This window comes from Variovorax sp. 38R (assembly GCF_014843395.1).
Taxonomy (GTDB): domain Bacteria; phylum Pseudomonadota; class Gammaproteobacteria; order Burkholderiales; family Burkholderiaceae_C; genus Variovorax; species Variovorax paradoxus_H.
Genome location: NZ_CP062121.1, coordinates 4,073,967 through 4,972,712, shown reverse-complemented (window position 1 = coordinate 4,972,712; position 898,746 = coordinate 4,073,967). Strand labels below are relative to the sequence as shown.

Here is an 898,746-nt window from a genome sequence, read left to right as displayed (position 1 = left end):
ATGGCGCTCATGTCGCAGCCCGCGCACGAGGCGCTGCCGCATGCGCTCGTGTTGGTGGCCAAGCACTGCGCACTGATTGCTGCCACGCTCTTCCTCGTCGCGCTCGTCGACGTGCCGTTCCAGCTCTGGAACTACTACCGCAAGCTGCGCATGTCGCGCGAAGACGTGCGCCAGGAGCACAAGGAAAGCGAAGGCGATCCGCACATCAAGGCGCAGATCCGCCGCCAACAACAGCAGATGGCACGCCGCCGCATGATGACCGAGGTGCCCAAGGCCGACATCGTGCTCACGAACCCGATGCACTTCGCCGTTGCGCTGCAGTACCTGGACAGCGACATGCGCGCACCGCGCGTGGTCGCCAAGGGCACCGAGCTGGTGGCCGCGCGCATCCGCGAACTGGCGAAGGAACACAAGGTCGCGATCCTCGAAGCGCCGCCGCTCACGCGCGCGCTCTACCGGCACACGAAGCTGGGCGAAGAGATTCCGGCGGGCCTGTACACGGCCGTGGCCGAGGTGCTGGCGTGGGTGTACCAGCTCAAGCGCTGGACCAGCGAGGGCGGTGAGGCGCCGCGCACGCCGACGGACCTGCCGGTGCCGGCCGATCTGCAGTACTCGCCGGACGCCGCATGAGCGCCGCGCCGGGCCGCCCCAAGCAAGCTCGCACCGCAGTGCGAAGCACGGAGGTAATTCATTGACCGCGTTGAACGACCTGATGCGCCTGCCGGCGCGGATGTTCTCCGGCTCGCACGTGAAGGGCCTCGCGGGCCCGATCCTCATCATCCTCATTCTGAGCATGATGGTGCTGCCGCTGCCGCCGTTCCTGCTCGACCTGCTGTTCACCTTCAACATCGCGCTGTCGGTGATGGTGCTGCTGGTGAGCATGTACACCATGAAGGCGCTCGACTTCGCGGCTTTCCCTGCCGTGCTGCTGTTCTCGACGCTGCTGCGCCTCTCGCTCAACGTGGCATCGACGCGCGTGGTGCTGATGCATGGCCACACGGGGCCCGATGCGGCCGGCAAGGTGATCGAGGCCTTTGGCCACTTCCTCGTGGGCGGCAACTTCGCGGTGGGCGTGATGGTGTTCATCATCCTCGTGCTCATCAACTTCATGGTGATCACCAAGGGCGCGGGCCGCATCGCCGAGGTGGGCGCGCGCTTCATGCTCGACGCGATGCCGGGCAAGCAGATGGCGATCGACGCCGACCTCAACGCCGGCCTCATCGGCGAAGAGGTCGCCCGCAAGCGCCGCGCCGAAGTGGCGCAAGAGGCCGACTTCTACGGCTCGATGGACGGCGCCAGCAAGTTCGTGCGCGGCGACGCCATCGCGGGCCTGCTCATCATGGTCATCAACATCATCGGCGGCCTGGTGGTCGGCATGGTGCAGCATGGGCTCGACTTTTCCACGGCCGGCAAGACCTACACGCTGCTGGCCATCGGCGACGGCCTGGTGGCGCAGATTCCGGCGCTGGTGATCTCCACCGCGGCCGGCGTGATCGTGTCGCGCGTGACCACCGACGAAGACGTGGGCAGCCAGCTCACGGGCCAGCTCTTTTCCAACCCGCAGGTTCTGTTTCTCACGGCCGGCATCGTCGGCCTGCTGGGCATGATCCCCGGCATGCCGAACCTGGCCTTCCTGCTGATCGCGGGTGGCCTGGTGTGGCTCGGTCGGCGACTGGTGCAGCGCAAGCCGCAGGAGGCGGCGAAGCAGGCCGCTGCAGCGGCGCAAGGTGCGGCGGGCGTGCCCGCCGCGGCCGAGCAGGCCGAAGCCACCTGGGACGACGTGGCGATGGTCGACCCGCTGGGCATGCAGGTCGGCTACCGGCTGATCCCGCTGGTGGATCAGTCGCAGCAGGGCGAGCTGCTGGGCCGCATCAAGAGCATCCGCAAGAAGATCGCGCAGGAGCTGGGTTTCCTGGTGCCGGTGGTCCACATCCGCGACAACCTGGAGATCAAGCCCAACGCCTACGTCATCAGCCTGAAGGACGTGGAGATCGGCCGCGGCGAAGCCTTCCCCAACCAGTGGATGGCGATCAACCCCGGCCAGGTGACGGGCACGCTGACCGGCACGCCCACGCGCGACCCGGCCTTCGGCCTGGAGGCCACCTGGATCGACGCCAATCTGCGCCAACAGGCGCAGGTGTACGGCTACACCGTGGTCGATGCCTGCACCGTGATGGCCACGCACCTGAACCACCTGATCCACACCCACGCGGCCGAGCTGCTGGGCCGCCAGGAAGTGCAGCAGCTGCTCGACCAGATCGCCAAGACCGCGCCCAAGCTCACCGAAGACCTGGTGCCCAAGGTGCTGTCGCTGAGCACGCTGCACAAGGTGCTGCAGAACCTGCTCGACGAAGAGGTGCCGATCCGCGACATGCGCACCATCCTCGACGTGATGGCCGAGCACGCGCCCACGGTGAAAGACCCGACCGAGCTCACCACGCTCACGCGCCTGGCGCTGGGCCGCGCCATCACGCAGCAGCTGTTCCCGGGCGAAGAAGAGATGCAGGTGATCGGCCTGGACGGCTCGCTCGACAGCGTGCTGCAGCAGGCCCTGAACAACAGCAGCGGCATCGAGCCGGGCATTGCCGACAACCTGCTCAAGCAGGCGCAGGCCGCCATCGTGCGCCAGGAGCAGATGGGGCTGGCGCCGGTGCTGGTCGTGCAGCACGCGCTGCGCGTGCTGCTGTCGCGCTTCCTGCGGCGCAGCCTGCCGCAGCTGAAGGTGCTCTCGCACGCCGAGATTCCTGACGCCCGGACCATCAAGATCACCGCCGCCATTGGAGGACGAGCCGTTTGAATCCACAGACTGACGCGCGCGATGTGCGCACCACCGCACGCAAATTCGTCGCGGCCACCGGCCGCGAGGCCCTGCGCCTGGTGCGCGAATCCCTCGGTGCCGAGGCCATCGTGCTCACGCACCGCGCCACGGCACAAGGCGTCGAGATCGTCGCCATGGCCGAGGGCGATGTGCAGGAGACGGTGCAGGCCGCGGTGCCCGCCGTACCCGCAGTTGCGCCTGTCGCGACCGCATCCGCCGATCCCACCGTGCTCAGCGAACTCCATTCGATGCGCGGCATGATCGAGGAACAGCTCGCCAGCGTGGTCTGGAGCGACAGCCAGCGCCGCGACCCGGTGCGCGGTCGCCTGCTGCGCACGCTGCTCGGCGCCGGCTTCAGCGCGCGCCTGTCGAAGGCCATGCTCGAGAAGCTGCCCACGGGTCAGAGCTACGCCGACGGCATGGCCTTCGTGCGCTCCGAACTCGTGCGCGCGGTGCCGGTGCATGAAGACGAAGACGCGCTGTTCGCGCAGGGCGGCGTCTATGCATTGATGGGCCCGACCGGCGTCGGCAAGACCACCACCACCGCCAAGCTGGCTGCACGCTGCGTGATGCGCTTCGGCGCCGACAAGCTCGCGCTGGTCACCACCGACAGCTACCGCATCGGCGCCTACGAGCAGCTGCGCATCTACGGCCAGATCCTCAACGTGCCGGTGCATGCCGTGAAGGACGCGGCCGACCTGCAGTTGGTGCTGCACGACCTGCGCGACCGCCACATGGTGCTCATCGACACCGTCGGCATGAGCCAGCGCGACCGCGCCGTGCCCGAACAGATCGCCATGCTCGGCAGCAGCCAGCGGCCGGTGAAGCGGCTGCTGCTGCTCAACGCCACGAGCCACGGCGACACGCTCAACGAGGTGGTGCACGCCTACCGCCAGGGCCATGCGCTGGCGGGTTGCATCTTCACCAAGGTCGACGAGGCCACGCATCCGGGCGCGCTGATCGACACCGTGATCCGCCACCGCCTGCCGGTGCACTACATCTCGGGCGGCCAGAAGGTGCCCGAGAACCTGCTGCGCGCCGACCGCGTGCAGCTGGTGGACAGCGTGTTCCAGCCGCGCCAGCACAGCCCGTTGTTCGTGCCGGCGGAAGCTGATCTGGCGGACGAGGCCGCGCCTTCGGTGCAGGTGCAGGGTGAGACCGATCGTCTGCGTCTGCGCTACCAGAGCCTGATCCGTGCGATGGCGCACGACGCGCAGGAACTGGCGACGACGGCCGGCGCGCTGGCTGGAGCACACATCGGCTTCGACGGTGCGCGCACGCTTTGGCGTCAGGCCGGTGACGAGGCCATCGATGCCAAGGCCGTGCTGAACGACCTATCGGCGTTCGCGCGCGGCGAAGTGGCTGTGGGTTGCGACACCCACGTGCTCGCGCTGGCCGGACAGGTAGGCCAGCGCGCGACCGACAGCGGCGATGCCTACGTGTGCCACGGCAGCCTGCTGCTGTCGGACCGCAGCGGCCTGCCGCTGGCCGCGCCGAACCAGTGGCTTTCGACGGCTGCGGCGCGCCAGTCGGCACAGCCGGGATCGCGTCAGGCGCAGTGGCTACAGCAACAGGATTTCGGCAAACGATTGGTGCATGTGCTGGGCAAGCCGCCCGCTGTTGAACAGATGCTGGCGTGGCAGGCCGAAGGCACGCAGTGGCTGGCGCGCGCGCCGGGCACCACGGCCGTGACCGACGTGCGCACTGGCGCCGCGACCACGCTCGCGCGCCTGGCTTTCGCGTTCGACGACACGACCGAGCGACCTGTGCGCTATCGCGGCAAGGCCGCGCTGCAATGCGAAGCGCAAGTCGAGGTGTTGCCGCGCGGCGCCATCGACCGCGATGCCATGCCCGCGCTGCGCTGCGTGGCTGTGCGCGTGGTCGATGCGCGCAGCCGCAAGCTGCTGTCGCAGGCCTGCGTGCTCACCAACCTCGGTGCCGAGGTCGGCGCACCGCAGCTCGCGCAATGGCAGGGCTGGGCCGCTGACGCCGAGCCGTGCTTCCGCCTGCTGCGCGACGGCGTGCAGCTCGTGGGCGGCATGGGCGAGCCCGGCGATCCGCACATGATGAAGCGCCTGCTCGTCGCCGGCCAGGTCACGACCACCGTGTGGCGCCTGCTGCAGGCCGAGGGCGAATGGGCCGACCGCACGCGCCTGCTGCTGGGCCAACTCACGGGCCGCGCCACGCGCGCCGGCCGTGCCATGACGGGCGGCGCGCTGTACGCCGGCGTGGGCAAGCTGTTCCTGCTGCTCGATGCGCTGGGCACCGAATCGGCCGGGCCCGCTCAAGCGCCGCGCGCGCTGGAACGCCAGGGCTGAACGCCATGAACGCACGCGTCACGGACCAGGCGGACGGGCTGCGGCGGCTGCTTGGGCAGGCGCCGGTGCGCGTCATCGCGGTGGCGGGCATGGGCCCCGGCGCAGGCGCGACCACGGCTGCGATGAGCCTCGGCGCGGCGCTGGCGCAGCAGGGCAAGGACGTGCTGTTGCTCGACGAGCAGCATCCGAAGCTGCGCTCGGTGTGCGATGTGTGGGCGCTGGGTCCACGCGGAACGCTGGCCGATGTGGCGAGTCGGCGGTTGCGCATCGATCAGGCCGCCGCCAGCGCGGTGTGCGGCGTACAGGTGCTGCCCGCATCACCCGGCGCGATCGTCGACCCGCGCACGCTGTGGCCGCGCGGCATCGTCCTCATCGATGCGGCCTTCGACGACGAAGGCCGCCTGTCGCCGCTGGCGGAAGCCGCCGACGAACTGCTGCTCGTGCTGCAGCCGCACCCGGCAGCCATCACCTCGGCCTACGCGGGCCTCAAGCGCCTGCACCGCGCGCATGCGCTGAAGCAGCTGCGCTTTCTGCTCAACGGTGTGGCCGATGTGGGGACTGCGCAGCAGGTCATGCACAACCTCGCGCAGGCGGCCAGCCGCTATCTCGCGCTGTCGCTGTTGCCCGTGGGCTGGGTGCGCACCGACCCTTGGCTCGCTGATGCGGCGCGGCTGCGCCAGACCGTGGTCGAGGCTTTTCCGGCCAGCGCCGCAGCGGTCGATTTCCGCGCCATCGCCGACGACATGGGCCGCTGGCCGTGGCGCACGCCCGCGCGGCCGGCCGTGTTCCCGCAGGCGCTCGCCGCCTGAGACACGACGACGAGGACGGACGGCCGTGTACACCGCGCAGGGCACCATCGAGAAATCGCATCTGCTGGAGCAACACCAGCCGCTGGTGCGCCGCATCGCGCTGCAGATGATGGCGCGACTGCCGGCCAGCGTGGAGCTGGACGACCTGATTCAGGCCGGCATGCTCGGCCTGCTCGATGCGTCGAGCCGCTACCAGGACCACCGCGGCGCGCAGTTCGAGACCTTCGTCAGCCAGCGCATCCGCGGCGCCATGCTCGACGAGCTGCGCGCCAGCGACTGGGGTTCGCGCGGGCTGCGCCAGTCGGCGCGCGGCATCGAGAAAGCGATCCAGGCGCTGGGCCACCAGCTGGGTCGCGCGCCCACCGAAGGCGAGATCGCGAAGGCGCTGAAGGTCGACCTGGAGACCTACCAGTCGATGCTGCAGGACATCCAGGGAAGCCAGCTGCTGTACGTGGAAGACTTCGCCAAGGGTGACCCAGACAACCCCTTTCTCGACCTGCATGCGCAAGATGCGCGCAAGGGACGCGGCCAGTTCGACGACCCGCTGGCGCGCCTGCTGGAGAGCGGCTTTCGCCACCAGTTGGTCGACGCGATTGGCGAGCTGCCTGAGCGCGACCAGCTGCTGCTCAAGCTCTACTACGAGGAAGAGCTGAACCTGCGCGAGATCGGCGCGGTGCTCGAGGTGAGCCAGTCGCGCGTGTGCCAGCTGCACGGCCAGGCGGTGAGCCGGCTGCGTGCGAAGCTCAAGGACGCGTTGTAGAAAAACTCAACTGGCGTAGCGCGCGTCGAGCGCATCGAGCTCGGGCTTGCGCACCAGCCGCTGTCTTTCAGCGAAGGGCGCGACCAGCGACGGGTCTTCGTCCATGCGCTTCGTGTCGCGCAGCACCGTGAGCGCCTTCTGCATGCCGGCCAGCGCGCCCTGCAGCGCGGCGTTGGCGTACAGCACGATGCCGTAGCCGAGGCCGCCGAGTTCCTCGGCACCGAAGATCGGTGTCTTGCCGCCGATCACCATGTTCATGAGTTGCGGCTTGTGCAGACGCTGCGGCAGCGCGCGGATCTCGTCCGCTGTAGTAACGGCTTCGACGAACAGGATGTCGGCGCCGGCCTCGCTGAACTTTTGCGCGCGCTCGATCGCGGCCTCGAAGCCCAGCGTCGCCGCCGCGTCGGTGCGGGCCATGATGAGCAGGTCGGGGTCGGTGCGCGCATCGACGGCGGCCTTGATCTTGTTGACGGCTTCTTCGGTCGAGATCACGTCCTTGCCCGCGAAGTGGCCGCAGCGCTTGGGCGCGACCTGGTCCTCGAACTGGATACAGTCGGCGCCCGCGCGCTCCAGCACGCGCACCGTGTGGCGCACGTTCAGTGCGTTGCCGAAACCGGTGTCGGCATCGACGATCAGCGGCAGGTTCACGGCGTCGCGGATGCGTGCCGTGTGGTCGGCGATCTCGTGCAGGCCCATGAAGCCCTGGTCGGGCAGGCCGAACCACATGTTGGTGACGCCCGCACCGGTGACGTAAATGGCCTCGAAGCCCAGGTCTTCGATGACGCGCGCCGACAGCGCGTTGAAGGCGCCCGGCACCAGCACGCCGCGGCGGGCCTCGGCCAGGGAACGGAGGGTCTTGCGAGTCGACATCGGAATTTCCTGTGAATGGATCTGAAAGCTCAAAGGGTGTCGCCGGGCACACGGACCCAGCCTTCCATGAGGACACGCGCGCTGCGGCTCATGACGGCCTTGGTCACGCGCCATTCGCCCTCGACCTGGTGCGCCTGCGCGCCCACGCGCAAGGTGCCCGAGGGGTGGCCGAAGCGCACCGCCTCGCGCGCGCCGCCGCCGGCCGCGAGGTTCACCAGCGTGCCGGGAATGGCGGCGGCCGTGCCGATGGCCACGGCCGCCGTGCCCATCATGGCGTGGTGCAGCTTGCCCATCGACAGCGCGCGCACGAGCAGGTCGATGTCGCTGGCCGCAACGGCCTTGCCGCTCGATGCGATGTAGCCCGCCGGCTTGGCCACGAAGGCGACCTTGGGTGTGTGCTGGCGGCTGGCCGCTTCGTCGAGCGTGCGGATGAGGCCCATTCGCAGTGCGCCGTGTGCGCGGATGGCCTCGAAGCGGGCCAGCGCAGCGGCATCGCCATTGATCGCGTCCTGCAGCTCGGTGCCGGTGTAGCCGAGGGCGTCGGCGTTCACGAAGACGGTGGGGATGCCGGCGTTGATCATCGTGGCCTGCAGCGTGCCGATGCCGGGCACGTGCAGGTCGTCGACGAGGTTGCCGGTCGGGAACATCGCACCGCCCGCACCGTCTTCTTCGGCGGCGGGGTCCATGAATTCGAGCTGCACCTCGGCCGCGGGAAAGGTCACGCCGTCGAGTTCGAAGTCGCCGGTCTCCTGCACCGCACCGCCGCTGATCGGCACGTGCGCGACGATGGTCTTGCCGATGTTGGCCTGCCAGATGCGCACGACCGCCACGCCATCGCGTGGTACGCGTGCCGCATCGATGAGGCCGTTGCTGATCGCGAACGGCCCGACGGCCGACGAGAGGTTGCCGCAGTTGCCGCTCCAGTCGACGAAGGGGCGGTCGATCGACACCTGGCCGAACAGGTAGTCCACGTCGTGCCCGGGCCGTTCGCTCTTCGAGAGGATGACGGTCTTGCTCGTGCTCGACGTCGCGGCGCCCATGCCGTCGATCTGCTTGCCGTAGGGGTCGGGGCTGCCGATCACGCGCAGCAGCAGCGCATCGCGCGCGGGGCCAGGCACCTGCGCGGCCGCGGGCAGGTCCTGCAGGCGGAAGAACACGCCCTTGCTGGTGCCACCGCGCATGTAGGTGGCGGCAATCTTGATCTGCGGAATGTGCGGCATCGTCAGTCGGCTTTCGTGGCGGCGAGGAAGTCTTGTGCGAAGCGCTGCAGCACCCCGCCGGCTTGGTAGATGGAGACCTCTTCGGCGGTGTCGAGGCGGCAGGTCATGGGCACGTCGAGCCGTTCGCCATTGCGACGGTGCACGACCAGCGTGAGGTCGGCGCGCGGGGTGCGCTCGCCGGTCACATCGTAAGTCTCGGTGCCGTCCAGGCCCAGTGTGAGGCGGCTCGTGCCCGGCTTGAATTCGAGCGGCAGCACGCCCATGCCGATCAGGTTGGTGCGGTGGATGCGCTCGAAGCCCTCGGCCGCAATGGCTTCGACGCCGGCCAGCCGCACGCCCTTGGCGGCCCAGTCGCGCGACGAGCCCTGGCCGTAGTCGGCGCCGGCCACGATGATCAGCGGCTGCTTGCGCAGCATGTAGGTTTCGATGGCTTCCCACATGCGCATCACCTCGCCCTCGGGCTCCACGCGCGCCAGCGAACCGGCGCGCACCGTGCCGTCGGCCTTGCGCACCATCTCGTTCTTCAGCGTGGGGTTGGCAAAAGTGGCGCGCTGCGCCGTGAGGTGGTCGCCGCGGTGGGTGGCGTAGGAGTTGAAGTCTTCCTCGGGCAGGCCCATGCGGTGCAGGTACTGGCCGGCCGCGCTGTCGAGCAGGATCGCGTTCGACGGCGACAGGTGGTCGGTCGTGATGTTGTCCGGCAGGATCGCCAGCGGTCGCATGCCCTTGAGCGTGCGTTCGCCGGCCAGTGCGCCTTCCCAGTACGGCGGACGGCGGATGTAGGTGGAGGCGGGGCGCCAGTCGTACAGCGGCGCCACCTTCTCGCCCGTGTCGGGCTGGATCGCGAACATCGGCTCGTAGACCTGACGGAAGTGCGCGGGCTTCACGCTGGCCTTCACGATGGCGTCGATCTCTTCGTCGGTCGGCCAGAGGTCCTTGAGGCGAATCTCCTTGCCGTCGACGACGGTGAGCACGTCCTTCTCGATGTCGAAGCGCACGGTGCCCGCAATCGCGTAGGCCACCACCAGCGGCGGCGAGGCCAGGAAGGCCTGCTTCGCATACGGGTGGATGCGCCCGTCGAAGTTGCGGTTGCCCGAGAGCACGGCGGTGGCGTAAAGGTCGCGCTCCACGATCTCCTGCTGGATCGCCGGATCGAGTGCGCCCGACATGCCGTTGCACGAGGTGCAGGCATAGGCCACCACGCCGAAGCCGAGCTGTTCCAGCTCGCCCATCAGGCCCGCATCTTCCAGGTACAGCGTGACCGCTTTCGAGCCCGGCGCCAGCGAGGTCTTGACCCACGGCTTGCGCGTCAGCCCCACGCGGTTGGCATTGCGCGCGAGCAGGCCCGCGGCGATCACGTTGCGCGGGTTGCTGGTGTTGGTGCAGCTGGTGATGGCCGCGATGATCACCGCGCCGTCGGGCATCTGGCCGGGCACGTCGTCCCACGGGGCGGCGATGCCGCGCGCCGCGAGGTCGGCCGTGGCCACGCGCGCATGCGGGTTCGACGGGCCGGCCATGTTGCGCACGACGCTCGAGAGGTCGAAGTGCAGCACGCGCTCGTATTCGACGTCGCTCAGCGTGTCGGCCCACAGGCCGGCCTGCTTGGCATAGATTTCGACAAGCCGCACCTGTTCGTCGGCGCGGCCCGTGAGGCGCAGGTAGTCGAGCGTCTGCGTGTCGATGGCGAACATCGCGGCGGTGGCACCGTACTCCGGCGCCATGTTGGAGATGGTCGCTCGGTCGCCCAGCGTGAGGGTGGCCGCGCCTTCGCCGTGGAACTCGAGGTACGCGCCCACGACCTTTGCCGCGCGCAGGAACTCGGTGAGCGCGAGCACGACGTCGGTGGCCGTGATGCCCGGCTGCGGCCGGCCCGCGAGGCGCACGCCGACGATGTCGGGCAGCCGCATCCACGAGGCACGGCCGAGCATCACGTTCTCGGCCTCGAGCCCGCCCACGCCGATGGCGACCACGCCCAGCGCATCGACGTGCGGCGTGTGGCTGTCGGTGCCGACCAGCGTGTCGGGGTAGGCCACGCCGTCCTGCGCATGCACGACGGGTGACATCCGCTCCAGGTTGATCTGATGCATGATCCCGTTCCCCGGCGGGATCACCTCCATGTTGCGGAAGGCCCGCTTCGTCCATTCGATGAAGTGAAAGCGGTCTTCGTTGCGCCGGTCCTCGATGGCGCGGTTCTTCGCGAAGGCATCGGGGTCGAAGCCGCCGCACTCCACCGCCAGCGAGTGGTCGACGATGAGCTGCACAGGCACCACGGGATTCACCTGCGAGGGGTCGCCGCCCTGTTCGGCGATGGCATCGCGCAGGCCGGCCAGGTCGACCAGCGCGGTCTGGCCGAGGATGTCGTGGCAGACCACGCGCGCGGGGAACCACGGAAAGTCATGTTCGCGCCGGCGCAGGGCGAGTTGCGTGAGGCTCTGCACGAGGATCGCCGGGTCGCAGCGGCGCACGAGGTTTTCGGCATGCACGCGCGCGGTGTAGGGCATCGTGGCCCAGGCGCCGGCCTGGATGGCTTCGACGGCTTCGCGCGCATCGAAGTAATCCAGTGCGGTGCCGGGAAGGTTCTTGCGGTAGTCGGTGTTCATGGGGCGCTTGTCGCTCGGCACCCGCACGCAGGCACGGGTGCTTTTTCTTCTTCGGGTGTTTTTACTTCCGATCCTGGATCGGCGCGAACTTCAGGTCTTCGGGACCCGTGTAGTTGGCGCTCGGCCGGATGATCTTGTTGTCGATGCGCTGCTCGATGATGTGCGCCGCCCAGCCTGATGTGCGCGCAATGACGAACAGCGGCGTGAACATGGCCGTGGGCACGCCCATCATGTGATAGCTCACCGCGCTGAACCAGTCGAGGTTGGGGAACATCTGCTTCACGTCCCACATCACCGCTTCAAGCCGCTCGGCGATGTCGAACATCTTGGTCGAGCCGGCCTCCTGCGACAGCGTGCGCGCCACGCCCTTGATGACCACGTTGCGCGGATCGCTCACGGTGTAGACCGGGTGGCCGAAGCCGATCACGACTTCCTTGGCGGCGACGCGGCGGCGGATGTCGGCCTCGGCCTCGTCGGGTGCGTCGTAGCGCTTCTGGATCTCGAAGGCCACCTCGTTGGCGCCGCCGTGCTTGGGGCCGCGCAGCGCGCCGATGGCGCCGGTGATGGCCGAGTACACATCGGAGCCCGTGCCCGCGACCACGCGCGCCGTGAAGGTCGAGGCGTTGAACTCGTGCTCGGCGTAGAGGTTGAGCGAGGTGTGCATCGCGCGCTCCCACTGCGGGCTGGGCTTGCGGCCGTGCAGCAAGTGCAGGAAGTGCGCGCCGATCGAGTCGTCGTCGGTCTCGACCTCGATGCGCCGGCCCTGCGTCGACCAGTGGTACCAGTACAGCAGCATCGAGCCGAGCGAGGCCATCAGGCGGTCGGCGATGTCGCGCGCGCCGGGCAGGTTGTGGTCTTCCTTCTCGGGCAGCAGGCAGCCTAGCGACGAGACGCCCGTGCGCATCACGTCCATCGGGTGCGCACTGGCGGGCAGTTGCTCCAGCGCTTCCTTCAGGCTCGCGGGCAGGCCGCGCATGGCCTTGAGCTTGGCCTTGTAGGCGCGCAGCTCGGCGGACGTGGGCAGCTTGCCGTGCACCAGCAGGTGCGCGATTTCTTCGAACTCGCAGACCTCGGCGATGTCCAGGATGTCGTAGCCGCGGTAGTGCAGGTCGTTGCCCGTGCGGCCCACGGTGCACAGCGCCGTGTTGCCGGCGGTCACGCCCGACAGGGCGACGGATTTCTTGGGCTTGAAGCCGGTGGGGGTGGCGATGTCGTTCATGCGGGTTCCTTGTCAGTAGGCACGGGGTGCAGGTAGGCGTGGCGCAGGCGCGCCGGACGGCCGCGGCCATCGACGGCCACCATCTCGAACAGGCCCTTCAGGGAGGGGCGGGGCCCGCCGTCGGGCGGCTCGGCCGCGCCCGTGACGCAGACCGTGAGCGAGCTGCGCCCGGCGCGCGTCACCCAGGCCCGCAGGCGCAGCACGTGGCCGACCGGCACGGGCGCCAGAAACTGCGCGTCGCCCAGGCTGGCCATGACCACGTCGGACTTGGCGAAGGTGCGCGCGGCGAGGAACGCGGCCTTCGACATCAGCAGCAGGGCGTTGCCGCCGAACAGCGTGCCGTAGTGGTTGGCGTGCGCGGGGAACACGATGTCGGTCAGTTCGATGGCGGCAGATCGGTGGGTCATGCTTCGCAATTTACGCAATCGAGCGCCCATAATGAAGGACTGAATTGGCGAATCATTGCGAATGAAAACGACTGATTTTGCAAATATTGCGAAGATCACAGAGACCCACGAGGTGACCCGATGAGCAAGACCTTCATGGGCGTGCGCCTGCGCACGCTGCGCGCCGAACGCGGCCTGACGCAGGTGGCGCTGGCGCAGATGCTCGGCCTGTCGCCGAGCTACCTGAACCAGATCGAGCAGAACCAGCGCCCGCTCACCGTGGCCGTGCTGCTGCGCATCAGCAAGACGCTCGGCGTCGATGTGCAGCAGTTCTCCGACGACGAAGAGGCGCGGCTCGTGGCCAGCATGCGCGAGGCGCTGGCCGACAACCCCGGCGGCGAGGCCGTGGCACTGCCCGAGCTGCGCGAGGTGGCGTCGCAGATGCCGGCCGTGGCGCGCGCGCTGCTCGCCTTGCACCGCCGCCACCAGGAGGCGCAGGAGCGGCTGGAACTCATGGCCGCCGAACTCGGCGACGGACGCGGCGACATCTCGCGCAGCCGGCCGATGCCCTTCGAGGTGGTGCGCGATTTCTTCTTTGCGCACCAGAACCATTTCGATCCGCTCGACACGGCCGCCGAATCGCTCGCGGCGGAAGCCCGCGCGCACGGTGGACCGCTCGCCGAATGGCTCCAGCAGAGGCTTCTCAAGGTACACGGCGTGCGCGTGGTGCCGGACGACGAAGCCGCGGGCGCGCTCGACAGCCAGCGCCGCTACGACCCGGCCAGCCGCGTGCTGCGTTTGTCGGCGGGCCTGGAACCGGGCCAGCAGGCCTTTCAGCTGGCCACGCAGCTGGCGCTGCTCGAGCAGGCCGCGCTCATCGAATCGCTGGTGCTGCAGGCCGATTTCGGTGACGCCCCGGCCCACGCGCTCGCGCGCATCGGGCTGGCCAACTACTTCGCGGCGGCCGTGTTGTTGCCCTATGGCCCGTTCCTGCAGGCGGCCGAGGCGCTGCGCTACGACATCGACTTGCTCGCACGCCAGTTCGGCGTCGGCTTCGAAACGGTCTGCCACCGCCTGAGCAGCATGCAGCGACCAGGCGCGTCGGGCGTGCCCTTCTTCTTCATCCGCGTGGACCGGGCGGGCAACATCTCCAAGCGGCAGTCGGCCACGCACTTCCATTTCTCGAAGACCGGCGGCACCTGCCCGCTGTGGAACGTGTACGAGGCCTTTGCGCAGCCCGGGCGCGTGCTGCCGCAGCTGGCGCGCATGCCCGACGGCCGCGCCTACCTGTGGATTGCGCGCACCGTGTCGCACGGCCAGCGCGGCTTCGGTTCACCGAGCAAGACCTTCTCGATCGGCTTGGGCTGCGACATCCGCCATGCCCCGCGCCTGGTCTACGCCAAGGGCCTCGACCTGAAGGACCCCGACGTGCCCACGCCCATCGGCATGGGCTGCAAGGTGTGCGAGCGCGTGGCCTGCCCGCAGCGGGCGTTCCCGTTCATCGGGCGGGCGCTGGATGTGAACGAGAACGAAAGCAGGTTCACGCCGTATGCGGTGGCGGGGGCGTAGGGCGGTGGCGCGTCAGTCGCCTTGCGAGGGCTGTGGTGCAGCCCCGGACGCCTCGCTCCACCCACCCCCCAGCGCCTTGTAGATCGCCAACCGGTTCGTCTGCTCCGTGAGCTGCAAACCGATGAGCGTCTGCTGCGCCGCGTAGTCGCTGCGTTGCGCGTCCAGCACGTCGAGGTAGTTGGCGGCGCCGCTCTTGAAGAGTGCCTGCGAGAGCTCGAAGCTGCGCGAGGTGGCGCTGCGCAGCGAGCGCTGCGCGTCGAGGCGCTCGGCCAGCGTGCGGCGTTCGGCCAGCGCGTCGGCCACTTCGCGGAAGGCGGTCTGCACGGCCTTCTCATAAGTGGCGATCTGGATCTTCTGCTGCGCCTGCGCGACCTGCAGGGTGGCGCGGTTGGCGCCGCCGTCGAAGATCGGCACGCTGATCGACGGCGCGAAGCTCCAGGCCTTGCTGCCGCTGGTGAACAGGCCCGAGAGCGTGCTGCTCGCGGTGCCGGCCGAGGCCGTGAGTGCGATGCGCGGGAAGAAGGCCGCGCGTGCCGCGCCGATGTCGGCGTTGCTCGCACGCAGCGCATGCTCGGCGGCGCGCACGTCGGGCCGCTGTTGCAGCACGCTCGATGACAGGCCGGCCGGCGGCACGAGCAGTTGCGCCACGTCCGCGGTCGTCGCGGCGGTCGGCAGCAGTTCGGGCGGCGGCGTGGTGCCAACCAGCAGCGCGAGCGCGTTGCGGTCCTGCTCGACCTGGCTGTCGAAGGCCGCGGCGTCGGCGCGCGCGGCATCGACGGTGCTTTGCGATTGCGCCAGCGCCAGGCCCGACTGCGCGCCGAGCGCATGGCTGCGCTGCACCAGCTCGAATGATTTGCGCTGGCTCTCGAGCGTGCTGCGTGCGAGCTGCAGGCGCTGCTCGTCGGCGGCCAGCTGCAGCCACGCCGTGGCGACCGACGCGACCAGGCTGATCTGCGTGCTGCGCTGCGTTTCCTCGGTCTGGAAGTAGCTCTGCAGCGCCGAGTCGCCGAGGTTGCGCACGCGCCCGAACAGGTCGAGCTCGTAGGCCGTCATGCCAAGGTTGGCGCTGTACTGCGAGGCGATGCGCGACTCGCCGCTGGTCGACAGGCTGCCCGGCGTGCGCGAGCGCGTGCCGGTCGCGCCGGCGTTGACGGTGGGGAACAGGTCGGCGCGCGCGATGCCGTACTGGGCGCGCGCACGCTCGATGTTGAGCGCGGCCACGCGCAGGTCGCGATTGTTGGCGAGCGCGAGTTCGATCACGCCCTGCAGCTGCTTGTCGACGAAGAAATCGCGCCAGCCGATATCGAGTGGCGTGGTCGCGGTGACGCCGGCCGAGGGCAGGACCGATGGCACTGGCGAGGCGGGTGTTTCATACGCGGGCGCGAGGTTGACGCAGCCCGCGAGCACGACAGAGGCCAGGGCGGCGCAGGCCAGCGCGCGCAGGGGAAGGCGGGGCAGGGTGATGCGATTCATCAGTGCGCTCCCTGTTCCGTGGGCACCGCATCCGGCGCGGCAGCCGGCTTGCGTCGGCCTTCCAGCCAGCCGCGAATCAACGCGAAGAACAGCGGCACGAAGAAGATGCCCAGCGCCGTGCCGACCACCATGCCGCCCAGCACGGCCGTGCCGATCGACTGGCGGCCACCCGCGCCCGCGCCCGTGCCGATGGCCAGCGGCAGCACGCCGAAGCCGAAGGCCAGCGAGGTCATGAGGATGGGGCGCAGCCGCAGCCGCACGGCTTCCAGGGTCGCCTCGATCACGCCTTTGCCCTGCTCCTGCAGCTGCTTGGCGAACTCGACGATCAGGATCGCGTTCTTCGACGACAGCCCCACGGTGGTCAGCAGGCCGACCTGGAAGTAGACGTCGTTGCTCAGGCCGCGCAGGCTGGTGAACAGCAGTGCGCCCACGATGCCCAGCGGCACCACGAGGATCACCGAGAACGGCACCGACCAGCTTTCGTACAAGGCCGCGAGGCACAGGAACACGAACAGGATCGAGATGGCATAGAGCAGCGGCGCCTGCGCGCCCGACAGGCGCTCCTGGAACGAGGCGCCGGTCCATTCGTAGCCGATGCCGGCGGGCATCTGCTTCATCACTTCGTCGACGGCGGCCATCGCGACGCCCGAGCTCACGCCGGGTGCGGCGTCGCCCACGAACTCGTAGCTCGGGCTGCCGTTGTAGCGCTGCAGCTGCGGGGAGCCATACGTCCAGCGCGAGCTGGAGAACGCCGGGAACGGCACCATCTGGCCCAGGCTGTTGCGCACGCTCCAGCGGTCGATGTCGGTGGGCAGCATGCGGAAGGCGGTGTCGCCCTGCATGTACACGCGCTTGACGCGGCCGTTGTCCAGAAAGTCGTTGATGTAGGTGCCGCCCATGGCGCTCGACAGCGTGCTGTCGATGTCGGCCGTGGCCAGGCTCGATGCACCGGCGCGCGCGTCGTCGATGTCCACCGCGAACTGCGGCGTGTCGTCCAGGTTGTTGCTGCGCACGTTCGCGACTTCGGGGCGTTTGGAGAGCAGGTCGATGAGTTGGTCGCGCGCCTTCACGAGCGCGTCGTGGCCCAGGCCGTTGATGTCCTTCAGATGAAAGTTGAAGCCTGCGTTGGCGCCGAGACCGCGCACCGCCGGTGGCAGCAGCACGAAGATGCGCGCGTCGCGAACGGTCGACAGCTCTTTGTTGGCGCGCCGCGCGAGTTCGGCGGCCGACTGGCCGGCGCCTTCGCGCTCGGCCCAGTCTTTCAGCTTCACGAAGGCGCGTGCCGAACTCTGGTCGCCGTTCTGCCCGGTGATGACGTTCACGCTGACCACTTCGGGCTGCTTCGTGAAGTAGTTCTGCATCTGCGTGACCACCGGCTGCAGGCGCGCGTCGGACGCGCCCGGTGGCAGCGTCACCTGCACCTGCAGGAAGGCCTGGTCTTCATCCGGCAGGAAGGAGGTGGGCAGCCGCATGAACAGCAGCGCCATCACGGCCGCGATCAGCAGGTACACCACGAGGCTGCGCTTGCCGCGCCGCATGATGCCGCCGACCACGCCCTGGTAGCGGTCGGCGCCCTTGTCGAAGTTGCGGTTGAAGCCCGCGAAGAAGCGGTCGACCGCGCCCAGCACGCCCTTGCGCGGCGCGGCATGGCCGCCCTTGGCAACGGGCTTCAGCAGCGTGGCGCACAGCGCCGGCGTGAGCGTGAGCGCCACGAACACCGACAGCGCCATGGCCGAGACGATGGTGATCGAGAACTGGCGGTAGATCACGCCGGTCGAGCCACCGAAGAAGGCCATCGGGATGAACACCGCCGACAGCACCAGCGCAATGCCGACGAGCGCGGGCGTGATCTCGGCCATCGACTTGCGCGTGGCCTCCTTGGGCGACAGCCCTTCCTCGTGCATCACGCGCTCGACGTTCTCCACCACCACGATGGCGTCGTCCACCAAGAGGCCGATGGCCAGCACCATGCCGAACATGGTGAGCGTGTTGATCGAGTAGCCGGCCATCGAGAGCACGCCGAAGGTGCCCAGCAGCACCACCGGCACGGCAATGGCCGGGATCAGCGTGGCGCGGAAGTTCTGCAGAAAGATGTACATCACCAGCACGACCAGCACCATGGCCTCGGCCAGCGCCTTCACCACCTCGTCGATCGACGCGCTCACGAAGGGAGTGGTGTCGTAGCTCACGAAGGTCTGCATCTGGTTGGGAAAGAGCGGCTGCAGTTCGTCGACCTTGGCCTTCACGGCCTCGGCCACCTGCACGGCGTTGGCGCCGTCGGCCAGCACGATGCCCATGCCGGCGCCCGGACGGCCGCCGAGCACCGAGCGCACTGTGAGGTTCTCGGCGCCCAGCTCGACACGGGCCACGTCTCTCAGGCGCACCACGGCGCCGTCGGGCGTGGCACGCAGCACCACGTTCTCGAACTCTTCGACCGTCTTCAGCTTGCTGCGCGCGGTGATGGTGGCGTTGAGCTGCTGCTGCGCACCGGCCGGCAGCGCGCCGAGCTGGCCGGCCGAGACCTGTGCGTTCTGCGCGGTGATGGCGCTGCCCACGTCCGAGGGCATGAGCGCGTACTTGCGCAGCTTGTCGGGGTCGAGCCACAGGCGCATGGCGTAGCCGGTGCCCAGCGTCTGCACTTCGCCCACGCCGTCGATGCGGCTGATGACGTCGACCAGGTTGCTGCTGATGTAGTCGCCCACGTCCACCGCCGAGGCACTGCCGTCGCCGGAGAACATCGAGACGATCATGAGGAAGTCGTTGCCGCCCTTGGTGACGGTGACGCCGCGGCTTTGCACCTGCTGCGGCAGGCGCGACATGGCCTGCTGCAGCTTGTTCTGCACCTGCATCTGGGCCACATCGATGTTGGTGCCCGCGTCGAAGGTGAGCGACAGCCGCGCCTGCCCCGACGAGTTGCTGGTCGACTGCATGTACAGCAGGTTGTCCAGCCCCTTCATCTGCTGTTCGATGACCTGGGTGACGGAGTCTTCGACCGTCTTGGCCGAGGCGCCGGTGTAGGTGGCGCCGATGGACACGCGCGGCGGCGCGATGTCGGGGTACTGCTCGAGCGGCAGCGTGCGGATGGCCATCAGGCCGGCGAGCATGACGACGATGGAAAGCACCCACGCGAAGATGGGGCGGTCGATGAAGAACTGGGCCATGGGGTGGCCTCAGCGCGCGAGGGTGGCGGAAGCGGCGTCGGGCTTGGCGCTCGCGACGGCAGCGCCGGCGGGGCGGGCGCCCAGGTCGACCGTGCGCACCTTGTCGCCCACCTTCACGCGCTGCGAGCCTTCCATGAGCACGCGGTCGCCCGTGGCCAGGCCGTCGATGACCTGCCAGCGCGTGCCGATGGCGCGGCCGATGCGGATGGGCCGCTTCTCGACCTTGTTGTCGGCGTCGATCACCAGCGTGGAGGCGCTGCCGTCGGGCGCGCGCGTGACGGCCTGCTGCGGCACCAGCAGCGCGGCGTCGTTCACGCCCTCTTGCAAGACGGCGCGCACGTACATGCCGGGCATCAGCAGCTTGTCGGGGTTGGGCACCACGGCGCGCAGCGTGACGCTGCCGGTGCCGGCATCGACCGTCACGCCGCTGAAGGTGAGGCGTCCGGCGTGCGGGTAGGGGCTGCCGTCTTCCAGCAGCAGCTGGATGCGCGCCTCGGCCTCGCTGGCGCGCTGCAGCCGGCCACTGGCCAGCTCGCGCTTCAGGCGCAAGAGCTCGCTGCTCGACTGCGTGACGTGCACATGGATCGGATCGAGCTGCTGCACGGTGGTCATGGCGGCCGCCTGGTTGGCCGTGACCAGCGCACCGGGCGTGACGGTGGAGAGCTCGGCCCAGCCGGTGATCGGCGAGGTGATGCGCGTGTAGCCCAGCTGGATGCGCGCGGTCTGCTCGGCCGCGCGCGCCACGCCGAGGTCGGCCTCGGCCTGTTGTTCGGCGGCCTGGGTCTCGTCGAACACCTGGCGGCTGATAGCGTCGATCTTCACCAGCTCGGCATTGCGCTTGGCCACGGTGCGGGCCGTGGCCAGGGCTGACTCGGCCTTGCGCACGCTGGCCTGCGCGCTCGCATGGGCTGCCTGCAGCGAGGCCGGGTCGAGCTGGTAGAGCACCTGGCCGGCCTTGACCTGCGAGCCTTCGGTGAAGAGCCGCTCCTTGAGGATGCCGCCGACCTGCGGGCGGATCTCGGCGATGACCGGGGCGGCGGTGCGCCCGGGCAGCTCGGTGCTCAGGGCGAGCACCTCGGACTTCAGCGTGACGATGCCGACTTCTTTTTCAGGGGTCGCCTTGGCCGTGCCGGGGGACTCCACGTTGGTGCGCGAGCACCCCACGAGGGCGGCGGCGATGCACAGGGCCGTGAGGAGCGGGGCGGAACGGGAGGCAAAGTGGACGGGCATGGACAGGCAGAAGTGACGGAAGCCAAAGATGGAGCGGGCACGCGCCGTCGAGTTCAATGCCGCGGCGCGGGGGCGGCGAACTTTACAGAGCGGAAACCGTGCCATGCCCGGGAAGGGCTGGCGGGTGGCTTCGAGTGTGCTGCCCGACAGTTAAGCGGGTGTGAAGCAGGGCGATTCCCTGGCGCGAAACACGCCTGAAACGCCCTGGCTACGGCTTCTTTTTCGCCTGCGCGACCAGGAAGTCGACCAGCAGCACCAGCGGGCCGACCGCGTTGTCGGTGCGGTAGAGGATGCCCAGCGGCGCGATGGGCGCGTTCATGCGCAGCGGCAGCTCGACCACGGCCGAGCGGTCGAGCTGGTCGAGCACGGTGCGCGGCACCGGTACCACCACGTCGGGCTGCGAGAGCAGGGCGCGCACCAGCTGCGGCGTGAGCACCTGGATGGCGTGCGGGCGCGGCACGATCTGCTCGGCGGCCCAGGCGGCCTCCATCACCTGGCGCACTGCGAAGTGCGCGGGCGGCAGCACCCAGCGCGAGTCGGCGAGGTCGCGCAGCCGCAGGCGCTTGCGCTGCGCGGCGGGGTGATTGACGCCGGCGATCACCACCACCGAGTCGCTGCGCAACGGCACGAAGCGGTGAGCGTCGGGCACGCGCGCCGGCTGGCGCAGCAGCACGGCGTCGAAAGCGCCTGCGCGCAGGCCGATCGTGAGCCGTTCGATGTTGCCTTCCTCGATGAACAGGCGCAGCTTGGGGTGTTTGGCATGCAGCACGTTCAGTGCGGGCTGCAGCACGCTGGCGATGGCCGCCTCGATGGCGCCTATGCGCAGTGCGCGGGTTTCTTGCGCGGCCAGCGCCGCGAGGCCGTCGCTGGCGACCTGCATCGCGTCGATCACCATGCGCGCATGCAGCGCCAGCAGGCGCCCGGCCTCGGTGATGCGCATGCCGCGCGCATGGCGCTCGAACAGCGGCGTGTCGATCAGGCTCTCGACCTCCTGCAGCATCTGCGTGGCCGCCGGCTGGCTGATGTGGATCGCGTCGGCCGCGCGGCGCAGGTGCGAGTGCGCGGCCAGTGCGTCGATCAGCTTCAGGTGGCGCAGGCGCAAGCGCGCGAGCAGCCGCTCGTGCAGCACGGAAGAGGGCGTGGGGGTGTCGGAAGCCATTAATAGGCAATCATTATCAGTCGATGCAAAAGCGATTGGACGCCAATCGGTGGTCTTCCTACGCTCACGGGGTCGGGCGGCAGACAAGGGCGCATCGGCTGCCGGCCCGACGGGGCCGTGCGGACGAAGGGCTCCCGCCCGGCGGGTCCTTCCCTTCTTCTTCAGACAACACCTCACCATGTCCCACCGATTCCGTCCGGCCGCGCGCCTGTGCCTGCCCATCGTTCTTGCCGTCTCGTCCCTGTGCGCCTCGGCGCAGGAGGCGCCAGCCGCTGCTGCGGCACCGGCCGCCGCCGTGCCGCTGTACCCGCTGATCGCCGAGCGCTCCAAGGCCATCGAGCAGAAGGTGATCGACTGGCGCCGCGACATCCACCAGCACCCCGAGCTGGGCAACCAGGAAAAGCGCACCGCCGCGCTGGTGGCGGCCCACCTGAAGGCGTTGGGCTACGAGGTGCGCGAAGGCGTGGCCGTGACCGGCGTGGTCGCCACGCTGCGCGGCGCCAAGCCCGGCCCGGTGGTGGCGCTGCGCGCCGACATGGACGCGCTGCCCGTGAAGGAGCAGGTCGACGTGCCCTTCGCCTCCAAGGCGCGTGCCCAGTGGGGCTTCGCGAATGTCGACGTCATGCATGCCTGCGGGCACGACGGCCATGTGGCGATCCTCATGGGCGTGGCCGAGGTGCTGGCGTCGATGAAGGCGCAGTTGCCCGGCACCGTGAAGCTGATCTTTCAGCCGGCCGAGGAGAAGCTGCCCAACGCCGAGATCGGCGGCGCGCGCCGCATGCTGGCCGAAGGCGCCTTCGATGCGCCCACGCCCGACGCGGTGTTCGGCCTGCACCTGGTTTCGGCGCTGAACACCGGGCAGATCGGCTACAAGCCCGGCCCCATCACCGCGAGTTCGGACACCTTCAAGGTGAGCGTGAAGGGCCGCCAGACGCACGGCTCGCAGCCCTGGAGCGGGGTCGACCCGATCGTGCTCGGCTCGCAGATTGTGCTGGGCTTCCAGACCATCGCGAGCCGCCAGGTCAACGTGACCAAGGAGCCGTCGGTGCTCAGCGTGGGCACCTTCAACGCGGGCACGCGCTACAACATCATTCCCGACGCGGTCGAGATGAGCGGCACGCTGCGCACCTACGACGACGAGATGCGCCAGTTCATCATCAAGCGCATGGGCGAGACCGCCTCGCACATTGCGCAAAGCGGCGGCGGCACGGCCGAGGTCCGCTTCGAGGCCGACGGCTACGCCCCCACCGTGAACGACGCGGCCCTGACCGCCAAGATGGTGCCCAGCCTGCAGCGCGTGCCGGGCGCCAAGCCGGTCGTGATTCCGAAGGGCACGGGCGGCGAAGACTTCTCGTTCTTCGCGCAGAAGGCGCCCGGCTTGTTCGTGATGATCGGCGCCACGCCGCCCGGTCGCGACGCGAACAAGGCCGAGCCCAACCACTCGCCGCGCTTCTTCGTCGACGAGGCCAGCCTGCTGGTGGGCGTGCGCACGCTGACGCAGCTGACGGTGGACTACATGGCAGGCGCGCAGCGCTGACCTGAGCGAATGCCGGGTGTCTTGATCGGTCAGCGAACGAACTTGAAATAGACCCGTTCGGGGTCGTCCGCGTCGAGGTTCGCGTGCGCATCTTCAGGCGTTGCCTCCCGCGTCGATGTGACGGGGCTCGCTTCACAGCGGCTGCTCCCGCGCGTCCGAAAGCGGAAACAGGTGCTGCGCGATGAAGTCCACGAACACACGGATCCTGGGCGACAGCTGCCGGCTCGACGGCCACAGCACGTGGAAGATCATGTGTTCGCGGTTGTGGTCGTCCAGCACCGTGACCAGGCGGCCCTGGTCCAGTTGCTGGCGCACGGCGATCTCCGGCACGCAGGCAATGCCCAGCCCCTGCTCGGCAAAGCAGACCTGCGGATCGAGCGTGTTGGTCACCATGCTGGCCGGCAGGTCGACAGGGGGCGAGCCGGCCGCAAGGCCCAGCGGCCACACGTCCAGCTTGCCGGTGCTGGGAAAGCGATAGAGCAGGCAGGCGTGGCTTGTCAGGTCTTGCGGTTCGCGCGGCACGCCGGCCCGGCGAAAGTAGGCCGGCGCACCGACGATCACCTTGCGGCACGAGCCGATGCGTCGCGCCATCAACCGCGAATCGCTGGGCTCGCCGGTGCGGATCACGGCGTCGAAGCCTTCCTCGATGACGTCCACCAGCCGGTCGGCGTAGTCGATGTCCAGTTCGATGTCGGGGTAGAGCCGCTTGAACGCCGCCAGCTTGGGCATGAACAGCGTGCCCACCGACGGCAGGCTGATGCGCAGCTTGCCGCGGGGTGCGCTCTGTGTCTGCAGCAGTTCCGCTTCGGCCGATTCCACCTCGCAGAGGATGCGCCGGCAGCGCTCCAGGAACAGCGCGCCTTCCGGCGTCAGGTGGACGGTGCGCGTGGAGCGATGGAACAGCCGCACGCCCAGCCGCTCTTCGAGCCGCACGATGGCCTTGCTGACGGCCGAGGCCGAGATGCCCAACTGCTGTCCCGCGGCCGTGAAGCTGCGCGTTTCGCCGGCGCGAACGAAGACGTTCAGCGAACCCAGGTTTTCCATGGAGCGACTTTGATTGATGACTGCGGAGTCATATGTATTTGAAACTTTAGCCCATTTTTCATTGATGCATTCCCGCCCACACTGCGGTGAACGCCAACGCGGGCCACCCGGCCAACGCGGGCACAGACGATGGAAAACAACTGAATGACCACCACAACCGCCACCGTGGGCAAGCGCACCGAACGACTGCCCGTGGCCGCCTTGCTGGCCCTGTCGATGACCGGCTTCCTGGCACTGCTGACGGAGACGATGCCGGCCGGCATGCTCTTGCGCATCAGCCAGGACCTGGGCGTGTCGGAAGCGCTCGCGGGCCAGTTCGTGACCCTCTATGCCATCGGCTCGCTGGTTGCGGCCATTCCGCTGACGGCGGCCACGCTGGGTTGGCGGCGCCGGCCGTTGCTGATCGCGGCGCTGGTCGCCGTGCTGGCCTTCAACACGCTCACGGCGCTGACGTCGAGCTATGCAGTCGCGCTGGTTGCGCGCTTCATGGCCGGCATGGCGGGCGGCCTGATCTGGGGAATGCTGGCGGGCTATGCGCGGCGCATGGTGCCCGAGCACCTCAAGGGGCGCGCGCTGGCCGTGGCCGGGCTGGGCGCACCGCTGGCGTTGTCGCTGGGCGTGCCGCTGGGGACGTTGATGGGCGCCACGCTGGGCTGGCGTACCGCGTTCGGCGGCATGTCGCTGCTCACGCTGGCGGTGATGGCCTGGGTCTTCCTGCAGGTGCCCGACTATCCGGGGCAGGCGGCCGAAAAGCGCGCGCCGGTGCGCCGGATCTTCGTCACGCCCGGCGTGCGACCGGTGCTGGCCGTGCTTGCGCTGTGGGTGCTGGCGCACAGCATTCTCTACACCTACGTGATGCCGTTCCTGGCGCCGGCCGGCCTGTCCGATCGGGTCGATGCGGTGCTGCTGGTCTTCGGCGTGGCGTCGCTGGCGGGCATCTGGATCAGCGGGCTGCTCATCGACCGCATGCTGCGCTCGCTGGTGCTGCTCGCCCTCGCGGGCTTCGCGCTGGCGTCGCTGGCCCTGGGCGTCGCCGGCACGCAGCCGGTGGTGGTCTATGTCGCGGTGGCCGTGTGGGGGCTCACCTTCGGCGGCTCCGGGGCCTTGCTGCAGACCGCGTCGGCCGAAGCCGCCGGCCCCGGCGCGGACGTGGCGCAGTCCATTCTCGTCACGGTGTGGAACATCGCCATTGCGGGCGGCGGCATCGTCGGTGGCGTGCTGCTGGAGACATCGGGCGTCGGCGCTTTTCCATGGGCATTGCTGGCGCTGTTGCTTCCCGGCCTTCTGATTGCCTGGACATCGCGTGCGCACGGGTTCCCCGCGAAGCCGCACCGGTCGTCCCACTGATTCCGAAGGGCGCGGCGCATTTCGCGCGCAACGGGTAGGGCCCGCGAGAAAGGCGGGGCTCGCTCAGAGCCAGTTGCCGCCCTGCGGCATCTGGATCTGCTCGGCCGGATCGCCGCCGGTCACGAACGAGCCGATGAGGATGCTCAGCAGCGAGATGAAGATGCTCGCGAACAGGGCGGTCCAGAAGCCCGACACCTTGAAGCCCTTCACCAGCGCGGCGACCAGCATGACCATCAGCGCGTTGATGACCAGCAGGAACAGGCCGAAGGTCAGCAACGTCAGCGGCAGCGTCAGGAAGATCAGCAGCGGCTTGACGACGGCGTTGGCCAGGCCGAGCAGCAGCGCCGACACGATCAGCGCCGCGGTGCTGTCGAACTTGAGTCCCTTGAAGAGGTGGCTGGCGACCCACAGCGAGATGCCGGTGATGGCCCAGTGGACGAGAAAAGGGGTGATGTTGTTCAGCATGGCGTGCGGTGTGTGGCGTCAGGCGCCATGGTAATCGGGGCATCGCGACAGACCGCTGCGCGGGGCCGGCGGATTTTCTGCGGTTACTTCCCGAAACCATGGCCGACAGGCCGTTAAGATCGCGAACTTCTGGCGCCTGCGCAGGCGTCTGTCTCCATCTTTCTCTGGTTTGGCCGCATCAACCACGGTCATGCATCCATGGCGAATGCGTCGATCGCAAGCGTGACACCCGCTCCGGCGTCGGCCGACGAGGCCGAGTCGTGGGTGCGTGGGGAACTCATCCGCAGCCTGATGCGTTCGGCGCGCGGGTCCTACATCGTGTCGGCGGCGCTCATGCCCGCCATGGTCGGCCTCAGCTGGGGCCACGTGCCCCGCTGGGAGCTGCTGACCTGGCTGGCCGCGGGCATCATCGCCACCACCTGCCGGGCCTGGGGCGCGCGCGTGTACGCCGTGCGCTATGCCGGACGCAGCGCGGTCGCGCAGCAGCAGTTCACCGACCGCTACGGCTTCGTGTGGAGCACCAGCGCGGTGGTCTGGGGTTGCTCGGTGCTGCTCTTCTTCGAGCGCACGCCGCAGGTCAACCAGTTCATGAGCTGGCTCATCGTGGCCGGCGTGGGCACCTTCCCGCTCAACGGGCTGGCGCTGCACCCGCCGCTGCTCAAGCGCTACGTCAACACGCTGTTCATCACCATGCTCGGCGCGGTGCTGGTGCGTCTCGTGGCCGTGACCTTGCAGAGCCCGCAGTTCCAGTACGGCTACCTCATGCCGCTGCTGCCGGCGCTGCACTGGTTCCTGCTGCTGCGCGCCGGCCGCAACATCCATGAGACCGCACGCAACAGCCTGGAGCTGCTGTTCCACAACCACATCCTGATCAAGTCGCTCACGCAGCAGCGGCAGGCGGCGGTGTCGGCCGTGGCCATGAAGAACCGCTTCCTGGCCAGCGCCGCGCACGACATGCGCCAGCCCGTGCTGGCGCTGTCGCTGTACGCCGACTGGCTGCGCAACGAGCCCGAGTTGGTGCTCGAACTCGCCCCGAAGATCGTGCGCGCCACCCACGCGGTGAACGCGCTGTTCGACTCCATGTTCGACCTGGCGCGCATCGACGCGGGCCAGGTGCGGCTGCACATCGAGCGCGTCGACGTGGCCGAGCTGCTGCACGACCTCGAGCTGCAGTACCGCCCCGTGGCCGAGAGCCGGGGCCTGGACTTCCGCGTGCACGTGACCGAGGGCTCGTTCCTCACCGACCCGATCCGCGTGCGCCGCATGATCGGCAACCTGCTCGCCAACGCCATCAAGTACACGACCGAAGGCGGCGTGCTGCTGGCTGCGCGCCAGACCCCCGAAGGCATGCGCGTGGAGGTGTGGGATACGGGCATCGGCATCGCGCCCGAGCACCTGCGCGACGTGTTCCTGGAGTTCTACAAGGTCGCGGACCATGCCGGCACCTCCGACGGCTTCGGCCTCGGCCTGGCCATCGTCGCGCGCCTGTCGCACGTGCTGGGCCACCCCGTCAGCGTGCGCTCGCGCCTGGGCAGCGGCAGCGTGTTCCGCGTGGCGCTGCACGATGCGGACGAGGCGGTGGCGCAGGCGCGGGTGAGTGCGTCGGGCGGCTGAGCGGTCGCCCTCAAGCGCTCTCGCGCCGCCCATGAAAAAACCGCGCACGAGGCGCGGTTCCTGATCAAGCCAGCAGCTTCGCGGGCTCAGCCGGACAGCAGGCCATTCGTCCGTGCATAGTGAAGGGCCTGCGTACGGCTCTTCACGCCCAGACGGCGGAACAGGCGCCACAGGTGCACCTTCACCGTGTGTTCGCTGATCTCCAGGTCGGTCGCGATGTCGCGGTTGCTCATGCCCTTGTCGAGCATGGCAATCAGCTGGGTCTGGCGCTTGGAGAGCTTGCCGCTGTTGGCGGCCGGCATCTCTTCGGTGTCGTCTTCCGACCCGGCCATCAGCAGGCCGCGCAGGGCGGCTGCCAGCTCGTTGGAGCTGGCCGACTTCTCGATGTAGGTATCAGCGCCGGCCTCGATGCAGGCGTCTTCCATGTCGGCAGCCGGGGCCGCCGAATACACGGCGATCGGCACGTTCGGATAGACCTGCTTGACCGCGATCACGCCCGAGACGCCATTGGTGTCCGGCAGCTTCAGGTCCAGGCAGAAAAGGGTGGGCGCGCCACGCTGCTGGACCGAACTGGCGAGCTTGTCGAGCCGCTCGAGCTCGACGATGTTCTCGGCGGGGCGCAGGCGACGCAGGACCATCACGATCGCGTCGCGCATCAGGGGGTGGTCGTCGATGACATAAATGCTCATGTTTTCTTCCTTTGTGATCGCACCGTCTTCTCTCTTGTCACACCCGCCGGCGGATGGCCCGCGGGTTGTTGCCGGATCAATGTCCCTGAGTGGTGGACGTTGCCTCCGCCAGTGCCTCCAGCGCCTCGGTGGCGGCGCGAGCCTGTTGCGCGTCGACCGGTTCGAGCTGCGCGGCCAGTACTGTGAGCGCCGCGCCGCGTTGCGCCTGCAAGTCGGCGATGGTACGGCCCGCTTCCTGCGGTGACGCGAATCCACGGCTTTGCAAAAGGGTTTCGCCGCGCGCATCGAGCAGCTTGAAATAGAAAAGGCCGTCGGCCTTCTCGCGGTATTGCTTGAAGCTGGGCTTTGCCACCTTGGCAGCCTTGGTGCCGCCGCCGTCGCGGCCTGCCGCGAGGTTGCGCAGGCCGACCGCGTGGCGCAGCGAGGTCATGAAGGGGCGCGACAGCTTGCGCGCCTTCTCGGCGCCCAGCAGCAGGATGCGCTCGATCTCGGCCGGGTCGTTCATGAGCGCCTCGTAGCGCGCACGCAGCGGCGCCACTTCGCGGTCGATGCGCTCGAACAGCACCTGCTTGGCGTCGCCCCAGGCGATGCCGTCGGCGTACGCCTTGCGCAGGGCTTCGGTTTCTTCGGCGCTGGCGAAGGCCTGGTAGATCTGGAACAGGGCCGAGCCCTCGGTGTCCTTGGGCTCGCCGGGCGCGCGCGAGTCGGTGACGATGCTGGCGATCTGCTTTTGCAGCTGCGCGCGCGGCGCGAACAGCGGGATCGTGTTGTTGTAGCTCTTGCTCATCTTGCGGCCGTCGAGGCCGGGCAAGGTGGCGACCGCATCGTCGATCTCGGCGTCGGGCAGCGTGAAGTGCTCGCCGTACTGGTGATTGAAGCGCTGCGCCATGTCGCGCGCCATCTCGATGTGCTGCACCTGGTCGCGGCCCACGGGCACCTTGTGGGCGTTGAACATCAGGATGTCGGCGCCCATCAGCACGGGGTACATGAACAGGCCCGCCGTGACGTCGGCGTCGGGCTCTTCGCCCTTGGCGATGTTCTTGTCGAGCTGGGCCTTGTAGGCATGGGCGCGGTTGAGCACGCCCTTGCCGGTGACGCAGGTCAGGAACCAGGTGAGCTCGGTGATCTCGGCGATGTCCGATTGGCGATAGAACGTGACGCGTTCGGGGTCGAGCCCGCAGGCCAGCCAGCTGGCCGCAATTTCGAGCGTGGAGCGCTGGATGAGCGCGGGCTCCTGCACCTTGATGAGTGCGTGGTAGTCGGCCAGGAAGAAGTAGCTCTCGACGCCGGCCGCGACGCTCTGGCGCACCGAGTGGCGGATCGAGCCGACGTAGTTGCCGAGGTGCGGCGTGCCCGACGGCGTGATGCCGGTCAGGACGCGCAGGGGAGCGGGAGAAGACGAAGCCATGTGACGGAAGGAGAAACTTAGAGCAGCATTGCCTTGAGCGGCGTGATGAGCAGGTTGATCACGAAGTAGCCGGCATCCATCAGCGGGCGCAGCCAGTAGGTGCTGACGATGCCGGCAATCACCAGCGCCATCACGATGAAGAAACCGTAGGGCTCGATGCGCGCCAGGAAGTTTTGCGCCGGGCCGCTGGGCAGCAGGCCGGCCAGCACGCGGCCGCCGTCGAGCGGGGGCAGCGGGAACAGGTTGAAGGCCCACATCACGAGGTTGACCAGCACGCCGCCCTGGCACATCTTGATGAAAAAGGTTTCATTGACGCCGGCCGCGACGATCGCGATCAGCAGCACGGCCCACAGGATGGCCTGGATGAAGTTCGATGCCGGGCCCGCGAGCGCGACCCAGATCATGTCGCGCTTGGGATGGCGCAGGCGATTGAAGTTGACCGGCACCGGCTTGGCATAGCCGAACAGGAAAGCGCCCGAGGTCGCGAAGTACAGCATCAGCGGCATCAGGATGGTCCCGATGGGGTCGATGTGCTTCAGCGGGTTGAGCGTCACGCGGCCCATCATGGCGGCGGTGTTGTCCCCGAAGTGGCGCGCCACGTAGCCGTGCGCCGCTTCGTGCACGGTGATCGCGAAGATCACCGGCAGTGCGTAAATCAGGACCGTCTGTATCAGATTGGAAATATCCACTGCGCGATTGTGTCAGAGAGGAATGGGGCGGCCGAGCCGTTCGTCAGAGGCCAAGCACCGCGAGTGCACCCCGGCCCTGGCGCACCACGACCGGGTCGTCGCCCGTGCCCATGGGCGTGAGGTCGACCACGGTGGTCGGCTGCGAAGCGCAGGCGCCGGCGTCGATGACGGCGCCGATCTGCTTCTCGAAGCGCTCGCGGATTTCCTGCGCGTCGTTCAGCGCCTCGGTCTCGCCGGGCGCGATGAGGGTGGTGGCCAAGAGCGGCGCGCCGTGCAGCGCCAGCAGCTCCAGCAGCACCTTGTGGTCAGGCACGCGCAGGCCGATGGTCTTGCGCTGCGGATGGCTCACGCGGCGCGGCACTTCCTTGGTGGCTTCGAGCAGGAAGGTGTAAGGGCCTGGCGTGGCGGCCTTCAGCAGGCGGTACTGCTTGTTGTCGACGCGCGCGTAGTTGGCCAGCTCGCTGAGGTCGCGGCACAGCAGCGTGAGGTGGTGCTTGTCGTCGACCTGGCGGATGCGGCGCAGCTGGTCGACCGCGTCCTTGTCGTCCAGGTGGCAGGCCAGCGCGTAGCTGGAGTCGGTGGGCACGGCCACGATCTCGCCGCGCGCGAGCAGCGCCACGGCCTGCTTCAGCAGGCGCTGCTGGGGGTTCTCGGGATGGACTTCGAAGTACTGGGCCATGAGGAAGATCTCCTGATCAGGATTCCGCGGGTTCGATCGGCACACGCCGCTCGCGCACGGTGAGCCACGCGCCGGCGGCGCCGCACACGGCGATCATCGCCATGCCGATCAGCGAAAAACGGTCGGGCACGTGGGAAAAGATGAGCCAGCCGCCCAGCATCGCAAAGGCGATCTGCGCGTACAGGTACGGGGTGAGGGTGGAGGCCGGCGCGCGCTGGTAGGCCAGGATCAGCATGAAGTGTCCCACCGTGCCCATGAAACCCATGAGACACAGCAGCGCCCACCATTCCCACGAGGGCAGGGCGGTCCAGGCGAAAGGCACGGCCACCGAGGCCAGCAGCGTGCCGACCCAGCCCGTGTAGAAGTGCATGGTCAGCGGGTTCTCGGTCTGCGCGAGCTTGCTGGTGAGCACCTGGAACCAGGCGTTGGTCAGCACCAGCCCCAGCGGCAGCAGCACGGCCCAGCTGAAGCTGCCGCCGCCCGGCCGCAGGATGACCAGCGTGCCGATGAAGCCGCCCGCCACCAGCGTCCAGCGCAGCGGCGACACCTGCTCCTTGAGCGTGGTGGCCGCCAGCAACGTGATCACCAGCGGTGCGATCAGCACGATCGATGTGAACTCGGCCAGCGGCATGTAGCGCAGGCTGAAAAAGGCAAAGAGGCTCGAGCCCAGCAGCAGCGCCCCGCGCAGCGCCTGGTAGCGCGGGTGCTGCGTGCGCAGCAGGGCCGTGCCGCGCAGCGGCAGCAGCACCAGCGTGGTGGCCACGGCCTGGAAGGCGTAGCGGAACCACACGCCCATGAGCACGGGCACGGCGAGCGTCGAGTACTTGGTGGCGGTGTCGAGCGTGGCGAAGCAGGCCACCGCAAGAATGACCAGCCCGATGCCCGCGAGGATGCGTTCGGACTCGGTGCGACGGCTGGTTTGCGCTGCGGCGCGTGCCTGGGCCAGCGCGGCGCTGGCCGCGTTGTCGGTGCCGGGCCCGGGGCTCTGGCTCACTGCTGGATGCGGTGGCCGAGCAGTTCCCACACCGGCGTGAGGGCGCCGGGCAACGGTGGCAGCTTGCCGAGATCGCAGTGGCTCTCGTCGGGGCTGTGGAAATCGCTGCCGCGCGAGGCGGCGAAATCGAACTCGAGCGCCTTGTCGGCGTACTCGACGAACTCGGCCGGCGTGTGGCTGCCCGTGACGACCTCGATCGCCTGGCCGCCATGCGCCTTGAATTCGAGGAACAGCGCGTACTCCTCGTTGGCCGTGAACTTGTAGCGGCCCGGGTGCGCGATCACGGCCATGCCCTTGGCGGCGGTGATCCAGTGCACGGCGTCTTTCAGCGAGGCCCAGCGGTGCGGCACGTAGCCCGGCTTGCCTTCGGTGAGGAACTTGCGGAACACCTCGGGGGTGTCGCGGCAGTGGCCCTGCTCGACCAAGAAGCGCGCGAAGTGCGTGCGCGAAATCAGCTCGGGGTTGCCGACGAACTTGAGCGCGCCTTCGTAGGCGCCGAGGATGCCGACCTTGGCCAGCCCCTCGGACATTTCCTGTGCGCGCTTGCCGCGGCCGCCGCGCGTGTCGTACAGGCCCTGCGACATGGCGGCGTCGTCGGGGTCGAAGCCCAGGCCGACGATGTGCACGGTTTGGTTCGCGAAGGTCACCGAGATCTCGGTGCCCGTGAGGTAGCGCATGCCGTTCTCGCGCGCGGCCGCAGCGGCGCGGTGCTGGCCGCCGACCTCGTCGTGGTCGGTGAGGGCCCAGAGCTCGACCCCGTTGGCGGCGGCGCGTGCGGCCAGCGCTTCGGGCGTCAATGTGCCGTCGGAGACCACGGAGTGGCAGTGAAGATCGGCATTGAGAGTGGAAGACACCCCGCCATTCTAGGGGGTCTGGAATATTGACGCGGGCGCATGGATGCTATGGAAGCTGCTACTAAATAAATAGCATTAATGCGACTGGGCATGCGGCTCAGCGCTTCTTGCGAAAAGCCGTCCATGCAGCTACGGCGGTGAAGGTGGCAACGATCGCCACCACGATCCAGAAACCGTGCCGGTGCTCCGCCAGCGGGATGCCGCCGACGTTCATGCCGAACAGGCCGGCCAGGATGTTGATCGGCAGCGCCAGCACCGTGACCACCGTCAGCACGAACAGGCTGCGGTTGTTGTCCTCGTTGACGTTGGCCGCGATTTCTTCCTGCAGCAGCTTGATGCGTTCCTGCAGCGCCTGCATGTCGCGCAGCACCACCGAGAACTCCTCGGTCGAGCCGCGCAGCTCCTGTGCGTCGGCCTCGGCCATCCAGGCCGGCGGGCCCTGCAACAGGCGGAACAGGGCGGCCGGCTCGGGCGCCAGCAGCCGCTGCAGCCGCACCAGCAGCCGGCGCAGCACGCCCAGCCGCGCGCGCTTGTGGTCCAGGCGGCCGGCCAGCAGTTCGTCTTCGATGCGGTCGATGCGCGAGGTGACGCCGCGCACGATCTTCACCAGCACGTCGGCCTGCGCGCGCAGCAGGTGCTCGAGCAGCTCGGTGCTGGAGCGCGGCGCCTCGCCCGCCTTCACGGCCGTGCGCAGCGCGTCGACTGAGCGCAGCGGCTTGGTGCGCGCCGTGACCACCAGGCGCGGGCCGACGCTGATCCACAGCGTGGAAATGTCCGAGGGCTCGAAGCTGAACTCGAAGTGCACGTCGTTGATGACCGCGATCAGCGAATCGTCCGCGCGCTCGATGCGCGTGGAAGGCAGGCCTTCGTGCAACGTCTCGTAGAAGGTGTCCGACAGCGCCGCGTGCCGAACCAGCCAGCGCTCCGCATGCGCATGGCTGAGGTTGAAGTGCAGCCACACGTAGGCGCCGCTGTCGCCGAGCGTGCCGGCATCTGCCAGCCACGCCGCGGCCTGCGCCGAATCGATCGCCCGCGCGGGCTCCGGCGCCGCGGCATCGAACAGGTAGCCGCAGATCAGCCCGGCTTCGTCGCCGCCATAGGACTGCGCGGCGAGGTCATGAAATACCGACAAGGTGCGTGGTCAGAAAAGACGTAGGAACAACAGGCGCCCGCCCGGTTGATGGGCTGCCAGCGTGCCCCGGATGGTGTTCGTGCCATGTGACAACGGCGTGTCGGCTTACAGAAAACAGCCGCAAAACCGTCACGCCGCCGTCATGCGGCGGGTGCAGCATGCTTTTTGTCTACCCGCCACTCTTGCCCCTTCTCATCATGCTGACGAGCGCACTTCCCGACCACGAAGACCTGATGCAACGCATCGCCCGCGACCTGATCGACAGCTACGACGAAGAGCTCGAGCTGGAAATCGAAGACCGCAACTTCGACGGCCTCGACGCCGCCACTTCCAACACCTCGACCGACAAGGCGGCGCGCCAGGCCTATTTCAAGGAGCTGTTCCGCCTGCAGGGCGAACTGGTCAAGCTGCAGGACTGGGTGCAGCACAGCAAGCAGAAGGTGGTCATTCTTTTTGAAGGTCGCGACGCGGCGGGCAAGGGCGGTGTCATCAAGCGCATCACCCAGCGCCTCAACCCGCGCGTGGCCCGCGTGGCCGCACTGCCCGCACCCAACGACCGCGAACGCACGCAGTGGTACTTCCAGCGTTACGTGGCGCACCTGCCGGCCGCCGGGGAGATGGTGCTGTTCGACCGCAGCTGGTACAACCGCGCCGGCGTCGAACGCGTGATGGGCTTCTGCAGCGACGACGAGTACGAAGAATTCTTCCGCACCGTGCCCGAGTTCGAAAAGATGCTCGTGCGCTCGGGCATCAAGGTCATCAAGTACTGGTTCTCCATCACCGACGACGAGCAGCACATGCGCTTCCTGGGCCGCATCCACGATCCGCTCAAGCAATGGAAGCTCAGCCCCATGGACCTCGAAAGCCGCCGCCGCTGGGAGGAATACACCAAGGCCAAAGAGATCATGCTGGAGCGCACCCACATCCCGGAGGCACCGTGGTGGGTGGTGCAGGCGGTCGACAAGAAGAAGGCGCGCCTGAACTGCATCAGCCACCTGCTGGGCCAGTTGCCCTACCAGGAAGTGGCGCACGCGCCGGTCGAGCTGCCTGCACGCGAGCGGCACGACGACTACCTGCGTCAGCCCGTGCCCGCCAACATGATCGTGCCGGAGATCTACTGAGGTTCAGCAGCGGCTGCTTGGCCGCATGGCGCTTTTGCCTGCACACTGCGCCATGGCCCGTCGCTCCACCGCTTCCTTCTTCGCCCGCGCTTACGAGCGCAACCTGAAGGCGCTCACCAAGCTCACGCTGAGCAACGGCAAGCGCGTGGCCGGCCAGGTGCAACGCGCCACTGCCAAGCGGCTCAAGCCGCCGCCCGGCAAGGGCGACTGGCTCAGCGGCATGGCGATGGGCGCGGGCGGCGCGCGCGGCTATCACCTGTTCCGTCCGGCCGACCTGGTGCTGCAGCCCGGCGAGAAACTCCCGCTCTTGGTCATGCTGCACGGCTGCGGCCAGACCGGGCGCGACTTCGCAGCCAGCACGCGCATGAACGCACTCGCGGTGCGTGAGCGCTTTCTCGTCCTCTACCCCGAACAAGACCGCATCGCCCATCCGCAGGGCTGCTGGAACTGGTACGAGCGCCGCTCCGGCAAGGCCGACGCCGAGGCCGCCACGCTGATGGCTGCCGTCGACCAGGCCTGCATGCTGTACCCCGTGGACCGCGACCGCGTGGCCGTGGTCGGCCTGTCGGCGGGTGCGAGCATGGCGGCGCTGCTGGCCACGCGCTATGCGAACCGCTTTCGCGCCGTGGTCATGCACTCGGGCGTCGCGCCCGGCGCCGCCAAGTCATCGGCCACCGCGCTCGGCGCGATGCGCGGACAGCACGTGCCGCCGATGCCCGTCACCGCGGTCGGCAAGGCGATGGGCGCTGCGGCCGTCTTCTCGACGCTGCCGCCCCTGCTGGTGCTGCACGGCGACGCCGACGCCGTGGTCGCGCCCAGCAACGCCGTGAGCAGCGCGGCCGTGTGGGCCACCGCCGTGGGCGCGCACGCCGGCCTGCCGCGCGACCTGCAGCGCGGCCAGCGCCGCGCCATGCGCGTGACCGACTTCAAGCGCCAGGGCCGCACCCTGGTCTCGCTGTGCGAGATCGCGGGGCTCGATCACTCGTGGAGCGGCGGCGCGCGGGGGCTGTTGTTCAGCGACCCGATCGGGCCCGATGCGACGCGCATGGCGTGGGCCTTTGCGGCCGCGCAGTTCAAGCGACCGCGCTGAGCGCCTGACGCGCTGGGCGCATGACCTCTCAGGTCATTGCCGCGATGCCCGCCTGTGCCGACAGTGGGGCCATGACCTCGTCGAACCCTGCCGCTTCTGCTTCATCGATCGCCTCCGCCACGCCTGGACCGCTGGGCCTGTGGGTCATGCTCAGCGGCACCTTCCTGGTGGTGCTCGACTTCTTCATCGTCAACGTCGCGCTGCCGTCGATGCAGCACGACCTGCAGGCCAGCGCGGGCACGCTGCAGCTGGTTGTCGCGGGCTATGGCCTGGCCACCGCCGCGGGGCTGGTCACGGGCGGCCGGCTGGGCGACCTGTTCGGCCGGCGCCGCATGTTCATGCTCGGCCTGCTGCTGTTCACGCTCGCCTCGGCCGCCTGCGGCGTGGCGCCGAACGCCGAGCTGCTCGTGGCCGCGCGCGTGTTGCAAGGCCTGGCCGGTGCGCTGCTGCAACCGCAGGTGCTCGCAATGATCGGTCTCGCCTACACGGGCGAAGACCGGGCACGCGCCTTCGCGGCCTACGGGCTCACGCTGGGCCTGGGCGCCACGCTGGGGCAGCTGGTGGGCGGCGTGCTGATCCATGCCGACCTCGCGGGGCTCGGCTGGCGCAGCTGCTTCCTCATCAACGTGCCCATCGGCCTGCTGGCGCTGGTGCTCGCGCCGCGTGTGGTACCGCCTTTGACACAGGGCAGTGGCAGCAGCCGGCTCGATCTGGCGGGCGTTTCACTGGTCGCGGTCGGCTCGGTCGCCGTGGTGCTGCCGCTGGTCGAAGGGCGCCAGCAGGGCTGGCCGCTGTGGAGCTGGCTGTGCCTGGCCGCTGCCGTGCCGCTGTGGGGCTTCTTCGCGAGCCAGCAGCGCCGCCTCGCGGCACGCGGCGGCGCACCGCTGGTGGCGCCGGTGCTGCTCGCGAACCGCCGCTTTGTGACGGGGCTGCTCACCACGCTGGCCTTCTATGCGGGCACCGCCTCGTTCTACTTCGTGCTCGCGCTGTATCTGCAGCAGGGGTTGGCGCTGGGCCCGCTCAGCTCCGGCATCGTCTTCACCGCACTGGCCGTCGGTTTCTTCGCGACCTCGATGGCCGGCGCCCGCATCGCCCGCCGCTTCGGCGGCAAGCCACCGATCGCACTCGGCGCCCTTGTGCTCGCGGCGGGGCATGCGCTGCAGTGCGTCAACGTGGCCGGCTGGCCGGGCCACACGCACGTCGTGGCGTGGACGGTGCCGCTGCTGTTCGTGCAGGGCGCGGGGCTCGGCATGGTGATGGCGCCGCTGGTGTCCACCGTGCTCGCCGGCCTGCCACCGCAGCACGCGGGTGTGGCGTCGGGCGTGCTGTCGATGGTGCAGCAGGCGAGCAATGCGCTGGGGGTGGCGTTGATCGGGATCTTGTTTTATGGGCGGCTGGGGCGCGAGGCGGATTACACGTCGGCGTTCGGCGTGGCGCTGGTTTATCTGATGGTGTCGGCGTTGCTCGTGGCGGTGTTGCATTGGCGAGGTGCCCGCCATGGCCGGGGCGCAGAAGCGATTCGATGACTCGCCGCCGGCGTCTTACCCAGATTGGGTAGCGCCATGCCCAATCTGGGCTTTTCGCCTCATGCCACACTCGTTCCGCACCACAGGAACGACACGCATGGCCACCGATCTGCAACGACTGACTCAAGACTTGCGCGACTTCGCCCAGGCGAGGGACTGGGAGCAGTTTCATTCCCCGAAGAATCTCGCCTCTGCGCTGTCGGTGGAGGCGGCCGAACTGCTCGAACACTTTCAATGGCTCACCGAAGCGCAGAGCCGATCACTCGGGGCTGAGCAACGCGACGAAGTCGGTGCCGAGATGGCGGACGTCTTTCTCTATCTCCTGCAGCTTGCCGACAAGCTGGGCATCGACCTGATCGACGCGGCGCGGCGCAAGATGGTCGTCAATGCCCAGAAGTATCCGGAGCCTGGCCAGTAAAGCTTGCGTCTTGCCGAGGGGGCCCTCGGGTATCGCGTGGCGATGCTTCCCCGATTTGGCGGCCCGCGCCGCAAGGCGCTCACTAGCCTGCCCTGTCCATTCATCAAGAACGAATAGGGAGACTCGAATGAAACGTCTTTGGATCGCCATCGCAGCCTCGTTGCTGCTCACCGCGGCTGTCGCATCCGCCGACCCGCTGCCGATCAACCAGTTGCCGATGTACGGCGGTCGCGCGAAAACAGAAGCAATGAAGAACGCCGATGCCGACTTCATCGCATCGATGGAGAAGCGGGGCCTCTCCCGCGCCGAGGGCGCGAAACAGGCGCTCGGGCGGGGCTGGACGGCCTGGAGCAAGAGAGACATGACAACCGCCATGGCGCGCTTCAACCAGGCCTGGCTGCTGGACCCCGAGAACGGCAACATTTACCACGGCTTCGCGTTGATCATGGCGGATCGCGACGGCACCACGTCCGAGGTCGAGCGCCTCTTCCGAGTGGCCACGTCGAAGCAGAAAGTCGACGCCGAGGTCTTTGTCGACTACGGCAAGTTTCTCTGGATGGAGAAGCGGCTCGATGAAAGCCAGGCCGAGTTGAACAAGGCGCTCCGGATCTCGCCGATGGCGCGCAACGCGCGCTCCCACATGGCGTTCGTGCACTACCTGAAGAACGACTTCGCCAGTGCCTGCACCTGGGCGAGAGAAGCCAGGATCAACGGCGACGAGTTCGAGGCTGGCTTTCCCGAGGACATGTGCCGTCGTGCCGACAAGCCGGACGAAGGAAAGCCCGCTTTCCCGGCCCGCCCTCCCGCCTGAGTACCTCCGTGTACGCCACCCGGCGTATTTCCCCTTGGTGGTGCGTTCCGCAGACTCCTCTCCATCGCCAGCCCTGTGCTGTCGAACGGTTCAATCAACCCGGAGCAGGAGTCCACATGCAACGTCGTTTCACCCTTCAGGCGCTCACCGCCGCCGTCGCGCTGGCCAGCATTGGTGCTGCGCCCGCATTTGCCGCCGACACCATCAAGGTCGGCGTGCTGCACTCGCTGTCGGGCACGATGGCCATCTCGGAAACCGTGTTGAAAGACACGGTGCTGATGGCCATCGACGACATCAACAAGAAGGGCGGCGTGCTGGGCAAGCAGCTCGAGCCCGTGGTGGTCGACCCGGCCTCCAACTGGCCGCTGTTCGCCGAGAAGACCAAGCAGCTGCTCGGCCAGGACAAGGTCTCGGTGATCTTCGGCTGCTGGACCTCGGTGTCACGCAAGTCGGTGCTGCCGGTGGTCGAGGAAATGAACGGCCTGCTGTTCTACCCCGTGCAGTACGAGGGTGAAGAACTCTCCAAGAACGTGTTCTACACGGGCGCCGCGCCCAACCAGCAAGCCATTCCGGCCGTCGACTACCTGATGAGCAAGGAGGGCGGCGGCGCCAAGCGCTGGGTGCTGCTGGGCACCGACTACGTGTACCCCCGCACCACCAACAAGATCCTGCGCGCCTACCTCAAGAGCAAGGGCGTGAAGGACACCGACATCGACGAGAAGTACACCCCCTTCGGCCACAGCGACTACCAGACCATCGTTGCCGACATCAAGAAGTTCTCGGCCGGCGGCAAGACGGCGGTGGTCTCGACCATCAACGGCGACTCCAACGTGCCCTTCTACAAGGAACTGGGCAACGCGGGCCTGAAGGCCAAGGACGTGCCGGTCGTCGCCTTCTCGGTGGGCGAAGAAGAACTGCGCGGCGTGGACACCAAGCCGCTCGTGGGTCACCTGGCCGCATGGAACTACTTCATGTCGATCAAGAACCCGACCAACACGGCGTTCATCAAGCAGTGGGGCGACTACGCCAAGGCCAAGAACATCGCCGGCCACAAGGACAAGCCGCTCACCAACGACCCGATGGAAGCCACCTGGATCGGCATCCACATGTGGAAGCAAGCAGTGGAGAAGGCCAAGTCGACCGACACCGACAAGGTGATCGCGGCGATGGCCGGCCAGACCTTCACGGCCCCCTCGGGCATCGTCTCGAAGATGGACGAGAAGAACCATCACCTGCACAAGAGCGTGTTCATCGGCGAGATCAAGGCCGACGGGCAGTTCGGCGTGGTGTGGAAGACGCCGGGTCCGGTGAAGGCCAAGCCGTGGAGCCCGTACATCGAAGGCAACGACAAGAAGCCTGACCAGCCTGCCGGCAAGTCGATGTAACTCGACGACCAAGTCCCTTGCCTTGCTCCCTCTCCCCTCGGGGAGAGGGCGGGGGTGAGGGCAACGGCGGTCGATCTGGCCGCCGCGCTCGTTGGATGGCCGCCGGCCCTCACCCCAACCCTCTCCCCAAGGGGAGAGGGGGCAACACGAACCTCATGATGCTTCGACGAACCCTTCACTGCGCCTTCGCCGCCATGCTCCTCGCAGCGTCGGCCGCCCACGCGCTGACCGCCGACGAAGCCCGAGCCATCGCCTCCGGCGAGTCCGAAGCCCGCATCGCCGCGCTCAACAAGGCCGTCCTCACCGCCGACGACAAGACCTCCGCCTTCATCCAGGCCATGGCCGACGACGCCGTGAAGTACACCGAAGACAAGGTCTTCGTGATGAAGGACGACAAGGGCTACGACCCCGTCACAGGCGCTGAACTGAAAGTGCCCGACACCGCCGAAGACGTCGTCAACAACAACCTCATGCGCGGCGCGCTCGATGCCGCGCAAGCCGCGCTCAAGCTCACGAGCACCGACGACGCGGTGCGCGCCGAAGCCGCGCAAGCGCTCTTCAAGGAGCCCGACGAATCGCGCGTGCCGATGGTCGAGAAGGCGCTGGCCGCCGAAAAGAATCCGAAGATCAAGGCGCAGCTCGAACTCGTGCGCGCCGCCAGCATGCTCACGAGCGCCGACAAGGCCAAGCGCCTCGCCGCGGCCAAGGAGCTGGGCAACAACCAGAACCCCGACACCAAGCTGCTGCTCAACCAGCGTCTGGCCGACGAGACCGAAGCCGATGTGAAGGCGGCCATCACCGCCTCCATCGCGAACATCGACGGCGCGCTGGTCTGGGGCGACCGCATCAACGCCGTGTTCAGCGGCATCAGCCTGGGCTCGGTGCTGCTGCTGGCCGCGCTCGGCCTGGCCATCACCTACGGCCTCATGGGCGTCATCAACATGGCGCACGGCGAGCTGATGATGATCGGCGCCTATGCCACCTACGTGATGCAGGGCATCTTCCAGAAGTACATGCCCGAGGCGGCGTTCGGCTGGTACCTCGTGGCCGCCATTCCCGTGTCGTTCATGGCATCGGCGCTCGTGGGCGCGGTGCTCGAACGTGGCGTGATCCGCTTCCTCTACGGCCGGCCGCTCGAGACGCTGCTCGCCACCTGGGGCATCAGCCTGATGCTGCAGCAGCTCGTGCGCACGCTGTTCGGCGCGCAGAACGTCGGCGTCGAAAACCCTGGCTGGATGAGCGGCGGCTTCACGATGCTGAGCAACGTCACGCTGCCGTGGAACCGCATCTGCATCATCATCTTCGCGGCTCTGGTGCTGCTCGCGATGGGCTGGCTCATCGGCAAGACGCGCCTGGGCCTGTTCGTGCGCGGCGTCACGCAGAACCGCCCGATCGCCTCGTGCATGGGCGTGAACACCGCGCGCATCGACACCTACGCCTTCGCGCTCGGCTCGGGCATCGCGGGCCTGGCGGGCTGCGCGCTGAGCCAGATCGGCAACGTCGGCCCCGACCTGGGCCAGAGCTACATCGTCGACAGCTTCATGGTGGTCGTGATGGGCGGCGTCGGCCAGCTCGCGGGCACCGTGTATGCGGCGCTGGGGCTGGGCATTCTCAACAAGTTCATCGAAGGCTGGGCGGGCGCGGTGCTCGCGAAGATCGCGGTGCTCGTTTTCATCATCATCTTCATCCAGAAGCGCCCGCAAGGCATCTTCGCGATGAAGGGCCGGAGCGCTGAGGCATGAGCAAGGTCGTACTTCCCACCAAGGGGCCGCTGCTGAGCGGCAAGGGCTGGACGGCCTTCTTCGTCGCGCTGATCGTGGTCTGCGCGATCGCGCCGGTGCTCAACATCGTGGTGCCGGTCGACAGCCCGCTGCACATGAGCGATTACGCCGTCGCGCTGGTCGGCAAGATCATGTGCTACGCCATCTGCGCGCTGGCCATGGACCTGATCTGGGGCTACACCGGCATCCTCTCGCTCGGCCACGGCCTGTTCTTCGCGCTCGGCGGCTACATGATGGGCATGTACTTGATGCGCCAGATCGGCCGCGACGGCAACTACAAGAGCGACCTGCCCGACTTCATGGTGTTCCTCGACTGGAAGGAACTGCCCTGGCACTGGACCTTCAGCGGCAGCTTCGGCATGACGCTGCTGCTCATCGTCGCGGTGCCCGGCCTCATCGCCTTCGTGTTCGGCTTCTTCGCGTTCCGCTCGCGCATCAAGGGCGTGTACTTCTCGATCATCACGCAGGCCATGACCTTCGCGGCCATGCTGCTGTTCTTCCGCAACGAGACGGGCTTCGGCGGCAACAACGGCTTCACCGACTTCAAGCGCATCCTGAACATTCCGATCGCCACGCAAGAGATGCGCATGACGCTCTTCGCGCTCACGGGCCTCACGCTGCTGGGCTTCTTCCTGTTCGCCAAGTGGCTCATCGGCAGCAAGTTCGGCCGCGTGCTGCAGGCCATTCGCGATGCCGAAACGCGCGTGATGTTCTCGGGCTACAACCCGCTGCCGTACAAGCTCACGATCTGGGTCATCTCCGCCATCATGTGCGGCGTGGCCGGCGCGTTGTACGTGCCGCAGGTGGGCATCATCAACCCGGGCGAAATGAGCGCGGCCAACTCCATCGAGATCGCGGTGTGGGCCGCGGTGGGCGGACGCGCCACGCTGATCGGGCCGATCATCGGCGCCTTCATCGTCAACGGTGCCAAGAGCTGGCTCACCGTCGCCTACCCCGAATACTGGCTGTACTTTTTGGGCGCTTTGTTCATTGCTGTCACGCTGTTCCTGCCGAACGGCATCGTGGGGTTGGTGAAGAAGTGGCTGTCGAGGGAGAAGACGCCAGCGGCCGAGCCTGTGCAAGAAGCACGACGCGCCATCGCTGCAGAGAAGGGCGTCGAGCCCGAGGCGCTGGTCTCGCTGCCCGTGGACGCGAAGGGAGCCCGCGCATGACGCCCGACCTGATGGAAGCCGGCGCCGAGCGCGCCGCACGCGCGGCCCACCTGCATGCGGGCACGGGCCAGACCGAATCGGGTGGCCGCGAGGCCGGCTTCGGTCGCATCGCCACGCCGGGCGAGGTCGACATCACGCACGGCCGCATCCTGTACCTCGAAGACGTGAGCGTGAGCTTCGACGGCTTCAAGGCCATCAACAAGCTGTCGCTCGACATCGCGCCGGGCGAGCTGCGCTGCATCATCGGCCCCAACGGCGCGGGCAAGACCACGATGATGGACATCATCACCGGCAAGACCCGGCCCGATTCGGGCACCGTGTTCTTCGGCAGCACCATCGACCTGCTGCGCCACCGCGAAGCCGACATTGCGCAGCTGGGCATCGGCCGCAAGTTCCAGAAGCCGACCGTGTTCGAACATCTCACCGTGTTCGAGAACCTCGAGCTTGCACTCAAGACCGACAAGGGCGTGCGCGCGTCGATGCTGTTCAGGCTCGACTCGGCGCAGAGCGACCGCCTCGCCGAAGTGCTGGAAACCATCCACCTCGCCGACAGCGTGTCGCGCCTGGCCGGCAACCTGAGCCATGGCCAGAAGCAGTGGCTCGAAATCGGCATGCTGCTGATGCAGGACCCGAAGCTGCTGCTGCTTGACGAGCCCGTGGCCGGGATGACCGACGAGGAAACCGCGCGCACCGCCGAACTCTTCCTCACGCTCAAGGGCAAGCATTCGCTGATGGTGGTGGAGCACGACATGAGCTTCATCCGCACCATCTCCGAGATCGTGACCGTGCTGTGCGACGGCTCGGTGCTGGCGCAGGGCACGCTCGACGAAGTGCAGGCCGACGAGCGCGTCATCGAGGTCTACCTGGGCCGCTGACGGAGGAACCGAAGCCATGCTGACAGTCAAGAACATCCACCAGTACTACGGCGGCTCGCACATCCTGCGGGACGTCAGCTTCGAGGCGCACCTGGGCAAGGTCACCGTGCTGCTCGGCCGCAACGGCGTCGGCAAGACCACGCTGCTGAAGTCGCTCATGGGCCTCGTGCCCATCAAGAGCGGCAGCATCGAGCTCGAAGGCAAGCCGATCCAGAAGGCCACGCCGTACGAGCGCGCCCGCGCCGGCATCGGCTTCGTGCCGCAGGGCCGCGAGATCTTCGCGCGGCTCACGGTCGAAGAGAACCTGCGCATGGGCCTGGCCTACAAGAGCGGCGGCACGCCGATTCCTGCGGAGCTGTTCGAGCTGTTCCCCGTGCTCAAGCAGATGATCAATCGGCGCGGCGGCGATCTGTCGGGCGGGCAGCAGCAGCAACTGGCGATTGCCCGCGCGCTGGCGCCCAAGCCCAAGCTGCTGATCCTCGATGAGCCCACCGAGGGCATCCAGCCCAGCATCATCAAGGACATCGGGCGCGTCATCCGCATGCTCGCCGACCGCGGCGACATGGCCATCGTGCTGTGCGAGCAGTACTACGACTTTGCGCAGGAGCTGGCCGACGATTACCTCGTGATGGAGCGCGGCGAAGTCATCGCGCGCGGCCTGGGCAAGGACATGGAAGCGCAGGGCGTGCGGCAGCTCGTCGCCATCTGAATTGCAAGACGGTACCGACGCGCCGCACGAGCGCATCTTCACAATTTAGGGGTTTACCCTAGAATCGGGCCTCGCCCGCGTCCGCCGGGCACCCCAGGAGCCCGGCCTTGAACGCCTCACCGTCCGCCCGCGAAGGCGCGGAAACCACCGCCATTTCACCGTCCGTCTCGTCCCAGCAGTTCCTGCGTGCGGTGCTCGCATTGGGCGTCGGCGGCTTTGCCATCGGCACCGGCGAGTTCGTCATCATGGGCCTGCTGCCCGAGGTCGCGAAAGACATCGCCGTCACCATCCCGCAGGCCGGCCACGTCATCAGCGCCTACGCGCTGGGCGTGGTCATCGGTGCGCCCGTGCTCGCGGTGCTGGCGGCCGGCTGGGGCCGACGCGCGCTGCTGATCGCGCTGATGGCCGTGTTCGCAGCCGGCAACTTCGCCAGCGCGATGGCGCCCGGCTACCTGTCGCTCAACCTGCTGCGCTTTGCCACCGGCCTGCCGCACGGCACCTACTTCGGCGTGGCCGCGCTCGTGGCCGCCACGCTCGCGCCACCGGGGCGCCGCGCGCGCGCCGTCGGCCTCGTGATGCTGGGGCTCACCGGCGCCACGCTGGTCGGCGTGCCCATTGCGGCGTGGCTCGGCCAGCTGTTCGGCTGGCGCGCGGCCTTCGTGTTCGTCGGCATCATTGCGTTGGTCGCCGTGGTGCTGCTGCGCCGCGACGTGCCCGACATCGCACCCGCCGCCGGCGCCAGCCCCTGGCGCGAACTCGGTGCGCTCAAGCGCAAGCAGGTGTGGTTCACGCTCGGCATCGGCGCCATCGGCTTCGGCGGCATGTTCGCTGTGTTCAGCTACATCAAGCCCACGCTGATCGAGGTGGCCGGCCTGCCGCTGGGCGGCGTGCCCTTCGTGCTCGCGCTGTTCGGCCTGGGCATGGTCACCGGCAACCTCGTGGGCTCGCGGCTGGCCGACAAGTCGCTCATGCGCACCATCGGCGGCGTGCTCATCTACGCGGCGCTGGTGCTCGCCACCTTCACCTTCGCGGCGCACCACGTCGTGACGGCGGCCTTCACCGTGTTCCTCATCGGCACCACTGTCGCCATCGGCCCGGCGCTGCAGATCCGCCTGATGGATGTGGCCGGCGACGCACAAACGCTCGCCGCCGCGCTCAACCACTCGGCCTTCAACATGGCCAACGCCCTCGGCGCCTGGCTTGGCGGCGTCGCCATTGCGGCCGGCCTGGGCTGGACGTCGACCGGCTGGGTCGGCGCGCTGCTGGCGCTGGCGGGCGTGGGCATCTTCGCCTGGGCGCTGGCGAGCGCGCGTGCGGATGCGCGGCGGCCGGTGGCCGTGGCTTGCGAAGGGTCGGCGGGCTGAGAGGCCGTTCTGCCGCAGCGGTGCTGTAAGAGAAGGGCGCCAGAATCAGGCACGTTCCTGATGGCTGGAGTCCATGCAGATCCTTCGAGTGTTTGTGGCGCTGTGCCTCGCGGCGATGGGCGTCGTCATCCTGTGCGTCGCGCTGCTGTCGGCGCTTGATGCTGCGGTCATTCTTTTTTCTTACGACAAGGTCGAGGGTGTCGTCACCGGCGCCGGCAACACAGAGGTCCGGGTCGACTACGTCCGGCCCGACGGCCGACGGGCTGTCTTGTACGCACGCAGCGGCGGCAAGTTCGATGCACGCCCCGTGGGCAAGAAGGTCGCGGTCCTGCTGCCTCCGAAAGATCGGTTGGACGGCACGCTCAAGCCGATCCTCAAGGACGACCTGAACCCCGTCGCCATGGAATTCATGTTCGCGGTGTTCTTTCTCGTAGGCGCATTGGTGATCTGGGAGGGACGCTCCGGCGGTGCTTCTTCGCAGTCGAGCGAAGACCTGCGCACAAGGGGCGTCGACACCCATCCGAAAGATCCCGAGCGGCCAGTGCGCCCGCAGGCGTCGATCGACTTCGAGCACGCGAGCGCCAACACCCGCGAGATGGATCTCACGCAGCTGGCGCGCCTGCAGGCGTTGATCGACCGCGAGTACACGAGCGTCGACACCCGGCAGAGGGAGCTCGACCGGCAAGCGCGCCTGCAGGCATCGATCGACCTCGAAATCGCCGAACGACGCGCCAAGAAGGACGCCCGATGACCACTCCGTTTTTCACCCGCCGACGCCTCCTGCACACCGGCCTCGCCGCCGCCGCGCTCGGCCATCCCTTCCTGCACCTGCGCGCCCAGCCTGCGGCCGCGCGCGACCCGTTCACGCTGGGCGTCGCCTCGGGCGCGCCGCGGCCTGACGGCATGGTGCTGTGGACGCGGCTCGCGCCCGAGCCGCTGCAGGGCGGTGGCATGGGCGAGGCGCCGGTCGCGGTGCAGTGGGAAGTGGCCGAAGACGAGCACTTTCGCCGCACCGTCGCGCGCGGCACGGCCAGCGCCGAGGCCGAACTCGCGCACGCGGTGCACGTCGATGTGCAGGGGCTGCGCCCGGGCCGCCCGTACTGTTACCGCTTCATCGCCGGCGGCGTGCGCAGCCCCGTCGGCCGCACGCGCACCACACCGGCCAACACCGACGCCACCGTGCAGCCGCTGCGCTTCGCCTTCGCCTCCTGCCAGCAGTACGAGGAGGGCTACTACGCCGCCTACCGCGACATGGCCGCACAGCCGCTCGACTTCGTTGTGCACCTCGGCGACTACATCTACGAAAGTTCGCGCGGCTCGCACAACGTGCGTCGCCACGAAGGCGGCATTCCCACCGACCTGGCCGGCTTTCGCAACCGCTACGCGCTCTACAAGACCGATCCGCATCTGCAGGCCGCGCACGCCGCGTTTCCGTGGCTCGTGACCTGGGACGACCACGAGGTCGCCAACGACTACACCGACGACGTTTCGCCGCGCACGCCCGACCCGGCGCAGTTCCTCGCGATCCGCGCTGCTGCTTATCAAGCCTGGTACGAGCACATGCCCGTGCCCGCCCGCATGCGCCCGCGCGGCGCCGGGGCCACCATCTACGGCCGCCATCGCTTCGGTCGCATGCTCGACGTGATGCTGCTCGATGGCCGCCAGTACCGCTCGCACCATGCCTGCCTCACGGGCCGCAGCACCAAGCCGCTGGCCGACTGCGCCGACCGCCTGGCACCGGAGCGCAGCCTGCTCGGCATGCAGCAGGAGGCCTGGCTCGCGAACGAGCTTGCAACACCGCCGGCGCACTGGACCGTCATCGCCCAACCCACGCTGCTCGCCGAGGCCGACCGCCAGCGCGGTGCCGGGCACGGCTACTGGATGGACGGCTGGGACGGTTATGCCGCCTCGCGCACGCGCCTGCTCGACGCGCTGGCCGCGAACCAGTCGCGCGGCGGCGACGCACTGGTGCTCGGTGGCGACGTGCACGCCTTCTGGGCCGCCGACCTGCGCCGCGAGCCGCAGGGCCCCGTCGTCGCGACCGAGTTCGTCGGCGGCGCCATCACCTCCGAAGGGCCCAGCGCCGCCAGCGTGGCCCACATGCGCGCGAAGAACGAGCACCTGCGTTACGGCCGCGCCGACAAGCGCGGCTACGGCCTCATGACGCTCGACGCGCGCGGCTGCGCCGTCGAGTTCCGCGCTGTGGACGACGAGAAGAACGCCGACTCCGCCGTGGCGACCATGGCCCGCTTCTCGGTCGAACGCGGTGCGCCCGGCGTGCACCTCGAATCCACCTGAATCTCCAGCGCCTGCAGGAATGCGCGGCCGTGCCTATGATGGCCGCCGCCCCTTCCTCCTACCTCTCTCCTACCCCTTGGAGCGCGCGCGCATGAGCATCCCCACCACCCGCCTGGGCCGCACCGGCCTCACCGTCTCCCGCCTGGCCCTGGGCACCATGACCTTCGGCCTGCAGACCGACGAGGCCGTGTCGCACCAGATCCTCGACAAGGCCGCCGACGCCGGCATCAATTTTCTCGACACCGCCGACGTGTACCCGCTGGGCGGCACCGTCGAGACCACCGGCCGCACCGAAGAGATCATCGGCAACTGGCTCGAGAAGCAGGGCCCCGTGGGCCGCCGCCGTTTTGTCGTCGCCACCAAGGCCGTCAACAAGGTCGGCCCCAACCCCTGGGACCAGGGCGCCTCGCGCAAGCACCTGCTCGACGCCATCGACCTCTCGCTCAAGCGGCTGAAGACCGACCACGTCGACCTGTACCAGCTGCACATGGACGACCGCGAGACCCCGCTCGAAGAGAGCCTTGAAGCGCTCGACGTCATCGTCAAGTCGGGTCGCGCGCGCTACATCGGCGTGTCGAACTTCCTGGCCTACCGCCTGGCCCGCGCGCTCGGCAAGTCCGAGCTGCACCGGTTCACGCGATTCGTATCGGTGCAGCCGCGCTACAGCCTGCTGTTCCGCGAGATCGAGCGCGAACTGCTGCCGCTCGCGAGCGAAGAGGGCCTGGGCGTGATTCCCTACAACCCGTTGGCCGGCGGCCTGCTCACCGGCAAGTACAAGCCCGGCGCCAAGCCCGAGGAAAACACCCGCTTCACCCTCGGCACCGCCGGCAACATGTACCAGGACCGCTACTGGAACGATCGCAGCTTCGACACCGTCACGCAGTTGCACGCGCTGGCCGACGAAGCCGGCGTGCCGCTGGCCACGCTGGCCGTGGCGTGGGTCATGGCCAACCCGCTGATCACCGCGCCGCTGCTGGGCGCCAGCCGCCCCGAGCAGCTCGACGCCACCGTCGCCGCCGCCAGCTACACGCTCGACCCCGCGCTCAAGCAGAAGCTCGACGCGCTCACCGCCGAGTACCGCAAGGGCGACGCGCCTCGCTGAGCGAACGGGCGCGGGCCGGCGCCCCGGATGGCCTGCGCGCAGTACGTGCTTGGGCCATGCAGGAGAATCGCGGCCGGCATGACGACTTCCCACACCACCTTCCGGCGCGCCGCCCTGCGGCACCCGGCATCGACCGAACGGCGGCCCGCATGGCGCAGCTGATGTCGCTGCTGGTGCAGAACGCGATCCTGGTGGTGTTTGCCGCCAGCTTCGCCGCGCGCCTGGGCCTGCCAGTGCCGGCTGCCGCCGTGCTGGTCGTCACCGGCGCGCTGCTCGCGGCAGGCGACGTGTCCGTGGTCGGCGTGGTGCTGGCCGCCGTGGTCGCCAACCTGCTGGGCGACGGTGCGTGGTTCTATGCCGGGCGCCGCTTCGGCTACCGCTTCATGCGGCTGCTGTGCCGCATCTCGCTGTCGCAGGACTCGTGCGTGCGCCGCGGCGAATCGCTCATTTCCGACTGGGGCGGCATGTCGCTCGTGGCCGCCAAGTTCGTGCCGGGCGTCTCCGTGGTGGCGCCGCCCATGGCGGGCGCGCTGGGTATGTCGGTGCGGCGCTTTGTCAGCTTCGACATCCTGGCCGCGCTGGTCTGGACGAGCCTTTTTCTCGGGCTGGGCTGGCTCTTTCGCGACCAGATCCAGCAGGTGCTCGCCATGCTGGCGCAGGCCGGCGGCATCGCCACCGCCGCGCTGGGCGTGGTGCTGCTCGTGATGCTCGTCGTGCGCTACTGGCGCCGCCGCGCCTTTGCGCGGCTCACCGGCATGCCGCGCATCAGCGTCGACGAACTGTTCGACCTGATGAGCGGCGACGTGCCGCCGCTCGTGATCGACGTGCGCGGCGAGGCGGGTGTGCAGGTCGATCCGCGCCGCATTCCGGGCGCGCTGTCGTACACCCTCAAGGCGCTGCAGCAGCGCAGCCTCGACCTGACGATTGACCCCGATCGCGACGTGGTGCTGTACTGCAACTGCCCCAACGAAGTCTCCGCCGCGCAGGCCGCGCGTGTGCTGCTGGCGCGCGGGGCTCGGCGGGCGTTGCCGCTCACGGGCGGGCTCGATGCGTGGGTGGCTGCGGGGCGGCCGACGAGCCTGCACTGAGCTGCTTCGCTGCTGCTCATCGCAGCTGCGTCATCGGGCACTCCAGAACGAGCCGGGCGGGCAGGGGAGAGTCCCGCCAGCCGGGCGCGTCCTTCTTTCGGTAGGCCTCCAGCGACGGATAGCCGTCGGCAGTCCAGTCGGTGCCGTCCACCTGTTCGAGTGCGACTACGTCGTACAGGCACTGGGCACCACGTGTCTTGAAGCGAAAAGCCATACGCCCGGGCTCGCCGGGACGGCTCATGTCCAGCACCTCGTAGCTGCTGCGCGCACAGCGGCTGAAGCTCGAGCGCCATTCGATGATCTGGCTGTGCACGTGGAGCATGCCATTGCATGCCCGGCCGGTGCCGGTGAACTTGCCGGTGAATGTGTGGGCGTGCGCGGCACTGGCCACAGCTGCCGAGCAGGTGAGTGCCAGCAGGCACCGCCTGACGAGGTTCATGTCGTATGCGCGGATGGCCGAACGGGTCTCGGGCTTGCGCATAGGACGAACCTCCCCACTCAATCCAGGCGTGTCATGGGACACGACATGATCAGCCGCTCTTCAAGCGACGAGTTGGCCCAGCCGGGCAGGGCGCGGTTGCGGTACGACTCCATCGACTGATAGCCGCGCACATCCCAGGAATAGGTGCTCAGACGTTGCACCTCGACCACCTTGTACAGGCAGTGGCGGCTGGGAGACTGAAGGCGAAAGGCGATCCGCTCGCCTTCTTCCTTGTCCAGCTCGTTGTCAAGAACCTCATAGCGCGTGGGCTTGCAGATGCTGAAGCTCGAGTTCCATTCGATGGTCTTCGTTCGCACATACAGGCCGCCCGAGCATGCGCGGCCTGTTCCGCTGAATTTCCCTGTGAATGGTGCGTCCGCAAGGGCAGTGCATGGACCCGCCATGACCAGCGCGATCAGCGCGAACGCTCGGCTCATCTGCATACCGCCTCCTTTGCCTTTCGCACTGCAGGCAGTGCATGGTCCATCTTCCGGGCGTAATCGGAATCGCCGACGTTGTAGCGGGCGGCAATGCGCGATGAGGTGAGTGGCATCCATCCCGTGATGACCTTCCTGACCGCCGCCTTCTGGTACTTCAGCACCTGACCCGCCTTGAGCAAATGCGCAGACGGGTTGAGCTTCTTCATGACCTCCGGCGTGCTCCCTTGCGCCTTGGCGATTCTTTCGAGACTGTCGCCGTCCTTCACCGTGACTTCGTAGACCTTGTCGTTCGCGTTCAGGATGCTCTTGAACGCGAACGTTGCCATGCGCATCAGGAGGTAGCCGATGCCTGCGCGAATGTTCGGGATCGGCTCGGCCCTGACCGAGCTGGCCGACAAGCTGACTCGCAGAGAAGGCGGAACGACCAGGTCACCACCCTCGCGGTCCCCGAGCAGCGCCATCAATCCGGCGTCCTCGATATGGCCGATCTGCATCGGCCTCGACTTCCAGGCGAGCGATTTGGCGCCGGTTTCCACCCACAGCATGGCTTTGATCAACCGCCAGTCCAGCGGAACATAGCCCGGTGTGCGCGAGAGGTGCATGTTGTATTCGTTGACCGCCGAGCGGATCTCGCAGTCATAGGTGTTCCATTGGTCGTCGGCCTTGTCGACGCCCTCGGCCCAGCCGTCGAAGCCTGTCCTCGGCTGGGGCGTTGTGTGCCTCTTGTTCGCAGGCCCCGAAGCCAAACGCTGTGCGGTGTTTTCCATGCAGTCCTCCCTTGTATGTATTGCAGGTCTGGCTTTGTAAGCCGCCCCAGCAAGACACATTCGTATCGATCGTTACCCGAATGGGATTCCTCCACGCTCCTACGAGGGAAAGCCCTGCACCGCCCCGGTGGTAGCCTTGCCCCCCGATGAACCTCCGCACCAAGATCGTCGCGCTGGCCGTCGCGCCTTTGCTGATCGCGCTGGTGCTGGTGGCCCTGGCCGTGCGCCACCAGGAGCACGACCTCGCCCAGCGCGAGCGTGCCCTCATCGAGCGCAGCTACATGGCGCAGCGCCGCAGCGAGCTGCGCAGCTATGTCGAGCTGGCCGTGAGCAACCTGCTGCCGCTGTACGAAACGGGCCTGGACGACGAGGCCACGCGCAACGAAGCCCTGCGCCGGCTGGCCACGCTCAACTACGGCGACGACGGCTACTTCTTCGTCTACGACATGGACGGCAACTCGCTCATGCACTCGCGCCAGCCCGAGCTGGTGGGACAGAACCTGTGGGGCCTGCGCGATTCGCATGGCCGCTTCACCATCCAGGAGCTGATCAGGGGCGCGCGCGACAAGGGCGGCGCCTTCGTCGAGTACGAATGGCGCAAGCCCTCGAGCGCGCAGATGGCGCCCAAGCTCGGCTACGTCACCGCGCTGCCGCGCTGGAACTGGATGGTCGGCACCGGCCTGTACCTGGACGACATCCAGTCGACCATGGACACCCTCGACCGGCAGATGAACGCCAACGTCACCGCCACGCTGCTGTGGATTGCCGGCATCGCCGCGCTGTGCCTGGGCGTGGTCAGTGCGGCCGGGCTGCTGCTCAACCTCAGCGAGCACCGCACCGCCGAAGCCAAGCTGCGGCTGCTCGCGCGCCGCGTGGTGCAGTCGCAGGAAGAAGAGCGCGGCCACCTCGCGCGCGAGCTGCACGACGGCACCAGCCAGACGCTGGTGTCGGCCAAGCTGCTGATCGAGTCGGCCGTGGAGTCGCTCGACCGCGCGCACCAGTCGCCGCCGCCCGCGCTCGGCAAGGCGCTGCAGCGGCTGAACGATTCGCTCATCGAGGTGCGCCGCATCTCGCACCGGCTGCGCCCCGCGCTGCTCGACACGCTGGGCCTGCCCGCCGCGCTGGAGCGCCTGGGCGCCGAGTTCGGCGAAGAAGGCGGCGTCGACGCATCGATCATGGTCGAGGGCGAACCCTTCGAGCTGTCGCAAGAAGCCAAGACCGCGCTCTTTCGCGTCACGCAAGAAGCGTTGACCAATGTGCGCAAACACGCCCGTGCGCAGCAGGTGCACATTGCACTGGGCTTCGACGAAGAGGCCGTGCGCCTGGAGATCAGCGACGACGGTGTCGGCTTCAACGTCGAGGCCATGCAGCTCGATCCGAGCCGCGGCATCGGCCTGCGCAACATGCGCGAGCGCATGGAGTCCATCGAGGGCCGGCTGCGCATGCGCTCGGGCCGGGGCCACACGTCCATCGTGGCCGAAGTGCCCGTGCGGCGCGCAAAGCCAGAATAGCGGCCATGAATGAAGTCCCCGCCACCGCTGCTGCTGCTGCTGCCCCTGTGGTCGTGCGCCTGTTCCTGGTCGACGACCACCCGCTGGTGCGCGACGGCCTGCGCGCGCGCCTGGGCTCCATGCCCGGCCTGGAGATCGTGGGCGAGGCCGGCAGCGCGGCCGAGGCGCTGGCGCTCATCGGCCCCGCGCAGCCGCACCTGGTGCTGATGGATGTCGGCATGAAGGACATGAACGGCATCGAGCTGGCGGCGCTGCTGCTGCAACAACCACAGCACCAGCCCGCACCACACATCGTCATGCTCAGCATGTACGACAACCCCGAGTACGTGCAGAAGGCCCTGCAGGTCGGCGCGCGCGGCTACGTGCTGAAAGATGCGCCGGCCGCAGAGATCGTGGCCGCCATCGAGGCCGTGTCGGCGGGCGGCACCTTCCTGAGCCCGGCCGTGTCGAAAAAACTCTTTCGCAACCAGACGCCGCGCCCGCTGCTCACGCCGCGCGAAGGCGAGATCCTGAGCGCGCTCGGCCGCGGCGAATCGAGCAAGCAGATCGCGCGCGACCTCGGCCTGAGCGTGCGCACCGTGGAGGCGCACCGCCAGAGCATCAAGCGGCGCCTGGGCATCGAAGGGCAGGCGGAGCTCATCAAGTACGCGGTGGAGCACGCGCGGGAGTTCGGCGGACAGGGCTGAGGCGCTGTGGGCTGATGCGGGGCTCGCGCCCTGCTTTCAGCGCCTGACTGTCAGGGCTTTGTGAATCGCCGCTGCCGCAGCGCGATTACTTGCGCGAACCGCGCATTCCTCGGCGAAATATCTCTCTGCGCCGGGCAGGACTTCTCTACAGTGAATGCCCCTGTGATGAAACGACCCGCTATGTGGGCGAGGAGCACTGCACACACAACACCACGGACCACTGACTGACGGATTGAGTGAATGAACCGCTTCGCCTCACGGCGGGCCATCGATGCAGATCGATCGATGCGAACGTGAGGCACAAAAGGCGACGGCCACGGTGCGCGAACACCATGACCGTCTAACCAAGTGACGTGCAATCTTTGAGAAGGAGCACAACAAATGGCTAAACGAATTATGGCCCGCGCTACCGCGCCGGCCTCTCCCCACGCGACGACACCCAGCGCAGCAGACCTGCTGGAATGCAAGCTGGAACAACTGAACTCACTGCTGTGGTGCTGCTACGGCGCCGGCGATGGATGGTTCGAAGAAGCGGGGGCAGGGCATCGGGACAACCTGCTTTGGATCGCTTCGGATTTGGCGCGGGATGCTGCGGCGTTGTTTCAGGAGAGTGGGGGAGGGTGAGGCGTTTGGCCCCGGCATTGGATGCCGGGGCGGTAGCTTCAGGCTGGATGCGATGGGTGAGATTCGATTCGAACGGAGACTGGTTCTACAAGCAAAAGATCGCCTCATCGCAGACAGTATTGCGAAATTCACGTAGTAGCTTGCCTGCCGTTGCCGTTGCCGTTGCCGTTGCCGTTGCCGTTGTTGCGGCTGCGGCTGCGGGGCTTCGATCTGGTCGTGCTTCAGTGGCAGTAGCGGCTAGAGGATCAGCGTCACCCCACCACCCCCACCAGCTTGGCTGAGATGGATAGACCATGTGTGCGCTGGGCACAGGGCACCTTACCCCGGCAGTTGTCGATGTGATCGACGCTCTCCTGCTAGCCGTCTCCAACGTTGACGCAAGGATTCCCAATGTCACGTCAGGAACTTTGTGGCTCCGCCTTTGGGGGCCATGAATTTCTCTGCTGCGTGGTGGCAGCTGCTGGTTCGACCGGTGTTGGCATTACCCACTCAGCTAAGAATGCCAGGCAATCCTGAACGGCACTCGACTTCTTAAGCTTGTCCGTGCCGAGAAGTTCACTCTGATCAAGAATGACGCCAAGACTACCGCCGGGCTTCTGCTTCTGACCTTCAACGCAAAATGCAGCCTTTAAGCGTTTGGCAGAACTTGCGCAAATCTGGGAGGCGGTGGAACCGGCGGGCGGCGACCAATCGAAGCGCGAATCTAGGTATTCAAGGGTTTTATGAAGTTCGGCGTCTCCGTCTAGGCATTCCAAAATCAAGTCTTCGAGCGTGCCGCCATCTTCTGTGCTCTTGCGCCAGACGTAGGCAGCTGCTGGCCCGAAATCCGTGGACTGAGAGGCAGCCTTGGTCGTCTTGATGTGCATCCACGCGTTGGTGAGCCAAGCTGAGTCTCCAACTGTCGCGAATTCGGTGCTGATCAGGTCCCGGGTGCTCGACTCTCCCCGAGCATCAGCATCTGCGAAGACCGTGTATGCGTAGACTGGCCGCTCCGCTGTCTGCTGCAGACTTGAAAAATTGGTCACTGCAAGCAGGGCGAATAGGTTCTCCAAGAAAGGCAGCATGCTGACCTTTCTGTTGGATCCTCCGTAGCTAAATACCAAGACCAGCACTGAGTCAAGTGCCAAGACGTAGTCCGGAAGGAAGAACTTCCGAGCCAGATCAAGTCGCAAGTCTTCGGCAGCGCGGTCTTTGAAGCTCGCCTGCAAGACGTTGGCGAGCGGGTAAGGCAGCTCCGAGAGTTTTAGTGCCAGCTTCTGAAATCCGAGTTGCTTCTTAAGTACGCGGTTCAGGAAGGCTGCATCGTGTGGACCTTCGCAGAACATTAGGTGGGCGTTGGACCACTGCGGCATCACTGGGCTCCTCGAAGATCTACGTCCCCGGCCTCGAGCAGCTTCTTGAAAGCCGGACCGCTAAAGTCGCGTGTCCGAATGCCGTTCGTTGTATTGACGATCGCATGACACGACAGGTCCTTGGGCTCTGGAACGGCCGTGATGAAGGCGTCAATGCACTCCTTGCTGTGACTGGTGATGAAGACCTGCACGTTGAACTTCAAAGCCAATTGGTGCACGAAACGTGAGAATGGTTCGATCAGTCGGTAGTGCAGTGCGTTCTCGAATTCATCGATCAGCACGACGCCATGCTGAGCAGAGGCAAACAGCAGAGAAAGTAAGAACATTCGTTGCAGCCCCTCGCCATAACAAGACAGGTCGACACCTGCTTCAAACTGACTATCAATCACCAGAAAACGCTGCCGCTCGTCCGTCAACCGGATATCTTCCAACGTCGGAAGTAGGTTGGCTCGGAGGAATTCGAAGATGTCTGGCAGCGCCTTGGATTGGACGCTCTTGTGATAGAAGCCCGTGTAACGGTGTGGTTCATTGAAAAAGAATGGACTGCTGAAGATCACCGGGCACAACAAGCGAAGACTGTCCGCGTGCGTTTCTCGTTCCTGACCCTTGTAGATTCGATTCGCCGAGGCGAGCTTGGTCGTTCCGAACTGGGATTCGATCTCCACTGTGCCTAGGTAGCGCGTGCGGTCGATTGAGGAGTCCTCTTCGGTACGTTGCTTGATATTCACCGATGCCGACAGGTGATCAAACATTCCGTCGATGCCCAGGGTGTCTGAGCCCAGTTGCTCGAGCATCCACTCCGGGTCGAGCTGATCCGTGGCCACCTTGCCGCGTCGTCGCATCACCTCGAGTAAGCCGTCCAGGTCGTTCTGGCGAGCCAGCAGGTAGATTGCCTCTAGCAGCGATGTTTTACCGGAGTTGTTGATGCCCGCGACGAGATTGATGCGGGACAGCTGCTTCATATCCAGGCCGGCAAGGCGGCGATAGCGCTTCACATGAATGTGAGTGAAGTGCGCGTCAACACGGTCGCGGAAGACAGCCTTTTGTTCCACCCCGCTCAGGCCAGAGGCGCGTGCACGGTCGATGATCGATTGCAGCTTGCCCCGCACTCCTTCAAGCTCGGGCAGGTTTTGCGGGTTGATCGCCAACTGTGCCAAAGTGTCGATGTCCACGGCGACGGACCGCACTGCCGCTTCCTGCCGCTCTCGGAACACCAGATCGCTGCTGCGGTAGGCACCGTTCAGATCGCGGTTCTTCTTCAGGGAGGCCAGCGCACGCTCGTCAGAGATGACCTTGGCCAGTGTGTCCACGTCGTCACGTCGCGTGATCACCGGCTCCAGGTATTTGCCGCCGAAGCCCACGGAGCCGTCGTCCTCCTGCTCCTCCACCGGTTCGCGCGACAGCAGTGAGAAGAAGAAGTCGCGGTTGGCGGTATTGTGAATTTGGCGGTCGCCGTCGTCCCAACCAAGCCAGTCCTTCAGCGCGGCGCTGCGGACGGCGTGGCGGAAGATCGGAAACATTGCTTCGTTGAACTGGTCGCCATAGTCCGAAGCTTGGTACTCGGCTACCATCGACAGTGCCCGTAAGCTGCGTCGCAGTTCGACCTTGCTGATGCCGATGCGCCTGCAGATCTCGTCTTCACCCAAGCCATGGGTCTTGTGCAGGGTCTCCAGCAGTTGGGCTTGGTTCCATTCCCCCCACTTCTTGTTGCCACTGATGTGCTTCAATGCCATCAGCGTGAGGTGGTGAACCTCGTCTCCATCGGTGTACAGCACCACGGGTACTTGGCTGAATGTTTCCGGGCTCAGTTGGCCCAGATCCACACCCTTGGACTCATACTCTTGCTGTAGGAACTTCAGAGCCGCAACGCGACGGTTGCCTTCCACCACCAGCAGGCCGCCGCTGGGCAGTTCGCGCACTAGGATTTGGTCTACCCGGAGATAGCCGTTGGCCTTGAAGCTCTCGATCAAGTCCTGAATGTTCTGGTTCTTGTCACCGCACAGAAGCCGCATGGTCCGCTGCATCACGTCGCGGTCTTTGACGTCCGTGTCGGGCACCTGCTTCTGGTCGGGTTCGTGAATGATCCGGAAGTTGTTTGGGTCCAGATAAAGGCTGCGCAGGCTCACCCGACGCAGGTTGGCGGCAGCCTTGGTGGCCGAACTGTCCGAGTCCGGAGGCGTCTGCTCAGACATGCTCGTGCTCCTTGCCCGTAGGCGTCAAGTTGGGGGCGGTGATCCGGTCGCCTTTGAACATCTTGAACAAGGAGGCGCGCTTCGCGTCATTGTCGCGTTCGTTGTCCCGGGTGATGTTGGGCGTCGACTTCTTGTGGTGCCGAAGTACCTCGGCTCCGAGGGCCGGACCGATGTTTGACCACATGTCATCGTTGAAGTCGGAAGTCGAGCGGATAGGCTGCTCGGCGAGCTTGTCCCCGTGGACCAAGACGCCGTACCGCTTCTCGCCTTGTCTCAGTTTCGCATTGGCCGAGGTGCGCGAAAAGAGCGCACATGGAATGGTTGGCATCATGATTTGTGCAGACTGAGGACCATCAACGATATGACTTAGGGAAATCTTCACTGGAATGGGCGTTTGAGGGGAAGTCACGATTTATTGGATCTGGAGGCGGTGGCGTTCAGCAGTGCCTTGGCGGAAAAGTTGGGCAGAGGGGACGTCGTTGCTTCGGCAGTAGGCGACTACCATCACCTCCTCAATGCGGGCCAGGCAGCGTATCTCCCGGTAAGAGGGTGCTTGCGCCGCAGTTTTTATGTGGGATTCGACGCACACGCTGACCACTTCGGACTTGCCAGCTGCCATGAGGCTACTCCTGTGAGTAAAACGTTAGCGACGCGATAGCTTATCGCAGGAGAGTTCGGCAAGGCGGCCACACGTCGGCGGATGGTTTGGCGTTTGCACTAAGTATCAAGAACAACAAGGGGGCGCGCGCCCCCTGCCAAATATGGTTCTTATGGACAAACCTCACAGCCTGACGCCCGCTTTGATGCCCAATCTTCCCTCCAGCCCCGCCGCAGACCGCAACAAACAACCCATCCTCGATGCCCTGACCCGCATCCTCGATGGGCGCGGCACCGCCTTGGAAATCGCCTCCGGCACAGGCCAACACGCCGCCTGGTTCGCCGCCGCCATGCCCTCATGGACCTGGCAGCCCACCGACGCAGACGCCCGCTCGCTCCCCGCGATCGCCAGCCGCGTCGAGCAAGCCGCGCTGCCCAACTTGCGCCCGCCGCTGCTGCTCGACGTGATGGCGCCGCAGTGGCCCTCGCAAGGCCCCGCGTTCACTCAAGAAGCCAAAGAAGAAGAAAAGTTCGACGCGATCTACTGCGCCAACATGCTGCACATCGCACCCTGGCCCACCTGCGCCGCGCTGATGGCCGGTGCCGCGCGGCATCTGCGTGCCGGCAGCGGCGTGCTGATCACCTACGGGCCTTACTTCGAAGACGAAGCACAGCACGGCCCCACGGCGCCGAGCAATCTGGCGTTCGACGAAGACCTGCGCGCGCGCAATCCCGCGTGGGGCATTCGCCGTCTCGATGACGTGGTGGCAGAGGCGCGCCGCGTCGGCCTCGCGTTGCGCGAGCGGCACGCGATGCCTTCGAACAACCTGCTGCTGGTCTTCGGCTTCAGCGGATGATGATGAAGAAGCGCGAGCGCGTCGTCGCCGGCCAAGGGGCTCTGCATTGCGATCTGGCGCACTCGCGCTAGAGTCGGGCCACGTCCACAAGACCGGCCTGCGCCCATGCTCGACACATCCCTGCCGACGCCTCCTCGTTCCCCCGCATCGCTGTTGCTCTCGCAGCGGCTGCTGTTCCGACTGATCCCCGCCGTCACCGCCTGCCTCCTGGCCATCGGCTGCGCGAGCCCGCCGCCGACGCGCGTGCCCGGTGGTTCGGTGCCCAGCAGCAACATCCCGCCGTTGACGTCGGAGCAGTCGAACAGCATCACGATCCATGCGCTGGGGCTGGTCGGCACGCCGTACCGCTATGGCGGCAAATCGCCCGAGGGCGGTTTCGATTGCAGCGGGCTCATCGGCTACGTGTACCGCCAGAGCGTGGGGCAGGTGCCGCCGCGCACGGTGTCGCGCATGGCGGGCTTCGGCCGGCCGGTGCCGATGTCCGAGCTTCGTTCGGGCGACCTGGTGCTGTTCGGCTCGGCGTCGCCCACGCATGCGGGCATCTATGTGGGCGACGGGCGTTTCGTGCATGCGCCGTCCACGGGCGGCGAGGTGCGGCTCGACCGGCTCGACGGCGTGTACTGGTCGCGGCAGGCGACGCAGGCGCGCCGGCCCGGCTGATTCGACACGACCCTGACTCGCTACTTCCGCGGCGACTGCACGTGCTCGGGCCGCACGCCGATGCCCACGGCGCGCGCGGGCAGGGTGCGCAGCCACGGCCAGCGCCCGAGCAGGCGCAGGGCCAAGGGCATGGGGCGCGGCGCGATCGATGACGATGCGGCTGCAGCCGTGGCCGCCTTGCGGCTGAGCACCGGCATCAGCACGCGGTCTTGCACGAGCCGCTGCGCGGCCTGCGTGACGCGCACGGGCCATTCGCGGCGGCGCTGCAGCTGGGGCAGCAGGGTGTCGATCTCCTTGTCGGTGGCACTGCCGGCGAGCGATGCGGCCAGCAGGTTGGCGGCGGCCACGGCGTCCTGCACGGCGAGGTTGATGCCGACGCCGCCCACGGGCGACATGGCGTGCGCGGCGTCGCCGATGCACAGCAGGCCGGGGCACGACCACGATTCGAGCCGGTCGACGCTCACTTCGAGCAGCTTCACGGCCTCCCAGTCGGGCAGGGCCTCGGGCAGCCGCGTGGCAAAGAAGGGCGCGATGCGCGCAATCTCGGCATGGAAGGCGGCAATGCCGCGCGACTGCAGTTCGACCCGGCCGCCCTTGCGGATGACGAAGGCGCACTGCCAGTAGTCGCCGCGGTTGAGCGTCACCAGCAAGCGGCCCGCCGCGATGTGGCCGCCGGTGGCCTCGGGGTCGCCGGGCAGCTTGGGAATGCGCATCCACAGCACGTCGATGGGCGCGCCGTAGCTGATGTGCGGCAGCGCTGCCGCATCGCGCAAGGTGGAGTGGCGGCCGTCGGCGGCCACGATGAGGGAGGCGTGCAGTTCGATGTCTTTCGGGCCGCCGCTGTCGGGGCTGCGGGCGCCGACGCGCACTTTCACGCCGTTGACGCGGCCGTTGTCCTGCAGCAGGCCGGTGGCCTCGGCGTCGGTCCACAGCTCGAAGCTGGGGTAGCGCCGCGCCTCGTCGCACATGAAGTCCAGAAACTCCCACTGCGGCATGAGCACCAGAAAACGGGCGTGCGTGGGCAGCCGCCTGAAGTCGGCAATGGTCACGCTGCGGCCCTCGTAGGTGCCGCGCAGCTCTTCGATGCGGTTGTGCGGGCGCTGCAAGAAGGCGTCGAGCAGGCCGAGCTCGTGCAGCACTTCGAGCGTGGACGGATGCACGGTGTCGCCGCGAAAGTCGCGCAGAAAGTCGAGGTGCTTCTCGAGCACGACGACGGGCACGCCGGCGCGCGCAAGCAGCAGGCCCAGCACCATGCCGGCCGGGCCGCCGCCGGCGATGCAGCAGCGGGGCGACGTGGGAACGGGGGCAGCGGTGGTGTGTGTGTCCATGGCTCCGATCGATCCGGTCGCGCCATGGGTGGCGTGGCCTGTGGGGTGCGCGGTGCGTGCACCTCTGGGTGTACGCACTGCGCGGCCGGACCGCCGGGGCCCGGACCTCAGGGCAGCGTGAAGCTCACGCTTTGTGCAATGAGCACGCCGTCGACCACGCGGTCGCCGACGACGGTCACGTGCCTGGTGCTGCCCAGGTCGGCGGCGGTGCCGTTTTCGAAGATGGTACCGGAGCCGCTGGCATTCACGCGCTGACCGCGCACGATGAAGTCGGCGGCCGACACGTAGTTGGCGATGGGGCCGATCACGGTGAACGACACGGGCCCGCCGGTGCCGGGCACGTGGCGGATGCGCAGTTTCTTGACCACGAGCACCTGGCCCGAGAGGAAGCCGTCGACCTCGACCTTCACGCCGTTGCCGATGGAGCCGACCGGCCCGCCGGTGATCTGGGCATTGCGCGCGTCGATCTTGTTGCCGAGCACGCGGAAGTCGCCGAGCGCGGCGAAGTCGGTGACCACGCCCGCCAGCTGCAGCGCGATGCCGTCGGCCGAGGGAATGGCGTACCAGCCCTGCACCTGGGTGGCAGTGAAGCGGCCGGCGGTCGGCGCCGCCGTGCCGCGCACGCGGACGAGGGTGCCGTTGGCCAGGCTCGCGGCGTCGATGCCGGGGCCGAAGGCGGCAGCGCCGAAGTCGACGGTCAGCAGGCCGAGCGTGAACTGCTGGGCGCCGCGGTCGAGGTTCTGCACGGTGCCGGTCACCAGCGGGGCGGTGGTGGCGGGCGCCACCTGGACGCGCGTGGCGCGCAGCGTGCCCGGTGCGGCGGGCAGGCCCCACACCTGCACCACGGCGCCGTCGACGAGGTCGGTGGTGCCGTCGGCGTCGGCCCAGACGGTGGCGTTGTCGGTGGTCACGCGGGCGCCCATGACGGTGAAGCTGCCGTCCTTCAGGTCGATGGCCGACACGGCGCCGCGCAACTCGGCGGCCGAGACGACGGTCGCGGCGATGCCGTTGTTGAAGTCTGCGTCGACCTTGCCGGCGATGCGCGCGCTCATGCCGATCTGCAGCTCGGTGGTGTCCTCGAGGCTGAAGGTGGCGTTGTCGGTGTTGTAGCGCAGGCCGTTGAGGATCACGCTGCCCATGCCGTCGGCCGCGCCGATGCCGGCGGCGTCGGCGCTCACGCCTGTGCCGCCGGAGCCCACGCCCGAGCCGTCGCCGTTGGTGTTGCTGGCGGTGCTGTCGCCGCCGCCGTTGCTGCCAGTGCCCGTGCCGCTGCCGGAGCCGGCGTCACCCGAGCCGCCGTCGCCGCCCCCACCGCCGCTGCCGGTGGCTGTGGTGCCGAGGGTGCCGAAGCCCGTCGTGCCGCCACCGCCACCGCTGCCGCCTCCCCCGCAGGAGAGAAGCAGGGCCATGACGCCAGCCATCAGCAGGCCGCGCGCCAGTCGCAAGGAGGGGGAGATCGTGTTCATCGGGGAGGCTCGTTGTTCTTTGGCGCGCCGGGGGCGGGCGCGCCTTCATCGTCTTCGTAATAGGTGTAGATGCCGACGCGGATGCGCGCTTTTGCCTTGGCGTCGGGGGCCGCGCGGTCGACGGCCTGGGTCATCTCGCGGGCCAGTTCGTGGTGCAGGCCGGCCCAGCGTTCGCGCACGAGGCGTTCGATGGCCGTGCAGTCGGCCAGCGTGAGCCCGCGCGCGTACACGGCGCGCTCGAGCATGCGGGGCTTGTCGTTCAGGGTGTTGGAGACGGCGGCCAGCAGGTGGTCGCGGCCGTTGTCGCCCAGGAAGGCAAGCATCGACTGCAGGTCTTCCACCGGCACGAAGCCGTCGGCCGTGAGTTCGGCGGTGCCGTCGCTCTCGGCCACCATCTGCAGGCGCACCAACTCGTCGAGGATGGTGCGGTGGTGCACGTTGCCCCGGCTGGCCAGGCGGGCCACGCGCTCGAACGACGGCCCGTCACCCTCGGTGACGACGGGCAGGCGGCGCAGGGTGTCGTCGTCGGTGGTCATCTGTAACCACAACGTAAAAGTCTTGGCGGCGGCTGACAGCTCGGTGTGGGGCAGGGGGTCGACGGTGGCGCGGACCTTGGCGGTGACCACCTTGCGGTTCAGCCCGGTGGTGACCGAAATCTGGCTGAGGTTGGGTTTGGGCACGCCCTGGCCGCGCCAGGTGCGCTGGGCTTCCTCGATGAGCAGGTCGCGCAGCAGGGCTTCCAGGTGCGGGTGCTTGACGCCCATGGCCAGCGCCAGCCGGACCACGGGCCTGAGGATGCGAGCGCAGGCGGCAAGGGCCCAGTCCAGCCGGTGTTCCATGGATGCGGGGAGCGTTGTTCCTGGTGAGGTGGTGGTCGAAGCAAGGAGGCGGGGCCGGCGCCGGGCCTTGGCACGGGGCGCTATTGTCGTCGGTCCTCCAGCGGCCCGCGCCGGCCGGCGTCAGGTCGCGGCGCAGGTGCCGCCGCTCGACCGGGTGACGGTGGTGCGCCCCGTGGCACTGATGGCCACGGCGCGTGACTGGTCAGCGCTCGGGGTGGCGCGGCAGATGGTGATGCGGCTCTGGCCGGCGCCCAGGCCGGTGGCCTGGAACACGACGGCGCTGGCGCCGCCGGCCTCGCGCAGCCGGTAGCCGCTGGCGGCCGCGGGCTCGACGCGCAGCACCTGTGTGTCGCTGCGCACGATCCAGCCGGCTTCCCATTGCCCGTTGGTGCTGCAGCTGGTGCCGTTGGCCGAGGCGCACAGGGTGATGGGGGCGTTGCGCTTGATGGCCTCGCTGCGCGCCAGCTGGGTGCCCGCGACCAGCGCAGTGGCGTAGCTGCTCAGCCGCGTGGACAGTCGGATGCCGTCGAACGAGGGCACGGCGATGGCGATCAGCACCACCAGCACGGCCAGCGTGACCATCAGCTCGATGAGCGTGAAGCCGCGCGGCCGGACGCGGGCACGGGCTTGGGCGGGGCGAACGTTACGCATGCGAAAGGCCCGGCGTTTACTTCTGGATGAACCAGTAGACCCGGCCCTTGGGCTGCTTGAACGCGGCCTTGGGGGCGGTGCCCTTGGGGCTGAGGAAAGAGTCGGGGTTGGCGCCGATCACCACGTCGCGCATACCGCCGTTGCCATCGAGCTGTACGCGGAACACGGCAGGCGAGGGCGCGAGGCCGCCGCCCACCACGTTCTGGAAGCGTCCGCCCTGGGCGGCCGCGTTGACGTACGACACGTTGTAGACGCGCGCGGTGCCGAGGTCGGCGCGGCACGACTGCGTGTTGGGGACGCTGGGCGTGTGGGTGTTGAAGGTGGTGATGCCGTAGGCGGTGACCGAGCCGGTCACGACCTGTTCGCCGGTGGCCAGCGCAAGGTACCAGCCCTTCTTGGTGGCAAGGTCCGCGGCCGTCGGGTCCTCGGCTGTGGTGATGGCCTGCAGCGAGGCATGGCACAGCACCTCGTTGCCGGTGCCGCAGCGGTCGGCCTCGCTGGTCAGCCAGGTGCTGTCGGTGGGCTTGTCCACCAGCATGTAGAAGCGGTTGGCCACGCCGAGCGCGACGTTGTAGTAGCGCAGCGGCTTCTCGCGGTCGCCCGAACCGAGCAGCACGACGTAAGCGCCGTTGTCCTCCAGCACGTCGGGCGCGAACATGAACTTGCGGTTGGGCGTGCAGGTGTCCACGGCGTTGCAGCCGAGCGAGGCGATCTTGGTCATGCGCCAGGCGGACGGTGCCGCGCTGCCGATGGCGATGCGGTACACGTTGCCACCCAGGTCGGCGGCGTAGGCGATCTTGGCGACGCCGAGCGTGTCGGTGACCACCGTCACTTCGCCGACCACCGGGCGTGCCGTGGTGAACACCTTGAGCTGCGCGCCGGTGTCGGCGTCGAGCACGTAGATCCGGTTGCCCTTCACGCCGCTGCCGCAGGCCTGGGCGGCGCTGTTGGTGTCGACGTCTTCGCACTTGTCGTAGCCGCCGCCGAAGATCAGCAGCGGGCTGTTGGCGCTGCCGTAGCCGTTGGCCTTCAGCACCTTCGGGGCCGACCAGGTCTGGCCGATGCCGTCGAAGTCGGTGTCGCAGCCGGTGTCGTCGCCCTGGTTCGGGCAGCCCTTACGCCACTTCAGCGTGGGCGTCGCGGGCGAGGAAACGTCGAAGGCGTAGATCAGCCGGCCGCCGCGGCGCATGCTGGCGTAGAGCCAGGTGTTGCTGCCCTGGCGGTAGGCGGCCACGGGGCCGTCCATGCCGTAGGGCTTGGGCGCCACCGCGCCCATGCTCACCGGCAGCTCGGGGAAGTTGACGCGCGTGGTGTTGTCGTACAGCCGCTTGAGGCTGCCGTAGAACTCGGGCGGCATGAACGACCACAGCTCGGAGCCTGCGACGGCCCCGCCGATGTCGGCGCTGCGGTTGCCGTTGATGGCGCGCAGCACGCCGTCGTTGCCACCGTAGAACACCACCACCTGAGGCGCGGCGTCGGTGCCGTAGTTGATGGCCACCGGGCGTGAGTGCACCACGTCGCCGTGCACCGAAGGCCGCATGGCGCTCGAGGGCACCGGGTTGCCCTGGGCGTTGGGCCTTTCGTCGCCCAGGTTGTCCAGGCCGCGCACCCAGTTGATGAGCTTCGCACGCTCGGTGTCGTCGGCCGTGCCCAGCGCGGCGCGGGTGATGTCGGTGTTGCCGGCGTTGAACGCCGTGAGCGCCGTGCAGCCACCGGGCGCACAGGTCTTCATGTTGCGGCTGTCAGGCAAGACATGGCGAAGCATGTAGCCTTGCGCGCCTTTCTCGACCACGTTGCCGTCGGGGCTGTCGGCGGCCTCTTTGCCAATGCAGTCGCCGGACTTGCGGAAGCTCCAGTAGGTGTCGGTCGTGCTGGGCGCGGGCGTCCAGAAACTGCGCGCGCACGGCGCCACGAAGCCGGTCTGGTTGTTGATGGCGTTGGCGCCGACCGCGTCCTGCAGGATCAGCTGGTTGCTGCTGTCCAGGCCGAGCTTGTACTGCTTGAGGTTGCCGTTCCAACGCGGAAACGCGTCCTGGTCGGGGCGGAACATGCCGACGAACACCTGGTTCAGGTAGGTGCCTTGCGTGTTCACGCTCACGGGCAGGCTCACCGAGGAGAACACGCTGTTGACCGACTGGATCTTGCTGAAGATGTCGTCCAGCGCCTCGCCGAGCGCGGCGCCGAGTTCGGGCTTGCCCGTGAGGTCGTAGTACTCGCCCTTGCTCTCCCTGGCGACGCTCTGCATCAGCGCGGTCCAGCCCGGCCCCTGGCCCTGCTCGGCCTTGGCGGCCTCGATGGTGTAGACCTTCACGCCCATGTTGGTCTGCAGGAAGCGCGCCCATTCATCGGCCGTGTTGTCCTGCGAGCCGCTGGTGCCCAGGGTGATCTGGGCGGAGCTGCCGCCTGCGGCGCGCAGCGCCTCGTTGGACAACTGGTTGTCGTTGTTGTTGTCCTGCGCCGCGCCGTTGCTGATGTAGATGACGAAGGTGCCGGTGCAGTTCTCGGTGCTCGGACCGACGTATCTGCTGCCGTTGAAACCGTCGAGCGCATTGCGCGGCAGGGCGTAGATGGCCTTCGACGCCGTGGTGCCGCTCACGTTGCCGGCGTAGTCGGTCTTGACCTTGCCGTTGCCGGCGATCGGCGCGCCGCTGGACAGGTAGCGGTAGACCTCCGCCATGGTCTTGCCGGCCTTGCCGCCGTTGGACTTGTCGCCGACCTTGTCGAGGCCGCTGATCATGGCGCTGTACTTGTCCTTGGTGGGCGCATCGAGCGTGCGGACTGCGGCGCGCACGTAGCCGCCGTCGCTGTTCGAGTTGCCCTGGCCGGTCTCGGTGAACATCATCAGGCCGACCTTGAAGCGGGAGTCCTTCAGGCTGGCGAATGCGTTGGAGAGCGCGGCGATCTCGGCCGTGAAAGGCTGGTTCCAGTTGGCCGTGTTGTCCAGCACGAACAGCACGTTGGGCGACTGGGCGGCGACGGGGTTGTAGCCCACGAAGAGATCGATGTCCTCCGCCTGCGCAGCCTGCATCGGCAACGCGAGCAGCACGGCGGCCCACAGCGTGGTGAGTAGTTTCCTTGTCATGGCGGGGACCCGTTCATCGTCGTGGTTCAAGAGGAGGCCGGCGCGGGTTCGGCTGGCGCGACCGGCGGCGGCGCGCACAGCGCATCGAACTGCGCCTTGTTGAGCAGCGCCCGCACGCCCTGGCGCACGGAGGTCGAGGTGCCGGTGGAGTCGGACCTGGCGTCGGTCACGGTAGTGCTGATGTCCCACACGGCGTTGTACTGGTCGGGCAGGGCCGCGAGCCCCGAGCCGCTGCTCGATGCGCCGCCGGTGATGCCGCCCGGGCCCGTGCTGCCGCCGCCGCCGGTGTCGACGGCCTTGGTGGCGCGCACGCACACGGGCGGAGCGATGTCGACCTTGTAATCGTCCACGCCGTCGTTGTTGATGTCGACCATGCTCACGGTGCCCTGCGGCGGCGCGAGCGACGGGGTGCCGTCGCTGCCGGGCACCAGCAGGCTGGCGGCGACTTCCTCGATCGCGCGGTTGGCGGCGGCCACGGCTTCGTTGCGGGTCTGCAGGTTGCCCACGGCCTTGAGGTTGGCGCTGCTGAGGTTGAAGCCGGCGGTGACCACGAGCGTGATCAGCAGCAGCATGATCATCCCGATGATCAGCGCGGCGCCGCGCTGGGCGGCGGTTGTGCGGCCAGAGTGCACGCGTGGCTTCATGGCGTTTCTCTCCGGCCGGTGACGTTGGTCAGGCGCACGGTGGTCGCGAACGCGTGCCGCTTGTAGTGGTCGTTGAACGGCCCGAGCGCTACAGCGCCCATCTGGTACCTGCGCGTGTCGGTGTGGCCCGGCGAGATGGCGGCGGCGCGCGCGAGCACGTGCAGCTTCACGGCCACCACGTTGACCAGCTGGTCGGCGGTGCAGGTTGCGCCGCAGTGCACGAAGGCGCCGTCGGGGCTGCCGTCGCCGCGGTTGGCGGGCGTGGATTTGTCGGCGGCGTCGGCCCACGCGATGGCCTGGGCGTAGTTGACGGCGGCGCCGGTCTTGCTCAGCGTGTCCAGGCCGAGCTCGACACGAAAGCCCTCGACGCCTTCGATCAGCGGCGTGGGCGGTTGCTGTGCGAGCGTGCCGTCCACCAGATCGAAGCGCGAGCGGGCCAGCGTGGGAATGCCGTCGCCCACGGCCTCGGCATAGTCGCGCACGTAATAGATGTCGGTCACCAGCTTGCGCTTGGGCGAAGGGGTGGTGCAGTCCTTGAGGAACATCTGGTCGAAGGCGCCGGTCGAGAGGTCGAACGACGAGGGCTTTTGCGTGCCGCACAGCGACGACTGGAAGTACATCGCGCCGGCCACGTCGGCTTCACAGTTGGTGGTGCCCGGCAGGCAGGTTTCGGCGTGGCGCACGACGACGATGTCGGTGCCGGTCTTGTGGCGCGGCAACAGGTCGGTGCAGGTGACGGGCACGCTGTTGTAGACCTGCACGGGCAGGTCGAGCAGCTGGCGCTTGTAGTCCTCGGTCCAGTTCGCGGCCGAGTAGGCCAGGCACGGGTCGGGCACGGCACCCGTGGGCACGTGCGTGGGCGCGACGTTGACGGTGAGGTCGTCGAACTCGGGCATGTAGTTTTCCCAGAAGCCCGCGTGGGAGATCTCGTTCTCGAGCACGAAGATGCTGAGGCGCCCCGTTTCGATCTGGCGGTTGACGCGTTCCATCTCGCGCTGGGAGCCGCTCACGTTGAGGAACAGCGTGAGCAGCGCGGCCATCACGATGAGCATGATGGTGATGGCCACCATCAGCTCGATGAGCGTCAGCCCGCGCTGGGCGCGGCGCGCAGGGGTCAGGCGCGGGTTCATGAGAGCGATCCGATGCGCACGAGCGTGGTCACGGTGCGGCGGCACAGGTCGTTGATGCACTTCGAACCGGTGCCGCCGTCGTAGGCGTCCTTGCCGCAGGGCACGCCGGCCGGCGGCGCCGAGATCGGCCCGAGGCCCTGCCAGGCGACGGTGACGAGGTACTCGTTGTTGCCCATGTCTGCCACGCAGCCGCGCCCGCCGATCACGGTGCCGAGCTTGTCGGTGCCCGAGAACTCGGCGGCGCCCTGCAGCGCGTTGCACCATTCCCTGGCGTCGATCTGCTGGCGCGTGCCGGTGCCGGTGGGGCAAGCATCGGTCCCACCCAGCGGCGCGCTGGTGGCGTAGCTCGCCGCCATGCGGCGGTTGATGGCGATGCGGCTGGCCATGTCGTTGAGCAGCATCAGCGCCTGCGAGCGCTGGTACGACTCCATCTCGGAGGCCTGCAGCCGGGCCTGCAGCCCCACGAGGCCGAACAGGCCGAAGGCCAGGACGAGCAGGGTGACCAGCACTTCGATCAGCGTGGTACCGCGCTGGCGCTGGCGCCGGAGGGCGGGGCTCACCATTTGTTGGCCGGCGTCTTCACGCCTTCGCTGGTGAGCCCGAGGTTGCCGTCGCTTTGCTGGTTGCCGATCGCGGTGAAGGTGATCGTGAACGTGGGCGGGCCGGACGCCTGCAGCGTGACGGCGTAGCTGTAGTTGCCGGCGACCTCGGCGGGCAGGCTGTAGCCGCTGGCGGTCAGGGCCGTCGTGTCGGCGTAGCTGCGGTTGGCAATGAGGAACTGCTGCTGCCGGTTGGCGATGTCCATCATCTGCGCCTGGGCCGCCGAGCGCTTGGCGCGGATCACGTACTGCTGGTAACTGGGCAGCGCGATCGACGCCAGGATGGCCACGATGGCCACCGTGATCATGACCTCGATCAATGTGAAGCCGCCGCTTGTGCGCGCCTGCGAATGCTGGGTCATCGTGGACTCGTCAGAGTTGTTTCACATTGTTAGTGAATGTGAATTTATCACATTTAACGTAAACGCAACCGCTCCGCAGTACTGCCAATGACTGCCTGTCAGAAGGTGATTAGGGGTTATCCATTAGGCAATTCCACCCGCCCGGCCCACGCAGTTCGACGGATGCGGCGCCGCGGCGGGCGGGGAACACTCGCCCGGTTCATATCGAGGAGACATCCGCATGCCCAACATTCGCCGCCATCTGGTGTGGCTGGCCGTGGCCGTGCTCGGCGCTTTTGCGCTGGGCACCGTCGCCCTGAGCCGGGGGGAAAGCATCAACGCCCTCTGGGTCGTGACCGCCGCCCTCTGCACCTACCTGATCGCCTACCGCTACTACAGCCTGTTCATCGCCGACAAGGTGCTGGGGCTCGACGCCAACCGCAAGACGCCGGCGCACCGCCACAACGACGGCCTGGACTACGTGCCGACCGACAAGAACGTGCTGTTCGGCCACCACTTCGCGGCCATTGCGGGCGCCGGTCCGCTGGTGGGCCCGGTGCTCGCGGCGCAGATGGGCTACCTGCCCGGCCTGCTGTGGGTGCTGGCGGGCGTGGTGTTCGCGGGGGCGGTGCAGGACTTCATCATCCTGTTCATCTCCACGCGCCGCGACGGCCGCTCGCTGGGCGACCTGGTCAAGCAGGAGATGGGCGTGGTGCCCGGCATGATCGCGCTGTTCGGCACCTTCATGATCATGATCATCATCCTGGCGGTGCTGGCCCTCATCGTGGTGAAGGCGCTGGCCGAATCGCCGTGGGGCAGCTTCACGGTGGCCGCGACGATTCCGGTGGCGCTGTTCATGGGCGTGTACCTGCGCTACATCCGCCCGGGCCGCATCGGCGAGGTGTCGGTGATCGGCTTCGTGCTGCTGATGGCGGCCATCTTCGGCGGCCAGTGGGTCAGCCGGCATCCGGTGTGGGGTCCGGCCTTTACGTTCGACGGCAAGGCGCTCACCTGGATGCTCGTGGGCTACGGCTTCGTGGCCGCCAGCCTGCCGGTGTGGCTGCTGCTGGCACCGCGCGACTACCTGTCGACCTTCCTGAAGATCGGTACGATCATCGCGCTGGCGATCGGCATCGTGGTCGTGATGCCCACGCTGCAGATGCCCGCCATCACGCAGTTCGCGCAAGGCAACGGCCCCGTGTGGTCGGGCAGCCTGTTCCCGTTCCTGTTCATCACGATCGCCTGCGGCGCCGTCTCGGGCTTTCACGCGCTGATCTCTTCGGGCACCACGCCCAAGATGCTCGACAACGAGCTTCACGCGCGCTTCATCGGCTACGGCGGCATGCTGGCCGAGTCCTTCGTCGCCGTGATGGCGCTGGTGGCGGCCTCGTGCATCGAGCCGGGCATCTACTTCGCGATGAACAGCCCGGGCGCGCTGGTCGGCACCACGGTGCAACAGGCTGCGGCAACGATCTCCGGCTGGGGCTTCGTGGTCACGCCCGAGATGCTGCTGCAGACGGCCAAGGACGTGGGCGAGACCACCATCCTCGGGCGCACCGGCGGCGCACCGACGCTGGCCGTGGGCATGGCCCACATCCTTCACCAGGTGATCGGCGGGCAGGCCATGATGGCCTTCTGGTACCACTTCGCGATCCTGTTCGAGGCGCTGTTCATCCTCACCGCGGTGGACGCCGGCACGCGCGCCGGCCGCTTCATGCTGCAGGACCTGCTGGGCAGCTTCGTGCCCGCGCTCAAGCGCACCGACTCGCTGCCGGCCAACCTGATCGCCACCGCGCTGTGCGTGTCGGCCTGGGGCTACTTCCTGTACCAGGGCGTGGTCGATCCGCTGGGCGGCATCAACACGCTGTGGCCGCTGTTCGGCATCTCCAACCAGATGCTGGCCGCGGTGGCGCTGATGCTGGGCGTGGTGGTGCTGTTCCGCATGAAGCGCGAGCGCTATGCCTGGGTGGCGGCGGCGCCGGCCGTGTGGCTGCTGGCCTGCACGCTGACGGCGGGCTGGCAGAAGATCTTCTCGAGCGATCCGAAGATCGGCTTCCTGTCGCATGCGTCGAAGTACGCCGACGGCCTGGCCAACGGCGTGCTGATTGCTCCGGCCAAGACGCCCGAAGCCATGTCGCGCATCGTCTTCAACGACCGGCTCGACGCGGCGCTGTGCGCGCTGTTCATCTTCGTGGTGCTGAGCGTGCTGGTCTACAGCATCAAGGCCTGCTTCGCGGCCCGTGCGGCCAACCGGCCGACCACGCAAGAGACGCCGTTCGAGTCGAGGGGCGCGGCCTCGTCCGCCGCCCACTGAACGCCATGGGCCTCGCCCTACCCGAAGCCGGGCGCTACATCGCCCGGTCGATCAAGCAGTCGCTGCGGCTCATGGTCGGTCTGCCCGACTACGACGTCTACCTGACGCACATGGCGGCCACCCACCCGGACCGGGCGCCGATGAGCTACGAGGAGTTCTTCCGCGAACGGCTCGAGGCGCGCTACGGCGGGGGCAAGGGGCGCTGCTGCTGACGGGTAGCGGCTGACAACGACAAAGGGCGCATGCGATGCGCCCTTTTTTCGTTTCACGAGGCGTCGAGGATCTGCGCCATCCGCAGCGCCGCCGGCGAGAGCGGCCGGTTCTTCAGGCTCAGCCGGTACAGCGGCCGCGACAGCACCACGCCCGGCAGCTTCAGCTCGCGCAGCGTGCCCAGCGCAAGCATGTCGGCCACCACCACGCGTGGCAGCATCGAGATGCCGACGCCGCTGGCCACGGTGCGCGCAATGGCCTCGTTGCTTGCCATTTCCATCCACGGCGGCGCGTCGATGCCGTGCGCCGCGCACAGCGCCTCGGTGGCCTGGCGCGTGCCCGAACCGGGCTCGCGCAAGATCCAGTTCTGCCGGCCCAGCAGCGCGGCCGTCACGCCGCGGCGGGGCAGGGCGGCGTCGGGCGGCGCCACGATGGCGAGCGGGTCGGTGGTCCATTCGCGCACGTCGATGCGTGCTTCGCTGTCCGCATCCACGCGGCCCTCGACCAGCGCGAGGTCGATGCGGCATTCGAGCAACTGCTCGCACACCCACTGCGTGTTGCCGACCGTGACGCGCGGCACCACCGCCGGAAACGCCGCGCAGAAGGCCGCGATCTGCGGCGGCAGCCAGTAGCTCGCCACCGTGGTGCTGGCGCCCAGCGTGAGGCTGCCGCGCTGCACGCCGACACGCGCACGCACGTCGTCGAGCGCCGCGCGCTCCATCGCGAAGATGCCGCGCGCATGCGTGAGCAGCGACGCGCCGGCCTCCGTGAGCCGAAAGCCCTTGCCAGCGCCACGCTCGATGAGTGTCAGGTCGAGCTGGTGCTCCAGCTCGCGGATGCCCTTGGACACCGCGGGCTGGCTGATCCACAGGCCCTCGGCCGCGCGCGAGAAGCTGCCCGCCTCGGCCACGGCGACGAACAGGCGCACCAGGTGCAGGTTGAGGGTCATAACTTAACTTCATGCATCGGTGAAGTTTATGTCTTTGACTCATGGTGTGTCGATTCCTAAGCTTGGCGCCATGTCATCCCTTGCCGCCTCCTTGCCCGGTTTCTCCTTCGTTCGCCGCTGCGGCCCCGGCGTGCTGTTCTCTGCAGTGCTGGCAGCTGCTGCCGCGCTGCTGGCTGAATGGCCGCCGATGGTGCACCTGGGCCTGAGCGCGCTGACCTTGGCCATCGCGCTGGGCATGGTGGCGGGCAACACGGTGTTCCCTGCGGTGTCGGACCGCACGGGTGCCGGCGTGGACTTTGCTCGCAGCGTGCTGCTGCGCGCGGGCATCGTGCTCTACGGTTTTCGCATCTCGCTGAGCGACATCGGCGCCGTCGGCTGGCCCGGCGTGCTGATCGCGATGGCGATGGTGGCGCTGACCTTCGGCCTCGCCGTGCGCATCGGCACGCGCTGGCTGGGGCTCGACCGCGAGACGGCCGCGCTGATCGGTGCAGGGAGCGCCATTTGCGGCGCCGCCGCCGTGATGGCCACGCAGCCGGTGGTGCGCGGCGAAGAGCACAAGGTGTCGATCGCCGTCGCCACGGTGGTCGTGTTCGGCACGCTGTCGATGGTGCTGTACCCGTTGATCTATCCGTACCTCGGCCTCACGGAACATGCCTTCGGTCTCTTCGCTGGCTCGACCATCCATGAGGTGGCGCAGGTGGTCGCGGTCGGCGAGGCGGTCAGCCCGGGTGCGGCGAACGCGGCCGTGGTCGAGAAGATGCTGCGCGTGATGATGCTGGCGCCGTTCCTCATGGGCCTGTCGTTCCGCGTGGCGGCATCGACACCGGGCGCGGCGAGCCTGCGCGCCTGCTGGCGCCAGGTGCGCGTGCCATGGTTCGCGGTGCTGTTCATCGTGGTGAGCGCGGTGCATTCGCTCGACGTGCTGCCGAGCGCCCTGGTCGCTGCGCTGGTGCAGCTCGACACGCTGCTGCTCGCCACCGCCATGGCCGCGATGGGCCTGCGCACCAGCGCCGCCAGCTTGCGCAAGGCCGGGGCGCAACCGCTCAAGCTGGGAGCGCTGCTGTTCGTGTTTTTGACGGTCGGCGGCTATGCGGTGAATGCGGCCGTGCTGGCGATGTTCTGAGTGAGGTTCGCGTGGGGCTCAGGCGGCGCCTGAGGCGTCCTGCGTGAATTCCAGTTTCTCCTGCGCGCGCCTTCGCGGGACCATCGGTGCCACGCAACTCGTGGAGAACAACCGATGTCATCCGAACTCAACCAGATCGCCAGCTGGTCGCTGCGCTGGCGCATCTGCCTGTCAGGCGCGCTGTGCCTCGTCGCCGCTATCGCCGCGGCCAAGCCTTTCGATGTGAACACCGACCTGCAAACCGAGCAGCGCTACCAGCTCGCCCTCGAAGCGCAGGCGGGGCGCGACTACCGCACGATGCTCGTGCAACTGCGCCAGGCCGCCACTGAAGGCCATCCCGAGGCGCAGGAGATGCTGGGCATGGTGCTGCTCACGGGCCCCACGCTATACGGATCGGCCGTGAAAGCCGACCGCTGCGAGGCGCGCACGTGGATGCTGCGCGCCGCCGAGAAGGGGAGCGAAACGGCCAGGGTGCAGCTGGCGTTTCTCAACAGGTTGCGCAGCGCGCCGTCCGGAAAGATCGCTTGCAGTTGATCGCGGTTGATAGCGGTTGATGGCGGGTATGGTGGGCAGCACGCGTACATACTCGGTGACCCCCACGAGAGCACCCCTCTATGCCCACTCCTTCTCCCGCGGACCGACTCAAGAACGACGTTGCCCATGAAATCCGCAAGGGCGTGGACCTTGCGATGTCGCACGGGCCGCTGCATCGCGGCAAGGGCATGGTCAGCGGCATGATCGCCCTCGTGCTGGCCAACTTCAGCATGCTGGCCGTGCTGATGTTCCAGTTCCCGGCCTTCCTCAGTACACCGAAAGTGCGCGAGGTGCTGAGCTTCGACGCGATGCGCACGGTGCTGTTGGTCGCGATGGTGCTGTGCGGCACCCTGGCCCTGACCAACATCGTTTTCAACCGCGTGCGCCGGTTGTCGGCATGGGCCTTGTTCTGGCTGGCGGTTGCAGTGGTCGGCTCGCAGCTGGGCGTGAGCGCCACCGGGCACGGGTGGCTGCCTGCGGGCAACGTGCCGTCGAACATGCCGTACCTGGGTGTCGACTGGTTCATCTTCGACCTGCTCGCGACCACGCTGCTGTTCACCACCATCGAGAAGCTCAAGCCGCTGCGCCCCGGCATGCCGATCTTCCGCAAGGAGTGGCAGACCGACTTCATGTACTTCGTGACGGGCCACCTGCTGGTGGGGCTCACGCTGTTCCTGGTCTACGCCATTCTCTACGGCGCGACGGGCATGTTCGCGGGGGTGAACCCGGTGGGACAAGACACGCTGCGCGGCTGGTTTCGCAACCTGCCGTTCGGCTATGCGCTGCTGCTGCTGATGCTCATCACCGACTTCGCGCGCTACTGGCTGCACCGCTTCTATCACGAGACCGCCATCGGCTGGCGGCTGCATTCCATCCATCACAGCGCCGAAAGCATGGACTGGATTTCAGGCAGCCGCACGCACGGCGTCGAGACCGTGCTGTCGACCGTGGTGATCCTGGCGCCGGCCTTTCTGCTCGGTTTTTCGCAGAGCGTGATCAACGTCTACATCGTGATCGCGGGCGTGCAGGCGGTGTTCAACCACACCAATGCGTCGGTGCGGCTGGGCCCGCTGCGCTACCTGATCGTGACGCCGAACTTCCATCATTGGCACCACAGCCGCGACGCGGAAGGGTTGGACCGTTGCTATGCGGCGCACTTCGCGTTCTGGGACTACCTGTTCGGCACGGCCGTGAAGACCGACAAGAACAAGGTCTGGCCTGACAACTATGGCGTGGTGGGCGACTACGTGCCCAAGGGGTTCTGGCGGCAGCAGCTCTATCCGTTGACGTGGTCGGGGCGATGGACCGATGAGAACGGCGTCGAGCATCGGGAAAACCGCTGAGTCTCGTCAACGAAGGGCCACCGCAGATTGAAGAAGCGAAGCCGACGCGACCGTCACCCGAGGTTCATCGCCATGAACCCGCGCTCCAGGTCGGCCACGAGGTCCGAAGGTGCCTCCAGCCCGACGTGCAGCCGCACCACCGCACCGCGCCCGCTCCAGTCCGTCACGCTGCGCGCCGCGCGCATGTTGGTCCAGGCGACCAAGCTTTCATAGCCGCCCCATGACGAGCCGCGACCGAACAGGGTGAGCGCGTCGACGAAACGCTCGACCGCTGCGTTCTCCGTGCCCGGCTGAAGTTCGATCGACAGCAGCCCGTTGGTGCCACGGCAGTCGCGCTGCCAGATGTCGTGCCCCGGATGCTGCGGCAGCGCGGGGCAGAACACCGTGGCCACTTCGGGCCGCGATTCGAGCCAATGCGCCACTGCGAGCGCGTGCCGCTCGTGCATCTGCAGCCGCGCAGACAGCGTGCGCATGCCACGCAGCACCAGCCAGGCGTCGTCGGGGCTCACGGTCATGCCGAAGGCGTCGCAGCGTTCGTTCAGCGGCTGCCAGGCTTCGCGCGTGGTCGCGACGGTGCCCATCATCACGTCCGAATGGCCTGAGAGGTACTTGGTGGCTGCCATCGTGGAGATGTCGGCGCCCAGCGCGAGCGGGTGGTACTGCACGCCGGACCCCCAGGTGTTGTCGGCCGCCAGCAGCGCGCCGCGCGCATGCGCCAGCGCGGCCAGCTTGGGTAGGTCGCACATCTCGTAGACGAGCGAACCGGGGCACTCGGCGTACACCAGCTTCGTGCTGGGTTCGAACAGGTTCTCGATGCCGCTGCCATCCGCAGCAAAGAAGGTGCTGCGAATGCCGTAGGGCGCCAGGAATGAATGCACGAGGTTGCGCGTTGGCTCGTACACGCTGTCTGACAGCAGCACATGGTCGCCGGGCTTCAGGTACGAAAGCAGCACCATGCCGATGGCGGCCAGGCCTGTTGGAAAGAGCCTTGTGCGGTAGGCGCCTTCGAGCTCGCTCACCGCGTCTTCGAGCGCGAAGGTGGTGGGGGTGCCGCGCGCGCCGTAGCTGAAGATGTGCTCGTCGTCGCGGCGGGCGCGCGCGTCGCGCATGGCGCCGACGTTGTCGAACAGCACGGTGCTGGCGCGCACCAGCGGCGTGTTGACGGGCACGCCGCCGGCACAAGAGGGCGCCTTGCCGGTGCGCGTGAGCCGGGTGTCGAGGCTGAGGCCGGAAGCGTCTTTGTCGTGCGTGTCGGACATGGTGTTCATCGAGCGGGAGGCCGGGCCGTGGTGGGGCGGTGCATCAATCTGCCTTGGCGCCCGACAGTTTGACGATTCGCGACCAGCGGTCAATGTCCTGGCGCAGTTGCGCGCCAAAGGCTTCCGACGAGTTGGCCACCACTTCGCTGCCGCCGTCGTTCACGAGCTTGGTCACTTCGGGCAGGCGCAGGGTGCGCACGATGGCTTCGTTCAGGTACGCCACGCGCTCGGGCGGCGTGCCGGCGGGTGCGAAGAAGCCGTACCAGTCTTCAAAACGTGCGCCGGCGTAGCCCAGTTCCTCGAGCGTCGGTGCTTTCGCGAACACGCCGATGCGGCGCGGGCTGGTCACGGCCAGCACGCGCAGCTTGCCGTTCTGCACCAGGCTCGCGACCGAGGCGGTGGAGGTCACGAGCACGTCGACCTGCCCGCCGAGCAGGTCGGTGAGCGCGGGGCCGGCGCCCTTGTACGGCACATGCGTCATGTCGATGCCGTTGTCTTTCGCGAGCACGACGCCGACAAGGTGCGAGAGCGTGCCGTTGCCCGGCGTCGCATAGGTCACCTTGCCCGGCGTGGCCTTGGCCTTCGTGGCGAGGTCGGCAAAGCTCTTGAGCGCCGAGTTGGCATCGACCACCAGCGCGAGCGGCGCGGCGTTGATCTGCGTGATGGGAATGAAGTTCTTGACCGGGTCGAAGCCGGCCGACGCATAGAGCGTGGGGTTGACGGCCATGATCGACACCTGCGAGGTGAGCACGGTGTAGCCGTCGGGCCTGGCATCGGCCACCGCCTTGGCGCCGATGTTGCCGCCCGCGCCGCCGCGGTTGTCGACCACCGCGGCCTGGCCCATGATTTCCGGCAGCCGCGTGGTGACCAGGCGCGCCGTCGCATCGTTGCCGCCGCCCGGTGGGAAGGGCGAGATGAGCTTCACCGTTTGCGACGGGAAGCCGTTGCGCGCGGGCAGCGGCTCGGCCGAGGCGGGCTGCAAGGCGAGCGCCGCGAGCCAGGTGGCGGTAACGGCAAGGCGAGCAAGGTGCGGGGCGCGGAAGGCAGACGACATGACAGGACTCCTGAAATAGGAACGGACAACGACGAACGGAAAGAGACCGGAACGGGGGCTGGGGCTAGGCGTGCGATGCGGCGGGCGGCAGCCGGAAGGCGGCCCGCTCCTGCGCATCGAGCTGCGCGACCAGGCCCGTTTCCCAGGCGAGGTAGCGGCGCGCGGCTTCCTTGTTGCCGTCGTGCCGGTCATGCACGAAGAACAGGTAGTCGATGCAGGCTGCGTCGGCGGGCAGCTCGGGCGTGGCTGCGACCGGCAGGCCGGCGGCGCGCCAGGCGGCCATGCCGCCTTCGAGCAGCAGCGGGGCCGGGCCATGGTGGTTCGCGAGTTCGGATGCAACCGCCCAGGCTGCGAGCGCGGCGTCGTCGGCGACCAGCACGAGCTGTCGGGTTTCGTCTTTCACGTCGCCGGCGAGTCGCGGGCGAATCGACCAGCAGGCCTGCGGAATGTGGCCGGCCCGAAACTGCATGCTGCCGCGCAAGTCGATCAACGCGACTTCGCCTTGTGCCAGCCGCGCGGACAGCGTTTGCGCATCGATGCGCTGCAACGCCGGTGCGGTGGGCAGGGCCGCGGGCACCAGAGACAAACCGCTCGCGAGCCCGCCTTGGAGCACGCTCGCGTCATGCCCCATCTGCCGCAGCCAGCTCGCGATGGTGGGGGCACGCACGCCGTCGTTGTCGAACAGCACGAGCCGCGCGCCACGCACCGCGAAGTACTGGTCGCCGGCCTGCATGAGTTGTCCGCCCGGCGTGTGCTGGGCGCCGGGCAGGCTGCCGGCCGCAAACTCTTCAGGTGTGCGCACGTCGCACAGGAACAGGCTGCGGCCCGCATCGGCGGCCCATTGCTGCACGGTCTGCGCCGTCACTGTGGGCACGTCGAAGCGCTCGGCCAGCGCCTTGGCGACGGGCCGCAGGTCGGTGTTGCCGCTGTCGTCCGCATAGCGCTTCGTGCCGCCGTGCGCCAGCGCGTGGTCGTTCAGGTACCAGCCCTGTGTGCCGTTCTCCAGCGCATAGACGGGGTTGGGCAGGCCCAGGTTGATGAGCGTCTGCGCGCCGATGATGCTGCGCGTGCGGCCCGCGCAGTTGATGACGATGGGCGTGGTGGTGTCGGGCACCAGTTGCCGCACGCGGTAGGCCAGCTCCCCGTTGGGGCAGCAGGTCGCGCCCGGAATGTTCATCTTGTGGAACTCGCTGACGGGGCGACCGTCGAGCACCACGACCTTGTCTTGCCGCGCCAGCATCTCGGCCAACTGGTCGGCGCTGACGCGAGGCGTGTGGTACGTCTCTTCGGCCAGTTCGCCGAAGGTCTTGGAGGGCAGGTTGACGCCCGCGAAGAGAACGTAGCCTGCGGCCTTCCAGGCCCGCGTGCCGCCCTGCAGCACGTGCACGTCGGTGTAGCCCAGCGCGGCGAGCTGTGCGGCGGACCGCTCGGCCACATCGGATTCGCCATCGTCGTACGCCACCACCCGCACGCTGCGGCGCGGCATGAGGCGTGGGGCATCGATCTCGAGCCGGCTGAAGGGCAGGGGAATGCCGTAGAACAGGTGCGCCTCGCCGTACTGGCCGTGCTCGCGCACGTCGAGCAGCGCGATTTCGCCGCCGTCGTGAAGCCAGGTCTTGAGGGTTTTCGGATCGATGAAGGAGGTCATGGAGGCAAGTCGAAAGCGAGTCGTCGGACGAACGAGGTCCTGCGAGGCCGCGCAGCGCGCGACCCGCATGAAGAAAAGAACAATGAAAGGAGCGGCCTACCGGCGCGTCTGCACGCCGATGCCCATGGTCTGGTACGTGCCGGTGGCAAGGTCGTAGGCGGTGCGCTGGTTCAGCGTCTCGAGCGCACGGCCGTACATGTGCAGGTGGCGAATGACCTGCTCGCCCTGGATCTCGACCGAGTGGATGTCTTCAGGCATCAGCGCGATGCCTTTGCCCGGCGCCACGACGACCAGCGCCGTTTCCGCGAGCTTGCCCACGCCCGGCACCGAGCCGTCGTCGGTGCGCTCGTACACACGGTTGTGCTCGGTGCCTTCCACGGCCGCGATGCAGGCCCAGGTCGTGTGGTTGTGCGGCACGATCTTCTTGCCCGGGCGCATCACGTTCAGGTAGAGCGCGTAGCTCTGGTCCGGGTCTTCGGCGATCAGGTAGCGGGCCTGGTGCTCGCCTGCCTCGGGCGGCGGAAAGTCGGCGGCGCCCCAGTACGCGGTGTGCGCGGCCAGCCCTTCCAGCGAATCCAGCACGGCCGAGAGCTTTTCGCGGGTGGCTTCAGCGCCACCGATGGTTTGCTTCATGTCGGCGATGGAAGCCTCGACGGCCTGGCGGCGTTGCTCGGATGGGGTGCTCATGCAGTGTTCTCCAGTGGGGTTGCCTGTTTCGTATGCACTCACTGTAGTGACGAGCGGGTGACGCAACAATCCAAGCAGCGCAAGAAACACATCAATAAAATTAATGAATGCCCACGCTCGATCTTGAACTGCTGCGCTCGTTTGCAGCCGTCGTCAGCCACCACAGCTTTGCTGCGGCGGCCGTTCATCTGGACCGCACGCAGTCGGCCATCACGCAGCAGATGCAACGGCTCGAAGAGCAGATCGGCCAGCCGCTCTTTGCCAAGCAGGGCCGCCAGAAGCGGCTGACCGAGCAGGGAGAACGCCTGCTCACCTATGCGCACCACATGCTGGCGCTGAACGACGAGGCGCTGCGCAGCCTGCGGCAGGGCCCGCTCGAAGGCAACCTGCGCATCGGCGCACCGCACGACGTGGCCGAGACCATGCTGCCGCTGCTGCTGACCGAGGTGGCGCGCACCTCGCCGCTGCTGCAGCTGGACATCCACATCGGCCGCAGCCCCTATCTGATGACCTCGCTCAAGAGCGGCGAGGTCGACATGATCATCTCGAACCGCGCCGACCCGCAGTCGCAGTTCGAAGGCGTGGTGCTGCGCAACTCGCCCACCGTGTGGCTGTGCGCCGCGGGCTATGTGCACGACCCGACAAAGCCGGTGCCGCTGATCATGGCGGACGGGCCGAGCATTTTCCGGCGCATCGGCCACGAGGCGCTCGATGCGGCCGGCGTGGCCTGGACGCCGCGGTACACCTCGTCAAGCCTGATCGGTATCAAGGCGGCATTGCGGGCGGGACTGGGCGTGACGGCGCGTGGCGTCGAGCAGCTCGATGCCGGCTTGCGGGTGCTGGGTGCGGGAGACGGCATGCCGCGCCTGCCTGATCTGGCGTACTACCTGTATGTGCGCAGCCACGTGGTGAACCCGGTCACGCGGCAGGTGTTCGAGACGTTGAAGAAGCAGCTGCGGCTGCCGGGGACCGACGCCCCGACCTGAGAGGTGGGACCGGCGCCTGCTTGCCCGCTTCTCAGGTCGCCCAGATGCGCGGCGTGGCCGCCGGCAGTTGCCACAGCTCGCTGCGCCATGCCTGCCAGACCTGCCGCAGCAGCTGCATCGAAGGCTCGACCACCGGCGCGAGTACGCGCAGCACCACCACTTCCGCATGCGGGCTGGTCGCGCCCGCGCTCTCGTGCAGTTCGTGCGCCTCGAGCAGCGTGCGCGCCTGGGCGAGCAGAGTTTCACGCCGTGCCTTGGTCATCGGCGAGCCCGTCACGACGAACAGCGAGGCGAGGCAGCGATGGCCGCCCAGCCCCAGCGGGCTTTGCAGCAGGCGGTGGTCGCTCGCGTCGATGCGTCCGCGCTCCAGCCACACGCCGGGCGCTTCGATGTGCTGCAGGTAGGTGCCCCGCTCGAAGGGCTGGTTGGCGTTCGGCAGACCGAGCGCGCACACGTCCCAGCCGATCATCTCGGCGCCCGGTGCGACCTCGAGGGTGAGCCGGTTCTCGGCCTGGCAGCCGCTGTAGCAGATGGCTTCGAGCGGCAGCCATTCGAGCCGTGCGCCGGGGGCGAGCCGGATGCGCGTGCGTTGCAGCGCGGTCTCGCCTTCGGAACGGTAGAAGCGCGAGGCACCGGGTGTGGTGATCAGGCCGTGGCTGCCGTCGGCGGCCTCGATGTCGATGTCGAGCGTGTCGCCGCCGACGAGGCCGCCCGGCGGGTGCACCAACACGTTGTGGCACACCGCATCGCCCTCGGGGTAGAGGCTCTGCAGGATGCGCAGCGGGCCGTCGTGGCGAAAACGGGCGACGCTGCGGTCGGCTTCTTTTTGGTAGGCGAGGTGGAGACGGGCGTGCCAGGGCATGCGGCGAGTCTAGTGCGCCGTCACAGGCTCAGGTCTTCCAGGCACTGTCGTGCGCGGCGGCCGCTTCGTCGATGAGCGCCGGACCGATGCACTCGATCGGATGCGGCGACGCACGGAACACGTCGCGGCACGACAGCTCTGCGTCGCGCTGGTCCTGCCGCTCGCCGCGGAACACGCGCAGCCGCTGCGCGTCGATGCCGAAGACCACGCGGCCGATGTTCGACCAGAAGATCGCGCCCGCGCACATCACGCAGGGCTCGCCCGAGGCGTAGAGCGTGGCGCCGGCCAGTTCTTCGCGCGTGAGGCCGCGGCCGGCCAGCGCGCGCAGCGCATTCACTTCGGCGTGCGCGGTGCAGTCGCCGGTTTCGGCGTTGCTGTTCGCCGCCTCGGCCAGCACTTCGCCGGCGGCCGAGACGATGACCGAGCCGAAGGGCCGGTTGCCGCGCCGGCGCGCGGCGTGCGACCACACGATGGCCTTGCGCAGGTAGCGGCCGTCGCGCTCGTCGAGCGTGTTTTCGTCGGGGAAGGCGGAGGTGGAATTTTCAGGAACGTTCATGCCTTGGATGCGGGAAGAAGGCGCTCGCTGCGCGCAGGCAGCATCGAGCTGTTGAAGAGGGCGTCGGCCGAGGGCCGCGTCTTGAGGCCGTAGGTGTCAGCCACCTCGTCGACCTGCTGTTCGAGCGTGAGCTTGCGGATGTCGCCCAGCCCATGGCCGCGCGTGTCCGCTGCGCCCACATACTGCGCCGTGAGGCTCCAGCGTTCGAGTTCGACCTTCTCATCGAGGATCGGTTCGCGCTGGCGCATGGCCGCGATGCTCGGTGCGGGGTTGGCAAAGGTCTCGGCGATGGCGCGGTTGGTCGCGCGCAGAAAGGCCGCCACCACCTTCGGATTTTGCGCGATGAGGTTGCTGCTCGCAAGGATCGCGTTGCCGTACAGGTTGACGCCTGCGTCGGAATACTTGAGCACCGAGAGCTCGTCGGCCTTCATGCGCGCGAAGAGCGAGACGGCCGAGTCGTGGAAGTAGGTGGCGGCATCGACGTCGCCGCGCACCATCACGTTGTCGCGCGCGCTGAAGTCGGTGGTCTGCCACTGGAATGCGTCGCCGCGCATGCCCTGCTTGCGCGCCACCATCGGCCAGGCGCGGCGCGTGGACTCGACGGCGGCGGCTGCCACCTTCTTGCCCGTGAGGCTCTTGAAGTCGCCGGTCACGCCGCGGTCCTTGCGGCCGATGATCACGAACGGTGCACGGTTGTAGTACTGGTACACGGCCTGCACCACCGGCGTGCCCGGGTTCTGTGCATTGAACTCGACCAGCGAACTGATGTCGCCCAGGCCCAGCTGGTACACGCCGCTCGCGATGCGCGTGATCGACGCGACCGAGCCGGCGCCGGTGTCGATCGTCACGTCCAGCCCCTCGTCGCGGTAGTAGCCCTTGGTGTGTGCCAGGAAGAAGGGTGCGGTCTGGCCGTTGATGCGGAAGTCGAGCGTGAACTTGAGCGGGGTGAGCTTGCCGCCCTGCGCGAACACGGCAGGGGCGGCGAGGGTGGTGGCAGCTGCGGCGAGAAAGGATCGGCGTTGCATGGTGGGGCCTCGGAGTCGGTGGTCTTGACGGATGCCTCCCACCAGGGCGGGAGGCGCCTCAAGAGCAATTTCCGGGCGGGCGCACGGGGATGGTGCGTGCGCTGCTGAACGCTTCTACTCTTGCAGGCTGTCTTGCATGAGGCATGCCAGGGCGCGGCGCTCGGGCATCGCAGGGTGGGGCTTGGAAGTGCGGCCGGGGCGCGCCACAATCCGGGCGCGCTAATTGCAAGTCGATCGGCGCAGAGTAGAAGCGTTCAGCCTCGCGCATGTTTTTTATCAAGCATGCCGACGAAGCAGGAAATTGCTCTTTCACGTTCGTCCCCACACGCAACATCGAAGGAGTTCGCCCATGCTCGTCACCCAACAACCCGTCTTCCGCAAGTTCTGGCATGCCGTCATGCCGCTCACCGAACTGGCCCATGGCCCCAAGCCGTTCCGGCTGCTGGGCGAAGACATCGTTCTGTTCCTCGACGCCGACGGCCAGCCGGCCGCGCTGCGCGACCGCTGCTGCCACCGCACGGCCAAACTCTCGAAGGGCTGGTGCGTGGATGGCGAAGGCAAGGCCTGCGGGCAGGGCGCGATCCAGTGCGGCTACCACGGCTGGACCTACGACCGCAGCGGCCAGGTGGTGCGCATCCCGCAGTACGAGCCCGATCGCAAGATCTCGCCCGAGTACAAGACCACCGCCTACCGCTGCACCGCGCGCTACGGCTATGCCTGGGTGGCGCTGGAGGAGCCCATTGCCGACATCCCGGCCATTCCCGAGTTCGAAGACCCGGGCTACCGCACGATCTTCCAGTTTTATGAAGAATGGCAGACCAGCCCGATGCGCGCGCTCGAAAATTCGTTCGACAACTCGCACTTCAGTTTTGTACACCGCACCACTTTCGGCGTGGCCGCGAGCCCGAAGCCGAGCAAGTACCAGCTGGTGGAAAACGAATCGGGCTTCTACGCCGAGACGGTGATCGAAGCGACCAACCCGGTGAAGTTCCATTCGATCAGCGGCGTGACCGATGCGATCACCACGCGCCACATGCGCAACGCCTACTTCCTGCCGTTCGCGCGCCGGCTCGACATCGAGTACCCGAGCGGCATCCGCCACATCATCATCAACTGCTTCACGCCCATCGACGACGGGCGCATGCAGCTGTGCCAGTGGCTGTTCCGCAACGACACCGAGGCCGATTGCGCGGCGCAGATGCTGATCGACTTCGACGAGGAGATCACGCGCGAGGACAAGGACATCCTCGAATCGACCGACCCGGATGCGCTGGTCGACACGCGGCGGCGCGGCGTGGAGTATTCGATGGAGTCCGACCGGCCAGGGATGCTGATTCGCAAGCACCTGATGCAGCTGCTGGCCAAGCATGGGGAGGCGGAGGTCTATCGCGGGATGACGATTCCGATTGCCATTGCGAAGGCGGCTTGAAGAGCCGCTGCGCGTTGTTCAGGGCGACGCTCCCGCCGACGGGGAGCCTTGCTCCGCGAATGTCCTCCGCCCTTCGGGCTTCCGCCGCTCCCCTTTGGTTTCGCTGCGCAAGGCACCCCATCGACGTGAGCGTTGGGCAGCGCAGTCGTTGATCGGCGAGCACCCACAGCGCGTCCCGTGCTCAGGGTACTGGGTGCTTCCCGCAGCGAAATCAAGGAGGAGGGGCACAGCCCCGGGGGACATTCGCGGAGGGAAGTACCCGGTGGCCTGGGCACGCGCCCCGAACGCAATCGACAGCGTCAGGCAGTCGCAGTCGTCGGATTCGGGCGAGTCGAATGCGACGGCCCCTGCGTATAGCGGTCCATCGCCAACCCGTCGGTACGAATCTCCGGCCGCTGACCCGTCACCAGGTCCGAGATCAGCTGGCCCGAGCCGCAAGCCATGGTCCAGCCCAGTGTGCCGTGGCCGGTGTTCAGGAACAGGTTGGGGTAGCGCGTGGCGCCGACGATGGGCGTGCTGTCGGGCGTCATGGGGCGCAGGCCGGTCCAGAAGCTGGCGTTCGGCAGGTCGCCGCCCGGGAACAGGTCGCTCACGACCTTTTCGAGCGTGGCGCGGCGTGCCGGGTTCAGGCGCAGGTCGAAGCCGCCGAGCTCGGCCATGCCGCCCACGCGGATGCGGTTGTCGAAGCGTGTGACGGCGACCTTGTACGTTTCATCGAGCACCGTCGATTGCGGTGCGAGCGATTCGTCGAGCAGCGGCACGGTGAGCGAGTAGCCCTTGACCGGATACACCGGAATGTCGAGGCCCAGCGAAGCGATGGCGGCGCGCGAGTAGCTGCCGAAGGCCATCACGTAGCGGTCGGCCGTGAGGATCTTGCCGGCGCGGGTGCGCACCCCGGTGATGCGACCGCCGTCGGTTTCGAGGCCGTCGATGGTCTGGCCGAAGCGGAAGTCCACGCCCAGGCCGCGTGCGATCTCGGCGAGGCCGCGCGTGAACAGGTGGCAGTCGCCGGTTTCGTCGTTGGGCAGGCGCAGGCCGCCCGTGAGGCGGTCGCGTGCGCCGGCCAGGCCGGGTTCGACGCGCGCCAGGGCGTCGCGGTCGAGCAGTTCATAAGGCACGCCGCATTCCTCGAGCACGGCGATGTCGCGCTGCACCGCGTCGAGCTGCGCCTGCGTGCGGAAGAGTTGCAGCGTCCCGCCGGTGCGGTGCTCGTACTGCAGGCCGGTGTCGGCGCGCAGCTGCTGCAGGCAGCCGCGGCTGTATTCGGCCACGCGCATCATGCGTTCCTTGTTGACCGCATAGCGCTCGGGCGAGCAGTTGCGCAGCATGGCCGCCATCCAGCGCAGCTGGAACAGCGTGCCATCCGGGCGGATCGACAGCGGCGCGTGCTTCTGGAACATCCACTTGATCGCCTTCAGCGGAATGCCGGGCGCGGCCCACGGCGTCGAGTAGCCGGGCGACACCTGGCCGGCGTTGCCGAAGCTCGTTTCCTCGGCCGCGCCGGCCTGCCGGTCGAGCAAGGTGACCTCGGCGCCGGAGCGCGCGAGATAGTACGCCGTGGTGGTGCCGATCACGCCGCCGCCGAGAACGATGACTTTCATGGTGTATTCGCGTATCTGAGTGGAATGATGTGAATCTAAAGTGCACAATGAAGTGGATTCCATTGTTTTTAAAGGTTTGGCAGTGAAAATCGCTGCCGAAAACCGTCCAAACCCCCGCGCGGAGTGAAATGCCCGAACTCGACCGAATCGACCGCAAGATCCTCGACCTGCTGCAGCGCCAGGGCCGCATCGCCATGACCGAATTGGCCGAGCGCATCGGCCTGTCCGCCTCGCCCTGCGCCGAGCGCGTGAAGCGCATGGAGCGCGACGGCGTCATCACCGGCTACCACGCGCACGTGTCGCCCGAGGCGCTGGGCAAGACCTTGCTGGTGTTCGTGGAGATCAAGCTCTCGGCCAAGTCGGGCGACGTGTTCGACAAGGTGAAGCAGGAGCTGCTGCACATGCCCGAGGTGCTCGAATGCCACCTGGTGTCGGGCAGCTTCGACTACCTCGTGAAGGCGCGCCTGAGCGGCATGAGCGAGTACCGGCACCTGCTGGGCGACATCCTGAAGAAGCTGCCGGTGGCGGCCGAGTCGCACAGTTACGTGGTGATGGAGGAGATCAAGGAAACGCTGATGCTGGCGGTGGACCGGTGAGCGGGGCCATCGTCACCATCAGGCCATGGCGCCTGGCCGACTTCGATGCGGTGAAGGCCATCCTCGACGACACCTTCGCCAGCACCTGGCTGCCGCAGCTCACGCCCGAGGCCGCGAAGGCCTATGCCGACAGCGGCGAGCCCGTGGGCTACATCGACGAGAGTGGCCCGGCCTTCTTCGTGGCGGAACTCGAGGGCGAAGTGGTCGGCATGGTGCACTGGGAGCACGACTTCGTGCAGGCCCTGCACGTGCCCGCCGCGCACCAGCGCAAGGGCATCGCCCGCGCGCTCATGGCCTTTGCCGAAGCCGGCATGCGTGCCGACGGGGTGGCGCTCGCACGGCTCGAAACCGACACCTTCAACACGCAGAGCCAGGGCCTGTACCGCGCGCTCGGCTACCGCGAGGCCGGTCGCTACCCCGACCTCGAATGGCACAGCGGATTCACGACCCTCCTGTATGTGAAAGACTTGGCCTGAGCTATCTTTTCACCCCTTCAAGGACATCGGCATGACCCTCTCGATCCGCCGCGACGGCACCACCGGCACGCGCCACATCCTCAAGATCCGCAACCACGAGATCCCGGTCGATGCCTCGCCCGCGGGCGGCGGCAGCGACGGTGGTGCCGAACCGCACGACCTGTATGACGCGTCGCTCGCGGCCTGCAAGGCGCTCACGGTGCTGCTCTACGCGCGCCGCAAGGGCATTCCGGTGGAAGACATCGAGGTGGTGGTCGACCGCGACGACAGCGAGGAGCGCAAGGGCATCTATCGCCTGAAGTCGGGCCTGCGCTTGACCGGCGACCTGACCGAAGCGCAGCGCGACGAGCTGTTGCGCGTGGCGGGCAAGTGCCCGGTGCACAAGCTCATGACCGAGGTCAAAACCGAAATCGAGACCGGCTGGGCAGACTGAGTCCGCGGCCTTCTTACTTCGCCGCTTCGGCCAGCTTGCGCGCCGCCTCCACGCGCTTGGCGTAGCGGTCGCCCCAATCAGCCAGCGGCCCGAGCGCCGCATTGAGCGTGGCGCCGAGTTTCGTCTCGGAATACTCGACGCGCGGCGGCACTTCGTGGAACACCTCGCGGTGCACGAGGCCGTCGGTTTCCATCTCGCGCAGCTGCTGGATCAGCATCTTCTCGCTGACCTCGGGCAGCAGCCGCTTCAGCTCGCCGAAGCGGTAGGGCTGCAGGTGCAGCTCCCACAGGATGACGGCTTTCCACTTGCCGCCGATGACCTCGAACGCGGGGCCGATGCCGCAGTTGTAGGGCTTCTTTGCTGCCATCCGGTGCTCCTTGTGGCTCCAATACTTCCCATTTGGTAAGTACCATACTTTATCGTAGGTACTTGACCATATGGGAGTGTGATTTCTACGATGCAGGCGTCATCAACCACTGCATCGGATTGCAATGAGCAACAAGAAGGAAGTTTCGGTTCTGGGCCTGGGCGCCATGGGCGTCGTCATCGCGCGGCTCTTTCTCGACCAGGGCTACAAGGTCACGCTGTGGAACCGCTCGGCCGACAAGGCCGATGCGCTCGTCGCCCGCGGCGCCGTGCTGGCGCGCAGCGCGGCCGAGGCATTGCGCGCGAGCCGCATGGCCGTGATGTGCGTGTACGACTACCGCGCCGCCGACGCGATCTTCGCAATGGACGGCGTGGCCGCCGCCATGGACGGCCGCCTGCTCGCGCAGCTCACCACCGGCAGCCCGAAGGACGCGCGCGAGGCCGAAGCCTGGGCGCACCGCCACGGCGCGGCGTACCTCGAAGGCGCGATCCAGGCGGCGCCGGACCAGATGGGCCGGCCCGACACGCCGCTGCTTGTGTCGGGCGCGCAGGCTGTGTTCGCCGAGGCCGAGCCCTTCTTGAAGGTGCTGGCCGGCGGCATCGTCTACCTGGGCGAGAAGGCCAGCGCGGCCGCGGCCATGGACCTCGCCACGCTCTCCAGCATCTACGGCACGATGCTCGGCTTTCTTCACGGTGCGCGCATCGCCGAGCACGAAGGCTTCGACGTCGCGGAATACGGCCGCATCGTGGCCGGCATCATGCCGACCTTCGCGGGTTTTCTTCAGCACGAGGGCGCGGTCATCCAGTCGGGCGACTTCACCATCACGCAGAGCCCGATGCGCATTTCGGTCGAGGCCACGCAGCGCATCCTCCAGACCGCGCAAGAGGCGGGCATCAACACCGAGTTCCCGACCTTCGCCGCAGGCCTGTTCCGGCGCGCCGATGCGGCGGGGCTCGGCGGCGAGGAACTGGCGGCACTGATCAAGCTGCTGCGGAAGTAAAGAAGGAAAGATCAGGCCCACCGCATCGACTGGATCGCGCGCACCACCTCGGCCTCGCGTTCCATGAAGAAGTCGGTGTGGTTGCAGTGGTCCAGCGTGAGCCGGTGCGGCGTGTCCAGCGCGGCGACGAGGCGGTCGGCATCGGCGCGGCGCACGCGGCGGAAGATGCGCAGGAAGTCGGCGGCGTCCTTGCCGGTCTGTGCATCGAGCGGACGTTCGAGCCAGGGGAACAGGTCGCGCTGGTCGAGCGGCAGCGCGGTCACCACCAACGCCGGCGCGCGCACCGCCCGGTAGTCGGGCGAGAAGCGGTGGGCCGCGGTGTCCATCGCGGTTTCCACGGCGTCGGGTGTGTTCGGGCGCACGCTGCCGTCGGCCAGCTCGTCGAGCGCGTCGTGCAGGTTGGCTTCGAGCGCCGGCCACCAGCCCTTCGACTTGCGCCGCAGGTACGCAACGGCCGCCTTCATCGAGCGGCCGTCGTCGGGCGTGGGTGCGGGCTCGTCGAGCTGGCGGTTCATCGGCGGGTCTTCGCCGCCGGTGTCTGCGTCCTTCGTGTAGTCGAAGGTGGTATCGAGGTACACGAGACCGCGCACATGGTCGGGGAAGCGGCTCGCGAAACGCGTCAGCTCGTTGCCCGCGATCGAATGGCCGCCGAGCACCACGCGTGTGAGGCCGAGCGCATCGCACAGCGCGGCCAGGTCGTCGACCAGCGTGTCGACTTCGTAGTGCTGCGTCGCGCTCTTCACCGGCAGCGGCTTGTCCGACAGGCCATAGCCGCGCCGGCTGACCGCGACCACGCGCGAGGCAGCGCCGGCCGCGACGAGCGCGGGCGCCAGGCTGTCAAAGCAGCGCGCATTGCCGCCGAGGCCTGCGAGCAGCACGATCACGGGGGCCGACGCATCGGTGCCGCCGGGGCGCTGCCAGTCGCGCACCTGCAGCGAGACCTCGGGCGCGGTCGACACCTTCACGCGGCGGTCGGTGGATGTCACGGGCCGGTCGTGATCGATGGGGGCGGGGAGCGTGCCGACGTTGTTGCCTCCACCCCCGCAGGCTGCCAGCCCGGCCGCGCTGCCGAAGAGCACGGCGCGCAGCAGGTCGCGGCGCTGGAAGTGAAGCGGGTTCGCCCAGTGGGGGCGCGCCGTGGAAGGTGAGGGGCGAGGCACGTCGATGCTCCAGGCATGAAGAAGAAAGTAGGAGCCTTGCAGTGTGGGCATGCCACCTGAAGAAGCCCTGCAGCCTTCATGAAGGCTTCCTGAAGCGGGGCGATGGGGTGTGGCAGATACTTCGGCCACTTCCCGGAACCGGGCTTGTTCGCTTGGAATCCCCCCATGAATCTTTTGCTTGTTGAAGACGATCTTGACCTTGGCAACGGCGTGCGCATTGCGCTCGCCAACCAGGGCATGGACGTGGTGTGGGTCCGCCGGCTCGACGACGCCCTGCGCACCCTCGACAACGGCGCCTTCGACATGGTGCTGCTCGATCTGGGCCTGCCCGACGGCGACGGGCTCGACCTGCTGCTGCGACTGCGCCGCACCCGCCAGATCTTGCCGGTGCTGGTGCTGAGTGCGCGCGACGCGCTCAACGACCGCCTGCGCAGCCTGGACGACGGCGCCGACGACTACCTCGTGAAGCCCTTTGCGCTGGCCGAGCTGCTGTCGCGCGTGCGGGCTTTGGCGCGCCGCAGCTACGGCTTCAACGACGAGACCATCCGCATGCGCGGCCTGGCGCTGCACGAGCCCACGCGTGGCGTGATCGTCGACGGCGACCCGGTCGAGCTGTCGCGCTGCGAGTTCGACCTGCTCGCATTGCTGCTCAAGCGCACCGGCCGCGTGGTCACGCGCCGCGTGATGGAAGAGCAGGTGCTGCCCGGCGGCCAGGCCAACGGCAGCAACTCGCTCGAGGTGCACATCTCCAACCTGCGCAAGAAGATCGGGCAGGGCTACATCCGCACGGTGCGCGGCATCGGCTACGTGATCGACACCCAGTCTTTGGTGCGGAGCCCGTCGAAATGATGCGCCAGCTGGCGCGGCGCTGGAAGAACTGGAACCAGCCGTCCCTGATGCGCCGCCTGTTGGTGGCGCAGATGACCGTGGTCGCACTGCTGTGGACCTCGGCCGTGGGGCTGCTGCTGTACGACTCGTACAAGGACCCCGGGCTGCTGAGGTTCACCACCATCTTCAACGCCGCGATGTCCATCGCGCAGACGCTAGAGGACCGGCCCGAGCAACAACGCAAGGCGCTCGAAGCCTTCGACACCGCGCTCATCGAGGCGCTCAGCGACGGCGACGAACAAACCGAAGCTCTGGGGGTGATGCAGGTGTGGCAGCACGGCAAGCTGATCTACAACTCGCGCGCCAATGTGCCCGTGCTGCTGAACTCGGTACCCGACTGCAATGAGACGCTGCTCGCGGGCGGCCGCGAATGGCGTGCACGCACAGTGGTCTCGCCCATTGCCGACACCCGCGTGGTGCTGGCCGAACCCAGCGTGTGGCGGCTGGCCATCACCGTGCTGTCGCGCGGCTATTACCTGCTGCCGCTGGTGATCAGCCTGCCGTTTCTCATTTTTCCGGCGTGGCTGTCGGTGCGGCTGGCGCTGCGCCCGTGGCGCCAGGTGAGCCGCGAAACCGCCGAGCGCGGCCCCGACGACCTGACGCCGCTGTCGTACATGCCGCCGCACAAGGAGCTCAAGCCGCTGGTGCAGAGCATCAACAGCCTGCTGCTGCGGGTGCGCGACAGCACCACGCGCGAGCGCAGCCTGATCGCCGACGCGGCGCACGAGCTGCGCACGCCGCTGGCGGCCATGCGGGTGAACGTCGAGGCGATGAAAGAGCAGAGCACCGACGAGGGCCAGCGCGAACTCATGGCCAACCTGCTGCGCAGCAACGACCGCGCGGCGCGGCTGGTGGGGCAGCTGCTGCAGCTCATGCGCAGCGACGCGGTCGCCACCAACGCACTGCCGGTGATGCTGTCGCTCGACGGGCTGGTGCAGGACCGGCTGGCCATGATCGAGGGCGTGGCGCGATCGCGCGGCGTGGAGCTCGAACTGGTGTGCGACGACGCCGTGCCGGTGCTCGGCGAGCGCGAGAGCCTGGTCTCGATGATCGACAACCTGATCGACAACGCGATCAAGTACAGCCCCTGCGGCGCCACCGTGACGGTGCACGTGGCGCGCGAGGGCGCCCAGGCGCTGCTGACCGTGGCCGACACCGGCCCGGGCATTCCGCCTGCGCTGCGCGAACGCGTGTTCGACCGCTTCTTCCGCAACCCCGACCAGACGCAAAGCGGCAGCGGGCTGGGCCTGGCCATCGTCAAGTCGGTGGTCGACCGGCACGGCGGCAACGTCGTGCTCGACGAGGCCTTGGGCGGGGGCTTGCGGGCCAGGGTGCGGCTGCCACTGGCGCAGGCCGACGTGCCGCAGCCCTTGCTCGTCTGCGCCTGAGCCCCGGGGGAAAGGCCCCGGCCAGGCCGGTTTCGGGGTAACGATTTACACTAGCCGGCTCCCCCGGCGCTCGTCTACAGGACACTTTCACCAATGAAGTGGGTCATTCTTGCCATCTTCGTGCTCAGCGCACTCTACGTTCACTTCCGTGGCCAGGTCCGGCACAAGTTCTTCAGACAGCTCTCTGATCACTCGACCTTCCTGGCGCCGCTGAACGTCTTCATGTACCTTTTCTCGAAGGTGCCCGGTACCCCGTACCTGTCGCCTGCCGAGTTCCCCGAGATGCGCATCCTCGAGGAAAACTGGGAGGTCATCCGCGAAGAAGCGCTCGCCATGCGCAACGGCGGCAGCATCAAGGCCTCGAGCCAGTTCAACGACGTGGGCTTCAACTCCTTCTTCAAGAGCGGCTGGAAGCGCTTCTACCTGAAGTGGTACGACGAGGCGCACCCCTCGGCCGCCGTGCTGTGCCCGCGCACCACCGAACTGCTCAAAGGCATCGGCACCATCAAAGCCGCGATGTTCGCCGAGCTGCCCCCGGGCAGCCGCTTGGTGCGCCACCGCGACCCGTTTGCCGGTTCGCTGCGTTATCACCTGGGCCTGTGGACGCCGGGCGTGGAGGGCTGCTACATCGACGTGGACGGCCAGCGCTACCACTGGCGCGACGGCGAGGCCGTGGTGTTCGACGAGACCTACATCCACTACGCCGAGAACACCACCGACCACGACCGCGTGATCCTGTTCTGCGACATCGAGCGCCCGCTGAAGTACCGCTGGGCCAGCGCCGTGAACCGCTGGTTCGCGAAGAACCTGCTGGCTGCTGCTGCTTCGCCCAACGATGCGGGCGACAAGACGGGCGGCCTGAACCGCGCCTTCAAGTACATCTACCAGATCCGCGTGGTCGGCAAGCGCCTGAAGGCCTGGGACAAGCGCGCTTACTACCTGGTCAAGTGGACGATCTTCGGCGGCTTGGCGCTCTGGATCTTCTGGTAACCGGCAGCGCTCACGCCTCGGCCAGCACCAGCCGCGTACGCGGCGTGCGGCGCCAGCACACCAGCCCCGCCAGCAGCACACCGCCGAGCACGTCGAGCAGCACGTGCTGGCGCGTGGCCAGCGTCGAATAGACGATTCCCGCGGCCCACAGCAGGTTCACCCACTGCGTCCACGTGGGCGCGTGCACGCTGCGCAGCTGGCGGCCGAGCCAGACGGCCGCGAACACGGCGAAGGCCACATGCAGCGACGGGAAGGCATTGCCGCCTGCATCGGCGCTCTTGAGGAACTGCAGCGCCGGGTACTGCGACCAGTCGATCGCAAAGCTCGGCACCACCGTCGGAAAACACCAGAACACCGCCAACCCGATGGCCGCCATGAGCGCGGCCCCGCGTGCGCAGGCCCACAGCTCGGCCTTGTTCTTTGTGAAGGCCGGTGCGAGCGAAATGTAGAACCACAGCGAGCTGTACAGCAGCATCGCGTCGTCGCTCACGCCCACCCAGTGGTCGATGGCCGTGAGTGGCATCACCGTCGGCACCGAGGGCGGGTGGTGCATCACCCAGAAGTACAGGACGAAGAAGCCCGAGATGCCGAGCGTGGAGCCGATCATCTTCACGACCCACAGCGTGGCGAACCGCTGCCCCAGCGCCAGATGCCAGGGCGTGACGGGGAGGGCGGCGGGGTTCGGGCGGAGGGGCGTCACCGATGCGCTTTCAGGAGAGGGAAGCGCCACAGCGTAGGCGCCTGCATTGCGTGAACATTGCGTTACCCGGTGTGAGGGCTCTCTAGAATCATCCGCCTGTCCGGTTCCTTGTCCATCCCCCCAAATGAGAATCCTGCTTGTCGAAGACGAAGCCGACCTGGCCCAGGCGCTTGCGTCGGCGCTGCGCCAGAACCAGGCGGTGGTCGATGTGGCGAGCTCGCTGCGCGCGGCCGAGGAAGCCGCGCTCGGCGCGCCCTACGACGTGGTCGTGCTCGACCGCGGGTTGCCCGACGGCGACGGCCTGTCGCTCGTCTCATTCTTGAGCCAGAACAACATCGCCTGCGCCGTGCTCGTGCTCACCGCCATGACCGACGTGGCCGAACGCGTGCTGAGCCTGGACGGCGGCGCCGACGACTACCTGGCCAAGCCCTTCTCGATGGACGAGCTGCTGGCGCGCGTGCGCGCACTGGCACGCCGCCCCGCGGTGCGCGCCAACTTCATCATGACGCTCGGGCAGCTGCGCTTTGACCACCACACGCGACAGGCCCATGTGGGCGAGGCCTGCCTCACGCTGCCGCGGCGTGAACTGCTCGTGCTCGAGACGCTGCTCGAACACCGTGGCCGCACCGTGCTGCGCGAGGCCTTGCAAGACCGCGTGTACGGCCACAAGGACGACATCCAGTCGAACGCGCTCGACACGCACGTCTCGCGCCTGCGCTCCAAGCTCGACAAGGCTGGCGCACAGGTCGAGATCCACGCGATCCGCGGCGTGGGCTACCTCATGTGCGTGCCCTCATCGGCATGAGCTTCAGTCTGCTTTCGCTGCGCTGGCGGCTGATCTGGAGCCTCATCCTCTTGCAGGTGGTGGTCGGGCTGCTCGTGATGGGCGGCTTTCTCGGCCTGGCCTGGGCGCTGGGCCGCGTGGTCGACGAGAACGGCCAGGAAACGGTGGCATCGATTCAGCGCGCCCTGACGCGCGACGCCGCCGGCCACCTGGTGGCCGAGCCCACGAGCGCGCTGCGGCGGCTGCAGAAGGCCGACCCGCAGTTCTGGTTCATCGCACGCGACAGCCACGGCGCGGAATTGCGCCACGGCGTGGTGCCGCCCACCTACCTGCGGCTGCTCAACGCGCTCGACGGCACCGACCGCATGGCCATCGACCCCGAGACCGACGGCACGCGCCCCAAGGCCCGCTTCGAACGCGTCGAATCGCGCGCGGGCCCGGTGGCCGTCATGGCGCAGACCGGCGGCCCGCTCACGTTGGAGAACACGCTCAAGGGCACCGGCATCGCCTTCCTGTTCCTCGTGGCGCCGATGGCGCTCGTGACCTGCCTCGGCGTGATCCTCGCGACGCCCTTCGTGGTGAAGCGCGGCCTGAAAGGTGTGGTGGCCACGGCGGAGCATGCCGAGGGCATTGACGTGCACGAGCGCACCACGCGCCTGCCGCTGGCGAATGTGGCGAGCGAGATTCGTCCGCTGGTCAATGCGGTCAACCGCGCCTTCGACCGGCTCAACGAAGGCTACGACCGGCAGGAGCGCTTTCTCGCCGATGCCGCGCACGAGCTGCGCACGCCGATCACCACGCTGCAGATCCATCTCGAAGGCCTGCCGAACGATCCGCTGAAGATGAAACTGATGCAGGCCTCGGCGCGGCTCGCCACGCTGGCCGAGCAGCTGCTCGATCTGCAGCGGCTCGACCACGGCCTGTCGCTCGACCATCAGGTGGAGCTGAAGTCGCTCTGCGAACGCGTGGCGGCCGACATCGCGCCGCTCGCGATCCGCAGCCGCTGCACGCTGTCGGTCGATGCGCCGCAACCGCTCACCGTGCGCGGCGACGCGCCCTCGCTCGAACGCGCGCTCACCAACCTGATCCAGAACGCCATCGAGCACGGCGGGCCGGGCTGCGACATCCAGGTGCGGCTGTGCGAGCCCTCATGCATCGAGGTGCGCGACTCGGGCCCCGGCATTCCCGAGGCCGACCGCGAGCGCGTGGTGGCGCCGTTTCACCGGCTCGTGCCGCGCGGGCGCGGCGCCGGGCTGGGCCTGCACCTCGTGGCGGAGGTGGCGCGGCTGCATCGCGGCCAGCTGAGCATCGGGTCGAGCGAATCGGGTGGCGCGAAGATGCGGCTCGAGTTGATGAACCTCGACGCGTGAGGAGGAACCGCTTGTCATGAACGCCATCGACCGGCTGCCTGAACCCACGAACCTTGTCGGCGCGCAAGCGCTGATTGCGCGTGTGCAGGCGATGCTCGATGCCGAAGGGGTTGCGATGCGTGCGCCGCCGCCGGAGCCGACCACCTGCTGCGGGCGTGGCTGCAATGGGTGCGTGTGGGAAGGGTGGCTGGCGGCTGTGGCTTATTGGCGGGATGAGGCGTCGCTGCTGCTGGACTAGTAAAAGCGGGGCCGCAGCACCTTCATCGTTTCCGCACCCGGCAGATGGTCGACAAACAGATGCTCTGCAACCAGGTAGCGACCGACCACGCTGCGCAGATCGGGGGACTCGTACACCGTCACGGTGTCGTGGCGTTCGGTGTACATCAGCTGGTAGGTCGGGCCTTCCTTCAGCATGTAGAAGCAGCCATCGCTGCTGACTCGCTCGGTCCTGATCCTGCCTTCGTACCAACGGGTGACCATCGCGTGATCCACCAGCGCATGAGCGTCGATCGTGAACACTGCGCGGCACTCCTCGGGCGTGAAGTCGTCGCACAGCGCCGTGCCGTCTTCGCCGTTGTAGGCCTTGTGGATCAGGTCCGATCCTGTGTTTAGCAGCAAGGCGTCGATTTGTGCGTGGCGGTCCGGCGGCTGCACCATCTGGTAGGGGACGACCAACGCAGGCGTGGCGACGTTGGCGATGTGAAAGGGCTCGACACCCATTTCCCGGCTGGTGGACAACGCCAGGTACCAGCGTTCCTGCGCCTCGCGCGGTGTCCTGCGCGTGGCCGTCACGCTGCCGACATAGTGCACGCGGCGTTCGCCCGTGCCGGTGAGCGTAGATGGAACGACGTCCGCGCGGCCCGCGCCCCAGAACTGATCTTTCAACGACCAATCGCCATCCACCGGATCGTTCAGGGTCTGGACAATGAGGTCCGCGATGATCTGCGGCGGTGCCTGCGCGGGCTGGCCATCCACCGACGCCGGCACCATGGCATCGACCCGGAACGCCATCGGTTCGCCGAGGCGAAAGCTTTCATCGCGACTGATGTGAATCGCTTCGAGCGCCCGGCGCCTCGGCGGCGGCACGGCGCGCCGCACGAGTGTGTAGACGGCCACCAGCGTCAGCACGCCGAAGATCGGAAACACCGGCAGCCCCACCAGCAGCCACAGCAGGTTCCAACCGCCCTCCAGCGACCAGCGCAGCGCGTTGAACCCGAAGGCGGAAAAGAAGGCCAGCACCGCCAGCGCGACCAGCGAACCCAGCCAGTCGGTGATGCTGGTCCGCTGGGGGGCATCTGAAGGCGGCGGCGCCAGAGACGTCCACGCCGCGTCGTGGCGTTGCACGATGCGCGGCAGGCCGATCACGCGCGGATCGGGCAGGGGCGTCCAGAAACTGTCGTCCTGCGCGGTCAGCGCGATCGTGCGGATGCCATCGCTGTGTTCGAGCTGCAGCGAAGTCTGCGCGACGCCATCGTGCGCCGCGTCCTCGAAGCTTAGAGGCCGCGCATCAAGCACGCGGTGATAGCGGCGCTTCTCGACGTCGACGATCAGCGCGTCCGCACCGGCAGACGCCGCATGAAAGCTCTCGTCAGAAGACGCAAGGCCTTCAGACAACGGCAGCGCCAGAACCCGCGCGAGGAAATCGAGGTAGGAGTGAGGGCGAGACATGCGTCCGAACCCTAGCCGGCGATCTCGAGCGCCGCAGCCACAAGCTTCGCCACCTCCAACGTGCTCCCAGGCGCCTCGCCATCTTCCAGCATCCACACCGACGACAGCCCCGCCCACGCCAGCACCCATTGCAGCAATCGCCGCTGCTCGATGCCTGTGGCCTCCGAGATGACCTCGATGCGGCGCGCAAAGCGGCCCGGTACCAGCGCGCTCTCACCATCCGGGTTGCACAGGATGTTCGCGTGGTCGAAGCCGCGTTCGCCGTGCAGGCCCTTGGGGTCGATGGCGAGCCAGCCGGCCGGGCCGAAGTCGAGCACGTTGCCGTGGTGGATGTCGCCATGCAGCACGACCACATCGCGCGGCGCGGCCAGCAGTTCGCGTGCGGTGCGTGCGCTGTGCGCGAAGACGCCGCCGTGCGTCGCCGCGCCGGCCCACAGCGCTTCGAACCAGCGTGTGAGCGGCACCAGCGTCGGGGGCGGCAGCGTGACGCGTGGCGCATGCAGGCGCGCGGCGTCGGCGCACAGGATGCGCGTGGCCTCGTCGTCGCGACCGTCTTGAACCATCTGCGCGAGCGAGGCCGTGCCTTGTGCACGCACCATCAGCAAGGCCTCGCCGTCATGGGCCAGAACGGGCGCGGCGCCATCGCCGTTCCACCAGGCCATCAGCAGGCTGCCCGCCTGTTCCTCGGCCTCGTGCGAGAGCTTGAGCATGGCCGCCACGCCGTGCTGGCGCACGGGCAGCAGCGTGCCGCTCAGCGAGGTGAAGGCTTCGCCGTCGGGCGTGAGGCTCCAGCGTGCCAGGTAAGGCGCGAACACGCCGTGCGGGCTCACTAGCGCGATTCCCAGAACCCCCGGTGCGTGGCGATCATCTCGTCGGCCACCTCGGGCACCGGGCCGATCACCTCGACGGGCTTCTGCCCGCGCGCGAAGACCTCGCGGCAGGGCAGGCTCAGCGTCGGGTTCTCGGGGTGGTCACCGGTGAGTGCGAGCAGCGCGGATTCTTCCGCGCCGTAGACGATGCGCCCGATGTTGGCCCAGTAGCTCGTGCCCGCGCACATGGCGCAGGGCTCGAAGGTGGTCACCAGCGTGCACTGCCACAGGTACTCGGCCGGCCAGTTCTGCGCCGCGTGGCGCGCGAGAGTGGCCTCCGCGTGATGCACCGTGTCGATGTTGCCCTGCTCGGCGAGGATGGTCTCGCCGTCGGGCGCGACGAGCACGGCGCCGAAGGGGTGGCGGCCCATGGCCATGGCGCGTCGCGCCACGGCGTCGGCGCGACGCAGCGCGCGGGTGATCTGTTCGGGAGTCATGCCCCCATTATTTATTGGTTCTGCGACCCGCGATGCGCCCAGCCGGTGGTGTGCTTCTCGATGAGGCTGAAGAGTTCGTACATGACCATCGCCATCGCGCCCACCACCATCAGGCCGGCGAAGGCCAGGCCCATCTGCATGGCCGAGCCGGCCGAGATCAGCAGGTAGCCGATGCCTTCGTTGGCGGCGGTCATCTCCGACACCGTGGTGCCGACGAAAGCCAGCGTGATCGCCACCTTCAGCGAGCCGAAGAAGTAGGGCATGGAGCGCGGCAGGCCGATCTTGATGAGCACGTCCCAGCGCTTGGCGCCCAGCACGCGCAGCACGTCTTCCAGCTCGGGTTCGAGCGTGGCCAGGCCGGTCGCGATGTTCACCATGATCGGGAAGAAGCTGATCAGGAACGCCGTGAGAATCGCCGGCCCGATGCCGATGCCGAACCACACGACCAAAATCGGGACGAAGGCCGCCTTGGGCAGCGCATTGAAGGCCGTCATGAGCGGGTAGATCGCGGCATAGGCCAGGCGCGAGCTGCCGATCACGAAGCCCATGAGCACGCCCACCACGATCGCCAGGCCGAAGCCCGCCATCGTGACCCAGTAGGTGCGCCACGCGTGGCCCGCGATGATGGCCTTGAACTCCCAGAACTGCTCCCAGATGCGCAGCGGGCTCGGAAAGATGAAGTCCGACACGCCGAAGCCCGCGCAGATCACCTGCCACAGCAGGAGCACCGCCACGAGCAGCAGCCAGGGCGACCAGCGTTCGAGTTGTTTGCTGTTGTTCATTTGCCGCCTCCTCAGTGCGTGGCCGCCGCAGCGGAGGTGGCGGCGTTGCCGCGGATGGCGCCGATGTGGCTGCGCAGTTCGAGCACGATGTCGGTGAACTCCTTGGTGTAGGTCAGCTCCAGCTCGCGCGGACGCGGCAGGTCGATCTCGCGCTTCACCACGAAGCGGCCGGGGCTCTTGCTCATCACGTACACCGTGTCGGCCAGGAACACCGACTCGCGCAGGTCGTGCGTGACCAGGATCACGTTGAACTGCTGCTCGGTCCACAGGTCGCGCAGGATGCACCACAGCTCTTCGCGTGTGAACGCGTCGAGCGCGCCGAAGGGCTCGTCCAGCAGCAGCATCTTGGGCTCGTGGATGAGTGCGCGGCAGATGCTCGCGCGCTGCTGCATGCCGCCCGAAAGCTGCCACGGAAACTTGTCTTCGTAGCCGCCCAGGCCCACCTTCTGCAGCAGGCGGCGGGCACGTTCGACGTACTCCTTGCGCTTGGCCTTGAAGTTCGAGCGGTAGGGCTCGACGATTTCCAGCGGCAGCAGCACGTTGTCGACCGTGGTGCGCCACGGCAGCAGCGAGGGCGCCTGGAAGGCCATGCCCGAGATCTTCAGCGGCCCGGTCACGGGCTGGCCGTCGATGCGGATCTTGCCCATCGAGGGCATCTTCAGTCCCGTGGTGAGCTTCATGAAGGTCGACTTTCCGCAGCCCGAGGGGCCGACGATGGCGATGAACTCGCCGCGCGTCACCTTCAGGTCGATGGCCTCGACCGCGAAGTGGTTGGCGCGCAGCAGCTCTTCGTTGTAGGCGAGCCAGACGTCCTGGAAATCGACGAAGGGGGCGGCTGCGTCGGGTGTCGTTGCGCCGGCCGCCATCACTTGCGCAGGATTCCGCTGAGCTCGGCCGCGGGCGGGAGCATGGCCGCGGTCCACACGGCGTCGGGGCTCACGCGCGTCTTGGTGTTGAAGGCGTCGGACACCTGCGAGGCCATGAGCGACATGCGGCCCGCGTTGACGGCGCCGAAGCCCTCGCTGCGCGCGTCGGCGCTGTTGATGACGGTGTCGATGGCCAGCTGCAGGCGGCGCGTCTCGAGCTTGCTGTCGATGATGCCGTCGCGCGCCTTCACCGACTCGATGCCCATGGCGGGGTTGGCGATGACTTCCTTCGCGCCCTTGGCAAAGGCCGAGAGGAACTTCTTCACCGCCGCCGGGTTGTCCTTGAGCAGCTTGGGCGAGGCGATGATCACGTTGCCGTACAGCTTCACGCCGTAGTCGGGGTAGGGCAGGATCACCACGTCGGCCGCCTTGGCGCCGCGCGCTTCCAGGTTGAGCAGCGAGGTGAAGGTGAAGCCCGTGATGGCGTCGATGTCGCCGCGCACCAGCATGGTCTCGCGCAGCGTCGGGTCCATGGCGGTCCAGTTCACGGCACCGATGTTGTTGGCCTTGGCGAAGATCGGGAACGCGCGGCGGCCCGCGTCGAACACCGGTGCGCCGAGCTTCTTGCCGGCAAGGTCGGCCGGCTTGGTGATGCCGCTCTTCTTGAGCGCCATGACCGAGGCCGGCGTGTTGTTGTAGACCATCATCACCGCGACCGGCTTGTTCGGGCTGTCGGGGTTGTTGGCGTGGAACTCCATGAGCGCCGCGAGGTCGGCAAAGCCCATGTCGTAGGCGCCCGAGGCCACGCGCGTCACGGTGCCGCCCGAGCCGTTGCCGGCGTCGATGGTCACGTCCAGGCCGGCGGCCTTGAAGTAGCCCTTGGCCGCGGGGTGCAGGAACAGCGCGGCCGGACCTTCGAAACGCCAGTCGAGCTGGAACTTGATCGGCGTCGGGCTCTGGGCAAAGGCCGAAGACAGGCCGAAGCTGAAGGCCGAGGCGGCGAGGAAGGACTGGAGCAGGTGACGCTTGTTCATGAAGGTTCCGAAATGTGAATGCTTCGGCATTCAAGCAAAAACGGTGCCCGCACGCGATTGGTGCGAACCCTTCCGGTGAATCACCGAGGTGCGCGGCCCGCCCAAGGCGTGTGCGGCATGCACCGCGCCTGGGAATTCGGGGCCTGAAACCCCGTCAGAGCGTCGCGCCGATCTTGCGCAGCTCGGCGATCTGCGGCGCCTTGGGCAGCCAGACCTTGTCGAACTCGGCGATGACCGGCGCGGGGTTGTAGTTGCTGGCGCTCTTGAACGCGATGCCGCTGGCCTTGAACTTGTCGATGAGGCCCAGCTCGGTGGTCACGATGTCCTTGATCTGCGCGTCGAGCTGCTGCTTCACGAGGTCGGTGATGAGCGCCTTGTCCTTCGCGTCGAGCGTCTGCCAGATGCGGCCGGACACCAGCGGTGCGAAGGGCATGAACAGCGCGTTCATCGGCAGCAGGGTTTTCGAGACGCGGTCGAAGCGCTGGTTCCACGAGAACTCGATGTCGGCTTCGAGCCCGTCGACCTGGCCGTTGGACATGGCGTCGAACACGCCCGGCGTGGGAATGGGCGTGGGCGCGGCGCCCAGCAGTTGGTAGAAGTCGCGGTACACCGGCGTGGGGTTGATGCGCAGCTTCATGCCCTTCAGGTCGGTGGGCGAGGCGATATCTTTGGTCGCGAACACCACGCGCATGCCGGTGATGCCCCAGCCCAGGCCGATGGTGCCGGTCTCGCGCGGCAGCACATCGAGCAGCTTGAGCGCCGCGGGCGTGCGCACGAGCGAGGCGACGTTGGTGGTCGAGCGCACGAGATAGGGCGCGTTGATGGCCGCCACGCTCGCCACGCGCGAGCCGAGCTCGGCCGCTTGAATCCAGCCCATGTCGAGCGCGCCCGACTGCAGCTGCTGCATCATGGCCGACTCGTTGCCGAGCTGGCCCGAGTGAAACACCGTGGCGCTCAGGCGGCCGTCGGTGGCCTTCTTCAGCGCCTCGCCGAAGCTCACCGCGGCGCGGTTCCACGAGTGCCCCGCGGGCGTGATGAGGCCCAGGCGAAATTCCTTGGCGGCGGCGGCACGCGACACGGTGCCGAAGAGGGCGGTCGATGCGGCAGCGGTGCCGGCGGCGGCCTGGACGAACTGGCGGCGGGAGAGGGGCATGTGAAGCTCCGGTTGGGTGAGGTGAAGTGAAGGAACGGGAAAGAGAGCGGATCGGCGCTTACTTGATGAGCGCGAGAGACAGACTCGGGAACAGCGACAGCAGCACCAGCGCCACGCAGCAGATCAGGAAGAAGGGCAGCGTGACGATGAACATCTTTCCGGGCTTGGCGCCCGTCACCGCCGAGGCCACGAAGAAGCTCAGCCCCACCGGCGGCGTCATCAGCCCGAGCACGAGGTTGATGACCACCACCACGCCGAAGTGGCGCGGGTCGATGCCGTAGATTTCCGTCGCAATGGGCAGCAGGATCGGCACGGTCATGATCAGCCCGGGAATGCCGTCGATCACGGTGCCGATCACCAGCAGGATCACGTTCACCAGCAGCAGGAAGGCGATTGGGTCTTTTGCCACGGTCTGTATCCACGCGGCGGTGGCTTGCGGCACCTTGCCGTAGATGAGCAGCCACGAGAACACCGCGGCCGCTGCCACCAGGAACAGCACCACCGCCGAGTAGATCGCCGACTTCAGCAGGATCTGCGGAATCATCGCGAAGCGGAATTCCTTGGTCACGTAGCGGCCCACGAGCACCGCCGCCACCGCACCCACCGCCGCCGATTCGGTGGGGTTGGCGACGCCGCCGAGGATGGAGCCGACGATCACGATGGGGATGAGCAGCGTCGGGCAGGCCGTGAGGATCGTGTGCAGCCGCTGTTTGACGGTGCGCTTCTCGGTGCGCGGGTAGTTGTAGATCAGGCCCATGCAGGCGATGACGATGAAGAACAGCACCGTGAGAATCACGCCGGGGATGATCCCCGCGATGAGCATGTCGCCCACCGCCACCTGCGCGAGCACGCTGTACACCACGAACATCACCGAGGGCGGAATGATCGGGCCGAGCATGCCGCCGTACACCGTGATGCCGGCCGCGAAGGTCTTGTCGTAGCCCTGCTTCTCCATCTCGGGCACCATGATCTGGCTCATGATCGCCACCTGCGCGGTGGCCGAGCCGATGATCGACGACACCAGCATGTTCGCCAGGATGTTCACGTAGGCGAGGCCGCCTTTCACCGAGCCGATGAAGGCCAGTGCGAGGTCGACCAGCCGCTTCGTGATGCCGCCGCCGTTCATGATCTCACCGATGAGGATGAACAGTGGAATCGCAATGAGGCTGTAGCTGTCGACGCCGCCGAACATCTGCACCGGGAACGACTGGAACAGCACCGTGTCGCCCGAGTTGAGGATGTAGACGATGCCCGACAGGCACAGGCAGGCACCGATCGGCACGCCGACCAGCATGATCAGCAGGAAAAAGGCAGAGGTCAGCATTTCAGTTCACGGCGTCCGCGTTGGCGACATGGAACTCGTCATGCGTGCGCTTGGGCTGCAGGCCGAGGTCTTCGAGGAGGTTGGCCAGCGCATGCACGCTGAGGGTGAGCGAGAAGATCGGCAGGATGAGCTGCACCAGCCATGTCGGCCAGTCGAGCGTCTGCGTGCGCTCGGTGTAGAGAAAGTTGAAGCTCTCGGCCGCGAACTCCTTCGCGTCGAAGCCGTGGCGCACGATGCCGGCCGGGTCCATCCACAGCCAGCACATCGCGAGCAGGGCCAGCCCGAGCAGCAGCACGCAGCTTGAAGCACCGGCCTTGGCGATGCGCACGGCCTTGGCACCGAGCTTGTCGGTGAGCAGGGTCACCGCAAAGTCCAGCCGCAGCCGCGTCATCGCCGACGCACCGATGAAGGTGAGCCAGACCACGCAGTACACCGAGGCCTCGTCCACCCAGTAGAGCGGAAAGCCGCCGTAGCGCGTGACCACGTTCAGCAGCACCAGCACGATGAGCAGGCCCATCAAGCTGCTGAGCAGGTGGCGCTCGCAGCGCAGGACAAAGTCCGACGCGTCGAGCACGCGGCGGGACAGGCCGCCGCTTTCTTTCAAGGCGTTTTCTTGCATGGTGTTCTGGGCCTTGGGGTGCGTCGTGCGCGGGGGCTCAGGCCACCGACTGGTATTGGGTCGGACGCGTGGCCAGCGCCTTGCCAACAACCTTCTCGATGAAGGCGCGCTCTTCGCCGATGAGCGGCAGGCGCGGGCGGCGCATGTGCTCGGTGCCCACGCCGACCAGCAGGTCGATGAGCTTGAGGTTCTGCACCAGCTTGGTCGACACGTCCAAGTGCAGCATCGGCGTCATCCACTGGTACAGCTTGAGCGCTTCGGCAAACTTGCCGGCCTTCATCAGGTCGTACAGCGCCACCGTCTCGCGCGGGAACGCGCAACCGACACCGGCCAGCAGCCCGTCACAGCCCAGCGCGAGGCCTTCGTAGGCCAGGTCGTCCACGCCCAGGAACAGCTGGTAGCGGTCGCCCACGGTGTTGCGCAGGTCGGTGATGCGGCGGATGTTGTCGGTGCTCTCCTTGATGGCCGCGATCCATTCGCAATCGGCCAGCTCGACCATGTGCTCGGGCTTGAGGTCCACGCGGTAGGCCACCGGGTTGTTGTAGACCATGATGGGTTTCTGGGCCGCGTTGGCGATGGTGCGCACGTTGAGCATGGCTTCGCGCGCATCGGCCACGTAGATCACGGAAGGCATGACCATGTAGCCGGCCACGCCGAGCTTGTTGGCGCCGTCGACGTAACGCAGCGCTTCGCGGGTGCTGGTCTCCGACACGTTGGCCAGCACGGGGATGCGGCCGTCGGCGGCTTCCAGGGCGATCTTGGCGACCTGCAGCTTTTCTTCGAGCGTCAGCGTGCTGGCTTCGCCGAGCGAGCCGCAGGTGACGAGGCCGTGGATGCCGTTGCGGATCTGGAAGTCGATGTGGCGGGCGGTGCCCTCGGCATCGATGCTTTCGTCGGCGTGGAACTTGGTGGTGATGGCGGGGAAGATGCCTTGCCAGCGGGGATTGCTCATGAACGTGTACCTCGAAAAAGAAGAGAAAGGGCGCTGCGGACAGCGGGTGGAACCAGGGTCTGAAGGCTTGGTTTCTTAATATATTAGTAAGATATGTGAAATATCTGCTCAGGGTATTAGCAGATTGCGTGCCAGCCGAAATGGTGGTTGGACGCGCCTGAAAAGGGCGATCGGGCGCCCGCAAGCACCGCCTTGGCGCACCCCGCGCACTGGGGCGCCTCAGGATGCGGCGGACGAAAAAAAGCCCCGCAGCGGTGAACGCGGCGAGGCGTGCGGCTGGCGCCGGCGCGGTGCTCAGGTCGGCGTCGTCGCCCCGAAGCCCAGCCAGTACGGGTCGCCCACGCGCTTGCCCACGCTGCTGGCGGCGTCGCGCACCGTGGCGCCGAAGCGCGCCACCAGCGGTTCCGACAGCTGCTCTGCGGGTAGCGCGATGCCGAAGGCGTAGGTCTGCCGCGTGGCGGGGTCGAGCACCGCCGACGAGATGCCCGCCACGTTGGTCACGTACTCGCCGCGCGACAGGGCCCAGCCCGTGTCGCGGATCACGGCCAGGCGCGCCAGCAGATCCTTGCGTGTCTTCGGCGCGTGGCCGCGGCCCTGGTCGAGCCGGCTGCCGATCAGGGTGCCCACTTCGTCGTCGCCCAGGCGGGCCAGCAGCGCGCGGCCCATGGCGCTGGAATAGGCGGGCGCGCGGCTGCCCGGCGGCGTGTAGATCTGCAGCGCGCCGGCGCCGGTGCGCATCTGGATCACCAGCGTGTCGGTGCCGTCGAGCACGTTGATGTAGCCCGTGTAGCCGGTCTCGCGCACCAGCGCATCGAGCGCTTCCTCGACCAGCGAGGCCGTGTTGCGCGAGGCGCGGAAGTGGTACGAGGCTTCCATGATCACGCCGCCCGGGCGGTAGGCGCGCGTGGCCGCGTCGCGGTCCAGGAAGCCGTAGCCGGCCATCATGCTCAGCGTGCGCGAGGCCGAGCTCTTGGGCAGGCCCAGCTCAGTCACGACGTCCGTCACCGTGATGTCGCGACGCAGCCGCGCGATCAGCTTCAGGACGTCCATGGCGTTGGCAAGGGTGCTCATCGTGTTCGGTAGGTTGGGGTGGGAATCATAGGTTCGGCGCCGGTGCGTCTTTTCGGCCAACCCGGGTGAACGCCCGCTTGACAGCCGAAAGTACGGTTTTATCATTCAGTCCAAGTTTATTGGACATGGTTCCAAAATATGGAACTAACAAGGAATGACCATGCACCATGAAGTGACGGCCGCCGCGCCGCTGGAAGACAAGGGCGCCGCGCATGCCGGGCTGCACCCGAAGGCGCTGGCGCCCGCCAACCTGATCCTCACGGTGGTGCTCAGCGTGTTCGGCGCCATCGTCGGCATCCAGATGCTGGCGAGCCTGGGCATCACGCCGAGCACCTCGCTGATCGGTGCGCTCGCGGCGATGTCGCTGGCGCGCGTGCCGCTGGCCATGTTCCGGGGCTTCCGCTCGGTGCATGCGCAGAACCTCGCGCAGACGAGCATCTCGTCGGCCACCTTCGGCGCGGCCAACAGCCTGTTTTTGCCGATCGGCATTCCGTTCCTGTTCGGCCTGCCGCAGATGGTGGTGCCGATGCTCATCGGCGTGAGCCTGGCGATGCTGCTCGACGCGTGGCTGCTCTACCGCATGTTCGACACGCCAGCCTTCCCGGCCAGGAACCCGTGGCCGCTGGGCATCGCCGCGGCCGAGGCCATCAAGGCAGGCGAAAGCGGCGGCAAGCAGGCCTGGCTGCTGCTGGGCGGCCTGGCCACCGGCGTGGCCGGCGCGGTGTTCAAGCTGCCGATGTCGGCCTTCGGCGTGGCGCTGATCGGCGGGCTGGGCGCCATGACCGCCTTCGGCATCGGGCTGCTGGTGCGCGGCTACTCGGCGCCGCTGTTCGGCTTCGACATCGGCACGCGCTACGTGCCGCACGGGATGATGATCGGCGCCGGCCTCGTCGCGCTGGTGCAGGTGGCGCGCGTGGTGCTCAAGAAGCACGAGCGCGCGGCCGACGGCCCCGGCGTGACGAAGGAAGCGCTGGCCGAGGCCCGCGGTGCCAGCGTGCTCGGCCGCTCGCTCAAGCTGGGCGGCGCGGGTTACCTCGCGATCATGGTGCTGCTGTGCGCGGGCACCGGCATCTACACCGGCATGTCGCCCGGCATGCTCGCCTTGTTCATCGTGTACGGCACCTTCGCGGCCTTCGTGCATGAACTCATCGTGGGCATCGCGGCCATGCACTCGGGCTGGTTCCCGGCCTTCGCGGTGGCGCTGATCTCGCTGCTGCTGGGCATCCTGATCGGCTTTCCGCCCGAGGCGCTGGTGGTGCTGGCCGGCTTCTCGGCCGCCACTGGCCCGGCGTTTGCCGACATGGGCTACGACCTCAAGGCTGGCCACCTGCTGCGCGGCGAAGCCTCGGGCTCGGCCTTCGAACTCGAAGGCCGGCGCGAACAGATGATCGCCGGCATGGTCGGCTTCGGCGTGGCGATCGTGGTGGTCGCCTGCGCGTACCCGCTGTTCTTCGCCAACCACCAGACCGCGCCGATCAACGCCGCCTACGTGGCCGCGATCAAGGCTGGCATCTCGGGCGAGACGGCGCGCAACCTCGCGCTGTGGGCCGTGCCCGGCGCGCTGCTGCAGCTGGCGGGCGGGCCGCGCCAGCAACTGGGCGTGCTGTTCGCCACCGGCCTGCTCATCGCCAGCCCGATGGCCGGCTGGATGGTCGCGGCCGGCATCGCCTGCCGGCTCGCGGTCCATGCCGTGCTCGGCGCCGCCGCGCGCGAACGGCTCGAGGTGCTCGCCGGCGGCGTGATCGCGGGCGATGCGCTCTACAGCTTCTTCTCTGGCGTGGTGAAGAGCGTGCGCAAGTAGCGCTGCTTCGCCTTCCCCTTCTTCCTTCCCTCCATCACACACAGGAATCGAACTCATGAAACGCAATCTGACCAGCGACGACGTCCGCGCGGCCATCTGGGGCGGCGCCATCCTCGGCGGCGGGGGCGGCGGGCTCATCGCGGCCGGCGAGCGCGCCGCGCGCCTGGCGCTGCAGGTCGGCACGCCGCAGCTGTGGAGCGTCGACGAGTTCGACGAGGCCGCGCTCACCGCCACCATGGCCCTGGTCGGCGCGCCGGCCGCGCCCGATCCGCACGTGCAGCCGGCGCACCTGCTGCGCACGCTCGACCTGTTGCGGCGCGAGTTGCCGGCGGGCCAGAAGCTGGTCGCGCTGCATGCCAACGAGAACGGCGCCGAGACCACGGTCAACGGCTGGTTCCACGCCGCCATGACCGGCCTGCCCGTCATCGACCTCGCGTGCAACGGCCGCGCCCACCCCTCGAGCGTGATGGGCGCGCTGGGCCTGCACACCGAGCCCGACTACCTCTCGGTGCAGGCCTACGCGGGTGGCGAGCCGCACCGCTACGTGGAAGGCGTGGTGTCGGGCCGGCTCGAACAGACCTCGGCCGTGGTGCGCCGCGCTTCGGTGGAGGCGGGCGGCCTCGCGGCCGTGGCGCGCAACCCCGTGACCGTGGGCTACGCGCGCCAGCACGGCGCGCCGGGCGCCATCAGCCACGCCATCGCGCTGGGCCAGACCTTCCTGGACGGCGGCGTCGATGCCGTGGCCCGTTCGCTCGACGGCCGCCTCGTCGCCGAAGGCACGGTGCGCACGTACCGTTGTGAGCAGCAGGAAGGGTTGGACGTCGGCGTGGTCGAGCTCGACGACGCGGCCGGCACCACGCTGCGCTTCATCAACGAGTACATGCTGCTGGTGCAGGGCGGCGAGCGCATCGCGCGCTTTCCCGACCTGATCATGACTTTCTCGGACGACGGCCAGCCTGTGGTGTCGGCCCATGTGCGCCAGGGCGCGCGGCTGCGCGTGCTGGTGGCGCCGCGTGCGCGGTTGTTGCTGTCGCGCACCATGTTCATGCCCGAGCTGTACCGCCCGCTCGAGAAGTCGCTGGGCGAAGCCTTCGCGCCGGCCTGAACGGAGACACGACATGCCACTGCGCATCCGCTGGATTCGGGCCGTCGGCAACGACACCTACAACGCGCGCTTCGCGCAAGAGTTCGCGCAGGTGAAGAACCCCGGCACCGAGGTCGAGGTGGTGTCGCTGCGCAACGCCTCGGTACAGCACCACGTCGAGTACCAGAGCTACGAGGCGCTGCTGGGCGCCGACATCGTGCGCGCCGTGCGCGACACCGCGCAGCAGGGCTTCGACGCCGTGGTGGTCGGCTGCTTCTACGACCCGGTGCTGGTGGAGGCGCGCGAAATATCCGGCCAGACGGTGGTGGTCGCACCCTGCCAGGCCTCGTTCGAGATCGCGTCCAACCTCGCACAGAAGGTGTCGGTGATCGTGGGGCGGCGCAAGTGGGTGCCGCGCATCGAGGCGCGCGTGCGCGAGTACGGCCATGCGCACCTGATCGCCTCGTTCCGCGCGCTGGAGCTCGGCGTGGAAGATTTCCAGCGCGACCGCGACGAAACCGTGCGCCGCATGATCGCGCAGGGCCGCCGCGCCATCGACGAGGACGGCGCCGAGGCCCTCATCCTCGGCTGCACGCTCGAGTTCGGCTTCTACCGCCAGTTGCAAGATGCGTTGGGCGTGCCCGTCATCGACTCGGCGCTGGCCGCCTTCAAGCGCGCCGAGGCGCTGGCCGACACGAAACAGCGTTTCAACTGGACGCCCAGCCGCGTCGGCGGCTGCGAGCCGCCGCCCGAAGACAAAGAGCTGCTGGCCTGGAACGTGTTCGACCCGGCCGACGTTCCCGTGGTGTCGCCCGTCCAGGCTTGAGCGCCTGAACACGGCCCCCATGAAAAACGCCCCGCCGCGGAGACCGCGACGGGGCGTTGTTGTTTCAGGGAAGAAACGCCGGCGTCAGCCTCAGTCCTGGGCCTTCACCTTCGCCACGGCCAGCGCCGTCATGTTGATGATGCGGCGCACCGTCGCCGAGGGCGTCAGCACGTGGGCCGAGCTCGCAGCGCCCAGCAGGATCGGGCCCACCGTGATGCCGTTCGCGCCCGTCATCTTCAGCACGTTGTAGAGGATGTGTGCCGAGTCGAGGTTCGGGCACACCAGCAGGTTGGCTTCGCCGGAGAGCGTGGTCTCGGGCAGGGCGGTGCGGCGAATCTCGTCGGACAGCGCGGCGTCGCCGTGCATCTCGCCGTCGCACTCGATGTCGGGTGCCATCTGCGAGAACAGGTCGCGCGCCAGGCGCATCTTGCGTGCCGAGCCGCGGCTGGAAGTGCCATAGTTCGAGTGCGACAGGAAGGCCACCTTCGGCGGCAGGCCGAAGCGGCGCACCTCTTCGGCGGCCATCACGGCGATGCTGGCCAGCAGTTCGGCGCTCGGGTCTTCGTTCACGTTGGTGTCGGTGATGAACACCGTGCGCTTCTCGAGCGTGAGCGCATTCAGCGTGGCAAAGCCGGGCGCGCCGCGCTTCAGGCCGATCAGGTTGCGGATGTGCTCCAGGTGCACGTCGAAGCGCCCGACCAGGCCGCAGATCATCGCGTCGGCGTCGCCCAGGTGCAGCATCAGCGCGGCGATGGTCGTGTTGGAGCGGCGCACCATCGTCTTGGCGGCCTCGGGCGTCACGCCGCGGCGACCCATGAGCTTGTGGAAGCTCTCCCAGTAGGTGCGAAAGCGCGGATCGTCCTCGGGGTTCACGATCTCGAAGTCGGTGCCGGGGCGGATGTGCAGGCCGGCCTTCTGGATGCGTGCCTCGATCACGGCGGGGCGGCCCACCAGGATGGGCTGGGCCAGGCCTTCGTCGACCGCCCACTGCGCGGCGCGCAGCACGCGCTCGTCTTCGCCTTCGGCGTAGGCCACGCGCTTGGTGGTCGAGATTTTTGCGGCGCTGAACACCGGGCGCATGAACATGCCCGTCTGGTAGACGAAGCGCGTCAGGTGCTGGCGGTAGGCCTCCATGTCCTCGATGGGGCGCGCGGCCACGCCCGAGGCGGCGGCGGCCTTGGCCACGGCCGGCGCGATGCGCAAGATGAGGCGCGAATCGAAGGGCTTCGGAATGATGTAGTCGGGGCCGAAGGCCAGCTCCTGGCCGGCGTAGGCGGTGGCCACTTCTTCGCTGATGTCGGCCTTGGTGAGGTCGGCAATCTCGCGCACGCAGGCCAGCTTCATTTCTTCCGTGATCTTGCTCGCGCCGCAATCGAGCGCGCCGCGGAAGATGTACGGGAAGCACAGCACGTTGTTGACCTGGTTCGGGTAGTCCGAACGGCCCGTGGCAATGATGCAGTCGGGCCGCACGGCCTTGGCCAGCTCGGGGCGAATCTCGGGCTCGGGGTTGGCCAGCGCCAGGATGATCGGCTGCGTGCCCATGGTCTTGACCATCTCGGCGCTCATGACGCCGGGGGCCGAGCAGCCCAGGAACACGTCGGCGTCCTTCACCACGTCGGCCAGGGTGCGGGCACCGGTGTCCTTCTGGGCGTAGCGCGACTTCGATTCGTCGAAACCGCCCGCGCGGCCCATGTAGATGAGGCCCTTGGAGTCGCAGGCGTAGATGTTGGCGGGCTTGGCGCCCAGGCCGACCATCACGTCCAGGCAGGCGATGGCGGCAGCGCCTGCGCCCGAGACGGCGATCTTGACGTCTTCGATCTTCTTGCCGACCAGCTCCAGGCCGTTGAGCAGTGCTGCGGCCGAGATGATGGCCGTGCCGTGCTGGTCGTCGTGGAACACCGGGATGTTCATGCGCTCGCGCAGCTTCTTTTCGATGTAGAAGCACTCGGGCGCCTTGATGTCCTCGAGGTTGATGCCGCCCAGCGTGGGCTCCAGCGCCGCGATGATGTCGACCAGCTTGTCGGGGTCGTTCTCGGCCAGCTCGATGTCGAACACGTCGATGCCGGCGAATTTCTTGAACAGGCAGCCTTTGCCTTCCATCACGGGCTTGGAGGCCAGCGGGCCGATGTTGCCCAGGCCCAGCACGGCGGTGCCGTTGGTGATGACGCCCACGAGGTTGCCGCGGGCGGTGTATTCGGCCGCGAGCGACGGGTCGGCCGCAATGTCGAGGCAGGGGTAGGCCACGCCCGGCGAATAAGCCAGCGACAGGTCGCGCTGGTTCAGCAGGGGCTTGGTGGGGGTGATCGAGATCTTGCCCTTGACGGGCGAGCGGTGGTATTCGCGCGCTGCTTCTCGAAGTGCTTCTTCAGCGGGGGACAGGGATGCAGCCATTTGAAAAGTCTCCTTGGTTCTGGCGGGCAATGAGGCTACCGCAAAAGCGCTGCCTCTTCTCTCGGGGGGAACGACGAGACCCTCTATCTTCCGCCTGATCGAGAGGGTCTGCCGACTCGCTAAACTTCAACACCCCTGTTTCAGGGGGGCAAATCCGTGCCGCGCGGGCGGTGCGGCGAACCAACGTCCACAACCACAGAACAACACGGAGGGACATCGAATGACACCCGGACCTTTCACCGGCACCGAACCGGACGTCGTGGTCATCGGCGGAGGCCCCTCGGGCTCCACGGTGGCTGCCTTGCTCGCAGACAAGGGCCACGACGTGGTGCTGCTCGAGAAGGCGCAGCATCCGCGCTTTCACATCGGCGAATCCTTGCTGCCGATGAACATGCCGCTGTTCGACCGGCTCGGCGTGCGCACCGAGGTCGAGGCCATCGGCCTGCGCAAGCACGGCGCCGAATTCGTCTCGCCCTGGCACGACCACACCAGCCACTTCGACTTCGGCCAGGCGATGGACAAGAGCTTTCCCTATGCGGTGCACGTGCGCCGTTCGGAGTTCGACGAGCTGCTGTTCCGCCATGCCGGCAAGCGCGGCGCGCGCACCTTCGAGGGCCGGCGCGTCACCGGCGTCGACATGGACGCCGGCAAGAGAACGCCCGACAACCGCCCGCTCGTGAAGGTCAAGGCCGACGACGGCACCGAGACCGCGTGGCGCCCGCGCTTCGTGATCGACGCCAGCGGGCGCGACACGCTGCTGTCGAACCAGTTCGATGCCAAGCAGCGCAACCGCAAGCATGCGAGCGCGGCGCTGTACGGCCACTTCGCCAACGCCGAGCGCAGGCCAGGCCGCTTCGAGGGCAACATCTCGCTGTTCTGGTTCGACCATGGCTGGTTCTGGTACATCCCGCTGAAGGACGGCACCGTGAGCGTCGGCGCCGTGGCCTCGCCGGCCTACTTCAAGCGCCGCAAGGGCTCGCTCGAAGACTTCCTCATGGAAACCATTGCGCTCGCGCCCAAGCTGGCCGCGCGCCTGAAGAACGCCACGCTGATGGAAGGCGCCACCTCCACCGGCAACTACGCCTACGACTCCAAGTTCTGCCGCGGCGACCGCTTCATGATGGTGGGCGACGCCTATGCCTTCGTCGACCCGATGTTCTCGTCGGGCGTGTACCTGGCGATGAACAGCGGCTTCGAGGCCGCGGCCTGCGCAGACCACTGGCTCAAGGGCGAGGCGAAAGAGGCCGAGAAGGCCTTCCGCCATTACGAGAAGGTGATGAAGCACGGGCCGAAGATGTTCTCGTGGTTCATCTACCGCATCACCTCGCCCGCCATCCGCCGCCTGTTCATGGCGCCGCGCAACATCTGGCGCATGCAGGAGGCGCTGCTGTCCATCCTGGCCGGCGACCTGTTCCGCAACACGCCCATCGGGCCGCGTTTCTGGGGCTTCAAGGTGACGTACTACGCGTCGTGCATCGGCATCCTGCCGCAGGCCGTGAAGACCTGGGCATGGCGCCGACGCAACCTGAAAGAGTCTCTGGAGACTGCAAAGACCTAGTTTCAGTCGGGTGACACGGTGTGCTGGGCGAGGGCTTCGAGGGCCTTCACCAGCGCCGAGTGGTCCAGCTGCCCGTAGCCCATCGCCGCGCAGGCGTTCATCAGCTGCGCCGCATTGGCCGTTTGCGGCAGTGCCACACCCAGCGAACGGGCGCTCTGCATCGCGAGGTTCAAGTCTTTCTGGTGCAGCGAAATGCGGAAGCCCGGCGCGAAGGTGCGCTTGATCATGCGTTCGCCGTGCACTTCCAGAATGCGCGAGCTGGCAAAGCCGCCCATCAGCGCCTGGCGCACCTTCGCGGGGTCGGCTCCGGCCTTCGAGGCGAACACCAGCGCTTCGCTCACGGCGGCGATGTTCAGCGCCACGATGATCTGGTTGGCCACCTTGCAGACTTGGCCGTCGCCCGCGCCGCCCACCAGCGTCACGTTCTTGCCCATCTTGTCGAGCAGCGGCTTCACGCGGCCGAAGGTGCCTTCGTCGCCGCCGCACATGATCGTCAGGCTCGCGGCCTTGGCGCCCACTTCGCCGCCCGAGACCGGCGCGTCGATGTAGCCGGCGCCCAGCGCGACGATGCGGCGCGCGAATGCCTTGGTGGCGATCGGGTCGATGGAGCTGCAGTCCACCACGATCTTGCCCTGCGAACCCTTCAGGCCGTCGGCCACGCCTTCCGCGCCCGGCACGCCGAACAGCACCTTCTCCACGTCAGGCGTGTCGGGCACCATGATGAAGATGATGTCGGCCTTGCGTGCCACTTCGGCGGCCGAACCGCAGATGGTGGCTTTCGAGACGAAGGGCTCCGGCGTGTTGCCGTGCGTGTTCACGAAGAGCTCGTGGCCTGCGTCGAGCAGGTGGCCCGCCATGGGGGCGCCCATGATGCCCAGGCCGATGAATCCGATTTTTTGTGCTGCTGCAGTGGTCATGTCTCTGTTTCCTTCGTGAACGTTCATTGCTTCTTCGTGAGGGCTTCGCGCCAACCCAGGCCTTCCACCGTGGTGGCGCGGGGCTTGTATTCGCAGCCGATCCAGCCGTCGTAGCCCAGCGCATCGATGTGCTGGAACAGCCACGGGTAGTTGATCTCGCCCGTGCCGGGTTCGCCGCGGCCGGGGTTGTCGGCCAGCTGGATGTGGCCGATGCGCGCCAGTTGCTTGGTGAGCGTGTTGCCCAGCTCGCCTTCCATGCGCTGTGCGTGGTAGATGTCGTACTGCACGCGCAGGTTGTTGGAGCCCACCTCGTCGATCAGCGCCAGCGCCTGGTCGGTGCGCGTGAGAAAGAAGCCGGGGATGTCGAAGGTGTTGATCGGCTCGATCAGCAGGCGCAGGCCGGCGGCTTCGAGTTCGCGCGCTGCGAGGCGCAGGTTCTCGACCACGGTTTTGTGCGCGGCGTCGGTGCTCACGCCGGCCGGCACCTTGCCGACCAGGCAGTTGAGCTGCGGGCAGCCCAGCGCGGTCGCGTAGTCGATGGCCAGCGCGATGCCTTCGCGGAACTCGCCGGTGCGGTCCGGGTGGCAGGCGATGCCGCGCTCGCCCTTGTCCCAGTCGCCGGCCGGCAGGTTGTGCAGCACCTGCTGCAGGCCGTTCGTGCGCAACGCGGCCGTGAGTTCCTTCTTGTCGAAGGGGTAGGGGAAGAGGTACTCCACCGCCTCGAAGCCGGCCTTGGCGGCCGCCTCGAAGCGCTGCATGAACGGCAGCTCGGTGAAGAGCATCGTGAGATTGGCTGCGAACTTGGGCATGTCTATCGTCTCCTCGATCAATCCAGCATCGCCACGGCGAGGGCGGTCGGTGCGTCGGCCATGCTTTCGGCCAGCGGTTCGAATTCGTTGATGGCGTCGATCTCGGTGCCCATCGCGATGTTGGTCACGCGCTCGAGCATCACCTCGATGACGACCGGCACCTGGAACTCGGCCATGAGCGCTTCGGCGCGGGCGATGGCGGGTGCCATCTCTTCCTGCTTGTGCACGCGGATCGCCTTGCAGCCCAGGCCCTCGACCACCTTGAGGTGATCGACGCCGTAGCTGCCTTCGATGCCGGCGTCGGCCGGTGCATTGATGTTGTCGAAGGCCAGCTGCACGCAGTAGTCCATCTCGAAGCCGCGCTGCGACTGGCGGATCAGGCCGAGGTAGGAGTTGTTGACCACGATGTGCAGGTAGGGCAGCTTGAACTGCGCGCCCACGGCCAACTCTTCGATCATGAACTGGAAGTCGTAGTCGCCCGAGAGCGCGACGATCTTGCGCGTCGGGTCGGCGGCGCGCACGCCCAGTGCGGCGGGAATGGTCCAGCCCAGCGGACCGGCCTGGCCGCAGTTGATCCAGTGGCGCGGGTTGTACACGTGCAGGAACTGCGCGGCCGCGATCTGCGACAGGCCGATGGTGCTCACGTAGCAGGTGTCGCGGTCCAGGTGGTTGTTCATGCACTGGTACACGCGCTGCGGCTTCATCGGCACGGTGTCGAAGTTGGTCTTGCGCAGCAAGGTCTTCTTGCGCTCGCGGCATTCGCCGGCCCAGGCGCCACGGTCGGTGAGCTTGCCCGCGGCCTTCATTTCCTCGGCCACTTCGACGAAGAGTTCGAGCGCGGCCTTGGCGTCGGAGACGATGCCGAAGTCGGGCGTGAACACGCGGCCGATCTGCGTGGGCTCGATGTCCACGTGCACGAAGGTGCGGCCCTTGGTGTAGACGTCGACCGAGCCGGTGTGGCGGTTGGCCCAGCGGTTGCCGATGCCGAGCACGAAGTCCGAAGCGAGCACCGTCGCGTTGCCGTAGCGGTGGCTGGTCTGCAGGCCGCACATGCCGGCCATCAGCGGATGGTCGTCGGGAATGGTGCCCCAGCCCATGAGCGTGGGGATCACCGGCACGCCGGTGGCTTCGGCAAAGCGCACGAGCAGGTCGGACGCGTCGGCATTGATGATGCCGCCGCCGGCCACGATCAGCGGGCGCTCGGCCGCCTGCATCATGCCGATGGCCTTCTCGATCTGGGCGCGCGTGGCGGCCGGCTTGTAGGGCTTGAGGGGCTCGTAGGCGTCGATGTCGAATTCGATCTGCGCCATCTGCACGTCGAAGGGCAGGTCGATGAGCACAGGGCCCGGGCGGCCCGAGCGCATGAGGTGGAAGGCCTGCTGGAACACCTGCGGCACCTGGCCGGGTTCACGCACGGTGACCGACCACTTGGTGACGGGCTTGGAGATCGACTCGATGTCGACCGCCTGGAAGTCTTCCTTGTACAGCCGGGCGCGCGGTGCCTGGCCGGTGATGCAAAGAATGGGAATGGAATCGGCCCAGGCCGAGTACAGGCCCGTGATCATGTCGGTGCCTGCCGGGCCCGAGGTGCCGATGCACACGCCGATGTTGCCGGCGATGGCACGGGTGTAGCCCTCGGCCATGTGCGAGGCGCCCTCGACGTGGCGCGCCAGAATGTGCGAGATGCTGCCGCGTTGGCGCATCGCCGAGTACAGCGGGTTGATTGCTGCGCCCGGCACGCCGAAGGCCTGCGTCACGCCTTCTTTTTCCATCACCAGAACTGCGGCCTGGACCGCTGTCATCTTTGCCATTGAAAGTCTCCTTGAGGTGGCCCCACTGTAGGAAGCGGGGCGCATTCCAAGAAGACGGCTGGGGACCATAAAACCTATTCCATGGCGGAATAACTGGCTACCATCCGGCCATGGACCGTCTACTGGCTATGGAAATGTTTGTGCGGGTCGTCGAGACCGGCAGCTTCTCGAAGGCGGCGCGCGAGTTCAACACCACGCAACCCACCGTGACCAAGCAGGTCGCGGCCACGGAGGCGCGGCTGAAGGTGCGGCTGCTCAACCGCAACACGCGCGGCGTGAGCCTCACGGAGCCGGGCGCGCTCTACTACGAGAAGTGCAAGACCATCGTGCGCGACGCGGAGGAGGCCGACAGCATCGTGCAGCTGCGGCAGAACCAGGCGCAGGGGCTGCTGCGCGTGGGCACCTCGGTGGCCTTCGGGCGGCGCGTGGTGGTGCCGTTGGCGCTGGAGTACATGCGCCGGCATCCGCAGGTGCAGCTCGACCTGAGCTTCGAGGACCGCTACGTGGACCTCATCGCGCAGGGCATCGACGTGGCGATCCGCATGGGCAAGCTGGCCGATTCGTCACTGGGCGCGCGCTACCTCGGCGCCAATCCGTGGGTCATGGTGGCGTCGCCGGCCTATCTGAAGAAGCACGGCACGCCCAAGCGCGCGCAGGACCTGAGCGCGCACGTGGCGCTGATCTACAGCAGCGTGGTGGGCGACGAGTTCTGGCGCATGCACACGCCGAAGGGCGACCCGGTGACGGTGCCTGTGTCTGGGCGCTTCCGTTCCAACAACCTGTCGGCTGTGCTGGCTGCGGCGCGTGATGGGTTGGGGATTGCGCTGATGCCGCGCTATGTTGCGAGTGAGTCGCTGGCTGCGGGGAAGGTGAACGCCGTCCTTGGGGACCATGCGTTGCCGGAGCAGGAGATCCACGCGGTGTTTCCTTCGCCGAAGTTGGTGCCGGGGAAGGTGTCGGGGTTTGTGGCGTTTCTGCAGGGGCGGTTTGACGAGGGGTGGTGGGAGGCCTGAGCGGCTTGTTCAGGGCGCGTGCTCAGGCCATCGGGTACTTCCCTCCGCGAATGTCCCCCGCCTTCGGCTCCTCCTTTATTTCGCTGCGGGAAGCACCCAATGTCCTGAGCACACTGAGCGCTGTCGTCGTGCTCGCCGATCAACGACCGCTCCGATGACACTCACGTCGATGGGGTGCCTTGCGCAGCGAAATCAAGGGGGAGGCCGCAGGCCGGAGGACATTCGCGGAGCAAGGCTCCCCGTCGGCGGGAGCGTCGCCCTGAAAAAAGTCAGAGCCGGAACGTCTGCAGATGCTCGATGCGTTCAGCCAGACCTTCCTGCCCCAGGTAATGCCCCTGCGTCCCGTCGCGCATCTGCGCGAGCGTGGTCTCCAGTTCGACCAGCATCGCGTCGCGATCGGCCACGAAGGCCGGCGGCACGTCGATGCCGATCTGCGTGCAGGCGTCGGCGATCAGGTGTGCGCTGGCGGGCGCACCGCAGGCCGCGCATTTCACGATGGCCGCCACGGTCGGTTCGGCGCCGTTGTCCAGCAGGGCGTGCGTGAGTTCGGGCGAGATCTGGCCGTCGATGTTGCGCAGCACGTCGGATGCCACCGGTGCGCCTGCACGCACCAGCGCTGCCGCGGCGGCGAAGGCGCTGTGCCCCACGGCCACGTCGGTGGCGAGTGCGCTGCCTTCATGCGGGCCTTCGAAGTTCAGGCCCGCGGCGGCGAGGTCTGCGACCAGCGCGGCGTCGTCGGCGGCGATCGCGTGGCGCAGCGCCGCGCGTGCGAGCGCCGGGTGATGGCGCAGCGTGCCTTCGGCGAGCGGCGTGCGCCAGTCGACGATGGCGCGGCAGTAGAAGGTGACCAGCTTGTCCATCAGGTCGAGGTCGAGCCCGTAGCCTTCGTGGCGGTCGTCGAGGTAGGCGAGCAGCGCCTGCCCCGAGAAGTAGTCGCTCGTGGGCGCCAGCGGGTCTTCGTCGAGATGCAGCGCCGCGAAGGCGCCGTGGAGGTCGGCGGCAACGGGGCTCAGGCCGTCTTCGTGCAGCGCGTGGGTCCAGGCCGGCGGCAGGCCTTGCTTCCACGCAATGATCTGGCCGTGCGTGGCGCCGGGCTCAACCACCGCGTAGACGCGGTCGCAGTACTCGAAGCCGCCGAAGGGCAAGTGCGTGAGCTTGCCGCTCCAGGGCGTGCCGCTGTCTTCGGCCGCTTCTTCGGCGAGTTCTTGTTCGTGTTCGATCCAGCCCTGCAGGTCGCGGTAGCCGTCGCTGCCGTCCCAGAACAGCTCCGACCAGCTGACGCTTTCGACGTTGCCATTCATCGGCAGCGCGAGGTCGTAGTCGAGACGCCCGCCCGCGGTGTGCTGCCACAGCGCGACCAGCGCTTCGGGCAGCGGGCCGGCGCACAGCGCCTGCACCGCATCGATCTGCTGCTGCGGCATCGGCGGCTGCGCGTCGAAGATCACGCGATCGGCGAAGAGCACGACGCCATGTTCGCGCAAGGTGGAAAGCTCTTCGATAGAGAACGAGGTGTTGTTGTTCATGGCAGCAGCCTCCGTGTTCTCCAAAATGTAGCGCTTTGCGCCGATGGAGCAACCCTCGTTCGCCCGGGGCTACCGCGAGCCCCGCGGATCTCGCACTACAGATCGGTGCGCAACTTCCAGATCTCGGGGAACAGCACCACGTCGAGCATCTTGCGCAGGTAGCTCACGCCCCCCGTGCCGCCGGTGCCGCGCTTGAAGCCGATCACGCGCTCGACCGTGGTCACGTGGCGGAAGCGCCAGAGGCGGAAGGCGTCTTCGAGGTCGGTGAGTTTTTCGCCGAGCTGGTACAGGTCCCAGTGGTCGTGCGGGTTGCGGTAGACGACGAGCCACGCCGCCTCGACGCCGTCGCTCGATTCGTAGGGTTGCGTCCAGTCGCGCTCGAGCCGGTCGGTGGGCACGGGCAGGCCGTGGCGTGCGAGCAGGCGCAGCGATTCGTCGTACAGCGAGGGCGCGCGGTAGGCGGCATCGACCTGCGCGAGCAGGTCGGCGCGGTGCGCGTGCGGCTTGAGCATGGCGGCGTTCTTGTTGCCGAGCAGGAACTCGATGCAGCGGTACTGCGCACTCTGAAAGCCGCTGGAGTTGGCGAGGTAGGGACGCATCGCCGTGTACTCGGGCGGCGTCATGGTCGAGAGCACGGTCCACGCGCTCACCAGCTGTTCCATGATGCGGCTCACGCGCGCGAGCATCTTGAAGGCGTCAGGCAGCCGCTCTTGCGCGATGCACTGCACGGCGGCGTGCAGCTCGTGCAGCATGAGCTTCATCCAGAGCTCGCTGGTCTGGTGCTGCACGATGAACAGCATCTCGTCGTGCGCGGGCGACAGCGGATGTTGTGCATTCAGGATTTCGTCGAGATGCAGGTAGTCGCCGTAGCTCATCGACGCGCTGAAATCCAGCTGCGCCTTTTCTGCGTGGACGATGGACTCGGGGGTCTTGTTGTCGTTGTCGGTGCTCATGTCACTGCGTTCTTGCGGTTGAATTCAGCGCGTCGCCACTCGCCGGTTTCGAGCACCTGCACGAGGTGTTCGACCGAGTGCCACACATCCTCGAAGCCGACATACAGCGGTGTGAAGCCGAAGCGCAGGATGTCGGGCATCTGCGAATCGCCGGCGCGGTAGTCGCCGATCACGCCGCGTGCGATCAGCGCCTGCACGATGGCGTAGGCGCCTTCCTCGCGGCTGAGACACACCTGCGAGCCGCGCAGTGCATGGTCGCGCGGGGTGACGAGCGAGAGGCCTTGTCCTGCGCAGCGTTGTTCGACCAACTGGATGAACAGGTCGGTGAGCGCGAGCGACTTGGTGCGCAGCGCGGCCATCGCACCGCCGGTGCCATTGAAGGCTTCGGCGGCGAGCACGGTGTCGAGCCCGCATTCGAGCCCGGCCAGCGCGATGACCGGTTGCGTGCCGCACAGGTAGCGGCCGACGCCGGGAGCAGGGCGGTAGTGCGGCGTGAACTCGAAGGGCGCCGCGTGGCCCCACCAGCCGGACAGCGGCTGCTCGAACTGGCCTGCGTGCTTGGTGTTCACCCAGGCGAAGGCCGGCGCGCCGGGGCCGCCGTTGAGGTACTTGTAGCCGCAGCCGATCGCGTAGTCGGCGTCGCTGTCGTTGAGCGCCACGGGCACGGCGCCCGCGCTGTGCGCCAGGTCCCACACGGTGAGTGCGCCCACGGCGTGCGCGGCGGCGGTGACGGCCTTCATGTCGTGCATGGCGCCAGTGCGGTAGTTGACGTGCGTGAGCATGAGCACGGCGACTTCCTCGGTCAGCGCCGAATCCGGGCCTTGCAATTCGCTCGCGTCGATGAGCTTCAGCGTGAAGCCGCGTTCACGGCACAGCGATTCGGCGATGTAGAGGTCGGTCGGGAAGTTGCTGCGCTCGCTGACCACCAGCTTGCGGCCGCTCGCCTTCTGCTGCGAGAGCGCCGCGAACAGCACCTTGTAGAGGTTGACCGACGTGCTGTCGGTGCACACCACCTCGCCGGGCGCGGCGCCGATCAGGCGGGCCACCTTGTCGCCCAGGCGCTGCGGCAGGTCGAACCAGCTCGCGGTGTTCCAGGAGCGGATCAGGCCTTCGCCCCATTCCTTGGCGACCACTTCGGCGATGCGCGCGGGCGCGGCCGTGGGCAGCACGCCGAGCGAGTTACCGTCGAGGTAGAGCACGCCCTCGGGCAAAGTGAATTGGTCGCGCAGGGCGCGCAGCGGGTCTTGCGCGTCGAGGGCGCGGCAGTCGGCGAGGGTCGTCGTCATGGAAGGAGTGGTTTCAACGGGGAAGTTCGCGCAGCACGGCGCGCACGGGGGAGGCATCGGCGCTCGTCAGCTTCAGCGGCAGCGCGATGAGTTCGTAGTCGCCCTCGGGCACGGTGTCGAGCACGAGGTTCTCGAGCACGCGCAGGTCGAGGTGGCGGATGCGCTGGTGGCTGTCGAGCGTCTTGCTGTCGGCCGGGTCGATGCTGGCGGTGTCGATGCCGATGAGCTTGACGCCCATGGCCGCCAGGCGCTCGACGGTGGCGGGTTCGTAGGCTGCGAGCTGCGGGTCCCAGCGGTCGATCGGCATGGCGGGGTAGGTGCGCACGAGCACGCGCGGCGGCAGCGTGTCGGTCACGGCATGCGCGATGTGCTCCCAGGTGACCAGCGGGCCGCGGCCGATCGCGTGGATCACGCGGCACGGGCCAAGAAAGGGCGTGAGGTCGACCTGGCCGATGGTCTGGCCTTCGGGGGCGTAGTGCAGCGGCGCGTCGGCATGGGTGCCCACGTGCGGCGACAGCGTGATCGCGCTCACGTTGACCGGGCAGCCCGGGCCGATGGTGGCGCACCACTGCTGCGAATACGGCGTGTCGCCCGGGAATGTCGGGCTGCCGGCGTGCACGGGGGCGGAGATGTCCCAGAGTCGGAGCGGGGCGGTCATGGCGGGCGGCAAGGCGAAGGAAGAAAAAGGGCAGTGTGGGCCGGTTGGAGGCGCTCCACAAGGGGCCGGCGGGTGCCGAATGCTATGCGTAGTGACTGCCTGGAGTCGAGAAGTTATCCATCAATCATCGAAAGATTGAATAATCTATTCAATCAACGGGAATTGGAGAACAAATCATGCAAGCCGACCTCGACCGAACCGACCTCCAGCTGCTGCGCGCGCTGCAGGACAACGCCCGGCTGACCTCGGGCGAGCTGGCGCAGATGGCGCACCTGTCGCAGTCGCCGTGCTGGCGGCGGGTGAAGAAGCTGGAAGACGATGGCGTGATCGGCGGCTATCACGCGGGCCTGAACCGGCGCGCGCTGGGCTTCGGCGTGCTGGCCTTCGTGATGGTCGGCATCGACCACCAGACCGAGATTTCGTCGCGCGCCTTCGAGGACGCGGTGTGCGCGATTCCCGAGGTGGTGATGTTCCACGGCATCTCGGGGCCGGCGGATTTCATCCTCGTGGTGGTCGCGAAGGACCTCGACGCTTATTCCGACCTGCTGCAGCGCAAGCTGCACCGCCTGCCGGGCGTGCGCCACGTGCAGACGCATTTCTCGCTGCAGGAGTTCAAGGGGCAGTTGGGCGGCCTCCCGGTGCCTGTGGCCTGAACCGTCAGTGCAGTTCGTCGGACAGCATCGCCAGTCCATGCCGCAGGCGCGCGCGCTGGCAGGCGTCGCTGCCGGCCTGCAGTTCGTGGCAAGGGTTCGGCCGCCATTCGTAGATGCCGCAAGCCACCGACTGGCCGATCTTGCCGGTGAGCGCGGCGCAGCGCGGCGGCGTGTGGTCGGTGCCGCGCATGCGGCACAGGGCGTCGTTCACGTCGACCGCCAGGCCCGAGGGCACGCGGCCGCCGTTGTCGTCGAGTTCGTGCACGCTGAAGTCGACGCGGTAGGCGGCGCAGCAGGCGCCGCAGGTCTGGCAGGGATTCATGAGGCGAGCAGCGCGGCGTCACGCACGCGCTGCAGCATGCGGCGGCGGATCAGCCCGCTCGCGGGGCGGATCAGCAGCCAGTAGAGGGTGAAGCGGCGCTGCGCGGCGGCATCGCCGCACCAGACCCGGGTGCGGGTGGTGAGGCGCGTGCCAGTGCCTTCGGGCTCGGCCGTGAAGTGGAGCACCAGCTTGGCGAGGCCGGTGGCATCGAGCGCCGCGAAGGCCGGGCCGTCGGCCAGCGGGACCAGCCCGTAGTCGAAGCGCCAGAAGCGGCCGGCCAACCCGAAGGCCAGTTCGCGTTCGCCGTCGCGTCCCAGCGGCGTGAAGTCGGAGAAGCCGAAGGCCTCGCGCTGACGCAGCGTGGGGGCGGCGAGGCCGAGTCGGCTGGCCAGCCGGTTCGGCAGTTCACGCAGCGCGATCAGGCGGCGCGCCACGGGGTCGTCGGTGATCTCGGGCCGGGCCGCCACATCGAGCACGCGCGCGGGCGAGGCGGGCACATGGAGGCTGTGCGTCTCCGCGAACTGGTAGCGCGGCAGGTAGCGGTTCATCAGCTCCATGCGGCGCTCCGTTGGTTCATTGGCTCGATGTCAGAGCCTGCCGAGCAGCAGGAACTCCATCAGCGCCTTTTGTGCGTGCAGGCGGTTCTCGGCCTCGTCCCACACCACCGACTGCGGACCGTCGATGACTTCGGCCTGCACTTCCTCGCCGCGGTGCGCGGGCAGGCAGTGCATGAAGAGGGCGTCGGGCTGGGCGATGCGCATCATGTCTTCGTCGACGCACCAGTCGGCGAAGGCCTTGCGGCGTGCTTCGTTCTCGGCCTCGTAGCCCATGCTGGTCCAGACGTCGGTGGTGACGAGGTCGGCGCCGCGACAGGCTTCCATCGGGTCCTTGAAGACCTTGTAGCTGTCGCCCGAGCGGATGCCGGCGATCGACTGGTCGACTTCGTAGCCGCTGGGCGTGCTCACGTGCACCGTGAAGCCAAGAATTTCAGCGGCCTGCAGCCAGGTGTTGGCCATGTTGTTGCCGTCGCCGACCCACGCCACCGTCTTGCCCTGGATCGAGCCGCGGTGCTCGATGTACGTGAAGATGTCCGCCAGGATCTGGCAGGGGTGGAACTCGTTGGTCAGGCCGTTGATGACGGGCACGCGCGAGTGCGCGGCGAAGTTGTCGATCTTGGTCTGCTCGTAGGTGCGGATCATCACCAGGTCGACCATGCGGCTGATGACCTTGGCGCTGTCCTCGATGGGCTCGGCGCGGCCCAGCTGGCTGTCGCCCGTGGTCAGGTGCACCACGCTGCCGCCGAGCTGGTACATGCCGGCCTCGAAGCTCACGCGCGTGCGCGTGCTGGCCTTCTCGAAGATCATGGCCAGCGTGCGGTCGGTCAGCGGCTGGTGCTTTTCATAGGTCTTGAACTTCTTCTTGATGATCGCCATGCGATCGAAGAGGTAGACGTACTCATCGGCCGTGAGGTCCGAGAACTGCAGGTAGTGGCGCAGGGCGTTCGGTGCGGCGGCGGTCGTCATTGCGCAACGGGCTCCGAGAGGAAGGTCTTGACGATCGGCGCGAGGATCGCAACGATTTCGTCGGCTTCGGCAATGCTCAGGATGAGCGGCGGCACGAGGCGGATCACCTTGTCGGCCGTCACGCTCAGCAGCAGGCCGGCGTCGCAGGCGCGGTTCAGGATCACGCCGCAGGGACGGTCGAGTTCGATGCCCAGCATCAGGCCCTGGCCGCGGATTTCTTTCACGCCCGGCAGGCCGCCGATTTCGCGTTCGAGCGCGGCCTTCAGGTGTGCGCCCACGGTGGCGGCGTTCTCGAGCAGCTTGTGCTCTTCCATGATGCGGATGGTTTCCACACCGGCGCGCATGGCCAGCGGGTTGCCGCCGAAGGTGGTGCCGTGGTTGCCCGGGCCGAAGATGTTGGCGGCCTTGGGGCCGGCCACGACGGCGCCGATCGGCACGCCCGAGCCCAGGCCCTTGGCGAGCGGCATCACGTCGGGCAGGATGCCCGCCCACTGATGGGCAAACCACTTGCCGGTGCGGCCCATGCCGCACTGCACTTCGTCGATCATCATGAGCCAGTCGCGCTCATCGCACAGCGCGCGCACCTGCTTCAGGTAGTCGACGCGCATCGGGTTGATGCCGCCTTCGCCCTGGATGGTTTCAAAGAACACGGCGACCACGTTCGGGTTGCCTTCGGTGGCCTTCTTCAGCGCCTCGATGTCGTTCAGCGGCACGCGGATGAAGCCCTCGACCAGCGGGCCGAAACCGGCCTGCACCTTGGGATTGCCGGTGGCCGACAGCGTGGCGATGCTGCGGCCGTGGAAGGCGGCTTCGTAGACGACGATTTCGGGGCGCTCGATGCCCTTGTCGTGGCCGAACTTGCGCGCCAGCTTCAGGGCGGCTTCATTGGCTTCCAGGCCGGTGCAGCAGAAGAAGGCGTTGGTCAGGCCCGACAGCTCGGTGAGCTTGGCGGCGAGCTGTTCCTGGCCGGTCACGTGGTAGTAGTTGGAGCTGTGGATCAGCTTGGTCAGCTGGTCCTGCAGTGCGGGCACCAGCTCGGGGTGGTTGTGGCCCAGCGTGTTGACGGCAATGCCGCCCAGGCCGTCGAGGTAGGCCTTGCCCGTGGTGTCCCAGACTCGGCAGCCCTGGCCGTGCGACAGCGCGATCGGCAGGCGACCGTAGGTGTTCATGACGTGGGGCGAGGTGGGTTGCTGGGCGGTGGCGCTCATTCGGTACTCCAGATAGGGAACACGAATTCTAGGCGTGCGATTTGACGGCTTCGTTGAGGATTCCGCATCACAGCAATGCCCCCCATTCAGGATGCAAAAAGAGCCCCGGATAGAATTGCTTGCTGCACCGCAGCACCTGTTCCGGTCGCCTCACTTCACGATGATTTCCCCCAACGCCAAAGAAATCTTCATCCAGGGCATCACCCACGATGGCCGCACTTTTCGCCCCAGCGACTGGGCCGAACGCCTCGCCGGCGTCATGTGCTCCTTCCGCCCCGGCGGCGCCTACCCGGGCAGCCACCTGAGCTACTCGCCCTGGTGCATTCCCACGACCATCAACGGCGTGAAATGCGTGGTGGTGAACCGTGCCCTGCGCGACGCCGAACCCATGGCCTGGGACTTCTGCGTGAACTTCGCGAAAGACAACAACCTCCAGGTGGCCGAGGCCTGCCTGGTGCCCGATCCGGCGGACACGCCGCCCCCTCCCGCAAAGACCTGACTTCCAGGTCTTTTTTTTGGCTGCGCGGGTTGCTCGATCCTTTGGATGCTTTTCGAGCGCCCATGAAAAAACCGCCCGAAGGCGGTTTTTCACTTTTGCTTGCTGCAGCGCACCCCGATCAAACGGCGGACCGGAGAATTCCGGTCCGGGCTTGCCTGACAGGTGTCAGGCGGCGGCCTTTTCAGGCGCGAGGGCGAGGGCCTTGACCTTGGCCGACAGGCGGCTCTTGTCGCGGGCTGCCTTGTTCTTGTGGAAGATGCCCTTGTCGGCGACGGTGTCGACGATGCTCTGGGCCTTCGCGAACAGTTCGCTTGCCTTGGTCTTGTCGCCAGCCAGAACAGCCTTTTCGACGTTCTTGACAGCGGTACGGTATTTGGAGCGCAGCGAGGTGTTCGCAGCGTTGAGCTTGACGTCCTGGCGGACGCGCTTGCGGCCCGACGCGAGGCGGGGGTTCTTCTTCTTGGGCTTGGCGGATGCCATATTTAGTGTTCCTTAGGTGTCTGAGGATGATGCAGCAAAGCCCTCCATTATAGGCCGGGTTCCGGTTTTTGCCGAATTGCCTGCTTTTGTCACCTTTCGGAGCCCTACACTCGCCCCCGTGTCCCTGTTCAAATCCGCCTCCACCGTCTCCCTGCTGACCCTCGCTTCGCGGATCACGGGCCTCGTGCGCGACGTGCTGTTTGCCTCGGTCTTCGGCGTCAGCGCGCTCACCGACGCGTTCAACGTCGCCTTTCGCATCCCCAACCTGTTTCGCCGCGTGTTCGGCGAGGGCGCCTTCAGCCAGGCCTTCGTGCCGGTGCTGGCCGCGCGCAAGGCCGAAGCGGGGCAAGAGGGCGCCCGGGAGCTGGTCGACCACGTCGCCACGCTGCTGACCTGGGCCCTGGTGGTGCTGTGCGTGGCGGGCGTGGCCGGCGCGCCGCTGCTGGTCTGGGCCATGGCCAGCGGGCTGCAGGGCTTCGACGCCGCCGTGGTCATGACGCGCTGGATGTTCCCCTACATCGGCTTCATGTCGCTGGTGGCGCTGGCGGGCGGCATTCTCAACACCTGGCGCAAGTTCGCGGTGCCGGCGGCGTCGCCGGTGCTGCTCAACATTGCGCTGATCCTGTCGATCTCGATCGGCGCGCCGCTGTTCCGGCGCTACGGCATCGAGCCGATCTACGCCCAGTGCGTGGGCGTGATGGTCGGCGGCGTGCTGCAACTGGCCCTGCAGATTCCGGCGCTGCGCGCGCTGGGGCTCATGCCGCGCATCGGCGCCAGCTTCAAGGCACTGCGCACCGCGTGGACCGATCCGACCACCCGCAAGGTCATGAAACTCATGCTGCCGGCGCTGCTGGGCGTGAGCGTGGCGCAGATTTCGCTGCTCATCAACACGCAGATCGCCTCGCACCTGGCCACTGGCAGCGTGACCTGGGTCACCAACGCCGACCGGCTGATGGAATTTCCCACCGCCATGCTCGGCGTGGCGCTGGGCGTGGTGCTGATGCCGCAGCTCGCGGGCGCCCGCGCCGCCAAGGACGACGCGCGTTACTCGTCGCTGCTCGACTGGGGCCTGCGGCTCGTGGTGCTGCTGGCGGCGCCGTGCGCCGTGGCGCTGCTGCTGTTTGCCAAGCCGCTGGTGGCCGTGTTGTTCCACAACGGCGCCTACACCGGCGAAGACGTCGGCCGCACCACCGTGGCGCTCATGGGCTACGGCGTGGGGCTGGTCGGCCTCGTGGCGGTGAAGGTGCTTGCGCCCGGCTACTACGCCAAGCACGACACGCGCACGCCCATGCTGATTGCCGTGTGCGTGCTGGTGCTCACGCAGGTGCTCAACTTCTTCCTGGTGCCGCTGTTGCAGCACGCCGCGCTGACGCTGACGATCGGCATCGGTGCATTGGTCAACGCGCTGTGGCTGCTGATCGGCCTGGTCCGCCGCGGCAGCTACACCCCCGAGCCCGGCTGGGGCAAGTTCGCGCTGCAGGTGCTGCTGGGCACCGTGGTGCTGGCGGTTTTGCTGGCCTGGGGCACTCACTATTTCGACTGGGTCGGCCTGCGCGCGCAGCGCCTGCACCGCATCGGCCTTTTGGCCGCGCTCATCGTTGGTGCCGCGCTGCTCTATTTCGCCGTGCTCACGGCCACGGGCGTGCGCCTTCGCAGTTTCATGCGCCGTTAAGGTGCCGTTGGCGAGCCGGAAAACCACTGCCTTGACGCTCCCCGCGGGCTCCTCTACAAAGCCATATGACGTTCAGCTACCAGGTTCCCACGGCACTGGAATATTTCGAGTCGCTGGTCGGCAGCGATGACCACTTTCCGCTGCTCGAAGCGGCCGCCAGCATCGCGCAGGACGAATACCCCGAACTCGACGTGCAGCAGGTGCTGGGCGACGTCGACCAGCTGCTCGCGCGCCTCAAGCGCCGCCTGCCGGTCGACGCCGCGCCGCTGGCCCGGCTGCGCGCGCTGAACCAGTTCTTCTTCAGCGACCTGAACTTCGGCGGCAACGTCAACGACTACTACGACCCCGACAACAGCTACCTGAACGCCGTGCTGCGCACCCGCCGCGGCATTCCGATCTCGCTGGCCGTGCTGTGGATGGAACTGGCGCAGGGACTGGGCCTGCAGACGCGCGGCATCAGCTTTCCGGGGCATTTCATGGTGAAGGTCACGCTGCCCAAGGGGCAGGTCGTGATCGACCCATTCACCGGCAAGTCGCTCTCGCGCGAAGAGCTGGGCGAGCGGCTCGAGCCCTACAAGCGCGGCAACGGGCTGGTCGGCGAATTCGACGTGCCGCTGGGCCTGTACCTGCAGCCCGCGAGCCCGCGCGAGATCATTGCGCGCATGCTGCGCAACCTGAAGGAAGTGCACCACGCACAGGAAGACTGGCCGCGCTACATCGCGGTGCAGAACCGCCTCATTGCGCTCTTGCCCAGCGCCTGGGGCGAGCACCGCGACCGCGGCGTGGCGCATGCCGAGCAGGGCCATGCGGCGCTGGCCGTGTTCGACCTCGAGACCTACCTCGCGAACGCCGAAGACGCGCTCGACATCGACGCGATCGCCGAGCGCGTGGCGCTGCTGCGGCGCCTGGCCAACTAGCTACAAGCCCATGACCGACACCCGCACCGGCGTGAGCGCGGCGCCTCCCGACCTGGGCACGCTGCACGAATTCCACGGCGTGCAGCCGGTGCTGCCGGTGTCCGACGTCTCGCGCGCCGCGCGCTGGTTTTCCGAAGTGCTGGGTTTCGAGGTCGACTTCATCGCCGGCGAACCGCCCAGCTACGCCCGCGTGAAGAAGGGCGACCGCAGCTACGGCGACCCCGTGTACCTGCGCCTGTGGCAATGCGGCAGCCGCGAGGCGAAGCCTTGGCGCGGCGAAATCGTGATCCACGTCGGCAAGGACATCGACGGCCTGCATGCCGCCTATGTGAAGCGCGGCGTGACCGTGATCGAACCCCCCACGTCCCAGCCCTGGGGCCTGCGCGAATTCGCGATCCGCGAACCCGACGGCCACGTGCTGCGGTTCTGCGGCTATCTCTGACACACAAAATTACAAGCCGATCGATGCGGCCGTGTCGATCCGTTGTTCGCTCGTGCGACGTGTGAACAGGAGCGCGCAGATTCCGGCGCCTCCCGATCCTCATCAACCCACAGGAGAAACGACATGCGATTCATGGTTCTGGTCAAGGCGAGTCCCGATTCCGAAGCCGGCGTGATGCCGAGCACCGAGCTACTGACCGAGATGGGCCGGTTCAACGAAGAACTGGTCAAGGCCGGCGTGCTGCTGGCGGGCGAGGGGCTGCACCCGTCGGCCAAGGGTGCCCGCGTGCGCTGCGAAGGCAAGAAGCGCACCGTCATCGACGGCCCCTTCACCGAGACCAAGGAGCTGCTCGCGGGCTTCTGGCTGCTGCAGGTCAAGTCGAAGGAAGAGGCCATCGAGTGGATCAAGCGCAGCCCGTTCCAGGAAGGCGAGATCGAGATCCGCCAGGTGTTCGAGGCCACCGATTTCGGCGAGGCCATGACGCCCGAGCTGCTGGCCCAGGAAGACCGCCTGCGCGCCGAGTCGGCCGCCAAGGCTGGCCGCTGAATCCCGTCCATCCTTCGAAGGAGAAACGACCATGCGATTCATGCTGCTGATGATTCCCCACGGCTACGAAAGCGCGGCGCCCGGCACCGTGCCCGACGACGTCGAACGCGTGGGGTCGATGATGGCTTTCAACGAGTCCCTGCAGAAGGCCGGTGTGCTGATCGGCTGCGAGGGCCTGCATCCGCCCTCGATGGGCGCGCGCGTGAGCTTTCCGGGCGGCAAGCCGAAGGTGGTCGACGGCCCCTTCGCCGAGGTCAAGGAAGTGCTGGGCGGCTACTGGCTGATCGACGTCGCCTCGCGCGCCGAAGCCATCGAATGGGCGAGCCGCTGCCCGGGCAGCGAGAACGAAGTCATCGAGATCCGGCAGGTGCAGGAGATGGAAGACTTCTCACCCGAGGTGCAGGACGTGGCGAGCGAATTCACGTCGATGCAGCAGACGCTGAAGAAGTGAGCAGCACTTTCACCTGATCAGTCTTCCCGCACCAGCCGGATGCCCACCAGCGTGTAGCGGGTGTCCGGCGCATTCCAGTTGCGGTAGGACGAGCGGGCATAGAAAGCCCAGGTGTGCCAGGAGCCGCCACGGCGCACCCGCACGGTGCCCGTGGCCGGGCCCTGGGGGTCGTCGACCGGTGCGCGCGCGTAGTATTCGTCGCCATGCCAGTCGGCCACCCATTCCCACGCATTGCCGTGCATGTCGTAGAGGCCCCAGGCGTTCGGCGCGAAGCTGCCGACCGGGGCGGTGAAGGCAAAACCGTCGTCGCCCGCGAGCGCCATCGTGCGCCAGCGCGGCCAATGGGCGGCGCTGCGTGTGTCGAACACATTGGCCCCGCGCAGCAGCGTGGCCGGATCGTTCCCCGTGCTGTAGCGCGTGCGCGTCCCGGCGCGGCAGGCGTACTCCCACTCGGCCTCGGTCGGCAGGCGGTAGCGTCGGCCCTCCGTCTTGCTCAGCCATGCGGCCAGCGCCTGCGCGTCGTTCCAGCTCACGTTGACGACGGGGTGGTTGTCGTCTTGCTCAAAGCCGGGATTGCGCCACGAGTAGCGCGGGGCGCGGCCTTCGAAAGCGTCGCCGCGCCGCGTGGTGGCGGGGTCGTAGTCGGCGCGCCAGCCGTAGCCGCCCGTGCCGTCGGCCACCGATTCGGGCACATGGCCCGAGGCTTCGAGGAAGCGCCGGAACTGGCCCACCGTCACCTCGTGCTGACCCATCCAGAACGCCCGCGTGATGCGCACCTTGTGCACCGGCCCTTCGTCGGCCAGTTGGGTGAATCGCTCCTTCGGCAACTCGGGGTAGTCGCGTGCCAGCGCCTCGGGCGCCTCGTCGCTGCCCATGAGGAATTCGCCGGTCGGCAATCGCACGAAGGCCATGCCGAGGCTGTTGCGTTCCACCGTGAGGTCGTCGGCCCAGGCGCCGCCGCAGGCGAGGCCGAACGCGAAACCCAGGCTCAACAAGACGAGGCGTGGTGTCATGGCCGCATGCTATCCGGCGCGTCGATCGGAGGGGTCGCATGAGCGACGACCGGGGCCCCGCCGCCATCCACCGCGCCATCGAGGCGGTCTGGCGCATCGAGTCCGCGAAGATCATCGCCACGCTTGCGCGCAAGGTGCGCGACGTGGGCCTGGCCGAAGAACTGGCGCAGGACGCGCTGGTGGCCGCACTCGAGCAATGGCCCGTCGAGGGCCTGCCCGACAACCCCGCCGCCTGGCTCACGCAGGTGGCGAAGCACCGCGCCCTGGACCGCCTGCGCCACGTGCAGCTGGCCGAGCGCAAGGCGCCCGAGATCGGCCGCGAACTCGACGCGCTGCACACCATGGCCCAGGCCGACTTTGCGCAGGCAGTCGATGCAGCGCTCGATGACGACATCGGCGACGACCTGCTGCGCCTGGTGTTCACCGCCTGCCACCCGGTGCTCTCGACCGAGGCGCGCGTGGCGCTCACCTTGCGGCTGATGGGCGGCCTCACGACCGACGAGATCGCGCGCGCCTTTCTCGTGCCCGAGGCCACCGTGGCGCAGCGCATCGTGCGCGCCAAGCGCACGCTGGCCGAGGCGCGCGTGCCTTTCGAAGTGCCGCGCCGCCACGAGCTCGAAGCCCGGCTGGCGTCGGTGCTCGAGGTGCTCTACCTGATCTTCAACGAGGGCTACTCGGCCACCGCCGGCGACGACTGGATGCGCCCCACGCTGTGCGACGAGGCCCTGCGCCTGGGCCGCATCGTGGCCGAGCTGGTGCCCGGCGAAGCCGAGGTGCACGGGCTGGTCGCGCTGATGGAAATCCAGGCTTCGCGCACCACTGCGCGCGTTGGCGCGTCGGGCGAGCCGGTGCTGCTGCTCGACCAGAACCGCGCGCGCTGGGACCAACTGTTGATCCGCCGCGGCCTGGCCGCGCTGGCGCGCGCCGAATCGCTGGGCGGCGCGCTCGGCCCCTACGCGCTACAGGCCGCCATCGCCGCCTGCCACGCCCGCGCGCGCACCGCGGGCGAGACCGACTGGGCGCGCATCGCGGCGCTGTACGACGCGCTGGCCACGCTGTCGCCGTCGCCCGTCGTCGAGTTGAACCGCGCGGTCGCACTGTCGATGGCCTTCGGGCCGGCGGCCGGGCTGGAGGTGGTCGATGCGCTGATGGACGAGCCCGCGCTGAAGGGCTACCACCTGCTGCCGACCGTGCGCGGCGACCTGCTCTTCAAGCTGGGCCGCCACGACGAGGCGTGCCGAGAGTTCCAGCGCGCCGCCTCGCTCACGCGCAACACGCGCGAGCAGGCGCTGCTGCGGGCGCGCGCCGACGCCTGTCTCGATAAGCCCTAACCGGCAGAGGCCGAGCTGCCGGCCGAAGGTGACCCGGGCAACCCGAACTGGTGCCACGCGCGGCGCAACTGCGTGTCCGAGCCGAAGCCCGACAGCTCCGCCGCCCGCGTCACGCTGGCACCCGAGGCCAGCGCCAGTTGCGCGGCGGCCAGCCGCAGCCGGCGCAGGTAGGCCAATGGCGCCACGCCCGCATGCTCGACGAACAGCCGCGTCAGATGCCGCGCCGAGGTGTGGGCGACCTCGGCCATGCGCGGCACGCTCCAGTCGGCCTGCGGTTGTTCGCTGACGGCGTCCTGCACCCGGTGCAGCGCCGCGTGCAGGTGGTTGCGGTAGGCGAGAAAGGGCGACAGCTCCGGGTCGTGCGGGCCGCGCCGCAGCGCCACCACCATCGTCTGCGCGACCTGGGCCGCCAGCGCCTCGCCGCAGGTGTCGGCGATGCGGTGCAGCATGAGGTCGATGCCCGTCGTGACGCCCGCGCTGCTGTAGACCGGCGGGTCGAGCACGAACACGCGGTTGCTCACTACCTCGCAGCGTGGCTCCACGGCACGCAGTTCGTCCAGGTGATGGTGGTGCGTGGTGACGCGCCGGCCAGCGAGCGCGCCTGCGTGCGCCGCGAGCAGGGCGCCCGCGCAGACCGTGACCAGCTCGACGCCGCCGCGCGTGAAGCGCTGGCCGCGCAGCCAGTGCAGCAGGTCCTGCGCCTCGGGGGTGTCGGTCGCGATGGTGTCGCCCGGCAGGCCGACCAGCACGACCCAGCCGGGGCTGCTCCACCGCGTCGGCAGCGGCGCCAGCCCTGACAGCGCGACGCCGACCGAGCCCCTCATGGTCGGCCGCGGCCCCGCGAACTCGATGACAAAACGCTCGGGCTGGCTCGCCGCGCGCAGCCGCTGGTTGGCGATGCGCAGCGCCTCGGCCGGCCCGGCCCAGTCGAGCACGAGGCTGTCGGGCAGGAGCACGAAGACTACGCGGATGGGGTCTCGTTGCGGGTCCATGCGTAGTCCATCTGGCGCGCGGTGCGCTCGGCCAGTTCGCGTCCGGCCAGGCGTTCGACGAGGTGCAGGCTCATGTCGATGCCTGCGCTGATGCCCGCCGAGCTGACGATGCGGCCGGTGTCGACCCAGCGCACGCCTTCGCGCACGTCGAGCTGCGGGAACTGCGCGTGCAGGTCGGCGAGGTCTTCCCAGTGCGTGGTGACCGCTTCGCGCGTCACCACGCCGCTTTGCGCGAGCAGGAAGACGCCGGTGCAGACCGAGGCGACGAGCTGTGCGCTGGCCGCGCACTGCGCGATCCAGCGCAGCGTGTCGGGGCTCGCCATCGGCGCATCGACCACGCCGCCGGGGACGATCAGCACATCGGCGGTTGCGGCAGCGTCGGCCAGCGTGTGGTCGGCGAGCAGCCGCAGGCCGGCGCGCGCCTGCACGGGCTCGCCGGCGCGGGTGTGGGCGACCGAGGCCACCTCGAACAGTGCGGGCGCACCCAGCTGCAGGCGTTGATGCACGCGGGCAGCGGTGGTGAAGACCTCGAAGGGGCCGGCGAAGTCCAGTGCCTCGACGCCGTCGTAGGCCAGGATGCGCACGCGCAGCGGGATCATGCCGTCGCGCCTTCGGTTGCCCGCGCCAGCGCCTGCGCCACGCTGCAGACGGTGGCGAAGCGCCCGTCCAGCACGGTCGCGGTGCGCGCCTTGATGTCGGCGGCCGACAGCGGCCGGCCGTCGGGCTGCACCATGTCGAAGGTGAGCGTGGCATCGGTCACGTAGTCGACCTCCCAGCCCAGGTCCGAGGCGTGGCGCGTGGTGGTTTCGCAGCATTGCTCGGTGCGGATGCCGCTCACGATCAGGCGGCGGATGCCGTGCTGCGTGAGCCACACGTCCAGGCCGCTGTTGACCAGCGCGCTGTGGCGGTACTTGGTGAAGGTGGCGGCCGCCTCGAAGGGCGCGAGGCCGTCGATCGGGCGCACATGGCCCGATTCGACCGCGAAGGGGTTGGACGCGGCCTGCGGCGCGTCGACGTGGAAGACGCGCACGACCGGCAGTCCGGCCGCCACGGCGCCGGTGATCAGGGCGTTCTGGGCGTCGAGGTAGGGCGCGAGCAGGGCGGCGTTCCAGTACGGGCGGTGGCGGAACGATTCCTGGGCGTCGATCACAATCAGACAGGTGGTCATGGCGGTGGCGGGCAAGGCAAAGTGGATGATGCCGCCTATTTTTGGGCGCCGCCAGCCCGCCGTCCGCGCCGAAGCGGACCGGAACCGATCAGATCAGGACATCAGTCGGCCTCTAGACCAGGCCGCCCGCGTGCAGTTCTTTTTTTAGGTACGCGTAGTACAGCGGCGCCGCCACCAGCCCGGCCGGGCCGAACACCGCTTCGGCCACGAACATCACCGACAGCAGCTCCCACACACGCATCTGCGTGCGCGCGCCGACCACCTTGGCGTTGATCACGTACTCGGCCTTGTGGATCAGGATCAGGAACGCCAGGCAGGCGGCCGCCGTGACCGGCGACACCGACAGCGCCACCAGCGTGATCACCGAGTTGCAGACCAGGTTGCCCACGATCGGCACCAGCCCGGCCACGAAGGTCAGGGTGATGAGGGCGGGCGTGTAGGGCAGCTCGAGGCCCCACAGCGGCATCAGGAACAGCAGGAAGATCGCGGTCAGCAGCGTGTTGAAGGCGGCGATCCAGAACTGCGCCGCGACGATCTGGCCGAAGGCCTCGCCGAAGGTGGTGATGCGCTGGAACATCTGCTGCGCCAGCGGTCGGCGCTGGGCCGGCGACGGCGCCACGGCGGCCAGCGCGCCGATGATCAGGCCCACATAGGCGAACAGCAGCCCGCCCAGCCAGGCGCGCCCGGCCATGGCGAGCGAGCCGGCCTGCGTGCGCAGGTAGTTGGCGACGATGCGCTGCACCTCGGCCGCGCCCTCGGGCAGGTAGACGGCGATGTCGGCCGGCAGCTTGGAGCGCAACTCGAGCACCGTGCGGGCCGTGTAGTCGAGCAGTTCGCGGTACTGATCGGGCGCATCGAGCACGTACTCACGTGCCTGCGAGAACCCCAGCGTGACCAGGCCGATCGGGCCCAGCAGCACCAGCGTGACTGCCACCACCCGAGCCAGGCTGTCGGCACCGGAGCGCAGGGGCTTCAGGCGCGACAGCCAGCCGCCCAGCAGCCGGGCGAACCAGCGCGCGACGAGGAAGCCGATGCACACGCACAGCAGCCCCGGCAGCAGGTGCTGCCACATCACGAGCATCAGCCCCGCGAGCATCAGCAGGTAGCTGGCCAGTACCACGTGGCGGGAGGTTGCGGCCTGGGGCACTTGGGGCAGGGCGGCGAGGGTGACGTCGGGCAGCGGCGTGGCCATCCGGGGTGCGGGGCGTGCGGTGAGAAAAAGAAAAAAGAACGGGCGCGCGGTCAGGCGACGACCACGGCCGCGCCGTCGCCGCGCTCGGCGATCACGCCGATCTCGTGCACCGATTCGCCGGCGGCGCGCAGCGTGGCGGCGCAGGCGGCGGCTTCGGCCGCGTCGATCACCACGACCATGCCGATGCCGTTGTTGAAGGTGCGGTTCATCTCGATGTCGTCGATGCCGGCCACCTTCTGCAGCCAGGCGAACAGCTCGGTCTGCGGCCAGCTGCCCTTCTGGAGGTGGGCAGCGGTGCCTTCGGGCAGCACGCGCGGGATGTTCTCGAGCAGGCCGCCGCCGGTGATGTGGGCCAGCGCCTTGATCGGGTGCTTGCCGAGTGCCTCGAGCACGGGCTTCACGTACAGGTGGGTGGGCTCCATCACGGCCTCGCGGAAGGGCTTGCCGTCGAGGGTGGCGGGCAGGTCGGCGCCGGCGCGTTCGATCACCTTGCGCACGAGGCTGAAGCCGTTGGAATGCACGCCGGCCGAGGCCAGGCCCAGCACCACGTCGCCGGGCTTGACGTTCTGGCCCGTAAGGATCTTCGACTTTTCGACCGCGCCGACGGCAAAGCCGGCCAGGTCGTACTCGCCGGCCGGGTACATGCCGGGCATTTCGGCGGTTTCGCCGCCGATGAGGGCGCAACCCGAGAGTTCGCAGCCGCGGGCGATGCCGCCGATGACGGCCGCGGCCGTGTCCACGTCGAGCTTGCCGCAGGCGAAGTAATCGAGGAAGAACAGGGGCTCGGCGCCTTGCACCAGCACGTCGTTGACGCTCATGGCCACGAGGTCGATGCCGACCGTGTCGTGCATGTTCCATTCGAAAGCCAGCTTGAGCTTGGTGCCCACGCCGTCGGTGCCGCTCACCAGCACCGGCTCCTTGTAGCGCTTGGGCACTTCGAACAGGGCGCCGAAGCCGCCGATGCCGGCCAGCACACCTTCGCGCATGGTTTTCTTCGCCAGGGGCTTGATGCGGTCGATCAGGGCGTCGCCTGCGTCGATATCGACACCGGCGTCCTTGTAGCTGAGCGGGGTGGGCGTGGAGGAGGTCATGGGCAGGCGGTGTCGAGAAGAAGGAGCGAAAGGGTCGCGAAGCGGCGAGGAAGGGCGGGCAGGGGAGGCGTCGGCGACCGAGGCGGCCGGGCCGATAGAATTCCTCACGATTTTAAGGGCCCTCCGGGCCCCCTCCATGAACCTTCCCGGGATGAAACAGCTCGCGCTCGATATCGGCATTGCGACGGGCCCCAGCTTCGACGCCTTTTTTGCCGGCCCCAACGAGGCGGCGCTGCGACACCTGCAAGTGTGGGTGGGCGGCGCCGACGGCAGCCCTGCGCTGCACTCGCCGGTGCCGACCTACCTCTGGGGCGACAGCGGCAGTGGCAAGACCCACCTGCTCGAATCCGTGCGCGTTGCACTGGCCGAGCAGGGCGCCAGCGTGGGCTGGCTGCACGCCGGCCTGCTGGAGCCGCCCGAGTTCGACGAGCGCTGGGGCGCCGTTCTGCTCGACGACGTCCACCTTTACACCGCGGTGCAGCAGCACGCGGCCTTCAACTGGTTTGTCAACGCCCAGACCCTGCAGCGCGGCGTGGTTGCCGCCGGCGCCTTGCCGCCGGCCGACCTGCCGCTGCGCGAAGACCTGCGCACCCGCCTCGGCTGGGGCCATGTCTTCCACCTGCAGGTGCTGAGCGAAAGCGAACGCCGCGCGGTGCTGCGCCAGACGGCCGACGCGCGCGGCGTGATGCTGTCCGACGACGTGCTCGACTTCATGCTGCACCGCTTCAGCCGCGACCTCGGCAGCCTGATGGAGCTGCTCTCGCAACTCGACGGCTACGCCCTGCAGACCCAACGCGCGATCACCATTCCGCTGATCCGCTCCATGCTCGAAAACGAATAAGCGAATAAATAAGAAGAAGCGCCTGCTTCTCCTCGAAAAACAACCAATGATCAAGAAATTCATCGACAAGCTGCTCGGCAAGTCCGCCGGCAGCGCACAGGGCAAGAGCCGCTTCGGCAAGCGCCAGGAGGTGCCGGCAGAGGTTCACAAGATCGATCCCGCCCTGGTCGACGAACGCGCGAAGAACGTGGTCACCACGCTGCAGCAAGCGGGCTACGAGGCCTACGTGGTGGGCGGCGCGGTGCGCGACCTGCTGCTGGGCCTGCGGCCGAAAGACTTCGACGTGGCCACCAACGCCACGCCCGAGCAGGTCAAGTCGCTGTTCCGCCGCGCCTTCATCATCGGCCGGCGCTTTCGCATCGTGCACGTGGTGTACGGCCGGGGCCGTGAGCACGAGGTGATCGAGGTCTCGACCTTCCGTGCCTACATGGACAACGCCGCCGCCGAGCAGGTGGCCGGCAACGAACGCACCAGCAAGGGCGAGCTCGCGAGCATGAAGCACGCCGTGGACGCCAGCGGCCGCGTGCTGCGCGACAACGTCTGGGGCCCGCAGGAAGAAGACGCGGCGCGCCGTGACTTCACCGTCAACGCCATGTACTACGACCCGGCCAACCAGGTCGTGGTCGACTATCACAACGGCATCAAGGACGCCCAGAAGCTCACGCTGCGCATGATCGGCGACCCGGTCACGCGCTACCGCGAAGACCCGGTGCGCATCATTCGCGCCATCCGCTTCTCGGCCAAGCTCGCCGCGCTCGGTTTCAAGATGGAAGCCAAGACCGCTGCGCCGCTCATCGAGTCGAGCAAGCTGCTGGCCGACGTGCCGCAAAGCCGCATGTTCGACGAGATGCTCAAGCTGCTGCAGACCGGCCATGCCATCGCCACGATCGAGCAACTGCGCAAGCTGGGGCTCGCCACCGGCATCTATCCGCTGCTCGACGTGGTGGTGGAGCGCGCCGACCAGCCCTTCGTGAAGGCCGCCCTGCAGGACACCGACCGCCGCGTCGGCGAAGGCAAGCCCGTGGCGCCCAGCTTCCTGCTGGCCTGCGTGCTGTGGGCTGATGTGCGCGACGGCTGGGCCCAGCGCCAGGAAGGCCGCCATGGCCAGCGTCCGCAGCCGCCGTTCCCGGCGCTGCAGGACGCCATCGACGACGTGTTCAATTCGCGCATCGGCGACGTGTCGGGCCGCGGCAAGCTGGCCGCCGACATGCGCGAGATCTGGATGATGCAGCCGCGCTTCGACAAGCGCACCGGCTCCACGCCCTACAGCCTGGTCGAGCAGGCGCGCTTTCGCGCCGCCTTCGACTTCATGCGCCTGCGTGCCGACGTGGGCGAGGTCGGTGAGGCCATCGCCGAATGGTGGCAAGAGTTCAGCACCGCCGACGACCTGCGCCGCCAGGACTTGCTCGAGCAGGTCCGCGAAGAACAGAAGGTGCGCCAGCGCGTGCGCCTGCGCGACCCGGTGGCTGCACCCAAGCCGCGCAGCGAGCAACCGGCGCGCCAGAAGCAACAGGCCGAAGCCGAGTCGGACGACGGCGACGGTCCCGACGTCGAGGCCGACGCCGTGCCGCCGGATGGCGAAGCGGCGGCCCCGCGCAAGCGCAAGCGCCGGCGCAAGCCGCGCCCGGTGGGCGGCGGTAGCGGTGGTGGTGGCGGCAGCGAGGGCGGCGGGAGCGCCGCAGGCGAATGAGCGCGACCGACCGGCCGAAGGACGGCAAGAAAAGCCCTGTGGCCGCCAAGGCAGCCAAGGGGAGCAAGCCCGCGCCGAAGGCGGCGCCGCGCGCCGGGGGCAAGCCGCCATCGGCCGGCAGCAAGAGCGGCCCGCCCGCGCGCCGCGCACCGACGAGTCGTCCGCGCGGTCCGCGCGAGGACTACCCGACCGTGCAGGCCTTCGTTGCCATCGGCGCCAACCTGGGCGATGCCGAGGCGGCCGTGAAGGCCGCCATGGCCGCGATCGGCGCGTTGCAGCGCACCCAGGTCACGGCCCGTTCATCGCTGTATCGCAGCGAGCCGGTGGATGCCGAAGGCCCCGATTTCATCAACGCCGTGGTCGCCGTGCGCACCGGCCTCGATGCCGAGCAGTTCCTGGTGGCATTGCAGCGCCTCGAGACGCTGGCCGGCCGTGAGCGGCCGTTTCCCAATGCGCCGCGCACGCTCGACCTCGATCTGCTGATGCACGGCAATTCGGTGATCGATACGCCGGCGCTGACCCTGCCGCACCCCCGCATGCGCGAGCGCGCCTTCGTGCTCAAGCCGCTCGCCGAAATCGCACCCGACAAGGTGCCGCGTGCCGCACTGGCGCGTGTCACGGGCCAGGTGGTCAAGCGCATCGTCTGACGGTCGTGCCGCTGCTCTACGTCCTCGATCTCGCCGGTGTGGCGGTCTTCGCGGTCAGTGGGGCACTGGCGGCCGGCCATGCGGGCCTCGACTGGCTGGGGGTGCTGGTGATCGCTTCGGTCACCGCGGTCGGCGGTGGCACGCTGCGCGACCTGCTGCTCGGCCGCCACCCGGTGTTCTGGATCCACGACGCCCGCTATGTGTACGTGATCCTGGCGTCGGCGGTGTTCACCATCGCATGGGTGCACCTGATGCCGTTGCCCGAGCACGCGCTGGCCGTGGCCGATGCGCTGGGGCTCGGGCTGTTCGCCATCACCGGTGCCCAGGTGGCCGAGGAGCGGCGCCTGCCGTCCGTGATCGTGATGCTCGTCGGCACCATGACCGGCGCCGCCGGCGGCCTGTTGCGCGACGTGCTGACCGCCCGCATCCCGCTGCTGCTGAGCAGCGGCATCTACGGCTCGGCCGCCATCGCGGGCATTGCGGCCTACCTGCTGCTGCAGGTTGCGGGCACACCGCGCCGCTGGGCGTTCCTTGCGGGCGTGGGGCTGATCGTGGCGCTGCGGCTGGGCGGCATCTACGGCGGCTGGCACCTGCCGGTGCTGCGGTTGCCGGCCTGAGTGGGCCTGCGGGGCCGGGGCTGGAAGGTCGGCCCGACCGGTCGTTCCGGTCGCGCCCGTTAAACTCGGCAGGTTTTCACGAAGGCGTCATGAAATTGTGATTGGCGCGTCCCAGGAGTTTTTCCATGTTCGGCAAGCTGCTGCCCCGAGAGGGCAATTTTTTTGAAATGTTCAACCAGCATGCCGAGCGCATCGTGGAGGCGGCGCGTGCTTTCGAGCAACTCGTTGCCAACTACGCGGACGTGCATCTGCGTGAACAGTACAACCGCGATGTCGACAACGCCGAGCGCGCCGCCGACCGCGTGACGCACGACGTCAACCGCCTGATCCACAAGACCTTCATCACGCCCATCGACCGCGAGCAGATCCACAAGCTCATCAACACGATGGACGACGTGGCCGACCTGATCCAGGACTCGGCCGAGACCATGGCGCTGTACGACGTGCGCCACATGACCGACGAGATCGTGCGCCTCACAGCCCTGAGCGTGAAGTGCTGCGACCGCCTCAAGGACGCCGTGAAGTACCTCGGCAAGATCGCCGACCCGGCCGTGGCCGAGGCCACGCTCAAGACCTGCGAGGAAATCGACCGCCTCGAATCCGACGCTGACCGCGTGATGCGCAGCGCCATGAGCAAGCTGTTTCGCGAAGAGCCGGACGTGCGCGAGGTCATCAAGCTCAAGGCGATCTACGAGCTGCTCGAGACGATCACCGACAAGTGCGAGGACGTGGCCAACGTGATCGAGGGCATCGTCCTCGAGAATTCCTGAACGGGTAGCAACCGATGACAACGGTGCAGGTCGCCCTCTGGGTGGTGGTGGTTCTGGTCGCGCTCGCGATCCTGTTCGACTTCATGAACGGCTTCCACGATGCCGCCAATTCGATCGCGACGGTGGTGTCCACCGGCGTGCTGAAGCCGGGGCAGGCCGTGGTGTTCGCGGCTTTCTTCAACCTGATCGCGATCTTCGTCTTCCACCTGAGCGTGGCGGCCACCGTGGGCAAGGGCATCGCCCAGCCCGGGGTGGTCGACGTGCACGTGGTGTTCGGGGCGCTCATCGGCGCGATCAGCTGGAACCTCGTCACCTGGTACTACGGCATTCCGAGCAGCTCGTCGCACGCGCTGATCGGTGGCATCGTGGGTGCCGTGATCGCCAAGACCGGCACCACTGGCCTCGTGGCTTCCGGTATCTGGAAGACCGTGGCCTTCATCTTCGTGTCGCCGCTGCTGGGCTTCCTGCTGGGCTCGCTGATGATGATCATGGTGGCCTGGGGCTTCCGGCGTGCCACCCCGTCGCGGGTGGACCGATGGTTCCGGCGATTGCAGTTGGTGTCTGCCGGCGCCTACAGCCTGGGCCACGGCGGCAACGACGCGCAGAAGACCATCGGCATCATCTGGATGCTGCTGATCGCCACCGGCTATGCCTCGACCAGCGACGCGGCGCCGCCGACCTGGGTCATCGTGAGCTGCTACACCGCGATCGCGCTGGGCACCATGTTCGGCGGCTGGCGCATCGTGAAGACCATGGGCCAGAAGATCACCAAGCTCAAGCCCGTGGGCGGCTTCTGTGCCGAGACCGGCGGGGCGCTGACCCTGTTCCTGGCCACCGCGCTGGGCATTCCGGTGTCGACCACGCACACCATCACGGGCGCCATCGTCGGCGTCGGCGCCACGCAGCGCGCCAGCGCGGTGCGCTGGGGCGTGGCGGGAAACATCGTCTGGGCCTGGGTCCTGACCATTCCCGCGTCGGCCTTCGTTGCGGCGATTGCCTACTGGTTCAGCTGGCAGATCTTCTAAAAAGTCTGAAGCGTCGGCGCCTCGTTCGCAGAGGTCGCCGCGCTGGATCCGGCTACTGCGAGATTTTTCGGCCTTCTTCGATCTGGTGTTCGAAGTAGTGCTGGAAGCTGTAGACGATGCTCGCCATCAGGATCGAGCTGCCAAAGAACAAAGACGCCACCACGGCGCCGATCGTGAGCCAGTTGGTCTGGCCCGGTGCGGCGTCGGCCGGTGCGCCGGCATTGAAGCGGGCGTTCCACTTCTCGGGCGTCATCAGGCCGTAGATGATCGCCATCAGCGCACAGCCCGCGATCGTGAAGCCGAGCAGTGGAATCAGTGCCCAGCTCACGCCGTCGTCCACGCCGTACATGCGCAAGCGCTCGATGCCGTAGATGCCCAGCGCGGTGGGAATGGGCAGCAGCCAACCGAGCCAGTCACCCAGGCCTCGCAGGTAGAAGCGGTGCAGGCCCAGCGGGCCGCCGAGGAAGGAGAGCCAGGCGGCCACGGTTTTGCTTTTCATTTTCTTCATCATTCGGGTTTTGTGCGGCTGCCTTCGCCGAGCACTTTTTCCATCAGGACCACGTCGCGCCAGGCGTCGAATTTCCAGCCGCAGTCTTTCAGCACGCCCACGTGCGTGAAGCCCTGGCTGCGGTGCACACCGACCGAACCGACGTTGGCCGAGTCACCGATCACCGCGATCAGCTTGCGCACGCCGACCGCTTCGGCCGCCTGCGAGAGCGCCGCCAGCAGTTGCGTGCCCAGACCCTTGCCGCGTGCGGCCTCGGACATGTAGATCGAGTCTTCGGCCGAAAACCGGTAGGCCGGCCGCGGCTTGAACCAGTTGCAGTAGGCAAAACCCAACACTTCACCGTCGTCTTCGGCCACGAGGTAGGGCAGGTTCTTGCCCAGCACATCGGCACGTCGGGAGGTCATGTCGGCCTCTGACGGGGGCTCGGTTTCGAAGGTGCCCGTGCCGTGCAGCACGTGGTGGGCGTAGATGGCCGTGATGGCTGCGATGTCTTCGTCGCGGCTGGGGCGGATGGTGAGGGTCATGCGGGTGGGAGCGGGCGGCGCAAGGCCGAAATTCGGAGAAAAACCCGGGTCGGGCTATAATCGTGGGCTTTTCAGCGTGCGCTGGCCGGGTGGCCATGTCGCGTGTCTCGACGCTGGAAGAACATCGTGAGCGGGCCTCTTTCTATTTGAACTGGCTCGCTGACCACCCAAGGATAAATCATGGTCGTCATTCGACTTTCCCGCGGCGGCTCCAAAGGCCGTCCGTTCTTCAACATCGTCGTGTCGGACAAGCGCGTTCGCCGCGATGGTCGCTTCATCGAGCGCCTGGGTTTCTACAACCCGACCGCCAAGGAAAACGAAGAAAGCATCCGCATCGCCCAGGACCGCCTCGCGTACTGGACGGGCGTCGGTGCCCAGGCGTCGCCCACGGTGCTGCGCCTGATCAAGCAAGCCGCTGCTGCGGCACCCAAGGCGGCAGCCTAAGCCGCCCGCACGGCGATGCTGCCCACACTCGAAGCCGCCGAACTGCCGGCGGATGCGATCGAGGTCGGACGCATCGCCGATGCCTGGGGCATCAAGGGCTGGTTCAAGGTCCTGCCCCACAGCGCCCAGCCTGAGGCGCTTTTTTCTTCCAAGCGCTGGTTCCTGCAGGCTCCCGGAGCCTCCACGCCCGCCGCTTTCCGGCTCGCGGTTCGCGAAGCCAAAGAACATTCCGACTGCATCGTCGCCTCGTCCGAGGAGGTGCCCGACCGCAATGCGGCCGAGGCGCTTCGCGGCGCGCGCGTGTTCGTGCCGCGCTCGAGCTTCCCGACCGCCGGCGACGACGAGTACTACTGGGTCGACCTGATCGGCCTGTCGGTCGTCAACCGCGAAGGCGTCGTGCTCGGTGCGGTGCGCGAGTTGCTCGCCACCGGTCCGCAGACCACGCTGGTGCTGACGGCCGAAGAAGACGGCAAGACCATCGAGCGCATGGTGCCGTTCGTCTCGGTCTTCGTCGACAAGGTCGACCTGCCCGGCCGCCTCATTTCGGTCGACTGGCAACCCGAGTTCTGACCCGGGCCGCGCGCGCATGCGCTTCGACGTCCTCACGCTTTTTCCCGAACTGTTCGCGCCCTTCATGGCCAGCGGCGTGACACGTCGCGCCTACGAATCGAAACAGGTCGAGGTTGTGCTGTGGAACCCGCGCGATTTCGCGCAGGGCAACTACAAGCGCGTCGACGACCGGCCCTTCGGCGGCGGACCCGGCATGGTCATGATGGCGGAGCCCCTGACGGCCTGCCTCGACGCCGCGCTGGCTGCGCGTGGCGCTCCGGCGCCGGTGGTGCTGTTCTCGCCCATCGGCGAGGCGCTGCGCCATGAGGCGGTCGAGCGCTGGTCGGCGAGCGCGGGTGCGGTGCTGGTCTGTGGCCGCTACGAGGGCATCGACCAGCGCTTCATCGACGCGCGCGTCACGCACCAGATCAGCCTCGGCGACTTCGTGCTGTCGGGTGGCGAGATCGCGGCGATGGCGTTGCTCGATGCTGTTGCCCGGCTGCAGCCCGGCGTGTTGGGTGACGAGGCCAGCCACGTGCAGGACAGTTTCAACCCGGCGCTCGACGGCCTGCTCGACTGCCCGCACTACACGCGGCCCGAGCAGTGGAACGGGCAGGGCGTTCCGGCGCCGCTGCTCTCGGGCCACCATGCGCAGATCGAGCGCTGGCGGCGCGACCAGCGCTTGGCCATCACGGCCGCGCGGCGCCCCGAACTGATCGATGCCGCCCGGGCCGCAGGCAAGCTGAACAAGGCCGATGAGGCCTCGTTGAAAAAAAAGCTATAATCCGCGGTTCCCCGATCCTCTGTCCGGCCGCGTCCGGTTTCCTGGCGGTTCTTCCGCCAAAGCCACGGCGCCTTTAGTGCAGCCCGAAACGATCGACTATCAGGAAATCATGAACCTCATCCAGACCCTCGAGCAGGAAGAAATTTCCCGCCTCGGCAAGAAGATCCCCGCTTTCATGCCCGGTGACACGGTCATCGTCAGCGTCAGCGTCGTTGAAGGCACCCGCAAGCGCGTGCAGGCTTACGAAGGCGTCGTGATCGCCAAGCGCAACCGTGGCCTCAACAGCGGCTTCACCGTGCGCAAGATCTCCAGCGGCGAAGGCGTGGAGCGTACGTTCCAGACCTACAGCCCGCTGATCGCCGGCATCGAAGTCAAGCGCCGCGGCGACGTGCGCCGTGCCAAGCTGTACTACCTGCGCGAGCGCAGCGGTCGTTCGGCACGCATCAAGGAAAAGCTGCCGGGCAAGTCGCAGAAGGCTGCTGCGTCGGCCGCTTAATCAGCCGTCGTCCTTTCTGCTCAAAAAGCCGCCGCTCTGGCGGCTTTTTGCGTTGGCGCCCCGCATTCAAGACAGCTTTTCATTTTTACGCTCTACTCCTTTCATCCCGCCACAGGCCGCTTCATCTCTTGACCTCCGCTTCCGCCCCCACGCCCTCCGCTGTCGTCGAACCCGTCAATGCCGTGGTGCCGCCCGCGTTGCTGCAGATCGACCCGCGCCAGGTGCCCTTCGTGGACGGAAGCGACGGTCTGCCGGCCGTGGTGCCGGCGCAGCTGACGGCCACGGCCCTGCGCACACGCTTTGCCTCGCCGCCCGTGTGGACGCCCGAGCTGCGCCGCGAGCCCCGCATGAGTGACCGGGTGCCGGCCCAGGCCGCCGTGCTGGTGCCGATCGTGCAGCGCCCGCAAGGCGCGACCGTGCTGCTCACCGAGCGCACCACGCACCTGTCGACCCATTCGGGCCAAGTCGCATTTCCCGGCGGGCGCGTCGACCCCGAAGACGCCAACATCCAGGCCGCCGCGCTGCGCGAGGCCTGGGAAGAAGTGGGCCTGTCGGCGCAGTTCATCGAGGTGCTCGGCACCCTGCCGACTTACACGACCGTCACGTCGTTCGTCGTGACGCCCGTGGTCGCGCTGGTGCAGCCCGACTTCGTGCTCGACATCAATCCCTTCGAAGTGGCCGAAGCCTTCGAGGTGCCGCTCGCCTGGCTGATGGACCCGGCCAATCACCGCCGCCACGCCGTCAGTGCCACCGATGGTGTCCGTCGCACGTGGTACTCGATGCCGTACGTCGATGGTCCCCACGAGCGCTTCGTCTGGGGCGCCACGGCGGGCATGCTGCGCAACCTCTACCGCTTCCTCGCCGCCTGAAGCTGATCGGGCGCAACCTGAGGCCAAAACCTTCAGGTGCTCTCGCTATCATCGAAGGATGAGCTTCTTTGCCATCCTGTGCGCGTTGCTGATCGAGCAGGTGCGGCCCCTGGGTCCGCACAACCCCGTGTACGGCGGTGTTCTGGCGTGGACGCGCTGGACCAGCCGCAACTTCGATGCGGGCAAGCCGCACCACGGATGGATCGCCTGGGGGCTTGCGGTGTTCGTGCCCACGCTGTTGTCGCTGGGCGTGCACTGGCTGCTGGTGCTCACGCTGGGCCTGCCCTTCGCCGTGCTGTGGAGCGTCGCGGTGCTCTACATGACGCTCGGATTTCGCCAGTTCAGCCACCATTTCACCGACATCCGTGACGCGCTCGACGAGGGCGACGAGCCGCTCGCGCGCTCGCTGCTGGCGCACTGGCAAGGCGTCGATGCCGCCGAGCTGCCGCGCAGCGAAATCGTGCGTCATGTGATCGAGCATTCGGTCATTGCGGCGCACCGCCATGTCTTCGGCGTGCTGGCCTGGTTCTCGGTCCTCGCCGCTCTCGGCCTGGGGCCGGCGGGCGCGGTGTTCTATCGCATGAGCGAGTTCGTCGCGCGCTACTGGGCCCACAAGAACGGCGCACCCGTGCAGCCTTCGAGCGTGGCGGTGCAGGATGCGGCCGAGCGGGCCTGGCATGCCGTCGACTGGCTGCCCGCACGCATCACCGCACTCGGCTTCGCCGTGGTCGGCAGCTTCGAAGAGGCCATCGACTGCTGGCGCAACGATGCGCGGCGCTTTCCCAACGAGAACGACGGCGTGATCCTTGCGGCCACGTCCGGCGCTGTGAACGTGCGACTGGGCGGTGGCTCGCTGAGCCCGATCCCGGTGGTCGATCCGCTGTCGCGCGCGCAGGCCGGCGAGTCACCGGGCGTCGGGCGGCGCCTCGACAGCGGCAGCACACCGGGCCGCGAGCCCGAGCCCGGCCACCTGCGCAGCGTGGTCGGCCTGGTCTGGCGGTCGGTCGTGATGTGGATGGTGCTGCTGGCCTTGCTCACGCTCGCGCGCTTGCTCGGTTGAGCCTATGACCACCCCGCCCGCACCGGCCTTCTGGAGCCCGCGCATCGGCGCGCTTGAGCCCTACGTGCCCGGCGAGCAGCCGCGCACCGCCCACCTCGTCAAGCTCAACACCAACGAGAACCCGTACCCGCCGTCGCCGAGCGCGATTGCGGCAATCCAGCGCGCGGCCGCCGACGGCCTCGAGCGCTACCCCGACCCCGCATCGCTCGCGCTGCGCGAAGCCGTGGCGCGCCGCCACGGCCTGCAGGTGGGTGAGGTGTTCGCGGGCAATGGCTCGGACGAAGTGCTCGCGCACGCGTTCTTCGCCTTCTTCCAGCAGGCCGAGCCGTTGCTGATGCCCGATGTGAGCTACAGCTTCTACAAGGTCTATGCCCAGCTCTACGGCATCGCCTGCGAGCAGCTGCCGGTCGATGACGACCTGCGCATCGACATCGATGCGTTCGCGACGCGCGCCCGCCAGGGCTGCGGCGGCATCGTCATCGCCAATCCGAACGCGCCGACCGGCATTGGCCAGCCGCTGGCGCGCATCGAGCAACTCCTTGCCGCCTGCCCCGATCGCGTGGTGCTGGTTGACGAGGCGTATGTCGATTTCGGCGGCGAGAGCGCGCTGTCGCTCATCGGCCGTTATCCGAACCTGCTCGTGGTGCAGACCCTGTCCAAGTCGCGCTCGCTGGCTGGCCTGCGGGTTGGCTTTGCCTGCGGGCAGACGCACTTGATCGACGCGCTAGTGCGGGTCAAGGACAGCTTCAATTCGTACCCGATCGATCGCCTGGCTTCCGCCGGTGCGGTGGCCTCGCTCGAGGACGAGGCGTGGTTCCGCAAAACACGCGACCAGGTCGTCGACACGCGCGAAGGCCTGAGCCTCCAACTCGAAGACCTGGGCTTCGAGGTGCTGCCGTCGCAGGCCAACTTCGTGTTCGCGCGGCATCCGCAGCGCGATGCGGCCGAGCTGGCCGCCTTGCTGCGCGAGCGTGCCGTGCTGGTGCGGCACTTCAAGCAGCCGCGCATCGCGCAGTACCTGCGCATCAGCATCGGCACGCGGGACCAGTGCAGCACGCTCGTGCAGTGCCTGCAAGAAATCCTGGCCTGAAACCCTGAGAGAAAGCTTGTCGATGTCGACCCTTCATGCCGATCCGCGCGCCATTGCCTGCGCATCGTTCTGGCAAGCCTTGAGCGACAAGCTCGAGAGCCTGCAGTCCTTGTCCGGCCCTGCACTCGTGGGCGAATTGAATGCGCTGCTGCAGCCCTTCTTTCCGAATCTGGCGGCCGAAGTACTGGGCGACCCGCCGGCTTTCACGCTCGTGCTGACAGCGCACGGCGCTGAAGACGACTTCGAGGACCTCATGGCGCTGGTGCGCAGCGCGCCCCCGTTGCCCCAGGTCGCGGTGGAGGCCTTCCGGCAGCGCATGCGCGAAGGGTTCAGCATGCGCATGAACGACTTCGAACTGGCCAGCTCGGACGTGCTCGTGAAGCACGAGCCCTACAGGGGGCGGGTGGCGCTGGAGCTCGGCTTTGCCAAGCCCATTCCGATGGACATGCAGGATCACGCGCGCCACATGAGCCTGATCATGCTCGACCACATCCTGGGCGAGTACGACTTCGCCGTGAAGGTCGGGCCGGTCGATCATGTCGAGGCCGATGCGCAAGTGGATTTCGATGGCGTGCCGCTCGACGACTTCGTGGCGCTGTTCGATGCATGCTGGCGCGAGGATCTGGGCCACACCGGCGTGTTTCCCGCAGGCGAGCACGGCTGGTCCGGCCTGACCGCCACGCGCACCGCCGAGGACGGCACCGAGGTCGAGGCGGTCGTCATGCGAAACGATGCCGCGACCGCGCTGCTCGGGCGCGCCGACCTCGGGCATCGGCTCTCGGCCGCCGTCCCCGTCGAATCGGGCGAAGAACTGGACGAGGCCCGTGTCTACGAAGACCGGCTGACCGCGCTGCTGCAGACGCACGGCGAAGGCTGCTGCACGCACATCGTGCTGGAGGAGGGCGTTCGCACCGTTCACTTCCATGTGGCCGATCCACAGGTGGCCATTGCGCATGCGCAATCGGTTCAGGACGCGTTGGAATTGCCGGTGACGCTGGCCCTTGCCTTCGACCCGACCTGGAAGTCGTACCGCACCTGGCTGGCCTGAGCACGGCCGGCCCCTCGGTGCGTCGTCAGTAGCGCGTCTGGCTCAGCTCGGCGAACAGCTCGCCGTAGATCCTGTAGCGCGAGGCGCTGATCGGTCCGGGTTGCGTCGCCGTCTCGACGTTCGAGATCACGCCGCAGCCGGGTTCGTGCAGGTGGGTGCAGTTGTAGAACTTGCAGTCGCCCGTGTGCTCGGCGATGTCTGGCATCAGGCCGGCGAGCTGCATCGGCTCGATGTGGTTCAGGCCGAATTCCTGGAAGCCCGGCGAGTCGATGAGGCCGGTGGTGCGGGCCTCGTCGATCCAGTACCAGGTGGTGCTGGTGGTCGTGTGCTTGCCCGAGTTGAGCGCCTGCGAAATCTCTTGCGTCAGCACGCTCGCACCGGGCACCAGCAGGTTGGTGAGCGTGCTCTTGCCCGAGCCCGAGGGGCCGAGCACCAGGGTCGACTTGCCCGCCAGCAGCTTCATCAACGACGCGTAGTCGGTCTCGCCCGAGGCCTTGAGCGACAGCGGCAGCACGCCGTGGTGCATGCGGCGGTAGGGCGCCAGCTTGTTCCAGGCGCGCGCAAAAGGTTCGACGAGGTCGCTCTTGTTGAGCGCGATGATGGGCGTGATGCGTTGGGCCTCGGCCGCGATCAGCGCGCGTGCCAACTGGTGTTCAGAAAACTCCGGCTCGGCCGCGATCAGGATCAGCACATGGTCGAGGTTGGCCGCGAACGACTTGGTGCGGATCTCGTCCTGCCGGTAGAAGAGGTTGCGGCGCGGCAGCACCTCTTCGATGGTGCCTTCGTCTTCGGTGGCCTGCCAGCGCACGCGGTCGCCGACCACGGCCTGGCTCTTCTTGCCGCGCGGATGGCAGATCAGCCGCTCGCCCGTGGGCGTTTCGACGAGGCAGTGACGCCCGTGGCTGGCGACGACGAGGCCGTCGTGGTGCGCCTTCCCCGTGTTGTGTGCTGCGGGGGTGAAGGCGGCGCGGCCCGGCTTAGCCACAGGCGTGTGTCCTCATGCGGCGGGGCTCGCAACCACCGCGTCGGCTTGTCGCGCGCAATCGAAATCGGTGACCGAAAGGCCGTTCACGTCGTGCGTGTTGAAGCGCACGACGCAGCGGTTGTAGTGCACCGACAGGTCGGGATGGTGGTCCTGCGTGTGGGCCACCATGGCCAGCGCGTTCACGAAGGCGATGGTCTCGAAGTAGTTCGCGAAGGTGAAGGTCTTTTCGATGGCGACATCGGCGCCGTCGCCGGTGAGCTTCCAGCCGTCGAGCTGGGCCAGGCCCGAGACGATCTCGGTGGCGCTCAGGGCTTTGCGGGGCGGGAGGTTTTTCCAGTCCTTGGGTTTGAACATGCTGTTCATGGTGCGCTTCGAAGAAGAAAGAATTTGAAGGAGCCGATCACGCCGCGGTCATGCGCGCAAGGCGCTCGGAGGCGGGCGGATGGGAGTAGTAGAACTTGACGAACACCGGGTCGGGCGTGAGCGTCGATGCGTTGTCCTGGTAGAGCTTGAGCAGGGCGGCCGACAGGTCGGCGCCGCTGGTCTGCGCCACGGCGTAGGCGTCGGCCTCGAACTCGTGCTTGCGCGACAGGCGCGCCGGCAGCGGGGCGACGAAGAAGCTGAACACCGGCACGGCCAGCATGAACAGCAGCAGCGCCAGCGCGTTGTTGGGCGCGGCCGGCGACAGGTTGGGCTGCACGCCCAGGCCCGCGTAGAACCAGACCTGGGTCGAGACCCAGCCCAGCAACGCGAAGCCGGCGAGGCTCAGCGCGAACATCGCGACCAGCCGCTTCACGATGTGGCGGTGCTTGAAGTGGCCCAGCTCGTGCGCGAGCACGGCCTCGACTTCGCCGGCGTTGAGCTGGCGCAGCAGCGTGTCGTAGAACACCACGCGCTTGCTGGCGCCGAAGCCGGTGAAGTAGGCATTGGCGTGCGCGCTGCGCGTGCTGCCGTCCATCACGAACAGGCCCTTGGCTGCGAAGCCGCAGCGCTTCATGAGCGCGGTGACGCGCGCCTTGAGCGTGGGGTCGTCCAGCGGCTTGAATTTGTTGAACAGCGGCGCGATGAAGGTCGGGTAGATCAGCATCAGCAGGAGGTTGAAGCCCATCCATGCGCCCCAGGCCCAGAGCCACCACAGCGTGCCGGCAGCGCCCATGAGCCACAGGATGAGCGCCGCGATCGGCAGCCCGATCAGCGCGCCGAGCAGCGTCGACTTGAGGGTGTCTGTGAGCCAGAGCTTCCAGGTCATCTTGTTGAAGCCGAAGCGCTCCTCGAGCCGGAAGGTCTGCCACAGCGTGAACGGCAGCTCCAGCAGGCCGCCGATGAGCGCAAAGGCCGCCAGCAGCGCCAGTTGCTGCACCATGCCGCCGCCCAGCCACACCAGCAGCAGCTTGTTCAGCATGTCGAGCCCGCCGAGCAGCGTCCAGCCCAGCAGCAGGGCGGCGCCCCAGGCCATCTCGATGAGCCCGAAGCGCGCCTTGGCGATGGTGTAGTCAGCGGCCTTCTGGTGCGCGGCCAGCGTGATGGTCTGCGCGAAGGCGGCCGGCACGGCGCCGCGGTGGCGCGCCACGTGGCGCACCTGGCGGGAAGCCAGCCAGAACTTCACGAGCAGGCCCGCAACGAGTGCCGTCGCAAAAGCGAGGGTGAAGATGAGTGAGTAGGACATCATGAAGCGGCGAGTTTAGTCCTCGCTAAACCGCGTCGCAGGCCTTCGACGACAATCCTGCGATGCCCGAATCCCTTGACCCGACGCCCCCCGCAGCCGCCCCCACCCTGAAGAAAAGCGACCAGAACCTGGTCTGGCTCGACTGCGAAATGAGCGGCCTCGACCCCGAGAAAGAGCGCCTGCTCGAGATCGCCGTGGTCGTCACCGGCCCCGACCTCACGCCCCGCATCGACGGCCCCGTGCTCGTCATCCACCAGAGCGACGCCGTGCTCGACGCCATGGACGCCTGGAACAAGGGCACCCACGGCCGCAGCGGCCTGATCGACAAGGTCAAGGCCTCCACGCTCGACGAAGCTGCGGCCGAGCAGCAGCTGCTCGAATTCATCGCCAAGTACATCCCCCGCAGCGGCTCGCCGATGTGCGGCAACACCATCGGGCAGGACCGCCGCTTCCTGGTCAAGTTCATGCCCAAGCTCGAGGCGTACTTCCACTACCGCAACCTCGACGTCAGCACCCTCAAGGAACTGGCCAAGCGCTGGAAGCCCGCGGCCTACACCGCCTTCAAGAAGCAGCAGGCGCACACCGCGCTGGCCGACGTGCACGAGTCCATCGAGGAGCTGGCGCACTACCGGGAAACCTTCCTGCGCTTGGTGGATTGATAACGATTAGGTGAAAACCCGAAGCCGTGCCATAATCGCAGGCTTCGCTGATTTGAACGCGTCTTTGGACACAGATCAGCGTCTCTTGCATCTCCCTATCTTGCACACCGCGCCCGATCGCATTCGCTGATCAAAAAGGGCCGCAGCCTCCGACGAAAGCCGGAAGTTGAATGTCGTTGGATGGTTGATGTTTTTAACCACCAACGGGGCGCCCGCCTACGGCAGCGCTCGCGTTTGAGATTGATATCTACATGACCGACGCTTTTGAAGCGCAGGGCGAACTCGCGCCTGTGCAATCCGCTACCCATAACGAATTCACCGCTGTCGCGGAAACCGTGTCCGAGGCTCCGATCCTCGACGCGCTCGACGCAGCCGCTCCCGAGATCGCTGCGGCCGAAGAGCCCAGCCTGCCCAACGGCTTCATCCGCCTGGGCCTCGCACCCGAACTGATCGCCGCCGTGGCCGACCTGGGTTTCACCCAGCCCACGACCGTGCAAGACAAGGTGATCCCGCTCGCCATGGGCGGCGAAGCCGGCCAGGACGGCAAGGCCCGTTTTGTCGACCTGATGGTTTCCAGCCAGACCGGTTCGGGCAAGACCGCAGCCTTCCTGCTGCCCGTGCTGCACACGCTGCTCAAGCGCCAGGCCGAAGCCGAAGCCGAAGCCAAGGCCGAGTTCCAGCGCCTGGCCGCTGAAGCTGCTGCCCGCGGCGAAGCGCCGCTCAAGAAGCCCAAGCGCAAGGACCCGACCAACACCCGTCATTTCAAGGCTGCCACCCCCGGCGCCCTGATCCTGTGCCCGACGCGCGAACTCGCGCAGCAAGTGGCACACGACGCCATCGAACTGGTTCGCCATTGCCGCGGCCTGCGCGTTGCCAACGTGGTGGGCGGCATGCCTTACCAGCTGCAGATCGCCAAGCTGCAGAACGCCGACCTCGTGGTTGCCACGCCGGGCCGTCTGCTCGACCTGCAGCGCTCGCAGCAGCTCAAGCTCGACCAGGTCAAGTTCCTGGTCGTCGACGAAGCCGACCGCATGCTCGACCTCGGCTTCTCCGACGACCTGGCCGAAGTCAACCAGCTCACCATCGAGCGCCAGCAGACGATGATGTTCAGCGCCACCTTCGCGCCGCGCATCCAGCAGCTGGCCCAGCGCGTCATGCGCGAGCCGCAGCGCATCACCATCGACAGCCCGCAAGAGAAGCACGCCAACATCAAGCAGTCGCTGTACTGGGCTGACAACAGCCAGCACAAGCGCAAGCTGCTCGACCACTGGCTGCGCGACACCAGCATCAACCAGGCGATCGTGTTCGCCAGCACGCAAGTCGAGTGCGACGGCCTCGCCAACGACCTGCAGCAAGAAGGCTTCAGCGCCGTCGCACTGCACGGCGCCCTGAGCCAGGGCCTGCGCAACCGCCGCCTGATGGCACTGCGTCAAGGCCAGGTGCAGATCCTGGTGGCCACCGACGTTGCCGCCCGCGGCATCGACGTGCCGACCATCACCCACGTCTTCAACTTCGGCCTGCCGATGAAGGCCGAGGACTACACCCACCGCATTGGCCGCACCGGCCGTGCCGGCCGCGATGGCCTGGCCATCACGTTTGCCGAGTTCCGCGATCGCCGCAAGATCATGGACATCGAGCAGTACAGCCGCCAGCAGTTCAAGGCGGAAGTGGTTGCCGGTCTTGAGCCGCAACAGCGCATGCCGCAATCGCGTCCCCCGATGGGCGAGTACCGCGGTGGCCGCGGCGACAACCAGTCGCGTGACCGCAAGTTCGGCAACGGCGGTGCAGGCGGCGGCGGTGGCGGTGGCTACCGCGGCAACAACGGCGGCGGCTATGCCGGCGCCAGCGGCTTCAACGACCGCAACGCACGTGGCCCGGCTCCGAGCCACGGTCACCAAGCCCCGCGCGGCTTCCAGGGCGGCGGCAACAACGCCGGCTTCGGCGGCGGTCGTGACGAAGGCGGCAATGGCGGCGGTGGTGGCGGCTACGGTCGCAAGCCGGGCTGGGGCGACAGCGCCCCGCGCGGTGGCCACGGCCATGGCGGCGGTCGCGGCGACGGCGGCTTCGCGCCCCGTGAAGGCTTTGCACCCCGCGAGGGCTTCGCCCCCCGCGAAGGTTTCGCACCGCGCGGCAATGGCGCCGGTCACGGTGGCCCGGGCAAGGTGTTCGTGCCCCGCGACGCGCAAAAGCGCGCGTTCAAGCCCAGCCGCTGATCGCCCCTGCAAGCGGCCTTGAAAAAGGCCGCTTCCCCCAAAAAGCCCGCGCTTCTCACGAACGCGGGCTTTTTCGTTGTCGGGTTTCCGAGCGGCCCGATCTGCATGAAGTTGGTTGACACCTGAATCGATGAAAAGTAATGTAATGGCGCATTGCTTCTCCCCGGTCCGTTCGCGGCTGCCGGTTCATCGACACCTGTTCTCGACTTTCGATCATGAAAATTGCGATCCTTGGGGGTGGCCACGGCGCCTATGCGGCTGCTGCGGACCTGTCTGAAACCGGCCATGAAGTGCGCCTGTGGCGCCGCGACGCCGCCGCGCTCGAACCCGTCGTGCAAGCCGGCGCGATCACGCTGAAAGACGCTGCCGGTGTGCGCGAGGTGCCCATCGCGCTCGCCACCGCCGACATCGGCGCGGCGCTGAAGGGCGCCGAGCTCATCGTCATTCCCACGCCCGCCATCGCCCAGCACGACATCGCGCTGGCCATGGCGCCGCACCTGGTCGACGGCCAGGTCGTGTTCCTGCCGCCGGGCACCTTCGGCAGCTACGTGATGGCGCAGGCGGTGAAGGCCGCCGGCAACCGCGCCGACGTGGCCTGGGCCGAGACCGGCACCTTGCCGTACCTTGCGCGCAAGCACGGCGAGCGCGAAGTCAACGTCACCATCCGCGCGATCCGCCTGCCCACCGGCGTCTACCCGGCGCGCAAGGAGGCGCAGGCTATCGAGGTGATCCGCCGCGCCTACCCGGCCGTGCACGGCTGCGGCGATGCGCTCTCGGGCGCGCTGATGAACGCCGGCCCCATCATCCACCCGCCGCTGATGGTGATGAACGCCGCGCCGCTGCAGCACTTCGAGCGCTGGGACATCCACAACGAAGGCACGCAGCGCGCCGTGCGCGACGTGACCGACCGGCTCGACCGCGAGCGCATGGCCGTGCGCGAGGCCTTCGGGCAGGGCGCGCCGCACTATCCGCTGGCCGACCACTACAACAACGACCAGTGGATGTACGGCGACGCGCACAAGCAACTCGTCAAGTCGGGCGACTGGCGCGAGAACATCGACCTGCACACGCACCGCTACATCACCGAAGACACCGAACTCGGCCTGGCCTTCCTGGCTTCTGCCGCGCGCCATGCGGGCGTGGATGCGCCCATTGCCCACGGCCTGCTGGCCATCGTCGGCGGCTTCCTCGGGCGCGACCTGCGCCAGGGCCCGCGCACCTTCGAAAGCCTGGGCCTCGCCAGCTTGAGCCCGACCCAGCTCAAGCAGAGGCTGCACGATGGCGAATGAGCCCGCGCCGCCGCGCTTCGCTGCCGTGGGCGCCGGCCGCATGGGCCGCGGCATCGCCATCGCCTTCGCCTATGCGGGCCATCGCATCTCGCTGATCGACCTGCGCCCGCGCACGCCCGAGGCCTGGCAGCGGCTGCGCGACGAGGCGCAAGCGGAAATCGCGGCGAGCCTTTCCGGTCTCGCGCAGCTCGGCGTGATCGACGCCTCGCAGGTCGAACGCATCGCCGCGCGCGTGGATTTCGTGAATGCAGCAGAAGCACCGCGCGCACTGGCCGCTGCCGAGCTGGTGTTCGAAGGCGTGCCCGAAACCATGGACGCCAAGCGCGAGGCCTTCGAGCACCTCAACCGCCATTGCAGCGACGACGCGATCCTCACCTCGACCACCAGCAGCATCCTCGTGACGCAGCTGGCCGCGCTGGTGCGGCGGCCCGAGCGCTTCCTGAACATGCACTGGCTCAACCCGGCCTACGTGATTCCCGTGGTCGAACTGAGCTGCCATCCCGGCACCGACGCCGGCGTGCTCGCACGCACGAAGGCACTGATGGAGGCCATCGGCAAGCTGCCCGTGGTCTGCGGCGCGTCGCCGGGCTACATCGTGCCGCGCCTGCAGGCGCTCGTGATGAACGAGGCGGCCCGCATGATCGAGGAAGGCGCTGCCACAGCGGAAGAGATAGACAAGGCCACGCGCTACGGCCTGGGCCTGCGCTTCGCGGCACTCGGTGTGGTCGAGTTCATCGACTTCGGCGGCTGCGACATCCTGCACCACGCGAGCCGCGAGATGTCGGTATCGCTCGACGCGGGGCGCTACACCGCGCCGGCCATCGTCGGGCGCATGGTCGAGGAAGGACGGCTCGGCCTCAAGACCGGTAGCGGCTTCTACGACTACGCGGGCCGCGACACCGCCGCCTACCGGCGCGACGTGCTCTCGCGCACGCTCGGCGAACTCAAGCACGCGGGCCTCTGGCGCGCACCGGCCGACGAGACGCTGTCATGACGATCCGCCGTGCCTTCGCCGACCTGTCGGTGGGGCAGGTGCACCACGCCGTGTGCGGCGACGCGCAGGCACCGGCCGTGCTGCTGCTGCACCAGTCGCCACGCAGCTGGGCCGAGTACCGCGAGGTGCTGCCGCGGATCGCCGGCGCAGGCTACCGCGCCATCGCGATGGACACGGCGGGCTTCGGCGATTCAGCCGACGGCGGCGTGCCCGCGAGCATTGCGCAGTGGGCGCGCGTTGCGTGCGAGCTGCTCGGTGCGCTCGGCATCGCGCGGGCCGACGTGGTCGGGCATCACACCGGCGGCGTGGTCGCGATCGAACTGGCCGCGGCATTTCCAGAGCGCGTGCGCAGCCTCGTGCTCTCGTCCACGTCGTACACCGACGAGGTGTTTCGCCGCGCCCGCGCGCAGCGTCCGCCCATCGACGAAGTAGCGCCCAGCGACGACGGCAGCCACCTCGCCGCGCTGTGGCAGAAGCGGCAGGCCTTCTATCCACCGGGGCGGCCCGACCTGCTCGAGGCCTTCGTGCGCGATGCGATGAAGGTCGGCCACCGTGTCGAAGAAGGGCACCGCGCCGTGGCCTCGTACCGCATGGAAGAGCGCATCGGCCGCGTCACGCAGCCGACGCTCATCGTGCGCGCCACGCTCGACCCCTTCGCCGCACCGCATGCGGCGGAGTTGCAGCATCAGCTGCCGCAGGCGCGCATCGTCGACATCGACGGCGGCATGGTGCCCTTGCCCGACCAGATGCCCGAGGCCTTCGCGCGCACGGTGCTCGACTTTCTGGCGACGCGGCCATGAAGGCCGTTCGCATCCATGGCTTCGATGCGGTGCCGTTGCTCGCAGACGTGGCCGACCCTGTGGCGCGACCCGGCCGCACACTCGTGCGCATGCAGGCCGCGACCGTCGGCCACATCGACCGCACCGTGTGGCAAGGCCGCTTCCTGCGGCATCCGCCGTTGCCTTACACGCCGGGCGTGGAAGCGGCGGGCATCGTCGTCGCGAGCGAGCGGTACGCCGTCGGGCAACGCGTGTGGTTGCGTGGCAGCGGATTGGGCACGCTGTTCGATGGCACCTGGTGCGAGCTGATCGATGCGCCCGACGACGCACTCGGCGTGCTGCCCGATGCCGTGCCGATGGCGCTCGGCGCAGCGTTCTTCTCGCCCACCACATCGGCCTGGGTCGCCTTGCATGACGTCGCCCGATTGAAGTCTGGAGAGCAAGTTCTGGTGACGGGCGCAAGCGGCGCGGTGGGTTCGTTGGTGATGCAGTTGACACGCGACGCGGGCTGCATTGCAACACCTGTCTATCCGAAGGCCGGAGCACCTGACGTCAGCAGCGCTGACCTGCTCATCGACACCGTCGGCGGCGACGTGCTCGCGAGCGCCTTGCCTGCCGTGCGCCCCGGCGGTCGCGCCGTGCTGATCGGCTACACCGCCGGCCCGACGCTGCTCCTGGACATCGCGCACTTCCTGCAGCGCGACGTAGCGCTGCTGCCGCTCAACATGTTCAGGCGCGAAGCTGCAGGCCGCGCAGCCGCTCCAGAGTTGCTTGCGCGCCTGGCCGACGGCCGACTGCATCTCGACGTGCAGCCCTTTTCGCTCACCGATGCCGCGTTGGCACTCGACTGGATTGCGCAACGTGGCCATCGCGGCCGCGCGGTGCTCGTGCCTTAGTCTTCGTCCGGCACCTCGACCGGCACATGCACATGCAGGTCGATCATCTGCCGCAGCGTCTGCTTGAGCTCTTCGGCGCGTCGCAGGCCGAAGGGCTCGAGCACGCGGCGCTCGTGTTCGCGCGCCAGTTCCATCAGGTGCTCGACCGCCTGCAGCCCCGCGGGCGTGATGCGCACCAGCGTGATGCGGCGATCACTTTCATGGGGCAGGCGTTCGACCTGGCCGCGCGCTTCCATGCGGTCGAGCAGCCGAGTCACCGTCGGCTGCTTGGTCACCGTCACCTGCGCGAGTTGGCCGATGCTGACTGCGTCGCTGCCCGCCAGCGACGCCATCACGCGCCACTCCGACACCGAGAAACCCTGCTGTCGCGCCACCTCGTGGAACTCCGAAGAGATCAGCTGGCTGGCCTGCGCCAGCAGCGCGGGCAGGTAGTCGTCGACGAAGCGATGCGTTTCCTTGAGCGGTTCAGACATGACGGTGCCTCCTGTTTGCCGCAGGCATGCGGATTGCATGGCTAGGGTAATTCATGATTGTGGATACATTCATTTCTAAACATTATAGGAACCGTGATGTGACCCCGGGGCCGCATCCTCCCACGAGAAAGAAGAAGGACATCCATGGCTGAGCGTTCGTTCGTCGAAGAAGTCAAGAAGCTGCGACTTACTGGTGGAGAAGTGTTCCGCGGCGAAGGCATTCTGGCCGTCACCAAGGCCCTGCTGGAGTCCGGCGTGTCGTATGTGGCGGGCTACCAAGGCGCTCCCATCTCGCATCTGATGGATGTGCTGGCCGATGCGCAAGACATCCTGGCCGACCATGGCATCCGCTTCGAGAACAGCGCCAGCGAAGCCACGGCCGCCGCCACGCTGGCCGCCTCCGTCAACTATCCGCTGCGCGGCGCGGTCACCTTCAAGGCGACGGTGGGCACCAACGTGGCGTCCGATGCATTGGCCAACCTGGCCTCGGGCGGCGTCACCGGTGGCGCGCTCATCATCGTGGGCGAGGACTACGGCGAAGGCTCGTCGATCATGCAGGAGCGCAGCCATGCGTTCGCCATGAAGTCGCAGATCTGGCTGCTCGATCCGCGGCCCAACCTGCCGAGCATCGTCGACGCGGTGAAGCAGGGCTTCGATCTCTCCGAAGCCAGCAACACGCCCGTGATGCTGCAGCTGCGCATCCGCGCCTGCCACGTGCACGGCCACTTCATCGCGGGTGACAACAAGCGCGCCAAGTTCACGCTGAAGGACGCGCTGGAGAACCCGCAGCGCGACGTCAGCCGCATCGTGCTGCCGCCCGCGAGCTTCGTGCACGAACAAGAGAAGGTGAAAGACCGCTGGCCCGCCGCCGTGCGCTTCATCGAGGAGCGCCAGCTCAACGAGTTCTTCTCCGAAGACGCCGACGACATCGGCATCATCGTGCAGGGCGGCAGCTACAACACGCTGCTGCGCGCACTCGAACGCCTGGGCCTGGCCGACGTGTATGGCGAGACGCGCGTGCCGCTGTACGTGATGAACGTGGCCTACCCCGTCATCGAGAGCGAAGTCATCCGCTTCTGCGAAGGCAAGCGCGCCGTGCTCATCGTGGAAGAAGGCCAGCCGAACTTCGTCGAGCAGAACCTCGCCACCATCCTGCGCCAGGCCGGCTCCACCACCGCGCTGCACGGCAAGGACATGCTGCCCGTGGCCGGCGAGTACACGACGCTCGAACTGCTCAAGGGCACACGCACCTTCTGCGAGCGCTACGAACGCCTTGCGCCGCTGCCCGTGCCCGTACCGGTGCGCAAGGTGATTCCGCTGAAGGAAGTGGCGGCCATCGGCGTCGACGATGCACCCGAGCCCGCGCAGCTGTCGAGTGCGCTCGGCGACGTGGTGCATTCGCGCCCGCCGGGCTTTTGCACCGGCTGCCCCGAGCGCCCGATCTTCAGCGCCATGAAGCTGGTCGAGCGCGAACTCGGTGCGCACCACGTGAGCGCCGACATCGGCTGCCACCTGTTCTCGATCCTGCCGCCGTTCAACATCGGCAACACGACGATGGGCTACGGCCTCGGCGGCGCAGGCGCTTCGGCGCTCAACGCACCGGCCGGCAAGCGCGCGATCTCGATGATGGGCGACGGCGGCTTCTGGCACAACGGCCTGACGAGCGGCGTGGCCAATGCGGTCTTCAACAAGAGCGACAACCTCACCATCATTGTCGACAACAACTACACCTCGGCCACGGGCGGGCAGGACATCCTCTCGTCGACCGCCGTCAACAAGACGCGCAGCACCGGCCACGAAATCGAACGCGCCGTGCGCGGCGTGGGTGTCGAATGGGTGAAGACGATACGCCGCACCTACGACGTCGCCGGCATGCGCGACGCGCTCAAAGACGCACTCACCACCACGAAGAAGGGCCCCAAGGTCCTCATTGCCCAGTCGGAGTGCATGCTCAACAAGCAGCGCCGCGAGAAGCCACTGGTGCGCAAGGCCATCGCCGACGGCAAGCGCATGGTGCGCGACAAGTTCGGCGTCGATGCCGACACCTGCACCGGCGACCACTCGTGCATCCGCCTCTCGGGCTGCCCCTCGCTGTCGATCAAGCCCAACCCCGATCCGCTGCGCATCGACCCCGTCGCCACCGTGCTCGACAGCTGCGTGGGCTGCGGCAACTGCGGCGACGTCTCGCACGCTGCCGTGCTGTGCCCCTCGTTCTACAAGGCGCAGGTCGTGAGCAACCCGACCGCATGGGACCGCTTCCGCCAGCGCGTGCGCACCACCGTCATCGGCTGGATGCAGCGCGGCGATGCGCGCCGCCGTGACGCCTATGCCTTCTGACGCCATGACGAACAAGGTTCAACCGATAAAGATCGCCATCCTCGCCATGGGCGGGGAGGGCGGCGGCGTGCTCGCCGACTGGATCGTCGACATGGGCGAGGCCAACGGCTACGTCGCCCAGACCACCTCCGTGCCCGGCGTGGCCCAGCGCACCGGCGCGACCATCTACTACGTCGAGCTGTACCCCGATGCGCAGGCCCACGCCGACGGCGGACGCCCCGTGCTCGCGCTGATGCCGCTGCCGGGCGACGTCGACGTGGTGCTCGCTTCCGAGCTCATGGAAGCGGGCCGCGCGGTGCAGCGCGGGCTGGTCACGCGCGACCGCACCACGCTCATCGCTTCGACGCACCGCGTTTTCTCCATCGCCGAGAAGAGCGCCATGGGCGACGGCCGCGTCGACAGCGACCAGCTGCTCGCCCACACCGCACGCGCCGCCAAGCGCTTCATCCGTTTCGACATGGCACAGGCTGCTGAAGCCTCGGGCAGCGTGATCAGCGCCGTGCTGTTCGGCACGCTCGCGGGCTCGGGCGTGCTGCCCTTCGGCCGCGCGCAGTTCGAGGCCACCATCGAGCGCGGCGGCGTGGGCGTGAAGCCCAGCCTCAAGGCCTTCGGTGCGGCGTTCGATCGCGCCCAGGACGGCGACGACGGCGAACCCGCCAAGGTCGCACCGGCCGCCACGCCCGCACCGCAACCGCGCCACCCGGCCGTACGTGCGCTGGTCGAGCGCGTGCAGCGCGACTTTCCGCTGCCCGCGCAAGACTTCCTGCTCGAAGGCGTTCGCCGCCTCATCGACTACCAGGACCTGGCCTACGCCGGCCTCTACCTCGACCGCATGGCCGCCGTTGCCAAACTGCCCGACGACGCCCACCGCCTGCTGCGCGAAACCGCGCGCCACCTCGCGCTGTGGATGTCCTACGAAGACACGGCCCGCGTCGCCGCCCTGAAGACCCGCGCGACCCGCTTCGAGCGCGTGCGCGGCGAGGCCGGCGTGCAGCCGGGCCAGGTGCTCGCCATTCATGAGTACATGCACCCGCGCCTGCAGGAAATCTGCGAGACGCTGCCCGGCGGCATCGGCCGCTGGCTCATGCACTCCACCTTGCCGAAGAAGATCGTCGAGCGCTTCACGCAGCACGGCCGCGTGATCCGCACCAGCTCGCTGCGCGGCTATCTGATGCTGCGCACCGTGGCCGCGATGAAGCGCTGGCGCCGCTCGACGATGCGTTACGCCGACGAAAACCGCCGCATCGAAGAGTGGCTGCAACGCATCGCCGCCACCGCGCAGCGCAACCCCGCGCTCGCCGTCGAACTCGCCCAGTGCCAGCGTCTGGTCAAGGGCTACAGCGACACGCACGAGCGCGGCCTGCGCAACTACGACACCGTGATGCGCGCGTTCGAACGTGCAGGTGCCGCACTGGCGCCCGCCACCTTGCGCGAACTGCGCGACGCCGCGCTCGCCGACGAACACGGCCACAAGCTGCAAGCCGCGCTGGCGCAGCACGCATTGGCCTGAAGAGACGAAGGGACCTGCCCCATGACCGCCTCCACGCTCCAGCTTCGCGTCGTCGAAGCGCGCGCCCTCAACCCGCTGATCCGCCTGCTGCGCTTGCGTGCCGAAGACGCCCGTGCGCTGCCCGGCTTCGCCGCCGGCGCGCACATCCGCGTGCAGGTGACGCTGGCCGATGGCACCACCGATTGGCGCCACTACTCGCTCATCAACTTCGCGACCGAGCGCAACGCCACCAACGCCCCGACCGACTACGTGATCGCCGTGCGCAAGGAGGCCGAAGGCCGCGGCGGCTCGCGCTTCATGCACGAAGGGTTGGCCGAGGGCAGCGTGCTCACCATCGAGCCGCCGAAGAATGACTTTCCGCTGCACACCGGCCCGGGTGGCTCGGTGCTGGTGGCCGGCGGCATCGGCGTGACGCCGCTCGCGTCGATGGCTGCGCGCCGCCGTGCCGAAGGCGCCGCCGTGCGCATGCACTACGCCGGCCGCAGCCGCGACCTCATGGCCTTCCTGCCCGAGCTGCAGGCGCTGCTGGGCGACGATTTGCGCGTGCATGCCGACGCCGAGGCCGGCGCGCCGCTCGACATCGACGCGCTGCTTGACGGCGTGCCCGCCGGCGACCGCCTCTACGTCTGCGGCCCCAAGGTCATGCTCGACGCCGTGCTCGCCCGCACCCAGGCCCGCGGCTGGGAACACGACCGCGTGCACTTCGAGCTCTTCACCGAACCCGTCGTGGAGGAGGGCGACCAGCCCTTCGAGGTAGAGCTTGCCCAGTCGGGCCAGCGCTTCACCGTGCCGGTCGGCCAGAGCATCCTCGACTGCCTCATCGAACACGGCTGCGACCCGATGTTCGATTGCAAGCGCGGCGAGTGCGGCGTGTGCGCCGTGCCCGTGATCGAGGGCGAGATCGACCACCGCGACTACGTGCTCACCGCCCGCGAGAAAGCGGAAGGCACCGTCATGCAGATCTGCATCTCGCGCGCCAAGGGTGCGCGCCTGGTGCTCGACCTCTGAAAAGAAAAGCCAGGAAGGAGCCAGGAGAACCATGCCTTCGTACCGAGACAACCCCGATGCCGTTCGCGCGCTCGTGCAGAACGACCGCGTGCACCGCGACCTGTACATCAGCCAGGACCTCTTCGCGCTGGAGCAGGAACACTTCTTCGCCAACACTTGGAACTACGTCGGGCACGAGAGCCAGCTGCCGAAGTCGGGCGACTGGATCACCAACGAGATCGCGGGCCGCCCGCTGATCGTCGTGCGCCACAGCGACGGCAGCGTGCGCGTCATGATGAACCGCTGCGCCCACAAGGGCTCGCGCCTCGTGAACGGGCCCTGCGGCAACACCGGCAAGTTCTTTCGCTGCCCGTACCACGCCTGGACCTTCAAGACCGACGGCGCGCCGCTGGCCATTCCGCTGAAGACCGGCTACGAGCACACCCAGCTGCACGAGTGCGAGTCGGGCAAGGGCCTCACCCCCGTGAAGCACGTGCGCAGCCACCGCGGCTTCATCTTCGTGAAGATCAACGACGCGGGCCCCGACTTCGATGAGTACTTCGGCGATTCGCTCAGTTCCATCGACAACATGGCCGACCGCTCGCCCGAGGGCGAGCTCGAAATCGCCGGCGGCTGCCTGCGCTTCATGCACCAGTGCAACTGGAAGATGTTCGTCGAGAACCTCAACGACACCATGCACCCCATGGTGGCGCACGAGTCGTCGGCCGGCACCGCCAAGCGCATGTGGGCCGACAAGCCCGAAGACGAACCCAAGCCCATGGCCGTGGAGCAGTTCGTGCCCTTCATGTCCGACTACAAGTTCTTCGAGGACATGGGCATCCGCACGTATGACCACGGCCACAGCTTCACGGGCGTGCACTTCAGCATCCACAGCAAGTACAAGGCGATCCCCGCATACGACGACGCCATGAAGGCGCGCTACGGCGAAGAGAAAACGGCGCAGATCCTCGGCATGGCTCGGCACAACACCGTGTACTACCCGAACCTCACGATCAAGGGCGCCATCCAGGCGATTCGCGTGGTGAAGCCCATCTCGGCCAACCAGACGCTCATCGAGAGCTGGACCTTCCGTCTCAAGGGCGCGCCGCCCGAGCTGCTGCAGCGCACCACCATGTACAACCGCCTCATCAACTCGCCGTTCTCGGTGGTGGGCCACGACGACCTGCAGGCCTATCGCGGCATGCAGGCCGGCCTGCACGCGAGCGGCAACGAGTGGGTGAGCCTGCACCGCGACTACGACGAATCGGAGCTGAAGGGCGGCGAGATCACCACGGGCGGCACCAACGAGCTGCCCATGCGCAACCAGTACCGCAGCTGGGTCGAACGCATGACGGAGACGATGTAATGGCCGCCCTCGACATCACCCGCCAGGACCTCGTCGACTTCGTCGTCAACGAAGCGCGCCTGCTCGACACCCGCCGCTACGAGGAGTGGAACGCGCTCTTCACCGACGACGCGTTCTACTGGATTCCGCTCGTGCCCGAGCAGGAAGACGGCCTCAACCACACCTCGCACCTGTACGAAGACAAGCTGCTGCGCGAGCTGCGCATCGAGCGCCTCAAGAGCCCGCGCGCGTTTTCGCAACAGCCGCAGAGCCGCTGCCACCACCTGCTGCAGGTGCCCGTGGTCGAGACCTTCGACACCGAGGCCCAGCGCTTCGTGGTGCGCACCGAATTCCACTACACCGAATCGCAGGGCGACGAGCTCCAGTTCTACGTCGGCACTTTTTTCCATCACCTCACGGTGCAGGACGGCGCGCTGCGCATGACGCTCAAGCGTGTCGACCTGCTCAACTGCGACGCGGCCCTGCCGGCCGTACAGCTCTTCATCTAGCAAGGACGCGATGACCCACGCCACCGTCCACCAGGTGTTCGCCGCGACTGCAGCGCGCACGCCGCAGGCCGAATTCCTCTTCACCGAATCGGTGACCGCCGCCGCCTACGGCATCGCCGCCGGCGCCATCCGCTGGGGCGAAGCCGCCGCAGAAATCGAGCGGCTGCGCACCACCTACGCACAGGCCGGCTACGGCCACGGCCACCGCGTCGGCCTGCTGTTGGAGAACCGGCCCGCCTTCATCTTCCACTGGCTCGCGCTGAACGCGCTGGGCGCGAGCGTGGTGCCGATCAACGCCGAGATGCGATCGGCCGAGCTGGTCTACCTCATCGGCCACAGCGAGATCGGCCTGGCCGTCACGCTGCCCGAGCGCGCCGCCGACCTGCAGGCCGCCGCCGCGCAGGCAGGCGTGGCCTTCGAGACCATGGGCCCCGACGATGCCGTGCCGCCCGCGAAGACCGCCGCGCCGCGTGCGGGCGAGCCCGTCGGCACCGACACCGAATGCGGCCTGCTCTACACCTCGGGCACCACCGGCCGGCCCAAGGGCTGCATCCTGAGCAACGCGTACTTCCTGCGCGCCGGTGAGTGGTATGCCGCGCTCGACGGCGTGTGCAGCATCCGCCCCGATGCCGAGCGCGTGATCACGCCGCTGCCGCTCAACCACATGAACGCGATGGCGTTCTCGACCATGGTCGTGCTGGTTGCGGGTGGCTGCCTCGTGCAGCTCGACCGCTTCCACCCGAAGAGCTGGCTGGCCAGCGCGAAGGAAAGCGGCGCGACCATCGTCCACTACCTGGGCGTGATGCCCGCGATGCTGCTGTCGGCCCCCGCGTCGGCGGCCGACCGCGACCACGCGATCCGCTGGGGCTTCGGCGCCGGTGTCGACCGCAAGAACCACGCGCCCTTCGAAGAGCGCTTCGGCTTCCCGCTGGTCGAGGCCTGGGCCATGACCGAAACCGGCGCGGCCGCCTGCATCATGGCCAACCGCGAGCCGCGCCTGGTGGGCACCAGCTGCTTCGGTCGGCAGGAAGACTTCGTCGAGATCCGCCTCATGGGCGAGGACGGCAGCGACGTGGGCACAGACATGCCCGGCGAACTGCTGGTGCGCTCGGCCGGTGCCGACCCGCGCCGCTATTTCTTCTCCGGCTACCTGAAGGACGAAGAAGCCACGCGCGAAGCCTGGGCCGACGGCTGGTTCCACACCGGCGACCTCGTGCGCCGCGACGCCGACGGCAACTTCTTCTTCGTCGATCGCAAGAAGAACGTGATCCGCCGCAGCGGCGAGAACATCTCGGCCGTCGAGGTCGAGAGCGTGCTCAACCAGCACCCGGCCGTGAAGACCTCGGCCGTGGCCGCCACGCCCGATGCGGTGCGCGGCGACGAAGTGCTGGCCTGCATCGTGCTGCGCGAAGACACCGGGGTGGCGCAACGGGAAGCGATCGCGGCCAGCATCGTCCAGCATGCGCTGGCGCAGCTGGCGTACTACAAGGCGCCCGGCTACGTGGCTTTTGTCGACGTGCTGCCGCTCACGCCCTCGCAGAAGATCCAGCGCGGCCAGCTGCGCGAGATGGCGCAGACGTTGCCGGGCCAAGGCCATTGCATCGACACGCGCTCCATGAAAAAGAGGCAGGCATGACCAAGCGACGGCTCTCTTACGAAGGCGTCGCGGTCGCGGTGCCCGTCACCGTGCCCTACGTGCGCTATTCCACGCGCACCGCGCACTGGTTCGTCGGCCAGGCCATCGACGCGCTGGTGCAGGCCAGCGGCGTGGCCAAGGAACAGATCGATGGCCTGTGCCTGAGCAGCTTCTCGCTCTCGCCCGACACGGCCGTGGGCGTCACGCAGCACCTGGGCCTGTCGCCGCGCTGGCTCGACCACATGCCCACGGGCGGTGCCTCGGGCGTGATGTGCCTGCGCCGCGCGGCGCGCGCCGTGCAGGCGGGCGATGCCGACATCGTCGCCTGCGTGGGCGCCGACACCAACCACGTCGACTCCTTTCGCCAGACGCTGGGCAGCTTCAGCAACTTCGCGCGCGATGCCAGCTACCCCTACGGCTCGGGCGGTCCGAACTCGATCTTCGCGTTCATCACCGCCAACTACATGCGCACCTACGGCGCCACGCGCGAAGACTTCGGCCGCATCTGCGTGGACCAGCGCACCAACGCGCTGGGCAACCCCAACGCCATGTTCAAGAAGGGCCTCACGCTCGACGAGTACATGGCCGCGCGGCCCATCTCCGACCCGATCCATTTGTTCGACTGCGTGATGCCCTGCGCGGGCGCCGACGCCTTCCTCGTGATGAGCGAGGAGCGCGCACGCGACCTGGGCCTGGCGCACGTCGTGATCCGCGGCGCCATCGAACGCCACAACGCCTACGCCGAAGACCCGGTGATGGTGCAGGGCGGCTGGCGCATGGACCGCGACGATCTCTACGCGCAGGCCGGCGTGCAACCCGCCGCGCTCGACTTCGTGCAGACCTACGACGACTACCCCGTCATCGTGATGATGCAGTTCGAAGACCTGGGGTTCTGCGAGAAGGGCGAAGGCTCGGCCTTCGTACAGGCGAACACCATGACCTTCGACGGCAGCTTTCCGAACAACACCAGCGGCGGCCAGCTGTCCGCCGGGCAGGCCGGTGCGGCGGGTGGCTTCCTCGGCATGGTCGAGGCGATCCGACAACTGACCGACCAGGCCGGCGCCCGCGCTGTGCCCAACGCCCAGTTGGGCCTTGTCGCCGGCTTCGGCATGGTGACCTACGACCGCTGCCTGTGCACCGGCGCCGTCATCCTCGGGAGATCCGCATGACCATGCCGATGATGCGCCCCCCGCGCAAGAACCCGGTGCTGCGCACCCGGCAGATGAACCTGCCGCCCGGCGCGCGCGGCCGTGTCGCACTCGGCCTCACGGCTGCCGCTGCCGAAGGCCGCTTCGAGCTGCAGACCTGCGAAGACTGCGGCACGGTGCAGTACCCGCCGCGCGAGGTCTGCCACAAGTGCCTGTCGTCGGCGCTGCGCTGGCGCGCGCAGAGCGGCGAGGGCGCGCTGCTCGGCAGCACCACGCTGCACCACAGCAACGACCTGTTCTTTCGCGAGCGGCTGCCCTGGCGGCTGGGCCTGGTGCACCTCGACGCCGGCCCCACGCTCATGGTCCACCTGCATGGCGAGGTCGGCGAAGCGCCGCAACGCGGGCAACCCGGAGGGGACGCGCTACCGCGCGTCCGTGTCGGCGCCCGGCTCGACCGCGCAGGCCAGGCCGTTCTCATTGCTTTTCCGAATGAAGGGAGTCCCCACATGGCCGACGACAAGATGCTGCGCGAAATGACCAGCGACCCGAAATTCCGCAAGGTGCTGGTGACCGACGGCAAGACCGAGACGGGCCAGGCCATCGTGCGTGCGCTGGTGAAGGCCGGCGCCGACATCGTCTGGGTCGGTCACGCCGAACCCTGGAAGAAGATGGGCGACGGCCTCGATGACATCTCGGCGCTGCCGCAGGTGACGCTCGTGCCGCTCGACTTGACCAACGGCCGCCAGGTGACCGAGCTGGCGGGCTCCATCGGCGGCAAGGTCGACATCGTGATCAACAACGCCGAGGTGCACCGCACCTTCGGCATCGGCGCGCGGCGCGGCACCGACGTGGCCAAGGCCGAGATGGACATCAACTACTTCGGCCTGCTGCGCCTGGCGCAGGAGTTCGGCCCCGCGCTCAAGGGCCGCTCGGCCGATGGCGAGACAGGCGCGACCGCGTGGGTCAACCTGCTGTCGATCTACGCGCTCAGCAACTTCCCGCCGCACGGCACCTTCAGCGCCTCGAAGGCTGCGGCGCATTCGCTCGCTCAGTGCCTGCGTGCCGAGATGCGCCCCGCCGGCATCCGCGTGATCAACGTGTTCCCCGGTCCTATCGACGACGAATGGAATCAGCACACGCCGCCGCCCAAGCTGGCACCGACCGCACTGGCCAACGCCATCGTGAAGGCGCTGCGCGACGGTGTGGAAGACGTGTATCCCGGCGACGTGGCGCAGGAGTGGCTGGAGCGCTGGCGCGACAACCCCAAGGTGCTCGAGCGCGAACTCGCGGCGGGCGGCTGAGAACAGGAGCCACACGATGACCACCACCACCGAACTGATGTCCGCCGCCGAAATCCTCGGCGGCCTCGTGACCGCCATGGCCAGCGGCCGCATCCGCGTGATCGACCTCACGCAGACGCTCACGCCCGAGTTTCCGCAGATCGCGCTGCCGCCCGAGATGGGCCAGTGCTGGCCCTTCCGCATCGAGGAAGTGTCGAAGTACGACGAGCGTGGCCCGGGCTGGTACTGGAACAACTTTTCCTGCGGCGAGCACACCGGCACGCACTTCGATGCGCCGATCCACTGGATCTCGGGGCGCGATCTGCCGAACAACTCGGTCGACACCATTCCCGTGCAGCACTTCGTGGCGCCGGCCTGCGTGATCGACTGCTCGGCCGACGTGCAGAGCAACGACGACTACCTGCTGAGCGTGGCCGACATCGAGCGCTACGAAGCCGCGCACGGCCGCATCCCGAAGGGCGCGTGGGTGCTCATGCGCACCGACTGGTCCAAGCGCACCGACCCCGAGGCGTACCAGAACTTCGATGAAACGGGCCAGCACACGCCCGGCCCGAGCACCGAGGCCGTGCGCTTCCTGGTCGAGCAGCGCGACGTGCTGGGCTTCGGCTCCGAAGCCATCGGCACGGATGCGGGGCAGGGCTACCACCTGCGTCCGCCGTACCCCTGCCACTACTACATGCACGGCGCGGGCCGCTACGGTCTGCAGTGCCTGAGCAACCTCGACCTGCTGCCGCCCGCGGGCGCGGTGCTGATCTGCCCGCCGCTGAAGATCGAGAAGGGCAGCGGCAGCCCGCTGCGCGTGCTGGCCCTGGTGGGAGCCACGGCATGAGTGCGAGCGCATCCAAGGTCGCAGCCGTCACCGGCGGCAGCGCCGGCATCGGCAAGGCGATCTGCGAAGACCTGCTCGCGCAGGGCTACGAAGTGATTTCGCTCGCACGCCGCAAGGCCGAGATCGATCACCCGAAGATGCACAGCCTCGAGGTTGACCTGGCCGACCGCGCCGCCACCGGCGAGGCCGTGCGCGAACTCGTCGAGCGCTTCACACCGACCACCATCGTCCACAACGCCGGTGTCATCCGCGCCGCGCTGTTGCCCGAAGTGAAGCTCGACGACCTCGACGCGCTGGTCGACCTGCACCTGGGCTGTGCCATCCAGCTCGTGCAAGGCGCATTGCCCGCGATGCGTGCGCAGCGCTTCGGCCGCGTGGTGCTGCTGTCGTCGCGCGCCGCGCTGGGCCTGGCCACGCGCACCAGCTACTCCGCGACCAAGGCCGGCATGCTCGGCATGGCCCGCACCTGGGCACTCGAACTCGCGGCGGACGGCATCACGGTGAACGTGGTGGCGCCGGGCCCGATTCGCACCGACATGTTCTACGACGTGGTCGAGGCCGGCAGCGAGAAGGAGCGCGCACTCGCGGCCTCGGTGCCGGTCAAGCGCCTGGGCGAATCGGCCGACGTGGCACGCGCCGTGCGTTTCTTCGCCGACGCCGACAACAGTTTCGTCACCGGCCAGGTTCTGTATGTCTGCGGCGGCACCAGTGTCGGCAGCCTGGCCCTCTGAGTTTCATTTCAGCGTTCGTTTCGTCTCGTTCAAAAAACATCACCTCTGGAGCATCGCCATGAAAGTCCTGAACCGATTCCGTGCCCTCGCAAACATTGCCGTGGGCCTCGGTGCCCTGAGTGCCGTGGCGGGCGCCTGGGCCGCCGATCTCAAGGTCGGTTTCATCACGTCGCTGTCGGGGCCGGTGTCGTCGCTCGGCATTCCGTACGAAAAGGGCATGAAGGCCGCGCTCGCCTACAAGGCCGAACTCGGCGGCCGCAAGATCCAGCTGGTGCAGCTCGACGATGCGTCCGACCCGACCACGGCCGCGCGCAATGCACGCAAGATGATCGACGAGGACAAGGTCGACGTCATCATCGGCACGGCCGGCTCGCCCGGTGCGCTGGCCATTGCCGGCGTGGCACGCGAAACGAAAACGCCGCTGATCTCCATCGCCAACGCGAACCTGCCGGGCGACGAGGGCGCGTGGATGGTCACGCTGCCCCAGCCCGCACCGCTCATGGTGAGCGCGGTGGTCGAGCGCATGAAGAAGTCGGGCGTGAAGACGGTCGGCTACATCGGCTTCTCCGACGCCTGGGGCGACCTGGTGTACGGCGCGCTGCAGAAGAGCGCCGAGCCGGCCGGCATCAAGATCGTGTCGAACGAGCGCTATGCACGCGGCGATTCGTCGGTGACGGGCCAGGTGCTGAAGATCGTGGCGCTGCGCCCCGACGCGGTGATCACCGGCACCTCGGGCACGCCCGGCGCGTTGCCCTACCTGGCGCTCGCGGAGCGCGGCTACAAGGGCCAGATCTACGGCATGCACGCGCTCATCAACCCCGACTTCGTGCGCGTGGGCGGTGCGTCCGTCGAAGGCCTGCTGGCCCCCACCGGCCCGGTGATCGTGGCCGAGCAGCTGCCCAACGACAACCCGATCCGCAAGGTGTCGATGGACTTCCGTGCCGCCTACCAGAAGGCCAACGGCGCGCCGCCCACCGATGCCTTCTCGGCCTACACCTTCGACGCCTGGCTGGTGTACCTGGACGCCGCCCAGCGCGCGCTCGCCACCAAGGCCGAGCCCGGCACGCCGCAGTTCCGCCTAGCGCTGCGCGACGCCATCGTGAGCACCAAGGAGCTGGTGGGCACGCACTCGGTCTACAACTTCAAGCCGACGGATCGCTATGGCTCGGACGAGCGCTCGCGTGTCGTCGTGAAGCTCGAGAAGGGCCAGTGGAAGCTGGTTCCCTGAACGCCCGCCCGCTGACCCGATGAACGGCACCCACCCCATGCACCCGCTTCTTCGTTCTTCGCGTCGCCGACGCGCGACCGGCACCGTGCTGTTCGCCGCCGCGTTGCTGGCCGGCTGCGCCGTCACCGCACCTGGTAGCAGCGGCGAAGTCACCATCAAGCGCGACCGCTACGGCGTGCCGCACGTCTACGCCAGCGACACGCGCGGCCTGTTCCACGGCTTCGGCTATGCTGTCGCGGAAGACCGGCTCTACCAGCTGGAGATGGCGAGGCGCTCGGGCAACGGCAGCGTGGCCGAGGTGCTGGGGGCCGAGTTCGTGGCGACCGACAAGGCCACGCGCTCCAACATCGATCCGGTGTCGATCCGCCGCCAGATCGATGCGCTGAGCGCCGACGACCGCGCCCTGTTCGAAGGCTACGCCGCGGGCGTCAACGCGCGCATCCGCGACGTGCTGGCCGACCGCGCAAAGCTCATGCCGCGCGAGTTCATCGACAACGGCTTCGAGCCGGCACCGTGGACCGCCGACGACGTGGCCATGGTCTGGATCGGCCTGATCCTCAACCGCTTCTTCGCGGGCACCGCCGAGGTCGCGAACCTCTCGCTGCTCAACCAGCTCAAGGCCGCGCGCGGCGACGTCGCTGGCCTGCAGCTCTACGAGCAGCTGCGCTGGCTCGAAGACCCGACCGCGCCGACCATCGTGCCGCGCGGCAATCCCAACAAGCTGGCGCGCACCGAGCCCGGCGACGCCGCGCTCGCGCCGGTCTCCGCACAGGCCGCGGCCGACTTCCGCGCGACGCAGGTCGCCCGCATGGGCCTGGCCGCCACGGAAGGCATGCCGACCGCCAGCAACGCGTGGGTGCTCGGCCCCTCGCGCACCAAGGAAGGCGTGGCCGTTCTGTACAACGGCCCGCAGCAGGGCTTCAACAACCCGTCGTTCGTGCACGGCATCGGCCTGCACGGCGCGGGCTACGACCTCACGGGCCTGACACCCATCGGCCTGCTGCCGGTGCTGTTCGGCACCAACGGCACCATCGCCTGGGGCTCGACGGTGGGCTCGCTCGACACCAACGACATCTACCAGGAAACGCTGAACCCGGCCAACCGCTACGAGTACCGGTACGACGGCGCCTACCGCCCGATGACCCGGCGCACCGACGTCATCCGCGTGAAGGGCGCCGCGCCGCAGAGCGTGGATATCTACGCCACGGTGCACGGCTTCGTGCAGAGCTGGGACGTGGACAACGCCCGCGCCTACACCGCGCGCAGCACCTGGCAGGGTCGCGAGGTCGAGACCATGCTGGGCTGGGCGCATGCCGCACGGGCGCGCGACTGGTCAGGTTTTCTCGCGCAGGGCGAGCGCGTGGCGGCGTCCATCACCTGGTTCTATGCCGACGTGGCGGGCAACATCGGCGCCGTCGGCCTGGGCCGCATGCCGCGCCGCCCGGCCACGCAGGACATCCGCTTTCCCGCGCGCGGCGACGGCAGCATGGAGTGGCAGGGCAGCCTGCCGTTCAGCGCCAACCCGCGCGCCTACAACCCCGCGCAGGGCTACCTCGCGAGCTGGAACAACCAGATCGCCGAAGGCCTGCGCGCGGACGGCGCGAACTTCTCGCACGTCGACCGCGTGGCCGAAATCCATGCGCAGCTGCAGGGCTCGGCCAAGCTGGGCGCCGACGAGATCTGGCGCGTGAGCCAGGGCGCGGCATTGGCCGATCTGAACGCACGCTACTTCGTGCCCCTCATCGTCGACGCGGCGAAGGGCCTGCCGGCGGGCGACCCCGCGCGCCGCGCGGCCGACCTGCTCGCGAACTGGGACCTGAAGAACCGCGTCGCCCCGGGCGGCGAGGTCTACGACAACCGCGCCACCACCGTGCTGCGCGCGTGGCTGGGTGCGATGTCGCGGCGCCTGCTGGCCGACGACCTGCCGCCGGCCGTGTTCGCGACCTACGCCAACCTCGGCTATCCCACGCTCACGCCGCGCGGTTCGCCCGGCAGCGCGCAGCCGGCAGCGGTGGCCAAGCTGCTGTGGAACGCGCTGAGCGGACCGGCATCGGGCGTGCCGCAGCGCCACGACTTCTTCAACGGGCAAGACCCGCGCACGATGGTGCGCGCGGCGCTGACCGATGCGGTGGGCGAACTGCGCACCCGCCTCGGGCCCGACATGGCCGCGTGGACCACGCCCGTGGTGCGGCATCGCTTCTCGCGCATCAACGCCATCGGCGTGCCGTGGGCCGGCGCGGGCGACGAGCCCGAGGTCAGCCCCTACATGAACCGCGGCACGCTGAACTACCGCGTCGTGCTGCGTCCGGGCGCGCTCGACATGTGCTCGGTCGCAGCGCCGGGGCAGAGCGGCTTCGTGAGCCCCGCCGGCGTGCGCGACCGCCACCACGGCGACCAGCTCGCACTGTTCGAGCGCTTCGAATGCAAGCCGGAGCGGCTCACGCCCGCGCAGGTCGATGCCGACCTCGAATCGCGCCGCACCTTGCGCTACTGACCGTCCCTCGTTCCCACACCCACCCCCGCAGAGGAAGCTCCCATGAAGAAAATCTCCCGCCTTGGCCTCGCGCTGCTGGCCGCCTTCACCACCTTCGGTGCCGCGGCCGCAGACCTCAAGATCGGCTTCATCAGCTCGCTCTCGGGGCCGGTCGCGGCGCTGGGCGTGCCGTACGAGAAGGGCATCCGCGCGGCCATCGCCGAGCGGCCCGAGATCGGCGGGCGCAAGGTGCAGCTCATCGTGCTCGACGATGCATCGGACCCGACCACGGCCGGGCGCAACGCGCGCAAGCTGGTGACGGAAGACAAGGTCGACGTGCTCATCGGCACCTCGGGCGTGCCGGGCGCGATGGCCATCGCCTCGGTGGCGCGCGAACTCAACACGCCGCTCATCTCGCCCACGCCCGTGACCATCCCGGGCGCGGAAGGCGCGTGGACCGTCACCGTGTCGCAGCCGTTCCCGCTCATGGTGGCGGGCGTGGTCGAACGCATGCAGAAGTCGGGCGTGAAGACGGTCGCCTTCATCGGTTTCTCGGACGCACTGGGCGACCTGGCCTACGACTCGCTCATGAAGAGCGCGGCCACCGCCGGCATCAAGGTGGTGGCGAACGAGCGCTATGCGCGCAGCGATTCGTCGGTGGCCGGGCAGATCCTGAAGATCGTCGCGGCGCGGCCCGACGCGGTGTTCGCGGGCAACTCCGGCACGCCGGGCGCGCTGCCTTACCTGGCATTGGCCGAGCGCGGCTACAAGGGCAAGATCTACGGCACGCACGGCCTCATCAATGCCGACTTCGTGCGCGTGGGCGGTGCGGCCATCGAAGGCCTGCAGGTGCCCAGCGGCCCGGTGCTGGTGGCCGACCAGCTGCCCGACAGCAACCCCATCAAGAAGGTCGCGATGGGCTTTCGCAACGCCTACCAGAAGGTGAACGGCGCGGTGCCCACCGATGCGTTCTCGTCGTACACCTACGACGCCTACCTGCTGCTGGCCGACGCGGCCTCGCGCACCAAGGGTGAGCCCGGCACGCCGCAGTACCGCACGGCGCTGCGCGATGCCATCGTGGGCACGAAGGAGCTGGTGGGCACGCACGGCATCTACACCTTCAAGCCCGACGACCGCTACGGCTCGGACCAGCGCGGCGTGGTCATCGTGCAGATGAACAAGGGCCAGTGGAAGCTCGTTCCCTGATCCCGGCGTAGTCGGAGCCCACCGCCATGACCACCTACCGCAACCGCCCCGATCTCGTCGCGGCGCTGGTCCGCGACGACCGGGTGCACCGCGACCTGTACCTGAGCGACGAGCTGTTCGCGCTGGAGCAGGAGCGCCTGTTCGCCAACACCTGGGTCTTTCTGGGCCATGCGAGCCAGGTGCCGGAGGCGGGCGATTTCGTCACGCAGGAGATCGCGGGGCGCCCGCTGCTCATGGTGCGCCAGCCCGACGGCGCGGTGCACGTCATGTACAACCGCTGCGCCCACAAGGGCACGCAGCTCGTGACCGACGAAAGCGGCAACACCGGCCGCTTCTTTCGCTGCCCGTACCACGCCTGGACCTACAAGCTCGACGGCGCGCCGCTGGGCCTGCCGCTGAAGAACGGCTACGAGGGCACGCAGCTCAAGTCCTGCGAATCGGGGCAGGGGCTGTCGGTGGTGAAGCACGTGAAGGTGTACCGCGACTTCGTGTTCGTGCGCCTCTCGGACACGGGCCCGTCGTTCGAGGACTACTTCGGCGAGGTGCTCGGCGCCCTCGACAACATGGTCGACCGCTCGCCCGAGGGCAAGCTCACCGTGGGCGGCGGCGTGCTGCGCAACATCGTCCATTGCAACTGGAAGATGTACCTGGAGAACATCAACGACACGGTGCACCCGATGTCGACGCACGAGTCGGCCACCAAGGCGGCCGAGGCGCTGTGGGAAGGGCATGCGCCCACTGACCCCAAGCCGATGGCGATGGAGCAGATATTGCCCTTCGGCTCGGGCTACGAGTTCTTCGACAAGATGGGCGGGCGCGTGTTCGCCAACGGCCACAGCGTGCTGGGCGTGAACTTCAGCATCCACTCCAACTACGCGCAGCTGCCCGAGTACGAAGCGGCGATGCAGGCCGCGCACGGCGTGGCGCGTGCCACCGACATCCTGCAGCGCTCGCCGCAGAACTCGGTGCTGTACCCGAGCCTGTCGGTCAAGGGCTCGCCGCAGGCCATCCGCGTGATCCGTCCGCTGGCGGCCAATCGCACGCTCATCGAGGCCTGGAGCTTCCGCGCGGCCGGTGCGCCCGCGCTGCTGTTCGAGCGCGCCATGAGCTACAACCGGCTCGTGTTCTCGCCGATGTCGGTGGTGGCGCACGACGACGTGCACCTGTTCGAGAGCATCCAGCAGGGCCTGCGCGCGGGCGGCAACGAATGGGTCAGCCTGCACCGCAACCACGACCCGGCCGAGACGGAGCAGGCCACGGTGACCACGAACGGCACCAACGAACTGCTGATGCGCAACCAGTTCCGTGCGTGGGCAAAGGCGATGACCGTGGAGGCTGCGGCATGAACGATCCGCGCGACTTCATCGCCCACGAGGCGGCCCTGCTCGACGAGCGCCGCTTCGACGACTGGCTGGCCCTGTTCGCCGAAGACGGCCACTACTGGGTGCCGCTGCTCGGCGCGGCGCAGGCCGATCCGTTCTCGCACAACTCGCTGGCCTACGAAGACCGGCTGCTGCTGCAGCTGCGCGTGGAGCGACTGAAGAACCCGCGCGCGCATTCGCAGCACCCGGCCAGCCACAGCCAGCACGTGCTGCAGCCTTCACGCATCGAGGAAGAGACGAACGACGACGTGCGCCTGCGCACGCCGTTCCTCTACGTCGAGGCGCGCGGCGACGACCAGATCCTGTTGAGCGGCACCGCCCGCCACCACCTCATTCGCACGCCCACGGGCTGGGCGATCCGCGAGAAGCGCATCGACCTGCTCAACGCCACGCGTGCGTTGCCCGCGATCCAGTTGTTCATCTGAGTTACCTGTCCTTCTAACCATCCTCTCTGGAGCTACGACATGAAGAACCTGATGCAGACCTTGACGCGCGGTGCCCTCGCCGCAGCGCTGACCGCCTGTGGTGTGGCGAGCGCACTGGCGGCCGACCTCAAGGTCGGTCTCAGCGTGTCGCTGTCGGGGCCCAACTCCTCGCTGGGCGTGCCGTACGCCAAGGGCATGCAGGCCGCGCTGGCCTACAAGGGCGAGGTCAACGGCCGCAAGATCCAGCTGGTGGTGCTGGACGACGGCTCCGACCCGACCACGGCCGGGCGCAACGCGCGCAAGCTCATCGAGGACGAAAAGGTCGACGTGCTCATGGGCACCTCGGGCGTGCCGTCGGCCATCGCGATGGCGCAGGTGGGCAAGGAGGCCAAGACGCCGATGATCGGCCTCACGCCCATCCTGCTCGACCCCAATGAGAACCCGTGGGTCATGACGGTGGCGCAGCCCACGCAGCTCATGATCGACGCGGTGATCGAGCGCATGAAGCGCAACAACGTCAAGACCGTGGGCTACATCGGTTTTTCCGACGCCTGGGGCGACCTGGTGTACGAGGCCCTCAACAAGGCCGCGCCCGCCGCCGGCATCAAGGTGGTGAGCAACGAGCGCTATGCGCGCGGCGATTCGTCGGTGACCGGCCAGGTGCTGAAGATCGTGGCGCTGCGCCCCGACGCGGTGATGACCGGCGGCGCCGGCACGCCGGGCGCGCTGCCGTTCCTGGCGCTGCAGGAGCGCGGCTTCAAGGGCGGCGTGTACGGCCAGCACGGCCTCATCAACCCCGACTTCGTGCGCGTGGTCGGCGCGGCCGGCCAGAACGCGCTGATGCCCACGGGCCCGGTGATCGTCGCCGAGCAGCTGCCGGACAACTACCCGACCAAGAAGATCGCGACCGACTTCCGCGCCGTGTTCCAGAAGGTCAACAACGCACCCACCAGCGACGCCTTCTCGGCCTACTCGTTCGACGGCTGGCTGGTGTTCGTCGATGCCGCCTCGCGGGCCATGAAGAAGGCCGAGCCGGGCACGCCCGAGTTCCGCGTGGCGCTGCGCGACGCCATCTTCAGCACCAAGGAAGTGGTCGGCACGCACGGCGTCTACACCTTCAAGCCCGGCAGCCTGTACGGCGTGGACGAGCGCGCCCGCGTGATCGTCAAGCTCGACAACGGCCAATGGAAGCTCGCCCCTTGAATCTCCCGTTTTTCTTCACGACAACGACAACGATGACTCCGACAGAGGTTTTTCTATGAACTGGGACGTGGCGCTGATCCTCGTCACCGACGGCCTGGCCAACGGTGCCGTCTATCTGCTCGCCGGCCTCGGGCTGGTGCTGATCTTCTCGGTCACGCGGGTGGTGTTCGTGCCGTTCGGCGACATCGCGGCCTTTGCCGCCCTGTCGCTGGCGGCCTTCGAAACCGGCCGCGTGCCGCCGACCATCGGCATGGTCGCGGTGCTGGCCGCGCTGGCGCTGGCCACCGAAGTCGGCAGCCTGCTGCGGCGCGGCGAGACCGCACGCATACCGAAGGCGGTGCTGATGTGGGGCGTGCTGCCCGCCATTCCGTGCGTGCTCGCCTGGCTGGCGGCGCGGCCCGGCGTGCCGGTGGCCGTGCACATCGCGGTGGCGGTGCTGCTGGTGGTGCCCATCGCGCCGCTGCTGGCGCGCGTGGTGTTCCAGCCGATCGCCGATGCCTCGGTGCTGGTGCTGCTGATCGTGTCGCTCGCGTTGCACTTTCTGCTGTCGGGCCTGGGCCTGCTGTTCTTCGGGCCTGAAGGCTCGCGCACCACGCCGCTCACGAGCGCGGTGTTCACGCTGGGCGACGGCTTCACGGTCAGCGGCCAGGTGGTGCTGATGGTGGGCGCGGCCATTGTGCTGAGCGGGCTGTTCTTCCTGGTGTTCGAGCGCACGGTGGCCGGCAAGGCGCTGCGCGCCACGGCCGTGAACCGCGTGGGCGCGCGGCTGGTCGGCATCCGGCCGGTGCGCACGGCGCTGCTGGCCTACGGCTGCGCCTCGCTGCTGGCGGGGCTCATCGGCGTGCTGATTGCGCCGGTGACCACCATGTACTACGACTCGGGTTTCATCATCGGCCTGAAGGCCTTCGTGGCCGCGATCATCGGCGGGCTCGTGAGCTACCCGATGACGGCCATCGGCGCGCTGGCGGTCGGCGTGGTCGAGAGCTTCGCGTCGTTCTGGAGCGGCGCGCTGAAAGACGTGATCGTTTTCAGCCTGCTGATCCCGGTGCTCATGCTGCGCTCCTTCATGGCGGCCCATTCGGAAGAGGAAGAAGACGAGGTGGACCAATGAACGGCAACACGAAACGCATGGCGTGGATCGCGGGCGTCGTCGTCGTGCTGGCCTTGGTGCCGGCCGTGGCGGGCAGCTTCACGGTCTCGCTGCTGAACGACATCGGCATCGGCGCGCTGGTGGCGCTGGGCCTCGTGCTGCTCACCGGCGTGGGCGGCGCCACCTCGTTCGGCCAGGCGGCCTTCGTGGGCATTGCGGCCTACGCCACGGCGTGGCTCACCACCGCGCAGGGCCTGTCGCCGTGGCTGGGGCTGCTGTTCGCGCTGCTTCTCACGGGCCTGTCGGCGCTGGCCATCGGCATGCTCACCTTGCGCCTGGGCGGGCACTTTCTGCCGCTGAGCACCATCGCCTGGGGTCTGTCGATCGCGATGCTGTTCGGCAACGTCGATGCGCTCGGGCGGCACACGGGCCTGTCGAACATTCCGGCGCTGCAGATCGGCGGCTGGTCGCTGGCCGATCCGCGTGCGATGTACTACCTGATCTGGGTCGTGGTCGGGCTGGCCTGCCTGTTCAGCCACAACCTGCTGCAGTCGCGCCCCGGTCGCGCCATTCGCGGGCTGCGCGGCGGCGCCACGCTGCTGGCCAGCGTGGGGGCGGATGCGTACCGCGTGCGGCTGTCGTTGTTCGTCACGGCAGCGCTGTTCGCGGGGCTGGCGGGATGGCTCTATGCGCACATGAACCGGTTCGTGAGCCCGTCGCCCTTCGACGTGCGCATGAGCATCGAGTACCTGCTGATGGCCGTGGCCGGCGGGCTCGGACAGCTCTCGGGCGCGCTCGTGGGCGCGGCCCTGGTGCTGGTGCTGAAGAACGGCCTGCAGGACGTGCTGCCGATGCTCACGCAGCGCGCGGGCCAGCTGGAGGCCGTGGCCTTCGCGGCGCTGTTCATCCTGCTGCTGCACTTTGCGCGCGGCGGCGTGATGGGCCTGCTGCGGCGCTGGATGCGCCGGCGCGGCACGCCGCAGGGCGCCTCGCGCTATGCCGGTGCGCCGGTCGAACCGCTGCCGCACCGGCAACTGCCGGCGCGCGGCACGCCGGTGCTGTCGGTCAACGGCGTGGTCAAGCGCTTCGGCGGGCTGGTGGCGGTGAACGACGTGAGCTTCGACGTCAAGGCGGGCGAGATCGTCGGCCTCATCGGGCCCAACGGCGCGGGCAAGTCGACCATGTTCAACCTGCTGACCTGCACGCTGCCGATGAGCGCGGGCCAGGTGCGCTTTCTCGAGCACGACATCGCCGGCATGCCGCAGCGCGCGGTGGCGCGGCTCGGGCTGGCGCGCACCTTCCAGCACGTGAAGCTGCGCCCGCACATGAGCCTGCTCGACAACGTGGCGCTGGGCGCGCATTCGCGCACGCGCTCGGGCATCCTGAAGGCGGGCCTGCGGCTCGACCGCACGGAAGAAAGCCAGATCCTGCAGGAGGCGCAGCGCCAGCTCGACCGCATCGGCCTGGGCGACCGCGCGAACGAGCTCGCGGGCAGCCTGCCGCTGGGCACGCAGCGCATTCTCGAGATTGCGCGTGCGCTGGCCGCCGACCCCGTGCTGCTGGTGCTCGACGAGCCCGCGGCCGGCCTGCGCCGCAAGGAAAAGATGGCCTTGGGCGACCTGCTGCGCAAGCTGCGCGAGGAGGGCGTGACCATCCTGATCGTCGAACACGACATGGACTTCGTGATGAAACTGGTGGACCGTTTGGTGGTGATGAACTTCGGCTCCAAGCTCGTGGAGGGCGTGCCGTCGGCGGTGCGCGCCGACGAGCGTGTGCAGGCGGCTTACCTGGGGAGCGTTGTATGACCGCGATGCTGGAGATTGGTGATCTGCATGTCTCATACGGACAGGTAGAAGCGGTGCGCGGCGTGTCGCTCGACGTGCAGCCGGGCCAGATCATCTCGGTGATCGGCCCCAACGGCGCGGGCAAGACCACGCTGCTGGCCGCGGCCATGGGCCTGCTGCCGTGCAAGGGCACGCTGCGCTTCGAGGGCGAAGACCTGCAGGGGCTCGATGTGGAGTCGCGCGTGGAGCGCGGCCTGTGCCTCGTGCCCGAGCGCCGCGAGCTGTTCGGCGAACTCACCGTGCTCGACAACCTGCAGCTCGGCGCCTATGCCAAGCGGCTGCGCGGCGACGCGATGAAGCGGCAGCTGCAGTCGGTATACGACCGCTTTCCGCGCTTGGCGGAGCGCCGCGCGCAACGTGCCGACACGCTCTCGGGCGGCGAGCGGCAGATGCTGGCCGTGGGCCGCGCGCTCATGTCGGCACCGCGCCTGCTGATGCTCGACGAACCCAGCCTGGGCCTGGCGCCGCTCATCGTGCGCGACATCCTCACCATCGTGCGCAAGCTGCGCGACGACGGCGTGTCGATCCTGCTGGTGGAGCAGAACGCGCGCGCCGCGCTCGAAAGCTCGGACGAAGGCTATGTGCTGGAGACGGGCGAGATCGCGCTCTCGGGCGCGTCGGCCGAACTGGCCCGCGACCCGCGCGTGCAGGCCACCTACCTCGGCGGAGGCACGCACGATGACGAGTGACCCGCGCGCGGTGCCTCCGTCGCAACGCACGCTGCCCGCCATGCTGCAGCGGCAGGCCGCGCTGTTCGGCAGCCGTCCGCTGCTGCGCATCGCGGGCCGGCAATGGACGCACGCCGATGCGGCCGATGCCGCGGCCACGCGCGCCGGTGCGCTCGCACAGCACGGCGTGGCGCGCGGCGACCGCATCGCCGTGATGTGCGGCAACCGCATCGAGTTCCTCGACACTTTTCTCGGCGCGGGCTGGCTCGGCGCGTCGGTCGTCCCGGTCAACACCGCGTCGATGGGGCCGCAGATCGAATACTTCCTCGCGAACAGCGAGGCGAAGCTGCTGGTGATCGAGGCTGGCTTTCTGGAGCGGCTGGCCATGGCCGACCTGGCCCGTACGGCACTGCGCGAGGTGTGGGTGGTGGGTGAGCCCGAAGCGCCGTGGACGCCGCCCGCCGGCGTGCGCGTGTCGGCCTACCCGCCGGGCGCACAGGCCCTGCCGCCCGCCACGGTGCAGCCCGGCGACCCGCTCGCCATCCTTTACACCTCGGGCACCACGGGGCCGGCCAAGGGCGTGATCTGCCCGCAGGCGCAGTACTTCTGGTGGGGCGTGAACAGCGCCGAGGTGCTGGGCGTCGGCCGTGACGACGTGCTGTGCACGACGCTGCCGCTGTTTCACATCAACGCGCTCAACACCTTCGCGCAGGCCGCGCTCACCGGGGCCGAGGTGGTGTTCGAATCGCGCTTCTCCGCCTCGGGCTTCTGGCCGGCGATGCGCGCCAACGGCGCGACCGTGGTCTACCTGCTCGGCGCGATGGTGCCCATCCTGCTGGCGCAGCCCGAAGGCGAGGGCGAACGCCACCACCGTGTGCGCACCGGCCTCGGGCCCGGCGTGCCCGCGGCGGCGGGGCAGGCCTTCCTGGCGCGCACGGGCGTGTCGCTGCTCGAAGGCTACGGCTCGACCGAGACCAACTTCGCGATTGCCACCGCGCCCGATTCGCCGCGCGGCGGCGTCATGGGCTGGCTGCGCCCCGGCTTCCAGGCCTGCGTGGCCGACGAAGACGACGTGCCGCTGCCGCCCGGCGAGGCCGGCGAACTGCTGCTGCGCGCCGACGAGCCCTATGCCTTCGCCAGCGGCTACTTTCACATGCCCGAGAAGACCGTCGAGGCCTGGCGCAACCTGTGGTTCCACACGGGCGACCGCGTGGTGCGCGATGCGGACGGCGCGTTCCGCTTTGTCGACCGCATCAAGGACGCGATCCGCCGACGCGGTGAGAACATTTCTTCGTTCGAGGTCGAGCAGGTGCTGCTGAGCCACCCTGGCGTGGCCTCGTGCGCGGTGTACCCCGTGCGCTCCGAGCTGGCGGAAGACGAGGTGATGGCCGCGCTGGTCGCGCGCGACGGCGTGACCATCGACCCGGCCGAGCTGGCGCGTTTTTGCGAAGGCCGCTTGCCGTACTTCGCGGTGCCGCGCTACATCGACCTCGTGCTCGACCTGCCGCGCACCGAGAACGGCAAGGTGCAGAAGTTCAAGCTGCGCGAGCGCGGCGTGGGGCCGCAGACCTGGGACGGTCGGCCCGCGAAGACCTGATGACGCACGCCACGACGCTTCCGCTGGCAGGTCGCGTGGCCTTCGTGACCGGCGCGGGGCAGGGGCTGGGCGCGGCCATCGCGCGCGGGCTGGCGCAGGCTGGTGCGCGCGTCGCGCTGGCCGACATCGACGAAGCCAACGCCCAGGCCGTTGCCGTCGAGGTGAACGGCCTCGCGCTGCCACTCGACGTGCGCGACGAGCAGGCCTTCAACGACCGCTTCGCGCAGGCCGTGGCGCACTTCGGCGGCGTCGACATCCTCGTGAACAACGCAGCGCGCACGCCGACCACGTCGTTGTGGGACATCACGCCCGCCGAGTGGGACGACGTGCTCGCCATCAACCTGCGCGGCAGCTTCTTCGGCTGCCGCATCGCCGGGCGCCACATGCGCGCACGCGGTGCGGGCCGCATCGTCAACCTGGCCTCGCTGGCGGGGCAGCAGGTCAGCAGCGCCACCGGCGTGCACTACGCGGCCAGCAAGGCCGGCCTGCTGGCGCTGACGCGTGCCTTTGCGCAGGAACTGGCGCCGAACGGCGTGACCGTGAACGCGCTGGCGCCCGCCGCCATCGACAGCCCCGCGCTCACTGCGCTGGCGCCCGAGCGGCAGCAGGCGCTGAAAGCCGGCATCCCGCTCGGCCGCTTCGGCCTGGCCGACGAAGTGGCCGCCGCCGTCGTCTACCTGGCCTCGCCGGCCGCGGCCTTCATGACCGGGGCGACGCTGGACCTCAACGGCGGCCGTTTCATGCGGTAGCACCACGCCGGGGCGCAAGCGGCTAAAATGATTCAGAACTAAACCATTCAGGTATGCACACAAATTCGCTCACTGGCCGTCATGCCCTCGTCACCGGCGCCGCTCGCGGCATCGGCGCAGAGATCGCCCGCACCCTTGCCGCCCAGGGCGCCAAGCTGACCCTGCTGGGCCGCGACGCGCAGGCCCTGCAGCGCGTGGCCGAAACCCTGGCGGGCAGCGGCCACGGCGTGGTGGCTGCCGACGTGGCCGACCCGCAGGCCGTGCAGTCGGCCTTTGCGCAGGCGCGGGCTGAGCGCGGGGCGGTGACCGTGCTGGTCAACAACGCGGGCGCCGCCGAGAGCGCGCCGTTCCTGAAGACCTCGGTCGAGCTGTGGCAGCGCATGCTGTCGGTCAACCTCACCGGCAGCTTTTTGTGCGCACAGGCCGCGTTGCCCGACATGCTCGATGCCGGCTGGGGCCGCATCGTCAACATCGCCAGCACGGCGGGGCAGAAGGGCTACGCCTACGTGTCGGCCTACACCGCCGCCAAGCACGGCGTGATCGGCCTCACGCGTGCGCTCGCGCTCGAAGTGGCGCGCAAGGGCATCACCGTGAACGCCGTGTGCCCGGGCTACACCGACACCGACATCCTGCGCAACAGCGTCGCCAACGTGGTCGGCAAGACCGGCCGCAGCGAAGCCGATGCGCTGGCCGAGTTCTCCAGCGTGAACCCGCAAAAGCGCATCGTGCAGCCCGCCGAAGTGGCCGATGCCGTGCGCTGGCTGTGCGGCGAAGGCGCTGCGTCGGTCACCGGCCAGTCGATCTCCGTTTCCGGAGGAGAAGTCACATGAACCGCAACGATGCCTCGCATGCCGTGCTGAGCGACGCCGAAGAACTCGGCCACGAAGGCCGCGCCGGCCATGAAGACCACGCCATGCTCAAGCTGTGGCTGCGCATGCTCGCGAGCACCACGCAGATCGAAGCCGAAATCCGGCGCCGGCTGCGCGAGCGCTTCGGCATCTCGCTGGCGCGCTTCGACTACATGGCGCAGCTGTACCGCTACAAAGACGGCCTGAAGATGCGCGTGCTCTCGCGCTACCTGATGGTGACCGGCGGCAACGTCACCGGCCTGACCGACGAGCTCGAACGCGAAGGCGTGGTGGCGCGCGCCCCCAGCCCCGACGACCGCCGCGCCTGGATCGTGAGCCTCACGCCCACCGGCCGCACCGCCTTCGAAGCCATGGCCACCGAGCACGAGCAGTGGATTCTCGAGATGTTCTCGGGCCTGGACATGAAGACCGTCAAGCAGATGCACAGCCAGCTCGGGCTGCTGCGCGTGCACGTGATGCGCGGCGACGGCGCGAGCGAGGAAGCACGCGCATGAGCGGCGAGGGCGGCGGTGTGGAGTTCCAGCGCCCGCGCCTGATCCGCTTTTCTGACTGCGACCCGGCGGGCATCGTCTTCTATCCGCAGTACTTCGTGATGCTCAACGGCCTGGTCGAAGACTGGGTGAGCGACGGGCTCGGCGTGGGCTACCACGCACTCATCGGCGAGCGCCGCGTCGGCCTGCCGACCGTGAAGCTCGACGCCGACTTTCGCGCCGTGAGCCGCATGGGCGACCGCGTGATGCTCGGCCTCTCGGTCGCGCAACTGGGCTCGCGCTCGATCACGCTGTCGTTGCGCTGCTTCGAGCCCACCTCGGGCGAGGTGCGCATGCAGGTGCGGCAGGTGCTGGTGACGACCTCGCTCGATACGCACCGCGCCATCGCCGTGCCCGACGACATGCGCGCGGCCATCCTGCGCGATGCGCCGGCGTTGGCTGCTGCCGAGGCCGCCGTCAAGGCTTGATGAAAGTCAGGGCGCCGGCGCAGGGCCGTCGGCAGGCTCGTGCGCCTTCTTCTCCTGCGCGTGCTTCTTCAGCCAGCCGCTGAGTTCGCGCTTTCCCTTCGCATTGGCCTGTCGCCACGCCTCACGCGCGGCGGCCACGAAGCGCTCTTCCGCTGCATCGGGCGGTGCTTCTGAAGGCGGTGTGTTGTCTTCGTCGAGCCAACCGGCGGCCACGTCGCAGTGCCGTTCGATCTGCCGTGCGAGCTTGTCGCCGATGGGCCGCGCACTCTTGATCTGGCTCCACATGCTCGGAGAGATTTCGATCTTGCGTGCAAAGGCCTGGTCGAGCCCCTTGGCGGGCAGGCCCGCCGCGACGGCGTCCTCGAGAAAGCGGCGATGCAGCACAAGCGCATTGCGGCGGCGCGCGACGGTGGTATGGGGCACTGTTCAAAAACAACAACAAGACAAGAAAAGATTGTCCCGGTTGTTGACGTCGCCGTAAACACTCTTTACAGTTGCCTCCAATTCACGGCACCAGCCGTCCCTTTTTTCCAACCCCTTACAGCCGACAGCGGCAATTTTTGACCAGGAACCATCGTGAACACCGCACTGACCTTCACCAGCATTCGACCCGCCTCGGGCCGACCGCTCGTGCGCGCCGGGTTCTGCCATGGTTTCGACATGCCGTCGCCCCTGTCGTTGTCTTCGCATCTGAACACCGCGTACGCCACCCAAGCCGCAGCCCGTCTGCGCGTCGGTGGTCAGTTCGAGGCTCATCAGGTGCCCCCGGGTGGAGGTCGCGCGTAGGCGCGCATCTCTCAAGCTCTCTCGCAAAGAGGCCCGGACACCGCAAGGTTCCGGGCCTTTTTGTTTTGCCGCTTTCCATTTCGGGTGTGCCTTCACCCCACCGCCAGAAATTTCCGCGTCGACGGTCTGGCGGGATGTGCATGAGTTGATCACTCCTGTGCAGCGACGTTTGACGGGGCCGCACCCAGCGCGCGGCCCGTCGCGTGAGGACACAACCGAAATGGAAACGCGGGCAGGCTTCTTTTGTTTTTCTTCCGTGTGTGGCGCAGCCTAGTAGCGCATCTGGTTTGGGACCAGAGGGTCGCAGGTTCAACTCCTGCCACACGGACCACGGACCACACCCGAGCGGGACCGGGCCATGCCAACGCGTGGCCCTCCCGCGGAAACCGGCCGCAAAGATTGGGCGGCGCCGGAACCCGTCACCGGACATTTTTTCAAGTCGTTGCTTTTATTTTTCTGTCACCCACCCAGGAGGCCCTCATGCGCAAGCGCAACACACCGATCCGGATGATTGCCGTGCACCCGTCACCACTGCCGCGCAGGCACATGGTGTGGTCGCTGGCCCAGCGCTTCGGCGTGGGGCTCGGGCCGCGTGCCATCGCGTACCGCGCGTCGGCATTGCCAGACGGCACCGAGGCGCAACCCGACAGCCTCGACCTTGACCAGCGCGTGCGCGCGTCGGGCGAGTGGTAGCAGGCCGGCGTCTTTCGTTTTCTTCTTCTTCTTCTTCTTCTTCTTTTCAATGGTGCGTGTAGCTCAATGGCAGAGCCGCGGGTTGTGGTCCCGCTGACAACGGTTCGATTCCGTTCGTGCACCCCATCCGTTCACAACCAGCCATCGCCGCGAAGGGAGGCGATTCATCATGCACTCTCACGTCCTGCAACTCGACATTCAGGGCACGCCGCAAGCCTGGATCTCGCTGGAGCAGGCGGTGTTGCACTACGCCACCGGCAGCGTGGCCTGGGAAGACGGCGCGCTGCCGCTGGCCACGCTGCGCGGCGGCTTCAACGTGGCGCGCGGTGTGCAGTCGCGCATCGAAGTCGCGCCCATCATCGCGCTGCGCGGTGCGTCGAAGATCAACCTCTTCGACGTCGTGCCCGGCGTGACAAAGGCCAAGCTGCTGCGCCGCGACCGCCACACCTGCGCGTACTGCGCCCAGGTGTTCGCCGACCGCGACCTGCAGTGTGAACACGTCATGCCCGAGTCGCGCGGCGGCCCGTGGAGCTGGACCAACCTCGTGAGCGCCTGCGCCGTCTGCAACAACCGCAAGGCCGCGCGCACGCCCGAAGAAGCGGGCATGCCGCTGGTCTACCTGCCGTACGTGCCGAGCCGCTTCGAGAGCTTCCTGCTCGAAGGCCGCAACATCCGCGCGGACGTGCACGAGTGGCTGGCCAAGCGCCTGCCGCGCGGCTCGCGGCTGCAGTGGTGCCACGCGCACAAAGAGAAAAGCCCGCTTCCGTTCAATCAACGGACAGCGGGCTTTGCCTTGTGCGGCTCGCGGTGAGCGAGCGATGCGTGTGTGGGTGAAGAATGAAGACTGGTGCGGTTTGTTTGTTTGCTTGTGTTCAGCGCCCCGCGCCGAAGAAGCTGTAGGCCACTGCTGTGGCTGCTGCGAGCCCGCCGAGCAAGATGAAGAGCACCTTCGTCGTACGGCGAGGGCCGCGCCGTGAACGGACCCAATGCTCCGGCCCGATCAGATCGATCGGAACCGTGGGTTTGCCTATGTCGGATGCCTTTTCCATGCCAAGAAATATAGCGCAGGCGCCAAGGCAAGAAGTTACAACGGCCTTTTGGCCTGTTCGCACCGTGGCTGCTTGCCGACACCCGCCAGAACCGGGTGAAATATTCCCCATGAACCAACAGATCATTCTCGAGAGCCTGGTCCGCGCCCTGGAGAGCTGGGTGCGCAACGCCTCTGCGGCCGAGTTGTGGCGCGTGCACCGCGAGGGCGGCCTGGGCGCATCGATCCGCACCGAAGGCGAGAGCGTCGTGCACGTGCGCATCGCGCTCGATGGCCCGCCCGATGCGTTGTCGAGCATCGGCAAGACCGACGGCCGCCTGCCCGTGACCGAAGCGTTCAGAGGCACCGCCGGCGAAGCAGGGTGGGGCACCCCGCCACCGCAAGGCAGCGCCGAGCGCGAGCAGTGGTTTCTGTCGAGCGACCTGGCGCAAGAGCAGGCGCGGCAGTACCTGTTGGCGGAGGTGGCGGCGCGGCGGGATGCGTTGGTGCAGAGGGTGGAGGCGTGGGAGGCGGGTGCTGGCTGAGGCAGGTGCGCGGGCCGTGGGACGATCGCTCTTGCGTGCGCCACCACAAAGTCGACGCGAGTCCTCATTTGTTCACCGTGAGAGGCTTCCGCTGACGCGCTTCTCTCCCTACATTTGAACGACCGCCGCGCCTCACAGCGGGACATCGATGCACACCGCAGCGATGTCGATGTGAGGCACAAAAGGCGACGGCCAGGGTGCGCTAACACCCTGACCGTCTAACCAAACAACGTGCATTACCTTGCAAGGAGCACATCAAGTGGCTGATCAAATTATCGCCGGGCAAACAACGCCCGATTCCCACAGGGCAACCCGCCCCGATGCCGCCGACCTTCTGGAGAAGAAGTCGTCCCAGCTGCAATCGCTGCTGACCTGCTGCTACGGTGACTGCAGTGAATGGTTCGACGCGATCGGTGCCGTGCACCGAGACCACGTGATGTGGATCGCGTCAGACTTGGCTGGCGAAGTCGCAGAGCTTGCGCAGCAATTGCTGAGACGGATCAACGCAGCGGACGCGTCGGCGCCTACGTGAGTGCGGCAAGGGGCGACAGCCGCGCGCGGAAGTAGCTGGCTGTCTCCTCGTCGCTGCAGTAGACGTAGCACCCCTTCATGCCTCGCGTCATCAGCGTGCGGTAGGTGTTCTTGATGATCAGGTCCGCCTCCGCCGTGGCGTTCTTCGGGTCGGCCTTGAGCCGTGCCTTGTAGCCGCGCAAGGTCTTGTCATGCCGATCGCGGGCCTTCGGCTCCGTCACGATCCGACCGTCACGCACGATGAGGTCGGGGCCGATGATGACGCCGATGTAGTCCACCTCCAGCCCTTGGCAGGTGTGGATGCAGCCGACCTCGTTGATCGAGTTCGGCGCAATGATCCAGAGGCTGCCATCGACATCGAGGTTCCATCGCTTACGGTAGTCGCCAATGACGATGTCGAAGGCCTTCGGGTCCTTCTTGCTGGTCCAGGGCCAGCAGTAACCGGCGACGACACGGGCGGTGCCTGTGTTGTTCTTCTGTGCAATCGCCGTATGAAGGTCCGCCGGATCGCTGAAGACCTGAAAGTCGAACTCGGCTGGCGTGAGCGTCTTGTTCGCGGTCTCTCGCACGGCGAGGGCGTCGTCGAGCCACGCGATGTAGCCGTCGGAGCCGCTGCATCTGAACTGCGACGCAAGCTCGTGCTCAGAGACCTCTGCGCCCTTGTCCGTGCCGAATGTGCGAATGGTTTGCTTCGTGCCGATGTCGCTCAACGCGATCCGCTGGTCCTCGTCGATGAAGAACACCGTGCACTTGGCGGCGGCGATCAGCTCCTTGACTTGGTTCTCGCCGAGGTTGCCGTACAGGCCGCTCTTCTCGTTCAGCCGATGCGCCTCGTCCACGATCAGCACGTCGAACTGGTCGCCGGGCGTATCGATGAAGCCGCCGGAGCCGGTGAAGAGGTTCGAATAGCGTGTTTGCGTCATGGTGCCCGCGAGCTTCGCTTGGTAGACGCGCCGAGGTGCGGCATTCTTCGAAACGTACTTGCAGTTCAAGCCGGCACCCATCAATGTGACCAGGGCGTTGATGGCGAGCACCGTCTTGCCAGTCCCCGGCCCGCCTTCGACGATCACCACCTTGGGGTTCGCGGTCGATGCAGATCGGCCTGCAGCCAGGATGTTCTCGTAGACCTCTTTCTGGTCATCGATCAAGATGAATTCGGGATTCCCCTTCAGCAAACCTGCAAGGCTCTCGCTGAGCGCCTTCGATGGCCTGATGCGGCCGTTGGCCAGTTCATAGAGCACGCTCGGGTCGCCGAACTTGATGTGCTGCTTGATGAACTTGCGAAGCATGCTTCGCTCGGTCTCGCCCTTCAGGAACAGCGGCGCTTTCGCGATGTAGCCAGCGTAGTGGTCCGAATCGATGACGCCGTCGCGTTCGTAGTTGTGCAGATACGCGCACGCTTGAACTGAGATGCCGCCGGCATAGACGGCCTCATTGAAGCCCTCCATCAACGAGGCATAGGACCACGCTTGGTATGAGGGATGCACAACGTCTCGGTGTCCTCCGCCGAGGTAGGTGTTGACCAGTGCATCCTTGGTCGACGACGTCACCTTGTCCCACTGCTTCAGCTCGACGATCACGATGTTCTTCGAGTTGTCGTGGCCGCGGCCAGTCAGGCTGACGTCGATGCGCTTGGAACTTTGCGGAATATGAAGCTCGACGGCTACGCCGACGTCATTCGGAATCTCAGAGTCGCTGAGGACCTTCGACATGTAGCCAAGCGATTCCTTCCATGACTTCTTTTCTGCCGCAGACACGTTGCGTCCCGTGGTGTGGAAGTACTTAGCGAAGACGACCTCCTCGATGTCCCTGTCGTTGCTGTCGCTGAGAAATTGCTGCTTGTCGGCCTCGTAGACGATCACGTCAATCCTTCTCAGATGCGCCCGCTTCCTGCGGGCTGTGCTTCTTGCTACTGCCGCGCACCTTGTCAGCCGGATAGCGCAGGGCGTTGGCCTTCAACTTCTGCTGGACCGCAGCGTTGAGGTCCACGCCCAAGACAGAAGACAGGCGAACGAGATAGAGCAGGACATCCGCGAGTTCGTCCTGGACGGCCTGGGCTGTCTGTGGGTTTCGGCCGGCTTCAGAGGAGGCTTGCTCGGACATCCACTGAAAGATCTCGTTCAGCTCGCCGACCTCGCCGGTCAGGGCCATCACCAAGTTCTTGGGGGAGTGGAACTGGGCCCAGTCGCGCTCGGTGGCGAAGTGCTCCAAGCGTGCGGCAAGCGGCGCAACGTTGACGAGTGGGGTGTCCAACGCCGCGTCAGCTGCATCGGTCATGTGGGGCTCTCCTATCGCCTTGTGCCAATGAGATGTGTCTGTCCGGTCCTGCCCGCCTTCAATAAACGGAAGCGGTACTGGACTCCGGTCATGAAACAAGTGTATCTAGCGAGGGTCCCGCCATTTCACAGTTGCTCAATGAATTGGCAGGCAAGCGACCAGACTTGCTCGGGGTGCCCGGAGTTTGGCCCACAAGCCGGGAAACAATGATTGCGTAGAAGGGCGCCAAACTGTGAACTGCCCGATTGATTGACGTTAAAGTGTAGTCAATCGTTAACGAGGGGCGGGTGATGCCAGGCTATTTCGGTGCAAATCGCGGAGTGCAGCGCGCTGTGATTTCTTCCAAATCGAAGAACCAGTGTCGAATTGGGAGCAACCCAATCGGTTTCTCGGTGAGCCGGCGTGGCTAGTAAGACACCTTCGCTCCCAATCGCCGGGCCGCTTCCTTCTTTTGTTCTTTGGAAGATTTATCGGCGCTGGCCAGACCTGAATGACCCGTTTGGCGGCGGTCGACAAGGCGGAATTTCTGACTCAGCGCAGGCACCGGTGACGTTTTTGTTCACTGGCGATAGCGGCGAGCAGTATGGCTACGCCGATCGATTCGATGACGAGGGCACCTTCTTTTTCTTCGGGGAAGGCCAAGTAGGCGACATGAAGTTTGTTCGCGGCAACAAGGCGGTTCGCGACCACTCAGCCAGAGGAAAAGCGCTGCATTTGTTTCGGACCATCGGCAAAGGCAAAAGCAAGGGCCAAAAGTATCTTGGCGAATTTGTTTACCAGGGGCATGACTGGGACCGTGCGCTAGACAAGAAGAAAGCGCTTCGAGATGCGATCATTTTTCGGCTGGTACCGGTCACGCATCTTGAACAACTGGAGCTTGCTGCAGCGGAGGATTCTGCTGAGGAACTGACGCTGCAAGAGTCTCGAAACAGGGCAATCGCCGCGTCCAAGGTCGATGGCGCAAAAGACAGCACAAAGGGAAGCCGGACGGTCTATGACCGTAGCCGCGCGGTGCGGGACTACGTGCTTTTGCGGGCAGCAGGGAAGTGTGAGCTGTGCAAGGAGCCGGCGCCGTTTCATCGAAGTGGCGGGTCGCCGTACCTAGAGCCGCATCACACCACGCGTGTATCTGATGGAGGGCCGGATCATCCGCAGTTTGTGGCTGCGCTGTGTCCAGCGTGCCATCGCGAAGTGCACTATGGCGAGCACGCTCATACGAAGAATCTGGCTCTGATAGAGCGACTTCGCAGTCTTGAGCCAGTGGGGCCGCATTGATTTCGGGCCTTTATCGACCCTAATTTCTAGGCCGCATAGCAAAAAGCCCCTGATCCTTGCGAATCAGGGGCTTTTTATTTGGTGCCGGAGAGATGAATCGAACACCCGACCTTCTCATTACGAATGAGCTGCTCTACCGACTGAGCTACACCGGCGAAGCCTCAGATTATAGCCAAGAAATCAAGGCTTCTCGGCGTGGTACTGCGTCAAACGCTCCACTTCGTGACGCGAACCCAACATCACGCTCACGCGCTCGTGCAGTTTGGTGGGCTTCAGGTCGAGGATGCGCTGCTTGCCGTTGGTGGCGGCGCCGCCGGCCTGCTCGACGAGCCAGCTCATGGGGTTGGCCTCGTACATCAGGCGCAGCTTGCCGGCCTTTTCGGGCTCGCGCTTGTCCCACGGGTACATGAAGACGCCGCCGCGCATCAGGATGCGGTGCACGTCGGCCACCATGCTGGCGATCCAGCGCATGTTGAAGTCCTTGCCGCGCGGGCCTTCCTTGCCGGCCAGGCATTCGTCGATGTAGCGCTTCATGGGCTCGTCCCAGTGGCGCATGTTGCTCATGTTGATGGCAAATTCCTTGGTGTCGGCCGGAATCTGGATGTCTTCCTGCGTGAGCACGAAGCTGCCTTGCTCGCGGTCGAGCGTGAACATGGCCACGCCGTTGCCCACGGTGAGCACCAGGGTGGTCTGCGGGCCGTAGATGCAGTAGCCGGCGGCCACTTGCTGGGTGCCGGGCTGCAGAAAGTCGGCTTCCTGCACGCCGGGGGTGTCGTCGGGCTTCTTCAGCACGCTGAAGATGGTGCCGATGCTCACGTTGACGTCGATGTTGCTGCTGCCGTCGAGCGGGTCGAACATCAAGAGGTATTCGCCCTGCGGGTAGCGGTTGGGCACCACGTGGATGGTTTCCATCTCTTCGCTGGCCATGGCCGCGAGGTGACCGCCCCATTCGTTGGCTTCAATGAGCACTTCGTTGGCGATGATGTCCAGCTTCTTCTGGATTTCGCCTTGCACGTTCTCGCTCTCGGCGGTGCCGAGCACGCCACCCAGCGCGCCCTTGTTGACGGCCTGGCTGATGCTCTTGCAGGCGCGGGCGACCACTTCGAGCAACAGGCGCAGCTGGCCGGGAATGAGGCCGTCGGCGCGTTGCTGTTCGACGAGGTAGCGGGTGAAGGAGATTTTTTGTTGAGCCATGTGTCTTGTGGGGTTCGGTGGGTTCAGTTTCCGGCAAGGGCGCGGGTGACGACTTCGTGGGTGTCCTTGCTCAGGTCGGGCTTGGCGGCCACGCGGGCAATGGCTTCGCGTGCGGCGCTGCGGTACGGCTCGGCCAGCTTGCTCCAGCGGTCGAGCGCGCGCGCGAGGCGGGCGGCCACCTGGGGGTTGATGGCATCGAGCTCGATCACGCGTTCGCTCCAGAACACGTAGCCGGCCGCGTCGGCACGGTGGAAGGCGCCGGGGTTGCCGCTGCAGTAGCTGAAGATCACGCTGCGCGCGCGGTTGGGGTTCTTCAGCGAGAAGTCGGGGTGCTTCATGAGCTGCTTCACCAGCGGCAGGATGTCGCCGCCGCGGTCGCTGGCGCCGGCCTGCAGCGAGAACCACTTGTCGATGACCAGCGCCTCGTCCTTGAACATGGCGTGGAAGCGTGCGAGCGCCTGCGCCGCCAGGGTGTGACCCGACGACACGAGGGCGTTGAGCGCGTTGAAGCGGTCGGTCATGTTGCCCGCGTCTTTAAAACGCTGCAGGGTCTTGCCGGGCCACACGGTGTCGCCCGAGGCGCGCGCCGCCAGGCACAGGAAGTTGAGCGCCATGCCGGCCAGCGCGCGGCGGCCCGACGAGGTCGGGTCGGGCGTGTAGGCGCCGGTGTCGTGGTTGGCTTCGTACACCTGCTCCCAGTCGGCAAAGAGGGCGGTGGCGAGCTGGGCGCGCATGGCTTCGCGCACGAGGTGCACGCGCTGCGGATCGACCACGTCGAGCTGTTCGGCGATGTAGGTTTCCGACGGCAGCGTGAGCACCAGTTCCTTGAAGGCGGCGTCGAGCTGCGGGTGGCGCAGCACGCTGCGCATGGCGTCGAGGTAGGCGTCGTTCAGCACCGGCGTGGTGTCGGTGGCGTTGGCCGCAATGGCTTGCAGCGCGGCGCGCAGGCCCAGGCGCTGGCCGGCCTCCCAGCGGTTGAACGGGTCGGGGTCGTTGGCCAGCAGGGTGAGCAGCTGGGCGTCGGTGTACGCAAAGTCGAGGATCACCGGCGCGCTGAAGCCGCGCAAGATCGACGGCACAGGCTCGGCGTCCAGGCCCACGAAGGTGATCTGCTCGCCGGCGCGCGACAGCACGATGGTGCGGGTGCCGCGTGCCACGTCGCTTTCGCCCTCGAGCTGCATGGGCAGCTCGCGGCCGGTGGCGGCGTCGAGCAGGCCGATGTTCAGCGGAATGACGAAGGGTTCTTTTGTCTGCTGGCCCGGCGTGGGCGGGCAGCTTTGCACGACGCTCAGGGTGTAGCTGCGGTTCTGCGCGTCGTACACGCCGTGCGCGGCCAGGCGGGGCGTGCCGGCCTGGCTGTACCAGCGCTTGAACTGGGGCAGCAGGCGGGCCAGTTCGGAGTCGGGGTTGGCGTCGGCAATGGCCTGGGCGAAGTCGTCGCAGGTGACGGCCTGGCCGTCGTGGCGCTCGAAGTACAGGGTGATGCCCTTTTCGAAGCCCTGGCGGCCGACCAGCGTCTGCATCATGCGAACGACCTCGGCACCCTTTTCGTAGATGGTGACGGTGTAGAAGTTGCTGATCTCGATGTAGCTGTCGGGCCGCACCGGGTGGGCCATGGGGCCGGCGTCTTCGGGGAATTGGGCGGTGCGCAGCACGCGCACGTCTTCGATGCGCTTCACGGCGCGGGCCGAGGCGTCGGCGCACAGGTCCTGGCTGAACTCCTGGTCGCGGAAGACGGTGAGGCCTTCTTTCAGCGACAGCTGAAACCAGTCGCGGCACGTGACGCGGTCGCCGCTCCAGTTATGAAAGTACTCGTGGCCGACCACGCTTTCGATGTTGCTGTAGTCGGCGTCGGTGGCGGTGGCCTGGTTGGCCAGAACGTACTTCGTGTTGAAGATGTTCAGGCCCTTGTTCTCCATGGCGCCCATGTTGAAGTCGCTGGTGGCCACGATCATGAAGCGGTCGAGGTCCAGCGGCAGGCCGAAGCGGGCTTCGTCCCACAGCACGGAGTTGACGAGCGAGTTCATGGCGTGCTCGGTCTTGTCGAGGTCGCCTGCGCGCACGTACACCTGCAGCAGATGCTCCTTGCCGTTGCGCGCCTTGATGCGCTGCTCGCGCGCCACGAGCTTGCCCGCCACCAGGGCGAACAGGTAGCTGGGTTTCTTGAAGGGGTCGACCCACTTGGCGAAGTGGCGGCCCTCGGGCAGCTCGCCCTGGTCGACGAGGTTGCCGTTCGACAGCAGCACCGGGTAGGCGGCCTTGCTGGCGCGCAGCGTGACGGTGTACATCGCCATCACGTCCGGACGGTCGAGGAAGTAGGTGATGCGGCGGAAGCCCTCGGCCTCGCACTGCGTGAAGAAGGTGTCTTCGCTCACGAACAGGCCCATCAGCTTGGTGTTCTTGATGGGGCAGCAGGTGGTGAAGATTTCGAGCTCGAAGGCCCCTTCTTCCGCGGACGGCAAACCGTCCAGGACGAGCTGGTCGCCTTCCATGCGGAACGAGGCGCCCTGGCCGTTCACGAGCACGCGCGCCAGGTTGAGCTCGTCGCCGTCCAGGCGCAGCGGCTGGGCCGGCACCTCGGGGTTGCGGCGCAGCTGCATGCGGTTGAGCACGCGGGTCTTGGCGGGGTCGAGGTCGAAGGTCAGGTCGACGGTGTCGATCCAGAACGCCGGCGCGGCATAGTCTTCGCGTCGGATGGCAATGGGTTGCCCTTGGGCGTCACGCTGAAGCAGCATCGAGGGTCTCCAGAAAATTCGAATGGGCCAGTTCGTTGTAGTCGCGAACGGCGGCGATCACGTGGGGGCCGGCCAGCTCGGCGGCCGTATGGGTGCTGCACACGGCCACGGCGCGCATGCCGCCGCGGCGGGCCGCTTCGATGCCGAAGGGCGCGTCTTCAAAGACGATGCAGCGCTCGGGCGCCACGCCGATGCGGCGCGCGGCTTCCAGAAAGATCGCGGGCGTGGGCTTGCCCGAAAAGCCTTCGTCGCCGCCGACGATGGCCAGCGGCAGCGGGTCCATCTTCAGGCGCGACATGGCGAACGCGATGTTGTGCCTGTCACCGGCCGTGCCCACCGCCACCTTCAGGCCGCGTGCCACCGCGGCCTTGGCGAAGGCGGTGAAGCCCGCCACTTCGGTGAAGTTGTCGTGAAAGAGCTCGCGGTAGATCTCTTCCTTCTCGTGCACCATGGCCTGGCACTCGGCATCGGAGAGCTCGCGCTCGAACAGCTCGCGCATGCTCTCGGTGCCGGTGCGGCCCGTGGTGCGCGCGAGGATCTCGCTCACGTCGAGCTTCACGCCGTGGCGCTCCGCAAACGTCACCCACGACCGCGCATGCCAGGGCATGGAGTCGATCATGGTGCCGTCCATGTCGAAGATCAGGGCTTCGACCCTGCCGGTGTTCAGGCTCATCGATCAGACGCCTTGCTTGAGCGACGCTTCAATGAAGACGTCGAGGTCGCCGTCGAGCACCTTCTGCGTGGCCGAAACTTCGACGTTGGTGCGCAGGTCCTTGATGCGGCTGTTGTCCAGCACGTAGCTGCGGATCTGGTGGCCCCAGCCCACGTCGGTCTTGCTGTCCTCGAGCTTTTGCTGCTCTTCCTGGCGCTTGCGCATCTCGTGGTCGTACAGGCGCGAACGCAGGCGTTTCCACGCCACGTCGCGGTTGCTGTGCTGGCTGCGGCCGTCCTGGCACTGCACGACGATGCCGGTCGGGATGTGCGTCAGGCGCACGGCCGAGTCGGTCTTGTTGATGTGCTGGCCGCCGGCGCCCGAGGCGCGGAAGGTGTCGGTGCGCACGTCCGAAGGGTTGATGTCGATCTCGATCGAATCGTCGATTTCGGGGTACACGAAGATCGAGGCGAAGCTGGTGTGGCGGCCGCCCGACGAGTCGAACGGCGACTTGCGCACCAGGCGGTGCACGCCGGTCTCGGTGCGCAGCAGGCCGAAGGCGTAGTCGCCCTCGACCTTGATGGTCGCGCCCTTGATGCCGGCGGTGTCGCCGGGCGTTTCGTCTTCGATCTGCGTCTTGAAGCCCTTGCGCTCGGCGTACTTCAGGTACTGGCGCAGCAGCATGCTGGCCCAGTCGCAGGCCTCGGTGCCACCGGCGCCGGCCTGGATGTCGACAAAGGCGTTCAGCGGGTCGGCCGGGTTGTTGAACATCCGGCGGAACTCGAGCTGCTTGATGTCGGCTTCGAGCGTGGCGGCGTCATCGGCAATGGCCTGCAGGCCGTCCATGTCGCCGTCGGCCTTCGACATTTCGAAGAGCTCGGTGTTGTCCGACAGCCCGTTGGTGAGCCGGTCGAGCGTGACGACCACGTCGTCGAGCGACTTCTTTTCCTTGCCCAGTTCCTGGGCCTTCTTCGGGTCGTTCCAGACGTTCGGGTCTTCGAGCGATGCGTTGACTGTCCTCAGTCGTTCAGCTTTGGCATCGTAGTCAAAGATACCTCCGTAAATCGACCGTACGGACGCTCAGGTCCGCGAGCATTGCGTCGATTTGGTTGATCTGTTCTGCGTCCATGGGGTGTCCTGACTGTGTGAGGTTGGTGTTCGGGGGAACCCGTCATTTTCTCACGGGCGGAAAACGGTCCCGAACACGGTGTTATTGATTGAGCGGAAAGTCGGCGGGACCCCGGTGGGAGGTCTTCCGGGCGAGAGCCTTACTCCAGGACCGCAGTGGCCGCTTCGGGATACAGGTTCGGGAACAGGATGCTCAGCGAGGCGAGGGGGAAACCGATGCTCAGTTCTGCGCGGTGACCGTCGCTCTTCAAGAGCCCATCCTTGAGGAATCGCGAGATCACTTTTCGGCCTGTTCGCTCTTCCAGCCCCGTCATCCGGATGAATTCCCCGCGCGACACGGCGCCGACGGCTGCGACCGTGTGCAGCGGAAGCAGGGCTTCCTCCCGGTATTCCGTGATGCCATCGGTGGCGCCGCGCACCAGCAAGTAGGCGCGCATGCGGTCCTTGAGCTTGGAGAGGTCGAGCATCGATGCCATGAAGTCGACCTGGTCCTCGCACAGATTCAGGAAGTAGCGGCACCATGCCCAGAGCATTTTTTCGCTCAGGTTTCCGCGGCCGTCCAGGTCTCCTTGCCTGGCGCTGTCGGCGTTGTCCAGCATCTCGTAGTAGCGGTCGCGATCGCGCGCCAGTCCACGATTGGCAGACCACAGCCCGCCGCTGATCAGGTGCAGGGCGCAGTGTGTCTGGAGCCTGACAGCGCGCCCGTTTCCGTCTTCGAAGGGGTGCGTCCAGGCCATTCTGTGGTGCGCTGCGGCGACTGTGTAGATCACGGCGTCGACCCCCTTGAGGCGGCCGTAGATATCGTCCATCCGCTTCAGGAATTGCGGAATCGACGCCGATGTCGGCGGCTGGTGCCGCCCCACCGAAACGTCGTGCGTGCGCAGGGCGCCCGGCGTGATGATCCGGCCGTCGTCGGTCAGGCGATCTGATTCTGGGAGCCGGCTGTACAGGCTCTCGTGCGCCTGCTTGAGGAAGCCGCTGCTCAGCGCACCGGCTTCGGTGGCGACGATTCCTTCCAGTTCCCGCTCGGCTTCGATATGCGCCAACGCGACACGCTGGCGCTTGGCCACATCGGGCTTGTCCGAGAAGTCTTCCTTCAGCGCGCGCTCGATGTTCACGGGGTGGGTGCTTTGCCCCTCGATGCGATTCGAGTAATACGAATTCATCGACCGCACGATCTCGCGCAAGGCGGCACGCGCTTGTGAACTCGCGGCGCTTTTCAGCGCCGATGATTTCTCGAATATCCGGCGCGTGGTCTCGCCCAGTTCTCCGAGGCCTTGCGTGGGTAGCAGGGGCTCGAACTGATGGGGTTGGTCGTAGACCTGCACGGACTTCGATTTTTCGGACATGGATTCCGGTTGAAATTTATCGAAGTTTAGGTTGAAAGCGATTTCCAATCAAATGGTTATGAGTTTTTGATGGTGTATGAATTTCCGGTTCGAATTCTGGTTTGATTGCCGCCAATTGAATGCCCCCTGGTCGATAGAAGCAAAAAGGCCCCCGGTGCGCGACGCACACGGGGGGCCAGAGGGGATATCTACCTGTCGATCAGAACGCCGGAATCAGCGACCCCTTGAACTGCGTCTCGATGAAGCTGCGCACCTCCGGCGACTGGTAGGCCGCCACGAGGCGCTTGGCCCAGGGCTTGTCCTTGTCGGCGCGGCGCACGGCGATCAGGTTGGCGTAGGGGCTCTGGGCCGATTCCTTGATAACGGCGTCCTTGCCGAACGACAGGCCGGCCTTCTCGGCGTAGTCGTTGTTGATGGCCGAAATGGCCAGGTCGTCGAGCGAACGCGGCAGCTGGGCGGCGTCGAGCGACACCAGCTTGAGCTTCTTGGGGTTGGTCACCACGTCCAGTGGCGTGGCGTTGTTGTTCTTCACGGCCTCGGGCTTGAGGGTGATGAGCTTGGCCTGTTGCAGCAGCAGCAGGGCGCGGTTGCCGTTCGACGGGTCGTTCTGGATGCCGACCGAGGCGCCGTCGGCCAGCTGGTCGATCGACTTGAGCTTGCGCGAGTAGAAGCCCAGCGGCGCGGTGATGGTCAGGCCCACGGGCACGAGGTCGAAGCCGCGCGCCTTGATCTGGTTGTCCAGGAAGGGCTGGTGCTGGAAGGCGTTGGCGTCGAGGTCGCCGGCGGCCAGCGCCGCGTTGGGCAGCTGGTAGTCGTTGAACACCACGACCTGGACCGTCAGGCCGTCCTTGGCGGCGACCTTCTTGACCACCTCGAACACCTGCTCGGCACTGCCGACGGAAATGCCGACCTTGACGGTGTTCTTGTTGTCTTGCGCAAAGGCGGCGCTGCCCGTGAAAAGAGCGGTGACCAGAGTGGCGAGCACGAGGCTGCGGCGGCGGAAAGTGGAATGCATGGTGGCGCGAAATCGAAAGAAATGAAGGCGCCGAATGTGGCATTGCCGCCGCGGATCGGGAACGAACCAATCCTCATATCGATATGGCATCCACTCGGCCTCTGAGGTCTTTCTTATCTGCATTTTCATATAAGTACCAGCCGATTTGTTCGTTCCCTTTCGGTCTCTTTCTTTACATACTCGGCACCTTTTTGCGAACCTGCGCGATCGCGCCCTTGCGGCCCGCGCCTTCTTTCATGACCTTCCCTTCGCCTGATGCGGCACGCGGCAACGCGGCGCCGGTCATCCGTCTTCAATCGGTGCAGAAGTCTTTCGCCTTGCCCAGCGGCGAGGTGTTCGATGCCGTGCAATCGTTGTCGCTCGACATCCAGCAGGGCGACGTGTTCGGCCTGATCGGCAAGAGCGGCGCCGGCAAGTCGACGCTGCTGCGCCTCATCAACCTGCTCGAGCGGCCCGATGCGGGCCAGGTGTTCGTCGGCGGGCGCGACCTCACGACGCTTTCGCGCCGCGAGCTGCGCGACACGCGCCAGAACATCGGCATGATCTTTCAGCAGTTCAACCTGCTGCAGAACGCCACGGTGTTCGGCAACGTGGCCTTCCCGCTGAAGATCCACGGCCGCCACTCCAAGGCGGAGGTCAACGAGCGGGTGCGCGAGTGCCTCGATCTCGTCGGCCTGGCCGAAAAGATCGACACCTACCCGGCGCAGCTCTCGGGCGGCCAGAAGCAGCGCGTGGCCATTGCGCGCGCGCTGGCGTCGCGTCCCCAGGTGCTGTTGTGCGACGAGCCCACCTCGGCGCTCGACACGGAAACCACCCGCGCGCTGCTCGAAACGCTGCGCGACATCAACCAGAAGATCGGCGTGACCATCGTGATCGTCACGCACGAGCTCTCGGTGGTCGAGGTGCTGTGCCGAAACGTGGCCATTCTCGAAAAGGGCCGCCTCGTCGAGCAGTTCGCTGTCGATGCCCCGAGCGAGGAACGCAAGACCGCGCTGGGCCGCGAGATCGACGAACTGGTGCGCCGCCGCGAACGCGAAGCGCGCGAACCCGTGGCGCCGCGCGTGGCGACCGCACAGCGCAACGCGCAGGAGCTGGCCTATGTTTGAGAACATCACCCCCATCCTTCCCGAGCTGTGGACGGCCACGGGCCAGACCTTCCTGATGCTGGCCATCGGCCTGTCGGCGGCGGTGCTCATCGGCGGGCCGCTGGGCATCCTGCTGTTCCTGCTGGGGCCGGGGCAGTCGCTCGAAAACAAGCCGGCGTTTTTGATCCTCAACTGGATCGTGAACACGGTGCGTTCCTTCCCGTTCATCATCCTGCTGGTGGCGCTGGTGCCGTTCACGCGGGTGATCGCCGGCACCTCCATCGGCCCGCTGGCGGCCGCGGTGCCGCTGTCGTTCGCGGCCATTCCGTACTTTGCGCGGCTGGTCGACCAGTGCCTGCGCGAGGTGCCGCGCGGCGTGATCGAGGCGGCGCATGCCATGGGCGCCTCGGAGCTGCAGATCGTGTGGCGCGTGCTGGTGGTCGAGGCGCGCTCGGGCCTGGTGCTCGCGCTCACCGTGCTGGCCGTGAGCTTCCTGTCGTACTCGGCGATTGCTGGTGTGGTGGGCGGCGGCGGCATCGGCGACCTGGCGATCCGCTACGGCTACTACCGCTTCCAGACCGACGTGATGGTGCTCACCGTGGCGCTGCTCGTGGTGCTGGTGCAGATCCTGCAGTTCGTGGGCAACACCACGGCGCGCCGGCTCGACAAGCGTTGATTTCCCTTCCTTCTTTTTTCTTCCTTTCCCTGTTCATTCCATGAAAACCGCACTGCTGCGCCGTTCCGTCCTCGCCGTTTCCCTCGTCGCGCTGTCGCTCGGCGGCCTCTCGCTGTCGGCGCAGGCGCAAGACGCCAAGAAGAACCTCGTGATCGGCGGCACTGCCGGCTCCAACGCCGACCAGCTCAAGGCCGGCATCATTCCGATCCTCGAGAAGAAGGGCTACAAGGTGAAGCTGGTCGAGTTCAACGACTACGTGCAGCCCAACCTTGCGCTGGCCCAGGGCTCGCTCGACGCCAACTTCTTCCAACATCGGGTCTACCTGCAGAAGTTCTCAGCCGACCAGAAGCTCGACCTCGCCGAGCTGGTGCAGGGCCCGATCGCGCCGATGGGCGTGTACTCGACCAAGCGCAAGACGCTGGCCGACGTGAAGGAAGGCGACCGCGTGACGCTGCCGAACGACCCGAGCAACCTGGCGCGCGCGCTGGTGCTGCTGGAGCAGAACAAGCTGGTCACGATCAAGGCCGGCATCGACCCGCTGCGCGCGTCCGAGAAGGACGTGGCCGAGAACCCGAAGAAGCTCAAGTTCATTCCGCTCGAGGCCGCGCAGTTGCCGCGTTCGCTGGGTGACACCGAGTACGCCATCGTCAACGGCAACTTCGCGATCTCGTCGGGCCTGAAGCTCACCGAGGCCGTGGTGCTCGAGAAGACGCCCGACTACTACCTGAATGTGGTCGCCGTGAAGAGCGCCGACAAGAACGCCGCCTGGGCCAAGGACATCGCCGAGGCCTACCGCTCGAAGGAATTCAAGACGGTGGTCGACAGCAAGTTCCAGGGCTACGCCAAGCCCAGCTTCCTGCAGTAATCGATTCATCACGCTTCAGCGAAGGACGCCCCATGCCCGTGCTCGCCGTATTCGATGCCCAAGCCAATTGGCGCGACACGCATGTGTGCGATGGATGGATCACGGAGCATCTGGCGCGCCACGGCGTGCGCTGGGGGCGCGGCGATGCCGAAGGCCAGCGCGCGCTTGATGGCGCGGGGCTGTTCTATCTGCCGGTGGCGGATGGGTATCTGGGGTTGTTGTTTGAAGGCGGCGAGTGGGTCGCCATTCCCGCCGATGCTCCGCATTTCTTTGATGCGGGCGAGGCGGTTTCTCTCGACGGGCTGCCTGCCGCGTTGCCGCGCTTCGAGGCCTTTGTTGAAGAGGTGCTCGCGATGACGGGCAACGACGCCGACGAAGCGTAAAGCGGGATCAGTCGCTGCAAGTTCGACACGGCGCGGCGTGCGCCGTGTTGCTCCTTCCCCCTCTGGGGGAAGGCTGGGATGGGGGCTCGCGGCCTTTGCAAAAGCTGTGCATGTGCAAAGGCCGCGTGCCCCCACCCCGACCCTCCCGGGAGGGTCGGGAGAAACACATCAGGCCGCGAGCCGCTGCGCCGCCCGTCCCGCAGGCCGCGCCAGCCCCAGGTGATCGCGCAACGTGCGCCCTTCGTACTCCGTTCGAAAGATCCCCCGCTTCTGCAGGATCGGCACCACGCCATCGACAAAATCCTGCAGCCCATGCGGCAACGCATCCGGCATCAGGTTGAACCCATCTGCCGCACCGCCCTTGAACCATCGCTCGATGTCATCGGCGATCTGCTCGGGCGTGCCCACGATCACGCGGTGTCCGCCGCCGCCCGCGAGTTCGCGGATCAGCTGGCGCACCGTGTAGCCGTGCGTGCGCCCGGCCGCGACCACGGCGTTGAAAAAAGTGTGGTTGCCGTTCCCATTGCCGGGCAGCGGCAGGTCGTCGGGCAGGCGCTCGTCGAGCTTGAGGCGGTCGGGTGTGATGCCCAGCGTGCCGGCCAGGCGCGTGAGGCTGTAGTCCCACGGGATCAGGTCGACCAGCGCATCGCGGCGGCGGCGCGCTTGCGCTTCGGTGGCGCCGACGATGGTGGTGAGGCCGGCCAGCACCTTCACCGCATCGGGGCCGCGGCCCAGTTCGGCGGCGCGGGTTTTTAGGGCGCGTGCGTAAGCCTGCGACTCTTCAAAGGATTGCGAGGCCGAGAACACGGCTTCGGCGTGGCGCGATGCGAGCTCGCGCCCATCGGCCGACGCTCCGGCCTGCACCAGCACCGGATGGCCTTGCGGCGGGCGCGGCAGGTTGAGCGGGCCCTGCACGGCGAAGTGTTCGCCGCGGTGCGCGAGGGCGTGCACCTTGGCCGGGTCGATGAAGCGGCCGGCGGCCTTGTCGCCGATGAAGGCGTCGTCTTCCCAGCTGTCCCACAGTGCCTTGACGAGGTCGGCGAACTCCGAGGCGCGGGCGTAGCGCTTCGCGTGGTCGGGCGTGGTGTCGAGGCCGAAGTTGCGCGCCGAGGGCAGGTCGGCCGTGGTCACCATGTTCCAGCCGGCGCGGCCATTGCTCACGTGGTCGAGCGTGGCGAAGCGGCGCGCGAGGTTGTAGGGCTCGTTGTAGCTGGTGGAGGCGGTGGCGATGAGACCGATGTGCGTGGTCGCGGCGGCCACGCAGGCCAGCAGGATGGTGGGCTCCAGCGCGGTGATCGGACGGAAATGGATCTGGTCGACGATGGCTGCGTTGTCGGCCAGGAACACGGCGTCGAGCTTGGCGGCCTCGGCGATCTGCGCCGTGCGGATGTAGTGCTGGATGTCGGCGAACGCCCACGGGTCGCTCTCCGGCAGCCGCCAGGCCGAAGGCACGAAGCCCGAATGCAGGATGTTGACGTTGAGGTGCAGCTGCCTGCGAGGCGTGGAGTTGTTGTGATTGCTCATTGGCTGAAATAGTCCGGCAGCCGGTAGCCCGCCCACACGGGGTTGGCCTTGAAGAACTTCTGGAACTCGGGTGACTGGTAGGCGGTGGCGATGTCCTTCGCGAACTTCGCGTGTTCGTTGCTGCGTTTCACGGCCACGACGTTGACGTAGGGCAAGGTCATGTCTTCGAGCTTCAGCGCCTCGGTGAGCTTGAGTCCGGACGCCACGGCGAAGTTGCCCTGCACGGCCGCGAGGTCGGCGTCGGCCAGCGAGCGCGGCGCCTGCGCGGCGTCCAGCGGAACGATCTTCAGGCGCTTGGGGTTGTTCACGATGTCGCGCTCCGACACGCTCAGCGGGCTCACGCCCGGCTTGAGCGTGACCCAGCCGACGGCCGCGAGGATGTTGAGCGCGCGCGCCGCATTCACCGGGTCGGCGGGCAGCGTGACGGTGGCGCCGTCGGGCACGGTGTCGAGCGTCTTGTGGCGGCGCGAGTAGAGGCCCATCGGCGGCGTCGGCACATGCACCACGGGCACGAGGTCGAAGCCCTGCTGCTTGTTGGTGGCGTTGAGGTACAGCGAGTGCTGGAAGATGTTGGCGTCGATCTGCCCGCGCTCCACCGCGTCGTTGGGCTGCACGCCCTGGCTGAACTCGACGTACTTGATGCTGTAGCCGAGCTTCTTCAGCTGGGGCTCGATGCCGTGGGTGAAGGCGTCGCGGTAGGGGCCGGGCATGAAGCCGACGCGCAGATCGTCCGCGTGGGCGGACACGTGGAGCAGCAGGCTCAGTGCGAGCCCGCCGGACAGCGGGGCAAGGCGGCGCAGCCACGAGGGCGCGCGCAAAAGGGAAGGCATGGCGACAACTCCGGGAGACGGCAAGAGGAGTCGGGCACTCTAGGACGCACGCCGCGCCGCGCGAACGAAGATTTGCGCGCTTGCATATCCGCACGCCGGATAACCCGCGCCGGCTTTTGTAGGATGTGGCGCATGACCTTGCACATTGGAATCGTCGGCTGCTCCGCCGAAGGCGCGGCCCTTTGCTACAAGACCATCTGCATCGAGGGCGCGGCGCTGCTCGGCCCGCATGCGCACCCCGAGGTGTCGATGCACACGCCCTCGCTCGCGGAGTACACGCGCTGCCTGAACGCGGGTGACCTGGCGGGCGTGGGCGAGCTGATGCTCGCCTCTGCGCACAAGCTCGCCGCGGCGAGCGCAGACTTTCTGATCTGCCCCGACAACACGATCCACCAAGCCTTCGACTACGTGGCGCCGCGTTCGCCGCGGCCCTGGCTGCACATCGCCGAAGTGGTGGCCGACGAGGCCGTGCGCCGCGGCTTTCGCCGCATCGGCATCACGGGCACGCGCTGGCTGACCGACAGCGAGGTGTATCCCGAGAAGCTCTCGGCGCGCGGCCTGGAATACGTTCGCCCCACCATCGACGAACGCGCCGAGATCGGCCGGATCATCATGGACGAGCTGGTCTGCGGCATCTTCAAGCCCGAGGCCGTGGCGACCTTCCAGCGCGTGATGCAGCGGCTGAAAGACGCCGAGGGCTGCGACGCGGTCGTGCTCGGCTGCACCGAGATTCCGCTGATCATGAGCGATGCGAATTCGCCGCTGCCGACGCTCGATTCGACGCGGCTGCTGGCGCGCGCGGCACTGCGCCGCGCCACGCAGAAGTCAAACTAGGCCAGGAAGTCTTCGATCAGCTGCGCCACGCGCTGCGGCTGGTCGTGGTGCAGCATGTGGCCCGCGTCGGCCAGCTGCTCGATGCGCACCGAGGGCACGGACTTGAGGCGTTCGTGGAACTCGGCGAGCGTGTAGCGCGCCTTCCACCAGCCGTGCAGGCTGTCGTCGGATGCTTCGACCATCAGCGTCGGCGCGGTGATGCGCGCATAGAGCGCGAGGGTTTCGTCGACGCGGAAGATGTTGGCGTTGATGATCTTGTGTGCGGCCTCACCAAGAATCTGCCAGCGCGTGCTGCCGTCGGGCTGGGGCTGCGGCGCCGACCAGTGGCTGGCCAGCCAGTCGGCCTTGTCCTGCGTGAGGCGCGGGTTGGTCTTCATGAGGCGGCGTGCCACGCCGTCCAACGCCGAATAGCCCGCGAGCGTCTTCTCGCCGCGGTGCAGGCCTTTGAGCTCGTCGATCCACTGGCCGTAGCGCGCGGGCGCCTCGTCGGGCTGGCGCGCGGGCATGCCGAAGCCTTCGAGGTTGACGAGCCGGCGGATGCGCGCGGGGCGCACGCCCGCGTAGTGCATGGCGACATTGCCGCCCATGCTGTGGCCGACGAGGTCGACGGGGCGCGCATCGTCACCTTCGCCGGCGTAGTGGTCGAGCAGCCATTCGAGGTCGGCCAGGTAGTCGGGCAGCCAGTAGTTGTCGACGCCGCCGCCGTGGGTGAGTCCGAAGCCGCGCCAGTCGGGGGCGATGATGAAGCGGTCGTCCTTCAGCGCATCGACCACGAACTGCCAGGAGGCCGCGACGTCCATCCAGCCATGCACCAGCACCAGCGGCGGGCGTTCGGCCGACGGCTGGCCCCAGAGGCGGACGTGGTAGTTCAGGTTGCGCACGGGCACGAATTCGCTGCGCGAGGGGCGGAGGGCTTGGTACATATGGCGGTCGATGATACGGAGAGCCTGCGCCGCGCGCAGTCCGCCACAGGACAGGGCGACGCTCGGTTTCTCGGCGGCGGGTCAGCGCGTGCCGCGCGGGCGCGCTAGCATTCCGCGCATGAAAAAGATTCCACTCGGTCAGAGCGACCTTCACGTCACCCCGATCTGCCTCGGCACCATGACTTTCGGCGAGCAGGTCGATGAGCCCACCGCCCACGCCGTCTTGCGCCGTTCGCTCGAACGCGGCGTCGACTTCATCGACACGGCCGAGATGTACGCGGTGCCGGCAAGCAAGGAAACCTGCGGCGCGACCGAAACCATCATCGGCAACTGGTTTGCCGCCAACCCCGGCACGCGCCAGAAGATCACGCTGGCGACCAAGGTCGCCGGCCCCTCGCGCGGCATGCCCTGGGTGCGCGAAGGCACGGGCATGACGCCGGCCGACATCGAGGCCTCGTGCCACGGCAGCCTGCGCCGCCTGCAGACCGATGTGATCGACCTGTACCAGATCCACTGGCCCGAGCGCCACGTGCCGGTGTTCGGCAACATCCACTACAACCCCGAGAAGGAAAGCTCGCAGACGCCGATCCACGAGCAGCTCGAAGCGCTGGGCAAGCTGGTGAAGGCAGGCAAGGTGCGCACCATCGGCCTGTCGAACGAGACGCCCTACGGCGTGCACGAGTTCGTGCGGCTGGCCGAGCAGCACGGGCTGCCGCGCGTGGTGTCGGTGCAGAACGTCTACAACCTCGTGAGCCGCGCGCACGAGAACGCGCTCGACGAGACCATGCACCGGCTGGGCGTGTCGCTGCTGGCGTACTCGCCGCTGGCCTTTGGCCTGCTGACGGGCAAGTACGACCAGAGCGGCATCGAGGGCCCCGACGCGCCGAAGGGCGCGCGCATCTCGAGCTACGAATCGGTGCGCAAGCAGCGCTGGGGCAAGCCCGACGCGCTGCGCGCAGCCAAGCGCTACAACCAGCTCGCGCGCGACCACGGCCTGAGCCCCACGCAGCTCGCGCTGGCCTTCTGCTACACCAAGTGGCAGGTGGCAAGCACGATCATCGGCGTGACCTCGGTGGCGCAGCTCGACGAAGACCTGGACGCCTACGGCACCACGCTGTCGGCCGAAGTGCTGGCCGAGATCGACAAGATCCGCCTGGACATCCGCGACCCCGCTGCCTGATCGGAGCAGGTGAGCGAGTGAGCAAGAAGGCCCACGTTTCCGAAACGCCCGCGACCCAGTGGTTGCGGGCGAACCAGGTCGCTTTCACCGAGCACCCGTACGAGTACCTCGAGCACGGCGGCGCGCAGCACAGCGCGCAGGTGCTGGGCTTCGACCCGTTCACCGTGGTCAAGACGCTGGTGATGCAGGACCAGGACGCCAAGCCGCTGATCGTGCTGATGCACGGCAACCGCACGGTGTCGACCAAGAACCTCGCGCGGCAGATCGGCGCCAAGTCGGTCGAGCCCTGCAAGCCCGAGGTGGCGCAGCGCCACAGCGGCTACCTGGTGGGCGGCACTTCGCCGTTCGGCACGCGGCGCGAGATGCCGGTCTACATCGAGTCGACCATCCTCGAGATGCCGAAGATCGCGATCAACGGCGGGCGGCGCGGCTACCTCGTCGGCATCGATCCGCAGGTGTGTGTGAGTCTGCTGGGCGCCAAGCCCGTGCAATGCGCGCTGGCAGAATAGCCGGCGTTTGCTTTTTCCCGCCGGGCACGCAGCCGGCGGCGCACAACAACAAGTTCCCGGAGACCCGCCTTGAGTTTCGATCTGCCTTCCATCCTTGCCATCGTGGCGTCGTACCTGATCGGTTCGCTGTCGTTTGCGGTCATCGTGAGCAAGTCGCTCGGCATGGCCGATCCGCGCAGCTACGGCAGCGGCAACCCCGGCGCCACCAACGTGCTGCGCTCGGGCAAGAAGGGCGCCGCGCTGGCCACCTTGCTGCTCGATGCGGCGAAGGGCTGGCTGCCGGTGTTCCTGATCCGCCAGTTTGGCGCGCAGTGGGGGCTGGGCGAGGGCGTGGCGGCGCTGGCAGGCCTGGCGGCCTTCCTGGGTCACCTGTACCCGGTGTTCTTCGGCTTTCAGGGCGGCAAGGGCGTGGCGACGGCGGCCGGTGTGCTGGTGGGCATCGCGCCCTGGCTGGGGCTCGCCACGGGCGCGACCTGGCTGATCATCGCGGTCTTCTTTCGTTACTCGTCGCTGTCGTCGCTGGTGGCGGCGTTCTTTGCGCCGGCCTACTATCTGATCGGCGGCAACATCGCGTGGCCGCTCGACCGCACGGTGCTCGTCGCGATCATCGTCATGAGTTTGCTGCTGATCTGGCGGCACCGCGAAAACATCCGCCGGCTCGCGGCCGGCACGGAGTCGAAACTCGGCTCGAAGAAAAAGGCTTGAACCTCACCATGGCATCCATTACCCGCTTCCACGTCGGCCCGCGTCTCTCGGAGACGGCCGTGCACAACGGCACCATCTACCTCGCGGGCCAGGTGCCCGACGACACCACGCAGGACATCCGCGGCCAGACCGCCCAGGTGCTCGGCATGGTCGACCGCCTGCTGGCCGAGGCCGGCAGCGACAAGTCGCGCATCCTCATGACGCAGATCTTCCTGGCCGACATCGGCGATATCGGCGCCATGAACGAGGTGTGGGACGCGTGGATTCCGGCCGGCAACACGCCGCCGCGCGCGACCGTGGAGGCCAAGATGGCCAACGCGGCTTACAAGATCGAGATCGTCGTCACGGCCGCACAGGCCTGAGGCTTGATCAGGAGCGGTCTCAGTACCGCTTCTCGAGAATCATCTCGTCGGCGTCGCGCCGCATCGAGAAGCGATTGAGAAAGCTGTTGCCCAGCAGCACGTACGGCATGGGCTGTTGCGAAACGATGGCGTCGATGTCGTAGACCTCGACGTCGCCCACGCGCACGCTTTGCAAGCGCAGCCTGTAGCCCGCGGCGTTGCCGTTGGCGGTGCGCATCTGCACCAGCTGCCCCTTGCTGTAGTCGAGCCCGATGCGCTGGGCGTCGACTGCCGACAGCGCGATGGTGGTCGCGCCGGTGTCGAGCATGAAAGTGACGGCGCGGCCATTGATCTGGCCCTGCGTCATGTAGTGGCCCCGGCTGTCGGCCGGCAGCACGATGCGGTTGCCAGTGCTGGCAACGCCGCCGCGGCCGATGCTCACGGGCGAATCCATGCGCAGCGAAAAACGCTTGCCCGCCGATTCGACCACCGCCTGGTCGGCCTGCAGCGACACCAGCTTGACGCCCTGGAAGGTCTCCCCGACCGCCACCGTCTTGGGCGGCGCGCCGTTCACGATGAGGATGGCGCGGCTGCCGATGGAGCCGGTCAGCGTGACCGAGTCGGCGGCGTGCGCCCCCATGGCCGCGGCCGAGCACAGCACCGCAGCGAGGAGCGCCTTCATGCGCGGGTCAGTCGCGGAAGTTGTTGAAGGACACCGGCATGTCGGGCACGTCCTTCTTGATGAGGGCCATGGCGGCCTGCAGGTCGTCGCGCTTGGCGCCGGTGATGCGCACGGCGTCGCCCTGGATCGCGGCCTGCACCTTGAGCTTGCTGTCCTTGATGATGCGGGTGATCTTCTTGGCCTGCTCGGTCTCGATGCCGTTCTTGATCTTGATGACCTGCTTGACCTTGTCGCCGCCCATCTTCTGGACGTCGCCCTTGTCGAGAAAGCGCACGTCGACGCTGCGCTTGGTGAGCTTGCTGCGAAGGATGTCTTCGACCTGCACGAGTTGGAACTCGGCGTCGCCGATCATCGTGATCTCTTTGTCCTTGAGCTCGACGGCAGCGGCGGTGCCCTTGAAATCGAAGCGGGTGCCGATTTCCTTGGCGGTGTTTTCCACCGCATTCTTCACTTCGGGCAGATTGGGCTCGCAGACGGTATCGAAAGACGGCATGGGCACTCCTGGACGCACGGGGACTGAATGCGACAATTCTCCCATGATCGTGGAGTCCAATGTCCCGCTGCAGCCCTACAACAGCTTCGGCATCGTCGCGCGTGCGCAGCACCTGGCGCGCATCGCCAGCGAGGCCGACCTGGTCGCGCTGCACGCCGACCCCGCCTGGCGCGACGAACCCCGTTTCGTGCTCGGCGGCGGCAGCAACATCGTGCTCACGGGCGACGTCAAGCCGCTGGTGCTGAAGGTCGAGATCAAGGGCCGGCGGCTGGTCGAAGAGACGCCGCGCGCCTGGATCGTCGAGGCCGGCGCCGGCGAAACCTGGCACGACACCGTCGAATGGATGGTGCGCAGCGGCTACCCGGGGCTCGAAAACCTGGCGCTGATCCCCGGCACCGTGGGCGGCGCGCCGGTGCAGAACATCGGCGCCTACGGCGTCGAGCTGCAGGACCGCTTCGACTCGCTCGATGCCTTCGACCTCGAAACCGGCCGCGCCTTCACGCTCGATGCGGCGCAGTGCGCCTTCGGCTACCGCGATTCGGTCTTCAAGCACGTGCGCAGCGGCCCGAACGACTTCGGCCTGGCGGGCCGCGCGGTCATCACGCGGGTGCGCTTCCGGCTGCCGAAGCCGTGGAAGCCGGTGGTCGGCTACCTCGACCTCGAACGCAGGATGGAAGAAACCGCCAACTTCACTCCCAGCGCGGTCGACATCTTCGAGTGGATCTGCGCGATCCGCCGCGCCAAGCTGCCCGACTGGCGCGTGCTGGGCAACGCCGGCAGCTTCTTCAAGAACCCGACGGTCACGCCCGAGCAGTGCGCCGACATCATCGCGCGCGACCCCAAGATCGTGCATTACCCGATGGACGACGGCAGCATCAAGCTCGCGGCTGGCTGGCTCATCGACGCCTGCGGCTGGAAGGGCAAGTCGGTGGGCAATGCCGGCGTCTACGAAAGGCAGGCGCTGGTTCTGGTCAACCGCGGCGGCTCGGCCAATCCGGTGACCGGGGGCGAGGTGATGACGCTGGCCAAGGCGATCCAGACCAGCGTGTACGAGCGCTTCGGCATCCGGCTGGAGCCGGAGCCCGTGGTGGTCTGACGCGGTGGATCTCGACTTCCTGCACCTGAACTATCGCCGGCGCGTCGCCGCGCTGGGCTGGGCGCAGCTTGTCGTCATCGTGGCGGGCATCGCCTCGGTGTTTCTGGTGCGGGCGGGCTGGTGGGGATCGGTGCTGCTGATCCTCGCGGCCCTCTGCTTCGCGGTGCTCCTGAGCCAGATCGAACTCAGCCTGCGCCGCCAGTTCATCCGCGAGGCCCGGCTGCCGCCGTTCCTCATCGGCAAGCTGCGCGCGGCGCACCCGCAACTGAGCCCACGCGACGCCGAGCTGGTGCTGCGCGGGCTGCGGCAGTTCTTCATGGCGCACCTGCGCAGCAACCGCAAGTTCGTCGCCATGCCCTCGCGGGTGGTCGATACAGCGTGGCACGAGTTCATTCTGCACACGCAGGGCTACCAGACCTGGTGCCAGGCGGCCTTCGGCGGCATGCTGCACCACAGCCCGGCCGAGGTGCTGGGCCAGGACGCTCGGCGCAACGACGGCCTGCGCCGCACCTGGTACTGGGCCTGCAAGGAAGAGAGCATCGACCCGCGCAATCCGGCACGGCTGCCGCTGCTGTTTGCGCTGGACATCAAGTTCGCGATTGCGGGCGGCTTTCACTACATCGCCGATTGCCGGGCGATCGAGCGTGCGACCGGCACCGACGCGCACTGCGGCACGAGCTTCGGCGATGCGTCGTCCGACAGCGGCAGCTCGGGCGACGCCGGGGGCTTCGGCGGCAGCGAGTCGAGTGGGAGCGGCGATGGCGGCTCCAGCGACGGCGGTGGCGCCTCCGATGGGGGCGGTGGATGTGGTGGCGGTTGCGGAGGGGGCGGCGGCGACTGACGCCAGCGCACCCCTCAAAGAAAAAACGGGCCGCGAGGGCCCGTTTGTCATTGCGGCCCTTGCGCGTGGCAAGGGCAGGGGGATCGATCGATCAGCTCGCGTCGCCGTCGTTCGCCAGCTTCGGCAGCGAGGCGCCTTCGCCCGACGACAGCAGGCCCACGCGGGTGTAGATCGCCAGCTTCTCGCGCGTGTCGACGATGTCGAGGTTGCGCATCGTGAGCTGGCCGATGCGGTCCAGCGGCGTGAATGCGCCTTCGACCTTTTCCATGCTCAGGCGCTCGGGCTTGTACGTGAGGTTGGCCGACTCGGTGTTCAGGATCGAGTAGTCGTTGCCGCGGCGCAGCTCGACCGTCACTTCGCCGGTGATGGCGCGCGCCACCCAGCGTTGCGCCGTCTCGCGCAGCATGATGGCTTGCGGGTCGAACCAGCGGCCCTGGTACAGCAGGCGGCCCAGGCGGCGGCCGTTGTCGCGGTACTGCTCGATGGTGTCTTCGTTGTGGATGCCGGTGACCAGGCGCTCGTAGGCGATGAACAGCAGCGCGAGGCCGGGAGCCTCGTAGATGCCGCGGCTCTTGGCCTCGATGATGCGGTTCTCGATCTGGTCGCTCATGCCCAGGCCGTGGCGGCCGCCGATGCGGTTGGCTTCGAGGATCAGGTCGACCAGGTTCGCGTAGCGCACGCCGTTCAGCGCGACGGGCACGCCTTCTTCGAAGCGCACCGAGACGGTTTCGCGCTTGACTTCGACTTCGTCCTTCCAGAAGGCCACGCCCATGATGGGCTGCACGATCTGCATGCCGCTGTTCAGGTGCTCGAGGTCTTTCGCTTCGTGCGTGGCGCCGAGCATGTTCGAGTCGGTCGAGTAGGCCTTCTCGGACGACATCTTGTAGGCGAAGCCGGCCTTCTGCATGAACGCCGACATCTCGGCGCGGCCACCCAGCTCGTCGATGAAGACCTGGTCGAGCCAGGGCTTGTAGATCTTCAGCGCGGGGTTGGTGAGCAGGCCGTAGCGGTAGAAGCGCTCGATGTCGTTGCCCTTGTAGGTGCTGCCGTCGCCCCAGATGTGGACGTCGTCTTCCTTCATGGCCGACACCAGCATGGTGCCCGTCACGGCACGGCCCAGCGGCGTGGTGTTGAAGTAGGTGACGCCGGCGGTGGTCACGTGGAAGGCGCCGGCCTGCAGGGCGGCGATGCCTTCGTTGGCCAGCTGCACGCGGCAGTCGATGAGGCGGGCGTTCTCGGCGCCGTAGAGCATCGCCTTGCGCGGGATCTCGTCGTAGTCGGGCTCGTCGGGCTGGCCGAGGTTGGCGGTGTAGGCGTAGGGGACGGCGCCCTTCAGCTTCATCCAGTGCAGCGCCGCGCTGGTGTCCAGGCCGCCCGAGAAGGCGATGCCGACCTTCTGGCCGGCGGGAACGTTTTGGAGAATGGTCGACATGTCAGGGGTTCCGTTTCAACCGAAGTGGCAGATGTAGCTGTAGGGCTCGCCAGTCACGCGGATCTGGAAGCTGGAGTTGCCCGGAATGCTGAACTTCTGGCCGGGGCCCGAGGCGATCCATTCGCTGGTGCCCGCGAGCTGGTATTCGCAGCTGCCGCCGGCGCCTTCCATGATTTCAGGCGCGCCGGTGTTGAAGGTGAGGGTGGACGGCAGGATCACGCCGACCGATTTCTTGGTGCCGTCCGCCAGCGTGAGGTTGTGGCTCACGCACTTGCCGTCGAAATACACATTGGCCTTGGTGGCCACTGCGGCGCTGTTGATGGTGTCGGTAGTCGTCGTCATTGGATGGATGGCGCCGGCGCCTGCGCGTTCGGCGGATCGAGGGACGCGCCGCGGCAGCAGCACCCCCGGGGTTGGAGAAGCCCTCGATTTTAGGGGCTCGGGAGAGCCAGCCCGCCGTGGGGGAACTCAGTAGCGCCAGCCGTGGCGATGGCCGCCCCATCCGCGATGGCCACGGTAGTAGCCGCCACCGCCCCAGCCGCGCGAATAGCCCAGGTTCAGCGAGATGCCGACCGGCGGGTAGACGTAGGGCTGTGCATACGGGTAGGTGTAGGCGGGCTGCACGTAGACGGGCGGGGCGTACACCGGGGCCGGCTGCGTGTAGACCGGTGCCGGCGCGTTGGACACCACCACGCCGGGTTCGGGCACGACGCTGTCCCACGGGGAGTTGGCACCCTGTTGATACTGCCCCTGTGGGTATTGCTGGTACTGCTCCTGGTACTGCTGGCCGTTGTTGGCCTCGACCGGATAGGGCTGCAATTGCGACTGCGGCTGGACCGGCGCGGTGGTCACGCCGTAGGCGCTGGCCTGGATCGGGATGGTGGCGCCGGGCCGGCTCGTGGTGCGGGTCGTGTACTGGCGGCCCTGGTATTCGTAGGTGACGTTGTAGCTGACGTCGCTGCCGGTCGTTTCGCGGATTGGCGTGGCCGAAATCACGCGGGCCTGGACCACTTGCTGGGCCTGCGCGACGGTGGCGCCCGTGGCCAGCAGGCCGGCCGCCGACAGCCCGGTGAGGATGCGAAAAACGTGTCTGTTCATGGTGTTCTCTCCTGCAGATCGGGGTTGGAGACCCGCCGGCGGGACGGGGTTCCGGGGTTTACACGGCGTTCACAGCCCAGGCCGGCGCATCGAAACCGGTCGTTACGCCGATCTTCGGGCCCCAGTCGACCACCGGCCGCTTGATCAGGCTGGGGTTGGCCAGCAGCACGGGGCGGGCTGAGGCGGCATCGACCACGGCGTCGCGCGTGGCCTCGTCGAGCTTGCGCCAGGTGGTGCCCTTGCGGTTGACCAGCGCTTCCCAACCGGGGGCTTTGAGCCAGCGGTCGAGTTCGGCCTCGGGCACGCCCTGTTTCTTGAAATCGTGGAAGGCGTAGGCCACGCCATGGTCGTCGAGCCAGGCGCGGGCGCGCTTGACGGTGTCGCAGTTCGGGATGCCGTATAGGGTTGTCATGGCCGCCATAATGCCGCGAGTGACGGGTCGGCGACAATTCCGGCCTCCATGGAAACCCTGAACGACTGGCTCGCGCGCGCCGAGCACCTTCATCCCGACAAGATCGAGCTCGGACTCGATCGCGCCAAAGAAATGGCGCAGCGTCTGGGCCTGCGTTTCGACTGCCCCGTCATCACGGTGGCGGGCACCAATGGCAAGGGCTCGACCTGCGCCATGCTCGAGTCGATCCTCACGCATGCGGGCTACCGCACGGCCGTGTTCACCTCGCCGCACCTGGTGCGCTTCGAGGAGCGGCTGCGGCTCAAGGGCGAAGCGGTCGATGCTTCCAAACTGATAGCAAGCTTCGACGTGGTGGAGAAGGCGCGCGGCGACATGGCCCTGACGTACTTCGAGTTCACCACGCTCGGCATCCTGCATTGCATGATCCAGGAGAAGCCCGACGTGGCGATCCTCGAGGTCGGCCTGGGCGGCCGGCTCGACGCGGTGAACATCATCGACGCCGACTGCGCGGTCATCACCAGCATCGACCTCGATCACATGGCGTACCTCGGCCCCGACCGCGAAAGCATCGGCTTCGAGAAGGCCGGCATCCTGCGCGCCGGCAAGCCCGCCATCGTGAGCGACCCGGTGCCGCCGCAAAGCGTGATCGACCACGCGAACGCCATCGGCGCCGACCTGTGGCGCTTCGGGCACGACTTCAACGTCTCGGGCGACAAGCAGCAGTGGGGTTGGTCGGGCCGCGGACGGCGCTACAGCGGGCTGGCCTATCCGGCGCTGCGCGGCGCCAACCAGTTGCTCAATGCGGCGGGCGTGCTCGCGGCGCTCGAGGCGCTGCGCCCGCAACTGCCGATCACCGCGCAGGCCGTGCGCAACGGGCTCGCGATGGTCGAGCTGCCGGGCCGCTTCCAGATCGTGCCGGGCGAGCCCACGTTGGTGCTCGACGTGGCGCACAACGCCCACGCCGTCGCGGCGCTGGCCGAGAACCTCGACGCGATGGGTTTTTCGCCCACCACGCACGGCGTGTTCGGCGTCATGGCCGACAAGGACCTCGCGCCCATCCTCGCGCGCATCGGGCCGCTGATCGACCGCTGGTACTTCACCGACCTGCCCACGCCGCGCGCCGCCAAGGCGGCCGATCTGCTGGCCGCGTGGCAGGCCCAGAACACGCGCGCCGACGCCTCGGGCAGCGTGCATGCGAGCCCGATGGACGCCCTGCGTGCGGCCATCGAGCAGGCAGGTGCCACTGATAGAATCGTGGTCTTCGGATCGTTCTTCACCGTGGGTGGCGTCCTCGAAAACGGCACCCCCCGGCTGCAAGCCAAACACCTGCTGCCAGGCGGCTGATCGTCGGGCTGTCCACACCCATCCGGCACCATCGGGCACCACCTCGCTGCACTCCTCCAGGGATCGAACTTCATGGCGTTTTTCAAGTTCCGCGCGCGCGGCCCACAAGGCAACGAAGGACGCAGCGCCCCCGCGGCGGTGCCGGCGGAAAGTGTCGAAACCATGCGCCGGCGTGCGCGCCATCGGCTGCTCGGCGCGGCGGTGCTGGTGCTGGTCGGCGTGATCGGCTTCCCGCTGCTGTTCGACACCCAGCCGCGCCCCGTGCCGGTCGACATCCCGATCGAGATCCCTGACCGCAACAAGGCCAAGCCGCTGCCCGTGCCCGCCACGCCGGCACCCGCAACGAGCAGTGCGCCTTCTTCCTCGTCCGATGGCGGCGCCCGCGTGGCCTCGTCGGCCGGCGGCATGATCACCGAGACCGCCGACGGCACCGTGATCGAGCCCGGCGCGACCGTGCCTGCCACCCCGGCAGCCCCCAAGCCCGCCGTCGAGCCGAAGAAGCCCGAACCCAAGCCGGAACCGAAACCCGAGCCGAAGCCCGAGCCCAAACCGGAACCCAAGCCAGAGCCGAAAAAGCCTGAACCGAAGCCCGAGGCCAAGCCGAAGCCGGAACCCGCCAAGCCCGCTGCCAATGCCGACGACGGCGCGCGCGCCCGTGCGCTGCTCGACGGCAAGCCGCCCGCCGCCGCGCCCAAGCCGGCCGCCGACGACAACGGCCGCTTCGTCGTGCAGGTCGGCGCTTTTGCCGATGCAGACAAGGCGCGCGAAGTGCGCCAGAAGCTCGAGCGCGCCGGCCTCAAGACCTATGTGCACGTGGCCAAGACGACCGACGGCGAGCGCACGCGTGTGCGTGTCGGGCCGTTCGCCTCGCGCGCCGAGGCCGAGAAGGCCGCTGACCGGGTCAAGGGCTTGTCTTTGGCCGCGGCCATCCTCACGTTGTAAGCACCGTCATCGCCCGCTGCCTGTAGTTCATTGCCGTGGCCCTGCTCGACTGGATCGCCATCGCGCTCATCGTGCTGTCGATGCTGTTCGGGCTGGTGCGCGGCCTCGTGTTCGAAGTGATTTCGCTGATCGGCTGGGTGGCCGCCTTCATCGTGGCCCAGTGGGTGGCCTCCGACGTGGCGGCCTGGTTGCCGTTCGGCGAGCCGCAGGCCACCTGGCGCTACCCGCTGGCCTTCGTGCTGGTGTTCGTGGCGGTGGCGTTCGGCGTGGGGCTGGCGGCAGCCCTCACGCGCAAGCTGATCGCCGCGGTCGGCCTGCGGCCGGTGGACCGGATTTTGGGAGCAGCGTTCGGCGCGGCACGGGGGGCAGTGGCCCTGCTCGTGCTGGCGGTCGTTGTTCATTTGCTGGCGTTGAGCGACAGTGCCTGGTGGCACGAATCGCGCAGCGCCATTGTTCTCGATGCGGCATTGCAGGGCCTCAAACCCTCGCTGCCTGAAAAGTTGGCAAGCTACCTGCCCTGAGAGGAATCGTTCATGTGTGGAATCGTCGGCGTTGTCAGCAACGCACCCGTCAATCAGCTGCTCTATGACGCGCTGCTGCTGCTGCAGCACCGTGGCCAGGACGCGGCCGGCATCGTGACCTTGCTGGAACGCAAGTTCTTCATGCACAAGGCCAAGGGCATGGTGCGCGACGTGTTCCGCACCCGCAACATGCGCGCGCTGCCGGGCAACGTCGGCCTGGGCCAGGTGCGCTACCCGACCGCCGGCAACGCCTACAGCGAAGAAGAGGCGCAGCCCTTCTACGTGAACGCGCCTTTCGGCATCGTGCTCGTGCACAACGGCAACCTGACCAACGCGCACGCCCTGCGTGCGGAGCTGTTCTCCACCGACCACCGCCACACCAACACCGAGAGCGACTCCGAAGTGCTGCTCAACGTGCTGGCCCACGAGATCGAGCGTTCCTCGCGCGGCGTGCCGTTGCACCCGGCCGAGGTGTTCGCCGCCGTCAAGAACGTCTACAAGCGCCTGCGCGGCTCGTACGCCGTGGTTTCGCTGATCGCCGGCCACGGCCTGCTGGCGTTTCGCGACCCCTACGGCATCCGCCCGCTGTGCATGGGCCGCAATGCGAAGGACGGCACCGTCATGGTGGCCAGTGAATCGGTCGCGCTCGAAGGCTCGGGCCATGTGTTCGAACGCAACATCGAGCCGGGCGAGGCCGTGTTCATCGACCTCGAAGGCAACGTGCACTCGATGCAGTGCGCCGAAGGTGCGTCGCTCAACCCCTGCATCTTCGAGTTCGTGTACCTCGCACGTCCCGACTCGGTGCTCGACGGCATCTCGGTCTACCAGGCACGCCTGAACCTCGGCGAAACGCTGGCCAAGCGCGTGGTCTCGACCGTGCCGCCGAACCAGATCGACGTGATCATTCCGATTCCCGAATCGAGTCGCCCGAGCGCCACGCAGCTCGCGCACCTGCTGGGCATTCCGTACCGCGAAGGCTTCGTGAAGAACCGCTACGTCGGTCGCACCTTCATCATGCCGGGGCAGGGCGTTCGCAAGAAGTCGGTGCGCCAGAAGCTCAACGTGATCGCCAGCGAGTTCAAGGGCCGCAACGTGCTGCTGGTCGACGACTCGATCGTGCGCGGCACCACCAGCCGCGAGATCGTGCAGATGGCGCGCGATGCCGGTGCCCGCAAGGTCTACCTGGCCAGCGCCGCGCCGCCGGTGCGCTACCCCAACGTCTACGGCATCGACATGCCGACCAAGGACGAACTCGTGGCGCACGACCGCACCGTCGAGGAAATCCGCGAACTCATCGGCTGCGATGCGCTGATCTACCAGGACGTCGATGCCATGAAGCGCGCCATCGGCTCGCTCAACCCGAAGCTCGCCGGTTTCGACGCCTCGTGCTTCGACGGCGTGTACGTGACCGGTGACATCGACACCGAAGCCATCTCGCGCATGAACGGCAACCGCCCGCGCATCGAGGAGAACGAAGAAGACGCTTCGCGCCTCGCCCTGCCGAACCCCAGCGAGTAAAAAGAGAAAGAAGAGAGGGCCGACGTGAGCGACAACGAACGCACCCTGCCGCCCGGCCTGCACCGCGACACCCTCGCGCTGCGCACCGGCCTGGCACCCAGCCAGCACGGCGAGCACTCGGAGGCTCTGTTCCTCACGAGCGGCTTCGTGCAGCCCGACGCCGAAACCTCGGCTCGCCGCTTCGCCGGCACCGAGGCTGGCTTCACCTACTCGCGCACGTCGAACCCGACAGTCGCCAGCTTCGAGCAGCGCCTGGCTGCGCTCGAAGGCACCGAGGCTGCCATCGGCGCCTCGACCGGCATGGGCGCGATCCTCATGATGTGCATGGGCCTGCTCAAGGCCGGTGATCACGTGATCTGCTCGCGCTCGGTGTTCGGCTCCACGCTGAACCTGTTCGGCAAGGAGTTCGCCAAGTTCGGCGTCGAGACCACCTTCGTCTCGCAGACCGACGTGGCCGAATGGCGCGCGGCGATCAAGCCCAACACCAAGCTGCTGTTCGCCGAGACGCCGACCAACCCGCTGACCGATGTCTGCGACATCCGCGCGCTGGCCGACCTGGCCCACGGCGCTGGTGCGCTGCTCGCGGTCGACAACTGCTTCTGTACGCCGATCCTGCAGCGTCCGGCCGAACTGGGTGCCGACCTCATCATCCATTCGGGCACCAAGTACCTCGACGGCCAGGGCCGCGTGATGGCCGGCGCGATCTGCGGTCCGTCGAAGCTCATCGTCGACGTCTTCGGCCCCGTGGTGCGTACCGCCGGCATGGCGCTGTCGCCATTCAATGCGTGGGTCGTGCTCAAGGGCATGGAAACGCTGGGCATTCGCATGAAGGCGCAGTGCGCGAATGCGATGGCTGTGGCGCAGTGGCTCGAGCAGCAGCCCGGCATTGCGCGCGTGTACTACCCCGGTCTTGCCTCGCATGGGCAGCATGAGCTCGCGATGCGCCAGCAATCGGGGCTGGGCGGGGCGGTGGTGTCGTTCGACGTGGTCGGCGACACGCCTGAAGCCGCGCGCGCCAACGCCTTCCATGTGATCAACAGCACGCGCGTCGTGAGCATCGCCACCAACCTGGGCGACACCAAGACCATCATCACGCACCCCGGGACGACCTCGCATGGCCGTCTCACCGAAGTGCAGCGCCAGGCCGCCGGCATCAGCCAGGGGCTGATCCGCCTCGCAGTCGGCCTCGAATACATCGACGACATCACGGCCGACATTTCGCGCGGCCTGAGCACCCTGACATCCTGATTCTTCATTTCATGACCGGCAAAGTTCGCACCCGCATCGCACCGTCTCCCACCGGCTTTCTTCACCTGGGCACGGCGCGCACCGCACTCTATTCGTGGGCCTACGCGCGCCACCACGGCGGCGAGTTCGTGCTGCGCATCGAAGACACCGATGTGGCCCGTTCCACACAGGACTCGACCGACCAGATCCTCGCGTCGATGCACTGGCTCGGCCTCGACTATGACGAAGGCCCGATCTACCAGATGCAGCGGCTCGAGCGCTACCGCGAAGTCATCGCGCAGATGCTCGCGGCCGGCACGGCTTACCACTGCTATTGCACGCCGGCCGAGCTCGACGAGATGCGCGAAGCCCAACGTGCGCGCAACGAGAAGACGCTGTACGACCGCCGCTGGCGTCCGGCGCCGGGCAAGGTGCTGCCGCCCGTGCCCGAAGGCGTGCCGCCCGTGGTGCGCTTCTGCAATCCGCCCGAAGGCGACGTGACGTGGAACGACCTCGTCAAGGGCGAGATCACCATCAACAACCGCGAGATCGACGACCTCATCATCTTGCGTCCTGATGGTGTGCCGACCTACAACTTCGCGGTGGTGGTCGACGACTGGGACATGACCATCACGCACGTGTTCCGCGGCGACGAGCACATCAACAACACGCCGTGGCAGATCAACATCTTCCGCGCGCTCGGCGCACCACTGCCGCAATTCGGCCACGTGCCCGTGATCCTCGGCGACGACGGACAGAAGCTGTCGAAGCGCCGCGGCGCCGTGAGCGTCACCGCCTACGAGGACAACGGCTACCTGCCCGAAGCCATGCTCAACTACCTCGCGCGCCTCGGCTGGAGCCACGGCGACGACGAGTTGTTCACGCGCGAGCAGATGGTGAGCTGGTTCGACGGCACGCACCTCTCGAAGAGCCCCGCACAGTGGGACGCAGCCAAGCTCGCGTGGGTGAATGCGCAGTACATCAAGGCCAAGAGCGGCGACGAGCTTGCACCGCTTGTTGCAGCGCAGTTGCAAAAGCGAGGCATCGTTGCCGACGCGCGTTTGCCCGCAATCTGCGCACTGTTCAAAGACCGCTGTGATACGACTGTGGCGCTCGCTGGTTGGGCTGCGGCGTTTTATGCGGACATCGAAGTGACCGATGCAGACCGTGCGCAGCACATCACCGATGCGGTGAAGCCTGCGATCGCAACGCTCGTTGAAAAATTGATGACGGTCGCCTGGGAGAGGGCCGCAATCGCAGTTATGATCAAGGAAGTCCTCGCGACACACGCGCTGAAAATGCCCGTGTTAGCGATGCCAGTACGAGTGCTTGTGATGGGAACATCGCAGACACCGTCCCTCGATTCAGTGCTCGAAATTTTTTCCCGCGAAAAAGTTATCGAGCGATTGAAAAAGGCCTGAAAAATCGGGCTATAATTCGAGGCTCGACACCCACACGGGGGTATAGCTCAGCTGGGAGAGCGCTTGCATGGCATGCAAGAGGTCATCGGTTCGATCCCGTTTACCTCCACCATCAAAGTGTCGAGAAGGTTAGAGATGCTGATCGCAGCACGTCCAAGGTTTTGACCCTATCGTCTAGAGGCCTAGGACACCACCCTTTCACGGTGGCTACCGGGGTTCGAATCCCCGTAGGGTCGCCAGTTTCACTTCGGTGAATCAGGCACGAGTTGTCAACACTCGGTTCCGCAAGGAGCGAACGTTGATCTACCAGGAGTGGTAGTTCAGTTGGTTAGAATACCGGCCTGTCACGCCGGGGGTCGCGGGTTCGAGTCCCGTCCACTCCGCCAGATTGCAAGGGTTAGCAGATTCGTCTGCTAACCCTTTCGTCTTTCTGGAACCCGACTTCTGGCATCCGAATCCGAGACTTCGGAACATGGCGATGCCGCCGCTGTCTTCTTCTGCTAGCCCCTGAGTTTCGGAAGCGCGCGGGGTCTACCCCAGCAGGAAAACCTCCGTGCCGTCAGACCCCACCATCACGCCCGCCGACGCCGCATCGATCTCGATGCGTATGCCCATGTGCAAACCTGGGTCGATGGGTTTTCCGACACTCTGGCTCACGAGCTTCACGTCGCGCAGGTACCTGTCGTGCAGCGACGGGCTCAGCACGAACTTCTCCGGGTAGGCCCCGGTCGCGCGCAGGTGGTCCGAGAACTTCTCAGTCATCGCGTAGTAGAGGATCAACGTCGGGTCGGCCATGCCGCGAATCTAGCGCCGCAGCCTGCCGACCGGCTACCGGGTTTATGGGAGGAGACGGGCCGAAGCCTTCTTCAAGCCATCCCGTACCGCAGCAACCAGTTCCAGATCACCGCCGACCCGTTCGACATCTCGAGCGCAGCCTTCGCATAGCCCATGAGATCGGCGAGCCGCACCTCGGCGCGGATCACGACGTCGTGACGTTGCAGGTCTTCCTCCCGAACGTCGGCCTGGCGTCGATCGAGTTCGTCACGCAGCACCGTGGCGTAGGCCCGCGGGCTCTTCAATCGCAGGAACATGATCGGCTCGACCACCGCGTCGAGTTCGGGGTCGACGAAGGTGTGGATCTCGGGATCGCGCGACACGACCTGGTCGCCGTGCGCGTCCCTGATGAGCTGCTGGGCCTCTTCGAGCGAAGCCTCGTTCGCCGCATAGATCCGGCCGCCGCGTCCTTCGCAGATGAAGACGTACTGGTCGGGCCGCGAGAGCCAGTCGACCGGTCCGCGCTCGGCGAAGACGGCCAGACCTTCGGCGCCGGGCAGCAGCGACTGGCGCAGCGGGTACTTGATGAGCGGGTCTTCAGCGAACATTTTGCAGCTTCCTCGAAATGACGGCCGGTTGGGTGTCGGCGCGTCGATCACCAGGTACCACCAGCACGTCGCCCGTGGCCCAGCACAGCACCCGCTGCGCGACGCTGCCGAACAGGAAGTCGGTCAGCGGATTCGCGCGACGCTTGCCGACCACGAGCAGCTCGGCGCGCGCATGCTGCTGCTGCACCGTGGCCTGTCGCGCCGGGTCTCCGCGGCCGATGGCCGAGAGCACGCGGTTGCGTCGCGCGCTCGACGAGTCGGTCAGCGAGAAGAGTCGCTCGCGCGCCTGCCGCATGCTGTCGTGGCGGTAGGTCTTGATGGCGTGGTCCGACACCTCGGCATAGCGCAGCTTGCTTTCGTGCATCGTGTTGAGCGCATGGAACAGCTCCAGCGCGGCATTCGGGTCCAGGCCGTGGGCCAGGCTCACGAGTTCGCGCGATGCGGGCGTGAAGTCGACGGCCACGAGGATGCGGCCGTAGCGCAGGCGCGTGTCGAGCCGCGTCACGAGCACCGGGCAGCGCAGCTGCCGCAGCAGGCGCTCCACGGGCTGGCCGGTGAAGAGCGCGCCGGGCGAGCGGTCGCGTTCGTGGCTCAGCACCACGAGGTCGACGTAGCGGGCTTCGTCGACGATCTGCGCGAGGCCACCGCTCGGCCCTGCGACCTGCTTGACCAGCACATCGAAGCGCGAAGCCATCGACCGGGTCAGCCCTGCGAGCGCGGTTGCCGCTTCGGCATGCGCGAACGGTGCGAAGTCCGCGGGCGCGTACATGAGCTTCAGCAGCGCGCCATGTTCGGCGGCGAGCAGGGCGGCCCGCTCGACCGCGCGGTTACCGCGTGCCGACAGATCGGTGACGGCAAGGATGGATTGAAAAGATGGCGTGTTGGATGCGACGCCGCCGCCGGGAAGCACGTGCTCCCGCTGAACCTGATGGTGATGCATGACGCACTCCAGTCGAACGCGACCCCGGATGACGGGGGCGCAGCCGCGCGGGGCAGGTGCCCGGCGGTCGATGGTTTGCGCTGAAAAGAGAGGGAAAGAGGCGGACCGCCGGGCTCAGGAATGTGCTGGCGTCTGCTGAGCCGCCGCTGTCATCCACGCAAACGCAGGCGTGCAACCGCCGGGGCGGGACGTCAAGGTGTGGAAGGAGGGGTGGGCGTTCATGCCGGGGAGTCTAGGCCAGATGCGTGCAGATCCGGTCAGTACCCGCACGATCCTTGCCAGATTGAAAGGGCGCCGCGCACCTCGTGCGCTGCCCTGCTTCCCTTTTTCCCTTCTCATTTGTCATATGCAAGGGGAGACGTGTTTCCGTGTCCCCGGTCTTCCTGGAGGTTCACGCATGAGATTCACCCTAGCGGCCCGTCGGGCCGCAGAGATAGCCCATGAGCGCATCGACGATCGAGGCCTCGAGCGCTGCGGGCTCGAACTGCGCGGGCGGCTCGATGACGGCCGCATGCACCAGCGTCTCCATGATCTGCAGCACCACCCAGGTGGCGAGGTCGAGGTTGCGCGGCGTCAGCTCGGCGCGGTGCTCCTCCAGCAGCTGGCGCACGCGCCGGAAGATGTCGTGGTCGGCTGCGCTCTCTTCGCGCGGTGCATCGAAGAAGGGGAACTCCTTTTCGAGCACGCGATGCAGCTCGGGATACACCGCATGCGCCGCGAGCAGCGCACGCACCACGGCCTGCACGCGCCCGCGCAGGCTGCGCGCGCGCGATGTGGCCAGCACTTCCTCGATGGCCGCGTACATCTGCGCGGCGTGCCGCTCGTGCAGCGCCGTGATCAGCGAGTCCTTGTTCGGAAAGTACTGGTAGAGCGAGCCCACGCTCACGCCGGCGCGTTCGGCGACCACGTTGGTGTTGGTGCCGGCATAGCCGCGCTCTCCCAGAACGCGAGCTGTGGCTTCCAGAATGACCTCGACCATCTGCTGGGAGCGCGCCTGGCGCGGCGCCTTTCTTGGCTGGGGAAGGGATTTCATCGGGCGTCTCGAATGCGAGTTTTCAATGCGAGTGAAGGCTCGTATTCTAAGAAGAACCGAGCAAATGCTCGCATTCAAGAGTTTCCCCCATTCGAATCGACATACAGACCATGAACGCCAATGCCTCCGAGGCCCACGCGCCGCGTGCGTTGCCTTCTGCTTTTCCGCTCCTGCAGCCGATCGCTGCGGTTCCGCCCGAACGGGGCACGCGGCTGCAAGCCCATGTCCTCCAGTGCGACCTCGTGACGCCGCACATGCGCCGCATCACCCTCGGCGGCCCGGACGTCGCGGCCTTCTTGCGCCACGCGGCAGCCGGTCAGCCCGCCGCGTGGGTGAAGGTGTTCGTGCCCGGCGGCGAAGGGCGGGCCTACACCCTTCGCCGCATCGACCGCGTCGCCGCCACGCTCGACCTGGACTTCGTGCTGCACGGCGACAGCGGCCATGAAGGCCCGGCCTCGGCCTGGGCGGCGCGGGCGCAACCCGGCGAATGCATCGGCTTTGCCGGGCCGCGCGACGGCGGCTTTGCGCTCCCGGACGACGCGCGCTGGGTGATGCTGGCCGGCGACGCGACCGCGCTGCCCGCGATCCAGTCGATTGCCGCGAGCCTCGGGCCGGAGATCCGCCTCAAGACCTATGTCGAAGTGCCCACGGCCGCCGATGTGCAGGAGATCCGCAGCCAGGCCGTGCTGCGCACCTGCTGGCTCACCGGCGATCCGACCGAGCCGGGGCTGGCGCTGCAGCAGCAGCTGATGCACCGTCCGCAGCCGGCGGGGCCGGGGTACATCTGGCTGGCGGGCGAGTCGGGCGTGGTGCGCACGTTGCGCGCCCATTTCCTGAACGACCAGGGCCTGGCGCGCACGCGCCTGACTGCCAAGGGCTACTGGAAGCACGGCGAAGCCGATCACCGCGACCGGGCCTGAGCCCGACGCGCACCGGCTGGGTCAGTGCTCGGCCGGCGCGTGGCGCGTGCGGGTGTCCGACGGCCGCTCGCCGAAGCGCGCGCGGTACTGGGCCGCGAAATGGCCCAGATGCAGGAAGCCGTACTTCTGCGCCACGTCGCGCACGCCCGTCTGCGTGGACGCGGCCTGCAGTTCGGTGCGCACGCGGTCCAGCCGCAGCTCGCGCAGGAACTCCATCGGCCCCTGGCCCGCATGCTGGCGGAACGCGAGCTGCAGGGCGCGCGCGCTGCAGCCGGCCTCGCGGCACACGTCGGCCAGCGACAGCGGCTGCTCGGCGTGCGCGGCCATGAACTCCTGCGCCTTGCGCACCGCGCGCGGCAGCAGGTGGCGCTGCGCGTCACCGGCGAGCGCGCGCGAGTGGTTGTGGCCCGCCGACATCAGCAGGCTCGACATCAGGTACTCCTCGGCATGCTCGGCCAGGCGTCCGCCGCCCTGCAGCGCATTGCCGGCGTCGAGCGTGAGCCGCAGGTAGTCGATGAAGTGCACCAGCGGCGCGAGCGCGGGGTTGTCCAGCGGCACGCCGAGGTCGAACACCAGGTGCTGCCGCACGGGCGCCTGCAGCAGCGCCTCGAGCCGCGACAGCAGCGCCGCGCGCGCGATGCGCACGATGAGGTGCGGGCTGTCGTCTGCCCAGCGCATCGACAGCAGTTCGGTGGGCGAGGGCAGCGAGGCGATGCGCGGCGTGGCTTCGACCTGCTGGCCACCGCAGCGGATGTCGGCGCCGCCGCGCAACGGAATCTGCAACAGGAAGAAGTCTTGCAGGTAGCCCGGGTCGATCTGCACGCCGGGGCCGTACTGCACGTAATTGAGGCTCACATCGCGGTGCAATTGCGCGCTGTGGTGGCAGGCGTCCAGTTCGGTGCGCGGGCGCAGCATCGTGAGGCCGTGCGGGCAGAACACGCGGGCCACGCTCTCGCGTGCCTCGTCCATGTCGTGGCTCTCGAACAGGCGGTAACGCTGCAGCGGCAGCCGTGGGGCGGTGGCGGTTTCCATAGGGAAGCGGGGTGACCGTAGCAAAAAGCCTTCCAGCCCACAATTCGGGCCGTCCCTTGGAATCCCCGAAAAAACCTGCGCGGCAGGGACAGCGCCTGCGTTTTCGGGATCGGCCGGCGAGGTCTTCCGCTCTACCTTTGGCCCATTCGCCGAACCGGCGATTCAACCGAGGAGAGCAAGCGTCATGTTCAAGGGTCTCGAAGGCAAAAGCGCCATCGTCACGGGTGGTTCGACATTGATAGGCGCCGGCGTGGTGCGCGCCTTCCACGCGGCCGGCGTGAAGGTGGTCATCGCCGACATCGACGCCGACAAGGGCCAGCCGCTGGCCGATGCACTGGGTGCCGGGGTGCGCTTCGTGCGCACCGACATCACCGACGACGCGCAGGTGAAGGCCTGCGTCGACGAGGCGGTTGCCCGTCACGGTGGCGTGGACTTTCTCGTCAACCTGGCGTGCTCGTACGTGGACGACGGCTTCAAGTCGCCCCGCGCCGACTGGCTCACCTCGTTCAATGTGAACGTGGCCAGTGCCGTCGCGATGCTGCAGGCGGTGCACCCGCACATGGTGGCGGCCGGCGGCGGGGCGGTGGTCAACTTCACCAGCATCTCGTCGCGCGTGGCCCAGACCGGGCGCTGGCTCTACCCCGTGAGCAAGGCCGCGATGGCGCAGCTCACGCGCAACATGGCGATGGACCTTGCGCCCGATCGCATCCGCGTGAACAGCGTCTCGCCGGGCTGGACCTGGTCGGCGGTAATGGACCAGCTGACGGGCGGCGACCGCGCGCGCACCGACCGCGTGGCCGCGCCCTACCACCTGCTGGGGCGCGTCGGCGACCCCGACGAGGTGGCGCAGGTGGTGCTGTTCCTGTGCTCCGAGCACGCGAGCTTCGTCACCGGCGCCGACTACGCGGTGGACGGCGGTTACTCCGCCATGGGCCCTGAGCAGGCTGTGCCAGCCATCCCCCGCCTGATGGAACCCTGAGCCCCATCGGCAACAAAACACCACCCCCACGAGACAACCAAAGAAGGAGCAAGCCATGAAGCGAATCGCCATCGTCGGCGCGGGCCAGTCGGGCCTGCAATTGGGACTCGGTCTGCTGGACGCAGGCTACGAGGTCACCATGTACAGCAACCGTTCGGCGGACGACATCCGCCACGGCAAGGTCATGTCGAGCCAGTGCATGTTCCACACCGCGCTGCAGGTCGAACGCGACCTGGGGCTCGATCAGTGGGCCAACGACTGCCCCACGGTCGATGGCATCGGCTTTGCCGTGCCGAACCCCGAGCAGAAAGGCGCCAAGGCCATCGAATGGGCGGCGCGGCTGAACTCGAGCGCGCAGTCGGTCGACCAGCGCGTGAAGGTGCCGGCGTGGATGGCGCAGTTTCAGCAAAAGGGCGGCGAGCTGGTCTTCAAGGACGCCGGCATCGACGACCTCGAAGCCTGCACCCGCAGCCACGACCTCACGCTGGTGGCCAGCGGCAAGGGCGAGATCTCGAAGCTCTTCGAGCGCGACGCCGCCAAGTCGACCTACGACCAGCCGCAGCGCGCACTGGCGCTCACCTACGTGAAAGGCATGCGCCCGCGCACGCCGTTCTCGGCCGTGTGCTTCAACCTGATTCCGGGCGTGGGCGAGTACTTCGTGTTTCCCGCGCTCACCACCAGCGGCCCGTGCGAGATCATGGTGTTCGAAGGCGTGCCCGGCGGCCCGATGGACTGCTGGGCCGACGTGAAGACGCCGCAGGAGCACCTGGCGCGCAGCAAGTGGATCCTCGACACCTTCACGCCTTGGGAGGCCGAGCGTTGCCAAGACATCGAGCTCACCGACGACAACGGCATCCTCGCCGGCCGCTTTGCGCCCACCGTGCGCAAGCCGATCGCCACGCTGCCTTCGGGCCGCAAGGTGCTGGGCCTGGCCGACGTGGTCGTGCTCAACGACCCGATCACGGGGCAGGGCTCGAACAACGCGGCCAAGTGCGCCGACACCTACCTGAAGAGCATCCTGGCGCGCGGCGATGGCGCGGCCGATGCGCCGTGGATGCAGCAGACCTTCGACCGCTACTGGTTCGGCTACGCGCAGTGGGTCACGCGCTGGACCAACATGCTGCTCGCACCGCCGCCGCCGCATGTGCTCAAGCTGCTCGGCAGCGCCGGCGCCGTGCCGCCGATGGCCAGCGCCATCGCCAACGGCTTCGACGACCCGCGCACCTTCTTCCCGTGGTTCGCCGACCCGCAGGAGGCCGACCGTTACCTCGACACCTGCGCTGCAGCGGCAGCGGCGTAGGCGGAGTGCTCACATGACACGACGCGTGGCCATCGTCGGCGCCGGCCAGTCCGGCATGCAGCTCGCCCTGGGCCTGTTGGCCAAGGGGTACGCGGTGACGGTGTATGCGAACCGCACCGCGCAGGAGATCTTCGACGGGCCGGTGATGTCGAGCCAATGCATGTTCGAGACCGCGCTGCAGACCGAGCGCGAACTCGGCCTCGACAGCTGGGCCGACATCTGCCCGACCGTCGAGGGCATCGGCATGTCGGTGCGCAGCCCTGAAGGCCACCGCGCCATCGCGTGGGAAGCAAAGCTCGACGGCCCCGCGCAGTCGGTCGACCAGCGCCTGAAGATCGCTGCGTGGATGCAGCTGTTCGAAGCGCGCGGCGGCCGTCTCGTGCATAAGGACGCCGACCTCGACACGCTGGAAGATTGCGCGCGCACGCACGACCTCGTGGTCATCGCGAGCGGCAAGGGCGAGATCTCGGCGCTGTTCCCGCGCGACGCGGCGCGCTCGCCGTTCGAGCAGCCGCAGCGCGCGCTGGCGCTCACCTACGTGAAGGGCATGCGCCCGCGCGAGTCCTTTTCGGCCGTGAGCTTCAACCTCATTCCGGGTGTCGGCGAATACTTCGTGTTCCCCGCGCTCACCACCAGCGGCCCGTGCGAGATCATGGTGTTCGAGGGCGTGCCCGGCGGCCCGATGGACTGCTGGGACGACGTGAAGACACCGCAGGAGCACCTGGCGCGCAGCAAGCAGATCCTCGCCACCTTCCTGCCTTGGGAGGCCGAGCGCTGCACCCACATTGAGCTGACCGATGACCACGGCGTGCTGCGCGGCCGCGTCACGCCCGTGGTGCGGCACCCGGTCGCCACGCTGCCCTCGGGCCGCCAGGTGCTGGGGCTTGCCGATGCGGTGGTGCTCAACGACCCGATCACGGGGCAGGGTTCGAACAATGCGGCCAAGGCGGCTGACATCTACCTCAAGCGGATCCTGGAGCACGGTGACGCGCCTTTCGATGCCGCGTGGATGCAGCAGACCTTCGACCGCTACTGGGAAGGCTACGCCCGCTGGGCCACCGGCTGGACGCACAGCCTGCTCGCACCGCCCGCACCGCACCTGCAGAAGCTGTTGCAGAGCGCGACGCACATGCCCGCAGTGGCGAGCGCGGTGGTCAACGGCTTCGACGATCCGCGCAACTTTGCGCCCTGGTGGTTCGACGCGGCCGAGGCCGACCGCTTTCTGGAAACCAAGGCGCGCGAGGCGGTGATCGACCGCTTCGACCGGCGCGACTTCCGCAAGGCGCTCGGCCAGTTCAGCACCGGCGTCACGGTCATCACCACGCGCGCGCTCGACGGGCGCCGCGTGGGCATGACGGCCAACTCGTTCTCGTCGGTGTCGCTCGACCCGCCGCTGGTGCTGTGGAGCCTCGCGCGGCAGGCACCCAGCGTGGCCGACTTCACCGGCGCGAGCCACTTCGCGATCAACGTGCTGGCCGCGCCGCAGCACCATCTGTCGCGCCAGTTCTCGACACCGCAGGCCGACAAGTTCGGTGGCGTCGACTGCTGCGAGGGCACGGCCGGCGTGCCGCTGCTCAACGGCGTGCTCGCGCGCTTCGTGTGCCGCAACGTGCGGCAGTACGACGGCGGCGATCATCTGATCTTCATCGGCGAGGTCGAAGGCTACGAACGCTTCGACGGCGAGCCGCTGGTTTTTCACTCGGGCTACTACCAGGTCACAACGCGCCATCCGGAATGCGTACAGTGAGCCCCTGGTTCCCCACGTCCACCTTTCAGCATTGAACGGAGTCACACACCCATGCAGAACAAGGCATCCCCATCGTCGTCGCAAGACATCCGCATCCAGGCCGCCGACGGCAGCGGCAGCTTCGGCGCCTACCTCGCCCTGCCGCGCGGCGGCACTGGCCCGGGCCTGGTGCTCGCGCAGGAAATCTTCGGTGTCAACAAGACCATGCGCGACGTCGCCGACTACTACGCCGAGGAAGGCTACGTGGTGCTCGTGCCCGACCTGTTCTGGCGTCAGGAGCCCGACGTGCAGCTGGGCTACGCACCCGACGACTGGCAACGCGCCTTCGCGCTGTACCAGGGCTTCGACGAAGCGCTCGGCATGCAGGACATGCAGGCCGCCATCACCGCGCTGCGCCAGCGCCCCGAAGTGCCCGGCGGCAAGGTCGGCGTGCTCGGCTTCTGTCTGGGCGGCAAGCTCGCCTACCTCGCGGCCTGCCGCACCGACGCCGACGTGGCCGTGGGCTACTACGGCGTGGGCATCGACGCCGCGCTCGACGAGGCCGATCGCATCCGCTGCAAGCTGGCGCTGCACGTGGCCGAACTCGACGGCTTCTGCCCGCCCGAGGCGCGTGACCGCATCGTGCAGACGCTGCGCGGCCGGCCGAACGTCGAGGTGCATGTGTACCCCGGCGTCGACCATGCCTTCGCACGTGTGGGTGGCGATCACTTCCACCGCGCCTCGGCCCTCATGGCGCACGAGCGCAGCGTGGCCGCGCTGAAGTCGGCCATCGGCCCGAACTACGACCTGGCGGCGCTGTGGGACAAGCACTGCGAGTACGAGTTCGGCACCCGCAACGTCGACGACACCATGAGCACGATGGTGGCCGAGCCCTATGTCAACCACATCCCGACCATGACCGGCGGCGTGGGCTACAAGAACCTGCACGCGTTCTATACGAACCACTTCGTCAACAGCAACCCGCCCGACACCTCGCTGGTGCCGATCTCGCGCACCGTGGGTGCGACGCAGGTGGTCGACGAAATGCTGTTCTGCTTCACCCACACCACCGAGATTCCGTGGATGCTGCCCGGCGTGGCGCCGACCGGAAAGCGCGTGGAGATTCCGCTGCTCGCGGTCATCAAGTTCCGCGGCGACAAGCTCTACCACGAGCACATCTACTGGGACCAGGCGAGCGTGCTGGTGCAGGTGGGCCTGCTCGACGCGGCACTGCTGCCGGTGGCGGGCGTGGAAACGGCGCGCAAGCTGCTCGACGAGACGCTGCCGTCGAACACGCTGCTGACGCGCCCGCGCGGCTGAGTCGCTTCTCGGTGATTCTTCAGGCGCCGCTGTTGGCCGGCGGCGCCTGCTGCAAGCGGTAGTCGCGCGGCGCCACGCCGTGCTGCTTGCGGAACGCCGCGGTGAAGCGGCCGTGGCATTCCCACCCCGCTTCGGCCGCGATGGCCTGCACGCTGAGCTGCGTGTCGCGCAGCAACCGGGCGGCCAGCGCCAATCGCTCGGCCACGAGCAGGCCGTAGACCGTCGTGCCCTCGGCCTCCTTCACATGGGCCTGCAGCCGCGTGGCGCGCAGGTCGAGCCGTTGCGCGAGCGCATCGACCGTCCAGGCCTGCGCCGGCGCTTCGCCGAGCAGCGCGCGCAGCCTGCGCACCGTCTGCGCGGCCGCACCACCGTGGGTGTCTTCTGAACGTGCGGGGCGCAGCAACTGCGCCAGATCGAGCAGCACGCAGGTCAGCAGCTCGGTCGCACGCGCATGAAACAGCGGCACGAAGGCGGGCCGATCGGAGGGCTCGTCGCCGATGCGCGCCAGGCAGTCGCGCACGCGCGGCGTGAGCGCCGCGTTGCACAGCACCCGACCGTCGTCGCGCTCGACCAGCTCGCTCATCTGCCGCGCGGGCAGCCGCACGCCCAGCGCATGCAGCCAGCGCGGCAGCAGGTCGCGCCGCAGACGGAACTGCACGAAGTTGTTGCGGCAGGCGCCGGGAATGTGGATCAGGTAGCCGCCATCGCGGTTCGGCGTGCGCAGCAGCGCGCGGTCGATGCGGAAGTCGAGCGGGCGGCCTTGCGCGCTGCCGATCTCGCCCGTGACGTGACCCGAGAGAAAGAAGGTCAGCAGCAGCTCGTTGCCGGGTGCCAGCTGCACATGCAGGTCGTCGTTCAACCTGAAATCGAAGTACAGCGCGCTCGCACCTTCCCACGGCATGGTGCGCAGCCGCAGGATGCGGCCCCCGTCGTCGGGCCAGCGCACCTCGCGGCTCGCGCCGTCGTGCAGGGCCGGCAGCGCGAGCGGTCGGTCGGTGGGCAGGCGGATCAGCGCGGCGTTGAAATCGTCCTCGCGCAGCGCGGCGGCCGTGAAGGGCGAGGGCTGGATCGGCACAGTCTGCGATGGGATCGGCATAGAAAACCCTGACAGGCGGCGTTAGCGTTGCAACACTTTGGTTTGAACGGAGTTTATGGATGAATGCTCGACGTGTCTGCCGGTTTCTGGGGCTCCTGGCGGCCCTCGCCGCGGGGTGGGTGCCGGCGCTTGCCGGTGCGCAGAGTGCCTGGCCCACGCGGCCGATTCGCCTCGTCGTGCCCTTCGTGGCGGGCGGCGGTGCCGACGTGGCCGCGCGGCTCATCGCGGCCAAGCTGCAGGTGCAGCTGGGCCAGCAGGTGGTGGTCGACAACAAGCCGGGCGGCAACACGCTGATCGGCGCGCAAGAGATCATGAAGGCCGCGCCCGACGGCTACACGCTGCTGTGGTCCATCGACCAGACCTTCGTGCTCAACCCCTCGCTCTACAACCGGCTGCCCTACGACCCGAGGAAAGACTTCACGCCGGTGGCACTGGCCATCACCTCGCCCACTGCCGTCATCGCGCGCACCCAACCAGGCAGCGTCGGCGACGTGCATGAGCTGGTGAAGCGTGCCAAGGCCGAGCCCGGCAAGATCAACATCGGCGCGGCCGCGATCCTGTCGCAGATGGCACTCGAAGAGTTCAACCGCAGCGCCGGCATCGAGACCACGCGCGTGCCCTACAAGGGCAGCGCCGAAGTGGCGCAGGCCACCATCGCGGGCGACATCGACGCCGCCTTCGACGGCATGGCGCCCTATGTCCAGTTCGTGAAGGCGGGGCGCGCGAAGATCCTGGCCGTCACCTCGGCCAAGCGCTTCTCGGGCCTGCCCGACGTGCCCACGCTCGACGAGCTGGGCTACAAGGGCGTCGACTTCTCCGTGTGGTTCGGCGTGGTCGGCCCGGCCGGCTTGCCGCCCGAGATCGCCAAGCGTGTGAGCGACGGCGTCGACTGGGCGATCCGCCAGCCCGACGTGGTCGAGAAGCTGCTGGTGTTCGGCTTCGAGCCGGCCGCACAGACCAGCGCGGCAGCACTCAGGGGCCGCATCGACAGCGACCTGGTGCGCTACAGCCCGGTGATCCGCAAGCTCGGCTTCAAGCTCGACTGAGAAGGAACGCGTCATGAAAACCGCGGGCCTGATCGGAGGCGTCGCGTGGCCTTCCACGCTCAGCTATTACCGCTTGTTGAACGAGCACATCCAGCGCGAACTCGGCGGCTTGCATTCGGCCCGCTGCGTGATTGTGAGCCTGGACTTCGCTGGCGTCATCGCCGCCATGACGGAAGGGCGCCGCGACGATGCGCGCGCCCAGATGGAAACCGCCGCGCGCCAGGCCCGTGCGGCCGGCGCGGAACTCATCGCCATTCTTGCGAACACCGGGCACTTCGCGGCCGATGCCGTGCAGGCTGCGGCGGGCGTGCCGCTGGTGCACGTGGCGCGCGAAACCGGCGACGAGATCGCGTCACGGTTCCCGTCGATGCGCCGCCTCGGCCTGCTGGCCACGAGCTTCGCACTCGATGCGCCGTTCTTCGGCCAGATGCTGGGGGAGGGCGCCGGCTTCGAGCTGGTGCTGCCCGACGCGGCGCAGCGGCGCACGCTCGACGCGGCGATCTTCGGGCCGCTGGCGCGCGGCGAGGCCAGCCCCGCCGACGCCGCTGTCATCTCGACGCTGTGCAGCGCGCTCGTGGCGCGCGGCGCGCAGGGCATCGTGCTGGGCTGCACCGAGCTGAGCGCCGTGAAGCCCTGGATCGCGTGCGCCGCACCCTTGTTCGATTCCACCGACATCCACGCCCGCGCCATCGTGCGCGAGATGACCCGGGCCTGACTTCATTTCCACACACAGAGAACGAAAGAGAGACCTCCGCATGCAGACCGCCGACTTCCCCTTGCCCTTTGTCAATGCGCCCTACAGCCGCGCGATGTTCGACGACGAATGGATCTTCGTCTCCGGCACCATCGGCATGGACTACGACACGCAGACGCTCGCCGTCAGCGCCGAAGACCAGACCCGGCTGATGGTGCGCAACATCGAGAAGTACCTCGCGGCCTGCGGCGGCCGGCTGGAGCAGGTCGTCAACTACACGCTGATCGTGGCCGGCGCCGAGCACCTGGGCGCGGTGGTGCAGACGCTGTCGGAAGTGCTGCCCTGCAAGCCGACCGGCACCGCCATGCTGGCCGGCATCGCCGTGCCGAAGGCCTGGGTGGAGATGCAGGTGATTGCGCGCAAGAGCCAGCCGGTGGGCGAGGCCAGGTCATGACACCGCGTGCCAGCGGGTTGGTGCGCATCGTTTTTTGCGCGCTTGCCTGTGTCGTGGCCGGTTGTGGCGGCGACAGCGGCGGTGGTGGAGGATTCTTTGGTGGACACGTCGTCACGACGCCGCCGCCTGCGCCACCTGCTTCGAACGACAAGTACAGCGCCGAGGTGCGCTGGACGCAATACGGCCTGCCGCACATCAAGGCCAAGGACTACGCAGGCCTGGGCTATGGCCATGGCTATGCCGTCGCGCGCGACCACCTGTGCCTGCTGGCCGACCGCGTGCTCACGCTGCGCGGCGAGCGCTCGGAACGCTTCGGCCCCGACGGCCTGGCGACTGTGGCGTTTCTGCAGATTCCCAACCTGGACAGCGACCTGTTCTACCGCGTGCAGCTGTCGGACGACGAGGTCGAGACCGCCTGGAAGGGCCTGTCCACCGACGCGCGCCAGCTCGCCGAAGGCTACGCCGCCGGCTTCAACCGCTGGGTGCGCGACTTGCCGCCCGAGGCGCGCCCCGCCGCGTGCAAGGGCCTCGCGCTGCCGCAGATGACAGCCAGCGACGTGGTGCGTGCCACGATGCAGGTGGGCTCGCTGTGGAAGGCGTTGAGCGTCGCGCCCTATGCCTCGGCATCGACCTGGGACCAGTTGGGGGCGCCACCCGTGGCAAAGGCCAAGGGCGACCGCCCACCGACGCAGCGCATGGCCAGCAACGCCTGGGCCTACGGCGCCGAGGCCACGGGCACGAACACCTCGATCATGGTGGCCAACCCGCACACGCTGTGGCAGGACCACTGGCTGCTGATGCACCAGATGCACCTCACTATCCCCGGAGAAATCGATGTGATGGGCGCCGACTTCCTGGGCCTGCCGCTGCCGCTGTCGGGCTTCACGCGGCACCTGGCATGGAGCATCGAGGCGCCCTCGACCGTGACCTATCCGCTGCTGGTGGCGCTGGACGTGAAGCCCGGTGCGAAGCCTTCGTACACGGTCGATGGCGCACCACGCGAGCTGACGATGAAGACCGTCGCGCTGCGCGTGAAGCAGCCCGACGGCAGCGTGCGCACGCACAACCACAGCCTGCCGTACTCGCACCTCGGGCCGCTGTACCGGTTGCCTGCGGCAGCGGGTCGCCCGGCCGGCTGGCATGCCGTGACCGATCCCAACGTGGCCAATGCGCGCGCGCTCGACCAGATCCTTGCGGTGGCGAAGGCGCGCGACATCGGCGGCTTCGAGCAGGCGGTGGCGCGCAACCGCGGCATCACCGCCCACCTGATCGCGGGCGACAGCCAGGGGCAGGCGATGTACATCGAGTCGGGGCCGCTGCTCGACATCGGCGATGCCGCGTTGCGCGACTGCGCCGTCGTGCCGCCGCCCGACGACGCCACCGTGCCGGGCGCGCTCGACGGCCGCCGCAGCGCCTGCGCCGTGCGTGATGCCGACGGCCGGCCGCGCCTCGCACCGGCGAGCCGCCTGCCGGCGCTCGCCACGCGCGGCATCGTGCAGAACGCCAACGACAGCTACAGCCTCTCGCTGGTGGGGCGCCAGCTCGACGGCTATTCGTTGCTGCTCGGCAGTCCGAAGGCGGCGCCTGGTGCGCGCACGCTGATGTCGCAACGGCAGATCGAAGGCAGCCTGGCCGATGGCCGCATCGACGTGGCCGAGGCCAACGACCTGGTGTTCGGCAACCGCAACTACCTGGCTGAGACCACGCTCGATGCCGTGCTGGCCGCCTGCACCAGCGCCAAGGGCGATGCCACGGTGCAGCGCGCCTGCGGCATCCTGGCCGCATGGGACCGGCGCCACAACATCGACAGCCGCGGTGCCTTGCTGTTTGTCGAGTTGGGCCCTCGGCTCGACAACGTGCCCGGCCTGTATGCGCAGCCCTACGACCCGGCACACCCCTTCCGCGTGCGGCCGGTCTCGTCGGCGCCGGGCGTGACGGCGGGCATCGTCGCGGCCGTGCGCGACACGGCGGATGCGCTCGCAGCGCTGGGGTTGCGTGGCGACGAGCGATGGGGCGACATGCTGGCGCGACCCACGCCGCGCGGCCGCGTGCCACTGCATGGCGGCCCGGGCGGGCAGGGCGTGCTCAATGCACTCGAGGGTGCGCCGCTCACGAAAGAGGGCTACGGCGACATCATGGCCGGCACCTCGTACGTGCATGTGGTCACGTGGGCGCAGGGCAAGCCCGTGGCGCGCGTGATGATGGCGGGCGGGCAGTCGAGCGATCCGGCGTCGCCGCACCACGACGATCAGCTCGAACTTTTTTCGCGCAAGCAGCTGGTGACGCCGCCGTTCACCGAGGAAGAGATTGCGGCCGACCCGAAGCTGGAGCGGCGCACATTGCGGGAGTAGAAATGTTGCCAGGCGCCGGGCCTGGCAACGCCGCTCACACCGTCATGTTCTGTTCAACGTCGAGCGTCTTGCGGCGCGCCATCGCCAGGTTCGACTTGGCCTTGTCCAGCACCAGGTAGACGAACAGGCCTTCCTTCTTCAGCATCGGGCGGATGATGTGGTACTGCTTGCCGAGCGTGATCAGCATGTCTTCGATCACGTCGTTCAGGCCCAGGTCGCGCATGGTGCGCAGCTTGGCGCGGACCACTTCGGTGTTGCCCGCAGCGGCCACTTCGAGGTCGACGCCCGCGCCGATCTGGCCGAGGATCATGCCGCTGCTCGAATCGACCAGCGCCGCGCACAGGGCGCCGTCGCAGGTCATCAGTTCGTCCATGGATTGCTTGATATTTGCCATCGAAATCTCCTAGTCCTCGCCCCTGAAAGTCGGCGGCCACCCGGGCGAAGGGGATGGGCGGCCACCGGTGTCGAATGGGTGTTGTGGTGCGCCGGCGTGCGGCGCCCGCGTCAGGCGTGCTGCAGCAGCTGCGTTGCCTGTTTCGCGAAGTAGAGGACCTGGCCGATGATGGCGTCGCGGCTGGTGACCACGCTCACGATCAGCGTCATCTCGGGGTGCCGCGCCTGCAGCATCAGGATGTGGCCGTGGGTGGCCTCGATGGCCACGTTGTCGCAATGGCCCAGCTGGCTTTCCTCGCCGGCCACGGCGCCCAAAGCGGCGAGCGAGCTGGCAATGGCCGACAGGCGCGCGACCTGCGCGGTGTTCTCGACGCGCGCGGCCAGCTCGAGGCCGTCTTCGGTGGAGATCACCACGGCCTTCACGCCTTTGATTTCCCGCATCAGGGTGTCGATGGCCGATTCCGCTGCAAGCCTGATTCTTGGAGTGATGTTCATTGCTGCCTGAATGGAAGAAAGAGAAGAAGGGGAACGCGCCGCGGCGTCAGACCTCGAGCTGGAGCAGGAGCAGCTCCAGCAGCTGCACGACCTGCTGCGGATCGGTCACGTTGGCCGGCAGCACCGGGCACACGACGCCCTTGGCTTCCATGCGCCGGGCGTAGGCGTCGAGGCCGGGGCTCGGGTGGTGTTCCATGCGGCCCACGGCGACCACGCAGGCGGTCTGCGCGATCAGCTCGGCAAAGCCATCCAGGTAGATGTCGAGGTCGGCCAGCGGGTCGGGGCGGCTGTTGTCCACAAGGATCACCACGCCGAGCGCGCCGCGGCCCAGGATGCGCCACATGAAGTCGAAGCGCATCTGGCCGGGCGTGCCGTACAGGCGCAGCTTCTCGCCGTTGTCGAGCGTGAGTTCGCCGTAGTCCAGCCCGACCGTGGTGGTGGCCTTGGCGACCGAGGTGTCGCTGTTGCGCACGTCGGTGCTCACGGGCGGGATCTCGCTCACGCTGGCGATGGCCGTGGTTTTGCCGGCGCCCATGGTGCCGGTGAAGAGGATCTTGTGTTCTACGGTCATTGAGGGCCTGGCGGCTGCAAGCCGAGTCGGTTCCTGATGCGTGCCAGCAGGCCGGGCTGCACGGCGTCGCGCGTCGGCGCCGGAAAGCGGCTGTCGGGGAAGACGCTGTCGGGCGCCGAGGCGGTCACAAGAACGCCGGGGCTGGCGGCGCGTTCGAGCAGGCCCGCGCGCTGCAGGTCGGCCAGGAAGTCCGCGCACTCCTGGCGCGTGGCGGGCGAGCGCTGCTGAAGCGACAGCACCGACGCTGGCCGGTTGGTCATCAGCGTGGCCAGCCGCAGGCGGATCGGCGCTTCGAGCACGGCGGCCGGCGGCCAGCGCAGCATGCGGAATTCTTCGTGCTCGCCCATCGGCACCTCGGTCACGGCCAGCCCCAGGCCGCGGGCGTGGACCACCATCGCGCCGAGGCGGTTGAGCACCACTTCCAGCGCATCGGTGTGCAGCGGCAGGGCCAGGAACGGGCCACGTTGCGGGTCGGCGTGGGCGACGGTCAGCGTGGGCACCGCCGGCTGGGGCGAGGCCGCTGCGATCGCGATCTGCGCGCCAACGACCCGCAGGTCGGCCTGTTCGGCTTTCCACGACCAGTTCTGGTGGGTCCGGTGGTCGAGCAGCCGGATCAGCGACTTGAGCAGCACTTCCTCGCGGTGCTGCAGCCCTTCGACGCTGAAGCTCAGCAAGGCGCGTTGACCTTTGGGAACAGTGTTAGCGCCCGTCATGGTTCCTCCGGACGCTGCAGTTCGACGCCCGATCGTCCGAGCGATGTGTGCTCAACCGTATCGAAAGAACCGATTCGTGGCGGCATCGCCGTTCTATTTGCAACTTGAGAACTCACTGGAGGAAGTTGGGCGGGGGCGCCGATCTCAATGTCGAGTCAGAGAACTAAAGTTTTCTGTTTGAATTGTTATGTGAAAATATAACAGTTGTTGCAAATAAAAACACAAGATTACGGACAACTGTTTTCGGTGGGTCGCGGACGCGACAAAGCCTCGCGGGCCGCTGGGCGGCGCGCGAGGCGTCAGAGGGGGTGGTGAAAAAGGCGGGCGCGCAGAACGGCGCCCGCCGGGGCGTCAGTGCGCCAGTTGCGCCTGCAGGTCGGCCACCTGCCGGCGCAGGTCCGCGTTCTCGGCCGTGAGTTCGGCCACGCGCTGTTCCAGTTGCTGGACAGCGTCGAGCGACGCCGGTTCGGCGCCGTCTTCGGTTTCGGGCGCGGCCTCGCGCGGCTTGCGCTTGGCTTCGCGCACGCGCTTGGCGGCCTGCTTGAGCTCGTCCTTGCCGGCGTTGGCGGCCGTCACCTGCTCTTCGGCGGGCAGGGAGGCGACGGCTGCGGCCGTGTTGATCGAGATCACGCCTGATTTCACGGCCGCCACCAGCTCGGGCGCGGCCTGCTTCTGGATCTTCTCGATCATCGTGACCTGGCTGCTGCTCAGGCGCGCGGCGCGGGCGATGGCCTCGCGGCTGTTCATCGGCACGGGCGGCGGCAGGGCCTCGTCGGAAGCCGGAGACGCAGTCGAAGCGGGCGCGTCGTCGATATCGAAGGGCGGGTCGTCCGACGTGGTCGGGGTGGTGGCGGTGCTGCGGGCGCGGCGCTCGTCCACGATGTCCTTCTTGCGCAGGGCGAGCACGCCGCGCAGGTAGTCCGAGATGCTGCGGCGGCCCAGGTGCTGGTCGATCATCCACAGGTGCACGTCCTGCAGCGTCTTGAAGCGTGTGTTCTGCACCGTCTGGAAGGGCAGGTCGTGCTTCTGGCAGATGCCGTAGCGGTTGTGGCCGTCCACCAGCACGTCGCCCCACAGCACCAGCGCGTCGCGGCAGCCTTCGTTGAGGATGCTGCGTTCGAGGGCTTCGTACTCCTCCGGCGTCAAGGGATCGATATAGGCTTTGAGTTCTTCGTTGACGACGATGTTCATGGGTACGGGAGCAATGTAAGGGGCGGAATTTTAGGTGTCTCGGTTTCGGCCGCTCGAACGTCTAGACAGGGAGAGAGACGGAAAGGTGCCACTGTGAAAAAACAGGCCCTCTTCCGTCATCAAATGGTAATAGTTCTTATTTGCATCTTCACCCTTGAACACTTCAGGAGTACCCATGGATCTGTCGCTTTCCCCGTCCGCGCCCACGCTGGGGGAGGTCTTCATCGCGAACCGTGCCCAGCTCCAGCGCGTCGCGCAAAAGATCGTCCGGACCGCCGACCTGGCCGATGAAGTCCTGCAGGACGCCTACCTCAAGCTCGCCGACGGCGCTTCGGTGCGCGATGTCCGCAAGCCGCTCGGCTATTGCTGCCAGGTGGTGCGCAACGTGGCGGTCGACTACCACCGCCACCATTCCGTCGAAGCCAGCTACCGCACCTACTGCGACGACGTCGAACTCGTGAGCCCACCCAGCAGCAACGACGCGCCCGACCGCGTGCTCGGCGGCCGGCAGGCGCTGGTGGCCATCGACCGCGTGCTCGAAGCGCTGGCGCCGCGCACCCGCCTCGCGTTCGAACTCAACCGCCTCAGTGGCCTGACCCAGCGCGAGATCGCCACGCGCCTGGGCTGCTCCGCCACGCTCGTGAACTTCATGATCAAGGACGCCGACGCCGCACTCGAAAGCTGCCGCTACCTCGTGCAGGCCGCCTGAGTTTTCCGACGCACCCCATCGGCGCTACGATGGCCGCCGATGAGCAGCAGCAACGACAAGCAAAGCGACCCCGCCTGGCAGACCGCCTGGGCGTGGGTCCGCCGCCAGCACGCCGGTGAGGGCGCCCTCGACGCCGCCGCGAGCGCCGAGCTTGCGCAATGGCTCGCCGCGGATCCCATGCATCGCCAGACCTACGCCGAGGCGGCCCGCCTCTGGCTGCTCGTCGGCCAGGTGCCGCCCGCGTACGACGTCCCTTCGCCGGACGCCGAAGACGCGGCTCGCTGACCGACTCCCTCTTTTTCTCGCAGCTCCTACAGCGGCCCCGCCGCGGCGCAGCCGTGCGCGGTTTTCATGCGTGAGCGACTAAACACCCGGCCTCGCGGCGCGTCTTGTATCGCAAGGGCAAAGCCTGCCCGTCATTGCACTTACCAAGAGGACCGCCCATGTCTACCAGCTGTTTCGACCGCGAGGACGAGACCTTCATCGTGCTCGTCAACCACGAAGCGCAATATTCCATCTGGCCGCACTGGAAGGCCGTGCCCGGCGGCTGGACTGCCGTCGAAGGCGTCAAGGGCGACAAGAAGACCGTGCTCGACTACGTCGAAGCGCAGTGGACCGACATGCGCCCGAAATCGTTGCGCGACTGGATGGCCGCGCAGCAGCAGACCGACAACGCTTCCGCTTCCGCCTGACGCACATGCAGGCATCGCTGCCCCTGCTGTGCCTGCCTTGCGCAGGCGCCAGCGCCACCATGTACCTGCGCTGGCGGCGTGTGCTGCCGCGCTGGATCGAGGTCGTGCCGGTCGAGCTGCCGGGCCGCGGCGGGCGCCTGGGTGAAAACTTCATCGAAAACTTCGACCGCATGGTCGCGCAACTGTGTGCCGAGCATGAAGGCGTGCTGCGCGGGCGCTATGCACTCTTCGGCCACAGCATGGGCGCGTTGCTCGCCTGGGGCATGGCGCAGCACTGGCGGCAACAGCACCGCCCGCTGCCGAGCGCACTGATCGTCTCCGGCAGCGCCGCACCGTCGCAGCGCGACCCCGACCGCTTCCTCGACATCACCGACGACGCGGCCCTCATCGCCGACCTGCGCAAGCAGGGGGGCACGCCCGACGAGCTGTTCGACAGCCCCGAGCTGCTGCGCATGACGCTCGACACCCTCGGTGCCGACTACCGCCTGTGCCGCAGCTTCGCGCACATCGATCCCGCACCGTTGCCCGTGCCGCTACATGTGCTGGCCGGCCGCCAGGACGACATCGCTCCGTGGCGCATGCAGGCCTGGGCCGGAGAGACCGCGCATGCGCGCTTCACGCTCGACTGGTTCGAGGGCGGCCATTTCTTCATCCGCCAGCACGAGACCTCCGTGCTGGCCGCGCTGGCGCGGCACCTCGCGCCGGCGGTGATGGCGGGAGGCGTCGATGCGGCTCGTGCCCTGGCATGACCCGTTGCCGCCGGGCATCGCGTTGCACCGCCTGGACCTGGATCTTGCGGCGGGCGACGGCGATGCCTGGGCCGACCTCACGCCCGACGAACACGCACGCGCTAGCCGCTTCGCCCGCCGCGCCGACCGCGTGCGCTTCGCCCACACCCGCGCCGCCGTGCGCCGCCTGATCGCGCAGCGCCTCGCCTGCCGTCCGGTGGACGTGCCGCTGCGTGCCGACGCGCATGGCAAGCCCTTCGTCGAAGCTCGCGACGACAACGCCGTGCCCCTCTTCAACATCTCTCACGCCGGCGATCACGCGCTCATCGCACTGGCCGATCCGGCGCGCGTACGTTGCGTCGGCGTCGACATCGAAGCCTGCGCGCGCGACCTCATGGCCGACGCCGACGCGTTGCTCGCCATGGCCTTCACCGCACGCGAGCAGCGCGAAATCCGCAGCGACGCCGACCTGCCGCGCGCCTTCTACCGACGCTGGGTCGGCAAGGAGGCCGTGCTCAAGGCCGCAGGCGTCGGCATGGCCGAACACTTGCAAAGCGTCGGCATCCACCCCGACGCCCACGGCGCGATGGCCGTCGACTGCGCCGTGCCCGCGTGGGCCGGCATCGAAGCGATGGCGCTGTCCGCGCCGCCGGGCTACGCCGCCGCGCTGGCCTGGCACACCAAGGAACAACCCCTGTGAACCCGATGCATCCCGTGGACTTCGTGACCCATCTGCGCAGCCTGGCCGCGCAGCGACCCGACGACATCGCATTGATCGCCATCACCGATCGCGACGGTGCCGCACTCGACACGCCCATCAGCTACCGCACCCTCGATGCACGCGTGCGCGGCCTGGCGACGCACCTGCAGCGGGCCTTCGCACCCGGTGGCCGCGCACTGATCATGCTGGACAACAGCGACGACTACGTCGTGAGCTTCTTCGCCTGCCTCTACGCGGGCCTCGTCGCCGTGCCGGTGTTCCCGCCCGAGTCCACGCGCAAGCGCCACCTGGGCAAGCTCGAAGGCATCGCCGCCGACGCGGGCGCCTGCTGCGTGCTGACCCACGCCACCATCCGCGACGCGATGGCCGGCGCGGATGCTGCCTTTGCGCAGGCCGTGCTCATCGCCGTCGACGAGATCGACGCTACCGGCGCCGACGCATGGCGCCCGCACACGCCGGCCGCCACCGACATCGCTTTCCTGCAATACACCTCCGGCTCCACCTCGGCGCCCAAGGGCGTCATGGTCACGCATGCGAACCTGATGGCGAACATGCGCGCGATCGAGGAAGGCCTTTCGGTCAGCAGCAGCGACACCTTCGTCACCTGGCTGCCGCTGAACCACGACATGGGCCTCATCGGTGGCCTGCTGCAGCCGATGCACCGCGGCGCGGTCGTGGCGCTGATGTCGCCGCGCTACTTTCTCGAGCGGCCCGTGCGCTGGCTCGAAGCCGTGTCGCGGCTGCGCGCCACGGTCAGCGGCGGGCCCGACTTCGCCTACCGCTTGTGCCTCGACCGCGTGTCCGACGCCCAGCTGGCCAGGCTCGACCTGTCGTGCTGGCGCCTCGCGTTCTCCGGCGCCGAGCCGGTGCGCGCCGACACGCTGCGGTCGTTCCAACAACGCTTCGCACCTGCGGGCTTTCCGTCCGAAGCGGTCTACCCCTGCTACGGCCTCGCCGAATCGACGCTCTTCGTCACGGGCGGACACCGCGGCACCGGCATGGTCGCGCACGCCTTCGACAAGGCACGCCTGGCACAAGGCGCCGTGGTGCGCGACGACGGCGGCGTGATGCTCGTCGGCTGCGGCCGCAGCGTCACGCACCATGCGGTGCGCATCGTCGATCCGGCCACGCTGGCCGTGTGCGCGGACGGCGGCGTCGGCGAAATCTGGGCCTCGGGCCCGAGCCTGGGCAGCGGCTATTGGAACAAGCCCGAGGTGTCGCAGAAGGCCTTCGTCGTGCAGGACGGCACGCGCTGGCTGCGCACCGGCGACCTGGGCTTCGTGCACGACGGCCAGCTCTACGTGGCCGGCCGCATCAAGGACCTGGTCATCGTGCGCGGCCACAACCTGTACCCGCAGGACATCGAGCGCGAAGTGGAGCGCGAGGTCGAGGCCGTGCGCAAGGGCCGCGTCGCGGCCTTCTCGGTCGACGGGCCGGAAGGTGAGGGCATCGGCCTCGCGGCCGAGGTGTCGCGCAGCATCCAGAAGCTGGTGCGCCCCGAGGTGCTGGTCGAGGCGCTGAGCGCGGCCGTGAGCGAACAGTGCGGCGAGCCGCTGTCGGTCGTGATGCTGCTCAACCCCGGCGGCATGCCCAAGACCACGAGCGGCAAGTTGCAGCGCGGTGCCTGCCGCCAGGGCTGGATCGATCGCACGGCGGATGCCTATGCGATCTACGCACATGGTGTGTTCGTGCTGGGCGGCAGCGCACCGGCAGCAGTCGACACGTCCGAAGCCGCACTCGACGACGTCGAGCAGGCGTTGGCCACGATCTGGCACGCGGTGTTGCGCCGCCCCGCCGAACGCCCGCTGGCACGCGACGCGCACTTCTTCACCCACGGCGGCAACTCGCTCGCTGCCACGCAGGTGGCCGCGCGAGTCGGCGAGCGCTGGGACATCGACTTTCCGCTGCGCGCGCTGTTCGAGCAGCCGCGCCTGGGCGACCTCGCGCGTGAACTGCGGCGCGTGCTGTCGCTCGGCCAGCGCCGCGCGCACCAGCCGATTCCGGCCCTGCCGGCCGAGCGCCGCGCGGGGTTGCTCGCGCTGTCGCATGCGCAGGCGCGCCAGTGGTTCCTCTGGCAGCTCGATCCGAAGAACAGCGCGTACCACGTGGGTGTGGCGCTGCGTCTGTCGGGCGCGTTGAATGCCGATGCAATGACCGCAGCGCTCGAAGGCCTGCTCGCACGCCACGAGAGCCTGCGCACCGTGTTCCGCACGGCGGCCGACGGCACGGTCGGGCAGCAGGTGCTGCCGACGGCACCGCTGGCGCTTGCCCACATCGACCTGCGCGCACTGCCGGACGGCGACCGCGAAGGCGCGGCCGCCGCGCAGGCGCGCAAGCTGCAGGCCGAGCCTTTCGACCTCGCAGCCGGCCCCGTGCTGCGCGCCGCGTGGCTCCAGCTCGGCGACGAGCGCCACATCCTCGCGATCGTCACGCACCACATCGTGTCCGACGGTGCGTCACTGCAGGTGCTGCTCGACGAGTTCGGTGCCGCCTATGGCGCGCACGCAAAGGGCGAAACGCCGTCGCTCGCTGCGCCGCTGATCCAGTACGCCGACTACGCAGCGTGGCAGCGCGACTGGCTCGCCGCGGGCGAGGCCGAGCGGCAACTGACCTACTGGCGCGCCCAGCTCGGCGACGCGCATCCCGTGCTGGCCCTGCCCACGGACCGCCCTCGCCACGCGGTCGCGAACTACCGTGCCGCATCGCATGCCTTCGACCTTGACGCGGCCCTCGTCGCGCGCCTGCACGCCATCGCGCAGGCGCATGGCGCCACGCTGTTCATGGTGCTGCTCGCGGGTTTCCAGGCACTGCTGCACCGCTACACCGGCCAGCCCGATGTGCGCGTGGGCGTGCCCGTCGCCAACCGCCACCGCCCCGAGACCACGGGCCTTATCGGCTTCTTCGTCAACACGCAGGTGCTGCGCGCCACGCTGCACGGCCGCACCCCGTTCGCGCAACTGCTCGCGCAAACGCGCGAGGCCGCGCTCGGCGCACAGGCGCACCAGGACCTGCCGTTCGAGCAGCTCGTGGACGCCCTGCAGCCGCAGCGCAGCCTGAGCCACAACCCGCTGTTCCAGGTGATGTTCAATCTGCTGCGCGAAGACACGGCCGTGCTGCGCGGCCTGCCGGGCCTGACGGTCGACGAGTACCGCATGGACGACAGCGCTGCGCAGTGCGAACTCGCGCTCGACATCCGCGAGCGCGCCGATGGCCAGGTGCGCGCGGTCTTCACCACGGCGGTTGAGCTGTTCGATGCCGCGACCGTTGCGCGCATGGCTGCGCACTACCGCGCGTTGCTCGAAGCGTTGACGGCGGACCCGGCCGGTGCCGTTGGCGATGCGCCGTGGCTCGCTGCTGAAGAGCAGGCGCAACTGCACGCCTGGGGCACGGGCACATCGCTCGCATTGGCCGCGACCCCCGCGCATCGCCTGTTCGAAGCGCACGTGCACCGCGCACCCGATGCCGTCGCGCTGATCGCAGGCGACACCGAACTGTCCTACGCCGCACTCGACCGCCGCGCCAACCGCCTCGCGCACCGCTTGTTGCGCCACGGCGTGCGGCCCGACACGCTGGTCGCGGTGGCCGTCGATGCCCCGATCGATCGCGTCGTCAGTCTGTTAGCCGTGTTGAAAACCGGCGGCACCTACCTGCCCATGGACCCGTCGCACCCGCCGCAACGGCTGTCGCAACTGCTGGCCGACAGCGGCGCCGCGCTGTTGCTGACCGGCAGCCACAGCACCGTGGGCGAGGGCGGCACCGTCGCCCGCCTCGCAGTCGATGACGCATCGCTCGACGACGAACCGAACGAGGCGCCACAGGTCGCGCTGCACGACCACCACCTGGCCTACGTGATCCACACCTCGGGCACCACCGGTCGCCCCAAGGGCGTGGCCGTCGCGCACGGCGCACTGTCGATGCACCTCCAGGCCATGGCCGACACCTGCGGCTTCACGGCGGACGACCGATCGCTGCAGTTCGCATTGCCGCATGTCGATGCGGCCATCGAGCAGTGCCTGCTGCCGCTGACCACCGGCGCCGCGCTGGTGCTGCAACCGCAGTGGTGCTCGCTCGCCAGCGAACTCGATGTCTTGCTGCAGCGCCACCGCGTCAGCGTGGTCGACCTGCCGCCGGCCTACGCGCGCCAGCTGCTGCAAGACCAGCCGCCGTTCCAGCACGCCGTGCGCCTCGCGCTCTTCGGCGGCGAAGCCTGGACCGGTGAAGACCTTGCGCTGATCCGCCGCGTGCTGCGGCCCGCACGTGCCGTGAACGCCTACGGCCCAACTGAGGCCGTGATTACGCCGACGCTGTGGTCTGCGGATGCCGAGGCCATCGTGCAGGGCTACGCCCCCATCGGCCGCCCGGTCGGCCGCCGCACCGCCCATGTGCTCGATGCAGACCTGCAGCCCGTGCCGCAGGGCGTACCCGGCGAGCTGTACCTCGGCGGCGAAGGCTTGGCGCGTGGTTACCTCGGGCGCGCAGCCCTGACGGCCGAGCGCTTCGTCGCCGACCCCTTCGATGCGGCGGGCGGTCGCCTGTACCGCACCGGTGACCTCGTGCGCTGGCGCGCCGATGGCCAGCTCGACTACCTCGAGCGGCTCGATCACCAGGTGAAGGTGCGCGGCTTCCGCATCGAGCTGGGCGAGGTCGAGGCGCGGCTGCGCGAGCAGTCCGGCGTGCGCGAGGCGCTGGTGTGCCTGCACGACGGTGCCACTGGCTCGTCGCTCGTGGCCTACGTCGCACCCGCTGCAGGCGCATCGCTCGATGCGACCACGCTCAAGACGCAGCTGGCACAGGCGCTGCCCGACTACATGGTGCCTTCGGCGCTGATGGTGCTCGACAGCTTCCCGCTCGGCGCCAACGGCAAGGTCGATCGCCGCGCACTGCCCGAACCGGCCGCCGCCGGCACGCAAGGCTACGAAGCGCCCCGCGGCGACGTTGCGCAGACGCTGGCCGCGATCTGGGCCGAGTTGCTCAAGATCGAACAGGTCGGCCTGCACGACAACTTCTTCGACCTCGGCGGCAACTCGCTGCTCGTGATCCGCATGCACCGGCTGGTGGAAGACCGCCTGCAACTGGGCCTCGCGGTCGTCGACCTCTTCAAGTACCCGACCGTCGGCGCGCTCGCCCGGCACATCGAGCAGCTCGGGCGTGGCCCCGCCGCTGCCACCGACGACGCCGCGCAGGCGAAGCAGCGCGCGCAGCAACAGCGCGCGGCCCTGCTGCAACGCCGCCGACCCACGGAAAGAACCCTCTGATGCACGCGCAAGACGACACCCCGCTTTCCCCCGAGACCACGGGCCTCACGGGCCTCGAGATCGCCATCGTCGGCATGGCCGGCCGCTTTCCCGGCGCGCCTGACGTGGACGCCTTCTGGCGCAACATCCGCGACGGCGTCGAGTCGGTCACGGCCTTCAGCGACGACGAACTGCGCGCGCGCGGCGTGCCCGAGCGCGCACTGGCCGACCCCGACTACGTGAAGGCCGGCGTGCTGTTCGACGGCTTCGACCGCTTCGACGCCGGCTTCTTCGGCTACTCGCCGCGCGAGGCCGAGCACCTCGATCCGCAGCAGCGCATCTTTCTCGAATGCGCCTGGGAAGCGATGGACCACGCGGGCTGGCCCACCGGCCCGGAGGGTGGGGCGCCGGTCGGCGTCTACGCAGGCGACGGACCCAACCTCTACCTCATGAAGCACCTGCTGCCCGCCGTCGGCATCGACGCGGGCACAGGCATCGCCGACATGCTGGGCCTCATGAGCGGCAACTCCGCCGGCTCGCTGTGCACGCGCGTGGCCTACAAGCTCGACCTGCGCGGCCCGGCCGTGAGCGTGCAGACCGAATGCTCGACCTCGCTGGTGGCCGTGCACATGGCCTGCCAGGGCCTGCTGAGCCACGACTGCGACATGGCGCTGGCCGGCGGCGTGTGGCTCAACCTGCTGCAGGAGGGCGGCTACCGCTACCAGAACGGCGCCATCCTCTCGCCCGACGGCCACTGCCGCGCCTTCGACGCGAAGGCCGCGGGCACGGTCATCGGCAGCGGCGCGGGCATCGTCGTGCTGCGCCGGCTGGCTGATGCGCTGCGCGACGGCGACACCATCCATGCCGTCATCAAGGGCACCGCCGCCAACAACGACGGCGCCGACAAGATCGGCTTCACCGCACCGAGCGTGCAGGGCCAGGCCGGCGCGATCCGCGCGGCGCAGCTGATGGCCGACGTGCCCGCGCACACGGTCGGCTACGTCGAGGCTCACGGCACCGGCACCACGCTGGGCGACCCGATCGAGCTGGCCGCGTTGACGCAGGCCTTCCGTGCCGATGGCGGCGACGGCGGGCGCTGCGGCTACTGCGCCATCGGCTCGGTCAAGACCAACATCGGCCACCTCGATGCGGCGGCCGGCGTGGCCGGGCTCATCAAGGCGACGCTGGCGCTGCGCCACCGCACGCTGCCGCCGAGCCTGCATTTCGAGCAACCGAACCCGCAGATCGATTTCGCGAACAGTCCGTTCCGCGTGAACACCGAAGCACTGCCGTGGCCCGAGGGCGATACGCCGCGTCGTGCGGGCGTCAGCTCCTTCGGCATTGGGGGTACCAACGTGCATGTCGTGCTCGAAGAGGCGCCGACCGTTGTTGCGTCCGAACCAACAACAGGCTGGCAGGTGCTGCCGTTGTCGACCCGCAGCGCATCTGCGACGCGACAGGCCGCACAGCAACTGGCCGAGCATCTGCGCGCGCACCCCACGCTGCCGCTCACCGACATCGCCCACACCTTGCAAGCAGGCCGCCGCGTCTTCGAGCACCGCAGCGCGGTCGTGGCCGACCACGCCGAAGGCGCCGTGCAGATGCTCTCGGCGGGTGGCGGCCTGGCCGTGCGCGCCGCACCCGCGCAGGCGCCCGAGGTGGTCTTCCTCTTCCCCGGTGGCGGCACGCAGCACGCGCAGATGGGCCGCGCGCTCTACGAGGACGACGCGACTTTCCGCGACGACATCGACCGCTGCTGCGCACTGCTGGAACCCGAGCTGGGCTTCGACCTGCGCACCGTGTTGTTCCCCACGCCCGGTGGCGAAGCCGAGGCCGACGCGCGGCTGTTCGATATCTCGCTCGCGCAACCCGCGCTGTTCGTCATCGAATACGCGATGGCTCAGTGGTGGATGCGCCGCGGCGTGCGGCCCGCGGTGATGATGGGTCACAGCCTCGGCGAGTACGTCGCCGCCTGCCTCGCGGGCGTGTTCCGCCTCGAAGACGCGCTGCGCGTCGCGGCCCTGCGCGGGCGCCTGTTGCAGTCGATGCCGCCCGGCGCGATGACGGCCGTGCCGCTGTCGCAGGCCGCGCTCGCGCCCTTCCTGGCGCCGGGCTGCGACCTGGCCGCTGCCAATGCCGAGCAGCTGTGCGTGATCTCCGGCCCGCGCGACGCGGTCGAGGCCGCCGAGGCGCGGCTGCGCGCGGCGGGCCACCTGCCGCGCCGGCTGCATGTGTCGATCGCCTCGCACTCGGCGATGACCGAGCCGCTGCTCGCGCCGCTCGAAGCGCTCATCGCTTCGGTGCCGCGCCGGCCGCCGAGCATTCCCTTCGTCTCGAACGTCACGGGCCAACTCATCACTGCCGAGGAGGCCATGAGCCCCGCCTACTGGGCGCGGCACCTGCGTGGCACCGTCCAGTTCGTCGACGGCGTGCGCACCTTGCTGCAGGTGCCGGGCCGCGTGCTGCTCGAAGTCGGTCCCGGCGAAACGCTGGCGGGCCTGGCGCGCCAGCATCCGCTGGCCGACACCGCCGCCGGCGTGTTCGCCAGCCAGGCGCACCCGCAGCAGCAGGCGCGCAACGCGCAGCAGATCGCGCAGACGCTGGCCCAGCTGTGGGTCGCGGGCGTGGACATCGACTGGGCCGCCTGCCGTGCGGGCGCCGCGCGTCGGCGCGTGCCGTTGCCGGCGTATCCGTTCCAGCGCCGCCGCTACTGGGTGGAAGCGCCCAATGGTGCGAAGGCCCCGCAACGCACCAACGCCGACGCGTTTTATGTGCCGTCATGGCAACGCACGGAGCCGCTCACGCTCGTGCCTTCGACCGATGTCAGCGGTTGCCTGCTCGTGCTCGGCGACAGCCGCAGCCTCACGGGCCACCTCGTGCGCCAGCTGCGCGCGCAGGGCCGCACGGTCGTGCTCGCCGAGCGGGGCACTGCCTTCGCATGCACGGGCCACGGCCACTGGACGCTGCGCCCCGGCGCACGCGACGACCACGCTCGTCTGCAGACCGAGATCGCGGCCGACTTCGGCGCCATCGCCGGCATCTACCACCTCTGGAGCCTCGACGAGACGCTGCCCGCGCAGCAGCTGCAAGCCGAGCTGCTCGAACGCAGCTTCTTCAGCCTGCTCGCGCTCGTGCAATCGCTAGCAGCCGGCGACCGCACGCTGCCGCTCGTCGTTGTCGCCAACCAGCTCGAAGACGTCACCGGCACCGAACTGCTGTGCCCCGAGAAGGCCACGCTGCGCGGCATCGGCAAGGTGATCGGCCAGGAATACCCGCGCGTGCATTGCCGCGTGATCGACGTCGTGCTGCCCGCGCCCGAAAGCGATGCCGAAGGCCGGCTGGTCGCCCAGATCGTGGCCGAGGCCGCGGCGTTGCAGATCGAGCCCGGCGAGCCGCTCGTGGCTTGCCGCGGTGCGCACCGCTGGATCAAGACCTACGAACCCGCGACGTTGACCGTCGCCGCGCAGCCGCGCCTGCGCCGCGAGGGCGTCTACCTCGTCACCGGCGGCCTCGGCGGTGTCGGCCTTGCGCTGGCGAAGCACCTGGCCGTGCAGTGGCAGGCGCGGCTGGTGCTGCTCGGACGCACGGCGTTGCCGGCGCGCGCGGAATGGCCCGCGCTGGTGACGGCCAACGGCACGCCCGCCGCTCTGAAGACGCGGCTGCAGCAGCTGCTCGAACTCGAAGCGCTCGGCGCGCAGGTGCTCACCGTGTCGGCGGATGTGTCCGACGCCGACGTGATGCGCGCCGCCCTCGCACACGCCAATGCCCGCTTCGGCCCGCTGCACGGCGTGGTGCACGCGGCCGGCGATGCGGGCGGCGGCATGATGGCCGGGCGCACGCGGGCGCAGGTCGACACCGTGTTCGCGACCAAGGTGCGCGGCACCCGCGTGCTGTTCGACGCGCTGCGCGGCCAGCCGCTGGACTTCGTGCTGCTGTGCTCGTCCATCTCCAGCGTGGCCGGCGGCCTGGGCATGAGCGACTACGCCGCCGCCAACGCCTACCTCGACGCCGTGGCCGTCGCGCACGAGCGGCTCGGCGCGTTCCCGGTGTTCTCGGTCAACTGGGACGCCTGGCGCGGCCTGGGCATGGCTGCGCACATGGACGTGCCCGACGACATCGGCATGGACGGTCCCGAGGGCGCGCGCGTCTTCGAGCGCATCGTCAACGGCCCGGTGCGCGCGCAGACCGTCATCTCGACCGCTGACCTGGCCACGCGCCTGGGCCCGCTCGACAACGGCATGCTCGACCTGCTCGGCGACGAGGCACCGGCCGCTGCCGCAGGCTCGGCGCATCCCCGGCCCGCGCTGCAGACCCCGTTCGTCGCGCCGCAGGGCGAGGTCGAGACCGCGCTCGCCGTGCTGTGGACCGAGCGCCTGGGCATCGCACCCATCGGCGTGGACGACAACCTGTTCGAACTTGGCGGCGATTCGCTCGTCGCCATCCAGCTGCTGTCGCGCGTGCGCAAGCTCTACGCGACCGAGCTGCACCCCAGCGAATTCTTCAAGGTACCGACCATCGCCGGCCTGGCCGCGCGGCTCGGCGTCGCCTCGACCGCCACCGCACCGCAGCGCAGCGCGATGGAGATCACGCCCGTCGCGCGGGGCGGCGCGCTGCCGCTGTCGCCGATGCAGCGCCGCCTCTGGCTGGTCGATCGCCTCACCGACGCTGCCAACCGCAGCGGCCGCGCGGCCTACAACATGTCGGCCGGCCTCGCGCTGCACGGCGAGCTCGACATCGGCGCGCTGCGCGCCGCCATCGACGCCATCGTGGCGCGCCACGAGGTGCTGCGCACCGTGTTCACCGAAGACGACGACGGCGAGCCCATGGCCGTCGTGCGCCCCGGCACACCGCTCGACATTCCCGTGATCGGGCTCGACGACAGCGCGCGCTACGGCCAGCTGTTCGACGAACTGGTGCGCGCACCGCTCGCACTGGCCGAGGGCCCGCTCATCAAGGCCACCGTCGTGCGCATGGCTGCGCGCGAGCATGTGCTGGTGCTCGTGGTGCACCACATCGTGTTCGACGGCTGGTCGATCGCCGTGTTCGCACGCGAACTGGCTGCGTTCTACGAGCGCGCGCGGCGCGGCCAGCCACTCCAGCTGGCACCGCTGCCCGTGCAGTACGCCGACTACGCCGCCTGGTATGCGCGTGCGCTGGCCTCCGACGGCTTTGCGCCGAAGGTCGCGTTCTGGCGCGAACGGCTGGCGGGCGCGCCGCAGACCTCGGGCATCAAACCTGACCACCAGCGCCCGGCAGTGCCCACGCACGCCGGCGACTCGGTGCGGCTCACGCTGTCGCCCGCGCTGTCGCAGTCGCTGGCCGCGCTCGCGCGGGCGTCGGACACCTCGCTGTTCACGCTGCTGCTGTCGTCGTTCTTCCTGTTCTTCCACCAGGCCTCGGGCGCCGACGACATCGTCATCGGCACCGACGTCGCGGGCCGCGGCCATACGGACCTCGAAGGGCTGCTCGGCTTCTTCGTCAACGTGGTGCCGCTGCGCTCGCGCCGCGCGAAGGGAACGATCGACTTCGCGCACTGGCTGGCCGCCACCAAGGCCGACACCCTGGCCGCGATGGACCACCAGGACGTGCCCTTCGACCGCATCGTCGAGCTGTCGGGCGTGCCGCGTGCACGCGACCGCAACCCGCTGGTGCAGGTGCTCTTCGTGCTCCAGAACACACCCGAGATCCGGTTCGCCATCGAAGGCGCCGAGGTCGAGGTGCTGCCCCAGCAGATGAACGAATCCAAGTTCGACCTCGCGGTGTTCGCCAGCGAACACGACGGCGCGCTCACCGCCGAGTGGGTGTTCGCCACCGACCTCTACCGGCGGGAGACCGTCGAAACCTTCACCGCTTCGTGGCATGCGCTGCTGGAGCGGATCGTCGCCACACCCAGCCAGCCCGTCGACGCGCTGGCCCCCATGCCCATGCAGGAATTCATCGCCATGACCAATGCTCCCAACGTCCGCCCGGCCTCGAAACTGGACAAGCTCGGCAAACTTGGAAAGCTCGATGCCCTGGGCGCCGGCCGCGCGCCCGTGCGCGCCGCCGCGCGGCCCGCCGTGCAGACCTCGTTCCTGAAGCCCGGGGCCGAGTTCCCCATCGTGCTGCAGGCCACCAGCCCCGAGCTCGACACCGTGGCCTGGGCCAAGGGCCAGGCCGACTACATCGAGATGCTGGTGGCCAAGCACGGCGGCATCCTGTTCCGCGATTTCGGCCTGAAGACGCCGCAGGACTTCGAGGCCTTCGCCGAGGCCATCGAGCCCGAGCTGTACGGCAGCTACGGCGACCTGCCGAAGAAGGAGGGCGGCAAGAAGACCTACCGCTCCACGCCGTACCCCGAGCGTCAGATGATCCTGTTCCACAACGAGAGCGCGCACCTGGACCGCTGGCCGCGCAAGCAGTGGTTCTTCTGCGAGCTGCCGTCGCCCGTGGGCGGCGCCACGCCCATCGTCGACTGCCGCGAGATGCTGCGCCGCCTGCCGGCCGACGTGGTGGCCGGCTTCGAGCGCAAGGGGCTGCAATACGTGCGCACCTTCACGCCCGGCCTGGACGTGAGCTGGCAGGACTTCTACAAGACCGAGCGCCGCGAAGACGTCGAGGCGCGCCTGGCCGCCGCCGGCATCGAATGGCGCTGGTTCGACGGCGACACGCTGCAGACGCGCACCCGCTGCCCCGCCGTGATCCGCCATCCGCTGACCGGCGAGCGCGTGTTCTTCAACCAGGTGCAGCTGCACCACGTTGCCTGCCTCGAAGCGCAGGTGCGCGAAGACCTGCTGGCCATGGGCGGCGTCGAGCGCCTGCCGCGCCACGTGACCTACGGCGACGGCTCGCCCATCGCGGACGAAACCATGGCCATCGTCGGCGAGGCCTACGAGGCCTGCGCCGTGCGCTTCGACTGGCGCCAGGGCGACGTCGTGATGCTCGACAACATGCTCGCCGCCCATGCGCGCGACCCCTTCGAGGGCCCGCGAAAAATCGTGGTGGCGATGGGCGCGATGTTCGACCGCGCCGCGCTCGACGACGGCGCGCGCGGCACCGAGTCCCGCCTGGCCGACGAACAAGGCGCCTGAACGAAATGACGACCATGACCGAACACTTCGACGACACGACCTTTCCGCTGAGCCCCGAACAACGCGCGGTGCCGGCCGATGCGCCGCGCCTGCTGCTGCGCGCAGACATCGAGGGCGCGCTCGACGCAACGCGGCTGCGCGACGTCGTGACACGCGTGCTGGGTGCGCACGGCGCCCTGTGCAGCGCCATCCGCGCGGTGCCGGGCTACCGCGGTCTGCGCCAGCAGTACACCGAGGTCATGGCGCCGCTGGCCTGGGCGAGCGCCGACCTGCGCGATGCGCCTGAGTCTGCGTTGACCGAATGGCTGGCGAACGTGCAAGCCGCGCCGCTGGACATCGCACGCGGCGAGATGGTCCATGCCGGGCTCGCACGCACCGGTGAAGCACGCCACACGCTGGCGCTTTCCGTCCATGCCTGGGTTGGCGACCGGGGCAGCCTGCAGCACCTGTTCGACCAGATCGCGACGGCCTTCGCTGACGCGAACAGCTTCGATGCGGCCGAGGTGTTCCCCTACGCGCGCTTCGTGACCTGGCGCCAGGACCTGCTCGACGGCGAAGACGCCGCCGAGGGCCGGGTCTACTGGCAGCGCTACCTCGCGCAAGCCTCCGCGCTCACGCCGCCGCGCCTCGCCGGGCGGCAGGCCGGTGTCGCAGAGCAGGTCGCGCGCGTGCGTGCCGACGAATCCATCGACGCCACTTTCGCAGGCCGCATCGCCGCCTGCGCCGACACGCTGGGCGCGCAGCCCGACACGCTGCTGCAGGCCGTCTGGTGGCTGCTGCTGGCGCGCCTGGACGGCACCGGCCGTTTCGCTGCTGGCTGGCAGCACGACTGCCGCCGCGACTACCCGCCGATGCAGGGCGCGGTCGGCGTGTTCGACAAGGTGCTGCCGCTCATCGTCGAGACCACGCCCGAGACACGCTTTGCCGACTGGTTCGACAACTTCGACGGCACGCTGGCCGCGCATGTCGAGGCGCAGGAGTACTGGGCCGTCGATGCACAGAGCATCGGCGCGCACCTCGCGGTCGGCTTCGCGTGCCACGAACGGTCGCGTCGCCACGGCATCGATCCGCAATGGCAGCTGGCTGCACTGCCGGGGCCGCTGCAGGCTTTCGAACTCGCCTTGCAGGTCGCGTGGGATGCCGACGGTGCCGCGCTGTCGCTGCACGCCGATGCCGCGCGCCACAGCGAGGTGGCGGCGCAGCGCCTGCTGATGCAGTACCTCTGCCTGCTGAACGCTGTCGTCGAACGCCCCGACACCGTGCTCGGCGCGCTGCCGCTGGTCGGCCCGCGCGAACGCGAATTGCTGCTGCAGTCGCAGGAAGCCGTGGCCGATGTCGGCACGCAGACCGTCACGCAGCGCATCGCCCATTGGGCCGCCGAAACGCCCGAGGCGCCTGCACTCGAAGCAGGCGAGCAACGCCTGAACTACCGCGAACTCGACCAGCGCATCGGCCGCGTCGCCCATTGGCTGCAAGGGCAGGGCGTGACACCTGGCGCCATCGTCGCGCTGAACCTGCCGCGTGCGCTCGACCTGCCGGTGGCGATCCTCGCCGTCTGGCGCACGGGCGCAGCCTACCTGCCGCTCGACCCCGACTGGCCTGAGGCGCGCCGTACAGCGGTGCTGGTCGACGCGCAGCCCGTCTTCACCATCGACGCGGCGCTGCCCGATACGGCCACGTTGCCTGAGGCGGAAGCCGCATCGCACATCGCCGCACCGAGCGACCTCGCCTACGTGCTCTACACCTCCGGTTCCACCGGTACACCCAAAGGCGTGGCCGTCGAGCAGGGTCAGCTGCAGAACTACGTGGCAGCCGCTTCGGCGGCGATGCAGCTCGGCACCTGCCGCCGCTGGGCGCTCACCAGTTCGGTGGCGGCCGACCTCGGCAACACAGCGCTGTTCGGCGCGTTCTACAACGGCGCCTGCCTCGTCGTGGCGGCACCGCACGAGGCAAAAGACGCCGAGGCCTTCGCGCACTTCATGCGCACACACGCCATCGACGCGCTGAAGATCGTGCCCTCGCACCTCGAAGCGCTGCTCGAAAGCGCCACGCCCTGCCTGCCGCGCACGCTGGTGCTGGGCGGCGAGGCCGCGCCGCGCGCGCTGGTCGAGCGCATTGCGCGGCTGGCGCCGCAGTGCGCCATCTACAACCACTACGGGCCGACCGAGGCCACGGTCGGCGTCATGGTGCACGCCGTCGAAGCCGGTGCGCCCGTGCCTGAGCAACTGCCGCTGACGCGCGTGCTCGCGAACAACCGCGTGCGCGTGCTCGATGCGTGGCGCGGCCTCGTGCCGGCCGGTGGGCTGGGCGAGGTCTACATCGGCGGTGCGCAGCTGTGCCGTGGATACCTGAACCGCGCGAACCAGGAAGGCGGCGATGTGTTCGTCGCCGACCCGTTCCGCGCCGGTGAGCGGCTCTACCGCACGGGCGACCTCGCGTGGGTGCTGCCTGAAGGCGGGCTGCGGCTTGCGGGGCGCGCTGACCATCAGGTGAAGGTCCACGGCTACCGCGTGGAGCCGGCCGAGGTCGAGGCGGCGCTGCTGGCGCGGCCCGGCGTGCGCCAGGCGGTCGTGTTGGCCGTGCCCGATGCGGCCGGTGCGACCACGCTCGCCGCCTTCTTCGTCGGCGACAGCGAGGCGGCCGACGGCCGCGCGCTGCGCGAACAGCTGGCCGCGCTGCTGCCCGCGCACATGGTGCCCGCGAGCTGCACGGCGGTGAGCGCGTTTGCGCGCCTGCCGAACGGCAAGATCGACCGGCTCGCGCTGGCGGCGTCGGCCCCGGCCGAAGTGCCACGGCGCACCATCGCCGCGCCGCGCGACGCACTCGAAGCGCTGCTCGCCGACGGCATGGCCACGCTGCTGGGCAGCGGCCCGGTCGGCGTGGAAGACGACTTCTTCGAACTCGGTGGCCACTCGCTGCAGGTCATCAAGCTGGTGGCGCGCATCCGCAAGCTGCTGCAGGTCGAGGTGGCGGCCGGCGTGGTGTTCGACCACCCGACGCCCGCGGCGCTCGCCGCCGTGCTGCGCGAAGCCAGCGCCGATGCGGTTGCACTCGAACAGCTGGCGCAGACGCACCGGCAGCGCGACCTGGCCGACGAATCCGTGGGCGAGGCCGCATGAGCATCGCCATGGACGAGATCACCCGCACCGTGCACGACGGCCAGGAGGTGCCGCTGTCGTATGCGCAGGAGCAGCTGTGCTTCCTGCAGAAGCTCGAGCCCGGGCTCACGGCCTACAACCTGCCGCGTGTGTTCCGGCTGACCGGTGCGCTCGACGCCGATGCGCTGGCGCGTGCGTTCCAGGCGGTCGTTGCGCGCCACGCGATCCTGCGCACGCACTTCGTCGAGAACGACGGCGTGCCGATGCAGGTGGTGCAGGCCGAAGTGCCCTTCGCGCTGGAACGCATCGACCTCTCGGAGCAGAGCGAAGACGCACAACAGGCCGCGGTCGACGCGCTCGTGCGCCGCACGGCGACGCATGTGTTCGACCTGGGCCGTGCGCCCGCACTGGTGGCGCGGCTCGCAAAGCTCGCAGACGACCGGCACGTGCTGGCCGTCTGCCTGCACCACATCGTGTCCGATGCCTGGTCGAACCCGATCCTGGCGCGCGATCTCGGCGCGGCCTACGCGCTGGCACTGCGCAGCGACGGCCCGGTGCAGCTGCCGTCGCTGCCTGTGCAGTACGCCGACTTTGCCGTGTGGCAGCGCGCCCGCGTGCAGGGCGGGGTGCTCGCGCCGCAGCTCGCGCACTGGAACCGTCACCTCGGCGACGAGGTGCCCTCGCTCGATCTGCCGACCGACCGTGCGCGCCCCGCGCAGCAGACCTTCGCCGGCACCGCGCTCGGCTTCGAGTTGCCGCCGGCCCTGGCGACAGCGCTGCAGAAGTTCTGCCGCGCCGAACGCTGCACGCCGTTTGTCGTGCTGCTCGCGGCCTGGCAGGTGCTGCTGTCGCGCTGCAGCGGGCAGGACGATTTCGCCATCGGCGTGCCCAACGCGGGGCGCCATCGCGAGGAGGTGCAGGACCTGCTGGGCTTCTTCATCACGACGCAGGTGTTCCGCGCGCGGCTCGCGCCCCGGCGCACGCTGCGCGAGGTGTGCCGGCAGGTGCGCGCCGACGCACTCGCCGCGCTCGACCATGCCGACCTGCCGTTCGAGGTGCTGCTGGCCAGCCGCAAGGACCGGCGCGACCCCGCGCGCAGCCCGCTGTTCCAGGCCATGTTCGGCGTGCAGATGGCCGGCGAGGCCGTCGCGCTCGACTTCGCAGGCGTGCGCGCCGAGCTCGAAGAGTTCGACGACGCGGGCGCCAAGTTCGACCTGTCGCTGGACTTCTACATCGACCCGCACGGCGTGCGCGGTCGGCTCGAATACAACACCGACCTGTTCGACGCCACGACCGCGCAGCGCCTGGTGCGCGCCTACCAGCGCGTGCTGCAGGCGATGTCGGACGACCCCGACCGCGTGCTGGCGAACCTCGTGCTCACCGATGCGGACGACGAGGCGCGGCTGCGCGGCTGGAGCGAGAACCTGCCGCACCGCCCGTACACGCAGCCCGTGCACCAGCTGATCGAAGCGCAGGCGCGCGAGCGGCCTGAGGCGGTCGCGCTGGTGTTCGGCGACACGGTGCTGCGCTATGGCGAACTCGACGCGCGCGCCAACGCGCTGGCCCATCGGCTGATCGGCCTCGGCGTGCGGCCCGACATGCCCGTGGGCATCGCGGCCGAGCGCAGCGTCGAGATGGTCGTGGGGCTGCTGGCGATCCTGAAGGCCGGCGGCGCGTATGTGCCCATCGACCCCGAGCTGCCGCGCGAACGCATCGCGTACATGCTCGAAGACAGCGGCGTGACCTTGCTGCTCACGCAGTCGCACCTGCGCGAGGCGCTGCCGGTGGCGGCGCATGTGCAGGTGCTGGCACTGGATGCGCTCGACCTGTCGGCCGAATCCACCGCCTGCCCGCAGGTCGCGCTGCATGGCGAGAACCTCGCCTACGTGATCTTCACCTCGGGTTCCACGGGCCGCCCCAAGGGCGCGGCCAACCGTCACAACGCGCTGTACAACCGCCTGGCCTGGATGCAGGACGCCTACACGCTGGGCAACGCCGACACCGTGCTGCAGAAGACGCCGTTCGGCTTCGACGTGTCGGTGTGGGAGTTCTTCTGGCCGCTGATGCAGGGCGCGCGCCTCGTCGTCGCCGCACCCGGCGACCACCGCGAGCCGGCACGCCTGGTCGAGCTGATCCGCTCGCACGGCGTGACCACGCTGCATTTCGTGCCCTCGATGCTGCAGGCCTTCCTGGCGCACGACGGCATCGAGGCCTGCGCCAGCCTGCGGCGCATCGTCTGCAGCGGCGAGGCGCTGCCCGCCGAGGCGCAGGCGAAGGTGTTCGAGCGCCTGCCGGGCGCGGGGCTCTACAACCTCTACGGCCCGACCGAAGCGGCCATCGACGTGACGCACTGGACCTGCCGCGCCGACGGCCTGAACCACGTCGCCATCGGCCGCCCCATCGCGGGCTGCAAGACCTACGTGCTCGATGCGGGCCTGAACCCCGTGCCGCCGGGCGTGGGCGGCGAGTTGTACCTGGGCGGCATCGGCCTGGCGCGCGGCTACCTGCACCGGCTGGGCCTCACGGCCGAGCGCTTTGTCGCCGACCCGTTCAGCGACACCGGCGAGCGCCTGTACCGCACGGGCGACCTCGTGCGCTGGCGCGACGACGGCCAGCTGGCCTACCTGGGCCGCATCGACCACCAGGTGAAGGTGCGGGGCTTCCGCATCGAACTCGGCGAGATCGAGGCGCAGCTGCTGGCGCAGCCGCAGGTGCGCGAGGCCGTCGTGGTGGCCGACGAAGGCCCGGGCGGCGCGCGGCTGGTCGGCTATGTGTCGCCGCAGCCCGATGCGGCGGTCGATGCGGCCGTGCTCAAGGCGCGGCTGGCCGAAGTGCTGCCCGAGTACATGGTGCCGGCGCTGCTGTGCGTGCTGCCGGCCCTGCCGCTCAACGCCAACGGCAAGATCGACCGCAAGTCGTTGCCCAAACCCGAGCGCAGCGGGGCGCAGGCCTACGAGGTGCCCGAAGGCGCGGTCGAGCAGGCGCTGACCACCGTCTGGGTCGAGGTGCTCGGCCTGCCGCGCGTGGGCCGGCAGGACAACTTTTTCGAACTCGGCGGCGATTCGATCCTGAGCCTGCAGATCGTGTCGCGGCTGCGCACGGCGGGCTGGAAGCTCACGCCGCGCCAGATGTTCGAGCGCCAGACCGTCGCGGGGCAGGCGGCGGTGGCCGAACCCGTGGGCGCTGCGGTGCAGGCCGAGCAAGCGGCAGCCGAGGGCGAGGTGCCGCTGCTGCCTTTCCAGGCTGCGTTCTTCGAAGCCGACATGCCCGAGCGCCATCACTGGAACCAGTCGCTGCTGCTGCAAAGCCGCGAGCCGCTGGTGCTGTCTGCGCTCGAAGCCGCGCTGGCGGCCGTGGTGCAGCACCACGATGCGTTCCGCCTGCGCTTCCATCAGGCAGGCGATGGCCACTGGCAACAGGCCTACGAGGCACTGCCGGCGCGTTGGCGCGAGGAATGGCTCTGGGTGCGCTATGCGGCGAACCCCGCGCAGATCGCTGCGCTGTGCGACGAGGCGCAACGCAGCCTCGATCTTGCGCACGGGCCGCTGCTGCGTCCGTTGGTCATCCGCCTGCCGGGCGGCGACTGGCGCCTGCTGCTGGCCGCGCACCACCTCGTGGTCGATGGCGTGTCGTGGCGCATCCTGCTCGACGACCTGGCTGCCGCGTACACGCAGTGCCGCGATGGCCAACCGGTCGCGCTGCCGCCGAAGAGTGCCAGCCTGCAGGCCTGGGCGCACGCGCTGCAGGTGCAGGCTGCCGCGATGGACGGCGAACTCGCGCACTGGCAGGCCTTCGCTGACGTGCCGGTCGCGCTGCCCTGCGCGCGCCCCGAGGGCGTGAACACGGTGGCGCGCCGCACCAGCATCGCGTGGCAGCTCGACCGCGAGCGCACGCAGGCGCTGCTCAAGGCGGCGCCGGCTGCCTACCGCACGCAGGTCAACGACCTGCTGCTCACCGCGCTCGGCCGCGCGCTGTGCGGCTGGAGCGGGCATGCGCAGCTGGCGATCCTGCTCGAAGGCCACGGCCGCGAAGACATCCTGCCGGCGGAGAAGGCGCTCGACCTGTCGCGCACCACGGGCTGGTTCACGAGCCTGTTCCCCGTGCGGCTCGATCCGTTGGGCGCGTGGGGCGACGCGATCAAGCGCGTGAAGGAAGACCTGCGCCGCGTGCCCCAACGCGGGCTCGGCCATGGCGTTCTGATGCACCTGGGTACGGACGTACAGCAGCAGGCGCTGCGCGCATTGCCGCGCCCGCAGCTGGTCTTCAACTACCTGGGGCAGGTCGACGGTGCGGTTGAGGCCGCATGGTCGCTTGCACCCGAAGACGCGGGCGAACCCGTCGCGGCGAGCGCGCCGCTGCTGCACGAGTTCAGCGTCAACACGCAGATGCGCGACGGTGCGCTGCACCTGACGGTGGACTTCAGCGCGGCGCGGCATGCGTCCGACGATGTGCAGCGCTGGGTGAATCGCTTCGGCGACGAACTCGAAGCGCTGATCGCGCATTGCACCTCGGGCGCTTCCGGTGTCACGCCGTCGGACTTCCCGCTGGCCGGGCTCGACGCCGCGCAGCTCGACGCGCTGCCGCTGCCCGTGGCGCAACTCGAAGACCTCTATCCGCTGTCGCCGATGCAGTCCGGCATGCTGTTCCACAGCCTGGTCGATGCGCAGGGCGAGGCCTACATCAACCAGCTGTGCATGGACATCGACGGCCTCGATGCCGAGCGCTTCCACGCGGCATGGCAGCGCGTGCTGGCGCGCCACGAAGTCCTGCGCAGCGGCTTCCTGGCCGATGGCGCCGCGCCGCTGCAATGGGTGGCGCGCAGCGCCGAGATGCCGTGGGCGGTGAAAGACCTGCGCGAGAGCGCCGACGTGCAGTGCGCGCTGGCTCGGCTGGCCGCGTCGCAGCGCGCGAGCGGCTTCGACTTGGCACGCCCGCCGCTGATGCGCATCGCGCTGGCGCGCACGCAGGCGAAGCGGCATCACCTCGTCTGGACCTACCACCACCTGCTGCTCGACGGCTGGAGCGTGGCGCAGCTGCTGGCCGAGGTGCTGCGCAGCTACGCGGGGCAGGCCGGCGAGCCCGCACCCGGACGATTCCGCGACCACATCGCGTGGCTCGCGGCGCGCGACGCGCAGGCTGGCGAGGCGCATTGGCGCAGTGTGCTGGCCGGCGTGGAGGAGCCGACGCGTCTTGCGACCGCACTGGTGCCGCCCGTTGCACCGCGTCCCGGCAAGGCCCGCCAGCGCCTGGCCTTCGACACCGAAACCACGCGCAGCCTGCGCGAAGCCGCGCGCGCCGCACACGTCACGCTGAACACGTTTGTGCAGGCCGCCTTGGCGCTGCTGCTGAGCCAGCGCACGCGCACCGGCACTGTCGTGTTCGGCGCCACCGTCGCCGGCCGCAGCGCTGAGATGCCGGGTGCCGAGCGCATGCTGGGCCTTTTCATCAACACGCTGCCCGTGGTCGCGCGCCTGCAGCCCGGCCAGCCCGTGGGCGACTGGCTGCGCGAACTGCAGGCGGCGCAGGTCGCATCGCGCGAATACGAGCACACGCCGCTGCACGAGATCCAGGCCTGGGCCGGGATGGGCGGGCAGGGCCTGTTCGACACGCTGGTGGTGTTCGAGAACTACCCGGTCGATGCGGCCTTGCGCGACGACGCGGCGGCGGGCCTCACGTTCGGTGCGGTGCACACGCAGGAAGAAACCTCGTACCCGCTGACGCTGATGGTGCATGACGACGCGGCGCTGCACATCGACCTCGTGCATGCGCTCGACGTGTGCGACGGCGCGCAGGCCGCGGCGCTCGTGGGCCAGTTGCGCGCGGCGCTGCTGGCGCTTGCTGGCGATGCGGCGCAAGCCGTGGGCCAACTGGCGCTGGCCGATGCGGCCGAGCGCGAACGGTTGTCACACTGGTCGCGCGGTGCGTTCACACCGGAAACAGTCGTGCCCGTCCACCACCTCATCGAACAACAGGCCCGCATCAATCCCGACGCACTGGCGCTGGTCACGGCCGAGCATCGCCTCACCTACGCCGCGCTCAATCGCCTCGCGAACCGCTGGGCGCACCGGCTGATCGCGCAAGGCGTGCGGCCCGACATGCCGGTCGCGATCGCGGTCGATCGCTCGGCGGAAACTGTGGTGGGCCTGCTCGCCGTGCTCAAGGCCGGTGGTGCGTACGTGCCGCTCGACCCGGCGTTCCCGACCGAGCGGCTGGCCTACATGGTCGAGGACAGCGGTGCCACGTTGCTGCTCACGCGCCGCGCGCTGATGCCGCGTTTGCCCGACGCAGCGAGCGTGCAGCGGCTGGCGTTTGACCTCGACGCAACCGACGACGACATCGCCGCCTGGCCCGACCACGACCCGGCGGTGCCGGTGCATGGCGAACAGCTGGCCTATGTGCTCTACACCTCGGGCTCCACCGGTCGCCCCAAGGGCGTGGCGATGCGCCACGATGCGGTCGCGCGCCTCATCGCGTGGCAGCTGCACCGCCTGCCGGGCGCGAGCCGCACGTTGCTGTTCGCGTCGCCGTGCTTCGACGTGGCGTTCCAGGAAATGGTCAGCGGGCTGGCCGGCGGCGGCTGCCTCGTGCAGACCACCGACGCGCAGCGGCTCGACCTCGATGCGCTCGAAGACCTGGTGCACCGCGAAGGCGTCGAGCGCATGTTCCTGACCTTCTCGGTGCTGCAGCACTTCGCCGAACAGTCGCTGGCCTCGGGCCGCCGGCTGCCGGCGCTGCGCCAGATCGTCACCGCGGGCGAGCAGCTCAAGCGCACGCCCGCGCTGGCCGAATGGCTGGCGCGCGAATCGCAGTGCCGGCTCATCAACCAGTACGGGCCGACCGAAACGCACGTGGTGAGCGAGTTCGTGCTCGACGGTGCAGGCCTTGACGACCTGCCGCCCATCGGCACGCCCGCATCGAGCGCGCGCCTGCGCGTGCTCGACGCCACCCTGCAGCCCGTGCCGGTCGGCGTGGCCGGCGAGCTGTGCGTGGGCGCCGAGGCGTTGGCGCGCGGCTACCTGCACCGCGCCGGCCTGACGGCGCAGCGCTTCGTCGCCGACCCGTTCGATGCGCAAGGCGGGCGGCTCTACCGCACCGGCGACCTCGTGCGCTGGCGCGATGACGGTCAGCTCGAGTACCTCGGCCGGCTCGACCACCAGGTGAAGGTGCGGGGCTTTCGCATCGAGCTCGGCGAGGTCGAGTCGCAGTTGCTCGCGCAGCCCGGCGTGCGACAGGCCCTCGTGCTGGCGCAGGAAGGGCCGGGCGGCGCGCGCCTGGTGGCGTATGCCGCGGGTGCCGAAGGCCAGCCGCTACTGCCGGCGGCGCTGCGTGCGGGGCTGGCGGCGGCGCTGCCCGACTACATGGTGCCGAGCGTCATCGTCGCGATGCCGCAGGGGCTGCCGCTGAACGCCAACGGCAAGGTCGATCGGCAGGCGCTGCCACCGCCCGAAGCGGCGGAAGAGCGCGCCCATGTGCCGCCGCAGGGTGCCACCGAAGCCGCGCTGGCGGGTCTGTGGGCGCAGGTGCTGGGGCTGCCGCGCGTGGGGCGCGGCGACAACTTCTTCGAGCTCGGTGGGCACTCGCTCGCGGTGCTCAAGCTGCGGCAGCAGGTCAAGGCGCAGATGGGCATCGACCTGCCGCTGCAGCGCTACTTCGAGCTGCCCGACCTGGCCGCGTGCGCGCAGGCGCTCGACGCACAGGGGCCGGCGCAGGCGCAGCAGGCCGCACAGGCCGAGAGCGACCTCGATCGCATGGATGCATTGTTGGAAAGTCTGGGGGGTTGAGTGAGCAGTAGCACTAGCAGCAGTAGCAGCGAACGCGGCAGGGCCATCGCCCAACGGCTGGCAGGTTTGCCACCGGCGCGGCAGAAGGAATTCATCGCCGCGCTTCGTGCGCAGGGCATCGATTTCGGCCGCCTGCCGATCGTGCCCGATCCGGCCGCCGTGCCTGGCGCGCCGCGGCCCGCCTCGTACGCGCAGGCGCGCCAGTGGTTCCTCTGGCAGATGGACCCCGAGAGCACCGCGCAGCACATCTCGGCGGCGCTCACGTTGCACGGTGCGCTCGACCTTGCGGCGCTGCGTGCGAGCCTGCAGGCGCTGGTCGTGCGGCATCCGTCGCTGCGCACGCGCTTCGGCGTGAGCGACGACGGCGTGCCGCAGCAGACCGTGTCGCCCGAGGCCGTGCTCGACCTGCGCGAAGCCGATCTGCGCGCCCACCCCGCGCAGGTGCGCGACGAGGCCGCGCGCCTCGTGCGCATGCCCTTCGATCTGTCGCGCGGCCCGCTGCTGCGCGTGGGCCTGCTGCACACCGGCGAGACCGCGCACCTGCTGGTGCTGGTGATGCACCACATCGTGTCCGATGGGTGGTCGATGCAGTTGCTGGTCGATGACTTCGGTGCGCTGTACCAGGCGCACCGCCACGGGAACGACGCTAACGTGCTCGCCGCGCCCGCGCTGCAGTACGCCGACTACGCAGCCTGGCAGCGCAACTGGCTCGAAGCGGGCGAGGGCGAGCGTCAGCTCGCCTACTGGACCGAGCGGCTCGGCGGCGAGCAGCCGCTGCTGCAATTGCCTGCCGACCGCGCGCGTCCGCCGCAGGGCCCGTACCTGGCCGCGCGCCACCGCCTCGACCTGCCGGGCGAGCTGACGCAGGCGCTGCGCCGCCGCGCGAGCGCCGAGGGTGCGACGCTCTTCATGGTGCTGCTGGCCGGCTTCCAGGCGCTGCTGCACCGCTACACGGGCCAGGGCGACATCCGGCTCGGCGTGCCTGTGGCCAACCGCGACCGGCCCGAGACGGCCGGCATCCTCGGCCTGTTCGTCAACACGCAGGTGCTGCGTGCCGAGCTGGCCGGTCACACCACGCTGGCCCAGGCGCTGGCGCAGGCGCGCGAGGCGGCGCTGGGTGCGCAGGCGCACCAGGACCTGCCGTTCGAACAGCTGGTCGAGGCGCTGCAGCCCGAGCGCAGCCTGAGCCACCCGCCGCTGTTCCAGGTGATCTTCAACCACCGGCAGCAGGACCTGGGCGCGCTCGACCGGCTCGAAGGCCTGCGCATTGAACCCTGCGAACTCGACGAACAGGCGGCGCCCTTCGAACTCGCGCTCGACACGCTGGAGCAGGCCGACGGCACGCTCGGCCTGAGCTTCACCTACGCCCGTGCGATCTTCGAACCCGCCACCATCGAGCGCATGGCCGCGCACTACATCGCAGTGCTGCGCCAGCTGGCCGACGACCCCACGCGCACGTTGCGCGAGGTGGCACTGCTCGGTCCGCAGGAACACGCCCAACTGCGCGAATGGGGCGAGGGCCGGGACACCGCCTGGGACGAGGTGCCCGTGCACCGGCTCGTCGAACGCCAGGCCGCGCTGCGGCCCGAAGCCACGGCGCTGATCGTCGACGGCGTGCCGATGAGTTTCCGCGACTTCAACGTGCGCGCCAACCGGCTCGCGCACGCGCTCATCGCGCAGGGCGTGCAGCCCGAGGACCGCATCGGCCTCGCGGTGGAGCGTTCGCCCGAGATGGTGGTGGCGCTGCTCGGCGTGCTGAAGGCGGGCGCAGCCTACGTGCCGCTCGACCCCGACTACCCGCCCGACCGACTCGGCTTCATGGCGGCCGACAGCGGCGTGCGGCTGCTGCTCACGCAGGCGCGCGTGCGCGAGCGGCTGGGCGCCTCGATGCAGGCGCTGCCCGCGCTGCTGCTCGACGGCGGCGTGCTCGACAGCGGCCCCGACGGCGCGCCCGATGTCGCGGTGCATCCCGAGCACCTGGCCTATGTGATCTACACCTCGGGCTCCACCGGCCAGCCCAAGGGCGTGGCCGTGGCGCATGGCCCGCTGAGCATGCACATCCAGACCATCGGCCGCGCGTACGGCATGACGCCCGAAGACCGCGAGCTGCAGTTCGCGTCGATCAACTTCGACGGCGCGCACGAGCGCATCTGGACGCCGCTGGCCTTCGGCGCCACGCTGATGCCGCGCAGCCAGGAGCTGTGGACCGTGCACCGCAGCCGCGAGGAGATGCGGCGCCACGGCATCACAGTCGCCTGCTTCACGCCGGGCTACCTGCAGCAGATGGCCGACGAACTCGGCGAAGAAGGGCGCGTGCCCACGCTGCGTTCGTACACCGTCGGCGGCGAGGCCATGGGCCGTGTGGCCTGCGAGCGCGTGATGCAGACGTTGCAACCGCCGCGCCTCATCAACGGCTACGGCCCGACCGAGACGGTGATCACGCCGACCATCGCCAAGGCCTATGCCGGCACCGCCTTCGACGCGGCCTACCTGCCCATCGGCGCGCCCGTGGGCGACCGCCGCGCCGTGGTGCTCGACACCGACATGAACCTGGTGCCGCCCGGCATGGCCGGCGAGCTGTACCTCGGCGGTTCGGGCCTGGCGCGCGGCTACCTGAACCGCGCCGGCCTGAGCGCCGAACGCTTCGTGGCCGACCCTTTCGACACGGAGGGTGGGCGCCTGTACCGCACCGGCGACCTCGTGCGCTGGCGCGCCGACGGGCAGCTCGAATACCTGGGGCGCCTGGACCATCAGGTGAAGGTGCGGGGCTTTCGCATCGAACTCGGCGAGGTCGAGGCGCGTCTGCGCGCGCAGCCCGGCGTGCGCGAGGCCGTGGTGGTCGCGCGCCAGCGTGCGGGCGGCGCGCTGTTGCTGGCCTACGTGTCGAGCCTCGATGCGCAGCGGCCGGTCGATGCTTTCACGTTGCGCGACGGGTTGGCGCAGGTGCTGCCCGAGTACATGGTGCCGTCGGCGATCACCGTGCTCGCGGCGCTGCCGCTGAACGCCAACGGCAAGGTCGACCGCGCCGCGCTGCCCGAGCCGGTGTTCGCCGCTGCAGCCGACACCTGGGAAGCGCCGCAGGGCGCGGCCGAGGAGGCGATGGCGGCCGTGTGGACCGAGGTGCTCGGCGCGCCGCGCGTGGGCCGCAACGACAACTTCTTCGAACTCGGCGGACACTCGCTGCTGGCCATGCAGCTGCTCGAGCGGCTGCGCCGGCAGGGCTTCGGTGCGCAGGTGCGCACGCTGTTCCAGAACCCGCGTTTTGCCGACTTCGCGCGCGCCACGCTGGAGGCCGGCGCGTCGTCGCGCCCGGCGCCGGCGGTTCCTGACAACGCGATTCCCGATGGCTGCACCTTGCTCACGCCGCAGATGCTGCCGCTGGTGACGCTCGACGACGCGCAGCTGCGCCGCATCGAAGCCGCCGTGCCCGGTGGCGCGGCCAACATCCAGGACATCTACCCGCTCGCGCCACTGCAGGAAGGCCTGCTGTTCCATCACTTGATGCAGGCCGAGGGCGACGTCTACGTGCAGTCGCTGCAGATGCGCTTCGACAGCCAGGCGCGGCTGCACGCGTTCATGGACTGCCTGAACCGCGTCATCGTGCGCCACGACATGTTGCGCACGGCGGTGCTGTGGGAGGGGCTGGCGGAGCCGGTGCAGGTGGTGCACCGCCACGCGCCGGCCGAGATCGAATGGCTGCCGATCGACGCCGCCGCAGGCGATGTCGCCGCGCAGCTCGAAGCCCATGTGCGCCCCGGCCACTACCGCCTCGACGTGCGCCGCGCGCCCATGCTGCGCGCCATCGCCGCGCACGATGCGACGGGCGGCGGCTGGCTGTTGCAGCTGCCAAGCCATCACCTGGCGCTCGACCACGTCTCGCGCGACCTGCTGGTCGAGGAAATCACGCTGCTGCTGCAGGGCCGTGCCGATGCATTGCCCGCGCCCGTGCCATTCCGCAGCTTTGTCGCGCAGGCACGGCTCGGTGCCGACGTGGCCGAGCAGGAGACCTTCTTTCGCCGCATGCTCGGCGACGTGCGCGAACCGACCGCGCCCTTCGACCTGTTCGATGCGCGCGGCGACGGCACGGCCGTGGAAGAAGCGCACCTCGAACTCGACGCGGCGCTGGCGCAGGCCGTGCGCGCGCAGGCCCAGCGCAGCGGCGTGAGCGCTGCCACGCTGTTCCACCTGGCGTGGGCGTTGGTGCTGGCCAAGACCACGGGCAAGGACGACGTGGTGTTCGGTACCGTGCTGTTCGGCCGGCTCGCAGGCGGCGAGGGCGCAGGGCGCGCGCTCGGCATGATGATCAACACGCTGCCGCTGCGCGTGACGCTGGGCCGCAGCCATGCGCTGGCCTGCGTGCGGCAGACGCACGCCGCACTGGCCGGCCTGCTGCACCATGAGCACGCGAGCCTGTCGCTCGCGCAGCGCTGCAGCGCGGTGCCCAAGGGCACGCCGCTGTTCTCGACGCTGCTGAACTACCGCTATGTGGCGCAGGCGCCCGATGCGGGTGCCGATGCGGGCGGCTGGGAAGGCATCGAGACGCTCGGTGCGCAGGAGCGTTCGAACTACGCCTTCGCGCTGTCGGTGAACGAACGCGCCGACGGCTTCGCACTGACCGCGCAGGTCGATGCATCGGTCGGTGCCGCGCGCGTGTGCCAGTACATGCACGACGCAGTGCGCCGCGTGGCCGACGACCTCGCGCGAGCGGCCACGCACCCGGTCGCGGCCTTCGACCTGTACACCGCCGACGAGGCGCAGCGCCTGCAGGCCTGGGGCGAGAACACGCCCGCCTACCAGCACACCGCACCGGTGCACGTGCTGGTCGCACGCCAGGCTGCGCTGCGGCCCGAAGCCACGGCGCTGATCTTCGGCGACCACACGCTGAGCTACGGGGCGCTGGAGGCACGCGCCAACCGGCTGGCGCACCACCTCGTGCGCGCGGGCGTGCGGCCCGAAGTGCGCGCGGGCCTCGCGGTGCGGCGCTCGGCCGACATGGTCGTGGCGCTGCTCGCGATCCTGAAAGCGGGCGGCGCGTATGTGCCGCTCGACCCGGCCTACCCGCCGCAGCGGCTGGCCTACATGGTGGAAGACAGCGGCGTCGCGCTGCTGCTGGCCGACGATGCCGTCGTGCTCGACCGCATCGGCATGCCCGAGGTGAAGGCACTGACGCTCGACACGCTCGACCTGTCGAACGGACCTTCGCACGACCCCGGCGTGGCGGTGCATCGCGAACATCTGGCCTATGTGATCTACACCTCGGGCTCGACCGGAAAGCCCAAGGGCGTGGCCGTGGCGCATGGCCCGCTGGCGATGCACGTGCAGTCCATCGGCGAGGCCTACGGCATGACGCCCGAGGACCGCGAGCTGCAGTTCGCGTCGATCAACTTCGACGGTGCGCACGAGCGCACCTGGGTGCCGCTGGCCTTCGGTGCGGCGCTGATGCCGCGCGACGAAGAGGTCTGGCCGGTGGAGCGCACCTGCGCCGAAATCGCCCGTCACGGCATCACGATTGCCTGCTTCACGCCCGGCTACCTGCACCAGATGGCCGAGCTGATGGGCGAGGCCGCGAGCCGGCTGCCGATTCGCTCCTACACCGTGGGTGGCGAGGCGATGCCGCGCACCAGCTTCGCGCTGGTGCAGTCGGTGCTGAAGCCGCCGCGCATCGTCAACGGCTACGGGCCGACCGAAACGGTGATCACGCCGATGATCGCCAAGGCCGCGAGGGGCGAGGGCTTCGATGCGGCCTACATGCCCATCGGCCGCCTCGTGGGCGACCGCACGGCCTATGTGCTCGACGGCGCCATGAACCAGGTGCCGCCCGGCGTGGCTGGTGAGCTCTACCTGGGCGGCGATGGTCTGGCGCGCGGCTATCTGCAGCGCGCGGGCCTGAGCGCGGAACGCTTCGTGGCCGACCCCTTCGGTGCGCCGGGCGGCCGGCTCTACCGCACCGGCGACCTCGTGCGCTGGGAGAGCGACGGTCAGATGGCCTACCTCGGGCGCATCGACCACCAGGTGAAGATCCGCGGCTTTCGCATCGAACTGGGCGAAATCGAGGCGCAGCTGTTGGCGCTGCCGCAGGTGCGCGAAGCCGTGGTCGTCGCCAGCCAGGGCGCGGGCGGCGCGCGGCTGGTGGCGTATGTCTCGCCGCTGGCGGGCGAGCGCATCGAGCCTTCGCGGCTGCGTGCGAGCCTTGCGGCGCTGCTGCCTGAACACATGGTGCCGACTGCGATCGTGGTGCTCGACACGCTGCCGCTCAACCTGAGCGGCAAGGTCGACCGCCATGCGCTGCCGTCGCCGGTGTTCGCCGGTGGCGACGGCTACGACGCGCCGCGCGGAACCGCCGAGCAGGCGCTCGCGCGCATCTGGTCCGAAGTGCTCGGCGTGGAACGCGTGGGCCGCGACGACAACTTCTTCGAGCTCGGCGGCGACTCGCTGCTGAGCCTGAAGGTGATGGCGCAGGCACGCCGCCTGGGCCTGCCCGCGCTCGACCTGAAGCTGCACGACTTCCTGCGCGCGCCGACCATCGCGGGGCTGCTGGGCGGGCGTGCCGATGCGCCGTCGCTGGTCGCCCTGAACGCCGTGGTGCCCGGTGCGGCGCCGCTGTTCTGCATGCACGCCGCGCTGGGCACGGTGTACGACTACGCGCCGCTGGCACGCCGTCTGCAGGGCGTGCGCACCGTGTACGGCCTGCCGTGCCGCATGCTCGCCGACCCTGTGCACCGCGATGTGTCGCTGGCGCGCATGGCCGACGACTACGCCCGCATGGTCCGCGCTGTGCAGCCGCAGGGGCCGTACCACCTGCTGGGCTGGTCGCTCGGCGGCGCGCTCGCTGCGGCCGTGACGGCGCGGCTCGAAGCCGAAGGGCAGGCCGTGGCGTTTCTCGGGCTGGTCGATCCCTATGTGCCCGAGCCCGAAGCGCGCATGCAGACGGTGGACGACGACGGCCGCCGCGACTTCGCCTACTTCGTTGCCTCGGCCTGGCCTGCGGCGCGCCTGGAAGGGCTGCTGGACATCGACGATTTCGTCAGCGACGAAGCCACGGTGGCCACGCTGATCGCACAGGCCCGCGCGCAAGCGCAGGCCCGCGGCGATGCGCTCGAGATGCCGGCCCATGCGAACCTGCCCGACGATGAACTGGCCCGCATCTTCCTCACGAGCCAGCAGCTGAAGGCGATCGAGACCGAAGCCCTCGTGCCGCTGCGCTGCCGCGCCGAGTGCTGGTGGATCGCGCGGCGCCCGGCGGCAGACCGCGCCGCGCTCGCGCTGCAGCTGGGCCAGCCGGACCTCGCGGGCGCCACGGCGCTCGACGAGGACCACCATGCGATCCTGCGCAGCCCGGTGCTGCTGGCGCAACTGGGCGAGCGACTGGGCGAGGCCGAGGCCCTCGCGGCCTGAGGCCCGGGCATAAAAAACGCACGACCCGGAAGCCGGGTCGTGCGTCAAGGGCACCCTTCTGCCGGTGCCGCCCTAATTCAATTCGTTGGGTCTCAGAGCTTGTAGCTGAGCTTCAGCCAGGCGTTGCGCGGGTTGCCCTGCGTGTAGCCGTTGTAGGCGCCCAGGCCGTTGTAGTAGCGCTTGTCGCCGAGGTTCTCGATGTGCAGCGACGCGCTCAGGCGGTTGTTGATGTCGTAGCGCGCCATCAGGCCGAACAGCGTCAGGCCGCCTTGCGAGGCACGGCCGAGTTCGTTGAACTCGTCGTAATAGATGCCGCTCTGGTAGCTCACGCTGCCGCCGACGGTGAGCTTGCTCCATTCGCCGGGCAGGCGATAGCTGGTGCTCACGCGGAACAGGCGGCGCGGGTATTGCGGGTTCAGCAGCACGCCGTCGGTGTCGCGCTTGGCGTGGTAGGTGTAGCCCGCGAGCATCTGCAGGCCCGGCAGCACTTCGCCGGCGGCGGTGAGCTCGAAGCCCTTGCTCTTGGCGCCCTGCACCGCGCGGTACGGAATGCCGCCGTCGGGCAGCAGAGAGCCGGCGTCGCGGTCGATCACGGCGAGGTTGGTCTCGCGCGTCTTGAAGATCGCGGCGCTGGTGTTGAGCTTGCCGCCGAAGTGCTCGCCCTTCAGGCCCAGCTCGATGTTCTTGCCGCGCTGCGGTGCGATGAGCGAGTTGTTGCGGTCGCGCACCGTGTTGGGCTGGAAGATGTCGGTGTAGCTGCCGTACAGCGAGAGTTCCTTGCTCACGTCGAACACCACGCCCAGGTAGGGCGTGACCACGCCGTTCTCGCGCATGGAGCTCACGCCGGTGCGGCGCCAGGTGGTCCAGTCGAGCGTGGACGCATCGGATTTGTACCAGGTGCCGCGCGCGCCGATGATCACCGACAGCGGGTCGGCCAGCCGCAGGCGGGTCGAGGCGTAGATGGCCTTTTCGGTGGTGCTCGACGGCGCCGTGTACAGCGGGTACGAGAACGAGGTCGGCTCGGGGAAGCTCTGCAGCTGGTAGAAGTTCAGCGGCCGGCGGTCGATCATGCGCGGCACGGCACCGCGCGTGTAGACCGTGGCGTCGTAGGTGTTGTAGCTCATGCCCACCACGGCTTCGTGCGTCTGGCCGAAGGCCTCGAACGGGCCCTTCAGGTGCACGTCGAGGGCCTTGTTGGCGCCTTCGGCGGGGTTCTCGCGGATGTCGATGGTCGAGGCGCCGGTGCGCTCGTTGATGGCGCGGTAGATGCTCAGGTCGCCCGAGGCACGCTCGCGCTTGCTCTTGAGGTAGCTGGCATCGACCTTCAGCTGCCAGCCGCCGCCCAGTTGCTGGTCGAGGTTGGCGAACAGCTTGTCGCTGTACATGTCCCAGTAGCTCCACGGGGTGCTGGAGTTGAACGAGCGCGGGAGGTTGGTGCGCTGGCCGTTGCTGAAGAACAGCGGGCTCTGGCCGTAGTTGGCGCCGGCTATGGCGGTCTTCTGGTGCTCGAAGCCTACCGAGAGGCGGGAGCCCGCGGCGAGGTCGACTTCGAGAATGCCGTACAGCGCGTCTTCGGTGCGCTTCTTGTTCTCGATGAAGTTCTTGCCGTCGGTGCGCGAGGCCATGAAGCGGCCGCGCACGGTGCCGGCCTCGTTGAGCGGGCCGCCCACGTCGATCTCGGCGTTGTAGCGGCTCCAGGAGCCGATGCCGCCCGAGATGTGGCCGGCAAACTCGGAGGTCGGGCGCTTGCGCACGAGGTTGATGGCGCCGCCGGGCGAGCCCACGCCGTTGAGCAGGCCGGCCGCGCCGCGGATCACTTCGACTCGGTCGTAGAAGGCGGTGCTGATCATGCTCGACTCGCCGGCCACGCTGTTGAAGCCCAGCGTGGGCACGCCGTCGATCATGGTGCTCAGCGCGAAGCCGCGCGACGAGAAAGTCACGCGCTCGTCGTTGCGGTCGGCCACGATGCCGGGCGTCTGGCGCAGCACGTCGTCCAGGGTGACGAGGTTCTGGTCGTCGATCTGCTGGCGGCCGATGACGCTGATCGACTGCGGCGTTTCGCGCAGCGACAGGTCCATGCGCGTGGCGCCGGCGGCGGCGCGCGTGGTGTACGAGCCCGTGCCTTCGGTGGTGCCGTCGGTGGAGGCCTGCGCGGCCACGGTCACGGCGGGCAGCGTCGAGGCGCTGGCCGCGCTCTGGCGCTGGATGGTGACGCGCATGGGGCCGTTGCGCACCGCCACGAGGCCGCTGCCGGCCAGCAGCCGGTCGAGCGCCTGCTGGAAGCTCAGGCGGCCCGACACGGCCGGTGCGGCCAGGCCCGAGACCACGTCACCCGCGGCGAGCACCTGCACGCCGGTCTGGCGCGACAGCTCGTTGAGCGCGGCGCCCAGCGGCTGGGCGGGCACGTTGATGTCGCGCGCTGGGGCGGCGGCCTGGTCGGTGCCCTGGGCGGCGGCAAGGCCGCTCCAGCTGGCAAGGGCGGTTCCGAAGGCGGCGGCAAGCGCGGCGCTCAGGAGTCGGTGGCGGGGCGAGAAACGCATGGGGGAAGGCTCCAGACAAATAAATCGGTGCGACATGAAAACCGGGGCGCGCTGCATCCGTCGATCGGATGCGGGGTGCTTCTGGATGTAAGACGTTTGAACTCGAAAAAGAGAGACAGGCCCGTGACACGCCGTCGGCCGCCGCGTCGATGCGGGTCGAAAAAAACTGAAAAGGAACGGGCGCGCCTGGGGGCGCACCGGGGTCAGCGTGCCTGCAGGCTCACGCTGCCGTCGGGACGGGTGACCGCCACCAGCGGCAGGATGGCGGGCAGCGCGTCGAGCAGGCCGGCCGAGTCGTTGGTGCGAAAACGCCCCGAGAGCCGCATCGCGTCGATGCGGGCGTCGGCGCCCACGATGGGCGCGTTGCGGTAGCTGTTGACTGCGGCCAGCGCATCGCCCAGCGGCGTGTTGTCGAACACCAGCCAGCCGTCGCGCCAAGCCGAGAGGGCGGCGGTGTCGGCCTGGCGCACCGGGTCGGCGTGGCCGTCGCGCACCTCGAGCATGTCGCCGGCGCGCAGGTCGACCACCTCGCCGCTGCGCTCGGTGCCGGCGTGGCGCAGCACCTGCACGCGCACATGGCCGTGCTCGACGCCCACGGTGATCGGGCCGCCGCGGTCGCGCACGGTGAAGGCGGTGCCGACGACTTCGATGAGGGCTTCGCGCGTGCGCACCACGAAGGGCCGGTCGGCGTCGGGCGCCACATCGAAGCGGACTTCGCCGCGTGCCATGTCGACCATGCGGCGGCGGCGGTAGAGCGTGACGTCGACGGCGCTTTGCGGGGCGAGGTCGAGGCGGCTGCCGATGCCGTTGGCCGATGCATCCGCGGTATCGGCCAGCGTGACCTTCAGCATCCGCGCGTTGGGCGTGCGGTAGGCGGACTGGAACACCGGCTGTTGCCAGTACCACTGCACGCCGCGCCCCGCGACCACGCCGGCACCGAACAGCCCGGCGACCGACAGCAGCATCTTGCGGCGCGAGGGGTTGCGCGGCACCGGTGCGGGTGTGGGTTCGTCGAAGTGCGCGCGCAGGTCGTCGGCCATGCCGCCCAGGGCGTTCCAGCGCTCGCGTGCCTCGCGCACGGCGGCGGCGTGTTCGGGCGAGCGGGTGCGCCACTGGTCGAGCGCGAGCCGGGCGCTGTTGGCGGCGGGGCTCGGCGGCGCGATCTCGTCCTCGACGATGAGCGCGAGCGCGCGTTCGATCAGCCGTTCACGCGGAACGACCGCAGGGGCCGCCACGGTCATGAGAAATCTTCAGCCAGTGCCGTGTCGAAACCCGCGTGGCTGTTCACCGCCTGCGGCTCGATCAGTTCCTGGCGCAGCTCGGCGAACACGCGCGAGCAATCGATGGTGGCGCGCAGCAGGTGCTTGGCGACCGCCATCTCGGTGATGTTGAGGCGCTGCGCAATTTCGGCGCGCGAGTGGCCATAGGCGCGGAACAGCAGGAACACCTCGCGCCGGCGCGGCGGCAGCTGCTCCATGGTTTCGACCACGCGGCGCAGCACGCGGTGCTGGGCCACGACGTATTCGGACGACGGGGCCGTGAGGTGCGTGCCCACGACGGCATGCGAGACGGCCCACTCCTGCGCCACCTTGCGATGGCGCGCTTCGTCGATGCACAGGTTGCGCGCCACGCGGAACAGCAGGGCACGCGGCGACTCGATGGCGGCGCCGTCACGCAGGCCGAGCGTGTGCGTGTACACGCGCTCGAAGCTCGACTGCGCAATGTCGGCCGCATGGTGCGGGTCGCGCAGGTCGCGCGTGAGCTGCCGGCGCAAGTCCGCGCAGTGAGACACAAGTTCCTGGACGAGGTCGCGCATCCGGTCGCCTTCTCGCAAGCATCGACAAAAGACCCCTGGGCCGATGGCTGGAGCGCGCCGGTGAAGAGGAGGCGAGGGCGCTGGCTTCGGTGACCCCGGGGATGGGGTGAATAAGAACTATTCTTATTGAGTGTATCACCGAAGCATTGCATCCAGGGGGCTAAACCACGGGCGCGGCGTGGGCGGGCCGCTCTACGGCCGGCACCTGTGGCGCCTGCGCCGTGTGCCGCGGCGTGGCGTTGAGCAGCGCTTGGCCGATCTCGTCGGAGCGGATGGCGGTGACCGACAGCAGCGTGTCGCTCAGGCCGTGGCTGGTCTCGCAGGCGCCCTGCAGGAAGATGCCCGGGCGCAGCGCCGGCGTGCCCTGCACGCGGTAGTCGCGGTCGACCGAGAAATCGCCCAGGTAGGGCGCCAGCGGTGCCAGCAGCGTGCGGTGCGCGTCGCGCGCGTAGCCGGTGGCGAGCACGACGGCGTCGTAGGCTTTGTCGAGGCGCGCGCCGGTGTTCAGGTCGTGCAGCGACAGGTGGATGCCGTCCTGCGCGGCGCGCACGGCCGACACCTCGTGCCGCCGCAGGAAGCTGTGGCGTGTCGAGCCGGCCACGCGCTGGCGGTAGAACACGTTGAAGATCTGCTGGATCAGCTCCAGGTCGGGCGCCGCGTAGTTGGTGTGCCAGAACTCTTCGAGCAGCTCGGCGCGCTCGTTCACCGAGCGGTTGAATACGAAGTCGGTGAAGTCGGTGTTGAAGATCTCGTTCACGAACGGGCTGTCGTCCGAGGGCTTGATGGAACGCGCACGCATGATCAGGTCGACCTGCGGCTTCGCGGGGTGCGACTGCAGGTCCATGAAGATCTCGGCCGCGCTCTGGCCCGCGCCCACGATGGCGATGCGGTCGGCGCCCGGGTGGCGGGCAATGGCCTCCAGGTAGGTGCTCGAATGGAAAACCCGGCCGTCGTCCTTCAGCGGCTGGAAGCGCGCCGGAATGTTCGCCACGCCGCCCACGCTCACCACCAGGTTGCGCGCCAGGCGCTCGCGCACCGCGCCGTTGGCGTCGCGCGAGCGCACGCGCAGCAGCGAGACCTCGTCGCCCTTCATTTCGGGCACCACCTCGAACACGGCCTCGCCGTAGGCGCAGCGGTCTTCGAACTGCGCCGCGGCCCAGCCGAGGTAGTCGTTGAACTCGTGGCGGCTCGGGAAAAAGCTCTTGAGGTTGATGAAGTCCTGCAGGCGCTCTTTCTCATGCAGGTAGTTCAAAAAGGTGAAGCGGCTCGACGGATTGCGCAGCGTCGCCAGGTCCTTCAGGAACGAGATCTGCATGTGTGCGTTGTCCAGCAGCATGTTGCGGTGCCAGACGAAGCCGGGCTGCTTCTCGATGAACAGCGCATCGACGAAGTGGCCCTTCTGGCGCTTCTCGTCGAGCGCAATGGCCAGTGCGATGTTGGACGGGCCGAAGCCGACGCCGATCAGGTCATGGATTTGCATGGATGTCCTCCAGGGATGGCTCGTGTCGACGAGCCGGGGCCGGCGAAGCGGCGGTGGGTTCGGCGCGCGGAATCCACAGCGCCTCGCCGAAGAAACGCTCGCGCCACAGCACGCCCAGCAGGGCGCGCTTGTGCGGAAAGTCGAACTCCTTCACATGGGCGTAGCCACAGCGGCCCAGGCTCCGGATCATTTTTTCGTTGTCGGCGCGCGGCTCGATCACCAGGCGCTGCGTGCGCGCATCGTCCAGGAAGAGGTAGTGCGACACCGACGGCATCCAGGCCGTGAGAAAGGGCTTGCCGCGAAAGCGCGCCTCGCCCACCAACGCGTGCCAGCCGCGGTCGTGGTCGGCGGCGTCGTAGAACGGCGCGATGCGGTCTTCCTTCGCCCAGTAGGCTTCGAAGTAGCCAAAAGGCTCGCCATCGAAGCGGCCGACGAGGCCGGTCACGCGCGGGTCGGCCGCAATGCCTTCGAGGTACTGGCGGTGGCGCGCAAGGTCGCCTTCCTCTTCCCAGAAGTGGGCGACCACGGGGTCGTTCATCCAGCGGTTGAAAGCGGGCAGGTCGCGTTCGATGTCGACCGTGTCGAGCGTGAGCGTCTGGTTCAGCCACGGGATGTGACGGCGGTACACCGTGCCTTGCGGCTTGGCGGGGCGCAGCGGATGGCGCTTGCCCTGCGTGACGACGAAGCGCTGGGCGAAGGGCTCGCGCGGCTGCGGAAGCCAGGCGCGCGGCCACTGCCAGAAGGCCTCGCGCGCGACCGTGGGCAGCGCGCCCTCGGCCGGCGTGACGATGCCCGCGTCCACGAGTCGCGTGCCGCTCGGCAATGGCGATTGCAGCGCCAAGTGGCGCGCGGCCGGGTGGCGCTGGAAGGCCGCCTCGATCGCCGCCAGCAGGTGCGCTTCGTCAGGCTCGCCCGCGCACGCGCCCAGCCATTCGAGGCGCGGCTTGCCGGGCTGCTCGCGCAGGGCCCAGGTGCTGCTGTGGCGGTCGCCGTCGTGCGGTGTCACCTTGAGCGCGGTGCCTTCCAGCCGGACGTCCAGCACCCGGCCTTCGGGATGCGCGTGAAAGCGCCATGCAGTGTCGTGGGCGGCCAAGGAAAACCTCCGTGCTGTGGTCGATGTGTGGGATGTAGAAGGAAGACGCGGGCTGCGGCCGGATGTTTAGTCGGCGGTGCTGGCACAGCGCTCGCGCTCGAACGCCGGCGAGAGCGGACACGCGCCGCAGTAGCCCAGCCGCGGCACGAGGTAGCAGAGGCAGCACTGCCGATACAGCGTGACGGGCGGCGCGCTGCGGTCGGCCACGCGCACGCCGCGGCGCGCGGGCATGAACATCGGGTTGTCGCGCGCCTCGCCGCCCGATTGCGGCCAGGTCGGGCGGTGCAGCAGGTGCTCGAGGTCGGCGGCCACGGCGGGCGCCTGGCCGCTCATTCGCAGGCCTTCTTCCAGCACTGGCTCGAGGTAGCGCACGGCGTTGCCCCAGAGGATTTTGGGCGCCAGGCGCGTGAGCTGCGTCAGCCGCGCGAACAGGGGCGCCAGGTGCGTCCACAGCAGCACGTCGTAGCGCGCGGCGGTGTCGGTGCCGGGGCGCGGCGTGCCCATGTCGGTGATGTGGAAGCACTCCGGGTCGCCGTCTGCATCATCGAGCGACACCCAGACCTGCTCGGGCGTGACCGGAAAGCCGTGCTGCAACAGGCTCGCGGCCGCAGCCACGGGCGGCAGCAGCGCATGCAGGTAATTCATGCTCCAGGCGGACGCGACCGCGCGCAGGTCGCGTTCCGGCATGTTCAGCGTGCGCGCCTTGAGGCGCAGCAGCGCCAGCAGGCGCGGCGGGTCGGCCAGCAGGTCGGCCACGCGCACGGCGTCGGGTGGCGGGTGCGCGGCGCAGGCCAGCGTTTCGCCGTACGGCGCCCACTCGCCCTGGAAGATCGGCGCGAGCAGGGGGATCACGGGGCGAGGCCGAAGGCGGCGTGGGAGGCGTGAAGAAGGCACGAAGGCATGCAACAGGAGACGCGCCGCCGGCCCGGAAATTTAGTCCGCCGTGGTGCCGCGCCTAAACAGCGTGCGCCACGGAGCGTCTACTCACTCATCGACAGCAGTGCAGGCGTGCGAATCCCCATGAGCTTCCCGAGACACCGTCCCTCCGATCCGGCCTTCAGCATGGCCTGGCGGCTTTTTCGCGAGCTGCACGATGCGCCGTCGCCCGAGCGCGCCGAGCAGCTCGTGGCCTGGCTCGGCCAGGACCCGCGCCACGTGCGCGCGCTCGACGAGGCCCTGACGCTGTGGGCGCTGGCCGGCGCCTCGGTGGTGGAGGCCGCGCGCGAGGCAGGGGCGCAGCCGCTGCTGCAATAGTCGGCCGTCCGTCGGTCTCGCTTTCCTAAACAACCGGCCGCGCCGAACGTCATTGCAGGGAGCCCATCTCCCTTTGCAACGAACCGTCCGCCGCATGAACATCACACCCGCCAGCGCCCCCGCGTCCGAACTCGTCCGGCTGTTGCGGCCCTACTTCCCGTGGATCGCGCTGTCGACCGTGACCGGCATCGGCGCGGGCGTGGCGACCGTCGCGCTGCTGGCGACCATCAACCAGGTGCTGCACCGCCCCGGCGGCCTGGCCGGCGGGCTGCTGCTGACCTTCATCGGCCTGTGCGTGGTGGCACTGGTCGGGCGTGCCACTTCCGACATGTCGAACAACGTGGTCGGCCAGCGGCTCGTGGCGCAGGTGCGCAAGAGCCTGGCGCTGAAGATCCTTGCGGCGCCGATCGATGCGCTCGAACGCTACCGCATGCACCGCCTGATGCCCGTGCTCACGCAGGACGTTGACATGATCAGCGACGTGGCCTTCATGCTGGCCTCGACCATGATCGCGCTGGCTGTGTCCTTCGGCTGCCTGGGCTACCTGGCCTGGCTCTCGCCGCCGCTGTTCGGCTTGTTGCTGGCGGCGCTGCTCGTGGGCATCACCGTGCAGAGCCTCGCGCATGTGCGCGGCATCTCGGGCTTCTTCAAGGCGCGTGAACAAGAAGAAGCGCTGCACAAGGCCTACCGCGGCATCAGCGAAGGCGCGAAGGAGCTGCGCATGCACCGCGCGCGCCGCGCCAAGGTGTACGAACAGCAGGTGGCGCACACGGTCGAGCGCATCCACGACATCAACCGCCGCGCCATCAACATCTTCGTGCTGGCCTCGTCCTTCGGCTCGGCGTTGTTCTTCCTGCTGATTGCGCTGATCCTCGGCTGGGCCGCGTTCCGCGACACCGCGCCGGTCGTGCTCAGCGGCTTCGTGCTGGTGCTGCTGTTCCTGAAGGGGCCGCTCGACCAGGTGGTGGCAGCCCTGCCGCATCTGGGGCGTGCGAAGGTGGCCTTCGAGCGCATCGGCGACCTGTCGGCCCGCTTCGCCACGCCGGAGCCGCACCTGGACCTGCACGCGCCGCCCGCCACGCCCGTGCTGCACGACGCCATCGAACTGCGCGGCGCGCGCTATGCGTTCCCGGCGGTGGAGGGCGCGGAGCCCTTCGTGCTCGGTCCGGTGGATTTGTGCATCGGCCGCCGCGAGATCGTCTTCATCGTCGGCGACAACGGCTCGGGCAAGACCACGCTCATCAAGCTGCTGTTGGGCCTGTACGCGCCGGTGGCGGGCGAGCTGCTGCTCGACGGCAAGGCCGTGACGCCCGAGACGCGCGACGACTACCGCCAGCTCTTCACCACCGTGTTCTCGGATTTCTATCTGTTCGAAGACCTCGTGGCCGGCGAAGAGGGCGGTCATCAGGCGCTGCCTGAAACCGCCTTGCCCTACCTGCAGCGCCTGGAGATCGCGCACAAGGTGTCGGTGAAGGACGGCGCCTTCAGCACCACCGACCTGTCGACCGGCCAGCGCAAGCGGCTGGCGCTGGTGCATGCGTACCTCGAAGGCCGGCCGGTGCTGGTGTTCGACGAATGGGCGGCCGACCAGGACCCGGCGTTCCGCCACTTGTTCTACACCGAGCTGCTGCCGGAGTTGCGCGCCAAGGGGCACTCGCTCGTGGTCATCTCGCACGACGACCGTTATTTCCATGTGGCCGACCGCATCGTCCACATGAAGGCCGGGCGCATCGCGCAGGCCACGGAGGCACCGGCGCCGAGCCTCGCGGCTTGACGGGCGTCGGTGGCAGGGGCCTCAGCCCCGCGCCGGAATCCCCAGGCCCTTCACCACGGCGGGCCGCGCCACGAAGGCCTCGAGCACGCGCGCGACGTTCTTGAAATCGCTGAAGCCCACGAGGTCGCCGGCCTCGTAGAAGCCGATCAGGTTGCGCACCCACGGGAAGGTCGCGATGTCGGCGATGGTGTAGCTGTCGCCCATGATCCATGCGCGGTCGGCCAGGTGCTTGTCGAGCACGCCGAGCAGGCGCTTCGATTCGGCCACGTAGCGGTCGCGCGGGCGCTTGTCTTCGTAGGCCTTGCCGGCGAACTTGTTGAAGAAGCCGAGCTGGCCGAACATCGGGCCGATGCCGCCCATCTGGAACATCACCCACTGGATGGTTTCGTAGCGGGCCGCCGCATCCTTGGGGATGAACTGGCCGGTCTTTTCGGCGATGTACAGCAGGATGGCGCCCGATTCGAACAGCGCCAGCGGCTGGCCACCCGGGCCGTTGGGGTCGAGGATGGCGGGGATCTTGTTGTTCGGGTTGAGCGACAGGAATTCCGGCGACATCTGGTCGTTGGTCTCGAAGCTCACGAGGTGCGGCTCGTAGGGCAGGCCGGTTTCCTCCAGCAGGATCGACACCTTCACGCCGTTGGGCGTGGGCAGCGAATACAGCTGCAGGCGCTCAGGGTGCTGCGCGGGCCATTTCTTCGTGATGGGGAAGTGCGAGAGATCGGTCATGGGGCGGGTCCTTGGGAGTCCGTGGGAGAGGGGCAACAACGGCGAGCGCCGGATTCTGCCCGGCTCAGGCTGGCGATGTGCGCGCATGGCCTTGCAGGCGCGGCAGCACCTCGCGGCCGAGCTCGTCGACGATGTCCAGTGCGGGCCGCGGGCTGCTGCGCGCGAGGTTCAGCAGCACATGGGCGACGCCAGCGTCTTCCATGCGGTCGAGGTAGTCGACGAGCGCATGGCGTCCCGTGCGCAGGCCGAGTTCGATGGGTTCGGCGGGCGCGTCGGCGTCGTCCAGCAGGTCGAGCTGCAGCGATTGAATGAAGGGCTTGGCCTCACCACCCGCGCGTTCGCGCAGCGCGGTCTGCCACAGGCCGATGCGGCCCTGCTGGCGCGCTTCGTCGCGGTGGTAGGTGGCCCAGCCGTCGGCGTGGGCGGCGGTCCACTGCAGCGACTGGCGCGCCGAGCCCACCACCAGCATGCCGATGCGCGCGGCGGGCGGCGCCATGAGGTCGTGGCCGCCGGTGGCTTCGTGCAGTGCGGCGCGGTCGCTCGCATCGGGCGAGAGCGCCGAGCGCACGAGGTTCCAGCGTTCGCGGAAGACGTCGCCGAGCAGCGCGATGTCCTGCTGGAAGATGGCGAACTCGGCCTCGCGATCGCCCGAGCCCAGGCCGAGGATGAAGCGGTCGTTCGAGAGGCGGTTGAGCGAGAGCGCCGCCTTGGCCACATGCAGCGGATGGCGCAGCGGCAGCACGGCGGCGGCGGTGCCGAGCGCGATGCGCTGCGTGGCGGCGGCCAGTGCGGTGAGCCAGACAAAGGGCTCATCGAGCACCGCGGTCGCTTCGCCCTGCGGCAGCATCACCGGCACGTCGCGCGTCCACAGCGCGGCAAAGCCGAGGGTGTCGGCCAGGCGGGCCAGGTGCAGTTCGATCGCGGGGTCGGCCATCGCCCCGTGCGGGCGCGCCAGCGGCGTCATCAGGCCCAGGGTGAGCCGCCCGGCGAGCAGCGTCTGCCGGTAGGCAGTGTTGAACGGCGCCATGGCGGCGTCAGGCGCGGCGCTTGCGGGGAGAGGACGTGGAGGGCGTGGCCTTGGCGGGCGCGGCAAACAGCCGCTCGATCGACTGCCGCACATCGGCCTGCATGTCGGCAATGGCCTTCGCATCGCCCGAGAGGTGCTTGAGCAGCGCCTGCAGGAACAACCCGTCGAAGAGCGCGTAGCAGGCCGAGGGCGGCAGGCCGGGGTCTTGGCCCGAGAGTTCGGCGAAGCGGCTCATGATGCGCCAGATCATGTCTTCGAGGCTCTTGTCGATTTCCACCACGTCGTCGTGGAACGCGGCTTCAAACAGCGCCTGCGAACGCAGGTCGTACCAGAGCCGGTGCACGTGGCCTTCGCCCTGCAGCGTGTCGCCCAGGCTCTGCAGGAAGCCTTCCATGAGCTCGTCGTAGGTGGTGGCGGTGTCGACCGCGTGGTCGTAGCGCGTGACGCAGCGCGCCTTGTACTGCTTGACGCTGCAGACGATGAGGTCGACCTTGTCGCTGAAGTAGTAGTGCAGCACGCCGTGCGAGAACTCGGAGTTCTGCGCAATTTCACGCAGGCTGGTGCGCGCGTAGCCGAGCGTGGCCAGCGTGGTGAGGGCGGCTTCGCCGAGTTCGGCGCGGCGCTCCGCGAACTTGTCGGCCGGCGCCTTCTGCACCCGCCCGGTGTGCTTCTTTACCCGTGAATGAGTGGTCATTTCTAGCCAGGCCGCAGAGTGCCGGCCGCTGTGTTTCCTGGTGATTGCAAACCATAGCACGCGGCGTGGGAAATCCCTCGTACGTGCATTCCAGAGGCATTTTACGAAATTTGGGCAGTCGTCAAAAAAATTCTTGACACTCGTCAAGTCGATTCCTAGCATGGCCGCTCCATCTCATAAACATATCCACAGGAGACAAGTGATGGCCAAGTTCGACTTGACGGGGCGCAAGGCCCTGGTGACGGGTGGTGCGCGCGGCATCGGCGCGGGCATTGCACAAGCACTGGCGCAAGCGGGTGCGTCGGTGATGATCGGCGACGTGCTCGCCGACCTTGGGAAGGAGACCGCGCAGCGGCTCTCGGCCGAAGGGGCGAAGGTGGGCTTCGTCCCGCTCGACGTCACGAAGGACGGCGACTGGGCGGCTGCCACCGAAGCCACGGTGAAGGCACTCGGCGGCTTCGACATCCTGGTCAACAACGCCGGCATCGAGATCACCTCGCTGGTGATCGACGTTGACGGCGACGACCTGCGCCGCATGCTCGACGTGAACGTGGCCGGCACGCTGCTGGGCATGAAGCACGCCTTTCGCGCCATGCGTCCCGGCGGCAGCGCAGGCGGCGGCGGTGCGGTGGTCAACATCGCTTCGGTCGCGGCCACCATCGCCTTTCCTGCCATTTCCGGCTACTCGGCGACCAAGTCGGCGGTTGACCGCGCCACGCGCGTGGCGGCCATGGAGTCCGGCAAGCTGGGCTACGGCGTGCGCGTCAACTGCATCTACCCCGGGCTGGTGCCCACTGACATGGGCATGAAGCTCGCCAACGACATCGTGGCCGCCGGGCTTGCGCCCAGCGTCGAGGCCGCCGTGGGCGATGTCATCGGCCAGACGCCGCTGGGCCGCCTCGGCGAGGTCGGCGACATGGCCGACGTGGTGGTCTTCCTCTGCTCCGATGCGGCCCGGTTCATCACCGGCGCGGGCCTCGCGGTGGACGGTGGCATGGGCATGTGAGCGATCAACAAGGAGCAAAGAACATGAGCAGCAGCAAAAAGAAACCCGTCGTCGTCTACGGCGCCTCCGGCTACACCGGGCGCCTGGTCTGCGAGTACCTGCGCGAGTACCACATCCCCTTCATTGCCGCGGGTCGCAGCGCAGAGAAGCTCGAAGCCGCGATGAAGTCGAACGTGCCCGGCATCGAGACGGCCGACTACGAAGTGGTCGAGGTCGCGCACACGGTCGAGGCGCTCACCGAGCTCTTCACCGGCGCCTCGGTGGTGCTCAACACGGTGGGGCCGTTCGCCAAGTTCGGCCCCGAGGTGGTCGATGCCTGCCTGGCCGCCGGCTGCCACTACACCGACACCACCGGCGAGCAAGACTGGCTCATCACGCTCGACCAACAGTACGGCGCCAAGTTCGCCGCCGCGGGCCTGCTGCTCTCGCCCGGCCTGGCGCAGATGTACACCACCGGCGAAATCGCCGCGCAGCTGTGCCTGGAAACGCCGGGCCTGGACACGCTCGACATCGCCGTGTTCTGGGGCGGCAGCCCGACCATCGCGTCGACGCAGACCATCCTGGTGAACGCGGCCACGTCGAAGGCCTTCTTCCTGGAGCAGAACCAGTACGTCGAGTGGCAACCCGACGCGGGCCTGTACCACCTGTCGATTCCGGGCCAGCACGAAGCCGCATTGGCATTGCCCTGGGGCGGCACCTCGCACCCCGTGTGGTTCAAGCGCGATCCGCGCGTGGCCAACGTGAAGGTGCTCGGCGGCGTCTTCAACAAGCCGCTGATGATGGGCGTGCCGCAGATCGTGGCCGCCGCGCTCAAGGCCACCGAAGGCATGAACGACGAAGACCGCTATGCCGCGCTGGCCCAGACGGCGGCGGGCGTGATGAACACCATGCCGCCGCGCGAGAACCCGCGCATCAACAAGTCCGTCGATTCGGTGCATGCCTCCGGTCCGCTGGGCCGCGCGCATTGCGTGATCTTCGGCAACTGCAACTACAAGCAGACCGGCCTGCTGCAGGCCTATGCCGCGGCCTCGTTGCTGCAGCAGGCACCGCGCCGCGCCGGCTTTGCCTCGGGCTGCCAGGCGTTCGGGCACCGCGAGTTGCTGGGGGCGTTGCGCAGCTTCGGGCTGGTGCAGGAACCCGTGCTCACGCGGATGGGCTGACCCCCATGCGCCTCGTCGACTACCTCGACAAAGGCGCCCAGCAGGGCGCCGATTCGCCATGCCTCACCATGGGCGACGCCGACCTGAGCTATGCGCAGGTGCAGCGCGTCAGCTGGCGCGTGGCACGCGGCCTGCAGCGCGCCGGCATCGCGCCGGGGAGCAAGGTGGCGGTGCTCTCGAGCAACGACGCCATGGCTTTCGCCACGGTGTTCGGCATCTCGCGCGCCGGCTGCGTGTGGTGCCCGATCAACCCGCGCAACGAAGCCAGCGAGAACGCCTTCGTGCTCGATGCCTTCGATTGCGCGTGCCTCGTGTTCCACAGCAACTACGCGCCCATGGTCGAGCAGATGCGCGCGCAGCTGCCGCAACTGAAGGCGCTGGTGTGCCTCGACCAGAAGCAGGCCTTTGCGCCTTCGATGGATGAATGGCTCGACGGTCTGGACGATGCGCCGATCGACATCGCACCGCCCGACGACGTGGCCATGATCGCCGGCACCGGTGGCACCACCGGCCAGCCCAAGGGCGTGATGCTCTCGGGCGGCAACCTCGAGGCCATGTCGGCGCTGACGCTCATGGGCTATCCCTTCGAAGGCCGGCCCGTGTACCTGGCGCTCGCGCCGCTCACGCATGCGGCCGGCGTGTTGTGCCTGCCGGTGATGGCGCTGGGCGGGCGCGTGGTCATCATGCCCAAGCCCGACCTGAGCGAGTTCCTCGCGCTCATCGAGCGCCGACGCGTCACCCACACCTTCCTGCCGCCGACGCTGATCTACATGCTGCTGCAGCACCCGGAACTGGCGCAGACGAAGCGCGACTCGCTGCAATGCTTCTGGTACGGCGCCGCACCCATGTCGGCCGCGCGGCTCGAAGAGGCGCTCGACAAGATCGGTCCCGTCATGGCACAGCTCTTCGGCCAGACCGAGGCGCCGATGATGGTCTCGATGATGCCGCCGCGCGACCACTTCAACGCCGATGGTTCGGTGGCCCGCCAGCGCCTGGCCTCGGCGGGACGGCCTGGGCCGCTGGTGCAGGTCGGCATCATGAACGGCGAGGGCACCTTGTTGCCGACAAGCGAGAGCGGCGAGATCGTGGTGCGCGGCTCGCTCGTGATGCGCGGCTACTACAAGGACCCGAAGGCCACACAGGAGGCCTCGCGCCACGGCTGGCATCACACGGGCGACATCGGCTACCTCGATGCCGACGGCTTCCTGTTCATCGTCGACCGTGCCAAGGACATGATCATCTCGGGCGGCTTCAACGTCTACTCCGCCGAGGTCGAACAGGTGCTGATGCAGCACCCCGACGTGCAGGACAGCGCGGTCGTCGGCCTGCCCGACGAGAAGTGGGGCGAGCGCGTGGTGGCCGTGCTGCAGCTGCATGCGGGCCGCAGCGTGGATGCCGAGGCGATCAAGACCTTCGTCAAGTCGCGCATCGGCAGCGTGAAGGCGCCCAAGCAGGTCGAGGTGTGGGCCGACCTGCCGCGCTCCAAGGTCGGCAAGGTGCTCAAGAAGGAAGTGCGGGCGTCGCTTCTGCAGAAGCTGCAGTCGCCTTGATGCTGATTCAGTCGCGCTGGTAGTGCCCCTGGTGGGCCTGGCGCAGTTCGAACTTCTGGATCTTGCCCGTCGAGGTCATCGGCAGCGCGGGCAGGAAGACGATGTCCTTCGGCACCTCGAAGCCGCCGAGGTGTTCCTTGCAATGCGCCGTGAGCGCGGCCGCCGAGAACTCCGCCGGCGCATCGGGCCGGCGCGTGACGAAGGCCGTGATGGCCTCGCCCCAGCGCTCGTGCGGCAGGCCGACCACCGCGGCGTTGAGCACGGCCGGGTGGCGCAGCAGCACCTCCTCGACCTTGAGCGAGGGCACGTTCTCGCCGCCCGACTTGACCATGTCCTTGAGCCGGTCGAGAAAGATCAGCTGCCCGCCATCGTCGAGCGTGCCCAGGTCGCCCGAGTGGTGCCAGCCGAAGCGCTGTGCATTGGCCGTGGCCTGCGGGTCCTTGTAGTAGCCGAGCATCACGTTCGGTCCACGAAAGACGATTTCGCCGACCTGATTCGGTGCGAGCAGCTCGCCCTCGTCGCCCATCACCGCGACCTCGTTCACCATCGTGCCCACGCCCCAGTACGAGCCGAAGCGCTCGCGCTGCTGATGGGTTTCGAAGATGGTGGCGCCGGGGTACATCTCGGTCTGCCCCGAGGCCAGCGCGAAGTTGGGGCAGAAGGTGTCGAGCAGGCGCAGCAGCAGCGTGCGCGACATCGGCGCCATCGCATACACGCACAGCCGCAGGCTCGACAGGTCGCGCGATGCGCGCTGCGGGTGCGCCAGCAGCGCGCCGTACATCATCGGCAGCCCGACCGTCACCGTGATCTGGTGGCGCTCGATGGCCGCGAGCATCGCGCCGGGGTCGAAGCCGCGCAGGATGACGTTCGTGCCGCCCACCGCGAGCGCCGACATCAGCACCGTGTGCTGCCCGCAATGAAAGAGCGGCAGCACGTTGCTCCACACATCGTGGCGCGTGGGGCTGCCGCCCCATTCGAGCATGTTGCTCATCAGCACCGAATGCACCGAGGCGTGCGAATGCATCACGCCCTTCTGCCGGCCGGTGGTGCCGCTGGTGTACATGATGAGTGCGAGCTGGTTGGTGTCGATGGCCACATCGGGCAGCGTGGCCGGGCCTTGCGCGATGGCTTGCGCCACGGTGGGCACGCCGGGTGGTGGCGTGTCGCCGTCGAGCACGCACAGCAGCGGCGAGACGGCCGCGGTGTCGAGCAGCTGGCGCAGTTCGGGTTTGGCGTGCAGCGCGGTGTCGATCACGAGGTGCCGCACCTCGGCGTGTTCGAGGATGTAGCCGATGGCCTCGACCGCGAGCGCCGTGTTGATCGGCACCCACACCAGCCCCGCCTTCTGGATGCCGAGCAGCGCGACCACCATCTCGATCGAGTTGTTGCACAGCATGCCCACGCGCTCGCCGCTGGCCAGGCCAAGGCCCAGCAGGTGGTGCGCGAAGCGGTTCGATGCAGCGTCGAGCTCGGTGTAGCTCATGCGGTGCTCGCCCTCGATCAGCGCGGTGCGCGCGCCGAAGCGCCGCGCGCTGCGGTGGATCACGTCGCCCAGCGCAATGCGGGCGATGCGCTGGAAAGAGGAAGGCGAGGGTGCGGTCTCTGGGCGGGCGGCGGGCATGGCGTCGTGTCTCCGGTCGTTGTGGTGTCGATCGGAGCGCAGACTAAGACCGGCAGCGCCTGCCGGTCTTGCGAAGAGTGGCTATGCGGCGCCTGCCCGGCCGCATCGGGCAACGTCAGAAGCGCGCCTTGACGAAGGCCGAGGGCCCTTGCAGCCGTACCTTGAGGCGAGAGTCGGCAAAGCTGCCGTCGCGCGTCAGGTCGATGTTGGTCACGCCGTACGACAGCACCAGGCCCACGTTCTTCACGGGAAACCACTCCACGCCGGCCGATGCGTTGTAGATGTTGCCGTGGAAGCGGCCGCTGCTTTTCCACACGCCCGAGGCATCGGCGAACAGCCGCAGGTCGGGCGTGATCGCGTGGCGCACGCCGATCTCGAGCAAGGGCGCGATGGCGTTGTCGCTCGAGCGCTCGCTCACCGAGCGCACCTGCCCGTTCACGCCGACGAGCGCGCTGGCACCGAAGGTCGCTCGGTAGTAGGCCGCACCGGCGCCCAGCCCGAAGACGGTGTTGCCCGACCCGAGCCACCACTTGTAGGAGAGCTTGGCGAAGTCGAGCTGTGCCGAGAGGTTCGCGTTGCCGATGGCGCTCAGCGCGCCGAAGCCCCCGATCGTGGTGTTGGCGCCCACCTGTCCGTCGTAGTCGCGCTTGTAGCGGTAGTAGTCGAAGGAGATGCCCTGGCTGTCGCCGATCAGCACGTCGGCCGTGATGCGCGGCATGGTCACGCGGCCCGGCTTGAGTTCGTTCGAGCGCAGCACGCCGTAGGGCGTTTCGACCGACGCGCTGAACTTGGGGTCGGCATTGAAGGCACCGACCGAGAAGCTGAAACGGTCCAGTGCCGGAGAGGGTTCGGCCGTCGCGGCGACAGGCGCGGCGATGGAGGTGATGAGAACGCCGGCAGCAGCCAGCGCGCCAGGGACGCCGCGCGAGCGCGAACGAAGCAACAGCATGAAAGAAATCCTTCGGATGAAAGACGCCTCGGGCCTGCGCGTGTGTCGCGGCGCCTGCGGGCTGAGCTCCCTGGAACCGCATCACCTTAGTGAGGCGGCGCCGGGCTGTGCATGCGCCGATGGCCGATGTGGCTGTAGGAAAGCGCTGATGCACACCGGGGCGCTACAGTCCGCCCATGCGCGCACACCTTTCCACCACCACCGGTCCCCAACGCTTGCTCTATGGAGCCGCAGCGGCCGTCGCGGTGGCGCTGCTGCCGTGGCCGATGGGCTTCACGGCGCGCGCGCTGGCCGGCTGGTGCGCGGGCGTGGCGGTGTACCAGGTGCTCAGCTGGTGGCTGGCCGAGACCTTCGACGCCCAGCGCACGCGCGAGCGCGCGCAGCAGCTGGACCAACCCAATGTCGTGATCCTGGTGTCGATGCTGGTGGCGGTGGGCGTGAGCGTGGTGGCCATCGCGATGCTGCTGCAGCAGGTGCGCCAGCTCAGCGGCTGGGCGCGCGGCGCGCACGTGGCGCTCGGGCTGGTGGCGCTGGCGGGGTCGTGGCTCATGATGCACACGATCTACGCCTTTCACTACGCGCACCGCTACTACATCGACCGCAAGGACCACGCCTCCGACGGAGGGCTCGACTTTCCGGGCAAGGAAGAACCCGACTACTTCGACTTCATGTACTACGCCTACGTGATCGGCATGACCTCGCAGGTGTCGGACGTGCAGGCCACCTCGCACGAGATGCGGCGCATCACGCTGGTCCACAGCGTGCTCGCCTTCGCCTTCAACATGCTGGTGCTGGCCCTGTCGGTAAACGTGGTCGCAGGCGTGGTCTGAAGAAAGCTCAGTTCGCGGCCTTGCGCAGCGACGGCAGCTTGACGATGCCGGTCGACAGCGCCACGCCGCACACGATCACGAAGGCGCAGATCAGCATCCACTGCGTGATCTGCTCGCCGAGGAACACGGCGCCGTAGAACAGCGCGAACACCGGCACGAGGAAGGTCACGGTGAGCGCGCGGGCCGGGCCGGCGCGTTCGATGAGCCGGAAGAACAGGATGTAGGCCACGCCCGTGCAGGCGATGCCCAGCGCCAGCAGCGCCGCCCACGCGCGCAGGCTGGGCATCTGCGCGGGCCACAGCCAGATGGCGGGCAGCACGAGGAACAGGCTGGCGCCGATCTGGCTGCCCGTGGCCGTGGTCAGCGCAGGCACGCCGGCCAGGTGGCGGCGCGTGGCGCTGGCCGAGATGCCGTAGCAGAGGCAGGCCGCGAGACACGCAAGCACGGCCCACAGCGCCGCGTGGTTGCTGGCACCGGCATGCAGGCCGGCGCTGCGGCTGGCGAGCATCGCGACGCCCGCGAAGCCGATCACCAGGCCGACAAGGCGCGAGCCGTTCGGCCGTTCGCGGAACCAGGCCCAGGCCACCAGCGCGCCGAACATCGGCGTGGTCGCGTTGAGCACCGCCGCCAGGCCGGTGTTGATGGTCAGCAGCGCAAAGCAGAACAGCGCGAAGGGCATGCCCGAGTTGAAGATGCCGACCGTGAGGCTGGCCTTCCAGTGTTTCGCGATCGACGGCCCCTGGCCGCGCAGCAGCGCGATCGGCAGCAGGAACGCCGCCGCGATGGCCACGCGCACGGCCGCGGTCGGCAGCGCGCCGAACTCCGCAGCGCCGATGCGCATGAACAGGAAGGAAGCGCCCCACAGCGCGCCCAGCAGCACGAGGTCGATGAGCCACGCCCTGGGCGCAAGCACGGCGGTAGCGGGGGCAGGCGAGGAAGCGACGGTGGTGTTGTTGTTCGTTGTGGTCATGCGTCTCTTTGAGGAATGGCGCAGTGCGCCATCGAAGAGATGTCGCGCCGCGCCATGGGCAGTGTTTTCTTCTGTCTTACTTGCTGGTCTCGAGTTCGAGCAAGGCGGTCTTGCGGTCGAGCCCGCCAGCGTAACCGGTCAGCGAACCGTCTGCACCGAGCACGCGGTGGCAGGGCACGATCACGCTGATCGGGTTGCGCCCGACCGCTGCGCCGACCGCGCGCACCGCAGCCGGGTTGCCCACGCGCTGACTCAACGCGCCGTAGGTCGTGGTCTCGCCGGCCGGGATGGCGAGCAGCGCCTGCCACACGCCCTGCTGGAAGACCGTGCCGTGCGACAGGTCGAGCTGCATGTCGAAGTGGCTGCGGCGACCCGCGAAGTAGTCGTGCAGTTGCGCGGCGGCTTCGACCAGCGCGGGGTGGTCGTCCTTCGTCTGCCAACCCGCGGTGTCGGGCCAGTGGCGTTGCTGGTCGAACCAGACACCGGCCAGGCCCTGGTCGGTGGCGGCCATCGTGACGCCGCCCAGCGGCGTGTCGATGTGCGAGGTGTAAATGACTGTGCGTTTGAATTTCATGGTCCTTCAGGCACGAGGCCTGCCGTTGCGAGGTCGGAAGAAGAAGCGATCGGCGTTGCGGCAGCCGATGCCGGTTCGGGTGGTGCGGGCGGCGTGTGCCACGCCCGCAGCACCGCATAGCTGCGCCAGGGCCGCCAGGCCTGCGAGGCCTCGCCCGCGGCGCGCGCGGTGGTCACGCCCAGCGCCTTCTGCAGGGCCACGTCGCCGGCGGGAAAGGCGTCGGGCCAGCGCAGCGCGCGCATCGCGATGTACTGCGCAGTCCAGGCGCCGATGCCGGGCAGTTCCTGCAGCGCCGCGAGGGTCGAGGGCACGTCGGCGCCCGCATGCAGCGCCAGCCGGCCCGAGGCCACTTCGCGCGCAATGGCCTGCAGCGCGGCCTGCCGCTGGCGCACGATGCCCAGCTGCCCGAGCGCATCGCCACTGGCCGCTGCCAGCGCGGCGGGCGTGGGGAACAGGCGGGTCAGGCCGTCGATGGGCGTGTCGATCGCGTCGCCGAAAGCCTCGACCAGCCGCGAGCCCAGCGTGCGCGCCGCGGCCACGGTGATCTGCTGGCCCAGCACCGCCCGCACCGCGAGCTCGAAACCATCGACCGTGCCCGGCACGCGCAGCCCGTCGCCATGCGGAAAGGCGGCATGCAGCGCGGCGTTGATGGCCATCGGTTCGGCGTCGAGGTCGAACAGCGCGCGTGCGCGACTGATGACGATCGGCAGCACCGCGGCCAGCGAATCGCTCACGGCCAGCAGCACCTGCTCGCGTTCGAGGTCGAAGCGCAGCTGCAGCCAGCCGGCGTGCGTCTGCCCGCCTTGCTGCTGCACGCGCAGCGTGCGCGCCAGCCGCACATAGGTCGGCGTGCTGCCCTTGGCGGGCTCCTTGCCGTCGGCAGTGTGCACGGCCTCGACGCCGCGCAGCGCACGCCGGGCGAAGAAGCCGAGCATGGCGTTCGCGTCGTAAGGCGGGCGAAAGCCCAGCCGCACTTCGATGGCCTTGCCTTCGCCGCCCTCGGTGCCGCCCGCGCGGCGCAACGCGCTCGGGTTGAGCCCGTAGTGCTCCACGAAGGCCGCGTTGAAGCGCCGCACGCTCGCGAAGCCGCTGGCCAATGCCACCTGCGTCATCGGCAGGCGCGTGTCGGCAATGAGCTGCTTGGCGGCCAGCAGGCGGCGCGTCTGCAGGTACTGCAGCGGCGACACGCCGAACTGCGCCTCGAAGATGCGCCGCAGGTGGCGGTCGCTCACGCCCAGGCGCGCCGCGATCTGCGCCGCGCCGGGGCCTTCCTCGGACCAGGCGTCGGGCTCGTCGATCAAGCGCGCCGCCTGCAAGGCGAGGATGCGCGAGGCATCTTCGGTCGACCAGCTGGCCGCACGCGGGGCCAGCTCGGGTCGGCAGCGCAGGCAGGGCCGAAAGCCCGCCGCCTCGGCCTGGGCCGCATGGCGGAAGAAGCGGCAGTTCTCGCGCCGCGGCAGCTTGACGCGGCAGACCGGCCGGCAATAGATGCCGGTGGAGGTCACGGCCGTGAAGAACGAGCCGTCGAAGCGCGCGTCGTGCGTCTTCATCGCCAGGTAGCAGGCGTCGCTCTCGAGCACTTCGGAGGGGGCGTGGGCGGTAGACATGGGGAAATGATACGGTTTCGACTCGTTTCAACTGGCCGTTTTCGGACATCGATGTCTACAACGCGTTGCCTACAATGCCCGACTCCGAACCAACAGTGACCCCGCCCTTCATGCAGCTCAGCGCATCGATCTTCAAGGCCTATGACATCCGCGGCGTCGTGCCCCTCAGTCTCGATGTCGAAGTGGCCGAGGCGCTGGGCCGTGCCTTCGGCAGCGCAGCACGCGCGGCCGGCGAGACCGCGGTGGCCGTGGGGCGCGACGGCCGCCTGTCGGGCCCGGCGCTGGTGGACGCACTGATCGACGGCCTGGTCGCCACCGGCGTCGAGGTGATCGACGTCGGCGCGGTCACGACCCCGATGCTGTACTTCGCGGCGCACACGCTGTGCACGAGCGGCATCCAGGTCACGGGCAGCCACAACCCGAAGGACTACAACGGCTTCAAGATGGTGCTGGCGGGCCGCGCGATCTACGGCGACGAGATCCAGGGCCTGCGCAAGACCATGGAAGACGGCAGCGCCACGCTGGCGCCCGGCGGCAGTGTGCGCAAGGTCGACGTGACCGAGGCCTACACGCAGCGCATCGTCGGCGACATCAAGCTCGCGCGCCCCATGAAGATCGTGGTCGATTCGGGCAACGGCATCGCGGGCGCGACCGCACCGGCCATCTTCCGCGCCATCGGCTGTGAAGTGGTCGAGCTGTTCAGCGAAGTCGACGGCAACTTCCCCAATCACCACCCCGACCCGAGCCAGCCCGCGAACCTCCGGGACCTGATGGCTGAACTGGCCCGCGGCGACGCCGAACTGGGCCTGGCTTTCGACGGTGACGGCGACCGCCTGGGCATCGTCACCAAGGACGGCCAGAACATCTTTCCCGACCGCCAGATGCAGCTCTTTGCGCAGGACGTGCTCTCGCGCGTGCCGGGCGGCACCATCGTCTACGACGTGAAGTGCTCGCAGCGCCTGGCGCCGGCCATCGTGGCCGCGGGCGGCACGCCGATGATCTACAAGACTGGCCACTCGCTCATCAAGGCGAAGATGAAGGAAATCGATTCGCCGCTGGGCGGCGAGATGAGCGGCCACATCTTCTTCAAGGAGCGCTGGTACGGCTTCGACGACGGCACCTACGCGGGCTGCCGCCTGCTCGAAATCTTGAGCAAGCATCCGGACGCGAACGCCGTGCTCAATGCGCTGCCCACCAGTTTCTCGACACCTGAACTGAACGTCGCCTGCGCCGAAGGCGAGCCGCACGTGCTGGTCGCCCAGCTCGTGAAAAACGCGCGCTTCGACGCTCCCGCCCAGGTCTCGACCATCGACGGCCTGCGCGTGGACTGGCCCGATGGATTCGGGCTGATCCGCGCTTCCAATACCACCCCCGTGCTGGTGCTGCGCTTCGAAGGCCAGACCGAGGCAGCGCTCCAACGCATCGAGACCGAGATGCTTGCGGTGCTGCGAACGGTCAAGCCCGACGCCACGCTGGCCGCTGCTGCCCACTGAAGAACCTGTGCGTTCCCTGCTGCTTCGCCTTTACGGCGTTTTCACCACCGCCGTCCAACCGCTGGTCCGCCGCAAGCTGCGGCGCCGCGCCATCGCCGAGCCCGGCTATGCCGTGGCCGTCGAGGAGCGCTTCGGCCACTACGACGACGCCACCACCGGCTTTGCCCAGTGCTGGGTGCACGCCGTCTCGCTCGGCGAGACGCGCGCCGCCGCCATCCTGATCGCCGAACTGCGGCGCCAGTACCCGGGCATTCCGATCCTGCTCACGCACGGCACCGCCACGGGCCGCGAAGAGGGCGCCAAGCTGCTCGAGCCCGGCGACACGCAGGTCTGGCAGCCGTGGGACACGCCGGGCGCCGTCGCCCGCTTTCTCGACCGCTTCCAGCCGCGCATCGGCGTGCTGATGGAAACCGAGGTCTGGCCCGAGATGGCCGCCGCTTGCGCCGAGCGCCGCATTCCGTTGGTGCTGGCCAACGCGCGGCTCAACGAGAAATCGCGCGCCGCGGCCGAACGGCTCAGCGGGCTCGCGCGGCCGGCGTACTCGGCGCTCACCGCTGTCTGGGCGCAGACCGAGGCCGATGCGCACCGCCTGGTGTCGCTCGGCGCCAAGGTGGCAGGGATCTACGGCAACCTCAAGTTCGACGCCACGCCCGACGCGCGGCAGCTGGCCACGGCCGTGTCGTTGCGCGAGCACCTGCCGCGGCCGATGGTCGTGCTGGCCAGCTCGCGCGACGGCGAAGAGCGCCTGCTGCTCGAGGTGCTCAAGCGCTTCGGTGCCACGTCGCCGGTGCCGCCCGAGCAGGGCGCGATCCGCTCGATTGCCAAGCGCGTGCACGACGTGCAATGGATGATCGTGCCGCGCCATCCGCAGCGTTTCGACGAAGTGGCGGCGCTCATCGAGGCCGAAGGCTTTGCCGTGGCGCGCCGCAGCGCGGCCGGCCAGCCGGCCGAGGCCGAGATCTGGCTCGGCGATTCGCTGGGCGAGATGGCGCTGTACTACGGCCTGGCCGACGTGGCCTTGCTGGGCGGCAGCTTCGAGCCGCTGGGCGGGCAGAACCTCATCGAGCCGGCGGCCTGCGGCTGCCCGGTGGTCATGGGCCCGTCGACCTTCAACTTTGCCGAGGCGGCGCAGCTGTCGCTCGCGGCGGGCGCGTCGTTGCGCGTCGAGGGCATGGAGCAGGCCGTGACGGCCGCGCTCAAGCTGGTCGAGAACCCGGAGCGCCGTGCCGTGATGGCGCAGGCTGCGCTGGCGTTTTCGTCGTCGAACCGCGGGGCGGCCGAACGCACGGCGACGGCGGTGCTGGCGATTGCGCAGGCGGCAGAGCCGGTGACGACGCCGGTGGCCGGCGACGACAGCGTGCCACCGCCCGAAGCGGCGCGGGCCGAGCCCACGCTGGACTGACTTGGTGTTGGCTCCTTCCCCTCCCGGGGGAAGGCTGGGATGGGGGCAAGTGTCCAACGAGCGTTGTGACGACGTTGAGGCCGTCGTGCCCCCACCCCGACCCTCCCCCAGCGGGGGAGGGAGAAAAACCAATCAGCGCACCGGCGGATTCAGGATCACCGGCGGCGGCGGTGCCGACGGCATCGTCGGCGCGGGCGGGTTGAATGGCTGCACCGGCACTGGCGGCACCACCGGAATGGCCGGCGGCGTCACGGGCACCACGGGCGCCCCCGTCGTCGCGGCAGGCACTGCAGGCGTGCTGCCATTGCGCGCCAGCGTCGCGTTGATCGCGTTCATGTCGTCGGTCGTCAGCGTGCCGTTGGCCTGGCGCAGCTTCAGGTTGCCCAGCAGCACGTTGTAGCGCGCTTGCGCGAGGTCGCGCTTGGTCTGGAACAGCTGGCTCTGCGAGTTGAGCACGTCGATGTTGATGCGCACGCCTACCTGGTAGCCCAGCTTGTTGGCGTCGAGCGCGCTCTGGCTGGAGGCTTCGGCGGCTTCGAGCGCCTTCACCTGGCCCGCACCCGACACCAGCCCGAGGTAGGCCGCGCGCGTGGCCTGCGCCACGCTGCGGCGCGTGCCGTCGAGCACGCTGCGCGACTGGTCTTCGAGCGCCAGCGTTTCCTTGATGCGGTTCTCGGTGGCAAAGCCCGCGAACAGTGGCAGGTTGAAGGTGACGCCGACCGTGGCGGCGTTGACGCGCGTGCCCACGGTGCTGGTGCTGGTGCCGGTCGGGTTGCGCGTGACGTTGTAGCCCAGGTTGGCATCGAGCGTGGGCTTGTGGCCGGCCTGCGCCTTCTGCACTTCGAGCCCGGCCACGTCCAGGCCCAGGCGCGCCTGCTGGATCGCCGGATGCACCTCTTCGGCCTGCGCGACCCAGGTGTTGATGTCGGCAGGTTGCGCCGTCGGCAGCACGACGGGCACAGCCAGCGGCACGGGCACGCTGCCGGGGCGGCCGACGAGCTGGTCGAGCACGATCTTCTTGACCTGCAGGTCGTTCTCGGCGGCGATCTCTTGCGCGATCACCAGGTCGTAGCGGGCCTGGGCCTCGCGCGAGTCGGTGATGGTGGAGGTGCCGACTTCGAAGTTGCGCTTGGCCGACGCAAGCTGCTCGGCCACGGCGACTTTTTGCGCGCGCACCAGGGCCAGGCTGTCCTGGCTGGCGAGCACGTCGAAGTAGGCCTGGCTCACGCGCACGATCAGGTCCTGCTCGGCGGTGGTGAGCACCGCCAGCGCAATCTCCGTCTGGCGCTTGCCCTGCTCGTAGGTGGCCCAGTTGGCGGGGCGGTACAGCGGCTGCGTGGCGTTGATGCCGACGTTCTGCGTGTTGAAGTCGCGCGAGGCGCTGGCGCCGCGGCTGGTGCCCGTGAGGGTGTCGATGTCCAGGTTGCTGCGGTTCACGCCGGCCGTGAGCCCGACGGCCGGCAGGATGCCGGCCTTGGCCTGCGCCGCACGCGCCAGGTTGGCCTCGTACTGGGCCCGTGCGCCCTGGTAGGTGGCGTCGAAGCCGCGCGCGGAATCGTAGAGTTCGTTCAGTGTCTGGCCCTGGGCCGGCAGGGCGAGCAGGCCTGCAATGACGCTTGCGAGGACTGCGGAAAGTGGCAGAAGCCGGGGCCTGGGAGGCATTGAACGTCCTTGGGAGCGAAAGAATCAGTAGCGCGGCACGCTCGGGTCGTGCTGCGCGGACCAGGCGTCGATGCCCCCCGCCACGTTGGCGAGCGAGTCAAAGCCGTTCTGGTGCAGAAAAGCGGCCACGCGCTGGCTGCGGGCGCCATGGTGGCACAGGCAGGCGATGCGGGGCGCGGGCTGTCCGTCGCCGGCGGCGAGCTCGGCCAGTCGGCCGGGGATCTCGTTCATCGGGATCGCGACCAGCGTGAAACCCTGCGGCGCGACGCTCGCCGTCTGCAGCTCCCAGGGCTCGCGCACGTCGAGCAGCACGGGAGCGGCGTCGGCGTCCTGTGCGAACCAGGCGGCCAGGTCGGCGGGGCGGACTTGATCGATCATTCGGTGGGCCGCTCGATCAGAACGCGAAGCGCGAGGGCTCGGGGAAGTTCAGCAGGCGCGGTGCCACGGTGTCCCAGGGCTGGATCGTGTCCCACTTGCTTTCGCTGGTGCGGGTCACGAAATGGGCACGCATCATGGGCTCTTCGCCGACGATGGCCGAGAGGCGGCCGCCGACCTTGAGCGAACCGAGCAGGTTCTGCGGAATGCGCGCGACCGAGCCGCTGAGCACGATCACGTCGAAGCTCGGGCCGCTGGCCAGCGGCACGGCGCCGTCGGCGTGGCGCACTTCGACATTCGTCACGCCGTTCTGGCGCAGCGTGTCGGCGGCGCGGGCGGCCAGCACGGGGTTGATTTCGAGCGACAGCACCTGGGCGGCGCGGGCGCCGAGCAGGGCGGCCATGAAACCGGAGCCGGTGCCGATCTCGAGCACCGATTCGTGCTTCTGGATGTGCAGGTCCTGCAGGGTGCGGGCTTCGACCTTGGGCGACAGCATGAATTCGCCGGGCACCGAGCCGTCGAGCAACGGCAGTTCCATGTCGAAGAAGGACAGCGTGCGGTGCGCGTCGGGCACGTAGTCTTCGCGGTGAATCTCGGCCAGCAGCTCGAGGATGTCCGACTCCAGCACGTCCCAGGGACGGATCTGCTGTTCGATCATGTTGAAGCGCAAGCGCTCGAGGGTGGGCGTGGGGTTCATGGCGTGGCTTTCCTTGAAGGCTCTGGACGGGACAAACCTTCAATTTTAGGTCGCACCGATGACGCCACCGCGCCAGTCGACCATCCGATGGCCGTCATGCGGGGCTCCCGGGGCGCACGCAGAGGCCGTTGAGCACGGTTTCGCACTGGGTGGCGATGAATTTTTCGGGGTCGAGCGCGCTCACGCCGTCGACGCAGACCATGGCCGAATGCTTCCAAAGCATGAGGAACACCATGGGCGCGACCACCGAGTAGATGGCGTGGTCGATGTCCATCTGCACGAACTCGCCGCGGTCGATGCCGCGCTGCAGGATGCGGCGCAGCAGCTCGTGGCCCGGGCGCACCACCTGCTCGCGGTAGAACTCCGCCAGCTCGGGAAAATTGCCGCCCTCGCTCATCATCAGCTTGGTCAGGCCCGAGGCCTTGGTCAGGCCGACGCGCTCCCACCAGACGTTCATGCAGTAGCGCAGCATCTCGGCCGTCGTGCCCTCGAAGGCCTCGAATTCGGCGTTCCACTCCGTGAAACGGCCGCCGAGGTTTTCGACCACCACGGCCTTGAACAGCTCTTCCTTGCTCGGAAAGTACAGAAAGAGGGTGCCCTTGGACACGCCGGCCCGGACCGCCACTTCTTCCGAGCGGGTGGCGGCAAAGCCCTTTTCGACGAACAGGTCGAGCGCCGCCGCCAGCAGTTCGCCCGGACGCGCCTCTTTGCGCCGCGCGCGCTTGGAAGAAGGCAGCGGACAGAACTTGTCGACGAGGGAGCGGGGGGAGGGCATGGTGTTAATGACTGACGGGTTAGTAATGTAGTGACCGGCATCCGGCCCGTCAAGCCGCGACAATACCGGTCCCCCGCTTTTTCCAACCCCACCCGGAGCCGCGCCATGTCTTCTTCACCGTCGCCCACCGAAACCATCGTGCTCGGCGGAGGCTGCTTCTGGTGCACCGAGGCGGTGTTCGACCGGGTGCAGGGCGTGCTGGACGTCGAGTCGGGTTATTGCAACGGCCAAACGGTGAATCCGACCTACGAGCAGATCTGCACTGGCCGCACCGGCCATGCCGAGGTCGTGAAGCTCGAATTCGACCCGGCGCAGATCAGCCTGCGCGAGCTGCTCGAAATCTTCTTCGTGGTGCACGACCCCACCACGCTCAACCGCCAGGGCAACGACGTCGGCACGCAGTACCGCAGCGGCATCTACACCGCGAGCGATGCCCAGAAAGAAGTGGCCGACTCGGTGATCCGCGAGATCGAGGCCAGCAAGACCTACAGCGCGCCCGTGGTGACCGAAGTCGCGCCGCTGGCCAACTACTCGACGGCCGAGGCCTACCACCAGGACTACTTCCTGAATCACCCGAACCAGGGCTACTGCGCGTTCGTGGTCGGCCCGAAGGTCGAGAAGTTCCAGAAGACCTTCGCCTCGCGCGTCAAGGCCTGATCCTTCGCTTGTTCTCCACGCCCCTGTGTCCGCCACCCTCCGCCAGACCCCGACCCGCATGACGCGCACTACGCGCGCGCTCGTGGTCGCGCTGGCGTTCGCGCTCTGGTTTGCGGGCACGATGGGGCTGATGCACCGTTCGCTGCACGTGCCGGGCCTGCCCGCTGCCGCTGCGGCGGCGACGGCACAGGCCGAGCACCGGCACGACACCGGCCACACGCTGGCCAGCCTGTTCGGCGTGCACAACGACGCCGACTGCCGACTGTACGACCAGCTCGCGCACGGCACGGGCGTGCCCGGCGTGCCGCTGGTGGTGCTGCCGATGTTGCTGCCGGCGGCCACGTTTGCTTATCTGCAGGGCGAAGCCATCGCCCGCTGGGTCGCGCTCTTCGACGCGCGCGGCCCGCCTTCCACTCGCTGAATCCCCCGTGTTCCGGTGGCTGCACCCGCTTCGCGCGGGTGAGGGCGGCCGGTCGTTCCCCGATTCAACGAGTGTTCTTTCTTCATGACCCCCCACTTCCGTCGCAACGCCATCGGCGCTGCCGTTCTTTCGCTCGCCTCGGTGGCGAGCCTGGCCCAGACCGCCGACTCCGCCCCTGCTGCCCCTGCCGCTGACCCCTCCAGCCTGCGCGAGGTCACCGTCACCGGCAACCCGCTGGGCGCGAGCGACCTGATTGCGCCGACCACCTCGCTGTCGGGCGACCGGCTGCTGCTGCGTTCCGAATCGACGCTCGGCGAAACGCTGAACAACCTGCCCGGCGTGAGCAGCAGCTACTTCGGCCCCAACGCCAGCCGCCCCAGCATTCGCGGGCAGGACGGCGACCGCATCCGCATCCTGCAGAACGGCGGCGGTGCGCCCGACGCCTCGGCGCTGAGCTACGACCACGCCGTGCCCGTCGATGCGCTGGTGACCGAGCGCATCGAGGTGCTGCGCGGCCCGTCGGCGCTGCAGTACGGCGGCAGCGCCGTGGGCGGCGTGGTCAACGTGATCGACAACCGCATCCCGACCGAGCCCATCAACGGCTTCGGCGGCCGTGCCGATCTGGGCTACGCCAGCGGCAACAAGGAAAAAAGCGGCGGCGTGCTGCTCGAAGGCGGCAACGACCGCTTCGCCCTGCACGTCGACGCCTTCAACCGCGATTCGAAAGACATGTCGGTGCCGATCGACCTCGAATGCAGCAAGCCCGGGCGCCCGTCGCTCGCGCGCCGCATCTGCAATTCGCAGAACCAGGCGAACGGCGGCGCGGTCGGCGGCACGCTGTTCTTCAGCCAGGGCTGGATCGGCGCCTCGGCCAGCACCTACCGCAGCAACTACGGCACGGTGGCCGAGGACGAGGTGACCATCGGCATGAAGTCCGACCGCTACGCGCTGGAAGGCGAGTGGCGCCCGGGCGGCTTCATCCGCAGCATCCACGCCAAGGTGAGCCGCACCGACTATCGCCACACCGAGTTCGAGGGCGCCGAGGTCGGCACCACCTTCTCGAACCTGAGCAACGACCTGCGCATCGAGGCGCGGCACGAAAAGATCGGCAACCTCGAAGGCCTGATCGGCTTCAGCCGCGAGACCAACCGCTTCGCCGCCGACGGCGCGGAGGCCTTTGCGCCGCACAGCCGCACGCGCTCCAACGCGCTGTTCCTGCACGAAGAGCTCGGCACCTCGTGGGGCCGCCTGAGCTTCGGCGCGCGCACCGAGAAGGTCACGGTGCGCTCGCTGGGCTACCCCGACGACCTGTCGGTGACGCGCTTCGCCATCGGCGAGCGCACCTTCAACCCGCACAGCGCGGCGTTCGGGGCGCTGGTCAACCTCACGCCGCAGTGGCAGCTGACCTCGAACCTGGCCTACACCGAGCGTGCACCGAAGGACTACGAACTGCTCGCCAACGGCCCGCACGTGGCCACGGCGGCCTGGGAAGTGGGCGACCCGAACCTGGGCAAGGAAAAGTCCACCGGCTTCGACCTGGGCGCGCAGTGGAAGTCGGGCCCGAACACGGCCCGCGTGAATGCATACGTCACGCGCTTTCGCAACTACATCGGCCTGACCGCGTCGGGCCGCACGCTCGACGAAGAAGGCCAGGTCGTCACCGACCCCGAGGCCACCGACACGCTGGCCGAGTACCGCTACGGCGGCATGCGCGCGCGCTTCACGGGCATCGAGGCCAACGGCAACCTGCGGCTGCTGGGCGCCGACGGCTTCGCGCGCATGGCCGACGCGGGCACGCTCGACCTCGAGTGGCGTGGCGACATCGTGCGCGCCAAGAACCTCGACACCGGCGAGCCGCTGCCGCGCATCGCACCGCTGCGCCTGGGCGCCACGCTGGCCTACGGCAACGGGCCGTGGACCGGGCGTGTCGGCTTCGACTACAACGCCGCGCAGCGCCGGGTGCCCGACGTGGGCGCGCGCGAGACGGATGCGTACACGCTGTGGAACGCGTCGATCAGCTATCGCATGAAGGTGCAGCGCGCCAACCTCACCTGGTACGCGCGCATGGACAACATCGGGAACAAGCTGGCCTACACGCCGACCTCGATCCTGACGACGACGGTGTTCCCGAAGGCGCCGCTGCCGGGGCGCTCGCTGAAGGTGGGGTTGCGCGTCACGTTCTGATCGCGGTGTTTCTCCCTCCCCCGCTGGGGGAGGGCAGGGGTGGGGGCAAGCGACCTGTGATGAGGCAACGGCTTCTGCAAGCGCCGCGTGCCCCCATCCCAACCTTCCCCCAGCGGGGGAAGGAGCAAGGCAATCGCAGAAATCGCTCGGCTATCCTCGCCGGGTGAATTCCTTCGTCATCTCCTCGCTCTTTCCCGTCGTCCTTCTCATTGCCGCCGGCTACCTCGCCGGACGGCGCCGATGGATCGGTGGCAATGCGGTGAAGGACCTGTCGAATCTCATCTTTTTGCTGCTCGCGCCCGCGCTGCTGTTCCGTGCCATGAGCACGGTGCACGTGCAGGAATTGAGCCTGAAGCCCGTGGCGGCGTACTTCATCGCCTCGGGCCTGCTGTTCGCAGGCACGCTCGCGTGGCGCGGCTTCAACCGCACGGGCGCGGTGCTCGCGCTGGCCAACACCTACAGCAACACCGTGATGATCGGCATCGCGCTGATCGGCCTGGCCTACGGCGAGGCCGGCATGGTGGTGCTGCTCACGCTGATCTCGCTGCATTCGCTCGTGCTCATGACGAGCGCCACCGTGGTGCTCGAGCTGGCCGTGGCGCGCGAGCATGCAGTGAGCGGGGCGGAGCGCCGCTCCATGGCGCGCACCGTGCTGCGTGCGCTGCGCAACGCCATCATCCATCCGGTGCCGCTGCCCATCATTGCGGGGCTGCTGTTCGCGCAGACGGGGCTCGTGATGCCCGAGGTGATCGACAAGCCGATCCAGCTGCTCGGCCAGGCCTTTGGGCCGGTCGCGCTGGTGATGGTGGGCATCACGCTCGCGCTCACGCCCATCGGGCGCCACTGGCGCGGCGCGCTGGTGCAGGCCCTGGTGAAGAACCTCGTGCACCCGTTGCTGGTGGCCCTCATCGGCTGGCTGCTGGGTGTGCGCGGCATTCCGCTCACGGTGATGGTGGTGGCGGCGGCACTGCCCATCGGCGCCAACGTGTTCCTGTTCTCGCAGCGCTACCGCAGCGCCGAAGACCTGGTCACGGCCAGCGTTGCCGTGTCGACCGTGCTGGCGCTGGGCACGCTCACGCTCGTGATGATCTGGGTGCAGTGGTTGCCCTGACGCTCCGCATTTCCCCCACGCTTTTCGCGAACTTTTGCCCGACTGGGCGACAGCGGTAGCCCTATGCCGTTTGGCAGGGCTGGCCGTTTGGTGGGCTGGCGAGCGGCGTTCGCGCCCCTACATTTGCCGGCTGATGACGATCTACCCGGCGCGCGTTTCGCCCCTTGCCCTTGCAGTGACGGCGGTGGTCGCGACGGTGATCGCGCTGCACAGCGCGCGCGCCCATGCGGCGGGCGAGGCCAAGCCATGCCGCACGCCGTGCCTGGCGGTTCCCCAACCGGCTGAGGCTCCGCAGGCCAAGGAAGCAGAGCCCAAGCCCGCCGTCGTGCGGCCGGCACCGAAGCCGCGACCGCAGATCACCGCCACCGCAGCCCCGGCGCCCGAGGCGCATCGCGCGCCCGCCGAGCGACGCCCCGCGCCATCGAAACGCTGCAGCGAGATCAACATGCGCGCCGCCGTCGGCGAGCCGCTGTCGGACCAGGACATGAAGATTTTAAGGAGCCAGTGCTGATGACCACGAAGACGAACACCACCGTCCCCCGAACCTTGTGGCGTGTGCTGGCGCTGTGTACTGCTGCGCTGCTGGCCGCCGCCTGCGCGCACCGCCCCGCGCCCAGCAGCGCCATGCCCTTCGACCAGGCCGTGACCCAGGCGGTCGACGACCTCATGGTGCAGACTCAGAAGCTGCCGGCTTTCCTGGCCAAGGTGGAGTCGACGCTCACGCAGCGCCGCATCGTGATCGACCCGCTGCTCGAAGGCGCCAGCGGCCAGCAGACCGAGGTGACGCGCGTGGCCGAACAGCGCATCGTGCAGCGCATGCAGGCGCAGTTCAGGCAGTTCACCGTGACACCGTTCAATGCCAACGAAATCGGCAACGCGCAGTACGTGCTCAACGGCACGTTGGTGCGCGACAAGGACGCCTCGAGCGCGCCGTACCGGCTGAACCTGGCGATGACCGAGATCAAGAGCGGCATGGTGATCGCGCAGTCGGTCGCGCGCATCAGCGACGCGTCGCTCGACACGCGGCCCACCGCCTTCTTCCGCGACAGCCCGGTCAATGGCAAGGACCGCGGCGTCGAGGGCTACATCCGCACTGCCGAGACGCCGGCCGGGCAGGCCGCCGACGCGCTGTACCTGGAGCGCCTGCCGACCGCGACCGTGCTGCAGGAAGCCACCGCCGCCTACGAGGCCGGCCGCATGAGCGAGGCCCTGAGCCGCTACGAGGCCGCGTCGAAGCGGTCCGATGGGCAGCAGCTGCGCATCTACAGCGGGCTGTACCTCACGCAGTCGCAACTGGGCCGCACGGCCGATGCCGAGCGCACCTTCGGCACGCTGGCGCGGCTGGGGCTCGAGAGCAACAACCTGAGCGTCAAGTTCCTGTTCAAGCCGGGCTCGACCGACTTCCTGGCCGACCCGAAGATCAGCGCGGCCTACCCGATGTGGCTGCGCCAGATCGCGCGGCAGGCGGCGCAGATCGATTCGTGCGTGGTGGTCACGGGCCACACGAGCCGCACGGGCTCGGAGGCTGTCAACGAGCGGCTGTCGCTGCAGCGCGCGACCAGCGTCAAGGCGCGACTGGTGGGCGAGGCGCCGCCGCTGTCGAAGAAGCTGCGCGAAGCCGGCATGGGCTTTCGCGAAAACATCGTCGGCACGGGCGCCGACGATGCGAGCGACGCGCTCGATCGGCGCGTCGAATTCAAAGTTGCGACCTGCGAGGCTTGAACCAGGGTCAGGGCGCGAGGCGTTCGCGCATCCAGTCGGCGCCTTCGAGTCGATAGCGCAGCCGGTCGTGCAGCCGGCTCTTGCGGCCCTGCCAGAACTCCCATCGGTCGGGCACCAGCCGGAAGCCGCCCCAGTGCGGCGGACGCGGCGGCGAGAGCAGGTGCCTGGCGGCGTAGACGGCGGCGTTCTTCACCAGCACGTCGCGCCCGCTAATTACTTCGCTCTGTGGGCTGGCCCAGGCGCCGATGCGTGAATCGAGCGGGCGGCTGGCGTAGTAGGCGTCGCTCTCCTCGGCGCTGACCCGTTCCACGCGGCCTTCGATGCGCACCACGCGCTCCAGCTCGACCCAGTGGAACTGCAGCGAGGCATACGGGTTGCCCGACAGCTCGCGGCCCTTGCGGCTGTCGTAGTTGGTGTACCAGACGATGCCGCGCGCGTCGTAGCCCTTGATGAGCACGATGCGGCTGGACGGCCGCAGGTCGCTGCCCACGGTGCACAGCGTCATCGCATTGGGCTCGGGAATCTGCGCGCCGATGGCCTCGGTGAGCCAGCGCTCGAACTGCTGGAGCGGGTCGGCGGCGCTGCGGGTCTCGTCGAGCTCGGCGCGCTCGTAGCTCTTGCGCAGCGCGGCCAGCGCGTCTTTGGAAAGAGGAGAAGTCATGCCGGGATTGTTGCGCACATACTTCGCCCATGACGACGACAGAGGCGAACTCCCCGACCGTGATCGTGCTGGCCTCGGGCCGCGGCGAGCGCTTCATTGCCGCCGGCGGCACGGGCTCGAAGCTGAAGGCACTGCTCGCGGGCAAGCCGGTGCTCGAACGCACGCTCGACGCGGTGCGCGCGAGCGGCTTGCCGTGGCGCCTGGAAGATGCCGGTCACCCCGGCATGGGCGACTCGATTGCCGCGGCCGTGCGCGCCACGCCCCATGCGGCGGGCTGGCTGATCCTGCCGGGCGACCTGCCGCTGGTGCAACCCGCCACGCTGCGGGCGGTGGCCGCCGCGCTTGGCGGGCGGGTGAATGCCGTGCAGCCGCAGTACCGGGGCGAGCGCGGGCACCCGGTGGGATTTGCGGCGGGCTGCTGGGCGCAACTCGCGGCGCTGGAAGGGAACATGGGCGCATCGTCCGTGCTGCGGGCGATGCATGCGATCGATTCGGTCGTCGATCTGGCGGTGGACGATGCCGGCGTCGTGACCGACATCGACACGCCCGAGGCCCTGGCGCAGGCCGAGGCGCTGTGGCAGGCGCGTGCGGGCGCCTGAGTACTCACGCTTTTTTCTTAGTTTTGAGCAACGACCGCGCAGAGCACGCGCGGGCCGGCGTTGCCGGCGGGCTGCGTCGTGAAGTCGTCGCGGTCGCGATGCACCACCAGGGCGCGGCCACGCACGTTGTTGGCGGCACCGTCGGTCAGCGAGATCGCGTGGTTCTCGACGCTGAAGCGTGCCACGCCGCTGGCATCGGCCACGAGGCTGGGCAGTTCGCCGGCATGGCTGCCGGGCGCGGAGAACTTGCCGTGCGTGCCGCCGGCCGGGTTGAAGTGGCCGCCTGAGGCGTTGCCGTTGTTGCCGCAGTCGCCCTTTTCATGGATGTGGAAACCGTGCTCGCTGCCCGGCGCCAGGCCGCGCACTTCGCCGGACACGCGCACGCCGTGGTCGAGCGCGGTGAGCGTCACCGAGCCGCGCGCGGGGTTGGGCGTGACGGCGGCGGTGGGCGTCAGCTCGACCGTGGTGCTCGGCTTGCCGCCCATGCTGCCGCAGGCGGCGAGCATGGCAGTGGCGAGGAGGGCGGTGCCAGTGGCGAGGAGACGTCGATGGATCATTGGTTTTCCTTATTGAACGGGGTGGAGGGTTGGGAGGACGCGGTGTCCGAAGACCCCGCAACGTATACCGGAGCCGGGGCGGCCCCGCAATCGGCCGGTGTCTGAAATGGCGGCTCGGCGGCCAGCGCCACCAGCCGCGCCAGCGCCACGTCGTGGATCGCATGGCGCTGCAGCTCAAGGAAAGTTTGGCGCGCGTAGTCGAGCGAGCTGCCGTAGCGGCCCACGGCATTGGCGAAGATGTGGCGGTAGCGCTCGTCGCTGAGCTCGCCCGTGAAGTTGGGGCTGTGCCGCGAGAGCGTGAAGGCCAGCGCGCGCACCGGCCCTTCGGCCGTGCCGCATTGCAGCCACTTGGGGTCGTACACGCCGGTCGGCATCTCGCGCAGCCAGAGGCGCTTCAGCGTCTCCAGCCCTTCGGCCTTCGGCACGCGGAACACCACGCCCCGGCAGCTGCCGCCCGAGAGCAGGCCGAACACCAGGCCCGGCGTCTGCACGCTGCCGCGGTTGACCCGGCTCCACATCTTGAGCGCGCGGTGCCAGCCGTGCACCGAGGCCGCGCGCCGTTCCGCAAAACCGAACTCGGGCCGCCAGATCAGCGAGCCGTAGCCGAACAGCCAGAGATCGTCGCGGCCGCCCCAGTCGGCGATCGCACGTTCCAGCATCGGCTGCGGGTCGCGCAGCGGACGAGGCATCGGGTCGAGCCCCGGCGGACCGGGGTCCGGCGCGCCGGCTGACACGGGGGTGTCGGAGGGGGCGCCTACAATTTCGTGATCATGGTTCACCGCACCATTATTTACCGACCCCTTTCCTACGGAGATCGCGCTTCCATGAACAACGACGACAGCCAGCAGAATTTCGCCCTCGGCTTCCTGGTGGCATTGATCGCGCTCGTGATCATGTTCGTGATTGGCGTCGCCTTCTGGCACAAGGGCCTGGGCGCTGCGACAGTGCAGGCGAAGCCCGCTGTCGCGGCTTCTGCGGCTGCGCCCGGCGGCGCAGTCTCGGTGACCGAAGTCACCGAGACCGTCACCGTGGTGATCCCCGACGGCGCCAGCATCCGCGTGGTCGGCGGCGTGGTGAACTTCTACTTCGCGACCGGCAGCGCCGACCTCGCACCGGGCGCCGCCGAGGCGCTGGCCCTGGTCATCAAGGGCGTCGAGGGCGGCCGCAAGGCGGTGGTCTCGGGCTTCCACGACACCACCGGCGACGCCGCCGTCAACGAGGAACTCGCCAAGAAGCGCGCACAGATGGTGCGCGAGGTGCTGGCAGGCCTGGGCGTGCCGGCCGAGAAGATCGACCTGCAGAAGCCCGCCGTCACCGCCGGCTCGGGCAACAACGCCGAGGCGCGCCGCGTCGAAGTGAAGCTGGTGGACTGAGCGCCCTGCGCATCCGCACGACGAAGCCCGGCCTGCCCGGGCTTTTTCATGCGCCTCAGGTGCTGCCGCGCACGACCAGCTCGTAGTCCAGCTCGATGCAACCGGGCTGCGCCAGCGTGCCGCGCATGAGGCCCAGCAGCATCTCGGCGCCGGCCTGGCCGACTTCGCTGCGCGGCGTGCGCATGGTGGTCAGCGGCGGCACCATCTGGTCGCTGCCGGCCAGGTCGTTGAAGCCGGCGATGGCGATGCGCCCGGGCACCGGCACCTGCAGTCGGTTGGCGGCCAGCAGCCCGCCCTGCGCGATGTCGTCGTTGCAGAAGAAGATGGCATCGATGTCCGGCATGCGCTGCAGCATCTCCTCGAACAGGCGTGCGCCCAGCGCAATCGACGAGCGCTCGGGGCTGAGCATTTCCAGCCGCGCGTCGTACAGGCCGGCCTCGCGCAGGCAGCGGCGATAGCCCTCGGCGCGCTGCAGCACGCGCGGATCGAGCTGCGCGCCGCAGAAGGCGATGCGGCGGTGCCCGCGCTCCAGCAGGTGGCGCGTGACGGCGGCGCCCGCGTCCACCTGCGAAAAGCCCACGCAGGCCACGCCCGGCGCGGTGCTGGTTTCCATCAGGTGCACGCAGGGCACGCCGCTGTGCGCGATGAGCTGGCGCGCCGTCTCGCTGCGGTCGAAGCCGGTCACCAGCAGGCCCGCGGGGCGGTGGGGGAGGTAGGTGCGCAGCAGCAGTTCTTCTTCGGCGCTGTCGTAGTGCGTCACGCCGATGAAGGGCTGGTAGCCCACGGGAAAGAGCGTGCGGTGCACGGCTTCCAGCAGGTCGACGAACAGGGTGTTGGACAGCATCGGCACCAGCACCAGCACCTGGCTGCTGCGCTGCGACGCCAGCGCGCGGGCGGCCGGGTCGGGCACGTAGCCCAGGCGCTCGGCCGCTTCGCGCACGCGCAGGGTCAGCACCGGATCGACGCCGCGCTCGCCGCGCAGCGCGCGCGAGACGGTGATCGGGCTGACGGACGCGGCGCGCGCCACGTCGTCGAGGGTGATGCGGCCACTGGAGCGGCGGGTGCGGCGGGGCGCGTCGGTCAAGGGTAAATCCGGAGAAAGGTGAAGCTCATTGTTCTATAGGATAGCGCTATCCATCAAAGGGTTAACAAGTAGTTTGCGACTGCAAATAAGGTGCAGGCCAGCCGTTTTCCCTCTGAGCGACAATTGAAGAGAACCCCGATTGCCCTGGCCCGAGCCTCCGCCCGGGCCTTTTTTTGATTCCCAATGGACAGCGCTATCTCAAAATTTCAACCGCAGGCCCTCGTGGTCATGGGCGTGTCCGGATGCGGCAAGTCGAGCGTCGGGGCGGCCTGTGCCGAGGCGTTGGGCTGGACGCTGCACGAGGGCGATGCGTACCACGCGCCCGAAAGCGTCGCCAAGATGCGCGCGGGCACGCCGCTCACCGACGACGACCGCGCCGGCTGGCTGGACCGGCTGGCCGACCTGCTGGCGTCCCCGCCCCAGGGCGCCGGCCGGGTGCTGACCTGTTCCGCGCTGCGCAAGCGCTACCGCGACCGCCTGCGCCAGGCGGTGCCGTGCCTGGGCTTCGTGTTCCTGTCGCTGGACTACGAGGAGGCGCTGGCGCGCGTGCAGTCGCGCGCGGGCCATTTCTTCTCGCCGGCGCTGGTCGCGAACCAGTTCGCCACGCTCGAGTCGCCTGCCGGCGAGCCGGGCGTGCTGGTGCTCGACGCCACGCAGCCCATGGCGGACCTGGTGGCCGCCGTCGTCGCCTGGGCCGCCGCACCTGCTTCCGCTTCAACCACAGGGCGCGACACGCCGCCCGGAGACATCGCATGAGCCACGCTCCCCCATCTCCCCCATCTCCCCCATCTCCCGCCACGCAGCCGGCGCGCCGCAAGCCGGCGCTTCAGCGCCTGGCCGAACTCTTCATGGTCGTGGCGCTGGCCGGCATGGTCGTCGCGGTCTTCGTGAACGTCGTACTGCGCTATGTGTTCGCCACCAGCATCGTGTCGTACGAGGAAATCTCGCGCCTGCTTTTCGTCTGGCTGGTGGCCGTGGGCACCATCGTCGCGGCCTTCGAGGGCAAGCACCTGGGCTTCGACATGCTGACCTCGCGCCTGAAGGGCGGCCCGCGCAAGGGCCTGTTCTGGCTGAGCCAGCTGCTGGTGGCCGGGTGCATGGTGCTGCTGCTGAAGGGCGCGTGGGCGCAGGTGGTTGCCGGCATGGAAAGCTTCAGCACGGTGCTGGGCTATCCGTTGGCGCTCGGTGCTGCCGCCACGCTGGTGCTGGCCGTCGGCCTGCTGGTGGCGCTGGTGTTCGACCTCGTGCGCGGCGAGCCGCCGGCGAGCGCGGGCGGCGTGGGCGACATCGAGTGAGGACGGCACCGTGATCGTTACCGCTCTCTTCCTGATCGTGCTCATCGGCGGCATGGTGATCGGCATGCCGATCGCCCATGCGCTGGTGCTGACCGGTGTCGCGCTCATGTGGCACCTGGACTTCTTCGATGCGCAGCTGCTCGCGCAGAACCTGCAGGCCGGCTTCGACAACTTCCCGCTGCTGGCCGTGCCCTTCTTCATCCTGGCCGGCGAGCTGATGAACGCGGGCGGCTTGTCGCGCCGCATCATCGACCTGGCCCGCGCATTCGTCGGGCACATTCCCGGCGGCCTGGGCTTCGTGGCCATCGGCGCCGCCGTGCTGCTGGCATCGATGAGCGGCTCGGCCATTGCCGACACCGCCGCGCTCGCCACCATCCTGCTGCCGATGATGCGCGAGCAGAAGTACCCGCCGAGCTACAGCGCGGGCCTGCTCGCGTCGGGCGGCATCATCGCGCCGATCATTCCGCCGTCGATGCCTTTCGTGATCTACGGCGTGACGACCAACACGTCGATCAGCAAGCTGTTCCTGGCCGGCGTGTTTCCCGGCCTGATGATGGGCGCGTTCCTGATTGGTGCCTGGTGGTGGATCGCCCGCAAGCACAAGCTGCCCGCCATGGCGCGCGTGGCATGGGGCGCGCGCATGAAGGCGCTGCTGCACAGCTTCTGGGCCATGATGATGCCGGTCATCATTCTGGGCGGCCTCAAGGGCGGCATCTTCACGCCCACCGAAGCCGCCGTGGTGGCCGCGGTGTATGCGCTGATCGTCTCGATGTTCGTGTACCGCGAGATGACCTGGGCCGGCCTGTACGAGGTCTTCCTCGCCGCGGGCAAGACCACCGCCGTGGTGATGTTCCTGTGCGGCGCCGCGACCGTGACCGCCTACATGATCACGCTGGCCGACCTGCCCAACCTGCTGGCCGACAGCTTCGCTGGCGTGATGGGGGACCCCATCGTCTTCATGGCGCTGATGATGGTGTTCCTGCTGGTGGTCGGCACGGCGATGGACCTGACGCCCACCATCCTGATCTTCGGCCCCGTGTGCGCGCCGCTGGCCATGAAGGCCGGCATCGACCCGGTGTACTTCGGCTTCATGTTCATCTACGTGGGCTGCATCGGCCTGATCACGCCGCCCGTGGGCACCGTGCAGAACGTGGTGGCCGGCGTCGGCAGGCTGCGCATGGAAACCGTGATCAAGGGCACCACGCCGTTCCTGCTCATGTACGTGCTGCTGGCCGTGCTGTTCGTGCTGTTCCCCTCGCTCATCACGGCACCGCTGGCCTGGATGCACTGACCCGCCGATCCTTTCCTTTTCTTTTTCCTTTTTCTTCCTCTCGTTCCCCTTTCGATACTCAGGAGACTTCCATGCGCATCCGTTTCGCTCTCGCCGGCCTTGTGGCCGCACTCGCCACCGCCGGCGCCGTCCAGGCGCAGGACTTCAAGCCGCGCATCGTGCGCTTCGGCTACGGCCTGGTCGACAACTCCAACCAGGGCCGCGCCGTGCGCCTGTTTGCCCAGGAAGTCGAGAAGGCGTCGGGCGGCAAGATGAAGATCCGCGGCATCGGCAACGCGGCACTCGGCTCCGACACGCAGATGCAGCAGGCGCTGATCGGCGGCGCGCAGGAAATGATGGTCGGCTCCACCGCCACGCTCGTGGGCATCGTTCCCGAAATGGCCGTGTGGGACACGCCCTTTCTCTTCAGCAATGTGAAGGAAGCCGACGCCGTGCTCGACGGTCCCGTGGGCGAGAAGGTCAAGGCCAAGCTGGAGCCCAAGGGCATGGTCGGCCTGGTCTATTGGGAGAACGGTTTTCGCAACCTCACCAACAGCAAGCGCCCCGTCAACAAGCTCGAAGACATGGGCGACATCAAGCTGCGCGTGATGCAGAACAACGTGTTCCTCGACAGCTTCAAGGCACTGGGCGCCAACGCCGTGCCGCTGCCGTTCTCGGAGCTGTTCACCGCCCTCGAAACGCGTGCCGTGGACGGCCAGGAGAACCCGTTCAACACTGTGGTGTCGAGCAAGTTCTACGAAGTGCAGAAGTACCTGACGGTGACAAACCACGTCTACAGCCCCTGGATCGTCACGGTCAGCAAGAAGTGGTGGGACACGCTGAGCCCGGCCGAGAAGAAGGTGCTGCAGGACGCCGCCGTGAAGAGCCGCGAGTTCGAGCGCAAGGACACCCGCGAGGAGGCCACCAAGGCGCTGGCCGAACTGCGCACCAAGGGCATGCAGGTGAACGAACTGCCCGCCACCGAGGCCAACCGCATGCGCGAGAAGCTCACCAGCGTCAACAGCGGCATCGCCAAGTCCGTGGGCCAGGAGACCTGGGACGCGGTCAACGGCGCCGTGGCGCAAGTGCGCGGCAAGTAAGCCCTTTCCCCTCGGGCGAAGGCGGTTTCGCACCGCCTTCGTCACTTTCGTGCCGGGTGTGGGGTTTACCATGAAGGCCCCAGCCAGCCGGCGCATTCACAGCCCCAGCAAGCATGCCACTCCACGACACCGTCCAAGCCGTCACCCGACGCATCCGCGAACGCAGTGCCCCCACCCGCACCGCGTACCTCGAGCAGATCGACGCCTACAGGCACCGTGACCGCGGCGCCGACCGCATGGGCTGTGCCAACGTGGCGCACGCCGTGGCCGGCATTCCGGCCAACGACAAGTTCAAGGTGGTGGCCGAGCGCGCGCCCAACATCGGCATCGTCACCGCCTACAACGACATGCTCTCGGCCCACGCGCCGTACCAGGGCTACCCGGACATCATCAAGCACGAGGCCCGCCGCCACGGCGCGACCGCGCAGGTGGCCGGCGGCGTGCCCGCCATGTGCGACGGCGTCACGCAGGGCACGCCCGGCATGGAGCTGAGCCTGTTCAGCCGCGACCTCATCGCCATGAGCACCGCCGTGGCGCTCACGCACGACATGTTCGACGGCGCGTTGATGCTCGGCGTGTGCGACAAGATCGTGCCGGGCCTGCTCATCGGCGCGCTGCACTTCGGCCACCTGCCCACCGTGTTCGTGCCCGCCGGGCCGATGCCCTCGGGCCTGTCCAACACCGCCAAGTCGAAGGTGCGCGAGCAGGCGGCGCAGGGCCTCGTGGGCCGCCAGGGCCTGCTCGAGGCCGAAATGGCGGCCTACCACACGGTCGGCACCTGCACCTTCTACGGCACCGCCAACAGCAACCAGATGCTGCTCGAGGCCATGGGCCTGCATGTGCCCGGCACGGCCTTCATCCAGCCCGGCGACGCCATGCGTGAAACGCTCACGCGCGAGGCGGTGCGCTCGGTGCTCGGCAAGGCCAGCGACACCGCCTTCAACTGCCCGCCGATCGGCGAGATGGTCGACGAGCGCTGCATCGTCAACGCCATGGTCGCGCTGCTGGCCACGGGCGGCTCCACCAACCACCTGATCCACTGGGTGGCCGTGGCGCGCGCCGCGGGCATCCTCATCGACTGGGACGACTTCTCCCAGCTGTCCGACGTGGTGCCGCTGCTGACGCGCGTGTACCCCAACGGCAGCGCCGACGTGAACGAGTTCCAGGCCTGCGGTGGTCCGGGCTTCGTGATCGGCGAGCTGGTCGAGGCCGGCCTGATGCACGCCGACGTGCTCACGGTGCGTGCCGGCGGCATCCGCGAATTCGCGAACATCCCGTCGCTGGTCGGCGAGAACACGCTGCAGTGGACGCCGGCCGCGCCACTGCAGAAAGAAGCCGTCACGCGCCCGGTATCGAGCCCCTTCAGCGCCACCGGCGGCCTCAAGCTGCTCGGCGGCAACCTGGGACGCAGCGTGATCAAGGTGTCGTCGGTGCCCGACGACCGCCATGTCATCGAAGCACCGGCGCGCGTGTTCGACTCGCAGGCCGCGCTGCACAAGGCCTTCACGGCCGGCGAGCTGGAGCGCGACGTGGTCTGCGTGGTGCGCTGGCAGGGCCCGCAGGCCAACGGCATGCCCGAGCTGCACAAGCTCACGCCGCCGCTGTCGGTGCTGCAGGGAAAGGGCTTTCGCGTGGCGCTGGTCACCGACGGTCGCATGAGCGGCGCCTCGGGCAAGATCCCGGCCGCCATCCACGTGTCGCCCGAAGCCGCGGCCGGCGGCCCGCTCGCCAAGGTGCGCGACGGCGACCTGATCCGCCTCGACGCCGTAGCGGGTACGCTTGCCGTGTTGCTGCCCGACGATGAATGGGCCGCACGCGAATCCGCCGTGCAACCCGAAGCGCAGCGCTTCGCCGACGGACGCGGCCTCGGCCGCGAACTGTTCACCGGCATGCGCCGCAATGCACTGGCCGCCGAAGAGGGCGCCTGCTCTTGGCTGTGAACACCAGCATCGCCCGCCAGCGATGCGCAACGCAACGACGTACTGGAGCTATGACATGACAGACAGACTCACCCCCCTCGACGTGATGCGCGACGCGCCGGTCATCCCGGTCATCGTGCTGACCGACGTGAAGCACGCCGTGCCGCTGGCGCGCGCGCTGGTGGCCGGCGGCATCCGCATGCTCGAAGTCACGCTGCGCACGCCGCAGGCGCTGCAATGCATCGAGGCCATCGCCAAGGAAGTGCCTGAAGCCGTGGCCGGCGCCGGCACCATCCGCAGCGCGGCCGACGCGCAGGCCTCGGCGCTGGCCGGTGCCAAGTTCGGCGTGAGCCCGGGCTACACGCGCTCGGTCGGCAAGGCCTGCCACGACCTCGGCCTGCCGCTGTTGCCCGGCGTGGCCACCGGCAGCGAAATCATGACGGCGCAGGAAGACGGCTACACCCAGCTGAAGTTCTTCCCCGCGCTGCAGGCCGGCGGCCTGCCGATGCTCAAGGCCTGGCAAGGCCCGTTCGGCGACGTCACCTTCTGCCCCACGGGCGGCATCCATGCGGGCAACGCGGCCGAGTTCCTCGCGCTGTCGAACGTGGCCTGCGTGGGTGGTTCGTGGATCGTGCCGACCGACGCCATCCGCGACGGCGACTGGGCCCGCATCGAGCAACTGGCACGCGCCGCGAGCCAGCTGCCGCGCTGATCATGAGCGCCGATTTCGACGCGAGCGACCTCAAGGTCATCGCGTTCGACGTGTTCGGCACGGTGGTCGACTGGCACAGCGGCATCGCGGCCGAGGTCGAACGCGTGCTGCCCGGCGTGGACGGTGCGGCCTTTGCGCTCGCCTGGCGCGCCGGCTACCAGCCCGCCATGAAGGCCGTGATGGAACGCATCGCGGCCGGCGAGGGCGGCTTCACGCTGCTCGACGAACTGCACCTGAGCATGCTCGAACAGGTGCTGCACGACTTCAGCCTGGCCGACCAACTCGACACTGCCGCCAAGCGCGACCTGAGCCGCGCCTGGCACCGCCTGCCGGCCTGGCCTGATGCGGTCGAGGGCCTCACGCGGCTCAAGAAGAAGTTCACAATCTGCACGCTCTCCAACGGCAACATCGGCCTGCTCACCGAAATGGCCAAGCGCGCCGGCCTGCCCTGGGACTGCGTGCTGTCGGCCGAGGTGTTCAAGGCCTACAAGCCCGACCCGCGCACCTACCTTGGCGTGGCGGGCGTGTTCGATGCGACGCCCGGGCAGGTCATGCTGGCCGCGGCACACCACGACGACCTGGCGGCCGCGCGCGTGTGCGGCCTGAAGACGGCGTACATCGAGCGGCCCCACGAGTTCGGCCGCGCCCAGCCGAAGGACGTGTCGCCGCAGCCGGACAACAGCCTGCATGTGCGCGACATCGTCGCGCTGGCTGATCGGCTGGGCTGCTGATCGATCAGTCTGTGATGAGCTTTTCCACCGTGCGCAGATTGCGCGTGGTGGTGCTCGACTTGTAGCGGGTCTTCGCCAGCAGCTTCGCCACCGGCGTCTCCAGGCTTTCGCCGCGCGGGCATTGCCAGTACAGAACGCCATCGCCGCGCACCAGCTGTTCGACCTCGGCATCGACCGTGCCGGCCTTCTCGATGATCTCGTCGAGCATCGCGGCATCGGAGCCGAACACGATGTACGGATGGTGCGTGTCGTCGATGCGTTCGAAGGGGTAGCCTGCCGCCATGTCGGCCACCTGCTGCTGCGTGCGCAACACGATCCACGCCTCATAGCCGAAGCACTGGCGCAGCGCTTTCTCGATGCGTGTGCGCAGCGCAGCGGCATCGGGCGCGTCGGAGTCGAACAGCACGTTGCCGCTGGCAAGCACGGTGCGCACCGCGCCGAAGCCGAGTTCGTCGACGAACAGCGCCTTCAGGTCGGCGCTCTTGATCGTGATGCCGTTGACGTTCACGCCGCGCAGCAGGGCGACGTAGCGCGTCAGCGGTGCCTGCTTCTTCTTCGGGCTTGCCATGGCGTTGCGTGCTGCCCGAAACGACTCAGCGCAGGCCGCCGCCCGACGCGTTCTCGTTGCGCTGGATCAATTCAATCTTGTAGCCGTCGGGGTCCGTCACGAAGGCGATCACCGTCGTGCCGCCCTTGACCGGACCGGCCTCGCGCGTCACATTGCCGCCCGAAGACTTGATCTTGTCGCAGGCCGCGTACGCATCGGGCACGCCGAGCGCGATGTGGCCGTAGGCGGTGCCGAGTTCGTAGCTCTCGGTGCCCCAGTTGTAGGTGAGTTCGATCTCGGCCTGATCAGGGTTGCCGTTGCCGTAGCCGACGAAGGCCAGGCTGTACTTGTACTCGGGGTTTTCCGACGTGCGCAGCAGCGTCATGCCGAGCACCTGCGTGTAGAAATCGATGGAGCGCTGGAGATTGCCAACGCGCAGCATGGTGTGGAGAAGTCGCATCTCGTGGGTCGTGTCGTTATGGGGGGAAGGGCTATTGTCGCCCTCTGATCCTGGCGATCAAGCCGCCAGCGTCAGCAGGTGTGCCTGGTGCTTCTTCAAGAAATCCATCAGGTGCTGCGGGTACTCGGGCACCACCGCCGCGCGCACGCTCGGACGTGCCGACAGCGCATGGCGCCAGGCGTTCACCTTGGGCAGCGCGTCGAACAGGTGCGAATCGCTGATCGCGTCGAACACCTCGAAGTAGCGGAACACCGGCGCGAACACCGCATCGACGAGGCTGAAGGTCTCGCCCGCGAAGTACGGGCCTTGCCCCAGCGCAGCTTCGACGCGCGCGAACTTGGCGGCCAGCGCCTCGCGCTTCTGCGCGAACACGGCGGCGTCCTGCGTGGTCTCGTAGCCCCACAGGTCGGCGAGGATGGCCGAGCCGAATTCCATCCATGCGCGATGCTGCGCACGTGCGAGCGGGTCTTCGGGGTGCAGGCGGGCGCCGGGTTGCGTCTCTTCAAGGTATTCGCAGATCACGTTGCTCTCGAACAGCACGGCCTCGGTGCCGCCGGGCTGCTGCACCTTCAGCAGCGGCACCTTGCCGAGCGGCGAGATGTCGAGAAACCATTGGGGCTTGTTCGCGAGATCGATGACGACGCGCTCGAAGGGCACGTTTTTCTCGTGCAGCGCGATCGCGGCGCGTTGCACGTACGGGCACAGCAGGTGGCTGACGAGGGTGAGGACCTGGGGCATGGGGGCGTTCCGTTCTCGAAGAAGTGGGTGATCTGGATCGCCGCGATTCTTGCGATCCTGAACAACCTTTTCTGGAAAAGCCCATTCGGGCGCCGCCCGGTTGCTACGGCTTGGGAAAGAGGTACGCGCCGGCCGCAGGCTTGAGAAGGGGCTTGAGGTCGGCGAACGGCAGCGCCACCGTGGTGCCGAGACAGGCGCCGAGCGCATGCGGCACGCCGCTGACCGCGACGGCCAACGCATCGCGCCCGCGGGTGCGCTCGAAATGCAACGCCAGGTACTCGGGCCACACCTCGTCGCAACCCGTGGACTGCGGGTCTGCGGCGGCTGCGGATTCGGGCCCGCGCCCCTCTGCCTTCAGCTTCTTTCCGATCAGCGCCATGAGCGTCTTGCTCGGCGCGAACCCGTCCGGTGTCTGGGTGAACGCGCGGAACAGGCGATGGAAGTCGAGGTACTCGCCGCGGACCATGTCGAGCGTGTAGGGCGCGTAGTGGTTGTGGGGATGGGCGCCGCCGCAGCCGGTGCTGCCCGATTCGACGACGCTCATCAGCGTCGGGCTGAGAAAGGTGACGCGCACCGATTCCGCGTCGTAGTCTCCCAGCGAGCCGGCCGCCGGGTGCGTCTCGGTGTAGAGGGTGGCCTTGCATTCGAGCGCGGCGAGGCTGAGCTGCCCGTGCCTGCGCGCGAGGATGGCGTTGACTTTCTCAACCACGCGTGCATCCGGGTGCCGGGTGAGTCGCGGATAGGAAAAGCGCGTGCGCGGATCAACGACCATGCGCCATGCCACCGCTCCGCTGACGTGCTCCGCGCCTTGTTTGAGCGGGGTCTGCAGCTTCAGGTAGTCGTAGGGTGCCGTCTCGATGGAAACCGGTTCGTCCGAAGCCGCGCCGGTGGCGTTGCCTGGCGGGATGGCGCGCGTCACCGGCTCGGTGGCGCCGGGACTCTTGTCCGGGTCGTACTGACGAACTTGCCGAAGCTCGAACGCGACGTTCTTCTTGCCGGCGCCGTCGCTCCAGCTTCCGGCAAAGGCGCCGTTGACCATCTGGCCGCGCCACGTCGGGCCCGGCTGCCGGGTCTGCGCATCTTCGAACAGCGGCGGGTTGCCGTCCCGTGCCGCGCGGTACATCGCATCACCCTGGATAGGGAGTGCCTCCACGAGCTTCGAGACCGGCCCGGAGAGCGGAATGTCGACACCGTGGCGGCGATAGAAATACCGCCCGCCGCCGGAGGCATTCACTTCGAGCACGACCTCGCTGGTGCCGAGCGTGCCCTGGTAGACCGTGCGGACTTCTGCCAGGGCCGGCATCGCCGACCCGAGCAACGTTGCCCACGCGAGGAAGAGTCGGGTCGCGTTGCGCATCGTGGGGCCTTCCGTTACGAGGCCGTCTCCAGCCAGTGCGTGATCCGCCCGTTGTGCATCACCCCGATGCGGTCGGCCATCGCATGCGCCTCGGCCTCGTTGTGCGTGACGAGGATGGCGGTCTGGCCGGCCTTCTTCAGGATGCCGCGCACCTCGGCGGTCAGGCGTTCGCGCGTGCCGCCGTCGAGGTTGGAAAACGGCTCGTCCAGCAGCAGCACGGCGGGCGAGGGTGCCAGCGCGCGTGCCAGCGCGATGCGCTGCTGCTGGCCGCCCGACAGCTCGTGCGGGTAGCGCTCGCCAGCCTCGGCCAGGCCGACCAGCGCGAGCATCTCTGCCACGCGTGTCTGCTGCGCCGCGCGGCCCAGGCGGCCCAGGCGGCGCAGGCCGAAGGCCACGTTCTTCGCGGCCGACAGGTGCGGGAACAGCGCGTACTCCTGGAACATCATGCCCACGCGCCGCTGTTCGGGCGGCAGGTGCTTCTGGGGCGACGACAGCAACGTGTCGCCGAGGCGGATGGTGCCGGCGCGCACGGGCTCGAAGCCGGCGATGGCGCGCAGCACCGTGGTCTTGCCGCAGCCCGAGGGGCCGAAGAGGCAGGCGATCTCGCCCGCGGACAGGTCCAGCGAGAAGCCGTCGACCACGGTGTGCGGGCCGCGCGGCGTGTCGTAGGCGAGTTGGAGCGAGTCGAGATGAAGCGGGGAACTCATGCAGGGTCCGTGTCGGGAGGTGTCGCCGCCGGTGTCGTGCCGAGCTGGTTGCGCGCCAGCAGCACCACCGGCAGCAGGCCGGCGACCACGATGGCCAGCGCGGCGATCGCGCCTTCCTCGTAGGTGCCGCGCGCGGCCTCGGCGTAGAGCCAGGTGGCGAGGGTGTCGAAGTTGGCCGGGCGCAGCAGCAGCGTGGCCGGCAGCTCCTTCATGGCGTCGACGAAGACCAGCAGCGCGCCTGCCGCGATGGCGGGCTGCAGCAGGGGAAGGTGCACGCGGCGCAGCGTGCCGCCGGTGGTTTCGCCGAGCAGGCGCGAGGCCTGCTCGATGGCGGGCGGAATGCGCGCCAGCCCGGCCTCGATGCCGCCCACGGGCATCGCAAGAAAACGGATCGCGCAGGCCACGACCAGCACGATGCCCGCGCCCATCAGCGGCAGGCCCTGCCAGCCCATCGCGCCGGCCAGCGCCGCGTCGAAGGCCAAGGCCGGCGTCAGCAGGCCGATGGCGAGCACGGTGCCCGGCACCGCGTAGCCCAGCGTGGCCGCGCGCGCCTGCCAGCGTGCGCGGTTGGGGCTCGTGCCCTGGCTGCGCGAGGCCCAGGCCACGACCAGCCCCGCCGCCACGGCCACCACCGTCACGCCGGCTGCAAGCGCCAGCGTGTTGCCGAGGCTGGCCACGAGGCCTTGCGAAATGCCGCCGCCCTGGTGCAGCCGCTTGGCGCTTTCCCAGACCAGGTACAGCGCAGGGGCCACGAAACCGATCAGCACCGGCAGCGCCGCCGTCGCGGTCGCCGCCCACGCCGCGCCACCGTGCAGGCGCCGGGGTTGCACCGCGCGCATGCGCTGCGCCGAACCGAAGCGCTGGTGCTGCCGTCCGTTGCGTTCGAGCCAGACCAGTGCCACCACCACGAACAGCATCGCGCAGGCAATCTGCGCGGCGCCGGCCAGGTCGGAGCGCGTGATCCAGGTGGTGTAGACCGCCACCGTGAGCGTGTTCACGCCGAGGAATTCGGAGGCGCCGATGTCGTTGAGCGTCTCGAGCAGCGCCAGGCTCAGGCCGACGGCCAGCGCCGGCCGCGCGAGCGGCAGCGCCACGCGAAAGAAGGCGCCGCGCCGGTTCTCGCCCAGCGTGCGCGCCGCTTCCATCAGGTGCGCCGGCTGGGTCATGAACATCGCGCGCGCCGTCATGTAGACGTACGGGTAGAGCACGAAGCCCAGCACGAAGATCGCGCCCGGCATCGAGCGCAGGTCGGGCAGGCGGAACTGGCGCGGGCTGTCGAAGCCCAGCATCCAGCGGATCGCGCCCTGCACGGGGCCGATGGGATGCAACAGGTCGAGGTAGGCAAAAGCGACGATGTAGGTCGGCATCGCCAGCGGCAGCAGCAGTGCCCAGTTGAGCACGCCGCGGCCGGGGAAATCATGTGCCGTGACCAGCCAGGCGCAGCCGGTGCCGATCACGAGAACGAGGGTGCCGACGCCCGCGAGCAGCAGCGCCGTGTTGAGCGCCGCCTGCGGCAGCACGTGTGCGAACAGCGGCCCCCAGTGGCCGACGCCCGAGCCGAACGCGAGCCAGGCCAGCGTGAGCACCGGCGCGAGCACGCCGAGCGCAATGAGGAACGACGCGCAGCGCCACGCCGGGCCCGCGGCGCGCAGGCCCGGCGGCTGGCGCCGCGACATCAGCATTCAGTTGCCGGCACGGCGTGCCCGGCCATGCAAGGTCACTGGTCGAAACCGACCTTGTCCACCAGCGCGCTGGCCTGCTTGCGGTGCTTGGCAATCTCGGTCAGCGGCAGCGGATCGACCTTCAGCGCGCCGATGGTCTGGCCGATGATCGGGTCGAGGGCCACGCCCTTGCGCACCGGGTACTCGTAGTTGGTGTCGGCGTAGAGCGCCTGGGCCGGTTCCGACACCAGGAACTCGAGCAGCTTGACCGCGTTGGCGCGTTGCGGCGCGTTCTTGGCCACCGAGGCGCCGCTGATGTTCACATGCGTGCCGCCGCTCTTGGCGTTGGCGAAGGTCGGGCGGATCACCTTGATGGCGTCGCCCCACTTGCGCGCGTCGGTGCCTTCCTTGGCGCTCTTCATCTGGCCGACGTAGTACGAGTTGGCCACGCCGATGTCGCAGATGCCGCCGAGGATGTCGCGCGCCACGTCGCGGTCGCCGCCGGTGGCCTTGCGCGCCAGGTTGCCCTTGACGCCGCGCAGCCACTGCTCGGTCTTGGCCTCGCCGTCGTGCGCGATCATCGCGGCCACCAGCGCCGTGTTGTAGGGATGCTGGCCGGCGCGGATGCAGACCTTGCCCTTGTATTTCGGGTTGGCCAGGTCTTCGTAGCGGAAGCTGGTCAGCGGCTGGTTCTTGTCGGCGTACAGCACGCGGGCGCGCAGCGAGAGCGCAAACCACTGGCCGTCGGCGCCGCGCAGGTTGGCGGGCACGGCCGATTCGAGCGCGGCCGATTTCACCGGCTGCGTCACGCCGCCATCGACCAGGTCCATCAGGTTGCCGATGTCCACCGTCATCAGCACGTCGGCCGGCGAGCGCGCGCCTTCGGCCTTCACGCGTTCCAGCAGGCCGTCCTTCACGAACACCGTGTTGACCTTGATCTTGCTCTGCGCGCTGAACGCCGAGATGAGCGGCTGGATCAGCGCCGGCTCGCGCGTCGTGTAGAGCGTGAGCTCGTCGGTGGCGGCGTGTGCGGGCAGGGCGGCAAGGGCGAGCCAGGCGGCGGAAACGCCGAGGAGGGCGTGTGCCACGCGGCCCTGGGAGCCGGAACGGTCGGTCATGAAGGATCCTCCAGGTGCGGTGAGGTGTTCTAGGAAAGACATCGGCGACGACGGAGCGTGTCGCTGATGCGAACAATTATCACTGACGGGGAGGAGCGGGTTTTCCTTTGGCTTACGGGTTGAGGGCCTACTTGAAACGGCTCAGCGCCCCGCCGGCACCTCGAACACCAGGCACGTCGTCGTCGCATGCGCATACAGCGTGCCGTCCGCCCCGACCAGGCGCGCTTCGGCGGTGGCGAGCTGCTTGCCGCAATGGATCACCTTGCCTTCGGCGCGCACGCGCTGCACCTTCGGCGTGAGGCCCTTGACGTAGTTCACGCTGAGCTCGGCGGTGGTGTAGGCGCGACCGGGCGGCATCATGGTGTGGACCGAGCAGCCCAGGGCGGAGTCGAGCATGGTGGCGACCCAGCCGCCGTGGATGGTGCCCAGCGGGTTCAGGTGCTGCGGCAGCGGCGTGCCCTGGAAGATGGCGATGCCCCGGCTGACCGAGACGATCGTGAAGTCCAGCGTCTTGGCGATGGCGGCGTACGGAATTTCGCCGTTGAGCATCGCGTGCATGACCTCCAGGCCGGTCTTGCCCGCGACCTGCTCGGGGCGCGCGAGCCCGGGGCCGGGGCCGTTGTCGAGGCGCTCGACGATCTGCCGTTCTTCGGCGATCCATGCGTCGAGCAGGTTGATGGGGGTGTCGGTGGAAGCTTGCTGCGTCATGCCTGTGTTCCTGCTGGGGGCTTTGGTGAGAGAGGTTGATTGCATATGCAATAGTTGCACATACAATAATACCCCATGGACACACCGACCCAACCCCGCGGCTGCACCAGCTTCAAGGTGCGACAGCTTTCGCGCCGCCTGTCGCAGCACTACGACGCCGAGGTATCGCACAGCGGCCTGAAGACCACGCAGTACTCGCTGCTGTCGCACCTGGCGCGGCTCGGTCCCTCGCGCCCGGTCGACCTGGCGGGCGAACTCAAGATGACCGCTTCGACCCTGAGCCGCAACCTGCAGCCGCTGATTGCTGCGGGCTTCATCGCGCAGGGTGCGGGCGCCGACGCGCGCAGCCTGCTGGTGCAGCTCACCGAAACGGGCGAGGCCAAGCGCCGCGAAGCGCAGCAGCACTGGAAGGCGGCGCAGCTGCAGATCAATGCGTTGCTGGGCGTGGAGCGTGTGCTCGCGCTGCACCAACTGATCGACGAGGCGATGGACCTGCTGGGGGCCGACGACGAGCCCGCCATCGAAGACTGAGCGTCTTTCCACCTCGAGCGATCCGAGACCCACGACATTTTTCTCACCGCGCACAGAGGCTGAGCGCGCGAGTGCGTTGCTTGCGTTGCCGCTTTTTTTCTCCTCCATTCAATTCCAACAGCAGAGGTTCCATGTTCGCCACCCACGTCTCCGCATGGCTGCAACGCCGCGGCATCCACTACGGCTGGATCGTCGCGGCCGTCACCTTCCTGACCATGCTCACCATGTCGGCCGCGCTCGGCTTGCCCGGCGCGATGATGAAGCCGCTCGGCGACGAGTTCGGCTGGAGCACCGAGCAGATCTCGTCCGCGCTCGCGCTGCGCTTTGCGCTGTTCGGTCTCATGGGCCCGTTCGCCGCGGTGCTGATGGAGCGCTACGGCCTGCGCGCGGTGATGTGCGCCGGCCTCACGCTGGTCGGACTGGGCATGGCGCTGGTCACCACGGCCTCGCAGCTGTGGCAGCTGTTCGTGCTCTGGAGCCTGATGCTCGGCCTGGGCACCGGCATGACGGCGCTGGTGCTCGGTGCCGTGGTGGCCAACCGCTGGTTCGTCGCGCGGCGTGGCCTGGTCGTGGGCATGCTCACGGCCAGTGCGGCCACGGGCCAGCTGGCCTTTTTGCCGCTGGCGGCCTGGATGATCGAGCACTGGGGCTGGCGCTCGGCCATCGTGCCGATCGTGATCGGCAGCGTGGTGATCGCGCTGCTCGCGCTGTGTCTGGTGCGCAACCGGCCGTCGGACATCGGCCTGCTGCCCTACGGTGAAGCGCCCGGCACGCAGCCGCCGCCCGCACCCGCCTTCACGATGAACTTCGCCACGCCGTTCCGCGTGCTGCGCGAGGTGGCGACCAACCGCACCTTCCTGATTTTGGCCGGCACCTTCTTCATCTGCGGCCTGAGCACCAACGGCCTGGTGCAGACGCACTTCATCTCGCTGTGCGGCGACTACGGCATGAGCGCCGTGCCCGCCGCCTCGGTGCTCGCGATGATGGGCGCCTTCGACTTCGTCGGCACCATCCTGTCGGGCTGGCTCTCCGACCGCTACGACAACCGCAAGCTGCTCTTCTGGTACTACGGCCTGCGTGGGCTGTCGCTGTTCTGGCTGCCGCATTCGGAGTTCACGATCTACGGCCTGGGTCTGTTCGCGATGTTCTACGGCCTGGACTGGATCGCCACCGTGCCGCCGACCGTCAAGCTCGCGGGTGCGGCCTTCGGCCCCGCGAAGGTCGGGCTGGTGTTCGGCTGGATCTTTGCGGCCCACCAGCTGGGCGCGGCCACCGCGGCCTACGGCGCGGGCTTTGCGCGCACGCTGCTGCTGACCTACACGCCCGCGCTGTACACGGCGGGCGCGGCCTGCCTGCTCGCGGCGGTGATCGTGATGGCGATCCGCCGCCCCGCCAAGACCGTCGCTGCACCGGCTGCCGCCAGCACCACCAACGCCGCCGCGCGCGCCTGAACGCCGGAGACCCGCATGACCACCCCGCAAAACAACGCCGACCTCGACCCGCGCACGCGCCGCCTGCTCGAGGCGCCCATCATCCCCACACTGCTGCGGCTCGCCGCGCCCAATGTGCTCGTGATGCTGGCGCAAGCCTCCGTCGGGCTCATCGAGACCTACTTCGTCGGCAAGCTCGGCACCGACGCGCTGGCCGGCATGGCGCTGGTGTTCCCCATCGTCATGCTGATGCAGATGACCTCCAGCGGCGCGATGGGCGGCGGCATCGCCTCGTCGATCGCGCGTGCGCTGGGCGCGCGCCGCCGCGGTGACGCCGATGCGCTGGTGTGGCACGCGGTGGTCATCGCGCTCGGCTTCGGCCTGTGCTTCACGCTCGCGCTGCTGCTCGGCGGGCGCTGGCTCTATGGCGTGATGGGCGGCTCGGGCGCCGCGCTGGAAGCCGCGCTCACGTACTCGAACTGGGTGTTCGCGGGCGCGGTGCTGGTGTGGCTCTTCAACTCGCTGTCCGCGATCATTCGCGGTACCGGCAACATGGCGGTGCCGGCCAACGTGACGGTGGTGGGCGTGGTGTTCCTCATACCGGCGTCGCCGCTGCTGATCTTCGGCATCGGGCCGTGGGGCGGCATGGGCATCGCGGGCGGGGCGCTGGCGCTCTTGCTGTACTACCTGCTGGGCTCGCTCGCGCTCATCGCCTACCTGCGCTCGCCGCGCAGCCTGCTGCGGCCCACGCTGGCGGCGTTCCAGATGCGCTGGCCGCTGTTCCGCGACATCCTGCGCATCGGCCTGATCGGCACGGTGTCGACCGTGGCGACCAACCTGTCGATCGGCATCGCCACCGCGCTCACCGGCCATTTCGGCTCGGGCGCATTGGCGGGCTACGGCACGGCGTCGCGGCTCGAGTACCTGCTGGTGCCGCTGGTGTTCGGCCTCGGCGCGCCGCTGGTCGCGATGGTCGGCACCTGCATGGGCGCGGGGCTGCGCGAGCGTGCGCTGCGCGCCACCTGGACCGGTGCGGCGCTGGCCTTCGCCATGGCCGAGGTCATCGGGCTGGCGGCCGCGCTGTTCCCTCGTCCGTGGCTGATGCTGTTCGGCCATGACCCCGTGATGCTCGAGACCGGCGCACACTATCTGCGCGTGGTGGGGCCGCTCTACGGTTTCTTCGGCGTCGGGCTGGTGCTGTACTTCGCCTCGCAGGGCGCGGGCCGGCTGCTGTGGCCAGTGATCGGCAACATCGCGCGGCTCGCCGTGGCGGGCACCGGCGGATGGCTGGCGCTGCGCTGGGGCGGCGGGCTCACCGGCGTGTTCGCGGCGCAGGGCGTGGCGCTGGTGGTGTACGGCATCGTCATCGCCTCGGCCATCGCGGGCGGCGCGTGGTTCGGCCGCGTCGGCTGGCCGCGCACGACGCAGGGTTTGCTGCGCCGCGTGGCACAGGCCTGAGCGCCCATCGATTTCTTTTCAACGAAAGGCTCGTCATGCAGATCAAGGATTCCGTCGTCTTCATCACCGGTGCCAACCGGGGGCTCGGCCTGGCGTTCGCCAAGGCGGCGCTCGCGGCCGGTGCGCGCAAGGTCTACGGGGCCGCGCGCGACCCCAAGAGCATCACGCTCGCGGGCGTCGTGCCCGTGGCACTCGACGTGACGCAGCCCGCGCAGATCGAGGCCGCCGTGCGCGCCTGCGGCGACGTGACGCTGCTGGTCAACAACGCGGGCATCTCGCGCGGATCGAGCTTCCTCGGCTCGCCCGATGCGGTGGCCGCGGCGCGCGCCGAGTTTGAGACCAACTTCTTCGGCCCCTGGGCGCTCACGCAGGCGTTTGCGCCCGTGCTCGCGTCGAATGGTGGTGGTGCGGTCCTCAACGTGCTGTCGGCCCTGGCCTGGACCACGTTCCCCGGCGTGGCGACCTACAGCGCCACCAAGTCGGCGGCCTGGTCGCTGAGCAACGGCTTGCGCAACGAGCTGGCGGGGCAGGGAACGCAGGTCACGAGCCTGCATGTGGCGCTCATGGACACTGACATGGCGGCACGCATGCCCGGCCCCAAGACCTCCCCCGACGACGCGGCGCGCCAGGCGCTGGCGGGCGTGGAAGCGGGGCTGCCCGAGGTGCTGGCCGACGAGGTCACGCGCCAGCTCAAGCAGAGCCTGTCGACCGACCGGCCCGCTTATGCAAGCGCGCCGGCCTGATCGAGTGCGTCAGTAGCGATACGGGTTGTTCGGGCGGCGGTCGTAACGGTTGGGCACACCGTCGCCGTCGTAGTCCCGGCGGCCATGGCGGCGATCGTCCCAGCCGCGACGGCCGTGGTCGTAGTAGCCATGGCGACGCGGACCGTCGTAGTGACCCGGGTGGTAGTGGCGCGGGGGCGGCGGCGGTGCGTAGTAGCGGGGGTGGTGCGGCGGCGGGGCCGGCGTCACATACACCTGGGCCTGGATGAACGGGCCGCCGGCCTGGGCATGGGCGGGTGCGGTGAGGGCGGCCAGCGAGAGCAGGGCGGCGGCACCGAAGGCGAATGTCAGCTTTTTCATGGCGACTCCTGAGGAGTGGTTGCGATGCCTCATCGTCGCGCCATTGTGTGAAGTTCTTGTAAGCCGGAAGCGAAATCGCATGAAGAGCTGTAAGCCGCTGCGCGCACGCTTTTTCAGCGTTGGGGGGCCGGCAGCATGCGCCGCAGGGCTTCGAAGAACAGGTCGGACTGTTCCCGCTCGCCCTGGATCTGCGCCGCCACGTGCGCGGCCAGCTTGGCGTTGACGGGCACCAGCGGGCGCCCGGTCGATTGCGCGATCACCTGGTGCAGGCAGGCGCGCTCCAGGTAGTACAGGTCGTCGTAGGCATGCGCGATGGTGCCGCCCGCCACGATCACGCCGTGGTTCGCAAGAAAGGCCACGTCCTTGCCCGCCATGGCGCGCGCGATGCGCTCGCCCTCGGCATCGTCGAGCGCCAGGCCGTTGTACTCGGCGTCGATGGCGATGCGGTTCATGTAGCGCATCGCGTTCTGGCTGGCGGTCGGGTCGAGCGCACGATCGACCGTGAGCGTCAACGCCGTCGCGTAGGGCATGTGGCAATGCAGCACCACGGCGTGGCCCGTGAGCCGGTGCACCGCGCCGTGGATGAAGAGCGCGGTGGGCTCCACGCGGTGACGGCCCGCAAGCACTTCGCCGTGCACGTCGATCAGCACGATGTCGTCGGGGCCGATCTCGCTCCAGTGCAGCCCGCGCGGGTTGATGAGGTAGCGGTCCTGCGCGCCCGGCAGCAACACGCTGAAATGGTTGCACACACCTTCGGAGAGCCCGTGATGGGCGGCCGCGCGCAAGGCGAGCGCGAGGTCCTCGCGCAACTGGCGCACGGCGGGGCTGGCGTATTCGGAATCGGCGGACATCGCGGGGGTCTCCTTCTTTCTTGTGGTCGATGAGTTGTGTCGGATCAGGCGCGGGTCACGCGCGGATGAGGCCGGCCCAAGCCGCCACGAAGCGCTGCGCGTCTTCGCGCACGGCGGCGGCGGTCTTGCCGGGCTTGTAGAGCGACGAGCCGATGCCGAAGCCGGCCGCGCCGGCTGCGCGCCACGTGCCCATGTTGTCCGGCGAAATGCCACCCACGGGCATCACGGGCGTGCCGGCCGGCAGCACGGCAAGCAGCGCCTTCACGACGGCGGGCGAGGCCAGCTCGGCCGGGAACAGCTTGAGGCCCGTGGCGCCGGCCGCGAGTGCGCCGAAGGCCTCGGTCGGCGTCATCACGCCGGGCAGGCAGACCATGCCCAGGCGCGCGGCCTCGCGGATGACTTCAGCATTGAAGTTGGGCGACACGATCAGCTCGCCGCCGGCCGCCTGCACCTCGCGCACCTGCTTCGCATCGAGCACCGTGCCCGCGCCGACCAGCGCGTTCGGAAAGCGCTGGCGCATGAGCGCGATGCTCTCCAGCGGTTGTGGCGAATTGAGCGGCACTTCGAGCAGCCGGAAGCCGGGCTCGACGATGGCGTCGCCCACGTCGGCGGCTTCGGCGGGCGAGAGGCCGCGCAGGATGGCCACGAGCGGCAGGGCCTGCATCGCGGCGTTGAATTTATCGAGGGGTGTGGTCATGCGGCGGGTGTCCTGTCGGTGTCGAGGAAGCCGGAGAGCGTGTGCAGTCCGGCCCATGTAGCTTCGGCGCCGAGCGTGCGCGTGGCAACGCCGGTGGCGCGCAGGGCCAGGGTGTAGCGCTGGGTGAGGGTGGAAGAGCCGATCAGCACGACCTCGCCGACGGCCTGCACCGATTGCGTACGCAGTTCCTCGCCGATGAGCAGGCCCGACAGGTAGCTCGACAGCTCCTCTTTCGGCATGCGCTCGAACAGCGCCAGCGTGCGCGCGCCGAAGGCGTTGTGCAGCAGGCCGTGGCCGTTCTCGGAGCGCGTCACGCCTTCGAGGAACGCGGCTTCGTCGAGGGGCGCGGCCGCATCGAGCGTGCGCGCGAGGATCGAGTGCTGGCTCAGCAGCGCGTAGAACTCGCCCGTCATGTAGGTGCGAAAGCCGGCGACGCGGCCCTTCTTGACCGTGGCCCATTTGTTGTGGGTGCCGGGCAGCACGAAGACACCGTCGTCCAGGCCGGTGATCGTCATGGCGCCGAGGATCTGCACCTCTTCGCCGCGCATCACGTCGGGCACGCCGGCGTGTTCGTCGCTGAGGCCCGGAACGATCGCGATGCGTGCGCCGGGGATCGCGGCGATGTCGATGATCTTGCGGCCCACTTCCACGCGGCCTGCGGGGCAGGGGCAGTAGGGCGCTTCGACCCAGCCCTGCTTGCTGCCGGCCATGCCGGAGATGAGGCAGCGCGTGTCTTCGAGGCGCATCCAGTCGCCGAACAGCGACTCGAACACGGTGGGGAAGCCGCCTTCGGGCACGGTGAGGATGCCGCGGGCGTCGCTGCGCTCTTCGATGACTTTTCCTGCGGGGTCCAGCAGGGCGCCTCGCAATGAGCTTGTGCCCCAGTCGATGGCGATGAGTCTTGTCATGTCTGTCGTCTGCTGCTGCGTTTTTGAGAGTTTGTTCGGGGCGCGTGCCCAGGCCACCGGGTACTTCCCTCCGCGAATGTCCCCCGCTTCGCTCCTCCTTGATTTCGCTGCGGGAAGCACCCAGTGTCCTGGGCACGAGAGGCGCGGTCGTGGTGCGGGGCGATCAATCAACCCGCGATCGCACCCCGAACATCCAGATCAGTGATTGTCTCGCGGCACAAAAGCCCCGCGACGCCCGCGCAGAAAGTCCAGGTCGGCGCCCTGGTCGGCCTGCAGCACCGTGTCGACATAGAGCTTCCAGTACCCCGAGTCGAGCGGTGCCTTGGGCGCCACCCACTTCGCGCGGCGCTTCGCCAGTTCTTCGTCACTCACATGCAGGTGCAGCTTGCGGTTCGGCACATCGAGCTCGACGATGTCGCCGTCCTGCACCAGTGCCAACGGGCCGCCCGCAGCCGCTTCAGGCGCGGTGTGCAGAACGACGGTGCCGTAGGCTGTGCCGCTCATGCGTGCGTCGCTGATGCGGACCATGTCCGTGATGCCCTTGCGCAGCACCTTCGGCGGCAGCGGCATGTTGCCCGCTTCGGCCATGCCGGGGTAGCCCTTGGGGCCGCAGTTCTTGAGCACCATGATGCAGTGCTCGTCGATGTCCAGGTTCTCGTCGTCGATGCGCTTGTGCAGGTCGTCGGCGCTTTCGAACACCACCGCGCGGCCCTTGTGCACCAGCAGCTCGGGCGTGGCCGCACTGGGCTTGATGATGGCGCCGTTGGGCGCGAGGTTGCCGCGCAGCACGCAGATGCCGGCCTTGTCCTTGAAGGGCTCGGCCTGGGTGCGGATGACCTGCGGGTTGTAGTTCTCGGCGTCCTTCACGTTCTCCCACACGCTCTGGCCGGTGACGGTGAGGATGTCCTTGTGCAGGTGGTCGGCGATTTCCTTGATGACCACGGGCAGGCCACCCGCGTAGCAGAAGTCTTCCATGAGGAACTGGCCCGACGGCTGCAGGTTCACGAGGCAGGGCAGGTCGGCGGCGAGGCGGTCGAAGTCGTCGAGCGTGAGGTCGACGCCGATGCGGCCTGCAATGGCCAGCAGGTGGATCACGAAGTTGGTCGAGCCGCCGATGGCCGCGTTGACCTTGATCGCGTTCTCGATCGCTTCGCGCGTGAGGATCTTCGACATGTTCATGTCTTCATGCACCATGTCGACGATGCGCCGGCCCGCCTGCCGCGCGAGCACGTTGCGCCGGCCGTCGACGGCAGGGTAGGCCGCATTGCCCGGCAGGCCGATGCCCAGCGACTCGACCATGCTGGCCATGGTGCTCGCAGTGCCCATCGTCATGCAGTGGCCGTGGCTGCGGTGCATGCAGCTCTCGGCCTCGAAAAAGTCCTGCAGCTTGAGCGTGCCGGCGCGCACCTGCTCGCTCATCTGCCACACGCCGGTGCCCGAGCCCAGCTCTTGTCCGCGCCACTTGCCCGAAAGCATCGGGCCACCCGACACGCCGATGGTCGGCAGGTCGACGCTGGCCGCGCCCATCATCAATGCGGGCGTGGTCTTGTCGCAGCCCATGAGCAGCACCACGCCATCGAGCGGGTTGCCGCGAATGCTTTCTTCGACGTCCATGCTCGCGAGGTTGCGGTACAGCATGGCGGTGGGGCGCAGCAGCGTCTCGCCGAGCGACATCACGGGGAACTCGAGCGGGAAGCCGCCGGCCTCGTACACGCCGATCTTCACTTGCTCGGCGAGCGTGCGGAAGTGCGAGTTGCAGGGCGTGAGTTCGCTGAAGGTGTTGCAGATGCCGATGACCGGGCGACCGTCGAACTGGTCGTGCGGCACGCCCTTGCCTTTCATCCAGCTGCGGTAGATGAAACCGTCGCGGTCATGGCGTCCGAACCACTGCTGGCTGCGCAGTTCGCTGGCGGGCTTTTTCTTGGGGGCGTTGCTCATGGGATGTGTCTCTTTGTCGTGGATCTGGAGCCGAAATCCTCAGGGTTTTTCCTGCCGGACGACCCTTTCAATCATCATATGATAAGCGTGACGAGCTGTCGCGCATTCAGGGTTTTCGAGTGGCCGGCACAGGCGCAGCCGCCTGAATCCGGCCTCGACACGTGCAGGAAAACAAAGCACCGGACACCACCAGAACCACACACACAGGCCCGCATGATCAAGAACGTCCACGGCAACACGGTCGATCGCATCGGCAGCGACATCGTCGCGGGCCGCTATGCGCCCGGCGCGTCGATTCCGCCGGAGCCGCTCTTGTGCGAAGAGCTCGGCGTGAGCCGGACCGTGGTGCGCGAATCGATCAAGTCGCTGATCGCCAAGGGGCTCGTGACCAGCGGGCCGAAGGTGGGTACGCGCGTGCAGCCGCCCGACCAGTGGAACTGGTTCGATGCCGACGTCATCGTGTGGCAAACACAGGCAGGCCTGTCGGCCGAGTTCCTGCGCGACCTGCAAGACCTGCGCCGCGTGGTCGAGCCCGCCGCGGTGGCGCTGGCCGCCCAGCGCGCCACGGCCGAAGACATCGCCGACATGGAAGACGCTTATGCGGGCATGAAGCGCGCCATCGAGTTCGGCGGCGACTACATCACGCCCGACCTGCGTTTTCACCAGGGCCTCATCCGCTCCAGCCACAACCGCATGCTGGTGCAGATGAGCCGCGCGCTGGGCGCGCTGCTGCGCACCAGCTTCGAAATATCGACCTCGCGCAAGAACGGTCCTGCGAGTTCGCTGCCGCTGCATCGCGCGGTGCTCGACGCCGTGATCGCGCGCGATCCGGCCGCCGCCGAAAAAGCCGTGCGGGTGCTCATCGACGGTGCGCGCCTGGACATCGAGACCGTGCTGGCCTCGCGCAAGAAGCTGCCGCGCATCAGCCGGCCGGCGACGCAGCTCAAGGCCTTCCCGCTCTAGCAAGCAAGAGAGAGCGCAGAGCGGTCCTTCCTCCCTCCCATAACAACACCGGAAAGTCAGGAGACGCAGATGCTGATGCAAAGGGCAATCGACGGATTTTTTCGCCTGCTGGAGTTCCTCGTCGTCGTGTGCATGGTGGCGATGGTCGTCATGGTGTTCGGCAACGTGGTGCTGCGTTACGGCTTCAATTCGGGCATTTCGGTGTCGGACGAGATGTCGCGCTACTGCTTCATCTGGCTCACCTACATCGGCGCCATGGTGGCCATGCGCGACGGCGCGCACCTGGGCGTCGACACGCTCATCAAGCACCTGCCGCTCATGGGCAAGAAGGTCTGCTTCTTCCTGAGCCAGTCGCTCATGCTGTTCTGCAACGTGCTCTTCTTCATGGGCACCTACGAGATGCACGAGCTGCAGGTGACCAACATCTCGCCCGTGGTCGGCATCTCGATGATCTGGATCTACGGCATCGGCTACATCGTGTCGGTGGTGATGGCTCTCTTCAACATCGACAAGCTCTGGCGGCTGTTCTGGGGCAGGGTGCCCGACCAGGAGCTGATCCAGGTCATGGAATCCGAAGAACAGGTGCTTGACGCCGCCGCACACGGGAAGGTGGCGCAATGACTGTCACGATCTTCATCGTCTCGCTGCTCGGTGCCATGGCACTGGGCATTCCGATCTCGTACTCGCTGCTGGTGTGCGGCGTCTCGCTGATGGGCTGGCTGGCCTACACCGGCGGCCTGCCGGCCTTCGACAGCCAGATCATTGCGCAGCGCTTCGTCGATGGCGCCGACAACTTCCCGCTGCTCGCGGTGCCGTTCTTCCTGCTGGCCGGCGAGTTCATGAATGCCGGCGGGCTCAGCCGGCGCATCGTGAACCTGGCCATGGCCTGGGTCGGCCACTACCGCGGCGGCATGGGCTATGTGGCGGTGCTGGCGGCAATCATCATGGCCTCGCTGTCGGGCTCCGCCGTGGCCGACACGGCCGCGCTGGCTGCGCTCCTCATCCCGATGATGAAGGCGGCCGGCTACCAGCTGAACCGTTCGGCCGGCCTCATTGCCGCGGGCGGCATCATCGCGCCGGTGATTCCGCCGTCGATCGGGCTCATCGTGTTCGGCGTGGCGGGCAACGTGTCGATCACCAAGCTGTTCCTTGCAGGCATCGTGCCCGGCATCATGATGGGGCTCGCGGTGGGCGTGGCCTGGTGGATCGTGGCCCGAAAGGACAACGTGAAGTCTTCGCCGCGCGTGCCCTGGGGCGAGCGGCTGAAGGTCACGGCGCAGGGCAGCCTGGCGCTGGCGCTGCCGGTCATCATCATCGGCGGCATGAAGTTCGGCGTCTTCACGCCGACCGAAGCCGCCGTGGTGGCGGCCGTCTATTCGCTCGTGGTGGGCCTCTTCATCTACGGCGAGCTCAAGGTCAAAGACCTGTACCGCCTCACGCTCGCGGCAGGCAAGACCACCGCGGTGGTGATGTTCCTCGTGGCCGCCGCGATGGTGAGCGCCTGGCTCATCACGGTGGCCAACATCCCGACCGAGGTGGTGGCGCTGCTGGAGCCCTTCCTTGACAACAAGACGCTGCTGATGTTCGTGATGATGGTGCTGATCGTCATCGTGGGCACCGCGCTCGACTTCACGCCCACGGTGCTCATCCTCACGCCGGTGCTGATGCCGGTGGTGCTCAAGGCTGGCATCGACCCGGTGTACTTCGGCGTGCTGTTCATCATGAACAACGCCATCGGCCTGATCACGCCGCCCGTGGGCACGGTGCTCAACGTGGTGAGCGGCGTGGCGCGCATCTCGATGGACGATGCCTTCAAGGGCGTGATGCCCTTCTTCATCGCCCACCTGGTCGTGCTGTTCACGCTGGTGTTCTTCCCGCAGCTCGTGACCGTGCCGCTCCAGTGGTGGATGGGGCGCTAGTTTTTCTTTCCTGTTCTTTTTCCTGTCAGTCAGTTCGTTCAATCAACCAACCCCTCGAATCGAAGGAGACAAGCATGTTGTTTCGCAGAACCCTGATGACCGCCGCCCTCGTGGCCGGTGGCCTGCTGGCGTCGACCGGCGCCCTCGCGCAATTTGCCGAACGCACGATCAAGTTCACCAACGGCGTGAACGAAGACCACCCCGTGGGCGTGGGCGTGAAGAAGATGCAGGAAGTGCTCGCTGCCAAGACCGGCGGCAAGATGAAGATCACGGCCTTCTGGGGCGGCGCCGCGGGCGGCGACCTGCCGGCCACGCAGGCGCTGCGCGCCGGCACGCAGGAAATGGTGTGCACCTCGAGCTCGCCGCTGGTGGGCATCGTGAAGGAACTCGGCGCCTTCGACCTACCGTTCCTGTTCGCCAACGAGAAGGAGGCCGACGCGGTGCTCGACGGCCCTGCGGGCGAGTACTTCAACAAGAAGCTCGAAGCCGCCGGCCTCGTGAACCTGGCCTACTGGGAGAACGGCTTCCGCAACCTCACCAACAGCAAGAAGCCCGTCACGAAGGCCGAAGACTTCGAGGGCGTGAAGCTGCGCGTGATGCAGAACAACATCTTCCTGGACTCGTTCAAGACCCTGGGCGCCAACGCCGTGCCCATGGCCTTCGGCGAGGTGTTCACCGCGCTCGAGACCCGCACCATCGACGGCCAGGAGAACCCCTTCGTGACCATCGAGACCTCCAAGTTCAGCGAGGTCCAGAAGTACCTGAGCGTGACGCGCCACGCCTATACGCCGTTCCTCGTGCTGTACAGCAAGAAGCTCTGGGACCAGCTCAACCCGCAGGAGCAGGCGGTGCTGCGCGAGGCCGCGAAGGAAGGCCAGAAGGTCCAGCGCGAGGCCAACCGCGCGCTCAACGAGAAGTCGCTCGCCAACCTGCGCAAGACCATGACGGTGAACGAAGTCTCGGCGGCCGAGCAGAAGCGCATGCTGGAGAAGGTCAAGCCCGTGTACGACAAGAACGTGCCCAACATCGGCACGGAAGCCGTGGGCGTGGTGACCGATGCGCTGAAGAAGGCGCGCGGAGGCTGAGGCCTTTCTGCCATGAGTTGAATGTGTGCAAGAGCCGCGCGGCATTCGCCGCTGCGGCTTTTTCTTTTTGCGGAACCCCTTTCATGAAAATCACGCAAGTCGAAACCATCCGCCTCGGCGAGTTCCCCAACATCCTGTGGGTGCGCCTGCACACCGACGAGGGCCTGGTCGGCCTCGGCGAAACCTTCATGGGCGCCGAAGCGGTCGAGGCCTACCTGCACGAGTGGGCGGCGTTCAAGCTGCTCGGCACCGACCCACTGCAGATCGAGGCGCGCAACCGCGACATCACGGGCTACCTCGGGTGGCGCGGGTCGGGCGTGGAAACGCGCGGCAACTCGGCCGTCGACATCGCGCTGTGGGACCTGTTCGGCAAGGCCGCCAACATGCCGGTGCACACGGCGCTGGGCGGCAAGAGCCGCGATGCGATCCGCATCTACAACACCTGCGCGGGCTACCAGTACATCCGCAGCGCCACCAACCAGACCAGTTCGAACTGGGGCCTGGCGAACAACAACGGGCCCTACGAAGACCTGCAGGGCTTCCTGCACCATGCTGACGAGCTGGCCGAGTCACTGCTGTCCGAAGGCATCACGGCCATGAAGATCTGGCCCTTCGACCCGGCGGCGGAGAAGAGCCACGGGCAGTACATCAGCAACGCCGACCTCGACACCGCGCTCGAGCCCTTCCGCAAGATCCGCAAGGCGGTGGGCGGCAAGATGGACATCATGGTCGAGTTCCACAGCCTGTGGCGCTTGCCGATGGCGCAGAAGATCGCGCGTGCGCTCCAGGAGTTCGACACCTTCTGGCACGAAGACGCGATCCGCATGGACAGCCTCGACCTGCTCAAGCAGTACGCGAAGGACTGCCAGGCGCTCGTCTGCGCCAGCGAAACGCTGAGCTACAAGTGGGGCTTCAAGGACTACCTGCAGACCGGTGTGGCCGGGGTCGCGATGCTCGACCTGAGCTGGTGCGGCGGCCTGACCGAAGCGCGCAAGATCGCCGCCATGGCCGACGCCTGGCAACTGCCCGTGGCGCCGCACGACTGCACCGGGCCGGTGGTCTGGGCCGCGTCCACGCACCTGAGCCTGCATGCGCCCAATGCGCTCATCCAGGAGAGCGTGCGTGCCTTCTTCACCGGCTGGTACAAGGAACTCGTCACCGAGCTGCCGAAGGTCGAGAACGGGATGATCAGCCTCAACGACAAGCCCGGCCTTGGGCTGGAGCTGCTGCCCGACCTGCACAAGCGCGCCGACGCGATCGTGCGGGTGTCGAAGGCGGCGTAGCGCCGTCGTTCGTCAGCGGTTGTCGTCGGTGCGCAGCCGCAGCAGGGCGCGCACGAAGCCGTGGTCCGAGCGCGAGCGGTCGCGGCCTTCGTGCAGGTGGTCGTTGAAGTAGTCGACGCGTCGCACGTCGCCCAGGCTGTGGCGGCTGCTGGCGACGAACTCCTCGCTCACGAGGATCTGGTCGAGCACATCCGGGAAGCCCTGGTGGATGTGCGAATAGGCCACGTCCTTCTTGAGCGCCGACTCGCCCTGCATCTCGTAGGCGTTGAACAGCGCCACGTCGCGCGCGGCCTTGTCGTAGGCCACCTCGGAGGTCGCGGCCACCAGCTGCGTGGTCACACTGTGCGGGTTGTCGTTGAAGTCGCCCATCACCACCAGCGGCACGTTGGTGCCCTGCAGCAGGTCGATCACGATGCAGCGCAGGGCCGCGGCTTCGGCACCGCGCATCAACAGCGAACGCAGCGAGGCCATCGCGCCGATCTTGCGGTCGTCGCGGTCTTCGAGGGCGTTGCCTTGCGCGTCCTGCAGGAACTTGGGGCGCTTGGACTTCAGGTGAACCGTCAGCACATGCACCTGCTGGCCGTGCTTCATGCGCACGGTGACCAGCAGGGGCGGGCGCTCGAAGCGCGTGTGCGGGCCGAGGCCCGGCACGTCGACGCCGAAGCCCGGCGGAAAGTCGACGAAGGACTGTGTGCTTTCCACCTGCAGCCGCGTGACGATGCCGACGCGCGGCGTGCCCTGCGCGCCCGGCCGCCCAGGCGTGCCTGGCGGGCTCGCGGGCGGCGGCGTGTTTTCGGCGCCCGGCACCGAGACGAAGTCGTAGCGCAGTCCGCTGCGCCCGATGGCGGCTTTCAGCGCGGCCTCGTCCCACACCTCCTGCACCGCGAGCACGTCGGCGTTGAGCGCATGGATGCGCTCGCCGATCCAGTCGATCTTGCGTTCGTATTCGCGCTCGTTGTAGGCGTCCTGGTTCTCGTAGTACACGCGGTTCGGGTTCGCGAGGTTGAGCAGGTTGCAGGTCGCGACGAAGAGCGTGGCGTAGTTGGGCGGGATGTAGGAGGGCATGGCCCGCACATTGTGTCCTGAGACGGTGTCAACGAACCTGCCGCGCCCGCCAGCCGGCAGAAACGAAAAAGGGCACCGAACAGTCTGTGTAAATAGTCAGCGCTGAGTCCGCGAGAAGTGCCCTTCAGGCGTTTGTCTGAGGGGCATTTTTCATTGGAGGCTGACCAATGGGACATAGACACGGACAGGCGCGGGGACAGGCGACGTTGTTCCCACTGATGCTCGATGAGCTGGTGGGCCAGGACGCACTGGTTCGGGTGGTGGACGCCTGGGTGCAGGCGCTGGATCTGAAGGCGCTGGGCTTTGCCAAGGCGCAGGCGCAGCGACTGGGAACACCGCCCTACGACCCAGGGGATCTGCTGCGGCTGTACATCTGGGGCTACCTGAGCGCGATCCGTTCCTCGCGGGCCCTGGAGCGCGAGTGCCACCGCAACGTGGAGTGCATGTGGCTGCTGGGGCGCCTAGCCCCGGATCACAAGACCATCGCCGAGTTCAGGCGCCAGAACACGGCGGCCCTGGTGGCCAGTTGTGCGGCCTTCGTGCAGTTCGCGCGGGCCAGCCGGTTGATCCGTGGATCGACAGTGGCCATTGATGGCTCCAAGGTGCAGGCAGTGGCCTCGCGCAAGGCGGTGGTGGGCCAGCGTGAGCTGGCCGCACAGGCACAGCGCAACGCGCAGGAGATCGCGGCTTATCTGCGGTTGCTGGACAGCCGGGACGGCGAGGATGACCAGGGCGGTGATGGGCCCGGCGATGGTCCTGGTACGCCCGATGAAGTGCGCGCGGCCTTGGAACGACTGAAGGCCCAGGGGCGAGCCATCGCCAACCAAGCCCAGCAACTCCTGCGCAGCGACGCGAGCACCGTCGTGTGCGGTGGGCCCGAAGCACGCCCGATGCGTAGCCTGAACAGCCAGCCGGGCTACAACCTGCAAACGGCGGTGGAGACGCAAAGCCACCTGATCGTGGCGCATGAGGTGGTCTGCGAGGTGAACGATCAGCGCCAGTTGCAGCCCATGGCCGAGGCGGCCAGCCGGGTGCTGCAGCAGCCCTGCTCGGTGGTGGCCGATGCGGGCTATGCCAATGGGGAGCACATTGCAGCCTTGGACGCCCAGGGCATCACCAGCTACGTGGCGGGCGAGCGTTCGGTGAACCACCAGGGCGGCGGCAGCCTGTACCAGCGCAGCGCCTTCGTCTATGACCCGGCCAGCGACAGCTTCACCTGCCCGGCGGGCAGTGCCCTAAAGCGCAAGCAGCTCTCGCGCAAGGACAAGATGGTGGTCTATGCAGCACAGCCGAGCGATTGCGCGGGCTGTGCCCAGAAACTCAAATGCACCACGGCGCGCCAGCACTTCGTCTCGCGCCACCTGTACGAAGAGGCGCTCGAAGCCAATGCAAGCAGGCTGGCCGCTCAGCCCTGGATGATGGGGCTCAGGCGCCAGACGGTGGAACACCCCTTTGCCAGTATCAAACACCTCATTCTGGGCAATGCCCGGTTGCTGATGAGGCATACCAGTGGAGCGCGCGCGGAGTTCAGCTTGGCGGTGATGGCCTACAACCTCAAGCGGGTGTTCAACATGAAGGGAGCGCCCTGGATGCACCAGGCGCTCAGGGGCTGAGGCCCTTGGGCGTTTGCTCGCCCCAATGAAAAATGCCCCGCTCTCGCGGGGCATCTCGATCAAGCGGCCTGCTGACTATTTACACAGCCTGCGAAGTGCCCTTTGTGGAATCAACGCGCGTGTGCGTTTCAGCGACCGAACGAACGACCGCCGCCGCCACCGCCGGAGCGGTTGCCACCGCCGCCACCGCCGCCGTAGCCACCGCCACCACCCGAGCGGCCACCGCCACCCGAACGGTTGCCGCCGTAGCCGCCACCACCGCCGCCGCCACCCGGGCGACCGCCGCGACCGCGACCACCCATGTGGTCGACGCTCGTGCGCAACGGGTCCGGCTGGCCGGCTGCACCGCCGCCTGCGACGGCTTCAGCGCGCAGGTGTGCGACCTGGTTGGCTTGCGTCGGGCTGTGGCTGTTGCCGTGATGGCGCGGTTGGCGCTCTTCATGCGGCGTGTGGTGATGCGGCTGCTGCGGTGCGCGCGGCTGGCCTTGTTGCGGGCCGCGACCTTGTGCGGGACGGGCTGCGCCCGGGCCGCGCGGGCCTTGGCCCTGACCTTGGCCGCCACCGTTGGCATTGCGGCCTTGACCGCCGCCGCCCTGGCCGCCACCGCGGCGTTGACCGCCGCCATTGCCGCCGCCACCACCACCGCCGTTGCCGCCACCCTGGCCAGCCTTGTTCTCGCGGATGCGCGACATCATTTCGGTGCGGGCGGCCTTGGCGGCTGCCTGCATGACTTCGCGGCTCGGCGGACGGCCGGCGCCGCCCCAGATCGTCTGGCGACCCATGGCGATCGGCTCGGCGCGTTCGCCTTCTTCAGGACCGAAGCCCTCGACCTTCTGCACCGGAATCGTCTGCTTCGTGAAGCGTTCGATTTCCTGCATGAAGCCTTCTTCGTCCAGGCACACGAAGCTCACGGCCTCGCCGCTCGAACCGGCACGGCCGGTGCGGCCGATGCGGTGCACGTAGTCTTCGCTGACGTTCGGGATTTCGTAGTTCACGACGTGCGGCAGCTCGTCGATGTCGATGCCGCGGGCCGCGATGTCGGTGGCCACCAGCGCGCGGATGTCGCCGCTCTTGAAGCCGGCCAGCGCCTGCGTGCGGGCGCTCTGGCTCTTGTTGCCGTGCAGCGCCATCGCCTCGATGCCGTTCTTGGTGAGGAACTCGGCCACGCTGTTGGCACCGAACTTGGTGCGCGTGAACACGAGCACCTGGCTCCACTTGTGCTCGTTGATGATGTGCGCGAGCAGCGCCTTCTTCTTGCCGCGGCCCACGGGGTGGATCACCTGCGTGATGCGCTGCACCGTGGTGTTGCGCGGCGTGACCTGGATGCTTTGCGGGTTCTTGAGCAGCGAGCCGGCGAGGTCGCGGATCTCGTCGCTGAAGGTGGCCGAGAACAGCAGGCTCTGCTTTTCCTTGGGCACCAGGGCCAGGATCTTCTTCACGTCGTGGATGAAGCCCATGTCCAGCATGCGGTCGGCTTCGTCCAGGATCAGCATCTGGACCTGGCTCAGGTCGAGCATGCCCTGCTGTTGCAGGTCGAGCAGGCGGCCGGGGGTGGCCACGAGGATGTCGACACCCTTCTTGAGCTTGCTGATCTGCGGGTTCATGCCCACGCCGCCGAAGATCACGGTGGAGTCGAGCTGCAGGTACTTGCCGTAGGTGCGCACCGACTCTTCGACCTGGGCCGCGAGTTCACGCGTGGGGGTCAGCACGAGGGCACGGATGCCGATGCCGCCGAACTTGTTGGTGGCGCTGCGGCTCATGGTGAGCTTGTGCAGCATCGGCAGGGTGAAGGCCGCGGTCTTGCCGGTGCCGGTCTGGGCGCCGCCCAGCAGGTCGTGGCCGTCGAGGACCACGGGAATGGCTTGTGCCTGGATGGGGGTAGGGGTGTCGTAGCCGTGTTCGAGCACAGCCTTCAAGATGGCCGGGGCCAGCTTCAGTTCGTCAAAATTCATTGTGGAAACAACAAGCGCCATACACGGCGCAGTGGCATCGGCCCGCTTGGCGTCTTGGCGACGCCGAGCCAGTCAAGGCAGATGAAGGTCAGGGGTGGGAGCCGGAAAACCCGTTGTGATGAGGGGTTTCTTCGTCCCCGGCAGAGAGCCGGTTTGCGGGCAACTGGACCCGGCAACGAGGACTATTGTCGCATGAGTCGATAATCATGGGTTCGCCGCGCCCGGATCACTGTCCGGACGACCGTGCTTTTACGCAAATCCCCAAGCTACCCGAGGTAATCATTCACAGATGGCTCAATACGTCTATTCGATGAACCGCGTCAGCAAGACCGTGCCGCCCAAGCGGCAGCTCTTGAAGGACATTTCGCTCTCTTTCTTCCCCGGCGCCAAGATTGGCGTGCTCGGCCTGAACGGCTCGGGCAAGTCCACGCTGCTCAAGATCATGGCGGGTGTGGACAAGGAATTCGAGGGCGAGGCCCTGCCCATGCCGGGCATGACGATCGGTTATCTGGAGCAGGAACCCAAGCTCAACAACGAGCACACGGTGCGCGAATCGGTTGAAGAATCGATGGGTGCGGTGTTCGCGGCCAAGGCGCGCCTCGAAGAGGTGTACATCGCCTACGGTGCCGAAGACGCCGACTTCGACGCGCTGGCGGCCGAGCAGGCCCAGCTCGAAGCCGTCATCGCCACCGCCGGCACCGATTCCGAGCACCAGCTGGAAATCGCCGCCGACGCGCTGCGCCTGCCGCCGTGGGACGCCAAGATCGGCCTGCTGTCGGGTGGTGAAAAGCGTCGCGTGGCGCTGTGCCGCCTGCTGCTGTCCAAGCCCGACATGCTGCTGCTCGACGAGCCGACCAACCACTTGGACGCCGAATCGGTCGAGTGGCTCGAAGTGTTCCTGCAGCGCTTCACGGGCACCGTGGTGGCCATCACCCACGATCGCTACTTCCTGGACAACGCCGCCGAGTGGATCCTGGAAATGGACCGCGGTCGCGGCATTCCATGGAAGGGCAACTACAGCACCTGGCTCGAGCAGAAGGGCGAACGCCTGGCGCAGGAGCAGAAGAGCGAAGAAGCCCACGCCAAGGCCCTGAAGAAGGAACTCGAGTGGTCGCGCCAGAACCCGAAGGCACGCCAGGCCAAGAGCAAGTCGCGCCTGGCCCGCTTCGAAGAGCTGAGCGACATGGAATACCAGAAGCGCAACGAAACGCAGGAAATCTTCATTCCTGTGGCCGAGCGGCTGGGCCAGCAGGTGTTCGAGTTCCACGGCGTCAGCAAGTCCTTCGGCGACCGCATGCTGATCGACAACCTGAGCTTCACCGTGCCGCCGGGCGCCATCGTCGGCATCATCGGCCCGAACGGCGCCGGCAAGTCGACGCTGTTCAAGCTGCTCGCGGGCAAGGAACTGCCCGACAGCGGCGAAGTCGTCATCGGTTCGACCGTGCGTGCAGCCTTCGTCGACCAGCACCGTGACGAGCTCGCCAACCAGAAGACCGTGTGGGAAGACATCTCGAACGGCCTGGACATCATCAACGTCGGCAAGTTCCAGATGGCCAGCCGCGCGTACGCGGGCCGCTTCAACTTCAACGGCGCCGACCAGCAGAAGAAGGTCGGCACGCTGTCGGGCGGTGAACGCGGCCGGCTGCACCTGGCCAAGACGCTGATCGCGGGCGGCAACGTGCTGATGCTGGACGAACCGTCGAACGACCTGGACGTGGAAACCCTGCGCGCGCTGGAAGACGCGCTGCTCGAGTTCGCCGGCACCGTGATGGTCATCAGCCACGATCGCTGGTTCCTCGACCGCATCGCCACGCACATCCTCGCGGCCGAAGGCGACAGCCAATGGACCTTCTTCGACGGCAACTACCAGGAGTACGAAGCCGACAAGAAGAAGCGCCTCGGCGAAGAAGGCGCCAAGCCGAAGCGCATGCGCTACAAGGCCCTCAAGTAAGCCTGCACCGGTTCTTCCGGGACGCGAAAAGCGCGCCGCCCCTTCGAGGGCGGCGCGCTTTTTTCATGGGACGGGCAAACCGGCTGTTCAACGCGGCCGCACCAGCCGGAAGGCCGCATTCGCTCCCCACGTGGCGACCAGCAGGTGCCCGTCGGGTGTCCGGGCGAGTCCGACCGGGCTCGACAGCCCGTCCGCCACCACGACGCGGCCGCCTTCGCGGTCGATGCGGCTGACCGTCGTACCGCCGTAGTCGACCACATAGACGGCCGCGGCTTCCCGGTCCGGGACGATGCCGGGGCCCGGGCTGCGCAGCCCGTCGTGGATGCTGCGCGCGCGTCCGTCGGGTCCGACCCGCGAGATGCCGCCCGCGATGTTGCTGACCATCAACTCGCCGCCCGGCAGCTCGACCGCACCGACCGGTGTCTGCAGACCCTCCGCAGCGACTTCGATCCTGCCGTCGGGATGCGCCGCGAGAATCTCGTGGGTTCGGCGGTTGGCGATCAGCAGCCGTCCCTTGCGGTCGAAGCTCAGGCCCGCCGGCGTGGCCAGGCCGCGCACGAACACGCTCTGTTTGCCGCCGGGCGTGAAACGCCACACCAGGTCCTCGCTGTACGACGCGACGAAGATGTCGCCGGAAGCGCCGATCGCCAGTCCGCTCGGGCCGCTCAAGCCCGATGCGAACACGGAGCGGGTGCCGTCAGGCGCGAAGCGCAGAACGGTCCCGGCCGACCAGTTGGCGACATAGAGATGATCGGCTGCGTCGTAGGCCATGCCGACCGGCGAGGAGAGGCCGTCATGCACGGGGCGTGGCTCCAAGGTCCAGGTCGGCACGGCGGGCGTTGACGCCCCGGCGGGCGCATGCACCGCCGTCGCCAGCAGCGCGAGGCCGAGCAGCGGAAGTCGGATACGAAAGCTGCGGTGCTTCATGCGGGCTCTCCTTGCGGCGCGTTGGCTGCAAACACCTCGCGCGCTGCGGTCAGGCCATTGAGCGCCGCCGGAAAGCCCGCGTACACGGCCATCTGCATGATGGTCTCGACGACTTCGGTGCGCGTGACGCCGACGTTGAGCGCGCCCTGGATGTGCACCTTGAGTTGCGGCGCCGCGTTGCCCATGGCCGTGAGCGCAGCCACCACCGCGATCTCGCGCGAGTGCAGGTCGAGGCCGGGGCGCGAGTAGATGTCGCCGAAGGGAAATTCGATCAGCAGGCGGGCGAAGTCGGGCGCGATGTCGGCCAGGCTCTCGACCACCTTGACGCCGCCTTCACCGTCGATTTCCTGGAGCCTGGCCAGCCCGCGCACGTAGCGCTGGCTGTCGTTGCTGCTGCTCTGGTTTGCTTGTGTGTTCGTCATCGCTCGTCTTTCTCTTCGGGGCAGTGCCCGACAACGAGGGACGCTTCGTCTTGACCTTGCCTTCGATCGCACGGTAGTGATCGATCTTGAGCGAAAGCGCCTGCATCGATTGCTGCAGTGCCTGCACCCGGGCCTGAACCTCGGCGAGGTGCGCTTCGAGCATCTCGCGCCGTTCGCTCACGCTGGCGTCCCCCTGGCTACGAAGCCTGGCAAAGGCCTGCATGCCTTGAATGGGCATGCCGGTCTCGCGCAGGCGCAACAGGAAAGCCAGCCAGTCCATGTCGGCGCTCGCATAGCGCCGCTGACCGCCCGGTGCACGCGACACCGCGGCAATCAGCCCGATGCGTTCGTAGTACCGTAGCGTGTAGGCCGTGAGGCCGGTGCGCCGGGCGACTTCCGCAATGGTCAGACTGGTTTCCATGGCGTTGATTCTCGAAATTAGAGCGCGCTCCAAGTCAAGCGCTTTGTCGAACTATGTGTGTGAAGGGTGCAGGTCCGCATCGAGCCAGCCGCGCAGGCTGTTCACGAAGGCCAGGGCTTGCACACGGGGCAGATCGTTCACCCGCACGACGGCTTCGGCAAGCTGCCCTTCGCGGATGCGGCGGGCCCGGCCCACGCCGTCCAGCAGCCCGCAATGCAGCGGCGGCGTGACCCAGCGGCCCTCCAAGTGCAGCGCGATGTTGCCGCGCGTGCATTCGGTGATCTCGCCCTCGCGGTTCCACAGCAGCGTGTCGAACACGCCCGGCGCGGTCGGTGCGAAGGCTTCGTAGTGCGCGCGGCGCGTGGTCTTGAAGCGCGAGAACTCGCTGTCGGCCTCGTCGAAGGCGCGCGGGGCCAGCTGCAGGCGCACGCGCGGCGGTGGGGCGTCCATGGCGAAGGCCTCGGCGCGCGGTTGGCCTTGCGCGTCGAGCAGCAAGCGCACGCGCCATGTGCCTGCGGCATGCGCGGCGCGCAGCTGGTCCAGGCAGGCCGTCACATTTGCTTCGTGCCACGGATAGCCGAAGTGCGCAGCCGCGTTGCGCATGCGCGCCAGGTGCGCGGCCGCATCGCGCAGTGCGCCATCGGCCAGCGCCAGGGTTTCGAGCAGCTCGAAGGAGGTCATGGTTGCGAAGATACCGCCGCGCCGAGAAAGGCACGCTTGTGCCGCCACTCGTCCCATTCCGCATCCGCCTGCGCATCGGCCGTGATGCCGCTGCCGATGCCGCAGCGCGCGGCGTTGCCGTGCAGCGTGACGGTGCGGATCGGCACGTTGAAGGTCGCGTGCCCGCCGGGCCGCACCACGCCCACGGCGCCGCAGTACACGCCGCGTGCCTCGGGCTCCAGTGCGCGGATCATGTGCATGGCGCTCACCTTCGGCGCGCCCGTGATGGAGCCGCAGGGGAACAGCGCCGCGAACAGGTCGGCCAGCGTCGTGCCCTCGCGCAGCCGGGCCTCCACGTCGGAGGTCATCTGCCACACGGTGGGCAGCGCCTCGGTGTGGAAGAGGCGCGGCACGCGCACCGAGAAGGGCTGGGCCACGCGCGAGAGGTCGTTGCGGATCAGGTCCACGATCATCACGTTCTCGGCGCGCTCCTTGGGCACGGTGCGCAGCCGCAGCGCGTGAGCGGCGTCCTCGGCGGGCGTGGCGCCGCGCGGCGCGGTGCCCTTCATGGGGCGCACGAGGATGCGGTCGCCGTCGCGGTCGAAGAACAGCTCGGGCGACACCGACAGCACCTGCTCGTCGCCGGTGTCGATGAAGGCGCCGTAGCCGTTGGGCTGCGCCTGGCGCAGCGCGTGGAACCAGGCCTGCGCGTCGCCGTCGAAGGCCGCGCGCAGCGGCGCGGTGTAGTTGAGCTGGTACAGCACACCGTCGGCGATGGCGCGGTGGATCGCGGCCATGTTACGGTCGAAGGCTTCGCGCGAGAGGTCGGCCGTCCACGCGACGGGCGCCACGGCGGGCACCGGCGCGTCCGGCCATGGCAACACCTCGTCATGCACGCCGAACCAGGCCAGCGGCCCGTCGGCTGTATGCACGTCGAACGCCGGGTCGAAGGCCGCGGCGGCCTCGTAACGCAGGTGGCCAACGCACCAGCGGCCTTCGCGGGCCAGCGCCTCGACGGCCTCCAGCACGGGGCGCACCTCGTGCGGCGCATGGGCCACCAGCACGCGCACCGGCGCACCGAAGGCGGCGCGCAGCCGGGTCGCCCCGTCGGTGCGCGGGTCGGCGAAATCGATCAGCGTGGACAGCAAGCGCGCGCCCGGACCCTTGTCAGTCGGCGGCACGGGCCGGCGGCGCAACCGGTGGTGCAGTCGCCACGCTCGCAGAGCCCGCGAGCGCACGCTTGCGCACCGCGTAGATGTTGTTGCGCAGCGCGTAGAGCTCGTCGGCATACGACAGCGGCACCGCCACCTTGTTGACCACGCGGTCGAGGGCGTCGAGTTCTTCCAGCAGCTTGTCGCGCTCGGCCTGGCTCTGGCCGGCGTCCACCTTGGCCTCGATGTCGCGCAGCCGTGCGTACCAGCGGAACACGCGGCGGCGCACGCGGAACTGGTACAGCGGCGGGATCACGCGGCTCAGCGGCAGCATCAGCACCAGCATGCCGCCCAGCACCAGCCACATGCGCTCGACCAGGTTGCTGGCCCAGAACGGCAGGTAGCGCTGCCAGAACGGCGGCGTGCCGTTGATGGCACGGTCGCCCTCGGGGCTCACGGGCAGTTCGCTGGTGCGGGTGTTGGGGAAGTCGCGCGCGCGGTTGAACCAGCCGGCGTCGCTGTGCACGGTCTGCGCGGCCTGTGCGAACAGCTGGCGCAGGGCCGGGTGGGTTTCGTCGCGCGACAGCAGCGAGGTGGTGGCGGCCAGCAGCGACACGTCGTGCAGCGGCAGGTCCTTCGACAGATCGACCACGCCGCGCGGCAGCGTCACGGCGGAGAGGAACGGAAAGCGCCGCGTGTAGGCCTCGGCCTGGCCGAAGTCCATGAGCTGGATGTCGTTGGCGCGCAGCAGGCGCTGCACTTGCGGCGACTGCGGCGCCGAGAACAGAACGATGGCATCGAGCAGCCCGGCCTGCAGCGCCTCGGCGGCGGCGGCCTGCTCGAGGTTCGACAGCAGCAGGTCGTCGGGCCCGAGCCGATTGGCCTTGAGCAGCCGCTCCATGATCTCGGGCAGACCGCTGCCGGGGAGGTCGACGTTCACGCGCAGGCCGCGCAGCTGCGTGAGCGAGGTCAGCGTGCCGGTCTTGCGGTCGATCTTCTGCGCGACGTCGGCGCGGTAGAAGAGCCAGATCGGCTCGTAGAACAGCGCGCCCAGCGAACGCAGGCCGGCCTCTTCGTCGGCCACCGGGTCGGCGCTGCCGCCGCGCACGAAGGCCACGTCGGCGCCGCCGCTGCGCAGCAGCTGCAGGTTCTCGGTCGAACCCGAGGTGGGCTTGAGCTCGACGGTGATGCCGCTGTGCTTCAAGGCATCGGCGTAGCGCTTGCCGAACTGCGCATAGGCGCTGCCCGTGGGGCCGGTGGCCAGCGTCACGTGCTTGGGCGGCTGCGGCTGCAGCCACCAGTAGGCCGCAATCAGCAGGCCGATGACGATGAACACGATCGGGCCGGCCGAGGCGATCAGGTCGCGGATCGACAGCAGGATCAGCTTCAGGGTGCGGGGAAACGCCATGGGGTGCCTCGTCGTGCGGTGCGCGCGTCAGTCGCGCGGCGCGGCCAGATCGGCCAGGTCAGCGGCGCAGGGAATGTGCAGCTCGCCCACGGTCACCGCGCGCGCGGCGCGTACCGCACGCACGGTGGCGATGGCGGTGGCTTCGGCGGCCATGGTGCTCAGCACGGTCATGCCGGGCGCATCGCCTTCGAGCGGCACGCGGCCGGTGGCCAGTGCGAACAGCGTGTCGCCGTCGCTCATGGTGTGCACCGGGTTGATGGCGCGCGCCAGGCCGTCGTGCGCCACCATGGCGAGCCGGTTGGCCTGCACCTTGGTCAGCACGGCGTCGGTGGCGATCACGCCGATGGTGGTGTTGGTGCCCGCCAGCAGCGGCTTGGGCAGCTCGCCGCGCAGCAGTGCGCGGCGCGTGTCGAGCAGGGCGCTGCCGTCTTCGGTGCGCGCGCCTGCCACGGGCAGCGCGGTGTCGGGGTCGATCACGTCGCCCAGCGAATTGACCGCAATGAGCGCGCCCACGGTCACGCCGCCGACGGTGACCGACGCGGTGCCGATGCCGCCCTTCATCGCGCGGTGCACGCCGAACAGCTTGCCCACCAGCGCGCCGGTGCCCGCGCCCACGTTGCCTTCGGCGGGCGCATCGGTCGAGGCGGCCTCGCAGGCGGCGTAGCCCGCAGCCGCGTTGGGGCGGATGCGTGCGTCGCCCATCGGCAGGTCGAACAGCACGGCGGCGGGCACGATGGGCAGGGTGCCGAAGCGCACGTCCATGCCGACGCCGCGCTCTTCGAGCCAGCGCATCGCGCCCTCGGCGGCGGCCAGGCCCCAGGCGCTGCCGCCCGCGAGCATCACGGCGTGCACTTCCTGCACGAGGTTGCCGGGTGAGAGCAGGTCGGTCTCGCGCGTGCCGGGTGCGGCGCCGCGCACATCGACACCGGCCACGGCGCCGTCGCGCGCGAGGATCACGGTGCAGCCGGTGGGGCGGCGGGTGTCAGAAAAATGGCCGACTTCGATGCCGGCGACGTCGGTGATGGCACCGGCGTCAGAGAGGGACGAGGAGGGGGAAGAAGACGCAGCGGACATGGCGGCCGATTATGGGACCGCGCCCCGGCGCCTTGGGCGCCGACGGTTGCAAGACGTTTCATCGCGGGCACGGGAGCGCCCGCGATGCCGCGCTCATTTCGCCACAGTCTCGAGCGACATCACGGTGATCGCGCCGTCGACCTTGTCGACCGTGAAGCGCACCTTGTCGCCGGCCTTCACCTTGGCGAGCAGCGCCGGGTCGCTCACGCGGAACACCATCGTCATGCCGGTCATCTCGAGGTTCGGGATGTCGCCGTGGCGCAGGGTGATCTTCTTCGCGTCGATATCGACCTTGCGGACTTCGCCGTCGACTTGGGGCAGCGTGGCCTGCGCGAACGCCGCGGCGGCGAGCACGAGGGTGGAGAGGGCGGTGATGATCTTCTTCATCATGGTCGGTGTTCCTTTCGGGTGGCAAGGGGTTGCGCGGGGTTGCAAAGAGGGGGCCAAAGCTCAGCGGTAGCTCTGGAAGACGCGCGTGCTGCCGTCGGCCAGCACCAGCAGCACGTCGTAGGCGTCGCGCTGGTCGCCGTAGGCGGGGCCGTCCATGCCGGGCGAGCCGATGGGCATGCCGGGCACGGCGAGGCCGACGGCCTTGGGCTTTTCCTTCAGCAGGCGATGCATTTCGCGCGCGGGCACGTGGCCCTCGATGGCGTAGCCGCCGACGCGGCCGGTGTGGCACGACCCCAGCTTGGCCGGAATGCCGAGCCGCTCGCGCGCGGGGCCGTTGCCCTCGTCGTGCACGCGCGTGGCAAAGCCGTTCTTGTTGAGGTGCTTGACCCAGTCCTGGCAGCAGCCGCAGTTCGGGTCTTTCCAGATCTCGACCATCGGTGCGGCGGCCTGCGCGGCGAGCGGCAGGGACGCGGTGGCGGCGGCGAGTTTCAGAAGGGTGCGTCGTTGCATGGTCAGGTTCCTTTCATGCGATTCATCGGATTCATTGGATTCATTTGGAAGGGGCGGCAGCGGCGAGCACGCGCACGCGGCCGGCCATGCCGAGTTCGTAGTGGTCCTTCACGAGGCAGGCGAAGTCGAAGTCGCCGGCGCGGTTGAAGGTCCAGATCAGTTCGCCGGTCTTGCCCGGTTGCACATGCGCCATCCAGGGTTCGTCGTGCTCCATGCCGGGGTGCTTCTTCATCATGGCGGCGTGGTCCTCGATGACGGCGGCGGTGCCGAGCACGAGCTCGTGCAGGTCCTTGCCGCGGTTCTTCAGCCGCAGGCGGATCGTGTCGCCCTCGCGCACTTCGAGGACCGAAGGCGTGAACGTCATGTCGTCGGCCATCGCGATGTCGATGGTGCGCTTCACGGCGCTGGCCTTGCCGGCGATGCCCCAGGCTTTCTGCTCGGGCGCGAGCGTGGGTGCGGCAGCGGTGCGGGCTTTGGGCGCGTGGCTTTCATGGGCCGTGGCGAAGGTGCTGACGGCTGCGAGTGCGAGGCCGGCGACGAGGGTGGAGAAACGGGTGTTCATGGTTTGAATCTCTGAAAAATGGGTTGAATGCGATCAGTGGTTGTGGGCACCATGGCCCGAGGGCTTGCGCACGGTGGCGCTGCCGCTGTCGGGGCTGGCCGGTGCCGTGCCCGTCTTGCGCGGCGCCACCGGTGCACCGGTGGCCGACACCTCGCGCGCGACCGTGCCGGCCGGGTGCTTGAACCAGCCCGGGTCGCGGTAGTCGCCCGGCTTCTGGTCGCGCCGCACCTTGAGCAACGTGAACATGCCGCCCATCTCGGCCGAACCGAAGGGGCCGGTGCCGGTCATCATGGGCATCGTGTTCTCGGGAATGGGCATTTCCATCTCGCCCATGTCGGCCATGCCCTTGTCGCCCATCACCATGTAGTCGGGCACGAGCTTCTTGATCTTCTCGGCCACGCCCTTGTGGTCCACGCCGATCATGGTCGGCACGTCATGGCCCATCGGGCCCATCGTGTGGTGCGCCTTGTGGCAGTGCAGCGACCAGTCGCCTTCCTCGTCGGCAATGAACTCCATCTGCCGCATCTGGCCCACCGCCACGTCGACCGACACCTCGGGCCAGCGCGCGGTGCGCGGCACGGGGCCGCCGTCGGTGCCCGTGACCTCGAACTCGTGGCCGTGGATGTGGATCGGGTGGTTGGTCATCGTGAGGTTGCCCACGCGGATGCGCACGCGGTCGCCCTTGCGCACGTTGAGCGTGTCGATGGCCGGGAACACGCGGCTGTTGAAGCTCCAGATGTTGAAGTCGGTCATGGTGTTGACCTTGGGCGTGGCGCTGCCGGGTTCCACGTCGAAGCTGCCGAGCAGGAAGCAGAAGTCGCGCTGCACGGGCTCGATGAGCGGATGGTCCGCCTTCGGGTGCGTGACCCAGAAGCCCATCATTCCCATCGCCATCTGCACCATCTCGTCGGCGTGCGGGTGGTACATGAAGGTGCCGGGGCGGCGCGCCGTGAACTCGTAGACGAAGGTCTTGCCCGGCGGAATGTGCGGCTGCGTGATGCCGCCCACGCCGTCCATGCCGTTGGGCAGGCGCTGGCCGTGCCAGTGCACGGTCGTGTGCTCGGGCAGCTTGTTGGTCACGAAGATGCGCACCTTGTCGCCCTCGACCACCTCGATGGTCGGGCCCGGCGACTGGCCGTTGTAGCCCCACATGTTGACCTTGAAGCCGGGCGCCATCTCGCGTACCACGGGTTCGGCGACGAGGTGGAATTCCTTGACGCCGGCGTTCATGCGCCAGGGCAGCGTCCAGCCGTTGAGCGTGACGACGGGGTTGTAGGGCCGGCCGTTCGGCGGCACGAGTGGTGGCGCGGTGGCGGTCGATGCTTGCGTCACCGGCTCGGGCAGCGCGGCCATGCTCACGCGGCTGACGGTGGTGGCGGCCACGGCCGTGGCTGCGCCTGCGAAGAAGTTGCGACGGTTCATTTCAATGGCCTCCCGTGGCGGGGGCGTCACCGGCCGACGCGGTCTGCGCGGCCGTCATTCCACCGGGCGAGCTGCCCGTGAGCACCAGCTGCAGATCGGTGTCCGCCAGCCAGAAGTCGCGCTGGGCTTCCATGCCGGCGTTCACGGCGAGCATGCTCGCGCGCGTTTCGCCGAGCAGCTCCCACACGCTGGCGAGCATGCCGTTGTAGCGCAGCACCATCTCTTCGTTCACCTGCTTGCGCAGCGGCAGCACCTCGTCGCGGTAGCGGCGCGCCAGGGCGTAGGCGGTGTTCCAGCCCTGCCAGGCTTCGCGCGCTTCGCTCGCGGCGAGCACGCCCACGTCGCGCACGCGCGCGGCCGATTGCAGGTACTGCGCCTCGGCACGGCCGTTGCGCACCTGGCCCCAGTCGAAGATCGGAATCGGCAGCTCGAGCTCGAAGCCGCGCGTGGTCGATTTCGAGCGATCGGCATCGTTCTCGAAGGTGGTGTTGCGCACCACGCCCAACTCCATCGCGTTGATCACGCTTGTGGCGTGCGTCAGGCCGAGTGAGCCGGCCACGGCCGTGTTCTGCGCGTAGGCCGAGCGCACGTCGAGCCGGTCGCGCAGCGCCAGTGCCTGCACGTCGCCGAGCTCGGGCGCGGCCTTCGGCAGCGGCGGCAGGCGGTCGGGCAGCGTGTAGGCGGTGCGCGTGCCGCTCAGGCCCAGCAGGCGCGTGAGCTGTTCGCGGCTGGCGACGGCCGCCTGTTCGGCGCGTGCGAGCTGCGCGGACGCGTCAGCCAGCAGCAGCTGTTCGCGCGTGCGCTGCAGCGCGCTCCAGTTGCCGACCTTGGCCATGCGGTGCGCCAGTTCGGCGCCGGCTTCGGTGGCTTCCTTCGCGTCGCGCAGGTAGCTCACGCTCTGCTGCGCGGCCACCGCGCGCACCCAGGCGCGGCGCGTGTCGGCGGCCAGCAGCAGCACGCTTTGCGCGGCCTGCAGCTTGGCGGCTTCGTGCCGCTGTCCGGCCCAGTGCGCCTGCCACGGCAGCGTGAGCAGGCCCACCACGTTGAAAGTCAGCATGCGCTCGAACTCGCGTTCGCGGCCCTGCGCCAGTCGGCTGAAAGACAGCACCGGGTTCGGCAGGCTCGCGGCCTGCACGCGGTCGGCGTCGCTCAGTTGCAGTGTGGCAAAGGCGTCCTGCACGCGCGGGCTGTTGACGAGCGCGATGCGCACGGCGGCTTCGGCATCGAGCGGCTTGGTCAGCAGCGCGTCGACGCTTTTCTGCGACGCGTCGTCCGGCTTGCGCTGCGCCGCGGCGCCCGCCATGAGCGGGTTGCCGTCGACCAACGCCTGCACGTCGCCAGCGCCGCCGTCGGGCGACAGGCTGGCGCAGCCGGCGAGCACCAGCGCAGCGGCCAGCGCGGCGGCGGTTCTGATGAATGAGATGTGACTTTTTCGCCCGAGGGGCGGGCTATCTGTTCGATAGCGCGGGATGCCGGCATACGGCCGGCGAGCAAGGGAATTCACGAGCGATCTCCATGGGCAATACAGCGAACGCTGCGAGCCGGCAAAGGCTCACTGCGGACGGACTACGGGCAGGAAGATCAGGAAATGGGCGGCTTGAGGCCCAGGACGGGCTCGGCGCTTGCAAAGCGGGCCGCGTGTGCGGCCGGCGGCGCCTGAGGCGCCGCATGCGGGGTGTCGACCAGCGGCATGCCGCCGAGCGCCACCGTGTGGCAGACCTGGCAGGCGACACAGGTGCCGCAGTCCGCGTGGTCGGTGCCATGGGGCTGCTGCGCATCGCCGCTGTTGTCGTGCATCGCCGCCATGTCGTGGCCGGTGTCGGCCTCCATGGTGGCTTCATGGCAATGCGACTCGGCGATGCCTGACGCTGCGGACACCACCGCCTCGGCGGCAGGCAGCGAATGCCGCACCATCTCGACCGCCATGGCGTCGCCGAGCCAGCCGCGGATGGGCAGCAGGGCGATCATGAGGGCGAGCAGCAGGGTGCGCATGGTTGGGCGCGATGATAAACCGGGGTGGGGCCTCAGTGCCTCAAGACACCAGCTGGCCGCGGGCCTTGTCGACCCACACCTGCAGGTTGTCGAGCAGGTCTTTCTGGCTGAACGAGCAGCTTTCCTCGCTGAAGAGCGCGCTCGATTCGAGGCGGTCCAGCAGGTTCAGCAGCACCTCGCCGTAGCGCGGCGGCAGGGCGCCGAGCAGCTCGGTGCTGGCGCGCGCGGCCGTGGAGAGCGTGGTGACCGAGCCGTTGCCGCCTTGCAGCGCGGCGATGCCCGACGCGATGGCGTCGAGTTGCGTTACGGCGCTCATGGTGCCGCCTTCGCCGGCGCCGGCAGCGCCAGTCCCCGCTCGCGCATCAGGTCGCGCAGCACATCGGGGTAGTCGGTGATCAGGCCATCGGCGCCCGCGTCCATGAGCCGCACCATGTCGGCGCGCTGGTTCACGGTCCAGGGCACGACCTTCATGCCGAGCTTCTGCGCTTCGCGGATCGCGGGGGCGCCCAGGTCGGCATGCGCCGGCGACCAGATCACCGGCCCGGCCGATGCCCCGGCCGCGGCCTTCACGAGCTGCGGCACCGAGGCGAAGCTCGTGGCGTCGAGCCCAGCGGTCCAGCGGCTGTCTTTCAGCGTGCGGGCGGTCGTGAGGTAGGCGCGCGACAGCTGCGGCGCGAGCTGGCCGACCAGCGCGAGCGTGCGCCAGTCGAAGCTCTGGATGGTCACGCGGTCGGCCATCTTCGCCTTGTCGATCTCGGCCAGCAGCGCGCGCACCATGGGCTCGGGCGCGGCCGTCTCGTCGGGCTTCGTGGGGTCGATCTTGGTCTCGATGTTGAAGTGCACCCGCGCGGCATCGGCGCCGCGCGACTGCACCTGCGCGAACAGCGCGGCCAGCGTGGGAATGCGCTCGCCGTCGCGCGGCTGCTGCAGCGCGAACTGCTTGCCGTAGTTGCTCGCGGGGTTCAGGCGGCCCACGTCGTAGGTCTGCAGTTGCGCCAGCGTGAGCGAACGCACGGAAGGGGCAGGTTGGGCCGTGAGCCAGGCGCCGCGCGCGTCGCGTGTGTGGTCGGCGTTGAGCGCCGTGTCGTGCGACACCACCACCACGCCGTCGGCCGTGAGCCCGATGTCGAGTTCGAGCGTGGTCACGCCCAGGTCCATCGCGTTCGAGAACGCGGCCAGCGTGTTCTCGGGCGCCAGGCCGCGTCCGCCGCGGTGGGCTTGCAGGTCGAAGTGCTGCTTCACCTTGGGGGCGATGGCGGCACAGCCGGCGCCGACGAGCGCAGCGGTGATCAGGAGAAGGACGGCGCGATGTTTCATTTGAGTTGCACCTTGATGCCGTTGTCTTGCACCGTGATGTCACCGACCTCGTAGGTCTTGCGACCGACCGTGAGTTCGTCGGCCGTGAAGCTGCGCAGGATCTGTCCCTGCAGCAGCTCTTGCGCGACCACCGCGCCGACCTTCTGCAGGCGCTCGGCGTCGCGGCCTTCCACGCCCTGCAGTTCGAGCCGCTCGGCCTTCGGCTGGTCCAGCCGCAGCGCGCGCGCCGCCACGTCGTAGCGCAGCGCACTGCTCAGCGACACCACGCCCTGCACCGGCGAGGCCGCCAGCAGCGGGCTGGCGATGGTCAGCGTGGCCGTGATGGCTGCGCGGTTGGTGCGCGCGTCGAGGCCCAGCTGCGGGTCGCGCAGCCCGACCATGAAGATCTCGGCATAGCGCTCGGCCACTGGAAAACGCTTGGCGATCTGCGCCTGCAGCTCCTCGCGCGTGGCGGTGTACTCGTTGGTGAAGAAGTTGAAGCCGGCCAGCGCCGCGAACGGCGCGGGCAGGGCGGCGGCGCCCAGCAGCGCGCGCAGTATCCGACGGCGGAGAAGATGGGGCGGGAAACGGTCTTTCATGAATCTTCCGAGCTTGCCACAGGCGCTTGTGTTCCCGCCAGCGCCGAAGGGGCGCGCCGGCGTGTCGGACGGTCAGCCGTTCACGCGCAATTCGTAGCGCGCAAACGACCCGCCGCGCAGGTCGATGCAGCTGTGCAGCGTGAAGCCGAAGCCCTCGTACAGCGTGCGCAGCGCGGTGCGGTCGGCCACGCAGTCCAGCCGCAGCCAGGGCCGCCCGAGCGCGCGGGCGTGGTCGCGCGCATGGCTCAGCAGCGCGCGCGACACGCCTTGGCCCGCCCACGCGCGGCGCACGGCCAGCTTGTGGACGAACAGCGAGCTGCCGGGCGCGATCTCGGGCCAGAACCACGGGTCTTCCAGGTCGAGCCGCATCACGCCGGCCCAGTCGCCGTTGTCTTTTACGACGACGTAGCGGCCGTCATCGGTGTCGCGCTGGATGCGCTCGAGGCCGGTGTCGGCGGCGCTCCAGAGCGGGCGTCCGCCCTCGGCGAGCCATTGCGCGGCTTCGGTCAGCACGGCCGCAACGGCGGGCGCTTCAGTGGAAAGGGCGGGTTCGATGTGCATCGGCGGGCAGCTTACAGACCCTGGCCGTGGCGGATCACATGGAATCCTTCCTCGGCCGTCGGCGGCACGAAGTGGCGGGTGATCAGGTCGAACTCGGCGTCGGAGGTTTCGAACGGGTGCTCGCCCGCCGCATTGCGCGCACGCAGCCGCGCCTTGCAGACGTCGTCCGGCACATCGAGAAAGTGCAGTTGGTGCGCCGCGCCGGCCTGCTCGAAAAGGCCGCGCGCCCAGGCGCGGTTGCTCACGGTGTTGGCCGGAAAGTCGAGCACCACCGACACGCCCGCGCCGAGCAGTGCGCAGACGTGCTCGCCCATCGCCTGCTTCAGCCGGCCCGAGGCGCGCACGTAGTCGGGCAACGTGTGGATTTCATCGGGGTAGAGCGTCGCGAGCCAGGTGTCTTCGCTGATGCACACGGTGGCGGCCGCCTGCGCGAGGCGCCGGGTCAGCGTGGACTTTCCGGCGCCGATCTTGCCGCAGACCATGTGCAGCACGGGCGAGGGAAGTGTGGGTGGTGTCGGCGTCATTCGATCTCCTGCAGGTTGGGGGAAAGAACCTCAGGAGACGGACAAGAAAAACCCGCCTCCTGGGGCGGGTTGGATGGCGTGGCTTTGAACCGTGCGCTAACCCACCCGCTCTCGCAAGAGCGGGCGAATGATCGATGCGGTGCGAACGCGGGCCATGGGGTGAGGGTAACTCGGCCGGGGGCTTGTCGGGGCACGAAGGTGAACCAGGAACTGCGGTTTGAAATGTGCGGAGCGTCTTTCAGGAAAAAATTGAAAGCATTGATAAACCGGCATCGATATTATTGTTATTTATGTAATTATTTGTATGTATTAAATTCTCAGGCGCTCTCATCGATGTAGCTGTTTTGTTTTAATTTGAATTCCTTATGGCGATCCGGAATCCGATCCATGCTAAAGAACCGGCTCGATGTCCCGGCGCCCCCCGCACGCTGAAACGAGGGGCTCGCCGGGTTCCCCGGCCCGCACTTCTGGAGCACCTCATGAAAGAGTTTCTGATCGCGGTGGACGCCGAAGACCGCCCCCTGCACGCGGTCGATAAGATGAATGCGCATCGCGAGGGCGTCCTGCATCGGGCGTTTTCGATCTTCCTCTTCGACACGCAGGGCCAGGTGCTGCTGCAGCAGCGCGCACTGGGCAAGTACCACTCTCCTGGCCTGTGGAGCAACAGCTGTTGCGGGCATCCGCGCCCCGACGAAGAGACCGGCGCCGCCGCCGTGCGCCGCCTGCACGAAGAGCTGGGCCTGCAGTGTGCATTGCAGCCGGTGGCCGCCTTTCTTTATCGTGAGGCCGTGTCGAAAGAACTGATCGAGCACGAGTACGACCACGTGTTCGTCGGCATCGCGCGCGACCTGCCGCAACCCGACCCCCGCGAGGTGCGCGAGTGGCGATGGCTGGCGTTGCCCGATCTGCACCACGAACTGGCGCGGGCCCCGGCGCACTTCACCATCTGGCTGCACCGGATCGCCGAACGCTTCGGGGCGGAGGGCTTGCAGTCCTGGCGAGCGCATGCCCTGGCGGCGTCGTGACGCCATCGCCTACGGATTTCCGTCGGCGATTCAGTCGCACTTTTTATAATAAAAAAGTTCGATTTCAGAAAATTTCGCTTCAACTACAACTGTTAATGCACTAGATTTCAATGGCGCGAGAAGATGCTTCCTTGCATCTCCAGGTGCCAATTGATTCGGGAATTGAATGTGAAAAAATCTCAATCTTGAATTGATCTGGTTTTGATAATTTTTCCACTCTTGGGAATTCGCAAAATTGGAGTTCCCCGTTGCATGGCCCGCCGCCATTCGATGCGATTGGATGGCTTTGAAAGAAGGCAGACATGAAGCACAAGAGCGAACAGGCCCCCACGACCATCCGCACCCTTGCCACTCCCCCTCCTGGCTGAGGCGGTTGCGGTGCTTCGCATCACCTTCCGGCAGCTGGAGGCCTTTCACTGGGCTGCAACACTGGGCTCCGTCAACGCGGCGGCCCGCCACCTCTTCGTCAGCCAGCCGGCCATCACGGCCCGCGTGAGGGAGCTCGAGGGCATCCTCGGGCACGTTCTGTTCGCCCGCAGCCAGCAGGGCGTGCAACTGACCCCGGCCGGGGGCGAATTGTTCCAGCAGGTGCAGCACCTGCTGGCGGCGGGCGAAGAGGTCGAGAAGCACGGTTCGCAACGCCTGCCGCCGCTGGCCGCAGAGTTGCGGATCAGCATCGACGAATCGCAGCGCCCATAGCCGGCAAGCCGGCAAGCCGGCAAGCCCGCAAGGGCCAAGTCAGTCGTGCAGCGACGACAGAAACTGCTTCAGCTCCGGCGTCTGCGGCGCACCGAACAGTTCCGCCGGTGGGCCCATCTCGTGCACGCGGCCCTGGTGCATGAAGATCACGCGGTCGCTGACCTTGCGCGCAAAGCTCATCTCGTGCGTGACCATCAAGAGCGTCATGCCTTCGTCGGCCAGCGACTCCACCACGCGCAGCACCTCGCCCACCAGTTCGGGGTCGAGCGCCGAGGTGATCTCGTCGCACAGCAGCACGGCCGGTTCCATCGCGAGTGCGCGCGCAATGGCCACGCGCTGTTGCTGGCCGCCCGACAACTGGTCGGGCATTGCATCGAACTTCTCGGCCAGACCCACGCGTTCGAGCAGCTTGCGCGCCTGTGAAGCGGCTTCCATCGATGAGCGCTTTTTCACGAGCGTGGGCGCGAGCATCACGTTCTTGCCGACCGTGAGGTGCGGGAACAGGTTGAAGCCCTGAAAGATCATGCCCACGCGCTGGCGCAGCGTGCGCATGGCCATCGCGCTCTCGTGCAGCAGCGGCTTGCCGTCGACCGTGAGCGCACCTTCCTGGAACACCTCGAGGCCGTTGATGCAACGCAGCAGCGTGCTCTTGCCCGAGCCGCTCTTGCCGATGATGGCGATCACCTCGCCGCGCTTCACGTCGAGGTCGATGCCCTTGAGCACCTCGTTCGTGCCGTAGGACTTGCGCAGCGCCGTGATGCGCACGATGGGCGCGGCGAACGTTGCGGCTTCGGGTTGTGTTTTTTGTTCAAGCACGGCGGCCATGGGTCTTCCTCTCGAGGGTCTTGGCGTACAGGCTCACGGGGAAGCACAGCACGAAGTAAAGCAGGGCGACGCAGCTGAACACCACGAACGGCTGGAAGGTGGCGTTCGAAATCATGCTGCCGGCCTTGGTGAGTTCGACAAAGCCGATCACCGACGCCAGCGCCGTGCCCTTGATCACCTGCACCAGAAAACCGACGGTGGGTGCAATGGCGATCGTCACGGCCTGCGGCAGGATCACGTGGCGCATCTGCTCGCCGAAGCTCAGCGCCAGGCTGCCCGAGGCTTCCCACTGGCCCTTCGGAATCGAGGCCACGCAGCCACGCCAGATCTCGGTGAGAAAGGCGCTCGTGTACAGCGTGAGCGCCACGCTCGCGGCCGTCCACGCCGACACGTCGATGCCGAACAGCGCAATGCCGAAGTAGGCGAGAAACAGCTGCATCAGCAGCGGCGTGCCCTGGAACAGCTGCACGTACAGGCCCACGGCCCGCGCCGCCGCCTTGCCGCCGCGCAGCCGCGCGAACAGCAGCAGCCCGCCCACGATGCCGCCGCCGACGAAGGCGATGAGCGAGAGCACGACCGTCCAGCGCAGCGCCATCAGCAGGTTGCGCAGGATGTCCCACAAAGAAAAGTCGACCATGGTGAAAGTGCCTCGCGGTCAGCGACCGAAGAAGAAACGCGGCCCGGCCCAGTTGAGCAACCGGCGCAGCGCCACGGCCAGCGCGAGGTACAGCAGCGTGGCGACGATGAAGGACTCAAAAGCGCGGAAGTTGCGGCTCTGGATCAGGTTGGCTGCGTAGCTCAGCTCCTCGGTCGAGATCTGTCCGCACACCGCCGAGCCCAGCATCACGATGACGATCTGGCTCACCATCGCGGGCCACACCTTCTTGAGCGCGGGCGGCAGCACCACGCGCAGGAACACCTGCGCCTTGCTGAGCGCCAGGCTCACGGCGGCCTCGATCTGCCCCTTGGGCGTGGCCTCGATGCCGGCGCGGATGATCTCGGTGGAGTACGCGCCGAGGTTCATCACCATCGCGATGATCGATGCCACCTCGGGCGAGAGCTTCACGCCCGCGGCCGGCAGGCCGAAGAAGATGAAGAACAGTTGCACGATGAAGGGCGTGTTGCGGATCAACTCCACGTAGGTGCCGGCGAGCACGCGCAGCCACGTCGGCCCGCCCGACCGCGCCCACGCGCACAGCGTGCCCACGGCGAGGCCGAGCACCGTGCCCACGGCCGTGAGGCCGAGGGTCCATGCCACGCCGCGCAGCAACAGCGGCCACTCGGCGAGCACGGCGCCGAAGTCGAATTCAATGCCCATGGCCGCGTCTTTCGGTCAGACCGGCAGGTCGCCGGCCGCCTTGCCGAGCCACTTCTTGGACATCGCGTCGAGCGTGCCGTCCTTCTTGGCGGCGGCAATGATCTCGTTGACCCGGGTCTTCAATGCGGTTTCGCCCTTCGCGATGCCGATGAAGCAGGGGCTGTCTTTCAGCAGCAGCTTGAACTCGGCGCTCACCTTCGGGTTCTTGGCGAGCATGTCGCCGGCGACCGCCGCGCTGGTGGCGATGGTTTGCGTCTGACCGGCCACGAAGGCCGCGATCGTCGCGTTGTTGTCCTCGAAGCGGCGGTAGTCGACGTTCGACGGCGCCACCTTGTTCAGTTCCTGGTCTTCCATGGCGCCGCGCGTCACGGCGACGGTCTTGCCGGCCATGTCGGCGAAGCTGGTGAGCTTCATGCTCTTGCCCGCATACACGGCCTGGAAGAAGGGTGCGTAGGCCGCGCTGAAATCGATCACCTTCTCGCGCTCGACGTTCTTGCCGAGCGTGGAGATCACGAGGTCGGCCTTGCGCGTCTGCAGGTAGGGAATGCGGTTCGCGCTGGTCACCGGCACCAGCTCGACCTTCACGCCGAGCTTGGTGGCGATGAGCTGCGCCATCTCCACGTCGAGGCCCTGCGGCTGCATGTTGCGATCGACCGAGCCATACGGCGGGTAGTCGGTGGGCACCGCGATCTTGATGGTCTTGGCCTTGAGCACGTTGTCGAGCGCGTTCTGCGCCTGGGCGGCGCCGGTGGCGGCCAGCAGGGCGGCGGAGGCCAGCGCGAGGGCGAGGCGACGGGATGCGGAAGTGGTGAACGTGGTCATAGCAGGGCTCCTAGGTAGGTCGATGAATCGGTGGCGTCGTCGGCAGGCACGGCCTTGCGGCGGCGCTTCGGCGTGGGGGCGGTGGGGGTGTTGTTCAGCGGTGCCAGTGCATCGCGCAGCTGCGCGAGCGGGTCGGTGGGCGCCTGCACGCGCAGCGCCGACTGCACCGTGCCGATGTGTTCGGCCATCAGCGCCTCGGCGGCGGCGTGGTCGCCGCGCTCCAGCGCCGCGACGATCTGCACGTGGTCTTCGCACGACTGCACCGCGTCGTGCGTGCTCTGGTAGAGCATGGCGATCAGCGTGGTGCGCGCGGTGAAGTCGCGCAGCGTGTCGGCCAGCAGCGTGTTGCCCAGGCATTCGGCCAGGCATACATGGAAGTCGCCCAGCAGGAAGCTGCGGTGGCCGACGTCGCTCTCTTTCAGTGCGGCCTTTTCACGCTGAAGGTGCGCTTTCAACTGGCGCAGGGCGGCCTTGTCGAGCCGGCCGGTGCTGCGGATCAGCCCGAGCTCGATCACGCGCCGCGCCTCGAAAGCCTCGCGCGCTTCGTCCTGCGAAGGCTCGATGACGAACCAGCCGCGCCGCGCGCTCACCGTGACGATGCCGCGCGCGGCCAGCCGCGTGAGCGCTTCGCGCACGATGGTGCGGCTGCAGTCGAACAGCATCGCGAGCGGCTGCTCGCCCAGGCGCGCCCCGGGCGCAAGCTTCTGCGCCATCACCGCTTTGACGATGCGTGCACTGATTTCGGATGCGGAGATGGCCATAGGCCTGCATACCAGCAGCTTCTGTGCCAACTGGTATGCAAGCTGTGTGCACCGAAATGGGCCGGCCGGGCAGTGCCGGCGGTGCGTGCTACCGCTTGCCGAGCGCGCTCCGGGGCAGGGCCACCAGCATGAGCAGCGCCGACAGCACCAGCGCACCGCTCAGCACATACAGGCTGGCCGTGAAGCCGCCTGTGAGCGTCTTGAGCGCGCCCACCATCATCGGCGCCACCAGCCCCGCGCTGCCGCCGATGGTGCTGATGAGCGCAATGCCCGCCGCTGCGGCGCTCTTCGACATGAAGCTGCCCGGAATCGCCCACAGCACGGTGAAGGCGCTCGAGATGCCCATCGACGCGAGCGCCAGGCACAGCACGGCGGCCACGGGGCTCTGCATGAAGAGCGTGGTCAACGCCAGGCCGGCCGCGCCCGTGAGCGCGCCCAGCGCGAAGTGCCAGCGGCGTTCCTGGTGCCGGTCGGAGTGCCGCCCCACGAGGATGTTGGCCGCAATGCCTGCGATGGCGGGAATCACCGAATAGAAGCCGATCTGCAGCACGCTGAGCCCCATCGACTTGAGGATCGTCGGTTGCCAGAACGACAGCGCATAGATGCCCAGGATGATCAGGAAGGACATGAAGCCGATCAGCCACACGCGCCCGTCGCGCATCGCCGCGCCGAAGGTGTGGCGTCCGGCGGCGCCGTGCGCGGCCTGGTCCTCGGCCAGCAGGCGCGCCACGCGCTGCTTCTCTGCGGCCGAAAGCCACGGCGCCTGCGCCGGGCTGTTCGACAGCACGCGGAAGGCGATCACGCCCAGCAGCACGCTCGGCAGGCCTTCGAGCAGGAACAGCCACTGCCAGCCGCGCAGCGCCAGCACGCCGTCGAGGTAGGTCATCGTGAGCCCGGCGATCGGCCCCGCGACGATCGGTGCCGCGCCGAAGGCCATGAAGAACAGCGCGGTGGCCTGCGCGCGGCGGCGCGAGGGAAACCACAGCGTCAGGTAGAACAGCACGCCCGGTGCAAAGCCGGCCTCGAACACGCCGATGAGAAAGCGCAGCACGTAGAACTGCGTGGGCGTGGTGGCGAACATCATGGCCGCCGAGGCCAGGCCCCACAGGCCCATGATGCGCAGCAGCGTGGCGCGCACGCCGATCTTCGCGAGCATCAGGTTGCTCGGAATCTCGAACACCGCATAGCCGAGAAAGAAGATGCCGGCGCCCAGGCCGAACACCGCGTCGCTGAAGCCCAGCTGGTCCTTCATCTGCAGCTGCGCGTAGCCGACGTTGGTGCGGTCCAGGTAGTTCAGCACGTAGCAGGCACACAGCAGCGGCATCAGCCGCCAGGTGATCTTGCGAAAGAGCGCGGCGTCTTCGCGCGCATCGGCCGAGGCCGGTGTGCGCGCGTCGGTGGCATCGAGGGTGGCGGTGTTCATCGGTGTGTCTCCTTCTTGTTTGGCTGTGGTGCGTGTGCCGGCGGGTCAGGCCCGCACGAGCGTGCCGAAGCTGGTTTCGCCCCACAGGTGGCTCGTAGGTGCGCCCGGAAATAGCCAGTGCGGCGAGCACTCGGCCGACGGCACCACGTTGCTGAACCCGTGCAGCGCCGAGGTGCCTGCCAGCGTCTTCTCGAGCACCATCGACAGGTACTGGTCGTTGCTGCTCTCCTGCGTGTTGCCGTTGAGGATCACCTCCGCGCCCGTGGCCTGCGCATAGCGGCGGATGCCGTTGTGGCGCGACTGCAGCGGTGCCCAGCTGTCGGCCGCCACGCCGTTCTCGCTGCTCACGCGCAGGCCGTCGGCACCGCGGTACACCAGCGAATGGTTGCCTTCGGTGTGCCCCGGCGTGTGGACCAGCGCGACGCCCCGGCCAAGCTGCAGGCTGCCGTCGAAGGCGACGATGCGTTCGGCCGGCACCCCGTCCAGGCCGTGCGGGCAGTACCACTCGGCCTGCACGGGCAGCAGGCCCTGCACGTTCGCGAGCTCCTGGCGATGCACCAGCAGCTTCGCATTCGGCAGCAGGCCCGACGCACCTGCGCTGCCGAGCCAGCGCCGAACGTCCTGCGTGTGCAGGTGGTCGTAGGTGATGTAGTCGATCTGCTCGGGCGCCACGCCGCAGCTCGCAAGTGCCTGCAGCACCGTCTGGTAGACCGGCGCGATGGCCTTGTGCAGGAACTTCGGCGTCTGCTCGCTCAGGCGCTTGAAGTAGGGCGTTTCGTTGCCGGCCTCGAAGTCGGCCGGCGTGAAGAGCAGCGTGCGCAGCCGGCCTTCGAAGTCGTCGTACTGGATGAGCACGGTGCGCGCCAGCAGATGCACCATGTGCGGCTTGAGCAGCTGCTGCGAGTACACACCGGTGAAGGCGAACCACGCGGGGTACGGAATGCGCAGCAGGTTGAAGCTGCGCGCGAAGTGAACGGGCGGTGCGTCGAGCAGACGCTCGCGCAGGGCGTCGGCGCCGTGGCGGATGGCGCGCAGGCGGTCTTGCGGCATGGCGGCGTGGCGCGTGCCGTCGAGTTCGGCGATCTGCGCGAAGCCGGTGGGGTCGGGGTCTCGGGTCATGGGGGTCTCCTGTGTCTGGATGCGTGGGCTTTGGGGTTCGTCGCTCAGTACATCGAGCGCCCGCCAGAGATATCGAACACTGCCCCGGTACTGAACGAGCACTCGTCCGACGCAAGCCAGGCCGCCATCGCCGCCACCTCGTCGACGTCGACAAAGCGCCCCATCGGCACGCGCGAAAGCAGGGCGGTGCGCAGTTGTTCGCGGTGCTCGGCACGCACGCCCGCGAAGACGGCCGTATCAGCCGCCGACGGCGTGATGCAGTTCACCAGCACGCCCGATGACGCCAGCTCCTTGCCGAGCGACTTGGTCAGCGAGATGAGCCCGGCCTTCGACGCCGAATAGGCCGCGTTGAGTCCGTTGCCCTCCTTGCCTGCGACCGAGGCGATGTTGACGATGCGCCCGCGCCGCTGCGCGAGCATCACCGGCGCGATCGCGCGGCAGCACAGCCAGGCGCCCGTGAGATTGATGTCGAGCACGTCGCGCCATTGCGCTGGGGTGTGTTCCCACGCGGGCACGGTCGGCCCGAGCACGCCCGCGTTGTTGACGAGGACGTCGACGCGGCCGAAGCGCTCCTGCGACTGCGAAGCCGCGCGTGCGATCTGCACTTCGTCGCGCACATCGACCAGTGCCGTGACCACGGTGCCCAGCGGCGCCAGTTGCGCCACCGCATCCGCCAGCATCGCGGCCTCGACGTCCCACAGCGCGGCGCTCGCACCGTTCGCCAGGCAGCGCCGCGCGATGGCCAGGCCGATGCCGCGCGCACCGCCGGTCACGATCGCATGGCGACCTTCGAGCGGCCGGGCGAGCGCGTCGGTCATGCCGCAGCGGCCTCGGGTTGTGGCGCTGACTGGCCGAGCAGGCCGGCGACCAGGCCGCCCACCATCTCGGGAGGCACGCCCACCAGCAGCTGGCGCAGCATCGTCAGCGTGTCGAAGTACACGCGCTCGCAGACCAGGCGGTCGCCCTCGAAGATGAAGAAGGCGTTCATGCGGCAGCGAAAGCTGTTGCCCGTCGGCGGCAGGCCCTTGAGCGGGCCGCGGTGCGTGCCGAGCAGCCAGAACTCGACGATCACCGAATCGTCGGCATGGCGCAGCTGGATGATCTCGTGCCGCTGGTCGGGGAAGGCGCGGCGCGTGTCGGTGTAGTACTGGCGCACGTCGGCAATGCCGTCGTGCACCTCGCCGCTGGGAATCAGCTCGTAGTGCGGATGCGGAAAGGTGCCGAGCACCGCGTCGAAATCCTGCCGGGTCTCGTCGGCGAAATGGTCGAGCACGAGGCGCTCGCGGCGGGCTTGCAGGTCGGTCAGGGTGGTCATCGGGGTGTGCTCCATGTGACAGGGGTGGCAGGGGATATCGGGTTGCCGCGAATGCGTCGACCCGGGTGGCCTGCGTACTATCGACAGCCCCTCGAACCCAGACTGTCCGGTGTTGGCAATCGATGCCCCGGACAAACCCGCGATGCCACGCTCCTCCCTTTCCGCCAGCCCCGCCGAGTCGGATGCGCCGCACTCGCCCGTGCACAACAGCGACATGCGGCTGGCCGAAGACGTGCAGCAGCGGCTGCTCGCGGTGGCGCACCGGCGCACGCTGGTGCGCGGCGAATCGCTGTTCCACAAGGGCTCGTCGCCCGATGCGCTGTTCGGCGTGGTCAGCGGCTCATTGCGCGTGAGCGTGGTCGCCCCGGGCGGGCGCGAAGCGGTGATCGCGATGCTGGAGCCGGGCCACTGGTTCGGCGAGGTCTCTTTGCTCGTGGGGCGCGAGCGCGTCTACGACACCTGCGCGGTCGACACCACCGAGATGGCCGTGGTCGCGGCGGCCGACTTTCATCGGCTGGTGGCGGAGCACCCGGATGTGCACATGGCCTTCACCCGGCTCGTGTGCCTGCGGCTGCGCCAGGCGCTGGCCTGGATCGACGACGTGATCCTGATGCCGCTGCCCGTGCGGCTCGCGCACCGGTTGCTGACGCTCGATGCGCGCGCGGCCACGCCGGCGGAGGACGGCGGCGGCACGCTGCTGGGCGTGTCGCAGGAAGACCTGTCGTTCATGCTCGGCGTGTCGCGCCAGAGCGTGAACCGGCTGCTGAAGCTGTGGGAAGAAGACGGCACGCTGCGCGTGCGCTACCGCAGCATCGAGCTGCTCGACCGCGCACAGCTGGAGCGGCACGCGGCCACGCCGCCTTGAACGTGAGGCACGCTGGCGGGGTTCAATCCATCCGCGCGCCCGACGCCTTCACCGCCTTGTCCCAGCGCGGCGTTTCCGTTGCCAGGAAGCGCGCGAAGTCTTCGCTGCCCAGGTAGGCCGGGTCCGCACCCTGGCTCACCATGCGCTCGCGCACCTCGGGGCTGGTCAGCACCTGCTTGAACGCATCGCTCAGTTTGGCGACCACGTCTTTCGGCGTGTCCTTCGGCGCGAGGAAGCCGTAGAAGCCCACCACCTCGAAGCCCTTCACGCCCGACTCGATGACGGTCGGCACATCGGGCAGCGCGGGGTTGCGCTCGCGGCTGGTCACGGCCAGCGCGCGCACCTTGCCCTGCTTGTGATAGTTGGCGGCCTGCGGAATCGATTCGGCCATGAACTGCACCTGCCCGCCCATCAGGTCGGTGAAGGCCGGGGCGCTGCCGCGGTAGGGGATGTGCACCATGAAGATGCCGGTCGCGGTCTTGAACATCTCGGGCACGAGGTGGCTGATGCCGCCGTTGCCGGCCGAGCCGTAGTTGATCTGGCCGGGCCGCGCCTTGGCGTAGTCGATGAACTGCTTCAGGTTCTGCACCGGCAGCTTCGGCGTCACCAGCAACGCCAGCGGCTGCATGGCCGTGCGCGCGATGGGCACGAAGTCGCGCTGCGTGTTGTAGGGCAGCTTGCTGTAGAGCGCGCCGTTGATCACCGCCACGCCGGTGTTGGCCAGCATCAGCGTGTAGCCGTCGGCCGGGCTCTTGGCGACGAAGTCGGCACCCACCGAACCGCCCGCGCCGGGCTTGTAGTCGACGATCAGCGGCTGGCCGAGCACGGCCTGCAGCTTGTCGGTGAGCAGGCGCGCATGCTGGTCGAGCGGGCCGCCGGCCGGGAAGCCGATGACGACCTTGATCGGCTTGTCGGGGTAGGCGGCCATGGCCGCCGTGGTACCGAGCGCGCCGAGGGCGAAAGAAAGGACCGCCAGTGCGGTCCGGGTGGGCTTGTTCATGATCCGTCTCCTTGTTGTGGAGACGATCATAAGCAGCGCGATCAGCCGGCCAGCGTCGCCTTCAGCGTGATCTCGGGCACGCTTGCCAGCGCTTTCGACAGCGGGCAGCCGGCCTTGGCCGCGGCCGCGATCTGCTGGAACTTCGCCTCGTCGAGGTTCGGCACGCTGGCGTCGAGTTCCAGCGCGATGCGATCGATCTTGAAACCGTCGCCGTCCTTGGCCAGGCGCACGGCGGCGCGGGTGTCGATCTTGGTGGCGGCTAGGCCTTCCTTTTCGAGCGCGAAGGCAAAGGCCATCGTGAAGCAGGCCGCATGGGCCGCGCCGACGATTTCCTCGGGGTTGGTGCCGCGCCGGTCGTCTTCGAAGCGGCTGGCGAAGCCGTAGGGGTAGTCTTTCAGGGCGCCGGTCTCGGTGCTGACCTGGCCCTTGCCGGTCTTGCCGGCGCCTTCCCAGTGAACGCTTGCGTGCTTTTCTGCTGCCATGGCTATTCCTTCAGTCAGGGGGGTGGAGGGTTGCTCGGAGGGAGAACCGCAGGTATCGCTCCGAAAGCCGCGCCTGTCTGTAGTCGCAGGGCGCATCGCACGTGGCGATGATCGCGCCCGGGCCGATCTCAGACGCCGTGCACGCCGGCCGTGCTGTGCTTCATCTGACCCCGGACTTCGCCCGCCGGCCAGGCCTGGGTCGACACGCTGACGTACCAGAGGCCGGCCATGAGGTCGGCCATTTGTGCCGGCGTCAACGTGCTCGTGCCGGTCAGCTCATAGCCGTCGCCTTCCGGGTCGCGGCGCTCGGCCTGGCTGTGCGGCGGCAGCTGGATCACCAGCGGGCCGTTGCTGCCCTTGGCGGCCGGGCCATGGAAGCCCGCGCTCGTTGCCGGCCCGCTCAGGCGCGCGTAGTTCACGCGCCACTGGAAGCTGCCGGTGGCGAGCGTCAGGGTTCCGAACATCGAGCCGCCGCCCTTGCTGCTTTTCTTGGGGAGGGGTGGAACCACCTCCTCGGTGCCGAGCCAGCAGTCGGCCATGAACCAGGTCGGTTGTTCCTTGGGCTGCGAGGATGTCGCCGGCTCCTGCGGTCCGAACCTGGAGACCAGCGCGCAGCCTGTCGCGGCCAGCGTGGCACCGAAGAGGACGATGCGTCGGCGGAGGGTTTGTCGGGCGGGATCAGGCATGACAGGCGGGCACGGTGAAGCGGAGTCCGCACGATAGCCGATGCGTTCGCATGACCGACGTACGACAAATGGGCGTCGCCAAGGTGACGCCCCGAGGGCTTCCCCGATGGGAGCGGCGGCCGGTGCGTCTTAGGCTGGCGCGCTGCGCCTTTGTCGCACCGCTTTCTTCTTTCCCTTCCTTTCCCCCCCGCCCGTTCACAGACCATGCAACCACGCCCGCATTACAAGTTCTGGCCCAAGCGCCTCCCGCATTCGATCACCGTGCCCGCCACCTCGCTGTGGCACAACCTCGCGACCTCGGCGGCGCGCTACCCCGACAAGGCCGCGCTGGTCTTCTTCGGCCGCGTGCTGAGTTACCGCGACGTGGCCGACCAGGTCGAGCGGCTGGCCGGCACGCTGCATGCGCTGGGCGTGCAGCGCGGCGACCGCGTGGTGCTGAACATGCAGAACTGCCCGCAGCTGGTGATCGCGCATTTCGCGATCCTGCGCGCCAACGCCGTCGTGGTGCCGGTCAACCCGATGAACCGGGCCGAAGAGCTCAAGCACTACATCACCGACCCCGATGCCAAGGTGGCGATCACCACCGGCGACCTCGCGGCCGAGCTGGCCAAGGCCAGCGACGCACTGCCGGCCGAGCAGCGCCTGTCGCACGTCATCGTGACGCAGTTCACCGACGCCTTCGATGCCAACGTGACCGGCGACGACGCTCCCGCGCCGGCCTGGGCCGACTGGCTCGGCACGCGCCATCCGCTGCCCGCGCTGGCCGACGGCCAAGTGACGGCGTGGACCGATGCGCTCGCGGCCGGCCACCCGGCGCCTGCGCATGTGGTGGGCGCCAACGACATGGCGCTGCTGCCCTACACCAGCGGCACCACCGGCCTGCCCAAGGGCTGCGTGCACCACCATTCGAGCCTCATGCACAACGCGACGGCCGGCCAGCTCTGGGGCCAGGCGACGTCGGAGGCGGTGGTGCTGGCCGTGGTGCCGATGTTCCACATCACCGGCGTGGTGAGCATGATGCACACCTCGATCCTCGCGGCGGCCACGCTGGTCATCATGCCGCGCTGGGACCGCGACGTGGCGGGCCGGCTCATCTCGCGCTGGAAGGTCACGAGCTGGACCAACATCCCGACCATGGTCATCGACCTCATGGCCAGCCCCAACTTCGCGAGCTACGACCTCACGAGCATGACCCACATCGGCGGCGGCGGCGCCGCCATGCCGCAGGCCGTGGCGCAGCGCCTGTTCGAGCAGTACGGCCTGAAGTACCAGGAAGGCTACGGCCTCACCGAAACGGCCGCGCCCTCGCACACGAACCCCTCGGACCACCCCAAGCAGCAGTGCCTGGGCATTCCGTTCATGAGCACCGACGCACGCGTGGTCGACCCCGACACGCTGCAGGAAATGCCCATCGGCGAATCGGGCGAAATCATCATCCACGGCCCCGAGGTGTTCCAGGGCTACTGGAAGCGCCCCGACGCCACGAGGTCCGCTTTTGTCGAGTTCGAGGGCAAGCGCTTCTTCCGCTCGGGCGACATGGGCCGCATGGACGAGGAGGGCTACTTCTTCATCACCGACCGCCTGAAACGCATGATCAATGCGAGCGGCTTCAAGGTGTGGCCGGCCGAGGTCGAACTGCTGATGTTCCGCCACCCCGCGATCCAGGAAGCCTGCGTCATCTCGACCAAGGACGACTACCGCGGCGAATCGGTCAAGGCCGTGGTGGTGCTGCGCACCACGCACAAGGACACGACCGAGCAGCAGATCATCGACTGGTGCCGCGAGAACATGGCGGTCTACAAGATTCCGCGCAAGGTGGCGTTTGTGGATGCGCTGCCGAAGAGCGGGAGTGGGAAGGTGATGTGGCGGTTGCTGCAGGAAGCCGAGCAGCCAGCGGCTTGAGCCACAGCCACATCTTCTGCATCTGCTACGACGGCTGGCGCGCGTAGCGCCCCGGCGCCTGGCCCACATGGCGGCTGAACGCCGTGCTGAAGGTGCTGGCCGAGGCATAGCCGACGCGCGCGGCCACGTCTGTCGGCGCACAGCCGCCGCGGCGCAGCAGGTCCTTGGCGATCGCCATGCGCCACGCGAGCAGGTATTCCATCGGCGGCAGGCCGACGGCGCGCGAGAAGCGCTCGAAGAACGCCGAGCGCGAAAGCGCGGCCTTGCCGGCGAGTTCTTCCACCGTCCATGAACGCGCGGGGTCGGCGTGCATGTGCCGCACGGCGGCGGCCAGTCGGCTGTCGGCCAGCGCGCGCAGCAGCCCCGGCGGCGCGCCTTCGCCGGGCGCCGAGCGCAGCGCCTCGATCAGCAGCACCTCGACCAGCCGCCCGAGCACGAGGTCGCGCCCCGGCCGCTGCGCCATGGACTCTTCGCGCACGAGCTGCACCAGCAGCGACAGCCGCGCGACGCCGCGCATGTGCAGCACCGAGGGCAACAGCGACACCATCAAGGCGGCGTCCGGCGAATCGAAGGCGAAGTAACCGCCGAGCATGCGCACGTCGGGCGGGCCTTCGCGATCGCCGTGGCGGACCTCGCCGTGTGCGTCCTCGCGCGCCGCCTGTTCATGCGGATCGAGAAACACCGGCGGCGCCGGCGTGAGCCCCGACAGCGTGAAGCCGGGCGTGGCCGGCATCAGCAGGAAGTCGCCGGCGGCCAGCGCCAGCGGCGGCTGCCCATCGACCGTCAGGATGCAGTCGCCCTCGAGCATCGTGCAGAAGCTGGGTTGGCCGAAGGCCGTGTAGCGCACGGCCCAGGCGCCGGCGCCCGCGATCACCTTGGAATACACGGCGCGCGGCCGAAGCAGCGCGATGACCTCGGCGAGTGGATCGGCCATGGCTGGACTCCTGCAAAAGAAATGGCGACGTTCGATGGTAGCGAGTCCGGCCAGTGGCTCCTATCGTTGGGGCTCTTCATCACCCACCTCGAAGGAACCCCATTGAAAACCGCACTGATCACCGGCTGCTCGTCCGGCTACGGCCTGGCCACCGCACGCCACTTCCACGCCCAGGGCTGGCGCGTCATCGCCACCATGCGCACGCCGCGCGACGACCTCTTTCCCGACGCGCCGAACCTGCGCGTGCTGTCGCTGGACGTGACGCAACCCGACAGCATCGCCGCCGCCATCGAGAGCGCGGGCCCGATCGACGTGCTCGTGAACAACGCCGGTGTCGGTCTCTTCGGCGCCTTCGAGGCCACGCCCATGGCCACCGTGCGCGAGGTGTTCGAGACCAACACCTTCGGCATGATGGCCATGGCGCAGGCCGTGCTGCCGCAGTTCCGGGCAAGGCGCGCGGGGCTGCTGGTCAACGTCACCTCGACCGTCACGCTCGCGCCGATGCCGCTCGTGGCGGCGTACACCGCGAGCAAGACGGCCATCGAGGGCTTCACCGCCTCGCTCGCCTTCGAGCTGGCGGCGTTCAACGTGCGCGTGAAGCTTGTCGAGCCGGGCTACGGGCCCGGCACACGCTTCACCGAGAACGGGGCGCAGCGCATGCAGGGCCTGATCCCGCCGGACTACGCACCGCTCGCGCAGACCGTCTTCGCGGCGCTGGGCAATCCGACAGAAGTGACCACGGCGGCCGACGTGGCCGAGGCCGTTTGGCGCGCCGCGAACGACACGGAGGCGACGCTGCGCTATCCGGCGGGGGCGGACGCGGTCGCACTGGCCCGGCAGGCCTGAGCCGAGGCGCTCGGAAGCACGGGGAGGGCGGCACTGCGGCCTTTTTGCTTAAAATGAGAATAATTCTTATTTGTAAGCGGCGTTCCGGCCGCCGTGCCGCCCGCCATGTCCGCTGCCGAAGCCGCCTTCCAGCAAGTCCACACCCTCTACAGCGACCACCATGGCTGGCTCCAGTCGTGGCTGCGCAAGAAGCTCGGCAACTCGTGTGACGCGGCCGACCTGGCGCAGGACACCTTCGCGCGGCTGCTGACGGCGCGCAACCCCGAGGTCATTGCGCAGCCGCGCGCCTACCTCACGAGCGTGGCCAAGAACATCCTCGTGAACTGGTACCAGCGCCAGGCGCTGGAGCGCGCCTACCTCGAGGCGCTGGCCGTGATGCCCGAGCCCGAGGCGCCGTCGCCCGAGCAGCGGCTGGTGATCCTGCAGACGCTGCACGAGATCGACGCCATGCTCGACGCCCTCAAGCCGCTCGCACGCCGGGCCTTCCTGCTGTCGCAGCTCGACGGCATGAAGTACGAAGACATCGCGCGCGAGCTGGGCGTGTCGCTCGTCACGGTCAAGCGCTACATGCAGCAGGGCTTCCGCGGGTGCCTGGCGGTGATGGCATGAGCGCCATGAATTTCGAAACGTCGACGCTCGCCCCGCGTGTGCTCGACGAAGCCGCCGAATGGCTGATGCGGCTGCACGACAGCGCCGTCACCGACGAAGACCGCCGCGCCTGCGAGCGCTGGCGCCAGAGCCATCCCGACCACGCCCGCGCCTGGGCCCGCGCCGAACAGCTGATGAACAAGCTCGGCGGCCTGCCACCGGCGCTGGCGATGTCGTCGCTCGCACGACCCGCGCGCGGCAACGCGAACAACCGCCGCGCCACCCTCGGCCGGCTGGCCGTGCTGCTCGCGGCCGTGCCCGCCGGATGGCTCGGCTGGCAGGCGGTCGAGATGGCGGACGAACGCGGCTGGATGGCCGGGCACCGCACCGGCACCGGCGAGCGCCGCGAACTGCGGCTGGCCGACGGCAGCCGCCTCACGCTCAACACCGCCAGCGCGGTCGATGTGCATTTCGACGGCACGCAGCGCCTCATCGTGCTGCACGCGGGCGAGATCTTCATCGCCACCGCGCCCGACCCCGCCGCCGCACACCGCCCGTTTCGCGTGGCCAGTGCCGGCGGCACGCTGGAAGCCTTGGGCACGCGCTTCAGCGTGCGCAAGGAAGCGGGCGGCGCCACGCACATCGCCGTGCTCGAAGGCGCGGTGCGCATCACGCCCGACCGGGCCGCCGCGCGCGTGCTGCCGGCGGGGCAGCAGGCCCGCTTCACGGCCGACGGCATCGACAACGTCAGCCCGGCGGACGCCTCGGTGCTGGCCTGGACGCAGGGCATGCTGCTCGCCGACGGCATGCGGCTGGCCGACTTCGCCGCCGAGCTGTCGCGCTACCGCCCCGGCCTGCTGCAATGCGACGCGGCCGTGGCCGACCTGCGCATCTCGGGCGCCTTTCCGCTGGCCGACACCGACGGCGTGCTGCGCATGCTGGTGTCGACCTACCCGGTGGACGCGGCCACGCGCCTGCGCGGCTACTGGGTCACGCTCGTGCCGCGTACGGGACAAGAAGATGCAGACGCGACGGGCGCCTCGAAAAATATTTCGATCCGGGGGTGAGACTTTTTTTCGTTTCGGCTGGCAAGGAGGGTGAAGAACTCACCGTTGTTGCCCAACCGAAAGGCCCGTCTCCATGTCCGCATCCCGCCCGTCCGCCTTGCGCCCGTTCGCAGAGCGCCGCCTGAACACCGTCCTTCGCCATGCCCTGATGGCGCTCGCCCTCGGCGGCCTGGCCGGCGCGGGAGGGCCGGCCTTCGCGCAGGCGTCGCCATCGTCGTCACCGCTCGACGCCGCCGCGTCCCGCGCCTACGACATTCCCGCCGGCCCGCTGGGCCGCACGCTCGCCACCTTCGCGGCGGGCAACGGCATCGCGCTGTCGTTCGACCCGGCGCTGACGCAGGGGCGCAGCAGCCCCGCGTTGTCGGGCCGCTACACCGCGCGTGAAGCCATCGAGCGCCTGCTTGCGGGCAGCGGCCTGCAGGTGGTGGCGCGCACCGACGGCAGCTACACGCTGAACCGCCGCGAGGCCGGCGCGTCTGTCGCAGGGAACGCAGGGCAGGGCGGCATCGACACGCTCTCGCCCGTCACCGTCACGGCCGACGCCGACCGCAGCGGCACCACCGAAGGCACCGGCAGCTACACCACGCGCGCCACGGCGGCAGCCACGGGGCTGGCGCTCTCGCCGCGAGAGACGCCGCAGTCGGTCACCGTCATCACGCGCCAGCAGATCGACGACCAGAACCTGCTGTCGCTGGGCCAGGCCATGCAGAACGTGCCCGGCGTGTTTGCCGTGAGCTCCGACAGCGACCGCACCGACCTGTACGCGCGCGGTTTCTATATCGACAACTACCAGTACGACGGCGTGCCGACCACGGTCACGACCGACTTCTTCGGCGCCTCCACCAACGACCCGGTGCTGTACGACCGCATCGAGGTCGTGCGCGGCTCGACCGGGCTGCTCACCGGCGCGGGCAACCCGTCGGCTTCGGTGAACCTGGTGCGCAAGCACGCCGACAGCAAGGTGTTCGCCGGCAGCGCATCGCTCGCGCTGGGCTCGTGGAACCTGCGCCGCGGCACGGTCGACCTGCAGACCCCGGTGACCAAAGACGGCCGCGTGCGCGCCCGCATCATCGGCATGACGGAAGACCGCGACTCCTTCATCGACATGTACCACGGCCGCAAGCACGTGCTGTACGGCGTGGTCGATGCCGACCTGTCGCCAAGCACCACGCTGAGCGTGGGCATCGAGTCGCAGGCCACCCGGCCCACCTCGTCGACCTGGGGCGGCCTGCCGTTGACCTTCAGCGACGGCACGGCCACGCGCTGGGACCGCTCCAAGACCATCGGCACGCCGTGGACCCACTGGGACACGACCACCACCACGGCCTTCGCGAACCTCACGCACCAGTTCGACAACGGCTGGAAGCTCAAGGCCAACGGCTCGCACCGCGAGAGCAAGCAGAACGCCAAGCTGCTGTACCTCTTCGGCGGCCTCGACCGCCTTACCGGCCGCGGCCTGGGCTCGCTGCCCGGCTACTTCGAGCACGAGTTCCGCCAGAACAGCCTCGACCTGCAGGCCACCGGTCCGTTCAAGTTGCTGGGCCGCACGCACGAGCTCGTGGTGGGCGTCACCAACAGCCAGTCGCGCTACGTGGAGGCCAGCCATCCGCGCACCAGTGCATTGCCCAACACTGGCAGCTTCTACAACTGGAATGCGTCGTCGTACCCCGAGCCGGCCTGGGACCCGCTGAAGGTTTCGGGCATCACCAAGACGCGCCAGACCGGCTATTACGGCGCCGCGCGCCTGTCGCTCGCCGATTCGCTCAAGCTCATCGTGGGCGGTCGGCAGAACAGCTGGCGCTCCACGCGCCTGACCGCCGACGCCCCGACCACGCGCAAGCACGAGGTGTTCACGCCCTACACGGGCCTGGTGTACGACCTGAGCCAGAACTACTCGGTGTACGCGAGCTACACCGACATCTTCCAGCCGCAGAACTACCGCGACGCCAGCGGCGCCTACCTCGACCCGGTGACCGGCAAGAGCTACGAGATCGGCCTCAAGGGCGAGCACTTCAACGGCAAGCTCAACACCTCGATTGCCGTGTTCCGCGCCGAGCAGGAAAACGTGGCGCAGCGCGACGGCACCAAGCTCGTGCCCAACTCGAGCGAAGGCGCCTACTACGGCGCACGCGGCGTGACCAGCAAGGGCATCGAGCTGCAGGTGTCGGGCGAGCTGGCCCCCGGCTGGCAGCTGAGCGCGGGCATCGCGCGCACGCTGGGCCGCGAAGGCAACGGCGACCGCATCAACACCGCCATGCCGACCACGCAGGCCACGCTGTTCACCACCTACCGTCTGCCCGGCGAATGGCACCGGCTCACGCTGGGCGGCGGCGTCAACTGGCAGAACCGCACCTACCACGCGTACAGCGTGGGCGACGTCGACCTGCGCTACCAGCAAGGCTCGCGCGCGGTCGTGAGCCTGATGGCGCGCTACGCCTTCACGCCCAAGCTGGCGCTGCAGCTGAACATCGAGAACCTGTTCGACAAGAAGTACTACAGCAACATCGACGGGCAGGCCTACTTCGGCACGCCGCGCAACGCGGTGGCGACGCTCAGTTACGCGTTCTGACCGGAAAAAGGCGGGGGGCATGACCCTTTTTTCGTTCTCGTTTGTCATGTAGGGGAGGGACGCATTTCCGTGCCCCGCTTTCCTGTCCCCTCGTCCCCGATGAACACCCGCTCTTCCACCTTTTCTCCCGCCCTGCGGCTGCTGTCCCGCGTCGCGGCCGCCGTGTTCGGCGGCTACGCGCTGGCCTCGGCCGCCGCCGTCTTCCTGGCCGCCGTGCTGCCGGCCGGCCCCGCCGAGGCAGCGCTCGGGGGCATGCAGTTCAGCTTCGCGGTCTACACCGTCGCCGTGATCTGGGCGTTCGCGCCCGTGTCGTTGCCCCGCGCCTGGGCCGGCCTGCTGCTGCCGGCCGTGGTGCTGGCCGGGCTGGGCCTGGCCTTGCGCGGCGCGGGAGGCGGGGCATGAGCACGAAGACAACCAAGGCGCCCTCGCAAGGCGGCTTCCGCCAGGCCCAGGCCTGGCTGCACACCTGGTGCGGCCTGTGGTTCTCGTGGCTGCTGTTCGCGGTGTTCCTCACCGGCACGCTGGCCGTGTTCGACGAGCCCATCACCCACTGGATGACCCCGGAGCACCACGCCGAGGAAGCCGCCGCCGCAGCCAAGAAGGAGAAGGGCGAGCCCACGGGCGATCGCGCACAGCGCCTGGCCTGGGGCATGGCCTACATGGCCGAGCACCACCCGGGCGCCTCGATGTGGGAGCTGTGGCCTTCGGACGCGCAGGGCGGTGGCGAGCTGCGCGTGTTCTGGTTCGACGCCAACCGGCAGTACGCGGGCGTTGCACTCGACCCTGCCACCGGCAAGCTGCAGACGGAAGAAGGCGGCCACACGGCGCGCGCCACGCTGGGCGGCCACCACTTCGTCGACTTTCACTACGAGCTGCACGCCGGCACCGTCGGCCTGTGGATCGTCGGCATCGCCGCCATGGCGATGCTGGTGGCGCTGGTGTCGGGCGTCATCACGCACAAGCGCATCTTCAAGGACTTCTTCACCTTCCGGCCCAAGAAAGGCCAGCGCAGCTGGCTCGACGCGCACAACGCCGTGGCGGTGCTGACGCTGCCCTTCCAGTTCATGATCGCCTACACCGGCCTCGTGATCTCGGGCACCAGCTTCATGCCGGCGAGCAAGGTGCTGCACTACGGCACGGGCCCGGCGGCGCAGGTGCGCTTCGTGTCCGAGCTGGGCGACAGCGACAAGCCCGCCGCCACCGGCCGCGCGATGCCCGTGCCGGTGCTCGAACCGTTCGCGGCACGCGGCCAGGAACGCATGGGCCAGCCGGTGCGCGCGGTCGTCATTGACCACCCGGGCGACGCGGGCGCGCGCATCGGCGTGTACGGATGGAACGGCGACGACGAGTCCGCGCGCCGGCTCAGCGCCACCACCGGCATGGTGCAGTTCTCGGCCGCCACCGGCGAGGTGCAGCGCGTGCGTCTGCCGGGCGCCGCAGACGGCGGCGCGGCCATGCTCGCGCAGTCGGCGATGAGCGGGCTGCACATGGTCACCTTCGGCGGCTGGCCGATGAAGTGGCTCTACTTTTTGTGCGGCCTCGCGGGCACCGCGATGATGGGCTCGGGCGCGGTGCTGTTCATCGTCAAGCGCCGCCAGAAGCACCTCGGCGAATTCGGCGGCGCGACGGCGCGGGTCTACCGGCTGGTCGAAGCGCTGAACGTCGCGGCCATCGCCGGGCTCGCCATCGCCTGCGTGGGTTATCTGTGGGCCAACCGGCTGGTGCCGGTCGGTATCGGGCACCGCGCGGACCGCGAACTGCAGGTCTTCTTTGCGCTGTGGGCGCTGGCGCTGGTGCATGCCTTCGTGCGCCAGCCGGCGCGCGCGTGGCGCGAGCAACTCGGTGCGCTGGCTGCGCTGTGCCTGCTGCTGCCGGTGCTGAACTTCGTGACCACGGGCGATCACCTGCTGGCGCAGCTGTTGCGCAGTGACTGGGAAAGCCTCGGTGTCGAACTGGGCGCCGTCGCCTTCGGGCTCGCGGCGCTGGGTGCGCTGCGTCATCTGCGGCGGAAGGTGGCGCGATGACGACGGTGTGGGCTTCGTTGCTTGGCTTCGCGCTGGCCTATGCGGGCATGTCGTGCCTGAGCTTTGCCATGGACCGGCACCACGAGCAGCTCACGCGCGGACGTGAAGTGCCCGCGCGCTGGCGCATGGGCTTGCGCGTGATCGGCGTGGTGCTGCTGGCCGCGGCTGTCGTGCCTTGCGTGATGGCGTGGGGCGCCACGGTCGGGACGGTCGCGTGGCTGGGCTTTCTGTCGGCGGGGGCGTTGCCGGTGGCGCTGTTGTTGCCGTACCGCCCGCGTGCCGTCGCGTGGGGCGCCGGTGCTGCCGCCGTGGGCGGTGGTGCGGGGCTTGTTCCGGTGCTGGCGGGGCTGCTGCGCTGAGTCGCGCGGTGCCCGCCGTCAGTCCACCTTGATGCCCGCGGCCTTGACCACCTGCTGTGCCTTCGCGGTCTCGTCGGCGATGAACTTGTTGAACTGCGCCGTGGGCATGGTGAAGGGTTCGGCGCCGAGCTTCTCCAGCCGGTCCTTCAGCTCGGGCGAGACCATGATCTTCGCGACCTCGGACTGCAGGCGCTCCACCACGGGCTGCGGCGTCCTGGCGGGCGCGAACAGGCCGACCCAGAACAGGTAGGCCGAGCCCGGCACGCCGGCCTCCACAGTGGTGGGTGCATCGGGCAGGGCGGACGAGCGGCCGGCGGTGCCCACGGCCAGCGCCTTCAGCTTGCCGCTCTTGATCAGCGGCAGCGCCGACACCATCGGCGCGAAAAACCAGTCGACGCGCCCGGCCATCACCTCGGTCATGGCCTCGGGCGTGCCGCGAAAGGGCACATGCTGCGCATCGACGCCGGCCGCGAGGCGGAACACCTCGGCATTCATGTGCGTGGCCGAGCCGTTGCCCGCGGAGCCGTAGTTCAGCCCGCCGGGCTTGGCCTTTGCCTTGGCCACGAGGTCTTTCACATCGGTGAAGTGCGAAGGCGCGGTCACCAGCACGTTGGGCAGGCTGGCCATCGGCGTCACGCCCGTGAAGTCTTTCAACGTGTCGTACGACAGGCCCTTGTAGATCCACGGGTTCACGAGGTGGCCGGCTGAGTGCACCAGCAGCGTGTAGCCGTCGGCCGGCGCCTTGGCGGTGATGGCCGCACCCAGCGTGCCGCCCGCGCCGGGGCGGTTGTCGACGATCACGCTGGTGCCCAGCGCGGGCCCGAGCTTCTCGGCGACGAGGCGCGCGACGATGTCGGTGCCGCTGCCCGCCGTGAAGGGCACGACCAGCTTGATCGGTTGCGTGCCCGGCCACGCGCCTTGTGCGTGCGCGCCGCCGAGCGTGCACGCCGCGAGCGCCGCGGCGATCGTGAGCGCCTGTCGGCGGCTCCAGGGGAATGTCTGCTTCATGCGTCTTGTCTCCGTTGATTTGTTGGTGCGAGCGATGAATGACTGACTGACTGACTGAGAAAGGAGGGCGCTAGGCGGGCGGTGCGTTCGCCATCACCAGCGCCACCAGCACCGGGCGGTTGCTGCGGTTCTCGAGCTGGCGCTTTTCACCGGGTGCGAAGCGGCAGCTGTCGTAGGGCTGGAGCACGTCTTCCTGGTGTGCGCCGTCGAGTTCGCCGACGATGTGCAGCTCGCCCTCGAGCACGAGGTAGAGCTTTTCCATCGGCGAGCCGTCCAGGCCGGTGTGGCCGCCGGGCAGGATCTGGCTCATGCCCATCCACATCTGCGTCGAGGGGCCGGCTTCCTTGCCCTGCAGGCGGAGGCAGCGCATGTCGAAGTGGTTGGGCGCCTCGTAGTGCGGCGCCTCGCTGAAACGGGTCACATGCATGGCGATGTTCCTTCTCTCGGTTCAGGGACGCAGTACGACGCGGTCGGTGCTGCCCGACAGCACCAGCCGGTAGGCGTCGATCGCTTCGTCGAGCGCAAAGTGGCGTGCCACGGGAAAGGGTTTCAGCGTGCCGCGCTCGAAGCCTTCGCGCATCGCGTCGAGCTGCGCGGTGGAGGCGACGCAGTCCATCGCCAGCGAGTCGATGCCCACGTAGGTGTGCATGCCGCGGTAGAACGCGAAGATGTCGAAGGGCACCGCGCGGTCGTGCGTGGCAATGAAGATCTGCGTGGCCCCCTTGGCCATCGCCTTGTTGGCGGCCTCGAAGTAGGCGCTGCCCACGGTGTTGTAGACGATGTGCGCGCCGCGCCCGTCGGTGAGTTCGCGCACCTGCGCACCCACGTCGGCGTGGTGGCGCGCATCGACCACGTCGACCGGCGCGCTCGCGAACCCGGCGAAGGGCCCGGGGCCGCGCTGCACCGCGATCACGCGCGCACCGGCCTGCGCGGCGAGCTGCACCGCCGCCTGCCCGACCTTGCCGTTGGCACCCAGCACCAGCACCGTCTGGCCCGCCTGCGGCATGCCGCTGCGGCGAAAGCCCTCGTAGGCCGTGACGAAGGGCACGCCCACCGCACCGGCCTCGTCCATCGAGATGCCCTTCGGCTTGGCGCGCAGGGCCGCTTCGGGCAGCATCAGGTAGCGTGCATGCGAGCCGTCGCGCGTGATGCCGATGTCGCCGCCCGAGCCGTAGACCTCGCGGCCGATCCAATCCGCCGGCCCGCTCACGACGGTGCCCGCGAAGTCGCGGCCCGGCGTGCGCGGCCAGACGGCCTGCGGCATGAGGCCCAGCGCGGCCTTCACGTCGCTCGGGTTCACAGCGGCGGCGGCCACGCGCACCACGGCATGGCTGGGCGGCGCGGCGGGCTCGGGCTGCGGCGCGGCGTCCAGGTGCAGCGCCTCGAGATTGGCGGCCTTGCTGTTCACGCGCAGTGCGCGCGGTTCATGAAGGAGGGCGCTCATCGTGCGGCTCCTTGAACGGTGCGGGTGTCGGCCAGTCCCAGCATCGCGCGGGCCTTGCGCGGGTTGGCGACGTCGCCGCCCAGGCTGCGCAGGATGTCGCGCGCCTTCGCCACGAGCTGCGCATTGCTCTCGGCCAGCACGCCTTTCTCGAGGTAGATGTTGTCTTCCATGCCCACGCGCACGTGGCCGCCCAGCAGCCACGACTGCGCGACGATCGGGAACTCCGTGCGGCCGATGCCGAAGGCGCTCCAGAAGGCGCCGCGCGGCAGCAGGTTGCGCGCGTAGAGCAGCGTCTCGGGCGTGGGCGCGAAGCCGTACTTCACGCCGAGCACGAAGGTCCACATGGCGGGGCCGTCGAGCGTGCCGTCGGCGATGAGGTCCAGCGCCAGGTGGATGTCGCCCGAGTCGAAGATCTCCAGCTCGGGCTTCACGCCGGCCTCGCGCATCACCTTCGCCATGCGGCGCACGTTCTTCGGCGTGTTGATCACCACGTCGGGGCCGGAGTTCATGGTGTTGAGATCGAGAGAGCACACGTCGGGCCGGATGAGCGCGATGTGTTCCACGCGCTTCTCGGGCGGCAGCAGCGTGGTGCCGGGCGCGGCGATCTTCGGATCGTCCTCGCTCGGAATGAAGCGCCCGCCCGGCCCAGTCGTGAGGTTCACGATCAGCTCGCGGTTCTCGCGGCGGATGCGGTCGACCACCTCGCGGTACAGCTCGACCTCCATCGAAGGCTTGCCCGTGTCCGGGTGGCGCACGTGGATGTGCACCTGCGCCGCGCCGGCTTCGGCGGCGGCCAGGCATTCGTCGGCGATCTGCACCGGCGTGATCGGCAGGTGCGGCGTCTGCTCGGGCTTCACGAGGTTGCCCGTGACCGCGCAGGTGATGAGCGTCTTGGCGTTGTTCACAGGTGGCGCCCTCCGTCGACCACGATGCGCGTGCCGGTGACGAAGCGCAGCGTGGTGGCAAGGGCTTCCACGGTGGCGGCCACGTCGTCGGGTTTGCCGATGCGTCCCAGCGGCGTGGTGCTCGCCATCTTGTTCGCGAACTCCGCGCCGCGACCCGGTACGAAGCCCGACTCGACCGCGCCCGGCGACACCGACACCACGCGCACCGCGGGCGCCAGCGCCTTGGCCAGCGCGTCGCCCACCACGTCGAGCCCGGCCTTGGCCGCGACATACGCGAGGTTGCTGCCCACGCCCGTGAAGCCGGCGATGGACGAGATGTTGACCACCAGCCCATCGCCGGTCGCCTTGAGCATCGGCGCGAAGGCGCGGATGGTGGCGAACACGCCGCGGAAGTTGGCGCGCAGCAGGTCGTCGATGAGTTCGTCGGTCAGCGCATCAAGGTCGCCGGCCGCAATGGGCTGCGTGTGGCCCGCGCTGTTGACCAGGATGTCGCAGCGCCCGTGCGCGGCCTTCACTTCGGCCGCGGCGGCTTGCAGGCTCGGTGTGTCGACGATGTCGGCGCGGATCGCGCCGTGGTGCTGGCCGCTGTCCGAGGGCAGCGCGGCGGCGCGCGCGGCACCGTCGTCGCCGCTGCGGTGCAGCAGCACGCAGGTGGCGCCCAGCGCGGCCAGCCGCGTGGCCGTGGCATAGCCGATGGCGCCGAGACCGCCGGTGATGACGGCGATCTTGCCGTGGAGTTGGGATTGAGGGTCGAAGCTCATGGGATGAAGAGGCGTTGTGGAATGGGGGGAGGTCAGGGGATGGGCGGGCGGGGGAACTTCATCTCGCCCGGTTCGAGCTGGAAGTCGTACTGCAGCGTGGCGCGCTGTCCATCGGGCGCGAGCGCGAAGCGGCCGATCAGTTGCCGCGTCACGCCGAAGGTCGGGTCGCTTTCCAGGTTCTCGTCGTCGTCGGCGAACACCTGCGTGATCAGCACCTTGTGGCCCGGCTTGCTCAGCATGAAGTGCAGGTGCGCGGGACGGTTCGGGTGGCGTTGCTGCGCGCGCAGCAGCACGCCGCAGGGCCCGTCGGTGGGCACCGGGTAGCCGGCGGGGCGCACGCTGCGGAAATGAAAGCGGCCTTGCGCGTCGGTGGTGAAGCGCCCGCGCAGGTTCATGTCGTCCTGTTCCGGGTCCTGGTTCTCATAGAGCCCGACCGGCGAGGCTTGCCACACGTCGACCGTGACGTCGGCCATCGGCTGCCCGCGCACGTCGCGCACTGTGCCGGTCACCTCGAGCGGCGTGCCGGGCGTGCCCGAGCGCGCGATGCTGTCGCCCGTTGCGCAGGCCGGCGAGTTGGCGCGCCAGAAGGGACCGAGCAGGGCGGCCGGCGATTCGCCGTGCGGGTCCTGGTTGTTCTGCAGCGCCACCACGGTGGACACGCCGAGGATGTCGGCCGCCAGCACCACCTCGTTCTTGGTCTCGCCGGTGGCGTGGCCGATGGCGACGATGAATTCGAGCGCCTGCTCGAACTCTTCCTCGGTGAGCTTCACCTCCTGGACGAAGGCATGCAGGTGGCGCGTGAGCGCATCCATCACGGTGCGCAGCCGCGGGTCGGGTGTGCGTTGCATGGCGTCGAGCGCGAAGCCGAGCACCGAATCGGGGGAGGTGGCGATGTTCATGGCGGGTCTTTGCAATCGTTTGCACGATACTAAGTCAAATCCCGGAAAAGTAAAATGGTGGGTATCCGAGGTGTCAGAATGGGAATTCGCCCGACATGGCCCGCCGGATGTCCAACAATCGTTTGCACCAATGAGCGCTCAGCCGTCTTCCAGCCCCGTCACCATCCGCGACGTCGCCCGCGCCGCCGGCGTGCACGTGTCGACCGTGTCGCGCGCGCTCAGCCCCGAGAAGCGCTCGCTGATCAGCGACGAGGTGCTGCGTGTGGTCGAAGAGGCCGCGCAGCGACTGGGCTACCGGCCCAACCGCGCCGCCTCGGCGCTGCGCACGGGCCGCACCCACACCATCGGCGTGCTGGTGCCCGACATCACCAACGCGGTGTTCCCGCCGATCCTGCAAGGCATCGAGGCCAGCGCGGCTGCGCGCGGCTACTTCGTGTTCGTCACCAACGTGGTCGACCCGGCGCTCGCGCGGCCGGTGCTCGAGCGCATGCTGGCGCAGCGTGTGGACGGCGTGATCCTGGCCACCGCCACGCGCGACGATCCGCTGGTCGACTTCGTCGCCAAGGCCGGCATGAAGTCCGTGCTGGTCAACCGCGCCGACGAAACCGGTCGCCTGCCCGCCGTGGTGAGCGACGACCGGCTGGCAATGAAGCTCGCGGTCGATCACCTCGTGGGCCTGGGCCACAAGCGCATCGCGCACCTTGCGGGGCCGCAGAACATCCCGACCGGCGTGGGCCGCCTGCTCGGCGTGGAGCAGGCCTTGCGCGACCACCGCATGAAGCCGGCCCGCATCGTCGAGTGCACAAGCTACAGCCGCGAGGCGGGCGCGGTCGCGATGAAGCAGATGCTTGCGGCCGGTGCCGCGCCGCAGGCCGTGGTCTGTTGCAACGACCTCGTGGCACTGGGCGCCTACGACGCGCTGCGCGAGGCCGGCCTGCGCGTGCCGAAAGACATCTCGGTCACGGGCCACAACGACATGCCGCTGGTGGACATGGTCGATCCGCCGCTCACCACCATCCGCCTGCCGCACCGCGAACTCGGCTGGCGCGCGGCCGAAATGCTGTTCGCCGAAATCGACGGGCAGGCGCTGTCGGCCTCCACTGTGGTGCTGCGCCCGGAGCTGGTGGTGCGCAAGTCGACGGGCGCACCCGCCGCGCGCTGAAACGAAGACGAAAACAAATGCATCCGAAGGGCGGCGCGCGCACTTCGCGCCGAGAATCGTCGGCCATTCCCGGCCCCGTGTTCCGTTCCCTTTCCGCATGCGCTTTCGCCCCGTCTTCCTGCTTCTTTCCCTCGGTCTTTCGATCCCGCTGCTGACCCACGCCGCGTCGCCGCGCACCTGCCTCGTCGTCGGCGTGAGCGACGGCGACACGCTCACCGCGCGCTGCGGCCGCAGCGGCGCTTATGAGCAGGTCAAGGTGCGCATCGCCGCCATCGACGCGCCCGAGAGAGCGCAGCCCTACGGCCAGCGCAGCCGCCAGGCGCTGCGCCGCCTGTGCTACGCCGAGAAGGCCGTCATCACCGAGCGCGACATCGACCGCTACGGCCGCACCGTGGCCGACGTGCGCTGCAACGGCGAAGACGCCGGCCGCCGCATGGTGGCCGAGGGCTGGGCCTGGGTGTACGACTACCACGGCATCGTGAAGAAGCGCGGCGGCGACCTGTTCCGGCTCGAGGCCACGGCGCGCGCGCAGCACCTGGGCCTGTGGGCCGACACCGCGCCGACACCGCCGTGGGACTGGCGGCGCGAACGGCGGGAGCAGCCGCGCAACCACAACCACAACGGCGGCGGTTCGCAGCCCTGGGGCGACGTGCGCTTCGAACCCTTGTCATGACGGCTTCATGGGCGCGCGGGAGCATCGCAGGCTCCCACGATTCCCACGGACCTTCAGGACATGGCCAAAGACTTCGCGCGCATGGAGGACTCGAACCCCTCCGGCAATCCCACGATCCACGACGTGTCCGATCCGCAGCGGCGGGTCTTCGTGCGCGGCGGCCTGGCGGCGGCCGTGGCGGGCCTGTTCGGGCCGCTGGCCGGCTGTGCCAGCACGGGCAGCAGCGGCAGCAGTAACAGCGCCGTGAGCGGCCTGGGCCGCGCCATCGGTTTCAAGAGCGTGCCGATGGCGGCGGTCGACCAGGTGGTCGTGCCCGAGGGCTACCGCACGCAGGTGATCTACCGCTGGGGCGACCCCACGGGCATCGCGGGCCGCATGCCTGCCTTCAAGACCGACGCGTCCGACACGGCCGACGACCAGGCGCTGCAGGCCGGCATGCACCACGACGGCATGGCCTTTTTTCCGCTCGATGGATCGAACCGCGGCCTGCTGGTGTTGAACCACGAGTACGTGGACGACGGCCTGCTGCACACCGACGGCATGAAGACCTGGACCGCCGCGAAGGTGCGCAAGTCGATGCACGCGCACGGCGTGTCGGTGATCGAGCTGCAGCGCGACGGCGCGGCCTGGTCGCAGGTGCTGCCTTCGCGTTTCGCGCGCCGCATCACCGCGCTCACGCCGATGACGCTCACCGGCCCCGCGGCCGGCCACCCGATGCTGCGCACCGCGGGCGACCCCAGCGGCACGCAAGTGCTCGGCACCTACAACAACTGTTCCAACGGCCAGACGCCGTGGGGTACCTACCTGACCTGCGAAGAAAACTTCGCCGACTACTTCGAGGGCACGGCCACGCCCGACGCGCACCAGAAGCGCTGGGGCCTCAAGAAGGGCAACGGCGCCAAGTACCGCTGGCACGAGCACGAAGAGCGCTTCGACGTCGCGAAGCACCCGAACGAATCGAACCGCTACGGCTGGGTGGTCGAGATCGATCCGCAAGACTCGAGCTCGACGCCGCGCAAGCGCACCGCACTGGGCCGCGCCGCGCACGAAGGCGCCGCCGTGGCGCTCACCGACGATGGCCGCGCCGTGGTCTACATGGGCGAGGACTCGCGCTTCGAGTACATCTACAAGTTCGTGAGCCGCGACAAGGTGCGCCCCGGTGGCGCCGCCGCCAACCGCGACCTGCTCGACCACGGCACGCTCTACGTGGGCCGCTTCGACGTCGACGGCACGGGCGAGTGGCTGCCGCTGGTGCAGGGCAAGGGCGGGCTCGTGGCCGACAAGGGCTTCGCCACGCAGGGCGACGTGCTCATCAAGTCGCGCCAGGCCAGCGACCTCCTCGGCGCGACAAAGATGGACCGCCCCGAGTGGACCACCGTCGATCCGCTGACGAAGGAGGTCTACTGCACGCTCACGAACAACAGCAACCGCGGCGCATCGGGCCAGCCCTTCATGGACGCGGCCAACCCGCGCTCCAACAACACGATGGGCCAGATCATCCGCTGGAAGGAAAGCGGCGACCTCGACGCGACGAAGTTCGCGTGGAACCACCTCGTGCTCGCGGGCGATCCGAAGCAGACGCGCTACGAGGCGCAGGGCAACGTGAAGGGCGACGCCTTCGGCAGCCCCGACGGCCTGATGGTCGATGCGCGTGGCGTGCTGTGGATCCAGACCGACGTGTCGACCTCCACGCTCGGCAAGGGCGACTACACGAACCTGCCCAACAACCAGATGCTGGCCTGCGACCCGACGAAGGGCGAGATCCGCCGCTTTTTGCTCGGCCCGGCCGGCTGCGAGATCACCGGCCTCACGGCCACACCTGACCTGCGCACGCTGTTCATCAACATCCAGCACCCGGGCGAGCCGGCCAACGAGCGCAGCGACCCCGACCGCCCGCTCGCCGTGTCGAAGTGGCCCGACGGTGCAGGCCGGCCGCGCTCGGCGACCGTGGTCATCACGAAGATCGACGGTGGGGTGATCGGCAGCTGAAGGCAGGTCGGCGGGGTCAGCAGCCGCCGCCGACCCAGCAGCGCAGCGAGGGCACGAACAGACCCACGAAGAAGCCGATGGCGCACAAGACCAACAGGATCAGCGCCGCCATCTTCAGCCCTTCGGCGCTCCAGCGCGGCGCGAAGCTGCTGAGGAAGCCCGAGGCGAGCGTGCCTTCGATTCGTTCGGCGCCGCCCCAGCGCAGCACCCAGACGTACAGGAGCGCCTTGGCGGCGTGCGTCACGATCCACCAGGTCAGCGACATCGCCTGTCTCCCCCGCTCAGGACTCGCTCTTGCCCTGCACGTCGGCCACCACGCGCGCGTTGCGCTGGAAGCTCCAGTAGGCGCTGGCCCAGTCCCACATCACGACGACGCGGTTGCGAAAGCCGATCAGGAAGTACGCGTGCGCGAACAGCCAGAACAGCCACGCGAACCGGCCGCTGAAGCGCAGCGGGCCGAAGGGCGTGCCCAGGTCGACCACCGCCGAGTTGCGGCCGATGGTGGCCAGGTTGCCGTAGTCGGCGTAGCGGAACGGCACGGTGGGCTGGCCCGCCAGTCGGCGCAGGATGTTCGCTGCCGCCGCACGGCCCGCCTGCTTGGCGCCGGGCGACACGCCGGGCACCGGCTTGGGCGGCTTGCCGGGCGCGTGGCTCATGGTGGCGGCCAGGTCGCCCACCACGCTGATCTCGGGGTGGCCCGCCAGGCTCAGGTCGGGCTCGACCTTGATGCGGCCCGCGCGGTCGCATTCGACGCCCGTGGCGTTGCCGAGCAGCCGGCCCAGCGGCGAGGCCGCGACACCGGCGGCCCACACCACGCAACTGCTGGGAATGCGGTAGCTCTGCAGCGGCGCACCGTCGGGGCCGCCGCCGGTCTGCACTTCGAGGCCGGCGTTGTCGATGGCGGTGACGCGCGCGTTCAGCCGCACCTCGACGCCGAGTCGTTCCAGCTGTTCGAGCGCCTTCTGGCTCAGGCTTTCGGGCATGGCCTGCAGCACGCGCGGGCCGCCCTCGACCAGCAGCACCTGCGCGCTGCCGGGGTCGATGCGGCGGAACTCGCCCGAAAGCGTGTGCTTGGCGATCTCGGCCAGCGTGCCGGCCATCTCGACGCCGGTCGGGCCGGCGCCGATCACCACGAAGGTGAGCAGGGCGCGGCGGCGTTCGGGGTCGGCGGTGGTCTCGGCCGTCTCGAAGGACATCAGCACGCGGCGGCGGATCTCGAACGCGTCGGCCAGCGTCTTCAGGCCCGGCGCGGCGGGCGCCCACTCGTCGTGCCCAAAGTAGCTGTGCGTGGCGCCAGCCGCGACGATCAGGTGGTCGTAGGCCACGTGGCTGCCGTCGGCCAGCTGGATGCTGCGCGCGGCCGGGTCGATGCCCGTCACCTCGGCCAGCAGCGTGGTCACGTTGGCCTGCTTGCGGAACAGGGCGCGCACCGGCGCCGCGATCGACGGCGCCGCGAGCCCGGCGGTCGCCACCTGGTAGAGCAGGGGCTGGAACAGGTGGTGGTTGGTCTTGTCGATCACCGTCACATCGACGTCGGCCCGCTGCAGCTTGCGCGCGGCTTCGAGCCCGCCGAAACCGCAGCCGATGATGACAACGTGGGGCCTGGCCGAAGGAGAGAGGGTTTGCATCGTCCGAATCATACGCAGCGGCCCGAGGCGCCAGCCCACAGGACGGGCTCTTGTGGCGGCGCGGCGGCGGCGTCTTGTCCTACGAGCGGCTGTCATGGGTATGGGCTAAAACTTCCGGTTATCTGACTGGAGATGGTATGGACGCCTCCCCCTAACTGAGCGATTGCGAGCGCTGGGGATGTGGGCAAGGAAGGGGGGCCTCGCAGTCAACGGCATCGAGTGCCAAAGTGGAAGTTCGATCTACCCACTTACAGACGGAGGCCCCGAAATGGATCGTACGACGTATGGCTTGGACATTGCAAAGAACGTGATGCAGCTTCATTGGGTCAATAGCGAGACGGGCGAGATCGGGCGCAGGAAGCTCGGTCGGGCCAAGCTGAGCGAGTTCTTCGCCCAGTTGCAGCCGGCACGCGTGGCGATGGAGGCGTGCGGCAGCGCGCACCACTGGGCGCGCGAGTTGGGTGCTCTGGGACATCAGGTGGAGTTGTTGCCGGCACGCCAGGTACGTGCATTTGTGCGCGGCAACAAAGACGACGCAGCCGATGCCCGAGCGATCTGGCTGGCCGCGCAGCACTCGGACATTCGCCGCGCACCGGTCAAGAGCAAGGAGCAGCAGGCGGTGATGTCGCTGCATCGAGTGCGCTCGCACTGGGTGAGCGTGCGCACGGCCACGCTCAACATGCTGCGAGGCTTGCTGTACGAATTTGGCGTGGTGCTGCCAGGCGGCAAGAAGGCCGGACTAAAGACGATCGCAGTCAAGCGCGCCGATATTGACGACAAGCTGCCGCCGTTGATGCGTGGGCTGGTCGACCTGCAGCTCGAAGCGCTCAAAGGAGTCGAGCGCAGCATCGATCAGCTCGAAACCGAGATCGCCGGGCAGCAGCGCCAGTTGGACAAGGCGCGCACGCTGCGCGAGGTGCCGGGCATCGGCGTGCTCGGTGCAACGGCGCTGGCCGCAACGCTGGGTGACGCCAGCGGCTGGCGCTCGGGACGGGAGTTCGCAGCCAGCCTGGGGCTGGTGCCTGCGCACAGCGGCACGGGCGGCAAGACCCGCATCGGGCACCTGAGCAAGCGCGGCGACCCTACCTGCGGACATTGCTCATCCACGGTGCGCGTGCGGTGATCACGCACGCCAAGGACATGCCCACGTGGCTGGAGGAACTGCTGCGACGCCGGCCGCTGAATGTGGCGGTGGTGGCGTTGGCCAACAAGATGGCTCGCACGGCCTGGGCGCTGGTGGCGCACGGGCGGGCGTACCAATCGGAGTGGAAAAGCACTCCACCAAGTGGCTGCGGCGCGCGAGCGCAGGCGGCTTAGCAACAACCTGAGACAACAACCACAGGAGTGGAAGCCGCAAAGAGTGCGTGAGTCGAGTCGATGAAGTGATGGTGAAGCGGTCGGATCGCGGGTCGGGTAAAGCTGAATGTTGTCTCGGGCAAGCCCTCGCGCGAAGCCCGCGATGGAGATGAGCACCGACCCCGCGCATGACCATCAAGGCCAGCGGGCGGACTTCGGTCCGATCTGCACAAACAGGCCGGATATAAGACCGCAGTCATTACCGCCAGCCGGAACTTCAAGAACTCGCTTGCCACACGGGAGGCGTCCATATAAGACACCATGACGTTTTCCCGGCCGATCGCCCCCGTGGCGAACGCCTTGCGCGAGCGATTCCGCACGGTGCGTGCCGCCAGCCTGGCGCTTGCCGCGCCCCTGTCCGCCGAGGACCAGTGCATCCAGTCGATGCCCGACGCCAGCCCGACCAAGTGGCACCTGGCGCACACGACGTGGTTCTTCGAAACCGTGCTGCTGCAGCCGCATGCGGCGGACTACCGGCCGTTCGATGCGCGCTTTCATTACCTCTTCAACTCCTACTACGAGGCGCTCGGGCCGCGCCACCCGCGGCCGCAGCGCGGGCTGCTCACGCGGCCGTCGCTCGACGAGGTGCACGCCTATCGCCGCCATGTCGACGACGCGGTGCTCGCGCTGCTCGCAACGTCCGAGCCGCTCGACTGGGCCACCATCGAGCCCATCGTCGCGCTCGGCCTGAACCACGAGCAGCAGCACCAGGAGCTGCTGCTCACCGACATCCTGCATGCCCTGTCGTGCAACCCGCTGCTGCCGGCCTACAAGCCCGCGAGCGGCCCCGCGCTGCGGCTGGCCGCTGTACCGGCCGAGGTGCGCTGGCTGGCGCAGCCGGGTGGCATGGTCGAGGTCGGGCATGCGGGCGATGGCTTCTGCTTCGACAACGAGACGCCGCGCCACGCCGCCTTGCTGAGCACTTATGCCATCGCCGACCGGCTGGTGAACTGCGGCGACTACGCGCAGTTCATTGCCGACGGCGGCTACCAGCGGCCCGAGCTGTGGCTGTCCGACGGCTGGGCCACGGTGCAGGCCCAGGGCTGGCGCCATCCGGCCTACTGGCTCGAAGCCGACGATCCGCGCATCGGCACCCTCGGCGCAGGCGGCGGCCATGCCGCGCCCAATGGCTGGCAGGTGTTCGGCCTGCATGGTGTGCGGCCGATGGAGGCCGACGCACCGGTGGCGCAGTTGAGCTTCTACGAGGCCGCCGCGTATGCCGAATGGGCCGGCGCGCGGCTGCCGACCGAGTTCGAATGGGAAGCCGCCTTCGACGCGCCCGGCATCGCCCAGATGAGCGGCCATGTCTGGCAATGGACGCGCTCGTCGTACGACCCGTACCCGGGCTTTCGTCCGCTGCCCGGCATCGCGGCCGAATACAACGGCAAGTTCATGGTGGGGCAGCTGGTGCTGCGCGGCGGCAGCGTGGCCACGCCGGCCGGCCACACGCGGCCGAGCTATCGCAATTTCTTCCCGCCGGCGGCACGCTGGCAGTTCTCGGGGCTGCGGCTCGCGAAAGACCTTTGACCGACCTCGATGGAGCCGAGCACCATGCGCAACCCGACCACCTCTTCGTTCGCCCTCGCCAGCCATCTGCAACGCGAGGAAGAAGCCCCCACGCCCGACACCGCCCCGTGGTCCGAGTTCGGCCGCGCCATGCAGGCGGGCCTGGCGCGCACGCCGCGCCACATCTCGCCCAAGTTCTTCTATGACGTGGCCGGCTCGCAGCTGTTCGACCGCATCTGCGAGCTGCCCGAGTACTACCCCACGCGCACCGAGCTGGGCATCCTCGGCGCCTGCGCCGGCGAGATCGCCGCGCAGATCGGGCCGAACGCCGAGATCGTCGAGTTCGGCGCGGGCTCGCTCACCAAGGTGCGGCTGCTGCTTGACGCGCTCGAATCACCCAAGCGCTACCTGCCGATCGACATCTCGGGCGAGCACCTCGAAGCCGCGGCGGCGCGCCTGAAGGCCGACTACCCGGCGCTCGCGGTGCAGCCCATCGCCGCCGACTACACCATGCCGCTCGTGCTGCCCGCGCCGATGGCCGGGGCGGGCCGGCGCGTGGGCTTCTTCCCGGGCTCGACCATCGGCAACTTCGAGCCCGACGAGGCGCTAGCGTTTCTGCAACTCGCGGCGCGCATGCTGCGCGGCGGCGGCCTGCTCATCGGCGTCGACCTGGTGAAAGACTCCGACCGGCTGCACGCGGCCTACAACGATGCGCAGGGCGTGACGGCGGCGTTCAACCTCAACCTGCTGCGGCGCGCGAACGCGGAGCTGTCGGCCGACTTCGACCTCGACGGGTTCTCGCACGCGGCCTTCTACAACGCGCCGATGCGGCGCATCGAGATGCACCTCGTGAGCCGGCGCGCACAGAGCGTGCAGATGCGCGGCGAGCGCTTCTCGTTCGAGGAAGGCGAAACCATCCACACCGAGTACTCGCACAAGTTCACCGTCGAAGGCCTGCAAGGCTTGGCGGTGCGCGCGGGCTTCCGCGTCGGGGCGGTGTGGACCGACCCCGAGCGGCTGTTCAGCGTGCACTGGCTGGTGAGCTGACCGGCTACGTATCCAGCCCCGCAAGGCACACGTACTTCACTTCGAGGAAGTCGTCGAGCCCGTACTTCGAGCCCTCGCGCCCCAGCCCTGATTGCTTGACGCCGCCGAAGGGCGCTTCAGCCGTGGAGACCAAACCGGTGTTCACGCCCACGATGCCCGATTCGAGCGCCTCGGCCACGCGCATGATGCGGCCGATGTCGCGGCTGTAGAAGTACGCGGCCAGGCCGAACTCGGTGTCGTTGGCCGCGGCGATGGCTTCGGCCTCGGTGTCGAACGCGAAGATCGGCGCCAGCGGGCCGAAGGTTTCTTCGCGTGCGAACAGCATGTCGGGCGTGGCGCCGCCGATCACGGTCGGCTCGTAGAACAGGCCGCCCAGTGCATGGCGCTTGCCGCCTGCGAGCACGGTGCCGCCCTTGGCGACGGCGTCGGCCACGTGCTCCTCGATCTTCTCGACCGCCTTGGCGTCGATGAGCGGGCCCTGGTTCACGCCGGCTTCGGTGCCATTGCCGACCTTCAGTGCGTTGACCTTGGCCACGAGCTTCTGCGTGAAGGCCTCGAGCACGCCGCGCTGCACGTAGAGGCGGTTGGCGCACACGCAGGTCTGGCCGGTGTTGCGGTACTTGGAAACCATCGCGCCTTCGACGGCCGCATCGACATCGGCATCGTCGAACACGATGAAGGGTGCGTTGCCGCCGAGTTCGAGCGACAGCTTCTTGATGGTGTCGGCCGACTGCTTCATGAGCGTGCGGCCCACCTCGGTCGAACCGGTGAAGGTGAGCTTGCGCACGATGGGGCTGCGCGTCATCTCACCGCCGATCTGGCTGGCCGAGCCCGTGAGCACCGACAGCAGGCCCTTCGGCACGCCCGCGCGCTCGGCGAGCACGGCAAAGGCCAGTGCCGAGAACGGCGTCTGCGTGGCCGGCTTCACGACCATGGCGCAACCGGCCGCGAGCGCGGGCCCGGCCTTGCGCGTGAGCATGGCGGTGGGGAAGTTCCAGGGCGTGATGGCGGCGGTGACGCCCACGGGCTGCTTGAGCGCCAGGATGCGGCGGTCGGCCTGCGGTGCGGGAATGGTGTCGCCATACACGCGGCGCGCTTCTTCGGCGAACCACTCGATGAACGAGGCGGCGTAGGCAATCTCGCCGCGGCTCTCGGCCAGGGGCTTGCCCTGCTCGGTGGTCATGATCAGCGCGAGATCGTCCACGTTCGCCAGCATCAGGTCGTTGAGCTTGCGCAGGATGGCCGAGCGTTCCCTGGCGGGCACCTTGGCCCAGGCCTTCTGCGCCTTTTCGGCGGCGGCGATGGCGCGAACGGTTTCCTCGGTGCCGCACATCGGCACGGTGCCGATCTGCTCGCCGGTGGCGGGGTTGGTGACGGCGACGGTGGTGCCGTTGTCGGCATTCACCCAGGCGCCGGCGATGCAGGCCTGCTCGCGCAGCAGGGTCGGGTCTTGGAGTTTCAATGGCATGGCGTGTGGTCTCAGGCTGGCAGGGCGCAGAGGCATTGAGGAGGGGAGTCGGAGGGAAGAGGAAGCGGACCACATCGACGTGCACGCCGCAAGCCGGCCACGGAAAATCCGCGTCGTGTGCTCGGGTTTGCACACCCGGTGCATCCACGGAAACCCTGCCCGCATCGGGCCAAGATGACCCGGCGCAAGGAAAGCACCTCGCGCCAGCGTCACAATAGTCACTGTCCCGAGCGCGCAACGCGGCATCGGCACCTTGCACCTCCCCCGGAGATCGATCCCATGAAAGCAACCTGGAACGGCGTCACCATCGCCGAAAGCGACGACACCGTGCTCGTCGAAGGCAACCACTACTTCCCGATGAGTTCGCTCAATCGCGATGCGGTCACCTTCAGCAACCACAAGACCACCTGCCCGTGGAAGGGCTCGGCGAACTACTACTCGCTGCTGGTCAACGGCGAACTGCACGCCGACGCCGCCTGGTACTACCCCGACCCGAAGCCCGAAGCCGAGGAAATTCGTGACCGCGTCGCGTTCTGGAAGGACGTGAAGGTCAGCGCCCAGTGAGCACCGCCGCCTTCGCTCCCCCGTTCACGCCGCCGGCCGAACTGGCCGGTGCGCTGCGCGAGCACGGCTACGCGGTGCTGAACCCGCAGGGCGTGTGTGAGTGGCTCGGCGTGCCGCTGGCGCAGCTCGAAGCGCTGCACGCCGACTGGAACGACCTGCCGCCCGACGAGTACCTGAAGGACGGCGGTCGCTACCGCACGCGGCGCCACGCCTGCTTCACGGTCGATGCCGACGCCACGCTGGCGCCGGTGCCGCACCGCGCGCACTGGCAACCGGTCGAATACAACGCGCTGCACGGCGGCATGCAGCGCTGGTTTGCACCGATGCTCGACGCCACAGTGGCGCAGCCCGTGTGGCAGCGGCTGATGCAGCAGCTCGGCCAGGTCAGCAGCGACATGCGCGGCGCACCGCAGCGCTGGTTCGTGGAAGCGCACCAGTTCCGCATCGACACCGCCGGCGGCATCGGCCGCCCGACGCCCGAAGGCGCGCACCGCGACGGTGTCGACCTGGTGGCGGTGGCGCTGATCGGGCGCCAGGGCATCAAGGGCGGCGAGACGCGCGTGTTCGAGGCCAACGGCCGGCGCGGCGAGCGCTTCACCATGACCGAACCGTGGACGCTGCTGGTGCTCGACGACGCGCGCGTGATCCACGAATCGACGCCGATCCAGCCGCTGGAAGAGGGCGGCGACGGGTGGCGCGACACGCTCGTCGTCACCTGCCGGTCCGAGGGTTTCCAGGGGGATTGAGACGCCTGCGGGCTTCGCTGGTCGGAGTCCTACAGGGCGGGTTCTGCAGAGCGGTTAAATTCGGGGCCCGACCCGGTGCGAACCGGGTCCGTCAGTCTGTCTGTCTGCGAACGCTAAGCGAGGTCCCGCCATGTTCAATCACATCCTGGTCCCCATCGACGGCTCCGAAACTTCCATGCTCGCGGTCAGCAAGGCCAGCGGTCTCGCCCTGGCTTTCGGCAGCCGCATCACGTTGATTCACGTGATCGACAACTACCCCTTCATCGGCGTGGGCGCGGACTATGCGCTCGGCCAGAACGAATACCTCGCGGCGGCCACCGCCAGCGCCAACGCGGCGCTCGCACGCGGCGTGGCCGCCCTGGCGGCCGAAGGCCTGCACAGCGACCAGCGCGTGATCGACGGCCACGTGGTGCACGAAGGCATCGTGGACACCGCCATCGCCATCGCGGCCGACCTGATCGTGATGGGCTCGCACGGCCGCAGCGGCATCGAGAAACTGCTGCTGGGCAGCGTGACGCAGCGCGTGCTGCAGGACGCCACCATGCCGGTGCTCGTCGTCAAAGGCCACTGAGCCACTGCGCAGCAAACCCCGCCGCACATTCGAAGTGCACCGGCTCCCGCGTCGCGGGATGCACGAACCCCAATTCCCTGGCATGCAGCAGCAGGCGCGGCGCGCGTGCCTGCAGCGCGGCGTCGCCATACAGCGCATCGCCCAGGATCGGGTGCCCGATCGACAACAGGTGAACCCGCAGCTGGTGTGAGCGGCCCGTGAGCGGCTCCAGCAGCACGTGCGTGGCCGCAGGGCCACCGGGCGGAGACACGCTCGCCAGTGCGCGCCAGCGCGTGAGGCTGGGCTTGCCCGCAGGATCGATCTTCTGCAGCGGCCGGCGCGGCCAGTCGGCCATCAGCGGGGCGTCGATGACCGACCAGTCGTCGTGTTGCGGCATCACGCCGTCGACCACGGCTTCGTAGCGCTTGTGCACCTCGCGGTCGGCAAAGGCTGCGCTCAGGGCGCGCTGCATCGCCAGGCCGCGCGCCATCACCACGAGGCCGCTGGTGCCCATGTCGAGCCGGTGCACGATGAGCGCATCGGGCCACTGGCGCTGGGCGCGCGCGCTCAGGCAGTCCTGCTTGTCGTCGCCGCGCCCGGGCACGCACAGCAGGCCGGCGGGCTTGTCGAGCACCAGCAGGTGGGCGTCTTCGTGAACGGGGCGCAGGTCGGGGGGCGAAGCGGTCATGGGGACAACGAGTGTAGAGAGGCTCAGAAAGGCCGAAGAGGCCTCGGCTATCCTCGACCGATATGCCCGGCCCCGATCCCTCCTTGTCTCCTTCTTTCGCCGACCTGAGGCGCGAGCGCCCCTTCATGCAGCTCTGGGTGGCCCGCCTCTTCGGCACCGCCGCCTCGCAGATGATGCTCGTGGCCATCGGCTGGCACATGTACGAGCTGACCGGCAGCGCATGGGACCTGGGCCTGGTCGGCCTGTACCAGTTCGTGCCCGCGCTGCTGCTGGCGCTGCTGGCCGGCCACGTGGTGGACCGGCACCACCGCGCCCGCATCGTGGCGGTGTGCTTCGCGGTGCAGGGCACCGTGGCACTGGCGCTGCTGTTCGCGGTGCTGTACAAGAACGACACGCGCGGGCTGCTGCTCGGGCTGTCGCTGGTGCTCGGCGCGGTGCGCGCCTTCCAGATGCCGGCGCAGCAGGCGCTCACGCCGTTGCTGGTATCGCCGCTGCTGCTGTCGCGCGCGATGGCGTTCAGCTCGGCCGGCATGCAGGGCGCGATCATCGGCGGGCCCGCGCTCGGCGGTCTGCTGTTCGTGGCGGGCATGGCAGTGGTCTACGGCGCGAGCGTGCTGTGCTTCGTGATCGCCTGCGTGCTGGTGCTGCGGCTGCGCTACGACCACGCACCGGCCGCGCGCGAGCCGGTCACCCTGGCCACGGTGTTCGCGGGCGTCAACTTCATCTGGCTGCGCAAGCCGGTGCTGGGCGCGGTGTCGCTCGATCTGTTCGCGGTGCTGCTGGGCGGCGCGGTGGCGCTGCTGCCGATCTATGCCAAGGACATCCTGCACACCGGCCCCTGGGGGCTGGGCCTGCTGCGCAGCGCACCGGCGGTGGGCGCGCTGGTGATGTCGATTGCGCTCACGCGCCGGCCGGTCGAGCGCAACGTGGGGCGCACGCTGCTGCTGGCCGTGGGGGCGTTCGGGCTGTGCATGGTGGTGTTCGGACTGTCGAAGAGCTTTCTCGTCTCGCTCATCGCGCTCGCGGTGTCGGGCGGGGCCGACATGGTCAACGTCGTGATCCGCCAGACGCTGGTGCAACTCGAAACGCCCGACGCCATGCGCGGGCGGGTGAGCGCGGTCAATTCGATCTTCATCGGCGCGAGCAACCAGCTCGGCGAGTTCGAATCGGGTGCCACTGCGGCGCTGCTGGGGCCGGTCGGCTCGGTGGTGCTCGGCGGCGTGGGAACGATGCTGGTGGCGCTGACCTGGTTCCGCCTGTTCCCGTCGCTGGCGCAGCGCGACCGGATGGTGGTCGCGGCACCGGCTTCGGCGCGGCCTTAGCCGTTCGTCAGTCGAAGAGGGCGCGCGCCTGCGGCGTGTCGAGCGTGAGGTCGCTCAGCGCCTCGGCCACGCACGGAAGAATCCAGCCGTCGATCTTTTCATCGAAGCTCAGGCCCGGCCATTCGATGAGATGGCGGCTCTCGCCCGAGAGGCGCTGGCAGATGCAGGTGCGGCAGGTGCCGTTGCGGCACGAACTGGGCAACTCGATGCCGGCCGCCTCCGCCGCGTGCAGCAGCGTGACGCCCGCCTCGGCCTCGAATTCGAGGCCCGACGGTTCGAGGCGGACCTTCATTGGGTCGGAGGTTCTTGCTGCTGCTGCTGCTGTTCGCGGCGTTGCTCGCGCAGCATGAAGAGATACAGGCTCTCGACCTTGTCGCGCGCCCACGGCGTCTTGCGCAAGAACTTGAGGCTGGAACCCACGCTGGGCTCGCTGATGAAGCAGCGGATCGGCACCAAGTGCCCCAGCTGCTCCCAGCCGTAGTAATCGGCCAGCGCGGTCACGATGGCCTCCAGCGTGAGGCCATGCAACGGGTTGCGTGGCTGCGCCGGCTTGGGGGCGGGCGCGGGGACGTCGGTCACTTGTTCTTGAGCTTGCCGCGCGGAATCACCGCCGTGGTGACGGTGCGCACGGGCTCGATGCCGCCGGTGGGGGCCTTCGGCGGCGAAGTGTCCTTTCTCGGTTTCTTGGCTTCCTTGTTGGTGCGTTGCTGACCCTTGGCCATATGCTTTCTCCAGTTGATACGTGCGGATGCAGCCGGCAGTTTAGCGGTGCGGCGACAATAGCCGGTTCCACACGTTTTTCCGCTTTCATGTCCGATTACGAAGTTCGCCCCGCCACGATGCGCGACGCCAAGGCCGTCGCTGAAGTCCATGCCCTGTCTGCCAAGGCTGCCTACGAAGGCATCCTGTCCGAAGACGACCTGCGCGTGCTGGCCCCCGCCTCGCGCGAGGCCAAATGGCGCGAGGCCATCGAATTCAGCGAACCCCAGGTCCATGTGGTGACGCACGGCAGCGAGATCGTCGGTTTCGTCGGCTTCGACCGCTCGCGCGACCCCAAGACGCCGCCCACCACGGGCGAAATCTGGGCCATCTACGTCAAGCCCGAGCACTGGGGCAAGGGCGCCGGCGTGGCCCTCTGGGACGCCGCCCGCGAAGGCCTGGCCGAAGAAGGCTGCACCACGGTCACCATCTGGGTGCCGCTGCGCAACGACCGCGCCATGCGCTTCCACGAACTCGCCGGCTTCAAGCGCGAGATGAAGACCGCCAAGACCACGGCGCTCGGCACGGTCCGCGTCGAAGAGATCCGCCTCAAGCGCGTGGTGGACTGATTCACCCCGGATGCCGCGTACGGTCTTCACCGGCGCGGTCATCGGCTGCGGATAAGCTCGCCGCTTCTTCCACAGCCTGACTTTCGCCCATGGCCACCAGCCTGCTCCTGCTGCTCGACGACATCGCCACCGTGCTCGATGACGTCTCCGTCCTCACCAAGCTTGCTGCCAAGAAGACCGCCGGGGTGCTCGGCGACGACCTGGCGCTGAACGCGCAGCAGGTCACCGGCGTGCGCACCGAGCGCGAGCTGCCGGTGGTGTGGGCCGTGTGCAAGGGCTCCCTCGTCAACAAGGCGATCCTGGTGCCGGCCGCATTGGCCATCGGCACCTGGCTGCCCTGGCTGGTGACGCCGCTGCTCATGGTGGGCGGCGCGTTCCTGTGCTTCGAGGGTGCCGAGAAGCTGGCCCACAAGTTCCTGCACAAGAAGGAGCACGAGGCCGACACCGCACGCCACCAGAAGGCCGTGGCCGACACCACGGTCGACGTGGTCGCGGTCGAGAAGGACAAGATCAAGGGCGCGGTGCGCACCGACTTCATCCTCTCGGCAGAAATCATCGCCATCACGCTGGGCACCGTGCAGGGCCAGCCGTTCACGACGCAGCTCAGCGTGCTGGTCGGCATCGCGCTGATCATGACGGTGGGCGTCTACGGCCTCGTGGCCGGCATCGTGAAGCTGGACGACGCGGGCCTGTACCTGAGCCAGCGCAGCAGCGCGGCGGCGCGCGCCCTGGGCCGCGGCATCCTGGCGGCGGCGCCGTGGCTCATGAAGGGCCTGTCGGTGGCCGGCACGGCCGCCATGTTCCTCGTGGGCGGCGGCATCCTGGTGCACGGCGTGCCGGCGTTCGGCCATGCGGTCGAAGACTGGGCCAAGGCCACGGGCGGCGTGTTCGGCACGCTGGGCTCGATGGGCGTCAATGCCGTTGTCGGCCTCGTGGCCGGTGCCGTCGTGCTGGCCGTGGTGGAGCTCGTCGGCAAGCTGCGCGGCAAGAAAGCCGCCGCGCACTGAGCGCTTGAAGCCGGACCTCAGCGGTCCGGCTTGCCGCGCTGGAACAGGCCGACGCCGACCAGTGCCACTCCCAGTGCGAGCGCGAACCAGCCGACGATGTACGCGCCAGCCACCATGTCGAACCAGCGCGTGCCCTGCAGGAAGCGCGGGCCCAGCAGCACGGCGACGCCGATCAGGAGGCAGAGGATGCCGCGCTCGATGGTGCGCAGCTGTCGTTGGGGGCGTCGGGCCATGGGGGTCTTTGCAAGGGAAAACGGATGCGGCCATTGTCCCGCGCCGCGCGGGAAGGTCGGTAGCGGCCTGAAAACGTCGCGTGCGCGCATCGGTCGGCGCGCAAAAATGCTTCCAAACGTTGCAGAATCGCAGGCCATGCCACACCGCTTCCTGCCCACCGGTTCTGCCTTCTTCCTCCCGTTCCGACGCGCCTGCGTGGGCGCCTCGCTGGCCCTGGTGGCCGCCACGGCCTTCGCGCAACCGCAGCCCGACCCCGCCGGCTTTCCGCTGGATGCGGTCGGCTACCTCAACGAGGAGCTGCCGCGCATGGACGTGGCCGTCGCCGCGAAAGACCGCAGCTTCTTCCTCGGCGCGATGACGCGCATGGTGCAGTTCTCCGAGCGCTGGGGCTTCAAGGCCAAGGCCAACCCCGAGCTGGCCGCCTACCCGATGTGCACGGCGGCCGTCATGGACTACGCGGTGGTCGGTATGTGCAAGCTGAACCCCGCCGATGACGTCTGCGAGCCGGGCCTGGCGCCGCGTTTCGACGCGAACCTGAAGCGCTGCCGCGAGCTGGCCGCGCAAAAATAGGCCTCCGGCCTTTCTTCTTTTCTCCTTCATCGAACGAAGTCCCCGCGCCATGGCCGTGCGTGCGGGGCGGAGACACACGCATGGACTACACCCGCTACCAGACCCTCGCCCTCGCGCGCCGCGGCGCGAATGGCGCGGTGCTCGATATCCAGATGCGCGCCACCAACGGCAAGCTGCCCACGGCCGGCCATGACGGCCACCGCGAGCTGGCCGAAATCTGGCGCGACGTGGCGGCCGACGACACCGTGCGCTGCGCCGTGCTGCGCGGCGAGGGCATGGGCTTCTCGGGCGGCGGCGACCTGGGCATGGTGCAGGACATGACCACCGACGACACCGTGCGCCAGCGCGTGTGGAAGGAAGCGCGCGACCTCGTCTACAACCTCATCAACTGCGACAAGCCCATCGTGAGCGCCATGCACGGCCCGGCCGTGGGTGCGGGGCTGGTGGCGGGCCTGCTGGCCGACATTTCCATCGCCACGAAGAACGCGAAGATCGTCGACGGCCACACGCGCCTGGGCGTGGCGGCGGGCGACCATGCGGCCATTGTGTGGCCGCTGTTGTGCGGCATGGCCAAGGCCAAGTACCACCTGCTGCTGTGCGAGCCCGTGAGCGGCGAGGAGGCCGAGCGCATCGGCCTGGTGTCGCTGGCGGTGGACGAGGCCGACCTGCTGCCGCGCGCCTACGAGATCGCCGACCGCCTTGCGGCCGGCAGCCAGAGCGCGATCCGCTTCACCAAGTACGCGCTGAACAACTGGCTGCGCCAGGCGGGGCCGACCTTCGACGCCTCGCTGGCGCTCGAGTTCATGGGCTTCGCGGGCGCCGACGTGCGCGAAGGCGTGGCCTCGCTGCGCGAGAAGCGCCAGCCGAACTTCGGCTGAACCGAAGCTCGCCGGGTCAGGCGTTCTTGAGGCCCTGCAGGGTCTGCAGCAGCACCACGCGCGTCTGCCCCAGCACCATGCCCTTCCACTCGTCGTTGTCGCAATAGAACGCGTCGCGCAGGCGGCGGCGGATCTCGCGCTTCTGCGATTCGGGCGCCTCGGGATGGCGGCGCAGCCAGGTGTCGGCGCGCAGGCGGTCGAGCACTTCCAGGTCGGGCAGCGTGCCGAACTCCAGGCCCATGGGCGCGACGCGCGCATTCGGGCATTCGTCGTAGGCGGTCGAGATCACCGGGCCCGACACGTCGGCCGAGGCCGAGTCGCCCGCGAAGGGCGCGAACACGTCGGCGCCCCACCAGGCGTGGGCCAGTGCGAGGTCTTCGGGCGTGTTGCGGCCCGGGTAGATCTTTTCGCCGTGGCCGTAGGGGCCCAGGCCGGTGTGCACGTCGATCCAGCCCAGGTGCGTGGCCGAGGCCGCATAGCCGCGCAAGATGGCGCGGATGGTGCGGTTGCTCCACGACGGCGCGGTGCCGCCGTAGAACAGGCCGTCGGGCGAGGTGTACTGGCCGCGCGTGACGGCCGCGCGGAAGGCGGTCATGCCGTGCGTGGCGATGTAGCCCGCCACGGCTGCCTCGTCGGCGGGCGTCGGCGGCCAGCTGGCGGGCAGCACCAGCGGCTCCACGTCGGCGTACTCGGCGTTCACCGGCAGCGGCGCGCTGAAGTCGATGTGGTTGCGGTTCAGGTCGATGTTGTCTTCGTTGGTGCGGTGCAGGTGCGAGAAGCCGTGCGGGTTCACCGCATGCACCAGCAGCAACGCGACGCCCGCGCGTTCGAGGCGCGCGAGCAGGTCGGCGTCGTTCAGCGTGGCCACCTGCGCGCCCGAGCCGCAGAAGCCCTCGGGGCCGTGCGTGCCCGAGGTGACGAGCAGCACCTTCTTCGCGTCGGCCGCGCCGATCAGCGCGACGTCGGTGGCGAGCTCTTCGCCGAGCGCACCGCGGTGCGTGGGGTGCACGAACGACTCGATGCTGGCGCTGCGCGCCGCGGCAGCCTCGAGGAACTTGGCGCGGGCTTCGACGTACGTGCCCGAGAAATGGCGGGTGGCGGCGGTGGCTGGCTGGGACATGGCGGGAAGATTCCTGTGCATGAAGGCGGGAAGGAGGAAGACGGTATCAGGCCGGCGCGTGGGCGTTGACTGCATCGATGTCGCGGCCGGTGTGGTCGCGCAGCCAGAGCAGACCCAGCAGCGACACCAGCGTCATCGCCACGAGGTACCAGGCCGGCGCGAGCTTGCTGCCGGTGGCGTTGACCAGCCAGGTGCTGATGAAGGGTGCGAAGCCGCCGAAGAGCGCCACGCCGACGCTGTAGACCAGCGACATGCCGCTTGCGCGCACGCGCTTGGGAAACATCTCCGGCAGCATCGTGATGCCCGGCACCGTCTGCACCACCAGGCCGATGCTCAGCACGCCGAGCACCACGAACAGCACCATGGGCGTGGGCGAGGCGTTGAGCCACAGAAAGCCCGGGTAGATCAGGATCGCCATCACGATGCGGCTCCAGAGGATGAGCGGCTTGCGGCCCACGATGTCCGAGAGCTTGCCCACGAAGGGCGCGAGCGCGAACGACAGCAGGCCCGTGAGCGCCGCGCCGAACAGCGCCACCGACGGCGTGAGACCCAACTCGCGCACCGCGTAGGTCGGCATGTAGAAGGTGACCACGTACGCCGCCGTGGTGCCGCCCACCAGCGCGAGGATGGCGGCGAGCACCGTCTTGCCGTGCTGCGTGCAGACGATCTTCAGGCTGCTCTCGCGCGGCGCCTTGGCGTCTTCGGGCGAGATGTGCAGCGACTCTTCGAGGTGGCGGCGGATGTACATGCCCACTGGCGCGATCAGCATGCCGAGGATGAACGGCACGCGCCAGCCCCAGCTCTGCATGGCCTCGGGCGTGAGCGAGAAGGTGAGCGCGCCCACCACCACGGCGCCGAGCATCACGCCCAGGCCCTGGCTCGCGAACTGCCAGCTCGCCATGTAGCCGCGGTTGGCGGGCGTGGCGTGCTCCACCAGCAGCGTGGTCGATGCGCCGACTTCGCCGCCGGCCGAGAAGCCCTGGATCAGCCGCGCCAGCACGATGACGACGGGCGCTGCGACGCCGATGCTTGCGTAGGTCGGCGTGAAGGCGATCAGCGCGCAGCCCAGCGCCATCAGGAAGATCGTGAGCGTCATGGCCTTCTTGCGGCCCGCGCGGTCGGCATACGCGCCGATGATGATGCCGCCCAGCGGCCGCATGATGAAGCCGACGCCGAAGCTCGCCACCGTCAGCAACAGCTGGCCGTAGGAACTGAAGGTCGGGAAGAACAGCTTGCCGATCACCAGCGCGAGAAAGCCGTAGACGGTGAAGTCGAAGAACTCCAGTCCGTTGCCGATGGTGGTGGCCACGATGGTCTGGCGCCGGCGTGCGGGCGACGACGGGGAGGTGGGCAAGGGCTGGGAAGCGCGGGTGTTCATGTGTCTCCTGTGTGTTTCTCAAGGGCGCAGGCCGCGTGGGCCCGGGCCGCGGCGGATGCTAGAGACTCACAGCTGTCATGAAAAGACAATAATTGGGCGTCAACGATAACTTTTGGTTGTCACTCCAAAGATGAAGCCCAATCAGTTGCATGCCTTCGTGGCGGTGGTCGAGCAGATGAGCATCCGCGCCGCCGCGCGCGTGCTCGGCATCTCGCAGCCCGCCGTGACCAAGATCGTGCGCGAGCTGGAGCGCGAGGTCGGCGCGCCGCTGGTGGAGCGCAGTGTGAAAGGCGTGCGGCTCACGCAGTTCGGCCTGGCGTTCGCGCCGCGCGCGCGACTGCTGCTGGCCGACATGGAACGCGCCCGCGACGAGATTGCGCAGATCCGCGACGGCGCCACCGGCTCGGTCTCGCTGGCCGTGAGCGCCTCGTTCGCGCTCACCGTGCTGCCCGCCGCCTTCAAGGACTTCCACACGCGCCTGCCCGCGGTCGACGTGCAGTTCAGCGAGGCCGTGCTGCCGTGGATGCTTGCGCGACTGCGCGACGGGTATCTCGACTTCGCGGTGGCGCATGTCGTACCCGGCACGCTCGATCCGCAGTTCGAGGCGCTGGAGCTGTTCCCGGTGCAGCTGGTGGTCGGCCTGCGTGAGCGCCATCCGCTGCGCAATGCGCGGTCATTGCACGATCTCTATGCCGCCGAATGGGTCCTGCCGGGCGACGACCATGGCGGAACCAACGCCGTCGCGCCGCTGTTCACCCCGCTCGGGTTGTCGCCGCCCACGCGCGTGCTGCAGGGCCACTCGGTCACCGTGGCGCTCGCGCTGGTGGGTCACATGGATTTGATCGGCCTCTTCGTCGAGCCGCTCGCCGGACTCAGCTTCAAGCGCCACGGCATCCGTCGCGTCGACGTGTGCGAGACGCTGCCGATACTGAATGTGTGCGTGGTGCGCCGGCGCGGGCAGCGGTCGACGCCGGCGGCGCAGCATTTCATCGAGTGCATTCAGCGGGCGTCGGCGATGAGGGCGGCGTAGCGGACAGCCAGGCCTACCGGGGCCTCAGCTCAACGCCAGAACATCACCAGCACCACGAAAAGCAGTTTGACGGCGAAGACCGCGAGGGCGCTGGCGAGCCCCATCAGCACCACGAAGGCGATGAAGTACGCCACGCGCCGGCCCCAGTGCGGCACGCTCGGCACGGCATACCAGTAGAGCCACGCGGCCGCGCCGATGTTGATGGCCTCGATCACATAGATGGTGACGCGCGAGGCTTCGGGGGAGTCGAAGAACGACCTGCCCAGCCACATGCACAGAAAGCCCGCCAGCGGGACCACGGTGACCCAGGCGAGCACGCCGAGCGCAAGGCGTCCGGCCGTCTTCATCGCAGGGCGTCCTGCGCCCGATGTTTCACTGGCAGTCATGAATTTCCTCCGTGATGGCGCTTCGAAATGGAACGCTCTGCGTCCGATCCTATCGGCAGGGGCCGGCAACTGTTGTCAAATGAGAATCCCTCTCATCCATAATCCCACCCGCTTCCGCGCACCGGAAGTGCCATCAGGCCGCCGGGAGGCGCGCCGCCAGAAGAACACCCAAGGGATTTGAATGAAGAGAGTTTGTGTGAGCCTCGCGCTCGCCGCCGTGCAGGCAGCGCACGCGCAATCCGTGCCTGCGTCCGCAGGCGAAGCGAGTGAGTTGAGCACCGTCAACGTCGAGGCCTCGCGCGCCAACGGCTTTCTGGCCGAGACGGTCGAGGCGGGCACGTTCCGGGGCGCGTCGGTCATGGACGTGCCGGCCACGGTCAACACCGTGACGCGTGAGGTGATCGAGCTGCAGGGCGCCACGGGCGTGTACGACGTGCTGCGCAACACGGCCGGCGTGACGCGCCAGCAGAACGGCGGCGACACCTTCGACCAGCTCGTCATCCGGGGCATCGCCGTGGAGAACCGCACCAACTACCGGCTCAACGGCGCGCTCGCGATTCCCAACGTGTCCGAGATTCCGATGGAGAACAAGGAGCGCGTCGAAGTGCTCAAGGGCGCCTCGGCGCTGTACTACGGCTTCACCACGCCGGCGGGGGTCATCAACTTCGTCACCAAGCGCGCGGGGCGCACGCCCGTCACCTCGCTCGGGATGAGCGTCGACAACCAGGGCGGGCTGCAGGGGCAGGTCGACATCGGCCGCCAGTTCGGCGAGAACGACCAGTTCGGCGTGCGGCTGAACGCGGCCGGCGGCCAGCTGGGCTCGACCATCGACGGCGTCGACGGCGACCGCAAGTTCGTCTCGGCCGCGCTCGACTGGCGCGTGAACCGGCGGCTCACGCTCAAGGCCGACATCGAGCACTACCGCAAGCGCATCACCGAGCAGGCCGGCATCGCGCGGCTCGCGGCCGTCAATGGCGTCATCGCACTGCCGGCGTTGCCCGATCCGCATAAGCTGATCGCGCCGCCCTGGGCCGTGTTCGAGGCCGAGGTCACCAACACCCAGTTGCGCGCCGACTACGCCTTGAGCGACCACTGGGCGCTCAGCGTGGAAGCCGGCCATTCCGAGGCCGAGCGCGACCGGAGCCTCGCGCAGTTCAGCAACTACAACGTGCGCACCGGCCTGGGCCGTCTCACGGGCAACGTGCAGCATCTCGAGCAACGCTCCGACCTGCTGCGCACCGAGCTGTTCGGCACATTCGCGACGGGCCCGCTGCAGCACGAACTGACGCTCGGTGCGGCGCGCAGCGACAAGACGCAGGCGCCGGTCTTCCAGCGCAACTACGGCGGTGCGACCACGCTGCAGAACCTCTACAACCCCGTGCCGATCGGCGCGCTGGCGCTGAGCGCGTTGCCGTCGCGGCCCAGTTCGGGCGCGCAGGACAGCGAGGAGCTGGGCCTGTACGCGCTCGACCGCATCACCTTCTCGCCGCAGTGGCAGCTGGTGGCCGGCCTGCGCCACACGCGCTACCAGAGCTGGCAGGGCGCGAGCGCGACGCTGCCGGCCCTCGACTACAGCGTGCGCAAGACCACGCCACTGGCGGCGCTGAGCTACAAGTTCACGCCCGACCTCATGGCTTACATGTCGTACTCGCAGGGCGTGGAAGAGGGCGAGGTGGCGCCGGCCGGCACCGCCAATCAGAACACGCGCATGCCGCCGGGCGTGAGCCGGCAGAAGGAAGTCGGCCTGCGCTGGCTGACCGGCAGCGGCACGCTGCTGTCGGGCGCGCTGTTCGACATCGAACGGCCCGGCGCCTACACCGACAGCGCCAACACCTTCGTGGCCAGCGGGCGCCAGCGCTACCGCGGCTTCGAGGTGTCGGCACAGGGCCGACTGACGACCGCGCTGGCGTGGCAGCTCTCGGGCCAGTGGCTCGACGCCGAGTTCCGCCGCATCAACGCGCAGTACGACGGCAAGCGACCCGAGAACACGGCGCGCACCACGGGGAGCGCCTTTCTCTCGTACGACATCGCGGCGGTGCCGGGGCTGTCGGTCAACGGCGGTGCGTACTTCACCGGGCGGCGCCCCATCGACGATTTGAACCAGGGCTTCATCGGCGGTGCGACGGTCTTCGGCCTCGGCGCGCGCTATGTGGCGCAGCTCATGGGCAAGCGCACCACCTTCCAGCTGAACGTCGACAACGTGGGCGACAAGCGCTACTGGTCGGCGGCCGGCACGCGGCTGGCGGTGGGCGCGCCGCGTACCGTGAAGGCGCTGGTCAAGATCGATCTTTGAGGGGGCGGCCCGCCCCTCAGCGATTCACCGCCCGCATCGCGCCCAACACCCACGGCGTCGCCAGCACCGCCAGCAGCTGAACGGCGGCAAGTTCCTGCGGCGTCCAGCCGGGCCGCACGGTCAGCACATTGAAGGTCGCGACGCAGGTGCCGGCCGCATCGAGCAGCGGCACGTTGGCCACCGCGCGCAGGCCGAGCGAGGCGATGCGCTCGTGGTCGTCGAAGACCTCGCGCAGCGCGGCATCGCCTTCACCGACGAAGACTTCGCCGCGTCGCAGCAGCTGGCGCGTCCACGGCGTCAGCGCCTTGCGCTTGCGTCCGCCGACCGGGTAGGCGCCGGGGTTGGAGCTCCACACGCGCTGCAGCTCGATGGTGTCGGCATCGCGCAGCGGAGGCGCGGCGTCGATGTTCACGGTGAGCAGGCCCTCGCCGAGCAGGCGCTGGCGCGCGCCGTCGATGCAGGCCAGCGCCGCGTCCATGTGCCGCGCGCGCGGCAGCGTGTGCACGAGCGCGTGGCAGACGTCGGGCGGCAGGCACAGGGGGGCGGCGTCGGTCTGCGCCTCACTCATTCTTGATGCCCAGCTCGCGGATCACCTTGCCGTAGCGGTCCGCGTCGCTGCGCAGCACCTTGGCAAACTGCTGTGGCGTGCCCTTGACGATTTCCACACCGAGCGCGTCCATGCGGGTGCGAACTTCGGGTTGGGCCAGCGCCTTGTTGATCTCGTCGTTGAGGCGGGTCACCAGTTCCTTCGGCAGGTTGGCCGGGCCGAAGGCGCCGTACCAGACGCCGAGCTCGAAGCCGGGCAGGGTCTCGGCCACGGTGGGCGCGTCGGGCAGCAGGGGCGAGCGCCTGGCTTCGGTCACGCCCAGCAGGCGCAGCTTGCCGGTCTTGACGTGCGGCAGCGTCTGCGTGCCGGCGGAGAACAGCACCTGCGTCTGGTTCGCCACGGTGTCGAGCACCGCGGGCGCGCCGCCCTTGTACGGCACGTGCAGCATCTGGATGCCCGCGGCGCGCTCGAACAGCACGGCGCTCAGGTGGTTGGTGGAGCCGGGGCCGGCCGAGGCGTACGCCAGCTTGCCGGGGTTGGCCTTGGCGTAGGCGATGAACTCCTTCACGTTGGTGGCCGGCACCGCCGGGTTGATCACCATCGTGTTGATCACGTTGGCCATCTGCGCGATGGGCGTGAAGTCTTCGACGCCGCGAAACGGCATGGCCGGCATGAGCGCCGGGTTCATCGCGTGCGTGCTCATCGAGCCGATCAGCAGCGTGTAGCCGTCGGGCTTGGCCTTGGCCACGAAGTTGGAGCCGATGTTGCCCGACGCACCCGCGCGGTTGTCGACGATCACGGCCTGGCCGAGTGACTTGGTGAGCTGCTCGGCGAGCGAGCGCGCCAGGATGTCGGTCGAGCCGCCGGGCGCCCAGGGCACCACCAGCGTGATCGGCCGGTCGGGCCATTCGGCCGCAGCGGCCAGGTGCGCGAAGCCGCAGAGGGCGAGCAGCGTGAGGCCGCGGCGAAGGCGTGAAAACATGGAAAGGCTCCTCGGTGAAGAAAGAAAAAAACAGAAGCGATGGCTCTAGCGGCCGACGGCGTAGCCCTGCATGCCCCGCGCGTTGGCCGCGGCGCGCAGCACCAGGCGGCCTCGCGCGTCGAAGCTGCGGCTGCAGGCCGACATGCGGCTTTCGGACCACGGCTCGCCGACCCGCAGGTCATGCCCCGCCGCGCGCAGTGCATCGAGCGTGTCCGGCGGAAAGCGCGACTCGGCCGTCAGCCGGTTGAGCGTGGTCTGGCGCGGCCAGAACGACGCCGGGAAATGGTCGACGTGCCAGGCGGGCGCATCGATCGCCTCCTGCAGGTTCATGCCGTGCACCGCATGGCGCAGGAAGAAGGCCGGCGACCACTGGTCCTGCTGGTCGCCACCCGGCGTGCCGAACACCATGTAGGGCCGGCCGTCGCGCAGCGCGATCGACGGCGACAGCGTGGTGCACGGCGGGACGCCGGGCGTCACGGTGTTGGGCAGGCCGTCGTCGAGCCAGGTCATCTGCAGGCGGGTGTTGATGGCGAAGCCGAGCGCCGGCACCGTGGGGCTGGACGACAGCCAGCCGCCCGAGGGCGTGGCGCCGACCATGTTGCCGTGCCGGTCGATCACGTCGATGTGGCAGGTGTCGCCGACGAAGACTTCGCGCTCCAGCCATTCCGACACCGGCGGCAGCGAGGCGAAGGTCGGTTCGCCGACGCCGAAGCGCGTGTCGGCCGTGAGCAGCGTGCGGCGTGCCGCGTCGAGGTCCGGCAGCTGTGGCGCGCGGCCCAGCGGCGAGCCGGGGCGCAGGTCGGGCGAGGCGGCGTCGCCGACCGCTTGCCAACGCTGGCGCAGGTAGTCGTCGGACAGCAGCGCCAGTTGCGCGTCGCGCGCCGCGCCGGGGGCCGCGCCGTACCAGGCCAGGCGGTCGGCCAGCGCCAGCTTGGCGGCTTCGGCGATGCGGTGCACGAAGCCCGCGGTGTGCGGCGCGTGGTGCTCCAGCCCGGCGTGGCGCAGCATGCCCATCTGCTGCAGAAACGCCGGCCCCTGGCTCCAGAAGCCGCACTTGCCCAGCGTGTAGCGCCCGAAGTCGATGGTGAGCGGCGCCTCCACGGTCGGCTGCCATTGCGCCATGTCGTCGTAGCGCAGCAGCCCGCCGTTCTGCTCGCCCGTGGTGTCCTGCACCCGGGCGGTGCGATAGAAGCTGTCGATCTCGCGCGCAACGAAGCCCTGGTACCAGCAGCGCAGGGCGGCATCGAGCGTGCCGGTGCGCGTGTCGCCGCCTTCGCGCTCGGCGGTCTGCACCAGGCGCTCGTAGGTGGCCGCCAGCTGCGGCAGGCAGAACAGCGCGCCCGGCGCGGGCACCTGGTCGCCGGGCAGCCAGACATCGGCCGACGTGCGCCACTGTTCGCGGAACAGCGCCTGCACCGCGACGACGGCCTGCACCGCGCGCGGCACCAGCGGAAAGCCGTCGCGCGCATAGCCGATGGCCGGGGCCAGCACGTCGGCCAGCGACCACGTGCCGTGGTCGCGCAGCATCGTCAGCCAGGCGCCGAAGGCACCGGGCACCGTGGCCGGCAGCAGCCCGATGCCGGGCACCTGCGACAGGCCCATGCGGCGGAAGGTGTCGGCCGACGCGGCGGCCGGCGCGCTGCCCTGGCCGCAGATCGACAGCATGCGGTTCTCGCGCTCGCTCCACAGCAGGATCGGCACTTCGCCGCCCGGCCCGTTCAGGTGCGGCTCCACCACCTGCAGCACGAAGCCGCCGGTCGCGGCCGCGTCGAAGGCGTTGCCGCCGCGCTCCAGCACCCCCATGGCCGTCTGCGCGGCAAGCCAGTGCGTGGCCGCGGCAACCCCGTGGGTGCCGACGATTTCAGGGCGGGTGGTGAAGGTGCTCACGGCGCGTCTCGGGCGGTGGAAAGGTAGAAATTCTAGGGACGCCAAATAGAATGAATTGGATATTTGGCTATCGATCCATGCATCTATTGCTATGCAAAAAAAGGCGCCATGCCCCCCGTGACCCGAACCCCCGACACCCTCGCCCTGCACCTCGAAACGCGCCTGAAGATGCGGCACTACGTGCTGCTCGTGGCGCTCGACCGGCACCGCTCGGTCACGCGCGTGGCGGCGCAGATGGCGCTGTCGCAGCCGACGGTGACGCGCGCGCTCGCGGACATGGAAGACATCTTCATGACCCCGCTGTTCGTGCGAAGCCGCCGCGGCCTGGAGCCGACCATGGCGGGCGAGGTGGTGCTGGCGCGCGCGCGGCTGGCCGTGGCCGACAACCAGGCGCTGCAGGAAGAACTGCGTGCCGTCAGCGGGGCCGGGCTGCAGGGGCGGCTGCGCATCGGGCTCATTCCCTACACCTCGGCGCAGACGCTCGATGCGCTGTGGAAGCACCTGTTCGACCAGCGTCCGCGCATGGCGCTGCTGGCCCACGAAGACACCACGCAGAACCTCGTGCAGGCGCTGCGCGATCGCACGCTCGACTGCGCCATCTGCCGCTTCTCGCACGACAGCACCGACGACGACCTGGTGCAGGAGCTGCTCTACCGGCAGGAGGCGTGCGTGGTGGTGGCCCAGGCCAGCGCCGCGCGGCTGACCGCGCAGACTGCGCTCGACCTGTCGCAGCTGTCCGAGATGGACTGGATCTTTCCGCCCGCCGACACGCCGATCCGCCAGCGCATCGACGCCGCCTTCGCCGCCGCGGGCCGCACGGTGCCGCTGCCGGCGCTTGAGGCCTATGCGGTGCGCACCGTGGCCTCCGCGATGCGCCAGCTGCCGCGCGGCATCACGGTGCTGCCGCACGACGTGGCGCATGCGGTGGCGGCCACGGGCGCCGCCGAGGTCATGCCCCGACCGCTGCCCTGGAGCCTGCCGCCCGTGGGCCTGGCGTGGCTGCGCGACTCGCCGAAGGCCGCCGTCATCCAGGCTCTGCGCGCGGCGCTGGGCCCGAAGGCCGGGCGGTAGCGCCGCGTACGATCGGGGCCCTGGCCCTGATCGACGCTGAGCGCTCCGGACTTCGTTTCTTTTTCTTCTTCCTTTCGTTCCTCGTTTCCCATGGCCTTGCTGCGTCGCGTCTGGTTCCAGATCCATTGGTTCATCGGCATCACGGCGGGCAGCGTGCTGGTCGTCATCGGCCTGAGCGGCGCGACGCTGTCGTTCCGCGCCGAGATCACCGACCTGCTGAATCCGATCCCGGCGGCCTCGGCCGCACCCGCATTGGCACCGCCTGCGCTCGTCGCGCGCGTGCAGGCCGAGATGCCCGGGCGGCGCATCGCGATCGTGGCCGTGTCGACCGAGCCCGGGCGCGCCGCGCGCATCGGCTTCGCGCCGCCGCCCGGCGAACGGCGCGGCGAGACGCGCTTCGCCGATCCCGCCACCGGCGCGCTGCTGCCCGATCCCGTGGGCGAGCATTTCTTCGAGTTCGTCGAAGAGCTGCACCGCTGGCTGCTGCTGCCGCGCGACGACGGCAAGCCCATCACCGGTTCGCTGGCCGGCCTGTTGCTGCTGCTCGCGCTGTCGGGCCTGTACCTGCGCTGGCCGCGCCGCCCCTTCGCGTGGCGCCAGTGGCTGCGCATCGACTTCACGCTGCGCGGGCGCGCCTTCCTGTGGAACCTGCATGCGGTGGTCGGCACCGTCGCGCTGCTGGCCTACGTGGTGTCGACCACCACCGGCATGTACTGGGCCTTCGACGGGCTGCGCAAGGCGATCGACGGCGCGGTCGGCGAAGGCCGCGTGGTGCGCGCCGAACGCGCACCGGCCGATGCGCCGGTGACGCTCGACCTGGCGCGCGTCTGGCAGGCGTTCGTCGACACCACGGGCGGCGACTGGACCCAGGTGACGCTGCGGCTGCCCGCGCGCAACGGCACGCAGGTGGAGGCCGTCTACCTGCGCACGCACCCCGAGCACGAGCGTGCGCGCAACCGCTTGTACCTGCAGGCCGCGACCGGCGAGACGCTGCGCCACGAACGCTACGCCGACAAGCCGCCCATGGGCCGCTTCGTGAACAGCATCTATCCGCTGCACATGGGCACCTACTGGGGCCTGCCGGGGCGCATCGTGATGATGTTCACCAGTCTGGGGCTCGCTCTCTTCGCGATCAGCGGCTGGATGATGTACCTCGGCCGGCGCCGCACCGCGAAGGCCGTGCGTGCCGAGCGTGCGCGGCTCGATGCGGTCGCCGTGCCCACGACTTCGGGTGATGCGGGGCAGGTGCTGGTCGCCTTCGCGAGCCAGACCGGCCATGCCGAGCGCCTCGCGCTGCAGACGGCCGGTGCGCTGCAAGCCGCCGGTGTCGCGGCGGTGGTGCGGCCGGTGGCTGCCTTGAGCGCCGATGCGCTGCTGCATTTCCGGCAGGTGTTGTGGGTCGCGAGCAGCTTTGGCGAGGGCGATCCGCCCGACAGCGCGCGCGCCTTTGCCCGTGCGTTCGCGCGGCAGAGCGGCCCGGGTCTGCGCCACCTGCGATACGGCCTGCTCGCACTCGGCGACAGCAATTACGCGACCTTTTGCGGTTTCGGCCGCAAGCTCGACCACGATCTGCACAACCAGGGCGCGCAGCCGCTGTTCCCGATGATCGAGGTGGACGGCGAAGACCCTGTGGCGCTCGCACGTTGGCATGACGCGCTGCGCGAGACCTTCGGGGTGCGCGACGCGACGTGGCCTGTGTCGACCGCACCGGCTTTCGACGCCTGGCGGCTCGACGGCCGTCGCCTGCTCAATGCGGGCAGCCAGGGCGATCCGTTGTTCGAGATCGAACTGCGGCGCGTCGATGGCAGCGACGCGATGAACTGGACACCTGGCGCATTGGTCGAAATCGTGCCGCGCCAGATGCACGACGACGGCGCCCCGGCGCCCGCGCCGCGCAGCTACTCGGTCGCGTCGATTCCGTCCGACGGCGCCATCCAGCTGCTGGTGCGGCAGGCACGACACGACAACGGCCTGGGCGTGGCCTCGGGCTGGCTCACGGTCGGCGCGCCGATGGGCGCGGAACTCGCGCTGCGCCTCGTCGCCAACCCGGGCTTCGCGCTGCCCGACGATGCGCGGCCCTGCGTCTTCATCGGCAACGGCTCGGGCTTCGCGGGCCTGCGCGCGCTGCTGCGCGAACGCGCACGCCGCGGGCACGGCCGCAACTGGCTGGTGTTCGGCGAACGGCACGCCGCGCACGACGGCTTCGGCGCGGACGAGGTTGCGGCATGGCAGGCCGGTGGCCTCGTGGCGCGCGCCGACTTTGTCTACTCGCGCGACCAGGCGCAGCGCGTGTACGTGCAGGACTGCCTGCGCGAGGCCGCCGAAGCGCTGAAGCAGTGGGTGGACGAAGAGGGCGCGATCGTCTTCGTGTGCGGCAGCCTGGAAGGCATGGCGCCGGGCGTGGATGCGGCGCTGACCGAGGTGCTGGGCGAGAGCGGCATGGACGCGCTCATCGCCGAAGGACGCTACCGCCGCGATGTCTACTGATCAAGCGGGCGGAAAGTCCACGCCCGGTTCACCCGCCTGCCAGGGCGCGTACTTGGTCATGGCACGCGTGAACAGCTCCGACGCGGTCCAGCCCGCCAGCCAGGCCTGCAGGCGCGGCCAAGGCTGCGCGTCGAACCAGATTGGGTCGACCATCGCGAACTGGCGCACGAAGGGCATGAGTGCCGTATCGGCCAGCGTGGCGCGCGCGCCGGCCAGCTGCGCTGACATCGCGAGCCGGTCTTCGAGCCCTTGCAGGAAGCGTGCACCGTCGTCGCGTGCGGAGCCTTCCGACGCGGGATAGCGCGCCGGGTACTTGTAGCGATCGAGCAGCGGCTTGAAGTCGTTGTCGCAGGCGGCGATCAGCGTGAGCAGGTCGTCGAGGGTGCCGCGCTCCGGCGTCAGCCAGCGCAGCGGATCGTGGCGGCGCAGCGCCCACAGCATCACGTCCAGGCTCTGTTCCAGCACCGCCGCGCCACCGTCGAGCACCAGCACGGGGACCGTCCCCTTGGGCGAGGCCGCGAGCATTTCGGCGGGCTTGCGTTTCAGCTCGATCTCGCGCAGCTCGCAGCGCTGCCCGCTCGCCACGAGCGCGAGCCGGGCCCGCATCGCATACGGACAGCGGCGGAACGAATAGAGCACGGGGAGGGTGGAATCGGGCATGCGAACGAAAGATGAACAGGGGGGGGCGGCCGATTGTCGAACCATCGGGCCGGGTCGCGCGGCGACGGGTTTTTCCTCACAATCGACCGCCATGGGCGAACGTCTTTTCCTCCGGCTTCACGACGACCCGCTGCATGGGCCGGAATCGGGTGTGCCCGACGACACGCTGCATGTGCTGCCGATCGCGCTGGCCCTGCAGTCGCATGTCTCGCACCTGATGATGTACCGCGAGACCTTCGCGCCCGGCCACGAAATGCGCGAGCGCGTGCTGCCCGACGGCGCGATCCGGCTGGTCTTCAACTTCGGCGATGCGCCCTCGGCCGACGACGCGCCGGGGCAGGCGGTCGAAGCCATCGGCGCCTTCGCTGCACCGGCCGTGGTGCGGATGCGCGACACGGTCGAAGGCCTGTCGGTGGCGCTGCGCCCCGGCGCGGCGGCCGCGTTGCTCGGCGTGCCGGCCGGCGAGATCGCGGGCCGCGCGGTGCACCTCGACGAACTCTGGGGCGGCGAGGGCACGACGCTGCTCGCGCGCATGGCCGAAGCGCGTGGCGATCTCGCACGCGCGGAGCTGCTGCAGCAGGCCCTGATGAAGCGCCTGCACAAAGCCGGCGACGGTGCGCCACCGGCCGCTGCCATGCAGGCCGCGCGGCTCATCGCTGCGGCCGACGGGCGCAAGGCATTGCGCGAGGTGGCGCAGGCGGTCGGCGTGGGCGAGCGCCGGCTGCAGCAGATCTTTCATGCGCATGTCGGGTTGTCGCCGCGTGCCTGGGGCCGGCTCGCGCGGCTGCATGCCTGCCTGCGCGCGCTGCGTTTGCACAGCGTGCCGGTCTGGGCCGACGTGGCGCTGGACCACGGGTTCTACGACCAGTCGCACCTCGTCAACGAGTTCCGCGCCCTGTGCGGCGTGACGCCCACCGAATTCCTCGGGCGCAGGGTTTCGGTTTCTTCCAAGACGGCGCGCTGAGGCCGGCCTATCGTGGGGGCTTGTCCTGCCAAAGGACCCTCATCGAAAGAAGGAGCAACGAAAAAATGACAGCAGCCCCCTCCACCCCTGACGCCGCGCACCGCCCGCTGGCGGGCCGCGTGGCCGTGGTGACCGGCGCCAGCCGCGGCGCGGGCCGTGGCATTGCGCAGGAACTGGGCGCGGCCGGCGCCACCGTGTACGTGACGGGTCGCAGCACCCGCGCACGGCCGGCCGACAGCTACGGCCAGCTGTTGGCCCTGTCCGAGCTGGCCGCCTTGCCCGGCACCATCGACGACACCGCCGACGAGGTCACGCGGCTCGGCGGGCGTGGCATTGCCGTGGCCTGCGACCACACGCAGGAAGACGAGGTGGCGGCGTTGTTCGCGCGCGTCGAACGCGAGCAGGGCCGGCTCGACCTGCTCGTGAACAACGCCTGGGGCGGCCACGAAACCTTCACGGGTGTCTTCGAGGCACCGTTCTGGGAGCACCCGCTGGCCAACTGGGATTCGATGTTCGACCGCGGCGTGCGCAACCACCTCGTGGCCAGCCGCTGCGCCGCGCCGGGCATGGTGGCGCGCAAGCAGGGCCTGATCGTCACTACCACCTTCTGGGACCGCGGCCACTACCTGCGCGGCAACCTGTTCTACGACCTCGCCAAGGCGTCGATGACGCGGCTGGCCTTCGGCATCGCGCAGGAGCTGCAGCCGCACGGCGTGGCCTCGGTGGCCGTGTCGCCGGGCTGGATGCGCACGGAGTTCGTGCTCGCGGGCCACAAGACCGACGAGGCGCATTGGCAGGAACGCCCCGCGCTGGCGCGCACCGAATCGCCGCGCTACCTGGGCCGCGCCGTGGCCGCGCTGGCGGGCGATGCGCAGGTGCTCGACAAGACCGGCCAGGTGCTGCGCGTGGGCGACCTGGCGCGTGCCTACGGTTTCACCGACGTCGACGGGCGGCAGGTCGAGCCGTTCGAGATGTAGGACGCGTCAGCGCAGCTCGCGCACGTCGATGCGAAAGCGCAGCTCGGGCGCGCCGCCGAGCCCGGGCTCGGTGATGAACTCTTCGACCAGCACACCGCCGTTGGCGCGGATCACGCGCTGCGAGGCGAGGTTGTCGGGGCTGGTCGTGATCTCGACATGCTCCAGGCCGATGGCGCGCGCATCGGGCAGCAGGGCGCGCAGCGCGGCGGTGGCATAGCCTCGGCCGCTTTTCCACGGCACCACGCCGTAGCCGATGTGGCCGAGGCAGTACGAAGGCAGGGCGTTGGTGCCCGGCTGCCAGCGCAGCTGGATGCTGCCGCAGAACTCGCCGTCCCACAGCCAGCGCCGGTAGCCCGGCAGCCGGGGCACGGTGCCGCCGGTGGGCAGCGCGATGGGTGGGCCCTTGGCCTCGCGGTCGACGAGGCCGGCAAGGAAGCCGTCGGGGTCGGTGCGGATCAGCGCCAGCTCTTCCTGGCCGGCTTCGACCCGCAGGTTGTTGGGCGACCAGCCGCGCTCCAGTGCGGCGATGTAGCCGGGAAGGTGCTCGGGCGAGGGCCAGACGAGTTGCAGGGCGGAAAGGGACATGGGAAACGGTCCTTATGGTCCTTGTCTTTGAAGATCAGTACGAACGCAGGGCGATGCCCCAGCGCCCCTCGGCCTGCACGACGATCCAGAGGTTGGCGTGCGTGCTGAGCACCGCGCCGGCTGCATCGCGCCGCGTGTAGTGCACGACGAAGTGCACCTTGTCGTGGCTCACGAGCACCGGCTCCTTCTGCTCGTACTGCGTGCGGGCCCAGCCGCCGGCCTTGAGCGTGTCGAAGAAATCGGCCGGGTGCTGGCCGGGCATGGGCCAGTCGAGCCGCTGTGCGCCCGAGAGCATCGTGTGCGGAAAGTGCAGCTCGGCGTCCATGCCGCGTGTGTCCGCGGCGTTGAAGGCCGCCGTGAAGCGGTCGAGGCAGGTCGACGCGGCCTCGACGACGGCGGCATGCGGCGCGTCGGAGGGCGGCGGGGCGACGAAGGCGGAAAAGTCGGTCATGCGTCGGATGGTAAAGCGAGTGTGCGGTCGGGATGTATGTGGCGATATAAATGCAACCCAGTTGCGACAGTCCATATAATGCAACTACATTGCATTTGAAGAACGAGTCCCTCATGGCCGATCGCCTTCCCGTCACCGTGCTGTCCGGCTTCCTGGGCGCCGGCAAGACCACGCTGCTCAACCACATCCTGCACAACCGCGAGGGCCGCCGCGTGGCGGTGATCGTCAACGACATGAGCGAGGTCAACATCGACGCCGCGCTGGTGCGCGAAGGTGGCGCCGCGCTGTCGCGCACCGACGAGAAGCTGATCGAGATGAGCAACGGCTGCATCTGCTGCACGCTGCGCGAAGACCTGCTGATCGAGGTGAAGCGGCTCGCGAAGGAGGGGCGCTTCGACCAGCTCGTGATCGAGTCGACCGGCATCTCCGAGCCGCTGCCCGTGGCGGAGACCTTCACCTTCGCGGGCGAGGACGGCCAGAGCCTGGCCGATGTGGCGCGGCTGGACACCATGGTCACGGTGGTCGATGCCTTCAACTTCCTGCGCGACTACGGCTCGTCCGACAGCCTGGGCCAGCGCGGCCAGTCGCTGGGCGACGAAGACACGCGCACGGTGGTCGACCTGCTGATCGAGCAGATCGAGTTCTGCGACGTGCTGGTGGTCAACAAGACCGACCTCGTGACGGCCGAAGAACGCGAGCGGCTGATGGCCATCTTGCGCAGCCTCAACCCGCGTGCGCGCATCGAGGAATCGGAGTTCGGCCGCGTCGCGCTCGACCGCGTGCTCGACACGGGCCTGTTCGATTTCGAGCAGGCCGAGCAGGCGCCCGGCTGGCTGGCCGAGCTGCGCGGCGAGCATGTGCCCGAGAGCGAGGCCTACGGCATCCGCAGCTTCGTGTACCGGTCGCGCCTGCCGTTCCATCCGAAGCGCTTCTGGGACCTGGTGCAGAGCGAGTGGGAGGGCGTGGTGCGCTCCAAGGGCTTCTTCTGGCTCGCGAGCCGCCCGACCCGCGCCGGCACGTGGTCGCAGGCCGGCGGTGCCTGCCGCTACGGCGTGGCGGGCCTGTGGTGGGCGGCCGTGCCGCGCGAACACTGGCCGACCGACCCCGACGGGCTCGAACTCATCCGCAAGAACTGGGACGACGCCACCGGCGATGCGCGCCAGGAGTTGGTGCTGATCGGCATCGGCATGGACGAAGCGGCGCTGCGCGCGCGGCTCGATGCCTGCCTGCTCACGCCCAACGAGATGCGCTTCGGCCCGTCGTGGTGGCAGAACCTGCCCGATCCGTTTCCGTCGTGGAACGCGTAGGGAGGTTCAGTCGCCGGCGCTGCCGGACTGCATCGCCTGCTGCACCAGCCGGGCCATGGCCGATGCGTTCTCGCTGCCGACGGCGGCCAGCCCCTGCACCGTGCCTTGACGGTCCTGCAGGGCTTCGTCCTGGCTGGCCTTGAGCTTGCCTTCGAGGCGGTCGATGGGGATCTCGATGCCCACCACGGCGCGCGCCAGCTTGCGGATGAAGGTCTCGGGTGCGTCGGTGGTCTGCCAGGGCACGGGCTGGCCGGCCTCGTTCGCCGCGGTCAGCCGCGAGAGCAGGTCGAGCAGCCAGGCTTCGTCGTCGATGGCGCGCGCGATGCCGTGCGCGTGGGCGACGGCGTAGTTCCAGGTCGGCACCACCTGGCCGTGTTCGGCCTTGCCGGGGTACCAGCCGGGCGTGATGTAGGCCTGCGGCCCCTGGAACATCACGACCGACGGGGCCGATGCATCGAGCTGGCGCCACACCGGGTTCGCGCGCGACACGTGGCCGAGCAGCGTGCCGAACGGGCCGCGCGACCGGTCGAGCAGAAAGGGCAGGTGGTTGGCGACCAGCCCGTCGGCGCCGGGCACGACCCAGGCGCCGAGCGGGTGCGCGTCGATCAGCGCGTGGCTCGCGCCGATGTCGGGCTGGCGGTGGTGCCGGGAGACGTACACGCGCAGCGCGATGACGCTATCGGGCGCAGTCGCCGCACATGCCGTGCAGCGTGAGCGCCGTGTGCCGCGTGTCGATGCCCTGTTTGCGCAGCGCCTTGCCGAGCCGGCCCATCACCTTGGGCAGTTCGGGGTCGGAAGGCAGCGCCAGCACCTTGTGGCACTGGTCGCATTCGAAGGTGTTGCCCGAGGCGGTGTCGACGTGCCGCGCAAAGCGGTTGACCCGGTCGGCGGCCACGCGGCGGTCGCACAGGCCGGCCTCGACCAGCCGGTCGAGCACGCGGTAGAGCGTGACGCGGTCGGGCGGCTCGCCCGTGGCGGCGGTGTAGGCGCCGGCCACTTCCTCGTGGGTCAGTGGCTGCGAGCCGTGTTCGAGCAGCTCGAGCACGGTCTGGGCGGCGCGCGTCACGCGCAGCCCGCTGCCGCGCAGCAGCGCCTCGCTGTCGAAGGCGGGGCGGGGCGGCGAGGTTTTCAGGGGCGGGGTGGGGGTCTTCATGCGAAACGCCATTGTGTTGCATCCGGCGCCCCCTTGCGACGGCAAGGACAGCCGGGGGCCCGGATGTTGCGAGGTGCAAGTCAGCCAACCGGCCGTTTCGCCGCGGCCCGGGTCGCCCGAATGCGCTAAGGTCTGGGCATTCGCATTCCTGAATACCTTCGTTGACCATGTCCCGTCCCCCCATCGAAATCGAAACCGCCCCGAACCCCACCGCCACGGTGGTCCTGATGCACGGCCTGGGTGCCGACGGCAACGACTTCGTGCCGATCGCCGGCGAACTCGACCTGTCGGCCGTGGGCCCGGTGCGCTTCGTGTTCCCCAACGCGCCGGTGATTCCGGTCACGCTGAACAACGGCTACCAGATGCCGGCGTGGTTCGACATTGCCGGGGCCGATTTCAACGTGCAGGAAGACGCCGCGGGCCTGCGCCGCTCGCAAGCCACCATCGAGGCCGTGATCGCGAATGAAAAGGCCCGCGGCATTGCCGCCAGCCGCATCGTGGTGGCCGGCTTTTCGCAGGGCTGCGCCATGGCGCTGCTGACCGGCCTGCGCCATACCGAGCGCCTGGGCGGCATCGTCGGCCTGTCGGGCTGGCTGCCGCTGGCGGCCAGCACCGCGGCCGAGCGCCATGCGGCCAACCACGACACGCCGGTGTTCCTCGGCCACGGCCGGCAAGACCCGATGGTGCCGCTGGCACGCGCCACGCAATCGCGCGACGCGCTCACCGCCCTGGGCTACACCGTCGAATGGCACGAGTACGCGATGGCGCATTCGGTCTGCATGGAAGAAGTGGCCGACCTGAACGCCTTTTTGCTGCGCGTGCTGCGCTGACGCACAGGCCGCTGCGGCAACCCACGAGATAGACAGAGAGACACAGAAGGAGACCGCCATGATCCTCGTCATCGGACACGCGCTGGCCAAGGCCGACACCCTGCAGGCGATGCTGGCCATCAGCGTGGAGCACGTGCTGCGCTCGCGCGCCGAGCCCGGCTGCATTTCGCATGAAGTCACGACCGACGTGCAAGACCCGCTGCAGCTCACCTTCGTGGAGCGCTGGAGCGACATGGCGGCGCTGCAGGCGCACTTTCGGGTCGATGCGTCGCGCGCTTTCGCCAAGGCGCTCGCGGCCATGGCCGACGGCGTGCCGTCGATCCATGTCTACCAGTCGGAAGAGATCGACCTGTCGGCGGGCCGCGCCATGGCCTGAGGTTTGACCCCCGTTCCGCACTGGAATGCGCGTGGCATTTGAGAGGGAAGCTATGAAAAAGGTAGCAAAAAACAGCATAGCCGGATGCGGGATTCCCTGCTTCAGCAGTGCCAGTCCGCCCGTGCTACCTTCCAGCCCCACAGAAGATTGATGGGTCATAAGAACATGAGCAACAGATTGCAGGAGAGGCTGGGGGCGCTCCCGGCCGCGCGATTGAAGGGCATGCGTCGCGGCATCGAGAAGGAAAGCCTGCGCGCGTTGCCCGACGGCAAGCTGGCCCTCACGCCGCATCCGCTGGCGCTGGGCTCGGCGCTCACGCACCCGCACATCACGACCGACTTCAGCGAGTCGCAGCTCGAACTCATCACGGGCGTGCACGCGGGTGTGGAGTCGGCCATTGAAGAGCTCACGCGGGTGCACCAGTTCACCTACCGCGTGCTCGACCAGCTCGGCGACGAGCGCCTGTGGGTGTCGAGCATGCCCTGCGGCCTGCCGACCGACGAGACCATTCCGATCGGCCGCTACGGCTCGTCGAACGTGGGCCGTGCCAAGAGCGTGTACCGCATGGGCCTGAGCCACCGCTATGGCCGCCGCATGCAGACCATTTCGGGCATCCACTACAACTGGTCGTTGCCGGATGTGTCGAGCGAAGAGTACTTCGCGCTCATCCGCAACTTCCGCCGCCAGGCCTTCCTGCTGCTGTACTTGTTCGGCGCCTCGCCGGCCCTGTGTTCGAGCTTTGTCGCGGGCCGCCCGCACGAGTTGCAGCCGCTGGGCGACGGCAGCATGTACATGCCGCACGGCACCTCGCTGCGCATGGGCCCCCTGGGCTACCAGAGCGAGGCCCAGGCGTCGCTGGCCGTGAGCTACAACAGCCTGGAGGGCTACGGCGCTTCGCTGCAGGACGCGCTCACGCGCCCGTGGCCGGCCTACGAGGCCATCGGCATCCGCAACCTCGGCGGCGACTACAACCAGCTGGGCACCAGCCTGCTGCAGATCGAGAACGAGTTCTACGGCACCATCCGCCCCAAGCGCGTGATTCACCCCGGCGAGCGCCCGCTGCATGCGCTGCGCGAACGCGGCGTCGAATATGTCGAAGTGCGCCTGATGGACCTCGACCCCTTCGAGACCGTCGGCATCAATGCGCAGACCATGCGCTTCATCGACGTGTTCCTGCTGCACTGCCTGCTGAACGACAGCCCCGACGACACCCCGCAAGAGATTGCCGAACTGGCGCAGAACCAGCACCTCACGGCCGCGCGCGGCCGCGAGCCGGGCCTGAAGCTGCGCCGCGACGGGCGCGAGGTCGGGCTCACCGACTGGGGCCTGGAGCTGGTCGAACAGTGCATGCCCATTGCCGCCGCGCTCGACGCGGCGCAAGGCGGTACGCAGCACGTCGACGCGGTGCGCGCCGCCAGGGCCGGCCTCGAGAACCCCGACAGCCTGCCGTCGGCCCGCGTGCTTGCGGCCGTCGAGCAGCAGCACGGCAACTCGTTCATCGGCTTCGTGCGCGCCCAGTCGGAGCAGACCCGCGCCGCGCTGCTCGCGCTGCCGTTCACGGCCGCGCAGCAGGCCGGCTTCGAGCAGATGACGGCCGAGTCGATTCAGGCGCAGAAGCGCATCGAGGCGGCCGACACCATGCCCTTCGAGATCTACCGCGAGCAGTACGTCTCGCCGGCACGCCTGGGCATGGCCCCCGGCCGCTTGCCCGTCGCGGCCTGAGGCAGCGGGGCGGCGCACGCCGACAGCGCCGCTGGCCGATGGCCTACAGCCATTGGCCTGTCCGGCTCACCGCGCCCGTGCGGGCAGCCCGGAAGATGGCGTCATGCACAGCCAAGCTTCGGATTCGGGACACTCACCATGACGCTCCATGCCTATCTGGTCGAGGACAGCCCCGTGATCCGCGAGAACCTCGTCGGCTTTCTCGAGGACGTGGCGGACGCGCACGTGGTGGCCTCGGCCAGCACCGCTGACGAAGCGCTCGACTGGCTGAGCCATCACCAACGCGACTGGGACCTGGCCATCGTCGACTTGTTCCTGCAGCGCGGCAACGGCCTGGCCGTGATCCATGCCTGCCGCCACCGGTCGCCGCACCAGAAAGTGGTGGTGCTCAGCAACTACGCCACCGCCGACATGCGCCAGCGCTCGCAGCAACTGGGCGCCGATGCCTTCTTCGACAAGTCGGCCGAACTCGACCAGCTGGTCGCGTACTGCGCCACGGTCCAGCCGTCGCATGGGTGACTCCCGCCGGGGCTGTCCGGCGGCAAACGGGGCGGGGAACTGAGGTAAAACGCCGGGTTGCCGCCCGTCGGCAACCCTTTTTTCACCCCCTACAGACAGCGAGCAGAGACCTCATGAGCAGCAACAGCACCTCCATCGACTTCAAGGGCCGCGTGGCCATCGTGACCGGCGCGGGCGGCGGCCTGGGCCGCCAGCATGCGCTGGCGCTGGCGGCGCGCGGCGCCAAGGTGGTGGTCAACGACCTGGGCGGCGCACGCGACGGCTCCGGCGGCTCGGTCAGCGCTGCGCAGGCGGTGGTCGACGAGATCAAGGCGGCCGGCGGCGAGGCCATGGCCAACGGCGCCTCGGTGACCGATTTCGAGGCCGTGCAGGCCATGGTCAAGCAGGCGGTCGACGCCTGGGGCCGCGTCGACATCCTGATCAACAACGCCGGCATCCTGCGGGACAAGAGCTTTTCCAAGATGGAGCTGGACGACTTCAAGCTCGTGGTCGACGTGCACCTGATGGGCGCCGTGAACTGCACCAAGGCCGTCTGGGCGCTCATGAACGAGCAGAAGTACGGCCGCATCGTGATGACCACATCGTCGTCGGGCCTGTACGGCAACTTCGGCCAGAGCAACTACGGCGCCGCCAAGCTGGCGCTGGTGGGCCTCATGCAGACGCTGAGCATCGAAGGCGCCAAGAACGACATCCGCGTGAACTGCCTGGCGCCCACCGCCGCCACGCGCATGACGGAAGACCTGTTCCCCAAGGAAATGCTCGAGGCCTTCCGTCCCGAAGCCGTGGTGCCAGCGATGCTGGTGCTGGCCGCGCAGGACGCGCCCAACCGCACCATCCTCTGTGCCGGCGCCGGCACCTTCGAGGCTGCGCACATCACGCTGACGCAGGGCGCCTGGCTGGGCATTGCCGCCGACACGCCCGAGCAGCTGGCCGCGCGCCTGTCGGAAGTGACCGAACGCGAAGGCGAGGCCGTGCCGCAAAGCGGCGCCGCGCAGGGCGCGAACGAAGTCGCCAAGGGCATGGCGAACGCCGGCCGGGGCTGAGTCGCCAGTCGGTCGGTGCATGGCGCTTGACTTCGAGCGCACTCGAGCATTTCCAATGAATTCACCGGATGTCCGGTGTCTTCATTCCTCCAAGGAAATCACGTCATGCACACGATCGACAACAAGGCCCTCGTCCAGCGCATTCACGCGGAGCTGGACAAGGGCAACGGCCAGGCCTTCATCGATAGCCTGGCCGACGACGCCAGCTGGACGCTCGAGGGCAGCACGCCCTGGTCGCGCACCTACCAGGGCAAGCGGGCGATCCGCGAAGAGCTCATCAAGCCGCTGTTCGCACAATTCGCCGCACCCTATGTAAGCAAGACCGAATGCATCATTGCGGAGGGCGACCGCGTGGTGGTGCTGTTCAGCGGCGACGTGCCGACCAAAACCGGCAAGCGCTACAACAACCGCTATTGCTACGTCTACCGACTCGAAGGAGGCCAGGTGAAGGCATTGACCGAGTACTTCGACACCGCGCTGGTCGAACGGGCGCTCGACGCGCCGACTGCCCATGCCGGCTGAGCCCAGCGCCGCCGCTGCGCCGTTCCACATCGGCGAGCTGGCCGCGCGCACCGGCCGCACGGTGCACGCCATCCGCTGGTACGAATCGCAGGGCCTGGTGCCCGGCGTGGCGCGCGATGCGGGCGGGCGGCGCGTGTATGGCGAGCTGCATGTGGGCTGGCTCGACCTGATGGACCGGCTGCGTCGCACCGGCATGTCGATTGCCGAGATGCGCGACTACACGGCGCTGGCCATGCAGGGCAAGACCACCTTGCGCCAGCGCCGCGACCTGCTCGAGGCGCACCGCGCGCGCGTGCACCAGACGATTGCCGACTGGCAGCAGGCGCTGTCGCTGGTCGATCGCAAGATCGATTTCTACGACGCCTGGATGGCCGACGGGCGGCGTCCGCCGCTCATTCCGGTGGAGACGCCGCAGGGCCTGCCGCCGCCGAAGCGAAAGCCGGGCCGCTGAGCTTCGACTCGATTACTCGGCGACGAAGCCTTCGCCGTCCTTGCGGATCGAATCGCGGGCGCGGTGGTTGAGGCGGCCCAGCGTGTTGTCGAGCAGGCGCTTGAGCTTGTCGGCCGCGCCGCGGAAGGCCTCGTCGAGGCTGCTGGCGTGCTGTGTCACCGCGAGCGGCTGGTGGTGCGCCAGGCGCGCTTCCATCACGCAGCACTTGTCGCCGCCGCCGGCCTTGTCGTGGTTCTCGTCGCTCAGGTGCACCTCGACGCGCGTCACGTCTGCGACGAAACGGCTCAGGTGCTGCTTGATCTCGGTGTCTGCCCAGCGCTCCAGCGTGTCTTTGTTGGTGATGCCATTGCTCGTGTTGACCTGAATCTGCATTGCGGATGTCCCTGCTGGATGGTGAACGAGCCTTCACTGTGCACCTTAAGAGTACCCCTGTGCGTAGGTGCGATGCCCTTATCAGACGGGGCATCAGCCCGGCGCGTCAACTTTGGATGTACGAGGTCAGCTGCGTGATGGTCTGCTCGTGCTCGGAAATGATGTCGTCCATCAGGTCTTGAATGGAGATCATGCCGACCACCTTGTCGCCGTCGACCACGGGCAGGTGGCGGAACTTGCGCTGGCTCATGAGCGCCATGCAGGCGTGGGTCTGGGTCTGCGGGGTGACGGTCATCACGTCGGGCGTCATGATCTCGGCGACCTTCACCTCCTTGGAGTTCTTGCCCTGCAGCGCCACCTTGCGGGTGTAGTCGCGCTCGGACAAAAAGCCGACGAGCTTCTCGCCGTCCATCACCATGAGCGCGCCCACTTCGAAATGCGCCAGCGTGGCCAGCGCGTCGAACACGCTGGTGTCGGGCGAGGTGCGCCAGGCGGCGGAATCGTGGCGCTTGAGCAGTTCGGAGACGGGTTTCATCGCAGGCACTCCATTCAGGGGTTTCGATCCGGCCGACGCACGTGGCGGCGCCGTGCTTCGGACAAATCATAGGGGCGGAATCGCCCTGCGCGATGCAAAACCCTCCGGGGTGTTGCGCGTGTCATGCCACGCACACGAACCCCGGGTGTCCTCAATGGTGGCTCAGGGCGTCGTGGCGAGCACGCGGCTCAGCGCCACGGCGTCGCCCACGACGTTCTTCACGAGGCCCTTCTCGTCGAAGCTGACCTGGAACTCCGACCAGCTGTCGCGCCAGTAGCGCCACACCGGTGCGTCCAGGCTCGGGTTCTCGCCGGCCACCGGGTAGCCGATGGCCATGAGCACCTGCTCGCGCGTCATGCCGGGCATCACCTTGCCCGCGACGATGGCCGCGCCCACCTCGGGCGGGAAGCTCGCGATCTTGCGCTTCGGGTCTTCGGTGACGACGTAGCGCTTGGCGAAGTCGATCAGCGTGATGTTGCGGCTGTAGTCGTTCTTGATGCGCTGGGGCTTGCCCGCGAGATCGACGTTGAAGAAGCGGAAGTCGTAGGCCGTGATGCGCGCCGGCGTGCCCACGGGGACGATGCGCGTGCCCTGCTCGTCGTAGTTGATGTCGCTGATCGAGTCGCCGTACGTGCGCATGTTGCAGCACAGGAAACCGTCGGTCAGCGGGCCGGGCGGCGGCGACGGGCGCTGGGCGTGCACCGCGGTGGCGGACAGGATGGTGGTGGCCGCGAGCAGGGCGGCGGCGGCAAGGCGCTGGACCATGAAAAGAATCTCCCTCGTTGTGACTTCTTGAAACAGCTGCGTGGCGCAGCGCGCGGATTCTAGGGGTGATCCAGCGCCCTTCAGGCCAGTAAATACGTCAGTTGTTGCTATCAAAAGCGCAGCAGCGAGAAATCGGTACCGTTCCCGGTTCACAATGCGCACCCGGCCTGCGAGGCCGGTCCCCTTCCAGACAGCGCGAAAGAAAGAGCATCCATCGATGGCGATCCAGTGGTTCCCCGGTCACATGTATTCGACCCAGAAGGCCATCACCGAGCGGGTGAAGGACATCGACGTGGTGATCGAGCTGCTCGACGCGCGCCTGCCCGGCTCCAGCGCCAACCCGATGCTGGCCGAGCTCACGGCCGGGCGGCCGACGCTCAAGGTGCTCAACAAGCAGGATCTGTCCGACCCCGCGCGCACCGAGACCTGGCTGGCGCACTACAACGCGCTGCCCGACACCCGCGCGATTGCGCTCGACGCCAGCCTGACCATGCCCGCACAGCGCATCGTGCGCGCCTGCCACGAGCTGTCGCCCAACCGCGGCGGCATGGCCAAGCCGATGCGCGTGCTGATCTGCGGCATTCCGAACGTGGGCAAGTCGACCCTCATCAACACGCTCACCGGCGGTCGCAAGGCCAAGACCGGCGACGAGGCCGGCATCACCAAGCTCGAGCAGCGCATCACGCTGGCCGACGACTTCTACCTGTGGGACACGCCCGGCATGCTGTGGCCGCGCATCATCGTGCCCAAGAGCGGCTACAACCTCGCGGCCAGCGGTGCGGTGGGGCGCAACGCCTTCGATGAAGAAGAAGTGGCGCTGGAGCTGCTCGACTACCTCAAGTCGAACTACGCCGAAGGCCTCGTCGCGCGCTTCAAGCTTACGGAACTCGACGTCGCCACCCTGGCTGAAATGAAAGACGAGGACGTGCTCGACACCATCGGCCGCAAGCGCGGCGCGCTGCTGGGCAAGGGCAAGGTCAACCTGCAGAAGGCCGCCGAGATCGTGATGCACGAGTTCCGCGCCGGCAACCTGGGGCGCATCACGCTCGAGACGCCCGAAGAGTTCGCACAGTGGCTGGCCGCGGGCCAGCGCGCCGACGCCGAGCGTGCCGCGAAGAAGGCTGCGCGTGGCAAGAAGGGCAAGCAGAAGCCCGAGGCGACCGAAGCGGACGGCAGTCGCACGGCAGACGAGTGAAGGTCTTGCGCGCGGCACGCTGAACGCCGCGCAGGCCACCTCTATCATCGAGACATGCAACGTCTCACGCGCCAGCGCAACGCCGTTTTCTCCGCCTTCAGCGACGCCGGCCGCGTGCTGACCGCCCCCGAAATTCTTGAACACGCACGGGCCATCGTGCCCGAGATCAGCCTGTCGACGGTGTACCGCCAGGTCTCGCTGCTGCTGGCCGACGGCGAGATCGCCAAGGTCGAGCTGCCGGGCGAACCGGCGCGCTACGAAGTGGCCTGCAAGGCCGATCCGCACGATCACCATTCGCACGGCGCCGGCGAGAGCGGCGATGCGGGGCATCACCACCATCACTACTTCCATTGCTCGCACTGCGGGCAGGTGTTCCTGTTGCACGCGTGTCCGGGGCCGATGCACGACCTGGCGCCCAAGGGCTTCCTGGTGACGCACCACGAGGTCACGCTGCATGGCTTGTGCGCGGCCTGTGTCGACGCCGGCGCGAAAGCACCCAAGGCGCATCCGCCACACTGACGACGGCGGGCCCCGGAGTTGCTGGGGAAGGCTCATAAAGTTATTGAGAATGAATTCGCAATAACGTATATTCGCGTGTCCGAACGAACTCCCTGGTCACGCCCATGCAAGTCCTGTCCTCGCTCAAAGAAGCCAAGAAGCGTCACCGCGATTGCCAGGTGGTGACGCGGCGCGGCCGCACCTACGTCATCTGCAAGTCCAACCCGCGCTTCAAGGCGCGCCAGGGCGGCGCGAAAAACAAGAACAAGCGCTGAGCATTCGGCGGCCCTGCCGCCGTCGCCTTCATTCCCCATTCGATGACCGCATCGGCGTGCCCACGCCGGGGCGTGCCTGCGCGCGTCTTTCCTTTCTTCCTTCCATCGGAACCCCTCCGCCATGCTCCGAGCCTCCGGCCTCACCAAACGCTACGGCGCGCACACCGCGCTCGACCGTCTCGACCTCGACATCCGCGGCGGCGATATCTACTGCCTGCTGGGTGCCAACGGCGCGGGCAAGACGACGACCATCAACCTGTTCCTGAACTTCATCGCGCCGACCGACGGCACGGTGGAGATCAACGGCACCGACGTCACGCGCCATCCGGTCGCGACCAAGCAGGACGTGGCGTACATCCCCGAGCAGGTCACGCTGTACGGCACGCTCTCGGGCCTGGAGAACCTGCGCTTCTTCGCCGGCCTGGCGCTGGGCCACGAACTGCCGCGCGAACGCCTGCTCGCGCTGATGACCGAGGTGGGGCTCGACCACGCGGCCGCCGACAAGCGCGTCAGCATGTACTCGAAGGGCATGCGGCAGAAGGTGTGGATCGCGGTGGCACTGGCCAAGCAGGCCAAGGCGCTGCTGCTCGACGAGCCCACCTCGGGGCTCGACCCGCACGCCGCCGCCGAGTTCTCCGACCTGCTGCGCCGCGCGGCCGACCGCGGCGTGGCCGTGCTCACCACCACGCACGACCTGTTCCACGCGCAGCAGACCGCCACGCGCGTCGGAATCATGAAGCGCGGTCGGCTGGTCGAAAGCCTCGAAGGCGCGCAGATCGGGCAGACCGATCTGCAGTCGCTCTACCTTCAACACATGAGGGCCTGATCAGATGCTGATGCACTGGATCGCCCGACGCGAATTCACCGAACGCCTGCGCGACGGCCGCCTGTACTGGGCCGGCGGTCTCGTGGCCGTGCTGCTCTTCACCGCGCTCGCCGTCGGCTGGGCACACCAGCGCGGCGCGCATGCCGAGCAGGTCGCCGCGCAGGCCATGGACTACCGCGACTGGCTGCACCAGGACCAGCGCCATCCGCACGACGCCGCGCACCAGGGCATGCATGCCTTCAAGCCCGAGCCGCCGCTGTCGATGGTCGATGCGGGCATCAACCCCTACATCGGCAGCACCGTGTGGCTGCAGGCGCACCGCCAGAGCGAGGTCAAGTTCAACGCCGCGCAGGATGCGACGGGCCTGCAGCGCTTCGGCAACCTCTCGGTCGGCTGGATCCTGCAGGTGCTCGGCCCGCTGCTGGTGATCGTGCTGGGCTTCAACGCCTTCGCGGGCGAGCGCGAGCAGGGCATCCTGCGCCAGACGCTGAGCCTGGGCGTGGCGCCGCTGCGCCTGCTGGCCGGCAAGGCGCTCGCGCTGTCGGCGCTGCTCGCGGTGCTGCTGGTGCCGGCGGCGCTGGTCGCGGCCGTTGCCGTGGCGGTGGGCGCGGAGCCGGGCGGGCGCATCGATGCGCTGCTGCGGCTGGGCGCGTGGTCACTGGGCTACGCGGTCTACCTCGGCATCTTCGTGTTCCTGGTGCTGGGCGTGTCGGCGCTGTCGGCCACCTCGCGCATGGCGATCACCGTGCTGCTCGCGCTGTGGATCGGGCAGGCCGTGATGGCGCCGCGCGTGCTCTCCGAACTCTCGCGCACGTGGTTCCCGAGCCCGACGCGGCTGGAGTTCAACCAGGCGCTGGGCGCGGAACTCAAGGCCGTGTCGAACCAGGTCTGGCAGCAGAACTTCGGCACCACCGAGCGCTGGGGCCGCGACGTGCCGCTGAGCAAATGGGGCATTGCGCTGCGCCTGGACGACCAGGCCTCGTACCCCGTGTACGACCGCCACTACGGCCGCCTGTGGGACACCTGGGAACAGCAGCAGAAAGTGCAGGAGTGGAGCGGCCTGCTGCTGCCGTTGCTCGCGGTGCGCAGCTTCTCGATGGGCATGGCGGGCACCGACTTCTCGCACCACCGGCGCTTCACCACGGCCGCCGAACTGCACCGCCGCAACATCCAGGACCTGATGAGCAAGGACCTCGTGGCGCATGCCGACCCGCTCGGCGACCGCCACTTTTCCTACCAGGCCACGGCCGATCTCTGGGCCACCGTGCCGCCCTTCGACTACCACCCGCCGGGGGCGGGGTGGGCGCTGCGGCATCAGGCGCGCAGCTTCCTCGTGCTGTGCGTCGGCCTGCTGCTCGCGACTGCGTTCGCGGCCTTCGCCACCTTGCGCCAGCGCGCGCTCTGAGAGGGGATGTCACTCATGTCCATCCATCCTCCTCCCCAAGGCCGCCGCCTGCTGGCCGTGATGCGCCAGGAAGTCCGTCTGATGCTCGCCGAACGCGGCCTGTGGGTCGTCGGCGCGCTGTTCCTCTTGCTCGTGGCCTATGCCCTGGGCAACGGCCTGCTGCAGACCGCCAAGCGCGACCGCGCGCAGGCCGCGGTGGCGCAGGCCGACCGCGACACCCGCACCGCGCAGCGCACGCTGCTCGAAGCCATCTTCGCCGGCACCGCGCAGCCCACGCCCTTCGAGAACCCGGCTGACCCTTCGCGCATGGCGAGCGGCTACGGCGGCCAGCACGTGCTGCTGCCGACCGCGCCGCTGGGCCCGGTCGCGCTGGGGCAGAGCGACCTGTTCCCGAGCCAGTACGAGGTCACGAACCAGAGCCGCGTCGTGTTCATGAACCCGAGCGACATCGAGAACCCGTGGCATTTGCTGAGCGGGCATTTCGACCTGGCCTTCGTCATCGTCTACCTGCTGCCGCTCTTGATCTTTGCGCTCAGCTACAACCTGCTGTCGGCGGAGCGCGAGAACGGCACCTTGCGCCTGCTGCTGTCGCAACCGCTGCGGCTGCGCACGCTGCTTGCGGGCAAGCTCACGGTGCGCGCCGCGGTGCTGCTGGGGCCCGCTGTGCTGCTGCCGTTGGCCGTGCTGTGGATCGCCCGCCATGCCGGGCTTACGGCGGGCGGCGCGGGCAGCGCCACGCTGTGGTGGGCGTTGCTGGTCGGCGCTTACGCGCTGTTCTGGTTTGCGCTGGTGGTGGCGGTGAATGCCTTCGGCGCGTCGTCGGCGACGAATGCGATGGTGCTCGTCATCGCCTGGGTGCTGCTGGTGCTGGTGGCGCCCGTGCTGCTCAACCTGGCCGTCACGCAGGCCAGCCCCGCGCCCTCGCGCACCGAGCTGGCCACGCGCCAGCGCGTGGTCACGGCCGAGGCGATGAAGCGCCACCAGGACCTGCTGGGCACCGAGTACCAGCACGTGGGGCAGGGCGCCATCCTCGTGCCGCGCGACGGCAAGATCGAGATCGCCGGCCGCTCGCTGGCCAACTACCGCATCCAGCGCGAGGTCGACGAAGCGATCCGCCCCGCGCTCGCGCGCTTCGATGCGCAGCAGGCGCAACAGCAGGCACTGCTGGGCCGCTTCGGCGCCGTGTCGCCGGCGGCCGTGGCCTACGAAGGCATGACCGCGCTGGCCGGCAACGGCGCACGCCGCCACGCGCGCTTCGACGCCCAGACCGTGGCGCACCACGAAGCGTGGAAGGGCTTCTTCTTCCCGCGCATCGATGCGCGCGATGCGCTCGTGCCGGCCGACTTCGAGCGCATGCCCACCTTCGCATGGCAGGAGGAGCCCACCGACCTCGTGCGCGGGCAGGCCGCGCTGGCCGTGCTGCAACTGCTGGTGCCGAGCCTGCTGCTGTTCGGCCTCGCGGCCTGGCGGCTGCGGCGCTTCTCGGTCGCCTGACCTGTCGCTTTTCCGTTTTCTTCACCGCAACATCCCATGACCCCGTTCACCCGCACCGCCGTCGCGCTGGCCGCCTTCACCGCCTTCCAGGTTGCTTTCGCGCAAGGCAGCAGCAGCAACGCCGAACTCGGCACCGTCACCATCGAAGGCAGCCGCGACGCGAACAGCCTGCACCTCGACGATTCGAGCGGCACGGCCTCGCGCCTGGGCCTGTCGGTGCGCGAGACGCCGGCCTCGGTCGAGATCCTGTCGCAGGACGCGATCCAGCAGCGCGGCGCGCGCACCTTCAGCGAAGCGCTGCGCGGCATGGCGGGCCTGTCGGGCGGCGGCCCGCCGTCGTCGCCGACCACGCTGTCGCTGCGCGGCTTCAACAGCCTCATGTACCTCTACGACGGCGTGCGCAGCTCGGGCGCGGGCGTCACCAACCGCGTGCAGGACACCTGGAACTACGAGCGCATCGAAGTGCTCAAGGGCCCGGCCTCGGTGCTCGACGGCGAGGGCGCCATCGGCGGCATCGTCAACTTCGTGACCAAGCGGCCCGACCGCAGCAACCCGCACAAGGAGGCGCTGCTCTCGTATGGCAGTTACGGCTCCACGCGCGCGGCCTTCGGCTTCGGCGGCGCACTCGGCGAGGCCAGCGCCTACCGGCTCGACTACAGCCGCAACGACACCAAGGTGGGCACCATCGACCGCAACGGCGAGCGCATCGACCACTTCACGAGCGGCCTGCTGGTGGACCTGGGCGGCTCGGTGAAGCTCGACCTGTCGTTCGACTACCTGCGCGACGACAACGACGCCTACTGGGGCACGCCGCTCGTGCCGCGCAGCTTCGCCACGCAGCCGACCAATGTCGTCAGCACGCCCGACGGCCGCGTGATCGACCGGCGCATGGCGCGCACCAACTACAACGTGCGCGACGACGAGAACTCTTCAGAAACCTACTGGCTGCGCGCGCGCCTCACGGGGCAACTCGACGGCGGCTGGTCGTGGCGCAACGAGTTCTCGGCCAACCAGTCGAAGCGCATGTTCCGCAACTCCGAAAGTGCCACCTTCGTGCCGCCGTCCAACATCGCGCGCGACCAGACGCTCATCACGCACGACCAGGACTTCTGGCTCGACCGCTTCGACGCCACGCACAAGGGAAAGATCGCCGGGCTGGACAACCGCTTCGTCGTCGGCGGCGAGTACAGCGAAACGCGCTTCGGCAGCCAGCGCCGCTTCTCGAACAGCAGCGCTGCCACCGCCGCGCAACTGCGCGTGCCCGTGTTCGACCCGTACACCGGCTACTTCGACGACAACCCCGCGCTGACCACCGGCGCGGGCAACCGCGCCGACACCTTCTCGCGCGTGAAGGTCGCCTCGGTCTTCGTGGAAGACGCGCTCAAGCCGATGCGCGACCTCACGCTGGTCGGCGGCCTGCGCCACGACCGCACCGAGGTCGACCGCCGCATCTGGGACCTGAACGCGGGCAGCGTCGCGCGCTTCGGCGCGAGCTACCGCGCCACCTCGGGGCGCATCGGCGCCGTGTACGACCTGTCGCCGCAGTCGAGCCTGTATGCGCAGTACACCAACGCCACGCTGCCGGTGGGTTCGCTCTTCCTGCTGTCGGCGTCGAACGCCGCGTTCCCGATGTCGCGCGGCAAGCAGGCGGAGGTGGGCTTCAAGCAGAGCCTGCCCGCAGCCAACCTGGAGTGGACCGCGGCGCTGTACAAGATCGAGCTCGACAATGTGCTCTCGCGCGACCCGAACAACGCCGCCACCACCGTGAACAACGGCCGCCAGTCGTCGCGCGGCCTCGAGCTGTCGGCCGTGTGGAAGCCCACGCGCGAATGGACGCTGGCGGGCAACCTGGCGGCGCTCGACGCGCGCTTCGACACGCTGGTGGAAGCGGGCAACGTCTCGCGTGTGGGCAAGACCCCGCCGAACGTGCCCGAGCGCATGGCCAACATCTTCGCCACCTACCGGCCCGATGGCTCGAAGTTCGAATACTTCGCGTCGTTGAACCACACGGGGCCGATGTACACCGACAACGCCAACCAGATTCGTATCAACGGCTTCACGACGGTCGATGCGGCCGTGAGCTATCGCTTGAGGAATGCGCTGCTGAGCTTTCGTGTGCGCAACCTGACCGACCGGCTCTACGCGACCTGGACCGGCCGCGCCGCGAGCCAGGTGTTGCTGGCGCCGCGGCGGACCTTCGAGGTGTCGGCGAAGTTCGACTTCTGAAGCCCATGCGCTGAGAAGATCCGACAGCGCACACGCCCTGAACACCCTCAATCAGCGCATCTGCAACCGCGCATCCTTCGGATACCCGATCGTGTAGTCCGCCGACACGCGCACCGTCTGCCCCGCGTCGAGATCGAAGCGCCACATCGCCAGCCCCGGCTGCTTGTTCCACGCCGGGTCCACGGGTTGCGGAGAGAACCGTGTGGTCACCCGCACCTGCTCGTCGACCGACACCGGCGCGGCCTCCAGCACCTGCACCGCGATCGGCGTGCGGTGGCGGTTCTCGACCACGTAGGCGCGCTGCACCTGGCGCTCGGCGCGCGAGCCCGCGAAGCCGCCCGAGCCCTGGTTGTCGCGCTCGGGCTCGACCTGCACGCGCACCAGTTCGTCACGACCGAACGAGAGCGTGAGCTTCGCGTCGCTCGGCGCGTTCCAGCGGCCCTGGCCGACGAAGTTGCCGTCGCGGTACAGCTGCATCGGGCCGGCCGGCCACACGCCCGTGGGCTGTGCCATCTCGGCGACCAGGAAGGCGCTCGGGTCCACGCGCGGGCTGGTGCGTGCGGCGAGCTGCGCCGTGTCCTCGTGCTGGCCCAGTGCCAGGGTCACGCGCTGGCCGTTGGAAGGAATGTCGATGCTCTGCGGCACGGCGAATTCGGTGGCGAAGCTGTTGTCGAACACGCTCACGTCGAACAGCGGCTCGCGTGCGCGCTCCATGGCCATCTTGCGGTCGGCGGCGATGGCGGCCGGAGCGGCGGCGGGCATCGGCGCGGCCATGTACGCCATGTCGGCGTTCGCGCGCGGCGGCGGCTCGATGCCGATGCGCCACGCGCTCGGCGTGCGCCCCGTGGTCTCGCGGCGCGGCTGGCCGGTGGACAGCACCAGCTTCACGCCGCGCCAGTCTTCGCCCGTGGCCTGCGCCACCAGCGCCTGGCGCTCGATGCGCACCTTGCGCGTCGTGGTGTCGAGCAGCGCGCGGTAGCTCGGCGTCCAGCCTGGGCCGTTGACCTGGTAGCTGAGCTTCACCTCGGCGTCGGCACTGGCGGCCAGCGTGACCGTCACGGCCGTCACCTGCGCGCCCTGGCCCTGCGTGCGGCCGCGCTCGGCCAGCAGCGGCTTGAGCTGGCGGTCGAGGTCGGTCTGGCGGCGCTGGATCTGGTGCTGCTTGAGCAGCGCGTCCTGGCCTGAGCGGCGCATCGCATCGGTCACGGCGGTGAGGTTGCGCGCGTCCATCGGCGCACGCGCGCCGGGGCCCGACTCGCCGCCCGACAGTCCCTTGAGATAACCCGTGACCATGCCGAGCGCATCGGTCTCGGCCTGCAGGGCGGCCTTCTGGTCTTCGAGCTCGCGGATGCGGCCGTCGAGTGCGCTGGTGGCGCAGTTCGCCGAGAGCTCGCGCGCCTCGCTGAGTACCGAGGTCTCGCCCACGCGCACCGCCGCGCCGGCCGACACCTGCAGGCTCTGCACGTCGAGCCCGGCCGGCAGGCAGGCAAAAGTGACCGAGCGGCTGCCGGCCGCGACGCGCGCCACGCGCTCCACCGTGGCACTGCCGGGGTAGACCTTCACCTGCGTGATGCGCGAGGCATCGGCCTGCAGCTGTGCATGGGCGCCGGCGCCCGCGGTCAGCCAGAGGGCCGCGATGGCGGTGGCGCGCAGGAGGGGACGGGCGGAGAACGGTGTGTGCATGGAAAGCCTTCCGGAAGAAAGTCAGTTACGAATCTCTGCTTCTACGGACGGGGCGGGCGAACGGGGTTAAGGCGTTGCCAAGTTTTTTTCGTGACGCCGATGTGACGCGGGAGCGCTGCTGTCGCGCATGCATCTGCCGGCGGCGAACCGGTCACCGAAGAGACGGCGCGCGGCGGCGCGGCTTTCTAGAGTGGGTCTCACTTTCCACATTCATCTTGAGAGGACACTCACCATGCTCGACACGATCCAGGCCATCAACCGTTCGGCCGCCTTCAACCGCTGGGCCGGTTTCGACGTCACGCAGGCCGCCGACGGGCAGGCCGAACTGCGCATGAAATGGCGCGAGGAAGACATGGGCCAGTACACCGGCTTCCTGCACGCGGGCATGATCGCCGCGCTGCTCGACACCGTGAGCGGCTTCGCGGCCGCCACCGTGGCGGGCCGCGTGCTGGCCTCGCATTTCTCGGTCAACTGCATCTCGCCCGCCATCGGCGAAGCCTTCGTGGCGCGCGGGCGCGTGGTGAAGGCGGGGCGCAAGCAGGTGTTCGTCGGGGCCGAGCTGTTCGCGCAGCCTGCGGGTCAGGGCGACGACAAGCTCAAGCTCGTGGCGACGGCGAACGCCATCCTGGTGCCGGTGGACGAGGCGTCGACGACGCCGAAGCCGAAGCAGGCGGCGTAACCACCACCGTCTCTGCTTCGGGCTTGCGCTTCAGCCCGAACAGCGGCCGCAGCCAGCCGATGCGGCGGATCAGCCCGTCGGTCAGCAGCCAACAGCCAGCGATCGTCACGGCGACCAGCGCCATCGGCTCCCACACCGGCCCCAGTGCGAGCGGGGCCAGCAGCGCAATCCCGGCAACGATCAGCGTCTGGTGCAGCATGTACCAGGGGTAGACCGACTCGTTGGCCCAGCGCAGCCAGGGCAAGGGGCGGTTCAGGTAGCGATGGCCGTGGCCCAGGATCGTGGCGACCGCGAGCCACAGGTAGGCATTGCGCAGCACGTCCATCAGCAGCCCCTTGGGCGGAACCAGGGCCCCGACGCGCAGCGCGATGAACGCGCCGATCGCCGCCACCGCCAGCAGCAGCGACACGCGGCGCAGCCGTTCGAGCTCGCGCCAGATGCCCGTGTCCACGCCCATCCAGTAGCCGTAGAGGAACACGGTGAAGTAGATGCTGTGCAGGTGGAAGTCCCACACCAGGTTGTGCGTGGCCGGGAAATGCCGCGCCAGCAGGACCGTCCACGCCAGCAACGGCAACGCGGGCAGCACCAGCAGCTGCCAGCCGCGCAGCCCGTTGAAGCGCCGGCGCACCCACTGCCCGGCTGCTGAGCGCCACAGCGGCAGCGTCAGCGCGACCAATGCCGTGTAGAGAAACAGGTAAGGCAGGTACCAGAGGTGGTTCCAGGTGATGCCGAACTCCGCCCCCGCGAACGCGCCCTTGGGCCACGGCGCGCCCATCGACAGGTAGCGCAGCAGGAAGGTGCCGAAACCTGGCGCCACCAGCCCGCGCGCCACGCCCTCGGCATAGGCCTGGTAGGGCACGACCACCGCCATGCCGAAAGCCAGCGGCAGCATCAACCGCAGGCTCCGGCTGCGCAGCAGGCCCCAGGTACCCTGGCCCCGGCTCAGGAAGCCGAGCGACACGCCCGAGATGAGGAACACCAGGTCCATGCGCCACAGGTTCAGCACCCGCATCGGCCACGGCAGCCACTCGGCCGCGTGCGGGCTCTTGAGGTGCCAGGGCCAGTCGGCCACGTAGTACATGCCCACGTGATAGAGGATGACGAGCAGGAAGGCGAGGGCGCGCAGGGCGTCGATGTCGTGGCGGCGCTGCGGCGTCGAAAGGGAATCGGAGGGCATGGCGGGCTCCCGGAATGAAGAAATGGCGGTCATCGTGGCCCCCGTGCCCGCCCCGCGGGCCCTCGCCGGGACGGATCGCACCGGATTTGTGACGAACGGTGGCCACCAGGGATGAAATCCGGCCCCGGTTCGCGAGAATCCCCGCATGAGCGAGCCGCGCAAGAACCTCTACGAGCGCTACGAGCCGATCCGGCGGTATGTCGAAGTCGGCTTCTGGATCGTGCTGATGACGGTGCAGGCCGTGATCAGCACCGTGGTCGCGCTCATCGACGCCCGCAGCCGCGCCGTGCCGCGCGCGAACTGGGAGGTCATTACCTGGGAGGTGTCGAGCCACATCGCGCTGCTGGCCCTCGTACCCGTGCTGGTGGCCGTGGAGCGCAGGCTGTCGCCGCTGGCGCGCGACCACTGGGTGCGCTTTCTCGCCGGGCATCTGGTGGCGAGCGTGCTCCTGAGCCTGGCCCATGTGACGGCGATGTTCGGGCTGCGCGCCGCGGTGTATGCCGCCGCCGGCGAGCCCTACGACTTCGTCGGCGCCATGGGGCGATGGGGCTACGAGTACCTGAAGGACGTGCGCGTCTACGCCTCGATGGTCTTCGGCGTCTGGGCCTACCGGCTGTTCATGCTGCGGCTGCAGGGCGAGGCGCGCGTGCTCGATCCGCCGGAAGAGGGCGTGGCGCCGGTGCCCGAGGCGCTGGCGGAACCGGAGGGGATCGAACCCTCCGTGCACGAATTGCCCGCGCCCGCAGTGCCGCCGCCGATCCGCCCTGAACGCTTCCTCGTGCGCAAGCTGCGCCGCGAATTCCTCATCGCCGCCACCGACATCGACTGGCTGCAGGCCGAGGGCAACTACGTCGGCCTGCACGTCAACGGCCACGACTACCTGCTGCGCGCCACGCTCACCGACTTCCTGACCCAGCTCGACCCCGCCACTTTCGTGCGCGTGCACCGCAGCCACGCGGTCAACCTAGGTCGCATCAAGGAGATCGAGCCGCTGGATGGTGGCGACGCCCGGCTGCACATGCACGACGGCACGACCGTGCCCTGCAGCCGGCGGTATCGCGACGCGCTGCGCGGCGGCGCGGGCTGAGCGCTTCGGCGCGTTCCGATCCGGTGCGCACCCCGCGAAATCAGCCCATTCTTGGGTCGTTCCGCACCATCAAAGAGCCTGCAGGCACCATTTTTGCTTTCTTGCGCCGGTGCCCCGAGCCGTTCGGGTGCGACGCACCAAATCAAACCAAAAACCGCAAGAAGCTCTCATGGACGCACTCAAACAGGGCGCAGATGCGCTGTTCATCCTTCTCGGCGCGATCATGGTCCTGGCCATGCATGCCGGCTTTGCCTTTCTCGAACTGGGCACCGTGCGCAAGAAGAACCAGGTCAATGCGCTGGTCAAGATCCTGGTCGACTTCTCGGTGTCGACCATCGTGTACTTCCTGGTGGGCTACGGCGTGGCCTACGGCACGCATTTCTTCGTCAGCGCCACCGAACTGTCGGCAAGAAGCGGCTACGAGCTGGTGAAGTTCTTCTTCCTGCTGACCTTCGCGGCGGCCATTCCGGCCATCATCTCGGGCGGCATCGCCGAGCGCGCCAAGTTCTGGCCCCAACTGATCGCCACCGCGGTCATCGTCGGCTTTGTCTACCCGCTGTACGAGGGCATCGCCTGGAACAAGGCTTTCGGCATCCAGGCCTGGATCGCTTCGGTCACGGGTCATGAGTTCCATGACTTCGCCGGCTCGGTCGTCGTGCACGCCGTGGGCGGCTGGCTCGCGCTGCCGGCCGTGTTGCTGCTGGGCGCGCGCCGCAACCGCTACCGCGGCGACGGCTCGCTGAGCGCACACCCGCCGTCGAACATCCCGTTCCTGGCGCTGGGCGCGTGGGTGCTGTGCGTGGGCTGGTTCGGCTTCAACGTGATGAGCGCGCAGAGCATCGACAAGATATCGGGCCTCGTCGCCGTCAACTCGCTGATGGCCATGGTCGGTGGCACGCTGGTGGCGCTGGCCATGGGCAAGAACGACCCCGGCTTCGTCTACAACGGCCCGCTCGCCGGCCTCGTGGCGGTGTGCGCCGGCTCCGACCTCATGCACCCGCTGGGCGCGCTCGTGGCGGGCGGCGTGGCTGGCGCCATCTTCGTCTTCATGTTCACGCGCACCCAGAACAAATGGAAGATCGACGACGTGCTCGGCGTGTGGCCGCTGCACGGCCTGTGCGGCACCTGGGGCGGCATCGCGGCCGGCATCTTCGGCACGCAGGCGCTGGGCGGTATCGGCGGCGTGAACCTGTGGGCACAGCTCATCGGCACCCTGCTCGGCGTGGTCTGGGCGCTGATCGGCGGTGCCGTGGTGTACGGCGTGCTCAAGGTGACGATGGGGCTGCGGCTGTCGCAGGAGGAGGAGTACGACGGGGCGGATCTGTCGATTCACCACATTTCTGCGACGCCGGAGCGGGAAGTGAATTGGTGAATTGATGAGTTGACGTGGGCGCAGCGGATTCAGCTGGCTTCAGCCGCGATACCGTGCGTCCACCCGGGCATGGCAATGTAGTAGCGCACCGCCTTGCCTTGGCCCACGGTGTACAGCATGCCGTTCTGCACGAGCTCCGAGAGATCCCGCGTGGCCGTCGCCTTCGACACCCGCACCATCTTCAGATACTTCTCCACATTGAGGCCGCCGAGAAAGCCGCCGTCGCCGGCCTCGAGCAGCCGGCGCAGCAAGGCCCGCTGCCGCTCGTTGAGCGGGTGCTGCGCATGCCGTGCCCAGAAGCGCGAACGCTCCAGTGACGACTGGATCACCTGGCTCGACGCGATGCAGGCCTCGCCGAACGCATGTGCGAACCACTGCACGAAGGGGGTGACGTCTGCGTCGCCCGACTGGCCCACGGCCAACGCGTCGTAGTAGCCCTTGCGGTCTTTGAGCAGTTGCCTCGACAGGCTGAAGAGCCGCGTGGAAGCGCCTGTGTCCTGTGCCAACGCCATGTCGGCCACCGCGCGGCCGACGCGGCCGTTGCCATCTTCGAACGGGTGGATGGTTTCGAACCACAGGTGCGCGATGGCAGCGCGCGCAATGCCGTCCATGCCCGCGTGCCGTGTCTGTGCAAACCATGCGAGGAAGGCGTCCATTTCGCGCGGGACGGCGGAAGACGGAGGCGCCGTGTAGTGCACCACCTCCTTGCCGGGCAGGCCGCTCACGATCTGCATGGCATCGGCGTGGTCCCGGTAGCGGCCGACCGCGATGCGCCGGATGCCGGTCGTGCCGCCCGGAAAGAGCGCCGATTGCCAGCGGCACAGCCGGTCTGTGTCGAGTGGTGCATCGAAGTTCGTCGTGGCGTCATGGATGACTTCGACCAAACCGTCGATGTGCCGGTCGGTCGGGCCGGCATCGTCGGTGCCGAGGCGCCGCATGACCGAGGAACGCACCGCGGCGAGGTCCAGCCGCTCGCCTTCAATGGCGGCGGTGGCCACGGCTTCCTGTGTCCACAGTTCCTGCTCGACGCCGACCAGCCCTTCCAGGCCGATGGCTCGCGCCATGCCGTTCACTTCCCCTCGGAGTTCGCGCGCGCGGAGCAGGGCCGGGCTGGCTTCGGACAGGTCGAACCGAAGCTGCGGCCAGTCGGGCTGCTGCCAGATGTAGAGCGGGGCGAAGGTGGCCATGAGCCGCATTTTAGATAAATCGGCTCAAAAAATGATTCGCAAATGTGAATTTGCGGCTCAAGGCGCGGTTTTTGGGTAGAAAGGCACAAATCTGTGACCTGTAGCAAACTCATCCGGCCGCTCATTCCACTCCATCCCCCATGACCCAATCGCCCCCCGCCCTCGAAGTCCTCCCCCGCGACCTTTCTGCCTACCGCGAGGGCAACGTCGGCATCGACTACGTGCACCGCTTCGAGTCCGGCAAGCCCGGGCCGCACGTGCTGATCAATGCGCTGACGCACGGCAACGAGATCTGCGGCATGACCGCTGCCACGCACCTGCTCGACACCGGCGTGCGCCCGAAGATCGGCACGCTCACCATCAGCTTTGCCAACGTGGCGGCGTACGAATCTTTCAACGAGGCGCTGCCCTTCGACAGCCGCCAGCTGGTGCACAACCTCAACCGCGTGTGGTCACCCGAATGGCTCGACGGCAGCGAAGACAGCCCCGAGCTGAGCCGCGCCCGCGTGCTGCGCCCGGTGGTGAGCGCGGCCGACCACATCCTCGACATCCATTCCACGAGCCAGCCCGTGATCCCGTTCTGGGTGTACCCGGCCTTCGACCGCAACGCCGAGGCCGCCATGGCCATCGGCCGCCCGTCGGTGCACCTGGTGATGCCCGACGGCCTGGGCTCGGGCACGCCGCTGATCCAGCACGGCCAGCATGGCAAGGCCGACGGCAAGGGCGTGGCGCTGGTGGCCGAATGCGGCCAGCATTTCCTGCGCTCGGCCTCCGAGCTGGCCACCGCCATCTCGCTCGACTTCCTGGCGCACTTCGGCCTCATCGACAAGGACCCGGCCGTGCCCGCGCCCGGCGAGCAGCGCCGCTTCGAGCTGCTGCAGACGCACGTCATCAAGTCGGAAGACTTCGCCTTCGTGCGCCCGCTGATCGGCTTCGAGACCTTTGCCAAGGGCGAGCTGATCGCCACCAACGGCCCGGACGAAATCCGCGCGCCGTGCGACGACTGCACGATCTTCATGCCCGCGCAGCGAACGATCGTCGGGCGCGAGGCGGTGTATCTGACCAGGCCGCTCTGAGGGCGGCGGCCTTCAGTTCAGCAGATCAGCAGATGCCGCGGTTTTTCCGTGGTGCTGTAGTCGGCATGCCAGTAGTGCGGATCGTCGCAGAGGCTGAACGCGGCTTCCTTGCCGGCGTGCCGGCCGGTGAAGTGTCTGTGGAGCGTGACATGCACCGAGCCCACGTCGGGCCAGTCGATGCCGACATCGACGACGCGGTTGCCCGCGGCGACTTCGGCGGCGACGATCCACTGCAGGGCAGGGTGCAGGCGGGTGTTGAGCAGGGCGAGGGCTTCGCGGCGTTCGGTGGTGCGCGCGAAGGAGGTGTCGAGGCAGGCTTCGGTGAACATCGGTGGATGGGCCATGGCTTGCCTTCCGGCTAGACCGTCGCGGATGCCTTCGACTTCGGGATCGTCCGGCCCCGGCACTTCGGATAGTTGGCGCAGCCCCAGAAGCTGCCGTCGTTCTTGGACGAGCTTCTTTCGACCATCTTGGTGCCACAGCTCGCGCAGGTGGGGCGCCAGTATTCGCCTTCGTAGGCCACGGCGAGCAGGGCCGCTTGTTGCTCGGGCGTGCGCTGGCCGATCAGCTGGAGCAGGGCCGCGCCGTCTTGGGCGTGGATGCCGTTCGCCTTCGCAAACGCAGCTGCTTCCGCCGAGAAGGTTGAGCTCGTCACGTACGTGCCGCTCTTCAATTGGTGCGAAGCCATCACGCCGAAGAACTCGCGCATTTCCTTCACGCCCACGGCTTTGCCTTGCCAATGCTTGCACTGCACGATGCGCGGGACGTCACTGTGCTTGGACTGGAGCCAGATATCGACGCCGCCGTCCGCGCCGTGCGATTGGCTGCGCGTGGTGAAGCCGGCTTGCGCATAGAGCGCTTCGCACAAGGCTTCGAAGCGGCGCCATTCGATGGCGTGGAGCACGGCGGGGCTCCACTGTGATTCCTGGCTCACTTGGGGCACTGTCGATAGCGCAGGCTCGCGACGCTCGGTGGTCACGGCGGGCGCGGGTCGTGCCGCAGTTCGAGCTGCAGCGGGCTCGATCTTCACGCGGGCGGCCTGACGACGGATGATGTAGTGCAGGCCCAGCAGTACGGCGCCGACCGCCAGAGCGACCCACCCGGCGGGCCGGAGCGCCGGTCCCAGCCCGCCCACGATCGGCCCTGTCAGGAAGGCGGGTGCGATCACCAGCAGCACGATGCCGAAGAAGATCGCGGTCCAGCCCTTGCCAGCCAGTTCCTGTCGCGCACGCTCGCGTCGGCGCTCGGTTCTTGTTTGTTTTGCCATCGGTCGCTCGCCTCGCTCCTCGAAAGGTCTCTTTATAAGCCGGGGCGGGCGCCCGGGCCTTCACCGCGCGATAGCGTTGTTCTGCGCGTCTCGAAGCGCGTTGTCCGCGGCTTGTCGCGCTTGCGAGCTGCCCGATTCGTGGGCACGCGCTTTTTTCGGTGTTTCGGGCGGCTTGTTGATCTCATCGATCAGCCAGGCCAGATGCGTGTCGTCGTCTCCTCCGCACTGCTCAGGCGGTCGCCTCAAGCGGGCACCGTCGAAGTGCCATCCGGCGGTGCCGCCCGTGGCGGCCTTTGTGCGCAGCCAGAGCTGTTCCCAGCGTGGGAATGCCGCGGGGTCGTCGCGCCAGTGCAAGTCCTGCAGCATCTTGTACAGGGCCACCTGCGTTTCACGCTTAGCAGGTTGCGTCGAAACGAGGATCTCGGCCACCTCGAAAAGTCGCGGCGGCGAGATGAAGTAGTGATTTCCTTGGCGAGTGCGCTGCGTGTCCGGGCCATCGGGCATGAGATAGCCTGAGCCGCCGGTTCCGCTGTCGGTACCGAGGATGCAGAGCGCTTCGGCCGGCGTGAAGCGCCGGAGATCGTCGAGGGCCAACGCCGTGGCCTTCCGATCGCCGCGTGCTACGACCTGACTGAACTGCCGGAATTCGTCGTACGAAGCGTTCCAATCCGCTCGATCAGCGGTTTTGACGATGTCGTAGGCGACGAACACAAGAACGACGCCGGCAGCAAGGCCCCCGAAGCTGGCGCCGAGGGTTTTGGTCGCGCCGCCTGCCGCCACGATCGCCACCAGGATCGCCAGCAAGGCCACCCCGATCGCATAGGGCAGGAGGTACACGAACCAGAGCGGCAACAGGTTCACGCCGATGACGCACAGCGCCGACAGCACTGGAACGACTGCGAGCCAAACGAGAAAGGACTTGATCCGGATCGTCATACGCTGCGATCTTCGGGGCTCACGAAGGCTCGTTCCTGCGCGCAACTTAACCCGCAACGAACAACGCCGGATCCACCATCGTCCGGTTCAGCATCACCCCCCAATGCAGGTGCGGCCCGGTCACCCGTCCCGTCGCGCCCACGGCGGCCAGCGGCTCGCCGGCCTTGAGCACGTCGCCGACCTTCACGTCCCAGCGGCTCAGGTGGCAGTACATCGTCAGCAGGCCGCCGCCGTGGTCGAGCCAGACGGTGCCGCCGGGCAAGAGGTAGTCGCCGGTGTCGATCACCTTGCCGGCCAGCGGCGCGAGCACGGGTGTGCCGGTGCCGGCCGCGATGTCCATGCCGCTGTGCGGATTGCGCGACTGGCCGTTGAACACGCGGCGCAGGCCGAAGGAACTGGAGCGGCGGCCCGGCACGGGCACGCGCATCTGCAGCGCGGCGTCGGGGCGCAGGTCGGTGAGGGTGGCCATCACGCCGGCCAGGTGGTCGCGCTCCTTGTTGTAGCGGGCCTGGTCCTCAGGCGACAGGTCGACCCTGCGCGGCGCTACCGTCAGACGTTGTTCGCGGTACTGCTTCGGGGCAACGGTGTAGGCGATCTGACGGTCGGGCTTGCCCTCGGCGCGCACGCTGATGTTGGCTTCGCCCGGTGGGGTTGCGAGCGGAATGCCGACGAGCGCCGTCCATTCGATCGGATCGCCGAGCACCAGCACGGGCACATCACCAGCGAAGGCCTTGGGGCGCGTGGCCGCCGGGCCGAGCGACAGGCGGGCGACGCCGCCGGGCACCAGTGAGGCGTGCGGCCAGACGTCGGGTGCCTGCGGTTTGTTGTTTTTCTTGGCCGGGGCCGCGGCACCGGCCGGCAACGCCAGCAAGCCGAGGGCGCCGAGCACGGCGCTGCGGCGGTTCAGCGCGGCAGAGGAGGGGAGGTCGGAGAAAGGAAGGTTCATGTGCATGGACAGGATTCGAATGAAGAGTTGGTGGTGGTGCGGCGGCTCAGTCGCCGTTCTGTTCCAGCCAGGTTCCGGGCGCCAGTCCGTCGAGCGTGTAAGGCCCGATGGCGGCGCGGATGAGGCGCAGCGTCGGCAGCCCCACGGCCGCCGTCATGCGCCGTACCTGGCGGTTGCGGCCTTCGCTGATCGCCAGCTCCAGCCACGCGGTGGGAATGAGCTTGCGCTCGCGGATGGGGGGCTCGCGGTTCCACACAGCGGGTGGTGGGTCGAGCAGGCGTGCCCGTGCGGGGCGCGTGGGCCCGTCGTTGAGCTGCACGCCGTTGCGCAGCGCTGCCAGTGCGTCGTCGGTCGGCACGCCCTCCACCTGTACCCAGTAGATCTTCTCCATCTTGAAGCGCGGATCGGCGATGCGCGCTTGCAGCTTGCCATCGTCGGTGAGCAGCAGCAGGCCTTCGCTGTCGGCATCAAGGCGTCCGGCGACGTAGACACCGGGGAGGTCGATGAAGTCCTTCAGCCCACGCCAGCGGCCCTCGGGCGTGAACTGGCTGAGGACGCCGTAGGGTTTGTTGAAGCGGATCAGGCGGGAGTCGGTTGGCAGATTCATGGGCGGGTGGCGTCGCGTGGCGCATCGGCCAACTGCGGCAGATAGTCTCGCACCAGTTGCGCCACGATGTCTGTCTGCGTCGGTCAACGAGAAGTCAAGTTTTCCGTGAGATTCCTATGAATCAACTTTCATACGGAAAATCTCGCCGGATCAATGGCTTACCGAGAGTTAGTCGCGTGGAAAAAGCGTTGGTTGCCTCAAGAAATCAGTGAAGGGCCACACGCAGAAACGGGTCTGTCCTGCACCGTGTGGTGGTCCGACGCCTGTTAATTCGATCTGGTCCAGCCAACATCAGAGAACCCGAAATGACGATGCGAAGCTTCATCCATATCGCTTGCTTGGCGAGCGCCGGCGTCTTGCTGATCGCCTGCAACAGCACCTCCGTCCGCGTCGGCGGTGCGCCCGAGGCGAGCGTCAAGAACTGCGTGGGCGCAGCCGCGCGTGAACTGAAGGTGCCTGCGGCCAGCGTCGTTGTCGACAGTGGCACCACGCCGCGCGACGGGATCTACACGATCAACCTGAAGGTCGGCCCGCAAGGTCGCTCCGTCGTCTGCACCACCGACGAGAACAGCGCGGTGCTGGGCGTGGTCTACAAGCGGCCGCAATAGCGCCCTGCTGAAAAAGAAAAAAGCCGGAGCCACGTCGGCCCCGGCTTTGCGGGAGAGAGAAAACCGGCCTTACTTGGCCCAGCTGTCCCGCATCCCCGCCGCGCGGTTGAACACGGGCTTGTCTTCTGCGCCGGCCTTCGCGTCGCGCACGAAGTAGCCATGCCGTTCGAACTGGATGCCCACGCCCGCTTCAGCCTTCGCCAGCGACGGCTCGACGAACGCCGTGCACACCTCGAGGCTGTGCTTGTTCAGCTCGTCCAGCAGCTCGCCGCTGCCCGGGTTGGCTTCGGCGAACAGGCGTTCGTACAGTCGCACCTCGGCCTGCACGGCATCCGCCGCAGCCACCCAGGTGATGTTGCCCTTGACCTTGATCGCGTCCGCGCCGGGCGTGCCGCTCTTGGTGTCGGGCACCAGCGTGGCCTGCACTTCGAGGAGCTTGCCGTCGGCGTCGCGCGTGGCGCCGGTGCATTCGATGACGTGGCCGTACTTCAGGCGCACCTTGTTGCCGGGGAACAGGCGGAAGAAGCCCTTGGGCTGCACGTCTTCGTAGTCGGAGCGCTCGATCCAGACTTCGCGGCCGAGCTTGAATTCGCGCTTGCCCATCTCGGGGTGGTGCGGGTGCACGGGGGCGGAGCAGTCGTCGAGAACGTCGTCGCCGCCCATCAGCTCGCCCCAATTCGTGATGACCAGTTTCACCGGGTCGAGCACGGCCATGGCGCGCGGCGCGACGGGCTCGAGGGTGTCGCGCAGCGCAGCTTCGAGGCTGGCGTACTCGATCCAGCCGCCCGATTTGGTGGTGCCGCTGCGTTCGCAGAACAGCTGCAGCGCGGCGGGCGTGTAGCCGCGGCGGCGCAGGCCGGCGATGGTGGGCATGCGGGGGTCGTCCCACCCGTCGACGTGCTTTTCTTCGACCAGCTGGCGCAGCTTGCGCTTGCTGGTCATCACGTGGGTCACGTTCAGGCGGGCGAACTCGTACTGGCGCGGGTGCGGGCTGGCGACGAGGCCGCCTTCGGCCAGGCGGTCGAGCAGCCAGTCGTAGAAGGGGCGCTGGTCTTCGAATTCGAGCGTGCAGATGGAGTGGGTGATCTGCTCCAGCGCGTCTTCGATCGGGTGCGCGTAGGTGTACATCGGGTAGATGCACCACTTGTCGCCCGTGTTGTGGTGGGTGGCGCGGCGGATGCGGTACAGCGCGGGGTCGCGCATGTTGATGTTGGGGCTCGCCATGTCGATCCTGGCGCGCAGGATGGCGGCGCCGTCGTCGAGCTTGCCGTCGCGCATCTCGCGAAAGCGCGCCAGGTTTTCTTGCGAGCTGCGGCTGCGGAAGCGGCTGTCGGTGCCGGGCGTGTTGAAGTCGCCGCGGTTGGCGCGCATTTCGTCGGGCGTCTGCTCGTCGACGTACGCCAGGCCGGCGCCGATCAGGTACTCGGCGGCTTCGTACATGAAGTCGAAGTAGTTGCTGGCGAAGTACTCGTGTTCCTGCAGCGTGCCGGGCGCGCTGGGGCGGTCGGCCAGGTAGGTTTCGTAGCCGAGCCACTTCACCGCGTCGCGGATGGAATCGACGTACTCTTGCTCTTCCTTCTCGGGGTTGGTGTCGTCGAAGCGCAGGTGGCACACGCCACCGTATTCCTTGGCGAGCTGGAAATTCAGCCAGATGCTCTTGGCGTGGCCGATGTGCAGGTAGCCGTTGGGCTCGGGCGGAAAGCGCATGCGAACCTTGGCGGGGTCGGGCATGCCCTGGGCGTGGTGGGCGGCGTCGCCCGGGGAACCGCCCCAGGTGCGGCCTGCGTAGGCACCCTGTGCGAGGTCGTTCTCGATCACATGGCGCAGGAAATTGCTCGGTGCAGCGGTCGTTTTGGTGCCGCTTTTGTCGGTCGGGGAGGTCATCGCGTCATTCTAGAGGGGGGCCTGCGGGGGTTACTTTTGGCAACGCTCTTCACAATGCAGCGTCCACGCGGTTTGCATTTGGGGCGTTCAATACACACATGGGCCCACAACGCCCCCTCAACAAGGAGTTCCACATCATGAGCGTCACACGTTCCAACCTCTTCAAATGGGCCGCCGCCGGTGCGGTGGCCTTCGGTGCCCTGTTTGCGGCCACCTCGGCCAGCGCCCGCGGCGACGTGAGCTGGTCGATCGGCGTCGGCGTGCCCGGCGTGGCGGTCGGCGTGGGCGGTCCCGCCTACTACCCGGCCCCGGTCTACGCGCCGCCGGCTCCTGTGTATTACGCACCGCCGCCCCCGGTCTACTACCGCCCGCCGCCGCCGGTGTATTACCGCCCGGCACCGGTCTACTACGCACCGCCGCCGGCCTATTACGGCCCGCGCTACTACGGTCGCGGCTATCACCGCGGTCATGGCCACGGACACGGCCACTGGCGCTGATTTACAACGCCATTCGTGACTGAATGAAAAAAGCCGGCCCCGAAAAGGCCGGCTTTTTGCTGGGCGCTGGGTTCGAAGATTTCACATGGCGCGAAACAGATGGGCGTAGAGCCGGCTGACCGGAATCTTCTCGGCCCGCCCGCGCAGCGCGAGGTGCAGCTTGCCGGCCTCGTCGCGGTGCACCGCCTCGATGGCCGCGCTGCGCACCACCACCGCCCGGTGCACCTGCCAGAAGGTGTCGGGGTCGAGCTGGGGCAGCAGCTGCTTGAGGGGCGTGCGGATCAAATATTCCTGCGTGGCGGTGAGCACGCGCAGGTATTTGTCGGCCGCCTCAAAGTACAGCACCTCGTCGATCGGCACCATGCGCACGGTGGCGCCGCCGGCATCGCTGGCGGCAATCATGCGCAGCGGTGCCGATGGCGATGCCGACGGGGCACCGCCGGCGGCGCCCAGCACCTGGCGCCACTGGGCGAGGGTGCGCTCCAGCGCTTCGTCGGCCGGGACGGGCGGCGTCATCGACGGCGCGGCCGCCGCCAATGCCTGCCGCAGCCGCGCCACGGTCTTGCGCAGGCGCTCGGGCTGCACGGGCTTGAGCACGTAGTCGATGGCTTCGGCCTCAAAGGCGCGTGCGGCGTACTCGTCGTAGGCGGTCACGAACACCAGCTGCGGCATCGGCGCCTCGTCCGTCGGCCAGCTGTCGGCCAGCTCGGCGGCGGCGCCCAGTCCGTCGAGGCCGGGCATGCGGATGTCGAAGAACAGCACCTGCGGCAGCAGCCGCAGCGCCTCGCGCACGGCGCTGCGGCCGTCGCGGGCGGTGGCGACCACGCGCAACTCGGGCCAGACCGTGGCCAGCTCGGCCTGCAGGGCCTGGGCCAGCAGGGGTTCGTCTTCGGCGATGAGGGCGGTGAGGGGCATCGTCTTCCTGTCGTCGTGGGGCATGTTCAGGCGGGCAGGGGAAGGTTCAAGGTGACGCACGTACCGCCGCCAGCTTGCGCGGGGCGCAGGCTCAGCCGGCCCTGCTCGCCGTACACGGTGGCCAGCCGCTCGCGCACCTGTTCGAGCCCGAAACCGCCGCTTTCCAACGGTTGTGGTGGCGCCGCATCGAGCCCGACGCCGGTGTCGCTCACTTCGATGACCAGTTCGCCCGCCTCCCGGCGCGCGCGCACGGCGATCTCGCCGCCTTCGACCTGGGGCTCGAGCCCGTGGCGGATGCTGTTCTCGACCAGCGGCTGCAGCAGCAGCGGCGGCACGGGTGTGTCACGCAGATCGTCGGGCAGGTCGAGCGTGTAGCGCAGGCGCTCGCCCATGCGCACCGACATCAGTTCGAGGTAGTCGCCGAGCCGTTCGAACTCGGCCGACAGCGGATGCGACAGCGCGCGCGAGCCGCTGAGCGTCATGCGCAGATAGCTGTTGAGCCGGTCGAGCATGGCCACGGCGCGCGGCGGGTCGACGGTGATCAGCACGCGCAGGTTCGCCAGCGTGTTGAAGAGCATGTGCGGCTCGAGCTGGGTTTCGAGCAGCTTGAGGCGGGCTTCGGTGGCATTGCGCTGGGCCAGGTCGATCTGGCGTTGCATGTGCTTGCTGCGCCCCAGGCTGTAGAAGAGGTAGCACATGCCGATGGTGGCCGCCAGCGTGATGACGATGGTGGAGGCCATCCGGTGGCGGGCGAAGCCGCTGAAGTCGAACAGCGGCCGGCCGACCCAGGCGTCCCCGATGGCGCCGCCGCCGAGGAAGCCCAGCACGACGCCGAAGGCCACCAGCACGAAGCCCCAGGGGCCGTGCGGCCAGAGCACGTCGCTCTTGCCGCTGATGAACAGGCGGCCGGTGTCGATGACCAGCCAGCTGATGGTTCCGATCGACAGCGAATACACCATCTGCGAACTCCAGCTGCCCATGCCCGAGACCGTCAGCGCCGCCGCGATGACGCAGCAGAAGGCGACCGTGATCAGGCCATGCCGCAGGATGTCCCGAAGGTTCTCGGCGCGAAAGCGCGACGGGCGGGCGGTGTCCGCCGCTGCCGTCATCAACGGTCCTCGGCGCCCAGGGTGCGGCGCTCGCGTGCCACCAGCCGGTCGTAGAAACCGCCGCCGGGCGCGAGGAACCAGACCACTGCGCCGTGGATCAGCAGGCCCAGGCCCCAGCCCATGAGCGGGTAGACGGCCCACGTGTGGCCGCGCGAGGCGGCCAGCCCGACCAGGCCCAGGTTGACGACCACGTAGACGAAGGCGTGGATGTACCAGCCCATCTTGGCGCCGGCGCGGCGGCGGGCGCGCTTTTCGAGATCGGCATCGGCGCGGTTCGAAGTGGTGGATGTGTTCATGACAGTTCTCCTTGGACAGACAGGTCAGGATGGGGTGGTTTTTGGATGCGTTCGAACTCGGTCCTGACTGTTCTGGCCGCAAGGGTCGGAACGGGACCGGAATCTTAGGCCGCGCGGGCCCCGCTGACCATCGCACCCGACGCGGCGGCCAACCGCCACAGGCGCGCGGCACGGGCCGCGAAGATGCCGCTGAAGGCGCCGTACAGCGCGGGCACGCCCAGGGCGAAGGCCACGTGGTGGCGTAGCTCGGGGTGCATGGCCAGCGACACGCCCACCACGTACTTGGTGAAGAAGATGCCCATCATGAGCATCAGCGGCACGGCGGTGCCGGCCACCTCGAACTGGCGCGCGGCCGCGTCGTAGCGCGTGGTCGCCGGCAGTGGGCGGCGCAGCACCAGCGCCACGAGCAGCAGCGCGGCCACGGCCCAGCCGAGCAGTGCGCCGGCCGAGTCGCCGAAGACCGACACCACACCGAAGAACGACAGGCCGGCCATCGCGACCGGCATCACCAGCACGCGGTTCAGGCCGAGGCGGTTGGCCACGAGCTGACGGCCGCCGAGCCAGGCCAGCAGGACGAACACGGCGAACACCCACTTCGGGGTGTGAAGAAGGATCTGCATCAGCATGAGAGGCTCCGTTCGGTTGGAAGAAGACAAAGGGGGCAGGGAATCGATGGAGCGGACTGTGCCGATGCCGCCGGGCCCTCGCCACGGCCATGCGACGAAATGCGGGTGGGCGGCGTGAAGTGCCGGCCGCGGGCGTGAATGGCGGGCGGAAGGCCACGACAGATGCATGCAAACGGAAGCTTTACCGTCGCTTTACGGCACGGAAAACTTGGGGAGTGATATTTCGCGCTGTACTCTAGGCCGCCTCCCTTCAGGTCGCTCTTTCGCACCCCTTCGCACGCACCGCCCATGGATTCCCACACGCCCCCCGAGCCCCTGCCACCCGTCGTGTCGCCGACCCATCCTCCGGCGCGTCGGCGCCGCTGGTTCGGGAGCCTGATGGCCCTGCTTCTGCTGGTGGCCCTCGGGGGCGGTGCCTGGTACCTGATCCAGCGTTCCAAATCACCGGCGCCCGGCGCGGGCGGACCGGGCCAAGGGCGGCCCGGCGGCGGTGGTCCGGGTGGGCGAGCGGGTGGCGGTGGCGGCGGTGCGGCCTCCAGCACCGTCGGCACCGCCGTCGCGCGGCAGGCCGACATTCCGGTGCAGCTCGAAGCGCTGGGCACGGTCACGCCGCTGGCCAATGTGACGGTGCAGCCGCAGGTGTCGGGCGTGCTCACGGCCGTGCTGTTCAAGGAAGGCCAGATGGTCAAGAAGGGCGACGTGCTCGCCACCATCGACCCGCAGCCCTTCGAGAACGCACTGGCGCAGGCCGCCGGCGCGCGCCAGCGCGACGAGGCGCAGCTGGCCGCGGCGCGCGTCACGCTGCAGCGCTACCAGACGCTGCTCGGGCAAGACTCCATCGCCCGCCAGGACGTCGACACCCAGGCCGCGCTGGTCAAGCAGCTCGAAGGCACCGTGGCCATCGACCGCGCCAACGAAAACACCGCCAAGCTCAACCTGACCTGGAGCCGCATCACGGCGCCGGTGAGCGGGCGCATCGGCCTGCGGCCGGTGGACGCGGGCAACTACATCTCGACCGGCAGCACGGGCGGCGTGGCCACCATCACGCAGATCGCGCCCATCGACGTCGAGTTCGCCATTCCGCAAGACCGCGTGCCCGAGGTGCAGGAGCGGCTGGGGCAGGGCGCCACGCTCGCCACCACTGCCTTCGACCGCACGCGCACGCGTCGGCTGGCCGAGGGCAGTTTTTCCACGCTCGACAACATGGTCGACACGCAGACCGGCACCGTGAAGGCCAAGGCGCGCTTCACCAACGCCGACGGCGTGCTGTTCCCGAACCAGTTCGTCAACCTGCGGCTGCTGCTGCGCACCGTGAGCAGCGCGGTGGTGGTGCCGGTCACGGCGCTGCGGTACGGCCCGAACGGCGACTACGTGTACGTGGTGACGGCCGAGAACACGGCCTCGCAGCGACCGGTGACGCGCGGTGAGTCGAGCGTCGAATTCGCCTCGATCACCAAGGGCCTGCAGCCCGGCGAAACCGTGGTGACCGAAGGCGGCGACCGCCTGAAGGACGGCGCGCGCGTGCAGACCACGGTCGACCGGCCCGCCGGTGCGGCCTCCGGCGCAGCAGCGCCGGGTGGACGGCGTGGCGGACGTCGGCAGGAAGGCGCCGGCGGTGCCCGTCCGGCCGAAACGGCGGCACCGGCTGCGCCATCGCAGGCACCGGCCGCACCTGCCGCTGGAACGGCTGCGCCGGCTGCAGCGCCTGCGGCAACAACGCCTGCACCTGCAGCCACACCCGCCAAGCTCCCCACCCCCGAGCAGCGCCAGCGCATGCTCGACGCGGCCAAGGACGATCCCGAACAACTCGAACGCCGCAAGCGTTTCCTCGAAGCACTCGACCGCGGCGACCCGGCCGCGCTGGAGCGTTGGCAACGTCAGTCCGAGCGCGGCGGCGAACGCGGCGGTGAGGGACGGCGCAGCCCATGAGCGCCGTGCCGGGCCGCCCCAAACAAGCTCGCACCGCAGTGCGAAGCACGAAGGTATATCTATGAGCCCGTCGCGCCCGTTCATCCTGCGGCCGGTCGCCACCTCGCTGCTGATGTTGGCCATCGTGCTGGCCGGCCTGGTGGCGTTCCGCTTCTTGCCGCTGGCGGCGCTGCCGCAGGTCGACTACCCGACCATCCAGGTCCAGACGCTCTACCCCGGGGCCAGCCCCGAGGTCATGAGCAACACCGTCACTGCGCCGCTGGAGCGCCAGTTCGGTCAGATGTCGGGGCTCGACCGCATGAGCTCGACCAGCGCGGCGGGCGTGTCGATCATCACGCTACAGTTTTCGCTGGGCCAGACGCTCGACGTCGCCGAGCAGGAAGTGCAGGCCGCCATCAACGCCGGCGGTTCGCTGCTGCCGGCCGACCTGCCCGCGCCGCCGGTGTATGCCAAGGTCAACCCGGCTGATGCGCCGGTGCTCACGCTGGCCATCACGTCGGACACGCTGCCGCTCACCGAGGTGCAGAACCTCGTGAACACCCGGCTCGCGCAGAAGATCAGCCAGGTCTCGGGCGTGGGCCTCGTGTCGCTCAGCGGCGGGCAACGCCCGGCCGTGCGCATCCAGGCCAACACGCAGGCGCTGGCGGCCAACGGCATCGGGCTGGATTCGCTGCGCACCGCCATCAGCGCGGCCAACTCCAACGGCGCCAAGGGCAGCTTCGACGGCCCCAAGCGCGCCTACACCATCAACTCGAACGACCAGCTGCTCACGGTCGACGACTACAAGAACCTCATCGTCAGCTACAAGAACGGCGCGCCGATCCGCATGGTCGACGTGGCGCGTGTGGTCAACAGCGCCGAGAACGCCCAGCTCGGTGCCTGGTCCGGTCGCAAGGTCGACGGGCAGGTGCAGCTCACGCCCGCCATCATCCTGAACGTGCAGCGCCAGCCCGGCGCCAACGTGATCGCGACTGTCAACGCCATCAAGAAGCAGCTGCCCGAACTGCAGGCCGGCCTGCCCGCGGGCCTGCAGATCGAGGTGCTGAGCGACCGCACCGCCGGCATCCGCTCGTCGGTGCAGCACGTCGAAATGGAACTGGTGCTGGCCGTGGTGCTCGTGGTGCTGGTGATCTTTGCGTTCCTGGGCAGCCTGCGCGCCACCGTCATCGCCAGCATCGCCGTGCCGATCTCGCTGATCGGCAGCTTCGGCCTGATGTACTTGCTGGGCTACAGCCTGAACAACCTGAGCCTGATGGCGCTGACCATCGCCACCGGCTTCGTGGTGGACGACGCGATCGTCATGATCGAGAACATCGCGCGCTACATCGAGGAAGGCGAAAAGCCGCTGCAGGCCGCGTTCAAGGGCGCCGCGCAGATCGGCTTCACGATCATCTCGCTGACCGTGTCGCTCATCGCCGTGCTGATCCCGTTGCTGTTCATGGGCGACGTGGTGGGCCGCCTGTTCCGCGAGTTCGCCGTGACGCTGGCGATCACCATCCTGATCTCGGGCGTGGTGTCGCTCACGCTGGTGCCGATGATGTCGGCGCGCTGGCTCAAGCACGAGCCGAAGAAGGACGCGACGGGCACCGGCTTCGGCGCGCGCGCCCAGCGTTTCTTCGACGGCGTGATGGTGCGCTACGACCGCTCGCTGCACTGGGTGATCGCCCACCAGCCGCTCACGCTGTTGGTGGCGCTGCTCACCATGGTGCTGACCGTGGTGCTGTACCTCACGATTCCCAAGGGCCTGTTCCCCACGCAGGACACCGGCCAGCTGCAGGCCCGCGTGCAGGCCGCGCAAGACGTGTCTTTCGAGCGCATGGCGCAGCTGCAGCAGCAGGCCGCGCGCGCCATTCTTGAAGACCCCGACGTCGAGAACCTCAGCTCCTTCGTCGGTGTGGACGCGGCCAACAACACGATGTTGCACACCGGCAGCATGCTCATCAACCTGACGAAGAGCCACGACAACCAGCAGGAGGTGATGGACCGCCTGCGCGATCGCGTGCGGCAGGTGGCCGGCCTCACGCTGTACCTGCAGCCCACGCAAGACCTGACCATCGATGCCGAGACCGGACCGACCGAGTACCGCGTGTCGCTGGAAGGCGTGAACAGCGCGCTCGTCACCGAGTGGATGCAGAAGCTGGTGGCGAAGCTGCAGGAGTCGGACAAGGTGCGCAACGTGAGCAGCGATGCCGGCGCGCAAGGCCTGGCCGCGTATGTGAACGTGAACCGCGACACGGCCTCGCGGCTGTCGATCACTGCGAGTTCGGTGGACGATGCACTGTACAGCGCCTTCGGCCAGCGCATCGTGTCGACCATTTTTACGGAGACGAACCAGTACCGCGTGATTCTGGAAGCGCAGCCCGGCATGGTGAACACGCCGCAGACGCTGGGGCAGTTGAACCTCATTGCGGGGTCGGGCACGGCGACGCCGCTGTCGGCTTTTGCGGAGATCAGCGAGCGGCAGGCGCCGTTGCAGATCACGCACGTGGCGCAGTATCCGGCGAGTACGTTGAACTTCGATACGGCGCCGGGGGTTTCTTTGGGTGGGTCGGTGGCGGCGATTCGCGCGGCTGCGAAAGAGATCGGGTTGCCGAGCAGCGTGACGATGACTTTTCTGGGGGCTTCGGGGGCCTATGAAAAGTCGTTGTCGAATCAGCTGTGGTTGATTCTGGCGGCGGTGGTTTGCGTGTACATCGTGCTGGGGGTGCTGTACGAGAGCTATGTGCATCCGTTGACGATTTTGTCTACGTTGCCTTCTGCTGGGGTCGGTGCCTTGTTGGCGCTGATGATTACTGGCAATGATCTGGGGGTGATTGGGATCATCGGGATCATCTTGCTGATCGGCATCGTGAAGAAGAACGCGATCATGATGATCGACTTTGCTATCGATGCTGAACGGACTCAAGGGAAGTCGGCGCGGGAGGCGATTCATCAGGCTGCTCTGTTGCGGTTTCGTCCTATCTTGATGACTACGCTGGCGGCTTTGTTTGCTGCTGTGCCTTTGATGTTGAGTTTTGGGGATGGGGCTGAGTTGAGGCGTCCTCTGGGGCTTGCGATTTTTGGTGGGTTGATCGTTAGTCAGTTGCTGACTTTGTTTACTACGCCGGTTATTTATTTGGCGTTTGATCGGTTGGGGGGAGGGGCTCGTCGGTCTTCTGCTGAGCTTGAGGAGGAGACGGTTTGATCTGTCTGTGCTCCTGCTGCTTGTTTGTTTTCCGAGGCCGGGAGTTCCGCCCGGCGGCGGACTTACTTTCTTTTGCTTCGCCAAAAGAAAGTAAGCAAAGAAAAGGCGACCCCACTGTCTGCGACCCCTGCGCTTCGCTACGGGGCAACCTGCGGTGCTCGCGTTTCGCGGGGTCTCGCAGAACTCGCTTCGCTCAAACAGCTGCGAGCCCTGATCCGCGAAACGCTCCGCTCCTCGGCGCAGCCAGAGGGGAGGGGGAGCTTCGGGCCTTCGCTTCGCTCGGCCCGGGAGAAGCCAACAGCCAACACAAATTCCAACCGCCGCAGGCGCGAAGCGCCTGCGGCGGCTTGGTGGCCGAGCGAAGCGATGGCCCGCCCGGTACCCAAACCCCTTCTGTATGCGCCGAGGAGCGCAGCGTTTCGCGGATCAGGGCTTGCCCTTGTTTGAGCGAAGCGAGTTTGGGCGAGACCCCGCGAAACGTGAGCACCGCAGGTTGCCCGAAGCGAAGCGGAGGGACGCAGACAGCAGGGTCGCCTTTCTTTTGCCTACGTTTCTTTGGCGAAGCAAAGAAAAGTAGGTCGCCCGCCGGGGCGAGACCCGGCCTCCGTCCTTCGCTGGGAGCGCAGCGGTGAATTTGTCGCGCCCCTTCGTCCGCCGCCCCATAGGCACAGTCCTGCTAACCATAGGCATCGCCCTGGCAGGCATAGCCGCGTTCTTCGTATTACCAGTCTCCCCGCTACCCCAAGTCGACTACCCAGTCATCTCAGTAAGAGCCTCGATCCCAGGCGCAAGCCCAGAGACGATGGCAACAAGCGTAGCAACGCCACTAGAAAGACACCTAGGCACCATCGCAGGCGTCAACGAAATGACGTCCACCAGCTCGGTAGGCTCCTCCCGCGTCACCCTGCAATTCGACCTAAGCCGCAACATCGACGGCGCCGCAAGAGAAGTCCAGGCAGCCATCAACGCCAGCCGCGTAGACCTGCCTGCGACATTAAGAAGCAACCCAACCTACCGCAAAGCCAACCCAGCAGCCTCCCCCGTCATCATCCTGGCCCTCACGTCAAAGACAAAAACCCCAGGCCAGATCTACGAAGCAGTCTCGAACATCGTCAGCCAGCGCCTGTCCCAAGTCGACGGCGTAGGCGACGTAGAAATCGGCGGCGGTTCGCTCCCCGCCGTGCGCATCGAGCTGCTGCCGTTCGCGCTGAATCGCTACGGCATCAGCACCGACGACGTGCGCGCCGCGATTCAAGCGTCCAACGCCAACCGCCCCAAGGGCATGGTGCAAGGCGAAGGGCGCAAGCTGCAGATCTACACCCAGACCCCGGCGCTGCGCGCAAGCGACTACGCCTCGATGGTCGTGGCCTGGCGCAACGGCGCGGCGGTGCGGCTGCGCGAGGTGGCCGACGTGATCGACGGCGTGGAAGACACGCGCACGCTGGGCCTGTTCAACGGCGAGCCGGCGATCATCGTGCTGATCACGCGACAGCCCTCGGCCAACATCATCGAGACGGTCGACAACGTGCGTGCGCTGCTGCCCGAGCTGCAGGCCCAACTGCCGCCGGACGTGACGCTGCAGGTCGCCTCGGACAGCACCAATTCCATTCGCAGTTCGCTGCGCGAAGTGGAGATGACGCTGGTCATCGCCGTGCTGCTCGTCGTGCTGGTGGTCAGCCTGTTTTTGCGCAGCGTGCGCGCGACCGTGGTGCCGGCGGTGGCGACGGTGGTGGCGCTGCTGGGCACGTTCGGGGTGATGCATCTGCTGGGCTTCAGTCTCAACAACCTGAGCCTGATGGCGCTCACGGTGGCCACGGGCTTCGTGGTGGACGACGCGATCGTGGTGCTCGAGAACACCAGCCGCCACATCGAAGCGGGCATGTCGCGCATGAAGGCGGCGCTGCTCGGCGCGCAGGAAGTGGGCTTCACGGTGCTGTCGATCAGCGTGTCGCTGGTGGCGGTGTTCATTCCGCTGCTGTTCATGGGCGGGCAGGTGGGGCGGTTGTTCCGCGAGTTCGCGGTGACGCTGTCGGCGGCGGTGCTGATCTCGCTGGTCATCTCGCTCACGACCACGCCGATGATGTGCGCGTGGATGCTCAAGCCCGGCGGCAACAACGGTCACGGCAACGGCAAGCCGCCGGGCCGCCTCGGCCGCGCGGCGGAGCGCAGCTACGACTGGATGCTCAAACGCTACGAGAGCGCGCTCGACTGGGCGCTCGACAGCAAGGCGATCGTCATGTTCGTGCTGCTGGCGGTGGTGGGGCTCAATGTCTACCTGTTCAGCGCGGCGCCGAAAGGCTTCTTCCCGCAGCAGGACAGCGGCCAGCTCAACGGCGGCTTGCGTGCCGACCAGAGCATTTCGTCGCAGGCCATGGGCGCCAAGCTGCGCGAGGTGGTCGACATCATCCGCAAGGACGAGGCGGTCGACACCGTGGTGGGCTTCACGGGCGGCGGGCGGGCGGGCGGTGGCTTCATGTTCGTCAACCTGAAGCCGGCCAGCCAGCGCAAGGACAGCGGCCTGGCGGTGATCGCGCGGCTGCGCCCGCAGCTGGCGCAGGTGACGGGGCTGCGCGTGTTCCTCGGCCCGGTGCAGGACGTGCGCTCGGGCGGGCGCTCCAGCAACTCCACCTACCAGTACACGCTCAAGAGCGACAGCCTGGCCGACCTGCGCACCTGGGCCGTGAAGCTGGCCGACGAGATGAAGCAGCAGCCCACGCTGACCGACATCGACACCGACCAGGACCAGAACGGCGTGGAGACGGTGGCGAAGGTCGATCCCGACAGCGCGCGGCGCCTGGGGCTGACCTCCACCGCCATCGACAACGCGCTGTACAACGCCTTCGGCCAGCGGCAGGTGGCCACGATCTACACCGAGCTCAACCAGTACCACGTGGTGATGGAATGGGCGCCGGCCTACACGAGCAGCCCGAACGCGCTGCGCGACGTGTACGTGCCCGCCACCCGAACTTCGGTGGTGGGCGGGCAGGCGGTGACCACGCAGGTGGCGGCAACCACATCGACCAGCAGCACGGCGGCCTCCACCAGCGCCGCCGCGACGGTGCCGGTGTCGGCCAACGCCGGCCTGCGCAACGCTTCGACGGGCAACGTGCTGAGCAACACAGCCACCACGCTGGTGCCGCTGTCGGCGGTGGCGAAGTTCGAGGAGCAGTCGGTCGCGACCTCGGTGAGCCATGAAGACGGCGAGCTCGCCACCACCATCTCGTTCAACCTGGCCGAAGGCGCCAACCTTGGCGATGCGCGCGAGGCCATCGCCAAGGCCGAGGCCAACATCGCGATGCCGACGAATGTGCGCGGCGCCTTTGCCGGCACCGCGCTGAGCGCGCAGCAGTCGCAGGGCCAGCAGGTGATGCTGATTCTGGCGGCGCTGGTGGTGATCTACATCGTGCTGGGCATCCTGTACGAGAGCCTGGTGCACCCGGTGACGGTGTTGTCGACCTTGCCCTCGGCCGGCGTGGGCGCGGTGCTGGCGCTCTTGATGTTCCGCATGGAGTTTTCCATCATCGCGTTGATCGGCGTGTTCCTGCTGATCGGCATCGTGAAGAAGAACGCCATCTTGATCATCGACTTCGCGCTGGAGGCCGAACGCTCGCGCGGCCTGAGCCCGCTCGAGGCGGTGCGCGAGGCCTGCCTGCTGCGCTTCCGCCCGATCCTGATGACCACCCTGGCCGCCGCGCTCGGCGCGCTGCCGCTGGCCATCGGCTTCGGCGAGGGCGCCGAACTGCGCCGGCCGCTGGGCGTGGCGATCATCGGCGGGCTCATCGCGAGCCAGCTGCTGACGCTGCTCACCACGCCGGTGGTGTACCTGCTGCTCGACAAGCTGCGCCGCCGCGGCAAGAACGAACACGCGCTGAGCCGCGCTCCGGCCGTCTGAGACCCATGACCATGAATGCCTCCTTCACTTCTATCGGTCCTTCACGCCGCTTCTTCGCGCTGAGCACGCTCGCGGTGGCCGCCGTGCTCGCCGGCTGCGCCGTCGGCCAGACTTACCAACTTCCCGCATCCGCCGCGCCCGCCGGCTGGAAGGAACAGCCCGCCGCCGACGGCTGGCTGCCCGCCGCGCCGGCCGACGCGCTCGACCGCGGCGAGTGGTGGAAGCTCTTCGGCGACGCCACGCTCGATGAACTCGCGGGGCGCGTGCAGGTGTCGAACCAGAACATCGCCGCCGCCGTCGCCAACTACACACAGGCGCAGGCGCTGGTGCGCGAGCAGCGCGCGGGGCTGTTCCCGTCGGTGTCGTTCGACGGCAGCGGCAGGCGTTCGGGCACGGTGGGTGGCAACGCTTCGACCAGCCCGTCGAATGCCTTCGGCGCCACGCTGGGCGCGAGCTGGACGCCCGATGTGTGGGGCCGGCTGCGCGAAACCGTGAACAGCGCGCAGGCCAACGCACAGGCCAGCGAGGCCGACCTGGCCTCGGCGCGGCTGTCGGCCGTCGGCGACCTGGCGACCCACTACTTCTCGCTGCGCGAGGCCGACGCCGAGATCGTGCTGCTCGACGAAACCATCCTCGGCTACCAACGCGCTTTCGAGATCACGAGCAACCGCTACGCCGCCGGCATCGCCGCGCAGACCGACGTGCTGCAGGCGCAGACGCAACTGGTGAACGCCAAGGCCGACCGCGTGGGCCTGCAGCGCACACGCGCCACGCTGGAGCACGCCATCGCGATGCTGGTGGGCGTGGCGCCGGCCGATTTCAGCCTGCCGCCCGCGCGCTGGACGCCCACGGTGCCCGGCGTGCCGACCGGCGTGCCCTCGACGCTGCTGCAACGCCGGCCCGACATCGCGGCGGCGGAGCGTGCAGTGGCCGCGGCCAATGCGCAGATCGGCGTGGCGCGCTCGGCCTACTACCCGAACATCTCGCTCACCGCCTCGGTCGGCAGCAACGCGAGCCGCGTGAAAGACCTCTTCGGTTCGGCCAACACGCTGTGGGGGCTGGGCCTGTCGGTGGCGCAGGTGGTGTTCGATGCGGGAGCGATCAGCGCCAGCGTCGATGCCGCCAAGGCCGGCCACGAGGCCAGCGTGGCGCGCTACCGGCAGACCGTGCTGGCCGCGTTCCAGACCGTCGAAGACCAGCTGACCACCGGCGCCACGCTGGCGCAGCAGGAAGGCCTGCGCCGCGAGGCCACGGCAGCGGCCGACAAGACCGAGCAGCAACTGCTCAATAGGTATCGCGCGGGGCAGGTGAGCTACACCGACGTGGTGCAGGCGCAGGCCGCCGCACTGAGCGCGCGGCGCGCGCTCGTGCAGCTTCAGGTCAATCGCCAGGCCGCGGCAATCGCGCTGATCCAGGCCATGGGCGGCGGCTGGCAGGCCGACTGGATGGGCGATGCCCGCCCGGTCGGCAACAGCATTCAAAACAACAACAACGCCGCTTCCCGCGCGCCGTAAGCGGCGGGTGTCGCGGGCGGGCATGGGAACCTGCCTGGCCCGTCGGCCCGACCAGTGCTCGCTGCATGCAGGAACACCGGACCGGGCGTCGTCGCTTCGCGGCGGTGGTCGCCGCTCGGCTCACACTATCGCTCTCTCCCCATCACGCCGGACGGTCGATGGCACCGCCCAGGTAGTCCTTGTCGGTCACCAGGACCCAGAGGGCGAGCACCATGATCACCGCGGCAACAAGCACCGCGTTGACCAGTGCCGGCTCGACCATGCGGAAGTCGAGCAACCAGGGCGACACCGCCAGCCAGGCTGCCAGCGCCACTTCGGTCCACTCTTCCCACTGATGCGGCACGAAGGTCGCGCCCAAGGCCACGGCGCCCAGCGCGATGCCGGTCGCCACCATGGTCCACATGGCGAGCGTGTTGCCCTGAAAGCCCAGTACCCACGGCGAGACGATCAGCCACACGCCGGCGACGGCGTTGACGGGGTCCTGCCAATGCTTGACATGCTTCATGGTCATTACCTCCTGTCGCAGCACGACGCCACGACCTTCGTTGGACTGCCGCGTGACACCGTGGTTCCACGGGCTTGCGGATCGGCGCCGCGTTCCTATACTTGAGTAAGCACTCATTTAAACGAACGATGGAGACCATCGACGCATGGCCCGGCCCCGCAGCGCAGACAAACACAACGCGATCCTCGAGGCGGCGCTGGTCGAGTTCGGCCGGCGCGGCGTGTGGGCCACGCCGACCTCGGCCATCTCGCGCACCGCGGGCGTGGCCGAGGGCACGCTGTTCACCTACTTCGCGAGCAAGGCGCTGCTGACCGACGCGCTGTACCGCGCATTGAAGACCGAGCTGGCCGGCGTGATGCTGGCCGACTGGCCCGAAGCCGCCGACCCACGCACCCAGTTCCGCCACATCTGGGACCGCTACGTGCAATGGGGCGTGGCGCACCCCGGCAAGCTGCGCGTGCTGGCGCAACTCAAGGTGTCCGACGAACTGAGCAACGAGAGCCGCGTCGCCGGCATGGTGCCGTTCGCGCGGCTGGAGGCGGCAGCGCACGAGTGCATGCGGCGCGGCGAAGTCGTCGAGCGGCCGATGGAGTTCCTGGGCGCGATGCTCACGGCCATGGCCGAGACCACGGTCGGCTACATCGCGCAGGCCGGTGATGACCACGAGGCCTTCGACTGTGCCGAAGCCGGCTTCGAGATGTTCTGGCGAGGCATCGCCGTGCCGCCCTGACGACGGCGACATCTCCGCACGAACGACAAGCAAGACCCCCACCGAAGAAAGACCACCCCATGCCCCAACTCAAACGCCGCCACTTCGCGCTCGGCACCCTCGGGGCCGCCGGCGCCCTGGTCGTCGGCTGGGCCGCCACGCCGGCGGCGTCGCGCCTCGTGCCCGGCGCGCCGCTGCCGGCGGGCAACGGGCAGGTCGCGCTCAATGGCTGGGTCAAGGTGGGCAGCGACGACACGGTCACGCTGGTGATGACGCAGTCGGAAATGGGGCAGGGCACCCACACCGGCCTGGCGATGCTGCTGGCCGAAGAGATGGACGCTTCGATGTCGCAGGTGCGGCTCGAGCAGGCCGGCTTCGACGCCATCTACAACAACCAGGCCATGATCCTCGACGCGCTGCCCTTCAAGCCCGGCGACGAGGGCTTCGGCAAGCGCGCGGCGCACCAGGTGGTAGGCAAGCTGTTGCGCACGATTCCGGGGCTGTCGGGCACGGGCGGCTCGTCGAGCGTCACCGACCAGTGGGGCCCGGTGCGCGAGGCCGGCGCCTCGGCGCGGCTGATGCTGGTGGGCGCGGCGGCGGCGCAGTGGCAGGTGCCTGCGAGCGAGTGCCGCACCGAGGCCGGCCGTGTGCTGCACCCGGCCTCCAACCGCAGCGCGCGCTTCGGCGAACTCGCGGCGCAGGCCGCGCAGCAGCCGCTGCCCACGGCGGTGAAGCTCAAGGCACAAGCCGACTTCCGCGTCATTGGCCAGCCGCAGCGGCGCATCGACAACGCCGGCAAGCTCAACGGCACCGCCATCTACGGCATCGACGTGCTGCCGCCGGGCCTGCTGTACGCCAGCATCGCCATGTGCCCGACGCTGGCCGGCCGCGTCGCGCACTTCGATGCGAAAGCCGCCGAGGCGCTGCCCGGCGTGCGCAAGGTGGTGGCGCTGGAACCCGTGGCCGCGAGCCTCGTCGGCACCGGCAGCACGGCGGGCGGCGTCGCCGTGATCGCCGACACGCCGTACCACGCGATGCGCGCGCTGAAGAAGGTCGACATCACCTGGGACCACGGCCCGGCCGCGAGCCTGTCGAGCGCCGAGATGATCGACCGCCTCGCGCGCACGCTCGACACCGACGCAGGCAACGCGCGCCTCGATACGGGCGGCGTGGCAGCAGCGCTCAAGTCGGCCGCGCGCATGATCGAGGTCGAGTACCGCGTGCCCTTCCTGGCGCACGCCACCATGGAGCCGATGAACTGCACCGTGCAGTTCAAGGACGGCGCCGCCACCGTCTGGGCGCCCACGCAGGCGCCGGGCTTCGCGCGCGCCGCGGTCGCCAAGACGCTGGGCATCGATGCCGAGAAGGTCACGCTGCACGTGACCTACCTGGGCGGCGGCTTCGGGCGGCGCTACTTCATCGACTTCCTGGTGCAGGCCGCGCAGCTCGCACGCGAGGCCGGCGGCGCGCCGGTGCAGCTGATCTGGTCGCGCGAGGAAGACATGACGCACGACTTCTATCGCCCCGCCTACGTGGCGCGGTGCAAGGCCGGCTTCGACGCGGCGGGCGCGCTGGTCGCGTGGCAGACCACCAGCGCCGGCTCCAGCCTGGGCGCGCCGTCGTTCATGGACAACTCGACCGACGGCGCCTGGAACACCGCCTACGACTTTCCGCAGGCCCGCGTGGCGCACGTGCCGGTCGAATCGGCCGTCACCACCGGCATCTGGCGCTCGGTGGCCCATTCGCAGAACGGCTTCTTCGTCGAGAGCTTCATCGACGAATGCGCCGTGGCCGCCGGCAAGGACCCGGTCGCCTTCCGTGCCGGCCTGCTCGCCAAGGACGCGCGCCACCTGGCGGTGCTCAAGCGCGTGGCCGAGCTCTCGAAGTGGGGCGAGCCGCTGGCCGACGGGCCCGACGGCGCCAAGCGCGCGCGCGGGGTGGCCATTCATCGCGCCTTCGGCAGCATCGTGGCGCAGGTGGCCGAGGTGTCGGTGACGCCCGAGCGGCAGATCCGCGTGCACCGCGTGGTGTGCGTTATCGACTGCGGCCTGCCGGTGAACCCGAACCTGATCCGCCAGCAGATGGAGGGCGGCATCGTGTTCGGCCTGTCGGCGGCGCTGCGCGGCGAGATCACCGTGGCGCGCGGCCAGGTGCAGCAGACCAATTTCCACGACTACACGCCGCTGCGCATCGACGAGTGCCCGGCCATCGAGGTCGACATCCTCGCCGGCACCGGCGCCGAGGTGCCGCCCGGCGGCGTCGGCGAGCCGGGCACGCCGCCCATCGCGCCCGCCGTGGCCAACGCCGTGTTCGCGCTGACCGGCCAGCGCCTGCGCAGCCTGCCTTTGCGGCTGGCCTGACCCTCCCAGAACAAGAAGGACATCCCATGACCACGACCACCACCACGCTGAAGATCAACGGCCAGACCGCCACCGTGAGCGCCGAGCCCGACACCCCGCTGCTGTGGGTGCTGCGCGGCGAGATGAAGCTCGTCGGCACCAAGTTCGGCTGCGGCAAGGCGCTGTGCGGCGCCTGCACCGTGCACCTGGACGGCGAGGCCGTGCGCTCCTGCGTCACCCCGCTCGAAGCCGTGGGCACGCGCGAGGTCACCACCATCGAGGGGCTGAAGGGCCGGGAGGCCGACGCCCTGCGCCAGGCCTGGACCGAGGTCGACGTGGTGCAGTGCGGCTACTGCCAGAGCGGCCAGCTCATGTCGGCCTGCGCGCTGCTCAAGACGACCCCGAAACCCAGCGACGACCAGGTCTCGGACGCCATGCGCGGCAACATTTGCCGCTGCGGCACCTACCCCCGGATTCGCGCCGCGATCCACCTGGCGGCCGAAACAGCGGGGCGGTAACGCGGAAACCGGGGTGATTGTTTACAGAAGTTAATAATTTTTCCGTAATTCTCGAAAAAGTCGCCAGAAAGGAATTTTTACGGAAATTGGGGATATGAAGCTTCGATACGCCGCCGTACCATCCGCGCGGCCCGCTTCGGGCCGCTCCCTGTTTCCGACTTTCGATGACCCCCCCAGATCCCTCGCGGACGCGCGTGCTGTCCGTGGCCGACACGCTGCGCACCCGCATCTTCGACGGTGCGATCGCCCCCGGCGCCCACCTCATGGAGATTTCGCTCGCCAACGAGCTTGGCGTGTCGCGCACCCCTGTGCGCGGCGCCATGGCGCGGCTGGCCGACGAGGGGCTGCTGGTCTACCACCCGCAGCGGGGTTTCCAGGTGCGCCGTTTCGACGCCAAGGACGTGTTCGACGCCTTCAGCGTGCGCGCCACGCTCGAAGGCATGGGCTGCCGCCTGCTCAGCGAGCGCGGCCTGGGCGGCGAGGCGCTGGCCGAACTGACGGCCATGGTCGACGAGCAGCACGCGCTGCTGCACGACAGCGGCGACTGGACCGACGAGCGCGCCGACCAGTGGCAGGACCTGAACCAGGCTTTCCACCACAAGCTGCTGTCGCTGGCCGACAACCGCTGGCTCAGCGAGGCCGTGCAGCGGGCCTGCCAGCTGCCGGTGATCTTCGACAGCCGCTCGCGCCCGCACAAGCGCGACGCCGCCATGCTGATGTACCGGCACGGCCAGGCGCTGCAGGCGCTGGAAGAGCACCGCTGCATCGTCGAGGCGCTCGGCCGGCAGGAAGCTGCCGGCGCCGAAGCGGCCATGCGCGAGCACATCAACGCCAACCGCGACCTGCTGGTGCTGTATCTGCGCCAGAGCGCCGGCCGCACCCGCGCGCTGGCCTGATTCCGTCTCTCAGCCGCCGCGCGCCACGGGCGCCATGAGGTAGGCCCCCGACTCGAACAGCTGCGCCTCGGCCTGGTCGATGCGCCGGATCACCGGCTTGCCCGCGCGGCTTGCGAGCAGTTCGACCAGCGCTTCCGTCACGGCCACGCCGGCCGCCACCGAGGGGAAGAACGAGGGGCTGTGGATGGTGAAGAGCAGCGTTTCGTCCGCCAGCAGCGACAGCGGCGAGGTCACGCTGTCGGTGATCGCCACGATGCGGCAGCCGGCCGCCTTCGCGGCCTGCGCCACCTGCAGCGCCTCGCGCGAGTAGGGCGCAAAGCTTGCCACCACCAGCGCGTCGCCCTTGGCGAAAGCGCGCTGCTGCATCTCGAGCGAGCCGCCCTGGCCGTCGACCAGGTGCACGCTGGTGCGAAAGAGCCGGTACACGTACACGAACGAGAACGCGATCGGAAAGCACGCGCGAAAGCCCGCCGCATGCACGGCCGGCGCCTTCTCCAGCAGCACGCAGGCCTTGAGCAGCGCCGGCCCGCTCTGCTGGTGCGTGAGCTCCAGGTTGCGCCGCTGCACCTCGAACATCTCGCCCGTCAGGCCCTGGTCGGCGGCGCGGCCGACCAGCTGCTTGGCGCGCACGCCATACGTTTCGGTGCCCAGGCCCATGTCAGCGGCGAAGGCCTCCTTGAGCTGTGGCCAGCCGTCGAAGCCCAGGTGCTGGGCGAAGCGCACCAGCGTGGCCGGCGTGCTCTGCGCGCGCGTGCCGACGTTGCGCATCGAGCCCGTGACCACCTCGTTGGGGTGGTCGAGCACGTAGCGCGCCACTTGCTGCAGGGCAGGGCTCAGTTCGTTGAAACGCTGGCGGATCTGTTCTCGGGCGCCCATGGCGGTGTCTCTTTTCTCGGGGTGTCTGGAACGAATGTACCGGAGCAGGGAAACCACGGGAGTTGACGGAACGAATGTTCCAAATAATAATTCGGCTGAAACGTTAGTTCCAACCCCAGTCCAGTTGCCAGCCGCCATGACGCACGTCTTCCACCGCCACCTTCGCCACACTCCGCCTGTTGCCGCCAGCGCGCAGGGCATGTTCATCCGCGACGCCGACGGGCACGCGTACCTCGACGCCTCGGGCGGCGCGGCCGTGTCCTCGCTCGGCCATGGCCACCCCGAGGTGATGGCGGCCATGCACGCGCAGATCGACACACTGGCCTACGCCCACACCAGCTTCTTCACGAGCGAGGTGGCCGAGCAGCTGGCCGACGAACTCATCGGTTCCGCTCCCGAAGGCATGAGCCACGTGTACCTCGTGAGCGGCGGCTCGGAGGCGGTGGAGTCGGCGCTGAAGATGGCGCGCCAGTACTTCGTGGAAATCGGCCAGCCGCAGCGCACCCACTTCATCGCGCGTCGCCAGAGCTACCACGGCAACACACTGGGCGCGCTCGCAGTGGGCGGCAACGCCTGGCGGCGCGAGCCCTTCGCGCCGATCCTCGTGCCGGCCACGCACGTCGCCCCGTGCTACCCGTACCGCGAGCAGCGCGCCGACGAAAGCGCCGAGCAGTACGGCCTGCGTCTGGCAGATGAGTTGGAGGCGGCCATCGTCGCGCAGGGCGCCGACCGCGTGATCGCCTTCGTGGCCGAGACCGTGGGCGGCGCCACCGCCGGTGTGCTCACGCCCGTGCCGGGCTACTTGAAGGCGGTGCGCGCCGTGTGCGACAAGTACGGTGTGCTGCTGATCCTCGACGAGGTGATGTGCGGCATGGGCCGCACCGGTTCGCTGCACGCCTGCGAGCAGGAGGGCGTGGCGCCCGACCTGATGACCATCGCCAAGGGCCTGGGCGGCGGCTACCAGCCGATCGGCGCGGTGCTCGCGCAGCGCAAGATCGTCGAAGCTATGTCGAAGGGCAGCGGCTTCTTTCAGCACGGCCACACCTACTTGGGCCACCCGATGGCCTGTGCGGCGGCGCTCGCGGTGCAGCAGGTGATCCGCCGCGACGGCCTCGTCGCCAAGGTGCGCGACGACGGTGTGGCTTTCGGCGCGATGCTGGCCGAGGCGCTGGGCGATCACCCGCACGTGGGCGACATCCGTGGCCGCGGCTTCTTCTGGGGCGTCGAGCTGGTGGCTGACCGCGCGAGCAAGCAGCCCTTCGACTCTTCGCTGAAGGTCCACGCGCGCCTCAAGCAAGACGCAATGGCGCGCGGCCTGCTGTGCTACCCCTTCGGCGGCACGGTCGACGGCCGCCAGGGTGATCACGTGCTGCTGGCACCGCCCTACATCGCCACGCGCGATCACCTGCACGAGATCGTCGCGCGGCTTGCGGCCTCGGTCGACGCGGTCACGCGCGGCGCGACGCGCTGAGCCACCGTCCCCCGTTCCCTTTTTCTTCAACCGCCGTCCCGAGGAGCGTTCCATGCCCCAGCTTCGTCTGTCGTTTTCCATCGCCGCAGCCGCTTTCGCGCTGGCCTGTGCCACGCTGCTGCCGACCACCGCCGCGCAGGCGCAGGCCGCCAACGACACGCTCGCCAAGATCAAGGCCAGCGGCGCCATCACCTTCGGCTACCGCGAGGCCTCGTTCGGCTTCTCGTACCTGGACGGCAACCTGAAGCCCGTGGGCTACAGCATCGAGATCTGCAACCGCATCGTCGAGGCGGTGAAGACCGAGCTGAAGCTGCCCGCCCTCGACATCAAGTACCAGGCCGTGACCTCGGCCAACCGCATCCCGCTGGTGCAGAACGGCACGGTGGACATCGAGTGCGGCTCCACCACCAACCTGGTCGAGCGCCAGTCGCAGGTGGCCTTCTCGCCGGACATCTTCCGCTACAACGTGCGCACGCTGGTGAAGGCCGATTCGGGCATCAAGAGCATTGCCGACCTGCAGGGCAAGACGGTGGTCACCACGGCCGGCACCACCTCGTTCCGCCTGCTGCGCGCGGCCGACAAGGGCCGCAGCCTCGAGGTGAACCAGCTCTCGGGCAAGGACCATACCGACTCGTTCCTGCTGGTCGAGAGCGGCCGTGCGCAGGCCTTCGTGCTCGACGACATCCTGCTCGCGGGCCAGATCGCCAACGCGCGCAATCCGAAGGACTTCGTCATCACCGGCGAGAGCCTGCGCACCGAGAACCAGTCGCTGATGTTCCGCAAAGACGACCCCGCCTTCAAGGCGCTGGTGGACCGCGTGGTCTCGGGCATGATGAAGTCCGGCGAGATGGACAAGCTCTACAGCAAGTGGTTCATGTCGCCGATTCCGCCCAAGGGCATCAACATCAACTACCCGCTCAATGCCGAGACGAAGGACGCGTTCGCCAACCCGTCGTCCAAAGGAATTTGAGCGCTTCGATTTCTGATTTCATGACACGCATCGCCCTCATCCACGCGCTCTCGCATTCCGTCGCCCCCATCAACGAAGCCTTCGCACGCGACTGGCCCGAGGCCGTGCGCATGAACCTGCTGGACGACAGCCTGTCGGCCGACCTGGCGCGTGACGGCAAGGGGCTCGACGCCGCGATGCACGAGCGCTTCCAGCGGCTGGCGCAGTACGCGGTGGACACGGGCGCGCGCGGCATCCTCTTCACCTGCTCGGCCTTCGGGCCGTGCATCGAGGCGGTGGCGCAGCGGCATGCGGGCATTCCGGTGCTCAAGCCCAACGAGGCCATGATCGAAGAGGCCGTGCAGGGTGAAGGACGCCTGGGCCTGATCGCGACCTTTGCGCGCACGCTGGAATCGATGCCGCCGGAGTTTCCCTCGGGCATGCCGCTCGAGCTGGCGTTGGCCGAGGGCGCGCTGGCCGCGCTCGATGCGGGTGATGCACAGCGCCACGATGCGCTCATCGCCGAGCAGGCCGCGGCACTGCGCGCGCGCGGCTGCACGCGCATTGCTCTGGCTCAGTTCAGCATGGCGCGGGCGCGTGGCGCCTGCGAGGCAGCCAGTGGCTTGCCGGTGCTGACGACGGTCGACAGCGCGGTGCGTGCGCTGCGCCGTCGCGCTTCAGTGTGAGCCGCCGTTGCCGACGACCGTGACCAGCGTGGTCATCGCCACCTGTGCGGCTTCGCCGCGGCCCAGCGGGCGGCCCGGGCCGGCGTTGCCGCTGTCGGTTTCCAGGCCCTGCGCCAGGCGCCGGTAGATGTCCGACGAAGGCATGGTCGCCGCGGTGCCGAGCGCGTCGCAGTAGGTGTCGGTGAGCACGGCGGCCAGCCGTTCGCGCTCGGCGTCGGACAGCGGGGGCGCATCGGCCGCAAAGACCGACGCCACGCAGTGCATCAGGTAGGCCTGGGTTTCGAGCGAGAAGGCCTGCTGGCGCACGTAGTCTTCCACCGCGTGCCAGAAGAGGGTGTCGGAGGTGCGGCGCCAGCTTTCGAGCACCTTGCGCGACTTGGCGACCAGGTCGGCGTGCGCGTCGTGCGGTTCGGCCGGGCGCAGCGCCAGGCCCTGCAGCGTGAGCGCGGCCACCGGACCGGCCGCGCCGAGCAGGAAGCTCCAGAACTTCCAGCGCGCAAACCATTTCTTGTCGTGGGCCGGGCCCAGCGGCTCCAGCAGCCGGAAGTCGATGCACAGGGCGGCGTCGGCCTGCAAGCCGGAGGCCATGCGGTCGGCCTCTACGTGGCCCTGCGCGACGATGCAGGCGCTGGCGCCGCAGCGGTCGATGTCGGCCAGGCGCTGCGTCAACTGGCGCAGTTCGTAGGCCGAGGCGCCGGTGGCTTCGGCCACGCGCAGCATGCCGTGGCACTGCTCCCGCTCCCGCTGGCAGGGGCTCTTGAGTCGGTCTTCGACATGGTCGTCGAGCGTCGAGGGGCGTTCTTCAGCGACGCAGTCCTCGAGTTCACTCCCGGTGGTGAACGTTGACATGGATGCTCCTTCGGCCGCAGGTGAATAACTGTTACCAATATGTATTAATGCGCCGACGTCGAACATCACCTGAACTAGGTATTTCCTGCGGCCGAGGGCCTGAGCAGGACCTGACCGGAGGCCTCGCGATAATTGCCGCTCTTACAAGGAGTACGCGTGGATATCGTTTTGCTGGTCAAGGCCGCTGTCATGGGCATCGTGGAGGGTCTGACCGAGTTCCTGCCGATCTCGTCGACCGGCCACCTCATTCTTGCGGGCTCGCTGCTGGGCTTCGACGACGCCAAGGCCAAGGTGTTCGATATCGCCATCCAGACCGGCGCGATCTTCGCGGTGATCCTGGTCTATTGGCAGAAGATCCATTCGACCGTGGTGGCGCTGCCGCGCCAGCCCAAGGCGCGCCGGCTGGTGCTGAACGTCGTCATCGGCTTCCTGCCCGCGGTGGTGCTGGGCCTGTTGTTCGGCAAGATGATCAAGGCGCACCTGTTCATTCCGACGGTGGTGGCGAGCACCTTCATCATCGGCGGCTTCATCATCCTGTGGGCCGAGAAGCGCCCGCCGGGCTCGGTGCGCGTCGAACATGTCGACGACATGACGCCCTGGGACGCGCTCAAGGTCGGCCTGGTGCAGTGCTTCGCGATGATTCCGGGCACCAGTCGCAGCGGCTCGACCATCATCGGCGGCATGCTGCTGGGCCTGTCGCGCCAGGCGGCGACCGATTTCTCGTTCTTCCTGGCGATTCCAACGCTCATCGGCGCGGGTGCCTACAGCCTGTACAAAGAGCGCGCGCTGCTGTCGGTGGCCGACATTCCGATGTTCACGGTGGGCCTGGCCTTCTCGTTCATCAGCGCATGGCTGTGCGTGCGCTGGCTGCTGAAGTACATCAGCACGCACAACTTCATTCCGTTTGCGTGGTACCGCATCGCCTTCGGCATCGTCGTGCTGGCCACGGCGTGGACCGGCACGGTGGTCTGGGCAGAGTAAATCTGCCCGCTGCCTTCGGGCAGCTCCGGCTTTGCCTCAGGCCGCCGCGCCCAGCAGCGCGCCGGCGGCCTTCGCCTCCCGCCGCACGGCGATGGCGATTGGCCCGTCGATCGACGGGTCGAACCCGCCCGTGGCACCCAGTGCGGTGATCACGGCGCACACCCTTCCCGCGTAGTCGTACACCGGCGCCGCCACGGCGCTGATGCCGCGCAGGTAGGTGTCCTTCACGATGGCGCAGTGCGCCTGCTGCACTTCGCGGCGCAGCGTGCCGATGGGGTCGGCCGCATCGAGCAGCGCACGCATGTCCGCGGTGGCTTCGGCCAGTTCCTGTTCGGCCAGTGCGACCACACGCGACTCGTCGAGCAGGCCCAGAAAGGCGCGGCCGGTGGCCGACCACAGCATCGACATCACCGAGCCGGCGCGCACGTTCACCGTGACCGGCAGGCCCGGCTCCTCGAAGCGCACGATGGTCGGGCCCTTGTTGCCCATCACCGCCACGAAGCAGGTCACCTCCAATGATTCGCGCAGGCGGATCAGGCAAGGCTCGGCCGCGCGGATCGGGTCGGCCTGGCGCATGGCGGCCAGCCCGATCTGGATCGCCTCGGGGCCCAGGTAGTAGTGCTGCGAGGTGGTGTCCTGGCGCACCAGGCTTTCTTCCATCAGGCTCGCAAGGTAGCGGTGCACCTTGGCCGGGCTCTCGCCCACGTGGGTGGCCAGGGCCGTGAGGCTGCTGCGCCCGCCCAGGTGCGCCAGGCCCTTGAGCACGGCCATGCCGGTCTCGGCGGACTGCACGCGCTGGCGGCGCTCGCGGGGAGGGGAAGAAGGAGCTTCGGCGGGGGAGGTCATGTCCTCGGCATCTTAGGTGGCGGCCCAGTCGGCCGGGTAAACCCGCGGATCGGATATTACGCAATGCGTATTATAATTACGCAATACACAATATCCACTCCGGAGACACCCGATGAAGATGCACTTCGCCCGCGGCCTTGCGGTCCTGTCCCTCGCTGCCCTGGCCACTGCCGCCAGCGCCCAGACCGCTTTCCCCGCCAAGCCGATCCGCTGGCTCGTGCCCTACGCGGCCGGCGGCGGCTCCGACTTCCTCGCGCGCACCGTCGCCCAGACGCTGTCGACCCAGGTTGGCCAGCCGGTGCTGGTGGACAACAAGCCGGGCGGCAACACCGCGCTGGCCGCCGCTGAAACCGCACGCGCGCCGGCCGACGGCTACACCGTGCTCTCGGCCGACAACGGCACGCTGGTGTTCAACCCCGCGCTGTACAAGTCGCTGAGCTACAGCCCCACCAAAGACCTGGCCCCCGTCACGCTCATGGGCAAGTTCCCGATGATCCTGGTGGTCGGCGCCAACTCGGGCTTTGCCAGCGCCAAGGACTTCATCGCGCAGGCCAAGGCCAAGCCGGGCGGCATCAACTACGCCTCGGCCGGCGCGGGCAGCCCGCACCACCTGGCAATGGAGCTGCTGAAGGTCGAGGCCAAGCTCTTCATGGTCCACGTGCCGTACCGCGGCGCAGCACCCGCGCTGGCCGACGTGGTCGGCGGACAGCTCCCGGCCATGATGGTCGACATGGCCGCCGGCGCCGGCTTCATCAAGGGCGGCAAGGTGCGCGCGCTGGCCGTGGCCAACCCCACGCGCCTGCCGCAGCTGCCCGACGTGCCCACCTTCGCCGAGCTCGGCTACAAGAACGTCGAGGCCGCCGCGCTGGTCGGCGTGGTGGTGCCCGCGGCCACGCCGGCCGACGTGGTGAACACGCTCAACCGCCAGCTGGTGGCGGCCATCCACGAGCCCTCGGTGAACAAGCGCATGGTCGACTTCGGCGTCGAGCCCGTGGGCAACACGCCCGCGCAGTACACCGAGCTGCTGAAGGCCGAGACCGCGCGCTGGCACAAGCTGATCCGCGACCTGAAGATCACGCTCGACTGAGTCTGCAGCCATGTCCGACACCGCCATGCCTTCTCGCACTTCCGGCTGCCCCGTCGCGCACGGGGCGCTCTCGTCGCACAGCACGCCCACCGGCTGCCCCGTAAGCCAGCGCGCCGCCGAGTTCGACCCCTTCGAAGACGGCTACCAGCAAGACCCGCCCGAGTACGTGCGCTGGGCCCGTGAGCAGGAGCCGATCTTCTACAGCCCCAAGCTGGGCTACTGGGTGATCACGCGCTACGACGACATCAAGGCGGTGTTCCGCGACAACCTCACCTTCAGCCCGTCGAACGCGCTGGAGAAGATCACGCCCACCGGCGACGAAGCCAATGCCGTGCTCGCAAGCTACGGCTTTGCGCTCAACCGCACGCTGGTGAACGAGGACGAGCCGGCCCACATGCCGCGCCGCCGCGCGCTCATGGACCCGTTCACGCCCGAGGCGCTGAAGCACCACGAGCCGCTGGTGCGCGAACTGGCGCGCAGCTATGTCGACCGCTTCATCGACGACGGCCGTGCCGATCTCGTCGACCAGATGCTGTGGGAAATTCCGCTCACAGTGGCGCTGCACTTTCTCGGCGTGCCCGAGGAAGACATGGACACGCTGCGCCAATATTCCATCGCGCACACCGTCAACACCTGGGGCCGCCCCAAGCCCGAAGAGCAGGTCGCTGTGGCGCATGCCGTCGGCAACTTCTGGCAGTACGCCGGCAAGGTGCTCGACAAGATGCGCCAGGACCCCGATGCACCGGGCTGGATGCAGTACGGCATCCGCAAGCAGATGCAGCACCCCGAGGTCGTCACCGACTCGTACCTGCACTCGATGATGATGGCCGGCATCGTCGCCGCGCATGAGACCACCGCCAACGCCACCGCCAATGCCGTGAAGCTGCTGCTGCAGCATCCGCAGGTGTGGCAGGAACTGTGTGACGACCCCGGCCTCATTCCCAATGCGGTGGAAGAGTGCCTGCGCCACAACGGCTCGGTGGCCGCCTGGCGCCGGATCGTCACGCAAGACACGCAGGTCGGCGGCGTCGACCTGCCGGCGGGCTCGCGCCTGTTGATCGTCACCTCGTCGGCCAACCACGACGAAGGCCACTTCGCCGATGCCGACCTGTTCGACATCCGCCGCGACAACGCCAGCGACCACCTGACCTTCGGCTACGGCTCGCACCAGTGCATGGGCAAGAACCTGGCGCGCATGGAGATGCAGATCTTCCTGGAGGAGTTCACGCGCCGCCTGCCGCACATGCGCCTGTCGGAACAACGCTTCAGCTACGTGCCCAACACCTCGTTCCGCGGGCCCGAGCACCTGTGGGTCGAGTGGGACGCGCGCGCCAACCCCGAGCGCGCCAACGCGGGCCTGCGCGACGTGCAGGTGCCCGTGCGCATCGGCGAGCCGTCGGCGCACGCCATCGCGCGGCCCGTGATGGTCGAGCGCGTGACGCCGGTGGCCGACGGCATCGTGCGGCTGCGCCTGGTGTCGCCCGACGGCAAGCCGTTGCCGCGCTGGACGCCGGGCTCGCACATCGACGTCGAATGCGGCACGCCCGAGCTGTCGCGCCAGTACTCGCTGTGCGGCGACCCCGACGAAGCCCACGCGCTGGAGATCGCCGTGCTGCACGAGCCCGAAGGCCGCGGCGGCTCGGCCTGGGTGCATGCGAACGTGAAGGTGGGCGACCGCCTGCGCATTCGCGGCCCGCGCAACCACTTCCGGCTCGACGAGTCGCTCGCGAAGGCGATCTTCATCGCCGGCGGCATCGGCATCACGCCCGTGAGCGCGATGGCGCGACGCGCGAAGGCGTTGGGCATGGACTACGCGCTGTACTACAGCGGCCGCAGCCGCGCCACCATGGCCTTCGTCGACGAGCTGGCCGCACTGCATGGCGAACGCCTGCACGTGCATGCAGCCGACGAAGGCCGGCGCAACGACCTGCGTGCGTTGCTCGCGACGCCCGTGCCCGGCGCACAGGTGTATGCCTGCGGCCCGCTGCGCATGCTTGAAGCGCTCGAAGACTGCTGCGCCGCGTGGCCCGAGGGCGCGTTGCGCGTGGAGCATTTCGAATCGACGCTGGCCACGCTCGACCCGTCGAAGGAACATGCCTTCGAGGTGGAGCTGAAAGACTCCGGCCTCGTCATCACCGTGCCGCCCGACCAGACCTTGCTGACGGCGCTGCGTGCCGCCAATGTCGATGTGCAGAGCGACTGCGAAGAAGGGCTGTGCGGTTCGTGCGAAGTGCGCGTGCTGGCCGGCAAGGTCGATCACCGCGACGTGGTGCTCACGCGCAGCGAGCGCGATGCGAACACGAAGATGATGGCTTGCTGTTCGCGTGCATGCGAAGGGCGGTTGGTGCTCGAACTCTGAGGCTTTCGCGGCGCGCATTGATCCATCGCAAGTGTTCCGCGGCATGCCCACCGCACAGTGGGGCGTGCCGAATCGGCACCTCACCGAAGGAACCATGTGATGAAGACGAGAACCACCGCGGCCCTGCTTTTCACGGCGCTGCTGGCCGGCCCCGTGCTGGCCACCACCTGCGACATCGAGATCGAAGGCAACGACGCGATGCAGTTCAACAAGACCGCCATCGCGGTCCCGGCCAGCTGCAAGCAGTTCACCGTGAAGCTCAAGCACGTCGGCAAGCTGCCCAAGGCTTCGATGGGCCACAACTGGGTGTTGAGCAAGGCCGCTGACGCACCAGGCGTGGCGGCGGACGGCATCGGTGCGGGGTTGGACAAGGCCTATGTGAAACCGGGCGATGCGCGCGTCATCGCGCATTCGAAGGTCATCGGCGGCGGCGAGACCGATGCCGTGAGCTTCGATGTGGCCAAGCTCAAGGCCGGCGACAGCTATGCGTGGTTCTGCTCGTTCCCCGGACACGCGTCGCTCATGAAGGGCACGCTGGCGCTGGTCAAGTAGCCGCACCGCCCAAAGGCATCAGCAGCACCACCTGCGTGTCGCCCGGCTGCGACTGCAACTGAAGCTCCGCGCCCAGGCGGCGCGCCCGCGCCTGCAAATTGCGCAAGCCCGCGCCGCCGCTCACGCTGTGAACCGCGAAACCGTGGCCGTCGTCGCGCACACTGAGCTGCAGTTCGGCGCCCGCGCGCGCCACCGTCACGTCCACGCGTCGGCCTGCGCTGTGCTTGAGCACGTTGGTCAGCGCCTCCTGCAGGAAGCGCATGAGGTCCAGGCTCTGCGAAGGCGCTAGTTCGAGGGTGTCGATGCCCGAGACCTTCCAGCGGCAGTCGATGCCGTTGGCGTCGAGCAGTTGCGCACTGCGGTAGCGCAGCGGCGCGAGCAGCTCGCCGAGTGCGCGCGCACCGTCGTCGCGGCCGGTGGCATCGATGATCAGCCGCAGGTCGTCGCGCAGGCTCTTGAGCATGGCCAGCAGCTGCGGGGCGCTGAGGTTGTCGGGCGTGCGCTCCAGCGTCGCGATGCTGCCCACGAGCATGCCGCCGAGGCCGTCGTGCAGGTCGCTCACCAGGTTCACGCGCTCGCCGATGCGCGCGTGCGCCAACTCGAGTGCGTGCTGTTGCGCGAGCGTGGCCGCCAGCTCGGCCTTGGCGGCGTTCACTTCCTCGATCAACTCGGTGTTGAAGTTCTCGATGCGCTTCAGGCTCTGCACGAAGCGCCCGGCTTGCGTGAGCGCCATGCCCAGCAGCAGCACGTACGAGGACATGGTCGTGTAGTAGATGTTGCTGTCGATCACCTGCGTGAACACCAGCAGGTCGTGTGCGCCCGTGAGCGCCGACACCGCCATGAACGGCGCGAGCGAACGCATCGGGCTGCCGCGGTAACGCAGTGCATGGAAGATGCCGGCGCTGTTCACCCCGATGATCGTGAGGCCGCCCATCAGGGTCCAGATCGCCCGGTGGGTGGGCAGGCTCGCGGTACCTGCAAACCACAGGTCGAGCACGCCGATCGTTGCCACCGCGAACGCCGCGATTTCGAGGCGCGGCAGGCGCCGCTCCGCAAATCGCAGCACGAACACGCCATACGACATGCTGAAGAACAGCAGCAGCGAGGTGTTCAGCGCCTGCCAGCTGTGGTTGCTGGCGAAGGGCCAGGGGCTGGTGGCGATCTGGTTGTAGCCGAACAGCAGCCACAGCACCGACATCGCGGCGAACCAGCCGTAGGCCGTCTCGCGCCGGCGCAGCAGCCACCACGCCGCGAAGAAGGCCGACACCGCGGCGCTGGTCGCGAGGCCGAACACCTGCAGGTCGCGCCGCATGAGCTGCTCGCGGCCGAACTCCGCCTGCATGGCCGCGGGCGTGCCCAGGCTGACCGGCCCCAGCCCGGCTTGGTAGGCCGACAGGCCCGACACGCGCACCAGCAGCGTGTTGGTGCCGGCGCGCAGCTGCGGCGCGGCCAATAACCAGTAGCGCGGCGAGTTCCATGCGCGCGTGAGCGGCTCGACCAGGCTGCGGTCGCGCCAGATCGTGGTGCCGTTGAGCGACACCTCGCCGGCCATGTTCAAGTAGTGCAGCAGCAATCCCGACTCGGTCACCGGCGCGGGCTGCTCCCAGGTCAGCCGGTACCAGACCACGCCGTCGAAGCCGGGCCAGCGCGTGGCCCAGCTGTCGGGCAGGGCGACGGGCGTCCAGCCGTCGGCGGGTGGAGCGGTGTCGTCCCAGCCGGTGCCGCGTGCGGCTTCGGCGCGCAGTTCGGGAACCCCAGGTGTTTGTGCGTGTGCGCTGCCCGTCGAGAGCAGCAGCCACAGGGCCCACAGCATGAGGCCCGCGAAGACGAACCTCAGCGCAGCAGGCCTTGCCTTCGACCCTGGTAGATCGCCTCGGTGCGCGAGTTGACGGCCAGCTTGCGGTAGATGTTCTTGGTGTGGCATTCCACGGTCAGTCTGGAGATCGACAGCGCTTCCGCCATGTCGCGGTTGCTCATCCCTTGCGACACGAGCTCGAGGATTTTGCGCTCGCGCGGCGTGAGTGCGACGGGGGCCAGCGTCGGCTCGTCGAAGGGCGGTGGCGGGGCGGGCAACTGCGCCGCCACCCAGCCGAGGATGCGTCGCGCGATGGCCGGGTCGATCGGTGCGCCGCCTTGCTCGATGCTGCGCAGCGCGATGCTGAGCTCCAGGTCGTCGCGTTCCTTCAGCAGGTAGCCGATGGCGCCGGCACGCAGCGCGGCAAAGATCACGGCCTCGGTGCGCCAGGCCGAGATCACCACCGCGGGCACGAGCGGGCGGTGCACATGCATCCAGTCGATCAGGTCGACACCGCTGCCGTCGGGCAGGCCGATGTCCACCAGTGCCACGCCGAAATGCTGCTGCTGCTCCAGCAGCGAGCGGGCGGCGGCCACGCTGTCGGCCCAGGCGATCTGCGGCTCGTCGCAGCCCAGCGTCGAGAGCACGTACGCCAGCCGCTCGCGCATCGCCGGATCGTCTTCGACGACCAGCGCAGGGCTCAGCGAGACCACTTCAACGTCTTCCAGAAGAGGGGCAGACATAGGACGACATTTTTGAGCCGTGGTGTACGTGGTGCAACGTTTTTTCTTAAATGAAACGACTGTTTCTAAAGTTCCTATTTGTATCTTGATGTTAATTCAAAGCGCCGACAACCCTAATCGAGGATGACCCCTCCGCTCAGGTTGACTATTGCCCCCGTCATGGCCCCGGCCAGCGGCGAGGCCAGGAACACGGCGGTGGCCGCGAACTGGTCCAGCGAGGGCAAGCGTTCGACCAGCAGGCCCTCGGGCCGCTCGGCCAGCATCTGCGCGACCGTGAGGCCCATGCGCTCGGCGGCCGGGCGAAACACCTCGCCGCTGTGCGAGCCCGCGGCCGCCGCCTCGGGAATGGCGTGCGAGCGGATGCAGGCGGTGCGGATGCGAAAGGCTGCCAGTTCGCCCGCCATGTGGCGCGCGAGCCCCTCCACGCCGGCGCAGGCCACGGCATGCCCGAGGTACCCGGGACCGGGTAGGCGGGAGGCCGGCGTCGACACCGACAGGATCACGCCCCCGCCGCGCGCCGCCATGTGCGGCGCCACGGCCTTGGCGGTGAGGAAGTTGCTGCGCGTGTAGGCATGGACGGGGACGAAGTAGTCCTCCAGCGACAGCTCGGCCAGCGGCCGGCCCTGCACGTGGAAGATGCCGACGGCGTTGAACGCGAGGTCGATGCCGCCGGCCTGCTCGGCGACCTCGGCCGCGTGGCGCAGCATGGCGGTTTCGTCCAGCGCATCGACCACCGCGGCCTGTGCGTGGCCGCCGGATGCGGTGATGTCTTGCACCACCGCATCGAGCTTGTCGCGGCGGCGGCCGGTGACGAACAAATGGGCGCCTTCGCGCGCAAAGGCACGGGCTACGGCACCGCCGAGGGCTCCGCTGCCGCCGTGGATCACGGCGCAGCGGTCTTTCAAAGACAGAACGTTCGAGGGCATGGGCGTTTCTCCTTGGAGTGAGTGGCGCCCGCGACATGCAGGCGCTCGTTCCAAGGACGGCGCAGGCCCCACCGATCCGACAGTGCGGCGTGTTTTTTTCTTCTCAGACTTGCGGAATGCGCGGCGCGATCACGCCCGGGTCGTACCAGGTGACCGGACGGATCTCGAACACGCCGCCCTCGAAGTCCAGCCGCCGCGCCGCATGCCGCGCCTCTTCGAGCGACTCGCACTCGACGATGTAGAGGCCCATCAGCTGCTCCTTCGTCTCGGCGAAGGGCCCGTCGGTCACCAGCGGGTGGGCGGCGCCGGCGTGCCGCACCGTGGTGGCGGTGTCTGGCATCAGGCGCAGCACGGTGCCGAGCCGACCCGCGGCCTGCAGCTCGTCGCGCAGGTCGGTGTGGCGCTCGAGCATCTCGTCTTCGACCTCGGGCGCCCAGCCGGCCGCTGCAGCTTCGGAACCGTAGATCAGGATGGAATAGAGCATCGTTCGTCCTTTGCGTGGAGGGTGTCGGAAGCGGGGTCCGCACGGAGGCGGTCGAGCAGCAGGCGGATGTGCGCGGCTTCGGCGGCGGTGCGGGCCAGCGCGAGCGCGTCGGCAAAGGCGCGGCGCGCCTCGTCGGCGCGGCCCAGTTGCGTCAGCAGGCCGCCGCGCAGGCCGTGGAAATGAAAGTACGCCGACAGAGGAACCGCCAGCGCATCGACCATCGCCAGCGCCGCCTCGGGCCCGCGCACCTTCGCCACAGCCACCGCGCGGTTGAGCGTTACCACGGGCGAGGGCTGCAGCCGTTCGAGCCCGGCGTAGAGCCGATCGATCTCGGCCCAGTCGGTGTCGGCCGCGCGTGCAGCCCGCGCGTGTGTGGCCGCGATGGCCGCCTGCAGTTGATAAGGTCCGATGCGGCGCTGGCGCAGCGCGGCGTCGAGCAGCGCCAGGCCTTCGTCGATCGCCTCGCGATGCCAGCGTGTGCGGTCCTGGTCTTCGAGCAGCACGATCATGCCGTCGGCGTCGAGCCGCGCCTCGGCGCGCGCGTGCTGCAACAGCAGCAGGGCGCACAGGCCGGCGGCCTCGGGCTCGTCGGGGAACAGCGCGCACAGCAGGCGCGCGAGCCGGATCGCCTCTTCGCACAGCGCGGCGCGCACATGGGCCGTGCCGCCGCTGGCCGCATAGCCTTCGTTGAACAGCAGGTAGACCACCGCGCCCACGGCCGCCAGCCGCTCGCCGCGTTCGCGCACACCGGGCGCATCGAAGGACAGGCCGGCCGCGGCCACGCGCTGCTTGGCGCGCGTGATGCGCTGTTCCATCGCACGCTCGCCGACGAGGAAGGCGCGCGCGATCTCCGGCACCGAAAGTCCCGAGACGATGCGCAGTGCGAGCGCGATCTGTTGCGCGAGCGGCAGTGCGGGGTGGCAGCAGACGAAGAGCAGGCGCAGCACGTCATCGCGGTAGTGCGACTGGTCGAGCTGTTCGGCGAGGTCGGTATCGAGGGCCGCGTCCGCGTCGCCGTCATCGCCTCCAGGCAGCGGATCGTGCCGGTCGCGCCGCCGCAGCTCGTCGAGCGCTGCGTTGCGCCCCACGAGGATCAGCCACGCCAGCGGATCGTCGGGCGGGCCGTGCTCGGGCCAGTGCCGCAGCGCGCGCAGGCTGGCTTCCTGGAAACCTTCCTCGGCCGTGTCCAGGTCGCGGAAGTAGCGCAGCAGCGCCGCCACCGCGCGCGGGCGCGCGGCGGTCAGCGTGGTGGCGATCCAGCTCAGCTCGGTGGTGGTCATCGTCGGCGCGGTGCGGTGTCGCTTCTGTTCCTTCGACGGAGGAAGGTTCAACCCCAAGGACGCGCCAGTATGCGGCGGGCCGACAGCAGCGCGCAAAAAAAGTCCGCGTGGACAATGCGGCGCATGCCCGACCTCCACGCCCTGACCCGGCAGTTCCCGCACCCTGGCCGGCTCGACGCCATCCTGCTGCGCCCCGCACGGCGTGCGCCTGTCGAATCGGTGACGGAGGTGCTGGCGATCGAAGCGCTGGGCCTGGCAGGCGACCGCAGCAGCGCCGGGCGCGGCGGTGGCAAGCGGCAGGTCACGCTGATCCAGGCGGAGCACCTGCCGGTCATCGCGGCGCTCGCGCAGCGCATGGAGGGTGTCGACGCCGGCCTGCTGCGCCGCAACCTCGTCGTATCGGGCCTGAACCTGCTGGCGGCGCGGTCGCTGTTTCGCGACCAGCCGCTGGTGCTGGCGCTCGGGCCCGATGTGCTGCTCGAGATCACCGGGCCCTGCGAGCCTTGCTCGCGCATGGAAGAACTGCTGGGCGCCGGTGGCTACAACGCCATGCGCGGGCATGGCGGCGTGACGGCGCGGGTGCTGCGTGGCGGTCTGCTGCGCGTCGGCGATGTTGTCGCCTGCCGCGTGGGCAGTGACACCGCCTGAATCACTACATCAGGTTGCGCAGCGAAGCCTCGATGGCCGCCGCAGTGGCCAGCGGCTTTTCCATCGGAAACAGGTGGCTGCCGTCGAGCATGGTGATGCGGCCCTTGGTGACCTGCTCGGTCATCGCCATGCCGACCTGCTTCATCTCGACCGACTGGCGTCCGCCGATGAACGCCACCTTGCACTTCAGCGGATGGCGGCGCAGCAGCCCGCCCAGCGTGTGGGGCAGGGTGTTGTAGATGGCGGTTTCCACGTCGCGGTCGAAGCTCAGGGCGCGCGTGTCTTCGCTGTCGAAGGTGCCGTGGTCGATGTAGTCGTGCAGCACCTGCTCGTCCCACTTCGCGAATGCCTTCTTGCTGCGGAAGTGCTCGAACACCGCCTCGCGGTGCTCCCAGCTGTTGCGGCGCTTGCGGCTGGTGGCGCCGGGCGACATGCTCTTCATGAACGGCGTGCGCTTGACCACGTTGAGCGTGTTCGCGCGCCAGCCGCCGAGGATCGGCGAATCGATCAGCAGCACGCCGCGCGCCAGCTCGGGGTGGCGCGCCGCGCACATCAGGCTCAGGAAGCCGCCCAGCGAATGGCCGATGAGGAACACCGGGCCGCCCGCGCGGTCGGCGCGCAGCTTGGCGAAGTCGGCCAGCTGCTGCACCAGGTGCGGCCAGTTGTCGGTGACGGGGTACTTCGGGTCGTGCCCGAATTTCTCGATGGCGTCGACCTCGAAGCCCCGGTTGCGAAGGCTGTCGAGAACGACGCGGTAGGTGCTCGCCGGAAAGCTGTTGCCGTGCGAAAAGATGACAGGAGGCACGGACAGTTTCAGATGAGCTTTTCGTCGGGGGTCGAGATTTTTCGCAGCGGGCTGTGGCGCGTGGCCGGCATCCGCAGCGGGTGGTCGGTGACGCTGTCGTCCCACACCGGGTCTTCGATGCTGTCGAACACTTCGCGCAGCTTCTGGCCCCAGCTGTTGTGCATCATGCGGTAGTAGGGGTTGTCGGCGTCGATGCAGATCACGCGGTCGGTCTCGAGCTTGTTGGCCTCGTACACCACCAGGTCGAGCGGCAGGCCCACGGACAGGTTCGACTTCATGGTCGAGTCCATCGACACCAGCGCGCACTTGGCGGCTTCGTCGAGCGGCGTCTCGGGTGTGAGCACGCGGTCGAGCACGGGCTTGCCGTACTTCGATTCGCCCACCTGGAAGTAGGGCGTCTCGGTGGTCGCTTCGATGAAGTTGCCTGCGGCGTAGACCAGGAACAGGCGCATGCCTTCGCCCTTGACCTGCCCGCCGAAGATGAACGACACGTTGAAGTCGAGGCCCGCATGCTTGAGCGCCTCGGCGTCGCGGTCGTACACGTGGCGCACGGCCGAGCCCAGCACGCGCGCGGCGTCGAACATGCTCTTGGCGTTCCAGATGGTGATGGGGTCGCCCTGCGAGCCGTCTTCGCGCGTTTCGCGCAGCTCTTCGATCTGCAAAATTTCGCGCACCGACTGCGAGATGCTCAGGTTGCCCGACGACAGCAGCACCATGACGCGATCGCCCGGCTGCTCGTAGACGATCATCTTGCGGAAGGTGCTGATGTGGTCCACGCCCGCGTTCGTGCGCGAGTCGGAGAGAAACACCAGGCCGGCGTTGAGTTTGATGCCTACGCAATAAGTCATGGGTTCGCCTTGCAGGAACTGGGCCCGCTCATGCGGTACTGCGTTCACGTGCGTTCAGTTTCTGGAGGGCATAGAGCGCGTCGAGGGCTTCGCGCGGGCTCATGGTGTCCGGGTCGAGGGCAGCCAGCGCGGATTCTACGGCGCTGACCATGGGGGTTTCGGCGGCGGGCGGGGGCGCGAACAGGTCGACCTGCGCACGCGTTTGCGCATGCTGCGATTCGAGTGCGTCGAGCGCCTGTCGCGCATGGTTGACCACCGCGGCGGGCATGCCTGCGAGGCGCGCCACCTGGATGCCGTAGCTCTTGCTGGCCGGGCCTGGCTGCATCTCGTGCAGGAACACGATGTCGCGGCCCGACTCGGTCGCGCTCACGTGCATGTTCACGGCGCCGTGGTGCGTGGCCGGGAATTCGGTGAGCTCGAAGTAGTGGGTCGCGAACAGCGTGAAGGCCTTGCTGCGGTCGTGCAGCTGCGCCGCGATGCCGGCCGCCAGCGCCAGGCCGTCGAAGGTGCTGGTGCCGCGGCCGATTTCGTCCATCAGCACCAGCGACTGCGCCGTGGCGCTGTGCAAAATCTGCGCGGCCTCGGTCATCTCGAGCATGAAGGTCGACTGCGCGTTGGCCAGGTCGTCGGCCGCGCCGATGCGCGTGTGAATGGCATCGATCGGCCCGAGGCGGCAGGCCGTGGCCGGCACGTGCGAGCCGATGGACGCCAGCAGCACGACGATGGCCACCTGCCGCATGTAGGTCGACTTACCGCCCATGTTCGGGCCGGTGATGATTTGCATGCGCTGCTGCGGCCCCATCTGCGTGTCGTTGGCAATGAAGCTGCCCGACGACTTCTCGGCCAGCCGCGCCTCCACCACCGGGTGGCGGCCCTGCTGGATCTCGATGCATGGGTGCGACACGAACGTCGGCGCGCGCCAGTTCAGCGTGTGCGAGCGTTCGGCCAGCGCGCACAGCGCGTCGAGCGCGGCGATGCCGCCGGCCAGTTGCGTGAGCGCGGGCACCGACGGCTGCAGCGCGTCGAGCAGCTGTTCGTACAGCCACTTCTCGCGCGCCAGTGCGCGGTCTTGCGCGCTCAGTGCCTTGTCTTCAAAAGCCTTCAGCTCGGGCGTGATGAAGCGCTCGGCGTTCTTCAGCGTCTGGCGGCGGCGGTAGTTGTCGGGCACCTTCGAGAGCGCGCTTTGCGTCACCTCGATGTAGAAGCCGTGCACGCGGTTGAACTGCACGCGCAGGTTGCTGATGCCGGTGCGCTCGCGCTCGCTGATTTCGAGCTTGAGCAAAAAGTCGTCGCAGTTCTCGCTGATCTCGCGCAGCTCGTCGAGCTCGGCGTCGTGGCCGGTGGCGATCACGCCGCCGTCGCGCACCAGCGCCGACGGGTCGGGCTTGACCGCGCGCACCAGCAGGTCGGCGCAGCCGGGCGGCGGTGCGAGGCGTTCGGTGATCTGCGCCAACAGCGCCGCGGCGCCCGGCAGCAGCGGCGCCAGCTGCTCGGCCTTCGACAGCGCGAGCTGCAGCGCCACGAGTTCGCGCGGGCGCACCTGGCGCAGCGCGATGCGGGCTGCGATGCGTTCCACGTCGCTCGTGTTCTTCAGCTGCTCGCGCAGCGTGCGCCAGGGCGCGGCGGTGGCGCCGGGCCCGGGGGACTGCAGCGCACCGATGGCGTCGAGCCGGCCCTGGGCTTCGCTGCGATCGCGGCGCGGCGAGAGCAGCCAGCGCTTCAGCAGTCGGCTGCCCATGCCCGTCATGCAGGTGTCGAGCAGCGAGAACATCGTGGGCGAGTCTTCGCCGCGCAGCGTCTGCACCAGCTCGAGGTTGCGGCGCGTGGTGGGCGGCAGCTCGATCAGGTCGCCGTCGCGCTCCACCGACAGGCGCTGCACGTGCGACAGCGCGCGGCCCTGCGTGTGCTCGGCATAGCCCAGCAGCGCGGCGGCGGCGGCGTGCGCGTTGCCGAGCGATTCGGCGTTCCACGCCGCAAGGCTGTGGCTGCCCATCTGCTCGCTGAGCTTGCGCTCGCCCAGGCCCGGGTCGAACTGCCAGGCCGGACGCAGCGACAGCGTGAACGGCACGGCCGCGCGCGCGGCCTTCAGGCGCTGCTCGAAAGCGGGCGTGACCTCGGCGCTGTACAGCAACTCGCTCGGCGCGATGCGCGCGATCCAGGTTTCGAGCGCATCGGCCGGGCACTCGGCCAGCCGCAGCTCGGCGCCCGTCACGCTGAGCCAGGCGAGGCCGCAGAAATTGCGCGTGCCCGCATGCACGGCGAGCAGCAGCGAATCGCTCTTGTCGTTGAGCAGTTCCGAGTCGGTCAGCGTGCCGGGCGTGACCACCCGCACCACCTTGCGCTCGACCGGCCCCTTGCTGGCACCGACCTCGCCCACCTGCTCGCAGATGGCGACCGATTCGCCGAGCTTGATGAGCCGCGCGAGGTAGGTGTCGACCGAGTGGAAGGGCACGCCGCACATCAGCACCGGCTGCCCGGCCGACTGGCCGCGCTGGGTGAGCGTGATGTCGAGCAGGCGCGAGGCCTTTTCGGCGTCGGCCCAGAACAGTTCGTAGAAATCGCCCATCCGGTAGAACAGCAGCGTGTCCGGATGGTCGGCTTTGAGGCCCAGGTACTGCACCATCATGGGCGTGTGCCCGGAGAAGTCGCTGGAAGAGGGGGCGGGGTGGGCAGTCGTCGTTTTCACTCGGGGATTATCGGGGACGGGCGGACGGGGATCAGCCGACGGTCAGCGTGACCGGCTTGCCGATGCGGTTGAGCATTTCGACCCGCGCGTCGTCGATCTGCTTCTGCGATGCGGCCTGCAGGCGGCGGGCCTTGGCCGGCGCAAAACCCAGTTCAAGGAAGAGGTTGGCACCCGGCGGGGAGACGTGGCGGATGGCGGTGTCGGTCTTCATGGTCTGTTTTCCTGGGAGAGATCGCCGGATGGTCATGTGCTTCTGTTCTGGTCTGGACGGCATTGTCCAGACGGCCCGCGCAGCATCGCGCCCCGAAACACCTTTCCGGCTCCGAGGATGTGAACTTTGTGGGGAACTGACGCGGTTCGATGGCGCATCGTGGGTGCCGCTCAGAACTTTGAATCCGGAAGTTGCATCCGAGCGTAGTCACGCGCATGACTGCGCGGGCGCATAAGAACTTTGGAGGGAGACCCCAGTGAGCTTCGAGGACATCCGGAACCGATTTCAGGTACCAGCCCGCAAGGGCGCCAGGGTGCTGGCGCGCGGGCAGCCCGGCACCGTGACCACCGTGCGGGGGCTCACGCTGCGCGTGCGGCTGGACGGCATGCGTTGGTCGCAGCCGTACATGCCGGACGAACTGCAATGGCTGCCGGCCGATGCGCCCGAGGCGCCCCAAGCGGACGCGGAGGCCGAACCCGACGACTGACGCGGCCGGGCGCGGGCGGCGGCTCGCGTCGCGGCTCCTAAAATCGCCCGGCGCAAACCCCGCGTGAAGAACAAAGGCGCCCATGGCCCCGTCGGATGAAATCAAAGGCCCTGCAGCGGACGCGCTCCCGGACACCGCCACCTTGCCCGCTGAACTCGCGGCGCTGTATCTGTGCATGTCGCCGGCCCAGCTGGCGGACCTGCGCAAGTCGAAACGGCCCGAAGGGCGCCCGGGCGCAAGCAACGGCCCGTCCGTCATCCGGCCCGTCGACGGCACAGGCGGCGCCAAGGACCCGGCGCTCTACCAGCTCGGCACGCTGCGCGAATTTGCCAAGGCGAACGCCGCCCCTTCCGCCTTCGACACCGCGTTGAACACCGGCATGCTGGGCTGGGTCAGCGCCAAGCTGCCTTTCTTTGCCGAGCGCGAGCCTCGCATCAAGCGCGGCAAGCGCGTGCTCATCGGCGGCGCTTGGGACCGGGCCGATCCGCTGCGCGAGCAGCGCTTCGTCGCGCTGGCCAAGGGCCGCATCCGCTTCACGTCGCTGACGTGTGCCGAAGCCGCGGCGAGCCTGTGGGCCGATGTGGCCAGCCACCGCGCACTCGCCGACCAAGGGCTGGCCCTGCTCAACCGCGAGACGCAGGCCATCGAGGCCTCACTGGTCGAGACCGCCGCCCTGGCCGCGACCGCACCGACCGATGCGGCCGCCTGAGTTCATTCCAAGTTCGAAGAGGGAAGCGTCCCGATGCTGATCAATTGCGTGGCCTATGAAAACGGCGCCAAGCTCGCCGACATTCCCGTCGAGGACATCAGCGAGTACATCTCCCGGGCCGGCTGTTTCGTCTGGGTGGCGCTGAGCGACGCCACGCCCGAAGAGCTGGCCCAGATGCAGGACGAATTCGATCTGCACCCGCTGGCCGTCGAAGACGCCCAGCACGGCCATCAGCGGCCCAAAGTGGAGGAGTACGGCGACTCGCTCTTCGTCGTGATGCACCTGGTCGAGCCCTCGACAGAAGAAGGCGAGGGCGGGCACAGCGTGAACGTGGGCGAGGTCAACGTGTTCGTCGGCAAGAACTACGTGCTGTCGGTGCGCAACCGCAGCCAGCAGGGCTTTCTGGGTGTGCGCGAGCGCTGCGAGCGCGAGCCCGACCTGCTGCGCAACGGCGCGGGCTTTGTGCTCTATGCGCTGATGGACGCGGTGGTCGACCGCTACTTCCCGGTGATCGACGCGCTCGAGGTGGAACTCGAATCCATCGAGCAGCAGATCTTTGCCCAGGGCGGCGCGGCGCGCGACAAGATCAAGCAGCTGTATGACCTGAAGCGCCGCAGCCTCATTCTCAAGCGCGCGGTGGCGCCATTGGTGGAGGCAGCGGGCAAGCTGCACGGCGGGCGCGTGCCGCAGATCTGCGTGGGCACGCAGGAATACTTTCGCGACGTGGGCGACCACCTGGTGCGCATCAACGGCTCGATCGACGCGGTGCGCGACACCATCGCCACGGCGGTGCAGGTGAACCTCTCGATGGTCACCATCGAAGAGAGCGAAGTGACGAAGCGGCTGGCCGCCTGGGCCAGCATCTTCGCGGTGTGCACGGCGTTCGCGGGCATCTGGGGGATGAACTTCGAGCACATGCCGGAGCTGAAGTTTCGCTATGGGTATGCGATGGCGCTGGGGCTGATCGTCAGCACCTGCGGCTATCTGTACTACCGCTTCCGCCGCGTCGGCTGGCTTTGAGCGACTTTCTCCCTCCCCTTCCGGGGGAGGGTGGGGTGGGGGCTCGCGGCGCCTCAACCGTCAGCGGCTTTTCGCAGGCCGCTTGCCCCCATCCCAGCCTTCCCCCGGAAGGGGAAGGAGCAATACCAATACTCACTCGTCGTGGGTGTCGTGCGTCGCAACGGCACCGCGACGCCAATAACCCGACGCCCGAACCCACTTCGGGTTCGCACCGCGCTCACCCACGAGGTGCGCGCGCAGCGCCTTCGCAATCGCCGATTCGCATCCCACCCAGGCATGGAAGTCGCCAGCCGGCAGCGTCATCGCTTTCAGCGTGTCGACCAGCACCGGGCTCAGTCCCGGCGCGGCGCCTTGGCGGTGTACCCAGCGCAGCGTGAGGTCGGCCTGCGTCTCGAAGGGAATCTCGTCGGCCTCGCTGTCGACTTCCGCCAGCACCACCACGCGCGCACCGGCGGGCAGTTCGGCCAGGCGACGTGCGATCGCGGGCAGCGCGGTGTCGTCGCCGATCAGCAGGTGCCAGTCGAATTCGGTCGGCACGATGAACGAGCCGCGCGGGCCGCCCACGCCGACGATGTCGCCGGGCTTGGCCTGTTCGGCCCACTGCGTGGCGGGGCCGGCATCGTGCAGCGCGAAGTCGATCTCCAGCGTGTTGGCTTGCGCGTCGTGGCGGCGCGGCGTGTAGTCGCGCATGGCCGGGCGACCGCCTTCGGGCCACACGGGGCCGTCGGGGCCGGCGGTCGGCAGCGTGAGCTGGCCGGTGGCGGCATCGGGAAAGAACAGCTTCGCGTGGTCGTCGAAGCCGGGGCTCGTGAAGCCTTCGAGCGCGTCGCCGGTCAGCGTGATGCGGATCAGGTGCGGGGTCACGCGCTGCACGGTCTTCACCGTGAGTTGGCGAAAGTGCAGTTCGTGGCGCACGCGGCGCGGCGTGCGGTCGGGCGTGTTGGTAGCAGAGGAAGTGGTGGTGGTGAAGTCGGTCATTTCAGGTTGATTCAAATGCGTTCGAGCTGTTGTGCGGCGCTGTCGAGCACCGCGGCGAATTCGTGGGCTTGTTGTTCGGTGAGGGGGGCGCCGCCGAGGCGCAGGCGCATCGCGAGCTTGAGGTTCTCGATGGCGCGGGTGACTTGCGGGGGCCGTCCGGCGCGCGGGCCGGCGCCGTCCACGCCGCCCGCCATGCGGGCCATCATGGCGTCGGCCGTTTCGCGGTTGGCGGCCAGGAACTCCTGGCCGCTCGGCGTGATGCTGTAGCGCTTGCGACCGCCGACGTCGGCGGTTTCCACGCTCAGGTAGCCGAGTTCTTCCAGCAGCGTGAGCGTGGGGTAGACCACGCCGGGGCTCGGCGCGTAGGTGCCGCCCAGGCGGTCTTCGATCGCCTTGATGAGCTCGTAGCCGTGCGAGGGCTTGTCGGCAATGAGCTGCAGCAGCACGAAGCGCAAGCCGCCATGGCCGAACACCCGGCCCGCGCCGCCGCCGCGTCCGCCGCGCAGCCCGCGGCCGCCCCCCGAGAGGCCGTCGTCGTGTTCGCCGCGCGGGGCGTGGCAGTGGTGAGGGTGGTGCGGGGCGTGGTGGGTGTGGCGCATGGGGTGGTCTTTCTTGATCGTGTCTGAAACTATTCTAGATATATCTAAATAGAGGGCAAGACAGCCCCAAAAACAGACCCTGACGGTCGCGCGGGTTCTAGGCTTTGGGCGTGAGCAGGCCGGGCCGGCTCAATCGGCCGGCTGCTCGAGCACGCTGTCAGCGAAGCGCTGCGCCGCCGAGGTCTGCGCGCCCGGCGGCAAGGCGAGGGCGATGCCGATGGCGGTCTGTGCGCCCGGCCCCGCGAGCGGCTTGAACACCACGTTGCGCGCCACATGCCGCGCCGCCACCGAAGGCACCAGCGCCACGCCCAAGCCGCTTTCGACCAGGCTGATCAGCGTCTGCACCTGCACCGCCTCCTGCTGCACGTCGGGAATGAAGCCCGCCTGCTGGCAGGCCAGGAGCGCCGCCGCGTGCAGGCCCGGCACTTCCATGGCGCCGTACATCACGAAGGGCTCGGCGGCCAGGTCCGACAGCGCCAGCCGACGCCGCCGCGCCAGCGCATGGCCGGCCGGCAGTGCGGCCACGAACACATCGCGCTCCGCCGGGAACACGCGCGCCTTGCAGGCCCGCCCGATCGGAAAGCGCACCAGCCCCACGTCGACGTCGCCGTTTTCCACCATGCCCACGATGCGCGCGGTGGTCGATTCGCCCAGCACCAGCTGCACGCCCGGGTAGCGCGCACGAAAACGCGGCAGCACGCGCGGCATCAGCGCGTAGGTTGCTGAGCCCACGAAGCCCACGCGCAGCAGCCCCGCCTCGCCGCGCGAGGCTGCCTGCGCCACCTTGGCGAACTGCTCGCCGTGGAACACCGCACGGCGCGCTTCTTCGAGGGCGGCCGTGCCCGCGGGCGTCAGCTCGGTGCCGCGCCGGTTGCGCAGGAACAGCGGCACGCCCACCTGCTCCTCGAGCCGCCGGATCGAGGCCGACAGCGGCGGCTGTGCCATGTGCAGCCGCTCGGCCGCGCGATGGAAATTGAGCGTTTCGGCAAGGGCGATGAAGTGGCGCAGCTGGCGGATGTCCATGATCTGTAAACGGTATCACAGAGCGCATATTTGATATTGGACGGCATGGCGACCGCTTCGCAGAATCGGCGCCAGGAGACTGACCAACGATGCTTCCCCTTCAGGGCGTGAAAGTGCTCGACCTTTCGAGCGTGGTGTTCGGGCCGCTGGCCAGCCAGACCTTGGCCGACTACGGTGCCGACGTGATCAAGATCGAGCCGCCCGAAGGCGACTCCACCCGCCGCACCGGCCCCGCTGCCGAGCCCGGCATGTCGGCCGTGTTCCTGGGCAGCAACCACAGCAAGAAGAGCGTCGTGCTCGACCTCAAGCGCCCCGAGGCGCGCGAGGCGCTCATGGCGCTGCTCGCCGACGCCGACGTCTTCATGCACAGCATGCGCCCGCAAAAGCTTGCGCCGCTGGGCATCGACCCCGACACGCTCACCGCGCGCTTTCCGCGCCTCGTGTATGCCGGCCTGCACGGCTTTGCGCAGGGCGGCCCTTATGCCGGGCGGCCTGCGTACGACGACGTCATCCAGGGCATGTCGGGCCTTTCGGCGCTCATGGAACAGCAAAGCGGCGAGGCGCGCTACCTGCCCACCATCGCCGCCGACAAGACCTGTGCGCTGGTGGGTGCGCAGGCCATTCTTGCGGCGCTGTTCCGGCGCGAGCGCACCGGGTGCGGCTGCTTCGTCGAGATCCCGATGTTCGAGACCATGGTGGCCTTCAACCTCGTCGAGCACCTGTACGGCCGCCACTTCGAGCCGCCGCTGGCCGACGCCGGCTACCCGCGCGTGCTCACGCCGTGGCGCCGCCCGTGGCGCACCGCCGACGGGCACATCTGCATGATGCCGTACACCTCCGCGCACTGGCGCCGCTTCTTCGCCGAGGTGGGCGAGCCCGCGCTGGCCGACGACCCGCGCTTTGCCGACATGGCCGCGCGCACGCGCCACATCGGCGAGCTGCTCGAACTGGCCGGCGGCTTCGTGGCCACGGGCAGCACCGCGCACTGGCTCGCCATCTGCGAGCGGCTCGAAATTCCGGCCGCGCCCGTCAGCCGCCTGGACGACCTGCCGCGCGACCCGCACCTGGTCGCCACCGGCTTCTTCACCGAACTGCACGACCCGAACATGGGCGCCATGCGCTTCCCCGGCGTGAGCGTGAAGTTCGACGGCGTGCGCCCGCCCGTGCGCATGCCGCCGCGCCTGGGCGAACACACGCGCGAAAGCCTCGCCGCGGCGGGCTGGCCCGCCGAACGCATCGACCGATTCCTGGAGACCTCATCGCAATGACCGACACGCCCCGCCCGCTTCCTTCCCTGTCGCCGCAAGACCGCACGCTGCCTCGCCTCGGCCAGGGCTTCGTCTGGCAAGACCTTGCGGTCGGCCAGCGCATGCGCACCTTTCGCCGCACCATCACCGAGACCGACCTCGTCAACTTCATCGGTGTGACCGGCATGCTCGAGGCGATCTTCATCGACGCCGAGTACGAGGCCGGCGCCATCGCGGGCCGCCCCGTGCCGGCCGCGCTCACCTACACGCTCATCGAGGGCTTCATCATGCAGACCATGATCCAGGGCACCGGCCTGGCCATGCTCGAGTTGGTGCAGAAGATTCACGCGCCCGTGCTTGTCGGCGACGCCATCGAGGCCGTGGTCGAGGTCACCGGCATCCGCCCGACGTCGAAGGGCAACCGCGCCATCGTCGATTCGCGCATCGACGTGTTCAACCAGCACGGCCGCTGCGTCATGCACTACGACGCGCGCCGCCTGCTCGCGGGCCGGCCGCAAGACGTTGCCGCGGCCTGATCCGCTTTCGAATTTCGCCACCCATAAATACCAACGGAGACAAGACATGCCCACTCGCCATTCATTCATGCCCTTCACGCGACGTGCCCTCGTCGGCACCGCACTGGCCCTCGCCATCGCCGCCCCGGCCGCCTTCGCCCAGGGCCCCGCCTACCCGGCCAAGCCGATCACCATGGTCGTGCCGTTCCCGCCAGGCGGACCCACCGACCTCGTCGCGCGCGTGCTCGCGCAAAAGCTCGGCGAGCAGCTCGGCCAGCCCGTGCTGGTCGACAACCGCGGCGGCGCCAACGGCAACATCGGCGCGCAGATGGTCGCCAAGGCGGCGGCCGACGGCTACACCGTGCTCTACAACACCTCGTCGATTGCGCTGAGCCCCGCGCTCTACAAGAGCGTGTCGTACGACGTGCAGAAAGACTTCGCTCCCGTCGCGCTCGTGGCGGTGGTGCCGCTCGCACTGGTCACGCACCCTTCGGTGCCGGCCAGCACCGTGAAGGAGTTCGTCGCCTACGCCAAGGCCCACCCCGGCAAGCTGTCGTACGGCTCGGCGGGCAACGGCAACGTCACGCACCTGGGCGCGTTCCAGTTCGTGCAGGCCAACGGCATCGACGCCACCCATGTGCCCTACAAGGGCAGCGCACCGGCCGACGTCGACCTCGTCGGCAACCAGATCCAGTTCATGACCGACACCGTCAATTCAGTGATGGGCTTCGTGCGCGACAAGCGCCTGAAGATGCTCGCCGTGACCACCGCCAAGCGCATGTCGATGTTTCCCGATGTGCCCACGCTTGCCGAATCGGGCATGCCCGGTTTCGAGGTGGGCGCGTGGCAGGGCGTGATGGTGCCGGCCGGCACGCCGCAGGCCGTGGTCGATCGCCTGAATGCCGAGATCGTCAAGGCGCTCAAGTCGCCCGACGTGCGCGAGCGCCTGGCGCTGCAGGGCGCCGAGCCGCTGGGCTCCACGCCCAAGGAGTACGGCGCCTACGTGAAGAAGGAGCTGGCGCGCTGGGCCGGCGTGGTCAAGGCCACGGGCGTGACGCTCGACTGAACGCGAAGGAGCCCATCACCATGCGCACCCACTTTCATCGCCTCGCGTTCGCCGCGCCGCTGCTTGCACTGGGCATCGCCGCCTTCGGCGTTGCCCCTGCCGCCGCGCAGGAGTTTCCGTCCAAGCCCATCAAGTTCGTCGTGCCGTTTCCGCCGGGCAGCGGCACCGACACCTCGGCGCGCTACTTCGGCCGCAAGCTCACCGAGCTCACCGGCCAGCCCGTGGTTGTCGAGAACAAGCCCGGCGCCAACGGCTTCATTGCGGTGAAGGCCGTGCTCGCCGCGCCGGCCGACGGCTACACCGTGTTCGTGGGCAGCAACTCCACACTGGCCGTGAACGTGGCGCTGTTCAAGTCGCTGCCCTACGACCCCGTCACCGAGTTGGCACCGCTCACGATGATGATGCGTTCGCCCGCGCTCATCGTCGTGCCCGGCCCGTCGCCCTACAAGACCCTGCCCGAGCTGATGGCCGGCGCCAGGGCCAAACCCGGCGCGCTCAACTACGGCGCGGGCTCGGCCGGCTACCAGCTCATGGCCGAGCTGTTCAACGACGCCGCCAAGGTGCAGACCCGCCACGTGCCCTTCAAGGGCGCGAGCGAAGCGCTCGTGGCCGTGGTGTCCAGCACCGTCGACCTGGCCTTTGCCGAGATCACCAGCGCGCAGGAGCTGGCCAAGTCGGGCAAGGTGCACGCGCTGGCGGTGGCGGCCGACAAGCGCCTGCCCGCGCTGCCCAATGTGCCCACCGCCGCCGAGGCCGGCCTGCCGGGCTTTGCGGCCTACACCTGGGTCGGTGCCATGGTGTCGGCCAAGACGCCCAAGGCCGAGACCGACAAGCTCGCCGCGCTGCTCACCAAAATCGAGACGCTGCCCGAAACGCGCGAGTTCTACGAGCGCATCGGCGCCGAAGTCATGCGCGGCGGGCCCGAGGAAATGCGCGCCTTCCAGGCCGCGGAAATCCAGCTGTGGAAACGCATCGCGGTGAAGGCCAATGTCGAACAGCAGTAAGAAGGCCGCCGGAGCACCCGGCACGCCCGGCGCCGGTGCGCTCTCGCACCTCCGCGTGCTCGACCTCTCGCGCGTGCTGGCCGGCCCCTGGGCCAGCCAGACCCTGGGCGACCTGGGCGCCGAGGTCATCAAGATCGAACGGCCCGGGCGCGGCGACGACACCCGCCTGTGGGGCCCGCCCTTCCTGAAAGACCGCGAAGGCGCCGACACCCGCGACTCCGCCTACTACCTTTGCGCCAACCGCAACAAGCGCTCGGTGGCCGTCGACTTCACCACGCCCGCCGGCCAGGCGCTGGTGCGCGAACTGGCCACGCGCTGCGACGTGGTGGTCGAGAACTTCAAGGTCGGCAGCCTCGCGCAGTACGGGCTCGACCACGCCTCCCTGCTGGCCCTGAACCCGCGCCTCGTGTATTGCTCCATCACCGGCTTCGGCCAGACCGGCCCCTATGCCGAGCGCGCCGGCTACGACTTCCTCATGCAGGGCATGGGCGGCCTCATGAGCATCACCGGCCGCGCCGACGGCGAGGAGGGCGCCGGTCCGGTGAAGGTGGGCGTGGCGCTCACCGACATCCTCACCGGCCTGTACGCCAGCACCGCCATCCTGGCCGCGCTGCAGTCGCGCGACATCACCGGCGTGGGCCAGCACATCGACCTGGCGCTGCTCGACGTGCAGGTGGCCTGCCTCGCCAACCAGGGCATGAACCACCTGTACGGCGGCGAGCCCAGGCGCATGGGCAACGCCCACCCCAACACCGTGCCGTACCAGGACTTTCCGACGCAAGACGGCTTCATGATCCTGGCCATCGGCAACGACGGGCAGTTCGGCAACTTCTGCCGCGCGGTCGGGCATGCGCAGTGGGCCGACGATGCGCGCTTCAGGACCAACGCCGACCGCATTGCGCACCGCACCGAGCTCATCGCACTCATGCGCGCGCTCACCGTCACGCGCGGCACCGCCGAGTGGATCGCGCTGTTCGAGCAGGTGGGCGTGCCCTGCGGCCCCATCAACACCATCGCCGATGTGTTCGAAGACCCGCAGGTGAAGGCGCGCGGCACGCAGATCCGCATGACGCATCCGGTGGCGGGCGAGATCCCGCTGGTTGCCAGCCCGCTGCGCATGTCGCACACGCCGGTGCAGTACCGCCGCGCGCCGCCGCTGTTGGGCCAGGACACGCGCGACGTGCTGGCCGACGTGATGGGCCTCGGGCCCGAGGCGATCGCAGAACTGATCAAACAAGGAGTAGTCGCATGAGTGCGCTGACCTCGCTGTCGATGACAGCGATCCCCCCCGAAGACGAGGCGCTGCGCGCGCCCGTGCGGGCCTTTCTTTCCGAGGCGCTGGCCCATGTGCCCGCGCACCTTCGTGCCAAGTCATGGTCCGGCTACGACAGCGCCTTCAGCCGCGAACTCGGCCGGCGCGGCTGGCTCGGTATCACCTTGCCCACCGAATACGGCGGCGGCGGCCGCAGCGCCTTCGCGCGCTACGTGCTGGTCGAGGAGTTCCTGAACTTCGGTGCGCCCGTCGGTTCGCACTGGATCGCCGACCGCCAGAGCGGCCCGCTCATCCTCAAGTACGGCACCGAGGAACAGAAGCGCTTCTACCTGCCACCGATCTGCCGTGGCGAGTCGTTTTTCTGTATCGGCATGAGCGAGCCCAACGCCGGCTCCGACCTGGCCAGCGTGCGCACCCGCGCCGTGCGCACGGCCGAAGGCTTCACGCTCAACGGCCAGAAGATCTGGACCACCAACGCCCACCACTGCCAGTACATGATCGCGCTCGTGCGCACCTCGGGCGAGGCGCAGGACCGGCAGAAGGGCCTGTCGCAGGTCATCGTCGACCTGAGCCTGCCGGGCGTGACCGTGCGGCCCATCACCGACCTGTCGGGCGACTCGCATTTCTGCGAGGTGTTCTTCGACAACGTGGCGCTCGCACCCGACGCCCTCATCGGCGAAGAGGGCAGGGGCTGGGAGCAAGTGACGGCCGAGCTGGCCTTCGAGCGCAGCGGGCCCGAGCGGCTGTTCTCCAGCATCGTGCTGTTCGACGAATGGCTCGCCTTCGTGCGCACCGAGGCCGGCCGCACGCCCGCATCGGTGCGGCTGGCCGGCAAGATTTTGAGCCAGCTCGCACCGCTGCGCGCCATGTCGCTCGCCGTCACCGAGAAGGTGGCGCAGGGCGGCAGCCCGATCGTCGAGGCCGCGCTCGTCAAGGACCTGGGCACGGGCGTGGAGCAGCTCATTCCCGCCGCCATTGCAGACGACCTGTATGCGCGCGACGGGCAGGACATTCCGCTCGAACTGCTGCGCACGCTCGACTACGTGACGCAGGTCGCGCCGTCGTTCTCGCTGCGCGGCGGCACGCGCGACATCCTGCGCGGAATGATTGCGCGCGGCCTCGGCCTGCGTTGACACCACAAGGACAACAGACGATGGACGACATCTACATCGACGCCCTGCGCGGCGTACTCACCGACCGCTGCACGCTGCAGGCCGTGCGCGACATCGAAGGCGGGCAATCGGCCGAAGCGCTGTGGCAGGCGATCGAGGAATCGGGCTTTGCCGATGCGCTGCTGCCCGAGGTCGAAGGCGGCGCGGGCCTCTCGCTGACCGAGGCCTTTCCCCTGCTCGAACTCTGCGGCGCCTTCGTGGTGCCCGTGCCGCTGGCCGAGACCATGGTGGCGCGCTCGCTGCTGGCGCAGGCCGGCGTGCCCCGGCCCGGCGGCAGCATCGCGCTGGCGCAGGGCCGACTGCAGAGCGACGGCACATTGGTGTGCGAGCGCGTGAGCTTCGGCCGCGTGGCCGACTGGGTGCTCGTGGGGCTGGGCAAGACCTGCCTGCTGCTGCCGGCGGATGCGGCCGTGTCGACCGCCGCCGTCGCGCCGCTGGACGCCACGCTGTCGTGGTCCGCCCCCGCGCAGGCCGCCGCGTTGCCGGTGCCGGGTGTGGCCGACGTGCGCGTGCCGCTGGCCTGCGTGCTCGCCGCGCAGCTCGCCGGCGTGCTGATGAGCGTGTTCACGCGAACGCTGCAATACGCCAACGACCGCAACCAGTTCGGCCGGCCCATCGGCAAGTTTCAGGCCATCCAGCACCAGCTGGGCGTGATCTCCGAGCACGCCTTCGCGGCCCGCATGGCCGCGCAGATGGGGTGCAGCACCGACCGCCTGCGCGTGGCCATCGCCAAGGCGCGCACCAGCGAGGCTGCGCTCGAAGTGGCGGCGCTGAGTCACTCCATCCACGGCGCCATCGGCTTCACCGAAGAGTTCGACCTGCAGATGTACACGCGCCGCCTGCACGCCTGGCGCCAGGCCGGCGGCTCCGAGTCGCACTGGCACGACGTGGTGGGCGCCGAGCTGGTCGACCGCCGCGACGGCCTTGCGCTCGACCTCATCCGCGCCACCACCGACCCGGCGTGAAAGCCCGAACGACGACACAAGACACCCAAGGAGATTCCGCATGACCACCGCCCCGTTTTTGAAGACCACGCGCGACGGCGCCATCCTCACGCTCACCATGAGCCAGCCCGCAACGCGCAACGCGCTCACCGGCAACACCGCCGTCGACGAGATCGTGCAGGCCTGCGCCGACATCACGCGCGACCGCAGCATCCGCGTGGTCGTGCTCACCGGCGAAGGCCCCGTGTTCAGCTCGGGCGGCAACGTGAAAGACATGCAGCGCTACGAGAAAGAAGGCCTGTCGCCGGAGGTGATCCGCGAGGAATACCGCAACGGCATCCAGCGCCTGCCCAAGGCGCTCTACAACCTCGACGTGCCCGTGATCGCCGCCGTCAACGGCCCCGCCGTGGGCGCGGGGCTCGACCTCACCTGCATGTGCGACATCCGCATTGCGTCAGAGAAAGCCACCTTTGCCGAGAGCTTCGTCAAGGTCGGCATCGTGCCGGGCGACGGCGGCGCCTGGCTGCTGCCGCGTGTGGTCGGCATGTCGAAGGCGTCCGAGATGGCCTTCACCGGCGACGCGCTCAGCGCGCAAGAGGCGCTGGCCTGCGGCCTCGTCTCGCGCGTCGTGCCGCACGAGCAACTTCTCGAAGAAAGCCTGCGGCTCGCCGCCCGCATCGCCGCCAACCCCGGCGGCGTGCTGCGCATGACCAAGCGGCTGCTGCGCGAGGGCGAGCGCAGCACCCTCGAATCGCTGCTCGAAATGTCGGCCGGCTACCAGGCCATTGCCCACATGACCGGCGACCACCGCGAGGCCGTGCGCGCGTTCGTGGAAAAGCGCAAGCCGGTGTTCGGCAACGACTGACGCTTGACGCTTCGCAGCTAGAGCGCGCGCACAGGCGCCGCGCGCGCAATCAGGCGAATCTGCTCGAAATCCAGCCGGTCCAGCGCCTGGCGAAGCGTCAGCACCATCGGCTGGCTGTGCGCGTCTGTGGCCAGCCGGTTCACCCATTCGTGCAGGTCGCTCCATCGCCCATCGCGGGCGAGCGCTTCGAGTTCGTCCTTCTGCGCCGGTGACAGCGGCGTCAGCACCGGAAGTGGCCGGCGCGCCCTGGGCTTTGGGCGCGGGATGGGCGGGGCGATGGGTTCCGGCGGCGGCGGTGCAGACGGCGCATCCGACGAAGGCGCCGGCTCCGTCGCCAGCGAGAAGACCACCCGCGTCCCCGTGCCCATGCCGCTGTGGATCGCCAGTTGCCCGCCCATCCGCTGCACGATGCGCTGCGCAATCACCAGCCCGAGCCCGCCGCCCGCCATGCTGGGCGCGTTGTCGGCCAGCAGGCGGGTCATGCGGTCGAGCGTGTCCGTGTCGATGCCCGTGCCGCTGTCGGTCACTTCGAAGTGCAGCTGCCACGCATCGCCAACGGCGGCGGGCAGGGCGTGCACGCGCAGTGCGATCGTCCCGTTGCGCGTGAACTTGGCCGCGTTCGACAGCAGGTTCAGCACCACCTGCTGCAGCCGCTTGCCGTCCAGGCGGACCATGGCCGGAAGCGCACCGTCGATGGTCAGTTCGAAGCTGTTGTGCTGCCGCTGCGCGAGCGCGTCCGCGTACTGCGCGATGTTGTCGACCAGCGTGCGCAGCTGCACCGGCTGCGCTTCGACGGCCAGTGGCGCCAGCTCGCCCTTGGCGTAGTCGACCAGCTCATCGATCAGCTCCAGCTGGTAGGTCGCGCTGCGCTCGATGGTGGCGAGCCGCGTGGGCACCGGCGTGTCGATGCCGTCCTGCATCAGCCGCAGGTTGCCGAGGATGGTGGCCACCGGCGCGCGCAGGTCGTGGCTGATGTAGGCCAGCAGCTCCTTCTGCTCGCGCGTGCGCTGCTCGGCCTGGCCCAGCGCCTCGCTCAGGGCGCGGGTCTTGCGCACCACTTCTTCTTCGAGCCGCTGTTGTTCCTGGGCCTGCCACGCCAGCAGCGTCTGCTGCGCCGCATTGCGCTGGCGCGTCTCCTGGAACGACCACGCCGTGATCGCGAACGCGCCGACCAGCATGCCCGGGAACGCCAGCGCATAGTGGTCGAAGTCGGACATCGAACGCTCCGCGAACATCAGCGCCGACATGCGCATCAGCGCGCCCACGCAGATCACCAGCATCACCAGCAGCGACAGCCGCCCGCCCGGGCCGGCGCGCCGTTGGTAGATGAAAGTGCAGACCGTCAGCGCGAGCACGATCAGCGGCGCGTTCACGATGCCGATGGACGCGAAGGTCGCGTAGGGGCCGAGCAAGGTGCCCAGCATCACGACGATTTCGACAGCGGCCAGCACGAACAGCAGCGGGCGCCCGGGCACGCGCATGGGGCTCTGGCGGCTGCGCTCGTGAAAGTACAGCAGCAAACACAGCACCGTGGCCGCCACCATCACGCTGTGCCCGCGGTAGCTCCAGTCGGTGCTGTTCGGCCACAGCGCAATGCGCGCATAGCCCCGGTAGGTGGCCTCGTACAGCGCCAGCAGCGCAAAGCTCCCGAACTGGAACGCGAGCATCGGCGCGCGCGAAATCCACCACAGCGCGGCCGAATACACCGCGAAGGCCAGCAGCCCGCCGATCAGCAGGCCGCTCAGCAGCGCATGGTTGCGTTCGATGTGATGCCACGCCTCGTCGGTGTGCAGCTCCAGCACCAGCTTGATCTGGCCCGTGCTCATCACGCGCACCAGCACCTGCACCGACTCGCCCGGCTGCAGGTCGATCTGCAGCTGCGGAATGCGGTCGTAGCGGTGCGTGGCGTCCATCGGGTCGGACACGCCGGCTTGCGCGTGCGTCCACGCGGGCTGCCCATTGCGCGTGCGCAGCAGGTGAAAGTCGACGTGCCGCAGCCACGTCACGTTGAGCCCGAGGCGCGCCGTGCGCACCTCCGGCGCATCGTTGACGAGCGACAGGCGCAGCCAGACCGCCGATGTCGAAAACCCGCGCATCAACTGGTCGGGCGTGGCGGGCGCGAAGCCATTTGCGCCACCGCTTGGCAGCGCGAGCACCTCGCTCGCCGACAGTCGGGCCGTCGGGTCTTCCAGCACCTCGACGGTTTGTTCGACGGCAACGTCGCCCAGGGCCAGCGCGCTGAACTTGACCGCTTCCGCTGCATTGGCTGCGAAGACGCACAACCACAAGGCCAGGCCGAGCAGCAAGCAGCTCGCCCATCGGGGCACGTGCGCCGGATGCATCACGCGTCAGGTGCTCGAACGCTCGACGCCGGCCTGGCGGCAGGCCGAGGGCGTGCAGTCGAAGTACTCGCGAAACGCCGTCGCGAAATTCGCGGCGCTCGAGAACCCCACCGCCGCGGCGATCTCCTCGATGCGCATCGCCGATTCGAGCAGCAGGCGCTGCGCCTCGTGCAGCCGTGCCTCGCGCACGAACTCGAACACCGTGCGGTTCGCCAGCTCCTTGAACACGCGCGACAAGCGCTTCTCGTGCGTGCCCACGCGCGCCGCCAGTTCGCGCAGCGGCAGCACGCGGCTCAGGTCGGCCAATATCAGTCGCTCCGCCGCCTGCATCAGCGCACGGTCCATGCCCGAGCCCGGCGCGCCGCCGTCGTTCGCGGCGGGGCGATCGAGCGGCTGCGGTGGTTCCGCTGCAGGCGCGGTGCGCGCCCTGCGGCATTCCGCCAGCGCCAGGTGAATCTCGACGCGGGCCATCACCTCGGCCGGATCGAAGGGCTTCACGATGTAGTCGACCGCGCCGGCCCGCAGGCCCGTCAGGCGCTCTTCCACGCTGGCCGACGAGGTCACGAAGATCACCGGAATGTCCGCCGTGGCCGGGTCGGCCTTCAGCAGGCGGCAGGCGGCAAACCCATCGGTGCCGCCCAGGCGCACGTCCAGCAGCACCAGGTCCATCTGCAGCGTCGTTGCACGCCGGTAGCCCTCCATCGCGTCGAAGGCGAGCGTGATGCGATAGCCGGTGCCCCGCAGCGTTTCCAGCAAGAGCTTGAGTTCGTCAACGTTGTCATCGACAACCAGAAGATGAGCTCTCCGGGGCTCCGGAGGGGACCAATAGGACATGAAAGGAGGGAACGACGGCCCGGCGTTTGCACGCCCTGCGGTCGAATCAATGTAACCAAGGAATTAATTTGGTAATCATTGTCACAAAGATTGCAAATTCATCCAATGACTGCCATTCATTCCTGATCGATTCGCTTGCCATTCGTGTAGGTGACCCCAAACGGGCGCTATGCGACAGCCTCTGAAAAGCCCTCTGTCAGAGGAGAAACGGGGCGCCGGAGGCGGGCGAATTCAGCATTCCCGGTATTGCAGGAAATAGCCGGGCCGATTCCGTCCATCAAAAGAAATGGACGGTCTGGCAAAAGCCAATAAGCCAAAAGGCCGCCCCTCCCACTTTCCAAAAACCGCGAATTGACGAATTTCTCTCGCCATTCGTGTGAAGTATTCGACGTTCGCACACGTTTGTGAACAGTTGTCCGCCACGGCAAAAGCCGCGGCCTCTCCGGCAAAAGTCCGGACTACCCCCCGCACCAAGAATCCCGCCCCATGCAAGCGCAAGCCTGTGTGGGACCCGCACCGGGTCTCGCCGGCAAGTCCTCGAGAGACGCAAGCGGCGCTCGAGATTTCCCAATGTGTGCGGCCCGGGCTGTTCGTCGAAAGCGACGGCGCGCCCGAGGTTCGGAGTCAAGGAGCAAAGACAAATCATGGAAGCTGTTTACAAGTCTGGTGGCGCGTCGTCCCGCAAAGCGGCGGCGGAAACCCCTCTGGTTCTGGATCGCCCGTCGATCGTCTCGCTGAAGATCGCGCCCGAGAGCGTGCTCAAGTTCGAGCGCCGCGGCGACGACCTCGTGCTCGTGCTGCGCGACGGCCAGGAAGTCGCCGTGCGCGGCTTCTTCGCCGAGTACCCCGACGGCGGCCGCAACGACCTCGTGCTCGAAGACGGCGCCGGCGTGCAGTGGTGGGGCCAGTACACCGCGCCCTGGAAAGACTTCCACTTCACCGAGATCGAATGGAACGACGCCGGCGGCGCGCTGCTGCCCGACGGTGTGCCCGGCTGGCTGCTGGGTGCGCTCGGCGTGCTGGGCGTCGGTGCCGCCGCGAGCGGTGGTGGCGGCGGCGGCCCGGCCTTCATCCCGCCGCTGCTCCCCCCGCAGAACCGCGGCCCCGAAGGCAAGGCCGAGCCCGTCGTCACCGAGCAGGACAAGCCCGTGAACGGGCAGGTGCAGGCCACCGACCCCGACCGCGACACGCTGAACTACACCGTCGCCAAGGGCCCCGAGCACGGCACCGTCACCGTCGATCCGTCCACCGGCCAGTTCGTCTACACGCCCAAGCCTGGCTACGAAGGGCCCGACAGCTTCGAGGTGACCGTCAGCGACGGCAAGGGCGGCACCACCACCGTGAAGGTGCCCGTGACCGTCTCGCCCGTCAACGACGCGCCCACCGCGCCCGACTACACCGAGACGACGAACGAAGACACGCCCGTGAGCGGTCGCGTGACCGGCAGCGACATTGATAGCGGCGACACGCTGACCTACACCAAGGGCAGCGATCCGGCGCACGGCACGGTGACGGTCAACCCGGATGGCACGTACACGTACACGCCGAACCCGGACTTCCATGGCACGGACAGCTTCACCGTGACGGTGAGTGATGGCAATGGCGGGACGACGACGAGCACGGTGACGGTCACGGTCGATCCGGTGAACGATGCGCCCACGGTCCCGAACTACACCGAGACCACGAACGAAGACACGCCGGTCAGCGGGAAGGTGATCGGTAGCGACGTTGATGGCGATGCGCTGACATACACCAAGGGCAGCAACCCGTCGCATGGCACGGTGACGGTGAACCCCAACGGCACCTACACCTACGTTCCCGGCCCCAATTTCAACGGCACAGACAGCTTCACCGTCACGGTCAGCGACGGCCACGGCGGCACGACGACGAGCACCGTGAACGTGACCATCAACCCCGTCAACGACGCCCCCGTGTTCGTCGAAGGCGGCGGAGGCGGCACGCCGGTCGACACAACCACCGGCTACGTCTTCGGCTACGACGAAAACCGCCCCGCAGGCACCGTGCTCGGCACCGTCCGCGCCACCGATATCGACAGCGCGACCATCACCTACAGCATCCTCTCGGGCAACGACAACGGCTACTTCGCCATCGACCCGGTCACGGGCGAGATCAGCCTCACGCCCGCAGGCGCCGCAGCGTTCGTCAACGACTACGAAGCGGGCGTCAACGCGCACGCGCTGGTGGTCGGCGCGAACGACGGCACGGTCACGACGAACATCCCCGTCACGCTCAACGAGCAGAACGTCAACGAGGCGCCGACGGCGCCTGACTACACCAAGACCACGAACGAAGACACGTCCGTCAGCGGGCAAGTGATCGGCACCGATGCCGATGGCGACACGCTGACCTACACCAAGGGCAGCAACCCAGCGCACGGCACTGTCACGGTCAACGCCGACGGCACGTACACCTACGTGCCCGGCGCCAACTTCAACGGCACCGATAGCTTCACCGTCACCGTCGACGACGGCCACGGCGGCACGACGACGAGCACCGTGAACGTCACGATCAATCCGGTCAACGACGCCCCGACGGTGCCGGACTACAGCAAGACGACGAACGAAGACACGCCGGTCAGCGGCAAGGTGACGGGCACCGACCAGGACGGTGACGCGCTGACCTACACCAAGGGCAGCGACCCAATGCACGGCACGGTGACGGTCAACGTCGACGGCACCTACACCTACGTCCCCGGCGCCAACTTCAACGGCACCGACAGCTTCACTGTGACGGTGAGCGACGGCCACGGCGGCACGACCACGAGCACAGTGACGGTGACGGTCGCTCCCGTCAACGACGCTCCTGTGTTCGTCGATGGAGGCGGCAAGCCGGTGAACACGACAGACGGCTATGTCTTCGGCTACGACGAAAACCGCCCCGCAGGCACCGTGCTCGGCACCGTCCGCGCCACCGATGTCGACAGCGCGAACGTCACCTACAGCATCCTCTCGGGCAACGACAACGGCTACTTCGCCATCGACCCCGTCACGGGTGCGATCAGCCTCACGCCTGCAGGCGCCGCAGCGTTCGTCAACGACTACGAAGCAGCATCCAATGCCCACGCGCTGACAGTCGGTGCGAACGACGGCACGGTCACCACCGTCATTCCCGTCACGCTCAACGAGCAGAACGTCAACGAGGCACCGACAGCGCCCAACGACACCAAGACCACGAACGAAGACACGCCCGTCAGCGGCCAGATCGTCGGCAGCGACGTCGATGGCGACACGCTGACCTACACGAAGGGAAGCGATCCCGCGCACGGCACGGTCACGGTCAACGCCGATGGCACCTACACGTACACGCCAAACCCGAACTTCCATGGCACCGACAGCTTCACCGTCACGGTGAGCGACGGCCACGGTGGCATGACGACGAGCACTGTGAACGTCACGATCGACCCGGTGAACGATGCGCCGACGGTGCCGAACTACACCAAGACCACGGACGAAGACACGCCAGTCAGTGGCCAGGTCGTGGGCAGCGACGTCGATGGCGACGCGCTGACCTACGTGAAGGGCAGCGATCCCGCGCACGGCACCGTCACGGTCAATTCCGATGGCACGTACACCTACGTTCCAGGTGCGAACTTCAACGGCACGGACAGCTTCACCGTCACGGTGAGCGACGGCCACGGTGGCACGACGACGAGCACCGTGAACGTCACGATCGACCCGGTCAACGATGCACCGACGGCACCCGACTACACGAAGGCCACGAACGAAAACACGCCCGTCAGCGGCCAGGTCGTCGGCAGCGACATCGACGGCGATACGCTGACGTACACCAAGGGCAGCGATCCAACGAACGGCACCGTCACGGTCAACGCCGACGGCACCTACACGTACACGCCTGGCGCTAGCTTCAACGGCACCGACAGCTTCACCGTCACGGTGAGCGACGGCCATGGCGGCACAACGACCAGCACCGTGACGGTGACCATCGACCCGGTCAACGACGCGCCGACGGTGCCCGACTACACCAAGACCACGAACGAAGACACGCCCGTCAGCGGCCAGGTCGTCGGCAGCGACGTCGATGGCGATGCACTGACCTACACCAAGGGCAGCGACCCAGCGCACGGCACGGTCACGGTCAACCCCGATGGCACCTACACCTACACGCCGGGCGCCAACTTCAACGGCACCGACAGCTTCACCGTCACGGTAAGCGACGGCCACGGCGGCACGACGACGAGCACCGTGAACGTGACCATCAACCCCGTCAACGACGCCCCCGTGTTTGTCGACGGTGGCGGTACGCCGGTGAACACGACAGACGGCTATGTCTTCGGCTATGACGAGAACCGCCCCGCAGGCACAGTGCTCGGCACGGTCCGCGCCACCGACGTGGACAGCGCGACCGTCACCTACAGCATCCTCTCCGGCAACGACAACGGCTACTTCGCCATCGACCCGGTCACTGGCGCAATCAGCCTCACGGCCGCTGGCGCCGCGGCTTTCGTCAACGACTTCGAAGCGGGCGCCAACGCGCACTCGCTGGTGGTCGGCGCGAACGACGGCACGGTCACGACGAACATCCCCGTCACGCTCAACGAGCAGAACATCAACGACGCACCGACGGTGCCCGACTACAACGAGACGACCGACGAAGACACGCCTGTCAGCGGCAAGGTCATCGGCAGCGACGTCGATGGCGACGCGCTGACCTACGTCAAGGGCAGCAACCCAGCCAACGGCACGGTCACGGTGAACGCTGACGGCACGTACACCTACGTCCCTGGCGCCAACTTCAACGGCACCGACAGCTTCACCGTCACGGTGAGCGACGGCCACGGCGGCACGACGACCAGCACCGTGAACGTGACCATCAACCCCGTCAACGACGCCCCCGTGTTCGTCGACGGCGGCGGCACGCCGGTGAACACGGCGGACGGCTATGTCTTCGGCTACGACGAGAACCGCGCCGCAGGCACTGTGCTCGGGACCGTCCGCGCCACCGACATCGACAGCGCGACCGTCACCTACAGCATCCTCTCGGGCAACGACAACGGCTACTTCGCCATCGACCCGGTCACGGGCGAGATCAGCCTCACGCCCGCAGGCGCTGCGGCCTTCGTCAACGACTTCGAAGCCGGCGCCAACGCGCACTCGCTGGTGGTCGGCGCGAACGACGGCACGGTCACGACGCCCATCCCCGTCACGCTCAACGAGCAGAACGTCAACGAGGCACCGACGGCGCCCGACGACACCAAGACCACGAACGAAGACACGCCCGTCAGCGGTCAGATCGTCGGCAGTGACGTCGATGGCGACACGCTCACCTACACCAAGGGCAGCAACCCGTCGCACGGCACGGTGACGGTGAACGCCAACGGCACCTACACCTACATCCCTGGCCCCAACTTCAACGGCACCGACAGCTTCACCGTCACGGTGAGCGACGGACATGGCGGCACGACCACCAGCACGGTGAACGTCACCGTCAATCCGGTGAACGACGCGCCGTCGGCCACGGTGACCAACGCAGAAGTCGTCTCCGAAGGCAGCCTGCCCGGTGGCATTCCGGCTGCGGGAGAGCCGCCGCTGCAATCGACCGGCACCATCTCCATCACGGACCCGGACAGCCTGGCCGGCGACCTGTCGGTGTCGCTCAGCGGCCCCAACGGCGTCACCTCCGGTGGCCAGCCGGTGACGTGGACCTGGGACGCGGGCACGCACACGCTCACGGGCAGCGTCACCGTCGGCGGCGTCACCACCGACGTGATGACCGTGGCCGTGGGCAACGTCAGCGCCACGGGCGCGGGGCAGTTCGAGGCGGGCTACACCGTCACGCTGAAGGCGCCGATCGACCACCTGCCGGGCAACGGCGAGGGCGTGACGAACCTGCACTTCGAGGCCGTGGTGAGCGACGGCCAGGCCAGCGGCGCGCCGGTGGGCTTTGACGTGCCCGTCAAGGACGATGCGCCGGTGCTCGTGAATGGTGAACAGGCCGTCGATGTGGCGCCGATCCACACGAACCTGATGGTGATCCTGGACCTTTCCGGGAGCATGGGCGAGGAGAATCCGACGCGGCTCTCCCGTGCGAAGGCGGCCGTCCAGAATCTGATCGACGGCTACGACCTGTACGGCGACGTGCGGGTACAGCTCGTCACCTTCAGCACGACTGGACAGGCGCAGCAGGCCTGGATGACGGCGGCCGAGGCCAAGGCGCTGGTGCAGAACCTGCAGGACGGGGGCAGCACCAACTACGACGCTGCCCTGGCCGCGGCGATGAGCGGTTTCTCGGCCGGCGGCAAGCTGCAGGGTGCCCAGAACGTGTCTTACTTCCTCACGGATGGCGAGCCGACGCGGGGCGATGGCAACACAGAGCAGTTGTCGAACAACAGCAGCAGCGGTTCGGCCGACTACGGTATTCAGGCGACGGAAGAAGCGATCTGGAAGACCTTCCTCACCAACAACCACATCAACTCGTTCGCACTGGGCCTGGGGTCCGACCTCTTGCCCGCGGCGCAGGGCATCATCGACCCCATTGCCTACAACGGCAACACCGGCACGAACACCAACGGCAAGATCGTCACCGACACGAGCCAGCTGAACGACATGCTGCAAGGCACGATCAGCGTGCCGCCCACGGTCAGCAACCTGCTGACCGGCGGCCTCGGTGGCTCGTCGGGCTTTGGCGCCGACGGCGGCCATGTGTCCACGCTGAGCATCGACGGCACCACCTACGCCTTCGACAGCAACACGGGCGTGATGACGAAGACCGGTCCCGCCACCGGCAGCGACTACAGCTACAACGCGGCGACGCACCAGGTCACCATTGCAACGGCGCAGGGCGGCAAGCTGGTCGTGGACTTCGACTCGGGCGAGTTCAGCTACCAGGTGGCACCGCGTACCACCAGCTCGCACAACTACGACGAGACCCTCAGCTACCAGGTGGTCGACCGCGACGGCGATGCGAGCAACGTGGCCACGCAGACGCTGCACGTCAACTACACGCCCGCAGCCGGTGCAGCGGGAGCGGCAGCGCTCTTCAGCTCGCCCGATTCGCTGGGCCTGGCCGGCGTCGACGAAGTGACGGTGTCGATCGAGCAGCAGCAACAACAGCACGATGCGCCGCATTTCCCCTTCGGCGACAGCCCATGGGGAGGCATGCAGCTGTCCGACATGCTGCAGGGTTTCGGCGCGGCCGAGTCGCTGCATGCGCTGCTGCAGGCTGCGTTCCCGCCGCCCTTCGCAGCCGCGCAGGCATCGCCCTCGGTGCTGGCCCTGGCGTCGTCGGCCGATTCGCTCGCGGCCTACGCACCGCCCGTGGCCCCTTCGCTCGACGACGAGCTTCACATGGGCCTCGCGCTTCACCACTGACCGACCGGAGTGCCGGCGCCGCTTGCGGCGTCGGCACCTGGTGGTCCGCACGTCTTCACGAATGTTTGCTTCCCGTCATCTCCCGTCCGCAGCCGCGGGCCTTTTCTTCCTGCTCGCCGGCACGGCGGCACTCGCGCAAGCGAGCGCCGCCAACCCGCTGGGCATGACCGAGGCCGTGCGCCTGGCCGCCACCTCGCACCCGACCGTGCGCAACGCGGTCGGGCAGGCCCTGCAGGCGGGCGAGGGCATTGCGGCCGCGCGCTCGGGCTACTACCCGCAGGTCAGCGCCGGCCTCAGCGCGCGCACGGGCAACCGCCAGCTCCAGACCGACGGTCGCCGCCAGGTGCACCAGGCCTCGCTGTCGGTCACCCAGCTGCTGTACGACTTCGGCAAGGTGTCGAGCGCCGTGAACGAGGCTGAGGCTTCGGCCACGGCCGCGCGCGCCAAGCTGCTCGTGGCGGTCGACGACGTGGTGCGCGACACCGCGCAGGCATGGATCGAAGTGCATCGCCAGCAGGCGCTCGGCGAGATTGCGCAGGCCCAGGTGAAGGGCGTGCAGTCGCTGGCCGGCCTGGTGGGCGAGCGCCAGGCCAAGGGCGCGACCAGCCAGTCCGACGTGGCGCAGGCGCAGTCGCGCCTGGAGGCCGCACGTGCCCAGCAACTCAACACCGCGTCGCAGGCCGAGCGCTGGCGCCTCAACCTCATGCATCTGACCCAGGGCCGCGCACCGGCCGACATCGCCGGCGAAGCGTCGGCGCCGCTCGCGAGCGCCTGCGCCGCGCACCCGCAGACGGCCTTGCCCGCACCGACCGTGCAGATGGCGCAGGCCGAGCGCGACATGGCACAGGCCGCGCTGCGCGGTGCCGATGCGCAACTGCTGCCCACGCTGTCGCTGAACGCCGGCGTCAACCGGGGGCTCGAATCGGGCGCGCGGCTCGCCGGCCAGCCCGCCACCGAAAGCACGCTCACCGTCAACTTCAGCGCGCCGCTGTACGAAGGCGGGCGCAGCCAGGCCCGCCAGCGCGCCGCCGCGCACGCCGTCGAAGCGGCCGAGGCCGCGCTGGGCTATGCACAGCTCAGCGTGCGGCAGCGGCTCGAAGACGCGCGCGTGCAATCGCAAGGCCACGCGCAGCGCCTGCCCGTGCTCGCCGCGCGCGTGCACAGCACGCAGCGCACGCGCGACCTGTACCGCGAGCAGTACCTGCAGCTGGGCACGCGCTCGCTGCTCGACCTGCTCAATGCCGAGCAGGAGTTTCACGGCGCGCGCTTCGAGCAGGCCGAGAGCGCGCACGAAGTGCAGCGCCTCGCGGTCGAGTGCCTGTACCAGTCGGGCCGCCTGCGCGAGGCCTTCGGGCTGGTCGACGCAGGCGACCTCGTCGCCGGAGGCCAGCCATGACCGCCACCACCATGCCAGAGCTTTCTGCCGCGCGCGGCCCCGAGCTGCTCGCCGGTTGGGTCGATGCCGTGCTGGCCGTGGCCGCCCACTACCACCTCGACACCTCGCGCGAACGCATCCGCGGCGCCGCCGCATGGAGCGACCACGAAGACATCGGCGAGCGCGTGCGCCAGATGGCCCGCCAGGCCGGGCTCACCGTGCGCCAGGTTGCGCCGCGCCTGGACACCCTGAGCCCCTGGCGCCTGCCCGTGGTGCTGCAGCTGCGCGACGGGCAGGTGGCCGTGGTCACCGCCATCTCGGCGCAGGGCCTGCGCGTGATGCTCGGTGGCGACCAGGGCGCAGAAACCGTCTGCACGATCGACGAGCTGCAACCCGCGCTCGAAGCCATGGCCGTGCTGCGGCCCGCGCAATCGGCACCCGACTCGCGCGTCGACGCCTACATCCGCCCCGTCGAGCCGCACTGGCTGCGCCAGATCGTGCTGGCCGACTGGCGGCCCTACGCCCACATCCTCGTCGCGTCGCTGGCCTACAACCTGATGGCGCTGGCCGGCACCTTGTTCTCGATGCAGGTGTACGACCGCGTCGTGCCCGCGCAGTCGCTGCCCACGCTGCATGTGCTGTTCGGCGGCGTGCTGCTGTCGATCGCGTTCAGCTGGGTCATGCGCGGCGCGCGCATGCGCATCACCGACGTGGTGGGCAAGCGCGCCGACCTGCGCATTTCAGACCGCGTGTTCGGCCACGCGCTGCGCGTGCGCGGCTCGGCACGCCCGCGCGCCACCGGCACCTTCATCTCGCAGCTGCGCGAGCTGGAGCCTGTGCGCGAAATGCTCACGTCGACGACCGTGGCGGCCGTGGCCGACCTGCCGTTCTTCTTCGTGTTCTGCGTGCTCTTCTGGTTCATTGCCGGCTGGCTCGTGCTCGTGCCGCTGGCCGCGTGCGTGCTGCTGCTCGTGCCCAGCCTGCTGGCGCAGCCGCGCCTGCGTGCGCTGGCCCAGGCGGGCATGCGCGAATCGTCGCTGCGCAACGCCATGCTGGTCGAGGCCGTGCAGGGCATCGACGACATCAAGGTGCTGCAGGCCGAGCCGCGCTTCCAGAACCAGTGGAACCACTACAACGCCGTCAACGCCGACTCGGGCCTGCAACTGCGCGCGCTGCTCAACACCCTGAGCAACTGGACGCAGACCGTGCAGGGCGGCGCCTTCGCCTTCGTCGTGTTCTTCGGCGCACCGCTGGTGATGGACGGCCACATGAGCACCGGCGTGCTCGTGGCCGCGTCGATCTTGTCGACCCGCATGCTCGCGCCGCTGGCCGGCGTGACGCAGGTGCTCAACCGCTGGCAGCAGGCCAAGGTGGCCGGCGAGTCGCTCGACCAGCTCATGAAGCTCCCGGTCGACCACCCGCCCCACGAGACGCGCGTGCACCGGCCCGCCGTGCAGGGCGACTACACGCTGCGCGACGCCGTCTTCAGCCACGACGGCCAGACCACCGCGCTGCACGTGAAGGCACTGCACATTGGCGCCGGCGAACGCATTGCCGTGCTCGGGCGCAACGGCGCGGGCAAGTCGACGCTGCTGCAGGCGCTGTCGGGCCTCGTCGAACCGCGTGCGGGCAGCGTGGTGCTCGACGGCGTGTCGATGGCCCACATCGACCCCGCCGACGTGCGCCGCGACGTCGGGCTGCTCGCGCAAGACGCGCGCCTGTTCCACGGCACCCTGCGCGAGAACCTGCAGATGGGCACGCCCCACGCCACCGACGCCGAACTGATCACGGCCCTGCAAGCCACCGGCGCCTGGGCCTTCGTGCGCCGCCTGCCCACCGGGCTGGACCATCCGCTGCTCGAAGGCGGGCGCGGCCTTTCGGGCGGCCAGCGCCAGAGCCTGCTGCTCGCGCGGCTCATGTTGCGCCGCCCCAGCGTGCTGCTGCTCGACGAGCCCACCGCCTCGCTCGACGAAGTGGCCGAGCGCGAAGTGATCGAACAATTGCGCGCGCTGTCCGCAGGCCGCACGCTGGTGCTGGCCACGCACCGCCCGGCCGTGCTCGAAGCGGTGGACCGCATCCTCGTGGTGGACGGCGGCACCGTCGTGCTCGACGGCCCGCGCGACCAGGTGATGGCGCGGCTGCGCCAGGGCGCGGCCGCATCGCGCGAGACCACGGCCCCCGCAGGCCATGGCAAGGAGACGCAGGCATGAACACCGTGACATTGACCAACAAGGCACAAGTGCAAGTGCCGACCGCACCTGCTGTATCCACCGCCACCGTGTGGGGCCCCGGCGGCGCCGACGACTTCGACGAGGCCCGCGCCAGCGGCTCCGCACGCGTCGTCTGGTTCGTCGCGCTCTTTCTGCTCGCGTTCTTCGTGTGGGCCTGGTGCTTCGAGATCGACGAGGTGTCCAGCGGCATGGGCAAGGTGATTCCCAGCTCGCGCGAGCAGCGCATCCAGTCGCTCGAAGGCGGCATCCTTGCCGAGCTGCGTGTGCACGAAGGCCAGATCGTCGAGAAGGGCCAGGTGCTCGCACAGCTCGACCCGACGCGCGGCGAATCGAGCGTGGAAGAAACCGCCGCGCGCTACCGCGCCGCACTGGCCAGCAGCGTGCGCCTGCGCGCCGAGGTGGAAGGGCGCAGCAGCCTGCAGTTCCCTGGCGAGCTGAAGGCACACGCGCAACTGGTCGACTCCGAAAGCGCGCTCTTCCGCTCGCGGCAGGGCAGCTTGCGCGACACCACGGCCGGCCTGGGCCAGGCGCTTTCGCTCGTGCGCAAAGAGCTCGACATCACGCGCTCGCTGCAGGTGAGCGGCGCGGCCAGCAACGTTGAACTCATCCGCCTGCAGCGCCAGGCCGCCGACCTGGAGCTGAAGATTTCCGAGGCGCGATCGAACTACATGGTGCGCAGCCGCGAAGAACTCGCCAAGGCCGATGCCGAGGTGAAATCTTTGTCGTCCGTGGTGCGTGGGCGTGCCGACTCGCTCGAGCGGCTCACGCTCAACTCGCCCGTGCGCGGCATCGTCAAGAGCTTGCAGGTCACCACCATCGGCGGCGTCGTGCCGCCCAACGGCTCGCTGCTGACGCTCGTGCCGCTGGACGACCAGTTGCTGGTCGAGGCGCGTATTTCGCCGCGCGACATCGCCTTCATGCGGCCCGGGCAGGAGGCGCAGATCAAGATCACCGCCTACGACTACGCGGTGTACGGCGGCCTTAAGGGCCGCGTCGTGACCATCGCGCCCGACACCCAGCGCGACGAGGTCAAGCCCGAGATCGTGTACTACCCCGTGCTCGTGCGCACCGACTCCGACGCGCTCACCGACAAGGCCGGCCGCCGCATGCCCATCGTGCCCGGCATGGTGACCACCGCCGACATCCGCACCGGCCGCAAGACCGTGTGGGACTACCTGACCAAGCCGCTGAACAAGGCGCGCGAAGCCATGCGTGAGCGCTGACCCGCGCGCGCTCATCTTTCCCGACAAACCCATCCGACACCCATCTGACCCAAGAGGACGCTAGCCATGAACAAGACCCCGCACGCATCACCCGCCGTTGCCACCTTCGTGCTCGCCGCCGCGCTGCTCGGCGCCGCCACCCCTGCCGTGGCCCGCGACAACCCCGTCGACCCCGTGAGCAACCCCGACAAGCTGGACTACCGCGACGTCGAGGCGCGCCGCCCCGACTTCAAGGAGCCCTTTCTGCGCGACGGCGTCGTGTCGCGGCCCGAGCGCTTTCGCGAGATCAAGCCCGGCCTCAACCAGGCCCAGGTGCTCGCCGTGCTCGGGCAGGCGCTGAAGCAACAGCGCGGCGCGCTCGGCACCGAGTGGGACTACCACTTCAAGTTCCAGATGCCCCAGTCGGCCAACTACCTCGTGTGCCAGTACAAGGTCGTGTTCGACGACAGCCAGGCCGTGCGCAGCGCCGTGTGGCGCCGCCGCCAATGCCTGGACCTGCTGCCGCGCTGAGTCTCATCGGCAGCAGCAGCAACAACAGCAACATCAGCCACATCGGTCAGCAGCAGCCCATGCCTCGCGACTCCACGCGCGCGCCCCGTCCCTACGAGGCCTTCGTGTACGGCAACTCCGCCGACGAGCCGACGCGGCTGGCCGAGCGTTGCCTGGAGGTGATCGAGGGCACGCTGAAAAGCGTCGACCGCGTCGTGGCCTGCCTGCGCGCCGCCGAGCTGGAACACGGCATCGGCATCCCGGCCATGACGCGCGCGCAGATCACCGACGCCGCCGAATGGCGCCGCGCCAAGCTGCAGGGCCTGCTGGCCGTGAAGCTGCAGCTCACGAACCGCGGCGGCGACATCCATCTGGTGGACGACCTGCACCTGGTCGTGCGGCTCAAGTCGCGCCTCACCGCGCCCGGCGGCTTTCTGCCGGGCCTGTACCACCGCATGCCCCATGGCTGACGTGGATGACACGGCCGTTGCGGTGGATGCAGCCCGCTGCAGGGGGCTTTGTCTTCTTCTTGCGTTCAACGACGACCACGCCCGCACGGCCGCCCCGGGAGACGCGCCGTGATCCGCCGCACCAAGCGCTTTCGCAGAAACCTCTACCGGTTGAGCGACGTGGCGCTGTGGCTGCTCCTCGCCGTCTTCGTCGCGTTGGCGGTCGATGCGTTGGCGGCCCGCGGCGCCAGCCAGGCCGGCTACGTGGACGGCCACGAGAGCAGCGAAGCCGAGCGCGCCACGCACGCGCACTAGTTAGCGGTCAGCCCCGAGCCGAACCTCGCTTCGCCTCGTCTCCGGTGAAGCCCAAAAACCGGGGCCCCTCAGATATCTCGTCGATTCGAGGAATCCTCGACGAATTCTTTTCTCTTGCGCGGCTTCGCTTCTCTACAGTGAATGCCCCCGTGACAAGACGGCCCGCTGTAGCGGCCGACGAACCCCGTGAAAGGAAACGCCTTCTCCCCATGCATCCATTGATCGATTGACGAGCGAGTGAATGAACCGCCTTGCCTCACGGCGGGTGTCGATGCCTCTTTGTGAAGCAGAGACACGAATGTGAGGCACAAAAGGCGACGGCCAGGGTGCGTGAACACCCTGACCGTCTAACCAAGAGACGTGCAAACACTTTGGAAAGAGAGCACACCAATGGCTGATCGAATTATGGCCGGGCGTTCTACGCCCCAATCTCCCCGCCGCAAGAGCGGGGCGACACCTCCATCCACCCCCACAGGTGAAGACGCCCGAGACCTCCTCGAAATCAAACTGGCCCAGCTGAACTCGCTGCTGTGGTGCTGCTACGGCGACGGCAACGGCTGGTTCGAGGAAGCCGGAGAGAAACACCGGGATCACATGCTGTGGATTGCAGCGGATCTGGCTAGGGAGGCGGAGAGGTTGTTGGGGGAGAGCGGGAGGGGGTAGGGGTGGATTGCTCGTTCGCCGCGTCCAGGCGGCGGCTCACCTTTGGGATACGCCATGCTGAATCGAATAGTTGAGATCGGGGCCTCAACCTGACGCTAGAGGAGGCCGCTTGCTATCACCAAAGACTTGAATTGTGGCAACTAACGCCTTTAAAGCGGAACTGGCCGCGGACCGAGCAACTTAGACGGTAGTTTCGGGTCGGATTTGGTGGGGCAAAACGTTCTGGACATGCGATGCGCGCACTAACGTCGTGGAGAAACTAAATGAGCAATACATCGCTGCCTGCGATGTAGCCCGGGATGTCTTTGCTAGGGAAGGTCTGATCAAGAGCACGTTTCTTGCATGAAGGACTGAACCTTGCAAAGGAGCACGAGCGATGAGCCAGATCAGTTTTGCGGATGCGGAGCAAGCGGGCAAGAGGAAGAAGACCAGGCGCGAAGTCTTCCTTGCCGAGATGGAACTGGTGGTGCCGTGGAAGGCGCTGCTCAAAGTCATCGAGCCCCACTATCCAGTGGCGGGCCGAGGCCGTCGGCCCTACCCGCTGCAAGCCATGCTGCGCGTGCACCTGATGCAGAACTGGTTCGCTCTGAGCGACCCGGCGATGGAAGAAGCCCTGTATGAGATCGCCTCGCTGCGCACGTTCGCCGGACTCGGCCTGGAGGCGATCCCCGATGAGACGACCATCCTGAACTTCCGTCACCTGCTGGAAGCCAGCGATCTGGCCGAAGACATCTTCAAGCAGGTCAACGCCCACCTGGCCAGGAAGGGATTGCTCCTGAAGCGCGGCTCCATCGTGGACGCAACCATCATTGCGGCGCCCAGCTCCACCAAGAACAGTACCGGCGAGCGAGACCCCGAGATGCACCAGACGAAGAAGGGCAACCAGTGGCACTTCGGGATGAAGGCGCACATCGGCGTGGACGCCGAGTCGGGACTGGTGCATACCGTGACGGCGACGGCCGCCAATGAAGCGGACGTGGAACAGGTGGCGGACTTGCTGCATGGCAAGGAAGAGCAGGTGTGGGCCGACTCGGGCTATCGGGGCGCGCAGGCGCGGGTGAAGCGCGATGTGCAGTGGCACATCGCGGGCCGGCCCAGCGACATGGCGAAGATGCCCGAGGGACGTGCCAAGGCCCGAGCGCGCAAGAACGAATATGAGAAGGCCAGCGTGCGGGCAAAGGTGGAGCATCCGTTCCGGGTGATCAAGCGCCAGTTCGGCTTGGTGAGGGTGAGGTTCAAAGGACTGGCCAAGAACACGGCGCACGTGATCACGCTGTTTGCTTTGTCCAATCTGTGGATGGCGCGCAAGAAACTGATGGCGATGACGGGACAGGTGCGTCTGCAAACAGTCTGAGGGCACTGGATGAGGGGTAGACCTCATCGACTCGGGGCATCTGGCGGCGCGATTCGTCTCCATGCACACCATTGGCCTTCATCGCACGCCGATCGGTGACCTGTTCAGACCTTCCCTAGAAAAATCACGCGTCAGGCGGGACTAGCTCAGTTGATCGCTGAGCAGGAAATGGCAGAGGGCACAGCGAGTGCCCTCATCAACAACTTCCGTTGCCTGATGACGGGTACGCCGATCAAGGCCCCCATGAGCGCTGGCGGCATGGAGCATTTCACCGACACCATCTTGTCGATGAAAGGCGGTGATGCGTTAAAGAATATCGTCTTGGCCCTGGAAGGATTCATCCAATATTCAAAGAGTCAGTGGGGCAATGAGGCACTTGGCATGCAGCGGATTCTGGCTCGACTGCAGCAGGAGGAGGTCGAGTCAACGTTGAGCAAGTCAATGGACCAAGCCGTGAGGGAGCTGTATGGTGCGGCGGACTCTCAGAGCGTTCCGGATGAAAAGGCGACTGAAGTCTTAAGGGAGATCTGGGTTCGCGGACCGCAGCACGCGGCGTTTCGCAGAGCGCTCTTGCGACGTTGGAATCGGGCCTGTTCGGTCCATGGGGTTGCTTGCAATGATCACCTGCGAGCCTCGCACATCGTTGCTTGGCGGTCGGACGAGGCGATCCGGGGTGACGTGAACAATGGGCTTCTGCTGTCTGTGCCGTTGGACAGCCTGTTTGACCGTGGGCTGATCTCCTTCTCCTCCGAAGGGGAGATGCTTTTCTCGAAGCAACTCGCGAAAGAGACAAAGACGCACTTCGGATTGCGCCCCGAGTTGCGAATCGCGTGGTCGCATCTACCCGGCGCGACGCAAGACCAGATCCGTCGAAACCTCGCGAGGCATCGCGAGACGTATTCGGCGCTGCACGGCTATCTATAGAGACTGGTCAAGGCCTGTAGCGTGTCGGACGGAGTTCCGCCGCGCTGGGATATTTCGTTTTGCTCGACTTGTCGTAGCCCCGCTACGACAAGTCGAACAAATCCAAACCGTCACCGCGAGAACGTCAGCGCTGCGGCATGTCCTTAACCGAATACCCCAGGCTCACAGTCGCATCCTCCGGAATCGCAGGCATCGTCGAATTCCAAGCCTGCCACTGCGTCCGCATCGCCTCCAGCCGCTGCGGCTCCTTCTTCCCCAGGTTCGCGCGTTCGCGCTCATCGGCCGGAATGTTGAACAGGTACTCGTTGCCGTCGACCTTCAGGTACTTCCAGTCGCCGTCGCGCATCGCTTCCTGGCCGCGGTGGTTCATGCGCCAGTGCAGGGGGCGGCGGAAGGTTTGGGTGGCGTCTTTCAGCACGGGCATGAGCGACACGCCGTCGAGCGGGTACGCTGCGTCGCCCTTCACGCCGGCGGCGTCGAGCATGGTGGCCGACCAGTCCATGGTCATGCACAGCTGGGTGCTCTCGCCGCCCTTGGCAATCACCTTCGGCCAATGCGCAATCCATGGCACGCGGATGCCGCCTTCGGTCAAGTCCATCTTGCCGCCGACCAGTGGCCAGTTGTCCGAAAAGCGCTCGCCGCCGTTGTCGCTGGTGAACACGACGAGGGTGTTGTCGGCCATGCCGTGCTTTTCGAGCGCGGCCATGATCCAGCCGATGCCCTCGTCCATGTGATGGATCATGCGGCGGTACACATGAATGTTGCCGCCCGACAGGTCGAACAGGTTGTCTTTCACGAGCGGCGCCTTGTCGGCGTCGTCGCGGGTTTCCCACGGCCAGTGGGGTGCGGTGTAGTGCAGGCTGAGGAAGAAGGGCGCTTCTTGCGTGGCCATGCGCTCGACGTAGTCGACGGCGCGCTTGGACAGCACGTCGGTCAGGTAGCCCTCGTCGTCCTTGTGCTCTTCTTCGCCGTACCAGAGGTCGTGGCGGCCGGCTGAATCGCAGTGGGTGAAGTAGTCGACACCGCCCGACATGGGGCCGAAGAATTCTTCATACCCCGAGCGCAGCGGGCCGAAGCTGGGCGGGTAGCCCAGGTGCCACTTGCCGATGAGCGCGGTCTTGTAGCCGCTGTCTTTCAGCAGCGACGGCAGGGTGGGGTGCTCGGTGGGCAGGCCCAAGGTGGTGCTGCCGCGGCTCTTGCTGTTGATGGGCTCTTCGGCCGCGCCGCGCAGGCGGTACTGGTACCGCGCGGTGATCATCGCGAAGCGCGTGGGCGAGCACACGGGCGAGTTCGAGTAGCCCTGCGTGAGCTTCAAGCCGTTGGCGGCCAGGCCGTCGAGCACGGGCGACACGCGGCCGAACGGCGCGTCGCGGCCGCCGTAGCAGCCCAGGTCGGCATAGCCGAGGTCGTCGGCCACGATGAAGATGATGTTGGGGCGGGTGCTGCCGTTGCTGCTGCGTGTGGTCATAGGTCGCTGGAAGGTTGGTTCTCTTCTTCAATCAGGGCTGGTAACCGGACTTCTGCACGACCGGTGCCCACTGCGCCTTGTAGGCCTTGAGCATCGCGGCGGTCTGCGCCTGGGTGCTCACCACCGGCGTCATGCCGGCGTCCTTGAACTTGCGTTGGGTGTCGGGGTCTTGCATCACGGCGTGGATGGTGGTGGCCAGGCGCTCAACCTTGTCCTTGGGCATGGTGGCCGGCGCGAAGAAGGTGTTCCAGCCGGTGGCGGCGAGGTCGAGGCCGGCTTCCTTGAAGGTCGGAATATTCGGCGCGAAGGGCGAGCGCTTTTCGCCCGACAGCGCCAGGATGCGCAGCTTGCCGGCGTTGTGCTGCGGCAGCACGACGTCTTCGGTGTCGACGGCAATGGGCACTTGGCCACCGATCAAATCATTCAGCAGCGGGGCGGAGCCGCGGTAGCCCACCACCTGGGTCTGCACCTTGGCCTTCTCGCCCACCATGAGGCCGAAGAAGTGCGGCAGGCTGCCGGTGGCGGGCACGCCTACGTTGGCCTGCTGCGGGTTGGCGCGCATCCATGCGAGCAAATGGTTCAGCTCGCGCACGGGCAGGGTGGGCGACACGGCCAGCGCAAAGTCGTAGGCGTTGACGTGCGACACGGGCACGAAGTCGCGCTCGGGCTCGTAGCCGTTGTCCTTGAAGACGAGCGGCGCCACGATCATCACGGCGGGGTTGGCGAGCATCAACACGTTCTGGCCGGCGGGCGTGGCCTTGACCTGCTGCGCAGCCAAACGGCCGCCTGCGCCGGGTTTGTTCTCGACGATGACGGGCACGCCGAGCTTGGCCGTGAGCTTGTCGCCCACGATGCGCGCCACGCGGTCGGTGGCGCCGCCGGGCGCGTAGCCGACAACGATGCGCAGCGGGCTGTCGAGTGCGGCCTGTGCGCGTGCGAGCGTGGGAGCGGCGATGGCCGCCACGACACCGGCCATGGCCAGCAAGGCGGCGAGGCGACGGCGCGTGGGGGTGAAAGAAGAGGAAGCGAAAGAAGCGGAGAGGGTGCGCGGGATCATGAAGGGTGTCCTGGTTGTCTATCGGTCGGTCAGTCGTTGGCCTGGAAGTTCACGGCCTTCATGATGCCGGCCCAGCGGGCGATGTCTTCGCGCATGGTCTTCACGAGCGCATCGGGGCCGTCGGCCACGGGGTACATGCCGTTCTGCAGCAGCTGCTGGCGCACGTCGCGCGAGTTCACGGCGCGGATGATTTCTGCGCGCAGTTTCTCGGCGGTGGCGGGCGGCGTCTTCAGCGGCGCGTAGTAGGCGAACCATGCGGTGGCCACCACGTCCTTGTAGCCGCTCTCGACGAAGCTGGGCAGCTGCGGCATGAGCGGCGAGCGCTTGTCGCCGCTGGTGGCCAGCACTTTCACGCGGCCGGTGGGCAGCATCTGCTGCGCGCCGCCGATGGTGTCGAAGTACACGGGCACGGTGCCGCCCATGACGTCCTGGCGCGCGGGCGTGGAGCCGCGGTAGGGCACGTGAACCATCTTCAGGCCGGCCGCGCGGTTGAGCATTTCGCCCAGAAAGTGCGAGGGCGTGCCGGCGCCGTACGAGCCAAAGCTGACCTTGTCGCCCTGCGCCTTGGCCCAGGTGATGAACTCGGCCAGCGTGTTGGCGGGTACGTCCTTGTGCACGGTGAGCGCCAGCTCGAAGCGCGCGGCGTTCACGAGCGGCACGAAGTCTTTGATGGGGTCGTACGACAGGTTGCGGTAGGCGCTGGGGAACATGGTCATCATGCTCGCGGTGCCCAGCAGCAGGGTGTGGCCGTCGGGCGCCGCGGTCTTCACGGCCTCCACGGCAATGCGGCCGGCCGCGCCCGAGCGGTTGTCGATGATGAGCGGGCCGAGCGAGTCGCGCACCTGGTGGGCGATGGCGCGGGTCAGCACGTCCTGCGTGCCGCCGGCGGGCACGCCGATGAGCACCTTGATGGGCTGGCCGGGGGTGAAGGCGGCCGGCTGCTGTGCCATGGCGAAAGGCGCAAATGACGCGAGGGGTGCAAGGGCCAGCCCGCCAAGGGTGGTCAGGGTGCGGCGGCGGGTCGGGTCGGGAAGCTGGGGCATCGTCAATGTCTCCGGGTCTCGTTCGGCGTACTGCAGGGGGCGGTGCGTGGCCGGGGCGGCTGGCCGCGGCTGCGGACGATTCTGGAGACGCTACAGTCGATTGATCAAATCAACCATCGCCCGGATTTACCCGGCCTTTCGAGACGCCACCCCATGACCGAAGACGCCGCCACCCCGCCGCGCCGCCCGCTGGACGACCTGCTGCTGTACCGGCTGTCACGCCTGCTCGCGGTGGCGGGCAGCATGGTGATCCGGCTGTGCGAGGGCCGCTTCGGCATCACGCGGCGCGAGTGGCGGCTGATCGCGGTGCTGGCCAGCCGGGGCGAGCTGGGCTCGTCGCAACTGGCCGAGGCTGCCCAGCTCGACCGGGCGCGCACCTCGAAGGCGGTGGGCTCGCTGGTCGCCAAGCGGCTGGTGTCGCGCACGGCGCTGGCGGGCGACCGGCGGCAGGTGCGGCTGGGCCTTACGGCGACGGGGCAGGCGCTGTACGACGAGCTGTTTCCGCTGGTGACGCGCATCAATGCCGAGCTGATGGGCACGCTCGACGCAGACGAGGCCGCGCGCTTCGACGACGCGCTGCTCCGGCTGCAGGCGCACGCCGAAACCATGGTCGCGCAGGCGGTGCTGCCCAAGGCCGACCGGGGGCGCCACGCGGCGGCGGCTGCGGCGGCAGCAGCAGCAGGCAACGGCAAGAAGAACCACACGACGCGCACCGGCAAGGCCAAGGCCGTCAGTCCACCTTCATCCCGGTCGCCTTGACGATGCGGCCGTAGCGCACCTGCGCCGTGGCCAGGCGCGTGGCGGCGGCTGCATCGGTTTCGGCGAGCGGCACCATGTCGAGCGAGGCCAGGCGGCTCTTGAGTTCGGGCAAGGCCAGCGCCTTGTGCAGTGACTGGCGCAGGGTCTGCATCACGGGCTCGGGCGTGGCGGCTGGCACCATGGCGAGGTAGAGCACTTCGAACTCGAGGTCTTTCAGGCCCAGCTCGCCCACGGTGGGCACCTCGGGCAGCAGCGGGGCGCGCTGGCGGCCGGTCACGGCCAGGGCGCGCAGCTTGCCGGCCTGGATGTGCGGCAGCACGCCGGGCGTGGCGACGATGCCGGTCTGCACCTCGTTGCCCAGCATGGCCATCACGGCCGGGGCGTTGCCCTTGTAGGGCACGTGCACGATCTTCGCGCCGGTCGCGCCCGCAAAGATCTCGGCGGCAATGTGGCCCGGGCTGCCGTTGCCGGCCGAGCTGAAGGTGGCGGGCTCGGCCTTGGCCTGGGTGATGAAGTCAGGCAGCGTCTTGGCCTTCACCGACGCGGCGGTGGTGAAGCTCAGGCCCGACGAGCTGAAGATCATCAGCGGCTTGAGGTCTTTGGCCGCGAAGGGCATCGACGCATACAGGTGCGGGTTGATGGTGAAGGTGCTGTCGATGCCCAGCAGCACGGTGTAGCCGTCGGCCGGGCTCTTGGCCACGGCGTCGGCGCCGATGTTGCCGCCCGCGCCGGGGCGGTTGTCGACCACGAAGGGCTGCTTCAGGTCTTTCTGCAGTGCGTCGGCCAGCGCGCGCCCGAGGATGTCGAGGGGGCCGCCGGCCGGGAAGTTGACGAGGAACTTCACGGGCTTGGCGGGGTAGGTCGCCTGGGCGTGTGCGGCCGGTGCGGCGAGGCCGAGGGCCAGCGCGGCGCAGGCGGCTGCGAGCGAGAGGCGGCGGCGCGCGCCGAAGGAAGAGGACGGCTTCGAGGTCGACTTCGAGGAAAGGATCGTGGTCATGGGCTGCTTTGTCTGTCTCCGTATCCACGGGACTCTAGAAGGGTGTGCGGCGCGGCACAACTGAACTCTCTTCTGCCAGCTATTCCCTCTGGTTATATTTGAAAGCGTGTCGCCCCACGGGCATCGAGGAGAACCGCATGTCAGCCATGAACTTTGAGCGCCTGAAGATGCGCCACCTGCAATGCCTCGTCATGGTGGCGCAGGAGCGCAACCTGGTGCGCGCGGCCGAGGCGCTGTCGCTCACGCAGCCGGCGGTGTCGAAGACGGTGGCCGAGCTCGAAGAGATCGTCGGGCGCCAGCTGTTGCTGCGCCGCCGCCGCGGCGTGGAGCTCACGCCGGCCGCCGAGGTGCTGGTGCGGCACGCCGTCTCGGCGCTGCGCGGCCTGCGCGAAGGCCTGGGCCTGGCAATGGACCAGCCCGAGGCCGATCAGCTGCGCGTGGTGGTCGGCGCTTTGCCCAACATGGCGGCGCACCTGCTGCCCGAGGCGGTCGCGCGGCTGCATGCGGCGCACCCGGCGATGCGCGTGCGCGTGGTGAGCGGCACCAACGCGCAGCTGATGACGCAGCTGCGCCAGGGCGAAATCGACCTCGTTCTGGGCCGGCTCGCTCAAGCCTCGGCCATGGCCGACCTGGCTTTCGAGCAGCTTTACAGCGAGGTGCTGCTGCTGGTGGTTCGGCCTGGCCATCCGCTGGCCTCGCGGCGCAAGCCCACGCTCGACGCGCTGGCCGCCTACCCGCTGGTGCTGCCGGTGTCGGGCACGTTGATCCGGCACACGGCCGACGCCTTCCTGATCGCGCGAGGCCTCGCGCTGCCGGCCTGGCTGGTGGAAGCGACCGACACCAGCTTTGCCCTGAGCCTGCTGCAGCGCTCCGACGCGGTGTGGTTTGCGCCGCAGGGCGCGGTGGAAGGCTTGGTGGCGCGCGGGGAGTTGAAGCGCGTGGCGATCGACACGGCGAGCACCGAAGGCCCGGTGGGCGTGACCGTGCGGCGCGGCGGCGAGACGGGCGAGGGCGCGCGGCTGCTGCTGGACACCATCCGGGGCATTGCGGCCACGCGCGCTCCCTGAAGGGTTGCTTCAGGGTTCCTTAAGAATAGATCGAGCGCTCGGTCTAATAATTCGTGCATGACTGAATTCCGCGAGAACCACCGTGCGCAAAGTTGACCCCGAACGCCAGCAGGCCAAGCGCCGCCAGATCCTGGAGGCCGCCGCCGACTGCTTTGCCCGCAGCGGCTTCCACGCCACCACCACCGCGCAGATCTGTGCCGCCGCGGGCATGAGCCCCGGCAACCTCTTTCACTACTTCGCCAGCAAGAACGCCATCATCGAAGCCATTGCTGAAGAAGAGCGGCGCGACACGGCCGCGTACTTCGCCGCCATCGACGACGACCCGCCCGACCCGCTGGAGGTGGTGCTGTCCTTTCTCGACGTGGTGATGGTCTTTGCCTCCGACCGCAGCTACTCGCGGCTGGCGCTGGAGGTGGCTGCCGAGACCCTGCGCAACCCGGTGGTCTGTGCCAGCGTGGCCGCGGGCGACGCCGAAATGCGCGACGGCCTCGCGGCATTGCTGCGCAAGGCCGCGGCGCGCGGGCAGATCGACCCCGACCTCGACCCTGTGCAATCGGCCAACTGGATCGCCGCGCTCATCGACGGCGTGTTCTCGCGCCTGGCGCTCGACACGGGCTTCGACCCTGCGCGCGAGGCGCCGATGCTGCGGCGCGTGGTGAGTCGTTTTCTCGCGAAGCCGGGGAGGGGCGCATGAACCCCACGCCGGTTGCAGCCGAGCGCCAGTCGCTCGTCGATGCGTTGCGCGGCTTCGCGTTGCTGGGCATCCTGGTGGTGAACATCGGCGCGTTCGCCTCGCCCTTCTACGGCCTGCCGTTGGCCGATCCGATGATGCGCACGGGCCTGGACCGCGCCGCGGCCTTTGCCATCGCCTTTCTCTTCGAGACCAAGTTCTACCTGCTGTTCTCGTTCCTGTTCGGCTACAGCTTCACGCTGCAGATGCAGTCGACCGAACGCAGCGGCAAGCCTTTCGTGCCGCGCCTGTCGCGCCGGCTCGCCGCGCTGTGGCTCATCGGCGCGCTGCATGCGGTGCTGCTGTTTCATGGCGACATCCTCACGACCTATGCGGTGCTCGGCGTGGTGCTGCTGGCGGTGCGCTCGCGCAGCGATGCCTTGCTGGCGCGCTGGGCGCGGCGGCTGGTGCTGGCGACGGCGCTGGTGTGGGGCGGCGTGGGCGTGCTGGTGGCGCTGGTCGGCGACCCGCCCGACACCCGCGCCGCGTGGGCGCAGGCCATGTCGGCGCTCGCGGCCTACCGCGGCACACCCCTGACGGTCGTCGGCCAGCACCTGTACGAGCTGACGCAGGTGTGGCTGGTGCTCGGGCTGATCCAGGCGCCGATGGCGCTGGCGATGTTCTTCGCGGGCGTCATCGAGGGCCGGCGCCGGCTGTTCGCACGGGCGCGGCGAAGCCGGCCGCTGTTCAAGCGGCTGCTGGTGCCGGGGCTGCTCGTGGGCGTGCCGGGCGCGGCGCTCTATGCGTGGGCCAGCGTCTTCGCACCCGGTTCGCGCTGGGATGTGCTGGCCCTGGCCGCCGGGCTCTTCACCGCGCCGCTGCTCACGGCCGCCTATGTCGGCGCCTTGATGCTGCTGTTCGATTCGCCGCGCGGCGCATGGGTGGCCAGGGCGCTGGCACCGGCGGGGCGCATGGCGCTGTCGAACTACCTGCTGCAGTCGGCGGTGTGCGCGTGGCTCTTCCTGGCGTACGGGCTGCGGCTCATCAGCGAGTTCGGTCCGTTCGTGAGCCTGATGGTCGCCTTCGGCATCTTCGGTGCGCAGTTGGTGATCAGCCGCTGGTGGCTGGCACGCTTCGCGTATGGCCCGGTGGAGTGGGTGCTGCGCGCCTTCACCAACCTCGAATGGCCGCCGATGCGCCGAACGACGAGAATGCCGTCGATTCACGAAGGGGGAAGTCGATGAGTTCCATGGAAGACGTGTGGGCCTACCGCGAAGAGACGCTCTACCCGCGCCTGTTCGGCCCCGAGCGCACCGGCATCTACGTGCTGGACTTCGACGAGTTCAAGGCGCTGGGCGCCGAAGACGTCGATCCGTGCTGGCTGCACCTGGGTGTGTTCGAGTTCGCACCCACGCCCGTGCGCAACACCTGGCTGTACGTGACCTCGGGCGCCTCCACGCCCTGGGAAACCGAGCCGGCCGACTACGACCCCGAAGGCTATTCGTGGATCGGCTCCGAGCTGGTCATCGAAGTGCCGTCGCAGCCGCAGGACCAGTGGGCGATCAAGCTGCTGCGCCGCCTGCTCGCCTACAACGTGCTGCTCGCGCACTCGCACTTCGGTGAAGACAAGCAACCCTTCGACTACGGCGACCGCATTCCCGTCGGCGACGCGATCCGCGAGAAGGGCACGGTGGCCCTGCGCCATGTCGTGCTGATGGAGCCCAGGCATTACCCCGCGACAGCGCAGCTCGATTCGGGCCGCTTCGACTTCCTGCATCTGGTCGGCATCAACGATTCCGAGCGCGACTGGGCCAAGGCCCACAGCTCCGAGGCGCTGCTGCGCTTGCTCGAAGTGCACGGCGGCGCGCCGGTGACCGACGCGCGGCGCAAGGCGGTCGCTTGAGCCGCGCGAAAGGTCCGGCAGCCGTCGGCGGTGCCGAACGTTCGCACGGGTGGGCGCTCGAGCTGGCCGAGTCGCTGGGCGCGATGGGCTCGATCGAGGTCAAGCGCTTCTTCGGCGGCTTCGGCCTCGTGCAGGCCGGCGTGCAGTTCGCCTTCGTGATGAAGGGCACGCTGTACCTGCGCGTAGACGACGCCACCCGGCCGGCGTTCGAGCGCCTGGGCGCGGTGCCGTTCTCGTACGCGACCAGCGCCTCGACCGTGAAGGTCGCGAGCTACTACGAGGCGCCGGTCGATGCACTCGAAGACCCACACGCCTTGCGCGACTGGGCGACGAAGGCGCTAGCGAGCGCGCTGGGTGCGCGCAAACCCGCGCGCCGCAAGCCGGCGGCCAAAGCGGGCTAGATCGTTCGTCAGCGCGACAGCAACGTCGACAGCTGAAACACCGCAAAGCCCAGCAGCAGCACACCCGACAGCTTGTTGATGCCCTGCAGCACGCCCGCGCCGAGCTTGTGCCGCACCATCGACACGATGCTCGACAGCCCCAGCCACCACAGCGCCGAGCCGAGGAACACGCCCAGCACCATCGTGAGCGCCGCACCGCTGCCGCTGCCCACATGCCCGCTGCCGAGCGAGGCGAACACCGCGACGAACGACAAAATCGTCATCGGGTTGGCCAGCGTGAGCACGAACACCGACAGCAGCGCCTTCACCGGCGTGGCCGCGTCTTCCGCGGCCCGGGCCTGCGTCGCGACCGGCGCGCGCAGCAACTGCACGCCCATCCACGCGAGAAAGGCCGCGCCGCCGAGCGCCAACGGCACGCGCGCCGCGACCATCGTCGACACCACGGCGGACACGCCGAACGCACCGATCGCGCCGTAGCAGGCATCGGCCAGTGCAGCGCCGAGGCCGCTGAGAAAACCGATTGTCCGGCCGTGCGCGAGCGTGCGCTGGATGCACAGCAGGCCGATGGGGCCGACCGGTGCGGCAATCGAGAGCCCGATGACAAGGGCCTTGAGGAAGAGAGGAAAGTCCATGCCGACGATTGTTCGGCGCGGCCCGCGTGACGAGAATGGCGAAATTCAGGCGCATGGCATGCGTTGCCTGAAATCAGAAGCGAAATTCTCAATCGGGCCTTAGATCCATGGAAATCGACACCAAGAACTGGCAGATCCTCGACGCGCTCCAGCAGGACGCGCGCACCTCGCTCACGGCGCTTGCGCGGCAGGTGGCGCTGTCGGTGCCCTCGACCTCGGAGCGCGTGAAGCGCCTCGAAGAAGCCGGCGTCATCGAGGGCTACCGCGCCGTGGTGCCGCCGCGCAAGGCGGGCTACACCGTCACCGCGCTCGTCGGCATCACGACCGCGCAACCCGACAAGGCCCGGCTGCTGAAGCTGCTCGACGGCCGGCGAGAAGTGCTCGAGTGCTTCCACGTCACGGGGCAGGACTCGTACGTGCTGAAGGTGGTCGCGCGCGACATCGAGCACCTCGAGTCGTTCGTGAGCAGCATCAACCACCTGGGCGAGACCCGTACGTCAATCGTGATGTCGGTGCCCATCGCGGCGCGCGCGGTGGCGGCGCCGGCGGGCTCGCTGCCCGACTGAGTTGCAGGCGATTGCCTCGTTGTAATGGCGCCGTCCGTATCGCGACGGCGTTGCATTTCTAGTGTGTCGGCATGGCGGTCATCAAGACACCGCCATCGCCGATGAGGGTGTTCTTCTTCGGCGCCATTCGAAGGAGATGACACATGAAGAACAGCAAGATGGCTTTCATGCTGGCGGCCGTGGCCGCAGCGACGGTCCCGCTCATGGCCGCTGCGCAGACGGCCGCGTCGCGCAGCCCGCAGCACGTCGAAGCCGGCGCGCATTTCGCGGCGAACGAAGCGGGCCTCAAGGAACACCCTGAAAACGCCGGACCCGGAAAGACGGATGCCGAAGTGGTGGCCGAACTGCGCGCCGCGCGGCAAAGCCCCGAGTGGGCCGGCGTGCTGCGCTGGGGCGCACCGATTCCGGTGAAGGCCACGCAGCCGCGCACGCGGGCGGAGGTGGCGGCCGAGTTGGAGCGTGCGCAGTCGCAACCGGGCTGGGAGCGCGCCTCGCGGTTGGGCGCGCCGGTGGTGCTGCCTGCGGTGGCGCCTGCGCGGTAGGGGAGAAGGAAAAGGCGGTGGGCCTCAGCCCGCCGCCGCGTGCCGCAGCACTTCCGGCTGCCCCATCGCCGGATCGGTGCCCTCGAAGCGCATCTTCGGCAGGAACTGCGGGTACTCGCGCTGCATGAAGTCGATGACGCCTTCGCGCACGTTGCAGCGCAGGTCGAAGGCCAGGCCGGAGGTGGCTGCGGTGCAGAGCACGCGGACCTGCATGGTGCGTTCGGTGGCGTCGGTGACGCGCAGGTTGAAGAAGCGGCCGTCCCATTCGGGTGCGGCCTTCACGATGCGCTCGACCTCGGCGCGCAGCGGTGCCAGCGGCGTGCCGTAGTCCAGGTAGAAGAAGACGGAGCCGAGCAGTTCGGCCGAGTGGCGGGTCCAGTTCTGGAACGGCTTCTCGATGAAGTAGGTGAGCGGCAGGATGAGGCGGCGGTCGTCCCAGATGCGCACGACCACGAAGGTGCCGGTGATTTCCTCGACCCGGCCCCATTCGCCCTCGACCACGAGCACGTCGTCGATGCGAATCGGCTGCGACAGCGCGATCTGCAGGCCGGCGATGAGATTGCTGAAGACGGGCTTGGCCGCCAGGCCGGCCACGATGCCGATCACGCCGGCCGAGGCCAGCAGGCTGGCGCCGACCTGGCGTGCGCCCGGGAAGGTCATGAGCATCATGGCGCCGCCGGCCACGACGACGACCGACATGGCGGTGCGCGCGAGCACGCGGGTCTGCGTGAGCACGCGGCGGGCCTGCAGGTTGTCGGAGACGTCGGATGGGTGCTGCGCGAGCACGCCATCGGCAAAGCCGCTGATGGCCTTGAGCACGAACCAGGTGCTGGCCGCGATGAGCAGCAGCCCCGTGAGATGCCGCACGCTGCCCATGAAGCGCAGGTCCTCGGGCGCCGCCTGCCACACCATCATGAGCGCCGCCAGCGGCAGCACCAGCCGCGCGGGGGCGGTGCAGTTGACCACCATCGCATGCACGGCGGGCGCCGGGCGGGTGATCCGCCTGAGGACCATGCCCCCGATGCGGTGGGCGAGAAGGGCGAGGGGAACGGCGATCAGGGCGGCAAGCCAGGTGCCGAACCAGGGGTGTGCAAGGAGCTCTTGGGTCATCAGGCGGGGGTGGTCTTTGCTTCTGGGGTGTTGTCGTTCAGTGGTTGAAGAATGCGCGCTGCGTCGTCGCGCAGCTGCGTGGCGAGCGCCGTGGCCAGGTCGAGCCGGCGTACCAGCCAGGGGCTGATGTCGTTGTCGAACGGGTCAGGCAGGGGAATGGGGCCGCCGACAGTGGTGGCACCCGTGCTCTCGGGGTGAGAGGGCCCTGCGATCGGAATGGTTCCCAGGGCAGCCTCGATGCGTTGCGCGGTGCGCACGAGCGGGCCTTCGATGTCGCCCGGCGTGAGGCGGTCGCGGCGCAGCACGAGCATCGACTTCACGGCGCTGAGTTGCGCAAGCAGCTGGTAGCTGTGGGCCTGCAGATGTTCGAGTGGTTCGAGCGGCGGCTGCACGGCGCGCGGTTCGGAGAGCGAACGCTGCGTGGCCTGCACCAGCGCCGAGAGGCTGTCGTAGGCCTCGCGGCGCGCAAGTCGCCACTCAAGCTCGGGGCTGCTCTGGATGGCCTGCAGCTGGCCCAGGCCGAGCGCGAGCCGCGCGTGGCGTGCCTGCGCGGTGAGCACGCGTGCCACCAGCGCCGGAATCTGGGTGCGCTCCCACGAGGGCAGCACGTAGCAGAAGCCCCAGGCCAGTGCGGCGCCGATGAGCGTGTCGGCGATGCGCTCGAACAGCGCAAAGATGGGCGCGGTGCCGGTGTTCAGCATGTGGGCCTGCAGCAAGCCCAGCACGGTGGCGGCCACGGCGGTGACGAGGTAGCGCCGCACCGCGAAGCTGTGGGCGATGGCCTGCGCGATGGTGACGCTCACCAGCAGCATCAGCGCCGAAGGGTGCGCCGACAGCAGGCCCACCGCGAGCACGCAGCCCAGCAGCGTGCCGGCGACCCGGCTGTTGCGCCGTTCCAGCGTCTGCGAGAGGCTGCCGCGCAGCACCACCACGATGGTCAGCAAAATCCAGTAGTCGTGCGAACCCCAGGGCATCGACACGGCGATGCCGTAGCCGGCCGCGATGGCCAGCGCCGCACGAATGGCGTGGCGCAGCGGCGGTGCGTCCCAGCGCCACAGCGCGAGAAAAGGGCGCAGCGACCAGTCGGTCGGGCTCACGAAGAGCTGCCAGTTGGCGCGCACCACGGCCAGGTTGGGCTCGACGTCGCCGCGCGCCATGGCCGCGAGGCGCAGCACCTCGTCATTGATGTGGCCGATGCGGCTGGCCAGGCCGCGCGCGAGCATGGCGGCCGACGGGCCCATCTGGCCGTGCGTGTCTTCGTCGTCCGCCGTCACGTGGATGGCGGCCAGGCGCGGCCGGCGGTCGGCCACGGCGGCGGGGTGGCGGCGCATGAGCAGCGCATCGGCCAGGGCCGTTGTTTCGTCGGCCAGCTCTTCGAGGATGCGGCGCATCTCGACCAGCGCCTGCGCGTGCGACGGATGAGCGCGCAGGGCGTCGAGATCGAGCTCGCTGGCGAGCAGCTGGTCGCGCATCTCGAGCACGATGACGAGCATGCCGGCCATCCGCTGGCGGCGCGGCGTGCGCGGCGACTCGAGCACGATGTCGCGCGTGGCCTGCAGCTGGTCGGCCAGCGCGGCCTGCTCACGCAGCAGCTGGCCCAGCAGCGAGGCGGGGGTGTCGCGGATGTCGCGGGTTTCGTCCTGCGGCGTGAACTGGCTGGCCTCGGTACGCATGAGCGCGGCCAGCGAAAACAGCACGTCGGCAATCGACTGCGTGCGAAAGCGCCCGTTGAGCAGCAGGTTGGCCAGCGTGGCCCACACCACGTACAGGCCGGCGCCCAGGCCGAACTCGGTGGTGCGCGCGATGGCGTCGGACAGCCCGGCGGGGGCTGGCGTGGCCATGGAGAAGATCATCGAGAACATCACCGCGATGGCGATGGGAATGCCGCGCTTGCCCCAGGCCATGGCCACGAAGGCCATGAAGGTGGCGGGCACCAGCAGCAGCCCGAGGCGGATCGGTGCGCCGTGCAGCATCTGCACCGCGAAGAACAGCGGCAGGCCGATGAGCGGCGCCGGCAGCATCTGCAAAAACTTGCCGCGGCGCGGGCCGGGCAGGTCGGGCGGCGCCGTGACGATCACGCCGGTGGCGGCGGCCGAGGCGGCCAGGGTGCCCAGCCACAGGTGCACCCCGCCCGAAATCACGAGCAGGCCGAGCGCGACGGTGAGCCCGCTCGCGACGTAGTGGCTCAGCGCAATGCGCAACGCCGCGCGAACCCGCGCGGCGGCGCTCGGCCCCGTCATCACTTGGCGGAGGCGTCGCCCTCGGCGGGCGCCTCGCGCTTGATGCGGGTGAGCTTGCGCGGGGCGGCCGGCGCGGCGGGTGCAGCCGCGGGGGCCTCCACGCTGCCGTCGAGCGAGGCGGCGGTCTGGTCGGTCACGGTGCTGCGGGCGTACAGGTCGGTCGAGGCCTCGTCGGGGGTCGAGCGGGTCGAGGCCGACACGGCGCGCACGCGGTCGCTGGCGCGCAGCTTGTCGTCCACGTTGGCGAACTTGGAGTACTTGGCGAGCAGCGGCACCAGCTGGCCGTACACGCGCGGGGCGCCGGCCAGGCATTCGCGCTGGTCGAGGAAGTCGGGCTCGCCCGTGAAGTTGCCGATGAGGCCACCGGCTTCGGTCACCAGCAGCGAGCCGGCGGCCACGTCCCAGGGGTTCAGGCCGGTTTCGAAGAAGCCGTCGGTGAAGCCGGCGGCCACGTAGGCCAGGTCGAGCGCAGCGGCGCCGGGGCGGCGCAGGCCGGCCATGCGGGGCATCATGTCCGCCATGATGGCCAGGTACTGCTTGAAGTTGTCGCCGGTGCGGAACGGGAAGCCGGTGGAAATGAGGCACTCGCTGAGCTTCACGCGCTTGGACACGCGGATGCGGCGCTCGTTCATGTAGGCGCCGCGGCCCTTGGTGGCCGTGAACAGGTCGTTGCGCGACGGGTCGAAAACGACCGCCTGCTCGATCTTGCCGCGCACCGACAGCGCGATGGACACGCAGTAGACCGGGAAGCCGTGGATGAAATTGGTGGTGCCGTCGAGCGGATCGATGATCCAGACGAACTCGGAGTCTTTGGCGCCGTATTCGGTGCCCGATTCTTCGGCCAGGATGCCGTGCCCCGGGTATGCGCCCAGCAAGGTCTCGATGATGACCTTCTCGCTGGCGTGATCGACTTCGGTGACGAAGTCGTTGACCTGCTTCTGGGAGATGCGCACGGCCTCGACGTCGAGGGCAGCGCGATTGATGATGGCGCCGGCGGCGCGTGCGGCCTTGACGGCCACATTGAGCATGGGATGCAGGTTGGGGGACGACATTCTGGATTGTGAGAAGAACGGTGGGATGTGGCCCCCAGGAATGCAATTTGGTGCAATCTGGGAGACCCTGCGGCCCGGCGATGCGGGCGGCGAGAATCGGGCATTTTACCGGCTCAGCCCGTTTGTGTCTTCCCCACCCGTCATGCGCACCCGTTTCATCCTCATCCAGACCAGCCACGCCGGCAATGTGGGCGCCGCCGCCCGCGCCATGAAAACCATGGGTTTCGACGACCTGGTGCTGGTGACGCCCCGCTGGGCCAACGTGCTGCGGCGCGAGGAAACCATCCAGCGCGCCAGCGGCGCCCTGGACGTGCTGAACAACGCCCGCATCGTCGAAACGCTGGACGAAGCCCTCGACGGCGTGACCCACCTGTGCGCCACGGCCATGATCCCGCGCGACTTCGGCCCGCCCACGCGCACGCCGCGCGAGCACCTGGAGCCGCTGGGCAAGCAGGGCGACCAGCACGTGGCCTTCCTGTTCGGCTCCGAGCGCTTCGGCATGCGCAACGAAGACGTCTACCGCTGCAACGTGGCGCTGACCATTCCCACCGACCCGAAATTCGGCTCGCTCAACCTGGGCGCGGCCATCCAGGTGGTGGCCTACGAATGGCGCCTGGCGCTGGGCGGCTACGGCGTGCGCGAGGCCATCGCGCCGGTGCAGGCGGCCGACGCGCAGGCCGTGGCCGGCATGCTCGACCACTGGGAGCGCTCGCTGGTGGACATCGGTTTTCTCGACCCGGCGGCGCCCAAGAAGCTCATGCCGCGGCTGCAGCAACTGTTCAACCGCGCCCAGCCCACGCCGGAAGAAATCCACATCCTGCGCGGCATCGCCAAGGCCATGAGCGACACGACCCGACCGCCGCGCGGCAGCTGAACCGTCACAAAACCCCATCGCGCGTACGCGAAGACGCCCGGCTTTAGACTGCCCGGCCCCTATCAATATAACGACAACAAAGGCAGCGATGTTCTCTCGCCTGCGCGCCGACATCCGGTGCATCCTCGAACGCGACCCGGCCGCCCGCAGCGCCTGGGAAGTGATCACGGTCTACCCCGGCTTCCATGCCGTGGTGCTGCACCGCTGGGCGCACGCCTGTTGGACCCACGGTTTCAAGTGGCCGGCCCGCTTCATCGCGCACTGCGCACGATGGCTCACGGGCATCGAGATCCACCCGGCCGCCAAGCTCGGCGAACGCGTCTTCTTCGACCATGCCATGGGCGTGGTGGTCGGCGAAACCGCCGAGATCGGCGACGGCTGCACCATCTACCAGGGCGTGACGCTGGGCGGCACCTCGCTCTACAAGGGCACCAAGCGCCATCCGACCTTGGGCAAGAACGTGGTCGTGAGCGCGGGCGCCAAGGTGCTGGGCGGCTTCATCGTCGGCGACGGCGCCAAGATCGGCAGCAACGCGGTGGTCATCAAGCCGGTGCCGGCCGGGGCGACCGCGGTGGGCATTCCGGCGCGCATCATCCCGTCGAAAGAGGGCGAGAGCGCCGACGTGTCGGCGCCGCAGAAGTTCTCGGCCTACGGCATCACCCAAGACGACGACCCGCTGAGTCAGGCCATGCGCGGGCTGATCGACAACGCGTCGAGCCAGGAGCACCAGATCGCGCTCTTGTGGCAGGCCATCGAGAAGCTGTCGGCGCAGCCGGGCACGAAGGACTGCGTGCCGGGCGACGCGGCGCGCGGCGAGTCGTTCGAGGCCGACAAGCTCACGCAGCTGATCGGCAAGTAGGCGAGCAGAAGGGGGCCGCCGGCGGTAGGCGGCTTCGAGGGGACAATCGAGGAAACCTTCTTCGACACAAGACCCACGATCATGCCCCGCCTCGACGACCCCCTCCACGACGCCGAAGTCGGCTCCCGCGACAGCACGCTCGACACCACCCGCATCGACGACGTGCGCATCGGCGCCGTGCGTCCCCTCATGACCCCCGCGCTGCTGCAGGAGCGCGTGCCCGTGCGCGACAACACGCTCGCGCTGGTCGAAGGCAGCCGCGCGGCGATTGCCGACGTGCTGCACGGCCGTGACGACCGGCTGGTGGTGGTGGTCGGCCCGTGCTCCATCCATGACCACGACCAGGCCATCGAGTACGCACAGCGCCTGAAGAAGGTGGCCGATTCGCTGCAGGACGACCTGGTCATCGTGATGCGCGCCTACTTCGAGAAGCCGCGCACCACCGTGGGCTGGAAGGGCTACATCAACGACCCGCACCTGGACGGCAGCTTTGCCATCAACGAAGGCCTGGAGCGCGCGCGGCGCCTGCTGCTGGAGCTGACCACGCTGGGCCTGCCGACCGGCACCGAGTTTCTCGACCTGCTGAGCCCGCAGTTCATTGCCGACCTGATCGCCTGGGGCGCCATCGGCGCGCGCACCACCGAGAGCCAGAGCCACCGGCAGCTGGCGTCGGGCCTGAGCTGCCCGGTCGGCTTCAAGAACGGCACCGACGGCAGCGTGAAGGTGGCGGCCGACGCCATCCTCGCGGCCCGCGCGCCGCACGCCTTCATGGGCATGACCAAGATGGGCATGGCCGCGATCTTCGAGACGCGCGGCAACGACGATTGCCACGTGATCCTGCGCGGCGGCAAGGCGCCCAACTATTCGGCGGCCGATGTGGCGTCGAGCTGCGAGGCGCTGCTGGCCAACGGCCTGCGCCCGCAAGTGATGATCGACGTCTCGCATGGCAACAGCAGCAAGCAGCACCAGCGCCAGATCGTGGTGGCCGAAGACGTGGCTGCGCAGATTGCGGGCGGCGAGCGGCGCATCACGGGGATCATGATCGAGAGCCACCTCGAGGAAGGCCGGCAGGACCTGAAGCCGGGCGTGCCGCTGAAGCACGGCGTGTCGATCACCGACGCGTGCATCGGCTTTGCGCAGACGGTGCCGGTGCTCGACGGGCTGGCGTCGGCGGTGAAGGCGCGGCGGCGGCTGACAAAGGCCTGAGGCCGCGGGGCGCTTACTCGCTTGCTCATTCACGGGGCGCCGGTGCATGGCGTACGCGGGCCTCTACCGGAGCGTTCCGCATGTCAGCGACACACAAAGCCATTCTGCAAAAGGCCAACGCGGCCATCACCCAGGGCGACTACGAAGGATTCCTCGCGTTCTGCACCGAGGACACGCAATGGACCTTCGTGGGCGACCGAACCCTCCACGGCAAGGAAGCCGTGCGCCAGTGGATGGCGACTGCGTACACGGAGCCGCCCCGCTTCGAGGTCCATCACCTGATCGCCGAGGGTGACTTCGTCACGGCCCTCGGCGAGATCACGCTGAAAGACGAGGGCGGGAAGGCCACCCGCCATGCGTACTGCGATGTGTGGCGCTTTCGTGAGGGCCGGATGGCCGGGCTGCACGCCTTCGTCATCGAGGCGCCGCTGGAAGGCGGCTGATCGCCGTCAGACCGGCGCACAAGCCCGTTCCGCCCGGCCCCCGGCCGTCAGCACTTCGTACCCCCTCGCCACCGCATCACCGGTGGCCGGACACAGCGCGCCCGACATGCCGACCGCGACTTCGTCCCGGCAACGGGCGTCGACCGCACCACGGCACCCATTCCGTGCGGGCAGGCGACACTTCAACTGTTGGCAAAATGTAAACAAAGCAAACAGTTTTCTAATTGTTACGAGAACTACATCACGAAACTTGGGCGGCGACTCCGTGGATCTGAGGGCAAACAGGCCGGTTGTGAGGCATCCTTGCGCCACTTTGTAGTCAAAAGGATTACAAAATACCGACCAGTCAGGTCTTAATGATTACATTTGGAGTGCCTTCATGTTCAAGCTCGCAGTCGCCGCGGCGGCCACCGCCACCCTCGTTCTCGCATCCGGTTCGGCCCTGGCCGAGACGGCCACGGCGAGCTTTCAGGTCAAGATGACCATCGTCAAGAGTTGCTCGGTGACGGCCGGTACCGCCTCCGACATCAACCTGGGCACCTCCGTGCTGCCCACGGCGACCAACCAGACGGGCAGCAACACCATTTCGGTCACCTGCTCCAAGACCACGCCCTACACCGTCGGCCTGGCGCCTTCGAGCACCAACGGCGGAACGACCGACGGCACGGGTGCCATGTCGTCCGTCGCCAACTCGGCCACCAACACCGACAAGGTGCCCTACGCGCTGTACTCCAACCCGGGCAATACCACCGTGTGGGGCAACACCATCGGCACCGGCGCCAATGTCGTGGGCGGCTCGGGCACCGGTGCAGCGATCACGCACACGGTCTACGCCAAGAACACCAACGCCAATTTCACGCCCGACAGCTACGCCGACACCGTGACGGTGACGGTCACGTACTGAGCCAGCGCTGAATCACCGAGCCAGAGCTGAATCGTGAGACGTGCACTTGCCATCGGGGGACTGTGGGGCGCATGCCTGCTGTGCGGCGGTGCGGTCCAGGCGGCCGGCCTGCAGGTCTCGCCTGTCACCCTGACGCTGGCGCCGACGCGGCAGGCCGACGGGCTCTGGCTGAGCAACACGGGGCCGGCGCCGCTGGACGCGCAGATCCGCGTGTTCCGATGGACGCAGGTGGGCGGGCAGGACCGCATGGAGCCGGCGGAAGGACTGATCGTCAGCCCGCCCATGCTGCAACTGCCCATCGACGGACGGCAACTGGTGCGCGTGATCCGCAACGGACCGCCGCCCGCGGGCCCGGCGGAAGAGGCCTACCGCGTGCTGGTGGACGAACTGCCCGTGCCCCAGGCGGCGGGCGCGGCGACGGACGGCAAGAAGAGCAGCCTGAACTTCGTGATGCGGCACTCGCTGCCCATCTTCGTTTCTCCGGCAGGCGTGGAGCCGGCCCCCGCGCAGTTGCGCTGGAGCCTGCGCAGCGAGGGCGGCAAGGCCGTGCTGGAAGTCAGCAACAGCGGCGGGGTGCATGCCCAGCTGGCGGATCTTGTATTCACCGGCGCGGACGGTCGTGCCGTCAGCGCCTACAACGGCTTGCTGGGCTACGTGCTGCCTGGCGCCACCATGCGCTGGCCGCTGAAGACGCCGGCCGCCGCCGTGTCGGGCGCGGGCCGCTGGCAGGTCATGATCGATGGCAGAACAACAGCCGCCGACCTCGCGCCGCTGGCGCGCTGAGCGGGCCCGATGCGCTGCGAGGGCCTGGCTGGCCCCGTTCGCGTTGGCCCCGCTGGCGTTGGCCCTGACGGCGCTCCCCGCCCAGGCCGCACCCGCCGCCCAGGCCGTGCCGGGCGCCATGACGCTGTACCTGGAGGTCAGTCTCAATGGCATGGCGCGGGGACTGCACCCGTTTCGCCTGGAGGCCGGGGCCTTGTGGGCCTCCCGCGCGGTGCTGCGCGAACTGAGTTTCTCCCTGCCCGACAGTGGCGCGGAATGGCTACCTCTGCGCGATCTGCCTGAACTGGTGGTGGCCTACGATGCCGCGCGCCAGCAACTGAGCCTGACCGCGCCGCTGGCGATGCTGCAGCTGCCCACGGCCACGGTGGGGCAGGCGGCAGTCACCGCGCAGCCCCTGAGCACGTCGACCGGCCTGCTGCTGAACTACGACCTCTATGGCACCCGGGGCAGGGGCGGCAGCAGCAGCCTGAGCGCCTTCGGCGAGCTGCGCGCGTTTCGCGGCGCCAGCGTGCTCAGTACCACCTGGTTGATGCAGCGCACGCACGACCACAGTGGCTCGAAGGACCAGTCCGTGCGCATGGACAGCACCTGGAGCATGGCCTTCCCCGACAAGATGCTCACCCTGCGCGTGGGCGACACGCTCACCGGCGCCGTGCCCTGGTCGCGCGCCACGCGCATCGGCGGCATCCAGCTGTCGCGCGACTTCGGTCTGCAGCCCTACCGGCAGACCGCACCGCTGCCCAGCTTCATCGGCTCGGCCACGATGCCTTCGGACGTGGAACTGTTCATCGACGGCATCCGCCAGTACAGCGGCCAGGTGCCGGCGGGGCCCTTTCAGCTCAACGCGCTGCCGCGCATCAACAGCACCGGCACGGCGCAGGTGGTGGTGACCGACGCGCTGGGTCGCGCCGCCACCCTGAGCTTTTCGCTCTTCGACAGCAACCGCCTGCTGGCGCCCGGGCTGACCGATTGGACGGTCGACCTGGGCGTGGTGCGTCGCAACTACGGCCTGCGTTCCTTCGACTACGGCAAGCAGCCGGTCCTGACCGGCACCTGGCGCCGGGGCCTCAGCGACAGCTTCACGATGGAAGCGCACGGCGAGGTGACGCGTGGCCTGGCACTGGCCGGCGCCGGAGGCGTGTGGCAACTGGGCGCCGCGGGCACGCTGTCGGGGGCGCTGGCGGGCAGCCGGCACGACGCCGACACCCCCGGCGGCAGCCGCAGCGGCACGCAGACCAGCCTGGGCTACCTGTGGCGCCAGGAGCGCGTGTCGGTGGGCCTGAACGGCACCCGCACCCAGGGCGACTACCGCGATGTGGCGACCGCCTACGGCTCGGCCCCGGCCAAGGGCAGCGCCAGCGCGAGCGTGGGCTACGACATGGGCAGCCTGGGCAACGTCAGCGTCAGCTACCTCTACCTGCGCCCGGTGGCGCAGAGCGCGTCGCGCTACGCCAGCGTGAACTGGTTCCGTTCGATCGGGCGCGCGTCCTCGGTCTCGGTGGGCATGAACCAGAACCTGGACAAGCGCAGCGACCGCGGCGTCTTCGTCAGCCTGAGCTGGTCGTGGGACGCGCAGACCAGCGTGAGCGCGAGCGTGCAGCGCAGCGGCGATCAGGGCACGGTCGGCACCGTCAGCGCGCAGCAGTCCCCCCTCGGCGACGGTGGCTGGGGCTGGCGTGCCACCGCGCGTGCGGGCGGCGGTGCGCCGGGCGGGCAGGCCGAAGTCAACTACCTGGGCCCTTACGGCCGCGTGCAGGCCGGGGTGAGCGAGATGGGTGGCAGCAGTGCCAGCCGCTACGCCTATGCGGGCGCCAGCGGTGCGCTGGTGCTGATGGGCGGCGGCGTGCTGGCCGCGCGGCGCATCGACGACGCCTTTGCGGTGGTGGACACCGACGGCGTGGCCGGCGTGCCCGTGAAGCTCGAGAATCGCCCGGTGGGGCAGACGAATTCGAGCGGGCTGCTGCTGGTCGTGCCGGTGAACGCCTACCAGAACAACAAGCTCGCGATCGACCCGATGGACCTGCCCGCCGACGTGCGCATCGAGCGCGCCGAGGCCCTGGTCACCCCCGCAGGCCGGTCGGGCGCGCGGGCGCGTTTCAGCATCACGCCCGTGCGGGCCGCTCACGTGGCTCTGTTGGACGCGCAGGGCCAGCCTTTGCCGTTGGGCAGCCGTGTGCAGGTGAACGGGCAGGGCGGCAGCGGTGCGGTGGTGGGCTATGACGGCTGGGTGTACCTGGACACGCTGGACCTGCGCAACACGCTGGCCGTCCGCACGCCCGACGGCGCGGTGTGCCAGGCAGGGTTCGACTGGCGGCGCCCCGAGGGCGGTGGTTTGCAGAAAGAGCGGTTGACATGCGTACGTTGAGATTTGTGCTGGCGCTGGTGTCCGCGTGGCTGCTGGCCATGGGCGCGGCGCATGCCGACCCGAGCTGCTGGGTCGCCACCCAGCCGAGCTTCGCCTTCGGCACCGTCACGGCTTCGTCGGCGGTGGACACCACCGCCACGGTCGGCTTCACCTGCCAGAACGACACCGGCCAGGTGATGTACATGAACTACTGCGTGTACGTCTACCAGGGCAGCGAGATCGCCGGCTACGCCCCGCGCTACATGACCAACTGGAACGGCGCGCAGATGGCCTACAACATCTACGCCGACGCGGCCCGCAGCGGCATCGTCGGCCCGCCCCCGGGGGGCGGCACCTACGCCAGCGCGGGGGGCTCGTTCGTGCTGCCGGCCAGCGGCGGCAACGTCGCGTTGAACATCCCGCTCTATGGCCGCGTGCCGTCGGGGCAATCGCTGGTGGCGGGCAGCTACCAGTCCAACATCTACAACTCCGAGGTCGTCTGGGGCATGAAGAGCGGCAACGCGCCCGACAGTTGCACCGCGACTTCGGCCAAGTACGTCGGCAGGACGACCTTCTACACGCAGGTCACGGCCACCTATTCCAATGCATGCACCGTCAGCGTGGCGGCCACCGACCTGGACTTCGGCAGTGCCAACTCGCTGGCGTCCGCGGTCAACGGCGCGGCGGCCATCACGATGGCCTGCCCGCCCAGCACGGCCTGGAAGGTGGGGCTGAGCAATGGCGCGAACGTGGCGGGGACACAGCGGCGCATGGCAGGCGCTGCAGGTGCTGGGGGTGACTACATCCGGTACGAGCTGTACCGCGATGCCGCGCGCTCGCTGCGCTGGGGCAATGCCGCCGGCACCGACACGGTCGACGGCAGCGGCAACCCTGGCAGTGCCATCCCGGTCTATGGGCGGGTGCCGGCGCAGACCAATGTGACGCCGGGCAGCTACAGCGACACGGTCACCGTCACGGTGACGTACTAGAGCCCGTCAGGCGTCGGTGCGAAGCGGCGCGTGGCGCTGCTCCGCGTAGGCCTTCAGCGACTGCATGGTCCGAGGCAGCCCCTTGCGAAGTTGCTTGGCAACGCCGGGCCCGAACAGGAAGGCGAGGCCGCCCGTGAACCACACGCGGTGCGCCACTTCCGAGCCGCCGGCGACCGGCGACACCGTGTGCTCGAAGTGCATGCGGAACAGCGGGATGTGGCCCTCGACGGTGAACGACCGACCCTCGGTACGCTCCGTGACGGCCATCGGCACGCCCATGCCCTTGCTGGGAACGATCCGCCCCTTGGTTCCCACAGCGAAGGGACCGTTGAGCCGGGCCTGCTTGGTGTCCGGGTCCCACAGATGCCATTGGTCGACCTCGCTCCAGATGTGGTCGATGACCGTGGGCGGGACTGCGATGTGGATGCGTTCTTCGATGTGCATGAGGAGGGTCAGGAGTAGGCGCGAAGCCTAATGCACTGCGTCCGGCAGAACCTGCGATGCAGCCTCGGCGACGAGGGACATTGAGGCGCCAGCCCTGGGGCTTCAAACCGGCGCGTAGGCTCCCGTACCGCCTGGCCAGGCCGTCAGCACCTCGTACCCGTCGGCCGTCACCGCCACCATGTGCTCCCACTGCGCGGACAGCGAGCGGTCTTTCGTCACGACGGTCCACCCATCGGCCAGCTGCTTCGTTTCAGCGCGGCCCGCATTGAGCATCGGCTCGATGGTGAAGACCATGCCCGGCTCCAGCACGAGGCCCGCGCCGCGCCGCCCGAAGTGCAACACCTGCGGTTCGTCGTGGTAGATCTGGCCGATGCCGTGTCCGCAGTACTCGCGCACCACGCTGAAATGCTCGCGCTGGGCAACCGACTGGATCGCATGGCCCACGTCGCCCAGCGTCGCGCCGGGCTTCACCTGCCGGATGCCGGCGCACAGGGCTTCGTACGTCGTCTCCACCAGGCGCCGAGCGAGCACGCCGGGCTCGCCGACGAAGAACATGCGGCTGGTGTCGCCGAACCAGCCGTCCTTGTTGACGGCGACATCGATGTTGACGATGTCGCCCTTCTTCAGGATCTTGTCGGGCGAGGGGATGCCGTGGCACACCACCTGGTTGACCGAGGTGAGGATGGTCTTCGGATAGCCCAGGTAGCCCACGTTGGCGGGAACGGCGCCTTGCACCTTCACGATGTGCGCATGGCAGAGGCTGTCGAGCGTTTCTGTGCTCACGCCTGGTACGACGTGGGGCTCGATCATGGCGAGGACCTCTGCAGCCAGCTGCGCGGCCCGCCGCGCCATCACCAGCTCTTCGGCCGACCGGAGGGGAACGTCGTGTGCCATCAGTGTTGCTTGCCGTTCGCGGGGGCGCGGGGCTTGCCGGGTGGGGCGGCAATGTCCAGGCCGCCCGAGAGCTCGGCCTGGATCAGCAGCTGGCAGACCTCCCGGTAGTCCAGGTCGGGGTGCATCTCGGTCAGCATGCCGACCCGCATCCAGTGCTCTGCCTGTGCATTGATCGACCGGCTGAGGGCGTTGCCCGCCACACGCAGGTTCTCGTGCATCAGGTCCGAAATCTTGACGATGCCCATGGGCAACCTCTCTATATGAAACGTATACGGATTATATGCATTTCATATGGTCGATCGTTGCAGGGGCCGACGGCCCCGGCGTCAGGCGCGCTTGGCAGAGGCGCCGTGCAGCGTGCCGTGCACGTGGCCCGCGTGCTGGCCGAAGGGCTCGGGCGTGAGCGCGGCGGTGTCCAGCTCCTGCAGGATGCCGCAGGCGCTCGCCGATTCGGGGCCGCCGCACTGCAGGCGCAGTGCCTTCAGTTGCTTTTCGAGCGTCTTCAGCTCGGCGATGCGCGAGGCCACGTGGCCGATGTGGTCGTCCAGCAGCTGGTTCACCTCGCCGCAGTCGTCCTGCGGCGCATCGCGGAATTTGAGCAGGCTGCGGATTTCGTCGAGCGTCATGTCCAGCGAGCGGCAGCGGCGAATGAAGCCCAGCCGCTGGGTGTGCTCGTCGTCGTAGATGCGGTAGTTGCCGTCGGTGCGCGCGGGCGCGGGCAGCAGCTGCTCGCGCTCGTAGTACCGGATGGTTTCGACCGGCGTGTTCGTGGCCTTGGCCAGTTCACCGATTTTCATGATGCGGCATCTCAAGGAAGTGGCAATCAGCGGTTGACTCTACACCTGCTTCAGGGTTTCCAATGAATGCATGACGAATCAGAACACCCTGAATCAGCCGGTGCCGCGTGCAGCGCCGCATGACCACGACCATGACCATCATGGGCACGACCATGCGCACGACCACACGCATGCCCACGCCCCTGCACCCGCGGAAACGGCCTGCTGCGGCAGCCCCGTGTGCGGCAGTGCGCCGGCGTCTGCCGAGCCCGCCGACCTGCCGAAGGGCGCGGTCCTGTTTCGCATTCCCACCATGGACTGCGCGGTGGAAGAGTCCGAGATCCGCCGCGCCCTCGAGCCCGTCGCGGGCGTGAAGGGCCTGCGCTTCCGTCTGGGCGAGCGCACGCTGGCCCTCACGACCGAAGACGGCGCACTGCCCGCCGCGCTCGAAGCCATCCGCCAAGCCGGCTTCAAGCCCGAGCCGGTGGCTGCGACGGGTGCACAGAAGGCGGAGCCCGCGCGCTTCGCCGGCATGTCGACGGGCCTCGCGCGCCTCGTCGCTGCGCTGGTGCTGGCCATCGCGGCCGAGACCGTGTCGTTTCTCGCGCTCGACGGCGTGGGCTTCATGGCCGCCGAGATGGGGCTCGCGCTCGCGGCCATCGCGCTGGCCGGCCTCGACACCTACAAGAAGGGTTTCGCTGCGCTGGTGCGCGGGCGCCTCAACATCAATGCGCTGATGGCCGTCGCCGTCACGGGCGCTTTCATCATCGGCCAGTGGCCCGAGGCTGCGATGGTGATGGCGCTGTACGCCATTGCCGAACTCATCGAGGCCCGCGCCGTCGACCGCGCGCGCAACGCCATCCAGAGCCTGCTCGCGCTCGCGCCCGAACAGGCCGAGGTGCGGCAGCCCGACGGCAGCTGGCAGACCGTGCGCGCCGACGCGGTGGCGCTCGATGCCGTCGCGCGCATCCGTCCCGGCGAGCGCGTGCCGCTGGACGGCGTGGTGCTCGAAGGCGCCAGTGCCATCGACCAGGCGCCGGTCACGGGCGAGAGCATTCCGGTCGACAAGGCCGCGGGCGACGCGGTGTTTGCCGGCACCATCAACCAGACCGGCGCGCTGGTGTTCCGCGTGACGGCCGTGGCGGCCAACACCACGCTCGCGCGCATCATCCACGCGGTCGAAGAGGCGCAGGGTTCGCGCGCGCCCACGCAGCGCTTCGTCGACAAGTTCGCCGCCATCTACACGCCCACCGTCTTCGTGCTGGCGCTGGCCGTCGCCATGCTCACGCCGTGGCTCATGGACTGGACCTGGGTGCAGGCCATCTACAAGGCGCTGGTGCTGCTGGTCATCGCGTGCCCGTGCGCGCTGGTCATCTCCACGCCCGTGACGGTCGTGAGCGCGTTGGCCTCGGCCGCGCGGCGCGGCATTCTCATCAAGGGCGGCACCTACCTCGAAGAGGCACGCAAGCTCAAGGCCGTGGCGCTCGACAAGACCGGCACCATCACCGAAGGCAAGCCCAAGCTGGTCGAGTCGGTGCTGATCGACAAGGCAGCAGGTGATGAAGGCGCGGTCTACGCACTGGCCGCCAACATCGCGGGCCGCTCCGACCACCCGGTGTCGAAGGCGATCACCCAAGGCCTGGGTGGGTCGGCCGAAGAAGTCGGCGACTTCACCGCGCTGCCCGGACGCGGCGTGCAGGCCACGCACGCGGGTCAGCGCTACGTGCTGGGCAACCACCGGTTGATCGAAGAGCGCGGCCTGTGCACGCCGGAACTCGAAGCCGAACTCAAGCGGCACGAAGAAGCCGGACGCACCGTGACGCTGCTCGCATCCGAAAAGTCGGTGCTCGCGCTGTTCGCGGTGGCCGACACCATCAAGCCCTCGTCGCAAGCCGCCGTGGCCGAGCTGCGCGCGCTGGGCGTCACGCCCGTCATGCTCACCGGCGACAACACCGCCACCGCGAAGACCATCGGCGCGCATGCCGGCATCGACGACGTGCGCGGCAACTTGTTGCCCGAAGAAAAGCTCGACGCCATCCAGGCGATGCAGCAGCGCTACGGCGCCGTCGCGATGACCGGCGACGGCATCAACGACGCCCCGGCACTGGCCAAGGCCGACATCGGCTTCGCCATGGGCGGCGCCGGCACCGACACCGCCATGGAAGCGGCCGACGTGGTCATCATGAACGACGACCTGCGCCGCATCCCCGAGACCATCCGCCTGTCGCGCCGTGCGCATGCCGTGCTGTGGCAGAACATCACCCTCGCACTCGGCATCAAGGGCGTGTTCTTCGTGCTCGCGGTGTTCGGCAGCGCGACCATGTGGATGGCGGTGTTTGCCGACATGGGGGCGAGCCTGCTGGTGGTGGCCAATGGGTTGCGGTTGATGCGGACCGAAAAGCAGGCATAGCGCAGCGGGCGCGAGCGCTTGCCGGTCAACGCCTCAACCGGCACTCCACACGAGGTGCAGGTCGCCATCTACGAACCCCAGCGAGACCGCGCGCGAAGCCTTCAGGCGCGAAGCGCCCGCAGACGCGGCGTCCAGGTAGCGAAGAATCATTTGCGAGATGGCCTGCAGGCCTGCCTCCCAGTCTGGCCCCACCGCTTCGCTCGCGATCTCGAAACGTGGCGATGAGGACATGAAGATGTCGTCGCACGCCCAGTCGGGGTCTTCCGGGTGGTAGGTCGGCGCACCCACGAGTTCGAGGTCGTACGTCGTCGAACTGTCGTAAAGGTTGAAGTGAAAAGCCGCGATGCCTTCAGGCAGCGGCTCAGACAGGGCGGCATCGATCCAGGTTGCGAGATCGGCGAAGAGAGAGTCGTTCATGAAGCTGGAGTGGCTGGGTTTCCGATCATGTGCATTCGGATTTCTAGCACGGCCACAAGGCGCCTCGCTACCAGCGCGCCGCCCACGTCTCCAACGGCACGCGCGTCGCATTGCACACATAGCTCACCGCGTGGTACCAGCCCGCGAGCATCATCAGCTCGATGAGTTGCGCGTGACTCCAGTGCGCGTTCAGCGCCTCCCACAGCGCATCGTCGATGTCGCCGGTGTCGTGCAGCCGGTCGACCATCGTGATCAGCAGCGCGTCTTTCGGCGCCAGTTGCGTGAAGTCGCCATCCATCGAAGCCGTCGCGCGCCGTTCGACATCGCCCAGGCCGGCGGCGTCGGCGAAGCCGGTCCAGTGCACGCCCCATTCGTACTCGGCGCCGCAGCGCGCGCAGACCCGCAGGATGACCAGCTCGCGGTCGCGCAGCTCGATGGCGGCGTGGCGGCCCAGCAGGTAGCGGCCGAGGTCGAGCGTGCGCTCGGCCAGCGCGGGGTTCACGGCCAGCACCTTGAAGAGCGACAGCACCTCGGGCGCCTGCGGCGGTGTCATGCGCGTGAGCAGTGTGTCGATGGCGTCGGGGTAGGGCGGCTGGAGCTGCGCGATCCTCGGGGCGCGCTGCGGGACAGGGCTTTGCGGGGCGGTGGAGGGCATGGTGATTCCTTTCATAGAATGCGGCGAGGTCGCTACGAAATACGTAGCATCCAACACAGTCTATGGCTACGAAATCCGTAGCGCAAGGCCCCCACTTCGACAAGGAAGACACATGGACGACACCGAGGCCCCCGCACCCGCGCCGCGCCGACCCATCATGCGGTTGCTGGAGCAGCTGGGCCGCAAGGGCACGCTGCGCCTTTTGTGGGAGCTGCGCGACGGCCAGCCGCAGAGCTTTCGCGTGCTGCGCGAGCACGCCGACCAGATGTCGCCTTCGGTGCTGAACGACCGGCTCAAGGAGCTGCGCGCGGCCGGCATCGTCACGCTGTCCGATGCGGGCTATGTGCTCACCGAGGCGGGTGGCGAGCTCGTCAAGCGGCTGACGCCGCTCAACCAGTGGGCCGATCGCTGGATCGAGCCCGGAGCGCCGAACTAACATCGGATCAGTTTTTTCGTCCGCCCAGCGACCCCGCCCATGTCCGTCACCACCCTCCTGCTGCAACTCGTCGTCATCCTCACCACCGCGCGCCTGTGCGGCTGGGTGCTGCGCCATGTGGGGCAGCCCAGCGTGGTGGGCGAGATGGCGGCGGGGCTGATGCTCGGGCCGGCGGTCATGGGCACGCTCTTCCCGTCGCTGCATGTGCAGCTGTTCGCCAAGGAGTCGCTGCAGGGGCTGTCGTCGCTGGCGACGGTGGGGCTGGTGCTGTTCATGTTCGTGGTCGGGCTGGAGCTGCGGGCCACGCGCAACATGCGGGCGCAGCTCAAGGCGGCCGGGGCGGTGGGCGTGCTGAGCGTGGCGGTGCCGGTGGTGCTGGGCATCGCGATCTCGCCGATGCTGCACCCCACGCTCGCACCGGCCGGCGTGGGCTTCTGGCCCTTTGCGCTGTTCATGGCGGCGGCGCTGTCGATCACGGCGTTTCCGGTGATGGCGCGCATCCTGAAAGACCGCGGCATGACGCGCACGCCCTTCGGCCAGCTCTCGCTGAGCGCGGCGGCGGTGGTCGATGTGTTCGCGTGGATCCTGCTGGCCTTCGTGGTCGCGACCATCGGCGCGGGCGAAGGCTACGCCGGCCTGCTCAAGACCTCGGTCGGCGTGGTGGTGCTGCTGGCCTTCCTGTTCTTCGGCCTGAAGCCGGCCTTTGCGTGGCTGCTGCGTGTGAAGGCGCCCGACGGCGAGCCGTCGACCACGCTGATGGCCTCGCTCATGATCGGCCTCTTGCTGTGCGCGCTGCTCACCGAATGGCTGCACCTGCACGCGGTGTTCGGTGCCTTCCTGTTCGGCGCCTGCCTGCCGCGCGACGACCGCCTGCTGCGCTCGCTGAGCGAGCGCATCGAGCCCATTTCCATCGTCGTGCTGATGCCGCTGTTCTTCGCGCTCGCGGGGCTGGGCACCACGGCCAACGCGTTCTCGGGCGCGAGCCTGGGTGCGATGCTGCTGATCGTGGGCGTGGCCACCGTGGGCAAGATCGCGGGCGGCGCGGCGGGCGCGCGCATCGCGGGCTACAGCTGGCGCGACAGCCTGGCCACCGGCTCGCTCATGAACGCGCGCGGGCTGATGGAACTCATCGTCATGAAGATCGGCCTCGATGTCGGCCTGATCGGCCCCGAGCTGTTCACGATGCTGCTGGTGATGGCGCTGGCCACCACCGCGATGACCGGGCCGCTGATGACGCTGTGCATCGGCCGCAAGGCCCGGCCCGCCGAGACGGCGCACGCCGAGCCCTGAGCTCGCGCTTCAGCCGTTGCGGCGCATGCTGAACCCGATGCGCGTCTCGCCGCTCTGGCTCGACGCGAACACCTCGCCGCCATGCATGCGCGCGATCGCTTCGACGATCGACAGGCCCAGCCCGTGGTGGCGCGTGGAGCCGTCGCGCGCCTGGGCTGCGCGGTAGAAGCGCTCGAAGAGGCGGGGCAGCGCCTCGGGGTCGATGGCCGCGCCGCGGTTGACCACGGTGATGGTGTTGTGTTGGTCCCCAGGCTCGGCTGCGATCTCGATGCGCACCGTCGAGGCCGGCTCGGCAAAGCGGATCGCATTGCCCAGCAGGTTGAACAGGGCGCGGCGGATCAGCCCCGCGTCCGCGTCGGCCACGCCCTCGCCATGCACTTCGGCGCGCAGGCCGGCTTCGTCGAGCATGGCGTCGTAGAAGTCGATCACGTCGCGCGCCTGGTCCGCCAGGTTCACCTGCGCCTTCGAGCGCGCCGAGGTGCCGCGGTCGGCGTTGGAGAGAAACAGCATGTCGGTCACGATGCCCGACAGCCGCCCCATCTCCTCGAGGTTGGAGGCCAGCACGCCCTGCAGTTCTTCGTTGCTGCGCGGACGCGTCAGCGCCACTTCGGTGGACCCGAGCAGGTTGGCCAGCGGCGTGCGCAGCTCGTGCGCCACGTCGGCGTTGAACGACTCCAGCTGCACGTAGGCGCGCTGCACCCGCGCCAGCAGTGCGTTGAACTGCGTGATCCAGGGGCGCAGCTCCTCCGCGAAGGCGCCGGGGTCGATGGGCTGGTGGACGTGGTCGGGCGTGATGGCCGCGGTGCGTTCGGCCAGCACCTTCAAGGGCCGCAGCCCGCGCCGCACCAGCCATGTGCCGGTGAGCGACACCAGCGCCGTGCCGAGCACCACCGCGCCCAGCAGCGTCCACGCGAGCCTTTCAAGCAGCCGCGTGTCTTGCGCGATGTTCACGCCGACCTGCACCGACAGGTTGGTGTGGAAGTTGGCGTTCTGCCAGGGCACGACGATGGTTCGCCGCAGCCAGCGGCCCTGCGGCGGTGGCACGGACTGGAAGAGTTCGTGACCCGCGTTCGCAATCGTCAGGGTCACGTCGTCCTGCATCGAGAAGAAGTCGTTGAGCTTGTGCCGCAGAAAGACGAGGTCGCCGCCTTTCTCGGCCTCTTTCAGCAGGTGCTCGACAAGCACCGTCTTCTGGTCGAGCGCGTCGCGCTGCTTGGCGCCGAAGCTCCAGGCCGTGACGAAGTAGATCGCCAGGCAGACGATGCTCAGGCCGAACAGCGTCTGCGCGGCGAACCAGAACGAGAGCCGGCTCTGGATCGAATGCGGCTTCGGGCTCATGCCCAGGAGCGGTCTTCCAGCACGTAGCCCATGCCACGCACCGTGTGCAGCAGCTTCACGTCGAAGGGGTCGTCGATCTTGCTGCGCAGGCGGCGAATGGCCACTTCGACCACGTTGGTGTCGCTGTCGAAGTTCATGTCCCACACCTGCTCGGCGAGCGTGGAGCGCGACAAGATCTGCCCGCGCCGGCGCAGCAGCACCACGAGCAGCGTGAACTCCTTGGCCGTGAGGTCCAGCCGCGTGCGGTTGCGCACGCACTTGCGGCTCACCAGGTCGAGCTCCAGGTCGGCCAGTCGCAGCACCGTCGGCTCCTGCGTCTTGCCGCGCCGCAGCAGCGCCTGCACGCGCGCCAGCAGCTCCGAGAAAGAGAAGGGCTTCACCAGGTAGTCGTCGGCGCCTTGCTGCAGGCCCTGCACGCGGTCTTCGACCTTGTCGCGCGCGGTGAGCACCAGCACGGGCACGTTCTTCGTGCGGCGAATGGCTTGCAGCACGGCAAAGCCGTCGATGCCGGGGAGCATCACGTCGAGCAGCACCAGCGCGTATTCGCCTTCGGTGGCGAGGTAGCGGCCTTCGATGCCATCGCGGGCAATGTCGACGACGTAGCCGTTCTCCTCCAGCCCTTTTTTGAGGTAGTCGCCCAGTTTGGGTTCGTCTTCGATGACAAGAATTCGCATGGTACGGATCGTACCCAATGCCTCTCGGGAGGCTGGTTACGATTTAGTAATCCTATTGAAAGACAAAGCGCCGACATGGCGTCGTACAGTGCGCCGGGCCCTCGGTTCGCAGGGCTTTTGTCGCTCGGCGCATCACGCGCCGTCGATATACTTTTGTCAACCATGCGCCGCTGGCTTCTGATTTTCCTGCTGTTCCTCTTGCCTTTCCAGTACAGCTGGGCGGCATCGGCAGCCTATTGCCTGCACGAAGGCGATACGCGGGGCGGCCACTGGGGCCATCACGAGGACGAGCCGCGCGGCACCGACCGCACCCATGCGGGCGACGGCGCCAAGAAAGACAGCACCCGCCAGCCCAACGCGGCGGTCGGCCATTGCATCGTGGCCCACTTCGGGCAGGCCCAGCATGCGGACACCGCCGCCGCGCTGCCGGCCGACGCGCCCATCGCCTCGCAGGCGTTGCGCGCCGCTTCCACCGAACGCTTCGCCTCGCACATCGCCGAAGTGCCGGTGCGTCCCGACTGGTTTCTCGCCGCCTGATTCGGCGAGAGCACCGCACCTTTTCTCTTTTCTGATTTCAACCATCAGCTGAGCGCTTCTCGCCGAATTCGTCCGTCCGTTGTTTTGCAACCCAGGAGAATTCGATGCGCACGCTTTTCGTGCCGCTGGCCGTGTTGGCCTTGGCGGTACCCCCGGCCTTTTCACAGCAGGTCGCACCACAGACCCCACAGAACGCGGCCGGTCCCTCGTCGTCCCTTTCGGCATCCGGCCGCACGCTGGAGCCCGAAGGCCCGCTGACGCTGCGCACCGCCGTCGCGCTGGCGCTGCAGGCCAACCCGGGCCTGTCGGCCGCGCGGCATGAGCAGGCCGCCGCCGATGGCGCCGTCGTGCAGGCCGGTGCCTGGCCCAACCCCACGCTCGACACGCAGCTGGAAGACCTGCGCCGCAACAACCGCACGACCACGCTGCAGCTGAGCCAGCCCATCGAGCTGGGCGGCAAGCGCGCCGCGCGCGTCACGGCGGCCGAGCGTGCGCGCGACCAGGCAGCGTCGGCGCTGTCGGCGCGACGCGCCGAGCTGCGCGCTTCGGCCGTCACCGCCTTCTTCGACGTGCTGACCGCGCAGGAGCGCCTGCGGCTGGCGCAAGACTCCGTGGGGCTCGCACAGATCGCCACCCGCGCCGCGGCCAACCGCGTGGCAGCCGGCAAGGTGTCTCCGCTCGAAGAAACCAAGGCGCGCGTGGCCGAGGCCGGCATCCGCGTCGAACTGCTGCAGGCCGAAGGCACGCTGCGCGCGTCGCGCCAGCTGCTGGCCGCGCTGTGGGGCAACCCGGCGCCGCGCTTCACGCAGGTGGAAGGCGCGGTCGACCAGCTGCCCGCGCAAGCTGCCGCGCCCGAGGTGGCGCGCCGCCTGCCTGATGCGCCCGTGCTGCGCCAGGCCCGGCTCGAGGTCGAGCGCCGCCGCGCGCTGAGCGAACTGGAGCAGGCCCGGCGCATTCCCGACGTGACCGTGTCGCTCGGCGTCAAGCGCGTGCCCGCGTCGGAGGGCGAGGGCGATGCCGTGAGCAGCAGCCGGCGCAACCAGGTGATGGTGGGCCTGTCGGTGCCGCTGCCGATCTTCGACACCAACCGCGGCAACATCACCGAAGCACTGAGCCGCGAAGACAAGGCGCGCGACGAGCTCGCCGCCGCCGAGCTGCAACTGGGCGCCGATGTGGCCCAGGCCAGCGAGCGCCTGCGCTCTGCGCGCGCGACCGCCGAGACGCTGCAGCGCGACGCACTGCCCGGCGCCGAGACCGCCTACCGCGCCGCCACCAAGGGCTTCGAGCTGGGCAAGTTCAGCTTTCTCGAAGCGCTCGACGCGCAGCGCACGCTGTTCCAGGTGCGCAACCAGTACCTCGTTGCGCTGGCCGACGCGCACCGCGCGGCCGGCGAACTCGACCGCCTGCTGGGCACCGAGGGCGACGACCCCTCCGCGAACGTGCGCTGACGCCACAACCTGAACCGAATTCCGACCATGACCACACCACACAACCGCACCACTTCCTCCGGCCGCAAGCAGTGGATCGCCATTGCCGCCGTGCTGCTCGCCGGCCTCATCGCCGGCGCACTCATCCTGCGCACCGCGCCGTCCAAGCCCGCGGGGGACGGCCACTCGGAGTCCGCCGGCCATGCCGACGGCGAGCACCACGAGGAAGACAAGGGCCACGCCAAGGGCAAGGAAGACGACCACGGCCATTCGCACGACGAAGGCCATGGCGACAAGGAACACCACGCGGAAGAGGGCAAGGACGCCGGCAAGGAAGCAGGCAAGGAAGCCCCTGCCACCGCAGAGCCGCAGAAAGCCGCCGCCAACGCCCACAAGGAAGACGAAGAAAAGATCCCCTTCACCGACGAGCAGGTCAAGGCCGCGGGCATCGCGATCGACAGCGTCGGCCCGGCGCGCATCAAGACCTCGCTGCAGCTGCCCGGCGAGATCAAGTTCAACGAAGACCGCACGGCCCACGTGGTGCCGCGCGTGGCGGGTGTGGTCGACAGCGTGTCGGCCAACCTGGGCCAGGAAGTGAAGCGCGGGCAGGTGCTGGCCGTGATCTCCAGCCCCGCGCTCTCGGAGCAGCGCAGCGAACTGCAGACGGCGCAGCGCCGGCTGGCGCTGGCGCGCACCACCCACGACCGCGAGAAGAAACTGTGGGAAGAAAAGATCTCCCCACAGCAGGACTACCTGCAGGCCGAGCAGGCCATGCAGGAGGCGCAGATCGCCGTGGCCAACGCCAACCAGAAGCTGCTGGCGCTGGGCGCCACGCCCGGCTCGTCGGCACTGGGTCGCTACGAGCTGCGCGCCCCCTTCGACGGCATGGTCGTCGAGAAGCACATCTCGCTCGGCGAATCGGTGGGCGAGGCGGTCAACGTGTTCACCATTTCCGACCTGTCGACCGTGTGGGCCGAGATCAGCGTGCCGGCCAGCAGCCTGAACCTCGTGCGCGTCGGCGAGGCCGTGACCATCCGCGCCGGTTCCTTCGAGCAGGCCGCGCGCGGCACCGTGTCGTACGTGGGCTCGCTGCTGGGGGCGCAGACGCGCACTGCCACCGCGCGCGTCACGCTCACCAACCCGCAGCGCACCTGGCGCCCGGGCCTGTTCGTGAATGTGGAGCTGGTGGCGTCGGAGGCCGATGCGCCCGTCACCGTGTCGGCCGAAGCGGTGCAGACCGTGGACGACCAGCCCACCGTGTTCCTGCGCGTGCCCGGCGGCTTTGTGCCGCAGCACGTGAAGACCGGCCGCAGCGACGGCCAGCGCATCGAGATCGTGGGCGGCCTGAAGCCCGGCGCGGCCTATGCGGCCAGCGGCAGCTTCGTCGTGAAGTCGCAGCAGGGCAAGAGCTCGGCAACGCATACGCATTGAGGACCGACGCATGTTCGAACGCATCATCGGCTTCTCCATCGCGCAGCGCTGGCTCATTTTGCTGGCCGTGCTCGGCATGGCAGCGCTCGGCGTCTTCAGCTACCAGAAGCTGCCGATCGACGCCGTGCCCGACATCACCAACGTGCAGGTGCAGATCAACACGTCCGCGCCCGGCTACTCGCCGCTCGAAGCCGAGCAGCGCGTCACCTACCCCATCGAAACCGTCATGGCCGGCCTGCCGGGCCTGCAGCAGACCCGCTCGCTGTCGCGCTACGGCCTGTCGCAAGTGACGGTGATCTTCAAGGACGGCACCGACATCTACTTTGCGCGGCAGCTTGTCAACGAGCGCATCCAGTCGGCGCGCGAAAGCATGCCGCCCGGCGTGTCGCCGGTGATCGGGCCCATCTCCACCGGCCTGGGCGAGATCTACCTGTGGACCGTCGAGACGGAAGAGGGCGCCAAGAAGGCCGACGGCAAGCCCTACACGCCGACCGACCTGCGTGAGATTCAAGACTGGATCATCAAGCCGCAGCTGCGCAACGTGCCGGGCGTGACCGAGATCAACTCCATCGGCGGCTACGCCAAGGAGTTCCAGATCGCACCCGACCCCGCGAAGCTGCTGGCGCACGGCCTCACGATGACCGACCTGGTCACCGCGCTGGAGCGCAACAACGCCAACGTGGGCGCGGGCTACATCGAAAAGCGCGGCGAGCAGTACCTCATTCGCGCGCCGGGGCAGGTGAAGTCGGTGGAAGACATCGGCAACGTGATTTTGGGCAACGCCGGTGGCATTCCGCTGCGCGTGTCCGACGTGGCCGAGGTCGGCATCGGCCAGGAGCTGCGCACCGGCGCCGCCACCGACAACGGCCGCGAGGTGGTGCTGGGCACGGTGTTCATGCTCATCGGCGAGAACAGCCGCACCGTCTCGCAGGCGGTCGACAAGAAGATGCAGGAGATCAACCGCACGCTGCCCGCGGGCGTGAAGGCCGTCACGGTGTACGACCGCACCGTGCTGGTCGACAAGGCCATCGCCACCGTGAAGAAGAACCTCTTCGAGGGCGCGGTGCTGGTGGTGGCCATCTTGTTCCTGTTTTTGGGCAACATCCGCGCGGCCATCATCACCGCCACGGTGATCCCGCTGTCGATGCTCTTCACCTTCACCGGCATGGTGAACCAGAAGGTCAGCGCCAACCTCATGAGCCTGGGCGCGCTCGACTTCGGCATCATCATCGACGGCGCCGTGGTGATCGTGGAGAACTGCGTGCGGCGCCTCGCGCATGCGCAGGAGAAACACGGCAGGGCGCTCACGCGCAGCGAGCGTTTCCATGAAGTGTTCGCGGCCTCGCAGGAGGCGCGCCGGCCGCTGCTGTTCGGCCAGCTCATCATCATGATCGTGTACCTGCCGATCTTTGCGCTCACGGGCGTCGAAGGGAAACTGTTCCACCCGATGGCATTCACCGTGGTGATTGCGCTGCTGGGCGCGATGATCCTGTCGATCACCTTCATCCCGGCCGCCGTGGCGCTGTTCATCGGCAACAAGGTCAGCGAGAAGGAAAACCGCTTGATGGTGTGGGCCAAGCGCGGCTACGCGCCGCTGCTCGCGCGCGCGATGAACGCCAAGCCGCTGGTCATCACCACGGCCGTGGTGGCGGTCGTGCTGTCGGGCCTGCTGGCCACGCGCCTGGGCACCGAGTTCGTGCCCAGCCTGAGCGAGGGCGACTTCGCCATCCAGGCGCTGCGGATTCCGGGCACCAGCCTCACGCAGTCGGTCGAAATGCAGAAGCAACTCGAGCGCACGCTCAAAGACAAATTCCCCGAGATCGAGCGCGTGTTCGCGCGCACCGGCACGGCCGAGATCGCGTCCGACCCGATGCCGCCGAACATCTCCGACGGCTACATCATGCTCAAGCCCGAGAGCGAGTGGCCCAAGCCGAAGCGCACGCGCGACGAGCTGCTGGCCGCCGTGCAGGAAGAGGTCGAGAAGCTGCCGGGCAACAACTACGAGTTCTCGCAGCCAATTCAGCTGCGCTTCAACGAGCTGATCTCCGGCGTGCGCAGCGACGTGGCCGTGAAGATCTTCGGCGACGACATGGACGTGCTCAACCAGACGGCCGCGCAGGTGTCGGCTGCGCTGGGCAAGGTGCCCGGCGCTGCCGAAGTGAAGGTGGAGCAGACCACCGGCCTGCCGATGCTCACCGTGAACATCGACCGCCAGAAGACCGCACGCTACGGCCTCAACGTGGGCGATGTGCAGGACGCCATTTCCACCGCGGTGGGCGGGCGCGAAGCCGGCACGCTGTTCGACGGCGACCGTCGCTTCGACATCATCGTGCGGCTGCCCGAGACCCTGCGCACCGACCTGGAAGCCATTCGCCGCCTGCCGATCGCGCTGCCGAAGGGCGCGGGGGGCGCGGGCGGCGAAGGCCTGCGCACCAGCTTCATCCCGCTGGGCGAAGTGGCCACGCTCGACCTCGCACCCGGTCCCAACCAGGTGAGCCGCGAAGACGGCAAGCGCCGCATCGTCGTCAGCGCCAACGTGCGCGGTCGCGACCTCGGCTCCTTCGTGGCCGAGGCCGAAGAGACCATGCGCGCCGTGCGCATTCCACCGGGCTACTGGACCGTGTGGGGCGGCCAGTACGAAAACCTGGCCTCGGCCACGCAGCGCCTGCAGGTGGTGGTGCCCGTGTCGCTGCTGCTTGTGTTCACGCTGCTGTTCGCGATGTTCGGCAACCTGAAGGACGGCCTGCTGGTGTTCACCGGCATTCCGTTTGCGCTCACGGGAGGCATCGTCGCGCTGTGGATGCGCGGCATTCCGCTGTCGATCTCGGCGGCCGTGGGCTTCATTGCGCTGTCGGGCGTGGCCGTGCTCAACGGGCTGGTGATGATCTCGTTCATCCGCAACCTGCGCGAAGGCGGCCTGCCGCTGGACGAAGCCATTCGCGAAGGCGCGCTCACGCGGCTGCGCCCGGTGCTCATGACGGCGCTGGTCGCGTCGCTGGGCTTCGTGCCCATGGCCATCGCCACCGGCACGGGCGCCGAGGTGCAGCGCCCGCTGGCCACCGTGGTCATCGGCGGTATCCTGTCGTCGACCGCGCTGACGCTGCTGGTGTTGCCGCTGCTGTACCGCATCGCGCACCGGCGCGATGAAGACGAAGTGCAGGAGGCCAACGCAGAGCAGCAACACGGCGCATCCCTCGATCCCGCACTGCGAGGTTCCCATGGCCCATGAGCATTCACATGCCACAGCCGTTGCTGGTGGCAATGAGAAGGCGCTGCGCTGGGCGCTCGCGCTGACCTCGACCTACCTCGTCGCCGAGGTGATCGGCGGGCTGGTGTCGGGCAGCCTGGCGCTGCTGTCCGACGCGGCCCACATGGCCACCGACACCGTGGCGCTGGCCATCTCGCTGGCCGCCATCTGGCTCGGCAAGCGGCCGGCGGACAAGCGACGCACCTTCGGCTACCACCGCTTCGAGATTTTGGCGGCCGTGGTCAATGCGGTGCTGCTGTTCTTCGTGGCGATCTACGTGCTCTACGAGGCCTGGCGGCGCATCTCGCAGCCGGCCGAGATCCAGTCGATGACCATGCTGTGGGTTGCAGTGGGCGGCCTGGTCGTCAACCTCATCGGCATGCGCCTGCTGGCCAGCGGCAAGGACAAGAGCCTCAACGTGAAGGGCGCGTACCTGGAGGTGTGGGCCGACATGCTCGGCTCCGTCGGCGTGATCGTCGGCGCGCTCGTCATCCGTTTCACCGGCTGGGCCTGGGTCGATTCGGTGATCGCCGTCGCCATCGGCCTGTGGGTGCTGCCGCGCACCTGGCGCCTGCTGCGCGAGAGCCTCAACGTGCTGCTCGAAGGCGTGCCCGACGACGTCGACCTGCCCGAGGTCGAACGCGCGCTGCAGGCCGAGGAGGGCGTCGCTGGCGTGCACGACCTGCATGTGTGGGCACTGTCCAGCGGCAAGGTGAGCCTGAGCGTGCACGTCGTGTGCGCGCCCGGCGTGGGCGACCTGGCGCCGCTGATGCTGCGGCTGCGTGCGCTGCTGGCGGAGAAGTTCGATATCCACCATTCGACGGTGCAGGTGGAGCGGGTGCCTTGCGAGCAGGCGGGGGGGAGCCATGGGTTCGGGCCTGCGGTGACGGCTGCGGGTTGACGAGCGCGCAGGCAAGCCACCAAAGAAAAACGCGACAGTCGCACGGGGCGGCTGTCGCGTTTTGCGTTGCACACGGCGCGGGTCGCGCCGGTGGCTTGGCTTACATGATCGTCACGTGGACCTTGTCCTCGACCAGTAGTTCGGCGGTGCCGGCGAGGTTGGTGTAGACGCTGTACGTCACATCCCCCACCGTGGTGTTGCCACCTTGGGTCCAGCCATCGCTGCCGCCGAGCAGATCGACGTCGCCATTGGCACCGTTGACGAGCATCTGCACCTTGCGATCGGCGGTGACCATGTCGCGCACGCCACCGGCGAGTACGTCGTTCGCACTCAGCGCCAGCGTGTTGCCACCCGCACCCAGGTCGAACTTCTCGAAGCCCTGCACCTTCATGCCGAGGGCCGACAGGTCGATGTGCATCGACTTGCCGTCCATCACCAGCGTGTCGATGCCGAGGCCGCCATCGATGCGCTCGAAGTCGCCGCTGTTGATGCGGATGGCCTTGTCGAAGGTCACCCGCCACGAGGGTGCCCAGGATGTCGCCTGCGTTGTCGAAGACGTCGCCCATTGCGGGAGGCTGCACGGCGAAGGTCGATACGCCGGCACTTGCTGCCGCATTGGTGTTCTTGTCGTCGGCAACGACGTTCGTTTGCTGGGAAGCCATGGATGTGATTTCTGTTCTCTGGACTGGAAATGGAGCCGCGTCGGCGCGTGGGGATGCACGCTGTTCGATCAAGCGGTCGGGGGGATCGGGCACTCTAGGAAGCGCAGCCGAGCGCGGCCATCGGACGAGTCCCAAAAGAGGGGGGAAGGCACAGGTTTGCACCGAAAGCGCAAACAAAGTCTTTGGTGGCGGCACAAAGACGATGGCGGCCCGTTTTCAGGGCGCGCACGCAGGTGCCGTTGCTTCCACCGCAGTGGCGAAGGCGCAAAGCGTCCGGCGCGTGCGCGGACGCACCCTCGCGCGTCAGCGATTCAAGGGGGAGTCAGTGCTTGTCGCCGCGCGAGAGCCGGCGGCGACGGATGCGCCTCAGTGCGCGGCGCGAATGGCCGACTTGGGCCGGAAGGCCTTGCAGACCGTGTCGTCGGTCTCGAGGTACGGCCCGCCGATGAGGTCGATGCAGTAGGGCACGGCAGCAAAGATGCCGGGCACGATCTGCGTGCCGTCGGCGTCCTTGAGCCCTTCGAGCGTCTCGGCGATCGACTTGGGCTGGCCCGGCAGATTGATGATGAGGCTCTGGTCGCGGATGACGGCCACCTGCCGCGAGAGGATGGCGGTCGGCACGAAGCGCAGGCTGATCTGGCGCATCTGTTCGCCGAAGCCGGGCATTTCCTTGTGGGCCACGGCCAGCGTGGCCTCGGGCGTGACGTCGCGCAGCGCGGGGCCGGTGCCGCCGGTGGTGAGCACGAGTGAGCAGCCGGCATCGACCAGTTCGATGAGCGTGGCGCTGATGCGCGCGGTTTCGTCGGGGATCAGGCGGGCTTCGAATTCGAGCGGATTTTTCAGCGCCCGGCCCAGCCACTCCTTGAGCGCGGGCAGGCCCTTGTCTTCGTAGGTGCCGCTGGAGGCGCGGTCGCTGATGGAGACGATGCCGATGCGGACGGGGTCAGGTGCGCTCATGGTGTTGCTCCTCTTGCTCCCTCTCCCGCTTGCGGGAGAGGGCTGGGGTGAGGGTTGCGTGCGATGGAAAGGGCGTGCGGGTGGACAGGCCCTCGGCCCTCACCCCGACCCTCTCCCGCAAGCGGGAGAGGGAGAAAGTCCGGACAAGCCGTCACGCGTCTTCTTCGCGGTCTTGCGCCGCAGCCGCTTCGGCGTGGTCGGCGCCGCCATGCACCGCCAGCTGCGCACGCACCAGCTGGAAGATCTCGCGGTAGGCCTTGCTCTGGCGCGGCGCTTCGCCGGCGGGGCCGGACTTCAGGTCCTTGCGGGCCTGGCGCACGAGGGCGCGCAGCTGCTGCGAGTCGGTGGCGGGGTGGGTTTCGATCCAGCCGCCGAGGGCGTCGTCGTCGGCGATGAGGCGTTCGCGCCAGCGCTCGGCCTCGTGCAGCGCGGCGGCTTCGGCGGCCGGCACGGTGTTCTGCTCGACCAGCGCGAGCTTGACGGCCTCGAGCGTGGGCTCGTCGAGCTTGCGCATCAGCTTGCCGATGAACTGCATCTGGCGGCGTTTGCCCTCGAAATTGGTGATGCGCTTGGCCTCGGTGATGGCATCGACGAGCTTTTCGCCCAGCGGCAGCGCATCGAACAGGGCCGCGCGCAGGCCGAGCAGCTCCTCGCCGAGCTTTTGTAGTTCGTCGCTCTCGCGCTTGAGTTCGGTACGGCTGGCTTCGTCGGTGCCGCCCTTGAGCTCGCGCTTGAGCTCAAGGTCGAGTTCGCTGCCTTCGGCAACGAAGTGGCCACGGACGAAATAGCCTTTTTTGGGTTTGCGGGACATGGGGTGGATTCTGGGCTGCGCCGTGCGGCGCTGCAACGCGCACAGGGGGCGCGGAAGGGAAAACGTGAAACAGGGGGCGCAAGTATCATAGCCACCACATGACGACATCCTCCTCGCGCGCCGATTCTGGCTTCGCCTACAGCCGTTCCTTCTTCGAAAACCTGGTCGATTCGGCCCTGGCCCACGCCAAAAAGCTCGGAGCCACCGACGCCGGCGCCGAGGCCTCCGAGGGCTGCGGCCTGAGCGTCTCGGTGCGCAAGGGCGAACTCGAGAACGTCGAGCGCAACCGCGACAAGTCGCTGGGCATCACGGTCTACGTGGGCCACCGCCGCGGCAACGCCAGCACCTCCGACTTCTCCGAGGCGGCCATCCAGCAGACCGCCGCAGCCGCCTTCGACATCGCCCGATTCACGGCCGAAGACCCGGTGAGCGGCCTGCCTGACGAAGCCGACATCGCCAAGGTCCACCCCGAGCTCGACCTGTTCCACCCCTGGGCCGTGACCAGCGAGCAGGCCGCGGCCATGGCGCTGGAGTGCGAGGCGGCGGCGCTGTCGACCGACAAGCGCATCACCAACAGCGAAGGCGCCGGTGTCTCGGCGCAGCAGAGCCATTTCTTCAGCGCCCACACGCACGGCTTCCGCGGCGGCTATGCCAGCTCGCGGCACTCCATTTCGGTGGCGCCCATCGCCGGCAAGGGCGACGGCATGCAGCGCGACGCCTGGTACAGCTCGATGCGCTCGGCCGACGAACTCGCCAGCCCGCAGGCCGTGGGCCGCTACGCCGCCGAACGGGCGCTGAGCCGCCTGAAGTCGCGCAAGATCAAGACGGTCGAATGCCCGGTGCTGTTCGAGTCGCCGCTGGCCGTGGGCCTGCTGGGCGGGCTGGTGCAGGCCGTGAGCGGCGGGGCGCTGTACCGCAAGAGCACCTTCCTGCTCGATTCGCTGGGCAAGCCGGTGCTGCCCAAGCACGTCGACATTGCCGAAGACCCGCACGTGATGCGCGGCAAGGGCAGCTCGCCGTTCGACGACGAAGGCGTGGTCACCCGCGCACGCAAGGTGGTCGATGCCGGCCGCCTCGAAGGCTACTTTCTGTCGACCTACTCGGCACGCAAGCTGGGCATGAAGACCACCGGCAACGCCGGCGGCTCGCACAACCTGACGCTGAGCTCGCGCCTCACGAAGCACGGCGACGACCTCGACGCCATGCTCGCCAAGCTCGGCACGGGCCTGTTCGTCATCGAGCTGATGGGGCAGGGCGTGAACTACGTGACCGGCGACTACTCGCGCGGCGCCAGCGGGTTCTGGGTGGAAAAGGGCCGAATTGCCTTTCCGGTGGAAGAAATCACAATTGCCGGCAATTTGCGCGACATGCTGATGGGAATCGAGGCGATTGGCGCAGATGCTTACACTTTCGGCGCAAAAACCACGGGGTCGATCCTGGTCAACCGCATGAAGGTGGCCGGCGCCTGACAGGCGCCGCCCCGGCAACGGTGCTGGCTCGACGGCCTCCCATTTCAAATACAGGGGGACTGGACATGAGCAAACACAGCGCCGTGCGCAAGCCGGCTCTCGAGCACGAACTCCTGCGTGACCCGCGCCTGGGCTTCGAGCCGGCGGGCAGCAGCTCGGTGCGCTGCCTGCAGCACGGCGTGCCCTGGCCCTTCGACTGCTGGCACTACCACGACGAGTTCGAGCTGCAGTGCATCAACCGCACCAGCGGCGACGCCTTCGTCGGCAACCACATCGGCCATTTCGAGCCCGGCTACGTGGCCCTGGTGGGCGGGCGCCTGCCCCACACCTGGATCTCGCACGACGTGCCGCCCGAGGGCGTGCCGAACCGCAGCATGGTGATCCACTTCCGCGACGAGCCGCTGCGCAAGGGCGTCGACCTGTTCCCCGAGCTCGAAACCGTGCTGCCGATGCTCGACCGCGCCAGGCTGGGCATCGAGTTCTTCGGCATCGGCGACATCGTGCGCGAGCGCTTCGTGCGCGTGCAGAAGCAGGAGGGCATGGCGCGGCTGTCGGAGTTCATCGGCCTGCTGCACGAACTCGCGAACTGGAGCGACTGGCGCCAGATTTCCAGCAACGCCGAGCCGACCGACGAAGACCCCACGGCCAACACCCGCATGCGTCGCGTGCTCGACCACCTGCACGCCCATCTGGCCGAAGAGCTGTCGCTGCCCGCCGTGTCGGCCATCGCCAACATGGCCGAAAGCAGCTTCTCGCGCTACTTCCACAAGCACATGGGCAGCACCTTCACCGACTTCGTCACGCGGCTGCGCATCACCAAGGCCTGCGAGATGCTGCAGGTGTCCGACCGGCTGGTGAGCGAGATCTGCTACGAGGTGGGCTTTGCGAACCTGGCCAACTTCAACCGCCGCTTCCTGCAGCTCAAGGGCATGACGCCCTCGGCCTACCGGCAGCAGGCGCAGGGCCGTTTCGGCCTGCGTAGCGCGCACAACACGCCTCTGGCCGCCTGATCCCGCCCTGATACGGGTTTGCCTCTCGGGCGAAACCCCGAGAGGGCTTGGCGTCAAAGTATCAGGTGCCCGGTGGGCATGTACGCGGCTCGCCGGACCGGCCGCCTAACCTTCGTTTCGTTGCATTTGCCGACATTTCGCCGGCAATTTGCACCGACAACGAAGGAGACACGACATGCCGCTTCCCCCCACGTACCGTCTGGCTGGCCTCGCGCTGGCGCTCGCCACGCTGGCGCCCGCCGCGCTGGCCCAGGTCTGCAAGGAGGACGTGCGCGTCCTGTCGCAGCCGCGTGAAGGCCTGACGCTGCTCGAGAAATCGAAGGACGAGTTCAAGCGCCTCAGCGGTGCCTCGTTCAGCGTGGACAACCTCAACGAGAACGACCGCCGTGCCAAGTCGCGCGCCGATGCATCCACGGTCGGCAAGTACCACGTGTACTACGTCGACGAGGCCAACGTGGCGCAGTTCGTCCAGTCGAAGTGGATCGTGCCGCTCACGCCGTACTACCCGGCCAGCTACGACTACGCCGACTTCGACGCCGGCCGCCAGAAGGTCGCGAGCTTCGCGGGCCAGACCTGGTTTGCGCCGCTCACCGGCGGCGGTGACCTCATGGTCTATCGCAAAGATTTGCTCGAGAAGGCGGGCATCAAGCCGCCGGCCACGCTCGACGAGTTCGTGGCGGCCGTGAAGAAGCTCAACGACCCGGCCAACGGTGTCTACGGCGTGGCGCTGCGCGGCCAGCGCGGCTCGGGGGCCAATGTGTGGCGCTGGATGCCGTTCTTCCGCGGCTACGGCGGCCAGTGGTTCGACGGCGACAAGCCGGTCTTCAACTCGCCCGCCGCCGTGAAGGCGACCCAGACCTACCTCGACCTCTTCAAGTACTCCGCGCCCGGCACCAAGACCGGCGGCTGGGACGAATCGACCGGCGCCTTCCTGGCCGGCAAGGTTGCGATCCTGGTCGAATCGACGCCGCTCGCAGGCAACGCGCTCGACCCCAAGATGTCGACCGTGGTCGGCAAGATCGCCTACGCCGTGCCGCCCACGCCGCTCACCGGCGGCGGCTACGGCCACGGCCTGGCCATCGGCGCGCGCGCCAACAAGACCGAAGACGCCAAAAAGTGCGCGGGCCTGTTCATCGCGTGGGCCACCTCCAAGGAGAACGAGCAGCGCCGCCTGGCGGAAGGCCAGTTCGGCGAACTCAACCGCACCAGTGTGCTGAGCAGCCCGGCCTTCGCCAAGCGCTACGGCGCCGACCTGGGCAAGGCGCTCGCCGACACCGGCAAGGTCACGGCGGTGAACTTCTGGCAAGACCCGGCCTGGCCCGACCTGGGCGACCGCTGGGGCATCATTCTTGAAGAGCTGATCACCGGTTCGCGCACCGACATCCAGGGCGGGCTCGACGAACTCGACGCCTACGCCAAGCAGCTGATCGCGCGTCGCAAGAAGTGAGCATGCGTTCCCACAAAACACGGCTGCCGGCCGTGTTCATCGGGCCAGGGCTGCTCGTGCTGGCAGTCCTGGCGCTGGTGCCGACCGTGTTCGCCATCGCCATCTCGCTGCAGGACCGCGAGCTGGGCCAGGCCGACACGGCCTGGGTCTGGTTCAGCAACTACGTGCAGCTGTTCTCCGACCGGCGCTTTCTGAACTCGGTGCGCGTGTCGCTGGTGTGGGAGGTGCTGACCGTCAGCGCCACCATGGCCCTGGCCGTGCTCATGGGCACGCTGATGCACCGCTGCACCACGCCGCGCTGGCGCCAGGTGCTGTCGATGCTGTTCATCGTGCCGGTGCTGCTGCCGCGCGTGTCGGCTGCCTTCGTCTGGAAGTTCGCCTTCCATCCGCTGTTCGGCCTCGTGACCTGGCCGTACAAGGCGATCACCGGCGAGCCGCTCGACCTGTTTGCCGACCCGCTGCTGGCGCTGCTGACGGTGGCCTTCGTCGACGTGTGGCAGTGGGGCCTGTTCTTCGCCGTCATCGTGCTGAAGCTGCTCGAGACCTTGCCGCCGCAGCCCTTCGAGGCCGCGCGCCTGGACCACGCGAAAACGTGGGAGGTGTACGCCTACGTGGCGCTGCCGATGCTGAAGGCGCCGCTCATCAGCCTGACCTTCGTGAAGATGGTCGAGTCGCTGCGCGCCTTCGACCTCATCTACGTGATGACGCGCGGCGGCCCCGGCATCTCGACCGAGACGCTCGACATGTACGCCTTCTCGCAGGGCTTCATCGAGTCGGGCCGCATCTCGTACGCGTCGAGCATGGCGGTGCTGATGATGGTCGCCTCGACGGTCGCGTTCACCTACATCTGGAAATGGACCAAGCCGTCATGAAGAACTTTGCCATCGGAACCTTGCTGGCGCGGCTGGCACTCATCGCGGCCGGGCTCTCGGCACTTGTGCCCGTGCTGTGGACCTTTCTGAACTCGTTCAAGAACCGGGTCGACATCGTCTCGTCGGTGCCGAAGTTCTTCTTCACGCCCACGCTGGACAACTACCTCTACGTGCTGAACCGCGAGGCCGTGGGCGCGGGGCTGCTCAACTCGATCGTGGTGGTCGGCGCGGCGGTGATCATCGGCGCGCTGCTGGGCCTGCCCGCCGCCTACGCGTTGGCGCGCTACCCGCTGCGCTGGGGCAACGACATCCAGTTCTTCGTGCTGTCGATGCGCTTTTTGCCGCCCGTGGCGGTGGCGATTCCGCTCATGGTGATCTGGCTGCAGCTGGAGCTGTACGACACGCGCGTGGCGCTCATTGCCACCTACACGCTGCTCACGCTCTCGACCGTGATCTGGCTCGCCATTCCGGCCTTCAAGGCGGTGCCCAAAGAAGTGGAAGAGGCGGGCCGCGTCGACGGCTACGGGCCCTACGCGATCTTCTTTCGCATCGCGCTGCCGATTGCCGCGCGTTCGCTCGTGGGCGCCATCGCCTTCGGCTTCGTGCTGGTGTGGAACGAGTTCCTCATCGCGCTGATGCTCACCACCTCCGAGGCCAAGACGCTGCCCATCGTGGCCTCGGAACTCAGCCAGCTCGGGCGCGATGTGCCCTGGGGCATCTTGAATGCCTCGGTCATCCTGCTGTCGCTGCCGCCGCTGCTCATGGTGGGCGTGCTCAGTGGCTTTCTCAATGCGGCGTTCAAGCGCAAGCGGGAGGCTTCATGAGCACCGCCGTCACTTCTTCTCCAAAACAAAAAATGTCTGCAATCCGCTGTCACCACATCATCAAGCGCTACGGGGAAACACAGGTCGTTCACGAATTCGACCTGGAAGTCGCGCAGAACGAGTTCGTCGTGTTCCTCGGGCCTTCGGGCTGCGGCAAGTCGACCATCCTGCGCATGCTCGCGGGTCTGGAAGACATCAGCGGCGGCGACCTGCACATCGGCGGCCAGCGCGTGAACGACCTGCCGCCGCAGGAGCGCGGCATCGCCATGGTGTTCCAGAACTACGCGCTGTATCCGCACATGACGGTGCGCGACAACATCGCGTTCGGGCTCAAGCGCCAGAAGGTGCCGCGCGCCGAGATCGACCTGCGCGTGCGCGAGGTGTCGGACACGCTGGGCCTGGAGCGCTACCTCGAGCGCAAGCCCACCGAACTGTCGGGTGGCCAGCAGCAGCGCGTGGCGATTGCGCGCGCCATGATCAAGACGCCGAAGGTGTTCCTGTTCGACGAGCCCTTGTCGAACCTCGATGCCAAGCTGCGCAACCACATGCGCATCGAGATCGCGAAGCTGCACCAGACGCTGAAGACCACCACCGTGTACGTCACGCACGACCAGCACGAGGCCATGACGCTGGCCGATCGCATCGTGCTGCTGCGCGACGGGCGCATCGAGCAGGTCGGCTCGCCGCAGGAAATCTTCGAGCGCCCGCGTTCGGCCTTCGTGGCCGGCTTCATCGGCACGCCGCCGATGAACCTGATGGAGATGTCGGTGAACGACCTGGACGATGGCCGGTGCGAGTTGCGCGGCGGTGGCGGTTCGGTGCGCGTGGATGCGCGCCGCTTCGCGCTCGACGGCCGCGACCGCGTGACGCTGGGCGTGCGCCCCGCGCATCTGCGCATCGACACCGACGGCGGGCGCCAGGGCGGCTTCGCGGGCGACGTGCTGCTCGTCGAATACCTCGGCAACGAAGTGCTCGTGAGCATCGGCCAGGGCAACGAAGAAATCGCCGTGCTCCTGCCGTCCGCGGGCGGCCCGCGGCTGGGCGAGCGCCTGCAGGTGGTCGCCGATGCGCAGCAGGTGCACCTGTTCGATATCGCGACGGGCGCCTCGCTGCTGCGTTCGGACCCTGCGCTGCACTGAGTTGCAGCACCCCCTTCACACACACCTCCCGGAAAGATTCAATGAAAGCACTGGTTCTGGAAAAGGCGCACGAGATCACGCTGCGCGACATCGACGTGGCGCTGCACGTCGGCCCGCGCGATGTGAAGATCCGCATGCACACCGTGGGTGTGTGCGGCAGCGATGTTCACTACTACCAGCACGGCGGCATCGGCCCCTATGTTGTCGATGCGCCCATGATCCTCGGGCACGAGGCCTCGGGCGTGGTGGCAGAGGTGGGCGCGGAAGTCACGCACCTGAAGCCCGGCGACCGCGTCTGCATGGAGCCCGGTGTTCCCGACATGGACTCGCGCGCCGTGCGCGAAGGCTTCTACAACCTCGACCCTGCGGTGCGCTTCTGGGCCACGCCGCCGATCCACGGCTGCCTCACGCCCTACGTGGTGCACCCGGCGGCCTTCACCTTCCGCCTGCCCGACAACGTGAGCTTCGGCGAAGGCGCCATCGTCGAGCCGCTGGCCATCGGCCTGCAGGCCGCGAAGAAGGCGGCGCTGAAGCCGGGCGACGTGGCGGTGGTCATCGGCGCCGGCACCATCGGCGCGATGACCGCGCTGGCCGCGCTCGCGGGCGGCGCAGCACGCGTGATCCTGGCCGACCTCGTGCCCGAGAAGCTGGCGCTGTTCGCGAACAACCCGGCGGTGACGACGGTCGACGTGCGCAGCACGAGCCTCGCCGACACCGTGCAGGCACTCACCGACGGCTGGGGCGCGAACGTGGTCTTCGAAGCCAGCGGCAGCGTGCGCGCCTTCGACAACGTGTTCGACCTGCTGTGCCCCGGCGGCTGCCTCGTGCTGGTGGGCATACCCGCCGCCAAGGTGGCTTTCGACATCGTCGCGATCCAGGCGAAAGAGGCGCGCATCGAGTCGGTGTTCCGCTACGCCAACATCTTCCCGCGCGCGCTGGCGCTCATCGCGTCGGGGCAGGTCGATGTGAAGCCCTTCATCTCGCGCACCTTCGCGTTCGAGGACGGCATCGCCGCCTTCGAAGAGGCTGCGGCCGGGCGCGTCACGGATGTAAAGATCCAGATCGAATTTCCCGCCGCCGAAGCGGCCTGAACGCCTTGCAAGGGCGCAGGGCAAGGGGAAACGCTGGGGAATGCGGTGGCAGGGCGCGGCTACAGTGGCTGCGCTTTGCCACTCGCCGCCTTGCGCGCTTCCTTGCCCATGCTCTTGCCGTTTCGCAATGTCGTTCTCACCGGTGCCTGCGGCGGTCTCGGGCAGGCACTGGCGCGTGAGCTGATCGGTCACGGCGCGCGCGTGGCGCTGGTCGGGCTCGACACTGCACGCCTCGCGGCGCTCGCCGCGCCGGCTGAGGCGCGCTGCAAGGTCTACACGCCCGACGTGTCCGACGGCCCCGCCATGCAGGCCATGGCCACCGACTGGATGCAGCGCTTCGGCCCGCCTGATCTCGTGATCGCCAACGCGGGCGTGGCCGGCGGTTTCGACACCGCCGAGGCCGACGACCTGGCCGTGTTCCGCCGCATGCTCGAGATCAACCTGCTCGGCGCGGCCACCACCTTCCAGCCCTTCGTTCAGCCGATGCGCGACCAGGGCCGCGGTGCGCTCGTCGGCGTGGCCAGCATCGCGGGCTGGCATGGCATGCCGGGCAACGGCGCGTACTGCGCGAGCAAGGGCGGCCTGATCCGTTACCTCGAAAGTCTGCGCGCCGAACTGCGCGGTACGGGGCTCACGGTGCACACGGTGAGCCCGGGCTACATCCGCACCGCGCTCACGGCCGGCAACCGCTTCGCGATGCCGGGGCTGCTCGAAGCCGATGCGGCGGCGCACCAGCTGCTGGCGGGCCTTGCAGCGCGGCGCGAAAAGATCGTGCTGCCGCGGCGCATTGGGTGGCTGTCGAAAGCGCTCGACCTGTTGCCCGCGCCGCTGCACGACCGCCTGCTGCGCGGGCAGCCGCGCAAGCCGCGCGTGGGCGAGGCGGGTGCCACCGCCATCCCCGGTTTGAATTCCCAGAAAGAGAAAGAACCTCCCCGCCGATGACGCCTTCCGCTGCCGCCGCCACCGTTCCCACGCACGAACAGATCGCCCTCATCGGCGCCGGGCCCTCGGGCCTGGCGGGCGCCCGCAATCTGCAGAAGCTCGGCGTTCCGTTCCAGGGTTTCGAGGCGCACAGCGACGTGGGCGGCCTCTGGGACATCGACAACCCGCGCTCCACGGTCTACCACTCGGCCCATCTGATCTCGAGCAAGCGCACGACCGAGTTCGCCGAGTTCCCGATGGCCGACACCGTGGCCGACTACCCGAGCCACCGCGAGCTGCGTCGCTACTTCAGCGACTTTGCCGACCGCTTCGGCCTGCGCGCGCACTTCCGCTTCGGCACCCGCGTGCTGCGCGTGGAGCCGGTGAGCGATGCGCCCGACACGCGCTGGCGCGTGAGCGTCGAAGCGCCCGACGGCACGGTCGAGACCGACGAGTACAAGGGCGTGGTGATTGCCAACGGCACGCTCTCAGAGCCCAAGCATCCGCAGTTCGAAGGCCACTTCGACGGCGAGCTGCTGCACACCAGCAGCTACAAGCACGCGGAGCTCTTCAAGGACAAGCGCGTGCTGATCGTCGGCGCGGGCAACTCGGGCTGCGACATCGCGGTCGATGCGGTGCACTACGCGCAGAGCGTGGACATCTCGGTGCGGCGCGGCTACTACTTCGTGCCCAAGTACGTGTTCGGCAAACCGGCCGACACGCTGGGCGGCAAGCGCCCGCTGCCGCCGTGGCTCAAGCAGAAGGTCGACGCCACCGTGCTGCAGTGGTTCACCGGCGACCCGGTGCGTTTCGGTTTTCCGAAGCCCGACTACAGGATGTACGAGTCGCACCCGGTGGTGAACTCGCTGGTGCTGCACCACGTGGGCCATGGCGACATCGGCGTACGGGCCGACATCGCGCGGCTCGCGGGGCGCACCGTGCACTTCAAGGACGGCAGTGCGCGCGACTACGACCTGATCCTCACGGCCACGGGCTATGCGCTGCACTACCCGTTCATCGACCGCGAGCTGCTCAACTGGCAGGGCATGGCGCCGCGCCTGTACCTCAACATTTTTTCGCCGCGCTTCGAGACGCTGGGCGTGCTCGGCATGATCGAGGCGAGCGGCATCGGTTGGCAGGGGCGCTACGAGCAGGCCGAGCTGCTGGCGCGCTACTTCCGTGCGCACGCGACGGGCTCGCCCAAGGCAGTGGCGTTGCGCGCGGCTGTGCAGGGGCCGCCGCCCGATCTGTCGGGCGGCTTCAAGTACCTGCAGCTGGAGCGCATGGCGTACTACGTCCACAAGGACACCTACCGCGCGGCCGTGCGCCAGGCCGCCGCTGCGTTGGCTGACTGACCGATCGTCTTTCTTCACGAGGTTCTCCGCATGCTGCCTGTCGACGAGATCCGCCTGCACTTCAACCCGGCCTCGCTGGTGCTGCTCAACGTGGTGCTGGGCTTCCTGATGTTCGGCATTGCGCTGGACACGCGCATCGACGACTTCAAGCGCGTGGCGCGCATGCCCGGCGCGATGGCGGTGGGCATCGGCGCGCAGTTCGTGGTGCTGCCGGCCGTGACCTTCGTGCTCACGCTGATCCTGCAGCCGGGCCCGAGCATCGCGCTGGGCATGATCCTCGTGGCCTGCTGCCCGCCGGGCAACATCTCGCAGATCCTCACGCACCGCGCGGGCGGCAACGTGGCGCTGTCGGTGTCGATGACGGCGATCTCGAACGCGCTCTCCATCGTGGTGATGCCGCTGAACTTCGCGTTCTGGGGTGGCCTGCATCCCACGGCCTCGGTGCTGCTCAAGACCATCGCGCTCGACCCGCTCGACATGCTGGGCCACATCGTGATGATCATCGGCATTCCCTTCGTGCTGGGCGTGGCCTGCGCGCACCAGCTGCCCAGGTTCACGGCGCGTATCAAGAAGCCGGCGCGCATCCTGAGCTTCCTGGCGCTGATCGCTTTCATCGTCGGCGCCATCGCGGGCAACTGGCGCTACTTTCTCGACTACGTGGGACTGGTGCTGCTGGCGGTCGTCATTCACGACGCGCTGGCCTTCGGGACCGGCTACCTCTGCGCGCGGCTCTCGGGGCTGGGCGACTACGACCGGCGCGCGGTATCCATCGAAGTGGGCATCCGCAATGCGGGGCTCGGGCTGGTGCTGATCTTCAGCTTCTTCGGCGGGCTCGGCGGCATGGCGGTGGTGGCCGGCGTGTGGGGCTTTTGGGACATCATCGCGGGCCTGGCGCTGGCGAGCTGGTGGGGGCGCAAGCCTGCGACGCCATGAGCGAAGTGTGGAAGGCGCACGCGCAGCGCGTGCTGGTCACCGGCGGTGATGGTTTTCTCGGGCGCAGTGTGCTCGCCGCATTGGCCGCGCAAGGCACGTTCGAAACCCTGGTGGCACTCGACGTGCGCGAGGTGCCCGCCGCGCGGCGACTGCCCGGCGTGGTCTACCTGCAGCAGGACGTGCGCGACGACGGCATCGCCGACGTGCTCGCCGCGCACGCGATCGACACGGTGGTGCACCTCGCGTCGATCGTCACGCCCGGCAAGGACTCGAACCGCGCCTTCGAGCATTCGGTGGACGTGGGCGGCACGCGCAACGTGCTCGAAGCCTGCGTGGCGCGCGGCGTGGGCCACATCGTGGTGTCGTCGAGCGGCGCGGCCTACGGCTACCACGCGGACAACCCGGCCTGGATCACCGAGTCGCAGCCGCTGCGCGGCAACCCGGTGTTCGCCTATGCCGACCACAAGCGGCAGGTGGAAGAGATGCTGGCCGACTGTCGCACGCAACATCCCGCGCTGGCGCAGACGGTGCTGCGCATCGGCACCATCCTCGGCGAGCGCGTCGACAACCAGATCACCGCGCTGTTCGAGAAGAAACGGCTGATCGCCATCCGCGGCAGCGACAGCCCTTTCGTGTTCGTGTGGGACGAAGACGTGACCGGCGCCATCGCCCATGCGCTCGGCGGCGCACCGTCCGGTTGCTACAACCTCGCGGGCGACGGTGCGCTCACGATCCACGAGATTGCCGCGCGCCTGGGCAAGCGCGCCATCGCCTGGCCGGCCGGCGTGCTGCAGGCGGCGCTGGCCGCGGGCTCGGCATTGGGCGTGAGCCGCTACGGGCCCGAGCAGCTCGACTTTCTGCGCTACCGGCCGGTGCTGCTGAACACCGCGCTGAAGACCCAGTTCGGATACGTGCCGCGCAAGACCAGCAGCGAGGCCTTCGAGGCTTTCGTTGCGGCGCGCGCGCAGCAGGGGCGGCCGGTCACTTCCGCGTAGCGTCCGTCGGCGGCGGTGGCGCGATGAGGTAGTCGAGCATGCGCCGCGCATTGAGCGGCAGGTCTTCCGATGAGCGCACGCAGGCCATCAGCGTGCGCTCGGCCCACGGGTCGGCGAGCGAGGCGCGCGCGATCTTCATCGAACGGGCGCAGCGCTCGGCCGCGGTCTGCGGCACGATGCCCACGCCGATGCCGTACTCGACCATGCGGCACACGGCCTCGAAGTTGCGCACGCGCACGCGGTAGGCCAGGTGCCTGGCGAGTGCGCGCGCATGCCCGGTGATCAGCTGTTGCAGCGCGCTGTCGGCGGGCAGGCCGACGAACTCGCTGTCGACCACCTCGGCCAGGTGCACGCGGCGCCGGCCGGCCAGCGCGTGGCCGCGCGGCATCACGAGCACGAGGTCGTCGCGGCGGAAGGGGTGGCATTCGAGGCCGTCGCTCTCGATGGCGTCGGAGACGATGCCGATGTCGCACAGGCCGCTGCGCAGGGCTTCCACGGTGTCGGGGCTGGCGCGCTCCTCGAGGTCGACCGAGATGCGCGGATGCTCGGCGAGGAAGCGGCTCAGCACCTCGGGCAGGTGCTCGGTGAGCGCCGAGGTGCCGCACATGAAGCGCACGTGGCCCTTGAGGCCCTGGCCGTATTCGCCGAGTTCACCGCGCAACCGTTCCATCTGCTGCAGCACGACGCGCGCATGGTGCAGCAGCGTGCGGCCGGCCTCGGTGGGGCGCACGCCCTGCGCGTGGCGGGTGAGCAGCGGCGTGCCGAGCGCGTCTTCCATGCCGCGCACACGCTGGCTGGCCGAGGCCAGCGTCATGTGCGAGCGGCCGGCGCCGGCCGTGAGGCTGCCGGCTTCGACGACGTGGAGAAAGAGCCGCAGGTCGGTCAGATCGAATCGCATGGTGAGCCGCAAGGTAGCACGCCAGCCTCAGCCTGTGCCTGAGGCTGGCTGCGCGAAAGCCGCATTTCCAGCCCCAGCGCCGGTCGGCAGACTCCGCGGCGATGACGATGTTCAACGATTCGATGGGCCTGTGGGCGGCGGCTGCCGCGGTGTTCCTGCTGGCCGGCCTGATCAAGGGCGTGATCGGCCTCGGGCTGCCGACCGTGGCGATGGCGTTGCTCGCGCTGTGGATGTCGCCCGCGCAGGCGGCGGCGTTGTTGATCGTGCCGTCGCTGGTCACCAACCTCTGGCAGACCGGACCGCGCGCCAGCTTCGGCGCGGTGTTCCGCCGCATCGGTCGCATGCAGGCCGGCGTCGTGGTGGGCACGCTCGCCGGGGCGTGGTGGCTGGGCGTACCGGCCGGGGCCTGGGCCTCGCTGGCGCTCGGCGTGGCGCTGGTGATCTATGCGCTGTGGGGGCTGACGGGGCGGCAGCTGCACGTGAGCGACGCACAGGCGCGCTGGCTGGGGCCCATGGTGGGCGCTGCGACGGGTTTGGTGACGGCCGTGACCGGCGTGTTCGCGGTGCCGGCCGTGCCGTACCTTCAAGCGCTCGGTTTCCAGCGCGATGGGCTGATCCAGGCGATGGGCATCTCGTTCACCACCTCGACCGTGGTGCTGGCGCTGGGGCTGGCGGCGAACGGGAGCTACCCGGCGGCGGTGCTGGGCGGGTCGGTCGCGATGCTGGTGCCGGCCGTCGGCGGCATGGTGCTGGGCACCTGGCTGCGGCAGCGGCTGCCGGTGGCCGTGTTCCGGCGCTGCTTTCTGATCGGGCTGGCGCTGCTGGGGGCGTACATGGCGCTGCGCGCCGTCATGTGATCGGTCAGCCGGCGGCGAGCAAGGCTTCGCGCACGCGCTCGATGGTCTGGCGGTAGGGCAGGGCGAAGTCTTCGATGGCCGCGTCCGCCTCGAGCCAGTAGAACGAGAACACCAGGCCTTCTTCTTCAGGGCTGCCCGTGGCCATGTGCTCGAAGGTCTCGGGCAGGTCGCGTGGGTCGCGCATCAGGAAGATGTGCCAGCGCTGCGGATGGCGGTGCGTGTTGCCTTCGACACCGGCCTCGCATTCGCGCTCCAGCGTGCCCAGCGACTCCAGCCGGCCGGCGAACACCAGGCCCGATTCTTCGAGCAGCTCGCGCCGCACGGCCGCCTCGGGCGACTCGCCGGGCTCGATGGTGCCCTTGGGCAGCTGCATGTTGCCGTCTTCGGGGTGACGGAACACCAGCAGCCGGCCCCGCGCATCGACCAGGCAGGCGCAGGCCTTCGGGATCATCGCGACGGGCGCGGCGCCGAGCGGGCTGCTGCTGCCGTTCTTCATGGCGGTGGCCGCCTCAGGCGCCCGTGAGGGCAGCCTTGACCGCGGCGCTGACCTGGCCCATGTCGGCCTTGCCGGCCAGGCGCGTCTTGACCACGCCCATCACCTTGCCCATGTCGCCGGGGCCGGCCGCGCCGAGTTCGGCCACGATGGCCTTCACCGCGGTGGCGACTTCGTCGGCGCTCATGCGCTGGGGCTGGTACACCTCGAGCACCTTGATCTCGGCGGCTTCCTTGTCGGCCAGGTCGATGCGACCGCCGGTGGTGAACGCGGCGATCGAGTCCTTGCGCTGCTTGACCATCTTGTCGACGATGGCGATGACCATGGCGTCGTCGAGCTCCACGCGCTCGTCGACTTCTTTCTGCTTCAGGGCCGCGAGCAGCAGGCGGATGGTGCCCAGGCGTTCCGAATCCTTGGCGCGCATCGCCGTCTTCATGTCTTCGGTGATTTGTTCTTTGAGAGTCATTCTTCGCAACCTTTCGGAAAAAACAAAAGCCGCGGCAGGTTTCCCTGGCGCGGCTGGTGCAACGGGGCGCTGGCGGAGACTTTCGTCGGGCCAGCTGCCCTGGGCGTTGCTTAGTACAGCTTCTTGGGGAGCTGCATGCTGCGCACGCGCTTGTAGTGGCGCTTGACCGCAGCTGCCTTCTTGCGCTTGCGCTCGGCCGTCGGCTTCTCGTAGAACTCGCGGGCGCGCAGGTCGGTCAGCAGGCCGAGCTTTTCGATGGTGCGCTTGAAGCGGCGCAGGGCGACGTCGAAGGGCTCGTTTTCTTTAACGCGAATGGTGGTCATTGATGAATCGTTGAACTGAAGTTGGCTCGGGGAGATCGAGGCCCAAAGCCGGGGTTCCTCAACTGAAATCTTTGGTGGCCGTTGAGGGAAGGCCGGAAGTTAGCCCGAAATTATAGCGCGGTTGCGCAGGCATGGGCACTGGCCCACGCCCACTGGAAGTTGTATCCGCCCAACCAGCCCGTCACATCGACCACTTCGCCGATGAAATACAGGCCCGGCTGCTTCGATTCCATGGTTTGCGACGACAGATCGCGGGTGTCGACGCCGCCCGCCGTCACCTCGGCCTTCTTGTAGCCCTCGGTGCCGCTGGGCGTGATCTGCCAGCGGGCGATGCGCTCCGACAGCACCGTCAGCGCCTTGTCGGTCGCTTCGTTGACCGGGCGCTGCAGGGCCGGGTCTTCGCCCACCCAGGCGTCGGCCAGCCGCGAGGGCACCAGCGCGGCCAGTTCGTTGGCGATGCGTTTCTTGGAGCGCAGCTTGGCATCGGCCAGCGATTCGGCCACGTCCACGCCGGGCGCGAAGTCCAGCGTCAGCGGGGCGCCGGGCTTCCAGTAGCTCGAAATCTGCAGCACCGCCGGGCCCGACAGGCCGCGGTGGGTGAACAGCAGGTCTTCCAGGAAGGCCATCTTGTCCTTCTTGCCGCCGGTCTCGATGCGCACTGGCAGCGCCAGCCCGGCCAGGCTGGCGTAGGGCGCCCAGGCGTCGCCGCCGAAGGTCAGTGGCACCAGCGCCGGGCGCGGCGTGACCAGGCGCAGGCCGAACTGCTCGGCGAGCCGGTAGCCGAAGTCGCTTGCACCAATCTGGGGAATCGACAGGCCGCCGGTCGCCACCACGAGCTTGGGCGTGTCGATCGGGCCGCGCGTGCTACTGATTTGGTAGCGGCCGTCGATGAAAGAGATGTCGCCCAGCTTGCACGGCTGCCAGCGTTCGACGTTGCCGGTGGCGCATTCGGCCAGCAGCATGTCGACGATCTGCTGCGAGGAGCCGTCGCAGAACAGCTGGCCCTTGTGCTTCTCGTGGTACGCGATGCCGTGGCGCTGCACCATGTCGATGAACTGCTGCGGCGCGTAGCGCGACAGCGCCGAGCGGCAGAAATTCGGGTTGTCGCCGACGAAATGGCGCTGCGGGGCGCGCACGTCGAGGTCGCGGTTGGTGAAGTTGGCGCGGCCGCCGCCCGAGATGCGGATCTTTTCGCCGACCTTCTCGCTGTGGTCGACCAGCAGCACGCGCAGCCCGCGCTGGCCCGCCAGCGCGGCACACAAGAGACCGGCTGCGCCGGCACCGACGACAACGACGTCAAAGGAAGAAGAAGGAGAGCTCAAGTGGGTCCGTCCGCCGCCAGCACCGGCGGTGGGTTGTATTTGAGGTGGCCCACGTAGCGCAGCGGCTGCGTGGCGGCAATCGAGGGCACGTCGCCCTCGCGCATGTGGAGCAGGTCGGCCGGGCTCACCCAGCGCGGGTCGGCGTCGGTGATCGGCGCGCCGGCCTGGCGGTAGGCCTCCAGCACGAACTGCGAGCAGAAGAACTGGTCGTTGCGGCTGGCGCCGAGCTGCACCATCGCCATGCCGGTGATGCAGTACGAGCTGACGGCCGAAGGAATCAGCGGCAGCTCGCACAACCGGCGGTTCAGCACGAAGGGCGCGTTCAGCAGCACGCCGGCCGTGTTGTAGCGGGTGCCGACCTTGGAGTTCGCCCAGTCGCGCATCTTCTCGACGTGGGCCGACTCGAGGCCGGGCACGCGAAAGGCCACGACCATCTGTTCTTCGTCGACCACGTCGGCCAGTCGGCGCGCGCGCACGCCGGTGCCCACGGCCTCGGCGATGAGCCCGTCGCCCAGGTACAGCACGGCATGGCTCACCGGCGAGAAGGTGCCCAGTCGGATGCCGAACGAATTCACCGTGGCGATCGAGGTCAGCAGGATGTCGCCGGGCTCCAGCACCTCGGCGCCGATGAGTTCGCCGCCGTTGCCGGGGGCGATCACCGAGCTCTGCACGCGCAGGCGCAGGCCCGAGGTTTCGGAAGGCATCTCGATGCGCGTGGCGCAGGCCGAGAGCAGCAGTGGCAGCGCGGCCGCGAGCGCGGCAGCGCGAAGAAGGGAGGCCATGGTCATCCCTTCCAGATGAAAGGGAACTTCAGCTGCTTGAAGAAGCCGTTGGGTACGTAGTCGCCCAGCACGCCGTACTTCTCGGGCCAGAGCTTGGTGGTCTTCACGGCCGTGCCGAAGAGGTAGTCGAGGAAGGCGTAGTGCGCCGCGTAGTTCTTGTCGAGCGCTTCCTGGTCCTGGCTGTGGTGCCAGTGGTGGAAGTTGGGCGTCACGATGAGGTAGCGCAGCGGCCCCAGCCGCACGCTCACGTTGCAGTGGTTGAACACCGCCTGGAAGCCGACCACCACGATGTAGGCGTCGATCACGTCCTTGCTGAAGCCCAGCACGTAGATGGGCGCCAGCACCAGCGTGCGCGTGATCAGCAATTCGAGGATGTGCTGGCGCGAGCCCGCCATCCAGTCCATGCTCTTCACGCTGTGGTGCACGGCGTGCAGGCGCCACAGCACCGGCACCTCGTGGTACGCGCGGTGCGTCCAGTACTGCACGAGGTCGGCCACCAGAATGATCAGCAAGATGCCGGCCCAGAACGGCAGGTTGCCTACCCAGCCGCGGATGCCGTCGTTGGCGGCCCAGCCGAAGAGCTTGTGCACCATGAGGTTGGTGGCCAGCAGCACGAAGCCCACGATCATGTGGTTCACCACGAAGTGATGGAAATCGGTCTGCCACTCTTCGCGGAACACGGGCTGGTCTTTGCGCAGCGCAAAGAGCTTCTCGATGAAGATGAAGATCAGCGACGAGCCCAGCAGGTCGAGGATGAACCAGTCCAGCCCGATGTACGGCGTGTGGTCGGCGAAGTCGTGCACCGGCACCTTGTGCCCGCCGAGCAGGGCCGACACCACCACCAGCAGGAACGCGGCCGACGACAGCCAGCGCGAGCGGTTGAAGATGATGTTGACCAGCGAGAGCCCGCCCGCAATGACCAGCGCCGTCAGCAGAATGACGCGCATCACGTCGACGTTGTAGCTCTTGCGCAGCTCGGGCGTTGTGAGGTACTGCGGAAAGTGGAAGGCCAGCACGCCCAGAAAGCACAGGGCGGCGAGGCTGAAGGCAATGGTGCCCGTGACCAGCCCGCGCCCGCGGCGCAGCTCGCCGTGGCTTTCGGTGAATTCGTTGAGTTTGTCGAGCATCCCTGCCTCTTCCTTCTTGTTCGTTGGATCGGGCGGGATTTTAGGCGTCGCTCAGGGCGGCGCCATGGCCGTTTTCGGCCGAGGTCGGTACCTATGTACCGAAGCGGCCGGCATCCGCCGGCAGCGCGGCTGCGGCCAGCCCCCGCAGCACATCGCCCACCACGATCACCGCCGGGCTGGCCAGCCCGGCATCGGCGATGCGGGCCTGCAGGCCCTGCAGCGTGGTCACGAGGTGGCGTTGCTGCGGCAGGCTCGCGTGCTGCACCACGGCCACGGGCGTGTCGCCGGGCAGGCCGTGCAGCAGTTCGCGCTCGATGTGGCCGGCGCCCGAGACGCCCATGTAGATCACCAGCGTGAGGCGGGCGTTGTGCGCCGTGGCGGCCAGCGCGCGCCAGTCGGTCGGGTCTTCGGCCGCACCGGCGCCGGTCTTGGCGTGGCCGGTGACGAACACCACGCCCTGTGCGTGGTCGCGGTGGGTGAGCGGCACGCCCAGCGAGGTCACTGCGGCCAGGCCGGCGGTGATGCCGTTGACCACCGCGCATTCGATGCCGGCTTCGCGCAAGTGCTCGACCTCTTCGCCGCCGCGCCCGAAGATGAACGGGTCGCCGCCCTTGAGGCGGACCACGGTCTCGCCCTCGCGCACGGCCGTGATCATGAGCCGCTCGATGAAGGCCTGCGGCGTGCTCTTGCAGCCGCCGCGCTTGCCCACGTGCACGATGCGCGCGCCGGGCCGGGCATAGGCCTGGAGCACGGCGTCGTTCACGAGGTCGTCGACCAGCAGCACCGTGGCGGCCTGGATCGCCTTGACGGCCTTGACGGTCAGCAGTTCAGGGTCGCCGGGGCCGGCGCCCACCAGCGTGCAGCGGCCGGTGATGAGGGGAAGTGCGTGGTTCATGCGTGGGAGGCCAGTTCGGTGATGTGCCTGACTTGCGTCGCGATGGCTTCGGGCACGGGAAGCTCGCCGGCCAGCACGCGCCGCGTGTACTCGGCCGTGGTGGCGACGTCGATTTCTTTCGGCAGGCCGGGCACGTCGGCGGCGGTGCCGGCGGCCTGGGCCTGGAGTTCGCTGCGCACGCCGCGCACGAAGCCGTCGATCTGTGCGGTGCGGCGCGGGTCGGACACCACCTCGCCTTCGAGGCCGCGCGAGAGCAGGGCGGTCATGCCCGTGAGCTCGAAGGTCTCGCCCATCGTGCGGGCGTATTCGGGGTGCGTGTAGCTGGCCACCACCACGCAGGGGCCGGTGGTCGGGCGCAGGAGCTTGACCACGCTGTGGCCGGGGTTGCGCAGGCCCACCACGCGGCGCACGTCGAGCAGGCGCTTGAGCGCGGGGTTCAGCAGCTCGGTCGGGGCAAAGCCCACCTGGCCGGCGGCGAGCGGGGTGAGCGTGGTCATCGGGGGCATGTCCAGGGCTGAAAGCACGTTCGATGCCAGTACGCGCGAGGTTTCGCTCGCGCTGCCGTGCACCAGCACCGCCAGGCCTTCGCGCGCCAGCAGCAGCGCCAGCAGCGGCGTGAGCACCGGCAGCTTGCGTGCGCCGTTGTAGCTGGGCAGCGCGATCAGCGGGCCGCCGCGGGTCGTCACGGGGTTCAGCCGTGCGTGCGTGGCGTCGAGAAAGCCCGCCATCTCCTCGGGCGTCTCGCCCTTGATGCGCATCGCAAGGCAGAAGCCGCCGATTTCCAGGTCGGTGACCGTGCCGTCGAGCACCTGGCCGAACAGGTCTGCGGCCTGCTCGCGCGTGAGCGGACGGGCGCCTCGCGCGCCGCGACCGATTTCCTTGATGTAGTGGCTGATTCCCATGGGTAGGCGGATTGTCCTGCAACGCTTATGCCGGAATGCGAGTCGGCTTATGCCCCCACGGCGAGTGCCTCCGCAGGCGTCACACGGATCATCCGTTTCAACTCCGGCACGCACGACCCGCAGTTCGTCCCGCATTTCAGCGCCCCCTGCAGCGCCGCCAGCCGCTCGTCGGCGCTGCCGGTGCAGCGCACCAGCTCGGCTTCGATGGCGCGGTCGGTCACGTTGAAGCAGGCGCACACCGGCTTGCCGCGCGACTGCACCGCCACCGGCGCGCGGGCGCCCGGCGACAGCAGCAGGCGACCGTAGCTCTGCGCGGGCAGTTCCTCGCGCAGCAGGGTAGCGATCCAGGCTTCGGCGCTGGTGTCGCCGCCCAGCAAAAAGGCTTCGAGCCCGGCGCTGCCGTCGGCACGGCGCACGAGCCGCGCGGCGCGGCGCTGGCCGCGGCGGTGGTCGGCGTAGCGCAGGGTGTCGGCGGTCTGCAGGCCGAGCAGGGCTTCGATTTTTTCGACCAGCGCGGCGTCGGGCGCGTCGTGCGCGGCGGCGCGAAAGAGCACGCCGCTGCGCTCTTCTTCGCCCGGCGCATTGCTTGCGAACGGCACGCAAGTGGCGAAGGGGAACAGCGCCATCAGCGGCTGCAGCGCGCGCTGCGCCGTGAGCGCGTCGCCGGCGGGCAGCCAGGCCATGGCCAGCAGCGACCACGGCAGCTCGGCCTTGAGGATCTTCACGGGCGTGTGCTTGAGCTCGGGCTGCTTCGAGGTCGGGCAGTAGGCCGGCGTGGTGAGCGCGTTGATGCCCGCGAGCCGCACGCCGGTCGACGAGCAGCCGCTCAGGTATTCCTCGCCCCAATGCATCGCGACGAAGGCCTGGCTCAGGCCGATCTCGGCGCTGGCGCGCGCCGGCAGCAGGATCGAACCGCGCTTGGACGTGAGATGCACCAGGTCGCCCTCGGCGATCTGGCGGCGCGCCATGTCCTGCGCGTTCATCTGCACCACGGGCTCGGCCACGTGGCCGAACAGCTTGCCAACCGTGCCGGTGCGGCTCATGCCGTGCCACTGGTCGCGCAGCCGGCCGGTGTTGAGCGAGAAGGGAAAGCGTGCCTCGCGGGCCTCGGCCACGGGTTTGTAGGGCGTGTCGACAAAGCGCGCGCGGCCGTCGGGCGTGGGGAACACGCCGTCTTCGTACAGGCGCACGCGGCCGGTGCTGTCGCCTTCCTTCAGCGGCCACTGCTGCGGGCCGGCGGTCTCGAGCATCGCGTAGCTCAGGCCGGTGATGTCGAGGTCGCGCCCGCGCGTCGATTCGCGGTGCTCGTTCCAGACCGATTCGGCGTTCTCGTACGGGAACAGCGTGAACGTGCGGCCCAGCTGCCGTTCGAGCCGGTGCGCGAAGGCCACGGCGATCGACCAGTCATTGCGTGCTTCGCCCGGTGCGGCCACGGCGGGGCGCACGCGCGAGATGCGGCGCTCGCTGTTGGTCACGGTGCCTTCCTTCTCGCCCCAGGTGGTGGCGGGCAGCAGCAGGTCGGCGAAGGCGCAGGTGGCGGTGGTGGCGAAGGCTTCCTGCACCACGACGAACTCGGCGCGTTCGAGCGCGCGGCGCACCGTGGCCTGGTCGGGCATCGACTGGGCGGGGTTGGTGCAGGCAATCCACAGCGCACGGATCTCGCCGTCGGCCGCGGCCTGGAACATCTCGACGGCCGTCTTGCCGGGCTTCTCGGGCACCGAAGGCACGCCCCACAGCGCGGCCACTTCGGCGCGGTGGTCCGGGTTGGCCAGGTCGCGGTGCGCGCTCAGCAGGTTGGCCAGGCCGCCCACTTCGCGCCCGCCCATCGCATTGGGCTGGCCGGTGAGCGAGAACGGGCCCGCGCCGGGCTTGCCGATCTGGCCCGTGGCCAGGTGCAGGTTGATGAGCGCAGCGTTCTTCGCCGTGCCGCTGGACGACTGGTTCAGGCCCTGGCAATACAGGCTCAGCGTGGCGGGCGAGGTGGCGAACATCCGCGCCGCCGCGAGCAGGTCGTCCTTCGGAATGCCGCAGATCTGCGCCACCGTGTCGGGTGTGCAGTCGCGCACCGTGGCCTTCAGTGCGTCGAAGCCGTTGGTGCGGGCCGCGATGTAAGCGGCATCGGTCCAGCCTTCCCACAGCATCAGGTGCAGCATGCCGTGAAACAGCATCACGTCGGTGCCGGGCTGGATCGGCAGGAACAGGTCGGCGATCTCGACCGTGTCGGTGCGGCGCGGGTCGGCCACGACGATCTTCAGCGCCGGGTTCGCGGCCTTCGCGTCCTCGATGCGGCGGAAAAGAATCGGGTGCGCCCACGCCGTGTTGCTGCCCACGATGAACAGGCACTCGGCATGCTTCAGGTCGTCGTAGCAGGCCGGCGGTGCGTCGGCGCCCAGCGTCTGCTTGTAGCCGGCGACCGCGCTGCTCATGCACAGGCGCGAGTTGGTGTCGATGTTGTTGGTGCCGACCAGGCCCTTGGCCAGCTTGTTGAAGACGTAGTAGTCCTCGGTGAGCAGCTGGCCCGACACGTAGAAGCCGACGGCGTCGGGGCCGTGGTCGCGGATCACCTGGGCGAACTTGCCGGCGGCGTGGTCGAGTGCGGCGTCCCAGCCGACGACCGCAGGCGCTTCGCCGCGCACCGCGCGCTGCATGGGCTGCAGCAAGCGCGTCTGGCGTGTGACGGTCGCGCTGGCCGTGAGGTGCAGGGTCGAGCCCTTGCTGCACAGGCGGCCGAAGTTGGCGGGATGGTCGGGGTCGCCGCGCACGCCGGTGATCTGGTCGCCCTGCGATTCGATGATGACGCCGCACCCGACGCCGCAGTACGGGCAGGTGGATTTCGTTTCCCGCATGACTCCCTCTCTCTGGGGGCTCGCGGCCTTGGCGATGGTGACGACGTTGTTCATGCGCACGCTGCTGCCCTCACCCTAGCCCTCTCCCAGAGGGAGAGGGGACAACACCTTCGGGCCGGCGACCGGGCGCTCCAGGTCGAGCGCATGCGTGGCCAGCTCGCCGGCATGGAGATGCACCACGCCGTCTTCCAGCTTCACCGCGAACTTCGGCGTGCAGCCTTCGTCGGGCGAGCGGGCGCAGCCGTCGTCCAGGCCGATGGCCCAGTTGTGCAGCGGGCAGGCCACGCTGGTGCCGAACACGATGCCCTGGCTCAGCGGGCCGCCCTTGTGCGGGCAGCGGTCGAGCAGTGCAAAGACCTGGTCCTCGGCATTACGGAACACGGCCACGTCCAGGCCGGCGAGCCGCATCACGCGGCGCGCGCCGAGCACGGGGATGTCGTCGAGGCGGCAGATGGCTTTCCAATCGCTCATGGGGGGCTCTCTTGTCTTGTGTTCGGGCGCGAATCAGGTCTTGATCTCGGCGTACAGGCCGGTCACGCGGTCCATGATCGCGAGCAGGTTCTCGCTGCTCACGAACACGTCGGACATCAGCGCGGGCGACGCACCCGCACCGTCCAGGCGCTGCAGGCCGCGGTTGAAGAACATCCATTGCGCGTCGGCCAGCACCAGTTCCTGGCGGATCTGCGCGGTGGCCTCGGGCGCGTTGCGCAGAAGCTCGAGCGCGGCCAGGAATTCGGTGCGTGCCTTGGCGATCTCGGCGGTGCTGCCGGCCGGGTCGATCTGCATCGCTGCGGCCAGGTAGCACTTGGCCATGCGCTGCGACAGCATGCGCTGGCGCCCCGCGATGTTGACAAGCCGGCCGACCGGCTTGCCCGAGGCGGCTTCGTACTGCGCCGTGCCTTGGTGGGCCAGCGCGAGCACGGCGGCGTCGAGCGCCACGACCCGCGCGGCGGCGTCCCGGCCGGGCGCTGCGTCGGCCAGCTCGGAGCGGAACGCGCGCCAGGCGCCGTCCAGGCCGTCGTAGGTGGCGCGCAGCGTTGGCGTCGGCGCAAAGGCCTTGAGCTCGCCGAGCTGCCGCTCGAACAGCGCCACCGAACGGTCGAGCACCTGCTGCGCGCTGCGCGGTTCCACCTTCTGCACCAGCGCCAGATAGGCCTTGCTCGCGCGCTGCGACAGCATGCGCTGGCGGCCGGCCTTGTTGATGGCGTCGTTGAGGTCGGCCACCTGTGCGCGGGCGCCCATCGGGGTGAGTGCGGCGAGGGCGGAAGAAGCAATGAAGAGTCGTCGTTTCAAGTGGGCTCTCCGATCACACGCTCAGCGGCGCAAACTGCCGCACGTCCACCGACGCCTGCGCCGATTCGAACCACGGGTCGGGCTCGCCGTCGAGCGCGAACTGCAGCCGCTCCCACAGCGCCTTGCGGCCTTCCACGTCCTCGAGGATCTTCTTCTTCACGTAGTCCAGCCCGACGCGGCCGATGTAGTGCACCGTGCGCTCCAGGTACCAGCCTTCCTCGCGGTACAGCTGCAGGAAGGCCCCGGCGTGTTCCATCACTTCCTCGGCGGTCTTCACCTTCACGAGAAACTGCGCCACCTCGGTCTTGATGCCGCCGTTGCCGCCCACGTAGAGCTCCCAGCCCGAGTCGACGCCGATCACGCCCACGTCCTTGATGCCGGCCTCGGCGCAGTTGCGCGGGCAGCCCGACACGGCCAGCTTGACCTTGTGCGGCGAGTACATGGCCCACAGCGCGCGCTCCAGGTCCTTGCCCATCTGCGTGGAATCTTGCGTGCCGAAGCGGCACCACTCGCTGCCCACGCAGGTCTTCACCGTGCGCAGCGACTTGGCATAGGCAAAGCCCGAGGGCATGCCGATGTCCTTCCACACGCCTTCGAGGTCTTCCTTCTTCACGCCCAGCAGGTCGATGCGCTGGCCGCCCGTGACCTTGACGGTCGGGATCTTGTACTTGTCGGCCGCGTCCGCAATGCGCCGCAGCTCGTCGGGCGTGGTGTGGCCGCCCCACATGCGCGGAATGACGGAGTAGGTGCCGTCCTTCTGGATGTTGGCGTGGCTGCGTTCGTTGATGAAGCGGCTCTGCGGATCGTCCTTCGCCTCTTTGGGCCAGGTACTGATCAGGTAGTAGTTGACGGCCGGCCGGCAGGTGGCGCAGCCGTTGGGCGTGCGCCAGCCCATGGCGCGGTACACGTCGTCGTGCGTGAGCCAGTGTTCCTTGCGGATCGCGTCGCGCACGTCCTGGTGGCTGGCTTCGGTGCAGCCGCAGATCGCCTTCTTCTTCGGTGTGGCCGAGTAGTCGCCGCCCGCGGTGAACATCAAAATCTGCTCGACGAGACCGGTGCACGAGCCGCAGCTGGCGCTGGCCTTGGTGTGCTTCTTCACCTCGTCGAGCGTGAACAGGCCTTTTTCCTTGATGGCCTTGCAGATGGTGCCCTTGTTCACGCCGTTGCAGCCGCACACCTCGGCGTCGTCGGGCATGCTCGCGGCCTTGCTGTGGCCTTCGTGGCCGGTGTCGCCGATGTTCGATTCGCCGAACATCAGCTTGTCGCGGATGTCGTGCACGCTGCGGCCGTCGCGCAGCAGCTTGAAGTACCAGCTGCCGTCCACCGTGTCGCCGTACAGGCAGGCGCCGATCAGCTTGTCGTCTTTCAGCACCAGCTTCTTGTAGACGCCGCCGAAGGGGTCGCTCATGACGATTTCTTCGGTGCCTTCGCCGCCCATGAACTCGCCGGCGCTGAACAGGTCAATGCCCGTCACCTTGAGCTTGGTGGACGTGAGCGACCCCAGGTAGCGACCGATGCCGAACAGCGCCAGGTGGTTGGCAGCGACCTTGGCCTGCTCGAACAGTGGCGCCACCAGGCCGTAGGCGATGCCGCGGTGCGCCGCGCATTCGCCCACCGAGTAGATGCGCGCGTCGGTCACGGTCTGCATGGTGTCGGTCACGACGATGCCGCGGTTGCAGTGCAGGCGCATCTTCTCGGCCAGTTCGACGTTGGGGCGGATGCCCACGGCCATCACGACCAGGTCGGCCGCGACTTCGGTGCCGTCCTTGAAGCGGATGGCTTTCACGCGGCCATCGTCGCCCCCGACCAGGTCTTGCGTCTGCGCGCCCATGAGGAACCTCAGGCCGCGGTCTTCGAGCGACTTCTGCAGCAGCTTGCCTGCGACGTCGTCGAGCTGGCGCTCCATGAGCCAGGGCATCACGTGCACCACCGTCACGGTCATGCCGCGCAGCATCAGGCCGTTGGCCGCTTCGAGGCCCAGCAGGCCGCCGCCGATGACCACTGCGTTCTTGTGCGTGCGCGCGGTCTCGATCATGTAGTCGGTGTCGGCGATGTCGCGGTAGGCGATCACGCCCTTCAGGTCCTTGCCGGGCACGGGCAGCATGAAGGGGTTGGAGCCGGTGCACATCAGCAGGCGGTCGTAGGGCGCCTCGGTGCCGTCTTCCGCGCGCACGATGCGGTTCACGCGGTCGACCTCGACCACTTTCTTGCCGGCGTGCAGCGTGATGTGGTTGTCCGAGTACCACTCCCAGCTGTTGAGCACGATCTCGTCGACCGTCTGCTCGCCCGCGAGCACGGGCGACAGCAGGATGCGGTTGTAGTTCGGATGCGGCTCGGCGCCGAAGACGGTGATGTCGTACAGGTCGGGTGCGATCTTCAGCAGCTCTTCGAGCGTGCGCACGCCGGCCATGCCGTTGCCGACCATCACGAGTTTCATTTTCTTCATGGGGCGGGACCTTTCAGGGAAATCAACCGAACGACGGCCCGCGGCGCGCGGTCAGAATCGCGCCATGAGCTTTGAAGTGGATATCGGCTACAGCAGCCAGCGCGGGCCGCGCGACGCGAACGAAGACTTCGCCGGCGCGGTGCATGCACCCGCCGGCGACGAAGCGCGCGGGCTCATCGCGGCCATTGCCGACGGTGTGTCCAGTGGCGGACGCGGCCGCGAAGCGGCGCAGACCACGGTGATGGGTTTGCTGGCCGACTACTTCGCCACGCCCGCGACCTGGGAGCCGACCGCCGCGCTCGACCGTTTGATCGGCGCGCAGAACGGCTGGCTGGCCGACCACAACCGGCGTCGACAAGGCAAGCAGGAGGGCGCCGGCACGGCGCTCACCACGCTCACCGCGCTGGTGCTGCACGGCCAGAGCTACACGCTCGCACATGTGGGCGACACGCGCGCCTGGCGCGTGCGCGCCGACGGCGAGCCCGCGCAGCTGCTCACGCAGGACCACGCCTTCGACCACCCCGACATGCGCAGCCGGCTCACGCGCGCCATCGGGCTGGACGACCAGGTGCGCGTCGACTACGTGCAGGGCGACGTGCGCGTGGGCGACTGCTTCGTGCTCAGCACCGACGGCGTGCACGGCGTGCTCAAGCCGCAGCAGGTGGCCGCGCTCGCGCTGCAGGGCGACGCCGAGGCCGCAAGCGAAGCGCTGGTGCAGGCGGCGCTCGACGCCGGCACGCGCGACAACGCGACCGCGCTGGTGATCCGTGTGGTGGGGCTCGACGCGCGTCAGCTCGACGACGAACTCGGCGACGGCCGCCGCCTCGCGCCGCCGCCCGTGCTCAAGGTGGGCGACGTGCTCGACGGCTACGTCGTCACCGCGCCCGTGGCCGACACGGGCGTGCACCTGCTGTACCAGGCGCGCCATCCGGTCACGCGCGAGCTGGTCGCGCTCAAGACCTTGCACCCCTCGCGCGCCAGCGACCCGCAGGAGCGCGCGATGCTGGCGCACGAAGCGTGGCTGGGGCAGCGCGTAGGCGAGGGCCGCGGGTTCGTGCGCGTGCACGAGCGCGCGCCGGACGCCAGTGCGCTCTACATCGTGTTCGACTGGCACGGCGGCCGCACGCTCGAGCAGATGCGCAAGGACGGCGCGCGCGGCACCGTGGCCGAGGTGGTCGCCGCGGCCATCGAGGTGAGCCGCGCACTCGGCCGGCTGCACCGCCATGGCGTGATCCACCGCGACATCAAGCCCGGCAACCTGCACCGGGGCGACGACGGCCGCTGGCGCATCCTCGACCTGGGCGTGGCGATCTCGGGCCGCGAGGGCGCGGCGCAGCGCGAGCTGCACGCGGGCACGCCGAGCTACATCAACCCCGAGCAGTGGGAAGAGGGGGGTGTGGCGGATGCGGGCAGCGACCTGTTCGCGCTCGGCGCCACGCTGTACCAGTGGCTGGGCGGGCACCTGCCCTACGGCGAGATCGAGCCCTACCAGGTGGCGCGCTACCGACGCGATCCGGTCGCGCTCTCGCGCCTGCGGCCCGACGTGCCCGTGTGGCTCGACCACCTCGTGCGCAAGGCCGTGGCCCGCGATCCGCGCGAACGCTTCGAGACCGCCGAGGAGATGCTGCTCGCGCTGGAGCGCGGCGCCTCGCGCCCCGTGAACGCGCCCGCCGCCACGCCGCTGATCCGCCGCGACCCGCTCGCGCTGTACCAGCTCGCGCTCGGCGTGTCGGTGCTGTTCAACGTGCTGCTCATTGTGTGGCTGCTTTTCCTGCCACGTTGAGCGGGGGCGGGCGAGCAGGGTCATGAGCGGGCGGCCTTGCGAACGGGCGAGGGCTTTGCTGCTGGGGCGGGTGTGACGCGCGCGCGCCCACCTTTTTCGGCCCAGGTGCGCGTCCAGCGGATCTGCATCACGCGCATCACGCCCAGCATCACGAGCGACAGCAGCGCGAAGAACACGAAGCCCCAGGCATAGCTGCCCAGGTACTGCTTCGACAGGCCCATGGCGTTGGGCACGAGGCCGCCGCCGAGGGCGCCGATCTCGCCGATCATCGAGCCGGCCACTGCGGTGCTCGCGGGCCAGCGCAGCGGCACCAGCTGGAACAGCGCGCCGTTGCCCGCGCCCAGCGCGGCGAAGCAGACGATCAGCAGCAGCGTGGTGAGCGCCAGCGAGCCCGACGAGAAACCCACGAGCACGAGGCCCACCGCCACCACCAGCAGCACCACCGTGAGCGTGTTCACGCCGCCCCAGCGGTCGGACAGCCAGCCGCCCACGATGCGCACCGCCGCGCCCATGAAGGCCGCAAGCATCGTCAGCTGGCCGGCCTGCACCTTGCTCACGCCGAACTGGTCGTAGTAGTACGAAGGCAAAAAGGTCGTGAGGCCGATGAAGCCGCCGAAGGTCACGCCGTAGATCAGGCTGAAGACCCAGCCGTCTTTTTCGAACAGGCAGGCGATGTGTTCACGGAAGCTCGAATGCGCGTTGACGTCCGGCGGCTCTTTCGCGAACACCACCATCACCACCATCGGAATCAGGATCGCGACCGCGGCCACGCCGTACACCGCCTGCCAGCCCAGCCACAGGGCGAGCGGCGGCGCCACCAGCACCGACACCGCCGTGCCCACGTTGCCCGCGCCCACGAGGCCCATGGCCAGGCCCTTGTGCTGCGGCGGAAACCAGCCCGAGCCCAGCGACAGCGCCACGCCGAAGCTCGCACCCGCGATGCCCAGCAGCACGCCCATGGCGAGCAGGTCGTTGAAGCTCTTCACGAAGAAGAAGCCGAACAGCATCGCCACGGCAATGAGGCCCATCTCGACCAGCGTGGCCTTCTTGCGGCCGATGTACTGCGAGAGCAGACCCAGCGGAAAGCGCATGAGCGCGCCCGCGATGATCGGCACCGACAGCATCAGGCCCTTCTGCGCGGGCGAGAGGTCGAAGGTCTCGCCGATGAAGGGAGCCATGGCGCCGTTGAGCACCCAGATGCAGCAGGAGAACGAGAAGTACAGGAAGGCCGCGAACAGGGTCGGACTGTGGCCTGACTGCAAGAAATTCCTGAAACCTGACATGGTGTTCAAACGTGCAAAAAGCCGCGGCGCGACCGGGAGGCGGCCGTGTCGACGGACAGGGGTGGAGTCGGGAGGCCGGCGGCGAACGCCGTCGGCATGGGGGTGGGCCCGGCCTGGAAACGGCCGGGGCGGATGCAGGAACCTGCAGCCTCACCAAAGCGGTGCTTCGTTACACCGTGCCCTGTTCGACGCAAGAGGCGTGCCTGCGAATGCAGGCTGGCGTGACCTATGCTTCCGGGGCCTTGCCACTCCTTGCCGCCATGTCCCTTCTCGTCGTCCTTTCCCCTGAACCCGCTGAAGGTGCGCCCTTGCCGGCGCTGCTGCAGCAGTCGATCGATGCCGCGGGCGTCGCGGGTGTCACGGTGCTGGGGCGTGCGGGCTGCCACACGCTGGTGCAGCGCACGCAGGCGCTTGCACCGTCGATGGTCCTGGTGCATCTGGATGAAACAGAACCGCAACTCGATGCGCTGCTCGAAGCGCTGGCCGCATGGCGCGGCGCACCGCCCTGCGCTTTGGGCGTGATGAGCGCGCCGCTGGACGGCGCGCAGCACGCGGCGCTCGTGGCCGCGGGCGTGCACGCGTGGGTACCCCACGAGGGCGTCGATGCGCTCGCCGCACTGACCGCACAGGCACAGGCCCGCTGGACGCGCGAGGCCGCGCTGCGCACTGAACTTGACGGCCTGCGCACGCGCATGGACGAGCGCAAGTGGGTCGACCGCGCCAAGGGCCTGCTGATGTCCGCGCGCGGCATCGGCGAAGACGAAGCCTTCGGCTTGCTGCGCGGCGCCGCGATGCACGCCAACCTGCGGCTGGGCGAGGTGTCGCGCTCGGTCATCGAGGCCGCGCAATGGGCCGAGGCGATCAACCGCGCGGGCCAGCTGCGCATGCTCTCGCAGCGGCTGGTACGCGTGGCGGCGCAGCTCGCGGCCGGCATCGACGCGCAGCGTGCGCGCGTGCTGCGCACGCAGTCGACCGAGCGGGTGCAGCAGACGCTGGATCATCTGGCGGCCCTCGAGCTGGGGCCGGCCGGCGTGCAGGCGCTCGGCGAGGTGCAGGCCGCGTGGAACGGGTTGGCGGCGTTGCTGGGCGCCAAGCCCGCGTCGACGGGGCTTGCTGCGATCGATGCGCGCGGTGAGGCCTTGCTGTTGGCGGCCGAGGCCCTGACGGATGCGCTGGAGGCCTCGGGTGCGCGGCGCGCGCTGCGCATCGTCAACATCTGCGGACGGCAGCGCATGCGCGCGCAGCGTCTCGCCAAGGACGCGCTGCTGGCCTCGACGCTCGCGGCCGGCGCTTCGCGTGACCGGCTGCTGCCGACCATGAATGAATTCGAAGCCGCACTGCTGGAGCTGGAGCGTGCGCCGCTCAGCTCGCCCGAGATCCGCGCCGGGCTGGTGAGCGCGCGCGACGAGTGGCTGCGCCTCGTCGGCGGCGTGCAGGCGCTCGACAGCCCCGAAGGGCGCGCCACGCTGGTGCGTTCCAGCGAGGCGCTCGTGGACACCTTCGAGCGCCTGACCGGGTGGTACGAGCACAGCCTGCAGGTCATCATGTCCTGACGCCGGTTGTGCCGCGCCTGCTGGATCAGGCCGCGGCCTTCTCCACATGCGCCTGGCGCGTGTAGAGAAAATCGATCACCGCCTTGCGTGCGTGCACATAGGCCGGGTCTTCGGCCAGCGCCACGCGGTTGCGCGGGCGCGCGATGTCTACCGCCAGCACCTCGCCGATGGTGGCGGCCGGGCCGTTGGTGAGCATCACGATGCGGTCGCTGAGCAGCACCGCCTCGTCGACGTCGTGCGTGACCATCACGACCGTGCTGCGCGTCTTCTGCACGATGGCAAGCAGCTCGTCCTGCAGCTTGGCGCGCGTGAGAGCGTCGAGTGCGCCGAAGGGCTCGTCCATCAGCAGCACCTTGGGCTCCATCGACAGCGCACGGGCGATGCCCACGCGCTGCTTCATGCCGCCCGAGATTTCGCCGGGCCGCTTCTGCGCGGCGGGCGTGAGGCCCACCAGCGCGAGTGCCGCGTCGGTGCGTTCGCGCAGCTGCGCCTTGCTTTCGGTGGCCGCGAACACGCGCTCGACCGCGAGGTACACGTTCTCGAAGCAGGTGAGCCAGGGCAGCAGCGAGTGGTTCTGGAACACCACGGCGCGCTCGGGGCCCGGGCCCTTGATCTCCTTGTTGGCGCACAGCAGCACGCCCTGCGTCGGCGTGGTCAGCCCGGCGATGAGGTTCAGCAGCGTCGACTTGCCGCAGCCCGAGTGCCCGATGAGCGTGACGAACTCGCCCTTGGCCACGTTCAGGTTCACGTCGCGCAGTGCGACGAAGCGGCCCTTGGGTGTCTTGAACGCCTGCTCGACGTCATGAATCTCGATGTACTTGTTGTCGTCGTTCATGACTTCACCTCTTCGAACGTGAATGCGGTGGCGAGCTTGATGAGCGCGAACTCCAGCACCAGACCGACGATGCCGATCACGAAGATCGCGATGATGATGTTGGCGACGTTGAGGTTGTTCCACTCGTCCCACACCCAGAAGCCGATGCCGACGCCGCCCGTGAGCATTTCGGCCGCGACGATCACCAGCCACGCGGTGCCGACTGCGAGGCGCACGCCGGTCAGCATGTAGGGCAGCACGGCGGGAAAGAGGATCTTGGTGAGGATCTTCCATTCGCTGAGGTTGAGCACCTTGGCCACGTTCATGTAGTCGCTGGGCACGCGTTGCACGCCCACGGCGGTGTTGATGACCATCGGCCAGATCGAGCAGATGAAGATGGTCCAGATGGCGGCCGGGTTGGCGCCCTTGAACACCAGCAGGCCGATCGGCAGCCAGGCCAGCGGCGACACCGGGCGCAGCAGGCTGATGAGCGGATTGAACATGCGCGAGAGGAACTCGAAGCGCCCGATGGCAAAGCCGGCCGGAATGCCGACCGCCGCCGCGAGCCCGAAGCCCAGCGCCACGCGCTGCAGCGACGACAGCACGTTCCAGCCCACGCCCTGGTCGTTCGGCCCCTTGCTGTAGAACGGATCGCTGAACACGGTGAGCGCCTGCTGCCAGGTGGCGAGCGGCGTGGGGAAGCCGGTGGTGCTCTTCATGGCGACGATTTCCCAGACCAGCACGAGCAGGCCGAAACCCAGGAACGGCGGGAGCACACGCATCCAGAAGGCGCGCAGGTCGAGAGGCGTGCGTGGCTTCTTCTCTTTCTCCGCGCGGGGGAGTGGGGCAGCCTTGGCGTGGGCCGCACCCTCACCCCGGCCCTCTCCCGCATGCGGGAGAGGGAGGGATGCGTTCAGGGGCGAGTGAAAGACAGCGCTGACCATGGTGTGTTTCTCCTCGTGCATCAAACGTGCAACTTGAACGAGTCCGCGTACTTCTTCGGGTCCTTGCCGTCCCAGACGGTGCCGTCGAAGAGCTTGCTGCTGCGCATCGTGTCCTTGGGGACGGGCGTCTGCGTGGCGGCGGCGGCCTGCTTGTAGATGTCGATGCGGTTGATCTCGGTGGCCACCTTCAGGTAGTCGGGGTGCTCTTTCAAGAGGCCCCAGCGCTTGTGCTGCGTGAGGAACCACATGCCGTCCGACAGGTACGGGAAGTTCACGGCGCCGCCGTTGTAGAACTTCATGTGGTTGGGGTCGTCCCAGCTCTTGCCCAGGCCGTTGACGTAGCGGCCCAGGATGCGCTGGTTGATGGCGTCCACGCTGGTGTTGACGTAGCTCTTGTCAGCGATGGTTTCGGCCATCTTGTTCTTGTTCTGCAGGCCGGTGTCGATCCACTTGCTGGCCTCGAGGATCGCGGCCGTGACGGCGCGCGCGGTGTTCGGGTACTTCTTCGTGAACTCCGCGGTGCAGCCCAGCACCTTCTCGGGGTGGTCCTTCCAGATGTCCTGCGTGGTGATGGCCGTGATGCCGATGCCGTCCATGATGGCGCGCTGGCCCCAGGGCTCGCCCACGCAGTAGCCGTCCATGTTGCCCACGCGCATGTTGGCGACCATCTGCGGGGGCGGCACGGTGATGTTCTTCACGTCCTTGAACGGATCGATGCCGGCCGAGGCGAGCCAGTAGTAGAGCCACATGGCGTGCGTGCCGGTGGGGAAGGTCTGGGCGAAGGTGTACTCGCGCTTCTCGGTGGCGATGAGCTTGGCGAGCGAGGCGGCATCGACCGCGCCCTTGTCGGCCAGCTTCTTCGACAGCGTGATGGCCTGGCCGTTGTTGTTGAGGGTCATGAGCACGGCCATGTCCTTCTTGGGGCCGCTCAGGCCCAGGTGCATGCCGTAGACCAGGCCGTAGAGCACATGCGCCATGTCGAGGTCGCCGTTGGAGAGCTTGTCGCGCACGCCGGCCCAGCTGGCTTCCTTGCTGGGGACGATCTTCACGCCGTACTTCTTGTCGATGCCCAGCACCGAAGCCATTACCACGCTGGCGCAGTCGGTCAGCGGGATGAAGCCGATCTTCACTTCTTCCTTCTCCGGCTTGTCCGAGCCCTGGGCCCAGACGGCGGCGCGCAGCGCGGGGTCGATGCCCACGGCGCCGAGGGCGGCGGCCTGCAGCACGCGGCGCCGGCTCAGTTTGGTTTTCAGCAGCAGATCGGACATGGGCGGGGCTCCAGAAGTGAAAGACAAAAACGAAAAGGCGTCCGCACCGCGCAGGGGCTGCTCGTGAACGAGCCCTTGCGGGATGGGGACGCCTTTGTCCGGTTCGGTGGGCCGCACCCGCCGTTGGGTGCAACCTGCCTCAAGACCTTGCGGTCTGTGACAAGCTCCATGCAAGCGGTGTGCCAGCCCGAAACTGCCGGTGGAAGCTATGGAAAAGATAGCTGGCAGGGCGCGCCGGTGCAGGGGAAAGTTCCTGCGGGCTGGCAAACCCGGGCGACGCACAACTGTTGTGCGCTGCACCAATCCAAGCGGCCCGGCTCAGCGCCGCGGTGCGGGCTCGAGCGGCAGGTAGTCGGCCATGGCCAGCATCGACTCGGCCACGTCGACGAGGCGGCGCTTCTGGTTCATGGCGGTCTGGCGCAGCATCTTGTGCGCCTCGGCTTCGCTCAGGCGGCGGTGCGCCATCAGCAGGCCCTTGGCGCGCTCGACGATCTTGCGTTCGTTGAGCGAGGCACGCACGGTGTCGAGTTCGTCGCTCATGGCCTGCAGGCGCTGCGACTGCTCCTGGACCATGTCGAGCACCGAGCGCTCGAGGTGGCGCCCGAGCTGCGCCGGCGTGGCGTCCTGCGCCTGCTGGGCATCGTCGAAGAACAGCGCACCGCCGGCCTGCGGGGCCAGCGTGCCGAGCAGCTGCCGGTAGGCGGCCAGCTCGCTGCGGGCCTGGGCGGTCTTGTGGTCGCACAGCGCGCGCAGGTCGGCGGAGAGGCGGTTCTCGACCGTCTGCATGGCGTCGATGCGCCGCGTGCAGCAGTCGAACCAGGCCTGGCTCAGCAGCGCATCGGCCGGCACCGAGGTGGCGCCCTTGCGGCGCAGGCGTTCGAGTTCGGCCAGCACGGCGTCGGACTGGCTGTCGTGCCAGAGCGTGCGCACCGCGTCGCCCGAGAAATCGATGAACACCTGGAAGCAGCGCTCCTGCGACTCGATGAGGTGCCGCCATTGCTGGCGCTGCGCCTCGTCGCCGCGGCCCAGCGCGAGCGCGGCGGCGCCGAAGGCACGCTCCTGGCCCGCGAACTCTTTGCCCTGCATGAAATTGAACATCGCCACCAGCAGGCGCGAGATCTCGGGGTCGGTGGCGCCGTCGGCCGCTTCGAACACCACGGCCAGCAGGCCGGCGACCAGCTTGGCGAAGGCGGCCACGGCCTGTGCCGGCTGGAGGTCGAGCGCGTCGATGCGCTGGCGCAGCGCGGGCAGGGCGTCCAGGCCCGGCAGCACCCAGGCGATGCGGCTGAACAGGCGCGCGCCGTGGCCGGCGCCCACCACGCGGTGGTGCTCGGCTTCGAGCCGGTCGAAGCCGGCGCGCACCTGCTGCTCGAGCGCGAGGCATTCGGCGATCTGCGGACCGCGCTGGTCGGCGAAGCGCCCGCCGTGCGAGGCGAGGAACACGTTCGACATGCCGCGCTCGCGCTGCAGCGCATGCACGAGCCGCCCGATCGCGCCGACCAGTTCGCTGGTGCGCGCGAGCTGGTCCAGCGCGTCGATCTCGCATCGGCGCGCGGCGATCAGGAAGTTCAGGCCGGAGGTCATTCGTGGGGAAGTGGGGAGGGCGCACCTCACTCGTGCAACTTCCGTGCCTCGCTTGCCCCTTCGCGGGCGCCGCCGACGGGCGACCCCTACACTCGGCGCCATGCTCTTGTTGGGAATCGAATCATCCTGCGACGAGACCGGCGTGGCGCTGGTCGAGTCGCACGGCGACGCACTGCCGCTGCTGCGTTCGCACGCGCTGCACAGCCAGATCGCCATGCACCAGGCCTACGGTGGCGTGGTGCCCGAGCTGGCCAGCCGCGACCACATCCGCCGCGTGCTGCCGCTCACCGAAGCCGTCATGGCCGAGGCCGGGCGCTCGCTCGCCGAGATCGACGTGGTGGCCTACACGCGCGGCCCGGGCCTGGCCGGTGCGCTGCTCGTGGGCGCGGGCGTGGCCTGTGCGCTCGGCGTGGCGCTGGGCAAGCCGGTGCTGGGCGTGCATCACCTCGAAGGGCATCTGCTGTCGCCGTTCCTGAGCGCCGACCCGCCCGAATTTCCGTTCGTGGCGCTGCTGGTGTCGGGCGGCCACACGCAGCTGATGCGGGTCGACGGCGTGGGCCGCTACGAACTGCTCGGCGAAACCATCGACGACGCGGCCGGCGAGGCCTTCGACAAGAGCGCCAAGCTCATGGGCCTGCCGTACCCCGGCGGCCCCTGGCTCGCGAAGCTGGCCGAAGAGGGCGATGCCGCGGCCTTCAAGCTGCCGCGCCCGCTGCTGCACAGCGGCGATCTCGACTTTTCATTTGCCGGCCTGAAGACGGCCGTGCTCACGCAGGCCAAGAAGCTCGGCGACCAGCTCGACGTGCGCAAGGCCGACCTGGCGGCTTCCACGCAAGCGGCGATCGTCGAGGTGCTGCTGAAGAAGTCGCTCGCGGCGCTCGACCAGACCGGCCTGAAACGGCTGGTGGTGGCGGGGGGCGTGGGGGCCAACAAGAACCTGCGCGAGCAGCTGAACGCGGCGTGTGCGAAGCGCAAGGTGCGCGTGCACTACCCCGAGCTGCACCTGTGCACCGACAACGGCGCCATGATCGCCATGGCGGCCGCCATGCGGCTGCAGTCGGGCTTGTCGCAGGCTTCGGAGCGCTATGCCTTCGACGTCAAGCCGCGATGGCCGATGGCATCGCTGATGACGCCCGAGACGCCACAGCCGGAAACCGCATAGCCGGCGCGCGTGCGCCGCGCACCAGCGCGGGCAGCGAGGGCAGCGGCAGCACGTCGAGCACATTGCGCCAGAGCTGGCGCCACTCGGGCCAGTCGTGGCCGCCTTCGGTGGTGAACACGCGCCCCGGGGGCAGGGCGTCGGCCAGCAGCTTGTGGTTGCTGGCAAAACGGTCGGCCAGGCCGAAACCCAGGTAGAGCGGCGGCAGGTCCTTGGAAGGCTTCGCTGCCAGGTACTGCTGGAAGAAGGGCCAGAGCTTGCGGTCAGGTTCCTCGTCGGGCTGAGGCCCGGTGGGCGCCTGCCAGGTGCGCAGGCCGCCGGCCTTCTTGATTTCCGCGCCGAGCACGCGGCGCCCGAGGTAGGGCGCCAGCGCCACGATGCCGTCCACCGAGCCCGGCCGCGCCAGTTCGTGGATCAGCGCACCGAAACCGCCGATGGAAATGCCGACCAGCCAGATCGAGGTGTAGCCCTTGGCCCGCTGGGGCTCGATGACGTCGGCGTGCAGCCGCTCGCTGAGGGTCTGGTCGTAGTAGTAGGAGACGTCCGCATCGACCAGCAGCGAGTCGGCTGCCAGGTGCCGCTCGCGCACGGCGCTGATGAAGCCCTCGCGCTCGAACTCTTCAGGTTTGAGATACGCCCCTGGCAGGAAGATCAGGAGCGTGTCCGACTGTTCGTTGTCATTGGCTGACTGCAGGTGCGTTTTCATGGTGCCTTGAGGCACACCCGCTGTCCGCACCGTCCCGGGAACTCGATGCGTTTACGAGATGCCCACGAAGAAGAAAGTACTAATAAATCGTCACATCATGTGACGTTATACGGCACTATTGTGAATACGACGCTTGTTTAAAGTCAAAACAAGCTGTCACTAACATTTTCTTCGTGGGGGCATCGCTCGGACTAGTTGATCTGCAAGTTCGAAACCTGGCTTGCCGGCACCAGCTTGCCGAGCTTCAGGGTCAGCACGCCGTTCTCCAGCTTGGCGTCGCTGGTGGCCAGGTCGATGGCTTGCGGCAGCTCGTAAGCGAGCTTGATCTGGCGCTTGGCTTCGGCCTTGCTTTCGATGCGAACCACGGCCCCTTCGATGGCCACCGACAGGTCTTCACGCGACAGGCCGGGCACGTCGAGCGACAGCGTCCAGCTCTTGTCGTCCTGCTCGACCAGGGGCGAGCGGCGGGCGCCGGCAAAGGCGTCGTTCACGAAGCGCTCGAAAGCACGGTCGTGGGCACGGGGAGCGAAATGCGCGGTGCGGTGGGTGGGGGCGAAAAACATGGCTGAAACTCCTGGATGAATGAACACAACGGGGACATGGAATGTGTGTCCCTTACACTGCGCGGCCTTTCCATCGTGAGTGCCGCTTGACACCTCATCTAGGCGCATCGGCACGCGTTTCAAGACAATGAAAACCCCCTTTATTTGGCGCCGCCAGGCCTTGAAATTCGCAGCGGCGGCGCTATGCGCGACCCCGTTCGCCGGCTTCGCGCAGGCCCCGCCACCCGCCCCCATCCGGCTGGCGCTCATCGAGAGCATGAGCGGCCCGTTTGCCAACACCGGCGAGGCCGTGTTTCGCAACCTGCTGTGGGCGGTGGAGCGCGTGAATGCACGCGGCGGTGTGAAGCTGCCGGGCGGCGCGCGGCCGCTGCAGCTCGACCGCTACGACAGCAAGGGCCAGAACGAAGAGGCGCTCTCCGCGCTGCGCGCGGCCATGGACGATGGCACCCGCATCGTGCTGCAGGGCAACTCGTCGGTGACGGCGGCGGCACTGATCGATGCCATCGACAAGAACAACGAGCGCGACCCGTCGCGGCGCGCGATCTTCCTGAACTACTCGGCGGTCGATCCGGTGCTGACCAACGAGCGTTGCAGCTTCTGGCACTTCCGCTTCGACGCCCATGCCGACATGCGCGTGGCCGCGCTGATGGATGTGGTCAAGGACGATGCGGCGCTCAAGCGCGTCTACCTGATCGGCCAGGACTACAGCTTCGGCCAGGCCGTACTGCGCGAATCGCGCCGCCAGCTCGGCGCGCAGCGCCCCGACGTGGAGATCGTCGGCGACGAGCTGCACCCGATGGGCAAGGTGAAGGACTTCGCGCCCTACGCCACCAAGATCCTCGCCAGCGGCGCGCAGGCCGTGGTCACCGGCAACTGGGGCAACGACCTCACGCTGCTCGTGAAGGCTGCGCGCGAAGCCGGTTTCAACGGCACCTTCTACACCTTCTACGGCAACGCACTGGGCGCGCCCGCCGCCATCGGCGACGCGGGCATCGGCCGCGTGGTCGCCGTGGCCGACTGGCTGCCGAACGTGCAGACGCCGCAGTCCGAAGCCTTCTACCGCGCGTTCCGCACGCGCTTTCCGCGGCCGGCCGACGACTACGTGCACATGCGCATGCAGTTGCTGGTCGAGTCGCTCGCGCAGGCGCTGGAACGCGCGGGCAACACCGAGGCCGTGCCGCTGGCGCGTGCGCTGGAGCAGGCCGACGTGAGCCTGTACGGCCAGCGCGGCCGCATGCGCGCGGCGGACCATCAGTTCCAGCAGCAGCTCGTGGTGGGCGTGATGGACAAGCAGGGCAAGCCCGGCGTGCAGTTCGACGTCGAGGGCTCGGGCTACGGCTTCCGCGTGATCAAGACGATCGCGCCCGAGCGCGCCGAGCAGCCCACCTCCTGCAAGATGAAGCGCCCTTGAGGCAGACGACCCCGACAGCACAGGAATCCCCAGACATGCGTGAAGCCATCCACCACCTCGAAGCCTCGAAGATCCGCGAAGTCGCCAACGCCGGCATGGGCCGCGACGACGTGCTCGCCTTCTGGTTCGGCGAGAGCGACGAGGTCACTCCCGAGGTGATCCGCCAGGCGGCCATCGAGTCGCTGCAGCGCGGCGAAACCTTCTACGCGCACAACCTCGGCCTGCCCGAACTGCGCGAAGCCATTGCGCGCTACACCAGCCGCCTGCATCCGGCGGTCGATGCCTCGCGCATCGCCGTCACCTCGGGCGGCGTGAGCGCACTGATGCTCGCGGTGCAGGCGCTGGTCGACGCAGGCGATGACGTGGTCGCCGTCACGCCTGTGTGGCCCAACCTCACGGCGCAGCCGGCGATCATGGGCGCGCAGGTGCGCACGGTGTCGCTGGTGCCGGTGAACGGACAGTGGACGCTCGACCTGCCCGCATTGCGCGCCGCGGTCACGCCGAAGACGAAGCTGCTGATCGTCAACGCGCCGAACAACCCCACGGGCTGGACGATGACGCGCGACGAGCAGCAGGCCGTGCTCGACCATTGCCGTGAGACCGGCACCTGGATCCTGGCCGACGAGGTGTACGAGCGCCTGTACTTCGAGCCCACGCCGAATGGCTGTGCGCCGAGCTTCCTCGACATCTCGACGCCCGACGACCGCCTGATCGTGACGCACAGCTTTTCGAAGAGCTTTCTCATGACCGGCTGGCGCCTCGGCTGGCTGGTGCTGCCGCCAGCGATGGTCGACGGCATCGGCAAGCTGATCGAGTTCAACACCTCGTGCGCGAGCGTGTTCACGCAGCGCGCCGCCATCGCCGCGCTGGAACACACGGCGGACATCACGCCGCGCGTGGTTGCGCACCTGAAGCAGTGCCGCGACACGCTGGTGCCGCTGCTGGCGGCCATGCCGGGCGTACAGGTGGCGCCGGCCAAGGGTGGCATGTATGCCTTCTTCCGGCTCGAAGGTTTCGGCGATTCGCTCGAACTCGCCAAGCGCCTCGTCGCCGAAGCCGGCCTGGGGCTCGCGCCGGGCAACGCCTTTGCGCCCGAGGCGCAGGGCTGGCTGCGCTGGTGCTTCGCGTCGAAAGACCCGCGGCGGCTGGTGCAGGGCGTCGAGCGGCTGCGCGGCTGGCTGGCCAAGCAGGCGCACTGAGGCTCTCCGCATGGCATCGAGGCCCGCGCCCGTCGATGCCGTGCGCATCCGCGGGTCGGCGCTGCCAGGCCTGCAGGCGATCGCGGCCGAATCGAACCGCAGCTTTCCGCGCCACATGCACGACGTGTTCGGCATCGGCGTGATGGACCGCGGCGGGCAGCGCTCGGCCAGCGGGCGTGGCGCGGTTGAAGCGGTACGCGGCGACGTCATCACGGTGAATCCGGGCGAGGTGCACGACGGTGTTGCGATGCGCGGCGAAGCGCGGGCCTGGCGGATGCTGCATCTGGCGCCTGCGCTGCTGTCGGACGGTGTGTCGCCGGGGTTCGAGCTGACACGGCCGGTGTTGAGTGATCCGGCGCTGCGGCGGGGCTTTGATCGACTGTTCACGGCCGTTGTCGAAGGCGACGACGTGCTGGCGCTGGAGCAGGGCGTGCTGCGGCTGCTGCGCGATGCGCCTGGCGCGCGGGCTCCTGAATCACCACAGCGTGTGGCGCCGGCAGCGATGGAGCGCGCGCGTGCACGCATCGCCGACGATTGCATCCACGCGCCCACGCTCGCCGAACTCGCGCACGAAGCAGGCCTGAGCCGCTACCAGCTGTTGCGCGGCTTCGCGGTCGCCTTCGGCTTGCCGCCGCATGCCTGGCTGCAGCAGTGCCGGCTGTCGCGCGCTCGCCGGCTGATCGCGCAGGGCAGGGCGCTGGCCGATGCCGCCGCCGACGCGGGCTTCGCTGACCAGAGCCACATGACGCGGGCCTTCGTGCGCTTCCTGGGCTTCACGCCCGGGGCGTATGCGGCGGCGCGCTGCGGCTGACTTCTTTCCTCCCTGCAATTTCGTTCAAGACCGCCGGAGCCCCGGCGGGAGACGCTCGCGCCTTTGTGGTTGCCAACGCAATCGGAAGGCGAAGAAGCATGTCGGAACGAAGCAAGGGAATGTGGCTGTGCGCACTCGCGATGGTCACGGTCGGCAGCACGGTGGTCGCGAGCAAGCTCATTGCGAGCGGCCTGCCGCCGTTCACGGCGACCGCGCTGCGCTTCGGGCTGGCGCTGCCCGTGTTCGCGGCGCTCATGTGGTGCATGCGCGCCCGCTGGCCGCGGCCCGATCGCCACGACGCCGTGCTGCTGCTGTGCCAGGCGGCGGCGGGCAGCGTCGGCTACACGGTGTTGCTGATCCTGGGCGTGCGCTGGGCGCCGGCCGCCGATGCGGGCGTGGTGACCGGCACGCTGCCGGCCATGGCCGCGCTGGTGGCGGTGCTGGCGCTGCGCGAGCGGCCGGGGCGTTATCTGATCGGCGGGATCGTGCTCGCGAGCCTGGGCGTGCTGGCGATCACGCTGCGCCCGGGTGGGGAGGGCGGCGAGCGCACGTCGACCGCGTTGCTCGGCAATCTGCTGGTGCTGGGCGCGGTGGCGCTGGAGTCGCTCTTCATCCTGCTCAACAAGCGGCTGCGCGTGCCGCTGGCGCCGCTCGTGCAATCGACTGCGATGGTCGCGCTGGGGCTGCTGCTGTCCGTGGTTCCGGCGCTGCTGGAGCGCGCCTGGCTTCAGCCGGTGCCGGCCGAGGCGTTGGCTGGCGTCGCCTACTGCGCGCTGGTGCCGACGGTGGCCGGCTTCCTGCTCTGGTACGCGGGCGCCGCCCGGCTGCGGGGCGCCGAGGCGGCATTGTTCACGGCGCTGATGCCGGTGTCGGCGCTGGTCCTGGCCGCGTGGTGGCTGGGGGAGGCGGTGGGCTGGGCCCAGATCGCCGGCGCCGCCTGCGTGCTGGGCGCCGTGGGGCTGGTTTCGCTCGACGGAAGGCGGCGGGAAGGAGCGGTCAAGCCGGCCGATGTATACTCCCAAAGCTTTGCATGCCGCAAGGCGCACGGTGAGGGCAGTTCCAGTGCTCACCGCAAGTCAAACATCCCGGAACAAGGAAATTCAACATGATCGCAGCCTCCATCAAGGCCGAAGTTGTCAAAGACAACGCCCGTGCAGCCAACGACACCGGCAGCCCTGAAGTGCAAGTCGCACTGCTGACCGCCCGTATCAACGAGCTGACCCCCCACTTCAAGACGCACGCCAAGGACCACCACGGTCGTCGCGGCCTGCTGCGCATGGTCAGCCGCCGTCGCAAGCTCCTCGACTACCTCAAGTCCAAGGACGCCGAGCGTTACACCGCGCTGATCGCCAAGCTGGGTCTGCGCAAGTAATTCGAATCGCATGAAAAAACGCCTGGGTTAGTCCGCTAGCTCAGGCGTTTTTTACTTCGCGATCCACTTTCGGAGTGCCCAACAGAGCGAAGCTGTGTCATTCCAATGAAGTTCGCCCCGAGCTTCGCTGGAATGGCATCGTGTTCTGAGCAGCCTCCGACCCTTGCGAATCCTGTGTGATTCGCTATCAAAATAGGAGCAATAATGAGCCTCTTCAACAAAATCACCAAGTCCTTCCAATGGGGCGACAAGACCGTCGTCATGGAAACGGGTGAAGTCGCCCGCCAGGCCAATGGCGCTGTGCTTGTCGACATCGACGGCACCGTGATTCTGGCCACTGTGGTCGCCTCCAAGTCCGCCAAGCCGGGCCAGGATTTCTTCCCGCTGACCGTCGACTACATCGAGAAGACCTACGCTGCGGGCAAGATCCCCGGCAGCTTCTTCAAGCGCGAAGCCAAGCCCAGCGAACACGAAACGCTGACCAGCCGCCTGATCGACCGTCCGATCCGCCCGCTGTTCCCCGAAGGCTTTCTGAACGAAGTGCACGTGGTCATCCACACCGTGTCGCTGAACCCTGAAGTCGACGCCGACATCGCCGCCATGATCGGCGTGAGCGCCGCCCTGTCGATCTCCGGCATCCCGTTCAGCGGCCCGATCGGTGCCGCCCGCGTGGGCTACATCAACGGCCAGTACGTGCTGAATCCGGGTCAGACGGCTCGCAAGGATTCGCAGATGGACCTCGTCGTCGCCGGCACGCAAGCTGCTGTGCTGATGGTCGAGTCCGAAGCCCAGCAACTGAGCGAAGAAATCATGCTCGGCGGCGTGGTGTTCGGCCACGAACAAGCCAACATCGCGATCAACGCGATCCATGACCTCGTGCGCGACGCCGGCAAGCCGGTGTGGGACTGGCAAGCCCCTGCCGAAGACGAAGCCTTCGTCGCCAAGGTCAAGGGCCTGGCCGAAGAAAAGCTGCGCGCTGTCTATCAAATTCGCAGCAAGCAAGCCCGCACGCAAGCCCTGCGCGAAGCCAATGCCAGCGTGATGGCATCGCTGAAGGAAAGCGGCGAGCCTTTCGACGCCGGCAAGGTCAACGACCTGCTGTTCTCGATCGAATCGAAGATCGTTCGCAGCCAGATCCTGTCGGGTGAACCCCGCATCGACGGCCGCGACACGCGCACTGTGCGTCCCATCGAAATCCGCAACTCGGTGCTGCCCCGTACCCACGGCTCGGCCCTGTTCACGCGCGGTGAAACGCAGGCGCTGGTCATCACCACGCTCGGCACCGAACGCGACGCACAGCGCATCGACGCGCTGGCTGGCGAATACGAAGACCGCTTCCTGTTCCACTACAACATGCCTCCCTTTGCCACCGGCGAAGTGGGCCGCATGGGCTCGACCAAGCGCCGCGAAATCGGCCACGGCCGTCTGGCCAAGCGCGCGCTCGTCGCCGTGCTGCCGACCAAGGAAGAATTCCCGTACACGGTTCGCGTCGTGTCGGAAATCACCGAGTCGAACGGCTCCTCGTCGATGGCTTCGGTCTGCGGCGGCTGCCTCTCGATGATGGACGCCGGCGTGCCCATGAAGGCGCACGTGGCCGGTATCGCCATGGGCCTGATCAAGGAAGACAACCGCTTCGCGGTGCTGACCGACATCCTGGGCGACGAAGATCACCTGGGCGACATGGACTTCAAGGTGGCCGGCACCACCAACGGCATCACCGCGCTGCAGATGGACATCAAGATCCAGGGCATCACCAAGGAAATCATGCAGGTCGCACTGGCGCAAGCCAAGGAAGCGCGCATGCACATCCTGGGCAAGATGCAGGAAGCGATGGGCGAGGCCAAGGCCGAAGTCTCCAGCTTCGCTCCGCGCCTGACCACGCTGAAGATCAACCCCGAGAAGATCCGCGACGTGATCGGCAAGGGCGGCTCGGTCATCCGTGGCCTGCAGGAAGAAACCGGCACGACGATCAACATCGACGAAGACGGCACCATCACCATCGCCTCGACCGATCCGGAAAAGGCAGAGTTCGCCAAGCGCCGCATCGAGCAGATCACCGCTGAAGTCGAAATCGGCAAGGTCTACGAAGGCCCGGTCACCAAGATCCTGGACTTCGGTGCGCTCATCAACCTGCTGCCCGGCAAGGACGGCCTGCTGCACATCAGCCAGATCGCGCACGAACGCGTCGAGAAGGTGACCGACTATCTGAGCGAAGGCCAGATCGTGAAGGTCAAGGTTCTCGAGACCGACGAAAAGGGCCGCGTCAAGCTGTCCATGAAGGCCCTGACCGAGCGTCCGGCCGGCATGGAATACAGCGAGCGCCCGCCGCGTGAAGACCGCGGCGATCGCGGTGACCGTGGCGGCGACCGCCGTGAGCGTTCGGACCGCGGCGATCGCGGCGGCGACCGTGGTGGTGATCGTGGCGAGCGCGCACCGCGCTTCAACGACCAGCAGCAACAGCCCCGCAGCGAGCAGCAACAGCAGCCCGCCGGCGAGTCGCAGCAGCAAGCTCCGCGCGAACCGCAGGAGTAAGCAGTGAGGCGCGACGGCCTGGTGCCGTCGCCTCTCGTGGACAGCCAATGATGCCCGCCCCCGTGCGGGCATCCGAGTCTCGGAGACCCCATGAAAGCCATTGAGATCACTTCGTACGGCGCCCCCGAGGTGCTGCGCGTCGCTGTGCGTCCCGACCCGGTCGCCGGCGAGGGCGAGCTCCTGATCCGCGTGGCGGCCAGTGGCGTCAATCGCCCGGACGTGCTGCAGCGGATGGGGCATTACCCCGTGCCGCCGGGCGCTTCCGATCTGCCGGGCCTTGAAGTGGCCGGCGAGATCGTGTCGGGCGACGCCAAGGCGTTGGCCGATGCGGGCTTCAAGGTCGGCGACCGCGTGTGCGCGCTGGTGGCCGGTGGTGGCTACGCCGAACTGTGCGTGGCGCCTGTGGCGCAATGCCTGCTGGTGCCCAAGGGCTGGAGCGATATCGAGGCGGCCTCGCTGCCCGAAACCTTCTTCACCGTCTGGAGCAATGTGTTCGAGCGCGGCCGCCTGCAGAAGGGCGAGACCCTGCTGATCCAGGGCGGCTCGAGTGGCATCGGCGTCACGGCGATCCAGATCGCCAAGGCGCTGGGCGCGACCGTGATCGTCACGGCCGGCAGCGACGCCAAGTGCAAAGCCTGCCTGAAGCTCGGCGCCGACCACGCGATCAACTACCGCACGAGCGATTTCGTCGAAGTGGCGAAGCAGCTCACGGGCGGCAAGGGCGTGGATGTGGTGCTCGACATGGTGGCCGGCGACTACGTGGCGCGCGAGATCGAATGCCTGGCCGAAGACGGCCGGCTCGTGATCATTGCGGTGCAGGGCGGTGTGAAGAGCGAGATCAACGCGGGCCTCGTGCTGCGTCGGCGGCTCACGATCACCGGCTCGACGCTGCGTCCACGGCCGGTGGCGTTCAAGGGCGCCATTGCCAAGGCGCTGCGCGAGAAGGTCTGGCCGCTGCTCGAAAGCGGCGCGGTCAAGCCCGTGATCCACAGCACCTATGCGGCAGCAGGTGAGCCCAGCGGCGCGGCCCAGGCACACGCCCTGATGGAATCGAACCAGCACATCGGCAAGATCGTGCTGACTTGGTGAGACGAACAACGCGATGACAACCTTCAAGAAACTGATTGCCGGCAACTGGAAGATGAATGGCGGCCTGGCCGCCAATGAGGCGCTGGTGAAGGCCCTGCAGCAAGGGCTGGCTGCCAGCCCGGCGGCTTGCGGTGTCGCACTGTGCGCACCGGCGCCGTACTTCGCCCAGCTGCAATCGCTGCTGGCGGGTTCGACGTCGCTGGCTCTCGGCGCGCAGGACATTTCGGCGCATCCGCAAGGCGCGTTCACCGGCGAGCAGTCGGCAGCGATGCTGAAGGACTTCGGCGTGCGCTATGCCATCGTCGGCCATTCGGAGCGTCGCCAGTACCACGGCGAAACCGACGACGTGGTGGCGGCCAAGACGGCGGCGGCGCTGGCGAACGGCATCACGCCAATCGTCTGCGTGGGTGAGACGCTCGCACAGCGCGAAGCAGGGCAGACCGAAGAGGTCGTCAAGCGTCAGCTGGCCGCGGTGATTCATCTGAACGGCCACTGCATCAGCGAAATCGTGGTGGCTTACGAGCCGGTCTGGGCCATCGGCACAGGCAAGACGGCTTCGCCGGAGCAGGCGCAGGCGGTGCATGCCGTGCTGCGTGCGCAACTGCATCATGCGGCGAGCGAACACGCCGCGGGCATCAAGATTCTGTACGGCGGCAGCATGAACGCGGCGAATGCCGCCGAACTGCTGGCGCAGGCCGACATCGACGGCGGCCTCATCGGCGGCGCCTCGCTGAAGGCGCCCGACTTTCTGCAGATCATTTCTGCCGCTGCACGCTGATCGCGGCAACGGCAGCCATCACTTAGGAGTAAGAACGAATGAACGTGGTCCTCAATCTTCTGGTCGGCGTGCAAATGCTGTCGGCGCTGGCCATGATCGGCCTGATCCTGATCCAGCACGGCAAGGGCGCCGACATGGGCGCGGCCTTTGGCAGCGGCAGTGCAGGCAGCCTGTTCGGTGCCAGCGGCAGTGCCAACTTCCTCTCGCGCACCACGGCCGTGCTGGCCGCGGTGTTCTTTGCCTGCACGCTGTTGCTGGCTTACTTCAGCCATGCACGTCCTGCGGGCGGTGGCAGCCTGCTGGAGCGCGCAGCCGTGGGTACGCCTGCTGCACCGGCTGCTCCTGCGACTGGCGCCGCGGGCGAAATCCCTTCTGCGGCAGCACCTGCCAAGGCCGCTTCTGCGCCTGCAGCACCCGTTTCGGGCACTGGCCAGATTCCGGCCAAGTAATCAGGTTGTTTTCATGCAGCCGTCTGTGAGAAACGGCTTCATTTCAGGGTAAACTCTAAATCTGTTCAGAAAGCCAAATGCCTCAACGGCACCTCATGCCATCTGGACAGTTTAAAACCGCGGTCGTGGTGAAATTGGTAGACACGCTATCTTGAGGGGGTAGTGGCGAAAGCTGTGCGAGTTCGAGTCTCGCCGACCGCACCAAATCTCACCGGCAGAAGATCTCTATCCAGAGGCTCTTCTGTCGGTGGCAAGCGGTGAAAATTTCTCGATGAACCTCGATTCCTACCTTCCCGTCCTTTTGTTCATTCTGGTCGGGGTCGGCGTAGGCGTCGCCCCGCAAGTCATCGGATACATCCTCGGGCCCAATCGGCCCAATGCTGCGAAGAATGCACCCTACGAGTGTGGCTTCGAAGCCTTCGAGGATGCGCGCATGAAGTTCGACGTGCGCTATTACCTCGTCGCGATTCTCTTCATCCTCTTCGATCTCGAAATTGCCTTTCTCTTTCCGTGGGCCATTGCGCTCAAGGAAATCGGCGCTGTTGGCTTCTGGGCCATGATGATCTTTCTCGCCATCCTCGTCGTGGGCTTTGTCTACGAGTGGAAAAAAGGCGCGCTCGACTGGGAATGACAAGGAAGCAACACGATGGCCATTGAAGGCGTTCTCAAAGAAGGCTTCGTCACCACGACCTACGACTCGGTCGTGAACTGGGCGAAGACCGGATCTCTCTGGCCGATGACGTTCGGCCTCGCATGCTGTGCGGTCGAAATGATGCACGCGGGCGCTGCCCGCTACGACATCGACCGTTTCGGCATGTTGTTCCGCCCCAGCCCGCGCCAGTCCGATCTGATGATCGTGGCCGGCACGCTGTGCAACAAGATGGCGCCGGCGCTGCGCAAGGTCTACGACCAGATGCCCGAGCCGCGCTGGGTGCTCTCGATGGGCTCCTGCGCGAACGGCGGCGGTTACTACCACTACAGCTATTCCGTGGTGCGTGGCTGCGACCGCATCGTGCCGGTCGACGTCTACGTGCCGGGTTGCCCGCCCACCGCTGAAGCACTGCTGTACGGCGTGATCCAGTTGCAGCAGAAGATTCGCCGCACCAACACCATTGCCCGCGCCTGAGAGATTGCCGACGATGACTGACTTTGCAATTTCGCCGGAGGTGCTGCGCGCCACGATCGCCGAGACGCTCGGCGCCAAGGCCAAGAGCGTGACGCTCGCGCTCGAAGAAGTGACCGTCGTGGTCAGTGCCGCCGACTACATCGATGCAGCAACGCTGCTGCGCGATGCGCCCGGCTGCCGCTTCGAGCAGCTGATCGACCTCTGCGGCATGGACTATTCCGACTACCGCGAAGGCGAGTGGCAAGGCGAGCGCTATTGCGTCGTTTCGCACCTGCTCTCCGTGAGCCTCAACCAGCGGGTGCGCCTCAAGGTGTTCGCGCCGAATGAAGACCTGCCCGTGGTCGACTCGCTCCAGCCCGTCTGGAGCGCCGCCACCTGGTTCGAGCGCGAAGCCTTCGATCTGTACGGCATCGTGTTCGACGGCCACGACGACCTGCGCCGCATCCTGACCGACTACGGCTTCATCGGCCATCCGTTCCGCAAGGACTTCCCGGTGTCGGGTCACGTCGAAATGCGCTACGACGAAGAGCAGAAGCGCGTGGTTTACCAGCCGGTCTCGATCGAGCCGCGCGAAATCACGCCGCGCGTGATCCGCGAAGACAACTACGGCGGCGGTTTGCACTGACAGATATGGCCGAAATCAAGAACTACACACTCAACTTCGGTCCCCAGCACCCCGCAGCACACGGCGTGCTGCGCCTGGTGCTCGAGCTGGACGGCGAAGTGATCCAGCGTGCCGACCCTCACATCGGCCTGCTGCACCGCGCGACCGAGAAGCTCGCCGAATCGCGCACCTTCATCCAGTCGCTGCCCTACATGGACCGCCTCGACTACGTGTCGATGATGTCCAACGAGCACGCCTACTGCCTCGCCATCGAGCGGATGATGGGCCTGGATGTGCCGATCCGCGCGCAGTACATCCGCGTGATGTTCGCCGAGATCACCCGCCTGCTGAACCACCTGTTGTGGCTGGGTGCGCACGGTCTCGACTGCGGTGCGATGAACATGCTCATCTACTGCTTCCGCGAGCGTGAAGACCTGTTCGACATGTACGAGGCCGTGTCCGGCGCGCGCATGCACGCGGCGTACTTCCGTCCGGGCGGCGTCTACCGCGACCTGCCGGATTCGATGCCGCAGTACAAGGTCAGCAAGATCAAGAACGCGAAGGCGATCGAGCGCCTGAACGAGAACCGCCAGGGTTCGCTGCTCGACTTCATCGACGACTTCTGCAAGCGCTTCCCGAAGATGGTCGACGAGTACGAGACGCTGCTCACCGACAACCGCATCTGGAAGCAGCGCACCGTAGGCATCGGCGTGGTCACGCCGGAGCGCGCGCTGAACCTCGGTTTCACCGGCCCGATGCTGCGTGGCTCGGGCGTCGAATGGGACCTGCGCAAGAAGCAGCCCTACGACGTCTACGACCAGATGCTGTTCGACGTGCCCGTCGGCAAGACCGGCGACTGCTACGACCGCTACCTCGTGCGCGTGGAAGAGATGCGCCAGGCCAACAAGATCATCCAGCAGTGCTCGGCATGGCTGCGCGTGAATCCGGGTCCGGTCATCACCGACAACCACAAGGTCGCCGCGCCTGCGCGCGAATCGATGAAGGCGAACATGGAGGAGCTGATCCACCATTTCAAGCTCTTCACCGAAGGCTTCCACGTGCCCGAAGGCGAAGCGTATGCCGCCGTCGAGCATCCCAAGGGCGAGTTCGGCATCTATCTCGTGAGTGACGGCGCCAACAAGCCGTACCGCCTGAAGATCCGCGCCCCGGGCTTCCCGCACCTCGCTGCCCTCGACGAAATGTCGCGCGGCCACATGATCGCCGACGCTGTCGCGGTGATCGGCACGATGGACATCGTGTTCGGCGAAATCGACAGGTGAGAAAGAGCGAATGACGACTTCCTCAACCCATCACCATGACGCGGTGCCTTCGGCGCCGTTGAAGGCCGCCATCCTCGAGCGCTTTGCGCGCGAGGTCGCGAAGTACCCCGAAGCCGGAAAGCAGTCGGCCGTGATGGCCTGCCTCGCCATCGTCCAGCAGGACGAAGGCTTCGTGAGCGTGCAGCGCGAGCGCGAGATCGCCGCCTACCTCGGCATGGCGCCCATCGCCGTGCACGAAGTGACGACCTTCTACAACATGTACAACCAGCATCCGGTGGGCAAGTTCAAGCTCAACGTGTGCACCAACCTGCCGTGCCAGCTGCGCGACGGCGTGACCGCGCTGGTCCACCTCGAGAAGAAGCTCGGCATCAAGATGGGCGAGACCACGGCCGACGGCCTGTTCACGTTGCAGCAGAGCGAATGCCTCGGCGCCTGCGCCGATTCGCCTGTGATGCTGGTCAACGACCGCACCATGTGCAGCTTCATGAGCAACGACAAGCTCGACCAGCTCATCGACGGTTTGCGCAGTGCCAAGCCAGGGGAGGCTTCGTGATGACGCCCGAACAGGTTCTCTCGCAATTCCAGGCCACCGGTGTCCAGACCTGCTTCCATGACCGCCACATCGGCGCTCAGATCTATGCAGGCCTCGACGGCACCAACTGGCATCTGGCCGACTACGAGGCACGCGGCGGCTACCAGGCGCTGCGCAAGATCCTCACTGAGGGCCTCACGCCCGACCAGGTGATCGCCGAAGTGAAGGCCTCGGGCCTGCGTGGCCGTGGCGGCGCCGGCTTCCCGACCGGCCTGAAGTGGAGCTTCATGCCCCGCCAGTTCCCGGGCCAGAAGTACCTCGTCTGCAATTCGGACGAAGGCGAGCCCGGCACGTGCAAGGACCGCGACATCCTGCAGTTCAACCCGCACATCGTGATCGAAGGCATGGCCATCGCCGCGTATGCGATGGGCATCAGCGTGGGCTACAACTACATCCACGGCGAGATCTTCCAGAGCTACGATCGCTTCGAGGCCGCCCTCGAAGAGGCGCGCGCCGCGGGCTATCTTGGCGACAAGATCATGGGCAGCACGTACAACTTCCAGTTGCACGCGGCCCACGGCTTCGGTGCCTACATCTGCGGCGAAGAAACCGCGCTGCTCGAATCGCTCGAAGGCAAGAAGGGCCAGCCGCGCTTCAAGCCGCCGTTCCCGGCGAGTTTCGGCCTGTATGGCAAGCCGACCACCATCAACAACACCGAGACCTTCGCGGCGGTGCCCTGGATCATCCGCAATGGCGGCCAGGCCTACCTCGAGTGCGGCAAGCCGAACAACGGCGGCACCAAGATCTACTCGGTGAGCGGTGACGTCGAGTTGCCCGGCAACTACGAAGTGCCCATGGGCACACCGTTCTCCAAGCTGCTCGAACTGGCTGGCGGCGTGCGCAAGGGTCGCACGCTCAAGGCAGTGATTCCCGGCGGTTCGTCGTCGCCGGTGCTGCCGGCCGACATCATGATGGCCTGCACCATGGACTACGACTCCATCGCCAAGGCCGGCTCCATGCTGGGTTCGGGCGCCGTGATCGTCATGGACGACAGCCGCTCGATGGTCGAGTCGCTCAAGCGCCTCTCGTACTTCTACATGCATGAGTCGTGCGGCCAGTGCACTCCCTGCCGCGAAGGCACGGGCTGGCTCTACCGCGTGGTGGACCGCATCCACAACGGCCAAGGCAAGCCCAGCGACATGCAGCTGCTGGACTCCGTGGCCGGCGACATCATGGGCCGCACCATCTGTGCGCTCGGCGATGCGGCAGCGATGCCCGTGCGCGCCATGATCAAGCACTTCCGCCATGAGTTCGAGGCCCTGATTCCGGGTCACGTCCCGACGGCACCCGTCAAGGCCTGAGTGCGAGAAGAAACACAGACATGATCGAAATCGAACTCGACGGCAAGAAGGTCGAAGTGACCGAAGGCAGCATGGTGATGCATGCGGCCGAAAAGGCGGGCACCTACATTCCGCACTTCTGCTATCACAAGAAACTCAGCATCGCGGCCAACTGCCGCATGTGCCTGGTCGACGTGGAAAAGGCGCCCAAGCCGATGCCGGCCTGCGCCACGCCCGTTACGCAGGGCATGATCGTTCGCACCAAGAGCGACAAGGCCATCAAGGCCCAGCAGTCCGTCATGGAGTTCCTGCTGATCAACCACCCGCTCGACTGCCCCATCTGCGACCAGGGCGGCGAATGCCAGCTGCAAGACCTGGCTGTCGGCTACGGCGGTTCTTCTTCGCGTTACGAAGAAGAAAAGCGCGTCGTGTTCCACAAGGACGTCGGCCCGCTGATCAGCATGGAAGAAATGAGCCGCTGCATCCATTGCACGCGCTGCGTCCGTTTTGGCCAGGAAGTGGCCGGCGTGATGGAGCTCGGCATGTCGCATCGCGGCGAGCACTCCGAAATCGAAACCTTCCTCGGCGACTCGGTCGACTCCGAACTGTCGGGCAACATGATCGACATCTGCCCGGTCGGCGCGCTCACGAGCAAGCCGTTCCGCTACAGCGCCCGCACCTGGGAGCTGTCGCGCCGCAAGTCGGTGAGCCCGCACGACTCCACTGGTGCCAACCTGATCGTCCAGGTCAAGAACAACCGCGTGATGCGCGTGGTGCCGCTCGAGAACGAAGACGTCAACGAATGCTGGATTGCCGACCGCGACCGCTTCTCGTACGAAGCGCTCAACGGCACGGAACGCCTGACGCAGCCCATGCTGAAGCAGGGCGGCCAATGGCAGCAGGTCGACTGGCAGACGGCGCTCGAGTACGTCGCCAATGGCCTCAAGCAGATCAAGACCGACCACGGTGCGCAGAGCATCGGCACGCTGGTCAGCCCGCACAGCACGCTCGAAGAGCTGCAGCTCGCCGCCATGCTCACGCGTGAACTCGGCAGCGACAACATCGACTACCGTCTGCGCAACGCCGAATTCACGGCCTTCGAAGGCGTGCGTTGGCTCGGCACATCGATCGCCTCGCTCACGCAAGTGCAGCGCGCGCTGGTCGTCGGCTCGAACCTGCGCAAGGAACACCCGCTGTTTGCACAGCGCATCCGCCAGGCCGTGCGCAAGGGCGCCGCGCTGTCGGTGATCACCTCGTCCAGCCTCATGGCCGACCGCGGTGCCTGGGCCATCGACGTGGCGCAAGCGTCCATCGTCGAAGCCGACCAATGGGTCGAGGTGCTGGCCGCCGTGGCCGCTGCCATTGGCCAGACCAACGGCGCTGCCGCACCGCTGGCACCGAAGAACGAACCAGATGCCGCCGCACAAGCCATCGCAGCCTCGCTGCTGAGCGGCGAGCGCAAGGCGATCCTGCTCGGCAATGCCGCCGCGCACCACGCGCAAGCCAGCAGCCTGCTGGCCCTCGCGAACTGGATCGGCGCACAGACCGGCGCCACCGTCGGCTACCTGACCGAAGCGGGCAACACCGTGGGCGCACAGCTCGTCGGCGCCTTCCCGCAGAACGGCGGCCTCGATGCCGGCCGCATGCTCGCCGCAGGCTCGGGCCTCAAGGCCGTGCTGCTGCTGAACACCGAACCGGTGTTCGACTCGGCCGCCGGTGCTGCCGCGGCCGATGTCATCGGCAATGCGCAGATGGTGGTCACGCTGAGCCCCTTCAAGGCCAACCTCGAATTCAGCGACGTGCTGCTGCCCATCGCCCCGTTCACCGAAACGCCCGGCACCTTCGTCAATGCCGAAGGCCGCCTGCAGGGTTTCCATGCCGTCGTGAAGCCGCAAGGCGAAACGCGTCCGGCGTGGAAGGTGCTGCGCGTGCTCGCGAATCTGCTCGGCCTGCCGGGCTTCGCCTTCGAATCGACCGCCGAGGTGCTGGCCACCGTGGGCGACAAGGGCGCCATGCCGGCGAATGCGCTGAGCAACGCCACGTCCGTCAAGGCCGTGGCCGCCAGCGGCCCCGTGGCTGCGCCCGTGGTCGCGAGCATCTACCAGCTCGACTCGATCGTGCGCCGCGCACCGTCGCTGCAACTGACGGCCGACGCGCGCAACGCATCGGCCGCACCAGTCGCACCGGCCCAGGCCGAGGAGGCACTGGCATGATCGACACCATTCATGGCTTCGGCCTGGGGCTGGTTGCCGCAGGCTGGTGGACCGCCGTCGTCTGGCCCGTGATCTGGACGCTGATCAAGATCATCGTCGTCGTGATTCCGCTGATGGGCGCCGTGGCGTACCTCACGCTGTGGGAACGCAAGGCCATCGGCTTCACGCAGATCCGCGTGGGCCCGAACCGCATCGGGCCGCTGGGCCTGCTGCAGCCGATCGCCGACGCGCTCAAGCTGATGACCAAGGAAATCATTCTTCCGACGGTCGCCAACAAGGGGCTGTTCCTGCTCGGCCCCATCATGACCATCATGCCGGCGCTCGCCGCATGGGCCGTGATTCCCTTCGGCCCCGATGTGGCGCTGGCCAACATCAATGCCGGCCTGCTGTTCGTGATGGCCATCACCTCGCTCGAGGTGTACGGCGTGATCATCGCAGGCTGGGCCTCGAACTCGAAGTACGCCTTCCTGGGCGCGCTGCGCGCCTCGGCACAGATGGTGAGCTACGAAATCGCGATGGGCTTCTGCTTCGTCGTGGTGCTGATGGTCACGGGCAGCCTGAACATGTCCGACATCGTGACGGTGCAGGGCAAGGGCATGTTCCAGGACCTGGGCATCGGCTTCCTGTCGTGGAACTGGCTGCCGCTGCTGCCGATCTTCGTCGTCTACTTCATCTCGGGCCTGGCCGAAACCAACCGTCACCCGTTCGACGTGGTGGAAGGCGAGTCCGAAATCGTGGCCGGCCACATGATCGAGTACTCGGGCATGAGCTTCGCGATGTTCTTCCTGGCCGAGTACGCCAACATGTGGCTCGTCTCGATCCTGACCGTCATCCTGTTCCTCGGTGGATGGCTGCCGCCGTTCGAGTTCCTGAGCTTCATTCCGGGCTGGATCTGGCTGGGCCTCAAGACCTTCTGCGTGGTCACCATGTTCCTGTGGGTGCGCTCGACGTTCCCGCGCTTCCGTTACGACCAGATCATGCGTCTGGGCTGGAAGATCTTCATTCCCGTCACCCTGGTGTGGCTGGTCGTGGTCGGTGGCTGGATGCAGACGCCGTTCAACATCTGGAAATAAGCAGGAAGCGACGACATCATGACTGCTTCACACACCGCCGGGGGGCTCTCGCGCTCCTCCAAGCTGGCCTCCGCACCGTTCTCGCTCAAGGACTTCCTGGGCAGCTTCATGCTGTTCGAGCTGTTCAAGGGCCTGGCCATCACGGGCAAGTACGCCTTCGCGCGCAAGATCACCGTGCAGTTCCCCGAAGAGAAGACGCCGCTGTCGCCGCGCTTCCGTGGCCTGCACGCGCTGCGCCGCTACGAGAACGGCGAAGAGCGCTGCATCGCCTGCAAGCTGTGCGAGGCCGTGTGCCCCGCGCTGGCCATCACCATCGAATCCGACGTGCGTGACGACGGCTCGCGCCGCACCACGCGCTACGACATCGACCTGACCAAGTGCATCTTCTGCGGCTTCTGCGAAGAAAGCTGCCCGGTCGATTCGATCGTCGAGACGCACATCTTCGAATACCACGGCGAAAAACGCGGCGACCTGTACTTCACCAAGGACATGCTGCTGGCCGTGGGCGACCGCTACGAAAAAGAAATCGCGGCGAACAAGGCGGCCGACGCCAAGTACCGCTGAGCCGGCTCCGCTCGAAACCCGTACCAATCGAATTCCAATGGACGTCAAGACCGGTCTGTTCTATCTCTTTGCCGCGGTGCTGCTGTTTGCAGCCTTCCGCGTCATCACCTCCCGCAACCCCGTGTACGCCGCGCTGTACCTGGTGCTGGCCTTCTTCCAGGCCTCGGCCATCTGGCTGCTGCTGCGTGCCGAATTCCTTGCGATCGCACTGGTGCTCGTGTACGTCGGCGCCGTGATGGTGCTGTTCCTGTTCGTCGTGATGATGCTGGACATCGACGTCGACGGCCTGCGAGAGGGCTTCTGGAAGCACTTCCCGCTGGCCGCAGGCGTCGGCGCGCTCATTGCGCTCGAAATGGCGGCCGTGCTCATGGGCGGCTTCCGCCTGGGCGAAGGCCCGCGCGCCATGGCAACGACCTCGCCCAACAGCTCGAACACGCTTGAGCTGGGCAAGCTGCTGTATTCCGAATACCTCTATCCGCTGGAAATCGCCGCGGTCATCCTGCTGGTGGCCATCATTGCCGCCATTGCACTGACGCTGCGCACCCGCAAGGACAGCAAGTACGTCAACCCGTCGGACCAGGTGCGCGTGAAGGCGCGCGACCGCGTGCGCATCGTGCAGATGCCCGTCACGCGTGCGGCCGAGCCGGTGGTTGAGGCCCCGGCAGCGGATGCTGCAAAGGAAACCAAGGCATGACGATCACGCTCGGACACTTTCTCTCGCTCGGCGCGATGCTCTTCGCGCTGTCGGTGATCGGCATCTTCCTGAACCGCAAGAACCTGATCGTGCTGCTCATGGCCATCGAGCTGATGCTGCTCGCGGTCAACATGAACTTCGTGGCCTTCTCGCACTACCTGGGCGACATGCACGGCCAGATCTTCGTGTTCTTCATCCTGACGGTGGCAGCGGCCGAATCGGCCATCGGCCTCGCGTTGCTGGTCCTGTTGTTCCGCAACAAGTCGAGCATCAACGTCGACGAACTCAACTCGCTCAAGGGTTGACAGCAGTATGAGCGCAACCCTTTCCGCATCCACCTTGCTGGCCGTGCCGCTGGCACCTCTGGTCGGCGCCGCACTTGCCGGTCTGTTCGGCACGAAGTTCGGCGGCAACCACATCGGCCGCAAGGTCACGCATTCGCTGACCATCCTGGGCGTGTTCGTCGCCTTCGTGATCTCGGCGCTGACGCTGAAGTCGGTCATCGTCGACGGAGCCCGCTTCAACCAGACGCTCTACGAGTGGATGATCGTCGGCGGGCTGAAGATGGAAGTCGGCTTCCTGGTCGACGGCCTCACGGCCATGATGATGTGCGTCGTGACCTTCGTGTCGCTGATGGTCCACATCTACACCATCGGCTACATGGAAGAAGACGACGGCTACAACCGCTTCTTCTCGTACATCTCGCTGTTCACCTTCTCGATGTTGATGCTCGTCATGAGCAACAACATGCTCCAGCTGTTCTTCGGCTGGGAAGCGGTGGGCCTGGTGTCGTACCTGCTGATCGGCTTCTGGTTCAACAAGCCCACGGCCATCTTCGCGAACATGAAGGCCTTCCTGGTCAACCGCGTGGGCGACTTCGGCTTCATCCTGGGCATCGGCCTGATTGCCGCCTATGCAGGCACGCTGAACTACACCGAAGCCTTCGCCAAGGCCAACATGCTGGCCGGCATCACCTTCCCGGGCACCGAGTGGATGCTCATCACGGTGATCTGCATCTGCCTGTTCATCGGCGCGATGGGCAAGAGCGCCCAGTTCCCGCTGCACGTGTGGCTGCCCGACTCGATGGAAGGCCCGACCCCCATCTCGGCGCTGATCCACGCGGCAACGATGGTGACGGCCGGCATCTTCATGGTGGCGCGCATGTCGCCGCTGTTCGAGCTGAGCGACACGGCCCTGAGCTTCATCCTCGTGATCGGGGCCATCACCGCGCTGTTCATGGGCTTCCTGGGCATCATCCAGAACGACATCAAGCGCGTGGTCGCGTACTCGACGCTCTCGCAGCTCGGCTACATGACCGTGGCACTCGGTGCCTCGGCCTACTCGGTCGCGGTGTTCCACCTGATGACGCACGCCTTCTTCAAGGCACTGCTGTTCCTCGGCGCGGGCTCGGTGATCATCGGCATGCACCACAACCAGGACATCCGCTGGATGGGCGGCGTGCGCAAGTACATGCCCATCACCTGGATCACCTCGTTGCTGGGTTCGCTCGCGCTCATTGGTACGCCGCTTTTCTCGGGCTTCTACTCGAAGGACAGCATCATCGAGGCCGTGCACGAAAGCCACCTGTGGGGCGCGCAGTTCGCCTACTACGCGGTGTTGGCCGGCGTGTTCGTGACGGCGTTCTACTCGTTCCGCATGTACTTCCTGGTCTTCCACGGCAAGGAACGCTACGACCAGAACCCCGATGCGCACCATGACGACCATGCGCACGATGGACATGGCGATCACGGCCACGACAATCACGGCCATGGCCACGACGCCCACAAGCCGCACGAATCGCCGATGGTGGTCTGGCTGCCGCTGGTGCTGCTGGCGATCCCTTCGGTGGTGATCGGCTTCATGACCATCGACCCGATGCTGTTCGGCAGCTTCTTCAAGGACGCGATCTTCGTCGACGGTGCCAAGCACCACGCGATGGGCGAGCTGAAGGAAGCCTTCCACGGCCCGGTCGCCATGGCGATCCACGGCCTGCAGACCGCACCGTTCTGGCTGGCGCTGGCGGGCGTGGCGCTCTCGTACTACATGTACATGATGAACCCGGCGCTGCCGGCCGCCATCAAGCGGACGTTCGGTCCGGTCTATCGACTGCTCGAGAACAAGTACTACATGGACTGGTTCAACGAGAACGTCATTGCCCGCGGTACCCGCATGCTCGGTACCGGCCTGTGGAAGGGCGGTGACCAGGGCCTGATCGACGGCACGATCGTCAACGGGTCCTGGAAGGTGGTGGGGCGCGTCGCAGGTGTCATCCGCTGGCTGCAGACGGGCTTCATCTACCACTACGCCTTTGCGATGCTGCTGGGCATCTTCATCCTGATGACGTACTTCGTCTGGTTCAAACGTTGAGCCCGAACGCTGGAGAAAAAGAAAAATGGGTTTGTTGAGCCTTGCCATCTGGGTGCCGATCGCATTCGGCGCTGCGCTGCTGGCGTTTGGCCGCGACGAGCACGCCAAGGGCGTGCGCTGGGTCGCGCTCGTCGGTGCCATCGTGAGCTTCCTGGTCACGGTGCCGCTGTTCATGCGCTTCCAGAACGGAACCGCCGCGATGCAGTTCGTCGAGAAGACGAGCTGGATCTCGCGCTTCAACGTCAACTACCACCTGGGCATCGACGGCATGTCGCTGTGGCTGGTGCTGTTGACCTCCTTCATCACGGTCGTGGTCGTGATCTCGGCCTGGGAAGTGATCACCGAGCGCGTGAACCAGTACATGGGCGCGTTCCTGATCCTGTCAGGTTTCATGATCGGCGTGTTCTCGGCGCTCGACGGCATCCTGTTCTACGTGTTCTTCGAAGCCACGCTGATCCCGATGTACCTGATCATCGGCATCTGGGGCGGCCCGAACAAGATCTACGCGGCGTTCAAGTTCTTCCTGTACACGCTGCTCGGCTCGCTGCTGATGCTGGTCGCGCTGATCTTCCTGTACAACAAGTCGGGCGGCAGCTTCGACATCCTGAGCTGGCACAAGCTGCCGCTGGGGTCGACCGCGCAGACCTTCCTGTTCTTCGCCTTCTTCGCGGCCTTTGCCGTCAAGGTGCCGATGTGGCCGGTCCACACCTGGCTGCCCGACGTGCACGTCGAGGCCCCCACGGGTGGTTCGGCCGTGCTGGCCGCGGTCATGTTGAAGCTCGGTGCCTACGGTTTCCTGCGCTTCTCGATGCCCATCGCGCCTGACGCTTCGCACGAATGGGCGTGGCTGATGATCGCGCTGTCGCTCATCGCCGTGATCTACGTGGGCCTCGTTGCGCTGGTGCAGCAGGACATGAAGAAGCTGGTGGCGTACTCGTCGGTCGCCCACATGGGCTTCGTGACGCTGGGCTTCTTCATCTTCAACGAGCTCGGCGTGTCCGGCGGCATCGTGCAGATGATTGCCCACGGCTTCGTGTCGGGCGCCATGTTCCTGGGCATCGGCGTGCTGTACGACCGCGTGCACTCGCGCCAGATCGCCGACTACGGCGGCGTGGTCAACACCATGCCCAAGTTCGCCGCGTTCGCGCTGCTGTTCGCCATGGCCAACTGCGGCCTGCCGGGCACCGCCGGTTTCGTGGGCGAGTGGATGGTCATCCTGGGCGCCGTGAAGGCCAACTTCTGGATCGGTCTTGGCGCTGCCACCGCACTGATCTTCGGCGCCGCCTACACCCTGTGGATGTACAAGCGCGTGTACCTGGGCCCGGTCGCCAACGACCACGTCAAGGAACTGAAGGACATCAACGCCCGCGAGTTCCTGATGCTGTCGCTGCTGGCGATCGCCGTGCTCTGGATGGGCCTGTATCCGAAGCCTTTCACCGACGCGATGGATGCCTCCGTCGTCGAGCTTCTGCGCCATGTGGCGATTTCGAAGCTGCCCGTCTGATGCCACGCTGAAGAAGAGAACGAGATGATTGACAAACTCAGCTGGGTGACGATCTACCCCGAAATCGTGTTGCTGGTCATGGCCTGCATCATTGCGCTGGTCGACCTGTCGGACACGAGCCCGCGCCGCACCCGCACCTACATCCTGACGCTGCTCACGCTGGCGGCGGTGGCTGTGCTCACGGGCCTGGCCGCTGTCGGCGGCAAGACCGCCTACGGCTTCGGCGGCATGGTGGTGAGCGACTCGATGGGCAACTGGCTCAAGTGCTTCGCCTCGCTCGCCCTGATGGTGACGCTGGTCTACGGCCGTCCCTACGCGGCCGACCGCGAGATGCTGCGCGGCGGCGAGTTGTTCACGATCAGCATGCTGGCACTGCTGGGCATGTTCGTGATGATCGGCGGCAGCAACTTCCTGCTGATCTACCTCGGTCTCGAATTGCTCACGCTGTCGAGCTACGCGCTCGTGGCCCTGCGCCGCGACAACGCGGTGGCCAGCGAAGCCGCCATGAAGTACTTCGTGCTCGGCGCGATGGCCAGCGGCTTCCTGCTGTACGGCCTGTCGATGATGTACGGCGCGACCGGCTCGCTCGACCTGAACGAAGTCTTCAAGGCGATCTCGACCGGCAAGGTGAACCACCAGGTGCTGGTGTTCGGCCTGGTCTTCATCGTGGCGGGCCTGGCCTTCAAGGTCGGTGCTGCACCGTTCCACATGTGGGTGCCCGACGTCTACCAGGGTGCGCCGACGGCGGTCACGCTGCTGATCGGTGCCGCGCCTGAGCTGGCTGCCTTCGGCATCATCATCCGCCTGCTGGTCGACGGCCTGCAGCCCTTGGCCATCGACTGGCAGCAGATGCTGGCCGTGCTGGCGATCGCCTCGCTGGTGATCGGCAACCTGGCCGCCATTGCGCAGAGCAACCTCAAGCGCATGCTGGCCTACTCGACCATCGCGCAGATGGGCTTCATGCTGCTGGGCCTGGTGGCGGGTTCCGACCAGCAGGGCACGCAGAACGCGCAGGCCGCCTACAGCGCCTCGATGTTCTACGTCATCACCTACGTGCTGACCACGCTGGCGAGCTTCGGCATCATCCTGCTGCTGGCGCGCGAAGGCTTCGAAAGCGAAGAGATCACCGACCTGGCCGGCCTGAACCAGCGCAGCCCGCTGTACGCCGGCGTGATGGCCATCGCGATGTTCTCGCTGGCCGGCCTGCCGCCGCTCGTCGGCTTCTACGCGAAGCTGGCCGTGCTGCAGGCGCTGATCGCCTCGGGTGCCGCCATCTACATCGGCCTGGCGGTGTTCGCCGTGATCATGTCGCTGATCGGCGCCTTCTACTACCTGCGCGTGGTCAAGGTCATGTACTTCGACGCACCCGTCACGGCGACCACCGTGTCGGCCTCGTTCGACGTGCGCACCGTGCTCACGATCAACGGCGCGCTGATCCTGATTCTTGGCGTGCTGCCCGGCGGTCTGATGACGCTGTGCTACGACGCCATCGCGGCCACGCTGGCCCACTGACGCGGCCCCCACACGGTGTCGCAATCCGCGTCGGTCTGGGTGGTGCTGCTGGTGGCCCTGGCGGCCGCCAATCTGCCGTTCCTCAATGAGCGCCTGTTCGGGGCGGTGCCGCTGTCGGCCAAGCACAAGTCGCTCGCCATTCGCTTCGGCGAACTGGTGGTGCTGTACTTCATTGCCGGCGGCATCGGCCTGCTGTTCGAACGCAGGGCAGGGCAGATCGCGCCCCAGGGCTGGGAGTTCTACGCGGTGACGGCCTCGCTGTTCGTCGTGCTGGCCTTCCCGGGATTCACCTGGCGCTACCTGATGAAGCACAGGCACTGACATGACTTCTCCCATCGCCGATTCGCATCTGAAGGAAGCGCTCGTCAGCAGCGAAGAGCTCTTCAAGGGCAAGTTCCTGCACGCCAAGCGAGACACCATCCGCCTGCCCGACGGCCACAGCGCCACGCGCGAGTACGTGGTGCATCCGGGTGCGGTGGTGGTGATTCCGTTGCTCGACGACGGCCGCGTGGTGCTGGAACGCCAGTTCCGCTACCCGGTGGACCGCGTGATCGTCGAGTTTCCCGCGGGCAAGCTCGACGCCGGCGAAGATCCGCTGCTGTGCGGGCGGCGCGAACTGCTCGAGGAAACCGGCTACACCGCGCGCGAATGGGCGCATGCGGGGGCCACGCACCTGGCGGTGGCGTACTCGACCGAGATCATCCACATCTACTTTGCACGCGGCCTCTCGCTGGGCGAGCGCCAGCTCGACCACGGCGAGTTTCTCGACGTGTTCACCGCCACGCCGCAGGAGCTCATCGGCTGGTGCCGCGACGGCACCGTGACCGACGCGAAGACGCTCACCTGCGCCCTGTGGCTGCAGAACGTCCTCTCGGGCGCATGGGCACTGGATTGGCAGGCCGCAGCCTCGCAAGGCGGCGCGGGATAATCCGCGCATGAAGGTCCTCGATCTCCGCTGCACGCACGGCCACGGCTTCGAGGGCTGGTTCGCGTCCAACGAGGCGTTCGACAGCCAGCTCGCGAGCGGCTTGGTCGAGTGCCCGGTCTGCGGCGACACCGCCATCGTCAAGCTGCTGAGTGCGCCGCGCCTGAATCTGAGCAACGCCAAGGCGCCGAAGGAAGAAGGGCGCGACGCGAGCCACACGCCGTCGGCACCTGCATCGCCATCCACTCAAGTACCGGCAGCAACCTCGACTTCACCTGAAGCCCGTTGGATGCGCGCCGTGCGCGAAGTGCTGGCCAAGACCGAAGACGTCGGCGACCGCTTTGCCGACGAGGCGCGCAGGATGCACTACGGCGAAACCGCCGAGCGCGGCATTCGCGGCCAGGCCACGCCGGAGCAGACCGAAGCATTGCTCGACGAAGGCATTCCGGTGATGGCGCTGCCGATTCCGGCAGCGCTGAAAGAAACCCTGCAGTAACCGACGGGCTCGACGAGCCCGTCCAGTCCGGCCCGCTCAGGCCGTGAACTGCAGCGCGGCCAGCCGCGCGTACACGCCGCCTTGCGCCACCAGCGCCGCGTGCGTTCCCTGTTCAACGATGCCGCCGTGGTCCAGCACGATGATGCGGTCGGCCTTCTGCACGGTCGCCAGGCGGTGGGCGATCACGAGCGTGGTGCGGTTTTCCATCGCTGATTCCAGCGCGGCCTGCACCATGCGTTCGCTCTCGGCGTCGAGCGCGCTGGTGGCTTCGTCCAGCAGCAGCAGCGGCGGGTTCTTCAGGATGGCCCGCGCGATGGCGATGCGCTGGCGCTGGCCGCCCGACAGCCGCACGCCGCGTTCACCCAGGAAGGTGTCGTAGCCCTCGGGCAGCGCCTGCAGGAAGTCGTGCGCGAAGGCAGCGCGCGCCGCCGCATGCACTTCATCGGCGCTGGCCTCGGGCCGGCCGTAGCGGATGTTCTCGAAGGCGCTGGCCGAGAAGATCACCGCGTCCTGCGGCACGAGGCCGATGCGGGTGCGCAGGTCGTGCAGGGCGAGTGCGTCCAGTGATGCGCCGTCGAGCACGATGCGGCCCGACTGCGGGTCGTAGTAGCGCAGCAGCAGCTGGAACACCGTGCTCTTGCCCGCGCCGCTCGATCCCACCAGCGCCACGGTTTCGCCCGGCGCGATGTCCAGGCTGAAGTCGCGCAGCGCCGGCGTGCCCGGCCGCGAGGGGTAATGGAAGGTGATCGCGTCGAAGCGGATGGCGCTGCCCGCGGCGGGAACGGGCGCGACCGCCGGCCGTGCGGGTGAGGCGATGGCCGTCGGCGCGTGCAGCAGTTCCATCAGGCGCTCGGTGGCGCCGGCCGCGCGCAGCAGGTCGCCGTACACCTCGCCGAGCACCGCGGTGGCGCTCGCGAGGATCGCCACGTAGACCACGGTCTGGCCCAGGTGGCCGGCCGTGATGTCGCCGCGCAGCACGGCCTGCGTGCCTTCGTACAGGCCCCACAGCAGCGCCGCCGAGGTGGCGATGATGATGAAGGCCACGAGCACCGAGCGCGCGCGCGTGCGGCGCACGGCAGTCTGAAAGGCGTTTTCGGTCGAGCCGTTGAAGCGGTCGGCCTCGCGGCCCTCAGCGGTGTAGCTCTGCACCACGGGAATCGCGTTCAGCACCTCGGCCGCGATGGCGCTCGAGTCGGCCACGCGGTCCTGGCTGGCGCGCGAGAGCTTGCGCACGCGGCGGCCGAACCACATGCTCGGCAGCACCACCAGCACCAAGATGCCCAGCACCTGCACCATCACATAAGGGTTGGTCCAGACCAGCACCGCCAGCGCGCCCACGCCCATGACGGCGTTGCGCAAGCCCATGCTCAGTGACGAGCCGACGACCGTCTGCACGAGCGTGGTGTCGGCCGTGAGGCGCGACAGCACCTCGCCGGTCTGCGTGGTCTCGAAGAAGGCCGGGCTCTGCTGCAGCACGTGGCCGTAGACCGCGTTGCGCAGGTCGGCCGTGACGCGCTCGCCGAGCCAGCTCACCGTATAGAAACGCGCGGCCGAAAACAGGCCCAGCGCCACGGCCACCGCGAAGAGGGCGCCGAAGTGTTCGCGCAGCGCCATGGTCTGCGCGCCCTTGTCGGCGCTGACCAAGCCGCCGTCAATCAGGCTGCGCAAGGCGATAGGGAATGCCAGCGTCGTGACGGCCGCCATCACCAGGAAGACCCCCGCCAGGACGATCTGCACGCGGTAGGGGCGAAGGAAGGGGCGCAACCCCGACAGCGAGCGGGGCGAACCCTTGGCTGCGGAGGACGACGGAGGGGAAGAAGCCATGGGCGCGGATTCTACCGAGCCCTTGCCTTCACAAAGGTCGCCTTGACAGTAATTGCCATGGCAGCTAATATTTTCGGCATGAGCGATGCCCCCATTTCCCCGGTTCCTCCGACGCCCGACGAGGCCGTGCGCCCGCCGGCCGACTTCTATCGCGCCGAGGACTACCGCGCCGAAGAGAGCATTGGTTACCTGATGCGCCGCATCGTCACGTCCGTGGGCCAGACGGTCGGCACGCGCATGTGCGAACCCGGCAGCCCCACCTATCCGCAGTGGGTGCCGCTGTACAAGCTGCACGCCGGCGCCGCCACCACCGTGGCCGAACTCGCCCGCGCCTGCGAGCTCGACACCGGCGCCATGACGCGCCTGCTCGACCGCCTCGAGGCCAAGGGCCTGTGCCGCCGCGTGCGCTCGCTCGAAGACCGCCGCGTGGTCAACATCGAACTCACCGACGAAGGCCGCGCGGCCGCGAAGGAAGTGCCCTATGTGCTGAGCCGGGTGCAGAACGAGTACCTGGCCGGCTTCACCACCGAAGAATGGGAGCAGCTCAAGGACTACTTGCGCCGCATCCTCGACAACGCACAGGGCCTCGCGGCCCGTGGAGAGAAGAATGACTGAGTCTTTCGCCGTGCGCGCGCTGCGTCGCACGCCTGTCGTGGCCGCCGCGCTGGCGGTGGTCGCGCTCGCCGGCTGCGCCGACATGGCCGGCATCGGCTCGCACGCCACGCTGCGCGATGCGTCCACGCTCGGCATTGCGGCCGATCCCGCGCGCGCCACCGTGCCCGCCCTCGACAGCCAGTGGTGGCAGGCCTTCGGCGACAGCCAGCTCAATGCGCTGGTCGACCAGGCCGTGGCCGGCAACCCGAATCTGCAGGTCGCGCGTGCGCGTCTCGTGCGTGCCCAGGCCTCGGCGGACATCGCCGGCGCGGCGCTGCTGCCCAAGGTCGGCGCCGACCTCAACCTGAACCGCCAGAAGTTCAACAGCAACTACATCTACCCGGCGCCGCTGGGCGGCTCGACGCAGAACATCGGCCTGCTGCAGCTCGGCGCGAGCTGGGAGCTCGACTTCTTCGGCAAGAACCGCAGCGCGCTCGACACCGCCCTCGGCGCAGCCAATGCCGCCGCAGCCGACGCCGATGCCGCGCGCGTGCTGCTCGCGAGCAACGTGGCGCGCAGCTACTTTCAGTGGGCGCGCCTGAACGAACAGGTCGAGGTGGCCAAGCGCACGCTGGCCCAGCGCGACGAAACCTTCAAGCTGGTGCGCGACCGCGTCTCGGCCGGCCTCGACACGCGCCTCGAACTGCGCCAGAGCGAAGGCGGCCTGCCTGAAGCACGCCAGCAGATCGAAGCGCTCAACGAGCAGATCGCGCTGCAACAGCACGCGCTCGATGCGCTCGTGGGGCAGCCCAATGTGTCGGCCTCACTCAAGCCGCCGGTACTCGCCGGCGTGAAACCGATGGCGCTGCAGGCGAACATTCCGGCCGACCTGCTGGGCCGCCGCGCCGACATCGCCGCCGCGCGCTGGCGCGTCGAAGCGGCCACCAGCGACGTGGCCAATGCCAAGACCCAGTTCTATCCCAACGTGAACCTCACGGCCTTTGCCGGCTTCCAGAGCCTGGGCTTTGGCAAGTTGCTCAAGTCGGGCAGCGAGCAGTGGGGCGTGGGCCCGGCCATCCACCTGCCGATTTTTGAAGGCGGGCGCCTGCGTGCCAACCTGCGCGGCAAGTCGGCCGACCTCGACGTGGCCATCGAAAGCTACAACGCCACCGTGCTCGACGCCGTGCGCGACGCGGCCGACCAGGTGTCGAGCGCGCAGTCGATCACGCGCCAGCAGACCGAGCAGCACGCCGCGCAGACGGCCGCCGAAGGCGCCTACGACATTGCCGTGCAGCGCTACCGCGCGGGCCTGGGCAACTACCTCAACGTGCTGACCGCCGAAACCGCCGTGCTGGCCCAGCGCCGGCTCGCGGTCGACCTGGCGGCCCGCGCCCTCGACACGCAGGTGGGCCTGGCGCGCGCCCTGGGCGGCGGCTGGCAACCGCCGGCCACCGCCACGGCGTCGGCGCCGACGGCCGCCACCCAGAACTGATTTGCTGATCCGCCTTCTTCGGAAAGAACTCCATCATGAGCGATAACAACACTCCGACATCCGCTTCCATCCCGTCTTCCAACGCGCCCACCACCGCAGCGCCCGAGGCGCCTGCCAGCAACGGCAAGCGCCGCCGCGCACTCACCGTCCTCGCCGCCGTGGTGGTGGTCGCCGGTGGCGGCTGGGGCCTGTACGAATGGCTGGTCGCCAGTCATTACGAGAACACCGACAACGCCTACGTGCAGGGCAACGTCATCCAGATCACGCCGCAGATCGGCGGCACGGTCATGGCCATCGGCGCCGACGACACCGACTTCGTGAAGGCCGGCCAGCCGCTGGTGCAGCTCGACCCGGCCGACGCCAAGGTCGCGCTCGAGCAGGCCGAGGCCGCGCTCGCGCAGGCCGTGCGCCAGGTGCGCACGCTGTACGCCAACAACGGCTCGCTGGCCGCGCAGGTCACGCTGCGCCAGTCCGACATCGCCAAGGCCCAGAGCGACATCGCCAAGGCGCAGGACGACCTGCAGCGCCGCCGCGCGCTGTCGGGCAACGGCGCCGTGTCGAAGGAAGAACTCAACCACGCCGAGACGCAACTGGCCAACGCCAAGAGCGCACTGGCCGCCGCACAGGCCGGCGTGGTCGCCGCGCGCGAGGCACTGGCCAGCAACCAGTCGCTGACCGAAGGTACCAGCGTGCCCCAGCACCCGAGCGTGCTGGCCGCTGCGGCCAAGGTGCGCGAGGCCTACCTCGCCACGCAGCGCGTGGCCATGCCCGCACCGGTCGACGGCTACGTCGCCAAGCGCACCGTGCAGCTGGGCCAGCGCGTGGCTGCCGGCACGCCGATGATGTCGATCGTGCCGCTGCACCAGCTGTGGGTCGACGCCAACTTCAAGGAAGTGCAGCTGCGCAACATCCGCATCGACCAGCCCGTGAAGCTCACCGCCGACGTGTACGGCAAGAAGGTCGAGTACACCGGCAAGGTGGCCGGCCTGGGCGTGGGCACCGGCGCCGCCTTTGCGCTGCTGCCGGCACAGAACGCCACCGGCAACTGGATCAAGGTGGTGCAGCGCGTGCCCGTGCGCATCGCGCTCGACCCCGAGCAGCTCAAGGCCAACCCGCTGCGCATCGGCCTGTCGATGGATGCCGAGATCGACATCACGCAGAAGACCGGCAAGATGTTGGCCGACGCGCCGCGCAGCACCGCCTTCGCGCAGACGCAGGTCTACAGCCAGCTCGACCGCGGCGCCGACGCCGAGGTGGAACGCATCGTGGCCGCCAACCTCGGTCGCGGCGCGCCCACGGCGGCCGTGAGCCGCCCGGCCGCAGCCACTGCGGCACCGGCCGCGCACGTCGCCACGCAGGGCCAGCCGGGCTGATCGCAGCGCGGATTCGCTGAACCTTCACAGCTCGCGCCATGGCCACTGCTGCTCCTGCTTACATCGCGCACCCCCCGCTCGAGGGCTCCGCCCGCGTGTGGGGCACGGTCGCGCTGTCCGCCGCCACCTTCATGAACGTGCTCGACTCGTCGATCGCCAACGTGTCGCTGCCGGCCATCTCGGGCGACCTTGGCGTGAGCACCACGCAAGGCACCTGGGTCATCACCAGCTTCGCGGTGGCCAACGCCATCGCGGTGCCGCTCACGGGTTTCATGACCCAGCGCTTCGGCCAGGTGCGCCTGTTCATGGCCAGCGTGATCCTGTTCATGATCGCTTCGCTGCTGTGCGGCCTGGCGCCCAACATGACCACGCTCATCCTGTTCCGCGCGCTGCAGGGCTTCGTGGCGGGGCCGATGATTCCGCTGTCGCAGACGCTGCTGCTGTCGAGCTACCCGCGCGCCAAGGCGGGCCTGGCCATGGCCATGTGGTCGATGACCACGCTGGTTGCGCCGGTGATGGGGCCGCTGCTCGGCGGCTGGATCACCGACAACATCTCGTGGCCGTGGATCTTCTACATCAACATCCCAGTCGGCATCGTGGCCGCGGCCATCACCTGGACGCTGTATCACAAGCGCGAGAGCAAGACGCACAAGGTGCCGATCGACGCCATCGGGCTGGCGCTCCTGGTGCTGTGGGTCGGCTCGATGCAGCTCATGCTCGACAAGGGCAAGGAGCTCGACTGGTTCCACTCCGCCGAAATCGTCACGATGGCCGTGGTGGCCGTGGTCGGCTTCGCCTTCTTCCTGGTCTGGGAGCTGACCGACAAGCACCCGGTGGTCGACCTGTCGCTGTTCAAGCGCCGCAACTTCTGGTCGGGCGCGGTGGCCACCGCCATCGCCTACGGCCTGTTCTTCGGAAACGTGGTGCTGCTGCCGCTGTGGCTGCAGCAGTGGATGGGCTACACCGCCACGCAGGCGGGGATGATCATGGCGCCCGTGGGCATGCTGGCGATCTTCTTCTCGCCCGTGGTGGGCCTCACGGTGGCCAAGATCGATCCGCGCCGCTACGCGACCTTCTCGTTCCTGGTGTTCGCGCTGGTGCTGTGGATGCGCTCGAACTTCAACACGCAGGCCGACTTCGTGACGATCATCATCCCGACGATCATCCAGGGCATCGCGATGGCGTTCTTCTTCATTCCGCTCGTGACCATCACGCTGTCGGGCCTCACGCCCGACCGCATCCCGGCCGCGTCGGGGCTGTCGAACTTCCTGCGGATCACGGCGGGCGCCATGGGCACGTCGATTGCCACCACGCTGTGGGACAGCCGCGCGGCGCTGCACCACGCGCAGCTCGTGGAGTCGGTGAACCCGGGCAACAGCGCGGCCACCAGCGCCATCGCGGGGCTGACGGGCAGCGGCTTCAGCACCGAGCAGGTGCTCGGCCAGATCAACCGCCTTGTCGACCAGCAGGCGTTCATGCTCGCAACGAACGACATCTTCTATGCCTCGGCCGTGCTGTTCCTGCTGCTGATTCCGCTGGTGTGGCTGGCGCGACCGCAAAAGGGCGGCGCGGGCGGCGATGCGGCCGCCGGCGCGCACTGACAACACGCCTCCTCCTCATCACCCCAGGCTCCTTCGGGACCCTGGGGTTTTTTACGCGCCGAGCACTTTCAGCACGTCATGGCACGCACCCATCGTGTGGTAGTCCGTCTTCCCCGCCGGGCTCTTCTCGTCGCTGACCTTCGCGTTCTGCGGCGTGAGGATGCGGTACCACGCACCGTGCGCATGGTCGACGAAGTGGTTCCAGCTGTAGGCCCAGATCCGGTCGTACCAGTCCCAGTAGCCCGCGTCGCCCGTGCGCACCGCGAGCAGGGCGGCGGCGGCGAAGCTCTCGGCCTGCACCCAGAAGTACTTGTCGCCGTCGCACACCGCGCCGTCGGGACCGAAGCCGTAGACCAGCCCGCCGTGCGTCGCGTCCCAGCCGCGCTGCATCGCGGTATCGAAGAAATGTCGCGCACGCGGCACGATCCATTCGGTGCCGGGCGCGTCGGGTCCGAGGTGGCTGTCGAGCTGCAGCAGCAGCTTGGTCCATTCGGTGAGGTGGCCGGTCTGGAAGCCCCAGGGCCGGAAGATGTTGGTCTTGTCGCCGCGGTTGTAGTCCCAGTCGACCGACCAGTCCTCGCGGTAGTGCTCCCACACCAGCCCGTCGGCGAGCGCGGCCTGCCGGCCCGTGATGCTTTCGGCCAGCGTGCGCGCGCGGTCCAGGTAGAAGGGCTCGCGCGTGGCGTCGTAGGCCGCGAGCATCGCCTCGCAGGCGTGCATGTTGGCGTTCTGGCCGCGGTAGGGGCCGACCTGCCAGCTTGGCGTGGCTTCGTCCGCGTACAGCTGGTGCGCCGGCTCCCAGAAATGCTGTTCCATCAGCTCGCGGGTGCGCGCGAGGCCGGCGCGCGCCTCCTCGACGCCGGCCATCAGCGCATGCGCGTGCGCGAGCAGCACGAAGGCCAGGCCGTAGCAATGTTGCGTGCCGTCCTGCACGGTGGCTTGATGGCCATCCCAGTCGATCTGCCATGCATAGCCACCATTCGGCTGCGCATGCGCGGTCTGCAGGAACGCGAGGCCGTGCCGCACCGCCGCGAGGTCGTCGGGCCGGCCGAAGCGGCGCCATGCCATCGCGTGGTTTAACACGAAGCGCGTGCTGCTCACGAGGTGGCGCGTGCGGCGGTCGTACACCGTGCCGTCGTCCTTGAAGAAATGGAAGAAGCCGCCCGAGGCATCGCGGCTGCGCGGCGCGTAGAACGCCAGCGTGTGCGCGATGTGGCCGGCGAGGAATTCGGGCGAGCGGAAGTTCGGCATGGCAGTGGGGGGATTCAATCCGGGTGAAAGAGCATCGTTGCAGTGCAGCGAACGCGCAAGTTTTCCACGAAGGGCGCAGGCGTGCGCGAGCGCCTCATCACTGCGCATGTGCACGCCTCGCGCGTTCGCCGGTGTGTGTGTTGCGGTGCGCAATGTCGTCGGGACGACAGTCGTTTGCCCGGGGGTGGTGCGCCTTGTGAATGGTTGCAGTGCAGCATAGGCATTTGCCCCAGTATGCAATTGCATAGCAGCCCCCAACAATCGGTCCGCGCTCGCTGGTGGCGCACGCATTGAGATGGACCGCATGACCGATTTCTTTTTTCCGCACACGGACGACGCCGCGAGATGAGCGACGTCATTCTTGAAACACGCCAGCTCACCAAGGAATTCAAGGGATTCACCGCGGTCAGCAAGGTTGACCTCTCGGTGAAGCGCGGCTCGATCCACGCGCTCATCGGCCCCAACGGTGCCGGCAAGACGACCTGCTTCAACCTGCTCACGAAGTTCCTCGAGCCGACCGCGGGCACGATCCTGTTCAACGGGCACGACATCACAGGCGAACGCCCGGCGCAGATCGCGCGACGCGGCGTGATCCGTTCGTTCCAGATCTCCGCCGTGTTCCCGCACCTCACGCTGCTCGAGAACGTGCGCCTGGGCCTGCAGCGCAAGCTCGGCACCTCGTACCACTTCTGGAAGAGCGAGAAGTCGCTCAAGCCGCTCGATGCGCGCGCCCGCGAACTGCTCGCCGAGGTGGGCCTCGAAGACCTGGCCGACGAGCAAACGGTGAACCTGCCCTACGGCCGCAAGCGCGCGCTCGAGATCGCCACCACGCTGGCCATGGAACCCGAACTGATGCTGCTCGACGAACCCACGCAGGGCATGGGCCACGAAGACGTGCACCGCGTGGCCGAGCTCATCAAGCGCGTGTCGGCCGGACGCACCATCCTGATGGTCGAACACAACATGAGCGTGGTCTCGACCATTGCCGACACCATCACGGTGCTGCAGCGCGGCGCCGTGCTGGCCGAAGGCCCGTACGCCGAAGTCTCGAAGAACCCGCAGGTGATGGAGGCCTACATGGGCACCACCGACGGCCAGATGCAGGGCGCGCACTGACATGACCGCTGCACTCGAAATCAAGGGCCTGCAGGCCTGGTACGGCGAATCGCACGTGCTGCACGGCGTCGACATGGTCGTGCAGCCGGGCGAAGTCGTCACGCTGCTGGGCCGCAATGGCGCGGGCCGCACGACGACGATGCGCGCCGTGATGGGACTCACCGGCGCCCGCAAGGGCAGCATCAAGGTCAACGGCGTCGAGACCATCTCGATGGCGACGCACCGCATCGCGCACCTGGGCATCGGCTATTGCCCCGAAGAGCGCGGCATCTTCGCCAGCCTCTCGTGCGAAGAAAACCTGATGCTGCCGCCCGAGCTGAAAGGCGCGGGGCCGGGCATGTCGGTCGACGAGATCTACGCCATGTTCCCCAACCTCGCGGAGCGCCGCCACAGCCAGGGCACGCGCCTGTCGGGCGGCGAGCAGCAGATGCTCGCGGTGGCGCGCATCCTGCGCACTGGCGCCAAGCTGCTCTTGCTCGACGAGATTTCCGAAGGCCTTGCGCCCGTCATCGTGCAGGCGCTGGCCCGCATGATCACCACGCTGCGCGCCAAGGGCTACACCATCGTCATGGTCGAGCAGAACTTCCGCTTCGCCGCGCCGCTGGCCGACCGCTTCTACGTGATGGAGCACGGCCGCATCGTCGAGAAATTCGGCGCTGCCGAACTCGAAGCCAAGATGCCCGTGCTGACCGAGCTGCTCGGCGTCTGAGTTCTTTCACCCCTTCTTGCTACTGCCGGAGACATCCATGAAAAATCAGCTCACCGCTTTCGCCCTGGCTTTCACCGCACTGGCGCTCGCAGCGTCCGCCCAGGCGCAAGGCCAGGACAAGGTCAAGATCGGCTTCATCACCGACATGTCGAGCCTGTACGCCGACCTCGAAGGCAAGAACGGCGCGCTGGCGATCCAGATGGCCATCGACGACTTCGGCGGCAAGGCCGCCGGCAAGCCGGTCGAGCTGCTCACCGTCGACCACCAGAACAAGCCCGACATCGCCGCCTCGAAGGCGCGCGAGTGGATCGACACGCAAGGCCTGAGCATGGTCTTCGGCGGCACCAATTCGGGTGTCGGCCTGGCGCTGGCCAAGGTCGCGGCCGAGAAGAAGCGCGTGTACTTCAACAACGGCGCGGCCTCGTCGGTGCTCACCAATGAACAGTGCTCGCCCTACACCGTGCACTACGCCTACGACACCGTCGCGCTCGCCAAGGGCACCGGCGCCGCAGTGGTCGACGGCGGCGGCAAGACCTGGTTCTTCCTGACGGCCGACTACGCCTTCGGCCACGCACTCGAAGCCGACACCTCCACCGTCGTGAAGGCCAAGGGCGGCACGATCGTCGGCGCGGTGCGCCACCCGCTCAACGCGTCCGACTTCTCCTCGTTCCTGCTGCAGGCGCAGAACTCCAAGGCGCAGATCCTCGGCCTGGCCAATGCAGGCGGCGACACCGTCAACAGCATCAAGGCGGCGAAAGAATTCGGCATCGGCAAGACCATGAAGCTGGCCGGCCTGCTGATATTCTTGAGCGACGTGCACAGCCTGGGCCTGAAGAACACCGAAGGCCTGCAGTTCACCACCAGCTGGTACTGGGACCTGAACGACGACACGCGCAAGTTCGCCAAGCGCTTCTTCGACAAGACCAAGCGCATGCCCACCGAAATCCAGGCCGCCGACTACTCGGCCACCATGACCTACCTCAAGGCCGTGGACGCCGCCAAGACCGACGATGCCGACAAGGTCATGGCCGAGCTCAAGAAGATGAAGATCAACGACTTCTTCGGCTCCGGCCAGATCCGTCCCGACGGCCGCTACGTGCACGACATGTACCTGATGCAGGTCAAGTCGCCCGCCGAATCGAAGACGCCGTGGGACTACTACAAGCTCGTGAAGAAGCTGCCCGGCGACACGGTGTTCACCACCAAGGCCGATTCCAAGTGCGCGCTCTGGAAGTGACGCGACACCCCCGAACACCCCCACAGGAACACCTTTCATGAAGATCACCACATTCGCTCTCTCCGCCGTTTTCGCCGCCGCTGCGCTGGCCGCCGGCACTGCCCAGGCCCAGGCGCAGGACAAGGTCAAGATCGGCTTCATCACCGACATGTCGAGCCTGTACGCCGACGTCGAAGGCAAGAACGGCGCGCTGGCGATCCAGATGGCCATCGACGACTTCGGCGGCAAGGTCAACGGCATGCCCATCGAGCTGCTCACGGCCGACCACCAGAACAAGGCCGACATCGCCGCCTCGAAGGCGCGCGAGTGGATCGACACGCAGGGCCTGACCATGCTGTTCGGCGGCACCAGCTCGGGCACCGGCCTGGCCATGGCCAAGGTGGCGCACGAGAAGAAGCGCGTCTTCATCGTGAACGGCGCCGGCAGCTCGGCGCTCACCAACGAACAGTGCACGCCCTACACCGTGCACTACGCCTACGACACCGTGGCACTCGCCAAGGGCACCGGCTCCGCCGTCATCGGCCGTGGCGACAAGAGCTGGTACTTCCTGACGGCCGACTACGCCTTCGGCCAGGCGCTCGAAGGCGACGCGACCAAGGTCGTGAAGGAAAAGGGCGGCACCGTGCTGGGCAGCGTGAAGCACCCGCTGAACACCTCCGACTTCTCGTCGTTCCTGCTGCAGGCGCAGAACTCCAAGGCGCAGGTGCTGGCGCTGGCCAATGCCGGCGGCGACACCATCAACTCGATCAAGGCGGCCAAGGAATTCGGCATCACCAAGAACATGAAGATGGTGGGCCTGCTGGTGTTCGTCACCGACGTGCACAGCCTGGGCCTGAAGAACACCGAAGGCCTGCTGCTCACCACCAGCTGGGACTGGAACCTCGACGACAAGACGCGCGCCTTCGGCAAGCGCTTCTTCGAGAAGACCAAGCGCATGCCCACCGACATCCAGGCCGCCGACTACTCGGCCACCATGACCTACCTGAAGGCCGTGCAGGCCTCCAAGACGGTCGATGCCGACAAGGTCATGGCCACGCTGAAGTCCACGCCCATCGACGACTTCTATGCCAAGGGCAACATCCGCGCCGATGGCCGCTTCGTGCACGACATGTACCTGGTGCAGGTCAAGTCGCCGGCCGAATCCAAGCAGCCGTGGGATTACTACAAGGTGATCCAGAAGCTCAAGGGCGAAGAAGTCTTCACGACCAAGGCCGAAAGCCGCTGCGCCCTCTGGAAGTGACCTCCCGCGGGCGCCCTTGCGGCGCCCGGGTTCGTTGAAACGCTTATGAACATTTCCCTTCCCGCCTTGTTGAGCCAGCTCCTTCTGGGGCTGGTCAACGGCTCGTTCTACGCCATCCTGAGCCTCGGGCTGGCGGTGATCTTCGGTTTGCTCAACGTCATCAACTTCGCGCACGGCGCGCTGTTCATGCTCGGGGCCGTCCTCACCTGGATGGCCATGGAGTACCTGGGCGTCAACTACTGGGTGATGCTGATCGCCGCGCCGATCCTCATCGGCCTGTTCGGCGTGGTCATCGAACGGTTGCTGCTGCGCTGGATCTACAAGCTCGATCACCTCTACGGCCTGCTGCTCACGCTGGGTCTCACGCTGCTGATCGAAGGCGTGTTCCGCTCGGTCTACGGTGTGTCGGGGCTGCCCTACGACGCGCCCGATGCGCTGTCGAGCGCCACCGACCTGGGCTTCATGGTGCTGCCCAACTACCGCGCCTGGGTCGTCGTGGCCTCGCTGGTGATCTGCTTCGCGACCTGGTACGTGATCGAGAAGACCCGCCTGGGCGCCTACCTGCGTGCCGGCACCGAGAACCCGCGGCTCGTGGAGGCCTTCGGCGTCAACGTGCCGCTGATGATCACGCTGACCTACGCTTTCGGCTGTGCGCTCGCCGCCTTCGCCGGCGTGCTGGCCGCACCGGTGATGCAGGTGTCGCCGCTGATGGGGCAGAACCTCATCATCGTGGTGTTCGCAGTGGTCGTGATCGGCGGCATGGGCTCCATCATGGGCGCCATCCTCACGGGCCTGGGACTGGGCGTGATCGAAGGTCTCACCAAGGTTTTCTATCCCGAGGCTTCCTCGACGGTTGTGTTCGTGATCATGGTCATCGTGCTGTTGATTCGCCCCGCCGGCCTGTTCGGCAAAGAGAAGTAAGGCGAACGGCATGAACATGAAAAAAATCTCCACTGTCGTCTACGCCTTGCTGCTGGTGGCCCTGGTGCTGGCGCCGTTCTTCGGTGCCTACCCGGTGTTCGTGATGAAGCTCATGTGCTTCGCGCTGTTCGCCGCGGCCTTCAACCTGCTGCTGGGCTACACGGGCCTGCTGTCCTTCGGCCATGCGGCCTTCCTGGGTGGCTCCGCGTACGTGGCGGGCCACGCCATCAAGGTCTGGGGCCTCACGCCCGAGCTGGGCCTCATTGCGGGCACGCTCACCGGCGCCTTGCTGGGCTGGCTGTTCGGCGTGCTGGCCATCCGGCGCCAGGGCATCTACTTCGCGATGATCACGCTGGCGCTCGCGCAGATGATGTTCTTCGTCGCGCTGCAGGCCAAGTTCACGGGCGGCGAAGACGGCCTGCAGGGCGTGCCGCGCGGCAAGCTCTTCGGCGTCATCGACCTGTCGAACGACCTCACCATGTACTACGTGGCGCTGGTCGTGGTCGTGCTGGCCTTCCTGCTGATCGTGCGCACCATCCACTCGCCGTTCGGGCAGGTGCTCAAGGGCATCAAGGAAAACGAGCCGCGCGCGCTCTCGCTGGGCTACGACGTGGGCCGCTTCAAACTGCTGGCCTTCGTGATTTCGGCCGCGCTCTCGGGCCTGGCCGGTTCGCTCAAGACGCTGGTGCTGGGCTTTGCCACGCTGTCCGATGTGCACTGGACCGCTTCGGGCCAGGTCATCCTGATGACCTTGGTCGGCGGCCTGGGCACGCTGTCGGGTCCCATCGTGGGCTCGGCGGTGGTGGTGCTGCTGGAGAACAAGATCGGCGAACTCGGCAGCTTCCTGGCGCGCATCACGACCATCGACTGGTTCAACACGCTGGGCGAGTCGGTGACCATGGTCACGGGCCTGATCTTCGTGATCTGCGTGCTGGCCTTCCGCAAGGGCATCATGGGCGAGATCATCGCGTTCATCGATCGGCGTCGCACGAAGCAGTGATGCAAAGGCCGTGACGGCTGCAGGCGGTGCGTGTGCATCGTCTGCGCCGCCAGGGCAGCGCGTCAAAGCGGGGAGGTTACCCTGCGCCGCTTGTGCCCCCTGCGACCGGGGCGCAGAATCCGGCTCCCACTTCGAGGAGCCGGCCATGGCCCTTCTTCCGTACTTTGTCCTGCCACCCGATCGGCGCGAGACGCCGCTCAACGTGCTCGGCACGCAGGTGACGGTGCTGGCGTCGAACACCGCGACGCAGAGCTACGGCGTCACCTTCCAGCGCGGTGACGAAGGCACGGGACCACCCCCGCACAGCCACGACTGGGACGAGTCGTTCTACGTGCTCGGCGGCGAGGTCGAGTTCCATTGCGACGGCCAGGCCCATTTGTGCCAGCCCGGCACGCTGGTGCACGTGCCGCGCGGCACGGTGCATGGCTTCCACTACGGCAAGGGCGGCGGGCAGATGCTCGAGATCACCGGCAAGGACGCGATGGCCGCGCAGATGTTCGCGGCGATCGATCGCGAGATTCCGGTGGGGCCGGAGCCGGACATTCCGAAGCTGCTGGCGGTGCTGGAGCGCAATGGCGTGACGGTCTCCGCGTGAGTCGTGGCCCTCATCGGCACTGGCAAGTCTTCGGGCCCTGCGTGGAGCCGGTCGTCGCGTGCGAGGGTGGCTCCATCGTTCCGTCTTTCCAGCCGCGCGCGATGCACGTGGTGCGGCAGATCTCGCGGCCTGCGAGGCCCGTCGAATTGCCACTCCGGCTGAAGCCGAACAGCGCGCCTGCGATGGCGATCCCCGCGAATACGGCGATCGCGATGAGCGCCGAGCGAAGCTTCTGATGACGTGTGGCGTTCATGGACGGTGGGGGCTTGGCATGACGTGAGGCCGACTCTATCCAAAACCACCGGTTCCCGTGGCGACGCCGCATGCGGTGCTCGTCACAATCGTCCGCACCCGGCCGCACAGGCCCACACCGACAAGAAGAAGGAGACCCCCATGCGCAGATGCCTGCTCGCACTTTTCATGGCGCTCGCGTTGACAGGGTGCATGACCCCGCCGACGCTGCCGCCGGATGGGGGCAAGCTCGCGAAGGGCGCGAAGGTCGGCCTGCTCGTCCGGATGCCCGCATCTGCGGAACACATGCACGTGGGCACGACCGTCTTCAACAACTTCTCGACCACGTACCCGTTCCCCTGGAACCCCACGGCCAAGGTCTACGAGGCCTTCACGTCGGAGCTCGAGAAGGCGGGCTTCCAGGTGGTGCGGCTCACGAGCTTTGCCACGACCTCCGTCAATGCGCTGGCCATCTTCAAGGACGGTCGCTGGATCGCGAATCCTGCGCAGGCGTGGGCTGCACGCAAGCTGAAGGAAGATCAGATCTCTGCGGTGGTCCTCATCGAGGCGACGCGAACGCAGGCGCGCGTGGAGTGCACCGGGGGCCCCTGCGACGAGAGCTTCATGCAGAACTCGGGCCTCTTCACGCGCGGCATGCTGGCGTCGACGCGGTACTTCGCGGTGCCCGCGATCGAAGCCAAGGTTTTCGTCATGGACCCGCCGCTGAACCTCGCGGCCTACGAGCCGATGCTCGCCCAGCAGCGGCAAAGGGTGCGGCAACTCAAGGATTTCCAGGAACCGCGCGACCTCAAGCGGTTGAGCAGCACCGAGCTCGCGCCGATTGCTTCGGCGATCGACGGCTACGTCCGCGCGCTGTCGCGCAACACGGCGCAAGCGTTGAGCCAAGGCGTGAAGTAGTCCCTCGCGCTGTGCTTCGGCTCACAACCGCAGCGGCGCCGCATACCCCGTCATCTCGAGGTACCCGCGCCCCACGCGCTTGCCTTGCTGCGCATCGCGCAGCTCGCTCAGCCCTTCCCAGTACACACCGCCCGTCGAGCCGCGGCTGTCCAGTTCCTGGTCGTCGAGCAGCGCCTGCACCTCGAAGCGGCCCGCGGGCGTGTCGATGCGCCAGTGCGTCGGGTAGCTCGTGCGGGTGCGCGGGCTGGTCCAGCTGCGCAGGGCGTCGAAGCGCACTTCGCCGGGGCCGAAGATGCGCGCCGCGCCCCCGCGCGGGCGGAACGAGCCGCCCGACCACAACGCGCTGCCATCGCGGCGGCGCAGGTGGAAGGCGGTGAGCGCGCTGCCGTCGTCGAGGTTCATGCCGATCCAGTCCCAGCCCACGGCCTCGGGATGCATCAGCGCTTCGCTCCATTCGTGGTCGAGCCAAGCGGTGCCGGTGATCTCGAAGGGAGCTTGGCCCTGCAACGTGAGGCGGCCTTGCGCCTGCAGTTGCGGTTCGCTGTAGTAGTAGCTCGCCTGCTCGGGGTCGGGGCCTTTGCGCGACAGGCCCTCGCGGCCCTGCAGCAGCACCGGCTGCGACGGTGCGAAGCGCAGGTCGAGCGTGAACTCGCCGGCGGGGATGCGCGCGGTGTAGGCGCCGCTGCCGGCATCGCGCACCAGCGACCAGTCGCGCAACCGCACGTCGGTGTCGGTTTCGCTGGCCGAGGCGACGTCGAAGCCCGCGCGTGCGATGCGCTGGTCGTGCCGCAGCACGCGGCCTTCGAGGTCGGTGACGGCCGCGTGCGCGAACACCAGCTGCTTGGCAGCGAAGGCCGAGCGCATGGCCTGCGTGGCGTCGACGCGCGAGCGGAAGAAGGTCACCTGGAAGGCCGAGCGCATGGCCTGCGTGGCGTCGACGCGCGAGCGGAAGAAGGTCACCTGGAAGCCGAACGCGCGGCCCGCGGCGGTTTGCCCGTGGCCGGTGATGTACCACCACTCGGTGCGCAGCTCGGGGTGGCTGCCGAAGTCGCGCGGAAACTGCAGCGCCTTCGCGGGCAGGGCCCAGCCGGCATGCGGCGCGCCCGAGGCGGCCAGCGCGGTCAGCAGCAACAGCTGCCGCCGCGCGATGAGGCCGCCGGGTGCGCGCGTGGACATCGTCAACCCGCCACCAGCGCGTCGATGCGCTGCTGCGCGGGCGCGATGTCGCCGAAGGCGTTGCGCACCCAGTCGGCGTCGTGGTAGCTCGGCAGGTAGCGTTCGCCTGCGTCGCACAGCAGCGAAAGAATCGAACCCTGCTGGCCGGCCGCGCGCATCTCGTGCGCCACGGCCAGCATGCCGACGAAGTTGGTGCCGGTCGACGGGCCGACCTTGCGGCCCAGCAGCGCCGACAGCGCATGCATGGCGGCCACCGAGTCGAGGTTGGGCACTTCGAGCATGCGGTCGACCAGCGTGCGCACGAAGCTGGGCTCCACGCGCGGACGGCCGATGCCTTCGATGCGCGAACCGGGCGCGGTCAGCGTCGTGTCGCCGCTGCGGTGGTAGGCGGAGAACACCGAGCCCTCGGGGTCGGCCACGCACACCTGCGTGTCGTGGCAGCGAAAGCGCACATAGCGCCCGATGGTGGCGCTGGTGCCGCCGGTGCCGGCGCCCACCACGATCCACGCGGGCACCGGGTGCCGCTCGCGCGCCATCTGCTGGAACATGCTCTCGGCGATGTTGTTGTTGCCGCGCCAGTCGGTCGCGCGCTCGGCGTACGTGAACTGGTCCATGTAGTGGCCGCCGCTGCGCTCGGCCAGCGCGCGGGCCTCGTCGTACACCTGCGCCGCGTGGTCGACGAAGTGGCAGCTCGCGCCGTAGAAGGCGATCTGCGCGACCTTCTCGGGCGAGGTGCTGCGCGGCATCACCGCGATGAAGGGCAGGCCCAGCAGCCGCGCGAAGTAGGCCTCGCTCACGGCGGTGGAACCGCTCGAGGCTTCGACGATGGTCGTGCCTTCGCGCACCCAGCCGTTGCACAGCGCATAGAGAAACAGCGAACGCGCGAGCCGGTGCTTGAGGCTGCCGGTGGGGTGCGTCGATTCGTCCTTCAGGTACAGGTCGATGCCGTGCGCGGCGAGCGCGGACAGCGGCAGCGGAATGAGGTGCGTGTCGGCGCTTCGCTGGTAGTCGGCTTCGATGCGGCGGATCGCGCCGGAGAGCCAGTCGCCGCAGGAGGAGGGTGAAGGGGTGGGCTGCATAGCGCGCCAGTCTACAAGTCATGCCCTGTAACCCGGCGGGCGACGGAAAGCGGCGGAAATCGGGATACTGTGCGCTGCCAATCCACAACAAGACAGGAGACGAGAGACATGAAGAGAACGAGCCATCGGCTTTCCCTGGGCGCCGTGTCGCTGGCGGTGCTGGCACTCGCAGGCTGTGCGTCCACTTCGCCGGGCATCAACACGCCCACGCGCCCCGCCTCATCCTTCACCGTGCCCGGCCTCGAGAAGCCCGCCGAAGTGCTGGTCGACCGCTGGGGCGTGCCGCACCTGTACGCCGGCACGCTCTACGACGCCTTCGTGGCGCAGGGCTTCATCGCCGCGCGCGACCGGCTCTGGCAGATGGACCTGTGGCGCAAGCGCGGCCTCGGCGAAATGGCCAAAGACTTCGGTCCCGCCTGGGTCGAGAGCGACCGCGCCGCGCGCGCCGTGCTCTACCGCGGCGACATGTACCGCGAATGGCTCGCCTACGGCTCCGACGCCAAGCGCGTGGCCGAGGCCTTCACGGCCGGCGTCAATGCCTACGTCGCGCAGGTGCGCGCGCAGCCCGCGCTGCTGCCGACCGAGTTCGCGCTGCTGGGCTACCAGCCGGCCGCGTGGTCGCCCGAGGACGTGGTGCGTATCCGGCACCATGGGCTCACGCTCAACTTCACGTCCGAGGTCGACCGCGCACGCGCCTTCTGCGCCGGCGCGCCGGGCGCCAAGGCCGACTGGCTGCGCCGAGAACTCGATCCGCCGGTCACGCCGAAGGTGCCTGACGGTTTCGACCCGTGCACCATCCCGGCGGCAGAGCTGCGCGCAGCCTACCTGCGGGCGACCGACTCGCCGCGCTTCACCAAGGAGAACACGCGCGTGGGCATGAACGCGGGCGCGTCGTCCACGCCGGTCGCGCTGCTGCCCGGCAGTGCCGAGTCGATCGCGGCAAAGGCCGAGCAGGACGAGGCGGAGCAACGCGCGTCGCAAGGCGACCCCACCGCCGCCTACGGCAGCAACAACTGGGTCATCGCGCCCAAGCTCACGTCCACGGGCCGGCCGATTCTGGCCAACGACCCGCACCGCTCGCACGGCGCGCCGAGCCTGCGCTACATGACGCACCTGAGCGCGCCCGGCATGGACGCGATCGGCGCCGGCGAGCCCTTCCTGCCGGGCCTGTCGATCGGCCACAACGGCACCATCGCCTTCGGCCTCACGCGCTTCTACATGGACCAGGAAGACCTGTACGTGTACGAGCTGAACCCCGGCAACCCCGAGGAGTACCGCTACCAGGGCCGCTGGGAGCCGATGACGCGCGTCACCGAGCGCATCGCGGTCAAGGGAGAGAGCGCGCCGCGCGAGGTGGTCAACACCTTCACGCGCCATGGCCCCGTGCTGCTCGCCGAGCCCGGCAAGCGCCGCGCGTTCGCCCTGCGCGCCGCGTGGCTGGAGCCCGGCATGGCGCCGTACTTCGGTTCGATGGACTACATGCGCGCGCGCAACTGGGACCAGTTCCGAGCTGCGATGAACCGCTGGGGCGCGCCCGGCGAAAACCAGGTGTATGCCGACAGCAGCGGCAACGTCGGCTGGATTCCGGGCGGGCTCACACCCATCCGCCCGAACTGGGACGGCCTCATGCCGGTGCCGGGCGACGGCCGCTATGAGTGGTCGGGCTTCCGCAATGGCGACGAGCTGCCGTCGGAGTTCAATCCCGCGCGCGGCTACGTGGTCACGGCCAACGAGAACAACATTCCGCCCGACCATCCTGCTGCGAAGAAGGGCGTGGGCTACGAGTGGAGCGATGCGGCCCGCGCGCGCCGGCTCAAGGAGCTGTTCGCGGCCAAGGTGGCGGCAGGTTCACGCTTCACCATCGAGGACTCGGAGCGCATGCAGAACGACATCGTTGCGACCCCGGCGCAGCGCCTGCTGAAGCTGCTGGCCGGCCAGCGCAGCGACGACGCACAGACCGCCGCAGCACTGCGCCTGCTGCAGGGCTGGAACGGCGCCATGGACCGCGACAGCGCGGCGGCTGCGCTGTACGAGGTGTGGAGCAGCAAGTTCCTGCGCCAGGCCGTGCTCAAGGCGGGGGCGGGCGATGCCGGCGCCGCGCTGGCCGCGCCGGGCGACAACACGCGCATGGTGCTGTTGCTGGAGAACCCGTCCGGCTGGGTCAGCAACGCGCAACGCGATGCCTTGTTGCTGACGACCTTGCCCGCTGCGATGCAGGAACTGTCGACCAAGCTCGGGCCCGACCCGGCGGCGTGGAAGTGGGGCGCCTTGCACCGCGCCGAGTTCCGGCATCCGCTGGGCGGCGTGGTCGATGCGGCCACGCGCAAGAAGCTCGAGGTGGGCGACTGGCCGATGTCCGGCTCGTCGTTCACGCCGATGGCCGCCACCTACCGCGCGAACGACTACAAGCTGACCTCGGGCGCGTCGTTCCGCATGGTGCTCGACGTGGGCAACTGGGACGCGTCGCGTGTCATCAACACGCCGGGCCAGTCGGGCAACCCCGACAGCCCGAACTACCGCGACCTGGCGCCGCTGTGGCTCGAAGGCAAGTACGTGCCGCTGGTCTACAGCCGCGGGGCCGTCGAGAAAGAGACGGTGGAAAGAATCCAGCTGACGCCGGGGCGCTAGGAGGAATGGCGATGGAAGAGGGCGCTACCAGTCCTCTTTCACCGCCAGCACCACGTCGCGCCCTGCCGCGGCGCGCCCGGCCATCCACGCCGTGAACGTCCCGGCCGCCACCACGGCGGCGCACAGCGCCAGCAGCCGCACCCAGGGCACCAGCAGGTCCATGCTCCAGTGGAAGCTCTGCGGGTTCACCACCTTCACCAGCACCACCGACACGGCCAGCCCGAGCAGCAGCCCCGCGACCGCGCCGATGGCGGTCCAGGCCGCGCCTTCGCCGGCCACCACGGCCAGCACCTGCCGCCGCGTGAAGCCCAGGTGTGCGAGCAGGCCGAACTCCTTGCGCCGTGCCAGCACCTGCGCGCTGAAGCTGGCGGCAATGCCGAACAGACCGATGGCGATGGCCACGGCCTGCAGCCAGTAGGTGACGGCAAAGCTGCGGTCGAAGATGCGCAGCGAGGTCGCGCGAATCTGGCCGACCGAGGCGAGCTCGACCGCGCCGTCGCGTGAGGTCCGCGATGCGAGTTCGCGCACGGCCGATTGCACCTCTGCTTCCGACGCACCGGGCGCGAGCCACAGGGCCACGTCGCTCACGTCGTGCTCGCCGGTGATGCGCTCGAAGTCGCGCGCGTCCATCGCGATGGCGCCGAACTGTCGCGCGTAGTCGCGCCACACGCCCGCCACGAAGAACACCTGCGGCGTGGCAGCGCGCATCGCATCGGACAGCGGCGCGAACGCGGTGCCCGGCTTCGCGCCGTACAGCTCGACCATCGGCTCGCTCACGTAGATGCCGGTCTGCCCGGGCGGCACGGGCAACGCCTCGCCGACCAGCGGCAGCCCGCGCACCACGCCGCCTTCGAGGCTGCGCGCAATCAGCGTCACGGCGGGCTGTGCGGGGTCGAGCTGCAACGATTGCGTGCGCAGCGTGCCGGTGCGCGCCACGCCGGGCAGTTGCGCCAGCGCCTGCACGAAGGCCGGCGCGAAGGTCGCGGTGTCGGTGCTGCTGGTGCCGCCGCTGTTGCCGCTGCCGCGACCGCCCGAGGTGGCGCGCACGTACAGGTCGGCCGGCAGCACCACGTCGAGCCAGTGCGTGACCGACTCGCGAAAGCTCGCGACCATCACCGTGAGCGCGACCGCGAGGCTCAGGCTCGCGACCACGCCGCTCACCGCCACGGCCGCCGTGCCGCGCATGCGCCGCGCGCGCTCGACGGCGAGCATCGGCAGCACGCGCCGCGCGAACGCGGGCGCCACGCGGTCGTACAGCAGCGCGATGAGCCAGGGCAGGGCGGTGATGCCGCCCACCAGCAGGCAGGCCACCGACAGGTACGCTGCCACCGGAATGCCGCCGATCGCCGGCAGGTTGGCCAGCGCTGCGCCCGCGGCGATGAGCCCGAGTGCGAGCCAGTGGTGGCGGCCTTGTGCGGGTGCGGCGCCCAGACCCTTGAGCGTCTGCGCCTCGGGCAGTGCTTGCGCGGCGCGCGCGGGCCACCAGCCGCCCACGAGTGCAGCGACCACGCCGAGCCCGCCGTACATCAGCGCGGCGGCGCCGCTCCAATGCAGACGGGGTGCGACGCCTTCGAAGTAGCCGCCGCCCAGGTCGCCGCCCAGCACGCGCAGCGCGAAGGCCGCGAGCGCGGTGCCGAGTGCCAGGCCGGCCGCGCTGCCGATCAGCCCGAGCACCAGCGATTCGGCCAGCACCAGCTGCAGCCGTCCGCGCGGCGTGAGGCCCAGCACGCCGAGCAGCGCGAACTGCTGCGCGCGCTTGGCCACGCTGAGCGCGAGCACCGAGAACACCAGGAACGCGCCCGTGAACAGCGCCACCAACGCCAGCACCGTGAGGTTGACGCGGTAGGCGCGCGACAGGTTGCTCACGCGCTCGGCCGCGTCGCCGGGCTCGGCGAACTTCAGGCCCGCGGGCCAGTCGGGCGACTTTTCGAGTGCGGCCACGAAGGCCGCGCGGTCGGTTCCCGGCGCAAGCCGCAGGTCGATGCGGCTCAGCTGGCCGAGCTGGTCGAACAGCTCCTGCGCGGCCGCGATGTCCATCACCGCCAACGCCGCGCCGCCGGCCGTCACGTGGCCAGAGACTGCGAGGCGCTGCCACGCGGCACCGCTGCGCAGTTGAAGGCTTTCGCCGGGCGCGGGCTGCAGCGGCAACTGCAGCGCCTGGCGCGCCGCCGCGTTGAGGAACACATGGCCGGGCGCGAACAGCGCAAAACGCTCCGCACCGGCCGCCGACTGCGGCATCAGCGCGGGCGCGATGGTGGGCAGCGCGAGCGCATCGACGCCGATCACGCGCAGCGGCACCTGGCGGCCGTCGCCGCCCAGCGCGAGGCCCTGGAACTCGAGCACCGGGCTCGCCAGCGCCACCTCGGGCCGGCGCGCGAGCCGGCCGAACACGGCCTCGTCGAAGCTGCCCTGCGCCGCGCGCACTTCGAGGTCGGGCTGGCCGTTCACCGAGCGCACCGCGCTGGAGAACTCGTCGAGCGCCGAAGCGTTGATGAGCTGCACCGAAAACGCCAGCGCCACGCCCAGCATCACCGCCAGCACGGCCGCCGCGTTGCGCCAGGGGTGGTGGCGCAGTTCCTGCCAGGAGAAAGTCGAAAGCAATGCACGCATGGGGTCATTGTGGCCGCCGTGGCAGGATGGCGGCTGTTCCGACTTCACGCCCGAGGATTCCGACGATGCGGCTTCTGCCCTCCGCCTGGTGCCGCCGCTGGCTGGCGCCCTGGCTTCTCGCGCCCTGGCTGGCGGGCGCGGCGAGCGCGCACCTCGTACCGCCGTCTGCACCCTCCGCACCGCTCTCGCTGGCCAGCGACCCCGCCGTGCTGGCCCGCACCGCGCTGGGGGCCGAGCGCGGCACGCTGGTGGTCGGCGTGCTGCGCGGCGACAAGGCCGGCTACGGCATCGCTCACAACCCCGAACCGCAGGTGGCACGCGCGATTGCGGCGGCCAGCGCGGAGCAGCCGATGTTCGAGATCGGCTCGGTCACCAAGGTCTTCACCGGCCTGCTGCTGGCGCAGGCCGTGGAGCGCGGCGACGTGGCGCTCGACGACAGCGTGGGCAAGCTGCTGGCCGGCCATGCCGAGGGCGTGCCGCCCGCCGTGGCCGCGATCACGCTCAAGCAGCTCGTCACGCACACCGGCTGCCTGCCCGTGATGGCCGACGGCGTCACCGGCGGCGCCGCGCTGGCCGAGCAGTTCCGCAGCTTCGACCTGCAGATGTTCTGGGCCGCGCTCGCGCGCATCCGACTCACCGCCGTCGCGGCGCCGTGCGAGGCGCGCTACAGCAACTTCGGCATGGCGCTGCTCGGACAGCTGCTGGCGCTGCGCTACGGCACCTCGTGGGGCGAGCTGGTGCGCGCGCGCATCACCGAGCCGCTGGGCATGAACGACACCGTGATCCCGCTCGGCGACAAGGCCTCGCGCATGGCGCCGCCGTTCGCGGGCGACCAGCGCCAGCAGCGCTTCGACATGCATGCCTACGCGCCGGCCAGCGCGCTGCGCTCGACCGCCGCCGACATGCTGGCCTTCAGCCGCGCGATTCTTGCCGGCGCCCAGGGCCCGCTGGGCCCGGCCGCCGCACGCCTGCTCACGCCGCTCGCGCGCTACGAGGGCGCCGAGATCGGCTATGCCGTGATGGTGCGCGGCCCCGAGACCGGCCGGCGCACCTACTACCACGCGGGCGTCACCGAGGGCTACCGCACGCTCTGGCTGCTGGCGCCCGACACCGGCGAAGCGCTCATCGTGCTCGCCAGCAACCAGCGCGCCCCGCTGCAGCCCGTGATGCTCGCCATCGGCAAGAGCCGCTACCCGGTGCCGACGGCGGAAGTGCCGATCGATCCGAAGCGCCTTGCCGACTACGCGGGCGAGTTCCGCGTCGGCAAGGCGCAGGTGCTTGGCTTCACCGTGCGCGACGGGCGCCTGCTGGCACGCGAATCGGGCAAGGGCTACAACGGGCTCACGCCCACGGGGCCGGATCGCTTTGCGGTGACGGCCATCGGTGCGCAGTTCGTGTTCCGGCGCGGCGATGGGGGTGAGGTGAATGGCGTCACGCTGACGCAGGGCGGCAGTCGGCTTGAAGGGCGGCGCGTTGGCGCTGCTGTGCTGCAGGACTGAACCCCTCAGGCCCGTTCCGACATCGCGTGCAGGTACGCCCGCACCGCGCCATTGCTGCTCAACCCGATCGCCCGGTCGTAGGCCTGCCGCGCCGCCACACGCGCGCCACCGGCCGCGAGCAGGTGCGCGCGTGCCGCCCAGAACGGCTGGTAGCTCGCCACTTCGTCCGACGGGATCGCATCGAGCGCACGCAGCCCGGTCTCGGGCCCGCGTGCGTTCGCCAGCGCACACGCCAGGCTGACTTGCGCGCCGATGCTCGGCCGCAGCGCGAGCAAACCTTCGTACAGCGACACCAGCACTTCGGGCGGCACCGGTGCGCCCGCGCGGCGCTCACAGTGGGCCGACCGGATCGCGGCTTCGAGCTGATACGGCCCGAGCGACTGCATGGCCGACGCGATGCGCAGATGGTGTTCGGCCTCGGCCAGCAGCGCATGGTCCCAGCGCGTGATTTCCTGCTGGTCGAGCGGCACGTAGGCGCCGGCCTCGGTGCGGCGCGCGGCGGTGCGCGCCTCGCAGAAGAGCATCAGCGCGAGCAGGCCCAGCGGCTCGGGTTCAGCGGGCATCAGGCGGCACAGGATGCGGCCCAGGTCGATGGCCTCGGTCGTCAGGCCGCGGGGCAGGGCGTCGGCGCCGTCGACGTCGTCCCAGCCGGTGCCGTAGGCGGCGTAGATGCCGTCGAGCACGTCGCGCAGCCGGTGCGGCAGGTCGCGCGCCTGTGGGTATTCGAACGAGATGCCGGCCGCGCGGATGCGGGCCTTGGCGCGCACCAGCCGCTGGCCCAGCGCGGAGGGCGAGGTGAGGAACGCGCCGGCCATGCGCGCGGCGTCGAGGCCTAGCACGGTCTGCAGCATGAGCGGCGCGCGCGCGGCGGCGTCGATGGCCGGATGCGCGCAGACAAAAAGCAGGCGCAGCCGCTCGTCGGGCACGGTGGCGGCATCGGGGTCGGCCTCGTCCATCTCGCCCGCGAGCAGCAGCAGCGTCTGCGTGGCGTCGTCCTGCACGCGGCTGTGGCGCCAGGCGTCGAGCTTGCGGTGCCGCGCGACGCTCAACAGCCAGGCGTCGGGCTGCACCGGCACGCCGTCGGCGGGCCAGCGCTCGAGCGCGCGGGCGAAGGCGTCGGCCAGGGCGTCTTCGGAGGCCGCGATGTCGTGCGTGCGCGCGGACAGGATGGCCAGCAGCCGCCCGTACGACGCGCGTGCCGCGCGTTCGGCTGAAGTGTGTGCCGCGCGTTCGGCGGCGTCATGTGCCGCCAGCGTGGTCACGTCTGGCTCGTACCTGCCGCTGCGGTGGCGGTGAAGACCGGCCGCACCTCGACACCGCCGCTGGCGGCGCAGGGCGCGCGCGCGGCCCATTCGAGCGCGGCGTCGAGGTCGGGCACGTCGACCACGAAGTAGCCGCCGAGCTGTTCCTTGGTGTCGGCGAAGGGGCCGTCCTGCACCTGGCGCTTGTCGCCGCGCACGCGCAGCGTGGTGCCGGTCATGGGCGGCAACAGGCCGTGGCCGCCGAGTGCGACGTCCGACTGGCGCACCGCGTCGGCATACGCGACCCAGCTGGCGCGGTAGGCCTGCGAGGCGGGGTCGTCACGTTGTTCGAATTCGGCGGCGGGTTGGTAGAACATCAACATGTACTGCATGGTGTTTCTCCGTGAAGGAAAAGCTTGCCGAGCAAGAGCGCTCACCACAATGACGGCCCGCAACCGGTCATTTCGACACCGGAACGGTGCCGAGCAGAAGATTCTTGATCTGTTCGTCCTTTGGCGCAACGAGAGGCCCCGCTGCTGCGGGGCCCGTTCAGGTCGCGCTCAGGCCCTTTCAGGCGGCCCGGTCGCGCACCGCCGGCGTGAACAGCGTTTCCATTTCCTGGCGCAGCCGGTAGGCGGCGGTGCTGGTGTCCATCGCCACGTCGGCCCAGCTCAGGCCCTGGCCCTTCTTCACGGGGCGCACGAGCTTGACGTTGTGCGCCAGCCCGAGCGGCAGGCCGCCCAGGCGCAGCGAGCGCTCGGCCGGCAGCAGCTTGCCCCAGACGGTGTAGCCGCCTTCGCCGTCGAGCATCTCGCCTGCCGCGAGGTCGCGCTTGGCGGTGGCGACCACGTCGGCGTTCCAGCCGGTGGCCACGCCCGTGGGCTCGCCGCGCAGCGCCACGCTGGCGACCGACATGCCGACTTCGAGCCCGATCAGGTGCCAGCGCTTGTACAGCGTGAAGTAGCGCCCGCTCGGGTCGGTGTGGGCGTTGTATTCCTCGAAGCAGTTCTTGATGTAGTCGGTCTCGGCCTCGACCGTGACCCACACGCCCATGCGGATGTCGTACGGGATCTTTCTGCCGTCGGCTTCGAGCGACGAGATCACCTCGACCATGCCCTTGCGCTCCAGCACGCCGCCTTCGCTCTTCGGGCGGGTGACGAAGGGAATGTCTTCCACGCTCGCGGGCGGGTAGAGCAGGCCGTCCGACGGCACGCCGAGGCCGGTTGCGTTGGCCACCGCCGAGCTTTCGATCGATGGCTTGGAGCCGTCGAGAAAGCTGTTGAACATCTTCGGGTTGAGCCCGCCGCGCTTGGCCTGCTCGGGCGTGAGGCCGTAGTTGCCCCACACGGTCTCGGGCGTCGATTCGGTGAAGTGCGGCAGCCACTTGTGGCCGCGCCCGGCCGCCACCACCGGAAAGCCGCAGGTGCGCGCCCAGTCGACCAGGTCGCAGATCAGCGCGGGCTGGTCGCCGAAGGCCAGCGAATACACCACGCCGGCCTGCTGCGCCTTGTGCGCGAGCAGCGGACCGCAGAAGGCGTCGGCCTCGACCGTCACGTTGACCACGTGCTTGCCGTGCGCAAAGGCGTCCAGGCAATGATCGACCGCGGCAATCGGGTTGCCGGTGCACTCGACCACGATGTCGATGCTGGGCTCGCGCGTCACGGCCTGCCAGTCGTCGGTGATCCAGGTGGCGCCGGTCTTCAGCGCCTCCTGCACCGAGCCGGCGTTGCTGCGCTCGGCCTGCCAGCCCACGCGCTCGAGGTTGACGCGCGCGGCGGCGGGCGAGAGGTCGGCAATGGCGACCAGTTGAACGCCGGGCGTGCGCGGAATCTGCGCCAGGTACATGGCGCCGAACTTGCCGGCGCCGATCAGGCCGATGCGGATGGGGCGGCCTTCGGCGGCGCGTTGTTGCAGGCGGGTGTGCAGGCTCATGGTGTTCAGGCTTCCACGGAGTCGATGACGTCGAGCGAGGTGCGCAGCGCGCTCTCGGGCAGGCCGTCTTTCCACGGCACCTCGACGGGGTAGGGCTGGCGCAGGCAGTCGTCGGGCAGCATCTCGATGGGCGTGAAGTCGCGATGCGCGATGTACTCGGGCCGCTTGTGGCGGCGGATGTGGTTGCTGACCGCGCACAGGCTCAGGTACACGGCCACGCGGTTGAAGGGCGAGAGGTTGCTGCCCGAGGCATGCACGAGGCAGCTGTGGAACAGGATCATCGAACCGGCCGGCCCCTTGGGCGAGACGATGCCGCCCTGCGTGCCACCCGCGCGGTCGACCAGCTGGCGGATCAGGTCGTTGTCGACCGTCCACAGCGGGTAGCTCGTGGTCGTGAGGTCATGCTTGGCATCGACCACGCCCTTGCGGTGGCTGCCCGGAATGAACATCAGCGGGCCGTTGTGCTCGGTCACTTCATCGAGAAAGATGGCCACGTTCATCGCGCGCTCGGTGGGCATCAGGTCGTCGTTGAGCCAGGTGCCGTAGTCCTGGTGCCACTGCCACACGTCGCCCTCGAAGGCCATCTTGCCGTTGATCTTGAACTGGTGCATGTAGACCGCTTCGTCGAACAGGTCCATCACCGGCCCGACCATGCGCGGGTGCCGCGCCAGCCGCGCGAAGGGCTCGCTGATGAGGTGCGCGGCGAAGTTCGTGCGCACGGCGTCGGAGCCCTTCTCGCGCACGTTGAAGGCCGCGCGCTTGCTGTACAGGTCGGGCACCGCCTCGGTCAGCACCTTGGTCTCTTCGGGTGAGAAGTGGCCGGGGAAGAACAGGTAGCCCTCGCGCTCGAACTGCGCGCGTTGCTCGGGGGTCAGCTTCATGCCTTGTCTCCTTTTTTGGCGGGGGTTCCAGATGCGGATGCAGCGGTGCGTGCCAGCTGCTGCGCGAGCCGTTCGGCCAGTGCATCGCTGGCGCGCGAGACGTGCTCGTCGCTCAGGCGCGCGGCGCGTTCGACGTCGCCCGCGGCAATGGCGTCGGCAATGGCTTCGTGCTCGTCCCACAGCGATTCGCGCTGCGGCTCGGCCTGCAGCACCGCGCCCATCGCGCGGCGCAAGTGGCGCCAGTGCGGGTCGGCGCTCTGGCCGATCAGCGGGTTGCCCGAGGCGGCGTAGATGGCCTGGTGAAAGGCCACGTCGGCATCGATCATGGCTTCGACATTGCGCCCGCGCGCCGCGCGCCGGCCGCGTTCGATGAGCTTCGGGTCGATGCGAAAACGCTGCTGCGCCGCCAGCCGCGCGGCCAGCACGTCGAGCGCGCCGCGCACCTGGTAGACCTTGCGCATCGCCTCGGCCTCCAGCGGTGCCACCAGCACGCCGCGGCCGGGCGCGTCCTGCACGAAGCCGTCTTTCTTGAGCAGCCGCAGCGCCTGCAGCACCGGCTGGCGCGACACGGAAAGCCGGGCTGCGATGTCCTCCTGCGTGAGCCGCTCGCCCGGCGCGAGCGCACCGCTGTTGATGGCGCCGAGCAGGGCGCGGTAGACCTGGTCGACGAGGTCGGGGGCGACTTCGATGCTGAGCAACTGGGCGGGCATGGTGGGCCTTTTCTGAACTCTGTATACAGAGTACGGACTTCGGCGGCACGGCGCACTGGGGGTTTTCACCCACGCAGCGGCGCGTTACCAGGGCGCTCGCAGCGGCGCGACGCTCTCGTGCGAAGGAAAGTGCGGCAGCACTTCTTCGGCCAGTTCCTGGAGGACCTCCCTCGCAGGCCGGCGCGAGAACTGCACGCCGAGCGCGGCATGGTTGACGCCGGCGTCGCGCCATTCCGTCAGCAGCGCGATCAACCCCTTGCGGCCCGTCTTGAGCACGTAGCCACCGTTCATCGGCGTGCGGGGATGGTCGGGGTCTTCGCTCAGGTCGATCCATTCGTTCGTCATGTGCGGGCGGAACCCGCCGCCGGGAATCAGCGCGCGCCAGGCGCGGATCTTTTCCGCCAGCTGGCGCGGCCCCATGACGTTCTGCGTCGATCCCGGGTAGGTGAGCCAGCCGTCGGCGTGCGTGCCGATCCACTCGAGCGACTGCTGCGACGAGCCGGTCACCATCAGCGGGATCGCGCCGCTCGCGGGCCGGGGCAGCAGCGTTGCATCGCTCAGCTGCCCCAACGGCGAGGTGATGGGGCCGGCGCCGGGCTGTATCAGTTGCCGGAAGTAGGCGACCGATTGCGCGAAGCGCGCGCCGCGCGTGCTGTGTTCGAGACCGTAAGCGGGAAACTCGACGGGGCGGTCGCCCGAGGCCACGCCGAGCACCAGCCGTCCGCCGGACAACTGGTCGATGGTGACCGCCGCCTTGGCGAGGTCGATCGGATGGCGCAGCGAAAAGATCGCGCTGCCGATCGCCAGCGACACGCGCTGCGTGCGCGCGGCCAGGAAGGCCAGGTAGGTGAACGGATCGAACACCTGGCCTGCGTCGCCGAAGCGCGGATCGAACAGCGGCACGTCGCGAGCCCAGATCGCCGCGAAGCCCTGGCGGTCGATGTCGGCGAGTAATGCCGACTGGCCTTCGAGCACCGCCATGTCGCCCTCGAAGAAGCGCAGCGGCAGGAAGATGCCCAACGTGAGCGCGTCGGGCGCGAACATGCGGCGGTAGCCGGGGTGGGTGGCGAAGGCGTGGGCGGAGGCGCCGGTGGGCAGAGAAGCTTGCATGTCAGAGGTTGGAAGAAAAAGAGGAAAGGAGCGCGCGGCGTCAGGCGTCCGTCGCGGGTTCGGGCAGTGCAATGCCGCGTTGCACGGCCGGCCGCGCGGCCATGCGTTCGTGCCATGCCGTCAGGTGGCGGTGGTGGCTGAAGTCGAAGTCGACGATGCGCGCGATGTGCGTCCAGCCGAAGGTCGCGATGTCGGCCACGGAGTACGCATCGCCCGCCAGCCAGTGGTGGTTCGCGAGGTGACCGTCCAGCGTCGAGAACGCGGCCTCTGTGAGTTCGCGATAGCGCTCGATGGCCTCGGGGTTGCGTTGCGGGGCGACTCGCTCGAAATGCACGCGCTGCCCCAGCAGCGGGCCCATGCTCGACGCATGGAACATCAGCCACGTGATCGCCTTCCAGCGCGCCGCAGGTTCCGTCGGCAGCAGGCGCCCGGCCTTGTCGGCCAGATACAGCAGGATCGCCGCCGACTCGAACAGCGTGAGGCCGGCCGCGTGGTCCACCAGCACCGGAATGCGGCCATGCGGGTTGAGCGCGAGGAACGCGGGGAGTCGGTGCTCGCCGCGCTCGATGCGCACGTGGTGCAGCGTGTAGGGGAGGGCGAGTTCTTCCAGCGCGATGGTGATCTTGAAGCCGTTGGGCGAGCTGTCGGTGTAGAGCGAGAGGCTGTGCGTCATTGAAGATAGAAAATCTGATTGCATTGGCAGTCCATGAACCGATGCTAGGGAGAGAGAATCCGACCGACAAACGATGATTCGTCGATCAAGAAATCAGTTTTTCTAACGACTGGAAACCCCATGGGAAGCGTCTTGCCTTTGCTCGCCTTGCGCGCCTTCACCGAAGCCGGCCGGCACGGCAGCCTCAAGGCCGCCGCCGAAGTCCTGGGCGTGACGCCGGGCGCGGTGAGCCAGCAGATCCGCGTGCTTGAACAGCGCCTGAACGTGTCGTTGTTCGTGCGCGAGCGCTACGGCGTGCAGCTCAGCGAGGCGGGCGCGCGCATTCATCCGAACCTGGTGCGCGCGTTCGACCAGATCGAACACGCCGTGTCCGTGCTGGAGGCCGCGTCGAAGCAGCAGACCCTCACCGTGAGCACCGTCGCGTCCTTCGCGGCGAGCTGGCTCGTGCCGCGCCTGGGTGCGTTCTCGGCGCTGCACCCGGAGATCGAGGTGCGGGTCGAGGCCTCGTCCAAGCTGGCCGATCTGCAACGCGACGGGGTCGATGTCGCAATACGCCACGGGCTGGGCGTGTATCCCGGCTTGCAGGTCGAGCGGCTGATGGCGCCCGTGCTTGTGCCGGTGGCGAGTCCGTCGTTGCTGGCCCAAGGCTCGGCGATCCGCAAACCCGCCGATTGCCTAAAGTACACGCTGCTGCACGACAGCGACCGCGCGGACTGGGCGCTGTGGCTGCAGGCGCATGGCGTCGAGGCCGTGGATGCCGCGCTGCGCGGCCCGGGCTTCGAGGAAGACCTGTTGCTGCTGCGCGCCGCAGCGGCCGGCCAGGGCATCGCGCTCGTGCAGGACACGCATGCGCAGGAGTACCTCGACGAAGGCCGCCTGGCCGTCGCATTGAACAAGCGCTGGCCCGCCCGCTTTGCCTACTACCTGGTGAGCAAGCCGGGCGCCATGCAGCGGCCGGCGGTGCAGGCGTTTTCGGAATGGGTGAGGGCGCAAGCCGCATCTCCCACGCGTGCGCCGCAGGCCGGCAGCCGCTAAGCTTGCGCGATGCAACTCCCTACCTACGACGACGTCATCGCCGCGGCCGCGCGGCTCGAAGGCCATGCGCACCGCACGCCGGTGCTGCAATCGACCACCGCCAATGAACGCTGGGGCGCGCAGTTCTTCTTCAAGTGCGAGAACTTCCAGCGCATGGGCGCGTTCAAGTTTCGCGGTGCGTTCAATGCGCTGTCGAAGTTCGACGCGGCGCAGCGCAAGGGCGGCGTCATCGCCTTCTCGTCGGGCAACCACGCGCAGGCCATCGCGCTGTCGGCGCGGCTCTTGTCGATGCCGGCCGTGATCGTCATGCCCAAGGACGCGCCCGCCGCCAAGGTCGCGGCCACGAAGGGCTACGGCGCCGAAGTGGTGATGTACGACCGCTTCACCGAAGACCGCGAGGCGCTGACGAAGCGACTCGCGCAGGAACGCGGCATGACGATGATTCCGCCCTACGACCACCCCGATGTGCTGACGGGGCAGGGGACGGCGGTGAAGGAACTCATCGAAGAGACGGGTCCGCTCGACCACCTCTTCGTGTGCCTCGGCGGCGGCGGGCTGCTGTCGGGCTCGGCACTGTCGGCGCGCGCACTGGCGCCCGCTTGCAAGGTCTACGGCGTGGAGCCCGAAGCCGGCAACGACGGCCAGCAGTCGCTGCGCGCCGGGAAGATCGTGCACATCGAAACGCCCAAGACCATCGCCGACGGTGCGCAGACGCAGCATCTGGGCGCGTACACCTTCGGGATCATCCAGCGCGACGTGGACGACATCTTCACCGTCACCGACGACCAGCTTGTCGAGGCGATGCGCTTCTTCGCCGAGCGCATGAAGATGGTGGTGGAGCCGACGGGCTGCCTCGCGTTCGCGGGCGCCATTGCGGCAGCGAAGGCCATCGAAGGCCAGCGCGTGGGCATCGTGATCAGCGGCGGGAACGTCGACCTGTCGCGCTACGCCGCGTTGTTGAGCGGCACGGCCTGAGCCTCAGGTCGCGCGCTGCCACACGACGCGGCGCGCGTTCTCGCCGCAGTCGAGCAACTGACGGTAGCCGGCTGCATCGAAGTCCTGCAGCGCCAGCAGCCAGGCTTCGAATTGCGTGAAGTTGTCGGCAAGCGTGTCCACCTCGGCAGATGGGGCGTCGCGGTCGGTGTCGGTCCACAGCTCGATCCACACCTGCGGCAGGTTGTCGACCTTTGTGTGCGAGCGCACCGCGATCCGCTCGATGGCGTCCAGCGCGACGCGCACCTCAGGGCGTCTGTAGCGAATCAGCGTGAGATGCCCGTGGCGCAACGTCACGCGTGCGCCATCGGGCGGTCCGCCGATGCGGCGTGATCGCTGGAAGGCCTTCAGGTTCTGGCTGCGGACGATGTAGAGCGTGCCCGCGGCGAAGAAGGCCGTCAGGAGAGAAACGTAGGTGAGCCTGGATGCCGAGACGCCGACGGCACCGTGCCGGGCAATGACCCACAGGGCGTAGCCGCACGCGGCCGTGGCCACCGCGCTCGCGATGCCCCACAGCCCGGCCGCCCACGGGCTGCCACGCAGCGCCGCACGGAACACGAAGGCATAGATCAGGATGCGCACGCCGACCATGACGGTGGGGCGTGTGGCGAGTTGCCACAGCTCGGTGGCCAGGTAGAGCACGGCGATCATCACCAACGCGCCCGGAACGGGTGTCGATGGGCGCTTCACCCGTCAGGCCCGGATGCCGCTCACCGTCAGGTGCAGCAAGCGGTCCGCCCGCGCCGCCGCGCTCTCCGAGTGCGTCACCAGCACCAGCGATGCGCCGTGCTCGCGCGTCTGGCCGATCAGCAGGTCCATCACCTTCGCAGCGGTCGATGGGTCGAGGTTGCCGGTGGGCTCGTCCGCGAGCAGCAGCGCGGGCCGATGCACCAGCGCACGGGCGATCGCCACGCGTTGCAGCTGGCCACCCGACAGCGTCTGCGGCAGCCGCGCGCCCATGCCGGGCAGGCCGACGGCGTCGAGCATGTGAGCGACGCGTGCGTCTTCGCGCGGGCGGCCGAGCAGCATCAGCGGCAGCGACACGTTCTGGGCCACGTCGAGGTGCGGCAGCACGTGGAAGGCCTGGAACACGAAGCCCACATGCTGGCGGCGCCAGAGCGCGCGGGCCTCGCCGTCGAGCGCGCCGATGTCGGTGCCGTCGTGCGACACGCTGCCTTCGTCCCAGCTGTCGAGGCCGGCCATGCAGTTGAGCAGGGTCGACTTGCCCACGCCCGATTCGCCCACGATGGCGACGAACTCGCCGGGCGCGACCTGCAGGCTCACATGCTCGAAGACGGGCGCGTCGCCGTAGTGCTTGCCGAGGTTGGAGAGGTGCAGGGTCATGCGGGCGTCGCCCCGCGTGCGATGTGGGCGATGTGCTGCACGGCGGTCTGCACCGCGTCGGGCGCATCGCAGGCGATGACGGTGCGCTGCGGCATGCTGCGCAGCCAGGTGATCTGCCGCTTGGCGAGCTGGCGCGTGGCGGCGATGCCGCGCTCGCGCAGTTCGTTCAGGGTCTTGGTGTCGGGCGGTGCGTCGCCGCAGGCGTCGAACATGTCGCAGGCCTGGCGGTAACCGACGCAGCGCATCGAGGGCAGGTCGGGCGACAGGTCGCCGCGCGCGCGCAGCGCCTTCACCTCGTCGAGAAAACCGGCGGCGAGCATGGCGTCGAAGCGTTCGGCGATGCGGCCGTGCAGCCAGGCGCGGTCTTCGGGTTCGAGCGACACGAGCACGCCGCCGTCGACGGCCTTGGCGGCCTTGGTGTCGCTCGCATGGAAGCTCGACAGTGGCTGGCCGCTGCTTTCCCACACCTCGAGCGCGCGCTGGATGCGCTGGCTGTCTTGCGGCGCGAGCCGTGCGGCCGTGACGGGGTCGACCTGCGCGAGCCGCGCATGCATGGCGGGCCAACCGAGCGCGGCGGCTTCGGCGTCGAGGCGCGCGCGCACAGCGGGGTCGGCCGCGGGCATGGCGTCGATGCCGTCGAACAGCGCCTTGAAGTACAGCATGGTGCCGCCCACGAGCAGCGGCAGCGCACCGCGCGCGCGGATGGCGTCGATGAGCCGGGTGGCGTCGGCCACGAAGGCGGCGGCGCTGTAGCTGTCGCGCGCATCGAGGATGTCGATCAGGTGGTGCGGCACGGCGGCCTGCTCGGCGGCGGTGGGCTTGGCGGTGCCGATGTCCATGCCGCGGTAGACCAGCGCCGAATCGACGCTGACGATCTCGACCGGCTGCAATTGCGCAACGGCCAGGGCCACGGCGGTCTTGCCGGACGCGGTGGGGCCGGCAAGCGCGATGTAGCGCGGGGGAACAGGGGAAGCTGGGGGCATGCGTCGAGGGTAGCAAATGGCGCGCGCCGGGCGGCAGCGCGGGGCTTGCTTGCGACGCAGTGCTTCAGGCGACGACGACGGTCGCGTCCCGCATCCGGCGGATGTCGCGCAGCGGCGGTGCGCCGAACAGGCGCGCGTACTCGCGGCTGAACTGCGAGGCGCTTTCGTAGCCCACGCGCACGCCGGCCGTGCCCGCATCGATGTTCTGGTTCAGCATCAGCTGCCGCGCTTCCTGCAGGCGCAGCTGCTTCAGGTACTGCATCGGGCTCATGCCGGTCACGGCGCGGAAATGCTGGCGGTAGGTCGACGGGCTCATGTGCGCGGACGCGGCCAGCTCGTCGGCCAGCACGGGCTTGGTGAAGTTCATCTTGAGCCACGCCAGGCTCTGCGCCACCTGCTGGCTCGGCGAGCCGACGGTCACGAGGCGCTGCAGCTGCGGGCCGTGGCGCCCGGCAAGCAGGCGCACGATGATTTCCTTCTGCAGCAGCGGCGCGAGTTGGGGCACGAGCTGGGGCTCGGCCAGCAGTTCGACGAGCCGCGTCACCGTGCCGAGCAGCGTCGGGTCGAGTGCACCGAGCGACAGGGCGCGGTGGTTGTGGGGTTCTCTGGACGGCGGCGGCAACGCCATCTCGGTCGCCACCTGCACGATGGCGCGCGCATCGAGCTTGAGCATGAGGCCCAGGAAGGGCTGCGCCGCGCTGGCGCGGGTGACGTGCGCGACCACGGGAAGGTCGGCCGTGATCAGCAGCGACTGGCCCGCGGCGTATTCATAGATCTCGTCGCCGAGCGCCGCGCGCTTCTGTCCGCCGACCGTGATGCCCAGGCCGAAGCCGTAGATGCAATGCACGGGCTCGGTCGCGGCGCTGCGACGGTGCAGCGAGAGTTCGGGAATGGCGGTGGCGTGGTCGCCGTCGTTTCGGGCAATGCGCCCGACGGCCGTGGCCAGGGCGGCGAGGACGGCCGAATCGTCTGGCTGCGTCGGCTGTAGCACTTCCATCTGAATCCTTTCGGCTGCTTGCGCAAAGTCTATCGGGCGCTTCTCATGCGACTGGCGTTTCCGGCGCAGTCTCGTTGTTTCAGGCAAGAACGCGCGCGGATTGGGCAAGTGGCCGTGGGCGCTTCATCGGACACTGGCCGCCGTGAAGTCCTCTTGCGGCGCGCGGCGCGCGGCGCGAGGACCGTGCTTCCCCTCCACGATGATGAAAAAAGAAATGACCCACGACGAACGAAACCCGCTTCGCGGCATCGACCGCCGCATCACCGCCTCGCTCGTGGCCGCACTGGCCGTCGGCGTGAGCATTGCCTGGTCCGCACCCGCTGTCGCCAGCACCGCGCTGGCGCAGAAAAACGCGTGCATGGCTTGCCACCAGGCCGCCGTGAAGGTGGTGGGCCCTTCCTGGAAAGAGATCGGCGCGCGCTATGGCGACGGCAAGGGCACGGCCGCGCAGCTGGTGGCCAGCATCAAGGGCGGCAGCTCGGGCAAGTGGGGCGCGATGCCGATGCCCGCGCAACCCCAGGTGCCCGAGGCCGACCTGCAGGCGCTCGCGCAATGGGTGCTCGACGGCGCCAAGTGAACCGAATCCTTCAACTCAACCCACGGAGAACAACAACATGAGCGCGCTCCACGTCAACGGCCGTGACCACACGGTCGACGCCGACCCCGGCACCCCCATCCTCTGGGCCCTGCGTGACACGCTGGGCATGACCGGCACCAAGTTCGGTTGCGGCGCGGCGCTGTGCGGCGCCTGCACCGTGCACATGGACGGCCAGGCCATCCGCTCGTGCATCACGCCGATCTCGGCGGCCGAGGGCAAGAAGATCACCACCATCGAAGCCGTGACCGGCGGCAGCGACCGCGTGGGTGCGGCGGTGCATGCCGCGTGGGTCAAGCACGACGTCGCGCAGTGCGGCTACTGCCAGAGCGGCCAGATCATGAGTGCGACCGCCTTCCTGCAGTCGCTGCCCAAGGGCAAGCAGCCCAGCACGGACGAGATCGACTCGGCCATGGCCGGCAACATCTGCCGCTGCGGCACCTACGCCCGCATCCGCGCCGCCGTGGCCGAAGCGGCCAAGACCCTCGCCTAAGGAGCCGACATGCTGCCCCACATCGACTACAACGAACTTCCGCGCGCGCTGCAGCGCCTGATGGCCCGGCCTGAGACCGATGAAGCCGACGAGGTCGCCACGCTGCCGCGTCGCAGCTTCCTGAAGATGGCCGGCGCCGGTGGCTTCGTGCTCGGCGCCTTTCCCCACATGGCCATGGCGCAGGCCGACGGTCCGGCCAAGGCCGGCGGCGCGCTCAAGCCGACGCAACAGCCGTCGGCCTTCGTGCAGATCGCGCCCAACGGCGAGGTCACCGTGACCATCAACCGCCTCGAGTTCGGCCAGGGCGTGCAGACCGGCCTGCCGATGATCCTGGCCGAAGAGCTCGATGCCGACTGGGCCCTGGTGCGCAGCCGCAACGGCACCAACGATGCGGCCTACGCCGACCCGCTGTTCGGCATGCACCTGACCGGCGGTTCCAACTCGATCAAGAACAGCTACACGCAGTACCGCGAACTGGGTGCGCGCGCGCGGGCCATGCTGCTGTCGGCAGCCGCGCAGCGCTGGAAGGTCGACGTGGCCACGCTGCGCACGCAGGCCGGCACGGTCATCGGCCCGGGCGGCCGCAAGGCGGGTTACGGCGAACTGGCCGAAGCGGCCATGGCGCTGCCGGTGCCCGAGAAGGTCACGCTGAAGAACCCGAAGGACTTTCGCATCATCGGCCGCCCGACCACGCGCCTGGACGCGCGCGCCAAGAGCAGCGGACGCCAGGACTTCGGCATCGACGTGAAGCAGCCCGGCCAGCTGACGGCCGTGGTGGCCCATCCGCCGGTGTTCGGTGCCCGCCTGGCCTCGGTGGACGACAGCGCGGCGCGCGCCGTCAAGGGCGTGAAGGCCGTGCTGCGCATTCCGCTGGACCGCGGCGCCGAGGGCGTGGCCGTGGTGGCCGACGGCTACTGGCCGGCCAAGCTGGGCCGCGACGCGCTCAAGCTGCAGTGGGACACCGCCGCCGTCGAGAAGGTCGACAGCGAGAAGCAACTGGCGCAGTACCGCGAACTCGCCGGCCGCCCTGGCAACCGCAAGTTCGACGCCGACATGGCGCCGCTGGCCGGCGCGCCGCACAAGCTCGATGCCGAGTTCGTGTTCCCCTACCTGGCCCATGCGCCCATGGAGCCGGAGAACTGCACCGTGAAGCTGACGGACGGTCGCGCCGAGTTGTGGGTCGGCACGCAGTCCGCCGACCTCGACGGCCAGGCCGCGGCGCGCACGCTGAAGCTCAAGCCCGAGCAGGTGAAGGTCAACGTGCAGATGGCGGGCGGCGGCTTCGGCCGGCGCTTCGTGGGCTCGAGCGACTTCGTGGTCGAGGCCTGCGAGATCGCCAAGGCCGCGCGCACCGCCGGCCTGAAAGACGCCCCCGTGCGCCTGCTGTGGAGCCGCGAGGACGACATCAAGGGCGGCTACTACCGCCCCATGCACCTGCACCGCGCACGCATCGGCTTCGACGAGCGCGGCAAGATCCTCGCGTGGGACCACGTCATCGTGGGCCAGTCGATCACCGGCGGCACGGTGTTCGCCGGTTCCATGGTGAAGGACGGCATCGACGCCACGGCCGTCGAGGGCATGCGCGATCCGTACCCCGTGCCGATGCGCCTCACGGTGCATCACCCGCAGGTCAACGTGCCGGTGCTGTGGTGGCGCAGCGTGGGGTCCACCCATACCGCCTTCGTGATGGAAACGCTCATCGACGAAATCGCCCGCACCACCAAGCAGGACCCGGTGGCCTACCGCATGAACCTCTTCGGCGACAAGCACCCGCGCCATCGTGCCGCGCTGCAGCTCGCGGTCGACAAGAGCGGTTACGGCAAGAAGAAGCTCGCCGAAGGCCGCGCCTGGGGCGTGGCTGTGCATGAGTCCTTCGAGTCGGTGGTGGCCTATGTGGTCGAAGCGTCGGTGAAAGACGGCCAGCCCGTGCTGCACCGCGTGACCTCGGGCGTGCACTGCAACCTGGCCGTGAACCCGCGCAGCGTGGAAGCGCAGGTGCAGGGCGCGGCGGTGATGGGGCTGTCGACCTGCCTGCAGGGCAGCGCCATCACGTTGAAGGACGGCGTCGTGCAGCAGGGCAACTTCGGCGACTTCACCGTGGCGCGCATCACGCAGATGCCCGAGTTCGATGTGCACATCGTGCCGAGTGCCGATGCGCCCAAGGGCATGGGAGAACCGGGCCTGCCGCCGCTGGCGCCTGCGTTCGCGAACGCCGTGGCGCGGCTGACGGGCAAGCCCTTGCGCCAGCTGCCGTTCGATCTGGCCTCGGCCTGACGCGGGAACGGAACCGGCGGGAAAGCCGGTTTGGTTTTTAGTTAGATGGCAGCGGGGGCGGGCGGCGTGTGCGCCTGGCCCCGCACCTCTTGCGGCGACAGCGCGGCAGAAGGCAATGAAGAAGGCAGCGACGGCTGCGGCGACACCAGCCGCGGCTGCGGCCGGCTGTCCGCCACGGTGCTGCTGCCTTCGGGCTTCATGCGAAACAGCTGCGACAGCGCCGCGCGGTACTGCGTCGCGCCCACCGAGTTGGTGTTGTGGTGCGAGCCGCCCTCGACCAGCACGAACATCTTGGGCACCGTGGCCGCCTCGTACAGCTTGCGCCCCAGCGTCGGGTTGATCAGGCTGTCGGCGGTGCCGTGCACCACGAGCAGCGGCGCGCCGATGTCCTTGACGGTGCGAATGGCCTCGAAGCGCTGCGTGATGAACGGGCCGAAGGGCAGCCAGCCCCACTTGAAGCTGCTGGCCACGTCGGCGATGGAGGTGAAGGTGCTCTCGACGATGGTGCCGCTCTCGTCGCCCACCGTGGCCGCCAGATCGATGCCGATGGCGCCGCCCAGCGAGTGGCCGAAGATGTAACGGTGCTGGCGCGGATGGCGCGCGGCAAGCCAGGTCCAGGCGGCGCGGGCGTCTTCGCGGGCCGAGGCTTCCGAGGGCAGGCCCTTGGAGCTCTTGCCGAAGCCGCGGTAGTCGATGGCCAGCACCGAGAAGCCCAGCTCGTGCATGCGCTGGATGCGCGGCGCCGAGCCGGCCACGTTGTAGCGCGCACCATGCAGGTACAGCAGCACGGGGGTCTCGGTGGTTTCGGGGGCGCCGCCGAGCCACAGGCCGTGCAGGCGCGCGGGTTCACCGGTGATGGACGATTGAAAGTCGATCCAGACGTCCTGCATGCCTTCGGTCATCTGGGCCGAGTTGCCCCAGCTGCGGTCGCTGGGCTGGAAGATCCATTCGCGTTGCCGTTCGTCGAGGGTCGAACAGCCGGCGGCCAGGAGGGCACAGAGCGAAAAGATGGACGCGAGGAGGGGCCAGCGTTTGATCATTGCGTGGAGGGACAGCGAAAGTCGGCCGAAAGTTCATCTGCTTGCTTTCTGAAACGCGTCGGCATCGCGTGTCAGATCCCCCTGTGCGGCGCTCGTCGGCGCTTCGCACGAGACCATGCAACGTGCGTGCCCGCGCTGCGGATGACGCGCAAAAACCCTCGAAAACCCTCAAAACGGGCGCTGACGGCGCTTATCTGGCGCGCGAGCCGCTGTGCTCAGGCCGGTGTCGGCTGCGCGAAATACACCACCATGCGCAGGTGTCGGTGCGCGTCGACCACCAGCGTTTCGTGGTGAAAGTCCAACGGTCCGGTGTCGGCCATCTGTACACATCGGAGGCCGCGCCGGGCGGGCGCGCTGTCGGGGGTGTCCCACCAGCGGCGGAAGTCGGGCGAGAGTTCTTTCAGGTCGGCGACGAGGCCCAACATGGCCGGATCGTCGGGTGCGATGGCGAAGTCGTATCGGAATTGCGCCAGTAGCCGGGGCGCATCGTCGCGCCAGGCGGGCAGGCGTCGCCGCAATTCAGGGTCGGCGAACACCATGCGCAGCAGGTTGCGCACTTCGGGTTCGCGCGCGCTGAAGCCGAAGAGCGCCTCGGCCGCCGCATTCCACGCCACGACGTCCCAGCGCAGGTTGCACACGTAGGCGGGGCGGTTCGGCAGGTCGTCCATCAACTGCTGGATGTGGGGCGTGACCGACACCTGCTGATGGGCCTCGGGCGGCGGGGGCCGCTTGTGGGCCAGCAGAAACAGGTGGCTGCACTCGGCGTCGTCGAGCTTCAGGGCGTGCGCCACGCCGAGCAAAAACTTCTGCGACACCTGGATTTCGCGCCCCTGCTCGAACCACGTGTACCAGGTGAGCCCCACGCCGGCCATCACCGCAACCTCTTCGCGCCGCAGGCCGGGGGTGCGGCGCCGGCCCTGCGAGGGCAGGCCGACATCGGCGGGCGTCAGCTTCCGGCGGTGCCGGGTCAGGAACTCCGACAGCTCGTTCTTGGTGCGGCTGAGGCTTCGCTCGATCACGACTGTTGTCTCCAGTAATAGGATAAACACTTAAATTGTAATGTGATGATCTTGTCCTGAAGATGGGGCTTCCGCAACCCGAACACGCACCCGGAGGCCCCTTTTGACCGCACCTTGCGATTCACTTTCCCTTTCCGACCGTCCTCCCACTGCGAGGCGGGAAGGGCGCGCAGGCGCCCGCGAATGGACCGGGCTCGCGCTGCTGGCGCTGCCGACCCTTTTGCTCGGGCTCGACCTCACGCTGCTGCACCTCGCGCTGCCCGCGCTGGCCCTGGACCTGCGCCCCACAAGCGCGCAGGCGCTGTGGATCGTCGATGCCTACGGTTTCATGATTGCCGGCTTTCTCGTCACGATGGGCACGCTGGGCGACCGCATCGGGCGGCGCAAGCTGCTCATGGCGGGGGCGGCGGCGTTCGGCGTGGCGTCGGTGATCGCGGCCTCTTCGACCAGCGCCAACCAGCTGATCGCCGCACGTGCCGTGCTTGGCGTGGCGGGCGCGACGCTGATGCCGTCGACGCTGGCCCTGATCAGCAACATGTTCCTGCACCCGCACCAGCGCGCGCTGGCGATCGGGCTGTGGGCGACCATGTTCGCGCTGGGCATGGCGGCCGGGCCCGTGGTGGGCGGCGTGCTGCTGGCGCACCACGGCTGGGGCGCGGCCTTTCTCGTCGCGCTGCCAGTGGTCGGGCTGCTGCTGCTGGCCGCGCCGTTCCTGCTGCCGGAGTACCGCGCGCCGCAGCAGGGCCAGCTCGATCTGCCCAGCGTCGCGCTGTCGCTGCTTGCCTTGCTGCCGGTGGTCTACGGCATCAAGCAGGTCGCCAAGGACGGGATCGGTGTCGGTGCCGTGCTGGCACTGTTCGGTGGGCTGGCCTTCGCGCTGCTGTTCGTCCGGCGGCAGCGGCGGCTGCGCCATCCGCTGATCGACCTCGACCTGTTCGCCAGCCGGGTTTTCAGCGTCGCGCTGGTGGTGCTGTTGGTGGGGCTCGTTGGTGTCGGCGGCACGATGCTGCTGGTGACCCAGTACCTGCAACTCGTGGCTGGCCTGTCACCGCTCGCGGCTGGGCTGTGGATGGGCCCGCCAGCGCTCGCCATGCTCGTGGCCGGCATCACGGCGCCGCTGCTCGCGCGGCGCATCCGGCCGGGCCATGTGATGGCCGGCGCGCTGGGGTTGTCGGTCGTGGGGTATCTGATGCTGAGCCAGCTCGATCGCACGCCGCATGGCATCGCGTTGGTGACCGCCTCGTTCTCGCTCGTGTACCTCGGCCTGGGCACCATCGCCGCGCTGGGCACCGACCTGGTCGTGGGCGCTGCGCCGCCTGAGAAGGCCGGCTCGGCTTCGGCTTTGTCCGAAACGGTGCAGGAGCTGGGTCTGGCCGTGGGCATCGCCACGCTGGGCAGCCTGACGACGGCGGTGTATCGCACGCGGATGGGCGACCCGATCGACGGCGTGGCCGTGGAGTTTCAACGCGCGGTATCGGACAGCCTGGCCGGCGCCACGTCGGTGGCGCACCAACTGCCTGCCGGCGTGCTGGAGCAGGCGCAAGCCGCCTTCCTCGCGGGGCTGAATGCAGCCGCAGCCATCAGCGCCGTCAGCATTGCGGTTCTTGCGGTGCTGGCTGCCGTCACGCTGCGGCATGTCGGCGCAGCGACCGATGAAGGGCCTACCGCCCGCGCATGAACAGCGAATCGAGCTCGCGGATCGACAGCTGGCGCCAGGTCGGCCGGCCATGGTTGCACTGGTCGGAGCGCTCGGTGGCTTCCATCTGGCGCAGCAGGCCGTTCATCTCGTCGATCGTGAGCTTGCGGTTGGCGCGCACCGCGCCGTGGCAGGCCATGGTCGACAGCAGCTCGTTCTGCGCGCGCTGCACCACGGTGCTCGCGTCGTGCTGGCCCAGTTCGGCGAGCACGCTGCGCGCCAGCTCCACCGGGTCGCCGTCGGCCAGCGTGCCGGGCACGGCGCGCACGGCCAGCGTACGGGCCGAGAACGGCGTGATCTCCAGCCCCAGCGTGGGCAGCACCTCGGCGCAGGCCTCGGCCGTGGCCACTTCCTGCGGCGTGGCCGCGAAGGTGGCCGGAATCAGCAGCGGCTGGCTCGTGATGGCCGCGCCGTCGAGCTGGGTCTTGAGCCGCTCGTAGACGATGCGCTCATGCGCCGCGTGCATGTCGACGATCACCAGGCCCTGGCTGTTCTCGGCCAGGATGTAGATGCCCTGCAGCTGGGCCAGGGCGCGGCCCAGCGGCCAGGCGTCCTGGTTCATGACCGGAGCCGGCGTGGAGGCCGGGGCTTCGCTGTCCGGCAGCCCGACCGGCGCGCGGAACGACATCGCCGGGGCTTCGGTCTGCCACTGCGACGCGCCCGTGACCAACGCATGGCCTTGCTCCTCGGAGCGCCGCGGCCACATGGCCTCGAAGTCGCCGGTGCCGCGCTCGCGTGCCTGGAACGGGATCGCGGGCTGCGACCAGCTCGCACTCGGCGGCAGCGGCGTCTGCTTGAAGAAGGGCTGTGGTGGCGCGTCGGCCGGTGCCAGGGCATCGCCGGCGCGCGGCGCGGCCAGGGCGTCCTCGATGGCATGGCGCACCGCCTGGTGCACCTCGCGCCCGTCGCGGAAGCGCACCTCGATCTTGGTCGGGTGCACGTTGACGTCGACGCGCGCGGGGTCGATCTCCAGGTACAGCACGTACACCGGCTGGCGCTGGCCGTGCAGCACGTCTTCGTAGGCGCTGCGCACCGCGTGCGACAGCACCTTGTCGCGCACGAAGCGGCCGTTGACGTAGAAGAACTGCTGGTCGTTGCGCGAGCGCGCCGCATCGGGAATGCCGGCACGGCCGACCACGCGCACCGGGCCGCCTTCGCGCAGCACCGAGACGCTCTGCGACACGAAGTCGTCGCTCAGCGCATCGGCCAGCCGCTGCTCGGGCGTGGCGGCGGCGCGCCACTGTTCGATCAACTTGCCGTCGTGCCAGACCGAAAAGCCCACCTCGGGCCGCGCCAGCGCATGGCGGCGCACGGCCTCGATGCAGTGGGCCAGCTCGGTAGCGTCGGTCTTCAAAAACTTGCGCCGCGCGGGCGTGGCAAAGAACAGCTCGCGCACCTCGACCGTGGTGCCCACCGAGCGTGCCACGGGCCGCAGCTCGCCCGTGCCGCCATCGAGCACGAAGGCGCTGTCGGCGCCGGTGAAGCGCGAAAGGATGCTGAGTTCGGCAATCGCGTTGATGGCCGCGAGCGCCTCGCCGCGAAAGCCCATCGTGCCGACCGTTTCGAGGTCGCTCAGGCTCGCGATCTTGCTGGTGGCGTGGCGGCGCAGCGCCACCGTGAGTTCTTCGCGGGGAATGCCCAGGCCGTCGTCTTCGACCGAGATCAGCCGCACGCCGCCCGAGGCCAGCCGCACGGTGATCTGGCGCGCGCCGGCGTCCAGCGCGTTGTCGAGCAGTTCGCGCACCACCGAGGCGGGGCGCTCGACCATTTCACCGGCGGCGATCTGGCTGATCAGCTCGTCGGGGAGTTCACGGATCGGGCGGCGTTCGGCGGGGGGGAGGGAAGAGGGTAGGGCACTCACCGGAAACATTCTAGAAGCGGGGCGCCGACTGGGCGGCTGGCGGGGTATCGGGGTGTATTTGGTGCGCTTATACCGATCCTCAACCGATCTCATTGGCTTTGGCGAAGGCGAAAACCTAAGCTCCCCTTCGCCAACGTATTCGCACAACAAACAAGAACGCACCGGAGACACCCAGGACACCGCCATGGCACGCCGCCATGCCGCGCAGGGGGCCGCCGCGCGCGTTCGCCGACCACCCTGAAAGCCGACGCCATGACGACACCCCGCCCCCTGCGCTCCGCCGCCTGGTTCAACAACCCCGAACACAGCGAACTCTCGGTCCTGCACCTGGCCTGGTTCCTGAACTACGGCCTCACCCGCGAAGAGCTGCAATCGGGCAAGCCGATCATCGGCATCGCGCAAAGCGGCTCCGACCTCACGCCCTGCAACCGCCACCACCGCGAGCTGTCGCTGCGGGTGCGCGAAGGCATCCGCGAGATGGGCGGCATCGCGATGGAATTTCCGATGCACCCGATCCAGGAGAACGGCCGCCGCCCGACCGCCGCGCTCGACCGCAACCTGGCCTACCTGGGGCTCGTCGAAATCCTCACCGGCTACCCGATCGACGGCGTGGTGCTGACCACCGGCTGCGACAAGACCACGCCCGCCGCGCTGATGGCCGCGGCCACCGCCAACATCCCCGCCATCGTGCTGTCGGGCGGCCCCATGCTCAACGGCTGGCACGAAGGCCAGCGCACCGGCACCGGCACCACGCTGTTCAAGGCGCGCGAGCTGTTCGCCAAGGGCAGCATCGACTTCCCCGGTTACATCGACCTCGTGGGCTCCACCGTGCCCTCGGCCGGCCATTGCAACGTGATGGGCACCGCCTCGACCATGAACGCCCTGGCCGAAGCCCTGGGCATGAGCCTGCCCGGCTGCGCGGCCATTCCCGCGCCGTACCGCGAGCGCGGCCAGATGGCCTACGAAACGGGCCGCCGCATCGTCGACATGGTGCGTGAAGACCTCAAGCCCTCGGACATCCTCACGCGCTCGGCCTTCGAGAACGCGATCGTCGTCAACTCGGCCATCGGCGGTTCGACCAACGCGCCGATCCACCTCATCGCCATCGCCAAGCATGCGGGCGTCGAGCTAAACATCCAGGACTGGGAAACGGTCGGCCTCGAGGTGCCGCTGCTGCTCGACATGCAGCCCGCCGGCAAGTACCTCGGCGAAGAGTTCTACCGCGCAGGCGGCGTGCCGGCTGTGGTCGCCGAGCTGCACCGCCACGGCCTGATCCGTACCGACGCGCGCACCGTCAACGGCCACACCCTGGCCGTCAACTGCGCCGACGCACCCGTGAAAGACGCCGACGTCATCCGCCCCTTCGAACAGCCGCTGCGTGAGAACGCCGGCTTCCTCGTGATGTCGGGCAACCTGTTCGACAGCGCGATCATGAAGACCAGCGTCATCTCCGACGAGTTCCGTGCGCGCTACCTGAGCAAGGCCGGCGATCTCGACGCCTTTGTGGGCCGCGCCATCGTGTTCGACGGCCCGGAAGATTTCGAAGCCCGCATCGAAGACCCGTCGCTGGACATCGACGCGAGCTGCATCCTGTTCATGCGCGGCGTCGGCCCGATCGGACACCCGGGCTCGTCGGAAGTGGTCAACATGCGCGCACCCTCGCACCTGCTCAAGAGCGGCGTGTCGGCCTTGCCCTGCATCGGCGACGGCCGCCAGTCGGGCACCTCGGGCTCGCCGTCGATCCTCAACGCCTCGCCCGAAGCTGCCGCGGGCACGGGCCTGGCGCTGCTGCAGACCGGCGACAAGGTGCGCGTGGATCTGAAGGAACGCACCGTCAACATGCTGGTGGACGACGAGGTGCTGCAGGCCCGCGCCCGCGACCTCGAGGCGAAGGGCGGCTACCCGATTCCCGCGAGCCAGACGCCGTGGCAGGAAATCCAGCGCGCGATGGTGGACACGCTCTCTGAAGGCATGGTGCTGAAGCCGGCGACCAAGTACCAGCGGGTGGCGCAGACGGCGGGGATTCCGCGTCGGAATCACTGAGGACTGCTGTTGTTCAGGGCGACGCTCCCGCCGACGGGGAGCCTTGCTCCGCGAATGTCCCCCGGGGCTGCGCCCCTCCTCCTTGATTTCGCTGCGCAAGGCACCCCATCGACGTGAGCGTGTTCAGAGCACCTGTTGATCGGCGCGCACCCACAGCGTGCCTCGTGCTCAGGGCACTGGGTGCTTCCCGCAGCGAAATCAAGGAGGAGGGCGAAGCCCGGGGGACATTCGCGGAGGGAAGTACCCGGTGGCCTGAGCACACGCCCTGAACAAACCGGAACAAGATTTTTTTCAAATCAAAAGAAGGAGTCAGACATGAAGTGGATGAGCGTTCAAACGCCCCAAGGCCCCCGCGTGGGCTACATCAAGGACGGCGCACTGCAGCCCGTCGATGCGGCTCGCATGCAGGACATCGTCGAAGGGAAAGCCTGGAACGATGCAGGCAATCCGATCCCCCTCGCCGACGTCAAGCCCACCTTGCCGTTCGCACCGAGAAACATCATCTGCATCGGCGCCAACTACCGCGACCATTGCATCGAGACCGGCCTGGCCATCCCCGAGAAGCCCGTCGTCTTCGCCAAGTTCACCAACACGCTGGCGGCCGACGGTGACGCGATCACCTGGCCCGAAGACTTCACCGAGAAGGTCGACTGGGAAGCCGAACTCGGCGTCGTCATCGGCAAACGCGCGCAGGGCGTGAGCGAAGCCGATGCGCTCTCGCATGTGTTCGGCTATGTCGCCGCCAACGACGTGAGCGCGCGCGACGTGCAGCTCGGCGAGGCGCAATGGGTGCGCGGCAAGTCGCTCGACGGCTTCTGCCCGCTCGCGCCCACCGTCGTCACGCGCGACGAAGTGGCCGACGTGCAATCGCTGGGCATTCGTTGCCTCGTCAACGGCGAGGCCGTGCAGTCGTCCAACACGAGCGAGATGATTTTCTCGGTCGCGTTTCTCGTGGCGTACCTCTCGCGCGCCATCACGCTCGAACCCGGCGACCTGATCCTCACCGGCACGCCCGCCGGCGTCGGCCTGGGCCTCAAGCCGCCACGCTTCCTGAAGCGCGGCGACGTGGTCTCGGTCGAGATCGATGGATTGGGTTCGGTGACGAACCCCGTCCACGGCGCGGTCGCACGCGGCTAGCCTCGGCGTCTTTCAGACAGACATACCTATTCAGGAGACAACAACAATGACAACCACGAGTCCCTACGGCGAACTGGTCACAGGCGCCATCCACAAGGCGCGCTGGCGCCTGCTGCCCATGTTGATCGTCATGTACATCATGTCGATTCTTGACCGCGTGAACGTCGGCTTCGCCAAGCAGGCGCTGCAGATCGACACCGGCCTGAGCAACAGCGCCTTCGCGCTCGGCGCCGGCATCTTCTTCGTGAGCTACGCGATCTTCGAAGTGCCGAGCAACGTGATCTTGTCGCGCGTCGGCCCGCGCATCTGGCTGTGCCGGATCATGGTCACCTGGGGGCTCGTGGCGTCGGCCATGATGTTCGCGACCAGCGAGACCTCCTTCTACGTGCTGCGCTTCCTGCTCGGCATCGCGGAAGCGGGCTTCTACCCCGGCGTGCTGCTCACGCTGACCTACTGGTTCCCGGCGAAGGTGCGTGCACAGGCCAACGGCATTTTGCTGTTCGGCTTTGCAGGCGCGCTCGTCATCGGCGGGCCGATCTCCGGTGCGCTGCTCGACATGAACGGCATCGGCGGCCTCAAGGGCTGGGAGTGGATGTTCCTCATCGAGGGCCTGATGGCCGTGGTGGTGGGCATCGTGGCCTTCTTCGTCATCGTCGACCGGCCGCACAACGCGCCCTGGCTCACGACCGCGCAGCAGAACGCGCTGCAGGCCGTGCTCGACCAGGAAGCGGCAGAAAAGTCAGCCGACAGCCCGCAGACCGTGTGGCAGACGCTGTGCAATCCGCGGGTCATGTTCTTCGCGCTGAACTTCTTCATCGTGCAGATCGCGGCCTACGGCCTCATCTTCTATCTCCCGACCCAGGTGGCGCAGATCCTGGGCCAGAAGATCGGCCTGCTGGTCGGCTTCGTCACCAGCATTCCGTGGCTGCTGGCGCTGTTCGTCGTGTACTTCGTCACGCGCTGGTCCGACCGTCACCATGACCGTCGCCGCGTCACCGTGGCCACGCTGTACACGATCTTCGGCGTGTGCGTGTGCCTGTCGGCGCACGGCTCGCCGGTCTTCGCGATCGCGGCGCTGTCGATCGGTGCATCGACCTACCTGTCGGGCACGCCGATCTTCTATGCCTTCCTGTCGGAGCGGCTGTCGGGCCTGGGCATTGCCACGGGCATTGCGCTGGTCAACTCCATCGGCAACCTGGGCGGCTTCGTGGCGCCCAACCTGCGGACCTACGTGGAGCAAAACCACGGCGGCTCGGCCGCGGGGCTGTACACGCTGGGCAGCGCGGCGCTGCTGGCCGCGTTGATGCTGGCGCTCATGCCGAAGGGCTGGCGCGTGGCGAAGAAGAGTGGGGCTGCGGCGGCGGCACCTGCGGCCGTGCGCGACGGCCGAGCGCGCGCCTAGTCGGTTTAGAACGCCTGTCGCCAGACGCGCGACAGGGCCTGCCACGCGCAGTCCACCTCCGGCCGCTTGAGCGCGCCGGCCAGGCAGACAAAGCGCAGGTCGCAGCCGATGCTCACGCGATCGGCAATGACCAGGCCGTCGCGCTGGCTGGCCTGCAGCGCCAGCGCATCGCGCGCCAGCGAAATGCCCACGCCGGCGCGCACCAGCGCCAGCATCGACATCTCCTGGTCGGCCTGCGCGGCTTTTTTCAGCACCAGCTTGTGGGCCTGCAGCACCGGCGCCAGCAGCCGCGAATGCGACGAGGTCGGCGGTGCCAGCACCCACGGCAAATACGCCAGTTCGGGCCACTCGCGGCCCAGCACCTGCGGCGCCCAGCCGCTCGGGCCGATCACCTGGTAGTTGAAGCGCGCCAGCACCTGCGAATGGAACAGCAAGCCGCCTTCCTGGCGGCGCGCGGCCGCGCTGGCTTGCGGCAGGTCGGTCGCTTCGGGATCGCCGAGGTAGAAGCCGATGTCCAGCTCCTTGTTGAGCAGTTGGGCGAGCACATCGCCGCTCGTGCCCTGGTGCAGCTCGGTCTCGAGCTCGGGCGCCAGCGCCACCAGTTCGGTGAGGAAGGGGCTGAGCCGCGTGAAGTCGGGGTCGAGGATGGTGCCGATGCGCAGCGAGCCGCGCACGCCGCCCTTGAGCCGCTCCGCCGCCACCGCGAAATCGTTCAAGCCTTCGAGCGCATGCTCCGCATGGTTGAGCAGCGCCGCGCCGTCGCGCGTGAGCAGCAGGCCGGTGGGCGTGCGCTGGAACAGCTCCAGTTCGACCAGCGCGCCCAGCTCCTTGAGCTGCAGGCTCACGGCCGGCTGCGTGAGAAACAGGCGCTGCGCGCCGCGCGACACCGAGCCCTCGCGGGCCACGGCCACGAAGGCCTGCAGGAGCCGGGGCTCGATCTTCTTCATGCCGCGCCGGGCAGAGGCTGCAGCTGCTTGAACATGACGAAGGCATCCACGAAGCCATGCTGCGGATGTCGGAACGCGCCCGGCAGCGTGCCGACGATCGCGAAGCCCATGCGCTGCCACAGCTGCACCGCGCGCTCGTTGGTCGACACGACGAAGTTGAACTGCATCGCCAGGAAGCCCATGCGCAGGGCCTGCTGCTGCGAGTGTTCGCACAGCGCCGAAGCCACGCCAAGGCCGCGCGCCGTCTCGGACACCACATACCCGCAGTTGCTCACATGTGCGCCCTGGCCGGGCTGGTTGGGGCGGATCACGTAGGTGCCGAGCACGGTGCCTTCGTCGTTGCAGGCCACGAAGGTCAGCGTGGGCACTTTCATCCACGAGTGGCGGGCCTCTTCTTCCGTGACATCGGGTGGGTAGGTGTAGGTGTCGCCGCGGCGGAACGTCGGTTCGAGGACGGCCCAGATAGCGGGCCAGTCGGCATCGAGGGCTTCGCGGATCTGGATCATGGGGTGATTCGAAAAGGGGGCAGCATGCCAACAAGGATAATCCGCGCCCATGGAAATCATCAGCTTTCTCGTCGACTTCATTCTTCACGTCGACAAACACCTCGAGGCCTTCGTGGTCGCCTACGGCCCCTGGGTCTATGCGCTGCTGTTTCTGATCGTGTTCGTCGAGACCGGTGCGGTGGTCATGCCGTTCTTGCCGGGCGACTCGCTGCTGTTCATCGTCGGCGCGCTGTGCGGCGTGGGGCTCATGAGCTTCCCGCTGGCCTGCGGCATCCTGATCGTGGCGGCCATCCTGGGCGACCAGTGCAACTACTCGATCGGGCGCTACTTCGGGCCCAAGGTCTTCCAGTGGGAGAACTCGCGCTTCTTCAACCGCAAGGCCTTCGACCAGGCCCACAGCTTCTACGAACGCTACGGCGGCATCACCATCGTGCTGGCGCGCTTCATGCCTTTCATTCGCACCTTCGCGCCCTTCGTGGCCGGCGTGGCCGAGATGAACCGCGCGAAGTTCACGGCCTACAACGTGGGCGGCGCGCTGCTCTGGGTGCTGGGCATCGCCACTGCGGGCTACTTCTTCGGCAACCTGCCGTTCGTTCGGCTGCACCTGGACAAGATCATCTGGGCGCTGATCTTCGTGCCCGGCCTGCTGGCGATCTTCGGCGCATGGCGCGCCTCGAAGGCCGAGAAGGCACGGGCGGCGGCATCGCAGGCCTGAGTCGCTGCAAACTCACCCCATTAAGAAAAACGCGCCCGAGGGCGCGTTTTTCGTTGAGGGTGTGAATGAATGATCAGTAGCGCGGCCCGTTGTACGGGTAGTAGCCGCTGCCGCGCGGGTAGCGTTGCTGTTGCTGCTGCTCGTAGTAGTTGCGTTCGTCGACGCTGCGGCCCACCTGGTTGCCGATGACGCCGCCGATGGCCGCGCCGCCGAGCGTGCTGCCCGTGTTGCCGCCGATCGCATGGCCCACCGCCGCGCCGCCGAGTGCGCCGATGCCGGTGCCGAGGTTCTGGTTGGGACCGCTCGCACAGCCTACCAGCGTCATGACCGAAGTGGCAGCTGCAGCGGCGATCCAGAGACGTGTCTTCAACATGGTGTCCACCTTTCGAGGAGTGATGGCCCATCATGGTCAAAAGTATGCATTTCGCGGTGTAGGAGCCTGCCGCACGTGCCTGTGCGCGGTGGCGGGCCGCGTGGCGTGGGACAGGGCGCGTGTTGCGGGACGCAACGCCTGAAAGCGGGTGTGGCTACGTGGCGCGCGGCTTCGGCACCTTCTTCTTCGGCGCCGTTTCCAATGCACCCGACGACGCCGCCCGCAGGATGCGGCGGAAGGTGGGGCATTCCATGTGGCTGGGCGCGGGGCAAACCGCTGCGTGCCGCAGGCCGTCGCGCATCGCCGTAAGCTGGCGGATCGTGCGGTCGAGGTCCTGTGCCTTGTCGGCGAGCACCTGCCGGTCGATGCGCGGTTTGCCTTCGGGCGAGAACATGCGGCCGATTTCTTCCAGCGAGAAACCGGCGGCGCGGCCCAGCGCGATGAGCGCAAGCTGCTCCAGCACGTCGGGCGCGAACACGCGGCGCAGGCCGTGCCGGCCGGTCGAGGCGATCAGCCCTTTTTCTTCATAGAAACGCAGCGTCGAGGCGGGAACGCCGGCGCGTTGCGCGACTTCCGAAATGTCCATGTGCAGGCCCCCCCCCCCCCTTGACTTCAAGTCGACTTGAATTGGCACAGTCTAGCCTTCGCCGCTTGAAGGCACCTTGAGGAAAACGATCATGGACGACACATCTCCCGCCAATGCCGAACAGGCCGCCTTGTGGAACGGCCGCGCCGGCAGCGCCTGGGTCCAGACGCAGGCCGTGCTCGACGCGATGTTCCAGCCGCTCGAAGCGCGGCTGACCGACGCGGTGCGCGCCGTGGGCGCCCGCCGCGTGCTCGACGTGGGCTGCGGCACCGGCCGCACGACGCTCGCCGTGGCGCGGCAACTCGGCGCGACGGGGCGGTGCCTCGGCGTCGATATCTCGGCGCCGATGATCGAGGCGGCGAAGGCCCGCGCCGCGCGCGAGGTGCTCCCGTCGGCCCGCTTCGTCTGCGCCGACGTGCAGAGTCATGCCTTCGAGCCGGCCGCGTTCGACACAGTGATCTCACGCCTGGGCGTGATGTTCTTCGACGACCCGGTGCGGGCCTTCGCAAACCTGCGGCGCGCCGCGACGGACGGCGCGGCCCTGCGCTGCATCGCCTGGCGCGGCGGGGCCGACAACCCGTTCATGAGCACGGCCGAGCGCGCTGCTGCACCGCTGCTGCCCGGCCTGCCGCCGCGCCGGCCGAACGCGCCGGGCCAGTTCGCGTTCGCCGACCGCGCGAGGGTCGCGGGCATCCTCGAGGCGAGCGGGTGGGGCGAGGTCGACATCCAGCCGTTCGAGGTTGAGTGCGCATTCCCCGCGGCGGCGCTGGTCGACTACTTCACGCGGCTCGGGCCGGTTGGGCTGATCCTGCAAGAGACGGATGCACAGACGCGCGCGAAGGTCGTCGAGACCCTGCACGCCGCCTTCGCGCCCTACGTGCGGGGCGATGAGGTGCGCTTTGTCGCAGCCTGCTGGATGATCGCCGCGCGTGCTTCGGTGCAGGAGCGCGACCGTGTCTGAGGCGGTCGAATGCATGGTCCGCACGCTGTGGATCGGCGTTGGTGCAACGGTGGTGATGGACCTCTGGGCGGTGCTGCGCCAGCGCCTGTTCGGCATTCCCTCGCTGGACTACGCCCTCGTCGGCCGCTGGCTCGTGCACCTGACGCGCGGACGCTTCTTTCACGACCCCATCGGCAAGTCGCCGCGCGTGGCGGGCGAGGGTGTCATCGGCTGGACCGCGCACTACCTGCTCGGCATCGCGTTCGCGGCCGTCCTGCTCGCGGGCTGGGGATTGGAATGGGCGCGCCAACCAACGCTCGCCCCGGCGTTGATCGTCGGCATCGGCACCGTGGTCCTGCCGTTCTGCGTGATGCAGCCCGCGATGGGCGCGGGCTTTGCCGCGCGCCGCACGCCGCGCCCTGCGATGGCGCGATTCCAGAGCCTGGTCACGCACACGGTCTTCGGCGTCGGCCTCTATGCGGCCGCGTGGGTCGCCCGCGTGGCGGGCTTCTAGCTCAGAGCTGCCGGCTGCGTGCCAGCGGCGGGTTCTGCGCGAAGTAGCGCTGGATGCCGCGCATCAGCGCGTCGGCCAGGTTCTCCTGGTAGTCGGCGCGGCGCAGGTTGGCTTCTTCCTCGGGGTTGCTGATGAAGGCCGTCTCGACCAGCACGCTCGGGATGTCGGGCGCCTTGAGCACCGCGAAGCCGGCCTGCTCGACCTGCGCCTTGTGCAGCCGCGCGCCGATGCCCTTGATCTCGCCGAGCATCGCGCCGCCGAGCTTCAGGCTGTCGTTGATCTGCGCGGTGGTGCTCATGTCGAGCAGGGCGCGCTGCACCTGCGCCTCGTGGGTGCCCACGTTCACGCCGCCGACCTTGTCGGCGTCGTTTTCCTTGTTGGCGAGCCAGCGCGCTGCGCTGCTCGAGGCGCCGCTCTGGCTCAGCGCGAACACGCTGGCGCCGCGCGCGGCGGGCGTGGTGAAGGCGTCGGCGTGGATGCTCACGAACAGGTCGGCCTGCACGCGCCGCGCCTTCTGCACGCGCACGCCCAGCGGCACGAAGAAGTCGGCGTCGCGCGTGAGAAAGGCGCGCATCGGGCTGCCGTTGACGCTGGCCGCGTTGATGCGGTCGCGCAGTCGGTGCGCCACCTGCAGCACGATGTCTTTCTCGCGCGTGCCGTTCGGGCCGATGGCGCCGGGGTCTTCACCGCCGTGGCCGGGGTCGAGCGCGACGATGATGATGCGGTCGGTGCGGCTGGCCGTGGCGCGCGGCGGCGGACCGGGCGGTGTCACGGGGCGCGCCGGAGGAGGCGCCGCGGCCACGACGGGCGGCGGTGCCGGCGGCAACGGCAGCGGCATGCCGCCGGGGGGCAGCGCCGGCGCGGGCGCCGACGGACCGGGGCGCATGGCCTGCTGCGCCATCAGGTCGCCCAGCGGGTCGACGGGCGGCATGGCGGGGCGCACGGGCGCCGGCGATGGCGCGGCGGGCGGGGCGCTTGCCACGGCGGGGCCGTTGCTCGGCGCGCTGGTGCTGCTGCCGTTCTTGGGCGCATCGCGCAGCCGCTCGGCGATCAGCGCTTCCATCGGGTCGATGGCCTGCTCGGGGTACAGGTCGAGCACCAGCCGGTGCTTGTAGGCGGCCACGGGCGCCAGCGAAAACACCTGCGGGCGCACGGTCTGCTTCAGGTCGAACACGATGCGCACCACCTTCGGTGCGTTCTGCCCGATGCGCAGGCCGTTGATGAACGGGTCGCCGGGCTTGATCTTGCCGACCAGGTCGCGCAGCTCGGTGTTGAGGTCGATGCCCTCGATGTCCACGGCCAGCCGGGGCGGGCTGCCGACCACCAGCTGCTGCGAGTTGAGGCGGGCGTCGGACTCGATGGTCACGCGGGTGTAGTCGGCGGCGGGCCACACGCGCACGGCGAGGATGCTGGCGCCGCGCGCGATCTGGTGCACGCCCAGCATCAGCGCGATGCTGCCGCCTTGCAGCAGCACGCGCCGTTTCAGGCCGGTCGCCTTCATGCGGCGAGGCACGCCAGCAGATCGCTGCCGCGAGGGGTGTTCGCAAGAAGGGTCACGCTGCGGGTGTCGTCAGTCATTGCTTCTATTTTAATAGCTAGGTCGGCAGGTGGGGTGCGCCCCGCGGCGTTTTCCGGCCACTCGGCCAGCTTGAGGCCCGGGCCCGCGAAGATGTCGCGAAAGCCCGCGTCGTCCCATTCGCGCGGATCGGCGAAGCGGTAGAAGTCGAAGTGGAAGATGGCCAGCCCGTCGGGCGCCTCGTGCGGCTCGACCACCGCGTAGGTGGGGCTCTTGATGCGCCCGGTGATGCCGAGCGCGCGCAGCAGGTGGCGCACGAAGGTGGTCTTGCCGGCGCCCAGGTCGCCCTGCAGCGCGATGAACGCGTCGCGCAACGCGGGCGATGCGGCGAGCGCGCGCGCCAGTGCGTCGGTGTCGTCTTCGCCCTGCCAGCGCAGGGTGCGCGTTTCTACAATCGGCAAGTGATCGTCAGCCATCCACTCATTGCTCGTATTCAGGCCTTGGCCCGGGAACTCGGATTCTCCCAAATCGGAATCGCGGGCGTCGATCTGTCGAGCGCCGAGGACGGTCTGATGCAATGGCTGGCCCATGGGTTCCATGGCGAGATGCAATACATGGCAACACACGGCACCCGCCGCGCGCGGCCTGCCGAGCTGGTGCCGGGCACGGTGAGCGTGATCACCGCGCGCATGGACTACCTGCCGCGCGCCACGCCGGACGACTGGCAGGCCGTCGAGTTCGACCGCCTCACGCGGCCCGGCGAAGCCATCGTGTCGGTCTATGCGCGGGGCCGCGACTATCACAAGGTGCTGCGCAACCGCCTCGCCAAACTGGCCGAGCAGATCGCCGAAGAGGTCGGCCCCTTCGGCCACCGCGCCTTCACCGATTCGGCGCCGGTGCTCGAGGCCGAGCTGGCCTCGCGCAGCGGCCAGGGCTGGCGCGGCAAGCACACGCTGGTGCTCGACCGCGATGCGGGCTCGATGTTCTTCCTCGGCGAAATCTACGTCGACATGGCACTGCCGCCGAGCGAGCCCGTCAGCGCGCACTGCGGCAGCTGCAGTGCCTGCATCGACGTGTGCCCGACACGCGCCATCGTCGCGCCGCAGCGGCTCGATGCGCGGCGCTGCATTTCGTACCTGACGATCGAGCATGCCGGCGCCATTCCGACGGAGCTGCGCCCGCTCATGGCCAACCGCATCTACGGCTGCGACGACTGCCAGCTGATCTGCCCCTGGAACAAGTTCGCGAAGAAGAGCACGCTGCCCGACTTCGATGCGCGCGACGGGCTCACGGGCCGCACGCTGGCCGAGCTGTTCGCGTGGAGCGAGGAAGACTTTTTGCGCCGCACCGAAGGCAGTCCGATCCGCCGCATCGGCCACGAGCGCTGGCTGCGCAACATCGCGGTGGCGCTGGGCAATGCGGTGCGATCAGGCGAGGACGGCGCGAAGGAAGCGCTGGCCACGCGTGCCGAGCATCCGAGTGCGCTGGTGCGCGAGCACGTCGCGTGGGGGCTCGCGCAGGAAGACGTCAGGCCGGAAGAATCTCGCGCACGCGCTCCCAGGGGCGGCACATGAGCGTGCCGCGCGGCGACACGACGATGGGCCGCTGCAAGAGGATCGGATGCGCCACGATCGCATCGAACAGCTGGTCGTCGGTCAGCTTCTCGTCCGCCAGCTTCAGTTCTTCATAAGGCGCTTCCTTCGTGCGCAGCAGGTCGCGCGCCGTCAGGCCCATCGCCTTCGTCAGCTCGCGCAGCTTCTTCTTCGAGGGCGGCGTTTCCAGGTACAGGACGATCTCGGGTTCGACGCCGCTTTCGCGGATCAAGCCCAGCACGTTGCGCGACGTGCTGCAGTTGGGCTTGTGGTAGATCGTCATCGGGTAGGCGGTGGTCGGTGTGCGTGCGGTCATGGGGTCGATGATAGAAAACTGGGTTCAGCCGCTCGGCGCGCTCGTATCCAGCGAGAAGGGAAAGCGCGCCGCCCAGAATTCCGCCAGCCGCGGCTCGGCGTCCACGCGGCGCACCACGCGCGCCATGCGTGGCGCCACGCGGTAGAAGCGCCGGCGGGTCGGCGTCCAGCGCGACATCACGGTCACGTACAGGTCGAGCATGCTGATCTTTTTGCCGAGCAGGTAGGGCGCGGGTTCGTCGATCTGCGTGTCCATCAGGTGCCAGCAGTGCGCGATGCGCTCGGCCGAACGTTCGAGCATCGCGGCCTGTGCGGCGGGGTCGGGCACGAGGCGCTGCGGGTCGTCGCGCACCCAGAACATCGAATAGATCGATGCCGGCAAATAGACCATCCAGCGCAGGTAGCGCGTGCGCAGCGGATCGTCGGGCGCGGGGCAGAGCCCGGCCTCGGGGTAGCGGTCGCCGAGCCAGATCAGGATGGCCGCGCTCTCGGTCATCACCTCGCCCGAAGGCAGCACGAGCGCGGGCACCTGCTGCATCGGGTTGACGTCGGTCAGACGCTCGCGCTCGGACTCGCCCTCCCAGGGGGCGATGTCGACCGTGTCGACCTGCGCGCCGATCAGCGTCAGCGCGGCATGGATGGGCGTGGCGCCCGAACCGGGCGCGCCATAGAGGGTGTAGCGGTCGGCAGCTGCTGCGGCCGCTGGAGCGGATGGAGAGGCCATCCGCGCAGGTTACTGCAGGCTTGCGCCGCTTGCCAACTGCGGGGTCAGGCGGCGAGCAGCGTGTCGACCTTGTCCAGCGCCTCGAGCGTCTTGAAGCAGGCCTCGGCCACTTCCGTGCCCTTGATCGCGAAGTGGCGGTGGAAGTACTTGCGGTGCTCCACGTGCTCGTGGAAATGGTGCGGCGTGAGCACGGCCGAGAAGATCGGCACGTCGGTCTCCAGCTGCAGCGACATCAGCGTGCTGACGACGGTGTTGGCGACGAACTCGTGGCGGTAGATGCCGCCGTCCACCACCAGCGCGCAGCCGATGATGGCTGCGTACTTGCCCGAGTTGGCGAGGCGCTTGGCGTGCAGCGGAATCTCGAAGGCGCCGGGCACATCGAAGATGTCGATGAGCTCGCGCGCCACGCCGAGCCGCGCCATCTCTTCGAGAAAGGCGTCGCGTGCCTGGTGGACGATGTCGGAATGCCATTGCGCCTCGACGAATGCGATGCGCTGGCCGCGCGGCGAACCCGACGCGGTGACGGCAGAAAGGGGAAGGTCGTTGATCTGACTCATGGTGTGCCTCTAGAAAGCAGGTTTCCTGAATCAGGGCGCACGAAACCACAGGCCCGCTCGCGCGCCGGTTTGCCTCAAAAAAGCAAAGCAAGGCGCGCGGGCATGCCCGCATTTCGCGCTCTCTTTCATCCGGACTGTGACCGTCGGCTTCGGAATCGCACCGAAATCTGCTGACCCTCGAACCTGTGGCAGGCCTGAGGCGCTCGCGGGCTTGTGCGACTTTCGTCGCCATCACCGCCGGTGGGGAATTGCACCCCGCCCTGAGAACGCTTGCCGTCCGGCGAACCGGACAACGGCGCGATTCTAGAAGCCCCTTGCAGCGGGGGGTTGTCACCCGCGCGCCAGACCTTCGCCCGCGCGGGGATTTTCTTCAGAAGCGGTACGTGGCGCTCGCGGTCAGGGTACGGCGCTGGCCGTAGAAGCAGTCGCCGCGCGCCAGGCAGGTGGTGATCTGCACCTTGTCGGTCAGGTTGGCCACGTTGAGCGCCAGGCGCAGCGGGCCGTTGTCCCACGCGAACATCGCGTCGAACAGCGTGACTGCGGGCACGGGGTTGTTGTCCATGCCGTCGTACGACTTGCCCATGTAGCGCACGCCGCCGCCGGCCGAGAAGCCGTGCAGACCGCCGATCGAGAAGCGCTTGGTCACCCAGGCCGAGGCCGTGTGCTTGGGCACGCCCGAGATGCGCTTGCCCAGGTCGGAGCCGTTGCTCTTCGACACGCGCGCGTCGGTGTACGCGTACGAAGTGATCCAGTCCCAGTCGCGCGCGATGCTGCCCTTGTACTCGAGCTCCAGGCCCTTCACGTGCACTTCGCCGAGCTGCACGCTGTTGAGCGGGTTGGTCGGGTCGGTGGTCTTGCGGTTGGTGTCGCGCAGGTCGTACACGGCCGCCATGAACGAGGTGCGCTGGCCCGCGGGCTCCCACTTCACGCCGGCTTCCCACTGCTTGCCGCGTTGCGGTTTGAAGGGGTTGTTCGACGTGTCGACACCGCCCAGCGGCAGGAACGATTCGGCATAGCTCAGGTACGGCGCCCAGCCGCCGTCGGCCAGGTAGACCAGGCCGGCGCGCTTGGTGGTGGCCTTGTCGTCGGCCGCCGCGGCGGGGCGGCCTTCGGTGTCGGTGGTGGCCTTGTCGTGGCGCAGGCCCAGGAGGCCGATCCAGCGGCCGTACTTGACCTGGTCCTGCACGTACAGGCCCGCCTGCTTTTGCACCACTTCGGGTGCGCGCGTGTAGCTGGTCGGCGCCGTGTAGTTGCCGTACACCGGCGCGTACACGTCGAGCGCGCCCGCACGGCCGCGGCCCGAGAGTTTGGAGGTGGTGTTGCGCTGGAAGTCGGCGCCCAGCAGCAACGTGTGTTCGACCTCGCCGGTCTTGAAGTGCGCCTCGGCCTGGTTGTCGAGCAGCAGCATCTTGCCGCCGTTGATGTCGCTGCTCAGGTCGCGCTCAATGGTGCGCTGGTCGGCATTGAACACCGGTCGCGCCGGACGGCCCGTGAGGCGGTTGGCCGCGAAGCTGGTGTACGAGGTGTTGTACCAAACCTTGCTCTCCGTCGAGCGCAGGTTCTGGCGCACCGTCCAGGTGTCGTTGATGCGGTGGCTGAACAGGTAGCCGAGCGAGGTGCTGCGCGTGTCGAAGCGGTCGAAGCCGGGCTCGCCGGTGAAGGTCGAAGTCGGGATTCGGCCGTACAGCGAGGGCAGCAGCGTGCCTTGCCACGGGAAGAAGCCGATCAGCGAACCGCTCTTGTCCTTCTGGTACGACGCCTGCAGCGTGAGCGAGGTGTCGGCGTTCGGGCGCCAGGTGAGCGAGGGCGCGATCGCGATGCGGTCGTCCGACACGTGGTCGACCTGCGTGCCGCTGTCGCGGTTCACGGCCACGAGGCGGTACATCCACTTGCTCTCGGGATCGAGCGAGCCGGTGAAATCGGCGGCGATCTGCTTGCGCGAGTTGCTGCCCAGCTGCAGCTGCACTTCGCGCTGCGTCTCGGCCTGCGGACGCTTCGACACGAGATTGAGCACGCCGCCGACGCCACCCTGGCCATAGAGCACCGACGAGGGGCCGCGCAGCAGCTCGACGCGCTCGAGCATGTACGGCTCGGGCTTGCTGCTGTTGTAGACGCCGTAGGTGCGTTGCATACCGTCCAGGTACTGGACAGCGTCGCCGCCGCGCACCTTGAACGAGTCGCCGCGGCTGTCGAAGTAGCTCGACACCACGCCGGCCGTGTAGTTGGTGGTTTCGCGCAGGGTGAGCGCGCCCTGCGCTTCCATCTGGTCGCGCGTGACGACCGAGATGGCCTGCGGCGTTTCGATCAGCGGCGTGTCGGTCTTGGTGGCGGTGCTGCCGCGTTTGGCGACGAAGCCCGTCACGGGGCCGGTGGCGGTTTCACCCGCATCGCCCGAGACGGTCACGGTGGGCAGCGCCTGCCGCGTGTCGGCCGCGGCGGCTTCTTGCGCATGGGCCTGTGCGCTGGCGGCGAGTGCCACGGCGGTGGCCGCGAACGCGGCATAGCCCCGCCGCGTGAGCGGCGTTCCGGGGCGACGATTCTTGAATGTCATGTGCAGCTTCTCCTGTGTCCTGCGTCGGATGTGTCTAGGGCGGGGGAGTGGCTGCGGCGCGGTCGGGGCGCGCCATGGCTTCTCGGGTGCGAGCGAAAAAACGGAAACGAACGAGCGCGTGCCGTGGCGCTTCCCGCAAGGAAGTCGCACCGGCTGGTGTTGTGTGTCTACGGCGTCGTGGGGGCAGTGGCCGGATGCGACGACGGGGGGCGTCGTCGCTCGGGCTGCTGCGTCTTCGTTCCTTCGAAGACGGCTGGCGGGCTCGCGGCGGGCGCGAGCGGCTGGCTGAGGCGGGCGATTATAAAAGGCAGCGTCAGCGGCCGGCGAGGAACTGCGTCATGCGGTGCAGTTCGTCATCGAGGCCCGCGCGGAAGGCCGCGCCGTGCGGCTTCTTCGCATCGGCGTAGCCGAAGGTAGGTTGCAACCGACCTTCAGGCGCGCTCACGTTGGCCCAGCCGATCACGCGGTCGTGCCACAGCATCGGCAGCGCGTAGTAGCCGAACTGCCGCTTCGGCGCGGGCGTGTAGGCCTCGAACTTGTACGTCCAGCCCCACAGCAGCTCGAAGCGGCGGCGGTCCCACACCACCGGGTCGAAGGGCGCGAGCAGGCGCACCGCGTCGTCGGGCGCATGGCGGCGCGAGGCGGGGTTCTCGTCGCCGGGCCAGTACCAGATGGTGCCGTCGATGCGGCAACTGGCCAGCTCCTCGCGCGCCAGCCGCAGCGCCGCCTGCGTCTGCGCGGCAAGGTGCGGGGCGCCGTAGCCGAGCAGGCGCACGAGGTACGTCAGGCTCGTGGCCGGCAGCGGCGCGTACTTGCGCACCACCAGTTCGATGAGCGCCGCCGCACGCTGCGCGCGCCCGGCGGGGCTGTCGTCGGCGGGCAGATGGTTCACCGCTTCATAGACCCGCGTGCCGCTGTCGCGTCGCACCACGCGCAGCAGGCCGCGGTAGTGCATGCCGTCGAGCAGGTGCGTGGTGGCGTTGCTGGAGCCGCCCCAGTAGTTCTGGATGCGGCCATGCGCAAAGTGCTGCTCGACCTGGCGCGGATGCACCGGCCCGTGCTCGCGCACATAGGCCAGCACGTCGGTGGCCTTGCGGCGCGTGTCGGCGTCCCAGGCCTGCTTGGCTTCGCGCGGATGCATCAGCGCGAGGTGCTCGCGCGGCAGGAAGCCGTAGTTGACGAGGCAGTCTTCCTCGATCGCGAGCCGTGCGTAGCGGCTTTCGAGATCGCCCGCGCGGTAGTCCTTCACGCGGTGGCGCAGCGTGAGGTCTTGCGCCCGCGCGGGTGCGCGGATCGGGTCGGCCTGCACGAAGCCGAGCTTGCGGATCGCGGCGGGGAGCGTCGTGGGCGTGAAGAGGGTGCGCGCGACGGCGTAGCGGCGCAGGTCGTCGAGGGTCGGGTCAGCCATGGGGCGAATTGCAGCACAAGCGGCTGCCTTTCGCTTCGGCCGGATCGATCAGACCGCGCTGCTGTGTCGTTCGATGCAAACGTCGAGCGTCTCGGCGCCGGGCCGCTGCCACCAGTCGAGGTTCGAGAAGATCTCGACCTCGCTGAAACCCGCGAAGCCCGCGTCCTCGACCCAGCCGCGAATCTTCTTCAGCTCGACCACGCCGTCGCCCATCATCCCGCGATCGGAGAGCAGGTCGCGCGTCGGCGTGAGCCAGTCGCAGACGTGGTACGCCAGCAGCCGTTCGCGGCCGGCGCGGGCGATCTGCTGCTGCAGCTTCGGGTCCCACCACACGTGATAGATGTCGAGTGCCACGCCCAGCATGCCGGTCTTGCCCGCATCGAGTTCGTCGCACAGGTCGAGCGCGTGCTCGAGCGTGTTGATACAGGCGCGGTCGGCCGCCTGCATCGGGTGCAGGGGCTCGATGGCCAGCGGCATGCCGACTTCGCGCGCGTACTCGAGCGAGGCGGCGATGCCATCGCGCACCTCGTTGCGCGCGCGGGCGATGTCCTTGTAGGCCACCTTTCCTTCGAGCGCACCGGGCAGGGCGCCGACCACGAGCACGAGGCAGGGCGCGTCGAGCGTCTTGGCTTCGTCGATGGCACGGCGGTTGTCGTCGAGCGCGGCCTTCAGGCCGGCCGCATCAGGCGCCGGGAAGAAGCCGCCGCGGCAGTAGCCCGAGAGGCCGATGCCGTGGGCCTTCAGCTGCTTCGCCACCTTATCGAGCCCGACGGCCGCGACCTGGTCGCGCCACGGGCTGATGGCGCGGATGCCGCGCTCGGCGCACTGGTCGATGAGGCGGTCGAGCGGCACCTCGGCGCCCGACTGCTTGCGGATGGTCGCCGTGTTGATCGACAGCCAGTCGTGGTTCTGCGAAAAGTCGCGCATGGGTTCGCTCAGCCTTCCACGCCGTGCAGGGCCAGCAGCGTCTTCATGCGCCGCACCGCGAGTTCCGGCTGTTCCAGCAGATTGGCTGCATCCGCGAGGCGGAACAGCTCCGCGAAGTGCTGCAGCGAACGCGTGCTCTGCTGGCCGCCCACCATCGTGAAGTGCTTCTGGTGGCCGTTAAGCCAGGCCATGAACACCACGCCCGTCTTGTAGAAGCGCGTGGGCGCCGCGAAGATGTGGCGCGACAACGGCACCGTCGGGCCGAGGATCGCGTGGAACTTCTCGGTGTTGCCTTGCGCGAGTGCGCCGAGCGCGGCACTCGCGGCAGGCGCGATGGCGTCGAAGATGCCCAGCAGCGCATCGCTCTTGCCGTGCGTCGGCTCGCTGCCGAAGCCGTCGCCCGCGATCAGCTCGGCGTAGTTGAAGTCGTCGCCCGTGTACATGCGCACGCCCTTCGGCAGGCGGCGGCGCATGGCGATTTCCTTGTCCTTGTCGAGCAGCGAAATCTTGATGCCGTCGACCTTGTCCGGGTGCGCCGCGATGATGCCTACGGCCGTGTCCATGGCCGCATCGACGTCCTTCGTGCCCCAGTAGCCCGCAAGCGCGGGGTCGAACATGTCGCCCAGCCAGTGCAGCACCACGGGCTGCTTCGCCTGGCTCAAGATGCGGTCGTACACGCGCTCGTAGTCTGCGGGGCTTTTTGCCACGCGGGCCAACGCACGGCTTGCCATCACGATCAGCTTGCCGCCGAGCGCTTCGATGGCGGCCATCTGTTCTTCGTAGCCGCGGATCACGTCGTCAACGCTCTTCACGTCGTCGATGTTCAGGTGGTCGGTGCCGCAGCCCGAGGCGACGAGCGCGCCCGGCATGTCTTTCGCCGCATCGAGCGAGCGACGGATCAGTTCGAGCGACGTGGGCCAATCGAGGCCCATGCCGCGCTGCGCGGTGTCCATCGCCTCGGCCACGCCCAGGCCCAGCGAGAACAGGTGGCGGCGGTAGGCGATGGTGGTGTCCCAGTCGACCGCGGCCTGCAGCCACGGGTCGACGGCCGCGAGCGGGTCGGCCACGACGTGCGCGGCCGAGTAGGCGATGCGGTTGAACTTGACGCCCGCTTCGGGCTTCACCGGTGCGGTGCCGCGCAGGGCGTAGGGCGCGAGCGTGCCGCTCGCGGTGGGGAGGGTCAGCGAGAGTGCCATGGCAGCTTCTTCGTCAGACCTTCAGCGCGGGCACGTCGACCCAGCGGCGGTCTTGCCACGACTCGAGCGCGGCCTCGACCAGCTGCACGCCCTTGGCGCCTTCGGGCAGCGTCCACTTGTAGGGCTCGTTCTCCACCACGTGGCGAATGAAATGCTCCCACTGGATCTTGAAGCCGTTGTCGTAGACCTGCGAATCCGGAATCTCCTGCCACTGGTCGAAGAAATTCATCATCTGCTTCTCGTCGGGGTTCCACACCGGGCGGGGCGTGGCGACGCGCGACTGGGCGCGGCAGCTCGACAGGCCGGCCACGGCCGAGCCGTCGGTGCCGTCGACGTGGAAGGTCACGAGGTCGTCGCGGCGCACGCGCGTGGCCCAGCTCATGTTGATCTGCGCGATCACCGGCTCGCCGTTGTGGCCGGTCAGTTCGCAGGTGGCGTAGGCCGCGTCGTCGGCAGTGGCTTCGTACGGCTTGCCGGCTTCGTCCCAGCGCGTGGGGATGTGCGTCGCGCCGATGCACGAGACCGACTTCACTTCGCCGAACAGGTTGTCCAGCACGTAGCGCCAGTGGCACATCATGTCCAGGATCATGCCGCCGCCGTCTTCCTTGCGGTAGTTCCAGCTCGGACGCTGAATCGGCTGCAGGTCGCCCTCGAACACCCAGTAGCCGAACTCCAGGCGCACGCTGAGCATGCGGCCGAAGAAGCCGGCGCGGCGCAGCATGTCGAGCTTGCGCAGGCCCGGCAGGAACAGCTTGTCTTGCACGGCGCCGTGCTTCAGGCCCGAGCCTTCGGCCAGGCGTGCGATTTCAACGGCTTCGTTCAGGTTGGTCGCGATCGGCTTCTCGCAGTACACGTGCTTGCCGGCGCGGATGGCCTTGGCCAGCAGCGTGGGGCGCATCTGTGTGGTGCCGGCGTCGAAGAAGATCGTGTCGTCCTTGTTCTCGAGCGCCTTGTCGAGGTCGGTGCCCCAGCGTGCGATGTTGTGGGTCTTGGCGAGCGCCTCCATCTTCTCGGCGTTGCGGCCGATGAGGATCGGGTCGGGCATGACCTTGTCGCCGCTCGACAGCGTGACGCCGCCTTGCGCGCGGATCGCGCAGATGGAGCGGATCAGGTGCTGGTTCATGCCCATGCGGCCGGTGACGCCGTGCATGATGATTCCGAGACGTTGGGTGGCCATCGTTTTCTTCCTTGGGATGCGAGAGGGGTGCTTCAGTAGACGGAACGCATGGCGTCCCACGAGATGCCGGCGCCGGGTTTGCCGGTGGCAAAGCCGGGCGCGGTGGCGAGCGAAGACAGGGACAACTGTCCTTCGCGGAGGGCGAGGCGCGTGGCGCCGTCGCTGGTTTCGTAGAGGCCGGGGTGCAGCTGCGACAGCGCCTGCTGCTCGGCCTCGGGCACGGCCGCGAGGCCGTTGACGTAGTGATGTCCGTTGCGCTCGACGTGCGAAAGGCCGAGCCAGCCGACGAGTGCGAGGTCTTGCTGCACGCCGATGCCGGCCTGCATGGTGAGGTCTTCGCCGGAGAGGAAATAGCGCGGCTTGTCTTCTGCCGCATTCCAGTGCGCGCAACGCGCCGCGTTGACGACCGATTTGTAGAAGCCCTTGCAACTCTTGCTCGACACGCCGGTGTAGCCGAGCGCGCGCGCCTGCACGAAGGCATCGAGCGTGCCGTCGGATTCGTCGACAAGCAGCGGAATGCGCTTGCCGAGCGCCGACACGCTGCGCTGCAAGGCGGCATCGCGGCGGATCGGCTGTTCGACGAAGACAGTCTTCTGCCCGAGCTTCCACAGCACGGGCGTGGAGAGCATGCGGTCGAGAAAGACGGCGAAGTCGTCGGCATCGGCGTACTGCTCGTTGCCATCGAGCGTCACGAGCTGGGCGTGGCCGTCGATCACGCGGGCGATGCGCTGGAGCCGGTCGATGTCCTGCGCGGTGTTGCCGCAGAGCTTGAGCTTGAAGTGCGTGAGGCCGTAGCGCTTCACAGCGGCGGAGAGCGTGGTCGGCAGGCCGTCGGTGGGCGCGTCGGGCAGCGCGTCGCTGTCGTCGATCGCATCGGCCAGGCCGACGGTGTGGCGTGCGGCGATGCTGGCGTGCGGCGATTGGCTGGCGAGGAACGCGGGCATCTCGAAGCCCGCGAGGTCGTCGGCGAGGCCGCTGCCGGCGATGTCGATGCCGCAGAGGTTGGCGTTCATCGCCGCTGCGAAGCTCGTGCCGGTGTGCAGGCACAGCGCATCCATCACGGCGCGGTCGATCAGTGCCGGACCGTAGCTCGCCACCAGCGCCTGCAAACCCTTGGCCTTCGCGCGGGCCTGCAGTGCGGCGTAGTTGGAGGCGAAGTGCGTCCACGCGGTCTGCGCGTCATCTTCGCCGACGTACGCGTCGCGTGCATCGCGCAGCGCAAAGCGAAGTTGCTCGAAGTTCTGCTCGTTGGTGAGGGCCGGGTTCTTGTCGAACCACTTGGGCACCATCATCTCGGCCGCGCAGCCTTCGGCCGTGCCGCCGTTCTCGAAACGGATGCGGGCTCGCACGTAGACCTGCGGGCAGGCGGTGACGGTGGCCGCGCCGAAGCGGAACGGCAGGCGCAGGGCCACGTCGCGCTCGGCGAAGCGGATCTCTTCGATGTGGAAACGGGGCGTGTCGGTCATGGCCGCTTCAGTGGTCCAGGATGCCCTGCGAGAAGAAATGCGCGCGCACCAGCTTCGTGTACTGGCCGAACTCGGGCGAGGCCATCATGTCCAGCGTGCGCGGGCGGGGCAGGTCGATGTCGTACACGGCGGCGATCGAGCCGGGGCGTTCGCTCATCACGATCACGCGGTCCGAGAGAAAGATCGCCTCGGGGATGCTGTGGGTGATGAGCATCACGGTCTTCTTCGACGCCATCCAGATGCGCTGCAGTTCGAGGTTCATCTTTTCGCGCGTCATCGCGTCGAGCGCGCCGAAGGGCTCGTCCATCAGCAGCACCGAGGGGTCGTGCAGCAGCGCGCGGCAGATCGACGCGCGTTGCTGCATGCCGCCCGACAGCTGCCAGGGGTACTTGCCTTCGAAGCCCTTGAGGCCGGCCATCTCCATCAGCTCGCGCGCCCGGGCCTGCGAGGCGGCCTTGGGCAGGTGGCGCATCTCGGCCTGCAGCAGGATGTTGTCTTCCACGCTGCGCCAGGGCAGCAGCACCGCGCTCTGGAACACGATGCCCACGTCCTTCTGCGGCCCCTTGATCGGCTTGCCGGCCAGCGTGAGCTCGCCGCCGCTGATCGGCAGCAGGCCCGCGACCATCTTGAGCAGCGTGCTCTTGCCGCAGCCCGAGGGGCCGACGACGGAGACGAACTCGCCTTCTTCGATGGCGAAGTCCAGCGGCTTGAGCGACTCGACCGGGCCGTCCTTGCTTTGGTAGGTCTTCGAGACGCCGCGCGCTTCGATCAGGTTGACTTGGGACATGGAGTGCGTGAAAGGTGACAACAGCGAGCGCGCGCAGGGCAGCGAATCAGTTCGGCAGGAAGTCGAGGGTCACGTAGTCCTCGGGCTTGCCGCGTGTGGATGCATCCATGCCGCCGTACTGCACCAGCAGATCGAGCGAGTCGTTGACGTTCTTCATCGCCACGCGGAACGGCCGCTGGTTGGCTGTGTCCTTCGTGTGATACAGCGCCACGCTCTGCTTCATGCCGACGATGAGCGTGTCGCGCACGCCGGCCTTCGGGTTGGCCTTGAGCATCGCGTCGACCGCAGCTTCAGGGCTCTTCTCGGCGGCTTCGGCGGCCTTGGTGGAGGCGCGCATGAAGCGCTTCACGAGGTCGGGGTTCTCGGTCAGCAGGTTCTTGTTGGTGATGATCCCGGAGCTGATCTGGTTCACGCCCGAGTCGGCAAAGCGGATCGGCGTCACGGGCTTGCCGGTGGCGTCCTGCAGCTTGATGGCCTGGTCCATCACGTAGCCCAGCAGCAGATCGGCCTGGCCGTTGGTCACGGCATTGAGCTTGGTCTGGCCGTCGCCCGAGACGATCTTCACCTGGTCGGCCTTGATGTTGTTGACCTTGAGGAACAGCGGCCACATCTGCGACATCGAATCGCCGGGCGTCACGGCGACGGTCTTGCCGATGATGTCCTTGGGCGTCTTGATGTTCTTCTCGCTGAAGCCCATGACCGACATCGGGCTGACCTGGAACAGCACGCCGGTCGACTTGAGCGGCGCGCCCTTGGCAGCAGCCTTGATCATCGTGGTGACGTCGATGTAGCCGAAGGTCGCCGATTTGGCGGCCACTGCCTGCGCGGTGACGGCGGAGCCGCGGCCTTCCTGGATGTCGAGCTCGATGCCTTCCTCGGCGTAGAAGCCTTTCTCCTTGCCGAGGAAGAAGGGCGCGTGCTCGCTGTACAGGTACCAGTTGAGCATCAGCGTGACCTTGTCCTTCGGCTTGTCGCCCTGCGCGTGCGCGGGAGCGATGGCGAAGGTGGCGAGCGCGGCTGCGGCGAGCAGCGAGGGAAGCAGTTTCTTCATGGTCTTGTCTCCGGGAGTTTTATGGATGTGCAGAAGGAACCAGGAACTCATTGCACGTGGCGCTGCGAGGCATGCCACGGAATCATCACGCGCTCGACCAGGTCGACGGCGACGAAAAGAATGACGCCGATGCTCGACAGCACGACGAGCGCGGCGAACATCAAGGGCAGGTCGAAGTTGCCGTTGGCCACCTGCAGCACGTAGCCGATGCCCGAGTTGGAACCGACGAATTCACCGACCACGGCGCCCACCACGGCCAGCGTGACCGACACCTTCAGGCCGCTGAAGATCGCGGGCAGGGCCTGCGGCAGGCTGATCTTGAAGAAAGTTTGCAGGCGGCTCGCGCCCATCGAACGGGCGAGGTCGAGCATGTCGGGCTCGACCGACTTGAAGCCCATCACCGTCGACACCACCACCGGGAAGAAGCCCAGCAGGAAGGCGCTGATCACCTTGGGCAGGATGCCGAAGCCGAACCACACCACGAACAGCGGCGCGATCGCGACTTTGGGAATGCTCTGCGAGAACACCAGCAGCGGGTACACGTACGACTCGACCAGCCGCGAATAGGCGATGACCATCGCGATCGGAATGCCGATGACGATCGTGAGGCCGAAGCCGCCGAGCGTGGCGAGCGTGGTCTTCCAGGCTTCGGCGAGCAGGCGCGGCCATTCGGCCACGAGCTGCTTCACGACCTCCCACGGCGGGGGAATGAGGTAGGCCGGAATCTTGAAGAGGCGGATCGTCAGGTCCCACAGCACCAGCAGCAACAGGATCAGGAAGAACGGGCGCAGGGCCGGGGAGAGCAGGAGCTTGCGGAACATGGCGACGACGGCAGCCTCTTGTTGCCGATTACGGCTGGACCGACAGGCCGGCGGCCTTCACGAGCTGCGCGTTGCTCGTGATCTCGTCCTTGATGTAGGCGTCGAACTGCTCGGGCTTGAGCGTCCAGGCGTCGGCGCCCAGTTTGAGGAAGCGCTCCTTCACCTCGGGCGTGGCCAGGGCCTTGACCACCTCGTCATGCAGGCGGTTGACGACGTCGCGTGGCGTCTTGGCAGGCGCCATCATGCCGATCCAGAAGTTGAACTCGGAGCCGGGCACGCCGGCCTCGGTGGTGGTGGGCACGTCGGGCAGGGCGGCGGCGCGCTTGGGAGAGCCCACGGCCAGTGCGAGCAACTGGCCGTCCTTGATCTGGCCGATGACCGGTGCGATGGGCGAGAAGTAGTAGTCGACACGGCCCGACAGCACCTCGGTGACGGCTTCGCCCGATCCCTTGAACGGGATGTTGGTCGCATCGATCTTCGCGGCCATCTTGAACTTCTCGGCGTTCAGGTGCGTGGCGCTGCCCTGGCCGGCCGAGGCGAAGTTCATGCTGCCGGGCTTGGCGCGCGCGGCGGCCAGCAGCTGCGGCAGGGTCTTGATGTTCTTGCTGGGCGAGATGACCAGTGCGTTGGGCAGCGACGAGATCGGCGTGACGCCCGCGAAGTCGTGCAGCGTGTCGAAGGGCAGCTTGGCGAAGGTGGAAGGGCTGACCGTGTGCGACGACGAATGGATCATCACCGTGTAGCCGTCGGGCGCGGCCGTGGCCACGGCCTGCTGGCCGATGGTGCCGCTGGCGCCGCCGCGGTTGTCGATGACCAGCGTCTGGCCCATGCTGAGGCTCATCTTGTCGGCGATGGCCCGGGCAATGATGTCCGTCGTGCTGCCGGCGGCGAAAGGAACGATCACGCGGATCGGCTTGGTGGGGTAGCCGTTCTGCGCTGCGGCCAGGCCCGGCAGCAGGGCGGCGATGCAGGTCAGCGAGGCAAGGACGGTGGTGCGTGCAGTGCTGGCAAGGGGCTTCAAGGTGTGTCTCCGCGCGGATCGGGCCGCATTCTGGGATCGGTCAATTCACCAATGAGTGAATTAGCGATTTTAGGAACGGCTGCGCCGCAGCGTCAACGGCGGTTGCCTAGTGATTACCCGGAGAGCGAGAGCGAGGGATGGGCGCGCCCGCAGCGGGGCGCGCGCCGATGTTCGGGGTCAGGTCAGTGCAGGACGTAGCCCAGCACGAGGTCGGTCATGTGCGAGAGGCGTTGCGCCATCGCCTTGGGGGCACGCAGGTCACGCCCGAAGATGGCCGACAGCGTGTGGTTGTTCGAGAGGTAGAAGTAGCACAGCGACGCGATGGAGATGTACAGCTGCACCGGGTCAACGCCGGCGCGGAACAGGTCGTCTTTCTTGCCGCGCTCCAGCACGGTGGCCAGCAGTTGCACCAGTGGCGAGTTCATCTCCTGGATGCGTTCGGAGCGCTTCAGGTGCGAGGCGCCGTGCAGGTTCTCGCTGTTGAGCAGCGTGATGAACTCGGGGTGCTCCAGGTAGTAGTGCCAGGTGAACGACACCAGCTGGCGGATGGCTTCGACGGGCTCGATCTCGTCCAGGTGCAGGCGCTGTTCGGCGGCACGGATGTCGGCGTACACGCGCTCGAGCACGGCCAGGAACAGGTCGTCCTTGCTGCCGAAGTAGTAGTAGATGAGGCGCTTGTTCAGGCCAGCGCGCTCGGCGATGCTGTCCATGCGCGCTCCGGCGAGCCCGCGCGCGGCGAACTCGTCGCGCGCCGACGCGAGGATGGCCAGCTGCGAGCGGTCGGCGTCGCGCGAGCGCGGCTCGAGCGTTTCGGGCAAAGAGTCCTTGGGGGCCTTCATGACGCGAATTTAACCAATTGGGGAATTAAGACAAGGCGTGGAAGGCGGGCGCACATAATTGCCGGAGACATTTGCAACTGAGGTTCGAATCTTCATGAGTACATCACAACCCGCCGGCCACCTGATCGTCGAGTGCCTGGTCGAGCAAGGCATGCAGGTCGCCTTCGGTGTGCCGGGCGAGAGTTTCCTGGCGGTGCTCGACGGCTTTCATGCGTACGGCGACCGCGCACGTTTCGTGGTGAACCGGCAGGAGGGCGGCGCAGCCTTCATGGCCGAGGCGCACGGCAAGCTCACCGGGCGCCCGGGCGTGTGCTTCGTGACCCGCGGGCCGGGCGCGACCAACGCATCGATCGGCGTGCACAACGCGTTCCAGGATTCGACGCCGATGGTGCTGTTCGTCGGCGACGTCGGCAGCGACTTCCGCGACCGCGAGGCCTTCCAGGAAGTGGACTACGCCAGCTTCTTCGGCCCGAGCACCAAGGGTTTCGCCAAGCGCGTGGAGCGCATCGACGACGCCGACCGCATTCCCGAGTACATCGCGCGCGCCTTCTCCACCGCGATGAACGGCCGACCGGGCCCGGTCGTGCTGGTGCTGCCCGAAGACATGCTGCGCACCGAGACGTCGGCACGGCCGCTGGCGCGCGTGGAGGCGGTCCAGCCGTGGAGCGACCCCGGCGCGTTGCGCACGCTGCGCGAGCTGCTGCTGAAGTCGCAGCGTCCGCTGGTGATTGCTGGCGGCGGGGGCTGGACGACGCAGGCCGCCCAGGCGCTGCAGCGCTTCGCCGAGAACTGGCGCCTGCCGGTCGCGAACGCCTTCCGCTTCCAGGACACCTTCGACAACCACCACCCGCTGTACGCGGGCGACGTGGGCATCGCCATCAACCCGAAGCTCGCGCAGCACGTGAAGGACGCCGACCTGATTTTGGCCATCGGCCCGCGCCTGGGCGAGATGACGACCGGCGGCTACACGCTGCTCGAAGCGCCGAAGGCGAAGCAGACGCTGGTGCACATTCACGCGAGCGCCGAGGAACTGAACCGCGTCTACCAGGCCGACCTGGCGATCAACGCCGGCATGAGCGCCGCCGCACGCAGCCTCGAGGTGCTGAGCGCGCCGCCTACGCTGCCGTGGGAAGACTGGGCGCAGCAGCTGCATGCGGACTACGAAGCCTGGCTCGAGCCGCAGGCGCTCACCGGCATGCCGGCCGAGACGCCGCGCGGCGCGGTCGACATGGCGGCGGTGGTGGCGCTGCTGCAGAAGCACCTGCCGGCGGATGCGGCCATCACGAACGGTGCCGGCAACTTCGCGAGCTGGGTGCATCGTTACTTCCGCTACCACGGGCTCGCCAAGGGCGCGAAGACGCAACTGGCGCCGACCAGTGGGGCGATGGGCTACGGCGTGCCGGCCGGCATCGCGGCGAGCATCGCGACCGGGCGCGTGGCCTTCACCATCGCGGGCGACGGCGACTTCCTGATGAACGGGCAGGAGCTGGCGACGGCCTCGCAGCACGGCGGCAAGAGCATCGTCGTGCTGCTCAACAACGGCATGTTCGGCACGATCCGCATGCACCAGGAGCGCGAGTACCCCGAGCGCACCAGCGGCACCGCGCTGCGCAACCCGGACTTCTGCGGGCTGGCGCGCGCCTACGGCTACGCGGCCGAGCGTGTCACCGAGACGGCGCAGTTCGAAGCGGCGCTGCTGCGCGCGCTGGCGGCCGACACGGGCACGCTGATTGAGATCCCACTCGACCCCGAAGTGATCACCACGCGCGGCACGCTCGCGTCGATCACGCGCGCGGCGAAGCAGCAGGCGCAGGGCTGAGCGTCGCGCGATGGCGGGCCACCTCGTCGCGCAGCGCGGGCGAGCGCAGTTCGAAGACATCGAACAGGCCCAGCGCGTCGAGCGTGGGGACGAGCGACAGCAGGTCGTCGCGGGCGATGCGGCGTGCGTCGGCCGGGGCATTCGCGTCTTCGAGCACGCGCGCATTCGCGAGGAAGGCGCCGACCGAGCCCTTGCGCACGGTGTGGCCGTCGATGACGGTGAAGTCCTGTCCGTCGGGAATGATGTCTTGCGCTTTCATGGCGGTTCCTTGGTGGAGATGCATCCGATGCTAGGCAGCAGAGTCGCGCCCGGCTTGCGGCGCGGGGCCAATCGATACCGCCCGCGGGCCAGCAGCCATGGCGGTTGAATCGCCCGCGACGCTCTGGCGCTACGCGCACGAAACGCCGCGCGTCACCGGCTACCACGCGCACGAGACAGGCCAGCTGTTCGCGCTGCGCGAGGGCCTGCAGGTCATCGAGACGCCCGCAGGCCGCTGGGTGCAGCCGCCGGGATGGATCGGGTGGATCGCACCGCGCTGCGCCCATGCCGCGCAGAGCTTCGGTGCCACGTCGGGGTGGAGCCTGCACATCGATGCATCGGCTGCGGCGGCGCTGCCGGGCGGACCGCATGTCTTTGCCGCCACGCCGCTGGTGCGGGAGCTGGTGGCGCGGCTGATGTCGCTGGAGGCATCCGATGCGCTGCTGGAGCTTCGCCGCGCGCGACTGGTGGGTGTGCTGATCGACGAGCTGGCGGCCGGTGGGCGCGAGTCGCTGCACCTGCCGATGCCGCAGGACCCGCGGCTGGTGGTGATGGCGAGCGCATTGGCGAACGATCCGGCGTTGGCCGACGGCATTGATGACTGGGCCGATCGCATCGGCATGGCCCGCCGCACGCTCACGCGCCGCTTCGCCGCCGAGACCGGATGGAGCTTCGCGCAGTGGCGCCAGCAGGCGCGCTTGCTGAAGGCGGTGGAGCTGCTGAGCCTGGGCGAGTCGGTGACGGCCGTGGCGCTGACGGTGGGCTACAGCTCGGTGAGCGCCTTCATCGAGGCTTTCCGCAAGCACTTCGGCCGCACGCCCGCGCGTTTCTTCGAGGCGGGTGAGGGCTTGCCGCAGGCGAAAAAAAAGCCCGCATGACGCGGGCTTTTTGACTCAGGAGCACGAGGCCCCCGAACGCTTACTTGACGTGCTTGCCAATCAGCGCAGCCAGTTCGAACATCGAAACCTGGGCCTTGCCGAAGATTTCCTTCAGCTTGGCGTCGGCGTTGATGTTGCGCTTGTTGGCCTTGTCTTGCAGGTTGTTCTTCTTGATGTAGTCCCACAGCTTGCTGACCACAGCGGTGCGCGGCAGAGGCGTCGAACCGACCACAGCGGCGAGTGCCGGGCTGGGGGTCAGGGCCTTCATGAACGCAGCGTTGGGGGTGCGCTTCTTGGCGGGAGCAGCCTTCTTTGCAGGAGCAGCCTTCTTTGCCGGAGCAGCAGCCTTCTTCGCAGGAGCGGCAGCCTTCTTTGCAGGAGCAGCAGCCTTCTTTGCGGGCGCCGCAGCCTTCTTGGCCGGAGCGGCCTTCTTCGCAGGAGCCGCAGCCTTCTTTGCGGGAGCGGCTTTCTTTGCCGGAGCTTTCTTTGCAGTTGCCATGGTTGATTTCCTTTTTTGGTTGAACGTTCACCAATGAAAAACTTGCGTCTCCAGTGGCAATGCGGATGCTAAATGAGAAAAAACGCGTTTCCAAGGGAAAAAGCGCTTTTTTCATTGGGAGCTGTTGTTTTTTCAGAGGGGAGAAGGGGCGTTGTTCACGTTCGTCGCCCCGGCCACGTCGCCAGCACCACGCCCACGAGGGCGATCGCGAACGCAAGCAGCTGCGGCGAAGTGAGGTTTTCCCCGAGCACGAGCACGCCCACGAGGGCCGCGCTGACGGGCAGCAAGACAGTGAAGACGCCCGCTTGTGCCGCTGGTACGTGGCGAAGTCCGGTCATCCACAGCCACACGGTCCAGATGCTGGCGGCCAGCGCGTAGGCCACGAGCAGCGCCCAGGTGCCGAAGCGCACGGCGGTGAAATCGAACTGCAGTGCGAACCAGATGCCGAAGGGCATCGAGAGCACGAAGCCCCACAGGTTGATGAGCGAGGCGATGCGCTTGGGGCCCAGCTTGCCGGTGAGCGACTTGCCGATCACCGCGTAGGCGGCCTCGCAGAGCACTGCGCAGAACACGAGCAGGTTGCCCAGCCAGGGCATCGACGGTGCGCCGACCCCACTGCCGGTGGTGGCCGGCGCATGCGTCGGCGTGAATGCGAGCAGGCCGATGCCGATTGCAGCGCAGCCGATGGCCAGGCCGATGCGCGCTGTGATACGTTCGCGCAGGAAGAGCCAGCTCGCCACCGCGACCACGGCGGGGATCGACGCCATGATCACGCCCGCCGACACGGCGCTCGTAAGGCTCACGCCGAACAGCATGCAGATCGAGAACAGGAAGTTGCCGAGGAACGATTCGAGGAAGACAAGCCCGCGCGTGCGTGCGCTCATGGGCGGCTCGTCGGGCGTGCGCTGGAGCCAGTGCGGCATGGCGAGGGCCGCGATGCCGAAGCGCAACCAGGCCAGCAGCAACACCGGGAAGGCGGCCACCAGCGGCTTGGAGAGGGCGACGTAGATGCCGACGAGCGACATGCTCAAGGCCAGGCAGCCGTAGGCCACGAGGCGGCCGGAGGTGGAAGCGGCGGGGTTCAATAGACTGGGCACTGGTTGTTGATCGGATGGATTCGATGATGCCCCACGTTCTTGTCTACGGCACGCTGCGGCGCGGCGGGCGCAACGACATCGCGCGCTACCGGCCGGCGCCGGTGTTCATCGGCGAGGCTTTCATTGCCGGCACGTTGTACGACCTGGGCGCGTACCCGGGCGTGGTGCTCGGCGGGGCAGGGCGCGTGAAGGGCGAGGTCTATCGCATCGCGCCGGAGGTCGAGCGCGAACTCGACCGGCTCGAAGAAGTGGCCGACGACGATTCGGGCGAGTACATCCGGCGCAGCGTGCGCGTGCTGGTGGGGGCGCAATCGATCGACTGCCTGGTCTACGAGATCCACCCGACGCGCATTGCAGGTTGTCGCGTGATCGGCAGCGGCGACTGGATCGCGCACGCGGCGGAAATTGCAGGGGGAGCGCGTTCGTTTTCACAACCGAAAGAGTGATTCCGCATCGCGAAAATTCGAACTGCTGCGCCGCAATATTTTTTCTCAATATGAGAAAAATAATTTCTCATTGAGAAATATCTCTGTAAGTTGTTGATTTTGTTGGTTCAAAAATATGTCTTCTATAAGACATAAGAGTCTGCAATGGGATTACAGTAACCCTACGGCCGCAACGCCAACCTTCAATCAACCTCACGGAGTGACCATGCCCCAGACCCTGAACGAACAACTGAGCCGCGAACAGCAAATTGCCGCCCTCGAAAAGGACTGGGCCACCAACCCGCGCTGGAAGGGCGTGAAGCGCGGCTACAGCGCAGCCGACGTGGTTCGCCTGCGCGGTTCGCTCCCCATCGAGCACACGCTGGCCAAGCGCGGCGCTGAAAAGCTCTGGGCCAAGATCAACGGCGGTGCCAAGAAGGGCTATGTGAACGCCTTCGGCGCGATCTCCGCCGGCCAGGCCATGCAGCAAGCCAAGGCTGGCCTCGAAGCCGTGTACCTGTCGGGCTGGCAAGTCGCCGCCGACGGCAACACCTCGGAAACGATGTACCCCGACCAGTCGCTGTACGCCTACGACTCGGTGCCGACGATGGTCCGTCGCATCAACAACACCTTCAAGCGCGCTGACGAAATCCAGTGGGGCCGCGGCATCAACCCGGGCGACAAGGAATTCATCGACTACTTCCTGCCGGTCGTGGCCGACGCTGAAGCCGGCTTTGGCGGCGTGCTGAACGCCTTCGAACTGATGAAGAACATGATCGCGTCGGGCGCTGCCGGCGTGCACTTCGAAGACCAGCTGGCCGCCGTCAAGAAGTGCGGCCACATGGGCGGCAAGGTGCTCGTGCCGACGCAGGAAGCCTGCGAAAAGCTGATCTCGGCGCGCTTCGCTGCCGACGTCATGGGCGTGTCGACCATCGTTCTGGCCCGCACCGACGCGGAAGCCGCGAACCTGATCACGTCCGACCATGACGCCAACGACAAGGCTTTCCTGACGGGCGAGCGCACGCAAGAAGGCTTCTACCGCGTCAAGAACGGCCTGGAGCAAGCCATCAGCCGCGGCGTCGCCTACGCGCCGTATGCCGACCTCGTCTGGTGCGAAACCGGCGTGCCGGACATCGGCTTCGCCCGTGAATTCGCGCAAGCCGTGCACGCCGCCTGCCCCGGCAAGCTGCTGTCGTACAACTGCTCGCCGTCGTTCAACTGGAAGAAGAACCTGGACGACAAGCAGATCGCATCGTTCCAGGAAGACCTGTCGGAGCTGGGCTACAAGTACCAGTTCATCACGCTGGCCGGCATCCACATCAACTGGTTCAACACCTTCCAGTTCGCCCACGCCTACGCCCGCGGCGAAGGCATGAAGCACTACGTGAACATGGTGCAGGAACCCGAGTTCGCCGCACGCGACAAGGGCTACACCTTCGTGTCGCACCAGCAGGAAGTCGGCGCCGGCTACTTCGACGACGTGACCACCGTGATCCAGGGCGGTTCGTCCAGCGTGAAGGCACTGACCGGTTCGACCGAAGAAGAGCAGTTCCACTGAGCTGCCTTCGCTGATCGCTGAGTGATGGCGCGCTGCGCTGTCGCCCCCGAGCCCGGCCCCGTGCCGGGCTTTTTCGTGGGCGTTTCGACGAATGGGCGCGGCCCCACGGCCCGCACAGGCAGCGGCTAGAATCGCCGACTCTGCACTCAACAAGAGCGAGAAAGGCACCTTGGTTATGACACCGCGAACTACCCCGCAAGGATTCAGCGGCTTTTTCTTCTTCGAAGGAAAGGGCCGGTAGCCCCGCGCTCGCTGGTTTTTCCAGCGCACCAACCAAGCAAAGCGCGGCATCCACCGCGCTTTTTTGTTTTTCTCCCCGAGGTTTTCACATGATCCAGATCACGCTCCCTGACAACTCGCGCCGCGAGTTCCCTGGCCCGGTTTCGGTGGCCGAAGTGGCCCAGTCCATCGGCCCCGGTCTCGCCAAGATGACGGTGGCCGGCAAGATCGACGGCAAGCTCGTCGATGCCAGCGACGTCATCGACCGCGATGCCAAGCTGCAGATCATCACGCCCAAGGACGACGAGGGCCTGGAGATCATCCGCCACTCGACGGCCCACCTGGTCGGCCACGCGGTCAAGCAGCTGTACCCGTCGGCCAAGATGGTGATCGGGCCCGTGATCGATGAAGGCTTCTACTACGACATCTCGTTCGAGCGCCCGTTCACGCCTGATGACATGGCCGCCATCGAGGCGCGCATGCGCGAGCTGATTGCGCAGGACTACGACGTCGTCAAGAAGATGACGCCACGCGCGGAAGTCATCGAGGTCTTCAAGTCGCGCGGCGAAGACTACAAGCTGCGCCTCGTCGAAGACATGCCCGACGAGCAGGCCATGGGCCTGTATTACCACCAGGAATACGTCGACATGTGCCGCGGCCCTCACGTGCCGAACACGCGTTTCCTGAAGGTTTTCAAGCTCACGAAGCTGGCCGGTGCCTACTGGCGCGGCGACGCCAAGAACGAGCAACTGCAGCGCATCTACGGCACGGCTTGGGCCGACAAGAAGCAGCTCGACCAGTACATCCAGCGCATCGAGGAAGCCGAGAAGCGCGACCACCGCAAGCTGGGCAAGGAACTCGACCTGTTCCACATCGACGAAGTGGCGCCAGGCGTGGTGTTCTGGCATCCCAAGGGCTGGGCGCTCTGGCAGCAGGTCGAGCAGTACATGCGCGGCATCTACCGCGACACGGGCTACTGGGAAGTGAAGGGCCCGCAGATTCTCGACAAGAGCCTGTGGGAGAAGACGGGCCACTGGCAGAACTACCGCGACAACATGTTCACGACGGAGTCGGAAAAGCGCGAGTACGCGCTGAAGCCGATGAACTGCCCGGGCCATGTGCTGATCTTCAAGAGCGACCTGCGCAGCTACCGCGACCTGCCGCTGCGCTACGGCGAGTTCGGCCAGTGCCACCGCAACGAGCCCAGCGGCGCGCTGCACGGCATCATGCGCGTGCGTGGCTTCACGCAGGACGACGGCCACATCTTCTGCACGGAGGACCAGATCCTCGACGAATGCATCGCCTACACGGCACAGCTGCAGAAGGTGTATGCCGACTTCGGCTTCACGGACATCCTCTACAAGGTCGCGACGCGGCCCGAGAACCGCGTCGGTTCCGACGAGCTGTGGGACAAGGCCGAGCATGCAGTGATGGAATCGCTGCGCCGTTCGGGTGTCGACTTCATCATCTCGCCCGGCGACGGCGCCTTCTACGGCCCCAAGATCGAGTACACGCTGCGCGACGCCATCGGCCGCCAGTGGCAGTGCGGCACGATGCAGGTCGACTTCAACACGGCCGAGCGCCTGGGCGGCGAGTACGTCACGGAATCAAGCGGCCGTGCCCACCCGGTGATGCTGCACCGCGCCATCGTCGGCAGCCTCGAGCGCTTCATCGGCATGCTCATCGAACACCACTCCGGCGCCATGCCTGCATGGCTCGCTCCGGTGCAGGTGGCGGTGCTCAATATCAGCGAAGGGCAGGCCGATTACGCTGCGCAAGTTGCGAAAACGCTGCAAAATCAAGGGCTTAGAGTTCAGCTTGATCTGCACAACGAAAAGATTACGTATAAAATACGGAAGCATTCGTTGCAAAAGCTCCCTTACATCCTCGTCGTGGGTGACAAGGAAAAGGAAGCAGGTGCCGTCGCAGTGCGCGCCCGGGGCAATCAAGACCTCGGTGCAATGTCCCTCGAATCGTTCACGCAACGGCTCGTCCAGGACGTTGCTGACAAGCGTTGATTTGTCTCTGAAACACCCCATATGTTTCTTTGCCACGTCGTGCCGCCTGTCCGCGAAGACTGAGCGGCGATCGCTACAGATTTTGTAGCAAACTTTGAAGGATTCTGACCATCGCTACTGCATTTCGCGACCGCCGCCACCGCGAGGAACGCCAACACCGCCTGAACCGGGAAATCATGGCCCCGGAAGTCCGCCTGGTCGGCCCGGAAAACGAGCCATTGGGTGTCATGAGCCTTTCCGAAGCCTTGCGCCTTGCGGGTGAGGCCGACGTGGATCTGGTGGAGGTCGTTGCTGCGGCCAATCCGCCCGTGTGCCGCCTGATCGAGTACGGAAAGTTCAAGTACCACGAGCAGAAGAAGGCAGCCGAGGCGAAGTCGAAGCAGAAGGTCATCGAGGTCAAGGAAATCAAGTTCCGGCCCGGTACCGACGATGGCGACTACAACATCAAGATGCGCAACATCAAGCGCTTTCTTGAAGAGGGCGACAAATGCAAGATCACGCTGCGCTTCCGCGGCCGCGAGATCACGCACCAGGAGCTCGGTCTGGCACTCTTGCAGCGCATTCGCGACGAACTGGGCGACACGATCATGGTCGAGCAGTTCCCGAAGCTGGAAGGCCGCCAGATGATCATGATGATCGCTCCGGGCCGCAAGAAGGTTGGCAGCGCGGCGCCGAAGCCGGCTGCAGACGCTGCGCCGGCAGCGGCGCCCACGGCAACCGCCTGAGGCGTTTGCAGTAGACGGGTTTTGAAGGGATTTCGCCCTGGCCCGCATTTCGAAAGAAGTGCAGGCGGGGGCGAGATAAAGAAGTGTCTCGGGGCCAACAAGTCCGTGGAGTATCCGTGGCGCCTCACGAGCACAAACTAAAGGAGCATTCATATGCCCAAAATGAAGACCAAGAGCAGCGCGAAAAAACGTTTCCGCGTTCGTCCCGGTGGCACCGTCAAGCGCGGTCAAGCCTTCAAGCGTCACATCTTGACGAAGAAGACCACCAAGAACAAGCGTCACCTGCGTGGTGCAGTCGCAGTGCATGAGACCAACATGGTTTCTGTCGCCGCCATGCTGCCCGGCCGTGGCATTTAATTCAGACGAACAAGGAGTAAACACATGCCTCGCGTCAAACGTGGTGTAACGGCTCGCGCCCGCCACAAAAAAGTTCTCGCACTCGCCAAGGGTTTTCGCGGTCGCCGCGGTAATGTCTTCCGCGTCGCCAAACAGGCGGTGATGAAGGCTGGGCAATACGCCTACCGTGACCGTCGTACCAAGAAGCGCGTGTTCCGTCAGCTGTGGATCGCGCGTATCAACGCCGCCTCGCGTGAACTGGGCCTGACCTACAGCCAGTTCGCCAATGGCATCCGCAAGGCCGGTATCGAGATCGACCGCAAGATGCTTGCGGACATCGCCGTGCACGACAAGGCCGCTTTTGCCGGCATCGTGGAGCAGGTCAAGGCCAAGCTGGCTGCTTGATTTTGCACAGCAGGTCGCCGTCTCCGGACGGCTTCTTGCGCCCACGGCTCAAGGGCTGGCGCTTGAAAAGGCTCCAGCTCTTTTTTATTTCCCCTCGAAGATTTTTGTTGCTATGAACGAGTTGGACTCCCTGGTCGACACCGCACGCGCCGCCTTCGCTGAAGCGAAAACGCCCGCAGAGCTCGAAAACGCCAAGGCCCAGTTCCTCGGCAAGTCGGGCCGCATCACCGAGCTGATGAAGGGCATGGCCGCGCTGAGTGTCGAAGAGAAGAAGTCCCGCGGCGCCGCAATCAACGTCGGCAAGCAGGCCATCGAGGCCGCGCTGACCGGCCGCCGCCAGCAACTCGCCGACGAAGAACTCTCGCTGCAACTGCGCGCCGAAGCGCTCGACGTGAGCCTGCCCGGCCGCCAACGCGCCGGTGGCGGACTGCACCCCGTGAGCCGCACGCTGGAGCGCATCGAAGAGATCTTCTCGAGCATGGGCTTCGACGTCGCCGACGGCCCCGAAATCGAGAGCGACTGGCACAGCTTCACCTCGCTCAACAACCCGCCGAACCACCCGGCGCGTTCGATGCAGGACACCTTCTACGTCGACCTCAAGGGCGACGACGGCATCCCGTACAACCTGCGTCCGCACACCAGCCCGATGCAGGTGCGCTACGCCCACCAGCACACCAAGAAGTACGCGGCCGAATTCGCCGCTGCTGCCGCCGACACCACCGGCACCGTGAAGGCGCCCGAGATCCGCGTGATCGCGCCGGGTCGCACCTACCGCGTCGACAGCGATGCCACGCACTCGCCCATGTTCCACCAGTGCGAAGGCCTGTGGCTCGGCGAGAACGTGAGCTTCAAGGATCTGAAGGTCGTCTTCACCGACTTCTGCCGCACCTTCTTCGAGCGCGACGACCTCGTGCTGCGCTTCCGCCCGAGCTTCTTCCCGTTCACCGAGCCGAGCGCCGAGATCGACATCCAGTTCGCGAGCGGCCCGCTGGCCGGCCGCTGGCTCGAAGTCGCCGGCTCGGGCCAGGTGCACCCGAACGTCGTGCGCAACATGGGTCTCGACCCCGAGCGCTACATCGGCTTCGCCTTCGGCATGGGCCCTGACCGGCTCACGATGCTGCGCTACGGCGTGAACGACCTGCGCCTCTTCTTCGACGGCGACCTGCGTTTTCTCTCGCAGTTCCAGTGATTCACTGACACGCCCTTTCCAAACCAGAAAAACAGATCGAGATCGAAGAGATGCAATTCCCGGAATCCTGGCTGCGCGAGTTCTGCAACCCGCCCCTCGACAGCGCCGCACTGGCCGAAACGCTCACCATGGGCGGCTTCGAGGTCGAAGAGCGCCGTCCGGTGGCGCCGCCTTTCACGCGCATCGTGGTCGGCGAAATCAAGGAAGCCGTGCAGCACCCGAATGCCGATCGCCTGCGCGTGTGCCAGGTCGACGTGGGGCAGGGCGCCTTGCTGAACATCGTGTGCGGCGCGCCCAATGCGCGCGTCGGCATCAAGGTGCCGTGCGCGCTCGTCGGCGCCGAACTGCCGCCGGGTGAAGACGGTAAGCCTTTCCTCATCAAGCTGGGCAAGCTGCGCGGCGTCGAGAGCGAGGGCATGCTGTGCTCGGCGCGTGAACTCGGCCTGAGCGAAGACCACGGCGGCTTGCTCGAACTCGATGCCGACGCACCCCTCGGCGCCGACGTGCGCGACGTGCTCAAGCTCGACGACGCACTGCTCACGCTCAAGCTCACACCCAACTTGGCGCACGGCCTCAGCGTGTACGGCGTGGCGCGCGAACTCGCAGCGCTCACCGGCGCACCGCTGAAGACGCCGGCCATCGTGCCCGTGGCCACGTCGTTCTCCGATGTGCTGCCCGTCAAGGTCGAAGCGCCTGACCTGTGCGGTCGTTTCTCCGGCCGCATCGTGCGCGGCGTGAACACCAAGGTCGCGACGCCGGCCTGGATGGTCGAGCGCCTCGCGCGCTGCGGCCAGCGCAGCGTGACGCCGCTGGTCGACATCTCGAACTACGTGATGTTCGAGTACGGCCAGCCCAGCCACATCTTCGACCTCGACAAGATCCACGGCGGCCTCACGGTGCGCTGGGGCAAGGCGGGCGAACAGCTCAAGCTGCTCAACGGCACGACGATCACCGTCGACGAAAAAGTCGGCGTGATTGCCGACGACCGCGAAGTCGAATCGCTCGCCGGCATCATGGGCGGCGACGCGACCTCGGTGTCCGACGACACGCGCAACATCTACGTCGAAGCCGCGTTCTGGTGGCCCGAGGCCGTGCAAGGCCGTTCGCGCCGCTTCAACTTCTCGACCGACGCCGGTCACCGCTACGAACGCGGTGTCGACCCGAGCCGCACGGTGCAGATCATCGAGCGCATCACGCAGCTGATCGTCGAGATCTGCGGCGGTGAAGCCGGCAAGATGGACGACCAGACCTTGCGCCTGCCCGAAGCCGCGCCCGTCACGCTGCGCGTGGCCCGCGCCGCGCGCGTCATCGGCATGCCGCTGACACAGGCCCAATGCGCCGACGCACTCAACCGCCTGGGCTTCGCCCTCGTCGAAGGCGAGGGCACGTTGACCGTCACGCCGCCGCCGCACCGCTTCGACCTGCTGATCGAAGAAGACCTGATCGAAGAAGTCGCGCGCCTGATCGGCTTCAACAACCTGCCGACCACCGCGCCGCTCGCGCCCATCACCGCCCGCGTGCGGCCCGAAGCGCAGCGCAGCCGCTTCGCAGTGCGCCGCAGCATCGCAGCGCTGGGTTACCAGGAAACCATCAACTTCAGCTTCGTCGAAGCGCACTGGGAGCAAGACCTGGCGGGCAATGCCAACCCGGTCAAGTTGCTGAACCCCATCGCCAGCCAGATGAGCGTGATGCGCTCGTCGCTGCTCGGTTCGCTGCTGCAGGTGCTCAAGTTCAACCTCGATCGCAAGGCGCCGCGCGTGCGCGTGTTCGAGCTGGGCCGCGTGTTCTTGCGCGACGACAGCGTCGTCACCACCGACAGCACCGTGCGCGGTGTGAACCAGCCCATGCGCGTGGCCGGCCTCGCCTGGGGCGATGCCGAAGCGTCGCGCTGGGACGGCAAGCCGCAGCGCGCCGACTTCTACGACGTCAAGGGCGATGTCGAGGCGCTGCTCGCGCCGCGCGTGCCGACCTTCGAGGCGGCCGAGCATCCGGCGCTGCACCCCGGCCGTTCGGCCCGCGTGCTGCTCGACGGCCAGGCCATCGGCTTCATCGGCGAACTGCATCCGCGCTGGCGCCAGAAATGGGACTTCACCCAGGCGCCCGTGCTGTTCGAACTCGACCTCGACGCCGTCACGGCGCGGCCCGTGCCCGTGGCACAGCCGGTGCCCAAGCTCCAGGCCGTCGAGCGCGACATTGCGGTCGTCGTGGCCGAAGCGGTGTCGCACGATGCGCTGATGCAGGCCATCCGTGCGGGTGCGTCCGCATCGGGCCTGCTGCGCGATGCCACGCTGTTCGACATCTACCGTCCGCAGCCGCTGCGTGAAGGCGCCGTGGCGACGCCGGGTGCGTTGGCACCGGGCGAGAAGAGCATGGCCGTGCGCCTGACCTTCCAGAGCGATGTCGCCACGCTAACGGACGAGCAGGTCGAGCCTGCAGTCCGTGCAATCGTCGAACAACTGGGCGCCACCCTGGGCGGCCGCTTGAGAGGATGAAGATGAACGCCGCCGAATTCACGCTCGAAGCCCTCGAAACGCCGGCGCTCACCAAGGCGCACCTGGCCGACCTGCTGTTCGAGCAGATCGGCCTGAACAAGCGTGAGTCGAAAGACATGGTGGAGGCGTTCTTCGAGCTCGTCGCCGGCAGCCTGATCGAAGGCACGGACGTGAAGATCTCGGGCTTCGGCAACTTTCAGATCCGCGTGAAGGCGCCGCGTCCGGGGCGCAACCCGCGCACAGGCGAAGCCATTCCGATCGGCGAGCGCCGCGTGGCCACCTTTCATGCGAGCGCGAAGCTCAAGGAGCAGATCCAGGGCAGCATCGAGCCGCAGGACGGCACTTCCGAAGTCGAGTGGAGCTTGGGCGCGGAATAGTGCTTGGTGCTGTGTGGCCGCGTAGAGTAATCTATGAGGTTTCCCGCGCACAGTCTTGATTTCAATGGAAATAATGGAGAAAGCGCTCCCGCCGATTCCAGTCAAACGCTACTTCACCATCGGTGAGGTCGGCGAACTCTGTGGCGTGAAGCCGCACGTGCTGCGCTATTGGGAGCAGGAGTTCACGCAGCTGCGTCCGATGAAGCGGCGCGGCAACCGTCGTTACTACCAGCACCACGAAGTGCTGATGATCCGCCGCATCCGCGACCTGCTCTACGATCAGGGCTTCACCATCAGCGGTGCGCGCAACAAGCTGCAAGAACTCACGCAAGGCGAGCGCGACCGCCGCAAGGCAGGCGAAGTGCCGCTCGAAGGCCTGGAGGCGATCGAGATCGGCCAGGAAGAATTCGACGCTGCCGTGCAAGACGAACCCGGGCCCGCAGCGGCCACGCAGACTGTCGACCTGTCGCAGTTGTTGCACCTTCGCCGAGAGCTTTTTGAAATTCGTGAGCTGCTGACTGTCGGGCACTGAATTTAGCCCGCTATAATCGAGAGCTTCGGTGTGTGGCGCAGCCTGGTAGCGCACTTGCATGGGGTGCAAGGGGTCGAAGGTTCGAATCCTTTCACACCGACCATAAGTAAAGACAGAGGCCGCTAGGAGCATATACCTAGCGGCCTTTTTCATTGGGCCGGGCGAATCGTGTCCGGAGGCACACACTGAAATCCGGTGACTGCCAGCGCCAAGTGGGGGTACAGAAGGGGGTACAAACCTCCTGAATCCCCTGGGGCGGCGGTTTTGTACCCACCCCTGGATGTATGTTGTTCCGTACGGATCACGCCGGCGTTCGAGCATCCCGAAGAAGTCTGTTCCTGAGGCCTTTCACCTCGGGTCAGCTCTTGGACTTTGCATATTCCTCTGCGCTCATCATCTCCAAGCCGACGAATGGAGCGTTGCCTTCGACCCATGCGTCGTGACCCGGTGGAATGGTGTACGACATGCCTTCCTCAATGACAGTCTGCGAGCCGTCATTCATTTGCACGGTGATGCGACCGGACACCGCGTACCCGACGTGAGCCACCTGGCAACTGTCTGTGCCCACGACCGGCTTGATGCACTTCGACCAGCGCCACCCGGGCTCGAACTTGAAGCGTCCGAGCGTGTAGCCCTCGAGGCGGACCACTTCGACCCGGGTCTTTTCGGGCTCCCGAACCTCATCCGGTTCGTCATGGGATTTCGTCTGAAGCTTGTTGACATGCATTGGACTTGCCATCGCGACTCTCCTTGCACGAGTGAGCAACCAGTCCGCGGCAGTCTCGTGCCGAACCGCACGTGAACGATGGAATGGTAGTCCTGGGCCACGCTTGCAGTGATCTATTTCTTGCACGGCAGTGCGCTCCTTGCAGTGGGCGTCATGTGGCAGTTTGGTAAGCGTCAGCTCACGGCCCTCTTGACCACGGCCGAGTGATCAGATGTCGAAGACCTGGCGCAGCATGTGGAATGGCACTCGCCATGAATGCCCGTTGCCCGTGTCGACGGTGGCGGTGCGCTGGTTGATGCGCACGACGATGCCCACCTGAGGCTGGAGGTACTTGTCGTCGAACGAGACCTTCTCGCCGCAGCGGAAGTCGCCACGCGAAGGCAGGTTCGTCGGTTGTGCGGGGCGCGCAGATGCCGTCGCTGCTGGGCTTGAAGGATCTGGCGCCTCTATTGCCGTGTAGGGCAGCTTCCATTCACGCCGCGAGCCTTCCTCGTGCAAGGTGACCTGCATGTCCTTCATGGCGACCACCTTGCCGTTGCGCATCTGTCCATCGCGCCAGTCGAGGAAGCGCACCATCTGGCCGAGGTGCATGTTCGTGCGCACGGCGAGGATGCGTCGCGGGTCGGCCAGCATCCGTTCGATGATGGCGCTCAGCTGGAACAGTTCCAGGCTGCTCGCCCGGTTGAGCGCATCGATCAGCTTTGGGTCGGTGCCTTGCGGGTTCACTTTGTCGTCCTCTTCGCGTTGTCCGGTTGCAAGCGCCCGGGTACAGGTCTTCAGGCTGCCAGTCGTTGTTCCAGGTGCTGCCCACCGATGTTCCACGGCAGCAGCTCGTCGATGCGGTTGATTGGATGGTCCGCGATGCGTCCGAGCACATCGCGCAGGTAGGCTTCAGGATCGATCCCGTTCAGCTTGGCGGTCTCCACCAGGCTGTAGATGGCCGCGGCGCGCTCGCCCCCGGCGTCCGAGCCCATGAACATGAAGTTCTTGCGGCCCAGGCTGACACCGCGCAGCGCGCGTTCGGCGGCGTTGTCGATCTCGATGCGCCCGTCGTCGCGGTAGCGCGTCAACGACCCCAGCCGCGTGAGCGTGTAGCCGATGGCGCGGGCGAGCTCCGACTTGGCGGACACCTGCCCGAGCATTCCTCTCAACCAGGCAAACATCTCTTCGAGCCGCGGCCCGGCTCGCGCCTGGCGCTCCCGGCATCTCTCACCCGGCGGGCGCCCTCGGATGTCGGCCTCAATCGCATACAGCGCACCGATGCGTCTGAGCGCTTGTTCTGCAATCGAGCCTGGCACACGCCCTTGGCTCTCATGCAGATCCCAGAACGGTCTGCGCGCATGTGCCCAGCACGAAGCTTCGATGACGTTGCCGTTTGCATAGAGCTTGGCGAAGCCGGCATACGCATCGGCCTGCAACACGCCCTTGAAGTCCTTCAGATGCGTCTGAGGATGTTCACCCTTGCGGTCAGGCGAGTAACGCAACCATGCTGCCGGCGCGTCGGTGCTTGCCGATGCGCGATCGTCGCGCACATAGACCCAGAGCCTTCCGGTCTTGGTCCGGCCACGCCCGGGCGAGAGCACCGCCACCGGCGTGTCGTCGGCGTGGAGCTTCGTGCCAGCCAGCACGTAGCGCCCGAGCGCTGCAACCAGCGGGTCCAGCAGCTTCTCGCTCTGGCCGACCCAGCCAGCCATCGTGGAGCGCTCGATCACGATGCCCTCGCGGGCGTAGATGCGGCTCTGGCGGTAGAGCGGCTGGTGGTCGCAATACTTGGCGACCAGCACGTGGGCCAGCAGCCCAGGACCCGCGACACCGCGCGCGATGGGCCGGCTCGGTGCTGCCGCCTGGAAGATCGACTCGCACGCCATGCAGGCGAGCTTGGGGCGCACGTGGCGGATCACCTTGAAGCGCGAGGGCACGTACCCCAGTTGTTCCGAGACGTCCTGGCCGATCTGGCGCAGTCGGCCGCCGCACGCGCTGCAGCCGCAGGCCTGGCCGGCGGCGTCGTGCCGTGCGTTCGACGCCTCGGGCCGGTACACATGGTTCTCTCGCGGCAAGTGCGCGGGCAGGCTGCGGTCGAAGCCTTCGCTGTTGGCGGCTTGCGCCTTCGGTGTCTGCGCGACCGGCGCAAGATCGTGCATCGGCAAGGCAGCGATCAACGCGAGCTGCGGGTCGTCGAGTTGTTCGCTGGAGGCACCGAAGCGGGCTCGGACCTGGCGCAGCAACTGCACCTTGAGCTTGTCCACGAGCAGCTTGAGCAAAGCGACTTCAGCGTCACGCGCCTCTACGACACGCAGCAGCGAGTCGACGGTGTGGGGCGCGTTGACGGTGTTCGGCACGCCCTCTACTATGCCATCGGGCCTACCCGGAGTTGACCGAGGCTCGTGCGTTCAGAAGACGAATTCTTGCGCGCGCCTCAAGCCGCGAGCGCGGGCTGATCGGTGCGAGTCGGCATGCGCCAGTCGATGCCCTCGAGCAGCATGGACAGCTGAGCCGGGGTCAGCGAGACCTTGCCAGAGTGCGCCTGCGGCCAGACGAACCGGCCGCGCTCCATACGCTTGGCCAACAGGAGCAATCCCTGGCCATCGAACCACAGCACCTTGAGCATGTCGCCGCGCCGGCCGCGGAAGACGAAGACGTGACCGCAGAAGGGGTTGGCTTCCAACGCTGTCTGCACCATCGCAGACAGGCCGTTGAATCCCTTCCTCATGTCGGTATGGCCCGCGACGATCCAGACGCGAGTGCTGGTGGGCAGGCCGATCACGCCAGCGCCTTCAGCGTCTGCAGGACATAACGCACGCTGGCTTCGTCGACCGCGCCGCGCAATCGCACCCTCGCTCCGCCGACATCGATCTCGATGGTCCCGGCAGGTTGACGAGGCGCCGCCGCCGTGGGTGAAGGGCATGACCCAACCGGTGCCGCTTCGATGGTCACGGGCAGCAGCATCGGCGAGGGATTCGACGGCACCGGCGTCTGGGGCCGCTCCTGAGCGCTCAAGTGCATCCGGCGCCATGCGAACAGCAGGTTCGAGTTGATGCCGGCTTCCAGCGCAACGGCTGCGACCGACGCACCGGGCGCCAGACTGCGCGCGACCACCTCGCGCTTGAACATCGGGCTGTGCTCGCGCCGACGGCGCTTGCTCGGGGTGTCTTGATCGTTCATTGATGTGCATTAGCGGTTCTTGATGCACACGACCGCCGTGCGCACCGAACAGCCAATCCTGCTCAAAGCCATCAACAAAAACAGAGGGTGCTGAGATGACGCTTACGCAGTTTGCGTAAGCCGAGTTACAGAAAATCTTCGTCCACCACCCGCGACAGCACGGACCAGCGCAGTCGCTGGGCTCAGCTTGATTCCGGCTCCCGGTGCAGTACCCAGCGGCGTCCATCGCGCAGGAAGCTTCTGTTGACTGCAGTCGCTTTGACCGGTCGAACAGTGCGCGCTCCTGATGAGGGTTGCAAGTCCAGCATTGGATGTCGGGTGTCGCTGGCGGATTCAACCGGTCGATGCAACACACTGATTGCTGCGCACGCAGAAGGAGTGTTGTAGATGCTTCAGCATCGCCGTTCGCTGCCGTGCGTAGGCAAGTACACCAGTGATTCGTCTGTCGCGGCAAGCGAGTTCGTGACCACGGTCGTCGTGACCTTGCTGTCCGCGGCGTGTCTCATGACGTCAAGGCCGGGGAGGGCAATCCCGGGCTCGAAGCTTGCATGAAGCCGTTCACACTGGTGCGGCGGGTGTCCGTCTTCTTTCCTTTTCACGGGGTGTCTTCTTCATGTCTTCCTGTTCATTTCCTCGCGGCGCTTTGTCCGCCGTTGCGTTGCTGACCCTGGCGCTGAACGTCGGCGCACAGAAGTCGCTGCATCAGCAAGTCGGGCCCATCGTCAACGGCATGTACCCATCGCTCGACGCGCTCTACAAGGACCTGCACGCCAATCCGGAGATCGCATTTCAGGAAGTGCGCACGGCCGCGAAGCTGGCTGGTGAAATGCGCCAACTCGGTTTCGACGTCACCGAGAAGATCGGCGGCACGGGCGTCGTGGCGATCTACAAGAACGGTGCAGGGCCGACGGTGCTGGTGCGCACCGAACTCGATGCGCTGCCCATGGAGGAGAAAACTGGCCTGCCGTACGCGAGCAAGGCCAAGACGCAATCGAACGGCCGCGAAACTTTCGTGGCTCACAGCTGCGGTCACGACATCCACATGGCGAGCTGGGTCGGCACCGCGCGCACGCTGCTCGCGATGAAAGACCAGTGGAAAGGCACGCTGATGTTCGTGGCGCAGCCCGCCGAAGAAACCGTCTCGGGCGCCAAGGCGATGCTCGCCGACGGTCTGTTCAAGCGTTTCCCCAAACCCGACTTCGCGTTCGCGCTGCACACCTCGCCGTCGCCCTATGGATTCATTGGCTACAAGGTTGGTGCGATCAGCTCCAATTCGGACTCGCTCGAGATCACCTTCAAGGGTCGTGGCGGTCATGGGTCGGCACCAGACAAGACCATCGACCCGATCGCGATCGCCGCACGCTTCGTCACCGATGTGCAGACCGTCGTGAGCCGCGAAAAGGATCCAGCCGAGTTCGGCGTGATCACCATCGGCGCCATTCAGGCCGGCACCGTGGGGAACATCATTCCCGACGCAGCGGTGCTGCGCGGCACCATCCGCAGCTATCAGCCGGAAGTGCGTGAGAAGCTGCTGGCCGGCATTCGCCGCACAGCCAACGCGGCGGCGATGATGGGCGGTGCGCCCGAGCCGGTGGTCGACCTCGTGCCGGGCGGCGCCGCAGTGGTCAACGACGAAGCGGTGGTCAATCGAACGGCGGCGGCGCTCAAGACAGCGTTTGGCGACCCGAAGGTGGTGCAGGTGCGGCCCATCACCGCGAGCGAGGACTTTTCCGAGTTCGTCAATGCCGGTGTTCCGTCGATGATGTTCTTCGTGGGCGTGCTTTCGCCCGAGGATGTGGCGGCGTCGCTCAAGCCCGGCGGCAAGCCTCTGGCCTTCAATCACTCGCCTTTCTTCGCACCGGTGCCGGAGCCCTCGATCAAGACGAGTGTGGAGGCCATGAGCTTGGCCGTGCTCACCACCATGGCACCCAAGTAGCCCGGGTCGCCGTCGCTGGCCGCGCTGCGGTCATGCGATCGGCAGCTGCGGGCGCTATACAGCCATCAATCCGCTGTGATGTTGTTTGCCTTCACGACGGCTCCCCACATCTTGTACTGGGCGCGCGTCATCTCGCCGAGTTGTTCCGGTGAGCCGCCACCGGGTTCGTCACCGCGATCCACAATGCTCTTGACGACGGTCGGGTCCTTCAGGGCCGCATTCATCGCGCTGCTGGCCTTCTTCACGATGTCGGGGCTCAGGCCAGGTGGTCCATAGAGGCCGATGAAGGAGATGATGGTGAAGTCCTTGACGCCGCTTTCCGTGGCCGTGGGCACGCTTGGCAGCATCGGGGACCGCTTCTCCCCCGTGACCAGCAGTGGGCGCAACTGTCCCGACTTGACAAAGGGGGCGACGACGGAGGTCGCGTCGAACATGGCGTCAAGACGGCCTGCCATCAGGTCGACCATGGCGGGGCTGCTGCCTTTGTAGGGCACATGGTTCATCGCCGGGCTGCCCAGGCGTTCGCGCAGCAACTCCATCGTGACATGTATCAGCGAGCCCGGCCCACCGGTGCCGTAGTCAATGCCTTTGCCCGCTTTGGCCCTGGCCTTCACTTCCTCTGCGAACTGCGCATAGGTCTTGATGGGGGAGGTGGCGGGTACCACGAGCACCAGCGGCGACTGCAGCATGACGCCGATGGGCGTCATCTTCTGCGGATCGACAATGCCCAGCTTGGTGTAGACATGCGGCATGATCGTCATCGAGCCATTGCCAACCAGCAGTTTGTGGCCGTCCGGCGGCGCCTTCATCAGTTCGACCGAGGCGATATTGCCGTTGACACCGGCCTTGTTGTCGATGAGCACCGGCTGGCCAAGCGCGCCCTGCATGCCGTTCGTCAAGACGCGTCCAGCAAAATCGGTTTGCCCGCCGGGTGGGAAGCCGACCAGCAAGGTGACCGATTTGGTGGGCCAAGTCGTCTGTGCACTTGCGACTGAGCCCACCAATGCACCCAAGCCGAGGGCTGCAATGCCCAGACAAAGGGTCAAGCGGCGCGCCGTTGGATCAGAGGAATAGTTCGTTCGCATCATCAGGTCCTTCCATCGGCCATGTGTAGAAAACTGCCCCCTGGATCGCGCGCCGCTGCTGCGCAACGTGGGCCTGGTGAAAAGTGATTCTGCGTCAATGCTTTTCCGCGCGATGCGGGGTTAAACCTAGCCAGGAGGCCTCCCGGTTGCGTTGACAGGCCCGTCGCAGGGCCGGCAGAGCAAACGACGTCGTTGGCCGCCAGGCGGCGAGAAGCGGTCGTTGAGACGAGGACACCGACGAGGCGTTCTTCGACGTGCGGGCTGTTTGAGCCCCACAGCCGACCGGGCGAAAGGTGACGGTCCGGCCGGAGATGTGTCAAAGTCGCGCAAGCGCTTCAGATCAGTCGCCGTTGCTCCGGAAGGACACAGTGTTTCGCCGACCCTCCATCACTTTTCGAACGACAGCCTTCGTGACCGTCGTTTGCCTCGCCCTCGTGGCGCTCGACTGCTGGAACAGCTGGAATTCGCGCGCGGAGCAGCTTCAGCAGATGAGCGTTGCGGCATCGAACCTGGCGCGTGCCATGGCGCAGCAGGCGGATGACACCATCAAGCAGGCCGACACCGCGCTGGTCGGCATCGTCGAGCGCATCGAACACGACGGGACGGAGCCGGAAGCTGTCGCACGGCTTCGTAAGGTGCTCGCCATGCAGGTGACCGAACTCCCGCAACTCGACGGACTTCACATCTATGACAAGGACGGAAACTGGGTCGCGAACTCCCGGCAGATCGCGCCGCAGAACCTGAACAACGCGAGCCGCGAGTATTTCGTCTTCCATCGCGAGCACGAGGACCGCGGACCGCACATCGGTATTCCGGTGAAGAGCCGGACCAACGGCAAACTGCTCGTTCCCGTTTCCCGGCGCATCAATCACGCAGACGGCAGCTTTGCCGGCGTGGCGCTCGCGACGATCGACATCGACTTCTTCTTGAAGTTCTACGACAGCCTCGACATAGGGCAGGCCGGCGCCGTTGCGCTGATCCTCGAGAACGGAACGATGATGACTCGCCGGCCGTACAGCACCGACATGGTCGGAAGAAGCATGCTGGGCACGGGCCTCTTCCAGGCGTACGTAGCTCAGGGCCCGGCCGGGACGGCTGAAATCAAATCGGCGCAGGACGGCGTCACGCGATTGAACAGCTTCCGGCGTCTCTCCAACTATCCGCTGTTCGTTGCCGCGGCCCTCTCCAAGGACGAGATCCTGGCCGCCTGGTGGCGGGAAACGCTCTGGCATACGGGCGGCGTCACGCTCCTGACGTTGATCGTCGGCCTCGTGGGATGGCGGTTGGTGAAGCAGATGGAGCTGCGAAGCAAGTCCGAGGTCGAACTGCGGCGGGCGCGCGACGCGCTGGAGACGCTGAACAAGACCTTGAACACCCTCGCCATGGAGGACGGTCTCACGGGGTTGGCAAATCGCCGGCAGTTCGACGTGGCGCTCGACAGCGAATTCAGCCGAGCCATACGCAACGCGAGCACCCTGGCGCTCATACTGATCGATGTCGATTCCTTCAAGCAGTACAACGACATCTACGGCCACACGGCCGGGGATGAGTGTCTGCAGACGATCGGGCGCACGATCGCAAGCGTCGCATCTCGCCGTCCGGGAGATCTTGCAGCCCGGTACGGCGGGGAGGAACTGGCCGTGCTGTTGCCCAATACCGATGTGGCCGATGCCGCCGTCCTGGCGGAGCGAATCCGCAGCGCGGTTCGTGACCTGGAAATCGTGCACGCCGGGACCCCCGACGGCTTCGTCACGCTGAGCGCCGGTGTGGATGCGTTCAGCCCCGCAGTGACCTCGGGACCACCGAAGACGTTGATCCAGGCCGCCGACAAGGCCTTGTACGCGGCCAAGATGGGAGGGCGCAATCGCGTGTGCACGGCGATGCGACCGAGCGCTGCGTAAACAAGTCCCTGAGATATGTTCGTCGATGGCCCCCAGCAGTTGACGAGCCTTGCCAGCAAGGAGTTCTTTGGTTGTAGCAAGAACCAAAGAATCCCGTTCATAGACGCCGCCAGCGAAAAATCCCTTGCCATGGTCAGCCCGCGCAGGCTGAATCCAGGCATCAGCAGCTTTTGATTTTCGGAACACCAGCCTGTGCCGAACGAGTCCGCTCATGTCATCTCGTCGCCGGACGAAGCGTTGAGGCGCCTTCCTCCGGACGAGGTGCTGTCTCCGCTCATCGCGGACTGGGCGCGCGCGGGCAAGCGCCTTGCTGTCGTCTGCGACATCGATCTCGATCGCTTCAGCGAACTCAACCAGCGCCTGGGCATGGCGGGCGGCAATGCCGCGCTGGTCGAAGCGGCCCGTCGCATCAAGGCTCAACTGCCGCGCGAGTCGCTACTGGCGCGCATCGGCGGAGACGAGTTCGCGGCCGTCTTCGCCGGACTGGGGTTTTCGCAATGCCACGAGGTGCTGGAGCGCATCCTGGCGGCGCTGGCCGAACCCTGGCAATGGCGGGGCCGCACCGCCCACCTGGGCGCCAGCCTCGGCGCGCGGATGATGGACAGCACCGGCCCGGCGCCCGAACTCGCGCTGCGCGATGCCCAGCATGCGGCCTTCTTCGCCAAGCGTGCCGCCGACGGCAAGGTGCATTATTTCGACGCCCCGCAGGCACAAGCCGATGCGCAGGTCGTGCGCGAGCGCCAGCGCATCCAGGAGGGGCTGGCGCTGGGCGAGTTCTTCCTGTGCTACCAGCCCAAGGTCGACATGCGCCGCGGCATCGTGGTGGGCGCGGAGGCGCTCATCCGCTGGAACCATCCGCAGCGCGGCCTGCTGCAGCCGATCCATTTCGTGCCCCTGCTGGAGGACGACGCGCTGGCCGAGCAGGTCGGCGAGTGGGTCATCGCCGCGGCATTGCGGCAGCTGTACGACTGGCTCGAGGCGGGCCTGCGCATGTCGGTCAGCGTCAATGTGAGTCCGCTGCACATGATGCGCCACGACTTCGTCGACCGGCTCACGCAGCAACTGGCACAGTACCCGAAGCTCGGCCGGGGTGCGCTGGAGCTCGAGATTCTCGAGACCACGGCCATCAGCCAGTTCGCCACGGTGGCCCGCTTCGTGCAGGCGTGCCAGGCGCTCGGCGTGGCGGTGGCCATCGACGATTTCGGCACCGGCTATTCGTCGCTCACCTACCTGCGCCAGCTGCCGGTGTCGTCGGTCAAGATCGACCAGTCGTTCATTCGCGACATGCTCGACAGCGAGGCCGACCGCGCGATCGTGCAGGGCATCCTGCTGCTGTTGAAGGCGCTCGGGCGCACGGCCGTGGCCGAAGGCGTCGAGACGCTGCATCACGGCGAGGCCTTGCTCGCCATGGGCTGCACGTTGGCCCAGGGCTACGGCATCGCCAAGCCAATGCCGGCGGATCAGATGCAGTGCTGGGTGGCCGAGTTCGAGCGCGCGCCGCCGTGGGGCCGCGAACCGGCCACCGGCGACTGAAAGGCCTGCCGCGCGCGCCCGGCGTCAGAGCAGCGGCGTGTACGGCGACACCAGCGGGCGCAGCGTCGTGCCGCTCGGCACGCCCAGCGTGCCCGCACCGTCGAACACGTAGCGAAGGTACACGCCGCCCGTCAGCTGGCGGTAGTTCTGCGCGTTGTTCAGTCCGATCGAGCCGCCCAGGAACATCTTGGGCGCGAGCTGGTACTCGAGGATCGCGGCCAGGTTGTAGGCCAGGCCGGTCTTCGACGTCTTCTCGTACATGCCGGTGAAGGGCACGCTGCTCAGCCCCAGCGAGGCGGCGTAGGCGGCCGCGCCTCCTGCATCGCGCGCACGCCCGCCGTCGGTCGGAAAGTAGGGCGACGCTTTCTGGGTGAACGACTGCACGCCCAGCGAGGCATTCAGGCGCCACGACAGGCGATCGCTGCGCCCGCTCCAGTCGACGGGGAAGGCCACGCTCACGAAGCTCTGCGGGCTGAAGTAGCCGCCTTGCCCGAAGGTGTAGTAGCTCAGGTTCTTGTCGTAGCCCATGAGGCCCAGGTTCATGCCCAGCGTGAGCTTAGAACCCGGGTTGTTGACCAGGTGCAGGTACGCGCCGCCGCCGGTCTCGAAGCGGCTGTTGCTCGCGACATTCTTGCCCGTGATGCCGTGCATCGCGGCATAGCCGTACACGCCGTAAGTGCCGTCGTCGTAGCCAATGTCGCCACGCACGCCGGTGGCGACCACGCCACCCCAGCGCTCGTTGGTACGCTGGTCCTTGGCGCCAGCGAACGACAGCAGACTGTCGGTGACCGCGCGGCGCGACACGTCGACTTTTGCGTTCCACGAATCGCCGAACGAGCCCGCATACGACACGTTGCCGACCACGTTGGTCTCGGGAAAACCGAGCGGCGTGGTGCCGATGCTCGCGCCGAAGTTCTTGCCTTCGTAGCCCACGCTCAGTCCGACGCCGGCGGCGTTCTGCTGGCCCGCGCTGGTCCCGGCCCGCAGGCCGTTGATCGCCGCATCAGGGCCGCCGCCGAAACGACTGCCCGTGGCGTAGTCGGCGGATGGCGTTCCGGCGTCGAGCACCGTCGGCGTGACGCCCACGACGATCTTGCCTTCGCCGACCGGGAAGCGCGCCTGGATCGGAATCTGGAAGTCCGACAGCTGGCTGAGCCCGGCTTCGCCGGCGCGGTTGCGGTAGACGGTGCCGGCGGTCAGCTCGATCGAGCGCTGCGCCTGCAGCTCGCGCAGCTCGGCCGCGACCGGGTCCGCCGGCGCGGCGGTGCGCAGCGGTGCGTTCCAGCCCGAAGCGGACGTGCCGGGAACCGGCAGCGGGGCGACGCCGCCGGCCTGCGCGTACGGATAGGTCGGCGAGGGATAGGCGCCCGTCGGCGCGTTCGCGACGGGGTACTGCTGCACCGGCGTCGCGATGTAGGCCGAGGCTTGCGGCGTGTTGCGCGCGTTGGTGTTGCTGTTCGCGTTGGCATTGCGCGATGACGCCGTGGCCGACGCCGTGCGCCGGCCCTTGCTGCTGTTGGCCGGGGCGGGCGCCGTGCCGGAGGTCCAGGGCAGCGCGCCGGGCGCCGCGCCTGCGACCGGGTAGCCCGGGCTTGCGGGCGCCGCGGGATACACCGGCGGCGCCGCGGCATAGATCGGCGCGGCCGCATAGGCCACCGGCTGCATGCGCGCTTGCGCGAAGGGATTGCCGCCCGCGCCGGGGTAGCTGGCCGGCACGACCGCGCCTGGCACGCTTGGTGCACCGCCCGTCATGCCCGCGAACGGATTGGCCGCGGGCAGGCCCACGGGCGCCGCGCCGGGCACGCCGCCCGTGGCGACGCGGCTGTCGGCCTCCACGGCGGCGCGCAGGTACTGCTCCGCCTTGCGGCTGTCGCCGGCATTGCGGTAGACGCGGCCCGCGGCGGCCAGCACGCGCGACTGGTCGGGCGCCTGCTTCAGCGCGGCCATCACGTAGTTCTCGGCCTCGCTGTGCTGGCGCAGCGCGCTGGCGCTGGCGGCCGCGGCGAGCAGCGCGTCCAGGTCGGTGGGGCTGCGCTGCAGCACGCGCTGGTAGAGCGCCAGCGCCTGGGTTTCGTCGCGTGCGGCCGAATAGAGGCGCGCGAGTGCCGCGAGCGCGCGCGGATCGTCCGGTCGCTCGGCCAGCACGGGGGCCATCGCGTTGTAGGCGGCCTCGAGGTTGCCGGCCTCGCGCAGCGCATCCGTCTGGCGCAGCGCGAAGGCGATGCGCAGGCTGTCGAAGTCGCTGCGCTGCGCGGCGGTCATGCCGGCCGGTTGCAGCTGGCGCAGCACCGCCGACAACTCGACGTCCTGCTTCGTCTTGAGCAGCACCGACGCATAGAGCAGCCGGTCGCCGATGCCCGGGTTGGGGCTGCGCGCGAGCAGCTGGCGGCTCATGGCGAGCGCGCGCGGCGCATCGCCGATGTCCGCATACGCGCCGGCGAGCTGGCCCCAGATTTCGGCCGGCATGTCGCTGCTGAGCGCCGCCTCGGCCTGGCCGAGCACCTGCCGGGCAGCATCGACCTGTCCTTGCCGCGCCAGCGCCTGCGCGCGCTGGGCTTGCGATTGCGCCCAGAGCCGGCGCTGCAGGGCCGCCATGTCGCGCGTTCGCGAGGCGGCGGGAATGCGCTCCAGGTACTGAATGCCGCCGGCCGCGTCGCCGGTCTCGGAGGCGAGCAGGGCGCTCGCGTAGAGCGCGTCGGGCATGTCGGGCTGCGACATCAGCAGGCCTTCCATCACGCCGCGCGCCTCGGCCACCAGGCCCTGGCGACGGTAGATGTTCGCGAGGTCGAGGCGCACCCAGGGGCTGTCCGGCGCGGCGAGCATCGCGTCTTCGAGCGTGCGCTGCGCACCGGCGGCGTCGCCGGCATCGGCCTGCTGGCGAGCCTTGGCGCGCGCCTGCTCGACCTGGATGTCGCGCAGGCCACCGAGCTGTCCGGCCTGTTCGGGCGGGAGCTGTCGGGCCAGCGCGAGCGCCTCGTCGGCGCGGCCCTGACGCCCGTACACGGCGATGAGTCCGCGCAGTGCCTGCGCGTTCGACGGCTTGCTGTCGAGCACGCGCTTGTAGCCCTGTTCGGCCTGCGGCAGGTCGCCGGCGGCGGCGCGCAGGTCGGCCAGCGCGACCTGGCCGACGCTCTCGCGCGGGTCGATGCGCACCGCGCGTTCGAGCAGCGCCTGCGCGCCGCGCGTGTCGTTCTTCTCGCGCGCCGTGCGCGCCTGGCCGACCAGGCTCCAGTAGGTGGCGCTTTGCAGCGCTGAATTCCATTTGCTGCCGCCCGATCCGCGCGCGGCGCGCTCCAGCAGTTCCTGCGCTTCGCCGAACCGCTCCTGGCGCAGCCGCACCAGGCCCAGGCCGCCCAGGGCTTCCGGGTCATCGGCCTTCGCGCGCAGCGCCTGCTGGAAGCGTTGTTCGGCGGTGGCCGGGTCGCCGCGGTCCAGCGCGCGGAAGCCTTCGCCGAGCGGCACGCCGGGCGAGGCGGCTGCGGCGGCCTTGCCGGAGGTCAGCGTCTCGAGCCGCGCCGACACGGCGGCGTCGTTCGGGTTGCTCGCCAGATAGTCCTGGTAGAGCGCAATGTCGGGCGCGCGCGCATCGAGCCAGATGAGCGCCTGGCGCCAGCTCGCGCGCGCGGCGGCGCCCACCGTGGGTTGCTTCGCCAGCTCCACGAGGCTGCGGATGCCTTCGCGCCGCGTGGGCTCGCTGTAGGTGCGCAGCTGGGCGAGCGCGAGCTTGTAGCTCGCGTTGTCGGGTTGGTCCTTCACCAACTGCTCGATGCCCTTGCGCGCTTCGTCGGCGCCTTGTGGCGTGGCGCTGAGCACCTGGTAGTACTCCAGCGCCAGCGCTTGCGGCGGCGGGCGGTTGTCGAACTGGCTGCGGTACAGCTCGACCGCCTCGGCGCTGCGCCCCGCGCGGGCCGCAGCGCGGGCACGCTGCAGCGTGCTGCCCTGGCCGGGTTGCTGGGCCTGCTGCTGCAGGCGCGCGATGCGGCCGTCGTTCGGGTGCGCGGTGCGCAGCCGCGAGATCCACGTGCGCGCCGGCTCGGCGTTGCCGCGCGACAGCTCGACCTGCGCCATGCCGTACATGGCATCGGCCGACTGCGGATCGACGCGCAGCAGCTTGCGCCAGCTTTCCTCCGCGAGGTCGGCACGGCCTTGGGCCTGCCAGTAGTTGCCCTGTTCGACGAGCGCGGCGCTGGCATCCGCCTGCGCGCGCGCGGGACTGCTCGCGCAGACCGCCGCGAGCAGCCCCAGGCAGGCGATCCATTGCGCGGCGGGAATGCGTCCCGGGCCCCGGCGCAGCGACGGTGGACGCAACGGCTTCATGCCGCTCGTGTGGATCGACATAGCAGTCTCCAGGAGGTTTGCAACTGGCCGTCGCGATCGAATTCGTAACGGCCGTCGAGCCAGGCCTGGCCGAAGACCGCCAGCACCTGCTCGTAATACGGCTGCGGCGGGGTTGGCGCCGCTGAGGAAGAGGTTTCGGCGCGGCCGCCCGGCAGCCGGGCCGATTCGGTGGCCAGCGCCTCGGGCAGCTCCTGCGCCTTCAGGTACGGCAGCAGCGCGCCGCCAAAGCCCGCAGGGCCCGTGCCGCGCCCCGCGCCGCTGGCGGTGTCCACCGATTCGGGCATGGGATGGCGATCCGCAAGCAACTGGCGCGGGCCGTTCAGGCGCTGCAGCAGCGCCTTGCGCTCGGGCGTGCGCGGCGACAGCATGCCGGCCCAGAGGTAGACGCGGATGGCGTCGTAGCTGCCCACCGTGCCTTTCTCCGGATCGGCGACGAAGGCGTTGGCCGTTTGCGACCAGGCACACCAGTCCGGCGCGAAGCCCTTGGGGGCCACGGCGTCGAGCATGCGCACAGTGTTGTCCATCACTTCGCGCCACGGGCCGCGCGGATCGGCCTGCTGAAAGTAGCGCAGCAGCTGCAGCGGCATGTAGCTCGGGTTGAGCCGCCACAGCGGCCCGCTGGCCACCGACGCGGGCCACGGCAGCAGCATGCGGCCGAGCCCTGGCAGCGCCACCACTTCGTCGCGCACCACCAGCGCCAGCAGGCTGCGGCCGAGCTTCGCGTAGCGCGGCTCGTTCCAGAGGCGTCCGGCTTCCATGAGCGCATAGGCGATCCACAGGTCGGCGTCGGAGGCGGCGTTCGCATCGAGCACGCCCCAGCCGCCATCGGCCTTCTTGCCCCATTGCCAGGCGGGCAGGTTAGTGGCCAGGCTGCCTTGCGCGAGGTTGGCTTCGGTCCATGCGAGCACGCGCGCGAAGGTCGGCTTGTCGTTGTGAACGAGCGCGAAGAAGAGGCTGTACGACTGGCCTTCGGAGGTCGATTGCTGCTGCGGCGTGTGGAAGTCGATCACGCGGCCGTCGCGCTGGATGTGGCGCGCGGCGAAGGCAGCCCAGTCTGACGCCGGATGGCACGGCGCCGCGGCCGGTGCTGCCGCGGCTGTGCGCGAGGTGGCCCAGCCCAGCGCGGCCGCCGCGAGCAGGGGGCGCCGGCCGATGTGCAGGGGGGAAGACGGTGCGGTGCGTGGCATGGGCAACCTCGTCAATGCAAACGGCGCCGCGCCCGCAACTGCAGGCTGGCAAACGCCACCGCCGCGGTCAGCAAGGCCAGCGCCACGACCAGCCCGGCGAGCAGCAGCGGGCTGCGCGACAGGTTCCATTTCAGCCAGGCGATCGGCGGCAGGCTGCCCACGTAGTAGGTGTCCTGGCCGAGCACGCTGTGCACCTGCGCGTCGCGCACGATGGTCATGCTGCCCTGCACGCGCTTGAGCAGGTCGGGTGTCATCAGCGCAGCCAGCAGAGCTTCTTTCGATGCCGCGTTGGTCACGGCGGCGACCACGCTGCGCCCGCTGCGCAGCGGCGATTCGAAGCCTGCCAGCACCGCGTCGCGGCCGTCGTCGCTCATGGCGATCTGCATCGCGCCGGGCAGGTCTTCGCGCTGGCGCGCCCCGATGACGAAGTCGACGGCGGTGTCCAGCCAGCTGTTGAGTTTCAGCTGCGGCGACGTGCCGTTGCGCTGCAGCGGCATCTTGGCAGACCACTGCGCGAACAGCGGCTGGTTCTGCAGATTGCCGATCACCAGCAGGTCCTTGTCGGCCCACTGCGACACCTGCGCCGGCCGGCCGACCTTCACGCGCAGCGCGGGGTAGCCGGTGGCATGGCCGATCTGCCCGAGCAGGCCCAGGTAGGTCTCGGTGTCGGCGGCGTCGGGCGCGTCCGGCAGGATGACCGCGGTTTCAGACAGGTCGGCCATGCGCGAGAACGGAAAGCCGCCGTTGGCATAAGCCGCCAGGTCGGGCATCGCGATGTAGTGCGCAAAGCCCGACACGTCGATGGTCGAGGTCGGGTCGATCGCGCCGCGCACGTTGTCCAGCAGCGGCTGGCAGCGCCCGCCCGAGGGTTCGAAGTAGTAGTGCAGGCGCAGCTGGCTGCGCGGGCCCAGGGCCAGTGGCGGCAGCATGACCTGCCGGTTTTCGGCCACGGTGCCGTCGGGCATCACCTTCACGGCCAGCGGGTTCCACCAGCGGTCGCCGGCCGGGTTGGCTGCGCGCAGCGGCAGTGCGCCGATGAAGTTGTTGTCGACGTTCACGTTGAGCGTCGACTGGTCGGGCCGCACGCGCGGCGTGTAGCGGTACTGCAGGTCGAGCGGAATGCCGCGGCTGCGCCAGGTGAAGAGGTCGGGCGGCAGCTGCAGGTTCACGCGGACCACGTCGGGCGTGTAGCCCGACACCGACAGGTCGGCGGCGGCGGTGAGTTCGCCCAGCTGCAGCGGGCGGTCGCTCGGCACCCAGCGCGGTGCGTCGTAGGGCTTGCGCGGCGGCGGCTCCTGGAACGCGGTGATGCCGGTGCGTTCGCCCGAGAACGCGCGGCTGTTCAGTGCCAGCGCGGCGGCGGCGGTGCGCAGTTCGGCGGCGTCGCGGCCCATCACCAGCAGCAGCTTCGACGCCGCGTCCTGCGGATGGTCGACCACTGCCAGCGCCGGGCCCTGCACGGCCGGCAGCGCGAGGTTGGCGATGCGCGTGTCGGGCAGCACGAAGACCACGGCGTGGCCGGCGGGCAGTTCGCCGCGCGTCACCGGGAAGGTGGCACCGCGGTAGTCGGCGAGCGCGCCGAACCAGGACGACACGATGCCGGCCGCCTCGAGCAGCGGCGGCGACTCGGCGTCCCCGAACACGAACGGAATGCGCGCGCGCCGCACGTCGCGGCGGTCGAAGAAAGGCTGCGGCAGCGTGGCCAGGTCGTTCGTGAGCTTGAGCGGCGACACGGTCAACCGCAACGTGCTCGACGCATCGATGCGCGCCCACAGGCTGGTGTGGGCCGGGTCTTCGCATTCGCGCGTGTAGTGCCCCACCAGCTCGACGTTGATGCGGTTGAACTCGGTGATCAGGCGCCGGTCGATCGGGATGTCCTGCGTCTGGGGCTTGCCGGCCTCGGCGCGGCTCACCGGCAGCGTGGCGACGAGCACGTCGTTCACCGTGACCTTCAGGTGCGAGAGCTCGGGAATGAGTGAGGGCGAGTAGGCGTAGTTCAGCTTGAGCGACGCGGCGGTGACCAGCTCGTCGGCGCGCACGTTGAACGGAATGCCCACGGTGCCGCTGATGCCGCGCAGCTGCACGGCGTAGTCGATGCCCAGCTGCGTGAGATTGAGCTCGCGCACCGCGCCGCCCGGGGCGGCCGCCGTGGCCACCGGCGTGGCCGGCCGGGCCGGTGCCTGGGGCGGTTGTGGCTGGGCCCACGCGCCGCCCGATGCCGCGGCAGCCAGCGCGAGCGCCGCCAGTGCGGCTCTGCGGGGCGGCGCCGGGCGCGGGAAGGTCGCCACGCCGTCGGGCGCATGCAGGGAAGTCGTCACACAGGGTCCTTCGCTTCGACAGGCGGCTTCGAAGACGAAGCCACGGAGGGGCGCAACCGGGAGGTGGCGGCGCGGTAGTAGTGGGCGAACATGTTGCGAAAGCCCGTCGCGCTGATGCGCACGAGGTGGCCGAGCACGCGGTGAATGCCCACGCGCGGGTAGTTGCCCCAGCGAGCGGCCCAGATATCGGCGCGCGCCATCGTGCATTGCACGAGCGCGCGTTCCTGCACGAGCGTCATCGGCGCGAAGCGCAGGCCCAGGCGCCGTCCGCTGCTGAAGCGCACGGTGGCGGCAAAACGCGACTCGGTCTCGCCGCGGTACAGCGCCACCACCACCTTCGCGTCCTGCGCGAGCGTGACGTCGGCCGGCAGCACGATGCCCAGGCCGCCGCTGGAAAAGTCGAAGGTGCTGCAGCGCATCGATGTGCCGTCCTCGAAGTACAGCGTGGCCGGCACTTCCAGCGCCACGCGGTGCGCGCTGCGCACCTGGCGCGACTCGTTGGCCGCCGCCACGCAGGCGCCCAGGATCATCAGGTTGTAGACGGTCCAGGCCAGCGTGAGCCACACGGTGGCGATGTTCTGCGGATCGACCCAGGTCAGGCGCCAGACGCCCGCGCACACGCCGAGGAAGTTCAGCATCAGCAGCACCAGGCTGGCGCGGGCGATCTGGGTGTCGAAGTACGCCTCCTGCACCAGGCCGCCCTTGGCCGTCACGTTGAAGCTGCCGAGCTTGGGGTTGATGAGCGCCACCAGCGTGGGCCGGAAGATGTACCAGGCCAGCACCGCCTCGTAGACCTCGTTCCACAGCAGGTAGCGAAAGCGTCCCTGGATGCGGCTGTTGGTGAGGTTCGCATGCAGGATGTGCGGCAGCGCGAAGGCGAAGATCATCGACGCCGATGCATGGATCACGCTCGCGCCGAAGAACAGGTAGGCCAGCGGCGCCGTGAGGTAGATCAGGCGCGGCAGGCCATACAGAAAGTGCAGCATCGCATTCAGGTAGCACAGCCGCTGGGCCCAGTGCAGCCCGCGCCCGAACAGCGGGTTGTCGATGCGAAAGATCTGCGCCATGCCGCGCGCCCAGCGGATGCGCTGGCCCACGTGGCCCGAGAGGCTCTCGGTGGCCAGCCCGGCCGCCTGCGGCAGCGCCAGGTAGGCGGTGTTGTAGCCGCGGCGGTGCATCTTGAGGGCGGTGTGGGCGTCCTCGGTGACGGTCTCCACCGCGATGCCGCCGACCTCTTCGACGATGGTCCGGCGCAGCACCGCGCACGAACCGCAGAAGAAGGTCGCGTTCCACAGGTCGTTGCCGTCCTGGATCAGCCCGTAGAACAGCTCGCCCTCGTTGGGCACGCGGCCGAAGGTGTCGAGGTTGCGCTCGAACGGGTCGGCCGAGAAGAAGTAGTGAGGCAGCTGCACCATGCCCAGCTTCGGGTCGCGGCCGAACCAGCCCATCGCGATCTGCATGAACGAGCGCGTCGGGATGTGGTCGCAATCGAAGATCGCGACGAACTCGGCCGTGGTGTTCTTCAGCGCCGCGTTGATGTTGCCGGCCTTCGCATGGCGGTTGTTGTCGCGCGTGACGTGGGTCACGCCGAGCTCTTCGCAGAAGGTGCGGAACTCCTCGCGCCGGCCGTCGTCGAGCACGAAGATCTTGATCTTGTCGCGCGGCCAGTCGATCGACTGGGCCGCCAGCACCGTCGGGCGCACCACCGAGAGCGGCTCGTTGTAGGTCGGAATGAAGAGGTCGATGGTCGGCCACAGCGCCGTGTCCTCGGGCAGCGGGACCGGCTTGCGCTCCAGCGGCCAGGCGGTCTGCACATAGCCCAGCAGCAGCACCACGAACGCGTAGAGCTCGGCCATCAGCAGGCCCACGCCCAGCACGAGGTCCAGCAGGTTGTCCATGTACATGGTCTCGGTCACGCGCCAGTAGGTGTAGCGCGAGGACACGACGACCGACAGCACGATCATCACCAGCCCGGCAAAGCGGCCGCGGAAGCGGTTCGTCACCAGCGCCGCGGCGAAGATGCCGACCGACAGCACCAGCTGCTGCTCGAAGGTCATCGGCGCGATGACCAGTGCCGGCAGCAGGGCCAGCGCGACGAGCCAGCCCAGCAGGCGCACCGGCCACAGGCGCAGGAAGCCGGGCGCTTCGCGCGGCACGTACCCGGCATTGCCGGTGTTGCTTTTCATCGGGTTGTTTCCTGGCGCGACGACACGGCGTGCGCGAACGGGGGCAAGGGCGAGGCAAGGCGCGTGAGGAGCCGCTCGGCGATCACGGACACGTCCTCGGCCGCCTGGCTCAACGGGGCGTAGTGCCGCACGGGCAGGGCCGAGGCGAGCGCCTCCGACACCGAGGCGTCCAGGTGCAGCACGCCCAGCAGCTCCTGCTGCAGGCGCGCGCGCAGCATCGCGAAGACGTCGTGGTTCAGGCGGCGGCCGGGATCGACTTGGTTGATGACATAGGCGCTGCCGCGGTAGCCGGCGCGCGGTCGGCAGTACTTGTCGACCATGCGCTCGACGATCGGCAGCGTGGCGAACGAGCCGGCGTCGGCCAGCACCGGGATCACGCAGACGTCGGCCGCACGCAGCGCCTGCTGCAGATAGACGGTGGGACCGGGCGGCGTGTCGACGATCACCAGCATGTCGGGCGGCAGCCCGAAGCGCGTGAGCGTGTCGGCCAGCCAGCCGGGGCGGCGGGACAGCTCGTGCTCGAAGCCGATCAGCCGCTCGTCGTCCACCGTGCCGAAGGGCAACAACACCACGCCGCCGTGCGCGGGGCACATCGCCTGCGTCCAGGGCAACTGGCCGGCCGCAGCGGCCAGCAGGCCTTCTTCACCGCCGTGGTGTGGATCGTTCGCCAGGTGAAAGCGCAGCGCATTCTGCGGATCGAGGTCGATGGCCAGCACCTGGCGTCCGCGTGCCGCGAGGGTGGTGGCGAGGTTTGCGGCAATGGTCGTCTTGCCGACGCCGCCCTTGGAGGAAATGACGGGGATGACGACCATCGTCACGTCGGCCGTCGCCAGCGTGACATGGGACCCGGCGGCGCCGGGGTGCACGCGGGCTCCGCGAGCCGGGCGAACAGCGCCTGCAGTTCGTTCGGGGCAGGGCCGGCAGCCGGGGTGGGCACAGGTTGCGGCGCGGCAGCCGCGGGAAACAGGGGCGCAACCGGCGGAATGGGGGAGCGCGCAGGCGCCGCCATCGGCGTGCGATCGATCGGCCCGCCCGAGAGCAGCGGCCAGGGGCTCGCGGCCTGCGCCTGTGCCTCGGGGGGCTCGAACTCCTTGTATGCGTGGGCGTCGCCGCCGAACTTGCGAAACAGGCCGGCAACGTCTTCGGCGGAGCGGTCGTCGCGGTTCATGGCGAGGTCCTTGCGAGGCGCAGCTCGATGACGGGGCCTGCCGGTGCACGGCTTGCGAGCGCCGTCACGCGCAGGGAAGGCGGCATGCGCTGCGCGTCGAACCAGGCCTGGTAGACGCCTTCGAAGAAGCCGCTGCTCCAGCTCGTTGCCTCGGGGCCGAATGCCATGGCGAGAGGGCTGCAGGCGTGGGTGATGGCGAGGCAGTCAGCCTCTTCGCGCAGATTGCTGAAGCCCCAGTCGATGCCGTCCCAGCGTGCATTGAACTGCGACTGCAGGTCGGCCAGCGTCTCGCAGGGGGGCACGGGCAAGGCATCGGCCACCCGCTGGCCGATACGGAAAAAAAGCTGGCGAATGTCTTCAGGCGGCAGGCCGGCACTCAGTTCGGCGGCCATGCCCCGGTTGAACGTCAACCACTGTGCGCTGCATGCGTGCCGCTCGTAGTGTTGGAAAGCGGTCTCTGCGATGTCCATACCGGGACATTGTGTTGGAGCTGTTAATAATCGACAACAAATGTCGAACGGCGTTCACAATCTGAAACCGTTAACCCACGCCGACGCAACACCGGCTGCCTGAATTCGAAAACAGAAGAATTCCTTATGGGGGAGTGTCTGGCGCTGAGCCCGGTAGCCAGGCCTGCGAATCCGGGTGTCACCCTCCATGCAGACATCGGTAGTTCTGAGTCCGACGGCGGCAATTGCTGCGTTGCTGGCGTTCGTCGACGATTGCTCCAGACGGGTCGCAGTCGTTGGATCGTGCGGGACGGAGGGGCGGACCCGAGGCCCGGCTGCTATCTCGCAGGCGCAATGGCCACTGGAGAACTCCCCGTCGCGACGGCCGGCCTAGCCAGCGGGCTCAGCGCCCCCGAGTGCGAATCGATGGCGTAGGCCGACAGGGTGTTCGAGCCCCGGTTCGCCACGTAGGCAAAGCGCCCTGAAGGATCCACGGTGACGGAGTGAGGGGCGTTTTCTGTTGCAACCGTCGGCACTGCCAACGGACTCAGCGCCCCTGTGACCGGATCGATGGCATAGGTCGACACGGTGCGGGACACCAGATTCGCAACATAGGCGAAGCGCCCCGTGGGATCCACGGCGACGGCGCGCGGGTAATCGTTGGTCGCAACGGTCGACACAGGGCCCCTGTGATCGGATCGATGGTGTAGTTCGATACCGTGTTTGTCGTCAGATTCCCCACATAGGCTCGCAAGAGCCATCAGCGTCGCTCTCGCCAGCCGGTCACGCCGAACGAAGCGAGGGAAGGGGGACACGGAGCAGCCTTTGACGCGGAGTAGACCAGCGATCCTGGGTAGCCCTTTCTTGCAACGCATTAGACCAAAGTCCTATGGCCGACGCGACCGGCGCCCGCCTGCGATAGGCCTCAGGGCCTCAGGCCTTCAGGGCCTCACTCGCCGCAGCGCGAATCCGGTCCGCCGATTGCCGCGCGCGCCGCATGATGCCGCGCGTGTCGTAGGCCAGCAGCCGCCCGTTGCGCTTCACGATGCGGCCGTCGACCATCACGGTGTCGACGTTGGCGGCGCTGCCGCTTTGCACGATGGCGGTCTCGACGTTGCCGACCGGGCCCATGTTCAGGTCCTGCGTGCGCACCAGGATGATGTCGGCGCGCTTGCCTTCGGTGATCGAGCCGGTGACGTCGCCCAGCCCCATGGCGATGGCGCCGTTGAGGGTCGCCATCTCGATCGCCTCGGGCACGCCGATCGCCTTCGACTGCGCGCTGGGCGTGCTGGCCCACGGCACGCCCAGGTTCCAGGTGAAGCGCATGGCCTCGAACATGTCCGGCGGTGCGATGGAGGTTGCGTCGCTCGACAACGAAATGGTCAGGCCCGCGTTGCGCATCGCGAAGAGCGCGGCACGTGCGTCGCCGGTGCTGCTGAGCCGCAACTCGGAGTGCGTGGCAAAGGACAGCGGCGTTTTCGTGCGTGCCATGGCCGCCAGGTCGGCGGTGCTGGCGGGCACGTAGTGCGCGAGCATGAAATCCGGGCCCAGGTAGCCGCGCCGTTCGTAGTCGACCGCATCGACGTTGTTCGGTGCCTCCTGCGGCGCGTGGATCGCAATGGGCAATCCACTGGCCTTGGCGGCCTTCATCTCTTCGTGGAACACGGCGTCGGTGCTCTGCTGCGGGCCGCGCAGGTTCAGCCCCAGGTGCACCAGCCCGTCGAACGGCGAGCGCTCGCCGAACCACTCGCGCCGCACGCGCGCCAGGTCGTCGTAGCGGTTGAGTTCGTCGGCGGGCATCTTGTCGACGTGGCCGTAGGCGTAGCGGGCGCGCAGCAGCGCGTGCTGGTGCGCACGCAGCTCGGCATCGGCATGGGCCGGGGAGCGGGTGTTGTGCGACCAGTTGTGCACGGTGGTGGTGCCGCCGTTCGCCAACTCGGCGCAGCCCAGCATCACGCTGTTGTAGAAGTCGTCGGGCGTGTAGAGGGTCGAGGTCGCGTTCTTGGCGGGGTAGTAAGAGAAGCCGCCGTCGCGCGCGGTGAAGCTGCGGCCGATGGCGCTCCACATGTGATAGTGCGAATTGACGAAGCCCGGCATGACGATCATGTCGGTCGCATCGATGATCTCCGCGCCGGCCGGTGCGCTCAGGCCGCGCCCGATCTTCTCGATCACGCCGTTGCGGACCCACACGTCGGCACGCGGCAGCACGCCCTTGCTGCGGTCGACCGTGATGACCGCGCCATTGCGGATCAGGTAGCTGCCGCGGCGGATGCCGGGCGATGCGGGCGCACGCGCGGTGCGGGCCGACACCGACGCCGAGCCGACGAGCGCCGGCGCACCGGTGGCGGCGACCATCAGCGCCCCTACAAAACGGGTGAAGTCTCTCTTGGTTGTTTGCATGTCCAGACCCAGTAGTTGCCAGTGATTGAAGTGATGGAAAGAAGAGGAAGCGAAAGCCCGCTCAGTACGCCTTGAGAAGAAAGGCGGCGGTCATTGCCAACCCCGTCAACACGACGAAGCCGCGCACCACCTCGGGTTTCAGTCGCCGTGCCGCCATGCCGCCGGCATAGCCGCCGACCGTGGCACCGAGGGCCATCCACAGCGCGTAGGTCCAGACGATTGCGCCACTGGCCGCGTAGATCGCGACGGCGATCAGCGTCAGGATCGCGGAGACGAAGTTCTTGATGCCGTTCATGCGCCCCATGTCGGTGTGCCCCAGCGCGCCGAGCACGGCGAGCAGCAGGATGCCGAGGCCGCCGTTGAAGTAGCCGCCATAGACCGCGACCGCGACGATGCCCAGGTCGGCGAGCCAACGGCCCCGCGGCTTGTGGTTGTTGTCGGCGGTGGCGATCCTGCGACGCACGAGACCGGGTCCGATCGCGAAGAGCAGCGTCGCGGCCAGCAGCAGCCACGGCACGATGCGGGCAAAGACATGGTTCGAGGTCGACAGCAGCAGCGCCGCACCGGCCGCGCCGCCGAGCACCGACAGCACACCCAACCGCAGGAGCGAAGGCGACATCGGGCCCGAAAGTTCCTTGCGCAATGCCCATGCGCCGGCCAGGTAGCCCGGCAGCAGCGCGGCCGTGCCTGTGGCATTGGCCGACACCAGCGGCACGCCGACCATCGCCAGTGCCGGCAGCGTCAGAAAGCTGCCACCGCCCGCCACGGCATTGAGCGCACCGGCCAGGGCCGCGGCGCCGCCGAGCAGCGCCCCGTCGAGCAGCATCACGACTTGCGCGCCGGCAACGACATGCGGTCGGTGTGCAGCAGCAGCGTGAGCCCCACGCCGACCGCCGCCAGCAGCGTGATCTGCGCCAGCCCGGCCGTGCTCCAGCCGAAGCGCGAGGCGATGCCGCCGATGACGAAGCCCGCGACCGCACCCGCGCCGTACAGCGTGGTGACGAACACGCCCGTGGCGCGGCTCGTGAGTGAGGCATGCACCGCCTTGATGTGATACCCCGCCAGGTTCACGTACAGCACACCGCTCACCACGAAGCCCCACGCGAAGGACAGCGCCGACTGCACCACCATGTCGGTCGGGCCCGAGAACATCAGGAAGCCCAGCAGGCCGGTGCCCACGAAGCTCGCCGAGAGCACGAGCTTGGGATGGAAGCGGTCGCCGAGCCAGCCGCCGAAGATCGACGCGAACACGCCGAAACCGAAGGTGCTCATCACGCGGCCGGTGTCCGCTGGCGTGTAGTGCAGGTGCTCGCGCAGGAAGGTCGGGTACATGCCCAGGTAGCCGTAGATGCAGAGCCCGCCGATGACGCTCATGCCGGTCAGCAGGGCCGTGTTGCGGTTCCACAGCGTGGTGGCGCCGCGCTGGTCGGTGCGCCCGCCGGTGGCCGCCACGTTCTCGGTCATGCGCTTGCTCACGGCGAGCGCGATGATCGCCATGGCCGCGAAGCCCGCCACGCCGAACACGATGAGCGGCAGGCGCCAGTCGCGCTCGACGCCGATCAGCTGGCCGCCGAGCAGCGGCCCCAGGATCGCGCCGATGCCGAAGGAGAAGTTGATGGCGCCCACGGCGGTGGCCCGGTAGCGCGCGAAGTAGCTCGCGGCAATGGCGATCACCACCGTCAGTTGCATCGCCTCGCCGATGCCGGTCACGGCGCGGTAGACGATCATGTCGGCGAAGCCGTGCGAGTAGGCGGCCAGCAGCGTGCCCAGCGAGAAGATCGCAATGCCGATCTGCAACACCGTCTTGCGCGACAGCCGCGCCAGCAGGTAGCCCGTGGGAACGCCGGCCACCGCCATGCCCAGCGTGAAGATGGTCGACAGCAGGCCGGTGTCTGCCAGGCTGAAGCCGAACTCCTTGCGCACGTCGGCGGCGATGAGCGGAAAGATCTGCCGGTCCATCGCGTTGAGCGCGTACGAGGCGAGCAGCACCAGGAACATGCCGATCTCCAGCGCGGTGATGGGCGCCTCGCGGCGCGCGCCACCGGCGGCTGGGGAAATGACCGAGGTTGAGGAATGCACGTGTCGTCTCCTTCTCGTCGAGCGAGAAATCTGTTTGTTGTTCGTTCGTTGCACGGGGTCGCCGGCGCTGTGCCGGCGAAGGTTCACACCGCGGTGCCTGCGGGGCTTGCGGGGCTTGCGGCGCCGTACCAGTCGAGGATCTGCTCGCCGGTCATGAAGGCCACGTCGTCGTGTTGCTGGATGTGCGCCAGCGCCTCGCGGAAGTAGCGCAGGCGATGCGGCGCGCCCATGATGTAGGGGTGCACCACCAGCGCCATGACGCGGGCCGAGTCTTTCGCGTCTGCGTAGAGCTGTTCGAACTGGTCGATGGCGCGGTCGCGGTACTCGCTGGCCTTGTGGTGCTGGATCAGCATCATCGCCACGTCGTTGCATTCCTGCGTGTAGGGCACGTTCACGATCGCGCCGCCGTCGCGCGTCTTCAGCCGCACGGGTTGGTCGTCGAGCACCCAGTCGCACACGTACTCGTAGCCTTGCTCGGCCAGGATGTCGGGCGTGTGCCAGGTCTCGGTGAGCCCCGGGCCGAGCCAGCCGCGCGGGCGCTTGCCGGTGTAGGCGCGAATGGCCTCGGTGGTCTTGGCGATGTCCTCGACCTCGTCGGGCACCTTCTGCATGTTGCGCTGCCCGAAGCCATGGCCGATGAACTCCCATTGGCGTTCCTTTGCCGCCTTGGCGATGGGCTCGTAGGCGCCGATGGCCGACCCGTTGATGGCGAGCGTGGCGTTGATGCCGAGCGCGTCGATCACTTCGAGCATGCGCCAGAAGCCGACGCGGTTGCCGTACTCGTGCCAGGCCCAGTTCGGAATGTCGGGCATCGGCGAACCGCCGGCCGGTGGCGTCAGCACGGTGCGGGGCATGGTCTCGTCGATGTTCCATTCCTCGACGTTGACGATCACCCAGACCGCCAGCCGTTTGCCGCCGGGCAGCTTCAGTGCGGGACGGCCCGCGATGGACGAGTACGAGATGCGTTCGAGTGGTTTCATGGGGTCTCCGTGTGCTGCTGTTGCGGGCTCAGACGATCTCGACCTGCAGGGGCGCGAGCCCGTCGATGCGGCCGGTGAGCTTGTCGCCGCGTTGCACCGGGCCGACCCCTTCGGGCGTGCCGGTGAAGATCAGGTCGCCGGGCAACAGGCGGTATTGCTTCGACAGTTCGCTGACGATTTCATGGACGTTCCAGATCATCTTCTCGAGCACCGAGTCTTGCCGCACCGCGCCGTTCACCGAGAGGTTCAGCGTTCCCGAGCGGATGTGCCCGACCTTCGCCACCGGATGGATCGGGCCGCAGGGCGCCGAGTGGTCGAACGACTTGCCCTGTTCCCACGGCAGGCCGCGCTTGTTGCATTCGCGCTGGCGGTCACGCCGGGTCATGTCCAGGCCTGCGGCGTAGCCAAAGACGTGGTCAAGCGCGGTGTCGGGCGACACGTTCGATGCATCGCTGCCGATGGCCACGACGAGTTCGAACTCGAACTGGAAGTCGTCCGTCAGCGCGGGGTAGGGCACGCGCCCGTCGGTCACCACCGAGTCGGACGGCTTCTGGAAGAAGAACGGCGGATCGCGCTCGTCGCCTTCCTTCATCTCCCGGATGTGGGCCAGGTAGTTGCGGCCCACGCAGTAGACGCGGCGCACCGGAAAGCGCTGGTCGCTGTCCACGATGTCGATGGAGATGGGCTGGACTTGAAGGGCGTCGGTACGGGTATCGGTCGCGCGCTCGGCCGTCGGGTGGGGGGACATGGGTTTGTCTCTCTGGATGGTTTGGAAAGGAGTGGCTAGAGTCTAGGAACGAGGCCTCCTCACCTCAACGCGCAGGCTTGCGCAAAGATATGCAATCCTTGCGATCTTGAGATCGACTCTTCATGCCACCCACGCCTTCCCCCGACGAATTCGCGCCGCCGCCCCGCGCCGGTGCCGCGCGTGCCGCCATCAGCAACTACACGATGGCGGCGCGGGCACAGCGCGCCTATTTCGGCATTCACGACCAGAGCAACTGCCTGCCGAATCCGGTGCCGCACCGGCACGAGTACTTCCAGATCTACGTCAACACGCGGGGCGAGACCACGCACTACATCGGCGGCAACCAGCGCGCCATCGGCGCCGGCACGGTGAGCTTCGTGCTGCCCTTCCTGGTTCACTACATCCCGAACGTGGCCGACGGCGTGTTCCATGTGATCAACATCAGCAAGGACTACCTGCTGCCGTCGCTGGACCTCGACGTGTTCGAGCTGTCGGAGGTGCCGCTGTCACGCGCACCCGAGCTCGCGCCTTTCCGGTTTCAGCATTGCCTGGATTTCCGTTTCGACGAGAGCGAGACCCAGCAGCTCCAGGCGCTGTGCGAACGCATGGCGCAGGAAGCGCAGCGGCCGCCGGGCGAAGACACCGCCAGCCACCTGCTCATTCGCAGCCATCTGCTCCACCTGATCGGCATGGTGTGGCGGCGCTACGGCGATGAGTTTCGCAACTGCGAGACGCAGGGGCTGGCCCTGCAGTCGTACCGGCCGGCGGTGCTGCGCTGCATCCGCTACATCAGCCGCAACCTCGCGCAGGAGTTGAACCTGGCGGACGCGGCGCATGCGAGCCATGTGTCGCCCACGCACCTGGCGCATCTGCTGAAGAGCGAGACGGGCAAGACTTTCCTGGAGCTGGTGACCGAACGCCGGATCGAGCGCGCCAAGACGCTGCTGGTGTTCACCGGCGCCTCTGCCGCGGAGATCGGTGAGAGCACCGGCTTCGGCGAGCCCACGCAGTTCGCGCGCCGTTTCGGACAGATCGTGGGGGCGACGCCTTCTGCGTACCGGCGGCAATTTCAGCGGGGTGGGAATCGGACGTGGGACTGACGGGCGCGGTGCTTCCTGGCATGCCCGGTGGCAGGCAGCCGCATCGCCTCCCTCTTCGACAAGTCGACGTCGACATCGACGCATGAAATTCTTGCCGCATAGGACTTTGGTCCCATGCGCGCGGCAAGCAGCCCTTCTAGAGTCGCCCGGCCGATCCGGCTTCAAGGCGCTCTATGTCCACTGCTTTCATGCGAACGAAATTCCTGCCCGGCCTGCTGGCCGCATGTCTCCTGAGCGCCTGCGGCGGCTCCGACGGTGTCGGTGTGGCCGCACCGGTGTTTGTTTCGCCGGCCCCGAGCGATCCGGTGGTGCCCGTTGCGCCGCCCGTTGCACCGCCCGTGAAGCCCACCTTCGGCGCGCAGGTCTCGTTTGGCGACAGCCTGTCCGACGTCGGCACCTACGCGGTCGGCGCGGTCAAGACGCTGGGCGGCGGAACCTTCACCGTCAACGGCGACCACACCGCGATCGATCCGGCGCTGACCGGTAAGACCTGGACCGTGGTGCTGGCCGCGCGCCTGGGTCTGGCGGCGCCCTGTGCTGCGCAGACCGGACTGGACGGCGACGCCTCCTCAGGCTTTGCCGTGCCGGTGGAAAGCCATGCGGGCTGCCTGGGGTACGCCCAGGGCGGTGCGCGCGTCACCCATCCGGTGGGGCCGGGCAACAAGCTGACCGGCAGCGCGCTGGGTGCGTTGACCGTGCCGGTCGCCACGCAGATCGCCAACCACTTGGCCATCTCCGGCGGTCGATTCAAGGCAGACGACATGGTGCAGGTGATGGCCGGCGGCAACGACGTGCTGCTCGAACTGGCCGCGTTGAATGCATCCGCCATAGCCGCGGGGGAGACCGCCGGCAGCACGGCGTATGTCAGCAACCTGGTGGGGTTGCTGGCGGCCGGTGCCACCAATCCAGCGACGGCTGCGCAGGCGATCGGCGCGGCCGCCGCCACCGCGCAAGGCAGCCCAGGCAGCACCCTGACCAGCGTGACCCAGGCCGCCATTGGCGCGGCTGCCGTGCAACCTGGCAATTCGGCCGTAGCCGCGGCTGCGGTGTGGGGGCCCATGGTGAAACAGGCGAACGCCGACGCTGCAACCGCAGGCGCCGCTGCGGGCACCGCCTACTTCAATGCCCACGCGCCGGACCTCGTGGACCGCATGACCACGGCCGGCGCCGAACTGGCTGCGCTGGTGAAAGACCAGGTCCTCGGAAAGGGCGCGCAGTTCGTCGTCGTCAACAACCTGCCGGACGTCGCCGGGACACCGGCCGGCCGCAAAGAATCGGCCGGAGGCCGGGGCTTGATCGCGGCGATGGTCCAGGCCTTCAATGCGCAGCTGGACACCGCCTTGTCGGGCGACGCCCGGGTGCTGCTCGTGGACGCCTACGCGCTGAGCCATGAAACCGCTGCCAACCCTGCCGGCTACGGGCTCACCAACGTCACCGACACGGCCTGCGACCTGAACGCCGCCAGGAATCCCCTGCAGAGTTCGCTGGTCTGCAACGGGTCCAACCTGAAGCCCGGCGACGTGAGCCACTACGCCTATGCCGACGAGGTGCATCCGACGCCGTACTACCACGCGCTGCTGGCCGGGTACGTGGCGCAGAAGATGGCGGAGCGCGGCTGGTTGTAAGGCCGTCTGTAGCTTCATCGCTCTGCCCAGCCTCGATTCAGCGCGAGAAGTCGAGAACGATGGGGTGCTCGCAATGCGCTCTTCATCACCCTCTATGTCGATGGCTGAAAATGGCTCGCCTTTGACATGAGCCCACGCTCGGAACACGGCGGCACCGGCCGATTGACGGAGGAGACATGAGATACGAACTGACAGACCTGAAGCTGTTCCTGGAAATTGCGCAGGCGCGCAGCCTTTCGATCGGTGCGTCGGCTGTGCACATCACGGCCTCGTCCGCCAGCTACCGCCTCAAGAACCTGGAGCAGGCACTGGGCACGGCCCTCTTCGTGAGAACGCCCCGAGGCATGGACCTGACCCCGGCAGGCGACGCCGTGCTGGCGCATGGGCGTGAGATCTTCCAGGGACTCGAACGCATGCACGGCGATGTCGGTCGCTTCATATCGGGTCTCAAGGGTCATGTGCGCATCGCGGCGAACAGCAGCGCGCTCAACGGTTTTGCGACCGCGTCCATCGGGCGTTTCCTGGTGCTGAATCCGGACGTGAACGCGGACATCGAGGAGCGACAGAGCGAGACCATACCCGCCGCGGTGCTCGCCAGGGAGGTGGACATCGGCATATTCGCCGGTCCCACGGAAGCCAGCGGACTGGTGTTGCATCGGTATGCCATGGACCGACTGATGATCGTCGTGCCGTCCGGACACGTGCTGGCGGGGGAGCTCGAAGTCAAGCTGGGTGCGGCGCTGGAGTTCGACTTTGTCTGCATGAGCCGCGCCAGCAGCAATTTCCTGTTCCTGCGTGACATGTCTCAGCGCATCGGCAAGCCGCTTCGAACAAGGCTGCATGCGCACAGCTTCGATGCGGTGTTGTCACTGGTGGCGGCTGGCCTTGGCATCGCGCTCGTTCCCACCAGCATCCTCGCCACACGACCCGCAGGCGTCGCAACCGTTCCCCTGGCGGAACCGTGGGCGCGGCGAGAGCTCAATCTGGCCGTTCGCATTGAAGGGCGCCTGCCTTCCTTCGCCGATGCCCTGGTGCAGTTCCTGCTCGAAGACCCTCGGGTCGCCATCACCCGCGAAGAGTCCTGAACGGGGTGGGACCTGTGCTGCGCGGCGCGTGCGAACAAGCCCTGTCTCGCCCACAGGTCGGTTTCAAACCATCGAAGGGCTGATTCGAATCTTTCGCATGGACCCTGTCCCTCGTGATTCCTAGACTTCGGGTCACTGCAGCTGCGCGCCCTCAGCGCTGCTGGAAGTTTCACGGAGACACCATGGCCCGTCTGTTGCAACGCCTCGTCACCGAAGGCCGGGCGCACTTTCTTTGACTGACGCGACCGCCCCGAGCGACGTGCTGCGTCCACCGGAGGGGTTCGAGCCCTATCCGGCCATCAGCCCCTTCATGGCATTGCTCGGGCCGCTGTGGGCGCGTCAGGAGACCGACGGCGGCATCTCTGTGGGTCTGTGGGTCCAGAACCACCATCTGAATCATCAGCAGGCTGTTCATGGCGGCATGGTGGCCAGCCTTGCCGACAACGCCATGGGCTACCAGGCAGCGCACGCATCTGGCGGCGCCGTGGCCACCGTGCATCTTTCCATCGACTACATGGCGCGGGTGAAGGAGGGCAGTTGGCTGGTGGTGTGCAGCCGGATCGACAGGCGGGGAAAGAAGCTGCTCTTCGCGGCCTGCACCGGCATGGTCGACCAGCAGCCCGTGTTCCGGGCCAGCGCGGTGTTCGCTGCGATCGGGCGCTAGTGGGGGGACCACGCGCCGCGCATCGCCCCGATTCGAAAGAGGCCAAGTCCGCGTTCGATGCTTTCGACTGGCCGTCCCGAGGCCCCGTTCCTAGACTCCAGCCCAACATTCCCAGCGGAGACTCCATGCTCGACAGCGCCCTCAGCGGCATCAAGGTAGTTGATCTTTCACGCATCCTGGCAGGGCCTTGGTGCACCCAGAATCTTGCCGATCTCGGCGCCTCGGTGACCAAGGTGGAGCACCCGGATCGGGGGGACGACACCCGCCAGTGGGGACCGCCCTACCTGGAGAACGAGCTGTCCGGCGAGCGCATGTCAGCCTACTTCTCCTGTTGCAACCGGGGCAAGCGTTCCATCAGCATCGACTTTTCGACGCCGGACGGGTTGGACGCAGTGCGGGAGCTGATTCGCGGCGCGGACGTCCTGGTCGAGAACTACAAGACCGGCACCCTGGCCCGGTATGGCCTCGACTACGAGAGCATTCAGGCCCTCAACCCGCGACTCGTCTACGTGTCCATCACGGGCTATGGGCAGACCGGACCGATGGCCGACAAGCCGGGCTACGACTATGTGTTCCAGGGCATGGGCGGGTTGATGAGCTACACGGGCCAGCCCGACGGACAGCCGGGTGCGGGCCCGTTGCGTACCGGGGTTGCGGTGGTCGACCTTGCGACAGGCATGTACGCCACCTCGGCGGTGCTGGCAGCCTTGTTCCAGCGGCATGCCACGGGCGTTGGCCAGTACCTTGACATCGCATTGCTCGACGTGGCCGTCGCACTCAACGCCAACCAGGGCGCCAACTACCTGATCTCCGGCAAGAACCCCGAGCGCAGCGGCAACGCGCACCCCAACTGCGCGCCCTACGAGGTCTTCCGTTGTGCCGATGGCCATCTGATCCTGGCCATCGGCAACGACGGTCAGTTCCGCCGCTTCTGCGCACTCGCCGGAAAGCCCGAATGGGCGGACGACCCGCGGTTCTCCACGAACGCCTTGCGCATCGTGAACCTTCCGGCCCTGCGCGCCATGCTGGCGCAGCTTTTCCCCACCCGCACGCGCCAACAGTGGAGCGATGGTTTCGACGAGGCTGGCGTGCCGTGGGGGCCCATTCACACGCTGCAAGAAGTCTTTGCGCATCCGCAGGTGCGGCACCGACGCATGCTGCAGGTGCTCGAGCATCCGCAACTGGGGCCCATCCCGACCGTGCGCAACCCGATGCTGAGCTGGCCGTCCGGCCGCCAGGCACAGACCCTTGCGCCGCCGCTTCTCCAAGACAGCGCCATCCGTCCCGCCGCGTAGCAACCCATCGGCTACCCCCAACCACCCCTTTCTCACCCTTCGACATTCACCATGAAAAAAAGAGACATCTTGCTGGTCGGCCTGGCCGTCGCTGCCGCCAGCCTGTCGCCCGCTCGGGCCGACACCTATCCCAGCAAACCCGTGCGACTGGTGGTGCCCTACGCGCCCGGCGGCACGACAGACCTGCTGGCCCGGATCATTGCCCAGCGGCTCCAGCTCGAACTCAAGCAACCGTTCGTGGTGGACAACCGTCCCGGTGCGGGCGGTTCCGTGGGCAGTGCCTACGCGTCCAAACAACCGGCGGACGGCTACACCTTGGTGATGGTGGTGGAGAGTTCGCATGCGGTGAACCCCAACGTCTACGACAAGACGATGTACGACCCCGTCAACGACTTCGCACCGATCAGCAACATTGCCGACGTGCCCAATGTGCTGGTGGTGAACCCCAAGTTTCCGGCGCAGGATGTGAAAGGGCTCGTCGCGCAGCTCAAGGCCAACCCGAAGAAGTTCTCCTTCGGGTCGTCGGGCAATGGCGGGCTGAGCCATCTCAATGGTGAAATTTTCAAGCACGTCACCGGCACCGAGATGGCGCACATTCCGTACAAGGGCCTGGGCCCTGCGCTCACGGATCTGATCGGCGGCCAGATCGATGTCGTCTTCGACAACATCCCTTCCTCGGCAGGGATGTTGCAGGCCGGACAGACGAAGGCGCTCGCGGTGGCGGCCAAGTCGCGCCTGAAGATTCTTCCGCAGGTGCCCACCTATGCAGAACTCGGCCTGCCCGCGCTCAACACCCCGTCGTGGTTCGGTATCGGCGCACCGGCCGGAACGCCTGCACCCGTGCTGGACATCCTGAACAAGGCGGTTCGCAGTGCCTTGGCCAACCCGGAAGTCATTGCCGCCATCGAGAAGCAAGGGGCCATTCCTTCTGCCACGTCGCGCGCCGAATTCTCGACTCTGATCGTCAACGAGAACGCTCGCTGGAAGAAGGTGGTCACGGACATCAAGTTCGAGAAGATGTGAGAGACCCGATGAGCGAAAAATCAATGAACGAAACCATCGAGTTGCACCATGCGGGAATCGATATCGACGATGTCGGCATCGCCACTGTCACGATCCGCCATGCAGGAAGCCTCAACATCCTCGGCACCCCGGTGATTGCGGACCTGAGACAGGCGTTCGATCATCTGGCCTCATTGGCCGGATTGCGGGCCGTGATCCTGCGCGGAACTGGCGACAAGGCGTTTGTCGCCGGCGCGGACATCAAGGAAATGGGCGCATTGACGCCGGAAACCGCCCGCACGTTCATCGACGGTCTGCGTGGTTTCTGCGAAGCCGTCCGTCATTGCCCGGTGCCGGTGATTGCACGGCTTTCAGGCTGGACGCTGGGCGGTGGACTGGAGCTTGCAGCCGCCTGCGACGTGCGCATCGCGTCCAACCGCGCGCAACTCGGCATGCCCGAAGTCAAGGTGGGCATTCCTTCGATCATCCATGCGGCGCTGCTGCCGCGCTTGATCGGCCAGGGACGCGCAGGCTGGCTGCTGTTGACGGGGGAGAACATCGACGCAGCCCAGGCACTGAGCTGGGCGCTGGTCGACGTTGTGGTGCCGCTCGATCGACTGGACGCGGAGGTCGCGCGCCAGGCCAGGCAGTTTGCAAGCTATGGGCCCTCGGTGGTGCGGCAGCAGAAGCGCCTTCTTCGCGAATGGCAGGCCTCGGATCTGGACACGGCCATCTCCAACGGCGTGAACGAGTTTGCTGCGGCCTTCGCCACCGGCGAACCCGCGCGCTTCATGGCGCCGTTTCTTCACCGCAAGTAGTTGCGATGGACTGCGCGCGTTTCTGAGCGCGCAGTCGCTCAACCAGATCGACAAGGCCTGCAGCCAGGACTCCCGATCCTGGACAACTGCCATGTGCGTATCGCCTTCGCGATCAACGGCCAGCGCACGGCCAAGCGCATCTCGGGGGCGCTGGGCACCGCGACCGAGCTGCGCACGTCGTCGGCTGCGGGCGTGTCGGCAGTCTCATTCCAGAGGCCTTGCGTGCCGTGCGTCCCATCGCGTGGTGGTGTGGGACCGCGACGAATCTGCGGCGAAGGCACTCGCTGCGCGGCTGTGCGCGCAGAACATCGAAGCGGCCGTTGCACCGGACCTCGCCCAGGCGGTGAACGACGTCGACATCGTGAGCTGTGCCACGCTCGCCACGCAGCCACCTCGACCTGATCGGCCGTTTCACGCCGCAGATGCGCGAGGCCGACGATGCCTGCTTTGCGGGCGCACGTCTGTTTGTCGATACGCAAGAAGCATTGCAAAAGAGTGGCGAACTGCTCGGGCCCATGTCGCGCGGCGTGTTCGCCACAGAAGATGTGGTGGGGGAGTTGGCCGATCTGGCTGCGGGCCGGATTCAGGGACGTGCTGACAGTGACGGCCGGACCGTCTTCAAGGCGGTGGGGACCGCCTTGGAGGACTTGGCCGCTGCAGTGGTGGTCTACGAGGCTTCCGATTCGAACTGAGGCACTTCTCTTCGTGGGCTGCCGCCGAGCGCCTGATGTCCGTGTTGCTCGCGCCGATGCGCAACGTCTTCCGGGAAGTGCGGCTGGTGCGCGACCTCCCGGAGGGCTTCGAGGCCGGGGCGGACGGCGTGGGCGTGCTGGACTTGGACCTGAACATCCAGGAGTTGGCGACCTTCCCGACGCAGAGGTTCAAGCACACCGCTCGTTGGTTGGCCTCAACCTTTGGCAGGCACCGGCCAGTCGCGCAGCTTGCCCGGGTTGAGCAGACCCATCGGATCGAAGCGCTTCTTCACCTCGATCACTTCGGGGGGCAGCGGTCCGCCGGCCTTGCCGTCTTCCACGATGTTCACGTGCGGGTTGTTGATGTGCACCTGGTGCGCGCGGTGGATGTCGATGATCTCGTTGAGCCGCTCCTCGGTGCTGAAGCGCACCAGTTGCAGCCCGCTGCAGGTCAGGAGGCCCGCCACGTTGCGCAGGAACTCGACGTGCATCAGGACCTCGCCGCCCAGCAGCTTTTCCATCTCGATGATCTGCTCGACATGTTTGCCGGGGATGAATCCGCTCTGCAGGTAGGTCAGCGTGGGGTCGATCTTCAGCGCGTGCAGCGTGGTGTGGTTCCAGGTGAACTCCATCAGCGTGCGGTTGCTCTTCTGCACCTCGGCCGCGGTCTTGCGGTAGCCGACGGTGCCGCCATGCGCTTCCACCAGCAGCATCATCGCGGGCTCGTTCGACTCGGCCACCAGCGACAGCACGGTGTGGCAGCCCTTGGGCAGGTGCGCAGCCAGCTGCGCGAGGTGGTCGGCGACCGGCGCGGCGAAGAAGGTCACGCCACGCTTGATGATGCCCGGCGCGTTCGCGAGCTTGTCGGCGAAGTTCAGCGCGTGCTCGAAGCTGTCGAAGGTCACCAACGTCTCGAGCCACGGATGGGCTGGTGCCAGCGCGATCTCCAGCTCGAGCACGAGGCCGTTGGTGCCCCACAGGTGGTGCATGCGCATGGCGTCGGGGCCGCGCAGCTCGACCACCTGCGGCTCGGCCTCGATGGTCATTGCGCGGATGCCGATCACGTTGCCCGGCGCGCTCAGCGGCCCGTAGTTGATCGAGCCCACGCCGCCGAAGCCGCCGCCGAAGAGGCCCCCTAAGGTCGCGCTGCGGTAGGTGGAGGGCACGCAGCGCAGCTCCTGGCCGGTGGGCTTGGTCTGCTTCTCGAGTTCACCCAGGCGGATGCCGGCCTGTGCGCGCGCCACGCCGGGCTGCACCCACAGGCAGGCGTTGTAGCCGGTCATGTCGAGCACGACGCCGCCTGCGAGCGGCGTGGTCTGGCCGTAGTTGCCGGTGCCGCTGCCGCGGATGGTGATGGGCACGCTGCGGCGCGCGCAGGCGCCCACCACGGCGCGGATTTCGTCCTCGGTGCGCGGGCGAACCACGACGTCGGCGCGCTTGTCTTTCAGCTGGCGCGTGAGCACCGGGCTGAACCAAGAGAAGTCTTGCGACAAGCGCGTGACGCGGCCCTCGTCGGTGATCCAGTCGAGGTCGGGGAGTTCGAGCAGCAGTTGTTCGATGGTGGAAGCGGGAGCGTTCATGGTCAATGTCAATCCTGGGAAAGTTCGCTCGCGTGCCACGAGCCCAGCGCCACCTTGGTGAGCCAGGCCATCAGCACGAAGAGCGCGACGCCGGTAAGAGAGATGAGCAGCAGGGCCGCGAACATGCGCGGAATGTTCAGCTGGAAGCCCGCCTGCAGGATCTGGTAGGCCAGCCCCGCACCCGAGCCGCCCGTGCCCGCGACAAACTCCGCCACCACCGCGCCGATCAGCGCCAGGCCGCTGGAGATGCGCAGCCCGCCGAAGAAGTAGGGCAGCGCGCTCGGAATGCGCAGGCGCACCAGCTGCTGCCAGCGCGTGGCGTGGTTCAGCTTGAAGTAGCTCTGCAGGTCGGGGTCGATGCTGCGCAGGCCCAGCGTGGTGTTGCTGATGATGGGAAACAGCGCCACCAGCGCCGCGCACACCGTCATGGCGGCCACCGGGTTCTTCACCCAGATGATGATCAGCGGCGCCACGGCCACGATCGGCGTCACCTGCAGCAGCACCGCGTACGGGAAGAGCGCGGTCTCGATGCGCTTGCTCTGCACGAACAGGAACGAGATCAGCACGCCCGCCACCGTGGCCAGTGCGAACGACAGCACCGTGATCTTCAGCGTGACCAGCAGCGCGCTGCCCAGCGGTGCCCAATCGGTCACCAGCGTCTGCATCATGAGATAGGGCGAGGGCACGAGGTAGGGCGGCAGCTCCATCGCCACCACCATCCATTGCCACAGCGCCACCAGCACCACGCCGATGAGCACCGGGTAGAGCACGCGCTGCACGCGCGGCTGGCTCAGCAGGGGCGCCGCGGGTTTGGTCGCTGTCTTCATGGCGCGGCCTCCTCTTCGGTGGTGCTGGCGCGCAGCAGGCTGTCCTGCAATTGCTTCGCGTAGCGCGCGAACCCGGGCGTGACCATGAAGTCGGCCTTGCGCGGGTAGGGTTCGTCGATCTGGAACTGCTCGACCACGCGACCCGGCCGCGCGGCCATCATCACCACGCGGCTCGACAAAAACACCGCCTCGTGGATCGAGTGCGTCACGAAGATCACCGTGAGCTTCTTCTTGCGCCACAGGTCGAGCAGGTCGGCGTCGAGCTTGTGGCGCGTGATCTCGTCGAGCGCGCCGAAGGGCTCGTCCATCAGCAGCAGATCGGGCTGCGTGACGAGGCCGCGCGCAATCGACACGCGCATCTGCATGCCGCCGGACAGCGCGCGCGGCAATGCGTCGGCAAACTTTTCCAGGCCCACCAGCGCGAGCGACTCCGTCACGCGCGCATCGGCTTCCTTGCGCGGTACGCCGGCCAGGTCCAGCGGCAGGCGCACGTTGGTCTGCACGCTGGCCCACGGCATGAGCGTGGCCGACTGGAACACGAACGACATCTTTCGCGTGCTGTCATGCAGCTGGCTCACGGGCTTGCGCCAGACCAGCAAGCGGCCGTCGCTGGGCTCGAGCATCCCCGCCACCATCTTGAGCAGCGTGCTCTTGCCGCAGCCCGAGGGGCCGAGCAGCGTGACGAACTCGCCCTCGGCAATCGACAGGTCCACCGGCAGCAGCGCTTGCGTGCCGTTGGGGTAGGTCTTCTCGGCCGAGAGGATTTCCACCGCGGGCACGGCGGGCGCCACCGGCGGCGCGAGGGTGTGGGGTTCGATGCGGTTCATGGCGCGGCGAGATTCAGGGCAAGACCTTGGCGTCCTTCACGAACTCGGTCGTGTAGGTCTTGGCCAAGTCGACCTTGGCCGGGTCGAGCAGCTTGGAGGCGACCAGGAAGTCGTAGCTCGCCTTGGCGCGCGCATCGGTGATCACGCCGATGCCGAACTTGGCCGCGTCGCCGCCCGTGACCATGCCCATCTCCTTCAGCTTGGCCACGCTGTAGGCGAGCTGGTCGTCGGTCATGTTGGGGTTGTCTTTCTTGATCAGCGCGTTGGCCGGTGCCGGATCGGCCAGGTAGCTCTTCCAGCCTTCGGCCGAGGCCTTCACGAAGGCGGCGACCTGCTTGCTGCGCTCCTTCACCGTCTTGTCCATGCACGACACGGTGACGGCGTAGGAGGGATAGCCGTGGTCGCTGAACATGAGCACGGTGCTCTTCACGCCGGCCTTCTGGATGGCGTAGGGTTCGGAGGTCAGGTAGCCCTGCTGCGCGGTGTTCGCGTCGGCCACGAAGGGCTGGATGTTGAAGGTGTAGGGGCGCGTCTGTTCGTCCTTCAGGCCGAACCGGGCCTTGAGCCAGGGCCAGTAGCCGCGGTTGGCCTGTGCGCCGATGAGCAGCGTCTTGCCCTTCAGGTCCTCGAACTTCTTGACGTCGTCGTGCGCGATGAGCACCTGCGGGTCCTTCTGGAAGAAGGCCGCCACGTTGACGACCGGCACGCCGCCTTCGCGCACCTGCATCATCTGGATGTCGCTCGATCCCATGATGCAGTCGGCCTGTCCCGCGGCCATCATCTGCGTGATGTTGACCTGCGGGCCGCCCATCTTGATGGTCACGTCCAGGCCATGCTTCTTGTAGATGCCCTGCGCCACCGCCTGGTAGAAGCCGCCGTGCTCGGCCTGCGCATACCAGTTGGTCATGTAGGTGAACTTGTCCTGGGCCTGCGCCGGTGCGGCAGCGGACAGGGCGAGCGCGGCGGCGCCGGCCAGGGAAAGAGCGAAGGAGCGCATGGTGGGAACCTCTCGAAGGCTGGGTGGAAGAACGGGTTGAAAAAAGATGGGCCGCTGCGGGCGCGGCTCAGGCGGGCTCGAACGACTGTTGAATGAAGCCCTGCTGGTGGCCGCGCTCCCAGGTGGCTTCTTCGCGCACGAGCCAGCGCAGCGTGTACAGCTCGGTCAGCGCCTGCGCCCAGCTGTCCGAGAGCGTGTCCAGGATTGCCAGGCCCTGTTCGCGCGTGGCGCTTGTGGGGTCGCCGATCACGCCGCTGGGGCCGAAGTCGCGCGCGGTCCATGCGCAGGCGGGGCGGCCGTCGGCCGACAGCAGCTTGATCGGGAAGGGCGGTGGAAAGTTGGCCACTGCGCGTTCCATGTGCACGGTGTCGGGGGCCAGCGCGAGCATCAGCGCGGTCTCGGAATGGCCCGCGTGCATCGCGAGTTTTTTCTCCTGCTCGCTGACCTGCTGGCTGGCCGCGCTGGGCAGGCGCGACACGCCGTGCGGCACGATCACGAAGTCGCCATGGCGCAGGCGCAGTTCGCGCGCCGCCATCTCCAGCACCTGCGGCTGGCCGCCGTGTCCGTTGGCGAACAGCAGTTTGCGAAAGCCCGAGCGGTACACCGACTCGCCGATTTCGATCACGGTCGACAGCAGCGTGGTGCCCGTGAGCGTCATCGTGCCGGGAAAGTGCAGGTGCTCCTCCGACTTGCCGTAGGTGATCGGTGGCAGCGCAAAGGCGCGCACCTCGGCCGGCAGTTTTTCGAGTGCCTTGCCCATCACGCCGGACGCGATGACGCTGTCGACCGAGCACGGCAGGTGCGGGCCGTGCTGCTCGATCGCGCCGCACGGCAGCACGATGACGGTGTCTTCGCGCTCGGGCAGCGCGGCGATTTCGGTCCAGCTCAGGTAGGGCAGGAAGCGGTGGGGCGGGATGTAGCCGTGGAGCATGGAAGGTCCTTGGGGTTGTTGGGTGAGGTCAGGCGATGGCGTGGGCGGCGGTGCGCCACGCGGCAGGCACGTCGCCGCGCGCGACGCGGCCGTCGCGCAGCACTACGCGCGATGCGGTGCGCGAAGGCCAGCCGAAGCGGTCGGCCTCGGTGAAGAGCACGAGGTCGGCCGGCATGCCCACCAGCGTGGGCCGCGCAGGCGAGGGCTCGCGCCGCAGCCAGTCGGCGCGGCACAGCGCCTGCGACCAGGTGTCGAAGGGCTCGTCGAGCTGTGCCACCAGCGCGGCCGTGCCCAGCGCCTCGACGGGGTCGAAGCTGCCGAGGCGGCAGAACGGGTCTTGCACGTTGTCGCTCGCGAACAGCAACGGAATGCCGCGCGCCTGCGCTTCCTTGACCAGCGTGATGCCGCGCTGGCGCGGCGTGCGCCCGGTGACGGCGTCCTGCAGCAGCAGGTTGGTGGCGGGCAGCGACACCACGGTGATCGGCGCGCGCGCCACGGCGTCCAGCGTGGCGAAGGCCTGTGCCTCGGGCTGGGCCGCGAGCGCGCAGAGGTGGCCGCAGACCACGCGGCCTTCGTAGCCGATCTCGCGCAGCAGGCGCGCGGTGGTCTGCAGGCCGACGGCCGCGGCGTTGAGTTCTTCGTCCACGTGCAGGTCGATGTCGAGGTCGCACGCTTGTGCCGACACCAGCAGGTTGCGCAGGGCGTTCTCGCTCCAGTTGCTGGAGTGCACGAAGCCGCCGAGCAGCGCGTGCGGGCCGGTGGCCTTCACTTGCTGCGCGAGGCGCAGGGCCTGCGCCGCGTCTTCGAACAGGGGCAGCTTGATGAGCGCGACCTGCTCCAGCCGGACCCGGCCGGCCCATTCCTGCGCCAGCTCGGCCATGACGGGCCACGCCATCGGCAGCGCGTCGGGCTCCCACCAGTCGACATGCGTGCGCACATGCGTCGTGCCGCATTCCCAGGCCCACTGCAGGCCACGCGATGCGCGCTCGCGCACATCGGCGGGCGTCCAGCGCACGCGGTCGGCCAGCATCGCATCGATCGCGCCGAGCAGGCCGGGCTGCACCTTTTGCATGCGCGGCAGCGTGAACGCCTTGTCCAGGTGCGTGTGCGCGTCGACGAAGGCGGGGAGGGCGAGCGTGCCGGCGAGGTCCCAGCCGGACGCGGGCGTGTCGCTGTCCGTCGCGGGCTGTACCGAGCGGACGCGGCCGGCCTCGATGGCGATGCGTGCGAGTTCGGGCACGCCGTGGCGCTGCGGCCAGTCGGTGGGCAGCAGCCAGCGCGGCAGCCGTGCGTGGTCCAGCAGCACGGGCGCGGCCATGCCGTTCACGCCGTTCATACGAAAAGCGCCCCCGCCGGGTGCACGGGGGCGCTTTTTTCCATCGAAAGGGAGCAGGCGGCGCGCGGTTGCATGAATTTGACCAATCAATCAGAGCAAGTGGTCAGGTTATGCAAACGGCGTGCCAGTCCGGGTGCACCGGACTGGGGCTCCCGCGGGCGGAAACCGGCCGGAGGGCTACTCGAGCGCGCGGTCGATCACATAGCGCCAGCCGCCGTCCGCCTGTCGGCGCGCCACCTCGACGCTGCTGCCGCGCGCGATCACGCTGCCGTCGTCGGCCTGGATCGTCCAGTCGGCCTTGAGCAGCGCGATGTCGCCGCATTCGGTGCAGAAGGCGTTGCGCGATGTCATGCGTCCCGGCACGCGGGTCAGCGCCTCGAGCGCCTGCCGCAGCGGTTCGCGCCCCTGCAGCGTGGTGGGCGAGTGGTGGGGGCGCAGCGCCGCATCGGGTTCGTACAACGCGAGCAGTTGCGCGAGGTCGCGGCTGTTGAACGCGGCGGCGAAGGCTTCGTTGATCTCGAAGGGGCGTGCTATCTTGGCCATGATGCAAAGGCGTGTCGTGGAGGGAGCGAAGCGCCAGTGGAGCACCGCTTCCCAGTGCTATCCAAACGGAAACCCATGACGATGACGATCTGCTCCAGGACGCCCCGGACCGCCGCCGCGCCGATGCCGCTCGATGCGCCGGCGCCCGTGCCGCCCTCGGCCTGTCCGGTCGAGGACTGGCTCGCGTTCCTCGGCCACCGCTGGAACGCGCTGGTGCTCTGGCACCTCAATGCCTCGGCGCTGCGCCATGGCGAACTGATGGCGCGGCTGCCGGGCATCACGGCCAAGGTGCTGTCCGAACGGCTGGCGCTGCTGCAGCAGCGCGGGCTCGTGCGTCGGGAGGCGGCGGCGGCTTTTCCGCGCACCGTGCGCTACACGCTGACGCCGCGTTCGCGCGGACTGCTGCCGCTGCTCGACGGACTCGAGCGCTGGTCGAAGCAGTCCGGCTGAGCGGTCGTCGTCCGCCCTCAGCTGCCGTCCGTGATTTCCTTGCCGTCCGGCGTCAGGCACAGCGGCCCGGTGCAGGACAGCGAGCGCAGGAACACGGGCGTGTCGGGCAGGCCGAAGTAGCGCAGGCCGAGCGCGGTCTGGCCGTTGGCCTGCGTCGCATTGGCTTCCTGCAGGCCGAACACGCTGTCGGGGTTGTCGAGGAACTCGTACTCGAAGCGGCTCGACTGCGTCGTGTCCTTCACGTAGAAGATGAACTGCTTCGAGTCCTCCATGAAGCGCGCCTTCAGCAGCCGGTAGCCCGCCGCGCCCTGTTCGCGGATCTGCGCCTTGACGTCGTCCTGGTCCCCGTCGACCACGCTCAGCGGGCTCAGCAAGGCCTTGAGTTCGTAGCGTGCGGCACTGCTCTGGTCCTTGACGAAGAACTGCTGCGTCAGCCCGCGCAGCACCGGCGTGGCCCACGGCCTGAAGCCCTGGGCGCCCAGCGCGTTCGCAAGGTTCGCGAAGTCGCCCGAGGTCGGCGGAATGTCGGCCGCCGCGAAGTCGAAGGTGGCCGACGAGCCCGCGTCCTTGCGGTAGAGCACGCCGAACTCGCCGTTGTTGTTCGAGTTGATGTCGATCATGCCGAGCAGCTTCACGAACACCATGCCCTTGGCGCCCTGCTCCTTCATCTGCTGCAGCAGGCGCGGCAGGCCGTCGCTCGACATGATGTCGACCTCGAAGCGCTTGTACTCGTAGGTGTAGGTGGTCTCGGTGTCCTTCACCATCATGAAATGGTCCTGCAGCGACACGATGTTGCCGCTCGCCAGGCCGTCGACATAGCGGTAGCCCGCGGCGCCTTCGCGGTTGAGCAGGGCGATGTAGTCGTCGTAGCGCTTCTCGGCCGGCTCGGTGGCCGGGTCCCGGTCCTGCTGGAAGTTCAGGAACTTGTAGTGGGCGCTGATCGCTGCCGGCGCTGGGGCGGGCGCGGGCGCCGGGGGCGGCGGCGGTGGAGGGGGCGGCGGAGGCGGCGGTGGGATCTGACCCGGCGGCGGCGGCAGCCCGCCCGACGGGCCGCCTCCGCCGCCACCCCCGCATGCCGCCAGCGCCACGGCGACCCCTGCTGCGGCCAAGAACATTCGTGTCTTCATGATCCTCTTCCTCCTGTGTACGGATGCACCAGGCCGGGACATCCGGCTGGGACGGTGCGAAGGTAGAGGCGCGGCACTGCGGCGAACAGTGTCAAAAGTCACTCGTCGAACAGGTCCTCCCCAGACGGGATGACTACGGTTTGATGCCGCAGCCGCCCAGCACGAAGGCCACCAGTTCCCGCGCGATCGGTTCGCGGTCGATCGGCGCTTCGGGCGGCAGGCCGAGCATCACGCGCGTCTGGATCGCGTAGTCGGCGTAGCTCTGGGTCATGGCCCAGATGTGCATCAGCAGCAGGCGCGCATCGAGCGGGCGCATCTGCCCGCGCGCGATCCAGCCGTTGATGATGTCGACCTTTTTCTGCGTCCAGGCCTGCGCGTTGGGCCAGTAGCGGTCGAGGTTGCGGCCGCCGTCGAGCACTTCGCGCGTGAAGATGCGCGAGATCTCGGGGTTGTCGAACGCGTGGTCGAGCTTCTTGCGGATGTAGTCGCCCAGCACCGTGGCCGGACCGCTGGCGTCCTCGAACGAGAACACCACCTTCCAGGCATGCAGCACCTGCATCAGCAGCTCTTCGTAGAGCTCTTCCTTGCCGGCGATGTAGTAGTGCAGCTGGGGCTTGGTAAGACCGGCGCGCGCGGCGATGGCCTGGGTCGACGTGCCCTTCAGGCCGTGCAGGCTGAACTCGGTCACCGCCGCCGTGCGGATGGCCGCCATGATGCGTTCGCGCCCCGGACGCGCGCGCGACAGCGGGCCGTCGGGGGCAGGCATTTCCTGGGCGATGGCAGGGGGCACGGAGGCGGTGTCGACGTTCATGGGCATGAGAGGGGCGGCGTGGCCCGGTCGATGGTAATCCTTGGGATGCCGCGCGATTCGGGTTGCGCCGGCCCGCGTCTGCCAGAGCGGGGCGACGAAACGCAGAGGGAGCAGGCGCATCACGGGAGCGCGACCTCTGTGCCGTCAGAGGCCACCATGATGCTGACAGTGGTGTCGGAAATCTCGATGGACACACCCATGTGGTGGGTCGGGTCGATGCGCGTCGTGACCATCTGACGCATGAGCACCCAGTCTCGCAAGTACTGCCTGTGCAGCACGGTGCTCAAGATGAATTTTTCCGGGTAGGCCCCCGTTGCACTCAGGTGGTCCGAGAACATCTCGGACATCGTCATGTAGAGGTGCAGGGGCCTGTCGGTCATTGCGAATCGCGATCAGGTCGATGTCGCTGTGGATGGGCTCGCCGGTCTTCCACCGTGCTCGAGTCCATCGTCACAGCACAAGGCATGCTGGCTATTGCATGTTCCCCTTGTTGTGTTGGTCAAGCCCACGCTGAAAGGCCGTTTTTCCGTTGTACGCCTGATCATTTTCCCGAAAGTATTGGGCGGCAGCCTGAAACTCCTTGGCGCACTGCTTGTAGTGATTGGCTGCCATGTGCCGGCGATTTTTTTCAGCCTCATGGGCGGCGGTTTCACATCTTCTCTTGTTGTCCATGGCGGTCGTCCAGTTGCTGGCGAGCGCATGAGAAGACACGAAAGCCAGCAAGATGGCGAGAGAAAATCGAATCATATGAACTCCTTTTTGACCTCGTTCAATCAAATGATGAATTGCAATCGGTTTTCCTGATGCTCGGCATCAGATCAACGCTTGCGCTTTCCGGTATTGATGTCTCTGAAGCATTGCTGCAGCTTCGCCGCTGCAGCCGCCAGTTCTTCGTTTTTGCATTCGGAAATGTCGTTCGCTGTTCTCCATTTCTTGTGGCAGCTTGCTCCTGCAATGTCATAGGCTCGCTGTTCCGGCTCACATTGAGCGAATACCAGCGACGACCAGACCGCGCCAAGCACGGCTGCACATGCAACTTTTTTTACGTTCATTTCAACTCCTTGTTTGCCAGTCTCTTTTTCATCTGTCCCCACTCGAAATCGCTTTGGTCCGAACGCTTTGCGGGAGGGCCGACGCGCAACTCGTGAGGCCCGCCGATAGCCAGTGAAACGTGGCACCGTTTTCACGAGCTCTGCGTCTTCTTGGTCCGTGATGGGGCGAATCTAGTGGAGTTATTTGCAAACCAAATACCGTATTTGTGGGAGTCCACGGGAACCGGTAGCGCGGGGTGCAAGAGGCGAAGATTCGACTCTTTTCACACGACCCAATCAGTGGGTGGATCAACGGGTCGGAGCCACAAACGGCCGGGTGAAAATCTCCCAACACCAAGTCCGCCTTTCCCCTCGACCCGATCTCCAAGCTCTCGTGACATCCACCGACCTCAACGGCTTCATCCTCACGCGCCACTGGCATGATGCACACGCCGGCACCGAGATCGAATACTGGCTGGCCACCGAGGCGGGGCCACGGAAAGTGGTCCTGACCTCCCGCAGCAGCGTCGCGTTCGTCGCCGCCCGGCACAGGGCGGCGGTGGAAGCCCACCTCGCGGCCATGCCGGGCGTGCAGCTGCGCGAGCTCGAGCTCCAGACCTTCCAGCAGGAGGCTGTCCTCGGTGTCTATGCCACGCACTTCCGCCAGCTCGGCCGGCTGGCCCGCGCCCTCCAGGCACAGGGCATTCCGCTGCTCGAAGCCGACGTGCGCCCGCACGACCGCTACCTGATGGAGCGCTTCATCACCGCCGGCGTGCGGGTGGAAGGAGGGCGGGTTGAGGGCGCGGTCCTCGTCGACTGCAAGCTCAAGCCCGCGCCCGAATTCCGGCCGGTGCTGAAGGTCGTGTCGCTGGACATCGAGACGAGTCAGCATGAAGGGCTCTATTCCATCGCGCTGGACGGCACACCGGAGCGTGTCGTCTTCATGCTGGGCGAGCCGCCGTCCGAGCCGGGCGAGCCCATGGATTTCTCGCTCATCTATTGCCCGTCGCGCAAGTCCATGATCGAACGGCTCAACGACTGGTTCGAGCGCAACGACCCCGATGTCGTCATCGGATGGAACGTCATCCAGTTCGATCTGCGCGTGCTCCAGAAGACCGCCAACGACTGCGGCGTGCCGTTCCTCCTGGGGCGGGAGCGCCGCCCCATCGAATGGCGCACCCATCCGGGCAAGCAGGGCTACCTGTTCGCGCCGACACCGGGGCGGGTCATCCTGGACGGCATCGACGCACTCAAGGCGGCGGTGTGGAGCTTTCCGTCGTTCAGCCTCGAGAACGTCTCGCAGACGCTGCTCGGTGAAGGCAAGGCCATCGGCGACGAGTACGACAAGATGGCGGAGATCGAGCGGCGGTATCAGCATGACAAGCCCGCGCTCGCGCTCTACAACATCCGCGACTGCGAGCTGGTGCTGCGCATCTTCGACAAGGCCAAGCTGCTGCAGTTCATGATGGAGCGCGCCCAGGTCACCGGCCTGCAGGCCGACCACTTCGGCGGCTCCATTGCCGCGTTCAGCCACCACTACCTGCCGCGCATGCACCGCCTGGGCTACGTCGCGCCGAGCGTGGGCGAGATTGCGAGCAAGGCCTATCCCGGCGGGTACGTGATGGACTCGAAGCCGGGCTTCTACGACTCCGTCGTGGTGCTGGACTACAAGAGCCTCTATCCCTCGATCATCCGGACCTTTCTCGTCGATCCGGTGGGGCTCGTCGAGGGCTCGAACGCCGCCGACCCGAGCGGGCTCATCCACGGGCCGCAGGAGACCGTCTTCTCGCGCGACAGGCACTGCCTGCCGGAGATCGTGACCACGCTGTGGCGCGCGCGGGACGAGGCCAAGCGGGTGAAGAACGAGCCGCTGTCGCAGGCGCTGAAGCTGCTCATGAACTCCTTCGCCGGCGTGCTGGGTGCGTCCGAGTGCCGCTTCTTCAACCCGAAGCTGGTGTCCGCCGTGACGCTTCGCGGGCACGAGATGATGAAGCTCACGCGCGAGTTCGTGGAGCAACGCGGCTACGAGGCCATCTATGGCGACACCGACTCCATCTTCATCTGGCTCAGGCGCGCTCACACCAACGACGAGGCGCACGCCGTCGCGACCCGCCTGGCGGCCGACATCAACGACTGGTGGGCGCGCACGCTGCGCGAAGAACAGGGCCTGGAGAGCTTTCTCGAAATCGAGGTCGACACCCACTACAAGAAGTTCTTCATGCCCACCATCCGCGGCTCGGAGGTCGGCAGCAAGAAGCGCTACGCGGGCCTCAGCGTGGATGCCGCGGGCAAGGAGGAGATGGTGTACCGCGGCCTCGAGATGGCACGCAGCGACTGGACCCCGCTGGCGCGCCAGTTCCAGGAGGGTCTGCTGTCACGCATCTTCCAGGGCGAGCCCTACAAGGCGTTCGTGACCGACTACGCAAGGTCGACGCTGGCGGGCGCCAAGGACGACCTGCTCATCTACCGCAAGCGCCTGCGCCATCAGCTCGACGCCTATCTGGTCAACGTACCGCCGCAGGTGCGGGCTGCGCGCATTGCCGACGAGCACAACGGCCGGGTCGGCCGACCGAAGCAATATCAGAAGGGCGGCTGGATTCAATACGTCATGACGCAGAACGGACCGGAGCCGCTGGAAACCCGCCATTCGCGCATCGACTACGAGCACTACCTGACCCGGCAGCTGCAGCCGATCGCCGATGCGATTCTTCAGCCGATGGGGGACAGCTTCATGGCTTTGACGACGTCGCAGCGCGGGCTCTTCTAGCCGCGGGTCCTAATCGTCCTCACGCACCCGGTACTCCCCCATCAATGTCTTCTGCACAGCCGGCGGCACGGCCTCGTAGTGCGACAACGCGATGGTGTAGCGGCCCTGGCCGGCGGTCATCGCATGCAGCCGCGACTGGTAGTTGGCCAGTTCGACCTCGGGCACCTGCCCGCCGATGGCCACCGTGCCGCCGCCCTGGCCCGTGGTGCCGGTGACGAGGCCGCGCCGTGACGACAGGTCGCTCGTGACGTCGCCGACGGAATGCTCGGGCACGGCGATTTCGATCTGCACGATCGGCTCGAGCACGGCCGGGCGGGCTTCGCGGATCGCGGCCATGAAGGCCTTGCGGCCCGCGGTCGCGAAAGCGATGTCCTTGCTGTCCACGCTGTGGTGCTTGCCGTCGTACACCACGACGCGCACGTCGACCACGGGGTAGCCGGCAATCGCGCCGTACGTCAGCACTTCGCGCACGCCTTTCTCGACCGCAGGAATGAACTGGCCCGGGATCGCGCCGCCCCTGACTTCGTCGGCGAACTCGAAACCCGCGCCGCGCGCGAGCGGCTCGATGCGCAGGAACACTTCGGCGAACTGGCCGGCACCGCCGGACTGCTTCTTGTGGCGGTGGTGGCCCTCGGCCGGCGCGGTCACGGTCTCGCGGTAGGCGATGCGCGGCGGCCGCGTCAGCACCTCGAAGTGGTACACCTCGCGCAGGCGTTCGAGCGCGATGCGCAGGTGCAGCTCGCCGAGCCCGTAGAGCACCGTCTCGTTGGTCGCGGCCACGTGCTCGATGCGCAGGCACGGGTCTTCGGCCGCGAGCTTGCCGAGGATTTCCCAGGCGCGCTGTTCATCGCCGTGGCGCTTGGGCTCGATGGCCAGGCCGTACACCGGCACCGGGAACGGCAGCGGCGCCAGATGCACGTGGCTGTCTTCGGCGGCATCGTGGAGCACGGCATCGAAATGGATTTCGTCGACCTTGGCCACCGCCACGATGTCGCCGGGCAGCGCACGCGACACCTCGACATGGTCCTTGCCCTGCAGCATGAACAGGTGCCCCACCTTGAAGGGCTTGCGGCCGTCGCCGATGTAGAGCTGGCTGTCGCGCGTGAGCGTGCCCTGGTGCACGCGAAAGATGCCCATCTTGCCGACATACGGATCGATGGTGACCTTGAACACATGCGCCAGCACGTGCAGCGACGGGTCGGGCAGGGCCTTCATGGGCTGGGCCTGCGCGCCCTCGCCAACGATGAACTCCGGCGGGTTGCCCTCGGTCGGGTCGGGCAGGAGCTTGACGATCACGTCCAGCAGCTCGGCCACGCCGGCACCGCTGCGCGACGAGACAAAACACACGGGAATCAGGTGGCCTTCGCGCAGCGCCTGCTCGAGCGGCGCGTGCAGCTCGGACGGGTCCACGTCGCCTTCCTCGAGGTAGCGTTCGACGAAGGCCGCATCGACCTCGACCACCTGCTCGACCAGCGCGCGGTGCGCCGCCTCGACGGAGCCGAAGTCGGAGCGCCCGAAGCGGTTGAAGAAGCAATCGATCACCTGCCTGTTGACGCCGTCGGGCACGTTCAGCGGCAGGCATTCGCGGCCGAAGGTGGCCTGGATGTCGGCCAGCAGGCCCGCCAGCGAGACGCCCTGCGAATCGATCTTGGTGACGACGATCATGCGGGCGAGGTGGCGCGAGGCGGCGTAGTCCATCATGCGCACGGCCATCGGCTCGATGCCGTTGGCGGCATTGATGACCACCGCCACCGTTTCGACCGCCTCGAGGGCCGGCAGGCTCTGGCCGAGAAAGTCGGGCCCGCCGGGGGTGTCGATGAGGTGGATGCGCGTGGCGGCATGCGTGAGGTGCAGCACCGACGCGTTGAGCGAATGCAGCATGCGGCGCTCAAGCGGGTCGTGGTCGCTGACGGTGCTGCCGCGCTCGATGCTGCCGCACGCCCCGATGGCGCCCGCCTTGAACAGCAAGGCCTCGGCGAGGGAGGTTTTGCCGGAAGCCGCGGCGCCCACGAGCGCCAGGGTTCGCACGGCTTGCACTTCGGCCGCGAGGCCGTTCGATCGGCTTGGCATGGCGGGTCTCCTTTGCGCGCCCGCAAGGCCGACCCGGCGGCCCGCAGGGGCTCGGACGGTGCGCGTGGACGCCGGGCCAGCGTACGGGATTGACCGTGCGGATGCAAGTCGATTGCGCCGCCGGTCTTCCATCCGCGGGCGGGCCCCGGCCGATCGCCGACGCGATTCTTCAGCCCATGGGAGACAGCGTCATGGCCGTGACGACGTCACGACGCGGGCTCTTCTGGCCAAGGTCGGCTCAACGTGCACAGCACGCCCAAGTCGACCCTCGCGCTCAGCTGGCGACGTTGACTGCGTCCTTCAGGGCCTTGCCTGCGGAGAACTTTGGCGCCTTGCTGGCCTTGATGGTCATGGGCTCGCCCGTCGACGGGTTGCGGCCGGAGCGCTCGGGGCGGTCCGACACCGTGAAGGTGCCGAAGCCGATCAGCTGCACGGTGTCGCCGCGTGCCAGCGCGCGGGAGAGGTTGTCGATGACGGAATCAAGTGCGCGGGCAGCATCGATCTTGCTGAGGTCGGTGTCTGCGGCAATGGCTGCAACGAGGTCGGTCTTGTTCAAGGCGGGGACTCTTTCAATGGAAGGGTGGAAAAAAGAATTCAGCGACACGAATGCGCGCAGGGGGGAGTCTAAGCACGACGCGGCCGGGTTCCTCGGGGGAAGCGTTTAGAAACGGAAAACTTCTTGACTTGCGTCATGCGCGCGCACTGCAACGTGGAGAGGCGCGGCATGCGGGAATGTCGCGGCACAATTCCGCGTGCCCCGAACCTTGCCTGCCCCGCCGCCCACTCCCTATTGGCTCTACCTCCTCGAATGCGAGGGCGGCGTGTACTACGCCGGCATCGCCATCGATGTGGAGCAGCGCTTCTTCCAGCACCTTTTCGGTCTCGGCGCCAAGTTCACGCGCGCGCGTCCTCCGCTGCGCGTGCTGGCCGCCCGCTGCTATGCGGACAGGGGCGCGGCGCTGCGGGCGGAACTCAAGGTGAAGGCATTGCCGCGCGCGCGCAAGTTGTCGTTCTTCGACACGGTGGACTGATCAGCTCACTGAACCTCGTCGCACCACACCCTGAATCCATCGAGCTCATTCGGCCCGAAGGTGCTGGACAACGCGACGTCGCTGGCGTCGCGCCCTTGCGCGATCAGCACTCGGCCGATGCGGGGCACGTTGTTGCGTGCATCGAAGGTGTACCAGCGGTCACCCAGGAAGGCCTCGAACCAGCCCGCGAAGTCCATCGTGCCGTAGGGCGGCAGGGTGCCGACATCGCCGAGGTAGCCGGTGCAATAGCGGGCCGGAATGTTCAGGCAGCGGCACAGCGTGAGCGCCAGGTGCGCGTAGTCGCGGCACACGCCTTGCCCTTCGTTGAAGGCTTCAAACGCCGAGCGCGTGCGCCGGGCGTGCTGGTAGCCGAACTCGATGTGGTGGTGCACGAAATCGCACACCGCTTGCACGCGGCCCCAGCCGGTCGGGCCGTTGCCGAAGCGCTGCCAGGCAAAGTCGGACAGCAGGTCGGTTTCGCAGTAACGGCTGCCCAGGAGGTAGACCAGCGTCGATTCGGGCAGGTACTCCACCGGCACCTGTGGCGCCGAGGGCGCGACGATGTCGGGTGCGCCGCTGTCGCGGACCACGGTGTCCGTGCTCAACACGAAGCGGCCCGCGGGGGCGACCAGGCGGGTGCACCAGTTCCCGAACATGTCGCGGTAGGCGCTGGTGGGAACGGCCGGATTCGTGAGCAGATGGTCGGGCCGCACGAGGTCCGAGGCGCGCGAATAGTGGATGCTGAGGGTCAGGATCATCGGCGTCGGCCGGGGAAACTGGTACGCGATCTCAAAGCCGAGGTGGATGTTCATCGGCCCATGATGCGCCTTGAACCGCCCGCGCAGGGGGAATGCCCCGTCGGGGCCGGGTCGCACGCTCTAACATCCCCCCACGCAGACACACATTGGAAGTTGCACATGAGAGTTGAGGCCGAAGGTAAGTAGCCATGCATGAAATCATCTGCCCGCACTGCGGGAAAGCATTCAAGATCGACGAGGCCGGGTACGCGGACATCCTGAAGCAGGTGCGCGACGGCGACTTCGAGAAGCAGTTGCACGAGCGGCTGGAGCTGGCCGAGCAGGACAAGCGCAACGCCATCGAACTCGCGCAAGCCAGGGCCGCCGGCGAATTGCAGAAGGCGGCCGCAGCCAAGGACGTCGAAATCCAGGAACTCAAGGCGAAGCTCGAAGCCGGCGAGGTCGCGCGCAAGCTCGCCGTGAGCGAAGCCCTGGGCACCGTTGAAAAAGAGCGCGATGCGCTCGCCAACGAACTCGAAAAGGCCCGGCAGGACAAGCTGGCCGCGACCGCGCTCGCCGAGGCCCGGCACCTGGGCGAACTGCAGAAGGGCGCCGCGGCAAAAGACGTGGAGATCCAGAACCTGAAAGCCAAGCTCGACGCCATCGAAGTGGCGCAGAAGCTCGCGATCACCGAGGCTGTCAGCACGGTCGAAAAGGAGCGCGACCAGCTGAAGAGTGGTCTCGAACGCACGCAGCTCGAAAAGCAGCTCGCCGAAACATCACTCAGGGACAAGTACGAGACGCAGATCAAGGACCGCGACGACGCGATCGAGCGCCTGCGCGACATGAAGGCGCGCCTGTCGACCAAGATGGTGGGCGAGACGCTGGAGCAGCACTGCGAGACCGAGTTCAACCGCATCCGGTCGATGGCGTTTCCCCGGGCCTATTTCGAGAAGGACAACGACGCGCGCACCGGCAGCAAGGGCGACTACATCTTTCGCGACGCCGACGAGGCGGGTACCGAAATTGTCTCGATCATGTTCGAGATGAAGAACGAGAGCGACCGCACCGCGACGAAGAACAAGAACGAAGACTTCCTGAAGGAACTCGACAAGGACCGTGCCGAAAAGGGGTGCGAGTACGCGGTGCTGGTGTCGCTGCTGGAGCCCGACAACGAGCTCTACAACACCGGCATCGTCGACGTGTTCCATCGCTACCCGAAGATGTACGTCGTGCGCCCGCAGTTCTTTCTTCCGATCATCACGCTGCTGCGCAATGCGGCGATGAACTCGCTCAAGTACAAGTCGGAGCTGGCGCTCGTGAGGGCGCAGAACATCGACATCACGAAGTTCGAGTCCGAGCTGGAAACGTTCAAGACCGCCTTCGCACGGAACTACGACCTCGCTTCCGGCCACTTCCAGAAGGCCATTGCAGAGATCGACAAGTCGATCGACCACCTGCAGAAAACGAAAGAAGCGCTGCTCGGCACCGACCGGAACCTGCGCCTGGCGAACGACAAGGCACAGGACGTGACGATCAAGAAACTGACGCGCGGCAATCCGACGATGGCAGCCAAGTTCGCCGACCTCAAGACGCTGGGGCCTTCCGAGGCGGAATGACGCGGGCGCGGGCGGGGCAGGGGCCCGCCTGTAGCAAATGTCCTGCATCAACCGTGGCATCCGACCGGCACCATCGTGTCCGCCGGCGGCCACACTGCCGTCTCCCCTCAATCTGCCCGGAGGCCTGCGATGTTGGACACCCTGGAGATCCGCGTTCCCCCAGACGATGACGAGCGCATCGACATCACCGACCCCCAGGCGGTCGACTACTGGACCCAGTGGTTCGGCGTGACCGAAGAGCGGCTGCGCATCGCGGTCGCGTCCGCGGGCACGGTGAAGGACGATCTGCGGATCTACCTTGGCCTTCCCTGAGCCTGGCTGCTGATGGCCGGCTCGAAGATCGCGATCTACGGCGCGATCGCGGCCAATGTCGCCATCGCGGTCACCAAGTTCGTGGTGGCCGGCATCACCGGCAGCTCGGCGATGCTGTCGGAGGGCATCCATTCGGCGGTCGACACCTTCAACGGCGTGCTGCTGTTCGTGGGCATCCGCCTGAGCCAGCGTCCGGCGACCGCCGAGCATCCCTTCGGCCACGGCAAGGAGCTGTACTTCTGGAGCCTGATCGTCGCGGTGCTCATCTTCGGGCTGGGCGGTGGCGTGTCGTTCTACGAAGGCATCCAGCACATGCGCCACCCCGAGCCGATGCGCGATGCGACCTGGAACTACGTGGTGCTGGGCCTGGCGGCGTTGTTCGAGGGCACGAGCTTCTTCATTGCGCTGCGTGAGTTCCGGCGCGAGGCGCGGGGCCGGCCGTTCTGGCAGGCGCTCGGGCAGAGCAAGGACCCCACCACCTACACGGTGCTCGCTGAAGACTCGGCCGCGCTGGCCGGCCTGGGCGTGGCGGCGCTCGGCATCTGGGCGAGCCACCGTTTCGACATGCCGGCGCTCGACGGCGCCGCGTCGGTGGTCATCGGGCTGCTGCTGGCCGGCGTGGCGGTGCTGCTGATCAGCCAGGCGCGCGGTCTGCTCATCGGCGAGGGCATCCGGCCCGAGACGGCGCGCGCGATCCGCAGCCTGGCGATGCAGCAGCCCAGCGTGCAGGACGTGGGCCACGTGCTCTCGATGTACATCGGCGCCAACGAGGTACTGGCCGTCGTCGACGTGAACTTCAAGGACGGCACCGCCACCGGCGAGGCGGCCGACGCCATCGCCGCCATCGAGCAGCAGGTGCGCGCGCGCTTCCCGATGATCCGGCGGCTCTTCATCGAGGCGAGCGAGGCGCCGGTCGAGCCGCTCGCGCCCGCCTGAAGCGCGCCGCCGTCGTCGGCCTTGGCTGACGGGCGGTGCCGCCATTGCCTGAGCGTGTGGCGGCCCCGCGCACTGCACGGTCGATGTTCATCCAGGAGAACGCCTCATGACCTCGAAGCCCGCATCGCAGACGCAGAAACCCCGCAAGCCCGCCTCCGACGAGCCGGAGATCACGCAGGAAGAATCCGTGCCCACCGACGGCAAGGACACCGAGGGCGAAGGCCTGATGAAGAAGGTCGGCAACGACAAACTCAAGGAGCCCGGCGACGCCGAGCACAAGACGCCCGAGAAATCCTGACGCCGGTGCTGCGCTCGGCGCCGGCCCGCGCGGCGCGTTGGTTTTGTCTTCTGCGCGGGAACGGCGATGCCCTACAGCCGCGGCGCCGGTCTCCCCGTCAAATCCTTCCTCGTGAGCCACAACGATGGAGGACGCAATGAAATTCGATGGCGCGGCCGGCCCGGCGTCGGACGAGGAAAAGAAAGCACAGGAACACGCCCAGGCACAGCACGTCGAAGGCCTGATCAAGGTCGGCGTGCCCGGCCTGGACGACGTGCTCGGCGGTGGCCTCACCGCCAACCGGCTCTACCTCATCGAAGGCACGCCGGGCGCCGGCAAGACGACCATTGCGCTGCAGTTTCTGCTCGAGGGCGCGCGGCGCGGCGAGCCGGTGCTCTACGTCACCTTGTCGGAAACCGCCGAGGAGCTGCAGGGCGTGGCGCAGTCCCACGGCTGGGACCTCAGCGGCATCGACGTGCGCGAGATGCTCCCCTCGGAAGCCGCGCTCGAGCCCGACGAGCAGTACACGATGTTCCATCCGTCCGAGGTCGAGCTCAGCGAGACGACGCTGCGCATCTTGTCGGATGTGGACGTCATCAAGCCCACGCGTGTGGTGTTCGATTCGCTGTCCGAACTGCGCCTGCTGGCCGGCAGTTCGCTGCGCTACCGGCGCCAGATCCTGGCGCTCAAGCAGTTCTTTTCGGGCCGCCAGTGCACCGTGATGCTGCTGGACGACATGACCGCCATGAAGCACGACCTGCAGGTGCAGAGCATCGCGCATGCGGTGGTGCGGCTGGAGCAGAACCATTCCGACTACGGCACGGCGCGGCGCCGGCTGCTGGTGAGCAAGTACCGCGGGCAGCGCTTTCGCGGCGGCTACCACGACTACCGCATCGAGCGCGGCGGGTTGCGCGTGTTTCCGCGCCTGGTGGCGTCCGAGCATGCCGCGGCACTGAACCAGCCGCGCATTCCCAGCGGCCTGGAAGCACTCGACATCTTGCTGGGCGGCGGCATCGAGCGCGGCACGAGCACGCTGTTCGTCGGCGCGCCGGGCACCGGCAAATCGACGGTGGCCGTGCAGTTTGCGCTGGCCGCGGCCCAGCGCGGCGAGTGCGCGGCGCTCTTCATCTTCGACGAGGGCATCCAGACCTTGCGCACGCGCTGCGAGAGCATGGGCATGCCGCTGTCGCAGTACATCGACTCGGGCCACGTCCTGGTGCGGCAGGTCGATCCGGCCGAGCTGTCGCCGGGCGAGTTCGTGCACCTGATCCGGCTGGCGGTGACTGAGTCGAAGGCCGCGGTGGTGGTGATCGACAGCCTCAACGGCTACCTCAACGCCATGCCCGACGAGCGCTTTCTCATCGCGCAGTTGCACGAGCTGCTGTCGTACCTGGGGCAGGCCGGCGTGGCCACGCTGCTGGTGGGCGCGCAGCACGGCCTCATCGGCATGCAGATGCAGACACCGGTGGACGCGAGCTACCTTGCGGATGCGGTGGTGCTGCTGCGCTACTTCGAACTCGACGGCGAAGTGCGCCAGGCCATCTCGGTGCTGAAAAAGCGCGGCGGCGCGCACGAGCGCACCATCCGCGATTTCTCGATGACCGCCACCGGGCTGCGGGTGGGCGAGCCGCTGCGCAACTTCCGGGGCATCCTGACGGGCGTCCCCGTGCCGATCGACGGCGTGCAGCGCACATCGTGAGTGCCAAGACACCCGTTGCCATCGAACAGCGCATCCTGCTGCGCACCATGACTTCGAGGGACGCCGTCATGGCCAAGGCCGTGCTCGAACGCGCGCAGGTCGCCTCGCACACCTGCGCCGATTTCTGCGCGCTCGTGCGCGGGCTGCAAGAGGGCGCCGGCGCGGTCCTGCTGGCCGAAGAAGCGCTGTCCGATCCGGCGGCTGCCGCGCTGACCGAGGCGCTGGCCTCGCAGCCGCCGTGGTCCGACCTGCCGGTGCTCATCCTGGCGCGCCAGGGCGCGGATTCGGTGGTCATTGCCAACGCGATGCGCCGGCTGGCCAACGTCACCGTCATCGAGCGGCCGGTGCGCGTGGCGTCGCTGGTGAGCACGGTGCGCGCGGCGCTGCGCGCACGCAACCGCCAGTACCAGATGCGCGACCTGCTGAGCGGGCTGCGCGAGGCCGACCAGCGCAAGACCGAGTTTCTTGCCACGCTGGCGCACGAGCTGCGCAACCCGCTGGCGCCGATGAGCACCGCGCTGACGCTGCTGAAGCGAAAGCCGCACGAACCCGCCGAGGCGCTGCGCTACTACGAGCTCATGGGCCGCCAGATCGACCACATGGTGCGGCTCGTGAACGACCTCATGGAAGTCTCGCGCATCACGCGCGGCAAGATCGAACTGCGCATGGAACCCGTGGCGCTCGATGCGGTGATCAAGGACGCCCTCGAACTGAGCCGGCCGGTGCTCGAGGGCGCCCGGCACACGCTGCACATGGACCTGGGCCGCGAGCCGCTCGTGGTGCGCGGCGATGCGGTGCGGCTCACGCAGGTGTTCTCGAACCTGCTCAACAACGCCGCCAAGTACACGGCGCCCGGCGGAACGATCAGCGTGGTGCTGCGGGCGCAGGAGCGTGTCGCCGTGGTCGAGGTGCGGGACAACGGCGCCGGCCTTGCGCCCGACATGCTGCGCTCGATCTTCGAGATGTTCGTGCAGGTCAGCAGCACCTCGAAGGCCGCGCAGGGCGGGTTGGGCATCGGCCTGACGCTGGTCAAGAGCCTGGTCGAACTGCACGGCGGCAGCGTCGAGGCCATGAGCGCCGGGCTCGGCCAGGGCGCGACGTTCTGCGTGCGGCTGCCGCTCATCGGTGCCGCAAGCAGCGTGCGGCCCTCGCCGCCGCCCGCCATTGCGGGCTGGCCCGCCGCGCTGCCGGTCACGGTGCTGGTCGTCGACGACAACCGCGACGCGGCCGATGCGTTGGGCGACCTGCTGCGCGCGATGGGGGCGTCGCCACGCGTGGCCTACAACGGTGAAGCCGCGCTCGCGCTGGTGGCCGACGGCCCGGCGCCGGGGCTCGCGATCCTGGACATCGGCATGCCGGGCATGGACGGCTTCGAACTCGCGGCCCGGCTGCGCGCCAACGCGGCGCTGCGCGGGCTCGTGCTCGTCGCGCTCACGGGCTGGGGCCAGCAGGGCGACCGGGAGCGCATCGCCGCCGCCGGGTTCGACCATCACCTGCTCAAGCCGCTCGACCTCGCGGCGCTCATTGCGGCATTGCGCGGCACGGGCAGCCCGTCATGAACCGCCACGCCACCACGCTCGCTTCGACCGCCGCTGTGTCTTCGGACAAGCCGCCGCTGTGGCACCGCTGCCGCCGCTGGGCATTGCCGGTGCTCGGGCTCGTGGTGCTGGGCCTTCTGCTGTCGCACGCGCACAAGGTCGACTGGGCCGGCGCATGGGAGGCGCTGCAGCGTTATTCCGCGATGCTGCTGCTTGGCGTGCTCGGGGTCGCCACGCTGAGCCACGCGCTCTACGGATGCTTCGACCTGATCGGGCGGCGGCACACGCGGCATCGGCTGCCGCGCTGGCGCAGCTGGGCCATCGCGGTCGTGAGCTATGCCTTCAATCTCAACCTCGGTTCGCTGGTCGGCGGCATCGCGCTGCGTGCGCGGCTCTATGCGCGCGCCGGGCTCGACGAGGCCACGGTGGCGCAGATCGTCGGCATCAGCCTGGCCACCAACTGGCTCGGCTACGGGCTGCTGGCCGGCAGCCTGTTCGCGGCCGGCGCCATCACGCCGCCACGCGAGGCGCACATGGGCGTGGACGCCTTTCGCGCGTTCGGCATCGGGATGGTGCTGCTCGCCGTTGCCTACGTGGTGGCCTGCTTCTTCCTGCACGGCCGGCACTGGCAGGTGAAGGGGCGGCGGCTCGAGCTGCCGTCGGCGCAGCTGGCGCTGGTGCAGCTTGGGTTCTCGGCCGCCAACTGGGCCGTGATGGGCTGCGCCATGTACTTGCTGCTCGGCCAGAAGGTGCCGTACACGACCGTGCTGGGCGTGCTGCTGGCGGCGTCGATCGTCGGCGTGGTGACGCCGATTCCGGCCGGCCTCGGCGTGATCGAAGCCGTCTACCTGGCGCTGTTCTCGGGCACTGTGCGCCAGGGCACGCTCATGGGCGCCGTGCTGGCGTACCGCGCGCTCTACTACCTGCTGCCGCTGGCCGGCGGCATCGTGCTGTACCTGCTGCTGGAGCGCTATGCGGCCCGCCATCCGGTGGCGGGCGAGGGCGGACACGGCGGCTGACGGCCGCGGTCCGGCCGCCGAACGCTCAGGCCTCGGGCGGCGGAGAGTCTTTTACGGGTGGCCGATCGGGCGGCAACCGCCCCAGGCGCGACGAGGTCGCGCGCTCGGTGCGGATCTTTCGCAGCGAGTTGGTCAGCGCCTGCGGACTCGTGTTGAGCTGGCGCGCCGCCTTGGCCGGGCGCATGCCTTCGACCAGCACGAGGCGCGCGGCGGCGAGAGAGGGCGTGGCTTGCAGGTGCAGGATCTCCGCCACCTGCCAGAACTCGGCCGACGTGAAAGTGCCGAGGTCCGGCGGCAACGAGCGCGGCACGACAGCCTTGCGCTTCTCGAAAACGCAGCGGGGCGCGGGGTCCATCTCCGCGACACGGGCGATCAGCGCCTCGAGGTAGGCCTGCGTGGCGGGGGTGTTGGAAATCCAGTTCGAATGCAGCACCAGTTTCGACCCGTCGTCGGGAAAGGAGTGCTCCCAACTGACCCTCAGCTCTGTCGTGGCCGGGGGTGGAGCGGGGGCATCGTCGGGGGGGCTTTTCTCGGTTATTTTTCGCCGCATTCGTGAAGTATGTCTCAGAAAATGGAGCGCCATTTCCAATTTGTCGCGAATCAGACACTGGGCGAATGTCTGGTGCCTGGGCTCCGACCGCAGGCCTCCGGGCGCCGAAGCGCGGCAGTTCAGGCCGACGTGGCGGGTGTCTGAGTCGCTTGCGGCAACTCCTGCGATGTGCGCACCGGCGCGGACGGTCCGCAGTCGGTCGGCATCTTGCGCGAGGTGCCTCGCACCAGATGGCGGGGAACGTGGTGTGTCTTGATGAACTGCGCCAGCGCTTCGCTGCGTGCGGGCTCGGAGACCGGGATGAACATGTGCAGTGCGCTCATGGTGTCGTTCCGTCGATGCCAGGCAGGAAGGCGGCGCGCCCCGCTTGTGCCGGGGTGGCTGGCGACCCCTGGCATGGCCGCCCGGCGAAGATTATGTGCCTCTGGATCAACCCCGGTGGCGCAGATGTTTTCGGGCATTCCGGCCGCGCCAGAATGCTTGCTTGCCAACAAGGAGCACACACCCATGGGCCACGGAGTCACCGCAACGATCGTCTCCACCGACGTCGATTTCAATCACCGCATCCAGGTCGGCAAGTTCCAGCTCGTGGCGGACGAGCCGGCGGCGCTGGGCGGGCAGGGCGCGGGGCCGGCGCCCTACGACTACTATCTGGCCGCGCTCTCCGCCTGTACTGCGATCACGCTGCGGATGTATGCGCAGCGCAAGGGCTGGGAGCTGGGCGAGTTCAAGGCCGAGCTGAGCTTCGCGAAGGATGCGGACGGCAAGGTGCACATCCACCGCGTGCTGCACGCCAGCGGGCCGCTGACCGATGCGCAGTGGAGCCGACTGCTCGAGGTGGTGGCTAACACGCCGGTCACGAAGACGATGCGTGAAGGCGCGGAGATCACGAGCGAGCGCGGGGCGGCTGCGGCCTGAGTCGGGCTCGCGACGGTTCTTGTGCGGGGAGGCGGGTCCGGTCGGAAGGTCGCTGGTGGACGCCGGAAACTTGCGGTCCTGCGGGACCTTGATGGCGCCGTCCGCTGAGTGGGGCCGGCGCCTCCTCGTCGCAGACGAGGAGGTGAGTGTCGCGTTGCGCGGCGAGGGTGGCCTCGCCGGCGCGAGCGACTCAGCGCATCAGCACTTCATTGCCGTGGCTTGTGCGGCGAAGGCGTCGGAAGCGGCCTTGCAGGCGGTGCCGAGTTGTGCGGCGTTGGCGCCGTAGCTGGCCCAGGTGGCTTTGGTCTGCTCGAGGCTGCTCTTGAGTGCGTCGGCGGCGGCGCCGCTTTGCTTGCCCACGCAGGCGCTCACCTTGTCCAGGTATTCCTGGCATTCCTTGGGCACGTCGGCCGATGCCGTCGTGGTGGCAGCGGGCGCTGCGGCGGCCGGCGCGCTGGCGGCCGCAGCGGGTGCCGGCGTGGCCGGTGCTGCAGCAGGTGCTGCGGGTGCGGCCGGCGCTGCGGGCGTGGACTCTTGCTTGGAGCAGGCGGTGATGGCAGCAGCCACGATGATGAGTGCGAGCAGTTTGTTCATTTTTGTCTTACATGAGCGAGTTGGATGATGTGCCTCGCCTCGCGTCCCGCGACGCGCAGTCTGCACGCAAGGAACGCAAGGATCGAGGCCGAAACAGTATCGTCGCGCCCCGTGTCACGGACCGGGCGAACGTCACAGCTGCGCGTCGGGAACGACACAAAAATCGTAACAATCGTTGCTTTACGTTAAATATTGCCGGGTGTCGGTCGCCCTGCGGCGAGTGTCTGCGCGAGGCGCCCGGGACCGTGCGAACCGGGGCCTTGACAAGTGGCGCGCCGGTCGCGCGAAGCTGCTAATTATTTGGTGTTACGTCGCCGTCGCGGTTGTTGCGAGGGCGAGCCGATGGACGGCGTAGGCAGACAAACTTGCGTTCGAGGAGGCTTACTTGGTTTTGCAAGACAGTGAACGGGACACGGCGCGGCGATGAATGGGCAATCGGGGTTCTGAACAAGCGCGCCCGCTTATGTGGGGCGGGGCAGCGCCCGGTCACACCGGCCGGCGAAAAGCCGGCGGGTGCATGGCCTGAGGCCTGGGCCTTACAGCCGGGTGCGCTGCTCGGAGGGCGGGTGGTCCTGGTCGGAACGCAGGACCGCCAGCATGCTCATGAGCGTCACGCCCGCAGCAAGACCGACCAGGAAGGCAAGGGCAACAAGGGAGGGGTCGGATGTCCACATGGGGTTCTAACGCCGATGAAACCCACAAGGTTTACCAGTGTTAACACTAATTGGTCATGTTCGCATGACAGGAGTAAACAGGCGTTTGCAAGAGGGTCGCCGCACCCCGCTACACAGGTGCCACATGGCGTGGCTATAGTCGTTCGACCATGCAGCAACGGATCGAAGTCGTCTTTGTCTCGCGGCGCAATTCGCTGCGCAGCGTGCTGGCCGAGGCCTGCCTCGCCCACCTCGATTCGAAGCGCTTCGCGGCGCGTTCGTGCGGGCAGCCCGGGCGGCTGGCGGCCGATGTGCATCCCGCGGCCGTCGAGGCGCTGGGCAGCGCCGGCATGGCCTTGCCGACGTCGCCGCCGCGCAACTGGGACCTGTTGGCGCGTGCGGGATCGCTCCGGGCCGATGTCGTCATCACGCTCGACCCCTCGCTCGAAGTGCTGCAGCCGCGCTGGCCCGGCCAGCCCGATGCGGCGTTGTGGCCTTACCCGGACGTGGCGGGCGCCGGCACCGGCCCGGACGACGCGGCGCATGGCGCGATCCAGGTGCTGTATTCGCTGCGGCGACGGCTCGAACTGCTGATCAACCTGCCGCTTCTGGGCGCCGACCGCAGCGCGCTGCGGTCCGACATCCGCGACATGGCGCACATGCGCTGACGCGCAGGGTCAGGGAAGGGCGAGCCGGAGCACGAAGGTCTTGGTGTGCGGGTCGGTGAGAAACACCTGCGCGACCTGCCAGGCTTGCTCGTGCGCGTCGCGCCATGCGGCGGCGTACTTGATGTCCAGGCGCGTCATGGGCGGTTCGTCGAGCTGCTCGAGCCGGCGCCAGAGCCGGTAGCAGTGCACGACCTGCCGGGGGGAGCCCAGCAGTTCCTCGAGTTTGATGCGGTAGGTGAATGCCGCCACCATCACGTCCCGTACCGTGACGTTGCGTCCCTCGACTTCGACGGTGTAGAGGTGTTCGGCTGTCTGCGTCTCGTCCTTCATGCGGCGGCGCAGAAAGCAGGGCGGGCGGTGTCGACCTGCGGGGCAGGCCGGTCGGGAGGACGCACGGAAAGAGGGAGACGGATCACGGCCGCTCCATCCTAGATGGCACGCTGTTCCGGCGCGAGTGCCGAAAGTCATGCGGGTGTTCACACATGGTGTCCCTTTGCGCGGTGCGCGTGAAATTGTTATTAAACGAAATTAAATGCTAATACCTAGGAACTATGTCCTAGGGCGGCGCCGGCAGTAGCCCTAAGCTCCTCACTGACATGAGCGCCACACAGCAACATCTTTTCGTCGAACTTCCCGACGGTTGGTCCAGCCAGATCGACATCCGCCAGACCTCCGGCGGCCGCTACGCCGGCGTTGCCGAACTCAGCCTGCGCGGGCTCAAGCGCGGCGTGCTTGTCTTCATGCAGCAACCCTCGCTCGATGCTGCGGTCGCGCGCGTTCGCCTGCGGGCCAGCCAGTTCGCCCGCGAGCGCCTGTCGCTCGCCGAAGCCCGGGCGGGCGTGCAGGCGAGCTGACCGGGCGCATCACCGCGCATCACCCGGCGGTTGAAGTTTTTCTATCCCGGCCATCGAGATTGCCAAACCCGCTGCGCTCTCCAACGGCGCACCATCGAGTCTTACCGATGGAGTGCACGACATGTTGAAGAACTTCAGGAAAGCCGTAGGCGCCGCCATTTCGCTGGCCGGCGTCGTCGTGCTGCTGACCCAGCAAATCTGAACGCCCGTTCGCTTCCCCTGCATCTCGCCACCCCTCAGGGCCGCGGCGACAGCAGCGGCGACGTCGGCACCACCGGCGGCGGGCGCTGCGGATACACCGAGGTGCCGAAGGTGTTGCCCATGCGATGCCCGGTCGCCGCGCGATTGAACAACCCCAACTGATTGCCCGGCCGCTGCGTGATCGCTTCCGAGGCGAGCCCGGGCGCCGCGTCGTCCGGCCCGCGTGCCGGCAAGGTGGGCGAGAGCTTGCGGGTCAGGCAGTCGTAGGCGGGCGTGCGCTCGCCGTTCACCACGACTTCGACGCAGCTGCCGTCATCGGCAGCCGATGGCGTCTGCGCGCCAGCCACGCCGTAGACCGCACCGAGCGCCACACCCCACAGCCACACACCGACGTGCATCGTCGCCCCCTGAAAAAAGATAAGGCTTGCCGAGCGGATTCGGCGATCCACCCTGCAGTCTGGGCTGCTTGCAAGACAGGAAGAAGACGGTGGTCGAAGGGCTGACTGTCGTTGTGGTGAAGGCCGTCGTGCCCCCACCCCGACCCTCCCCCGGGAGGGGAGGGAGAAATACAAACACAGCCGAGCGCAGGCCTTGAGGTCTTGCTCCTTCCCCTCCCGGGGGAAGGCTGGGATGGGGGCAAGCGGCCTTCGATGAAGCACGCGTCCACCAGGAAACACAGAGGCCTCCCACGCCGAGGCCCTTCTTCTTATCCGCGCCAAACCCACCACACCGGACCTCATCCCGATTTCTTGATGAAGTTTTCGTGACAAACGGCAGTCGCCGCGCGCGCCGTGCGTCTAGGTATCGGTACGCAGCAGCGACATGAAGGCTCTCCACCCTGAGCCGCTGCCACGCGAGCTTCATCCTTGAGAACCGAGCTGTAAATGCATGACATGAAGAACAACGCGCCGCCGACCTGCTGGAGAGCGGTGTGGCTGGCAGTGATGGCGATGAGCGCCCCGGTGGCCTTCGCGCAGGCACCTGCCGCAGCCGCCACGCCGGCCGCAGCCACCGAGCCGGCCCGCAAGGTCGACATCGCCGAGTACATCGTGCGCGGCAACACCGTGCTCGACGCCCGCGCCATCGAGCAGGCGGTCACGCCGTTCCTCGGCCCCGAGCGCTCGCTGAAAGACGTGGAGGGCGCGCGCGACGCGCTGCTCGCGGCCTACCAGGCGGCGGGCTACCAGTCGGTGTACGTCGACCTGCCCGAGCAGCAGGTCACGCAGGGCGTGGTGTTTTTGCAGGTCAACGAGACCCGCGTCGGCCGCGTGCGCGTGGTGGGCGCCGAGTACAACTCGCCGCTCGACGTGCGCGACCAGGTGCCGGCGCTGAAGGAGGGCGGCGTGCCCAACTTCAACACCGCGCAGGCCGAGCTCACCGCGCTCAACCGCGGCCCCAAGCGCCAGGTGATGCCGCTGGTTCGCCCCGGCGCACTGCCGGGCACGATGGACGTCGACCTGAAGGTCGAAGACCAGAGCCCGTGGCGCGGCAGCGTCGGCCTCAACAATGACTACAGCGCCGACACGCGCAAGCTGCGCGCCAGCGCCTCGCTGGGCCACGACAACCTCTGGCAGATGGGCCACAGCGCCTCCATCAGTTTCTTCGGCGCGCCGCAGGACCTCAACCAGACGCAGGTGTTCTCGGCTTCGTACAACGCGCCGCTCAAGGGCACGAACTGGAGCCTCGAAGCCAATGCCTTCGTGTCCGACAGCAACGTGGCCACCGTCGGCGGCACCACCGTGCTGGGCAAGGGTCACTCGATCGGCCTGAAGGCGACTTACACGGTGCCGAACAGCGGCAACTGGTGGCACGCCTTCAGCGTGGGCGTCGACTTCAAGAACAACAAGGAAGCGCTGACGCTCAAGGGCAGCGGCGACACCGTGCCGCTCAAGTACGCGCCGATCACGCTGTCGTACTCGGGCTTCCGCCAGACCGACAAGAGCCAGTACGGCGTGGGCGTGTCGCTGGTGGCTGGCACGAGCAGCTCCTTCAAGTACGGCAGCGACTGGGAGGCCTTCGACTACAAGCGCTACAAGGCCTCGCCCAGCTTCATGGTGCTGAAGACCGACCTCAACGGCGCGCACAGTTTCGAGGGCGGCACGCAGGTGGCGTTCCGCGTCAACGCGCAGATGACCGATTCGCCGCTCGTGTCCAGCGAGCAGATCGCCGCGGGCGGCATGAACTCGGTGCGCGGTTATCTCTCGGCCGAGGCCACGGGCGACTACGGCGTGGTCGGCTCGGTCGAGCTGCGCAGCAAGCCGCTCACCTTCCTGGGCAGCACCGTCGAGAACTGGCGCGTGTACGCCTTCGCCGATGCGGCGCGGCTGCGCCTGAAGAGCCCGCTGCCCGAGCAGGCCGAGCGCTTCGCTCTGTATTCGGTGGGCGTGGGCACGACCTTCAAGGTCGGCACCTATTTCTCGGGCCGCGTCGACATCGGCTATCCGCTGATCGACGGGCCGCGCACCAAGAAGCACGACCCGCAGGTGAATTTCAGCATCACCGCGAGCTACTGACGGCCTTTCCTCTTTCTTTCGATTTTTCTTCTCATTCCACGAGCTTTCCGGAGAACCCCTGTCATGCGACGACTTCTTTTCATCGCGCTCACGCTGTTGAGCACGCTCCTGCCGGGCCTGGCCCATGCCTGGTGGCAGGCCGAATGGGCCTACCGCAAACCCGTCACCATCGACGGCGGCCCGCAGGCCGGCGCCATCGGCAGCGATGCCGGCCGCGTGCCGGTGCTGGTGCGCCTGCACACGGGCAACTTCAAGTTCGAAGGCGTGAGCGAGACCGGCGCCGACCTGCGCTTTGTCGCGGGTGACGACAAGACTGTGCTCAACCACCAGATCGAGCAGTTCGATCCGCTCTTGGGCATGGCGCTGATCTGGGTCGACGTGCCCAACGTCTCGGCCGGCACGCCGCAAAAGCTCTGGATGTACTACGGCAACCCCAAGGCCCCGGCCTCGGGCAACGGCCAGCGCAGCTTCGACCCCGACTACACGCTGGTCTACCACTTCGCCGAAGGCGCGGTGCCGCCGCGCGACACCACGGCCTACGGCAACAACGGCCAGACCGCGGCGGTGCCCGTTGAAGGCACGGTCATCGGCAAGGGCGCGCAGCTCGGCAACGGCGCGCTGATGCTGCCCGCCACGCCCTCGCTGATCGTTGCGGCCGGCGGCACGCTGACCTTCTCCGCCTGGGTGAAGCCTGATTCGCTCGGCGCGCGCCAGGCGATCTATGCGCGCCGCGACGGCGCCGGCGAGCTCGTGGTCGGCATCGACCAGGGCGTGCCCTTCGTGCAGGTGAACGGTCAGCGCAGCACGCCGGGCCAGCCGATGCAGGCCGGCCAGTGGTCGCACCTCGCGGTGAAGGCCGAAGGCGACAGCGTGGCGTTGTATGTGGGTGGCCGCCCGGCCGTGTCGCTGGCGGCCAAGCTGCCCGCGTTGAACACCGCCGCCGCGATTGGCGCCGATGCACCGGCCGCAGCCGCTGCGCCGGGCGCCGCGCCCGCCGATGCCTTCGCCCCGTTCACCGGCGCGATCGACGAAGTGCGCCTGTCGAAGGTCGCACGCCCCGACGCGCTGCTGCTGGCCGATGCCGTGTCGCAAGGCGCCGAGTCGCGTCTGGCCGCTTTCGGTGCCGACGAGCAGCAGGCGGGCAAGAGCCACTTCGGCTTCATCCTGGCCGCGATGCCGCTGGACGCGTGGGTCGTGGTCGGCCTGCTGGGACTGATGATGGTGCTGTCGTGGGCCATCATGATCGGCAAGGGCCGCAGCTTCGGCGCCACCTCGCGCGCCAACGCCACCTTCATCGAGCACTTCCGAGAAGGCGCCGGTGCGCCGCTGGACCGCATGGCCACGAACAACACGGTGCCGCAAGAGGTACGTGCCGATTCCTCGCTGTGGCGCCTGTACGAAGTGGCCATCGAAGAGATGCGCCGCCGCCATGACCGCGGCTACGACCTGAACGCCGTGTCGGCCTCCACCATTGGCGCCATTCGCGCCGCGATGGATGGCGTGATGGTGCGCGAGACCGAGCGCATGTCCAAGCGCATGAACTGGCTCTCGACCACCATCGAAGGCGCGCCGTACGTGGGCCTGTTCGGCACCGTGATCGGCATCATGCTGGTGTTCGTGGTGGCGGCCATGGCCGGCGCCGTGGACATCAACTCGGTGGCGCCCGGCATGGCCGCTGCGCTGCTGTGTACCGCTGCGGGCCTGGGCGTCGCGATTCCCGCGCTGTTCGGCTACAACTGGCTGGCCTCGCGCTCGGACGCCATCGGCGCCGACATGGCCGTGTTCGTCGACGAGTTCGTCACGCGCCTGGCCGAAGAGCAGGGCGAGGGCCGCTCGTTGCCGGTGGCCGTGCAGGCGCGCCGCGCCTGAGGACCGCGCACCATGGCAAACACAGCCGCGAAGTTCGCCGTGCGCAAGCGCACGGGCGGCATCAACATCACGCCCTTTGTCGACGTGCTGTTGGTGGTGCTGGTGATCTTCATCCTCACCAGCAACGCCAGCATCCCGGGCATCAAGGTCGACCTGCCGAAGGCGAGCGCCTCGGTGGCGCTCGAGAAGCCCAAGACCAAGGCCATCACGATCGACAATGCGGGCAACGTGTTCCTCGACGCGTACCCGGTCACGCTGCCCGAGCTCGAAGAGCGCCTGCGCACCGAGAAGGCGCTGTCGCCCGACTTTCCCGTGATCGTGCGCGGCGATGCCAGCGTGCAGTACGCGAAGGTGGTCGACGTGCTCGACCTGCTGCGCCGCATCGAGCTGAACCAGATCGGCCTCGTGACCGGCAAGCAGAAGTGAGGACCGGAGCGTGAACCCTCGCGACCCGATTTCTTCTGCCTCGCCTGCGCCGCGCTCCCGTGGTGCAGGCGGAACGGCCGCGCTCTGGCGCCGCTGGGGTGGGGTGGTCATCGGCCTGGTGGTCGTCGTGGCGCTGGCGCTGCTCGTGTGGCGGCTCTTGTCCGACACCGCGAGCCAGAAGCGCGTGGTGGCCGATGCGCCCACGCTGATGCTGCCGCCGCCTCCGCCACCGCCGCCCGAACCCGAGAAGCTGCCCGAGCCCGAGCCGGAAAAGATCAAGCCCGAAGTGGTCGAGCCCGAGCCCAAGCCGCTCGAGCCGCTCGAAGCGCCGAAGGACGACGCACCGCCCAGCCCGTCGAAAGACCTGGGCGACCCGGTGACCATGGACAGCGCCGGCCAGGCCGGCAACGACGCCTTCGGCATCCAGGCCGGCAGCGGCGGCGGCATGAGCGGCACCGGCGGTGGTGGCGGCCTGGGCAGCGGCTCGTATGCGCGCTACGTGTCGAGCATGTTGCAGCAGGCGCTGTCGCGCGACCCGCGCACGCGCCAGCTGGTGTTCGACGACATCCAGATCGACCTGTGGCTCGGCGCCGACGGCAAGACCACGCGCGCCCAGCTGGTGCGCGGCACCGGCACCGAAGACATCGACGAAGCCGTGCTGGCGCTGCTGCGCGGGCTCGACCGCATCGAAGAACGTCCGCCGGCCTCGATGCGCTTTCCGATGCGCGTGTCCATGAAGGGACGCCGGCCGTGATCCGCATGCCTTTCCATTTCTCCGCGGCCGAAGCCCGGCCGACCTCTTCCATTCAGTGAACGAAGCGATGAACATCCTCCACAACACCCTCCCGCGCCGGGGCGCCATGCCGGCCCTGCGCCAGTGCGCGCTCGCGGCGGCCGTGGCCTCCGCCTTCGTGCTGTCGGCCGGCACCGCCATGGCCCAGACCGCCGCCGCGCCCGCCGCCGAATCCGCGATGGTCAAGCTGATCCGCGGCCTCATTCAAAGCGGCACGCTCGCCAAGGACGTGGGCGAAGCCCTGCTGGCCCAGGCGCAAACCGAAGCCATCGCCGCGCAGCAGGCACAGCGCCAGGCGGCCGTGTCGGCCACCGCCGCATCGGCCACCGTCGCGGGCGGCATGCGCCTCGAAGCCGGTGACGTGCGCGTGCCCTACATCTCGCAGACCGTGCGCGACCAGATCCGCGACGAGGTCAAGGCGCAGGTCATGGCGCAGGCCAAGGACGAAGGCTGGGCCGCGCCCAACGAGACGCCCGAGTGGAGCAAGCGCATCCGCTTCGAAGGCGACGTGCGCGTGCGCAACGAGTCGCGCAGCTATGCCGGCAACAACAGCGACATCGAGATCAACTGGCCCTCGCTCAACCAGGGCAGCGGCTACGACGTCAATCCGAACACCAACCTCTCGCTGCCGTCGATCCTGAACACCCGCCAGGACCGGCGCAACCTGTTCCGCGCCCGCGCCCGCGTGGGCCTGCTGGCCGACCTGTCGGAGAACACCAAGGCCGGCGTGCGCCTGGCCTCGGGCAGCGACGAAAGCCCCGTCTCGACCACCACCACGCTGGGCGGCGGCCTGGGCAAGAAGAGCGTGTGGCTCGACCAGATGTGGATCTCGCACAAGCCGACCGACTGGCTCACCGTGACCGGCGGCCGCTTCGGCAACCCCTTCATGTCGACCGACCTGCTGTACTCCAGCGACCTGAACTTCGACGGCATTGCCGCGCAGTTCGACAAGAAGCTGTCGGCGAACCGCGACCTGTCGCTGTTCGGCACGCTGGGCCTCATTCCGCTCGAGTACTCGGCGGACGGCTCGCCCACGCGCAGCCAGCGCAAGATGAAGAGCGAGAACAAGTGGCTGCTCGGCGCGCAGGTGGGCGCCGACTGGAAGATCAACGAAGACAACCGCGTGCGCGGCGCGCTGGCGTACTACAACTTCCGCAACATCAGCGGCCAGGTCTCCGAGCCCTGCGCGCTGTACGCGGGCGCCGACGGCTGCAGCACCGACTGGTCGCGCCCGGCCTTCATGCAGAAGGGCAACACGCTCATGCTGCTGCGCGACATCTCGCTGGACCCACTCAACCCGGCCGGCACGCCGCAGCCGCAGTACGTGGGCCTGGCCTCGAAGTTCCGCCTGATCGACCTGAACCTGCGCTGGGACACCCAGGTGGCCGGCAACAACCTGCGCCTGGACGCCAACTTCGTGCGCAACAACGCCTACGACGCCAACGGCATCTGGGCCCGCGGCGGCATCCGCGGCGCCATCGTGAACAACTTCGGCCCGACCGGCGGCACCACGCAGTCCGACTTCAAGAGCGGCGGCAACGCCTACATGGTGCAGGCCACCTACGGCAAGCCGGCACCGGCCGCGCGCGGCGACTGGAACGTGCTCGCGGGCTACAAGCGCATCGAGCCCGATGCCATGCCCGACGGCTACAACGATTCGAGCTTCCATGGCGGCGGCACCAACGCGCGCGGCTACTTCCTGGGCGGCTCGTACGCGATCGACAAGAACATGTGGTTCACCGGCCGCTGGATCTCGACCAAGGAGGTCTACGGCCCGCCGCTGTCGATCGACACCTTGCAGCTTGAATTCAATGCGCGTTTCTAAGCAAAAGAAGGAGTTCGCCGTGTCCCGAACGATCTTCCCGGCGCTGGCCCTCGCCGCACTGGCCGCCACGGCCGGCGTGGCGCATGCCCAGCAGGCGCAAGGCGCGAGCATGGAGGAGCGGCTGCGCGCGCAGCTGCGCACCACCACCACGCAGTTGCAGCAGGCGCAGAACGAACTGGCCGCGCTCAAGGCCGGCCAGCCCGCGGGCAAGGCGCCCGCGGCACCTGGCGCGGCACCGGCCGCGTCCGAGCTCGAGACGCTGAAGAAGGAACTGGCCGCAAGCCAGGCCCAGCTCGCGTCCGAGCGCCACGCGCGCGGGCAAGCCAGTGCCGGCAACGCGCAACTGCGCGAGCAGGCCCAGGCCGCGAGCGAGAAGGCGGGTGCGCAGATCGCGCAGTACCGCGGCGCGTACGACGACCTGCTGAAGATGGCACGCGCCTCCGAAGCCGAACGCCAGCGCCTGGCCGGCGAGGCCGCGCTGCAACGCACCGCGCTCACGCAGTGCGAAGCGAAGAACACGCAGCTGTACGCCGTCGGTCAGGAGGTGCTGCGTGCCTACGAAACCATGGACGTGGGCAGCGTGCTCGCCTCGCGCCAGCCCTTCGCGGCGCAAAGCCGCGTCAAGTTCGAACAGATCGCGCAGCAGTACGGCGACAAGCTCTACGAGAGCCGCTTCGACGTGCGCGCCGTGAGCGCGCCGGCACCTGCGGCCGCTGCCTCCGCTACAGAAGGAAAGCCGCAATGACCCACGTACAAGCAACCCCCACAGCCGGGATCGGCCGGCGCCTGCGCGCGGCGGCCGGCGTGCTGCTCGTCTCGTCGGTCGGCGTGGCCGCGGCGCAGCAACCCGTTGCGCCCGGCCCCGCCGTGATCGCGCGCATCGGCGAGGTCACCATCGGCCAGGAAGAGATCGAGAAGCTGCTGCAGACCCTGCCCGAGGCCGAACGCGCTGCGGTCAAGGCCGACCGCGCGAGCCTCGACGGCTGGCTGCGCCAGCGCCTCGTGAGCGAAGCGCTGCTGCGCGACGCCCGCGCCAAAGGCTGGGCCGACCGGTCCGAGGTGAAGGCGAAGATCGACGCCGCCACGCGCGAGATCACCGCGCGCATCGTCGCCACCAGCTACCTCGAGTCCGTGAGCCAGGTGCCCGCAGGCTTTCCGTCGGACGCCGAGGTGAAGGCCACCTACGACCAGGGCAAGACCGGCTTCAACCTGCCGGCCGCCTACCGCGTGGCGCAGATCTACCTGGCCACGCCCGAGCGCGACCCGGCCGCCATCGCCAAGGTGCGCGACGAAGCCAACCGCCTTGCGCGGCAAGCCCGCAGCGGCGACTTCGCCGCCGTGGCGCGCGCCAGCTCGCAGGACCGCCGCAGCGCCGAGCGAGGCGGCGAGGTCGACACGCTGCCGCTCGCGCGCATCCTCCCCGAACTGCGCGACACCGTGGCCAAGCTCAAGCAAGGCCAGGTCAGCGAGCCGGTGCAGGCCGAGGCCGGCTTTCACATCGTCAAGCTGCTCGACATCCAGCCCGCGCGCACCGCCACGCTTGAAGAGATGAAGCCGCAGCTGCAGGCCGCACTGCGCCAGCAGCGGCAACAGCAACTGGTGCAGGCCTACATGGCCCAGCTGGCGCCGCCCGCGCAACTGAGCATCGACAGCGCCGCGCTCGACGCCGCGCTCAAGAAAACCAACTGAACCCGTTTCCCCCTTTTTCCGAAAGAAGAACCACACCATGAACACCACCGCCACGACCCCGCAAGCCGACGACATTGCCGCCACGCCGGCCGCATCTGAGATGCTCGACGCCGTCACGCCCGACCAGGTGTCGGACGCCATCAAGGCCGCCGGCGGCGCCGTCACCGCCATCGAGCAAGACGGCGTGGTGCGCCTGCACAGCGCCAGCCACGGCATCGGCTTCCAGGTGCTGTGGGGCAACGCCGTCACCACCACCCAGTACACCGACTTCACCCTGAGCTGCCCGCTGCGCGTGCAGGGCGGCACGCTGCCCGAGGCCGTGCTCGCGGCATGGCACCGCAGCAAGCGCTTCGCGCGTGTGGCGCAGCACGGCGACTTCGTCGTGCTCGAGATGGACGTCGTCGTGGCCGGCGGCGTCAGCCCTGCCTACCTGGCCTTCGCCGTGCGGCTGTGGATGCAGATGATGGGCGAGTTCTTCCTGCACCTGCGCAACTACGGCCCCGCCGCCGAGACGCGCGGTGATGCGGCCAACGGCGAAGCTGCTGCTGCCGCCCTCCAGGGTGTGCCCGCCGCCGCGTGATGCTGCCCATGCGCGCCGCACCCGGCCTGTCGGTGGACGACCACCACAGCCATCCCACGCACGACTCGCCCACGGGCCGCGCCATCCAGGCCGCGGCACGCCAGGCCCAACGCGCGCGCCGCGCCGAGACCGTGCGGCTGCGCCAGCGCGCCGCGCTGCTCGAACTGCTGGTGCAGACCATGGCGGAGCTGCACATCTCGATGGCCGAGCTCAATGCGGCGCGCAAGGCGCTGGCGCCTGCGTGGCGGCAGGTGGGGGATGAAAGGGCTTCACTCGACAAGGACGTGGAGCGTTGACGCAACGCGGCAAGGCGGCGGAGGGTAGGGCAGAATCGCCCGCCGCCCACGTTCCCGAAAGGCCGCACCCGTGACGACGCCCACCCGCTCCGCCCAGATCGCCCAGACCACGCCCACGGGCGCCGCCATCGCAGAGAAGGTGGCGCAGGCCTACGACCTCGGCGAGGTCCGGTCGTGCGAGCTGCTGCGACGCAGCTTCAACCACGTCTACGGTCTGCAGTTTGCCGACGGCCGCCGCGCCGTCGCGCGCCTGAGCGCCGACCGCCCGCGCGGCGCACCCAACATCGGCTACGAAACAGCGCTGCTCGCGCACCTGAAAGCCAAGGGCGTAGCCGTGGCCGGCGCGCTGCCGGCCCGCGATGGCTCGCACGCCGTCGCGATGGAGTTGCCCGAGGGCGAGCGCCCACTGATCCTGTTCGAGCACCTCGACGGTGACGTCCCCGGCGACGTGCTGACCGACGTCGAAGCCACCGGCCGCGGCCTCGCGCTGCTGCACGAGGCTGCGCAGGACTACCACGGCCCCGCCAGCCGCTACGCCCTGGAGCTGCCCGACCTGCTGCACGCGTCGCTGGAGCGCTTGCACGCCGCGCCCACGATGACCGACGCGCTGCGCCCGGAGTTCAGCGCCATCGCGCGCACGCTCGAAGCCCGCATCACCGCGATGCCGGTCCTGACGCGTGTGCATGGGCACGGCGATTGCCACGGCGTGAACAACTTCGTGACGGACGGCCCAGAGGGCACGCGCGTCGCCTCGTTCTTCGACTTCGATGACGCGGGCCCGGGCTGGCTGGCCTACGACCTGTGCGTGTACCTGTGGGCGATGCATCCACGTACCGTGGGCGGAACGCTCGATGCGACATTGCTGGCGCGTTGGCGCAGCTATCTGGCGGGCTACCGCAGCGCGCGCCCGCTGCCTTCGGCGGATGTCGAGGCCATCGCCGCATTTCTCGCGGTGCGGCAGTTCTGGCTCATGGGGGAACACGCGGGCCGCATCGCGGTGTGGGGCACGCAGTCGATGTCGACGAGCTGGCTGCGCACGCAGGTGAAGATGTTGACGGCGTGGGCGGAGTTGCAGACACCGGAGTGAGGCTTCGGCTCAGGCTTGCGCAACCCAGCCTCTGAATGCCATACCCGCATAGAACAAGCGGACGTTGGTGAAGCCCGTCTCCTCCAGCAGTGCTTCTTCCTGTTCCGGGCTGAGCAGCGACAGTGTCGAACCGATGGCTGTTGCCGCCTTGCGTGCGTTGTCCGGGTCGACTCCGGAAGCCGTGGCGAAAGCGACGTAACGCGAGAGCCACAACTCCCGCTCGCCATCCGCCTGGGGAAAGCTGAGATGCGCCATGACGAACGGCGCGCCGGGCTTCAGGCGGCGGCGAATTTCCTTCAACGTCGACCTGCGCTCATCGAGCGTCAGGAAGTGCATCGTCAGCAGGCAGGTCGCTGCATCGAACGGGCCTTCGGGCGCCGTGTCGGTGTAGCCATGATGCAGCGCGACTCGCTCGGCAAGCGGCCCGAGCGTTTCCGCGGCGAGGTCGAGCATGGGCTGTGATGGATCGACACCGACGAATTGCCATCGGGGATGCGCCTGCGCGAGCACCTTCAACTCCATGCCGCCACCGGCGCCGATGACCAGCACGTTTGCTGCATCCGGCGCGCGTTCGGCGACGAGCAATGCCGCCATCGTCTGCAGGTCGTGCAGGCCCGGCACGAGGCGGGCGGTCTTCTCGGCGTAGTTGTTGGTGGCGGACGGGGCGTTGAAAGTGGGTGCGGGCTGGGACATTTCGCCAGTCTATGTGGGCATCGCGCGCTTCGCAGGCGTAGGGCTGCTGGAGAATCCGGCCAGAAGCGGGCCTCGCCCGAACCAGCCGTCATTCACGGAGACCGCCTGCATGTCCATCCCATTTCTCAGCGTCCGTCGTGCGGTGTCCGATGACGCCGCGCGCATCGATGCGCTCTACGCCCAACTGGTCGGCGACACGGCGCGCTGTGTGCTGCCTGAGCGCCTGCAGGAATTGTCCGAAGACCCGAGGACGGCGCTTCTTGTCGCGGAGATCGACGGCCAGGTGTGCGCAACGGTGCTGGTTTCACTGTGCGAGGACGTGATGTTCAAGCGACAGCCGTTCGCCGTCGTGGAGAACGTCGTTGTCGATGTGGCCGCTCGCAATCGAGGGGTCGGGGCCGCGCTGATGCGGGAGGTCGAGGCTTTCTGTGCGGCGAGCGATTGCTCGAAGATCATGTTGCTGAGTTCGGTGGATCGCGCGGATGCCCACCGCTTCTTCGCGCGCTGCGGCTTCGATGCCTCGATCAAGCGCGGCCTTGTCAAATACCGGCGGTCCTTTGCTTGAGGCGCGACCTCAGGAAAGCATGACAACGGTCCTTCATCTCATCGGGCCCGGTGGGGCGGGGAAAACCACCGTCGGCCTGCATCTGGCGCGGCGATTGGGTTGGCAATTCGTCGATCTCGATGAGCGCTTCATGTCCTGCGAAGGGAGCATCAACGCCGTCATCGAGGCGTCCGGCTACCTGGGCTATGCAAGGCGGAACGTGGCCGTCTATCGGGCGGTTCGATCCGCGTTGACCACTCCCAGCGTTCTCGCTCTTTCGTCCGGATTTCTCACGTATCCCGAGGACGTCGATGTAGGGTATCCCGCGTTGCGTTGCGCCATCGAGACCGACGCGTTGACCTCGTTGTTGTTGCCAGCCTTCGAACTCGAAGCATGCGTTGAAGCCATCGTGCAACGCCAGCTTTCGAGGCCGTATTTGCGCGGTGACAGGGCGAGCGAGGAGCGACGGATACGCGAGCGATTCCCCAAATTCATGGCGATGCGGTGCGCCCGTTTCCGCAGCGACGCCGCGCCGGACGACGTCGCGTCGCAGATCGAACGGTTCGTTCGCAGGTGACGGACACCGCGACCGAAGAGAGAGCCAAGTGGCTCTCTCTTGCCGCCTCAAGCCAACGTCGATACACGCTCAGCGCGAGACACCCTCGCAAGCCGCCACGTCATCCCGATCCCCACAACCGTCGCGATCAGCCCCACCAGAAACACACTCGAGTGACCGTAGTGGTCGGCAATCAGCCCCGCCATCGGGCCGGTGACGCCGTACGCCAGATCCTGGAACGCCGCGAAGCCGCCGATGGCGGTGCCGCGCAGATGGGCGGGCACGCGCTTGACGGCCTCCAGTCCCATGGCGGGGAACACCATCGAGCAGCCCATGCCGGTCAGCAATGCGCCCACCATGGCCACGACCGGATGGGGCGCCAGCCACAGCAGGGCCTGACCCACAGCCTCGATTGCCAACGAGACCAGCGCCACCTGGGTGCCGCCGATGCGGTCGGGCAAGCGACCCGCCAGCAGTCGCACCAGGACGAAGCCAACGCCGAAGCAAGTCAGTCCATAACCGGCACCCTGCCAGCCATGGGCCAGGAAGTACAAGGGAAAGAACGCGCCCAGGGCCGCAAAGCCGACGCCTTGCAAGCCCACGACCGCGCCTTGCTTCCAGATGAGTCCCAGCACATCGGAGAACGGTGCGCGGCGCCCTTGTGCAGACATGGCGGGCGCAATGGACCACAGCATCGCGCCGCTGACCAGTGGCAAGGCGATGCTGCCCGCCATCAGGCCGGCGAAGCCGAGCCTTTCCAGCAGCCAGAGGCCCAGAGGACCGCCGACCGCAAAGGCGCCATACATGCCGGTGCCGACGAGCGCCATGACCTGCCCCGAACGCGCGGGGCCCATGGCCGCCATCGCCCAGCCGAGCATGCCGACGAGCGCGAAGCTTTCGCCGAGGCCCAGCACGAGGCGCCCCACCAGCAGAACCAGGTACGCGCCGGTGCCATGGCCCAGCACAGGCAGAGAGGATGCCCAGCACAGCAGCGATGCAGCCGCATAGAGGACAAGGCCCCGGAACATGGCGAACTTGCCGCCCCGTTCGTCAGCCAGCCGACCGGCCCAGCCACGGCTCAGGATGGTGGACAGGAACGCAATGCCGACGCCCAGGCCGGACGCCACATTGCCCATGCCCAGCGTCTGCGACACGTGGAGCGTTACCGCCGGCATCGACATGGCGACGGACAGGTAGGCGAGAAATAGCGCGAGGGTCATCCAGACCAACGTGCGCAGGGAAGAGGAAGGATTTGTGTTTTGGACGTTCGTCATCGAGCGCCGCTCCTTGAATTTTCAAAGGCGACACCGAACGGTCGAAAGGGCGGGGCGATGAGTGCCGAAGCGACCAACGCACACCGCCAGTCGGCCGCGGGTGCCACTGGTGATGCGTTGGTTGACGTAAACGCTTACGGCTGGATGGAGCTCTGAAGAGATCAGAGTCGATTTTTGCAGCGCCGATTCTAGCCACGCGAGATCGAGATCGCGCTTCCTGTCCGGCTAAAGTCGGATGGACTCCACGTGTTTGATCTCATGAACCACATCACCATCGACTACCGTCACAACGTTCCCCTCGATCCCGTCGACGTCGCCCGCGTCTTCGATCAGTCCGGCATCAAGCGTCCCACCAGCGACCTCGCCCGCATCGCGCGCATGTTTGCCGCGCCGAGCCTCTTGCTGTCGGCATGGGTCGGCGACGAACTGGTGGGGCTGTCGCGCTCACTGACCGACCATGCGTACTGCTGCTACCTGTCGGACCTGGCGGTGGACAAGAAGTACCAAGGCCATGGCATCGGCACGGAACTCGTGAAGCGCACGCAGGCCATCATCGGCGACGAGGTGTCGTTGATCCTGCTCTCGGCCCCCGACGCGATGTCCTACTACCCGACGCTCGGTTTCGAGCTGGCGCAGAACGCGTACGTCATCCGGCGGAAGAAGTAGGGCCACTGTTCAGCGGCTCACTATGTCCGTCGTGAGCCCACCAAGCCGGCCTTCGCGTCCAGCAGGTGCCCCAGCGGCAGCGCCGCCTCCGACTTGATCTCGCGCAGCACGATGCTCGAACGCACGTGCGTCACGCCGGGCAGGCTGAACAGCACCTCATGCAGGAAGCGCTCGTAGTGCTTCATGTCCGGCACGGTGACGTTGAGGATGTAGTCCGCGGGCCCGGTGGCCGACACGCAGCGAATGATCTGCGGGCTCGCGGCCACGGCTTCCTCGAAGCGTTGCACCATCGCCTCGCTGTGCCGGTCGAGGTTCACCTCGGCCACGGCCGACACATGCAGGCCCACCAGTTCGGGATCGACGAGCGCGGTGTAGCCGCGGATGACGCCGGCCGCCTCCATGTCCTTGATGCGCTTCCAGCAGGGCGTGGGCGACAGGCCCACGGCCTCGGAAATCTGCTGCACGGTCTGCCGGCCGTCATGCTGCAGTGCAGAAAGAATCTTGAGGCAATGCTCGTCAAGAGAAACAGAACCGACGTTCATCGTGATTTTTGAGTGGATTCTTCTTAAAACAAGGGTCTGCGCCAGTGTATTGAAGAAACACTTACTTTGGGGGCGGCAGAACAATTCCGGGCATGAACGCCCCACACGAAGCGACCGCACTCAGACGGCCCGACTACCAACTTTCCGACAACCTCTGGGCCGATGCCGGCTCGGTCTTCATCACCGGCACGCAGGCGTTGATCCGCATCCTGGTGATGCAGAAACAGCGCGACGCGGCGCGCGGCCTGCACACGCAGGGCTTCGTGAGCGGCTACCGCGGCTCGCCGCTGGGCATGGTCGACCAGGCCATCTGGAAGGCCGGCGAACGCTTCAAGAAGACAGGCATCCGCTTCGTGCCTGCCGTGAACGAGGAGCTCGCCGCCACGCAGGTGCTGGGCACGCAGCGCGTCGAATCCGACCCCGAGCGCACGGTCGATGGCGTGTACGCCATGTGGTACGGCAAGGGCCCGGGCGTGGACCGCGCGGGCGATGCGCTCAAGCACGGCAACGCCTACGGCTCGTCGCCGCGCGGCGGCGTGCTGGTGGTGGCGGGCGACGACCACGGCTGTGTGTCGTCGTCGATGCCGCACCAGAGCGACCACGCCTTCATGGCCTGGCGCATGCCCGTGATGCAGCCTGCCAGCGTGGCCGAGTACCTGGAGTTCGGCCTGTACGGTTATGAGCTCTCGCGCTACTCGGGCGCGTGGGTCGGCATGGCGGCGCTGTCTGAAATCGTCGAGAGCGCGGGCACGGTGGACCTCGATGCGGTGAACGCGCGCGTGGCCGCCTGGGAAGACGCCGATGCCGTGCGCGCCGCCACCGGCCACGCCGCGCCGCCCGACGGCCTGCACTACCGCTGGCCTGACCTGCCGTCGTTGCGCATCGAGTCGCGGCTCGAAGACAAGCTCGCGGCCGTGGCCGCATTCACGCAACGCAACAGCATCGACCGCCATGTCATCGTGAGCCCGCACGCCAAGGTGGGCATCGTCACCTGCGGCAAGGCGCACCACGATTTGATGGAGGTGCTGCGTCGGCTCGAACTCTCGCCCGAGCAACTCGCGCGCGCCGGTGTGCGGCTCTACAAGATCGGGCTGAGCTTTCCGCTCGAGCAGACGCGCCTGAAAGAGTTCGCGCAGGGGCTCGATGAAATTCTTATCGTGGAAGAGAAGGGCGCGGTGGTCGAGACACAGCTGCGCGACATCTTCTACAACGCACCGCCCGATGCGCGTCCCGTGCTCGTGGGCAAGCACGACCACGCGGGCCAGCCGCTGGTGTCGGCGCTCGGCGAGCTGCGGCCTTCGCGTCTCATCGAACTGGTTGCGCACTGGCTGGCCGTGCATTTTCCCGAGAACCACGACCTCGGCGATCACCTGCAGCATGTGCGCGACTTCACGCCGCCCGAGCTGCTGGGCAACGCGAGCGATGCGGTCAAGCGCGTGCCGTACTTCTGCGCCGGCTGTCCGCACAACACCAGCACCAAGGTGCCCGAGGGATCGACGGCGCGCGCGGGCATCGGTTGCCACTTCATGGCCAACTGGATGGACCGCAGCACGGCAGGCCTGATCCAGATGGGCGGGGAGGGCGTCGACTGGATCTCGCACGCGATGTTCACGAAAACGCCGCATGTGTTCCAGAACCTGGGCGACGGCACCTACTACCACTCGGGCTACCTCGCGATCCGCCAGGCCGTCGCGGCCAAGGCCACGCTCACCTACAAGATCCTGTTCAACGACGCGGTCGCGATGACCGGCGGGCAGCCGGTCGACGGCGTCATCAGCGTGGACGCGATCGCGCGGCAGGTGGAGTCGGAAGGCGTGACCAAGGTGGTGGTCGTGAGCGATGCCATCCATCACTACGACGCCATCAGGAACAAGTTTCCGGCCGGCACCGAGTTCCACGACCGCGCCGCGCTCGACGAGGTGCAGCGCCGCCTGCGCGAGATGCCCGGTGTGACCGTGCTCATCTACGAGCAGACCTGCGCCGCCGAGAAGCGCCGCCGCCGCAAGAAGGGCGAGCTGGCCGATCCGCCCAAGCGCCTGTTCATCAACGAGGCCGTGTGTGAAGGCTGCGGCGACTGCACCGTGCAGAGCAACTGCGTGGCCGTGCTGCCGCACGAAACGTCGATGGGCCGCAAGCGCAAGATCGACCAGACCAGCTGCAACAAGGACTACTCCTGCGCCAAGGGCTTCTGCCCGAGCTTCGTGGGCGTCACCGGCGGCAAGCTGCGCCGCAAGAGCGGGGCGCTGGCGGCCGGGCGCGATGCCTTCCTGCACCGCGTGGCCGCGCTCGCGCATCCCGCGCCGCATGCATGGACCGGCCCCTACGACCTGCTGGTGACCGGCGTGGGCGGCACCGGCGTGGTGACGGTGGGCGCGGTCATCGCGATGGCCGCGCACCTCGAAGGCAAGTCGGCCAGCGTGCTCGACTTCATGGGCTTCGCGCAGAAGGGCGGCTCGGTGCTGAGCTTCGTGCGGCTGGCCGACACGCCCGAGCGGCTGAACCAGGTGCGCATCGACACGCAGCAGGCCGACGCCATCCTCGCGTGCGACGTGGTGGTGGGCGCCTCGGCCGATGCGCTGCAGACCGTGCGGCACGGGCGCACGCGCGTGCTGGCGAACATCCACGAGATTCCGGTGGCCGAGTCGCTGCGCAACCCCGATGCCGATCTGCATGTCGACCTGCTGCTGGAGAAGATGCGCTTCGTCGCGGGCGAGGAACAGGTCGAGACCTTCGATGCGCAGAGCCTGGCGGAAGAGTTCCTCGGCGACACGCTGGCTGCGAACATCGTCGCGACCGGCTACGCATGGCAGCGCGGCCTGGTGCCGCTGAGCCTGGAGGCGCTCATGCATGCGATCGAACTCAACGGCGTGGCCGTGGCGGCCAACCAGTCGGCGTTCTCGCTGGGACGGTTGGCGGCCGGCGACGCTGCAGCGCTCGACCAACTGCGCGCGGCACCGGCCGAGGCTGCGGCGCACCAGGTCGACGATCGCCCGTTGGAAACCCTGCTGGCCGATGCGCGCCGCCACCTCACCGGCTACCAGAACGCCGCATGGGCGCGGCGCTTCGACCAGCGCATTCGCGCACTGCAGGCGGTCGAGTCCGCATTGACGGGCAGCGACGCGAGCCTGCCTTTCACGCGCAACGCAGCGCGCAGCCTCTTGAAGCTCATGAGCTACAAGGACGAGTACGAGGTCGCGCGCCTGTACACCGACGGCGCGTTCCTGCAGAAGCTGAAGGACCAGTTCGAAGGCGACCTGAAGCTCGAGTTCCACATGGCCCCGCCGCTGCTCTCGCGGCCTGCGCATGGTCAGGCGCCCACCAAGATTCGCCTCGGTGCGTGGATGCTGCCGGCGATGAAATGGCTGGCCCACGGCAAGCGCCTGCGTGGCACGCCCTTCGACCTGTTCGGCCACACGGCGGAGCGCCGCACCGAGCGCGGGCTGATCGATCACTTCGACCGCTTGCTGCAGGAGATGGCGGCCGAACTGACGCCCGACAACCAGTCGACCGCCGCACGCATCGCAGCGCTGCCGCTGTCGGTGCGTGGCTTCGGCCATGTGAAGCTGGCGAACCTGGACTCGGCGCGCATCCGCGAGGCCGAGCTGCTGCACCGCTTTGCGCCATCGCGCTACGCGAAGCCGGTGGACGCGCCCAGCGCCGGGCAGATCCGCGGCATCGCCATCGTGGCAAGCGCGCAGTAGCGGGCCGGTGGCGGGCGTGCGTGGCTCGGATACGATCCTTGCGAAGCACCCCCTCCCGTCACGCCCCAACGACCCCCGACATGCGCACCTTCTTCTACTACGCCCTGATGCTCCTGCTCGGATACGCCTGGTACAGGGCCGGCCAGAACCTGCTCCGCAAGGGGTACCGCGACGAGAAGGGCGAACTCACCCAGGGCATCGTGGGGCCCGTCGGATTCCTGATGGTCGGTGGCGTGACCTGCTACCTCTTCTTCGCCATGCTGCGCGCCTTGGTTCGGGGCGAAATTCCTTGCGTCGGCAAAGGCTGCGTGGGGCAGGTCTACACGTTGGCGGCGCATGCGGGCGACTACTGGGCCAACATGTTTTTCGTTGCGTGGTTGGTCCTGGGCCTGGGCTACGCGATGTACGTGACGCTCAAGATCTGGTTCCGGGCGTAGCCGCCTGCACCGCTGTCTTCGGCACCGTTCTTTCCCCACCCCACGGAGCAACCCCCTGGACCTGCGCGACCTCCAGTATTTCGAAGTCATCGCCGAGCTCGAGCACATGGGGCGCGCGGCGGAGCGGCTGCACCGCACGCAGCCCGCGCTCACGAGTTGCGTGCGGCGGCTCGAGGAAGCATGCGGCGCGGCGCTGTTCGAGAAGACGGGGCGCGGCATCCGGCTCACCGCGGCTGGCAGTGCCCTGCTCAAGTGGGCGCAGCGCACGCGCTTCGACGTGGAGAGCGCGCGCCGCGAGATCGGTGACATCGGCCGTGGCCTGACCGGCAACATCAAGGTGGGCATCGTCCCCACGGCCGCACAGTTCTTGTTGCCGCCGGCCGCGCGCGACCTGATGCGCGAAGCGCCCGGCGTCACGTTGCGCACCACCGTGGCGTTGGTCGACGTGCTGAAGCCGCTCTTGCGCGCGGGCGACATCGACCTCATGGTCGGCACCGAAGTCCCGGCGGAAACCGGGTTTGCTTCGCACTACCTGGCCGAAGACGTGATCGTGGTGGCCGCCGCGGAGTCGCACCCGATCTTCGGCAAGCCCAAGCCCAGCCTGAAAGACCTGACGGCTCATCGATGGGTGCTGCAACCTCCCGGCGCCCCGACCCGCGATTGGCTCGGCCAGACCTTCGACCGGCACCGTCTGCCTCGGCCGCTGGTGCAGGTCGAAAGCACGATGCTGCTGATGCTCCCGGGCCTGATCGGCGAGACGGGCCTCTTGAGCTTCATCTCGCGGCTGCACCTGCAGACGGGGCAGTCGGGCGCCGCGCTGCGTGAAGTGAAAGTGCCTGCCACGGCCATGCGGCGGCGCATGGTCGTCACCTACCGGGACAGCGGCTACCTCTCACCCGCGGCGCAGCGCCTGATCAACCTCCTGGCGAAGTACGCAGACACGCCGGCGGGCTGATACCCCAAGTCAAATCTATCGATCTTCAAAAAGTATCGATTGGACTGAATGGGCGGCGCTGCGAATACTTGCCTCCATCGAACACGCCGCCCGCAATCCTGCGAAGCGGACGAAAAAACTGGAGACAAGACATGCATCGCGCTTCCCCCGCCATGGCCTCGGGCCGCTTCACCGGCTTCGTGGCTGCCACCGCTGCCGTTGCCGCAGCGATGCTGCTGGCCCCTTCACCGGCGTCGGCGCAGGCCGCCTATCCCTCGCGGGCCATCAAGCTCATCGTGCCGTTTCCTGCCGGTGGCGGCACCGACCTCATTGCGCGTGAAGTCGCCAACAAGGTGGCCGTGGCCAACGGCTGGTCGATCATCATCGACAACAAGCCGGGCTCCGGCGGCAACCTCGGCGTGGATGCGGCGGCGAAGTCGACACCCGACGGCTACACGCTCGTGCTGGGCCAGACGAGCAACCTCGCGATCAACCCCACGCTGTACCCCAAGCTGCCCTACAACCCCGAGAAGGACCTGACCCCGATCGTCACGGTGGCCAGCGCGCCCCTGGCGCTCGTGGTGGCGGCGGACTCGCCCTACAAGACGCTCGCCGACGTGGTGGCCGCGGCCAAGGCCAAGCCCGAAGCGCTGAACTACGCCAGCTCGGGCAGCGGAACGGTCGCGCACCTGGCCACCGAGCTGCTCCAGAAGACCGCCGGCGTGAAGTTCACGCACGTGCCGTACAAGGGCGCCGCCCAAGGCTCGACCGACCTCATCGGCGGGCAGATCCAGATGTACATGTCTTCCGTGCCGACGCTGATCGGCTACGTCAAGAACGGAAAGATGCGCGTGCTGGCGGTCACCTCGGCCAAGCGCACCGCCGACCTGCCCGCCGTGCCCACCGTCGCCGAGTCGGGCTTCAAGGGCTTCGAGGCCGTGACCTGGTTCGGCATTGCCGGGCCCGACGGCGTGCCCAAGGACGTGGTGGTCAAGGTGAACGGCGCGTTCAACAAGGCGTTGCAAGACCCCGAAGTCAAGAAGAAGCTCGCCAGCCAGGGCGCCGATGCGCTGGGTGGAACGCCCGAGCAATTCGCCAAGCTGATCCGCGACGACATCGTGCGCTGGGCGCCGATCGTCAAGGAATCCGGCGCCAAGGTCGACTGACCTAACTCTCCGACGCGGCCACACGCCAAGGGGCACGCAACGTGCGTCGCCTGGGCGCAGCCGTGCCCGCGTCGGGACACCTCTTCACCGCAGAAAGAAGCCCATGCCCTCCCATCTTCCCGACATCATTCGCGACTTCGAACGCGTCCCTTCCCACCTCGTGGCGCAGGCCGCCGAACTGCAGCCCGCGATCCTGGCCGACGTGGCCGGCCGGCGCGGCGCGCTCGACGGCCGCATCAAGGCGCTGCGGCCGCGCATGAAGCTGGCGGGCACGGCGCTCACGGTCGAAGTGCGGCCCGGCGACAACCTCATGATCCATGCCGCCATCGCGATGGCCAGACCGGGCGATGTGCTGGTGATCGACGGCAAGGGCGACCAGACCTCGGCGCTCATGGGAACGATCATGATGACGGCCTGCAAGCAGCTCGGCATCGCCGGCGTCGTGATGGACGGCGCATGCCGCGACAGCCTGGAGATCGACGAGATGGACTTCCCGGTCTTCTCGGTGGGCACGAACCCGAACGGGCCGACCAAGCACATCGGCGGCCGCATCGGCCATCCGGTGTCGGTCGGCGGCGTCACCGTGAGCGCAGGCGACTTCGTGATCGGCGACGGCGACGGCGTGGTCGTGGTCGAGCGCGAGAAGATCGAATCGCTGCTGCCGCTGGCCGCCAAGAAGGTGAAGGACGAGGCCGCACGCATCGCGGCCATCAAGCAGGGCGACACGGCAGCCAAATGGCTCGTGTCGGCCTTGCGCACGGCCGGCGTGCTGAAGGAAGGCGAAACGCTGTGACGGCCATCCTGGTGACCGGTGCGGACCTCGCGCCCCAAGCGCTCGCGCTGCTCGCGGGGCATGAGGTGGTCTACGCAGGCAAGACGCCGACCGAAGAAGACCTGGTCGCCTTGTGCCGCACGCACGATCCGGTGGCCATCATCGTGCGCTACGGCAAGGTGGGCGCGGCCGTCATGGACGCGGCGCCTTCGCTCCAGGTGATCTCGAAGCACGGCAGTGGCACCGACACGATCGACAAGGTGGCTGCGAGCGCGCGCGGCATCGAAGTCGTCGCGGCCGTGGGCGCCAACGCCGCGGCCGTCGCTGAGCAGGCGCTCGCCTTGCTGCTCGCCTGCGCGAAGTCGGTGGTGGCGCTGGACGGGCGCATGCACGCCGGCCACTGGGACAAGGCCACGCACAAGAGCCTCGAGCTCGGCGGACGCACCATCGGCCTCGTCGGACTGGGCGCCATCGGCCTGCGCTTCGCCCGCATGGTCGACGCGCTCGGCATGCGCGTGCTCGGATTCGATCCCTTCGCCAAGGACCTGCCGGCGCATGTGCAGGCCGTGGACCTTGCCACCCTCTGGCGCGAGTCGGACGCCATCTCGCTGCACTGCCCGCTGACGGAAGACAACCGCGGGCTGCTCAACGCGCAGACCCTGGCGCAATGCAAGCGCGGCTTGATCGTCGTCAACACCGCGCGCGGCGGCCTGATCGACGAGGAGGCCCTGCTCGCAGCGCTGCACGCGGGCCAGGTCTCGATGGCCGGCCTCGACAGCTTCGCCGTCGAACCCATGGCGCCCGGCCACCCGTTCCAGGGCGACAAGCACATCGTGCTGAGTCCGCACATCGGCGGCGTGACCAGCGATGCCTACGTGAACATGGGCGTCGGTGCTGCGAAGAACCTGCTGCAGGTGCTGTCGCGCCGGGCGGCGACGGCCTGAATCGCCTTCAGATGCCTAACGTCGAGCGCTGGCCGCGCGAGGCAGCGGCTCCCGCGCCAACATCTCGACCACCAAGGCGATGAACCACTGGTGCAGCGCCGAGGTCTCGTGCCGTTCGTGCCAGACCAGTTCGACGGTGCGCGCCGGCGCCGCCAGCGGTGGCGCCACGCGCTTCAGGCCCGTCATGCGCACCGTCTCCAGGCCTTCGGACCAGGGCAGCACGGCGATCAGGTCGGAGCGGCGCACGGCCTCGTAGGCTGCGGAGTAGTGGCTCACCGTAGAGACCAGGTTGCGCTGCAGGCCACGGCTTTGCAGCACGCGGTCGTAGATGCCGCCGACACGGCCCGCCAGGCTCACGTCGAGGTGGCGCGCGGCCAGAAATTTCTTCAGCGGAATCTTGTCCAGCTTTGCCAGCGGATGGTCGTTGCGCATGAAGCAGGCGAAATCGACCGACCACAGCCGGCGTGAGCGCATGAAGCCGGGGCGCTGCACGTCGTCGTTGTAGGCGCCGATGGCGAAGTCGGCGCGGTTGTCGTCCAGCGATTGGGCGAAGTCCACCACCGTGCCGGGGTGCGTGTGCAAGCGCATACCCGGCGCGAGTTCGCCGAGCCGCTCGAGCAGCCTTGGGGCGACGATGCAGGCCACGTAGTCGGTCATCGAGACCGTCAGGCGGGCGTCGCTTTGCGAGGCATCGAAGCTCTCGCCTTCGAGCGTGCCCCGGATGGTGCGCAGCGAGCGCGCCAGCGGCGCCCACAACTCCGTGGCGCGCCGCGTCGGGCGGATGCCCGCGCCGTTGCGCACGAACAGAGGGTCGCCGTAGGTTTCGCGCAGCCGGCGCAGCGCATTGCTCACCGTGGGCTGCGTGAGCGACAGCTTGGACGCGGCGCGCGTCACGTTGCCTTCGTTCATGAGGGCTTCGAAGACCTTCAGCAGGTTCAGATCGGCGTTGCGGTAGTTCATGGGCAGGCGACTGAAACCATTCACACGGTCAATGGAGTGGATTCAGCATATAAATTTTTCGGAATTGTGACGCGATCCTACGATCCCGTCATTCCTCACCGCCCATGCCCCGGAACCCGGCAAACAGACCCCATGACCCAGATCCTCGTCAAGAATGCCCGCCTGCTCGATCCGCTGAAGCCCGAGCTGCAGGACCGCCACGACATCCTGATCGAGGGCGACACCATCCGCGAGGTGTCCGACCGGCCGATCGTGGCGCGCGATGCGCGGGTCATCGACGCCGCCGGCAAGACGGTGATGCCCGGCCTGATCGACCTGCATGTGCACGTGGTGGCCATCGACCTGAACCTGCAGCGCCAGGCGCAGATGCCCAATGTGCTGGTGACGTTGCGCAGCCTGCCGATCCTGCGCGGCATGCTGCGCCGCGGCTTCACGACCGTGCGCGACGCGGCCGGCGCGGGCGATGCGTTCAAGCAGGCGGTGCAGTCGGGGCTGGCGCAGGGGCCGCGCCTGTTCGTCTCCGGCCGTGCACTGAGCCAGACCGGCGGCCATGGCGACGGCCGCGCGCGCTCCGACTATCTGATCGCCAACGGCGTGTGCCCCAACTGCGCCCGCGTGGGCATGCTCGCCCGCGTGGCCGACGGCGTGGACGCCGTGCGCAAGGCCGCGCGCGAAGAACTGCAGATGGGCGCGGACCAGATCAAGATCATGGCCGGCGGCGGCGTGGCGTCGCCCACCGACCCGGTCGACGCGCTGGGCTACAGCGAGGACGAGATCCGCGCCATCGTCGGAGAAGCAGCGGCCCGCAACACCTACGTGCTGGCCCATGCCTACACGCCGGCCGCGATCCAGCGCGTGGTGCGCTGCGGCGTGCGCACGATCGAGCACGGCAACCTGGTCGACGCGCCGACTGCGGCGCTCATGGCCGAGCACGGTGCCTATGTGGTGCCCACGCTGGTGACCTACGACGCGCTCGCCAACGAAGGCGCGGCCCTGGGGCTGCCACCGGCCAGCGTGGCCAAGGTGGAAGACGTGCGCGGCGCCGGGCTGCGCTCGCTCGAAATCTACAAGTCGGCCGGCGTGAAGATGGGCTTCGGCACCGACCTGCTGGGCGAGTCGCATCGGCTGCAGAGCGACGAGTTCCGCCTGCGCGCGCAGGTGCTGTCGCCGGCCGAGATCATCGCCAGCGCCACGCTCATCGGCGCCGAGGTGCTGGGCATGAGCGACCGGCTCGGCCGCCTGATCCCCGGCGCGCTGGCCGACCTGTTGCTGGTCGATGGCGACCCGATGCGCAACCTCGATTGCCTGCTGGGGCAGGGCGAGCGCATTCCCCTGGTGATGAAGGCCGGCGTGGTCGAGTTCGACGCGCTGTAGCCCGTACCCCCGAGCTGTTCAGAACACAACCCGCCGGATGCCTCCGGCCCCTTCAAGGAAACGACACATGCCCAAGCTGACGCAAGCCGTCTGGCGGTACCGCCACGACCAGATGGTCCGGTTGATGGACGAACTCGCCGTCGATGCACTGGTGTTCACGACCGCGGATTTCTTTCAGTTCGCCACCAACTTCCACACCGACGTGCAGCCCTGGGAGCGGCCGATCTTCGCGGTGGTGCCGCGCCAGGGCGAGGGCTTCCTGGTGATGAACGAACTGTCCACGAACCACATGCGCTTTTCGATGGAAGCCCACAAGGTGTGGATCACCGACGTGACGTTCTATGCCGAGCATCCGATGGTGAGCAACCGCCTGCCGCTCGTGTCGCAGCTCCCCGAGATCCTTGCCGAGCGCCTGAGCCGCGCCGGCCTGCGCCGCTCGCGCATCGCGCTGGATGCCGGCAGCGGCGTGATGGCGGCCGTGCAGCGCCTGCTGCCCGACCTCAACGTGCGCGTCGCCACCGCGGAGGTGCGCAGCCTGCGCTGGCAGAAGCATGCCGAGGAACTGGCCGTCATGCAGGCCATGGCCGGGCTCACGGACTGGCTGCAGGACCGCTATCGCGAAGCCATCAAGCCCGGCCGGCTGGTGCAGGAAATGGACTGCGCCATGGCCAGCCTGTTCGTGCAGGAGGCCGCCGAGCGCTTTCCCGGAGAGCAGTTCGAGGTCGTGCGGTGCTGGACGCTCAGCGGCCCGGCGTCGGCCTCGCCGCACGGCGACGGTGCCTCTTGCGGCGCGCGCATCCGCGAAGGCGACGTGCTCGTCAACATCGTCATTCCCCGGCTCAACGGCCTGACGATCGAGAACGAGCGCACCTGGTTCTGCGGGCGCCCCGACGAGCAGAAGAAGGCGCTGTGGACGGCTGCGCGCGACGCCACCGATGCGGCCATCGGCGCGGCCGTGACAGGCCGGCCCGTGTGCGCGATCGATGCCGCGGCGCAGGCCGTGATCGAGCGCGCCGGTTTTGCCGACTGCATCCGCCATCGCACGGGCCACGCCATCGGCATCGTGCACCACGAGTACCCGGAAGACATGGCCTTCAGCCAGCGCCCGCTGCTCGACAACGAGGTCTATTCGGCCGAGCCTGGCCTGTACGTCTACGGCGTGGGCGGCTTTCGCATCGACGACACGGTCGTGGTGGGCGCGACGCCGCGCGTGCTCACCGCCACGCCCAAGTCGCTTGAGTACGCCACCGTGGGTTGAGATCGACCACCGCCCACACCCGCTTTCGCAACCACCGACCTTGACCTCCCCATGACCACCCGCCGCACCATGCTTTCCGCGCTGGCTGTTGCAGCCTCGCTGCTCGCCGCACCCGCCTTCGCGCAGGGCTTTCCTTCCAAACCGATCAAGGTCGTGGTCCCGCAGCCGGCCGGCTCGGGGCCGGACACGCTGGCGCGCACGCTGGCTGACGTGCTCGCCAAGAGCATCGGGCAGAGCGTCGTGGTGGAGAACCGGCCCGGCGCCAACGGCACGCTGGCCGCGGCTTATGTGCTCTCGCAGCCTGCGGACGGCTACACGCTGTTCCTGGCCGGCGTCTCGAACATGTCGTGGAACCCGCACCTGTACAAGTCGCTGGGTCACCAGCCGGCGCGCGACTTCACGGGCGTCGCCGTCATCGCCAACACCCCGTTCGTGACGGTCGTGTCGCCGAGCCTGGGCGTGAAGACGCTGCCGGACCTCATCAAGATGGCCAAGGCCGAGCCGCAGCGACTCAGCTTTGCATCGGCCGGCATCGGCAACTCCACGCACCTTGCGAGCGAGCTGCTGAAGTCGCGCACCGGCATCCAGATGCAGCACGTGCCCATCAGCGGCGCTGGCGGTCCCAACGCGCTGACCAGCGTGATGGCGGGCGACACGCCGGTCATGACGACCGTCCCCGTCGGCGTCGTGCCGCTGGTCAAGAGCGGCAAGCTCGTGCCGCTGGCCGTGACCGGCGAACGGCGGCTGCCGCAACTGCCCGACGTGCCCACGTTCAAGGAGCTGGGCATCAACATGGAAGTGCCCGGCTGGTACTCGCTGGTGGCGCGCGCGGGCGCACCCGGCGACGCGGTCGCGCGGCTCAACGCCGAGATCAACAAGGCGCTGGACACGCCCGAGATGAAGGAACGCCTGGCCGGCCAGATGCTGATCGGCGTCAAGTCGACGCCGGCCGATGTCTTGAAGTTCACGCAGCGCGAGTCGGCCGCGTGGGGGCCCATCATCGACAAGCTGGGCATTGCACAGTGAGTGACATGGCGCAGCTTTCCTTCGAGGCGCTGGACCACGCGTTGCGACGGTCTCCGGGGCACCGGCTCTTCACCGTGCTGGCGATCGACCCCGGCCTTGTGGTGTCGCGGCGCCTGTACACGAGCGATGCGGTGGCCTATCCGTGCGGTGGCACCAAGCCGCTGTACCCCGACAACGATTTCTTTCGCGAGGTGGTGCAGGGCGGTCGGGCGCGCATCTGTCTCGACCAAGAGGCCTGCCGCCGCGCGTTTCCCGACCATGCGCTGATCGACGCGCTGGGCTGCCGGTCTGCCGTCAATGTGCCGATCCGGCACGGTGGCCGCACCCTCGGATCGCTGAACCTGCTGCACCAGGAGCACTGGTACCAGCCCGACATGGTGCCCGCGCTGATGCGCTTCGCTGAACAGGCGGCGCCCTTGCTTCTTTCGCTCCGATACGTTGAGATGCCCGAATGACGATCCCTCGCCGAACCTTCGTGCTGAATGCCGCCGCGTCTGTGTGTGCGGCATCGCTCGCCACCGCGGCGCGCGCGGCCGGGTCGGGCTATCCCAGCAAGCCGATCACCATCGTCTTTCCCTACGCGGCCGGCGGCGCCACCGACGCCATGACGCGCCAGATCGCCGACCTCATGGCCAAGGCGCTCGGCCAGCCGGTCATCGTCGACGCGAAGCCGGGCGCCGGTGGATCGATGGCGCTGCAGCAGGTGGTGCGCGCCAACCCTGACGGGCACACGCTGGTGCTCATGGCCAGCGGAACGATGGCCGTCAATCCCTACCTCTACGACCTGAAGTACAAGCCGGTGGAAGATTTGGCACCCATCACGATCCTGGTCGACATTCCCTTCGTGGTCGTGACGAGGCCGGACTTTCCCGCGCGCACCCTCAAGGAATTCATCGCACACGCCAAGGCGAACCCGGGCAAGGTTTCGTTCGCGAATGCGGGCGTGGGCACGCAGGCCCACCTGACGCAGATGATGTTCATGAAGGAGGCCGGCATCACGGCCAACGTCGTTCCCTACAAGGGCGGCACCGGCGCCATCGCCGACCTGCTCGGCGGCCACATCGACGCCATGATCGACAACGCCGCCGCGCAGGTTGCGAACGTGCAGGCCGGCAAGGTGCGCGCGCTGTTCGTCACGACGCGCGAGCGCAGCGAATCGCTGCCTGGTGTGCCCACGGCGCAGGAGGCAGGGCTGCCGGGTTTCGTGACTTCGGGGTGGTTCGGGCTGGCGGCGCCGAAGGGCACGCCGCAGGCCATCATCGACAGGCTCAACGCAGTGATCGTGCAGGGCATGGCGCAGCCCGAGACGCGGAAGAGGTTGATTGAGGCGGGGTGGATGCCGATGGGCAGCTCACCTGCTGAGGCAGCGGCGAGGGCCCGGTCAGACCTTGCGCGGTTTGGGCAGACTGCGCTGCAGATCGGGCTGAAAAAGGAGTAAAGGTCTGCTGACGAGTTGACTTTCGTCACTATCAGCCGGCGGCGCATGACCCTAACATGCGCGCCATGAGCCTTCCTGTGTCGACCCGAGCATCAGCCGTCCTGATCGTGGACGACCATGACCTGGTGCGCCTGGGCGTGCGTGCCTTGCTCCAGGCGCAGGCCTCGCCCCACGGGCCTGCAGTCGAGGTCTTCGAAGCCAGCAGCATGGCGCAGGCACTGGCTGTGTATGAGCGCTCTCAGGCGAGCATCGGGTTGGTGTTGCTCGATCTGGCGCTTCCTGACACACGAGGTCTGAGCGGCGTGTCCGTTTTTCTCCAGCGTTATCCGCAGGCTCGCGTGGTTGCGTTGTCGGGCGCCGGCGCCACCGCGCTGGCCCAGAACGCCATTGCGCAAAGTGCGTTGGCCCAGGGTGCCAGCGCGTTCTTGCCGAAGTCGGCCAACCTCAAGGAGGTGGTGAGCTTCATCCGTGCCTGCGGTCTGCTCGGGCGGGACGTGGTCGATGGCCTTCCGGGTGCGTCCAGGTGGGTCGCGCGGGCGCCCCTCCGTTCCGCCGGTGGCGCCCTGAGTTCGCTGACGGGAAGTCAGGCGCGTGTGCTGCAGATGATTCTCGAAGGCAAGTCCAACAAGGAGATCGCACTGTTGGCCGAGTTGCGCGAAGGCACGGTGAAGAACTATGTTTCGACGATCCTCTTGCTGTTCGGTGTGCAATCGCGAGCGGAGCTGATCAGCAGCCTGCGTTGATTCACCACAGGAGGTGCACGCGATCATCGAAGAAACAAGAAGGAAGGGCCCAATTCATGAATGACGCTGCCCGATCGATGCATCAGGCCCCGGCGGCCGCCGATCTGGACCTTCGGGTGCTCCGCGAACATGTAGCCTCGGTGTATGCCGCACACACGACGGCCACCTGTGCGCACATCGGCTTCGCCATTGCCATTGGCATCTTCGGCTACTTGAACATCGATTCGACCCACCACCTGCTGGTGATCGGCATGGTCGCCGCCGTCGTGTCGATGAACCTGTATGCCTTGCTTTCTCCGCGGTGGACGCCGGCTGTCCCCTTGTCCGAAAGCCGCTATTGGGCACGCCGCTACACGTGGATCGTCACGCTGGTCAGCGTGACCACGGCGCTGCCCTGCGCCTTGTTCCTCGTGCTCATCCAGAGCCCGGCGATGACGACCGTCGTGATCGTCGTGATCATGGTCAGTTGGACCCGGGCCATTCAGGCCCGTTGGCCGATCAAGGGGGCCATGTTCGGCTGCGGCATCCCCGTGATGGGCGGGCTGATCCTTGCGTTGATCTGGCACGGTGGCACGCTGCACTGGTTTCTGGCGCTTTTCAGTTTTGCCAATCTGGTACTGACACTGCACGAAGGGGTGAAGCAGAACAAGCGGCTGACAGCCTCTTTGATGTTGCAGTTCGAGAACGAGATGCTCGCCGCACAGTTGCGCGAACGCATCGCTGCCGTGGAGCGCGCCAGTGCGGAAAAGACCCGCTTTCTTGCCGCGGCCAGCCACGACCTGCGCCAGCCGATGCATGCCATTGCACTGTTCGGCGCAGCCATGGAAACCGCACTGCACGACCATCCGGAAAGAACGAATGCCAAGCGCCTGATGCGCGCCGTCGACGCGCTCGGTGCGTCGCTGGACACCATGCTCGACGTGTCGCATCTGGATGCAGGTGTGGTCGTGTCTGAACCGCAGGCACTTGAACTCGATGCGCTGCTTCTTGTTCTCAATCAGACCTTCACCCCTTACGCTGAGCAGAAGGGTCTGCAATTGCGCATCCGTGCCAGTGGCATGTGGGTGCGCAGCGACATCCAGCTGCTGTTCCGCCTGCTTTCCAATCTGGTCGACAACGCCTTGAAGTACACCCATGAGGGCGGTGTGAGCGTGGTCGCGCGGCGGCGAGGAGACAAGGTGTGGCTGGAGGTTCGCGACACCGGCGTCGGCATTGCCCCCGAACAGTTGAGCCGCATCTTCGAAGAGTTCTATCAGATCGACAACCCGGGCCGCGACCGGGCGCGTGGACTCGGAATTGGTCTGTCGATCGTCAAGCGCCTGTCGCACCTGATGTCTCACCCGATCGAGGTGCACTCGCGGCCGGGGCGCGGCACGCATTTCCGCGTGGTCCTGCCGCAAGCCGATGCAACGATCACCGCGCCCGCTGAACTGCTGCTCGATGAACTGGAGATTCCCGCGCATCGCAGCCTTGCTGCACCGAACCTGCCCGGGCCCGTGCTGCTGATCGACGACGAAGCGGAGATTCGCCTGGCCATGGCGGCGCTGCTGCGTGCGCACGCCGTCGATGTGGTGGCTGTGACGGACGAATCGCATGCGGTCGAAGCATTGACGCACCCGGATGCGAAAAGCCGTCCGTTCTCGATGCTCTTGTGCGACTACCGGCTGGCCGATGGGGGAGATGGACTCGAGGTCGGCCTGCGCCTGCTCGAGCGCTTTCAGCTCGACATTCCCCTGCTCCTGATCACGGGCGAGACGGCCCCGCAGCAACTGCGGCGTGCACAGTCATCGGGGGTGCCGATGTTGTTCAAGCCTGTGAGCGCCGCTGCGCTCCTGCAGGCGATGGCGGAACTGACATCCGTCACGGGGCAGACGCGGTTTTTTTCTCCGGCGACCCGGTACTTCAGAGACCCGTCCCCGGTTACCTGATTGTCTGCCGCGCCATTGCCAGAGCGATGGTCGCCTACTGAGACGATGCCGGTTTAAAAGACGGCTTGCCAAGGCGATCTTTTTCAAAATCAGGTGATAAGAATAGATAGAGGAGGCAAAACCCGCATCGTCATGCGTATCCTCTCTATATTGGAAAGAGAAGACGCCGTCTGTCTTCCGATCTCATGGTTAGAGTTAGTCATAACTGCCTCATAGCCAAATATCAATTTCCCATTGCTTCCAGGTCGTTGTGACTTTCGTCATGGGGAAATTTCTCCCGCCGGCCATACAAACGTCGACGGCGATCTGACGGGCCACGTTGGGAGGCCCGATCGCCATGGACAACGTTGCCATATCGGCAGCATTGGCTTCGACAAAATTGAAAGGCAAGGGAATGAAATTCAGAAAATATGCAGTGGCTGCTGCAACGGCAGTCACCTTGATGCTTGCGGCATGTGGGGGTGGCAGCGGGGGTGGAGGTGGCGGTGGCTTCCCCGTGGGGCTTATCGGGCCTGGAACGGATGACCCCGGAACACAAGGGCCTGGAACACAAGGGCCTGGAACACAAGGCCCTGGAACGCAAGGGCCCGGGACGCAGGGGCCCGGAACCCAAGGCCCTGGAACGCAGGAACCCGGAACACCTGCCCCCACGCAATACGAGACGCTCCCGTCTGCTTGGAACGGCGACAAGGATTCCTACATCGCATCGGTGCCGGCCGTCTTGCAGCAACTGAATGACCAAGGCGCCAAGGGCAGTGTCCGCATGCGCCCCGTGGGAAACAATTCGCTGTATGTCAATCCGCAAGCCGCCAACGACAAATACAGCTACAAGGAATTCACGCTCACCTTCTCCGGTCGCGATGGCTGGGACGGGGCCAGCAACGCGCTGCTGCAGCGGTTGGAAGACGAGGGCGCCAAAGGCTATGTGCTGCACCAGCTGGTGGGGGAGACGCACACCCTGGACGATTCCCTCAACGCGATCCGCAAGGCCAGCTTCATCCTGGTCAAGAACGAAAGCCAGCCCGTCATCTACACCTATCGAAAATTCAGCTTCGATCTGATGTTGCCGGAAGACTTCATTGCCCAGCTGAACGCGCTGGGGCAGGAAGGCTATCGCTTCCTGAATACGGAGCTGGGTCTGAGCCCGAGTGTGAATGCGATCGTCGTCAAAAGCTCTGCAGCCGCAGGGGCGACCTACAGTTACGCATTCGAACCCGTCGTCTCCGATCCCAAACCGCAACTCAGCAGCCGCGGTCAAAGTGGATTCCGCTACAAGGGCTACTTCGAGTATTTTGCGAACCGCAGTGGACAGCCCGTCCGAGGCGTTTTCAATACCTACGAGCTCGACAGCAGCAAGCCCGCGGCAGTGGCCTATCGCTTCTCGGATGAAATGCCTGGGGGCCCGGTCGATATCAATACGACCGAAGGACTCGCGCGACTCAATGACCAGGCGAGCCAGGGATTTTTCTACTCCGGCTTGAGTGTTCCTACCGGAGCGAGCGGGGGCGCCGCGATGTTCTTCGCGGACTATGCGGTCTATGTTCAGGGCGCATTGCTGGCGGACCTCAATCGTGGAGGCGCCGTTCTTTTCCCCTAGACACCTGAGATGGGGGGCGCCTGCCTGGGCAGGCAGCCATCCCGTCTAGAAGGTACCGCGCAAGGTCACCATGGCGCTGCGCGGCTCGCCGTAGACATTGCCCCAGGCCGGCGCGCCGACGGTCTGGTAGTAGGTCTTGTCGAACAGGTTGTTCACGTTCAGCGCGGCCGACCAGTTGCGGTTGATCTGGTAGGAGACGCGCGCGCTCCAGACGGCGTACGAGGCCTGCTCGAGCTTGATGGAACCCGTGGTGCGTGAGCTCGCGGTCTGGAAGCTCACGCCGCCGCCCAGCGTCCAGGCGTTCAGCTCGCCGGGCAGGCGGTACTCGGTCCACACGCGCAGCATGTGCTTGGGCGAGTACGTGCTGGCGAAATCGATGCCGGCATTGGCCGTGTCGTTCATGTACTTGAAGTGGTTGAACGTGTAGCCCGCGAACACCTGCCAGCCGCGCGCCACCTCGCCGCTGATCTCTGCGTCGAGTCCTTCGCTGCGCACCTTGCCGGTGGACATGTAGCAGTAGGTGCTTCGCGTGCAGACGTTGACCAGGTCTTCCTGCGCCCGGTTGTTCTGGTCGAGGCGGAACAGCGCGACCGAGGCGTTGACCTTGCCGTCGAGCAGCTCGCCCTTCAGGCCCGCTTCGAAGTTGCGGCCCTTGACGGGCGGCAGCATGTCGCCGGCGGCGGTCATCGCGTTCTGCGGCTGGAAGATGTCGGCATAGCTCACGTACGCCGACCATTGCGGGTTGAGCGCATAGATCAGTCCGCCGTAGGGCGTCAGCACGCCGTTCTCGCGGTACGGCTCGGTCGCCGGGGCGCCGGTGGTGCGGTCGCGGTCGCTGGCCCGGTAGCGCGTGACACGTGCGCCGGCGACCAGCGTCAACGGGTCTGTGAGGCTCAGGCGCGCCACGCCGTAGGCGCCCGATTGCGTGATGCTTGTTTCGGTGTCGCCACCGCGGTAGCGCCTGGCGACGAAGGTCGCGTCGCTCGGCTCGGCGATTGCCGAGACCGGATGGAACACGTTGTTGGCAACGCCCGGCAACTGCATCAGCGAGAAGTCGCTGTGGTTGAACATGCGCCCGGTGTTGGCACCGAAGCTCACCGAGTGCTTTCTGCCGAAGGCGTTGAACTTGCCGTCGACGGCGAGGTCGAGGGTCTTGTTGTCGGTCTTGAAGTCGAACAAGCCGCCGTACATGACGTTGCCGGCCAGGGTCACCGGATTCACCGCACCCAGCGGGAAGGCGTACTTGATGTCCTGCGCCTCGCGCATGTAGCCCGCGGTGACCTTGAGCGACCAGTCCGCATCGAAGCGGTGCGCGAGTTCGGCGAACGCCGAGGTCTGCGCGCTTTTCCAGCGGTTCCAGTCGGCCGCCAGGTAGGTCGACCGGCGCAGGTGCAGGTCGGCGCCGTTGCTGTAGCTCGGCAAGCCCTGGAAGAACGGGGTGGCACGCAGCGTTTCGTGGCTGGCACCGACGGTGAGCACGGTCTGCGGCCCGAGGTCGGCTGCGAGCACGCCGTACAGCACGCCGGTGCGGCTCTTCGCGGTGTCGTAGAAATAGTCACGGTCATTGCCGCTGGCGACGACGCGGCCGCGCAGCGTGCCGGCTTCGTTCAGCGGGCCGCTCGCGTCGACCTCGGTGCGGTAGTTGTTCCATGAACCCGCGCTGGCCGAGAACTGCAATTGCTTGTCGACCGTCGGGCGCTTGCGCACCATGTTGATGGTGGCGCTGGGCGAACCGGCCCCTTGCAGGAGGCCTGTGGCGCCGCGCACCACCTCCACGCGGTCCAGCGTGGCGGCATTGCTCGTGAAGCTGTTGGCCTGGGGGTAGTAGAAGGCGCGGTTCACGCCATCGAACTGGTAGGTGTCGACGCGGAAGCCGCGGGAGTAGACATAGCGCCCGCCCATCGGGCTGTCGTACATCGTGATGCCGGTGGTCTGGGCCAGCACGTCGTCGATGGTGTAGAGGTTCTGGTCGTCCATCTTCTGGCGCGTGACCACCGTGACGGACTGGGGAATCTCCTTGAGCGTCTGCTCGCCCTTGCCGACGGTGACGATGCGGCTCGCATACGACCTAGAGCCCTCGGTGATCGCGCTGCGCTCGGCCTGCGCCGTGACGCGCACTTCACTGAGCAGGTTGCTCTGCGCGTCCGCCGGCGCGGCGGAGGTGGTCGCGTTGGGCACCGGCTGGCGCAGCGTGTAGCCGCCGCCTGCGCGTGCGACCGCTTCAAGGCCCGTGCCCGCGAGCAGCCTGGAGAAGCCTTCGCCGACCGCATGGGTGCCGCGCAATCCGCCGGTGCGGCGGCCTTCTGTCAGCGCGGGTTCGAAGGACAGCGTGACGCCGGCCTGCGCGGCGAAGCGCGACAGCGCGGGGCCCAGCGCGCCGGCGGGGATGTCGTAGGCCGCCGTGGTGGCTGTCGGCGGATTCGCCTGTGCGGTCGCGGCGCCCGAAGCGGCGAGCGCGAAGGCCAGGCAGAGGGTGCGCACGCCTTGGCTCACGGCGCTCGGGCGCGGGGGCATGCAAGCGGAAAGTGGGCGCAGGCGCGCGGTGCGGGAGGAGGGCAATGCCATGGTCGGTGGTCCTGTTCTTGCCGTACTCACAGCACGGCTCCATGGCATGCCCGACGAAGCTTCAAAAAGGGACAGGAATCAGCGAAAAAATTTCTGCGTCAGGCCGGCATCACCGTCACCCACCACCGCGTGCGCGTGAGCACCTGCACGGGCAGCGTGGTGGCCACCATCGACAGCACGTAGTCGGTATCGCGCAGCTGGAACGCGCCGGAGATGCGCAGGTTCGCGACCTCGGGGCTGCAGTGCAGCAGGCCGGGCCGGTAGCGCGACAGCTCGGCGCAGAAGTCGGCCAGGCGCATGTTCTCGGCGTAGAGCACGCCCTGCGTCCACGCCTGGCTCTCGGGCGAGACGGCGGCCAGGGCCGAGGCGCCCTGGGCGCTCAACACGGTCTGCTGGCCGGCCGGCACGATCCCCGCAGGCACCGACGCGCCGCGCAAGGTGACCTCGACCGCGCCCTCGGTAACGGCCAGCCGCACATCGGGGGGCGATGCGGTTTCGTGCGCGTCGTGGTCCTGGCGCACGGTGAAGCGCGTGCCGAGCGCGCGCAGTCGGCCCTGCACCGTTTCCACGACGAAGGGCCGCGCATCGGCGGCGGTCGTGACGCGGATCGCGCCCGCGCGCAACCGCACCGTGCGCTGCGCGCCGTCGATGCGCACGTCGATCGCGCTGCCGGTGTCGAGCAGCACGCGGCTGCCGTCGGCCAGCTGCACGTCGCGCCGTTCGCCGGTGGCGGTGGCGTGGTCGGAGGTCCAGCTGTCCCACGGCGCCAGGCGCCAGCCGAGCCAGGCGGCCGGCGCGGCCGTCGTCAACACGGCCAGCGTGCGCAGCGCGGCGCGTCGGTTGCCGCGTGCCTGCCGCGCCAGCACCGGCACGCCGACGCTCGCGGGCACGGCGCCGAACTTCTGCGACAAGCGTTCGGCGCGCTGCCATGCGCGTTCGTGCGCCGGGTCCGCATGGCGCCAGGCTTCGCAGGCCGCACGGTCCGCGTCGCCTGCGCGGCCGGAGTGCAGCCGCACCAGCCATTGCGCGGCTTCGCGCAGCACGGCGGCGTCGGGTGTGGGGGCGGGTGGCAGTGCGCTCATTCCACCAACGCCAGGCAGTGCTCGAAGCCCAGGGCCATGTGGCGCTTGACGGTGCGTTCGCTGATCGCCAGGCGCTCGGCGATCTGCGCGTAGGTCAGGCCTTCGAGCTGCGACAGCACGAAGGCTTCGCGCGCCTTGTGCGGCAGGCCGTCCAGCATCGCGTCGATGGCGTCCAGCGTCTGCAGCAATTGCAGGCGCTCTTCAGGCGACAGCGCCAGCGCCTCGGGCGCCAGCGCAAGCGCTTCGATGTACGCGCGCTCCAAGGCCTGCCGGCGCCAGTGTTCGCTGACCACACCCTTGGCCAGCGTCGTCAGGTAGGCGCGCGGCTCGCGCAGCGTGGGCAGCACCTGCGGGCGAAGCAGCACGCGAACGAAGGTGTCCTGCGCCAGGTCGGCGGCGCTGTGCGCACAGCCCAGGCGCCGGCGCAGCCACGTGCTGAGCCAGCCGTGGTGCTCCGTGTAGAGCGCATGCACGGTGCGGGTGTCGGCGGAAGACATGGAGAGGGGAAGCGATGCAATTGAGAATTACTCGCATTTTAAGAGCATCGCGGCGTGGCGTGCTGCGCGGGCGATCCGTGGCCAGCCAGGCGTGTGCCACGGTCTGGCCATGAGCAGCCCTTGGGACGCAACGCGCCATGAATGCATCCCCGCACAGAGGACGTGCTCAGCGTGAGAAGTCCGCCACGACCTTGCCGATGCGAGGGCCGATGCGATTGCGTTCGATGGCTGCGGGGATGTCGCCAAAACCCACGACTTCGCTGAGCTTCGAGATCAGCGAGCCCTGGGCGATCTCCGCGGCAAGGCGCTCCAGGAGCCCGGCGTCGGCCTTGTTCTGGAACCACAGGCCGCGACGACCGGGAGGTGTGCGCGCAAGGATGTCGGGCGCCGCTGCGCTGACGATGGCGCCGTTCTTGTTCAGCACCTCCCACGAACGATCGAGCACTTCGCCGCCCGCGTAGTCGAGCACCAGATCGATGTGCTGCGCGACCGACTCGAAGCGTTGGCTGCGGTAGTCGATGACGTGGTCCGCGCCCAGGCTGTCAACGTACGTAAGGTGTGCGGCCGACGCCGTGGCGAAGACTTCGGCGCCTGCCCGCTTGGCGTACTGCACGGCGTAGCCGCCCAGCCCGCCTGCTGCGCCGTGAATCAGGATGCGCTGGCCTGCGGCGATGGGGCCCGCGAGGTGCAGGCTCTGCCAGGCGGCCACGGCCGCCACGGGGATGGCGGCCGCATGCGCATCGTCCAGGTCCTGCGGCGTGCGCACCAGGTTCGCCTCGTCGACCGCCACGACTTCTGCATAGGCACCCAGCCTGCCGAGTGGTCCCATGACGCGATCGCCCACGCGAAAACGCGAGGCGCCGGGGCCGACCGCCTCGATGACGCCCGCCAGCTCGATGCCCAGCACCGCGGGCAGCTGAAGCGAGAAGGCCTTCTGGACGAGGCCTTCGCGCACTTTCCAATCGATGCCGTTGATGCCGGCCGCTCGGACCCGGACCAGAACCTGGCCGTCCCCTGCGGAGGGTCTCGAGACTTCGGCGATCTCGGCGGCAGAAGCGCCGCCATAGGCCCGGATCAACACAGCGCGTTGGGTCGTGGTCATGTGTGATTTCTCCTGTTCAAGTCGATGAGCGATGCCCGCGTCGTTTCAGTTCGCTGCCAGCGCCAGGCTCGGGTAGTCCGTGTAGCCCTTCGCGTCACCGCCGTAGTAGGAGGTGTGGTCCGGCGTGTTCATCGGTGCGTGGGTCTGGAGGCGTTCGACGAAGTCGGGGTTGGCCAGCACCATCTGTCCGTAGGCTTCGAGTTCGGCCAGGCCCGAGGCCAGGTCGGTGCCGATCTGTTCGCGTGCGCGCGACGGGCGGTTCACGATGAGCGTGCCGCGCCAGAGCTTGCGGATGTCCGCCACCAGGGCCTCGTCGCCAACGTGCATCACATGCACGTAGGCCAGGCCCAGCTTGGCGAGTTCGGTGATCAGATGGCGGTACAGGGCCGGCGCTTCGGAACCCTCATCGATGCCCCCCAGCTTGGCGCCGGGAGACAAACGAATGGCGGTCCGGTCTGCACCGATTTCTTCTGCGATCGCTGCGGCCACCTCGATCACGAAGCGCGCGCGGTTCTCGACGGAGCCACCGTACAGATCGGTGCGGGTGTTGGCGCTCGGGGCGAAGAACTGCTGGATGAGATAGCCATTCGCGCCGTGGATCTCGACCCCGTCGGCACCTGCTTCGATGGCCCGGCGAGCGGCCAGACGAAAGTCCGCCACCGTCTGGCGGATCTCGTCTGTGGTGAGCGCACGGGGCTCGGGAATGGGCTGCATGCCGGTCATGGTGAACATCGGCGCGCCGGGGGCGATGGCCGAGGGGGCGACCGGCTGCCGGTGGTGGGGCGTGTTGTCGGGATGGGACATGCGCCCCGCGTGCATGAGCTGGATGAAGAGACGCGAGCCCTTGTCGTGCACGGCCTGCGTGATGGCCTTCCAGCCGGCGACCTGGGCATCGGTGTAGATGCCGGGGGTGCAGAGATAGCCCTGGCCGTCGTCGGAAGGTTGCGTGCCCTCGGAGACGATCAGGCCGACGGTGGCGCGCTGCGCGTAGTAGGTGACGGCCAGCGCCTTGGGCGTGCCATCGAATTCGGCGCGCGAGCGGGTCATCGGTGCCATCACGAGGCGGTTCGAGAGGGTGTAGCGGCCGACTTGGACGGGGTTGAAGAGTTGTTTCATGGCTATTTCGGATGAGGTTGAGAAAGTGCTCAGACCATCTGAGCTGGCTTGAACGCGTGCTTTGCGCTGAAGAAGAGGCTCATCTTCAATTAATCCATCCATGAGATAAAGATGGTTGCATGGGATTCATTGGTCCAAAATTGGCGCAATGAGCACGGAATACCTGAACGACATGGCCCTCTTCGTGGAGGTCGTGAAAGCCAAGAGCTTTCGAGGGGCGGCCGACGTGACGGGGGTGCCCAACTCGACCTTGTCGCGCCGCATCGGGGCGCTGGAAAAGGTGATCGGCTTGCGCCTGCTCCATCGCACGACGCGCAGGATCGAGCTGACCGAGGCGGGGCAGGTCTATTACGAGCGTTGCCGACGCATCGTCGAGGAGGCGCGCATCGCGCATGAGCAGCTGGGCGAGATGCTGGCGCAACCCACCGGCGTGCTGCGTGCGTCATTGCCGGTGGACTTCGCGACCATCTACCTGGCACCGCTGATCGCGGAGTTCGCGCGCCGCTATCCGGGCATCTCGTTCGACCTGGACCTCAGCCCCCGCCGGGTGGACCTCGTGGCCGAGCCCTTCGACGTTGCCATTCGCATGGGCGAGCAACCCAGTTCGACGCTGATCGCGCGTCTGCTGGCGCGGCTGACGCCGTACCTCTACGCATCGCCGCGCTACCTGAAGATGGCCGGCGAACCGCGCGATCCCGCCGAGCTGCAGCAGCACGAATGCCTTGGCTTTCCGAAGTCCGGCCCCTGGGTGCTGCACAACGAAGAGGCAACGGCCGAGGTGCGTATCGGCCAGCGCTTCACCGTCACCAGCGTCGGCATGTACCGCAGTCTCGCGGTGCACGACCAGGGGATCGCGTTGCTGGCTGAAGGCGTGGCCGCCGACGACCTGGCCCACGGGCGTCTGCGTCGCATCCTGCCGGACTGGCATGGAGAGCCGGTGCCGGTGTATGCGCTGACTGAAACCCGGCTGCTGCCGGCCAAGACGCTGCGGTTCATCGAGCTCCTGCAGGAGCGGTTGGCGCAGCCACGCGCCGATGAATGAACCGCTGTGCCGACGGCCTGCCATGCCGTCAAACCGAAAGCGCAGGCGCTGTCAGCCCGCGGTCCTCACCGGCATCAGTCGGCGTATTCGCCCGCGTCCTTGATCACCTTCGACCACCGCACCTTTTCGGCTTCCAGGTATTTCCTGTGGCCGGCGGGGTCGAGCCGGTCGTCATTGACGACGGTGAGGCCGAGGGCTTCCTCCCGCTTGATCAGGTCAGGATCTTTCAACGCGGTGCGCAGTGCGGCGTTGAGCTTGGCGAGCACTGCGGCAGGCGTGCCGCGCGGTGCGTACAAGCCGTGCCAGACCTGGACGTTGAAGTCTTTCAGTCCGGCTTCGGACAGGGTCGGCGTGTCCTTCAGCGCCGCGAGCGGCAGCCGCTGCAAGCTGGTGATGCCGTAGACCTTGACCTTCTTTCCCTCGATCTGCGGCACCGCGTTGGTCGCCTGTTCGCACATCACATCGACCTGTCCGCCGATGAGGTCCGTCATGGCCGGCGCGGTCCCTTTGTAGGGCACGGGCGTCATGCTCGTCTTCAGCGCGCCCTGGAGCATCAGGCCGCACAGGTGCGATGCGGAACCGAGCCCCGCGTTGGCGAGGTTCACCTTGCCGCCGTTCGACGCGATCCACTGGCGCAACTCCGCGAAGTTGCCGGCAGCGAGGCCTGGCTTGCCAATCAGCACCGAGGGCGCTTCGTTGATCACACCCAGGGTTTCGAAATCGTCCGGCACCTTGTAGCTGAGCTTGCGGTACAAGGCCGGCGCGGTGGCCATGCCGATGTGATGCACCAGCAGCGTGTAGCCGTCCGGTGCGGCACGCGCCACCTTGGCCGAGCCGACCGTGCCGCCCGCGCCGGCGGCGTTTTCGATGATGACGGTCTGGCCCAGCGGCTTGCGCAGCGCCTCGGCCAGGTCCCGGGCGATCTTGTCGCTGGGGCCGCCGGCGGAGAAAGGCACGACCAGCGTGACGGGCTTGTCGGGAAACTCGGCACACGCCAGCGAAGCGAATCCGAGCACGGCGAGGCCGGCGCCGCAGCGCCAAAGATGGAATCTGTATCGCGTCATGGTCTTGTCTCCTTGTTTTGTGGGTGTCAGGCCGACAGCGCCTGCATCTCGCGATACAGATCGGCCTTGCCTTCGAAGCCGATGCCAGGCAGGTCAGGCAGCGTCACATGGCTGTTCTCGACCTTCACGCCATCGGGGAATCCGCCGAACGGCTGGAACAGGTCGGGGTAGGACTCGTTGCCGCCCAGTCCGAGCCCCGCGGCGATGTTCAGCGACATCTGGTGTCCGCCGTGCGGGATGCAGCGGCTGGCCGACCAGCCGTGCTCCTTGAGCATGTCGAGCGTGCGCAGGTACTCCACCAGGCCGTAGCTCAGCGCGCAGTCGAACTGCAGCCAGTCGCGGTCGGGGCGCATGCCGCCGTAGCGAATGAGGTTGCGCGCGTCCTGCATCGAGAAGAGGTCTTCGCCCGTGGCCATCGGGTTCTTGTAGAAGTTGCGCAGCGCGGCCTGGAGTTCGAAGTCCAGCGGGTCGCCCGGCTCCTCGTACCAGAACAGGTCGTATTGCGACAGCGCCTTGGCGTAGGCGATGGCGGTTTCAAGGTCGAAGCGCCCGTTGGCGTCGACGCAGAGTTTTTGGCCGTCCTGCAGCACTTCCATGATCGAGTCGATGCGGCGAAGGTCTTCGTCGAGCGAGGCGCCGCCGATCTTCTTCTTGACGACCGTGTAGCCGCGGTCGATGTAGCTGCGCATCTCGTCCTGGAGCTTCCTGTGGTCCTGCCCGGGGTAGTAGTAGCCGCCCGCCGCGTAGACAAAAATCTTGCGGTTCGGCTTGCCGTCGCCGTAGCGGTCTGCGAGCAACTGGAAGAGGGGCTTGCCTTCGATCTTGGCCACGGCGTCCCACACCGCCATGTCGATCGTGCCGATGGCCACGGAGCGTTCACCATGGCCGCCCGGCTTTTCGTTGGTGAACATCGTGTGCCAGATCTTGTGCGGGTCGAGGTTGTCGCCCGTGTCGTCGACGAGCGAAGACGGGGCCGCTTCGAGGATGCGCGGAATGAACCGCTCGCGCATCAGCTTGCCCTGGCCGTAGCGGCCGTTCGAATTGAAACCGTAGCCGACCACCGGCTTGCCGTCGCGGATCACATCGGTGATCACCGCGACAAGACTCAGTGTCATCTTGCTAAAGTCGATGTAGGCGTTGCGGATGGGCGAGCTGATGGGGATGGTTTTCTCGCGGATTTCGACGATCTTCATGGCGGGCTCCAGGGGTCTTTGATTGAGAGCCTTGATGGTCCGCCGCACGGGGTTTTTGGGCCAATGCTCCTTTTCGCTGCTTCCATGCACTGGACGAACCGCACATGAATCTGATCTGGCTTGAAGACTTCGTGGCCCTGGCTGCCACCGGAAATTTTTCGCGCGCCGCGGAGGACCGCCACAGCTCCCAACCCGCGTTCAGCCGGCGCATTCGGGCCCTGGAGGAGTGGATCGGCGCCGAGCTTTTCGACAGGAGCTCGCAACCCGCCCAGCTGACCGAGGTCGGTGAATGGTTCACCGGCGTGGCACAGGAATTGATCGCCCGGGTCGCGCGGGTGCCGGGTGACGCCAAGAAGGTCGCCGAGGCCAGTTCGGTCACCTTGCGCATCGCGTCCACGCATGCGCTCTCGTTCACTTTTCTGCCGCGATGGTTGCGAAGCCTCGAATCGAATACGACGCTCGGGCCGGTGCAACTGATGTCCGATGTGCTTCAGCGTTGCGAAGCACTGATGCTGCAAAGCAAGGTCCAGTTTGTGTTGAGCCACGCGCACAGCAAGGCGCAAGGGGCGCTGGATGCGGAGCCGTACAGATCGACCCGCATCGGGGAGGATCTGCTGATCCCGGTGTCGGCGCCGGACGAGAAGGGGCAGGCGCGTTATCAGCTCGCGCGGCGAGGTGAATCTGCCGTCCCCATGCTCCAGTACACCGAGGAATCAGGGCTGGGACGCATCATGCGTGCCGTGATCGGCCGCAGGCTGGAGTCGGTTCCTGCGCAGGCCGTCTTCACGGCGCATCTCGCCTCTGTCCTTCGAACGATGGTGCTGGACGGCAGGGGGATCGCGTGGTTGCCGCAGACGCTGGTGGAAGACGACATCGACCAGGGCAGGCTTGTCGCTGCGGCGAGCAACGAGTGGGAAGTCCCCCTGGAGATAAGGCTCTATCGCGACAGCGAGCTTTTGGGAAAGGCCGCGAACGCGTTCTGGAACGCCGCCATTGGCGTGTGAGCGGGGCAAGGGCCTGACCGAAGACGCCGCCGCAGGCGTGCGGCAGCTACACCACTTGCACCACGACCTTGCCCTTGGCGCGCCCACTGTCGACGTAAGCCAAGGCTTTGTGGGTGTCCTGAAACGGGAACACCTTGTCGACGACCGGGCGGATGGCGCCGGACTCGATGAGGGCGGTGATCTCGCGCAACTGCGCCCCATCGGCCCGCATGAAGACGAAGCTGTAGTGGCCCCCGTTCTTCTTTGCCTTGCTCCTGATGCCGAAACTCAACAGGCGCAGCACTTGCCTGAGCGGCCAGGGCAGTCCTCGCGCAATGGCGAACGCCGGGGTGGGCGGCCCCGAGATGGAGATGAGGTGCCCGCCCGGTTTGAGAATCTGGAGGGATTTGTTCAGCTCGCTGTTGCCGAGGCTGTTCAGCACCACGTCGTAGTCGCGAAGCACCGTGGCGAAGTCCTGCTGCTTGTAATCGATGACGACGTCCGCGCCCAAGGCCTTCACCCAGGCGACGTTGGCCGTGCTGGTGGTCGTGGCCACGAACGCACCGAGATGCTTGGCAAGCTGGATGGCGATGGTGCCGACGCCGCCGGAGCCGGCATGGATCAGAACCTTCTGTCCTTTTTTCAGCTTGGCGGTTTCGACCAGCACCTGCCAGGCGGTCAGGGCCACCAGAGGAAGGGATGCGGCCTCGACCATGCTGAGATTTTTGGGCTTCAGCGCCAGCGATGATTCCTTGACGGCAATGAACTCGGCGAAGGTGCCGATGCGATCGTCGTCGGGGCGCGCATAGACCTCGTCGCCTGGTTTGAAGCTGCGAACGCGAGCGCCGACCCGCACGACCGTACCGGCCAGGTCGTTGCCCAGGATCAGGGGGAAGCGGTAGGGAAGAATCAGTTTGAATTCGCCGCTCTTGATCTTCGAGTCCAGGGCATTGATGCTCGCCGCGTGGATCTGGATCAGAACGTCATCGTCCCGCAGCTCGGGCTCGGGCACTTCGCCGATGCGGCCAACTTCTTTCTTTCCGTAACGATCGATGATGAACGCTTTCATGGGCGACTTTTTTCCAGAGTGTTTGATTGAATGGGTTCGAGGTCGTCCCGCACCGCAGCGTGCGGTCGGGAAAGTCGGCCTGAAGCCGGTCGCCAAAGATGCCGTCGCTTAGTCATTGAGAAAGGCCAGTGCCTTGGGCACGAACTCGCCGTGGTACTGGAAAATTCCGCCATGTCCGGCGTCTTCGTAGATGACCAGTTGTGAGCCAGGAATACGGCGCGCCATGTCATGGCTGTTCACGGTGGGCACCATGATGTCGTTGTCGCCATTGGCGATCAACACAGGGATGCGGATGCCGCCCAAATCCTGGGGCACCTGCCGGCCCCATGCCTTGATGGCCTTCAGCTGTCGCAGGAAGGCAGTGGGCGTCGGCCCCTTGTCCCGCTCCGCCTTGCGCTCCTTCAGTCGCTCCAGGAAGGCTTTCGCGGCTTGACGACCGTTGGCCGTGGAGGTGAAGAACAGGTAGGTCTTTGGGTCGCGCAGCGTCAACAAGCCTTTGGCCATCAGCGGCCAGGAGACCGCTCCGACCTGGTCGATGCCTGTGCCGCCTGCCGGCCCGGTGCCGGTCAGGATGAGTCGGCGCACCAGGCCGGGGGCTTTCAGCACGATGTCCTGCGCGACGAATCCACCGAGGGAGAAGCCGAGCAGATCGATCTTCTCGAAGCCCAGTGCGTGGATCAGTGCGATCGCATCCCGCGCCATCGCATCGATGGTCACGGGCGCCGTTCCGCCTGAAGCGCCGATCCCCCGGTAGTCGATGGCGATGATGCGATGCCTTCGGGCAAGCCCGTCGACGATGCGCGGATCGAAATTGTCGAGGACCGCGCCCCAGTGGTTGAGCAGGACCAGAGGCACGCCATCGCGCGGCCCCAGGTCGCGGTACGCGAATGCAGTCCCGTCGACATCGATCGAGAGGTTGGGGGCGTCGATGTAGGGCATGCGCGATCCGGTCAGGCGTTCACATCCACGATGGTGCGCCCCTGGACCTTCCCTGCGAGTACCTGGCTGGCAACTTCAGGAACCTCTGCCAATCCGATCACTTTGGTGGTCCGTGCCAGCTTGTCCAGATTCAAGTCGCTGGCCAGACGCGACCACGCCTGCAGCCGTGCTGACTGCGGCGCATTGACCGAGTCGATACCGGCGAGGGTGACGTTGCGCAGGATGAAGGGCAGAACCGACGCCGGCAGGTCCGCGCCCTGTGCGAGGCCGAAGGCCGCGACCACGCCGCGATACCGGGTCTGCGCCAGGACGTTCGCCAAGGTATGGCTGCCGACCGAATCGATGGCCCCGGCCCATCGCTCCTTGGCGATCGGTGCGCCCGCTTCGGACAGGGTGTGGCGGTCGATGATGTCCGCCGCGCCCAGTGCACGCAGGTAATCGGATTCCTCGAGACGCCCGGTCGATGCGATCACGCGATAGCCCAGGCCCGACAGCAGTGCGATCGCCACGGAGCCGGCGCCGCCATTGGCGCCGGTCACCAGGATGTCCCCACGCTCGGGCGTCAGGCCGCCATGCTCCAGTGCGAGCACGGACAGCATGGCGGTGAACCCGGCGGTGCCGATGGCCATGGCGTCCCGGGTCGAAAAGACCTCCGGCACCTTGACCAGCCAATCACCGCTCACCCGCGCCTTCTGCGCGAAGCCACCGTGGTGCGACTGGCTCAGTCCCCAGCCGGTTGCCAGCACACGGTCGCCGACTGCGATGCCGGGATACGTCGAAGCCTCGACGACGCCGGCGAAGTCGATGCCCGGAATCAGCGGAAACTGGCGGATGACCGGTGACCGGCCGCTGAGCGCCATCGCGTCCTTGTAGTTCACCGTCGAGTATTCGACCGCGACGGTGACGTCGCCCGGCATCAGGTCCTCGTCCTTGAAGTCGACCAGGTTGGTTGAAATGGTGTCGCCGGTCTTGCTGGCGAGCAGTGCCTTGAATGTCATGCGCTGTTCCTTCCTTTCTGGCGTTCTTGCCGTTTCAGGCGGCGGTTCGATAGCGCTCTGCCACATGCGCCTGCCGGATGTCCGCGACCAGGGCCTGACGTGCCGCGTTCAGCGTTTCCCAGCGCGCGGCATCGTGCAGCGGCGGGATGGTCACGAGTTCACGGCGGTCGAATCCGGCCAGCGCGGCATCCACCAGCTCTTCTACGCCCATCAGGTCAGGCATCGCACGGGTATCGATGCCCGCGCGCTCCCAGATCTCGGTGCGGGTGCCGGCCGGCAGCACCGCCTGCACGTAGACGCCCTTGGGCGCGAGCTCCAGGCTCAACCCCTGGGAGAGGAAGATCACGAAGGCCTTGGTCGCGCCGTAGACCGACATGCCGAACTCGGGCGCCAGGCCGACCACCGAGCCGATGTTGACGATCGCGCCTTTGCCGGCCTTCACCAGGCGCGGGGCGATGGCACTGGACAGCCGTACCAGTGAGGTGGTGTTGAGGGCGATCAGGCGGGCGACATCGTCTGTCGGTTGGTCGATGAACGGGCCGGACAGCGCGGCCCCGGCGTTGTTGATCAGGGTGTCGATCCTGGCGTCCTCGCGCAGGCGCACCTCGACGGTGGCCAGATCGCCGGGTTGGGTCAGATCGGCCGCAAGGATGTCGACGGCAACGCCGGTTTCCTCGCGCAGGCGGGCCGCGAGCGTTTCCAGCCGCGTCTTGTCGCGTGCCACCAGCACAAGGCCGTGGCCGCGGCGTGCGAAGCGGTCGGCATAGATGGCGCCAATGCCGGTCGAGGCGCCCGTGATGAGAACAGTGGAAGAGGAGGTCATGTGTTGTGCTCTTGATGGGAAGTTGGCTCAATGATGTCGATCGTCATCTTTGTTGTCAAGGGCTTTGATGATGAATAACATCAATGTATATTCATGGCTTCACTGATGGCATACCGAGAGAGATCCTGGACATGAAGGTCACCAAAGCGCAGGCCCAGGCGAACCGGGCGCACATCGTCGAGACGGCTTCCACGCTGTTTCGCGAGCGCGGCTACGACGGGGTGGGGATTGCGGACTTGATGGCGTTCGCAGGCTTTACCCACGGCGGGTTCTACAAGCACTTCGAGTCCAAGGCCGACCTGATGGCGCAAGCCGCGAGCTGCGGTTTCGCGCAGACGGCCGCCAAAGTCGACGGCGTCGATGCGGTCGCGTTCGTCAAGCAGTACCTGTCCCGCGAGCACCGCGACGCGCCCGGCGACGGCTGCACGATGGCCGCGCTGTGCGCCGACGCCGGCCGCCAGCCGGAGGCGATCAAGACGGCGTTTGCGACCGGCATCGAAAGCGTGCTCGGCACGCTGGGCGCCCCGTTCGACGCGCCCCAACGAGGCAAGCAGCGCGCCAAGGCACGCGCCCGGCGGATCGCCCTCATTGCGCAGGTCGTCGGTGCTATCGTGCTGTCGCGGGCCTGTCCTGACGACTCGCCGCTCGCCGATGAAATCCTGGACGCCTGCCGCAGCGCCGTCCTGTCGGGACTTTCCCCGGCGGCCCCGGGCGCGTCGGATTCCCCGGTCAGCTGAGTCCGTATGAAGTCCGCAGGCCAGAAAGGAACCGTGTCCATCGAACTGGTGCACGAGGCGATCCACGCCGCGGCGCTGAGAAACATGGACATCCGCAGCGTCCTCGAAAGCGCCAAGATCGACCGCGAGCTGTTGAACGCGCCGCGTGCGCGCATCTCGGCGGCTGCGTACTCGCAGATGTGGGTGGCGCTGGCCGACCTGATGGACGACGAGTTCTTCGGCCTCGACAGCCACGGGCTTCGCCGCGGCAGCTATGCGCTCATGACGCGCGCCGCCGTCAACGCCGACAACCTGGCGCATGCGCTGCGCCGCATCCTGAGGTTCCTCCACGCCACGTTGGACGACTTCCGCGGCGAGCTGGTCTGCGATGGCGACGAGGCGCGCGTCGTGCTGCATGACGGCGGCGTGCTGCGCCGGCTGTTCGGCTACGGCACCTGGTTCATCCTTGTTCATGGCCTGGCGTGCTGGCTCGTGCACCGGCGCATTCCCCTGCGCGAGATGCAGTTCCGATGCCCGCCGCCCGGCGACGACAGCCACTACCGCACGCGCTTCTGCGAGAACGTGAAGTTCAACGGCGAGACCACGCACATCAGCTTCGCCAGCGATCTGCTGGACCTGAAGATCGCGGAGTCGCCCGCCACGGTCGACAACTTCCTGCGGGAAGCGCCGGCCAACCTGCTGGTCAAGTACCGCAACGACGCCAGCACCAGTGCCCAGGTGCGCAACAGGTTGCGCAGCCAGATGCCCGAGGCGTGGCCCGAACTCGAAAAACTCGCACAGGAACTCTGCGTTTCCGGCACCACGCTGCAACGCCGCTTGCAGCAGGAGGGCGTGAGCTACCAGCGCGTGAAAGACGACCTGCGGCGGGACATCGCCATCGACCTCTTGTCGAGCGCGTCGCTGACGGTGGCCGAAGTCGCAGCCCGCACCGGCTTCCAGGAAACCAGCGCCTTCCATCGCGCCTTCAAGAAATGGACAGGCGTCAGCCCCGGCGCCTATCGCTCGTCTGCGCCCACGCCGGAATAAGCCGAAGCTGCGGCGCTCGCCGACGCTGGCTGGTGATGCCGGCATGTCCGAACGCCCCATCCAGATCGAGACGCGCGGGCATGGAAGCGCGCCGCCTGCAGAACTAACCTCCCGTCGACATCGCAGCTCGCGATTGCAAAAACGACAGGAGACAAAAACATGCAGCAGACCGGCAAGCAGGTCGGCATCCACGCGTTGGCGGGGCACTCGCGGTTCAACCGTTTCCACGGGCTCGTGCTCTGGTGGTGCGTGCTGATCCTGGTCATCGACGGCTACGACCTGGCGGTCGTGGGCGCCGCGCTGCCATCGATCATGAAAGACATGGGCGTTGATGCCACAAGCGCCGGCGTCATGGCGGGCTCGGCGTTGTTCGGGACCATGCTGGGCGCGATCTTCCTGGGCACCCTGGCAGACCGCATCGGCCGCCCGCGCATGATCGCGGTGTGCGTCGCGCTCTTCAGCGTCTTCACGGCGCTGACCGGGCTGGCCACCGAACCCATCGGCTTCAGCGTCGCCCGCTTCATCGCGGGCCTCGGCATCGACGGGGTGTTGCCCATCGTGACCGCGCAGATGGGAGAGTTCGCCCCGGCCAAGCTGCGCACACGCCTGGTGACGATGGTTTTCGCGGGCTACTCCGTGGGTGGCATCCTGGTTGCGCTTACTGCCAAGCAGCTCATCGAGAGCCACGGATGGCAATGGGTGTTCTATGTGGCCGGCTTGCCCGTGCTGCTGATTCCGCTCATCCTGAAAACGATGCCCGAATCGCTGTCGTTTCTCCTCAAGAAGGGTGACCAGCGGCAGCTTCGCGAAATCGCGGCCAAGCTCGCACCGGAGCAGCCGAACGCAGCCGGCACCGTGTATGTCGGCGCGTCCACCGACCGCCTGCATGACGCGCCGGTGCGCACCCTGTTCGATGCCGGACGCGCGTTCAGCACCGCGATGATCTGGGTGGCCTTCATGACGGGGCTGTTCATGGTCTACGCGCTGAACTCCTGGCTCACCAAGCTCATGGCCATGGCGGGATACAGCCTGGGTTCGGCCCTGAACTTCGTGATCGTCTTCAACGTCGGCGCGATCGTGGGCGCGATCGGCGGCGGACTGCTGAGCGACAGGTTCAACATCAAGCATGTGCTGGTGGCGTTCTACGTGGTCGGGGCCGCGTCGCTGGCCGCGCTCGCGTACACGAAATCGACCGAGCTGCTGTTCGTTGCGGTGTTCGTGGTGGGCGCGTCCACGCTCGGAACGCAATTGCTGGCCTACGCGTATGCCGGCGATTTCTATCCACCGGCCGTGCGTTCGACGGGCGTCGGCTTCGCCTCGGGTGTCGGCCGCATCGGCGCCATTGCCGCGCCGATCCTGATCGGCTGGCTCGTGTCGCTGAGCCTGCCCATCGAGCAGAACTTCATGGCGATCGCGCTGGCCGGCGTCATCGGCGCGGCAGCGGTCTCGTTCGTGAACCAGTCGCGCGCCGCGTCGACCCAGGCCAAGGCCGCGCGCGCGGCCACCGGCGAAGCAGGCCGTGTGGACGGGGCGATTCGCCCGGCTTCGAAATAGCAAGGAAACCTCAATGAACCGAATGATGGCGCCACCGCTGGAGGCACACGCGCTGCAAGGAGCGGTCGACTGGGCCATTGCCACCCGACGCAGCGTCCGGGCGTTCTTGCCCCGGCCGGTGCCCAGGGAAGAGGTCGAGGCGATCCTCTCGACCGCGCGCTACAGCGCCTCCGGCATGAACATGCAGCCCTGGCATGTGCATGTGCTGACGGGGCCTGCAAAGGCCCGCCTGTCGGCTGCGATTGCCGCGCTCGACGACGACCCCGGCCGGTCGGGCGAACTGCTCGAGCCCTACGACTACTACCCGCGCGAATGGTTTTCGCCGTACCTGGAGCGGCGCCGCAAGGTCGGCTGGGACCTCTACGGCTTGCTCGGCATCGCCAAGGGCGACAAGCAGCGCATGCACCTGCAGCACGGGCGCAACTACCGCTTCTTCGATGCGCCCGTGGGCCTGTTCTTCACGGTGGACCGCGAACTCCAGGAAGGCAGCCTGCTGGACTACGGCATGTTCCTGCAGAGCGTGATGGTGGCCGCGCGCGGCCGCAACCTCCACACCTGCCCGCAGGCCGCGTTCCTGAAATTCCATCGCCAGATCGCGGACCTGCTGGACATCCCCGCCGGCCAGATGCTGGTCTGCGGCATGAGCCTGGGCTACGCCGACACCTCGTCGGTCGAGAACTCGCTCGTCACCGAGCGCGAGCCCGTGTCCGCCTTCACGACCTTCCACGACACCTCCAAGGAGACCACCGCATGAGCGCGCCATCCTATGCACAGGGCCTCGAACGCTGCGCGGCAAATCATGTGCCGCTCACGCCGCTGGGCTTTCTCGACCGCGCGGCGCTGGCGCATCCGAACCGCGTGGCGGTGGTGCACGGCGACCTCACGCGAACCTGGGCGCAGACGCGCGAGCGCTGCCATCGCCTGGCGTCGGCGCTGGCGATGCGCGGCATCGAACCGGGCGACACCGTGTCGGTGCTCGCGCCCAACACGCCGGCCATGCTGGAGGCCCACTTCGGCGTTCCGCTGGCCGGCGCGGTGCTCAACGCGATCAACCATCGCCTGGATGCCGAAAGCATCGCATTCATCCTGCGCCACGGCGAATGCAAGTTGCTGCTGGTCGACCGCGAGTTCGCCGCCACAGTGGCTGCTGCGCTGAAGCTGCTCGACCGTGCGCCTGCGGTCATCGACATCAACGACCACCTCGCACCGCCCGGCGAACCCATCGGCGAGACCGACTACGAATCGCTGCTGGAAAGCGGAGACCCGGACTTTGCCGGCCGGTGGCCCAGCGACGAGTGGCAACCCATTGCCCTGAACTACACCTCCGGCACGACCGGAGACCCGAAGGGCGTGGTCGCCAGCCACCGCGGCACCTACCTCATGAGCCTGCTGCAGATCACGAACTGGGCGATGCCACGGGCGCCGAAGTACCTGTGGACCTTGCCCATGTTCCACGCGAACGGATGGTGCTTCACCTGGGCCGTGACCGCGGCCGCGGGCACCCATGTCTGCCTGCGCCGGGTGTCCGCCGAAGCCGTGCTGGAGGCCATCGAGCGCCACCAGATCGATCACCTCTGCGCAGCGCCTGTCGTGATGGCGATGCTCGCGGACTCGGCGAAAGACACCCGGCTGCCGCGCCCCGTGCGCGTGCTCACAGCCGGCTCGCCGCCGCCGCTCGCCGTGCTGAATGCGGTGCTGGCGATGGGCTTCGACGTGGAGCACGTCTTCGGCATCACGGAGGTTTCGGGCACGCCGGTGAGTTGCGTGTGGCAGGACGGCTGGGACGACCTGGCGCCCGCCGAGCAGGGCGCGCTGCGCGTGCGCCAGGGCGTGCGCGCCGCCATGTTCGAAGGCCTCATGGTCGGCGACGCGGACACCCTCGAGGCCGTCGTGCCCGACGGCAAATCGGCGGGGGAACTCATGCTGCGCGGCAACACCGTGATGATGGGCTACTTCAAGAACGAGGCCGCAACGCGCAAGGCGCTCGCCGACGGCTGGTTCCGCACCGGCGACGTCGCGGTCCTGCATGCCAATGGGTATGCGCAGATCACCGACCGGTCGAAGGACGTGATCATCTCGGGCGGCGAGAACATCTCGTCGGTCGAAATCGAGGACGTGGTCCATGGTCACCCGGCAGTGCTGCATGCCGCTGTGGTGGCGCAGCCCGACCCCAAGTGGGGTGAGGTGCCGTGCGTGTTCATCGAACTCAAGACCGGTGTCGCCGCGCCCACCGAGCAGGAGATCATTGCGTTCTGCCGCGAACGGCTGGCGCACTTCAAGTGTCCGCGCCGCGTGATCTTCACGCCCTTGCCGAAGACGGCCACGGGAAAGATCCAGAAGTTTCGCTTGCGCCAGCAGGCCGGAAGCCAGGACGCCATCACCCGGCTCGCGAGCCATGGCTGAGTGCGAAGCGGCCGCGGCCCTGGGGCCGGTCGGGCCCGGCTACCGCTTCTCGCGACCCCACACCTTCGACGAAGCGCAGGTGCGTGCCTTTGCGCTGGCCGCGGGAGACGAGAACCCGCTGCACCACGACGCGGCGTTTGCCCAAGGCACGCGCTTCGGCGGATTGATCGCCAGCGCGACCCACACCACCGCGCTGCTGATGGGGCTGACCGCCAGCCACTTCGCCACGAAGGGGAAGGTGCTGGGCATGAACTTCTCGGTCGACCTGCTGCGTCCCGTGCGGGCGAGCGAGACCGTGCTCATCGAGTGGCGCGTGACGTCGATGGCCGCGCATGCGAAGGGCGGTTGCGTTCTCGAATTGCAAGGTGCGATCAAGAGCGCGGACGACCGGACCAGCGTGCTCGCACAAGGCACGGTGCTTTTCACGCCCGCCGCATGAGCGTTTTCCGCGCCAGCGTGCGCGTTCACGGGGGCTTTGCCCCAACAAGGAGACAAAAAATGAAGATGGTCCTTCTCACATGCCGACGCGACACCCACCGGCCTGCAAGCCCGATCTGGCCAAGCTCCGATGCACGGGCGCCGACGCAGACGCATGCCTGATCGACGCGCAGCTGGCGTCCGCCAAGGTCCTGTATGAACCCACCGATGTGGCGGGTGGCCGCTACACATGGCCGGCCTTTCCCTATGTCGGCGGTGAGACCGCCGACGATGCGTCATGGCAGGCCATCGGAGGCACCACCTTCCAGGTTCTCGGCGGCGATTACATGAAGTTCTTCGTGGCGCAAGACCCGTCCGCAGACCCGCTGAAGGTCGACCCGCTGCAGTACACGAACCGGCTCGACCACCTCGCCCGATTGATCGATGCAGTCAACCCCGACCTGAGCGGGTTCCGGGCCCGCAATGGAAAGATGCTGCTCATGCACGGCACCACCGATTGGCTGATCACGCAGAACAACAGCACGGACTACTACAACAAGGTCGTCGCTGCAGCGGGCGGGCGGGCAGGCCGCGGCCGACCGGTTCGTCGAGTACTACGTGCTGGCAGGCAACGACCACTGCGCCGCCACGCCGGACGGCGGCAAGGGCCCGGACAGCGTCGACCTCGTCACCCCGATGTTCGACTGGATCGAAACCGGCACCCGTCCCAGCGCCCGCGAGATCGTCGCCACGCGCAGCGTCGAGCCGGCCAAGGGCATGCAGCGGCCGATGTGCAGATATCCGCAGTTTCCGAAGTACAACGGTGCCGGCGATCCCGACGCGGCGTCCAGCTTCACCTGCACGTCACCTGGCTAGGCGCCGTGGCGCTGCGTACGCGGATGCGTCGCCGGTGATCCGGGCGTGCGCTTCGAATTCGGTGCGGGCCAGCAAGCCACGCGGGTCCCGCCGACGCGCTAGCAGATCCGCGACCTGCGTCGCCTCACCGCAACCCCGACTGCAGATCCGCCGCCGCCACCAGCTGCACCAAGCCCGGCCCGATCGTGTCCAGCAGCTGCGATTTCTTCCAGTGAAACCCCGGTACCGCGCAGTTGAACAGCAACCGCCGCGGCCCGTAGCGAACCCGCGCCGCCGCGCCCGCAGCAAGCACGCCGAAGCCTGAATCCCCCAGGTTGATCGCGAAGCCGCGCTTGCCGTAATTCGCCACGCTCTCGCGCACGCCTTCGAGGCAACGCGCGTGCTCTTCGGGCCGCTCGCGCTTCACGTTCGCAAGAAACTCCTGGCGCTCGCCCGCAGGCAACTGTGCGAGCCACGCACGTCCCATGGCGGTCTCGACAATGCCGCGCACGGCACCGACGCCGGGGCGCTTCAAGGTGCCGCCTTCGTGGGCACAGGTTTCCAGGTAGACCACGTCGAGGTCATTGGTCACGCCGACCGAGACCGCGCCTTCGATGCGATCGGCCAGCTGCTGCATGGCCGGGCGCAGCATGGCCAGCAGAGGCGTGTTGATGACGTAGGGGTAGCACAGCGCCACGGCGGCGGGGCCGATGAAGTAGCGGTCCAGGCGTTCGTCGTGGTCCAGGAAACCCATGGCCAGCAGGGTGCGGCACAGGCGCGAGACGGTCGGGCGCGGCAGGCCCAGCTTGGTGGCGAACTCGCTGTTGGCGTGCGCGCGCGGGTCGCTCACAAAGGTCTGCAAGATAAGCAGGCCTTTGGCCAGGGTGCCGGCAAAGTACGGGTCTTCGTCCCGTACCCGGCGCAGGTCGTCGGAGTCCTTCATGGGCTGGCGGCGATTCTGGGTGGGGCGGGGCATGGGTGTGAATCGCAGTTTCAATAATTGAAATTCAGTGCCGGTGATTGTGGACCTGCTTCCTACAGTCGCGCTCACCATGATCCGAGACACCACTCACTTCGAGGCCCTGCGGGCCGACATCCGTGCCTTCGTTCGCGAGCGCTGGCACCCGCTGGAAGAACAGGTCAGCCGCGACAACGACATCCCGCCCGACGTGGTCGACGAGCTGCGGCGCAAGGGCTACTTCGGCTGGAGCATTCCCGAGGCGTACGGCGGCCTGGGCCTCACGACCGAAGAGCTCGTGCTGTGCGCGATGGAGCTGTCGCAGTCGTCGGTGGCGCTGCGTGCCCGCGTGGGCACCAACACGGGCATCGGCTCCGAAGCGCTGGTGGCCGACGGCACCGAGGCGCAGAAGCAGCGCTGGCTGCCGCGCATGGCCACCGGCGAACTCACGGGCTGCCTGGCGCTCACGGAGCCCGAGGCAGGCTCGGAGGCGAGCAATGTGCAGACCACCGCGCGCCGCGAGGGCGACCACTACGTGCTCAACGGCAGCAAGCGCTTCATCACCAACGCGCCGGTGGCCGATGTGTTCACCGTCATCGCCCGCACCGAAGAGGGCTCGAAGGGCAGCAAGGGCGTGTCGGCGTTCCTGGTCGAGCGGGGGCCGGGTCTCACGACGGGCGAGCCCTACCGCATGATGGGCCAGGCCGGTTCGTTCGTGTCGGACGTGCATTTCAACGAGTGCCGTGTGCACGCCGACCAGCTCATCGGCGGGCGCGAGGGCACGGGCTTCCAGACGGTGATGAAGGTGCTCAACAAGCAGCGCCTGCACTTGGCGGCGCTGTGCACGGGCCCGGCGATCCGCATGCTGGACCTGGCCATGGCGCACACCAGCAGCCGCAACCAGTTCGGTCAGCCGGTGGCCGACTTCCAGCTGGTGCAGGCCATGATCGCCGACAGCCGCACCGACATCTACGCGGCGCGCTCGATGATTCTCGACGCAGCGCGCGCGCGCGATCGCGGCGAAGACGTGGCGATGTCGGCGTCGATGTGCAAGTACTTCGCATCCGAGATGTGCGGTCGCGTGGCCGATCGCGCGGTGCAGATGTTCGGCGGCTCCGGTTACGTGGCCGACTTCAGCCCCATCGAACGCTACTACCGCGACGTGCGCCTGTTCCGCCTGTACGAGGGCACGAGCCAGATCCACCAACTCAACATCGCCAAGCTGGCGCTGCGCGAGGCGGGCACGCGATGAGCCTGCGCGCGGACCTCCCGGCGCGGGTGCGCGACTTCGTCGAGCGGCATTGCATTCCGCTCGAATCGAACGCCCACGTGCACGACCCGCTGGCACTGGACGCCGCGCTGTCGCATCTGCGCCCCGTCGCGCGCGAGCTGGGCCTGTACCTGCCGCAGATGCCGGCAGAGGAGGGCGGGCTGGGCCTGTCATGGGTCGAGCGCTCGGCGGTGTTCGAAGAGGCCGGCCGCAGCTACCTGGGTCCGGCCGCGCTCAACTGCGCGGCGCCCGACCAGCCCAACATGATCAGCCTGCTGCGCCGGGGCACGCCCGCGCAGCAGCAGCGCTACCTGCGGCCCTTGGCCGAGGGCCGCATCCGCTCGTGCTTTGCGATGACCGAGCCGGCGCCCGGCGCGGGCTCCGATCCGTCGATGCTGCGCACCACCGCGCGGCGCGAGGGCGATGCCTGGGTCATCGACGGCCACAAATGGTTCATCACCGGCGCGGTGGGCGCGGCCTTCTGCATCGTGCTCGCGCAGGCGGACAAAGGGCCCACGCAGTTCATCGTGGACATGGACAACCCGGGGCTTTCGCTGGTGCGCGCCATCAAGGCCATCGACCCGTTCGCCGTCGGTGGCCACGGGGAGCTGCGCTTCACGGCCTGTCGCGTGAGCGGTGATGCGGTGCTCGGCGAGGTGGGCTCGGGCTTCGCCGAGGCGCAGCAGCGGCTGGAGCCCGCACGCCTGTCGCACTGCCTGCGGCTCATGGGCCGCGCACGGCGCGCGCTGGAGATTGCTCAGGCCTACGTGTGCGAGCGCACGTCCTTCGGCGATCGGCTGGCCGACCTGCAGCAGATCCAGGCGATGGTGGCCGACTGCCACATCGACCTGCATGCCAGCCGGCTCATGAGCCTGGACTGCGCGCGCCGCATGGACGAGGGCTTGTCGGTGAAGACCGAATCGGCGATGACGAAGGTGTTCGTCTCCGAAGCCCTGAACCGCGTGGCCGACCGCGCGGCGCAGATGTGCGGCGCGCTGGGCATGTCGGAAGACGCGCCCATCGCCCTCATCGTGCGCGAGCTGCGGCCGTTCCGCATCTACGACGGCGCTTCCGAGCTGCACCGCGCCACGCTCGGCCGCCGCTTCCTCACGCACTGACACGCTGAACAAATACAGAAACTGGAGACTGACGATGACGTCCTTGACCAAGAAACTTTTGCACCTGGCCGCAGGCCTCGCGCTCGGCCTGGCCGGCTCGCTGGCGATGGCTGCTTTCCCCGACCGCCCCGTGAAGCTGGTGGTGCCATTCCCCGCCGGCGGCAGCACCGACCTGGTGGCGCGCGAGGTCGCGCTGGAACTGGGCCAGGCACTGGGCCAGCCGGTCATCGTGGAGAACAAGCCCGGCGCCGGCAGCCTCATCGGCTCCGAGCTCGTGGCCAAGTCCGCGCCCGACGGCTACACGCTGCTCATGGCGGGCCTGACCAACATCTTCCTGCCGTATGTGCACAAGGGGCTCAGCTGGAACCCGGTGGACGACTTCGTGCCCGTGGGCCTGGTGGCCGACCTGCCCAACGTCATCGCGGTGAACGCGAAGACGCCGTACCAGAAGCTGCCCGAGCTCATCGCCGCCGACAAGGCCAAGCCGGGCCAACTCGCCTTCGCCTCCGCGGGCCCGAGCACGCCGTCGCACCTGGTGTGCGAAATGATCAATCACCAGGCGGGCATCAAGATGCAGCACGTGCCTTACAAGGGGAACGCGCCGGCGGTGAACGACCTGATCGCCGGCCACATCCCGGTGATGTGCAACAACCTCGGCGGCACGCTGCCCTACATGAGCAGCGGGCAGATCCGCATCCTGGCGCAGACCGGCCGCACGCGCTCGCCTTCGGCGCCCGACGTGCCCACCTTCGCCGAGTTGGGCCTGCAGGGCTTCGACAGCGGCCTGTGGGTCGGCATCGTCGCGCCCAAGGGCACGCCCGATGCAGCCATGCGCCCGCTGCGCGCTGCGCTGGCCAAGGCCTTGCCTGCAGTGAAGGACAAGCTGGCCAAGCTGGGCGCGGCCTCGCTCGATCCGTCGCTGCCCGCCTACGGCCAACGCATCGCCGCCGACCGCAAGCTGTGGGACCCCGTGCTCAAGCGCGTCGACCTGAAGGGCAACTGATGATGGGCCAGCCTGCTGACCACGCCCCCCTGCGCGGGGTGCGCATTCTCGACATGGCGACCGTGCTCGCGGCGCCGTTCTCGGCCACGCTGTGCGGCGACATGGGCGCCGACATCGTCAAGCTCGAACTGCCGGGCGGCGGCGATCCGCTGCGCGGGCTCACGCCGGTGCACGAGGGCCATCCGCTGTTCTGGAAGACCGCGAACCGCGGCAAGAAGGGCATCTCGCTGGACGTGCGCAAGCCCGAGGGCCGCGCGCTGTTTTTGCAGCTCATCGCCGGCTTCGACGTGCTGGTGGAAAACTTCCGCACCGGCACGCTCGATGCGTGGGGCCTGGACATCGCCACGCTGCACGCGGCCAACCCGCGCCTCATCGTGCTGCGCCTCACGGGCTTCGGCCAGACCGGACCGTATGCGCGCCGACCAGGCTTTGCCCGCATCTTCGAAGCGATGGGCGGCTTCACGCACCTGACTGGCGAACCCGGTGGTCCACCGCAGCACATGAACTACCCGCTCGGTGATGTGGTGGCCGGGTTGTTCGGCGCCTTCGCCATCAGCACCGCGCTGGCCGAGCGCAACGCGTTGCCGCGCGAACAGCAGCGGGGCGCCGAGATCGACCTGTCAGCCACCGAGGCGATGTCGCGCCTGCTCGATCCGCTGGCGGCCGAGCACCGCATCGGCGGCGTGGTGCGCGAGCGCACCGGCTCGCGCGCCACCTACACCGCGCCTTCCAACGTGTTCCGCGCGGCTGACGGCGTGTGGTTCACGCTGGTGGGCACGGGCGGGCCGATCTTCGCGCGCATCTGCCGCGCGATCGATCGCGAAGACCTGCTCAGCGATGTCCGCTTTGCCGACAACGCCGCGCGCATCCGCCACCTCGAGGCGCTCGACTGCGTCATTGCCGACTGGTGCGCCAGCCTCCCGTTCGCAGAGTTGGCCGTGCGGCTGGACCGCGAAGACGTGCCCTACAGCAAGGTGTATTCGATTGCCGACCTGCAGGCCGACCCGCACATGCAGGCACGCGGTGCCTTCATCGACGTGCCCGACGAGCAGTTCGGCACGGTGCCGGCACCGGCGGCGGTGCCGCGCTTCGTGGGGCGCGAAGGCGTGCGGCCGGCCGGCACGGGGCCGCGCACGGGGCAGCACAACGGCGAGGTGTATGGCGAACTGGGCCTGGGCGAGGCGCAGCTTGCGGCGCTGCGCGACGCGCAGGTGATCTGAAGCGCACTTGCGCTTTCGCCTGCCTTGTCAGGTAGGCGTTTTGTCATGCCCGCCCCCGTGCCGTCGCGGGGCGCCTGACTCCCCTAGAAAAGGGCGCTCCGCTCATGTGCGAACGCGGCCCGATTCCTACAGTCACCCCCATGCCGAACGCTTCTTCCCACGCCGGGAAGGCCAGCGGTTTCGGCCGGTCACGACCACTGGGGAATCCGCATGGAACCGCTCGAAGTTCTGCCCAGAACCGCCCTGAGCCTGCTGCGCGAAGACGCCGGCATGTCGTTCATGGAGTTCGCGCTGATCGGTGCGCTGGTAGTGGTCGTGGCCCTTCTGCTTGTGCTCGCCTTGCGGCGCAGCGCCTGAACACGGGGAGCCCGCCATGCAGGAACTTAACGCTGTCCTGGAACTGCTCGCGATGCTGGCGACGGACGTCCGCATGCTGGCGCTCTTCGCGCTGCTCGGCGTGGCGGCTGTCAGCGACTGGCGCTCCTACCGCATTCCCAACTGGCTGACCTTCGGCGGCGCGTTCTTCGCGATCGTCTACGGAACCATGGCGGCGCGCACGCCGACGTCCGGCGCGTTGAGCGCGTTCGGCGGCTTGGGCGTGGGCTTCGCCGTGATGCTGCCGTTCTATGCGCTGGGGATCATGGGCGCGGGTGACGTCAAGCTGATGGCGATGACCGGAGCCTTCCTCGGGCCCCAGCAGACGCTGATGGCCGTGCTCTTTACTTTCATGGCAGGCGGTATCGCGGCGCTGGCCTTCGCGATCCATCGCCGTCGCCTGGTCCACATGCTCGGCAACGTCAAGGCCACAGCGCAGGGCATGGTCATTTCCACCATCGCCGGCGTGCGGCCCGACGGGCGGCTACAGGCGAGCCAGTCCGTGGGCAAGTTGCCCTACGGCCTGTGCATTGCGGCGGGCACGGTGGTCCAAGTGCTGGCGCACCAGCTGGGCTTTGTCTAGCTCCTACATGTTTCACCCCTGGCGGAGGTTTGTATGAAGAACATCAAGGCGATCGGGCTGATCTTTCTGGCCCTGCTGTTCGGGCTGGCGGCCGCGGTCTACGCGACCGGCTGGATCTCCCAGCAAAGTGGCATCGCGTCCAACAAGGTGGTCGTGGCCGCCGTCGACATCGACCTGGGCAGTCGCGTCAACGCGCAGATGCTGTCCACGGTCGACTGGCCCAGCGGCTCGATACCGAACGGCGCTTTCAGCGACATCAAGGCGCTGAACGACCGTGTGGTGAAAGTCGGCGTGTTGCGCGGCGAAGCGCTCATGGAAGGCAAGCTGGCGCCGGTGGGCACGCAGGGCGGGCTGTCGGCGGTGATCGCCAGCGGCAAACGGGCCATGACGGTGCGCGTCAACGACGTCGTCGGCGTCGCCGGCTTCGCGTTGCCAGGCAACTACGTCGACGTGATGGTCAACGCCCAGCAGGACAAAGTGCGCGGAGAAGACGCGCTGCAGATCAGCAAGACCGTGCTCGAGAAGGTGCTGGTGCTGGCCGTGGCCCAGGAGGCCAACCGCGACGACACCAAGCCGAAGGTCGTGAGCGCGGTGACGCTCGAGCTCTCGCTCGAAGACTCCGAGAAGCTCGACCTGGCACGCAGCGTGGGCACCCTGTCGCTGGTGCTGCGCAACCAGATGGACAAGACCACGGTCGCCACCCTGGGCATCACCAAGGGGCAGCTGTTCGGCGAGAAGAAAGACATCGTGCCGGTCTCCACCGCAGCGGCACCGGCCCATCCGCGTGCACGGCAGGCAGGCCCCGCCACGCCGCGAGCCACCGAATGCGTGGAGGTGATCCAGAGCGCCGCCCGTTCGGTCACCTGTTTCTGATCCGTCTGTCAGGAGGAACACCAAGTGCGCCCACTCACAACCACCATCGCCCGGCTGCTGGCGACCTTCGCGACAGTGGCGACACCCGCCATGGCCGCGGACGTCGTGGCAACCGCCCCGGTCACGGCCGCCGCCATGCCTGCGCCTGCTGCACTTGCTGCTGCGGCAGCGCCTGCAGCCCCGGCCAGCCGGCGCTGCACCGCCATCATTCCGGATTCCGAACCGACCTATGCCATGCTCGGCAAGTCGGTGGTCATTCCGTTGAAGGCGCGCGTTGTGCGCATCGTGGTCGGCGGGCAGCCGCAGGGCCGGGCGGCCGCGCCAGCAGCGCCGGCGCAGCCCGGAGCAGCGATGCCGGCGCCCAATGCGAACGTGGGCGACGGCGTAGCTGACATCGAGGTCACGCTGCTGAGTCCGACCGACCTGTTCTTCCGCGGCCGCCAGGCCGGCTCGATGAACGTGGTGCTGCAAAGTGCCGACGGCACCTGCTACATCAAGGATGTGGTCGTTACCGTCGACCCCGGGGCGCTGCAGTCCAAGCTGGCGGAGCTGATGCCGGAAGAGCGCGGCATCCGCGTGCGCAGCGCTGAGCGCTCCATCGTGCTCACCGGCGAGATCAGCGACGCGCTCAAGCTCGACGACGTGATGAGCCTGGCTTCGGCCTACGGCGCCGATGGCAAGAAGGTGGTGAACCTGCTGCGTGTCACTGCGCCACAGCAGGTCATGCTCGAAGTGAAGATCGCCGAGATCAGCAAGAACTTGCTGGACCGCCTTGGCGCACGCGTCGGGCTGGCCCGCTCCGGTAACGGTGGTCTCAACAGCTATTCGCTGATCTCCAGTTTCCTGAGCGGCGGTGGCGGCCTGATCGAGGCGTTAAGGATCGGTCGCACGTCGATCGCCATCGACGGTCAGAAGGACGACGGCCTGGTGCGCATCCTGGCGGAGCCCAACATCATGGCCATCAGCGGCCAGCAGGCGAGCTTCCTGTCGGGCGGCAAGATTTTCATTCCGGTGGCGCAGAGCTCCTCCAGCGGCAATGGCACGAACATCACGCTGGAAGAAAAGGAGTTCGGCATCGGGGTCAAGTTCACCCCGACCGTGCTCAACGGCGGCCGCGTCAACCTCAAGATGGTCTCGGAGGTGTCGGACCTGTCGCAAACCGGCTCGCCTTTCACCACCATCGGCGGCGTGACCGCAGTGCTGCCATCGCTCACGGTGCGCCGTGCCGACACCACCGTGCAACTCAACGACGGGCAGAGCTTCGTCATCGCGGGGCTCATCAAGAGCAACGTCTCGGAGTCCATCAAGCGCTATCCCGGATTGGGCGAAGTTCCGGTGATGGGGGCGTTGTTCCGCAGCACGGAGTTCCAGAACGACCAGACCGAGCTGATGTTCGTGATCACGCCCCGCCTGGTCCGGCCGCTGGCCGAGTCGCCTCGCCTGCCGACCGACAACCACGTCGTTCCCAGCCGTGCGGAGGTTTATCTGAACGGCAGCCTCGAAAGCGCCACCCCGGCACCGGCCGCACCGGCCACCAATACCCAGTGAGGAGCATCACCATGTTCATCAAGTCGACGACTCTCGCACTGACGCTGCTCCTGGGCACCGGATGCTCCCACGTGACTCCCAACTACGACGCGCGTTTTGGCGACGCGGTGCGCGACGCGAAAAGGAAGATGACGATCAATCCCGATGCCGGCAAGGACGGCGATCCGGTGGCGGGCATGGACGGCCGGGCGGCGCGGGAGTCGATGGTGCAGTACCAGAAGTCCTACAAGGCGCCACCGCCGGCGGTGAACGTCATCAACATCGGTGGCGGGATTGGTGGTGGAGATAACGGCGGTGGGGGTCGTTAGGCGGCCCTCGAACGATTCTTGAATTCGATCAGAAAGGAGTTGCCACGCAAAGATAGAAGTCAATCAACCCAAGAACCAATGCAAGATTTTTCTGTTTTCTTACTGCCATTCAAAGGTGAAAAAATGAACCAACTTTTTGTCCGTGCCGGCAACTTCATGTCCTCGTTCGTCAAGGAAGAGGATGGTGCGCAAGTTATCGAGTACGCGCTCATCATCGCAGTCGTGTCGATCGCCCTCGTCATTGCACTGCAGGGCCTGACCACCGGAGGTTATTTCACAACCTTCATTACCCGCGTGGCCGCTTGCCTCCAGGGCAACATGGCCGTCTGCAACCCTTAAGCCCGGCAATCGCATTTATTGGAACGATGGCTATGGCGGTGGCGGTGGCGGGGCCGGCTTGTCCGTTGCCCGCCGCCGCCCAGTACAAGGCGAGGTACTCATCATGTTCAAGTCATTCCTGCGGGATGAGAGCGGCGCCCAAGTGATGGAGTACGCGCTGGTCATTGCCGTGATCTCGATCCTGCTGGCCATCGCGTTGCAGCCATTGGTGACGGACACCGGCCTCAGCGATGTTGTCGATCTCGTCCGCACCTGCCTTGGCGGCGTGACATGTGGCTGAAGCACAGAGCTTTTTCGAACCGCCACCAACATACAGGAAGCCGATCATGAAAGTCCACACTTCCGGCCACAGCCAAGGCGGCGCGGTAATCATCACCGTCGCTCTGGTCCTGCTGTTCCTCCTCGGGTTCATGGGCATCGCACTGGACTTCGGTCGCCTCTTCATCGTGAAAACTGAGTTGCAAACCGCCATGGACAGTTGTGCCCTGTCTGCCGCGCAGGAGCTCGACGGCGCCAGCGATGCGTTGACGCGTGCCACCAGCGCAGGAAAGACCGCGGCCGATCTCAACAAGATCAATTTTCAAGGTGCGGCGACCGGCATCGCCCAGACCGAGATCGTGTTCAGCGACTCGCTTATCGGCACCTACAGCCATACCTTTACGCCCGTTGCGAATGCCAGGTACGCCAAGTGCCTGCATACGAAGTCGGGCATCGCGCCTTGGATCCTCAATGCCCTGGGCGCGTTCAGCGGAAGTGGTACTTATGGGGCATCGCAGAGCGTGGCCGCATTCGCCGTTGCCACCAGGGCTCCGTCCCAGTCCAATTGCCTCATTCCCGTCGGCATCTGCCAAAAATCCGCCGCCCCCGGCTGGGGGTTCACGCGGGGGGAATGGGTCGAGGGCCTGACCAATGACAACGACGATGTGGAGTCCGGTCAGTTTCACTGGGTGGATTTCACCGGCAGCGGCGGCGGGGCGCGCGAGATCAAGGATCTCCTGACCAGCAGTGGGCAATGCGGTCTTCCCGGTATGGATACAAACGTCGGCAAGGCGGGCAAGACCAATGGCGCGGTTGCAGCGTGGAATACCCGCTTCGGCATCTATCAGGGCAGCCTCAACGCCGCGACTGCCATTCCCGATCAGACCGGGTACGCCTGGTATGCCGACAGTGCTGCCGACGTGAAGCCAGGCAGGTATGACGACTCCGGCTCGAACGGATTTGCTGCCAAGCGCAATTCATTCGCGCCTTACGAAGGGGACAACAAGAACCCCGACACCAAGAACCTCAAGACTCAGGGAAATTTCAATTCCACCGACTACACCAAGGGTGCCAATCGACGTGTGGTCACGACCGCTGTGGTCGACTGCCCGTCGATCACGCTCAAGGGTTTCGGCTGCATGCTGATGCTGCATCCGCTGGAAAAGAATGCGAGCGGAAAGAAGTCGAAGATGTGGCTCGAGTTCATTGGCGATGCGACGCTCGCCGGCAGTCCATGCGCCACCGCGGGTTTGGCCGGCGGCACAAACGGGCCCAGGGTCCCGACGCTCGTTCAGTAGGAGTTGGCATGAAAAAGAAACAGAACGGCGTGGCACTGGTCGAATTCGCCCTGATTCTTCCATTGCTGCTCATCCTGACGTTCATCACGACCGAATTCGGGCGGGCGCTGTACCAGTACAACACCATCGCGAAATCGCTGCGCGACGCCTCTCGCTATCTGTCCACCCAGGACCCGTCGATCGCAACCACGGATCCCTCCAAGATCACGACTGCCAGGAACCTGGTGGTCTATGGCAACCCGGCCGGTAATGGCTCGCCATTGGTCCTGGGCCTCACCACTTCTCACGTCCCCGCCCCGACCTGGCAATTCACGGGCAGCGGCCCGGCCATCAATACCGTGACCATCAAGGTCACGGGATACAAGTTCCGCCCGCTCCTCACCGGCGCGTTCGGGCTTGGTTTTGGTGACGTGAACGGAGAAATTCCCTTCGGGGATATCAGCGCCACCATGCGAGGTCAATCATGAATCGAACAAGACAGATTGGTGCGACCGCGGTGGAGTTCGCGCTGGTCCTGATGTTCTTCCTGACCTTCCTGCTGGGCATCATGGATTTCGTGCGTATGTTGTGGACGTGGAATGCAGCCGCCGAAGCGACGCGCTGGGGTGCTCGTGCGGCCGTCGTGTGCGACCGAAACGCCACTGTCGTGCTTTCCAACATGCAGAAATTCCTGCCCCAATTGACGGCAGCCAATATCAGTGTCGACTGGTACGACGCGGCAGGCAGCATCAGCGCGACCTGTACTTCCGCCAATTGCAGCGGCGTGAACGTCAGCATCGTCGATCTCGACTACCAATGGATTTCACCCATCGGATTCGGAACTCGTTCTCCGATCCCGATGCCGGGTTTCTCCACCTACCTGCCGCGCGAAATCATGGGGCAGGACCCGAACAGCAACGCCGTCTGCTCCTAGCAACACACCGGACACGACCATGACCATGAAGATCGCCATCGTTTCTCCCAATCCGAACCACCTGCAGGACATGCGCAAGGTGCTGGAGCCGCGCGGCCATGCCGTCTCGCTCTTCGAAGGCGGCAAGAGCCGAATGCAGGCGGTCGTCGAGAAGGTCGCGCCGGACCTGCTGCTGGTCGACGGCATGTGCTGCGACCCGCAGGAGCTGTCGCTGGTGGAGGCCCTGACCTTGCGGCATCCCTCGGTGTCGGTGGTGCTGCTGTGCGCGATGCAGACGCCCGAGTTCCTGATCCATGCGATGCGCGCGGGCGTGCGCGAGGTGCTGCCGTCGCCCGCCGACGCCGCCGCGCTCGAGGCCACCGTCGATCGCATCGCGCTCAAGATGGCCGGCTCGCAGGCGCGCAGCCCCGGGCGGGTGGTGGCGTTCATGCCCTGCAAGGGCGGCAGCGGCGCGACCTTTCTCGCGACCAACATTGCGCACCAGCTGTCGCGCGAGCGCTCGGTGCTGCTGATCGACCTGAACCTGCAGTTCGGCGATGCGCTGTCGTATGTGAGTGACCTGCGTCCGACGGCGACGATGGCCGACGTGGCGCGCGACATCGGGCGCCTCGATGCCTCGCTGCTCGCGGCGAGCGTGGTGCGCGTGTCGCCAAGCTACAGCATCCTGCCCGCGCCCGAGGACCTGGCGCGCGCGATGGACGTCAAGGCCGAGCACATCGATGCCATCCTGCAGGTGGCGCTCGCGCAGTACGACTTCGTGATCTTCGACCTCGGCACGCGCATCGACACGCTCACGCTGCGCGTGCTCGACCGCGCGGAGCGCATCTTCCCCGTGCTGCAGGCCAGCCTGCCGCACATCCGCAACGTGACGCGCCTGGTGCAGGTGTTCAAGTCGCTCGGCTACGCGCCCGGCAAGGTCGAACTGCTGGTGAACCGCAGCGTCGGCGGCGGCGAGATCGGGCTGTCGGACATGCGCCGGTCACTGCCCGGTGCGACGTTCACGACGGTGCCGGACGGCGGCAAGGACGTCGATGCGTCCATCAACCGCGGCGTGCCGCTGGCGGAGATGTCGCGCGGCAGCGCGCTCGCCAAGCGCCTCGACGAGATCGCCCACACGCTCAGCCCGCGCCCGGAGGCGACGCCCGGCTTCATGGGGCGGCTGTTCCGCCGTGCCTGAGCCGGATCGGATTCCATCAATACCCAGGCGGAGGTGCCAACCATGTCATTCAGGGACCAACTCAATGCGATCGACGGCGATGCCGGCGCCCGGCCGGCGGGGCCGGTCCTCGAGCTGACGGCGTCGCCTTTCGCCTCGGACACCTACAAGCTGCTGAAGGAGCGCATGCACCTGAAGCTGCTGGACCGCTTCGACCTGGCGGCGCTCGAAACCCTGAAGCCCGACGCGCTGCGGCAGGAAATCTCGACCATGGTCGGGCGGCTCCTGCAGGAAGAGCCCGAGGCGCTCAACGACATTGAGCGGCGCACGCTGATCCGCGACATCCAGCACGAGATGCTGGGCTTCGGTCCGATCGAGCTGCTGATGGCCGACCCGACCGTGTCGGACATCCTGGTGAACTCGCCCACCAGCATCTACGTGGAGCGTCGGGGCCGGCTGGAGCTGACGAACGTGAGCTTCACCGACGAGAAGCACCTGCTGCGCATCATCGACAAGATCGTCTCGCTGGTCGGGCGCCGCATCGACGAGTCCAGCCCCATGGTCGATGCGCGGCTGCCCGACGGGTCGCGGGTCAACGCCGTCATTGCGCCGGTGGCGCTCGACGGGCCGATGATGTCGATCCGTCGCTTCGCGAAGATTCCGCTGCGCATGAACAACCTCGTGAACGACCTCAAGTCGCTCACGCCGCCGATGGCGCAGATGCTCGAAGGCCTGGCCCAGGCCAAGGTCAACATGCTGATCTCGGGCGGCACCGGGGCAGGGAAGACCACGCTGCTGAACATTCTCTCGGGCTTCATTCCGGAGTCCGAACGCATCATCACCATCGAGGACGCGGCCGAGCTCCAGCTGCAGCAGCCGCACGTGGCGCGCATGGAAACGCGGCCGACGAACATCGAGGGTAAGGGCGAGATCACGCAGCGCGCGCTGGTGCGCAACGCGCTGCGCATGCGGCCCGACCGCATCGTGATCGGCGAGGTGCGCGGCGCCGAGGCGGTCGACATGCTGCAGGCCATGAACACCGGCCACGAAGGCTCGCTCACCACCATCCACGCCAACACGCCGCGCGATGCGCTGGCCCGGCTGGAAAACATGATCGGCATGGCGAACCTGAACCTGCCGCACCGCACCGTGCGCCAGCAGATCGCGTCGGCGATCACGGTGGTCGTCCAGGTGTTGCGGCTGATCGACGGGCGACGCAAGGTCACGAGCATCCAGGAGATCACCGGCATGGAGGGCGAGATCGTCACCATGCAGGAGATCTTCACCTTCCACCAGACGGGCATGGGGCCCGACGGCCAGGTGCGCGGCCATTTCCACGCGACCGGCGTGCGGCCGAAGTTCATGGAGCGGCTGCATGCGTTTGGCGTGGAGCTGCCCGACAACATCTTCGATCCCGAAAAGCACTACGAATAGGAGCGCGCCATGTTCGACAACCTGGGTGGTGACACGCTGATCACGGTCTCGGTGCTGGTCTTCGTGACCGCGCTGCTCATGATCGAGGGGTTCTACCTGCTGTGGCGGTCCTACAAGGGGCCCGACGCGCGCAAGATCGAGAAGCGGCTGCAGGCGATGTCCGCCGCGGTCGACCGCACGCCGCAGGCCCATCTCGCCAGGGAGCGCATGCTCAGCGACATGCCCTGGATGCAGCGCCAGTTGCTGGCGCTGCCGCGGGCGCACCGGCTGGACCGTTTCATCCTGCAGGCGGGGCTGGACTGGACGGTGTCCAGCTTTCTGCTGGCCTGCGGTGCGCTCGGCGTGTTCGCGTTCTTCGCTGTGTGGGTGGCGCACCAGCCCGTGATGCTGGCCCTTCTGGCCGGGGCCGTGGGGGCGGCGCTTCCCGTTTTGTACCTGCAGCATCAGCGCAGCCACCGACTGGAGCGCCTCGAAAAACAACTGCCGGACGCGCTGGACCTCGTGACGCGCGCCCTGCGCGCGGGCCACTCCTTTGCCAGCGGCGTGCAGATGATCGGCGAGGAAATGCCCGACCCGATCGCGACCGAGTTCCGCCTGGTCGCCGACGAGGTGAACTTCGGCGTCTCGCTGCAGCAGGCGCTGACCAACCTCAGCGAGCGCGTGCCGCTCACCGACCTGCGCTACTTCGTGGTGTCGGTGCTGATCCAGCGTGATTCGGGCGGCAACCTCACCGAAGTGCTGGGCAACCTGAGCCGGCTCATCCGCGCGCGCTTCAAGCTGCTCGCGCGGGTGCGGGTGCTGTCGTCCGAAGGGCGGCTCTCAGCCTGGATCCTGGGCATCATGCCGTTCGCCCTGGCGGCGCTCATGAACATCTTCAACCCCGAGTTCATGTCGCCGCTGTGGACCGACCCGATCGGCCAGACGGTGCTGCGGTACATGCTGGTGCTGATGCTGGTGGGCATCGTGCTCCTGCGCAAGATCGTGAAGATTCGCGTCTGAAGGAGAAGCGCCATGGCCCTGCTGTTCCCCATCCTGGTTTTTCTGTCCGTGTCGCTGACCGTCATCGGCTTGGCGGCGTGGTTGTCCCCGACGCGCACCGCGCAGCGGCTGCAGGCGGTGGCGATGCCGTCCGGCAAGTCGGCCTGGACCGAGACCGCCGTCAAGCTCGTCGGTCCGTTCGCGCAGCTGTCGTCGCCGACCGGCGACGCTGAACTGTCGCCGATGCGCGTGCGCTTTCTCAATGCCGGCATTCGCCATCCGGATGCGTACCTCGTCTACTTCGGGCTGAAGACGCTGCTGCCGCTGGGCTTTGCGGTCGTCGCGTTCCTCATGCTGCGCGCGACGGGGTCGGCGGGCGGCATGACGATGCTGCTGTGGCTCGCGCTGGCCGCGCTGGCCGGCTGCTACCTGCCCAACCTCGTGCTGCGCCTGCGCATCCGCGCGCGGCGCCGCGAGATCTTCGAGAACTTTCCCGACGCTGCCGACCTCATGCTGGTGTGCGTGGAGGCGGGGCTCGGACTGGACGCGGGGCTGGCCAAGGTCACCGACGAAATCGAGATCAAGAGCCGGGCGCTTGCGCAGGAGCTGCACTGGACCAACCTGGAAATGCGCGCCGGCGGCACGCGCGAGAAGTCGCTGCGCAACCTGGCGTTGCGCACCGGCGTGGAAGAAATCGGCACCTTCGCGACCATGCTGACCCAGGCGGACCGCTTCGGCACCAGCATCGGGGAGTCGCTGCGCGTGTTCTCGGAGGACCTGCGCCACAAGCGCCAAGTGCGCGCCGAGGAGCTGGCGGCGAAGGTGCCGACCAAGATGCTGCTGCCGCTGGTGCTGTGCATCTTCCCCTGCATCTCGCTCGTGATCCTCACGCCGGCGGTGATCCGGGTGATCCGGGTGATCGGGCCGATGCTGGCCGGGCACTAGTGACGGGCGCGCCCGCGCCGCGGGCATCGCCTCAGCGATTCAGGCCGCCAGCGTGTCGAGCTGGTGCTTGATCGCGTAGATGTACAGCTCGAGCCGGTTCGTGACGCCCAGCTTCTGGTAGATCGCGCAGAGGTGGTTGCGCAGCGTGTGCTCGGCGACGAAGGCACGCTCGGCGAGCGCCTTGTTGGAGGCGCCGCAGCCCGTCGCGACGATGCGGATGATCTCGCGTTCCTTGTGCGTCAGCGTGGCCTGCCGGGCCGTGTCGGGGTCGGCCTTTGACGGCTTCTTCGCCGCCGTGAGCTCGGAGAAGACACGCCCCATGGTCTGCGCGTCGACGCAGAGTTCGCCGCGAAACACGCGCTCGATGGCGTCGAGCAGCTGCTGCGCCGAGGCGTCCTTGCCCACCACGCCGCGCGCGCCGCGCAGCACCGCCAGGTCGAGCGTGCGCTGTTCTTTCTCCGCCGTCAGCACCATCACGCGCGACACCTCGTTGGCCAGGAGCCGCGGCAGGATGTCCAGCGCGCTGTGGCCGTCCAGGTCGAGGTCGAGCACGATGACGTCGGGCGCGAGGCTTTGCGCGGTGGCCACCGCCTCGTCGCAACAGCTGGCCGTGCCGACCACCTTCATGCGCGGCTGTTCGCCGTCGATCAGTTTCGACAGGCCCCAGAGCATGGTCTTGTGATCGTCCACGAGCAGGACGGCAATGGGATGGTCGGGATGGTCAAGGGTTTGCATGACGGACTCCTCCAGTGTCTGCGGCGCGGTCAGATCGGGATTTCGATCCGCACCGCCGTGCCGCCATTCGCGCATCGGTCGACATGCGCCTGGCCGCCCAGGGCCGTGGCGCGCTCGGTGAGGGAGCGGGGGTGGAAGGCGGTGAAGCTTTCCTGGCAGGCGTCGTTCTCGATGCACAACGCCAGCTGGCCGTTCTTGCAGTCGATGCGCACGCTGCCGTGGCGCGCATGGGTGTGTTTGCAGATGTTGTTGAGCCCTTCGCTCACCATCTGCAGCAGCTCCGCGGTTACGCGGTCGTCCAGGTGCAGCGGGGCGTCGATGGCCATCACGATGTCGATGTCGATGCCGTACAGGCCCTTGATCCGCGCGGCCTGGCGTTCGAGGTGGGGCCGCACGAGCCCGCCGGGATCGTTGGCGCCGTGCCTGACTTCGCCGGCGTAGCGGCGCAGGTCGGCGATCACGCCGTCGGCCACGTCCGCGAGCTTGTCCAGGTCTTCGCGCAGCGGGTTGTCGGCGGTGGCCCGCTTGCGCAGCGCGCACAGGCCCATGCGCAGGCCGATGTAGGGCTGGATGGCGGTGTCGTGCAGGTCGAGCGCGATCTTCAGGCGCTCGGTCGACGCGGCTTCAGTGGCCATCCGGTCGAGCACCTCGATGGTCTCGATGACCGGGAAGATCTGCGCCATGAGGTGGGCGAGGAACAGCGCGTCGGACTTGCCGAGCCGCCCGTCGCGCGACGAGATGAACACTCGGCCTTCGCCCAGACGCATCGGCAGCGGCGCACTGATGAAGGCGCGCGCCTCCAGCATCGCGGCGATGGTGCTGCAGCGCTGCGCGCCTTCTTCGTCGGCGGTGCGCCAGGCGGTGGCGCCCGCTTCGAAGACATGGTTCTGCGCGCGAAGATGGTTCAGCGGCCAGGGCAGGCGGTGGCTCAGCACGATGCTGTCGGGCGCCAGGGCCATGAGCGGCGATGCCGTGAGGCGGCCGATGGTCTCGATGCTCACCTGCTCGCAGTCGTCGTCCTCGTGCAGCGTGCGCAGCAGCCACGTGCCGGTGGCGCGGTCGCGCGTGAGAAGGATGCAATGGCTGGCCCTGAAGAAGGCCAGCGTGCGTTCCATCGTGCGGGCGATGGTGCGCCCGGCACCGAAGCGCGGGTTCGACAGCTGGCTCACGTCGCCCAGCAGCGCCAGGCGCCGTTGCAGCGCGAGCTTGGAACCGCCCCAGTACACGATCATGTGCCCGAGCGCGAGCAGGAAGGCGGTGCGCATCAGCAACTGCGGCATGTCGTCGGTGCCCGTGGCCAGCCCGCAGGCAATGAACGAGACGACCGACGCGATCGTTACGCGGGCGCCTTCCTCGAAGCCCCAGCGGAACGAGGAGGTGAGGATGGCGAAGAAGTAGAAAAGAAAGAACAGGCTGTGGGTGCCGTCGGTCACCGCGAGGATCAACGTGAACCACAGCACGTCGGACCAGTGGATCGCCTTGCCCTGGAAGTAGGGCCGCCCCACCGCCGTGCAGATGTGGATCAGCAGGCTGTGAAGGATGTAGCCGAGGAAGGCCAGCCAGACGGCCGCGGGGACCTGGTTCCGGCTATCGGCGGCGTCGACCGTGATCGCCAGCAGGGCCGAAATCGACAGCACGAGCCGCATGCGTCCCACCATGAGCGCATCCGCCGCCAGGCTGGCGTCGATGCGGGGGGCGGAGTCGTGGACTCGCATGGGGATGCATCCTGTGCATGAACCATGTCAGGCACCGCGAGAGATCGCAGTGGAGACGACGAAGCCCGGCTGTGACAGATTGGAATACATTTTTCTTACCTGAGACCACAACGTGTGACGAGTTCACATTACTACTTTGGTGTTCAGAAGCAATTGAAATCGCATTCCATTAACATTTGGTAACTATATTTGCATTGGATTGCATGCGGATAAATCGGCGTCCGTACGGGGGCGGCGAGAGGGCATGGCGCAGGCGGGGGAGGCCGTGGAGAGGGCGAGGTACCTCGCCGGGGCGTCCGCCTGTCGTGCGAAGGCGCAGACCGTGGGGTAACCCGGTCACGCGTTGAGGCTGCGAATTTCGCGCGGCCTCAGGGCAGGAAAAGCAGCATCCCGTAGACCGCAAACAGCATCAGGTGCATGAGCCCCTGGATCGGCGACGTGCGCTGCCCGTTGAAGCTCAGCAGGCTCAACACCGCCGTCACCGCAAACAGCAGCGTTTCCGCGCCCGAGATGCCCATGAGCACCTGCTTGCCCGTGACCAGCCCGATGACCAGCACGGCCGGCACCGTGAGCCCCACGGTGGAGACGAAGGCGCCCAGGCACAGGTTGACGGCGCGCTGCATTTCGTTGTTCATCGCAGCGCGCACGGCGGTGATCGACTCGGGCGTGAACACGATGATGGCGATGAGCACGCCGCCCACGGCCGCAGGCGCGCCGGCCGCGGCGATGCCGTAGTCGGTGACCACCGCGAGGTAGTGCGCGAGCAGCACGATCGGCAGGATCATCGCGAGCAACAGCAGCGAACGAACGACCACGGCGTGCTTGTCCAGGCTGGCGTGCTCTGCCTGCGCCGCGGGTGAGGACGCGGTCGCCCGCACCGACATCTGCCCCGGCGCCGGCTGGATGAAGAAGCGCTGGTGGCTGCGCATCTGCATCCAGAGAAACGCCCCGTACAGCACGGCCGTGAGCACCGACATGCCGATCGCCTGCACCGGCGTGAACTCGCCCGCGCCGGTCGTGTGGTTGGGCAGCACCAGCGCCGTGCCGGTCAGCAGCACGATCATCGACACGTAGGCCGTCGCACCCTGCGCGTTGTATTCCTGGTCGCCGTGGCGGGCCGAACCCGCGATCAGGCAGATGCCGATCACGAGGTTCAGGATGATCATCATCACGGCGAAGATCGAGTCGCGCCCGATGGTCGGAAACTCGCCCGGGCCGAGCAGCACCGACGCAATGAGGATCACCTCGATCGACACGATCGAGAGCGTCAGGATCAGCGTGCCGTAGGGCTCGCCCAGCTGATGCGCCAGGTGATCGGCTTCACGCACCACGCCGAACGACGCGGCCAGGATGGTGACGAACAGCGCAAGAAAAACGCAGCCGGCCACCACAGGGCTGATCGGCGCGGCCAGCCATTTGTCGCCGAACGCGACGAAGAGCCCGACCACGAGCCAGGCGGCGGCGATCAAGGCCCAGGTGGCGGGCGGCACCAGGCGTGGCGGGGCGCCATGCGGCGCGGGAGGAGGAAGGTGCGAGGGCAGGTCGGCCATGAAGGACTTCGTGAGAAGTGAAGGGCCGTCCCTTGCAAGGTGGTGGAGTGCGAGGCCGAGGTCGTCCTCGGCCCGGTTCGCGCAGGGCGCACGAACGCAAAAATGATAGCAGGGAAGCTGCCGGCGGGCGTGCTCAGCCCCCGCGTGCGCGCACCTGGGCCGCGTGCAGGAGGCGGGCGTTGTCTACCTTTTGCTTGGACAGAAGCCGCATCCTGTTGCAGCTTGAGCAGCGGTACAGGCGCAGCCACGGCAGCAGGCGCATCCACCCGCTGCGCGGCTGGCGATCCATGTCTTGCGGGTGGCAGGGGCAGGCGGAAACCGAGTGAGATGACGACATTTGTCCAATCGACCATGCAGTCCAGAACCCACCCTGACCGAGCTCTGTGGCTCTTCGGTTTCCTGGGGAATGAAAGTATTCATTCTTGCGACAAATGTAAACAAGCACACTCACCTGTTCTGGGTATTCGGTGGTTTCCCGGCAGGTTCTGGCCACGGAAAACGGTTGAAAAAATGCGGCTGAGTCCCGACGCCGCAGGCCGAACGGCCGGAGTCGCCGGTTGTGTCGTCGACGGCTTCCTGAGCCGGCTCGCAGCGGTGGTGCTCGGTGACGGGCGTCGGGGTGGCGCAGCGCGCGCAGGCTCGGGCGGCTCGTTATGAGGTCGCTGCCGCTATTTTTTTCACAAGGGAATTGGGGCGACCAAATGTCGTGAGATGGCCGTCCGCAGAATCCCACCACTTCTTTCTTAGGGGCGCCTCAACGAGAGGGTTCGCTTTGAAGGCGAGCTATTAAAAATGGAGAGCGATGGCGACGCCTGCAGCGAATCTATCAATCCGCAGTCAAGAAGCTCAACGCTCATTCCGGGATCTGCGAGGGTTCGCCACAGAAGTACCTCAACCTAGCAGAGCTCGCGCGGCCGAGTTGCGTCAGCAGATTGAAGCTGCAGGGCGCACTCAATTGCGCAGCACCTTCTCGTGCACGTCGAGGTCGCACGCAGCCTGTACCACCGACACGTCTCGTTTCTTCACGAGTTCGAAATTGAAGTTTGAACTTTTGATTTAATTGTCATTTGGGTTTCATGGGCAGTTCCAAGTTCTATCTCGCACCTTAATAAGGTGCTCTTTTTAACTCGGAAGTAGTTCATTTCTCGATTGGAAAACCAATGGCTTACTCGTAGTTGCGCTGCAAAAACTCCTCTGGCACGCGTGAGAAAATAGCGATCAAATAGAAAGACAATCACCTTCACATGATCGGGCCGGGAGCGAGCCTGATGTGTTTGGCTGCAATTGGGCAATACGCGTCACGGCGCGCGTTTCTTGAAAACAAGAATCAAAAGGGGAGGGGTCTGCGTGAACCATATCGTGGCGAGATTGTTCTTGCACGGGCGCATCCGATGAGCGACCCATCGGGCCATCGTCTCGCGGAGCTTGTCGCTGGCCGTCAGCACGACCGGCTGTTGCGACTGTCGTTCCCCCAGGGCGGCGAGCCCGCGGGTGCCGACCTCTTGGTCAACACCCTCTCTGCTTCGGAAGGCCTGTCGCGCGACTTCGATTTCACGGCCGGGCTCTTGAGCAGCAATGCCGATCTGGCACTCAAGGACCTGCAGGGCAAGATGCTTTGCGTCGAGCTGGTGCGCCCCGACGGAACGCTTCGCTATTTCACCGGCATCGTCTTGGAGTTCAGGCTAGTGCGCACGGATGGCAACCTGGCCTTCTATGAAGCACGGCTCGGCCCGTGGTTGAAGTACCTGAGGCTGCGCGCGAACAATCGCCTGTTCCATCGCCAGACGCTGCGCGCGCAGACCGAGGCCATCTTCAACGACTACGGCGTGCTGCCCCGATGGGAGTGGCTCGTCCGCGGCGACGACGCACCTCACACGATGGCCGTGCAGGGCGGTGGGGCTGGCGGGGAGACTGACCACAACTACCTGCACCGCCGCTGGGAGGCGGCGGGCTACAGCTACTGGTACGAGCATTCGGCCGAGGGCCACACGCTGCATGTGTGCGACGACAGCACGCTTGCCAAGGCCGTGGACGGTTCGTCCCCGGAGATCCGGTTTCAGGACGAAGGTGGCGCGCAAGAAGAAGATGGCATCGGCCAGTGGAGCGCGGTGCGCGAGCTGGTCTCGGCGCAAGCGGCCGTCAGTGCCTTCGACTTCAAGAACGCGCGTCCCCAGCATGCCGCGATGCCCAGCAACAACCAGCAGGGCGAGGTGCCCCAGTTGGAGGTGCACGAGTACGGTGGTGCGCGTCACTTCAAGACTTCGCTCGAAGGCGAAGGCGTGGCACGTCGGCGCATCGGCGAGATCGAAGCGAAGGCCAAGCGCTTCGAGGCGCAGGGCAACAACCGCTTCGTGCTGCCCGGGCGCTGGTTCCGGCTGGCCGACCACTTCGGACGCACGCAAGGCGAAAGCTCCGAAAGCGAATTCCTCGTTCTCTCGGTGGAGCACCGGGCGAGTAACAACTACCTGCAGGAGCCCGCTACCGCAGAAGAAAAACCAAAGGGGTCGCGAGCCGAGTACAGGAACAGTTTCGTCTGCAGCCGCCGCTTGGTTGCATGGATGCCGAGTCGCGGTTTCCACAGCGTGGAGCAGCGCGTGATGGCGCCGCAGACCGCCACCGTGGTGGGGCCGTCCGCCGAAGGCAGCATCCACACCGATGAGTACGGGCGCATCCGGGTGCAATTTCATTGGGACCGCGAAGGCCAGAACGACGAGCGCAGTTCGGCCTGGGTGCGCGTGATGAGTCCGTGGGCCGGCGGCGAGACCGGTGCCGTCTCCACGCCCCGCGTCGGCTCGGAAGTCATCGTGCAGTGCCTGGACGGCAACCCCGATCACCCGATCGTCATGGGGGTGGTCTACAACGCGCAGCGCATGCCGCCGTGGAAGCTGCCCGAGCAAAAGGCCCTCACGGGTCTCAGAAGCCGTGAACTCGCGGGCGCCAGCGGCAACGAGGCCGGTGGCAAGAGCAACCACCTGCTGCTGGACGACACCGAAGGCAAGATCCAGGCGCAGCTCAAGAGCGACCACGACAGCAGCTCCCTGAGCCTGGGGCACATCACCCGCATCGAAGACAACGCAGGACGCAAGGACGCCCGGGGCCAGGGCTTCGAGCTGCGCACGGACGGCCACGGTGCGATCCGGGCCCAGGACGGACTCCTGATCAGCACCGAGGCGCGCGCCAACGCGCAGGCCCACATCACCGACATGGGCGAGACGGTGCAGCGCCTGACCCAGGGGCGGGATCTGCACGAGGGCTTGAGTGAAGCGGCGCAGCAGGCCAAGGCGCACGAGGCCGGCGACCAGGACGAGGTGACCAAGAGCCTGAAGGCGCAGAACGATGCGATCAAGGGCTCGGGCAGCGGCAACAAGGCCGAGGGCGAATTCCCCGAACTCAACGAGCCGCATGTCGTGCTGGCCAGCCCTGCGGGAATCGAGGCCACCACGGGTGGTTCGATGCACCTGGTGAGCACCGAGCATCATGCGATCACCAGCGGGGCGCACACCAGCATTGCAGCGGGCAAGAGCTTGCTGGTCAGCGCCAAGGAAGCGGTGCGCATCGCCGCTTTCGAGAAAGGCATGCGGCTCATCGCCGCCAATTCCGACATCGACATTCAGGCCTTGAAGGACAACATCAACATCCTGGCCAAACTGGACGTCAAGGCCGAAGCCAACAGGATCACGATCACTGCCAAGGAAGAAGTGATCATCAACGGCGGTACCAGTTACACCCATTGGGGTGGAACAGGCATCGCGAACGGCACCAAGGGCATCTGGCGCGAGCACGCGGCTTCCCATATCACGACGGGCCCTAAAAACCTGCCGGTGCCGGAGATGCGTTTACCTCAAGCCGTGTGCAAAGAGTGCATGGCAAAGGCGGCAGCGCGTGCTGCCGCGGTGGCACCCCGACAGTGACCGTGTCAGCGTACCCAACCCCACAAGCGACGCGGGTCGACGGCGGCCTGCCGCCGCACGAGCCTGCGGCATTCAACAAGGAAGTCGCGCAGGCACTGGCGCATGACATGGGTGTGCTGCTGACCTGCAGTGCGAGCATGCCGCGCTACGCATTGGTCGAACTCGGCCAATGCGAGATGGCCGATCGCGAGGCTATCGCCCTCGGTGTCCAAGCGCATGGGCTGGAGATGGAGCGCTTGTTCGAGGGCACGCCCGAATCCGAGCTGGCCGATCAGGGGCCATGGCTGATCAAGTTTCCGGTACAGCCTTCGGGCGCTCTGCTGGAGACCCTGGCCCTGCATGCGGGCGTTCATCATGCCTTGAGCATGGTGGCCTCAACCCTCGCGTTGGACGATCTGGCGAACCACATGAGAAGCTGGCTCGAAGGCCTGATTCCACCGGACCCAACGATCGACGGTGACGAATCCTGCGGTGCTGTGTTGCGCTGGTTTGACCCACGCATCGGCTTGGACATGCCCGGCTGCTGGCCTGCTGCGGATCGCCAGCAATTCATGCAGGCATTTCATTGGTGGGCTGCCTGGCGTGCTGATTTTTCACCGCGCACGATGCATGGGCCCAGTCTCAATAGGGCGGCTCCGCGCGCCGAGCCACTGCCGCTTGACCAGGCACTGCTGTTGGCACTCGACCAGCTCAACACAGCAGAAACCATTCTCGCTTCCGTGCACGAGAACGACATCGAGCCTGGCGAGCTCGATCACATCGCACCGGCATTGCAACGCCACCTGGCTCATCGGCTGCGCGACGATGCCCGACGCCTCGGCTTGGATGAGTGGGCCGATCAATACATGTTGCTGGCCATGGGGTTGCGCCTGCACCCCGACATTGCCGATGCGCAGGCGCTGCAGCCCATCCTTGCCGCCGCGGCAACTGGCGAGCAAGGCCTCGGTGCCGCCATTGCGGACATCGACAACGCGGTGTGGCAAGGCCTGGTCGAAGAGGCGCCGCAGGTGCTGGCGTTGCATTCGCACGCACTGCTCGAACCCTTGCGCCAACGACGTCTCGCTGCCGTGTCCGCACACCCCTTTCACATCCCGCGCTCCGAAGTTCGCTGAATCATGGCCACCGTTCCCAACCTCGGCAGCAGCGCTGCCAACGCGCAATCCGCCAAGAACCGCATCCCGGGTGTTTGCGATTGCAGCGACCCGGTCGACAAATCAGCACTCATCCTTTATCCGAGTCTGGGAACGCCGTTGCTGCTCAAAGAAGGGCAGACCAAGTGCAGCATCTTCATCGTCGGCGAGTCGAGCTTGAAGGCGGCTTCGGGTGCAGGTGGTCTCATACCCGCGCCTGCGCCCAACCTGCATGTCTTCGTCGACCGTCATCTGAGGCTCTACTCCATCAAGGAGAAGGGGACCCAGACCGACACGACCACCGGCACGCTGTTTGGCGATGGCAATACCTGTGCAACGGCCCCGCAGCACATCAAGGCCTGGCGCGTCGGCCGCTTCGGAGCGGGGGTGCTCATCAAGGATCGCCATCGGCGGCCTTTTGCCACCATCGCACCGATGGCGGCACAGGTCTACAAGGATCTGCAAGGCGGCGACATCTACGAGATAGAGATCGACCTGAAGGCCGCGCCGTTTCAGGGCATCAATTCGGGCAGCTTCATGAGCTTTGCCTGGATGGTCAAGCTCAACGACGCCGGCAAGCAGCTCCTGCCCAACGCCACGCACGCGGAGCCGCAGGACCTGATGATTGCCAAGTTCCTGCGCGAGCAATCGGCCAAGGACCCTTTCCACTTCGCGAACATCCAGGAGTTCGACCTGTCCAAGGGCGCCCGCACCACGGCCAACCAGTTGCCGCCGCAAAAAACCGGCTCGGGCGAACGCCTGCAGAGCTGGCACCCCGTGAAGTACATGCCCGCACGCCCTCTGAAGCTGGGCCACCTGTCGGACGTGCATGTGAATGTTCGACATACCGCGATGGGAAAGAGCATGGCCCAGGTGCTCGAAGGCGATGTGGCCGGCGCGCAATGGAATGCGCCTGTCGGCACCAAGGTGTGCAACAGCTTCGATGCGCTGCGCGCCTTGTTCGAGAAGATGGCTCTGGGTGGCAAGAAGACCGAGAAGGCCGACGCGGTGCTGCTCACCGGCGACCTGATCGATTTCAACCGCAACCTCAACCCGGCGCAGGTTGCTGCGGGAAAAGCGACGGGCAACAAGGCCATCGGCGAGCAATGGAAGAGCTTCAACCTGCTGGCGAACATCGATGACCCGGCCAACGGCAAGAGGCTGTACCCGCGCGGGCTGGACGACATGCTCGTGTTCAGCCTGGTGCGTGAGATGTACCGCAAGCACAGCCTGCCCGTCTTCATGACCAGCGGCAACCATGAGGCGTACCAGGTGCCCTACGGCATCAGCGCGCGGGTGGAGGCCGGAGACATGGCCAACTGGGCATTCAAGCTGGGCGTGCTGGAAACTGCGGCCGACCCCGCGAAACGCAGCGAGATTGCCAGGGCCGCGGTCACTGGCAGTGGCGGTGCCTTGCGTGATCGAGCGGGGACCGTCGTCGACAAGGTATCCGGCTGGTTCAAGTCAGCCACCGGCGTTTCTCCAAGTGAGGCGGCAGGTCGGGGCGTAGAAGGTGTCGAGCAGGTCGCCCGTGCTGCCGAGGACAGGCTGGGTGGCCTCAACGACGGTCTCTCGAAGGCGCTCAAGACGGCCCGTGGCACCCTGGACGGCAGCGAACTTGCAGAGCACCGCAAGCAGATCGAATCAGCCAGCGACTGGACCCGAGGCAAAGCCAATGAAGGGATGAGTCGTGACCACAACATGACCATCTACGAAGCCTGCCTGGCATATGGTCCAACCTACGGGCAGGCTCTGACGGGATTCAATTTCCACAGTGGTCAGTTCGATTGGTTCTACGCGCTGTTCACGCCGTTGGCCGATGTGGTGGTCGCCTATGGAGCCCAGAGCGACGATGACAGTGCGGCAGGAACCGTCCAGGTCATCGCGCCGATGGGTTGGGGCACCGACGAAAACTTCAAAAATCTGGGCGAAATGGTCGATCCCACCAAATTGCCATATCTGAAAGACTTCGGTGGTGTGGACAGGCAAGGCGCGGGCATCTTGCCGCGCGCCACAGAGTCGTGGAGCACAGCGCAATTCGAGTTGCTCTCCCAGGCTCAAAAGTACAAGGCTTCCGGTAGCAAAGCAAGCCTTACGGTAGCCAGCCACTTCACCATCGTGAGCTTTGATGAGCCACAGCCGTACAGCAACGTGAAGAAGAGGTTGGTCCAGGCGCGCTTGTGGCCGCACAACAGCGCGACCGGCCTGCCGGATGACCCCGCGGGTTTTAACCACGTCAATGTGGGGACCTGCGAGCGAGGGCTTGCCCACTACTTTGAACACTACGTGCGTGCGGGCCGGCGCAGACCCAAGGGCGGTGCACAGGTCGACTGGCATTTGTCAGGCCATAGCCATCGCAGCGGCGTCTATCAGGTCGAGTGGCAAAGCGATGGGCCGGATACCAAGCCCTACATCCAGGTCGTATCGGCCACGGACCCGGGGATTCACGAGGTGCAGACCGTGCCCGCCGATACGCAGACGGCCCTGATCGTCAGCAGTTGCGGTGGTCCGATTGGCTATCAGAACCTGGATGGTGAGCTCAGTGCATGGACAGGGCGACCGCCTGCGGGCACCTTGCTGGAACCGACCACAGGCAAGATCAACCAGGTCAGCACGCGCCGCTGCCGCATCGAGGACGGCAAGGCATACAACGAGAAGCCAAGGCTGTGCGTGGCGCTGGACTACCTGCATGTGATGAGCGGCCTGCCGGCGAAGGGCAACATCGACAAGCCGCTCGAGTTTGGAGACATTCCTCAGTTTTCGATGGGAAACACCCAAATCCCGCTTCGACTGAGTCGACAGATGAAGACGCTCAACTGCATCGAAAGCTTGACGCTGTGGGTGTTTGAGGGCGACGAAAGAAGCGGCCTCAAGAAATGGCACCGCGTTGACACCAATCTGGACAAACCGGGCTCTCCCGGCAGCGCGACGGTCAGCAACGAAGGGATGGCGGCACTCTCAAAAGCCTTTGCAACAGGGGTGGTGGGCAAGCAGGACAATTCGGCATTCCGGCGCATCCAGGCGACCTTTTGCGAGGTGGGTCTGCGTAAGCCCAGTCCGATGAATCCGAAGGAGGACTGGGTTCAGGCCATGCAGTGCACCGATCCGTGGGTTTTCCCGATCAGCGTGGTGAGCACGAACGCAGGGAGAACGATGGCCGGTCTTGGGCGTGTCGGAGGAGAGAAGGGGGAGGTGCCGGATTGGTATTTCCTGGCCGAACACTTTCCCGCCGTGGGATATCTACCGCCGCTCGATGCAATCAGACCCAAGTGATCTCTTACTCAATGAATCGTCGCTCCGCTCTGACTGCGCTTCCTGCGCTGATCATTTCCTCAAGCCCACTCTTGACCGCTTGCAACATGGCCACGTCCAAAAAGAACATCCGCGAGTTTGGAAAGATCTTCCAGTACCTCAAAGACCCAGAGCTTCGAAAAAAGGAAGTCGGAGACGCCTTGCTTACCGTCGAGGGTGCGGAGATCAGCGGTGAGAGTTTTCAGTACGTTGACTGGAGTCACATCCTGTTCAGGAACTGCGACTTCGTCGGTGCGTATCAGATCAAGATTGGAAACTCCACGGACGTGCGGTATGAAGACTGTCGGTTCTCGGGCATCTTTGGGTACGGAAAAACCAACCGTGTTCACTTCTTGCGGTGCGCATGGACGGACGGTTCCATAGGGTATGCCGGCGAGAAGAGCACGGCTCTTGTTTTTGAATCTTGTCGGTTCGTTGGCACCAATCCCGATCGGAATCACTGGGGAGGCGTCGGCAGCGATGGCGAAGCGGAATTCATTGGCTGTACAGCAAAGTACTTTGTCATTGAAGGACACGCAAAGCTCACGCTTCGGCAATGCGAGTTTGAAGATACGAAGTGCACACCCCGAAGCAAGGAGTCGGGCGGAGTCTTCGCTGACGTGTTGATTGAAGACTGCAAGCTGCGCAGTGTGTTCAGCATGGTCCCCGCGGACTTCCAATCCCTCACGATCCGAGATAGTACCTTCGGCACCTTGGACCTGAGCAAAGCGATGCTCAAGGGCGACATCCTGATGGAGCGGATCAACGCGGAGAAGATGAATCTGGCCGTCGCGTCGGGAAAAGCCGTCAACTTGAGTGGCGTGAAGATCAGTGGCAGTGGTCAGAAGGTCTTCTATCTGGCCGCCAATCGTGTGACGAGCGTGCTGTTGAACGACTGCGTGTTGTCGAGCGCGCCGGACTCTGAGGCGCCATGGATCGGCGGAGCGGAGCAGGAGCCCGCATACAAGAGCCGTCCTCCGGTCAATCAAAGCGTGACGCTCAAGAATCTGAAAGCCAGTCGTATCGATGCGACCTACCTGAACACAGCGCGGCTCCTGGTGGAAGGGGGGAACTTTCAGGAGGTTGACTTGCGCAATGGCCGCATAGGGAGTCTGGAGATCAGCAACACGGCGATTGTCTCGACGTTGAATCTTGGCAGTAGCACCGTCGACAGTTTGATGCTCAGTTCAGTCGTCTTTTCCAAAACGCTGAACCTGTCCAACACCCAGATCAAGGAGTTCAAGCAGGTAGGCGGCACCGACATCGGCAAGCTTGGGCGCAACCTCAATAAAGAGGGTTCCAACATCAAGCTGCCACGTTGAGGCGCGAGAAGGCTGCGAATGTCCGATCAATACGATGAGAACGAATGCAAGAAGAACGGTGTCCGATCGGGGGCGTGTCGGCGGGGCACGCTCGCACTGATCGCAGTCGCACTGATCGTTGTCGGCCCAGTGCTCTGCGGGCTCTGGATCGGGTACCGCCTCTACTACGGGCTCGGTGCCATCGGCGGGGTGCGCGGTGTGCAAGTTCCCGACACCTACGATGGGCTGCTGTGGGCCGGCATGGCTGCCATCGCGTATGGCATCTGCCTCGGCGTCGTTGCTGCTCTCAACGTCAAGGCCAGGTGGGCGGCTGTCGCATTCGTTGCGGCCATAGCCTTGTTTCACGCCTGGGGGGTTGGCAACAAGTGGGCATCAGATCAGTTTGCTGCAGAAAGACTCATGCAAGATGCAGTGGAAATCGCACCTTGGGACGCTGCCTTTGAGCTGCAGACGTCGAAGATTCGTAAAGCAATCGATGCTGACGACCTCGGTGCACTGTCTGATGCCGGGAAAACTTGCTTGTCCTTGTACAGGACCATACCGTCACACCTCCAGGGTCGGTTCCATTCAGGCGAGTGCCGAGTGGAGGAAAGTCCTGGCGACGTGGCTTACACAGGCTTGCTAGGTGAAGCGCTCAAAGCCAATGCATGGCGCGTGATGGACCACTACCTGACACAGATCGAAGCGCAGGCGTCTGCGAGCGAGCGCCCATCCTGGGGGGGCGATTCACCTGACCTGGAGCAGCCCCACTGCGTGGTGCGGCTCGCGCAGCGGGACGATCTCACGCCATGGCTGATGCCGCCGATCGACCTGCGCCGAGTCGATCAGTTGCGAGCCGTCGGCGCCGAGGAGGAGATTCAGAAGCCCCTGCGGACGGAAATGCTTGACGTGCTCGCCAAGCATCGGGCCCCTCCCTTTCGGGTTGGAGAGGAGGCGCTTCAACATCTTTTTGTCTATGCCCTGAGCCAGCGCCGCATGGATATTGCCCAGGCCATCCTGGAGCGGGCGAAAGGACGGTTCGGGTGGTGCGTGGGAGGAATGCGGGCCATAGATCTCGTCGCTGCGGTCGCGCCAAAAACAAGAGGGGATCCGATTTGGGCAAGGGGTGAGAGAGCGGTGTTCAGTGCCATTGCTGGCTGGCCCAAAGAAAAATGGCAGGAGACAGCAAGTGATTACCTGCGTGCTGTGAAAACCATAGATCAAAACGATGCCACACCAGGCAAGCCAAATCTTGCCGAATGCCAGAAGGTCGCGGGGCGCATCGCAAGCATGAGACCTGCGAAGGAACGAAAGGCCATCATCGCGACCTGTGCGATCGGAGGCGTTGTGGCGAGCATGGCAGATACCAGCAGGCCACCACCCGATGGCGGCGGTCTTCAAGCAGTTTTCTTGTAAGGGAGTAGAGCCAAATGGCCGAAGGTATCCAAAGCGGAGGGGCATTTCTCGACCGCCAGCACGACAGGCTGTTGCGCCTGTCGTTCCCCCAGGGCGGCGAGCCTGCGGGTGCGCGGCTCGTCATCAACCGGCTGGACGCGAGCGAAGGCGTGTCGCGCGACTTCGAATACACGGCCGAGCTGCTTTCGAGCAATGCCGATCTGGCGCTCAAAGACCTCCAGGGCAAGATGCTGTGCATCGATCTCGTGCGCGCGGATGGCAGCCTGCGCCACTTCACCGGCATCGTCTTCGCCTTTCGCCTCGTCAAGACCGACGGCAATCTTGCCTTCTATGAAGCCCGTCTCGGCCCCTGGCTGAGATATCTGCGCCTGCGTTCAAACAACCGTCTGTTCCATCGCCAGAACCTGCAAGAGCAGACCCAGGCCATCTTCAACGACTACGACACCCTGCCGCAATGGAAGTGGCAGGTCCGCAGCGAAGACCTCCCCATCACCATGGCCGCCCAAGGCGGAGGTGCCCAAGGCGAGAGCGACCACAACTACCTGCACCGGCGCTGGGAAGCCGCCGGCTACAGCTACTGGTACGAACACACGGCCAAAGGCCACACCCTCGTTCTCGCCGACGACACCACCTTGGCCCAAGCCGTGGACGGATCGACGCCCGACATCCGCTTCCAACGCGAAGGCGGTGCCCAGGAAGAAGACGCCATCCACCAGTGGAGTGCCGCACGCACCCTCGTGTCGGGGCGCACGGCTGTCAGCGCCTTCGACTTCAAGAACCCTCGGCCCCAACACGCCGACACTCCCAGCGGCAACCGGCAAGGCGAAGTCCCTCAGTTGGAAGTGCACGAATACGGCGGCCACCGGCACTTCAAGACCAGCCGCGAAGGCGATGCGCTGGCCAAACGGCGCGTCGAAGAGATCGAAGCCGTAGCCAAGCATTTCGACGTGCGCGGCAACAACCGGCAAGTACTGCCTGGGCGCTACTTTCGCCTCACCGATCACTTCGGGCGCACCCAGGGCACAGGCCCCGAGAGCGAATTCCTGATCCTGGAGATCGAGCACAGCGCCAACAACAACTACCTGCAAGGCGCAGGCGAGCTCGCCCAATACAGCAACCGTTTCACCTGCAGCCGCCGCTTCGTTCCCTGGCGCCCCGGTCGCGGCTTCCACAGCGTGGAGCAGCGCGTGATGGCGCCGCAGACCGCCACCGTGGTGGGGCCGTCCGCCGAAGGCAGCATCCACACCGATGAGTACGGGCGCATCCGGGTGCAATTTCATTGGGACCGCGAAGGCCAGAGCGACGAACGCAGTTCCGCCTGGGTGCGTGTGATGAGCCCATGGGCCGGCGGCGAGACGGGCGCGGTCTCCACGCCCCGCGTCGGCTCGGAAGTCATCGTGCAATGCCTGGACGGCAACCCCGATCACCCGATCGTCATGGGGGTGGTCTACAACGCGCAGCGCATGCCGCCGTGGAAGCTGCCCGAGCAAAAGGCCCTCACGGGTCTCAGAAGCCGTGAACTCGCGGGCGCCAGCGGCAACGAGGCCGGTGGCAAGAGCAACCACCTGCTGCTGGACGACACCGAAGGCAAGATCCAGGCGCAGCTCAAGAGCGACCACGACAGCAGCTCCCTGAGCCTGGGGCACATCACCCGCATCGAAGACAACGCAGGACGCAAGGACGCCCGGGGCCAGGGCTTCGAGCTGCGCACGGACGGCCACGGTGCGATCCGGGCCCAGGACGGACTCCTGATCAGCACCGAGGCGCGCGCCAACGCGCAGGCCCACATCACCGACATGGGCGAGACGGTGCAGCGCCTGACCCAGGGGCGGGATCTGCACGAGGGCTTGAGTGAAGCGGCGCAGCAGGCCAAGGCGCACGAGGCCGGCGACCAGGACGAGGTGACCAAGAGCCTGAAGGCGCAGAACGATGCGATCAAGGGCTCGGGCAGCGGCAACAAGGCCGAGGGCGAGTTCCCCGAACTCAACGAGCCGCATGTGGTGCTGGCCAGCCCTGCGGGAATCGAGGCCACCACGGGTGGTTCGATGCACCTGGTGAGCACCGAGCATCATGCGATCACCAGCGGGGCGCACACCAGCATTGCAGCGGGCAAGAGCTTGCTGGTGAGCGCCAAAGACGCGGTGCGCATCGCCGCCTTCGAGAAAGGCATTCGTCTGGTGGCGGCAGCAGCGGACATCGACATCACGGCACTCAAGAGTTGCATCAATGTCATCGCCAAGCTCGACATCAAGATGGAGGCCAATCGCATCACCATCACCGCCAAGGAAGAGGTGCTGGTCAATGGCGGAACCAGCTACACACGCTGGAACGCGAGCGGCATCGAGAGCGGCACCAACGGCATCTGGCGCGAGCATGCGGCCGTGCACAGCCTGGTCGGCCCCAACAGCAAGGGGTTGCCCAAGCTGCCGGAGCCGACCCAGTTGCCGAAAGGGCAGCTGGATCTGCACAACCACTACATCAAGAGCGATGGCACGCCGCGACAGGCCGTGAAGCAGGGCGAGTACACCGTGGTGGATTCGGAGGGCGGCACCCACAGCGGCAACCTCGATGCCAAGGGTTTTGCGACGGTGTCCGGCTTGCCGATCGGCGGCGCCAAGATCACCTTCGGTCCGGATCCGCGCGATCCCTGGGACGAGGGCAGTTACTTCGGGCCGCCGCACGAATGGCCGCCCAAGCCGCTGGACGAGAAAGCGACGACGAGCGGCGCTGCAGGCGATGCGGGCGCCTTGCCTGCTGCGAACCTGCTGTCGGCCAAGGGTGTTCTCGGCGGCGCCAAGGGCGCGTTGGGGCAGATCGGCCAAGTGGCCGGAACGGCGCAACAAGCCGTTGCGGCCGTCCAGGCCGTGCAGCAAGGCGGCGCGCAGGCACTGTTGGGACAAGCCGGGCAGATCGCCTCTGGCGCAGCGACCCAAGCCATTGGAAAGGCTGTGAGCGGCGCGCTCGGCCCGATGGGGGCGCCTGCGGCAGGCGTGGCCGGCAGCGTGATTGCCGGCGGCATGAATGGCGGGCTGGGGGGCGCAACTGCCGCGGCGCAGAACAGCATGAGCGGTGCGGTGGCGTTGGTCGTCCCCAAGCTGCCTGGCGCATTGCCCAGCCTGCCGACCTTGGGCAGCGTGAACACCGCAACAGCCATGACAGGCAGAACACCCGGCTTCGCAGGTTGACGGCGGCGCAGGCCCGCCGGTTGCGAGGGCCTGAAGAGAACAAATCAGATCGAGGAAGCAAAAAAAATGGCAACGCAGGGACCGCAGGAAACCAAGCCGCGCGAAAAGCAGACCGCGGTCGCGCCGCTCAACGCCATCGCACCGCAGGACATCGGTGCCGGCGCGGCGCGTTTCGACAAGTGGTTGCGCGACATCAGCAACGACTACGTCACGCTGGAGCGCTTGAGCACGGTGGCCGGCAGCTTGCCCGTCATCGGAAACATCATGGCGTTGATCGACGTCATCATGGACATCGTCTTGATCAGCGGACGATTCATCAAGAAGGAGGCCGTTGATTTTCTTGCGTGGGTCAACCTGGGCATCAACCTGATCGGCATCATTCCCGCACCGCCGAGCATGGCGGCTGCCCGCATGAGCCTGCGCCCGGCACTGCACCTCGTCAAACAGCAACTCAAGCACAGCGCCTCCAACATCGGCGACGCGTTGATCTCCGTGTTGGTGATGCACCTCAACGACAAGATCGCGGGCGAGATCGAGAAGTTTGTCGACGGTGCGATGAGCAAGCTCTCGGGCATCCTGAACAATTGCGCTGACAAAGCCGATGGCGTTGTCGACGACCTCATCAGCGTGTTGCGCCGCTGCACCGGCGGCGAAGACCTGTTCAAGATTGCGGGACCCAAGCCCGAGAGGAACACCTACAACCCCAAGAAGGAGAGCATGTGGAACCGCATGCTCGCCGCCGCGGACCGCTATGCCAAACAGGCGGCCAACTACGCCGTCAAGGTGGCGGCCGCACGCCTGCCCGACAAGGCCAAGGCGGTGGTCAACATCGTCATCAGCAGCCTGACCGACTTCAAGGGCGCGCTGCGAGCCAAGTTGATGGCGCTGGCCAGCGCCGAGACCGAGCGCTCGATCATGTGGCTGCTCAAGCGCCTGTTTGCCGCCGTCAAGAAATTCAAGGCCAAGCGTGCCGCTGTCGTTCCGCCCACCAAGGGCACCCAGGCGCAGGCCACCAGGCCGGGTCACGAACTCGGCGCCGTGAACACCCAGGCTGGCGCCACTGGCAGCGGCAACTGTTGCAAGCAGGGGGCTGCCAAGGCCAAGACCCGCAAGTCCATCAGCTTCGCCACAGGCAGCGAGAGCTTCACCCACACGGATTTCGTGTTGTCGGCCACGCTGCCCATCGAATGGAGCCGCACCTACAGCAGCGACCTCGACGCCTATGACCAGGGCGGCCTCGGTGCGCGCTGGCTGATCCCGTACACGACGCGCATCGACGTTGTCGAATCCAAGGGCCGACGCGCACTGGTCTACCGTGCCGCCGATGGTCGCAGCCATGACATCCCCTGGCTGGCCGTCGGTCAAAGCCATCGCAACGCCATCGAGGAATTCAGTGCCACGCGTGTGAGCGACACGCTGCTGGTGCTCGATTTCGGCAAGCCGTTGCCCGCCGGCGAACCGGCCGACTGGCGCGAGAGCTACGAACTCGTCGACACGGTCAGCAGCAAAGCCGCCACCCAAGGCAAGCAGCACTTCCGTCTGGTGGCTCAACATGCCAAGGACGGCGCCGCGATCGGCCTGCGCTACGACCATGCATTGCCTTCCGGCGAGCAGGTGCTGAGCGATGTCGTCAGCAAGCAGGGCGACGTCACGCTCGCGCATGTCGGCATCCGGCCACATGCGATCTCCGGGCGCATCGAGTCCGTCTGGGAACTGAAAGACGGGCAGGTCGTTCGTCAACTCGCCGCCTACACGCACGACGAGGCCGGCGATCTGGTCGCGGCGCAGGACGAGAACGGCGCCGCCTGGGCCTACGAGTACAGCCACCACCTCATCACCCGCTACACCGACCGCACCGGCCGCGGCATGAACCTGGCCTACGACGGCACCGGGGCCCAGGCCAAGGCAATTCGCGAATGGGCGGACGACGGCAGCTTCGACACCCGCCTGGAGTGGGATGAGAACATCCGCCTGACCTATGTGACCGATGCGCTGGGCCAGGAAACCTGGATCTACTACGACATCCTCGGCTACACCTACCGCGTCATTCACCCGGACGAGAACGAGGAGTGGTTCTTCCGTGACGACGCCAAGAACATCACCCGCCATGTGCACGCCGACGGCACCACCGACGACTACGTCTACGACGACGCCGGCAACCTGCAAACCCACACCCAGGCCGATGGCAGCCAGGTCCATTTCGAATACGACAAGCTCAGCCGCCTGACCGGCGTGCGCGATGCCGAAGGCGGTGCCTGGCGGCGCGATTACAACCCGCAGGGTCACCTCACCGAGGAAACCGACCCGCTCGGCCACAAGACCCAATACGCCTACGACAAGGCTGGGCGGCCGGTGCAGATCACCGACGCCAAGGGCGGTGTCAAAAAGCTCGCCTACACCCCGACGGGCGAACTCGCCAGCTACACCGACTGCTCGGGCAAGACGACCACCTGGACCTACGACCCTCAAGGCCGCCTCGCCCAAAGCACCGACGCCGCTGGCCAGGTCACCAGGTACCGCTACACCACGCTCGACGAGCAAACGCTGACGGCGGCCCAGGCGGGTGCCAATCACCCGGGCCAGCTCGAAGAAGTGACGCACCCCGATCAAACCAGCGAGCGCTTGGCCCACGACGCCGAAGGCCGCCTGCTGACGCACACCGACGCCCTGGCGCGAAGCACCCACTACCGCTACGCCGATGCGGGACTCATCGCCGGGCGCACTGACGCTGCAGGTCATGCTCTGAGCTACCACTGGGACCAACTGGGGCGCCTCACTCGGCTCGACAACGAGAACCGCAGCCACTACCTGTTCAAGTACGACCCCGTTGGCCGCCTGCTCGAAGAAACTGGCTTCGATGGCAAGGTGACCCGGTACCGCTACGAAGAAACCAGCGGTGTGCTCACCGAAGTGGCCGAAGCAGGACAGGTCACCCGACTCGCCTTCGACCCCTTGGGGCGACTTGTCGAACGCGAGGCCGCCGCCCAAGCCGAAACCTTCGCCTACGACGGCAACGGCCGCCTCGTCGAAGCCCGGAACCAGGATGCCAAGCTCCAGTGGTTCTACGATCCCGCCGGCAATCTCACCCGCGAGCACCACGCCGACCTTGCCAGGGGGCACACCGCCATCTGGCAGCACCGCTACAACGAACTCAATCAGAGAGTGGGCAGCACCCGTCCCGACGGCCATACCCAGGAGTGGCTCACCTACGGCAGCGGCCATGTGCACGGCCTGCTGCTCGACGGCCAGGACATCCTGAGCCTGGAGCGTGACGACCTGCACCGTGAAGTCGGCCGCCAGCAGCACAACGGCCTGGCCCAGACGCAAACCTACGACCCCGCCGGGCGGCTACTCGAGCAGCAGATCACTCACACGAAACCGGCTCCTGGCACCACAGGCCCCACTGCCGTCGGCATCCGCCGCAGCTATCGCTACGACAAAGCCGGCCAACTCACCGGCATCGGCGACAGCCGGCGCGGGCGGCTGGACTACCGCTACGACCCGGTCGGGCGATTGCTCGAAGCCCAGAGCCAACTGGGCAAGGAAGTGTTCGCCTTCGACCCCGCGGGCAATATTGCCGACCCGGTGCTGAAGGAGCCCGGCACGGCAACGCTCGCGCGTGAACAGCGCGTGGCCCCCGGCAAACTGTTGGACAACTTGCTCAAAGCGTACGCCGGCACGAGCTACAAATACGATGAGCGCGGCAACCTCATCGAGCGCACGAAGAACGGGCAGAAGACCCTCTTCAACTGGGACGGCTTCAACCGCATGGTCAGCGCCAAGAGCGAGGAGGGCACCACGACCTTCCGTTACGACCCGATGGGCCGGCGCATTGCCAAGGCGAGCGGATCGAGAGAGACCCTCTTTGGTTGGGACGGCGACACCATCGCCTACGAAAGCGCAACGCCGCTGGACCCCAGGGCCCGGGAGCAGGCGCACACCGTGCACTACGTCCACGAGAAGGACAGCTTCGTGCCGCTGGTGCAGGTGCGCAGACAGCGCTCCCTTCAGCTGAGCCGCACCACCGACGTGAAGGCGCTGATGCAGGCCAACGGCGGGGCCTACGACATCGAGCAGGACCCGCTATGGAACGGGCAGGGACTGCAGCAAGCCAGCGCCGAGCCGTTCAGGCCTGAAGAAATCGCTTTCTACCAGTGCGACCACTTGGGCACGCCGCAGGAGTTGACCGACTCGGAAGGCCAGGTGTGTTGGAGTGTGAGCTACAAGGCTTGGGGGGAAGCCAAGGAGGTTATCTCCGAAGCGGCCAAGCAGGCGGGCATTGCGAACCCCATCCGGTTTCAGGGTCAGTACTTCGACGAAGAAACTCGACTGCACTACAACCGGTACCGGTACTACGATCCGCATTCAGGGCGATTTGCGAGCAGTGATCCTATTGGGCTATTGGGGGGATTTAATAATCACGCCTACGCTGCCAATCCAATTGAATGGGTTGACCCATTTGGCTTGGTCAACTTGAGGCCGACAGATCCGGCTCGAGGCTCATTGACGACCGTCCAGACACGTTGCTGGTACTTGAGAGAAGAGTCCAGAATTGATGCTCAACTCGGTTGTTGCAAATCTCCCAAAGAAAGGGCGAGATTGGCTCATAAATTGAGAAATGAAGCAAGAATACGCGCCCGTCTTCTGGCCAATGATCCGAAGATGGGGGTCGGTTTGTATATCGGAGGGGAGGCGTCGGCAACGGGTAAGGCAGAGCCGATGCTTAAGTGGAAAGATGCAGTTGCCAAGGCGCAGGCACGCGGCGCAACGGGAAATGATATCTACAAAAGTATTGAGGAGTCCTCTCAGAAATCCAGGGCCTCAGTAAATAAGGTGTTATCTGGTGCGGATTGTGAAAAAGAATTGAGAGGTCTGTGATGAGGAAATTCCATGAACTCACGACTCAGGAAATCGAAAAATCGATCGGCCGATTGAAAAATGAAGGTCTTCTTCTTGAGGAGACGGTTTTTATTGCGGAGGCAGATGTGTTGCGTTGTCGATTTTTGGGGAGACGTGTCAATATCAAGATTGATCTTGCGTATGGTGCGGAGATCGATCCGGTTGATTCGTTTTCCAGCAAGGAAGTCGATGAAATTTCAAGCTTAATACTGACGAGGCTGTGATTTTAAATTTCGAATGGCTGCTGGGGAGATCTGAGATTCTGTATGGTATTCGATTTGAAGAATTTCAAAGTTCTGTTTTGCCAATTGAAATTTCCGTCTTGTTATATCAAAAGGGCGAGGGGTTGAATGGTCAGGATATTGGTTCATCTTCATGCAAGCGACATCCCGAGCAGTGTTGAGTTCTATGAAAAGTTCGGATTTACCCTTGCTGGTGATGATGTTGATGGATCTGGAGTCAGAATCGCAAGAATGACTCACAGCGCCGCACCGTTTTTGGTCCTGAATTTTCGTGACAACAGCTGTTTGCTTGGCACCTACAAAGAGGTCGATGGCACGGACCTTCCCGTGGTGGCATTCGGTTTAATTTCTTCTTGGGATGAAGATTTCTTTGGCTGGCAGAATTTGATATTCGAGAGCTTCAGTGATCTTGTTGTCAAGCACGTTTCTCAGCCCTATGGAGAATGGATTTATTTGAAAGATCCTGCTGGAAATAACATCTTGTTTTCCAATTCTGATTTTTATTGAGATCCAAAGCGCACTGATGCGTCGCCACCCATGAGCCAAAGCCCATGCCCTCCCAAATAATCATCCAAAACCACAACCTCTGGCGCAAAGGCGCCGGTGGTGCCCCCGCAGGTCTTGCTGGCATGGCCGACAGCTATGCCTACGCCGGCCTGGACCTGAACCTCGCCCAGTTCGCCGCCACTGCCTTCACTGGCACCAGCTTTGCTGCGTGCACGTTCAAGCAGGCCGGCTGGACCGGATGCCAGTTCTCAGGCTGCACCTTCACCACGTGCGACTTCGAGGGCATTTCCATCTCAGGGTGCACGTTCTCCAACTGCACCTTCTCGCAGTCACAGTTCCAGCAAAGTCGGCTCAGCGCCTGTCAGTTCGACAACTGCCAGTGGAATGGCTTGAATTTCGACGGGGGTCACTGGTCCGACGTCGCGGTGCTCGGATGCACGGGCACCACGGTTCAGGCCGATGGCCTGCGCGGAGAACATGTGGACTTCACTGGCAGCTACTTCGAGCACTTGGAGATGCGCAACGCGCAAATCAATTGAGGTCGACAAGCGGCGCGAACTTTCGGAGCTTCCATGCCAAGAGGCACCCCCAACCCCAATCCCATGTATGGAATCTACGGCTATGACGACTATTGGAGCGTCGATATTCGCCGCAACAAGGTGCGCATGGTCAAGGCGTTCTACTTCAACACCCACGGCGGTCGCGAGGGCGCATTGGCGCATGCCCAAGCCCATCGGGATCAGTTCGTGCGCGAACACTTGCCGGTCTTGAAGCGAGAGATCGCTCAGCGGGTGCGGCGTGACAACAAGAGTGGTGTGGCGGGGGTGTATTTCCGCGAGGAGCCGGGCGGGAAGAATCCGATGTGGATCGCGATGACCAGAGTCAGTCCGGAGAAATCGGTCAGCAAGGCTTTTTCAGTTGGGCGATACGGGCCGCGGGCGCGAGAACTGGCAATTGCCGAACGACAAAAGCAACTCGAGCAGATGACGGGATACGCTTCGCGTCATCCAGCGGATGGATCGACGTCAGCGTTGATCACCAAGCACCCGTCGAACCCGACAGCGACCACTCCATGCTGATCGCGGCGGGGCGGCGAAGCCCCGATTTCCTCGATTCCCGTCACACACCGTTTCACTTTTCCAGCGCTTCGTGTGCACCAGTTCACAGAGGGAAAGCCGCCAGTTGACCGGTGTAAACTGCCCGGTTTTCTCCCCCTCTCTCGGTATGGTGCAAGTGTCACGGCGCACAGGCTTCACCGGCTCGGCGCTCACTCGCTTGCTCGCTCAATTGAGCGACACCGACGTTCCCGAATCCAGGCAAGCCCTCGCGGATCGTTTGAGTCAGTGGTTCAGCTGGACCGATGCCATCTCCTTGTCAGCAGCTTTGGATTCCGATCTGGGCGTCGCCGTGTCCGGCGTCCGGGCGTCCGAGGGTGCCGAGGAGGCGCAGGAGTGCGCGCGCCTGAAGGCAGTGCTGGCCAAGGCCAATGCGGACGGCGGCGTGGCCTCGGTGCTGCCGGGCGCGAACGACGACTTTCCGCCGTACCGCCGCCGCTACTTCACGCGGCAACAGGCCATGGAAACCGCCATCGAACCGCTGCGTGCGCGCCTGCGGGCCCGGCTCGCGACCCGTTCGCCCGAGCTGGCCCGGCTGGCCGCGGTGGACGCCATCCTGGAACAGGTGGTGGGCGCCCGCGAGCGCAGCCTGCTGGCGAGCGTGCCGACGCTGCTGGAGAAACATTTCAAGCGCTTGCGTGATGCCGCCCAGGCCACCCAAGACGCCAACCCCGACACCCCCCAGCCGCCACCGACCGCCGCCGGCGGCTGGCTGAACGTGTTCGGCCGCGACATGCAAAGCGTGTTGCGGGCCGAGCTGGACATTCGCATGCAACCGGTCGAAGGCCTGCTCGAAGCCCTTCGCGCCCGCTAGCCTGCAGCCCCCCAAGAGACAAGACAACAAGCTTCCATGAACAGATTTTTCCATTACGCCGTCTTCCTCGTGGGCCTGGCCGTCGTGTGCTGGGTCGGTGCCAGCTACATCGGGCACAACCCGCTGGCCCTGGTGATCACGGCGCTGATCGGCGCGTTCTACCTGATGGGTGCGCTGGAGCTGCACCGCTTCCACCAGGCCACCAGCACGCTGTCGCGCGCGGTGAACGACCTGTCGGCGCCGCTGACGAGCCTCGGCGATTGGCTCGCGAACCTGCACCCCTCGCTGCGCAACGCGGTGCGCCTGCGCATCGAAGGCGAGCGCGTCGGCCTGCCGGGCCCGGCGCTCACGCCGTACCTTGCGGGCCTGCTGGTGCTGCTGGGCATGCTGGGCACCTTCCTGGGCATGGTGGTCACGCTCAACGGCACCGGGCTCGCGCTCGAAAGCGCGACCGACGTGCAGGCCATCCGCAACTCGCTGTCGGCGCCCGTGCGCGGCCTGGGCCTGGCCTTCGGCACCTCGGTGGCGGGCGTGGCCGCATCGGCCATGCTGGGCCTGGCTTCGGCGCTGTGCCGCCGCGAACGCCTGCTGGCCGGGCAGGCGCTCGACACGCAGATCGCCACGTCGCTGCGCGGCCATTCGCTGGCGCACCGCCGCGAAGAGTCGTTCAAGCTCATGCAGCAGCAG

The 898,746-nt window shown here is 67.9% G+C and carries 840 protein-coding genes, 8 tRNA genes, 5 pseudogenes and 1 riboswitch (2 of these 854 running past the window's edge); of the genes and pseudogenes, 473 read left to right on the top strand and 380 right to left on the bottom strand.

The window, feature by feature from the left end:
• The 5 genes from flhB to IG196_RS22970 form a co-directional block, all read left to right on the top strand.
• A protein-coding gene (gene flhB / locus IG196_RS22990) for a flagellar biosynthesis protein FlhB (RefSeq protein ID WP_192193155.1) crosses the window boundary here: on the top strand, positions 1–630 show its 3' portion. The gene continues 513 nt to the left of window position 1, outside the view; 630 of the gene's 1,143 nt are visible here — the last part of the coding sequence; its start codon lies off the left edge, out of view; the stop codon is at positions 628–630.
• 61 nt (positions 631–691) lie between these two features.
• Positions 692–2,797: a flagellar biosynthesis protein FlhA gene (gene flhA, locus IG196_RS22985; protein ID WP_192193154.1), complete on the top strand. Its 2,106-nt coding sequence runs from the start codon at positions 692–694 to the stop codon at positions 2,795–2,797.
• Positions 2,794–5,136, top strand: coding sequence for a flagellar biosynthesis protein FlhF (gene flhF / locus IG196_RS22980; protein WP_192193153.1), 2,343 nt, complete (start codon positions 2,794–2,796; stop codon positions 5,134–5,136). Before flhA ends, flhF begins: the two co-directional genes overlap by 4 nt.
• Positions 5,137–5,141: 5 nt before the next feature.
• The gene (locus tag IG196_RS22975; protein ID WP_192193152.1) at positions 5,142–5,945 is read left to right on the top strand and encodes a MinD/ParA family protein; all 804 of its coding nucleotides are present in this window, start codon (positions 5,142–5,144) and stop codon (positions 5,943–5,945) included.
• 25 nt (positions 5,946–5,970) lie between these two features.
• The gene (locus IG196_RS22970) at positions 5,971–6,705 is read left to right on the top strand and encodes an RNA polymerase sigma factor FliA (protein ID WP_192193151.1); all 735 of its coding nucleotides are present in this window, start codon (positions 5,971–5,973) and stop codon (positions 6,703–6,705) included.
• Positions 6,706–6,711: 6 nt separating this feature from the next.
• Here the strand turns inward: IG196_RS22970 and IG196_RS22965 are convergent, their stop codons facing one another.
• The 5 genes from IG196_RS22965 to IG196_RS22945 all read right to left on the bottom strand — a co-directional run bounded on the left by IG196_RS22965 (position 6,712) and on the right by IG196_RS22945 (position 13,018).
• Complete coding sequence (locus IG196_RS22965) at positions 6,712–7,575, bottom strand: isocitrate lyase/PEP mutase family protein (RefSeq protein ID WP_192193150.1); 864 nt, start codon at positions 7,573–7,575, stop codon at positions 6,712–6,714.
• Between the two features lie 29 nt (positions 7,576–7,604).
• Positions 7,605–8,795 (bottom strand): 2-methylaconitate cis-trans isomerase PrpF, encoded by a 1,191-nt coding sequence (gene prpF, locus IG196_RS22960; protein ID WP_192193149.1) that lies wholly within the window; start codon positions 8,793–8,795, stop codon positions 7,605–7,607.
• A gap of 2 nt (positions 8,796–8,797) precedes the next feature.
• A complete protein-coding gene (gene acnD / locus IG196_RS22955) occupies positions 8,798–11,392 on the bottom strand; it encodes a Fe/S-dependent 2-methylisocitrate dehydratase AcnD (RefSeq protein WP_192193148.1) in 2,595 nt (864 codons plus the stop codon).
• Between the two features lie 61 nt (positions 11,393–11,453).
• Positions 11,454–12,611 (bottom strand): 2-methylcitrate synthase, encoded by a 1,158-nt coding sequence (gene prpC / locus IG196_RS22950; protein WP_192193147.1) that lies wholly within the window; start codon positions 12,609–12,611, stop codon positions 11,454–11,456.
• The gene (locus IG196_RS22945) at positions 12,608–13,018 is read right to left on the bottom strand and encodes an acyl-CoA thioesterase (RefSeq protein WP_192193146.1); all 411 of its coding nucleotides are present in this window, start codon (positions 13,016–13,018) and stop codon (positions 12,608–12,610) included. Before IG196_RS22945 ends, prpC begins: the two co-directional genes overlap by 4 nt.
• A gap of 120 nt (positions 13,019–13,138) precedes the next feature.
• On the opposite strand from IG196_RS22945, the gene IG196_RS22940 reads away from it, so the two are divergent.
• Complete coding sequence (locus tag IG196_RS22940; RefSeq protein ID WP_192193145.1) at positions 13,139–14,566, top strand: short-chain fatty acyl-CoA regulator family protein; 1,428 nt, start codon at positions 13,139–13,141, stop codon at positions 14,564–14,566.
• 12 nt (positions 14,567–14,578) lie between these two features.
• On the opposite strand, the gene IG196_RS22935 is transcribed toward IG196_RS22940, so the two are convergent.
• The 4 genes from IG196_RS22935 to IG196_RS22920 all read right to left on the bottom strand — a co-directional run bounded on the left by IG196_RS22935 (position 14,579) and on the right by IG196_RS22920 (position 21,589).
• Positions 14,579–16,039, bottom strand: coding sequence for an efflux transporter outer membrane subunit (locus IG196_RS22935; RefSeq protein WP_192193144.1), 1,461 nt, complete (start codon positions 16,037–16,039; stop codon positions 14,579–14,581).
• Entirely contained in the window at positions 16,039–19,200 is a 3,162-nt protein-coding gene (locus IG196_RS22930) for an efflux RND transporter permease subunit (protein ID WP_192193143.1), read from the bottom strand. The genes IG196_RS22935 and IG196_RS22930 overlap by 1 nt, the downstream gene beginning before the upstream one ends.
• Positions 19,201–19,209: 9 nt before the next feature.
• Entirely contained in the window at positions 19,210–20,430 is a 1,221-nt protein-coding gene (locus IG196_RS22925; protein WP_192193142.1) for an efflux RND transporter periplasmic adaptor subunit, read from the bottom strand.
• A 208-nt stretch (positions 20,431–20,638) separates the two neighbouring features.
• Positions 20,639–21,589: a LysR substrate-binding domain-containing protein gene (locus IG196_RS22920; protein ID WP_180838876.1), complete on the bottom strand. Its 951-nt coding sequence runs from the start codon at positions 21,587–21,589 to the stop codon at positions 20,639–20,641.
• A gap of 178 nt (positions 21,590–21,767) precedes the next feature.
• Here IG196_RS22920 and IG196_RS22915 point away from each other — a divergent pair, with 178 nt between their 5' ends.
• A complete protein-coding gene (locus IG196_RS22915; RefSeq protein ID WP_192193141.1) occupies positions 21,768–23,126 on the top strand; it encodes an amidohydrolase in 1,359 nt (452 codons plus the stop codon).
• Positions 23,127–23,258: 132 nt separating this feature from the next.
• Here the strand turns inward: IG196_RS22915 and IG196_RS22910 are convergent, their stop codons facing one another.
• Positions 23,259–24,170: a LysR family transcriptional regulator gene (locus IG196_RS22910; RefSeq protein WP_192193140.1), complete on the bottom strand. Its 912-nt coding sequence runs from the start codon at positions 24,168–24,170 to the stop codon at positions 23,259–23,261.
• 144 nt (positions 24,171–24,314) lie between these two features.
• On the opposite strand from IG196_RS22910, the gene IG196_RS22905 reads away from it, so the two are divergent.
• Positions 24,315–25,517, top strand: a complete 1,203-nt coding sequence (locus IG196_RS22905; RefSeq protein WP_192193139.1) for an MFS transporter — start codon at positions 24,315–24,317, stop codon at positions 25,515–25,517.
• Positions 25,518–25,580: 63 nt separating this feature from the next.
• On the opposite strand, the gene IG196_RS22900 is transcribed toward IG196_RS22905, so the two are convergent.
• A complete protein-coding gene (locus IG196_RS22900; RefSeq protein ID WP_101489232.1) occupies positions 25,581–25,982 on the bottom strand; it encodes a phage holin family protein in 402 nt (133 codons plus the stop codon).
• A gap of 198 nt (positions 25,983–26,180) precedes the next feature.
• On the opposite strand from IG196_RS22900, the gene shkS reads away from it, so the two are divergent.
• On the top strand, positions 26,181–27,596 hold the full coding sequence (shkS, locus tag IG196_RS22895; RefSeq protein WP_101489233.1) for a surface-behavior sensor histidine kinase ShkS: 1,416 nt from the start codon (positions 26,181–26,183) through the stop codon (positions 27,594–27,596).
• A gap of 86 nt (positions 27,597–27,682) precedes the next feature.
• Here the strand turns inward: shkS and IG196_RS22890 are convergent, their stop codons facing one another.
• The 7 genes from IG196_RS22890 to IG196_RS22860 all read right to left on the bottom strand — a co-directional run bounded on the left by IG196_RS22890 (position 27,683) and on the right by IG196_RS22860 (position 34,041).
• Positions 27,683–28,285: a LuxR C-terminal-related transcriptional regulator gene (locus IG196_RS22890; protein WP_056578680.1), complete on the bottom strand. Its 603-nt coding sequence runs from the start codon at positions 28,283–28,285 to the stop codon at positions 27,683–27,685.
• A gap of 76 nt (positions 28,286–28,361) precedes the next feature.
• The gene (locus IG196_RS22885; RefSeq protein WP_192193138.1) at positions 28,362–29,693 is read right to left on the bottom strand and encodes a tryptophan--tRNA ligase; all 1,332 of its coding nucleotides are present in this window, start codon (positions 29,691–29,693) and stop codon (positions 28,362–28,364) included.
• Positions 29,694–29,710: 17 nt separating this feature from the next.
• Positions 29,711–30,382 (bottom strand): site-2 protease family protein, encoded by a 672-nt coding sequence (locus IG196_RS22880; protein WP_192193137.1) that lies wholly within the window; start codon positions 30,380–30,382, stop codon positions 29,711–29,713.
• Between the two features lie 43 nt (positions 30,383–30,425).
• Entirely contained in the window at positions 30,426–31,061 is a 636-nt protein-coding gene (locus IG196_RS22875) for an L-threonylcarbamoyladenylate synthase (protein WP_192193136.1), read from the bottom strand.
• A 16-nt stretch (positions 31,062–31,077) separates the two neighbouring features.
• Entirely contained in the window at positions 31,078–32,055 is a 978-nt protein-coding gene (locus tag IG196_RS22870) for a DMT family transporter (RefSeq protein WP_101489237.1), read from the bottom strand.
• Positions 32,052–32,909 carry a 3',5'-nucleoside bisphosphate phosphatase gene (locus IG196_RS22865; protein WP_192193135.1) on the bottom strand — a complete coding sequence of 286 codons (858 nt, stop codon included), beginning with the start codon at positions 32,907–32,909 and terminating at the stop codon, positions 32,052–32,054. The genes IG196_RS22870 and IG196_RS22865 overlap by 4 nt, the downstream gene beginning before the upstream one ends.
• Before the next feature lie 97 nt (positions 32,910–33,006).
• A complete protein-coding gene (locus IG196_RS22860; RefSeq protein ID WP_192193134.1) occupies positions 33,007–34,041 on the bottom strand; it encodes a transporter in 1,035 nt (344 codons plus the stop codon).
• Positions 34,042–34,238: 197 nt separating this feature from the next.
• On the opposite strand from IG196_RS22860, the gene ppk2 reads away from it, so the two are divergent.
• The 15 genes from ppk2 to IG196_RS22785 all read left to right on the top strand — a co-directional run bounded on the left by ppk2 (position 34,239) and on the right by IG196_RS22785 (position 50,781).
• Positions 34,239–35,162, top strand: a complete 924-nt coding sequence (gene ppk2, locus IG196_RS22855) for a polyphosphate kinase 2 (protein WP_192197119.1) — start codon at positions 34,239–34,241, stop codon at positions 35,160–35,162.
• 52 nt (positions 35,163–35,214) lie between these two features.
• A complete protein-coding gene (locus tag IG196_RS22850) occupies positions 35,215–36,252 on the top strand; it encodes an alpha/beta hydrolase family esterase (RefSeq protein WP_192193133.1) in 1,038 nt (345 codons plus the stop codon).
• Between the two features lie 20 nt (positions 36,253–36,272).
• Entirely contained in the window at positions 36,273–37,778 is a 1,506-nt protein-coding gene (locus IG196_RS22845; protein ID WP_225616769.1) for an MFS transporter, read from the top strand.
• 97 nt (positions 37,779–37,875) lie between these two features.
• Positions 37,876–38,196: a nucleotide pyrophosphohydrolase gene (locus IG196_RS22840; RefSeq protein WP_192193132.1), complete on the top strand. Its 321-nt coding sequence runs from the start codon at positions 37,876–37,878 to the stop codon at positions 38,194–38,196.
• Positions 38,197–38,356: 160 nt separating this feature from the next.
• Entirely contained in the window at positions 38,357–39,007 is a 651-nt protein-coding gene (locus IG196_RS22835) for a tetratricopeptide repeat protein (protein WP_225616768.1), read from the top strand.
• Between the two features lie 116 nt (positions 39,008–39,123).
• Positions 39,124–40,392 carry an urea ABC transporter substrate-binding protein gene (gene urtA / locus IG196_RS22830; protein WP_192193130.1) on the top strand — a complete coding sequence of 423 codons (1,269 nt, stop codon included), beginning with the start codon at positions 39,124–39,126 and terminating at the stop codon, positions 40,390–40,392.
• A gap of 194 nt (positions 40,393–40,586) precedes the next feature.
• A complete protein-coding gene (gene urtB, locus IG196_RS22825) occupies positions 40,587–42,134 on the top strand; it encodes an urea ABC transporter permease subunit UrtB (protein ID WP_192193129.1) in 1,548 nt (515 codons plus the stop codon).
• The gene (gene urtC / locus IG196_RS22820) at positions 42,131–43,345 is read left to right on the top strand and encodes an urea ABC transporter permease subunit UrtC (protein WP_192193128.1); all 1,215 of its coding nucleotides are present in this window, start codon (positions 42,131–42,133) and stop codon (positions 43,343–43,345) included. The genes urtB and urtC overlap by 4 nt, the downstream gene beginning before the upstream one ends.
• Positions 43,342–44,220: an urea ABC transporter ATP-binding protein UrtD gene (urtD, locus tag IG196_RS22815; protein ID WP_101489246.1), complete on the top strand. Its 879-nt coding sequence runs from the start codon at positions 43,342–43,344 to the stop codon at positions 44,218–44,220. The genes urtC and urtD overlap by 4 nt, the downstream gene beginning before the upstream one ends.
• Before the next feature lie 16 nt (positions 44,221–44,236).
• Complete coding sequence (gene urtE, locus IG196_RS22810; protein WP_192193127.1) at positions 44,237–44,929, top strand: urea ABC transporter ATP-binding subunit UrtE; 693 nt, start codon at positions 44,237–44,239, stop codon at positions 44,927–44,929.
• A 107-nt stretch (positions 44,930–45,036) separates the two neighbouring features.
• Complete coding sequence (locus IG196_RS22805) at positions 45,037–46,293, top strand: MFS transporter (RefSeq protein WP_192193126.1); 1,257 nt, start codon at positions 45,037–45,039, stop codon at positions 46,291–46,293.
• Positions 46,294–46,387: 94 nt separating this feature from the next.
• Positions 46,388–47,044: a hypothetical protein gene (locus tag IG196_RS22800; protein ID WP_192193125.1), complete on the top strand. Its 657-nt coding sequence runs from the start codon at positions 46,388–46,390 to the stop codon at positions 47,042–47,044.
• Entirely contained in the window at positions 47,041–48,591 is a 1,551-nt protein-coding gene (locus IG196_RS22795) for an alkaline phosphatase D family protein (protein WP_192193124.1), read from the top strand. The genes IG196_RS22800 and IG196_RS22795 overlap by 4 nt, the downstream gene beginning before the upstream one ends.
• A 91-nt stretch (positions 48,592–48,682) precedes the next feature.
• Positions 48,683–49,693, top strand: coding sequence for an aldo/keto reductase (locus tag IG196_RS22790; RefSeq protein ID WP_192193123.1), 1,011 nt, complete (start codon positions 48,683–48,685; stop codon positions 49,691–49,693).
• Positions 49,694–49,842: 149 nt separating this feature from the next.
• Positions 49,843–50,781, top strand: a complete 939-nt coding sequence (locus tag IG196_RS22785; RefSeq protein WP_192193122.1) for a VTT domain-containing protein — start codon at positions 49,843–49,845, stop codon at positions 50,779–50,781.
• 16 nt (positions 50,782–50,797) lie between these two features.
• On the opposite strand, the gene IG196_RS22780 is transcribed toward IG196_RS22785, so the two are convergent.
• Genes IG196_RS22780 through IG196_RS22770 form a run of 3 tightly spaced genes read right to left on the bottom strand, consistent with a single transcriptional unit; the run spans position 50,798 to position 52,469 of the window.
• Positions 50,798–51,262, bottom strand: coding sequence for a hypothetical protein (locus IG196_RS22780; protein ID WP_192193121.1), 465 nt, complete (start codon positions 51,260–51,262; stop codon positions 50,798–50,800).
• Between the two features lie 17 nt (positions 51,263–51,279).
• A complete protein-coding gene (locus IG196_RS22775) occupies positions 51,280–51,705 on the bottom strand; it encodes a hypothetical protein (RefSeq protein ID WP_225616767.1) in 426 nt (141 codons plus the stop codon).
• Positions 51,696–52,469, bottom strand: a complete 774-nt coding sequence (locus tag IG196_RS22770) for a LysM peptidoglycan-binding domain-containing protein (protein WP_192193120.1) — start codon at positions 52,467–52,469, stop codon at positions 51,696–51,698. The genes IG196_RS22775 and IG196_RS22770 overlap by 10 nt, the downstream gene beginning before the upstream one ends.
• A 146-nt stretch (positions 52,470–52,615) precedes the next feature.
• Between IG196_RS22770 and IG196_RS22765 the strand changes: the two genes are divergently transcribed.
• From IG196_RS22765 to IG196_RS22755, 3 genes are all read left to right on the top strand, one after another.
• A complete protein-coding gene (locus IG196_RS22765; protein ID WP_192193119.1) occupies positions 52,616–53,980 on the top strand; it encodes a cache domain-containing protein in 1,365 nt (454 codons plus the stop codon).
• Positions 53,981–53,985: 5 nt separating this feature from the next.
• Positions 53,986–54,666, top strand: a complete 681-nt coding sequence (locus IG196_RS22760; protein ID WP_192193118.1) for a response regulator transcription factor — start codon at positions 53,986–53,988, stop codon at positions 54,664–54,666.
• A 381-nt stretch (positions 54,667–55,047) separates the two neighbouring features.
• Positions 55,048–55,290, top strand: coding sequence for a hypothetical protein (locus IG196_RS22755; RefSeq protein WP_192193117.1), 243 nt, complete (start codon positions 55,048–55,050; stop codon positions 55,288–55,290).
• A gap of 398 nt (positions 55,291–55,688) precedes the next feature.
• Here the strand turns inward: IG196_RS22755 and IG196_RS22750 are convergent, their stop codons facing one another.
• Genes IG196_RS22750 through IG196_RS22740 form a run of 3 tightly spaced genes read right to left on the bottom strand, consistent with a single transcriptional unit; the run spans position 55,689 to position 59,165 of the window.
• Positions 55,689–56,642, bottom strand: a complete 954-nt coding sequence (locus tag IG196_RS22750) for a hypothetical protein (RefSeq protein ID WP_192193116.1) — start codon at positions 56,640–56,642, stop codon at positions 55,689–55,691.
• Positions 56,642–58,834, bottom strand: a complete 2,193-nt coding sequence (locus tag IG196_RS22745; protein ID WP_192193115.1) for an AAA family ATPase — start codon at positions 58,832–58,834, stop codon at positions 56,642–56,644. The genes IG196_RS22750 and IG196_RS22745 overlap by 1 nt, the downstream gene beginning before the upstream one ends.
• Positions 58,827–59,165, bottom strand: coding sequence for a hypothetical protein (locus tag IG196_RS22740; protein WP_192193114.1), 339 nt, complete (start codon positions 59,163–59,165; stop codon positions 58,827–58,829). The genes IG196_RS22745 and IG196_RS22740 overlap by 8 nt, the downstream gene beginning before the upstream one ends.
• Positions 59,166–59,637: 472 nt before the next feature.
• Between IG196_RS22740 and IG196_RS22735 the strand changes: the two genes are divergently transcribed.
• A complete protein-coding gene (locus tag IG196_RS22735) occupies positions 59,638–60,288 on the top strand; it encodes a DUF938 domain-containing protein (protein ID WP_192197116.1) in 651 nt (216 codons plus the stop codon).
• Between the two features lie 105 nt (positions 60,289–60,393).
• Positions 60,394–60,948: a C40 family peptidase gene (locus tag IG196_RS22730; protein WP_192193113.1), complete on the top strand. Its 555-nt coding sequence runs from the start codon at positions 60,394–60,396 to the stop codon at positions 60,946–60,948.
• 20 nt (positions 60,949–60,968) lie between these two features.
• On the opposite strand, the gene IG196_RS22725 is transcribed toward IG196_RS22730, so the two are convergent.
• From IG196_RS22725 to IG196_RS22685, 9 genes are all read right to left on the bottom strand, one after another.
• Positions 60,969–62,276 (bottom strand): FAD-dependent oxidoreductase, encoded by a 1,308-nt coding sequence (locus IG196_RS22725; protein WP_192193112.1) that lies wholly within the window; start codon positions 62,274–62,276, stop codon positions 60,969–60,971.
• A gap of 107 nt (positions 62,277–62,383) precedes the next feature.
• On the bottom strand, positions 62,384–63,742 hold the full coding sequence (locus tag IG196_RS22720; RefSeq protein WP_192193111.1) for a DUF5666 domain-containing protein: 1,359 nt from the start codon (positions 63,740–63,742) through the stop codon (positions 62,384–62,386).
• Entirely contained in the window at positions 63,739–64,581 is an 843-nt protein-coding gene (locus IG196_RS22715; protein WP_192193110.1) for a DUF6502 family protein, read from the bottom strand. The genes IG196_RS22720 and IG196_RS22715 overlap by 4 nt, the downstream gene beginning before the upstream one ends.
• Before the next feature lie 120 nt (positions 64,582–64,701).
• Complete coding sequence (locus IG196_RS22710; protein WP_192193109.1) at positions 64,702–65,232, bottom strand: GspH/FimT family pseudopilin; 531 nt, start codon at positions 65,230–65,232, stop codon at positions 64,702–64,704.
• A 16-nt stretch (positions 65,233–65,248) separates the two neighbouring features.
• On the bottom strand, positions 65,249–68,314 hold the full coding sequence (locus IG196_RS22705) for a pilus assembly protein (RefSeq protein ID WP_192193108.1): 3,066 nt from the start codon (positions 68,312–68,314) through the stop codon (positions 65,249–65,251).
• 26 nt (positions 68,315–68,340) lie between these two features.
• Complete coding sequence (locus IG196_RS22700; protein ID WP_192193107.1) at positions 68,341–68,958, bottom strand: PilX N-terminal domain-containing pilus assembly protein; 618 nt, start codon at positions 68,956–68,958, stop codon at positions 68,341–68,343.
• Positions 68,955–70,088 (bottom strand): PilW family protein, encoded by a 1,134-nt coding sequence (locus IG196_RS22695; RefSeq protein WP_192193106.1) that lies wholly within the window; start codon positions 70,086–70,088, stop codon positions 68,955–68,957. The genes IG196_RS22700 and IG196_RS22695 overlap by 4 nt, the downstream gene beginning before the upstream one ends.
• A complete protein-coding gene (pilV, locus tag IG196_RS22690; protein WP_412556350.1) occupies positions 70,085–70,648 on the bottom strand; it encodes a type IV pilus modification protein PilV in 564 nt (187 codons plus the stop codon). The genes IG196_RS22695 and pilV overlap by 4 nt, the downstream gene beginning before the upstream one ends.
• Positions 70,645–71,049, bottom strand: coding sequence for a type IV pilin protein (locus IG196_RS22685; protein WP_192193104.1), 405 nt, complete (start codon positions 71,047–71,049; stop codon positions 70,645–70,647). Before IG196_RS22685 ends, pilV begins: the two co-directional genes overlap by 4 nt.
• A 220-nt stretch (positions 71,050–71,269) precedes the next feature.
• Here IG196_RS22685 and IG196_RS22680 point away from each other — a divergent pair, with 220 nt between their 5' ends.
• Positions 71,270–73,342 carry a carbon starvation CstA family protein gene (locus IG196_RS22680; RefSeq protein WP_192193103.1) on the top strand — a complete coding sequence of 691 codons (2,073 nt, stop codon included), beginning with the start codon at positions 71,270–71,272 and terminating at the stop codon, positions 73,340–73,342.
• A 5-nt stretch (positions 73,343–73,347) separates the two neighbouring features.
• Positions 73,348–73,554: a YbdD/YjiX family protein gene (locus IG196_RS22675; protein ID WP_192193102.1), complete on the top strand. Its 207-nt coding sequence runs from the start codon at positions 73,348–73,350 to the stop codon at positions 73,552–73,554.
• 53 nt (positions 73,555–73,607) lie between these two features.
• Here IG196_RS22675 and IG196_RS22670 read toward each other — a convergent pair whose 3' ends face one another.
• On the bottom strand, positions 73,608–74,501 hold the full coding sequence (locus tag IG196_RS22670; RefSeq protein WP_192193101.1) for a LysR substrate-binding domain-containing protein: 894 nt from the start codon (positions 74,499–74,501) through the stop codon (positions 73,608–73,610).
• A 70-nt stretch (positions 74,502–74,571) separates the two neighbouring features.
• Between IG196_RS22670 and IG196_RS22665 the strand changes: the two genes are divergently transcribed.
• The 3 genes from IG196_RS22665 (at position 74,572) to IG196_RS22655 (ending at position 77,501) form a co-directional block, all read left to right on the top strand.
• Positions 74,572–75,624, top strand: a complete 1,053-nt coding sequence (locus tag IG196_RS22665) for a YeiH family protein (protein WP_192193100.1) — start codon at positions 74,572–74,574, stop codon at positions 75,622–75,624.
• Between the two features lie 114 nt (positions 75,625–75,738).
• On the top strand, positions 75,739–76,158 hold the full coding sequence (locus tag IG196_RS22660) for a sel1 repeat family protein (RefSeq protein ID WP_192193099.1): 420 nt from the start codon (positions 75,739–75,741) through the stop codon (positions 76,156–76,158).
• 80 nt (positions 76,159–76,238) lie between these two features.
• Positions 76,239–77,501, top strand: coding sequence for a sterol desaturase family protein (locus tag IG196_RS22655; protein ID WP_412556349.1), 1,263 nt, complete (start codon positions 76,239–76,241; stop codon positions 77,499–77,501).
• Positions 77,502–77,554: 53 nt separating this feature from the next.
• Here IG196_RS22655 and metC read toward each other — a convergent pair whose 3' ends face one another.
• The 4 genes from metC to IG196_RS22635 all read right to left on the bottom strand — a co-directional run bounded on the left by metC (position 77,555) and on the right by IG196_RS22635 (position 82,149).
• Positions 77,555–78,760: a cystathionine beta-lyase gene (metC, locus tag IG196_RS22650; protein WP_192193098.1), complete on the bottom strand. Its 1,206-nt coding sequence runs from the start codon at positions 78,758–78,760 to the stop codon at positions 77,555–77,557.
• Positions 78,761–78,803: 43 nt separating this feature from the next.
• Positions 78,804–79,814 carry a Bug family tripartite tricarboxylate transporter substrate binding protein gene (locus IG196_RS22645; protein ID WP_192193097.1) on the bottom strand — a complete coding sequence of 337 codons (1,011 nt, stop codon included), beginning with the start codon at positions 79,812–79,814 and terminating at the stop codon, positions 78,804–78,806.
• Between the two features lie 64 nt (positions 79,815–79,878).
• Complete coding sequence (locus IG196_RS22640) at positions 79,879–81,462, bottom strand: rhodanese-like domain-containing protein (protein WP_192193096.1); 1,584 nt, start codon at positions 81,460–81,462, stop codon at positions 79,879–79,881.
• Between the two features lie 96 nt (positions 81,463–81,558).
• Positions 81,559–82,149, bottom strand: coding sequence for a cysteine dioxygenase family protein (locus tag IG196_RS22635; RefSeq protein WP_192193095.1), 591 nt, complete (start codon positions 82,147–82,149; stop codon positions 81,559–81,561).
• 107 nt (positions 82,150–82,256) lie between these two features.
• On the opposite strand from IG196_RS22635, the gene IG196_RS22630 reads away from it, so the two are divergent.
• Positions 82,257–83,135: a LysR substrate-binding domain-containing protein gene (locus tag IG196_RS22630; protein ID WP_192193094.1), complete on the top strand. Its 879-nt coding sequence runs from the start codon at positions 82,257–82,259 to the stop codon at positions 83,133–83,135.
• A gap of 31 nt (positions 83,136–83,166) precedes the next feature.
• On the opposite strand, the gene IG196_RS22625 is transcribed toward IG196_RS22630, so the two are convergent.
• From IG196_RS22625 to IG196_RS22615, 3 genes are read right to left on the bottom strand one after another with little or no spacing between them, the layout of a single operon-like run.
• Positions 83,167–83,997 carry an urease accessory protein UreD gene (locus IG196_RS22625; protein ID WP_192193093.1) on the bottom strand — a complete coding sequence of 277 codons (831 nt, stop codon included), beginning with the start codon at positions 83,995–83,997 and terminating at the stop codon, positions 83,167–83,169.
• 28 nt (positions 83,998–84,025) lie between these two features.
• Entirely contained in the window at positions 84,026–84,553 is a 528-nt protein-coding gene (locus tag IG196_RS22620; protein ID WP_192193092.1) for a nucleoside deaminase, read from the bottom strand.
• Positions 84,550–85,578: an ABC transporter substrate-binding protein gene (locus IG196_RS22615; protein ID WP_192193091.1), complete on the bottom strand. Its 1,029-nt coding sequence runs from the start codon at positions 85,576–85,578 to the stop codon at positions 84,550–84,552. Before IG196_RS22615 ends, IG196_RS22620 begins: the two co-directional genes overlap by 4 nt.
• A 349-nt stretch (positions 85,579–85,927) precedes the next feature.
• Between IG196_RS22615 and IG196_RS22610 the strand changes: the two genes are divergently transcribed.
• Positions 85,928–87,007 (top strand): aromatic ring-hydroxylating oxygenase subunit alpha, encoded by a 1,080-nt coding sequence (locus tag IG196_RS22610; RefSeq protein WP_192193090.1) that lies wholly within the window; start codon positions 85,928–85,930, stop codon positions 87,005–87,007.
• 299 nt (positions 87,008–87,306) lie between these two features.
• Here the strand turns inward: IG196_RS22610 and IG196_RS22605 are convergent, their stop codons facing one another.
• Positions 87,307–88,608 (bottom strand): D-amino acid dehydrogenase, encoded by a 1,302-nt coding sequence (locus IG196_RS22605; protein WP_192193089.1) that lies wholly within the window; start codon positions 88,606–88,608, stop codon positions 87,307–87,309.
• A 128-nt stretch (positions 88,609–88,736) separates the two neighbouring features.
• Here IG196_RS22605 and IG196_RS22600 point away from each other — a divergent pair, with 128 nt between their 5' ends.
• From IG196_RS22600 to IG196_RS22590, 3 genes are read left to right on the top strand one after another with little or no spacing between them, the layout of a single operon-like run.
• The gene (locus tag IG196_RS22600) at positions 88,737–89,204 is read left to right on the top strand and encodes a winged helix-turn-helix transcriptional regulator (RefSeq protein WP_056578796.1); all 468 of its coding nucleotides are present in this window, start codon (positions 88,737–88,739) and stop codon (positions 89,202–89,204) included.
• Entirely contained in the window at positions 89,201–89,680 is a 480-nt protein-coding gene (locus IG196_RS22595) for a GNAT family N-acetyltransferase (RefSeq protein ID WP_192193088.1), read from the top strand. The genes IG196_RS22600 and IG196_RS22595 overlap by 4 nt, the downstream gene beginning before the upstream one ends.
• Positions 89,681–89,711: 31 nt before the next feature.
• Positions 89,712–90,113 carry an OsmC family protein gene (locus IG196_RS22590; protein WP_070062377.1) on the top strand — a complete coding sequence of 134 codons (402 nt, stop codon included), beginning with the start codon at positions 89,712–89,714 and terminating at the stop codon, positions 90,111–90,113.
• Between the two features lie 13 nt (positions 90,114–90,126).
• Here the strand turns inward: IG196_RS22590 and IG196_RS22585 are convergent, their stop codons facing one another.
• Positions 90,127–90,480, bottom strand: coding sequence for a winged helix-turn-helix transcriptional regulator (locus IG196_RS22585; protein ID WP_192193087.1), 354 nt, complete (start codon positions 90,478–90,480; stop codon positions 90,127–90,129).
• A 124-nt stretch (positions 90,481–90,604) separates the two neighbouring features.
• Between IG196_RS22585 and IG196_RS22580 the strand changes: the two genes are divergently transcribed.
• Entirely contained in the window at positions 90,605–91,480 is an 876-nt protein-coding gene (locus tag IG196_RS22580; protein WP_192193086.1) for an NAD(P)-dependent oxidoreductase, read from the top strand.
• A gap of 11 nt (positions 91,481–91,491) precedes the next feature.
• Here IG196_RS22580 and IG196_RS22575 read toward each other — a convergent pair whose 3' ends face one another.
• A complete protein-coding gene (locus IG196_RS22575) occupies positions 91,492–92,691 on the bottom strand; it encodes an alpha/beta hydrolase (RefSeq protein ID WP_192193085.1) in 1,200 nt (399 codons plus the stop codon).
• Positions 92,692–92,805: 114 nt separating this feature from the next.
• Between IG196_RS22575 and IG196_RS22570 the strand changes: the two genes are divergently transcribed.
• From IG196_RS22570 to lpxO, 3 genes are all read left to right on the top strand, one after another.
• Positions 92,806–93,489 (top strand): response regulator, encoded by a 684-nt coding sequence (locus IG196_RS22570; protein WP_101489285.1) that lies wholly within the window; start codon positions 92,806–92,808, stop codon positions 93,487–93,489.
• Positions 93,486–94,916 carry a sensor histidine kinase gene (locus tag IG196_RS22565; protein WP_192193084.1) on the top strand — a complete coding sequence of 477 codons (1,431 nt, stop codon included), beginning with the start codon at positions 93,486–93,488 and terminating at the stop codon, positions 94,914–94,916. The genes IG196_RS22570 and IG196_RS22565 overlap by 4 nt, the downstream gene beginning before the upstream one ends.
• A gap of 93 nt (positions 94,917–95,009) precedes the next feature.
• Positions 95,010–95,906: a lipid A hydroxylase LpxO gene (gene lpxO / locus IG196_RS22560; RefSeq protein WP_101489287.1), complete on the top strand. Its 897-nt coding sequence runs from the start codon at positions 95,010–95,012 to the stop codon at positions 95,904–95,906.
• Between the two features lie 10 nt (positions 95,907–95,916).
• Here the strand turns inward: lpxO and IG196_RS22555 are convergent, their stop codons facing one another.
• Entirely contained in the window at positions 95,917–96,606 is a 690-nt protein-coding gene (locus tag IG196_RS22555; protein ID WP_225616766.1) for a phosphatase PAP2 family protein, read from the bottom strand.
• Between the two features lie 124 nt (positions 96,607–96,730).
• Between IG196_RS22555 and IG196_RS22550 the strand changes: the two genes are divergently transcribed.
• From IG196_RS22550 to IG196_RS22540, 3 genes are read left to right on the top strand one after another with little or no spacing between them, the layout of a single operon-like run.
• A complete protein-coding gene (locus IG196_RS22550; RefSeq protein ID WP_192193083.1) occupies positions 96,731–97,411 on the top strand; it encodes a response regulator transcription factor in 681 nt (226 codons plus the stop codon).
• On the top strand, positions 97,408–98,760 hold the full coding sequence (locus IG196_RS22545) for a sensor histidine kinase (RefSeq protein ID WP_192193082.1): 1,353 nt from the start codon (positions 97,408–97,410) through the stop codon (positions 98,758–98,760). The genes IG196_RS22550 and IG196_RS22545 overlap by 4 nt, the downstream gene beginning before the upstream one ends.
• Before the next feature lie 16 nt (positions 98,761–98,776).
• Positions 98,777–98,998, top strand: coding sequence for an oxidoreductase-like domain-containing protein (locus IG196_RS22540; protein WP_192193081.1), 222 nt, complete (start codon positions 98,777–98,779; stop codon positions 98,996–98,998).
• On the opposite strand, the gene IG196_RS22535 is transcribed toward IG196_RS22540, so the two are convergent.
• From IG196_RS22535 to IG196_RS22485, 11 genes are all read right to left on the bottom strand, one after another.
• On the bottom strand, positions 98,995–100,428 hold the full coding sequence (locus IG196_RS22535; RefSeq protein WP_192193080.1) for a hypothetical protein: 1,434 nt from the start codon (positions 100,426–100,428) through the stop codon (positions 98,995–98,997). The two genes, IG196_RS22540 and IG196_RS22535, sit on opposite strands and share 4 nt — an antisense overlap.
• Positions 100,429–100,439: 11 nt before the next feature.
• A complete protein-coding gene (locus tag IG196_RS22530; RefSeq protein ID WP_225616765.1) occupies positions 100,440–101,258 on the bottom strand; it encodes an aminoglycoside phosphotransferase family protein in 819 nt (272 codons plus the stop codon).
• Complete coding sequence (locus IG196_RS22525) at positions 101,258–101,734, bottom strand: nucleoside deaminase (protein ID WP_192193079.1); 477 nt, start codon at positions 101,732–101,734, stop codon at positions 101,258–101,260. The genes IG196_RS22530 and IG196_RS22525 overlap by 1 nt, the downstream gene beginning before the upstream one ends.
• 11 nt (positions 101,735–101,745) lie before the next feature.
• On the bottom strand, positions 101,746–102,516 hold the full coding sequence (locus tag IG196_RS22520) for an ABC transporter permease (protein ID WP_153285556.1): 771 nt from the start codon (positions 102,514–102,516) through the stop codon (positions 101,746–101,748).
• Between the two features lie 11 nt (positions 102,517–102,527).
• Positions 102,528–103,382: an ABC transporter ATP-binding protein gene (locus IG196_RS22515; RefSeq protein ID WP_099795638.1), complete on the bottom strand. Its 855-nt coding sequence runs from the start codon at positions 103,380–103,382 to the stop codon at positions 102,528–102,530.
• The gene (locus tag IG196_RS22510; protein ID WP_192193078.1) at positions 103,382–104,416 is read right to left on the bottom strand and encodes an ABC transporter substrate-binding protein; all 1,035 of its coding nucleotides are present in this window, start codon (positions 104,414–104,416) and stop codon (positions 103,382–103,384) included. Before IG196_RS22510 ends, IG196_RS22515 begins: the two co-directional genes overlap by 1 nt.
• A gap of 154 nt (positions 104,417–104,570) precedes the next feature.
• The gene (locus IG196_RS22505) at positions 104,571–105,569 is read right to left on the bottom strand and encodes a TRAP transporter substrate-binding protein (protein WP_099795640.1); all 999 of its coding nucleotides are present in this window, start codon (positions 105,567–105,569) and stop codon (positions 104,571–104,573) included.
• 58 nt (positions 105,570–105,627) lie between these two features.
• Positions 105,628–106,893, bottom strand: a complete 1,266-nt coding sequence (locus IG196_RS22500; protein ID WP_192193077.1) for a TRAP transporter large permease — start codon at positions 106,891–106,893, stop codon at positions 105,628–105,630.
• A gap of 1 nt (position 106,894) precedes the next feature.
• Positions 106,895–107,512 (bottom strand): TRAP transporter small permease, encoded by a 618-nt coding sequence (locus tag IG196_RS22495; protein ID WP_192193076.1) that lies wholly within the window; start codon positions 107,510–107,512, stop codon positions 106,895–106,897.
• Between the two features lie 37 nt (positions 107,513–107,549).
• Positions 107,550–108,464: a dihydrodipicolinate synthase family protein gene (locus IG196_RS22490; protein ID WP_192193075.1), complete on the bottom strand. Its 915-nt coding sequence runs from the start codon at positions 108,462–108,464 to the stop codon at positions 107,550–107,552.
• A 294-nt stretch (positions 108,465–108,758) separates the two neighbouring features.
• The gene (locus tag IG196_RS22485) at positions 108,759–109,535 is read right to left on the bottom strand and encodes an IclR family transcriptional regulator (RefSeq protein WP_192193074.1); all 777 of its coding nucleotides are present in this window, start codon (positions 109,533–109,535) and stop codon (positions 108,759–108,761) included.
• Between the two features lie 160 nt (positions 109,536–109,695).
• On the opposite strand from IG196_RS22485, the gene IG196_RS22480 reads away from it, so the two are divergent.
• Genes IG196_RS22480 through IG196_RS22470 form a run of 3 tightly spaced genes read left to right on the top strand, consistent with a single transcriptional unit; the run spans position 109,696 to position 113,246 of the window.
• Positions 109,696–111,336, top strand: a complete 1,641-nt coding sequence (locus tag IG196_RS22480) for an OPT/YSL family transporter (protein ID WP_192193073.1) — start codon at positions 109,696–109,698, stop codon at positions 111,334–111,336.
• A 55-nt stretch (positions 111,337–111,391) separates the two neighbouring features.
• On the top strand, positions 111,392–112,441 hold the full coding sequence (locus IG196_RS22475; RefSeq protein WP_192193072.1) for a DUF917 family protein: 1,050 nt from the start codon (positions 111,392–111,394) through the stop codon (positions 112,439–112,441).
• 13 nt (positions 112,442–112,454) lie between these two features.
• Positions 112,455–113,246, top strand: a complete 792-nt coding sequence (locus IG196_RS22470; RefSeq protein WP_192193071.1) for an aspartate/glutamate racemase family protein — start codon at positions 112,455–112,457, stop codon at positions 113,244–113,246.
• 90 nt (positions 113,247–113,336) lie between these two features.
• On the opposite strand, the gene IG196_RS22465 is transcribed toward IG196_RS22470, so the two are convergent.
• A complete protein-coding gene (locus IG196_RS22465) occupies positions 113,337–115,637 on the bottom strand; it encodes an NADP-dependent malic enzyme (RefSeq protein WP_192193070.1) in 2,301 nt (766 codons plus the stop codon).
• Positions 115,638–115,857: 220 nt separating this feature from the next.
• Here IG196_RS22465 and IG196_RS22460 point away from each other — a divergent pair, with 220 nt between their 5' ends.
• On the top strand, positions 115,858–117,195 hold the full coding sequence (locus tag IG196_RS22460; protein ID WP_192193069.1) for an NAD(P)/FAD-dependent oxidoreductase: 1,338 nt from the start codon (positions 115,858–115,860) through the stop codon (positions 117,193–117,195).
• Between the two features lie 2 nt (positions 117,196–117,197).
• Here IG196_RS22460 and IG196_RS22455 read toward each other — a convergent pair whose 3' ends face one another.
• Genes IG196_RS22455 through gcl form a run of 3 tightly spaced genes read right to left on the bottom strand, consistent with a single transcriptional unit; the run spans position 117,198 to position 120,732 of the window.
• Positions 117,198–118,112, bottom strand: a complete 915-nt coding sequence (locus IG196_RS22455; protein ID WP_192193068.1) for a 2-hydroxy-3-oxopropionate reductase — start codon at positions 118,110–118,112, stop codon at positions 117,198–117,200.
• Positions 118,113–118,135: 23 nt separating this feature from the next.
• A complete protein-coding gene (hyi, locus tag IG196_RS22450; RefSeq protein WP_192193067.1) occupies positions 118,136–118,921 on the bottom strand; it encodes a hydroxypyruvate isomerase in 786 nt (261 codons plus the stop codon).
• 17 nt (positions 118,922–118,938) lie between these two features.
• Positions 118,939–120,732, bottom strand: coding sequence for a glyoxylate carboligase (gcl, locus tag IG196_RS22445; RefSeq protein WP_192193066.1), 1,794 nt, complete (start codon positions 120,730–120,732; stop codon positions 118,939–118,941).
• 110 nt (positions 120,733–120,842) lie between these two features.
• Here gcl and IG196_RS22440 point away from each other — a divergent pair, with 110 nt between their 5' ends.
• Positions 120,843–121,745 (top strand): LysR family transcriptional regulator, encoded by a 903-nt coding sequence (locus tag IG196_RS22440; protein ID WP_062473378.1) that lies wholly within the window; start codon positions 120,843–120,845, stop codon positions 121,743–121,745.
• Positions 121,746–122,014: 269 nt separating this feature from the next.
• Here IG196_RS22440 and IG196_RS22435 read toward each other — a convergent pair whose 3' ends face one another.
• From IG196_RS22435 to kynB, 4 genes are all read right to left on the bottom strand, one after another.
• On the bottom strand, positions 122,015–123,268 hold the full coding sequence (locus IG196_RS22435) for an SMI1/KNR4 family protein (protein WP_192193065.1): 1,254 nt from the start codon (positions 123,266–123,268) through the stop codon (positions 122,015–122,017).
• 95 nt (positions 123,269–123,363) lie between these two features.
• A complete protein-coding gene (kynA, locus tag IG196_RS22430) occupies positions 123,364–124,221 on the bottom strand; it encodes a tryptophan 2,3-dioxygenase (protein ID WP_192193064.1) in 858 nt (285 codons plus the stop codon).
• Positions 124,218–125,507 carry a kynureninase gene (kynU, locus tag IG196_RS22425; RefSeq protein WP_192193063.1) on the bottom strand — a complete coding sequence of 430 codons (1,290 nt, stop codon included), beginning with the start codon at positions 125,505–125,507 and terminating at the stop codon, positions 124,218–124,220. Before kynU ends, kynA begins: the two co-directional genes overlap by 4 nt.
• Before the next feature lie 13 nt (positions 125,508–125,520).
• Complete coding sequence (gene kynB / locus IG196_RS22420) at positions 125,521–126,165, bottom strand: arylformamidase (protein ID WP_192193062.1); 645 nt, start codon at positions 126,163–126,165, stop codon at positions 125,521–125,523.
• A gap of 176 nt (positions 126,166–126,341) precedes the next feature.
• On the opposite strand from kynB, the gene IG196_RS22415 reads away from it, so the two are divergent.
• Entirely contained in the window at positions 126,342–126,818 is a 477-nt protein-coding gene (locus IG196_RS22415) for an Lrp/AsnC family transcriptional regulator (protein ID WP_062477192.1), read from the top strand.
• Between the two features lie 4 nt (positions 126,819–126,822).
• Here IG196_RS22415 and IG196_RS22410 read toward each other — a convergent pair whose 3' ends face one another.
• The 4 genes from IG196_RS22410 to IG196_RS22395 are packed head-to-tail and all read right to left on the bottom strand — an operon-like array spanning position 126,823 to position 129,871.
• Complete coding sequence (locus IG196_RS22410; RefSeq protein WP_101489305.1) at positions 126,823–127,140, bottom strand: YkgJ family cysteine cluster protein; 318 nt, start codon at positions 127,138–127,140, stop codon at positions 126,823–126,825.
• A complete protein-coding gene (locus IG196_RS22405) occupies positions 127,137–127,697 on the bottom strand; it encodes a DUF2867 domain-containing protein (RefSeq protein WP_192193061.1) in 561 nt (186 codons plus the stop codon). The genes IG196_RS22410 and IG196_RS22405 overlap by 4 nt, the downstream gene beginning before the upstream one ends.
• 30 nt (positions 127,698–127,727) lie before the next feature.
• Complete coding sequence (argF, locus tag IG196_RS22400) at positions 127,728–128,663, bottom strand: ornithine carbamoyltransferase (protein ID WP_153282528.1); 936 nt, start codon at positions 128,661–128,663, stop codon at positions 127,728–127,730.
• Positions 128,660–129,871: an aspartate aminotransferase family protein gene (locus IG196_RS22395; RefSeq protein ID WP_192193060.1), complete on the bottom strand. Its 1,212-nt coding sequence runs from the start codon at positions 129,869–129,871 to the stop codon at positions 128,660–128,662. Before IG196_RS22395 ends, argF begins: the two co-directional genes overlap by 4 nt.
• A gap of 160 nt (positions 129,872–130,031) precedes the next feature.
• Between IG196_RS22395 and IG196_RS22390 the strand changes: the two genes are divergently transcribed.
• Entirely contained in the window at positions 130,032–130,370 is a 339-nt protein-coding gene (locus IG196_RS22390) for a DUF3579 domain-containing protein (RefSeq protein WP_056571940.1), read from the top strand.
• 165 nt (positions 130,371–130,535) lie between these two features.
• On the opposite strand, the gene rpsT is transcribed toward IG196_RS22390, so the two are convergent.
• A complete protein-coding gene (gene rpsT, locus IG196_RS22385; RefSeq protein ID WP_056571937.1) occupies positions 130,536–130,850 on the bottom strand; it encodes a 30S ribosomal protein S20 in 315 nt (104 codons plus the stop codon).
• A gap of 118 nt (positions 130,851–130,968) precedes the next feature.
• Between rpsT and murJ the strand changes: the two genes are divergently transcribed.
• The 5 genes from murJ (at position 130,969) to IG196_RS22360 (ending at position 134,878) form a co-directional block, all read left to right on the top strand.
• Positions 130,969–132,522 carry a murein biosynthesis integral membrane protein MurJ gene (murJ, locus tag IG196_RS22380; RefSeq protein ID WP_192193059.1) on the top strand — a complete coding sequence of 518 codons (1,554 nt, stop codon included), beginning with the start codon at positions 130,969–130,971 and terminating at the stop codon, positions 132,520–132,522.
• Between the two features lie 65 nt (positions 132,523–132,587).
• Positions 132,588–133,439 (top strand): SirB1 family protein, encoded by an 852-nt coding sequence (locus tag IG196_RS22375; RefSeq protein ID WP_101489309.1) that lies wholly within the window; start codon positions 132,588–132,590, stop codon positions 133,437–133,439.
• Positions 133,440–133,449: 10 nt separating this feature from the next.
• Positions 133,450–133,881: a bleomycin resistance protein gene (locus IG196_RS22370; protein WP_192193058.1), complete on the top strand. Its 432-nt coding sequence runs from the start codon at positions 133,450–133,452 to the stop codon at positions 133,879–133,881.
• Between the two features lie 123 nt (positions 133,882–134,004).
• Positions 134,005–134,427 (top strand): YciI family protein, encoded by a 423-nt coding sequence (locus IG196_RS22365; RefSeq protein WP_101489311.1) that lies wholly within the window; start codon positions 134,005–134,007, stop codon positions 134,425–134,427.
• Between the two features lie 31 nt (positions 134,428–134,458).
• Positions 134,459–134,878, top strand: coding sequence for a YciI family protein (locus IG196_RS22360; protein WP_153282534.1), 420 nt, complete (start codon positions 134,459–134,461; stop codon positions 134,876–134,878).
• A 17-nt stretch (positions 134,879–134,895) separates the two neighbouring features.
• Here the strand turns inward: IG196_RS22360 and IG196_RS22355 are convergent, their stop codons facing one another.
• Positions 134,896–135,891 (bottom strand): formylglycine-generating enzyme family protein, encoded by a 996-nt coding sequence (locus tag IG196_RS22355; protein ID WP_192193057.1) that lies wholly within the window; start codon positions 135,889–135,891, stop codon positions 134,896–134,898.
• A 38-nt stretch (positions 135,892–135,929) separates the two neighbouring features.
• Here IG196_RS22355 and IG196_RS22350 point away from each other — a divergent pair, with 38 nt between their 5' ends.
• Positions 135,930–137,222, top strand: a complete 1,293-nt coding sequence (locus IG196_RS22350; protein ID WP_192193056.1) for an RNA polymerase sigma factor — start codon at positions 135,930–135,932, stop codon at positions 137,220–137,222.
• Here IG196_RS22350 and IG196_RS22345 read toward each other — a convergent pair.
• The 5 genes from IG196_RS22345 to purM all read right to left on the bottom strand — a co-directional run bounded on the left by IG196_RS22345 (position 137,219) and on the right by purM (position 141,665).
• Positions 137,219–138,214 carry a GlxA family transcriptional regulator gene (locus IG196_RS22345; protein WP_192193055.1) on the bottom strand — a complete coding sequence of 332 codons (996 nt, stop codon included), beginning with the start codon at positions 138,212–138,214 and terminating at the stop codon, positions 137,219–137,221. The two genes, IG196_RS22350 and IG196_RS22345, sit on opposite strands and share 4 nt — an antisense overlap.
• The gene (locus IG196_RS22340; protein WP_192193054.1) at positions 138,184–138,813 is read right to left on the bottom strand and encodes a DJ-1/PfpI family protein; all 630 of its coding nucleotides are present in this window, start codon (positions 138,811–138,813) and stop codon (positions 138,184–138,186) included. The genes IG196_RS22345 and IG196_RS22340 overlap by 31 nt, the downstream gene beginning before the upstream one ends.
• Positions 138,810–139,382, bottom strand: a complete 573-nt coding sequence (locus IG196_RS22335) for an isochorismatase family protein (RefSeq protein ID WP_192193053.1) — start codon at positions 139,380–139,382, stop codon at positions 138,810–138,812. The genes IG196_RS22340 and IG196_RS22335 overlap by 4 nt, the downstream gene beginning before the upstream one ends.
• Positions 139,383–139,494: 112 nt before the next feature.
• Positions 139,495–140,574: an AI-2E family transporter gene (locus tag IG196_RS22330; RefSeq protein ID WP_192193052.1), complete on the bottom strand. Its 1,080-nt coding sequence runs from the start codon at positions 140,572–140,574 to the stop codon at positions 139,495–139,497.
• A 50-nt stretch (positions 140,575–140,624) separates the two neighbouring features.
• Complete coding sequence (gene purM / locus IG196_RS22325) at positions 140,625–141,665, bottom strand: phosphoribosylformylglycinamidine cyclo-ligase (protein ID WP_192193051.1); 1,041 nt, start codon at positions 141,663–141,665, stop codon at positions 140,625–140,627.
• A 151-nt stretch (positions 141,666–141,816) separates the two neighbouring features.
• Between purM and hda the strand changes: the two genes are divergently transcribed.
• The 6 genes from hda (at position 141,817) to IG196_RS22295 (ending at position 147,255) form a co-directional block, all read left to right on the top strand.
• Positions 141,817–142,506 carry a DnaA regulatory inactivator Hda gene (hda, locus tag IG196_RS22320; protein ID WP_318646656.1) on the top strand — a complete coding sequence of 230 codons (690 nt, stop codon included), beginning with the start codon at positions 141,817–141,819 and terminating at the stop codon, positions 142,504–142,506.
• A gap of 46 nt (positions 142,507–142,552) precedes the next feature.
• A complete protein-coding gene (pcnB, locus tag IG196_RS22315) occupies positions 142,553–144,196 on the top strand; it encodes a polynucleotide adenylyltransferase PcnB (protein ID WP_192193049.1) in 1,644 nt (547 codons plus the stop codon).
• Positions 144,193–144,843 carry a 2-amino-4-hydroxy-6-hydroxymethyldihydropteridine diphosphokinase gene (gene folK / locus IG196_RS22310; RefSeq protein ID WP_192193048.1) on the top strand — a complete coding sequence of 217 codons (651 nt, stop codon included), beginning with the start codon at positions 144,193–144,195 and terminating at the stop codon, positions 144,841–144,843. Before pcnB ends, folK begins: the two co-directional genes overlap by 4 nt.
• Before the next feature lie 5 nt (positions 144,844–144,848).
• Positions 144,849–145,460: a trimeric intracellular cation channel family protein gene (locus IG196_RS22305; protein WP_225616764.1), complete on the top strand. Its 612-nt coding sequence runs from the start codon at positions 144,849–144,851 to the stop codon at positions 145,458–145,460.
• A 125-nt stretch (positions 145,461–145,585) separates the two neighbouring features.
• Positions 145,586–146,230 carry a DUF47 domain-containing protein gene (locus IG196_RS22300; protein ID WP_099791791.1) on the top strand — a complete coding sequence of 215 codons (645 nt, stop codon included), beginning with the start codon at positions 145,586–145,588 and terminating at the stop codon, positions 146,228–146,230.
• A gap of 14 nt (positions 146,231–146,244) precedes the next feature.
• Positions 146,245–147,255, top strand: a complete 1,011-nt coding sequence (locus IG196_RS22295; protein WP_099791789.1) for an inorganic phosphate transporter — start codon at positions 146,245–146,247, stop codon at positions 147,253–147,255.
• A gap of 52 nt (positions 147,256–147,307) precedes the next feature.
• Here the strand turns inward: IG196_RS22295 and IG196_RS22290 are convergent, their stop codons facing one another.
• Entirely contained in the window at positions 147,308–147,754 is a 447-nt protein-coding gene (locus IG196_RS22290; protein WP_192193047.1) for a TM2 domain-containing protein, read from the bottom strand.
• Positions 147,755–147,762: 8 nt separating this feature from the next.
• The gene (locus tag IG196_RS22285) at positions 147,763–148,287 is read right to left on the bottom strand and encodes a GNAT family N-acetyltransferase (RefSeq protein WP_192193046.1); all 525 of its coding nucleotides are present in this window, start codon (positions 148,285–148,287) and stop codon (positions 147,763–147,765) included.
• Positions 148,288–148,467: 180 nt separating this feature from the next.
• On the opposite strand from IG196_RS22285, the gene rpsP reads away from it, so the two are divergent.
• The 8 genes from rpsP to IG196_RS22245 all read left to right on the top strand — a co-directional run bounded on the left by rpsP (position 148,468) and on the right by IG196_RS22245 (position 154,627).
• Entirely contained in the window at positions 148,468–148,731 is a 264-nt protein-coding gene (gene rpsP, locus IG196_RS22280) for a 30S ribosomal protein S16 (RefSeq protein ID WP_056571881.1), read from the top strand.
• 15 nt (positions 148,732–148,746) lie between these two features.
• Positions 148,747–149,301, top strand: coding sequence for a ribosome maturation factor RimM (gene rimM / locus IG196_RS22275; protein ID WP_192193045.1), 555 nt, complete (start codon positions 148,747–148,749; stop codon positions 149,299–149,301).
• Between the two features lie 16 nt (positions 149,302–149,317).
• Entirely contained in the window at positions 149,318–150,064 is a 747-nt protein-coding gene (trmD, locus tag IG196_RS22270; RefSeq protein WP_192193044.1) for a tRNA (guanosine(37)-N1)-methyltransferase TrmD, read from the top strand.
• 109 nt (positions 150,065–150,173) lie between these two features.
• The gene (rplS, locus tag IG196_RS22265) at positions 150,174–150,560 is read left to right on the top strand and encodes a 50S ribosomal protein L19 (protein ID WP_101490253.1); all 387 of its coding nucleotides are present in this window, start codon (positions 150,174–150,176) and stop codon (positions 150,558–150,560) included.
• A gap of 128 nt (positions 150,561–150,688) precedes the next feature.
• Positions 150,689–151,429 carry a CoA pyrophosphatase gene (locus IG196_RS22260; RefSeq protein ID WP_192193043.1) on the top strand — a complete coding sequence of 247 codons (741 nt, stop codon included), beginning with the start codon at positions 150,689–150,691 and terminating at the stop codon, positions 151,427–151,429.
• 58 nt (positions 151,430–151,487) lie between these two features.
• Complete coding sequence (locus IG196_RS22255; RefSeq protein WP_101489326.1) at positions 151,488–152,489, top strand: CobD/CbiB family protein; 1,002 nt, start codon at positions 151,488–151,490, stop codon at positions 152,487–152,489.
• A gap of 4 nt (positions 152,490–152,493) precedes the next feature.
• The gene (gene hisC, locus IG196_RS22250) at positions 152,494–153,579 is read left to right on the top strand and encodes a histidinol-phosphate transaminase (protein ID WP_192193042.1); all 1,086 of its coding nucleotides are present in this window, start codon (positions 152,494–152,496) and stop codon (positions 153,577–153,579) included.
• Positions 153,580–153,601: 22 nt separating this feature from the next.
• Positions 153,602–154,627, top strand: coding sequence for a hypothetical protein (locus IG196_RS22245; protein WP_192193041.1), 1,026 nt, complete (start codon positions 153,602–153,604; stop codon positions 154,625–154,627).
• 25 nt (positions 154,628–154,652) lie between these two features.
• Here the strand turns inward: IG196_RS22245 and rsgA are convergent, their stop codons facing one another.
• The 3 genes from rsgA to IG196_RS22230 are packed head-to-tail and all read right to left on the bottom strand — an operon-like array spanning position 154,653 to position 157,278.
• Positions 154,653–155,612, bottom strand: coding sequence for a ribosome small subunit-dependent GTPase A (gene rsgA, locus IG196_RS22240; protein ID WP_101489329.1), 960 nt, complete (start codon positions 155,610–155,612; stop codon positions 154,653–154,655).
• A gap of 12 nt (positions 155,613–155,624) precedes the next feature.
• Positions 155,625–155,975 carry a 4a-hydroxytetrahydrobiopterin dehydratase gene (locus tag IG196_RS22235; protein WP_192193040.1) on the bottom strand — a complete coding sequence of 117 codons (351 nt, stop codon included), beginning with the start codon at positions 155,973–155,975 and terminating at the stop codon, positions 155,625–155,627.
• Between the two features lie 37 nt (positions 155,976–156,012).
• The gene (locus tag IG196_RS22230; RefSeq protein ID WP_192197111.1) at positions 156,013–157,278 is read right to left on the bottom strand and encodes a M48 family metallopeptidase; all 1,266 of its coding nucleotides are present in this window, start codon (positions 157,276–157,278) and stop codon (positions 156,013–156,015) included.
• A gap of 62 nt (positions 157,279–157,340) precedes the next feature.
• Between IG196_RS22230 and orn the strand changes: the two genes are divergently transcribed.
• From orn to IG196_RS22200, 6 genes are all read left to right on the top strand, one after another.
• Positions 157,341–157,937 (top strand): oligoribonuclease, encoded by a 597-nt coding sequence (orn, locus tag IG196_RS22225; protein ID WP_070062329.1) that lies wholly within the window; start codon positions 157,341–157,343, stop codon positions 157,935–157,937.
• 251 nt (positions 157,938–158,188) lie between these two features.
• Positions 158,189–160,150, top strand: a complete 1,962-nt coding sequence (locus tag IG196_RS22220; RefSeq protein WP_101489330.1) for a DEAD/DEAH box helicase — start codon at positions 158,189–158,191, stop codon at positions 160,148–160,150.
• Positions 160,151–160,365: 215 nt separating this feature from the next.
• Complete coding sequence (locus IG196_RS22215) at positions 160,366–161,439, top strand: NAD/NADP-dependent octopine/nopaline dehydrogenase family protein (RefSeq protein ID WP_192193039.1); 1,074 nt, start codon at positions 160,366–160,368, stop codon at positions 161,437–161,439.
• A complete protein-coding gene (locus tag IG196_RS22210) occupies positions 161,429–162,433 on the top strand; it encodes a 3-hydroxybutyryl-CoA dehydrogenase (protein ID WP_192193038.1) in 1,005 nt (334 codons plus the stop codon). Before IG196_RS22215 ends, IG196_RS22210 begins: the two co-directional genes overlap by 11 nt.
• A complete protein-coding gene (locus IG196_RS22205) occupies positions 162,430–163,233 on the top strand; it encodes an alpha/beta fold hydrolase (RefSeq protein WP_192193037.1) in 804 nt (267 codons plus the stop codon). Before IG196_RS22210 ends, IG196_RS22205 begins: the two co-directional genes overlap by 4 nt.
• Positions 163,230–164,108 carry a quinone oxidoreductase family protein gene (locus tag IG196_RS22200; protein WP_192193036.1) on the top strand — a complete coding sequence of 293 codons (879 nt, stop codon included), beginning with the start codon at positions 163,230–163,232 and terminating at the stop codon, positions 164,106–164,108. The genes IG196_RS22205 and IG196_RS22200 overlap by 4 nt, the downstream gene beginning before the upstream one ends.
• On the opposite strand, the gene IG196_RS22195 is transcribed toward IG196_RS22200, so the two are convergent.
• A complete protein-coding gene (locus tag IG196_RS22195) occupies positions 164,105–164,581 on the bottom strand; it encodes a MarR family winged helix-turn-helix transcriptional regulator (RefSeq protein ID WP_153282557.1) in 477 nt (158 codons plus the stop codon). The genes IG196_RS22200 and IG196_RS22195 overlap by 4 nt on opposite strands.
• Positions 164,582–164,725: 144 nt before the next feature.
• Here IG196_RS22195 and IG196_RS22190 point away from each other — a divergent pair, with 144 nt between their 5' ends.
• The 24 genes from IG196_RS22190 to IG196_RS22075 are packed head-to-tail and all read left to right on the top strand — an operon-like array spanning position 164,726 to position 192,606.
• Complete coding sequence (locus IG196_RS22190; RefSeq protein WP_192193035.1) at positions 164,726–166,918, top strand: indolepyruvate ferredoxin oxidoreductase subunit alpha; 2,193 nt, start codon at positions 164,726–164,728, stop codon at positions 166,916–166,918.
• Between the two features lie 4 nt (positions 166,919–166,922).
• Positions 166,923–168,428, top strand: a complete 1,506-nt coding sequence (locus IG196_RS22185) for an indolepyruvate oxidoreductase subunit beta family protein (RefSeq protein WP_192193034.1) — start codon at positions 166,923–166,925, stop codon at positions 168,426–168,428.
• A gap of 21 nt (positions 168,429–168,449) precedes the next feature.
• The gene (locus IG196_RS22180; RefSeq protein ID WP_192193033.1) at positions 168,450–169,436 is read left to right on the top strand and encodes a PDR/VanB family oxidoreductase; all 987 of its coding nucleotides are present in this window, start codon (positions 168,450–168,452) and stop codon (positions 169,434–169,436) included.
• 31 nt (positions 169,437–169,467) lie between these two features.
• The gene (locus IG196_RS22175) at positions 169,468–170,781 is read left to right on the top strand and encodes an aromatic ring-hydroxylating dioxygenase subunit alpha (RefSeq protein WP_192193032.1); all 1,314 of its coding nucleotides are present in this window, start codon (positions 169,468–169,470) and stop codon (positions 170,779–170,781) included.
• Positions 170,781–171,269 (top strand): aromatic-ring-hydroxylating dioxygenase subunit beta, encoded by a 489-nt coding sequence (locus IG196_RS22170; protein WP_192193031.1) that lies wholly within the window; start codon positions 170,781–170,783, stop codon positions 171,267–171,269. Before IG196_RS22175 ends, IG196_RS22170 begins: the two co-directional genes overlap by 1 nt.
• A 10-nt stretch (positions 171,270–171,279) precedes the next feature.
• The gene (locus IG196_RS22165; protein ID WP_192193030.1) at positions 171,280–172,905 is read left to right on the top strand and encodes an AMP-binding protein; all 1,626 of its coding nucleotides are present in this window, start codon (positions 171,280–171,282) and stop codon (positions 172,903–172,905) included.
• A complete protein-coding gene (locus IG196_RS22160; protein WP_192193029.1) occupies positions 172,902–174,074 on the top strand; it encodes a thiolase family protein in 1,173 nt (390 codons plus the stop codon). Before IG196_RS22165 ends, IG196_RS22160 begins: the two co-directional genes overlap by 4 nt.
• Complete coding sequence (locus IG196_RS22155; RefSeq protein ID WP_192193028.1) at positions 174,071–175,354, top strand: SDR family NAD(P)-dependent oxidoreductase; 1,284 nt, start codon at positions 174,071–174,073, stop codon at positions 175,352–175,354. The genes IG196_RS22160 and IG196_RS22155 overlap by 4 nt, the downstream gene beginning before the upstream one ends.
• A 16-nt stretch (positions 175,355–175,370) precedes the next feature.
• Positions 175,371–176,183 carry a cyclase family protein gene (locus IG196_RS22150; RefSeq protein WP_192193027.1) on the top strand — a complete coding sequence of 271 codons (813 nt, stop codon included), beginning with the start codon at positions 175,371–175,373 and terminating at the stop codon, positions 176,181–176,183.
• Positions 176,180–176,914 (top strand): SDR family oxidoreductase, encoded by a 735-nt coding sequence (locus IG196_RS22145; RefSeq protein ID WP_192193026.1) that lies wholly within the window; start codon positions 176,180–176,182, stop codon positions 176,912–176,914. The genes IG196_RS22150 and IG196_RS22145 overlap by 4 nt, the downstream gene beginning before the upstream one ends.
• A gap of 58 nt (positions 176,915–176,972) precedes the next feature.
• Entirely contained in the window at positions 176,973–178,142 is a 1,170-nt protein-coding gene (locus IG196_RS22140; protein WP_192193025.1) for an ABC transporter substrate-binding protein, read from the top strand.
• Positions 178,143–178,179: 37 nt separating this feature from the next.
• Positions 178,180–180,636, top strand: coding sequence for a penicillin acylase family protein (locus tag IG196_RS22135; RefSeq protein ID WP_192193024.1), 2,457 nt, complete (start codon positions 178,180–178,182; stop codon positions 180,634–180,636).
• Positions 180,637–180,678: 42 nt separating this feature from the next.
• Positions 180,679–181,821, top strand: coding sequence for an ABC transporter substrate-binding protein (locus tag IG196_RS22130; protein WP_192193023.1), 1,143 nt, complete (start codon positions 180,679–180,681; stop codon positions 181,819–181,821).
• Positions 181,822–181,847: 26 nt separating this feature from the next.
• Positions 181,848–183,167 carry an aromatic ring-hydroxylating dioxygenase subunit alpha gene (locus tag IG196_RS22125; RefSeq protein WP_192193022.1) on the top strand — a complete coding sequence of 440 codons (1,320 nt, stop codon included), beginning with the start codon at positions 181,848–181,850 and terminating at the stop codon, positions 183,165–183,167.
• Entirely contained in the window at positions 183,164–183,628 is a 465-nt protein-coding gene (locus IG196_RS22120; protein WP_192193021.1) for an aromatic-ring-hydroxylating dioxygenase subunit beta, read from the top strand. The genes IG196_RS22125 and IG196_RS22120 overlap by 4 nt, the downstream gene beginning before the upstream one ends.
• Positions 183,629–183,667: 39 nt before the next feature.
• The gene (locus IG196_RS22115) at positions 183,668–184,831 is read left to right on the top strand and encodes an ABC transporter substrate-binding protein (RefSeq protein ID WP_192193020.1); all 1,164 of its coding nucleotides are present in this window, start codon (positions 183,668–183,670) and stop codon (positions 184,829–184,831) included.
• Positions 184,832–184,886: 55 nt separating this feature from the next.
• Positions 184,887–185,942 carry a branched-chain amino acid ABC transporter permease gene (locus tag IG196_RS22110; RefSeq protein WP_153282571.1) on the top strand — a complete coding sequence of 352 codons (1,056 nt, stop codon included), beginning with the start codon at positions 184,887–184,889 and terminating at the stop codon, positions 185,940–185,942.
• Positions 185,939–187,726, top strand: a complete 1,788-nt coding sequence (locus tag IG196_RS22105; RefSeq protein ID WP_192193019.1) for an ABC transporter permease subunit — start codon at positions 185,939–185,941, stop codon at positions 187,724–187,726. The genes IG196_RS22110 and IG196_RS22105 overlap by 4 nt, the downstream gene beginning before the upstream one ends.
• On the top strand, positions 187,723–188,454 hold the full coding sequence (locus tag IG196_RS22100) for an ABC transporter ATP-binding protein (protein ID WP_192193018.1): 732 nt from the start codon (positions 187,723–187,725) through the stop codon (positions 188,452–188,454). The genes IG196_RS22105 and IG196_RS22100 overlap by 4 nt, the downstream gene beginning before the upstream one ends.
• Entirely contained in the window at positions 188,444–190,030 is a 1,587-nt protein-coding gene (locus IG196_RS22095) for an ATP-dependent acyl-CoA ligase (RefSeq protein ID WP_192193017.1), read from the top strand. The genes IG196_RS22100 and IG196_RS22095 overlap by 11 nt, the downstream gene beginning before the upstream one ends.
• Positions 190,030–190,779, top strand: a complete 750-nt coding sequence (locus IG196_RS22090) for an SDR family NAD(P)-dependent oxidoreductase (protein WP_192193016.1) — start codon at positions 190,030–190,032, stop codon at positions 190,777–190,779. The genes IG196_RS22095 and IG196_RS22090 overlap by 1 nt, the downstream gene beginning before the upstream one ends.
• Before the next feature lie 53 nt (positions 190,780–190,832).
• Entirely contained in the window at positions 190,833–191,609 is a 777-nt protein-coding gene (locus IG196_RS22085) for an SDR family NAD(P)-dependent oxidoreductase (protein ID WP_192193015.1), read from the top strand.
• Positions 191,606–192,142 (top strand): MarR family winged helix-turn-helix transcriptional regulator, encoded by a 537-nt coding sequence (locus IG196_RS22080; RefSeq protein WP_192193014.1) that lies wholly within the window; start codon positions 191,606–191,608, stop codon positions 192,140–192,142. The genes IG196_RS22085 and IG196_RS22080 overlap by 4 nt, the downstream gene beginning before the upstream one ends.
• Positions 192,139–192,606, top strand: a complete 468-nt coding sequence (locus IG196_RS22075) for an acyl-CoA thioesterase (RefSeq protein ID WP_192193013.1) — start codon at positions 192,139–192,141, stop codon at positions 192,604–192,606. The genes IG196_RS22080 and IG196_RS22075 overlap by 4 nt, the downstream gene beginning before the upstream one ends.
• Before the next feature lie 6 nt (positions 192,607–192,612).
• On the opposite strand, the gene IG196_RS22070 is transcribed toward IG196_RS22075, so the two are convergent.
• Together IG196_RS22070 and IG196_RS22065 are read right to left on the bottom strand one after the other, a co-directional pair.
• Positions 192,613–193,029, bottom strand: a complete 417-nt coding sequence (locus tag IG196_RS22070; protein ID WP_192193012.1) for a hypothetical protein — start codon at positions 193,027–193,029, stop codon at positions 192,613–192,615.
• Positions 193,030–193,032: 3 nt separating this feature from the next.
• Entirely contained in the window at positions 193,033–193,362 is a 330-nt protein-coding gene (locus IG196_RS22065; RefSeq protein ID WP_192193011.1) for a hypothetical protein, read from the bottom strand.
• A 284-nt stretch (positions 193,363–193,646) separates the two neighbouring features.
• Here IG196_RS22065 and IG196_RS22060 point away from each other — a divergent pair.
• The 4 genes from IG196_RS22060 to IG196_RS22045 all read left to right on the top strand — a co-directional run bounded on the left by IG196_RS22060 (position 193,647) and on the right by IG196_RS22045 (position 194,896).
• A tRNA-Pro gene (locus tag IG196_RS22060) sits at positions 193,647–193,723 on the top strand.
• A 149-nt stretch (positions 193,724–193,872) separates the two neighbouring features.
• On the top strand, positions 193,873–194,085 hold the full coding sequence (locus tag IG196_RS22055; protein WP_099791707.1) for a short-chain dehydrogenase: 213 nt from the start codon (positions 193,873–193,875) through the stop codon (positions 194,083–194,085).
• A 52-nt stretch (positions 194,086–194,137) separates the two neighbouring features.
• Positions 194,138–194,211 (top strand) — tRNA-His (locus tag IG196_RS22050).
• Between the two features lie 43 nt (positions 194,212–194,254).
• Positions 194,255–194,896 (top strand): HNH endonuclease, encoded by a 642-nt coding sequence (locus tag IG196_RS22045; RefSeq protein WP_192193010.1) that lies wholly within the window; start codon positions 194,255–194,257, stop codon positions 194,894–194,896.
• Positions 194,897–194,957: 61 nt separating this feature from the next.
• Here the strand turns inward: IG196_RS22045 and IG196_RS22040 are convergent, their stop codons facing one another.
• Entirely contained in the window at positions 194,958–195,134 is a 177-nt protein-coding gene (locus IG196_RS22040; RefSeq protein WP_157627325.1) for a hypothetical protein, read from the bottom strand.
• A 109-nt stretch (positions 195,135–195,243) separates the two neighbouring features.
• Between IG196_RS22040 and IG196_RS22035 the strand changes: the two genes are divergently transcribed.
• A complete protein-coding gene (locus tag IG196_RS22035) occupies positions 195,244–195,657 on the top strand; it encodes a hypothetical protein (RefSeq protein WP_192193009.1) in 414 nt (137 codons plus the stop codon).
• A 259-nt stretch (positions 195,658–195,916) separates the two neighbouring features.
• Positions 195,917–196,189 (top strand): hypothetical protein, encoded by a 273-nt coding sequence (locus IG196_RS22030; protein ID WP_192193008.1) that lies wholly within the window; start codon positions 195,917–195,919, stop codon positions 196,187–196,189.
• On the opposite strand, the gene IG196_RS22025 is transcribed toward IG196_RS22030, so the two are convergent.
• Entirely contained in the window at positions 196,182–198,050 is a 1,869-nt protein-coding gene (locus tag IG196_RS22025; RefSeq protein WP_192193007.1) for a DUF2075 domain-containing protein, read from the bottom strand. The genes IG196_RS22030 and IG196_RS22025 overlap by 8 nt on opposite strands.
• A gap of 1 nt (position 198,051) precedes the next feature.
• Complete coding sequence (locus tag IG196_RS22020; protein WP_192193006.1) at positions 198,052–198,465, bottom strand: nucleotide pyrophosphohydrolase; 414 nt, start codon at positions 198,463–198,465, stop codon at positions 198,052–198,054.
• A gap of 402 nt (positions 198,466–198,867) precedes the next feature.
• Here IG196_RS22020 and IG196_RS22015 point away from each other — a divergent pair, with 402 nt between their 5' ends.
• Positions 198,868–199,740 (top strand): HNH endonuclease signature motif containing protein, encoded by an 873-nt coding sequence (locus IG196_RS22015; RefSeq protein WP_225616763.1) that lies wholly within the window; start codon positions 198,868–198,870, stop codon positions 199,738–199,740.
• Between the two features lie 79 nt (positions 199,741–199,819).
• On the opposite strand, the gene IG196_RS22010 is transcribed toward IG196_RS22015, so the two are convergent.
• The 7 genes from IG196_RS22010 to IG196_RS21980 all read right to left on the bottom strand — a co-directional run bounded on the left by IG196_RS22010 (position 199,820) and on the right by IG196_RS21980 (position 207,813).
• Positions 199,820–199,895, bottom strand: a tRNA-Thr gene (locus IG196_RS22010).
• Positions 199,896–199,920: 25 nt separating this feature from the next.
• Positions 199,921–200,934, bottom strand: coding sequence for a class 1 fructose-bisphosphatase (locus IG196_RS22005; protein WP_153282586.1), 1,014 nt, complete (start codon positions 200,932–200,934; stop codon positions 199,921–199,923).
• 23 nt (positions 200,935–200,957) lie between these two features.
• Positions 200,958–203,669 (bottom strand): aminopeptidase N, encoded by a 2,712-nt coding sequence (pepN, locus tag IG196_RS22000; RefSeq protein WP_099791695.1) that lies wholly within the window; start codon positions 203,667–203,669, stop codon positions 200,958–200,960.
• On the bottom strand, positions 203,653–204,342 hold the full coding sequence (locus IG196_RS21995; protein WP_192193005.1) for an HAD family hydrolase: 690 nt from the start codon (positions 204,340–204,342) through the stop codon (positions 203,653–203,655). Before IG196_RS21995 ends, pepN begins: the two co-directional genes overlap by 17 nt.
• Positions 204,343–204,345: 3 nt before the next feature.
• A protein-coding gene (gene prfB, locus IG196_RS21990; protein WP_099791691.1) for a peptide chain release factor 2 occupies positions 204,346–205,450 on the bottom strand; the annotation gives its coding sequence in 2 pieces (ribosomal slippage) (positions 204,346–205,368 and positions 205,370–205,450; 1,104 coding nt in all).
• A 139-nt stretch (positions 205,451–205,589) separates the two neighbouring features.
• Positions 205,590–206,846 carry a Fic family protein gene (locus IG196_RS21985; protein WP_225616762.1) on the bottom strand — a complete coding sequence of 419 codons (1,257 nt, stop codon included), beginning with the start codon at positions 206,844–206,846 and terminating at the stop codon, positions 205,590–205,592.
• 151 nt (positions 206,847–206,997) lie between these two features.
• Positions 206,998–207,813, bottom strand: a complete 816-nt coding sequence (locus tag IG196_RS21980; protein WP_192193004.1) for a MetQ/NlpA family ABC transporter substrate-binding protein — start codon at positions 207,811–207,813, stop codon at positions 206,998–207,000.
• A gap of 236 nt (positions 207,814–208,049) precedes the next feature.
• On the opposite strand from IG196_RS21980, the gene IG196_RS21975 reads away from it, so the two are divergent.
• Genes IG196_RS21975 through IG196_RS21960 form a run of 4 tightly spaced genes read left to right on the top strand, consistent with a single transcriptional unit; the run spans position 208,050 to position 210,822 of the window.
• Complete coding sequence (locus tag IG196_RS21975; protein ID WP_192193003.1) at positions 208,050–208,919, top strand: methionine ABC transporter ATP-binding protein; 870 nt, start codon at positions 208,050–208,052, stop codon at positions 208,917–208,919.
• On the top strand, positions 208,912–209,574 hold the full coding sequence (locus IG196_RS21970; protein ID WP_099791685.1) for a methionine ABC transporter permease: 663 nt from the start codon (positions 208,912–208,914) through the stop codon (positions 209,572–209,574). The genes IG196_RS21975 and IG196_RS21970 overlap by 8 nt, the downstream gene beginning before the upstream one ends.
• Before the next feature lie 40 nt (positions 209,575–209,614).
• Complete coding sequence (locus IG196_RS21965; RefSeq protein ID WP_062473320.1) at positions 209,615–210,439, top strand: MetQ/NlpA family ABC transporter substrate-binding protein; 825 nt, start codon at positions 209,615–209,617, stop codon at positions 210,437–210,439.
• 32 nt (positions 210,440–210,471) lie between these two features.
• Complete coding sequence (locus tag IG196_RS21960) at positions 210,472–210,822, top strand: hypothetical protein (RefSeq protein WP_192193002.1); 351 nt, start codon at positions 210,472–210,474, stop codon at positions 210,820–210,822.
• 168 nt (positions 210,823–210,990) lie between these two features.
• Here the strand turns inward: IG196_RS21960 and IG196_RS21955 are convergent, their stop codons facing one another.
• Together IG196_RS21955 and IG196_RS21950 are read right to left on the bottom strand one after the other, a co-directional pair.
• A complete protein-coding gene (locus IG196_RS21955) occupies positions 210,991–212,346 on the bottom strand; it encodes an LLM class flavin-dependent oxidoreductase (protein WP_192193001.1) in 1,356 nt (451 codons plus the stop codon).
• The gene (locus tag IG196_RS21950; RefSeq protein WP_192193000.1) at positions 212,343–213,176 is read right to left on the bottom strand and encodes a MetQ/NlpA family ABC transporter substrate-binding protein; all 834 of its coding nucleotides are present in this window, start codon (positions 213,174–213,176) and stop codon (positions 212,343–212,345) included. Before IG196_RS21950 ends, IG196_RS21955 begins: the two co-directional genes overlap by 4 nt.
• A 132-nt stretch (positions 213,177–213,308) precedes the next feature.
• Between IG196_RS21950 and IG196_RS21945 the strand changes: the two genes are divergently transcribed.
• Positions 213,309–214,010 carry an aspartate/glutamate racemase family protein gene (locus IG196_RS21945; protein ID WP_192192999.1) on the top strand — a complete coding sequence of 234 codons (702 nt, stop codon included), beginning with the start codon at positions 213,309–213,311 and terminating at the stop codon, positions 214,008–214,010.
• Here the strand turns inward: IG196_RS21945 and IG196_RS21940 are convergent.
• Positions 214,007–214,933, bottom strand: a complete 927-nt coding sequence (locus tag IG196_RS21940; RefSeq protein ID WP_192192998.1) for an alpha/beta fold hydrolase — start codon at positions 214,931–214,933, stop codon at positions 214,007–214,009. The two genes, IG196_RS21945 and IG196_RS21940, sit on opposite strands and share 4 nt — an antisense overlap.
• Before the next feature lie 118 nt (positions 214,934–215,051).
• Between IG196_RS21940 and IG196_RS21935 the strand changes: the two genes are divergently transcribed.
• From IG196_RS21935 to IG196_RS21920, 4 genes are all read left to right on the top strand, one after another.
• Entirely contained in the window at positions 215,052–216,113 is a 1,062-nt protein-coding gene (locus IG196_RS21935; protein WP_192192997.1) for an aldo/keto reductase, read from the top strand.
• 17 nt (positions 216,114–216,130) lie between these two features.
• On the top strand, positions 216,131–216,622 hold the full coding sequence (locus IG196_RS21930; RefSeq protein WP_192192996.1) for an aminoacyl-tRNA deacylase: 492 nt from the start codon (positions 216,131–216,133) through the stop codon (positions 216,620–216,622).
• 69 nt (positions 216,623–216,691) lie between these two features.
• Entirely contained in the window at positions 216,692–217,327 is a 636-nt protein-coding gene (gene plsY / locus IG196_RS21925) for a glycerol-3-phosphate 1-O-acyltransferase PlsY (protein WP_192192995.1), read from the top strand.
• 8 nt (positions 217,328–217,335) lie between these two features.
• Positions 217,336–217,689 (top strand): RidA family protein, encoded by a 354-nt coding sequence (locus tag IG196_RS21920; RefSeq protein WP_070062404.1) that lies wholly within the window; start codon positions 217,336–217,338, stop codon positions 217,687–217,689.
• Between the two features lie 19 nt (positions 217,690–217,708).
• Here the strand turns inward: IG196_RS21920 and IG196_RS21915 are convergent, their stop codons facing one another.
• Positions 217,709–218,350: a TIGR02281 family clan AA aspartic protease gene (locus IG196_RS21915; protein WP_101489379.1), complete on the bottom strand. Its 642-nt coding sequence runs from the start codon at positions 218,348–218,350 to the stop codon at positions 217,709–217,711.
• Positions 218,351–218,357: 7 nt separating this feature from the next.
• Positions 218,358–218,843 carry a YajQ family cyclic di-GMP-binding protein gene (locus tag IG196_RS21910; protein ID WP_099791661.1) on the bottom strand — a complete coding sequence of 162 codons (486 nt, stop codon included), beginning with the start codon at positions 218,841–218,843 and terminating at the stop codon, positions 218,358–218,360.
• 43 nt (positions 218,844–218,886) lie between these two features.
• On the opposite strand from IG196_RS21910, the gene murB reads away from it, so the two are divergent.
• Positions 218,887–219,939 (top strand): UDP-N-acetylmuramate dehydrogenase, encoded by a 1,053-nt coding sequence (gene murB / locus IG196_RS21905; RefSeq protein WP_192192994.1) that lies wholly within the window; start codon positions 218,887–218,889, stop codon positions 219,937–219,939.
• Positions 219,940–219,943: 4 nt separating this feature from the next.
• Positions 219,944–220,780 carry a glycine-rich domain-containing protein gene (locus IG196_RS21900; RefSeq protein WP_192192993.1) on the top strand — a complete coding sequence of 279 codons (837 nt, stop codon included), beginning with the start codon at positions 219,944–219,946 and terminating at the stop codon, positions 220,778–220,780.
• A 91-nt stretch (positions 220,781–220,871) separates the two neighbouring features.
• Here the strand turns inward: IG196_RS21900 and argG are convergent, their stop codons facing one another.
• The 4 genes from argG to IG196_RS21880 form a co-directional block, all read right to left on the bottom strand.
• On the bottom strand, positions 220,872–222,212 hold the full coding sequence (gene argG / locus IG196_RS21895; RefSeq protein ID WP_099791655.1) for an argininosuccinate synthase: 1,341 nt from the start codon (positions 222,210–222,212) through the stop codon (positions 220,872–220,874).
• 15 nt (positions 222,213–222,227) lie between these two features.
• Positions 222,228–222,554, bottom strand: a complete 327-nt coding sequence (locus IG196_RS21890; protein WP_119553910.1) for a pyrimidine/purine nucleoside phosphorylase — start codon at positions 222,552–222,554, stop codon at positions 222,228–222,230.
• 126 nt (positions 222,555–222,680) lie between these two features.
• Positions 222,681–223,310, bottom strand: a complete 630-nt coding sequence (locus IG196_RS21885) for a hypothetical protein (RefSeq protein ID WP_192192992.1) — start codon at positions 223,308–223,310, stop codon at positions 222,681–222,683.
• 58 nt (positions 223,311–223,368) lie between these two features.
• Positions 223,369–223,722: an ArsC family reductase gene (locus IG196_RS21880; RefSeq protein ID WP_192192991.1), complete on the bottom strand. Its 354-nt coding sequence runs from the start codon at positions 223,720–223,722 to the stop codon at positions 223,369–223,371.
• 36 nt (positions 223,723–223,758) lie between these two features.
• Between IG196_RS21880 and folC the strand changes: the two genes are divergently transcribed.
• The 9 genes from folC to IG196_RS21835 all read left to right on the top strand — a co-directional run bounded on the left by folC (position 223,759) and on the right by IG196_RS21835 (position 231,081).
• Entirely contained in the window at positions 223,759–225,066 is a 1,308-nt protein-coding gene (gene folC, locus IG196_RS21875; RefSeq protein WP_192197108.1) for a bifunctional tetrahydrofolate synthase/dihydrofolate synthase, read from the top strand.
• Positions 225,067–225,138: 72 nt separating this feature from the next.
• Positions 225,139–226,008 (top strand): SPOR domain-containing protein, encoded by an 870-nt coding sequence (locus IG196_RS21870; protein WP_192192990.1) that lies wholly within the window; start codon positions 225,139–225,141, stop codon positions 226,006–226,008.
• 35 nt (positions 226,009–226,043) lie between these two features.
• Positions 226,044–226,529: a CvpA family protein gene (locus tag IG196_RS21865; RefSeq protein ID WP_192192989.1), complete on the top strand. Its 486-nt coding sequence runs from the start codon at positions 226,044–226,046 to the stop codon at positions 226,527–226,529.
• Positions 226,530–226,541: 12 nt separating this feature from the next.
• Complete coding sequence (purF, locus tag IG196_RS21860) at positions 226,542–228,047, top strand: amidophosphoribosyltransferase (protein ID WP_099791644.1); 1,506 nt, start codon at positions 226,542–226,544, stop codon at positions 228,045–228,047.
• Between the two features lie 24 nt (positions 228,048–228,071).
• Positions 228,072–229,295 (top strand): O-succinylhomoserine sulfhydrylase, encoded by a 1,224-nt coding sequence (locus tag IG196_RS21855; protein WP_192192988.1) that lies wholly within the window; start codon positions 228,072–228,074, stop codon positions 229,293–229,295.
• An 11-nt stretch (positions 229,296–229,306) separates the two neighbouring features.
• Positions 229,307–230,695, top strand: a complete 1,389-nt coding sequence (gene gltX / locus IG196_RS21850) for a glutamate--tRNA ligase (protein ID WP_192192987.1) — start codon at positions 229,307–229,309, stop codon at positions 230,693–230,695.
• A 36-nt stretch (positions 230,696–230,731) separates the two neighbouring features.
• A tRNA-Ala gene (locus IG196_RS21845) sits at positions 230,732–230,807 on the top strand.
• Between the two features lie 51 nt (positions 230,808–230,858).
• Positions 230,859–230,934 (top strand) — tRNA-Glu (locus IG196_RS21840).
• 70 nt (positions 230,935–231,004) lie between these two features.
• Positions 231,005–231,081: transfer RNA gene (locus IG196_RS21835), tRNA-Asp, on the top strand.
• Between the two features lie 145 nt (positions 231,082–231,226).
• Here IG196_RS21835 and IG196_RS21830 read toward each other — a convergent pair.
• The 4 genes from IG196_RS21830 to IG196_RS21815 all read right to left on the bottom strand — a co-directional run bounded on the left by IG196_RS21830 (position 231,227) and on the right by IG196_RS21815 (position 234,050).
• Positions 231,227–231,490, bottom strand: a complete 264-nt coding sequence (locus tag IG196_RS21830; RefSeq protein WP_192192986.1) for a hypothetical protein — start codon at positions 231,488–231,490, stop codon at positions 231,227–231,229.
• 71 nt (positions 231,491–231,561) lie between these two features.
• Entirely contained in the window at positions 231,562–232,077 is a 516-nt protein-coding gene (locus tag IG196_RS21825; protein ID WP_192192985.1) for a hypothetical protein, read from the bottom strand.
• Entirely contained in the window at positions 232,067–233,017 is a 951-nt protein-coding gene (locus IG196_RS21820; protein WP_192192984.1) for a universal stress protein, read from the bottom strand. Before IG196_RS21820 ends, IG196_RS21825 begins: the two co-directional genes overlap by 11 nt.
• Before the next feature lie 409 nt (positions 233,018–233,426).
• Positions 233,427–234,050 (bottom strand): TetR/AcrR family transcriptional regulator, encoded by a 624-nt coding sequence (locus IG196_RS21815; RefSeq protein WP_192192983.1) that lies wholly within the window; start codon positions 234,048–234,050, stop codon positions 233,427–233,429.
• Positions 234,051–234,160: 110 nt separating this feature from the next.
• Here IG196_RS21815 and IG196_RS21810 point away from each other — a divergent pair, with 110 nt between their 5' ends.
• The gene (locus tag IG196_RS21810; protein WP_192192982.1) at positions 234,161–234,970 is read left to right on the top strand and encodes a siderophore-interacting protein; all 810 of its coding nucleotides are present in this window, start codon (positions 234,161–234,163) and stop codon (positions 234,968–234,970) included.
• Between the two features lie 21 nt (positions 234,971–234,991).
• On the opposite strand, the gene IG196_RS21805 is transcribed toward IG196_RS21810, so the two are convergent.
• Positions 234,992–236,002, bottom strand: a complete 1,011-nt coding sequence (locus IG196_RS21805; RefSeq protein ID WP_192192981.1) for an AraC family transcriptional regulator — start codon at positions 236,000–236,002, stop codon at positions 234,992–234,994.
• A 184-nt stretch (positions 236,003–236,186) separates the two neighbouring features.
• Between IG196_RS21805 and IG196_RS21800 the strand changes: the two genes are divergently transcribed.
• The 5 genes and pseudogenes from IG196_RS21800 to IG196_RS21785 all read left to right on the top strand — a co-directional run bounded on the left by IG196_RS21800 (position 236,187) and on the right by IG196_RS21785 (position 241,327).
• On the top strand, positions 236,187–236,981 hold the full coding sequence (locus tag IG196_RS21800; RefSeq protein ID WP_192192980.1) for an SDR family oxidoreductase: 795 nt from the start codon (positions 236,187–236,189) through the stop codon (positions 236,979–236,981).
• A gap of 55 nt (positions 236,982–237,036) precedes the next feature.
• Positions 237,037–238,281 carry a styrene monooxygenase/indole monooxygenase family protein gene (locus tag IG196_RS21795; protein ID WP_192192979.1) on the top strand — a complete coding sequence of 415 codons (1,245 nt, stop codon included), beginning with the start codon at positions 237,037–237,039 and terminating at the stop codon, positions 238,279–238,281.
• Positions 238,282–238,294: 13 nt separating this feature from the next.
• A pseudogene (locus tag IG196_RS32300) lies at positions 238,295–239,527 on the top strand (styrene monooxygenase/indole monooxygenase family protein); the annotation flags it as partial.
• A complete protein-coding gene (locus IG196_RS32120; RefSeq protein WP_225617096.1) occupies positions 239,504–240,028 on the top strand; it encodes a flavin reductase family protein in 525 nt (174 codons plus the stop codon). The pseudogene IG196_RS32300 and the gene IG196_RS32120, both read left to right, overlap by 24 nt.
• A gap of 51 nt (positions 240,029–240,079) precedes the next feature.
• The gene (locus IG196_RS21785; RefSeq protein ID WP_192192977.1) at positions 240,080–241,327 is read left to right on the top strand and encodes a dienelactone hydrolase family protein; all 1,248 of its coding nucleotides are present in this window, start codon (positions 240,080–240,082) and stop codon (positions 241,325–241,327) included.
• Between the two features lie 19 nt (positions 241,328–241,346).
• On the opposite strand, the gene IG196_RS21780 is transcribed toward IG196_RS21785, so the two are convergent.
• The gene (locus IG196_RS21780) at positions 241,347–242,423 is read right to left on the bottom strand and encodes a helix-turn-helix transcriptional regulator (RefSeq protein WP_192192976.1); all 1,077 of its coding nucleotides are present in this window, start codon (positions 242,421–242,423) and stop codon (positions 241,347–241,349) included.
• A gap of 59 nt (positions 242,424–242,482) precedes the next feature.
• On the opposite strand from IG196_RS21780, the gene IG196_RS21775 reads away from it, so the two are divergent.
• The 4 genes from IG196_RS21775 to IG196_RS21760 are packed head-to-tail and all read left to right on the top strand — an operon-like array spanning position 242,483 to position 246,968.
• Positions 242,483–243,469, top strand: a complete 987-nt coding sequence (locus tag IG196_RS21775; RefSeq protein WP_192192975.1) for a Bug family tripartite tricarboxylate transporter substrate binding protein — start codon at positions 242,483–242,485, stop codon at positions 243,467–243,469.
• 13 nt (positions 243,470–243,482) lie between these two features.
• Complete coding sequence (locus IG196_RS21770; protein WP_192192974.1) at positions 243,483–244,184, top strand: aspartate/glutamate racemase family protein; 702 nt, start codon at positions 243,483–243,485, stop codon at positions 244,182–244,184.
• Positions 244,185–244,224: 40 nt separating this feature from the next.
• On the top strand, positions 244,225–244,617 hold the full coding sequence (locus tag IG196_RS21765) for a Rid family hydrolase (protein WP_192192973.1): 393 nt from the start codon (positions 244,225–244,227) through the stop codon (positions 244,615–244,617).
• Positions 244,614–246,968 carry a penicillin acylase family protein gene (locus IG196_RS21760; protein ID WP_192192972.1) on the top strand — a complete coding sequence of 785 codons (2,355 nt, stop codon included), beginning with the start codon at positions 244,614–244,616 and terminating at the stop codon, positions 246,966–246,968. The genes IG196_RS21765 and IG196_RS21760 overlap by 4 nt, the downstream gene beginning before the upstream one ends.
• 34 nt (positions 246,969–247,002) lie before the next feature.
• Here the strand turns inward: IG196_RS21760 and IG196_RS21755 are convergent, their stop codons facing one another.
• The 5 genes from IG196_RS21755 to IG196_RS21735 form a co-directional block, all read right to left on the bottom strand.
• Positions 247,003–247,362 (bottom strand): hypothetical protein, encoded by a 360-nt coding sequence (locus tag IG196_RS21755; protein ID WP_101489402.1) that lies wholly within the window; start codon positions 247,360–247,362, stop codon positions 247,003–247,005.
• A 110-nt stretch (positions 247,363–247,472) separates the two neighbouring features.
• On the bottom strand, positions 247,473–247,802 hold the full coding sequence (locus IG196_RS21750; protein WP_225616761.1) for a roadblock/LC7 domain-containing protein: 330 nt from the start codon (positions 247,800–247,802) through the stop codon (positions 247,473–247,475).
• Positions 247,803–247,902: 100 nt separating this feature from the next.
• Positions 247,903–248,427, bottom strand: a complete 525-nt coding sequence (locus tag IG196_RS21745) for a GTP-binding protein (protein WP_192192971.1) — start codon at positions 248,425–248,427, stop codon at positions 247,903–247,905.
• Entirely contained in the window at positions 248,424–249,101 is a 678-nt protein-coding gene (locus IG196_RS21740) for a hypothetical protein (protein ID WP_225616760.1), read from the bottom strand. Before IG196_RS21740 ends, IG196_RS21745 begins: the two co-directional genes overlap by 4 nt.
• 390 nt (positions 249,102–249,491) lie before the next feature.
• Positions 249,492–250,331, bottom strand: a complete 840-nt coding sequence (locus IG196_RS21735; RefSeq protein WP_192192969.1) for a plasmid replication/partition related protein — start codon at positions 250,329–250,331, stop codon at positions 249,492–249,494.
• A 175-nt stretch (positions 250,332–250,506) separates the two neighbouring features.
• Here IG196_RS21735 and IG196_RS21730 point away from each other — a divergent pair, with 175 nt between their 5' ends.
• From IG196_RS21730 to IG196_RS21685, 10 genes are all read left to right on the top strand, one after another.
• Entirely contained in the window at positions 250,507–251,040 is a 534-nt protein-coding gene (locus IG196_RS21730) for a sigma-70 family RNA polymerase sigma factor (RefSeq protein WP_099791604.1), read from the top strand.
• Between the two features lie 39 nt (positions 251,041–251,079).
• Complete coding sequence (locus tag IG196_RS21725; RefSeq protein WP_192192968.1) at positions 251,080–251,325, top strand: FecR/PupR family sigma factor regulator; 246 nt, start codon at positions 251,080–251,082, stop codon at positions 251,323–251,325.
• A 158-nt stretch (positions 251,326–251,483) separates the two neighbouring features.
• A complete protein-coding gene (locus IG196_RS21720) occupies positions 251,484–251,732 on the top strand; it encodes an MbtH family protein (RefSeq protein WP_192192967.1) in 249 nt (82 codons plus the stop codon).
• 5 nt (positions 251,733–251,737) lie between these two features.
• A complete protein-coding gene (locus IG196_RS21715) occupies positions 251,738–252,481 on the top strand; it encodes a thioesterase II family protein (RefSeq protein ID WP_192192966.1) in 744 nt (247 codons plus the stop codon).
• Positions 252,459–253,160 (top strand): 4'-phosphopantetheinyl transferase family protein, encoded by a 702-nt coding sequence (locus tag IG196_RS21710; RefSeq protein ID WP_192192965.1) that lies wholly within the window; start codon positions 252,459–252,461, stop codon positions 253,158–253,160. Before IG196_RS21715 ends, IG196_RS21710 begins: the two co-directional genes overlap by 23 nt.
• Positions 253,161–253,165: 5 nt before the next feature.
• Positions 253,166–258,436, top strand: coding sequence for a non-ribosomal peptide synthetase (locus IG196_RS21705; protein WP_192197107.1), 5,271 nt, complete (start codon positions 253,166–253,168; stop codon positions 258,434–258,436).
• On the top strand, positions 258,436–265,485 hold the full coding sequence (locus tag IG196_RS32295) for a type I polyketide synthase (RefSeq protein WP_192192964.1): 7,050 nt from the start codon (positions 258,436–258,438) through the stop codon (positions 265,483–265,485). The genes IG196_RS21705 and IG196_RS32295 overlap by 1 nt, the downstream gene beginning before the upstream one ends.
• A 14-nt stretch (positions 265,486–265,499) precedes the next feature.
• Complete coding sequence (locus IG196_RS21695) at positions 265,500–268,604, top strand: non-ribosomal peptide synthetase (RefSeq protein ID WP_192192963.1); 3,105 nt, start codon at positions 265,500–265,502, stop codon at positions 268,602–268,604.
• Positions 268,601–276,364: a non-ribosomal peptide synthetase gene (locus tag IG196_RS21690; RefSeq protein ID WP_192192962.1), complete on the top strand. Its 7,764-nt coding sequence runs from the start codon at positions 268,601–268,603 to the stop codon at positions 276,362–276,364. The genes IG196_RS21695 and IG196_RS21690 overlap by 4 nt, the downstream gene beginning before the upstream one ends.
• Positions 276,365–283,759 carry an amino acid adenylation domain-containing protein gene (locus IG196_RS21685; protein ID WP_225616759.1) on the top strand — a complete coding sequence of 2,465 codons (7,395 nt, stop codon included), beginning with the start codon at positions 276,365–276,367 and terminating at the stop codon, positions 283,757–283,759.
• A gap of 92 nt (positions 283,760–283,851) precedes the next feature.
• On the opposite strand, the gene IG196_RS21680 is transcribed toward IG196_RS21685, so the two are convergent.
• The 6 genes from IG196_RS21680 to fhuF all read right to left on the bottom strand — a co-directional run bounded on the left by IG196_RS21680 (position 283,852) and on the right by fhuF (position 291,540).
• Positions 283,852–286,299: a TonB-dependent siderophore receptor gene (locus IG196_RS21680; RefSeq protein WP_192192961.1), complete on the bottom strand. Its 2,448-nt coding sequence runs from the start codon at positions 286,297–286,299 to the stop codon at positions 283,852–283,854.
• Between the two features lie 203 nt (positions 286,300–286,502).
• Entirely contained in the window at positions 286,503–287,540 is a 1,038-nt protein-coding gene (locus tag IG196_RS21675; RefSeq protein ID WP_192192960.1) for a FecR family protein, read from the bottom strand.
• Complete coding sequence (locus IG196_RS21670) at positions 287,537–288,115, bottom strand: RNA polymerase sigma factor (RefSeq protein WP_099791583.1); 579 nt, start codon at positions 288,113–288,115, stop codon at positions 287,537–287,539. Before IG196_RS21670 ends, IG196_RS21675 begins: the two co-directional genes overlap by 4 nt.
• 160 nt (positions 288,116–288,275) lie before the next feature.
• On the bottom strand, positions 288,276–289,595 hold the full coding sequence (locus IG196_RS21665) for a lysine N(6)-hydroxylase/L-ornithine N(5)-oxygenase family protein (protein ID WP_192192959.1): 1,320 nt from the start codon (positions 289,593–289,595) through the stop codon (positions 288,276–288,278).
• Positions 289,582–290,688 (bottom strand): GNAT family N-acetyltransferase, encoded by a 1,107-nt coding sequence (locus tag IG196_RS21660; protein WP_192192958.1) that lies wholly within the window; start codon positions 290,686–290,688, stop codon positions 289,582–289,584. Before IG196_RS21660 ends, IG196_RS21665 begins: the two co-directional genes overlap by 14 nt.
• A gap of 66 nt (positions 290,689–290,754) precedes the next feature.
• Positions 290,755–291,540 (bottom strand): siderophore-iron reductase FhuF, encoded by a 786-nt coding sequence (gene fhuF, locus IG196_RS21655; protein WP_192192957.1) that lies wholly within the window; start codon positions 291,538–291,540, stop codon positions 290,755–290,757.
• 168 nt (positions 291,541–291,708) lie between these two features.
• Between fhuF and IG196_RS21650 the strand changes: the two genes are divergently transcribed.
• Together IG196_RS21650 and IG196_RS21645 are read left to right on the top strand one after the other, a co-directional pair.
• Positions 291,709–291,942 (top strand): hypothetical protein, encoded by a 234-nt coding sequence (locus IG196_RS21650; protein ID WP_192192956.1) that lies wholly within the window; start codon positions 291,709–291,711, stop codon positions 291,940–291,942.
• Between the two features lie 94 nt (positions 291,943–292,036).
• Complete coding sequence (locus tag IG196_RS21645; protein ID WP_192192955.1) at positions 292,037–293,716, top strand: cyclic peptide export ABC transporter; 1,680 nt, start codon at positions 292,037–292,039, stop codon at positions 293,714–293,716.
• A 21-nt stretch (positions 293,717–293,737) separates the two neighbouring features.
• Here the strand turns inward: IG196_RS21645 and IG196_RS21640 are convergent, their stop codons facing one another.
• The 3 genes from IG196_RS21640 to IG196_RS21630 form a co-directional block, all read right to left on the bottom strand.
• On the bottom strand, positions 293,738–294,442 hold the full coding sequence (locus IG196_RS21640) for a glutathione S-transferase N-terminal domain-containing protein (RefSeq protein ID WP_192192954.1): 705 nt from the start codon (positions 294,440–294,442) through the stop codon (positions 293,738–293,740).
• A 64-nt stretch (positions 294,443–294,506) separates the two neighbouring features.
• Complete coding sequence (locus IG196_RS21635; RefSeq protein ID WP_192192953.1) at positions 294,507–295,469, bottom strand: TIGR03571 family LLM class oxidoreductase; 963 nt, start codon at positions 295,467–295,469, stop codon at positions 294,507–294,509.
• A 7-nt stretch (positions 295,470–295,476) separates the two neighbouring features.
• On the bottom strand, positions 295,477–296,163 hold the full coding sequence (locus IG196_RS21630; RefSeq protein WP_192192952.1) for a TetR/AcrR family transcriptional regulator: 687 nt from the start codon (positions 296,161–296,163) through the stop codon (positions 295,477–295,479).
• A 202-nt stretch (positions 296,164–296,365) separates the two neighbouring features.
• On the opposite strand from IG196_RS21630, the gene IG196_RS21625 reads away from it, so the two are divergent.
• The 3 genes from IG196_RS21625 to IG196_RS21615 are packed head-to-tail and all read left to right on the top strand — an operon-like array spanning position 296,366 to position 299,879.
• Entirely contained in the window at positions 296,366–297,169 is an 804-nt protein-coding gene (locus IG196_RS21625; protein WP_192192951.1) for an SDR family NAD(P)-dependent oxidoreductase, read from the top strand.
• A 23-nt stretch (positions 297,170–297,192) separates the two neighbouring features.
• Positions 297,193–298,329 (top strand): DUF5938 domain-containing protein, encoded by a 1,137-nt coding sequence (locus IG196_RS21620; RefSeq protein WP_192192950.1) that lies wholly within the window; start codon positions 297,193–297,195, stop codon positions 298,327–298,329.
• 5 nt (positions 298,330–298,334) lie between these two features.
• On the top strand, positions 298,335–299,879 hold the full coding sequence (locus IG196_RS21615) for an acyl-CoA synthetase (protein WP_192192949.1): 1,545 nt from the start codon (positions 298,335–298,337) through the stop codon (positions 299,877–299,879).
• 7 nt (positions 299,880–299,886) lie between these two features.
• On the opposite strand, the gene IG196_RS21610 is transcribed toward IG196_RS21615, so the two are convergent.
• Both IG196_RS21610 and IG196_RS21605 read right to left on the bottom strand, forming a co-directional pair.
• Positions 299,887–301,500 carry a class I adenylate-forming enzyme family protein gene (locus IG196_RS21610; RefSeq protein ID WP_192192948.1) on the bottom strand — a complete coding sequence of 538 codons (1,614 nt, stop codon included), beginning with the start codon at positions 301,498–301,500 and terminating at the stop codon, positions 299,887–299,889.
• Between the two features lie 115 nt (positions 301,501–301,615).
• Positions 301,616–302,449 (bottom strand): hypothetical protein, encoded by an 834-nt coding sequence (locus IG196_RS21605; protein ID WP_101489433.1) that lies wholly within the window; start codon positions 302,447–302,449, stop codon positions 301,616–301,618.
• Between the two features lie 176 nt (positions 302,450–302,625).
• On the opposite strand from IG196_RS21605, the gene IG196_RS21600 reads away from it, so the two are divergent.
• Positions 302,626–303,279, top strand: a complete 654-nt coding sequence (locus tag IG196_RS21600) for a DUF1345 domain-containing protein (protein ID WP_192192947.1) — start codon at positions 302,626–302,628, stop codon at positions 303,277–303,279.
• Between the two features lie 7 nt (positions 303,280–303,286).
• Here IG196_RS21600 and IG196_RS21595 read toward each other — a convergent pair whose 3' ends face one another.
• The 3 genes from IG196_RS21595 to IG196_RS21585 all read right to left on the bottom strand — a co-directional run bounded on the left by IG196_RS21595 (position 303,287) and on the right by IG196_RS21585 (position 306,430).
• Positions 303,287–304,249, bottom strand: coding sequence for a DMT family transporter (locus tag IG196_RS21595; RefSeq protein ID WP_192192946.1), 963 nt, complete (start codon positions 304,247–304,249; stop codon positions 303,287–303,289).
• A 76-nt stretch (positions 304,250–304,325) separates the two neighbouring features.
• Positions 304,326–304,823 carry a methylated-DNA--[protein]-cysteine S-methyltransferase gene (locus tag IG196_RS21590; protein WP_192192945.1) on the bottom strand — a complete coding sequence of 166 codons (498 nt, stop codon included), beginning with the start codon at positions 304,821–304,823 and terminating at the stop codon, positions 304,326–304,328.
• On the bottom strand, positions 304,820–306,430 hold the full coding sequence (locus tag IG196_RS21585) for a DNA-3-methyladenine glycosylase 2 family protein (protein ID WP_192192944.1): 1,611 nt from the start codon (positions 306,428–306,430) through the stop codon (positions 304,820–304,822). The genes IG196_RS21590 and IG196_RS21585 overlap by 4 nt, the downstream gene beginning before the upstream one ends.
• A 110-nt stretch (positions 306,431–306,540) precedes the next feature.
• Between IG196_RS21585 and IG196_RS21580 the strand changes: the two genes are divergently transcribed.
• Positions 306,541–307,923, top strand: coding sequence for a phosphomannomutase/phosphoglucomutase (locus tag IG196_RS21580; RefSeq protein WP_192192943.1), 1,383 nt, complete (start codon positions 306,541–306,543; stop codon positions 307,921–307,923).
• Positions 307,924–307,930: 7 nt separating this feature from the next.
• Complete coding sequence (locus IG196_RS21575) at positions 307,931–309,325, top strand: 3-deoxy-D-manno-octulosonic acid transferase (RefSeq protein WP_192192942.1); 1,395 nt, start codon at positions 307,931–307,933, stop codon at positions 309,323–309,325.
• A gap of 132 nt (positions 309,326–309,457) precedes the next feature.
• On the opposite strand, the gene IG196_RS21570 is transcribed toward IG196_RS21575, so the two are convergent.
• From IG196_RS21570 to IG196_RS21555, 4 genes are all read right to left on the bottom strand, one after another.
• Positions 309,458–310,987 (bottom strand): TolC family outer membrane protein, encoded by a 1,530-nt coding sequence (locus IG196_RS21570; RefSeq protein ID WP_192192941.1) that lies wholly within the window; start codon positions 310,985–310,987, stop codon positions 309,458–309,460.
• A 24-nt stretch (positions 310,988–311,011) separates the two neighbouring features.
• Positions 311,012–311,365, bottom strand: coding sequence for a rhodanese-like domain-containing protein (locus IG196_RS21565; protein ID WP_070062458.1), 354 nt, complete (start codon positions 311,363–311,365; stop codon positions 311,012–311,014).
• Between the two features lie 16 nt (positions 311,366–311,381).
• Entirely contained in the window at positions 311,382–312,059 is a 678-nt protein-coding gene (locus tag IG196_RS21560; protein WP_101489441.1) for a protein-L-isoaspartate O-methyltransferase family protein, read from the bottom strand.
• Between the two features lie 94 nt (positions 312,060–312,153).
• Positions 312,154–312,834, bottom strand: coding sequence for a TetR/AcrR family transcriptional regulator (locus IG196_RS21555; protein ID WP_192192940.1), 681 nt, complete (start codon positions 312,832–312,834; stop codon positions 312,154–312,156).
• A 105-nt stretch (positions 312,835–312,939) separates the two neighbouring features.
• On the opposite strand from IG196_RS21555, the gene msrA reads away from it, so the two are divergent.
• The 6 genes from msrA (at position 312,940) to IG196_RS21525 (ending at position 318,929) form a co-directional block, all read left to right on the top strand.
• Positions 312,940–313,491, top strand: a complete 552-nt coding sequence (gene msrA / locus IG196_RS21550; protein WP_192192939.1) for a peptide-methionine (S)-S-oxide reductase MsrA — start codon at positions 312,940–312,942, stop codon at positions 313,489–313,491.
• Positions 313,492–313,549: 58 nt separating this feature from the next.
• Positions 313,550–313,912, top strand: coding sequence for a hypothetical protein (locus IG196_RS21545; protein WP_101489444.1), 363 nt, complete (start codon positions 313,550–313,552; stop codon positions 313,910–313,912).
• Between the two features lie 84 nt (positions 313,913–313,996).
• Entirely contained in the window at positions 313,997–316,096 is a 2,100-nt protein-coding gene (locus IG196_RS21540) for a TonB-dependent receptor (RefSeq protein WP_192192938.1), read from the top strand.
• 163 nt (positions 316,097–316,259) lie between these two features.
• Positions 316,260–317,207, top strand: coding sequence for an AEC family transporter (locus IG196_RS21535; protein WP_192192937.1), 948 nt, complete (start codon positions 316,260–316,262; stop codon positions 317,205–317,207).
• A 133-nt stretch (positions 317,208–317,340) separates the two neighbouring features.
• Positions 317,341–317,718: a hypothetical protein gene (locus IG196_RS21530; RefSeq protein WP_192192936.1), complete on the top strand. Its 378-nt coding sequence runs from the start codon at positions 317,341–317,343 to the stop codon at positions 317,716–317,718.
• The gene (locus tag IG196_RS21525) at positions 317,718–318,929 is read left to right on the top strand and encodes an OmpA family protein (protein WP_192192935.1); all 1,212 of its coding nucleotides are present in this window, start codon (positions 317,718–317,720) and stop codon (positions 318,927–318,929) included. The genes IG196_RS21530 and IG196_RS21525 overlap by 1 nt, the downstream gene beginning before the upstream one ends.
• 7 nt (positions 318,930–318,936) lie before the next feature.
• On the opposite strand, the gene pdxH is transcribed toward IG196_RS21525, so the two are convergent.
• Positions 318,937–319,590, bottom strand: coding sequence for a pyridoxamine 5'-phosphate oxidase (gene pdxH / locus IG196_RS21520; protein WP_192192934.1), 654 nt, complete (start codon positions 319,588–319,590; stop codon positions 318,937–318,939).
• 29 nt (positions 319,591–319,619) lie between these two features.
• Here pdxH and IG196_RS21515 point away from each other — a divergent pair, with 29 nt between their 5' ends.
• Positions 319,620–320,189, top strand: a complete 570-nt coding sequence (locus IG196_RS21515) for an NTP transferase domain-containing protein (protein ID WP_192192933.1) — start codon at positions 319,620–319,622, stop codon at positions 320,187–320,189.
• 17 nt (positions 320,190–320,206) lie between these two features.
• Here the strand turns inward: IG196_RS21515 and IG196_RS21510 are convergent, their stop codons facing one another.
• Together IG196_RS21510 and IG196_RS21505 are read right to left on the bottom strand one after the other, a co-directional pair.
• Positions 320,207–320,746: a superoxide dismutase family protein gene (locus IG196_RS21510; RefSeq protein ID WP_192192932.1), complete on the bottom strand. Its 540-nt coding sequence runs from the start codon at positions 320,744–320,746 to the stop codon at positions 320,207–320,209.
• Positions 320,743–321,435 (bottom strand): gamma-glutamylcyclotransferase, encoded by a 693-nt coding sequence (locus IG196_RS21505; RefSeq protein WP_192192931.1) that lies wholly within the window; start codon positions 321,433–321,435, stop codon positions 320,743–320,745. The genes IG196_RS21510 and IG196_RS21505 overlap by 4 nt, the downstream gene beginning before the upstream one ends.
• Positions 321,436–321,570: 135 nt before the next feature.
• Here IG196_RS21505 and IG196_RS21500 point away from each other — a divergent pair, with 135 nt between their 5' ends.
• Positions 321,571–322,119: an OmpA family protein gene (locus tag IG196_RS21500; protein ID WP_192192930.1), complete on the top strand. Its 549-nt coding sequence runs from the start codon at positions 321,571–321,573 to the stop codon at positions 322,117–322,119.
• A gap of 55 nt (positions 322,120–322,174) precedes the next feature.
• Here the strand turns inward: IG196_RS21500 and IG196_RS21495 are convergent, their stop codons facing one another.
• Positions 322,175–323,203, bottom strand: coding sequence for a LacI family DNA-binding transcriptional regulator (locus IG196_RS21495; RefSeq protein WP_101489452.1), 1,029 nt, complete (start codon positions 323,201–323,203; stop codon positions 322,175–322,177).
• Between the two features lie 228 nt (positions 323,204–323,431).
• On the opposite strand from IG196_RS21495, the gene IG196_RS21490 reads away from it, so the two are divergent.
• The 7 genes from IG196_RS21490 (at position 323,432) to IG196_RS21460 (ending at position 330,230) form a co-directional block, all read left to right on the top strand.
• Positions 323,432–323,959: a gluconokinase gene (locus IG196_RS21490; RefSeq protein ID WP_192192929.1), complete on the top strand. Its 528-nt coding sequence runs from the start codon at positions 323,432–323,434 to the stop codon at positions 323,957–323,959.
• Entirely contained in the window at positions 323,956–324,498 is a 543-nt protein-coding gene (locus IG196_RS21485) for a TRAP transporter small permease (RefSeq protein ID WP_192192928.1), read from the top strand. The genes IG196_RS21490 and IG196_RS21485 overlap by 4 nt, the downstream gene beginning before the upstream one ends.
• Positions 324,499–324,508: 10 nt before the next feature.
• Positions 324,509–325,789, top strand: a complete 1,281-nt coding sequence (locus IG196_RS21480) for a TRAP transporter large permease (RefSeq protein WP_101489455.1) — start codon at positions 324,509–324,511, stop codon at positions 325,787–325,789.
• 71 nt (positions 325,790–325,860) lie between these two features.
• Positions 325,861–326,868: a TRAP transporter substrate-binding protein gene (locus IG196_RS21475; protein ID WP_101489456.1), complete on the top strand. Its 1,008-nt coding sequence runs from the start codon at positions 325,861–325,863 to the stop codon at positions 326,866–326,868.
• A gap of 113 nt (positions 326,869–326,981) precedes the next feature.
• Entirely contained in the window at positions 326,982–328,808 is a 1,827-nt protein-coding gene (edd, locus tag IG196_RS21470) for a phosphogluconate dehydratase (RefSeq protein ID WP_192192927.1), read from the top strand.
• A 55-nt stretch (positions 328,809–328,863) separates the two neighbouring features.
• Positions 328,864–329,499 carry a bifunctional 4-hydroxy-2-oxoglutarate aldolase/2-dehydro-3-deoxy-phosphogluconate aldolase gene (gene eda / locus IG196_RS21465; RefSeq protein WP_192192926.1) on the top strand — a complete coding sequence of 212 codons (636 nt, stop codon included), beginning with the start codon at positions 328,864–328,866 and terminating at the stop codon, positions 329,497–329,499.
• 2 nt (positions 329,500–329,501) lie between these two features.
• A complete protein-coding gene (locus IG196_RS21460; RefSeq protein ID WP_192192925.1) occupies positions 329,502–330,230 on the top strand; it encodes a haloacid dehalogenase type II in 729 nt (242 codons plus the stop codon).
• Between the two features lie 4 nt (positions 330,231–330,234).
• On the opposite strand, the gene IG196_RS21455 is transcribed toward IG196_RS21460, so the two are convergent.
• The 8 genes from IG196_RS21455 to IG196_RS21420 all read right to left on the bottom strand — a co-directional run bounded on the left by IG196_RS21455 (position 330,235) and on the right by IG196_RS21420 (position 337,526).
• Complete coding sequence (locus tag IG196_RS21455) at positions 330,235–330,798, bottom strand: DUF1697 domain-containing protein (RefSeq protein WP_192192924.1); 564 nt, start codon at positions 330,796–330,798, stop codon at positions 330,235–330,237.
• 25 nt (positions 330,799–330,823) lie between these two features.
• On the bottom strand, positions 330,824–331,237 hold the full coding sequence (gene gloA, locus IG196_RS21450; RefSeq protein WP_192192923.1) for a lactoylglutathione lyase: 414 nt from the start codon (positions 331,235–331,237) through the stop codon (positions 330,824–330,826).
• 57 nt (positions 331,238–331,294) lie between these two features.
• Positions 331,295–331,975 carry a glutathione S-transferase family protein gene (locus IG196_RS21445; RefSeq protein ID WP_192192922.1) on the bottom strand — a complete coding sequence of 227 codons (681 nt, stop codon included), beginning with the start codon at positions 331,973–331,975 and terminating at the stop codon, positions 331,295–331,297.
• A 103-nt stretch (positions 331,976–332,078) separates the two neighbouring features.
• On the bottom strand, positions 332,079–333,332 hold the full coding sequence (locus IG196_RS21440; protein ID WP_192192921.1) for a hypothetical protein: 1,254 nt from the start codon (positions 333,330–333,332) through the stop codon (positions 332,079–332,081).
• Between the two features lie 14 nt (positions 333,333–333,346).
• The gene (locus IG196_RS21435) at positions 333,347–334,039 is read right to left on the bottom strand and encodes an ABC transporter ATP-binding protein (RefSeq protein ID WP_192192920.1); all 693 of its coding nucleotides are present in this window, start codon (positions 334,037–334,039) and stop codon (positions 333,347–333,349) included.
• The gene (locus IG196_RS21430; protein WP_192192919.1) at positions 334,036–335,721 is read right to left on the bottom strand and encodes an ABC transporter permease; all 1,686 of its coding nucleotides are present in this window, start codon (positions 335,719–335,721) and stop codon (positions 334,036–334,038) included. The genes IG196_RS21435 and IG196_RS21430 overlap by 4 nt, the downstream gene beginning before the upstream one ends.
• A 35-nt stretch (positions 335,722–335,756) precedes the next feature.
• Positions 335,757–336,818 carry a Fe(3+) ABC transporter substrate-binding protein gene (locus IG196_RS21425; protein WP_192192918.1) on the bottom strand — a complete coding sequence of 354 codons (1,062 nt, stop codon included), beginning with the start codon at positions 336,816–336,818 and terminating at the stop codon, positions 335,757–335,759.
• A 141-nt stretch (positions 336,819–336,959) separates the two neighbouring features.
• Positions 336,960–337,526, bottom strand: coding sequence for a PaaI family thioesterase (locus tag IG196_RS21420; RefSeq protein WP_192192917.1), 567 nt, complete (start codon positions 337,524–337,526; stop codon positions 336,960–336,962).
• Between the two features lie 75 nt (positions 337,527–337,601).
• Between IG196_RS21420 and IG196_RS21415 the strand changes: the two genes are divergently transcribed.
• The 4 genes from IG196_RS21415 (at position 337,602) to IG196_RS21400 (ending at position 341,688) form a co-directional block, all read left to right on the top strand.
• Complete coding sequence (locus tag IG196_RS21415; protein WP_192192916.1) at positions 337,602–338,057, top strand: MarR family winged helix-turn-helix transcriptional regulator; 456 nt, start codon at positions 337,602–337,604, stop codon at positions 338,055–338,057.
• A gap of 131 nt (positions 338,058–338,188) precedes the next feature.
• Complete coding sequence (locus IG196_RS21410) at positions 338,189–339,508, top strand: MFS transporter (protein ID WP_192192915.1); 1,320 nt, start codon at positions 338,189–338,191, stop codon at positions 339,506–339,508.
• Between the two features lie 15 nt (positions 339,509–339,523).
• Positions 339,524–340,945, top strand: coding sequence for an MATE family efflux transporter (locus IG196_RS21405; RefSeq protein ID WP_192192914.1), 1,422 nt, complete (start codon positions 339,524–339,526; stop codon positions 340,943–340,945).
• Between the two features lie 35 nt (positions 340,946–340,980).
• Positions 340,981–341,688 carry an SDR family oxidoreductase gene (locus tag IG196_RS21400; RefSeq protein WP_192192913.1) on the top strand — a complete coding sequence of 236 codons (708 nt, stop codon included), beginning with the start codon at positions 340,981–340,983 and terminating at the stop codon, positions 341,686–341,688.
• Between the two features lie 9 nt (positions 341,689–341,697).
• Here IG196_RS21400 and IG196_RS21395 read toward each other — a convergent pair whose 3' ends face one another.
• The 5 genes from IG196_RS21395 to IG196_RS21375 all read right to left on the bottom strand — a co-directional run bounded on the left by IG196_RS21395 (position 341,698) and on the right by IG196_RS21375 (position 346,421).
• Positions 341,698–342,027 (bottom strand): hypothetical protein, encoded by a 330-nt coding sequence (locus IG196_RS21395; protein ID WP_101489471.1) that lies wholly within the window; start codon positions 342,025–342,027, stop codon positions 341,698–341,700.
• Positions 342,028–342,140: 113 nt separating this feature from the next.
• Complete coding sequence (locus tag IG196_RS21390; RefSeq protein WP_095746253.1) at positions 342,141–342,878, bottom strand: aldolase; 738 nt, start codon at positions 342,876–342,878, stop codon at positions 342,141–342,143.
• 55 nt (positions 342,879–342,933) lie between these two features.
• Positions 342,934–343,575 carry a 2-dehydro-3-deoxy-6-phosphogalactonate aldolase gene (locus IG196_RS21385; RefSeq protein WP_192192912.1) on the bottom strand — a complete coding sequence of 214 codons (642 nt, stop codon included), beginning with the start codon at positions 343,573–343,575 and terminating at the stop codon, positions 342,934–342,936.
• Complete coding sequence (locus tag IG196_RS21380) at positions 343,572–344,483, bottom strand: 2-dehydro-3-deoxygalactonokinase (protein ID WP_192192911.1); 912 nt, start codon at positions 344,481–344,483, stop codon at positions 343,572–343,574. Before IG196_RS21380 ends, IG196_RS21385 begins: the two co-directional genes overlap by 4 nt.
• Positions 344,484–344,681: 198 nt before the next feature.
• Positions 344,682–346,421, bottom strand: coding sequence for an IlvD/Edd family dehydratase (locus IG196_RS21375; protein ID WP_192192910.1), 1,740 nt, complete (start codon positions 346,419–346,421; stop codon positions 344,682–344,684).
• 213 nt (positions 346,422–346,634) lie between these two features.
• Here IG196_RS21375 and IG196_RS21370 point away from each other — a divergent pair, with 213 nt between their 5' ends.
• From IG196_RS21370 to IG196_RS21350, 5 genes are all read left to right on the top strand, one after another.
• The gene (locus IG196_RS21370; RefSeq protein ID WP_101489476.1) at positions 346,635–347,384 is read left to right on the top strand and encodes a FadR/GntR family transcriptional regulator; all 750 of its coding nucleotides are present in this window, start codon (positions 346,635–346,637) and stop codon (positions 347,382–347,384) included.
• Between the two features lie 75 nt (positions 347,385–347,459).
• Positions 347,460–348,005, top strand: coding sequence for a TRAP transporter small permease (locus tag IG196_RS21365; RefSeq protein ID WP_192192909.1), 546 nt, complete (start codon positions 347,460–347,462; stop codon positions 348,003–348,005).
• Entirely contained in the window at positions 348,002–349,303 is a 1,302-nt protein-coding gene (locus IG196_RS21360; RefSeq protein WP_192192908.1) for a TRAP transporter large permease, read from the top strand. Before IG196_RS21365 ends, IG196_RS21360 begins: the two co-directional genes overlap by 4 nt.
• Positions 349,304–349,377: 74 nt before the next feature.
• The gene (locus tag IG196_RS21355) at positions 349,378–350,388 is read left to right on the top strand and encodes a TRAP transporter substrate-binding protein (protein ID WP_101489478.1); all 1,011 of its coding nucleotides are present in this window, start codon (positions 349,378–349,380) and stop codon (positions 350,386–350,388) included.
• A gap of 83 nt (positions 350,389–350,471) precedes the next feature.
• Entirely contained in the window at positions 350,472–351,671 is a 1,200-nt protein-coding gene (locus IG196_RS21350) for a mandelate racemase/muconate lactonizing enzyme family protein (protein ID WP_192192907.1), read from the top strand.
• Between the two features lie 12 nt (positions 351,672–351,683).
• Here the strand turns inward: IG196_RS21350 and IG196_RS21345 are convergent, their stop codons facing one another.
• On the bottom strand, positions 351,684–352,736 hold the full coding sequence (locus tag IG196_RS21345) for an endonuclease/exonuclease/phosphatase family protein (protein ID WP_192192906.1): 1,053 nt from the start codon (positions 352,734–352,736) through the stop codon (positions 351,684–351,686).
• A 167-nt stretch (positions 352,737–352,903) separates the two neighbouring features.
• Here IG196_RS21345 and IG196_RS21340 point away from each other — a divergent pair, with 167 nt between their 5' ends.
• Positions 352,904–354,349, top strand: coding sequence for an IS1182 family transposase (locus IG196_RS21340; protein ID WP_225616758.1), 1,446 nt, complete (start codon positions 352,904–352,906; stop codon positions 354,347–354,349).
• Positions 354,350–354,477: 128 nt separating this feature from the next.
• Here the strand turns inward: IG196_RS21340 and IG196_RS21335 are convergent, their stop codons facing one another.
• The gene (locus IG196_RS21335) at positions 354,478–356,301 is read right to left on the bottom strand and encodes a DEAD/DEAH box helicase (protein WP_192192904.1); all 1,824 of its coding nucleotides are present in this window, start codon (positions 356,299–356,301) and stop codon (positions 354,478–354,480) included.
• Between the two features lie 289 nt (positions 356,302–356,590).
• Here IG196_RS21335 and ettA point away from each other — a divergent pair, with 289 nt between their 5' ends.
• Positions 356,591–358,252 carry an energy-dependent translational throttle protein EttA gene (gene ettA / locus IG196_RS21330; RefSeq protein WP_101489480.1) on the top strand — a complete coding sequence of 554 codons (1,662 nt, stop codon included), beginning with the start codon at positions 356,591–356,593 and terminating at the stop codon, positions 358,250–358,252.
• Between the two features lie 87 nt (positions 358,253–358,339).
• Here the strand turns inward: ettA and IG196_RS21325 are convergent, their stop codons facing one another.
• From IG196_RS21325 to IG196_RS21240, 17 genes and pseudogenes are all read right to left on the bottom strand, one after another.
• Positions 358,340–359,179: a hypothetical protein gene (locus IG196_RS21325; protein ID WP_192192903.1), complete on the bottom strand. Its 840-nt coding sequence runs from the start codon at positions 359,177–359,179 to the stop codon at positions 358,340–358,342.
• Positions 359,176–359,601 (bottom strand): carboxymuconolactone decarboxylase family protein, encoded by a 426-nt coding sequence (locus IG196_RS21320; RefSeq protein WP_192192902.1) that lies wholly within the window; start codon positions 359,599–359,601, stop codon positions 359,176–359,178. Before IG196_RS21320 ends, IG196_RS21325 begins: the two co-directional genes overlap by 4 nt.
• Positions 359,513–360,022, bottom strand: a complete 510-nt coding sequence (locus IG196_RS21315; protein WP_192192901.1) for a MerR family transcriptional regulator — start codon at positions 360,020–360,022, stop codon at positions 359,513–359,515. Before IG196_RS21315 ends, IG196_RS21320 begins: the two co-directional genes overlap by 89 nt.
• Positions 360,023–360,073: 51 nt before the next feature.
• Positions 360,074–361,827, bottom strand: a pseudogene (pabB, locus tag IG196_RS32105) (aminodeoxychorismate synthase component I).
• Between the two features lie 22 nt (positions 361,828–361,849).
• Positions 361,850–363,241, bottom strand: a complete 1,392-nt coding sequence (locus IG196_RS21300) for a TAXI family TRAP transporter solute-binding subunit (RefSeq protein ID WP_192192900.1) — start codon at positions 363,239–363,241, stop codon at positions 361,850–361,852.
• 27 nt (positions 363,242–363,268) lie between these two features.
• On the bottom strand, positions 363,269–364,315 hold the full coding sequence (locus IG196_RS21295) for a P1 family peptidase (RefSeq protein WP_192192899.1): 1,047 nt from the start codon (positions 364,313–364,315) through the stop codon (positions 363,269–363,271).
• Positions 364,316–364,408: 93 nt separating this feature from the next.
• Positions 364,409–364,702 (bottom strand): copper-binding protein, encoded by a 294-nt coding sequence (locus IG196_RS21290; protein ID WP_192197105.1) that lies wholly within the window; start codon positions 364,700–364,702, stop codon positions 364,409–364,411.
• Between the two features lie 63 nt (positions 364,703–364,765).
• Positions 364,766–365,215, bottom strand: a complete 450-nt coding sequence (locus IG196_RS21285) for a DUF411 domain-containing protein (RefSeq protein ID WP_099791453.1) — start codon at positions 365,213–365,215, stop codon at positions 364,766–364,768.
• A gap of 40 nt (positions 365,216–365,255) precedes the next feature.
• Positions 365,256–365,777, bottom strand: a complete 522-nt coding sequence (locus IG196_RS21280; RefSeq protein ID WP_192192898.1) for a plastocyanin/azurin family copper-binding protein — start codon at positions 365,775–365,777, stop codon at positions 365,256–365,258.
• A 33-nt stretch (positions 365,778–365,810) separates the two neighbouring features.
• Positions 365,811–367,199, bottom strand: a complete 1,389-nt coding sequence (locus IG196_RS21275; RefSeq protein WP_192192897.1) for a multicopper oxidase family protein — start codon at positions 367,197–367,199, stop codon at positions 365,811–365,813.
• Between the two features lies 1 nt (position 367,200).
• Positions 367,201–368,703, bottom strand: a complete 1,503-nt coding sequence (locus tag IG196_RS21270) for a TolC family protein (protein WP_192192896.1) — start codon at positions 368,701–368,703, stop codon at positions 367,201–367,203.
• Between the two features lie 77 nt (positions 368,704–368,780).
• Positions 368,781–369,191, bottom strand: coding sequence for a hypothetical protein (locus IG196_RS21265; protein ID WP_192192895.1), 411 nt, complete (start codon positions 369,189–369,191; stop codon positions 368,781–368,783).
• A gap of 40 nt (positions 369,192–369,231) precedes the next feature.
• A complete protein-coding gene (locus tag IG196_RS21260; protein WP_192192894.1) occupies positions 369,232–369,507 on the bottom strand; it encodes a hypothetical protein in 276 nt (91 codons plus the stop codon).
• Complete coding sequence (locus IG196_RS21255) at positions 369,504–370,508, bottom strand: glycerophosphodiester phosphodiesterase (RefSeq protein WP_192192893.1); 1,005 nt, start codon at positions 370,506–370,508, stop codon at positions 369,504–369,506. Before IG196_RS21255 ends, IG196_RS21260 begins: the two co-directional genes overlap by 4 nt.
• Entirely contained in the window at positions 370,505–371,086 is a 582-nt protein-coding gene (locus tag IG196_RS21250; RefSeq protein WP_192192892.1) for a DUF1439 domain-containing protein, read from the bottom strand. Before IG196_RS21250 ends, IG196_RS21255 begins: the two co-directional genes overlap by 4 nt.
• Positions 371,087–371,158: 72 nt before the next feature.
• The gene (locus tag IG196_RS21245) at positions 371,159–371,647 is read right to left on the bottom strand and encodes a GNAT family N-acetyltransferase (RefSeq protein ID WP_192192891.1); all 489 of its coding nucleotides are present in this window, start codon (positions 371,645–371,647) and stop codon (positions 371,159–371,161) included.
• A gap of 11 nt (positions 371,648–371,658) precedes the next feature.
• Positions 371,659–372,171: an AAA family ATPase gene (locus IG196_RS21240; RefSeq protein ID WP_192192890.1), complete on the bottom strand. Its 513-nt coding sequence runs from the start codon at positions 372,169–372,171 to the stop codon at positions 371,659–371,661.
• Between the two features lie 479 nt (positions 372,172–372,650).
• On the opposite strand from IG196_RS21240, the gene idi reads away from it, so the two are divergent.
• The gene (idi, locus tag IG196_RS21235) at positions 372,651–373,196 is read left to right on the top strand and encodes an isopentenyl-diphosphate Delta-isomerase (RefSeq protein ID WP_192192889.1); all 546 of its coding nucleotides are present in this window, start codon (positions 372,651–372,653) and stop codon (positions 373,194–373,196) included.
• Positions 373,197–373,574: 378 nt separating this feature from the next.
• Positions 373,575–373,895: a LysR family transcriptional regulator gene (locus IG196_RS21230; protein WP_192192888.1), complete on the top strand. Its 321-nt coding sequence runs from the start codon at positions 373,575–373,577 to the stop codon at positions 373,893–373,895.
• Positions 373,896–373,934: 39 nt separating this feature from the next.
• Here the strand turns inward: IG196_RS21230 and IG196_RS21225 are convergent, their stop codons facing one another.
• From IG196_RS21225 to IG196_RS21185, 9 genes are all read right to left on the bottom strand, one after another.
• Positions 373,935–374,720 (bottom strand): amino acid ABC transporter ATP-binding protein, encoded by a 786-nt coding sequence (locus IG196_RS21225; protein ID WP_225616757.1) that lies wholly within the window; start codon positions 374,718–374,720, stop codon positions 373,935–373,937.
• Positions 374,704–375,357, bottom strand: coding sequence for an amino acid ABC transporter permease (locus IG196_RS21220; RefSeq protein ID WP_192192887.1), 654 nt, complete (start codon positions 375,355–375,357; stop codon positions 374,704–374,706). Before IG196_RS21220 ends, IG196_RS21225 begins: the two co-directional genes overlap by 17 nt.
• 18 nt (positions 375,358–375,375) lie before the next feature.
• A complete protein-coding gene (locus tag IG196_RS21215) occupies positions 375,376–376,038 on the bottom strand; it encodes an amino acid ABC transporter permease (RefSeq protein ID WP_192192886.1) in 663 nt (220 codons plus the stop codon).
• 15 nt (positions 376,039–376,053) lie between these two features.
• A complete protein-coding gene (locus IG196_RS21210; protein WP_153282839.1) occupies positions 376,054–376,860 on the bottom strand; it encodes a transporter substrate-binding domain-containing protein in 807 nt (268 codons plus the stop codon).
• A complete protein-coding gene (locus IG196_RS21205) occupies positions 376,857–377,621 on the bottom strand; it encodes a GntR family transcriptional regulator (RefSeq protein ID WP_192192885.1) in 765 nt (254 codons plus the stop codon). The genes IG196_RS21210 and IG196_RS21205 overlap by 4 nt, the downstream gene beginning before the upstream one ends.
• Positions 377,622–377,709: 88 nt before the next feature.
• Positions 377,710–379,044, bottom strand: a complete 1,335-nt coding sequence (locus tag IG196_RS21200) for an MFS transporter (RefSeq protein ID WP_192192884.1) — start codon at positions 379,042–379,044, stop codon at positions 377,710–377,712.
• 45 nt (positions 379,045–379,089) lie between these two features.
• A complete protein-coding gene (locus tag IG196_RS21195; protein WP_192192883.1) occupies positions 379,090–380,163 on the bottom strand; it encodes a hypothetical protein in 1,074 nt (357 codons plus the stop codon).
• Positions 380,164–380,207: 44 nt separating this feature from the next.
• Positions 380,208–380,981: an SDR family NAD(P)-dependent oxidoreductase gene (locus IG196_RS21190; RefSeq protein WP_192192882.1), complete on the bottom strand. Its 774-nt coding sequence runs from the start codon at positions 380,979–380,981 to the stop codon at positions 380,208–380,210.
• The gene (locus tag IG196_RS21185) at positions 380,978–381,478 is read right to left on the bottom strand and encodes an ester cyclase (RefSeq protein WP_225616756.1); all 501 of its coding nucleotides are present in this window, start codon (positions 381,476–381,478) and stop codon (positions 380,978–380,980) included. The genes IG196_RS21190 and IG196_RS21185 overlap by 4 nt, the downstream gene beginning before the upstream one ends.
• A gap of 142 nt (positions 381,479–381,620) precedes the next feature.
• Between IG196_RS21185 and IG196_RS21180 the strand changes: the two genes are divergently transcribed.
• The gene (locus tag IG196_RS21180; protein ID WP_192192880.1) at positions 381,621–382,343 is read left to right on the top strand and encodes a Crp/Fnr family transcriptional regulator; all 723 of its coding nucleotides are present in this window, start codon (positions 381,621–381,623) and stop codon (positions 382,341–382,343) included.
• 22 nt (positions 382,344–382,365) lie between these two features.
• On the opposite strand, the gene IG196_RS21175 is transcribed toward IG196_RS21180, so the two are convergent.
• The 3 genes from IG196_RS21175 to IG196_RS21165 form a co-directional block, all read right to left on the bottom strand.
• Positions 382,366–383,343, bottom strand: a complete 978-nt coding sequence (locus IG196_RS21175) for a Bug family tripartite tricarboxylate transporter substrate binding protein (protein WP_192192879.1) — start codon at positions 383,341–383,343, stop codon at positions 382,366–382,368.
• 41 nt (positions 383,344–383,384) lie between these two features.
• Positions 383,385–383,825 (bottom strand): OsmC family protein, encoded by a 441-nt coding sequence (locus IG196_RS21170; RefSeq protein WP_192192878.1) that lies wholly within the window; start codon positions 383,823–383,825, stop codon positions 383,385–383,387.
• A gap of 128 nt (positions 383,826–383,953) precedes the next feature.
• Positions 383,954–384,511 (bottom strand): CHRD domain-containing protein, encoded by a 558-nt coding sequence (locus tag IG196_RS21165; protein ID WP_192192877.1) that lies wholly within the window; start codon positions 384,509–384,511, stop codon positions 383,954–383,956.
• A gap of 204 nt (positions 384,512–384,715) precedes the next feature.
• On the opposite strand from IG196_RS21165, the gene IG196_RS21160 reads away from it, so the two are divergent.
• The gene (locus tag IG196_RS21160) at positions 384,716–386,413 is read left to right on the top strand and encodes a long-chain fatty acid--CoA ligase (RefSeq protein ID WP_192192876.1); all 1,698 of its coding nucleotides are present in this window, start codon (positions 384,716–384,718) and stop codon (positions 386,411–386,413) included.
• A 25-nt stretch (positions 386,414–386,438) separates the two neighbouring features.
• On the opposite strand, the gene IG196_RS21155 is transcribed toward IG196_RS21160, so the two are convergent.
• Positions 386,439–387,347, bottom strand: coding sequence for an AraC family transcriptional regulator (locus tag IG196_RS21155; RefSeq protein WP_192192875.1), 909 nt, complete (start codon positions 387,345–387,347; stop codon positions 386,439–386,441).
• A gap of 102 nt (positions 387,348–387,449) precedes the next feature.
• Here IG196_RS21155 and IG196_RS21150 point away from each other — a divergent pair, with 102 nt between their 5' ends.
• From IG196_RS21150 to IG196_RS21120, 7 genes are all read left to right on the top strand, one after another.
• Entirely contained in the window at positions 387,450–388,193 is a 744-nt protein-coding gene (locus tag IG196_RS21150; RefSeq protein WP_192192874.1) for an SDR family oxidoreductase, read from the top strand.
• Between the two features lie 105 nt (positions 388,194–388,298).
• Positions 388,299–388,802 carry a sigma-70 family RNA polymerase sigma factor gene (locus IG196_RS21145; RefSeq protein WP_153282851.1) on the top strand — a complete coding sequence of 168 codons (504 nt, stop codon included), beginning with the start codon at positions 388,299–388,301 and terminating at the stop codon, positions 388,800–388,802.
• Entirely contained in the window at positions 388,799–389,848 is a 1,050-nt protein-coding gene (locus IG196_RS21140) for a FecR domain-containing protein (RefSeq protein WP_225616755.1), read from the top strand. The genes IG196_RS21145 and IG196_RS21140 overlap by 4 nt, the downstream gene beginning before the upstream one ends.
• A gap of 73 nt (positions 389,849–389,921) precedes the next feature.
• Complete coding sequence (gene fhuE / locus IG196_RS21135) at positions 389,922–392,417, top strand: ferric-rhodotorulic acid/ferric-coprogen receptor FhuE (protein WP_192192873.1); 2,496 nt, start codon at positions 389,922–389,924, stop codon at positions 392,415–392,417.
• A 99-nt stretch (positions 392,418–392,516) separates the two neighbouring features.
• Positions 392,517–392,819 carry a DUF3649 domain-containing protein gene (locus IG196_RS21130; protein WP_101489507.1) on the top strand — a complete coding sequence of 101 codons (303 nt, stop codon included), beginning with the start codon at positions 392,517–392,519 and terminating at the stop codon, positions 392,817–392,819.
• Positions 392,816–394,441, top strand: coding sequence for a PepSY-associated TM helix domain-containing protein (locus IG196_RS21125; protein WP_192192872.1), 1,626 nt, complete (start codon positions 392,816–392,818; stop codon positions 394,439–394,441). The genes IG196_RS21130 and IG196_RS21125 overlap by 4 nt, the downstream gene beginning before the upstream one ends.
• Complete coding sequence (locus IG196_RS21120) at positions 394,438–394,800, top strand: DUF3325 domain-containing protein (RefSeq protein ID WP_192192871.1); 363 nt, start codon at positions 394,438–394,440, stop codon at positions 394,798–394,800. Before IG196_RS21125 ends, IG196_RS21120 begins: the two co-directional genes overlap by 4 nt.
• Positions 394,801–394,818: 18 nt before the next feature.
• On the opposite strand, the gene IG196_RS21115 is transcribed toward IG196_RS21120, so the two are convergent.
• The 6 genes from IG196_RS21115 to IG196_RS21090 all read right to left on the bottom strand — a co-directional run bounded on the left by IG196_RS21115 (position 394,819) and on the right by IG196_RS21090 (position 399,817).
• The gene (locus IG196_RS21115) at positions 394,819–395,808 is read right to left on the bottom strand and encodes a Bug family tripartite tricarboxylate transporter substrate binding protein (RefSeq protein WP_192192870.1); all 990 of its coding nucleotides are present in this window, start codon (positions 395,806–395,808) and stop codon (positions 394,819–394,821) included.
• A gap of 70 nt (positions 395,809–395,878) precedes the next feature.
• Complete coding sequence (locus tag IG196_RS21110; RefSeq protein ID WP_192192869.1) at positions 395,879–396,235, bottom strand: cupin domain-containing protein; 357 nt, start codon at positions 396,233–396,235, stop codon at positions 395,879–395,881.
• Between the two features lie 21 nt (positions 396,236–396,256).
• On the bottom strand, positions 396,257–397,252 hold the full coding sequence (locus IG196_RS21105; protein ID WP_192192868.1) for a quinone oxidoreductase family protein: 996 nt from the start codon (positions 397,250–397,252) through the stop codon (positions 396,257–396,259).
• A complete protein-coding gene (locus IG196_RS21100; RefSeq protein ID WP_192192867.1) occupies positions 397,249–398,157 on the bottom strand; it encodes a 3-keto-5-aminohexanoate cleavage protein in 909 nt (302 codons plus the stop codon). The genes IG196_RS21105 and IG196_RS21100 overlap by 4 nt, the downstream gene beginning before the upstream one ends.
• Positions 398,154–398,918: an SDR family NAD(P)-dependent oxidoreductase gene (locus IG196_RS21095; RefSeq protein WP_192192866.1), complete on the bottom strand. Its 765-nt coding sequence runs from the start codon at positions 398,916–398,918 to the stop codon at positions 398,154–398,156. Before IG196_RS21095 ends, IG196_RS21100 begins: the two co-directional genes overlap by 4 nt.
• 32 nt (positions 398,919–398,950) lie before the next feature.
• Positions 398,951–399,817 (bottom strand): dioxygenase, encoded by an 867-nt coding sequence (locus IG196_RS21090; protein ID WP_192192865.1) that lies wholly within the window; start codon positions 399,815–399,817, stop codon positions 398,951–398,953.
• Between the two features lie 130 nt (positions 399,818–399,947).
• Between IG196_RS21090 and IG196_RS21085 the strand changes: the two genes are divergently transcribed.
• The 3 genes from IG196_RS21085 to IG196_RS21075 all read left to right on the top strand — a co-directional run bounded on the left by IG196_RS21085 (position 399,948) and on the right by IG196_RS21075 (position 403,641).
• Positions 399,948–400,979 carry a LacI family DNA-binding transcriptional regulator gene (locus IG196_RS21085; protein WP_192192864.1) on the top strand — a complete coding sequence of 344 codons (1,032 nt, stop codon included), beginning with the start codon at positions 399,948–399,950 and terminating at the stop codon, positions 400,977–400,979.
• A gap of 97 nt (positions 400,980–401,076) precedes the next feature.
• Positions 401,077–401,652, top strand: a complete 576-nt coding sequence (locus IG196_RS21080; protein ID WP_192192863.1) for a thermonuclease family protein — start codon at positions 401,077–401,079, stop codon at positions 401,650–401,652.
• A 60-nt stretch (positions 401,653–401,712) separates the two neighbouring features.
• Positions 401,713–403,641, top strand: coding sequence for a PhoX family protein (locus IG196_RS21075; protein ID WP_192192862.1), 1,929 nt, complete (start codon positions 401,713–401,715; stop codon positions 403,639–403,641).
• Positions 403,642–403,657: 16 nt separating this feature from the next.
• On the opposite strand, the gene IG196_RS21070 is transcribed toward IG196_RS21075, so the two are convergent.
• Both IG196_RS21070 and IG196_RS21065 read right to left on the bottom strand, forming a co-directional pair.
• Complete coding sequence (locus IG196_RS21070; RefSeq protein WP_192192861.1) at positions 403,658–403,906, bottom strand: hypothetical protein; 249 nt, start codon at positions 403,904–403,906, stop codon at positions 403,658–403,660.
• 16 nt (positions 403,907–403,922) lie between these two features.
• Positions 403,923–405,269, bottom strand: a complete 1,347-nt coding sequence (locus IG196_RS21065; protein ID WP_192192860.1) for an NAD(P)/FAD-dependent oxidoreductase — start codon at positions 405,267–405,269, stop codon at positions 403,923–403,925.
• Between the two features lie 268 nt (positions 405,270–405,537).
• Between IG196_RS21065 and IG196_RS21060 the strand changes: the two are divergent.
• The 3 genes and pseudogenes from IG196_RS21060 (at position 405,538) to egtD (ending at position 409,178) form a co-directional block, all read left to right on the top strand.
• Positions 405,538–406,586: pseudogene (locus IG196_RS21060) on the top strand (IS110 family transposase).
• Between the two features lie 300 nt (positions 406,587–406,886).
• The gene (gene egtB / locus IG196_RS21055; RefSeq protein ID WP_192192859.1) at positions 406,887–408,152 is read left to right on the top strand and encodes an ergothioneine biosynthesis protein EgtB; all 1,266 of its coding nucleotides are present in this window, start codon (positions 406,887–406,889) and stop codon (positions 408,150–408,152) included.
• Positions 408,153–408,176: 24 nt separating this feature from the next.
• A complete protein-coding gene (gene egtD / locus IG196_RS21050) occupies positions 408,177–409,178 on the top strand; it encodes an L-histidine N(alpha)-methyltransferase (protein WP_192192858.1) in 1,002 nt (333 codons plus the stop codon).
• Between the two features lie 4 nt (positions 409,179–409,182).
• Here the strand turns inward: egtD and IG196_RS21045 are convergent, their stop codons facing one another.
• Positions 409,183–410,646 (bottom strand): NAD-dependent succinate-semialdehyde dehydrogenase, encoded by a 1,464-nt coding sequence (locus tag IG196_RS21045; protein WP_192192857.1) that lies wholly within the window; start codon positions 410,644–410,646, stop codon positions 409,183–409,185.
• A gap of 279 nt (positions 410,647–410,925) precedes the next feature.
• On the opposite strand from IG196_RS21045, the gene IG196_RS21040 reads away from it, so the two are divergent.
• The 3 genes from IG196_RS21040 to IG196_RS21030 all read left to right on the top strand — a co-directional run bounded on the left by IG196_RS21040 (position 410,926) and on the right by IG196_RS21030 (position 412,527).
• Entirely contained in the window at positions 410,926–411,210 is a 285-nt protein-coding gene (locus tag IG196_RS21040) for a DUF427 domain-containing protein (RefSeq protein WP_099791357.1), read from the top strand.
• A complete protein-coding gene (locus IG196_RS21035) occupies positions 411,207–411,956 on the top strand; it encodes a 2OG-Fe dioxygenase family protein (protein ID WP_192192856.1) in 750 nt (249 codons plus the stop codon). Before IG196_RS21040 ends, IG196_RS21035 begins: the two co-directional genes overlap by 4 nt.
• Before the next feature lie 130 nt (positions 411,957–412,086).
• Positions 412,087–412,527: a universal stress protein gene (locus IG196_RS21030; RefSeq protein ID WP_101489523.1), complete on the top strand. Its 441-nt coding sequence runs from the start codon at positions 412,087–412,089 to the stop codon at positions 412,525–412,527.
• On the opposite strand, the gene IG196_RS21025 is transcribed toward IG196_RS21030, so the two are convergent.
• Positions 412,514–413,194 (bottom strand): RluA family pseudouridine synthase, encoded by a 681-nt coding sequence (locus IG196_RS21025; protein WP_192192855.1) that lies wholly within the window; start codon positions 413,192–413,194, stop codon positions 412,514–412,516. The genes IG196_RS21030 and IG196_RS21025 overlap by 14 nt on opposite strands.
• Positions 413,195–413,319: 125 nt before the next feature.
• Between IG196_RS21025 and IG196_RS21020 the strand changes: the two genes are divergently transcribed.
• A complete protein-coding gene (locus IG196_RS21020) occupies positions 413,320–414,516 on the top strand; it encodes an MFS transporter (protein ID WP_412556393.1) in 1,197 nt (398 codons plus the stop codon).
• Between the two features lie 7 nt (positions 414,517–414,523).
• Here the strand turns inward: IG196_RS21020 and IG196_RS21015 are convergent, their stop codons facing one another.
• From IG196_RS21015 to IG196_RS21005, 3 genes are read right to left on the bottom strand one after another with little or no spacing between them, the layout of a single operon-like run.
• The gene (locus tag IG196_RS21015) at positions 414,524–414,808 is read right to left on the bottom strand and encodes a 2Fe-2S iron-sulfur cluster-binding protein (protein WP_101489526.1); all 285 of its coding nucleotides are present in this window, start codon (positions 414,806–414,808) and stop codon (positions 414,524–414,526) included.
• Positions 414,805–415,095: a VF530 family DNA-binding protein gene (locus IG196_RS21010; RefSeq protein WP_192192853.1), complete on the bottom strand. Its 291-nt coding sequence runs from the start codon at positions 415,093–415,095 to the stop codon at positions 414,805–414,807. Before IG196_RS21010 ends, IG196_RS21015 begins: the two co-directional genes overlap by 4 nt.
• Positions 415,092–415,238, bottom strand: coding sequence for a hypothetical protein (locus IG196_RS21005; RefSeq protein WP_180288555.1), 147 nt, complete (start codon positions 415,236–415,238; stop codon positions 415,092–415,094). The genes IG196_RS21010 and IG196_RS21005 overlap by 4 nt, the downstream gene beginning before the upstream one ends.
• Before the next feature lie 87 nt (positions 415,239–415,325).
• Here IG196_RS21005 and IG196_RS21000 point away from each other — a divergent pair, with 87 nt between their 5' ends.
• Together IG196_RS21000 and IG196_RS20995 are read left to right on the top strand one after the other, a co-directional pair.
• A complete protein-coding gene (locus IG196_RS21000; RefSeq protein ID WP_099791345.1) occupies positions 415,326–415,844 on the top strand; it encodes a GNAT family N-acetyltransferase in 519 nt (172 codons plus the stop codon).
• Between the two features lie 89 nt (positions 415,845–415,933).
• Entirely contained in the window at positions 415,934–416,851 is a 918-nt protein-coding gene (locus IG196_RS20995; RefSeq protein ID WP_192192852.1) for a DUF808 domain-containing protein, read from the top strand.
• Positions 416,852–416,868: 17 nt separating this feature from the next.
• Here IG196_RS20995 and IG196_RS20990 read toward each other — a convergent pair whose 3' ends face one another.
• The gene (locus tag IG196_RS20990; protein WP_101489529.1) at positions 416,869–417,084 is read right to left on the bottom strand and encodes a hypothetical protein; all 216 of its coding nucleotides are present in this window, start codon (positions 417,082–417,084) and stop codon (positions 416,869–416,871) included.
• A gap of 136 nt (positions 417,085–417,220) precedes the next feature.
• On the opposite strand from IG196_RS20990, the gene IG196_RS20985 reads away from it, so the two are divergent.
• Both IG196_RS20985 and IG196_RS20980 read left to right on the top strand, forming a co-directional pair.
• Positions 417,221–417,655, top strand: a complete 435-nt coding sequence (locus IG196_RS20985; protein WP_225616754.1) for a hypothetical protein — start codon at positions 417,221–417,223, stop codon at positions 417,653–417,655.
• Positions 417,656–417,735: 80 nt separating this feature from the next.
• Positions 417,736–418,533 carry an enoyl-CoA hydratase/isomerase family protein gene (locus IG196_RS20980; RefSeq protein WP_192192851.1) on the top strand — a complete coding sequence of 266 codons (798 nt, stop codon included), beginning with the start codon at positions 417,736–417,738 and terminating at the stop codon, positions 418,531–418,533.
• Positions 418,534–418,549: 16 nt separating this feature from the next.
• Here IG196_RS20980 and IG196_RS20975 read toward each other — a convergent pair whose 3' ends face one another.
• Together IG196_RS20975 and IG196_RS20970 are read right to left on the bottom strand one after the other, a co-directional pair.
• Complete coding sequence (locus tag IG196_RS20975) at positions 418,550–419,653, bottom strand: M14 family metallopeptidase (protein ID WP_192192850.1); 1,104 nt, start codon at positions 419,651–419,653, stop codon at positions 418,550–418,552.
• A 46-nt stretch (positions 419,654–419,699) separates the two neighbouring features.
• Entirely contained in the window at positions 419,700–421,031 is a 1,332-nt protein-coding gene (locus IG196_RS20970; protein WP_192192849.1) for an MFS transporter, read from the bottom strand.
• A gap of 130 nt (positions 421,032–421,161) precedes the next feature.
• Here IG196_RS20970 and IG196_RS20965 point away from each other — a divergent pair, with 130 nt between their 5' ends.
• Positions 421,162–422,061 (top strand): LysR substrate-binding domain-containing protein, encoded by a 900-nt coding sequence (locus IG196_RS20965; protein ID WP_192192848.1) that lies wholly within the window; start codon positions 421,162–421,164, stop codon positions 422,059–422,061.
• Between the two features lie 29 nt (positions 422,062–422,090).
• Here the strand turns inward: IG196_RS20965 and IG196_RS20960 are convergent, their stop codons facing one another.
• The gene (locus tag IG196_RS20960; protein WP_192192847.1) at positions 422,091–422,447 is read right to left on the bottom strand and encodes a hypothetical protein; all 357 of its coding nucleotides are present in this window, start codon (positions 422,445–422,447) and stop codon (positions 422,091–422,093) included.
• A 181-nt stretch (positions 422,448–422,628) separates the two neighbouring features.
• On the opposite strand from IG196_RS20960, the gene IG196_RS20955 reads away from it, so the two are divergent.
• Positions 422,629–424,740, top strand: a complete 2,112-nt coding sequence (locus IG196_RS20955) for a TonB-dependent siderophore receptor (protein ID WP_192192846.1) — start codon at positions 422,629–422,631, stop codon at positions 424,738–424,740.
• A 16-nt stretch (positions 424,741–424,756) separates the two neighbouring features.
• Here the strand turns inward: IG196_RS20955 and IG196_RS20950 are convergent, their stop codons facing one another.
• The 3 genes from IG196_RS20950 to IG196_RS20940 are packed head-to-tail and all read right to left on the bottom strand — an operon-like array spanning position 424,757 to position 428,156.
• On the bottom strand, positions 424,757–425,308 hold the full coding sequence (locus IG196_RS20950) for a GAF domain-containing protein (RefSeq protein ID WP_225616752.1): 552 nt from the start codon (positions 425,306–425,308) through the stop codon (positions 424,757–424,759).
• Complete coding sequence (locus IG196_RS20945) at positions 425,301–426,269, bottom strand: Bug family tripartite tricarboxylate transporter substrate binding protein (protein WP_192192845.1); 969 nt, start codon at positions 426,267–426,269, stop codon at positions 425,301–425,303. Before IG196_RS20945 ends, IG196_RS20950 begins: the two co-directional genes overlap by 8 nt.
• A gap of 45 nt (positions 426,270–426,314) precedes the next feature.
• Entirely contained in the window at positions 426,315–428,156 is a 1,842-nt protein-coding gene (locus tag IG196_RS20940; RefSeq protein WP_192192844.1) for a gamma-glutamyltransferase family protein, read from the bottom strand.
• Positions 428,157–428,273: 117 nt separating this feature from the next.
• On the opposite strand from IG196_RS20940, the gene IG196_RS20935 reads away from it, so the two are divergent.
• Positions 428,274–429,227 (top strand): LysR family transcriptional regulator, encoded by a 954-nt coding sequence (locus tag IG196_RS20935; protein WP_225616751.1) that lies wholly within the window; start codon positions 428,274–428,276, stop codon positions 429,225–429,227.
• A 90-nt stretch (positions 429,228–429,317) separates the two neighbouring features.
• Positions 429,318–431,714 (top strand): PepSY domain-containing protein, encoded by a 2,397-nt coding sequence (locus tag IG196_RS20930; RefSeq protein ID WP_192192842.1) that lies wholly within the window; start codon positions 429,318–429,320, stop codon positions 431,712–431,714.
• Here the strand turns inward: IG196_RS20930 and IG196_RS20925 are convergent, their stop codons facing one another.
• Positions 431,715–432,374: a glutathione S-transferase gene (locus IG196_RS20925; protein ID WP_192192841.1), complete on the bottom strand. Its 660-nt coding sequence runs from the start codon at positions 432,372–432,374 to the stop codon at positions 431,715–431,717.
• Positions 432,375–432,465: 91 nt separating this feature from the next.
• On the opposite strand from IG196_RS20925, the gene IG196_RS20920 reads away from it, so the two are divergent.
• Both IG196_RS20920 and IG196_RS20915 read left to right on the top strand, forming a co-directional pair.
• On the top strand, positions 432,466–433,338 hold the full coding sequence (locus IG196_RS20920) for a helix-turn-helix transcriptional regulator (RefSeq protein WP_192192840.1): 873 nt from the start codon (positions 432,466–432,468) through the stop codon (positions 433,336–433,338).
• 65 nt (positions 433,339–433,403) lie between these two features.
• Positions 433,404–434,315, top strand: a complete 912-nt coding sequence (locus tag IG196_RS20915; protein WP_192192839.1) for an SDR family oxidoreductase — start codon at positions 433,404–433,406, stop codon at positions 434,313–434,315.
• A 6-nt stretch (positions 434,316–434,321) separates the two neighbouring features.
• Here IG196_RS20915 and IG196_RS20910 read toward each other — a convergent pair whose 3' ends face one another.
• Positions 434,322–434,900 carry a GNAT family N-acetyltransferase gene (locus tag IG196_RS20910; protein WP_192192838.1) on the bottom strand — a complete coding sequence of 193 codons (579 nt, stop codon included), beginning with the start codon at positions 434,898–434,900 and terminating at the stop codon, positions 434,322–434,324.
• Between the two features lie 34 nt (positions 434,901–434,934).
• A complete protein-coding gene (locus IG196_RS20905) occupies positions 434,935–435,351 on the bottom strand; it encodes a hypothetical protein (RefSeq protein WP_192192837.1) in 417 nt (138 codons plus the stop codon).
• A gap of 113 nt (positions 435,352–435,464) precedes the next feature.
• Between IG196_RS20905 and zigA the strand changes: the two genes are divergently transcribed.
• Positions 435,465–436,658: a zinc metallochaperone GTPase ZigA gene (zigA, locus tag IG196_RS20900; protein WP_192192836.1), complete on the top strand. Its 1,194-nt coding sequence runs from the start codon at positions 435,465–435,467 to the stop codon at positions 436,656–436,658.
• Between the two features lie 6 nt (positions 436,659–436,664).
• Here the strand turns inward: zigA and IG196_RS20895 are convergent, their stop codons facing one another.
• Both IG196_RS20895 and IG196_RS20890 read right to left on the bottom strand, forming a co-directional pair.
• Positions 436,665–437,318, bottom strand: a complete 654-nt coding sequence (locus tag IG196_RS20895) for an FMN-binding negative transcriptional regulator (protein ID WP_192192835.1) — start codon at positions 437,316–437,318, stop codon at positions 436,665–436,667.
• Between the two features lie 16 nt (positions 437,319–437,334).
• Entirely contained in the window at positions 437,335–437,811 is a 477-nt protein-coding gene (locus IG196_RS20890) for a Fur family transcriptional regulator (RefSeq protein ID WP_099797137.1), read from the bottom strand.
• A gap of 167 nt (positions 437,812–437,978) precedes the next feature.
• Here IG196_RS20890 and IG196_RS20885 point away from each other — a divergent pair, with 167 nt between their 5' ends.
• The 7 genes from IG196_RS20885 to IG196_RS20855 all read left to right on the top strand — a co-directional run bounded on the left by IG196_RS20885 (position 437,979) and on the right by IG196_RS20855 (position 443,274).
• Positions 437,979–438,641 carry an alpha/beta hydrolase gene (locus tag IG196_RS20885; protein ID WP_101490274.1) on the top strand — a complete coding sequence of 221 codons (663 nt, stop codon included), beginning with the start codon at positions 437,979–437,981 and terminating at the stop codon, positions 438,639–438,641.
• Positions 438,642–438,699: 58 nt separating this feature from the next.
• Positions 438,700–439,017 (top strand): putative quinol monooxygenase, encoded by a 318-nt coding sequence (locus IG196_RS20880; RefSeq protein WP_192192834.1) that lies wholly within the window; start codon positions 438,700–438,702, stop codon positions 439,015–439,017.
• Positions 439,018–439,182: 165 nt separating this feature from the next.
• The gene (gshA, locus tag IG196_RS20875) at positions 439,183–440,739 is read left to right on the top strand and encodes a glutamate--cysteine ligase (protein WP_101489546.1); all 1,557 of its coding nucleotides are present in this window, start codon (positions 439,183–439,185) and stop codon (positions 440,737–440,739) included.
• A gap of 138 nt (positions 440,740–440,877) precedes the next feature.
• Complete coding sequence (locus tag IG196_RS20870; RefSeq protein ID WP_101489547.1) at positions 440,878–441,258, top strand: response regulator transcription factor; 381 nt, start codon at positions 440,878–440,880, stop codon at positions 441,256–441,258.
• A 113-nt stretch (positions 441,259–441,371) separates the two neighbouring features.
• Positions 441,372–442,301, top strand: a complete 930-nt coding sequence (locus tag IG196_RS20865) for an SDR family NAD(P)-dependent oxidoreductase (protein ID WP_101489548.1) — start codon at positions 441,372–441,374, stop codon at positions 442,299–442,301.
• A gap of 105 nt (positions 442,302–442,406) precedes the next feature.
• Entirely contained in the window at positions 442,407–442,823 is a 417-nt protein-coding gene (locus tag IG196_RS20860; RefSeq protein WP_192192833.1) for a nuclear transport factor 2 family protein, read from the top strand.
• On the top strand, positions 442,813–443,274 hold the full coding sequence (locus tag IG196_RS20855; protein WP_192192832.1) for a MerR family transcriptional regulator: 462 nt from the start codon (positions 442,813–442,815) through the stop codon (positions 443,272–443,274). The genes IG196_RS20860 and IG196_RS20855 overlap by 11 nt, the downstream gene beginning before the upstream one ends.
• 12 nt (positions 443,275–443,286) lie before the next feature.
• Here IG196_RS20855 and IG196_RS20850 read toward each other — a convergent pair whose 3' ends face one another.
• The 3 genes from IG196_RS20850 to IG196_RS20840 all read right to left on the bottom strand — a co-directional run bounded on the left by IG196_RS20850 (position 443,287) and on the right by IG196_RS20840 (position 444,946).
• On the bottom strand, positions 443,287–443,646 hold the full coding sequence (locus IG196_RS20850) for an HPF/RaiA family ribosome-associated protein (protein WP_192192831.1): 360 nt from the start codon (positions 443,644–443,646) through the stop codon (positions 443,287–443,289).
• A 106-nt stretch (positions 443,647–443,752) separates the two neighbouring features.
• The gene (locus tag IG196_RS20845; RefSeq protein WP_192192830.1) at positions 443,753–444,181 is read right to left on the bottom strand and encodes a CBS domain-containing protein; all 429 of its coding nucleotides are present in this window, start codon (positions 444,179–444,181) and stop codon (positions 443,753–443,755) included.
• 162 nt (positions 444,182–444,343) lie between these two features.
• Complete coding sequence (locus tag IG196_RS20840) at positions 444,344–444,946, bottom strand: cell envelope protein SmpA (protein WP_192192829.1); 603 nt, start codon at positions 444,944–444,946, stop codon at positions 444,344–444,346.
• 217 nt (positions 444,947–445,163) lie between these two features.
• Here IG196_RS20840 and ylqF point away from each other — a divergent pair, with 217 nt between their 5' ends.
• From ylqF to IG196_RS20805, 7 genes are all read left to right on the top strand, one after another.
• Positions 445,164–446,141, top strand: coding sequence for a ribosome biogenesis GTPase YlqF (gene ylqF / locus IG196_RS20835; RefSeq protein WP_192192828.1), 978 nt, complete (start codon positions 445,164–445,166; stop codon positions 446,139–446,141).
• Between the two features lie 54 nt (positions 446,142–446,195).
• Entirely contained in the window at positions 446,196–446,660 is a 465-nt protein-coding gene (locus IG196_RS20830; RefSeq protein ID WP_192192827.1) for a Fur family transcriptional regulator, read from the top strand.
• A 104-nt stretch (positions 446,661–446,764) separates the two neighbouring features.
• Positions 446,765–446,914, top strand: coding sequence for a type B 50S ribosomal protein L36 (gene ykgO, locus IG196_RS20825; protein WP_013542562.1), 150 nt, complete (start codon positions 446,765–446,767; stop codon positions 446,912–446,914).
• Positions 446,915–447,035: 121 nt separating this feature from the next.
• Positions 447,036–447,740, top strand: a complete 705-nt coding sequence (locus IG196_RS20820; RefSeq protein ID WP_101489554.1) for an ABC transporter ATP-binding protein — start codon at positions 447,036–447,038, stop codon at positions 447,738–447,740.
• 4 nt (positions 447,741–447,744) lie between these two features.
• Positions 447,745–449,145, top strand: a complete 1,401-nt coding sequence (locus IG196_RS20815; protein ID WP_192192826.1) for an ABC transporter permease subunit — start codon at positions 447,745–447,747, stop codon at positions 449,143–449,145.
• A 15-nt stretch (positions 449,146–449,160) separates the two neighbouring features.
• Positions 449,161–450,639, top strand: a complete 1,479-nt coding sequence (locus IG196_RS20810) for an ABC transporter permease subunit (protein WP_192192825.1) — start codon at positions 449,161–449,163, stop codon at positions 450,637–450,639.
• 36 nt (positions 450,640–450,675) lie between these two features.
• Positions 450,676–452,865: a TonB-dependent receptor gene (locus tag IG196_RS20805; protein WP_192192824.1), complete on the top strand. Its 2,190-nt coding sequence runs from the start codon at positions 450,676–450,678 to the stop codon at positions 452,863–452,865.
• Between the two features lie 51 nt (positions 452,866–452,916).
• Here IG196_RS20805 and IG196_RS20800 read toward each other — a convergent pair whose 3' ends face one another.
• Positions 452,917–454,548 (bottom strand): DUF4139 domain-containing protein, encoded by a 1,632-nt coding sequence (locus tag IG196_RS20800; protein ID WP_192192823.1) that lies wholly within the window; start codon positions 454,546–454,548, stop codon positions 452,917–452,919.
• Positions 454,549–454,780: 232 nt separating this feature from the next.
• On the opposite strand from IG196_RS20800, the gene IG196_RS20795 reads away from it, so the two are divergent.
• Positions 454,781–455,227: a PaaI family thioesterase gene (locus IG196_RS20795; protein ID WP_192192822.1), complete on the top strand. Its 447-nt coding sequence runs from the start codon at positions 454,781–454,783 to the stop codon at positions 455,225–455,227.
• Here the strand turns inward: IG196_RS20795 and IG196_RS20790 are convergent.
• Positions 455,145–456,404, bottom strand: coding sequence for an acyltransferase family protein (locus IG196_RS20790; protein WP_192192821.1), 1,260 nt, complete (start codon positions 456,402–456,404; stop codon positions 455,145–455,147). The genes IG196_RS20795 and IG196_RS20790 overlap by 83 nt on opposite strands.
• A 145-nt stretch (positions 456,405–456,549) precedes the next feature.
• Between IG196_RS20790 and IG196_RS20785 the strand changes: the two genes are divergently transcribed.
• Entirely contained in the window at positions 456,550–457,491 is a 942-nt protein-coding gene (locus IG196_RS20785) for a LytTR family DNA-binding domain-containing protein (protein ID WP_192192820.1), read from the top strand.
• A gap of 169 nt (positions 457,492–457,660) precedes the next feature.
• On the top strand, positions 457,661–458,863 hold the full coding sequence (locus IG196_RS20780; RefSeq protein WP_192192819.1) for an ammonium transporter: 1,203 nt from the start codon (positions 457,661–457,663) through the stop codon (positions 458,861–458,863).
• A gap of 29 nt (positions 458,864–458,892) precedes the next feature.
• On the opposite strand, the gene IG196_RS20775 is transcribed toward IG196_RS20780, so the two are convergent.
• Positions 458,893–460,050: a Fic family protein gene (locus IG196_RS20775; RefSeq protein WP_225616750.1), complete on the bottom strand. Its 1,158-nt coding sequence runs from the start codon at positions 460,048–460,050 to the stop codon at positions 458,893–458,895.
• Positions 460,051–460,190: 140 nt separating this feature from the next.
• Between IG196_RS20775 and IG196_RS20770 the strand changes: the two genes are divergently transcribed.
• Positions 460,191–461,126 carry a succinylglutamate desuccinylase/aspartoacylase family protein gene (locus IG196_RS20770; RefSeq protein ID WP_192192817.1) on the top strand — a complete coding sequence of 312 codons (936 nt, stop codon included), beginning with the start codon at positions 460,191–460,193 and terminating at the stop codon, positions 461,124–461,126.
• A 17-nt stretch (positions 461,127–461,143) separates the two neighbouring features.
• Here IG196_RS20770 and IG196_RS20765 read toward each other — a convergent pair whose 3' ends face one another.
• The 5 genes from IG196_RS20765 to IG196_RS20745 are packed head-to-tail and all read right to left on the bottom strand — an operon-like array spanning position 461,144 to position 464,882.
• Positions 461,144–461,470 (bottom strand): hypothetical protein, encoded by a 327-nt coding sequence (locus IG196_RS20765; RefSeq protein ID WP_192192816.1) that lies wholly within the window; start codon positions 461,468–461,470, stop codon positions 461,144–461,146.
• Between the two features lie 14 nt (positions 461,471–461,484).
• Positions 461,485–462,393 carry a restriction endonuclease gene (locus IG196_RS20760; protein WP_192192815.1) on the bottom strand — a complete coding sequence of 303 codons (909 nt, stop codon included), beginning with the start codon at positions 462,391–462,393 and terminating at the stop codon, positions 461,485–461,487.
• 60 nt (positions 462,394–462,453) lie between these two features.
• Entirely contained in the window at positions 462,454–463,329 is an 876-nt protein-coding gene (locus IG196_RS20755; protein ID WP_192192814.1) for a hypothetical protein, read from the bottom strand.
• 46 nt (positions 463,330–463,375) lie between these two features.
• Positions 463,376–464,275, bottom strand: coding sequence for a peptidoglycan DD-metalloendopeptidase family protein (locus tag IG196_RS20750; RefSeq protein ID WP_412556392.1), 900 nt, complete (start codon positions 464,273–464,275; stop codon positions 463,376–463,378).
• 46 nt (positions 464,276–464,321) lie between these two features.
• Positions 464,322–464,882 carry a pseudouridine synthase gene (locus tag IG196_RS20745; RefSeq protein ID WP_192192812.1) on the bottom strand — a complete coding sequence of 187 codons (561 nt, stop codon included), beginning with the start codon at positions 464,880–464,882 and terminating at the stop codon, positions 464,322–464,324.
• Positions 464,883–465,187: 305 nt separating this feature from the next.
• On the opposite strand from IG196_RS20745, the gene IG196_RS20740 reads away from it, so the two are divergent.
• A complete protein-coding gene (locus tag IG196_RS20740; protein ID WP_192192811.1) occupies positions 465,188–465,490 on the top strand; it encodes a hypothetical protein in 303 nt (100 codons plus the stop codon).
• Positions 465,491–465,559: 69 nt separating this feature from the next.
• On the opposite strand, the gene IG196_RS20735 is transcribed toward IG196_RS20740, so the two are convergent.
• Complete coding sequence (locus IG196_RS20735) at positions 465,560–467,374, bottom strand: glutamine--tRNA ligase/YqeY domain fusion protein (protein WP_192192810.1); 1,815 nt, start codon at positions 467,372–467,374, stop codon at positions 465,560–465,562.
• Between the two features lie 137 nt (positions 467,375–467,511).
• Between IG196_RS20735 and IG196_RS20730 the strand changes: the two genes are divergently transcribed.
• Complete coding sequence (locus tag IG196_RS20730; RefSeq protein ID WP_101489568.1) at positions 467,512–467,871, top strand: hypothetical protein; 360 nt, start codon at positions 467,512–467,514, stop codon at positions 467,869–467,871.
• An 81-nt stretch (positions 467,872–467,952) separates the two neighbouring features.
• Here IG196_RS20730 and IG196_RS20725 read toward each other — a convergent pair whose 3' ends face one another.
• From IG196_RS20725 to IG196_RS20710, 4 genes are all read right to left on the bottom strand, one after another.
• Positions 467,953–468,786 (bottom strand): LytR/AlgR family response regulator transcription factor, encoded by an 834-nt coding sequence (locus IG196_RS20725; RefSeq protein ID WP_192192809.1) that lies wholly within the window; start codon positions 468,784–468,786, stop codon positions 467,953–467,955.
• A gap of 26 nt (positions 468,787–468,812) precedes the next feature.
• A complete protein-coding gene (locus IG196_RS20720) occupies positions 468,813–469,895 on the bottom strand; it encodes a sensor histidine kinase (protein ID WP_192192808.1) in 1,083 nt (360 codons plus the stop codon).
• Positions 469,895–470,191 (bottom strand): 2TM domain-containing protein, encoded by a 297-nt coding sequence (locus IG196_RS20715; RefSeq protein WP_192192807.1) that lies wholly within the window; start codon positions 470,189–470,191, stop codon positions 469,895–469,897. The genes IG196_RS20720 and IG196_RS20715 overlap by 1 nt, the downstream gene beginning before the upstream one ends.
• 104 nt (positions 470,192–470,295) lie before the next feature.
• Positions 470,296–470,817: a DUF6622 family protein gene (locus IG196_RS20710; RefSeq protein ID WP_099791256.1), complete on the bottom strand. Its 522-nt coding sequence runs from the start codon at positions 470,815–470,817 to the stop codon at positions 470,296–470,298.
• Positions 470,818–471,105: 288 nt separating this feature from the next.
• Between IG196_RS20710 and IG196_RS20705 the strand changes: the two genes are divergently transcribed.
• The 4 genes from IG196_RS20705 to IG196_RS20690 all read left to right on the top strand — a co-directional run bounded on the left by IG196_RS20705 (position 471,106) and on the right by IG196_RS20690 (position 481,336).
• The gene (locus IG196_RS20705; protein ID WP_192192806.1) at positions 471,106–472,746 is read left to right on the top strand and encodes an efflux RND transporter periplasmic adaptor subunit; all 1,641 of its coding nucleotides are present in this window, start codon (positions 471,106–471,108) and stop codon (positions 472,744–472,746) included.
• A gap of 61 nt (positions 472,747–472,807) precedes the next feature.
• The gene (locus IG196_RS20700; protein WP_192192805.1) at positions 472,808–475,930 is read left to right on the top strand and encodes an efflux RND transporter permease subunit; all 3,123 of its coding nucleotides are present in this window, start codon (positions 472,808–472,810) and stop codon (positions 475,928–475,930) included.
• Between the two features lie 628 nt (positions 475,931–476,558).
• A complete protein-coding gene (locus IG196_RS20695; protein WP_192192804.1) occupies positions 476,559–479,822 on the top strand; it encodes an efflux RND transporter permease subunit in 3,264 nt (1,087 codons plus the stop codon).
• An 11-nt stretch (positions 479,823–479,833) separates the two neighbouring features.
• Positions 479,834–481,336 (top strand): efflux transporter outer membrane subunit, encoded by a 1,503-nt coding sequence (locus IG196_RS20690; RefSeq protein WP_192192803.1) that lies wholly within the window; start codon positions 479,834–479,836, stop codon positions 481,334–481,336.
• 142 nt (positions 481,337–481,478) lie between these two features.
• Here IG196_RS20690 and IG196_RS20685 read toward each other — a convergent pair whose 3' ends face one another.
• On the bottom strand, positions 481,479–481,841 hold the full coding sequence (locus IG196_RS20685; protein WP_101490282.1) for an SPW repeat protein: 363 nt from the start codon (positions 481,839–481,841) through the stop codon (positions 481,479–481,481).
• Between the two features lie 145 nt (positions 481,842–481,986).
• On the opposite strand from IG196_RS20685, the gene IG196_RS20680 reads away from it, so the two are divergent.
• From IG196_RS20680 to IG196_RS20665, 4 genes are all read left to right on the top strand, one after another.
• Positions 481,987–482,571, top strand: a complete 585-nt coding sequence (locus tag IG196_RS20680; protein ID WP_192192802.1) for a TetR/AcrR family transcriptional regulator — start codon at positions 481,987–481,989, stop codon at positions 482,569–482,571.
• Positions 482,572–482,630: 59 nt separating this feature from the next.
• Positions 482,631–484,910: a xanthine dehydrogenase family protein molybdopterin-binding subunit gene (locus IG196_RS20675; RefSeq protein WP_192192801.1), complete on the top strand. Its 2,280-nt coding sequence runs from the start codon at positions 482,631–482,633 to the stop codon at positions 484,908–484,910.
• Positions 484,911–484,936: 26 nt separating this feature from the next.
• On the top strand, positions 484,937–485,407 hold the full coding sequence (locus tag IG196_RS20670) for a (2Fe-2S)-binding protein (RefSeq protein ID WP_192192800.1): 471 nt from the start codon (positions 484,937–484,939) through the stop codon (positions 485,405–485,407).
• A gap of 164 nt (positions 485,408–485,571) precedes the next feature.
• Positions 485,572–486,303: a GntR family transcriptional regulator gene (locus IG196_RS20665; protein WP_192192799.1), complete on the top strand. Its 732-nt coding sequence runs from the start codon at positions 485,572–485,574 to the stop codon at positions 486,301–486,303.
• 9 nt (positions 486,304–486,312) lie between these two features.
• On the opposite strand, the gene IG196_RS20660 is transcribed toward IG196_RS20665, so the two are convergent.
• Positions 486,313–487,179, bottom strand: coding sequence for a MurR/RpiR family transcriptional regulator (locus tag IG196_RS20660; RefSeq protein WP_192192798.1), 867 nt, complete (start codon positions 487,177–487,179; stop codon positions 486,313–486,315).
• Between the two features lie 136 nt (positions 487,180–487,315).
• On the opposite strand from IG196_RS20660, the gene IG196_RS20655 reads away from it, so the two are divergent.
• From IG196_RS20655 to IG196_RS20645, 3 genes are read left to right on the top strand one after another with little or no spacing between them, the layout of a single operon-like run.
• Positions 487,316–488,650 carry an aspartate aminotransferase family protein gene (locus IG196_RS20655; RefSeq protein ID WP_192192797.1) on the top strand — a complete coding sequence of 445 codons (1,335 nt, stop codon included), beginning with the start codon at positions 487,316–487,318 and terminating at the stop codon, positions 488,648–488,650.
• Between the two features lie 52 nt (positions 488,651–488,702).
• Positions 488,703–489,620 (top strand): transporter substrate-binding domain-containing protein, encoded by a 918-nt coding sequence (locus tag IG196_RS20650; RefSeq protein ID WP_192192796.1) that lies wholly within the window; start codon positions 488,703–488,705, stop codon positions 489,618–489,620.
• A gap of 20 nt (positions 489,621–489,640) precedes the next feature.
• Entirely contained in the window at positions 489,641–490,285 is a 645-nt protein-coding gene (locus tag IG196_RS20645; protein WP_192192795.1) for an aspartate/glutamate racemase family protein, read from the top strand.
• On the opposite strand, the gene IG196_RS20640 is transcribed toward IG196_RS20645, so the two are convergent.
• Complete coding sequence (locus IG196_RS20640) at positions 490,277–491,134, bottom strand: hypothetical protein (protein ID WP_192192794.1); 858 nt, start codon at positions 491,132–491,134, stop codon at positions 490,277–490,279. The two genes, IG196_RS20645 and IG196_RS20640, sit on opposite strands and share 9 nt — an antisense overlap.
• A gap of 156 nt (positions 491,135–491,290) precedes the next feature.
• Between IG196_RS20640 and IG196_RS20635 the strand changes: the two genes are divergently transcribed.
• The gene (locus IG196_RS20635) at positions 491,291–492,115 is read left to right on the top strand and encodes an undecaprenyl-diphosphate phosphatase (protein ID WP_192192793.1); all 825 of its coding nucleotides are present in this window, start codon (positions 491,291–491,293) and stop codon (positions 492,113–492,115) included.
• 36 nt (positions 492,116–492,151) lie between these two features.
• Here the strand turns inward: IG196_RS20635 and IG196_RS20630 are convergent, their stop codons facing one another.
• Positions 492,152–492,961, bottom strand: a complete 810-nt coding sequence (locus tag IG196_RS20630) for an IclR family transcriptional regulator (protein ID WP_192192792.1) — start codon at positions 492,959–492,961, stop codon at positions 492,152–492,154.
• 112 nt (positions 492,962–493,073) lie between these two features.
• Between IG196_RS20630 and IG196_RS20625 the strand changes: the two genes are divergently transcribed.
• The 3 genes from IG196_RS20625 to azu all read left to right on the top strand — a co-directional run bounded on the left by IG196_RS20625 (position 493,074) and on the right by azu (position 496,959).
• Complete coding sequence (locus IG196_RS20625; protein WP_192192791.1) at positions 493,074–494,048, top strand: Bug family tripartite tricarboxylate transporter substrate binding protein; 975 nt, start codon at positions 493,074–493,076, stop codon at positions 494,046–494,048.
• A gap of 10 nt (positions 494,049–494,058) precedes the next feature.
• Entirely contained in the window at positions 494,059–496,407 is a 2,349-nt protein-coding gene (locus tag IG196_RS20620) for a cytochrome P450/oxidoreductase (protein ID WP_192192790.1), read from the top strand.
• 99 nt (positions 496,408–496,506) lie between these two features.
• The gene (gene azu, locus IG196_RS20615; protein ID WP_192192789.1) at positions 496,507–496,959 is read left to right on the top strand and encodes an azurin; all 453 of its coding nucleotides are present in this window, start codon (positions 496,507–496,509) and stop codon (positions 496,957–496,959) included.
• Here the strand turns inward: azu and IG196_RS20610 are convergent.
• The 5 genes from IG196_RS20610 to IG196_RS20590 form a co-directional block, all read right to left on the bottom strand.
• Entirely contained in the window at positions 496,952–498,772 is a 1,821-nt protein-coding gene (locus IG196_RS20610; RefSeq protein WP_225616749.1) for an ATP-binding protein, read from the bottom strand. The genes azu and IG196_RS20610 overlap by 8 nt on opposite strands.
• A gap of 20 nt (positions 498,773–498,792) precedes the next feature.
• Entirely contained in the window at positions 498,793–499,497 is a 705-nt protein-coding gene (locus tag IG196_RS20605; protein WP_192192787.1) for a response regulator transcription factor, read from the bottom strand.
• Between the two features lie 113 nt (positions 499,498–499,610).
• On the bottom strand, positions 499,611–500,423 hold the full coding sequence (locus IG196_RS20600) for an SDR family NAD(P)-dependent oxidoreductase (protein ID WP_192192786.1): 813 nt from the start codon (positions 500,421–500,423) through the stop codon (positions 499,611–499,613).
• Positions 500,424–500,526: 103 nt separating this feature from the next.
• Complete coding sequence (locus IG196_RS20595; protein WP_099791208.1) at positions 500,527–500,907, bottom strand: YciI family protein; 381 nt, start codon at positions 500,905–500,907, stop codon at positions 500,527–500,529.
• Complete coding sequence (locus IG196_RS20590; protein ID WP_192192785.1) at positions 500,889–502,187, bottom strand: RNA polymerase sigma factor; 1,299 nt, start codon at positions 502,185–502,187, stop codon at positions 500,889–500,891. Before IG196_RS20590 ends, IG196_RS20595 begins: the two co-directional genes overlap by 19 nt.
• A gap of 123 nt (positions 502,188–502,310) precedes the next feature.
• Here IG196_RS20590 and IG196_RS20585 point away from each other — a divergent pair, with 123 nt between their 5' ends.
• Positions 502,311–502,835, top strand: coding sequence for an MOSC domain-containing protein (locus IG196_RS20585; protein WP_192192784.1), 525 nt, complete (start codon positions 502,311–502,313; stop codon positions 502,833–502,835).
• A gap of 4 nt (positions 502,836–502,839) precedes the next feature.
• Here the strand turns inward: IG196_RS20585 and IG196_RS20580 are convergent, their stop codons facing one another.
• Genes IG196_RS20580 through IG196_RS20565 form a run of 4 tightly spaced genes read right to left on the bottom strand, consistent with a single transcriptional unit; the run spans position 502,840 to position 507,385 of the window.
• Positions 502,840–503,646, bottom strand: coding sequence for an alpha/beta fold hydrolase (locus IG196_RS20580; protein ID WP_192197101.1), 807 nt, complete (start codon positions 503,644–503,646; stop codon positions 502,840–502,842).
• A gap of 2 nt (positions 503,647–503,648) precedes the next feature.
• A complete protein-coding gene (locus IG196_RS20575) occupies positions 503,649–504,488 on the bottom strand; it encodes a proteasome-type protease (protein WP_101489595.1) in 840 nt (279 codons plus the stop codon).
• Between the two features lie 28 nt (positions 504,489–504,516).
• Positions 504,517–507,174 carry a DNA mismatch repair protein MutS gene (mutS, locus tag IG196_RS20570; RefSeq protein ID WP_192192783.1) on the bottom strand — a complete coding sequence of 886 codons (2,658 nt, stop codon included), beginning with the start codon at positions 507,172–507,174 and terminating at the stop codon, positions 504,517–504,519.
• A gap of 31 nt (positions 507,175–507,205) precedes the next feature.
• Entirely contained in the window at positions 507,206–507,385 is a 180-nt protein-coding gene (locus IG196_RS20565; protein WP_101489597.1) for a hypothetical protein, read from the bottom strand.
• Positions 507,386–507,641: 256 nt separating this feature from the next.
• On the opposite strand from IG196_RS20565, the gene IG196_RS20560 reads away from it, so the two are divergent.
• The 3 genes from IG196_RS20560 to corA all read left to right on the top strand — a co-directional run bounded on the left by IG196_RS20560 (position 507,642) and on the right by corA (position 509,601).
• Positions 507,642–507,872 (top strand): polysaccharide deacetylase, encoded by a 231-nt coding sequence (locus tag IG196_RS20560; protein ID WP_192192782.1) that lies wholly within the window; start codon positions 507,642–507,644, stop codon positions 507,870–507,872.
• Between the two features lie 142 nt (positions 507,873–508,014).
• A complete protein-coding gene (locus IG196_RS20555) occupies positions 508,015–508,581 on the top strand; it encodes a hypothetical protein (protein ID WP_225616748.1) in 567 nt (188 codons plus the stop codon).
• A 33-nt stretch (positions 508,582–508,614) separates the two neighbouring features.
• A complete protein-coding gene (corA, locus tag IG196_RS20550) occupies positions 508,615–509,601 on the top strand; it encodes a magnesium/cobalt transporter CorA (RefSeq protein WP_192192780.1) in 987 nt (328 codons plus the stop codon).
• Positions 509,602–509,733: 132 nt separating this feature from the next.
• Here corA and IG196_RS20545 read toward each other — a convergent pair whose 3' ends face one another.
• The 3 genes from IG196_RS20545 to IG196_RS20535 form a co-directional block, all read right to left on the bottom strand.
• Positions 509,734–510,579 (bottom strand): siderophore-interacting protein, encoded by an 846-nt coding sequence (locus IG196_RS20545; RefSeq protein ID WP_192192779.1) that lies wholly within the window; start codon positions 510,577–510,579, stop codon positions 509,734–509,736.
• Positions 510,580–510,590: 11 nt separating this feature from the next.
• Positions 510,591–511,178 carry a PadR family transcriptional regulator gene (locus IG196_RS20540; RefSeq protein WP_192192778.1) on the bottom strand — a complete coding sequence of 196 codons (588 nt, stop codon included), beginning with the start codon at positions 511,176–511,178 and terminating at the stop codon, positions 510,591–510,593.
• Positions 511,179–511,307: 129 nt separating this feature from the next.
• Positions 511,308–512,201: a LysR family transcriptional regulator gene (locus IG196_RS20535; protein ID WP_192192777.1), complete on the bottom strand. Its 894-nt coding sequence runs from the start codon at positions 512,199–512,201 to the stop codon at positions 511,308–511,310.
• Between the two features lie 89 nt (positions 512,202–512,290).
• On the opposite strand from IG196_RS20535, the gene IG196_RS20530 reads away from it, so the two are divergent.
• The 8 genes from IG196_RS20530 to IG196_RS20495 are packed head-to-tail and all read left to right on the top strand — an operon-like array spanning position 512,291 to position 520,287.
• A complete protein-coding gene (locus IG196_RS20530; protein WP_192192776.1) occupies positions 512,291–513,469 on the top strand; it encodes a CaiB/BaiF CoA transferase family protein in 1,179 nt (392 codons plus the stop codon).
• Positions 513,466–513,984: a MaoC family dehydratase gene (locus IG196_RS20525; RefSeq protein ID WP_192192775.1), complete on the top strand. Its 519-nt coding sequence runs from the start codon at positions 513,466–513,468 to the stop codon at positions 513,982–513,984. Before IG196_RS20530 ends, IG196_RS20525 begins: the two co-directional genes overlap by 4 nt.
• Positions 513,985–514,030: 46 nt before the next feature.
• The gene (locus IG196_RS20520; RefSeq protein ID WP_192192774.1) at positions 514,031–515,029 is read left to right on the top strand and encodes a Bug family tripartite tricarboxylate transporter substrate binding protein; all 999 of its coding nucleotides are present in this window, start codon (positions 514,031–514,033) and stop codon (positions 515,027–515,029) included.
• Between the two features lie 20 nt (positions 515,030–515,049).
• Positions 515,050–516,033, top strand: coding sequence for a Bug family tripartite tricarboxylate transporter substrate binding protein (locus IG196_RS20515; RefSeq protein ID WP_192192773.1), 984 nt, complete (start codon positions 515,050–515,052; stop codon positions 516,031–516,033).
• Positions 516,017–517,285, top strand: coding sequence for a CaiB/BaiF CoA transferase family protein (locus IG196_RS20510; protein ID WP_192192772.1), 1,269 nt, complete (start codon positions 516,017–516,019; stop codon positions 517,283–517,285). Before IG196_RS20515 ends, IG196_RS20510 begins: the two co-directional genes overlap by 17 nt.
• Positions 517,282–518,439 (top strand): acyl-CoA dehydrogenase family protein, encoded by a 1,158-nt coding sequence (locus IG196_RS20505; protein ID WP_192192771.1) that lies wholly within the window; start codon positions 517,282–517,284, stop codon positions 518,437–518,439. Before IG196_RS20510 ends, IG196_RS20505 begins: the two co-directional genes overlap by 4 nt.
• A gap of 20 nt (positions 518,440–518,459) precedes the next feature.
• Positions 518,460–519,443: an acyl-CoA dehydrogenase gene (locus tag IG196_RS20500; RefSeq protein ID WP_192192770.1), complete on the top strand. Its 984-nt coding sequence runs from the start codon at positions 518,460–518,462 to the stop codon at positions 519,441–519,443.
• 40 nt (positions 519,444–519,483) lie between these two features.
• The gene (locus tag IG196_RS20495) at positions 519,484–520,287 is read left to right on the top strand and encodes a crotonase/enoyl-CoA hydratase family protein (RefSeq protein ID WP_056579453.1); all 804 of its coding nucleotides are present in this window, start codon (positions 519,484–519,486) and stop codon (positions 520,285–520,287) included.
• A gap of 17 nt (positions 520,288–520,304) precedes the next feature.
• Here IG196_RS20495 and IG196_RS20490 read toward each other — a convergent pair whose 3' ends face one another.
• Entirely contained in the window at positions 520,305–522,629 is a 2,325-nt protein-coding gene (locus IG196_RS20490; protein ID WP_192192769.1) for a sensor histidine kinase, read from the bottom strand.
• Positions 522,630–522,635: 6 nt separating this feature from the next.
• Positions 522,636–523,463: a helix-turn-helix domain-containing protein gene (locus IG196_RS20485; RefSeq protein WP_192192768.1), complete on the bottom strand. Its 828-nt coding sequence runs from the start codon at positions 523,461–523,463 to the stop codon at positions 522,636–522,638.
• 644 nt (positions 523,464–524,107) lie between these two features.
• On the opposite strand from IG196_RS20485, the gene IG196_RS20480 reads away from it, so the two are divergent.
• The 9 genes from IG196_RS20480 to IG196_RS20440 all read left to right on the top strand — a co-directional run bounded on the left by IG196_RS20480 (position 524,108) and on the right by IG196_RS20440 (position 539,835).
• Positions 524,108–530,812 carry a tandem-95 repeat protein gene (locus IG196_RS20480; RefSeq protein WP_192192767.1) on the top strand — a complete coding sequence of 2,235 codons (6,705 nt, stop codon included), beginning with the start codon at positions 524,108–524,110 and terminating at the stop codon, positions 530,810–530,812.
• Between the two features lie 61 nt (positions 530,813–530,873).
• Positions 530,874–532,208 (top strand): TolC family outer membrane protein, encoded by a 1,335-nt coding sequence (locus tag IG196_RS20475; protein ID WP_192192766.1) that lies wholly within the window; start codon positions 530,874–530,876, stop codon positions 532,206–532,208.
• A complete protein-coding gene (locus IG196_RS20470) occupies positions 532,205–534,397 on the top strand; it encodes a type I secretion system permease/ATPase (RefSeq protein WP_192192765.1) in 2,193 nt (730 codons plus the stop codon). The genes IG196_RS20475 and IG196_RS20470 overlap by 4 nt, the downstream gene beginning before the upstream one ends.
• Positions 534,394–535,641 (top strand): HlyD family efflux transporter periplasmic adaptor subunit, encoded by a 1,248-nt coding sequence (locus tag IG196_RS20465; protein WP_192192764.1) that lies wholly within the window; start codon positions 534,394–534,396, stop codon positions 535,639–535,641. The genes IG196_RS20470 and IG196_RS20465 overlap by 4 nt, the downstream gene beginning before the upstream one ends.
• 66 nt (positions 535,642–535,707) lie before the next feature.
• Positions 535,708–536,151 (top strand): outer membrane protein assembly factor BamE, encoded by a 444-nt coding sequence (bamE, locus tag IG196_RS20460; RefSeq protein WP_192192763.1) that lies wholly within the window; start codon positions 535,708–535,710, stop codon positions 536,149–536,151.
• Positions 536,127–536,600, top strand: coding sequence for a hypothetical protein (locus tag IG196_RS20455; protein ID WP_192192762.1), 474 nt, complete (start codon positions 536,127–536,129; stop codon positions 536,598–536,600). The genes bamE and IG196_RS20455 overlap by 25 nt, the downstream gene beginning before the upstream one ends.
• Positions 536,601–536,708: 108 nt before the next feature.
• Positions 536,709–536,894 carry a hypothetical protein gene (locus IG196_RS20450; RefSeq protein ID WP_192192761.1) on the top strand — a complete coding sequence of 62 codons (186 nt, stop codon included), beginning with the start codon at positions 536,709–536,711 and terminating at the stop codon, positions 536,892–536,894.
• Positions 536,895–537,933: 1,039 nt separating this feature from the next.
• Positions 537,934–538,911 carry an IS5 family transposase gene (locus IG196_RS20445; RefSeq protein WP_095947148.1) on the top strand — a complete coding sequence of 326 codons (978 nt, stop codon included), beginning with the start codon at positions 537,934–537,936 and terminating at the stop codon, positions 538,909–538,911.
• A 150-nt stretch (positions 538,912–539,061) separates the two neighbouring features.
• Positions 539,062–539,835 carry an HNH endonuclease gene (locus IG196_RS20440; protein ID WP_192192760.1) on the top strand — a complete coding sequence of 258 codons (774 nt, stop codon included), beginning with the start codon at positions 539,062–539,064 and terminating at the stop codon, positions 539,833–539,835.
• A 124-nt stretch (positions 539,836–539,959) separates the two neighbouring features.
• Here the strand turns inward: IG196_RS20440 and IG196_RS20435 are convergent, their stop codons facing one another.
• From IG196_RS20435 to IG196_RS20425, 3 genes are read right to left on the bottom strand one after another with little or no spacing between them, the layout of a single operon-like run.
• Positions 539,960–541,303, bottom strand: coding sequence for a sulfatase (locus IG196_RS20435; protein WP_192192759.1), 1,344 nt, complete (start codon positions 541,301–541,303; stop codon positions 539,960–539,962).
• A 31-nt stretch (positions 541,304–541,334) separates the two neighbouring features.
• Positions 541,335–542,360, bottom strand: a complete 1,026-nt coding sequence (locus tag IG196_RS20430; RefSeq protein ID WP_225616747.1) for a Bug family tripartite tricarboxylate transporter substrate binding protein — start codon at positions 542,358–542,360, stop codon at positions 541,335–541,337.
• A 29-nt stretch (positions 542,361–542,389) separates the two neighbouring features.
• Positions 542,390–543,403 carry a Bug family tripartite tricarboxylate transporter substrate binding protein gene (locus tag IG196_RS20425; protein WP_192192758.1) on the bottom strand — a complete coding sequence of 338 codons (1,014 nt, stop codon included), beginning with the start codon at positions 543,401–543,403 and terminating at the stop codon, positions 542,390–542,392.
• Positions 543,404–543,556: 153 nt separating this feature from the next.
• On the opposite strand from IG196_RS20425, the gene IG196_RS20420 reads away from it, so the two are divergent.
• Entirely contained in the window at positions 543,557–544,162 is a 606-nt protein-coding gene (locus IG196_RS20420) for a MarR family winged helix-turn-helix transcriptional regulator (protein ID WP_192192757.1), read from the top strand.
• Here IG196_RS20420 and IG196_RS20415 read toward each other — a convergent pair.
• Positions 544,134–545,159: a tripartite tricarboxylate transporter substrate binding protein gene (locus IG196_RS20415; RefSeq protein ID WP_192192756.1), complete on the bottom strand. Its 1,026-nt coding sequence runs from the start codon at positions 545,157–545,159 to the stop codon at positions 544,134–544,136. The two genes, IG196_RS20420 and IG196_RS20415, sit on opposite strands and share 29 nt — an antisense overlap.
• Positions 545,160–545,296: 137 nt before the next feature.
• On the opposite strand from IG196_RS20415, the gene pcaQ reads away from it, so the two are divergent.
• From pcaQ to IG196_RS20390, 5 genes are all read left to right on the top strand, one after another.
• Positions 545,297–546,226: a pca operon transcription factor PcaQ gene (gene pcaQ, locus IG196_RS20410; protein ID WP_192192755.1), complete on the top strand. Its 930-nt coding sequence runs from the start codon at positions 545,297–545,299 to the stop codon at positions 546,224–546,226.
• An 82-nt stretch (positions 546,227–546,308) separates the two neighbouring features.
• The gene (locus tag IG196_RS20405) at positions 546,309–546,920 is read left to right on the top strand and encodes a TetR/AcrR family transcriptional regulator (protein WP_192192754.1); all 612 of its coding nucleotides are present in this window, start codon (positions 546,309–546,311) and stop codon (positions 546,918–546,920) included.
• Complete coding sequence (locus IG196_RS20400) at positions 546,917–548,140, top strand: DUF418 domain-containing protein (RefSeq protein WP_192192753.1); 1,224 nt, start codon at positions 546,917–546,919, stop codon at positions 548,138–548,140. The genes IG196_RS20405 and IG196_RS20400 overlap by 4 nt, the downstream gene beginning before the upstream one ends.
• Positions 548,137–548,799, top strand: a complete 663-nt coding sequence (locus IG196_RS20395) for a suppressor of fused domain protein (protein WP_192192752.1) — start codon at positions 548,137–548,139, stop codon at positions 548,797–548,799. The genes IG196_RS20400 and IG196_RS20395 overlap by 4 nt, the downstream gene beginning before the upstream one ends.
• A gap of 83 nt (positions 548,800–548,882) precedes the next feature.
• Complete coding sequence (locus IG196_RS20390; protein ID WP_192197099.1) at positions 548,883–549,200, top strand: TfoX/Sxy family protein; 318 nt, start codon at positions 548,883–548,885, stop codon at positions 549,198–549,200.
• A gap of 8 nt (positions 549,201–549,208) precedes the next feature.
• Here IG196_RS20390 and IG196_RS20385 read toward each other — a convergent pair whose 3' ends face one another.
• On the bottom strand, positions 549,209–549,832 hold the full coding sequence (locus IG196_RS20385) for a LysE/ArgO family amino acid transporter (RefSeq protein ID WP_192192751.1): 624 nt from the start codon (positions 549,830–549,832) through the stop codon (positions 549,209–549,211).
• Between the two features lie 107 nt (positions 549,833–549,939).
• On the opposite strand from IG196_RS20385, the gene IG196_RS20380 reads away from it, so the two are divergent.
• Positions 549,940–550,398, top strand: coding sequence for an Lrp/AsnC family transcriptional regulator (locus IG196_RS20380; protein ID WP_192192750.1), 459 nt, complete (start codon positions 549,940–549,942; stop codon positions 550,396–550,398).
• Positions 550,399–550,541: 143 nt separating this feature from the next.
• Positions 550,542–550,940: a DUF4148 domain-containing protein gene (locus IG196_RS20375; protein ID WP_192192749.1), complete on the top strand. Its 399-nt coding sequence runs from the start codon at positions 550,542–550,544 to the stop codon at positions 550,938–550,940.
• A gap of 24 nt (positions 550,941–550,964) precedes the next feature.
• Here the strand turns inward: IG196_RS20375 and IG196_RS20370 are convergent, their stop codons facing one another.
• Genes IG196_RS20370 through IG196_RS20360 form a run of 3 tightly spaced genes read right to left on the bottom strand, consistent with a single transcriptional unit; the run spans position 550,965 to position 555,342 of the window.
• Positions 550,965–552,050 carry a mechanosensitive ion channel family protein gene (locus IG196_RS20370; RefSeq protein WP_192192748.1) on the bottom strand — a complete coding sequence of 362 codons (1,086 nt, stop codon included), beginning with the start codon at positions 552,048–552,050 and terminating at the stop codon, positions 550,965–550,967.
• A complete protein-coding gene (locus tag IG196_RS20365; protein WP_192192747.1) occupies positions 552,050–554,290 on the bottom strand; it encodes an FUSC family protein in 2,241 nt (746 codons plus the stop codon). The genes IG196_RS20370 and IG196_RS20365 overlap by 1 nt, the downstream gene beginning before the upstream one ends.
• Positions 554,290–555,342, bottom strand: a complete 1,053-nt coding sequence (locus IG196_RS20360) for an inositol monophosphatase family protein (RefSeq protein WP_192192746.1) — start codon at positions 555,340–555,342, stop codon at positions 554,290–554,292. Before IG196_RS20360 ends, IG196_RS20365 begins: the two co-directional genes overlap by 1 nt.
• 142 nt (positions 555,343–555,484) lie before the next feature.
• Between IG196_RS20360 and IG196_RS20355 the strand changes: the two genes are divergently transcribed.
• The 8 genes from IG196_RS20355 (at position 555,485) to IG196_RS20320 (ending at position 563,744) form a co-directional block, all read left to right on the top strand.
• Entirely contained in the window at positions 555,485–556,216 is a 732-nt protein-coding gene (locus IG196_RS20355) for an RNA methyltransferase (protein WP_192192745.1), read from the top strand.
• Positions 556,217–556,283: 67 nt separating this feature from the next.
• Positions 556,284–557,075, top strand: a complete 792-nt coding sequence (gene cysE / locus IG196_RS20350) for a serine O-acetyltransferase (RefSeq protein WP_225617092.1) — start codon at positions 556,284–556,286, stop codon at positions 557,073–557,075.
• Between the two features lie 81 nt (positions 557,076–557,156).
• The gene (locus tag IG196_RS20345; RefSeq protein WP_225616745.1) at positions 557,157–558,281 is read left to right on the top strand and encodes a 3-deoxy-7-phosphoheptulonate synthase; all 1,125 of its coding nucleotides are present in this window, start codon (positions 557,157–557,159) and stop codon (positions 558,279–558,281) included.
• An 80-nt stretch (positions 558,282–558,361) separates the two neighbouring features.
• The gene (locus IG196_RS20340; protein ID WP_192192743.1) at positions 558,362–558,724 is read left to right on the top strand and encodes a nuclear transport factor 2 family protein; all 363 of its coding nucleotides are present in this window, start codon (positions 558,362–558,364) and stop codon (positions 558,722–558,724) included.
• A gap of 379 nt (positions 558,725–559,103) precedes the next feature.
• Positions 559,104–559,628 carry a spore coat U domain-containing protein gene (locus IG196_RS20335; protein WP_101489643.1) on the top strand — a complete coding sequence of 175 codons (525 nt, stop codon included), beginning with the start codon at positions 559,104–559,106 and terminating at the stop codon, positions 559,626–559,628.
• Between the two features lie 33 nt (positions 559,629–559,661).
• The gene (locus IG196_RS20330; protein WP_225616744.1) at positions 559,662–560,411 is read left to right on the top strand and encodes a molecular chaperone; all 750 of its coding nucleotides are present in this window, start codon (positions 559,662–559,664) and stop codon (positions 560,409–560,411) included.
• Positions 560,368–562,776, top strand: coding sequence for a fimbria/pilus outer membrane usher protein (locus IG196_RS20325; RefSeq protein ID WP_192192742.1), 2,409 nt, complete (start codon positions 560,368–560,370; stop codon positions 562,774–562,776). The genes IG196_RS20330 and IG196_RS20325 overlap by 44 nt, the downstream gene beginning before the upstream one ends.
• Positions 562,764–563,744 carry a spore coat protein U domain-containing protein gene (locus IG196_RS20320; RefSeq protein WP_192192741.1) on the top strand — a complete coding sequence of 327 codons (981 nt, stop codon included), beginning with the start codon at positions 562,764–562,766 and terminating at the stop codon, positions 563,742–563,744. Before IG196_RS20325 ends, IG196_RS20320 begins: the two co-directional genes overlap by 13 nt.
• A gap of 6 nt (positions 563,745–563,750) precedes the next feature.
• On the opposite strand, the gene IG196_RS20315 is transcribed toward IG196_RS20320, so the two are convergent.
• The 4 genes from IG196_RS20315 to cadR all read right to left on the bottom strand — a co-directional run bounded on the left by IG196_RS20315 (position 563,751) and on the right by cadR (position 565,879).
• A complete protein-coding gene (locus tag IG196_RS20315; RefSeq protein ID WP_101489647.1) occupies positions 563,751–564,188 on the bottom strand; it encodes an SRPBCC family protein in 438 nt (145 codons plus the stop codon).
• 102 nt (positions 564,189–564,290) lie between these two features.
• A complete protein-coding gene (gene map / locus IG196_RS20310; RefSeq protein ID WP_192192740.1) occupies positions 564,291–565,082 on the bottom strand; it encodes a type I methionyl aminopeptidase in 792 nt (263 codons plus the stop codon).
• A complete protein-coding gene (locus IG196_RS20305; protein ID WP_099796415.1) occupies positions 565,082–565,327 on the bottom strand; it encodes a ParD-like family protein in 246 nt (81 codons plus the stop codon). The genes map and IG196_RS20305 overlap by 1 nt, the downstream gene beginning before the upstream one ends.
• 81 nt (positions 565,328–565,408) lie before the next feature.
• Positions 565,409–565,879: a Cd(II)/Pb(II)-responsive transcriptional regulator gene (gene cadR / locus IG196_RS20300; protein WP_192192739.1), complete on the bottom strand. Its 471-nt coding sequence runs from the start codon at positions 565,877–565,879 to the stop codon at positions 565,409–565,411.
• A 70-nt stretch (positions 565,880–565,949) separates the two neighbouring features.
• Here cadR and IG196_RS20295 point away from each other — a divergent pair, with 70 nt between their 5' ends.
• Complete coding sequence (locus IG196_RS20295) at positions 565,950–568,268, top strand: heavy metal translocating P-type ATPase (RefSeq protein WP_192192738.1); 2,319 nt, start codon at positions 565,950–565,952, stop codon at positions 568,266–568,268.
• Positions 568,269–568,301: 33 nt separating this feature from the next.
• Here IG196_RS20295 and IG196_RS20290 read toward each other — a convergent pair whose 3' ends face one another.
• Together IG196_RS20290 and IG196_RS20285 are read right to left on the bottom strand one after the other, a co-directional pair.
• Positions 568,302–568,685 carry a hypothetical protein gene (locus tag IG196_RS20290; RefSeq protein ID WP_192192737.1) on the bottom strand — a complete coding sequence of 128 codons (384 nt, stop codon included), beginning with the start codon at positions 568,683–568,685 and terminating at the stop codon, positions 568,302–568,304.
• Between the two features lie 67 nt (positions 568,686–568,752).
• Positions 568,753–569,340, bottom strand: a complete 588-nt coding sequence (locus IG196_RS20285) for a carboxymuconolactone decarboxylase family protein (protein ID WP_192192736.1) — start codon at positions 569,338–569,340, stop codon at positions 568,753–568,755.
• Between the two features lie 112 nt (positions 569,341–569,452).
• Here IG196_RS20285 and IG196_RS20280 point away from each other — a divergent pair, with 112 nt between their 5' ends.
• Together IG196_RS20280 and IG196_RS20275 are read left to right on the top strand one after the other, a co-directional pair.
• The gene (locus IG196_RS20280; RefSeq protein ID WP_192192735.1) at positions 569,453–569,776 is read left to right on the top strand and encodes a winged helix-turn-helix transcriptional regulator; all 324 of its coding nucleotides are present in this window, start codon (positions 569,453–569,455) and stop codon (positions 569,774–569,776) included.
• Positions 569,777–569,815: 39 nt separating this feature from the next.
• Positions 569,816–571,066: a cation:proton antiporter gene (locus IG196_RS20275; protein WP_101489654.1), complete on the top strand. Its 1,251-nt coding sequence runs from the start codon at positions 569,816–569,818 to the stop codon at positions 571,064–571,066.
• A 9-nt stretch (positions 571,067–571,075) separates the two neighbouring features.
• Here IG196_RS20275 and IG196_RS20270 read toward each other — a convergent pair whose 3' ends face one another.
• Entirely contained in the window at positions 571,076–572,404 is a 1,329-nt protein-coding gene (locus IG196_RS20270) for a heavy metal sensor histidine kinase (protein ID WP_192192734.1), read from the bottom strand.
• The gene (locus IG196_RS20265) at positions 572,401–573,078 is read right to left on the bottom strand and encodes a heavy metal response regulator transcription factor (protein WP_099791124.1); all 678 of its coding nucleotides are present in this window, start codon (positions 573,076–573,078) and stop codon (positions 572,401–572,403) included. Before IG196_RS20265 ends, IG196_RS20270 begins: the two co-directional genes overlap by 4 nt.
• Before the next feature lie 162 nt (positions 573,079–573,240).
• Here IG196_RS20265 and IG196_RS20260 point away from each other — a divergent pair, with 162 nt between their 5' ends.
• The 5 genes from IG196_RS20260 to IG196_RS20240 all read left to right on the top strand — a co-directional run bounded on the left by IG196_RS20260 (position 573,241) and on the right by IG196_RS20240 (position 580,621).
• Positions 573,241–573,615: a hypothetical protein gene (locus tag IG196_RS20260; RefSeq protein ID WP_192192733.1), complete on the top strand. Its 375-nt coding sequence runs from the start codon at positions 573,241–573,243 to the stop codon at positions 573,613–573,615.
• A gap of 104 nt (positions 573,616–573,719) precedes the next feature.
• Entirely contained in the window at positions 573,720–575,063 is a 1,344-nt protein-coding gene (locus tag IG196_RS20255) for a TolC family protein (protein WP_192192732.1), read from the top strand.
• A 27-nt stretch (positions 575,064–575,090) separates the two neighbouring features.
• Positions 575,091–576,473 carry an efflux RND transporter periplasmic adaptor subunit gene (locus tag IG196_RS20250; RefSeq protein ID WP_192192731.1) on the top strand — a complete coding sequence of 461 codons (1,383 nt, stop codon included), beginning with the start codon at positions 575,091–575,093 and terminating at the stop codon, positions 576,471–576,473.
• 10 nt (positions 576,474–576,483) lie between these two features.
• Entirely contained in the window at positions 576,484–579,702 is a 3,219-nt protein-coding gene (locus tag IG196_RS20245; RefSeq protein ID WP_192192730.1) for a CusA/CzcA family heavy metal efflux RND transporter, read from the top strand.
• Entirely contained in the window at positions 579,692–580,621 is a 930-nt protein-coding gene (locus IG196_RS20240) for a cation diffusion facilitator family transporter (RefSeq protein ID WP_192192729.1), read from the top strand. Before IG196_RS20245 ends, IG196_RS20240 begins: the two co-directional genes overlap by 11 nt.
• Before the next feature lie 100 nt (positions 580,622–580,721).
• Here the strand turns inward: IG196_RS20240 and IG196_RS20235 are convergent, their stop codons facing one another.
• From IG196_RS20235 to yjgA, 3 genes are all read right to left on the bottom strand, one after another.
• The gene (locus tag IG196_RS20235) at positions 580,722–581,135 is read right to left on the bottom strand and encodes a hypothetical protein (protein WP_192192728.1); all 414 of its coding nucleotides are present in this window, start codon (positions 581,133–581,135) and stop codon (positions 580,722–580,724) included.
• A 514-nt stretch (positions 581,136–581,649) separates the two neighbouring features.
• The gene (gene mog, locus IG196_RS20230; RefSeq protein WP_192192727.1) at positions 581,650–582,240 is read right to left on the bottom strand and encodes a molybdopterin adenylyltransferase; all 591 of its coding nucleotides are present in this window, start codon (positions 582,238–582,240) and stop codon (positions 581,650–581,652) included.
• A gap of 151 nt (positions 582,241–582,391) precedes the next feature.
• Positions 582,392–583,051, bottom strand: a complete 660-nt coding sequence (gene yjgA / locus IG196_RS20225; protein ID WP_192192726.1) for a ribosome biogenesis factor YjgA — start codon at positions 583,049–583,051, stop codon at positions 582,392–582,394.
• Between the two features lie 98 nt (positions 583,052–583,149).
• Here yjgA and pmbA point away from each other — a divergent pair, with 98 nt between their 5' ends.
• The 11 genes from pmbA (at position 583,150) to IG196_RS20170 (ending at position 595,107) form a co-directional block, all read left to right on the top strand.
• Positions 583,150–584,520 carry a metalloprotease PmbA gene (gene pmbA / locus IG196_RS20220; protein ID WP_101489665.1) on the top strand — a complete coding sequence of 457 codons (1,371 nt, stop codon included), beginning with the start codon at positions 583,150–583,152 and terminating at the stop codon, positions 584,518–584,520.
• A gap of 65 nt (positions 584,521–584,585) precedes the next feature.
• Entirely contained in the window at positions 584,586–585,530 is a 945-nt protein-coding gene (locus IG196_RS20215) for a helix-turn-helix domain-containing protein (RefSeq protein ID WP_192192725.1), read from the top strand.
• A 175-nt stretch (positions 585,531–585,705) separates the two neighbouring features.
• Positions 585,706–586,977 (top strand): ABC transporter substrate-binding protein, encoded by a 1,272-nt coding sequence (locus IG196_RS20210; protein WP_192192724.1) that lies wholly within the window; start codon positions 585,706–585,708, stop codon positions 586,975–586,977.
• Positions 586,978–586,979: 2 nt separating this feature from the next.
• Entirely contained in the window at positions 586,980–587,849 is an 870-nt protein-coding gene (locus IG196_RS20205) for a carbohydrate ABC transporter permease (RefSeq protein WP_192192723.1), read from the top strand.
• An 11-nt stretch (positions 587,850–587,860) separates the two neighbouring features.
• Positions 587,861–588,673, top strand: a complete 813-nt coding sequence (locus IG196_RS20200; RefSeq protein ID WP_225617091.1) for a carbohydrate ABC transporter permease — start codon at positions 587,861–587,863, stop codon at positions 588,671–588,673.
• Between the two features lie 32 nt (positions 588,674–588,705).
• The gene (locus IG196_RS20195) at positions 588,706–589,812 is read left to right on the top strand and encodes an ABC transporter ATP-binding protein (RefSeq protein ID WP_192192720.1); all 1,107 of its coding nucleotides are present in this window, start codon (positions 588,706–588,708) and stop codon (positions 589,810–589,812) included.
• A 41-nt stretch (positions 589,813–589,853) separates the two neighbouring features.
• Positions 589,854–590,903 carry an NAD(P)-dependent alcohol dehydrogenase gene (locus IG196_RS20190; RefSeq protein ID WP_192192718.1) on the top strand — a complete coding sequence of 350 codons (1,050 nt, stop codon included), beginning with the start codon at positions 589,854–589,856 and terminating at the stop codon, positions 590,901–590,903.
• A gap of 108 nt (positions 590,904–591,011) precedes the next feature.
• Positions 591,012–591,845, top strand: coding sequence for an SDR family oxidoreductase (locus IG196_RS20185; RefSeq protein ID WP_192192716.1), 834 nt, complete (start codon positions 591,012–591,014; stop codon positions 591,843–591,845).
• Positions 591,842–593,179, top strand: a complete 1,338-nt coding sequence (locus IG196_RS20180; RefSeq protein ID WP_192192714.1) for a flavin-containing monooxygenase — start codon at positions 591,842–591,844, stop codon at positions 593,177–593,179. Before IG196_RS20185 ends, IG196_RS20180 begins: the two co-directional genes overlap by 4 nt.
• Positions 593,180–593,209: 30 nt before the next feature.
• Positions 593,210–594,112, top strand: a complete 903-nt coding sequence (locus IG196_RS20175) for a bile acid:sodium symporter family protein (protein WP_101489673.1) — start codon at positions 593,210–593,212, stop codon at positions 594,110–594,112.
• Entirely contained in the window at positions 594,109–595,107 is a 999-nt protein-coding gene (locus tag IG196_RS20170) for an SDR family oxidoreductase (RefSeq protein WP_192192713.1), read from the top strand. Before IG196_RS20175 ends, IG196_RS20170 begins: the two co-directional genes overlap by 4 nt.
• Here IG196_RS20170 and IG196_RS20165 read toward each other — a convergent pair.
• Entirely contained in the window at positions 595,094–596,005 is a 912-nt protein-coding gene (locus tag IG196_RS20165) for a LysR family transcriptional regulator (RefSeq protein ID WP_192192711.1), read from the bottom strand. The genes IG196_RS20170 and IG196_RS20165 overlap by 14 nt on opposite strands.
• A 101-nt stretch (positions 596,006–596,106) precedes the next feature.
• Here IG196_RS20165 and IG196_RS20160 point away from each other — a divergent pair, with 101 nt between their 5' ends.
• Entirely contained in the window at positions 596,107–596,862 is a 756-nt protein-coding gene (locus tag IG196_RS20160) for a sulfite exporter TauE/SafE family protein (protein ID WP_192192709.1), read from the top strand.
• Positions 596,863–596,866: 4 nt separating this feature from the next.
• On the opposite strand, the gene IG196_RS20155 is transcribed toward IG196_RS20160, so the two are convergent.
• The 12 genes from IG196_RS20155 to nirB form a co-directional block, all read right to left on the bottom strand.
• On the bottom strand, positions 596,867–597,358 hold the full coding sequence (locus tag IG196_RS20155) for an NUDIX domain-containing protein (RefSeq protein WP_225616743.1): 492 nt from the start codon (positions 597,356–597,358) through the stop codon (positions 596,867–596,869).
• Between the two features lie 13 nt (positions 597,359–597,371).
• On the bottom strand, positions 597,372–597,821 hold the full coding sequence (locus IG196_RS20150; protein ID WP_101489676.1) for a GatB/YqeY domain-containing protein: 450 nt from the start codon (positions 597,819–597,821) through the stop codon (positions 597,372–597,374).
• A 110-nt stretch (positions 597,822–597,931) separates the two neighbouring features.
• Positions 597,932–598,144, bottom strand: coding sequence for a 30S ribosomal protein S21 (rpsU, locus tag IG196_RS20145; RefSeq protein WP_007833691.1), 213 nt, complete (start codon positions 598,142–598,144; stop codon positions 597,932–597,934).
• Positions 598,145–598,254: 110 nt separating this feature from the next.
• On the bottom strand, positions 598,255–599,466 hold the full coding sequence (locus IG196_RS20140) for an NAD(P)/FAD-dependent oxidoreductase (protein ID WP_192192707.1): 1,212 nt from the start codon (positions 599,464–599,466) through the stop codon (positions 598,255–598,257).
• On the bottom strand, positions 599,463–600,248 hold the full coding sequence (locus IG196_RS20135) for a YaeF family permuted papain-like enzyme (protein ID WP_225616742.1): 786 nt from the start codon (positions 600,246–600,248) through the stop codon (positions 599,463–599,465). The genes IG196_RS20140 and IG196_RS20135 overlap by 4 nt, the downstream gene beginning before the upstream one ends.
• A gap of 2 nt (positions 600,249–600,250) precedes the next feature.
• Positions 600,251–601,375: a sterol desaturase family protein gene (locus IG196_RS20130; protein WP_101489679.1), complete on the bottom strand. Its 1,125-nt coding sequence runs from the start codon at positions 601,373–601,375 to the stop codon at positions 600,251–600,253.
• A 91-nt stretch (positions 601,376–601,466) separates the two neighbouring features.
• Entirely contained in the window at positions 601,467–602,270 is an 804-nt protein-coding gene (gene cobA / locus IG196_RS20125) for a uroporphyrinogen-III C-methyltransferase (protein ID WP_192192704.1), read from the bottom strand.
• Positions 602,267–603,172, bottom strand: coding sequence for a DNA-binding protein YbiB (gene ybiB / locus IG196_RS20120; RefSeq protein ID WP_101489681.1), 906 nt, complete (start codon positions 603,170–603,172; stop codon positions 602,267–602,269). Before ybiB ends, cobA begins: the two co-directional genes overlap by 4 nt.
• Positions 603,173–603,219: 47 nt before the next feature.
• Positions 603,220–606,018, bottom strand: coding sequence for a nitrate reductase (locus tag IG196_RS20115; RefSeq protein WP_192197096.1), 2,799 nt, complete (start codon positions 606,016–606,018; stop codon positions 603,220–603,222).
• A 75-nt stretch (positions 606,019–606,093) separates the two neighbouring features.
• Positions 606,094–606,489 (bottom strand): nitrite reductase small subunit NirD, encoded by a 396-nt coding sequence (nirD, locus tag IG196_RS20110; RefSeq protein ID WP_192192702.1) that lies wholly within the window; start codon positions 606,487–606,489, stop codon positions 606,094–606,096.
• Between the two features lie 33 nt (positions 606,490–606,522).
• Entirely contained in the window at positions 606,523–607,311 is a 789-nt protein-coding gene (locus tag IG196_RS20105; RefSeq protein ID WP_225616741.1) for a type IV pili methyl-accepting chemotaxis transducer N-terminal domain-containing protein, read from the bottom strand.
• 13 nt (positions 607,312–607,324) lie between these two features.
• Positions 607,325–609,757, bottom strand: a complete 2,433-nt coding sequence (gene nirB, locus IG196_RS20100) for a nitrite reductase large subunit NirB (protein WP_192192700.1) — start codon at positions 609,755–609,757, stop codon at positions 607,325–607,327.
• Positions 609,758–609,821: 64 nt separating this feature from the next.
• On the opposite strand from nirB, the gene IG196_RS20095 reads away from it, so the two are divergent.
• Positions 609,822–611,540 (top strand): bifunctional protein-serine/threonine kinase/phosphatase, encoded by a 1,719-nt coding sequence (locus IG196_RS20095; protein ID WP_192192699.1) that lies wholly within the window; start codon positions 609,822–609,824, stop codon positions 611,538–611,540.
• Between the two features lie 20 nt (positions 611,541–611,560).
• On the opposite strand, the gene IG196_RS20090 is transcribed toward IG196_RS20095, so the two are convergent.
• Positions 611,561–612,823 (bottom strand): MFS transporter, encoded by a 1,263-nt coding sequence (locus tag IG196_RS20090; RefSeq protein WP_192192697.1) that lies wholly within the window; start codon positions 612,821–612,823, stop codon positions 611,561–611,563.
• 260 nt (positions 612,824–613,083) lie between these two features.
• On the opposite strand from IG196_RS20090, the gene IG196_RS20085 reads away from it, so the two are divergent.
• Positions 613,084–614,376, top strand: coding sequence for a type IV pili methyl-accepting chemotaxis transducer N-terminal domain-containing protein (locus IG196_RS20085; protein ID WP_225616740.1), 1,293 nt, complete (start codon positions 613,084–613,086; stop codon positions 614,374–614,376).
• A gap of 25 nt (positions 614,377–614,401) precedes the next feature.
• Here the strand turns inward: IG196_RS20085 and IG196_RS20080 are convergent, their stop codons facing one another.
• The 4 genes from IG196_RS20080 to IG196_RS20065 form a co-directional block, all read right to left on the bottom strand.
• A complete protein-coding gene (locus IG196_RS20080) occupies positions 614,402–615,211 on the bottom strand; it encodes an ABC transporter ATP-binding protein (RefSeq protein WP_192192693.1) in 810 nt (269 codons plus the stop codon).
• The gene (ntrB, locus tag IG196_RS20075) at positions 615,208–616,134 is read right to left on the bottom strand and encodes a nitrate ABC transporter permease (protein ID WP_099791051.1); all 927 of its coding nucleotides are present in this window, start codon (positions 616,132–616,134) and stop codon (positions 615,208–615,210) included. Before ntrB ends, IG196_RS20080 begins: the two co-directional genes overlap by 4 nt.
• A 20-nt stretch (positions 616,135–616,154) precedes the next feature.
• Positions 616,155–617,402: a CmpA/NrtA family ABC transporter substrate-binding protein gene (locus tag IG196_RS20070; protein ID WP_101489689.1), complete on the bottom strand. Its 1,248-nt coding sequence runs from the start codon at positions 617,400–617,402 to the stop codon at positions 616,155–616,157.
• Positions 617,403–617,720: 318 nt separating this feature from the next.
• On the bottom strand, positions 617,721–618,986 hold the full coding sequence (locus tag IG196_RS20065; protein ID WP_192192691.1) for a nitrate regulatory protein: 1,266 nt from the start codon (positions 618,984–618,986) through the stop codon (positions 617,721–617,723).
• Positions 618,987–619,086: 100 nt separating this feature from the next.
• Between IG196_RS20065 and tsaD the strand changes: the two genes are divergently transcribed.
• Complete coding sequence (gene tsaD / locus IG196_RS20060) at positions 619,087–620,148, top strand: tRNA (adenosine(37)-N6)-threonylcarbamoyltransferase complex transferase subunit TsaD (RefSeq protein WP_192192689.1); 1,062 nt, start codon at positions 619,087–619,089, stop codon at positions 620,146–620,148.
• On the opposite strand, the gene IG196_RS20055 is transcribed toward tsaD, so the two are convergent.
• Together IG196_RS20055 and IG196_RS20050 are read right to left on the bottom strand one after the other, a co-directional pair.
• Complete coding sequence (locus IG196_RS20055) at positions 620,084–620,851, bottom strand: alpha/beta hydrolase-fold protein (protein ID WP_192192687.1); 768 nt, start codon at positions 620,849–620,851, stop codon at positions 620,084–620,086. The two genes, tsaD and IG196_RS20055, sit on opposite strands and share 65 nt — an antisense overlap.
• 191 nt (positions 620,852–621,042) lie before the next feature.
• Positions 621,043–621,414: an Hsp20/alpha crystallin family protein gene (locus IG196_RS20050; protein WP_101489693.1), complete on the bottom strand. Its 372-nt coding sequence runs from the start codon at positions 621,412–621,414 to the stop codon at positions 621,043–621,045.
• A gap of 127 nt (positions 621,415–621,541) precedes the next feature.
• Here IG196_RS20050 and IG196_RS20045 point away from each other — a divergent pair, with 127 nt between their 5' ends.
• From IG196_RS20045 to IG196_RS19915, 27 genes are all read left to right on the top strand, one after another.
• The gene (locus tag IG196_RS20045) at positions 621,542–622,825 is read left to right on the top strand and encodes a branched-chain amino acid ABC transporter substrate-binding protein (protein WP_192192685.1); all 1,284 of its coding nucleotides are present in this window, start codon (positions 621,542–621,544) and stop codon (positions 622,823–622,825) included.
• The gene (locus tag IG196_RS20040; protein WP_225616739.1) at positions 622,822–624,024 is read left to right on the top strand and encodes a pyridoxal phosphate-dependent aminotransferase; all 1,203 of its coding nucleotides are present in this window, start codon (positions 622,822–622,824) and stop codon (positions 624,022–624,024) included. Before IG196_RS20045 ends, IG196_RS20040 begins: the two co-directional genes overlap by 4 nt.
• 10 nt (positions 624,025–624,034) lie before the next feature.
• Positions 624,035–624,835 carry an AraC family transcriptional regulator gene (locus IG196_RS20035; protein ID WP_192192684.1) on the top strand — a complete coding sequence of 267 codons (801 nt, stop codon included), beginning with the start codon at positions 624,035–624,037 and terminating at the stop codon, positions 624,833–624,835.
• 98 nt (positions 624,836–624,933) lie between these two features.
• Entirely contained in the window at positions 624,934–625,944 is a 1,011-nt protein-coding gene (locus IG196_RS20030; protein ID WP_192192682.1) for a DMT family transporter, read from the top strand.
• Positions 625,941–626,207, top strand: a complete 267-nt coding sequence (rpsO, locus tag IG196_RS20025) for a 30S ribosomal protein S15 (RefSeq protein WP_056579564.1) — start codon at positions 625,941–625,943, stop codon at positions 626,205–626,207. Before IG196_RS20030 ends, rpsO begins: the two co-directional genes overlap by 4 nt.
• Positions 626,208–626,411: 204 nt before the next feature.
• Entirely contained in the window at positions 626,412–628,739 is a 2,328-nt protein-coding gene (pnp, locus tag IG196_RS20020; protein WP_192192680.1) for a polyribonucleotide nucleotidyltransferase, read from the top strand.
• Between the two features lie 90 nt (positions 628,740–628,829).
• Complete coding sequence (locus tag IG196_RS20015; protein ID WP_192192678.1) at positions 628,830–629,828, top strand: NAD(P)H-quinone oxidoreductase; 999 nt, start codon at positions 628,830–628,832, stop codon at positions 629,826–629,828.
• A 13-nt stretch (positions 629,829–629,841) separates the two neighbouring features.
• The gene (gene tpiA / locus IG196_RS20010) at positions 629,842–630,606 is read left to right on the top strand and encodes a triose-phosphate isomerase (protein WP_192192676.1); all 765 of its coding nucleotides are present in this window, start codon (positions 629,842–629,844) and stop codon (positions 630,604–630,606) included.
• A gap of 38 nt (positions 630,607–630,644) precedes the next feature.
• Entirely contained in the window at positions 630,645–631,055 is a 411-nt protein-coding gene (gene secG / locus IG196_RS20005) for a preprotein translocase subunit SecG (protein WP_153283057.1), read from the top strand.
• Positions 631,056–631,174: 119 nt separating this feature from the next.
• Positions 631,175–631,259: transfer RNA gene (locus IG196_RS20000), tRNA-Leu, on the top strand.
• Between the two features lie 67 nt (positions 631,260–631,326).
• Positions 631,327–631,686 (top strand): NADH-quinone oxidoreductase subunit A, encoded by a 360-nt coding sequence (locus tag IG196_RS19995; RefSeq protein ID WP_099791025.1) that lies wholly within the window; start codon positions 631,327–631,329, stop codon positions 631,684–631,686.
• A 15-nt stretch (positions 631,687–631,701) separates the two neighbouring features.
• On the top strand, positions 631,702–632,181 hold the full coding sequence (locus IG196_RS19990; protein ID WP_007837763.1) for a NuoB/complex I 20 kDa subunit family protein: 480 nt from the start codon (positions 631,702–631,704) through the stop codon (positions 632,179–632,181).
• A gap of 13 nt (positions 632,182–632,194) precedes the next feature.
• Positions 632,195–632,806, top strand: coding sequence for an NADH-quinone oxidoreductase subunit C (locus IG196_RS19985; RefSeq protein WP_192192674.1), 612 nt, complete (start codon positions 632,195–632,197; stop codon positions 632,804–632,806).
• A 5-nt stretch (positions 632,807–632,811) separates the two neighbouring features.
• Positions 632,812–634,065 (top strand): NADH-quinone oxidoreductase subunit D, encoded by a 1,254-nt coding sequence (locus IG196_RS19980; RefSeq protein ID WP_099791021.1) that lies wholly within the window; start codon positions 632,812–632,814, stop codon positions 634,063–634,065.
• Between the two features lie 10 nt (positions 634,066–634,075).
• Positions 634,076–634,618: an NADH-quinone oxidoreductase subunit NuoE gene (gene nuoE / locus IG196_RS19975; RefSeq protein WP_099791019.1), complete on the top strand. Its 543-nt coding sequence runs from the start codon at positions 634,076–634,078 to the stop codon at positions 634,616–634,618.
• Entirely contained in the window at positions 634,618–635,958 is a 1,341-nt protein-coding gene (gene nuoF / locus IG196_RS19970; protein ID WP_159271073.1) for an NADH-quinone oxidoreductase subunit NuoF, read from the top strand. Before nuoE ends, nuoF begins: the two co-directional genes overlap by 1 nt.
• A 20-nt stretch (positions 635,959–635,978) precedes the next feature.
• Entirely contained in the window at positions 635,979–638,150 is a 2,172-nt protein-coding gene (gene nuoG / locus IG196_RS19965) for an NADH-quinone oxidoreductase subunit NuoG (RefSeq protein ID WP_192192672.1), read from the top strand.
• Complete coding sequence (gene nuoH / locus IG196_RS19960) at positions 638,147–639,223, top strand: NADH-quinone oxidoreductase subunit NuoH (RefSeq protein ID WP_192192670.1); 1,077 nt, start codon at positions 638,147–638,149, stop codon at positions 639,221–639,223. The genes nuoG and nuoH overlap by 4 nt, the downstream gene beginning before the upstream one ends.
• A gap of 18 nt (positions 639,224–639,241) precedes the next feature.
• A complete protein-coding gene (gene nuoI / locus IG196_RS19955) occupies positions 639,242–639,787 on the top strand; it encodes an NADH-quinone oxidoreductase subunit NuoI (RefSeq protein WP_101489708.1) in 546 nt (181 codons plus the stop codon).
• 37 nt (positions 639,788–639,824) lie between these two features.
• Positions 639,825–640,481, top strand: a complete 657-nt coding sequence (locus IG196_RS19950; RefSeq protein ID WP_192192668.1) for an NADH-quinone oxidoreductase subunit J — start codon at positions 639,825–639,827, stop codon at positions 640,479–640,481.
• A complete protein-coding gene (gene nuoK / locus IG196_RS19945; RefSeq protein WP_099791009.1) occupies positions 640,478–640,786 on the top strand; it encodes an NADH-quinone oxidoreductase subunit NuoK in 309 nt (102 codons plus the stop codon). The genes IG196_RS19950 and nuoK overlap by 4 nt, the downstream gene beginning before the upstream one ends.
• Positions 640,787–640,793: 7 nt before the next feature.
• On the top strand, positions 640,794–642,848 hold the full coding sequence (nuoL, locus tag IG196_RS19940; protein WP_192192666.1) for an NADH-quinone oxidoreductase subunit L: 2,055 nt from the start codon (positions 640,794–640,796) through the stop codon (positions 642,846–642,848).
• Positions 642,849–642,873: 25 nt separating this feature from the next.
• On the top strand, positions 642,874–644,352 hold the full coding sequence (locus tag IG196_RS19935; RefSeq protein ID WP_099791005.1) for an NADH-quinone oxidoreductase subunit M: 1,479 nt from the start codon (positions 642,874–642,876) through the stop codon (positions 644,350–644,352).
• Between the two features lie 24 nt (positions 644,353–644,376).
• Complete coding sequence (nuoN, locus tag IG196_RS19930) at positions 644,377–645,864, top strand: NADH-quinone oxidoreductase subunit NuoN (RefSeq protein ID WP_099791003.1); 1,488 nt, start codon at positions 644,377–644,379, stop codon at positions 645,862–645,864.
• 15 nt (positions 645,865–645,879) lie between these two features.
• Positions 645,880–646,185 (top strand): DUF2818 family protein, encoded by a 306-nt coding sequence (locus IG196_RS19925; RefSeq protein ID WP_192192664.1) that lies wholly within the window; start codon positions 645,880–645,882, stop codon positions 646,183–646,185.
• A 1-nt stretch (position 646,186) separates the two neighbouring features.
• Positions 646,187–646,792, top strand: coding sequence for an NUDIX domain-containing protein (locus IG196_RS19920; protein ID WP_192192662.1), 606 nt, complete (start codon positions 646,187–646,189; stop codon positions 646,790–646,792).
• A gap of 7 nt (positions 646,793–646,799) precedes the next feature.
• Complete coding sequence (locus IG196_RS19915; protein WP_192192661.1) at positions 646,800–647,285, top strand: DUF1178 family protein; 486 nt, start codon at positions 646,800–646,802, stop codon at positions 647,283–647,285.
• 36 nt (positions 647,286–647,321) lie between these two features.
• On the opposite strand, the gene IG196_RS19910 is transcribed toward IG196_RS19915, so the two are convergent.
• Complete coding sequence (locus tag IG196_RS19910; RefSeq protein WP_153283066.1) at positions 647,322–649,109, bottom strand: ABC transporter transmembrane domain-containing protein; 1,788 nt, start codon at positions 649,107–649,109, stop codon at positions 647,322–647,324.
• 78 nt (positions 649,110–649,187) lie between these two features.
• Here IG196_RS19910 and IG196_RS19905 point away from each other — a divergent pair, with 78 nt between their 5' ends.
• From IG196_RS19905 to IG196_RS19890, 4 genes are read left to right on the top strand one after another with little or no spacing between them, the layout of a single operon-like run.
• Complete coding sequence (locus IG196_RS19905) at positions 649,188–649,724, top strand: MarR family winged helix-turn-helix transcriptional regulator (RefSeq protein WP_192192659.1); 537 nt, start codon at positions 649,188–649,190, stop codon at positions 649,722–649,724.
• Positions 649,717–651,195, top strand: coding sequence for an efflux transporter outer membrane subunit (locus tag IG196_RS19900; protein WP_192192657.1), 1,479 nt, complete (start codon positions 649,717–649,719; stop codon positions 651,193–651,195). The genes IG196_RS19905 and IG196_RS19900 overlap by 8 nt, the downstream gene beginning before the upstream one ends.
• A gap of 35 nt (positions 651,196–651,230) precedes the next feature.
• On the top strand, positions 651,231–652,568 hold the full coding sequence (locus IG196_RS19895; protein WP_192192656.1) for an efflux RND transporter periplasmic adaptor subunit: 1,338 nt from the start codon (positions 651,231–651,233) through the stop codon (positions 652,566–652,568).
• Between the two features lie 38 nt (positions 652,569–652,606).
• Complete coding sequence (locus tag IG196_RS19890) at positions 652,607–654,169, top strand: DHA2 family efflux MFS transporter permease subunit (RefSeq protein ID WP_192192654.1); 1,563 nt, start codon at positions 652,607–652,609, stop codon at positions 654,167–654,169.
• Between the two features lie 51 nt (positions 654,170–654,220).
• Here IG196_RS19890 and IG196_RS19885 read toward each other — a convergent pair whose 3' ends face one another.
• Entirely contained in the window at positions 654,221–655,420 is a 1,200-nt protein-coding gene (locus IG196_RS19885; RefSeq protein ID WP_192192652.1) for an AGE family epimerase/isomerase, read from the bottom strand.
• A 345-nt stretch (positions 655,421–655,765) separates the two neighbouring features.
• On the opposite strand from IG196_RS19885, the gene IG196_RS19880 reads away from it, so the two are divergent.
• From IG196_RS19880 to IG196_RS19850, 7 genes are all read left to right on the top strand, one after another.
• Positions 655,766–656,536: an ABC transporter ATP-binding protein gene (locus IG196_RS19880; protein ID WP_099790985.1), complete on the top strand. Its 771-nt coding sequence runs from the start codon at positions 655,766–655,768 to the stop codon at positions 656,534–656,536.
• Position 656,537: 1 nt separating this feature from the next.
• Positions 656,538–657,245, top strand: coding sequence for an ABC transporter ATP-binding protein (locus tag IG196_RS19875; protein WP_099790983.1), 708 nt, complete (start codon positions 656,538–656,540; stop codon positions 657,243–657,245).
• 37 nt (positions 657,246–657,282) lie between these two features.
• Complete coding sequence (locus tag IG196_RS19870) at positions 657,283–658,482, top strand: ABC transporter substrate-binding protein (protein WP_192192650.1); 1,200 nt, start codon at positions 657,283–657,285, stop codon at positions 658,480–658,482.
• Positions 658,483–658,519: 37 nt separating this feature from the next.
• Complete coding sequence (locus tag IG196_RS19865; RefSeq protein ID WP_192192648.1) at positions 658,520–659,722, top strand: ABC transporter substrate-binding protein; 1,203 nt, start codon at positions 658,520–658,522, stop codon at positions 659,720–659,722.
• 45 nt (positions 659,723–659,767) lie between these two features.
• The gene (locus IG196_RS19860) at positions 659,768–660,643 is read left to right on the top strand and encodes a branched-chain amino acid ABC transporter permease (RefSeq protein WP_101489724.1); all 876 of its coding nucleotides are present in this window, start codon (positions 659,768–659,770) and stop codon (positions 660,641–660,643) included.
• A gap of 10 nt (positions 660,644–660,653) precedes the next feature.
• Positions 660,654–661,643, top strand: a complete 990-nt coding sequence (locus IG196_RS19855) for a branched-chain amino acid ABC transporter permease (RefSeq protein WP_180838895.1) — start codon at positions 660,654–660,656, stop codon at positions 661,641–661,643.
• Positions 661,644–661,788: 145 nt separating this feature from the next.
• Entirely contained in the window at positions 661,789–662,238 is a 450-nt protein-coding gene (locus IG196_RS19850; protein WP_192192647.1) for a cupin domain-containing protein, read from the top strand.
• Positions 662,239–662,248: 10 nt separating this feature from the next.
• Here IG196_RS19850 and IG196_RS19845 read toward each other — a convergent pair whose 3' ends face one another.
• Positions 662,249–662,491, bottom strand: a complete 243-nt coding sequence (locus IG196_RS19845) for a hypothetical protein (protein WP_192192645.1) — start codon at positions 662,489–662,491, stop codon at positions 662,249–662,251.
• Between the two features lie 140 nt (positions 662,492–662,631).
• Here IG196_RS19845 and IG196_RS19840 point away from each other — a divergent pair, with 140 nt between their 5' ends.
• Positions 662,632–663,387: a hypothetical protein gene (locus IG196_RS19840; protein ID WP_192192643.1), complete on the top strand. Its 756-nt coding sequence runs from the start codon at positions 662,632–662,634 to the stop codon at positions 663,385–663,387.
• A 21-nt stretch (positions 663,388–663,408) separates the two neighbouring features.
• On the opposite strand, the gene IG196_RS19835 is transcribed toward IG196_RS19840, so the two are convergent.
• Together IG196_RS19835 and IG196_RS19830 are read right to left on the bottom strand one after the other, a co-directional pair.
• The gene (locus IG196_RS19835; RefSeq protein ID WP_192192641.1) at positions 663,409–664,563 is read right to left on the bottom strand and encodes a lipocalin-like domain-containing protein; all 1,155 of its coding nucleotides are present in this window, start codon (positions 664,561–664,563) and stop codon (positions 663,409–663,411) included.
• Between the two features lie 2 nt (positions 664,564–664,565).
• Positions 664,566–665,642 carry a PLP-dependent cysteine synthase family protein gene (locus tag IG196_RS19830; protein WP_192192639.1) on the bottom strand — a complete coding sequence of 359 codons (1,077 nt, stop codon included), beginning with the start codon at positions 665,640–665,642 and terminating at the stop codon, positions 664,566–664,568.
• A 108-nt stretch (positions 665,643–665,750) separates the two neighbouring features.
• Here IG196_RS19830 and IG196_RS19825 point away from each other — a divergent pair, with 108 nt between their 5' ends.
• Positions 665,751–668,270: a penicillin acylase family protein gene (locus IG196_RS19825; protein ID WP_192192637.1), complete on the top strand. Its 2,520-nt coding sequence runs from the start codon at positions 665,751–665,753 to the stop codon at positions 668,268–668,270.
• Positions 668,271–668,294: 24 nt separating this feature from the next.
• Here IG196_RS19825 and IG196_RS19820 read toward each other — a convergent pair whose 3' ends face one another.
• On the bottom strand, positions 668,295–670,880 hold the full coding sequence (locus IG196_RS19820) for an FtsX-like permease family protein (protein ID WP_192192635.1): 2,586 nt from the start codon (positions 670,878–670,880) through the stop codon (positions 668,295–668,297).
• 65 nt (positions 670,881–670,945) lie between these two features.
• Here IG196_RS19820 and IG196_RS19815 point away from each other — a divergent pair, with 65 nt between their 5' ends.
• Positions 670,946–672,379 (top strand): serine hydrolase domain-containing protein, encoded by a 1,434-nt coding sequence (locus tag IG196_RS19815; protein WP_192192634.1) that lies wholly within the window; start codon positions 670,946–670,948, stop codon positions 672,377–672,379.
• Positions 672,380–672,384: 5 nt separating this feature from the next.
• On the opposite strand, the gene IG196_RS19810 is transcribed toward IG196_RS19815, so the two are convergent.
• From IG196_RS19810 to IG196_RS19780, 7 genes are all read right to left on the bottom strand, one after another.
• The gene (locus IG196_RS19810) at positions 672,385–673,641 is read right to left on the bottom strand and encodes an RNA polymerase sigma factor (protein WP_225616738.1); all 1,257 of its coding nucleotides are present in this window, start codon (positions 673,639–673,641) and stop codon (positions 672,385–672,387) included.
• The gene (locus tag IG196_RS19805) at positions 673,638–674,012 is read right to left on the bottom strand and encodes a YciI family protein (protein WP_192192630.1); all 375 of its coding nucleotides are present in this window, start codon (positions 674,010–674,012) and stop codon (positions 673,638–673,640) included. The genes IG196_RS19810 and IG196_RS19805 overlap by 4 nt, the downstream gene beginning before the upstream one ends.
• A 178-nt stretch (positions 674,013–674,190) precedes the next feature.
• Positions 674,191–675,552, bottom strand: coding sequence for an NAD(P)H-dependent oxidoreductase (locus IG196_RS19800; protein ID WP_192192628.1), 1,362 nt, complete (start codon positions 675,550–675,552; stop codon positions 674,191–674,193).
• A 5-nt stretch (positions 675,553–675,557) separates the two neighbouring features.
• Positions 675,558–676,433 (bottom strand): phytanoyl-CoA dioxygenase family protein, encoded by an 876-nt coding sequence (locus tag IG196_RS19795; RefSeq protein ID WP_192192627.1) that lies wholly within the window; start codon positions 676,431–676,433, stop codon positions 675,558–675,560.
• Complete coding sequence (locus IG196_RS19790) at positions 676,430–677,143, bottom strand: GntR family transcriptional regulator (protein ID WP_192192625.1); 714 nt, start codon at positions 677,141–677,143, stop codon at positions 676,430–676,432. Before IG196_RS19790 ends, IG196_RS19795 begins: the two co-directional genes overlap by 4 nt.
• A gap of 84 nt (positions 677,144–677,227) precedes the next feature.
• On the bottom strand, positions 677,228–678,253 hold the full coding sequence (locus IG196_RS19785; RefSeq protein WP_192192623.1) for an LLM class oxidoreductase: 1,026 nt from the start codon (positions 678,251–678,253) through the stop codon (positions 677,228–677,230).
• A 40-nt stretch (positions 678,254–678,293) separates the two neighbouring features.
• The gene (locus IG196_RS19780; RefSeq protein WP_192192621.1) at positions 678,294–678,926 is read right to left on the bottom strand and encodes a glutathione S-transferase family protein; all 633 of its coding nucleotides are present in this window, start codon (positions 678,924–678,926) and stop codon (positions 678,294–678,296) included.
• Positions 678,927–679,046: 120 nt separating this feature from the next.
• Between IG196_RS19780 and gcvA the strand changes: the two genes are divergently transcribed.
• Positions 679,047–679,961 carry a transcriptional regulator GcvA gene (gene gcvA, locus IG196_RS19775; RefSeq protein WP_192192620.1) on the top strand — a complete coding sequence of 305 codons (915 nt, stop codon included), beginning with the start codon at positions 679,047–679,049 and terminating at the stop codon, positions 679,959–679,961.
• Positions 679,962–679,970: 9 nt separating this feature from the next.
• On the top strand, positions 679,971–680,936 hold the full coding sequence (locus IG196_RS19770; RefSeq protein WP_192192618.1) for a threo-3-hydroxy-L-aspartate ammonia-lyase: 966 nt from the start codon (positions 679,971–679,973) through the stop codon (positions 680,934–680,936).
• 3 nt (positions 680,937–680,939) lie between these two features.
• Here the strand turns inward: IG196_RS19770 and IG196_RS19765 are convergent, their stop codons facing one another.
• The 4 genes from IG196_RS19765 to IG196_RS19750 all read right to left on the bottom strand — a co-directional run bounded on the left by IG196_RS19765 (position 680,940) and on the right by IG196_RS19750 (position 684,278).
• Complete coding sequence (locus tag IG196_RS19765; RefSeq protein WP_192192616.1) at positions 680,940–681,605, bottom strand: hypothetical protein; 666 nt, start codon at positions 681,603–681,605, stop codon at positions 680,940–680,942.
• 42 nt (positions 681,606–681,647) lie between these two features.
• Positions 681,648–682,298 (bottom strand): ABC transporter ATP-binding protein, encoded by a 651-nt coding sequence (locus IG196_RS19760; RefSeq protein ID WP_192192615.1) that lies wholly within the window; start codon positions 682,296–682,298, stop codon positions 681,648–681,650.
• Positions 682,295–683,281 (bottom strand): tRNA (adenosine(37)-N6)-dimethylallyltransferase MiaA, encoded by a 987-nt coding sequence (gene miaA / locus IG196_RS19755; protein WP_192192613.1) that lies wholly within the window; start codon positions 683,279–683,281, stop codon positions 682,295–682,297. The genes IG196_RS19760 and miaA overlap by 4 nt, the downstream gene beginning before the upstream one ends.
• 64 nt (positions 683,282–683,345) lie before the next feature.
• Positions 683,346–684,278, bottom strand: a complete 933-nt coding sequence (locus IG196_RS19750; protein ID WP_192192611.1) for an AraC family transcriptional regulator — start codon at positions 684,276–684,278, stop codon at positions 683,346–683,348.
• A gap of 214 nt (positions 684,279–684,492) precedes the next feature.
• Here IG196_RS19750 and IG196_RS19745 point away from each other — a divergent pair, with 214 nt between their 5' ends.
• The 3 genes from IG196_RS19745 to IG196_RS19735 are packed head-to-tail and all read left to right on the top strand — an operon-like array spanning position 684,493 to position 687,640.
• Entirely contained in the window at positions 684,493–684,855 is a 363-nt protein-coding gene (locus IG196_RS19745; protein ID WP_192192610.1) for a c-type cytochrome, read from the top strand.
• 37 nt (positions 684,856–684,892) lie between these two features.
• Positions 684,893–685,366 carry a (2Fe-2S)-binding protein gene (locus IG196_RS19740; RefSeq protein ID WP_192192608.1) on the top strand — a complete coding sequence of 158 codons (474 nt, stop codon included), beginning with the start codon at positions 684,893–684,895 and terminating at the stop codon, positions 685,364–685,366.
• 9 nt (positions 685,367–685,375) lie between these two features.
• A complete protein-coding gene (locus tag IG196_RS19735) occupies positions 685,376–687,640 on the top strand; it encodes a xanthine dehydrogenase family protein molybdopterin-binding subunit (protein ID WP_192192606.1) in 2,265 nt (754 codons plus the stop codon).
• 41 nt (positions 687,641–687,681) lie between these two features.
• Here IG196_RS19735 and IG196_RS19730 read toward each other — a convergent pair whose 3' ends face one another.
• The gene (locus IG196_RS19730) at positions 687,682–688,680 is read right to left on the bottom strand and encodes an alpha/beta hydrolase (protein ID WP_192192605.1); all 999 of its coding nucleotides are present in this window, start codon (positions 688,678–688,680) and stop codon (positions 687,682–687,684) included.
• A gap of 215 nt (positions 688,681–688,895) precedes the next feature.
• On the bottom strand, positions 688,896–689,699 hold the full coding sequence (locus IG196_RS19725; protein WP_192192603.1) for a helix-turn-helix transcriptional regulator: 804 nt from the start codon (positions 689,697–689,699) through the stop codon (positions 688,896–688,898).
• A gap of 103 nt (positions 689,700–689,802) precedes the next feature.
• Here IG196_RS19725 and IG196_RS19720 point away from each other — a divergent pair, with 103 nt between their 5' ends.
• A complete protein-coding gene (locus IG196_RS19720) occupies positions 689,803–691,377 on the top strand; it encodes an MFS transporter (protein ID WP_192192601.1) in 1,575 nt (524 codons plus the stop codon).
• On the opposite strand, the gene mutL is transcribed toward IG196_RS19720, so the two are convergent.
• Positions 691,361–693,256 (bottom strand): DNA mismatch repair endonuclease MutL, encoded by a 1,896-nt coding sequence (gene mutL, locus IG196_RS19715; RefSeq protein ID WP_192192599.1) that lies wholly within the window; start codon positions 693,254–693,256, stop codon positions 691,361–691,363. The two genes, IG196_RS19720 and mutL, sit on opposite strands and share 17 nt — an antisense overlap.
• A gap of 252 nt (positions 693,257–693,508) precedes the next feature.
• Between mutL and IG196_RS19710 the strand changes: the two genes are divergently transcribed.
• The 3 genes from IG196_RS19710 (at position 693,509) to IG196_RS19700 (ending at position 697,838) form a co-directional block, all read left to right on the top strand.
• Positions 693,509–695,299, top strand: coding sequence for an IlvD/Edd family dehydratase (locus IG196_RS19710; protein WP_192192597.1), 1,791 nt, complete (start codon positions 693,509–693,511; stop codon positions 695,297–695,299).
• 315 nt (positions 695,300–695,614) lie between these two features.
• Positions 695,615–696,436, top strand: a complete 822-nt coding sequence (locus IG196_RS19705; RefSeq protein WP_192192595.1) for a fumarylacetoacetate hydrolase family protein — start codon at positions 695,615–695,617, stop codon at positions 696,434–696,436.
• Positions 696,437–696,482: 46 nt separating this feature from the next.
• A complete protein-coding gene (locus IG196_RS19700) occupies positions 696,483–697,838 on the top strand; it encodes an MFS transporter (protein WP_192192594.1) in 1,356 nt (451 codons plus the stop codon).
• A 5-nt stretch (positions 697,839–697,843) separates the two neighbouring features.
• On the opposite strand, the gene IG196_RS19695 is transcribed toward IG196_RS19700, so the two are convergent.
• Positions 697,844–698,785, bottom strand: a complete 942-nt coding sequence (locus IG196_RS19695) for a LysR family transcriptional regulator (protein ID WP_099790919.1) — start codon at positions 698,783–698,785, stop codon at positions 697,844–697,846.
• Positions 698,782–699,291, bottom strand: coding sequence for a GNAT family N-acetyltransferase (locus IG196_RS19690; RefSeq protein ID WP_192192593.1), 510 nt, complete (start codon positions 699,289–699,291; stop codon positions 698,782–698,784). Before IG196_RS19690 ends, IG196_RS19695 begins: the two co-directional genes overlap by 4 nt.
• A gap of 49 nt (positions 699,292–699,340) precedes the next feature.
• On the opposite strand from IG196_RS19690, the gene IG196_RS19685 reads away from it, so the two are divergent.
• The gene (locus tag IG196_RS19685) at positions 699,341–700,006 is read left to right on the top strand and encodes a DedA family protein (protein ID WP_101489752.1); all 666 of its coding nucleotides are present in this window, start codon (positions 699,341–699,343) and stop codon (positions 700,004–700,006) included.
• Positions 700,007–700,079: 73 nt separating this feature from the next.
• On the opposite strand, the gene IG196_RS19680 is transcribed toward IG196_RS19685, so the two are convergent.
• Together IG196_RS19680 and IG196_RS19675 are read right to left on the bottom strand one after the other, a co-directional pair.
• Positions 700,080–700,379, bottom strand: a complete 300-nt coding sequence (locus IG196_RS19680; protein WP_225616737.1) for a glycine zipper domain-containing protein — start codon at positions 700,377–700,379, stop codon at positions 700,080–700,082.
• A 154-nt stretch (positions 700,380–700,533) separates the two neighbouring features.
• Positions 700,534–700,965, bottom strand: a complete 432-nt coding sequence (locus IG196_RS19675; protein WP_101489753.1) for a helix-turn-helix domain-containing protein — start codon at positions 700,963–700,965, stop codon at positions 700,534–700,536.
• Positions 700,966–701,056: 91 nt separating this feature from the next.
• Here IG196_RS19675 and IG196_RS19670 point away from each other — a divergent pair, with 91 nt between their 5' ends.
• Positions 701,057–701,926, top strand: coding sequence for a class I SAM-dependent methyltransferase (locus tag IG196_RS19670; RefSeq protein ID WP_192192591.1), 870 nt, complete (start codon positions 701,057–701,059; stop codon positions 701,924–701,926).
• A 13-nt stretch (positions 701,927–701,939) separates the two neighbouring features.
• Complete coding sequence (locus tag IG196_RS19665) at positions 701,940–702,419, top strand: DUF2938 domain-containing protein (RefSeq protein ID WP_192197092.1); 480 nt, start codon at positions 701,940–701,942, stop codon at positions 702,417–702,419.
• A 1-nt stretch (position 702,420) separates the two neighbouring features.
• Here the strand turns inward: IG196_RS19665 and IG196_RS19660 are convergent, their stop codons facing one another.
• Together IG196_RS19660 and tsaE are read right to left on the bottom strand one after the other, a co-directional pair.
• On the bottom strand, positions 702,421–703,920 hold the full coding sequence (locus IG196_RS19660; RefSeq protein ID WP_192192589.1) for an N-acetylmuramoyl-L-alanine amidase: 1,500 nt from the start codon (positions 703,918–703,920) through the stop codon (positions 702,421–702,423).
• Complete coding sequence (tsaE, locus tag IG196_RS19655) at positions 703,917–704,411, bottom strand: tRNA (adenosine(37)-N6)-threonylcarbamoyltransferase complex ATPase subunit type 1 TsaE (RefSeq protein WP_153283109.1); 495 nt, start codon at positions 704,409–704,411, stop codon at positions 703,917–703,919. Before tsaE ends, IG196_RS19660 begins: the two co-directional genes overlap by 4 nt.
• Here tsaE and queG point away from each other — a divergent pair.
• The gene (gene queG, locus IG196_RS19650; protein ID WP_192192587.1) at positions 704,397–705,509 is read left to right on the top strand and encodes a tRNA epoxyqueuosine(34) reductase QueG; all 1,113 of its coding nucleotides are present in this window, start codon (positions 704,397–704,399) and stop codon (positions 705,507–705,509) included. The two genes, tsaE and queG, sit on opposite strands and share 15 nt — an antisense overlap.
• On the opposite strand, the gene arsC is transcribed toward queG, so the two are convergent.
• From arsC to IG196_RS19580, 14 genes are all read right to left on the bottom strand, one after another.
• Complete coding sequence (arsC, locus tag IG196_RS19645; protein ID WP_101489758.1) at positions 705,463–705,843, bottom strand: arsenate reductase (glutaredoxin); 381 nt, start codon at positions 705,841–705,843, stop codon at positions 705,463–705,465. The genes queG and arsC overlap by 47 nt on opposite strands.
• A 24-nt stretch (positions 705,844–705,867) precedes the next feature.
• The gene (locus tag IG196_RS19640) at positions 705,868–706,566 is read right to left on the bottom strand and encodes a glutathione S-transferase family protein (RefSeq protein WP_192192585.1); all 699 of its coding nucleotides are present in this window, start codon (positions 706,564–706,566) and stop codon (positions 705,868–705,870) included.
• 44 nt (positions 706,567–706,610) lie between these two features.
• On the bottom strand, positions 706,611–707,123 hold the full coding sequence (locus tag IG196_RS19635) for a 6,7-dimethyl-8-ribityllumazine synthase (RefSeq protein WP_192192584.1): 513 nt from the start codon (positions 707,121–707,123) through the stop codon (positions 706,611–706,613).
• 113 nt (positions 707,124–707,236) lie between these two features.
• Positions 707,237–707,395, bottom strand: a riboswitch (FMN riboswitch).
• A gap of 98 nt (positions 707,396–707,493) precedes the next feature.
• Positions 707,494–709,674, bottom strand: a complete 2,181-nt coding sequence (locus IG196_RS19630) for a TonB-dependent siderophore receptor (protein ID WP_192192582.1) — start codon at positions 709,672–709,674, stop codon at positions 707,494–707,496.
• Positions 709,675–709,987: 313 nt separating this feature from the next.
• Positions 709,988–711,082: a DNA glycosylase AlkZ-like family protein gene (locus IG196_RS19625; RefSeq protein ID WP_192192580.1), complete on the bottom strand. Its 1,095-nt coding sequence runs from the start codon at positions 711,080–711,082 to the stop codon at positions 709,988–709,990.
• Between the two features lie 48 nt (positions 711,083–711,130).
• Entirely contained in the window at positions 711,131–712,009 is an 879-nt protein-coding gene (locus IG196_RS19620) for a sugar phosphate isomerase/epimerase family protein (RefSeq protein WP_192192578.1), read from the bottom strand.
• Positions 712,010–712,017: 8 nt separating this feature from the next.
• Positions 712,018–713,205, bottom strand: a complete 1,188-nt coding sequence (locus tag IG196_RS19615) for a dihydrodipicolinate synthase family protein (RefSeq protein WP_192192576.1) — start codon at positions 713,203–713,205, stop codon at positions 712,018–712,020.
• A gap of 13 nt (positions 713,206–713,218) precedes the next feature.
• Positions 713,219–714,382 carry a Gfo/Idh/MocA family protein gene (locus IG196_RS19610; RefSeq protein ID WP_192192574.1) on the bottom strand — a complete coding sequence of 388 codons (1,164 nt, stop codon included), beginning with the start codon at positions 714,380–714,382 and terminating at the stop codon, positions 713,219–713,221.
• A gap of 32 nt (positions 714,383–714,414) precedes the next feature.
• Complete coding sequence (locus IG196_RS19605; protein WP_192192573.1) at positions 714,415–715,848, bottom strand: enolase C-terminal domain-like protein; 1,434 nt, start codon at positions 715,846–715,848, stop codon at positions 714,415–714,417.
• Between the two features lie 7 nt (positions 715,849–715,855).
• The gene (locus IG196_RS19600; RefSeq protein ID WP_153283118.1) at positions 715,856–716,635 is read right to left on the bottom strand and encodes an ABC transporter ATP-binding protein; all 780 of its coding nucleotides are present in this window, start codon (positions 716,633–716,635) and stop codon (positions 715,856–715,858) included.
• 46 nt (positions 716,636–716,681) lie between these two features.
• Positions 716,682–717,686: an ABC transporter substrate-binding protein gene (locus IG196_RS19595; RefSeq protein WP_192192571.1), complete on the bottom strand. Its 1,005-nt coding sequence runs from the start codon at positions 717,684–717,686 to the stop codon at positions 716,682–716,684.
• Between the two features lie 47 nt (positions 717,687–717,733).
• Positions 717,734–718,507 carry an ABC transporter permease gene (locus IG196_RS19590; RefSeq protein ID WP_153283120.1) on the bottom strand — a complete coding sequence of 258 codons (774 nt, stop codon included), beginning with the start codon at positions 718,505–718,507 and terminating at the stop codon, positions 717,734–717,736.
• Positions 718,508–718,535: 28 nt separating this feature from the next.
• Positions 718,536–719,528: a tripartite tricarboxylate transporter substrate binding protein gene (locus IG196_RS19585; protein WP_192192569.1), complete on the bottom strand. Its 993-nt coding sequence runs from the start codon at positions 719,526–719,528 to the stop codon at positions 718,536–718,538.
• A 182-nt stretch (positions 719,529–719,710) separates the two neighbouring features.
• A complete protein-coding gene (locus IG196_RS19580; RefSeq protein ID WP_192192568.1) occupies positions 719,711–720,367 on the bottom strand; it encodes a TetR/AcrR family transcriptional regulator in 657 nt (218 codons plus the stop codon).
• A gap of 94 nt (positions 720,368–720,461) precedes the next feature.
• On the opposite strand from IG196_RS19580, the gene IG196_RS19575 reads away from it, so the two are divergent.
• Entirely contained in the window at positions 720,462–722,186 is a 1,725-nt protein-coding gene (locus IG196_RS19575; RefSeq protein WP_192192566.1) for a thiamine pyrophosphate-binding protein, read from the top strand.
• On the opposite strand, the gene IG196_RS19570 is transcribed toward IG196_RS19575, so the two are convergent.
• A complete protein-coding gene (locus IG196_RS19570) occupies positions 722,152–722,445 on the bottom strand; it encodes a hypothetical protein (RefSeq protein WP_192192564.1) in 294 nt (97 codons plus the stop codon). The two genes, IG196_RS19575 and IG196_RS19570, sit on opposite strands and share 35 nt — an antisense overlap.
• Positions 722,446–722,542: 97 nt before the next feature.
• On the opposite strand from IG196_RS19570, the gene IG196_RS19565 reads away from it, so the two are divergent.
• A complete protein-coding gene (locus tag IG196_RS19565; RefSeq protein WP_192192563.1) occupies positions 722,543–723,322 on the top strand; it encodes an AraC family transcriptional regulator in 780 nt (259 codons plus the stop codon).
• A 40-nt stretch (positions 723,323–723,362) separates the two neighbouring features.
• On the opposite strand, the gene IG196_RS19560 is transcribed toward IG196_RS19565, so the two are convergent.
• Together IG196_RS19560 and IG196_RS19555 are read right to left on the bottom strand one after the other, a co-directional pair.
• The gene (locus tag IG196_RS19560; RefSeq protein ID WP_099790873.1) at positions 723,363–723,821 is read right to left on the bottom strand and encodes an SWIB/MDM2 domain-containing protein; all 459 of its coding nucleotides are present in this window, start codon (positions 723,819–723,821) and stop codon (positions 723,363–723,365) included.
• A gap of 155 nt (positions 723,822–723,976) precedes the next feature.
• Entirely contained in the window at positions 723,977–724,906 is a 930-nt protein-coding gene (locus IG196_RS19555; RefSeq protein WP_192197091.1) for a DMT family transporter, read from the bottom strand.
• 35 nt (positions 724,907–724,941) lie between these two features.
• Here IG196_RS19555 and IG196_RS19550 point away from each other — a divergent pair, with 35 nt between their 5' ends.
• The 11 genes from IG196_RS19550 to IG196_RS19500 all read left to right on the top strand — a co-directional run bounded on the left by IG196_RS19550 (position 724,942) and on the right by IG196_RS19500 (position 735,297).
• Positions 724,942–725,364: a gamma-glutamylcyclotransferase gene (locus IG196_RS19550; protein WP_192192561.1), complete on the top strand. Its 423-nt coding sequence runs from the start codon at positions 724,942–724,944 to the stop codon at positions 725,362–725,364.
• 205 nt (positions 725,365–725,569) lie between these two features.
• Positions 725,570–726,901 (top strand): isocitrate lyase, encoded by a 1,332-nt coding sequence (aceA, locus tag IG196_RS19545; RefSeq protein ID WP_192192559.1) that lies wholly within the window; start codon positions 725,570–725,572, stop codon positions 726,899–726,901.
• Between the two features lie 329 nt (positions 726,902–727,230).
• Positions 727,231–729,138 (top strand): threonine--tRNA ligase, encoded by a 1,908-nt coding sequence (gene thrS / locus IG196_RS19540; protein ID WP_192192557.1) that lies wholly within the window; start codon positions 727,231–727,233, stop codon positions 729,136–729,138.
• A 101-nt stretch (positions 729,139–729,239) separates the two neighbouring features.
• Entirely contained in the window at positions 729,240–729,863 is a 624-nt protein-coding gene (gene infC / locus IG196_RS19535; RefSeq protein WP_101489776.1) for a translation initiation factor IF-3, read from the top strand.
• A 153-nt stretch (positions 729,864–730,016) separates the two neighbouring features.
• Positions 730,017–730,220 carry a 50S ribosomal protein L35 gene (gene rpmI / locus IG196_RS19530; protein ID WP_007832497.1) on the top strand — a complete coding sequence of 68 codons (204 nt, stop codon included), beginning with the start codon at positions 730,017–730,019 and terminating at the stop codon, positions 730,218–730,220.
• A gap of 24 nt (positions 730,221–730,244) precedes the next feature.
• Positions 730,245–730,604 (top strand): 50S ribosomal protein L20, encoded by a 360-nt coding sequence (gene rplT / locus IG196_RS19525; protein WP_007832499.1) that lies wholly within the window; start codon positions 730,245–730,247, stop codon positions 730,602–730,604.
• A 112-nt stretch (positions 730,605–730,716) separates the two neighbouring features.
• The gene (gene pheS, locus IG196_RS19520; protein WP_192192555.1) at positions 730,717–731,793 is read left to right on the top strand and encodes a phenylalanine--tRNA ligase subunit alpha; all 1,077 of its coding nucleotides are present in this window, start codon (positions 730,717–730,719) and stop codon (positions 731,791–731,793) included.
• A gap of 50 nt (positions 731,794–731,843) precedes the next feature.
• The gene (gene pheT, locus IG196_RS19515) at positions 731,844–734,285 is read left to right on the top strand and encodes a phenylalanine--tRNA ligase subunit beta (RefSeq protein WP_192192553.1); all 2,442 of its coding nucleotides are present in this window, start codon (positions 731,844–731,846) and stop codon (positions 734,283–734,285) included.
• Positions 734,286–734,287: 2 nt separating this feature from the next.
• Positions 734,288–734,662, top strand: a complete 375-nt coding sequence (locus IG196_RS19510) for an integration host factor subunit alpha (protein ID WP_101490294.1) — start codon at positions 734,288–734,290, stop codon at positions 734,660–734,662.
• A gap of 73 nt (positions 734,663–734,735) precedes the next feature.
• Positions 734,736–735,194 carry a MerR family transcriptional regulator gene (locus IG196_RS19505; protein ID WP_192197090.1) on the top strand — a complete coding sequence of 153 codons (459 nt, stop codon included), beginning with the start codon at positions 734,736–734,738 and terminating at the stop codon, positions 735,192–735,194.
• A gap of 26 nt (positions 735,195–735,220) precedes the next feature.
• Positions 735,221–735,297: transfer RNA gene (locus IG196_RS19500), tRNA-Pro, on the top strand.
• A 255-nt stretch (positions 735,298–735,552) separates the two neighbouring features.
• Here IG196_RS19500 and IG196_RS19495 read toward each other — a convergent pair.
• From IG196_RS19495 to tnpA, 5 genes are all read right to left on the bottom strand, one after another.
• Positions 735,553–735,933 (bottom strand): cupin domain-containing protein, encoded by a 381-nt coding sequence (locus IG196_RS19495; RefSeq protein WP_153280721.1) that lies wholly within the window; start codon positions 735,931–735,933, stop codon positions 735,553–735,555.
• Between the two features lie 195 nt (positions 735,934–736,128).
• Positions 736,129–736,647, bottom strand: coding sequence for a hypothetical protein (locus tag IG196_RS19490; RefSeq protein WP_192192552.1), 519 nt, complete (start codon positions 736,645–736,647; stop codon positions 736,129–736,131).
• A gap of 50 nt (positions 736,648–736,697) precedes the next feature.
• Positions 736,698–738,260, bottom strand: coding sequence for an IS66 family transposase (tnpC, locus tag IG196_RS19485; RefSeq protein ID WP_192192550.1), 1,563 nt, complete (start codon positions 738,258–738,260; stop codon positions 736,698–736,700).
• Positions 738,261–738,337: 77 nt separating this feature from the next.
• The gene (gene tnpB, locus IG196_RS19480) at positions 738,338–738,685 is read right to left on the bottom strand and encodes an IS66 family insertion sequence element accessory protein TnpB (protein WP_192192548.1); all 348 of its coding nucleotides are present in this window, start codon (positions 738,683–738,685) and stop codon (positions 738,338–738,340) included.
• Positions 738,682–739,083 (bottom strand): IS66-like element accessory protein TnpA, encoded by a 402-nt coding sequence (gene tnpA / locus IG196_RS19475; protein ID WP_192192546.1) that lies wholly within the window; start codon positions 739,081–739,083, stop codon positions 738,682–738,684. Before tnpA ends, tnpB begins: the two co-directional genes overlap by 4 nt.
• Positions 739,084–739,696: 613 nt before the next feature.
• On the opposite strand from tnpA, the gene IG196_RS19470 reads away from it, so the two are divergent.
• Positions 739,697–741,019, top strand: a complete 1,323-nt coding sequence (locus IG196_RS19470) for an amidohydrolase (RefSeq protein WP_192197089.1) — start codon at positions 739,697–739,699, stop codon at positions 741,017–741,019.
• 65 nt (positions 741,020–741,084) lie between these two features.
• Here the strand turns inward: IG196_RS19470 and IG196_RS19465 are convergent, their stop codons facing one another.
• Complete coding sequence (locus tag IG196_RS19465; protein ID WP_192192544.1) at positions 741,085–742,104, bottom strand: Bug family tripartite tricarboxylate transporter substrate binding protein; 1,020 nt, start codon at positions 742,102–742,104, stop codon at positions 741,085–741,087.
• A gap of 368 nt (positions 742,105–742,472) precedes the next feature.
• Here IG196_RS19465 and IG196_RS19460 point away from each other — a divergent pair, with 368 nt between their 5' ends.
• From IG196_RS19460 to IG196_RS19450, 3 genes are all read left to right on the top strand, one after another.
• Positions 742,473–744,005 (top strand): sensor domain-containing diguanylate cyclase, encoded by a 1,533-nt coding sequence (locus IG196_RS19460; RefSeq protein WP_192192542.1) that lies wholly within the window; start codon positions 742,473–742,475, stop codon positions 744,003–744,005.
• 15 nt (positions 744,006–744,020) lie between these two features.
• Positions 744,021–744,179: a hypothetical protein gene (locus IG196_RS19455; RefSeq protein WP_180838898.1), complete on the top strand. Its 159-nt coding sequence runs from the start codon at positions 744,021–744,023 to the stop codon at positions 744,177–744,179.
• 87 nt (positions 744,180–744,266) lie between these two features.
• A complete protein-coding gene (locus IG196_RS19450) occupies positions 744,267–745,538 on the top strand; it encodes a putative bifunctional diguanylate cyclase/phosphodiesterase (RefSeq protein WP_225616736.1) in 1,272 nt (423 codons plus the stop codon).
• 24 nt (positions 745,539–745,562) lie between these two features.
• Here IG196_RS19450 and IG196_RS19445 read toward each other — a convergent pair whose 3' ends face one another.
• The 13 genes from IG196_RS19445 to IG196_RS19385 all read right to left on the bottom strand — a co-directional run bounded on the left by IG196_RS19445 (position 745,563) and on the right by IG196_RS19385 (position 763,391).
• Positions 745,563–749,876, bottom strand: coding sequence for a cellulose biosynthesis protein BcsC (locus tag IG196_RS19445; protein WP_192192539.1), 4,314 nt, complete (start codon positions 749,874–749,876; stop codon positions 745,563–745,565).
• The gene (gene bcsZ, locus IG196_RS19440) at positions 749,852–751,063 is read right to left on the bottom strand and encodes a cellulose synthase complex periplasmic endoglucanase BcsZ (RefSeq protein WP_192192537.1); all 1,212 of its coding nucleotides are present in this window, start codon (positions 751,061–751,063) and stop codon (positions 749,852–749,854) included. Before bcsZ ends, IG196_RS19445 begins: the two co-directional genes overlap by 25 nt.
• An 11-nt stretch (positions 751,064–751,074) precedes the next feature.
• Positions 751,075–753,381, bottom strand: a complete 2,307-nt coding sequence (bcsB, locus tag IG196_RS19435) for a cellulose biosynthesis cyclic di-GMP-binding regulatory protein BcsB (RefSeq protein ID WP_192192535.1) — start codon at positions 753,379–753,381, stop codon at positions 751,075–751,077.
• Positions 753,378–755,567: a UDP-forming cellulose synthase catalytic subunit gene (gene bcsA, locus IG196_RS19430; protein ID WP_192192533.1), complete on the bottom strand. Its 2,190-nt coding sequence runs from the start codon at positions 755,565–755,567 to the stop codon at positions 753,378–753,380. Before bcsA ends, bcsB begins: the two co-directional genes overlap by 4 nt.
• Positions 755,564–756,433 (bottom strand): cellulose biosynthesis protein BcsQ, encoded by an 870-nt coding sequence (gene bcsQ, locus IG196_RS19425; protein WP_225616735.1) that lies wholly within the window; start codon positions 756,431–756,433, stop codon positions 755,564–755,566. Before bcsQ ends, bcsA begins: the two co-directional genes overlap by 4 nt.
• Positions 756,382–756,735, bottom strand: a complete 354-nt coding sequence (gene bcsR, locus IG196_RS19420; RefSeq protein WP_192192532.1) for a BcsR/BcsP family cellulose biosynthesis protein — start codon at positions 756,733–756,735, stop codon at positions 756,382–756,384. Before bcsR ends, bcsQ begins: the two co-directional genes overlap by 52 nt.
• Positions 756,732–757,205, bottom strand: a complete 474-nt coding sequence (gene bcsD, locus IG196_RS19415) for a cellulose biosynthesis protein BcsD (protein ID WP_192192529.1) — start codon at positions 757,203–757,205, stop codon at positions 756,732–756,734. The genes bcsR and bcsD overlap by 4 nt, the downstream gene beginning before the upstream one ends.
• A 317-nt stretch (positions 757,206–757,522) precedes the next feature.
• Positions 757,523–757,945, bottom strand: coding sequence for a beta-propeller fold lactonase family protein (locus tag IG196_RS32390; RefSeq protein ID WP_225616734.1), 423 nt, complete (start codon positions 757,943–757,945; stop codon positions 757,523–757,525).
• Between the two features lie 172 nt (positions 757,946–758,117).
• Complete coding sequence (locus tag IG196_RS19405) at positions 758,118–759,584, bottom strand: amidohydrolase family protein (protein ID WP_192192524.1); 1,467 nt, start codon at positions 759,582–759,584, stop codon at positions 758,118–758,120.
• A gap of 61 nt (positions 759,585–759,645) precedes the next feature.
• Complete coding sequence (locus tag IG196_RS19400) at positions 759,646–760,407, bottom strand: sulfite exporter TauE/SafE family protein (RefSeq protein ID WP_192197087.1); 762 nt, start codon at positions 760,405–760,407, stop codon at positions 759,646–759,648.
• 2 nt (positions 760,408–760,409) lie between these two features.
• On the bottom strand, positions 760,410–761,663 hold the full coding sequence (locus IG196_RS19395) for an MFS transporter (protein WP_192192522.1): 1,254 nt from the start codon (positions 761,661–761,663) through the stop codon (positions 760,410–760,412).
• 83 nt (positions 761,664–761,746) lie between these two features.
• Complete coding sequence (locus IG196_RS19390) at positions 761,747–762,643, bottom strand: polysaccharide deacetylase family protein (protein ID WP_192192521.1); 897 nt, start codon at positions 762,641–762,643, stop codon at positions 761,747–761,749.
• Between the two features lie 28 nt (positions 762,644–762,671).
• Positions 762,672–763,391 carry a fumarylacetoacetate hydrolase family protein gene (locus IG196_RS19385; protein WP_192192518.1) on the bottom strand — a complete coding sequence of 240 codons (720 nt, stop codon included), beginning with the start codon at positions 763,389–763,391 and terminating at the stop codon, positions 762,672–762,674.
• Between the two features lie 122 nt (positions 763,392–763,513).
• Here IG196_RS19385 and IG196_RS19380 point away from each other — a divergent pair, with 122 nt between their 5' ends.
• The 9 genes and pseudogenes from IG196_RS19380 (at position 763,514) to IG196_RS32290 (ending at position 771,672) form a co-directional block, all read left to right on the top strand.
• Positions 763,514–764,491, top strand: a complete 978-nt coding sequence (locus IG196_RS19380; RefSeq protein ID WP_225616733.1) for an AraC family transcriptional regulator — start codon at positions 763,514–763,516, stop codon at positions 764,489–764,491.
• Between the two features lie 188 nt (positions 764,492–764,679).
• A complete protein-coding gene (locus tag IG196_RS19375; protein WP_192192516.1) occupies positions 764,680–766,116 on the top strand; it encodes an SGNH/GDSL hydrolase family protein in 1,437 nt (478 codons plus the stop codon).
• Positions 766,117–766,292: 176 nt separating this feature from the next.
• Entirely contained in the window at positions 766,293–767,201 is a 909-nt protein-coding gene (locus IG196_RS19370; RefSeq protein ID WP_192192513.1) for a LysR substrate-binding domain-containing protein, read from the top strand.
• 232 nt (positions 767,202–767,433) lie between these two features.
• A complete protein-coding gene (locus IG196_RS19365) occupies positions 767,434–767,865 on the top strand; it encodes a PaaI family thioesterase (RefSeq protein WP_192192511.1) in 432 nt (143 codons plus the stop codon).
• A 125-nt stretch (positions 767,866–767,990) separates the two neighbouring features.
• Positions 767,991–769,160 carry a CaiB/BaiF CoA transferase family protein gene (locus IG196_RS19360; RefSeq protein ID WP_192192508.1) on the top strand — a complete coding sequence of 390 codons (1,170 nt, stop codon included), beginning with the start codon at positions 767,991–767,993 and terminating at the stop codon, positions 769,158–769,160.
• 51 nt (positions 769,161–769,211) lie between these two features.
• A complete protein-coding gene (locus IG196_RS19355) occupies positions 769,212–770,183 on the top strand; it encodes a Bug family tripartite tricarboxylate transporter substrate binding protein (protein ID WP_192192506.1) in 972 nt (323 codons plus the stop codon).
• A gap of 23 nt (positions 770,184–770,206) precedes the next feature.
• The gene (locus tag IG196_RS19350) at positions 770,207–770,980 is read left to right on the top strand and encodes an enoyl-CoA hydratase (RefSeq protein ID WP_192197085.1); all 774 of its coding nucleotides are present in this window, start codon (positions 770,207–770,209) and stop codon (positions 770,978–770,980) included.
• A 7-nt stretch (positions 770,981–770,987) separates the two neighbouring features.
• Positions 770,988–771,154: pseudogene (locus tag IG196_RS32100) on the top strand (TraM recognition domain-containing protein); the annotation flags it as partial.
• Positions 771,155–771,348: 194 nt separating this feature from the next.
• Positions 771,349–771,672: a hypothetical protein gene (locus IG196_RS32290; protein WP_318646637.1), complete on the top strand. Its 324-nt coding sequence runs from the start codon at positions 771,349–771,351 to the stop codon at positions 771,670–771,672.
• A gap of 215 nt (positions 771,673–771,887) precedes the next feature.
• Here the strand turns inward: IG196_RS32290 and IG196_RS19335 are convergent, their stop codons facing one another.
• The 7 genes from IG196_RS19335 to IG196_RS19305 form a co-directional block, all read right to left on the bottom strand.
• Complete coding sequence (locus tag IG196_RS19335) at positions 771,888–773,252, bottom strand: FAD-binding oxidoreductase (protein WP_192192501.1); 1,365 nt, start codon at positions 773,250–773,252, stop codon at positions 771,888–771,890.
• Between the two features lie 8 nt (positions 773,253–773,260).
• Positions 773,261–774,079 (bottom strand): ABC transporter permease, encoded by an 819-nt coding sequence (locus IG196_RS19330; protein ID WP_192192499.1) that lies wholly within the window; start codon positions 774,077–774,079, stop codon positions 773,261–773,263.
• The gene (locus tag IG196_RS19325) at positions 774,076–774,906 is read right to left on the bottom strand and encodes an ABC transporter ATP-binding protein (RefSeq protein ID WP_192192496.1); all 831 of its coding nucleotides are present in this window, start codon (positions 774,904–774,906) and stop codon (positions 774,076–774,078) included. The genes IG196_RS19330 and IG196_RS19325 overlap by 4 nt, the downstream gene beginning before the upstream one ends.
• Positions 774,907–774,919: 13 nt before the next feature.
• Positions 774,920–775,903, bottom strand: a complete 984-nt coding sequence (locus IG196_RS19320; RefSeq protein ID WP_192192493.1) for an ABC transporter substrate-binding protein — start codon at positions 775,901–775,903, stop codon at positions 774,920–774,922.
• A gap of 67 nt (positions 775,904–775,970) precedes the next feature.
• Positions 775,971–776,834, bottom strand: a complete 864-nt coding sequence (locus IG196_RS19315) for a creatininase family protein (protein ID WP_192192490.1) — start codon at positions 776,832–776,834, stop codon at positions 775,971–775,973.
• Between the two features lie 28 nt (positions 776,835–776,862).
• On the bottom strand, positions 776,863–778,152 hold the full coding sequence (locus IG196_RS19310; protein ID WP_192197084.1) for an amidohydrolase family protein: 1,290 nt from the start codon (positions 778,150–778,152) through the stop codon (positions 776,863–776,865).
• Between the two features lie 195 nt (positions 778,153–778,347).
• Positions 778,348–778,713: a YybH family protein gene (locus tag IG196_RS19305; RefSeq protein WP_192192487.1), complete on the bottom strand. Its 366-nt coding sequence runs from the start codon at positions 778,711–778,713 to the stop codon at positions 778,348–778,350.
• A gap of 75 nt (positions 778,714–778,788) precedes the next feature.
• Between IG196_RS19305 and IG196_RS19300 the strand changes: the two genes are divergently transcribed.
• Positions 778,789–779,163, top strand: a complete 375-nt coding sequence (locus IG196_RS19300; RefSeq protein ID WP_225616732.1) for a winged helix-turn-helix transcriptional regulator — start codon at positions 778,789–778,791, stop codon at positions 779,161–779,163.
• A 17-nt stretch (positions 779,164–779,180) separates the two neighbouring features.
• Here IG196_RS19300 and IG196_RS19295 read toward each other — a convergent pair whose 3' ends face one another.
• From IG196_RS19295 to IG196_RS19285, 3 genes are all read right to left on the bottom strand, one after another.
• A complete protein-coding gene (locus tag IG196_RS19295; RefSeq protein ID WP_192192485.1) occupies positions 779,181–780,290 on the bottom strand; it encodes a hypothetical protein in 1,110 nt (369 codons plus the stop codon).
• A 133-nt stretch (positions 780,291–780,423) separates the two neighbouring features.
• Positions 780,424–781,056, bottom strand: coding sequence for a TetR family transcriptional regulator C-terminal domain-containing protein (locus IG196_RS19290; RefSeq protein ID WP_412556391.1), 633 nt, complete (start codon positions 781,054–781,056; stop codon positions 780,424–780,426).
• 164 nt (positions 781,057–781,220) lie between these two features.
• Complete coding sequence (locus tag IG196_RS19285) at positions 781,221–781,481, bottom strand: hypothetical protein (protein WP_192192480.1); 261 nt, start codon at positions 781,479–781,481, stop codon at positions 781,221–781,223.
• Between the two features lie 115 nt (positions 781,482–781,596).
• Between IG196_RS19285 and IG196_RS19280 the strand changes: the two genes are divergently transcribed.
• Complete coding sequence (locus IG196_RS19280; protein WP_192192478.1) at positions 781,597–781,905, top strand: hypothetical protein; 309 nt, start codon at positions 781,597–781,599, stop codon at positions 781,903–781,905.
• A 14-nt stretch (positions 781,906–781,919) separates the two neighbouring features.
• Here the strand turns inward: IG196_RS19280 and IG196_RS19275 are convergent, their stop codons facing one another.
• Positions 781,920–782,153: a hypothetical protein gene (locus IG196_RS19275; protein WP_192192476.1), complete on the bottom strand. Its 234-nt coding sequence runs from the start codon at positions 782,151–782,153 to the stop codon at positions 781,920–781,922.
• Positions 782,154–782,526: 373 nt separating this feature from the next.
• Between IG196_RS19275 and IG196_RS19270 the strand changes: the two genes are divergently transcribed.
• Positions 782,527–784,899 (top strand): DNA polymerase II, encoded by a 2,373-nt coding sequence (locus tag IG196_RS19270; protein WP_192192474.1) that lies wholly within the window; start codon positions 782,527–782,529, stop codon positions 784,897–784,899.
• Between the two features lie 9 nt (positions 784,900–784,908).
• Here the strand turns inward: IG196_RS19270 and fusA are convergent, their stop codons facing one another.
• Positions 784,909–786,969: an elongation factor G gene (gene fusA, locus IG196_RS19265; RefSeq protein ID WP_192192471.1), complete on the bottom strand. Its 2,061-nt coding sequence runs from the start codon at positions 786,967–786,969 to the stop codon at positions 784,909–784,911.
• Between the two features lie 274 nt (positions 786,970–787,243).
• Positions 787,244–787,543, bottom strand: coding sequence for an HU family DNA-binding protein (locus IG196_RS19260; protein WP_180838928.1), 300 nt, complete (start codon positions 787,541–787,543; stop codon positions 787,244–787,246).
• A 178-nt stretch (positions 787,544–787,721) separates the two neighbouring features.
• Between IG196_RS19260 and IG196_RS19255 the strand changes: the two genes are divergently transcribed.
• A complete protein-coding gene (locus IG196_RS19255) occupies positions 787,722–788,000 on the top strand; it encodes a GIY-YIG nuclease family protein (protein WP_101489813.1) in 279 nt (92 codons plus the stop codon).
• Between the two features lie 5 nt (positions 788,001–788,005).
• On the opposite strand, the gene IG196_RS19250 is transcribed toward IG196_RS19255, so the two are convergent.
• Positions 788,006–788,812 carry a transglutaminase-like domain-containing protein gene (locus tag IG196_RS19250; protein ID WP_192192469.1) on the bottom strand — a complete coding sequence of 269 codons (807 nt, stop codon included), beginning with the start codon at positions 788,810–788,812 and terminating at the stop codon, positions 788,006–788,008.
• A 134-nt stretch (positions 788,813–788,946) separates the two neighbouring features.
• Between IG196_RS19250 and IG196_RS19245 the strand changes: the two genes are divergently transcribed.
• The 7 genes from IG196_RS19245 to IG196_RS19215 all read left to right on the top strand — a co-directional run bounded on the left by IG196_RS19245 (position 788,947) and on the right by IG196_RS19215 (position 796,137).
• Complete coding sequence (locus IG196_RS19245) at positions 788,947–790,356, top strand: DUF2130 domain-containing protein (protein WP_192192466.1); 1,410 nt, start codon at positions 788,947–788,949, stop codon at positions 790,354–790,356.
• Between the two features lie 129 nt (positions 790,357–790,485).
• A complete protein-coding gene (locus IG196_RS19240; protein WP_101489816.1) occupies positions 790,486–790,668 on the top strand; it encodes a DUF3606 domain-containing protein in 183 nt (60 codons plus the stop codon).
• A 12-nt stretch (positions 790,669–790,680) separates the two neighbouring features.
• On the top strand, positions 790,681–791,604 hold the full coding sequence (locus IG196_RS19235; RefSeq protein WP_192192464.1) for a cation diffusion facilitator family transporter: 924 nt from the start codon (positions 790,681–790,683) through the stop codon (positions 791,602–791,604).
• A gap of 106 nt (positions 791,605–791,710) precedes the next feature.
• Positions 791,711–791,902, top strand: a complete 192-nt coding sequence (locus tag IG196_RS19230; protein WP_101489818.1) for a hypothetical protein — start codon at positions 791,711–791,713, stop codon at positions 791,900–791,902.
• Positions 791,903–792,038: 136 nt separating this feature from the next.
• Complete coding sequence (locus IG196_RS19225; RefSeq protein ID WP_192192462.1) at positions 792,039–793,580, top strand: ATPase domain-containing protein; 1,542 nt, start codon at positions 792,039–792,041, stop codon at positions 793,578–793,580.
• A complete protein-coding gene (locus IG196_RS19220; RefSeq protein WP_225616731.1) occupies positions 793,577–795,139 on the top strand; it encodes a hybrid sensor histidine kinase/response regulator in 1,563 nt (520 codons plus the stop codon). The genes IG196_RS19225 and IG196_RS19220 overlap by 4 nt, the downstream gene beginning before the upstream one ends.
• The gene (locus tag IG196_RS19215; protein ID WP_192192459.1) at positions 795,136–796,137 is read left to right on the top strand and encodes a lysylphosphatidylglycerol synthase domain-containing protein; all 1,002 of its coding nucleotides are present in this window, start codon (positions 795,136–795,138) and stop codon (positions 796,135–796,137) included. Before IG196_RS19220 ends, IG196_RS19215 begins: the two co-directional genes overlap by 4 nt.
• Positions 796,138–796,162: 25 nt before the next feature.
• Here the strand turns inward: IG196_RS19215 and IG196_RS19210 are convergent, their stop codons facing one another.
• Together IG196_RS19210 and IG196_RS19205 are read right to left on the bottom strand one after the other, a co-directional pair.
• Entirely contained in the window at positions 796,163–796,570 is a 408-nt protein-coding gene (locus IG196_RS19210) for a hypothetical protein (protein ID WP_192192457.1), read from the bottom strand.
• 236 nt (positions 796,571–796,806) lie between these two features.
• The gene (locus tag IG196_RS19205) at positions 796,807–797,010 is read right to left on the bottom strand and encodes a hypothetical protein (RefSeq protein WP_192192454.1); all 204 of its coding nucleotides are present in this window, start codon (positions 797,008–797,010) and stop codon (positions 796,807–796,809) included.
• A 184-nt stretch (positions 797,011–797,194) separates the two neighbouring features.
• On the opposite strand from IG196_RS19205, the gene IG196_RS19200 reads away from it, so the two are divergent.
• Positions 797,195–797,605 carry an OsmC family protein gene (locus tag IG196_RS19200; RefSeq protein WP_192192452.1) on the top strand — a complete coding sequence of 137 codons (411 nt, stop codon included), beginning with the start codon at positions 797,195–797,197 and terminating at the stop codon, positions 797,603–797,605.
• A gap of 198 nt (positions 797,606–797,803) precedes the next feature.
• Here IG196_RS19200 and IG196_RS19195 read toward each other — a convergent pair whose 3' ends face one another.
• Both IG196_RS19195 and IG196_RS19190 read right to left on the bottom strand, forming a co-directional pair.
• Complete coding sequence (locus IG196_RS19195; RefSeq protein ID WP_192192450.1) at positions 797,804–798,199, bottom strand: hypothetical protein; 396 nt, start codon at positions 798,197–798,199, stop codon at positions 797,804–797,806.
• A gap of 536 nt (positions 798,200–798,735) precedes the next feature.
• Complete coding sequence (locus IG196_RS19190; RefSeq protein ID WP_192192447.1) at positions 798,736–798,873, bottom strand: hypothetical protein; 138 nt, start codon at positions 798,871–798,873, stop codon at positions 798,736–798,738.
• Between the two features lie 149 nt (positions 798,874–799,022).
• On the opposite strand from IG196_RS19190, the gene IG196_RS19185 reads away from it, so the two are divergent.
• On the top strand, positions 799,023–799,520 hold the full coding sequence (locus tag IG196_RS19185) for a low molecular weight phosphatase family protein (RefSeq protein ID WP_192192444.1): 498 nt from the start codon (positions 799,023–799,025) through the stop codon (positions 799,518–799,520).
• 9 nt (positions 799,521–799,529) lie between these two features.
• Here the strand turns inward: IG196_RS19185 and IG196_RS19180 are convergent, their stop codons facing one another.
• The gene (locus IG196_RS19180; RefSeq protein ID WP_192192441.1) at positions 799,530–799,850 is read right to left on the bottom strand and encodes a hypothetical protein; all 321 of its coding nucleotides are present in this window, start codon (positions 799,848–799,850) and stop codon (positions 799,530–799,532) included.
• A 266-nt stretch (positions 799,851–800,116) separates the two neighbouring features.
• Between IG196_RS19180 and IG196_RS19175 the strand changes: the two genes are divergently transcribed.
• Positions 800,117–800,374 (top strand): hypothetical protein, encoded by a 258-nt coding sequence (locus tag IG196_RS19175; RefSeq protein WP_192192439.1) that lies wholly within the window; start codon positions 800,117–800,119, stop codon positions 800,372–800,374.
• Between the two features lie 236 nt (positions 800,375–800,610).
• Here the strand turns inward: IG196_RS19175 and IG196_RS19170 are convergent, their stop codons facing one another.
• Entirely contained in the window at positions 800,611–800,973 is a 363-nt protein-coding gene (locus IG196_RS19170) for a hypothetical protein (RefSeq protein WP_192192436.1), read from the bottom strand.
• 486 nt (positions 800,974–801,459) lie between these two features.
• On the opposite strand from IG196_RS19170, the gene IG196_RS19165 reads away from it, so the two are divergent.
• From IG196_RS19165 to IG196_RS19120, 10 genes are all read left to right on the top strand, one after another.
• On the top strand, positions 801,460–803,088 hold the full coding sequence (locus IG196_RS19165; protein WP_192192434.1) for a ShlB/FhaC/HecB family hemolysin secretion/activation protein: 1,629 nt from the start codon (positions 801,460–801,462) through the stop codon (positions 803,086–803,088).
• 63 nt (positions 803,089–803,151) lie between these two features.
• Complete coding sequence (locus IG196_RS19160) at positions 803,152–804,957, top strand: DUF2341 domain-containing protein (RefSeq protein WP_192192432.1); 1,806 nt, start codon at positions 803,152–803,154, stop codon at positions 804,955–804,957.
• Positions 804,958–804,969: 12 nt separating this feature from the next.
• The gene (locus IG196_RS19155) at positions 804,970–805,383 is read left to right on the top strand and encodes an ExbD/TolR family protein (RefSeq protein WP_062474100.1); all 414 of its coding nucleotides are present in this window, start codon (positions 804,970–804,972) and stop codon (positions 805,381–805,383) included.
• A gap of 10 nt (positions 805,384–805,393) precedes the next feature.
• Positions 805,394–806,137, top strand: a complete 744-nt coding sequence (locus IG196_RS19150) for a hypothetical protein (RefSeq protein ID WP_225616730.1) — start codon at positions 805,394–805,396, stop codon at positions 806,135–806,137.
• 67 nt (positions 806,138–806,204) lie between these two features.
• A complete protein-coding gene (locus tag IG196_RS19145; RefSeq protein ID WP_192192430.1) occupies positions 806,205–808,001 on the top strand; it encodes a putative porin in 1,797 nt (598 codons plus the stop codon).
• 19 nt (positions 808,002–808,020) lie between these two features.
• Positions 808,021–808,746, top strand: coding sequence for a hypothetical protein (locus IG196_RS19140; protein ID WP_192192427.1), 726 nt, complete (start codon positions 808,021–808,023; stop codon positions 808,744–808,746).
• Complete coding sequence (locus IG196_RS19135; RefSeq protein ID WP_192192424.1) at positions 808,743–809,690, top strand: peptidylprolyl isomerase; 948 nt, start codon at positions 808,743–808,745, stop codon at positions 809,688–809,690. Before IG196_RS19140 ends, IG196_RS19135 begins: the two co-directional genes overlap by 4 nt.
• 37 nt (positions 809,691–809,727) lie before the next feature.
• Positions 809,728–810,270, top strand: a complete 543-nt coding sequence (locus IG196_RS19130) for a YbjN domain-containing protein (RefSeq protein WP_192192422.1) — start codon at positions 809,728–809,730, stop codon at positions 810,268–810,270.
• On the top strand, positions 810,270–810,566 hold the full coding sequence (locus IG196_RS19125) for a hypothetical protein (protein ID WP_192192420.1): 297 nt from the start codon (positions 810,270–810,272) through the stop codon (positions 810,564–810,566). Before IG196_RS19130 ends, IG196_RS19125 begins: the two co-directional genes overlap by 1 nt.
• Before the next feature lie 70 nt (positions 810,567–810,636).
• On the top strand, positions 810,637–811,653 hold the full coding sequence (locus IG196_RS19120) for a phosphotransferase enzyme family protein (RefSeq protein ID WP_225616729.1): 1,017 nt from the start codon (positions 810,637–810,639) through the stop codon (positions 811,651–811,653).
• Positions 811,654–811,662: 9 nt separating this feature from the next.
• Here the strand turns inward: IG196_RS19120 and IG196_RS19115 are convergent, their stop codons facing one another.
• Positions 811,663–812,346 carry a class I SAM-dependent methyltransferase gene (locus IG196_RS19115; protein ID WP_192192418.1) on the bottom strand — a complete coding sequence of 228 codons (684 nt, stop codon included), beginning with the start codon at positions 812,344–812,346 and terminating at the stop codon, positions 811,663–811,665.
• A 109-nt stretch (positions 812,347–812,455) separates the two neighbouring features.
• On the opposite strand from IG196_RS19115, the gene IG196_RS19110 reads away from it, so the two are divergent.
• Positions 812,456–812,911 (top strand): GNAT family N-acetyltransferase, encoded by a 456-nt coding sequence (locus IG196_RS19110; RefSeq protein WP_192192416.1) that lies wholly within the window; start codon positions 812,456–812,458, stop codon positions 812,909–812,911.
• Positions 812,912–812,930: 19 nt separating this feature from the next.
• Positions 812,931–813,467 (top strand): shikimate kinase, encoded by a 537-nt coding sequence (locus IG196_RS19105; protein WP_192192414.1) that lies wholly within the window; start codon positions 812,931–812,933, stop codon positions 813,465–813,467.
• Between the two features lie 47 nt (positions 813,468–813,514).
• On the opposite strand, the gene IG196_RS19100 is transcribed toward IG196_RS19105, so the two are convergent.
• Positions 813,515–814,720 (bottom strand): MFS transporter, encoded by a 1,206-nt coding sequence (locus tag IG196_RS19100; RefSeq protein WP_192192412.1) that lies wholly within the window; start codon positions 814,718–814,720, stop codon positions 813,515–813,517.
• Between the two features lie 258 nt (positions 814,721–814,978).
• Here IG196_RS19100 and IG196_RS19095 point away from each other — a divergent pair, with 258 nt between their 5' ends.
• Positions 814,979–815,386, top strand: a complete 408-nt coding sequence (locus tag IG196_RS19095; RefSeq protein WP_192192410.1) for a GNAT family N-acetyltransferase — start codon at positions 814,979–814,981, stop codon at positions 815,384–815,386.
• 20 nt (positions 815,387–815,406) lie between these two features.
• On the opposite strand, the gene IG196_RS19090 is transcribed toward IG196_RS19095, so the two are convergent.
• On the bottom strand, positions 815,407–815,928 hold the full coding sequence (locus tag IG196_RS19090; RefSeq protein WP_153283485.1) for an Lrp/AsnC family transcriptional regulator: 522 nt from the start codon (positions 815,926–815,928) through the stop codon (positions 815,407–815,409).
• 92 nt (positions 815,929–816,020) lie between these two features.
• Between IG196_RS19090 and IG196_RS19085 the strand changes: the two genes are divergently transcribed.
• From IG196_RS19085 to IG196_RS19060, 6 genes are all read left to right on the top strand, one after another.
• A complete protein-coding gene (locus tag IG196_RS19085) occupies positions 816,021–819,629 on the top strand; it encodes an indolepyruvate ferredoxin oxidoreductase family protein (protein WP_192192407.1) in 3,609 nt (1,202 codons plus the stop codon).
• Positions 819,630–819,709: 80 nt separating this feature from the next.
• Complete coding sequence (locus IG196_RS19080) at positions 819,710–820,066, top strand: hypothetical protein (RefSeq protein ID WP_192192405.1); 357 nt, start codon at positions 819,710–819,712, stop codon at positions 820,064–820,066.
• A 4-nt stretch (positions 820,067–820,070) separates the two neighbouring features.
• Positions 820,071–821,021 carry a LysR family transcriptional regulator gene (locus tag IG196_RS19075; RefSeq protein ID WP_318646655.1) on the top strand — a complete coding sequence of 317 codons (951 nt, stop codon included), beginning with the start codon at positions 820,071–820,073 and terminating at the stop codon, positions 821,019–821,021.
• 131 nt (positions 821,022–821,152) lie between these two features.
• On the top strand, positions 821,153–822,166 hold the full coding sequence (locus IG196_RS19070; protein WP_412556348.1) for a Bug family tripartite tricarboxylate transporter substrate binding protein: 1,014 nt from the start codon (positions 821,153–821,155) through the stop codon (positions 822,164–822,166).
• Between the two features lie 103 nt (positions 822,167–822,269).
• Positions 822,270–822,959 (top strand): RraA family protein, encoded by a 690-nt coding sequence (locus IG196_RS19065; RefSeq protein ID WP_192192402.1) that lies wholly within the window; start codon positions 822,270–822,272, stop codon positions 822,957–822,959.
• Entirely contained in the window at positions 822,956–823,882 is a 927-nt protein-coding gene (locus IG196_RS19060; RefSeq protein ID WP_192192399.1) for an NAD(P)-dependent oxidoreductase, read from the top strand. Before IG196_RS19065 ends, IG196_RS19060 begins: the two co-directional genes overlap by 4 nt.
• Positions 823,883–823,897: 15 nt before the next feature.
• Here IG196_RS19060 and IG196_RS19055 read toward each other — a convergent pair whose 3' ends face one another.
• Positions 823,898–824,842, bottom strand: a complete 945-nt coding sequence (locus IG196_RS19055) for a LysR family transcriptional regulator (RefSeq protein ID WP_192192397.1) — start codon at positions 824,840–824,842, stop codon at positions 823,898–823,900.
• 132 nt (positions 824,843–824,974) lie between these two features.
• On the opposite strand from IG196_RS19055, the gene IG196_RS19050 reads away from it, so the two are divergent.
• The 7 genes from IG196_RS19050 to IG196_RS19020 all read left to right on the top strand — a co-directional run bounded on the left by IG196_RS19050 (position 824,975) and on the right by IG196_RS19020 (position 832,609).
• On the top strand, positions 824,975–826,216 hold the full coding sequence (locus IG196_RS19050; protein ID WP_099790510.1) for a metal-dependent hydrolase family protein: 1,242 nt from the start codon (positions 824,975–824,977) through the stop codon (positions 826,214–826,216).
• Positions 826,217–826,283: 67 nt separating this feature from the next.
• Entirely contained in the window at positions 826,284–827,474 is a 1,191-nt protein-coding gene (locus tag IG196_RS19045) for a M24 family metallopeptidase (RefSeq protein ID WP_192192395.1), read from the top strand.
• A 51-nt stretch (positions 827,475–827,525) separates the two neighbouring features.
• Positions 827,526–828,500, top strand: a complete 975-nt coding sequence (locus IG196_RS19040; protein ID WP_192192393.1) for a Bug family tripartite tricarboxylate transporter substrate binding protein — start codon at positions 827,526–827,528, stop codon at positions 828,498–828,500.
• A gap of 5 nt (positions 828,501–828,505) precedes the next feature.
• On the top strand, positions 828,506–828,955 hold the full coding sequence (locus IG196_RS19035) for a GAF domain-containing protein (RefSeq protein ID WP_192192391.1): 450 nt from the start codon (positions 828,506–828,508) through the stop codon (positions 828,953–828,955).
• Positions 828,952–829,938 carry a Bug family tripartite tricarboxylate transporter substrate binding protein gene (locus IG196_RS19030; RefSeq protein WP_192192388.1) on the top strand — a complete coding sequence of 329 codons (987 nt, stop codon included), beginning with the start codon at positions 828,952–828,954 and terminating at the stop codon, positions 829,936–829,938. The genes IG196_RS19035 and IG196_RS19030 overlap by 4 nt, the downstream gene beginning before the upstream one ends.
• A 65-nt stretch (positions 829,939–830,003) precedes the next feature.
• Positions 830,004–830,681, top strand: coding sequence for a response regulator transcription factor (locus tag IG196_RS19025; RefSeq protein WP_225616728.1), 678 nt, complete (start codon positions 830,004–830,006; stop codon positions 830,679–830,681).
• A gap of 56 nt (positions 830,682–830,737) precedes the next feature.
• Complete coding sequence (locus IG196_RS19020) at positions 830,738–832,609, top strand: hybrid sensor histidine kinase/response regulator (protein WP_192192383.1); 1,872 nt, start codon at positions 830,738–830,740, stop codon at positions 832,607–832,609.
• Between the two features lie 210 nt (positions 832,610–832,819).
• Here IG196_RS19020 and IG196_RS19015 read toward each other — a convergent pair whose 3' ends face one another.
• A complete protein-coding gene (locus IG196_RS19015) occupies positions 832,820–833,047 on the bottom strand; it encodes a hypothetical protein (RefSeq protein WP_192192380.1) in 228 nt (75 codons plus the stop codon).
• Between the two features lie 271 nt (positions 833,048–833,318).
• On the opposite strand from IG196_RS19015, the gene IG196_RS19010 reads away from it, so the two are divergent.
• Positions 833,319–834,206, top strand: coding sequence for a hypothetical protein (locus IG196_RS19010; protein ID WP_192192377.1), 888 nt, complete (start codon positions 833,319–833,321; stop codon positions 834,204–834,206).
• A 45-nt stretch (positions 834,207–834,251) separates the two neighbouring features.
• On the opposite strand, the gene IG196_RS19005 is transcribed toward IG196_RS19010, so the two are convergent.
• The 5 genes from IG196_RS19005 to IG196_RS18985 all read right to left on the bottom strand — a co-directional run bounded on the left by IG196_RS19005 (position 834,252) and on the right by IG196_RS18985 (position 840,568).
• Complete coding sequence (locus IG196_RS19005; protein ID WP_225616727.1) at positions 834,252–836,771, bottom strand: TonB-dependent siderophore receptor; 2,520 nt, start codon at positions 836,769–836,771, stop codon at positions 834,252–834,254.
• Between the two features lie 98 nt (positions 836,772–836,869).
• Positions 836,870–837,853, bottom strand: a complete 984-nt coding sequence (locus IG196_RS19000) for a FecR domain-containing protein (RefSeq protein ID WP_192192374.1) — start codon at positions 837,851–837,853, stop codon at positions 836,870–836,872.
• Positions 837,850–838,350 (bottom strand): sigma-70 family RNA polymerase sigma factor, encoded by a 501-nt coding sequence (locus IG196_RS18995; protein WP_192192371.1) that lies wholly within the window; start codon positions 838,348–838,350, stop codon positions 837,850–837,852. Before IG196_RS18995 ends, IG196_RS19000 begins: the two co-directional genes overlap by 4 nt.
• A 166-nt stretch (positions 838,351–838,516) precedes the next feature.
• Positions 838,517–839,452: an NADP-dependent oxidoreductase gene (locus tag IG196_RS18990; protein ID WP_192192369.1), complete on the bottom strand. Its 936-nt coding sequence runs from the start codon at positions 839,450–839,452 to the stop codon at positions 838,517–838,519.
• A 45-nt stretch (positions 839,453–839,497) separates the two neighbouring features.
• Entirely contained in the window at positions 839,498–840,568 is a 1,071-nt protein-coding gene (locus IG196_RS18985; protein WP_192192367.1) for an alkene reductase, read from the bottom strand.
• Positions 840,569–840,716: 148 nt separating this feature from the next.
• Here IG196_RS18985 and IG196_RS18980 point away from each other — a divergent pair, with 148 nt between their 5' ends.
• Positions 840,717–841,610, top strand: coding sequence for a LysR family transcriptional regulator (locus IG196_RS18980; protein WP_192192365.1), 894 nt, complete (start codon positions 840,717–840,719; stop codon positions 841,608–841,610).
• 74 nt (positions 841,611–841,684) lie between these two features.
• On the opposite strand, the gene IG196_RS18975 is transcribed toward IG196_RS18980, so the two are convergent.
• Together IG196_RS18975 and IG196_RS18970 are read right to left on the bottom strand one after the other, a co-directional pair.
• Positions 841,685–842,674 carry a tripartite tricarboxylate transporter substrate-binding protein gene (locus IG196_RS18975; protein ID WP_192192363.1) on the bottom strand — a complete coding sequence of 330 codons (990 nt, stop codon included), beginning with the start codon at positions 842,672–842,674 and terminating at the stop codon, positions 841,685–841,687.
• Between the two features lie 26 nt (positions 842,675–842,700).
• Positions 842,701–843,867 carry a mandelate racemase/muconate lactonizing enzyme family protein gene (locus IG196_RS18970; protein ID WP_192192361.1) on the bottom strand — a complete coding sequence of 389 codons (1,167 nt, stop codon included), beginning with the start codon at positions 843,865–843,867 and terminating at the stop codon, positions 842,701–842,703.
• Between the two features lie 104 nt (positions 843,868–843,971).
• On the opposite strand from IG196_RS18970, the gene IG196_RS18965 reads away from it, so the two are divergent.
• A complete protein-coding gene (locus IG196_RS18965; RefSeq protein ID WP_101489866.1) occupies positions 843,972–844,871 on the top strand; it encodes a LysR family transcriptional regulator in 900 nt (299 codons plus the stop codon).
• 46 nt (positions 844,872–844,917) lie between these two features.
• Here the strand turns inward: IG196_RS18965 and IG196_RS18960 are convergent, their stop codons facing one another.
• The 4 genes from IG196_RS18960 to IG196_RS18945 all read right to left on the bottom strand — a co-directional run bounded on the left by IG196_RS18960 (position 844,918) and on the right by IG196_RS18945 (position 848,679).
• Complete coding sequence (locus IG196_RS18960; protein WP_192192360.1) at positions 844,918–845,919, bottom strand: NADP-dependent oxidoreductase; 1,002 nt, start codon at positions 845,917–845,919, stop codon at positions 844,918–844,920.
• Positions 845,920–846,027: 108 nt separating this feature from the next.
• Positions 846,028–846,858 (bottom strand): alpha/beta fold hydrolase, encoded by an 831-nt coding sequence (locus tag IG196_RS18955; RefSeq protein WP_192192358.1) that lies wholly within the window; start codon positions 846,856–846,858, stop codon positions 846,028–846,030.
• Positions 846,859–846,869: 11 nt separating this feature from the next.
• A complete protein-coding gene (locus tag IG196_RS18950) occupies positions 846,870–847,856 on the bottom strand; it encodes an MDR family oxidoreductase (RefSeq protein ID WP_192192356.1) in 987 nt (328 codons plus the stop codon).
• A 34-nt stretch (positions 847,857–847,890) separates the two neighbouring features.
• Positions 847,891–848,679 (bottom strand): SDR family NAD(P)-dependent oxidoreductase, encoded by a 789-nt coding sequence (locus tag IG196_RS18945; protein WP_192192354.1) that lies wholly within the window; start codon positions 848,677–848,679, stop codon positions 847,891–847,893.
• 131 nt (positions 848,680–848,810) lie between these two features.
• Between IG196_RS18945 and IG196_RS18940 the strand changes: the two genes are divergently transcribed.
• The 8 genes and pseudogenes from IG196_RS18940 to IG196_RS32240 all read left to right on the top strand — a co-directional run bounded on the left by IG196_RS18940 (position 848,811) and on the right by IG196_RS32240 (position 855,692).
• Complete coding sequence (locus tag IG196_RS18940) at positions 848,811–849,416, top strand: TetR/AcrR family transcriptional regulator (RefSeq protein WP_192192353.1); 606 nt, start codon at positions 848,811–848,813, stop codon at positions 849,414–849,416.
• Between the two features lie 6 nt (positions 849,417–849,422).
• The gene (locus IG196_RS18935; protein WP_192192351.1) at positions 849,423–850,442 is read left to right on the top strand and encodes an AraC family transcriptional regulator; all 1,020 of its coding nucleotides are present in this window, start codon (positions 849,423–849,425) and stop codon (positions 850,440–850,442) included.
• Positions 850,443–850,601: 159 nt separating this feature from the next.
• Positions 850,602–851,996: an MFS transporter gene (locus IG196_RS18930; protein WP_192192350.1), complete on the top strand. Its 1,395-nt coding sequence runs from the start codon at positions 850,602–850,604 to the stop codon at positions 851,994–851,996.
• Positions 851,997–852,009: 13 nt separating this feature from the next.
• A complete protein-coding gene (locus IG196_RS18925; RefSeq protein ID WP_192192348.1) occupies positions 852,010–852,750 on the top strand; it encodes a nitroreductase in 741 nt (246 codons plus the stop codon).
• Entirely contained in the window at positions 852,747–854,399 is a 1,653-nt protein-coding gene (locus tag IG196_RS18920) for an AMP-binding protein (protein ID WP_192192346.1), read from the top strand. Before IG196_RS18925 ends, IG196_RS18920 begins: the two co-directional genes overlap by 4 nt.
• Positions 854,392–854,838 carry a MaoC family dehydratase gene (locus tag IG196_RS18915; RefSeq protein ID WP_192192344.1) on the top strand — a complete coding sequence of 149 codons (447 nt, stop codon included), beginning with the start codon at positions 854,392–854,394 and terminating at the stop codon, positions 854,836–854,838. Before IG196_RS18920 ends, IG196_RS18915 begins: the two co-directional genes overlap by 8 nt.
• Positions 854,732–855,337 (top strand): annotated as a pseudogene (locus IG196_RS32245) (tannase/feruloyl esterase family alpha/beta hydrolase); the annotation flags it as partial. The gene IG196_RS18915 and the pseudogene IG196_RS32245, both read left to right, overlap by 107 nt.
• A 97-nt stretch (positions 855,338–855,434) precedes the next feature.
• Positions 855,435–855,692, top strand: coding sequence for a tannase/feruloyl esterase family alpha/beta hydrolase (locus tag IG196_RS32240; protein ID WP_192192343.1), 258 nt, complete (start codon positions 855,435–855,437; stop codon positions 855,690–855,692).
• 124 nt (positions 855,693–855,816) lie between these two features.
• On the opposite strand, the gene IG196_RS18900 is transcribed toward IG196_RS32240, so the two are convergent.
• Positions 855,817–856,647, bottom strand: coding sequence for an IclR family transcriptional regulator (locus IG196_RS18900; RefSeq protein WP_192192342.1), 831 nt, complete (start codon positions 856,645–856,647; stop codon positions 855,817–855,819).
• Between the two features lie 76 nt (positions 856,648–856,723).
• Here IG196_RS18900 and IG196_RS18895 point away from each other — a divergent pair, with 76 nt between their 5' ends.
• The 18 genes from IG196_RS18895 (at position 856,724) to IG196_RS18810 (ending at position 872,248) form a co-directional block, all read left to right on the top strand.
• A complete protein-coding gene (locus IG196_RS18895) occupies positions 856,724–857,881 on the top strand; it encodes an acyl-CoA dehydrogenase family protein (RefSeq protein ID WP_192192341.1) in 1,158 nt (385 codons plus the stop codon).
• Positions 857,878–859,017, top strand: a complete 1,140-nt coding sequence (locus IG196_RS18890; protein WP_192192340.1) for an acyl-CoA dehydrogenase family protein — start codon at positions 857,878–857,880, stop codon at positions 859,015–859,017. The genes IG196_RS18895 and IG196_RS18890 overlap by 4 nt, the downstream gene beginning before the upstream one ends.
• Positions 859,018–859,051: 34 nt before the next feature.
• The gene (locus IG196_RS18885; RefSeq protein WP_192192339.1) at positions 859,052–860,020 is read left to right on the top strand and encodes a Bug family tripartite tricarboxylate transporter substrate binding protein; all 969 of its coding nucleotides are present in this window, start codon (positions 859,052–859,054) and stop codon (positions 860,018–860,020) included.
• Between the two features lie 2 nt (positions 860,021–860,022).
• On the top strand, positions 860,023–861,240 hold the full coding sequence (locus tag IG196_RS18880) for a CaiB/BaiF CoA transferase family protein (RefSeq protein ID WP_192192338.1): 1,218 nt from the start codon (positions 860,023–860,025) through the stop codon (positions 861,238–861,240).
• Positions 861,241–861,450: 210 nt separating this feature from the next.
• Positions 861,451–861,597, top strand: coding sequence for a hypothetical protein (locus tag IG196_RS18875; protein ID WP_192192337.1), 147 nt, complete (start codon positions 861,451–861,453; stop codon positions 861,595–861,597).
• Between the two features lie 16 nt (positions 861,598–861,613).
• Positions 861,614–862,198 carry a prepilin peptidase gene (locus tag IG196_RS18870; protein ID WP_192192336.1) on the top strand — a complete coding sequence of 195 codons (585 nt, stop codon included), beginning with the start codon at positions 861,614–861,616 and terminating at the stop codon, positions 862,196–862,198.
• A gap of 33 nt (positions 862,199–862,231) precedes the next feature.
• Complete coding sequence (cpaB, locus tag IG196_RS18865) at positions 862,232–863,071, top strand: Flp pilus assembly protein CpaB (RefSeq protein WP_192192335.1); 840 nt, start codon at positions 862,232–862,234, stop codon at positions 863,069–863,071.
• A 90-nt stretch (positions 863,072–863,161) separates the two neighbouring features.
• A complete protein-coding gene (locus IG196_RS18860; protein WP_192197077.1) occupies positions 863,162–864,619 on the top strand; it encodes a type II and III secretion system protein family protein in 1,458 nt (485 codons plus the stop codon).
• Positions 864,620–864,630: 11 nt separating this feature from the next.
• Positions 864,631–864,927 (top strand): hypothetical protein, encoded by a 297-nt coding sequence (locus IG196_RS18855; RefSeq protein ID WP_192192334.1) that lies wholly within the window; start codon positions 864,631–864,633, stop codon positions 864,925–864,927.
• A gap of 123 nt (positions 864,928–865,050) precedes the next feature.
• Complete coding sequence (locus tag IG196_RS18850) at positions 865,051–865,266, top strand: Flp family type IVb pilin (RefSeq protein WP_192192333.1); 216 nt, start codon at positions 865,051–865,053, stop codon at positions 865,264–865,266.
• A 103-nt stretch (positions 865,267–865,369) separates the two neighbouring features.
• Entirely contained in the window at positions 865,370–865,546 is a 177-nt protein-coding gene (locus IG196_RS18845; protein WP_192192332.1) for a Flp family type IVb pilin, read from the top strand.
• A gap of 46 nt (positions 865,547–865,592) precedes the next feature.
• Complete coding sequence (locus IG196_RS18840; RefSeq protein WP_192192331.1) at positions 865,593–866,822, top strand: pilus assembly protein TadG-related protein; 1,230 nt, start codon at positions 865,593–865,595, stop codon at positions 866,820–866,822.
• An 8-nt stretch (positions 866,823–866,830) separates the two neighbouring features.
• The gene (locus tag IG196_RS18835; protein ID WP_192192330.1) at positions 866,831–867,289 is read left to right on the top strand and encodes a TadE/TadG family type IV pilus assembly protein; all 459 of its coding nucleotides are present in this window, start codon (positions 866,831–866,833) and stop codon (positions 867,287–867,289) included.
• A complete protein-coding gene (locus IG196_RS18830) occupies positions 867,286–867,735 on the top strand; it encodes a TadE/TadG family type IV pilus assembly protein (RefSeq protein WP_192192329.1) in 450 nt (149 codons plus the stop codon). The genes IG196_RS18835 and IG196_RS18830 overlap by 4 nt, the downstream gene beginning before the upstream one ends.
• A 19-nt stretch (positions 867,736–867,754) precedes the next feature.
• Positions 867,755–868,912: an AAA family ATPase gene (locus IG196_RS18825; RefSeq protein WP_225616726.1), complete on the top strand. Its 1,158-nt coding sequence runs from the start codon at positions 867,755–867,757 to the stop codon at positions 868,910–868,912.
• A 42-nt stretch (positions 868,913–868,954) separates the two neighbouring features.
• Positions 868,955–870,325 carry a CpaF family protein gene (locus IG196_RS18820; RefSeq protein WP_192192328.1) on the top strand — a complete coding sequence of 457 codons (1,371 nt, stop codon included), beginning with the start codon at positions 868,955–868,957 and terminating at the stop codon, positions 870,323–870,325.
• A 9-nt stretch (positions 870,326–870,334) separates the two neighbouring features.
• Positions 870,335–871,324, top strand: coding sequence for a type II secretion system F family protein (locus IG196_RS18815; protein WP_192192327.1), 990 nt, complete (start codon positions 870,335–870,337; stop codon positions 871,322–871,324).
• A 12-nt stretch (positions 871,325–871,336) separates the two neighbouring features.
• Positions 871,337–872,248, top strand: coding sequence for a type II secretion system F family protein (locus tag IG196_RS18810; protein ID WP_192192326.1), 912 nt, complete (start codon positions 871,337–871,339; stop codon positions 872,246–872,248).
• 39 nt (positions 872,249–872,287) lie between these two features.
• Here the strand turns inward: IG196_RS18810 and IG196_RS18805 are convergent, their stop codons facing one another.
• The 3 genes from IG196_RS18805 to IG196_RS18795 form a co-directional block, all read right to left on the bottom strand.
• A complete protein-coding gene (locus tag IG196_RS18805) occupies positions 872,288–872,983 on the bottom strand; it encodes a response regulator (protein WP_192192325.1) in 696 nt (231 codons plus the stop codon).
• A 29-nt stretch (positions 872,984–873,012) separates the two neighbouring features.
• Complete coding sequence (locus IG196_RS18800; RefSeq protein WP_192192324.1) at positions 873,013–874,698, bottom strand: sensor histidine kinase; 1,686 nt, start codon at positions 874,696–874,698, stop codon at positions 873,013–873,015.
• A gap of 368 nt (positions 874,699–875,066) precedes the next feature.
• On the bottom strand, positions 875,067–876,248 hold the full coding sequence (locus tag IG196_RS18795) for a calcium:proton antiporter (protein ID WP_192192323.1): 1,182 nt from the start codon (positions 876,246–876,248) through the stop codon (positions 875,067–875,069).
• A 1,391-nt stretch (positions 876,249–877,639) separates the two neighbouring features.
• Between IG196_RS18795 and IG196_RS18790 the strand changes: the two genes are divergently transcribed.
• From IG196_RS18790 to IG196_RS18730, 13 genes are all read left to right on the top strand, one after another.
• Complete coding sequence (locus IG196_RS18790; protein WP_192197075.1) at positions 877,640–880,159, top strand: type VI secretion system Vgr family protein; 2,520 nt, start codon at positions 877,640–877,642, stop codon at positions 880,157–880,159.
• A 2-nt stretch (positions 880,160–880,161) separates the two neighbouring features.
• Complete coding sequence (locus IG196_RS18785) at positions 880,162–881,271, top strand: DUF4123 domain-containing protein (protein WP_192192322.1); 1,110 nt, start codon at positions 880,162–880,164, stop codon at positions 881,269–881,271.
• A gap of 3 nt (positions 881,272–881,274) precedes the next feature.
• Complete coding sequence (locus tag IG196_RS18780; RefSeq protein WP_192192321.1) at positions 881,275–884,562, top strand: metallophosphoesterase; 3,288 nt, start codon at positions 881,275–881,277, stop codon at positions 884,560–884,562.
• A gap of 86 nt (positions 884,563–884,648) precedes the next feature.
• Complete coding sequence (locus tag IG196_RS18775; RefSeq protein WP_192192320.1) at positions 884,649–885,902, top strand: hypothetical protein; 1,254 nt, start codon at positions 884,649–884,651, stop codon at positions 885,900–885,902.
• Positions 885,903–885,920: 18 nt separating this feature from the next.
• The gene (locus tag IG196_RS18770; protein ID WP_192192319.1) at positions 885,921–887,297 is read left to right on the top strand and encodes a hypothetical protein; all 1,377 of its coding nucleotides are present in this window, start codon (positions 885,921–885,923) and stop codon (positions 887,295–887,297) included.
• Positions 887,298–887,311: 14 nt separating this feature from the next.
• Positions 887,312–890,482, top strand: coding sequence for a type VI secretion system Vgr family protein (locus IG196_RS18765; protein WP_192192318.1), 3,171 nt, complete (start codon positions 887,312–887,314; stop codon positions 890,480–890,482).
• Between the two features lie 66 nt (positions 890,483–890,548).
• Positions 890,549–895,360, top strand: a complete 4,812-nt coding sequence (locus IG196_RS18760) for an RHS repeat-associated core domain-containing protein (protein WP_192192317.1) — start codon at positions 890,549–890,551, stop codon at positions 895,358–895,360.
• Positions 895,360–895,605 carry a hypothetical protein gene (locus tag IG196_RS18755; protein ID WP_192192316.1) on the top strand — a complete coding sequence of 82 codons (246 nt, stop codon included), beginning with the start codon at positions 895,360–895,362 and terminating at the stop codon, positions 895,603–895,605. Before IG196_RS18760 ends, IG196_RS18755 begins: the two co-directional genes overlap by 1 nt.
• Positions 895,606–895,854: 249 nt before the next feature.
• On the top strand, positions 895,855–896,130 hold the full coding sequence (locus IG196_RS18750) for a hypothetical protein (RefSeq protein ID WP_192192315.1): 276 nt from the start codon (positions 895,855–895,857) through the stop codon (positions 896,128–896,130).
• A 122-nt stretch (positions 896,131–896,252) separates the two neighbouring features.
• Positions 896,253–896,669: a pentapeptide repeat-containing protein gene (locus tag IG196_RS18745; RefSeq protein ID WP_225616724.1), complete on the top strand. Its 417-nt coding sequence runs from the start codon at positions 896,253–896,255 to the stop codon at positions 896,667–896,669.
• 33 nt (positions 896,670–896,702) lie between these two features.
• The gene (locus tag IG196_RS18740) at positions 896,703–897,209 is read left to right on the top strand and encodes a hypothetical protein (protein ID WP_192192313.1); all 507 of its coding nucleotides are present in this window, start codon (positions 896,703–896,705) and stop codon (positions 897,207–897,209) included.
• Positions 897,210–897,354: 145 nt separating this feature from the next.
• Positions 897,355–898,059 (top strand): DUF3348 domain-containing protein, encoded by a 705-nt coding sequence (locus IG196_RS18735; RefSeq protein ID WP_192197074.1) that lies wholly within the window; start codon positions 897,355–897,357, stop codon positions 898,057–898,059.
• A gap of 36 nt (positions 898,060–898,095) precedes the next feature.
• Positions 898,096–898,746, top strand: the 5' end (the start) of a protein-coding gene (locus IG196_RS18730; RefSeq protein ID WP_192192312.1) for a DUF802 domain-containing protein. 2,172 nt of this gene lie beyond the right edge of the window; only the first 651 of its 2,823 coding nucleotides appear in the window; the start codon lies at positions 898,096–898,098; its stop codon lies off the right edge, out of view.

Excerpts from the sequence above, each read along its gene's own strand:
- IG196_RS21785 (WP_192192977.1), top strand. The coding sequence starts at position 240,080 with ATGCAGAACAAGGCATCCCCATCGTCGTCGCAAGACATCCGCATCCAG.
- IG196_RS22440 (WP_062473378.1), top strand. The coding sequence starts at position 120,843 with ATGGACCGTCTACTGGCTATGGAAATGTTTGTGCGGGTCGTCGAGACC.
- IG196_RS21170 (WP_192192878.1), bottom strand. The coding sequence starts at position 383,825 with ATGGCAGCAGAAAAGCACGCAAGCGTTCACTGGGAAGGCGCCGGCAAG.
- IG196_RS19745 (WP_192192610.1), top strand. The coding sequence starts at position 684,493 with ATGACCCACGACGAACGAAACCCGCTTCGCGGCATCGACCGCCGCATC.
- IG196_RS22755 (WP_192193117.1), top strand. The coding sequence starts at position 55,048 with ATGGCTAAACGAATTATGGCCCGCGCTACCGCGCCGGCCTCTCCCCAC.
- IG196_RS21645 (WP_192192955.1), top strand. The coding sequence starts at position 292,037 with ATGAACATCACACCCGCCAGCGCCCCCGCGTCCGAACTCGTCCGGCTG.
- IG196_RS22375 (WP_101489309.1), top strand. The coding sequence starts at position 132,588 with ATGACGTTCAGCTACCAGGTTCCCACGGCACTGGAATATTTCGAGTCG.
- IG196_RS22155 (WP_192193028.1), top strand. The coding sequence starts at position 174,071 with ATGACCATGCCGATGATGCGCCCCCCGCGCAAGAACCCGGTGCTGCGC.
- IG196_RS20540 (WP_192192778.1), bottom strand. The coding sequence starts at position 511,178 with ATGCGCCACACCCACCACGCCCCGCACCACCCTCACCACTGCCACGCC.
- IG196_RS20655 (WP_192192797.1), top strand. The coding sequence starts at position 487,316 with ATGACGCACGTCTTCCACCGCCACCTTCGCCACACTCCGCCTGTTGCC.
- IG196_RS21225 (WP_225616757.1), bottom strand. The coding sequence starts at position 374,720 with ATGGCCGCCGTGCTTGAACAAAAAACACAACCCGAAGCCGCAACGTTC.
- IG196_RS21180 (WP_192192880.1), top strand. The coding sequence starts at position 381,621 with ATGCCACGCTCCTCCCTTTCCGCCAGCCCCGCCGAGTCGGATGCGCCG.
- IG196_RS20430 (WP_225616747.1), bottom strand. The coding sequence starts at position 542,360 with ATGATCCCGCGCACCCTCTCCGCTTCTTTCGCTTCCTCTTCTTTCACC.
- IG196_RS19705 (WP_192192595.1), top strand. The coding sequence starts at position 695,615 with ATGAAGTGGATGAGCGTTCAAACGCCCCAAGGCCCCCGCGTGGGCTAC.
- IG196_RS19030 (WP_192192388.1), top strand. The coding sequence starts at position 828,952 with ATGACGATCCCTCGCCGAACCTTCGTGCTGAATGCCGCCGCGTCTGTG.
- IG196_RS22900 (WP_101489232.1), bottom strand. The coding sequence starts at position 25,982 with ATGCTGAACAACATCACCCCTTTTCTCGTCCACTGGGCCATCACCGGC.
- IG196_RS20370 (WP_192192748.1), bottom strand. The coding sequence starts at position 552,050 with ATGACCCAAGAGCTCCTTGCACACCCCTGGTTCGGCACCTGGCTTGCC.
- nuoG (WP_192192672.1), top strand. The coding sequence starts at position 635,979 with ATGATCGAAATCGAACTCGACGGCAAGAAGGTCGAAGTGACCGAAGGC.
- IG196_RS21405 (WP_192192914.1), top strand. The coding sequence starts at position 339,524 with ATGACCACCCCGCAAAACAACGCCGACCTCGACCCGCGCACGCGCCGC.
- IG196_RS22190 (WP_192193035.1), top strand. The coding sequence starts at position 164,726 with ATGGCTGAGCGTTCGTTCGTCGAAGAAGTCAAGAAGCTGCGACTTACT.
- IG196_RS21760 (WP_192192972.1), top strand. The coding sequence starts at position 244,614 with ATGACACCGCGTGCCAGCGGGTTGGTGCGCATCGTTTTTTGCGCGCTT.
- IG196_RS20595 (WP_099791208.1), bottom strand. The coding sequence starts at position 500,907 with ATGCTCTATTCCATCCTGATCTACGGTTCCGAAGCTGCAGCGGCCGGC.
- IG196_RS19145 (WP_192192430.1), top strand. The coding sequence starts at position 806,205 with ATGAACATCCTCCACAACACCCTCCCGCGCCGGGGCGCCATGCCGGCC.
- IG196_RS18925 (WP_192192348.1), top strand. The coding sequence starts at position 852,010 with ATGAACCGAATGATGGCGCCACCGCTGGAGGCACACGCGCTGCAAGGA.
- urtB (WP_192193129.1), top strand. The coding sequence starts at position 40,587 with ATGCTCCTCGCAGCGTCGGCCGCCCACGCGCTGACCGCCGACGAAGCC.
- IG196_RS19870 (WP_192192650.1), top strand. The coding sequence starts at position 657,283 with ATGAAAAATCAGCTCACCGCTTTCGCCCTGGCTTTCACCGCACTGGCG.
- IG196_RS19575 (WP_192192566.1), top strand. The coding sequence starts at position 720,462 with ATGAGTACATCACAACCCGCCGGCCACCTGATCGTCGAGTGCCTGGTC.
- pdxH (WP_192192934.1), bottom strand. The coding sequence starts at position 319,590 with ATGACTTCTCCTCTTTCCAAAGACGCGCTGGCCGCGCTGCGCAAGAGC.
- IG196_RS19820 (WP_192192635.1), bottom strand. The coding sequence starts at position 670,880 with ATGCGTGCATTGCTTTCGACTTTCTCCTGGCAGGAACTGCGCCACCAC.
- IG196_RS21295 (WP_192192899.1), bottom strand. The coding sequence starts at position 364,315 with ATGTCCGCTGCGTCTTCTTCCCCCTCCTCGTCCCTCTCTGACGCCGGT.
- IG196_RS18990 (WP_192192369.1), bottom strand. The coding sequence starts at position 839,452 with ATGACCACGACCCAACGCGCTGTGTTGATCCGGGCCTATGGCGGCGCT.
- IG196_RS20675 (WP_192192801.1), top strand. The coding sequence starts at position 482,631 with ATGCCCCAACTCAAACGCCGCCACTTCGCGCTCGGCACCCTCGGGGCC.
- IG196_RS19625 (WP_192192580.1), bottom strand. The coding sequence starts at position 711,082 with ATGGCTGACCCGACCCTCGACGACCTGCGCCGCTACGCCGTCGCGCGC.
- IG196_RS21775 (WP_192192975.1), top strand. The coding sequence starts at position 242,483 with ATGAATGCTCGACGTGTCTGCCGGTTTCTGGGGCTCCTGGCGGCCCTC.
- IG196_RS21275 (WP_192192897.1), bottom strand. The coding sequence starts at position 367,199 with ATGAACCGTCGCAACTTCTTCGCAGGCGCAGCCACGGCCGTGGCCGCC.
- IG196_RS18845 (WP_192192332.1), top strand. The coding sequence starts at position 865,370 with ATGTTCAAGTCATTCCTGCGGGATGAGAGCGGCGCCCAAGTGATGGAG.
- IG196_RS22715 (WP_192193110.1), bottom strand. The coding sequence starts at position 64,581 with ATGGAACACCGGCTGGACTGGGCCCTTGCCGCCTGCGCTCGCATCCTC.
- IG196_RS21885 (WP_192192992.1), bottom strand. The coding sequence starts at position 223,310 with ATGAACAGACACGTTTTTCGCATCCTCACCGGGCTGTCGGCGGCCGGC.
- IG196_RS20820 (WP_101489554.1), top strand. The coding sequence starts at position 447,036 with ATGCTCCGAGCCTCCGGCCTCACCAAACGCTACGGCGCGCACACCGCG.
- IG196_RS20470 (WP_192192765.1), top strand. The coding sequence starts at position 532,205 with ATGACCGCCACCACCATGCCAGAGCTTTCTGCCGCGCGCGGCCCCGAG.
- IG196_RS20735 (WP_192192810.1), bottom strand. The coding sequence starts at position 467,374 with ATGACCTCCCCGACCGACAAAAGCGGCACCAAAACGACCGCTGCACCG.
- tsaD (WP_192192689.1), top strand. The coding sequence starts at position 619,087 with ATGCTCTTGTTGGGAATCGAATCATCCTGCGACGAGACCGGCGTGGCG.
- IG196_RS22540 (WP_192193081.1), top strand. The coding sequence starts at position 98,777 with ATGAACGCCATCGACCGGCTGCCTGAACCCACGAACCTTGTCGGCGCG.
- IG196_RS20155 (WP_225616743.1), bottom strand. The coding sequence starts at position 597,358 with ATGAAGAACGGCAGCAGCAGCCCGCTCGGCGCCGCGCCCGTCGCGATG.
- IG196_RS20715 (WP_192192807.1), bottom strand. The coding sequence starts at position 470,191 with ATGAACACATCCACCACTTCGAACCGCGCCGATGCCGATCTCGAAAAG.
- IG196_RS21125 (WP_192192872.1), top strand. The coding sequence starts at position 392,816 with ATGAGCACGAAGACAACCAAGGCGCCCTCGCAAGGCGGCTTCCGCCAG.
- IG196_RS19635 (WP_192192584.1), bottom strand. The coding sequence starts at position 707,123 with ATGAGTCAGATCAACGACCTTCCCCTTTCTGCCGTCACCGCGTCGGGT.
- IG196_RS20965 (WP_192192848.1), top strand. The coding sequence starts at position 421,162 with ATGAAGCCCAATCAGTTGCATGCCTTCGTGGCGGTGGTCGAGCAGATG.
- IG196_RS22395 (WP_192193060.1), bottom strand. The coding sequence starts at position 129,871 with ATGAGCGCCACCGCCCAGCAACCCACCTCGCCCCACGTCATGAACACC.
- IG196_RS19760 (WP_192192615.1), bottom strand. The coding sequence starts at position 682,298 with ATGACCCTGCACCTCTCCAACCTCGGCAAGCACTACGGCGACGCGCCC.
- IG196_RS21240 (WP_192192890.1), bottom strand. The coding sequence starts at position 372,171 with ATGACGCCGACACCACCCACACTTCCCTCGCCCGTGCTGCACATGGTC.
- urtA (WP_192193130.1), top strand. The coding sequence starts at position 39,124 with ATGCAACGTCGTTTCACCCTTCAGGCGCTCACCGCCGCCGTCGCGCTG.
- IG196_RS21190 (WP_192192882.1), bottom strand. The coding sequence starts at position 380,981 with ATGACCGACGCGCTCGCCCGGCCGCTCGAAGGTCGCCATGCGATCGTG.
- IG196_RS18815 (WP_192192327.1), top strand. The coding sequence starts at position 870,335 with ATGTTCGACAACCTGGGTGGTGACACGCTGATCACGGTCTCGGTGCTG.
- IG196_RS22220 (WP_101489330.1), top strand. The coding sequence starts at position 158,189 with ATGACCGACGCTTTTGAAGCGCAGGGCGAACTCGCGCCTGTGCAATCC.
- IG196_RS19080 (WP_192192405.1), top strand. The coding sequence starts at position 819,710 with ATGCGCACCTTCTTCTACTACGCCCTGATGCTCCTGCTCGGATACGCC.
- IG196_RS21165 (WP_192192877.1), bottom strand. The coding sequence starts at position 384,511 with ATGCCTGATCCCGCCCGACAAACCCTCCGCCGACGCATCGTCCTCTTC.
- IG196_RS18755 (WP_192192316.1), top strand. The coding sequence starts at position 895,360 with ATGAGGAAATTCCATGAACTCACGACTCAGGAAATCGAAAAATCGATC.
- IG196_RS20165 (WP_192192711.1), bottom strand. The coding sequence starts at position 596,005 with ATGCGATTCGATCTGACCGACCTGCGGCTCTTTCTCCACGTCGTCGAA.
- IG196_RS20415 (WP_192192756.1), bottom strand. The coding sequence starts at position 545,159 with ATGACCACGATCCTTTCCTCGAAGTCGACCTCGAAGCCGTCCTCTTCC.
- IG196_RS19950 (WP_192192668.1), top strand. The coding sequence starts at position 639,825 with ATGGACGTCAAGACCGGTCTGTTCTATCTCTTTGCCGCGGTGCTGCTG.
- bcsD (WP_192192529.1), bottom strand. The coding sequence starts at position 757,205 with ATGGACATCGCAGAGACCGCTTTCCAACACTACGAGCGGCACGCATGC.
- IG196_RS21385 (WP_192192912.1), bottom strand. The coding sequence starts at position 343,575 with ATGACCACACCCCTCGATAAATTCAACGCCGCGATGCAGGCCCTGCCG.
- IG196_RS19980 (WP_099791021.1), top strand. The coding sequence starts at position 632,812 with ATGGCCGAAATCAAGAACTACACACTCAACTTCGGTCCCCAGCACCCC.
- IG196_RS20855 (WP_192192832.1), top strand. The coding sequence starts at position 442,813 with ATGCCGGCTGAGCCCAGCGCCGCCGCTGCGCCGTTCCACATCGGCGAG.
- IG196_RS19740 (WP_192192608.1), top strand. The coding sequence starts at position 684,893 with ATGAGCGCGCTCCACGTCAACGGCCGTGACCACACGGTCGACGCCGAC.
- IG196_RS19845 (WP_192192645.1), bottom strand. The coding sequence starts at position 662,491 with ATGAACGCCACACGTCATCAGAAGCTTCGCTCGGCGCTCATCGCGATC.
- IG196_RS22710 (WP_192193109.1), bottom strand. The coding sequence starts at position 65,232 with ATGCGTAACGTTCGCCCCGCCCAAGCCCGTGCCCGCGTCCGGCCGCGC.
- IG196_RS21600 (WP_192192947.1), top strand. The coding sequence starts at position 302,626 with ATGCGCGCACACCTTTCCACCACCACCGGTCCCCAACGCTTGCTCTAT.
- ppk2 (WP_192197119.1), top strand. The coding sequence starts at position 34,239 with ATGCTGACGAGCGCACTTCCCGACCACGAAGACCTGATGCAACGCATC.
- IG196_RS20500 (WP_192192770.1), top strand. The coding sequence starts at position 518,460 with ATGGACGACATCTACATCGACGCCCTGCGCGGCGTACTCACCGACCGC.
- IG196_RS20170 (WP_192192713.1), top strand. The coding sequence starts at position 594,109 with ATGAGCGAAGTGTGGAAGGCGCACGCGCAGCGCGTGCTGGTCACCGGC.
- IG196_RS19115 (WP_192192418.1), bottom strand. The coding sequence starts at position 812,346 with ATGTCCCAGCCCGCACCCACTTTCAACGCCCCGTCCGCCACCAACAAC.
- rplS (WP_101490253.1), top strand. The coding sequence starts at position 150,174 with ATGAACCTCATCCAGACCCTCGAGCAGGAAGAAATTTCCCGCCTCGGC.
- IG196_RS22740 (WP_192193114.1), bottom strand. The coding sequence starts at position 59,165 with ATGATGCCAACCATTCCATGTGCGCTCTTTTCGCGCACCTCGGCCAAT.
- IG196_RS20910 (WP_192192838.1), bottom strand. The coding sequence starts at position 434,900 with ATGTCCCTTTCCGCCCTGCAACTCGTCTGGCCCTCGCCCGAGCACCTT.
- IG196_RS18840 (WP_192192331.1), top strand. The coding sequence starts at position 865,593 with ATGAAAGTCCACACTTCCGGCCACAGCCAAGGCGGCGCGGTAATCATC.
- IG196_RS18895 (WP_192192341.1), top strand. The coding sequence starts at position 856,724 with ATGATCCGAGACACCACTCACTTCGAGGCCCTGCGGGCCGACATCCGT.
- IG196_RS21175 (WP_192192879.1), bottom strand. The coding sequence starts at position 383,343 with ATGAACAAGCCCACCCGGACCGCACTGGCGGTCCTTTCTTTCGCCCTC.
- IG196_RS20905 (WP_192192837.1), bottom strand. The coding sequence starts at position 435,351 with ATGACCGACTTTTCCGCCTTCGTCGCCCCGCCGCCCTCCGACGCGCCG.
- nuoE (WP_099791019.1), top strand. The coding sequence starts at position 634,076 with ATGACGACTTCCTCAACCCATCACCATGACGCGGTGCCTTCGGCGCCG.
- IG196_RS22335 (WP_192193053.1), bottom strand. The coding sequence starts at position 139,382 with ATGACCACCTGTCTGATTGTGATCGACGCCCAGGAATCGTTCCGCCAC.
- IG196_RS19125 (WP_192192420.1), top strand. The coding sequence starts at position 810,270 with ATGCTGCCCATGCGCGCCGCACCCGGCCTGTCGGTGGACGACCACCAC.
- IG196_RS20625 (WP_192192791.1), top strand. The coding sequence starts at position 493,074 with ATGAAGATGCACTTCGCCCGCGGCCTTGCGGTCCTGTCCCTCGCTGCC.
- IG196_RS21070 (WP_192192861.1), bottom strand. The coding sequence starts at position 403,906 with ATGTCGCTGACCTGGTGGATCGTGACGCACGCCGCCAAGGCGCTCCTG.
- IG196_RS21025 (WP_192192855.1), bottom strand. The coding sequence starts at position 413,194 with ATGACCGCTTCGCCCCCCGACCTGCGCCCCGTTCACGAAGACGCCCAC.
- IG196_RS20765 (WP_192192816.1), bottom strand. The coding sequence starts at position 461,470 with ATGGCCCATCCACCGATGTTCACCGAAGCCTGCCTCGACACCTCCTTC.
- corA (WP_192192780.1), top strand. The coding sequence starts at position 508,615 with ATGCTGATCAATTGCGTGGCCTATGAAAACGGCGCCAAGCTCGCCGAC.
- IG196_RS21695 (WP_192192963.1), top strand. The coding sequence starts at position 265,500 with ATGACCGAACACTTCGACGACACGACCTTTCCGCTGAGCCCCGAACAA.
- IG196_RS19875 (WP_099790983.1), top strand. The coding sequence starts at position 656,538 with ATGACCGCTGCACTCGAAATCAAGGGCCTGCAGGCCTGGTACGGCGAA.
- IG196_RS21485 (WP_192192928.1), top strand. The coding sequence starts at position 323,956 with ATGAGCCACGCTCCCCCATCTCCCCCATCTCCCCCATCTCCCGCCACG.
- IG196_RS22175 (WP_192193032.1), top strand. The coding sequence starts at position 169,468 with ATGCCTTCGTACCGAGACAACCCCGATGCCGTTCGCGCGCTCGTGCAG.
- IG196_RS22035 (WP_192193009.1), top strand. The coding sequence starts at position 195,244 with ATGAACCAACAGATCATTCTCGAGAGCCTGGTCCGCGCCCTGGAGAGC.
- IG196_RS21605 (WP_101489433.1), bottom strand. The coding sequence starts at position 302,449 with ATGCTGTTGCTTCGTTCGCGCTCGCGCGGCGTCCCTGGCGCGCTGGCT.
- IG196_RS22340 (WP_192193054.1), bottom strand. The coding sequence starts at position 138,813 with ATGATCCCGCTGCGCGTGCGCATCCTGGCCTACGACGGCGTCGAGGCA.
- IG196_RS18740 (WP_192192313.1), top strand. The coding sequence starts at position 896,703 with ATGCCAAGAGGCACCCCCAACCCCAATCCCATGTATGGAATCTACGGC.
- IG196_RS19305 (WP_192192487.1), bottom strand. The coding sequence starts at position 778,713 with ATGGCCAAGATAGCACGCCCCTTCGAGATCAACGAAGCCTTCGCCGCC.
- IG196_RS19090 (WP_153283485.1), bottom strand. The coding sequence starts at position 815,928 with ATGAACGTCGGTTCTGTTTCTCTTGACGAGCATTGCCTCAAGATTCTT.
- IG196_RS22165 (WP_192193030.1), top strand. The coding sequence starts at position 171,280 with ATGACCCACGCCACCGTCCACCAGGTGTTCGCCGCGACTGCAGCGCGC.
- IG196_RS22500 (WP_192193077.1), bottom strand. The coding sequence starts at position 106,893 with ATGCTGACCTCTGCCTTTTTCCTGCTGATCATGCTGGTCGGCGTGCCG.
- IG196_RS20840 (WP_192192829.1), bottom strand. The coding sequence starts at position 444,946 with ATGGTCCAGCGCCTTGCCGCCGCCGCCCTGCTCGCGGCCACCACCATC.
- IG196_RS20015 (WP_192192678.1), top strand. The coding sequence starts at position 628,830 with ATGAAAGCCATTGAGATCACTTCGTACGGCGCCCCCGAGGTGCTGCGC.
- nuoH (WP_192192670.1), top strand. The coding sequence starts at position 638,147 with ATGATCGACACCATTCATGGCTTCGGCCTGGGGCTGGTTGCCGCAGGC.
- IG196_RS19230 (WP_101489818.1), top strand. The coding sequence starts at position 791,711 with ATGACCTCGAAGCCCGCATCGCAGACGCAGAAACCCCGCAAGCCCGCC.
- rplT (WP_007832499.1), top strand. The coding sequence starts at position 730,245 with ATGCCTCGCGTCAAACGTGGTGTAACGGCTCGCGCCCGCCACAAAAAA.
- IG196_RS20665 (WP_192192799.1), top strand. The coding sequence starts at position 485,572 with ATGACCCCCCCAGATCCCTCGCGGACGCGCGTGCTGTCCGTGGCCGAC.
- IG196_RS22295 (WP_099791789.1), top strand. The coding sequence starts at position 146,245 with ATGACAACGGTGCAGGTCGCCCTCTGGGTGGTGGTGGTTCTGGTCGCG.
- IG196_RS19360 (WP_192192508.1), top strand. The coding sequence starts at position 767,991 with ATGCTCGACAGCGCCCTCAGCGGCATCAAGGTAGTTGATCTTTCACGC.
- IG196_RS21635 (WP_192192953.1), bottom strand. The coding sequence starts at position 295,469 with ATGGCGCCGTTCAACACTGCCTACCGGCAGACGCTGCTCGCCGGGCGG.
- IG196_RS20320 (WP_192192741.1), top strand. The coding sequence starts at position 562,764 with ATGCGTACGTTGAGATTTGTGCTGGCGCTGGTGTCCGCGTGGCTGCTG.
- pcaQ (WP_192192755.1), top strand. The coding sequence starts at position 545,297 with ATGTCAGCCATGAACTTTGAGCGCCTGAAGATGCGCCACCTGCAATGC.
- IG196_RS21210 (WP_153282839.1), bottom strand. The coding sequence starts at position 376,860 with ATGACCACGTTCACCACTTCCGCATCCCGTCGCCTCGCCCTCGCGCTG.
- IG196_RS20950 (WP_225616752.1), bottom strand. The coding sequence starts at position 425,308 with ATGAGTGAGGCGCAGACCGACGCCGCCCCCCTGTGCCTGCCGCCCGAC.
- IG196_RS21505 (WP_192192931.1), bottom strand. The coding sequence starts at position 321,435 with ATGCCTCGTCCGCTGCGCGACCCGCAGCCGATGCTGGAACGTGCGATC.
- IG196_RS21430 (WP_192192919.1), bottom strand. The coding sequence starts at position 335,721 with ATGCTGATGTCGCGGCGCCAGCCGCCGGGCCTGCGCGCCGCGGGCCCG.
- IG196_RS22080 (WP_192193014.1), top strand. The coding sequence starts at position 191,606 with ATGAACCGCAACGATGCCTCGCATGCCGTGCTGAGCGACGCCGAAGAA.
- IG196_RS22925 (WP_192193142.1), bottom strand. The coding sequence starts at position 20,430 with ATGCCCGTCCACTTTGCCTCCCGTTCCGCCCCGCTCCTCACGGCCCTG.
- IG196_RS21665 (WP_192192959.1), bottom strand. The coding sequence starts at position 289,595 with ATGCAAATCCATGACCTGATCGGCGTCGGCTTCGGCCCGTCCAACATC.
- IG196_RS20930 (WP_192192842.1), top strand. The coding sequence starts at position 429,318 with ATGGCCTTGCTGCGTCGCGTCTGGTTCCAGATCCATTGGTTCATCGGC.
- IG196_RS20355 (WP_192192745.1), top strand. The coding sequence starts at position 555,485 with ATGCGCACCCGTTTCATCCTCATCCAGACCAGCCACGCCGGCAATGTG.
- IG196_RS21730 (WP_099791604.1), top strand. The coding sequence starts at position 250,507 with ATGGATCTGTCGCTTTCCCCGTCCGCGCCCACGCTGGGGGAGGTCTTC.
- IG196_RS20745 (WP_192192812.1), bottom strand. The coding sequence starts at position 464,882 with ATGAATCTGCCAACCGACTCCCGCCTGATCCGCTTCAACAAACCCTAC.
- IG196_RS21200 (WP_192192884.1), bottom strand. The coding sequence starts at position 379,044 with ATGAACACCGCCACCCTCGATGCCACCGACGCGCGCACACCGGCCTCG.
- IG196_RS20210 (WP_192192724.1), top strand. The coding sequence starts at position 585,706 with ATGCCGCTTCCCCCCACGTACCGTCTGGCTGGCCTCGCGCTGGCGCTC.
- IG196_RS22905 (WP_192193139.1), top strand. The coding sequence starts at position 24,315 with ATGACCACCACAACCGCCACCGTGGGCAAGCGCACCGAACGACTGCCC.
- IG196_RS19195 (WP_192192450.1), bottom strand. The coding sequence starts at position 798,199 with ATGAACAAACTGCTCGCACTCATCATCGTGGCTGCTGCCATCACCGCC.
- trmD (WP_192193044.1), top strand. The coding sequence starts at position 149,318 with ATGCGCTTCGACGTCCTCACGCTTTTTCCCGAACTGTTCGCGCCCTTC.
- nuoK (WP_099791009.1), top strand. The coding sequence starts at position 640,478 with ATGACGATCACGCTCGGACACTTTCTCTCGCTCGGCGCGATGCTCTTC.
- rpmI (WP_007832497.1), top strand. The coding sequence starts at position 730,017 with ATGCCCAAAATGAAGACCAAGAGCAGCGCGAAAAAACGTTTCCGCGTT.
- IG196_RS19245 (WP_192192466.1), top strand. The coding sequence starts at position 788,947 with ATGCATGAAATCATCTGCCCGCACTGCGGGAAAGCATTCAAGATCGAC.
- IG196_RS19785 (WP_192192623.1), bottom strand. The coding sequence starts at position 678,253 with ATGCAAGCTTCTCTGCCCACCGGCGCCTCCGCCCACGCCTTCGCCACC.
- IG196_RS19815 (WP_192192634.1), top strand. The coding sequence starts at position 670,946 with ATGCGGCTTCTGCCCTCCGCCTGGTGCCGCCGCTGGCTGGCGCCCTGG.
- IG196_RS18970 (WP_192192361.1), bottom strand. The coding sequence starts at position 843,867 with ATGAAGATCGTCGAAATCCGCGAGAAAACCATCCCCATCAGCTCGCCC.
- IG196_RS21290 (WP_192197105.1), bottom strand. The coding sequence starts at position 364,702 with ATGAAGAAGATCATCACCGCCCTCTCCACCCTCGTGCTCGCCGCCGCG.
- metC (WP_192193098.1), bottom strand. The coding sequence starts at position 78,760 with ATGTCCGACACGCACGACAAAGACGCTTCCGGCCTCAGCCTCGACACC.
- IG196_RS22770 (WP_192193120.1), bottom strand. The coding sequence starts at position 52,469 with ATGGAAAACACCGCACAGCGTTTGGCTTCGGGGCCTGCGAACAAGAGG.
- IG196_RS22205 (WP_192193037.1), top strand. The coding sequence starts at position 162,430 with ATGACGATCCGCCGTGCCTTCGCCGACCTGTCGGTGGGGCAGGTGCAC.
- IG196_RS22475 (WP_192193072.1), top strand. The coding sequence starts at position 111,392 with ATGAAACGCAATCTGACCAGCGACGACGTCCGCGCGGCCATCTGGGGC.
- IG196_RS21005 (WP_180288555.1), bottom strand. The coding sequence starts at position 415,238 with ATGGCCAAGGGTCAGCAACGCACCAACAAGGAAGCCAAGAAACCGAGA.
- IG196_RS19375 (WP_192192516.1), top strand. The coding sequence starts at position 764,680 with ATGCGAACGAAATTCCTGCCCGGCCTGCTGGCCGCATGTCTCCTGAGC.
- IG196_RS32295 (WP_192192964.1), top strand. The coding sequence starts at position 258,436 with ATGCACGCGCAAGACGACACCCCGCTTTCCCCCGAGACCACGGGCCTC.
- rpsP (WP_056571881.1), top strand. The coding sequence starts at position 148,468 with ATGGTCGTCATTCGACTTTCCCGCGGCGGCTCCAAAGGCCGTCCGTTC.
- IG196_RS21915 (WP_101489379.1), bottom strand. The coding sequence starts at position 218,350 with ATGAAGGCGCTCCTCGCTGCGGTGCTGTGCTCGGCCGCGGCCATGGGG.
- IG196_RS22615 (WP_192193091.1), bottom strand. The coding sequence starts at position 85,578 with ATGCAACGCCGATCCTTTCTCGCCGCAGCTGCCACCACCCTCGCCGCC.
- IG196_RS20280 (WP_192192735.1), top strand. The coding sequence starts at position 569,453 with ATGGACGACACCGAGGCCCCCGCACCCGCGCCGCGCCGACCCATCATG.
- folK (WP_192193048.1), top strand. The coding sequence starts at position 144,193 with ATGAGCGCGACCGACCGGCCGAAGGACGGCAAGAAAAGCCCTGTGGCC.
- IG196_RS22700 (WP_192193107.1), bottom strand. The coding sequence starts at position 68,958 with ATGAAGCCACGCGTGCACTCTGGCCGCACAACCGCCGCCCAGCGCGGC.
- IG196_RS22090 (WP_192193016.1), top strand. The coding sequence starts at position 190,030 with ATGACGCACGCCACGACGCTTCCGCTGGCAGGTCGCGTGGCCTTCGTG.
- IG196_RS21215 (WP_192192886.1), bottom strand. The coding sequence starts at position 376,038 with ATGGGCATTGAATTCGACTTCGGCGCCGTGCTCGCCGAGTGGCCGCTG.
- urtC (WP_192193128.1), top strand. The coding sequence starts at position 42,131 with ATGAGCAAGGTCGTACTTCCCACCAAGGGGCCGCTGCTGAGCGGCAAG.
- IG196_RS20650 (WP_192192796.1), top strand. The coding sequence starts at position 488,703 with ATGCCCCAGCTTCGTCTGTCGTTTTCCATCGCCGCAGCCGCTTTCGCG.
- IG196_RS20805 (WP_192192824.1), top strand. The coding sequence starts at position 450,676 with ATGACCCCGTTCACCCGCACCGCCGTCGCGCTGGCCGCCTTCACCGCC.
- IG196_RS21880 (WP_192192991.1), bottom strand. The coding sequence starts at position 223,722 with ATGACAACCCTATACGGCATCCCGAACTGCGACACCGTCAAGCGCGCC.
- IG196_RS22680 (WP_192193103.1), top strand. The coding sequence starts at position 71,270 with ATGCCCAACATTCGCCGCCATCTGGTGTGGCTGGCCGTGGCCGTGCTC.
- IG196_RS20085 (WP_225616740.1), top strand. The coding sequence starts at position 613,084 with ATGTCCCTTCTCGTCGTCCTTTCCCCTGAACCCGCTGAAGGTGCGCCC.
- IG196_RS20325 (WP_192192742.1), top strand. The coding sequence starts at position 560,368 with ATGGCAGAACAACAGCCGCCGACCTCGCGCCGCTGGCGCGCTGAGCGG.
- bcsR (WP_192192532.1), bottom strand. The coding sequence starts at position 756,735 with ATGAACCGCGACGACCGCTCCGCCGAAGACGTTGCCGGCCTGTTTCGC.
- IG196_RS21800 (WP_192192980.1), top strand. The coding sequence starts at position 236,187 with ATGTTCAAGGGTCTCGAAGGCAAAAGCGCCATCGTCACGGGTGGTTCG.
- IG196_RS22300 (WP_099791791.1), top strand. The coding sequence starts at position 145,586 with ATGTTCGGCAAGCTGCTGCCCCGAGAGGGCAATTTTTTTGAAATGTTC.
- IG196_RS20600 (WP_192192786.1), bottom strand. The coding sequence starts at position 500,423 with ATGCCCTCGAACGTTCTGTCTTTGAAAGACCGCTGCGCCGTGATCCAC.
- IG196_RS20725 (WP_192192809.1), bottom strand. The coding sequence starts at position 468,786 with ATGCCCCTCACCGCCCTCATCGCCGAAGACGAACCCCTGCTGGCCCAG.
- IG196_RS20590 (WP_192192785.1), bottom strand. The coding sequence starts at position 502,187 with ATGACCACCACCGAGCTGAGCTGGATCGCCACCACGCTGACCGCCGCG.
- IG196_RS21195 (WP_192192883.1), bottom strand. The coding sequence starts at position 380,163 with ATGACCCGAGACCCCGACCCCACCGGCTTCGCGCAGATCGCCGAACTC.
- IG196_RS18880 (WP_192192338.1), top strand. The coding sequence starts at position 860,023 with ATGGGCCAGCCTGCTGACCACGCCCCCCTGCGCGGGGTGCGCATTCTC.
- IG196_RS22285 (WP_192193046.1), bottom strand. The coding sequence starts at position 148,287 with ATGACCCTCACCATCCGCCCCAGCCGCGACGAAGACATCGCAGCCATC.
- IG196_RS21950 (WP_192193000.1), bottom strand. The coding sequence starts at position 213,176 with ATGCCTTCCCTTTTGCGCGCGCCCTCGTGGCTGCGCCGCCTTGCCCCG.
- IG196_RS21555 (WP_192192940.1), bottom strand. The coding sequence starts at position 312,834 with ATGCCCTCCCCCCGCTCCCTCGTCGACAAGTTCTGTCCGCTGCCTTCT.
- IG196_RS19630 (WP_192192582.1), bottom strand. The coding sequence starts at position 709,674 with ATGACATTCAAGAATCGTCGCCCCGGAACGCCGCTCACGCGGCGGGGC.
- IG196_RS22490 (WP_192193075.1), bottom strand. The coding sequence starts at position 108,464 with ATGAGCAATCCCCGCTGGCAAGGCATCTTCCCCGCCATCACCACCAAG.
- IG196_RS22565 (WP_192193084.1), top strand. The coding sequence starts at position 93,486 with ATGATGCGCCAGCTGGCGCGGCGCTGGAAGAACTGGAACCAGCCGTCC.
- IG196_RS21160 (WP_192192876.1), top strand. The coding sequence starts at position 384,716 with ATGCAACCACGCCCGCATTACAAGTTCTGGCCCAAGCGCCTCCCGCAT.
- IG196_RS18920 (WP_192192346.1), top strand. The coding sequence starts at position 852,747 with ATGAGCGCGCCATCCTATGCACAGGGCCTCGAACGCTGCGCGGCAAAT.
- IG196_RS22045 (WP_192193010.1), top strand. The coding sequence starts at position 194,255 with ATGCACTCTCACGTCCTGCAACTCGACATTCAGGGCACGCCGCAAGCC.
- pcnB (WP_192193049.1), top strand. The coding sequence starts at position 142,553 with ATGATCAAGAAATTCATCGACAAGCTGCTCGGCAAGTCCGCCGGCAGC.
- pheS (WP_192192555.1), top strand. The coding sequence starts at position 730,717 with ATGAACGAGTTGGACTCCCTGGTCGACACCGCACGCGCCGCCTTCGCT.
- IG196_RS18875 (WP_192192337.1), top strand. The coding sequence starts at position 861,451 with ATGGAACCGCTCGAAGTTCTGCCCAGAACCGCCCTGAGCCTGCTGCGC.
- IG196_RS20420 (WP_192192757.1), top strand. The coding sequence starts at position 543,557 with ATGACCGAAGACGCCGCCACCCCGCCGCGCCGCCCGCTGGACGACCTG.
- IG196_RS22775 (WP_225616767.1), bottom strand. The coding sequence starts at position 51,705 with ATGCAGATGAGCCGAGCGTTCGCGCTGATCGCGCTGGTCATGGCGGGT.
- IG196_RS19465 (WP_192192544.1), bottom strand. The coding sequence starts at position 742,104 with ATGCGAACGAACTATTCCTCTGATCCAACGGCGCGCCGCTTGACCCTT.
- IG196_RS22355 (WP_192193057.1), bottom strand. The coding sequence starts at position 135,891 with ATGACACCACGCCTCGTCTTGTTGAGCCTGGGTTTCGCGTTCGGCCTC.
- IG196_RS20065 (WP_192192691.1), bottom strand. The coding sequence starts at position 618,986 with ATGACCTCCGGCCTGAACTTCCTGATCGCCGCGCGCCGATGCGAGATC.
- ybiB (WP_101489681.1), bottom strand. The coding sequence starts at position 603,172 with ATGGGAATCAGCCACTACATCAAGGAAATCGGTCGCGGCGCGCGAGGC.
- IG196_RS19190 (WP_192192447.1), bottom strand. The coding sequence starts at position 798,873 with ATGTGGACATCCGACCCCTCCCTTGTTGCCCTTGCCTTCCTGGTCGGT.
- IG196_RS18820 (WP_192192328.1), top strand. The coding sequence starts at position 868,955 with ATGTCATTCAGGGACCAACTCAATGCGATCGACGGCGATGCCGGCGCC.
- IG196_RS20510 (WP_192192772.1), top strand. The coding sequence starts at position 516,017 with ATGTCGAACAGCAGTAAGAAGGCCGCCGGAGCACCCGGCACGCCCGGC.
- IG196_RS20770 (WP_192192817.1), top strand. The coding sequence starts at position 460,191 with ATGACCCAATCGCCCCCCGCCCTCGAAGTCCTCCCCCGCGACCTTTCT.
- tpiA (WP_192192676.1), top strand. The coding sequence starts at position 629,842 with ATGACAACCTTCAAGAAACTGATTGCCGGCAACTGGAAGATGAATGGC.
- IG196_RS20335 (WP_101489643.1), top strand. The coding sequence starts at position 559,104 with ATGTTCAAGCTCGCAGTCGCCGCGGCGGCCACCGCCACCCTCGTTCTC.
- IG196_RS20260 (WP_192192733.1), top strand. The coding sequence starts at position 573,241 with ATGCGCCGCTGGCTTCTGATTTTCCTGCTGTTCCTCTTGCCTTTCCAG.
- hda (WP_318646656.1), top strand. The coding sequence starts at position 141,817 with ATGAAACAGCTCGCGCTCGATATCGGCATTGCGACGGGCCCCAGCTTC.
- IG196_RS22620 (WP_192193092.1), bottom strand. The coding sequence starts at position 84,553 with ATGAACGTTCCTGAAAATTCCACCTCCGCCTTCCCCGACGAAAACACG.
- IG196_RS21580 (WP_192192943.1), top strand. The coding sequence starts at position 306,541 with ATGCAGCTCAGCGCATCGATCTTCAAGGCCTATGACATCCGCGGCGTC.
- IG196_RS19765 (WP_192192616.1), bottom strand. The coding sequence starts at position 681,605 with ATGATCGCCGTGCTCTACCTGGCCACCGAGCTGTGGCAACTCGCCACA.
- IG196_RS22460 (WP_192193069.1), top strand. The coding sequence starts at position 115,858 with ATGACACCCGGACCTTTCACCGGCACCGAACCGGACGTCGTGGTCATC.
- IG196_RS18735 (WP_192197074.1), top strand. The coding sequence starts at position 897,355 with ATGGTGCAAGTGTCACGGCGCACAGGCTTCACCGGCTCGGCGCTCACT.
- IG196_RS18900 (WP_192192342.1), bottom strand. The coding sequence starts at position 856,647 with ATGCCCCGCCCCACCCAGAATCGCCGCCAGCCCATGAAGGACTCCGAC.
- yjgA (WP_192192726.1), bottom strand. The coding sequence starts at position 583,051 with ATGTCCCGCAAACCCAAAAAAGGCTATTTCGTCCGTGGCCACTTCGTT.
- IG196_RS18790 (WP_192197075.1), top strand. The coding sequence starts at position 877,640 with ATGAGCGACCCATCGGGCCATCGTCTCGCGGAGCTTGTCGCTGGCCGT.
- eda (WP_192192926.1), top strand. The coding sequence starts at position 328,864 with ATGACAGACAGACTCACCCCCCTCGACGTGATGCGCGACGCGCCGGTC.
- IG196_RS20250 (WP_192192731.1), top strand. The coding sequence starts at position 575,091 with ATGACCACACCACACAACCGCACCACTTCCTCCGGCCGCAAGCAGTGG.
- IG196_RS21725 (WP_192192968.1), top strand. The coding sequence starts at position 251,080 with ATGAGCAGCAGCAACGACAAGCAAAGCGACCCCGCCTGGCAGACCGCC.
- tnpA (WP_192192546.1), bottom strand. The coding sequence starts at position 739,083 with ATGAACGATCAAGACACCCCGAGCAAGCGCCGTCGGCGCGAGCACAGC.
- IG196_RS20480 (WP_192192767.1), top strand. The coding sequence starts at position 524,108 with ATGGAAGCTGTTTACAAGTCTGGTGGCGCGTCGTCCCGCAAAGCGGCG.
- IG196_RS20830 (WP_192192827.1), top strand. The coding sequence starts at position 446,196 with ATGCAACGTCTCACGCGCCAGCGCAACGCCGTTTTCTCCGCCTTCAGC.
- IG196_RS22795 (WP_192193124.1), top strand. The coding sequence starts at position 47,041 with ATGACCACTCCGTTTTTCACCCGCCGACGCCTCCTGCACACCGGCCTC.
- IG196_RS22470 (WP_192193071.1), top strand. The coding sequence starts at position 112,455 with ATGCCACTGCGCATCCGCTGGATTCGGGCCGTCGGCAACGACACCTAC.
- gltX (WP_192192987.1), top strand. The coding sequence starts at position 229,307 with ATGACCGGCAAAGTTCGCACCCGCATCGCACCGTCTCCCACCGGCTTT.
- IG196_RS20850 (WP_192192831.1), bottom strand. The coding sequence starts at position 443,646 with ATGCAGATTCAGGTCAACACGAGCAATGGCATCACCAACAAAGACACG.
- IG196_RS20925 (WP_192192841.1), bottom strand. The coding sequence starts at position 432,374 with ATGCCCGATTCCACCCTCCCCGTGCTCTATTCGTTCCGCCGCTGTCCG.
- IG196_RS21410 (WP_192192915.1), top strand. The coding sequence starts at position 338,189 with ATGTTCGCCACCCACGTCTCCGCATGGCTGCAACGCCGCGGCATCCAC.
- IG196_RS19570 (WP_192192564.1), bottom strand. The coding sequence starts at position 722,445 with ATGAAAGCGCAAGACATCATTCCCGACGGACAGGACTTCACCGTCATC.
- IG196_RS22195 (WP_153282557.1), bottom strand. The coding sequence starts at position 164,581 with ATGTCTGAACCGCTCAAGGAAACGCATCGCTTCGTCGACGACTACCTG.
- IG196_RS19615 (WP_192192576.1), bottom strand. The coding sequence starts at position 713,205 with ATGGCACTCTCGCTGACCCTCCCCACCGCGAGCGGCACGCTCGCGCCC.
- IG196_RS20340 (WP_192192743.1), top strand. The coding sequence starts at position 558,362 with ATGTCAGCGACACACAAAGCCATTCTGCAAAAGGCCAACGCGGCCATC.
- IG196_RS22435 (WP_192193065.1), bottom strand. The coding sequence starts at position 123,268 with ATGAACAACAACACCTCGTTCTCTATCGAAGAGCTTTCCACCTTGCGC.
- IG196_RS19905 (WP_192192659.1), top strand. The coding sequence starts at position 649,188 with ATGAGCGATGCCCCCATTTCCCCGGTTCCTCCGACGCCCGACGAGGCC.
- IG196_RS19605 (WP_192192573.1), bottom strand. The coding sequence starts at position 715,848 with ATGACCGACACGCCCCGTTTCCACATCGAAGAGATCCGCTTCGCCGAG.
- IG196_RS19825 (WP_192192637.1), top strand. The coding sequence starts at position 665,751 with ATGAAGAGAACGAGCCATCGGCTTTCCCTGGGCGCCGTGTCGCTGGCG.
- IG196_RS20380 (WP_192192750.1), top strand. The coding sequence starts at position 549,940 with ATGGAAATCGACACCAAGAACTGGCAGATCCTCGACGCGCTCCAGCAG.
- IG196_RS20160 (WP_192192709.1), top strand. The coding sequence starts at position 596,107 with ATGACGATGTTCAACGATTCGATGGGCCTGTGGGCGGCGGCTGCCGCG.
- IG196_RS22110 (WP_153282571.1), top strand. The coding sequence starts at position 184,887 with ATGAACTGGGACGTGGCGCTGATCCTCGTCACCGACGGCCTGGCCAAC.
- IG196_RS21620 (WP_192192950.1), top strand. The coding sequence starts at position 297,193 with ATGAGCAGCAGCAAAAAGAAACCCGTCGTCGTCTACGGCGCCTCCGGC.
- IG196_RS22235 (WP_192193040.1), bottom strand. The coding sequence starts at position 155,975 with ATGAACAGCATGTTCAAACCCAAGGACTGGAAAAACCTCCCGCCCCGC.
- IG196_RS19045 (WP_192192395.1), top strand. The coding sequence starts at position 826,284 with ATGCCCAAGCTGACGCAAGCCGTCTGGCGGTACCGCCACGACCAGATG.
- IG196_RS22360 (WP_153282534.1), top strand. The coding sequence starts at position 134,459 with ATGCGATTCATGCTGCTGATGATTCCCCACGGCTACGAAAGCGCGGCG.
- IG196_RS21375 (WP_192192910.1), bottom strand. The coding sequence starts at position 346,421 with ATGAGCAACGCCCCCAAGAAAAAGCCCGCCAGCGAACTGCGCAGCCAG.
- IG196_RS21120 (WP_192192871.1), top strand. The coding sequence starts at position 394,438 with ATGACGACGGTGTGGGCTTCGTTGCTTGGCTTCGCGCTGGCCTATGCG.
- IG196_RS19180 (WP_192192441.1), bottom strand. The coding sequence starts at position 799,850 with ATGAAGGACGAGACGCAGACAGCCGAACACCTCTACACCGTCGAAGTC.
- IG196_RS22495 (WP_192193076.1), bottom strand. The coding sequence starts at position 107,512 with ATGCAAGAAAACGCCTTGAAAGAAAGCGGCGGCCTGTCCCGCCGCGTG.
- IG196_RS20980 (WP_192192851.1), top strand. The coding sequence starts at position 417,736 with ATGGACTACACCCGCTACCAGACCCTCGCCCTCGCGCGCCGCGGCGCG.
- argG (WP_099791655.1), bottom strand. The coding sequence starts at position 222,212 with ATGTCGACCATTCTCCAAAACGTTCCCGCCGGCCAGAAGGTCGGCATC.
- IG196_RS22130 (WP_192193023.1), top strand. The coding sequence starts at position 180,679 with ATGAAGAAAATCTCCCGCCTTGGCCTCGCGCTGCTGGCCGCCTTCACC.
- bcsZ (WP_192192537.1), bottom strand. The coding sequence starts at position 751,063 with ATGCCACGCACCGCACCGTCTTCCCCCCTGCACATCGGCCGGCGCCCC.
- IG196_RS19380 (WP_225616733.1), top strand. The coding sequence starts at position 763,514 with ATGCCACCCACGCCTTCCCCCGACGAATTCGCGCCGCCGCCCCGCGCC.
- IG196_RS18985 (WP_192192367.1), bottom strand. The coding sequence starts at position 840,568 with ATGAAACAACTCTTCAACCCCGTCCAAGTCGGCCGCTACACCCTCTCG.
- IG196_RS18860 (WP_192197077.1), top strand. The coding sequence starts at position 863,162 with ATGGCCGCGGACGTCGTGGCAACCGCCCCGGTCACGGCCGCCGCCATG.
- IG196_RS19835 (WP_192192641.1), bottom strand. The coding sequence starts at position 664,563 with ATGTCCACGCGCGCACCCGGCGGCCTCATCGCGCGGCGGCAGCTGTTG.
- IG196_RS19565 (WP_192192563.1), top strand. The coding sequence starts at position 722,543 with ATGGCGGTTGAATCGCCCGCGACGCTCTGGCGCTACGCGCACGAAACG.
- rpsU (WP_007833691.1), bottom strand. The coding sequence starts at position 598,144 with ATGACCACCATTCGCGTTAAAGAAAACGAGCCCTTCGACGTCGCCCTG.
- IG196_RS22930 (WP_192193143.1), bottom strand. The coding sequence starts at position 19,200 with ATGGCCCAGTTCTTCATCGACCGCCCCATCTTCGCGTGGGTGCTTTCC.
- IG196_RS22550 (WP_192193083.1), top strand. The coding sequence starts at position 96,731 with ATGAGAATCCTGCTTGTCGAAGACGAAGCCGACCTGGCCCAGGCGCTT.
- egtB (WP_192192859.1), top strand. The coding sequence starts at position 406,887 with ATGACGTTTTCCCGGCCGATCGCCCCCGTGGCGAACGCCTTGCGCGAG.
- nuoI (WP_101489708.1), top strand. The coding sequence starts at position 639,242 with ATGACTGCTTCACACACCGCCGGGGGGCTCTCGCGCTCCTCCAAGCTG.
- IG196_RS21490 (WP_192192929.1), top strand. The coding sequence starts at position 323,432 with ATGGGCGTGTCCGGATGCGGCAAGTCGAGCGTCGGGGCGGCCTGTGCC.
- IG196_RS20080 (WP_192192693.1), bottom strand. The coding sequence starts at position 615,211 with ATGAACGACGACAACAAGTACATCGAGATTCATGACGTCGAGCAGGCG.
- IG196_RS19250 (WP_192192469.1), bottom strand. The coding sequence starts at position 788,812 with ATGAACATCCACCTCGGCTTTGAGATCGCGTACCAGTTTCCCCGGCCG.
- IG196_RS20445 (WP_095947148.1), top strand. The coding sequence starts at position 537,934 with ATGAGCCAGATCAGTTTTGCGGATGCGGAGCAAGCGGGCAAGAGGAAG.
- IG196_RS21765 (WP_192192973.1), top strand. The coding sequence starts at position 244,225 with ATGCAGACCGCCGACTTCCCCTTGCCCTTTGTCAATGCGCCCTACAGC.
- IG196_RS22600 (WP_056578796.1), top strand. The coding sequence starts at position 88,737 with ATGCCCGAACTCGACCGAATCGACCGCAAGATCCTCGACCTGCTGCAG.
- azu (WP_192192789.1), top strand. The coding sequence starts at position 496,507 with ATGAAGACGAGAACCACCGCGGCCCTGCTTTTCACGGCGCTGCTGGCC.
- IG196_RS18950 (WP_192192356.1), bottom strand. The coding sequence starts at position 847,856 with ATGACATTCAAGGCACTGCTCGCCAGCAAGACCGGCGACACCATTTCA.
- IG196_RS21510 (WP_192192932.1), bottom strand. The coding sequence starts at position 320,746 with ATGATCCATCGACGTCTCCTCGCCACTGGCACCGCCCTCCTCGCCACT.
- IG196_RS20605 (WP_192192787.1), bottom strand. The coding sequence starts at position 499,497 with ATGTCTGCCCCTCTTCTGGAAGACGTTGAAGTGGTCTCGCTGAGCCCT.
- IG196_RS18810 (WP_192192326.1), top strand. The coding sequence starts at position 871,337 with ATGGCCCTGCTGTTCCCCATCCTGGTTTTTCTGTCCGTGTCGCTGACC.
- IG196_RS22675 (WP_192193102.1), top strand. The coding sequence starts at position 73,348 with ATGGGCCTCGCCCTACCCGAAGCCGGGCGCTACATCGCCCGGTCGATC.
- IG196_RS19040 (WP_192192393.1), top strand. The coding sequence starts at position 827,526 with ATGACCACCCGCCGCACCATGCTTTCCGCGCTGGCTGTTGCAGCCTCG.
- IG196_RS19300 (WP_225616732.1), top strand. The coding sequence starts at position 778,789 with ATGACGATGACGATCTGCTCCAGGACGCCCCGGACCGCCGCCGCGCCG.
- IG196_RS19055 (WP_192192397.1), bottom strand. The coding sequence starts at position 824,842 with ATGAACTACCGCAACGCCGATCTGAACCTGCTGAAGGTCTTCGAAGCC.
- IG196_RS19035 (WP_192192391.1), top strand. The coding sequence starts at position 828,506 with ATGGCGCAGCTTTCCTTCGAGGCGCTGGACCACGCGTTGCGACGGTCT.
- IG196_RS19215 (WP_192192459.1), top strand. The coding sequence starts at position 795,136 with ATGAACCGCCACGCCACCACGCTCGCTTCGACCGCCGCTGTGTCTTCG.
- IG196_RS21090 (WP_192192865.1), bottom strand. The coding sequence starts at position 399,817 with ATGAACATCGCCACCTCCCCCGATTCGGTGCTCGGCTTCGCGCTCGAC.
- IG196_RS20180 (WP_192192714.1), top strand. The coding sequence starts at position 591,842 with ATGACGCCTTCCGCTGCCGCCGCCACCGTTCCCACGCACGAACAGATC.
- IG196_RS19665 (WP_192197092.1), top strand. The coding sequence starts at position 701,940 with ATGGTCCGCACGCTGTGGATCGGCGTTGGTGCAACGGTGGTGATGGAC.
- secG (WP_153283057.1), top strand. The coding sequence starts at position 630,645 with ATGAACGTGGTCCTCAATCTTCTGGTCGGCGTGCAAATGCTGTCGGCG.
- IG196_RS21820 (WP_192192984.1), bottom strand. The coding sequence starts at position 233,017 with ATGCATCACCATCAGGTTCAGCGGGAGCACGTGCTTCCCGGCGGCGGC.
- IG196_RS19170 (WP_192192436.1), bottom strand. The coding sequence starts at position 800,973 with ATGCACGTCGGTGTGTGGCTGTGGGGTGTGGCGCTCGGTGCGGTCTAC.
- IG196_RS20880 (WP_192192834.1), top strand. The coding sequence starts at position 438,700 with ATGATCCTCGTCATCGGACACGCGCTGGCCAAGGCCGACACCCTGCAG.
- IG196_RS20720 (WP_192192808.1), bottom strand. The coding sequence starts at position 469,895 with ATGACGGCAGCGGCGGACACCGCCCGCCCGTCGCGCTTTCGCGCCGAG.
- IG196_RS20190 (WP_192192718.1), top strand. The coding sequence starts at position 589,854 with ATGAAAGCACTGGTTCTGGAAAAGGCGCACGAGATCACGCTGCGCGAC.
- IG196_RS22200 (WP_192193036.1), top strand. The coding sequence starts at position 163,230 with ATGAAGGCCGTTCGCATCCATGGCTTCGATGCGGTGCCGTTGCTCGCA.
- IG196_RS22685 (WP_192193104.1), bottom strand. The coding sequence starts at position 71,049 with ATGACCCAGCATTCGCAGGCGCGCACAAGCGGCGGCTTCACATTGATC.
- IG196_RS19920 (WP_192192662.1), top strand. The coding sequence starts at position 646,187 with ATGACTTCTCCCATCGCCGATTCGCATCTGAAGGAAGCGCTCGTCAGC.
- IG196_RS20255 (WP_192192732.1), top strand. The coding sequence starts at position 573,720 with ATGCGCACGCTTTTCGTGCCGCTGGCCGTGTTGGCCTTGGCGGTACCC.
- bcsA (WP_192192533.1), bottom strand. The coding sequence starts at position 755,567 with ATGAAAAGCAACACCGGCAATGCCGGGTACGTGCCGCGCGAAGCGCCC.
- IG196_RS20215 (WP_192192725.1), top strand. The coding sequence starts at position 584,586 with ATGAGCAAACACAGCGCCGTGCGCAAGCCGGCTCTCGAGCACGAACTC.
- IG196_RS19000 (WP_192192374.1), bottom strand. The coding sequence starts at position 837,853 with ATGAGCGCACTGCCACCCGCCCCCACACCCGACGCCGCCGTGCTGCGC.
- IG196_RS22350 (WP_192193056.1), top strand. The coding sequence starts at position 135,930 with ATGAGCGACGACCGGGGCCCCGCCGCCATCCACCGCGCCATCGAGGCG.
- acnD (WP_192193148.1), bottom strand. The coding sequence starts at position 11,392 with ATGAACACCGACTACCGCAAGAACCTTCCCGGCACCGCACTGGATTAC.
- IG196_RS21955 (WP_192193001.1), bottom strand. The coding sequence starts at position 212,346 with ATGAGCAATCACAACAACTCCACGCCTCGCAGGCAGCTGCACCTCAAC.
- IG196_RS19320 (WP_192192493.1), bottom strand. The coding sequence starts at position 775,903 with ATGCGCTCCTTCGCTCTTTCCCTGGCCGGCGCCGCCGCGCTCGCCCTG.
- IG196_RS21810 (WP_192192982.1), top strand. The coding sequence starts at position 234,161 with ATGAACGCCAATGCCTCCGAGGCCCACGCGCCGCGTGCGTTGCCTTCT.
- IG196_RS19235 (WP_192192464.1), top strand. The coding sequence starts at position 790,681 with ATGGCCGGCTCGAAGATCGCGATCTACGGCGCGATCGCGGCCAATGTC.
- IG196_RS21340 (WP_225616758.1), top strand. The coding sequence starts at position 352,904 with ATGGGACATAGACACGGACAGGCGCGGGGACAGGCGACGTTGTTCCCA.
- IG196_RS19735 (WP_192192606.1), top strand. The coding sequence starts at position 685,376 with ATGCTGCCCCACATCGACTACAACGAACTTCCGCGCGCGCTGCAGCGC.
- IG196_RS22670 (WP_192193101.1), bottom strand. The coding sequence starts at position 74,501 with ATGACCCTCAACCTGCACCTGGTGCGCCTGTTCGTCGCCGTGGCCGAG.
- IG196_RS18960 (WP_192192360.1), bottom strand. The coding sequence starts at position 845,919 with ATGAAAGCGTTCATCATCGATCGTTACGGAAAGAAAGAAGTTGGCCGC.
- IG196_RS22455 (WP_192193068.1), bottom strand. The coding sequence starts at position 118,112 with ATGACCACTGCAGCAGCACAAAAAATCGGATTCATCGGCCTGGGCATC.
- IG196_RS19445 (WP_192192539.1), bottom strand. The coding sequence starts at position 749,876 with ATGTCGATCCACACGAGCGGCATGAAGCCGTTGCGTCCACCGTCGCTG.
- IG196_RS22850 (WP_192193133.1), top strand. The coding sequence starts at position 35,215 with ATGGCCCGTCGCTCCACCGCTTCCTTCTTCGCCCGCGCTTACGAGCGC.
- urtD (WP_101489246.1), top strand. The coding sequence starts at position 43,342 with ATGACGCCCGACCTGATGGAAGCCGGCGCCGAGCGCGCCGCACGCGCG.
- IG196_RS22645 (WP_192193097.1), bottom strand. The coding sequence starts at position 79,814 with ATGTCGTCTGCCTTCCGCGCCCCGCACCTTGCTCGCCTTGCCGTTACC.
- IG196_RS19600 (WP_153283118.1), bottom strand. The coding sequence starts at position 716,635 with ATGTCCCAAGTCAACCTGATCGAAGCGCGCGGCGTCTCGAAGACCTAC.
- IG196_RS22730 (WP_192193113.1), top strand. The coding sequence starts at position 60,394 with ATGCTCGACACATCCCTGCCGACGCCTCCTCGTTCCCCCGCATCGCTG.
- IG196_RS19160 (WP_192192432.1), top strand. The coding sequence starts at position 803,152 with ATGCGACGACTTCTTTTCATCGCGCTCACGCTGTTGAGCACGCTCCTG.
- IG196_RS20960 (WP_192192847.1), bottom strand. The coding sequence starts at position 422,447 with ATGACTGCCAGTGAAACATCGGGCGCAGGACGCCCTGCGATGAAGACG.
- IG196_RS22345 (WP_192193055.1), bottom strand. The coding sequence starts at position 138,214 with ATGGACCCGCAACGAGACCCCATCCGCGTAGTCTTCGTGCTCCTGCCC.
- IG196_RS19670 (WP_192192591.1), top strand. The coding sequence starts at position 701,057 with ATGGACGACACATCTCCCGCCAATGCCGAACAGGCCGCCTTGTGGAAC.
- purF (WP_099791644.1), top strand. The coding sequence starts at position 226,542 with ATGTGTGGAATCGTCGGCGTTGTCAGCAACGCACCCGTCAATCAGCTG.
- IG196_RS22705 (WP_192193108.1), bottom strand. The coding sequence starts at position 68,314 with ATGACAAGGAAACTACTCACCACGCTGTGGGCCGCCGTGCTGCTCGCG.
- IG196_RS21300 (WP_192192900.1), bottom strand. The coding sequence starts at position 363,241 with ATGGCGTTTCCCCGCACCCTGAAGCTGATCCTGCTGTCGATCCGCGAC.
- IG196_RS21040 (WP_099791357.1), top strand. The coding sequence starts at position 410,926 with ATGAAAGCAACCTGGAACGGCGTCACCATCGCCGAAAGCGACGACACC.
- prpF (WP_192193149.1), bottom strand. The coding sequence starts at position 8,795 with ATGCCGCACATTCCGCAGATCAAGATTGCCGCCACCTACATGCGCGGT.
- IG196_RS19880 (WP_099790985.1), top strand. The coding sequence starts at position 655,766 with ATGAGCGACGTCATTCTTGAAACACGCCAGCTCACCAAGGAATTCAAG.
- rpsT (WP_056571937.1), bottom strand. The coding sequence starts at position 130,850 with ATGGCATCCGCCAAGCCCAAGAAGAAGAACCCCCGCCTCGCGTCGGGC.
- IG196_RS20305 (WP_099796415.1), bottom strand. The coding sequence starts at position 565,327 with ATGGGCATCGTCAAGATTTCGGACCTGATGCACGAGAACCTGCGTGTG.
- IG196_RS21395 (WP_101489471.1), bottom strand. The coding sequence starts at position 342,027 with ATGAAAAAGCTGACATTCGCCTTCGGTGCCGCCGCCCTGCTCTCGCTG.
- IG196_RS19695 (WP_099790919.1), bottom strand. The coding sequence starts at position 698,785 with ATGAAGAAGATCGAGCCCCGGCTCCTGCAGGCCTTCGTGGCCGTGGCC.
- IG196_RS20685 (WP_101490282.1), bottom strand. The coding sequence starts at position 481,841 with ATGAAGCATGTCAAGCATTGGCAGGACCCCGTCAACGCCGTCGCCGGC.
- IG196_RS18975 (WP_192192363.1), bottom strand. The coding sequence starts at position 842,674 with ATGACGCGATACAGATTCCATCTTTGGCGCTGCGGCGCCGGCCTCGCC.
- IG196_RS22660 (WP_192193099.1), top strand. The coding sequence starts at position 75,739 with ATGTCATCCGAACTCAACCAGATCGCCAGCTGGTCGCTGCGCTGGCGC.
- map (WP_192192740.1), bottom strand. The coding sequence starts at position 565,082 with ATGGCACACGACGTTCCCCTCCGGTCGGCCGAAGAGCTGGTGATGGCG.
- IG196_RS22665 (WP_192193100.1), top strand. The coding sequence starts at position 74,572 with ATGTCATCCCTTGCCGCCTCCTTGCCCGGTTTCTCCTTCGTTCGCCGC.
- IG196_RS20385 (WP_192192751.1), bottom strand. The coding sequence starts at position 549,832 with ATGGACTTTCCTCTCTTCCTCAAGGCCCTTGTCATCGGGCTCTCGATT.
- IG196_RS21980 (WP_192193004.1), bottom strand. The coding sequence starts at position 207,813 with ATGCATTCCACTTTCCGCCGCCGCAGCCTCGTGCTCGCCACTCTGGTC.
- IG196_RS19175 (WP_192192439.1), top strand. The coding sequence starts at position 800,117 with ATGAGCGCCACACAGCAACATCTTTTCGTCGAACTTCCCGACGGTTGG.
- IG196_RS21335 (WP_192192904.1), bottom strand. The coding sequence starts at position 356,301 with ATGAATTTTGACGAACTGAAGCTGGCCCCGGCCATCTTGAAGGCTGTG.
- IG196_RS22415 (WP_062477192.1), top strand. The coding sequence starts at position 126,342 with ATGCAAGCCGACCTCGACCGAACCGACCTCCAGCTGCTGCGCGCGCTG.
- IG196_RS20315 (WP_101489647.1), bottom strand. The coding sequence starts at position 564,188 with ATGCACATCGAAGAACGCATCCACATCGCAGTCCCGCCCACGGTCATC.
- nirB (WP_192192700.1), bottom strand. The coding sequence starts at position 609,757 with ATGAAGAAAATGAAACTCGTGATGGTCGGCAACGGCATGGCCGGCGTG.
- pmbA (WP_101489665.1), top strand. The coding sequence starts at position 583,150 with ATGACGACATCCTCCTCGCGCGCCGATTCTGGCTTCGCCTACAGCCGT.
- IG196_RS22230 (WP_192197111.1), bottom strand. The coding sequence starts at position 157,278 with ATGTCCTACTCACTCATCTTCACCCTCGCTTTTGCGACGGCACTCGTT.
- IG196_RS19105 (WP_192192414.1), top strand. The coding sequence starts at position 812,931 with ATGACAACGGTCCTTCATCTCATCGGGCCCGGTGGGGCGGGGAAAACC.
- IG196_RS20865 (WP_101489548.1), top strand. The coding sequence starts at position 441,372 with ATGAGCAGCAACAGCACCTCCATCGACTTCAAGGGCCGCGTGGCCATC.
- IG196_RS21610 (WP_192192948.1), bottom strand. The coding sequence starts at position 301,500 with ATGCCCGCCGCCCGCCCAGAGACCGCACCCTCGCCTTCCTCTTTCCAG.
- IG196_RS22145 (WP_192193026.1), top strand. The coding sequence starts at position 176,180 with ATGAGTGCGAGCGCATCCAAGGTCGCAGCCGTCACCGGCGGCAGCGCC.
- IG196_RS21515 (WP_192192933.1), top strand. The coding sequence starts at position 319,620 with ATGACGACGACAGAGGCGAACTCCCCGACCGTGATCGTGCTGGCCTCG.
- IG196_RS19590 (WP_153283120.1), bottom strand. The coding sequence starts at position 718,507 with ATGTTCCGCAAGCTCCTGCTCTCCCCGGCCCTGCGCCCGTTCTTCCTG.
- IG196_RS19240 (WP_101489816.1), top strand. The coding sequence starts at position 790,486 with ATGTTGGACACCCTGGAGATCCGCGTTCCCCCAGACGATGACGAGCGC.
- IG196_RS21075 (WP_192192862.1), top strand. The coding sequence starts at position 401,713 with ATGGCCAAAGACTTCGCGCGCATGGAGGACTCGAACCCCTCCGGCAAT.
- IG196_RS20465 (WP_192192764.1), top strand. The coding sequence starts at position 534,394 with ATGAACACCGTGACATTGACCAACAAGGCACAAGTGCAAGTGCCGACC.
- nuoL (WP_192192666.1), top strand. The coding sequence starts at position 640,794 with ATGAGCGCAACCCTTTCCGCATCCACCTTGCTGGCCGTGCCGCTGGCA.
- IG196_RS19100 (WP_192192412.1), bottom strand. The coding sequence starts at position 814,720 with ATGACGAACGTCCAAAACACAAATCCTTCCTCTTCCCTGCGCACGTTG.
- IG196_RS22780 (WP_192193121.1), bottom strand. The coding sequence starts at position 51,262 with ATGCGCAAGCCCGAGACCCGTTCGGCCATCCGCGCATACGACATGAAC.
- IG196_RS19470 (WP_192197089.1), top strand. The coding sequence starts at position 739,697 with ATGTCTTCCTGTTCATTTCCTCGCGGCGCTTTGTCCGCCGTTGCGTTG.
- IG196_RS21935 (WP_192192997.1), top strand. The coding sequence starts at position 215,052 with ATGAAAAAGATTCCACTCGGTCAGAGCGACCTTCACGTCACCCCGATC.
- IG196_RS19640 (WP_192192585.1), bottom strand. The coding sequence starts at position 706,566 with ATGGCCTCTCCATCCGCTCCAGCGGCCGCAGCAGCTGCCGACCGCTAC.
- IG196_RS21000 (WP_099791345.1), top strand. The coding sequence starts at position 415,326 with ATGTCCGATTACGAAGTTCGCCCCGCCACGATGCGCGACGCCAAGGCC.
- IG196_RS20150 (WP_101489676.1), bottom strand. The coding sequence starts at position 597,821 with ATGACTCTCAAAGAACAAATCACCGAAGACATGAAGACGGCGATGCGC.
- ettA (WP_101489480.1), top strand. The coding sequence starts at position 356,591 with ATGGCTCAATACGTCTATTCGATGAACCGCGTCAGCAAGACCGTGCCG.
- IG196_RS20630 (WP_192192792.1), bottom strand. The coding sequence starts at position 492,961 with ATGACCTCCCCCGCCGAAGCTCCTTCTTCCCCTCCCCGCGAGCGCCGC.
- IG196_RS19495 (WP_153280721.1), bottom strand. The coding sequence starts at position 735,933 with ATGGCAAGTCCAATGCATGTCAACAAGCTTCAGACGAAATCCCATGAC.
- tsaE (WP_153283109.1), bottom strand. The coding sequence starts at position 704,411 with ATGGCTGACGATCACTTGCCGATTGTAGAAACGCGCACCCTGCGCTGG.
- IG196_RS20970 (WP_192192849.1), bottom strand. The coding sequence starts at position 421,031 with ATGAACACCCGCGCTTCCCAGCCCTTGCCCACCTCCCCGTCGTCGCCC.
- IG196_RS19355 (WP_192192506.1), top strand. The coding sequence starts at position 769,212 with ATGAAAAAAAGAGACATCTTGCTGGTCGGCCTGGCCGTCGCTGCCGCC.
- IG196_RS20515 (WP_192192773.1), top strand. The coding sequence starts at position 515,050 with ATGCGCACCCACTTTCATCGCCTCGCGTTCGCCGCGCCGCTGCTTGCA.
- IG196_RS18965 (WP_101489866.1), top strand. The coding sequence starts at position 843,972 with ATGAATCTGATCTGGCTTGAAGACTTCGTGGCCCTGGCTGCCACCGGA.
- IG196_RS20205 (WP_192192723.1), top strand. The coding sequence starts at position 586,980 with ATGCGTTCCCACAAAACACGGCTGCCGGCCGTGTTCATCGGGCCAGGG.
- IG196_RS18855 (WP_192192334.1), top strand. The coding sequence starts at position 864,631 with ATGTTCATCAAGTCGACGACTCTCGCACTGACGCTGCTCCTGGGCACC.
- IG196_RS21690 (WP_192192962.1), top strand. The coding sequence starts at position 268,601 with ATGAGCATCGCCATGGACGAGATCACCCGCACCGTGCACGACGGCCAG.
- IG196_RS20045 (WP_192192685.1), top strand. The coding sequence starts at position 621,542 with ATGAAAACCCCCTTTATTTGGCGCCGCCAGGCCTTGAAATTCGCAGCG.
- IG196_RS22525 (WP_192193079.1), bottom strand. The coding sequence starts at position 101,734 with ATGACTCCCGAACAGATCACCCGCGCGCTGCGTCGCGCCGACGCCGTG.
- IG196_RS21145 (WP_153282851.1), top strand. The coding sequence starts at position 388,299 with ATGTCCGCTGCCGAAGCCGCCTTCCAGCAAGTCCACACCCTCTACAGC.
- IG196_RS19050 (WP_099790510.1), top strand. The coding sequence starts at position 824,975 with ATGACCCAGATCCTCGTCAAGAATGCCCGCCTGCTCGATCCGCTGAAG.
- IG196_RS20885 (WP_101490274.1), top strand. The coding sequence starts at position 437,979 with ATGTCCCGTCCCCCCATCGAAATCGAAACCGCCCCGAACCCCACCGCC.
- IG196_RS19935 (WP_099791005.1), top strand. The coding sequence starts at position 642,874 with ATGGGTTTGTTGAGCCTTGCCATCTGGGTGCCGATCGCATTCGGCGCT.
- IG196_RS19505 (WP_192197090.1), top strand. The coding sequence starts at position 734,736 with ATGGAGAAAGCGCTCCCGCCGATTCCAGTCAAACGCTACTTCACCATC.
- IG196_RS22185 (WP_192193034.1), top strand. The coding sequence starts at position 166,923 with ATGACGAACAAGGTTCAACCGATAAAGATCGCCATCCTCGCCATGGGC.
- IG196_RS21015 (WP_101489526.1), bottom strand. The coding sequence starts at position 414,808 with ATGAAGGTCCGCCTCGAACCGTCGGGCCTCGAATTCGAGGCCGAGGCG.
- IG196_RS21530 (WP_192192936.1), top strand. The coding sequence starts at position 317,341 with ATGACGATCTACCCGGCGCGCGTTTCGCCCCTTGCCCTTGCAGTGACG.
- IG196_RS20360 (WP_192192746.1), bottom strand. The coding sequence starts at position 555,342 with ATGTCGTCCCCCAACCTGCATCCCATGCTCAATGTGGCCGTCAAGGCC.
- IG196_RS22575 (WP_192193085.1), bottom strand. The coding sequence starts at position 92,691 with ATGCCCACACTGCAAGGCTCCTACTTTCTTCTTCATGCCTGGAGCATC.
- IG196_RS19065 (WP_192192402.1), top strand. The coding sequence starts at position 822,270 with ATGCCCTCCCATCTTCCCGACATCATTCGCGACTTCGAACGCGTCCCT.
- IG196_RS20645 (WP_192192795.1), top strand. The coding sequence starts at position 489,641 with ATGACACGCATCGCCCTCATCCACGCGCTCTCGCATTCCGTCGCCCCC.
- IG196_RS21795 (WP_192192979.1), top strand. The coding sequence starts at position 237,037 with ATGAAGCGAATCGCCATCGTCGGCGCGGGCCAGTCGGGCCTGCAATTG.
- IG196_RS22210 (WP_192193038.1), top strand. The coding sequence starts at position 161,429 with ATGGCGAATGAGCCCGCGCCGCCGCGCTTCGCTGCCGTGGGCGCCGGC.
- IG196_RS22890 (WP_056578680.1), bottom strand. The coding sequence starts at position 28,285 with ATGAGCATTTATGTCATCGACGACCACCCCCTGATGCGCGACGCGATC.
- IG196_RS20730 (WP_101489568.1), top strand. The coding sequence starts at position 467,512 with ATGAGCGTCACACGTTCCAACCTCTTCAAATGGGCCGCCGCCGGTGCG.
- IG196_RS21825 (WP_192192985.1), bottom strand. The coding sequence starts at position 232,077 with ATGTTCGCTGAAGACCCGCTCATCAAGTACCCGCTGCGCCAGTCGCTG.
- nirD (WP_192192702.1), bottom strand. The coding sequence starts at position 606,489 with ATGAGCGATTGGAAAGCCATCTGCCGCCTCGACGACATCCCCGTGCTC.
- IG196_RS19730 (WP_192192605.1), bottom strand. The coding sequence starts at position 688,680 with ATGATCAAACGCTGGCCCCTCCTCGCGTCCATCTTTTCGCTCTGTGCC.
- IG196_RS22520 (WP_153285556.1), bottom strand. The coding sequence starts at position 102,516 with ATGAACAACAGCAAACAACTCGAACGCTGGTCGCCCTGGCTGCTGCTC.
- IG196_RS21460 (WP_192192925.1), top strand. The coding sequence starts at position 329,502 with ATGAGCGCCGATTTCGACGCGAGCGACCTCAAGGTCATCGCGTTCGAC.
- IG196_RS21380 (WP_192192911.1), bottom strand. The coding sequence starts at position 344,483 with ATGACAAGACTCATCGCCATCGACTGGGGCACAAGCTCATTGCGAGGC.
- ylqF (WP_192192828.1), top strand. The coding sequence starts at position 445,164 with ATGGCGATCCAGTGGTTCCCCGGTCACATGTATTCGACCCAGAAGGCC.
- IG196_RS21360 (WP_192192908.1), top strand. The coding sequence starts at position 348,002 with ATGACTGTCACGATCTTCATCGTCTCGCTGCTCGGTGCCATGGCACTG.
- IG196_RS22745 (WP_192193115.1), bottom strand. The coding sequence starts at position 58,834 with ATGTCTGAGCAGACGCCTCCGGACTCGGACAGTTCGGCCACCAAGGCT.
- IG196_RS22605 (WP_192193089.1), bottom strand. The coding sequence starts at position 88,608 with ATGAAAGTCATCGTTCTCGGCGGCGGCGTGATCGGCACCACCACGGCG.
- IG196_RS19990 (WP_007837763.1), top strand. The coding sequence starts at position 631,702 with ATGGCCATTGAAGGCGTTCTCAAAGAAGGCTTCGTCACCACGACCTAC.
- IG196_RS21030 (WP_101489523.1), top strand. The coding sequence starts at position 412,087 with ATGTTCAATCACATCCTGGTCCCCATCGACGGCTCCGAAACTTCCATG.
- IG196_RS21080 (WP_192192863.1), top strand. The coding sequence starts at position 401,077 with ATGCGCTTTCGCCCCGTCTTCCTGCTTCTTTCCCTCGGTCTTTCGATC.
- IG196_RS22610 (WP_192193090.1), top strand. The coding sequence starts at position 85,928 with ATGCTCGTCACCCAACAACCCGTCTTCCGCAAGTTCTGGCATGCCGTC.
- IG196_RS19890 (WP_192192654.1), top strand. The coding sequence starts at position 652,607 with ATGGCCACTGCTGCTCCTGCTTACATCGCGCACCCCCCGCTCGAGGGC.
- IG196_RS21910 (WP_099791661.1), bottom strand. The coding sequence starts at position 218,843 with ATGCCGTCTTTCGATACCGTCTGCGAGCCCAATCTGCCCGAAGTGAAG.
- IG196_RS18835 (WP_192192330.1), top strand. The coding sequence starts at position 866,831 with ATGAAAAAGAAACAGAACGGCGTGGCACTGGTCGAATTCGCCCTGATT.
- IG196_RS21285 (WP_099791453.1), bottom strand. The coding sequence starts at position 365,215 with ATGCAACGACGCACCCTTCTGAAACTCGCCGCCGCCACCGCGTCCCTG.
- IG196_RS19285 (WP_192192480.1), bottom strand. The coding sequence starts at position 781,481 with ATGACCGACAGGCCCCTGCACCTCTACATGACGATGTCCGAGATGTTC.
- IG196_RS19805 (WP_192192630.1), bottom strand. The coding sequence starts at position 674,012 with ATGCAGTACATGTTGATGTTCTACCAACCCGCCGCCGAATTCGAACAA.
- gloA (WP_192192923.1), bottom strand. The coding sequence starts at position 331,237 with ATGCGACTTCTCCACACCATGCTGCGCGTTGGCAATCTCCAGCGCTCC.
- IG196_RS20495 (WP_056579453.1), top strand. The coding sequence starts at position 519,484 with ATGACCACCGCCCCGTTTTTGAAGACCACGCGCGACGGCGCCATCCTC.
- IG196_RS22630 (WP_192193094.1), top strand. The coding sequence starts at position 82,257 with ATGCCCACGCTCGATCTTGAACTGCTGCGCTCGTTTGCAGCCGTCGTC.
- IG196_RS21780 (WP_192192976.1), bottom strand. The coding sequence starts at position 242,423 with ATGCCGATCCCATCGCAGACTGTGCCGATCCAGCCCTCGCCCTTCACG.
- IG196_RS19130 (WP_192192422.1), top strand. The coding sequence starts at position 809,728 with ATGAACACCACCGCCACGACCCCGCAAGCCGACGACATTGCCGCCACG.
- IG196_RS22020 (WP_192193006.1), bottom strand. The coding sequence starts at position 198,465 with ATGACCGATGCAGCTGACGCGGCGTTGGACACCCCACTCGTCAACGTT.
- IG196_RS21540 (WP_192192938.1), top strand. The coding sequence starts at position 313,997 with ATGACCCCCCACTTCCGTCGCAACGCCATCGGCGCTGCCGTTCTTTCG.
- IG196_RS19795 (WP_192192627.1), bottom strand. The coding sequence starts at position 676,433 with ATGAAGCTGACCCCCGAGCAACGCGCGCAGTTCGAGCGCGAGGGCTAC.
- IG196_RS20545 (WP_192192779.1), bottom strand. The coding sequence starts at position 510,579 with ATGACCGACTTCACCACCACCACTTCCTCTGCTACCAACACGCCCGAC.
- IG196_RS21560 (WP_101489441.1), bottom strand. The coding sequence starts at position 312,059 with ATGAACCCCACGCCCACCCTCGAGCGCTTGCGCTTCAACATGATCGAA.
- IG196_RS21970 (WP_099791685.1), top strand. The coding sequence starts at position 208,912 with ATGTTTGAGAACATCACCCCCATCCTTCCCGAGCTGTGGACGGCCACG.
- IG196_RS20175 (WP_101489673.1), top strand. The coding sequence starts at position 593,210 with ATGCTGCCTGTCGACGAGATCCGCCTGCACTTCAACCCGGCCTCGCTG.
- IG196_RS21475 (WP_101489456.1), top strand. The coding sequence starts at position 325,861 with ATGCGCATCCGTTTCGCTCTCGCCGGCCTTGTGGCCGCACTCGCCACC.
- IG196_RS22085 (WP_192193015.1), top strand. The coding sequence starts at position 190,833 with ATGCACACAAATTCGCTCACTGGCCGTCATGCCCTCGTCACCGGCGCC.
- IG196_RS21095 (WP_192192866.1), bottom strand. The coding sequence starts at position 398,918 with ATGAGCTTCGACCCTCAATCCCAACTCCACGGCAAGATCGCCGTCATC.
- IG196_RS19370 (WP_192192513.1), top strand. The coding sequence starts at position 766,293 with ATGAGATACGAACTGACAGACCTGAAGCTGTTCCTGGAAATTGCGCAG.
- IG196_RS21565 (WP_070062458.1), bottom strand. The coding sequence starts at position 311,365 with ATGATCGATCAAGTCCGCCCCGCCGACCTGGCCGCCTGGTTCGCACAG.
- IG196_RS22065 (WP_192193011.1), bottom strand. The coding sequence starts at position 193,362 with ATGAGCCTCGAACTGACCACCGACGCGCAGACGGGCTGCGGCTTGGGT.
- IG196_RS20390 (WP_192197099.1), top strand. The coding sequence starts at position 548,883 with ATGGGCTCGATCGAGGTCAAGCGCTTCTTCGGCGGCTTCGGCCTCGTG.
- IG196_RS22515 (WP_099795638.1), bottom strand. The coding sequence starts at position 103,382 with ATGGCGGCCGGCGCAACGACACCCGACGCAGCCGCCCCCTTCGTCGAT.
- IG196_RS22920 (WP_180838876.1), bottom strand. The coding sequence starts at position 21,589 with ATGGCTTCCGACACCCCCACGCCCTCTTCCGTGCTGCACGAGCGGCTG.
- IG196_RS19685 (WP_101489752.1), top strand. The coding sequence starts at position 699,341 with ATGGAAATCATCAGCTTTCTCGTCGACTTCATTCTTCACGTCGACAAA.
- shkS (WP_101489233.1), top strand. The coding sequence starts at position 26,181 with ATGGCGAATGCGTCGATCGCAAGCGTGACACCCGCTCCGGCGTCGGCC.
- IG196_RS21705 (WP_192197107.1), top strand. The coding sequence starts at position 253,166 with ATGCATCCCGTGGACTTCGTGACCCATCTGCGCAGCCTGGCCGCGCAG.
- IG196_RS20535 (WP_192192777.1), bottom strand. The coding sequence starts at position 512,201 with ATGGACATCCGCCAGCTGCGCCACTTCATCGCCCTTGCCGAAACGCTC.
- IG196_RS18805 (WP_192192325.1), bottom strand. The coding sequence starts at position 872,983 with ATGCAAACCCTTGACCATCCCGACCATCCCATTGCCGTCCTGCTCGTG.
- IG196_RS22100 (WP_192193018.1), top strand. The coding sequence starts at position 187,723 with ATGACCGCGATGCTGGAGATTGGTGATCTGCATGTCTCATACGGACAG.
- miaA (WP_192192613.1), bottom strand. The coding sequence starts at position 683,281 with ATGCCCCCAGCTTCCCCTGTTCCCCCGCGCTACATCGCGCTTGCCGGC.
- IG196_RS21105 (WP_192192868.1), bottom strand. The coding sequence starts at position 397,252 with ATGAGCGCCCTCCTTCATGAACCGCGCGCACTGCGCGTGAACAGCAAG.
- IG196_RS19750 (WP_192192611.1), bottom strand. The coding sequence starts at position 684,278 with ATGGAAGTGCTACAGCCGACGCAGCCAGACGATTCGGCCGTCCTCGCC.
- IG196_RS19025 (WP_225616728.1), top strand. The coding sequence starts at position 830,004 with ATGAGCCTTCCTGTGTCGACCCGAGCATCAGCCGTCCTGATCGTGGAC.
- IG196_RS21650 (WP_192192956.1), top strand. The coding sequence starts at position 291,709 with ATGAGCTTCCCGAGACACCGTCCCTCCGATCCGGCCTTCAGCATGGCC.
- IG196_RS22695 (WP_192193106.1), bottom strand. The coding sequence starts at position 70,088 with ATGAACCCGCGCCTGACCCCTGCGCGCCGCGCCCAGCGCGGGCTGACG.
- IG196_RS22585 (WP_192193087.1), bottom strand. The coding sequence starts at position 90,480 with ATGGCAGCAAAGAAGCCCTACAACTGCGGCATCGGCCCCGCGTTCGAG.
- IG196_RS20760 (WP_192192815.1), bottom strand. The coding sequence starts at position 462,393 with ATGGCAAAACAAACAAGAACCGAGCGCCGACGCGAGCGTGCGCGACAG.
- IG196_RS22125 (WP_192193022.1), top strand. The coding sequence starts at position 181,848 with ATGACCACCTACCGCAACCGCCCCGATCTCGTCGCGGCGCTGGTCCGC.
- IG196_RS19675 (WP_101489753.1), bottom strand. The coding sequence starts at position 700,965 with ATGGACATTTCGGAAGTCGCGCAACGCGCCGGCGTTCCCGCCTCGACG.
- IG196_RS18800 (WP_192192324.1), bottom strand. The coding sequence starts at position 874,698 with ATGCGAGTCCACGACTCCGCCCCCCGCATCGACGCCAGCCTGGCGGCG.
- IG196_RS32390 (WP_225616734.1), bottom strand. The coding sequence starts at position 757,945 with ATGGCTCTTGCGAGCCTATGTGGGGAATCTGACGACAAACACGGTATC.
- IG196_RS20115 (WP_192197096.1), bottom strand. The coding sequence starts at position 606,018 with ATGCGGGAAACGAAATCCACCTGCCCGTACTGCGGCGTCGGGTGCGGC.
- IG196_RS20815 (WP_192192826.1), top strand. The coding sequence starts at position 447,745 with ATGCTGATGCACTGGATCGCCCGACGCGAATTCACCGAACGCCTGCGC.
- gcvA (WP_192192620.1), top strand. The coding sequence starts at position 679,047 with ATGGGAAGCGTCTTGCCTTTGCTCGCCTTGCGCGCCTTCACCGAAGCC.
- IG196_RS18930 (WP_192192350.1), top strand. The coding sequence starts at position 850,602 with ATGCAGCAGACCGGCAAGCAGGTCGGCATCCACGCGTTGGCGGGGCAC.
- IG196_RS21960 (WP_192193002.1), top strand. The coding sequence starts at position 210,472 with ATGCCCGTGCTCGCCGTATTCGATGCCCAAGCCAATTGGCGCGACACG.
- IG196_RS21445 (WP_192192922.1), bottom strand. The coding sequence starts at position 331,975 with ATGCCCCAGGTCCTCACCCTCGTCAGCCACCTGCTGTGCCCGTACGTG.
- IG196_RS18760 (WP_192192317.1), top strand. The coding sequence starts at position 890,549 with ATGGCAACGCAGGGACCGCAGGAAACCAAGCCGCGCGAAAAGCAGACC.
- IG196_RS22135 (WP_192193024.1), top strand. The coding sequence starts at position 178,180 with ATGCACCCGCTTCTTCGTTCTTCGCGTCGCCGACGCGCGACCGGCACC.
- IG196_RS19710 (WP_192192597.1), top strand. The coding sequence starts at position 693,509 with ATGACGACACCCCGCCCCCTGCGCTCCGCCGCCTGGTTCAACAACCCC.
- mog (WP_192192727.1), bottom strand. The coding sequence starts at position 582,240 with ATGAGCGCACCTGACCCCGTCCGCATCGGCATCGTCTCCATCAGCGAC.
- IG196_RS20520 (WP_192192774.1), top strand. The coding sequence starts at position 514,031 with ATGCCCACTCGCCATTCATTCATGCCCTTCACGCGACGTGCCCTCGTC.
- IG196_RS21525 (WP_192192935.1), top strand. The coding sequence starts at position 317,718 with ATGACCACGAAGACGAACACCACCGTCCCCCGAACCTTGTGGCGTGTG.
- IG196_RS20095 (WP_192192699.1), top strand. The coding sequence starts at position 609,822 with ATGAGCTTTGAAGTGGATATCGGCTACAGCAGCCAGCGCGGGCCGCGC.
- IG196_RS19325 (WP_192192496.1), bottom strand. The coding sequence starts at position 774,906 with ATGAACCGCATCGAACCCCACACCCTCGCGCCGCCGGTGGCGCCCGCC.
- IG196_RS20090 (WP_192192697.1), bottom strand. The coding sequence starts at position 612,823 with ATGTCAGGTTTCAGGAATTTCTTGCAGTCAGGCCACAGTCCGACCCTG.
- IG196_RS19310 (WP_192197084.1), bottom strand. The coding sequence starts at position 778,152 with ATGGCCGCGCCCGTGCTGCTGGACCACGCACGGCTGCCGCGCTGGCTG.
- IG196_RS20525 (WP_192192775.1), top strand. The coding sequence starts at position 513,466 with ATGACCGACACGCCCCGCCCGCTTCCTTCCCTGTCGCCGCAAGACCGC.
- IG196_RS22245 (WP_192193041.1), top strand. The coding sequence starts at position 153,602 with ATGTCGACCCTTCATGCCGATCCGCGCGCCATTGCCTGCGCATCGTTC.
- IG196_RS21425 (WP_192192918.1), bottom strand. The coding sequence starts at position 336,818 with ATGACCGACCGTTCCGGCTCCCAGGGCCGCGTGGCACACGCCCTCCTC.
- IG196_RS22480 (WP_192193073.1), top strand. The coding sequence starts at position 109,696 with ATGCACCATGAAGTGACGGCCGCCGCGCCGCTGGAAGACAAGGGCGCC.
- IG196_RS20070 (WP_101489689.1), bottom strand. The coding sequence starts at position 617,402 with ATGTCCGATCTGCTGCTGAAAACCAAACTGAGCCGGCGCCGCGTGCTG.
- IG196_RS21205 (WP_192192885.1), bottom strand. The coding sequence starts at position 377,621 with ATGGCCATCTCCGCATCCGAAATCAGTGCACGCATCGTCAAAGCGGTG.
- IG196_RS21315 (WP_192192901.1), bottom strand. The coding sequence starts at position 360,022 with ATGGAAACCAGTCTGACCATTGCGGAAGTCGCCCGGCGCACCGGCCTC.
- IG196_RS19610 (WP_192192574.1), bottom strand. The coding sequence starts at position 714,382 with ATGGCCACCCAACGTCTCGGAATCATCATGCACGGCGTCACCGGCCGC.
- edd (WP_192192927.1), top strand. The coding sequence starts at position 326,982 with ATGCCACTCCACGACACCGTCCAAGCCGTCACCCGACGCATCCGCGAA.
- IG196_RS19830 (WP_192192639.1), bottom strand. The coding sequence starts at position 665,642 with ATGCAGCCCACCCCTTCACCCTCCTCCTGCGGCGACTGGCTCTCCGGC.
- IG196_RS22750 (WP_192193116.1), bottom strand. The coding sequence starts at position 56,642 with ATGCCGCAGTGGTCCAACGCCCACCTAATGTTCTGCGAAGGTCCACAC.
- IG196_RS21020 (WP_412556393.1), top strand. The coding sequence starts at position 413,320 with ATGCAGCTCTGGGTGGCCCGCCTCTTCGGCACCGCCGCCTCGCAGATG.
- bamE (WP_192192763.1), top strand. The coding sequence starts at position 535,708 with ATGAACAAGACCCCGCACGCATCACCCGCCGTTGCCACCTTCGTGCTC.
- IG196_RS21355 (WP_101489478.1), top strand. The coding sequence starts at position 349,378 with ATGTTGTTTCGCAGAACCCTGATGACCGCCGCCCTCGTGGCCGGTGGC.
- IG196_RS19155 (WP_062474100.1), top strand. The coding sequence starts at position 804,970 with ATGGCAAACACAGCCGCGAAGTTCGCCGTGCGCAAGCGCACGGGCGGC.
- IG196_RS22255 (WP_101489326.1), top strand. The coding sequence starts at position 151,488 with ATGAGCTTCTTTGCCATCCTGTGCGCGTTGCTGATCGAGCAGGTGCGG.
- IG196_RS18945 (WP_192192354.1), bottom strand. The coding sequence starts at position 848,679 with ATGACCTCCTCTTCCACTGTTCTCATCACGGGCGCCTCGACCGGCATT.
- IG196_RS20870 (WP_101489547.1), top strand. The coding sequence starts at position 440,878 with ATGACGCTCCATGCCTATCTGGTCGAGGACAGCCCCGTGATCCGCGAG.
- IG196_RS21920 (WP_070062404.1), top strand. The coding sequence starts at position 217,336 with ATGGCATCCATTACCCGCTTCCACGTCGGCCCGCGTCTCTCGGAGACG.
- IG196_RS20275 (WP_101489654.1), top strand. The coding sequence starts at position 569,816 with ATGTCCGTCACCACCCTCCTGCTGCAACTCGTCGTCATCCTCACCACC.
- murB (WP_192192994.1), top strand. The coding sequence starts at position 218,887 with ATGATCGTGGAGTCCAATGTCCCGCTGCAGCCCTACAACAGCTTCGGC.
- IG196_RS20265 (WP_099791124.1), bottom strand. The coding sequence starts at position 573,078 with ATGCGAATTCTTGTCATCGAAGACGAACCCAAACTGGGCGACTACCTC.
- IG196_RS22840 (WP_192193132.1), top strand. The coding sequence starts at position 37,876 with ATGGCCACCGATCTGCAACGACTGACTCAAGACTTGCGCGACTTCGCC.
- IG196_RS20585 (WP_192192784.1), top strand. The coding sequence starts at position 502,311 with ATGCCCGACCTCCACGCCCTGACCCGGCAGTTCCCGCACCCTGGCCGG.
- IG196_RS19550 (WP_192192561.1), top strand. The coding sequence starts at position 724,942 with ATGATGCCCCACGTTCTTGTCTACGGCACGCTGCGGCGCGGCGGGCGC.
- IG196_RS19840 (WP_192192643.1), top strand. The coding sequence starts at position 662,632 with ATGCGCAGATGCCTGCTCGCACTTTTCATGGCGCTCGCGTTGACAGGG.
- IG196_RS21830 (WP_192192986.1), bottom strand. The coding sequence starts at position 231,490 with ATGGCCGACCCGACGTTGATCCTCTACTACGCGATGACTGAGAAGTTC.
- IG196_RS20755 (WP_192192814.1), bottom strand. The coding sequence starts at position 463,329 with ATGACGATCCGGATCAAGTCCTTTCTCGTTTGGCTCGCAGTCGTTCCA.
- IG196_RS19185 (WP_192192444.1), top strand. The coding sequence starts at position 799,023 with ATGCAGCAACGGATCGAAGTCGTCTTTGTCTCGCGGCGCAATTCGCTG.
- IG196_RS20620 (WP_192192790.1), top strand. The coding sequence starts at position 494,059 with ATGTCCGACACCGCCATGCCTTCTCGCACTTCCGGCTGCCCCGTCGCG.
- IG196_RS21440 (WP_192192921.1), bottom strand. The coding sequence starts at position 333,332 with ATGCGCAACGCGACCCGACTCTTCCTCGCGTGGGCAACGTTGCTCGGG.
- IG196_RS22410 (WP_101489305.1), bottom strand. The coding sequence starts at position 127,140 with ATGAATCCCTGCCAGACCTGCGGCGCCTGCTGCGCCGCCTACCGCGTC.
- kynB (WP_192193062.1), bottom strand. The coding sequence starts at position 126,165 with ATGACCGCCCCGCTCCGACTCTGGGACATCTCCGCCCCCGTGCACGCC.
- IG196_RS22055 (WP_099791707.1), top strand. The coding sequence starts at position 193,873 with ATGCGCAAGCGCAACACACCGATCCGGATGATTGCCGTGCACCCGTCA.
- IG196_RS20395 (WP_192192752.1), top strand. The coding sequence starts at position 548,137 with ATGAGTTCCATGGAAGACGTGTGGGCCTACCGCGAAGAGACGCTCTAC.
- IG196_RS20050 (WP_101489693.1), bottom strand. The coding sequence starts at position 621,414 with ATGTTTTTCGCCCCCACCCACCGCACCGCGCATTTCGCTCCCCGTGCC.
- IG196_RS20995 (WP_192192852.1), top strand. The coding sequence starts at position 415,934 with ATGGCCACCAGCCTGCTCCTGCTGCTCGACGACATCGCCACCGTGCTC.
- IG196_RS22535 (WP_192193080.1), bottom strand. The coding sequence starts at position 100,428 with ATGTCTCGCCCTCACTCCTACCTCGATTTCCTCGCGCGGGTTCTGGCG.
- IG196_RS21370 (WP_101489476.1), top strand. The coding sequence starts at position 346,635 with ATGATCAAGAACGTCCACGGCAACACGGTCGATCGCATCGGCAGCGAC.
- IG196_RS18955 (WP_192192358.1), bottom strand. The coding sequence starts at position 846,858 with ATGCCCTACATCGACGCCCCCAACCTCTCGATCGATGTCGACGGGACT.
- IG196_RS21280 (WP_192192898.1), bottom strand. The coding sequence starts at position 365,777 with ATGAACACCCGTTTCTCCACCCTCGTCGCCGGCCTCGCACTCGCAGCC.
- prpC (WP_192193147.1), bottom strand. The coding sequence starts at position 12,611 with ATGAACGACATCGCCACCCCCACCGGCTTCAAGCCCAAGAAATCCGTC.
- IG196_RS19800 (WP_192192628.1), bottom strand. The coding sequence starts at position 675,552 with ATGAGCCTGCACACCCGCCTGCAACAACGCGCCGCCGAAGGCCGCCCC.
- IG196_RS21890 (WP_119553910.1), bottom strand. The coding sequence starts at position 222,554 with ATGACGACGACTACCGACACCATCAACAGCGCCGCAGTGGCCACCAAG.
- hisC (WP_192193042.1), top strand. The coding sequence starts at position 152,494 with ATGACCACCCCGCCCGCACCGGCCTTCTGGAGCCCGCGCATCGGCGCG.
- IG196_RS22040 (WP_157627325.1), bottom strand. The coding sequence starts at position 195,134 with ATGGAAAAGGCATCCGACATAGGCAAACCCACGGTTCCGATCGATCTG.
- IG196_RS19915 (WP_192192661.1), top strand. The coding sequence starts at position 646,800 with ATGAAGGTCCTCGATCTCCGCTGCACGCACGGCCACGGCTTCGAGGGC.
- IG196_RS19315 (WP_192192490.1), bottom strand. The coding sequence starts at position 776,834 with ATGCTCCACGGCTACATCCCGCCCCACCGCTTCCTGCCCTACCTGAGC.
- IG196_RS21940 (WP_192192998.1), bottom strand. The coding sequence starts at position 214,933 with ATGTACCAAGCCCTCCGCCCCTCGCGCAGCGAATTCGTGCCCGTGCGC.
- nuoN (WP_099791003.1), top strand. The coding sequence starts at position 644,377 with ATGATTGACAAACTCAGCTGGGTGACGATCTACCCCGAAATCGTGTTG.
- IG196_RS18780 (WP_192192321.1), top strand. The coding sequence starts at position 881,275 with ATGGCCACCGTTCCCAACCTCGGCAGCAGCGCTGCCAACGCGCAATCC.
- IG196_RS20270 (WP_192192734.1), bottom strand. The coding sequence starts at position 572,404 with ATGAGCCCGAAGCCGCATTCGATCCAGAGCCGGCTCTCGTTCTGGTTC.
- IG196_RS20485 (WP_192192768.1), bottom strand. The coding sequence starts at position 523,463 with ATGTCCTATTGGTCCCCTCCGGAGCCCCGGAGAGCTCATCTTCTGGTT.
- IG196_RS22510 (WP_192193078.1), bottom strand. The coding sequence starts at position 104,416 with ATGAACAAGCGTCACCTGCTCCAGTCCTTCCTCGCCGCCTCGGCCTTC.
- IG196_RS18850 (WP_192192333.1), top strand. The coding sequence starts at position 865,051 with ATGAACCAACTTTTTGTCCGTGCCGGCAACTTCATGTCCTCGTTCGTC.
- IG196_RS22290 (WP_192193047.1), bottom strand. The coding sequence starts at position 147,754 with ATGAAAAGCAAAACCGTGGCCGCCTGGCTCTCCTTCCTCGGCGGCCCG.
- IG196_RS19680 (WP_225616737.1), bottom strand. The coding sequence starts at position 700,379 with ATGTTGAAGACACGTCTCTGGATCGCCGCTGCAGCTGCCACTTCGGTC.
- IG196_RS21675 (WP_192192960.1), bottom strand. The coding sequence starts at position 287,540 with ATGACCGTGGCGGCCCCTGCGGTCGTTCCGCGTGAACGGCTGATCGAA.
- IG196_RS18915 (WP_192192344.1), top strand. The coding sequence starts at position 854,392 with ATGGCTGAGTGCGAAGCGGCCGCGGCCCTGGGGCCGGTCGGGCCCGGC.
- IG196_RS21320 (WP_192192902.1), bottom strand. The coding sequence starts at position 359,601 with ATGACGAACACACAAGCAAACCAGAGCAGCAGCAACGACAGCCAGCGC.
- IG196_RS21710 (WP_192192965.1), top strand. The coding sequence starts at position 252,459 with ATGCGGCTCGTGCCCTGGCATGACCCGTTGCCGCCGGGCATCGCGTTG.
- IG196_RS20890 (WP_099797137.1), bottom strand. The coding sequence starts at position 437,811 with ATGAAGACCCCCACCCCGCCCCTGAAAACCTCGCCGCCCCGCCCCGCC.
- IG196_RS19910 (WP_153283066.1), bottom strand. The coding sequence starts at position 649,109 with ATGGCTTCTTCCCCTCCGTCGTCCTCCGCAGCCAAGGGTTCGCCCCGC.
- arsC (WP_101489758.1), bottom strand. The coding sequence starts at position 705,843 with ATGACCGCACGCACACCGACCACCGCCTACCCGATGACGATCTACCAC.
- IG196_RS20365 (WP_192192747.1), bottom strand. The coding sequence starts at position 554,290 with ATGACGGGGCCGAGCGCCGCCGCGCGGGTTCGCGCGGCGTTGCGCATT.
- IG196_RS22940 (WP_192193145.1), top strand. The coding sequence starts at position 13,139 with ATGAGCAAGACCTTCATGGGCGTGCGCCTGCGCACGCTGCGCGCCGAA.
- IG196_RS21745 (WP_192192971.1), bottom strand. The coding sequence starts at position 248,427 with ATGACCGTAGAACACAAGATCCTCTTCACCGGCACCATGGGCGCCGGC.
- IG196_RS22945 (WP_192193146.1), bottom strand. The coding sequence starts at position 13,018 with ATGACCCACCGATCTGCCGCCATCGAACTGACCGACATCGTGTTCCCC.
- IG196_RS21185 (WP_225616756.1), bottom strand. The coding sequence starts at position 381,478 with ATGACCACCCTGACCGACCTGCAAGCCCGCCGCGAGCGCCTCGTGCTC.
- IG196_RS20800 (WP_192192823.1), bottom strand. The coding sequence starts at position 454,548 with ATGCACACACCGTTCTCCGCCCGTCCCCTCCTGCGCGCCACCGCCATC.
- IG196_RS22365 (WP_101489311.1), top strand. The coding sequence starts at position 134,005 with ATGCGATTCATGGTTCTGGTCAAGGCGAGTCCCGATTCCGAAGCCGGC.
- IG196_RS18995 (WP_192192371.1), bottom strand. The coding sequence starts at position 838,350 with ATGTCTTCCGCCGACACCCGCACCGTGCATGCGCTCTACACGGAGCAC.
- IG196_RS21585 (WP_192192944.1), bottom strand. The coding sequence starts at position 306,430 with ATGTCTACCGCCCACGCCCCCTCCGAAGTGCTCGAGAGCGACGCCTGC.
- IG196_RS19405 (WP_192192524.1), bottom strand. The coding sequence starts at position 759,584 with ATGCAAACAACCAAGAGAGACTTCACCCGTTTTGTAGGGGCGCTGATG.
- IG196_RS20030 (WP_192192682.1), top strand. The coding sequence starts at position 624,934 with ATGTCGGAACGAAGCAAGGGAATGTGGCTGTGCGCACTCGCGATGGTC.
- IG196_RS19985 (WP_192192674.1), top strand. The coding sequence starts at position 632,195 with ATGACTGACTTTGCAATTTCGCCGGAGGTGCTGCGCGCCACGATCGCC.
- IG196_RS20375 (WP_192192749.1), top strand. The coding sequence starts at position 550,542 with ATGAAGAACAGCAAGATGGCTTTCATGCTGGCGGCCGTGGCCGCAGCG.
- IG196_RS21720 (WP_192192967.1), top strand. The coding sequence starts at position 251,484 with ATGTCTACCAGCTGTTTCGACCGCGAGGACGAGACCTTCATCGTGCTC.
- IG196_RS21680 (WP_192192961.1), bottom strand. The coding sequence starts at position 286,299 with ATGCGTTTCTCGCCCCGCCACCGACTCCTGAGCGCCGCGCTTGCCGCC.
- IG196_RS21735 (WP_192192969.1), bottom strand. The coding sequence starts at position 250,331 with ATGAACATCGTCGTCAACGAAGAACTCAAAGCCTATATCGATCCCTTG.
- IG196_RS20920 (WP_192192840.1), top strand. The coding sequence starts at position 432,466 with ATGGGCGAACGTCTTTTCCTCCGGCTTCACGACGACCCGCTGCATGGG.
- nuoF (WP_159271073.1), top strand. The coding sequence starts at position 634,618 with ATGACGCCCGAACAGGTTCTCTCGCAATTCCAGGCCACCGGTGTCCAG.
- IG196_RS19005 (WP_225616727.1), bottom strand. The coding sequence starts at position 836,771 with ATGGCATTGCCCTCCTCCCGCACCGCGCGCCTGCGCCCACTTTCCGCT.
- IG196_RS20245 (WP_192192730.1), top strand. The coding sequence starts at position 576,484 with ATGTTCGAACGCATCATCGGCTTCTCCATCGCGCAGCGCTGGCTCATT.
- IG196_RS22105 (WP_192193019.1), top strand. The coding sequence starts at position 185,939 with ATGAACGGCAACACGAAACGCATGGCGTGGATCGCGGGCGTCGTCGTC.
- IG196_RS19455 (WP_180838898.1), top strand. The coding sequence starts at position 744,021 with ATGTTCGTCGATGGCCCCCAGCAGTTGACGAGCCTTGCCAGCAAGGAG.
- IG196_RS20700 (WP_192192805.1), top strand. The coding sequence starts at position 472,808 with ATGAGCCCGTCGCGCCCGTTCATCCTGCGGCCGGTCGCCACCTCGCTG.
- IG196_RS19885 (WP_192192652.1), bottom strand. The coding sequence starts at position 655,420 with ATGCCGAACTTCCGCTCGCCCGAATTCCTCGCCGGCCACATCGCGCAC.
- IG196_RS20810 (WP_192192825.1), top strand. The coding sequence starts at position 449,161 with ATGTCCATCCATCCTCCTCCCCAAGGCCGCCGCCTGCTGGCCGTGATG.
- IG196_RS20475 (WP_192192766.1), top strand. The coding sequence starts at position 530,874 with ATGTTTGCTTCCCGTCATCTCCCGTCCGCAGCCGCGGGCCTTTTCTTC.
- IG196_RS20750 (WP_412556392.1), bottom strand. The coding sequence starts at position 464,275 with ATGAACCTTCCTTTCTCCGACCTCCCCTCCTCTGCCGCGCTGAACCGC.
- IG196_RS19020 (WP_192192383.1), top strand. The coding sequence starts at position 830,738 with ATGAATGACGCTGCCCGATCGATGCATCAGGCCCCGGCGGCCGCCGAT.
- IG196_RS19350 (WP_192197085.1), top strand. The coding sequence starts at position 770,207 with ATGAACGAAACCATCGAGTTGCACCATGCGGGAATCGATATCGACGAT.
- IG196_RS20435 (WP_192192759.1), bottom strand. The coding sequence starts at position 541,303 with ATGACCACACGCAGCAGCAACGGCAGCACCCGCCCCAACATCATCTTC.
- IG196_RS20055 (WP_192192687.1), bottom strand. The coding sequence starts at position 620,851 with ATGAAAACGCACCTGCAGTCAGCCAATGACAACGAACAGTCGGACACG.
- orn (WP_070062329.1), top strand. The coding sequence starts at position 157,341 with ATGCCCGAATCCCTTGACCCGACGCCCCCCGCAGCCGCCCCCACCCTG.
- pnp (WP_192192680.1), top strand. The coding sequence starts at position 626,412 with ATGAGCCTCTTCAACAAAATCACCAAGTCCTTCCAATGGGGCGACAAG.
- IG196_RS19855 (WP_180838895.1), top strand. The coding sequence starts at position 660,654 with ATGAACATGAAAAAAATCTCCACTGTCGTCTACGCCTTGCTGCTGGTG.
- IG196_RS22625 (WP_192193093.1), bottom strand. The coding sequence starts at position 83,997 with ATGCCCTGGCACGCCCGTCTCCACCTCGCCTACCAAAAAGAAGCCGAC.
- IG196_RS22075 (WP_192193013.1), top strand. The coding sequence starts at position 192,139 with ATGAGCGGCGAGGGCGGCGGTGTGGAGTTCCAGCGCCCGCGCCTGATC.
- IG196_RS19620 (WP_192192578.1), bottom strand. The coding sequence starts at position 712,009 with ATGCGCGACTTTTCGCAGAACCACGACTGGCTGTCGATCAACACGGCG.
- IG196_RS22570 (WP_101489285.1), top strand. The coding sequence starts at position 92,806 with ATGAATCTTTTGCTTGTTGAAGACGATCTTGACCTTGGCAACGGCGTG.
- IG196_RS19330 (WP_192192499.1), bottom strand. The coding sequence starts at position 774,079 with ATGAAGACAGCGACCAAACCCGCGGCGCCCCTGCTGAGCCAGCCGCGC.
- IG196_RS21965 (WP_062473320.1), top strand. The coding sequence starts at position 209,615 with ATGAAAACCGCACTGCTGCGCCGTTCCGTCCTCGCCGTTTCCCTCGTC.
- IG196_RS22120 (WP_192193021.1), top strand. The coding sequence starts at position 183,164 with ATGAACGATCCGCGCGACTTCATCGCCCACGAGGCGGCCCTGCTCGAC.
- IG196_RS20845 (WP_192192830.1), bottom strand. The coding sequence starts at position 444,181 with ATGAAACCCGTCTCCGAACTGCTCAAGCGCCACGATTCCGCCGCCTGG.
- IG196_RS19110 (WP_192192416.1), top strand. The coding sequence starts at position 812,456 with ATGTCCATCCCATTTCTCAGCGTCCGTCGTGCGGTGTCCGATGACGCC.
- IG196_RS22765 (WP_192193119.1), top strand. The coding sequence starts at position 52,616 with ATGAACCTCCGCACCAAGATCGTCGCGCTGGCCGTCGCGCCTTTGCTG.
- IG196_RS20135 (WP_225616742.1), bottom strand. The coding sequence starts at position 600,248 with ATGGCCTCCCTTCTTCGCGCTGCCGCGCTCGCGGCCGCGCTGCCACTG.
- hyi (WP_192193067.1), bottom strand. The coding sequence starts at position 118,921 with ATGCCCAAGTTCGCAGCCAATCTCACGATGCTCTTCACCGAGCTGCCG.
- IG196_RS19580 (WP_192192568.1), bottom strand. The coding sequence starts at position 720,367 with ATGAAGGCCCCCAAGGACTCTTTGCCCGAAACGCTCGAGCCGCGCTCG.
- IG196_RS22485 (WP_192193074.1), bottom strand. The coding sequence starts at position 109,535 with ATGAGCACCCTTGCCAACGCCATGGACGTCCTGAAGCTGATCGCGCGG.
- IG196_RS19595 (WP_192192571.1), bottom strand. The coding sequence starts at position 717,686 with ATGAAGAAACTGCTTCCCTCGCTGCTCGCCGCAGCCGCGCTCGCCACC.
- IG196_RS22975 (WP_192193152.1), top strand. The coding sequence starts at position 5,142 with ATGAACGCACGCGTCACGGACCAGGCGGACGGGCTGCGGCGGCTGCTT.
- IG196_RS20185 (WP_192192716.1), top strand. The coding sequence starts at position 591,012 with ATGCTCTTGCCGTTTCGCAATGTCGTTCTCACCGGTGCCTGCGGCGGT.
- IG196_RS22505 (WP_099795640.1), bottom strand. The coding sequence starts at position 105,569 with ATGCCCCTCTCCCGCCGCCAGTTCGTCCAGGCCGCCGCCGGCACCGCT.
- IG196_RS22640 (WP_192193096.1), bottom strand. The coding sequence starts at position 81,462 with ATGACCTCCTTCATCGATCCGAAAACCCTCAAGACCTGGCTTCACGAC.
- IG196_RS20425 (WP_192192758.1), bottom strand. The coding sequence starts at position 543,403 with ATGCCCCAGCTTCCCGACCCGACCCGCCGCCGCACCCTGACCACCCTT.
- IG196_RS20985 (WP_225616754.1), top strand. The coding sequence starts at position 417,221 with ATGCCACACCGCTTCCTGCCCACCGGTTCTGCCTTCTTCCTCCCGTTC.
- IG196_RS20345 (WP_225616745.1), top strand. The coding sequence starts at position 557,157 with ATGCCCCGCCTCGACGACCCCCTCCACGACGCCGAAGTCGGCTCCCGC.
- IG196_RS21455 (WP_192192924.1), bottom strand. The coding sequence starts at position 330,798 with ATGGCAAGCCCGAAGAAGAAGCAGGCACCGCTGACGCGCTACGTCGCC.
- IG196_RS20660 (WP_192192798.1), bottom strand. The coding sequence starts at position 487,179 with ATGGGCGCCCGAGAACAGATCCGCCAGCGTTTCAACGAACTGAGCCCT.
- IG196_RS21595 (WP_192192946.1), bottom strand. The coding sequence starts at position 304,249 with ATGACCACAACGAACAACAACACCACCGTCGCTTCCTCGCCTGCCCCC.
- IG196_RS18935 (WP_192192351.1), top strand. The coding sequence starts at position 849,423 with ATGAAGTCCGCAGGCCAGAAAGGAACCGTGTCCATCGAACTGGTGCAC.
- IG196_RS21945 (WP_192192999.1), top strand. The coding sequence starts at position 213,309 with ATGACCTTGCACATTGGAATCGTCGGCTGCTCCGCCGAAGGCGCGGCC.
- IG196_RS18885 (WP_192192339.1), top strand. The coding sequence starts at position 859,052 with ATGACGTCCTTGACCAAGAAACTTTTGCACCTGGCCGCAGGCCTCGCG.
- IG196_RS22095 (WP_192193017.1), top strand. The coding sequence starts at position 188,444 with ATGACGAGTGACCCGCGCGCGGTGCCTCCGTCGCAACGCACGCTGCCC.
- IG196_RS22590 (WP_070062377.1), top strand. The coding sequence starts at position 89,712 with ATGACCCTCTCGATCCGCCGCGACGGCACCACCGGCACGCGCCACATC.
- IG196_RS21140 (WP_225616755.1), top strand. The coding sequence starts at position 388,799 with ATGAGCGCCATGAATTTCGAAACGTCGACGCTCGCCCCGCGTGTGCTC.
- IG196_RS21590 (WP_192192945.1), bottom strand. The coding sequence starts at position 304,823 with ATGAAATTCAAACGCACAGTCATTTACACCTCGCACATCGACACGCCG.
- IG196_RS21415 (WP_192192916.1), top strand. The coding sequence starts at position 337,602 with ATGGACACACCGACCCAACCCCGCGGCTGCACCAGCTTCAAGGTGCGA.
- IG196_RS20290 (WP_192192737.1), bottom strand. The coding sequence starts at position 568,685 with ATGAACGACTCTCTCTTCGCCGATCTCGCAACCTGGATCGATGCCGCC.
- IG196_RS21265 (WP_192192895.1), bottom strand. The coding sequence starts at position 369,191 with ATGCGCACCCTGCTGCTCGCCCTCATGATCGCCCTGCTGCCCATCCGC.
- IG196_RS22785 (WP_192193122.1), top strand. The coding sequence starts at position 49,843 with ATGGCGCAGCTGATGTCGCTGCTGGTGCAGAACGCGATCCTGGTGGTG.
- IG196_RS22760 (WP_192193118.1), top strand. The coding sequence starts at position 53,986 with ATGAATGAAGTCCCCGCCACCGCTGCTGCTGCTGCTGCCCCTGTGGTC.
- IG196_RS19275 (WP_192192476.1), bottom strand. The coding sequence starts at position 782,153 with ATGAACGTAAAAAAAGTTGCATGTGCAGCCGTGCTTGGCGCGGTCTGG.
- fhuE (WP_192192873.1), top strand. The coding sequence starts at position 389,922 with ATGTCCGCATCCCGCCCGTCCGCCTTGCGCCCGTTCGCAGAGCGCCGC.
- IG196_RS19205 (WP_192192454.1), bottom strand. The coding sequence starts at position 797,010 with ATGAGCGCACTGCACATGTTCATCCCGGTCTCCGAGCCCGCACGCAGC.
- IG196_RS22405 (WP_192193061.1), bottom strand. The coding sequence starts at position 127,697 with ATGGAGCTGATGAACCGCTACCTGCCGCGCTACCAGTTCGCGGAGACG.
- IG196_RS21640 (WP_192192954.1), bottom strand. The coding sequence starts at position 294,442 with ATGACCGATCTCTCGCACTTCCCCATCACGAAGAAATGGCCCGCGCAG.
- IG196_RS21570 (WP_192192941.1), bottom strand. The coding sequence starts at position 310,987 with ATGCCTCCCAGGCCCCGGCTTCTGCCACTTTCCGCAGTCCTCGCAAGC.
- IG196_RS21770 (WP_192192974.1), top strand. The coding sequence starts at position 243,483 with ATGAAAACCGCGGGCCTGATCGGAGGCGTCGCGTGGCCTTCCACGCTC.
- IG196_RS20785 (WP_192192820.1), top strand. The coding sequence starts at position 456,550 with ATGAGCGAGCCGCGCAAGAACCTCTACGAGCGCTACGAGCCGATCCGG.
- IG196_RS21870 (WP_192192990.1), top strand. The coding sequence starts at position 225,139 with ATGGCGTTTTTCAAGTTCCGCGCGCGCGGCCCACAAGGCAACGAAGGA.
- purM (WP_192193051.1), bottom strand. The coding sequence starts at position 141,665 with ATGACCTCCTCCACGCCCACCCCGCTCAGCTACAAGGACGCCGGTGTC.
- IG196_RS20740 (WP_192192811.1), top strand. The coding sequence starts at position 465,188 with ATGACGATGCGAAGCTTCATCCATATCGCTTGCTTGGCGAGCGCCGGC.
- IG196_RS21255 (WP_192192893.1), bottom strand. The coding sequence starts at position 370,508 with ATGAAACATCGCGCCGTCCTTCTCCTGATCACCGCTGCGCTCGTCGGC.
- IG196_RS18940 (WP_192192353.1), top strand. The coding sequence starts at position 848,811 with ATGAAGGTCACCAAAGCGCAGGCCCAGGCGAACCGGGCGCACATCGTC.
- cobA (WP_192192704.1), bottom strand. The coding sequence starts at position 602,270 with ATGAACCACGCACTTCCCCTCATCACCGGCCGCTGCACGCTGGTGGGC.
- IG196_RS20400 (WP_192192753.1), top strand. The coding sequence starts at position 546,917 with ATGAACCCCACGCCGGTTGCAGCCGAGCGCCAGTCGCTCGTCGATGCG.
- IG196_RS22915 (WP_192193141.1), top strand. The coding sequence starts at position 21,768 with ATGTCCCACCGATTCCGTCCGGCCGCGCGCCTGTGCCTGCCCATCGTT.
- IG196_RS21400 (WP_192192913.1), top strand. The coding sequence starts at position 340,981 with ATGCAGATCAAGGATTCCGTCGTCTTCATCACCGGTGCCAACCGGGGG.
- IG196_RS20780 (WP_192192819.1), top strand. The coding sequence starts at position 457,661 with ATGGACGCACTCAAACAGGGCGCAGATGCGCTGTTCATCCTTCTCGGC.
- IG196_RS21245 (WP_192192891.1), bottom strand. The coding sequence starts at position 371,647 with ATGCACATCGAACCCGCCCTTTCCACTGAAGCGCCCGCCGTTGCGGCC.
- IG196_RS20455 (WP_192192762.1), top strand. The coding sequence starts at position 536,127 with ATGCCTGGACCTGCTGCCGCGCTGAGTCTCATCGGCAGCAGCAGCAAC.
- IG196_RS19700 (WP_192192594.1), top strand. The coding sequence starts at position 696,483 with ATGACAACCACGAGTCCCTACGGCGAACTGGTCACAGGCGCCATCCAC.
- IG196_RS22390 (WP_056571940.1), top strand. The coding sequence starts at position 130,032 with ATGATTTCCCCCAACGCCAAAGAAATCTTCATCCAGGGCATCACCCAC.
- IG196_RS22140 (WP_192193025.1), top strand. The coding sequence starts at position 176,973 with ATGAAAGTCCTGAACCGATTCCGTGCCCTCGCAAACATTGCCGTGGGC.
- IG196_RS21065 (WP_192192860.1), bottom strand. The coding sequence starts at position 405,269 with ATGCAAACCCTCTCTCCTTCGGCCAGGCCCCACGTTGTCATCATCGGC.
- IG196_RS21130 (WP_101489507.1), top strand. The coding sequence starts at position 392,517 with ATGAACACCCGCTCTTCCACCTTTTCTCCCGCCCTGCGGCTGCTGTCC.
- IG196_RS19385 (WP_192192518.1), bottom strand. The coding sequence starts at position 763,391 with ATGTCCCCCCACCCGACGGCCGAGCGCGCGACCGATACCCGTACCGAC.
- pheT (WP_192192553.1), top strand. The coding sequence starts at position 731,844 with ATGCAATTCCCGGAATCCTGGCTGCGCGAGTTCTGCAACCCGCCCCTC.
- IG196_RS22005 (WP_153282586.1), bottom strand. The coding sequence starts at position 200,934 with ATGGCTCAACAAAAAATCTCCTTCACCCGCTACCTCGTCGAACAGCAA.
- IG196_RS21420 (WP_192192917.1), bottom strand. The coding sequence starts at position 337,526 with ATGACGCAGCAAGCTTCCACCGACACCCCCATCAACCTGCTCGACGCA.
- cpaB (WP_192192335.1), top strand. The coding sequence starts at position 862,232 with ATGAAGAACATCAAGGCGATCGGGCTGATCTTTCTGGCCCTGCTGTTC.
- IG196_RS20790 (WP_192192821.1), bottom strand. The coding sequence starts at position 456,404 with ATGCCCTCCGATTCCCTTTCGACGCCGCAGCGCCGCCACGACATCGAC.
- IG196_RS19200 (WP_192192452.1), top strand. The coding sequence starts at position 797,195 with ATGGGCCACGGAGTCACCGCAACGATCGTCTCCACCGACGTCGATTTC.
- IG196_RS20490 (WP_192192769.1), bottom strand. The coding sequence starts at position 522,629 with ATGCATCCGGCGCACGTGCCCCGATGGGCGAGCTGCTTGCTGCTCGGC.
- IG196_RS18825 (WP_225616726.1), top strand. The coding sequence starts at position 867,755 with ATGACCATGAAGATCGCCATCGTTTCTCCCAATCCGAACCACCTGCAG.
- rpsO (WP_056579564.1), top strand. The coding sequence starts at position 625,941 with ATGATCGCAGCCTCCATCAAGGCCGAAGTTGTCAAAGACAACGCCCGT.
- IG196_RS18750 (WP_192192315.1), top strand. The coding sequence starts at position 895,855 with ATGACTCACAGCGCCGCACCGTTTTTGGTCCTGAATTTTCGTGACAAC.
- IG196_RS19095 (WP_192192410.1), top strand. The coding sequence starts at position 814,979 with ATGAACCACATCACCATCGACTACCGTCACAACGTTCCCCTCGATCCC.
- IG196_RS20990 (WP_101489529.1), bottom strand. The coding sequence starts at position 417,084 with ATGGCCCGACGCCCCCAACGACAGCTGCGCACCATCGAGCGCGGCATC.
- rimM (WP_192193045.1), top strand. The coding sequence starts at position 148,747 with ATGCTGCCCACACTCGAAGCCGCCGAACTGCCGGCGGATGCGATCGAG.
- IG196_RS21115 (WP_192192870.1), bottom strand. The coding sequence starts at position 395,808 with ATGAAGCAGACATTCCCCTGGAGCCGCCGACAGGCGCTCACGATCGCC.
- IG196_RS21545 (WP_101489444.1), top strand. The coding sequence starts at position 313,550 with ATGACGCGCACTACGCGCGCGCTCGTGGTCGCGCTGGCGTTCGCGCTC.
- IG196_RS21045 (WP_192192857.1), bottom strand. The coding sequence starts at position 410,646 with ATGCCATTGAAACTCCAAGACCCGACCCTGCTGCGCGAGCAGGCCTGC.
- IG196_RS22935 (WP_192193144.1), bottom strand. The coding sequence starts at position 16,039 with ATGAATCGCATCACCCTGCCCCGCCTTCCCCTGCGCGCGCTGGCCTGC.
- IG196_RS19165 (WP_192192434.1), top strand. The coding sequence starts at position 801,460 with ATGCATGACATGAAGAACAACGCGCCGCCGACCTGCTGGAGAGCGGTG.
- IG196_RS21815 (WP_192192983.1), bottom strand. The coding sequence starts at position 234,050 with ATGAAATCCCTTCCCCAGCCAAGAAAGGCGCCGCGCCAGGCGCGCTCC.
- thrS (WP_192192557.1), top strand. The coding sequence starts at position 727,231 with ATGATCCAGATCACGCTCCCTGACAACTCGCGCCGCGAGTTCCCTGGC.
- IG196_RS21365 (WP_192192909.1), top strand. The coding sequence starts at position 347,460 with ATGCAAAGGGCAATCGACGGATTTTTTCGCCTGCTGGAGTTCCTCGTC.
- IG196_RS20640 (WP_192192794.1), bottom strand. The coding sequence starts at position 491,134 with ATGTCAACGTTCACCACCGGGAGTGAACTCGAGGACTGCGTCGCTGAA.
- IG196_RS22965 (WP_192193150.1), bottom strand. The coding sequence starts at position 7,575 with ATGTCGACTCGCAAGACCCTCCGTTCCCTGGCCGAGGCCCGCCGCGGC.
- IG196_RS19780 (WP_192192621.1), bottom strand. The coding sequence starts at position 678,926 with ATGACGCACAGCCTCTCGCTCTACACCGACAGCTCGCCCAACGGCTTC.
- urtE (WP_192193127.1), top strand. The coding sequence starts at position 44,237 with ATGCTGACAGTCAAGAACATCCACCAGTACTACGGCGGCTCGCACATC.
- IG196_RS19860 (WP_101489724.1), top strand. The coding sequence starts at position 659,768 with ATGAACATTTCCCTTCCCGCCTTGTTGAGCCAGCTCCTTCTGGGGCTG.
- IG196_RS21435 (WP_192192920.1), bottom strand. The coding sequence starts at position 334,039 with ATGAGTTCCCCGCTTCATCTCGACTCGCTCCAACTCGCCTACGACACG.
- IG196_RS22875 (WP_192193136.1), bottom strand. The coding sequence starts at position 31,061 with ATGGCCCAGTACTTCGAAGTCCATCCCGAGAACCCCCAGCAGCGCCTG.
- ntrB (WP_099791051.1), bottom strand. The coding sequence starts at position 616,134 with ATGGTCAGCGCTGTCTTTCACTCGCCCCTGAACGCATCCCTCCCTCTC.
- IG196_RS21625 (WP_192192951.1), top strand. The coding sequence starts at position 296,366 with ATGGCCAAGTTCGACTTGACGGGGCGCAAGGCCCTGGTGACGGGTGGT.
- IG196_RS20575 (WP_101489595.1), bottom strand. The coding sequence starts at position 504,488 with ATGACTTATTGCGTAGGCATCAAACTCAACGCCGGCCTGGTGTTTCTC.
- gcl (WP_192193066.1), bottom strand. The coding sequence starts at position 120,732 with ATGGCAAAGATGACAGCGGTCCAGGCCGCAGTTCTGGTGATGGAAAAA.
- IG196_RS21615 (WP_192192949.1), top strand. The coding sequence starts at position 298,335 with ATGCGCCTCGTCGACTACCTCGACAAAGGCGCCCAGCAGGGCGCCGAT.
- IG196_RS18870 (WP_192192336.1), top strand. The coding sequence starts at position 861,614 with ATGCAGGAACTTAACGCTGTCCTGGAACTGCTCGCGATGCTGGCGACG.
- IG196_RS19560 (WP_099790873.1), bottom strand. The coding sequence starts at position 723,821 with ATGGCAACTGCAAAGAAAGCTCCGGCAAAGAAAGCCGCTCCCGCAAAG.
- IG196_RS21670 (WP_099791583.1), bottom strand. The coding sequence starts at position 288,115 with ATGCGCGACCTCGTCCAGGAACTTGTGTCTCACTGCGCGGACTTGCGC.
- IG196_RS20130 (WP_101489679.1), bottom strand. The coding sequence starts at position 601,375 with ATGCTCGACAAACTCAACGAATTCACCGAAAGCCACGGCGAGCTGCGC.
- zigA (WP_192192836.1), top strand. The coding sequence starts at position 435,465 with ATGGCCGATCGCCTTCCCGTCACCGTGCTGTCCGGCTTCCTGGGCGCC.
- IG196_RS20975 (WP_192192850.1), bottom strand. The coding sequence starts at position 419,653 with ATGTCCCAGCCAGCCACCGCCGCCACCCGCCATTTCTCGGGCACGTAC.
- IG196_RS20610 (WP_225616749.1), bottom strand. The coding sequence starts at position 498,772 with ATGCTGTGGGCCCTGTGGCTGCTGCTCTCGACGGGCAGCGCACACGCA.
- IG196_RS20690 (WP_192192803.1), top strand. The coding sequence starts at position 479,834 with ATGAATGCCTCCTTCACTTCTATCGGTCCTTCACGCCGCTTCTTCGCG.
- IG196_RS20035 (WP_192192684.1), top strand. The coding sequence starts at position 624,035 with ATGGCATCGAGGCCCGCGCCCGTCGATGCCGTGCGCATCCGCGGGTCG.
- ykgO (WP_013542562.1), top strand. The coding sequence starts at position 446,765 with ATGCAAGTCCTGTCCTCGCTCAAAGAAGCCAAGAAGCGTCACCGCGAT.
- argF (WP_153282528.1), bottom strand. The coding sequence starts at position 128,663 with ATGACGACCGCCGCCGCACCGAACGCCCTGCGCCACTACCTGCAGTTC.
- IG196_RS21250 (WP_192192892.1), bottom strand. The coding sequence starts at position 371,086 with ATGAAAGACCGTTTCCCGCCCCATCTTCTCCGCCGTCGGATACTGCGC.
- IG196_RS19900 (WP_192192657.1), top strand. The coding sequence starts at position 649,717 with ATGACTGAGTCTTTCGCCGTGCGCGCGCTGCGTCGCACGCCTGTCGTG.
- IG196_RS22115 (WP_192193020.1), top strand. The coding sequence starts at position 183,668 with ATGAAGAACCTGATGCAGACCTTGACGCGCGGTGCCCTCGCCGCAGCG.
- IG196_RS22170 (WP_192193031.1), top strand. The coding sequence starts at position 170,781 with ATGGCCGCCCTCGACATCACCCGCCAGGACCTCGTCGACTTCGTCGTC.
- IG196_RS18830 (WP_192192329.1), top strand. The coding sequence starts at position 867,286 with ATGAATCGAACAAGACAGATTGGTGCGACCGCGGTGGAGTTCGCGCTG.
- IG196_RS22720 (WP_192193111.1), bottom strand. The coding sequence starts at position 63,742 with ATGAACACGATCTCCCCCTCCTTGCGACTGGCGCGCGGCCTGCTGATG.
- IG196_RS18745 (WP_225616724.1), top strand. The coding sequence starts at position 896,253 with ATGGCCGACAGCTATGCCTACGCCGGCCTGGACCTGAACCTCGCCCAG.
- IG196_RS22545 (WP_192193082.1), top strand. The coding sequence starts at position 97,408 with ATGAGCTTCAGTCTGCTTTCGCTGCGCTGGCGGCTGATCTGGAGCCTC.
- kynU (WP_192193063.1), bottom strand. The coding sequence starts at position 125,507 with ATGACGACGACCCTCGCCGACTGCCGCGCCCTCGACGCGCAAGACCCG.
- IG196_RS18775 (WP_192192320.1), top strand. The coding sequence starts at position 884,649 with ATGGCCACGTCCAAAAAGAACATCCGCGAGTTTGGAAAGATCTTCCAG.
- IG196_RS20710 (WP_099791256.1), bottom strand. The coding sequence starts at position 470,817 with ATGCTGATGCAGATCCTTCTTCACACCCCGAAGTGGGTGTTCGCCGTG.
- IG196_RS22215 (WP_192193039.1), top strand. The coding sequence starts at position 160,366 with ATGAAAATTGCGATCCTTGGGGGTGGCCACGGCGCCTATGCGGCTGCT.
- IG196_RS21995 (WP_192193005.1), bottom strand. The coding sequence starts at position 204,342 with ATGAGCCTGAACACCGGCAGGGTCGAAGCCCTGATCTTCGACATGGAC.
- IG196_RS22580 (WP_192193086.1), top strand. The coding sequence starts at position 90,605 with ATGAGCAACAAGAAGGAAGTTTCGGTTCTGGGCCTGGGCGCCATGGGC.
- IG196_RS21390 (WP_095746253.1), bottom strand. The coding sequence starts at position 342,878 with ATGTCCGCCGATTCCGAATACGCCAGCCCCGCCGTGCGCCAGTTGCGC.
- IG196_RS19510 (WP_101490294.1), top strand. The coding sequence starts at position 734,288 with ATGAACGCCGCCGAATTCACGCTCGAAGCCCTCGAAACGCCGGCGCTC.
- kynA (WP_192193064.1), bottom strand. The coding sequence starts at position 124,221 with ATGAGCACCGACAACGACAACAAGACCCCCGAGTCCATCGTCCACGCA.
- aceA (WP_192192559.1), top strand. The coding sequence starts at position 725,570 with ATGCCCCAGACCCTGAACGAACAACTGAGCCGCGAACAGCAAATTGCC.
- IG196_RS20195 (WP_192192720.1), top strand. The coding sequence starts at position 588,706 with ATGTCTGCAATCCGCTGTCACCACATCATCAAGCGCTACGGGGAAACA.
- IG196_RS19135 (WP_192192424.1), top strand. The coding sequence starts at position 808,743 with ATGACCCACGTACAAGCAACCCCCACAGCCGGGATCGGCCGGCGCCTG.
- IG196_RS20955 (WP_192192846.1), top strand. The coding sequence starts at position 422,629 with ATGAAGAGAGTTTGTGTGAGCCTCGCGCTCGCCGCCGTGCAGGCAGCG.
- IG196_RS20860 (WP_192192833.1), top strand. The coding sequence starts at position 442,407 with ATGCACACGATCGACAACAAGGCCCTCGTCCAGCGCATTCACGCGGAG.
- IG196_RS21630 (WP_192192952.1), bottom strand. The coding sequence starts at position 296,163 with ATGACCACTCATTCACGGGTAAAGAAGCACACCGGGCGGGTGCAGAAG.
- IG196_RS21755 (WP_101489402.1), bottom strand. The coding sequence starts at position 247,362 with ATGGCAAATATCAAGCAATCCATGGACGAACTGATGACCTGCGACGGC.
- IG196_RS20775 (WP_225616750.1), bottom strand. The coding sequence starts at position 460,050 with ATGGCCACCTTCGCCCCGCTCTACATCTGGCAGCAGCCCGACTGGCCG.
- IG196_RS19690 (WP_192192593.1), bottom strand. The coding sequence starts at position 699,291 with ATGATCCAGATCCGCGAAGCCCTCGATGCCGACTGGCCCGCTATCTGG.
- IG196_RS20795 (WP_192192822.1), top strand. The coding sequence starts at position 454,781 with ATGCTCGACACGATCCAGGCCATCAACCGTTCGGCCGCCTTCAACCGC.
- IG196_RS22635 (WP_192193095.1), bottom strand. The coding sequence starts at position 82,149 with ATGAGCACCCCATCCGAGCAACGCCGCCAGGCCGTCGAGGCTTCCATC.
- IG196_RS18890 (WP_192192340.1), top strand. The coding sequence starts at position 857,878 with ATGAGCCTGCGCGCGGACCTCCCGGCGCGGGTGCGCGACTTCGTCGAG.
- IG196_RS22180 (WP_192193033.1), top strand. The coding sequence starts at position 168,450 with ATGACCGCCTCCACGCTCCAGCTTCGCGTCGTCGAAGCGCGCGCCCTC.
- IG196_RS20505 (WP_192192771.1), top strand. The coding sequence starts at position 517,282 with ATGAGTGCGCTGACCTCGCTGTCGATGACAGCGATCCCCCCCGAAGAC.
- IG196_RS19850 (WP_192192647.1), top strand. The coding sequence starts at position 661,789 with ATGGCCCTTCTTCCGTACTTTGTCCTGCCACCCGATCGGCGCGAGACG.
- IG196_RS22150 (WP_192193027.1), top strand. The coding sequence starts at position 175,371 with ATGACCACCACCACCGAACTGATGTCCGCCGCCGAAATCCTCGGCGGC.
- IG196_RS18795 (WP_192192323.1), bottom strand. The coding sequence starts at position 876,248 with ATGGCCGACCTGCCCTCGCACCTTCCTCCTCCCGCGCCGCATGGCGCC.
- msrA (WP_192192939.1), top strand. The coding sequence starts at position 312,940 with ATGTCTTCTTCACCGTCGCCCACCGAAACCATCGTGCTCGGCGGAGGC.
- IG196_RS21085 (WP_192192864.1), top strand. The coding sequence starts at position 399,948 with ATGAGCGCTCAGCCGTCTTCCAGCCCCGTCACCATCCGCGACGTCGCC.
- IG196_RS21110 (WP_192192869.1), bottom strand. The coding sequence starts at position 396,235 with ATGCATGTGACCCGTTTCAGCGAGGCGCCGCACTACGAGGCGCCCAAC.
- IG196_RS20945 (WP_192192845.1), bottom strand. The coding sequence starts at position 426,269 with ATGTTTTCACGCCTTCGCCGCGGCCTCACGCTGCTCGCCCTCTGCGGC.
- IG196_RS18765 (WP_192192318.1), top strand. The coding sequence starts at position 887,312 with ATGGCCGAAGGTATCCAAAGCGGAGGGGCATTTCTCGACCGCCAGCAC.
- IG196_RS22845 (WP_225616769.1), top strand. The coding sequence starts at position 36,273 with ATGACCTCTCAGGTCATTGCCGCGATGCCCGCCTGTGCCGACAGTGGG.
- idi (WP_192192889.1), top strand. The coding sequence starts at position 372,651 with ATGAAAGAGTTTCTGATCGCGGTGGACGCCGAAGACCGCCCCCTGCAC.
- IG196_RS22160 (WP_192193029.1), top strand. The coding sequence starts at position 172,902 with ATGACCAAGCGACGGCTCTCTTACGAAGGCGTCGCGGTCGCGGTGCCC.
- IG196_RS19865 (WP_192192648.1), top strand. The coding sequence starts at position 658,520 with ATGAAGATCACCACATTCGCTCTCTCCGCCGTTTTCGCCGCCGCTGCG.
- IG196_RS21155 (WP_192192875.1), bottom strand. The coding sequence starts at position 387,347 with ATGGCCGATCCACTCGCCGAGGTCATCGCGCTGCTTCGGCCGCGCGCC.
- IG196_RS18980 (WP_192192365.1), top strand. The coding sequence starts at position 840,717 with ATGAGCACGGAATACCTGAACGACATGGCCCTCTTCGTGGAGGTCGTG.
- IG196_RS18770 (WP_192192319.1), top strand. The coding sequence starts at position 885,921 with ATGTCCGATCAATACGATGAGAACGAATGCAAGAAGAACGGTGTCCGA.
- IG196_RS19895 (WP_192192656.1), top strand. The coding sequence starts at position 651,231 with ATGAGCGATAACAACACTCCGACATCCGCTTCCATCCCGTCTTCCAAC.
- IG196_RS20915 (WP_192192839.1), top strand. The coding sequence starts at position 433,404 with ATGACAGCAGCCCCCTCCACCCCTGACGCCGCGCACCGCCCGCTGGCG.
- IG196_RS21260 (WP_192192894.1), bottom strand. The coding sequence starts at position 369,507 with ATGAGCGCCGTAACGCAACTCGACGCCATCGCGTCGGGCATCGCCGCG.
- IG196_RS20240 (WP_192192729.1), top strand. The coding sequence starts at position 579,692 with ATGGCCCATGAGCATTCACATGCCACAGCCGTTGCTGGTGGCAATGAG.
- IG196_RS19290 (WP_412556391.1), bottom strand. The coding sequence starts at position 781,056 with ATGCCTGCCCCCGACGGCCCGCTGTCGCGCGCGCGTCCGGGGCGCGAA.
- IG196_RS22910 (WP_192193140.1), bottom strand. The coding sequence starts at position 24,170 with ATGGAAAACCTGGGTTCGCTGAACGTCTTCGTTCGCGCCGGCGAAACG.
- IG196_RS21715 (WP_192192966.1), top strand. The coding sequence starts at position 251,738 with ATGCAGGCATCGCTGCCCCTGCTGTGCCTGCCTTGCGCAGGCGCCAGC.
- egtD (WP_192192858.1), top strand. The coding sequence starts at position 408,177 with ATGCGCAACCCGACCACCTCTTCGTTCGCCCTCGCCAGCCATCTGCAA.
- IG196_RS19335 (WP_192192501.1), bottom strand. The coding sequence starts at position 773,252 with ATGAACGCTCCCGCTTCCACCATCGAACAACTGCTGCTCGAACTCCCC.
- IG196_RS19390 (WP_192192521.1), bottom strand. The coding sequence starts at position 762,643 with ATGAAACCACTCGAACGCATCTCGTACTCGTCCATCGCGGGCCGTCCC.
- IG196_RS20565 (WP_101489597.1), bottom strand. The coding sequence starts at position 507,385 with ATGAAGACCGACACCGCCATCCGCCACGTCTCCCCGCCGGGTGCCAAC.
- IG196_RS21975 (WP_192193003.1), top strand. The coding sequence starts at position 208,050 with ATGACCTTCCCTTCGCCTGATGCGGCACGCGGCAACGCGGCGCCGGTC.
- cadR (WP_192192739.1), bottom strand. The coding sequence starts at position 565,879 with ATGAAAATCGGTGAACTGGCCAAGGCCACGAACACGCCGGTCGAAACC.
- IG196_RS19085 (WP_192192407.1), top strand. The coding sequence starts at position 816,021 with ATGAACGCCCCACACGAAGCGACCGCACTCAGACGGCCCGACTACCAA.
- gshA (WP_101489546.1), top strand. The coding sequence starts at position 439,183 with ATGAGCAACAGATTGCAGGAGAGGCTGGGGGCGCTCCCGGCCGCGCGA.
- lpxO (WP_101489287.1), top strand. The coding sequence starts at position 95,010 with ATGAAGTGGGTCATTCTTGCCATCTTCGTGCTCAGCGCACTCTACGTT.
- IG196_RS19995 (WP_099791025.1), top strand. The coding sequence starts at position 631,327 with ATGAACCTCGATTCCTACCTTCCCGTCCTTTTGTTCATTCTGGTCGGG.
- IG196_RS19070 (WP_412556348.1), top strand. The coding sequence starts at position 821,153 with ATGCATCGCGCTTCCCCCGCCATGGCCTCGGGCCGCTTCACCGGCTTC.
- IG196_RS22885 (WP_192193138.1), bottom strand. The coding sequence starts at position 29,693 with ATGGCTTCGTCTTCTCCCGCTCCCCTGCGCGTCCTGACCGGCATCACG.
- IG196_RS21350 (WP_192192907.1), top strand. The coding sequence starts at position 350,472 with ATGAAAATCACGCAAGTCGAAACCATCCGCCTCGGCGAGTTCCCCAAC.
- IG196_RS20285 (WP_192192736.1), bottom strand. The coding sequence starts at position 569,340 with ATGCCCTCCACCGCCCCGCAAAGCCCTGTCCCGCAGCGCGCCCCGAGG.
- IG196_RS21500 (WP_192192930.1), top strand. The coding sequence starts at position 321,571 with ATGAACAACGACGACAGCCAGCAGAATTTCGCCCTCGGCTTCCTGGTG.
- IG196_RS20530 (WP_192192776.1), top strand. The coding sequence starts at position 512,291 with ATGCTTCCCCTTCAGGGCGTGAAAGTGCTCGACCTTTCGAGCGTGGTG.
- IG196_RS21805 (WP_192192981.1), bottom strand. The coding sequence starts at position 236,002 with ATGGAAACCGCCACCGCCCCACGGCTGCCGCTGCAGCGTTACCGCCTG.
- pepN (WP_099791695.1), bottom strand. The coding sequence starts at position 203,669 with ATGCTGCTTCAGCGTGACGCCCAAGGGCAACCCATTGCCATCCGACGC.
- IG196_RS20670 (WP_192192800.1), top strand. The coding sequence starts at position 484,937 with ATGACCACGACCACCACCACGCTGAAGATCAACGGCCAGACCGCCACC.
- IG196_RS22465 (WP_192193070.1), bottom strand. The coding sequence starts at position 115,637 with ATGGCTGCATCCCTGTCCCCCGCTGAAGAAGCACTTCGAGAAGCAGCG.
- IG196_RS22655 (WP_412556349.1), top strand. The coding sequence starts at position 76,239 with ATGCCCACTCCTTCTCCCGCGGACCGACTCAAGAACGACGTTGCCCAT.
- IG196_RS22735 (WP_192197116.1), top strand. The coding sequence starts at position 59,638 with ATGCCCAATCTTCCCTCCAGCCCCGCCGCAGACCGCAACAAACAACCC.
- IG196_RS19225 (WP_192192462.1), top strand. The coding sequence starts at position 792,039 with ATGAAATTCGATGGCGCGGCCGGCCCGGCGTCGGACGAGGAAAAGAAA.
- fusA (WP_192192471.1), bottom strand. The coding sequence starts at position 786,969 with ATGCCAAGCCGATCGAACGGCCTCGCGGCCGAAGTGCAAGCCGTGCGA.
- IG196_RS21750 (WP_225616761.1), bottom strand. The coding sequence starts at position 247,802 with ATGCGGGAAATCAAAGGCGTGAAGGCCGTGGTGATCTCCACCGAAGAC.
- IG196_RS22790 (WP_192193123.1), top strand. The coding sequence starts at position 48,683 with ATGAGCATCCCCACCACCCGCCTGGGCCGCACCGGCCTCACCGTCTCC.
- IG196_RS20680 (WP_192192802.1), top strand. The coding sequence starts at position 481,987 with ATGGCCCGGCCCCGCAGCGCAGACAAACACAACGCGATCCTCGAGGCG.
- IG196_RS22330 (WP_192193052.1), bottom strand. The coding sequence starts at position 140,574 with ATGGCCACGCCGCTGCCCGACGTCACCCTCGCCGCCCTGCCCCAAGTG.
- IG196_RS22370 (WP_192193058.1), top strand. The coding sequence starts at position 133,450 with ATGACCGACACCCGCACCGGCGTGAGCGCGGCGCCTCCCGACCTGGGC.
- IG196_RS19295 (WP_192192485.1), bottom strand. The coding sequence starts at position 780,290 with ATGAAGACACGAATGTTCTTGGCCGCAGCAGGGGTCGCCGTGGCGCTG.
- IG196_RS20705 (WP_192192806.1), top strand. The coding sequence starts at position 471,106 with ATGGATTCCCACACGCCCCCCGAGCCCCTGCCACCCGTCGTGTCGCCG.
- IG196_RS21220 (WP_192192887.1), bottom strand. The coding sequence starts at position 375,357 with ATGGTCGACTTTTCTTTGTGGGACATCCTGCGCAACCTGCTGATGGCG.
- IG196_RS19790 (WP_192192625.1), bottom strand. The coding sequence starts at position 677,143 with ATGCCCGCCCAGTTGCTCAGCATCGAAGTCGCCCCCGACCTCGTCGAC.
- IG196_RS20295 (WP_192192738.1), top strand. The coding sequence starts at position 565,950 with ATGACGAATCAGAACACCCTGAATCAGCCGGTGCCGCGTGCAGCGCCG.
- IG196_RS19660 (WP_192192589.1), bottom strand. The coding sequence starts at position 703,920 with ATGAAGGCGACCGGCCTGAAACGGCGCGTGCTGCTGCAAGGCGGCAGC.
- IG196_RS21325 (WP_192192903.1), bottom strand. The coding sequence starts at position 359,179 with ATGAAGCACCGCAGCTTTCGTATCCGACTTCCGCTGCTCGGCCTCGCG.
- IG196_RS19770 (WP_192192618.1), top strand. The coding sequence starts at position 679,971 with ATGCAACTCCCTACCTACGACGACGTCATCGCCGCGGCCGCGCGGCTC.
- IG196_RS21345 (WP_192192906.1), bottom strand. The coding sequence starts at position 352,736 with ATGCCCTCCTACATCCCGCCCAACTACGCCACGCTCTTCGTCGCGACC.
- IG196_RS22725 (WP_192193112.1), bottom strand. The coding sequence starts at position 62,276 with ATGGACACACACACCACCGCTGCCCCCGTTCCCACGTCGCCCCGCTGC.